770 protein-coding genes, 31 tRNA genes, 9 rRNA genes, 5 pseudogenes, 6 riboswitches and 3 other annotated features (1 of these 824 cut by a window edge) are annotated in these 922746 nt (G+C 43.9%); of the genes and pseudogenes, 652 read left to right on the top strand and 163 right to left on the bottom strand.

Annotated features, from left to right (window positions below):
- Together NSQ66_RS29275 and NSQ66_RS29270 are read left to right on the top strand one after the other, a co-directional pair.
- Window positions 1-368, top strand: the 3' end of a protein-coding gene (locus NSQ66_RS29275) for a cellulose biosynthesis cyclic di-GMP-binding regulatory protein BcsB (RefSeq protein WP_081386819.1). Its footprint begins 1729 nt before the window's first position; the window shows 368 of its 2097 coding nt (coding positions 1730-2097); the start codon falls outside the window, past its left edge; the stop codon is at window positions 366-368.
- Window positions 358-1209: a diguanylate cyclase gene (locus NSQ66_RS29270; protein ID WP_036682174.1), complete on the top strand. Its 852-nt coding sequence runs from the start codon at window positions 358-360 to the stop codon at window positions 1207-1209. Before NSQ66_RS29275 ends, NSQ66_RS29270 begins: the two co-directional genes overlap by 11 nt.
- Window positions 1210-1215: 6 nt before the next feature.
- Here the strand turns inward: NSQ66_RS29270 and NSQ66_RS29265 are convergent, their stop codons facing one another.
- Window positions 1216-1767: an XRE family transcriptional regulator gene (locus NSQ66_RS29265; protein WP_076140650.1), complete on the bottom strand. Its 552-nt coding sequence runs from the start codon at window positions 1765-1767 to the stop codon at window positions 1216-1218.
- 143 nt (window positions 1768-1910) lie between these two features.
- Between NSQ66_RS29265 and NSQ66_RS29260 the strand changes: the two genes are divergently transcribed.
- The 8 genes from NSQ66_RS29260 (at window position 1911) to NSQ66_RS29225 (ending at window position 10592) form a co-directional block, all read left to right on the top strand.
- Window positions 1911-2564: an alpha/beta hydrolase-fold protein gene (locus NSQ66_RS29260; RefSeq protein ID WP_036682167.1), complete on the top strand. Its 654-nt coding sequence runs from the start codon at window positions 1911-1913 to the stop codon at window positions 2562-2564.
- Window positions 2561-3331 (top strand): class III extradiol ring-cleavage dioxygenase, encoded by a 771-nt coding sequence (locus NSQ66_RS29255; protein WP_076140652.1) that lies wholly within the window; start codon window positions 2561-2563, stop codon window positions 3329-3331. Before NSQ66_RS29260 ends, NSQ66_RS29255 begins: the two co-directional genes overlap by 4 nt.
- Before the next feature lie 16 nt (window positions 3332-3347).
- Window positions 3348-4136: an SDR family oxidoreductase gene (locus tag NSQ66_RS29250; RefSeq protein WP_076140825.1), complete on the top strand. Its 789-nt coding sequence runs from the start codon at window positions 3348-3350 to the stop codon at window positions 4134-4136.
- Window positions 4137-4359: 223 nt separating this feature from the next.
- Window positions 4360-4608: a type B 50S ribosomal protein L31 gene (locus NSQ66_RS29245; RefSeq protein ID WP_036682161.1), complete on the top strand. Its 249-nt coding sequence runs from the start codon at window positions 4360-4362 to the stop codon at window positions 4606-4608.
- 131 nt (window positions 4609-4739) lie between these two features.
- Window positions 4740-5261: a YcxB family protein gene (locus NSQ66_RS29240; protein ID WP_036682157.1), complete on the top strand. Its 522-nt coding sequence runs from the start codon at window positions 4740-4742 to the stop codon at window positions 5259-5261.
- Window positions 5262-5344: 83 nt separating this feature from the next.
- Window positions 5345-6919 (top strand): diguanylate cyclase, encoded by a 1575-nt coding sequence (locus NSQ66_RS29235; RefSeq protein ID WP_076140654.1) that lies wholly within the window; start codon window positions 5345-5347, stop codon window positions 6917-6919.
- Window positions 6920-6952: 33 nt separating this feature from the next.
- Entirely contained in the window at window positions 6953-7660 is a 708-nt protein-coding gene (locus NSQ66_RS29230; RefSeq protein WP_038574984.1) for a DNA alkylation repair protein, read from the top strand.
- Between the two features lie 214 nt (window positions 7661-7874).
- Entirely contained in the window at window positions 7875-10592 is a 2718-nt protein-coding gene (locus tag NSQ66_RS29225; RefSeq protein ID WP_081383979.1) for a CHASE3 domain-containing protein, read from the top strand.
- A gap of 536 nt (window positions 10593-11128) precedes the next feature.
- On the opposite strand, the gene NSQ66_RS29220 is transcribed toward NSQ66_RS29225, so the two are convergent.
- A complete protein-coding gene (locus tag NSQ66_RS29220; RefSeq protein ID WP_076140656.1) occupies window positions 11129-12169 on the bottom strand; it encodes a stalk domain-containing protein in 1041 nt (346 codons plus the stop codon).
- A gap of 191 nt (window positions 12170-12360) precedes the next feature.
- On the opposite strand from NSQ66_RS29220, the gene NSQ66_RS29215 reads away from it, so the two are divergent.
- Both NSQ66_RS29215 and NSQ66_RS29210 read left to right on the top strand, forming a co-directional pair.
- The gene (locus tag NSQ66_RS29215; protein WP_076140658.1) at window positions 12361-14928 is read left to right on the top strand and encodes a DUF2339 domain-containing protein; all 2568 of its coding nucleotides are present in this window, start codon (window positions 12361-12363) and stop codon (window positions 14926-14928) included.
- Window positions 14929-14962: 34 nt separating this feature from the next.
- The gene (locus NSQ66_RS29210) at window positions 14963-15676 is read left to right on the top strand and encodes an HAD family hydrolase (protein WP_076140660.1); all 714 of its coding nucleotides are present in this window, start codon (window positions 14963-14965) and stop codon (window positions 15674-15676) included.
- Window positions 15677-15769: 93 nt separating this feature from the next.
- Here NSQ66_RS29210 and gdhA read toward each other — a convergent pair whose 3' ends face one another.
- Window positions 15770-17155 carry an NADP-specific glutamate dehydrogenase gene (gdhA, locus tag NSQ66_RS29205; RefSeq protein WP_036682144.1) on the bottom strand — a complete coding sequence of 462 codons (1386 nt, stop codon included), beginning with the start codon at window positions 17153-17155 and terminating at the stop codon, window positions 15770-15772.
- Window positions 17156-17393: 238 nt separating this feature from the next.
- Here gdhA and NSQ66_RS29200 point away from each other — a divergent pair, with 238 nt between their 5' ends.
- From NSQ66_RS29200 to NSQ66_RS29190, 3 genes are all read left to right on the top strand, one after another.
- A complete protein-coding gene (locus NSQ66_RS29200) occupies window positions 17394-17672 on the top strand; it encodes a hypothetical protein (protein ID WP_038573758.1) in 279 nt (92 codons plus the stop codon).
- A 259-nt stretch (window positions 17673-17931) separates the two neighbouring features.
- On the top strand, window positions 17932-18132 hold the full coding sequence (locus NSQ66_RS29195) for a cold-shock protein (protein WP_019914790.1): 201 nt from the start codon (window positions 17932-17934) through the stop codon (window positions 18130-18132).
- Between the two features lie 118 nt (window positions 18133-18250).
- Window positions 18251-18481, top strand: coding sequence for a cold-shock protein (locus NSQ66_RS29190; RefSeq protein WP_036682139.1), 231 nt, complete (start codon window positions 18251-18253; stop codon window positions 18479-18481).
- A gap of 69 nt (window positions 18482-18550) precedes the next feature.
- Here the strand turns inward: NSQ66_RS29190 and NSQ66_RS29185 are convergent, their stop codons facing one another.
- The 5 genes from NSQ66_RS29185 to NSQ66_RS29165 all read right to left on the bottom strand — a co-directional run bounded on the left by NSQ66_RS29185 (window position 18551) and on the right by NSQ66_RS29165 (window position 23652).
- On the bottom strand, window positions 18551-19012 hold the full coding sequence (locus NSQ66_RS29185) for a VOC family protein (RefSeq protein WP_076140662.1): 462 nt from the start codon (window positions 19010-19012) through the stop codon (window positions 18551-18553).
- Entirely contained in the window at window positions 19009-19572 is a 564-nt protein-coding gene (locus NSQ66_RS29180; protein WP_036682135.1) for an NADPH-dependent FMN reductase, read from the bottom strand. The genes NSQ66_RS29185 and NSQ66_RS29180 overlap by 4 nt, the downstream gene beginning before the upstream one ends.
- Window positions 19573-19725: 153 nt before the next feature.
- Entirely contained in the window at window positions 19726-20418 is a 693-nt protein-coding gene (locus NSQ66_RS29175; RefSeq protein ID WP_036682133.1) for a response regulator transcription factor, read from the bottom strand.
- Window positions 20419-20434: 16 nt separating this feature from the next.
- The gene (locus tag NSQ66_RS29170) at window positions 20435-22108 is read right to left on the bottom strand and encodes a GAF domain-containing sensor histidine kinase (RefSeq protein WP_036682131.1); all 1674 of its coding nucleotides are present in this window, start codon (window positions 22106-22108) and stop codon (window positions 20435-20437) included.
- Between the two features lie 152 nt (window positions 22109-22260).
- On the bottom strand, window positions 22261-23652 hold the full coding sequence (locus NSQ66_RS29165) for an MATE family efflux transporter (RefSeq protein ID WP_036682130.1): 1392 nt from the start codon (window positions 23650-23652) through the stop codon (window positions 22261-22263).
- 263 nt (window positions 23653-23915) lie between these two features.
- On the opposite strand from NSQ66_RS29165, the gene hxlA reads away from it, so the two are divergent.
- From hxlA to NSQ66_RS29150, 3 genes are all read left to right on the top strand, one after another.
- A complete protein-coding gene (hxlA, locus tag NSQ66_RS29160; protein WP_036682127.1) occupies window positions 23916-24548 on the top strand; it encodes a 3-hexulose-6-phosphate synthase in 633 nt (210 codons plus the stop codon).
- A gap of 7 nt (window positions 24549-24555) precedes the next feature.
- Window positions 24556-25113 carry a 6-phospho-3-hexuloisomerase gene (hxlB, locus tag NSQ66_RS29155; RefSeq protein WP_036682124.1) on the top strand — a complete coding sequence of 186 codons (558 nt, stop codon included), beginning with the start codon at window positions 24556-24558 and terminating at the stop codon, window positions 25111-25113.
- An 84-nt stretch (window positions 25114-25197) separates the two neighbouring features.
- The gene (locus NSQ66_RS29150) at window positions 25198-25575 is read left to right on the top strand and encodes a helix-turn-helix domain-containing protein (RefSeq protein ID WP_036682121.1); all 378 of its coding nucleotides are present in this window, start codon (window positions 25198-25200) and stop codon (window positions 25573-25575) included.
- A gap of 94 nt (window positions 25576-25669) precedes the next feature.
- On the opposite strand, the gene pepT is transcribed toward NSQ66_RS29150, so the two are convergent.
- The 4 genes from pepT to NSQ66_RS29130 form a co-directional block, all read right to left on the bottom strand.
- Window positions 25670-26902 (bottom strand): peptidase T, encoded by a 1233-nt coding sequence (gene pepT, locus NSQ66_RS29145; protein WP_036682119.1) that lies wholly within the window; start codon window positions 26900-26902, stop codon window positions 25670-25672.
- Window positions 26903-26997: 95 nt separating this feature from the next.
- Window positions 26998-27651: a sortase gene (locus tag NSQ66_RS29140; protein ID WP_051491225.1), complete on the bottom strand. Its 654-nt coding sequence runs from the start codon at window positions 27649-27651 to the stop codon at window positions 26998-27000.
- Between the two features lie 36 nt (window positions 27652-27687).
- Window positions 27688-28719 (bottom strand): hypothetical protein, encoded by a 1032-nt coding sequence (locus NSQ66_RS29135; RefSeq protein WP_076140664.1) that lies wholly within the window; start codon window positions 28717-28719, stop codon window positions 27688-27690.
- 477 nt (window positions 28720-29196) lie between these two features.
- Entirely contained in the window at window positions 29197-30210 is a 1014-nt protein-coding gene (locus tag NSQ66_RS29130; RefSeq protein ID WP_080742657.1) for an LLM class flavin-dependent oxidoreductase, read from the bottom strand.
- Window positions 30211-30468: 258 nt separating this feature from the next.
- Here NSQ66_RS29130 and NSQ66_RS29125 point away from each other — a divergent pair, with 258 nt between their 5' ends.
- From NSQ66_RS29125 to pgmB, 5 genes are all read left to right on the top strand, one after another.
- Window positions 30469-31473, top strand: coding sequence for a LacI family DNA-binding transcriptional regulator (locus NSQ66_RS29125; protein WP_036682112.1), 1005 nt, complete (start codon window positions 30469-30471; stop codon window positions 31471-31473).
- Between the two features lie 335 nt (window positions 31474-31808).
- Entirely contained in the window at window positions 31809-33230 is a 1422-nt protein-coding gene (locus NSQ66_RS29120; RefSeq protein ID WP_036682109.1) for an ABC transporter substrate-binding protein, read from the top strand.
- Between the two features lie 173 nt (window positions 33231-33403).
- Complete coding sequence (locus NSQ66_RS29115) at window positions 33404-34492, top strand: sugar ABC transporter permease (protein ID WP_036682450.1); 1089 nt, start codon at window positions 33404-33406, stop codon at window positions 34490-34492.
- Window positions 34492-35583 carry a carbohydrate ABC transporter permease gene (locus NSQ66_RS29110; protein ID WP_038573741.1) on the top strand — a complete coding sequence of 364 codons (1092 nt, stop codon included), beginning with the start codon at window positions 34492-34494 and terminating at the stop codon, window positions 35581-35583. The genes NSQ66_RS29115 and NSQ66_RS29110 overlap by 1 nt, the downstream gene beginning before the upstream one ends.
- Before the next feature lie 46 nt (window positions 35584-35629).
- Complete coding sequence (gene pgmB, locus NSQ66_RS29105; protein WP_081388017.1) at window positions 35630-38635, top strand: beta-phosphoglucomutase; 3006 nt, start codon at window positions 35630-35632, stop codon at window positions 38633-38635.
- Between the two features lie 51 nt (window positions 38636-38686).
- On the opposite strand, the gene NSQ66_RS29100 is transcribed toward pgmB, so the two are convergent.
- From NSQ66_RS29100 to NSQ66_RS29090, 3 genes are read right to left on the bottom strand one after another with little or no spacing between them, the layout of a single operon-like run.
- Window positions 38687-40078, bottom strand: a complete 1392-nt coding sequence (locus NSQ66_RS29100) for an aldehyde dehydrogenase (protein WP_038573737.1) — start codon at window positions 40076-40078, stop codon at window positions 38687-38689.
- A gap of 42 nt (window positions 40079-40120) precedes the next feature.
- A complete protein-coding gene (locus NSQ66_RS29095; RefSeq protein ID WP_036682100.1) occupies window positions 40121-41095 on the bottom strand; it encodes an aldo/keto reductase in 975 nt (324 codons plus the stop codon).
- Window positions 41096-41130: 35 nt separating this feature from the next.
- The gene (locus NSQ66_RS29090) at window positions 41131-42003 is read right to left on the bottom strand and encodes a LysR family transcriptional regulator (protein WP_036682448.1); all 873 of its coding nucleotides are present in this window, start codon (window positions 42001-42003) and stop codon (window positions 41131-41133) included.
- A 97-nt stretch (window positions 42004-42100) separates the two neighbouring features.
- Here NSQ66_RS29090 and NSQ66_RS29085 point away from each other — a divergent pair, with 97 nt between their 5' ends.
- Window positions 42101-42988 carry a DMT family transporter gene (locus NSQ66_RS29085; protein ID WP_076140666.1) on the top strand — a complete coding sequence of 296 codons (888 nt, stop codon included), beginning with the start codon at window positions 42101-42103 and terminating at the stop codon, window positions 42986-42988.
- A 91-nt stretch (window positions 42989-43079) separates the two neighbouring features.
- On the opposite strand, the gene NSQ66_RS29080 is transcribed toward NSQ66_RS29085, so the two are convergent.
- Entirely contained in the window at window positions 43080-44180 is a 1101-nt protein-coding gene (locus NSQ66_RS29080) for an FUSC family protein (protein WP_076140668.1), read from the bottom strand.
- 309 nt (window positions 44181-44489) lie between these two features.
- Between NSQ66_RS29080 and NSQ66_RS29075 the strand changes: the two genes are divergently transcribed.
- The 7 genes from NSQ66_RS29075 (at window position 44490) to NSQ66_RS29045 (ending at window position 51715) form a co-directional block, all read left to right on the top strand.
- Window positions 44490-45599: an ABC transporter ATP-binding protein gene (locus tag NSQ66_RS29075; protein WP_036682445.1), complete on the top strand. Its 1110-nt coding sequence runs from the start codon at window positions 44490-44492 to the stop codon at window positions 45597-45599.
- Window positions 45589-46401, top strand: a complete 813-nt coding sequence (locus tag NSQ66_RS29070; protein ID WP_036682096.1) for an ABC transporter permease — start codon at window positions 45589-45591, stop codon at window positions 46399-46401. Before NSQ66_RS29075 ends, NSQ66_RS29070 begins: the two co-directional genes overlap by 11 nt.
- Window positions 46391-47224: an ABC transporter permease gene (locus NSQ66_RS29065; protein ID WP_036682094.1), complete on the top strand. Its 834-nt coding sequence runs from the start codon at window positions 46391-46393 to the stop codon at window positions 47222-47224. Before NSQ66_RS29070 ends, NSQ66_RS29065 begins: the two co-directional genes overlap by 11 nt.
- A complete protein-coding gene (locus NSQ66_RS29060) occupies window positions 47221-48294 on the top strand; it encodes an ABC transporter substrate-binding protein (RefSeq protein ID WP_076105064.1) in 1074 nt (357 codons plus the stop codon). The genes NSQ66_RS29065 and NSQ66_RS29060 overlap by 4 nt, the downstream gene beginning before the upstream one ends.
- A gap of 175 nt (window positions 48295-48469) precedes the next feature.
- The gene (locus NSQ66_RS29055) at window positions 48470-49144 is read left to right on the top strand and encodes a response regulator transcription factor (protein ID WP_076140670.1); all 675 of its coding nucleotides are present in this window, start codon (window positions 48470-48472) and stop codon (window positions 49142-49144) included.
- Window positions 49141-50508, top strand: a complete 1368-nt coding sequence (locus NSQ66_RS29050; RefSeq protein ID WP_036682088.1) for a HAMP domain-containing sensor histidine kinase — start codon at window positions 49141-49143, stop codon at window positions 50506-50508. Before NSQ66_RS29055 ends, NSQ66_RS29050 begins: the two co-directional genes overlap by 4 nt.
- Window positions 50509-50734: 226 nt before the next feature.
- A complete protein-coding gene (locus NSQ66_RS29045; protein ID WP_076105062.1) occupies window positions 50735-51715 on the top strand; it encodes an alpha/beta hydrolase in 981 nt (326 codons plus the stop codon).
- Between the two features lie 66 nt (window positions 51716-51781).
- Here NSQ66_RS29045 and NSQ66_RS29040 read toward each other — a convergent pair whose 3' ends face one another.
- The 3 genes from NSQ66_RS29040 to NSQ66_RS29030 form a co-directional block, all read right to left on the bottom strand.
- Window positions 51782-52603: a class I SAM-dependent methyltransferase gene (locus tag NSQ66_RS29040; RefSeq protein ID WP_076105061.1), complete on the bottom strand. Its 822-nt coding sequence runs from the start codon at window positions 52601-52603 to the stop codon at window positions 51782-51784.
- A gap of 158 nt (window positions 52604-52761) precedes the next feature.
- Window positions 52762-53613, bottom strand: coding sequence for a 1,4-dihydroxy-6-naphthoate synthase (locus NSQ66_RS29035; RefSeq protein ID WP_038573726.1), 852 nt, complete (start codon window positions 53611-53613; stop codon window positions 52762-52764).
- Window positions 53613-54308, bottom strand: coding sequence for a futalosine hydrolase (locus NSQ66_RS29030; protein ID WP_081388016.1), 696 nt, complete (start codon window positions 54306-54308; stop codon window positions 53613-53615). The genes NSQ66_RS29035 and NSQ66_RS29030 overlap by 1 nt, the downstream gene beginning before the upstream one ends.
- Before the next feature lie 280 nt (window positions 54309-54588).
- On the opposite strand from NSQ66_RS29030, the gene NSQ66_RS29025 reads away from it, so the two are divergent.
- The 8 genes from NSQ66_RS29025 to mprF all read left to right on the top strand — a co-directional run bounded on the left by NSQ66_RS29025 (window position 54589) and on the right by mprF (window position 63094).
- A complete protein-coding gene (locus tag NSQ66_RS29025; RefSeq protein WP_036682080.1) occupies window positions 54589-55059 on the top strand; it encodes a MarR family transcriptional regulator in 471 nt (156 codons plus the stop codon).
- A 196-nt stretch (window positions 55060-55255) separates the two neighbouring features.
- Window positions 55256-56104 (top strand): neutral zinc metallopeptidase, encoded by an 849-nt coding sequence (locus tag NSQ66_RS29020; RefSeq protein ID WP_038573724.1) that lies wholly within the window; start codon window positions 55256-55258, stop codon window positions 56102-56104.
- Window positions 56105-56219: 115 nt separating this feature from the next.
- Entirely contained in the window at window positions 56220-56621 is a 402-nt protein-coding gene (locus tag NSQ66_RS29015) for a DoxX family protein (RefSeq protein WP_036682076.1), read from the top strand.
- Between the two features lie 17 nt (window positions 56622-56638).
- Window positions 56639-57589 (top strand): ring-cleaving dioxygenase, encoded by a 951-nt coding sequence (locus NSQ66_RS29010; RefSeq protein WP_038573722.1) that lies wholly within the window; start codon window positions 56639-56641, stop codon window positions 57587-57589.
- On the top strand, window positions 57586-58206 hold the full coding sequence (locus NSQ66_RS29005; RefSeq protein ID WP_036682072.1) for an alpha/beta hydrolase: 621 nt from the start codon (window positions 57586-57588) through the stop codon (window positions 58204-58206). Before NSQ66_RS29010 ends, NSQ66_RS29005 begins: the two co-directional genes overlap by 4 nt.
- Window positions 58207-58370: 164 nt before the next feature.
- Window positions 58371-59594 (top strand): multidrug effflux MFS transporter, encoded by a 1224-nt coding sequence (locus NSQ66_RS29000; protein ID WP_036682442.1) that lies wholly within the window; start codon window positions 58371-58373, stop codon window positions 59592-59594.
- 115 nt (window positions 59595-59709) lie between these two features.
- A complete protein-coding gene (locus NSQ66_RS28995; RefSeq protein ID WP_036682071.1) occupies window positions 59710-60060 on the top strand; it encodes a FlxA-like family protein in 351 nt (116 codons plus the stop codon).
- 367 nt (window positions 60061-60427) lie between these two features.
- A complete protein-coding gene (gene mprF / locus NSQ66_RS28990) occupies window positions 60428-63094 on the top strand; it encodes a bifunctional lysylphosphatidylglycerol flippase/synthetase MprF (RefSeq protein ID WP_038573719.1) in 2667 nt (888 codons plus the stop codon).
- Window positions 63095-63150: 56 nt separating this feature from the next.
- Here the strand turns inward: mprF and NSQ66_RS28985 are convergent, their stop codons facing one another.
- Complete coding sequence (locus tag NSQ66_RS28985; protein ID WP_036682065.1) at window positions 63151-64623, bottom strand: alpha-amylase; 1473 nt, start codon at window positions 64621-64623, stop codon at window positions 63151-63153.
- Between the two features lie 141 nt (window positions 64624-64764).
- The gene (locus NSQ66_RS28980) at window positions 64765-66357 is read right to left on the bottom strand and encodes a histidine kinase N-terminal 7TM domain-containing protein (RefSeq protein ID WP_076212596.1); all 1593 of its coding nucleotides are present in this window, start codon (window positions 66355-66357) and stop codon (window positions 64765-64767) included.
- 281 nt (window positions 66358-66638) lie between these two features.
- Here NSQ66_RS28980 and NSQ66_RS28975 point away from each other — a divergent pair, with 281 nt between their 5' ends.
- The 6 genes from NSQ66_RS28975 (at window position 66639) to NSQ66_RS28950 (ending at window position 73349) form a co-directional block, all read left to right on the top strand.
- Window positions 66639-67421, top strand: coding sequence for an ABC transporter ATP-binding protein (locus tag NSQ66_RS28975; protein WP_036682061.1), 783 nt, complete (start codon window positions 66639-66641; stop codon window positions 67419-67421).
- A gap of 2 nt (window positions 67422-67423) precedes the next feature.
- Window positions 67424-68236 carry an ABC transporter permease gene (locus NSQ66_RS28970; protein WP_051491222.1) on the top strand — a complete coding sequence of 271 codons (813 nt, stop codon included), beginning with the start codon at window positions 67424-67426 and terminating at the stop codon, window positions 68234-68236.
- Entirely contained in the window at window positions 68236-69153 is a 918-nt protein-coding gene (locus tag NSQ66_RS28965) for an ABC transporter permease (protein WP_051491221.1), read from the top strand. The genes NSQ66_RS28970 and NSQ66_RS28965 overlap by 1 nt, the downstream gene beginning before the upstream one ends.
- 136 nt (window positions 69154-69289) lie before the next feature.
- Window positions 69290-70390: an ABC transporter substrate-binding protein gene (locus NSQ66_RS28960; protein WP_051491220.1), complete on the top strand. Its 1101-nt coding sequence runs from the start codon at window positions 69290-69292 to the stop codon at window positions 70388-70390.
- A 105-nt stretch (window positions 70391-70495) separates the two neighbouring features.
- Window positions 70496-71959: a CoA-acylating methylmalonate-semialdehyde dehydrogenase gene (locus NSQ66_RS28955; RefSeq protein ID WP_036682059.1), complete on the top strand. Its 1464-nt coding sequence runs from the start codon at window positions 70496-70498 to the stop codon at window positions 71957-71959.
- A gap of 31 nt (window positions 71960-71990) precedes the next feature.
- Window positions 71991-73349 (top strand): aspartate aminotransferase family protein, encoded by a 1359-nt coding sequence (locus tag NSQ66_RS28950; RefSeq protein ID WP_076140682.1) that lies wholly within the window; start codon window positions 71991-71993, stop codon window positions 73347-73349.
- Here the strand turns inward: NSQ66_RS28950 and NSQ66_RS28945 are convergent.
- Entirely contained in the window at window positions 73324-75012 is a 1689-nt protein-coding gene (locus NSQ66_RS28945) for a PucR family transcriptional regulator (RefSeq protein ID WP_076140684.1), read from the bottom strand. The two genes, NSQ66_RS28950 and NSQ66_RS28945, sit on opposite strands and share 26 nt — an antisense overlap.
- Before the next feature lie 318 nt (window positions 75013-75330).
- Here NSQ66_RS28945 and NSQ66_RS28940 point away from each other — a divergent pair, with 318 nt between their 5' ends.
- Genes NSQ66_RS28940 through NSQ66_RS28925 form a run of 4 tightly spaced genes read left to right on the top strand, consistent with a single transcriptional unit; the run spans window position 75331 to window position 79738 of the window.
- Complete coding sequence (locus tag NSQ66_RS28940) at window positions 75331-76722, top strand: NAD(P)-dependent oxidoreductase (protein ID WP_051491219.1); 1392 nt, start codon at window positions 75331-75333, stop codon at window positions 76720-76722.
- A 45-nt stretch (window positions 76723-76767) separates the two neighbouring features.
- On the top strand, window positions 76768-78057 hold the full coding sequence (gene preA / locus NSQ66_RS28935) for an NAD-dependent dihydropyrimidine dehydrogenase subunit PreA (RefSeq protein WP_036682054.1): 1290 nt from the start codon (window positions 76768-76770) through the stop codon (window positions 78055-78057).
- Window positions 78058-78059: 2 nt separating this feature from the next.
- A complete protein-coding gene (gene hydA / locus NSQ66_RS28930) occupies window positions 78060-79487 on the top strand; it encodes a dihydropyrimidinase (RefSeq protein WP_036682053.1) in 1428 nt (475 codons plus the stop codon).
- Window positions 79487-79738 carry a hypothetical protein gene (locus NSQ66_RS28925; RefSeq protein ID WP_051491218.1) on the top strand — a complete coding sequence of 84 codons (252 nt, stop codon included), beginning with the start codon at window positions 79487-79489 and terminating at the stop codon, window positions 79736-79738. Before hydA ends, NSQ66_RS28925 begins: the two co-directional genes overlap by 1 nt.
- Window positions 79739-80060: 322 nt before the next feature.
- Here the strand turns inward: NSQ66_RS28925 and NSQ66_RS28920 are convergent, their stop codons facing one another.
- Window positions 80061-80237, bottom strand: a complete 177-nt coding sequence (locus tag NSQ66_RS28920) for a GNAT family protein (RefSeq protein ID WP_256720259.1) — start codon at window positions 80235-80237, stop codon at window positions 80061-80063.
- A gap of 436 nt (window positions 80238-80673) precedes the next feature.
- Here NSQ66_RS28920 and NSQ66_RS28915 point away from each other — a divergent pair, with 436 nt between their 5' ends.
- Both NSQ66_RS28915 and NSQ66_RS28910 read left to right on the top strand, forming a co-directional pair.
- Window positions 80674-81291, top strand: a complete 618-nt coding sequence (locus tag NSQ66_RS28915) for a TVP38/TMEM64 family protein (protein ID WP_036682051.1) — start codon at window positions 80674-80676, stop codon at window positions 81289-81291.
- 59 nt (window positions 81292-81350) lie between these two features.
- The gene (locus NSQ66_RS28910) at window positions 81351-82262 is read left to right on the top strand and encodes an aldo/keto reductase (protein ID WP_036682049.1); all 912 of its coding nucleotides are present in this window, start codon (window positions 81351-81353) and stop codon (window positions 82260-82262) included.
- Between the two features lie 12 nt (window positions 82263-82274).
- Here NSQ66_RS28910 and NSQ66_RS28905 read toward each other — a convergent pair whose 3' ends face one another.
- The 4 genes from NSQ66_RS28905 to NSQ66_RS28890 form a co-directional block, all read right to left on the bottom strand.
- Window positions 82275-83786: an aminotransferase class V-fold PLP-dependent enzyme gene (locus tag NSQ66_RS28905; protein ID WP_036682047.1), complete on the bottom strand. Its 1512-nt coding sequence runs from the start codon at window positions 83784-83786 to the stop codon at window positions 82275-82277.
- A gap of 125 nt (window positions 83787-83911) precedes the next feature.
- Window positions 83912-84388, bottom strand: coding sequence for a DsrE/DsrF/DrsH-like family protein (locus NSQ66_RS28900; protein WP_036682046.1), 477 nt, complete (start codon window positions 84386-84388; stop codon window positions 83912-83914).
- A 121-nt stretch (window positions 84389-84509) separates the two neighbouring features.
- Entirely contained in the window at window positions 84510-84827 is a 318-nt protein-coding gene (locus NSQ66_RS28895) for a hypothetical protein (RefSeq protein WP_051491217.1), read from the bottom strand.
- 54 nt (window positions 84828-84881) lie between these two features.
- Window positions 84882-85505, bottom strand: coding sequence for a GPR1/FUN34/YaaH family transporter (locus tag NSQ66_RS28890; RefSeq protein ID WP_076140687.1), 624 nt, complete (start codon window positions 85503-85505; stop codon window positions 84882-84884).
- A 335-nt stretch (window positions 85506-85840) separates the two neighbouring features.
- Here NSQ66_RS28890 and NSQ66_RS28885 point away from each other — a divergent pair, with 335 nt between their 5' ends.
- From NSQ66_RS28885 to NSQ66_RS28870, 4 genes are all read left to right on the top strand, one after another.
- On the top strand, window positions 85841-86758 hold the full coding sequence (locus NSQ66_RS28885; RefSeq protein ID WP_036682043.1) for a prenyltransferase: 918 nt from the start codon (window positions 85841-85843) through the stop codon (window positions 86756-86758).
- Window positions 86759-86793: 35 nt separating this feature from the next.
- The gene (locus NSQ66_RS28880; protein ID WP_249267652.1) at window positions 86794-87570 is read left to right on the top strand and encodes a DUF6081 family protein; all 777 of its coding nucleotides are present in this window, start codon (window positions 86794-86796) and stop codon (window positions 87568-87570) included.
- 38 nt (window positions 87571-87608) lie between these two features.
- Window positions 87609-88562: a 1,4-dihydroxy-2-naphthoate polyprenyltransferase gene (gene menA, locus NSQ66_RS28875; RefSeq protein WP_036682041.1), complete on the top strand. Its 954-nt coding sequence runs from the start codon at window positions 87609-87611 to the stop codon at window positions 88560-88562.
- A 163-nt stretch (window positions 88563-88725) separates the two neighbouring features.
- On the top strand, window positions 88726-89721 hold the full coding sequence (locus NSQ66_RS28870; RefSeq protein WP_076099703.1) for a Gfo/Idh/MocA family oxidoreductase: 996 nt from the start codon (window positions 88726-88728) through the stop codon (window positions 89719-89721).
- 87 nt (window positions 89722-89808) lie between these two features.
- Here the strand turns inward: NSQ66_RS28870 and NSQ66_RS28865 are convergent, their stop codons facing one another.
- A complete protein-coding gene (locus NSQ66_RS28865) occupies window positions 89809-91164 on the bottom strand; it encodes a dicarboxylate/amino acid:cation symporter (RefSeq protein ID WP_036682429.1) in 1356 nt (451 codons plus the stop codon).
- 356 nt (window positions 91165-91520) lie between these two features.
- Here NSQ66_RS28865 and NSQ66_RS28860 point away from each other — a divergent pair, with 356 nt between their 5' ends.
- The 6 genes from NSQ66_RS28860 (at window position 91521) to NSQ66_RS28835 (ending at window position 101441) form a co-directional block, all read left to right on the top strand.
- A complete protein-coding gene (locus NSQ66_RS28860; protein ID WP_076099702.1) occupies window positions 91521-92288 on the top strand; it encodes a hypothetical protein in 768 nt (255 codons plus the stop codon).
- Between the two features lie 73 nt (window positions 92289-92361).
- Entirely contained in the window at window positions 92362-96072 is a 3711-nt protein-coding gene (locus NSQ66_RS28855; RefSeq protein ID WP_076140689.1) for an S-layer homology domain-containing protein, read from the top strand.
- 64 nt (window positions 96073-96136) lie between these two features.
- Window positions 96137-96313 carry a hypothetical protein gene (locus NSQ66_RS28850; RefSeq protein WP_179086885.1) on the top strand — a complete coding sequence of 59 codons (177 nt, stop codon included), beginning with the start codon at window positions 96137-96139 and terminating at the stop codon, window positions 96311-96313.
- A 421-nt stretch (window positions 96314-96734) separates the two neighbouring features.
- Entirely contained in the window at window positions 96735-97541 is an 807-nt protein-coding gene (locus NSQ66_RS28845) for an ABC transporter ATP-binding protein (protein ID WP_076140691.1), read from the top strand.
- A complete protein-coding gene (locus NSQ66_RS28840) occupies window positions 97534-99192 on the top strand; it encodes a hypothetical protein (RefSeq protein ID WP_052097381.1) in 1659 nt (552 codons plus the stop codon). The genes NSQ66_RS28845 and NSQ66_RS28840 overlap by 8 nt, the downstream gene beginning before the upstream one ends.
- A 233-nt stretch (window positions 99193-99425) precedes the next feature.
- Window positions 99426-101441 (top strand): EAL domain-containing protein, encoded by a 2016-nt coding sequence (locus NSQ66_RS28835; protein WP_339279506.1) that lies wholly within the window; start codon window positions 99426-99428, stop codon window positions 101439-101441.
- 77 nt (window positions 101442-101518) lie between these two features.
- On the opposite strand, the gene NSQ66_RS28830 is transcribed toward NSQ66_RS28835, so the two are convergent.
- Window positions 101519-103216, bottom strand: a complete 1698-nt coding sequence (locus NSQ66_RS28830; protein ID WP_036682027.1) for a methyl-accepting chemotaxis protein — start codon at window positions 103214-103216, stop codon at window positions 101519-101521.
- A gap of 243 nt (window positions 103217-103459) precedes the next feature.
- Between NSQ66_RS28830 and NSQ66_RS28825 the strand changes: the two genes are divergently transcribed.
- Window positions 103460-103891 (top strand): MarR family transcriptional regulator, encoded by a 432-nt coding sequence (locus NSQ66_RS28825; RefSeq protein WP_051491215.1) that lies wholly within the window; start codon window positions 103460-103462, stop codon window positions 103889-103891.
- A 114-nt stretch (window positions 103892-104005) separates the two neighbouring features.
- Here the strand turns inward: NSQ66_RS28825 and NSQ66_RS28820 are convergent, their stop codons facing one another.
- A complete protein-coding gene (locus tag NSQ66_RS28820) occupies window positions 104006-105871 on the bottom strand; it encodes an LTA synthase family protein (protein WP_036682025.1) in 1866 nt (621 codons plus the stop codon).
- A 282-nt stretch (window positions 105872-106153) separates the two neighbouring features.
- On the opposite strand from NSQ66_RS28820, the gene NSQ66_RS28815 reads away from it, so the two are divergent.
- Both NSQ66_RS28815 and NSQ66_RS28810 read left to right on the top strand, forming a co-directional pair.
- Window positions 106154-108466 carry a helicase C-terminal domain-containing protein gene (locus NSQ66_RS28815; RefSeq protein WP_076140693.1) on the top strand — a complete coding sequence of 771 codons (2313 nt, stop codon included), beginning with the start codon at window positions 106154-106156 and terminating at the stop codon, window positions 108464-108466.
- 53 nt (window positions 108467-108519) lie between these two features.
- Window positions 108520-109488, top strand: a complete 969-nt coding sequence (locus NSQ66_RS28810; protein WP_036682020.1) for a Gfo/Idh/MocA family oxidoreductase — start codon at window positions 108520-108522, stop codon at window positions 109486-109488.
- 77 nt (window positions 109489-109565) lie between these two features.
- Here the strand turns inward: NSQ66_RS28810 and NSQ66_RS28805 are convergent, their stop codons facing one another.
- The gene (locus NSQ66_RS28805; protein WP_036682019.1) at window positions 109566-110249 is read right to left on the bottom strand and encodes a CidB/LrgB family autolysis modulator; all 684 of its coding nucleotides are present in this window, start codon (window positions 110247-110249) and stop codon (window positions 109566-109568) included.
- The gene (locus NSQ66_RS28800) at window positions 110243-110617 is read right to left on the bottom strand and encodes a CidA/LrgA family holin-like protein (RefSeq protein ID WP_036682017.1); all 375 of its coding nucleotides are present in this window, start codon (window positions 110615-110617) and stop codon (window positions 110243-110245) included. Before NSQ66_RS28800 ends, NSQ66_RS28805 begins: the two co-directional genes overlap by 7 nt.
- Window positions 110618-110728: 111 nt before the next feature.
- Here NSQ66_RS28800 and NSQ66_RS28795 point away from each other — a divergent pair, with 111 nt between their 5' ends.
- From NSQ66_RS28795 to NSQ66_RS28765, 7 genes are all read left to right on the top strand, one after another.
- Window positions 110729-111658 (top strand): LysR family transcriptional regulator, encoded by a 930-nt coding sequence (locus NSQ66_RS28795; RefSeq protein WP_036682015.1) that lies wholly within the window; start codon window positions 110729-110731, stop codon window positions 111656-111658.
- Window positions 111659-111733: 75 nt separating this feature from the next.
- Window positions 111734-112042: an aspartyl-phosphate phosphatase Spo0E family protein gene (locus NSQ66_RS28790; RefSeq protein ID WP_080742653.1), complete on the top strand. Its 309-nt coding sequence runs from the start codon at window positions 111734-111736 to the stop codon at window positions 112040-112042.
- 164 nt (window positions 112043-112206) lie between these two features.
- Entirely contained in the window at window positions 112207-113604 is a 1398-nt protein-coding gene (locus NSQ66_RS28785; protein WP_036681998.1) for a hypothetical protein, read from the top strand.
- Between the two features lie 345 nt (window positions 113605-113949).
- Window positions 113950-114396 (top strand): MarR family winged helix-turn-helix transcriptional regulator, encoded by a 447-nt coding sequence (locus NSQ66_RS28780; RefSeq protein WP_063829808.1) that lies wholly within the window; start codon window positions 113950-113952, stop codon window positions 114394-114396.
- A complete protein-coding gene (locus NSQ66_RS28775; protein WP_036681991.1) occupies window positions 114389-116149 on the top strand; it encodes an ABC transporter ATP-binding protein in 1761 nt (586 codons plus the stop codon). Before NSQ66_RS28780 ends, NSQ66_RS28775 begins: the two co-directional genes overlap by 8 nt.
- The gene (locus NSQ66_RS28770; RefSeq protein ID WP_076099696.1) at window positions 116146-118044 is read left to right on the top strand and encodes an ABC transporter ATP-binding protein; all 1899 of its coding nucleotides are present in this window, start codon (window positions 116146-116148) and stop codon (window positions 118042-118044) included. Before NSQ66_RS28775 ends, NSQ66_RS28770 begins: the two co-directional genes overlap by 4 nt.
- Before the next feature lie 211 nt (window positions 118045-118255).
- On the top strand, window positions 118256-120481 hold the full coding sequence (locus NSQ66_RS28765) for an MMPL family transporter (protein ID WP_036681987.1): 2226 nt from the start codon (window positions 118256-118258) through the stop codon (window positions 120479-120481).
- A gap of 455 nt (window positions 120482-120936) precedes the next feature.
- Here the strand turns inward: NSQ66_RS28765 and NSQ66_RS28760 are convergent, their stop codons facing one another.
- The 3 genes from NSQ66_RS28760 to NSQ66_RS28750 all read right to left on the bottom strand — a co-directional run bounded on the left by NSQ66_RS28760 (window position 120937) and on the right by NSQ66_RS28750 (window position 124727).
- Complete coding sequence (locus NSQ66_RS28760) at window positions 120937-121248, bottom strand: antibiotic biosynthesis monooxygenase (RefSeq protein WP_339210974.1); 312 nt, start codon at window positions 121246-121248, stop codon at window positions 120937-120939.
- A gap of 1063 nt (window positions 121249-122311) precedes the next feature.
- A complete protein-coding gene (locus tag NSQ66_RS28755; protein ID WP_036681981.1) occupies window positions 122312-123031 on the bottom strand; it encodes a 3-ketoacyl-ACP reductase in 720 nt (239 codons plus the stop codon).
- 148 nt (window positions 123032-123179) lie between these two features.
- Window positions 123180-124727, bottom strand: coding sequence for an FAD-dependent oxidoreductase (locus NSQ66_RS28750; RefSeq protein WP_038573688.1), 1548 nt, complete (start codon window positions 124725-124727; stop codon window positions 123180-123182).
- Between the two features lie 159 nt (window positions 124728-124886).
- Between NSQ66_RS28750 and NSQ66_RS28745 the strand changes: the two genes are divergently transcribed.
- The 18 genes from NSQ66_RS28745 to NSQ66_RS28660 all read left to right on the top strand — a co-directional run bounded on the left by NSQ66_RS28745 (window position 124887) and on the right by NSQ66_RS28660 (window position 147480).
- Entirely contained in the window at window positions 124887-126245 is a 1359-nt protein-coding gene (locus tag NSQ66_RS28745; RefSeq protein WP_076105040.1) for a spore germination protein, read from the top strand.
- Complete coding sequence (locus tag NSQ66_RS28740) at window positions 126245-127345, top strand: GerAB/ArcD/ProY family transporter (RefSeq protein ID WP_094901293.1); 1101 nt, start codon at window positions 126245-126247, stop codon at window positions 127343-127345. Before NSQ66_RS28745 ends, NSQ66_RS28740 begins: the two co-directional genes overlap by 1 nt.
- Entirely contained in the window at window positions 127342-128439 is a 1098-nt protein-coding gene (locus tag NSQ66_RS28735) for a Ger(x)C family spore germination protein (RefSeq protein WP_094901291.1), read from the top strand. Before NSQ66_RS28740 ends, NSQ66_RS28735 begins: the two co-directional genes overlap by 4 nt.
- 91 nt (window positions 128440-128530) lie before the next feature.
- Window positions 128531-128926 (top strand): transcriptional repressor, encoded by a 396-nt coding sequence (locus NSQ66_RS28730; protein ID WP_339279505.1) that lies wholly within the window; start codon window positions 128531-128533, stop codon window positions 128924-128926.
- 230 nt (window positions 128927-129156) lie between these two features.
- Window positions 129157-131160: a methyl-accepting chemotaxis protein gene (locus NSQ66_RS28725; RefSeq protein ID WP_179086353.1), complete on the top strand. Its 2004-nt coding sequence runs from the start codon at window positions 129157-129159 to the stop codon at window positions 131158-131160.
- A 102-nt stretch (window positions 131161-131262) separates the two neighbouring features.
- Complete coding sequence (locus tag NSQ66_RS28720) at window positions 131263-132075, top strand: uroporphyrinogen-III synthase (RefSeq protein WP_076099693.1); 813 nt, start codon at window positions 131263-131265, stop codon at window positions 132073-132075.
- Window positions 132076-132281: 206 nt separating this feature from the next.
- A complete protein-coding gene (locus tag NSQ66_RS28715; RefSeq protein WP_036681964.1) occupies window positions 132282-132920 on the top strand; it encodes a ThuA domain-containing protein in 639 nt (212 codons plus the stop codon).
- A 98-nt stretch (window positions 132921-133018) separates the two neighbouring features.
- The gene (locus NSQ66_RS28710; protein ID WP_036681962.1) at window positions 133019-133366 is read left to right on the top strand and encodes a phasin family protein; all 348 of its coding nucleotides are present in this window, start codon (window positions 133019-133021) and stop codon (window positions 133364-133366) included.
- Window positions 133367-135034: an AarF/UbiB family protein gene (locus NSQ66_RS28705; protein ID WP_076099692.1), complete on the top strand. Its 1668-nt coding sequence runs from the start codon at window positions 133367-133369 to the stop codon at window positions 135032-135034.
- 390 nt (window positions 135035-135424) lie between these two features.
- Entirely contained in the window at window positions 135425-137224 is a 1800-nt protein-coding gene (locus NSQ66_RS28700) for a DEAD/DEAH box helicase (RefSeq protein ID WP_076099691.1), read from the top strand.
- Window positions 137225-137423: 199 nt separating this feature from the next.
- Window positions 137424-138299 carry a M15 family metallopeptidase gene (locus NSQ66_RS28695; protein WP_339279504.1) on the top strand — a complete coding sequence of 292 codons (876 nt, stop codon included), beginning with the start codon at window positions 137424-137426 and terminating at the stop codon, window positions 138297-138299.
- A 141-nt stretch (window positions 138300-138440) separates the two neighbouring features.
- Complete coding sequence (locus NSQ66_RS28690) at window positions 138441-138917, top strand: glutathione peroxidase (RefSeq protein ID WP_076212573.1); 477 nt, start codon at window positions 138441-138443, stop codon at window positions 138915-138917.
- A 249-nt stretch (window positions 138918-139166) separates the two neighbouring features.
- Entirely contained in the window at window positions 139167-140801 is a 1635-nt protein-coding gene (locus NSQ66_RS28685; RefSeq protein WP_076140696.1) for a formate--tetrahydrofolate ligase, read from the top strand.
- Between the two features lie 334 nt (window positions 140802-141135).
- Window positions 141136-142500: an FAD-dependent oxidoreductase gene (locus tag NSQ66_RS28680; RefSeq protein WP_076212570.1), complete on the top strand. Its 1365-nt coding sequence runs from the start codon at window positions 141136-141138 to the stop codon at window positions 142498-142500.
- 1247 nt (window positions 142501-143747) lie between these two features.
- Window positions 143748-144575: a formate/nitrite transporter family protein gene (locus NSQ66_RS28675; RefSeq protein ID WP_036681949.1), complete on the top strand. Its 828-nt coding sequence runs from the start codon at window positions 143748-143750 to the stop codon at window positions 144573-144575.
- A gap of 460 nt (window positions 144576-145035) precedes the next feature.
- On the top strand, window positions 145036-146256 hold the full coding sequence (locus NSQ66_RS28670; protein ID WP_036681946.1) for an MFS transporter: 1221 nt from the start codon (window positions 145036-145038) through the stop codon (window positions 146254-146256).
- A 68-nt stretch (window positions 146257-146324) separates the two neighbouring features.
- Window positions 146325-146855: a GNAT family N-acetyltransferase gene (locus NSQ66_RS28665; protein ID WP_038573668.1), complete on the top strand. Its 531-nt coding sequence runs from the start codon at window positions 146325-146327 to the stop codon at window positions 146853-146855.
- Complete coding sequence (locus tag NSQ66_RS28660; protein ID WP_081383983.1) at window positions 146836-147480, top strand: MOSC domain-containing protein; 645 nt, start codon at window positions 146836-146838, stop codon at window positions 147478-147480. The genes NSQ66_RS28665 and NSQ66_RS28660 overlap by 20 nt, the downstream gene beginning before the upstream one ends.
- A gap of 89 nt (window positions 147481-147569) precedes the next feature.
- Here the strand turns inward: NSQ66_RS28660 and NSQ66_RS28655 are convergent, their stop codons facing one another.
- On the bottom strand, window positions 147570-148118 hold the full coding sequence (locus tag NSQ66_RS28655; RefSeq protein WP_036681941.1) for a GNAT family protein: 549 nt from the start codon (window positions 148116-148118) through the stop codon (window positions 147570-147572).
- A gap of 230 nt (window positions 148119-148348) precedes the next feature.
- On the opposite strand from NSQ66_RS28655, the gene NSQ66_RS28650 reads away from it, so the two are divergent.
- Complete coding sequence (locus tag NSQ66_RS28650; protein WP_036682422.1) at window positions 148349-150055, top strand: glutamine--tRNA ligase/YqeY domain fusion protein; 1707 nt, start codon at window positions 148349-148351, stop codon at window positions 150053-150055.
- An 85-nt stretch (window positions 150056-150140) separates the two neighbouring features.
- Here the strand turns inward: NSQ66_RS28650 and NSQ66_RS28645 are convergent, their stop codons facing one another.
- Window positions 150141-151376, bottom strand: a complete 1236-nt coding sequence (locus NSQ66_RS28645; protein WP_305953522.1) for an MFS transporter — start codon at window positions 151374-151376, stop codon at window positions 150141-150143.
- Between the two features lie 361 nt (window positions 151377-151737).
- On the opposite strand from NSQ66_RS28645, the gene NSQ66_RS28640 reads away from it, so the two are divergent.
- The 3 genes from NSQ66_RS28640 to NSQ66_RS28630 are packed head-to-tail and all read left to right on the top strand — an operon-like array spanning window position 151738 to window position 155250.
- On the top strand, window positions 151738-153594 hold the full coding sequence (locus NSQ66_RS28640) for an ABC transporter ATP-binding protein (protein ID WP_036681935.1): 1857 nt from the start codon (window positions 151738-151740) through the stop codon (window positions 153592-153594).
- Window positions 153524-154201 carry a response regulator transcription factor gene (locus NSQ66_RS28635; RefSeq protein WP_036681932.1) on the top strand — a complete coding sequence of 226 codons (678 nt, stop codon included), beginning with the start codon at window positions 153524-153526 and terminating at the stop codon, window positions 154199-154201. The genes NSQ66_RS28640 and NSQ66_RS28635 overlap by 71 nt, the downstream gene beginning before the upstream one ends.
- Window positions 154198-155250 carry a HAMP domain-containing sensor histidine kinase gene (locus tag NSQ66_RS28630; RefSeq protein ID WP_036681931.1) on the top strand — a complete coding sequence of 351 codons (1053 nt, stop codon included), beginning with the start codon at window positions 154198-154200 and terminating at the stop codon, window positions 155248-155250. The genes NSQ66_RS28635 and NSQ66_RS28630 overlap by 4 nt, the downstream gene beginning before the upstream one ends.
- 263 nt (window positions 155251-155513) lie before the next feature.
- Here the strand turns inward: NSQ66_RS28630 and moaA are convergent, their stop codons facing one another.
- A complete protein-coding gene (gene moaA, locus NSQ66_RS28625) occupies window positions 155514-156515 on the bottom strand; it encodes a GTP 3',8-cyclase MoaA (RefSeq protein ID WP_076140704.1) in 1002 nt (333 codons plus the stop codon).
- Window positions 156516-156935: 420 nt separating this feature from the next.
- Here moaA and NSQ66_RS28620 point away from each other — a divergent pair, with 420 nt between their 5' ends.
- On the top strand, window positions 156936-157628 hold the full coding sequence (locus NSQ66_RS28620; RefSeq protein WP_036681926.1) for a molecular chaperone TorD family protein: 693 nt from the start codon (window positions 156936-156938) through the stop codon (window positions 157626-157628).
- Between the two features lie 660 nt (window positions 157629-158288).
- Here the strand turns inward: NSQ66_RS28620 and NSQ66_RS28615 are convergent.
- Together NSQ66_RS28615 and NSQ66_RS28610 are read right to left on the bottom strand one after the other, a co-directional pair.
- On the bottom strand, window positions 158289-161504 hold the full coding sequence (locus NSQ66_RS28615; protein ID WP_076140706.1) for an efflux RND transporter permease subunit: 3216 nt from the start codon (window positions 161502-161504) through the stop codon (window positions 158289-158291).
- A gap of 115 nt (window positions 161505-161619) precedes the next feature.
- On the bottom strand, window positions 161620-162537 hold the full coding sequence (locus NSQ66_RS28610; protein ID WP_036681609.1) for a TetR/AcrR family transcriptional regulator: 918 nt from the start codon (window positions 162535-162537) through the stop codon (window positions 161620-161622).
- 227 nt (window positions 162538-162764) lie between these two features.
- Here NSQ66_RS28610 and cls point away from each other — a divergent pair, with 227 nt between their 5' ends.
- Window positions 162765-164273 (top strand): cardiolipin synthase, encoded by a 1509-nt coding sequence (gene cls, locus NSQ66_RS28605; protein ID WP_036681607.1) that lies wholly within the window; start codon window positions 162765-162767, stop codon window positions 164271-164273.
- Between the two features lie 50 nt (window positions 164274-164323).
- Here the strand turns inward: cls and NSQ66_RS28600 are convergent, their stop codons facing one another.
- Window positions 164324-165859: a phospholipase D family protein gene (locus NSQ66_RS28600; RefSeq protein WP_076140708.1), complete on the bottom strand. Its 1536-nt coding sequence runs from the start codon at window positions 165857-165859 to the stop codon at window positions 164324-164326.
- A 283-nt stretch (window positions 165860-166142) separates the two neighbouring features.
- Here NSQ66_RS28600 and fni point away from each other — a divergent pair, with 283 nt between their 5' ends.
- The 7 genes from fni (at window position 166143) to NSQ66_RS28565 (ending at window position 174142) form a co-directional block, all read left to right on the top strand.
- Window positions 166143-167282, top strand: a complete 1140-nt coding sequence (fni, locus tag NSQ66_RS28595) for a type 2 isopentenyl-diphosphate Delta-isomerase (protein ID WP_081388014.1) — start codon at window positions 166143-166145, stop codon at window positions 167280-167282.
- Between the two features lie 36 nt (window positions 167283-167318).
- On the top strand, window positions 167319-167789 hold the full coding sequence (locus NSQ66_RS28590) for a GNAT family N-acetyltransferase (protein ID WP_235219460.1): 471 nt from the start codon (window positions 167319-167321) through the stop codon (window positions 167787-167789).
- A 168-nt stretch (window positions 167790-167957) separates the two neighbouring features.
- Window positions 167958-169325: a S41 family peptidase gene (locus NSQ66_RS28585; protein WP_141118436.1), complete on the top strand. Its 1368-nt coding sequence runs from the start codon at window positions 167958-167960 to the stop codon at window positions 169323-169325.
- A gap of 100 nt (window positions 169326-169425) precedes the next feature.
- Window positions 169426-170526 carry a redox-regulated ATPase YchF gene (ychF, locus tag NSQ66_RS28580; RefSeq protein WP_036681604.1) on the top strand — a complete coding sequence of 367 codons (1101 nt, stop codon included), beginning with the start codon at window positions 169426-169428 and terminating at the stop codon, window positions 170524-170526.
- A 233-nt stretch (window positions 170527-170759) separates the two neighbouring features.
- Window positions 170760-171836, top strand: coding sequence for a peptide chain release factor 1 (gene prfA, locus NSQ66_RS28575; RefSeq protein ID WP_036681601.1), 1077 nt, complete (start codon window positions 170760-170762; stop codon window positions 171834-171836).
- Window positions 171837-171861: 25 nt separating this feature from the next.
- Complete coding sequence (gene prmC, locus NSQ66_RS28570; RefSeq protein WP_256721403.1) at window positions 171862-172815, top strand: peptide chain release factor N(5)-glutamine methyltransferase; 954 nt, start codon at window positions 171862-171864, stop codon at window positions 172813-172815.
- Window positions 172816-172954: 139 nt separating this feature from the next.
- Window positions 172955-174142, top strand: coding sequence for an FtsW/RodA/SpoVE family cell cycle protein (locus tag NSQ66_RS28565; protein ID WP_036681594.1), 1188 nt, complete (start codon window positions 172955-172957; stop codon window positions 174140-174142).
- A 264-nt stretch (window positions 174143-174406) separates the two neighbouring features.
- On the opposite strand, the gene NSQ66_RS28560 is transcribed toward NSQ66_RS28565, so the two are convergent.
- Window positions 174407-175009 carry a hypothetical protein gene (locus NSQ66_RS28560; protein ID WP_036681592.1) on the bottom strand — a complete coding sequence of 201 codons (603 nt, stop codon included), beginning with the start codon at window positions 175007-175009 and terminating at the stop codon, window positions 174407-174409.
- 242 nt (window positions 175010-175251) lie between these two features.
- On the opposite strand from NSQ66_RS28560, the gene spoIIR reads away from it, so the two are divergent.
- The 76 genes from spoIIR (at window position 175252) to NSQ66_RS28180 (ending at window position 261904) form a co-directional block, all read left to right on the top strand.
- Window positions 175252-176010, top strand: a complete 759-nt coding sequence (gene spoIIR, locus NSQ66_RS28555; protein WP_081382511.1) for a stage II sporulation protein R — start codon at window positions 175252-175254, stop codon at window positions 176008-176010.
- Window positions 176011-176114: 104 nt separating this feature from the next.
- Window positions 176115-177470 carry an L-threonylcarbamoyladenylate synthase gene (locus tag NSQ66_RS28550; RefSeq protein ID WP_076140837.1) on the top strand — a complete coding sequence of 452 codons (1356 nt, stop codon included), beginning with the start codon at window positions 176115-176117 and terminating at the stop codon, window positions 177468-177470.
- Between the two features lie 104 nt (window positions 177471-177574).
- Entirely contained in the window at window positions 177575-178147 is a 573-nt protein-coding gene (locus NSQ66_RS28545) for a manganese efflux pump MntP family protein (protein WP_038573646.1), read from the top strand.
- 45 nt (window positions 178148-178192) lie between these two features.
- Complete coding sequence (locus NSQ66_RS28540; RefSeq protein WP_036681588.1) at window positions 178193-178780, top strand: low molecular weight protein arginine phosphatase; 588 nt, start codon at window positions 178193-178195, stop codon at window positions 178778-178780.
- A gap of 48 nt (window positions 178781-178828) precedes the next feature.
- Window positions 178829-178911: riboswitch (ZMP/ZTP riboswitch) on the top strand.
- A gap of 74 nt (window positions 178912-178985) precedes the next feature.
- Window positions 178986-179570 (top strand): TIGR01440 family protein, encoded by a 585-nt coding sequence (locus tag NSQ66_RS28535; protein ID WP_038573643.1) that lies wholly within the window; start codon window positions 178986-178988, stop codon window positions 179568-179570.
- Window positions 179571-179684: 114 nt separating this feature from the next.
- Window positions 179685-180932, top strand: a complete 1248-nt coding sequence (glyA, locus tag NSQ66_RS28530; protein WP_038573642.1) for a serine hydroxymethyltransferase — start codon at window positions 179685-179687, stop codon at window positions 180930-180932.
- Window positions 180933-181354: 422 nt separating this feature from the next.
- Window positions 181355-181984 carry a uracil phosphoribosyltransferase gene (upp, locus tag NSQ66_RS28525; protein ID WP_036681583.1) on the top strand — a complete coding sequence of 210 codons (630 nt, stop codon included), beginning with the start codon at window positions 181355-181357 and terminating at the stop codon, window positions 181982-181984.
- 58 nt (window positions 181985-182042) lie between these two features.
- Window positions 182043-183203, top strand: a complete 1161-nt coding sequence (wecB, locus tag NSQ66_RS28520) for a UDP-N-acetylglucosamine 2-epimerase (non-hydrolyzing) (RefSeq protein WP_036681581.1) — start codon at window positions 182043-182045, stop codon at window positions 183201-183203.
- Between the two features lie 178 nt (window positions 183204-183381).
- Window positions 183382-183615, top strand: a complete 234-nt coding sequence (locus NSQ66_RS28515) for an AtpZ/AtpI family protein (protein WP_036681579.1) — start codon at window positions 183382-183384, stop codon at window positions 183613-183615.
- On the top strand, window positions 183608-183985 hold the full coding sequence (locus NSQ66_RS28510; RefSeq protein WP_036681578.1) for an ATP synthase subunit I: 378 nt from the start codon (window positions 183608-183610) through the stop codon (window positions 183983-183985). The genes NSQ66_RS28515 and NSQ66_RS28510 overlap by 8 nt, the downstream gene beginning before the upstream one ends.
- A 29-nt stretch (window positions 183986-184014) precedes the next feature.
- A complete protein-coding gene (gene atpB, locus NSQ66_RS28505; RefSeq protein ID WP_036681575.1) occupies window positions 184015-184782 on the top strand; it encodes a F0F1 ATP synthase subunit A in 768 nt (255 codons plus the stop codon).
- A 105-nt stretch (window positions 184783-184887) separates the two neighbouring features.
- Window positions 184888-185100: a F0F1 ATP synthase subunit C gene (atpE, locus tag NSQ66_RS28500; protein ID WP_036681574.1), complete on the top strand. Its 213-nt coding sequence runs from the start codon at window positions 184888-184890 to the stop codon at window positions 185098-185100.
- A 97-nt stretch (window positions 185101-185197) separates the two neighbouring features.
- Complete coding sequence (atpF, locus tag NSQ66_RS28495) at window positions 185198-185686, top strand: F0F1 ATP synthase subunit B (protein WP_036681571.1); 489 nt, start codon at window positions 185198-185200, stop codon at window positions 185684-185686.
- On the top strand, window positions 185683-186234 hold the full coding sequence (locus tag NSQ66_RS28490) for a F0F1 ATP synthase subunit delta (protein WP_036681568.1): 552 nt from the start codon (window positions 185683-185685) through the stop codon (window positions 186232-186234). Before atpF ends, NSQ66_RS28490 begins: the two co-directional genes overlap by 4 nt.
- Before the next feature lie 11 nt (window positions 186235-186245).
- The gene (atpA, locus tag NSQ66_RS28485) at window positions 186246-187757 is read left to right on the top strand and encodes a F0F1 ATP synthase subunit alpha (RefSeq protein ID WP_036681566.1); all 1512 of its coding nucleotides are present in this window, start codon (window positions 186246-186248) and stop codon (window positions 187755-187757) included.
- A gap of 150 nt (window positions 187758-187907) precedes the next feature.
- Window positions 187908-188777 carry an ATP synthase F1 subunit gamma gene (atpG, locus tag NSQ66_RS28480; RefSeq protein WP_036681564.1) on the top strand — a complete coding sequence of 290 codons (870 nt, stop codon included), beginning with the start codon at window positions 187908-187910 and terminating at the stop codon, window positions 188775-188777.
- Between the two features lie 239 nt (window positions 188778-189016).
- On the top strand, window positions 189017-190417 hold the full coding sequence (gene atpD / locus NSQ66_RS28475; RefSeq protein ID WP_036681562.1) for a F0F1 ATP synthase subunit beta: 1401 nt from the start codon (window positions 189017-189019) through the stop codon (window positions 190415-190417).
- A gap of 102 nt (window positions 190418-190519) precedes the next feature.
- Entirely contained in the window at window positions 190520-190936 is a 417-nt protein-coding gene (locus NSQ66_RS28470) for a F0F1 ATP synthase subunit epsilon (protein ID WP_036681559.1), read from the top strand.
- A gap of 196 nt (window positions 190937-191132) precedes the next feature.
- Entirely contained in the window at window positions 191133-191390 is a 258-nt protein-coding gene (locus tag NSQ66_RS28465; protein ID WP_036681556.1) for a DUF1146 family protein, read from the top strand.
- 199 nt (window positions 191391-191589) lie between these two features.
- Window positions 191590-192966: a UDP-N-acetylglucosamine 1-carboxyvinyltransferase gene (murA, locus tag NSQ66_RS28460; RefSeq protein ID WP_036681554.1), complete on the top strand. Its 1377-nt coding sequence runs from the start codon at window positions 191590-191592 to the stop codon at window positions 192964-192966.
- Window positions 192967-193182: 216 nt separating this feature from the next.
- Window positions 193183-194325: a stage II sporulation protein D gene (spoIID, locus tag NSQ66_RS28455; RefSeq protein ID WP_038573638.1), complete on the top strand. Its 1143-nt coding sequence runs from the start codon at window positions 193183-193185 to the stop codon at window positions 194323-194325.
- A 61-nt stretch (window positions 194326-194386) separates the two neighbouring features.
- Window positions 194387-195130, top strand: coding sequence for a M23 family metallopeptidase (locus NSQ66_RS28450; protein WP_036681550.1), 744 nt, complete (start codon window positions 194387-194389; stop codon window positions 195128-195130).
- Between the two features lie 272 nt (window positions 195131-195402).
- The gene (gene spoIIID / locus NSQ66_RS28445) at window positions 195403-195690 is read left to right on the top strand and encodes a sporulation transcriptional regulator SpoIIID (RefSeq protein ID WP_036681548.1); all 288 of its coding nucleotides are present in this window, start codon (window positions 195403-195405) and stop codon (window positions 195688-195690) included.
- A gap of 129 nt (window positions 195691-195819) precedes the next feature.
- Window positions 195820-196818, top strand: a complete 999-nt coding sequence (locus NSQ66_RS28440; RefSeq protein WP_036681546.1) for a rod shape-determining protein — start codon at window positions 195820-195822, stop codon at window positions 196816-196818.
- A gap of 47 nt (window positions 196819-196865) precedes the next feature.
- A complete protein-coding gene (locus tag NSQ66_RS28435) occupies window positions 196866-197744 on the top strand; it encodes a flagellar hook-basal body protein (RefSeq protein WP_038573634.1) in 879 nt (292 codons plus the stop codon).
- Window positions 197745-197796: 52 nt separating this feature from the next.
- Window positions 197797-198618, top strand: a complete 822-nt coding sequence (locus NSQ66_RS28430) for a flagellar hook-basal body protein (RefSeq protein WP_038573632.1) — start codon at window positions 197797-197799, stop codon at window positions 198616-198618.
- A 10-nt stretch (window positions 198619-198628) separates the two neighbouring features.
- Window positions 198629-198853, top strand: coding sequence for a DNA-directed RNA polymerase subunit beta (locus NSQ66_RS28425; protein WP_036681538.1), 225 nt, complete (start codon window positions 198629-198631; stop codon window positions 198851-198853).
- Window positions 198854-199116: 263 nt separating this feature from the next.
- Window positions 199117-199539 (top strand): 3-hydroxyacyl-ACP dehydratase FabZ, encoded by a 423-nt coding sequence (gene fabZ / locus NSQ66_RS28420; protein WP_036681536.1) that lies wholly within the window; start codon window positions 199117-199119, stop codon window positions 199537-199539.
- Window positions 199540-199581: 42 nt separating this feature from the next.
- Window positions 199582-201303: a phospho-sugar mutase gene (locus NSQ66_RS28415; protein WP_036681534.1), complete on the top strand. Its 1722-nt coding sequence runs from the start codon at window positions 199582-199584 to the stop codon at window positions 201301-201303.
- Between the two features lie 128 nt (window positions 201304-201431).
- Entirely contained in the window at window positions 201432-203468 is a 2037-nt protein-coding gene (locus tag NSQ66_RS28410) for a DUF5693 family protein (RefSeq protein ID WP_036681532.1), read from the top strand.
- Window positions 203444-204577: a polysaccharide pyruvyl transferase CsaB gene (gene csaB / locus NSQ66_RS28405; protein ID WP_036681529.1), complete on the top strand. Its 1134-nt coding sequence runs from the start codon at window positions 203444-203446 to the stop codon at window positions 204575-204577. The genes NSQ66_RS28410 and csaB overlap by 25 nt, the downstream gene beginning before the upstream one ends.
- Before the next feature lie 6 nt (window positions 204578-204583).
- On the top strand, window positions 204584-205339 hold the full coding sequence (locus NSQ66_RS28400) for a WecB/TagA/CpsF family glycosyltransferase (RefSeq protein WP_036681526.1): 756 nt from the start codon (window positions 204584-204586) through the stop codon (window positions 205337-205339).
- Window positions 205340-205455: 116 nt separating this feature from the next.
- Window positions 205456-206583 (top strand): MraY family glycosyltransferase, encoded by a 1128-nt coding sequence (locus tag NSQ66_RS28395; RefSeq protein ID WP_036681523.1) that lies wholly within the window; start codon window positions 205456-205458, stop codon window positions 206581-206583.
- A 160-nt stretch (window positions 206584-206743) separates the two neighbouring features.
- Window positions 206744-210670, top strand: a complete 3927-nt coding sequence (locus NSQ66_RS28390) for an S-layer homology domain-containing protein (protein ID WP_076099679.1) — start codon at window positions 206744-206746, stop codon at window positions 210668-210670.
- A gap of 156 nt (window positions 210671-210826) precedes the next feature.
- The gene (locus NSQ66_RS28385) at window positions 210827-211168 is read left to right on the top strand and encodes a hypothetical protein (RefSeq protein ID WP_036681520.1); all 342 of its coding nucleotides are present in this window, start codon (window positions 210827-210829) and stop codon (window positions 211166-211168) included.
- A 500-nt stretch (window positions 211169-211668) separates the two neighbouring features.
- The gene (locus tag NSQ66_RS28380) at window positions 211669-214521 is read left to right on the top strand and encodes an Ig-like domain-containing protein (RefSeq protein ID WP_052097368.1); all 2853 of its coding nucleotides are present in this window, start codon (window positions 211669-211671) and stop codon (window positions 214519-214521) included.
- A gap of 87 nt (window positions 214522-214608) precedes the next feature.
- Entirely contained in the window at window positions 214609-215148 is a 540-nt protein-coding gene (locus NSQ66_RS28375) for a hypothetical protein (RefSeq protein WP_038573625.1), read from the top strand.
- 153 nt (window positions 215149-215301) lie between these two features.
- Entirely contained in the window at window positions 215302-215571 is a 270-nt protein-coding gene (locus NSQ66_RS28370) for an alpha/beta-type small acid-soluble spore protein (protein WP_036681516.1), read from the top strand.
- A 339-nt stretch (window positions 215572-215910) separates the two neighbouring features.
- A complete protein-coding gene (gene metK, locus NSQ66_RS28365; RefSeq protein ID WP_036681514.1) occupies window positions 215911-217113 on the top strand; it encodes a methionine adenosyltransferase in 1203 nt (400 codons plus the stop codon).
- A gap of 200 nt (window positions 217114-217313) precedes the next feature.
- The gene (locus NSQ66_RS28360; protein WP_052097366.1) at window positions 217314-221348 is read left to right on the top strand and encodes an Ig-like domain-containing protein; all 4035 of its coding nucleotides are present in this window, start codon (window positions 217314-217316) and stop codon (window positions 221346-221348) included.
- Window positions 221349-221562: 214 nt separating this feature from the next.
- A complete protein-coding gene (locus tag NSQ66_RS28355) occupies window positions 221563-224295 on the top strand; it encodes a stalk domain-containing protein (RefSeq protein ID WP_081382510.1) in 2733 nt (910 codons plus the stop codon).
- Between the two features lie 57 nt (window positions 224296-224352).
- Window positions 224353-225513 (top strand): sensor histidine kinase, encoded by a 1161-nt coding sequence (locus NSQ66_RS28350; RefSeq protein ID WP_036681511.1) that lies wholly within the window; start codon window positions 224353-224355, stop codon window positions 225511-225513.
- A 4-nt stretch (window positions 225514-225517) separates the two neighbouring features.
- A complete protein-coding gene (locus tag NSQ66_RS28345) occupies window positions 225518-226240 on the top strand; it encodes a response regulator transcription factor (protein WP_036681509.1) in 723 nt (240 codons plus the stop codon).
- 135 nt (window positions 226241-226375) lie between these two features.
- Window positions 226376-226819 carry a glycosyltransferase family A protein gene (locus tag NSQ66_RS28340; protein ID WP_076123908.1) on the top strand — a complete coding sequence of 148 codons (444 nt, stop codon included), beginning with the start codon at window positions 226376-226378 and terminating at the stop codon, window positions 226817-226819.
- A 138-nt stretch (window positions 226820-226957) separates the two neighbouring features.
- The gene (locus NSQ66_RS28335; RefSeq protein ID WP_076140718.1) at window positions 226958-228970 is read left to right on the top strand and encodes a helicase-related protein; all 2013 of its coding nucleotides are present in this window, start codon (window positions 226958-226960) and stop codon (window positions 228968-228970) included.
- Window positions 228967-229821, top strand: a complete 855-nt coding sequence (locus NSQ66_RS28330) for a ComF family protein (protein ID WP_249267653.1) — start codon at window positions 228967-228969, stop codon at window positions 229819-229821. The genes NSQ66_RS28335 and NSQ66_RS28330 overlap by 4 nt, the downstream gene beginning before the upstream one ends.
- Before the next feature lie 166 nt (window positions 229822-229987).
- Window positions 229988-230398 (top strand): TIGR03826 family flagellar region protein, encoded by a 411-nt coding sequence (locus tag NSQ66_RS28325; protein ID WP_038574933.1) that lies wholly within the window; start codon window positions 229988-229990, stop codon window positions 230396-230398.
- 103 nt (window positions 230399-230501) lie between these two features.
- A complete protein-coding gene (gene flgM, locus NSQ66_RS28320) occupies window positions 230502-230789 on the top strand; it encodes a flagellar biosynthesis anti-sigma factor FlgM (RefSeq protein ID WP_036678454.1) in 288 nt (95 codons plus the stop codon).
- Between the two features lie 12 nt (window positions 230790-230801).
- Window positions 230802-231302, top strand: a complete 501-nt coding sequence (locus NSQ66_RS28315) for a flagellar protein FlgN (RefSeq protein ID WP_036678457.1) — start codon at window positions 230802-230804, stop codon at window positions 231300-231302.
- A 54-nt stretch (window positions 231303-231356) separates the two neighbouring features.
- Complete coding sequence (gene flgK, locus NSQ66_RS28310) at window positions 231357-232940, top strand: flagellar hook-associated protein FlgK (protein ID WP_076106998.1); 1584 nt, start codon at window positions 231357-231359, stop codon at window positions 232938-232940.
- 15 nt (window positions 232941-232955) lie between these two features.
- Window positions 232956-233873 carry a flagellar hook-associated protein FlgL gene (flgL, locus tag NSQ66_RS28305; protein ID WP_076140720.1) on the top strand — a complete coding sequence of 306 codons (918 nt, stop codon included), beginning with the start codon at window positions 232956-232958 and terminating at the stop codon, window positions 233871-233873.
- A gap of 16 nt (window positions 233874-233889) precedes the next feature.
- Window positions 233890-234456, top strand: coding sequence for a DUF6470 family protein (locus tag NSQ66_RS28300; RefSeq protein ID WP_076140722.1), 567 nt, complete (start codon window positions 233890-233892; stop codon window positions 234454-234456).
- Window positions 234457-234571: 115 nt separating this feature from the next.
- Window positions 234572-235018 (top strand): flagellar assembly protein FliW, encoded by a 447-nt coding sequence (locus NSQ66_RS28295; RefSeq protein WP_076140724.1) that lies wholly within the window; start codon window positions 234572-234574, stop codon window positions 235016-235018.
- Window position 235019: 1 nt separating this feature from the next.
- Window positions 235020-235262: a carbon storage regulator CsrA gene (gene csrA, locus NSQ66_RS28290; RefSeq protein WP_076140726.1), complete on the top strand. Its 243-nt coding sequence runs from the start codon at window positions 235020-235022 to the stop codon at window positions 235260-235262.
- Between the two features lie 242 nt (window positions 235263-235504).
- Window positions 235505-236737 (top strand): flagellin, encoded by a 1233-nt coding sequence (locus tag NSQ66_RS28285; RefSeq protein ID WP_076140728.1) that lies wholly within the window; start codon window positions 235505-235507, stop codon window positions 236735-236737.
- A gap of 486 nt (window positions 236738-237223) precedes the next feature.
- Window positions 237224-238468: a flagellin lysine-N-methylase gene (gene fliB / locus NSQ66_RS28280; protein ID WP_076140731.1), complete on the top strand. Its 1245-nt coding sequence runs from the start codon at window positions 237224-237226 to the stop codon at window positions 238466-238468.
- 255 nt (window positions 238469-238723) lie between these two features.
- Window positions 238724-239122, top strand: coding sequence for a flagellar protein FlaG (locus NSQ66_RS28275; protein WP_076140733.1), 399 nt, complete (start codon window positions 238724-238726; stop codon window positions 239120-239122).
- A gap of 17 nt (window positions 239123-239139) precedes the next feature.
- Window positions 239140-240663, top strand: a complete 1524-nt coding sequence (gene fliD, locus NSQ66_RS28270) for a flagellar filament capping protein FliD (RefSeq protein ID WP_076140734.1) — start codon at window positions 239140-239142, stop codon at window positions 240661-240663.
- 19 nt (window positions 240664-240682) lie between these two features.
- Complete coding sequence (gene fliS, locus NSQ66_RS28265; RefSeq protein WP_076140736.1) at window positions 240683-241081, top strand: flagellar export chaperone FliS; 399 nt, start codon at window positions 240683-240685, stop codon at window positions 241079-241081.
- A gap of 13 nt (window positions 241082-241094) precedes the next feature.
- The gene (locus NSQ66_RS28260) at window positions 241095-241409 is read left to right on the top strand and encodes a flagellar protein FliT (protein WP_141118437.1); all 315 of its coding nucleotides are present in this window, start codon (window positions 241095-241097) and stop codon (window positions 241407-241409) included.
- 234 nt (window positions 241410-241643) lie between these two features.
- Window positions 241644-241841 (top strand): cold shock domain-containing protein, encoded by a 198-nt coding sequence (locus NSQ66_RS28255; protein WP_019915069.1) that lies wholly within the window; start codon window positions 241644-241646, stop codon window positions 241839-241841.
- 317 nt (window positions 241842-242158) lie between these two features.
- Window positions 242159-243592 carry an S-layer homology domain-containing protein gene (locus NSQ66_RS28250; protein WP_051491023.1) on the top strand — a complete coding sequence of 478 codons (1434 nt, stop codon included), beginning with the start codon at window positions 242159-242161 and terminating at the stop codon, window positions 243590-243592.
- A gap of 229 nt (window positions 243593-243821) precedes the next feature.
- Complete coding sequence (gene raiA / locus NSQ66_RS28245) at window positions 243822-244370, top strand: ribosome-associated translation inhibitor RaiA (RefSeq protein WP_036678506.1); 549 nt, start codon at window positions 243822-243824, stop codon at window positions 244368-244370.
- Window positions 244371-244639: 269 nt separating this feature from the next.
- A complete protein-coding gene (gene secA, locus NSQ66_RS28240) occupies window positions 244640-247147 on the top strand; it encodes a preprotein translocase subunit SecA (protein WP_036678509.1) in 2508 nt (835 codons plus the stop codon).
- Window positions 247148-247511: 364 nt separating this feature from the next.
- Window positions 247512-248625 (top strand): peptide chain release factor 2 gene (prfB, locus tag NSQ66_RS28235; protein ID WP_143758633.1). Its coding sequence is split into 2 segments (ribosomal slippage): window positions 247512-247583 and window positions 247585-248625, totalling 1113 coding nucleotides; the frame shifts between segments, so codons are not numbered across the junction.
- 99 nt (window positions 248626-248724) lie between these two features.
- Window positions 248725-249609, top strand: a complete 885-nt coding sequence (locus NSQ66_RS28230) for a YitT family protein (protein WP_036678511.1) — start codon at window positions 248725-248727, stop codon at window positions 249607-249609.
- 183 nt (window positions 249610-249792) lie between these two features.
- On the top strand, window positions 249793-250842 hold the full coding sequence (gene argC / locus NSQ66_RS28225; RefSeq protein ID WP_218640634.1) for an N-acetyl-gamma-glutamyl-phosphate reductase: 1050 nt from the start codon (window positions 249793-249795) through the stop codon (window positions 250840-250842).
- Between the two features lie 20 nt (window positions 250843-250862).
- Complete coding sequence (gene argJ, locus NSQ66_RS28220) at window positions 250863-252095, top strand: bifunctional ornithine acetyltransferase/N-acetylglutamate synthase (protein WP_076212553.1); 1233 nt, start codon at window positions 250863-250865, stop codon at window positions 252093-252095.
- 41 nt (window positions 252096-252136) lie between these two features.
- The gene (argB, locus tag NSQ66_RS28215; RefSeq protein ID WP_076212550.1) at window positions 252137-252967 is read left to right on the top strand and encodes an acetylglutamate kinase; all 831 of its coding nucleotides are present in this window, start codon (window positions 252137-252139) and stop codon (window positions 252965-252967) included.
- A gap of 69 nt (window positions 252968-253036) precedes the next feature.
- Window positions 253037-254323, top strand: a complete 1287-nt coding sequence (locus NSQ66_RS28210) for an acetylornithine transaminase (RefSeq protein ID WP_076212547.1) — start codon at window positions 253037-253039, stop codon at window positions 254321-254323.
- Entirely contained in the window at window positions 254320-255288 is a 969-nt protein-coding gene (argF, locus tag NSQ66_RS28205; RefSeq protein WP_076144657.1) for an ornithine carbamoyltransferase, read from the top strand. Before NSQ66_RS28210 ends, argF begins: the two co-directional genes overlap by 4 nt.
- A gap of 292 nt (window positions 255289-255580) precedes the next feature.
- Window positions 255581-256816: an argininosuccinate synthase gene (locus NSQ66_RS28200; RefSeq protein ID WP_036678522.1), complete on the top strand. Its 1236-nt coding sequence runs from the start codon at window positions 255581-255583 to the stop codon at window positions 256814-256816.
- 94 nt (window positions 256817-256910) lie between these two features.
- Window positions 256911-258326 carry an argininosuccinate lyase gene (argH, locus tag NSQ66_RS28195; protein ID WP_036678523.1) on the top strand — a complete coding sequence of 472 codons (1416 nt, stop codon included), beginning with the start codon at window positions 256911-256913 and terminating at the stop codon, window positions 258324-258326.
- A 137-nt stretch (window positions 258327-258463) separates the two neighbouring features.
- Window positions 258464-259663 (top strand): phosphoenolpyruvate hydrolase family protein, encoded by a 1200-nt coding sequence (locus NSQ66_RS28190; protein WP_036678524.1) that lies wholly within the window; start codon window positions 258464-258466, stop codon window positions 259661-259663.
- Window positions 259664-259815: 152 nt separating this feature from the next.
- Entirely contained in the window at window positions 259816-261024 is a 1209-nt protein-coding gene (locus NSQ66_RS28185; protein WP_036678525.1) for a Tm-1-like ATP-binding domain-containing protein, read from the top strand.
- Window positions 261025-261067: 43 nt separating this feature from the next.
- Window positions 261068-261904, top strand: a complete 837-nt coding sequence (locus NSQ66_RS28180; protein ID WP_036678527.1) for a phosphoenolpyruvate hydrolase family protein — start codon at window positions 261068-261070, stop codon at window positions 261902-261904.
- Between the two features lie 130 nt (window positions 261905-262034).
- On the opposite strand, the gene NSQ66_RS28175 is transcribed toward NSQ66_RS28180, so the two are convergent.
- Window positions 262035-262823 (bottom strand): alpha/beta hydrolase family protein, encoded by a 789-nt coding sequence (locus NSQ66_RS28175; protein WP_036678530.1) that lies wholly within the window; start codon window positions 262821-262823, stop codon window positions 262035-262037.
- Window positions 262824-263011: 188 nt separating this feature from the next.
- Between NSQ66_RS28175 and NSQ66_RS28170 the strand changes: the two genes are divergently transcribed.
- Genes NSQ66_RS28170 through NSQ66_RS28160 form a run of 3 tightly spaced genes read left to right on the top strand, consistent with a single transcriptional unit; the run spans window position 263012 to window position 265900 of the window.
- Window positions 263012-263560, top strand: a complete 549-nt coding sequence (locus NSQ66_RS28170; protein WP_076099667.1) for a type II secretion system protein — start codon at window positions 263012-263014, stop codon at window positions 263558-263560.
- Entirely contained in the window at window positions 263544-264086 is a 543-nt protein-coding gene (locus tag NSQ66_RS28165) for a prepilin-type N-terminal cleavage/methylation domain-containing protein (RefSeq protein ID WP_038573563.1), read from the top strand. Before NSQ66_RS28170 ends, NSQ66_RS28165 begins: the two co-directional genes overlap by 17 nt.
- 14 nt (window positions 264087-264100) lie before the next feature.
- Complete coding sequence (locus NSQ66_RS28160) at window positions 264101-265900, top strand: hypothetical protein (protein WP_038573561.1); 1800 nt, start codon at window positions 264101-264103, stop codon at window positions 265898-265900.
- Between the two features lie 87 nt (window positions 265901-265987).
- On the opposite strand, the gene NSQ66_RS28155 is transcribed toward NSQ66_RS28160, so the two are convergent.
- Complete coding sequence (locus NSQ66_RS28155) at window positions 265988-270589, bottom strand: DUF5057 domain-containing protein (protein WP_076099666.1); 4602 nt, start codon at window positions 270587-270589, stop codon at window positions 265988-265990.
- 364 nt (window positions 270590-270953) lie between these two features.
- Between NSQ66_RS28155 and NSQ66_RS28150 the strand changes: the two genes are divergently transcribed.
- The 8 genes from NSQ66_RS28150 (at window position 270954) to NSQ66_RS28115 (ending at window position 279452) form a co-directional block, all read left to right on the top strand.
- Window positions 270954-272618, top strand: coding sequence for an ATPase, T2SS/T4P/T4SS family (locus NSQ66_RS28150; protein ID WP_076099665.1), 1665 nt, complete (start codon window positions 270954-270956; stop codon window positions 272616-272618).
- Window positions 272619-272661: 43 nt separating this feature from the next.
- Complete coding sequence (locus tag NSQ66_RS28145; protein ID WP_076099664.1) at window positions 272662-273711, top strand: type IV pilus twitching motility protein PilT; 1050 nt, start codon at window positions 272662-272664, stop codon at window positions 273709-273711.
- The gene (locus tag NSQ66_RS28140; protein ID WP_076099663.1) at window positions 273711-274916 is read left to right on the top strand and encodes a type II secretion system F family protein; all 1206 of its coding nucleotides are present in this window, start codon (window positions 273711-273713) and stop codon (window positions 274914-274916) included. The genes NSQ66_RS28145 and NSQ66_RS28140 overlap by 1 nt, the downstream gene beginning before the upstream one ends.
- 139 nt (window positions 274917-275055) lie before the next feature.
- Window positions 275056-275580 (top strand): prepilin-type N-terminal cleavage/methylation domain-containing protein, encoded by a 525-nt coding sequence (locus tag NSQ66_RS28135; protein ID WP_339279500.1) that lies wholly within the window; start codon window positions 275056-275058, stop codon window positions 275578-275580.
- A gap of 117 nt (window positions 275581-275697) precedes the next feature.
- Window positions 275698-276447: an A24 family peptidase gene (locus NSQ66_RS28130; protein ID WP_076099661.1), complete on the top strand. Its 750-nt coding sequence runs from the start codon at window positions 275698-275700 to the stop codon at window positions 276445-276447.
- 15 nt (window positions 276448-276462) lie between these two features.
- Window positions 276463-278064 carry a pilus assembly protein PilM gene (pilM, locus tag NSQ66_RS28125; RefSeq protein ID WP_339279499.1) on the top strand — a complete coding sequence of 534 codons (1602 nt, stop codon included), beginning with the start codon at window positions 276463-276465 and terminating at the stop codon, window positions 278062-278064.
- Entirely contained in the window at window positions 278048-278653 is a 606-nt protein-coding gene (gene pilO, locus NSQ66_RS28120) for a type 4a pilus biogenesis protein PilO (protein WP_076099659.1), read from the top strand. Before pilM ends, pilO begins: the two co-directional genes overlap by 17 nt.
- 196 nt (window positions 278654-278849) lie before the next feature.
- The gene (locus NSQ66_RS28115) at window positions 278850-279452 is read left to right on the top strand and encodes a DL-endopeptidase inhibitor IseA family protein (protein WP_051491029.1); all 603 of its coding nucleotides are present in this window, start codon (window positions 278850-278852) and stop codon (window positions 279450-279452) included.
- Between the two features lie 37 nt (window positions 279453-279489).
- Here the strand turns inward: NSQ66_RS28115 and NSQ66_RS28110 are convergent, their stop codons facing one another.
- Both NSQ66_RS28110 and NSQ66_RS28105 read right to left on the bottom strand, forming a co-directional pair.
- Window positions 279490-279897: a CBS domain-containing protein gene (locus NSQ66_RS28110; RefSeq protein ID WP_076099658.1), complete on the bottom strand. Its 408-nt coding sequence runs from the start codon at window positions 279895-279897 to the stop codon at window positions 279490-279492.
- Between the two features lie 153 nt (window positions 279898-280050).
- Complete coding sequence (locus NSQ66_RS28105; RefSeq protein WP_339279498.1) at window positions 280051-281478, bottom strand: VanW family protein; 1428 nt, start codon at window positions 281476-281478, stop codon at window positions 280051-280053.
- A 342-nt stretch (window positions 281479-281820) separates the two neighbouring features.
- Between NSQ66_RS28105 and ftsE the strand changes: the two genes are divergently transcribed.
- The 5 genes from ftsE (at window position 281821) to NSQ66_RS28080 (ending at window position 287754) form a co-directional block, all read left to right on the top strand.
- Entirely contained in the window at window positions 281821-282507 is a 687-nt protein-coding gene (gene ftsE / locus NSQ66_RS28100; protein ID WP_036678556.1) for a cell division ATP-binding protein FtsE, read from the top strand.
- The gene (gene ftsX, locus NSQ66_RS28095; protein ID WP_036678558.1) at window positions 282497-283411 is read left to right on the top strand and encodes a permease-like cell division protein FtsX; all 915 of its coding nucleotides are present in this window, start codon (window positions 282497-282499) and stop codon (window positions 283409-283411) included. Before ftsE ends, ftsX begins: the two co-directional genes overlap by 11 nt.
- Before the next feature lie 28 nt (window positions 283412-283439).
- Complete coding sequence (locus NSQ66_RS28090; protein ID WP_076107069.1) at window positions 283440-284738, top strand: peptidoglycan DD-metalloendopeptidase family protein; 1299 nt, start codon at window positions 283440-283442, stop codon at window positions 284736-284738.
- 124 nt (window positions 284739-284862) lie between these two features.
- Window positions 284863-286329, top strand: a complete 1467-nt coding sequence (locus tag NSQ66_RS28085; RefSeq protein ID WP_076107072.1) for a S41 family peptidase — start codon at window positions 284863-284865, stop codon at window positions 286327-286329.
- 450 nt (window positions 286330-286779) lie between these two features.
- The gene (locus NSQ66_RS28080) at window positions 286780-287754 is read left to right on the top strand and encodes a PDZ domain-containing protein (RefSeq protein WP_339279497.1); all 975 of its coding nucleotides are present in this window, start codon (window positions 286780-286782) and stop codon (window positions 287752-287754) included.
- 419 nt (window positions 287755-288173) lie between these two features.
- Here NSQ66_RS28080 and NSQ66_RS28075 read toward each other — a convergent pair whose 3' ends face one another.
- Window positions 288174-288827, bottom strand: a complete 654-nt coding sequence (locus NSQ66_RS28075) for a response regulator transcription factor (protein WP_076140765.1) — start codon at window positions 288825-288827, stop codon at window positions 288174-288176.
- 17 nt (window positions 288828-288844) lie between these two features.
- Complete coding sequence (locus NSQ66_RS28070; RefSeq protein ID WP_076107076.1) at window positions 288845-290002, bottom strand: sensor histidine kinase; 1158 nt, start codon at window positions 290000-290002, stop codon at window positions 288845-288847.
- A 164-nt stretch (window positions 290003-290166) separates the two neighbouring features.
- Here NSQ66_RS28070 and NSQ66_RS28065 point away from each other — a divergent pair, with 164 nt between their 5' ends.
- The 6 genes from NSQ66_RS28065 to NSQ66_RS28040 all read left to right on the top strand — a co-directional run bounded on the left by NSQ66_RS28065 (window position 290167) and on the right by NSQ66_RS28040 (window position 298554).
- Window positions 290167-291102, top strand: a complete 936-nt coding sequence (locus NSQ66_RS28065; protein ID WP_036678569.1) for an ABC transporter ATP-binding protein — start codon at window positions 290167-290169, stop codon at window positions 291100-291102.
- Window positions 291103-291119: 17 nt separating this feature from the next.
- Window positions 291120-292292 carry an ABC transporter permease gene (locus tag NSQ66_RS28060; RefSeq protein ID WP_051491030.1) on the top strand — a complete coding sequence of 391 codons (1173 nt, stop codon included), beginning with the start codon at window positions 291120-291122 and terminating at the stop codon, window positions 292290-292292.
- Complete coding sequence (locus NSQ66_RS28055; protein WP_339279496.1) at window positions 292285-293433, top strand: ABC transporter permease; 1149 nt, start codon at window positions 292285-292287, stop codon at window positions 293431-293433. The genes NSQ66_RS28060 and NSQ66_RS28055 overlap by 8 nt, the downstream gene beginning before the upstream one ends.
- 134 nt (window positions 293434-293567) lie before the next feature.
- On the top strand, window positions 293568-293891 hold the full coding sequence (locus tag NSQ66_RS28050) for an L-rhamnose mutarotase (protein WP_036678574.1): 324 nt from the start codon (window positions 293568-293570) through the stop codon (window positions 293889-293891).
- Window positions 293892-294113: 222 nt separating this feature from the next.
- Window positions 294114-295268, top strand: coding sequence for a cation:proton antiporter (locus tag NSQ66_RS28045; protein ID WP_036678577.1), 1155 nt, complete (start codon window positions 294114-294116; stop codon window positions 295266-295268).
- Window positions 295269-295545: 277 nt separating this feature from the next.
- On the top strand, window positions 295546-298554 hold the full coding sequence (locus NSQ66_RS28040) for an efflux RND transporter permease subunit (RefSeq protein WP_036678580.1): 3009 nt from the start codon (window positions 295546-295548) through the stop codon (window positions 298552-298554).
- A gap of 69 nt (window positions 298555-298623) precedes the next feature.
- On the opposite strand, the gene NSQ66_RS28035 is transcribed toward NSQ66_RS28040, so the two are convergent.
- From NSQ66_RS28035 to NSQ66_RS28005, 7 genes are all read right to left on the bottom strand, one after another.
- A complete protein-coding gene (locus tag NSQ66_RS28035) occupies window positions 298624-299811 on the bottom strand; it encodes a copper amine oxidase N-terminal domain-containing protein (RefSeq protein WP_036678583.1) in 1188 nt (395 codons plus the stop codon).
- Window positions 299812-299855: 44 nt separating this feature from the next.
- Window positions 299856-301136: a hypothetical protein gene (locus tag NSQ66_RS28030; RefSeq protein ID WP_036678586.1), complete on the bottom strand. Its 1281-nt coding sequence runs from the start codon at window positions 301134-301136 to the stop codon at window positions 299856-299858.
- Window positions 301137-301152: 16 nt separating this feature from the next.
- Window positions 301153-302811: an HlyD family efflux transporter periplasmic adaptor subunit gene (locus tag NSQ66_RS28025; RefSeq protein WP_036678589.1), complete on the bottom strand. Its 1659-nt coding sequence runs from the start codon at window positions 302809-302811 to the stop codon at window positions 301153-301155.
- The gene (locus NSQ66_RS28020) at window positions 302808-305045 is read right to left on the bottom strand and encodes a peptidase domain-containing ABC transporter (RefSeq protein ID WP_244886399.1); all 2238 of its coding nucleotides are present in this window, start codon (window positions 305043-305045) and stop codon (window positions 302808-302810) included. The genes NSQ66_RS28025 and NSQ66_RS28020 overlap by 4 nt, the downstream gene beginning before the upstream one ends.
- Window positions 305046-305244: 199 nt before the next feature.
- The gene (locus NSQ66_RS28015; protein ID WP_036678593.1) at window positions 305245-305493 is read right to left on the bottom strand and encodes a hypothetical protein; all 249 of its coding nucleotides are present in this window, start codon (window positions 305491-305493) and stop codon (window positions 305245-305247) included.
- A gap of 12 nt (window positions 305494-305505) precedes the next feature.
- Complete coding sequence (locus NSQ66_RS28010; protein ID WP_036678596.1) at window positions 305506-305760, bottom strand: hypothetical protein; 255 nt, start codon at window positions 305758-305760, stop codon at window positions 305506-305508.
- Window positions 305761-306197: 437 nt separating this feature from the next.
- On the bottom strand, window positions 306198-306671 hold the full coding sequence (locus NSQ66_RS28005) for a hypothetical protein (RefSeq protein ID WP_051491031.1): 474 nt from the start codon (window positions 306669-306671) through the stop codon (window positions 306198-306200).
- Window positions 306672-306984: 313 nt separating this feature from the next.
- Between NSQ66_RS28005 and NSQ66_RS28000 the strand changes: the two genes are divergently transcribed.
- Window positions 306985-307776, top strand: coding sequence for a helix-turn-helix transcriptional regulator (locus NSQ66_RS28000; RefSeq protein WP_036678603.1), 792 nt, complete (start codon window positions 306985-306987; stop codon window positions 307774-307776).
- A gap of 118 nt (window positions 307777-307894) precedes the next feature.
- Here the strand turns inward: NSQ66_RS28000 and gcvPB are convergent, their stop codons facing one another.
- The 3 genes from gcvPB to gcvT form a co-directional block, all read right to left on the bottom strand.
- On the bottom strand, window positions 307895-309355 hold the full coding sequence (gene gcvPB, locus NSQ66_RS27995; protein WP_036678605.1) for an aminomethyl-transferring glycine dehydrogenase subunit GcvPB: 1461 nt from the start codon (window positions 309353-309355) through the stop codon (window positions 307895-307897).
- A complete protein-coding gene (gene gcvPA / locus NSQ66_RS27990; protein ID WP_036678609.1) occupies window positions 309352-310704 on the bottom strand; it encodes an aminomethyl-transferring glycine dehydrogenase subunit GcvPA in 1353 nt (450 codons plus the stop codon). The genes gcvPB and gcvPA overlap by 4 nt, the downstream gene beginning before the upstream one ends.
- 106 nt (window positions 310705-310810) lie before the next feature.
- Window positions 310811-311923 carry a glycine cleavage system aminomethyltransferase GcvT gene (gene gcvT, locus NSQ66_RS27985; RefSeq protein WP_036678612.1) on the bottom strand — a complete coding sequence of 371 codons (1113 nt, stop codon included), beginning with the start codon at window positions 311921-311923 and terminating at the stop codon, window positions 310811-310813.
- 186 nt (window positions 311924-312109) lie between these two features.
- Window positions 312110-312208: riboswitch (glycine riboswitch) on the bottom strand.
- 278 nt (window positions 312209-312486) lie between these two features.
- Between gcvT and gcvH the strand changes: the two genes are divergently transcribed.
- Window positions 312487-312879: a glycine cleavage system protein GcvH gene (gene gcvH, locus NSQ66_RS27980; protein ID WP_036678614.1), complete on the top strand. Its 393-nt coding sequence runs from the start codon at window positions 312487-312489 to the stop codon at window positions 312877-312879.
- Between the two features lie 428 nt (window positions 312880-313307).
- Here gcvH and NSQ66_RS27975 read toward each other — a convergent pair whose 3' ends face one another.
- Together NSQ66_RS27975 and NSQ66_RS27970 are read right to left on the bottom strand one after the other, a co-directional pair.
- Window positions 313308-314138 (bottom strand): flagellar motor protein MotB, encoded by an 831-nt coding sequence (locus NSQ66_RS27975; protein ID WP_036678617.1) that lies wholly within the window; start codon window positions 314136-314138, stop codon window positions 313308-313310.
- The gene (locus NSQ66_RS27970) at window positions 314135-314917 is read right to left on the bottom strand and encodes a flagellar motor protein (RefSeq protein ID WP_036678620.1); all 783 of its coding nucleotides are present in this window, start codon (window positions 314915-314917) and stop codon (window positions 314135-314137) included. Before NSQ66_RS27970 ends, NSQ66_RS27975 begins: the two co-directional genes overlap by 4 nt.
- Window positions 314918-315096: 179 nt before the next feature.
- On the opposite strand from NSQ66_RS27970, the gene uvrB reads away from it, so the two are divergent.
- From uvrB to galU, 7 genes are all read left to right on the top strand, one after another.
- Window positions 315097-317088: an excinuclease ABC subunit UvrB gene (gene uvrB / locus NSQ66_RS27965; protein WP_036678623.1), complete on the top strand. Its 1992-nt coding sequence runs from the start codon at window positions 315097-315099 to the stop codon at window positions 317086-317088.
- Between the two features lie 447 nt (window positions 317089-317535).
- Window positions 317536-320409, top strand: coding sequence for an excinuclease ABC subunit UvrA (gene uvrA, locus NSQ66_RS27960; RefSeq protein ID WP_036678625.1), 2874 nt, complete (start codon window positions 317536-317538; stop codon window positions 320407-320409).
- A gap of 956 nt (window positions 320410-321365) precedes the next feature.
- On the top strand, window positions 321366-321575 hold the full coding sequence (locus tag NSQ66_RS27955) for a DUF2759 family protein (RefSeq protein ID WP_036678627.1): 210 nt from the start codon (window positions 321366-321368) through the stop codon (window positions 321573-321575).
- 176 nt (window positions 321576-321751) lie between these two features.
- Complete coding sequence (locus NSQ66_RS27950) at window positions 321752-322801, top strand: trypsin-like peptidase domain-containing protein (protein ID WP_235219413.1); 1050 nt, start codon at window positions 321752-321754, stop codon at window positions 322799-322801.
- A gap of 27 nt (window positions 322802-322828) precedes the next feature.
- A complete protein-coding gene (locus tag NSQ66_RS27945; RefSeq protein WP_036678629.1) occupies window positions 322829-324742 on the top strand; it encodes a stalk domain-containing protein in 1914 nt (637 codons plus the stop codon).
- A gap of 693 nt (window positions 324743-325435) precedes the next feature.
- A complete protein-coding gene (locus NSQ66_RS27940; protein ID WP_076307502.1) occupies window positions 325436-327958 on the top strand; it encodes a U32 family peptidase in 2523 nt (840 codons plus the stop codon).
- Window positions 327959-328301: 343 nt separating this feature from the next.
- A complete protein-coding gene (gene galU, locus NSQ66_RS27935; RefSeq protein WP_339279491.1) occupies window positions 328302-329189 on the top strand; it encodes a UTP--glucose-1-phosphate uridylyltransferase GalU in 888 nt (295 codons plus the stop codon).
- A 75-nt stretch (window positions 329190-329264) separates the two neighbouring features.
- Here galU and NSQ66_RS27930 read toward each other — a convergent pair whose 3' ends face one another.
- The gene (locus NSQ66_RS27930; RefSeq protein ID WP_339279489.1) at window positions 329265-332018 is read right to left on the bottom strand and encodes an O-antigen ligase family protein; all 2754 of its coding nucleotides are present in this window, start codon (window positions 332016-332018) and stop codon (window positions 329265-329267) included.
- Window positions 332019-332219: 201 nt separating this feature from the next.
- Between NSQ66_RS27930 and NSQ66_RS27925 the strand changes: the two genes are divergently transcribed.
- The 23 genes from NSQ66_RS27925 (at window position 332220) to NSQ66_RS27815 (ending at window position 361119) form a co-directional block, all read left to right on the top strand.
- A complete protein-coding gene (locus tag NSQ66_RS27925) occupies window positions 332220-333077 on the top strand; it encodes an ABC transporter permease (RefSeq protein ID WP_081388010.1) in 858 nt (285 codons plus the stop codon).
- On the top strand, window positions 333067-334359 hold the full coding sequence (locus NSQ66_RS27920; protein WP_076212529.1) for an ABC transporter ATP-binding protein: 1293 nt from the start codon (window positions 333067-333069) through the stop codon (window positions 334357-334359). The genes NSQ66_RS27925 and NSQ66_RS27920 overlap by 11 nt, the downstream gene beginning before the upstream one ends.
- Window positions 334349-336628 carry a methyltransferase domain-containing protein gene (locus tag NSQ66_RS27915; RefSeq protein WP_076212527.1) on the top strand — a complete coding sequence of 760 codons (2280 nt, stop codon included), beginning with the start codon at window positions 334349-334351 and terminating at the stop codon, window positions 336626-336628. Before NSQ66_RS27920 ends, NSQ66_RS27915 begins: the two co-directional genes overlap by 11 nt.
- A gap of 3 nt (window positions 336629-336631) precedes the next feature.
- Complete coding sequence (locus NSQ66_RS27910; RefSeq protein ID WP_076212525.1) at window positions 336632-338677, top strand: glycosyltransferase family 4 protein; 2046 nt, start codon at window positions 336632-336634, stop codon at window positions 338675-338677.
- A gap of 17 nt (window positions 338678-338694) precedes the next feature.
- Window positions 338695-340245, top strand: a complete 1551-nt coding sequence (locus tag NSQ66_RS27905) for a glycosyltransferase family A protein (protein WP_076212523.1) — start codon at window positions 338695-338697, stop codon at window positions 340243-340245.
- 20 nt (window positions 340246-340265) lie between these two features.
- A complete protein-coding gene (locus NSQ66_RS27900) occupies window positions 340266-341009 on the top strand; it encodes a hypothetical protein (protein WP_339279487.1) in 744 nt (247 codons plus the stop codon).
- 19 nt (window positions 341010-341028) lie between these two features.
- Window positions 341029-341940: an NAD-dependent epimerase/dehydratase family protein gene (locus NSQ66_RS27895; protein WP_256721536.1), complete on the top strand. Its 912-nt coding sequence runs from the start codon at window positions 341029-341031 to the stop codon at window positions 341938-341940.
- Window positions 341941-342023: 83 nt separating this feature from the next.
- The gene (locus NSQ66_RS27890; protein ID WP_076215961.1) at window positions 342024-343259 is read left to right on the top strand and encodes an acyltransferase; all 1236 of its coding nucleotides are present in this window, start codon (window positions 342024-342026) and stop codon (window positions 343257-343259) included.
- 44 nt (window positions 343260-343303) lie between these two features.
- A complete protein-coding gene (locus NSQ66_RS27885; protein WP_076215964.1) occupies window positions 343304-344047 on the top strand; it encodes a sugar phosphate nucleotidyltransferase in 744 nt (247 codons plus the stop codon).
- A 20-nt stretch (window positions 344048-344067) separates the two neighbouring features.
- Window positions 344068-344616, top strand: a complete 549-nt coding sequence (gene rfbC / locus NSQ66_RS27880; protein WP_076215968.1) for a dTDP-4-dehydrorhamnose 3,5-epimerase — start codon at window positions 344068-344070, stop codon at window positions 344614-344616.
- A 54-nt stretch (window positions 344617-344670) separates the two neighbouring features.
- Window positions 344671-345693: a dTDP-glucose 4,6-dehydratase gene (gene rfbB / locus NSQ66_RS27875; RefSeq protein ID WP_076099637.1), complete on the top strand. Its 1023-nt coding sequence runs from the start codon at window positions 344671-344673 to the stop codon at window positions 345691-345693.
- 24 nt (window positions 345694-345717) lie between these two features.
- Window positions 345718-346581 (top strand): dTDP-4-dehydrorhamnose reductase, encoded by an 864-nt coding sequence (rfbD, locus tag NSQ66_RS27870; protein WP_038573485.1) that lies wholly within the window; start codon window positions 345718-345720, stop codon window positions 346579-346581.
- 118 nt (window positions 346582-346699) lie between these two features.
- Window positions 346700-347719 carry a glycosyltransferase family 2 protein gene (locus NSQ66_RS27865; RefSeq protein WP_076215972.1) on the top strand — a complete coding sequence of 340 codons (1020 nt, stop codon included), beginning with the start codon at window positions 346700-346702 and terminating at the stop codon, window positions 347717-347719.
- A 108-nt stretch (window positions 347720-347827) separates the two neighbouring features.
- Window positions 347828-348781 (top strand): glycosyltransferase family 2 protein, encoded by a 954-nt coding sequence (locus NSQ66_RS27860; protein WP_076140807.1) that lies wholly within the window; start codon window positions 347828-347830, stop codon window positions 348779-348781.
- Window positions 348778-350184 carry an undecaprenyl-phosphate glucose phosphotransferase gene (locus NSQ66_RS27855; RefSeq protein ID WP_076215976.1) on the top strand — a complete coding sequence of 469 codons (1407 nt, stop codon included), beginning with the start codon at window positions 348778-348780 and terminating at the stop codon, window positions 350182-350184. The genes NSQ66_RS27860 and NSQ66_RS27855 overlap by 4 nt, the downstream gene beginning before the upstream one ends.
- 108 nt (window positions 350185-350292) lie before the next feature.
- Complete coding sequence (locus NSQ66_RS27850) at window positions 350293-351159, top strand: phosphatidylinositol-specific phospholipase C/glycerophosphodiester phosphodiesterase family protein (RefSeq protein WP_076215981.1); 867 nt, start codon at window positions 350293-350295, stop codon at window positions 351157-351159.
- A gap of 226 nt (window positions 351160-351385) precedes the next feature.
- Window positions 351386-352105, top strand: coding sequence for a heptaprenylglyceryl phosphate synthase (locus tag NSQ66_RS27845; RefSeq protein ID WP_143763187.1), 720 nt, complete (start codon window positions 351386-351388; stop codon window positions 352103-352105).
- Between the two features lie 61 nt (window positions 352106-352166).
- Window positions 352167-354506 (top strand): DNA helicase PcrA, encoded by a 2340-nt coding sequence (gene pcrA / locus NSQ66_RS27840; RefSeq protein WP_076215990.1) that lies wholly within the window; start codon window positions 352167-352169, stop codon window positions 354504-354506.
- 77 nt (window positions 354507-354583) lie between these two features.
- On the top strand, window positions 354584-356596 hold the full coding sequence (ligA, locus tag NSQ66_RS27835) for an NAD-dependent DNA ligase LigA (RefSeq protein ID WP_076222321.1): 2013 nt from the start codon (window positions 354584-354586) through the stop codon (window positions 356594-356596).
- A gap of 180 nt (window positions 356597-356776) precedes the next feature.
- Complete coding sequence (locus NSQ66_RS27830) at window positions 356777-357484, top strand: response regulator transcription factor (RefSeq protein WP_036678667.1); 708 nt, start codon at window positions 356777-356779, stop codon at window positions 357482-357484.
- A gap of 19 nt (window positions 357485-357503) precedes the next feature.
- Complete coding sequence (locus NSQ66_RS27825) at window positions 357504-358616, top strand: HAMP domain-containing sensor histidine kinase (protein WP_076123748.1); 1113 nt, start codon at window positions 357504-357506, stop codon at window positions 358614-358616.
- Window positions 358617-358678: 62 nt separating this feature from the next.
- Window positions 358679-359263, top strand: a complete 585-nt coding sequence (locus tag NSQ66_RS27820; protein WP_076123746.1) for a hypothetical protein — start codon at window positions 358679-358681, stop codon at window positions 359261-359263.
- Window positions 359260-361119: a PBP1A family penicillin-binding protein gene (locus tag NSQ66_RS27815; protein ID WP_339279486.1), complete on the top strand. Its 1860-nt coding sequence runs from the start codon at window positions 359260-359262 to the stop codon at window positions 361117-361119. Before NSQ66_RS27820 ends, NSQ66_RS27815 begins: the two co-directional genes overlap by 4 nt.
- Before the next feature lie 4 nt (window positions 361120-361123).
- Here NSQ66_RS27815 and NSQ66_RS27810 read toward each other — a convergent pair whose 3' ends face one another.
- Window positions 361124-362380, bottom strand: a complete 1257-nt coding sequence (locus NSQ66_RS27810; protein WP_036678676.1) for an MFS transporter — start codon at window positions 362378-362380, stop codon at window positions 361124-361126.
- A 404-nt stretch (window positions 362381-362784) separates the two neighbouring features.
- On the opposite strand from NSQ66_RS27810, the gene NSQ66_RS27805 reads away from it, so the two are divergent.
- The 76 genes from NSQ66_RS27805 (at window position 362785) to NSQ66_RS27430 (ending at window position 427561) form a co-directional block, all read left to right on the top strand.
- Window positions 362785-364342 (top strand): 16S ribosomal RNA (locus tag NSQ66_RS27805).
- Window positions 364343-364443: 101 nt separating this feature from the next.
- Window positions 364444-364519, top strand: a tRNA-Ala gene (locus tag NSQ66_RS27800).
- Between the two features lie 142 nt (window positions 364520-364661).
- Window positions 364662-367587, top strand: a 23S ribosomal RNA gene (locus NSQ66_RS27795).
- Window positions 367588-367716: 129 nt separating this feature from the next.
- Window positions 367717-367833, top strand: a 5S ribosomal RNA gene (gene rrf / locus NSQ66_RS27790).
- The 16S, 23S and 5S rRNA genes sit together here with 1 tRNA gene alongside, the layout of an rRNA operon.
- Window positions 367834-368253: 420 nt before the next feature.
- The gene (locus NSQ66_RS27785; RefSeq protein ID WP_339279485.1) at window positions 368254-369426 is read left to right on the top strand and encodes a GNAT family N-acetyltransferase; all 1173 of its coding nucleotides are present in this window, start codon (window positions 368254-368256) and stop codon (window positions 369424-369426) included.
- A 293-nt stretch (window positions 369427-369719) separates the two neighbouring features.
- On the top strand, window positions 369720-370181 hold the full coding sequence (locus tag NSQ66_RS27780; protein WP_036680465.1) for a CtsR family transcriptional regulator: 462 nt from the start codon (window positions 369720-369722) through the stop codon (window positions 370179-370181).
- Window positions 370182-370211: 30 nt separating this feature from the next.
- Entirely contained in the window at window positions 370212-370736 is a 525-nt protein-coding gene (locus NSQ66_RS27775) for a UvrB/UvrC motif-containing protein (protein ID WP_036680467.1), read from the top strand.
- Window positions 370737-370764: 28 nt separating this feature from the next.
- Window positions 370765-371829 (top strand): protein arginine kinase, encoded by a 1065-nt coding sequence (locus NSQ66_RS27770; protein ID WP_036680469.1) that lies wholly within the window; start codon window positions 370765-370767, stop codon window positions 371827-371829.
- A 35-nt stretch (window positions 371830-371864) separates the two neighbouring features.
- Complete coding sequence (gene clpC / locus NSQ66_RS27765) at window positions 371865-374333, top strand: ATP-dependent protease ATP-binding subunit ClpC (protein ID WP_339279483.1); 2469 nt, start codon at window positions 371865-371867, stop codon at window positions 374331-374333.
- Between the two features lie 186 nt (window positions 374334-374519).
- Window positions 374520-375887: a DNA repair protein RadA gene (gene radA, locus NSQ66_RS27760; RefSeq protein WP_036680472.1), complete on the top strand. Its 1368-nt coding sequence runs from the start codon at window positions 374520-374522 to the stop codon at window positions 375885-375887.
- Window positions 375888-375900: 13 nt separating this feature from the next.
- Window positions 375901-376977, top strand: coding sequence for a DNA integrity scanning diadenylate cyclase DisA (disA, locus tag NSQ66_RS27755; protein WP_036680475.1), 1077 nt, complete (start codon window positions 375901-375903; stop codon window positions 376975-376977).
- 64 nt (window positions 376978-377041) lie between these two features.
- A complete protein-coding gene (gene pssA / locus NSQ66_RS27750) occupies window positions 377042-377779 on the top strand; it encodes a CDP-diacylglycerol--serine O-phosphatidyltransferase (RefSeq protein ID WP_036680477.1) in 738 nt (245 codons plus the stop codon).
- Between the two features lie 177 nt (window positions 377780-377956).
- Window positions 377957-379045, top strand: coding sequence for a PIN/TRAM domain-containing protein (locus NSQ66_RS27745; RefSeq protein ID WP_036680481.1), 1089 nt, complete (start codon window positions 377957-377959; stop codon window positions 379043-379045).
- 95 nt (window positions 379046-379140) lie between these two features.
- Complete coding sequence (ispD, locus tag NSQ66_RS27740) at window positions 379141-379839, top strand: 2-C-methyl-D-erythritol 4-phosphate cytidylyltransferase (RefSeq protein WP_076215384.1); 699 nt, start codon at window positions 379141-379143, stop codon at window positions 379837-379839.
- Window positions 379836-380324 carry a 2-C-methyl-D-erythritol 2,4-cyclodiphosphate synthase gene (gene ispF / locus NSQ66_RS27735; RefSeq protein ID WP_036680486.1) on the top strand — a complete coding sequence of 163 codons (489 nt, stop codon included), beginning with the start codon at window positions 379836-379838 and terminating at the stop codon, window positions 380322-380324. The genes ispD and ispF overlap by 4 nt, the downstream gene beginning before the upstream one ends.
- Window positions 380325-380375: 51 nt before the next feature.
- On the top strand, window positions 380376-381839 hold the full coding sequence (gltX, locus tag NSQ66_RS27730; protein ID WP_036680487.1) for a glutamate--tRNA ligase: 1464 nt from the start codon (window positions 380376-380378) through the stop codon (window positions 381837-381839).
- Between the two features lie 553 nt (window positions 381840-382392).
- Window positions 382393-383085 carry a serine O-acetyltransferase gene (cysE, locus tag NSQ66_RS27725; protein WP_036680489.1) on the top strand — a complete coding sequence of 231 codons (693 nt, stop codon included), beginning with the start codon at window positions 382393-382395 and terminating at the stop codon, window positions 383083-383085.
- 49 nt (window positions 383086-383134) lie between these two features.
- A complete protein-coding gene (gene cysS / locus NSQ66_RS27720) occupies window positions 383135-384541 on the top strand; it encodes a cysteine--tRNA ligase (protein WP_076225059.1) in 1407 nt (468 codons plus the stop codon).
- Window positions 384538-384972, top strand: coding sequence for a Mini-ribonuclease 3 (locus tag NSQ66_RS27715; protein WP_038573467.1), 435 nt, complete (start codon window positions 384538-384540; stop codon window positions 384970-384972). Before cysS ends, NSQ66_RS27715 begins: the two co-directional genes overlap by 4 nt.
- 36 nt (window positions 384973-385008) lie before the next feature.
- Entirely contained in the window at window positions 385009-385773 is a 765-nt protein-coding gene (gene rlmB / locus NSQ66_RS27710) for a 23S rRNA (guanosine(2251)-2'-O)-methyltransferase RlmB (RefSeq protein ID WP_339279482.1), read from the top strand.
- Window positions 385774-385775: 2 nt separating this feature from the next.
- Complete coding sequence (locus NSQ66_RS27705; protein WP_036680494.1) at window positions 385776-386297, top strand: NYN domain-containing protein; 522 nt, start codon at window positions 385776-385778, stop codon at window positions 386295-386297.
- Window positions 386298-386455: 158 nt separating this feature from the next.
- Entirely contained in the window at window positions 386456-387100 is a 645-nt protein-coding gene (sigH, locus tag NSQ66_RS27700; RefSeq protein WP_036680496.1) for an RNA polymerase sporulation sigma factor SigH, read from the top strand.
- A gap of 391 nt (window positions 387101-387491) precedes the next feature.
- Complete coding sequence (rpmG, locus tag NSQ66_RS27695; protein WP_076099620.1) at window positions 387492-387641, top strand: 50S ribosomal protein L33; 150 nt, start codon at window positions 387492-387494, stop codon at window positions 387639-387641.
- Between the two features lie 20 nt (window positions 387642-387661).
- Window positions 387662-387853, top strand: a complete 192-nt coding sequence (gene secE, locus NSQ66_RS27690; RefSeq protein WP_036680497.1) for a preprotein translocase subunit SecE — start codon at window positions 387662-387664, stop codon at window positions 387851-387853.
- Between the two features lie 21 nt (window positions 387854-387874).
- Entirely contained in the window at window positions 387875-388408 is a 534-nt protein-coding gene (gene nusG, locus NSQ66_RS27685) for a transcription termination/antitermination protein NusG (RefSeq protein WP_036680499.1), read from the top strand.
- A 74-nt stretch (window positions 388409-388482) separates the two neighbouring features.
- The gene (gene rplK, locus NSQ66_RS27680; RefSeq protein ID WP_036680502.1) at window positions 388483-388908 is read left to right on the top strand and encodes a 50S ribosomal protein L11; all 426 of its coding nucleotides are present in this window, start codon (window positions 388483-388485) and stop codon (window positions 388906-388908) included.
- 82 nt (window positions 388909-388990) lie between these two features.
- Window positions 388991-389683 carry a 50S ribosomal protein L1 gene (gene rplA / locus NSQ66_RS27675; RefSeq protein ID WP_036680504.1) on the top strand — a complete coding sequence of 231 codons (693 nt, stop codon included), beginning with the start codon at window positions 388991-388993 and terminating at the stop codon, window positions 389681-389683.
- A gap of 67 nt (window positions 389684-389750) precedes the next feature.
- Window positions 389751-389903, top strand: a sequence feature (ribosomal protein L10 leader region).
- Window positions 389904-389967: 64 nt separating this feature from the next.
- Window positions 389968-390471, top strand: coding sequence for a 50S ribosomal protein L10 (gene rplJ, locus NSQ66_RS27670; protein ID WP_076099619.1), 504 nt, complete (start codon window positions 389968-389970; stop codon window positions 390469-390471).
- A gap of 65 nt (window positions 390472-390536) precedes the next feature.
- Window positions 390537-390896, top strand: a complete 360-nt coding sequence (gene rplL, locus NSQ66_RS27665; protein ID WP_036680508.1) for a 50S ribosomal protein L7/L12 — start codon at window positions 390537-390539, stop codon at window positions 390894-390896.
- Window positions 390897-391007: 111 nt separating this feature from the next.
- Window positions 391008-391607, top strand: a complete 600-nt coding sequence (locus tag NSQ66_RS27660) for a class I SAM-dependent methyltransferase (protein ID WP_038573463.1) — start codon at window positions 391008-391010, stop codon at window positions 391605-391607.
- 422 nt (window positions 391608-392029) lie between these two features.
- Window positions 392030-395575 carry a DNA-directed RNA polymerase subunit beta gene (rpoB, locus tag NSQ66_RS27655; protein WP_038573461.1) on the top strand — a complete coding sequence of 1182 codons (3546 nt, stop codon included), beginning with the start codon at window positions 392030-392032 and terminating at the stop codon, window positions 395573-395575.
- A 116-nt stretch (window positions 395576-395691) separates the two neighbouring features.
- Entirely contained in the window at window positions 395692-399303 is a 3612-nt protein-coding gene (gene rpoC / locus NSQ66_RS27650) for a DNA-directed RNA polymerase subunit beta' (RefSeq protein WP_036680514.1), read from the top strand.
- A 180-nt stretch (window positions 399304-399483) separates the two neighbouring features.
- Entirely contained in the window at window positions 399484-399735 is a 252-nt protein-coding gene (locus tag NSQ66_RS27645) for a ribosomal L7Ae/L30e/S12e/Gadd45 family protein (RefSeq protein ID WP_038573459.1), read from the top strand.
- 133 nt (window positions 399736-399868) lie between these two features.
- Complete coding sequence (gene rpsL, locus NSQ66_RS27640) at window positions 399869-400288, top strand: 30S ribosomal protein S12 (protein ID WP_036680518.1); 420 nt, start codon at window positions 399869-399871, stop codon at window positions 400286-400288.
- Between the two features lie 45 nt (window positions 400289-400333).
- On the top strand, window positions 400334-400804 hold the full coding sequence (gene rpsG, locus NSQ66_RS27635; RefSeq protein ID WP_036680520.1) for a 30S ribosomal protein S7: 471 nt from the start codon (window positions 400334-400336) through the stop codon (window positions 400802-400804).
- A gap of 47 nt (window positions 400805-400851) precedes the next feature.
- Window positions 400852-402930 (top strand): elongation factor G, encoded by a 2079-nt coding sequence (gene fusA, locus NSQ66_RS27630; protein WP_339279481.1) that lies wholly within the window; start codon window positions 400852-400854, stop codon window positions 402928-402930.
- 109 nt (window positions 402931-403039) lie between these two features.
- Window positions 403040-404230, top strand: coding sequence for an elongation factor Tu (gene tuf / locus NSQ66_RS27625; RefSeq protein ID WP_036680523.1), 1191 nt, complete (start codon window positions 403040-403042; stop codon window positions 404228-404230).
- Between the two features lie 256 nt (window positions 404231-404486).
- Entirely contained in the window at window positions 404487-405836 is a 1350-nt protein-coding gene (locus tag NSQ66_RS27620; protein WP_076215371.1) for a globin-coupled sensor protein, read from the top strand.
- A 225-nt stretch (window positions 405837-406061) separates the two neighbouring features.
- Complete coding sequence (gene rpsJ, locus NSQ66_RS27615) at window positions 406062-406370, top strand: 30S ribosomal protein S10 (protein WP_017692074.1); 309 nt, start codon at window positions 406062-406064, stop codon at window positions 406368-406370.
- Window positions 406371-406412: 42 nt separating this feature from the next.
- Window positions 406413-407036: a 50S ribosomal protein L3 gene (gene rplC, locus NSQ66_RS27610; RefSeq protein ID WP_036680532.1), complete on the top strand. Its 624-nt coding sequence runs from the start codon at window positions 406413-406415 to the stop codon at window positions 407034-407036.
- A 25-nt stretch (window positions 407037-407061) separates the two neighbouring features.
- Window positions 407062-407685: a 50S ribosomal protein L4 gene (rplD, locus tag NSQ66_RS27605; protein WP_036680536.1), complete on the top strand. Its 624-nt coding sequence runs from the start codon at window positions 407062-407064 to the stop codon at window positions 407683-407685.
- Window positions 407685-407978, top strand: a complete 294-nt coding sequence (rplW, locus tag NSQ66_RS27600; RefSeq protein WP_036680537.1) for a 50S ribosomal protein L23 — start codon at window positions 407685-407687, stop codon at window positions 407976-407978. The genes rplD and rplW overlap by 1 nt, the downstream gene beginning before the upstream one ends.
- A 29-nt stretch (window positions 407979-408007) precedes the next feature.
- Window positions 408008-408838, top strand: coding sequence for a 50S ribosomal protein L2 (rplB, locus tag NSQ66_RS27595; protein ID WP_036680541.1), 831 nt, complete (start codon window positions 408008-408010; stop codon window positions 408836-408838).
- A gap of 76 nt (window positions 408839-408914) precedes the next feature.
- Complete coding sequence (gene rpsS / locus NSQ66_RS27590) at window positions 408915-409193, top strand: 30S ribosomal protein S19 (protein WP_036652940.1); 279 nt, start codon at window positions 408915-408917, stop codon at window positions 409191-409193.
- Window positions 409194-409226: 33 nt separating this feature from the next.
- Window positions 409227-409559, top strand: a complete 333-nt coding sequence (gene rplV, locus NSQ66_RS27585) for a 50S ribosomal protein L22 (RefSeq protein WP_036680546.1) — start codon at window positions 409227-409229, stop codon at window positions 409557-409559.
- Between the two features lie 13 nt (window positions 409560-409572).
- Window positions 409573-410238, top strand: a complete 666-nt coding sequence (gene rpsC / locus NSQ66_RS27580; protein ID WP_038573452.1) for a 30S ribosomal protein S3 — start codon at window positions 409573-409575, stop codon at window positions 410236-410238.
- Window positions 410239-410240: 2 nt separating this feature from the next.
- Window positions 410241-410675 (top strand): 50S ribosomal protein L16, encoded by a 435-nt coding sequence (gene rplP / locus NSQ66_RS27575; RefSeq protein WP_036680552.1) that lies wholly within the window; start codon window positions 410241-410243, stop codon window positions 410673-410675.
- On the top strand, window positions 410665-410862 hold the full coding sequence (rpmC, locus tag NSQ66_RS27570) for a 50S ribosomal protein L29 (protein ID WP_019908232.1): 198 nt from the start codon (window positions 410665-410667) through the stop codon (window positions 410860-410862). Before rplP ends, rpmC begins: the two co-directional genes overlap by 11 nt.
- A gap of 43 nt (window positions 410863-410905) precedes the next feature.
- On the top strand, window positions 410906-411172 hold the full coding sequence (gene rpsQ / locus NSQ66_RS27565; RefSeq protein ID WP_036680554.1) for a 30S ribosomal protein S17: 267 nt from the start codon (window positions 410906-410908) through the stop codon (window positions 411170-411172).
- 38 nt (window positions 411173-411210) lie between these two features.
- Complete coding sequence (gene rplN, locus NSQ66_RS27560) at window positions 411211-411579, top strand: 50S ribosomal protein L14 (RefSeq protein ID WP_036680556.1); 369 nt, start codon at window positions 411211-411213, stop codon at window positions 411577-411579.
- A 48-nt stretch (window positions 411580-411627) separates the two neighbouring features.
- Entirely contained in the window at window positions 411628-411981 is a 354-nt protein-coding gene (gene rplX / locus NSQ66_RS27555; protein WP_076099615.1) for a 50S ribosomal protein L24, read from the top strand.
- Window positions 411982-412012: 31 nt separating this feature from the next.
- Window positions 412013-412555, top strand: coding sequence for a 50S ribosomal protein L5 (gene rplE, locus NSQ66_RS27550; RefSeq protein ID WP_036680558.1), 543 nt, complete (start codon window positions 412013-412015; stop codon window positions 412553-412555).
- 49 nt (window positions 412556-412604) lie between these two features.
- Entirely contained in the window at window positions 412605-412790 is a 186-nt protein-coding gene (locus NSQ66_RS27545; protein ID WP_013312154.1) for a type Z 30S ribosomal protein S14, read from the top strand.
- Between the two features lie 32 nt (window positions 412791-412822).
- A complete protein-coding gene (rpsH, locus tag NSQ66_RS27540; RefSeq protein WP_036680560.1) occupies window positions 412823-413221 on the top strand; it encodes a 30S ribosomal protein S8 in 399 nt (132 codons plus the stop codon).
- Between the two features lie 30 nt (window positions 413222-413251).
- Window positions 413252-413794 carry a 50S ribosomal protein L6 gene (gene rplF / locus NSQ66_RS27535; RefSeq protein ID WP_036680562.1) on the top strand — a complete coding sequence of 181 codons (543 nt, stop codon included), beginning with the start codon at window positions 413252-413254 and terminating at the stop codon, window positions 413792-413794.
- Between the two features lie 84 nt (window positions 413795-413878).
- Window positions 413879-414247 carry a 50S ribosomal protein L18 gene (gene rplR / locus NSQ66_RS27530; protein ID WP_036680564.1) on the top strand — a complete coding sequence of 123 codons (369 nt, stop codon included), beginning with the start codon at window positions 413879-413881 and terminating at the stop codon, window positions 414245-414247.
- A gap of 27 nt (window positions 414248-414274) precedes the next feature.
- Window positions 414275-414772 carry a 30S ribosomal protein S5 gene (rpsE, locus tag NSQ66_RS27525; protein WP_036652980.1) on the top strand — a complete coding sequence of 166 codons (498 nt, stop codon included), beginning with the start codon at window positions 414275-414277 and terminating at the stop codon, window positions 414770-414772.
- 14 nt (window positions 414773-414786) lie between these two features.
- A complete protein-coding gene (gene rpmD, locus NSQ66_RS27520) occupies window positions 414787-414972 on the top strand; it encodes a 50S ribosomal protein L30 (protein ID WP_036680567.1) in 186 nt (61 codons plus the stop codon).
- Between the two features lie 40 nt (window positions 414973-415012).
- Entirely contained in the window at window positions 415013-415453 is a 441-nt protein-coding gene (gene rplO, locus NSQ66_RS27515; protein WP_036680569.1) for a 50S ribosomal protein L15, read from the top strand.
- Complete coding sequence (gene secY / locus NSQ66_RS27510; RefSeq protein WP_036680571.1) at window positions 415453-416751, top strand: preprotein translocase subunit SecY; 1299 nt, start codon at window positions 415453-415455, stop codon at window positions 416749-416751. The genes rplO and secY overlap by 1 nt, the downstream gene beginning before the upstream one ends.
- Window positions 416752-416847: 96 nt before the next feature.
- Window positions 416848-417492, top strand: a complete 645-nt coding sequence (locus tag NSQ66_RS27505) for an adenylate kinase (protein WP_038573451.1) — start codon at window positions 416848-416850, stop codon at window positions 417490-417492.
- A 4-nt stretch (window positions 417493-417496) separates the two neighbouring features.
- Window positions 417497-418249, top strand: coding sequence for a type I methionyl aminopeptidase (gene map / locus NSQ66_RS27500; RefSeq protein ID WP_076142137.1), 753 nt, complete (start codon window positions 417497-417499; stop codon window positions 418247-418249).
- An 11-nt stretch (window positions 418250-418260) separates the two neighbouring features.
- Window positions 418261-418569 carry a KOW domain-containing RNA-binding protein gene (locus NSQ66_RS27495; RefSeq protein WP_076142136.1) on the top strand — a complete coding sequence of 103 codons (309 nt, stop codon included), beginning with the start codon at window positions 418261-418263 and terminating at the stop codon, window positions 418567-418569.
- A gap of 2 nt (window positions 418570-418571) precedes the next feature.
- The gene (infA, locus tag NSQ66_RS27490) at window positions 418572-418787 is read left to right on the top strand and encodes a translation initiation factor IF-1 (RefSeq protein ID WP_036652996.1); all 216 of its coding nucleotides are present in this window, start codon (window positions 418572-418574) and stop codon (window positions 418785-418787) included.
- 53 nt (window positions 418788-418840) lie between these two features.
- Complete coding sequence (gene rpmJ, locus NSQ66_RS27485) at window positions 418841-418954, top strand: 50S ribosomal protein L36 (protein WP_003322638.1); 114 nt, start codon at window positions 418841-418843, stop codon at window positions 418952-418954.
- A gap of 19 nt (window positions 418955-418973) precedes the next feature.
- Window positions 418974-419342, top strand: coding sequence for a 30S ribosomal protein S13 (gene rpsM / locus NSQ66_RS27480; RefSeq protein WP_036680583.1), 369 nt, complete (start codon window positions 418974-418976; stop codon window positions 419340-419342).
- Window positions 419343-419361: 19 nt separating this feature from the next.
- Complete coding sequence (gene rpsK / locus NSQ66_RS27475; protein ID WP_019908251.1) at window positions 419362-419757, top strand: 30S ribosomal protein S11; 396 nt, start codon at window positions 419362-419364, stop codon at window positions 419755-419757.
- Between the two features lie 130 nt (window positions 419758-419887).
- Complete coding sequence (locus tag NSQ66_RS27470) at window positions 419888-420832, top strand: DNA-directed RNA polymerase subunit alpha (protein WP_036680585.1); 945 nt, start codon at window positions 419888-419890, stop codon at window positions 420830-420832.
- A 34-nt stretch (window positions 420833-420866) separates the two neighbouring features.
- Window positions 420867-421232 (top strand): 50S ribosomal protein L17, encoded by a 366-nt coding sequence (gene rplQ / locus NSQ66_RS27465; RefSeq protein ID WP_019908254.1) that lies wholly within the window; start codon window positions 420867-420869, stop codon window positions 421230-421232.
- Between the two features lie 319 nt (window positions 421233-421551).
- Entirely contained in the window at window positions 421552-422334 is a 783-nt protein-coding gene (gene truA, locus NSQ66_RS27460) for a tRNA pseudouridine(38-40) synthase TruA (RefSeq protein WP_036680587.1), read from the top strand.
- A gap of 229 nt (window positions 422335-422563) precedes the next feature.
- Entirely contained in the window at window positions 422564-423001 is a 438-nt protein-coding gene (gene rplM, locus NSQ66_RS27455; protein ID WP_036680589.1) for a 50S ribosomal protein L13, read from the top strand.
- 20 nt (window positions 423002-423021) lie between these two features.
- Complete coding sequence (gene rpsI, locus NSQ66_RS27450; protein ID WP_025706574.1) at window positions 423022-423414, top strand: 30S ribosomal protein S9; 393 nt, start codon at window positions 423022-423024, stop codon at window positions 423412-423414.
- Window positions 423415-423642: 228 nt separating this feature from the next.
- Window positions 423643-424335, top strand: coding sequence for a phosphoadenylyl-sulfate reductase (locus NSQ66_RS27445; RefSeq protein WP_036680616.1), 693 nt, complete (start codon window positions 423643-423645; stop codon window positions 424333-424335).
- Between the two features lie 37 nt (window positions 424336-424372).
- Window positions 424373-425542 (top strand): sulfate adenylyltransferase, encoded by a 1170-nt coding sequence (gene sat / locus NSQ66_RS27440; protein WP_036680619.1) that lies wholly within the window; start codon window positions 424373-424375, stop codon window positions 425540-425542.
- Between the two features lie 78 nt (window positions 425543-425620).
- The gene (cwlD, locus tag NSQ66_RS27435) at window positions 425621-426361 is read left to right on the top strand and encodes an N-acetylmuramoyl-L-alanine amidase CwlD (RefSeq protein ID WP_036680622.1); all 741 of its coding nucleotides are present in this window, start codon (window positions 425621-425623) and stop codon (window positions 426359-426361) included.
- Between the two features lie 90 nt (window positions 426362-426451).
- Entirely contained in the window at window positions 426452-427561 is a 1110-nt protein-coding gene (locus NSQ66_RS27430; RefSeq protein WP_036680625.1) for an Mrp/NBP35 family ATP-binding protein, read from the top strand.
- Window positions 427562-427620: 59 nt separating this feature from the next.
- Here NSQ66_RS27430 and gerD read toward each other — a convergent pair whose 3' ends face one another.
- Window positions 427621-428307, bottom strand: a complete 687-nt coding sequence (gene gerD / locus NSQ66_RS27425; protein ID WP_036680627.1) for a spore germination lipoprotein GerD — start codon at window positions 428305-428307, stop codon at window positions 427621-427623.
- Between the two features lie 131 nt (window positions 428308-428438).
- Here gerD and NSQ66_RS27420 point away from each other — a divergent pair, with 131 nt between their 5' ends.
- Both NSQ66_RS27420 and NSQ66_RS27415 read left to right on the top strand, forming a co-directional pair.
- Entirely contained in the window at window positions 428439-429029 is a 591-nt protein-coding gene (locus NSQ66_RS27420; protein ID WP_036680642.1) for a KinB-signaling pathway activation protein, read from the top strand.
- A gap of 307 nt (window positions 429030-429336) precedes the next feature.
- Window positions 429337-430158, top strand: a complete 822-nt coding sequence (locus NSQ66_RS27415; RefSeq protein ID WP_051491135.1) for a PPK2 family polyphosphate kinase — start codon at window positions 429337-429339, stop codon at window positions 430156-430158.
- A 50-nt stretch (window positions 430159-430208) separates the two neighbouring features.
- Here the strand turns inward: NSQ66_RS27415 and pdaB are convergent, their stop codons facing one another.
- Window positions 430209-431012 (bottom strand): polysaccharide deacetylase family sporulation protein PdaB, encoded by an 804-nt coding sequence (pdaB, locus tag NSQ66_RS27410; protein ID WP_036680629.1) that lies wholly within the window; start codon window positions 431010-431012, stop codon window positions 430209-430211.
- A 108-nt stretch (window positions 431013-431120) separates the two neighbouring features.
- On the opposite strand from pdaB, the gene NSQ66_RS27405 reads away from it, so the two are divergent.
- The 20 genes from NSQ66_RS27405 to NSQ66_RS27310 all read left to right on the top strand — a co-directional run bounded on the left by NSQ66_RS27405 (window position 431121) and on the right by NSQ66_RS27310 (window position 438953).
- Window positions 431121-431732, top strand: coding sequence for a stage II sporulation protein M (locus NSQ66_RS27405; protein ID WP_036680630.1), 612 nt, complete (start codon window positions 431121-431123; stop codon window positions 431730-431732).
- A 253-nt stretch (window positions 431733-431985) separates the two neighbouring features.
- Entirely contained in the window at window positions 431986-432216 is a 231-nt protein-coding gene (locus tag NSQ66_RS27400) for a hypothetical protein (RefSeq protein WP_036680631.1), read from the top strand.
- A gap of 359 nt (window positions 432217-432575) precedes the next feature.
- Window positions 432576-434133 (top strand): 16S ribosomal RNA (locus tag NSQ66_RS27395).
- A gap of 124 nt (window positions 434134-434257) precedes the next feature.
- Window positions 434258-434374: ribosomal RNA gene (gene rrf / locus NSQ66_RS27390) — 5S ribosomal RNA — on the top strand.
- A gap of 46 nt (window positions 434375-434420) precedes the next feature.
- Window positions 434421-434497, top strand: a tRNA-Ile gene (locus tag NSQ66_RS27385).
- Between the two features lie 24 nt (window positions 434498-434521).
- Window positions 434522-434597 (top strand) — tRNA-Ala (locus NSQ66_RS27380).
- 139 nt (window positions 434598-434736) lie between these two features.
- A 23S ribosomal RNA gene (locus tag NSQ66_RS27375) occupies window positions 434737-437663 on the top strand.
- Between the two features lie 73 nt (window positions 437664-437736).
- Window positions 437737-437853: ribosomal RNA gene (rrf, locus tag NSQ66_RS27370) — 5S ribosomal RNA — on the top strand.
- Window positions 437854-437859: 6 nt separating this feature from the next.
- Window positions 437860-437935 (top strand) — tRNA-Asn (locus NSQ66_RS27365).
- Between the two features lies 1 nt (window position 437936).
- Window positions 437937-438012: transfer RNA gene (locus NSQ66_RS27360), tRNA-Thr, on the top strand.
- Between the two features lie 11 nt (window positions 438013-438023).
- Window positions 438024-438098 (top strand) — tRNA-Glu (locus NSQ66_RS27355).
- A gap of 40 nt (window positions 438099-438138) precedes the next feature.
- Window positions 438139-438214: transfer RNA gene (locus NSQ66_RS27350), tRNA-Val, on the top strand.
- Window positions 438215-438257: 43 nt separating this feature from the next.
- Window positions 438258-438332: transfer RNA gene (locus NSQ66_RS27345), tRNA-Gln, on the top strand.
- A gap of 5 nt (window positions 438333-438337) precedes the next feature.
- Window positions 438338-438410, top strand: a tRNA-Lys gene (locus NSQ66_RS27340).
- 16 nt (window positions 438411-438426) lie between these two features.
- A tRNA-Leu gene (locus NSQ66_RS27335) sits at window positions 438427-438510 on the top strand.
- 6 nt (window positions 438511-438516) lie between these two features.
- Window positions 438517-438591: transfer RNA gene (locus NSQ66_RS27330), tRNA-Gly, on the top strand.
- 7 nt (window positions 438592-438598) lie between these two features.
- Window positions 438599-438675 (top strand) — tRNA-Arg (locus tag NSQ66_RS27325).
- Between the two features lie 31 nt (window positions 438676-438706).
- Window positions 438707-438780: transfer RNA gene (locus NSQ66_RS27320), tRNA-Pro, on the top strand.
- Window positions 438781-438791: 11 nt separating this feature from the next.
- Window positions 438792-438865, top strand: a tRNA-Gly gene (locus NSQ66_RS27315).
- Between the two features lie 14 nt (window positions 438866-438879).
- Window positions 438880-438953: transfer RNA gene (locus NSQ66_RS27310), tRNA-Pro, on the top strand.
- 100 nt (window positions 438954-439053) lie between these two features.
- Here the strand turns inward: NSQ66_RS27310 and NSQ66_RS27305 are convergent.
- The gene (locus tag NSQ66_RS27305) at window positions 439054-439467 is read right to left on the bottom strand and encodes an ImmA/IrrE family metallo-endopeptidase (RefSeq protein WP_036681396.1); all 414 of its coding nucleotides are present in this window, start codon (window positions 439465-439467) and stop codon (window positions 439054-439056) included.
- Between the two features lie 28 nt (window positions 439468-439495).
- Window positions 439496-439927: a transcriptional regulator gene (locus tag NSQ66_RS27300; RefSeq protein ID WP_038573442.1), complete on the bottom strand. Its 432-nt coding sequence runs from the start codon at window positions 439925-439927 to the stop codon at window positions 439496-439498.
- Between the two features lie 285 nt (window positions 439928-440212).
- Between NSQ66_RS27300 and NSQ66_RS27295 the strand changes: the two genes are divergently transcribed.
- The 22 genes from NSQ66_RS27295 to NSQ66_RS27190 all read left to right on the top strand — a co-directional run bounded on the left by NSQ66_RS27295 (window position 440213) and on the right by NSQ66_RS27190 (window position 456011).
- Complete coding sequence (locus tag NSQ66_RS27295; RefSeq protein ID WP_094902361.1) at window positions 440213-440713, top strand: ArpU family phage packaging/lysis transcriptional regulator; 501 nt, start codon at window positions 440213-440215, stop codon at window positions 440711-440713.
- A 533-nt stretch (window positions 440714-441246) separates the two neighbouring features.
- Window positions 441247-441660: a DUF6838 family protein gene (locus NSQ66_RS27290; protein ID WP_076141912.1), complete on the top strand. Its 414-nt coding sequence runs from the start codon at window positions 441247-441249 to the stop codon at window positions 441658-441660.
- On the top strand, window positions 441657-441836 hold the full coding sequence (locus tag NSQ66_RS27285) for a hypothetical protein (RefSeq protein WP_036681241.1): 180 nt from the start codon (window positions 441657-441659) through the stop codon (window positions 441834-441836). Before NSQ66_RS27290 ends, NSQ66_RS27285 begins: the two co-directional genes overlap by 4 nt.
- Window positions 441836-443158 carry a phage tail sheath family protein gene (locus NSQ66_RS27280; RefSeq protein WP_076141913.1) on the top strand — a complete coding sequence of 441 codons (1323 nt, stop codon included), beginning with the start codon at window positions 441836-441838 and terminating at the stop codon, window positions 443156-443158. Before NSQ66_RS27285 ends, NSQ66_RS27280 begins: the two co-directional genes overlap by 1 nt.
- A gap of 1 nt (window position 443159) precedes the next feature.
- Window positions 443160-443630 carry a phage tail tube protein gene (locus NSQ66_RS27275; RefSeq protein ID WP_036681245.1) on the top strand — a complete coding sequence of 157 codons (471 nt, stop codon included), beginning with the start codon at window positions 443160-443162 and terminating at the stop codon, window positions 443628-443630.
- Between the two features lie 126 nt (window positions 443631-443756).
- Window positions 443757-444179, top strand: a complete 423-nt coding sequence (locus NSQ66_RS27270) for a phage portal protein (RefSeq protein WP_036681247.1) — start codon at window positions 443757-443759, stop codon at window positions 444177-444179.
- A gap of 194 nt (window positions 444180-444373) precedes the next feature.
- On the top strand, window positions 444374-446419 hold the full coding sequence (locus tag NSQ66_RS27265; protein WP_038573435.1) for a hypothetical protein: 2046 nt from the start codon (window positions 444374-444376) through the stop codon (window positions 446417-446419).
- Window position 446420: 1 nt separating this feature from the next.
- Window positions 446421-447173 (top strand): LysM peptidoglycan-binding domain-containing protein, encoded by a 753-nt coding sequence (locus NSQ66_RS27260; RefSeq protein ID WP_038573433.1) that lies wholly within the window; start codon window positions 446421-446423, stop codon window positions 447171-447173.
- A 9-nt stretch (window positions 447174-447182) separates the two neighbouring features.
- Entirely contained in the window at window positions 447183-448145 is a 963-nt protein-coding gene (locus NSQ66_RS27255; RefSeq protein ID WP_036681255.1) for a hypothetical protein, read from the top strand.
- A gap of 5 nt (window positions 448146-448150) precedes the next feature.
- On the top strand, window positions 448151-448447 hold the full coding sequence (locus NSQ66_RS27250) for a DUF2577 domain-containing protein (protein WP_036681399.1): 297 nt from the start codon (window positions 448151-448153) through the stop codon (window positions 448445-448447).
- Window positions 448444-448875: a DUF2634 domain-containing protein gene (locus tag NSQ66_RS27245; protein WP_076099869.1), complete on the top strand. Its 432-nt coding sequence runs from the start codon at window positions 448444-448446 to the stop codon at window positions 448873-448875. The genes NSQ66_RS27250 and NSQ66_RS27245 overlap by 4 nt, the downstream gene beginning before the upstream one ends.
- Window positions 448868-449926 carry a baseplate J/gp47 family protein gene (locus NSQ66_RS27240; RefSeq protein ID WP_036681258.1) on the top strand — a complete coding sequence of 353 codons (1059 nt, stop codon included), beginning with the start codon at window positions 448868-448870 and terminating at the stop codon, window positions 449924-449926. The genes NSQ66_RS27245 and NSQ66_RS27240 overlap by 8 nt, the downstream gene beginning before the upstream one ends.
- A 1-nt stretch (window position 449927) precedes the next feature.
- Window positions 449928-450341 (top strand): hypothetical protein, encoded by a 414-nt coding sequence (locus NSQ66_RS27235; protein ID WP_036681259.1) that lies wholly within the window; start codon window positions 449928-449930, stop codon window positions 450339-450341.
- Between the two features lies 1 nt (window position 450342).
- Entirely contained in the window at window positions 450343-451365 is a 1023-nt protein-coding gene (locus NSQ66_RS27230) for a DUF2793 domain-containing protein (protein WP_076141914.1), read from the top strand.
- Window positions 451366-451376: 11 nt separating this feature from the next.
- Window positions 451377-451712: a hypothetical protein gene (locus tag NSQ66_RS27225; RefSeq protein WP_076099872.1), complete on the top strand. Its 336-nt coding sequence runs from the start codon at window positions 451377-451379 to the stop codon at window positions 451710-451712.
- Between the two features lie 3 nt (window positions 451713-451715).
- Complete coding sequence (locus NSQ66_RS27220) at window positions 451716-452327, top strand: putative phage tail protein (protein WP_076099874.1); 612 nt, start codon at window positions 451716-451718, stop codon at window positions 452325-452327.
- Between the two features lie 11 nt (window positions 452328-452338).
- Complete coding sequence (locus NSQ66_RS27215; RefSeq protein WP_076099875.1) at window positions 452339-453952, top strand: hypothetical protein; 1614 nt, start codon at window positions 452339-452341, stop codon at window positions 453950-453952.
- A gap of 19 nt (window positions 453953-453971) precedes the next feature.
- Window positions 453972-454289 carry a hypothetical protein gene (locus NSQ66_RS27210; protein ID WP_076099877.1) on the top strand — a complete coding sequence of 106 codons (318 nt, stop codon included), beginning with the start codon at window positions 453972-453974 and terminating at the stop codon, window positions 454287-454289.
- A gap of 125 nt (window positions 454290-454414) precedes the next feature.
- Window positions 454415-454546 (top strand): XkdX family protein, encoded by a 132-nt coding sequence (locus NSQ66_RS27205; RefSeq protein ID WP_081382527.1) that lies wholly within the window; start codon window positions 454415-454417, stop codon window positions 454544-454546.
- A 73-nt stretch (window positions 454547-454619) separates the two neighbouring features.
- Window positions 454620-455024, top strand: a complete 405-nt coding sequence (locus tag NSQ66_RS27200) for a hypothetical protein (RefSeq protein ID WP_076099878.1) — start codon at window positions 454620-454622, stop codon at window positions 455022-455024.
- Window positions 455025-455717 carry a M15 family metallopeptidase gene (locus NSQ66_RS27195; RefSeq protein WP_076099880.1) on the top strand — a complete coding sequence of 231 codons (693 nt, stop codon included), beginning with the start codon at window positions 455025-455027 and terminating at the stop codon, window positions 455715-455717. It begins immediately after the preceding gene.
- 12 nt (window positions 455718-455729) lie between these two features.
- Window positions 455730-456011, top strand: a complete 282-nt coding sequence (locus NSQ66_RS27190) for a holin (protein ID WP_076099882.1) — start codon at window positions 455730-455732, stop codon at window positions 456009-456011.
- Window positions 456012-456114: 103 nt separating this feature from the next.
- Here NSQ66_RS27190 and NSQ66_RS27185 read toward each other — a convergent pair whose 3' ends face one another.
- From NSQ66_RS27185 to NSQ66_RS27170, 4 genes are all read right to left on the bottom strand, one after another.
- Complete coding sequence (locus NSQ66_RS27185; RefSeq protein ID WP_076141915.1) at window positions 456115-457425, bottom strand: MBL fold metallo-hydrolase; 1311 nt, start codon at window positions 457423-457425, stop codon at window positions 456115-456117.
- The gene (locus tag NSQ66_RS27180) at window positions 457422-459101 is read right to left on the bottom strand and encodes an iron ABC transporter permease (RefSeq protein WP_076141916.1); all 1680 of its coding nucleotides are present in this window, start codon (window positions 459099-459101) and stop codon (window positions 457422-457424) included. Before NSQ66_RS27180 ends, NSQ66_RS27185 begins: the two co-directional genes overlap by 4 nt.
- Window positions 459102-459106: 5 nt before the next feature.
- Window positions 459107-460186: an ABC transporter substrate-binding protein gene (locus NSQ66_RS27175; protein WP_076099904.1), complete on the bottom strand. Its 1080-nt coding sequence runs from the start codon at window positions 460184-460186 to the stop codon at window positions 459107-459109.
- A gap of 90 nt (window positions 460187-460276) precedes the next feature.
- Entirely contained in the window at window positions 460277-461245 is a 969-nt protein-coding gene (locus NSQ66_RS27170; RefSeq protein WP_076099886.1) for an ABC transporter ATP-binding protein, read from the bottom strand.
- A gap of 165 nt (window positions 461246-461410) precedes the next feature.
- Here NSQ66_RS27170 and NSQ66_RS27165 point away from each other — a divergent pair, with 165 nt between their 5' ends.
- From NSQ66_RS27165 to glmS, 8 genes are all read left to right on the top strand, one after another.
- Window positions 461411-462304 carry a LysR substrate-binding domain-containing protein gene (locus tag NSQ66_RS27165; protein WP_036681285.1) on the top strand — a complete coding sequence of 298 codons (894 nt, stop codon included), beginning with the start codon at window positions 461411-461413 and terminating at the stop codon, window positions 462302-462304.
- Between the two features lie 234 nt (window positions 462305-462538).
- On the top strand, window positions 462539-465331 hold the full coding sequence (gene ppc, locus NSQ66_RS27160; protein ID WP_036681287.1) for a phosphoenolpyruvate carboxylase: 2793 nt from the start codon (window positions 462539-462541) through the stop codon (window positions 465329-465331).
- Window positions 465332-465844: 513 nt separating this feature from the next.
- Entirely contained in the window at window positions 465845-466411 is a 567-nt protein-coding gene (sigW, locus tag NSQ66_RS27155; RefSeq protein ID WP_036681288.1) for an RNA polymerase sigma factor SigW, read from the top strand.
- 121 nt (window positions 466412-466532) lie between these two features.
- On the top strand, window positions 466533-467147 hold the full coding sequence (locus NSQ66_RS27150) for a zf-HC2 domain-containing protein (protein ID WP_036681404.1): 615 nt from the start codon (window positions 466533-466535) through the stop codon (window positions 467145-467147).
- 214 nt (window positions 467148-467361) lie between these two features.
- Window positions 467362-468192 (top strand): diadenylate cyclase CdaA, encoded by an 831-nt coding sequence (gene cdaA, locus NSQ66_RS27145; RefSeq protein ID WP_036681290.1) that lies wholly within the window; start codon window positions 467362-467364, stop codon window positions 468190-468192.
- Window positions 468185-469645: a CdaR family protein gene (locus tag NSQ66_RS27140; protein WP_051491181.1), complete on the top strand. Its 1461-nt coding sequence runs from the start codon at window positions 468185-468187 to the stop codon at window positions 469643-469645. Before cdaA ends, NSQ66_RS27140 begins: the two co-directional genes overlap by 8 nt.
- 88 nt (window positions 469646-469733) lie before the next feature.
- Complete coding sequence (gene glmM / locus NSQ66_RS27135) at window positions 469734-471074, top strand: phosphoglucosamine mutase (protein WP_036681292.1); 1341 nt, start codon at window positions 469734-469736, stop codon at window positions 471072-471074.
- Between the two features lie 640 nt (window positions 471075-471714).
- Window positions 471715-473547 carry a glutamine--fructose-6-phosphate transaminase (isomerizing) gene (gene glmS / locus NSQ66_RS27130; RefSeq protein WP_076099889.1) on the top strand — a complete coding sequence of 611 codons (1833 nt, stop codon included), beginning with the start codon at window positions 471715-471717 and terminating at the stop codon, window positions 473545-473547.
- Window positions 473548-474746: 1199 nt separating this feature from the next.
- On the opposite strand, the gene NSQ66_RS27125 is transcribed toward glmS, so the two are convergent.
- The 3 genes from NSQ66_RS27125 to NSQ66_RS27115 form a co-directional block, all read right to left on the bottom strand.
- Window positions 474747-474935: an ATP-binding protein gene (locus NSQ66_RS27125; RefSeq protein WP_306019514.1), complete on the bottom strand. Its 189-nt coding sequence runs from the start codon at window positions 474933-474935 to the stop codon at window positions 474747-474749.
- Window positions 474936-475115: 180 nt separating this feature from the next.
- Complete coding sequence (locus tag NSQ66_RS27120) at window positions 475116-475367, bottom strand: ATP-binding protein (RefSeq protein WP_305953623.1); 252 nt, start codon at window positions 475365-475367, stop codon at window positions 475116-475118.
- 126 nt (window positions 475368-475493) lie between these two features.
- Window positions 475494-475937, bottom strand: coding sequence for a hypothetical protein (locus NSQ66_RS27115; protein WP_051491182.1), 444 nt, complete (start codon window positions 475935-475937; stop codon window positions 475494-475496).
- Between the two features lie 212 nt (window positions 475938-476149).
- On the opposite strand from NSQ66_RS27115, the gene NSQ66_RS27110 reads away from it, so the two are divergent.
- Complete coding sequence (locus NSQ66_RS27110) at window positions 476150-476572, top strand: hypothetical protein (RefSeq protein WP_036681299.1); 423 nt, start codon at window positions 476150-476152, stop codon at window positions 476570-476572.
- Window positions 476573-477623: 1051 nt separating this feature from the next.
- Here the strand turns inward: NSQ66_RS27110 and NSQ66_RS27105 are convergent.
- On the bottom strand, window positions 477624-479384 hold the full coding sequence (locus NSQ66_RS27105; protein WP_141118566.1) for an ABC transporter ATP-binding protein: 1761 nt from the start codon (window positions 479382-479384) through the stop codon (window positions 477624-477626).
- A 639-nt stretch (window positions 479385-480023) separates the two neighbouring features.
- Here NSQ66_RS27105 and NSQ66_RS27100 point away from each other — a divergent pair.
- The 7 genes from NSQ66_RS27100 to NSQ66_RS27070 all read left to right on the top strand — a co-directional run bounded on the left by NSQ66_RS27100 (window position 480024) and on the right by NSQ66_RS27070 (window position 485236).
- Window positions 480024-480482, top strand: a complete 459-nt coding sequence (locus NSQ66_RS27100; protein ID WP_143766150.1) for a hypothetical protein — start codon at window positions 480024-480026, stop codon at window positions 480480-480482.
- A 20-nt stretch (window positions 480483-480502) separates the two neighbouring features.
- Complete coding sequence (locus NSQ66_RS27095) at window positions 480503-481084, top strand: MauE/DoxX family redox-associated membrane protein (protein WP_036681306.1); 582 nt, start codon at window positions 480503-480505, stop codon at window positions 481082-481084.
- Window positions 481085-481624: a hypothetical protein gene (locus tag NSQ66_RS27090; RefSeq protein WP_036681307.1), complete on the top strand. Its 540-nt coding sequence runs from the start codon at window positions 481085-481087 to the stop codon at window positions 481622-481624.
- Window positions 481625-481756: 132 nt separating this feature from the next.
- Window positions 481757-482200, top strand: coding sequence for a hypothetical protein (locus NSQ66_RS27085; RefSeq protein ID WP_036681309.1), 444 nt, complete (start codon window positions 481757-481759; stop codon window positions 482198-482200).
- A 13-nt stretch (window positions 482201-482213) separates the two neighbouring features.
- Entirely contained in the window at window positions 482214-482639 is a 426-nt protein-coding gene (locus NSQ66_RS27080; protein WP_036681312.1) for a hypothetical protein, read from the top strand.
- Window positions 482640-482719: 80 nt separating this feature from the next.
- Window positions 482720-483871 carry a cysteine desulfurase family protein gene (locus NSQ66_RS27075; protein WP_162164268.1) on the top strand — a complete coding sequence of 384 codons (1152 nt, stop codon included), beginning with the start codon at window positions 482720-482722 and terminating at the stop codon, window positions 483869-483871.
- Window positions 483872-484516: 645 nt separating this feature from the next.
- Window positions 484517-485236 (top strand): hypothetical protein, encoded by a 720-nt coding sequence (locus NSQ66_RS27070; RefSeq protein WP_036681316.1) that lies wholly within the window; start codon window positions 484517-484519, stop codon window positions 485234-485236.
- Window positions 485237-485584: 348 nt separating this feature from the next.
- On the opposite strand, the pseudogene NSQ66_RS27065 reads toward NSQ66_RS27070, so the two are convergent.
- Window positions 485585-486481: pseudogene (locus NSQ66_RS27065) on the bottom strand (IS4 family transposase); the annotation flags it as partial.
- 12 nt (window positions 486482-486493) lie between these two features.
- Complete coding sequence (locus NSQ66_RS27060) at window positions 486494-486715, bottom strand: hypothetical protein (RefSeq protein ID WP_051491185.1); 222 nt, start codon at window positions 486713-486715, stop codon at window positions 486494-486496.
- An 832-nt stretch (window positions 486716-487547) separates the two neighbouring features.
- Between NSQ66_RS27060 and NSQ66_RS27055 the strand changes: the two genes are divergently transcribed.
- The 14 genes from NSQ66_RS27055 to NSQ66_RS26990 all read left to right on the top strand — a co-directional run bounded on the left by NSQ66_RS27055 (window position 487548) and on the right by NSQ66_RS26990 (window position 511148).
- Window positions 487548-487829: a hypothetical protein gene (locus NSQ66_RS27055; protein WP_036681325.1), complete on the top strand. Its 282-nt coding sequence runs from the start codon at window positions 487548-487550 to the stop codon at window positions 487827-487829.
- 78 nt (window positions 487830-487907) lie between these two features.
- The gene (locus tag NSQ66_RS27050) at window positions 487908-489428 is read left to right on the top strand and encodes an SAVED domain-containing protein (RefSeq protein WP_036681329.1); all 1521 of its coding nucleotides are present in this window, start codon (window positions 487908-487910) and stop codon (window positions 489426-489428) included.
- A gap of 18 nt (window positions 489429-489446) precedes the next feature.
- Window positions 489447-490571 (top strand): hypothetical protein, encoded by a 1125-nt coding sequence (locus NSQ66_RS27045; RefSeq protein WP_036681332.1) that lies wholly within the window; start codon window positions 489447-489449, stop codon window positions 490569-490571.
- Entirely contained in the window at window positions 490564-492387 is a 1824-nt protein-coding gene (locus NSQ66_RS27040; protein WP_036681335.1) for a ThiF family adenylyltransferase, read from the top strand. The genes NSQ66_RS27045 and NSQ66_RS27040 overlap by 8 nt, the downstream gene beginning before the upstream one ends.
- Window positions 492387-492674, top strand: coding sequence for a hypothetical protein (locus NSQ66_RS27035; RefSeq protein ID WP_076141917.1), 288 nt, complete (start codon window positions 492387-492389; stop codon window positions 492672-492674). Before NSQ66_RS27040 ends, NSQ66_RS27035 begins: the two co-directional genes overlap by 1 nt.
- A 786-nt stretch (window positions 492675-493460) precedes the next feature.
- Entirely contained in the window at window positions 493461-494264 is an 804-nt protein-coding gene (locus tag NSQ66_RS27030) for a heteromeric transposase endonuclease subunit TnsA (RefSeq protein WP_036681337.1), read from the top strand.
- Window positions 494265-494277: 13 nt separating this feature from the next.
- Window positions 494278-496437: a Mu transposase C-terminal domain-containing protein gene (locus tag NSQ66_RS27025; protein WP_036681340.1), complete on the top strand. Its 2160-nt coding sequence runs from the start codon at window positions 494278-494280 to the stop codon at window positions 496435-496437.
- A complete protein-coding gene (locus NSQ66_RS27020) occupies window positions 496427-498142 on the top strand; it encodes an AAA family ATPase (RefSeq protein ID WP_036681342.1) in 1716 nt (571 codons plus the stop codon). The genes NSQ66_RS27025 and NSQ66_RS27020 overlap by 11 nt, the downstream gene beginning before the upstream one ends.
- 20 nt (window positions 498143-498162) lie before the next feature.
- Window positions 498163-500079, top strand: a complete 1917-nt coding sequence (locus NSQ66_RS27015; RefSeq protein WP_036681344.1) for a TnsD family Tn7-like transposition protein — start codon at window positions 498163-498165, stop codon at window positions 500077-500079.
- Window positions 500080-500091: 12 nt separating this feature from the next.
- On the top strand, window positions 500092-501678 hold the full coding sequence (locus tag NSQ66_RS27010; protein ID WP_081383675.1) for a TnsD family Tn7-like transposition protein: 1587 nt from the start codon (window positions 500092-500094) through the stop codon (window positions 501676-501678).
- Between the two features lie 688 nt (window positions 501679-502366).
- Window positions 502367-504682, top strand: coding sequence for an AAA family ATPase (locus tag NSQ66_RS27005; RefSeq protein ID WP_076141918.1), 2316 nt, complete (start codon window positions 502367-502369; stop codon window positions 504680-504682).
- 198 nt (window positions 504683-504880) lie between these two features.
- Complete coding sequence (locus tag NSQ66_RS27000) at window positions 504881-506920, top strand: class I SAM-dependent DNA methyltransferase (RefSeq protein WP_076141919.1); 2040 nt, start codon at window positions 504881-504883, stop codon at window positions 506918-506920.
- A complete protein-coding gene (locus tag NSQ66_RS26995; protein WP_081390159.1) occupies window positions 506920-508200 on the top strand; it encodes a restriction endonuclease subunit S in 1281 nt (426 codons plus the stop codon). The genes NSQ66_RS27000 and NSQ66_RS26995 overlap by 1 nt, the downstream gene beginning before the upstream one ends.
- A complete protein-coding gene (locus NSQ66_RS26990) occupies window positions 508197-511148 on the top strand; it encodes a DEAD/DEAH box helicase family protein (RefSeq protein WP_076141920.1) in 2952 nt (983 codons plus the stop codon). Before NSQ66_RS26995 ends, NSQ66_RS26990 begins: the two co-directional genes overlap by 4 nt.
- Before the next feature lie 68 nt (window positions 511149-511216).
- On the opposite strand, the gene NSQ66_RS26985 is transcribed toward NSQ66_RS26990, so the two are convergent.
- Window positions 511217-511498 (bottom strand): hypothetical protein, encoded by a 282-nt coding sequence (locus NSQ66_RS26985; protein WP_076141921.1) that lies wholly within the window; start codon window positions 511496-511498, stop codon window positions 511217-511219.
- A gap of 234 nt (window positions 511499-511732) precedes the next feature.
- Here NSQ66_RS26985 and NSQ66_RS26980 point away from each other — a divergent pair, with 234 nt between their 5' ends.
- The 5 genes from NSQ66_RS26980 to NSQ66_RS26960 all read left to right on the top strand — a co-directional run bounded on the left by NSQ66_RS26980 (window position 511733) and on the right by NSQ66_RS26960 (window position 519162).
- The gene (locus NSQ66_RS26980; protein ID WP_076141922.1) at window positions 511733-512197 is read left to right on the top strand and encodes a hypothetical protein; all 465 of its coding nucleotides are present in this window, start codon (window positions 511733-511735) and stop codon (window positions 512195-512197) included.
- Window positions 512198-512597: 400 nt separating this feature from the next.
- Window positions 512598-513461: a TnsA endonuclease N-terminal domain-containing protein gene (locus NSQ66_RS26975; protein WP_076141923.1), complete on the top strand. Its 864-nt coding sequence runs from the start codon at window positions 512598-512600 to the stop codon at window positions 513459-513461.
- Window positions 513436-515628: a Mu transposase C-terminal domain-containing protein gene (locus tag NSQ66_RS26970; protein WP_076141924.1), complete on the top strand. Its 2193-nt coding sequence runs from the start codon at window positions 513436-513438 to the stop codon at window positions 515626-515628. Before NSQ66_RS26975 ends, NSQ66_RS26970 begins: the two co-directional genes overlap by 26 nt.
- Window positions 515629-517302: an ATP-binding protein gene (locus tag NSQ66_RS26965; RefSeq protein ID WP_081390160.1), complete on the top strand. Its 1674-nt coding sequence runs from the start codon at window positions 515629-515631 to the stop codon at window positions 517300-517302. It begins immediately after the preceding gene.
- Window positions 517303-517317: 15 nt separating this feature from the next.
- Window positions 517318-519162, top strand: a complete 1845-nt coding sequence (locus NSQ66_RS26960) for a TnsD family Tn7-like transposition protein (RefSeq protein ID WP_076141925.1) — start codon at window positions 517318-517320, stop codon at window positions 519160-519162.
- Between the two features lie 631 nt (window positions 519163-519793).
- Here the strand turns inward: NSQ66_RS26960 and NSQ66_RS26955 are convergent.
- Window positions 519794-520468, bottom strand: a complete 675-nt coding sequence (locus NSQ66_RS26955; protein WP_036681346.1) for a DUF4097 family beta strand repeat-containing protein — start codon at window positions 520466-520468, stop codon at window positions 519794-519796.
- Between the two features lie 256 nt (window positions 520469-520724).
- Between NSQ66_RS26955 and NSQ66_RS26950 the strand changes: the two genes are divergently transcribed.
- Window positions 520725-521519 carry a MerR family transcriptional regulator gene (locus NSQ66_RS26950; protein ID WP_051491188.1) on the top strand — a complete coding sequence of 265 codons (795 nt, stop codon included), beginning with the start codon at window positions 520725-520727 and terminating at the stop codon, window positions 521517-521519.
- A 425-nt stretch (window positions 521520-521944) separates the two neighbouring features.
- Window positions 521945-522349: a GNAT family N-acetyltransferase gene (locus NSQ66_RS26945; RefSeq protein ID WP_038573410.1), complete on the top strand. Its 405-nt coding sequence runs from the start codon at window positions 521945-521947 to the stop codon at window positions 522347-522349.
- A 176-nt stretch (window positions 522350-522525) separates the two neighbouring features.
- Here the strand turns inward: NSQ66_RS26945 and NSQ66_RS26940 are convergent, their stop codons facing one another.
- Window positions 522526-523554 carry a polysaccharide deacetylase family protein gene (locus NSQ66_RS26940; protein WP_051491189.1) on the bottom strand — a complete coding sequence of 343 codons (1029 nt, stop codon included), beginning with the start codon at window positions 523552-523554 and terminating at the stop codon, window positions 522526-522528.
- Between the two features lie 407 nt (window positions 523555-523961).
- Here NSQ66_RS26940 and NSQ66_RS26935 point away from each other — a divergent pair, with 407 nt between their 5' ends.
- From NSQ66_RS26935 to NSQ66_RS26895, 9 genes are all read left to right on the top strand, one after another.
- Window positions 523962-524450 carry a DUF2199 domain-containing protein gene (locus tag NSQ66_RS26935; RefSeq protein WP_036681350.1) on the top strand — a complete coding sequence of 163 codons (489 nt, stop codon included), beginning with the start codon at window positions 523962-523964 and terminating at the stop codon, window positions 524448-524450.
- A gap of 471 nt (window positions 524451-524921) precedes the next feature.
- Window positions 524922-525140, top strand: a complete 219-nt coding sequence (locus NSQ66_RS26930) for a helix-turn-helix transcriptional regulator (protein WP_036681352.1) — start codon at window positions 524922-524924, stop codon at window positions 525138-525140.
- Window positions 525124-525558 (top strand): hypothetical protein, encoded by a 435-nt coding sequence (locus NSQ66_RS26925; protein ID WP_036681354.1) that lies wholly within the window; start codon window positions 525124-525126, stop codon window positions 525556-525558. Before NSQ66_RS26930 ends, NSQ66_RS26925 begins: the two co-directional genes overlap by 17 nt.
- Window positions 525559-525616: 58 nt before the next feature.
- On the top strand, window positions 525617-525988 hold the full coding sequence (locus NSQ66_RS26920) for an iron chaperone (protein ID WP_036681355.1): 372 nt from the start codon (window positions 525617-525619) through the stop codon (window positions 525986-525988).
- A gap of 249 nt (window positions 525989-526237) precedes the next feature.
- The gene (locus NSQ66_RS26915; protein ID WP_076141926.1) at window positions 526238-527212 is read left to right on the top strand and encodes a phosphotransferase; all 975 of its coding nucleotides are present in this window, start codon (window positions 526238-526240) and stop codon (window positions 527210-527212) included.
- Between the two features lie 16 nt (window positions 527213-527228).
- On the top strand, window positions 527229-527750 hold the full coding sequence (locus NSQ66_RS26910) for an AAA family ATPase (RefSeq protein ID WP_076141927.1): 522 nt from the start codon (window positions 527229-527231) through the stop codon (window positions 527748-527750).
- Window positions 527751-527774: 24 nt separating this feature from the next.
- Complete coding sequence (locus tag NSQ66_RS26905; protein WP_076105564.1) at window positions 527775-528638, top strand: hypothetical protein; 864 nt, start codon at window positions 527775-527777, stop codon at window positions 528636-528638.
- A 40-nt stretch (window positions 528639-528678) separates the two neighbouring features.
- Complete coding sequence (locus NSQ66_RS26900) at window positions 528679-529179, top strand: hypothetical protein (RefSeq protein WP_076141928.1); 501 nt, start codon at window positions 528679-528681, stop codon at window positions 529177-529179.
- Window positions 529180-529209: 30 nt separating this feature from the next.
- On the top strand, window positions 529210-529734 hold the full coding sequence (locus NSQ66_RS26895; RefSeq protein ID WP_076141929.1) for a hypothetical protein: 525 nt from the start codon (window positions 529210-529212) through the stop codon (window positions 529732-529734).
- Between the two features lie 55 nt (window positions 529735-529789).
- On the opposite strand, the gene NSQ66_RS26890 is transcribed toward NSQ66_RS26895, so the two are convergent.
- Complete coding sequence (locus tag NSQ66_RS26890) at window positions 529790-530623, bottom strand: AraC family transcriptional regulator (RefSeq protein WP_052097339.1); 834 nt, start codon at window positions 530621-530623, stop codon at window positions 529790-529792.
- A 170-nt stretch (window positions 530624-530793) separates the two neighbouring features.
- Between NSQ66_RS26890 and NSQ66_RS26885 the strand changes: the two genes are divergently transcribed.
- The 14 genes from NSQ66_RS26885 (at window position 530794) to NSQ66_RS26820 (ending at window position 555475) form a co-directional block, all read left to right on the top strand.
- Entirely contained in the window at window positions 530794-532845 is a 2052-nt protein-coding gene (locus NSQ66_RS26885) for a beta-galactosidase (protein WP_076105565.1), read from the top strand.
- Window positions 532846-532916: 71 nt separating this feature from the next.
- Window positions 532917-533026: riboswitch (TPP riboswitch) on the top strand.
- Window positions 533027-533128: 102 nt separating this feature from the next.
- Complete coding sequence (gene thiC, locus NSQ66_RS26880; protein ID WP_076141930.1) at window positions 533129-534871, top strand: phosphomethylpyrimidine synthase ThiC; 1743 nt, start codon at window positions 533129-533131, stop codon at window positions 534869-534871.
- 85 nt (window positions 534872-534956) lie between these two features.
- Window positions 534957-535943 carry a phosphotransferase gene (locus NSQ66_RS26875; protein WP_076099896.1) on the top strand — a complete coding sequence of 329 codons (987 nt, stop codon included), beginning with the start codon at window positions 534957-534959 and terminating at the stop codon, window positions 535941-535943.
- A 254-nt stretch (window positions 535944-536197) separates the two neighbouring features.
- Complete coding sequence (locus NSQ66_RS26870; protein WP_143767992.1) at window positions 536198-539791, top strand: alpha-amylase family glycosyl hydrolase; 3594 nt, start codon at window positions 536198-536200, stop codon at window positions 539789-539791.
- A gap of 93 nt (window positions 539792-539884) precedes the next feature.
- Entirely contained in the window at window positions 539885-540763 is an 879-nt protein-coding gene (locus NSQ66_RS26865; protein WP_076141931.1) for an aminoglycoside phosphotransferase family protein, read from the top strand.
- Window positions 540764-541012: 249 nt separating this feature from the next.
- Entirely contained in the window at window positions 541013-541576 is a 564-nt protein-coding gene (ahpC, locus tag NSQ66_RS26860) for an alkyl hydroperoxide reductase subunit C (RefSeq protein WP_036681373.1), read from the top strand.
- A 14-nt stretch (window positions 541577-541590) separates the two neighbouring features.
- Window positions 541591-543120, top strand: coding sequence for an alkyl hydroperoxide reductase subunit F (gene ahpF, locus NSQ66_RS26855; protein ID WP_036681374.1), 1530 nt, complete (start codon window positions 541591-541593; stop codon window positions 543118-543120).
- Window positions 543121-543386: 266 nt separating this feature from the next.
- Window positions 543387-544208 carry a methyl-accepting chemotaxis protein gene (locus tag NSQ66_RS26850; RefSeq protein WP_038573397.1) on the top strand — a complete coding sequence of 274 codons (822 nt, stop codon included), beginning with the start codon at window positions 543387-543389 and terminating at the stop codon, window positions 544206-544208.
- Window positions 544209-544324: 116 nt separating this feature from the next.
- Window positions 544325-545041: a purine-nucleoside phosphorylase gene (gene deoD / locus NSQ66_RS26845; protein WP_036681380.1), complete on the top strand. Its 717-nt coding sequence runs from the start codon at window positions 544325-544327 to the stop codon at window positions 545039-545041.
- A gap of 301 nt (window positions 545042-545342) precedes the next feature.
- Window positions 545343-552167, top strand: a complete 6825-nt coding sequence (locus tag NSQ66_RS26840; RefSeq protein ID WP_339192465.1) for an S-layer homology domain-containing protein — start codon at window positions 545343-545345, stop codon at window positions 552165-552167.
- 230 nt (window positions 552168-552397) lie between these two features.
- Window positions 552398-553429, top strand: coding sequence for a cation diffusion facilitator family transporter (locus NSQ66_RS26835; RefSeq protein ID WP_256721479.1), 1032 nt, complete (start codon window positions 552398-552400; stop codon window positions 553427-553429).
- A gap of 74 nt (window positions 553430-553503) precedes the next feature.
- A complete protein-coding gene (locus tag NSQ66_RS26830; protein WP_036681383.1) occupies window positions 553504-553824 on the top strand; it encodes a metal-sensitive transcriptional regulator in 321 nt (106 codons plus the stop codon).
- A 106-nt stretch (window positions 553825-553930) separates the two neighbouring features.
- Window positions 553931-554260 (top strand): four-helix bundle copper-binding protein, encoded by a 330-nt coding sequence (locus NSQ66_RS26825; RefSeq protein ID WP_076142221.1) that lies wholly within the window; start codon window positions 553931-553933, stop codon window positions 554258-554260.
- A 216-nt stretch (window positions 554261-554476) separates the two neighbouring features.
- Window positions 554477-555475, top strand: coding sequence for a globin-coupled sensor protein (locus NSQ66_RS26820; RefSeq protein WP_038574887.1), 999 nt, complete (start codon window positions 554477-554479; stop codon window positions 555473-555475).
- An 84-nt stretch (window positions 555476-555559) separates the two neighbouring features.
- Here the strand turns inward: NSQ66_RS26820 and NSQ66_RS26815 are convergent, their stop codons facing one another.
- The gene (locus NSQ66_RS26815) at window positions 555560-555730 is read right to left on the bottom strand and encodes a hypothetical protein (protein WP_162636851.1); all 171 of its coding nucleotides are present in this window, start codon (window positions 555728-555730) and stop codon (window positions 555560-555562) included.
- 137 nt (window positions 555731-555867) lie between these two features.
- Here NSQ66_RS26815 and NSQ66_RS26810 point away from each other — a divergent pair, with 137 nt between their 5' ends.
- The 3 genes from NSQ66_RS26810 to NSQ66_RS26800 all read left to right on the top strand — a co-directional run bounded on the left by NSQ66_RS26810 (window position 555868) and on the right by NSQ66_RS26800 (window position 558214).
- Entirely contained in the window at window positions 555868-556191 is a 324-nt protein-coding gene (locus NSQ66_RS26810; RefSeq protein ID WP_036681391.1) for a PadR family transcriptional regulator, read from the top strand.
- A gap of 16 nt (window positions 556192-556207) precedes the next feature.
- Window positions 556208-556744, top strand: coding sequence for a DUF2812 domain-containing protein (locus tag NSQ66_RS26805; RefSeq protein WP_036681393.1), 537 nt, complete (start codon window positions 556208-556210; stop codon window positions 556742-556744).
- 237 nt (window positions 556745-556981) lie between these two features.
- Complete coding sequence (locus NSQ66_RS26800) at window positions 556982-558214, top strand: glycosyl hydrolase family 8 (protein ID WP_256721480.1); 1233 nt, start codon at window positions 556982-556984, stop codon at window positions 558212-558214.
- A gap of 80 nt (window positions 558215-558294) precedes the next feature.
- Here NSQ66_RS26800 and NSQ66_RS26795 read toward each other — a convergent pair whose 3' ends face one another.
- Together NSQ66_RS26795 and NSQ66_RS26790 are read right to left on the bottom strand one after the other, a co-directional pair.
- Entirely contained in the window at window positions 558295-558507 is a 213-nt protein-coding gene (locus tag NSQ66_RS26795) for a hypothetical protein (RefSeq protein ID WP_249267771.1), read from the bottom strand.
- 552 nt (window positions 558508-559059) lie between these two features.
- Complete coding sequence (locus tag NSQ66_RS26790) at window positions 559060-560175, bottom strand: IS110 family transposase (RefSeq protein WP_036683961.1); 1116 nt, start codon at window positions 560173-560175, stop codon at window positions 559060-559062.
- Between the two features lie 314 nt (window positions 560176-560489).
- On the opposite strand from NSQ66_RS26790, the gene NSQ66_RS26785 reads away from it, so the two are divergent.
- The 11 genes and pseudogenes from NSQ66_RS26785 to arsC all read left to right on the top strand — a co-directional run bounded on the left by NSQ66_RS26785 (window position 560490) and on the right by arsC (window position 572218).
- On the top strand, window positions 560490-561299 hold the full coding sequence (locus NSQ66_RS26785; RefSeq protein WP_141118599.1) for a CPBP family intramembrane glutamic endopeptidase: 810 nt from the start codon (window positions 560490-560492) through the stop codon (window positions 561297-561299).
- A 137-nt stretch (window positions 561300-561436) separates the two neighbouring features.
- Window positions 561437-563818: an ATP-binding protein gene (locus NSQ66_RS26780; RefSeq protein ID WP_076142219.1), complete on the top strand. Its 2382-nt coding sequence runs from the start codon at window positions 561437-561439 to the stop codon at window positions 563816-563818.
- Window positions 563796-564452, top strand: a complete 657-nt coding sequence (locus tag NSQ66_RS26775; protein WP_036680324.1) for a response regulator transcription factor — start codon at window positions 563796-563798, stop codon at window positions 564450-564452. Before NSQ66_RS26780 ends, NSQ66_RS26775 begins: the two co-directional genes overlap by 23 nt.
- A 167-nt stretch (window positions 564453-564619) precedes the next feature.
- Complete coding sequence (locus tag NSQ66_RS26770) at window positions 564620-565138, top strand: DinB family protein (RefSeq protein ID WP_036680360.1); 519 nt, start codon at window positions 564620-564622, stop codon at window positions 565136-565138.
- Window positions 565139-565505: 367 nt separating this feature from the next.
- A complete protein-coding gene (locus NSQ66_RS26765; RefSeq protein ID WP_036680322.1) occupies window positions 565506-567467 on the top strand; it encodes an ABC transporter ATP-binding protein/permease in 1962 nt (653 codons plus the stop codon).
- 28 nt (window positions 567468-567495) lie between these two features.
- Window positions 567496-568163: pseudogene (locus tag NSQ66_RS26760) on the top strand (response regulator transcription factor).
- Window positions 568164-569507: a HAMP domain-containing sensor histidine kinase gene (locus NSQ66_RS26755; RefSeq protein WP_051491119.1), complete on the top strand. Its 1344-nt coding sequence runs from the start codon at window positions 568164-568166 to the stop codon at window positions 569505-569507. It abuts the pseudogene before it with no gap.
- A gap of 27 nt (window positions 569508-569534) precedes the next feature.
- The gene (locus tag NSQ66_RS26750) at window positions 569535-569951 is read left to right on the top strand and encodes a GNAT family protein (protein ID WP_081383647.1); all 417 of its coding nucleotides are present in this window, start codon (window positions 569535-569537) and stop codon (window positions 569949-569951) included.
- 81 nt (window positions 569952-570032) lie between these two features.
- Window positions 570033-570359 carry a metalloregulator ArsR/SmtB family transcription factor gene (locus NSQ66_RS26745; protein ID WP_036680319.1) on the top strand — a complete coding sequence of 109 codons (327 nt, stop codon included), beginning with the start codon at window positions 570033-570035 and terminating at the stop codon, window positions 570357-570359.
- Between the two features lie 128 nt (window positions 570360-570487).
- Window positions 570488-571777 (top strand): arsenic transporter, encoded by a 1290-nt coding sequence (locus NSQ66_RS26740; protein WP_036680316.1) that lies wholly within the window; start codon window positions 570488-570490, stop codon window positions 571775-571777.
- Between the two features lie 21 nt (window positions 571778-571798).
- Window positions 571799-572218, top strand: a complete 420-nt coding sequence (arsC, locus tag NSQ66_RS26735) for an arsenate reductase (thioredoxin) (protein ID WP_036680313.1) — start codon at window positions 571799-571801, stop codon at window positions 572216-572218.
- Between the two features lie 18 nt (window positions 572219-572236).
- Here arsC and NSQ66_RS26730 read toward each other — a convergent pair whose 3' ends face one another.
- On the bottom strand, window positions 572237-573421 hold the full coding sequence (locus NSQ66_RS26730; RefSeq protein ID WP_036680311.1) for an oxalate decarboxylase family bicupin: 1185 nt from the start codon (window positions 573419-573421) through the stop codon (window positions 572237-572239).
- Window positions 573422-573585: 164 nt separating this feature from the next.
- Between NSQ66_RS26730 and NSQ66_RS26725 the strand changes: the two genes are divergently transcribed.
- The 4 genes from NSQ66_RS26725 (at window position 573586) to NSQ66_RS26710 (ending at window position 579618) form a co-directional block, all read left to right on the top strand.
- Window positions 573586-574440, top strand: a complete 855-nt coding sequence (locus NSQ66_RS26725; protein WP_036680310.1) for a copper amine oxidase N-terminal domain-containing protein — start codon at window positions 573586-573588, stop codon at window positions 574438-574440.
- A gap of 55 nt (window positions 574441-574495) precedes the next feature.
- Entirely contained in the window at window positions 574496-576052 is a 1557-nt protein-coding gene (locus NSQ66_RS26720) for an SAM-dependent methyltransferase (protein WP_076142218.1), read from the top strand.
- Between the two features lie 45 nt (window positions 576053-576097).
- Window positions 576098-576358, top strand: a binding site (T-box leader).
- Between the two features lie 81 nt (window positions 576359-576439).
- Window positions 576440-578119: a glutamine--tRNA ligase/YqeY domain fusion protein gene (locus NSQ66_RS26715; RefSeq protein WP_076142222.1), complete on the top strand. Its 1680-nt coding sequence runs from the start codon at window positions 576440-576442 to the stop codon at window positions 578117-578119.
- 206 nt (window positions 578120-578325) lie between these two features.
- The gene (locus NSQ66_RS26710; protein WP_051491117.1) at window positions 578326-579618 is read left to right on the top strand and encodes an Nramp family divalent metal transporter; all 1293 of its coding nucleotides are present in this window, start codon (window positions 578326-578328) and stop codon (window positions 579616-579618) included.
- 96 nt (window positions 579619-579714) lie between these two features.
- Here the strand turns inward: NSQ66_RS26710 and NSQ66_RS26705 are convergent, their stop codons facing one another.
- The gene (locus tag NSQ66_RS26705) at window positions 579715-580863 is read right to left on the bottom strand and encodes an N-acetylmuramoyl-L-alanine amidase (protein WP_036680306.1); all 1149 of its coding nucleotides are present in this window, start codon (window positions 580861-580863) and stop codon (window positions 579715-579717) included.
- 149 nt (window positions 580864-581012) lie between these two features.
- Here NSQ66_RS26705 and NSQ66_RS26700 point away from each other — a divergent pair, with 149 nt between their 5' ends.
- Window positions 581013-582020 carry a TIR domain-containing protein gene (locus NSQ66_RS26700; RefSeq protein WP_170914300.1) on the top strand — a complete coding sequence of 336 codons (1008 nt, stop codon included), beginning with the start codon at window positions 581013-581015 and terminating at the stop codon, window positions 582018-582020.
- Entirely contained in the window at window positions 582017-582256 is a 240-nt protein-coding gene (locus tag NSQ66_RS26695; protein WP_036680302.1) for a hypothetical protein, read from the top strand. The genes NSQ66_RS26700 and NSQ66_RS26695 overlap by 4 nt, the downstream gene beginning before the upstream one ends.
- Window positions 582257-582316: 60 nt before the next feature.
- On the opposite strand, the gene NSQ66_RS26690 is transcribed toward NSQ66_RS26695, so the two are convergent.
- Entirely contained in the window at window positions 582317-583402 is a 1086-nt protein-coding gene (locus tag NSQ66_RS26690) for an LLM class flavin-dependent oxidoreductase (protein WP_036680301.1), read from the bottom strand.
- Window positions 583403-583945: 543 nt separating this feature from the next.
- Here NSQ66_RS26690 and NSQ66_RS26685 point away from each other — a divergent pair.
- Window positions 583946-585229, top strand: coding sequence for an ArsB/NhaD family transporter (locus NSQ66_RS26685; protein ID WP_036680299.1), 1284 nt, complete (start codon window positions 583946-583948; stop codon window positions 585227-585229).
- A gap of 579 nt (window positions 585230-585808) precedes the next feature.
- On the opposite strand, the gene NSQ66_RS26680 is transcribed toward NSQ66_RS26685, so the two are convergent.
- Window positions 585809-588979, bottom strand: a complete 3171-nt coding sequence (locus NSQ66_RS26680; protein ID WP_081388128.1) for an S-layer homology domain-containing protein — start codon at window positions 588977-588979, stop codon at window positions 585809-585811.
- Window positions 588980-589305: 326 nt separating this feature from the next.
- Here NSQ66_RS26680 and NSQ66_RS26675 point away from each other — a divergent pair, with 326 nt between their 5' ends.
- The 8 genes from NSQ66_RS26675 to NSQ66_RS26640 all read left to right on the top strand — a co-directional run bounded on the left by NSQ66_RS26675 (window position 589306) and on the right by NSQ66_RS26640 (window position 597090).
- A complete protein-coding gene (locus tag NSQ66_RS26675) occupies window positions 589306-590082 on the top strand; it encodes an ABC transporter ATP-binding protein (protein ID WP_036680296.1) in 777 nt (258 codons plus the stop codon).
- Between the two features lie 106 nt (window positions 590083-590188).
- On the top strand, window positions 590189-590992 hold the full coding sequence (locus tag NSQ66_RS26670; protein WP_038573373.1) for an ABC transporter permease: 804 nt from the start codon (window positions 590189-590191) through the stop codon (window positions 590990-590992).
- A gap of 35 nt (window positions 590993-591027) precedes the next feature.
- Window positions 591028-591915, top strand: coding sequence for an ABC transporter permease (locus NSQ66_RS26665; protein ID WP_076142217.1), 888 nt, complete (start codon window positions 591028-591030; stop codon window positions 591913-591915).
- 24 nt (window positions 591916-591939) lie between these two features.
- A complete protein-coding gene (locus tag NSQ66_RS26660; RefSeq protein WP_036680291.1) occupies window positions 591940-593547 on the top strand; it encodes an FAD-binding protein in 1608 nt (535 codons plus the stop codon).
- On the top strand, window positions 593544-593876 hold the full coding sequence (locus NSQ66_RS26655; RefSeq protein WP_076142216.1) for a ferredoxin family protein: 333 nt from the start codon (window positions 593544-593546) through the stop codon (window positions 593874-593876). The genes NSQ66_RS26660 and NSQ66_RS26655 overlap by 4 nt, the downstream gene beginning before the upstream one ends.
- A gap of 47 nt (window positions 593877-593923) precedes the next feature.
- Window positions 593924-594982 (top strand): ABC transporter substrate-binding protein, encoded by a 1059-nt coding sequence (locus tag NSQ66_RS26650; protein ID WP_051491116.1) that lies wholly within the window; start codon window positions 593924-593926, stop codon window positions 594980-594982.
- 159 nt (window positions 594983-595141) lie between these two features.
- Window positions 595142-596752 carry an FAD-binding protein gene (locus NSQ66_RS26645; protein WP_076142215.1) on the top strand — a complete coding sequence of 537 codons (1611 nt, stop codon included), beginning with the start codon at window positions 595142-595144 and terminating at the stop codon, window positions 596750-596752.
- Window positions 596749-597090, top strand: a complete 342-nt coding sequence (locus tag NSQ66_RS26640; protein ID WP_036680283.1) for a 4Fe-4S binding protein — start codon at window positions 596749-596751, stop codon at window positions 597088-597090. The genes NSQ66_RS26645 and NSQ66_RS26640 overlap by 4 nt, the downstream gene beginning before the upstream one ends.
- A gap of 66 nt (window positions 597091-597156) precedes the next feature.
- On the opposite strand, the gene NSQ66_RS26635 is transcribed toward NSQ66_RS26640, so the two are convergent.
- On the bottom strand, window positions 597157-597702 hold the full coding sequence (locus NSQ66_RS26635; protein WP_076142214.1) for a glutathione peroxidase: 546 nt from the start codon (window positions 597700-597702) through the stop codon (window positions 597157-597159).
- A 628-nt stretch (window positions 597703-598330) separates the two neighbouring features.
- Here NSQ66_RS26635 and NSQ66_RS26630 point away from each other — a divergent pair.
- The 6 genes from NSQ66_RS26630 to NSQ66_RS26605 all read left to right on the top strand — a co-directional run bounded on the left by NSQ66_RS26630 (window position 598331) and on the right by NSQ66_RS26605 (window position 604674).
- Window positions 598331-599407: a bifunctional 3-deoxy-7-phosphoheptulonate synthase/chorismate mutase gene (locus NSQ66_RS26630; protein ID WP_339279478.1), complete on the top strand. Its 1077-nt coding sequence runs from the start codon at window positions 598331-598333 to the stop codon at window positions 599405-599407.
- A gap of 261 nt (window positions 599408-599668) precedes the next feature.
- Window positions 599669-601048, top strand: a complete 1380-nt coding sequence (locus NSQ66_RS26625; protein ID WP_235219442.1) for a SulP family inorganic anion transporter — start codon at window positions 599669-599671, stop codon at window positions 601046-601048.
- A gap of 218 nt (window positions 601049-601266) precedes the next feature.
- Window positions 601267-601749 (top strand): Rrf2 family transcriptional regulator, encoded by a 483-nt coding sequence (locus NSQ66_RS26620; RefSeq protein ID WP_036680276.1) that lies wholly within the window; start codon window positions 601267-601269, stop codon window positions 601747-601749.
- Between the two features lie 21 nt (window positions 601750-601770).
- Window positions 601771-602769, top strand: a complete 999-nt coding sequence (locus NSQ66_RS26615) for an LLM class flavin-dependent oxidoreductase (protein WP_038573362.1) — start codon at window positions 601771-601773, stop codon at window positions 602767-602769.
- A 192-nt stretch (window positions 602770-602961) separates the two neighbouring features.
- Window positions 602962-603735 (top strand): hypothetical protein, encoded by a 774-nt coding sequence (locus NSQ66_RS26610; protein ID WP_076142213.1) that lies wholly within the window; start codon window positions 602962-602964, stop codon window positions 603733-603735.
- 105 nt (window positions 603736-603840) lie between these two features.
- Window positions 603841-604674, top strand: coding sequence for a prohibitin family protein (locus NSQ66_RS26605; RefSeq protein WP_036680268.1), 834 nt, complete (start codon window positions 603841-603843; stop codon window positions 604672-604674).
- 74 nt (window positions 604675-604748) lie between these two features.
- Here the strand turns inward: NSQ66_RS26605 and NSQ66_RS26600 are convergent, their stop codons facing one another.
- Together NSQ66_RS26600 and NSQ66_RS26595 are read right to left on the bottom strand one after the other, a co-directional pair.
- Entirely contained in the window at window positions 604749-605741 is a 993-nt protein-coding gene (locus NSQ66_RS26600; RefSeq protein WP_076137015.1) for a 3-oxoacyl-ACP synthase III family protein, read from the bottom strand.
- Between the two features lie 10 nt (window positions 605742-605751).
- On the bottom strand, window positions 605752-606093 hold the full coding sequence (locus NSQ66_RS26595) for a hypothetical protein (protein WP_076099934.1): 342 nt from the start codon (window positions 606091-606093) through the stop codon (window positions 605752-605754).
- Between the two features lie 297 nt (window positions 606094-606390).
- Here NSQ66_RS26595 and deoC point away from each other — a divergent pair, with 297 nt between their 5' ends.
- From deoC to NSQ66_RS26560, 7 genes are all read left to right on the top strand, one after another.
- On the top strand, window positions 606391-607068 hold the full coding sequence (gene deoC, locus NSQ66_RS26590; protein WP_076142212.1) for a deoxyribose-phosphate aldolase: 678 nt from the start codon (window positions 606391-606393) through the stop codon (window positions 607066-607068).
- 311 nt (window positions 607069-607379) lie between these two features.
- The gene (locus NSQ66_RS26585) at window positions 607380-608672 is read left to right on the top strand and encodes a homocysteine synthase (protein WP_076142211.1); all 1293 of its coding nucleotides are present in this window, start codon (window positions 607380-607382) and stop codon (window positions 608670-608672) included.
- Window positions 608673-608879: 207 nt separating this feature from the next.
- Complete coding sequence (locus tag NSQ66_RS26580) at window positions 608880-609950, top strand: hypothetical protein (RefSeq protein WP_076142210.1); 1071 nt, start codon at window positions 608880-608882, stop codon at window positions 609948-609950.
- A gap of 1200 nt (window positions 609951-611150) precedes the next feature.
- Window positions 611151-612290 carry a 3-dehydroquinate synthase gene (gene aroB, locus NSQ66_RS26575; RefSeq protein WP_036680257.1) on the top strand — a complete coding sequence of 380 codons (1140 nt, stop codon included), beginning with the start codon at window positions 611151-611153 and terminating at the stop codon, window positions 612288-612290.
- A 324-nt stretch (window positions 612291-612614) separates the two neighbouring features.
- Window positions 612615-614579 (top strand): heavy metal translocating P-type ATPase, encoded by a 1965-nt coding sequence (locus NSQ66_RS26570; RefSeq protein WP_076104185.1) that lies wholly within the window; start codon window positions 612615-612617, stop codon window positions 614577-614579.
- Between the two features lie 183 nt (window positions 614580-614762).
- Window positions 614763-615704 (top strand): thioredoxin-disulfide reductase, encoded by a 942-nt coding sequence (trxB, locus tag NSQ66_RS26565; RefSeq protein WP_036680254.1) that lies wholly within the window; start codon window positions 614763-614765, stop codon window positions 615702-615704.
- 68 nt (window positions 615705-615772) lie between these two features.
- Entirely contained in the window at window positions 615773-616009 is a 237-nt protein-coding gene (locus NSQ66_RS26560; protein WP_036680252.1) for a glutaredoxin family protein, read from the top strand.
- A 134-nt stretch (window positions 616010-616143) separates the two neighbouring features.
- Here the strand turns inward: NSQ66_RS26560 and NSQ66_RS26555 are convergent, their stop codons facing one another.
- Window positions 616144-616344 carry a hypothetical protein gene (locus NSQ66_RS26555; protein WP_036680251.1) on the bottom strand — a complete coding sequence of 67 codons (201 nt, stop codon included), beginning with the start codon at window positions 616342-616344 and terminating at the stop codon, window positions 616144-616146.
- Window positions 616345-616537: 193 nt separating this feature from the next.
- The gene (locus NSQ66_RS26550; RefSeq protein WP_076142241.1) at window positions 616538-617698 is read right to left on the bottom strand and encodes an ROK family transcriptional regulator; all 1161 of its coding nucleotides are present in this window, start codon (window positions 617696-617698) and stop codon (window positions 616538-616540) included.
- Between the two features lie 268 nt (window positions 617699-617966).
- Here NSQ66_RS26550 and xylA point away from each other — a divergent pair, with 268 nt between their 5' ends.
- The 4 genes from xylA to NSQ66_RS26530 all read left to right on the top strand — a co-directional run bounded on the left by xylA (window position 617967) and on the right by NSQ66_RS26530 (window position 624572).
- Window positions 617967-619283 (top strand): xylose isomerase, encoded by a 1317-nt coding sequence (gene xylA, locus NSQ66_RS26545; protein ID WP_076142240.1) that lies wholly within the window; start codon window positions 617967-617969, stop codon window positions 619281-619283.
- 250 nt (window positions 619284-619533) lie between these two features.
- The gene (gene xylB, locus NSQ66_RS26540; protein ID WP_076142239.1) at window positions 619534-621030 is read left to right on the top strand and encodes a xylulokinase; all 1497 of its coding nucleotides are present in this window, start codon (window positions 619534-619536) and stop codon (window positions 621028-621030) included.
- A gap of 207 nt (window positions 621031-621237) precedes the next feature.
- Window positions 621238-623025 (top strand): sensor histidine kinase, encoded by a 1788-nt coding sequence (locus tag NSQ66_RS26535; protein WP_076142238.1) that lies wholly within the window; start codon window positions 621238-621240, stop codon window positions 623023-623025.
- Window positions 623022-624572 (top strand): response regulator transcription factor, encoded by a 1551-nt coding sequence (locus NSQ66_RS26530; RefSeq protein WP_076142237.1) that lies wholly within the window; start codon window positions 623022-623024, stop codon window positions 624570-624572. Before NSQ66_RS26535 ends, NSQ66_RS26530 begins: the two co-directional genes overlap by 4 nt.
- A gap of 79 nt (window positions 624573-624651) precedes the next feature.
- Here NSQ66_RS26530 and NSQ66_RS26525 read toward each other — a convergent pair whose 3' ends face one another.
- Window positions 624652-625053, bottom strand: a complete 402-nt coding sequence (locus tag NSQ66_RS26525) for a hypothetical protein (RefSeq protein WP_076142236.1) — start codon at window positions 625051-625053, stop codon at window positions 624652-624654.
- A 742-nt stretch (window positions 625054-625795) separates the two neighbouring features.
- On the opposite strand from NSQ66_RS26525, the gene NSQ66_RS26520 reads away from it, so the two are divergent.
- The 5 genes from NSQ66_RS26520 to NSQ66_RS26500 all read left to right on the top strand — a co-directional run bounded on the left by NSQ66_RS26520 (window position 625796) and on the right by NSQ66_RS26500 (window position 633413).
- Complete coding sequence (locus NSQ66_RS26520; protein WP_076100584.1) at window positions 625796-626776, top strand: ABC transporter permease subunit; 981 nt, start codon at window positions 625796-625798, stop codon at window positions 626774-626776.
- Between the two features lie 65 nt (window positions 626777-626841).
- The gene (locus NSQ66_RS26515) at window positions 626842-627747 is read left to right on the top strand and encodes a carbohydrate ABC transporter permease (protein ID WP_076128700.1); all 906 of its coding nucleotides are present in this window, start codon (window positions 626842-626844) and stop codon (window positions 627745-627747) included.
- Window positions 627748-627888: 141 nt separating this feature from the next.
- Complete coding sequence (locus tag NSQ66_RS26510) at window positions 627889-629646, top strand: ABC transporter substrate-binding protein (RefSeq protein WP_080742630.1); 1758 nt, start codon at window positions 627889-627891, stop codon at window positions 629644-629646.
- Window positions 629647-629761: 115 nt separating this feature from the next.
- Window positions 629762-632134 (top strand): glycoside hydrolase family 95 protein, encoded by a 2373-nt coding sequence (locus tag NSQ66_RS26505; protein WP_076142235.1) that lies wholly within the window; start codon window positions 629762-629764, stop codon window positions 632132-632134.
- A gap of 139 nt (window positions 632135-632273) precedes the next feature.
- Window positions 632274-633413 carry a transglutaminase domain-containing protein gene (locus NSQ66_RS26500; RefSeq protein WP_076128696.1) on the top strand — a complete coding sequence of 380 codons (1140 nt, stop codon included), beginning with the start codon at window positions 632274-632276 and terminating at the stop codon, window positions 633411-633413.
- 109 nt (window positions 633414-633522) lie between these two features.
- Here NSQ66_RS26500 and NSQ66_RS26495 read toward each other — a convergent pair whose 3' ends face one another.
- Together NSQ66_RS26495 and NSQ66_RS26490 are read right to left on the bottom strand one after the other, a co-directional pair.
- A complete protein-coding gene (locus tag NSQ66_RS26495) occupies window positions 633523-635004 on the bottom strand; it encodes an amino acid permease (protein ID WP_076128694.1) in 1482 nt (493 codons plus the stop codon).
- Window positions 635005-635203: 199 nt separating this feature from the next.
- Window positions 635204-635409, bottom strand: a riboswitch (Lysine riboswitch).
- 101 nt (window positions 635410-635510) lie between these two features.
- On the bottom strand, window positions 635511-636647 hold the full coding sequence (locus NSQ66_RS26490; RefSeq protein ID WP_076142234.1) for a virulence factor: 1137 nt from the start codon (window positions 636645-636647) through the stop codon (window positions 635511-635513).
- Between the two features lie 223 nt (window positions 636648-636870).
- Here NSQ66_RS26490 and NSQ66_RS26485 point away from each other — a divergent pair, with 223 nt between their 5' ends.
- Complete coding sequence (locus NSQ66_RS26485) at window positions 636871-637836, top strand: MBL fold metallo-hydrolase (protein ID WP_076142233.1); 966 nt, start codon at window positions 636871-636873, stop codon at window positions 637834-637836.
- Window positions 637837-637991: 155 nt separating this feature from the next.
- Window positions 637992-639617: an ATP-binding cassette domain-containing protein gene (locus NSQ66_RS26480; RefSeq protein ID WP_038573336.1), complete on the top strand. Its 1626-nt coding sequence runs from the start codon at window positions 637992-637994 to the stop codon at window positions 639615-639617.
- Between the two features lie 324 nt (window positions 639618-639941).
- Here the strand turns inward: NSQ66_RS26480 and NSQ66_RS26475 are convergent, their stop codons facing one another.
- Window positions 639942-640127: a hypothetical protein gene (locus NSQ66_RS26475; protein WP_036680230.1), complete on the bottom strand. Its 186-nt coding sequence runs from the start codon at window positions 640125-640127 to the stop codon at window positions 639942-639944.
- 133 nt (window positions 640128-640260) lie between these two features.
- On the opposite strand from NSQ66_RS26475, the gene NSQ66_RS26470 reads away from it, so the two are divergent.
- Entirely contained in the window at window positions 640261-641130 is an 870-nt protein-coding gene (locus tag NSQ66_RS26470) for a cation diffusion facilitator family transporter (RefSeq protein WP_076142232.1), read from the top strand.
- Window positions 641131-641333: 203 nt separating this feature from the next.
- Window positions 641334-642425 carry an SH3 domain-containing C40 family peptidase gene (locus NSQ66_RS26465; RefSeq protein WP_076104193.1) on the top strand — a complete coding sequence of 364 codons (1092 nt, stop codon included), beginning with the start codon at window positions 641334-641336 and terminating at the stop codon, window positions 642423-642425.
- A 221-nt stretch (window positions 642426-642646) separates the two neighbouring features.
- Here NSQ66_RS26465 and NSQ66_RS26460 read toward each other — a convergent pair whose 3' ends face one another.
- On the bottom strand, window positions 642647-643024 hold the full coding sequence (locus NSQ66_RS26460; RefSeq protein ID WP_076142231.1) for a hypothetical protein: 378 nt from the start codon (window positions 643022-643024) through the stop codon (window positions 642647-642649).
- A gap of 223 nt (window positions 643025-643247) precedes the next feature.
- Window positions 643248-643415, bottom strand: a complete 168-nt coding sequence (locus NSQ66_RS26455) for a DUF1328 domain-containing protein (protein ID WP_036680225.1) — start codon at window positions 643413-643415, stop codon at window positions 643248-643250.
- A gap of 183 nt (window positions 643416-643598) precedes the next feature.
- On the opposite strand from NSQ66_RS26455, the gene NSQ66_RS26450 reads away from it, so the two are divergent.
- From NSQ66_RS26450 to NSQ66_RS26410, 9 genes are all read left to right on the top strand, one after another.
- Window positions 643599-644111 carry a DUF948 domain-containing protein gene (locus NSQ66_RS26450; RefSeq protein WP_326058466.1) on the top strand — a complete coding sequence of 171 codons (513 nt, stop codon included), beginning with the start codon at window positions 643599-643601 and terminating at the stop codon, window positions 644109-644111.
- Window positions 644112-644170: 59 nt separating this feature from the next.
- Window positions 644171-644695 (top strand): hypothetical protein, encoded by a 525-nt coding sequence (locus NSQ66_RS26445; protein WP_076142230.1) that lies wholly within the window; start codon window positions 644171-644173, stop codon window positions 644693-644695.
- A 237-nt stretch (window positions 644696-644932) separates the two neighbouring features.
- Window positions 644933-646099 (top strand): fused response regulator/phosphatase, encoded by a 1167-nt coding sequence (locus tag NSQ66_RS26440; protein WP_038573328.1) that lies wholly within the window; start codon window positions 644933-644935, stop codon window positions 646097-646099.
- A gap of 2 nt (window positions 646100-646101) precedes the next feature.
- On the top strand, window positions 646102-649770 hold the full coding sequence (locus tag NSQ66_RS26435) for a response regulator (protein WP_036680346.1): 3669 nt from the start codon (window positions 646102-646104) through the stop codon (window positions 649768-649770).
- A 79-nt stretch (window positions 649771-649849) separates the two neighbouring features.
- Window positions 649850-650716, top strand: a complete 867-nt coding sequence (locus tag NSQ66_RS26430) for a protein-glutamate O-methyltransferase CheR (protein ID WP_051491113.1) — start codon at window positions 649850-649852, stop codon at window positions 650714-650716.
- Window positions 650717-650737: 21 nt separating this feature from the next.
- On the top strand, window positions 650738-652408 hold the full coding sequence (locus NSQ66_RS26425; protein WP_036680222.1) for a response regulator: 1671 nt from the start codon (window positions 650738-650740) through the stop codon (window positions 652406-652408).
- Window positions 652409-652504: 96 nt separating this feature from the next.
- Window positions 652505-652843: an STAS domain-containing protein gene (locus NSQ66_RS26420; RefSeq protein ID WP_036680220.1), complete on the top strand. Its 339-nt coding sequence runs from the start codon at window positions 652505-652507 to the stop codon at window positions 652841-652843.
- 18 nt (window positions 652844-652861) lie between these two features.
- Window positions 652862-653317 carry an anti-sigma B factor RsbW gene (rsbW, locus tag NSQ66_RS26415; RefSeq protein WP_036680217.1) on the top strand — a complete coding sequence of 152 codons (456 nt, stop codon included), beginning with the start codon at window positions 652862-652864 and terminating at the stop codon, window positions 653315-653317.
- Window positions 653314-654084, top strand: coding sequence for a sigma-70 family RNA polymerase sigma factor (locus NSQ66_RS26410; protein WP_036680216.1), 771 nt, complete (start codon window positions 653314-653316; stop codon window positions 654082-654084). Before rsbW ends, NSQ66_RS26410 begins: the two co-directional genes overlap by 4 nt.
- Window positions 654085-654273: 189 nt before the next feature.
- Here the strand turns inward: NSQ66_RS26410 and NSQ66_RS26405 are convergent, their stop codons facing one another.
- The 3 genes from NSQ66_RS26405 to NSQ66_RS26395 form a co-directional block, all read right to left on the bottom strand.
- Window positions 654274-654606 carry a DUF5665 domain-containing protein gene (locus NSQ66_RS26405; RefSeq protein WP_036680215.1) on the bottom strand — a complete coding sequence of 111 codons (333 nt, stop codon included), beginning with the start codon at window positions 654604-654606 and terminating at the stop codon, window positions 654274-654276.
- 148 nt (window positions 654607-654754) lie between these two features.
- Complete coding sequence (locus NSQ66_RS26400; protein WP_038573324.1) at window positions 654755-655252, bottom strand: YtxH domain-containing protein; 498 nt, start codon at window positions 655250-655252, stop codon at window positions 654755-654757.
- Window positions 655253-655505: 253 nt separating this feature from the next.
- Window positions 655506-657266 carry a glycoside hydrolase family 13 protein gene (locus tag NSQ66_RS26395; RefSeq protein WP_036680341.1) on the bottom strand — a complete coding sequence of 587 codons (1761 nt, stop codon included), beginning with the start codon at window positions 657264-657266 and terminating at the stop codon, window positions 655506-655508.
- Between the two features lie 452 nt (window positions 657267-657718).
- Here NSQ66_RS26395 and NSQ66_RS26390 point away from each other — a divergent pair, with 452 nt between their 5' ends.
- The 4 genes from NSQ66_RS26390 to NSQ66_RS26375 all read left to right on the top strand — a co-directional run bounded on the left by NSQ66_RS26390 (window position 657719) and on the right by NSQ66_RS26375 (window position 662537).
- The gene (locus NSQ66_RS26390) at window positions 657719-659065 is read left to right on the top strand and encodes a maltose ABC transporter substrate-binding protein (protein WP_076142229.1); all 1347 of its coding nucleotides are present in this window, start codon (window positions 657719-657721) and stop codon (window positions 659063-659065) included.
- Window positions 659066-659083: 18 nt separating this feature from the next.
- Complete coding sequence (locus tag NSQ66_RS26385) at window positions 659084-660391, top strand: sugar ABC transporter permease (RefSeq protein ID WP_076142228.1); 1308 nt, start codon at window positions 659084-659086, stop codon at window positions 660389-660391.
- Window positions 660388-661224: a sugar ABC transporter permease gene (locus NSQ66_RS26380; RefSeq protein ID WP_036680210.1), complete on the top strand. Its 837-nt coding sequence runs from the start codon at window positions 660388-660390 to the stop codon at window positions 661222-661224. The genes NSQ66_RS26385 and NSQ66_RS26380 overlap by 4 nt, the downstream gene beginning before the upstream one ends.
- 308 nt (window positions 661225-661532) lie before the next feature.
- Window positions 661533-662537, top strand: a complete 1005-nt coding sequence (locus NSQ66_RS26375; RefSeq protein WP_076142227.1) for an asparaginase — start codon at window positions 661533-661535, stop codon at window positions 662535-662537.
- A gap of 129 nt (window positions 662538-662666) precedes the next feature.
- Here the strand turns inward: NSQ66_RS26375 and NSQ66_RS26370 are convergent, their stop codons facing one another.
- On the bottom strand, window positions 662667-662891 hold the full coding sequence (locus NSQ66_RS26370) for a DUF1128 domain-containing protein (RefSeq protein WP_036680203.1): 225 nt from the start codon (window positions 662889-662891) through the stop codon (window positions 662667-662669).
- Window positions 662892-663035: 144 nt separating this feature from the next.
- On the opposite strand from NSQ66_RS26370, the gene yyaC reads away from it, so the two are divergent.
- From yyaC to NSQ66_RS26340, 6 genes are all read left to right on the top strand, one after another.
- Window positions 663036-663560, top strand: a complete 525-nt coding sequence (gene yyaC / locus NSQ66_RS26365; protein WP_249267773.1) for a spore protease YyaC — start codon at window positions 663036-663038, stop codon at window positions 663558-663560.
- Between the two features lie 108 nt (window positions 663561-663668).
- A complete protein-coding gene (locus NSQ66_RS26360; RefSeq protein ID WP_036680199.1) occupies window positions 663669-664475 on the top strand; it encodes an alpha/beta hydrolase in 807 nt (268 codons plus the stop codon).
- Between the two features lie 194 nt (window positions 664476-664669).
- Window positions 664670-665341, top strand: coding sequence for a DUF6483 family protein (locus tag NSQ66_RS26355; protein WP_076100631.1), 672 nt, complete (start codon window positions 664670-664672; stop codon window positions 665339-665341).
- Complete coding sequence (locus NSQ66_RS26350; protein WP_235219441.1) at window positions 665299-666159, top strand: PhzF family phenazine biosynthesis protein; 861 nt, start codon at window positions 665299-665301, stop codon at window positions 666157-666159. The genes NSQ66_RS26355 and NSQ66_RS26350 overlap by 43 nt, the downstream gene beginning before the upstream one ends.
- An 88-nt stretch (window positions 666160-666247) precedes the next feature.
- A complete protein-coding gene (locus tag NSQ66_RS26345; protein ID WP_081384002.1) occupies window positions 666248-667438 on the top strand; it encodes an SAM-dependent methyltransferase in 1191 nt (396 codons plus the stop codon).
- A 934-nt stretch (window positions 667439-668372) separates the two neighbouring features.
- Complete coding sequence (locus tag NSQ66_RS26340; RefSeq protein ID WP_339192429.1) at window positions 668373-671147, top strand: O-antigen ligase family protein; 2775 nt, start codon at window positions 668373-668375, stop codon at window positions 671145-671147.
- Here NSQ66_RS26340 and NSQ66_RS26335 read toward each other — a convergent pair.
- Window positions 671136-671792, bottom strand: a complete 657-nt coding sequence (locus NSQ66_RS26335; protein ID WP_076104198.1) for an SdpI family protein — start codon at window positions 671790-671792, stop codon at window positions 671136-671138. The genes NSQ66_RS26340 and NSQ66_RS26335 overlap by 12 nt on opposite strands.
- A complete protein-coding gene (locus tag NSQ66_RS26330) occupies window positions 671792-672130 on the bottom strand; it encodes an autorepressor SdpR family transcription factor (RefSeq protein ID WP_051491108.1) in 339 nt (112 codons plus the stop codon). Before NSQ66_RS26330 ends, NSQ66_RS26335 begins: the two co-directional genes overlap by 1 nt.
- A 216-nt stretch (window positions 672131-672346) precedes the next feature.
- Between NSQ66_RS26330 and NSQ66_RS26325 the strand changes: the two genes are divergently transcribed.
- From NSQ66_RS26325 to NSQ66_RS26230, 20 genes are all read left to right on the top strand, one after another.
- Complete coding sequence (locus NSQ66_RS26325) at window positions 672347-673105, top strand: glucose 1-dehydrogenase (protein ID WP_036680191.1); 759 nt, start codon at window positions 672347-672349, stop codon at window positions 673103-673105.
- Window positions 673106-673455: 350 nt separating this feature from the next.
- The gene (locus tag NSQ66_RS26320) at window positions 673456-674070 is read left to right on the top strand and encodes a DedA family protein (protein ID WP_036680184.1); all 615 of its coding nucleotides are present in this window, start codon (window positions 673456-673458) and stop codon (window positions 674068-674070) included.
- On the top strand, window positions 674067-674633 hold the full coding sequence (locus NSQ66_RS26315; RefSeq protein ID WP_036680182.1) for a thioredoxin family protein: 567 nt from the start codon (window positions 674067-674069) through the stop codon (window positions 674631-674633). The genes NSQ66_RS26320 and NSQ66_RS26315 overlap by 4 nt, the downstream gene beginning before the upstream one ends.
- Before the next feature lie 4 nt (window positions 674634-674637).
- On the top strand, window positions 674638-675267 hold the full coding sequence (locus tag NSQ66_RS26310; protein WP_036680180.1) for an MBL fold metallo-hydrolase: 630 nt from the start codon (window positions 674638-674640) through the stop codon (window positions 675265-675267).
- A 545-nt stretch (window positions 675268-675812) separates the two neighbouring features.
- A complete protein-coding gene (sigY, locus tag NSQ66_RS26305) occupies window positions 675813-676358 on the top strand; it encodes an RNA polymerase sigma factor SigY (RefSeq protein WP_036680178.1) in 546 nt (181 codons plus the stop codon).
- Complete coding sequence (locus NSQ66_RS26300; RefSeq protein WP_076142527.1) at window positions 676345-676674, top strand: YxlC family protein; 330 nt, start codon at window positions 676345-676347, stop codon at window positions 676672-676674. Before sigY ends, NSQ66_RS26300 begins: the two co-directional genes overlap by 14 nt.
- On the top strand, window positions 676671-676886 hold the full coding sequence (locus NSQ66_RS26295; protein WP_036680176.1) for a hypothetical protein: 216 nt from the start codon (window positions 676671-676673) through the stop codon (window positions 676884-676886). The genes NSQ66_RS26300 and NSQ66_RS26295 overlap by 4 nt, the downstream gene beginning before the upstream one ends.
- Window positions 676887-676938: 52 nt before the next feature.
- Complete coding sequence (locus NSQ66_RS26290; RefSeq protein ID WP_036680175.1) at window positions 676939-677130, top strand: PLDc N-terminal domain-containing protein; 192 nt, start codon at window positions 676939-676941, stop codon at window positions 677128-677130.
- Window positions 677131-677147: 17 nt separating this feature from the next.
- Complete coding sequence (locus tag NSQ66_RS26285; RefSeq protein WP_249267794.1) at window positions 677148-678044, top strand: ABC transporter ATP-binding protein; 897 nt, start codon at window positions 677148-677150, stop codon at window positions 678042-678044.
- Window positions 678041-678811: an ABC transporter permease subunit gene (locus NSQ66_RS26280; protein ID WP_036680172.1), complete on the top strand. Its 771-nt coding sequence runs from the start codon at window positions 678041-678043 to the stop codon at window positions 678809-678811. The genes NSQ66_RS26285 and NSQ66_RS26280 overlap by 4 nt, the downstream gene beginning before the upstream one ends.
- A 147-nt stretch (window positions 678812-678958) precedes the next feature.
- Complete coding sequence (locus NSQ66_RS26275; RefSeq protein ID WP_036680170.1) at window positions 678959-679342, top strand: hypothetical protein; 384 nt, start codon at window positions 678959-678961, stop codon at window positions 679340-679342.
- Window positions 679343-679598: 256 nt separating this feature from the next.
- A complete protein-coding gene (locus tag NSQ66_RS26270; RefSeq protein ID WP_036680329.1) occupies window positions 679599-680096 on the top strand; it encodes a sigma-70 family RNA polymerase sigma factor in 498 nt (165 codons plus the stop codon).
- A gap of 24 nt (window positions 680097-680120) precedes the next feature.
- Window positions 680121-681293, top strand: coding sequence for a DUF4179 domain-containing protein (locus tag NSQ66_RS26265; protein ID WP_036680168.1), 1173 nt, complete (start codon window positions 680121-680123; stop codon window positions 681291-681293).
- 156 nt (window positions 681294-681449) lie between these two features.
- Window positions 681450-681737 (top strand): Asp-tRNA(Asn)/Glu-tRNA(Gln) amidotransferase subunit GatC, encoded by a 288-nt coding sequence (gene gatC, locus NSQ66_RS26260; RefSeq protein WP_036680166.1) that lies wholly within the window; start codon window positions 681450-681452, stop codon window positions 681735-681737.
- Window positions 681738-681764: 27 nt separating this feature from the next.
- Window positions 681765-683222, top strand: coding sequence for an Asp-tRNA(Asn)/Glu-tRNA(Gln) amidotransferase subunit GatA (gene gatA / locus NSQ66_RS26255; RefSeq protein ID WP_036680165.1), 1458 nt, complete (start codon window positions 681765-681767; stop codon window positions 683220-683222).
- Between the two features lie 23 nt (window positions 683223-683245).
- Window positions 683246-684679 (top strand): Asp-tRNA(Asn)/Glu-tRNA(Gln) amidotransferase subunit GatB, encoded by a 1434-nt coding sequence (gene gatB / locus NSQ66_RS26250; protein WP_170914319.1) that lies wholly within the window; start codon window positions 683246-683248, stop codon window positions 684677-684679.
- Window positions 684680-684801: 122 nt separating this feature from the next.
- Complete coding sequence (locus tag NSQ66_RS26245) at window positions 684802-685272, top strand: GNAT family N-acetyltransferase (protein WP_036680161.1); 471 nt, start codon at window positions 684802-684804, stop codon at window positions 685270-685272.
- Window positions 685273-685317: 45 nt separating this feature from the next.
- The gene (locus NSQ66_RS26240) at window positions 685318-687219 is read left to right on the top strand and encodes a DUF4097 family beta strand repeat-containing protein (protein ID WP_339279476.1); all 1902 of its coding nucleotides are present in this window, start codon (window positions 685318-685320) and stop codon (window positions 687217-687219) included.
- A 126-nt stretch (window positions 687220-687345) separates the two neighbouring features.
- Complete coding sequence (gene perR / locus NSQ66_RS26235) at window positions 687346-687777, top strand: peroxide-responsive transcriptional repressor PerR (RefSeq protein ID WP_036680160.1); 432 nt, start codon at window positions 687346-687348, stop codon at window positions 687775-687777.
- 210 nt (window positions 687778-687987) lie between these two features.
- Entirely contained in the window at window positions 687988-689709 is a 1722-nt protein-coding gene (locus NSQ66_RS26230) for a glycosyl hydrolase family 18 protein (RefSeq protein ID WP_339279474.1), read from the top strand.
- Window positions 689710-689826: 117 nt separating this feature from the next.
- Here NSQ66_RS26230 and NSQ66_RS26225 read toward each other — a convergent pair whose 3' ends face one another.
- Window positions 689827-690192: a DUF2614 family zinc ribbon-containing protein gene (locus NSQ66_RS26225; protein WP_036680151.1), complete on the bottom strand. Its 366-nt coding sequence runs from the start codon at window positions 690190-690192 to the stop codon at window positions 689827-689829.
- A gap of 127 nt (window positions 690193-690319) precedes the next feature.
- Here NSQ66_RS26225 and NSQ66_RS26220 point away from each other — a divergent pair, with 127 nt between their 5' ends.
- The 19 genes from NSQ66_RS26220 (at window position 690320) to NSQ66_RS26130 (ending at window position 697925) form a co-directional block, all read left to right on the top strand.
- Entirely contained in the window at window positions 690320-691198 is an 879-nt protein-coding gene (locus NSQ66_RS26220; RefSeq protein WP_036680149.1) for a nucleotidyltransferase-like protein, read from the top strand.
- A gap of 426 nt (window positions 691199-691624) precedes the next feature.
- Window positions 691625-693182, top strand: a 16S ribosomal RNA gene (locus NSQ66_RS26215).
- A 232-nt stretch (window positions 693183-693414) separates the two neighbouring features.
- Window positions 693415-696341: ribosomal RNA gene (locus NSQ66_RS26210) — 23S ribosomal RNA — on the top strand.
- A 61-nt stretch (window positions 696342-696402) separates the two neighbouring features.
- Window positions 696403-696478, top strand: a tRNA-Asn gene (locus tag NSQ66_RS26205).
- A 3-nt stretch (window positions 696479-696481) separates the two neighbouring features.
- Window positions 696482-696574: transfer RNA gene (locus tag NSQ66_RS26200), tRNA-Ser, on the top strand.
- An 18-nt stretch (window positions 696575-696592) separates the two neighbouring features.
- Window positions 696593-696667: transfer RNA gene (locus tag NSQ66_RS26195), tRNA-Glu, on the top strand.
- Window positions 696668-696722: 55 nt separating this feature from the next.
- A tRNA-Val gene (locus tag NSQ66_RS26190) sits at window positions 696723-696798 on the top strand.
- 17 nt (window positions 696799-696815) lie between these two features.
- A tRNA-Met gene (locus tag NSQ66_RS26185) sits at window positions 696816-696892 on the top strand.
- Window positions 696893-696917: 25 nt separating this feature from the next.
- Window positions 696918-696995, top strand: a tRNA-Asp gene (locus tag NSQ66_RS26180).
- A gap of 10 nt (window positions 696996-697005) precedes the next feature.
- Window positions 697006-697081, top strand: a tRNA-Phe gene (locus tag NSQ66_RS26175).
- 28 nt (window positions 697082-697109) lie between these two features.
- Window positions 697110-697185: transfer RNA gene (locus NSQ66_RS26170), tRNA-Thr, on the top strand.
- Between the two features lie 5 nt (window positions 697186-697190).
- A tRNA-Tyr gene (locus NSQ66_RS26165) sits at window positions 697191-697276 on the top strand.
- Window positions 697277-697282: 6 nt separating this feature from the next.
- A tRNA-Trp gene (locus tag NSQ66_RS26160) sits at window positions 697283-697356 on the top strand.
- 23 nt (window positions 697357-697379) lie between these two features.
- Window positions 697380-697455, top strand: a tRNA-His gene (locus tag NSQ66_RS26155).
- 43 nt (window positions 697456-697498) lie between these two features.
- Window positions 697499-697574 (top strand) — tRNA-His (locus NSQ66_RS26150).
- 18 nt (window positions 697575-697592) lie between these two features.
- Window positions 697593-697667 (top strand) — tRNA-Gln (locus tag NSQ66_RS26145).
- 6 nt (window positions 697668-697673) lie between these two features.
- A tRNA-Gly gene (locus NSQ66_RS26140) sits at window positions 697674-697748 on the top strand.
- Between the two features lie 10 nt (window positions 697749-697758).
- Window positions 697759-697832 (top strand) — tRNA-Cys (locus NSQ66_RS26135).
- A gap of 14 nt (window positions 697833-697846) precedes the next feature.
- Window positions 697847-697925 (top strand) — tRNA-Leu (locus NSQ66_RS26130).
- Between the two features lie 137 nt (window positions 697926-698062).
- Here the strand turns inward: NSQ66_RS26130 and NSQ66_RS26125 are convergent.
- The gene (locus NSQ66_RS26125) at window positions 698063-698818 is read right to left on the bottom strand and encodes an AraC family transcriptional regulator (protein WP_076213729.1); all 756 of its coding nucleotides are present in this window, start codon (window positions 698816-698818) and stop codon (window positions 698063-698065) included.
- A 329-nt stretch (window positions 698819-699147) separates the two neighbouring features.
- Between NSQ66_RS26125 and NSQ66_RS26120 the strand changes: the two genes are divergently transcribed.
- The 9 genes from NSQ66_RS26120 to NSQ66_RS26080 all read left to right on the top strand — a co-directional run bounded on the left by NSQ66_RS26120 (window position 699148) and on the right by NSQ66_RS26080 (window position 709115).
- Window positions 699148-700287, top strand: a complete 1140-nt coding sequence (locus NSQ66_RS26120; protein ID WP_076213726.1) for a BMP family ABC transporter substrate-binding protein — start codon at window positions 699148-699150, stop codon at window positions 700285-700287.
- Window positions 700288-700404: 117 nt separating this feature from the next.
- The gene (locus NSQ66_RS26115; RefSeq protein ID WP_076213723.1) at window positions 700405-701967 is read left to right on the top strand and encodes an ABC transporter ATP-binding protein; all 1563 of its coding nucleotides are present in this window, start codon (window positions 700405-700407) and stop codon (window positions 701965-701967) included.
- On the top strand, window positions 701960-703006 hold the full coding sequence (locus NSQ66_RS26110) for an ABC transporter permease (protein WP_076213720.1): 1047 nt from the start codon (window positions 701960-701962) through the stop codon (window positions 703004-703006). Before NSQ66_RS26115 ends, NSQ66_RS26110 begins: the two co-directional genes overlap by 8 nt.
- Window positions 703003-703941, top strand: a complete 939-nt coding sequence (locus tag NSQ66_RS26105; protein WP_036685567.1) for an ABC transporter permease — start codon at window positions 703003-703005, stop codon at window positions 703939-703941. The genes NSQ66_RS26110 and NSQ66_RS26105 overlap by 4 nt, the downstream gene beginning before the upstream one ends.
- A 40-nt stretch (window positions 703942-703981) precedes the next feature.
- Window positions 703982-704938 carry a nucleoside hydrolase gene (locus NSQ66_RS26100; protein ID WP_076213717.1) on the top strand — a complete coding sequence of 319 codons (957 nt, stop codon included), beginning with the start codon at window positions 703982-703984 and terminating at the stop codon, window positions 704936-704938.
- Window positions 704939-704941: 3 nt separating this feature from the next.
- A complete protein-coding gene (locus tag NSQ66_RS26095) occupies window positions 704942-706339 on the top strand; it encodes an ADP-ribosylglycohydrolase family protein (RefSeq protein WP_076213714.1) in 1398 nt (465 codons plus the stop codon).
- Window positions 706340-706825: 486 nt separating this feature from the next.
- Entirely contained in the window at window positions 706826-707587 is a 762-nt protein-coding gene (locus NSQ66_RS26090) for an ATP-binding cassette domain-containing protein (protein ID WP_081384339.1), read from the top strand.
- The gene (locus NSQ66_RS26085) at window positions 707580-708242 is read left to right on the top strand and encodes a methionine ABC transporter permease (RefSeq protein WP_076141817.1); all 663 of its coding nucleotides are present in this window, start codon (window positions 707580-707582) and stop codon (window positions 708240-708242) included. The genes NSQ66_RS26090 and NSQ66_RS26085 overlap by 8 nt, the downstream gene beginning before the upstream one ends.
- A gap of 42 nt (window positions 708243-708284) precedes the next feature.
- On the top strand, window positions 708285-709115 hold the full coding sequence (locus NSQ66_RS26080; protein ID WP_036685556.1) for a MetQ/NlpA family ABC transporter substrate-binding protein: 831 nt from the start codon (window positions 708285-708287) through the stop codon (window positions 709113-709115).
- 89 nt (window positions 709116-709204) lie between these two features.
- Here the strand turns inward: NSQ66_RS26080 and NSQ66_RS26075 are convergent, their stop codons facing one another.
- From NSQ66_RS26075 to NSQ66_RS26060, 4 genes are all read right to left on the bottom strand, one after another.
- Window positions 709205-711739, bottom strand: a complete 2535-nt coding sequence (locus tag NSQ66_RS26075; RefSeq protein ID WP_076141816.1) for an FtsX-like permease family protein — start codon at window positions 711737-711739, stop codon at window positions 709205-709207.
- Window positions 711736-712434 carry an ABC transporter ATP-binding protein gene (locus NSQ66_RS26070; RefSeq protein ID WP_076098832.1) on the bottom strand — a complete coding sequence of 233 codons (699 nt, stop codon included), beginning with the start codon at window positions 712432-712434 and terminating at the stop codon, window positions 711736-711738. Before NSQ66_RS26070 ends, NSQ66_RS26075 begins: the two co-directional genes overlap by 4 nt.
- Window positions 712435-712536: 102 nt before the next feature.
- Complete coding sequence (locus NSQ66_RS26065) at window positions 712537-713574, bottom strand: HAMP domain-containing sensor histidine kinase (protein ID WP_076141815.1); 1038 nt, start codon at window positions 713572-713574, stop codon at window positions 712537-712539.
- Window positions 713571-714254 carry a response regulator transcription factor gene (locus NSQ66_RS26060; protein ID WP_076213711.1) on the bottom strand — a complete coding sequence of 228 codons (684 nt, stop codon included), beginning with the start codon at window positions 714252-714254 and terminating at the stop codon, window positions 713571-713573. Before NSQ66_RS26060 ends, NSQ66_RS26065 begins: the two co-directional genes overlap by 4 nt.
- 413 nt (window positions 714255-714667) lie before the next feature.
- Between NSQ66_RS26060 and NSQ66_RS26055 the strand changes: the two genes are divergently transcribed.
- The 10 genes from NSQ66_RS26055 to NSQ66_RS26010 all read left to right on the top strand — a co-directional run bounded on the left by NSQ66_RS26055 (window position 714668) and on the right by NSQ66_RS26010 (window position 724374).
- On the top strand, window positions 714668-714973 hold the full coding sequence (locus NSQ66_RS26055; protein ID WP_036685544.1) for a hypothetical protein: 306 nt from the start codon (window positions 714668-714670) through the stop codon (window positions 714971-714973).
- Window positions 714974-715017: 44 nt separating this feature from the next.
- Window positions 715018-715695 (top strand): PspA/IM30 family protein, encoded by a 678-nt coding sequence (locus NSQ66_RS26050; RefSeq protein WP_036685541.1) that lies wholly within the window; start codon window positions 715018-715020, stop codon window positions 715693-715695.
- A 4-nt stretch (window positions 715696-715699) separates the two neighbouring features.
- Window positions 715700-716167, top strand: a complete 468-nt coding sequence (locus NSQ66_RS26045) for a PspC domain-containing protein (protein WP_076098848.1) — start codon at window positions 715700-715702, stop codon at window positions 716165-716167.
- Window positions 716168-716170: 3 nt separating this feature from the next.
- Window positions 716171-716875: a PspA/IM30 family protein gene (locus NSQ66_RS26040; RefSeq protein WP_036685540.1), complete on the top strand. Its 705-nt coding sequence runs from the start codon at window positions 716171-716173 to the stop codon at window positions 716873-716875.
- Window positions 716876-717072: 197 nt separating this feature from the next.
- A complete protein-coding gene (liaF, locus tag NSQ66_RS26035) occupies window positions 717073-717720 on the top strand; it encodes a cell wall-active antibiotics response protein LiaF (protein WP_036685537.1) in 648 nt (215 codons plus the stop codon).
- A gap of 31 nt (window positions 717721-717751) precedes the next feature.
- Window positions 717752-718786, top strand: a complete 1035-nt coding sequence (locus NSQ66_RS26030) for a sensor histidine kinase (protein WP_339279470.1) — start codon at window positions 717752-717754, stop codon at window positions 718784-718786.
- An 18-nt stretch (window positions 718787-718804) separates the two neighbouring features.
- Window positions 718805-719458: a response regulator transcription factor gene (locus NSQ66_RS26025; RefSeq protein WP_036685532.1), complete on the top strand. Its 654-nt coding sequence runs from the start codon at window positions 718805-718807 to the stop codon at window positions 719456-719458.
- A gap of 192 nt (window positions 719459-719650) precedes the next feature.
- Window positions 719651-720466 (top strand): YwmB family TATA-box binding protein, encoded by an 816-nt coding sequence (locus NSQ66_RS26020; RefSeq protein WP_038573280.1) that lies wholly within the window; start codon window positions 719651-719653, stop codon window positions 720464-720466.
- A gap of 205 nt (window positions 720467-720671) precedes the next feature.
- Complete coding sequence (gene zwf, locus NSQ66_RS26015; protein ID WP_076141814.1) at window positions 720672-722219, top strand: glucose-6-phosphate dehydrogenase; 1548 nt, start codon at window positions 720672-720674, stop codon at window positions 722217-722219.
- Between the two features lie 556 nt (window positions 722220-722775).
- Window positions 722776-724374 (top strand): peptide chain release factor 3, encoded by a 1599-nt coding sequence (locus tag NSQ66_RS26010; RefSeq protein WP_076130309.1) that lies wholly within the window; start codon window positions 722776-722778, stop codon window positions 724372-724374.
- 100 nt (window positions 724375-724474) lie between these two features.
- Here the strand turns inward: NSQ66_RS26010 and NSQ66_RS26005 are convergent, their stop codons facing one another.
- Complete coding sequence (locus NSQ66_RS26005; RefSeq protein WP_076130310.1) at window positions 724475-724711, bottom strand: small acid-soluble spore protein SspI; 237 nt, start codon at window positions 724709-724711, stop codon at window positions 724475-724477.
- A 234-nt stretch (window positions 724712-724945) separates the two neighbouring features.
- Between NSQ66_RS26005 and NSQ66_RS26000 the strand changes: the two genes are divergently transcribed.
- The 14 genes from NSQ66_RS26000 to NSQ66_RS25935 all read left to right on the top strand — a co-directional run bounded on the left by NSQ66_RS26000 (window position 724946) and on the right by NSQ66_RS25935 (window position 738969).
- Window positions 724946-725605: a TrkA family potassium uptake protein gene (locus NSQ66_RS26000; protein WP_036685517.1), complete on the top strand. Its 660-nt coding sequence runs from the start codon at window positions 724946-724948 to the stop codon at window positions 725603-725605.
- Between the two features lie 41 nt (window positions 725606-725646).
- The gene (locus NSQ66_RS25995) at window positions 725647-726432 is read left to right on the top strand and encodes an RNA methyltransferase (RefSeq protein WP_036685514.1); all 786 of its coding nucleotides are present in this window, start codon (window positions 725647-725649) and stop codon (window positions 726430-726432) included.
- A 247-nt stretch (window positions 726433-726679) separates the two neighbouring features.
- Window positions 726680-727420, top strand: a complete 741-nt coding sequence (locus tag NSQ66_RS25990) for a hypothetical protein (RefSeq protein ID WP_036685511.1) — start codon at window positions 726680-726682, stop codon at window positions 727418-727420.
- Window positions 727410-729332, top strand: a complete 1923-nt coding sequence (locus NSQ66_RS25985) for a Mu transposase C-terminal domain-containing protein (protein ID WP_036685509.1) — start codon at window positions 727410-727412, stop codon at window positions 729330-729332. Before NSQ66_RS25990 ends, NSQ66_RS25985 begins: the two co-directional genes overlap by 11 nt.
- A 165-nt stretch (window positions 729333-729497) precedes the next feature.
- Window positions 729498-730196 (top strand): TniB family NTP-binding protein, encoded by a 699-nt coding sequence (locus tag NSQ66_RS25980; RefSeq protein WP_036685508.1) that lies wholly within the window; start codon window positions 729498-729500, stop codon window positions 730194-730196.
- Between the two features lie 98 nt (window positions 730197-730294).
- A complete protein-coding gene (locus NSQ66_RS25975; RefSeq protein WP_256715882.1) occupies window positions 730295-730426 on the top strand; it encodes a hypothetical protein in 132 nt (43 codons plus the stop codon).
- Window positions 730427-730455: 29 nt separating this feature from the next.
- On the top strand, window positions 730456-732264 hold the full coding sequence (locus NSQ66_RS25970) for a TniQ family protein (RefSeq protein WP_036685506.1): 1809 nt from the start codon (window positions 730456-730458) through the stop codon (window positions 732262-732264).
- Window positions 732261-732473, top strand: coding sequence for a hypothetical protein (locus NSQ66_RS25965; RefSeq protein ID WP_076141813.1), 213 nt, complete (start codon window positions 732261-732263; stop codon window positions 732471-732473). The genes NSQ66_RS25970 and NSQ66_RS25965 overlap by 4 nt, the downstream gene beginning before the upstream one ends.
- Window positions 732474-732569: 96 nt before the next feature.
- Window positions 732570-733913, top strand: a complete 1344-nt coding sequence (locus NSQ66_RS25960; RefSeq protein ID WP_036685502.1) for a TniQ family protein — start codon at window positions 732570-732572, stop codon at window positions 733911-733913.
- Between the two features lie 78 nt (window positions 733914-733991).
- Window positions 733992-734372, top strand: a complete 381-nt coding sequence (locus NSQ66_RS25955; protein ID WP_036685500.1) for a hypothetical protein — start codon at window positions 733992-733994, stop codon at window positions 734370-734372.
- 552 nt (window positions 734373-734924) lie between these two features.
- Window positions 734925-735827 carry an ABC-three component system protein gene (locus NSQ66_RS25950; RefSeq protein WP_141118550.1) on the top strand — a complete coding sequence of 301 codons (903 nt, stop codon included), beginning with the start codon at window positions 734925-734927 and terminating at the stop codon, window positions 735825-735827.
- Window positions 735828-735926: 99 nt separating this feature from the next.
- Window positions 735927-736178: an ABC-three component system middle component 6 gene (locus NSQ66_RS25945; protein ID WP_141118549.1), complete on the top strand. Its 252-nt coding sequence runs from the start codon at window positions 735927-735929 to the stop codon at window positions 736176-736178.
- Complete coding sequence (locus NSQ66_RS25940; RefSeq protein WP_036685493.1) at window positions 736171-737910, top strand: DUF2326 domain-containing protein; 1740 nt, start codon at window positions 736171-736173, stop codon at window positions 737908-737910. The genes NSQ66_RS25945 and NSQ66_RS25940 overlap by 8 nt, the downstream gene beginning before the upstream one ends.
- An 846-nt stretch (window positions 737911-738756) precedes the next feature.
- Entirely contained in the window at window positions 738757-738969 is a 213-nt protein-coding gene (locus tag NSQ66_RS25935; protein WP_036685490.1) for a hypothetical protein, read from the top strand.
- 916 nt (window positions 738970-739885) lie between these two features.
- Here the strand turns inward: NSQ66_RS25935 and NSQ66_RS25930 are convergent.
- Window positions 739886-741028: pseudogene (locus NSQ66_RS25930) on the bottom strand (transposase).
- 190 nt (window positions 741029-741218) lie between these two features.
- On the opposite strand from NSQ66_RS25930, the gene NSQ66_RS25925 reads away from it, so the two are divergent.
- From NSQ66_RS25925 to NSQ66_RS25890, 8 genes are all read left to right on the top strand, one after another.
- Window positions 741219-741377 (top strand): hypothetical protein, encoded by a 159-nt coding sequence (locus NSQ66_RS25925; protein ID WP_170914260.1) that lies wholly within the window; start codon window positions 741219-741221, stop codon window positions 741375-741377.
- 499 nt (window positions 741378-741876) lie between these two features.
- Window positions 741877-742326, top strand: a complete 450-nt coding sequence (locus tag NSQ66_RS25920) for a hypothetical protein (protein ID WP_051491394.1) — start codon at window positions 741877-741879, stop codon at window positions 742324-742326.
- Between the two features lie 677 nt (window positions 742327-743003).
- On the top strand, window positions 743004-744848 hold the full coding sequence (locus tag NSQ66_RS25915; protein WP_036685482.1) for an ABC transporter ATP-binding protein: 1845 nt from the start codon (window positions 743004-743006) through the stop codon (window positions 744846-744848).
- Window positions 744811-745239 carry a redoxin domain-containing protein gene (locus NSQ66_RS25910; protein WP_170914259.1) on the top strand — a complete coding sequence of 143 codons (429 nt, stop codon included), beginning with the start codon at window positions 744811-744813 and terminating at the stop codon, window positions 745237-745239. The genes NSQ66_RS25915 and NSQ66_RS25910 overlap by 38 nt, the downstream gene beginning before the upstream one ends.
- A 462-nt stretch (window positions 745240-745701) precedes the next feature.
- Entirely contained in the window at window positions 745702-746157 is a 456-nt protein-coding gene (locus tag NSQ66_RS25905; RefSeq protein WP_141118548.1) for a hypothetical protein, read from the top strand.
- A gap of 874 nt (window positions 746158-747031) precedes the next feature.
- Window positions 747032-747325, top strand: a complete 294-nt coding sequence (locus NSQ66_RS25900; protein ID WP_051491392.1) for a hypothetical protein — start codon at window positions 747032-747034, stop codon at window positions 747323-747325.
- Window positions 747289-747693, top strand: coding sequence for a transposase (locus tag NSQ66_RS25895; protein ID WP_249267742.1), 405 nt, complete (start codon window positions 747289-747291; stop codon window positions 747691-747693). Before NSQ66_RS25900 ends, NSQ66_RS25895 begins: the two co-directional genes overlap by 37 nt.
- 612 nt (window positions 747694-748305) lie before the next feature.
- Window positions 748306-748722, top strand: coding sequence for an IS3 family transposase (locus NSQ66_RS25890; RefSeq protein WP_327196844.1), 417 nt, complete (start codon window positions 748306-748308; stop codon window positions 748720-748722).
- A gap of 322 nt (window positions 748723-749044) precedes the next feature.
- On the opposite strand, the gene NSQ66_RS25885 is transcribed toward NSQ66_RS25890, so the two are convergent.
- The 4 genes and pseudogenes from NSQ66_RS25885 to NSQ66_RS25870 form a co-directional block, all read right to left on the bottom strand.
- Window positions 749045-749191 (bottom strand): hypothetical protein, encoded by a 147-nt coding sequence (locus NSQ66_RS25885; protein ID WP_179086898.1) that lies wholly within the window; start codon window positions 749189-749191, stop codon window positions 749045-749047.
- Window positions 749177-749259 (bottom strand): annotated as a pseudogene (locus NSQ66_RS25880) (IS5/IS1182 family transposase); the annotation flags it as partial. The gene NSQ66_RS25885 and the pseudogene NSQ66_RS25880, both read right to left, overlap by 15 nt.
- 417 nt (window positions 749260-749676) lie before the next feature.
- A complete protein-coding gene (locus NSQ66_RS25875; RefSeq protein ID WP_036685477.1) occupies window positions 749677-750093 on the bottom strand; it encodes a hypothetical protein in 417 nt (138 codons plus the stop codon).
- A gap of 317 nt (window positions 750094-750410) precedes the next feature.
- Window positions 750411-750770 (bottom strand): helix-turn-helix domain-containing protein, encoded by a 360-nt coding sequence (locus tag NSQ66_RS25870; protein ID WP_051491389.1) that lies wholly within the window; start codon window positions 750768-750770, stop codon window positions 750411-750413.
- Window positions 750771-751191: 421 nt separating this feature from the next.
- Here NSQ66_RS25870 and NSQ66_RS25865 point away from each other — a divergent pair, with 421 nt between their 5' ends.
- The 5 genes from NSQ66_RS25865 (at window position 751192) to NSQ66_RS25845 (ending at window position 755767) form a co-directional block, all read left to right on the top strand.
- The gene (locus tag NSQ66_RS25865) at window positions 751192-752352 is read left to right on the top strand and encodes a cysteine desulfurase family protein (RefSeq protein WP_036685473.1); all 1161 of its coding nucleotides are present in this window, start codon (window positions 751192-751194) and stop codon (window positions 752350-752352) included.
- A 13-nt stretch (window positions 752353-752365) separates the two neighbouring features.
- The gene (locus tag NSQ66_RS25860; protein WP_036685470.1) at window positions 752366-752773 is read left to right on the top strand and encodes a hypothetical protein; all 408 of its coding nucleotides are present in this window, start codon (window positions 752366-752368) and stop codon (window positions 752771-752773) included.
- Window positions 752774-753190: 417 nt separating this feature from the next.
- A complete protein-coding gene (locus NSQ66_RS25855) occupies window positions 753191-755014 on the top strand; it encodes an ABC transporter ATP-binding protein (RefSeq protein WP_036685468.1) in 1824 nt (607 codons plus the stop codon).
- A gap of 87 nt (window positions 755015-755101) precedes the next feature.
- Complete coding sequence (locus NSQ66_RS25850; RefSeq protein WP_155986599.1) at window positions 755102-755248, top strand: hypothetical protein; 147 nt, start codon at window positions 755102-755104, stop codon at window positions 755246-755248.
- 261 nt (window positions 755249-755509) lie between these two features.
- Entirely contained in the window at window positions 755510-755767 is a 258-nt protein-coding gene (locus tag NSQ66_RS25845) for a hypothetical protein (RefSeq protein WP_051491388.1), read from the top strand.
- Between the two features lie 1949 nt (window positions 755768-757716).
- Here NSQ66_RS25845 and NSQ66_RS25840 read toward each other — a convergent pair.
- The 4 genes from NSQ66_RS25840 to NSQ66_RS25825 form a co-directional block, all read right to left on the bottom strand.
- Window positions 757717-759342 carry a polysaccharide biosynthesis protein gene (locus NSQ66_RS25840; RefSeq protein ID WP_036685467.1) on the bottom strand — a complete coding sequence of 542 codons (1626 nt, stop codon included), beginning with the start codon at window positions 759340-759342 and terminating at the stop codon, window positions 757717-757719.
- A 1315-nt stretch (window positions 759343-760657) separates the two neighbouring features.
- Window positions 760658-761074, bottom strand: a complete 417-nt coding sequence (locus tag NSQ66_RS25835) for a hypothetical protein (RefSeq protein WP_051491387.1) — start codon at window positions 761072-761074, stop codon at window positions 760658-760660.
- Window positions 761075-761078: 4 nt separating this feature from the next.
- Complete coding sequence (locus NSQ66_RS25830; protein ID WP_036685465.1) at window positions 761079-761552, bottom strand: hypothetical protein; 474 nt, start codon at window positions 761550-761552, stop codon at window positions 761079-761081.
- Entirely contained in the window at window positions 761545-761952 is a 408-nt protein-coding gene (locus NSQ66_RS25825) for a hypothetical protein (RefSeq protein WP_036685463.1), read from the bottom strand. Before NSQ66_RS25825 ends, NSQ66_RS25830 begins: the two co-directional genes overlap by 8 nt.
- 810 nt (window positions 761953-762762) lie before the next feature.
- Between NSQ66_RS25825 and NSQ66_RS25820 the strand changes: the two are divergent.
- Window positions 762763-763567: pseudogene (locus NSQ66_RS25820) on the top strand (helix-hairpin-helix domain-containing protein); the annotation flags it as partial.
- Between the two features lie 604 nt (window positions 763568-764171).
- On the opposite strand, the gene NSQ66_RS25815 reads toward NSQ66_RS25820, so the two are convergent.
- From NSQ66_RS25815 to NSQ66_RS25785, 7 genes are all read right to left on the bottom strand, one after another.
- A complete protein-coding gene (locus NSQ66_RS25815) occupies window positions 764172-764726 on the bottom strand; it encodes a methyltransferase domain-containing protein (protein ID WP_051491402.1) in 555 nt (184 codons plus the stop codon).
- 6 nt (window positions 764727-764732) lie between these two features.
- The gene (locus NSQ66_RS25810) at window positions 764733-765767 is read right to left on the bottom strand and encodes a HAMP domain-containing sensor histidine kinase (protein WP_141118554.1); all 1035 of its coding nucleotides are present in this window, start codon (window positions 765765-765767) and stop codon (window positions 764733-764735) included.
- A gap of 55 nt (window positions 765768-765822) precedes the next feature.
- Complete coding sequence (locus NSQ66_RS25805; RefSeq protein WP_036685458.1) at window positions 765823-766503, bottom strand: response regulator transcription factor; 681 nt, start codon at window positions 766501-766503, stop codon at window positions 765823-765825.
- Window positions 766504-766534: 31 nt separating this feature from the next.
- Window positions 766535-767098, bottom strand: a complete 564-nt coding sequence (locus NSQ66_RS25800) for a methyltransferase domain-containing protein (RefSeq protein WP_076098821.1) — start codon at window positions 767096-767098, stop codon at window positions 766535-766537.
- A 30-nt stretch (window positions 767099-767128) separates the two neighbouring features.
- Window positions 767129-767626 (bottom strand): DedA family protein, encoded by a 498-nt coding sequence (locus NSQ66_RS25795; protein WP_076098820.1) that lies wholly within the window; start codon window positions 767624-767626, stop codon window positions 767129-767131.
- Between the two features lie 196 nt (window positions 767627-767822).
- Window positions 767823-768620, bottom strand: a complete 798-nt coding sequence (locus tag NSQ66_RS25790; protein WP_076098819.1) for a sulfite exporter TauE/SafE family protein — start codon at window positions 768618-768620, stop codon at window positions 767823-767825.
- A gap of 44 nt (window positions 768621-768664) precedes the next feature.
- Window positions 768665-770278 carry a carboxylesterase family protein gene (locus NSQ66_RS25785; protein ID WP_076098818.1) on the bottom strand — a complete coding sequence of 538 codons (1614 nt, stop codon included), beginning with the start codon at window positions 770276-770278 and terminating at the stop codon, window positions 768665-768667.
- A 135-nt stretch (window positions 770279-770413) separates the two neighbouring features.
- Here NSQ66_RS25785 and NSQ66_RS25780 point away from each other — a divergent pair, with 135 nt between their 5' ends.
- A complete protein-coding gene (locus NSQ66_RS25780) occupies window positions 770414-771325 on the top strand; it encodes a LysR family transcriptional regulator (protein ID WP_076098817.1) in 912 nt (303 codons plus the stop codon).
- 20 nt (window positions 771326-771345) lie between these two features.
- On the opposite strand, the gene NSQ66_RS25775 is transcribed toward NSQ66_RS25780, so the two are convergent.
- Complete coding sequence (locus NSQ66_RS25775; RefSeq protein ID WP_076098816.1) at window positions 771346-771939, bottom strand: YdeI family protein; 594 nt, start codon at window positions 771937-771939, stop codon at window positions 771346-771348.
- 89 nt (window positions 771940-772028) lie between these two features.
- Window positions 772029-772997 carry a LacI family DNA-binding transcriptional regulator gene (locus NSQ66_RS25770; protein WP_076098815.1) on the bottom strand — a complete coding sequence of 323 codons (969 nt, stop codon included), beginning with the start codon at window positions 772995-772997 and terminating at the stop codon, window positions 772029-772031.
- A 112-nt stretch (window positions 772998-773109) separates the two neighbouring features.
- On the opposite strand from NSQ66_RS25770, the gene ascB reads away from it, so the two are divergent.
- The 8 genes from ascB (at window position 773110) to NSQ66_RS25730 (ending at window position 788766) form a co-directional block, all read left to right on the top strand.
- A complete protein-coding gene (gene ascB, locus NSQ66_RS25765; RefSeq protein WP_076098814.1) occupies window positions 773110-774522 on the top strand; it encodes a 6-phospho-beta-glucosidase in 1413 nt (470 codons plus the stop codon).
- Between the two features lie 280 nt (window positions 774523-774802).
- Entirely contained in the window at window positions 774803-776647 is a 1845-nt protein-coding gene (locus tag NSQ66_RS25760; RefSeq protein ID WP_076098813.1) for a beta-glucoside-specific PTS transporter subunit IIABC, read from the top strand.
- A 129-nt stretch (window positions 776648-776776) separates the two neighbouring features.
- Window positions 776777-777616, top strand: a complete 840-nt coding sequence (locus NSQ66_RS25755) for a PRD domain-containing protein (RefSeq protein WP_036685434.1) — start codon at window positions 776777-776779, stop codon at window positions 777614-777616.
- A gap of 149 nt (window positions 777617-777765) precedes the next feature.
- On the top strand, window positions 777766-778788 hold the full coding sequence (locus tag NSQ66_RS25750; RefSeq protein WP_036685431.1) for an iron-siderophore ABC transporter substrate-binding protein: 1023 nt from the start codon (window positions 777766-777768) through the stop codon (window positions 778786-778788).
- Between the two features lie 8 nt (window positions 778789-778796).
- On the top strand, window positions 778797-780854 hold the full coding sequence (locus tag NSQ66_RS25745) for an iron ABC transporter permease (protein ID WP_076098846.1): 2058 nt from the start codon (window positions 778797-778799) through the stop codon (window positions 780852-780854).
- Between the two features lie 590 nt (window positions 780855-781444).
- Window positions 781445-783472, top strand: coding sequence for a penicillin-binding transpeptidase domain-containing protein (locus NSQ66_RS25740; protein ID WP_235219522.1), 2028 nt, complete (start codon window positions 781445-781447; stop codon window positions 783470-783472).
- A 179-nt stretch (window positions 783473-783651) separates the two neighbouring features.
- Window positions 783652-786321: a copper amine oxidase N-terminal domain-containing protein gene (locus NSQ66_RS25735; protein WP_051491384.1), complete on the top strand. Its 2670-nt coding sequence runs from the start codon at window positions 783652-783654 to the stop codon at window positions 786319-786321.
- A 198-nt stretch (window positions 786322-786519) separates the two neighbouring features.
- Entirely contained in the window at window positions 786520-788766 is a 2247-nt protein-coding gene (locus NSQ66_RS25730) for an AraC family transcriptional regulator (protein ID WP_036685428.1), read from the top strand.
- A 64-nt stretch (window positions 788767-788830) separates the two neighbouring features.
- Here NSQ66_RS25730 and NSQ66_RS25725 read toward each other — a convergent pair whose 3' ends face one another.
- A complete protein-coding gene (locus NSQ66_RS25725) occupies window positions 788831-789715 on the bottom strand; it encodes a carbohydrate ABC transporter permease (protein WP_036685426.1) in 885 nt (294 codons plus the stop codon).
- Window positions 789716-789990: 275 nt separating this feature from the next.
- Here NSQ66_RS25725 and NSQ66_RS25720 point away from each other — a divergent pair, with 275 nt between their 5' ends.
- The 9 genes from NSQ66_RS25720 (at window position 789991) to NSQ66_RS25680 (ending at window position 807513) form a co-directional block, all read left to right on the top strand.
- A complete protein-coding gene (locus NSQ66_RS25720) occupies window positions 789991-790956 on the top strand; it encodes an ABC transporter permease subunit (protein ID WP_036685424.1) in 966 nt (321 codons plus the stop codon).
- An 89-nt stretch (window positions 790957-791045) separates the two neighbouring features.
- Complete coding sequence (locus NSQ66_RS25715) at window positions 791046-792602, top strand: extracellular solute-binding protein (RefSeq protein WP_036685421.1); 1557 nt, start codon at window positions 791046-791048, stop codon at window positions 792600-792602.
- Between the two features lie 94 nt (window positions 792603-792696).
- Complete coding sequence (locus NSQ66_RS25710; protein WP_076098812.1) at window positions 792697-793854, top strand: glycoside hydrolase family 88 protein; 1158 nt, start codon at window positions 792697-792699, stop codon at window positions 793852-793854.
- A gap of 5 nt (window positions 793855-793859) precedes the next feature.
- Window positions 793860-795230 (top strand): glycoside hydrolase family 28 protein, encoded by a 1371-nt coding sequence (locus tag NSQ66_RS25705; protein WP_076098811.1) that lies wholly within the window; start codon window positions 793860-793862, stop codon window positions 795228-795230.
- A 75-nt stretch (window positions 795231-795305) separates the two neighbouring features.
- Window positions 795306-796892 carry a glycoside hydrolase family 43 protein gene (locus NSQ66_RS25700; protein WP_076098810.1) on the top strand — a complete coding sequence of 529 codons (1587 nt, stop codon included), beginning with the start codon at window positions 795306-795308 and terminating at the stop codon, window positions 796890-796892.
- An 80-nt stretch (window positions 796893-796972) separates the two neighbouring features.
- On the top strand, window positions 796973-804349 hold the full coding sequence (locus tag NSQ66_RS25695) for a pectinesterase family protein (RefSeq protein ID WP_076141808.1): 7377 nt from the start codon (window positions 796973-796975) through the stop codon (window positions 804347-804349).
- A 208-nt stretch (window positions 804350-804557) separates the two neighbouring features.
- The gene (locus tag NSQ66_RS25690) at window positions 804558-805484 is read left to right on the top strand and encodes a DMT family transporter (RefSeq protein ID WP_038574850.1); all 927 of its coding nucleotides are present in this window, start codon (window positions 804558-804560) and stop codon (window positions 805482-805484) included.
- A 162-nt stretch (window positions 805485-805646) separates the two neighbouring features.
- Window positions 805647-806435, top strand: a complete 789-nt coding sequence (locus NSQ66_RS25685; RefSeq protein WP_076141807.1) for an isocitrate lyase/phosphoenolpyruvate mutase family protein — start codon at window positions 805647-805649, stop codon at window positions 806433-806435.
- 7 nt (window positions 806436-806442) lie between these two features.
- A complete protein-coding gene (locus tag NSQ66_RS25680; RefSeq protein WP_036685413.1) occupies window positions 806443-807513 on the top strand; it encodes a trifunctional transcriptional activator/DNA repair protein Ada/methylated-DNA--[protein]-cysteine S-methyltransferase in 1071 nt (356 codons plus the stop codon).
- A 38-nt stretch (window positions 807514-807551) separates the two neighbouring features.
- Here NSQ66_RS25680 and NSQ66_RS25675 read toward each other — a convergent pair whose 3' ends face one another.
- Window positions 807552-808217, bottom strand: coding sequence for a TetR/AcrR family transcriptional regulator (locus NSQ66_RS25675; RefSeq protein ID WP_076141806.1), 666 nt, complete (start codon window positions 808215-808217; stop codon window positions 807552-807554).
- Window positions 808210-809412 carry an MFS transporter gene (locus tag NSQ66_RS25670; protein ID WP_038573237.1) on the bottom strand — a complete coding sequence of 401 codons (1203 nt, stop codon included), beginning with the start codon at window positions 809410-809412 and terminating at the stop codon, window positions 808210-808212. Before NSQ66_RS25670 ends, NSQ66_RS25675 begins: the two co-directional genes overlap by 8 nt.
- A gap of 261 nt (window positions 809413-809673) precedes the next feature.
- Here NSQ66_RS25670 and NSQ66_RS25665 point away from each other — a divergent pair, with 261 nt between their 5' ends.
- From NSQ66_RS25665 to NSQ66_RS25610, 12 genes are all read left to right on the top strand, one after another.
- Window positions 809674-811212, top strand: coding sequence for a response regulator (locus tag NSQ66_RS25665; RefSeq protein WP_076141805.1), 1539 nt, complete (start codon window positions 809674-809676; stop codon window positions 811210-811212).
- A 19-nt stretch (window positions 811213-811231) separates the two neighbouring features.
- Window positions 811232-813034: a sensor histidine kinase gene (locus NSQ66_RS25660; RefSeq protein WP_036685623.1), complete on the top strand. Its 1803-nt coding sequence runs from the start codon at window positions 811232-811234 to the stop codon at window positions 813032-813034.
- 17 nt (window positions 813035-813051) lie between these two features.
- Window positions 813052-814587 (top strand): response regulator, encoded by a 1536-nt coding sequence (locus NSQ66_RS25655; RefSeq protein WP_038573235.1) that lies wholly within the window; start codon window positions 813052-813054, stop codon window positions 814585-814587.
- Window positions 814588-814702: 115 nt separating this feature from the next.
- Window positions 814703-816409 (top strand): sugar ABC transporter substrate-binding protein, encoded by a 1707-nt coding sequence (locus NSQ66_RS25650; protein ID WP_076098804.1) that lies wholly within the window; start codon window positions 814703-814705, stop codon window positions 816407-816409.
- An 84-nt stretch (window positions 816410-816493) separates the two neighbouring features.
- A complete protein-coding gene (locus NSQ66_RS25645; RefSeq protein WP_076098803.1) occupies window positions 816494-817462 on the top strand; it encodes an ABC transporter permease subunit in 969 nt (322 codons plus the stop codon).
- A gap of 59 nt (window positions 817463-817521) precedes the next feature.
- Complete coding sequence (locus NSQ66_RS25640; RefSeq protein WP_076098843.1) at window positions 817522-818424, top strand: carbohydrate ABC transporter permease; 903 nt, start codon at window positions 817522-817524, stop codon at window positions 818422-818424.
- Between the two features lie 47 nt (window positions 818425-818471).
- Window positions 818472-820004, top strand: a complete 1533-nt coding sequence (locus NSQ66_RS25635) for a glycoside hydrolase family 43 protein (protein WP_081384334.1) — start codon at window positions 818472-818474, stop codon at window positions 820002-820004.
- 44 nt (window positions 820005-820048) lie between these two features.
- Window positions 820049-821068, top strand: coding sequence for an endo-1,4-beta-xylanase (locus tag NSQ66_RS25630; RefSeq protein ID WP_249267741.1), 1020 nt, complete (start codon window positions 820049-820051; stop codon window positions 821066-821068).
- An 82-nt stretch (window positions 821069-821150) separates the two neighbouring features.
- Complete coding sequence (locus tag NSQ66_RS25625) at window positions 821151-823205, top strand: alpha-glucuronidase family glycosyl hydrolase (protein ID WP_076141803.1); 2055 nt, start codon at window positions 821151-821153, stop codon at window positions 823203-823205.
- A gap of 60 nt (window positions 823206-823265) precedes the next feature.
- Entirely contained in the window at window positions 823266-824024 is a 759-nt protein-coding gene (locus tag NSQ66_RS25620; protein ID WP_249267744.1) for a Nif3-like dinuclear metal center hexameric protein, read from the top strand.
- 84 nt (window positions 824025-824108) lie between these two features.
- Window positions 824109-824282 (top strand): hypothetical protein, encoded by a 174-nt coding sequence (locus NSQ66_RS25615; RefSeq protein ID WP_169744809.1) that lies wholly within the window; start codon window positions 824109-824111, stop codon window positions 824280-824282.
- A gap of 320 nt (window positions 824283-824602) precedes the next feature.
- Window positions 824603-824789, top strand: a riboswitch (cyclic di-AMP (ydaO/yuaA leader).
- 87 nt (window positions 824790-824876) lie between these two features.
- A complete protein-coding gene (locus tag NSQ66_RS25610; protein ID WP_080742622.1) occupies window positions 824877-825704 on the top strand; it encodes an alpha/beta hydrolase in 828 nt (275 codons plus the stop codon).
- A gap of 1247 nt (window positions 825705-826951) precedes the next feature.
- Here the strand turns inward: NSQ66_RS25610 and NSQ66_RS25605 are convergent.
- Together NSQ66_RS25605 and NSQ66_RS25600 are read right to left on the bottom strand one after the other, a co-directional pair.
- Window positions 826952-828784 carry an exosporium glycoprotein BclB-related protein gene (locus NSQ66_RS25605; RefSeq protein ID WP_081390154.1) on the bottom strand — a complete coding sequence of 611 codons (1833 nt, stop codon included), beginning with the start codon at window positions 828782-828784 and terminating at the stop codon, window positions 826952-826954.
- A 201-nt stretch (window positions 828785-828985) separates the two neighbouring features.
- Complete coding sequence (locus NSQ66_RS25600) at window positions 828986-829978, bottom strand: LacI family DNA-binding transcriptional regulator (RefSeq protein WP_036685385.1); 993 nt, start codon at window positions 829976-829978, stop codon at window positions 828986-828988.
- Between the two features lie 374 nt (window positions 829979-830352).
- On the opposite strand from NSQ66_RS25600, the gene gtfA reads away from it, so the two are divergent.
- Entirely contained in the window at window positions 830353-831795 is a 1443-nt protein-coding gene (gene gtfA / locus NSQ66_RS25595) for a sucrose phosphorylase (RefSeq protein ID WP_076141801.1), read from the top strand.
- 86 nt (window positions 831796-831881) lie between these two features.
- Here gtfA and NSQ66_RS25590 read toward each other — a convergent pair whose 3' ends face one another.
- Window positions 831882-834116, bottom strand: a complete 2235-nt coding sequence (locus NSQ66_RS25590; protein ID WP_038573230.1) for an AraC family transcriptional regulator — start codon at window positions 834114-834116, stop codon at window positions 831882-831884.
- Between the two features lie 503 nt (window positions 834117-834619).
- Between NSQ66_RS25590 and NSQ66_RS25585 the strand changes: the two genes are divergently transcribed.
- From NSQ66_RS25585 to NSQ66_RS25575, 3 genes are all read left to right on the top strand, one after another.
- Window positions 834620-835495 carry an ABC transporter permease subunit gene (locus NSQ66_RS25585; RefSeq protein ID WP_141118552.1) on the top strand — a complete coding sequence of 292 codons (876 nt, stop codon included), beginning with the start codon at window positions 834620-834622 and terminating at the stop codon, window positions 835493-835495.
- A gap of 11 nt (window positions 835496-835506) precedes the next feature.
- Complete coding sequence (locus NSQ66_RS25580) at window positions 835507-836400, top strand: carbohydrate ABC transporter permease (RefSeq protein WP_036685379.1); 894 nt, start codon at window positions 835507-835509, stop codon at window positions 836398-836400.
- Between the two features lie 68 nt (window positions 836401-836468).
- Window positions 836469-838079, top strand: a complete 1611-nt coding sequence (locus NSQ66_RS25575; protein WP_143758575.1) for an extracellular solute-binding protein — start codon at window positions 836469-836471, stop codon at window positions 838077-838079.
- Between the two features lie 75 nt (window positions 838080-838154).
- On the opposite strand, the gene NSQ66_RS25570 is transcribed toward NSQ66_RS25575, so the two are convergent.
- On the bottom strand, window positions 838155-839036 hold the full coding sequence (locus NSQ66_RS25570) for an AraC family transcriptional regulator (RefSeq protein WP_036685373.1): 882 nt from the start codon (window positions 839034-839036) through the stop codon (window positions 838155-838157).
- Window positions 839037-839195: 159 nt separating this feature from the next.
- On the opposite strand from NSQ66_RS25570, the gene NSQ66_RS25565 reads away from it, so the two are divergent.
- From NSQ66_RS25565 to NSQ66_RS25555, 3 genes are all read left to right on the top strand, one after another.
- Window positions 839196-840596, top strand: coding sequence for an MATE family efflux transporter (locus NSQ66_RS25565; RefSeq protein ID WP_076098795.1), 1401 nt, complete (start codon window positions 839196-839198; stop codon window positions 840594-840596).
- 779 nt (window positions 840597-841375) lie between these two features.
- Window positions 841376-842086: a hypothetical protein gene (locus NSQ66_RS25560; protein ID WP_162164282.1), complete on the top strand. Its 711-nt coding sequence runs from the start codon at window positions 841376-841378 to the stop codon at window positions 842084-842086.
- Between the two features lie 131 nt (window positions 842087-842217).
- On the top strand, window positions 842218-843228 hold the full coding sequence (locus NSQ66_RS25555) for a ketoacyl-ACP synthase III (protein ID WP_036685367.1): 1011 nt from the start codon (window positions 842218-842220) through the stop codon (window positions 843226-843228).
- Between the two features lie 127 nt (window positions 843229-843355).
- On the opposite strand, the gene NSQ66_RS25550 is transcribed toward NSQ66_RS25555, so the two are convergent.
- On the bottom strand, window positions 843356-844372 hold the full coding sequence (locus tag NSQ66_RS25550) for a LacI family DNA-binding transcriptional regulator (protein WP_036685366.1): 1017 nt from the start codon (window positions 844370-844372) through the stop codon (window positions 843356-843358).
- Window positions 844373-844678: 306 nt separating this feature from the next.
- On the opposite strand from NSQ66_RS25550, the gene NSQ66_RS25545 reads away from it, so the two are divergent.
- Entirely contained in the window at window positions 844679-849952 is a 5274-nt protein-coding gene (locus NSQ66_RS25545; protein WP_339279465.1) for a carbohydrate binding domain-containing protein, read from the top strand.
- Between the two features lie 72 nt (window positions 849953-850024).
- On the opposite strand, the gene NSQ66_RS25540 is transcribed toward NSQ66_RS25545, so the two are convergent.
- On the bottom strand, window positions 850025-850582 hold the full coding sequence (locus NSQ66_RS25540) for a transcriptional regulator (RefSeq protein WP_036685364.1): 558 nt from the start codon (window positions 850580-850582) through the stop codon (window positions 850025-850027).
- Window positions 850583-850838: 256 nt separating this feature from the next.
- On the opposite strand from NSQ66_RS25540, the gene NSQ66_RS25535 reads away from it, so the two are divergent.
- The 8 genes from NSQ66_RS25535 to NSQ66_RS25500 all read left to right on the top strand — a co-directional run bounded on the left by NSQ66_RS25535 (window position 850839) and on the right by NSQ66_RS25500 (window position 859364).
- Complete coding sequence (locus tag NSQ66_RS25535; RefSeq protein ID WP_036685362.1) at window positions 850839-852032, top strand: glycine betaine/L-proline ABC transporter ATP-binding protein; 1194 nt, start codon at window positions 850839-850841, stop codon at window positions 852030-852032.
- Window positions 852032-852865 (top strand): proline/glycine betaine ABC transporter permease, encoded by an 834-nt coding sequence (locus NSQ66_RS25530; RefSeq protein WP_076099393.1) that lies wholly within the window; start codon window positions 852032-852034, stop codon window positions 852863-852865. Before NSQ66_RS25535 ends, NSQ66_RS25530 begins: the two co-directional genes overlap by 1 nt.
- Before the next feature lie 13 nt (window positions 852866-852878).
- Complete coding sequence (locus NSQ66_RS25525; protein ID WP_038573223.1) at window positions 852879-853748, top strand: glycine betaine ABC transporter substrate-binding protein; 870 nt, start codon at window positions 852879-852881, stop codon at window positions 853746-853748.
- A 287-nt stretch (window positions 853749-854035) separates the two neighbouring features.
- Complete coding sequence (locus NSQ66_RS25520) at window positions 854036-854647, top strand: VTT domain-containing protein (protein ID WP_076099392.1); 612 nt, start codon at window positions 854036-854038, stop codon at window positions 854645-854647.
- A 154-nt stretch (window positions 854648-854801) separates the two neighbouring features.
- The gene (gene yunB, locus NSQ66_RS25515) at window positions 854802-855881 is read left to right on the top strand and encodes a sporulation protein YunB (protein WP_076099391.1); all 1080 of its coding nucleotides are present in this window, start codon (window positions 854802-854804) and stop codon (window positions 855879-855881) included.
- A 69-nt stretch (window positions 855882-855950) separates the two neighbouring features.
- A complete protein-coding gene (locus NSQ66_RS25510) occupies window positions 855951-857435 on the top strand; it encodes a hypothetical protein (protein WP_076099390.1) in 1485 nt (494 codons plus the stop codon).
- Window positions 857432-858634, top strand: coding sequence for a hypothetical protein (locus tag NSQ66_RS25505; protein ID WP_076099389.1), 1203 nt, complete (start codon window positions 857432-857434; stop codon window positions 858632-858634). Before NSQ66_RS25510 ends, NSQ66_RS25505 begins: the two co-directional genes overlap by 4 nt.
- Complete coding sequence (locus NSQ66_RS25500; protein WP_076099388.1) at window positions 858627-859364, top strand: glycosyltransferase; 738 nt, start codon at window positions 858627-858629, stop codon at window positions 859362-859364. The genes NSQ66_RS25505 and NSQ66_RS25500 overlap by 8 nt, the downstream gene beginning before the upstream one ends.
- Window positions 859365-859389: 25 nt before the next feature.
- Here NSQ66_RS25500 and NSQ66_RS25495 read toward each other — a convergent pair whose 3' ends face one another.
- The 5 genes from NSQ66_RS25495 to NSQ66_RS25475 all read right to left on the bottom strand — a co-directional run bounded on the left by NSQ66_RS25495 (window position 859390) and on the right by NSQ66_RS25475 (window position 866756).
- Window positions 859390-861339, bottom strand: coding sequence for a glycosyltransferase (locus NSQ66_RS25495; RefSeq protein WP_339279463.1), 1950 nt, complete (start codon window positions 861337-861339; stop codon window positions 859390-859392).
- Window positions 861340-861354: 15 nt separating this feature from the next.
- Complete coding sequence (locus NSQ66_RS25490; RefSeq protein WP_339279461.1) at window positions 861355-862776, bottom strand: glycosyltransferase; 1422 nt, start codon at window positions 862774-862776, stop codon at window positions 861355-861357.
- The gene (locus NSQ66_RS25485) at window positions 862773-864818 is read right to left on the bottom strand and encodes a glycosyltransferase (protein WP_076213674.1); all 2046 of its coding nucleotides are present in this window, start codon (window positions 864816-864818) and stop codon (window positions 862773-862775) included. Before NSQ66_RS25485 ends, NSQ66_RS25490 begins: the two co-directional genes overlap by 4 nt.
- Before the next feature lie 113 nt (window positions 864819-864931).
- Window positions 864932-866389 carry a DUF6385 domain-containing protein gene (locus tag NSQ66_RS25480; protein ID WP_256721451.1) on the bottom strand — a complete coding sequence of 486 codons (1458 nt, stop codon included), beginning with the start codon at window positions 866387-866389 and terminating at the stop codon, window positions 864932-864934.
- 28 nt (window positions 866390-866417) lie between these two features.
- A complete protein-coding gene (locus NSQ66_RS25475; protein WP_076128014.1) occupies window positions 866418-866756 on the bottom strand; it encodes a DUF6385 domain-containing protein in 339 nt (112 codons plus the stop codon).
- Window positions 866757-867139: 383 nt separating this feature from the next.
- Here NSQ66_RS25475 and NSQ66_RS25470 point away from each other — a divergent pair, with 383 nt between their 5' ends.
- From NSQ66_RS25470 to NSQ66_RS25455, 4 genes are all read left to right on the top strand, one after another.
- Window positions 867140-867676 carry a hypothetical protein gene (locus NSQ66_RS25470; RefSeq protein ID WP_036685336.1) on the top strand — a complete coding sequence of 179 codons (537 nt, stop codon included), beginning with the start codon at window positions 867140-867142 and terminating at the stop codon, window positions 867674-867676.
- An 18-nt stretch (window positions 867677-867694) separates the two neighbouring features.
- Window positions 867695-868276: a hypothetical protein gene (locus NSQ66_RS25465; RefSeq protein ID WP_036685335.1), complete on the top strand. Its 582-nt coding sequence runs from the start codon at window positions 867695-867697 to the stop codon at window positions 868274-868276.
- 155 nt (window positions 868277-868431) lie between these two features.
- The gene (locus NSQ66_RS25460) at window positions 868432-869100 is read left to right on the top strand and encodes an alpha/beta fold hydrolase (RefSeq protein ID WP_036685332.1); all 669 of its coding nucleotides are present in this window, start codon (window positions 868432-868434) and stop codon (window positions 869098-869100) included.
- Window positions 869101-869343: 243 nt separating this feature from the next.
- A complete protein-coding gene (locus tag NSQ66_RS25455) occupies window positions 869344-872349 on the top strand; it encodes a carbohydrate binding domain-containing protein (protein WP_076099382.1) in 3006 nt (1001 codons plus the stop codon).
- A gap of 484 nt (window positions 872350-872833) precedes the next feature.
- Here the strand turns inward: NSQ66_RS25455 and NSQ66_RS25450 are convergent, their stop codons facing one another.
- Window positions 872834-873862, bottom strand: coding sequence for a LacI family DNA-binding transcriptional regulator (locus NSQ66_RS25450; protein ID WP_076099381.1), 1029 nt, complete (start codon window positions 873860-873862; stop codon window positions 872834-872836).
- A 122-nt stretch (window positions 873863-873984) separates the two neighbouring features.
- Here NSQ66_RS25450 and NSQ66_RS25445 point away from each other — a divergent pair, with 122 nt between their 5' ends.
- Complete coding sequence (locus NSQ66_RS25445) at window positions 873985-875685, top strand: glycoside hydrolase family 13 protein (protein WP_076099380.1); 1701 nt, start codon at window positions 873985-873987, stop codon at window positions 875683-875685.
- A gap of 38 nt (window positions 875686-875723) precedes the next feature.
- On the opposite strand, the gene NSQ66_RS25440 is transcribed toward NSQ66_RS25445, so the two are convergent.
- Entirely contained in the window at window positions 875724-876824 is a 1101-nt protein-coding gene (locus tag NSQ66_RS25440; protein ID WP_076099379.1) for a M23 family metallopeptidase, read from the bottom strand.
- A gap of 254 nt (window positions 876825-877078) precedes the next feature.
- Between NSQ66_RS25440 and lipA the strand changes: the two genes are divergently transcribed.
- Together lipA and NSQ66_RS25430 are read left to right on the top strand one after the other, a co-directional pair.
- Entirely contained in the window at window positions 877079-877984 is a 906-nt protein-coding gene (gene lipA / locus NSQ66_RS25435) for a lipoyl synthase (protein ID WP_036685320.1), read from the top strand.
- A 236-nt stretch (window positions 877985-878220) separates the two neighbouring features.
- Entirely contained in the window at window positions 878221-878913 is a 693-nt protein-coding gene (locus NSQ66_RS25430; protein WP_081382465.1) for a YutD family protein, read from the top strand.
- A 553-nt stretch (window positions 878914-879466) separates the two neighbouring features.
- Here NSQ66_RS25430 and NSQ66_RS25425 read toward each other — a convergent pair.
- The 4 genes from NSQ66_RS25425 to ylbJ all read right to left on the bottom strand — a co-directional run bounded on the left by NSQ66_RS25425 (window position 879467) and on the right by ylbJ (window position 884459).
- On the bottom strand, window positions 879467-880906 hold the full coding sequence (locus tag NSQ66_RS25425) for a S41 family peptidase (RefSeq protein ID WP_076099378.1): 1440 nt from the start codon (window positions 880904-880906) through the stop codon (window positions 879467-879469).
- A gap of 81 nt (window positions 880907-880987) precedes the next feature.
- Window positions 880988-882172 carry a copper amine oxidase N-terminal domain-containing protein gene (locus NSQ66_RS25420; RefSeq protein WP_076099377.1) on the bottom strand — a complete coding sequence of 395 codons (1185 nt, stop codon included), beginning with the start codon at window positions 882170-882172 and terminating at the stop codon, window positions 880988-880990.
- Window positions 882173-882318: 146 nt separating this feature from the next.
- The gene (locus NSQ66_RS25415; RefSeq protein WP_036685317.1) at window positions 882319-883122 is read right to left on the bottom strand and encodes an NAD kinase; all 804 of its coding nucleotides are present in this window, start codon (window positions 883120-883122) and stop codon (window positions 882319-882321) included.
- A gap of 74 nt (window positions 883123-883196) precedes the next feature.
- A complete protein-coding gene (gene ylbJ, locus NSQ66_RS25410) occupies window positions 883197-884459 on the bottom strand; it encodes a sporulation integral membrane protein YlbJ (RefSeq protein ID WP_036685315.1) in 1263 nt (420 codons plus the stop codon).
- 412 nt (window positions 884460-884871) lie between these two features.
- Between ylbJ and NSQ66_RS25405 the strand changes: the two genes are divergently transcribed.
- Complete coding sequence (locus NSQ66_RS25405; protein WP_036685313.1) at window positions 884872-885255, top strand: globin; 384 nt, start codon at window positions 884872-884874, stop codon at window positions 885253-885255.
- A gap of 36 nt (window positions 885256-885291) precedes the next feature.
- Entirely contained in the window at window positions 885292-886008 is a 717-nt protein-coding gene (locus NSQ66_RS25400) for a DUF2225 domain-containing protein (protein WP_036685310.1), read from the top strand.
- A 78-nt stretch (window positions 886009-886086) separates the two neighbouring features.
- Here NSQ66_RS25400 and NSQ66_RS25395 read toward each other — a convergent pair whose 3' ends face one another.
- Together NSQ66_RS25395 and NSQ66_RS25390 are read right to left on the bottom strand one after the other, a co-directional pair.
- Window positions 886087-886317, bottom strand: coding sequence for a hypothetical protein (locus NSQ66_RS25395; RefSeq protein WP_036685307.1), 231 nt, complete (start codon window positions 886315-886317; stop codon window positions 886087-886089).
- Complete coding sequence (locus tag NSQ66_RS25390; protein WP_036685305.1) at window positions 886314-886505, bottom strand: YycC family protein; 192 nt, start codon at window positions 886503-886505, stop codon at window positions 886314-886316. The genes NSQ66_RS25395 and NSQ66_RS25390 overlap by 4 nt, the downstream gene beginning before the upstream one ends.
- Window positions 886506-886623: 118 nt before the next feature.
- On the opposite strand from NSQ66_RS25390, the gene NSQ66_RS25385 reads away from it, so the two are divergent.
- A complete protein-coding gene (locus tag NSQ66_RS25385) occupies window positions 886624-888423 on the top strand; it encodes a M3 family oligoendopeptidase (RefSeq protein ID WP_036685300.1) in 1800 nt (599 codons plus the stop codon).
- Between the two features lie 612 nt (window positions 888424-889035).
- Window positions 889036-889446, top strand: a complete 411-nt coding sequence (locus NSQ66_RS25380) for a hypothetical protein (RefSeq protein ID WP_036685297.1) — start codon at window positions 889036-889038, stop codon at window positions 889444-889446.
- 153 nt (window positions 889447-889599) lie between these two features.
- Here NSQ66_RS25380 and NSQ66_RS25375 read toward each other — a convergent pair whose 3' ends face one another.
- Both NSQ66_RS25375 and NSQ66_RS25370 read right to left on the bottom strand, forming a co-directional pair.
- A complete protein-coding gene (locus tag NSQ66_RS25375) occupies window positions 889600-889830 on the bottom strand; it encodes an alpha/beta-type small acid-soluble spore protein (protein ID WP_036685295.1) in 231 nt (76 codons plus the stop codon).
- A 200-nt stretch (window positions 889831-890030) separates the two neighbouring features.
- A complete protein-coding gene (locus NSQ66_RS25370) occupies window positions 890031-891005 on the bottom strand; it encodes an aldose 1-epimerase (protein WP_036685293.1) in 975 nt (324 codons plus the stop codon).
- Window positions 891006-891139: 134 nt separating this feature from the next.
- Window positions 891140-891379: a binding site (T-box leader), on the top strand.
- A 63-nt stretch (window positions 891380-891442) separates the two neighbouring features.
- On the opposite strand from NSQ66_RS25370, the gene trpS reads away from it, so the two are divergent.
- Window positions 891443-892429, top strand: a complete 987-nt coding sequence (gene trpS, locus NSQ66_RS25365; RefSeq protein ID WP_036685592.1) for a tryptophan--tRNA ligase — start codon at window positions 891443-891445, stop codon at window positions 892427-892429.
- A 2-nt stretch (window positions 892430-892431) separates the two neighbouring features.
- Here the strand turns inward: trpS and NSQ66_RS25360 are convergent, their stop codons facing one another.
- Together NSQ66_RS25360 and NSQ66_RS25355 are read right to left on the bottom strand one after the other, a co-directional pair.
- On the bottom strand, window positions 892432-892620 hold the full coding sequence (locus tag NSQ66_RS25360) for a hypothetical protein (RefSeq protein ID WP_036685291.1): 189 nt from the start codon (window positions 892618-892620) through the stop codon (window positions 892432-892434).
- Between the two features lie 105 nt (window positions 892621-892725).
- Window positions 892726-893727: a metal-dependent hydrolase gene (locus tag NSQ66_RS25355; protein ID WP_036685288.1), complete on the bottom strand. Its 1002-nt coding sequence runs from the start codon at window positions 893725-893727 to the stop codon at window positions 892726-892728.
- A gap of 232 nt (window positions 893728-893959) precedes the next feature.
- Here NSQ66_RS25355 and cyoE point away from each other — a divergent pair, with 232 nt between their 5' ends.
- Window positions 893960-894892 (top strand): heme o synthase, encoded by a 933-nt coding sequence (gene cyoE, locus NSQ66_RS25350; RefSeq protein ID WP_036685285.1) that lies wholly within the window; start codon window positions 893960-893962, stop codon window positions 894890-894892.
- A gap of 23 nt (window positions 894893-894915) precedes the next feature.
- A complete protein-coding gene (locus NSQ66_RS25345) occupies window positions 894916-895533 on the top strand; it encodes an SCO family protein (RefSeq protein ID WP_036685589.1) in 618 nt (205 codons plus the stop codon).
- Window positions 895534-895628: 95 nt separating this feature from the next.
- Here NSQ66_RS25345 and NSQ66_RS25340 read toward each other — a convergent pair whose 3' ends face one another.
- On the bottom strand, window positions 895629-895976 hold the full coding sequence (locus NSQ66_RS25340; protein WP_036685586.1) for a DNA primase: 348 nt from the start codon (window positions 895974-895976) through the stop codon (window positions 895629-895631).
- 133 nt (window positions 895977-896109) lie between these two features.
- Window positions 896110-897297 (bottom strand): MFS transporter, encoded by a 1188-nt coding sequence (locus NSQ66_RS25335; RefSeq protein WP_036685283.1) that lies wholly within the window; start codon window positions 897295-897297, stop codon window positions 896110-896112.
- 270 nt (window positions 897298-897567) lie between these two features.
- On the opposite strand from NSQ66_RS25335, the gene NSQ66_RS25330 reads away from it, so the two are divergent.
- The 13 genes from NSQ66_RS25330 (at window position 897568) to NSQ66_RS25270 (ending at window position 911982) form a co-directional block, all read left to right on the top strand.
- Complete coding sequence (locus tag NSQ66_RS25330; RefSeq protein WP_036685280.1) at window positions 897568-898005, top strand: hypothetical protein; 438 nt, start codon at window positions 897568-897570, stop codon at window positions 898003-898005.
- Window positions 898006-898068: 63 nt separating this feature from the next.
- Window positions 898069-899214: a transglutaminase-like domain-containing protein gene (locus NSQ66_RS25325; protein WP_036685274.1), complete on the top strand. Its 1146-nt coding sequence runs from the start codon at window positions 898069-898071 to the stop codon at window positions 899212-899214.
- Window positions 899215-899387: 173 nt separating this feature from the next.
- Window positions 899388-901463, top strand: a complete 2076-nt coding sequence (locus tag NSQ66_RS25320) for a penicillin-binding protein 2 (protein WP_235219518.1) — start codon at window positions 899388-899390, stop codon at window positions 901461-901463.
- 31 nt (window positions 901464-901494) lie between these two features.
- Window positions 901495-903600, top strand: a complete 2106-nt coding sequence (locus NSQ66_RS25315) for a penicillin-binding transpeptidase domain-containing protein (RefSeq protein ID WP_036685271.1) — start codon at window positions 901495-901497, stop codon at window positions 903598-903600.
- Window positions 903601-903676: 76 nt separating this feature from the next.
- Complete coding sequence (locus NSQ66_RS25310; RefSeq protein ID WP_036685270.1) at window positions 903677-904444, top strand: Cof-type HAD-IIB family hydrolase; 768 nt, start codon at window positions 903677-903679, stop codon at window positions 904442-904444.
- 58 nt (window positions 904445-904502) lie between these two features.
- Window positions 904503-904988, top strand: coding sequence for a DUF456 family protein (locus NSQ66_RS25305; protein ID WP_038573189.1), 486 nt, complete (start codon window positions 904503-904505; stop codon window positions 904986-904988).
- 26 nt (window positions 904989-905014) lie between these two features.
- Window positions 905015-906643: a polysaccharide biosynthesis protein gene (locus NSQ66_RS25300; protein WP_038573188.1), complete on the top strand. Its 1629-nt coding sequence runs from the start codon at window positions 905015-905017 to the stop codon at window positions 906641-906643.
- Between the two features lie 78 nt (window positions 906644-906721).
- Entirely contained in the window at window positions 906722-907066 is a 345-nt protein-coding gene (locus NSQ66_RS25295; protein ID WP_036685265.1) for a thioredoxin family protein, read from the top strand.
- A gap of 102 nt (window positions 907067-907168) precedes the next feature.
- A complete protein-coding gene (locus NSQ66_RS25290) occupies window positions 907169-908152 on the top strand; it encodes a COX15/CtaA family protein (RefSeq protein ID WP_076099376.1) in 984 nt (327 codons plus the stop codon).
- Window positions 908153-908307: 155 nt separating this feature from the next.
- A complete protein-coding gene (locus tag NSQ66_RS25285; protein ID WP_038573186.1) occupies window positions 908308-909042 on the top strand; it encodes a Cthe_2314 family HEPN domain-containing protein in 735 nt (244 codons plus the stop codon).
- Between the two features lie 102 nt (window positions 909043-909144).
- Window positions 909145-909280, top strand: a riboswitch (SAM riboswitch).
- Window positions 909281-909382: 102 nt separating this feature from the next.
- Window positions 909383-910399 carry a methionine ABC transporter ATP-binding protein gene (locus tag NSQ66_RS25280; protein WP_036685258.1) on the top strand — a complete coding sequence of 339 codons (1017 nt, stop codon included), beginning with the start codon at window positions 909383-909385 and terminating at the stop codon, window positions 910397-910399.
- Window positions 910399-911058, top strand: a complete 660-nt coding sequence (locus tag NSQ66_RS25275) for a methionine ABC transporter permease (protein WP_076099375.1) — start codon at window positions 910399-910401, stop codon at window positions 911056-911058. Before NSQ66_RS25280 ends, NSQ66_RS25275 begins: the two co-directional genes overlap by 1 nt.
- Window positions 911059-911115: 57 nt before the next feature.
- Window positions 911116-911982, top strand: coding sequence for a MetQ/NlpA family ABC transporter substrate-binding protein (locus NSQ66_RS25270; RefSeq protein ID WP_036685252.1), 867 nt, complete (start codon window positions 911116-911118; stop codon window positions 911980-911982).
- A gap of 158 nt (window positions 911983-912140) precedes the next feature.
- Here the strand turns inward: NSQ66_RS25270 and NSQ66_RS25265 are convergent, their stop codons facing one another.
- Window positions 912141-912389 (bottom strand): NifU family protein, encoded by a 249-nt coding sequence (locus NSQ66_RS25265; protein ID WP_036685249.1) that lies wholly within the window; start codon window positions 912387-912389, stop codon window positions 912141-912143.
- Window positions 912390-912470: 81 nt separating this feature from the next.
- On the opposite strand from NSQ66_RS25265, the gene NSQ66_RS25260 reads away from it, so the two are divergent.
- Window positions 912471-912725: a YuzB family protein gene (locus NSQ66_RS25260; RefSeq protein WP_076099374.1), complete on the top strand. Its 255-nt coding sequence runs from the start codon at window positions 912471-912473 to the stop codon at window positions 912723-912725.
- A gap of 410 nt (window positions 912726-913135) precedes the next feature.
- On the opposite strand, the gene NSQ66_RS25255 is transcribed toward NSQ66_RS25260, so the two are convergent.
- Together NSQ66_RS25255 and mqnE are read right to left on the bottom strand one after the other, a co-directional pair.
- Window positions 913136-914197 carry an NAD(P)/FAD-dependent oxidoreductase gene (locus NSQ66_RS25255; protein WP_076099373.1) on the bottom strand — a complete coding sequence of 354 codons (1062 nt, stop codon included), beginning with the start codon at window positions 914195-914197 and terminating at the stop codon, window positions 913136-913138.
- 51 nt (window positions 914198-914248) lie between these two features.
- Window positions 914249-915355 (bottom strand): aminofutalosine synthase MqnE, encoded by a 1107-nt coding sequence (gene mqnE, locus NSQ66_RS25250; RefSeq protein ID WP_036685236.1) that lies wholly within the window; start codon window positions 915353-915355, stop codon window positions 914249-914251.
- A 458-nt stretch (window positions 915356-915813) separates the two neighbouring features.
- Between mqnE and NSQ66_RS25245 the strand changes: the two genes are divergently transcribed.
- Both NSQ66_RS25245 and NSQ66_RS25240 read left to right on the top strand, forming a co-directional pair.
- Window positions 915814-916173, top strand: coding sequence for an iron-sulfur cluster assembly accessory protein (locus NSQ66_RS25245; RefSeq protein ID WP_036685235.1), 360 nt, complete (start codon window positions 915814-915816; stop codon window positions 916171-916173).
- A 107-nt stretch (window positions 916174-916280) separates the two neighbouring features.
- Window positions 916281-916733: a GNAT family N-acetyltransferase gene (locus NSQ66_RS25240; protein ID WP_076099396.1), complete on the top strand. Its 453-nt coding sequence runs from the start codon at window positions 916281-916283 to the stop codon at window positions 916731-916733.
- A 437-nt stretch (window positions 916734-917170) separates the two neighbouring features.
- Here the strand turns inward: NSQ66_RS25240 and NSQ66_RS25235 are convergent, their stop codons facing one another.
- Window positions 917171-917380, bottom strand: a complete 210-nt coding sequence (locus tag NSQ66_RS25235; protein WP_036685233.1) for a hypothetical protein — start codon at window positions 917378-917380, stop codon at window positions 917171-917173.
- Between the two features lie 333 nt (window positions 917381-917713).
- On the opposite strand from NSQ66_RS25235, the gene NSQ66_RS25230 reads away from it, so the two are divergent.
- Window positions 917714-918376 carry a YheC/YheD family protein gene (locus NSQ66_RS25230; protein ID WP_036685231.1) on the top strand — a complete coding sequence of 221 codons (663 nt, stop codon included), beginning with the start codon at window positions 917714-917716 and terminating at the stop codon, window positions 918374-918376.
- Between the two features lie 315 nt (window positions 918377-918691).
- Window positions 918692-918835 carry a sporulation histidine kinase inhibitor Sda gene (gene sda / locus NSQ66_RS25225; protein ID WP_036685584.1) on the top strand — a complete coding sequence of 48 codons (144 nt, stop codon included), beginning with the start codon at window positions 918692-918694 and terminating at the stop codon, window positions 918833-918835.
- A 132-nt stretch (window positions 918836-918967) separates the two neighbouring features.
- Here the strand turns inward: sda and NSQ66_RS25220 are convergent, their stop codons facing one another.
- Window positions 918968-919942, bottom strand: a complete 975-nt coding sequence (locus NSQ66_RS25220) for an NAD(P)/FAD-dependent oxidoreductase (RefSeq protein ID WP_036685581.1) — start codon at window positions 919940-919942, stop codon at window positions 918968-918970.
- A gap of 331 nt (window positions 919943-920273) precedes the next feature.
- Here NSQ66_RS25220 and NSQ66_RS25215 point away from each other — a divergent pair, with 331 nt between their 5' ends.
- Together NSQ66_RS25215 and NSQ66_RS25210 are read left to right on the top strand one after the other, a co-directional pair.
- Window positions 920274-921467, top strand: a complete 1194-nt coding sequence (locus tag NSQ66_RS25215) for an NAD(P)/FAD-dependent oxidoreductase (RefSeq protein WP_036685230.1) — start codon at window positions 920274-920276, stop codon at window positions 921465-921467.
- A 1-nt stretch (window position 921468) separates the two neighbouring features.
- On the top strand, window positions 921469-921747 hold the full coding sequence (locus NSQ66_RS25210) for a hypothetical protein (protein ID WP_036685228.1): 279 nt from the start codon (window positions 921469-921471) through the stop codon (window positions 921745-921747).
- A 65-nt stretch (window positions 921748-921812) separates the two neighbouring features.
- Here the strand turns inward: NSQ66_RS25210 and hemQ are convergent, their stop codons facing one another.
- Window positions 921813-922571 (bottom strand): hydrogen peroxide-dependent heme synthase, encoded by a 759-nt coding sequence (gene hemQ, locus NSQ66_RS25205; protein WP_036685226.1) that lies wholly within the window; start codon window positions 922569-922571, stop codon window positions 921813-921815.
- Window positions 922572-922746: the final 175 nt, after the last annotated feature.

The raw sequence follows: 922746 nt of genomic DNA, 5'->3' as shown, positions 1-922746 counted from the left end.
ACGGTGCACGAATCGGAACACTGCAGCTGATTGATTCGCCATTTGAGGCGGGACGTGCATTGCTCGCGGTTACGGGAGTCAGCTCGGAAGAGTATTACTTAGGATCGAAGCTGCTCGCTACAGAACGGGACAAGTGGAAGGTGTTTGGCGATGGTGCAATCGTTGATAAAGACGGTAATGTCAGCGCACACCGTTTCAAAACGATCACTGGAGCAGCCGAGGACTCTGTGGCCCAGAAAATAATGGAACGGTCGGATGTACTCAGTTTTATCATCGTGATTTTACTGGTGCTGACGCTGGTAGTTCTATCGCTGATCCTACTGCTTCGCAAACACATGAAGAAACGTGGTGATAAGCGTGAGACGTAATCGCAGCTTAGTGTCGGACATCGCTCTCTTATCATTCCTGGTGTTATCGTTCCTCTGTATCGTCTTCATTGCCGGGGCACCGGATGATTACCTCCAGAATATTATCATTTTAACGGTGGCTTTTATTCTGGCCATTGTTACGTATTTTACAACGGTCACTGCGGGTCTGGTCTTGAATCTGGTGTTTATCTTTGCTTACGGATTCTACACGATGTACCAGACGATAACGCTAGGGGAAACGATTAGCCTGAATACTTATTTCTGGTTAATTATGACTCCGCTATTAACGGTCGTTCTATGGGTATTCACTTTAAGCAGCCGTGATTTGCAGGTGGAGAATGAGCAGCTACGCAAAAAGACTGCCAATATGGCTATCGTCGATGAAAACACAAATTTGCGGAACAGTATTTCTTTTCAGACGGATGCTACATTATTTACAAGCATTTCGACCCGCTATCAGATTCCGCTCACCCTGCTAGTGGTGAAGGTGAAGTATTGGAAAGAGATCAGACGGATCATTCCTGAAGATCAGCTGGCAGAAGCTATCTATGATGTGTCTCAGCTTAGTCAGGCGAGTATTCGTACCAATGATGCACTCTATCTGCTAGATAAGGATGAAGCAACATGGGGCCTGCTGCTGTTCACGGACAGCGATGGGGCGAAGATTGTGATCGAGCGGATTAAGCTCAAGCTTCAGGAGTTGAATGACAATAATTTCTCCAGAAAATATAAGGTCAGCCTGGGTCTTAAGATTGGGGCGGTCGAATACCAAGCCGGCACGATTGAGAATCCGCTGGATTTCATTGTTCAGGCCAAAAAACAGCTGGAGTACGACGTGTAGGCCAGCTTAAAAATCAACAGTTTCACTATCAGCCTCTGTATGGATGGCGATGAGCACGCTTGCCGGCTCATCGCCTTTATTTATGACCAGATGTGGCACACAGGCATTCCAGCTAAAGGAATCCCCCGCTTGGAACATCCCGAAATCTTCACCTTGCTCCGCATAAACCTCACCTTTTATCACTAAATGGACCTCTTTGCCTTCGTGCGCCTGCGGAGTTTCACCCGTAGAAGTACCCGGAGGGAAATGGACAAGCACCATTCGTACACCACCTGCCGAGCTTAAATGTTCAACTTGCAGTTGATCACTTCCACTGCTGGTGATTTGCCGCTCCTTGGATCGTACCACCTGCATCCGCTCTTCCTTTTTTAACAGCAAATAAGCCAACGGAACGTTCAGTGCATCAGCAATCAGGCTAAGGGTAGCGATCGAAGGAGAGGTCTTATTAGTCTCAACTTGGCTCATAAAACCTTGTGACAGGCCAGTAGTTTCACAGATTTGGGCAATCGTTATATGTTTTCTTTTACGGATTGTACGAATGTTTGAACCTATATTCATAAGTAAAGCCCCTTTTAATATTAGTAATAGCAAATATATTTTTATATTAACAAATTATTAATTGACATACTAGCCAGAGGTTTATAATATTATCCTTACAAATATTATTTTTGTATTACAAATATTTTGAAGGAGTGTTTAGTATGAAGGCACCTTATATATATGATGTCAGTCTACCTTCCGGCTACGATGTGAATCGGGTTTATCCGGTTATCTTCACCTTGCATGGCAAAGGTTCCAATGAGAAGAATATGTTCGGACTTGTCGAGCCCTTGTCTGAAGAGTTTATTATTATCGGGATTCGGGGAAATATGATTTTAGGGGCTGGATTTCAATATTATGATCTCAAAAGTCTAGGTCATCCCATCCGTGAGCAGTTTGATCAGGCTGTATCGCAATTGCAGCAGTTTATCGAATACGCCACCGACAAATATCCTATAGATGCTAAACACCGTTATCTGCTTGGCTTCAGTCAAGGAGCCATTTTGTCCATGACACTCGCTCTTACAATGGGGAATTCGCTTCGGGGAATTGTGGCGCTGAACGGTTATGTTCCGGGGTTTGTGAAGACAGATTATGAGCTGAAGAGTGTGCAGGAGGTATCGGTATTCATCTCGCATGGTGAATATGATTCTGTATTTCCAATTTCAGTGGGGACAGAAACAGCCGCTTATTTCGAAGGTCTAACCCCATTATTAACCTTTAAAACTTATCCTTCGGATCATGGTGTATTACCGCAGAATCAGCAGGACCTGATCGCTTGGTTACTGCAGAACTTAGGGAGTGATAAACTATGATACCTTCTTACTTTATTGCCCACGGTGCTCCTTCTCTGGTACTTGATAACAATGCATATACGAAATTTCTTGGGGATCTCGCTGAGAGGAATGTCAAACCTAAAGCGATTGTTCTATTTTCTGCACATTTTGAAGAACACAAACAGTCGGTTGGAGTTATGGAGACTTTCGACACCATCTATGATTTCTATGGCTTCCCAGATGAGATGTATCGAATGACTTATCCTGCCAAAGGAGACAATGAGGTTGCACAGCAAATTATGTCTCTGTTCCACAAGAATGGGATTGTCAGCAAATTAAATACAGAGCGTGGACTAGATCACGGAGCTTGGGCTATTCTTAAATTAATCTATCCGAATGCAGATATTCCTGTCGTGTCTTTGTCAGTTAATCGAGAGCTGTCCAATGAACAGCAATATTTAATGGGTAAGGCTTTATCTGAGCTGCGTGAGCAGGATATTATGATTATTGGCAGTGGTGGAACCGTCCATATTTTGCGTAGCGTGAAGTGGGGAATGGAGAACGTCGAGAAATGGGCAGAGACATTCGATGACTGGCTGCAGCACAGGGTGGAAGCTTGGGATACAGAGTCACTATTTAGCTATCAGGAGCTTGCTCCCTATGGTATTGATGCAGTGCCGACTAATGAGCACTTTATCCCTCTGATAATAGCTATGGGAGCTGGCGATAAAGGGAAAGAAGCGAAGCTGCTGCACCGAAGTTATCAGTATGGCAATTTAAGTCTTAGCTGTTGGGAGTTTAATTAAGAAGGAGGCATTAATGGTGGACTTGGGACTTCGTGGGAAATCAGTTTTTGTAGCCGCAGCAAGTAAAGGGTTAGGACTCGCAACTGCGCTGGAGTACGCCCGTGAGGGGGCGAAGGTAATGATCGCCAGCAGGAGTATGGAGCAGCTTGTAGACGCACAGAAAGAGATTCAGGCAGCCACAGGACAGCAGGTGAACATTGTTCAGATGGATGTGACTGTCCCAGAGGATATCGTACATGCTATTCAAACGGTTGTAGCCCAAAACGGTGGGCTTGATGTTGTAGTGACCAATGCGGGGGGGCCTCATGGCGGAGGTTTCGCTGATATGGAAGACGCGGATTGGAACCAAGGATTTGAGCTCACACTGATGAGCACCATTCGTTTGATCCGTGAATCACTGCCGCATCTGCGCTCTTCTGGGGCAGGGCGAATCGTTAATATAAGCTCGATTTCTATCAAGCAGCCTATTGAGGGACTAATTCTTTCCAATGTTTTTCGCGCTGGCGTGTATGCCTTGACCAAGAGCTTGGCTACTGAGCTGGCTGCGGATCGCATTTTAATTAATACGATCGCTCCAGGGCGTATTGCAACCGACAGGATTCTTCAACTAGACGGCAAACGTGCACAAGCCGAGGGGATCCCTATGGAGCAGATTCAAGAGGAAGCGCTGCTGCAAATCCCGTTAGGAAGATTGGTCACGCCCGAAGAATTCGGCAAGGCTGCTGTTTTTCTAGGCTCTTTTGCGAATACTTATGTTACGGGACAATCTCTTTTAGTCGATGGAGGAATGGTGAAATCGCTCTAACCTCCGGCGTTATGGGTAGGCTTTGAAAGGTTATGGAAATATTAGTAATTTCAATATTAGTTGCTTTGTGCTCTAAATAAGCGTATGATGGAGCGGTGGTCTAAATCGTAAGATTTACGAATTTTCCTACGTTTATTAGGTTATACTATATATAAACCTACAGATCATTTGGATAATTTACCATAAAGGCTCCACGAATTTATTCAGAAGGAGGACGATTAGAATGAGAGAAGGCATACATCCTAAGTACAACCAAGTGATTTTCTTGGATGCAAGCGTAGGCTTCAAATTCTTGAGTGCATCTACTAAATCATCCAATGAAACTATGGAATGGGAAGACGGCAACACTTACCCAGTGCTCCGTGTGGACGCAAGTTCCGCATCCCACCCATTTTACACTGGTAAACAAAGAGATACAGAACAAGGCGGCCGTGTTGACAAGTTCAAACAACGTCTTGCACAAAAGAAATAAGAATCCTTACGGATTGAAGAGGGACAACCCATGTAGAAGCAATCGCTTCGGGGATGTCCCTTTTTTGTGTTCAGGCATGTTAAAATGAGATGAATTTAAAAATATACATGGCGTCGAGGGAGCGATCAGTGATGGAAAATGTAATAAAAGTAGATACAGTCCTAAAGAGTGAAGACGTTCAGGAGTTTAATTTATGGTTCAGCTTGAATAGCCGGATTATACTCAACTCTTTTAGCGTAGTCGCTTACTTTATGATTTTGTTATTAATTACTAAGGATTACAGTACTCAAAGCATCTCAATCCTGGCTGTGACTGCTATAATTCTTGCCGCTGTCTTATGGTATATGACCAAGGCAAGCTTGATCAAAAAATCCAAGAAGGCGTTCAAAACAGATAGCCTAATTCAGCAACCGCAAAATTATACGATTTCAGATGAAGGCATATCTTATCTTTCCGAAGCGGGCACTGGACAAGTGAAGTGGGAAGAGATACATAAGATAGGTGAAACTACGAACTTGTTTGTGTTTTTTGTGTCCACACAGAGAGCGCTGATTATCCCTAAACGTTTCTTTGAATCGGCACAAGATAAAATAACATTTAAGGATTTAGCCAGAAAATATATGTTCTCCAATCGGGTGAAATTTAAGGCATAAGATGTGCTGTTATTGTTGATTCATTTGTACCAAGGATTAGGCTATAATGATAGGAGCGACTTGAAAAATAGGAGAAATATGGCATGCCATGGATTCAGGGATATCCGTATTACTTATTAATGGGCAGTGTTCTAAGTCTGTACATGGGCGTCAGCTCCTATCGGCACCGTAAGTTAGCAGGGAGACGCTATTTGTGGATCTTAATGCTGTTAGTCAGCCTTATATTTGTTGCAACGGCGGGAGAGATTATGTCACTCTCTTTTCAGTCTAAGCTGTGGTGGAAGAATGTGCAGCAGGCTCCGCTTTTTTTTAGTGCGCTCTTTACTTATGCTGTGGTAAAAGAATACGTATCTCCTTCCACAGGGCGCCTGCCCGTGAAGCTTGCAATCTTCTCTATCCCTATTGTTATGGATGTACTTCTTATTTTTACGGATAGCTATCATCATCTGATGCGCAGTGAAGTGGCCGTCCTGACGGTCGCGGGTGTTAGTGGAATTGCTGTAAAGCCTACGCTCCTTAGTATGGCTTTTATTGCGTATGATCAGCTTTTTGGGCTATATGCAGTCTGCTTGCTGGCAGTTTCCCTACTGAATACCCCGAGAGTTTATTTGCGGACTAATTTGCTGCTGTTGGCGGGTTTGCTAGTTCCAGTTACTTCCGTATTTTTACTCCCCCTCTTGAAGATTACCATTACAGGTTTTACGGCGTTTACTTATTTGCCTGCGATTATAGCGGCTTATTTCGCACTTTTTGTTAGCTCCAAATTAACCATCTTCCCTCTAACCAAAAACAAAATTCTAGAGCACATGAAAGACGGCGTAGTTCTGACTGACCGTTATGATAATATCATTGGCATAAACGATGCGGCGACTGCTATTTTATACGACATTACCGGAATAGCGAACGATAACTGGATGGGAAAAAACATTGATCTTTTTATGAAGTCTCACGAAGACATTGCAGCTCATTACAGTCAGAGGACGGAGGGACAGTTTGAGGTAGTTTGTTCTGGCGCAGGGGAGCTCTGTTATGGGGTTTCTTTAATTGCTACGGAACATGCGACAACAGAGAATAAGGGTATGCTTATTGTGTTTAGTGATCATAGTGAGAAGAAGCGGTATGAGCGTGAGCTGGTCTATCAGGCAACGGTTGACGATCTGACAGGGCTATATAATCGCAGGCATTTCATGCAAAGGGTCCAGAATCAAACGATCCCGGATGGATTAGGATTGGCTCTGCTGTTATTTGACATTGATGATTTTAAATTAATTAATGATACTTATGGTCATTTAGCGGGCGATCAGGCGTTAGTTGATTTCTCGAATAAAATACTTCAGGTATACCAGAATAAAGGTATTGCTGGAAGAGTGGGTGGCGAGGAATTTGCCGTATGCTTTTTCGCTGAAGATAAATGTGCAGCCTTAAAAGAAGCAGAGAATTTTCGTACAATGATGAGTGATTACACGATAATCTTGAATGAACAGGATAGCATTCATCTTACCGCAAGTATCGGAATCTCTTTTACGGAGCGTAGAGAGGTGACTTTCGAAGATTTATATCGGGAAGCGGATGAAGCGTTATATCACTCTAAGAATACAGGGAAGAACAGAGTTACGTTAGGTCGTGAACCGATCATAAGAGAAACAGTAAAGGGATAAGAACATCGAAGATAAGGGAGTGGCCTAATGAATCTGACTGTTGATGAAGTGATGAGCAAGCTTGAGGAGATGGGTACAGAGCAGACGAAACGTACCTTCTTACGACATGGCGCAGTGGAACCTTTATTTGGAGTAAAGGTAGGGGATATGAAGAAGCTGGTTAAGGATGTGAAAAAAGATCAGAGTCTGGCAAGGGCTTTGTATCAGACAGGCAATTACGATGCAATGTATTTGGCTGGGCTAACCGTCAATCCCAAGACTATGACGAAGCAAGAGCTTCAAAGCTGGGCTTCGGCGGCCAGTTGGCATGCGGTAGTGGAATATATAGTATCCCCTCTCGCCGCAGAGAGTCCATATGGATTGGAACTTGCGAGAGAGTGGATTCGTTCCTCGGATGAACTAATAGCCGTTTGCGGCTGGAGCACTTATGCAAATTACATTTCAATTACACCGGATGATAAGCTGGACATCGCTGAGATTAGGGAGTTGTTACAACAAGTAGGCGCTACTATTCATCAGGAGCGGAATCGTGTCCGTTATACGATGAATACTTTTGTAATTATGGCGGGCAGCAGTATCACAGAACTGCATGAGGAGGCAGCAAAGATCGCAGCAGGTATAGGTAAGGTCCAGGTGAACATGGGACAAACCGCTTGTAAAGTTCCCATGGCTGTTGATTATATTGCTAAGGTTGAACAGGCTGGGAAGCTAGGTGTGAAGAAGAAAACTTGTATTTGCTGAGTTAGATATTTAGGTAACCCTTCAAGGAGAAAGGCACTTGTGGGGTTTTTTTTTATTCCGGTAAAAACAAGTGTTTCAACCCTGCGGAAATTGTTTAAATTAGCAGCAGTCAAAATTTACATAGAAGAATTAATGAAGCCTTATTCAAGTAATCTTTTGCAATGATGTAGAATAGAAAGGGGTTTATAGTTAGAAGACAGGACGGAGGCTAGTTGTGAACAAACGTCGATTCACTTTGCAGTATAAAATACTGTCAATTACAGTTTTAATCGTGATCTGTCTATTAGGATTTGTTTTTGTCATGCATGGAAGAATCAATGCTCTACAGCGGGAAACCAGCTTCATCTCTCATCAGGATCGAGAGATTACTAATTTGGCTAATCTAATTGAGAAGAATATTTTAGATATGGAAACCGGACAACGTGGATATGTCATCACCGGCGATAACAAGTATCTGGAGCCCTACAATTTGGGTAAGGCTGAATGGGAAGCTAATTATGATAAGCTTTACGTGCTGACTGCTAATGATTCTTTACAGTTACAGCGTCTGTTGGGTATTGAAAGTAAAATTAAGCAATGGATCGAACAGTCGGGAAATTATGTGATCCAGTTGAAAAAAGAGGGACAGGACGCTGAGCTCCTAAGATACTTCAATTCCGACGACGGCAAAGATCAAATGGACCGGATTCGTAATCAGATCAGCACTTACCGCGAGACGATGAAAGAGAACACCAACAGTCTGATTGCTAGACAAGCAGACAAGAATAAATTATTGCTAGAGCTTCTTTATATTGCTTGGGCAATTATAGCGGTTACCGCGATGGTCGCTTCGTGGATCAATTCACGCGCCATCGTTAGTACGGTTCGTAAAGTTACCCATACGATTGCAGAATTGGAATCTGACGAAGATATGAAGACAAGGATAGAGATCACCACGAATGATGAGATCAGGGATCTGAGCGTAGCTACGAATCATCTGATAGACACGCAACAAGAGCGGATATGGATTCAGGCTAACGCAAACGAATTGTTGGCGAGGTATCAGGGCATCACACATATCTCGCAACTGGGCGACATTTTTCTTGGCAAAACCGCAGAAGTCCTCGATTACCCATATGGTTCCTTATATGTTCGAACACAGGACCATGATCGAGATTTCTTTAAGAGAGTCTCTACTTTTGGCGGAAGCAGTAACATTCCAGATCAGCGGGCATTCCAGATCGGAGAAGGTCTAGTTGGACAATGTGCTAAAGAGGCGCGCTTGATGCAAATACAGGATCTGCCGGAGGATTATATTAGCATACAATCTGGGTTGGGTATTTCTGCGCCGAAGGCGCTTCTACTAATGCCGATTTCTTTTTCGGGTGAGGTAGTTGCTGTGGTGGAAATCGCCGCCTTTGCTCCACTTACGCAATTGCAGGTTAAGTTCCTAGGGTCTATTTCGAATGCCTTTGGCTCCGCAATTAACAGTACGATTAGCATTATGAAGATTGACCAACTTCTGGCACAATCTCAGCGTCTAAACGAAGAGCTACAGGTATATACCGAGGAACTACAGACTCAGTCTGAGGAGCTGCAAATCCAGACGGAGTCACTGCATGCAACGAATAGAAAGCTGGAGGATAAGAAACTGCTGGCGGAACAAAAGTCACTAGAGGCGGAAAGAGCTCAAACGGAACTCAGTGAATACACAGAGTTATTGCAGCAAAGCTCACAATATAAATCAGAGTTTCTGGCTAACATGTCTCACGAACTGCGAACTCCGCTTAACGGCATTCTGCTGCTCTCCGAATTTCTTATGGAGAATCAGTCGGGAGCTTTAAGCGAAGAGGATATTGAATTCTCAAAAGCCATTCATTCTTCGGGACAAGATCTGCTGGCGCTGATTAATGACATTCTGGATTTGTCCAAGGTTGAGGCAGGAAAGCTGAATATTGAAATTGAAGCGATAAATATATCGGAGATTCCGGAGGCAATGATCCAGAACTTCAGTCAGCTTTCCCGTAAAAAAGAGATTCCTTTGCAAATACAGCTGGGAGAGAACTTACCCCCGCTGTTTTATTCGGATGCTCAAAGAGTGCGGCAAATTATTATAAATTTGCTGTCCAATGCGTTTAAGTTTACAGCGGAAGGCGCAGTCACTCTGGAAATCCGTTCAGCAACTAAGGACGAGCTGCTGGATTTGGCAGATTCGTATACAGGGGAATTTATTGCCTTCGCCATCAAGGATACTGGAATTGGGATTTCAAAAGAAAAGCAGTCGATTATCTTCGAGGCTTTTCAACAGGCAAATGGAAATACAGAACGTCAATATGGTGGAACAGGGCTTGGGTTATCCATATCTAGAGAGCTGGCAACCCTGCTCGGTGGTAGAATTATAGTGGAGAGTCAAGAAGGAGTGGGTAGCGTCTTTACAGTGTATTTGCCCTTGAAGCTTGAGGCCCCAAGCCTTGAGGAAGTGGCTGATCAAGCGACTGTTATTCAAGAGATTGGGAATGGAGTGGTACTTGCCGCTACAACGGCTGAGGATACACGTAATGACTTCACTTCTCTGAATCAAAAGCATGTACTTATCGTGGATGATGATGAACGGAATTTGTTTGCTTTATCAAATACCCTAAGAAAGCGCGGGCTGCATGTAACTACAGCTACTAACGGAGAGAGCGGCCTGTTTGAACTGGAGCAAGCGGCTTCTATAGACATCGTTCTTATGGATATTATGATGCCAGTGATGAACGGATATGAGGCAATCAATCGGATCAGACAAATGCCCGCAAAGAAGGATATTCCCATCATTGCACTGACTGCAAAAGCGATGAAGGAAGATAAGGCTAAAATCCTTCAGGCAGGTGCAACAGATTATCTTAGCAAGCCGATTAACCTGGAACGTTTATTAGCGTTGATGCAATTGATTCTAGCTAGCGATTCATGAAATAGATAATGGACGGAAACAATCATGGGGTGTCCTAGTAGTCATGACAATGGCTGCTGGGGCACCCCTGTTTTGTTGACGTTGAACTAGACCTCTAACTTCGGATAATTCAAACGAAGTTGCGCGAACGAAGTAACTATAATCTGCTATCGGACACAGCTGACCGTTAACGCAGCTTTTTACCACATTTGTAATTCTAACGGACCCCACTGACGCTATTGGCATAAAAAATACCGAATATGCCCTCTTTTTAATGAATGGTGGCGCTGGAGTCCGAAACGCTGCTCTAAAGGCGGAAAAATCGGAAATAACGTCATCTGGGTCCGTAAGCCTCGCAATTATGATCATCCAAAACTCTGCAGCAAGGCGAGCAAAAGTGTACCTAGGCGTTCAGCCGGCTTTCGTTTGCCTCAAATGCTCTGAAGTGAGTCAGCCACCCTATTGCCCAAAACGCAAAACAGCGATCCTCCGATAACGGAAGGATCGCTGTTTTAATGTCTCTTTGGAATCTTTTTAATAAGATTCCAGTCTCTCTCTTATTGTTGTGCAGAATCTACTACAACTTTGACAGCTGTGCCGATGGGTGGCAGGCTTCTGGTCAGCACTGGGCTGTAGAATCCGATAACTTTTGTGCCTTTAACAAGCTCGCTGCTTTTAACAGCTTCGCCGTCTTTGTTAATGAGCACTGTGTCTTCGCTAATGCGCAGTACTACTTCTTTTTGTGACAATTCGCTCAGGCCACTACCTTTAACAGTGATACTGATATTTCCCTTATCGTCTTTTTGAACTTCTTCAATAGTACCAGCAGTACCTAGAAGATCATCTTGTTTTTGCTTATCCAGAACGGTGATTTTGTAAGTTGGTGTTTGTGGCGGAAGACTCATAGTCATGACCATGGAGTGTTCTGCTTTTACTGTCATCCCGATATGGAGATCTTTGAGTGCAATTTTAGTGCCGTCAGCCATCTCAATAGCCGTATCTTCCCCTACATTTAATACGATTCCATCCGTACCTACACCTTGGATTTGAACGGATTGGTATTTACCACCATCATAGACTGCTGTAATCACACCAGTCTTAGTCATGTGCTGCTCGGCGGCATTTGTGTTGATCACAATGGAATCTCCCTTCACAGTCATGTTTTGATGAATTACTTCGCTTAAAAAGGAAGCTGGGACATACAAAGTGGAGTCAACCAATTGTGGTGCAGTTCCAAGTGTTGTATTCATTTTGTTGATACTATAACGATCTTCTCCAGCTTTCACTGTAGTGAATACAGCGCCATTGATAAGTTCAACGGATTTATTCTGTGCATTCCAGGTTAATTCAAATCCAAGGGCTTCAGTAATTGAACGTAGTGGTACCATCGGCTCTTTACCGCTTGTGCTTTGGAAGCCTGTTTCTTTAATAGTCGATCCGTTGATTTCAATCGCAAACGTCTTTTGATTAACGCTAGCGGAGGTTTGTGTAGCCTCATTTTTAGCAGAAGTTGTGGTGGGTGCAGCATAAGCTGCTCCTGTAGAAAGTGCTAGGGACAAAGTTAAAAGAACTGTACTTGTTTTTAAAATGTTGTTCATGGTTGTGAGCTCCTTTTAAAATCTTTTGTTAGTGTTGTTATTATTCTGACGGGACACCCCTCCAAAATGTTGCAGTTTTTTTGCATCCCGATCGTAATCTTCATTCACTGCAAATATAAAAAAAGCATAAGACCCCACAGCTATATGTAGTAATATGTAAGTATTAACAATCGCTCACATAAGGAGGCGCTATGGAGTCATTCAAAGATCGACTGAGATTCATGAAGGTACAGCAGGACGGGCTTATTAAGGAATATGAGGCTCTGATTGCGGAATATGAAAGTCACGATCTGGTCAACGAGAATGAATACTTGAAGAAGCAATATGAGAAGCATAAGCTTGCTTTGGTCGAGCTAAAGACTCAGGTAGGTAAGCTTCAAGAAGAGAATACTGAGCTAAGAGTTGCGCTAACGGAACAGATTTTAGATGAAAAGCTGGGCATTCTTAAAGTGTCGAGGCAGAAGCTGCAGACTTATTTTTCCTCTAGAAGCCATGCTCATACAGATCGTCTGACGGCTTTTGAAGTGGAGACGAAACGTCATATTCAGCAGCTGTACCATACAGCCTCCAGGCAGCTGGGTGAGGAACAAGCAGAGATATCCAGTCGACTTGGGGCGTTGGCGGCAGAATTAAATGAGCGTGTGCTGGCACAGCGGCAGAGAATGAGGGAAGCGGAACTTCGCCTCAACTCGGGCATGGATAATGGATTACATGATTTTGCCTCGGAAGAGATCAGTGAAGAGGTGCTGAAGCGCCGAAGAAAACAAAATCAGATCGAAATGAAGATTGGACTAAGTTGGATTAACAAGCTGGGTATTCTGCTGTTGATTTTGGCGGTGGGGGCAGGCTTCCGGTATACCTATTCCAACTGGTTCACAGGTTATATGAAGGGAAGCGCTTTTTTTCTACTGGGGTTATTGATGCTGGGAGGCGGGGAGTGGTTATACCGCAAAGGAAAAGGCACCTTCGCTTTAGGGCTGCTTGGCGGCGGGATTTCGGTGCTGTATGGCTCTATTTTTTATAGCTATTTTCTGCTTGATATTATTAGTATATATGTAGGGTTATCCTTGTCTGTACTCGTTACTTTAACTGCGGTACTCCTGTCTTTAAGGTATGAATCACGGAGTATTTGTGCACTGGGCTTAATCGGAGGATATCTGCCCTTATACTCTTATCTGGGGGCGTTTGGCCTTTCGGGCAACGCGGTTTATGTAGCTATGGGTTACTTGTTTCTATTGAATTTATTCATCTTATTGATTTCTTTCCGCAAACGCTGGAACGTTGTCAATTATATCAGCTACTTATTTAATACACCCTCCATGCTCATATTAATAGCTTTGTCGGATAGCAACGGAATTAATATGTGTTATGCTGTTTTGACTTTTGCGATGTATCTGGGAATTACCTTGTGGTACCCGTTCAAATATCGTTCCAAGCTGTCCTGGTGGGATTTCTCTCTCTTAGGATGTAATACGTTTATTAGCTGTCTCACCTTGTATATTTTATTTATGGATGCAGGACTGAAGGATTACAATGGTGCACTGGCGTTGCTTTTCTGCCTGCTGTATCTCGGTCTGGGTCGAGGGCTTGAGAAGCTGATGCCACAGGAAAAAGAAAGCATACTGCTGTTCTACGCCACTTCACTGACCTTCGGCATATTGATGATTCCATTTCAATTTGGAGCGGCTTGGTGGTCCATCGGTTGGCTGATTGAGGGCGTCGTTCTTACGTTGTATGGCAATCTGAACCGCTTTAAGGGGATGGAAAGGGCAGGCTGGGGCATTATGATGCTCTGCCTTGTAGTATTCTTCTGTCTAAATGTACCGACGCAGTGGGTCGCAGACTATCAATGGACGAATTTTAGAGATGTCTACTTCCCGCTAAAATATGTCTTTATCACAGCAGGCATGCTGATTGTCGCGGTGTTGTATGCAGTTCAGCATAACCGCAAGGATGCTCTTCAGCGCAGCGAACCTTATGAAATCACCTTAGCGTTGTGGTTTAAATATGCGGCGTTATTAAATTTCTGGATTTACGGCTTGTATGAATCGAGAAGATTGTATCATCTGGTTGTACCGGAGGACTTTGCGCATAGAACCTTCTATAATTTACTGCTGTCCGCTGTATGGACCTTGGTTCTGGCGTACGTGCTGCCAAAGGTGAAGGTGCTGTATGACACGATTGTTAAATATTTTGTGAGATTTCTGTTTGGGGTTGGCTACGTCATTTGTATAGTAATTACAGTAGGCCTGCCAAGTCTGCAAAATAATCTCGCGCAAAATACAGCAGCTGATTATATCGCACTAGCCGTACTGATTATCTTTAATATCTTTGTTTGGTTTAGCGGACGTGATCTGCTGATTGCAGCGCTGAATCGCCAGTTTAAGAGTATGGAGATCTATCCTGTTTTCATGGCGATTTATCTACTCGGCATTATCACCGCTTTCCTAGGAGTGCAATTGCAATTGAGTGATGCAGGGTTAATTTTTAGTCTCATTTATCTACTATTAGCCGTTCTGTTTATCATGTATGGCTTCCGCAAAAGGTATGTGTACATCCGGCGCTTCGGCCTTGGATTAACACTGCTGGCTACGGGCAAGCTGCTGCTCTATGATTTGGGTCTACTGAACACTGGCAGCAAAATCATAGCTTATGCCAGCTTTGGCATCTGCCTGCTCGGTATCTCTTATCTCTATCAAAAGGTGTCAAACCGGATGGAGGAGGGCCAGACAACCGCCGATAATGGTACTAAAGGATAAAACACAGAGAGAATAATAGGAAGGAAGACGGTGGATGTACGAGACTTATATTTTCGACCTGTATGGCACATTAATCGATATTCAGACAGATGAGGAGAAGCCGGAGGTATGGGATCGATTATCGCTCCATTTCGGATATCAGGGGATGTCCATAACAGGAAAAGAGCTACAGGCACAATTTCTGCGGGAGAGGGATTTACAGCTCACCAAAGCCGCGCGGAATTGTCAGTATCCAGATTTCGTAATGGAGGATGTGTTTCGTTCTGTGGCCCGTCAATTGGGTGGAGAACCGGATCAAGCGTGGTTACATGAAACGGTTAGATGGCTGCGGACATTATCGATGATCCATATCTCACTTTATGAGGGTGTGGTTGAAATTCTGCAAACATTAAGAGAACGTGGCAAAAAGGTGTTTTTGCTCTCCAACGGCCAGAAAACCTTTATAGAAGCAGAATTAACGATGCTGAATATTCTTCCTTTATTCGATGGCATTGCCATTTCCTCCGAAGCAGGAGTGAGTAAGCCAGACCCGCTATTTTTTCGTTATTTAGTTGAGCATTATGGAGCGGATTTGCGTTCGGCCATTATGATCGGGAATGATCCCCGTACGGATATTGCAGGGGCACTAACGATAGGAATAGATTCCTGTTACATTCGTACGGCTTCTTCACCCCCCAATACGACTGCGGAGAGTACTCAATCGATAGGGGACGGGGATTTGCGGAAGATCCCCGGATGGAACGCTTAGACATACAAAAAGTCCCCGTAACCGGATTCTTACTGACCGGTTACGGGGACTTTTGTATGTCGGGCGTTCGTGTCTAGAGCGCCGGTAATTTATTTAGATTACACCTTCAGCCAGCATAGCGTCGGCCACTTTTTTGAATCCAGCGATGTTCGCTCCTGCAACAAGGTTGCCGGACTGTCCATATTGCTCTGATGCATTTACAGATTGTTCGTAGATGGAAACCATGATTTCATGCAGCTTCGTATCTACTTCTTCAAAGCTCCAGGACAACCGCATGCTGTTTTGTGCCATTTCAAGCGCAGATACAGCTACGCCGCCAGCATTAGCAGCTTTAGCAGGTGCGAATAGTACGCCAGCTTGTTGGAACTGATGAATAGCTTCAAGGGTGGATGGCATATTGGCACCTTCGCCTACTGCTTTTACACCATTCTCAATCAGTTTCAATGCCATGGCTTCATCAATCTCATTCTGAGTAGCACTCGGAAGGGCGATATCACAAGGAATGGTCCAAATTTGCGTGGAATCTTCAGTATACACAGCGTTAGGATGTTCATTCACATATTCACTAATCCGTTTTCTTTCGACTTCTTTTAGGCGGCGGACAGTTTCGAGGTTAATCCCATTTTCGTCATAGATATATCCGGCCGAATCACTACAAGCTACGACTTTAGCGCCTAGCTGTACAGCTTTTTCGATAGCATAGATCGCTACATTACCAGAACCGGAAACAACAACGCGGCTTCCTTCAAAAGAAAGGCCTTTTGCCTTCAGCATCTCGTTTACGAAATAAACCGTACCGTAACCAGTAGCCTCTGTCCGAGCCTGACTTCCGCCGTAACCAATACCTTTACCAGTCAATACGCCAGCCGGATATCCTCCGCGGATCCGCTTGTATTGTCCGTACATGTAGCCGATCTCACGACCACCTACACCGATATCTCCTGCAGGAACGTCTTGGTCAGGACCGATGTAATTTTGCAATTCAGTCATGAAGCTTTGTGCAAAACGCATGATTTCGCCTTCGGATTTACCTTTAGGATCAAAGTCGGATCCGCCTTTACCTCCACCGATGTGTTGGCCGGTAAGAGCATTTTTGAAGATTTGCTCGAAACCAAGGAATTTGATAATACTAGCATTAACGGATGGGTGAAAACGAAGTCCACCTTTGTAAGGTCCAATTGCACTGCTGAACTGTACACGATATCCACGGTTAACTCTGACCTTACCTTGATCGTCTGTCCAAGGAACACGGAACATAATCAAACGTTCTGGCTCAACCAATCTTTCCAGAATGGCATTTTCCTGATACTTAGGTTCAGCAGCAAGGATTGGAAGCAAAGATTCAAGGATTTCCTTTACGGCCTGATGAAATTCGGGCTCAAAAGGATTACGCGCAACAACCTGTGCGTATACGTCTTCGATATAACGATGTGCCTTGTTGCTGTTTGTGTCTAATTGCTGGGTAGATACAGAGCTCATGAATTCAACCGCCTTTTCTAGTATTCATTTGGTCCAACACTTTTTTTATATTTTGGCACAAGTCAATGTTCCTCACAACTGTTTTTATTAAATAACTTACTTCAAGTGGAACGTTATAGACGCTGGGATGATAAGAAAAGTGTGAATAAACCGCGGTATACTTCGCGTAATGACGCGTTAAAGCGCGAAATATGCTACAATGATTGTGTAATAATTGTAAGGAGATGAAATTTAAAAAATGAGTGACAAAGTAAATGAGCAGGAGCTAGTAAATGTATTATCTGCCAAAACCAAAGTGGATCCGCAAATCATCCGCTTAGTATTGAAGCATGAACAGACCTTTATCAATAAGGCCAAGGCGAACGCCAAGGGTGAGGTAGACATCGACAGCGATGATCTGGTCGACTATGTCACTGCCCAACGTGATGTGAAGCTGGATGAAATCACAGTAGAGACTATTCTTGATGCAGAAATGGATTACTTGATGGATAAAGGATTGGCAGGTTATATCGACTAACATGGGTATTCGTCCGGCTCGGCTGCTGCTGTTTACAGGCAATAAGAGCCGGAGTGAAAATTAAATAGGCATACGCATTGCTTTTAGTGATTTAGTGTGGTACAATGAAATCAATCATAAATTTAACCCTTAATTCACATATTGTAAAAGGTTATCATTTGTGCGTATGAGTCCTTTTCCAATGTGTGAATTTTTATTTGTTCGTACACTACGTAGGAATAAAAGGACATGTGTTAAATAAAATATTGGAGGTAATATCATGCAAACAGGTACAGTGAAATGGTTTAACGCAGACAAAGGATTCGGTTTTATCGAGGTTGAAGGTGGAAGCGACGTATTCGTACACTTCTCCGCAATCACAGGCGACGGATTTAAATCTTTGGACGAAGGCCAACGCGTTGAGTTCAACGTAACTCAAGGCGCTCGTGGACCACAAGCCGAAAACGTTGTAAAACTGTAGTTTAAAAATCAGGCTGCCCTTAACACAAGTTGAGGGCAGCTTTTTTTATTTTCATAGTATGAATCTGCCCCTAATAGGGTAGCGATATCGTCTCGATTCGATCCAAGGAGGGGTACTTATGTATTTTCGTAAAAAAGCACTGGAGGAACTTCCGCAAGAAGACACAGCAATTTGGTCCTGTACCAAGGAAGGTTGCACAGGTTGGATGCGCGATAATTTCGCCTTTCAATATGTACCTACCTGCTGGCAATGCAACTCTCCCATGACTAGAAGTATGAAGATACTGCCAACGCTTGTGAATACGAATGCAGACATGAAGGCCATGAAGAAGGGCATTTCGATTAAGTAATCGAAGAAGCTAATATACTCAAACAGCTGGACCCTTGGACGGGAGCAGCTGTTTTTTTGTTTGAGTATTTTATTTACTGTGCAGTAATTTCTCCCATTCCGTTAAGGTTATGTTCTCTGAAATAGGCTTCAGATGTTCAGGGACCTCTACGTGGCACATAAATTCCAAGCTGTTGCCGTCAGGGTCGTTGAAGTAGACAGAAGCATTTCCTTGATAAGCCCGGATAAAAGGCTCAACAGAAGTCCGGTTGCGGAACGGAACAGCCTCTGCCCCAATCGATTCCAGCCATTGCAGTGATTGCTTCAAGTCCTCGTAAGTGACACGGAAGGCAATATGCCGCAAGGACGGGTGGTATGGGGTTTGAACCTCCTGGCCTTCCCAAAGACCAATCCAGCTCCGACCTTCCTCGATCCAGAAGAATACAGTTTCTTCATCCCGCCAAGCCATTTTCAGACCTAATTTCTCATAAAATTCGATGGATACCTCAAGATTGCTTACTGGTAAATGTGCTTCATATAGTCCTTTGATCATTGGATAGCACCTGCCGATCTGTCGATTTTGCGGGCTAAATTCAGGAATGCTTCTAATACTAGGTGAATGCGATCTTCGATTTCTTGCCCACCCTCGTATCCGTCGTACCCGACCTCGAACCGCTTGCGTTGCAGTCCGCCGATGGAGATCCAGTCTGGTGTATTAATACCGTGCAGGTTACGTACGATGGCTTGCAATTGAAGTAATGAGCTTATCCCTACCGCTCCCCCGGCTGAACTGGCGGATAACACAACTTTACCGTTGAAATGCGCCTGGCCTAGATGATCAATCGCATTTTTTAATACGCCACTTACCGAGCCGTGATATTCCGGAGTAACCAAGATTACTGCATCCGCTGCTAACATCTCTTGTTTAAGCTCGTTTAAATGTTCATGCTCTGTGTAAATCTCGTCTGGTGAATAAAAGGGAAGTGGGCGTTTGTAGAGATCAAACACGGTAACCTTTTCCCCATGTTGACTAATGAAATGGGCAGCATGTTCTGCCAGCTTCGTGCTGGTTGCTTCTTTTCGATTACTGCCTGTCAGGATCATCACTTTCATCTGTATCCACTCCTATGTGAGGTCAATTGCTATAAACCAATGATAGTTGAATCGGCCTCTGTTAACATCAGTACATGGAATGAACATACATAATAAAAACGCTCAGCCATTGTGCTGAGCGTCTAAGACTAAAGTTGTAGAGGAGTTTTGATTCTAGGCGTTATAGCCGCCTTTCAATGCGAAAATGGCAGCCTGAGTCCGATCCGCTAAGTTTAGCTTTCCGAGAACGTGGCTGACATGGGTCTTAACGGTTTTTTCGGTGATGACCAGCTTGCTGGCAATCTCTTTGTTACTCATACCGAGCGCAATCAGGTCTAATACTTCTTGCTCGCGTGGAGTAAGAAGCTCTAATCCGGTGATCGCAGCAGGTGTTGTGTTTGGGCCGTTCGGATCGGAAGTATTAAGTTCCAATTGCTCTAGTGTAGAGGTCGCCATTAGATTCATCAGTTGGCTGGCAGCCTCGGAATGTAGCTCCACTTGCCCGTTATGTACCTTGCGGATCGCAACTACCAGCGCTTCTGGTTCTATATCTTTAAGCAAATAGCCTTTGATTCCTACGCGGATAGCCGGGAGTACATGATCCTGATCCGAAAAGGAGGTCAATACAATGACCTTGACCTGCGGGTGGGAGATCCTCAGTGCTTGAGCGGTCTCAATGCCGTCCATAATGGGCATATGCAAATCCATTAATATGACATCCGGGTCCAATTCAGCTGTTCTTTCCAGTGCCTCGCGGCCGTTGGAGGCCTCCCCAATAACCTTGATATCGGGTTGTGTGGAGAGAAATACTTGCAGCCCACGGCGTACCATTGCATGGTCGTCTACTAATAATAAGTTTATCGTCATTTATGATCACCCGACTTCATGTAGATTGGATGGGCAGAGGTATGATTGCCTCAACCGTTGTGCCTTGATTTTCCACACTGTGGATATGAATACGACCGGAGAGAGCTTCTGCTCTTTCCTTCATAATATGCAGACCAAGAGATTCATTAGTGTCTGTGTTAGAACGCCGTTTGGCCCCGCCTTTACCTTGGTCGGCAACGCTCATTACCACCTCGGCTGCATTCAGATGCAGAGATACCTCCGCTTTAGAGGTTCCGGAATGCTTTCGTACATTATTGAGCGCTTCTTGGCCAATGCGCCACAGCCCTTCCTCCACGTTGCGGGGAAGTTCGTGAACACCGCTCCGTTGCGTCTGTATCAGCAGCCCTAGCTGCTGGCCATGAGCCTGCAGCGCAGTCAATAAACCGGCTTCCAGTCCGGCAGGCCGAAGCTGCATAATTAATGCACGCATTTCTTTGAGTGCTGATTGGGATAAAGCTTGAATATCGCGGACAGCTTCAGTAGCAGGATGGGAGATATGCTCCTGCTTCAGCATGCTTTCCACGCCTTTGGCGGTCATTGAGAGGGAGAAGAGGATCTGGTTCACGGAGTCGTGCAGGTCACGGGCCAGACGATTCCGCTCGTCAAGACGCGCAATTTCGCGGCGTTTCTCTCCAAGCTGAGCACTTTCCAATGTAGCGGAAATATGTTCAGCGACAGCCTCAAGCACCTCTCCATCCGCAGTTGCGGAGGCTAGTGCTTTAGGTGAGGTGATCAGTAGAATTCCTGCACCTTGTGCGGCAATCTGCCGAAAGGGCACAGCGAGCATCACAACACGCTCCACGACAGGTTGTTCAGAACAGCAGGACTTCGTAATTTCCTGCTCTTCATCAGGGGTTAATGTCGCAAAGCGTTGTCCTTTTGCGATATCTCCTAGACGTACTTTAAAAGAATCCGAGAGCTGGAAGGGAGCTGTTTCCGGCGTTATATTAGCCGCATAGGCAGCATGGACTTCGAATTGTCCCTCATGCTGCCCGATAATCGCTGCAAAGGGCCAATCGAAATAGTCGCCAATCAGGGAGGCGCTTTTCTCGATTAGAATACTGGGCGAGATACATTGGTTGGCGGTTAGATTTAAAGCTGCGCTGAATTCGCCTAATTTGGCGTACAGATTCGCGCGGCGCTGCTCGGTGCTATATAACTGCATCCGTTCAATAGCACTGCCAATTTGCAAAGCCACGGATTGCAGCAGAGCCAGCTCGCTGTCGGCGTAATGTGCTTTGCCTGGTGCGGCCACATTCATAAGTCCCAAGTAACGCTCACCTGAATGCAGCGGGACGGTAGCGTGGTGGGTGATCCCCAGCGTGTCGCCCCAGTTATACTGCCTGGCGTTACTGAGCCGCTTGCAGCTTAGAATGTTGACGGCATGCTCGAGCCGATCATCCCATAGGTGGCTTAGGCACCAGCAGCTTCCGCACTGCATTGGTTGTTTATTGTCGCGTTGTAGTGCAGGTGGCAGACCTCGATCAGCGGCACACTCATATTCCATGTATTCTTCGCTCAGGAAGATCCAGCCTGCAGTGTTTCCGGTTAACTCAAGTAGCTTGCCCATGACTGTATCGAGCATGGGTCTCAGCTCATTGGAACTGTTCAAAGTCTCCGCAATCGTTTTGAGCGTCAGTAACTCATGAATTCCGGTTTCCTCCGGCATGAAGCTCTCTCCTTTAGCTTTGTTAATTATGTTCTATCTATTGTAACGTAGAATGGTTCATTCATTCTCAAATTTTATGTAATTATGGCGTAAATAAAAAAGAAGGTTCCTTAAGATCTGATATGACCTTAAAGAACCTCTGAGTATACATGTTAATTTACAGCTGCGGGAGTAGCGGAAGGCGTACAGTGTTCTGGAGCTTCGTGTTCAATAAGTCCATGTTTCTCCCAAGCTCGGCTTTTCCAACGGAAATACATAATGACGGCTCTCACCCACTCGTCCACCGCAGTGGCAATCCACACGCCGGCTAACCCGAGATCAAGTTGGAACACCAGGAAATAACCAAGAGGTAAGCTCATGCAGACCATAGAGATCAGTCCCATATATACAGGGAATTTGGCATCGCCCGAGGCGCGTAAAGAGTTAATGATAACCAGATTGGCTGTGCGCCCGGTTTCCAGGAAGAAGCTAAGCAATATGACCTGCGCCCCCATCCTAATGATGTTCTCATTGTCTGTGAAAAGCCCGAATAGCGGTACCCGGAAGAAAATCACCACAGCATCTATTATTACGGTAACCAGCAGCGCCCACTTTACACTGGTGAATACACGCTTATAGGCTTCATCAGGGCGTCTAGCTCCCACGAGATGTCCTACAACGATGGAAGTTCCCATAGAGACAGCTACACTGAATAAATAAATATAATTGGAAATATTAAGCGCGTACTGGCGAGTAGCCATAGCTTCAGCGCCTAAATAAGTAATATACAGTGTGAATACAAGCTGGCACGATTGATAAGTGATGGATTCAAAAGCGGACGGGATTCCGATTTTGAGAATTTGCAGCACGTATTTTTTAGAAAGATGAATGTAATAGGTTACTTTCACCCGTACCTCCATCACTCTGTAGAGCAGCAGGAAGAAAAGGATCAGGCAGATAAATCGACTCATCACTGTTGAGATAGCCGCACCCTCCACACCTAACGCCGGAAGTCCGAAATGACCATAAATGAGCAGGTAGTTGCCCACCACGTGAATAATGTTCATCAGCAAGGATACGACCATCGTCTGTTTGGTGAAACCGTGAGTACGGATAGTAGTCGCCAGAGCATTGATTAATGCTTGCAGGAAAATACCGCCCCCAACAATATTCATATAGGCTTTGGCGTAAATGAGGATATCCCCTTTTACATTCAGCGCAGTCAGTAGCGTCCCTCCGAATATCAGCAAAAACGTACTTAGAAGAATGCCGACTAACAGGTTTAGGGTAATGGCATTGCCGGTCACTTGAGCGGCTTCCAGAGGTTTTTTGGAACCTAGATATTGGGAGACCACAATAGCTGCACCGTTACCAATTACACTGAGGACTAAAATTGCTATCGCAATGATCTGATTCGCTGCGCCGACACCAGACACGGCATCGTCGGACACTGAACTGATCATAAAAGTATCCACACTACCCATGAGCATAAAGAGGAATAGCTCGAGGAAAATCGGCCAGGTCAGTTTGACCAGGTTGAATTCCTGGTGATTATTTTGCTTCATTGTGCACCTTCTTATATTATGATGTACTTCCTAAAATTTCATAAACAAACTGTAATATTAGCACAGCTTTCATGGAAATGCAGTATTTTTACAGAAAAATGACAAAACGTTTTTAATTTAGGTCGAAAAGAGCCCTTTAACCGCGCATTAGTATCCTCCAGGTAACTACATCACAATAAAGTGCCTACTTCCCTAGAGGGATGTAAGGAACTACAATTTGTACATGACTTACTAAAATATATTAATGAGGAGTGCAAATAAATATGAAATTACAATTAGCGTTGGATTTAGTGGACATTGCGGGAGCGAAAGAGGTTGTCTCAAAAGTTGCCGAATTTATAGATATCGTTGAAATTGGAACACCTATCGTTATAAATGAAGGTTTGCATGCAGTGAAAGCAATTAAAGAGGCTTTTCCTGCTTTGACTGTGTTGGCAGATTTGAAAATCATGGACGCAGGTGGATATGAAGTGATGAAGGCCGTGGAAGCGGGCGCGGATATCGTTACTGTACTTGGTGTTTCTGATGATTCTACCATTAGAGGTGCAGTGGAGGAAGCGAAGAAAACCAATAAAGAGATTCTAGTTGATCTGATCAATGTGAAGGATATCCAAACAAGAGCGGCTGAAGTAGACGCACTTGGCGTAGACTATATCTGTGTGCACTCTGGATATGACCATCAAGCGGAAGGTAAAAATTCTTTTGCAGATTTAAATGCGATTAAGAGTGTGGTTAAGCAGGCAAAAACAGCTATCGCTGGAGGGATCAAGCTAAGCACACTTCCAGAAGTGATCGCCGCGAACCCTGATCTTGTCATCGTTGGCGGAGGCATCACAGGTGAAGCGGATCAAAAGGCTGCCGCAGCAGAAATGAAACGTCTAGTTAGTCAGGCTTAAGATTACAATGGATACAATGAAATACGCGCAGCAAATTATAGAGGAGCTCCAGCGCTCCATATCTCAGCTTGATGAAGAAGAGACTGAGCGAATGGCTGAGCTGCTGCTTCAGTCCAACAAGATCTTCGTGGCTGGAGCGGGCAGATCTGGATTGATGGGACGGGCCTTTGCTATGCGGTTAATGCATGTTGGTAAAGAGGCTTATGTTGTAGGCGAAACGGTGACTCCGGGGATTGAACAGGGGGATGTGTTAGTCCTCGGTTCCGGTTCCGGTGAGACGAAAGGGTTGATCTCTATGGCTGAGAAAGCCAAAGGGGTGGGTGCAGAAGTTGTTGCCGTTACCATTGCGCCGGATTCGACGGTTGGACGTTTAGCGGGCTACACAGTGAAGCTGCCGGGATCTCCAAAAGATCCGGCCAGTGGAAGCTACAGCACGATCCAGCCGATGGCTTCTTTATTCGAACAGACGATGTTGGTCTTTTATGATGCTATTATTCTGCGAATGATGGAGAAGACGGGGCAGACGAATCAGCAAATGTTCGGCAAGCATGCTAATTTAGAGTGAACGTACAGAAACGAATGCCTTCCTATAAGGAGGTTATTCGTTTTTGTGTTAGTATGATAACAGGAGAGAGGAGGCACTTTAGGAATGGCAACCGAGATTAAAGATCGCATAAACTTGAAGGAAATTAACTGTGAGAAGGAATTAACGCTTGCGGTGATCGGAGGGAAATGGAAGCTGATTATCCTCTGGCATCTTGGGCTTGAAGGGACAAAGCGGTTCAGCGAGCTGAAAAAGCTAATTCCTCATATCACGCAAAAAATGTTGACCAATCAGCTTCGCGAGCTTGAAGAGGACCAGTTGGTTCTAAGAAAAGTGTACGCTGAGGTTCCACCAAAAGTAGAGTATTCCCTGACTTCATACGGCCAAAGTCTGCTTCCCGTCCTTCGATTGATGTACGATTGGGGTAAAAATTACGGAGAAAACGTGATCTGGAAGGACACGCCGCCGGAAGAAAGATGCTAATCGAATAGTCTAAGAACATTAATAATCCCTGAGAGGTCTGGATCGGCCTCTACAGGGATTTTTGGTGTTTTAAAGGAGTGATGCGGATAATGCTTTAGGCTTTCTGTTCGAATAGCTTAGCAATCTCCACGATAACATTTACCGCTTTTACCATATTGTCCGCAGACGCATATTCGAATTTGCCATGGAAATTCTCGCCTCCGGTGAAAATATTAGGTGTCGGCAAGCCCATGTAGGAAAGCTGCGAGCCATCTGTACCTCCGCGAATCGGGCGGATGATCGGTGTGATGTTAAGGTTCTCCATCGCCTCATGGGCAATATCGACGATATGACGCACAGGCTCGATTTTTTCGCGCATATTGTAATATTGGTCCTTCATTTCAAGCACGATGTTCTCTTCGCCATGGATGCTTTTGAATTCTTCTACGACAGCTGAGAGATAAGCTTTACGTGCCTCGAATTTCTCACGGTCGAAGTCGCGGATGATATATTGCAGCTTGCTGAATTCAGGTGTGCCTTCTATAGAGCTTAGGTGATAAAAGCCATCATAACCGTCTGTATATTCGGGCGCTTCCTCAGCAGGGAGTCTGAGATGAAGTGCCATGGCGATTTTGGCGGAATGAATCATCTTTCCTTTTGCAGTACCAGGGTGAACATTAACGCCGTAGACTGAGATTTTGGCAGACGCAGCATTAAAGCTTTCATACTCTAATTCTCCGAGTGGACCTCCGTCTACAGTGTAAGCATAGGAAGCATTAAAAGCGGCTACGTCAAATTTATGAGGCCCGCGGCCGATTTCTTCGTCTGGTGTGAAGGCAACTCTAATCTTGCCGTGTTTGATTTCTGAATGTTGAATGAGGTAATGCATGGCGGTCATAATCTCAGCAATACCGGCTTTATTATCTGCGCCAAGCAGGGTCGTGCCATCAGTTGTAATTAAGGTGTGGCCTTTGTATTCCGCCAGCTCCGGAAAGCTCGCTGTGGACAATACAACATTCAGCTCTTTATTCAAAAGAATATCTTGACCATCATAGTTCTCGATAATCTGTGGCTTCACATTCGTTCCGGTAAAATCAGTCGCCGTATCCAAATGGGCTAAAAAACCAATGGTCGGAACATCCTTGTCCGTATTCGCAGGGAGTGTCGCCATAACATAGCCATGCTCGTCCACCTGGACTTCCTCCATACCGATTTCCTTAAGCTCTTCAACCAGCTTGTGGGCCAGAACCATCTGTCCCGGAGTGGATGGGCAAGTCTCATTATCTTCATTCGATTGGGTATCCATTTGTGCATACGAAATAAACCGTTCTACAACCTCTTTCTTCACCTTGGGTCATCTCCTCTTTACTATTGTATATATATAGTATCACTTTCCATATAAGGTCTCATCCCTGAGGAAGAAGATTGAGGTAATATTTAGGTTTAATGCGGTAATATTTCTTGTTTCACTAACTTCGCTGAAAGTAAATAACGGTCCGGTGCAGATCCCACATATGAAAAGGGATAACAGGTAATCAACGTGAGGATGGCCTTATCACTTGGCTTTATAGCACCACGTTCGTCCCCGTCAACAATTGTGCTGCCTGTTACTTCATAGGTAAAAGTCCCGTCCGTACTTTCCAGCTCGATAAGATCTCCAGCCACGAGTTCTCCCAGATTACGGAACACTGTATCGCGGTGGCCTGCGAGCACACTATTGCCGGTGGCACCGATAGCTGCGCTGCCTTTATAATGTCCGGCTCCCTTTTTTAGCTCGGGGCTTTCCGTGCCTTCTAGCACTGCGATCTTTTTGTTTAATTTGGGGAAACGAATCTCTCCTATGATTTCACCTTCTGTATAGGAATGAGCGGGGGGCGGCTGTTCCTTGGCTGAACTGACCATTCCCAAGGGAAGAGGGGTTTCTTCGGCAGAACGGGAGTGGGCGACTGTTTCCTCCCTCTTTTTTGCCCAATCATTTAAAGCCTGTTTAGCTTCGATCGGTGCTTTGACCACCTGTACAACCGAGTAAATCAACACAACTAAAGAGAGTATGAAGATTAGCTTCACGGCTAGCAAGACACCATTACGCTCCTTCATACTCTCTCACCTCCAGACTTATGCTGCAAAATGTGGTTATTTCTTCGATTTCAATCTGCGCATGATAATCACGCTGAGTACCGCAATGGCTAAGCTGGCAAGAATCAAGTTATACCAAGGCTCAGCGGTATTCGGAAGCTTGTTGCCAACCTCTGGTGCCCCCAGTGGAAGCTCATCATCAGGCAAGGCGATTTCATTGCTTGGCTGCGGTGTTGCGCTGGTAGTTTGGCTGCCAGCACTTGGTGATGCTGTTGGCTCATTATCGCCTCCACCCAGTGGGATCGGTGCTTCAGTAACACTAATTTCATCTACTACTGTTGAAGCTGTAGGTGTTGGCGATGGTGTTGGTGTCGTTGATTGCCCTGGTGTGGCGACTGCCGTTGCAGTTGGTGAAGCGGTAGTTGTCGGTGAATCTGTCGGTGTCGTGGTTGGTGATGCTGTTGCTGTCGGCGAAGCTTCAGGTGTAGCTGTAGCCGTGGCAGTAGGTGTCGAAGTTGGCTCTATTGTAGGCGTAGTAGTCGCTGTCGGTGTTGGCTCAGGTGTAGGCTGAGCTGTGGCCGTTGCTGTCGGTGAAGGACTAGGTTCAGCGGATGGCTCCGGTCCTCCAGAAGCGGAGAACTCAAAGGCTACAGTTGTGGTTTTACCTTGATATTCGTTCCCTGCTTCCCACGGGAAAATTACATCCATTTGGATTACACTTTGTTCTCCCCCGGCAAGTGAACCGATGGTAACTCTTCCGGCAGCCTCGCTCATCACCCCTGAATAGATGATTACTCCCTCTTTTTCGAGTGTCATTTGGAGAATATCGTATAATTCTGCGTCTCCAGAGATGAATTTGAAGTCCACATAGTAATTAAAGCCCTCACTACCTGCATTAATAATTGTGTATTCTGAGTTCGTTTCATCACCAGGCTGCATATTGTTCATGGTGGCTGTGCTCGTCGTATGCGAATTCACCGTAAGCTTAATGGTATCTTGCGCACTAACTCCGCCAGCATGCCAGATGACTCCTGCTAGAATAGTCAGGATATAAGCAGCTATGAAAGCCGAGCGATATTTCTTCTTCACTTTACTCGCTCCTTTCTCCTGAACCCCATATTAAATTTTGTAGACATCATTTGCGGGTTTCCGGTAAATTCTTCTTTTCTAATCGTATTTTCCATCAAACATTGTCGAAATAAGTAGTATCTCACAGAACCACTTTTTTGTGCGCATGCAGGAATCTCCGTGAAAGCGGAAGGAGAGGATAGAGATCTACCGTCAATTCGTTCGTTATAGCGAATAACTAAAGTATAATCAAAATAATATCTAAACAAAAATGGGATATTAGAAGAAAATTCATCATATTTGATCAAATATCAGTTATATTAATGGATTTACAGCAGTTTTCTCTATTTAACTCTTTATTTTTATATAATTCATTGTTTTAATTGTGTTTTATTGAGAACGATTATGAATGCAAAATAAAAAGGCAAGACATACATCTGGAATAGGGCTCAAACCCCGATACCAGACCTATCGTCTTGCCTTAATTATGATGATAAATTAGATTTCCTTCATAGCTTCGGCTACAATCTCATAAGAGCGTAGACGAGCGTTATGATCATAAATTCCACCAGAAACAATCAATTCATCGGCCTGTGTCTCTTGCAGAATTTCTTGAAGCCGTTCTTTAATTGCTGCTTTATCACCAGCGAAAGAGTAACGCTGCTTCTCAAGCATGGCTGCTTTTTCTTGCATCGTCCATAGCCCCTCCATACTATCAACCGGTGGTTGTAACTTCCCCGTACGTCCGCGGATGATATTAAGGAATTGCTGCTGCTGCGAGGTAGCCAGTCGTCTTGCCTCATTCACAGTATCGGCCGCTGTAATGCCAACTCCGACCATCACATAAGGCTTGTCTAGTGCTGCTGAAGGACGGAAATTGCTATGATAGATGTGTAAGGCCTGTAGTAAATACTCTGGTGCGAAATGGCTGGCGAAAGCAAAAGGTAAACCTAGTTTTCCTGCCAGCTGAGCACTAAAACCGCTGGAGCCCAGCAGCCAGATGGGGATATTCAAGCCTTCACCGGGAACCGCACGAACTCCGGCCGGTCGTGATCCTGCACCTGCAGGATCGAAGTAGGCTCTGAGCTCACTTAACTGCTCGGGGAAGTCACTGCCGTCGCTTCCGAGACCACGGCGTAGCGCACGGGAAGCCGGTTGATCCGATCCCGGGGCTCTGCCCAGTCCTAAATCAATCCGTCCTGGATATAGGGATTCGAGGGTCCCGAATTGTTCAGCAATGACAAGTGGTGCGTGGTTGGACAACATGATGCCTCCAGAGCCTACGCGTATGCTTTTTGTGCCGCCAGCAATGTGGCCAATTAAGAGTGAGGTAGCAGAACTGGCAACACCAATCATGTTGTGATGCTCAGCAAACCAATACCGGTGATAGCCCCATTCCTCAGCATGTTGAGCTAAAGCTAAAGAGTTATGAAAAGAGTCTGCCGCTGTGCCACCCTCCACAATAGAGGCTAAGTCCAGTACGGAGAATCGAATATCGCGCTGTTGCTTCAATGTAATCCCTCCTATAATAAACGCTCAGATAGTCTAGAGCAGTATTTGTAGCTGCGAATAATGCTACTCGCCTAGTATACCATGTAATAAAACTATATACACACTTTAAGTAAGTTATACGCACTTTGTAATGATTAGATAAGGAATAAGTATGTCTTTTAAATAAAATGTAAGCGCTTTAAAAAATCTGTTGTTATTTCTTAACGGGCTTGCTATAATCACATCGAAAAGTTACCTGAAAAAAAGGAAGTTATCGTTATGAAGCCAACCATAAGAGATGTTGCCAGAATGGCGGAGGTGTCGATCAGCACCGTATCGCGTGTTATGAATGCACCGAATACGGTCGTAGAGAGCAAACGGAATCGAGTGATGGAGGCTGTAGAACGTTTGCAATATCAACCAAATGCGTTTGCACGGGGCCTGATCTACAAGAAGTCTTTTACACTGGGCCTGCTGATTCCGGATATTGAGAACCTGTATTTCGCAGGGGTTATTCGGGGAATGCAGGATGCATGCATCAAGCTTGGATACAGTTTAATGATCTGCAATACGGACCGCGACAAAGAACGGATGTTGTCTTACATTGATAACTTCCATGAGAAGCAGGTGGATGGGATCGTGTTCGCCAGTGATGTCCTTTATCCTGAGACACATGACAAATTAGTCGGTTGTAGAATTCCTTTTGTGTTGGTATCCTCGCATTCTGATGAGTACGACATTCCATCTGTGGAGGTAGATGATGAACAGGCGGCTTACGATGCTGTAAAGTTTCTGATTGATTTAGGGCATAAGGACATTGGCATGATTGGTTTTAACCATGATAACTCCGTATCCGGCCCGCCTCGTTATGAGGGTTTTGTAAGAGCGTTAACAGAGTTTGGACTACAACAGAATATTGTGAAGAGCAAGTATGCCAATCACCGGTTCGAACACGCTTATCAAGCGGCGCATGAGTTGTTTACTGATTATCCCGAGCTGACTGCCGTTTTCTGTGTTGCTGACGAATTTGCAATGGGGACGATTTCTTATCTGAAGGATCGTAATATTCTAGTTCCGGGGCAGGTATCTGTGATTGGATTTGATAATTTGCGAATGTCGAGTATGTTCATTCCAAAGCTGACCACAATTGCACAGCCGATTTATGAGTTAGGTTATCGGGCGGCGGAGATGCTGCATGAATTGCTCACAACAGGTGGTGTCCAGGTATTGAATGAAAAGATGGAGCATAAGCTGATTGTGCGGGAATCCACGCGGGAAAAATAAAGGCCCTTTATTTTTGTGACCTTCTTCTGAAAAGCTTTTCAGAGCTATGTATCGGTCTTAATTAAAATTTAAATGTTAGGATAGAAAATAGTATGAATTCTTATGAAAAACATCTCATTTTCCGATTGGAAACGGTTACTAATTATGATAATATAAAAAATGTAAGCGCTATTATTAAATTACATTTGTGATGGAGTTTGATTTTAGGATATTTACCTGTCTTCTGAAAAGCTTTGCAAGGAGGTGATCTGCTACAAGCTGCTAATACATGCCAGGGTGCCCGGATGATTGAATAAGATGTTATCTCTATAACCATTAAAGGGGATGTACAAAAGATGAAGAAGATCTCAGGACGTAAAAAGTCGTTGGCTTTAGTACTGTGTTTATCCTTCACAATGACGCTGAGCGCATGCGGCGGAGGCAACAATAATGCGGCGCCTACAGATCCACCGGCGGCAACAGTCAGCCCAACAGCAGATAACACCGAGAAAGCGACAAACACACCTAGTGCAGAACCTTCGGGTTCCCCGTTAGATTTAGCGATGAAAGGTGAATATAAAGGGACTAAAGTAACAATGTTTGGCCCCTTCGTAGATGCTGACCAAGTGAAATTTGAGAGCAGCATTAAAGAATTTGAAGAGAAGACAGGGATCGATATTCAATACGAGGGCTCCAAGGAGTTCGAAGCTACAATAAATATTCGTGTGGACGGCGGTAATGCTCCTGATATCGCTGACTTCCCGCAGCCGGGACTGCTGGCGTCGATTGCTAAGACGGGCAAGGTTATCGATTTGACCAGCGTGCTGGATCAAGATAAATTGACGGCTAATTACAACAAGAGCTGGCTCGATATGTCTACGATGGACGGAAAAGACGGGAAGATCATGGCGGGGATTTGGAACCGCAGTAATGTAAAAAGCTTGGTATGGTATCCAAAGAAACAATTTGATGATGCAGGCTACAAGGTTCCTGAAACTTGGGATGAGCTGATGGCGCTGACGGAACAAATTGCTAAGGATGGCGATCCTGCCTGGGCTATTGGCATTGAGAGCGGTGCTGCAACGGGTTGGCCAGCAACAGACTGGGTCGAAAATATAATGCTTCGTACGACTACGCCTGAGAACTACGATAAATGGGTAAAAGGTGAACTGCCATTTACTTCACCAGAAGTAAAAAATGCTGTTGAAATCATGTCTAAAATTTGGCTCAACAAGGATTATGTCTACGGTGGCGCTAAGTCCATCGTGACGACATCCTTCGGGGATGCCCCAGCGCCAATGTTCACTGATCCGCCTAAAGCCTGGTTTAATATGCTTGGTAACTTTATTACAAGCTTCTTCCCTGAAACGGCAAAGGTTGATCAGGATTATGATTGGTTCTACTTGCCACCAATTGATGCGCAATATGGTAAACCAGTGCTGGTTGCAGGTGATATTTACGCTATGTTCAACGATCGTCCAGAGGTTCGTGCAGTCATGGAATTCTTCACCACTGGAGAGTCGATTAAGAGCTGGGTACAATCTGGCGGCGTAATTGCTCCTATGAATGACGCTTCCCTTGATTGGTATACCTCTGAATCCGATCGCCGGATGGCGAAGTTGGTTCAGGATGCTTCCACACTGCGTTTTGATGGCTCTGACTTGATGCCAGGTAAAGTGGGTGCAGGCACCTTCTGGAAAGGGATGACCGACTATGTGAGCGGTACAGCGACACTGGATCAAGCCTTGGAACAAATCCAGTCCGGCTGGAACAACTAACCTAATATTTAAAGCGCACAGTAAAAAGAGGGGCAGTAGGAAAAGAGGATTGTCTGCCCCTCTTTTTGTTTTCTAACTAGTGAGTTCGATGCTTATGATAAGAGTTTTGCTCCGCAAAACTTATAGGAGGAGCTGGAGCTATTATGGGTGCACAATCACAGCCACAGCCACAAATGCCAACACAACCACAAGCTAGGCCAACCGTCAGCCTGAAGGCGGTAATGTTGTCCCTAGTAGTGTTGTTAGCGAATATTGTTGTTAACGGCGCAATCTTTTTATTCTTCCGGGATTCCACATTAAATCCGCTGCTAACAGCGGTTCTGGCTGTCCTCTGGGGAGTTCTAGGTGTTTATCTGATTTACTATACGCTGACTTGGGCGGTTGAGCAGTACCCTGATCATATCCGGCGAAAGGTGCTGCCTTATATCTTTATTGGTCCGGCAGTGATTATTCTGGGCTGGTTACTGGTCCTGCCTGCACTACGAACATTATATTTGAGCTTTTTTAATGCTTCTTCAGAAAAATTTGTGGGCCTGAGCAATTATGCAGCGATCTTTAGCGATCATCTGATGGCAACGGCATTGCGTAACAATTTACTTTGGGTATTCGTCGGTACGCTGGCCTGTGTAGCATTCGGGCTCTTAATTGCTATTCTTGCCGATCGCAGCAGCTATGAGAAAATTGCCAAATCGATCATCTTTATGCCGATGGCTATTTCCTTTGTAGCGGCAGGGGTCATTTGGAAATTCGTATATTACTATCAACCGGGTGACGAACAAATCGGGCTGTTGAACGCAATCGTTACTTATTTTGGGGGAGAACCCCAAGCCTGGACGAGTATGCTTCAGCCGTGGAATAACTTTTTCCTCATTATCATTTTGATCTGGATGCAGACTGGATTTGCAATGGTGATTTTCTCGGCGGCAATCAAAGGGGTTCCTGACGACATTTTGGAAGCTGCACGAGTGGATGGAGCAAATGAGGTGAAGATTTTCTTTGGAATCATGATTCCATATATTTCATCAACCATTCTGACAGTGACAACGACCATTATCGTCTTTACGTTGAAAATATTTGACGTCGTCATGGTGATGACAGGAGGTCAATACGATACAGAGGTTGTTGCTACACAGTTCTACCGGCAATTCTTTATGTACCGTAATTTCGGCTACGGCTCCACGCTGGCTATTGTTCTACTGATCGCGGTGCTGCCTGTAATCATAATCAATCTACGTCAGTTCCGTAAGCAGGGGGGATTCTAATGGCTGGCAAAAAGAAGAGAAAAGGCAGCAAAACGATTGTAAATATCGTGCTGGGTGTGATCTGTTTTATTTGGCTGCTTCCGACTCTTGGGCTATTTATTTCCTCCTTCCGTCCGGCTGCTGACATTCTGCAGACTGGATGGTGGAAAGCTTTTCCCCATCAGGAGTGGAAGGCTGGAGAGACGATTCAGCTATCCAAGGACGTGGATCTTCGGGAGCCAATTGAGGTGAACGGTAAAACTTATACAGATGATGAGCTGAAGGCTGGCGTGAAGGCTGATGGCAGCCGGCTTATGTGGGAGAATCGTAGAGCACGTACCGTAAATGAACAGATACAAGGTTGGAAGATGACACCGGATCTCACGCTGGATAACTATAATAATGTGCTTTCCGGTAAGGAATACAAGCTGAAACAGGCTGATGGCAGTGAAACGGTGCAAAAAGGCTCCGGATTGTCACAGGCCTTCTGGAATACGCTAACGATCGCTGTTCCAGCAACGGTTATTCCGGTGTTGATCGCTTCTTTTGCTGCATATGCTTTTGCCTGGCTGCGGTTTCCTGGGCGCAAAATCCTTTTTGTCATCATTATTGCAATGCTCGTCATTCCAATACAGGTTGCGCTTATTCCAGTGCTTAAGGATTATACCGCACTTGGGCTAAACGGAAGTTATCTGGGAATTTGGCTGGCGCATACGGCTTTTGGATTACCGCTGGTTACGTACTTTATGTACAACTTTATCAGTCAATTGCCGAAGGATTTGTTCGAATCGGCTTTCATGGATGGGGCAAGTCATTTCACTATATTCAGCAGGCTAATTCTGCCTCTATCAGTGCCAGCACTGGCTTCTATCGGGATCTTCCAATTCCTATGGGTGTGGAATGACTATTTAGTCTCATTGATTTTTATCGGCAATCAACCGTCTGTGCAAGTCATGTCGATGAAAATTGCCGATTTAGTAGGCTCACGAGGCAACGATTGGCATTTACTTACTTCGGCTGCATTTATCTCCATGTTGATGCCGCTCGCTATTTTTTTCCTGCTGCAAAAGTATTTCGTCAGAGGGCTTATGGGTGGGTCGGTGAAAGGTTAATGATTTAGAACCCGAATGAAACTGTGATCAGGGGGAGCTTAGAGAGATGAAGATGAAACCATACGTACATCCGGCGGCGGTATATCCTTACCGGGAGTGGAGTCTTGATGAGGAAGCTTATAGTGAAGAGAACAATCAAAGAAGCGAGAGTATTTTTGCTCTTGGCAATGGATATATTGGCATGCGCGGTAATTTCGAAGAAGGTTACCACGGCAGCTCAGGCTCGTCTGTAACAGGCAATTATTTGAATGGTTTTTTTGATTCGGAGCCCATTGTATATCCAGAAGGAGCCTACGGATATCCATCCCGCAATCAAGCGATGCTGAACGTAACAGATGCCAAGATTATTGAACTGAGTATTGAAGGGCAGACCTTTCAGTTAAACAGTGGGCAAGTGCACCATTATGAACGAAAGCTGGATATGCGAAGCGGGGTTCTGCACCGGCAGGTAGAATGGGAATCTCCAGCTGGTCACCGGGTACAGCTTCATATCCAGCGGATGGTGACTTTGCAGCACAAACATCTGGCGGCGATAGATTATGAGGTTAAAGCGCTGAATTTCAGCGGAGTGCTTACCTTCACTTCATCCATCGACGGCAAGATCCAAAAACCTAAGGTAACGGATGATCCCAGATTGGGCTCGGGAGGCAAGGAGCCCAGTCTGCTCCTGGAGGATACCGGTCATGAACCGGGACAGTCCTTCTTATGGATGAAGCAGCGGACGCGGCATACCCAGTTTGCCTTATTAACAGGGGTAAGTCATAAGCTCGATTCAAGATCTGAGGATAAAAGGACCGTGCAGCATGAGGGGCAGAAATTATCCATGCAGTTTGTCGTCCCGGTGGAGCGTGGGGAAAGCGTCTCACTAACCAAATATATCTCTTACCATACCTCTAAAGATTATCCAGAAGACGAACTACTCAGTAGAAGTACTGAAATATTACACTTAGCAGACCATAGCGGGTTTGAAGCACTTGCCCAGGAACAGCAGGCTTATCTGGATCGATACTGGGCACATACGGATGTGGAAATTCATGGTGATCTTGCCCTTCAGCAGGGCATTCGCTTTAATGCTTTTCAACTGCTTCAATCCGTAGGCCGTGACGGGGTTACGAATATTGGGGCCAAGGGATTAACGGGTGAAGGATACGAAGGGCACTATTTCTGGGATACCGAGATGTATATGCTGCCCTTCTTTACGTTCACACAGCCGGAGATTAGCCGAAAGCTGCTCGAATTTCGTTATGCCACGTTAGACAAAGCACGGGAGCGTGCAGCGGTAATGTCGCAGAAGGGTGCCTTGTTCCCTTGGCGGACTATAGACGGGGCAGAGAACTCTGCGTATTTCCCGGCAGGCACAGCGCAAATGCATATTAATGCGGATATTGCGTATGCCATCAAGCAGTATGTACTGGCTACCGGAGATTATGATTTTTTGGTTACGAAGGGAGCGGAAATTTTATTCGAAACTTCCCGCTTTTGGTTGGACTTGGGGTACTTTAATCCGGCTAGGGGCGGTGCCTTTTGTATTGATGCAGTAACCGGTCCTGATGAATATACAGCTATCGTCAACAATAATGCATACACCAACTTTATGGTCCAGGATCAGCTTTATTATGCACACGAGATGGCAGGGATATTGTCTAAGCAGTATCCTGAGCATTTTGAACGCCTGAAGCAAAAAATCAGTCTGACTGAGCATGAGACATTAGTGTGGCTGGAAGCGGCGGACAAAATGTTTATCCCCTTTGATGAGGGACTTGGCATTTATGCTCAAGACGACACGTTTCTCTCCAAGAAAAAATGGGATTTCGAGCATACACCAGCCGATAAATATCCGCTGCTGCTCAACTACCATCCGCTGGTAATTTACCGGCATCAGGTGTTGAAACAGGCGGACTTGGTAATGGCGATGTTTCTGCTGGGTGACCAATTCAGCTTGGCGGATAAGATCCGGAATTATAATTATTATGAGCCGCTGACGACGCATGATTCTTCATTGTCACCGTGCATTCACAGTATAATATCTGCTGAGATTGGTGATTTGACGGGAGCCTATTCCTATTTTGACCGCACGGTACGGATGGACTTGGATGACATCAACCGCAACGTGAAGGATGGGCTGCACACTGCTGCTATGGCAGGCTCCTGGCTGTCGATTGTGAATGGTTTTGGCGGCATGCGCTTATGCGGCGGGATGTTATCATTTAATCCTAGTGTGCCAGCGCAGTGGGAGAGCTATCGGTTTAAAATAACAAGTGCTGGACAGCTATTGGATATTTTTGTGAGTGATACAGAAGTGATCTATACGCTGCTGGAGGGGGAAGAGCTTGAGATTATGCATAAGGGAAACCTTATACAGTTGTCTGCGCAGAAGCCGCTGAGGCTTTCGAATGTGAAGCAGCTTGAAGCTGTTATTTTCGAGCTGGACGGGATAATTACTGATACTGGAGAGTATCATTATGAGGCTTGGAAGGATCTGGCGGATGAGCTTGCACTTTCTTTTGATCGAGAGAAGCATAAGAGTCTCAAGGGCCTAAGTCGAATGGAATCTTTAGAAGTCATTCTGGAGAGTAGTGGACTGAATTTGCCGCAACCGGTAAAGGGAATGCTCTGCAACAAAAAGAACGAGAAGTACAGACAGCTTGTTCAGCAAATGACGCCTGCTGAGCTGTATCCGGGTATCCACAGCGTGTTGTCCGATTTACAGCAAAGAGGGATCGCTATCGGACTGGCCTCAGTTAATGAGAATGCGCTGCTGATTCTCGAACGCTTGCAGATCGGGCATTGGTTTCAGGCGGTGGCTGACCCTGGCAACTTGCGTAGAAGCAAGCCAGATCCAGAGATTCACTTGCAGGTTGCAGAGATGCTGGGCATATCCCCAGACTGCTGCGTGGCGATTGAGGATACCGAGGAGGGAATAGCCGCAATTAATGCTGCTGGTATGAAGTCAGTGGGAGCTGGAGTGGCGCTCGTGACCGAGACAGCGGATCTATGTCTGGCTTCCACCGCTGAGATAAGTGTTGAGAAATTGTTAGAGCTGTTTGCGTAGTTACCCTGATAAGCAGCAAACCTCCCGATCATGGGAGGTTTGCTGCTTTGTTTATTTCATTACTTTTCGAACCAGCTTCACTTTATTGCCATAAGGAGGATACACGATTCCGAGGTCGATCCGTGTTCCTCGCTTGACGATGCTTTTACGATGGGAGAAGACCTCAAAGCTATACTTCCCGTGATAACCCCCGATTCCGGAGTTTCCTACTCCACCAAACGGAAGATAAGTGCTCGCCACATGTGAGATCGTATCATTGATACAGCCTCCCCCGAATGAGACCCGGGACAGCACCTCTTGTTCTACACTCTTATCCTCCGTGAATAGGTATAGTGCCAGTGGCTTTGGGTGTTCATTAATGCTCTGAATGGCCTCATCCAATTGATGATATTCTAATATAGGTAGAATCGGACCGAAGATCTCATCTTCCATAGCAGCATCCGTCCAAGTAGCAGGATAGATTAGAGTTGGCTCAATATAACGTTCTTCTGGTACGATGGTGCCGCCCATAATCAACTTGTTTTGATCACGCGCAATGAGGTCGGCAAGTCTTTGCAGCTGGCGATCATTCACGATCCGGCCGTAATCTGTATTAGGCTGTGCATCCTGACCGTAGAACTCAGTGATGTGATGTTTGATTTTGGTGATCAATTCTTTGGCAATATCCTTGTGGACCAATAGATAATCCGGTGCGATACAGGTTTGACCCGCGTTCAGCAGCTTGCCCCAGACAATCCGTTTCGCTGCAACATCGAGATTAGCGGTCTTATCAACAATAACCGGGCTTTTCCCGCCAAGCTCCAAGGTTACAGGTACTAAATTTTTCGCTGCCGCTTCCATTACGATTTTGCCGACAGGCACACTGCCCGTAAAGAAAATATAATCAAACTTGGCGTGGATCAGCAAATTAGTGGTCTCTTTTTCCCCCTGAATTACGCGGATATACTGCGGCTCGAAGGTCTCCTGAATAAGCTGCTCAACCACGGACGAGATGGCAGGTGTGCTCTCAGATGGCTTGAGGACAGCGCAGTTACCAGCGGCAATGGCGCCGATCAGGGGCTCAATTAGCAACTGAAATGGATAATTAAACGGGCCAATAATGAGCGTTGTGCCGTAAGGCTCACTTAAAATATAACTTTTTGCAGGAAATAAGTGCAGCGGGGATCGAACCTTTTTAGGCTTCGCCCAACGCTTAAGATGTTTCATCATGTAGCCGATACTGTCCAGCGTAAAGCCGATTTCTGTGGCATAGGCTTCGAACTCACCTTTTCCTAAATCCTGTTGTAGTGCGGTGATGATTCGTCCTTCGTATTGTTTAATAATATTCTTAAGCTTGAGCAGCTGCTGGAGACGAAAAGAAACCTCCTTAGTTACGCCGCTATTAAAAAAATCCTTATGCTCTTCAAGCATTCCTTGAATGCTGTCAGCAGTATAGGTTGTCATTAATCTTTCCTCCATCCTTGTAAGAAGTTAGAGCACGAGACTCTATGGGAGTCGGTAAAAGGCGAACGGCTCGCCATAACGGAAGGAATCGCTGGCTTCCTCCAGCTTGGCCGAAGTTTCTTCATTAAGTACAAGCGAGGTACTAAGCAAATTTTGTTCCAGCTGTTCCACACGTGTAGCCCCGACAATAACCGTCGAGACGGCAGGCCGATTCATAAGCCAAGCTAAGGAGAGCGCAGTAGATGAGGTTTCCATTTTCTCAGCAATTTGGCTCACTTGGCTTCCGAGCTTGATCCGGTCATCATCAAGGAATCTTTTGAAATTAGGATCGGTATCTGCTCTGGACCCTGATGGGGCTGAATCGCTTGTATTATATTTGCCTGTGAGAATTCCGCCAGCTAGTGGAAAGTAAGGAATGATCCCTACCCCTTGATCCAGGCAGAGCGAAAGAAGCTCATTCTCCGGTGTCCGGTCTGCTAAGGAGTAGCTGCACTGAATTGAAATGTACTTGGTGAAGTTGCGTGCTTCACTAATCCCAATCGCCTTCATTAATTGCCATGCTGTATAGTTGGAGGCCCCGATATAACGGATTTTGCCCGAGGATACCATATCGTCCAAGGTTCGTAAGGTTTCTTCAAGCGGCGTGTAGGGATCAAAGGTATGAATCTGGTACAGATCGATATAGTCCGTCTTTAGGCGGCGAAGGCTATCTTCAAGCTCCTGCAGCAAATGGCGACGGGAGGAGCCGCTGCCGTTGGGACCCTCATTTTTAACTAAACCTGCTTTAGTTGCGAGAACAGCCTCCTGTCTCCTACCTTCCAAGGCCAGACCAATGATTCGCTCGGATTCTGAGCCAGCGTAAATATTAGCAGTGTCTATGAAATTAATTCCATGATCAAGCGCAGCATGTACAATCTGAATGGAGGTCTCTTGATCCGCACGTTTGCCGAAAGCGTTCGTTCCCAGTCCTAATGCGGATACCTGTAATCCGCTATTTCCTAGTCTTTTAAAGTTCATCCTCAGCACTCCTTATCATCTATTCATTAATCCATTTATTTTTGAGTGAAAAGATCCAGCGCTGTCTCAATGAAGAGCTTTACAGCAATTGAAGTGTCGGCAAGCGAGCTGACCGCAATTTGGATATCTCTATAAGCATCCGGCTGCAGCTCACGGGTAACCACATTTGGAGGCAGAGATAACAAGGACAGTTCAGACATCACGCCGATTGCCAGCCCCTCCTGAACCATATTAAGAGCTGTTGCAAAGTTATTAACCACATATTTTACATTCAGATGGCTATTACTTCTGCGGAATAGCTCTACAACAGGCGGTTCATATCCTGCTTTGCAAATCAACATGGGCTCGTTCGCTAATTCCTGCACACATACAATGGATCGCTTTTGCAGGGGATGGTCATCTCTAAAAACGGCAAACAATTTCTCTCTATATAATGGAATGGTTTCGAATTCTGCACTGGGAGCGAGCAATAAGCCAACATCAATTTCTTTTGAATCCAGCCATTCTCTGACTTCAGCGATAGAGCCCTCCTGTAGGCTAATCGTAATGTTTGGATATCTTCTAGTGATAGAGCTAATAATCTTCGGTAGAAAATGAGCAGATGCCACAGGAAAAGCCCCAATGCGGATACTCCCTTTTTCAAGACCTCTCTCTGCATAAATCTCCTGATTGACCTTATCAAAGCCCATTAGAATTTCACGGAAAATAACAAGAATACGTTTGCCGATATCCGTAAGCATCAGGCCATTACGCCGGTCTCGAAGCAAGAGCTTCACGTCTAATTCGGCTTCGAGGGACGAGATCGCCCGGCTGACCGCAGGCTGGGTCATATTCAGTTCTACACCAGCTTTAGTAAAGCTGCCGCTTTCGGCGATTTTGACGAATAAACGAATTTGAGTATTGTTCATAACAAATATGATATGCCCCTTATGATTATTATTCATTTCATTTATGCTCTTGTTTATTGTATCATTTGTGATGAATCTACACCAAGGAAGTGAACAAATGAATCAGCAGAAGAAAAGTATGATCCTTCTTATTTTTTTGGTGATTGTATGGGGCATTAATTGGCCTATATCCAAAATCGCCTTAGACTACGCTCCACCTCTATTATTTGCAGGTATTCGAACCGTCGTAGGCGGTATTATTCTGATTCTAATTGCACTGCCCAAGGTGAAGGAGCTTCGCTTCAAGCAGCTCTGGCCGATCTATCTGATCTCGGCGGTCCTTAGTATTGTGTTTTATTATGGATTTCAGACGATTGGCTTGCAGTATGTTCCGGCGGGATTGTTCTCATCGATTGTATTTTTGCAGCCTGTATTGCTAGGGATTTTTTCTTGGCTGTGGTTAGGTGAGAGCATGTACGGGCTTAAAATGGCTGGTTTGCTGCTTGGTTTTCTCGGGGTAGCCTCTCTTAGTATCGGTGGAATTAATGGGAGTATCTCCATATGGGGAATTGTGCTGGCTCTAGCCAGTGCCTTAAGCTGGGCATTAGGAACAATATATATGAAACGGAATGCTGTACGTGTGGATATGCTGTGGATGACGGCTATGCAAATCACGATTGGTGGCATCATTCTGCTACTTTCGGGATCAGCTACGGAGAAATGGTCGGATATCACCTGGAGTGGAACCTTTATTGTGGATACCTTGTTTATCGCAATTTTTGTCATTGCTCTGGGCTGGCTAATCTATTTCAAGCTGATTAACGAAGGAGAAGCAGGAAAAGTAGGTTCATTCACCTTCTTAATCCCCCTGATCTCGATAGCTACCAGCGTAGTTTTTTTGAAAGAACAGATTACCATAAACCTTGTGATTGGATTATTACTGATTGTTAGCAGTATTGTTCTGGTAAATGTGAAGATAGGGCGTGCCGCCAAACAATCAGTCTAGTTAAATTTGTTGGATGGTTGTAGTAACCAATCGAGCAAAAGGGCATTATGTCTAATAGGGATTGAACATAAAAAAAAGGACACTCCCAAGCTTAGAGCTTCTGGGAGAGTCCTTTTTTAATTAAGCGTATAGCGCGTGTGATTTCAGCTGTTGAAGGCCGAGCTGCAACTACGTAAGTAGCAGAACTAGCACGTTCCACTTCTTCGAGTACCCGGTTTAAGTGACTGAAGAGCGCACCTAGATCACGAACGGAAGTCAGTGAGCACCGTCCTTGCAGTTCAGAGAAGCTGGCCGCCTGCAAGTCGCGGGCACGATGCAGACAATCTGTAAGTGAACGTTGGCATTCAACCTTGGATAAGGTCTTCGTACCATAAACAGCTATACAATCGGCTGTTGCCTCCAGCACTTCCAGCATCCAGTCAGAATTGGCATGATGTGCTGGCAGCAAGCAAATATCGTCGGAAATTTCTTTAACATAGGAATGAATGGTCTTTAGATGTGCTGTGGCTTGTATAAGTCCCTTTAGATCACCACGACACTGATAATGAGCAATGGTGTAGAACATTTCCTTCTGTTGTTGATTGCTGGCAGACAGCAGTTTACCTGCTTGCTCCAGCATATTATTATCCTTTGAAGAGTCTCGTCTTATGCCTACGAGGCCTTTTAATGCTTCCGAAAGTAGAAGGCTTCCATCGAGTGCCAATGCTTTTACCTTGACGAACCTGTTTGGTGGAACGATAATCATATTGATGATCAAGGCAATGAGCACACCAATAAAGGTTTCGGCGACTCTCCAAAGCACGTAATCATTGTGATAAAAGGTAAGGGCCAGAACCGAGGTCACCCCGACCTGCGAAACCGCTTGGATATTCATCCGACAGGCAGTGGCAATCCCAATCCCGATGAGCAGAATTAGCAGAATGGAAAATGCACCTACATCGAAGAATTGGCCTACAATCAGGCTGACGATTCCGCCGATAATAATGCCGATCAGGCGGTAGATTCCTTTTTCAAGTGAAGCCTTCACACTGGCTTGAGTAATAAGAATGGCTGCAAGCGGTGCAAAGTATAAATATTGGTCACCATATAAACTGTGTACGGCTACCCAGGATAGTGATGCGGCAAGCGTAATTCGTATCATGTAAAGTGAGAATCCATATTTTTCAAGGCGGTCTAGTAACCCCTCGTTCATTATCATTCATCTTCTTTCGCAAAAATAAGAAAACCACACTGGCTTTTCAGTTCGTTTTCATTATAGCACCTCAAAAAGGGCATGGAAGACTGGACTTTTTACAAACTTGTTAAGTTTATGCTTAGCATTTAACAATGTAAGCTATCGCATATAATGGTACAATCTAATATGCTATATCTATTGGAGCGTCGAAGGAGAGGGGAAATTGTCGCTTATTAGCGCTGAGCATACCCATTTCGATTGTTCTCCGCAAGATGCGGGTAAAATAGTATTGTATTACTAAGGTAAGGGAGGTTGTTAGCTATAGCTATTCAGGAAGGTACCATCATTTCATTTGAAGAAGTTACTAAGCAATATGACGACGAAGATCCGGTGTTAAAAGGAGTCAGCTTTGAGATAGAGCGCGGCAAATTCTATACACTACTTGGTCCATCTGGCTGTGGTAAAACAACTATTCTTCGATTGATCGCCGGGTTCGCTGAGCCAACGAGCGGTTCTATCTATTTAAATGGAAAAGTAATTAACCACATTCCCGCCAATGAGCGGCAGGTCAATACGGTATTTCAGGATTACGCATTGTTTCCGCACCTGAACGTATTCGAGAATGTGGCTTTCGGACTGCGCATTAAGAAGCTTAAGAAGGACGTAATCACGAAGAAGGTACAGGAAGCGCTAAGCTTCGTTAACCTTGTGGGTTATGAGCAGCGTGCGATTAACGAAATGTCCGGCGGTCAGCGCCAGCGGGTCGCCATTGCCCGGGCGATTGTGAATGAGCCACAGGTTCTATTGCTGGACGAGCCTCTATCGGCGCTAGACCTCAAGCTGCGCACGGAGATGCAGTACATACTGCGGGAAATGCAGCAGCGGCTAGGGATTACCTTTATTTTTGTAACCCATGACCAGGAAGAGGCACTCGCGATGTCCGACTGGATTTTTGTCATGAATAAAGGAAAAATCGAGCAAAGCGGCACTCCTAATGATATTTACGATGAGCCGATTAACCGTTTTGTGGCGGATTTTATTGGCGAATCGAACATTGTGCCGGGAGTTATGATCGAGGATTATCTGGTGGAGTTTAACGGCCGCCGCTTCGAATGTTTCGATGCCGGGCTGAAACCGAATGAATCCGTAGAGATTGTTATTCGTCCTGAGGATTTGGAAATTTCTACGCTGGAACAGGGTAAACTACGTGTGCGGGTTGATTCCCAGCTGTTCCGGGGCGTGCATTATGAAATCAGCTGTTATGATGAATCCGGGCATGAATGGCTTGTGCATTCTACACGTAAGGCGACTGTAGGCAGTGAAATTGGCCTTTATTTTGATCCGGAAGCGATCCATGTTATGCGTTTCGGTGAAACGGAGGAAGAATTCGACAGACGTCTGGAAGCTTATGGCGAGGTGGAGAGTCATGAAGAATAAGGGCAAATCGTACTATCTCATCCCTTATTACCTCTGGATCGCATTGTTTGTAATTGCACCGGTAGTGCTTGTCATCTACTATTCGTTATTTGATTTGGATGGCCATATTACTCTGGATAATTACGTCAGTTTCTTCACCCCTGTATATTTGAAAATGACGCTGACCTCGTTCTGGTACGCGTTTCTGATTACAGCATTCTCTTTGCTGGTTGCTTATCCGGCGGCTTATCTACTGACAAGAACCAAACATAAGCAGCTGTGGTTATTGCTGATTATTTTGCCGACATGGATTAATTTGCTGCTAAAAACCTACGCTTTTATAGGGATATTCGGTACATTTGGTCCGATCAATAATTTCTTTGATCTGCTTGGAATCGGAGAACAGCAAATTTTGTTTACGGGCTTCAGCTTTGTATTTGTATCTGTCTATATTTTTATCCCGTTTATGATCCTGCCGATATACAGCGCTTTGGAGGATTTGAATTTATCCTTGCTGGATGCGGCACGTGATTTGGGGGCTTCGGGCTGGACCACGTTCAGACGTGTTATTTTTCCGCTGACCATTTCGGGAGTACGCTCAGGCTGTATGGCAGTATTCATACCGGCGCTGTCCCTATTTATGATTACCCGTCTGATTGCAGGCAACAGGGTCATTACGCTGGGCACCGCAATTGAGCAGCATTTCCTGGTCACTCAGGACTGGGGCATGGGTTCTACAGTTGCAGTGTTTCTGATTGCCATCATGGCGCTGTTTATGATTATCACAGGCGGATCGCGGAAAGGGGCGCGGAATGAGAAATAAAAATGGATTCTCTAACCTCTACCTAGTTCTGGTGTTCATTGTTCTGTATGCACCTATCTTCTATTTAATGTACTATTCGTTCAACAGTGGGGGGACGATGCATAAGTTCGAGGGCTTTACGCTGGATTACTACCGTGAGGTAGTCCAAGATAAGCGCCTGATCATCATCGTAATCAATACGCTTGTGATCGCGCTGCTATCCTCGGCTATTGCGACCCTTATCGCTATTATTGGTGCGCTGGCCATTAAAAGTGTGCAGAATCGCCGCGCTAAGAACACCTTGCTGTCTCTGAATAACGTGCTGATCGTCAGTCCGGATGTCATTATTGGTGCTTCGTTCCTTATCCTGTTCACCATTGCTGGCATCAAGCTGGGCTTCGCGTCTGTTCTGCTCTCACACGTTGCATTCAGCGTACCGATTGCCGTATTGATGATTTTGCCGCATCTACAGGAAATGAGCCCTACATTGACGGATGCAGCCCGTGATCTTGGGGCAAGCCGTAAGGATGTGCTGACTAAAGTTATTTTGCCGATTATTAAACCAGGGATATTCAGCGGATTTTTTATGGCGCTTACGTATTCACTGGATGACTTTGCAGTTACATTCTTCGTAACAGGCAACGGTTATTCGACGTTATCGGTTGAGATATACTCTAGAGCTCGACAAGGGGTATCGCTATCGATTAATGCGCTGTCGACACTGATCTTCCTGTTCACCATTCTGCTTGTGGTTGGTTATTACTTCCTGACCCTTAAGAAAAATCGTCATAACACAGCAGAAGCTGTGGCGGAGCCTGTTGCAGAAGCGGGGGTGCCTAGATGAAACAGCTGATAAATGCTTTTCTGGCGATCCTTATCACGGCATTTGCGCTTATATACTTGGGCTCTTGGATGAATTCGAGAGAGGGATATTCGGGTGGAAACACACTGACTATCTATAACTGGGGCGACTATGTTGATCCGGATCTATTGAAGGAATTTGAAAAAGAGACCGGCTTAACAGTCATTTATCAAACCTTCGATTCCAATGAAGCTATGTTGACCAAGGTTGAGCAGGGTGGAACTACCTTTGATGTTGTAATCCCTTCGGATTATGCCATTGCTAAGATGAAAGAAGAAGATCTGCTCATCCCGCTGGATCATAGCAAGATTTCAAATCTAAAGAATATTGATTCACGGTTTATGGACCTTTCGTTTGATCCAGACAACAAATATTCCGTGCCTTATTTCTGGGGGACCGTCGGGATTATTTTCAATCCGGAAATGACCAAGGGCATGGACTTCACCAGCTGGGATTCTCTCTGGGACAGCAGACTGCATAATAGCATCTTCCTGGTGGACGGAGCCCGTGAAGTGATGGGCATGGCTTTGAACAGCCTGCATTATTCTGTTAATGACAAGGATGAGGCGCATCTGCAAGAAGCACTGACCAAGCTCAACAAGTTGTCTCCTAACGTGAAGGCGATTGTCGGTGATGAGATCAAGATGCTGCTGGCAAATGAAGAAGCTGCGGTTGGGATTGTCTGGTCCGGCGATGCTTCCGAGATCATGGACGAGAATGATAAGCTGGATTATGTAGTACCGGAAGAAGGTTCGAATAAGTGGTTTGATAACATGGTTATCCCTCGGACAGCGAAAAACGTGGATGGAGCGCATCAGTTCATCAACTTCATGCTCCGCCCAGACGTTGCTGCTAAGAATGCAGAATATGTAGGTTATTCCACGCCTAACATTCCTGCGCTGGAGCTGCTTCCTGAGGAAACTTCTGAGGATACCCGTTTCTATCCACCTGCTGAAATTACGGACCGGCTTGAAGTATACGACAACCTTGGCAAACGGATGCTTGCTCATTATAATGAGCTGTTCCTAATGTTTAAGATGAATAAGAAGTAAGCTGACTAAAGCTAGAGCTAAAGCGAAACGACATTAAGAGCGTCTACATACGGGTAACCGTGTTAGACGCTCTTTTTCGGTTTGATCATCGTGTAGTCTCAAGACAACAGACAGTTTAGCCGAAAGTATAATATAGTATAATAGTAAGAATGGACAACAGGAAAAGAGGAAACGAATGCCTACTATACTGGTTGCTGACGACGATGCGAACATTCGCGAACTTGTCTGTTTATTTCTCCGCAACGACGGATTCGAAACAGTTGAAGCTGTGGATGGCAAGGAAGCGCTCGCCGTATATGCTGGAACACATGTCGATCTTGTCGTGCTGGATATTATGATGCCAAATATGGATGGTTGGATGCTTTGTAAGGAGCTCCGCAGAGCTAATCCTGATCTTCCATTACTTATATTGACTGCCAGAGGCGAAACCTGGGAGAAAGTGAAGGGTTTCGAATTAGGCACGGACGATTATTTAACTAAACCCTTCGATCCTTTGGAGCTGACGGTTCGTGTTAGGTCATTGCTGAAACGATATCGGATTGGCTCCACGCAGATGATCCAAATTGGCAATGTAATGCTTGATCGGCAGACCTATAAGGTGATGAGAGGCACGGATTCATTTGCCTTACCCCTCAAGGAGTTCGAATTGCTGTACAAGCTTGCTGGGACACCCGGACAAGTCTATACGCGCGAGCAGTTGATCGATCAAATTTGGGGAATTGATTATGCTGGAGATGATCGGACGATTGACGTGCATATTAAACGCCTGCGTGAACGGTTTGCGACTACCCCTGATTTTCGTATTGAGACGGTGCGTGGACTTGGCTACAGGCTTGAGGTGTACGAATGATTAGATCCATATATACACGCGTTGTACTGACCTTCCTAGCCTCCGTAATCGGGGGCACAATCATTGCTTTGTTTGTGGCAACTTGGGTATTCGAAGATAAACTGAACGAGAACACGCGAATTCCCTTATTGCATTTTGGACAGGATATTGTCAGGGTTTACGAGACCTTCCCATTTCGTGGAGCCAACTCTTTCGTAAGTGGAATGAAGCAGCTTGATTCCTACCACATCCGAATTTTCGATGAAGCGGGTAAATTCCAATCTTACGGAACGCTTAATGGGCACAAGCCGGTCCCTGTAACTATGGAAGAAATAAAAAAAGTTCTCGCAGGAGAAGTATATCAACCTCATAACAGGAATATTTCTGCGCTTCTCCTAGGCTTACAGCTGAGAACGGAAGACGGCACCAAAGCGATGTTTGTGGAGACGCTTAATCCCCCTTCCGTCACTGCCAGAAGGAACTTGGTATTAAATTTCTTGCTCTATTCATTGATAGCTGGAAGCCTCTTGATTCTGGTAGCTGCAATGTTCTTAGTCAGACCGATCAAGAAGCTAACCAAAGCGACCAGACGGATAGCAGCTGGTGATTTTAACGTCGAGCTGAATATTAAACAAACCGGTGAGCTAGGTACCTTGGCTCGCAGCTTTGAAGAAATGATGCACGATCTGCAGCAGCTTGAGCAGATGCGTAAGGAGTTTGTATCCAATGTGTCGCATGAGGTCCAGTCTCCGCTCACCTCAATATCTGGGTATGCGATTGCGCTCAAGCGAGTAGATCTTGCAGAACAAGAGCGAAATCGTTATCTGGATATTATTATCGCTGAAGCAGAGCGGATGTCTAAAATGAGTGACAGCCTGCTGAAGCTGAGTTTATTAGAATCGCAGTCCCAGCAGCTACGGCTAACTACATTCAATCTGGACGAACAGATAAGAAGAGTAATCGTAGCAATTCAGCCGCAATGGTCAGCTCGTAACATCAGCTTCGACCTTGATCTGAAGCCTATTATCCTACTGGCTGATTATGACCTGTTAAGTCAGGTATGGACCAATCTCCTTGGCAACAGCATCAAGTTTTCTAAGGATAACAGTGTAATTAACGTCAGCCTCAAACAAGATATCAACAACGTGACCGTTCGGATAACAGACACTGGCATCGGGATTTCACTTGAGGATCAGCAACGTATATTTGAACGGTTCTTTAAGGCTGATCGATCCCACAGTCGTAAATATGGTGGCAGCGGGATGGGACTTGCCATTGTTAAACAGATCGTAACGCTTCATAAAGGGGATATCCGCGTGGAAAGCGAACCCGGTCAAGGAACGACCATCGTTGTCACCCTGCCAATTATAGCGCCGACAGAGTAATTAGCTTCCAGGCGGTGCCTTGCGAGGGCTTGGATGCATCCCGTATTTTTCATTGCTACAGCAGTACTGGCAAGTTTTCTTGTCTTGTGCTGCCGTAGCATTTTTTTTACCTGTTCATTTTCAGTTCATATTGCCGTCATGAGGGGTACATCTTTGTTAGTTATGATCTCATTAGCGAAACATTAAGAGAGCTTAATAAACAGATTAAAGACAGGAGAAGATGAGGGTGACACAACAAGCGGACAAAAAAACGGGGAATGGACAGAAAAAACATAAACTGCGTAACCTGTTGCTCAAAATACTAGGAGCAATAGTGATCGTGGTCGTACTTTTTCTAGCCGTTGTCTATACAGTTAATGTGATCAGCAACAAAACAGATCAGAAAAAAATACAGCACTATGGTCAGTTAGTCCCTGTTGACGGGAAAAATATGAATGTTTTGATTCAAGGAGAAGGTAAACAGACGATCGTGCTCATACCAGGCTTTGGAACAGGAGCACCAGCACTTGATTTTAAGCCGTTGATTGATGAGTTATCACCATTCTACAAAGTGGTGGCGGTTGAACCGTTTGGGTATGGACTCAGTGATGAAACGAAAAAAGAACGAACCACAGAGAATATCGTTAGTGAAATTCATGAAGCCGTTCAGAATCTTAACATTGACCAATACATTCTAATGGGCCACTCGATTGGAGGTATTTATGGATTGGAATATGCGAAGAAATATCCAAACGAAGTGAGTGCTTTTGTGGGTATTGATAGTAGTGTTCCGGAGCAAGGCGGTATGGATGTTAAATTCCCAATTAAAAAATTAAAGCTGCTTAAAGATTCAGGGATTATAAGATTGGGCTTGCAATTAAGCGGTGACCCTTATGATGGACTGCCATTTGATGATGAAACCAAAAAACAAATGAAATTGATTTCGCTTAAAAATATGAACAATTCCACTACCTTAAATGAAATGGAACATATTTATCCTAACTTTGTTGCCTCCAGAGGCTTAAAATTCGACAAGAATCTTCCCATTATCTTCTTTATACAAGCAAATAATACTACTGTGAAAGACTGGATCCCTCTGCATGAAGGGCAAGTCAAGGATTCTGTGCATGGAAAAGTAATGACATTTGAAGGCGGACATTACTTACATCATTCAAAATCCAAAGAAATCGTGGAGAACCTAAGGGTATTCATGGAAGAAGTTAAATAAAAAGAAGAAAACGCTCCGAACTCCTCATATGAGGGGGCGGGGCGTTTTTTTGGTTGCGATCGAAGATTATTTGATGCCGATTCTCATTCGGTAGCTGATCAGAACCTCTAATGTTCTGCCTTTAAAATGCTGTTCAACTGCGGCGGTGTAATCGGCGATGTCTTGTTCAAGCAAGGTGGCGTCTAGCTTCATTACGGTTTGCACTCCCCCTTGACTTAGGGTTAAACCGATATATCGCTGGGCATCGCAGGACTCTAGGTTGTGGAATACGATTTCTCTGGCAAAAGAGAAGGCCCCACTAGCTTTGATCCGTGACAAATGGCCTTCTTTGTCCCATTTATGTGCTCTCTCCTCATTAGGTAAGAGCGAGGCCAGTAATTCTTCTGTTTTGGAGATTAGCTGGTTGTATCGTTCTTCTACATTTTGCTGAAGAGATAAAGGCCAATCGCAATCGTAGGCGGCAAAGACACCGCCTTTTTTTAAGACCCGGGAGATTTCTTGCAGTGTACTCTCAGGGTCCATCCAGTGGAATGATTGTGAGCAGGTAACTATGTCTACACTATCTGATGCAAGCGGAAGCTGGTTAGAGTAGCCTTGTACAAAAGTAATTGATTGGGGTTCTTCTAATCTGCTAAGTTTATCGATTGCTTTTCCCAACATATCTGGATTGGGTTCGATACCGATTACGCGGTCTGCGACATCGTTCCAGAGAAAAGTAGACAAACCCGTACCGCAGCCTATATCTGCGACGAGTGAAGGGGTGGTACCCAAGTAATCTGTTAGCAATTTGATAATCATCACAGGGGCTTCGGGACGGTAGCGGTCATATTCATCTTGAAACCCCAGAAAGCGGTCGATATTTTGTTTGCTGTTTTTTTCAGGTATCATGTGATCCTCCCTCATAGATCATGTTTATAGGTCTATTGTATAATCACTGGTTCGATAAGCCAAATAATGGCTGGCTGGGAATGTTACGTAGAATAAATAAAATCCCCGGAGAACACCTTTTAGGTGTAGCCGGGGATTGTTAAACTATCTAGTAAATGTTAACGAAGCAGTGCTGGATCAATTGCAGGCACAAGTCCTTCTGCCGCAGCACGATCAAGCAGGGCAGAGATTGCGGCATAGCCGTCATCACCCAGATTCATCGAGAAGTCATTCACGTAGAGATCGATGTGGGATTTAGCCACTTCAGGAGCCAACTCTTGAGCATGGCTAAGCACATAGTCTCTGGAATCCGTTGGATGATCCCACGCATACTGAAGAGAGCTGCGAATCCAGCCGGTGATAGCATCGGCATCTAAATCACGGCGGGCAATGATAGCGCCGAGAGGAATGGGCAGTCCGGTATCGCTTTCCCACCAGCTGCCTAAATCAGTCAGCATATTAAGACCATACGAGGCGTAAGTGAAGCGGGCTTCGTGAATTACCAGCCCCGCATCGATATGGCCATCCCGTACGGCAGGCATAATCTCATCGAAAGGCATTACGACTATTTCGCCGATGCCTCCAGTTACATTTTGTGCTGCCCATAATCGGAAAAGCAAATAAGCCGTAGAGCGTTCGCTAGGCACAGCAATCCGGCGTCCGGCTAGCTTTTCTGGGCGTTTGATCGCATGGGGTCCACTTGCTGTGAGCAGCAGCGGGCCGCAGCCGCGACCTAAAGCGCCGCCGCATGGCAGCAGTTTGTACCGCTCCAGAACCCAAGGCAGCGCAGCGTAGGAGATTTTGAGGACTTCTGGTCCTTCTCCGTCAGCGGCCAGCGTATTGGTAATATCAATGTCGGCATAGGTTACATTCAGCCTAGGTGCATTCGGGACAAGCCCGTGCGCCCAGGCATGAAATACAAAGGTATCGTTAGGGCAAGGGGAAAAAGCGATATTAAGCTCAGTTGTCATTACAGCACCTCCAGTAATATAGCGGCTGCCGCCGTTAATGCTTCCATTGCATCACCGATCTTCCATGCGGCCCGGTCGCGGGGACCGACCGGGTTCGAGATGGCGCGGAGCTCCAGTACCGGGAGCCCCAGCGCCTGGGCGGCCACGGCGACTCCGTGGCCCTCCATCGCTTCCGCGACGGCATGGGGATGCCGCGCGAGATGGGCGGCGGCCGTCTCCGCGGTGCCGGTCGCCGTCGAGACCGTAAGCACGGTGCCCGTGCTTACGGGTAACCCGGCCGCTGTCAGCGCGGCCGAAATCGCTTGCACCGTGCCGCGGTCAGCCGGCACGGACACACTGCCGAAGCCGAGCTCGGCAGTGCTGCGGAAGCCCTCCGGCGTCTCGGCCCCGAGGTCGGCGGCAATCATCTCGCTGGCTACAACCAGCGAGCCTAAAGGTGCCAGCCCCGGGAATCCGCCGCCGATCCCGACGCTCAATACGCAGCCGTAAGAACCGGCTGCGAGTGCCGCAGCGGTTCCCGCCGCCGCCGCTGCCGGCCCTGCGCCGGCAGCGATAACATGGAACCTGTCGCTGCCTTGCAGGCCGCGCAGGACCGCGTCACGCTCCGCGTCTACGGCTGTCACGATCAGCACGCGTCGTGCTCCAGCCTGCCCTTCCATAGCTTCTTCGGTAGGGGTTGGATTGAACGAACTCATCAGGTCGCCTCCTTTAGGGTATTGAAATCGCTTACTAAAGAGTCATTCGTAAAGACAAGAATACGCCCTTTTATAGGTCAGGTCAAACTTGGGGTGATTTTTATCACTCCCTGTAAAGTGTCAAAGGAAACTTACCGGTCTCTAGACGGAAGTGACTTTTTTAGCGATGAGGTTGACAAGGAGGATGGGAAGTCGTATAGTTATCTTAACTTAAAGATATTTAATGTAAAGACAAATAAATGGATTGAATACAAGTTTGATTGAAGTGGAGGTGGAATTGATGAGTGATAAACAAGTAAATCTGCGTAATACAGAGAGTGCACCTGACGAAGAACAAGCCGCCTCACTGAAATTGTTCGTAGTCTTATCTAAGGCTTATAAGAGCCTAATGGATCATGCGGTGAAGGATATGAAGAGTTATGGCTTGGCTTCGGCTGAATTCATGGTGCTTGAAGTACTTTACCATAGAACGCGGATTCCGCTGCAACAGATCGGGGAGAAAATTCTCGTTACGAGCGGAAGCATTACCTATAATATCGACAAGTTGGAGAAAAAGGGACTGCTGAAACGTGTACCCTGTAGCGAGGATCGCCGCGTTACTTATGCGGAGATTACGGATGCAGGCCGTGAACTGTTTGATGAGATTTTCCCTCGTCATGTAGCCTCAATTCATGATTTGATGGGTGGATTAGATAAGGAAGAGAAAGTCCAGGCTATCGAATTAATGAAAAAGCTTGGCAAAGGTGTGTAGGCGCTGCGAACATGACGAATAACTAGGCGCCTCTATAAGGTTGGAAGTAGTTCGGCTCCATCCTCATTCTCCCAACTCCAGTAAGTATAAGTGAAACCCTGCTTTTTTGGGTATATCACTAATAAGATATTTAACTTAACGAAGCCAGGTAGCCATTTACTTAAGATTACCTGATATTTCGACTGGGGGCTTGGCCATGAAATGGCAGGGAAGAAGAGGGAGTTCGAACGTGGAGGACCGCAGAGGCATGAGCGGCGGCGGCAAGATGATTGGTGGCGGGATCGGAGGAATTATCCTTGTCCTGGTCATCACGTTACTCAGTGGAGGCAATGCCGGGGATATCCTGGGAAGTTTGACTTCCACAGGCTCCAGTTCAACGGCCCCTTATGAACAGACCGCAGAGGAGCAAGAGCTTGCGGAGTTTGTATCGGTAGTTCTTGCCGACACAGAGGAGGTTTGGGGTGAGATTTTTCAGCAGCAGGGAATGACCTATACGGACCCCACCTTAGTGCTATACAGTGGGAGTGTAGACTCTGCTTGCGGAACAGCGACCTCGGCAGTCGGTCCGTTCTACTGTCCGGGTGACGCCAAACTATATATTGATCTGAGCTTTTATGATGAGTTGCAGCAACGCTTCCATGCGCCGGGCGACTTCGCCATGGCTTATGTTATTGCCCATGAGGTTGGACATCATGTACAGACATTACTAGGCACCTCGAAACAGCTCGATTCCCTTCGTCAGACGTTGAGTGAGAAGGAGTACAACAAATATCAGGTTCGTTTTGAGCTGCAGGCTGATTATTTCGCCGGTGTCTGGGCCAATCATGCTCAGGGTATGAATCTGCTGGAGGAAGGCGACTTAGAGGAAGCTCTGGCAGCTGCAAGCGCCGTCGGCGATGATACGATTCAGAAGCAGGCTCAGGGCTATGCAGTGCCGGATAGTTTCACTCACGGTACCTCAGAGCAGAGAAAGCGCTGGTTCTACAAAGGTTTTAACTCGGGTACGATTAAGGGCGGCGATACGTTTAACGCCTCCGAGTTGTAGATAGAAGAGGGAAGAGGAGAGCAGCCCATAGGTTATTCCGGTTCGCCGGGCGCTCTTTTTTACCCAATATCTTAACATTAAGATAATTAAATCAAAGGAATAGGGGAATGTAAAAATGATAAGTGTAGGACTGTTATTAATGAGATTGGTGATTGGACTTGCGTTTATAGGACATGGTGCACAAAAGCTATTTGGATGGTTCGGAGGTTACGGTCCGAAGGGTACGGGAGGCTGGATGGAGTCCATCGGAATCAAACCGGGTGTGACTATGGCGATTTTAGCAGGGATTATGGAGCTGGTGGGCGGATTTATGTTCGCGGCAGGACTGTTAACGCCTGTTGCAGCGGTGTTGATCGCTGCCACGATGCTGGGGGCAATCGTTAAGGTTCATGCTCCAAATGGTTTCTGGTCCACTTCGAACGGGATTGAGTTTCCGCTCACGGTTCTGGTATTTGCGGTAGGTGTGGCGCTTACGGGACCAGGTTCGATTTCTCTAGATGCATTGTTTTTTAACTAAGAAGGGAGTTTATAATAATGACACTTCAAACTGCAGGAATACACCATATTACAGCTTTTGTCGGAGACGCTCAGCGCAATGTTGATTTCTACGCCGGGATTCTGGGCCTACGGCTCGTGAAAAAAACGATTAATTTTGATGCTCCAGAGGTCTATCATTTATACTTTGGGAATGAGCAGGGTGCTCCGGGAACGATTATTACATTTTTCCCTTCACCTGTAGGGCGTAGAGGCAGAATCGGCAGTGGTCAAGTTGGCGTAACGATCTACGCAGTGCCGGTTGGTGCTCTGCAATTCTGGGAACAACGCCTTGCTGAATACGGAATTTCGGTTACAAAAGGAAGTCGGATCTCGGAACCCTATTTAGCTTTTGCCGATTACGACGGTCTGCGGATTGAACTGGTGGAACGTGAGGAAGGCCCGCTCAGTAAGTGGTCCTTTGGTGGGATTCCTACTAAATACGCGATCAAAGGTTTTGGCGGGGCTGTGCTGTATAGCAGCAATCCGTTGCAAACAGCTGAGACACTTGTTCATACGCTGGGTATGGAACATATTGCTGACGGAGATGGATATACTCGCTATAGAACCAATGGGGAGCTAGGTAATATTATTGATTTGAAGACATCACCCGTTCCGCTCGGAGCGGGAGGTGCAGGGACAGTTCATCACATCGCGTGGCGGGCAAAGGATGATGCAGAGCAACTGGAATGGTCGCGCCATGTACAGAGTCATGGGCATAGACCTACACCCGTTCAAGACCGTCAGTATTTTAATGCGATCTATTTCCGTGAAAGAGGAGGAATCCTGTTCGAGATCGCTACAGATCCTCCGGGTTTTGCCCGTGATGAAGCCCCAGATGCGTTGGGTGAAAAGTTGATGCTGCCGTCCTGGTTTGAGCCGCATCGCGCGGCCATCGAAGAAAACTTAACGCCTATTCAAGTAAGAGAAATTGAGGTGAAGCAGGGATGATTCATGTATTCCGTAAAGGTAAAGATATAACTAAACCTACGTTAGTGTTGTTTCATGGTACAGGTGGTAATGAGCAGGATTTGCTGCCGCTGGCTGAGATGTTATCCCCAGATTCATCGGTGCTAGGTATACGGGGCAATGTGCTGGAGAATGGCATGCCACGATTCTTCCGTCGGCTGGCAGAAGGAGTGTTCGATGAAGCGGACTTAGTTTTCCGTACCCATGAGATTAAGAAATTTCTGGATGAAGCGTCAGAAAAATACGGGTTTGATGCCAACAATCTGGTAGCGGTTGGTTACTCTAACGGTGCAAACATTGCTGGTAGCCTTTTGTTTCATTATAAGGACATTTTCCGCGCGGCAGTGCTGTTGCATCCGATGGTGCCATTACGCAATGTGGAGCTTCCTTCTCTTGAAGGGGTGTCTATCTTTATTGGGGCAGGTACGAATGATCCGCTAATAACATCTACGGAAACTCAGGAGCTAGAGGGGATTCTGCAGAAAGCAGGCGCTGAGGTTACAACCCATTGGGGCAACCAAGGTCACCGCTTGAGTATGGCGGAAGCCGAAGCCGCCAAAGATTGGCTACAGGGGTTTAGTACATCTCAAAATGAATAAAACAATTAGGATAACCGCCTTTTGGCGGTTATTTTTAAGTTATTAGCCCCGAATGAGGTCTTATAAAAGGATTGATCATTTGAGTTCCTTTACGTTAGTATGAAGAATACAAAAAAAGGCCCCCGGGTTGCTTTAGAAAGGTTGACGTAAGGATCATGATTGGAATGCAAAATGCTAATAAACTTGCTGTAGATGGACCCTCTAGGAAGCAGAGATTGCAACTTGCTGTTATTCTGGGCTCCATTACAACCATTGGGCCGTTATCGATTGATATGTATTTGCCGGCGCTGCCTACACTTGTCGACGATTTCGGTACGACGGCTGCTTTGGTGCAGCTAAGTCTCACCTTCTTTTTATTGGGACTGGCCTCAGGTCAGTTAGTAGCTGGACCACTGAGTGATGTATATGGACGTCGCCGTCCACTGCTTATAGGGATGTTCATCTATGCCGTTTCCTCAGTGCTATGTGCTTTTAGTCCTTCGATTGGACTTTTAATTGTTTTGCGGTTTATTCAAGGTCTTGCTGGTTCAGTGGGTGTAGTTGTCTCTAGGGCGGCTGTGCGTGATCTGTATAGTGGCTCTGAACTAACGAAATTTTTCTCTTTATTGATGATTGTTAATGGTCTGGGTCCGATTTTGGCTCCAGTCATTGGAGGACAGCTCTTAAGAGTGACTACATGGCAGGGGATATTCCTCGTATTATTTGCTGCCGGAATTATCTTCTGCTTGACGATTCTCCTGCGCTTGCCTGAGACATTGCCGAAGGAGCGGCGCTCCAAGAGCGGGTTGAAGGGTACTCTGCTTACCTTTAAGGTGTTACTTGGCAACCGCAAGTTTATGGGTTATGCCTTGTCCCAAGGTTTTGTTACAGCGTCTATGTTCGCTTATATCTCAGGGTCATCTTTTGTTTTGCAAAATATTTTTGCGGTTACTCCGCAGGTATACAGTTTGATCTTTGCTGTGAACGGGATTGGGATTATTATTACAGGTCAAATCGCCGGCAGACTAGCTGGTAAGGTGAGTGAGACGAAGCTACTGCTTAGCGGGTTGCTGCTCTGTACAACGGGGGGCGTCTTGCTGCTGCTTACGATCCTGGTAGGGGGAGGGCTGATCCCTATTCTAATCTGTCTGTTCGCCGTTGTCTCCAGTGTGGGGATTGTCGGAGCAACCAGCTTCTCACTTGCAATGCAGGACCAAGGAGAAGCCGCAGGCAGTGCTTCGGCTTTAATCGGACTGTTACCGTTGCTGCTTGGTAGCTGTGTAGCACCGCTTGTGGGCCTTGGGGGCGTAGACTCAGCACTTCCGATGGCGATTGTGATTGCCTGTACGGGTGTTCTCTCTATTCTGTCTTATTTTCTGTTGGTCAGACGGGGAAACACCAATTCCTAACAGCTTATCCTTATAACCTTGAAAGTGAGCAAAACTTTCAGCAAACTTTCAGCGGGTTTTAACGTTCCTTATCTGCAAAAGGATTATATTGGAGGTAAGGAAGGGAGGGATGATTATGAGTATATCCGCAGTCTCAGGTTCTACATCGTATACCACCTCGACGTCTAGTGCTACAGATACCAGCGCGCTCGAGAAACAAAAAGCGAAGCTGGAAGCCGAATTGGACAAGATTGATGCCAGCTCGGATGACGCGAAGACCAAAGAAACGAAAACGAAACAAATTGAGCAGCAGATCAAGCAAATCGAGGCACAAATTTCCCAGAAGTCGCAGAGCAGTGCTTCCGCAGCAAGCAGTAGTGCAGAAGCACCTGCCAAACCTGCAAACAACGCGCTTGCTGCGGCAAGCCCGCAAGAGATCGCTACCGCAACAACGAATAGCCAAGGCAGATTTGATATTCGTGTATAAACCATACTAAGTCGTGTTACATAACAAAAAGGGCATCCTTTGCCGTGAGGGATGTCCTTTTTGTTATGTATTTTTAAGTTTAGACTACAATTTAAATGTTCTTTTATCACATTGTTGGCCAATACTAGAAAGATACCGCTAAAATAAAGTTCCGTCATATTGATCTGTCCAGCTTCGTAATATATTAACTATGCTTATCCTCATTTCCCAAAAAATCTTTAACTGTTGCAGGGGTTAGGGATTTGCTGGCAGTCTAATAGAGTAGGTGTTGATTATCACGGGTCTTCTATTCCAAGAATTGCTATAATGGACTAGTTGTAAAAATTGTCTAGCACAACGTGTGTCAGCGGTAAAGGCAGGTGGGCTCATGCATTCAAAGCAACAGACATTAGAAAGATTCAAAATTGTAAGACTGATCTTATCTATCTATCGGATCCGGGCGGTCAGAGCCCTTTTTCCAGTGGCTATCATAGCGTTCGTATACTGGGAGGGACAACATGAGCTGAAGCAGGTTCATTTAGGACTTATAATGCGTGAACTAAGGCGAGTACCTACGTCTGCTATTTTGCAAATGATTGGTTTTGCACTTCTTTCCGTAGCTGTGATGAGTGCTTATGATTATTTGATTCGGGCACATTTTCGTTTAAAAGTAGGGCTGTGGAGTACCTTTCGGTATGCATGGATTGCTAATACATTTAATAACTTGATTGGGTTTGCGGGTCTGGCTGGAGTTGGTTTAAGGACGCTGCTGTATAAAAAAAGCGGGGTGCCGACCTCCGTGCTAACACCCGCCATTGTATTTCTGTCGCCGCTTATGATTACCGGGTTATCGCTACTTTCGTGGGCGAATATCTTTGGTTTACTCCCGGCAACGGCTTTGATGGAAGAACATCGCTGGCTGGTGTTTGCAGTATGGGGAATGGCGCTTTATTTGCCGGTTTTTGTGTTTGTACAGCGCTCATCGCTTTATGCGAAATGGATTAACCGGGGAAAAGGTAGAACACCATGGCTTACAGTCGTTAATTCCGTCGGTGCTTCCTTTCTGGAATGGAGCTTTGCTGGCGTGACGTTTTGGACCATCAGCAGCCATCTCTTGGATGAGGTCCATTTTATAGCTATCTTTGGTATATTTACGATTGCTGCCATTGCCGGCATCTTGAGTATGGCACCCGGCGGTATCGGTGCATTTGACCTTATTGCCTTGCTCGGGCTGACACAGCTTGGCTACCAGACCGATAAGGCGATGGCGGTGCTTGTCATCTTTCGATTGTTTTATTATGTCATTCCTTGGTTGATCGGATTGGTGCTGGCTGCACTGGAAATTGGCCTGCAAGGAAAAAAGGATCAAGATCGTTCAGTTCCAGGGTTCGAACCCTCTCTTAACAAATGGCAGAAGATCTGGGGCTGGCCGGGTCAGTATACCTTTCTGAGCGATCTTGGGATGTGGGCTCTTGGCAAGCTGGTACTAGCTAGCGGGCTTATTCTCTTACTATCTGCAGCAGTACCCGGATTGCTGTATAGGTTGAAGATTACGGAGGAAATATTGCCGTTTCCGGTAATGCAGCTATCTCATCATCTGTCAGTACTTATTGGTTTTATGCTGATTTTATTGTCGCGGGGCATTACATTGCGGGTTCATAGTGCATATGTATGGACTAGCGTACTTCTGTTTATTGGATCGTTGTTTGCAGTCACTAAGGGTTTTGATTATGAAGAGGCGCTTTTGTTACTTATAGTAGCGCTTATTCTTTGGATTTCCAGATCGCGGTTTTATCGGATTAGTGCGCCAATCAGCAGACAGAGCGCGATCTGGTGGTTTGCCCTCACCTCAGTAATTGCACTAAGCTACTATCTGATGGGCTGTTATGTACATCGTGGATTTCTGAAGCATCTGCCTCCGGGTGTACAGCCTGAATGGTTGCAGCGGTATAGTCATGTTGCATTTACGGCAGTGGGAGGATTGGTCTTGTCTTGGGTACTGCTCATAATGTGGGTAAACCTCAGGCCCCATCATAAGGAGAACGAGCTGTTCGGGACCTTGGATGTAGCTAAACTGAAACATTTTCTAGATGGAGTTCAAGGCAATACCTTAACGCATACGTTATTTTTGGGTGATAAGGGCTTCTTCTGGGCTCAGAACGATAAAGTGCTGCTCGCTTTCGCCAGAGTTAGGGATAAGCTCGTTGTGCTGGGTGATCCGCTGGGAGAGAGAAGCTTAATAAATGAAGCCATCAGTGAATTTAGACAAGCTGCAGATCAGTATGGTCTGGTTGTAGTTTTCTATCAAGCTTCACCTGCTTTTTTATCGGTCTATCAGGAGCAGGGCTATCGCTTTTTTAAGCTGGGTGAAGAGGCAGTGATAAGCCTTGATAACATTGCACTCAGTGGTCTGAAGAAAGGTGATCTGCAAAGTGTAAGCGATCGTTTTGAACGGGAAGGCATGTTTGTTGAAATTACAGAAGCGCCGCTTGCTGATAGTTTGCTGAGAGAACTGCGAGCGATTTCGGACGAGTGGTTGAATGGCCGAGCGGAAAAGGGTTATTCGTTAGGCTGGTTTAAGGTCGACTATCTGCAACTGGCTCCCATTGCGGTGCTGCGGAACGCCAAAGGTACAATACTGGCATTTGCTTCTATTGCCCCGGGGTATGATCAAGGATTGACTCTGTCTGTAGATTTGTTGCGCCAGCGGAAGAATGTCCCAAACGGGACGGTAGATTATTTATTGGTTTGTATGTTGGAATGGGCGAAGTCCAAGGGGTATCGGCGATTTAATCTAGGCAACACTCCTCTATCATCCAGTGGGGGGCAGGACCCCGGAGCTCTGAAGGAGGAGAAGCTGGCTCATCAAGTGTTTAATAGAGGTGGGCATGGGCATGGTTACGGTTTTGCCAGATTGCGTCGTTACAAGGAAAAGTTCAATCCAGAGTGGGAGCCGCGTTACTTGGCTTATCCAGCGTCCCTAACATTACCCGTCTTAACGCTGGATCTGGTGAGGCTTGTATCCCGACATCCGGAGCATAAAGCGAATAACTAAAAAAGGTGCCCAACGCCAAACGGCGTTGGGCACCTTTTTAATCAGGTACAAGTGATTTACTTCTTGTCAGCTTCTGCATCCGGCAGAGCCCAGACGGAGACGCTGCCGCCATTGACCGGGAAGGTCGCCCAACCATCTTTTTCAATGGTTATGGTGGCTTTATGGTTATGGGTGAAATCCACCCATGCTTCACCGGCGCGATGTTCTCCTACGAACATTCTCTTCTGGCCATTCTCACCATTACTGATCACAACCGCACAACCGGAGTGTTCAATATCCTCCACGCCGAGCCGTGTCCAGCCAATCGTGTTAGGATGATCGAAATAATCCTTCTGTTCACCATAAGCTTTGTGATAGCGGGTATACAGCAGAGGGTCAATCGCATCTTTTTTACCTGCTACAGGTGTTGGTCCTTCGATCCCATAATAATCCCCGTAAAAGACCACAGGATATCCATCCCGTCGCAGCAGGATAAGCGCGTAAGCACTTTGCTTGAACCAATCATCTACCCAGGATTCCAGGGCTTCGTGAGGCTGAGAATCATGATTGTCAACGAAGGTTACAGCATTGGTGGGATGGGTCTGCACCAGTGTGTCATCAAGAATTTTAGTCAGATCATAGTTTCTGCCCTCCAAAGAAGCTGAATGCAGCTTGTAGTGAAGGGATACATCGAAGAGGTCAATTTTATAATCGACGGTATTCAGAAATTGTCGGCAGGACTCTAAGTCGGAATTCCAGAATTCACCGACGATATAGAAGTCCTTCTCGCATTTATTAAACATCTCTACCGCGAATTCTTTAACAAACTCATGGTTGATATGTTTGATGGCGTCCAAGCGGAAGCCGCTGCAGTGGAGGGTGTCCACCAGCCATTTTCCCCATTGGATCATTTCTTTTTTGACTTCGGGATGGCTGTAATCAATATTAGCGAACATTAGATAATCATAGTTTCCGAACTCGTCGTCAACATTCTGATTCCACGCTTTATTCTCGCCTACTATACGGAATACGCCGGTTCGCTCTTCTTTGGCGTCAAAGTCAGTGCCGTTAAAATGATTGTGATTCCACTTAAAGGCAGAGTGTTCATTTCCGCGGCCAGGGAAGGTGAATTTTGTCCAGCCCTCAATCTCGAAAGGTTTCGAAATTTCTTTCATCCGATCATTGGGGTCGACCTCGATGACTTGGAATACTTCCTTTTCATCCGCGCCTGCCTTATGATTCATGACCAAATCAACGTAAACGGCGATGCCATTCTTTTGACATTCCGAAATTGCGTTGATCAGTGCTTGTTTGGTGCCATATTTGGTGCGTACCGTACCTTTTTGGTCATATTCGCCCAGATCATATAGATCATACACGCCATAGCCTGTATCTTCTGCGGAGACGGCCTTTGTCACAGGAGGTACCCAAACAGAATCAATGCCTACGGCTTTTAGCGCGGGTGCAGTTTCTTTTAAGCGATCCCAGTGTTTCCCGTCCGCAGCAACATGCCATTCAAAAAACTGCATCATTGTATGGTTCCTCATTATTTCTTACGCCTCCATATCCCATCAAGCAAATTTTACTCTCAACACTCTGATTAGTTTTTCAGATAACTCTTATTAAACTTAAAAACAGACTATGAAAAATAAGGCCAGTTGTTGAATGCGCAGGAAGGGACATGATTGTCATTAAACAGGTTTGAAAAGAATGATTTCTGACCTTTGGGAGAGATGCACAGCGTTGCGTCCATTCCGTTTAGAGCTATACAGAGCATGGTCGGCTTCAGATAGCAGCTCTTCTAGAGTGGCCTCTGGATTTAGGGCCTCCACAACTCCAAAGCTGGCGGTCACATTAATGGGCCCGATGACGGTATATAAGGTGCTTTGTTCAATATCCGCGCGGATAGTTTCGCAGAGCAATGCAGCTTGCTTCAGCGACGTCTCTGGCAGACAGATCACAAATTCCTCGCCACCATAACGGCCAAAGAGATCTCCCTCCCGCAGATGTCTGCTGCACACTTGGACAATATGCTGGAGAGCTTGATCTCCGTATTGATGTCCATAGCGGTCATTAATGCTCTTGAAGAAGTCCACATCCAGCAAAATCATAGATAATGAACTTCGCAGGCTGGCGGACCGGGCAAGGAGAGCTCGACTCAGCTCCAAAAAATAGGAGCGGTTATAGATACCGGTTAGGCTGTCCATCGTAGCCAATTGGCGCAGCTTCTCCTGAAGCAGTATTCGTTCAGTCACGTCAATCAGCATGATCATCTGTCCTGCTATGTGCCCCTCTTGTTTTTGTACCGGAGAGGAACGGATTTGATAATAGCAGACCTCCTCTGCTTTGTTCCAAGCCACTTCCCGTTCTTCGCGCAACAGCGGCTCGGCGTCCATCACATAGGACAAGGCGTCTTTGCCTGCGTTAAGAAACAATTGCGCTAGCGGTTTGCCAATCGATGAGGAGTTGAGCCCCTCTATCATATCCGCGGCTGCACGATTGTAATCGACGAGCATGTCCGAGCGGTCGGTGACAAGCACTCCCTCCCGCATGCTCTCGAAGAGATTCTCACGAGCAATAGGCGCAGCCGTTAACATGCCCCGGGATAAAATAGCCCAAATATATAGGGAGGAGGTCAGGCTCATAATGATCGGGACGGGATCCATTCCGTAAGGAGTCAAGCCCATCAGATACAAAAAAGAGCCAAGTGTTGGAAGACTTAACCCGATTATTATTGTGATGATCTGCCTGCGGTATACCCGCTTCATCCGGTTCCACTGCCATATCATGAGGCAAATGGCTGCCAGCAGACAGCCAAAAGTAAAGCTGCCGTGAACGATATACCAAGGTCCCATCACAACATCAACGAGTGGGGTGGGCGTATTTTCCCGTAAATAAATGGATTTATAGAAGAGATGATGGTAATCATTGGTCCAAACCAGCAGCGTTGTAATGAACGGAATGATAAATAACGCCGCCCGTATGCCTTTTTTAAACAGCGTCTCCAGCCCAACGAAATGGATCACCATGATTAGACTAGCTGGCGCAATGAAGGCCATCCCCAGATATTCTAACTTAATCCAGAAGCTGATTTCCTCCAGGGTTTTCCCCGATAACTCTAATGCGAAGCCGAAGGTGTAAATAGCAGAGGTAAAGGAGCTTATAACAAAAGCCCTGATTCCTAAGAAATCAGTTTTTTTATAATAGGCGAAAAGGGCTAATAAGACGCTCAGCACACCTGATATAGCAACAATTACAATATAGTTCGAGATTATAGATCCCATGGGTCTATTGTCACCTGCCGAGGAAAGATATGGATAAATATTACCACATATCTACGGATATAAAAAAAATACTTCGGGTTTGTAGTCAAAAAAATGTCTCCTAGACAAAATGACGCAATTTAACAGGAGCTATTTTACTAATTGTCTAGTGAGAGTCCAGTGAGCAGCGTGTAACATGTTAGTTAATACTACATGCGATAGAAGTTTTCTTGATCTTATCTATATCACGTCAGTTTATATAACATTATAAACATGACTTATTTTGAAAAGGGGGGCTGAGGATGTCATCACTAGCGACAAATATTCCTGAGATTCAGCTGGAGAATGTTGAAATGCGTTATCGGACAGAAGCTGCGGAAGTGCTTGCCCTGCATCAGGTGAGTCTTGATATTGCTAAAGGGGAGTTCGTCTCCCTGCTCGGACCTTCCGGATGTGGAAAAACGACGCTGCTTAGACTGATGGCCGATCTCATAGCACCAACAGGCGGGAACATTGTGGTAGCTGGGAAAAGTGCCAGAGAAGCCAGGCTGGCGCAAAAATATGGCATTGTTTTTCAAAGTCCAGTGTTATACGACTGGCGGAAAGTGAAGCATAACATCACATTGCCGCTGGAGCTGATGGGGGTAAAGAAGTCAATCCGTGAGGAAAAGGCGATGGAGCTTCTTGATCTGGTGGGGTTGCAGAGCTTTGCGGATAAATATCCGTGGCAGCTCAGCGGCGGGATGCAACAGCGTGTAGCGATTGCCAGAGCGCTATCGATGGAGCCGGAAATTCTGCTCATGGATGAGCCATTCTCTGCGCTGGATGAATTTACGCGTGAGCGATTGAATGAAGAGCTATTGTCTGTCTGGAGTAAAGTGCAGAACACAATTGTTTTTGTAACTCATAGTATTCCTGAATCTATATTCCTCTCTGACCGGGTGTTTGTTCTTTCCCCGCATCCGGGTCGCTTGTCTGCTGTGGTCGAAATTCCTCTGCCACGTCCGCGAACGGCGGAAATGAGAAATAGCCCAGAGTTTTTCGAACTGATCGCACGTATTCGCGACAGCTTCGAAGGGGTGTAGTGATGAAAGGGGGCAGTATCTTTGTGCGAGGTCGTCTGCTGCCGTTGTTCGTCTGGATTTTTGGCCTGCTGCTAGTCTGGGAAGGCACTTCCTGGATGCTGCTCCATGTGGTGGAGACGCCGTTAGCACAGTCCAAGCTGCCATATGTTCATGAGGTGTTAGCTACCTTGTGGCAGTATGGAGGCACGCTCTTGAAGGAGGGGGCTGCGACCTTCGGTAATGCTGGTGTTGGCTTCCTGATTGGAGCGGTAGCTGGTGCCTCATTGGCGGTGCTGATGAGTTTGTCGAAGACAATAGAGCAATTAACTTTTCCTTATGCTATTGCCTCGCAGATGATTCCGATTCTGGGGTTGGCACCCATCATCTACGGGATTGTGCGCGATGAGCAGACCTCGCGGATTATTATTTCGGGATATATCACCTTTTTCCCGGTGGCTCTGAACATGCTGCGCGGCTTGCGGAGTGTAGATCCATCAGCGCTCGAATTGATGCATTCTTACGCGGCCAAACCTTGGGCGGTCTATTGGAAACTAAGATTCCCAGCGGCTTTGCCGGGTTTGTTCGGTGGGCTTAAGATAGCTGCCCCACTTGCTGTGACTGGAGCTATTCTGGTGGAGCTTATGGGTGCCCAGCATGGCATTGGTGTAATTATGCTGCGCAATCTCTATTATGGAAGCTCTCACACCTATATGTTCTGGTCTACGGTGATTGTGGGTGCCTTGCTGGGGATCGTAAGCTACTGGTTAATCAGTCTGATAGAACGCCTGGTAACGCCTTGGCAGCCTGAATATCGTCCGAAAGGAGGCAGCCGCTAATGGAAACTAACTCCGTTCGGGAGACCTCGTTTATAGGCTCTACTGGTAAAGAAATGGCTCAGCCGGCGCTAACGGCTACACAAAAGAATGCTGTAGCCGTTCCGAAACCTGCGGAAGCTACGGCGAGTCGAGGCGGCTCACGAATGCTGAAGAGGATATTTAGTGCAGGGGTGCTGCTGCCTGTACTGGCAGGTCTGTTATTTCTTGCACTATGGGAATTTCAATTCTTTCATAAGATCTTTGATCTGAAAAAGTATCAACTCCCGCTGCCTACAGCCATCGCCGAAACTATGCGAGATAATTTCAGCTTGTTGTTGTCCTATACCGGATACACGCTTGCTGAAGCTGTGCTGGGAATGTTGGTTGGTTCTGCTATCGGCTTCCTGATCGCTTTAGTCGCTACGGCTTGGCCGCGCTGGGGGAGTGGAAGCTTGACGCTGGTTGCCGCCCTAAATGCTGTGCCCATCGTCGCCCTCGCGCCCATCATGAATCTGTGGTTTGGAGATGGGATAGGCTCACGAATTGCCATAGTAACAGCAACTACAATGGCAGCGATGGCGATCAACGCCTATAAGGGCATGGCGGCGATTGATCCATTGGCGCTGGATCTGATGCATTCTTATGCGGCAGGTAAACCGGCAGTGTTCCGTTATCTGCGGATTCAGAGCAGTCTGCCCTATGTATTTACAGCACTGAAGATTAATGCTACTGCCAGTATGATTGGCGCCATTGTTGGGGAATTCTTTTTCTCCTCAAAGGGGCTTGGATATCTGCTCTCCAATTCCATTAAAGTTGCCAAAATGCCACTGGGCTGGTCCTGTATTGTGCTGGCTGCAATTGCAGGCGTGCTCTTCTATTTAGTGGTTGAGCGGCTGGAGAAAGTATTCATTAAGTGGCATCCTTCGCAGCGTACTTAATCTCGCCCTCATTACATCCGGCCATAGTGGGAATGGAAAAGAGAAACCGCCCGCGGCTGTATGCATAAACGCACCACGATGCTTGTCCATACTGTGCTTGTTACAAACTTAAATTACGATAGGGGGAGTTCGGTTGATGAACGGGAAAAAACGCAAATTTCGTGGTGGTTTGTTGGCAATCGTGATGATGTTGAGTGTTTCTTTAATGGCGGGTTGCGGTGGCAACAATAATAACTCGGCAGCTGAAGCTACGACTGCCCCTGAAGTATCAGCAGCTCCTGACGCAAGTGCTGCTACTGAACCGGCTGCTGATCCAGTTACAGTGAAGCTACAGCTGAAATGGGTGCCGCAGGCACAATTCGCTGGGTATTTTGTGGCGCAGGATAAAGGATATTACAAGGAAGAAGGCTTGGATGTAGAAATTCTGCCGGGTGGGCCTGATATCGTTCCGGAACAGCAAGTGGCAGGCGGCTCCGCAGATATCGGTGTGGGTTGGGTAGCCAGCTTGCTGCCGAGTCTTGAAGAGGGAATGCCGCTGGTGCAGATCGCGCAAATCTATCAAAAGAGCGGATTGGTCCTGGTTTCCAAAAAATCGGCGGGCATCAACTCAGCCGCTGATCTTAAGGGTAAAAAAGTAGGCAACTGGATGGGCGGCAACGAGTTTGAACTATTAGCGTTATTCGATAAATATAAGTTCGATCCGAATAAGGATCTGAGCTTTACGAAGCAAGGGTTCACGATGGATCAGTTCTTGGGCGATCAGATCGATGCGGCCTCAGCGATGACCTATAACGAGTACCAAGTAGTGTTGGAGTCAGGCATTAAGGCTGAGGATCTGAATGTCATCGACATGAATACGGAAGGCGTTGCGATGCTTGAGGATAACTTGTTCGCCAATAAGGAATGGCTTGCGGAGAACAAAGAGACTGCGGCAAAGTTCGTACGTGCCTCCCTGAAAGGCTGGAAAGATGCAATTGCTGATCCTGCAGCCGCAGTGGACAGTGTGATGAAGCAAGCGGAAGACGGCAGTACAACGAAGGAACATCAGCTGACAATGATGACTGAGGTTGCCAAGCTGATTCTACCTGAAGGCTTTGACAGTGCCAAGATGGGATATACCGATGCGGCGGCGTTCCAGCAAACTGCTGATATTTCGCTTAAATTTGGTGTCATTAAAGAACCGGTTAAGGTAGATGAGGCTTACACGAACGAAATCGTAGAAATGGCGGCAAAATAACCAGTTGAGCTCAAATGTTACAGTGGATGGCCGCCTGATCTGGCGGTCATCTATTATAATCAGCAGTCCATCAGTGCATCTGAAACAGAGAAAGAGGTGCGAGCTATGTCTCTCCTAGTAACGCAGGCTGAAAGAGTTAAGAATTATGTGAATGGAGCTTGGGTAGAATCGTCGTCCGGGCGAGATGAAGAGGTATATAATCCGGCGACGGGTGAAGTGATTGCCTATGTGCCCATTTCCAGTAGGGAAGAGCTGGGTGCGGCGGTAGATGCGGCTGCAGTGGCATTTCAAGTGTGGAAAAGGGTCGCTGTGCCGCGTCGTGCCCGCTACTTTTTCCAATATCAACAGCTGCTGGTGAAGCATTGGCATGAGCTGGCCGAGCTGATCACGCTGGAGAATGGCAAAAGTCTGGAAGAGGCGCAAGGTGAGGTGCAGCGTGGAATTGAGTGTGTGGAATTTGCCGCAGGCATCCCCACGTTGATGATGGGCAGCCAGCTCCCGGACATTGCTACCGGAATTGAATCCGGGATGTACCGCTATCCATTGGGGGTTATCGGGGGAATTGCCCCTTTTAACTTTCCAATGATGGTTCCTTGTTGGATGTTTCCGCTTGCCATCGCTTGTGGAAATACCTTTGTGCTGAAGCCTTCTGAACGGACACCGCTGCTTGTTAATCGATTGGCAGAGTTATTTGCCGAAGCGGGCTTTCCTCCAGGTGTACTGAATGTGGTACATGGGGCGCACGAGGTTGTGAATGGGCTGCTGGAGCATGATGAAGTGAAGGCGATTTCGTTCGTGGGTTCGCAGCCGGTTGCGGAATATGTATATAAGGCAGGGACGGCGCAAGGGAAGCGGGTTCAGGCATTGGCAGGCGCTAAGAATCACTCGATTGTGCTGCCTGATGCGGAGCTGGACAATGCGGTCAAAAATATCATTGCGGCCTCCTTTGGCTCGGCAGGTGAGCGGTGTATGGCTTGCTCGGTCGTAGTGGTTCATGAGGATATCGCTGACGAGCTAGTGAACCGTCTGGCTGCGGCTGCGGATGAGCTTAAGATTGGTAATGGCGCCGATGACGGGGTGTTTTTGGGTCCGGTAATTCGCCAGTCGAATAAGGAGCGGACGCTTTATTACATTGAGACTGGTGAAGCTGAGGCAGCCAAGCTTGTGAGAGACGGGCGGAAGGATGCTGCTACGGGTGGTGCGGGTTATTTTATCGGGCCGACGATATTTGATCATGTACAGCCGGGAATGACCATCTGGAAGGATGAGATTTTTGCACCGGTATTGTCAGTGATTCGTGTGAAAAGTCTGAGTGAAGCGATTGGGGTAACGAATCAGTCCCCATTCGCGAATGGGGCTTGTATTTATACAGACAGCGCAAAGGCGGTTCGTGAATTTCGGGAAGAAATTGATGCAGGGATGTTGGGTGTGAATCTGGGCGTGCCTGCGCCCATGGCATTTTTCCCCTTCTCGGGTTATAAGAAATCGTTCTATGGAGACCTGCATGCCAATGGGCGTGATGGGGTGGAGTTCTATACGCGTAAAAAGATGATCACTGCCCGTTATTAGAGAAAATGAGCTGCTGAGAGGAGAAAATGTTATGCAGAGTCTGGGGAACGATAGCGAGCTTGCGGTGAAGAAGGATCAGGAATATTTATGGCACAACATTACGCCTTATAGTGAAAAGAATCCGCCTATGATTGCCGCCTCGGCGAGTGGGTCGTGGATTACGGATATACAGGGCAATCGATTTTTGGATGGGATGTCTGGCTTATGGTGTGTAAATGTGGGATACGGGCGCAAGGAGCTGGCGGAAGCTGCTTACAATCAGTTGCTGACCCTGCCTTATTTTCCTCTGACACAAAGTCATCTCCCGGCGATTGCGCTGGCGGAGAAGCTGAATGAATGGCTCGGAGACGACTACGTGATCTTCTTTTCCAATAGTGGATCGGAAGCCAATGAGGCTGCTTTCAAAATGGCACGCCAGTACCAGCAGCAAATCGGCCAGCATTATCGCCATAAATTCATTGCCCGTTATCGTGGATATCACGGCAGTTCGCTGGGTGCATTATCTGCAACAGGCCAGGCCCAGCGCAAATATAAATATGAACCGCTGGCGGGTGGGTTTCTGCATGTAGCTCCCCCGGACAGCTATCGCCGCCCGGCCGGGATGACTGTGGAAGAATTCAACCTCCAGTGTGCACAGTCCATAGAGGATATGATCATCTGGGAAGGCGTGGAGACGGTAGCTGCGGTGATTATGGAGCCTGTAATTACGGGTGGTGGCGTCATTGTACCGCATCAGGTTTATTTGGATCGGGTGCAGGAAATCTGCCGTAAGCACGGTGTGTTGCTCATTATGGATGAGGTGATTTGTGGATTCGGGCGTTCTGGACGTAAGTTTGGTCATCACAACTTTAATGTGAAGCCTGACATCGTAACGATGGCTAAGGGACTGACTAGCGCTTATCTTCCTTTATCCGCGACTGCTGTTCGTAAGGATATCTATGAGGTATTTAAGGACAATAGCGATGACTATGGCCATTTTCGCCATGTGAATACTTTTGGTGGCAACCCTGCCTCCTGTGCGCTGGCGCTGCGTAATCTGGAGATTATCGAGCAGGAGAAGCTGGTGGAACGTGCGGATCTTTTAGGTAAAAGAATAAATACAGAATTTACCGAGCTGCTTGATCACAAGCTTGTAGGTGATGTCCGCAGCTTTGGTTTGATGACAGGGGTTGAGCTGGTTGAAGACAAGGTCAGTAAGAAGCCGGTTGATCTGAATATTGTGAAAGGAATTATTGCCGAATGTAAGTCCAAGGGGCTTATCATCGGCAAAAATGGCGATACCGTAGCTGGGTTCAACAATGTGCTTACCTTCGCCCCGCCGTTATCCTCCACGGATGAAGATATAGAATTTATTATCGATACCTTTAAATCTGTGCTGAACGGGGGCTAGGTAAAGTGATTTTGTCTGGATATAGAAATTGGTAAGCGCGCAGGGCGACTTGAATGGAGATCCGATTCTCTGGCTGCATGAAGTCTTCACCCAGTAGCTCTGTTATTTTGTCCAGGCGATAATAAAGTGACTGTCTGACAATGAATAAGTTTCGAGCGGCAATTTGTTTGGAACCATCATGATCCAGATAAACACGAAGGGTAAGCAGCAGCTCGCTGCCTTTGGTTTGGTCGTGGTCGATTAGCGGGCCGAGATAACTGCGAATGAAGTTCTGCAACGTTTTTCCGTCATTTAAGCTCAACAGCAACTGGAATACACCCAGCTCTTCATAGAAGAGCAGTGACTTCTGGTAACAGGAGTATAACGACAATGCCTGTAGGGCTTCCTGATAACCGGAATAGGCTCGTTTTAGGCGCTTATGTGATTTACTGACTCCAATGACGAGCTGCAAATCCTTGAGTTTCTCATCGGAGCGGATGTTCTGCAGGGCCTCAAGTGCTTGTTGAAGTCGCATTTTGCCAGGCATTTTTGATTGGATGTCGAGGGCGATGACGGTGAGGCGATTGTTCTTAAGGGTGATCAGCGGACGTAAAGAATATTTCTCAAAGATGGAACGCAGGATGAGCGAAAGGTGGAAGGTGATGGACTCCCATTCGTTCTCCGAGCTGTTCCATTTTACATCTCTGGGGTTCTTGATCTCTATAAGGCATACACGGTAAGGGAGCTCGTTGACCACATTGAAATTAGAGCCTATCAGGCCCTTTAAGCGGTTATCATCTTCGATGCGGCCGTTGATCAGCTCGTCGACCCATAGATTTTCTGAAAAAAGCTTGCGCTCCTCCATATACCGGGTTCGCAGCAGCTCCTGAGCAATGGACAAAGAGGCGGAATCCAGCAGCAGACAGTCGAATTCCTGTGGTTTGTGATTGCATACCATCAGAATGTAAGCCCAGGTCTGATCCAACGCACCTACAGGCTTGAGCGCGATGGTCTTCTGTCCATATTCCCGGATATAGGGGGCAGCGTCAGGTTGAATTCCTTCCAGCTCGTCGCCGAAGGCGGTGAAAAAATTCAGCAATGGAGCCTGCTCTTCCGGCGAAAGGGCCGGGAAAAATAAGGGTTTGCCTTGCAGCTGCATATAGACAATTTGTGTGCGGGTGCTTTTGCACAATAATTGCAGCACTTTCAGCGTTCCTTGTGAAGTTAAGGTCAGACGGTGGAATTCACGTGAGATTTTTTCAAGTTCTTGGAGCATCCGGTGATGCCGGTTGATGATAATCGAATGAAGATCCAACGTGATATCTACGAAACGAACCGTGCGGGTGAAGATGATTAGCGGAAAGTCATGCCTATCGGCTAATTCGATCATCTCTTGCGGGATGGTGCTGAAATACGTACCTAACTCAATACATAGGCAAGCTGCATTTTTGTCGATCAGGTTCTGCATAAACTCCAAGGAGGAAGGGAGATCGACACTTGCACCAATCCCCGTAGTCAAAATCATTTCTTCGCCATGAATCAGAGTCTCGAAGTTGGCACTTTCCAGCACATGCACCCAGCGAATGGCACGGCTTAGGCCGCTTTTCCCGCCGATCACCTCGGCTTCTGTGAATAGTGGTCTTTTTAAAGCGTCACGAATGGTTAATACAAGCTCCCAGTCCATAGTTACTCCCCCTCGATCTTCTGCGCTCCGGCCTTCGGTTAATGCCCTGTTATTCTCAGCCTATTCTCACACGTAAAAAATACAGTTTTGAAATTAGACAAAGTGTCTAATGCAACGAAAATTCGAAATGACTATAGTTTGATTAACGGATGTCAGTATATATAACCTAATCAGGGAGAGAGTTGAGAGATAATTTCTGTTAAAGCTTATATTACTACAATAATTAAAAGATGTAAGCAAAATATTCAGACAAAACTTGAAATAGTGTTATATTATATAACACAAATATGAAAAATTACCCATAAGGAGGGACTAGTGATGGAGCATTCTTCTCCGTTAACAGCATTTACACCTGATATGTTCATGCGTAATTTCGCCGAGGCTGAGCCGCCTCTGACCCATAAAGGTGCCATGGATGAGTCCAATCGCTGTCTATATTGCTATGATGCCCCATGTATAAAAGCATGTCCGACCAGCATTAATATTCCCTCCTTTATCAAACGGATCGCCACTGACAATCTGAAAGGCTCGGCACAGACGATTATGGATTCCAATCCTGTGGGTGCCAGCTGTGCTCGTGTTTGTCCTACAGATGAGCTGTGTGAAGGCGCCTGTGTGTTAAATGATGCCTCGGCGCCGATCCAAATCGGACTGCTGCAGCGTTATGCGACAGATTGGGCGATGAACAGCGGAGTTCAATTATTTAAGGCTGGCATTCCTAATGGGAAAAAGGTAGCCGTTATCGGCGGTGGTCCTGCGGGATTGTCAGCGGCTAGGGAACTCGCCCGTGAAGGTTTTGCTGTTGTGATCTACGAAGCGAAGGCGTTAGCGGGTGGGCTGGATACACATGGGATTGTATCGTTTCGGCTCCCGCAGTCTGTATCTCTTTGGGAAGTAGAGCAGGTAGAGAAGCTGGGTGTGGAAATACGTACAGGTGTGAAAGTCGGAGTAGATGTTTCTGTAGATGAGCTGAAGTCGAATTATGATGCCATCGTTTTGGCAGCGGGTATGGGTTATGTGCCTCCAATAGGGATTGAGGGTGAAAAAATGGCTGGAGTTTATGATGCTATTGCGCTCGTAGAATCCACTAAGACGGGCATTCCTCTACTAGAGCTGATGGGTCAGCGGGTCGCTGTCATTGGTGCAGGGAATACGGCTATTGATGCAGCGACTTGCTCAGTGCGGCTGGGAGCCACCAATGTGAAAATGGTCTACCGCCGGACCCGCGAAGAGATGACGGCTTATGACTTTGAATATGAATTTGCGAAGCAGGAAGGTGTGGAGTTCAACTGGCTTACCTTACCGAAACGTATCGTGGGTGATGGGCTTGGGAATGTAACTGCACTGGAATGTGTGCAGATGAAGCTGACGGAGGAGCTGGGCAAAGATGGGCGTCCAATACCTATGCCGATCGAGGGTTCTGAGTTCTTGATTCCTGTAGATGCAGTTGTAATAGCTATTGGTCAAAAGCGTCGTCTAGATCTAATAGATTCCTTAGGTCTTATGCATGACCGTGGGGTTGTGAGGGTGAATGAGGTCACCTGCCAAACCTCCGATCCGCAGATTTATGCCGCTGGGGACATCATATTTGGTTCAGGTAAAGGCGAGGCCATGGTTGTATCAGCGGCACAGCAGGGAAAAGATGCAGCCCATGCGATTGTTAAACAATTCTCAGGCCAGCAGGAGGTCGTTGTTAGATCTGCGGGCTGAGCGTAGAAATCAAATAGGATTTTACATGACAGGGAGGGAACATCAATGGCAGATTTAAGTATTAATCTCGCAGGAATCAAATCACCGAATCCGTTCTGGTTGGCCTCCGCGCCGCCTACGAATACAGGTTATCAAGTGCAGCGGGCCTTTGAAGCGGGTTGGGGCGGGGCGGTGTGGAAGACGCTCGGCGATCCAATCATTAATACCTCATCGCGTTTTGCGGCAGTAAATTTCAATGGGCAACGGGTTGCGGGCTTTAACAATATTGAACTGATCACCGACCGTCCGCTTGAAGTTAATCTGAAGGAAATCTATGAAACGAAAAAAAGATTCCCGAATCATGCGATTATAGCCTCCCTGATGGTAGAACCAACGCAGCATAAATGGCATGAGATTGTTAAGCGGGTAGAGGATGTGGGTGTAGACGGTCTGGAGCTTAACTTTGGCTGTCCGCACGGGATGGCTGAGCGTGGAATGGGCGCTGCTTCGGGGCAGCAGCCTGATCTGGTGCAGGCACAGACCACCTGGGTAAAAGAAGTTGCGACGACCCCGGTGATTGTGAAGCTGACGCCTAATATTACGGATATCACCGTCGTTGCCCGCCATGCGGTTAAGGGTGGAGCGGACGCGATTAGTATGATCAACACGATCAACAGTCTTGCTGGTGTAGATATTCATAGCTGGAACACCATTCCGAATGTTGGGGGTCAGGGTGCGCATGGCGGTTACTGCGGGCCGGCTGTGAAACCAATTGCGCTTAGTATGGTGGCCGAGTGTGCCCGTGACCGGGGAGTCGGCATTCCTATCTCCGGTATTGGAGGGATTTCGACCTGGCAGGATGTTGTTGAATTCATGTTGATGGGTGCAACGGGCATTCAAGTATGTACAGCGGTCATGCATCATGGCTTCCGGATTGTGGAGGAAATGATCGATGGCCTGAACAACTATTTGGATGACAAAGGTTTGGCTTCCGTAACAGAGTTAATCGGTAAATCGGTATCCCGGTACTCCAACTGGGGTGATCTGGATCTCAACTATAAGGTCGTTGCCCGTATTAATGAGAACAACTGCATTAACTGTAATAAATGCCATATTGCCTGCGAAGATGCTTCACATCAGTGTATTGATATGTTAACTAATACAGATGGGAAAGCTATTCTACAGGTCCGCGAGGAAGATTGTGTAGGTTGTAATCTTTGTTCAATTGTCTGTCCAGCAGACGGCGCGATCGATATGGTTCCAGTGGATACCGGGGCAGCCTCACTGACCTGGAACCAGCGGCAGAAAGTGATCGGAAGTTTGAATGGCACCTATTCGGAAGTGGAGGTGGTGTAAGGATGAAAAAGATTATTAAAAATGGCATCATCGTTACTGCAGCAGATACTTATACAGGCGATGTGGCGATTGAAAACGGGGTTATTACGGAGATTGGCCTTCATTTGGATGTCCCTGGTGCAGAAATTATAGATGCCTCGGGGTGTTATGTTTTTCCTGGAGGCATTGATCCACATACGCATCTGGATATGCCTTTTGGCGGCACGGTTACAGCTGATGATTTTGAGACGGGAACCATTGCGGCTGCATATGGCGGAACGACCACAGTCATTGATTTTTGCTTAACCACCAAAGGACAACCGCTACAGCAAGCCGTAGATACATGGCATCATAAGTCGCAGGATAAAGCGGTGATTGATTACAGCTTCCACCTGATGGTCTCAGAATTAAACGATAAAGTACTGGGTGAGCTTCCGGAGATAATTGAGAAAGAAGGCATTACCTCGCTCAAAGTATTTATGGCTTATAAGAATACTTTTCAGGCGGATGACGGCACACTTTTTAAGACCCTTCAAGCCGCGAAAAAAGAAGGTGCGCTCGTTATGGTGCATGCGGAGAATGGAGATGTCATTGAATATCTTGTTGAGCAGGCCTTGGCCGCAGGCAACACTGATCCGATCTTTCATGCGCTGACCCGCCCGCCGGAGCTGGAGGGTGAAGCTACGGGACGCGCAGCTTATCTAACCGAACTGACAGATTCTCAGCTGTATGTTGTACACGTGACCTGTGCGGAAGCCGCTTGGAAGATTGCTGAAGCGCGTAAAAAGGGACTGCGCGTATACGGTGAGACTTGTCCACAGTATTTAGTGCTGGATCAGACGGCGCTGGAAAAGCCTAATTTCGAAGGTGCCAAATACGTGTGGTCTCCGCCCCTGCGTGAGCAGTGGAATCAGGATGTTCTGTGGGATGCGCTATGGAGCGGCAGCTTGCAGACGATTGGCTCTGACCAGTGCTCGTTTGATTTCAAAGGACAAAAGGATCTGGGGCTTGGCGATTTCTCCAAAATCCCGAACGGTGGGCCGACCATCGAGGACCGGTTTACGATTCTATATTCGGAAGGTGTGCAGAAAGGCCGGATCTCATTGAACAAATTCGTAGACATTATTGCTACCTCTAGCGCCAAGCTGTTTGGCTTGTATCCGCAAAAAGGCACGGTCGCAGTAGGTAGTGACGCTGATCTGGTCATTTTTGATCCTTCTGTAGAAAGAACCCTTTCTGCGGACACGCACCATATGAACGTAGATTATAATGCGTTTGAGGGCTTTGAAGTGAAGGGAGAGCCTGTTTCTGTTCTCAGTCGAGGTGAATTTGTTATTCGTGACAAACAATTTGTCGGCAAAGCAGGTTCGGGAAAATATTTGAAACGCAAACGTTTTGCAGCGGAGGCTCCTCTTCCTTCTAAGGCAGAAATCAGCGGAGGTGTAGTCTAATGTCTGCTTTTGCGGAATATGCCAAAGAACAGCAGGAGATTGATGGGCTGCTTTTTAAAGGGTATACGATTGCCGGCATCCAAGAGGATTTGGACGGTGCCCGAATAAAGTTTGTCAGAGGGGAGCCGGCTAAAAGCTCGGTAGAGCTGTTACTGCTCACAGCGGATGCCCGTAAGTACGTGACAACCCTTGTGGTTGCGGGGTTGAGGGCGGAAGGTGAGCAGGCGGGTTGTTACAGTGGAGAGGTTTGAAGGGAATGGAATTGAAAGCTGAGTAGTGAGCCCACGTAGGATAGGGAGCTTGCCGCTCGGCTTTTTATTGTGCCCATGAAAGGGTGCGAGGAGATAACCTACCTGAAAATAGCCGATTATCGTCTCGGAATATACTTTTTGGGGAAATCCTCCCTAAAAAGTAGCTGATTAGGGTCCCAAAATAGACGTTTTAGGGAAAATATCCCTAAAAATCACTGAAATACGCCGATTTTGCGCAAATTCGTTGAATATTAGGGAAGTTTTCCCTGATTTGCAGTTATAGGCACCTGAAAGACCAAAAATCAGGGAGGATTTCCCTAATCTATTTCTTCTTCTGCTGCTGCTCACGCTCTATATACTCATGCCGTAATATGGACATGATATGCAGAGATTCAAAATGTCCCTCAACCTTTATACAGTCACGTAGAGTGCCTTCCAGTGTAAAGCCGCAGCTTTCATAGACATGGCGAGCCCTGTGGTTGTGATCTCTAACATCCAACCATAGCCGATGCGTCTCGTGTGCTGGAAGATCCAGTCGCTCACGAGATGAAGCGACAGTTTGCTATAACCAAAGCCCTTGGAATGGATCACGATTCTTTTTTGATACGAACGATAAGATGAGTATCTTGAAGTCCTGTTACGATGATATAGCCGACTCTTTTCCCGGAGCTCTCCCAATTTGTAAGGTGCAGGATATCTGGATCATGGATAGCCGTAGAGTGCTCCGCTTTACTCCATTGTCCGATATAGGCACGATTAAGCTCACTTTGTTCAATGGCTAGAACGAACGCTAAGTCCTGCTCGGTGGTAGTTTATAGATCCAACGTTTCTGAATGAATGATCATAACCTTATGCACTGTAGGAATGAACGCAACTTCGTGTATAATTGAGACCAAGTGTTAAGAATTCCAATCGGATGAGGAGATCAGCTGGTTATGTATTTTCTTGATATTATGTCTTGGCTGACAGAGGATAATCTGCGGCATCTGCTGGAACAATATCGTTCGTTTGGGCCCTTTCCGGGCATTGCGTTAACGTTTATGAAATCATTTATACCACCACTACCAACTATTGCGATCGTAGGGCTAAATGGGGCCGTATATGGTTTATGGTTAGGTTTTTTGTATTCTTGGATCGGTCTGGTTGCAGGTTGTGTGACTACCTTTTGGATTATCCGCAAAGTAGCCTCCCATCGTTATTTACGAAAATGGGCAGCGCGGCCCAAAGTAGCCAAAAGCATGACATGGGTACGGCAAAGCGGATTTAGCTATGTTTTTCTGCTTAGTATATTTCCGGTAGGGCCTTTTGTTGTGATTAATATGGCAGCGGGGCTTGCCGGGATGAGGTTCCGTTCGTATCTTCTTGCGCTCACGGTGGGCAAAGCGATTATGGTATTCGCAGTTTCATACATTGGCAACGATCTGGAACGTTTCATTCGCCAACCGTGGGAGATTATCTATGTTCTGTTGTTTATCGGGCTGTCGTTATGGGGAGTCAAAGCCATCGAAGCGCGTTTTGCTAGAACAGCACAGGATGGGAACAAGATAGCTTAGTATAGTATCAGAATTAACTTGAATTCCTAAATCTAAATAGAATAAAGGAGGAAATGATGATGAAATATCGTAAGCTTGGCAGTACAGGAATGAATGTCTCGGTGATTGGCCTAGGGACTTGGCAGTTTGGCGGAGAGTGGGGCAAGGATTTCACTCAGGCTGAAGTCGATGCCATGTTGGATAAGGCTGGGGAGCTGGGGATTAACCTGATTGATACGGCAGAATGTTACGGAGATCACTTGTCGGAGAAGTTCATCGGGGATTATCTGGCGCGCCGCAAACGCGAGGACTGGGTTGTAGCTACGAAATTTGGCCATCATTTTCAAGGGCATTTGCAGCGGGAACAGCTATGGCGTGCTGAGGATGTGCTTAAGCAGCTGGACGACTCCCTACGCGCACTCCAAACAGAGTATGTCGACCTCTATCAATTCCATTCCGGAACGGATGAGCAGTTCGATAATGATAAGCTGTGGAGTATGCTCGACAGACAGAAGCAAGCCGGTAAAATCCGTCATTTAGGCGTGTCGATCAGTGCATCGGGCTCGGGGGTGCATCAGACCTCTGCGGCAGCGGATGTGCAGGCAGAGGCCATACAAGTAGTATATAATCGGCTGGATCGTCAACCTGAAGAAGAGATTCTTCCGCTGTGCATCGAGCATCAATTAGGTGTGTTAGCTCGCGTTCCGTTAGCCAGTGGTTATTTGAGCGGCAAGTATAAGCCAGATGCGATTTTTGCTCAGGGTGATGTGCGAGCGAACCATAAAGAGGATGTAAGACAAAAGCAGCTGCGCGCAGTAGCAGAAATTGCTGCCAATGAAGTGCCATCAGGTCTGGATATGGCGCAGTGGGCTTTGGCTTGGTGCCTCCAGCATTCCGCAGTAACCAGTGTAATTCCGGGCTGCAAAAATGTAGAACAAGTCATCTCCAATGCCAGTGCTGCCGATTTGGACATGGTGAAGGGCAACGTGTGATAAGTTAGAATGTTACACGGTGAAGAGTTCTTGGAGCTTCATCTCGGGTGAATGCTTCACGTAGATATGATTCCAGCTGTTCGTGGAAGTATCGTAAAGATAGTCCTGCTTCCATTGCTGGACATGGGTCGCAATACTCCTTACAGCGGATACAATTCTCTCTACTTCCTGATTAGTCATAATGGGATGTAGAGAGATGCGAATCCACCCTGGTCTGAAGGATTGGTCGCCGCTCATGATTGCTCCGGCAATCTGAGCGGATTGCGTCCACCCTAATCCGAGCAGGTAATGTCCATATGGACCTGCACAAGAGCAGCCGCCTCGAGCTTGTATGCCGAAACGGTCATTCAACAGCTGGACAGCAAGGTTGTAATGAATATCGCGCAGTGTAAAAGAGACGATTCCATGACGTTCTGTATGATCTCCGGCCAGCAGTGAGCACTCCGGTATGTCGCTGAGTCCTGCCAATAATTGCTGACACAGCTCGTGCTCTCTCATCACCATATATTGACCGTTTCCATTCATCTGCTCCTTCAGCTTCACGCAAAGTGCCGTGCGAAAAGCCTGTAAAAACCCCGGTGTTCCCCCGTCTTCCCGCATCTCAATCGCATTAGTGTAGCGGCGTCCTCCCCAAGGGTTGACCCAGGCTACTGTACCTCCACCCGGTTCGTCAGGAATACGTCCATTGTTCAGCGCTTCATCAAAGATTAGAACGCCGTTTGTGCCCGGCCCACCCAGAAATTTATGCGGAGAAAAAAAGATCGCATCAAGCTTCTCCAATGGGGAAGGTGGGTGCATATTGATAGGCACGTAGGGAGCACTGGCGGCAAAATCCACAAAACACACGCCCCCATGACGATGCATAGCAGCCGCTAGCTTTGCGTAAGGCGTCTGAATTCCAGTCACATTAGAACAAGCTGTAAATGAACCAATCTTGAAACGGCGATTGGGGTATAATCGCAGCTGGTCTTCAAGCTGCTGGGGGTCAATATTTCCGTCCTTTCCGGCGGGAATGGTAACGACGTCACCAAGCCCCTCCTGCCAAGGAAGAATATTGGAATGATGCTCCATATGGCTGGTGAAGATAACGGGGCGATCTTCCAGCGCGCGGTTATTATGTTCCTGTAGCCATTCCGGGAGCCTTAATCCCATGATACGCTGCAGCTTGTTCACGGCTCCTGTTGTTCCATTGCCGCAGAAGAGCAGTACATCCTGAGGGCCGGCATTTACATGGTTCTTAATGATTTGGCGAGCTTCATTATAAGCCTGCGTCATGATTAGTCCGGTGGTGTTGGAATCTGTATGTGGATTGCTGACGTAGGGACCGAAGGCTTCCTGCAACTTGCGTTCGATCGGTTCATATAGGCGCCCGCTTGCGGTCCAATCGGCATACAGAAGCGGTTGTCTGCCATATGGGGTGGTGATCTGATGCCGAATGCCGATGGTGTGACCACGAAAAGTATCAAAATGGTCTTGTAATGAAGCGGGCGTCTCTGCAGAAGAGGCGTGGATGATGTTTAGCACGGATATTCCCTCCAGCCCGTACGCCGTCAGTGCTAAGTTAATGGGGTGTATTTTCGGCGTGCCAGTAGTTTCTATGGCAACAGTATATGCCTGCATGGGGGATTGGGTTAAAGCCTAGTCAGACTTTAAATAAATAACTGTACATCACTTTCTAAAGCATCTTTTAAATATGCCGCAGCATCGATGATTTCGACCTCTGGCAGCAGTTCCTCGGGCTTAAAGCCCATGATCTCCACAGAAAGCTTGCAGGCATAGAATTTGATGTTTTTTTTACGAGCCCCTTTTAGAAAATGAATCAGCTTCGGTGCGCCTTGTTCCTCCATCATTTCCTCCAGCATCATTCGTCCCAGCCCGCTAAAGTTCAGATGAGAGAGCGGCAGCTGCCCAGGGCCCTTCGGTGTAATAACATCCATCAGCTTCTCGTAGATACTCTTGTCCTCAAGGGTCATTTTCTCCGGATCACGCACCAAAAATAGACCCCAGAATGAAAAAAACATAGTAACCTCGACATCGATATCTCTTGCGGCATTCGCTAGGATCAGTCCAGCCATCGCTTTGTCGTATTCCCCACTGAACATTAGCAGATTGATTTTTTTGCTCACCCTGATAATCCTCCCGTTACTTTTATTAGAATGTCATTAGTATGGTTGTGGTGGGGAGAACTATGCGAAGAAGCTTTCTGAAATTATAAAAAAAAGCCCCCTTTCGGGAGCTTGAGATTTACTAATGTACTTCAGGATCTTTAGATTCTGGATCTGCATTGCGACTGATGTCGTAATAACGGGCGGACAGCCAAATAGCTCCGGTAAATAACACGATGAGTCCAAGGACGATAGAAAAGCGCCAATCGCCTGCCTTGAAATTTAATTGAAGCACCGTTAGTACCAGTGAAACTTGGGTCCAAACCAGTGTTCTTTTGCGAAAAGCCGCAATATCGCCAACCATCTTCGGGATATTCCGAATGATCAGATAGGCAATAACTGCGAGAATAAGGGCGAAAATAGCAGTTACCGCTAATTCAGAAGAGGACAGGACATGCATAGTCTCAGCATCCTTTCGGCTTGCAAAAGTATTAGTTTCAGATCAGAACAATTTCTATTTTTTGAAGATGCCCAGCGGAGCTCCAATCGGTAAGAAGCTGCGGCCGAAATGAGCGTTTAGCACGGATGCTCCACATCCGTAAAGGGACACAATACCAATACCAAGCTCAGCACAAGCAGCAAGCTTATGGAAGAATTCTGGAGCGATCCCAAAGGAATCAAAGGTTAGTCCGATAAAAAGAAAATCTATCAATACAAAAATGATAAGCAGAACTCTATTTGCCTCAACGGCACCAATCGTCATAAAGAGTGTGAAGATCAAGTAACCCAAAAATACAAATCCGAGCTGCTTAGGATCTACAGTCTCCGCAAGCGTTGGACCAAATACGCCAAGCTTGATCAGCCAGCTGCTAGCCATGCCGAACCAAAAGAAAGCGTAGGCGCCAAAGGCGGTCATACCAAAGGTATTGTTGTGCTTAGCATCCTGAATGGCGGCGAATAGCTGCGCGAATGCTCCCAGGAAGATAGCCCAAGGAATAACATAGCTAAGTCCTGTTGTAAATTCAAGCTTCTGTGAAGAAGCGACCAATGTGACAATAGCCAGTCCGAATAGCCCGATGGCGCTAGGGTCGGCAGTGACGATTTTGACAGATTGGGTGTTAGGGGATTGCGCTGACATGACAGTAAAAGCCTCCATTATTATATATAGTTTTACGCTCTTAAAAACAGCCCGTAAGGGGCGCTGTTCATAGGCTTGCCTATCATATCATATCGGTATGTGCTTGCCTATAAAACAACACTCATTTTTTGTCGTAAAATAGGGGTCCTGCGTGAAATAAGGAATTGTTTACATTTTTATCTTCCATTATCAAGTTACTTGACCAAACAAACGGAAATATTATGTCAAGAATAGACATTATATGCAGTGATAATCTTCACAATCTATCGAAAATTGATGTATAATAGTCAGTGATAATTATTATCAAATCATATGAAAAAGGCGGTAAGCTTGAAGTGAACAAATGGACATTATTTACCAAGGCGACCCGGTTTTGGAGTTTTTCTGTTATGCTCATCCCGATTGTTTTGGGGACCGTTGGGGCATATGTATGGGAAGGGACATTCCATCCGGTTTTATTTATTCTTACATTAATAGGGGCGATTTCGGCGCATTTGTTCTCCAATATGGTGAATGATCTGTGGGACTTCCGCAACGGAACCGATACAGAAGCAAAGAATTCCGCTGGTGAAATCAGCACAAACTCCGGGCTACTGACAGGTGGGATCCTCTCGGAGTCTTTTTATGCAAGGATGACCTGGAGTATGCTGGCGATTGCCCTTATCTGTGGTGGGATTCTTAGTATATATAGCGGTTGGAATATCCTCTGGTTTGTACTTGTTGGTGCTTTAATCGCTTATTTCTATGTGGCTCCGCCACTGCGTTATGGCTATCGCGGCAAAGGTTATAGTGAGATGGCCATTTTTATTGCTTTTGGGATTATGCCTGTATTAGGCTCCTATTTCGTACAAACCGGTCAGTTTAGCATGAAGCCTGTAATTCTCTCGCTGCCTGTCGGATTTTTAACTACATTATTGTTGTTTAATCACCATTTCCTACATTGGAAAGCGGATGAGCAGGCGGGTAAGCTTACGCTTGTTGTAGTATGGGGAGAACAAAAGGCACTTGTATTCTCACGTGTACTTCTTTTCACTGGCTATGCTTCGGTGATAGTCTGTGTGCTGTTGGGTGTACTTCCTGTTTACGCACTGCTGGCGCTGGTTACAGCTTTCTGGCCGCTGCGCATTTACAGTAGTCTCAAGCAACATAATGCTTCGCCGGCTTATATCCCGCTGATGGGTGCTTCACAAAAAGCCTCCGTACGCTGCGGAGTAGTAATGGCAATAACTTTATTAATTCAAGGCTTGATCTGATACTAATAGATGGACTACAGAAGGAGTGAGCTTTCATGGAAAAGAAGGACAAGGTATTGATGGCAGAAGAACAACAAGTTAAAGGCAATCGCATGGTTCTTGGGGATTTCCACTCCATTTTAGAAGAAGGAAAGGTCTGGAAGACGGGTGGATTTACACTGCCTGACGGATCATTTTGGGCTTACCGTGAGCCGGAGGCTGTAGTTATCGTTCGTAATGACACCCTGTATGTACGTGCGAAGTTATCTCGCGAGAATCATCAAGTGCAAATTCTGGACAATGCCAAGCACATGTATTATTCAGCCAAGCCAGTGGAGATTCCGGAAGCAGGAGAGATTAGCATTGAGCTGCAAATTCGTTGCCGTACACAAGGAACTGCACCTGGAGATCTGTATGATGGATATGTATCGCTGAACCTGCTGGATTTCACGACAGGCGCTGCGCTCGATTTCTTCGCGGGAAATGACAAATATGCTAGTGTATATGGTATTTTGCCGTTCCCGGGTGTACAAGTACCAGAAAGCACTGGAACGAAATACTTCTGCATCTTTAAAGAAGATACGGATTTCAAACCACGGGAATTCAATACGTACCGTATTACCTATCACCGTGGCAATGATGAGGCTGTATTCTATTTGAACGGCAAGGAAGTACGCCGCGAGAAAAATATTCCGCTTAAATTCAATAACTTCACTGTAGCGCTCGGAATTATGACAGAGAAGGATCTGAGTCCTGAAGGCAGTGTGTCTGTACATGGACAAACAGTTATTGCAGAATGGTCCCCAGTGACGGTTACAACAACTGAACAGTAATGCCTTGCAGGCTCATTTGACAGATAAGGGTGTATGGTGTGAATATTAAAAGCTTTCTAAGATTTGTGGAGCTGCCGACGAAGGTAGCCAGTATTATTCCGTTTCTAATGGGAACGTTGTACGCCCTGTACCGGTTTGAGGATTTTTACGTACTGCGTTTTGGATTGATGTTCGTGTCTTTGCTTAGCTTCGATATGGCGACGACGGCGATTAACAACTATTACGATTTCAAAAAAGCTTCTAAAACCCACGGCTACGGCTACGAGACACATAATGCGATTGTTCATTTTAAGCTAAAAGAGCGCACCGTCGTAGCGACGATTGTGATTTTGCTGGCGCTGGCAGCAGGAGGCGGGATTGCGCTTGTCACTCAGACGGGTTTGCTGGTCTTTTTGCTGGGTGGACTGTCGTTCTTGATCGGTATACTTTATTCGTTCGGGCCGATTCCCATCTCGCGGATGCCGTTAGGTGAGCTGTTCTCCGGTTTGTTTATGGGCTTTGTTATTATTTTTATCTCTGCCTATATCCATACGGATGAGCATGTGGTTTCACTGCTGCTTCAGAACGGCTGGGTCAGCTTGAATATCAACATCGTGGAAGTGCTGTACCTTTTCTGGTTTTCCGTACCCGCTATTCTGGGGATCGCAGGGATTATGCTCGCTAATAATATTTGTGATATTGATGAGGATGTGGAGAATCGAAGGTATACGCTTCCGGTGTACATTGGCCGCCGCAATGCGCTTGTGCTTTTTAAATATCTCTACTATGTCTCTTATCTGGATCTTGTAGTGCTGCTGATCTTAGGGATTAACCCTATTCTGGTTCTGTTGATTCTACTTACGCTGATCCCGCTGCGCCGAAATATTGCCTTGTTCACAGAGAAACAGGAGAAGGCGAGTACCTTTATTCTTGCCGTCAAAAACTTCGTATTGATGAACCTTGCGCGTATAGTTGTGCTGGGTGCGGCTGTGCTGTTAAATGCACTAATATAAACATTCATATTTTATAAAAAGGCAGTGTCTATCGGGGTTGGAGCTCCTTTTGGCACTGTTTTTTTGCAATTTGCAGGCTTCTTTCTGTTAGAGAAACGTTTCATTCTATGATAAGGTGGCTTTAAGTATAGTAAGTAATCTATAAGGAAGAAGGTTAGCAACGATGGTGCAAAAACTTCGCTGGGGAATCATGGGCTGCGCGCAGATTGCGACAGGTTCAGTGATGCCGGCTATAATGGATTCGCAGACGGGAATGATTACAGCGGTAGCCAGTCGCGGTTTAGAAAAAAGCAGCGCTGTAGCCGCAGAGTTCGGAATAGATAAAGCTTACGGCAGCTATGAGGAATTACTGGCGGATAAGGATATTGATGCAGTGTATATTCCACTGCCAAATCACCTCCATCGGGAATGGGTAATCCGTGCGGCGGAAGCTGGCAAACATATCTTATGTGAGAAACCGATCGCGCTGAACAGTGAAGAAGCGGCTGAGATGGTAAAAGCTTGTAATGATGCTGGAGTCCATTTGGCAGAAGCTTACATGTATCGGCATCATCCTCGGATTGCGGAATTGCAAGAGATTATCTCTAGCGGTGAAATTGGCGAATTACGCTCCATTCGAGGCACTTTTACTTATAATGACGCTACAGATACCTCTAATATTCGCTTTAAATCCGCTTGGGGCGGCGGCTCGCTTTATGATATCGGCTGTTATCCGCTAAGTGCAGCACGACTGCTGTTCGGAGCTGAGCCGGAAGCCGTGACAGTACAGGCTATGTTCTCTCCGGAGCATGACAATGTAGATATGATGGCTTCAGGGCTGGTAGAGTTTCCGAAGGGGCTAAGCCTGATTTTTGATTGCGGGATGTGGGCATATAACCGCCAGCTGTTAGAGATTCTGGGGACCGATGGAATGATTGAAGTGCCTATGCCTTTTAATGCTAGAGATGAGGATGCCGAATTTTTTGTGCATACGGGAGAAGGGGTAAGACGAGTTGATGCCACCGGGGCGAATCCCTATACACGGGAGGTCGATGATTTTGCCGCCGCAGTATTTACAGGAAAAAAATTATTTGCACCTGAGGATGCAGTGCTGGGCATACAATTGATCGAGACTTGTCTAGCTTCTGCTAAAAAGCGGGAAAGAATTAGTATGCTATAAGAAGATGAATCCAATATGAATCTATGCAAAAAAACCTCCGGGCGCTCTGCTATACGCAGCTTCCGGAGGTTTTTACAGTCTCAGCTTTTAAACGGTGCTCAAGAGAATATCATCGTCATCATTGCTATTAAACGCTTCGCGGTCAAATTCACCTTCGGAATTAGCTACTAACAGAGCTGTTACAGCTGTTCCAGTTGCGTTTACAGCGGTACGGCCCATATCGATGAGCGCTTCAACACCTGCAACGATAGCGATTCCTTCAAGCGGCAGGCCGAGAGCAGTTAAGACTACCGTGGTAGAGATTACGGCAGGTCCAGGCACGCCAGCTACACCAATGGAAGAAATAATACTTACTAATACCAGTGTAATATAGTCGGTCCAGTTCAGATCAATACCGAATACTTGAGCGGTAAATACAGCCACAATAGCTGGCCAAATCCCACCGCACGCATTAAAGTTCACAGATGCCCCTAACGGTGCGATAAAGCTCGCGATCCGTGGGGAGACATGAAGCCGCTTCGTAATAACTTCGAGATTGACCGGAAGTGTTGCATAGCTGCTTCTGGTTGTGAAGGCAACAGTAATGGTTGGATACACTTTGCGGAAGAAACGAATTGGATTCACCTTCGCTACTAATAGAACCAATCCGCCAAAGATAAGTACAAAATGTATAATCATTGCTACGTACGAGGTTATAATTACACTGCCTAGCTCCTGCAACGTCTCCCAGCCATAACGTGCGGTGATTCCGGCAATCAGTGCGAATACGCCATAAGGGGTCAGGCGAATAATGAATTTCACAACCTGATGCAGTATCAGTGTTAGGGATTCAATAAGATCACGTACAGGTTTGACTGCTTCGGGTTTCTTGGAGCCAATCTTGATTATAGCTACTGCTAAGAAGATGGCGAAAATGAGTAGAGGCACAACCTTACCCGTAGCTGCTTCATTAACAGGGTTAGATGGAACAAGATCGAGGATAACCTGGGAGAAGGTCGGGATTTCCCGGGCTGCAAAATCTGCGGGTACATCTTGTTGTATACCTTGGCCGGGATTGAACAGCAGCGCAACCGATAGGCCGATAATAGAAGCGATGCCAGTTGTTCCGAGGAACCAGGCGAAGGTTTTGATCCCGATTTTGCGTAGATACTCCAGATTGGTTAAGGAAGAAATACTGTTTAATACGAGTACGAATACTAAAGGAATGACGAGCATGCGGATCAAGCTGACATAAATGCTGCCGAATGTGCTAATAGCTTTGGTCTCTAAATCGAAGTATTGAAAGAATATACCGGCAATAAGTCCGATGCCAAGTCCGATGAGTACCCGGGTGCCAAATCCAATTCGTTTACGTGCCAGTAGAAACAAAATTGCAAACACAAATATGGAAGCGACAAATCCATACCAGTTCGTTTCGATGGCGGATAATAAGTTGTTATCTATGTTCACTACCAATACCCCCTTAAACCTAGTTTTTTAATATGATTAATCCTATTGAGATCAATCTATATAGAATTTATAGTAAAGTCAATGTAATTATATGTTAAAAATAATTAATTCCGATAAAAACCATGTGAAAAATAAAAATTGATTGACAAGGCACTATGGCATGAATAATATGGAACTTAATCACAAGCCAATTGGAATCGACTGGACAGCCGGAGATTCAACGAAAGACGCGTAAATTGCGTCCCGTTGAGTCTCTTTTTTTTAACTTTAGAGAAGGGAGAGTTACGGATTTAAGGTACAAGAATGTAATGAAGGGGTCTCTTATTTTATTTGAAAAGGATGGTACACATATGAAAAAGCTTTCGATCTCTTTGGTTGCCGCCGCTATCGTCTTCTCCGCATTGACGTATGCCGCGGTATCCGCTAACAAAAAAACAGCAGAGGCAGCACCCATTCAAGAGAGTAGTAATACAGCAGTAACCGCAGCAGCTTTACCAGTAGCTACTTCTGCGGCAGCAGTTGTTGTTCAGGCAGAAGCTACTGCAGCTCCTGTAACAGAAGCTGTCCAGCCGGAAGCTTCGGCTCCAGCAGCAGAGACAGTCACGGCAGAAGCTACTGCGGCCCCAGCAGCTGTTGATTCTGCGGCGAAGGTTGTTGCTTCAGCAGCTCCAGAAGCGGGCGCAGCTCAGCCTAAAGCAACCGCATCCCCGGCTGCGGACACCGCTAAGACGGCAACAGCTGCAACAACGGTATCTGCATCTGTTAAACCGCAAACCAGCGCGGCAACGCCTGCGCCAACTGCTGCGCCTACGACTGCTCCAAAAGCAAACGTAACCGCTAAAGCCGTTCAGCCGACCGCAGCTCCTGTTGTATCTGAACAGCCTAAGGAAACCGCCGCTCCTGTAGCAAAAGCAACGGAGACACCTTCCAAAAAAGCTATAACCTTCTCTACAACAGAGGTAGTTAAAGCGACCCCGGCTCCGGTAGTTGAGTCTTCTCAACCGAAAACATCGTCTTCTGCACCTGCATCCACGGTCAGCGCACCAGCAGCTGCTCCAGCGGAAACGGTTCAGGCACCCGCACCGGCACCAGCCGCTGAGGAAGAGGTTTGTCCTTGATGAGCAGCAGGCTCATTCAGGATTCCTTTCAGCCCATTCATCCCATAAACCTATTTAAGGCGAGGTGCACATAATGATACGACCATTAACCTTCAAAAAAATTGTAACGCTGCTGCTGGCAGCCTCCCTGCTAATCCTGCCTACTCAGGCAGGAAGAGCTTATGCTAATTCGGATACCGCAGAAGCGATAACCTCTTCCCAAGGCGGCGTTAACCAGTTTGACTATTTCAGTCATGTCTATGACCGTCTAAATGATGCTAACCATGTATTTAAAACAGCAACGTATGAAGATATCGTTCATCTTTTTGAGAGTGAAGGCACATACGCTGTTCTGGTTGGCGGCGCTTGGAGCGAGAATACACAGGCCGATATCGGCTTTATCAACGAGGCAGCCAAGGAATATGGCATCTCAACGATTTATAACTTTGATACTAAGCTGGACGGGGACACCCTTCAGATTGCAGACAGCAATAATAAATTTGCCTATAAATATGTTGATCTGGTCAACAAGTATTTGAAGAATTTAAATCTGTCTTCCAAAGATGATCCAGAACGCAATGTCAGCTATACCAATAAAAACGGGGAAGTTGTGACTGCTAACAAGTTCGAGTCTCCATTCTTATTGGTATACAACAAGGATCACAAGGATGCACAGGGAAATAGTGCTCCTGTCGTATCCTACCTGGATAAGAGCTATTCGTGGAATGAGTTCCTGACGAACGGAACACTTGATGCGGCGAAGGTTAATGCGTATAAAACATCAGTAAGTGAGGTGCTGGGTGCCGCTTCCCGATATGACACTATCGACGAGTCGGCTTATATCAAGGCTGCATTTAATAAGAACTATGAAGGGGAAAATGAGGGAAAACCTACGATCTTCAACGAAGCGGATGGCACGCTTGTTTATGAACATGTGACCTATCATCAGCTGAAGCAAATTTTAGCGAGTGAGGGAAACTATGCAATTTTGTTAGGCGGGTCGTGGTGCCCTAACACGCAAGCGGTGATTAAATATATCAACGAATATGCCAAAAAACATAATATCAATAAGATCTACTTCTTCGACACTAAGTTGGATGCTGGTGTGACCGTTGCTGAGCCTAATAACAACAGCGGCACTAAGGGCAGTGCAAATCCGCATAATAATAATGAGCTTCAGATTAGAACCACTAATCATCCGTATGCGCAGCTTTATGTTGATCTGGTTCGTACTTATCTGACCAATATCAAGACCGAAAACAATTCAGCTGCCAAACCAACTGTAATTAGTTATGTAGATGGACTTGGAAACACCGTGAGCGGAGACAGACTTCAAGTTCCATATCTGTTCACTTATAACAAGGACAACAAGGATGCAGGAGGCAAAAACTCACCGATTCTAGGGCATGTTGAACTTATGTACAGCTGGACGAATATCCAACCGGATTACGTGCAGGCTAATTACCCAATCGGAGCCAGATACAATAACACTACAACAGCGCTGGATAAAATATTCTCCAGACTCGAAGCTGTACCGGCAGGACTTACCGGTGTAGCACCAACAGCGGCCGACAATAAGGATGGGCAAATTGTAGGCACCAGTGCAGCATTGGAATTTAAGCTTGCTGGAGACGAGGCTTACACCCCAGCTTCGGGATCAGCCATTACAGGGCTTGCACCTGGTGTTTATAAGGTAAGATATGCCGCTACATCGGGCTATCAAGGGCCCACTTCCGCAGCTGGACCCACAATCATTCCTTATAATGCTGGCGAAGACGTAAGTGTGGAAGTTCCTGCTTACACCCATCAACAAGCAGCCCCGACAGGACTGGTAGGCGTAGCACCTACTTCTGAAGCTAATGATGATGGGCAAATTACGGGTTCTGCTGAAGGACAGGAGTATAAAGGCGTTGGAGAAGCTGATTATAAGCCTGTAACAGGTACAGCTATCACTGGTCTTACTCCGGGCTTCTATAATGTGCGATATGCGGCAAAAGAGGGATACAGCGTAGGTAAAGACGCTACAGTTGAAGTCCCGGCATATGGTGAGCAAGCGGCACCTACAGGATTAGTAGGTATAGCACCAACCAGTGCAGCCAATGACGACGGTAAAATTATAGGAACTACGAAAGCGCTGGAATATAAGCTGTCTACGGTTACCGATTATGTCTACGCATCAGATGTAGAGATCGTTGGACTGGTGCCGGGTATCTATCAGGTAAGATACGCAGCTAAAGAAGGATTTAACGCGGGTAGAGCAGCAGATGTAATCGTTCCAGCATTCACTGCGGAACAAGCAGCTCCAACTGGGTTACAGGGAGTTGCTCCTACCTCAGCAGCGAACAATGATGGAAGAATTACGGGAACCACGACAGCCTTAGAATATAAGCTGTCGAGTGTAACTAATTATGTGTATGCACCAGATAAAGAAATCACAGGATTAATACCGGGCACGTATCAAGTGAGATACGCAGCCAAAGAAGGTTATAAGGCAAGTCCAGCGACTGACATTGTTGTTCCGGCCTATGTGCCTATTTCAGATCCTGGAACAGGTGGCAATTCTACACCGAGCACGACTACACCAACACCATCAGCAAGCCCTCAACTGGTTGCTACGGCAACAGCAGGGAGTACCGTGAACCTATCAGCAACAGCAGCAACTAAAACGGATAAAACCACAGGAGTGACTACTGCAACGATCACAAAAGAAACGGCTGCTGAATTCGTGAGTCTCGCTAAGAAGGCAGAAGCTGATGGGAAGAAAGCTGTTCTTGAAATTAGTGTTGCAGCTACTTCAGATACTCAAACAGCTGAACTTACTCTTCCAAGAAGCATAATTAATGAGTTAGCCGCCGGAACGAAGGCGGAGATTACCATTGATTATGAGAATGTGGGTACGATTACGTTTGATGCCAAATCATTGGCAAGCATTAGTGCAGCTTCAGATGCCGGAGACATCATTATTAGAATCGCGAAGGTGTCATTAACGGCAGAAGGCAAGGCTGTTCTCGGAGACAGACCGGTTTATGACTTGTCGGTTATAGCGGGTGAAAGCACGATTTCCACCTTCGGTGGGGGCAGTGTTCGTGTCAGCGTACCGTACGTGCTGCAAGCGGGAGAACGGTCAGATGCGGTTATTGTGTATCACATTAACAGCACTGGAAGTTTGGACAATGTACGTGGAAATTACAATACCGCTAAGGGAACTGTAGATTTCGTAACCACACATTTCTCCCAATATATTATTGGATATAATCAAGTGAGCTTTGCAGATGTTCCAGATGCCTCATGGTATAGCCATGCAGTAGGTTTCTTGGCAGCACGCAGTATCACATCTGGTACGGATGCTGAACATTACAGTCCTAATGCTGCAATCACTAGAGGGCAGTTCATCGTCTTGTTGCTCAAGGCTTATGACATCACACCGGATGCCATTGCTGCTGATAATTTTGCAGATGCAGGCAATACGTATTATACGAATTATCTTGCTACAGCTAAGCGTCTTGGGGTAGCAACGGGTTCGGGTGATAATCAATTCCAGCCAGAGATTCAGATCACTAGGCAGGAGCTATTTACACTCTTGTACCGCTCGCTTGTAGCGCTAGGTGAACTGCCATCTGAGAAAACAACGGCCACGCTTTCCGGCTTTAGTGATGCTGGACAGATCGCTGGTTATGCACAAGAAGCCCTTCAAGCGCTGGTAGAGAGAGGTGTAGTGACCGGAGCGAACGGTAAACTCAATCCGAAGGAAGTCACTACAAGAGCAGAAGTAGCACAGGTTATTTACAATTTGCTATCCAAATAATCAGCGACTAAGACATAGCGGACGTCACGTAAGTAGCGTTCAACTATGAGTGCGGCGACTCGGTTTGGCTAAGACAGCAGAGCAGCGATTCCTCTTTTATTGGAGTATCGCTGCTCTGTTTTTTTGTTTGTTAGCTGGCTGGTTGCCCTCTTGCCCGCTTGATTCAGCAGCTCATTCATTATCGGCGCGGCTTTCGGACCCAGATGACGTTATTTTCCACATTCCAGCCTTTGGGGCATAGTTTCGGACTCCAGCGACGCTATCGCTTAGAAAAAGGTGCGTTTATGGTGTTTTTCATGCTGATAGCGACTATGGGGTCCTTTAGCACTCCAAATGTGGTAAAAATCCACGTATAAGGTCAGCTGTGTCCGATAGCGTGCTCGCTCTCTTACGCAAAAATGCTACCCCACCAAACGGACTCTGATCTTAGCCCGGTTTACTAAAATAAAGGGAGTGCCTACAGCCATTTCGTGGCATCGGTGGCGCTGCCTTTCGCTATAAATCTCTAGGGGGTGGCCTAATGGCCACTCTTTTTTTAACTAGACATAAGATTAGCAGACTAAATCATGGAAGAGGATTCTACTAAATGATACAATTATTGTAATTACATAAAGTAGTAATATTTCGCATTATTGATTAGTTACTAGAAAGGGGACTGAGATATGGGTTTAGCTGACGATCCGGTCATAGCGATTTCAGGTTTATGGATGAACTATACAGACCGAATGGTGCTAAAGGGAATTGATCTTAAGGTATATAGAGGACAAATTATTGGTTATATCGGCCCTAACGGGGCAGGTAAGAGTACAACGGTGAAGATTATGCTCGGTTTGGTAGAAGGATATAACGGTAAAGTGGAGATTTTCGGTAAGGATATTGCTGATGGAGATGTTTCTTACAAGAAACGTATAGGTTATGTGCCGGAGGTAGCCGAATTATATGATAGCCTCACTGCAAGAGAGTATCTAACCTTTGTTGGCGAGCTGTATGGGCTAGGTCGTGCGGAGGCGGACTACAAGGCCAAAAAATTAACCACACTGCTAGGTTTGGAGAAGTCTTACGATATGCGGATTTCTTCGTTCTCAAAAGGGATGAAGCAAAAGGTGCTGCTTATCTCCAGCATGCTGCATGACCCCGATATTTTATTCCTGGATGAACCGCTGAGTGGTTTGGATGCTAATAGCGTGATGATAGTGAAGGAGATTTTTGCATCGCTGTCGGCACGGGGGAAGACCATTTTTTACTCCTCACATATCATGGATGTGGTTGAGAAAATCAGTAGCCGGATCATTTTGATTGATGGCGGGGATATTGTGGCGGACGGAAGTTTTGCGGAGCTGAAGGAGAAAGGCCGCGAAGGGACGCTTGAAGATATTTTCAATCAATTAACCGGATTTGATAAATACCGTGATATCGCTGGTGAATTTGTTGCGGTCATGCAAGAGCAAGAGGTATCCTCTTATGACTGATTTCTTCGTGCTGAGGCTGTTGGATAAGCTGCGGGGTGCATTTATAAGATTTGGAGTCGATTATGACACCATGCGGAGTATTCTGCAGATCAAACTGACCATGGACGGAAGAAGAACGCCTACAGCGCTTGCAGGTATGCAGAAAAAGGAGAACGTTAAAGAAGGTTCGCCTTTGCGATTGCAGTGGATTTACTTACTGTTTGGTTTAATATTAATTCCGCTAACGCTATCCAATGATCACTATATGCTGCAAATGAGCTTAACCTTTGGGATTATTATGTTTTTTGTCTCCACAACCCTGATCTCTGATTTTTCTTCAGTAATGCTTGATTTACGTGATAAAAATATTCTTTTTTCCAAACCCGTCAACCGAACCACCTTAAATATGGCCAAAAGTATACACGTTCTTCTCTACTTAGGGACAGTTACATTGTCGATCACTGGTCCATCTTTGGTATTTAGCCTATTTAAGCAGGGGATCGCTTTTTTTCTGATGTATGCGGTGACAATTGTCTTGTTAGACTGTTTTATCCTCGTAATAACTGCACTGCTCTACCTGATGATCATGCGGTTTTTTGATGGGGAGAAGCTCAAGGATATTATAAATTATACGCAAATCCTTCTAACGATCGGAATAATGGTGGGCTATCAATTCATCTCCAGGTTGTTCAACCTCACTGAGCTTGGTGCTGCTTATCATCCTGCTTGGTGGCAGTACTTTATTTTTCCGGTTTGGTTCGCGGCTCCGTTTGAACTGTTGCTTGGTGGAGCGAGAGAACCCTATTACTTCATTCTCTCATTGCTGGCTTTGATAACCCCACTTGTACTGATCGTAGCTTATATTAAGCTGATGCCACAGTTTGAGCGGAATTTGCAAAAGCTGGCAGAGCAAGGCTCCGGTGGAAAAGACAAGGGCCAGATCGCAGAGTGGCTCTCTCGCAGAGTATGTAAGGAACCGGCAGAGGGAATTTTCTTTCGGTTTACTTGGTCCATGATGAAGAATGAGCGCGATTTTAAGCTGAAGGTCTATCCTGCACTTGGCTTTTCTATCGCATTCCCGTTTATTTTTATATTTGGTATATTACAGAATAGTTATGATGGTTCCCTTAAAGGTTCAAAAGTGTACTTGTTAATCTATTTCTGCACGATGTTAATGCAGACTGTAATACAGATGCTACGCTACTCTACAAGTTATAAAGGAGCTTGGATTTATAGGCTGATTCCTTTACCCGATAGCACGCCTATTTACCGTGGGATGCTTAAGGCGGCGCTGCTGCGGCTAGTCTTGCCTTTATTTGCAGTAGATGCGGTATTGTTCATTCTGTTGTTCGGTGTGCACATTGTACCTGATTTAGTAGTGGTATTATTCGCCATGCTGATTTTCTCAGTCATCTGCTTTCGTGTTTATCCGCGGAGCTTACCTTTTTCAGAGCGTTATGAGGCAGCCAAACAAAAGGATTACACTGGAGTCGCCTTCATGCTTATGTTTTTGCTGATGGGGATGGCGGGTATTCACTATGTCTTCACTTTATTTACCGGAGGAATTTACATCTATCTGTTAGTTCTGGTAGTTTTGAATCAATGGTTATGGCGAAAGACCTTCCCCAAAACCCCATCAACCACAGGTCACATATCCAACTTTCCGGGGTGAGTGAATGCGTCAAATATGGACATTTTTTGCCGACATAAAAAAAGGGTATAAATTCCAGTATTTTCTTAGACAATCGGCTGAATACAAGGTAGAATACATCTAAAGTTGCTTTTCAGGGATAACCTATAATCTTTACGCACTCTTCCATTTATCTGATATTCGTGTACTGATTTTTTACTTGAGAAATACGCTGCAGCGATTACGGTATTCAAAACCGGTGAAGAGGTTAACTAATGGATAAAATGGGAATCCACTATAACGTTTGGATTGTTTTACTATCATTTGCGCTAGCGGCGACTGCAGCTTATTCCGCGCTGAATCTGATCTCGCAAGTCCCTCGCTCGTTTGGGAAAGTTCGTCGCTTATGGTTAATATCGGGGGCATGTGTACTCGGCAGTGGCATATGGTCGATACATTATGTAGGGATTATGGCGAGCCGTTTTCCTTTTAGCGTGAATTATTATCCAGGCAGGGCTGTATTATCGTTATTGGTTGGTGTATTGTGCTGCTATTCGGCATTCCGGATTACGTTTGTGCCACGTTTAAGAAAAAGTTGTTTAATAGTTAGTGGTGTTCTACTGGGCAGCGGGATCTCTGCTATGCATTATATCGGGATGTCCTCCATGAAGATCGCAGCGGAGATCCATTATGAGATATGGACTCAGACATGTGCTGTAATCCTCGTTATGCTCTCGTCTTTTATCGGATTATTTCTATTTCACAAGTTTAAAGACTATGTGGGTTTTAACCGCTGGAAGTTATACTCTGCTCTCTTTATCGGATTTTCGGTAACTGGATTGCATTATACGAGTGTAAGGGCGACTCATTTTGAATATAACGGTCTGTTAGGCAATACAACTTTTTTTATGGAGACTGATGTTATTCTCTTAATGGGAGTATCCTTGGTAACGCTATTTATGCTTGCGATTTCTGGTGGTGCTGTATTTCTGGACCGGCATGTGCTGGAACGGATGGCTTATTATGATCCACTAACTGATCTTCCGAACAGGCATGGCCTGGTACGTTATTTTAAAGATGAATTTTTCGGGAGTAGATCCGGTGCCGTATTTTTTGTGGATCTGGATCGGTTTAAGTCGATTAATGATACGCTTGGACATGATATAGGGGACTTGTTACTGCGAGAGGTCGCTATAAGATTAAGACGATCTGTAGGAAGTAAAGGCAAGGTCTTTCGTTTGGGCGGAGATGAATTCCTGATCGCTCTTCCAGATTGTACTGTGGAGGATGCGCAAGAGGAAGCAGAGCACATTTTATATGAGCTTAAGAAATACTACAGTATTCAAGGTAATGAGCTATATGTTACTGCAAGTGTGGGGATCAGTATGACCCCTATTCATGGAACTGACCGCTCAGCGTTAATGAAGGCAGCCGATACAGCTCTTTATACCTCTAAGGATTCGGGTAAGAATAAATTCAGTGTGTTCGATCAGGAGATGAACCGCCATCAGCTGCGACGGATGTCGCTGGAGAAGGATCTTCGTAAAGCGCTGGCACGCTCCGAGTTTATGGTTGTGTACCAGCCAAAATGGGATTCGTATATGAACGTTACCGTGGGTCTTGAAGCACTGCTGCGTTGGCGGCACCCTGAACATGGGATAATTTCTCCCGCGGAATTCATTCCCATCGCAGAGGAAACGGGACTAATTGTCCCCATTACCTATTGGATGCTGCATGATGTATGCAGCCAGAACATGCTTTGGCATAAGGAAGAGATAGCAAATGTCGCAGTCTCTATTAATATGTCAGCACGGATGTTTGAGGGCGGGGGCTTATACGATGTTGTAGAAGAAGCACTCACACGTTCAGGCCTAGAACCACATTTCCTTGAACTGGAGATTACAGAGTCCATTGCGATGAATAACATGGAAGAGACGGTTGCGCAGCTATCCAGACTTCGGGCACTTGGGGTAAGGGTATCACTGGATGACTTTGGGACAGGCTTTTCGTCCCTTGGTAAATTAGATGAGATTCCAGTCAACACACTCAAAATTGATCAGGTATTTATTCGTAAGAGCAAGATGCATTCCAAGAAAGCCATTATCAGTAATATCATTGCGATTGCCACCAATCTTAATATGGAGGTCGTGGCGGAAGGTGTGGAGACACCAGAGCAGATTGAGCTGCTGCAATCCTTAGGCTGCAGAGTAATGCAGGGTTATTATTATGGGCGGCCAATGCCGGTGCATGAGCTGGGCCAGTGGTTTATAGCGAATACAGCAGTATCGTAACAGATGATCTCAATACATAGAACAAGGGGCTAGCGTCTAAGCAGAATTCCTCTGCTTGGACGCTAGCCCCTTTGCTATTAAGAAACCTTAAATCGTTCAATCAGAATTTGCAGCTTCTCAGCTAGTGAGGACAGGAAAGCTGCTGCAGACTCAACTTCTTCCATTGCGGCAAGCTGTTCTTCTGAGGAAGCGGATAATGTCTCTGCACTGCTGGCTGTCTGATTAGCGACATTTACGATATTCTGAAGGGTTGTAACGAGACGGTCGGAAATTAGCGAAAGCTGTCGAACTGTTCCGGAGATCTGCTGACTTTGTGAGGCCATTCCCGAGACAGACATTTCTATCTCCGAGAAGGACTGGCCTGCCGTGGCAATCATTTCTCTGCCGTGCTCCATCTCTTCTGTAGAGCGTTTCATTGTTTCTCCTGCTTGATCCATCTGGTTCACGATGATGTTTACCAGCTGGCCAATTTGCGCAGCGGAATGGGCTGAACGCTCAGCAAGCTTACGCACGGAATGGGCAACGACCGCAAACCCTCTTCCTTCTTCTCCAGCTCTTGCGGCTTCAATCGCTGCATTTAGGGACAGGAGATTGGTTTCCTCTGCGATGCTGGCAATAGTACCCACGATATTTTCGATTTCTTTGGAATAACCACCCAAGGTTTCAATAATGATTGCCAGGTCGGTAATGCTGTCACTTACGACTCTCATCTGCTGTGTGGTGGAATCCATTGCTTCACGGCCTGTACGGGCTTTATTAGCGTTGCTGACCGCATTATTCATCGCGTTATCTGCATTGCCTGCAATCTCTGTGATGAAGCGAGACAGGTCTTGTACAGACTTATATTCGCCCTCCATATTCTGCAGCTGTGAATTCGCGCTATCGGCAAGCTCAATTGTAACATTGACGCTGTACTCACCGGCCCGGTTGGTTTCCTGTGCACTGGCAGAGAGCTCTTCGGACGAGGAAGCTACCTGCATGGAAGTCTCATTGACCTCGGTAATAAGCAAGCGCAGGCTTTGGGTCATGTCATTAAAATTACGGGCTAATGTACCAATCTCATCCTTGCTGTTGAATAAAATAGGATTATGAGTAAGGTCGCCTTGTGCAACAAGATTGACCCCTTTAGACAGCTTCGTTAACGGACTTATCATTCGGCGGATTAACAGATAAGCTGCCACGATAGCTATAACCAGAATGGAAGCTCCGATAATAAAGGGCTGAACTATGATATCTTGGGTTCGTTCTTGAATTATGGAGCCATCGAAATTAATGGCCATCAGCGCAACTATAGGTTTGGATGGATCATGATCCTGATAGATGGGGCCGTAACCTGTCTTAAGTGAGGTACCTTCGTATGTATAAACCTTGGAGTAGGAGGAATGCTTGGACTGAGTGATATGTTGCTTAACTTCATCTGGGAAATAAAAAGTATCGCCTGCTTTATAACCTCTAGCCTGGAAGCTTGAATCTGCGGCAAGTACTTTTCCGTCTAAGGATAAGATGAATGCCTCTTTAAAAATAGCCTTATGTGCCACAATCCAACCGATTCGATCCTCTACAGCCTCCAGTTTACTTTGATCGCCTGCCAACAATGCGGAAATGTCTGCGGGGTTAATCAGGCCAGTTGTAATATTAGCGCATCCTACCAATTCGATACCTGCGGCTTCGTCTACTTGCTTATAAGCTGTACGGTATCCGAAGAACCCGATGGATGATCCTACAAGAAGTAAGACGATGAACATCATCCAAGTTAATTTAGTTGCTAATTTCATTCTTCGCACCAACCTTGACAAATTATGTTCTCAGTGATAATAGCTCTCACCTCTACGATTATATCGCATTGATATGCTCATAACCTTACATGGAATATAGTATTTCTGTGTCGAAAATTGGAGATTCGTGGAAGTTTGCGCTTTCCAGCATGCTTTCAATGGTTTAGTAGACAAAACCATTGAATCATTACCAGTTCTAGTGGTACGCTTGAGTTATTAAAAACGGATTGGGGTTGAACAAATATGCCACATCAAATAGATCCGTTAATTGATCGTCTTGGACTATCCATGTGGAGAGTACAGCGTAAGATTATGTCTCAAATGTCTTTGCACAAAGAACTCGGACTTACGGTGCCTCAGATGGGTCTGTTAAATATGATTGCGAAAGAAAAGAAGTCGCGGGTGGTACAGCTGGCAGAAAGTATGGAGGTCAAATCCAGTGCAGTGACGGTGATGCTGGACCGTTTGGAGGTGCTGGGTTATATCAAGCGTGAGCCGGATGGGAAGGATCGGAGAGCGGTTGTAGTAACGATCACCGAGAAGGGTCAGCAGGTGCTGGAAGAAGGACATTTCCGGTCCAAAGAACTGCTGGCGGAGCATTTGTCCATACTGAAGCCCGAAGAACTACGCAACTTTGCAGAGTATTACCGTATGATCGAGGATCAGGAGCGTTAGTCAGCTAAGCTTCGGAATGGATATCTTTATAAAAAACAGCAGAGCAGCGGTTCTCCATTATTGGGGAATCGCTGCTCTGCTGTTTTTGTTCGTTGGTTGCCTACGCCCTGTAATTTATTGTTTAGGTTGTTTGTCGGGCAACTGAGTGATATAGCTGTGGGAAAGCTGTAAAAGCCTCAAGGCACGGTTATATTCGTCCTCAGTGGCACTTGGTGTTGTTCCATCGTTATAAATAGAGTACTGAGTGTTGTCTTCAAAGCTGTTACCAGGAATAAGCAATCCTGAGCTGGCAATGAATGAACCAGAAGGTAAATAATATCGTTCTGGCAGCAAATTATAAGTCTGACTGAGTAGATCTTGACCAAAATATACGTTATTCTCTAATGAAATCCCAAGCAGACTTGCAGCGGTTGGCATGATATCCACTTCTCCGCCTACTTCATCAATGGTCTGCGGCGCTACGCCATCACCTGCATGAATAAGCAGAGGGATGTTCATCATATCCGCATAACTGTATTCATGTCCATAGATTTCAGTCATCAATTCTTTATCATCATGATCGAGGGAATAAATCGGCAATCCCATATGATCTCCATAAATCATGATTACACTATTGTCCCAGACACCTTTCGCTTTAAGCTCTTCTACAAAATGTCCAAAAGCATCATCCGCATAGTTCTGGGAACGGATATAGTCACCAACAAAAGTACCTTCATAACGCTCTGGCAGCTCCATACGGTATTTTTCTTCCGGAATAGTAAAAGGGTGATGCGCTGACATTGAAATGACTTGAGCGTAAAAAGGCTGCTCCTGTTGGTCCATTTCTTTTAGTTTGTCGGCTGTCTTACTGTAGAGCGTATCATCAGAAGCGCCAAAGAAAAAGACATCATCTTCACCAAAAAATTTGCGATCATAATAATGATCGAAGCCCAGGGAGTCATACAGCTCGCCGCGGTTCCAGAATTCTACGACATTGGTGTGGAAGGTTGCAGTCTGATAACCATTTTCTTTAAGCACACGTGGCAGACTCGGCAGTACCTTATCTACATAGGACATCGTTGCCGCTCCACGTGGAGGGATGTAGAAGGAAGTATTAACTACGAACTCTGCATCCGACGTATTCCCTTGACCAACCATTTGATAAAAATTAGGGAAGTAAAGACTGTCCTTCATCACCTTGTTCAGGTTCGGTGTGATTTCTTGACCGTCTAATTTAAGTCCTAGCAAAAAATTCTGGAAAGATTCCATTTGAATAATAATAAGGTTCTTATCTTTCGCGATGCCTTGAAGTGGAGAACTAGCCGTAGTATTAATCCCCTTCAATTTGTTAATGGCATCTTGTGTAATGTCACTTGAATTGACTAGCTCAGGCTCTTCCTTAGCGAAGATCGTATAGGCTTCATAATTAAGAATCCCCATTTCCTGGGCTTTCTTAATTTCGTTCATGCTGGCCTTATTAGGCAAGATGTTGAACAGGCATAAAGCAAGTGAGACTGCAAACAGAACGCTATACTTAAGTTTTCCGCCCCGGCGGTGGTTGATATTCTCTTTCTTATAGACCCGGCCTTTTTTATTAAAGAAGAAATAGACGCCAAGAATAATGATGTCTGTAAAAATCAGCAGGTAGTATGGATCCATTAGTGAGAATACGCTGTTGCTGACGGCGGTGACTTGATTCACCTGCTCCGCTGCATGGTAAGTCACAATAACACCGTAATATTTAAAATACATAATGGCTGCGAAGAAAATGGCTGTCACTAATAAATTTACGGTCATGTAATATCCGAGCTTGCGCTTGGAACCAAAACGTTCAATGATACAGAAGAGTGCCCAAGCAAAGGGGATTTCAGTTAATAATGATTTCCAGGGCAATATATCGTCAAAGATTACGCCCCATGCCAAGAAAGCTTTTAGAATAAAAATTATTGTGAAAAACACAAAAGGTTTAACGATCCATTGTTTAAAGTTAAAGGATGACACAGCTTCGCCTTCTTTCTACATGATAAAACGCCATTTCCCGGCTAGGAAGAAACAGCGCCCAGACAAAATAATTCCATAGTAATAAAATTTATTATGCAGGGCTGGCTATAGAATGTCAAAAATCGAGAACCTAAGTATAAGCTTAGCGGAGTGCGTAAAGTTAAACACATAGGGTTGAAGCTGACGCTCCTGCTCTCATGCAGGGTTATACAACGAATTCAGGACTAAAATGGCGATTGGGAGCAAAAAGAATATATGGAAAATTAAAGGATGTGATGCCGGATGGGCTCTACAGTAGCTTTATCAGTTAGAACTCTCGTTGAATATGTTTTTCGCAGCGGAAGCATTGAGCCTGGCTTTCATGGAACGGGCGCTATGGTCGAAGGCACAATAATTCATCAGAAAATCCAAAAGCAATATAAGGAAGGTGACCGCAAAGAGGTTTATTTGAAAACGGAAATTTCTTATGGAAACCTGCTTTATGTTGTAGATGGGCGATGTGATGGATTGCTTGTCTCGGAGGATGGGAGCTTTACGGTCGAAGAAATCAAGTCAACCTCCGGACTGCTGGATTTACTGGATGAGGGACATGAGGTTCACTGGGCACAGGCGCTGATGTACGCATATATGATAGCTCTGGAGCAAGAGCTTTCTTCTATTCAGGTTAAGCTTACCTATGTCCACCGGGCCACTGATGAGCAAAAAAGCTTGTACCGAACGTTGTCTTTTGAAGAGCTGATTTCATTTGTGAATGACACAGTAGCTAGATATGCTCCGTACGCCGAGATGATGGTTCATCATGAGGCTAAGAAGGAGCAGAGTCTTCGGGAGTTGAGCTTTCCGTTCTCCTCTTATCGAAAGGGACAACGTCATTTTGCAGGAGCCGTATATAAGTCCGTCGTGGAAAAGGTCAGTCTGTTCGCTCAAGCACCCACAGGTATTGGGAAAACAATGTCGACGTTGTTTCCTGTCCTTAAAGCGATGGGCGAAGGACAAGCTAAGGGATTGTTCTATTTAACGGCAAAGACGGTTACCCGTTTTGCCGCGCAGGAAGCCATCTCGCTGTTGCTAACGCAGGGACTTCAGCTGCATGTCATCACTATTACCGCTAAAGAGAAGGCCTGTTTTCGCGAAGAGGGGGTTTGCGGTAAGGATTCCTGTCCTTATACGGATGGTTATTATGACCGGATCAACGAGGCGTTGATGGATCTGTTAGAGCACGAGACGCTCATGAGCAGAGACACCATTGCACTGTATGCTCACAAACACAAAGTGTGCCCATTTGAGTTCTCATTGGATGCGGCCTATGCCTGTGATGCTGTGATCTGCGATTACAATTATATATATGATCCTCGCATCAGTCTGAAACGGCTAACAGAGGAAAGAAAGAGAGAAACGGTACTTCTAGTAGATGAAGCACACAATCTGGTAGACCGGGGACGGGAAATGTTCTCCGCCTCTTTGCTGAAAGCCCCTTTCCTGGAGATCCAGCGCCAATATAAAGAAATGAACCGGAGTTTGAGTAAAGCCGCTAAATCGGTGAATGCTTTTTTCATCTCCCTTCGCAAAATTTGCAATGAAGAGGGGCAAGGGCAGTGGGACTCGTTCCCGGAGGAGCTGCCAGCTTTGCTTGAGATATTTTCTTTGGAGGCGGAACAGGAACTTATTCACCCCAACTCCAGCATTGTCTCTCTGAATGGAGAAGATGAAGGGGAAAATGTCCTCTTGGATACATATTTTGCAGTTCAGGGAATGCTCCGCACCTTTAAGACCTATGATGAACGCTACATTACCTATGCTGAGGTTCGTAGAGGGGATGTCTATCTCAAGTTATTCAATTTGGATCCCTCGCATCTGCTTCGGCAGATGTCCAAGAGCTTTCGCAGTCAGATCCTGTTCTCAGCTACACTTTCTCCATTATCTTACTACCGGGATATGATTGGTGCGGTGGAGGAAGATTACAGTTTAACTGTTTCTTCTCCTTTTCAGAAGGAGCAGTGGGAAGTAACCATCTTACCTGTCTCCACACGTTATCATGACCGGGAAGCTTCCCTAGTTCCGTTGACTAAAGCACTAAGCCAAATGGTCTCCAAGAAGGGCAATTATCTGGTGTTTTTTCCTTCGTACCTCTATTTACAAAACGTATATCAGGCCTTTACGGAGAATTACCCTGAAATCCGGACATTGATGCAGGATACGGGCATGAGTGAGCAAGCTAGAGAAAGTTTTTTAGCTGCATTTAGTCCAGACAATGACGAGACGTTATTGGGATTTGCTGTACTTGGAGGAATTTTTTCAGAAGGTGTGGATCTGCCAGGGGATCGCCTCAATGGGGTTATGGTTGTTGGCGTTGGCCTGCCACAGCTTGGTCTTGAACGCAATCTGCTGCGTCAATATTTTAATGCCAGAGGAAAAAATGGCTTTGATTATGCCTATGTCTATCCGGGAATGTGCAAGGTACTGCAAGCCGGAGGCCGGTTGATTCGCAGCGAGACGGATACGGGCATTATCGTGTTGGCTGATGACCGTTTTTTGCAGAGTCCATATATGCATTTGCTCCCCGAAGAATGGAGAGATTATCTTATCCGCTCGTAAGAGGTTATAATCTACGAAAGGGTATTCATAATCAATCGGCAGGGGGAAATAATATGACATTAAAAGTGGGTATTGTGGGTACGGGTTGGTTCTCTAAGGTACATGCTGATTTGCTTGCAGGGATGGATGATGTCCAGTTGCAGGCAGTCTGTGGAAGCAGTAAAACCAAAGGCGAAGATATGGCACGTCCATACGGAGCTGCTGGATATGGTGATATTACAGAGATGTTGGATGCAGAGACGCTTGATGCTGTTTATATCTGTGTGCCTCCACAATCTCATGGTGCGATTGAACGTTCATTAATCAAGAGGGATATTCCTTTTTTTATAGAGAAGCCGCTTAGTATGACTACTGAAATTCCTGCGAGCTTGCTGCAAGATATTAAAGAACATAATTTATTGACCTCGGTAGGTTACCATTTCCGTTATCAAGAGAATGTCAGACGGCTCAAGGAAACACTACGTGGTGATAAGATCGGTATGGTTATGGGCCAGTGGATGGGCGGCATGCCGGGCGTAGCTTGGTGGCGTGATCAGGAGCAATCCGGAGGACAGTTCACCGAGCAGACTACTCATATCGTCGATTTAGTGCGTTATCTGGCAGGAGAGGTAAAAGAAGTATACGGCATGTTCGGAAACCGAATTATGCATGAGCAGCATGAAGGTGTGAGCGTAGCCGATGTAGGTACCGTATCTCTGAAGCTTGAGAATGGAATCATAGCTAATATTTCAAATACATGTGTACTGCCTGATCCGGTGGGAAGTGTAGGACTTAGTTTCTATAATGATCGGGGATTGCTGGATTGGAACCCGGATCGTCTCTTGGAAGTGCGAAGTGGCAATAGCACCGAATTTGAAAACACAGGAAATCCATATTTAGTGGAAAGTGAAGCTTTTCTGCATGCTGTACGGACAGGTGATCGTTCACGTATTCTCAGTGACTATGAGGATGGATTCAAGACGCTTAAAGTAACCTGCGCGGCTTACGATTCAGCACAAAGTGGACTTCCGGTTAAATTCTAGGTTTAGATCTCTTAAAAAAAGAACATGCCGCCTTAGATGTGCTAAAGAGACATGTCCTTGGCTCAAGCTGGGTTAGCCTAGTGGAGGAATACCGCGAGTAAAGCTGGCGCCACACCTATGGATAACAGCGCGGACAGAATCATCGCAATACTGGAGATGGTTCCGGTCAGTGAACTAAGCTCGAAGGCCTTGGATGTTCCTGTACCATGCGCAGCGGTTCCCAGCGATACACCACGCGCGATTTCATTGTCAATGCGGAAGATGCGGAGCACTGTAGGGCCCATCATTGTACCGAGTATCCCGGTAATGATGACGAAGACTGCAGTAATACTCGGTACACCGCCGATACTTTGCGAGATGCTCATAGCGATCGGCGTAGTCACCGAACGTGGAACCAGACTGGCTGCCAGATCGCCGCTGACATGCAGCCATTTGGCGAGCAGAATAGAAGAGATCACCGCTGTTATCGTCCCTGACAGCACGCCTGCCGCAATTTCGGCGGCGTGCTTTTTGAGCACCTTGAAGTTTTTATGCAAAGGGATTGCAAAGGCCATAGTTGCCGGTTGCAGCAAATCCGTCAGCCATTTGCCTCCCGCATTGTAAGAATCATAAGTAATGCCTGTGATGAGTAAGAAGATAATCATAAGCACTGGTGTAATGATCAATGGAGAGGTGTACACTTTGCCACTAGAAGCATAAATGCGTTTCGCCAGTAGATACACAGCAACCGTAAGACCGAAGAATAACAGAGCGTTTAACATGATCCTTTCCGCTCCTTTGCTTTGTAAATTCTACTGGTAAGTAATCCGGAACTGGCCATTACAACAATCGTACCCAAAATGACCACCGCGAGGATTCGTAAACCATCAGTTTCCAGAATATTCGCGTATTTCATTACGCCAATAGCAGAGGGAATAAAGAACAGCAAGAGCTCAGCCAGTAGCCAAGAAGCACCAACTTCAACCCAATTCAGATGAATGACACCAAACTCAAGCAAAAGAAACAATATAATCATTCCGAGTATGCTTCCGGGAATAGGGATATGCAATAATGGGGTTACAGCATTGATTAGTAATGAGAATAGGGTAAGTCCCGCTACCTGCAGCAAGCCTATAACAATCTTTTTCATAAGGCTTCGCTCCTTTCATGATAATGAAAGTTTACATCAATTGTTTTCATAGGTAAAATGAATAGATTGAATAAATGACATTCCTTTTGTCTATGTATCGGAGGTTGGAAGATGGATATCCGACAATTAGAATATTTCGTCCAAGCAGCACGAATGAAAAGCTTTACTCGGGCTGCCGAATCCTTATATATTTCTCAGCCAACGATCAGTAAAATGATCCGGAATATGGAGATCGAGCTGGAGGCGGATTTGTTTTATCGTGAAGGGAAAAGTGTCCGGCTTACAGATGCGGGGGAAATTCTGTTCACCAAAGCGCAAAATATCGTGGAGTCGTTCGCCAGCTTGTCTTCTGAGCTGGATAGCTTACGAAATTTGGAGCAGGGCCACATCCGCATCGGTCTGCCTCCAATGGTAGGGGCGAGCTTTTTTCCTTCGGTGATTGGTCAATTTCATAAACGTTATCCGCAGGTTACTATTCGTCTGCATGAGGATGGCGCGAAAAAAGTGGAAGAAGATGTAGAAACGGGCTTGCTGGACATCGGAATGGTTGTGCTGCCTGTAAATACAGCCAAACTTCATTGTTTCACTTTTGTTGAAGAGAAGCTGAATCTTATTTTACCTGTAGGACATCGGCTGGCCGGTGCAGACTTTGTTCCGTTAAGTGAACTGGCCGAAGAGGAGTTTGTGCTGTTCCGGGAGGATTTTACGCTGCATGATCGGATTATTACGGAATGTGTGAAGGCGGGATTTCAGCCTAAGGTAATCTATGAGAGCTCCCAATGGGACTTAATTAGCCGCATGGTGGCTGCCGGTATGGGAATCGCATTGCTGCCAGAGACCATATGCCGGGATATGGATCGATCACGGTTAGTTGTTGTGCCTTTGACGGATCCGGTAATTCCGTGGCAGCTTGCTATGGCGTGGCGTAGAGACCGTTATTTATCTTTTGCGGCACGCGAATGGATTTCTTTTGCAAAGGGACTTTTGCGAGAACAGTATCCCAATGAGCTCCCTGACCAGCATGCGGAGGACTCTGAATAAATAGTAATTCCGTTTTTGTTAGAAGCTCTACAATTTTTCTTTTTTTTGAAAATATGTTTTTTGGTATCATGACTTATGATAGGAGAAGATGTTGATAGAGAGAAGGAGAGAGATGTGACACAAAATCCAAATTCCTCCAAGAATAATCATAGAAAAGATTATAAAGAAGATGAGCTACTTGTAACTATAGAGAGTCTTAGATGTGAATTGCTGGAGGTTGCAGAGCAACGGAGTCTTAGTGACCGTGCTGTTTTAGAGCTTAGTGAGCGATTAGACAGCTATATTTTGCTGGCACAAAATAAGATGATGGAAAATTTGCGCAACCGGAAAGCCGGCATTACATCCTATAGTAGAAGTTCCAAAAGCGCCATCACTGTTAGCTAAACTACCAACAACATAGAATTATAATACTATGAAGATGTTACTGATCTAGAGGAGCGTATTAGGCTCCTCTATTTGTCGTACAATCTATTTGTTGTACAATCCATAACTTTCACCTATAATGTCAATTAATAGAATCTTTTCAAGTCAAACTTTGGGGGTGCCGAGTGGAGGGAAAGTTAACAACTATACGCTCAGAAATTGAGAAAAATTTGTCCCGCTCCGGCCATAATCTCGCCTCATTTTCAAAAATTTGTGGCCTGAATCGAGGCAGCCTCAGTGCAATTCTGCATGGAAATCCGCCGAAGCCTATGTCCTTGGGACAAGTAGATGCAATTATAAAAGCCTTTGGTTTTCCAGAAGGTTGGTTATATCCTCTATATGTTGATGAATGCTTCAATGATGAGAAGGTCTCACGCCGTAGAGTGGAGCCTTTTTTGATTCGTTGTGCTGAATTGGGCAAACAGCCTTGTATTGAGGACACTTTAAGCAGGTTATTAGAGTCTACCAAGCCGCTGGATATCATTTATTCTGTTGCTGATAAATTATTCAATAAAGGCAAAGTTCAGGAATCCATGTTTTTTTACAAGATTGTAGTAGAGAACGAGTCGGATAGTTATAGTGAACGTCTCGCGATCAGTCATTATCGTAATTTTAAATTTTTGCAAACACTTGATATGGAGGAGAAGCTACGCGCAGTCATTAGCTTTAGTCCTTTTAGGGGACGCCTTCCGGAAAATTTGCAATTAGATGGTTTATTGATGCTGACACAGCTATGTTTCGCTCTTCGCAGATGGGAAGAAATGGAGATCTATGCTGATGAGTTGAGAGCTTTAGCCAATGCAGTTTACCGCCAAGAACTGCGGAGGAGCGGAGACAAACGAAGAGAAGAACTCTGTACGGAACGTCCGCTCGTTGTTTATTATGGGCACGGATATTTACTTAAAGCAATTTCGTTGACGAAGCAAGGTCAATATGAAGCTGCGAAGAAATATACCGCTGGTTATGCAGACTTAGGCTGGTTTGAGATGTTGGATGAAGTAGGCCAGCAAGCTGTAGAACAATTCCGATTATTTGCAGTTGGGAACAGTTTCACACTGGAAATGCTGGAGGGGAACGTAAAGGTTGTACCGGACTATGTAGCTTTTTTGGCTGAGCACCCCGGAGAAATATTGCCAGGACTCATTATTATTATGGAATCGGCTAATCATTACAGATTTTCTGTAGATGATGTGCTTAAACGTTTTGCACGGGAAATGTTACGATTTGAACAGTTTGAAGATCCCATTAATATTGACCGATTATATCGGTTGTACTATCAAATAGCCATGTATCTAATAAACAATGGACAATATATTACGGGTGTGGACTATATCATACAGTCTTTAGAGTTATCTATTAAGACTAATAATGGAATAGACTTCATTAAGTGCGTGACCTTATTTGAGACCAATAGGGACTATGCAACTCTAAATCAACAGGAGAAATACAGAAAGCTGATAAGGGAGGTGAGAAAAGATGAAAAAATCACTATTGATGATGGCAGGCATTTTAGCATTGTTTAGCTTCATCATTATCGGCCCAGTTGGTTCCGGAAGTAATGGACCAATCACAACTTATGAGCACGGAGCAGGATTCTAAAGGTTATCCTTGGCAATATTTTATATACAGATACATAAACCGATAACTACTCCCTTGCACTCGTGCTGGGGAGTTTTCTTTTTCGTAATAATTGATAGCGTATTCATAATTTGACAAAGCAATCCGGCGAAAATATAATTAGGTAGCCTAAATAATATAGTGTTTAATAATTAGTTGACCTAACTAAAATAGAGGTGAAGGAAATTGGGATAAACGGAGGAAATACAGAAAATACTGAAAATTCAGTCGCACACGGGCTTTTTGCGGCGATGAAACGCCTGCATAAAGCTCAATGGCAAAAGGGCGTTGAGGGCCACAAGCCAAGTGAGATGACTTTAATGATATGCATTGAAAAATGGAATCATTCTGATGAAGAGGGTCTTAAGGTGTCTGAAATCAGCCGACTACTTGGATTCACTCCTCCTACCATCACGCAGCTGATTAACAGTCTTGAAGCGAAACAGATGGTGGAAAGACACGCGGATCCTTCGGACCGAAGAGTTGTACGCGTAAAATTGACGGAACGTGGAAAAGAACTCACACGAAAAGCGGAACATTATCGTGATGTGATGCTTGATAAGCTTGTACAACACTTAGGCGAAAAAGACACTAAACAGCTCACTGAGCTATTGCTTAAGGTACATGAATACGTTGAGGATAATCCACCACCTGATTGGGATAGGCTACAAATGAACGGAGATGAGAAGCTTGATTAAATTATTTAAACAACTGAAGCCTTTTAGGGTAGCTATTGGTGCTGTATTAATCCTTGTATTTTTGCAGTCCATGGGTGATTTATACCTTCCTACTCTGATGTCTGACATCGTCGACAAAGGGATCGTTCAAGGAGATCGCGCTTATATTTGGAAAATAGGTAGTTTCATGCTCATGGTTGCAGGTGGCGGTGCTTTATGTTCGGTAATTGCCAGTTACTTATCGGCAAAAGTGGCGGCTGGGTTTGGTAAAATCACGCGTGCTCGAGTCTTTAATCATGTAGAGAATTTCACTCTGCATGAATTCGATAAGTTAGGTACAGCATCTTTGATTACACGTACAACAAATGATATTACACAAGTTCAAACCGTACTTACTATGATGTTGCGCATGATGATCGGGGCACCGATGATGATGATTGGTGGTATCATCATGGCAGTATCTGAAGATGCTAAATTATCATTGATTTTTGTAGTCGTTATTCCTGTACTTGTTGGGGCGATCTTCTTTATTGGGATGAAGGGTCTGCCACTGTTTAAAGCCATTCAGATTAAGCTTGATAAATTAAACCTGGTGCTGCGTGAGCATCTGACAGGTATTCGTGTTATTCGTTCTTTTAACCGGATTGATCATGAGAATAGACGTTTCACCGAAGCTAACCGTGATCTTACGGATACAGCTATCAAGGTCAACAAAATCATGGCCGGCCTGATGCCGCTGATGATGATTGTAATGAACTTTTCTATGATTGCTATTCTTTATTTTGGTGGAATTCGAATTGGTGACGGCGATCTGCAAGTTGGGTCCCTGATGGCATTTATCCAATATGCGATGCAAATTATGTTCTCTCTGATTATGGTATCGATGATGTTCGTGTTAATTCCGCGTGCTTCAGCTTCAGCCGTGCGTATCAATGAGGTACTGGATATGCAGCCTGAATTTACAGATCCTACTGAGAGTGAACTGCATACAACAGCTCAAGCTACTAAAAAAGACGGACGCGATTCTTTACGTGGTTTTGTTGAGTTTGAGAATGTATCTTTTTCCTATCCAGGGGCAGAACAGCCTGCACTTTCGAAAATTAGCTTTAGTGCTCGTCCGGGTGAAGTTACCGCAATTATCGGGGGTACCGGATCGGGTAAATCTACGCTGCTTAGCCTGATTCCAAGGTTCTATGATGTTAATGAAGGTGCTGTACGCGTAGACGGAGTGGATGTGCGTGAGATGACACAGGAAGAGCTGCGGAGCAAAATCGGTTACATCCCTCAAAAAGCAGTATTGTTCTCGGGTACGATTAATGAGAACATCCGCTACGGTAAAGAGGATGCTACGGATGAAGAAATCATTCATGCATCCAAGGTGGCTCAAGCCTACGATTTCGTATCCGCGATGAAGGATGGGTTTGACTCGGAAATTGCCCAAGGCGGGAATAACGTCTCTGGTGGTCAGAAACAGCGGTTGTCCATTGCTCGGGCGCTTGTGAGAAAACCTGAGGTGTATCTGTTCGACGATAGCTTCTCAGCTCTTGATTTCAAGACAGATGCCAAACTTCGCGCGGCTCTCAAAGCTGAAACTACGGAATCCACCGTATTGATCGTAGCTCAGCGGGTTAGCACCGTTATGGATGCGGACCGGATTATTGTAATTGATGAGGGTGAAATTGCTGGAATGGGCACTCACCGTGAACTGCTCGAGAGCAGTGATGTGTACCGCGAGATCGTATCCTCGCAGCTGTCAGAGGAGGAAATAGCATGAGCGAACAAAACAGAGAACATAAGCCTGCAGCTCCCCGCGGCCATAAAGGTCCGGGTGGACCGGGTGGCGGTCCTGGAATGAGGATGCCGGCAGAAAAGGCTAAAGATTTTAAAGGTACACTTCGTCGCTTGATCAAATATTTACGCCCACGTATGGTTCAATTGATTATTGTACTAATTATGGCGATTGCCAGTACGGTGTTCAGTATCTTCAGTCCGAAGGTTATGGGTAAAGCTACAACCAAACTGTTCGAAGGTGCTTACGGCAAATTGATGGGTGTAGAGGGTGCCTCCATTGATTTTGGATATATTAATGATATTCTGATCCTGCTCGCGGGATTGTATCTGCTTAGTGCTTTGTTTAGTTACATTCAGCAATATGTAATGGCTGGAGTAGCGCAGAAGGTAGTTTATGACATGCGTGAGCAGATCAACAGCAAGCTAGAGCGTTTACCTTTAAAATATTTTGACTCCCGTACACACGGGGAAATTCTCAGCCGTGCTACGAATGACGTGGATAACATCAGTACCACGTTGCAGCAAAGTTTAACGCAGCTGATTACCTCAATCGTCACTATTATTGGTGTTATTGTGATGATGCTTACCATCAGCCCATGGCTGACTTTAATCACGATTACTACGTTGCCACTCAGCTTTATTGTGATTATGGCGATCTCCAAACGTTCGCAGACTTATTTTGTGAGACAGCAGAAATCGCTTGGTCAGTTGAATGGTCATGTAGAGGAAATGTATACAGGGCACCGGATTATTAAAGCTTTCGGCCGCGAACCGCAGTCGCTTAAAGATTTTGATGAAATAAACGATAAGCTATATGATTCTGGCTGGCGCTCCCAATTTATGTCGGGTATGATTATGCCGCTTATGATGTTTATCGGTAACTTGGGTTATGTGCTTATCTGTGTTGTGGGTGGTATTTTTGTTACTAAAAAAATGATTGATGTCGGGGATATCCAAGCCTTCATTCAATATTCACGTCAGTTCACCCAGCCGATTGCACAAACGGCTAATATTGCTAACATTATTCAATCCACCATTGCTTCCGCAGAACGTGTATTTGAACTTCTGGATGAAGAAGAGGAAGTCAAAGAAGTTAATACTACACTTGTGAAGCTTGATGAAGGTGCTCCGGAAGGTTCCGTTGAGTTCCGTCATGTGAAATTCGGCTATAAAGAGGATGCTATTCTGATTGAGGACATGAATATTGAGGTTAGTCCAGGTCAGACTATAGCTATTGTCGGTCCTACTGGTGCTGGTAAAACCACTTTGATTAACCTGTTGATGCGCTTCTACGAGCTTAACGATGGGGAAATTATCATTGATGGCGTCAACATTACCGATATGAAACGGAGTGACCTACGCAGTAAATTTGGTATGGTGCTTCAGGATACCTGGCTCTTCAACGGTACGATTCGTGATAACATTGCTTACGGTCGTGAAGGTGCATCAGAAGCTGATGTGGTGCGGGCGGCCAAGGCTGCGCATGCTGATCACTTTATCCGCACACTTCCGCTTGGCTACAATACGGTGTTAAATGAAGAAGCTTCTAATATTTCACAAGGACAGAAGCAGTTGATTACTATTGCTCGCGCTATTCTTGCTGATCCATCGATCCTCATTCTTGATGAAGCAACGAGCAGTGTCGACACACGGACTGAATTGCTGATTCAAAAAGCGATGAATGCGCTGATGCAAAACAGAACAAGCTTCGTTATTGCCCACCGTCTCTCGACGATTCGTGATGCGGATCTCATTCTTGTCATGAACCAAGGTAGTGTAATCGAGAAAGGCAACCACGAAGAACTGCTGGCACAAGGCGGATTCTATGCGGATCTCTATAACAGTCAGTTCTCTGAAGGGGATTTGGACGTAGGCTAAATTGAAGTGAAGAAAAAAGTATAGTTAATCATAAACCCCTCTTTTCACATGATGCTGATTTTTTATGTGAAGAGAGGGGTATTTTATATGTGATGAGGTGCTTTAATTTTTCTGAAAAATAAAAAAAGTTTGATTAAAAATTAAAGCATATATATGATAGAATAAAAAATGACCCGCGGCTCATTTTTAAGGCTGCAAGGTAAAGGAGAGGATGAAGGGAATGTCAGGCTACGGAAAATGGGTGGCAGGAAAAAAGACGAAGTGGATTACTCTTCTCGTATGGATAGTGCTTGTAGGTGCACTTACCCTGTTATGGCCTGCAGTGAATTCTCAGGTTGCTAATAATGCGCCTAACCTCCCAGATGATTCACAATCGGTACAGGCAGCAGCTATTGCAGAACAAGAATTCCCTAGTGGAAGTGGAGTGCCGGCGCTGCTCGTATGGCATAGAGAAGGTGGGCTTTCACAAGATGATTTAGTACATATCACTGCTGTGTACAAGAAGTTGGAGCAGCAACCATTGCCCCATCAGAATTTTGTTCCACCATTAGGACAACTGCCGCCACAAGCATTACAAGCCTCGTTATCTGAGGATCTTAGTACGCTGGTAACCCCAGTGCTTTTTGATAAAACGGCAGATAGTGATCAGCTCGGCGAAGCTGTGACAGAAATGAAGAAGATCATAAACACGGAGACGGGCGGAGACCCCTCTGCTGCTAAGGTAGATGGAAAAGACCTGAGTTTACGTGTTACAGGTCCAGTGGGCATCTCCATAGATGCTACAGGGCTGTTCAAAAACGCAGACGTTTCCTTGTTAATTGCTACGGTTATGCTTGTTCTGGTGTTCTTATTGGTGATCTATCGTTCGCCGATATTGGCGTTTATTCCGCTTATTGCGGTTGGGTTCGCTTATGGCGTAACTAGCCCGATTCTTGGAAAAATGGCGCAAGAAGGCTGGATCACAGTGGATTCACAGGCGATCTCGATTATGACCGTTTTGTTATTCGGAGCTGGTACGGACTATTGTCTGTTCCTGATTTCACGGTTCCGGCAGTTGTTGAAGGTAGAGGAGAGCAAGAGTCGTGCCCTTCTTCGCTCCATTACCGAATCTTCAGGTGCAATTGCTATGAGCGGCTTCACCGTCGTGCTCGCGCTGTTCGCATTATTGCTGGCTAAGTATGGAGCTTATCATCGTTTTGCCATTCCATTTAGCGTGTCGATCTTCATCATGGGAATTGCCAGTCTAACCCTCGTACCAGCACTGCTGGCGATCTTCGGACGGACCTCGTTCTTCCCATTCATTCCGCGCACACCGCAAATGGAGGTAGAACGGGCTAAGGCTAAAGGCAAACCTGTTCCTGAACCCAAGGTTTCCCGTAAAAAGGGCATTGGCGGCTTGGTAGTAACCCGGCCTTGGGCTATCGTAGGTGTGACCGTTATCGGCCTGGGGATTCTGGCTTCATTCTCCAGTGGCATCAAATTTACGTATGATATCCTATCCTCTTTTCCTAAAAATATGGAGTCCCGCGAAGGGTTCGACCTTATTGGCAAACAGTTCTCTCCCGGAGAATTGGCTCCAGCGAAGCTGATTATTGATACCCAAGGAAAAGCGAGTGGAGAGGATCTAAAGGTCATTCTTGGCGGACTTACCTATGTGGACACGGTTTCCGATCCGCAGCAGGGGGCAGTAAACAAAGATATTGTGGGTTTTGATATTGAATTTAAAAGCAATCCTTATTCACTAGAAGCGATGGGGCATATTCCTACCCTTCTTGCTACCGCAGAGCAGGCATTAATCGATGTAGACGTTGCGAACCCTGCGGATCATGTGTGGGTAAGCGGACAGACGGCAACACAGCACGACACTAAAGAGATTGGAGATCGGGATACCGATCTGATTATCCCCGTGGTCATCGGAATGATCACCTTACTGTTGTTGATATATCTGCGTTCAATAGTGGCCACCATCTATCTGGTCGGCACCGTTATTCTCTCCTTCTTCTCAGCGCTTGGCTTAGGCTGGATTATCATTCACTATGTGATGGGAGCTGATGCCATTCAGGGAGCGATCCCACTGTATTCCTTTGTTTTCTTGGTGGCACTTGGAGAAGACTACAACATCTTCATGATCTCGAATATCTGGAAAAAGCGTAAAACCATGCCGCTTAAGCAGGCTATCGCGGAAGGTGTGAATGAGACCAGCTCGGTAATTACCTCTGCGGGCCTCATTCTGGCAGGTACATTTGCTGTATTGGCAAGCTTGCCGATTCAGGTGCTTGTGCAGTTCGGTATCATCACCGCTCTTGGTGTTCTGTTGGATACCTTCGTGGTGCGTCCGTTCCTTGTACCAGCTATTACGACGCTCTTTGGTCGTTGGTCGTTCTGGCCGGGTAAACATCAAGAGGTGGAGACTCCTCAGCCAGATGTAAGTAAATAATGAGTTTATAAACAACAAACAGGGATGTCCCAGAGCCATATTGGCTCCGGACATCCCTGTTTGTTTAGTCTTAGGTCCAGGACATCGCTGGATAATAGTGCTGCTTGTACCAACTAACTGACCTGTATCTAATAGGCTAATCAATAAGTCTGCTGGACGATAATTACTCTAAGTTTTTACTGTAGCAATTAGCATTTAGAAGCGATAACTGTGTTAATTAGCCCGCTGCATTGGTTAGCCAAGAGGTAAAGATAATTAGCCCGCTGTATTGGCTAGCCCGGCGGTAAGAGTTAACTAGCGCGCTGCATTGGTTAGCCAGGAGGTAAAGCCAATTAGCTCGTTGCAACGGTTAACCTAGCAGTAATAGTTAATTAGTTACTGTGCTTATCGGGCAACAATCCCGTACACACTGCTGGTCCAATCTAGCTACAACTCCGATTGGTTAGTCCTAATACTTAGTTACCAGGCGTGCGGCTGATCATTAGCTCATATTTATCGATGGAAGCACCCAGGATTGCGTCATTACCACCAGCACCACGGTGCGACTGACGGAAGGACTCGCTGGAGGTCCAGCCTTTGAACGCATCCTCATTCTCCCATACGGTGCAGATTTTTAATTCCTCGATACCTTCTTTGGCATTTCCGCGCCATACCTCCATACGTACAAAACCAGGCATATCCGGTACACCATTATTTCCTCCGAAACGTTGAGCAATAGCTTCGCCATGACCTTCTTTTACTTTAATAGTATTAGTTACTACCAGCATGATAGATAAACCTCCGATCAGAAAGTTAGTATATTCTCAGGACATTGTGAATCGAAATAATATAACATGAGAACCTCGGAAATTAGTATCAAGATCTCAAGGTAACATCGTGATTCTCAAAAGCACATTACACCCGAAAGTACGGAGCAATGGTATATGACACAAGGCACAAGACACAAGGACAAGGCGCAAGGTACAAGGTACAAGGTACAAGGCACAGAACACAATACACAAACCACAAACCAACTAACAAAATAAAAGACCACTCCAAAAGACACAAGAACGCGGGCGCTTAATTGCACTTTGTACACTTAAATTATCCGTCACACCAGAAACGATCGAATAAGTGTATTCTCTGCAACTAATTTGTGCGAATCTGGTGAATCGACGAGAATAGCCTTCTTTTAACTGTATAGAGTGCAACTAAAGTATGATTTCTCCTCTAATTGCGCTGAATAGATGTACAAAGTGCAACTATTATCTATTTAAACGTTAAGTATTGTGCAAACTCAGGTACCTGCGAAAAATCAAAGTGTCTACTGCAAATAAAGTGGCTATAGCAAGTTAAAGTAACTACTGCACGTTAAAGCAACTACCGCAAGTAAAGTGCCACCTTAACCGTAATGTTACTCTAAGCCAAAGTGCCAACCCAACTCCAAAGTTTTTACTCAAAACCACCATTACAGCTAGCACCTAATTCCAGTCCCAGTTCCCTAATAAAGCCCCCAAATGAAGTTGCATTGCAGAATGTGCAACAGAATAGCCTGAATGTTATCTGAATAAGGCAGTCTGTTGCATTCTGTACAATAGAATCAAGCCCAAATCGCCTAAAAAGGAGGGGAGCCACTAAACTGATTGCACAAAGTGCAATCACCCAAGGCCTCATCCTCGTCTAGAGCGATTCTATTGTACAAAGTGCAATTAGATAACGGAGCAGAGCAAGCCTGAGGCGTTATCCCGCACAAAGTGCAATCACCCAAGGTTTCACCTTCGACTAGTGGGATTCTATTGCACTAGTGCAATCACCCCAGATCATCCGGCTCCCTACGCGTCCAGCGCGATTTTATTGCGGATTGGTGGTCCACAGTCCTGCTGTTTTTAGGAAGACGCGATCCGGCAGCTTCAAAGCTGTCAGTGCCAATTCAGCAACATCTTCAGGTTGCATCATGCGGTCTTCGTCACCGATTTTAAGTCCAGCATTGGAAGCTAGACCAGTGTTGACGGTGCTAGGAGTCAAAGCTACGACGCGGATATTGTGTTTGCGCACTTCTTGTGCGAGGGCTTCGGTCATGCCCATGAGAGCGAACTTGGATGCGCAATAAGCAGAACCTGTCGCGAAGCCGCGTTCTCCGGCTGTGGATGAAATATTGATGATATTTCCGCCATTTTTCTCAATCATCGCAGGCAGCGCAGCACGAGTTACGTAATAAGTACCGTAGAGATTAACTTGGATGTGGCGTTCCCAGTCTGCAGGGTCCATTTCTACTAAAGTGCCGAATTTTGCAATCCCGGCATTGTTGATTAATGCATCAAATGCTCCAAGCTCATTTTGCAGGGAAGCAACAGCACGTTCAGCTTCTTCGCGTACGGCGATATCGGCCACGGCAATGCTGACTTTAACGTCATATACTTCCGTTAAGGCTGATTTTAGCGCTTCGAGATCACCTGAAGTTCTGGAGATCAGGCCTAAATTAGCACCTTCCTTAGCCAGTGCCATAGCCAAGGCTTTTCCGATCCCTTTGCCTGCACCAGTAATTACAACACTCTTTCCTCTCAAATCCATCTCTATCGTCACTCTCCTTCAAACTTTTTTGAAGCAGCTGCTTCATTCAAGTCTTATTATACCTGAATGCTATAGGGCAATTACAATCGCCCCTTAGAAAAGGGACTGCAATTTTTCATGAATCCGAACTGCCTTTTCATGAAAAGTATTATTCATGGAGTTTCGTCAGCGGTACCGAAGCAGGGCCCTCTAAAACTTCGCCATCGTAGGAGAAACGGGAGCCGTGGCAAGGGCAATCCCAGGAACGATCCCCGTTGTTCCATTCGCATTCACAGCCCATATGGGTACAGGTTCTATCCACCAGATGAAGTTTACCTTCTGGATCCTTATAAGCTCCCACACGTTTGCCATCATGGAACACAACGGCCCCTTCGTCAGCTTCTAAATCAGTTGTCTTTTTATGGACGATTTCCACTTTGCCCGCCACGAGCTCTTTTGCCACATTGGCATTTTGCACGATGAAGTTTTTTAGGCTGGTGCCAGCTTTGAAGCGGGACGGATCGTACAATTCGGTATACGGATTATCTTTGCGCTGAATCTGATCCGAGATGATCTGTGCAGCCAGCGTACCGCTTGTCATGCCCCATTTTCCAAAACCTGTAGCGATATAAATCTCTTCGTTGTCCGAAATCTTGCCGATGTAGGGCACTCTGTCTAGGGTGATTAAATCCTGTGCTGCCCAGCGGTAAGGGATTGTTTTGATGCCGAGCAGATTTCCTGCGAATAGCTCCAAATTCTCATAATGTCCTATCGTACAGATGCCTTGGCCTGTCTTATGATTGTCTCCCCCGACAATGACCAGATTCCTGCCTTCCCACTCTACTGCACGCAGAGAACGGGTGGGTTCGCTTGCGCTTAGATACATTCCACCCTCAAAATCCGTTTCAGGCTGGATCGCCAGACAGTAGGAACGTTCAGCATGCAGCCGCGAGAAATATAATGCTCCTCCATCGTAGAAGGGGAAATGAGAAGCTGAAACGGCGTAGCGGCAGGTGATCCGATACTCGTCCTTTTCAGTAAAAAGCGTAAGCTTATCGTTCTTCTCCACCTTATCTGCCATCATCGTATGCTCATAGATTACGCCACCTTTATCCTGAATGACCTTCAGCAGGCCCTTCAGATATTGCAGCGGGTGAAAGCGGGCTTGTCCTGGTAATTTAATGGCACCACTGGCCATCAGAGGGATAGAGACGTTATCTAGCCACTCTCCGGGCAGACCCAATTGTTCATAGGCTTTATACTCTTCCTCCAGTTGTTTAAGCGTCTTATGATCTTCAGCATCCGAGTACAGAAAAGCTGCCTCATGTTTCATGCCGCAGGATACTTCAAGTTCCTCAGCCGTATTCTGGATCCAATTCATAGCCTCGCTGTTCGAACGATAATAGAGCCGGGCTTGTTCCTGCCCAAAATGTTTTATCAAATGATGATAGATTAGCCCGTGCTGTGCTGAGATTTTTGCACTGGTAAAACCCGTAGTGCCACTTAGAATTTCCCCTGCTTCCAAGAGCGTGACTTTGTAGCCTGCTTTGCTGAGGAGATAGGCTGTTGTAATGCCTGTAATTCCACCGCCTACCACTGCCACATCTGTAGAAATATCTTCAGCCAGCTTTGGAAAAGTCGGTAAATCCGTGGTATCTCTCCATAATGATTCCGGAAATTGTGGAAGACTTTGCGTTATCTTACGGTTTCGGTCCATCTATTATCCCTCCATCTGTACAATCCTCATCTCATTTATTACCACAGTCCTGTGAAAAGAAACTCCCCGTTCAATTGTGCAGTGCATGAATTCAAAGAAACAGTGCCAAAATAAGGGGGGAACCGGGACGTAAAGGACAAATAGGAGGGATGATGTTCCATGTCAGTTCAACAGGATAAGGACAATATTTCTCTGGAATGGATCAAAGACCAGCTGAACGGGTTCGCGGATTTAATCGATAAGACGATCGTTACCTCTTTTGGGCAGGTCGACCTACTTTATATCAAAAGCGTTGCGGATTCGCAGATCCTCAGCCGAAATGTAATCACACCGTTCTATGAGATGGAGAATATCAACGCTTACCAAAATTACATTATGACGTATCCGGGCAGTGAAGAGGCGACTACGAGAGATAAAGCGATCGAGCTTTTGCTCAGCGGTTATATTCTTCTGGGCTTGAAGGATACGTTCTGTTTCTTTGATGCTATGAATACGGAGATTAGTGGGGTTAATGAAACATCTGCAGAAAGCATTTCTCAGGGACCTTCAGATGCACTAACTGAGGATATTGCAGTGAATATGAACATGATTCGTCGGCGATATCAATCCACCAATCTCAAAATGGAGACCATGGTCATCGGCGATGTCTCCAAAACAAAGATAGCGATTCTATACGATGACAGTCGGGTGGATAAGAATGTTTTAAAGGAATTACGTGAGAAAATGGGGACGTTAAAGGTTGATATTTTGCAGGCTACAGGCGAACTTGAGAAGTTTATAAGCAGTGATAAATTAAGAATACTCCCGAAGTCCATTATCACCGAAAGACCGGACAGGGTTGTGTTTAATTTGTCTGAAGGAAAAGTAGCGATAATGCTTGATACTACGGGTTATGCGATAGTGCTGCCGTCTATTTTTAATGACTTTTTCACATCGATGGATGATAAAATCCAATTTCCTATCGTGGGGCGTTTTCTGAAGCTTTTGCGGATTATCGGTGTAGGCATGACACTTTGGCTGCCTGCGTTCTATGTAACCCTCACCTCGTATAATCCCGAAATTATTCGGGTGCAGATTGCACTGCTTATTTCGGGTAGTCGTGCAACAGTACCTTATCCATCTTTTGTGGAAGTGCTTTTAATGCTCATGATGATGGAGTTTCTGACTGAGGCGAGCTTACGGCTCCCCAAGGCGATTGGTCCAACGGCTACAACTGTAGGGGGGCTTATCTTGGGGCAGGCAGCGACGGCAGCAGGACTTGTAGGGAATATCATGATTATATTGGTTTCAGCTGTTGCGATATCCAATTTTCTAATTCCGCTGAATATGATGAGCTTGTCCATACGTGTGCTGAAGTATATTTTTCTTTTTGCCGCAGCTTTTTTAGGATTGGTTGGGGTAGTGGTCTGTGTCGTGGGATTTGCCATGTATTTATGCAAACAGCGCAGCTTCGGACAACCTTATTTCAGATTGTTTTTTCTCGATAATCTCGGCAAGAAGAAGGGTGGAGAGCATTGATGGCCAAAAGCCGTTATTTCTACTGTCTTTTTCTGATGAACAGCCTGATCAACATCATTAATTTTGTTCCAAGGGAACTAATAGACAGACGTTTTGGTGGTGCTTTGATGTCCATCCTAATCGGAACGATCTTGGGCACTTTGTTTGTCTATATATTTACTGTACTGATTGCTAAATTCCCCGGCAAGGGATTTCCGGAAATATTTGACTCTTTGCTTCCTAAGAAGTTAGCCAGAATCTTATTGGTCCTTTTTGCTGGCTTATGGTGTGTGGCCGGGGGAGTTACATTGCTTTCCTTTGTAGATATCACGCTGCGGTTTATCAGTCCGGATTCGAATCCCTATACGGTTGTGATCAGTTTTTTAGTCTTGGTCTGCATCTGCTGTCGCTTCGATTCTTTATCACTCTTGTATGGGCTTGAAATCATTCTCAGCGTAACCTTACCGTTAATTATTTATGGCCTCGTAAAAGCGCTAATCAATCCGGACTTCAATTGGGATTCTGTTCTGCAGGTCACTACATACTTCTGGCATAAGCCGGACCTAATGAGCCTTTCGGCGGCCACCTTTTCGTTTAGTGGTTACTTAAACCTGGCCATATTTAATCGGGTATTTCATGGACTGAAGCTGAAGCATGTCTGGATTTTAGGGGTGGAGGGACTGTTCGTATTGCTCTTGACTTTGTTAGTTCCCATCGGTTATTTCGGAACCGTTGCTATTGATAAACATGTGTATACATGGTTCTCGACGGCCGACAGTATTCGGATGGAATCCTTTATTATTGAACGGATGCTGTTTATTTTTTATTTTGCCTATTTGAGTTTGTCTCTGGTAAGTGTAATTGTTCATTGGCATGGAGGTTTAGAGCTTTTTAAAGGTGCCCTTTCATCTGTAAAAAAACATTCCCCAAAAGCAGAACGCTGGAAAGAGTGGGGCATTCTAAGCTTGTTTAGCGCGATGGTTCTGTCCTTAATGGGGCTGGATCAATATCAGCTTAACATGTTTGGTGCCTGGTTTCTGCAAATTCGCTGGTTTGGTGAGATGTTCATCATCGCTCTGCTGTTTTATTGTTATCGCAAAGTTAGGAGGGGGAAGCTGTGAGAAGAGTACTTGCTGGAATTGGGATTACCTTACTCTTTCTTCTTCCTGGTTGTGACTTCAAGGAGATTGATTTGCGGATTTTCGTGTTAGCAATCGGCGTTGACCAAGGTGCAGAAGAAGGGAATTTTAAGATTAGCTTAAAGCTTGCCATCCCTCAGGGGGATGTTACCAAGATTGATGAGAAGATGCAGATCTTGACGGAGGAGTCTCCAAGCATTTCGGAAGCCCTCCGTAGAATGAAATCCAGAGTGGAAAAGGAGCTTGATTACTCCCATTGTAAATCAATTATTTTGGGGGAGGAGGTTGCCCGTAAAGATATTCTCCATGTTATGGATTGGGCCGTGCGACGTAGAGATATACAGCTTATTATTAATTTTGCAATAGGGCGTCCGGAAGCACTTCAAGTGCTGAAGGTAAGACCCGAATCAGAGCGTATCCCATCGAATTCTCTTATCCTGGCTATGAGTGGACAAGGTACGGAGTCTCCATTTATTTCTAGTGTGTATTCCTATCAGCTGATGAGAAATGTTTTTGAGGAGGGTATTGATCCGATCCTGCCGATTATCGAGACTAAAGGGGAAAAGGAGTTTTTAATTGATAAAATTGCTCTGCTGAATAATGAGAAAATCAAAATGGTTCTTACGCCAAATGAGACCCGGCTATATAATCTGCTGTCACGCCCGAATCTGCGGACTAACTTACCCGCCCATTCCGAGGGAATTATGTTTCAATATTACACAGAGAGGTCATCCTCGCACTATAAAATCGTGACACCAGAGCAAGGGAAAGCTACTATTCGTTATCATATTAAGATAAAAGGTATTCTCGAAGAGAGTAGTAGCCCAGATCTGGTGACTCATAGCATGCTGGAGAAAATTGCAGTTGCTGGGGGAAAAGAACTGGAAGAGGATATCTTAGCATTGCTGACCAAAATTCAAGCAAGTGGCCTTGATCCCTTTGGTTGGGGGCTGCATTATGGAGCAAGACACTTTAATAACGATACGGAAATGAAAGTGTGGAAGGAGCTCTATTCTAAACTTGATTTCCAAGTGAAGGCTGATGTAGATATTAAATATTCAGGAATGATTAGGTAGCTTGTAAAGTAACATGTGGATAAAAATGGGATTGACGTTCCCATCTACAAGATTTATACTTGATCTAAAAATAAGTTAGAGGATGATAGGAATGAAAAGTCTAAATTTGACCTCCCAACGTCAAGCCGTTTACGATATCGTCCTTAATTCACATGACCATCCTACTGCTGCGGAAGTGATGAATCGGCTAGTAGAGCAGGGACATAGCTTAGCATACGGTACTGTATATAACTCTCTGCGTTATCTTTCAGATAAACAAATGATTCGTGAGCTTAAGCTTGGTGAAGCTGCCAGCAGATATGACGCACGTATGGATGATCACCAGCATATCATTTGTGAGGTTTGTGGAGCAGTAGATGAGGTTATGAATCAAGTTCCGCGTGAATGGATGGATACAGTGGCCAAGGATACCTGTTATACCATTGGTCATGCCCATGTAGTATTTGGGGGCGTCTGCCCGAACTGTAAGAACAAAAAGAATAATTAGGATAGAGGTGCCGGAGCCCTGTGCTACGGCAATAATAAGTATATCGGAAGAGACCGCTTTCATTGAGGCGGCCTTTTTTGTTGCATTTATATGACAATTCTCAAAAAAAATGAGAAAAACGAAGAAAGATAGGAGGAAAATCGGTTCCTAAAACAGATATAAAATTATATATTAAGTCTGGTAAATGTATCCTTGCCTAAGACTCAGATGAGAGAGAGATGATGACATCTATGAAAAAAAATGCGGGTATGACTATCCGTACCAAGTTAATTCTTACATATCTAATAATACTGCTGCTGCCCAGTATTATAATAGGCTGGCGAACCTATCAAGCTGCCAGCCAGGAAGTGGAAGATCAACTGGTGAACAATGCTACCGAAAGTGTGCTGGCCGTAAATGAAATCATTAACTCTAATATTCAATCCAAAATAGATGCGATTTCTTATTTTGCCGCGGAATTTTCATCTGAGGGGATCAACAGTGAGGGATCTGGGGGGACTTCCTCTGCTGTAAAAGCCAGACTGAAGGAATATGTGGCGCTGCATCCGGATGTACTGGACATTTATGTGGGTACAAGCAATGGCAAGGCTATTCATGCTTTAGATGCTAAGCTGCCGGAGGGTTATGATCCAAGGCAGGAAAGCGCCTATATTAATTCTCTGAAGCAAGGGAAAGGGGCTGTGATTTCTCCTGCTTTTCAAACCGTAAATAAGGAAACCGCGATTGCGATATCAACGGTTCTTAAGGGCGGTGATGGGGTGATCACAATGAATCTCAACCTGTCTACTTTAGGGGAGCTGACCTCAATTAAGGTAGGGAAGGAAGGTTATATCCTCATCGTTGATAACAGCAAGAAGTTTCTAGTTCACCCTACAGAGGCTATCGGGCAGGAATCGTCCGATGATTTTGTAAAGAAAATGTTCGAGAAAGAACAAGGGGTCTTCGATTATGTTTTCAAGGATACGTCCAAAAAGATGACCTTTATGGTCAATGAACTGACGGGTTGGAGAATCGGAGGTACGATCAGCATTGATGAGGTTAACTCAGCAACTAGTGGAATCCGCGATACAGCTCTGCTTGTTATTGTAGTTTCCGTTCTGCTTGCGCTGGTTGTGATCTATTTTAATATTCAATCGATTTTGAGACCGCTTTTCCGGCTGCGGAAAGCAACTGCAGTGATAGCCAAAGGTGATCTGTCGGAAGACATGGGTGTTTTCCGTAAAGATGAAATAGGGCTGCTGGCAGAGAATTTTCAATTAATGGTGATTAGCTTGCGCGAGATGATTATTGGCGTGCAGGAGATGACAAGCAATGTATCCTCCTCAGCGGAAGAACTGACGGCTAGTGCGGATCAGACTGCCCAAACGATTGAGCAGGTAACCATAGCGATTCAGGACGTAGCAGCAGGGACGGAGCGACAGGTGGTTAGTGTACGAAAAGGAATGGAGAGCACTGCTGCTACAGCCAGCGAGGTCGAGCAGATTTCCACATATATGGAGCAAGTATCTACAATGATGGACAAGACCTCACTCTCAGCATCAGAAGGCAATGATTCGGTTATCAGCGTAGTGGACAAAATCAATGGTATCCATGAAACGGTCGGAGAGCTAGGCAGTGTAATTGACAAACTGAATGAGAGAACCAGTCAAATTGAGGGTATTGTTGGCGTTATCACAGGGATTGCCCGCCAGACCAATCTGCTGGCCCTCAATGCTTCCATTGAGGCAGCCAGAGCCGGGGAACAAGGGCGTGGATTTGCGGTGGTTGCTGCCGAGGTGCGTAAGCTGGCAGAGGAATCAGAGAGATCCGCACATTTGATTGCCGAGCAGATTACCGCTATTAATAGTGAAATGCTGCTGGTAACTCATACGATGGAAGACACCAGACAGCGTGTATCCGAAGGCATTGAGGCTGTGGATACTTCCGGCCGTTCTTTCTCCCGTATCCGAAGAGCAGTAAAGAGTGCCGCGGAGAAGATTGAAGCCATGGGCGGGGTTGTGCAGACCTTATTGGTGGAGTCTAATCATATGGAGAAGGCTATTGGGGAAATTCGCGGCATATCGGAAGAGGCGGCTGTGAATACGGAAACTATCGCAACTGCCGCACAAGAACAGCTTGATTCTGTAGAGGAGATGGCCTCTTCGTCTACCGACCTTAGCCGTCTTGCAGAAGAACTGCAAAAGCTGGCGAGCCGCTTTAAGATACACGCTTCTGGCAATAAGAATGATTTCTGATAGGAGAACCGGCTTTTTATCTTCCCTTTTCAACTCCTTTGCAAGTATACTGATAAACAATAATGTTGGGTTAGGCAATGGAGAGAGGAGAGATAATAGGAAATGGCAGAGCAATTAAAAGGGTTCACTGTCGCCTTGGCGGGGCCACGCAAATCGGAAGAAATGGCCAAGTTGGTTCAGAATATGGGGGGGACGGCAGTATGCCGACCTGCTCAAGGGACTGTATTTCTTGATGATGAGGCATTGCAGGAAGGTTTGAATGCATGGATCAATCAGCCTCCCTACTTGGCGATCCTGACTACAGGGATGGGACTTGATGCTCTCTTCGATATGGCTGAGCGAATGGGGATCGAAGAACGTTTCTTAGAAGTACTTTCTGGTTCTATTATTGCCGCACGGGGTTATAAGACAGTGAATGCTTTGAAAAAAAGAGGACTTACGCCGGAGATTCGTGACGACGACGGAAGTACAATCGGATTGATTCGTGGGCTTCAATCCCTGAATTTGCAGGGGAAAGAAGTCGTTCTTCAGCTGCACGGAGATCCAGCTCCTCATATGCTTGCATGGCTGCAGGAGGCTGGGGCTACTACCCGCCAAGTGTTGCCTTATCGCCATACCCCACCTGAGCCGGGCGAACTGGAAAGATTGCTTCTAGAAATCATATCAGGCAAAATTGATGCCGTGGCTTTTACGAGTGCACCACAGTTTCGTTTCCTCTGTCAATTTGCCCGGGAACAGGGAAAGCTGGACGAAATGCTGAAGTCTTTCGAGGATAAAGTGCTTGCTGTTTCTGTAGGGCGGATTACCTCTGAGGCTCTTAAAGAAGAGGGCGTACAGCGTATCATTATGCCTGAGCATGAACGGATGGGAAGCATGATTGTAGAGCTAGGCAAATATGTGGCGGCGAATCGCTAAGTCACAAGTTGCGTCAGCTTTACACGAATGACGTTATCACACAGAAGCATTCCCGCCTGTTATCATGGCCGGGGATGCTTTTTTACCCGGGAAAAATAAGTCCAAAGAGCAATATACCTGCCATCTGCATGGACATTCGCGGCAGTTTTCCTTAGAATATAGGCAACATGTGACGAATAATAACAACGAATAAGGAGGAGGATCCCATGGACAAGAGAAAATGTCTATTACTTGGTGATTACACCCATCCCCGGTTTCATCCACTTCAAGGAGTGGACCAACAAATTAGCGAGATCTTAAATGATTTATTAACCGTGCAATGTTCAGAAAATAAAAAATTAATGCGCATTGAGCATTTAGCAAGTTATGACCTATGTATCGCTTACAATGAATTGTGGAACGAAACAGTCTCCCCTCAACAAACGGCTGGTTTGCTCAGCTATGTAAGTGGAGGAGGAGGACTCATTGTTCTTCATACGGGAGCTTCGTTGACGAAACGTAACGAGCTTGCTCAGCTAATAGGGGGTCGTTTTAACGGACACACGGCTTACGAACCGATGAACTTCAAGGTGCTGGAGCATGACATCACCGAAGGTGTGGAAGATTTCCAATTGGATGAGGAGCCATATCATTTTGAATTTGACCCGTTCACAGAGCGGACTATTCTGCTTCAATATGAATCGGAGGGTCAATGGATTCCAGCTGCATGGTGCCATAGCTACGGTTTAGGACGAGTAGTATTCCTAATGCCTGGTCATCATGAACCCTCCTTCCGTCATCCGGCACTACGTAAACTAATTCTACAGGCGGCTACTTGGGCTGCCCGTATTCCGGTCACTAACTAAGGAATGTTGTGTTTTTTTTGAAATACGTACACAGTGGGGTATACTTTAATCATAAACTCCGTTATGTAATGAAACGGAATCTTTGGGAGGAAAGTGCCATGAGTGATTTGTTTAAAAAAGCGATCTCTTTAGGAGTGGGCCTCACCATTGTCAGTAAGGAAAAAGTAGAGAAGGTTGTTGAAGAACTAGTGAAACGCGGGGAGCTTGCTCCTTCGGAATCTAGGGCTCTCGTCGATCGGTTGATTGAACGTGGTGAGGAAGAACGAGGCATGTTCAAGTCTGCTGTACAAGAGCAAGTACAACGCGTGCTGAAGGAAATGAATGTGCCTGTACAAAACGATATTGCCGAGCTGGAAGGGCGAATTGCAGTATTGGAGCGCCGGTTGGCCGAGCTAGAGGGAATTTCCCATCTAGAGGGAACATCGGCGGAAACGCGTTCGGACTAAATGGCAGTACGCATTAGACATGCCGGACGTTACCGGGCAATCGCCATGGCGCTTATGCGCCATGGTTTTGGCTATATGGTGGAAGAGCTGGGGCTCTATCACTTACTATCCCTTCCACGTCGTCTTGTAACGCAGGAAGCACACACAAGCCTTACGCTCGGGGAGCGGATTCGGCTGGTGCTGGAGGATTTGGGTCCAACCTTTATTAAGCTGGGACAACTCGCCAGTACCCGTTCAGATCTGCTGCCTGATTCTATTATTCAGGAATTGGTAAAACTACAGGATAATGTGCCTCCTTTTCCTGTCGACCGCGTGCGCGCGATCATTGAGCAGGAACTGGATCAGCATATGGATGAAATTTTTAACTCTTTTGAGGATACGCCACTTGCTGCGGCATCCATTGGTCAGGTGCATAGGGCTGTACTTCACAGTGGACAAGTCGTAGCTGTTAAAGTTCAACGTCCTGGTATTCTGCGAACGATGAGCAGGGATTTGGAAATTCTCAAAGATTTAAGCACACTTGCTGAAAAGCGGCTCAGCTGGGCGAGGCAATATCAGCTGTGCCGTATGGTAGAGGAGTTCTCTAAATCGCTGCTTGGCGAGCTGGATTATAGCCAAGAGGGACGTAATGCAGAGAAAATCGATCAGCAGATGGATTATGAGGGAGTGTACATCCCGGATATCTATTGGGACTATACGTCAGCACGAGTGCTGACGATGGAATATGTGGTAGGGACAACGCTGAGTCGTCGCGATGAGCTGCTGAGTAACGGCGTTAAGCTTAAAGCCATCGCACAGCAACTTGTGGAGATGATGCTTAGACAAATCTTCATTCATGGTTTTTTCCATGCTGATCCTCATCCGGGCAATGTTATACGGATGGGTGATGGAAAGCTGGCTTTGATTGATTTTGGCATGATGGGTCGGCTGAATGAGGAGATGAAGGAGCAGCTATCTGCACTTATTATCGCTCTAATGCGCAAAAATACGGATGCAATGGTCCGGGCAATTTTGCGTCTTGGAGTCATTCCTGAGGATGCTGATCGAAGCGCGCTGCATGATGATATGGATCGGCTGCGGGATGAATATTATGATGTTCCATTTAGCAAAATGAGTATAGGCAAAGCCCTGAATGATCTGTTTGGCATAGCGCGAAAACATCGTCTAGTGCTGCCGCCAGATTTGACGATGTTAGGGAAGACAATGCTCACGCTGGAGGGAGTTATCAGCAACTTAGATCCAACCATCAGTATTTTGGAAATGGCGGAACCCTTTGGGCGGGAACTAGTAAAGCAGCGCTTTAGCGGCAGTCGTTTGCAGCGCAAGTTTCTGGGAGGCGTAGCGGATTTAACAGAGAGTCTGCTGGAGCTTCCTGGGCAGGCTAAGCAGTTATCCGCGCTGATCAGTAAGGGAAAGATTAAGGTGGAGATTGTGGCACCCGAGATGCAGAATCTGGAGCGTAAGCTGGACCGGGTAGGTAACCGTTTAGCATTCAGTATTGTGATGCTTGCGTTTAGCATCATCATGACAGGACTCATTATTGGTACTGCGATGCGTGGACAGCCTTCAGTGTTATGGAATTTCCCTACAGTGGAGATTGGCAGCGTGGTGGCACTTCTGATGTTCTTATGGCTGATCTATGCGATTTTTAAATCGGGAAGGTTCTAGCTTAAGGGATTTGAATAATTATTCTTCAGCAGTTTCACACAAATGCCTTTCTATCAAGTACAATATAAAAGATAACTTTCTAAGCTTAACTTTACTTCTATTGTATAAAGTGGAATGGAACGCAAATGGAGTGCCGTCTTAACGTCCGGTGGATCGCTGCTGCCCAGAAACCGAACTTTGACCGCACTCTTTTAACGGGTCAAGGGATACATGGGACGGAAGGATGCCGGTGACGGTGTTCTTCCGCTTTTGTTTGAATATAGCTGAATCTGAAGCATATGCCCCAGAACAGGACAGCCTATGCAGGCTGCCTCATACAGGGCTTTTGAAGACGGAAGTTAAGAAAGAGATGTAATCAAATTAAACCGAGAAAATAGTGAGGTGGAGAATTTGCCGGGATTTAAAGATTTAGGAGTTTCAGAATTACTGTGTACATTGCTTCAAGGTCAAGGCATTGTTAAGCCTACGCCAGTGCAGCAGGAAGCCATTCCGCCATTGGTGCAGGGTTTGGATGTAATAGCTAGAGCGAAGACAGGTACAGGGAAGACTTTGGCCTTTTTGCTGCCAATTATGGACAAGATCCATACGGAGCGGGCTTATCCTCAGGCGCTGATTATGGCTCCTACACGTGAGCTGGCTTTGCAGATTACAGAAGAGGCACGCAAGCTGGCGCGTCATACGGATATCAAAATATTGGCGGTTTACGGTGGTCAGGATGTAGAGAAGCAACTGCGCAAGCTGGAAGGCGGCAGACATCTTATCATCGGTACACCGGGCAGACTTTTGGATCATATGCGCCGGGAGACGCTGGATCTTAGCGGCGTAAAAATGCTCGTTCTGGACGAAGCCGATCAAATGCTGCACATGGGCTTCTTGGAGGATGTTGAGACAATCATTACGGCTGTGCCTTATCGTCGTCAGACTATGTTGTTCTCCGCGACAATGCCTGATCCGATTAAACGTCTCGCTGCTAATTACATGAAAGAGCCACTGGATATCATCATTAAGAGTGGTTCTCCAATTCCGCTGGATAATATCAAACAGCAAGTAGTGGAATGCTCGGACCGTAATAAAGAAGAAGCGCTCAAATCCCTCATTGAACGGGATCGTCCTTACTTGGCTATTATTTTCTGCCGGACGAAACGGCGGGTGTCCAATCTGAACGAAGCGCTGCAAGCAGCCGGTTATGAGTGTGACGAGCTGCACGGTGATTTGTCCCAAGGTAAACGTGAAGGTGTGATGAAAAGATTCCGTGATGCGAAGCTGCAGCTGCTAGTAGCGACAGACGTAGCAGCTCGGGGTCTGGATGTTGAAGGTATTACTCACATCTTTAACTATGATATGCCACTTGATGTGGATAGCTATATTCACCGGATCGGACGGACTGGCCGTGCTGGAGGCAAAGGGCTTGCAATTACTTTCGTATCTCCACGTGATCAAGAGGGTCTGGATTTGATCGAGCATGGCATCTCGCAGCGGCTGGATCGCCGCCGTTACGAGAAGGATGAATTCGGCGTTGGCGAATTCATCCCTGTGCAAGGCGGCGGACGCCACGGCGGTCGCCAAAGCGGCGGCGCTGAGGCAGCGCGCACGGGCCGCGGGCCGAAGACCGGCGGCTCTGGCCGCGGCGGAGCTCCGCGCGGCGAAGGCGGAGCGCGGCAAGGTGGCCGTGGCCGCGGTAAAGAAGCAGGCGGCTGGGGCGCGCCTGCAGAAGGACGCCGCGGTCGTTCCGATGCGGCGGCTGGCAAGCGTGGCGGCAGCGGTTATGACGCTGCTGCTCCTAAGGGCGGCGGCAAGGCTGCCGGTGTAGTGCGAGTAGGCGGCGGCTATGGCGCCTTCGCCTCCAGAGGCGAAGCGTCTGCCAGCGGCAACGCGGCAACGCCTAGCACCGGTTCGCGCGGTGCGAACCGGAAGGGCGGCCCAAGCACTGGCTACAGTGAGAACGTAGCTAGAGGAGCGGACGGCGGTGCCTACACTGGAGGTACTCCACGTGGCGGCTTAGGCAGCGGCTATGGTTCTGGCCCGTCTAGAGGCGGCAAAGGTGGTAAAGGCAGCAAAGGTGGATACGGCGGTGCCAAGGGTGGCGCTGCTGGCAAAGGCGGCCGCAACAGCGGTGGTGGATCTTCACGCGGTGGCCGTAGCAATGGATCCGGTGGCTTTAAAAGCGGCGGTCGCGGCACTTCCAGATAAAGTTAGTAGAGTTTTATAGATGAAACTTGTTACCATAGGGTAGTTAGCGCTGAAGCTAATGACCTATGGTAACCTTTATTTTATAGCGTGAACATATTGATTTTTATTTTTAAATTAGGTTCTTAGTGAAACATTTATGAAGGAAAGCCTGTCTAATAGATAAATAGAATGTTCGGCTTCGAGGAGGAAGAACTTACAGATGTCAAAAAAATTTAAAATTATAATCTTGTTAATTGTCGTTATTGCTGTCGGTTGGGGAATAGGAAAGTACACGTCTCCTTCTGCTTCGGAGAGTAACGGTTCTAATATAAATGTGGGGGATAATCTTCAAGGTGAGCCTGGGAATATGGGGGAAAGTGATGGAGGGGGGATTACAGACCCGGCAGTAGCTGATCCATCTGATACTCCAGATTCATCTAATCCATCTGAACCCTCTAATCCGCCTGAATCAGGCGGTGATAATGCGGGTAGTGTTCCAGATCCTATTTCTGCAGAGCCTGATAGTATTACAGTGATGGTAAATAAGCAGTACGGCTTGCCTGATAATTATAAACCAACGGATCTTGTCTATCCTGATGTCCGTTTTACATTCAAAGAGAAAATCGAAAAGCGTATGATGCGCAGCGAAGCTGCCAAAGCCTTGGAGAAGATGTTCGCAGGTGCAGAGGAAGACGGAATTTATTTAGCAGGCGTTTCTGCATACCGCTCACAGGCAACCCAGACGACTTTGTATAACCGTTATGTGGAGAGAGATGGGGAAGAAAAAGCCCATACTTACAGTGCAGTCCCCGGCTATAGCGAGCATCAGACCGGGCTGGCTATAGATGTCTCGGGAAGTGATGGCAAATGTGCCGCCGAGAGCTGTTTTGGTGGGACGAAGGAAGCCGAGTGGTTGGCCAAGCATGTAGGGGAATATGGTTTTATCATCAGATATCCTGAAGGTAAGCAAGACATTACCGGATATAAGTACGAGCCTTGGCATATCCGTTATGTAGGTAAGGACATTGCTGCCTATATCAATGAGAAGGATATTACGTTGGAAGAATATTATGACGCAATTCCGGTATCGAAATAACATAGACGCAGAGAGCAGTCCTATGAAATTTGTAGGGCTGCTTTTTCTATGGCAATAAAAAGAGTTCAGAAGTTGCATTCCCTTACAGTTCGGGTAAGATACGTAGTGTAGTCCAAGTACAAGGAAGGAAGGGGAATAAAGATGTCGATCTACATTTTTGCCGGCGTTACACCTTCGGGTAAAGAAGTGCCGTTTGCGGAGTATGAAGGTAAGGTGCTGCTGATTGCTAATACGGCTAGTAAGTGCGGACTTACACCACAGTATGGAGACCTTCAGAAGCTATACGAACAGTATAGCGATCAAGGACTTGTAGTATTAGGATTCCCCTGCAACCAGTTTGCGGGTCAGGAGCCAGGTACGAGTGAAGAGGCTGAGGAATTCTGTCAGATTAATTATGGAGTTACCTTTCCGGTCTTCGCCAAAGTTGATGTTAATGGACCGGATGCCAGCCCGCTTTTCAATTATTTGAAGGAGCAGCAGCCTGGTGCTGGAGACAGCAGCGACATTAGCTGGAATTTCACGAAATTTCTTATTGATCGCAGCGGCAATGTAGTGGCTCGTGTGGAGCCCAAAGAATCGCCGGAAACGATGAAACAACATATTGAGTCACTCCTGTAGACCCTTTATGGGGTTAGTTGCAGAGTGATCTTCCAAGTATCCCTTCGACTCGGTTTCGACCGATGCTCGCGGGGATTTTCTTTTTTTAAAAGGATTAATGGAGATTGCCTTGAATTTTTATTGTGATAAATTATACTTGACGCTTTAAAAAGACCATGTATCCTTTGAAGAGAATATAGCAACTGTGCGAACATGCATAAAAAAGTGGAGTACAGCAGGATAATAACGGCAGGAGGGTTTTATACAAGCATGAAGTTAATTACAGAGGTAGCAGCACAAGCAGGGATCGACGAGCAGCATCTGGAACTATACGGCAAATATAAAAGCAAACTCTCGCCATCCTTATGGGAGGAAATGAAAAACAAGCCAGATGGCAAGCTGGTTCTGGTCACTGCGGTGAATCCCACCCCTGCTGGCGAGGGTAAGACCTTAACAACCATCGGGTTGGCGCAGGCAATGAATGCAGCAGGTGTGAAGACTGTGGCTGCTTTACGTGAGCCGTCGCTCGGGCCTTGCTTAGGGATGAAGGGCGGCGCAACAGGCGGCGGGAAGTCGCAGATTGTTCCGGCTGATGAGATTAATTTGCACTTTACCGGTGATATTCATGCGGTGACTTCTGCGCATAATTTATTGTCCGCAATGATTGATAATCATATCTTCCAAGGCAATGAGCTGGGACTGGATCCGCAGCGTATCGTTTGGAAACGTGTCATGGATATGAATGACCGCAGCCTGCGCAGTATTGTGACTGGGCTCGGAGACGGAAACGGAGCCGTACGGGAAAGTGGCTTTCAGATTACAACGGCTTCTGAGATTATGGCTGTGTTATGCCTATGCGATAGCCTCATTGATCTCAAGAAGCGTTTGAACCGTATTCTAATTGGTTATGACCAAGAGGGACAACCGGTAACAGCCGAGCGAATCGGGGCCGTTGAAGCGATGACAGCGCTGCTTAAGGAAGCAGTTAAGCCAAACTTGGTACAGACTCTGGAAGGTACGCCTGTTATTGTGCACGGGGGTCCGTTTGCGAATATCGCTCATGGCTGCAGCAGTGTTATTGGCACTCGTTATGCCCTTAAGCTAGGGGATGTTGTGGTCACCGAAGCAGGCTTCGGAGCGGATCTTGGTGCAGAGAAATTCATGGATATCAAATGCCAACAGGCCGGGTTAACCCCTTCTGCTGCTGTTCTTGTCGTAACTGTTAAGTCCTTGAAATATAACGGTGGTGTGCCTAAAGGTGAGCTTCTAACCGAGAATCGGACGGCGCTGCGCGCGGGATTGGTGAATTTAGAACGCCATGTAGAGAATCTCGGTAAATTTGGAGTCCCTGTTTTAGTTGCCATTAATCATTTTGAAGGGGACAGTGAGGGCGAGATTAACGATGTACTGGAGGCCTGCCGCAATTTAAACGTGCCGGCTGCAATCTCAAAAGTATGGGCGGAAGGTAGTGCAGGTGGACAGGAGCTGGCTTCTGAGCTGAACAAGCTCTTGAATAATAGTGGCACGAGCCACTTTGCTCCTTTGTATGAGAAAGATCTCGACATTTCATCCAAAATCAACAAAATTGTCCGTGAGATTTACCGCGGGGCAGAAGTGAACTTTTCTCCGGCGGCTAAGCGTAGTCTGGCGGTTATTGAGCGGCTTGGGCTAAATGATCTTCAAGTATGTTTGGCGAAGACGCCTTATTCCTTCTCCGACCAGCCTAGACTCCTCGGAGCACCGGAAGGTTTTACGATTGGTGTCCGAGATATTACTCTTTCGCTTGGTGCAGGCTTTGCGGTAGTTATTACAGGCAATATCGTTACGATGCCAGGTCTGCCAGCTAAGCCAGCTGCTGAGGGACTATGGATGGACGAGGACGGAGAGATTCACGGTCTGGTGTAAAAGTGTTTAATAAAGGGCTTCTCCTTGTTGTATTAGAGGGGAAGCCTTTTTTATGCTTCCTTTGGATTCCTGCAAATGCAGATCATAATGTACCTCTCACGTGGCAAAGCTAATGAGGTCGTCGCATTCGGCAGCAGTGGCGGAAAAAACTTAAAATTGTGAACAATTTGAGGATATAGGCGGAAAAGACTTGTAATGTGATAAATATCACAATATAATCAATTTATAAAGTGAAATAAATCACAACTAACCCATTGTTGATCAGATTCCATCATTGATCGGTCATGCAAGTCAAATATATAACCCGATTGTCCATTTGAAGGAGGAAGAAATAATGAAAGTAGCTGTCATTGGATGTACCCATGCCGGAACCGCCGCAATTGTGAATACTGCTCAGCTTTACCCGGATGCCGAGATTACTGTATATGAGCGTAATGATAATATTTCCTTCTTATCCTGTGGAATTGCCTTGTATGTAGGTGGAGTGGTTAAAGACCCAGAGGGGCTATTCTATTCTTCACCAGAAAAGCTTGCAGAGCTTGGCGTAAAGACCAATATGCGTCATGAAGTAACTGCAGTGGATACGAAGTCCAAAACATTGCGTGTACGCAATCTGGAGACAGGCCACGAGTTCGCTGACACCTACGATAAGCTGATTATGACTACAGGTTCATGGCCGATTGTGCCGAAGCTTGAAGGATTTGAACTCGAGGGGATTTTACTTTCCAAGAACTATGATCATTCCAACACTATTATAGAAAAAGCTAAACAAGCGAATAAAATCACCGTCGTCGGCGCTGGATATATCGGCGTTGAACTGGTGGAAGCTTTTCAAATGAATGGGAAGCAAGTTACGCTAATTGATGGTGAAGATCGCATTCTGAGTAAATATCTGGATCAAGAATTTACTGCACCGATCGAACAATCTTTTCAGGATCATGGGATTAAATTGGCACTGAATGAGAAGGTCAGCTCTTTTGCGGGCAAAGATGGTAAGGTAACAAAGGTCATTACAAGCAAAGGAGAGCATGAAACAGATCTGGTCATTCTCTGCATTGGTTTCCGTCCTAATACTGAACTCTTAAAAGGTCAAGTCGATATGCTGCCTAATGGTGCCATTGTGGTCAATAACTATATGCAGACTAGCTGCCCAGATGTATATGCCGCGGGCGACAGCTGTGCGATTCACTACAACCCTACAGGCAAACACGCCTATATCCCACTGGCAACCAATGCTGTGCGGATGGGAACCTTAGTTGCACGCAACTTGGTAACAGAGACCATTCCTTATATGGGTACACAAGGGACTTCGGGCATTAAGATTTATGAAGATAATATCGCTGCAACAGGGCTTACTGAAGAAGGAGCTAAGGCTGAAGGAATGGACGTGGAAACCGCCATGATTATTGATAACTACCGTCCAGAATTTATGCCCACCTTTGAGCAGGTTCAGTTAAAAGTAGTGTTTGATCGCGCCACACGCCGTATTCTCGGGGCTCAAATTATGTCCAAGATGGATCTGACGCAATCGATCAACACAGTGTCTGTATGTATTCAAAATCAAATGACAATCGACCAACTAGCCTTTATCGATTTCTTCTTCCAACCGCATTACAACAAACCTTGGAACTTCCTGAATACAGTGGGTCTTCAAGCGCTGCCGACAACAGTACCAAGCAAAGAGGCTGTAACATTTTAAAAAGAAACGATTGTTTCTGAGTGATTTATCGACGAAAAAGATAACCTTATAAAGCTAGAAAAGCAGCGATTCTCCTGTAACGGGAGGGTTGCTGCTTTTTTTGTTAGGTGCAGAATGATTAGCTGCATAGGTAGGTAGAATCCAATGGCTTCGGCGATGGTAGCGAGCCAAATGTGCTCGAAAGTTACAGTTAAGGTCATTTGAGTCCGATGTCCGATAGCAAGCCAAATGTGCTCAAAAGTTACGTATAAGGTCATCTGAGTCCGATCGTGCTGAATCACCGCCCTCCTTAGAAGTTTTCAGACTCAGAAGCCGCTATATAGCAAATAATCGCTGTTTGAGTATGATTTCGGACTCCAATGCAGCTATTGCATAAAATGAGGTACAACTAGTGTGTTTTTGGTGGCAATAGCGACTATGGGGTCCGATGGCAAGTCAAATGTGCTCGAAAGTTACGAATAAGGTCATCTGAGTCCGATCGTGCTGAGTCAACGCCCACCGCAGAAGCTATCGGACCCAGAAGCCGCTATTTGGTAATTAATCGCCTATTAAGCGTGATTTCGGACTCCAATGCAGCTATTACATAGAATGAGGTACAGCTAGTGTGTTTTTGGTGGCAATAGCGACTATGGGGTTCGATAGCGAGCCAAATGTGCTCAAATGCTACCAATAGGGTCATCTGAGTCCGATGTCCGATAGTAAGCCAAATGTGTTCAGAAGCTACGGTTAGGGTCATCTGAGTCCGATCGTGCTGAGTCAACGCCCACCGCAGAAGCTTTCGGACTCAGAAGCCGCTATTTAGCAATTAATCGCTTTTTGAGTGTGATTTCGGACTCCAATGCAGCTATTACATAAAATGAGGTGCAACTATTGTGTTTTTGGTGGCAATAGCGACTATGGGGTCCGATAGCGAGCCAAATGTGCTCAAATGCTACGAATAGGGTCAACTGAGTCCGATGTCCGATAGCGAGGTATAGCTACAGTGAGATATAGCTGCATATAAGGACAACTGTGTCCGATAGCTGCTGCGTACGCTCAAATGTAATCCAACGAAACAAGATATGCTGGCTTAGTCGGTCATACATAAACTTCTATTTGTGCACAGGTCGCAGTAAATTTGACATGTCAGTGAAAACTTTCACTTAGTTTTCTCAAAGTGATAATTATCACGTTAATGTGTTTTACGACACGCTACAATGGTCATAAAGGAACAAATTTGAAGTAAATAGATGAAGGAGATAGGAACCATGGCTTATAGCAAACCGCAGCAAATTGCCGAAGTAACTGTAGAGAACGGCATAAAAAAAGCTCATAATCCGCTAAGTACCGTACTTATTCTGGGCTTTTTGGGAGGAGCGTTTATTGCGCTCGGGTTTTTATTGGATATTCGCGTCATTGCTGGCGCACCACAGGAATGGGGTTCCATTGCTAACTTTATCGGGGCAGCAGTCTTCCCCGTTGGGCTGATCATGGTACTCCTTGCGGGTGGAGAACTGCTGACAGGGAATATGATGGCCGTGCCGCTCGCTTTTATGGCTAAGAAGATTTCTTTTTGGGAAGTTGTGAAGAATCTTTTGCTCATTACGATTAGTAATCTGGCAGGGGCATTATTTGTAGCTTATTTCTTCGGTCATGTGGTGGGTTTAACTTCAGAGGGTGTGTATTTAGAGAAATTGGTGGATATGGCTGGTCATAAAATCGATGCAGAATTCTTTCCGGCATTTGTTTCGGGTATCGGCTGTAACTGGCTCGTTGCGCTGGCAGTGTGGCTCTCCTATGGAGCAGATAACTTCAGCGGCAAAATCCTTGGTATTTGGTTCCCAACGATGGCCTTTGTTGCGATCGGATTCCAGCACGTTGTAGCTAACATGTTCCTAATTCCAGCAGCTATTTTTGAAGGTTACTATTCATGGGGGCAATACTTCACTAACTTTGTTCCCGTCTGGCTCGGCAATCTAACGGGTGGAGCAATATTTGTCGCAGCTGCCTATTGGATGGCATACTTGCGTAAAGCACCTACGGCTATTCAATCCGTAGATAGCATGTCCGGCAGCAGTGTCAAAAAACACGCTTAAGCTCGTCTTATAGAGCACTCCATAGAACATTCAAGGTCTGCCTTATTGGTGGCGTTAATGTTTTAGGGGTGCTTTTTGTTATGTAGACACAAAAAAATCCGCCGTGATATATCCGCGCTCGGGGGAACGAAATCGGATCACGGCGAATTTTGAAGGGGGAGTGTTTCTAGGCTCTATTACCCCGTCTTTCTAAAAGCGAATCAGTTTCTTCTTGTTTAGTTTGCTTTACGGACGACAGCCACGGCTTTAAAATAAGAATAGATATTAGAGCTAGGAAGGGCTGCGGACGTGAACCCCAAGGGAGACGGGATAATTCATGCGATATGTGCGTTTTATTCTCTAGATTTCATGCGTACTTTATCGCGATAAAACGTCAATGTGTATGCTTGCTCATAACCCTGTTTTGGGATAATACTGGATGAATTAATGACACATATATAACAGGGGATGTACACTACTTATGAAGTTTTTACAGGCATATCCAAAAGAAGTGAAAATATTTCTAATTGCCAGCCTAATTAATGCAACAGGTAGTGCGCTGATGTGGCCGCTCGTTACGATGTATGTATTTGATGAGCTTGGACGCAGCATGTCAGATGCTGGACTGGTGATTCTTATTCAATCGGTTGGTGGGATCGTGGGTCAACTACTCGGGGGCTCACTCTATCATAAGGTAGGCGTTAACCGGCTGATTGTCGGAGCGCTCGCCATGAATGCTTTGGCACTGTTCACCTTGCCGGCAGCTAGTAACAACTGGACGTTATTTATGGTTGCAATGGGACTGGTAGGATTATTTAATTCCTTATCATTACCTGCCATTCAGGCATTTATCGGCTTTCGTTTCACGAAGCAGCGTGGTGAGCTGTTTAATGTTATTTATGTCGCCAATAATATTGGTGTAGCACTGGGTACGGCATTAAGTGGTTTTTTGGCCGATATTTCCTATATGCTAAGCTTTGTAATGAATGGTGTAACTTCGGCGGTATTTGCGGGTTTCTTTTTTATATATCTGAAGAAAATCGGTGGAGAACCTGCGCATGAGGTAATGGGGCATCAGAAGAATGAACCAGAGAAACAATCCACGTGGAAGCTAATGGGGCATACTCGTATTTATCTTTATATGGGGATCGGTTCTTTGTTCCTGCTTCTCGGTAACTCTATCTGGAATACAGGGGTATCTCCGTTCATTATTTCAGAGGGCTGGCCTAAGAAAACTTATGGTTTTCTCTGGACACTGAACGGTATTTTGATTTTTGCAGCTCAGCCATTGGTAACAATGATTAAGCGCTGGTTCGCGTCTACCTCAACGGCGCAAATGACTGCAAGTGCCCTGTTTTATTTGGGTGGCTATGCGTTTCTTTTGTGGATGCCTAATTATCCTGGCTTAGTGCTCGGAATGGTGCTTGCTACACTGGGAGAAATGCTGATTTCTCCAGCGATGCCATCCTTTATCTCGGATCATGCGGGGCGCAGCGCACCATTTTATTTGGGACTAAGCGGAGGGATTGGTGCAGTCGGGAGAGTCATTGGCCCTTACTTCATGGGCAGACTGTATGATAGCGGTGGTTTGGCACCAACAGCCTGGCTGGCCTGTGCGATGGCGCTGCTGTCTGTAGGATTTTTCGTCATCCATTCTTTAGTCAATCGTAAAGGCCATTCGTTAGAGCGGTCCGTAAGATAACTATACACAGTGGATTCCAACATCTGCTGTGAATTCTATAGAGGTGCAAGGCAAGGGGTGTACATCTTATGAAACAAATCAACAAGGCAAGGTTAACTATTAGACCATCAGAGATTAAAGACGTGCGAGAACTGATTGATCTGGACCATCTGATTTGGACAGAGGACACTAGCCCGGGACCTATGTTGTGGCGCTCACAAGAGGATTTCTTGCTGAATGCTCCTCCGGGCTCTCAGCTCGTAGCGCTGCAAGATGACAAGCTATGCGGATATGTCGGGTTTGGCTGCCCTAGTAGAATGGAGAGCAACCGGCATGTGTGCGAGGTTAATATTGCTGTTCATCCGAACTATCAACGTTTAGGCATCGGCCGGCAGCTCATGGAAGCCATTAAGGAACATGCTGCGGCGCATGCTATTCGTAAGCTTCGCCTGCGTGTATTATCCTGTAATGAATCAGCGATTTCTTTTTACCGGAAATGCGGTTTTGTGGAAGAGGGACGTCTGCGGGAGGAGTTTTATCTTGGCGGCCGTTATGTGGATGAGATATTTATGAGCTGTATGCTGACAGGAGGAAATGGATATGGAGATCGTCTCGCTTAATGTCGGTCGGCCGGTGACGGTGGATTATCGGGGAAAACCTTTGGAGACCGGAATTTATAAAACGCCTGTAGAAGGATCGGTTCGGCTGCATACCAATGGATTTGTTGGAGATGGTCAGGCAGATCTTAAACATCATGGAGGTCCTGACAAGGCGGTGTGCGCCTATCCCATTGAGCACTATCCTTATTGGGAACAGCAGCTGGGAAAGAAACTGGAGTACTCGGCTTTCGGAGAAAATATCACCACAACGGGTCTGCTGGAGACAGAGGTGTGTATTGGCGATGTATATGAAATAGGCACCACTTTGCTTCAGGTTAGCCAGCCAAGATATCCTTGCTTCAAAATCTCACAAAAGCATGGACCCGCAGATCTTCCGGCTCAAGTTCTGGATACAAGGTATAGCGGATTTTACTTGCGTGTACTTCGTGAAGGAATGATTTCAACCGGCGATGCAATTGTCAAAAAAGAAAACGGAGACAGCAATGCTTCCGTGGCGCATGTACTGCATTTAATGCAGGTTGGGCTGCAAGAGGAAGCTGCTCTGGCAGAGCTTGTGGAGCTGGAAGCCCTCTCAGCCGTAGTACGGAACAAGTTTCGAAAACAGCTGGGTATGCCAGAGATCTAATCTTGGTCTGCTCAATAAAATAAACCTGGGGGCGTATGCCAGCCAGGTTTATTTCTGCTTGTGTGTTTGTTTAACTTTGCTTACGTAACTTAGCCGAGCAGCTGCCACTCACTACGCAATAAACCATATACGGCGTGATTCACGTAGCCATCGGGCAGCTTTTCTGCCTGTCTGATCACACCTTCGAGCACAAAACCAAGCCGTTCAGGAATTGCCCGGCTAGTTACGTTGGCGGTCGCGCAGCGAATTTCTACCCGCTGCAGCTCCATTTCCAGCAGTGCGTAGTCTACTAGAACTCGGCAGGCGCTGGTCATATAACCTTTGCCTTCATAGCCATCACCAAGCCAATAACCAATCCCTACGGAACGGTTATGCCAGTCAATCTGGTGATACCCAATGACACCGGCGAGCTCGCCGCGGACCCAAAGTCCAGCAGTGAAGGCGCCATTGTCGGTGCCTTGTTTTATAGCATTTTTAATGAAATTAAGGGTGTGATCCTGTTCCGTAACGGCATCAACCCAAGGAAGCCATTGCCTAAGTCGTTCCCGCGAGCGCTCCACTAACGCGAATATGTGCCTAGCATGCTCAGGCATGAGTGGCTTTAAGATAAGCTCTTCGTCGATGACATAATTAAACAAGCGGTTGCCTCCTTTTCGGCACAAGGCCTTATGTATGATTATGGATTTTTTCTTATGATTATCATGCTACTCTATCGCCCGCAGAGAAGTCAAAAGGTCTAAAGATGCTAAAAATTGATCCAGGCCATGTGCCCCCTTTTATTGAACAATCTACAGTTAACGGGTATATTAGTAGGAAACATGTTTATACAAGAAGTAGTGTAACACTACAGAACGAAAGGTTGATAGCTGTGGAGAACCGTACTACCCCCTCCAATTTTATTAAAAATGTTATTACCGAAGACCTCCGTACGGGTAAAGTAAAAGAAGTTGTCACACGCTTTCCGCCGGAGCCGAACGGTTACTTACATATCGGACATGCCAAGGCGATTTGGATTAACTTTACACTGGCGGACGAGTTCGGTGGCAAGACTAACCTAAGATTTGACGACACGAATCCTGCCAAAGAAGATACGGAATATGTGAACTCCATTCAGGAAGATGTAAAGTGGCTGGGTTATGAATGGGAAGAGCTGCGTTTTGCATCGGATTATTTTGAGGAAATGTACAAACGTGCCGAATTATTAATTACTAAAGGCAAAGCTTATGTAGATGACCTCAGCGCGGATGAAATTCGCCAATTGCGGGGAACGCTGACGGAGCCAGGACAGAACAGCCCACATCGTGAGCGCGGCATCGAAGAGAATTTGGATCTGTTCCGCCGTATGCGGGCAGGGGAATTCAAAGATGGTGAGAAGGTTCTTCGTGCCAAGATCGATATGGCTTCACCAAATATTAATCTGCGTGATCCTGTCATCTATCGGATTACTCATGCGCATCACCATAATACAGGGGATAAATGGTGCATCTATCCGATGTATACATTCGCTCATCCACTTGAGGACGCTATTGAAGGAGTGACTCACTCCCTTTGTTCGCTTGAGTTTGAAGATCAACGCCCATTTTATGATTGGGTCGTAGCGGAATGTGAGATGCCTTCTGTTCCGCATCAATATGAATTCGGCCGTCTGAATCTCGCTCAAACCATGACTAGTAAACGTAAGCTAAAGCTGCTGGTAGACGAAAAACATGTGGATGGCTGGGACGATCCGCGGATGCCAACGATCTCCGGCCTGCGCCGCAGAGGATATACGCCGGAAGCGATTCGTAAGTTCGTGTTCGAGGCAGGGATCTCCAAGAGTCAGGGTCTAGTGGACCTGCAAATGCTGGAGCACTTTATCCGGGAAGACCTTAAGTTAACTGTGCCTCGCACTATGGCTATACTTCGTCCGCTTAAGGTTGTTATCACCAATTATCCGGAAGGTCAAACAGAATGGCTTGAAGCGGAAAATAATACAGAGAATGAAGAAATGGGCGTACGCCAAATTCCGTTCTCTCGTGAGATTTATGTTGAGCGCGACGACTTTATGGAGAATCCGCCCAATAAATATTTCCGCTTGTTCCCCGGCAATGAAGTACGCCTGAAGCATGCTTATTTCATCAAATGTAATGAAGTCATTAAAGATGAGAATGGCGAGGTTGTTGAACTGCATTGTACGTATGATCCGGAAACAAAGAGTGGCAGTGGATTTACAGGCCGCAAGGTAAAAGGTACTCTGCACTGGGTAGAAGCTAGTCAAGCTGTGCCTGCAGAATTCCGTTTATACGAGCCACTGATTTCTGCTGAAGAAGTAGATGAAGCTGCAGAAGTTGAAGGTCTGGATTCCACGGTAGAGAAAGCGGAGCCTAGCTTCTTGGATCAGCTTAATCCTAAATCCATTGAAATCTTACAAGGTTTTGTGGAACCCGCACTTAAGGACAGTGTGGCTCAGGATAAATTCCAGTTTTTCCGTCATGGCTATTTTAATGTAGATAGCAAATATTCGGCGCCTGGGCATCTCGTATTCAATCTTATCGTTTCACTGAAGAGTTCATTTCAGCCTCCAAAACAAGGCTAACACTTGATTCGTTCAGGTTCTTTATAATAAAACAGGCTCAAACGTCCCGTTTAGGTACGTTTGAGCCTGTTTTTTATATTTTCGCTTATAATATTTCGATGTGAGAGAGTTCTTCCTCATCCTCTGTAGGGGGCCGGTAGCCTCCACGGTTTACAAAGAGCCACATGAAAGTAAAGCCTAGCGTTCCAAACAGTGTCAAGAAGACACCCGCTTGATACATGCTCTGTGCACCTAGATTCTGATACATCCACCCGCCGAGAACTCCTCCAACAATACCGGCTATACCGCTCCAAGTCAGTGTGTAGAGTGCTTGTCCTGAAGCACGGTAAGGTCTTGGAATAAGAAGCATGGTCAGTTGAGTGCCTACATAGAAGAAACCACCAAATGTTATGCAGTGTAAAATTTGAATGAGCACTACTTGGAGGGCTGTAGTCGCGTCCGCCATGAACCACCATCGTAGTACGAATAAAGCGCTAACCAGCGCAAGCCAGCCGAGCAGAACAGATATTTTACGTTTAAGGAATCGGTCGCAGAGAACAAATACACCCACTTCCAAAATAGAGGAGAGGAATACTGCGAGACCAATCATTCCCTTGGAGCCGCCTAGATCCGTAATATACAAAGACATGAATGTAGTGTTCATGGTGTTCGGTATGGAAACTAGGATACCAAACAATATGAAACACAAGAAAAAGGGATTATAAATTAGCTTGCTGAAGCCTCTATAAGGCATGGGAGCCATGCCAATGGTATGGTTAAGTTTCGGTAATGCAAGAATGGATAACATTGATGCACATAGTAAGCCTGCAAACAGATAGGACAAGATAGATACACCAGCCCAGTCAAGGACCAATCCGGCGGCAATTGCAATTAGTGCCCACCCCAATGAACCCCAAAGCCGAAAAGAACGGAAGCGATAGTTAGTTCCGTCAATATAGCTGAGAATCATCGTATTGCTCTGAGCAAATAACGGTCCTTGGAAGAAATAGAACAAAAGAATGGAGATGTAGATCATCTCATATGTATTTGCCCGAAACATAAGCTGGGATAACACTAACGTTCCGATTAACATAAGCAAAACGATTCGCCGGATATTCTGGTATCGGTCAGTCCAGATCGCCCAGAATGGATTTGCAAAGATGGATACTAGCGCACCCATAGAGAATACGGCACCGATCTCTAATTTGTTCATCCCTACATCCAGCAGGTATAGTTGAAAGAAGCTGGAGAAGAGGACCATGGTTCCGTATACAAAAAAATTGAACCATTTTAAAGACGTGAAAGAAGATGGATAGTTAACGCCTTTCCGCAAATGCGTCACTCCTTTCCCACTAGATGTCTTGCATGGATATACTGACCAATATTAGGCCCTTCTATCACTGTAACACGTGTTGAAAAGGGATACAAACTTCCTTTTTTACTTTTTTACATTTTTTTAACGTTTATTTAAATTTGATCCGCTAAGTGACAAAAATCGCATATAACAAGTTTGCAGGTGGCAGAAATGTTAAGAGATCGCTCCTCCTTACTAGGAATATGCCTGAGGATTACCCTATCTACGTCGTACAAAAGCGGATCAACGGGTTTAACTTCAGTTTACAATTCAGGGCTAGGATGGGGTTAAGCGAAACAGAGATGATACACTCTTCTCGCAGAGTCACCAAGAAAAGGGGAGTTTTTGCATGAGAAAATCCGAAGCTAAGGGGAAAACGGCGCTGAAGCCATTCCTCACATTATTAAAAGAGACCAAGCCTTCATACGGCTTATTGGCAATAGCCATTGCACTAAGCATGATCTCGACATTGGTTAGTCTGGTGATCCCAATGTTCACCAAAAATCTGGTGGATGGCTTTTCTTTGGCCTCCGTCAGCAAGCTGCAAATTGCGGGTATAGCGGGTGCTTTTATCGCGCAGACGATCGCCGGGGGAATTTCCATCTATCTGCTGAATTACGTGGGCCAGAAGATGGTTGCAGGTCTACGTGACCGGTTATGGCGTAAATTTTTAGTATTGCCAGTAGCTTATTACAATGATAATCGAACAGGAGAAAGCGTCAGCCGGATGACGAATGATACAGGGATCATCAAAACGCTGATTTCTGAACATCTGGCCAGCTTATTTACCGGAGTGATCTCCATTGTGGGCTCCATTGCTGTGCTGTTATTTTTAAATTGGAAAATGACGCTTGTTCTATTCACCGTTCTTCCACTATCTGCGTTGATTCTGGTGCCGCTTGGACGGCAGATGTACAAAATCTCCAAAGGCATGCAGGACGAAACAGCCTCTTTTACCGCGACACTTAGTGGTGTATTGTCAGAAATCCGTCTGGTCAAATCCTCGGGTGCAGAGAAAAAAGAGTACGAAGCAGGCAAAACCGGAATTATGAACCTGCTCTCCTTTGGTATTCGTGAAGGCAAAATCAGCGCTATGATCAGTCCACTTGTCTCTTTTGTTTTTATGATGTTACTTGTGGTCATTATCGGTTATGGCGGAATGCAGGTATCTTCCGGGGCTTTGACAGCTGGAGAGCTGGTAGCCTTTATCCTGTATCTCATTCAGATTATTATGCCGCTTACTCAATTGACCACGTTCTTTACACAGATTCAGAAGGCTAAAGGGGCATCAGAGCGCATTATTGAAACCCTGGCAGCAGAAGAGGAGGTATATGAGGGCCAGGAAGAGGCGAACGGTGCAGAAGGTCCTATCTCGGTAGAAGATCTAAGCTTTGGATATAAAAATGGTGAGAATGTGCTAACCGATGTAAGCTTTCGGATGCTTCCGGGTCAGGTGACGGCTATTGTTGGACCGAGCGGGGGCGGCAAGACTACATTATTTTCACTGCTCGAACGATTCTATGAGCCTCAGAAAGGTATGGTTAAGTTAGGTGATAAACCAGTGTCAACCTTCTCTTTACGCTCATGGCGGAAACTGATCGGGTATGTCTCACAGGAAAGCCCATTATTGGCAGGTACGATTGCTGAGAATTTAACCTATGGATTGGATCGCGACGTTAGCATGGAGGAGATGCGTGCAGCAGCAGCAATGGCTTATGCAGATGGCTTTATCGATGAGCTTCCTGAAGGATATAATACGGATGTTGGTGAGAGAGGTGTGAAGCTCTCAGGTGGACAGCGGCAACGGATTGCTATTGCTAGAGCGCTGCTGCGGAATCCAAAGATTCTTATGCTTGATGAGGCTACCTCCAGTCTGGATAGCCAATCAGAGGCCGTAGTACAGAAAGCACTGTCCAATTTGATGAAGGGCCGGACTACGATTGTAATTGCGCACCGTTTGGCTACTGTTGTAAATGCTGAGCAGATTATTTTTATGGAAAAGGGTCAGATTACCGGGATGGGAAGACATGAAGAACTGCTGGAAAACCATGAGCTGTATCGTGAATTTGCCACCCAGCAGCTGCAGATGAATAACCTTGAGATTCAAGACAATAAAGAGGAGGCTCCAGTGATACATGACAAAAATACTAGTAGCGGACGACGATCCGCACATCCGCGAATTGGTAGAAGTATTTCTGAGAGCTGAGGGGATGGATGACATCTATGGAGCTTCTGATGGACTGGAGGCTCTTCAGATTCTGGAGAGCCATAACATAGACTTAGCCATTATTGATGTGATGATGCCCAATTTGGATGGCTGGGAGCTGTGCCGGAAGATGCGCCAAACTTATGATTTTCCGATATTGATGCTGACGGCTAAGGGTGAGACCTCCCAAATTGTGAAGGGCTTTGAACTGGGAAGTGATGACTATCTCGTCAAACCCTTTGAGCCAGTGGTGCTTATTGCGCGAGTAAAGGCGCTGCTCAAACGTTACCAAATCTCTGCTGCACAAAGTGTGGGGATCGGCCGGCTGCGAATGAATCGTAAAACCTACGAGGTATCCTCAGAGTATGGAGAAGTCACCTTGCCGCTTAAGGAATTTGAGCTGTTGTTTAAGCTGGGCAGCTATCCGGGGCAGACATTGACTAGAGACAGGCTGATCGAAGAGATATGGGGTTATGATTTTGAAGGGAATGAGCGGACGCTCGATGTGCATATCAACCGTTTACGCGAACGGTTCGCTCCAGATAAATACGGGTTTGTTATTCGTACCATCCGCGGATTAGGCTATCGGCTGGAGGCAGAGGCATGAACCGGTTTAAGGAGCTTCTTAAGCGGATTGGGATGACTTTTATTTACTTCGGTGGCGTTGGGATTAGCTGGAGTGCAGCTTATTTCTTGATGAACTGGATATATGGCAGGGTTGGACGCCCCTCTTCGGAGTATTTGACCCAGTTAATCGGCGTGATGGTCGGAATTGTGATTTTGTTCATGATGGCATTGGTAACCTCCAAGTTATTCCGGGGCTGGGAACGTGTTTTTTATAAATCAATTATCGAAGGTTTAGGGCGTATTGCTAAGGGTGATTTCAATGTGGTACTCGATAATACTAAGGACTATGGTGATTTTGGTGAGATTGTAGAGAGCATCAACGTAATGGCCAGCGAACTGAGTCAGATGGAGACCATGCGTCAAGACTTTATCTCTAATGTATCGCATGAAATTCAATCTCCGCTAACCTCTATCCGCGGCTTTGCTCTTGCGCTGCAAGATGAAACTTTGAGTGTGAAGAGCAGGAGGCACTACCTTAATATTATCGTGGCTGAGAGTACCCGTGTATCTGGGCTCAGTGATAATTTATTGAAGCTGTCCGCGCTTGAATCGGGCAATTTTCCGTTTGAAAATCAGATTTACCGCCTGGATAAGCAGCTTAGAGATACGATTCTGGCTTCTGAACCACAGTGGTTGGAGAAAAATATAGAGGTAGAGGCTGAACTGGAAGAAGTGAATGTATCTGCTGTAAAAGATTTAATGAGCCAGGTCTGGACCAATCTACTGCATAACAGCATCAAGTTTACTCCGCAGAACGGTTACATCCATATTAGCCTTCGCATGGTGGATGAGCAGGTAGAGGTGGAGATTCAAGATAGCGGGATTGGCATCTCGGAGGAAGATCTGCCTCGGATCTTCGAGCGTTTCTATAAGGCAGATAAAGCTAGAACCGCAAGTGGTGGCGGTAGTGGACTGGGTCTGTCACTGGTTAAAAAAATCGTTGAGCTGCATGAAGGTAAGGTAACTGTACATAGTCGTCCGGGGGAAGGAACCGCCTTTAAGGTGAGCTTGCGAGTACGAAAGAAATAAACTTGCTGTATGTGAAAAACAGCTGAAGCTGGTATTCTGGGTGGATTCGAGGATAACACCTTCCGTCCTGAGAATAATGCCACAAGAGCCGAGGCAGGAGCGACTATTTATAAGCTGCTCGAAGCTCTGTCTCTCTAATAGTGATTGAATAGTTCATCGCTAAGCTTTAAACCAAACGCCGCTTTCCCAGATTGTTCAGTGGGAAAGCGGCGTTTTTTGTATTTATGAAATTAAAAGAGGAACTATAATACCGGGATGGACGTTTATCCACCAATTTGAGACATGCGCCGAGCTGTCGGCGTGTGGCTTTGTGCTTTTTTCTCCAGAGCTAAGGCCATTTCATGGTTATGAGGTTTGTTGCCCAGCGCTTTCCGGAATAAGGCCTGCACAGCAGCAGGATCGCTTATTAAAGGACGGACATTGTATTCATCTGCCCAATACAGGCAAGCTTTGATGTGCCCATCTGCGGTAAGTCTCAGGCGGTTGCAATTATCGCAGAAGTGATCGCTCACCGGATGAATCAGGCCGAATGTACCAGGGGCTCCAACAACCCGCCGATTCTGGGAAGGGCCATTCCCGGAGGGCATTTCTGCTGCTTCCGTTTCCCAACCAGCCTCAGTACAAGCTTCTACAACCCTTTCCAGAGGCAGATAAGTTTGGCGCCAAGCATCAGTAGCACTGCCAATCGGCATGTATTCTATAAAGCGTACATTTAGAGGACTCTCCAGCGTAAGGGAGATGAAGTCTTTGATTTCGTCGTCATTAATTCCTTTCATCAATACAACGTTAAGCTTTATCGGTTGAAGTCCGGCGGCTTGTGCGGCCTCGACCCCCTTTAATACCTTGGCGACTTCACCGCCACGAGTAATCATAGAAAATCGATCCTGCCGTAAAGAGTCTAGGCTGATGTTTACCCGTGACAGACCAGCCTCTTTTAACAGCGCGGCTTTGGCTGGAAGCATTAAACCATTTGTAGTCAGCGAAATATCTTCTATACCTGGAATCGCGGATATCATCGCAACAAGCTTTTCCAGATCTTTGCGGACAAGAGGTTCTCCGCCAGTTAGTCGTACTTTACGTAATCCAAGAGGGGCTAGCGACTTAACGACTGCGGTAATTTCCTCGTAACTTAGAATCTCGTCCTGCGGTTGGAATTGCATCCCTTCCGCTGGCATACAATAGATGCAACGCAGGTTGCAGCGGTCGGTAACCGAAATGCGGATGTAATCGTGTAAACGTCCAAAAGGGTCCGTCAGCGGCTCCATGGCGTTGCTCCCTTCCTTTAAATCTGGCTGATAAATTGCTCTTGAATTTTCTCGTATAAACGCCTAACGTCACTAACAGGATAGAACGCGAAGATGTTTATACTTGTTTAGAATTTTAAAGATTGCTTGGATTCACGTCAATGAGCAAAGTTCTGGACGACAGGGTTTCATTACATAAAACTGGACAAACTAGATAAGAAGATAACGCATATTGAACAACGAAAAGTGTGACAAAAGTACGACAAATAAAGTTTTTAGACATAGAATGCTCACGGAAAGCGCTTTTAATTTCCGATATAATCTAGGTGCGGATTAGTTTTAACGTTCACTTTTGCGAAAACAGATAGGATACCGGAAACCGCACGTCGGTAATGTGTGTGACGGAGAGTGACCGGGAAACCATTGAGGAGGATTTGCAAAATGAGTACACATACTGTTCCATCGCTCACCGTTCCGGAGGCTTTTAGCCGTTGGTTGGAAAGTCGGGGATTAATATATCAGCTTTTAGTGGATTTTTTGGGTAGAAAACCATCACTCTCTCTAGTGGCTCAATGGAGCCGCCATCGCCAGATGAGTGTAGCGGCAGAGATGACAGAAGGCGGTCGGGAGCTGAAGCGCTATTTGAGTCAGGAACCGAACAAGCTGCCAATGATATGCGAGAAAGAGAGCAAAGAATATAAACGGCTTATGCAAGAACAGTCCGTTAGTTCTTTTAAATTGCGCGAAGCAGCGATTTTAGGTCGTTCGGAGGATTTCTGCAACGTGCTTGCAGATGTGTACACCTCCGCTGGAATTGTATTCAATAAGTGTAATGGTGAAGCCGATGATCATATTGCTATTGAGCTCGAATTTATGGCAGTCATGCATGAGCGTATGCTTTACAATAGTTTTTCAATAAGAAGTGCTATGGAGCTGCTTGATATTCAGGAGTCCTTTTTGGAAAAGCATCTACTTCAATGGACACCGCAGTTCTGTCAGAAACTAAATGCAGCAACAGATAGTCCGCTATATCTAGGCCTCTCTCATATGCTTGAGGAGTTTCTGCCACTTGATCTGCAAATGCTTCGTTCCTGGAGAGCTTCATTGGAGAGCAGTGCAGCTACAAGCATTTAATATTAGAAAGCCCGACCTATCCATTAGGGCGGGCTTTTGCATGCTGAGCATGGGGAAAAGAATCGTTGTGTGAAGCACCAACTGAAGTAGTAATTGAAGTACCAACCGAAGCGTCTTATTGTTGCCCAACTCAAGCGCCGATAGAATAATTGGGGAATTTCTCCCTGAAATTCTGGGATTTTCAGTCATCAGACTAATAATTAGGGAAAACCTCCCTAAAATATAGCTGATTCGGTGGTAATTAAAGAAATCCCCCTTATTATCAGGGAGGAAATCCCTAATTTCGTTCATTTAGAGAAAATATTAGCTTTTTTCAGGGAGTTTTTCCCTAATTAGTTTAAGATCCACTCCGCGCATCGCCCAAACACAGAATGCAGTAAATACAAATGTACGCCGTCCAAACGACCCACGCAGATCACCCGCGTATACCGCATATCGCAAACGTTCACGGTACATTAGCCTCCCCACGCACAAACGCACATCATCCACCACCCAACCTAATAGTGATGAACAATTGGCACAGCACACAGTCTATTGGGCAAAGGAGGAATCCGCTGTACAGCCTATTTTCTAAAAAAAGAAGCTGCCTCATAAGTAGAATTCACTACTTTGGAGACAGCCTCTTGTTTAAATCTAATTTACTTGGTCACATCAGGTGTTCTAATCAATTACCTTTTTGCTGCGGAATTTCATCAGGAATTCATACACGACTGGCACTACTACAAGTGTCAGCAGCGTGGAACTGACCAAACCACCGATTACGGTCACGCCGAGCCCCTTAGAGATAATTCCTGCACTGTTTTCAAGTCCAGTAACCAATGGCAGCAATGCACCAATCGTTGCAAGGGCAGTCATCAGGATTGGACGTAAACGTGTGCCACCTGCTTCAAGCAAGGCTTGACGCGTAGTGAGGCCTTCTTTTTCCTTATGAATAACGCGGTCGATAAGGACAATCGCATTCGTTACTACGATACCAATCAACATCAGCGCACCCATGAGCGAGGACACGTTTAAGGTTTCTCCAGCGATGAGAAGGGCAACGAGTACCCCGATCACTGTGAAAGGAAGTGAGAACAGGATAGCGAATGGTGCTAATCCACCGCCAAATGTAACCACAAGCACGAAGTATACGATGGCAATAGCGGCCGCCATAGCAATTCCTAATTGACCAAACGTATCATTGATCTGCTCGGTTACACCGCCGAAGGTAACAGTTACACCATCAGGCAATTCCATAGCATCTACTTTTTCTTTCACGCTGTTCGAAGCGCTATTCACGTCACTCGAAATAATTTCGGCAGTAACATCTACCTTCATTTTACCGTCCATACGAGTAATCGAGTCAGGGGAGGAGCCATTTTCAATTTTAGCGACTTGCCCGATTGGCACGGAAATGCCTAGTGGCGAAGTCAAAGTAGCCTCTTCCATTTCTTTAATGCTCTTATACGTTTCTTTATCTGTTTCGATATAGACTTTGTAGTTCTTGCCGTCCAATTCTACTTCTGTGAGCACTGGACGTGTGCCTGCTGGACTCAGCTTCATCGCAATTTGTCCGGCTGTAAGTCCAAGGGAGCTAAGCTTCTGTTGATCCGCTACAATCGTATATTGATCGTAAGCTTCCTTGAGACTTGTTTCTGCGTCTTTGAAATTAGTGGTGTCAGCCTGTACGATTGAGGCAATCTCATCCGCGACTGGCTTCAGCTGATCCAGTTCATCTCCGAATACATTCACGGTCAGAGTGCTTCCACCCATGCCTCCACTCATCAGAGCGGACATGTCACCCCATACACCATCTGGCACTTCTGCGGTCAAACCTTCAATAAGCTTCTCTTTAACAGCTTCGAAATCAGGAGTATCACTATCATAAACGATGAAAAATAGTCCTGAATTGCTGGATCCACCCATACCCATCGGGCCTCCACCGCCGATGGAATATTGCATTTTGTCTATATGCTTCTGCGCTAAAATGTATTTTTCAGCTTTCAGACCTTGTTCTTGAACTTCCTCAATCCGTTGTCCAGCCTTTGGTGAATAAGTAAGCATTACAGTTTTATCCTCTTGGGATGGCATGAAGCTTACACCAATAGGCTTGATTAAGAATAAGCTGCCCGCAAGGAGAAGAACGGCAACTCCAAACGTAACGAGTTTATGAGAAAGACACCAGTTCAGAATCTTTTGATAACCAGCAGAAAGTTTGTCTGGTTTCTCGCTGTGAGTTTTTTTACGTTTCAATCCATTACGGAACAACGAGTGAGCCATTGCAGGAACTAGGGTAATCGCAACTACTAATGAAGCGAGCAGGGCGAAGACCATGGTTAGAGCGAAAGGCAAGAACAGCTCACCAACCATACCACTAACCAAAGCAAGTGGTAAGAAAACCGCGATGGTTACAATTGTAGAGGACATGATAGGCACGAACATTTCACGCGTGGCTGCACTGATTAATTCTCTGCCCTTCAGTTTCTCACCAGATAAGGAGAGCCGTCGATATATGTTCTCTATAACTACAATCGAGTCATCGACTACCCGCCCGATCGCGACCGTCATCGCTCCAAGTGTCATCATATTAAGCGTAATGTCCATCTGCCGCAGACACAGCACTGCAATCAGCAGGGATAATGGAATAGAGATGATAGAAATAATCGTCGAACGAATATTCCGCAGGAACACCAAAATGATAATTACTGCGAATAAGGCACCAAACACAGCTTTGGACAACATCGTATTTACGGAGTCCTCAATGGGCTTACCTTGGTCAAGCAGAACAGTAAGGTCAATGCCTTTATATTGTGCTTTTAATTCTTCAGTTTTGTCTTTAACGCCATTTACAACATCAACAGTGTTGGCATCATTGGCTTTGACAATCTGAATACCGATCGATTCTTTACCATTTGTACGGGAGATGGATTCGGAATTCCCCACAACCTCAATCGTGGCCAACTCTCCGAGCTTCACGGTTGGAAGTCCCATACTTGCAGCTCCGCCAGGAGCAGCATTTCCAGCACCTGCACCAGCAGCTCCGTTAGCAGCACCAGCGCCGGTAGCTCCAGCACCTGCACCAGCAGCTCCGTTAGCAGCACCAGCGCCGGTAGCTCCAGCACCTGCAGCACCTGCAGCGTTAGCGCCAGTTGGCATTACCGGTATGGTCACATTTTTAAGATCTTCAACGGTAGTGATGTTGCCGTCCACGACAACTGCTTTTTGAGCCTTGTCCATCTCGAATAGTCCTAGTGGAACACGGAGGGAAGAGCCTTGAATGATACCTTTAACGGTATCTTCAGTCAGTCCATATTGGCTGAGCTTATCTTGATTGAATTTAAGTGATACTTCTTTGACGTATTGACCAGAGATTTGAATAGAAGCCACACCCTCAACATCCTCTAGGGCTGGGCGAATATCGTTCTCAGCAATACGTGTCAATTCCTCAAGGTCCTGGGTATCTCCATTGGAAAGACTGAGCGAAACGACAGGCATTGAGCTAAGGCTAAAACGGGAAATGGAAGGCTTCTGCACATTGTCTGGCAATGAGACCTCATTTAGCGATTCGCGCACTGCTGCTGTAGCATTATCCAGATTTGTTCCGTAATCGAATTCAATTTGGATACTGGAGGCATTCTCCAGAGAAGTGGAGGTGATCGTCTTTACACCATCCACATTGCGGAGCTTTTGCTCCAACGGTTTGCTGACATCATTAACGACGCCTTCTGGTGCGGCCCCCGGATAAATGGTTGTTACGCTAAGATAGGGTATACTAATATTAGGCAAGGTTTCTTGCTTCATCGTCAGTCCGCTATATAAACCGGCAAACACAATAATTATCGTCAGAAGCCAAATGGCAAATTTGTTCCTGAGCGAGAAATTAATTAAGCTTTTCATAAGTTTCGTTTCTGCTCCTCTCGGCCCTTTTCTTTACGAAATAAGGCGCCATTATAAAAATTCATAATACTCACTATCCATGACTTTCTCTCTACCGAACTCTTCTTAGAGTCAATTAACGAAATACACATGAATTGTGCGGAATTGAGGCAATTAGCTTCCTCAGCTCTTCTAATTCTGCTGTGAGCTCAGAGCAGGATTGGAGGTTGGACAGCATCCCCTGAATGATTGCTTTTCGTGGGTGAGGTATAAGCACTTCACCTTCCAGAATATTGAGCGATTCCAGCAGATCGGCTGCTTCTTCGGATTCTATACTATTTAATTTACTGACCACAGTCTTCATTTCTTTAATGAGCTGTAATGGATTCTTTCGTTTATTCTCCTCATTCTCCGCCATCCAGTTCGCTAAAGTAGCAGAGTTGATTAGTGGAACCTGTTTACTAGTGAGTAAGCCAGACACAATCATATCCATTAGATTCATTAGATGATCTGCCATATCGGCAATGGGTACCTGCGTATCCTTACGAAAAATAACCGCAATATAAGACTTGATGAGACCATGTCCGATCATACATAAATCTCCGGTATAGGGAACGACGTCTTTTCCATAGAGCAACTCCATCTTCACCTGGAACCATCTTAAGAAGGAAGCGTTGTTTCTCCGCAGCCAGTCCGGGACTTCAGTATCAAATCCTTTGCCCGCAACCTCCTGAATTTGACGCTGCAAGAACTCGCGCAATTCGTACACGTGACTTAGCAGAATTTCTATCTGATTCCTAAGCTTCTCACGTGGTGTTCGTCGGGTTTCCTGTTCTTCACGTAACAAGGGATCACGAATCATCCGATAACAATAAAGGAAGATACTGCGCTCCAGTTCTTCTTTTGATTTAAATACCAGATACAAACTGCCCTTCGAAATCCCACATAATTCAGCGATCTCTTGCATGGATGTGGACGAGGAGCCTTTCACAGCGAATAACTGCATGGCGATCTTAATAATTTGTTCCTGCTTGTCAATAGTTTTATCATTCATTAAAGGATTAACCTCCTTTCTGACTACTGGGTTCTATAATTGACTAGTTGGTCAAAATTATTATATTCCATCCAACCAGGCAATACAAATATCGGAACAGAAGGGTTACAGTTTTGTCGTAAATAGACTTTTGCACAGTAATTAGCTAGGAAGAAAAGGGTTCTTCATGTAATATATAAAATGTGTCAATTTCGTGTTGCTTGTATGAATAAGAAGGTAGGTAGAGTATGAGAAGAGGACTTCAATCTATAATTATCATTGGGGCATTCATAGCATTTTATTATTTTGGTTTCGGCATTTTTGGGAGTACTGCGGGAACGATTATTAGTATCTTCTCCACTCTGACAGTTATTTCGATTAGCTTGGCTATTTTTATGGAGAACCGTAATCCTTCTACAACAATGTCATGGATCTTATTGCTTGCGTTGATCCCGGTGCTGGGACTGGTCTTCTATTTTCTATTTGGGCAAAATGTGTTCAAACGCCGTAAATATGATAAAAAGGCACAAAGAGACCTTATGGCCTACGAAAGAATTGAGAATGACGCTTTACGTACGCACCAAGATTGGTCAGTCTTTGATCCCTCGCGCCAAAAACTGTTGCTGTTATCCAAGACTTTAGCACGTACTCCTATTTCCTTTGCATCAGAAACTCGTATCCTCACTAATGGTGAAGAGACGTTTGGTACGTTATTGTTGGAGCTCCGTCAAGCTAAGCATCACATTCATATGGAGTATTACATCTTCCGGGCGGACCACATTGGAACACGCATTAAACAAATTCTGATCGATAAAGCTCGTGCCGGTGTTGCAGTCAGATTTATGTATGATGCCGTTGGCAGTTTTCAGCTTTCCAAAGCTTTTTTGAAGGAAATGAGTGACGCCGGAGTTCAGGTGGCTTCTTACGGAAATTCAACATCCTTTTTTTCCAGCCGTGTGAATTACCGGAATCACCGTAAAATTGTTGTGATCGACGGAGATGTCGGATTCATGGGTGGTCTCAATGTAGGCGATGAATATTTAAGCCGCAGTAAGACTTATGGATTTTGGCGTGACACACATATGTTGGTTAGAGGCGAAGCGGTACGGACGATGCAAATTATTTTCCTGCAAGATTGGATGCACACTACGGGTGAAAAAATACTGGAGCAAGACTACCTCACTCCACAACTTCGCTTTATGACAGGTGATGGAGCCGTACAGATTATTGCTAGCGGACCGGATAACGAACGTCGTGCGCTCAAAAACATTTTCTTCTCCATGATCACTTCTGCCGAGAAATCGGTGTGGATTGCCAGTCCATATTTTATTCCTGATGAGGACATCTTAACTGCACTGCGTGTAGCCGCTATTTCTGGTTTAGATGTGCGATTGTTATTCCCGGCTAAGCCGGATAAATGGATTCCTTTTCTGGCTTCACATTCTTATTTCCCGGCGTTGCTGGAAGCTGGCGTGAAGATTTATGAATATGAAAAGGGATTTATCCACTCTAAGCTGCTTATCGTCGATGGTGAAATAGCAACAATCGGTACGGCCAATATGGATATGCGCAGCTTCCACCTTAACTTTGAAGTGAATGCATTACTGATTCAGACGGAGAGTGTTGCTCGTATTGTGGCTGATTTTGAGCGGGATTTATTATCTACCAGCTTAATTGAGCATGAGGAATTTATGAATAAGCGTATGGTGATCCGTATACTGGAATCTGCTGCTCGACTTATGTCGCCGTTACTATAACCAAAAACCACCGCAGAGGGTGTTGTGCCTCATCTGCGGTGGTTTTTGCTTTAAAAAGTAGTTAAGCCCAAGGTGGTCTGCAACCGGAACAGGATATATTTGAACCAGGTCACTTCGCCCTGATAAGCCTCAAAAGGTAGGGTATACTCATGGTCCTCGTTATTCCACAGTCGATTGAAGTAGGCTTCCATCTGGGCATAAAGAGGCTGATCTTGTTTTACAGATACCCACAGATTATTCTCCAGGTTGTAGTCATCCAGATTGCGTGTCGTGAAATTGGTGGAACCGCCAAGAATGATGGAACTTCCAGTCTGTTTGGCAATGAAAAGCAGCTTCGAGTGATATTGTTCTTTGGTCGTGTTGTACCAGCGAATAGAGATTTTTCCGTTCGTGCGCTTGTTCAGGTTCATGGCAACTGGACGGTTAGGAATGCCGATTTTATCACGGCCGAAGGCGTTCTGATTGGGGTCCAGTATCAATCTTACCGTAGCCCCTCGTTCGGTAGCTTCTACCAATTCATCGAGAATTGCCTCATCGGCAAGGTAGAACATACCCATCCAAATGGTGTCACCCTCCTGTGCAGATTGGAGGGCTTGTCTTGCATATTTATATACCTTTCCTTCCGTTAAATAGCGGACTTCCATAGATTCTTCAGAGTGCTGGTCCTTATCCTTGGTGAAATCCGGCTCATAAGTGAGCAATGGCCCTGCATCCGAAAGATTGACCGCGGCCTGTTCCGTCTGGAGAATATCAGCAATAATTGGACCTTGTACTTCCAGAGCGATATTGGAATGATAGGCGCTGGCATCATGGATATTTCCTGAGGAGATTAGAGCGCTATTCTCACTAACAACCACCTTACGGTGGTTAGCTTTTACATTGAGTAGCTTCATATAAGAACGAGCAGTAATATCCGGTCCGCCGCTGGCCATAAGATTCGGAATCCGGCCTTCGCCCGACTGTCCGAACCATTGAATAAAGGTACGCCAGACAGCAGAATAAGCAGGCGTAGAATCGCGTAGAGCATTTACATCAGTCATTATCACTTTAATCCCTGCAGCCTTCATCTCTTCCAGGAGATGATTAGGTGCAGAATTGTAATTGGTATTAACCTCATCCGTAATGAAGACGATCTCCATCTCAGGATAAGTAGTTTTTTGTAAAATAAGCTTGTCCGTCAACATTCGACTGACTGGAGGAAATGACTGATTTTTATGGGTATAATCATTGAAAAGAAAGAGGTCAATCACCAAAAATTCATCGGACTCCTCGATAATTTGTAGAATCCTCGAAAGAATCTGACTTTCTTGAGTGCCCGTGGCTGTACCGTCCGAATAGGTTAAGTCGTGCCAGAAGGATACATGATTTGTTTTGTATATGGGGCTTTCAAAGGAAATACCGCTGGGTAGAGGTTTGTGCGTCTGATAAATCATTACGCCGGTTAACCAAAGGAGTAGAATGACGAAAGCCCATAACACCCGTGTACGGCGGCGTGAAGTGGAACGTTTCTTCGTAGTTAAACCGGGAGCGTAGTTTATATCTTTAGGTTTATGGGGGTGAACGGGTTGCTGACGATCTGAATTCATGGAAGTTCCTCCTGAAATTATTGCAGAGCACTTCCTTAGGATTGTGATGCTCCGGTGTATTACCAACCTATTAACACCTAGTGGAGCGAAATGAAGCAGCCCAAATATCCTTAACATTAATAAATAACATTCAGCTAGCTATAATGAGTTTGAACGATTAGTACGAAGTTTATGAAATTAATGATTACTAAACCGGAGAATTGTAATCGCTAACCTCATATTGTAAATTCATCTGTAGGGATATGTTATAATAAATCGAGTTTGGGAATAGGAGGAACGCAGCATGAATCATACGCCAGAAGAGGCCGTGCCATATGATGCGACTAGGCAGTCTGGCGCAGATCATGGCAAGGACCTGCCGGCTGTAGAGGCTTCTGACAAAAGATCTTTATTGCCTACATCGAAGACAGGCGAACGCAAAATTGAACATGTACGCCTTTGCCTAAATGAAGAAGTAGGTGGCGTCGGTGTGACTACAGGGTTTGAACATTACAGATTTCAGCATAATGCTCTTCCAGAGCTGAATTTTGACGATATATCATTGCAGACTACGTTTTTGGATCGCAAGCTGCGTACACCGCTGCTCATCAGCTCGATGACAGGTGGCAGCGCAGCTACAGGAGCGATTAACGCCCGGTTGGCCAAAGCTGCACAGCGTCGTGGTTGGGCGCTGGGTGTAGGCTCGGTCCGGGCGGCAGTGGAGCGCTCTGAGCTTACGGCGACCTTTTATGTGCGGGATCAAGCACCTGATATTCCGGTTATCGCCAATATTGGTGCTGTACAGCTGTCCTATGGTTTTGGGATTGAGGAATGTCGCCGGGCTGTGGATATCGCAGGTGCTGATTTTCTTGTACTGCATCTGAATGGGCTGCAAGAGGTCTTTCAACCGGAAGGAAACACTGGTTTTGCCTCTTTGCTATCCCAGATAGAGAAGGTATGCCGTGCACTTGAAGTCCCTGTAGGTGTGAAAGAAGTAGGCTGGGGCATTGATGGAGATGCAGCTGCACGTCTTTATAATGCAGGTGCGGCTTTTATTGATGTTGCGGGTGCAGGCGGGACATCCTGGAGTCAGGTGGAGAAGTTCCGCAGTGTAGATCCTATACGGCGGGCAGCGGCGGAGGCTTTCGCGGATTGGGGTACTCCAACAGCTGATTGTATCACAGAGGTGCGCGCAGTTTCCCCGCAGGGCGCTTTGATTGGCAGCGGCGGACTAAAACATGGCGTGGATGCAGCGAAAGCACTGGCACTTGGAGCTGATCTGGCAGGCTTTGGCCGCAATCTGTTAGGGCCGGCTGTCGATTCTGAAGAGGCGCTGGATGCTGCATTGGCACAGGTTGAGCTGGAGCTAAAAATAGCAATGTTTGGTATTGGCGCTCCAGATTTAGCAACTTTAAGTGGTACTTCCCGTTTAATACGTAAATAGGATGGTAAATATTGAAGCGAGGAAGTGAGTAAGATTATGATTAAACTGGTCCATATGGATGAGTCGGCCTTTCAATTTTTCTTAGGTCAAGCTACCCGGGATTATGCGGAAGATAAGATCAGCGCCGGTGCTTGGGATCCGGAGATCGCGATGAAGCTGTCTGAGGAAGCCATAACACGCTCTTTGCCAAAAGGGCTGCACACAGATGGTGCTTATCTATATTCTATAGTAGAAATAAGCAGTGATGAACAGGTTGGTTATATCTGGTTTAACGTAAGTGAAGGCCGAGGCGGCCGCGAGGCTTTCATTTATGATTTTTATGTTTTTGAACCGTTCCAGAGTAAGGGTTATGGCAAGCAGGCTATGATCGCACTCGATGAAGAAGCCCGGGAGATGAATGTTACCAAAATCGGGTTACACGTCTTCGGCCAGAACAATCGCGCATTTGAGTTATACAAAAAAATGGGATATATCGTAACTGACATCACGATGTCTAAAGATCTATAGTCCATAAGTGTGGGGACCTCGAAAGAGGTCCTTTTTTGTTGTTCTACTGAATTATTATGTAAATAATTGTGATAAATATATTTGATTTAGGATGATTAGGAAAATATGATTAAAAAATAAATTCCTGAAAATGGATTAAGTCATAAAGAGAGAAAAGGGGGGATTAAGGTGAGGCCAAGGACTGTATCGTGGGTGGTTGTTTCTGCAGTAGTATTACTATTACTGGTCAGCTGCAACAGTGGCGATTTACCAGGAAAGAAGAAATCTGAGTCTGAGCAAGTCCAGGCAAGTCCGGTTGCACCGCTAGCCTCTTCAGCTGTAGTTGAAGAACCATCAGAAATAGCTTTGCCTTCATTGACGGTAGAACAAAGGCTAGAGGATTTTGATTACATGTGGAAGATTATTGAGGAGAACTATCCTTTCTTAGAGGTGAATAAACGTCTCAATGGAGAGGATTGGCTTGCTAAAAAAGAGGAATACCGCAATAAAATAGCAGCCGTGAAATCGGATGATGAGTTTTTGAAACGTATGAGATTTGTCCTTAGCAGATTAAACAATGGGCATACAAATTTTATATCCAAGGAAGAATACCCCTGGTATCTACATACGTATGCTCAGTTAGGTTTTGGTTTTGAGCCTTGGGTCAACGTGTTTCAGCAGCCTAACGTATTGGCCCGTTACAACCAGAAACCTTTAGCGGAGCAGCAAAGCTCTAATGATATCAATAACGATATGCATAATGGTGGAGATGGAGTAGGAGATGTAACAAAAAAGACTTCTGGGAATGTAAAAAAAGTCATTATAGAGCCCGATCGAATCGCTTATCTCGGCATGCAAAGCTTTGACGGGAGTCTCATGGAGATGGACAGCTCCGAGATCCATGATTTTTTAATAGAGGTAAAGGACTATAAGACATTAATATTAGATATCCGTGGAAATGGCGGAGGAAACAGCGGTTACTGGAGAATTCATCTTGTCCCTATGTTGATCAATAAACCTATCGAATACAATACATACTTACTTTATACAAGAGGCAAATATGCGGAGACCTTTATGCAAGCACGTCAGATTACAAAGGGGCAACAACCTATTGCTGGCATCAAAGATGAGCAACTGCCCAAGCTGCCAACCGAAGCTTTAAAGATGTTTAAGACATATAGAAAAACAAATGATGTAGTAACCCCTAATAAATCTGTTGGATTTAAAGGAAAAATCTATTTGCTGGTAGATAGCTCTGTGTATTCATCATCGGAAGGTCTTGCAGCCTTTGCAAAAGGCACCGGGTTTGCAACGGTTGTAGGCGGCAGGACAGGTGGGGATGGACTAGGGATAGATCCGCTTGTTGTTGCATTGCCTAATAGCGGTTATCTCTTCAGGTTATCCTTTGAAATGGGTCTGAATTCTGATGGAAGTTGTAATGAAGAGGTAAAGACTGTGCCTGATGTGGAGGTTGATCCGGATAAATCTAAGCCATTACTGGACCAGCCGGCGATAAAAAAGGTATTAGAGCTTGCGCGTTCGGACACATCTGCTTGACATCCGGTGTTGCTGGCGAATATGTTCTAATATATAATGGTTTAGATCGTGTAGCTTATTCGGATGATCAATTTAGCTGAAAATAGGAGTTGTCATATAAATGGCTTTGAAAGCTGGAATCGTCGGTCTTCCTAACGTAGGAAAATCCACATTGTTTAATGCGATAACGCAAGCGGGAGCAGAATCCGCTAACTACCCTTTTTGTACCATTGACCCTAACGTTGGTGTTGTTGAAGTTCCAGACGAACGTCTTGATAAACTGACTGAGCTGGTACAGCCGAACAAGACCGTACCTACTGCTTTTGAATTTGTTGATATTGCTGGTCTCGTGCGTGGTGCCAGTAAAGGAGAAGGACTAGGCAACAAGTTCCTGGCCCATATCCGTGAAGTAGATGCTATCGTGCATGTGGTTCGTTGTTTTGAAGATGAGAACGTTACCCACGTTGATGGAAAGGTAAATCCGATCAGCGACATCCAGACCATTAATCTGGAGTTGATTCTTGCTGATATTGAGAGCATTGAGAAGCGGATTGAGCGTTCCCGTAAGAATATCAAAGGCGGCGACAAGAAATACGCTCAAGAAGTTGAGCTGCTAGAACGCGTCAAAGAAGTGCTCTACGAAGATAAACCTGCACGTAGTATAGAATTGTCTGATGACGAGAAGCTTATTATCCGTGATCTTCATTTGTTAACATTGAAGCCAGTGCTGTATGCGGCGAATGTAAGTGAAGATGAAGTGGCAAGTGCTGAGGACAATCCTTATGTACAGCAAGTTCGCGATTTTGCAGCTACTGAAGGTGCAGAAGTTGTTCCGATCAGTGCTAAGGTGGAAGCAGAAATTGCTGAGCTTGAAGGTGAAGATAAAGCTATGTTCCTGGAAGAGCTGGGACTGGAAGAATCCGGGCTTAACCGGTTGATTAAAGCGGCTTATAAACTGCTTGGCTTGTATACGTATTTCACAGCAGGCGTTCAGGAAGTTCGGGCGTGGACGATTCGTCGCGGCACCAAAGCACCTGGAGCTGCCGGTGTGATTCATACAGATTTCGAACGGGGATTTATCCGTGCTGAAGTAGTGGCTTACGCGGATCTTGTGGCAGCTGGTTCCATGAACGGTGCGAAGGAACGTGGTCAACTGCGTCTTGAAGGTAAAGAATATTTGGTGCAAGACGGCGACGTAATGCATTTCCGTTTTAACGTTTAAGAAGGTTTAAGTGTACGAATGATATAGGGGTCATCTCGAGCAGTGGGAGTTTCTATTGCTGGGATGATCCTTTTTAAAAATATAAGCTTTTTATTAAGGTATTGTGCGTACGGAACTGTAGCCATTTCACAATATCTTTGGTATAATATAAAGTCGTATATCTATTTTTATGACAGTACAAATTTGATGTTATATTTGCGAATTTGAAATTGAATCAGGAGAGGTGAATTCCCTTGTTGGACCGATTGCAATCCCTGGCGGACCGCTATGAGAAGCTCAGTGAACTGCTTTGTGATCCGGATGTTGCAAACGACAGTAAGAAACTGAGGGACTATTCCAAAGAACAATCAGACCTACAGCCTGCATTTGAGGCGTATACTGAATATAAGAGCGTAATGGAAGAGCTTGAAGCTGCTAAGCAGATGCAAGGCGAAAAGCTTGATGATGAGATGAAAGAAATGGTCAAGATGGAAATTGATGACCTTTCCAAACGTCAAGTGGAGCTGGAAGAGAGAATCCGCGTGTTGCTGCTGCCTAAAGACCCGAATGATGATAAGAACGTAATCGTTGAAATTCGTGGTGCAGCGGGTGGAGATGAAGCAGCATTGTTCGCTTCAGACCTTTACCGGATGTACACTCGTTATGCTGATGCACAAGGATGGCGCGTTGAGTTAATGGATGTTAACGCGAGTGATCTTGGTGGATTCAAAGAGGTAATCTTCCTTATTAACGGCCGTGGTGCATACAGTAAGCTGAAATACGAAAGTGGTGCGCATCGCGTACAACGTATCCCAGCGACCGAATCCGGAGGTCGTATTCATACCTCTACTTCTACGGTGTCCGTGATGCCGGAAGCTGAGGCTTTTGAGATCGAGATCCATGATAAAGATATTCGCGTGGATACCTTCTGTTCAAGTGGTGCAGGTGGACAGTCTGTAAATACGACCAAGTCTGCAGTACGTGTAACCCATGTACCTACAGGCATCGTTGCTACCTGTCAGGACGGTAAGTCACAGAACTCCAATAAAGAAAAAGCGCTGCAAGTGCTTCGTGCCCGTATCTCTGATATGAAACGGCAGGAAGAAGAGGCGAAGTATGCTGGTGAACGGAAGAGTAAAGTAGGTACGGGTGACCGTAGTGAGCGCATTCGGACGTATAACTTCCCGCAGAGCCGGGTTACAGACCATCGTATTGGCCTGACACTGCACCGTTTGGAGCAGGTTATGAACGGAGAAATCACTGAAATTATCTCAGCCCTTTCAATCGCTGAACAAGCTGACTTGATGGATAATATGGATAATGGAGAATAATGCTTTGAACGATGGCGTATATGTCATGTCGGAAGTCAAAAGCATCCGGGAAGCCTTTGCGGAGGCTTCTTCTTTTTTGAGCCGGAGCGGCTGCAATGAACCGCAGCGCAGTGCACAATTGCTGCTGGAGCATGTGCTTGGAGTGTCTGGCGCAGCTTATTATATGGCGTTGGCAGATCCTTTTCCAGCAGCGGTTAAGGAAGCATTTGAGGCGGGAGTTACCCGCCGGGGCGCTGGTGAGCCGGTGCAGTATATCATCGGCGAGCAAGAATTTTACGGGCGGCCTTTTGAGGTGACGCCTGACGTGCTTATTCCGCGGCCGGAGACGGAGCTGCTTGTCGAGGCGATTTTACGTTACGGCGCGGAGCTTTGGCCAAACGGCGTTGTAACGCCGGGCGAAGCGGCGCTGGATAGCGCGGGCGGAGATACGGCCCGCAACGGAGGCGGCGCGGGGGACGTGCGCGCCGCAAGACCGCTGACCGCCGTCGACATCGGCGCCGGCAGCGGAGCGATCTCCGTCACGTTGGCGGCGGAAGCGCCGGCGTGGCGGGTCTGCGCCGGCGATATTTCGCCGGCAGCTCTGGCTGTGGCCGAGCGCAACGCTTTGCGCAATGGCACAGCTGTGGACTTTCGGCTCGGCGATCTGCTCGAGCCGTTCACGGGGATGGAGACGGATATTCTCGTCTCCAACCCGCCGTACATCCCCGGCGAGGATATCGCCGGGCTGCAGCGTGAGGTGCGCGACCATGAGCCGCGCACTGCGCTGGATGGCGGAGCGGACGGGCTGGACCCGTACCGCCGCATGATGGAGCAGCTGACGCTGCTCCCGGCACCGCCGCGCCTGATCGGCTTTGAGCTTGGCTTCGGTCAAGCTGAGCAAGTCGCTGCACTCCTTGCGGCAGCGGGCCATTGGACGGAGATTATCACCATTAATGATCTGGCTGGAATCCCGCGTCATGTGCTAGGCATAACGAAATAATATTGCCTACTTTGCAGAGGGTTCCTTTGTCCAGGGTAGAGAAATTGTATTTTCAATCCGACTTCCTTTATAATAGTATTTAGCAGGATTTCTCAGGGGATCATAAAGAAAGACCGGATATAGAGTAGGGAGGCAGAGCGTGCTTCAGAAGATTAAAAAGATTGATGGTGCTATTGTAGTCGTTCTGTTATTACTCATGGTGGTCAGCATCTTCGCCATATATAGTGTTACTCATGGAAGAGAGAAGCTGGACGGACATCATATTCGTATGATGATGTATTATGCTATTGGTTTTGTAGCTTTTATTGGAATGACCTTTTTGGATTACAGAATATTAGTGAAATATGCGATATATATTTATTTGTTTGGGATAGGGATGCTGGTGCTCGTCAGCTTTTTGGGCGAGACTAAAAATAATGCACAAGGCTGGTTGACCCTGCCTGGAGGACTGAGTCTGCAGCCTGCTGAGCTGTTCAAGTTGATATTAATTCTTTTTCTGGCGGCCATGCTTGTCCGCAAGAATAAGAGTAAGCTTCTGTTCTGGCGGGATGTTGTGCCACTCGGCCTTCTGACCTTGTTTCCATTTCTTATTGTTCTTACCCAAAATGACCTTGGGAATGCCTTGTCTTACGTTGTGATTCTTGCGGGTCTGTTGTGGATTGGCAATATTAAATACACGCATGCATTAATCGGGCTGGTCATCGTGGCTAGTTCTGCGATTGCGGGAATTATGAGTTATATCCATTATCACGATGAAATTAAAACCTTTCTTACGGATATTGGGCGATCTCACTGGATTGAACGTTTTGATCCTTGGCTTGTTCCCGAAAAGGCAACAGAAAAGGCTAAGTATCATACCACCAATGCTAGAATTGCTATTGCTTCTGGAGGAATGAGTGGTGATGGCTATATGAAGGGAGATTCCGTTCAAACGAATCGTGTGCCATATACCTACTCGGACTCCATTTTCGTGCAAATTGCCGAGGAATTCGGTTTTGTGGGGGCGGCGCTGCTGCTGCTGCTGTACTTTATCCTCATTCACCGAATGATTCTGATTGCGCTGGAGTGTAAGGATAGAGCCGGGCCGTTCTTGATTGTCGGAATTGTCGCCATGATGCTATATCAGATTTTTGAGAATATTGGCGCGTTTATTGGTCTGATGCCTTTGACAGGTATCACGTTACCTTTCATCAGCTTTGGAGGTACATCCCTGCTTATCAACATGGCCAGCATTGGTTTGGTAATGAGTGTACGTCTGCATGGTCAGCAAGAGGAAGAAGATCTTCCAGACCCGGTCATAAATCATGTATCGGTTAAAGGTGTTTAGAATAGTCAAGGGTGAGAACCCGAAAGAAGCCTGATACTAAAAAGATCAGTAATGAGATAATATTTTTTGAAACTTAACAAAAGCGCATGCTGATTATCAGCATGCGCTTTTGTTAGTTAGTTATTAAATTCGGTATATTACAATAGGATATATCTCGCTTTAATGAATAATGCTACAGGAATTCTATGCCTTACTTTCCGTCGGATTAAAATATGGAAGCACCCATGGAATCTGCCTCGATTTTATTGTATTCAATTTCGCTTATCAGTAAGCGTTTAGGAATCCTCCGCCGAATATTTGATTGGGTCCCAGATTAGTGATTAGTAAATAGTAAGTTCCTGGAAGAACATTACTCCAACCGATAGTATACGGGCTGCTTTCTGCATAAGGCCAAGACACGTTTCTAACCCCTGCCGATTTACCGCTACTTTTGCTAATCAATTCATAAGAGATGATCGGAACTGCTTCGGTAGGAAAGGAAGTTCTTTGATGTATCGTTGCATAGACATCAGAATTTGAGGTGAAAGTTATTTCACCATTCGTTCTCTTTTGTGTGCCTGAAGCCCATCCATCCATTGTAAAAGTGAAACCTTCCGTATAGGAGAATATGCCTAATGAGTTATTGTTATTTTCATTAAAATTTGGCTGGTTTATATTTTGAGTTAGAGCTGCTTCTTCTTTAATCGATTCAATCTCATCAGCAGTAACTGTTTTTACAAAAGTAGTATCTGATGAGGTGACTGAGGTCGTAGCACTTTGTTCAACTTGATTAGAAGAGGTTTCTGCGGCAAATGAGCTTGTAGTATAAATGGAAGTTGAAGCAATGAGTGCCAAAGTCAGAGTAGATACAGTTTTTACTAGTTTCATAATGAACCTCCTTAAATTTATATAAATTGGATATTAAAGAAAAATATAGGCAATATACCGAATATGCCCACTATATCATAATGATTTAAAAAAGTAAAATATTCCCTTTATTTTCTTTTATAGGACTGTTAAGATCTCACTGAAACTGCTCGTTTCTTAAAATCATAGATTCATAGGTTTGCAGTCTCTTATCTCCGGGCATACTACTAGCATGAGAGTTAAGAGGAGAGGGGCTGCAACAAATGAACGATAATCATATGGATAAAAGAGATTCCTTACGTGTAACTTTTAAGTATACTGCCATTTTAATTTGTTTTTTTATGGTCCTCATGATGGCTTGGGAAGGTCAAAAAACCGATGCTGCAGTAGCTGAAGTATCTATTCCCCAAGAATCTATCCGGTTACGTATTCTAGCTAATTCTGACGGAGCGCAAGATCAGCTGGTGAAACGGCAAATTCGCGATAAAATTGTGGAGCAAATGAACCAGTGGGTATCTGCTCTTGAGGATCCGCAGAGCTTGGAGCAGGCACGTGCTCTGATTAGAAATCATCTGCCGGAGCTTAACGCTTTGGTTGGATCAGAGCTCGAGAAACGGGGCATTGAATATTCCTATAAAGTGGAGCTGGGCGTAGTCCCTTTTCCAACCAAATTATACGGTGGTACCGTCTATCCTGCTGGGGAGTATGAAGCTGTACGGGTCACGCTTGGTGCAGGCAAGGGACAAAATTGGTGGTGTGTACTGTTTCCTCCGCTTTGCTTTATCGATGCGGGCTCTGGAGATGCGGCAGCACCTGCTGCTGACAAAGGTACAAAAACAGTGTCTGCTGCTGGTGCGGATAACAGTGCTAAGGTGAAATCGGCAGCTGCAAAAACAGTGCAGGCTGATTCCTCGGCAGGAAGTGCTTCATCAGGAGAAACTGCTGCTGAGCCAGAGGTACGGTTCTTCGTCTGGGAGCTGCTGCAAAACCTTTGGAACTGGATCAGTGGATTATGGTCGTAAGACCCCAGATATGTTACTATTTTATAAGCAGATCTATCACGGCTCCCTACTGGGGCCGTTTTTTGCTAAGATAAATTATATCTTCTAGAAAGCCTGTGATGAGAATGAATGAACACAATAATCCTTTATTCGCCGTTCAGCGGCGGAGTGGAAATAGAGCTGAGACTGTATACTGGAAGTTGAATTCTGTTGAGGGAACGAACTCTGAGGTATTTCAGCCGAATGAAGCTGACAAGCTGGCGATAGCGGAGGCAGCAACAATGCTTCGCGAAGGCGGAACAGTGGCTTTTACAACCGAAACCGTCTACGGGCTAGGGGCGGATGCCCGAAATACGTCGGCAGTTGAGGCTGTTTTTGCAGCAAAAGGACGGCCCTCTGACAATCCGTTAATTGTACATATTTCGGATACGGCAGCTTTGGACGAGCTTGTTGCAGAGGTGCATCCTAAGGCGGCCGCGCTGATGGCAGCTTATTGGCCTGGTCCGCTGACAGTTGTGCTTCCTGTTCGTGAAGGTGTACTGTCGCCTTGTGTGACGGCGGGTTTGGATACGGTTGGTGTGCGGATGCCGGATCATCCGGTAGCTCTGGCGCTGATAAGTGCCGCAGGTTGTCCGGTTGCGGCGCCCAGTGCTAATCGTTCGGGTCGCCCGAGCCCGACATTAGCTTCGCATGTGATGGAAGATTTGGCTGGATACATTGATGGCGTCCTTGATGGTGGTGCTGCTGGAGTGGGACTAGAGTCAACAGTCGTGCAGGTACAGCCTGACGGAAAAGTTGCTGTGCTGCGCCCCGGCGGGATTACTTCGGAGCAATTGGCTGCAGTGGTGGGAGCAGAAGCTGTAAGCTCAGAGCCCGGTAATGCTGAGGCAACTGCTGCCTCTACTACTACTGTCATGGCTGATTCGGGGACGACAATCTCTGTTGTTGATTTAAGTACTGCTGAGCCAATCACAGCTAAAGCAACTACAGCACAATCTTCAGCGGATTGCCTGAATGTTAACAATCGTGAGCCTTTCGAAAGGGCATCCGCATCTATTGAGCAGCATGGTGCGGATGCTGCTGGCGGCATTTCGGCACCGCGCGCGCCGGGCATGAAGTACACGCACTACGCGCCGCGCGGCTGGCTTGGTGTAGTGCGCGGCTCTTCCCCGCAGCGCGTGGCGGACGAAGCCGCAAGTCAACTTCAGGCGGCGCAGCTAAACGGCGAGGTCACGGGCCTGCTCCTCTTTGAGGAACATAAGGCCCTTTATCCCGCCGATCCTGCCGCCTGTGTCCTTTCCCTCGGCTCGTTATCCTCGCCGGAGGAAGGGGCTCGCTCCCTATATGCCGCTTTGCGGCGTTTCGATGAAGCGGGAGCGACTTACATCTTAGCCGAGGCTTGCCCGTATACGGGCCTCGGCGCTGCCATCATGAACCGGCTTATGAAAGCCGCCGGCGGATCCGTCATCGACGCCGGATAACCACGGCGTTGCTTTTTCGTATATGACTCCCATATGAAGTCATGATTACCCCCTTGTCCGCATATCGTTGTTGTACAAGATATTTCGGACTTGGGGGGTTAAGCATGGGCTTAGGAGATGTATATACCGAATGGGGGCAGATTGTTACCATTACTATAATGGCGGTTGCATTAGGGATGGATGCCTTTTCGCTCGGTGTAGGGATCGGGATGAAAGGTATTCGTCTGCTGCATGTTCTGCAAATGAGTCTGCTCATTGCTGTTTTTCATATGCTGATGCCTCTCCTGGGTTTGTTGACAGGAAGTTATGTCGGACACTTGTTAGGTCAAGTAACGACTTATGCTGCTGGAGGTCTTCTAGTTCTTTTGGGCGGGCATATGGTGTACAACTCCTTTCGTCCGGATACGGGAAGCTCGCGAGCTATGGATCATCGAACCTTGTGGGGGATGATACTTCTTTCGCTCAGTGTGAGTATTGACTCTTTCTCCGTGGGTGTATCACTGGGGATGTTTGTGAATGGAGTGCTTTTGACCATCTTAGCCTTCGGTGCCTGCGGGGGACTAATGTCGATTCTAGGGTTGCTAATTGGACGGCATGTCAGTCGTGGTCTCGGGGATTATGGAGAAGCACTAGGCGGTGCAATACTTCTGGGGTTTGGCTTGCTATTCATCTTTTGATACAATAACGGCATTAGAATATTTAATTTCATGGGGGTGCAAAACATGCTGCATATTTTATTCGTCTGCACCGGAAATACATGCCGAAGTCCTATGGCTGAGGGGCTTTTACGAAAGCTCGCGAAGGAACGTGGAATCGACCTGGAAGTGCGGTCTGCAGGTGTATCCGCCATTTCCGGTACTTCTATATCAAGACATGCTGCAGCTATACTGCAGGAAGAAGGAATTCATGATTCAATGGAGTCGTCACAATTGACAGGTCAAGCTGTCGCTTGGGCCGACCTTGTGCTGACCTTGACGGGTGGGCATAAGCAGCATTTGCTGCAGTATTTTCCGGATGCTGTAACGAAAACCTATACATTGAAGGAATACGTGCATGATGAAGATGCGGTGACGGAAGATATCAAGGAATTGGACAGCCTTTACGCAGATGCGGAGTTGAGCTTAGCCCTTGGTGGTGAACCGAATGCAACGGATCTGCAGCGGATGATTGAGATTCGCCAGCGTATTCCGAGCTTCGATATTTCTGATCCATTTGGTGGCACGCGTGAGGACTATGAGCTAACTGCTGCTGAGATTCGCACTGCGCTATTCAGTTTGCTGGATAAGCTGGAAACCTTCCGCCATTTGTAAATGGTTGATTTTCAGTTCACTTTGCTTTAAGATGAAGTTACAAATAATCGGTTCCGATGTAACTGGCGACAAATGTGGATCAAACCACGATGGAGCATCGGAATAAACGGCCGGTCGCCTGGGCAAAAGAGCAAATCCGCAGCTACCTGCGGACTGCTCTTTTTTGTTTAAAATAAGCTTGTTTGAAGTTTGAGGAGGTAGAGTGATGGACGAAGTTGTGGAGCTATCATTAACTGATGCCACCGTCACTGTGTTAAGGGAGTTGGCGGAGGCTGGTAACCTTGGGTCAGGCAAAATTGTTGTCATCGGAGTGAGCACAAGTGAAGTTGCTGGTGTCCGGATTGGAACTGGTGGTGCACTTGAAGTTGCAGAACAACTGCTTGAAGGTGTTCGTTTAGTAGCAGCGGAAAAAGGATTTCACCCCGTGTATCAGTGCTGCGAGCATTTAAATCGTGCACTTGTAATGGAACGTTCTCTACTAGAGTCACTTGGTCTGAAGGAAGTATCAGCTGTACCTATACGAGGTGCTGGAGGTTCGATGGCTACGGCTGCTTATCACGCTATGAAAGATCCTGTTTTGGCGGAAACGATAGAAGCTCATGCTGGTTTGGATATTGGCGAGACACTGATAGGAATGCATTTACGGCGGGTAGCCGTTCCTTTCCGTCCGACTCTACGATACATTGGAGCAGCCAGAGTGAATGCGGCATGGACCAGACCCCCACTAATTGGCGGTGAACGTGCGGTATATCGTGCTCCAGAACAAAGTGGTTCACAGTTTTGTGATTAATGAACTTTAGTTTTATATTTTTTGCAGAAACGAAGACCTAAGTCTCTTTATAGCGGGCAAATCGTTTCTACTTAAATACAACATATCTACACACACTAGGGAGGAAATAAGAACATGGAACAATTGCGTAAGAGTGACCCGGCAGTACTGGAAGCGATGGAACTGGAACTGAAACGTCAGCGTGCCAACATTGAGCTTATTGCCTCAGAGAATATCGTTAGCGAAGCCGTAATGGAAGCTATGGGCTCCGTGCTTACGAACAAATATGCAGAGGGTTATCCAGGCAAACGATATTATGGTGGCTGTGAAGATGTAGATATCGTTGAGAACCTTGCTCGTGATCGTGCAAAAGAATTGTTTGGTGCGGATCATGTTAATGTACAGCCACACTCCGGTGCTCAAGCTAATATGGCTGTTTATCTGGCTGCGCTTAAGCCTGGCGACACTGTTCTTGGAATGAATTTGGCGCACGGCGGTCATTTGACACATGGTAGCCCAGTTAATGCTTCTGGATTGCTTTATAACTTCGTTGCTTATGGAGTACAAGAAGATACTTTCCTAATTGATTATGATGAAGTACGTAAAGCAGCCTTCAAGCACCGTCCAAAAATGATTGTAGCTGGTGCCAGTGCCTATCCGCGTATTATTGATTTCGAAAAACTTGGCGCTATCGCCAATGATGTGGGTGCGCTATTTATGGTAGATATGGCCCATATCGCAGGATTGGTTGCTGCTGGTCTTCATCCGAGCCCGGTTCCTCATGCTCATTTCGTTACAACTACTACGCATAAGACTTTGCGCGGTCCCCGCGGAGGTATGATTATGTGCAGACAGCCGTGGGCAGCTGCTATTGATAAAGCGGTATTCCCTGGTTCCCAAGGTGGACCTTTGATGCATGTAATTGCTTCAAAAGCAGTCGCATTTGGTGAAGCATTGCAGCCATCCTTTAAGACTTATGCTCAAAATGTAGTGAAGAACGCTAATGTTCTTGCAGAAACGTTGATCAGCGAAGGGGTTAACATTGTATCCGGAGGTACAGATAACCACTTGATGCTGCTGGATACCCGTAATCTGAACATTACCGGAAAAGATGCGGAAAAAGTACTAGATTCCATCGGGATTACTGTGAATAAAAATGCAATTCCATTTGATCCTACAAGTCCTTTTGTAACAAGCGGTATTCGGATTGGTACACCTGCAGTCACATCCCGTGGTATGGACGAGCAGGCAATGGTCACTATTGGACGTATCATTGCTAATGTTCTAAAGAATCCGAAGGATGAGGCAAACTTGGCAGAATCTGCCCGTCAAGTGGCTGAGTTGACTGACCAATACCCTCTTTATCCAGAGTTGAAATACTAAATCTTTGCTTCTAATAAGAAATGATTCTGCCTCCATCAATACCCTCTTCCGGGTTTGATGGAGGCTTTTTTGTTGCATATTGTTCACAAATATTACTGCAGTTAATAGATGAAATTGAATGAAATTAATCATGAAAGTTCATGGAACTTTCAATAAAATTAGTGAAAATAATGTGAATAGTATGAAAAAGCCAAAGTTGCACAACATAATCTAGGTTTTATAAGTGATTGGTTTCCTAATTAAGCCAATCATTACCTTTAAAAACAAGGAAATACAAGGGAATATGTTCAATGTGAGTTCAAGTACCATTCTGAGGTGAAATGCAGCGGCGGGAGTGCTATAATAGACAGGATTTAGCCACTGAGAAGCAAAGCGCTTTCTATGGCTATAGACAAGACTTACAATTACCGGAGGGACAGTAAATGGGAAAATTGGTGATTTGCGATCATCCTTTAATTCAACACAAACTAACATTTATTCGCGACGTTAGAACAAACACGAAGGATTTCAGAGAACATGTTGACGAAGTTGCCACATTGATGGCTTATGAGATTACACGTGATATTCCACTGGAGACCATTACGGTACAAACACCGGTCACTGAAACGGAAAGCAAAGTGATTTCGGGAAGAATGCTGGGGCTTATTCCTATTCTTCGTGCGGGTTTAGGTATGCTTGAAGGTGTACTGAAGCTTCTACCTGCGGCTAAAGTAGGACATGTAGGGCTTTTCCGTGATCCAGACACTCTTCAACCAGTGGAGTATTATATCAAGCTTCCAACTGATGTACAGGAACGTGAGTTGATAGTGATTGACCCGATGCTTGCTACAGGCGGATCCGCAATTGCTGCGATTACCTCACTGAAGAACCGTGGTTGTACACAGATCAAAATGATGAACTTGATTGCAGCGCCAGAAGGTGTTGCTGCAGTTCAGGAAGCTCATCCGGATGTTGATATTTATGTAGCAGCGCTTGACGATCATTTGAATGAACATGGTTACATCGTGCCAGGCCTTGGTGATGCTGGTGACCGTCTTTATGGAACCAAGTAATAAGTAATTAAGTATTAAGTATAGTAATGCGAGAATATTTGATGAGAGGGTAGGGGTTATGTCCAAAATCAAAGTAATGACTATTTTCGGAGTGCGCCCCGAGGCGATCAAGATGGCTCCTCTGGTTCTTGAACTGAAGAAGCATCCTGAGCATATCGAATCAATAGTATGTGTAACAGCGCAGCATAGAGAACTGCTCGATCAAGTGTTGGAAGTGTTTAATATCACCCCTGATTACGATTTGGATGTGATGAAGGACCGTCAGACCTTGAACGAGATTACTATTCGTGTGCTTGAAGGTTTGGAACCTGTACTGAGGGAGGTTAAGCCTGACCTCGTGCTGGTGCATGGGGACACCTTAACAACGTTTTTAGCTAGTTACGCTTCCTTCCTGCAGCAAATTCAGGTTGGGCACGTAGAAGCAGGACTTAGGACATGGAACAAATTGTCTCCTTATCCTGAAGAAATGAACCGTCAATTAACAGGTGTATTAGCCGATCTGCATTTCGCTCCAACCGATTGGTCAGCTAGTAATCTGAGACACGAGAACAAAAAAGAATCAAGTATTTATATCACAGGCAACACCGTAACTGATGTGTTTCAATATACCGTACAGCCGGATTACCGGCATCCTGTTTTGGATTTTGCTTCAGGAAAAAGACTTATTTTGATGACCGCTCACCGCAGAGAATCTCAAGGTGAACCGCATCGTAATATCTTCCGAGCTATTAAAAGAATCGCTGATGAATTCGAAGATGTCGCCATTGTTTACCCTGTGCATCCGAGTCCTGCCGTTAAGGAACCTGCACATGAGATACTGGGAGGACATCCAAGAATTAAGCTGATTGATCCGCTGGATGTCGTGGACCTGCATAATTTTTATCCGCATACCCACTTGATATTGACCGATTCCGGCGGTCTGCAAGAGGAAGCTCCTTCTTATGGAGTGCCTGTTCTTGTGCTTCGTGATACAACGGAGCGTCCCGAAGGGATAGAGGCTGGAACGCTGGAACTTGTGGGCACGGACGAGGAGAAGGTGTATCAACGAACACATGCTCTTTTGACTGATAATGAGCTCTATCAGTCGATGAGTCGGGCCGCCAACCCGTATGGAGATGGCAAGGCTTCCCAACGGATTGTCAATGCGATTTTGCACCATTTTGGTGTTAATAAGGAACGTCCTGAAGAGTTTCACAGAATGTTCACAAAAAATAAATAATTTCAATTAAACTAATATCTGATCTGATTAAAATCAACATACAGTGAAACTGTACGGTTTATATGGTTTTGGAACGTTTTGCTGTGATTATTTTCATGTTTTCAAGGGTTTTTAGGCAATGTTCAATGAATTGACAAAGACTCAGGAAATTCAGTAAAATTAGTTGGGATTGTAGCCCATGAAAGAACAAAATAGCAAGGACAGCTTGTTACAGACCGCGCTTGTCATTGGAAGTGCAGGCACTTTGCTTGCCGCTTACATTCTTATTGGTTTTTTTGCGGCAAGATGGCTGAAAGACCTGATGGAGGGACCAAAATATTGGCTCGCCATTGGCACTATAACTGGAATGATTCTGGGAATTGTGAATGTCGCCTTGTTAATTAAAAAATTTTTGGGGGAGCAGAATGGATAATATGACTCCCATGATCAATACCGTCACTAGAGTTACGCTCGTCCTTATGGCAGGACTCTTAATGGGCTGGGTGCTTCATCATGAGACCCGGGCAATTACACTGGGCATGACTCTGGGTCTGGTGGCGGGATTGGTAAACTTTCGTTATCTGGCCGTCAAGGTTCGACGGGTTACGCAGTCGATTGCGAGCAACGAAGGGAATGCCTTCAGCCTCGGTTTTGTTACACGGATTAGCTTCGCAATTTTGGTCACCATGTTCTCGGTCAAGATTGAGCATTTCTCCCTGGTAGCAACTGTTTCGGGCGTATTCATTCCTCAGCTTCTCGCCATTCCTGCGGGGATATATCTGAGTGTGAAGAATAAGCTTTAACCAGATTAAAGAGAAAGGGGGATGATACTATGCATGACATGCCGAAAATATTTGTCGGGGGAATACCGATAGATTTATCCGCCGTGTTGATGCTTCTGATCAGTTGTACAGTGGTATTTGTTCTGGTTATGCTTTCGGTTCGTAAGCTTTCCGTTGAAAATCCATCCAAGCTTCAGAACTTCATGGAATGGGTTGTGGAATTTGTAGAGGGTGTCATAAGCAGTGCCATGGATCTGAAGAAAGGAAAACCTTACATATCTTTAGGGTTGACATTGATTCTGTTTATCTTTGTTTCCAATCTACTTGGATTGCCTTTCTCCGTTGTAACTGAGGCGCATGGACCTGTAACAGTGTTTGGCCACGTGATTGAAGCAACTAAGAACTTGGCGAATGGTGAGCATGCAGAAATTTTATGGTACAAGTCGCCAACTGCTGACATTAATGTCACTGCAGGATTGGCAATCATAGTATTTGTACTGATGAACTTTCTGGGCATTAAGCTCAACGGCAAACATTATTTCAAACACTACATCGAGCCGTTTCCAATCTTTTTGCCACTGAACATTATCGAAAACCTGGCAAAACCTGTAGCGTTGGCTATTCGTCTATTCGCTAACATTTTCGCCGGAGAAGTACTAATTACAGTCATTTTGAAGCTGGGGATTCTCAGTATTCCGTTCCTGGCTGTATGGCAGGGCTTCAGTATTTTCGTCGGGGCACTACAAGCGTTTATCTTTACGATTCTGACGATGGTTTATATCGCACAGATGACGATTCACGAAGAAGAAGCACATTAATGAACTGCTGCGAAGAGAACGGCTATCGTCTGATTTTCCTTCGTGGGAGATATCTTATATCATTAAACACAAATATGAACCGAAATTAAAGGAGGATATTTACAAATGGAATTTTTAGCAGCAGCAATAGCGGTTGGATTGGGTGCACTTGGCGCAGGTCTTGGTAACGGTATGATCGTTAGTAGAACAGTTGAGTCCATCGCTCGTCAACCAGAAGCGAAAAATGCTTTGCAAACAACAATGTTTATTGGTGTAGGTATCGTCGAAGTTATTCCGTTGGCAGCAACAGTTATCGCATTCCTGATTATGTTTACTTAATAAACCGTAGTTACGGTTTGGCGGGGACGGCCGATGCCATCCGCGCCTTACTTTTGTATACGTCCGCATGACGCGGTAACGGAAGGGAGTGACCTCAGTGGATATTGTTTGGACAAACATAGTATTTTCAATTGTCGCCTTTGGGATTTTATATTTCTTGCTTAGCAAGTATGCGTTCAGCAAACTTTTTGCAGTTATGGAGAAGCGCCGTGAGCTGGTAATGCAGCAAATGGACGAAGCTGCGAAGACTAGAGAACAAGCGGTCGCGTATGTGGAAGAGCAGAAGCAAGCGCTGAACAGTGCACGCCAGGAAGCTCAACAGATTATTCAACAATCGCAAATCACAAGCAATCTACAGGTAGAACAAACTTTGGCACAAGCCAAAGCAGATGCAGCACGTGTCAAAGAAGAGGCTGTGCGCGATATCGAGAACGAAAAGAACAAAGCAGTGGAAGAGTTGCGCAGCGAAATTGGAACGGCATCTGTTCGTATTGCTTCCAAACTTCTTAAGAAAGAAGTTAGTGCTAGCGGCGAGCAGGAGCAACTTGTGAACCAATACCTCAAAGAGGTAGGAGGCCAATCATGAGCCGCGATACGGTAGTTGCCAAGCGCTACGCTAGAGCATTGTACAGTGCAGCGGTAGAGAAAGGGATTACCCTTGAAGTAGAAGAAGAGCTCAAGGCAGTGGTTGGGTTATTACATTCCGACCAAGAGATAAAGCGGTTTATTCTTGCACCGCGCATCTCGGAGTCCGACAAGCTGAAAGTGCTGCGCACAGCGCTTCAAGATAAGCTCTCTCCCATCGTGATGAACATTGTAGAATTGTTAGTAGAGCGAGGCAGAACCGATATTTTTGCCGATCTGCTGGATACGTATATCAAGATTGAAGGAGACGCTCTTGGCATTGGTGATGCTAAGGTATACTCTGTTTATTCTTTAAGTGAAGAAGAAAAAGCAGCTGTAGCTGCAGAATTCGGCCAACTCGTAAACCGTAAAATCCGGATTACGAATGTGGTGGACCCAAGCCTGTTGGGAGGACTGAAAGTTTATATCGGCGATAAGCTGTATGACGGCAGTCTGTCTAACAAATTGGAGCGTCTCGAGAAATCCTTTAATGATAAGCATAGAAGATAGGGGTGAGGATATTGGGCATCAGACCTGAAGAGATCAGCACTTTGATCAAAAGTCAAATTGAGGAATATAAAGCCGATATCGAAGTTGCCGAAGTCGGCACCGTCATTCAAGTCGGCGACGGTATCGCCCGTGTCTACGGTCTGGAAAACGCAATGGCAGGCGAATTGCTAGAGTTCTCCAACGGAGTAGTGGGCATGGCGCTCAATCTGGAAGAAAGCAACGTCGGTGTTGTTATTCTGGGTGAGTACAAGGAAATTCGTGAAGGCGATCAAGTAAAACGTACAGGACAAATTATGCAAGTTCCTGTTGGTGAAGCTCTGCTCGGCCGTGTAGTTAACGCACTTGGTATGCCGCTTGACGGCAAAGGCCCAATTGCTACAACTGAATTCCGTCCTGTAGAAAATAATGCACCAGGTGTTATCGATCGTAAATCGGTACATGAACCGATGCAAACAGGTCTTAAAGCCATTGATGCGATGGTACCAATCGGTCGTGGACAACGCGAACTTATCATTGGTGACCGTCAAACAGGTAAGACTGCAATCGCAATTGACGCGATTATCAACCAAAAAGGCAACGGCATGAAATGTATTTATGTTGCCATTGGTCAAAAGCAATCCACAGTAGCACAGGTTGTAGAAACTCTTCGCCGTCATGGCGCTTTGGAATATACAATCGTTGTAACTGCATCGGCTTCCGAGCCGTCCCCATTGTTGTATATTGCTCCATACGCAGGCTGCGCAATGGGCGAATACTTCATGTACAAGGGCGAGCACGTACTGATCATTTACGATGACCTTTCGAAACAAGCTTCGGCTTATCGCGAATTGTCCTTGCTGCTTCGTCGTCCACCGGGTCGTGAAGCATTCCCAGGTGACGTATTCTACTTGCACTCCCGTCTTTTGGAGCGTGCAGCTAAGCTTAGTGATGAGCTTGGTGGTGGTTCATTAACCGCACTTCCATTTATCGAAACACAAGCATCGGACGTATCAGCTTACATTCCTACGAACGTAATCTCGATTACAGATGGTCAAATCTTCCTTGAATCCGATCTGTTCTACTCTGGTCAACGTCCGGCGATCAACGTCGGTATCTCCGTTTCCCGTGTAGGGGGCTCCGCTCAAATCAAAGCGATGAAGAAGGTAGCCGGCTCGCTCCGTTTGGATCTTGCCCAATATCGCGAACTTCAAGCCTTCTCACAGTTCGGCTCAGATCTTGATAAATCTACACTTGCCCGTCTGAATCGCGGGGCACGTATGATGGAAGTTCTGAAACAAGGTGTGAATCAGCCGTTGTCTGTTGAGCATCAAGTGCTTAGCTTGTACACAGCTGTAAAAGGATATTTGGATGATATTCCAGTTAAAGACGTAAAACGTTTTGAAAAGGAATTCCTTGCTTACATGGATAGCAGTGCTGCTGATGTAGCTCAATCCATCAGGGATACAAAAGATTTGACAGCTGATAACGAAGCCGCTCTAAAAGCAGCGATTGATACCTTTAAAAGAGGTTTCGCTACTAGCTAATATAGATAGACTTTAACGGATTTTACTAAGTGAGCTTTGGCTCTGCCGAAGCTCAGGCTGTGCTTATGAAGTAGCTTTGACTCCGTCAAAGCTAAGATGATGCTTACGAAGTTAGCTTTGACTCCGTCAAAGCTTTAAGGTGGTGAAATCATGGCAAGAAGCATGCGTGATATTAAACGTCAAATTAAGAGTGTTCAAAACACAAGACAGATCACAAAAGCGATGGAAATGGTAGCCGCATCCAAGCTGAGAAAAGCTCAGGAGAAGGCAATTGCCGCCCGTCCTTATGCTGAGAAGCTAAAAGAGGTTGTATCGAGCATTGCTGCTGGCACAGAAGGTGTTCAACACCCTATGCTGGTTAGCCGCCCTGTGAAGAAGACTGGTTATCTAATCGTTACCTCTGATAGAGGGCTTGCAGGTGGTTACAACGCTAATATTTTGCGTAAGGTGACGATGCTCATCGCGGAGAAGCATAAGTCCAAAGATGAGTACGCATTGTTTGTTATTGGTCGTAAGGGCCGTGACTTTCTACGTCGCCGTGAATATCCGATTGTACAGGAAGTTACTGAGCTTTCGGATGCGCCGAAGTTTGCTGACATCAAGTCTATCGCGAATTCGGCAGTACAGCAGTTTGTAGATGGTACGTATGATGAGTTGTATGTTTGTTACAATCAATTCGTCAATGCTATCACCCAGATCCCAACCGTTGAGCGACTGTTGCCTATGGATGGAGTAGGGAATCAAGAGCATCATGAAGCTTCTGCAAACTACGAATATGAACCTTCACCGGAAGGCGTGCTAGAAGTATTGCTTCCAAAGTACGCTGAAACTTTGATTTATAGCGCAATTCTGGATGGCAAGGCCAGTGAGCTGGGTGCGAAAATGACAGCTATGGGCAGTGCAACGAAGAACGCGTCGAAAATGATCGGAGAACTTACCCTTACGTACAACCGTGCCCGTCAGGCGGCAATTACGCAGGAAATTACCGAGATCGTGGCCGGAGCGAACGCGCAGTCTTAAAATACAAGAAAAGTTAAACCGAGTGCTTAACTTGTCTTGTATTTTACGAGAAACAGTGCCGCTTGCTTAGGGTACATAGTTCCTTAAGAACGGCACTGTAAGTTCTTCTTACAATATAAGAAAGTATAGGTTTTACACTATACGAAATGCTTATATTTCTACGAGAAACGGTTGTCATCTTTATATGACGACAACGTCGTTTCTTCTTGATGTAACAGCTTTCGAGGAGGGAAAAGAAGATGAACAAAGGACGCGTTGTAAGCATTATGGGTCCGGTTGTCGATATTGAATTTGAACGCGGCCAGTTGCCCGAGATTTTCAACGCTATCAAAATTGAAACCGTCTTGGACAATGGTCGTCAGCTTAACCTAACACTTGAGGTTTCCAATCACTTGGGAGACAATCTGGTACGTTGTATCGCGATGTCTTCTACTGATGGTCTGGTTCGTGGACTGGATGCGATCGATCAAGGAGGTCCAATTTCGGTTCCTGTAGGGGAAGCGACATTAGGCCGTGTATTTAACGTACTTGGTAATCCAATTGATAACGCTGGTGAAGTTCTTGCTGAGAAAAAGAACCCGATTCACCGTCTCGCACCAACATTTGACGAATTGTCAACACAAGCGGAAATCCTGGAAACAGGTATTAAAGTTATCGACTTGCTCGCACCTTATGCTAAGGGTGGTAAAGTCGGCCTCTTCGGCGGTGCCGGCGTAGGTAAAACAGTAACAATCCAAGAATTGATTAATAACATTGCCCAAGAGCACGGTGGTATTTCCGTATTCGCAGGTGTCGGTGAACGTACTCGTGAAGGTAATGACCTTTATCACGAAATGACGGATTCCGGCGTTATTAAGAAGACAGCAATGGTCTTCGGACAAATGAACGAGCCTCCAGGTGCACGTCTTCGTGTAGCTTTGACCGGTTTGACCATGGCGGAATATTTCCGTGATGTGGAAGGCCGCGATACGCTGCTCTTTATCGATAATATATTCCGCTTTACCCAAGCGGGTTCCGAAGTATCCGCTCTTCTCGGCCGTATGCCATCCGCGGTTGGTTATCAGCCGACTTTGGCTACTGAAATGGGCCAGCTGCAAGAGCGTATCACATCGACTAAAAAAGGTTCCGTTACATCGATTCAAGCAATCTACGTACCGGCGGATGACTACACTGACCCTGCTCCGGCTACAGCGTTTGCTCACTTGGATGCAACAACTAACCTTGAGCGTAAAATTTCCGAGAAGGGGATTTTCCCAGCGGTTGATCCACTGGCTTCCAGCTCGCGTTTGCTAGCTCCAGAAATTGTTGGCGAAGAACATTACAACGTAGCACAAGGTGTTAAACAATTGTTGCAACGTTATACCGAGCTTCAAGACATTATTGCCATCTTGGGTATGGATGAATTGAGTGAGGATGATAAGGTTATCGTAGCTCGTGCTCGTAAAGTTGAACGCTTCCTGTCGCAGCCGTTCCACGTGGCTGAACAGTTCACTGGCTTTAAGGGTAAATATGTACCAATCAAAGAAACTGTACGCAGCTTTAAGGAAATCCTGGATGGTAAGCATGATGATCTTCCAGAAGCAGCTTTCCTATTTGTAGGTACGATTGAAGAAGCAGTAGAAAAAGCGAAATCGATGTAACCTGAGCTTAGCTAATGCTTTCGATGCAAGCTTTACTTCGTAAAGCTTAGTGCATGCTTTCGAAGCGAGCTTTACTATGTAAAGCTTTAAGGAGGAATGGAAGTGAATACCTTTTTGTTGGAAATTGTCACGCCGGAGCATCTCGTTTACTCCAAGCAAGTGAATAGCTTGATTGTAAGAGGGGTCGAAGGCGAGTTGGGTATTTTGCCGGGACACATTCCGCTTGTGACTCCACTTCAGGTTGCTCCGTTATCCGTCAAATCGGACGGTGTTACGATCTCCATCGCCGTTCATGGCGGATTCGTTGAAGTGCATAAGGACAAAGTAACTGTGCTGGCTGAAAGTGCCGAGCTGCCAACAGATATCGATGTTGAGCGCGCCGAAGCGGCTAGAGAACGGGCTCAGCGCCGTCTCCAGACTCGGAGCAAACAAGATGATATCGATCACCGCCGTGCGGAATTGGCGCTGCAACGCGCTGTTACACGGATTAAAGTGTCCACTGGAAAAGGACAACAGTAGGAAAAAAGCAGTCAAGCCTTATGGGTTTGACTGCTTTTTTATTATAGTAATCTATTGAAAAAGGTTAAAATTTCTTCATTATTTTGGATAATGGCGCTGAATTGTTTAAAAATTTGTAAAAGTACTGGATTCTTTTGCCCTTCACAAGTATGATATAAGAGTCGATTTCCGAGTAATACGAACACGGAGGGTTAGCATGGAGGATATATTGTCGGGTGGGTTGTCTAGTGCAGTTGGAACCAGCAGTATGGTCTCAATGATTGTATCTTTGCTCAGTGTTGTATTATCTTGGTGGGCATTGCAGAACCTTAAGCTCGATTTGGTCATAAGATATCCCAAGAGTCCTCAGGGAAGGCTGCTGCACTTGCTGTTGGCCATTGTACTTGGTCGTTTTGTAGCGGGGTTCTTCCTGGATTACCTGAGCTGGAGTGGGATGATCCGATATATGTTTTAAGGGGATGTAGTTTGGTTATAAGTGTCTTAGGTCGCAGTGGTCAAAAGGTGTCGAATAATAAGGTTTTATTATGTCAACACTGAACTTTAAGGAACATGCCCGAGTAAATGGGCGTATTGATGGAGTAGAGAACTTTTTTGCAATTACTTTAATCTAAAAAAATAATTTAAGAAATAATGGACGCGGAGGGAAACCGAAAATGAGCAAATTTATCGTCCGCGGTGGCAACAGATTGACCGGGAGCGTGAAAGTTAGCGGCGCAAAAAATTCCGTATTACCGATCATAGCCGCCTCTCTATTGGCAGAAGAAGGAGTAAGCGTCATTGTAGACGCACCTCCGCTTGATGATGTGATGACGATATCAAAAATGTTGGAATCTCTGGGTGCAGGGGTTACATATCAGAACGATATTATCCAGGTGGATGCTACAAACATCACTTCCTGTGAAGCACCTTATGAATGGGTTCGAAAAATGCGGGCGTCTTTTTTAGTCATGGGCCCACTGTTATCTAGACTTGGTCAGACAAGAATTTCCCTGCCAGGCGGCTGTGCCATTGGTACACGACCGATTGATCAGCATTTGAAAGGGTTTGAAGCACTGGGTGCGGAGATTAGTCTCGGCCAGGGCTACATTGAAGCGAAAAGCAACGGACGCCTGCGCGGTGCCAAAGTGTATTTGGATGTAGCAAGCGTAGGTGCGACCGAAAATATAATGATGGCAGCTACACTAGCTGAAGGCGTGACCGTTATCGAGAATGCGGCTAAGGAGCCTGAGATTGTAGACCTAGCTAATTACTTGAATGGTATGGGCGCTATCGTGCGTGGTGCGGGAACAGGCGTTATTCGTATTGAAGGGGTAGAACGTCTGCATGGGGTCAAACATCATGTAATCCCTGACCGTATCGAAGCAGGTACGTACATGGCGGCTGCAGCAATTACCGGTGGCGATGTATATGTGGAAGGCGCAATTGCAGATCACTTAGGTCCTGTTATTGCTAAGATGGAAGAAATGGGTGTAACCATTATTCCCGACGAGAACGGTATTCGTGTAATCAGTGACAAGCCTCTCAAAGCTGTTGATTTGAAGACTTTGCCGTATCCAGGTTTTCCTACGGATATGCAGTCGCAAATGATGGCATTATTGCTGCGTTCTGAAGGTACCAGTGTCGTTACAGAAACCGTATTTGAGAACCGGTTTATGCATGTGGATGAATTCCACAATATGAACGCTGAGATTAAGATCGAAGGTCGCTCGGCGATCGTTACAGGTAATGCACAATTGGTCGGAGCTAAGGTTTGTGCTACGGATCTGCGTGCGGGAGCTGCGCTTATTTTGGCAGGTCTGGTTGCTGAAGGCACTACTGAAGTAAGCGGAACTCATCATATTGACCGCGGGTATGTTCATTTGGCTGAGAAGTTGTCCGGACTGGGTGCGGAAATTTGGCGCATTTCCATGGAGGATACTTCAGCGCAAACCGTGAAGGATGAAGTTCTTAAACCGGAAGTATCCAAGAGTGAATCGACTAAAACCGAAGAGGTTAAACCACGCTTTCAGGTTCAACCAACTTGGGTATAATATCACTCATTAAGAGAGACCAGGCTGCAGATTGCAGCTTGGTCTTTTTTTATGGAATCCTCATCTGATGGGGATTTTTTTGTGCGCAATTTAATAGCCTGCGGTCTAGTAATAGATTGAGGACAGGAACTCTCTTTCTCTCAAATTGTGTTCTAGCAGTTGCTGTAATTTCATATCTATAAGAATCACCAGTGATTCACGGAAGGAGCCATAGAGATGAAAGATTTCCGCTACTTGCGAAGAAACAAGACAACGCGCTGGCATTCGCGTCCCCTTGCTCCCCGGCGCAGGCGACTCATTCCCGTCGCCTGGCTCGCAGCGCCTTTCCTGGCGGCGCTGCTGATTCCGCTGGCGGTTGTCCCGCTACACCGGGGACAACCGGCGCCTGTGGCCGTGCCGGCGGTCACGGCCCCTCCGGCGGCGCCGGAGACGGCTGCGCAGGAAGCGCCGCAGCCGAACGTCTCTGTCTATTTGTCGCACAGCGGACAAATAGAGACATTGCCGCTGGAGGACTACGTCCGCGGCGTGCTAGCGGCCGAGATGCCGGCCGACTTTGAGCTTGAAGCGCTCAAAGCGCAGGCCGTAGCGGCCCGCACCTTTATCATGCGCCGCCTGGTGGCTGGCGACAGAAGCGGCGTACCCGTTCCGGAGGCGGATGTAACCGATACGGTAAGCCATCAGGCTTACATATCTAAGGACACGCTGGAACGGCAATGGAAGCTCGGCGGAAGAAGCGCCGACCTCGCAAAGCTGCAGCGCGCGGTCCTTGAGACGCGCGGAGTGATTATGACTTATAAAGGGCAGCCGATAACGGCCTCCTTTTTCGCCTCCAGTGGAGGATATACTGAGAACTCAGAAGAGTATTGGAATGCAGCGATTCCCTATCTGCGCAGTGTGACGAGTCCTTGGGAGAAAGAGATTACCCCAAACTATGCGGTGACTAACACTTTTACTGTTTCTGAAATACTTACTAGATTGGGTCTGAACGATAAAGTCATTCCAGCCTCCAAAGAAACTACCAATTCAGGAACTACAACGAAGATTTCATCATCTTCGAGATTACCTATGGAAGTGTTGTCTCTTACCACTGGACATCGGATTAAAGAGATCTCTATTGGAGGCTCTATATTTACTGGACGTGAAGTGAGGGAGAAGCTAGGCCTACGATCCAGCCAATTCAGTTGGAGCCGTAAGGGGAATAAGATCTTGATCACGACCTTCGGAAATGGGCATGGGGTAGGGATGAGTCAGTGGGGGGCAAATGGGATGGCCAAAGAGGGTGGAACAGCTACCCAAATTCTCAAACACTATTATAGTGGTATCTCATTTACACAAATCTCAACTCTTCTGAAAAAATAACTTGAAAGATACGTATAAAAGAGAAAAGCCCGGTAACACTGGTTACTGAGGTGATAACCATATGAATGAACAAGACAAAAACAAAACAAACCAAGATGAATCTCTCAAAAAAACTCAGGGAGATTTACCTGGTGCAAAACCTTCTTCATGGAACAGACTGGTATCTAAACGTTGGGTATTCCCAGCAGTCTACACGGCGGCAGCGGCAATTATACTAACCTTGGTGTGGGTCTATCAGGATGCCGGCCAAAAGCCGCTCAACCAGGACACTGCCGCCACTTCGCAGCAAGTAGGAACTTCCGCTAATGAAGCTGGTACAACAACCGGAGGTCCAGATGCACTTGAAGTTGTTGCTTCAACGGAAAGTATGACTTGGCCAGTAGCTAATCCAGGTGAAGTAGAAGTAGTTAAGCCGTATTATGATGAGAATGGTACAGAGGACAATCACGTTGCCGCTATGGTGCAATATAACGACAAATTTATTCCTAATGTCGGAATCGATATTGCCCGTGAAGACAACAATACGTTCGATGTCAAAGCAGCGCTCAGCGGTGAAGTGACCAGAGTGGAAGATGTTGCGGTATTAGGTAAAGTGATTGAAATTACCCATCAAGGTAATTTGAAGACTGTATACCAAAGTCTTGGTGAAACAAAAGTTAAACAAGGCGATGTAGTGAAGCAGGGAGATACTCTTGCCACAGCTGGTCGCAGTGAGATCGAAAAGAACCTTGGAAATCATGTACACTTTGAAGTGTACGAAGATGGCAAAGTAGTCAATCCATCGGATTTACTGCCACAGCGATAAAAATTTCTATAGCAGGGGGCGAAAGCCCCCTATTTTTTTGTGTATATAGGGATTTTTAAGGTTATGTTTGTGATGAGCCTTTTGTTTACGCGGGAAACGGTTGTTGACCTAAAGGTACAGCGACGGCTTTTCATCATGCTAATAACACGGGTTATTAGGTTGTCCATTAAATAAAATGAGCCCTCCATAGCTTGTCATGTCTTGAAAGCGCGAATATATAAGCCCGCCCCTCATATAATGTACCAAACTATCCACAGTTGGGAGGCGGGAGCGTGCACGATTACATCAAGGAACGTACGATCAAAATCGGACGCTGCATCGTGGAAACCAGGCATACGGTCCGGACCATAGCCAAGGAATTTGGCGTTTCAAAGAGCACGGTGCATAAAGATTTAACTGAGCGTCTGCCAGAGATCAACCCTGATCTGGCCGATCAGGTGAAGCACATTCTCGAATATCACAAGTCCATCCGACATCTTCGGGGGGGAGAAGCCACAAAAATCAAATATAAAAAATCGACGGGGAAAAAACGTGAGGTTGCTGTAGCATCAAAGCCATGAGATTTTCGGAAATTTAAGGAAATATTCAGCTTTAATACATTGTGTACTTCCCCTAAAGTATGGTATTTTTAAATTTAGTACTAACTGCTGTTTTTTCAATTAAAATAACACTTTGGGGGCTCTTTCATTATGTTTAGCAAGGATATCGGAATCGACCTCGGCACGGCCAATGTGCTCATACATGTTAAGGGAAGGGGAGTCGTTCTGGATGAACCTTCCGTGGTCACACTTGAAAGTGATACGAAGAGAGTCCTTGCGGTGGGAGAACAGGCACGTCGCATGGTTGGACGTACACCTGGAAATATTATAACAATCCGTCCTCTCCGGGATGGTGTCATTGCAGATTTTGAAATCACAGAAATGATGCTTAAGTATTTTATCGACCGCGTTGGCGGCCGGTCCTGGTACGCACGGCCCCGTATTCTGATTTGCGCCCCTACAAATATTACATCTGTGGAACAGAAGTCCATACGGGAAGCGGCGGAGCGGAGCGGGGCTAAGGAAGTTTTTATGGAGGAAGAGCCAAAAGCCGCTGCAATCGGAGCGGGAATGGATATTTATCAGCCTAGTGGGAACATGGTCGTCGATATCGGTGGCGGAACGACGGATGTAGCCGTACTTTCTATGGGCGACGTCGTTACCGCTTCTTCGATTAAAGTCGCAGGAGACAAGTTCGATGAGGCCATTTTAAGATATATTAAACAAAAGTATAAGCTGTTAATCGGCGAACGTACGGCAGAGGATATTAAGGTTACAATTGGCACCGTGCGTCCAGGCCTGATGCAGGCTGAAATGGATATTCGTGGTCGTGATATGGTAAGTGGACTCCCTCAGACGCTCACTATTACTTCAGGCGAGGTAAAAGAAGCACTATGGGATCCGGTTTCTTCTATTGTGGCAGCTGCTAAGTCTGTTCTGGAACGTACACCGCCTGAGCTATCAGCAGATATTATTGACCGGGGTGTTGTTCTAACTGGTGGTGGCGCTTTACTTAATGGATTGGACGAGCTCCTCTCGGAAGAATTACATGTTCCGGTGTGGATAGCGGAAGACCCGATGCATTGTGTAGTTAAGGGAACAGGAATAATGCTGGATAATTTGGACAAGGTCGTTAAGAAAAAGTTCTAAGCAGCCGATATAAAAGGTAGCAAAAGATTCGGAAGGGGACTACCTTCATGATAAGAGGATTATATACAGCCGCTGCAGGTATGGTTACACAGCAGCGTAGACATGATACGGCAACACAGAACATCGCTAACTTGAATACAACGGGGTACAAGCAGGTTGACAGTGTCAATCATGCTTTTCCGGATGTATTGATCTCTGCTATGAGTAATGGCAATACCAAGCCAGTGGGGCGTCTTAACACTGGGGTTTTTGCAGAACAGTCGATATCCCAATATTTACAGGGTGATTTAAGGGAGAGCGGCAAGACCATGGATTTTGCTTTATCTACGGATTTGCAAGTAGCTGATCCTGTGACAGGTCAAAATATCTCCTTTGATGGTTCGGGCAAATATGTAAGCCCTGAGGGTGAGGTTGTTTATCGTCCACAGGCCTTCTTTACTGTACAGGATGCTGAAGGGAATAATCTGTATACGCGAAATGGGAGCTTCTCAATAAACGCGGCTACAGGAGAGGTACTGAGCAGTGGTGGCTTCAAGGTTCTTGATTCCACAGGCAAGCCCCTTGTCTTGACAGGAAATCAGGACACCCTTAAAGTGGACGGGCAGGGTAATTTGCTTAATCCAGTAACAGGACTTCCGACAGGGACCAAGCTTGGTGTGAGTGTAGTAACAAAGCCACAGGAGCTTGTACGTGACGGTAATGGTGTATTTCACGCTGATGATGTAGAGGCGGCAGATATCCGTTTCTCTAACGGAACAGATAACATGCAAGTACGCCAAGGTTACTTGGAAAGCTCCAATGTAGATCCTACTCAGGTTACTGTGGATTTGAATGCCGCCTATCGGGCTTATGAAGCGAACCAGAAGATTGTTCAATATTATGATGGCAGCTTGCAGAAGGCTGTAAGTGAAGTTGGCAGGGTTTAGGCAGTGCTTAGGAAATGAGCTTTACAGGTAGAGCTTATAGGAGGTTTGATCTATGAACAACTCAACGATTAGTGCAGCAGTCTCCATGTCGAGCCTTCAGCAGCGGCTTGATATTATAGCGGATAATCTAGCCAACATGGATACCAATGGTTATAAGAGCAAGCAGGGCTCTTTTGAGGACGTGCTGACTCGTGTACAACAGCAATCGGATGATTATGACCAACCGGGCCGTTCTACACCCCTAGGCTTTAATATGGGTTTTGGGACTTATGTGCCTTCGATCTCAACGAATTGGGAAGAGGGTCCCCTTAAAGAAACAGGGAGTCCGACCGACTTAGCCATTCAGGGCAACGGGCTTTTTGGTGTTCAGGTCAATGGTACTACGGCGTACACACGTCAGGGTGATTTTCACTTTATTCCTGACACGACTGATGCCAAGATGATGGTATTGGTTGATAACACAGGAAACTCCGTTTTAAATACAGAGGGCAAACCTCTAACGGTTCCTGTAGGTGTGAATGCTGCTATCGATGAATCCGGTCGTGTGTTAACGAAAAAGACGGAGAATGGACCTGTTCAGGTAGCGGGTACTATAATGATAGTAGAACCTAAGACACAGAATGCCTTAAAGGCTGTCGACGGGAATTTCTATATGCTTGCAGATGGAGTTACAGCACAGCAGGCTTTTGTACAAAGAGCGGCAGGCGAGGCATCTGGAATTGGAGTGCGCTCAGGATGGCTGGAGCAGTCGAATGTCGATATGACCTCAGAAATGACAGAAATGATGCAGATTCAACGCACGTATCAACTCGTAGCTCGGGCACTTTCGTCCAGTGATCAGATGTTTGGTCTAGCCAATAACATGCGCGCGTAGAGGTGAAGGAATGGATCGACAGGAAAAAGTTAAATCGGAAGAGAAGAAAGAACCCTCTCCACGAGGGATCTCCAAATGGACCATGATACAATGGGTTCTTATTCCCTTGCTTCTCGTAGCTGCACTTGGAGGCGGCCTGGCCGTCGGTTACGTTGTCCTGGGTAAGAAAGAGTTAAGCGATGCTCTGCAGTGGAGCACGTGGAGACATGTATATGATTTGGTTTTTGCTCCATAAATGAAGATGATTTAACCACTCCCTTGTTATACAAGGGAGTTTTCTTTTTTATGCTGAAAAATGTATAATGGTGGGGGGCCTCGGGCAGCAAAAAGGGCCCTCTCCGCCATGCTGCCGCATCCGGTGGAGAAAGCCCCTTATCTCAACCTCCACTTCTGCAGTTGGTGAAGGATAAATATAGTTTTTACCGAACCTGCCTAATTTTATGCATTTCGGCAAAGAATAAAAGAAAATGTGCAACATCCGAAAGGAGTTTTGTCATAATGCTGGATATCAACCAAATTCAAGAAATCATCCCCCATCGGCCTCCATTTCTGCTGGTGGACAAAATTATCGAGATTGAAATGGGCAAAAAAGCTGTAGGAATCAAAAATGTAACGATCAATGAACCGTTCTTTGTAGGTCACTTTCCGGGCTATCCGGTAATGCCGGGTGTACTGATTACAGAAGCCCTTGCACAAGTGGGTGCGGTTGCTATCCTGGGAGTAGAGGCTAATCGCGGCCGAATCGGTTTTTTAGCTGGGCTGGACGGATTCCGTTTCCGTGGTCAAGTGGTACCGGGCGATACACTTACTCTTGAAGTAGAGATCACCCGTCTTAAGGGCAGCATCGGAAAAGGACAAGCTACTGCTTCCGTTGAAGGTAAGGTTGTAGCCTCTGGAGAAATTATGTTTGCTCTGAGCTAAATATTTTATTTTTTTATAAATATATCTAAAGGAGAGATTCATATGACTCAATTAAGTGCAAAAGCGGCAGACACATTATCCCGCTGGTTGCAGGACCCTTCTGTTGACGAGGCTACAAAGGCAGAGCTTCGCGCTCTGGAGAATGAGCCACAGGAGCTTGAAGAGCGTTTTTACAGAGACTTAGAGTTTGGTACAGGCGGCTTGCGTGGGGTTATTGGTGCGGGCAGCAATCGTATCAATCGTTATACTGTTGGCAGAGCTACACAAGGCTTCGCTAATTATATTCTAGAAAAGCATACTGGAGAAGGCAGACCTTCGGTTGTTATCGCGCATGACTCTCGCCGCTTCTCGCCTGAATTCACACTTGAGGCTGCTCTCGTACTGGCTGCTAATGGTATCGAGGCGCATTTGTTTACTTCCCTTCGTTCAACACCACAGCTGTCATTCAGTGTGCGTTATTTGAAAGCAACGGGTGGTATTGTAATCACCGCGAGCCATAACCCTCCTGAATACAATGGTTATAAGGTCTATAATTCGGAAGGCGGACAGCTTGTACCACACGAAGCCGAAAAGGTCATTTCTTACATATTAGAGGTTGACACTTTTGATGGTGTGAAGCGGATTTCGCAAGAAGAAGCTGAAGCTCAAGGACTGTTGCACTGGCTAGGAGAGAAGGATGACGAAGCGTTTACCGATACTGTTGCTGCGGTCAGTCTTGCAAGTGAAGAGATTGCCTCTACGCTTGGAAAAGACTTCAAAATCGTATACACTCCGCTGCATGGTACAGGTAATTTGCCAGTCCGCCGTGTACTTGAGAAAATCGGCTTCACCCAGGTGCATGTTGTACCTGAGCAAGAGCAGCCGGATTCTGAATTCTCTACAGTGAAATCTCCGAACCCGGAGGAACGTGAAGCTTTTACGCTGGCTATGAAGCTGGGCGAAGAGTTGAATGCTGACCTTTTGATTGGTACAGATCCTGATGCAGACCGTATGGGTGCGGTAGTTCGCGACAATGAAGGTAAATTTGTTGTTCTGTCCGGCAATCAATCCGGAGCACTGATGATTCATTACTATTTGAGTCGTTTGCAGGAACAAGGAAAGCTGCCTCGCAATGGTGCGGTTGTAAAGACTATCGTTACTAGCGAAATGGGGGCTGCTGTAGCTTCTCATTATGGTGCAACTGTATTTAATACGCTGACTGGCTTCAAATATATTGGAGAAAAGATGACGCAGTTCGAACAATCCGGAGAATACACATATCTTTTCGGATATGAAGAAAGCTATGGTTATCTTGCAGGCAATTATGCTCGTGATAAGGATGCTGTTCTTGCTGCTATGCTTATCGCTGAAGCAGGTGCTTATTATAAAGCTCAAGGCAAAACATTATATGATGTTCTTCAGGAATTGTACGAGCAGTTCGGATACTTCTTGGAAAGCTTGGAGTCCCGTACGCTGAAAGGCAAAGATGGCGTTGCGCAAATTCAAGGAATCATGAATGATTGGCGTTCTAATGCACCACAAGAAATTGCTGGATCTGCCGTAACAGAAATTCAGGATTATTCTCTGGGCTTAAATGGACTGCCGAAGGAAAATGTACTGAAGTATTTGCTGGCTGACGGATCTTGGTTCTGCCTGCGCCCTTCCGGCACAGAGCCTAAGATTAAGGTTTATTTTGCAGTAGTGGGTGACTCCCTGCAGAATGCTAAGGATAAGGTTGCTGCACTGTCGAAACAGGTTATGGCTCGCGTTGACGGGGGACAATAATAAATATAGAGTGCCTTCTATATTGTGAATTATATTTTATGTAGAAACGGGTACCGTCTCTAAAAGGATGACGATCCGTTTCTACTTTTGTTAAAAGAGTTTTTAAAGCGAAAGAGGAGGTACTTTTGGTGCGGCAAAAATGGCAACGTTGGAATATTACTTCCCGAAAGTGGCTGTGGATCATAGTTGTGGTTGGCGTTATAGCAGCCTTGCCTGTGGTCTATGATCGACTGCAGACGGAGAAGTCTTCCAAGACAGTAGAATTTGTATTTGATTATCGTGATCTGGTTGATGTAGCCAGCTATCGTGCAAATCCACAAGATTATATTTCCGAGCAGTTAGATCGCCTTAAAGACGCGGGTGTTCAGAGTATGGCGATTTACGAAAGCACATTGGAAGATTATCGTAAGGCGCGTCGTCTGATGATATGGGGTGCGGCTGATATAGCTAATCTTACGGACACGATCATTCCTGAAAATGAGAACTATACCTATATTCTTTTTACCAGTGCTGATTACAGCGATACTTTAGCGCCTGTAATTAAAGAAGCATTTAGTAATCTTGGGATTAATTCAAGAGACTGGAGTTTCCGCGGACAGCAGGGTCTTATCATTGAGACCCCGCTAGAAGATGCTACATTGAAGCCGCTCCAGCCCGATCCATTTACATTGGAGATGCTGCACAACAAGGGATTCAGTATTGTACCTCGTCTTGTGGATTCTCTGACTTATAATGAAGCCACGGTAAAGAAGCTGTTGGATCGTTATGAGGAATTGGGTGTTAAACGGATTCTATTTGAAGGTGAGTCTGTTAAAGGGTTTAATGATGATGCCGATACTGGCAGTATCACTGACTTTGCTAATCTCCTTAAGGAACGTGGAATGGGGATTGCAGCAATTGAGAATATTAAGAAACAGCAAAAGGGCTTTAACAGGCTCGCTTATTTGCTGGATTATAATGTGACGCGTTTATATTCCCTTAGTGAGGGTGATTCTGCTTTAGATCCAAAAGTGATTTCGGACCGTTTCGCTCTGGCAACAAAGGATCGGAATATCCGCATGATCTACTTAAACACGATTCCTGCAAGAAATACTGCTAAGGCACAGGTAACAGATACATTAGATAATCTTATTACCAGCCTAAGCGAACCAGGCGGAGCTGTTGAGCAGATTGAAGATAATGGATTTAAGTTGGGACAAGCTACGGCATTTGAGGTTGTAGATTCCTCTTATCAACGTTACTTTAAGTTAGTTGCGGTGGTTGGAGCAGTGTCTTTAGTGGCTCTGCTGGTCTCTTACTTCATTCCACAGCTCACGCTTGCTGCCTGGGTGTTAGGTCTGATTGGAAGTGCAGGCCTGATGCTAGTGAAGCCTGAAATGTTTGAACAAGCGCTCGCGCTTGCCGCTGCGATAAGTGCACCAACGCTTGCCGTTGTGCTTGCCATTCGTAAGGTTAATGAAATGGGGCCACCTCTACGGAGCAATCCCCTTACCTATAAGGCTATGAGCCCGCAACGCCGGTTTACACATAGCTTAGTGCTTTATTTTAAGACTTCACTGATCTCTTTGAGCGCTGTGCCGTTTATGATAGCACTGCTTAATAATGTTACTTATAGCCTGGTTCTCAACCAGTTCCGTGGTGTCAGTCTGCTTCATATGGCGCCTATCGGTCTTGTGGCACTTTACGTACTTTTGTATCGCGGGGATTTTGTCTTTAACAAGACAGGTAAGCTGCTGCGGACACCAATCACATTTGCGATGATTATCATTGCCTTTGTTTTGGCGGTTGTTGGCTATTATTACATGACCCGTACAGGTAACGGTGGCAGTGTGAGTCCGCTGGAAATGGTTTTACGTACCTTCTTGGAAAATACGGTTGGCGTTCGACCGCGTAATAAAGAGTTTTTGCTAGCGCATCCGTTATTAATTCTTGGTGCATTCTTGGCCTTTAGATACCGGAATGCAGCGTTTATCATGATTATTGCTGTAATCGGTCAGCTCTCCATGGTGGATACCTTTGCACATATTCACTCGCCAGTTCTGATCTCGCTCATTCGTGGCTTGCTCGGTCTTGGATTAGGACTGATCATTGGTGTGATTGCCGTAATCGTATGGCAAATTGCAGAAGGGTGTTGGAAACGATGGTCGCCACTCCTAAAAAGATAGTTATTTCCGGTTATTACGGTTTCCATAACAGCGGGGATGAGGCGGTACTGCAATCTATATTGATTGCACTGCAACAACATTCTCAAGCTGCAGGTATAGAGATCGAACCCATTGTCTTGTCCATCGATCCTGAGTGGACTAGCGCCACATATGGAGTGAAATCTGTGCACCGGATGAAGCTGGTTGAAGTCCGTCAAGCTATTTATGAGAGTTCTGGTCTGATCAGCGGTGGAGGTAGCTTGCTGCAAGATGTAACAGGAAGCAAGAGTATTCCTTACTATTTAGGTATTATCAAGCTTGCGCAGTGGATGGGTAAACCGACCTTTATTTATGCTCAAGGAATCGGACCTGTGAATCGTAAGCTTTTCCACCCATTAATCAAATCAGTGTTTCGCAAATGTACCTATATCTCTGTGCGGGATGAACAATCCCGCGAGCTTTTACTTTCTATGGGATTAGAACAGAAGAACATAGAGGTTGTTCCTGACCCGGTGATGGGCTTATCTTTACCTGATGATACTGATGCTGCTGAATTACCAGAGTCTTCAGATTCACTTCCGGTAGTAGGTATTTCGGTACGTTATTGGGAACAAGATCGCAAGGAGCTGGACGCTCTTGCTCAAGGCTTGATTAAGGCGAATCTTGAGAAACCATTGCATTTAAGATTCCTTCCGTTTCATCTTCCATCGGATATTGAAGCCTCACGTTATGTGATGGAGAAGCTGGAAGAAAATATAAGCCAGCATGGGGGGCAGGTCAGTATTTGTGAAGATGCCAGTCATCCGCAACACATGCTGCGGGAAGTAGGGCAATGTGAAGTGCTGATCGGAATGCGTCTTCATAGCCTGATTTATGCCGCAGGGCGGCGAGTTCCGCTGATTGGTATCTCTTATGATCCGAAAATTGATCATTTTCTAGACAGAGTTCGGTGTCAGCCTGTGGGCACGACCCAATCATTAGATGCTGGACAAGTTGCTGCTGAGATAGGCCATCTTTTGGAAACAACAGAGGGATGGAGAAATGAGCGGGAGACGATCCTCTCCTCGTTGATTCAAGAAGCAGGGGCTCCAGCACGGCAAATCGTAGAATATTTCCACCATAAAGGATGATCTAAAGTGAAAGCAGAAAGCGCGGTACCTACAGTTCCTATTTTTGGGATTAGAGTCTCCAAGGTGGATATGGCAGCAACTGTTGCTTATTTGACAGAGGCGGTTCATACCCGTATCCCGCATCAAGTGATTACAGCTAATCCGATTATGGTTATGGCTGCTTTGGAAGATCCAGCTTATATGGAGATAATGAAGTCAGCTGAATTGGTTGTCCCAGATGGAACCGGTGTGGTATGGGCTGCTAATTATTGTAAGGAGCCTGTAACCGAACGGGTAGCTGGGTTTGACCTGTTACATGAATTGATGCAACAGGGTGAAAGATATGGATGGAAGGTATATCTCCTTGGTTCTACACCTGAGGTGATTCAGGAAACCGCTGAAAGGTTACAATTGCAATATCCGCGTGTTATTATTGCAGGATATCATGACGGTTATTTTGGTCCGGAATCGGACGATGAAATTATTGCTGGAATTGTTAAAACCAATCCTGACTTATTATTTGTGGCCAGAGGCGCGGATAGTCAGGAACCATGGATTGCAAAACACAAATCCAAGTTAGGTGTTCCGATCATGATGGGGGTCGGCGGCAGCTTTGATGTAATTTCTGGCAAGAGCAAGAGAGCGCCAAAAGTTTTCCAAAAAATGAGAATTGAATGGTTGTACCGTTTATTAAAAGAGCCTACGCGGTACAAAAGAATGCTTGCGTTGCCGAAATTCGCATTAAAAGTGGTGCGTGAGAAAGATAAAGTAACAAAAGTCTAGTCAAATGCCGATATTCACCTAGAAAATCAGATGAATAGCCTAAAAAAGGGATTGGAATTTGTTTTTGTAACAGCGTATAATTCAATGCGGTAGAGAAATGGGGGTCGACTGATCAAATGTTAATCATATACATCGCTGGATTTATCGTATGCATGGGACTCGCACTTGGCCTCACACCTTTGGTGAAAAAATTCGCCATTAAGATTGGTGCGACAGATGTGCCGAATGCTCGTAAAGTGCACACGAAAATTATGCCCCGCCTTGGCGGATTAGCTATTTTTCTGGCGTTTGTGTTAGGCCTGCTTGCCGTATTGCCGATTATTCCATATGAGTTCACTCCGCGGGAGGCCAACTTCATCAAAGCGCTGCTGTGTGGCGGCGGACTGATTGTACTTATCGGAGGGTTGGATGACCGATTTGAATTATCAGCAAAGTTGAAGCTGCTGGGCCAAATTGTCGCAGCATGTATTGTAGTTTTCGGTTTTGGTATTACTGTAGATTTTGTGAATATTCCATTTAACAATACGTATTCTTCATTGGAAAGCTGGATTGCTATCCCGCTTACGATTTTCTGGATTGTTGGTGTCACCAATGCTGTTAACCTGATTGACGGGTTGGACGGGCTTGCTGCTGGTGTATCAGGGATTGCGATTGCTACGATTGCGGTAATGGCTTTCTTGATGGGTAACACGATGGTTGCAATGTTATGCCTGTTGCTTCTGGGTAGCATAATCGGATTCTTGTTCTTCAACTTCCATCCCGCCAAGATTTTTATGGGGGATACGGGATCGCTGTTCTTAGGCTTCTGCTTAGCTTTACTTGCTTTGCTAGGGTTTAAACAGATTGCCGTGGTTTCGTTTATTACACCTTTGCTTATTATTGGTGTACCGTTGTCGGACACGTTCTTTGCGATCGTGCGCCGTAAGCTGCAGAAGAAACCAATCTTTGCACCAGATAAAGGTCACTTGCATCATTGCCTTCGCGAGCTAGGCTTTAGTCATCGTCAGACTGTGCTCATTATTTATGGTATTGCTGCATTTTTCGGAGTTTTAGCTGTTATTCAATCCTCTGCCGCTCTTTACGAGGCGAACTGGGTTACCTTTGTAGTCATCTGCATCATGCTCTTCTTCTTGCAGATCGGTGCGGAAGTTACAGGTTTGATCGGTAAGACTAAACGTCCGTTGATTGATTTCTTTTTAAGAATTCGTATGAAAGCTAATCCGGAAAGAGGTTCCAAATCTTAATTTATTAATGGTATTATTCTAATATTTTCTATAACTAACAAAACTCATCCCTTTTCGGATGAGTTTTTTGTTGTTTTCCCTAAAAATATCGCTTCCTATGACCGATAAAGAACAAAGTGAAGGTTTACGAGAATTTATACTCAAAGGAGAGATATAACACATGCAACGCTTTAAGAGACCGTTCGTTTGGCTGATGCTGGCGGCTTTGATCGTTTCTATGTTCCCAGGTAAATACACGCCCATAGCGGCAGCGGCTACCACGAGCTCCACGACTTTCTTCAGTCCGGATGATCTCACATTACGGAATACTGTTCTGTTGAAACAGGATGTTGTAGCAACAACAGCTAATCCTAATCCTGAGGGACTTATTGACCGTTCTAGTGTTTACAAAGTAAGTAGCCCTACCTTTTCAATTACAGGAACCTACTCTCAGGTAACATCTTCCACGATGAAGGTTACTGTAGAGCAGCTTACAAAAGATAGTCAATCTAATAAATGGGTAACAGATGCTACTCACCTGACTACGGGAGCGGTAACAACAGATACCAATAGCCCGGATAACCGTTTTGTAGCATCTGGTCTTGTTTTGTATACAGGTTTTAATAAGGTGACCTTTTCTGGTATGCAAGGGAATCTCCAACGTTCAGAATCATTTTATGTTCTTTATGATAAAGTTCCCTATGTAACAGAATTAAAAGTTTTGGGTGGTCCTTCTGCGCTTAATTTAAATGAAGGAACACAAGTTGTCGTACCAGTATCTACAGTTACTCTTCAAGGTAAAGTAACGAATGCCACTAAAGTCAGTGTCTCCGTGAATGGAGGAACTGCATTACAAACTTCCCTATTGGAAGACGGAACATTTTTCACCCCCGCGCTGAACTTGAGTCCGGGATTAAGTACGCTTAAGATTGTTATTCAAAATGCTTCGGATTCAATAACAATAGACAGATCCGTATATTTCTTTGATAAGGATCAACCGTACGCTTCTTTGAACATCAACCACGACAATGCGGACTATAATATCTTAAATGATAATGTGCCTACGTTGACTGCTGATTTGACTCCAAGTGTTGCAGGTTTTACTGGACAGATCTTAGTTCCATATAACGTGGCTCCGTTTGCAACAAATGCTGTGCTAACTCTTAATAAAGGTAATAGTTCCGAAAAAGTTGTAACGATTAGTGCTGTGACAGAAGAATTAACAATTCCTGGTCCTGATGGCGTTACGCCAACGTATAAATTGGTTAAATTTAAGACTGCAGCTGATTTAGAAATCTTGGCGGGTGTAAATGACTTTAAATTGTCTGTAGATTATGGCAGCCACAGCAGTTCTCATCTTTATTCATATAAATTTTTGAAAAATGAGACTGTTATAACAGAAATGTACTACCTTCCTGGATATACAGGCTCAGGTGATCTTACCAATATCTCTAAATTGCCTTTGAATGGCCAACAGTTAGAGACGGATAGTTTCTATATAATGGCGAAGACAAATAGATCAACAACCCCAGCAGATATAACTGCAAACTATTTGCCTTTGAGTAATAAACCACTATCCATAGATTATGTAACTGCAGGCACAGGAACAAATGAATATATTTATAAAATATCAGGGTTCTCTAATGGTCAACAAAAGGTACAATTCCGTTATAAAGGATCAGAATCCTTCTATAATGCTGATATTTCATATGTATCGAAAAACTATATATATGTAAGTAATCTGCAAGATGGTCAGACCTACGAATTCGATTCCAGTGTAGAAAAAAAACTTAATGTCGCTGGGGAATATATCGGGTTCGAAAATATAGAAAATGCACAAGTGCAAATTAACGGTACAGACAGTAACTCATTATCTAGCAATCCTTTTAAGCTTGAAGTAGAAAAAAACTCAACAGTAAATAAAACAACTTTTAATTTCACTGTGACAATCAGTCAGACGGGACCACTGGTATACGGTGAGAATAAAATCGTGTTTACTGGAGTCTCAAGAGATAATGCTGGTAACCAACGTATTATCAAAAAAGAACTTAAAATTTACATCATTGATACCAACATTTCTGGGATAAAACAATTCCATCCTACTTTAGGGGATAATCGTTTACCTTTTACAACTACAACCCTTTCTAATGAAGTCGAGCGTAATGCCATGCTGGCATTGCCGGCTGAGATTGTATATAAGGATGAAAAATATACAACAAACAAAGATAAATTCGACTTGGTACTACAAGGTAGTGGTGCTACAACGCTGAATCTTTATCAGGGCTCTACTTTGGTGTTTACTTCGACGGGGCAAGATAAGCTGCTAATTGACGGTACGGAATCCGCTGGACCTATTGGTCCTAAACGTTATCCTGATGAAGTGGCTGCAAATGGTCTGTATTATGACTACATTGGCAGTGCTAAAAACTTTATTTTAAGATTACGTGACATTAAATTTGATGCCCCAGGAAGTCAAGTTTATACCCTAGAGCTTATTAACAAAACAGGAGCAAGAACTACACAACGTCTTGAAGTAGTGCGGGAAGTTGCTCCATATCGTCTTCTGTCACCTGTAGCGACGGTAGGTGAGCAAATTGTTGTTAACAAAAACTTTGTTCGTTTTGATATTGAGGCTGAAGGTGCCACTAAAGTAATAATTGGCAAAGAAGAAGCAATTAAACGTACGGATTTGCCAAATCAAGATCGCTTCACCTATGATTATGTGGGTTTAAAAGCAGACAAATCGAATCCTATTAAGATACAAGTGGTTCGTGCTAACTCCACAATAAGCGATACCATAAATGTGTATTATGCCAGTGCTGTGCAGATTGATACACAATATATGGCGGAGAAGGTAGCTACGAAGTATAGTGTCTTTAATAAAACCTTGGAATTGAACTTCCCTAAAGGTACGATTATGAAGGGATATACTAGCTCTGGTGCTGCAAAATATTATCCTAATACAAAACTGTTGTTTGGTATTGCGGATCCCGCTGATGGCGTTGTTGAACGTAAGAATGATTACGGGAACATTATCAATGTAACGGGTAGTGACGACAGAACCGAAGGCGGGGGCGGGCAGCTTGTGATTCCACAGGATCTTGCTCTGCGCTTTACATCAACCGTCTCTACTAATAACTTTTCGAGAGTATCGGATATCTATTGGCTTAGTGGGGGTCTAGGAAATGATGGCGTTAATCTTGAGACTAACGGGGTTACCCCACATTTCGTGGATGCCAGTGGAAAGACTGGATATTTTACACAGTATAGTCAAACAAGAAAAATCGTACCTTCCCAACGTGGTGAATTGACGCTTACTTTCAACTCCAGCATAGTGGATGAAGTGGGATCGACTATTACAGTATTCCGATATACAGATTCAGGTAAGTGGGAGAACTTGGGCGGTGTCGTAGATACGAAGAAACATACCATCACCGTTCCATTCGATGAATTTGGTTATTACACTGTTATGAAGCTGCGCCGTGGTTTTGTTGATATTACGAATCATCCATGGGGCAGAAATATAATGAATGGATTGTATTCCAAAGGATTTATGACTAATCTTCGAGCAGATGCATTCGGAGCCGATGATTTGACCACTCGTGGTGAATTTGCAACATTGTTGGTGAAATCATTAAGTATTCCTTTGAACTATGATGCTAATAAACAAACCTTCTTTGATATTGTGCCAGAAGCCGTCGCGGCCACATGGGATTTCAAACACATTGAGACAGCTGCTAGGGCAGGTATTGTTACAGGCCTCAGTGATGGCTTCTTTGGGCCTGATCAAGCCTTAACACGTGAACAAGCCGCAGTAATGATAGCTAGGGCGTTGAAACTCAAGATGTCTTTGAATGACAGTAAACTGCTAGCAAGCTTAAGCAAATCATTTGTTGATACAAGTAACATGGATTTCTACTCACGTCCTGCAATTGAAGCTATATCTAAAGCTAAGATTATGGAAGGAAGCGCTGTGACCGTTACAGGCCAAAAGAAGCCCGTCTATAACTTTAACCCGAAGGGTAAGTTGACTAGAGCAGAGGCCGGTAAGATTACTGTGGCACTCTTACAGAAGAGTACAAGCATCTTCCCTAAGAACTTTAACTAAAGAATAAAAAAAAGTGCTCCGGCTTGCGAAAAGTATTCGTAGGTCGGAGTTTTGATGTAAAGATAACAATTACCAGCGACATAAATTTTGTAATCTGCACCGATTTACGATACAATAATGTAGAAAATATTATTTTCTGAAAGGTGAAAGCCATCGATGAAACCGATTTTATCAAAAGCACAGTTGGATTACATGAAAGCCAAGAATATGTTTGAGAATAGAGCAAAAGTGTTGGAGAAGGAAATTGCAGCTAAACGGGCACTACAGGAGATCACTCAAGAGGTTATGGAAGAACTGGTGCAAGCAACAGGATTCCACGATTCATACAACGAGCTTGTTGTTACTGAGAATGCTCTGATCGAATGGTCTCATACTACAATCAAGCATGAGAAGAGCTACCGCGAGAACCGCGCAGCTATTGATGCAATGTATGACAATGTGAACTCGAGTCCTGAGAAGCGTCAGGAATTGATCCAATTATCTATGAAGATTCGTTAGAAACAATGTAATAGAAGCAAGCGTCGGCAACGGCGCTTTTTTTGTTTTTTGTAGGAATGTTTAAATTAATAGTACAAGTGTTAATGATTCTTAGTAAATATTGCATAATGACGTTTAGAAAGCGACTATGATATACTGTTTTCCGTAGGCACCCATGATTAACAATAGTTAGTAGAACATACATATGTATCTTCTAATGGGATCACACCGGAAAATATAAAAAAGAAGATTTTTTTTGAGAAACCGCAACTTTTTCAAATCTTCTGCGTTTAAGGTGTAGAGTCATTTACACAGAGGCTGAAATTAACCGCTGGTAAAGCCAATTTAACAAAATGGAAAAATTAGCTTTACGTGACTTGAGGCACATTGTATAATACTTAGGTATAATTAGGAATCTAGTATTGTCATGTCCTAAAATCGTTTACCAGTTTCTGTGATACCCGTCACAGACATTATTTATACTTAATTTGCTCAACTCGGGAAAGGGGGTGCATCGGCTAATGAGTGACATGAGCTACTCAACTAAAGAAAAATCTCAGTTTATGAACGTCCAAGGAGGAGAAAAAAAGGTTATGAAGAAAATTTTATCCGTAGCATTATCTACAGCAATGGCATTCTCGATGTTTGCCTCTGTAGCGTTTGGTGACGCAGCAACAACTCCGCAACAAAAATTTGATGCTTTGGCAGCGAAAGGTATTCTCAACGGATACCCAGATGGTCAAGCTCACCTTGAAAAAGATCTTACTCGTGCTGAGTTCGCGAAGATCGTTACTAAATTGTTCGACCTTACTGAAGTAAGTAACAAATTGTCTTACAAAGACAAAGGTTACAACGCATCGAACTGGGCAGTGCCTTACATCGAAGCTGTTACTGCAGTAAACTACATGCAAGGTAAAGATACTGTTAAAGGTATCTTCGATTACAACGGTAAAGTAACAGTTGAAGAAGTTGCGGCTGTATTGTTCCGCGCTTTGAAATTGGAACAACCAACTACAACTGATAACTCTGCATCCGCATGGGCTAAAGGTTATGCTCAAGCAGTAATCAATGCAGGTTTGGTTGCTAAAGACACTAACTTCAAAGCTAACGCTAGCCGTTCTTTGGTAGTTGAAACAGCTTATGCTGTTGATCAATTGAGCCAAGCAGCTACAATCGTTTCTGCTGAAGCATTGAGCCCAACTAAAGTAGTTGTTACTTTCTCTGACAAAACTACTACAACTGTTGAATTGACAACTGCTCTTGTAGCAGGCGTTGAAACTACAATCAACTTCAAACACAATGATCATGATTACACTACAAAAGTAACTTTGGCAGCTCCTAAGGTTGTTTCCGCAGAAGCTCCAAATGCTAAACAAGTAGTAATCAAATTTAACCGTTCAATCGATGTTGATACACTGGCTGAATCCAGCAAAGTTATCGACGGCGTAGTAAAAGTAACTAAAGTGGGTAGTGATGTTAACGAAGTAGCTAATGCTAATGTTACCTTCAACGCTGACAACACTGAAGCTGTTATTACCCTGCCAGGAGTTAAATTCCTTAAAGGTAACTACACTGTAGTTCTTAACGATGCTGTAACAACAACATCTGCTGAAGCTATCCCAGCTTACACACAACTGATCACTGTTGCTGATACAGTTGCTCCAACACTTGCTTCTGCTAGCTCTACTGCAAAAGCAACTACTAAAGATGTATACGTGAAATTCAGCGAACCAGTTAAAACTACTGGTATTGTTGCTTACGTAAATGGTCAAGTTGCTACTGTAACTGTAACAAATGATACTTACACTGAGTATAAATTGTCTGCAGGAACATTGGATAGCGGCAAAACTTACGATGTATCGTTGCTTAACGTTACTGACTTTGCAGGTAATGTAGCTAATCCTAACCCAATCAAAACTACTGTAACTGTAGTTTCTGACGTTGCTGCTCCAGTAATCAAGAGCGTAACTCCAGTAAGTGACAAGTATGTTGAAGTTGAGTTCGACAAAACAGTTGATCGTGCTTCTTTGGTTGGTAATGTTCGCTTGTTGAACTCCGTTGGTGAAAGCCAAGGTACGTTCCAAGTGTTGACTACTGACAATGGCAAGAAGTTCACCCTTCAAAGCCCATTGACTAGCTTCCCTTCAACTGGAACTTTCACTGGTTCTGTAGTATTCGGAGCTTCTGTAAAAGATACTCTGGGTAACATTTTGGGAACAGCTGCTAGCCAAGCAATTACCTTTACTAAAGACACTGTAGCTCCTACTGTAACTGGTGTTACTTACACAACTACAGCTGTTAATAAAGGTCTGGTTCTGAAATTCTCTGAAAATGTTGTATACAAAGGTAAAGGCACCCTGCAACTGATTAATGATACTACTGGTGAAGCTACAACTGTACTTCACAATTCTAGTCTTGTTAAAGGTAGCGGAAGTACTTTCACTATCACTGGTGTAAGTGTACCAACTGCTGGTAGCTACACATTGCGTATTCCTGCAGGATTGTTCGTAGATAAATCCTACAGTGCAAATGAACTGACTGCTGCAGTATTGCCTGTAACAATCGGATCTACTTCAACTGACGATAAAGCTCCAGAATTGTTGGTTGTTAATGGCGCTGCTCCTATCAAGTTCTATGATAGCAAATCTGTTGGTGATGACACTTATGGTGATGCTTTGATCACTGTTGATCTGTTTGATGCTAGCGGTTTGAAATCATCCACAATTCTTGATAAAAACAGCTACACATTGAACAATGCTGGTCTTCCAAGCACTTCTTACGTTACAATTAAAACATTGAACGAAAAAGGCGAAGAAGTATCATCTGCTACTAACCCAACTCGTGCTCGTGCATATGTATATATCCCTAGCTCCAGCATCACAGAAACTAAAGACTATGTCTTTGCTGTGAATGGTGTTACTGATACTGCTGGTAACGTAATCGATGGTACAGTTGCACAACAAAAAGGTAAGCTGACTAGCAGAATTAGCCCTGCGTTTGATTCAGCTGTAGTATCCAGCGGAGGTTCAACTGAACTGATTCTCGGATTCTCCAAAGACCTGAATGAAGCTACAACTGAAGCTGACTTGAAAGCGAACCTGGAATTCTACATCAACACTGATGTTAATTCTAGCAACAAAATTTCATCAGATAACATTCTTTCTATCACTCCGATTAAATACGGATCTGATAAAGGAAAATGGTCTGTTAAATTCTCCAAGAAAATCATTGATTCCGCTGCTGGTGCTAAAGAAGAACTTGATCTTAACGCCAACGGTGTTAACAGAATCATTGTTAAAGTTAAGAAAGACGCTGCAATCTTCGATGCTGATGGCAACAAGATCAAAGGCGAAACAGAAATCTCCGCTAAGTAATCTCCGATTACCGAAGCACAGAATAGCCTCTTCGGAGGCTATTCTTTTTTTATAGGTTTTTATCCCCAATAATGAGGAGGAACTTCTTTGAAATCGGTATGGAAAGTAACAACCGCTGCTGTATTGCTGGCTGGTGGTATATGGGCTGGGTCTTTGCTAAACATTACTGCTGAAGGTGCAGGTGTTGGTTCTCAGCCTGGCACAACGGATGATCCTGTAGTTACTAAAAGCTACGTCGATCAGCAAATTCAGAAAGCACTTTCAGGTGGTGCAGTGACGACTCCGGTAGCGACTGCTACACCTGCGCCTAGTGCAACCACAGCGCCAGTAGCTACACCTGGTCAAAATAGTAGTAATGAATCTGTGATTGTTGATGTGAAGCCTGGCCAAACTTTAATTGCTTCTGCAGGCGCTGAATTTATCGTTCGCGCGGGTAAAGCAGTAATCGTTTCACAAGATGCGAATGGTGTGGCCGATTTAACAGATGGTAAAGATCTTACAAATGGACTAGCTGCACCATCTAACCACTTATTGTCCTTCCCTCGTGATGGTCGTGGTATAGCTGTTCAAGAGGGTCAAACCCTTGGTCTTGTTGTGATGGTTCGTGGTGGATATACCTTGAAATAATGTGTAATGATATATATTCATAATGCCCGTAAACGGACTTAATCATACCTTCAAACTGTTTTCCAAAGTTACAAATCATTGGCGCGATTGAAGATTAAGTGATGGACGCACAATATTCCTGTAATCTTACAAATTCACAGGAGGTGCTGTAACATGGCACGTAATAATCGTACAGTCGTACCTGAAAGTCGGACAATGCTGAAACAAATGCAATATGAAATTGCAGCTGAATTTGGTTTATATGGGGCTCATTATGGAGGCGGGGCAGACACGGAGTTTGCTTCTGAGTTAGGAGCAGTCGGAGGTAGTGGTTCTGGCCGTAGTCAGTACCTTGGGCATCTGAGTTCAAGGGATAATGGGTCTGTTGGAGGAGAAATTACGAAGAGACTCATTAAGCAAGCTGAACAGTCTCTTTTTCAATAATATCAGGGGTTAGGATACCCTTATTCCTTATCTGATATTGCTTTTTTATAGCGTGAAATCAATATTCATACTCTCACGGGGGGCTCTGTGTTTAATTGACACCACCCCCTAAATAAGATAATATGACTTTTGAGGAAAGCCTTAGACCTTTTCCATATGGAAAAGGTTCATTTTTTGAAGAGTTTAGTGAATGCAGGCATTAAATTTTGCGAAAATCCTTCATAAAAAGAAATCAGGCAAACCTGAATTATTTATATTATTTAGTTTAATTATTTGGCCTGTTATCATTAAGGAATCCCTTATACAGTGTCAGACTAACCATATGGGAGGTTGTTATACTTGTCTATTAAAGGGCGTCATTTGTTTACTTCTGAGTCCGTTACGGAAGGGCATCCGGATAAAATCTGTGACCAGATTTCCGACGCAGTATTGGATGCATTTTTAGTTAATGATCCTAATGCACGTGTAGCCTGCGAAGTAGCAGTAGCAACAGGTCTTGTACTGGTGATCGGGGAAATCAGTACCAAATCAGAGTATGTTGATATTCCTGCCATCGTACGCAATACCATCAAAGAAATTGGATACACACGTGCAAAATATGGTTTCGACTATAATACATGTGCTGTATTGAGTTCTCTTAACGAGCAGTCCGCTGATATTGCCCAAGGTGTTAACTCTGCTTTAGAACACCGGGATCCTGCTCAAGTAGCTGAAGAAACAGCTAATATTGGTGCGGGCGATCAAGGACTCATGTTTGGTTTTGCTACGAACGAGACACCTGAACTGATGCCACTGCCGATTGCTTTATCACATCGTATTGCACGTCGGTTATCTGAAGTTCGTAAGAACGGAACCTTGGACTATCTTCGTCCAGACGGCAAAACACAAGTTACAATTGAGTATCAAGATGAAAAACCTGTACGCGTAGACGCTATCGTAGTATCTACACAACATGCAGAGGAAATTTCTCTTGAACAAATTCAGGCGGATATTAAAGAACATGTTATTTTGCCTGTTGTTCCTGCGGAACTGCTTGATGCAGAAACCAAATACTTTATTAACCCAACCGGACGTTTTGTTATTGGGGGTCCTCAAGGGGATGCTGGTCTAACTGGCCGTAAGATTATCGTAGATACATACGGCGGATATGCTCGTCATGGCGGCGGAGCATTCTCAGGTAAGGATCCAACTAAAGTGGACCGTTCTGCGGCTTACGCGGCTCGTTATGTAGCTAAGAATCTTGTAGCTGCTGGTTTGGCCGACAAATGTGAGATCCAACTTGCCTATGCCATCGGTGTAGCTACTCCTGTCTCGATAAATGTGGATACATACGGAACAGGTAAAATCAGTGAAGAGAAAATGGTTCAACTGATCAGCAACAACTTTGATCTTCGCCCTGCGGGCATCATTTCTATGCTTGATTTGCGTAAACCGATTTACAGACAAACTGCAGCTTACGGTCATTTCGGACGTACTGATGTAGATCTTCCATGGGAACGCGTAGATAAAGCAGAATTGCTAAGAGATCAAGCAGGGTTGTAATTCATCATACGGTCTTATAATATGTTAACCCGCAAGTTGGCCTTGGTGTCAGCTCTGCGGGTTATTTTGCGTGCGAAAACGAGCAGGGCTAGTGAATCTAACCATAGAGAAGTAGACTACTAAACTTTGCCAGCCTTTTAGCCGAAATATAAGAATATACATAAAGACGATAGTATGGCTTGAGAGGAGTCTATCACGGAATGAAAAGAAAAATTTCAATATGGACGGCACTTATTCTAGCGGGAGAGTTAGTACTTGGTTCGGGTTATCCTGCTATTGGAATAGGGAATTCAGCAGTGTACGCTGCATCAGAGTTTGGTATAACAGTCTCACCAGCGCCTGGAGCAAGTTATGTAACTATCGGATCATCCCTTAGACTGAGCTTTGATCGTCAAGTAAACCCGCAGTCAGGTGAAATTACTATTACGGGTCAAGGTGATAGCTCACCTTTTTTAACGATTCCTATTGGTAGTTATGGTCTTATTGGTAGTTCAAAAGATTACGAGCTTAAGCTAAATCAACAGTTTACTTCAAACAAGACTTATACAGTGACAATCCCTAAGGGGTTGTTCAAGGATAATGATGGTAATGAGTCAGATGTTACTTCATGGGCATTTACCACTGCGCCTGAGAGTAATACAGCGATTACGGCAGGTAACTTTTCACCTGCTAATAATACAAGAGTGGATGCAGGAGCCCTTAAGGAGCTAAGTCTAACCTTAAATAAAAACCTGATAAAAGGTGGAGGTTCCATCCGGATTTTGTCGTCTGCAGATAATGCAACCGTACAAGAGTTCAAAATTAAGGATGATGATACTAGAGTCAACGTTCAGACTGATGCTAACTCTACTACAGTTAAACTAACATTGGATAAAACATTGGCCTCCGGAAGTAACTATTATGTTCTTATAGATTCTTATGCTTTTAAGGATGTTGATAATCGAACGTATTCCGGAATTTCAAGCGGTGATGTGTGGAGCTTCTCTACTAAAGGTGTGGCAGAGATTCCAGTGACTCCTGCACCGGCAAACGGATCAGGTGGGGTGTCTACCACTGGTGCCCTACAGCTTACATTTGATCGTCCTATGATGCCTGCAGCTGGAACCATAACAGTATCTCCAGGTGCAGCTAACGATGCTAGAACGAGATGGCTTAATGTAAACTCCCCAGCCGTTACAGGAGGAAGCAGCAGAACTATAACATTGCTTCCAGCATCAGCAGCATCACCCTTGCTAAACAGTACGCAGTATACGGTGACGATACCGCAGGGAGCTTTTTACGATCAAGACGGAAATGTATTTCCAGCTTCGGGTGCGTATACCTGGACATTTACAACGGCTTCTTTGACAGGACTTAACGTAAGTGCGCTAAATCCAGCTGACCGGAGTGAATCCATAGCTAACAACAGATCATTTTCTGTCACATTCAATCGTAATGTGAATTATAACAGTGCTGTGGAAAATGGTGTAGCGCTTTATAAAAGTGGTGGAGCACAGGTTGCGGTTACTGTTAACCGGAGTACAACTGCTGCAAACGAATATGTAATTACGCCTAAAACAGCTTTAGATAGCGACTCAACCTATTATATTGATATTGCTAAAGGAGCTTTTGTAGACGCTATTGATGCTAGTGTTATCTATGATGGACTAAGCGGCAAAAATTCATGGAGCTTCCGGACCTTGTCTCAGGATAAAACAGCTCCACAGCTCACATCTGCATCACTCGAGAACAATCGGACCATTCGTTTAAAATACAATGAGAGTCTCAACTCTTCCATTGCACTGTTGATCTCCAGCTTTGGTGCTACGGTGAATGATGAGAATCGTACAATTGAAAGTGTCTATATCCAGGGAGACAGCGCCTATGTGGTACTCAGTACAGGGGTAGCGGTTGGACAGAACGTGAAGGTTAGCTATACAGGTGGTCTGCGGACCATTCAAGATCCAAGCGGAAATGCAGCCAGCACCTTTAGCTCAAAGCAGGTTACTAACACTATCGAGTCCTCCATGCCTACACCAAAAGATGGACGGATCACAGGTAGAACTGTAGCGTTGAATTTCAATGACTCTTTAAAGGCAGTTTCCTCTTACGCACATAGTCAGTTTCTAGTGACTTCAGATGGGGGATCTCTAGGGGTCAACTCCATAAGCTCCAGCGGGAACACTGTATATTTAGGGTTAAATAGCGATGCTTCTAATGGCCAGACCGTTCGTGTCTCCTATTATGCAGGCTCTTATCCTTTGCAGAATTCTTTTGGACAAAATATTGCGGATTTCACAGATTTCTACATTCGCAACAGCAACGATACAATTCCACCCGTGTTCCAAAGTGCAACCGGAGGTGGCAATAAAATCCTTCTGAATTACAATGAAGGCTTGTCAACGACAAACCTCCCGATGAACAGCCAGTTCTCTGTGCTTGTTGGCAGCACTCCTAACTATGTTACGAATGTATCCGTCAGTGGCTCACAGGTCACGCTAACGCTCCAGAGTGCTTTGACGGTGAATCAGAATGTTACGTTATCCTATGTTCCGGGGACTACCGGAATAAGCGATTTAAATGGAAACCGTGCAGCTTATATTAACCTGCAGCCTGTGTCCATCTCGGAAAATAGCGGCACTAGCATACCTGAGATTAGTTCTGCCACCATCAATGGCGACGAGCTTACGGTTACATTCAGTAAAAACATGCAGGCATCTGGTTCCCTCTATGCTAATCAGTTCGGAGTTAGAGCAGATGGAAGCAGTATGGGTGTACAAAACTACACTTTGTCAGGGGATATTTTAAAAATAACAACATCCTCAGCAGTAAAAACCGGGCAAACTGTTGATTTGTCTTATATGTCAGGTTCAGGTACGATCAAGGATTTAAGTGGTAATATACTGTCCTCCTTCTCTTCACTTTCTGTTAAGAACCTAACCGGCGTGAGCACCGGAACGGGAAATCGTCCATCCTATCTAGGGACGATTGCAACAAGTGAGTTTGGAAAAGAATACGCGCTGCTGAAGAGTGACTCTTCACAAATCGTGGATGACCGTTCGTTATACAATCAATCTGTCAAAAGATATACCTTAAACACAGATCGCCTGACGGCCAGTTTTGAATATCTGTATAAGGCAAGTAGTGATACATTAGCTTTTGAGGTGCCTGCTACGGAACAATCGGCCTATGTGACTGTTCCTTTAAAGCCTTTGCTTGATGCTGTAAATCGCAGTAAAACCACAAAATTTATGATACGTTATGGCGATCACTTATATAGCGTAGGACTAGACGATATCGATATGAACGGATTAGCGACAAGCTTGATTGCAGACAGTAAAAATATCTCGCTGGTGTTCCGCTTAGAAAAGGTTCCGGCAGGTACGTTCTCCCCATTTGAGCAAAAGCTAAAAACTATGGGGATGCAGAGCGTTACTAGTCTTATGGATGTCCGGGTGACTGCGATAGTAAGCAGCAATTATTCTAATGCTAAGGCATTATCGGTACCTGGAGAATACACTGTGCGTACAACTTCTTCATTGAACAATGCGCAGACATCTGCTGCTAGACTGGATCTTTCCTATTACGATGCAGCCTATCTGCCAACAAAAGTAAGTACGGTAGGTAGCTATACGATTATTCGTGCTCGTACGGAGGGTAATCAAGTGTTAGGAACCTTTATATCAACCCGGGCCTTTTCAGATATGAGTAGACATTGGAGTAATTCAATCGTAGCTGAGCTTAGTGCAAAGACTATCATCGATAGCAGTTACGGGACTACATTTGGTCCAGAAAAAAAGATTACCCGTGCAGAGTTTGCAGTAATGCTTAGCCGGGGACTTGGTTTGCTAGGCGATCGCGAGACCGCACAGCGCTTCCGGGATGTGCAGCCTTCCACACAAACGGGAGACTATATTGGTGCAGCAGCTAAGGCAGGTATTATTACAGGCAACACGGATGGCTCCTTCCGGCCTAATGATAATATCACTCGTGAGCAGATGGCAATCATGATGATTCGGGCAATGGAATACACCAAACATCCTATTACGTTAAGCGGCACTTCTGCCTCAACACTGGCACGCTTCAAGGATAAGTCCAAAATTCAGAATCAAAGTGCAGAATTCGTAGCTAAAGCTGTACAATCGGGGATTATTTTGGGAATGACCACAAGTGAGTTCCAGCCTCAGGGTAATGCCACTCGTGCACAAGCTGCTGTGATGTTGCATCGGATGCTGAAGCAAACAGATTATTTGTAGAATAAATAGATTGGTAAAGCCTGGCATTCTGCTGGGCTTTTTTTATGTTAATAGTTTGTGTTAAGAGACTCTATAAAGCTTGAAATCTCTCAATTTCGCAACTTTTTCGCTTATTTTCAGTCTATTAAAAGAGTACTAGAAAAATAGGAACCAGTTTCCAGACTTTTGATAACGGACTTGAAGAGTAAAAAAGAGATGGGAGAGTTACGTCGAAATGAATGAAGTTTTCATGGAGAAGAAGAGTAGAGAAGTTGTTCGGGGAATGAAATTATCATCTACTAAAAAATGGGTTGCCGCTTCATTGGCAGGTGTGTTGTGGATTATGCCGGTAATTGGCAGTGAAGGCTTAGCTATGTTTGGTCATAGTTCCACACCAATTGCTGCCGCAGCCACATCTAATTTTAAAGTAAGCAAGCTGGGAGAAGAAGTAATTACTTCGGGCGCCATTATGATGAAATACAAATATACGGCTACACGTTCAGGAGCGAGCGCTTCTGGCTTGGCGGATGTTATTCGCGTTGACCTCAACAATCCATATGTTTCTTTAGATGTTATGACAGGTAAAGGTGGAAACCTGACAACACGTCAAAGTACTGGCGGGATGGCTAAGGAAACTGGAGCCGTGGCTGCAGTAAACGGAGATTATTTTAATACAGGCGGGGAAGGTGCTCCGATTGGTGGACAAGTATCCAGTGGAGTATTGGTATCCACCCCTTCGCAATTGGATGGAATGTATGCCTTTGCAGTGACTAAGGACCGCAAGCCTCTTATTGATGAGTTCAGCTTTGAAGGAATGATAACCGCACCTGACGGCGCACAGTTTGAGATATCCGGTATCAATAAAGGTGCTTATAGTCCTGAAGGTGGAAGCTCTACTTATAGCCATGCTAATGCAATGTATATCTATACGGATGTATGGACCGCACTCGATCGTCCCAAAAACAGCTCAACCACACCGACAGAGGTGCTCGTTGAGAACGGCGTAGTTACTCAAATATCTGAAAATGCTGCGCTTCCTACAGCGGTTCCAAAGGGAGCTTATATTTTGCGGGCCCATGGCTTAGCCGCACGGTATGTTACTGCCCATCTGACTGTTGGACAACCGGTAACAAGTGTGTACTCCCTGAAATCCAAGACTACGCAGCAATCGCTAGATCCTGCTAATCTGCAAACAATGATTGGTGGACATACGATTCTTGTAAATAACGGAAAAGCAGCAACGTTTTCTCGCTCGACTAGCAGTATTGGCGGTTATCGTGCACGTACGGCTTTAGGATACTCTCAGGATGGACGTTATGTATATATCATAGCTACTGAAAAAAATGGCAACAGCTCAGGAATGTCATTGACCGAGCTGCAATCTTTTATGACCAATATTGGAGTCTGGAAAGGGCTTAACTTAGACGGAGGCGGCTCTACAACGATGGTAGACCGGCCTCTCGGTGAAACCTCAGCCACACTAACCTTTAATACAGAGTATGGCACAGAGCAGCGCAGCATCGTTAACGCGCTTGGTGTTTATACTAACGCACCACAAGGTGAAGTGAAAGGAATTAAAATTAGCGGAAGCACTTCACTATTAGTTGGACAAAAGGCTACTTATTCGTTAAAAGGTTATGACACTTACTATAACCCTATAGATGTAGCAGCAGGCAATCCTACTTGGACATCAAGTGGAGGAAGCGCAACTGTAAGTGCAGGAGAAGTAACGGCAGTGAAGCCAGGCACCGTTACCTTAACGGCTAAAAGCGGCGTAGCAAGCGCTTCTACAACCCTTACAGTCTTGGGTGGAGATGATCTATCCAGCATGAGTGTAGGCACTGCTACAGCGCCACTGACAGCTGGGACAACTGTATCTGTCCCTGTAAAGGCCGCTACGAAGAGTGGAGCAACCATAAGCGTTCCAGATTCAGCGCTGAAGTGGGAGTTTGTAGGCTTTAAGGGAGTCGTGCAAAATGGCAAGCTTACTGTAAACTCTGTGGATGCAGGGGTTACTACAGGTTACGCTATTGCTCGTTATGATGGGTTTAGCACAGCGGTTGTATTATCGACAGCAGCAGCTACAACATGGGAAGATTTCGAGAAGGTAAGTTATCCAGTCAACTTTACTACCAATGTGCCAGCGGTACAGGGGACTGCAACAATAGTAGACGGATCGGCTGAAAGAGTAGGGTCCAAGGTGCTGTCACTCAGTTATGATATGACGGCTGGCAGCGGTAAAATGTACGCTTATGCTCAACTTAACGGCACAAGTGGAAAAGCCGTTCCAGCGCTTGCAACTTCGATGTCAGTTGATGTGATGGGCGATATGAGCTTAAATTGGCTGCGTGCTGAGTTTGTAGACAATAGTGGAGCTACAGCCTATGTAGATCTTGCGAAGATTATCGATTGGAACGGTTGGAAGAACATAAACATCGACTTGTCAGGATCAGGGATTAAATTCCCGGCTACGCTGAAGAGACTTTATGTAGTCAATGTAGAGGAAGGCCAAGATGAACGGGCGAAGACAGGTACCGTTGCTTTTGATAATATCACCTTCACAATGCCTTCACTTTCCAGTGATGCAGGGTTACCAAAGGGTACGGCTTCGATGAGCATCGGCTCCAAAGCAATGACCGTAAACGGAAATAAGAAGGCTATTGATGTAGCTCCAATTGTGAAAGACGGCAGTACTTATGTGCCGATCCGTTATGTGCTGGATGCTTTTGGAGGGAATGCTACCTGGGATCAGGTGAATAAGAAGATCATGGTGTTGCGCGGAGCCAAGGCACTGGATCTGACGGTAAATAAAAAGGAATACCTGTTAAATGGTAAGCGACAAAGTGCTGAAGTAGCACCTATTATTTTACAGGGTAGGACTTTAGTACCTCTGAGACTGGTTTCTGAACAGTTAGGATTAACTGTAAAATGGGAACAGAAAACGAAGACCGTAACTATCGAATCGTGATATGTTAATATATAAGGAAAACCTTAATACGATCCGATAGAAAAGGGGCAAGCATCCGTGGAATTTCAAGCCGATGCGATTGATCGCGTTATTAAAAATACCATCGACGTGATGGAGAGCAGCAAGTATCAGATTTTTGAAATATTGCAGGTTGCACGTGATGAACTTGCTGCACTCAACAAGGAACTGCAGCGGGTCATGGACGAAACGGATGAAACATTGAAAAAGGTAGACAAGCTGGAGCTACAGTATCACCGCTCCAGAATCCGGCTGACAGAGGTCAGCCGGGACTTTGTCCGCTACTCAGAGAAGGATATCCGTATTGCTTATGAGAAGGCTACGGAGCTTCAGCTCGAACTCATGATGACACGTGAGCGAGAGGTCTATCTTCGAAGCAGACGTGATGAATTACAAATGCGAGTGCGCAGTGTCGAAAATTCTGTAGAGCGTGCAGAGTCAATTGGTTCGCAAATGAGCGTAGTGCTCGAATATTTGTCGGGAGAACTAGGCCAAGTGACGAGAATTGTCGAATCTGCGAAGAACAGACAGATGATCGGACTCAAAATTATCCTGGCTCAAGAAGAAGAACGGAAGAGAATTGCCCGGGAAATTCATGATGGTCCCGCTCAAATGCTGGCAAATCTAGTCCTTAGGACGGAAATTGTAGAAAGAATGCTGGTAAAGCAGGAATTTGGGCTGGTGCAGGACGAAGTAGTAGATTTAAAAGGGCAGGTACGTAACAGCCTGGAAGAAATGCGTAAGGTTATTTTTAATTTACGACCGATGGCTCTCGATGATTTGGGCTTGATTCCGACTTTGCGGAAATATGTGCATGATTTTGAAGAGAAGACGAAACTGCGGACGACTTTGGAAACCCGGGGACAGGAACACCGACTATCTTCAGCGATGGAGGCGGCGGTATATCGTCTGGTTCAGGAAGCATTGTCTAATGCAGCAAAACATGCCTACCCAAGCTTCGTATTGGTGGAGATTACATACCAAGCGCAGTTAATTAAGATTGTGATTAAAGATAACGGATTAGGCTTTAATGTACAAAAGTTAAAAAATCAGCAAGGTAATCGGGAAAGCTTCGGGTTAGTAGGTATGCGGGAACGTGTAGAACTGCTTGAAGGAAGAATGGAAATTGTATCAGCCGAGAATCAGGGGACAACAATCGTGATCCATATTCCGACGAATGTGGAGAAGGGGAAGGAGTAGTGTGATGGAGAACTTAAACTCTAGTAAAACGCCCATTAAGGTTCTTTTGGCGGATGATCATCAGCTTTTTCGTGAAGGGCTGAAACGCATTTTGAATATGGAGGAGGACATCGAGGTCATAGGGGAGTGCGGCGACGGTATTCAGGTATTAGAGTTTTGTAACGGGACTAAACCGGACATCGTATTAATGGACATCAATATGCCTGTTGAGAATGGCGTAGAAGCCACTCAAAAACTTCGGGAAATGTTCCCGGAGGTTAAGGTAATTATTTTATCCATTCATGATGATGAGAGTTATGTATTTGAGACCCTACGTAAGGGCGCCAATGGTTATTTATTGAAGGATATGGAGGCTGAATCCCTTATTAATGCCATTCGTTCGGTCTGTGAAGGACATGCCTTTATCCATCCAAAGGTTACTGGAAAGCTTATCAATCAATTGCGGCGTATGACTTACCTTAACGAGACTGGCGTAACTACAGATACAGTGGTGAAGGAAGCTGGTGTTAAATTTATTGCTGGTGACAACAATCCTCTAACCCGTCGTGAAGCAGAAGTGCTTCGTCTAATGGCTGAAGGTAAGAGCAACAAAATGATCGGTGAATATTTATTCATTAGTGAAAAAACAGTTAAAAACCATGTTAGCAGTATTTTGCAAAAAATGGAAGTGGATGATCGGACTCAAGCCGTTATTAATTCGATTAAATACGGCTGGGTAACCTTGTAGAAGCTTCACAGTAATACGTTACATAAAGGAAAGAAATTAAGTAGACACAGCTTGCTTCCCTGATGGGTATTCTAGGCAGTCACCGACCTTTTAATGCCGGCATATAGTGTTGGTATACAGAGGAGGTGCATCTCCATGGTAGCCCAGTTGATATGGATTGCGGTTGTTTATGTATCCGCTGCAGTGATGATTCATATGTTGCATAACCGGCAGAAGGTGCGTAAAACACCGCAGTCCGGAAAATGGATTCATTATATTTTTATTACCCGCAATCATGAATCTGTTGTGGAATGGTACATTCGGGCACTGACATTTCAAGCTCTTCTAACCGGAAAACGATTGCGAGTAACGTTCATGGATGATGGTTCGAGCGATGGAACACTTGGGATAGTTTCCAAAATGGCCGCTAGTGGCTGCTCTATCGATCTTGCAACATCTATGTACTCTCTTCAGATGAGTGAAGAATTGCAGCATGAAGGAATTGTAGTAGACTTGCGGCTGTCAGGGCAGTCTGTATCGCTGCCTTTTATGGGGATGGCAGGAAGTAGGGGATGCGAATCAAAGCGCAACAGATCTTAAGTAAATATGTAAGTAACGGGTGAAGCACACTCTCCAAGAACTGGGGGAGTGTGCTTTTTGCGTTTGGGGAGACGGAGTCGTGAATTCGGGATCAAATATGGAGTTGCTAAGTACAAGCGAAAGGTAGGAGGGATTATTATGCAAGTCGCTGTATATGCTGTGGAATGCAAGGGGAGCTGGAGGGTTGAAATTTCATTAGATCTTAGCGTGGATAGATGGTGGTGGTCTGTAGCTAGACCGGAGAAGAAAGCTGGGAGTTCCTTAGCGGCGAATAGTTTGGTTCTGCTTTCTTCTGCGTTGCCGCTAGGTTGGGCTGTGAAGCTCCGGGACAACTTTAAACAAAGAAGCGTAATGGGCACCTGGGGGATTAAGGAGTGGGGGCAATATATTAATAGTATGCTTGAGGCTGAGTTGAGAGAGGAGAAAGAGACAGGGGGACTGTGGGAGGCACAGTGGCTGAATGATGGAATATTCATATGGAAGCCTAATGAATCAAGTTTCGGAATAGATCAGGACAATAAGAAGAATGAAAGATACGATTGGTGTGAAAAAGAGGATTTTCAATCTGGATTACTAGAATCGGATTCAGAACAATTATTGGGGGCTGTGGCTGGGCGCTCTTTATTGGAGCCGGAAGTAGAAGCGCTGCTGGCAGAAGAATTGCCAGAGCTAGGGGGATGCTGGCGCCAGGCGGCACAACTGGCGCATCTACAGGGGCGGCTGATGCTTACAGCCGCCGTAGGCAATGCAGCCCCGGCTGCGCACGGGGCGCGGGCCCGCCAGCTCCCTGCGGGAGCTGGCGTTATGATGCGTGCGGCGGCTAGGCTGCCGCACATATTGCGGCGCGGCGCTGTCGCTCGCCGCGCGGTTTCGCGCTGCCTGCGTTGCGGCAGCGTCCCCACCGGTCGCACGGTATGCGCCGCGTGCGGGCTTATGGGCTGCGCCTATTGCGAGGCCTGCCTCGCGCTTGGGCGCAGCCGGGCTTGTGCGCTGCTGTTGCGCAGCGCAGCACTTCCGGCCGTGCGGTGCACGGCCGCCCTTGACCCCGCCGCGGCCGCAGGCCGGTGGGGGCTGAGCCCAGCGCAGGCGGGAGCCGCTGGCGCTGCGCTGGGTTTTCTGGCGGAGGCGCGCAAGCGCTCCGCCAGTACCTGCCCAGAGCGGTTTCTGCTCTGGGCGGTAACGGGAGCGGGGAAGACGGAGATGATCTTCCCGCTCCTAGAGGCTGTGCTCGCCGCCGGAGGGCGGGCGCTGGTAGCGACGCCGCGCCGCGACGTCGTACTTGAGCTCGCGCCGCGGCTCGCCCGGGCTTTTCCGGCGGAGGACATCGCCGTACTTTATGGCGGCAGCGCAGATCGCTGGGTGAGCGGTCGCTTAACGCTCGCTACCACCCATCAGCTCCTGCGCTTCCATCAAGGTTTTGATCTCGTAATCATTGACGAGCTGGATGCGTTTCCCTACCACAATGATCCTATGTTGGCCTATGCCGCTGAACAAGCCTGTAAAGTGGACGGCTCTTTCATTTATTTATCAGCTACGCCACCACAAGAAATGCAGCGTTTGGTCCGGTTAGGCAAGCTTCCACATGCCAGAGTGCCTGTCCGCTTCCATGGTCATCCCTTGCCTATCCCGCAGCATTTGAGTATGCCCTCTGTTCTAACCTTTCTGAAGCGTGGAAGTTTGCCAAGATCGCTTATACAGAATCTTCAAAAGTCACTGGAGCGAAAAGCACAAATTTTTCTGTTTGTGTCTCGCATAGCTCATATCGAAGGCTTGCTGATCCTACTTCGTCGTAGCTTTCCTGGCGTGGTTATCGAAGGCACCTCGTCCAAGGATTCATTTCGGGCAGAGAAGGTGACTGCTTTTCGCAACCGTATCATCTCTTTGTTAGTAACTACTACGATCCTGGAACGGGGAGTTACCGTGCCACGCAGTGATGTGTTTATTTTGGATGCAGACAGTGGTCTTTTTGACGAAGCCTCTTTGGTTCAGATGGCAGGCCGTGCTGGTCGTTCTAAAGACGATCCTGACGGGCATGTTGTATTTGCCTCCCCTCAGTGGAGCCGATCCCAGCGTGGAGCGATTGCTCAGATTCGTACTATGAATATCATCGCTCGCCGCCAAGGATATATTCGTAAAGGTGGGGCTATATGAATACCAAGCTTACAGGGTTACGAAAATCTCTGTCTTTCCTCCTTACCCCCTCCGTGCCTCAATGTCTAACCTGCGGGAAGTACAGCCCACAGTCCTCACAGTTGCCTGGTATCTGTAAGAATTGTGCGGAATCCATTCCTTGGATACGCATTCCGCGTTGTTTGATATGTGGGCGGCATGTAGGCTGTCCAGACTGTACTCGCAGCGCTGAGCCCTCACCCATTGTATGTAACCGGAGTGCGGTAGCCTACACTAATGAGATGAGAGAATGGCTCGGTCAATATAAATATCGCGGGAATGAACGATATGCCCCTCTGCTTGGTCTCATGCTGGATAGGGCATATTTAACCCTAAAGGAGGAGAAGCAACAGGGGGCTCTTTCATCCCAGAAGGCATCGTTTTTTCATCTTATTCAACATAAAAGGTACAAAAAAAACAGCCTTTGGTCAGCTGATTTATTAGTTCCGGTACCTGTCAGTGATTCAAGGCTTCTAGACCGGGGGTTCAATCAAGCGGAAAGATTGGCCGATGTTCTATCTCATCATAGGAAGATTCCTCAGCTACCGCTACTAATTCGTACGCATCATACGGTTAAGCAGAGCTTTAAAGGACGTGCGGAGAGACTGGCAGATATGAAGAATGCTTTTGGAGCGAATCCGGCAGTCTCCACACCATTTAAGGATTGGCTGAAAGATAACTCACCTATAAGCCGTCCTATTCGAATTATTATTGTTGATGATATCTATACAACGGGAAGCACGATTCGTGCTTGTGCCGGAATTCTAAAACAAATGGTTTCAAACTATGATTATGCTGCAGAAATCTATAGCCTAACCTGGGCGCGTTCCTAAAGCGAAAATGCATGATTGTGAACAGCTATATCTATTTCATTAAGGATTAGTTGCGGTTGGTAGCGTTTCTTCTGTCCCATAGACGAATTCCTTGCAATCATGTAATCTAGGAGCATAAGAATATTATGCATTGCACAGAATGTACGGAGAGGAGCGGCTGCTTGTTATGAATCTAGACAATTGTCCAAGGTGCGGCCGGTTGTTTGTCAAGAATCTTATGGGGTTGTGCCAGGCCTGTATCAAAGAGCTGGAGCATGAATATGAGATCTGCGTGAATTATTTACGGGAAAACAAAGGAACCAACATTCAGGAGCTCTCCGATGCTACGGGGATTTCTATTAAAGAGATTACCCGCTTTATTCGAGAAGGCCGGATTTCTATAGCTAATGCACCCAATATGATGTACCCTTGCGAAGTGTGTGGTACACTGATTCGGGATGGCCATATGTGTGACAGCTGTCGTAGCCGGCTCAGGAAAGATCTCACGAATGCTGTCAAGGAAAATTCTGCTGAGGATACTACTAAAAAGACATCTGATGGTGCATATCGTGCCATAGATAAGCTGCGTGACCTATAAAATCTGCAAAAAAACGTTTGCAGCTATAAAGAATGTTTCAGTCTACGCCGATAAACTTAGTAAAGATTATCGGCTTTTTTATATTAGAAGGAAGGTGGAAGTTATGAAAATTAACGAGACCGGACGAATTAACGCGATTAATCCGTATCAACGCAGCGCGGAAGCGCAAAGGCAGGAACAAATGAAGAAAAGCACACGCAAGGATGAGGTTTCGATCTCTGATGAAGCGATTCAACTCTTGCAAGCACAAAACACTGGCAAGAATGATCCAGAACGCGCACTTAAGATCGACAATCTAAAGCAGCAGGTCTCCGCAGGTACCTATCAAGTTGATGCATCTAAGCTAGCAGAGAAACTCGCCCCTTACTTCAAGCAATCCTCCGAGAATTAGGTGAAAACATCCATGGCATTGACGACATTAATAGAACTATTGGAGCGGCTAGATGGAGTGCATGTTCAAATGCTGGATCTGGCCGCTGAGAAGAAACAGACAATTATGGATAACAAGGTGGATGCGTTAATCGACATCCTTAATCGTGAATCCAAGCTAATGAAGGTAATTGGGCAGCTCGAGGAAGAGCGAATATTAGCCGCATATACCGTTTTGCAAGGTGTGGGTATTCGTTCCAACCTGAACCTGAATCTAACGGAGCTGTCCAGGCTTATCTTTGACCCTGAAGACAAGGCACGACTGCTGCATATTCAGCAGAAGCTTTCAGGCACTTTGCATCGCCTGAAAGAAGCCAATGACCTAAATCAGAAGCTGATAGAGCAGTCGCTTACATTTATAGATTATTCTTTGGATCTGTTGGTCGGAAGACCAAATCAGGATATCACTTATCATCGTCCGTCCGACAAAGGTAACAACGTAAATCGGTCGGGGATTTTTGATGCACGAGGTTAGAATTGTACTGATGAAGTGTTCTGCCGGAGCAGAACATAAGGAGGAGTAAGAAGCATGACATCCACATTTCACTCGATAGAGACGGCGAGACGCAGCCTTTTTACTCAGACCGCAGCTCTTAATACAACTGGACACAATATCGCTAATGCGAATACCGAAGGTTATACTCGTCAACGTGTTAATATGCAAGCCTCTTTACCTATTGAAGCGTACGGATTGTTAAAATCTACCGTTCCCGGTCAAATGGGGACAGGGGTGGAATTCTCATCTATCGATCGGATTCGAGAAATGTTTCTGGATGATCAGTACCGTGGTGAGAACGCTGCTTTCGGCAACTGGAGTCTTCAAGCAGATACGCTCTCTAAGCTGGAAGCTATCGTTAATGAGCCATCGGATACAGGTATTCGTACAGTTTTGGATAACTTCTGGAAATCGTGGTCGGATCTAAGTAAGAACCCTGAAGATCCAACAGCCCGTAAGATTGTAGTGCAAACTGCACAATCTTTGACGGATGCTATGAACTATATGAGCACGCAACTGAATAATCTGGAGCGGGATCTAACCACTAATATAGATGTTAAGGCAAAAGAAGCTCAGGGTTACCTGACCGCTATCGCAGATCTAAATAAATCGATCTATAAGATTGAGGGTATGGGGGATCATGCGAACGATCTACGTGATCAACGCGACCTGATGGCGGACAAGCTCTCCAAAATTGCTAATATTACTGTTGTAGAGACGGAAGCAGGTTATAACATTTCTTTAGGGGGACAACCTCTCGTAGAGGGTGGGGAAGTAACTGCAACCGTAGATGGCGCGTTTCTTAATAATGCTTATGCCTCCGGAACCTTGAAGGGCGGCGAGGCTTACGGAATGATTTTTTCCAATAATACCTATGTTGCCGATTACAAGAAACAGCTCAATGATTTGGCGAGCACTATTGCTACAGGTGACGTTGAAATTACAGTGCCAGCTGGCTCCAATCTTCCTGAGGGCACAGTGTTGACTAGTGATGCCAAGATTACACAAGCTGACGGTACCGTAGTTACTTTGACCGCTGGTCAGGCCATGCCTAAGGGCGCAACAATGTATGAGGACGCCAAGACCATTGTCAAAGGGTTAAACGGACTTCACAAGTTAGGTTACGCGATGGATGGAAGCGTCGGACGCGATTTCTTTGTAACATCAGGTGAGGCTGGAACGATCAAACTGAATCCGGAAATTGCAGCTGACGTAAATCTATTTGCAACTTCGCTTCGTACAACTGTTGATGCGAATGGAAATACGCAAGTCGTTAAAGGAAATAACACCTTGGCGCTTCTATTGACGAACCTGAAGGATAGTAAATTTACTAAGCCAGACGGTAGTGTGAGCAACACTGTTGGTGGGCTTTTCAGCTCTATGGTTGGTCAACTTGGTATTCAATCCCAAGAGGCTGCACGTCAGACGGATAACTCAGATTATCTCGTAGAGCAAGTTAACTCCCGTCGTCAATCAGTCAGCGGTGTATCCCTGGATGAAGAAATGTCGAATATGCTAGTTTTCCAGCATGCTTATAGTGCCGCAGCGCGTTTTATGACTACTTTTGATGAACTGCTCGACAAATTGATCAATTCCACCGGCACAGTCGGCAGATAAAAGGAGATATAGCGTATGTTGAGAGTAACCTCTAACATGATGAATTCACAGCTTCTGCTTAACTTAAACCGCAATGCACGTACAATGAACGATACACAATTACAGCTTTCCAGCGGACGCAAAATCAACAAGCCTTCCGATGATCCAGTAGGGATCACGTATTCCCTGCGCTACCGTGCGGAGCTTTCCTCTAATGAACAATATACTAAGAATGTAGATAGTGCTCTTTCGTGGCTTGATTACAATGATACAGTGCTGGGTCAAGCTGGAGATGTCGTTCAAAAGATTCGCGAACTGTCCGTACAAGCAGCGACAGGAACTAATCCACAATCCGCACTAGACAGTATCAATGCAGAAGTATTGCAATTAAAAGACCAACTTGTGGATATTGCTAACAGTACGTTGAATGGTAAGTATATCTTTAATGGCGAGCAATACAACACGAAACCTTATGATTTCGTTAAAGGTGCAGATGGCTCATATGATGTATCTAAGCCAATTACTACGGATACTGGGCAGATTCAGTTTATCGTAGGTGAAGACGTGCGAATGCCCATTAGCACGTCTGGTAATGAGATATTTGGTAATACGGGGGATACAGATAATCTGTTTACAATCATTAATAAATTATCAGATGCTTTGAAGTCTGGTGATTACTCTGGGGTTTCGGCACAACTTGGTTCAATTGATACACGTATGGAATCTATTTTAACGGCTCGGTCGGAAATAGGAGCGAAGACTAACCGCGTGGAGCTAATGCAAGACCGACTAAGTGATTTGAATATCAACCTAACTGATCTTCAGGCTAAGACTGAAGATGCTGACTACGAAGGTTTGATAATGCAGTCAAAGATACAAGAGAACATCTATAATGCCTCCTTGTCTGTGGGTGCAAAGATTATTTCCACAACACTCGTAGACTTTATAAGATAAACGGAGGTGGTTCTCGTTGCTTCGGCCGATATTGCAAATCCGTCAGACACCTGCTGTGATTGGGATTGATGCTGACCCCGGCGCATATTCGATAACCCAGCCTAAGGCTGAGATCAATGTAACAACCACCCCTGGGCAATTTACGGTTCACTCGACTCGGCCTGAGCTTACCATAGATCAATCACGAGCGTGGGAAGCCTATAATGGTGGAAAGATGCTGGATATGAACAAGCGTATCTATTCCGGAATTCAACAGTTATACCTTCAGGGCATTGCGAGAAAGGTTGAGCAAGGCAATCGAATGGCTCAGTTTTTTAGACCTGGTAATACAATTGCGGAAGTATACGGTATGGATACAGAGCCAAATTCGTTTCCAGAGATTCGAGGCCCGGCATCCTACGATAATGTTGATATTCAAATCGAAACGAGAGCTCCGCAAATCGATTTTCGAGCTGTGAAAGTCGACATTCAGGTGGAAAGACGTAATCCGGAAATTGAATATACTCGTGGAAAGTTAAATATATATATGCAGCAATATGCTTCGATTCAGTTTATTCCACCAGAATTGAATGTTCAATTGTAGCTCCTTAAGCTGTAGATGTGCCAGAAAGCGCCTCTATAGCTTTTGTGCTATATAATGTAATAGAATCTCGTAAGAAGCTAGTTTTGCATAGCAAAACTTTTGAGGAGTGAACAACTTGATTATAGAAACACTATCTTGGGGCAAACTAGAAGTGGATACGGAGCAGATTTATCATTTTTCTAAAGGTTTACCAGGATTTGACGATGAAACAGACTTTATCTTAATTGAGATGCCTGAGACGCCCTTTGCGTATTTACAGTCTATAAGAGAAAAGGGATTATCGTTTCTGCTAGGCGATCCGTTTGTTTTTTTTCCATCTTATGAATTCGAACTGCCTGATGATGAGGCTGAAGAGTTAGAAATCGACACAGAGGTGATCGTCCGTTGCGTGATTACACTGAAGGAACCAGTCGATCACTCTACAATTAATCTTCTGGCACCCGTTGTATTGAATCCGGTAGTCCATTCGGGAAAACAAATTGTTTTGCATAGAGCCCCTTATCATACGAAGCATAGCCTTCTGCAAGATCAGTCGGTTATAGATGGAAAGGAAGGTGGATGATATGCTCGTACTTTCCCGTAAAAAAGGGGAGTCTATTGTCATTCAAGATCAGATTGAGCTGACAATCTTAAGCGTAGATGGTGACACGGTAAAAATTGGTATTTCTGCACCAAAACATGTCGATATTTTTCGTAAAGAGGTATATCTCTCGATCCAAAAGGCTAACCGTGAGTCTGTCGCTCCTCAGCAGTCTGATTTGAATGCATTGATCCATCGACTTCGTGGTGTAAATAAGAATGAATGATTGACATGTAGCACACACATAATCCAAAACCTGGGACTTCGTAATCGCTGACTCGGGTTTTTTATTTTATTTTGGAGAATTTAACCAAGAAATTTCAAAAAAACTTTGATTTGCTCTAAACAGTTGGGTGCATACCGTCGATATATGTATTAGACGCTGAGCCAGCAGGGCGGCCGACCTTAATGGATCAGCGTTTACCACATGGATGTGGAACTAATTTAATTTCAGGGAGGAAATATCAAATGATTATTAACCACAATATCGCAGCTTTGAATACTCACCGTCAATTGGGTGCAAACACTGCAGCAACTAGCAAGAACATCGAGAAATTGTCTTCCGGTCTTCGCATCAACCGTGCAGGTGATGATGCTGCTGGTCTGGCAATCTCCGAAAAAATGCGTGGACAAATCCGTGGTTTGGATATGGCTGCAAAGAACTCTCAAGATGGTATCTCTTTGATCCAAACTGCTGAAGGTGCATTGAATGAAACTCATAGCATTCTTCAACGTATGCGTGAGTTATCTGTTCAATCTGCAACTGATACAAATACAAACTCAGATCGTTCAGAACTTCAAGAAGAAATGAACCAATTAGTGAAAGAAATTGATAGAATTTCGACTACAACTGAGTTCAATACTCAAAAGTTGTTGAATGGTTCTTTCAAGGGAACATTCCAAATTGGTGCGAACCAAGGGCAAACTATTGACTTGTCAGTTGCAGCAATGGGTTCCGCGGCACTTGCATTGACTGCAAGTTCTACTGTTGAGTCTGGTGTTGCATCAACAGGTTTTGCTGATGGAACATATACTGTTGATGGTACGGATGTTAAAGATGCTAGCGGTACAAAAATTGGTACAATAGCTGGTGATACTGTAAAAGATGCGGCTGGTACTGTACAAATTACCTTCACAAAGGGCACACCAGCAGATGGTTCAACTATTGTTATTAAAAACAATCAAGCTGAACTTAGACAAGAATTAACTGCCGCTGGATCAAACTTGTCTTCAGGTAATTATGAAGTCCAAGGCGCAAATGTAATACGAGATGGACAAATCGTAGGTAAGTTTGCTGGTGGTAATATTACGGAGTTAGATGGCAAAGCAGTCACTATTGCTAACACCGACTTAGGAATTAAAGGTGCGTTGGCGGATGGTTCTAAATTCACAATTAATAGTGCTGATATCTCTACAAGAGAAAAGGCACAAGGTACAATTACCTCTGTTAATAACGCTATCGAATTGGTATCCAAAGAACGTTCTAAACTAGGTGCTGTTCAAAACCGTCTAGAGCACACAATCAACAACTTGGGAACTTCTTCCGAGAACTTGACTGCAGCTGAGTCCCGTATTCGTGACGTTGATATGGCTAAAGAAATGATGGAACAAACAAAGAACAACATTCTTGCACAAGCTGCACAAGCTATGTTGGCTCAAGCTAATCAACAGCCACAAGGTGTTCTTCAATTGCTTCGTTAATTTCTATGATTCAATTAGAGATCCTGTATTCAGCAGGATCTCTTTTTTTATTTAATTATAGAAGGGAACTCAATGGTGAGATACTTCGATGTGATGAGAAAGATAATAGAGTTATTGCACTGCTTGTATTTTATGATGTGGTATCAGCGATAGATCAGATGGAACGTTCGATATCTATATGTGACATAGATATTGATACCACGCAAATAGAAGAATATTTAGAAATTTTATGGGTATTATCGAAGAGGTTGTATCAATATTGGAATATCATAATTGCGATCGAGCTAAATGTGTGATTCATAACTTCTTCTTGCCCAATTATCAGGATTTAAAAAAAGAGCTAGAAAGCATCCTACATATATATATTATTTCTTAATTCTGTAGAAATCTATCAATTAATCTTAGACAGTAATTAACTTCATTTGATCGGTCGATCTGCCGATAATAAGTCTACAAGGATTTCTAAACTAGAGGGAGAAATAAATTATGACAGAAAAAAAACGCATAGTTCTTGTTCCAAGTTATTTAGAGAAATTCGCTTGTATAGGATCAGCATGTGAAGATACTTGTTGTGTAGGGTGGCGAGTGGACATTGATCAAAAAACCTATAAGAAGTATAAAAATGTAGGCGATTGGGAAATTAAACCCCTTTTAAGCAAGCATATAAAACGTAATCGTTCCAATCCTTCGGAAGGGAATTATGCAAAGATAGTGATGAAGTCAGATACTGCATGCCCACTTCTAAATGAAGATAAACTATGCTCTATACAAAAGGAATTAGGAGAAGATTACCTTTCTAATGTATGTAGTACTTATCCTCGTGTCACAAACCAAGTTAATGAAATTTTAGAGAAATCCGCTACTTTATCTTGCCCTGAAGCTGCCCGGTTAGCTTTGTTAAACCCAGAAGGTATTCAATTTAATGAGATGGAAGAATCAATACACTCCCGAAATATGATTAGTAAGAAGTTGAATACTAATAGTAAAATTGCTATTCAGAAAATGGAAAGCTATTTTTGGGAGCTTCGTATTTTTACTATACAAGTATTACAGAACCGGAGTTATTCCTTAGCTCATAGAGTTACAATTCTTGGAATGTTCTACCAGAAGATACATGGGTATATTAATGAAGGGAACTTAAGTGGTATTCCACAGCAAATAGCATCATATACTATTTTGTTGGAGGATGGTAGTTTCAGAGAAGGTTTATCGGGTATATCTAGCTCTGTAGCAATTCAAATGCAGCTCTTAAAAGAATTAGCCGATGTCCGAGTATTCCACGGAATACAAAGTAAACGCTATATGGAGTGTTTTGGCGAAGTACTTCATGGAATTCAATACACTAAGGATTCAACAGTTGAGGAAATTGCAGAAAGATACCAAAAGGCATACGATGAACATTATGCTCTATTTATGTCAGAACATGAATATATATTAGAAAATTATTTAGTGAATTATGTGTACAAAAATTTATTCCCAAGAACAAGCGATGGAAATGTCTTTGAAGCATATATTATGCTTGTTGTTCACTATTCCCTAATCAAATTACATTTAATTGGAATGGCTGGACACCATAAGGAAGCTTTTGGCTTTGATCATGTTATTAAATTAATTCAATCATTTTCCAAAACAGTTGAGCACAATCCATTGTACTTGCGTGATGTAATTGAATTACTTAAGAAAAATAGCTATACCTCTATGGCTTATATGGCTATTCTAATAAATAACTGAATGAAGTATGTGCACCATAACGAGGCTTCTCCGTAGAGAAGCCTTTTCTGGCTTTATAAGATAAAGCTATAATGACAATCATAGATGTATTTTTAAAACGATATGTTGAAACAGTGCATCATAAAATATCAAAAAAAACTAAGAATGGTTTAGCAAAATGGCACCCAAAAAGATAATTTTTATGATTGTATTAATCTACTGTACAGAATAACCGATAGATATAGTATAAATAACACTTATATAGGGGGTTCCAGTATGGATGTTCGCCTTTCGAATTCTGGAAGTTATACAAAAAAAATAATGGATACGGGGGGGACATTATCTGCAACTCCTATGAATGAGCACAAAGAAGAAACTATCAAGTTAGGACAACTACGTAGCAATGTTGAATTAAAGAAGTTGGAGTCCCAAGGGTTCTCTGTCTCTACCGGAGAAGAACAGGTTATAAAGGCATTAGATAGAGCCCTTAAAGCATTGCAGGGTCCAACGACTACGTTTGAGGTCAGTGTACATAAGCAAACCAATGCCATCATGGTAAAGGTGCTCAATAAAGAAACTGGAGAATTAATTAGAGAAATTCCTCCTGAGAAAACACTGGATCTTGTTGCGAACATGATGGAAATTGTAGGTATAATGATTGATGAAAGAATATAGGAGCGGAGGATGATTACATGGTAACTCGTGTCAGCGGGATAGTTTCCGGACTAGATGTTGAAAGTCTCGTTAAGCAAATGATGGCGGCCAAACGTATACCTTTGGATAAGTTAAATCAACAAAAGCAGACGCTTCAGTGGCAACGTGACAACTATCGTGAGATTAATAGCAAACTTATCGAATTTCAAAATACAAAGTTAAAGGCTTATGATAAGTCGTCTGCATTAAATACCCAGACATCTGTTGTCAGCGGGAATACAACTGCATTGAAGGCCGATGCAACCGCAGATGCAAATGGGATCCCAATGAAAATGGAGATTACTCAGTTAGCAAAACCAGTAACTAGGGAAACAGGAGCTATAACATTGACGGATGGAACTAAGATTACATCCGCCTCTAAGCTAAGCGCGCTTACTGGCGCTTCTGCTACATCGGCCTATAATATTACAATTAATGGAACAGAATTCAGTTTTTCCAAGGATGCAAGTATATCTGATGTTGTTTCAAAAATTAATATAAATACTAAAGCCAACGTTACAGCTGTATTTGATGAGGTCTCAGGTAAGTTTTCGATAGCTTCAAAAACTTATGGTTCTAATGTACTCACACTAAGTGCGAACACAGTAGTAGATCCGGATCCAAATACAGCACCAGATACGAGTAGCAATAGCTTGATTGATTTGTTTGGATTAACTGGTCCCAATACTGATTTTAAGCAAGCTAAGGTTAAGGTCCTTGATAATACTGACCCAACTAAGTTCACAGAATTAAGTTTTGATAGTAATAATTTTATATTGAACGGTGTGAGTTTTACTTTACTTTCAACGACAGTTACCGGGAATCCAACAACAGTCACTACTCAATCAGATTCGACAAAGTCTTTAGAAACTATCACTAGTTTTGTGAAGGACTATAATGATTTGATAAGCATGTTACAAAGTAAAATCGACGAAGAGAGGTATAAGGATTTCACACCTCTATCTGATGAGCAAAAGAAAGAAATGACGGATAATGATATTGAATTGTGGGAGAAGAAAGCAAAAAGTGGATTGCTGAGAAATGATGAGATTTTGAAGTCGGCTATATCCTCGATGCGGTATGAACTTTCAAACAAATTGGGAGATCTCAGTTTGATTGGTATAACAACAGGTTCATATAGTGAAAATGGAAAACTATATATTAATGAAACTAAATTAAAAGAATCACTTTTAAATAATCCACAGAAAATCATTAATTTATTTCAAGGTGGGTCTGGTGCTGATGGATTATTCGATAAATTAATTACTACTGTTGGAAATACTTTAGATAGAATTGTGACTAAAGCAGGAACCTCAAAGTTTTCATCAGATGTAACTATGGCCTTTAAGACAGATAGTTTAATGGGAAAGCGATTGACTAATTATAATACTAGGATCGCAGCACTTCAGACGCGCCTTGCTAACATGGAGACAAACTACTACAAACAGTTTACGGCCATGGAAACAGCAATGAATAAATATAACTCTCAGTCTTCAGCATTGTCTGGATTTATGGCACAATAACCGATAGAGGTGAATATACATGATGACTTCTCCATATGACAAATACCGTCAGTCGTCAGTTCAAACATCAACTCCAGCACAGTTGGTAATCATGTTGTACGACGGAGCGATCCGCTTTGTAAGAACGGCAATTGATGGACTTACAAAACAAGATTTTGAGAAAACAAATCTTAATTTCGGTAAAGCCCAGACAATTATGAGTGAACTGATGTCGACATTAGATCATTCTTATGAAGTTTCTAAGAATTTGTTCTCACTTTATGAATATACTAATCATCTTTTAATTGAAGCCAATATTCGCAAAAGCCCAGAAAAAGCAGAAGAGGCTATTGGCTACTTAACCGAGCTTCGGGAAACTTGGCTACAAGCATCGAAGATCGCTGTGGGTCAGGGACAGGCTGAAAGTGCTCATGGATGAATTAATCCGGAGTTTGGATCAACTCACCCGGGAGATCGAAGAGCGTCTTCAAGAGACTACCTATGAGGAGTTAGAGGCTTTTGTAGACGAACGCCAGAAACTTGTCGATTCTATTGCAGAAGAAGCAACTATTTGTCGAACGACGCTTGCACAGAAGCAAGAAATAAATCGAATCTTGGAACATGATAATGTGATCTTAAATAGAATGAACACTTTACGTTTGGAAGCTCAAGACTGGCTGCAGAAGCGGAATCAGGCCAAAACACAACGCAACGCCTACGAGGCCGCCTACACCCCAGATAGTTTTCTTATGGATCGCAAAAAATAATTTATCGGTGTTTCACTATAGGAGTAGACGGGTATTAAATACCGTCTGCTCCTTTTTTTGATCATTGTACCGAATCTATTTCTTGTTTATGGAAAATTTAATAGTTTATTTTACGTGGTAAATTATTGAATGTAAACATTTTCTTTTCCAATTGACAATAAAGAAGTTACGGTGGTATAGTCGAATTGTGAGCAAGACTCACGTTCATCTGATGACGAAGGGAATGTTTAATCAATGGAAGGTAAAGTAAAATGGTTTAACGCAGAAAAAGGTTATGGTTTTATCGAGACTGCAGACGGTGGCGACGTATTCGTACACTTTTCCGCGATTCAAACTGATGGTTTCAAGACATTGGATGAAGGTCAATCCGTAGAATTCGATATCGTTGAAGGTGCACGTGGACCACAAGCAGCTAACGTAATCAAATTATAATCATCCGGCGAAGCCGAACTACATATAAGTAGATGGTTAGCAATTTAGACAGCGCTAGCAGGGATCTTGGAATCTTCCAAGATCCTTTTTTTGTGCGTTCATATGTGTCTAGTATAGCCAATCCTAGTAAAGAAAATAGCCTATTTTGTAAATTCATTTTATGGAAAATGTTAGAACTCTGCAAAAGGTGGGTAATAGATATACGTTGAGCTGTTTATCTTACCTCGACACACACTATGTTAGCCTAGGTTACTACATTCACGAAGAAATTCAATATAGCCTAAGCTATCAAAACAATTAGGAGGGTGATTAGCAGGATGAAGAAGATGTGGCGCGGTCTTATGACCGGAATATTAGGTACTAGTATGTTATTGGGGTCTCTCGGCAGCGTATCTGCTGCAGCTGTACCTAAGGATATTCAAGGCCACTGGGCGCAAGGTCAGCTGCAGGAATGGCTAGATAGAGGTTACCTTGGAGGCTACCCAGATGGAACGGTAAAACCAAACAAAGCAATTACGCGTGGTGAGTATGTGACTATGGTAAATCGCCTGTTAGGGTTTACAACTAAAGCAACAGTAACTTTCAAAGACATGAAGAGCACAAACTGGAATTACAGTGAAGTGGCTAAAGCCGTGGAAGCTGGATATATCGGAGGATACGAGGATAATACGTTCCGTCCTAATAATCCGCTTACAAGAGAAGAAGCAGCTGTAATTACTGCAAAATTACTTAAATTGAGCACCAATACAACTTCGAACAAATTTAAAGACAATGCACAAATTGCAGCATGGGCAAAAGGTGCTGTAGCAGCCGCAGTGGAAAAGAAGATTGTTAACGGTTATCCAGATGGAACCTTTGGTCCTAAGAGATCGTTAACACGTGCCGAGGCTGTAGGTATTATCAATACTTCAGCTATCTATTATCCTGGTAGTGGCACAGGTGGTGGTGTAACACCTACACCAACTCCAACGGCTACTCCGACACCAACAGCTACACCAACCCCAACTGCTGCTCCAGGTGGTAGTACTGGCGGAGGTTCTGGCGGTGGTAACGGTGGCGGAAGTAGCACAGCGCCAACAGTAAGTGGGGCAACCTACGGTAATGTTGGTTCGGTCACAGCGGATGTATACCTGACACCTTCCGTAACTGGTGCAGTATACTATGTTGTAGCTCCTTATAATGCTGATGTAATTGCTCCAACTGCATTACAGGTGGAAAAAGGACAAATTAGTAACGGGACTGCAAGTGGTATCCATGGTAGTGTTGCGACTGTAGCTAACACAACGGTTACATTCTCTGTTTACGGATTGAATCCTGGTACAGAATATGCAACATATATCACGCTTGCGGATGCAGCTGGTAACTTGTCTACTGTAACGACAGTTCGGTTGACTACTGCTCAAGCTACTGCTAGCTCGATTTCGCTTTTTGAGCCGGGACAAGTTAGTACAGTTACAGCAGATGTATATGTTAAATATGGTGTAACAGGTGGCGATACAACCCCAGTTAGATATGTAGTATTGCCGGCAAATGAGAAGGCACCTACTGCAGCACAGATTGCTTTAGGCCAAAATGGTAGCGGTACTGCATTGGCTGCTCCATGGACTAACACGCTTACGTTTGCTCCTGGTGTAAAGCATACACAGACTTTAACTGGTTTAGCAGCAAATACTGCCTATAAGGTATATGTTATTGCAGGATCGGGTTCTCAATGGTCCCCTGTAGAAATTATTCAAATTCATACCAAATAGCCTGACCTTATGTGATTTCATTCGGAGAATATAAGAGTGGAATCCGTACTATAATAACGACAGGTTTACTTTTGGTCCGGTAGGGCGATTGGTTGCTCTTACCGGACTTGTTTTATTTGTGAACGCTATGACAACATTTGTTATCTAAATGTAAGGGCTGTAAGGAATTGCTTTTTACTTAGCGCTTACAATTTGGTATAATGAAGGTGTAACTAAAGGAGGAGTGGCCATGCAATTCACCATTCGAGGTCAACAAATTGACGTGACCGACGCTTTGAGAGAGTATGTTGATAAGAAGCTCAGCAAACTTGAGAAGTATTTCGAAGCACCCCCTACCTCTGAAGGGTCTGTGACGCTTGGCGTAGTTCGCGGCCTTCATACGGTGGAAGTAACCATTCCGCTTGCTGGCGTGACGCTTCGTGCGGAAGATCGCAGCGATGACATGTATGCTTCCATAGACGCCGTTGTGGACAAGCTGGAACGTCAAATTCGCAAACACAAAACGAAGCTGAATCGGAAGTTCCGTCAAGAGGGACTCAAAACGCTGTTTGTGGATGGAGCTAGTGCCGCTGTTGCTGTAGAAGAACAAGATTATGATGATTTAGAAGTGGTTAGGAACAAACGCTTTACGATGAAGCCGATGGATGTGGAAGAAGCGATTCTTCAAATGAACATGGTAGGACATAATTTCTTTGTGTTTTCCAATATCGACACCTCGGAAGTTAGCGTAGTTTACAAACGTGATGATGGTAAATATGGACTGATTGAACAGGGCTAAGATACGATGATGCCAGTTATGCTCTAAGTATAAAGGGCCTCGAGAGTTAGTCAGGACTTAAGAAATTTAAACCGAGCCCCTATTCGCTTATAGCGAATAGGGCTCTTGTGCGTATATATGAAAAATGTGGCTGTTACACCTTGTATTGCGGCATCTCTTACAAACTGTTACAATTTATGAAGCAGCGGAATCGAATTTATAAATGGCCCTTTCAATTTTGTGAGGATGGGCTCGGTTCCACCATCTGTGTTGCATGAAAGGGGTTAACCATGCTAGGACTTGTAAAGAAAATATTCGGAGACACAAACGATCGTGACGTTAAACGTCTCATGAAGACAGTCGATGTAATTAATGGATTGGAGCCGGAATTTGTAGCATTATCCGATGAAGCTTTAAAAGCTAAGACGGAAGAGTTCCGCGCCCGTATTGAGAAAGGCGAAACCTTGGAAGAAATTCTTCCTGAGGCGTTTGCAACCGTACGTGAAGCTTCCAAACGGACGCTTGGCATGCGGCATTTTGATGTACAGTTAATTGGTGGTATGGCCCTGCATGAAGGCCGAATCTCCGAGATGAAGACTGGTGAAGGTAAGACTCTAGTAGGAACATTGCCAGTGTACTTAAATGCTTTGCTTGGTAAAGGCGTACACGTAGTAACGGTCAATGACTATTTGGCTCAGCGCGACAGCGCACAAATGGCACAAATCTATAACTTCCTGGGCATGACGGTTGGGGTTAACCTAAGCGGTATGGACCATGCTGATAAACAAGATGCTTACGCCTGCGATATTACGTATGGCACGAACAACGAATTTGGTTTCGATTATTTGCGTGACAACATGGTGCTTTATAAAGAACAAATGGTTCAGCGCCCTCTTTATTTCTGCATTATTGATGAAGTGGACTCCATTCTTATTGATGAAGCACGTACACCTCTTATCATTTCCGGACAAGCTGAGAAGTCTACTGAATTGTACTTTGCAGCAGACCGTTTTGTGAAAAAGCTTAAAGCTGAAGAAGACTACACAGTTGATATCAAAGTGAAGTCCGTAGCCTTGACTGAAAAAGGTGTAGCTACTGCTGAACGCGCTTTTGGTATTGAGAACTTGTATGATCACAGTCATGTAACTTTGAATCACCATATCGTCCAAGCCCTGAAAGCAAACGTAATTATGCGTCGTGACGTAGACTACGTTGTTAACGAGGGTGAGGTCGTTATTGTTGATGAATTTACGGGACGTTTAATGTCAGGCCGTCGTTATAGTGACGGTTTGCACCAAGCGATTGAAGCGAAGGAAGAAATCGAAGTACAGAATGAGAGCATGACGCTTGCTACGATTACTTTCCAGAACTATTTCCGTATGTATCGCAAATTGGGCGGTATGACAGGTACAGCTAAAACTGAGGAAGAAGAGTTCAAGAAGATTTATGGTCTTGAAGTTCTTCAAGTTCCTACGAATAAACCAAATCAGCGCATAGATATGCCAGATGTCGTCTACAAGAGTGAGAACGGTAAGTTCAACGCTGTTGTGGCAGAAATTGTAGAGCGTCACAAAAAGAACCAACCTGTACTTGTGGGTACAGTATCGATTGAGAATTCAGAGCTCGTATCTGAAATGCTGAAGCGCAAAGGCGTTAGACACCAAGTGCTTAACGCGAAGCATCACGCTGCTGAAGCTGAAATCATTACACATGCAGGTCAGCCAGGTACAGTTACGATTGCTACCAACATGGCAGGTCGTGGTACGGACATCGTTCTGGGCGAAGGTGTGACAGATCTTGGAGGTCTGCATATCATTGGTACAGAGCGTCATGAATCGCGCCGGATTGATAACCAGCTGCGTGGTCGTGCGGGTCGTCAAGGGGACCCAGGTTCTACACAATTCTACTTATCCCTTGGTGATGAGTTGATGAAGCGTTTTGGCGCTGACAACGTTTTGAGTATGATGGATCGCCTTGGGTTTGAGGAAGATCAGCCGATTGAGAGCCGCATGATTACGCGTGCTGTGGAATCTGCTCAGAAACGTGTTGAAGGTAATAACTTTGATATTCGTAAAGTCGTATTGCAATATGATGACGTGATGAATCAACAGCGTGAAATTATTTATAAACAACGCCGTGAGATTCTGGAGTCTGAAAATATTAAAGATATCGTACTTGAAATGATCAAGCCAGTTATTGAACGTATTGTTCACGCACACTGCAGTGACGATATTCCTGAGAACTGGGAGCTGCAAGAAGTTGCTGATTACGTAAACAGCAAGCTGCTTGAAGAAGGTGCTTTGACTCGCGATATTCTGTGGGGCAAGGAAGCAGAAGAGATCATTGAGTACATCTTCGAACGTGTACTTGAGAAATATGCTGCTCGTGAAGAACGCCTGGGTTCAGAATTGGTACGTGAATTCGAGAAGGTAATTGTGCTGCGCTCCGTGGACAGCAAGTGGATGGATCATATCGATGCGATGGATCAATTGCGTCAAGGGATTCACCTGCGTGCTTACGGTGGTACAGATCCACTTCGCGAGTATCAATTCGAAGGTTTCGAAATGTTTAATACTATGACGGCTACGATTCAAGAAGAAGTAGCTACTTATATTATGAAGGCTCACATCGAGACAAATCAGGAGCGTCAATCCGTTGTAGAGGAAAATAAAATTTCCACTAACAGCGAACCTGCTGAGAAACGTCCGGTACATGTTGAGGCTGCGGCTGGTCGTAATGATCTTTGCCCTTGCGGAAGCGGCAAGAAGTACAAGAACTGCCACGGTCAAAACGCATAAGACAAACGTTTAGTAGCGCTCATATTCAGGTGTTGAAGATGTAAGTCTTTAACCCTGATCTCTATGGGTATACTAACCATAAAGAGCGGCTGGGCCCGGGGGTATCCCCCGTTTACGGCCCAGTCGCTTTTTTGGATATTTAGCACTTGAGTGAATGTGGAATGGAGAGAAGGTTTGGAACTGGAAAAACGGAGTGTTGCCTTTGTTTCGGGATTCCAACCGCTATGCGGTTATCAATTCAAGGAATCTGGAAACAACAGCGATCGGAAGTCCAATCCTTCTCGGAATGGCTGAACATTCACTCATTACTAACTTTCCAATAGCGAGGACCGTAACAACCTATTTTGAAAGGTGAAGTGACCATATGATTGAAGCTAATGTAAAGCAGGATCTGCGTGAAATAGGCAAGAAACTAACTGACCTTAGGGGGTCTCTTTGACTTAGATCTTAAGCAAGAGATGATCTCGAACTTTGAAGAAAAAATGGCTGCTCCAGGCTTCTGGGATAATCCAGAGCAGGCACAGAGCGTGATCGGCGAGATGAATGCCGTGAAATCGTCCGTGGATCAATACGAGAAGCTGCAACAAGAATACGACGATGCTGCAATGATGGCGGAGCTTGCGGATGAAGAGGGCGATGAAGGTCTTGCGGCAGAGATTGGGGAGACGATCAGCAGTTTAGGCAGTAAAGTTGATGAATTCGAGCTGCAATTGCTACTTAACCAGCCGTATGACAAGCTGAATGCTATTCTTGAGCTCCATCCGGGTGCGGGCGGTACGGAATCCCAAGACTGGGGCCAGATGCTGCTGCGGATGTATACCCGTTGGGCTGAAAAACGTGGATTCAAGGTTGAGGTGCTGGACTACTTACCGGGTGATGAAGCGGGAATTAAGAGTGTCACACTACTTATTAAAGGCTTCAACGCCTACGGATATCTGAAAGCTGAAAAAGGTGTACATCGGCTAGTACGGATTTCTCCGTTTGACTCTTCGGGCAGAAGACATACTTCTTTTGTATCCTGTGATGTCGTTCCGGAAATTGCCGATGATGTAGAGGTTGAGATTCGTACGGAGGATCTTAAGATCGATACGTATCGTGCAAGTGGCGCCGGTGGACAGCATATTAATACCACAGACTCCGCGGTACGGATTACTCACTTACCTACAGGTGTGGTGGTAACCTGTCAGAACGAACGTTCACAGATCAAAAACCGCGAACAAGCGATGAAAATGCTGCGTTCCAAGCTATATGAGCGCAAACTGCAAGAGCAACAGCAGCATTTGGATGAGATTCGCGGTGAGCAATCCGATATTGCTTGGGGCAGTCAGATCCGTTCCTATGTATTCCATCCGTATAACATGGTTAAGGATCACCGTACTTCCGTGGAAACGGGGAATGTTGGCGCTGTGATGGACGGAGATATTGATGCATTCATTGATGGTTACTTGCGTAGCCAGATCAAGATTGAGGCAGAATAAAAGAGAGTTTCGGGGAAACGGATACCATTCATGGATTAGGATGGGATGGCCGTTTCTTCTTTCGTAGAGCAAGATGACACTTTAAGGAGAGCCTTTGAAATGCAAAAAGTCAATTCACGTAATAAACCCCCACTGATTCCTCTGAATGGGCCACTCCGACATGTGGTGGATACGATGTTAATTTTGCTCGGATCGCTAGTTACAGCGCTGGGGTTTAATCTTTTTTTTCTGCCTAATCATATTGCTTCTGGTGGTGTATCTGGTCTGTCTGTATTGGCTGAAGCTTGGTTTGGGGCTGAACCGGCATTTACGCAGTGGGCGCTTAATATTCCGTTGTTTGTACTCGGGGTAATCTTCTTGGGTAAACAATACGGAGTTCGCTCGCTGCTTGGGAGCTTTGTGTTGCCGCTCTTTATCTTGTTGACAAAAGATTTGCCTGCACCTACCACCAATCCACTCTTAGCTTCCATTTATGGCGGTATCTGTGTGGGGGTGGGGTTAGGTCTTGTGTTCCGCGGACGGGGCTCGACAGGTGGACTTACTATTTTGGCGCAGATTATTCAAAAGATATCCGGTCTCAGCTTCTCGATTTCCGTAGTGCTGTTGGACGGGACGGTCATTGTGCTGGCTGCTTTTATACTCGGTATGGAACAAGCACTATATGCACTGATCGGTCTGTTTGTTACAGGTAAGGCCATTAATGCGATAGAGGTAGGCTTCCGTTATACAAAGGTGGCTTACATAATCTCGGACAAGACGGAAGAAATATCTGAGGCGATTTTGAATGATCTGGATCGGGGTCTGACGAAGCTAGATGCACATGGCGGTTATACTGGTGATGAGCGTACGGTGTTGATGGTTGTAGTAGGCCAGAATGAGGTTTCCAGATTAAAAGCGATTGTTCAATCGGTAGATACTAGTGCTTTTGTGATTATAACTGAGGCGCATGAGGTGCTGGGTGAAGGGTTTAAAAGAGAAGTGTAATTTCTCCTCAAGGAGAAGCTATGCTTCTCTTTTTTTGTAAATACAATTATATTTAGGAATAAAGAAAGTTAACACTATGTGTTGTATTTATATTAATTGAGTCGTATAATAATACATATTTCTAAGACGGTATGCATTATATTATTTATTATAATTCATGATAAGCAGGAAGTGGGGATGACAGTGGAAGGCAAGCTGAGAGCGGCGATTGTTGGATCAACGGGTTATGGGGGCGTAGAGCTGATTCGGCTGCTACAAAGTCATCCTAAGGTAGAGATTACTTCGGTAATTTCCTCATCAAGTGCAGGGGATGCTATAGAGGAAGGTTTTCCGCATTTGACGGGCATCATTGATCGAAGGCTGGATGGCGTTGACCCGGCTCAGATGGCTGAGCGGGCGGATGTGGTATTTACGGCGACGCCGTCGGGTGTGAGCGCAAAGCTGGTACCGCAGCTGCTGGAAGCTGGACTTAAGGTCGTGGATCTGTCCGGTGATTTCCGATTGAAGGATGGTGCAGAGTATGAGCACTGGTATAAACATCCCGCTCCGGCTGATGAATATCTAGAGCAGGCTGTATACGGACTTTGCGAGGTGTTTGGAGAGCGTGCGGCTGGGGTAGATTTTATATCTAATCCAGGCTGTTATCCTACAGCTACACTTCTTGGACTAATTCCTGCAATTCAGGCAGGTTGGATTAAACACGACAGTATTATTATTGATGCTAAATCAGGAGTTACTGGAGCAGGACGCGGAACAAGCCTGATGGTGCATTATGCAGAGATTAATGAGAACTTTAAAGCTTATAAAATCAATAAGCATCAACATATACCAGAAATTGAGCAGACGCTCACAGAGGTTGCTGGAGAAAAGGTAACGGTAACGTTCACCACACATCTCGTGCCGATGAGCCGGGGAATTATGAGTACGATGTATGCAGGGATGATGGACAATTATACGGAGCAGGATTTTGTGAATTTATACCGTGAATATTATGCGGGCCGGCCATATGTGCGGGTGCGTGATGTAGGTGTGATTCCGGCGACAAAAGAAGTTAGCGGCTCTAATTATTGTGATATCGGATTTGCAACAGATACTCGTACAGGGCGGGTGACCATAGTCTCCGTCATTGATAATGTTGTAAAAGGTGCGGCAGGGCAGGCAATACAGAACCTTAATTTGATGATGGGATGGGAGGAAACCCTTGGCCTCGGCTACACACCTGTGTATCCATAAGGATCAGCGGTACAAATAATATGAGCGAGATTGAGTTATTTACCACCTTGGAGGGTGGAAGTATCACTTCACCTAAGGGTTTTAAGTCCGGAGGGTTGCATTGTGGATTAAAAAAAACAGATCGCAACGATCTCGGAGTGATTCTGTGTGAAGTTCCGGCAACGGCTGCGGCTGTGTATACGACGAATGTTTTTCAGGCGGCTCCGCTGAAAGTGACTCGCGAAAGCCTTTCGAACGGAGTATTGCAGGCGGTTATCGTGAACAGCGGGAATGCCAATGCCTGCACAGGCGAACAAGGCGAAGCAGATGCTTATGAGATGCGCGCTGCTGCGGCTCAGCATTTAGGTGTGGCCGTTAATGATGTGGCTGTTGCTTCGACTGGAGTTATCGGTGAACTGTTGAAAATGGACTGCGTACGTAACGGGATTACTGCAATACCAGAGAAGCTGGACGGAGGAGCTGTTGGCGCGGAGGAATTCTGCCAAGCTATTCTTACCACCGATTTAGTTAAAAAAGAGATTGCCGTGAAGGTGCTCGTTGGCGGTGTAGAAGTTACAATTGCCGGAGCTGCAAAGGGCTCAGGGATGATTCATCCTAACATGGCTACGATGCTTGGCTTTATGACCACAGATGCTGATATTGCAGCGGAGGATTTACTTAGTCTTTTGCGTTCAGCTACGAATGTTACTTTTAATATGATTACAGTCGATGGAGATACTAGCACCAATGATATGTTAGTGTCGATGGCGAGTGGGCTTGCCGGTAATGAGAAGCTGACAAGGCTGCATCCGGATTGGGACGCTTTTGCTGCTGGATTCACTTATGTGTGCCAGACGCTTGCCAAAGCGATTGCTCGAGATGGCGAAGGTGCAACTCACCTGATTGAGGTTCAAGTGAATGGGGCTGTTCATGATGAGGCGGCGGCAGCGATTGCTAAGACAGTGGTTGGTTCTAGTCTAGTGAAATCTGCTATTTTTGGAGCGGATGCGAACTGGGGACGGATTATTGCTGCGGTTGGACGCGCGGGTGTTCCGGTATCGCCGGAGCATGTGAACATTTCGTTAGGGGATATTGAGGTGCTTTTGCACTCGAAGCCAGTTGCTTTTGACGAGGAAAAGGCTTTGGCCTATTTGCAAAAAAGTGAAACTGTGCTGATCACTGTAGATCTGCATGATGGAAGCGGAAAAGCAACGGCTTGGGGCTGTGACCTAACTTACGATTATGTGCGTATTAACGCCGCATATCGCACTTAATTTATGGCGTGTTAAGCCCATAAGGGAAGGATATCGATTATATGACGCTAAATAGCGAGCTTGAACTTATAGATGCTTTAGATGGTAGTGGATTGTTTGTAATGAAATGCGGCGGAAGTACGCTTGCGGCTCTACCTGATTCTTTTTTTGAGGATTTGCGAGATTTGCAGGAGGAGGGCATTCAGCCAGTAATTGTTCATGGTGGAGGGCCAGCCATTTCCGAGAATCTAGCGAAACTGGGCATTGAAAGCAGCTTTGTGAATGGCCTGCGAGTAACCACCGAGGAAGTACTAGATGTTGTAGAGATGACGCTGGCAGGGAGTATAAACAAGGCGATTGTCCGGCGAATTCAAGGGAGTGGCGGTCTAGCTCTGGGGCTTTCGGGCATCGATGGCAATATGATTATTGCTAAACCAGTGGCGAACAGCGCCGAAGTAGGTTTGGTAGGAGAAGTAACGGAAGTTAAGGCTGAGATCATAACTGGTATTGTTGGGATGGGTTATATTCCTGTCATTGCACCTATCGGAGTAGATGCAGCAGGTCAGCGCTACAATATTAACGCAGATACGGCAGCAGGGGCAGTTGCTTCCTATGTGCAGTCTCCCAAAATGATCGTCGTCACAGATGTGCCAGGCATCATGAGTACAGTGGAAGGTGAAAAGATTGTGCTTCCCTCCGTTACTGTACAGGAAATCGAAGCCTTGATCGAAAGTGGGGAAATCTACGGTGGCATGATCCCTAAAGTGCGGGCAGCTATCGATTGCATTCAGGGCAGCGTATCAGAGGTTATCATTGTGGATGGAAAAGAACCGCGGGTGCTTAGTCGAGTACTGCAAGGTGAAGCGATAGGTACACGTATTATTCGTTCGTAGAATCATAGATGAATACAAATTAGAGGCGCAGCCTGTTCACAGGAGCAGCCGATAGGAGAGTGACTTAGAATGAGCAAGCTTACACAAGCGGAGTTGGATTCGCAAGCAGGGGCACAGCAGACCGATACAGTAGGATCAGGTACACCGGATGTTACAGCAGGCAAGCTGAGTGCAGTGTTCCCTTCTTACGCCAGATATGATATCAGCTTAGTTAAAGGCAAGGGTACCTGGGTATGGGATGATAAAGGCAATAAGTATCTGGATTTCACCAGTGGATTGGCTGTGACCAGTCTAGGTCATGCTCCTGAAAAAGTCGGCGCTAAGCTGAAGGATCAGATTGATACGCTCTGGCATGTCTCGAATCTGTTCCATATTCCGGGACAAGATAAAGTTGCCAACCTTCTGACAGAGAATAGCTGCGCTGATCAAGTATTTTTCTGCAATAGCGGGGCAGAAGCGAATGAGGCTGCTATTAAGCTGGCCCGCCGTTACCATCAGAAGATTAAAGGTGTCGACCGTTATGAGGTTATCACATTCGAACAATCCTTCCATGGACGTACACTGGCAACACTAACAGCTACAGGCCAGCAAAAGGTAAAAGAAGGCTTCCTGCCGCTTCCAGCAGGTTTCAAGACCGTACCCTTGCATGATCTCCCAGCGTTAGAAGCTGCTATCGGAGATCATACAGCTGCTATCATGCTGGAGATGGTACTTGCAGAGGGTGGCGTGCTTGAGGTAGAACCTGAGTTCTTGAACGCTGTAGTGGCCTTGTGTAAGAAACACGGATTGCTTCTGATTGTAGATGAAGTACAGACAGGTATGGGACGTACAGGAAAGCTGTTCGCTCATCAGCATTATGGAATTGAACCGGATATTTTCACCTTGGCAAAGGGGATTGCTAGTGGGTTCCCGGCAGGTTTAATGCTTGGCAAAGGATATTTGCGTGAAGCCTTCTCAGCGGGCAGCCATGCGTCCACCTTCGGGGGAACACCGCTAGCAACAGCTGTTATGGCAGCAACGATTGAGACGATGCTGGAAGATGAGCTTCCACAGCGCGCCGAAGATATGGGTAAGTACCTGACAGGTCTTTTGAAAGAGAAGCTGGCGGATTGTTCTTTTGTGAAGGATATCCGTGGTAAAGGGCTGTTGATCGGGATTGAATGTCAATCCCCAGTGGGCGATATTGTACTGGCTGGACAAAAGAAAGGCCTGTTGTTCGTGACAGCCGGTCCTAATGTTCTTCGTCTGCTGCCTAATCTATATGTAAGCAAAGAGGAGATCGACCAAGCGGTGGACATCCTATGCGAACTCATTCATACTTATGCTAAACAAGCAAACGGGGAGGTAAGCTCATGAGTCAGGGCGTACAGAGTAACAAACACACCATTGCGCAGCAACTGAAAGGCCGTGATTTACTGGAGCTGAACGATTACAGCCCGGAGGAAATTACGTATCTGATTGAATCGGCGATTGAGCTGAAGAAGAAGCAGAAAAATGGCGAAGAATTTCAGCCGCTGAAGGGGAAAACGATTGGTCTTATTTTTGAAAAATCCTCTACACGTACGCGTGTGTCGTTTGAAGTTGGAATGTATCAGCTGGGAGGGCATGCCCTATTCTTGAGCAAAAATGATATCCAGCTTGGACGCGGAGAAACCGTTGGAGATACAGCGCAAGTAATGTCGCGTTATCTCGACGGGATTATGATCCGTACCTTCGGCCATGACAAGGTTGAAGATCTCGCTCGTTATGCTTCTATTCCCGTAATCAACGGTCTTAGCGACCTGGCACATCCTTGCCAAGTGCTGGCGGATTATCAAACGATTTATGAGCACAAAGGAAAGCTCAAAGGCCTGAAGCTGGCTTACATCGGCGATGGCAACAATATGGCGCATTCCTTAATGATTGGCGGAGCTAAGCTGGGCGTGGACGTATCTATCGCCGGACCGGAAGGTTATGAGCCAGATGCAGCGGTTGTCGCAGAAGCTCGTGAGATCGCTAAAGAAACCGGAGCGAAGATTGTGGTCACTCGCAGCCCGCAAGAAGCTGTACAAGACGCTGACGTCATCTATACAGATGTATGGGCGAGTATGGGCTTCGAGGAGGAGCAAAAGGCACGTGAAGCGGCATTCAAGGACTATCAGGTCAATGAGGAGCTTGTAAAAGGCGCTAAGAGCGATTATCTCTTCCTGCACTGCCTGCCAGCCCACCGTGAGGAAGAGGTCAGCACAGGCGTGATTGACGGCCCTAACTCGGTGATCTTTGATCAGGCTGAGAACCGCCTGCATGCGCAAAAAGCTTTAATGGCTGCGTTGATGAGTTAAGGAATTTAAAAAATATAAAATATAAATCACTATATAAATTGAATTAATGTTGGGCGAAGTTAGACTTTGGACGATGGAGTAATGGAGCGGAATTTTTGGAACTGTAGGAGCGTAGCGTTCGCCTTTATCATCAGATTTCATCCGCACAATGCGGTTTGAAATAAAAGAAATCTGATGATAACAGCGACCGGAAGTCCAAATATTCAGTGTAATTGCGATTTATCGTCAGAGTGCTGGCAAAGGCACGTTTATTTTAATTTATATAGCCCACACGAAAGGAAGTTGCCACACCATGGCTAAAGAAAAAATTGTACTCGCCTATTCCGGCGGATTGGATACATCTGTTATTTTAAAATGGCTTAAAGAAACTTATGACGCGGAGATCATCGCCTTCACAGCCGATATCGGCCAAAAAGAAGAGCTCGACGGTCTGGAGGAAAAAGCACTCGCTACTGGCGCATCGAAAGTATACATCGACGACCTGCGCGATGAGTTCGCTAGCGATTTCATCTACCCGATGTTCCAATCTGGCGCACTTTATGAAGGCCAATACTTGCTCGGAACTAGTATTGCTCGTCCATTGATCGCTAAGCGCATGGTAGATATCGCCATCGCTGAAGGCGCAACGGCTATTGCGCACGGCGCGACAGGCAAAGGGAACGACCAAGTCCGTTTCGAGCTTGGCGTAGCTGCATTGGCTCCGAACATCAAGGTGATCGCACCTTGGCGTCTAGAAGAGTTCCGCAATCAATTCCCAGGTCGTGCGGAAATGATCGCTTATGCGGAAGCTAATGATATTCCGGTACAAGCCTCTGCGGCGAAGCCGTATTCGATGGACCGTAACCTGCTGCATATCAGCTATGAGAGCGGCGTACTGGAAGATCCTTGGTTTGATCCAAGTGCACCAGAGAACAAAGGAATGTTCCTACTGAGCAATGCTCCTGAGGATGCTCCGGATGAAGCGGAATATTTGGAGCTCGAATTCGTTAAGGGAGACTGCGTAGCCCTGAATGGGGAGTCTTTATCACCCCTTCAAGTTATGGAGAAACTGAATGATCTAGGTGGTAAACACGGCATCGGACGTGTAGATATGGTTGAGAACCGTTTTGTCGGCATGAAGAGCCGCGGCGTGTATGAGACTCCAGGTGGAACGATCCTGTTCGTCGCTCATCGCAAAATGGAGTCCATCACGATGGACCGTGAAGTTATGAACCTGCGTGACAGCCTGATCACCCGTTACAGCACTTTGGTGTATAACGGTTTCTGGTTCGCTCCAGAGCGTATTGCACTGCAGGCTCTTGTGACGCAAAGCCAACAAAATGTAACGGGTACTGTTCGTCTTAAACTGTACAAAGGCAATATCATTGGCGCTGGAGTGAAGAGCCCAGTCAGCCTATACAATCCTGAGATTGCAACAATGGAAGCTGATCCTACACAAGCTTATGATCAAGGGGATGCTACTGGTTTTATCCACTTGAACGCATTGCGCCTTAAGGTTTCTACAGGTGTAAATGGAGCTTCTAAATAGTACGATAACATAAACTTAAACGGGCAACCCCGAAGGCCGTTCCTCCCGTCAGGATAGGAGCGGCCCTCTGGCGTCCAAGAGGAGGAAACAACAGGTGAGCAAGCTTTGGGGCGGACGGTTTACTAAAGGAACGAACAAGCTGGTGGAGGAATATACGGCTTCCATTGGCTTTGATAAGGCTTTGGCCAAAGAGGATGTGCAAGGCAGTCTGGCACATGTCACGATGCTGGGCAAATGCGGAATCCTTCCACAAGAAGACGTGGAAACAATCAAACAAGGTCTGAACAAAGTGCTGGACAAGGTTAATGCTGGAGAGGTTGTTTTCTCAGTATCGGATGAAGACATCCATATGAATATTGAAAAACATCTGATCGAGGAAATCGGTCCAGTTGGCGGTAAGCTGCACACAGGACGTAGCCGTAACGATCAAGTGGCGACGGACATGCACCTTTACTTACGTGGTCGTGTAGTTGAGCTAGTTAGTTTGCTGCATGAGCTGCAGGAAGCTTTGATCGAACAAGCAAAAGACAATGTGGAGACCATTATCCCTGGTTATACGCATTTGCAACGGGCACAGCCGATCCTGTTTGCTCATCACTTGCTGGCTTACGTATCGATGTTCCGCCGCGATGCAGAACGTCTGACGGACAGCTACAAACGGATCAACGTGCTGCCACTCGGAGCAGGAGCGCTTGCTGGAACGACCTTCCCGATTGACCGTCATTTTGTAGCAGAACAACTGGGTTTTGACAGTGTGTATGAGAACAGTCTGGATGCTGTCAGCGACCGCGATTTCATCGTGGAGTTCTTGGCGAATGCTTCCCTTATCATGACACATCTATCCAGACTCAGTGAGGAACTGGTCCTGTGGAGCAGCACAGAGTTCAGCTTTGTAGAACTGGATGATGCTTTCTGCACAGGCAGCAGCATTATGCCGCAGAAGAAGAACCCTGACGTACCAGAACTGGTACGGGGCAAAACAGGCCGTGTTTACGGCAACCTGATTGGCTTACTGACGGTGCTGAAATCATTGCCACTGGCGTACAACAAGGATATGCAGGAAGACAAAGAAGGCATGTTCGATACGGTTACTACGCTGACTGGTGCACTACAATTGTTCGCGCCGATGATCTCCACTATGAAGGTGAACAAAGGTCGTATGCGTGAAGCGGTGAACACGGATTTCTCGAATGCAACGGATATCGCTGACTTCTTGGTAGGCAAGGGGCTTCCTTTCCGCCAAGCGCATGAGGTAATCGGGAAAACGGTACTCTACTGCATCAACGAAGGCAAATTCTTGTTGGATTTGACCCTGGAAGAGTTCAAGCAATTCTCACCGCTCTTCGACGAGAATATCTATGCTGTTCTTCAACCGGAAGCTGTAGTTAACGCTCGTAACGTTTATGGCGGCACAGCCACCGTTCAGGTGAAGGCTGCAATTGAACGGGCGGAGCTGGCATTGCACGAAGCTAATGAATGGGTTGTACAACACGGGGATGCTATATTGTAAACCGTATCCATATCAAATCTCGCCTCAGTCCTTTATAGGTGGCAGGCGGGATTTTTTTTATTATCTAAATGAACTATGACTGGATTAGCAGTATTCTTTACGGTTATCCTTAGGTTAGGATAGGAGGGTTCGTAGATATGAACAGAAAGCAAACCCTAGACGAGCTTAGATCGGAATTAAAAGTAGGCAATCATATTATTGGAGTAGCCACCGGTGCTGGTATAACGGCAAAGTATGCGAAGCAGGGTGGAGCTGATTTCATTCTGATGTTAAACTCGGGTAAATTTCGCCAGATGGGGAGGAGCTCTCTCGCTGGTATTTTACCATTTTGTAATAGCAATGATATGGTGATGGACTTTGCATCTAGAGAGATCATACCGTTGGTCAGAGATATCCCTATTATTTTTGGCCTCAATGCAACTGATCCGACAAAAGATATGGAATCCTATATAAGTGAAATAAAGAATAGAGGCTTTGCCGGCATTAATAATTACCCCACGGTTGGTTTAATAGATGGTCAATTTGGAGAAGCGCTCGAAGAAGAGGGGAATGGTTATCTACTTGAAGTAGAAGCCATAAGAATAGCCCATGAGAAGGATTTGTTTACCATTGCCTTTGTATTTGACGAAATCCAGGCAGCACAGATGATTGAGGCTGGAGCGGACATTATTTGTGCACATCTAGGTCTAACAGAAGGCGGGTTATTAGGCGCTAAGAAAGTATTCTCTCTGGAAGCGGCCAAGGTTAAAGCGGACAAGATATTTAATACATGCAATGAGTTAAAGCCAGATTTAATTAAGCTGGTTTACGGTGGTCCGGTGAAAACGCCAATTGATGTGCAATATATGTACAGCAATAATCAAAACTTGATGGGATATATCGGTGGCTCTGCTTTTGAAAGAATTCCATCGGAGAAGTCCATTACGAATATAACCAAAGCTTTTAAAGTGTCGGGGACGCTGGATGAAGATGATTTTATGGTCAAAATGTTAGATGGCATCACAAAGCACTATGATTATGTTGAATTTGTTAAAGAATACGTAGCTCAAAATTATATGAATGATATCTTGTTTGCAGATTTAGCTAAGGTGGCGCATGTATCCCGAAGTTACTTGAGCAGTTTGTTCACCAAAAAAGTAGGCTGCAGCTTCCAAACGTATCTTGTGCAATTTCGGATGGATAAGGCGGCGGAAATATTACATAGAGACCATATCCAGTTATCTGAGCTAGCGCCATTAGTTGGATACCAGGATTATGCGCAGTTTAGCAAAATGTTCAAGAAGTATAAAGGGTACTCTCCAAAACAATATAAATCTAACATAAACACAAAAACATAAGACATAAAAGCGTTTTCATCCATAAATCAAAGAAGTATGATTAACTCATAAGTTGATCATGCTTTTTTTTGAAATATAAGAAAGCATAAGTTTCACACTATACATTATCCTTATATTTCTTGTTGCAGATATTTGAGGAGGAGGTTGAAGAAATGAAGACGATTGCTATTGCCGGAACTTTTGACACCAAGGGTGAAGAATATCTCTACATTAAAAATTTACTGGAAAGCTTGGAGCTGGGTACGTTTACAATTCATACAGGTGTGTTTGAGCCCACGTTTACACCGGATATCTCTAATAGAGAAGTAGCAGCAGCCGCGGGTGTAAGTATAGATGAGCTCGTTGCCAAAAAAGATAGAGCACTAGCAACAGAATTATTAGCCAAAGGTATGGAAAAATTAGTACCTGAATTATATAAGCAAGGCAAATTTGATGGAATTATCTCCTTTGGGGGCACTGGAGGCACTTCACTTGTAACACCGGGTATGCGGGCATTACCTATTGGTGTACCTAAAGTGATGGTTTCGACCGTAGCTTCAGGGAATACTGCTCCATATGTAGGCACTAGTGATATTGTCATGATGCCATCTGTAGTGGATGTTGCCGGGCTGAACTCTATTTCAACAAAGATTTTTACTAATGCAGCTTTCGCCATCGCCGGTATGCTTAAATTTGAGAATAAACAAGTGATAGAGAAAAAACCATTAGTAGCTACAACAATGTTTGGGGTAACAACTCCCTGTGTGACGGCAGCCCGTAACTATCTTGAGACTAGAGGCTATGAAGTGCTTGTATTCCATGCAACAGGTGTAGGTGGCCAGTCCATGGAAGCATTAATCGAGGCTGGTTTTATTGAAGGCGTATTGGATCTGACAACAACAGAGTGGGCGGACGAAATTATTGGCGGCGTGCTGAATGCAGGACCTCACCGGTTAGAAGCTGCTGGTAAACATCATATTCCACAGGTTGTCTCGGTAGGCGCGCTTGATATGTGCAACTTTGGCCCTTATGATACGGTACCAGCCAAATTTGCTGGACATAAGTTTTATAAACACAATCCAACAGTTACTCTGATGAGAACAACAGTAGAAGAAAATGAAGCCATCGGCAAAAAGCTTGTCGAGAAATTAAATATGGCCAAAGAGAAAACGGTGTTAATGCTGCCGCTTAAAGGGATATCTGGCATTGATGTTGCAGGGGAAGCTTTTTATGGCGTAGAGGAAGATCAAATGTTATTTGATACCTTAAGAAATGGTGTAAACAGAAATGTTGTCGAGGTTATCGAAATGGATTGTGCCATTAATGATGTGGAGTTTGCAGAAGCAGCAGCGCAGAAGCTAATAGATCTCATGAGCAAATAAGGCTTTTATAAGATAAATAAATATTTAAATGGAGGCGTTACACATGAACAAAAATACAAGAACTGAAATCATGGCGAAGTTTAGGGAAGAAGTGGCAAATGGAAAGATTCTTTTAGGCGTGGGAGCCGGCACAGGAATTACTGCGAAAAGCAGTGAAGCTGGCGGAGCAGATATGCTGATTGTTTATAATTCAGGAAGATACAGAATGGCAGGCCGTGGATCACTGGCGGGGTTATTATCTTATGGGGATGCCAACCAAATAGTAGTCGAAATGGGCTCTGAGGTATTGCCTGTTGTAAAAAACACCCCTGTATTGGCAGGCGTATGCGGAACAGATCCATTTAGAGTAATGGCGGTTTATTTAAAACAACTTAAGGAACAAGGTTTTAGCGGCGTACAAAACTTCCCAACCGTAGGTTTGATCGATGGCGTATTCAGACAGAATCTAGAAGAGACCGGCATGGGATATGGTTTAGAAGTAGATATGATTAGAGCTGCGCATGAATTGGATATGCTCACCACTCCTTATGTATTTGATCCTGAGCAAGCAAAAGCTATGGCAGAAGCGGGCGCAGATATTTTAGTGGCACATATGGGCTTGACTACCAAAGGTACAATTGGAGCTAAGACCGCACTGACATTGGATGATTGTGTAGAAAGAATCGAAGCGATTATTAAAGCAGGGAAAGCAGTAAATCCAGATATTATGGTGATTTGTCACGGTGGACCGATTGCAGAGCCGGAAGATGCGGCGTACGTAATTGAACGGACAGAAGGCATAGATGGATTCTTTGGTGCATCGAGTATTGAAAGATTTGCTGCTGAAAAAGGAATCACAGAACAGACTGGATTATTTAAAAATATCACCAAACAAGCATAATTGCCTTCGGCGTTCTTATAAGGACGGTAAGCAATTAAGCGAGAAGAACCCTCCGAAGAGGGCAATCTGAGTAGAACAGATATTAAGGTGCAGCTTATGGCTGCATCTTTTTGTGGTCTATTAAGTACAGCTAGTTACTTCTTAAAGGTAGCCATGCCAGCACATCGCGGATTTTGGCATCCCAGTATCCCCATTCATGTGTCCCCGGACCTTCTTCATAGGTTAAAGAAAGTGAGGTTGCCTGGCAGGCATCGCGGAATCTCAAGTTATCGGTATATAGGAAATCTTCTGTGCCACAGCATTGATACAACGCTGGTTTTGGTCCCGTGGAGCGGTTCACTTCCTCAAGCAGCCAAAGAAGGTCTTCCGGCGTTCCAGCGGTATCTTCTTTTCCGAAGATCATTTCGTATTCTTTGCTTTTAGTGGTAGCACCTTCCCCGTTCAAGAAATTATGCGCCATATCAAGTGCTCCAGACAAACTCGCTGCTGCTGCAAAAGATTCCGGTTTACGCAGTCCCAGCTTAATCGCTCCATAACCACCCATCGACAACCCGGCTACAAAGTTCTCCTCGCGTTTATCGGAAAGCGGGAAAAATGAGCGCGCCAGCATCGGCAACTCCTCACTAATGAAGGTCCAATAACGGCCCCCCATGGCCATATCTGTGTAGAAACTGCGGTGCACATTTGGCATTACCACAGCTATCCCCATCTCCGCTACATACCGTTCTATGGAAGTCCGGCGCAGCCAGATCGAATCATCGTCAGACAAGCCATGCAGTAAATACAAAGTAGGGTGAAGATCACCTCTTGTTACATTACTCATCCCGATTTGTGTAGTTGTTTTTTGCGGCAAAATTACAGTCATTGAGGTATTCAAACCTAGTACTTCAGAATAAAATTTGCACTCTATTAAAGCCATTTCATTCATCTCCTCTCTTTCCAAATCATAGCATAGACCAAAAGGGAGAGATATTGTAGAAATATCTGAATTATAAGGGTTTTGAGGATTGCTGTAGCTGGATATGAGAGAATATAATGGAAGTAGAAAATTTAGGAAAAACGTGCAAATACGAAAAGTATTTTCATAGGCGAGAGGCGGAAAGTAGGATGAAACCGGGTCTAAAGCAGGAAAAAGGATTTACATTAATCGAAGTGCTGGCAGCTATTGTAATTTTATCGATAGTTTCACTGGTGCTTACGTCTTACTTTACTAACGCCATGAGTTACTCTAAATCGAACCAGAACAAAACGATTATGGTCAATCTGGCGCGGAATGCACTGTTTTATGTGGAGAAGCAGGATTTTAAGGCGATGAAGGTTTTTTTTACGCAAGGGGAAGATGCGATAGAGGCGGCGAAATGCCAAAAGGATACGGATGATTCTCTGAAATGTGAGGATTACAAGGGGCTTGTTCAGGATACAGAAATCTTAAACCAGGTTTTGAATCCTGCAATAAATGGTGTGAACTATCAGATAGATATTAAATATCAGCGTGATCTACATAACCAAAGCTTGGAATCTAGTGATCCGGAGAAACAGAAGATGGCAGTATATTTGTTGCCTGTGTTGGTCAAAGTCAGCAGAGCGGATTCTTCTGGCGGACCTCAAAGTGAACCTGTTGTGGAGGGATATATTACCGATGAGAAAATTCGTTAATCTTCTTCGCAGAGAAGGCGGCTTTACATTAGTGGAGCTAATTGTGGCACTATCATTGTTTACAGTTGCAGCGGGAATTATTTCGGGGATAACAATGCTGGGCTTACGAAGCTATCATAAAATATCGATTGAAAACTCATTACGAGACGAAGGTGATTTGTTAATGTCCGCAATTATAACGGAGTTGTATACATTTGCTCCTGAGAAGGTCACTCCAACTATTCTCAAAAATGATGCAGGGACTATTATTGATAGCTACATTACGTTAGAACGTCAGGATGGAACTAAGTCTCAGATTCGTATTGTTAATGGTGCTCTTACAATAGCAAATCCTGATGTAGTCGATCCACCAGTAGATGCAAGAACTGAGACGATATCTAAATTAGAACAGGGTTCTGCTATAACTTTAGAGTGTCAGAATAGCATCCCTTGTGATAGCGGCTTGATATCTATAGATTTATCGCTAGTTCAGAGCTACGACGGAAGGGATTACCCATTGGAGTTGAAAAGTAAATTCGGATTCTAGGAGGAGCAGGAGGGATGAAGAATAATGAAAGAGGCTCAGCCCTAGTATTAGTTATGTTTGTTGCTCTTCTACTTACTATACTCGGAGTAGCTGTACTCGGGGCAACGATGGGTGGCGCACAACGAACGGAGACAAGGGAAAACGACGTGCAGAGCCTGCATCTGGCTCAAAAGGGGCTCGATGAAGCAGCGGCATACATACAGACGAAGTTGGACGGGCGTACGGATATTGATCCTGATCATATGGAAGATGAGATTAAAAGTATTGTTAATGAGGTGACCACCAAAGTTGTCGGCGTTAACAATGGCGTAAGTACGGGGTTATCTGGAGCTGGCGGTACGATCAAAAGCATCACCTATGAGAAGCAGGATAAGCAAAAATATTATGTCGATATTGAAGCACAAGCCACAGTTAATGGCGTCATCAGACAGCTGAGACAAAAGATAGTCATTGATACCTATCCTGATTTTCTTAAATATGCTTTTGGATCGGAAAAAGTATTAACATTAAACGGAGCACCTGGTCTCCACGGCAATATATATGCGGGTGAAGAACTAAACATCAGCGATACGGCTGTTTATACGTATAAGAAAGTGAAAGATCTTAAAGAAAAGACTCAATATCCTAAAGTAGAATTACTAAAAGACCCTGCCAGTCTAGCATCTACGGAACCTCTTCCTGAGGTGCATGTGCAATCACTTGAAAGTATTAAATATTCCGGAAATGGAATTATTAATGCAGCAGTAAATAAAAACAACGCCTCAATTATTCTTCCTAACATACTGGGAGTTAATAAAGAGCAGGTGTTTATCAAACCGCAAAAAAAGTTCGTGCAGATTAATGTGCTGGAATCGTTTCTTGATAAAGTGGAGGAAGCGACAGGGTTGACCGGGAAAAGGTCTGAACTTAAGCAAGCTATTAAGGATAATCAACTGGGTAATTATTTAAGCACAACAACATTAGATAGACTACCCGATGAGAATCCACCCTACACTGAGCCAGTACTTGAAGATAATCCGACAAAAGAAGAAAAGGATAAGTATGAACTAGAGTGCAGCCAATACGAAGAACAATTGAGAATATATCAGAACTCCTTGTTGGATAAAGATTTGAATAATTCTACGATTTATAACGGTAATCTGCTTATCGATGGAATTGATTACAAACAGTTAAAGTTTAGTGATGAAGCCAAAACAGGTAATCCTTCTAATAAGCCCAAATGGCTTATTGTTAATGGTGATCTGGAGGTAAATAACTATAGCCCAGATATAACTAAAATTTTGGAGATACAAGCTAATATTCTAGTTACAGGTAATGTTACTATTAAAGGTCAGGTGAAATTCAACTCTACTATGTTTGTTTTAGGAGAAACGAAAGTAGAGGATGCCGTGATCCAAGGTTTAAGTAGTAAGGAGTTAGTCCTCATATCTCAAGGAGATGTGCTCATTAACCGAATTGATACTTTTACTAATCCACCTAAGAAAAAAGTTGAGCAGGATTCATTTTATATGAAAGCTTTTTTTTACACGGATAGTGACGCTGATTTGTACGGAGTGGGGTCAATCTTTTGGTTAAATGGAGGCTTCTTTGCCAAAGGGAATCTTACAGTAAACGCAGTACTAGGAGGAGTAACTGAGCCCTTGGATCCGGCCCTCGGCTTTAATTTTGAAAATCAGGATGCGGATCGATATAATTTGGGTCACCGTTTTCAGATTCAATATAATCAGGATGTTTTTACTCATCAGCAGTCTAGCCTCCCGCGTGTGCAGCAGGTGAATGTAACTGTAGGCCCTCTGGAGCTTGTGAGTCATTGAGACTAGTTGAAAAAGGGGTATCTCTAAGCGAGTGCTTAGGGATACCCTATTTATCGTTGGAAGTTTGTTGTTTTTTAAACGTGAATTTTAGTAACGATCGTCATTCTGGGGTGCTACAACCTTAACTGTAATATCTGCTTCTACTGTTGCGCCTGTGCTTCCGGTATAAGTCACTGTAATGGTAGTTGATCCCTTTTTAACACCGGTAACAGTTCCTCTGGTATCAATATTGGTTCCATTATCGACACTGGCGATTGAAGAATTGTCGCTTACCCAACTCAAGTTATCTTTGATGTCTTTTATCGAGACGGAGGTTGGGAATGCCCATAAAATATTGGTTAATTGGAAAGTATGGCCCACTTCAATAGTAATAGACTGTTCTTTAAATCTTAATCCCGTTAACTCAACGATGTTAACCTCGTGTGTTGAAGTCATATCTTTGAATGAAACCTCAATCAGCAGTCCTTCTTTAGCGGTATCACCAGCCGTCAATTTAGCGGTTGAGCCATCACTAGAAGGCGTAAGAGTAGCAATATGATCATTCGTAATAGTGTCATCCGTAATATTTTTATCCGTTGATTTCACGAATCTCCATCTTAGCGTTGCTGGATCAGCATACGTAGGATTTCTACTTGCGCTTAGATCGATTTGCCCTCCTATCAATACCGTTGTTGGACCTGTAATCGACAATGAGGTTAGTGGGTTAGTAACTGTTATGGTTTTCTCTTGGGTAATTGGAACCGGGTTACTTGAATTTACAGTAAGACTTACTAGGTAAGTTCCTGACTGCGTCGCACTGAAAATCTTTTCGGTATCATCACCGGGATACTCTGGATTGGTATTAATTACAGCAGTGCTTGCCCCAGAGGTAATGTTTTTAACGGACCAGATATAGGTTATGTTGGTCTCAGGTTCTTTACTGTCTTGAACGTACGAGGCACTTAACGTAATGGATTCATAGATTTTCCCTGTTTCATATCCTTTAATTGATAGAGAACGAGAATTACGTTCTTCTACAGTTATGAATGCAGTACCAGTAACTTCGCTACCATCAAGAGCCTTAACAGTGACTTGTGCTGATCCTTTGGCCAAACCGATAATATCGCCACTGTTGGAGTCTATCTGCACAACTGAAGCATTACTAGTTGTCCAGAGGAATGCAGAATTACTTAAATCTGAAGGCGTAACTATTGGGATTAGTCGAATCTCATCTCCTACATAAATAGTTTTGTCATCCAATTGCAGGGCGTTAATCTTATATTCGGCTGTAAAAGTTAAAGTCTCAAACGAAATTGTAGTCCGCGCTAAATTAGTCGATGAAGGATCTGTTGGGATTGGAACAGGTAGCGGATAGATTTCCGCTGGTAGGCTACCGGCAAAAGGGAAATGGTATAAAGTGGCACTACTCATATTCATTGAAGCTCCAATGATTGTTCCATACACCTGTCCTCCATCAAAGTTTATAGTAGATCGTGGTGCCAGAATGGTTCCGTATACGTTGGCTTGGGAAATTAGCAAAGGCTTGGCGTTAGGGAAGTTGTATAGCACACGGCTACCGTCGCTCCCCAGTGGGAAATGTAAGAATGGTTCACTGTTACTGTCTTGTTGTACATTAACAATTACCGTTGATCCTTGCGGAACCTTAAGCTCGGAACTGTTAAGCGTATTTAACGCTGAACTAGAAATATTAACAATATTGATATCTGAGTTACCTGTGACCGTAAGTTTTCCGTATTCATGAGTCGCCGTGGCATTGGAAGGCAGCTTGGCAATAGCATCAGAGAGTCCAAGGAGATAACTCTCTTGCTTGTTGAAATCGAGAAGTTCTCCGTAATTGATGGTACCATTTTGGATAGAACCAGGACGTTGGTCTTTAACGGTGCCTTTAACCATTAGGTTTCCGTAAACTGTTCCTTCAGGAAGGGAAACATCTCCGCCCGTGACAATACCATATGGCACTTGGTCTTTAAATTGTTCATTTACTGTAATACCCGCGTTGTTGAAGTTGACTGTTCCCCCGGAAGCCAGTGGTCCCTTGATAGTTCCACCACGAAGTGAAGTGGTATGAAGGATAAGTGCATTGTATTTACCTAAGATTCCTAGCGGTGGCAATGTGGCATGAATATCGATATAACTAAGTTTGGAATCATTTAAAATATAGGTTTGGGTCTCGGTCGGTTTAACTGTGATTTGGAACGTTATAGGCTGTTCAGAGTCTGGTTTATAGATTTGGGCGCCGTTCACCGTTTTTAATGAATAGGTTATGTCATTTAGATTGCGTGTCAATCTAAATCCACTGGTTGCATTTCCAGTGACGATCGTACCGGCAGGTAATTCTCCTGAAATCTCCAGGTTAGGTGGGAGATTCTCGGTAAATACAATATCCGATATTAATTGTGTGTTAGAGGTCTGGTTGACCGTGCCGACTTTATCAAACGGTACAGATTTTGGGGTGATGGAATAACTAAGAGTGACCGGTTCTCCCTTTTCTATTTTGCCATTCACAACATTCTGAGAGAGAGATCGTGTTACACTCAAATTGGTGTTTGACGGCAGGACATTTACTCTGAGCGTTTTACTTGAGAGCGCACCATTTTGATCCCAAGCTTTAATTTCGATGTCGAGTAGACCTCCGTTTGGAAGCGGATTGTCAACTGTTCTATATATATTTTGACCGGATTTGATGTTCATCTTACTTATTTCAATCTTGGGAAAGTACGTGTTCCCTGATTTGAAACGGACTTCAGTTGTTAGATCACGATCGTTAAAGTCCAAATCAGTTACTGTATAGTCGACAAGGAGTGTTTCTTGATAAGACGGAATCGATGAATCATTAGCCGGCGTATGCACGGTAATCTCTGGAGCATGATTGGCCCCAATAAAAGCACGATACATAGTATTAACGAACAATTGTTGTTCCCAGTCCGGGAATTTCTTTAGATTGGCTGGAATATCACTTACTCCAAAAAAGTGACCTGTACCTGAGTAGGTAATATTTCCTTTGGAATATGTGTAATATTGATTCCAGCTATCCTCGGTATCACGTTGGTATTGATTATATTCTCCATTTGGTTTTATCCTCGTACCTGATGCTTCACTTTGAATGTTATACCAAGATACTACTTCAGGATCTTCCAAATTAAGTGTGAAGTACTGGTTATGTGTTGGTGCAATTTGTGGTGTGGAAATATCGATTTGCTGGTTGCTGTCGTCCCTCTTGCTTAGATAAAAAGGATATTGCATCAAAAGCCCGTCATTCACCGGCTTAACCTTGGTGGAAAGATTGATGGCATTATGGCCTAAGTTGGTCTCAGGATTCACCTGACCAGTAATCCCCATGAAATTATTGATCCAGTTCTTTTTATTTGCATCTAAATTAATGATGGTATCGTGAGTGAACAAGGCGCTTTGCTTGAAGGTACCAGTAAATTGTGTAATAGCGTTGATCGCATTAGTGTTTAAATTAGATTTTTTGTAGTATTCGTCTACAAATCCAAAGATGAGCATGTCATAAGTGCCATTTAGTCCGTAACTATGTGTTGCAGCATAGCTGTCATCAATATAGTTTTTGAATTCAGTCATCGTTTTGATTTTTATATCGAGCTTATAGTCAGATGTATCGAGAAAATTCGGATTCATATTACTAGTGTTCAGGAGGCTGCTTTCTGTTAGAGTGTCAGGCATAACCTGAAGAATATTTACTATGGTTTTCTCGCCACGGTAACGAATTACACCGCTGTCGAAGTCTTTTAATTGTGTACTGTGGTAATCATTAACTTCTAGCTTCCAGTAGAGTAACCCAGAGTATGTTTTTGGCAAAGTGTATTCAATAGTTCCGCTGGATGTACTAATCTCAGTTTCAGCAACGACCTGTTTTTCTCCCATTTTGATGGATTTATCAAGACCAACGTACAGTTTGACTGAGAGCGGAGCACTATTTTGTGTAGAGGGTGTGGTGACATTGAAATTAAAAGAAAGCTTCTCCCCAGGAACATAGATTTTGCTGTTAGTTGCATTAGGGTCATAGTTGGGAATTCTATTCGTAATTTGTAGATGAGGGCGTTTCTTCAAGTCGTTTATGTATTTGGAGTCTTGTTTTTTTAAATCGGCGAAAATATCCGCGAGTTCACTGTCATCTACAAACTTAACATTTGGGTTGGAGGTGGAAAGACGATAACTGTTAAAAGAGCTGTACAGTATACCTTGCTCAGTTTGAGGTTTTGCATCTTTGTCTTTAAAGGGCTGGCTATGAAAAAAAACATATAATCCCTTGTTGATAAATTCCTTTGTAATTTGATCAGCCTTCAGATGAGTAATGTCGTTCTTCATACTTTTGGTATTAAGGGCCTTAGCTCTATTTTCCTCAGAGGCGGGTTGTTGATTACTTACCTGTGCAGGATTGTAAGTTCCCTTCCCGATATATACTGCATCATATCTCCCGTCCAGATCATCCCGCAGCGCCACAAAGCGCTTCATACTCATCGTGTCAATGGTAAGGTTAGATATTCCCGTTTTTAGAGACGCAAGCTCACTAACCCCATTCTCCGTAACCTCCAGCATACGAATTTGGTATTCATTTGAACTGGCATCGACATTCATAAAGTGATTTTTGATCGGCAGAACAAGCAGAAGGAGAAGCAGGGTAGTTACTGTAAAAATAAAAACTTTTTTGTTGCTGGCAAGTTTCATTGTCATCTCTCCCTGATTGTTAACTATTGGCAGATATGGTCGTATTCCGTCTCGTATATGCTAGATTCCGACAGCCTTTTTCATTCCGTGTCGTTGTAAAATTATCCAATCTATGTTATATACATTCTAGGACATTCAGCATTGATAGACAACATAAATCTATTGAAATATACCTATTAAATTATAACTAAAGTCCTAGTTAGATTGAAAAATACTCAAAATTGACAAATTTATGGAAGGCGTATTTATGGTAATTATATCTTTCGTTTTTAAGCGAATTTTGCTGGGATTTTGATTTCTATTTTTATAAAAAATATCCATTATTTCAGCCGGCATAAATAACGGCATACGGAGATGAATAGACTTGGCTATCGCGAAAAAGAGACTGGGCGACTTGCTGGTAGAAAATAATATTATTTCGCAGGACCAGTTGCTTGAGGCTCTCGCGGAACAGCGTAAGAGCAAACGTAAGCTCGGCGATCTGCTAATCTCTCAAGGCTATATCACGGAGCAGCAACTGATTGAAGTGCTTGAATTTCAACTCGGCATCCCGCATGTCAGTTTATTTAAATACCAGATAGATCCCGCAATCACGCAGATTATCCCTGAAAGTATGGCTAAGCGATATCAGGTGCTTCCATTCTTAAAAGAGGGCGGCAAGCTGATGGTGGCGATGGCGGACCCGCTGGATTATTTTGCGATAGAAGATTTACGTATGAGTACTGGCTTCCGGATCGAACCCGCTATTTCTACGAGAGATGAGCTGCAGCGGGCGATTGCGCGCCACTATGGCATGCGCGATTCTATGAATCAGATGCTGGTAGAACTCCCGACACAGGAAGAAATAGAAGAGACCGAGATTACAGATGAGGACTCCCCAATCGTACGTTTGGTCAACCAGATGATTCAGCAGGCAGTTGCTCTGCGGGCGTCTGATATACATATGGATCCAGGTGAAAATAATTTAACCATCCGCTACCGCATTGACGGAACCTTACGGACAGAGCGGATTATTCCTAAGCAGATGCAGGGCTTTATCACCGCCCGTCTGAAAATAATGGCCCGCCTGAATATTGCAGAACGGCGTTTGCCGCAGGACGGGCGGATCAAAATGCAGTTCGATTACAAAATGGTAGATATTCGTGTGTCTTCATTACCAACGATGCACGGAGAGAAGATTGTGCTGCGGCTGCTAGATTTAAGCACAGGGGTCAAATCCGTAGATGCTTTGGGATTCAGTGAGGGGAATGCAGAAGCTTTTAAGGAGATGATAGCTCGTCCTTATGGGATTTTGCTGATCACGGGCCCTACAGGTAGCGGAAAAACAACAACTTTATATTCAGCGTTAAATCAACTTAATGTAGAAAGCGCAAATATTATCACAGTCGAAGATCCAGTGGAATACCAGCTTGAAGGAGTAAATCAGGTGCACGTAAACTCGGCTATTGGACTAACCTTTGCAGCTGGGCTACGTTCGATTCTTCGACAAGATCCGAATATCGTAATGGTCGGTGAGATACGGGATGCGGAAACTGCTGAAATTGCTGTTCGCGCCTCATTAACGGGTCATCTAGTGTTGTCTACTTTACATACAAACGATGCGATTAGCTCCGTCTCCCGATTGCGGGATATGGGGGTAGAACCATATTTGATCGCTTCTTCGCTGATTGGTGTGGTAGCACAGCGGCTGGTGCGCAAAATCTGCACTGACTGCAAAGAAACCTACAAACCATCTGAACAGGAAGCAATTATGCTACGTAGCTTAGGACTACCTGCGGAAGAATTACAGCGTGGACGCGGCTGTGGTAGCTGTAACAATTCTGGTTATCGTGGACGAATAGCGATTCATGAAGTACTCAGTATTGATGATCACTTACGGCAGCTCATAACAAACACTGCCTCAGTAGAAGAACTGCGTGCAGCAGGTAAAGCGCGTGGGCTTGTTCAACTGATGGATGACGGACTGCTCAAGGTCAGTCAAGGAATTACAACGCTTCAAGAAGTCATGCGCGAGACGGTCTCACATTAGAGGTTAACAGGGATTTAGCATTCTAACTTAGGGGGAGCGGCTAATGCCAACGTATACGCGGGATATTAGACAACTATTACAAACGGCTTACTCCTCCAAAGCTTCTGACTTACATATTTCCGTAGGATCACCGCCGGTTATTCGGATGGATGGAAAGCTGCACTCGCTTGAGGGTGAATCCGTGGTTGCTGAAGAAGCGGCAGATATGGCCAAAACGCTACTTGGTAATGAACGAATTGAAGCATTTCGGAATGCGGGCGAGTTGGATTTTTCATATCCGCTTGATGGTGGGGTAAGATTCCGGGTGAACGTTTATCGTCAGCGGGGCGAGGTTAGTATCGCCGCCCGGGCCATTCCTGCAGAGATTCCGACTCTGGAACAGCTGTCGATGCCTTCGATTTTAACTACTTTGTCGCTTAAGCCACAAGGTCTAATTTTGGTTACAGGACCCACAGGCAGCGGCAAATCTTCTACGCTTGCAGCTATGCTGAATTATATTAACCAGACGGAGAGCAAGCATATAGTGACGTTGGAAGATCCGATAGAATTTCTACATAACCATGGAACCTGTCTAGTAGATCAACGTGAAGTGGGAAGTGATACGGCTAGTTTTGCTAATGGATTACGTGCTGCCTTACGTCAGGACCCGGATGTTATTCTCGTTGGTGAGATGCGGGATTTGGAGACCATTTCAGCAGCGGTTACGGCCGCAGAGACAGGTCATCTTGTGATGGCAACCTTACACACAACAGACGCACCACAGACGGTTGACCGAATTATCGACGCTTTTCCGGGCCATCAGCAGGGACAGGTTCGTTCACAATTAGCATCAGTGCTGCTGGCAGTAGTCAGTCAGCGGTTGTTCCCAAGGGCTGGAGGTCGGGGGCGTTTATGCGCTACGGAAATTTTGATCAATACACCAGCCGTAGCCAATCTTATTCGTACCGAAAAAACACATCAGATCAAAAATGTAATGCAAACCGGGCGCTCACAAAGCATGCACACCTTGGACATGAGCATCCGTGACTATTTATCGCAGGGGCTTATTGATCCAGCAGCAGCTAAGGCGTTTATGGCGGAGGTGAGCAGCTGATGCCTCTTTTTGAATATCAGGTGAAGACATCCGCGGGTAAATCTATCAAAGGGAAACTAACAGCAACCGATAAACCTACGGCGATGGAGGAGCTACGCAAGCGGGGACTTACGGTATTTTCACTGATTGAACGCAAAACCTCAATTTTATCGATGGACATTTATATTGGTAATCCCGTTAAGCCGCTTCATTTCATCATTTATTGCAGGCAGTTTGCCACGCTTATGCGGGCGGGGGTATCGATTGTGGATGCAACGCGTATTTTGGCAGAGCAGACCGAGAGTAAACCACTGCGTAAAGCGTTAGTAGATGTTAATTCCAGCCTGATACGCGGGATATCGTTCTCACAAGCCGTTCAGGATCATAAAAAAATCTTCCCGCAGCTATTTGTCAGCATGATCCGTGCCGGTGAGGAATCCGGTGATATCGAAGGAACGTTGGACAGGTTGGCTATGTTTTTTGAGAAACAGCACACCACAACAGAAAAGATAAAGTCAGCGCTTACGTACCCGATTACCGTAGGGGTTATGGCGATTGCCGCGGTTATCTATCTACTTTGGGCGATTGTGCCGCAGTTTGTAACGATGTTTGAATCGATGGATGCCGAGCTTCCGGCAATTACACAGATGGTCTTGGCACTCAGCAAAAGCATTCAAGGTCAATGGTATTTCTGGATACTCGGAGTACTTCTCCTAGTGATAGCTTTTCAGATTACAAAACGTACGGAAAAGGGTGCTTACGCCCTTGATTATGCCAAGTTAAAAATTCCTGTGTTCGGTAAGCTGAATCAAAAAGGCTCGATTGCTCAGTTTACGCGTACTTTTTCTTCTCTTTATGCCAGCTCTGTACCGATCCTACAGTCCTTGGTGATTGTTGAGGAGGTAGCAGGAAATAAGGTCATCGGGAAATTCATCCGTAGTGCAGGGGATTCGCTGAGACAAGGTAATCCACTATCTGAGCCGCTAAAAAAAGCCTGGGTCTTCCCGCCACTAGTTACACAGATGATAGCGATTGGCGAAGAGACAGGGGCGCTCGACACGATGTTGTCCAAGGTAGCTGATTTTTATGAGATGGACGTGGAGAATACCGTCGACCGTCTGAAATCGCTGCTTGAACCGCTGCTGATTGCTTTTTTAGCTGCTGTTGTAGGTGTCATTGTAGCTGCCATTATGCTGCCGATGTTCAGTCTGTACGGTAATATGTGAACCTCTTGGTTCCTTGTATATATTGAGAGGGGTGACGCCGGGGAGGCGGGGCAAGATCCACGAACTTACGCTGGCGATTAGACGACGATGGACGAGCTGTTTCCGTAAGCACAAGAAAGATGATGCTGGATTCACTGAAATGAAGAATATAGGTTTTATCAATCACACACCACTTAGAGGGGGAAATCAAATGTTAGCACAAGCCATTAAGAGAAGATTAAGCAAAGAGGAAAATCAAAAGGGGTTTACGCTGATTGAGTTGCTGGCGGTTATTGTTATTTTGGGGATTATTGCGGTAATTGCTATACCTATGATTGGTGGAATTATTAATAAATCAAAAACGGATGCAGATTTAGCAACTGCTCGACAGCTTTATGATGCATCTCGTATGTATATTATGGGCGAATTAGATGGAGATTTTAAAGATAAGACAGTAACTCTTGAAGCACTTAAGGATAAAAAATATATTGATCAGACTCTTGTTTTGCCTAGTACAAAAAAATCGTTAGATGGTACAAAAACAACAATAGTATATACTTCGGGCGGAGTACTTCAAAAAGTAACATTAGATCCAGTTCCTACGGGTGAGAGTGGTGAGTATTCAGCTGATAAGGTGCTTAGTGCAGAGCCAGCAGCGTCACCAACACCAACACCAACAAATTGATCTGGTGGCTAACAGGAATATCTAATTAATCTCTATAAATTCAAACTTACAATCTATCCTAAGGAATCGGACTTCCCGATTCCTTTTTTAAAATCCAGAAGCTAACAGAGGACAACCATGACGATATTTATCGTAAGTTACATCACATTACTGGGTCTGATTCTAGGCTCCTTCTATAACGTAGTGGCGCTGCGGGTGCCGGCCAAGGAATCCTTGCTTAATCCGCCGTCACATTGCCCGAACTGCAACACGCGGCTGAAAGCGCGGGATTTGTTTCCGGTGGTAAGCTACCTGCTGTCAGGAGGCAAGTGCCGATACTGCGGCACAAGGGTATCGCCATTATACCCGCTTGGAGAAGCGGCAACGGGTTTGCTTTTTTTATGGGTGTATTTACAATTTGGCCTGACGGGTAAGGGAATCATCGGGTTCATTCTTGTGAGTTTAGCGGTTATCGTGACGGTTGCGGATTTGAAGTACATGCTGATTCCCAACAAGGTATTGTTGTTTTTTTTACCGCTGCTGCTGATTCTTGTACTGCTATTTCCGGATGGACCGATATGGCATCATCTGCTAGGAGCTGTGCTTGGGGGAGGGGTTCTTATTCCTTTTGTTCTATTAGGTGGCATGGGGGCTGGAGATGTGAAGTTATTTGCGCTGCTGGGCTTGGTGATTGGCTTTCCGAATGTGATTTTGGCCTTTTTTGTGGCTTGTCTGCTTGGGAGCGTGGTGGGCGGACTGCTGATGCTGCTCGGTGTAATCAAACGTAAACAGCCGGTACCCTTCGGCCCATGGTTAGCTATAGGAGCTTTAATTAGTTTTGGATATGGCTCATACATCATCAGCGCGTATCTCTCGCTTATCGGATAGGAGGACATTGATCACATGCTTGGATTAGGCCCCAAAGTGGCCGGACTTTCAATTGAAGCTGCCGGAATCCGTTATATTAGTTTTAAGAATAAACAGTCATGGGAAGTCCGTAAAAAACGGTTTCTCCCGCTCCTTCCAGGCATGATCATTGAGAATCAGGTGGCGGATAGCGAGGCGCTTTATGATCGGGTAAGGCAGTGGGTGAAGAAGGAAGGGTTACGGGGCAGTAAGGTTTCTTTGTCCATTCCCCCTTCACAGATCATTATCCGTAAAATGAGTATTCCTAGTACCAACGACAAACAGGTAGAACAACTCGTGAAGCTGGAAGTGGAGACGGGACTGCATTTACCTTTTGAAAATCCTGTCTATGACTATGTAACGCTCGAAGAGGATGAGGAGCAAAGTCACCTGCTCGTATTTGCTGCTCCGCGAAAATCGATTCAGGATTACGTAGAAGTTCTGGAGCGGGCGGGTCTTCGGATAAGCAGTGTCGAAATTTCGGCAACCGCCTTGGCGCGTGCTATAACCACTGGGCACGGGGAGAGCTTTGCGGAGACGATGCTGATTAATATGGAGCCATCGGTAATGGACATTTATATGTTCAGAAACGGGAATCCGGTCTTCATTCGTACGATAAACTTACTTGATCTACATAAAGGAAGAAATTTAGCGGGAATGGATCTTTTGACAGACAGTGAAACCTTGGCAGAAACAGCTGTCGCTGTAGAAGAACATTTATCACCCGAGCAAATGGTGGAAATCACTGCGGAAATCTCCCGTATGCTCAGCTTTTATCAATACAGCTTGCATGACGGTTCCACTCGTATCAACAATTTAGTGATTACGGGCACTCCCTCGATTCGTAAACAACTGGACCTAGAACTCCAGCAGTCCCTAGCTGAACTTGTAATAACACCAATAAGTCTGGAACAGATGGCTAGTGCTGCTGTTTCTGACCCTGAACTAAATGATTACCGCGTAGCTGCCGGGACCGCTCTAAAAAATAGCATCAACACGGATACGATTGATTTATTGCCGAGAGAAGATCGGGAGACGTTGCTATTTCCTTATGTCACGATGGGGCTTGTAGCGATCTGGCTGCTGGGGATGATCGGAACGGGGATTTATTTTTCGGCCAATAAGGGTCAGATTTCTAATGGTAAAGAAGAGCTGCAAGGCCTGCAGGATCGCAGTTTAATGCTCCAAGTAGAGCTCACGAAGCTTAAGAACAGCGGACCTGGACAGCTAGATCGGAAAGCAGCCATCACAGTGCTTCAGGACAATAAGGTGATTGCAGTCCCTATCTTGGACGAATTAGTGGAGGGATTGCCTAAGGAGGCACTAATCCGTGATATTAACTATACCTACCGGACATCTATAGATCTGACTGTAAATGTATCCACTATGGAGGATGCTTCCAGCTATTTAAGACAACTTCGCCAAATGTCTTTTACGACCGATGCCTCTATTCAAAAGCTTACTGAAGGAGCCGCAGATGCCATTTCATACAATACGTATACGGCTATTTATAAAGTGAACTTAGCAGCGGCTAAGCAGCAGGCAAATAATACAGATGCAAGCCAAGGGGAGGTGAGCAGTGATGGAACAGATCAATAAGTATCGCTCGCCGATTGTTCTGGGAGTGCTGATTTTGTTCCTGATATTGTTTGCGTTCTATATGCTGGGTGTTCAGCCGACCAATAAGGAAATTTCCGCACAGAGCAGCGAGATCAGTCAGTTGGAAAAGGAAGCAGAAGTCCTCCAAAACAAAATCTATGAGCTGAAGGGCAGCGGCACTGAGGGAGATCTAGAACAGAAGGAATTACTGGGGGAACTCCCAAAGGGCGATGACAGCGAAGGTCTGATTGTTGATTTGCGGGAGGTTAGCACGTCCTCACAAGCGCGGCTAAAGGATCTTAGTTTTGTTATGGATGAGGCTAATCCGATTCAGCAAATGACAGGTTCAGCTGAGGTGTCATTCCCGACGGTCAAACAGATCAAAATGACTGCAGTGGTGGAGGGGAAATATTCGGGGATCCGGCAATGGATGGATGAACTACAAGCCTTACCTCGTATTGTGAATGTGGACTCTTTCAATTTTCAGCAATCCTACGAGGATCGTACTAAGAACAATACGGAGAGTATTTTGACTGCTAACGTAGCTTTTACAGCGTATTTTGAGGCCGCCGCAGCAGCATCCGATTAGGGTTCTTGTACTACTTTATTTAACTATATTACTCCGCTTTTCCTGTGAATCAGGAGGGTGGAGTTTTTTTATATTTACAAAAGAGTTGTAATACGTTTTCATTCCTCTGTTTATTGGGTATTTTAGCTTGCGGGGTGCATAAGCTGAAACAGTGGCGATCGCCTGTATTTTTCAGATGAAAGAGGAGGAACTTCAGATGAACAAAAAATGGATGCTTGGTTCGTTGGCCCTATCCTTAGGCCTTTTATCAGCAGGTAGCGGAGTTATGGCAGCTTCATCATCAGTGGGAAGCTCGGCAATAAAAAATGTGGCTGTGATTGGCACAGGAAAAGAAGGCCCAGCTACCATAAACAATTTGACGGTAAAAAGTGTTGTTCCGCTTGTTGTACATGCCAGAGCAATCTATTTCTATACTAGCCGTGGGGGCAACTTTTTCCCGATGGAAACCTTCATGTATAAAGCGCAAGAGTACCGTTACCTTTCCAATGATATTGGGACAAAGGCGAAGCTGATGAATTACATAAAAAAAGCCTACACGCATAATGCAGCAGCTTATTATGTGCAGACTCAATTTTTGGAGCATGAAGGTAGAATGTCACAGGTGAATGCGGATCTTGGAAACTCATTAATGTTTGAAAAAGCCACCGCCCGAATGCTCTCCAAAACTGCAACAACCGCTGAATTTGACTTAACAGTTCCTTATTCGAGCGGGCAGGAAGGCAGTGAGTCGGTATATGTGAAGCTGAAAAAGGTGAATGGATACTGGAGAATTGATACGTCACCGGATATTCTTTTTTGAGGTAAGGTCAGGGTAGAAGAGGAAAGGTAAAGAGGTTTTACGCTTGGGCGCGGATAAGGTCAGAGGTATAAGCAACACCGGCGAATTTACCTTTGCGAGTGATAATGACACAATCATTTTTCATAGGGTCTGGGCGGTTCATAGCGAGGCTCAATACCGTATCGAGTGGAGTGGAAATGTCAAGAATGAGCGGGGTTTTGTTCATAAGCTTCATGGCAGGTTCTCTGTAGAACAGATCTACTCCGGATCTTCCTGTAGCTTTTAAAAAGAAACGTTCGCTCATCAACAATCCGAGGGGTTCATTCATAGCATTGCAGACGACGATACATTTGGATTCTGGATGCTGAAACATGACGCGAAGAGCTTCTCTGCAAGTGCGTGAGGCAAAAATAGCAGGAGCACTGCGGACAATACCAGTAAGATCATTTACAAGGACTGTTGTCATAGGGTGTTCATCCTTTCTGATTATGGGTCTACTTCTAATGTACCCCTGAATCGTAAATTTCAAAGCCGGGTAACGTAAGCTACAGGTAAAATAGATTGCTGGCAAAAATAACCGATCAGACCTTATGGGCTCTGACCGGTTATTTGTTGTTAGCTATTCACTGCGGACGCCGTCCTCCACCAGCTGCTTTCGGGGGACATCCGGGATTATGGATTTGCTCACGCCTCCACGATTAATGGCGATTAATCGTTTTTGTGCGTAATATACGTCGCGGGACAGTTTATTCACCTCAGTGGATTTACCGTCAACATACTTTGTAATGTAGGTTTCAACAATATATCCGGTTTTCCCATTTTGAATAACGCGTGAGCTGCCACGAGGCAGTGAAGAATCGTTTACGTATTTATCGACTGGAGGGAGCACCTCTACTGTCTTTGAATGAACTTTGTAAGTGACATTTTGCGGAAACGTGCCGAACAGCTTTATGGTCAGGGATTTACCTTGCACAGCCGCTTTTATTATGAGATATTTGCCAGTCGTATTGCGAAAACGAAAGTTGATATAACCTTCAGCGAATGTTGCGTCCTGACCTTTGGGCAAGTAGTTGACGGGCAAGGAATGATTACGGCGTTCCACAATTTCTAGCCCTATACGCAGTGCGGCATTGTAAAGAGTGCTCGACACTTGGCAGATCCCTCCACCAACACCTGCTTGCAGCTTGCCGTTCACAATCACCGGCGCTTCACGGAAGCCGTAATTCACCTTTGCTTTTTCTATAGCTTTTCCATAATCAAAGACGGCTCCAGGCGGGAGAATGGTTCCATCCACAGCTTTGGCAGCAGCTTCCACGTTGTAGCTTCGTCCAGGTCCACTTGCACCTAGAGAGGTGCTGAACTGCATTACTTTTCGCTCGATACCTTGTTCCTTTAATTTCTTTAAAGTTATGTCAGGCTGCAGAATTAACAAAGGGACCTCCATCGTGATTCCCTTCTCCAGCAGGGTATTTAGATGATTAAAGCTGGTGGGGGCAGCTGCTCCTAAGGAAGTCTCCAGAGCTGTCCAATCAACCTCCAGGGAAGTTTTCTCAGAAGTATATACGATTCGGTCATCGCCTGTAATTCGCCGCGTAGCGTCCACTGGTTTACCAAAGGACTCCTTCTCCCAAGTGGGACTTAGAATTTTCTGGAATTGTGCGATTTCCAGATGAGTTTCAAGCTTCCACAGCTGAGGGAAGTTATAGCGTGCCTTTACCCGCTCCCAAAGCGTTCCTTCGGCAAGCTCTTTTAAGCCCTGCTGAAAAGCAGCGGCTTCATAACTCAACCCAGTCTTACTAAGAGTTAGGGGTAAATCTGCATTGCCCTCCACTTTTAGCACTAGAGGGACGGATTCGAGGGCACGCAGCCGCTGATCCAGCTGGGAGCCGACCTCGGTGAGGGTCATGCCTCCGACCTGCCAGCCGGCAAGGGTTGTACCCTTTGGAAGCGTGGTTTTGCTGCCATATAGATGAACCCCTCCGTAAATGCAGGAGCCGATAAGGACGAGTGCGATGACCACTATGAGGGCAGCATGGATTTTTTTCATGATTAATCTCCTTTTGGGGATTTGGATTGCGCTAAGCAGGCGCGGCCCTGTAACAAAACTTAAAGAACACTTCGTGGGATACCGATACTAACTTAGTAAGAAACAAGTAGTCTCTAATAAAGGGAGTTACGACATCTGATAACAGGCACCGTTAGGTGCTTTTTTATATGTATATGTCCAGTCACTACAAAACTTTCGAATAGTCGTGCAGTTACGGGGTACTCAATCAGTTACAGATTTGTTACAATAGATACATTGCGGAAATATTGAAGTTTATGGAAACTTGAGGTGGACAATGTCGATTCGCACAAGTGGAAAATGTCATAATTGGGAAGTGAGAAAATGATTGAAATGCAAGATGTATGGAAAACGTACCCTAACGGAACTCACGCACTGCAAGGAGTTTCAGTGAAAATCGACCGCAATGAATTCGTGTACGTTGTCGGCCCTTCCGGCGCGGGTAAATCTACTTTTATGAAATTGATTTATAGAGAAGAAGTGCCTACCAAAGGACAGATTTCGGTGGGAGGTTTCAATATAGGAAAGCTAAAACCACGCAAAATCCCTTATGTCCGCCGTAATATAGGCGTTGTATTTCAAGATTTTCGGCTTTTGCCCAGAATGACGGCATACGAGAATGTAGCTTTTGCTATGGAAGTTATTGAAGCGCCGAAAAAAGTCATCAAGAAACGTGTGAATGAGGTTCTTGATTTGGTTGGGCTGAGAAGTAAAGCGAATCGTGAGCCCTCACAGCTTTCTGGTGGTGAGCAGCAACGGATCGCTATTGCACGGGCTATCGTCAACAATCCTTCTGTTATTATTGCGGACGAGCCTACAGGTAACTTAGACCCCGAGACTTCATGGGGCATTATGCAGCTGCTTGACGAGATTAATTTTCGTGGAACAACGATTGTAATGGCTACCCATAACAGAGATATTGTGAACAAAATGCGCAAACGGGTGCTTGCGATTGAGAATGGAAACATTGTCAGAGACCAAGCGAGAGGGGAATATGGTTATGAGTTTTAAAACCTTCTTGCGACATGTGCGGGAAGGCTTTAAAAGCGTATTCCGTAATGGCTGGATGTCGATCGCCTCAATCACTTCGATTGTTGTTTCTCTTTTTGTTCTAGGTGTATTTATTCTTCTTGTCCTCAACGTAAATTCTGTAGCTGATGAGGCAGACAGTCAGGTACAGATCAAAGTGCATCTAGCTTTGAATACAGATCAGAAGATGCGCGAGACCCTGCAGACTGAAATTGGCAATATGCCGGAGGTCAGCAAGATTACGTTCATCTCCAAGGAACAGGGACTTAAAGATCTCCGCGCGGATATGGGCGAGGAGGCAGCAGAGCTTCTGGAAGGGTTCGATGAAGATAATAACCCGCTTCCAGATACCCTTCAGGTAGAGGTTATTGAACCTACTACCGTTGCTTTTGTGGCTGAGAAGATTCAAGCCCTTAACAAGACACATACCGAGCAGCCTATCTACAAAGTGAAATATGGCAAAGGCTCGATAGAAACATTGTTTAAAATCACGCGTGCCGTACGTAACATTGGCTTTATTTTTGTAGCGGGGCTGGCACTTATGTCTATGTTCCTCATCTCCAATACTATTCGGGTGACGATTCTTGCCCGGCGTAAAGAGATTGGGATTATGAAGCTGGTAGGTGCGACAAATTATTTTATTCGTTGGCCTTTCTTTATAGAAGGGGCATTAATTGGACTCATTGGATCATTGATTACTTCGGGTGTTTTATATGCCGGTTACAACGGTTTGGAATCTTCGGTACAGGGAGATCCTATGCTCGGATTGCAGTTGATCCCTTTCAGTGATATTTGGCTGCTGCTCGTAGGTCTGTTAGTAGGACTAGGCGTGCTGATCGGCGTCTGGGGAAGTACGGTTTCTATTCGTAAGTTTTTGAAAGTTTAATTTAAGAGTGAAGGATGGGGAGTGCGAGTTGAAGAAGATTGCCGCCGGACTAGCCGTAATGTTACTAGCTGTCACTATATTCCAACCCTCTGATGGATATGCCAAAAAAACAAGTGTTGCCGAGATCGATAAGCAATTAAAGCAGCTGCAACAAGAGGTGCAGGAAGCTAAGGCGCAGCAAGAGAAAGCGGAGTCCCAAACGCAGGAAGCGCAGCACTATAAGAATAAGACAAATATTAATTTACAATATGTATTGCAGCAAGTGGATCAAGTTAAAGGCAAAATGACCGAAATCTCTAACAAAATTTCCGATACAGAAGAATCTCTTAACGTTACAGCAACGGAATTGGATGAAGCAGAGGCACGAGTGGCCTCAAGAGAAGAACTCTTAGGATCCCGTGTCCGGTTGATGTACACTGATGGAGCGGTGTCTTACCTAGATGTTTTGCTCTCATCGACAAGCTTCTCTGATTTTCTGGGCCGCACCGATTCGCTTAAGATGATTGTGGATCAGGATCAGGAGCTGTTAGTCCAACACAAGCTGGACAAGCAGACAGTTGTAGAGAAGAAGCAGGAGCTTGAGGGGCAATATGCTCAAGCCAAGCAGTTATACACCTCCTTGGAAAATCAGAGAAGCCTGCTGAAAGAGAAGGAAGCGGAGAAGCAGGAGCTTATCGCATTTTATGATAAGCAGATTCAAGAAAGCGATGATCTAAGTGAAGAGCAGAACGAGAAGCTGGTTAAGCTGGCGAGCGAACGTTCTGCTTTGGAAACCCAAAAGGATAAGATTAAAGCTGAGGAAGCGGCTCGCAAAGCAGCAGCCGCCAAAGCAGAAGCAGCACGCCGGGCAGCAGCAGCGGCCAAGAAAGCTGCAGCTAGCAAGGCAAGCAGCAGTTCGAGCTCCAGCTCCTCAACCGCGTATGCTGGTGGAGATGGACCCTTCCTGCTGCCTGTAGGTTCGGCAAGAATCTCTTCCTCCTACGGACCACGGACACACCCAATTACGGGTGAGAAGGGGAAAGTACACACCGGGGTAGACTTTGCAGTTCCACAAGGAACCAATATTCATGCGGCTGATTCCGGAACGGTAATCGTAGCTGAATGGTATAGCGGCTATGGATATTGTGTAATTGTTGATCATGGCGGCGGAGTTTGGACCCTCTACGGACATATCCGTAAAGGTGGTATCAAGGTTAGCCCTGGGGATAGAGTCAATCGTGGGGATGTGATTGCTGAATCCGGTTCTACAGGTAATTCGACGGGCCCCCATCTCCATTTTGAAGTTCGGATCGACGGCAAGACAGTAAATCCGATGCCTTATCTCTAATTTTTAAGAACTTATAACTCATATTATTTGAACGTACGGCATATACTGGAAGAGATACCGTACCTTTCAGGACGGACTTATGGAGTTGTTTGCGAGATGGACAAGAAGGGACGGTGGGAACATCATGTTAAAAAAAAGCACAGCGGCGTTTATGATTATCGCCGCCCTGCTATGCGGTAGTCTGGTGACCTTGGGCGTGACGGGTTATAGTCATGTTATTGGACAAGCTGCAGGAGAAGGACTGGCCTCAGCATTGCAGGTTACTGGCCTTCAGCAGAAGGAATCCCAGAAGCTTGGAACTGCTCTCAGTCTGATTGAGAGCAATTACTACGAGACAGTAGATCGGGAGAAGCTGATAGACGGTGCTGTCAACGGTATGATGGAAGCGCTGGGCGATCCTTATTCCAACTATATGGGTAAAGAAACAGCTGAGAAATTCGAAGAAAGCATTGAGGGTTCCTTTTCAGGTATCGGTGCGGAGGTCTCTTCGGATAATGGCAAGGTAGTCGTGGTCTCTCCGATCAAGGGCTCACCTGCTGAGAAAGCTGGGATTCAGGCCAAAGATGTTATCTTGTCCGTTAACGGTGAATCGCTGGAAGGTATGGAGCTGAATGCAGCTGTTGCCAAGATTCGCGGTCCTAAGGGCAGTAAGGCCACTTTGAAAATACAACGTTCCGGCGCTGTAGAGCCGCTGGAATTTGTTCTTACCCGGGATGATGTGAAGCTCGAAACAGTCTACGCTACCATGGAAAAGGACAATGTGGGCGTAATCGAGGTTACGCAGTTCTCCTTGAATACCGCAGAACGATTCAAGGAAGAGCTGGAGAAGTTAGAGAAGCAAGGCATGAAGGGACTTGTTATTGACGTCCGCAATGATCCAGGTGGTGTTCTTCCGATTGTTATTGAAATGGCAGAGCAATTTGTTCCAGCTGGCAAATCTATAGTGCAAATAGAATACAAAGACAAAAAACGCGAAGTTAGCACCTCAAAAGGATCGAGTAAAGCTTATCCAGTGGTCGTGCTGATGAATAAAGGTAGCGCAAGTGCTTCGGAAATATTGGCGGGTGCCTTGCAGCAGTCGGCAGGAGCTAAGCTAATCGGTGACAATTCTTTCGGTAAAGGCACCGTGCAGACGAGCTTTGACAAACAGCTTGGAGACGGCAGCTTGCTGAAAGTTACCATTGCCAAATGGCTTACGCCAGACGGCACATGGATCCACGGCAAGGGAATTAAACCGGATATCGCGGTAGCGCAGCCGGATTACTTCTCGGTGGCTCCGATTAACAAAAGCGTGGCGCTGCAGTATAATATGAACAACGCTGATGTGAAGAGTGCACAGACGATGCTGGACGGTTTGGGTTACAAGCCTGGACGTAAAGATGGCTATTTCGATGCTGGCACTAAGGACGCAGTGAAGAAGTTCCAAAGTACAGCAAAGCTCCAAGTCACAGGCATAATTGACGCCAAGACAGCGGAGGCGCTGGAAGCAGCGCTGATCAAGGTCATTCAAGACCCTGCTCACGACAACCAACGGAATAAAGGGATTGCTGAGATTCAGAAGGAAATTAAGGCGGCAGCGTCGAAAAAGTAAGAAGGCTGAATTCAGCCTTCTTTTTTTCTTTTAGATAAGAAAATGCCAACCGACGTAGAGGAATTAGAATATATACAAATCAGTCATCGGACGAAAAGGAGTGTGACGAACAGTTTGAATGTGATTCAGGAACTGTTAGGAAGCTTGGGCACTGCGTTCTTACACTTATTGATCCAGCCGTATTACTACATTGCTATTATATTTATTGCGTTATATTACCGTAGGCAGGTGGCATTAGAACGAAAGCTGATACATGTAAAATTACATAGCTGGGGTCAGGAAACGTGGCGGACGGTATGGAGTGGTCTAGTCATGGGTTTGGTCGTCTCTATAGCAGCCGTTCTGCTAGGAATATCGTTATCAGGTACCGCTGTAGCCTGCATTTGGGTAGTTAGTCTCGTGTTGTCACTACTGCGTGTGCGGTATTTGTGCTTTGCGTATTCTATAGGCTTGTTAGGTATCATTCAATTTGTAATTTCTTTCTTTCCAGATGCTTTAGATAGTGGAACGGTAGGGAATATTACCACCGCCATACGGGAGATGGATATTCCTGCTTTGCTAGTGTTAGCTGCGCTGCTGCACATGGCGGAGGCACTGCTGGCCCGCAGACAAGGGGCCAAGCTTGCAACGCCGCTCTTCCTGAAGGGAAAGCGCGGCATGGTCGTTGGCGGCTATCAGCTGCAGGCCTTCTGGCCGCTGCCGCTGTTCCTGCTGCTCCCTTCGGGTGCAGGAACGGATTTGCCATGGCACTCGCTGCTCGGCGGCAGCCTTGGCATCGTCTCTTTGCCCGTCATCATCGGCTTCAGCGAGATGACGCAGGGCATGCTGCCCGGGCGCAAGGCGGCCCGCACTGCAGGACGACTGCTGATCTACAGCATCGTCCTGCTCGGCTTAAGCCTGCTTGCCGCTTGGTGGAGCCCGCTGACCCTGGTCGCGACGCTCGCAGCCATTGTGCTGCACGAAGGGTTAAGCTGGTACAGCGCTCTGGAAGAGCGCAGCATCAGCCCCATCTTCGTGCATCCACCGCGCGGCCGCAAAGTGCTGGCCGTGCTGCCGGGCAGTCCCGGCCAGGAGCTGGGCATCCTGCCCGGCGAGATCTTACTGAAGGTCAACGGGGTCCTGTTGACCGATGCGGCGCAGCTACATGAGGCGCTGCGCATGAATCCAGCGTTCTGCAAGCTGGAGGTGCTGAACCGTGAAGGGGAGAGCAAATACCTTCAAAGTCCAATCTATGATGGGGATCACCATCAGCTCGGTATTATTTTGGTGCCGGAGACGGATGGGATGATTACCGCTGAGGCGAAGCCTTCCAGCATCTACAGCATCATCGGGATGAAGACAGGCATACGCAGCCGGAACCTTCCGGACGGCCAACTTAAACGAAAAAAAACCACTGAAGCCAAGCAGGAATCAGCGGAAGGATAACTAGAAGATGCCCCATAGGCCATGAAATGGTGAATGGGGCATCTTTGTTTTTGATTAGAGGATAATTTCGCGTGCGTGAAGCCACTATCGGACCCAGTTGACCCTAATCGCAGCATTTTCGCTTTTTTAGAATGGTAACGGACCCCAAAGCCACTATTGGCATTAAAAACACCCCAAATGAGCCTCTTTCTGAGGAATAACGTCGCTGGGGTCCGAAACTCTGCTCAAACGCCGATAAAATTGTAAATAGCGTCACTGGAGTCCGAGCCCGCCCAAGGAGTAGCGTCGCTGAACTCCGAACCCGCGCCCAAGGAGTGACGTCCTGAACTCCGAGCCCGCGTCCAAGGAGTAACTTCACTGGAGTCCGTAAGAAAAACTAACTTTGGCAATGGCCTATTCATATACTGTATGTTACTAGTTCAACCCCGCATGTTCTTCAAATAAAAAATTGCAATTTGCGTACGATCGCGGAGCTCTAATTTGCTTAATATATCCGTTATGTAATTTTTGACGGTACCCTCGCTTAAAAAAAGCTGTCCGGCGATTTCTTTGTTGCTATGCCCCTCAGCGATAGAAGACACTACAGCCAGCTCTGTTTTGGTCAATCCGAATGATTCCAGTGGCTGTACCTGTGGCAATTCTTGCCGTGCCGTAGGCTGCAGAAAGGTTGCCAGCTTGCGGGCGATATCAGGGTGGATAAGCATGTTCCCATCAAAAACCGTTTTAATGCCCTGGATGATCCGGTCTGGCGGTATGTTTTTGAGCAAATATCCACTAGCTCCGTTACGCAGTGCTTCAATGATATATTCATCGTCATCGAAAGTGGTCAGCATCAATATCGCAATTTGCGGAAAAGCCTGCTTAATCTTCTCCGTTCCTTCAACGCCACCGCAGCCGGGCATGCGGATATCCATCAGAGCTACATCGGTCTTTAATCCTTTTTGAAGTAATTCCAAGGCCTCGTTACCTTCACAAGCTGCTCCGGCAACTTCAATATCTGGGTCCATACCTAGCAATACTTGCAGACTTTGGCGAATAAAGGGGTCGTCATCAACAATCAACACTTTAATCATTAGCATGGCTCCTTTCGTTATACAATCTCATCTTGCTTATAAATGGGCAGCCGTGTAACGACTGTAAAATGTGGCGCCTGCCTTAGTTCGAGTGTTCCGCCGATCAGATGAGTGCGCTCGTACATTCCTTTCATCCCGTCTCCACCACTCCCCAATAATTTGCGGAGCTTCTCTTCTTCTGGAAGTGATCCATTGTTGCTAACCTCCATAGTGATTCCTGCTTGCGCGTAGTCAATTTTGATCCGGATGGACGTTGCTTTTCCATGCCGCAAGGCGTTGGTTATAGCTTCACGGGCGTTTTTATACAGGATTACTTGAATACTGGGATAGAGTGGATAAGGTATGCCCTGTACTTGGTATGAGGTCTCGATCCCCGTCTCACGTCCAATTTCTTCGAGCAGCCGGTCTAACGCATACGCTCCCTCAAGCTTCGGAGTGTAGTTGATACGTTTAACTGCGGACCGCATATCGTCCATGCTGGCCGACAGCTGGTCACGAATCAGTTCCATCATTTGCATTCCGCTCTCGGGAGAGGTAGGCAAGGTCTGGAGGGCGGCCTCCATCATCATTTTAATCCGGATTAGCCGGTGGCCGATATCGTCATGGAGCTGTCGTGAGATGCGGACGCGCTCTTTGGATTGGGCAGACTCTTCTACTTGCGCGCTGAACTCCAGCAGGCGGTTGCGAGCTTCGTCGAGTTCGAAATGCTTTTTGCGCAACTCATCATATAGAAGAAGAGTGTCTTCGCGCCTCTGGCCAGCTTTTAATAATAGCTTATTTAGGTAGGCAGTGAGCAGAAATGAAAAGTTAATGTAAGTTACTACGAGCGATGGAGAATTCTGGAGTGCAACGTTCAAAGCTATCAGATGTACACCTGTGAACACGTAAGGCACTGCTTTAGGCTGGAGTCTGGAATAATAAAGCAGTGCTGATATAGCGGGGAAAATCATCATGCTGCCATATTGATAACATAACCAGGCCGTGAACAAGATTTCAATGATACTAATCAAAGCATGAATGGATCGAGGGAGCTTTGGCACCATGACCACAAGGAATAGAAGCATCAGGATATGCAGCGTGAAGATTCCATAATCATTATATTGATAGACATAAATGGTAATAAACGCAGGGATTAAGATGAGTCCGTAACGCAATAAGTTTAGCTCTCTGGGCACGCCTTAGTCATCCTTTATGTTTTTTAATAATCTTAGCATATTATCCCACTACTTCAGGAGATGACTTTAGTCACCTTCAAAAAATGACCTTTCGTACATCCGTAAAAATTCAACCTAGAATAAAATTGAAAATATAGAAGCACACACGACAGGGGAGATAAAAGATGGCAATCGCGGTGTTGACCGATGTGGTGAAACGGTATGAGAACAAATTAACGGTAGATCATGTGAATGTTACGATTCAAGCAGGAGAGATCTTTGGCCTGCTAGGGCCGAATGGGGCGGGCAAAAGTACAACTATAAGTATGATTTGCGGCCTGCTAAAGATTGATAGTGGAGACATTGTTATTGATGGGTTATCAGTCTCTTCGTATGCACTGGAGGTTAAGAAAAAGATCGGCTTAGTTCCGCAGGATTTGGCTTTGTACAATACAATGACAGCAGCTGAAAATGTAACTTTTTTCGGAAGATTGTATGGCTTGCGGGGAAAATTGCTAAAAGAGCGGGTGGCGGAAGCTCTTGCTTTCACAGGACTTAGTGACCGGGCCAAAGAAAAACCAGCCACCTTCTCCGGAGGGATGAAGAGACGTTTGAATATCGCTTGTGCCATCATGCATCATCCAAAGCTGATTATTATGGATGAGCCGACCGTAGGGATTGATCCGCAGTCTCGTAATCATATCCTTGAGTCGGTCAAAGAGCTCAATCGGCTTGGCTCAACCGTCATCTACACTAGTCATTATATGGAAGAGGTTGCAGCCATTTGTGATCGGGTAGCGATTATGGATAAGGGACATATCATTGCTTGTGGTACGGAAAAGGAGCTGCGGGAACGGGTTTCTCAGGAAGAAAAAATAGTGGTCAAAGCAACGAACATCACCCCGGAGCTAATCAATGAGCTTAGTCTACACCCGCGGATCACGAGAGTGGAAAGTAAAGAGGGAACGGTAGAAATGTATCTCCCCTCCTCACAGGATGAGCTGCAGGATATCTTATTTATTTTTGCTAAACATGAAGGGGTTATTGGTTCTTTGAATATAGAGGAGCCGGATCTGGAGACATTATTCCTTAGTTTGACAGGACGGACATTGCGCGATTAAAGGAGGGAGAGAACGCTTTGAGAAATATTTGGACAATTATGATTTATGAGCTTCGCAGGCTGTTTATTTCACGCTCAATCATCATTAATATGTTTCTGCTACCGCTGCTTTTGATCTTTCTGCTGGGTGCCTCCCTTTCCAGTGTAATCGGTGATAAGGCAGCGTCTGAGATTGATCCAGTACGTGTTGGTATAGTTAATCTTTCTGGAGAAGGATATGAAAGCTCGGCGATGATAGACAGCTTTTTGAAGACGCCGGAGCTTAAGGATATCATCATTCCGGTCAAAGTAGGGAGCCGAGAGACAGCGGAAAGCGGCTTGCGTACCGGAAAATATGGTTATGCGGTTATTGTTCCTCCAGGCTTCGATAAAAAAGTACAAAGCGGTGATACTGCACAGCTAGAGTTTATTCTGGGTAAAGATCGGACAGATAATATGGTTGCGGGGACGGTATTCGATAACTTTTTGAACAATATTAACTATAAGCAGTCCGTAGCTATGACGCTGGGTCCAGAAGCTTTGACTGTTACTGCACCAAGTTCGGGGGAGCAGCCTTCTGTTAAGGTTGGGGCGCTCAGTGAAGGTGGCCGATCCTATACAGCCTCCCAATTCTATGCGGTATCCATGATGCTGATGTTTCTGCTATATAGCGGTTTGACCGTCAGTACCTCTCTTTTTAATGAAAAAGAAAATCATACCCTCTTCCGAATAACTTCAATGCCGGTAAAAGGTTCTGAGCTGTTTATTGGTAAAATGTTAGGTGTAGGGGTTGTAAGTGTAGTGCAGTGTGCAGCGATTATTATCCTGACTCACTTGTTGTTTGGTGTAAATTGGGGCAATCGTCCGGGCTTGCTGCTGCTCTTCTGTCTCTTAATGATCATTGCTTCCATGACGTTATCGATTGTCATTTCAATGTTTAGCAAAACTAAAGCAAGTGCAGGAAGTATTATTAATGTTATCACTGTGGTCATGACCTTTATTAGTGGAGGGATGGCTCCACTTCCGGAATCATGGGTGAACTCCGTCGGGGCATTTACCCTGAATCACTGGGTGCTACAAGCTGTTCTAAAAATGATGCTGCATGCAGAGGTCTCAGAGATTTTGCCGAATCTGCTGGTCATGTCGATCATCTGTCTAGTTCTATTCAGTGGAGCGGTTATCTCGTACCGGAAGGTAGGTTACCATGGATAAGATCTTAACGATTGCTTGGAATATGGTGAAAAGAACGATCGGTTCTCGGAATGGGCTGCTTACGTATATTCTTCTGCCCTGTATTGTCGTGTCGGTGATAGTAGCAATTAGTGGAAGTATGGGTGAAAGACCGGCTACTATTTTATATTCGAATATGGATGATGGTGCAGCAGGTAAACATTTGCTTACCGAGCTGGAGAATACCGGTGATTATAAGCTTGTAGAGAAGACAGATGAGGCTAATTTGAGGGAGAGTATTATCGATCAGAACGGAGAAGCCGGTGTTTTGATACCGCAAAACTTCACCTCCGCACTGCTTGCTGGAGAAGAGCCGCAAATTAGTGTGTATGAGCTTAAGGCTACCGAAACATCAATTATGGTAAAAATGAAAATCAGTGTAATTGCTGATGAAATGCGAAACACTGCTGGACTAATTGGAGCAGCTCGGGCTGAGGCTACTGGCTCGGACTCACAGTTTGCTGCCGTAATGCAGAGAGCAGAGCAACATAGTGTAGGCAGTATAAGAACAGATTATGATTTATATCCAAAAGAGGGCTTAAGCATCGTCACAGGATTTACTTTGATGTTCTTAATGGGGCTGGTTACAAGTTCAGTGTCGCTTATTATGGATGATCGAAGAGAAAGAACGATGAAACGTATGTTCAGTGCCCCGGTTCGTTCGTATGAGATTGCCCTCGGTAATTTTCTGGGAAGCTTCATCGTTGGGTTAATTCAAATCATTGTAATACTTGCCTTAGGCCGTTATGTGCTGCAGTTTGACTTTGGGTTACCGCTCTACTTGTATTTCTTGGTTCTTGCAGCATTTATGCTCGTTTCCATGGGTTTAGCCAGTACGGTAGCAGGTCTGATTCGCAATCCCAATAATACGGGCATGCTTAATTCGCTGATCCTGACCCCGACATGTATGCTTGGAGGCTGCTTCTGGCCGTTATCCATTATGCCGGACTATATGCAGAAGGCAGCTAATTTTGTACCGCAAAAATGGGCGATCCAAGCGATCGATATCGCTGCCACAGGTGGGGGCTGGAATGAATTATGGCTGCCCTTTGCCATCTTGGGCCTTATGGCCGCCGTGCTTCTGGCGATTGGTTCTGCTATTCTTCGTCCGAGTGAAGCCTGAATTAACGCTTAAGAAATTTCCAGAGAATATAGATATGCATAGCTTGGACTACTCTATTCAGGTACAATAATAGGTATCAAATGTCCCTAGTTCTTAATATGTGCAAAAGAGGGGATTTCTAGGAGGATGAGCAGATGAGCAGCAATAAATTGGCTTGGACATGGCGGGTGAAGGAAGAATTTTTAGAGGAGTATGTAGCTATGCATTTAAATCCTTGGCCAGAAATTTTGGAGGAGCACAGTAAGGCTGGTATTTCTAACTATTCCATCTTTCAGAATGGCAATCAATTTTTTTACTGTTATGAGTGTGAGGATAGTAAGGCGGCTTTTGATTACATTGCCAAAAGTGATGCCTGCAACCGCTGGAATGCGATTACCTCTAAGATGGTTGAAGGGTCATTTGATTTCAATGATGAGGTGCCTATGCAGCCCTTACGTGAAGTGTTCTATCTGAAATAAGTAATTGCATTCTAGAACAAATCAAATGTGCATAATTATATTATCGGCGCATCTGGTTTACAGTTATTTTAAATATAGGTATAATATAATTTATAAAGTTAAATTGAATAATTATTTGTTTTTTGGAGGAGCCTGTCAACAAGGGCTCCTCTTTGTCTTTTTTTGGCTTGGAGAAGCTCCTGGTTGGCAGTTCTTATATACAACAAGGGAGTGGATAGAAAGATGGAGTTTGTTTTATATCTTATGCTGATCATATTGTTCACCAAAGTAGCTGGTGATCTATCTGTGCGGCTTGGGCAACCAGCTGTGCTAGGCAAGCTTATTGTGGGAATCATACTGGGGCCTGCGGTACTGGGCTGGGTTCAGGATGGAGAGTTTATTCATTATATCTCTGAGATCGGTGTTCTACTGTTAATGTTCATAGCAGGGCTTGAGACGGACCTGGATCAATTGCGCAAGAACTGGAAATCAGCTTTTGCAGTAGCCGTCGGTGGAATTATATTACCCTTTTTGGGTGGGTTCGCCTTAGGAGAAATGTTTGGTTTTGCTTATCATAATGCATTGTTTATGGGCGTTATTCTTAGTGCAACATCGGTCAGCATATCGGTGCAGGTGTTAAAAGATATGAATAAGCTGAACACACGTGAAGGCTCTACAATTCTGGGGGCTGCTGTAGTAGATGATATTCTGGTTGTTATTTTGCTCGCTGTTCTGATGAGCTTTTTCGGTACAGGGGCAGACGTTTCTATTGGTCTTCTAATTGGGAAAAAGGTGTTGTTCTTTGCCGTAGCGATTGTTGCCGGCTGGTTTATTGTTCCTCGGGTCATGAAATGGATGGCTCCGCTGAAGGTGACAGAGGCAGTTATCTCAGCAGCGTTAATGATTTGTTTCGCATTCGCCTATTTTGCTGAAATCATGGGGATGGCAGGAATCATTGGTGCCTTTGCGGCTGGGATTGCTATCTCGCAAACTTCCTTTAAGCACACGGTAGAATCCAAGCTCGAGCCGATTGCTTATTCGATTTTTGTGCCAGTCTTTTTTGTAAGTATCGGACTTAGTGTTTCCTTTGAAGGGGTAGGCAGTCAAATAGGCTTCGTGATCTTGCTTACGGTGGTTGCCATTCTGACCAAGCTGTTTGGTGGCGGTCTGGGCGCGCGTCTTACAGGCTTTGATAACCACTCGTCTGCCATTATTGGGTCAGGGATGATTTCACGGGGGGAAGTTGCGTTGATCATTGCCGCCACAGGGCTGCAAAGCGGCTTGTTACAGCAACAGTATTTTACTTCGGTCATTATTGTTGTCATTGTAACTACACTTGTAACGCCGCCACTATTGAAATTTATGTTCCGTGATCCAGTACGTGCGGAAGGGAAATAAACCATAACAAAAGGGAGTCCTGTTGGCCATTTATATGGCTAACGGGGCTCTTTTTTTATGCTCACGTTCCAGTTTCCATCATCAAGAAAAAGTACGGGGATCTGTCTGCAGAAGGGGAAAGTTCCCCGTCTTAAGACTGAGTACGAAACCAGCCGTAGGGCTGTTTTGACTTCAGCCAAAAATGACTAAACTAAATCTCGGGATGGAAATTAATACATAATCAAACAGACATAAGGGGAGTGCCAGAAATCATGTGGAGTGGAAGGGGAAAAAGAAAATGAAATGGTTAACAAAATGGTCGTTCGGTAACAAGGCTGCGGTGGGGCTTTTAGTAGTCATGGCTCTTGTGGTGGGAGGGATGAGCTACACTTCGTTACCGATGGAATTTATGCCAGAGGCGGATAATCCTCAAGTGACTGTAACTGTGCTGGGTCCTGGCCAGGATACACATGCTATGGAGACTAATGTAACGAAGCCGATAGAAGCTGGAGCAGCTTTTGTGAAAGGGAAGAAGGAAATACTGTCCACTTCCGGAGACGGATATGCGCAGGTGAATATTTTTTATGATTCGAAAACGAATATGAAGGATGCTGCGCAGGAGGTCCAGAAGGTCGTCGATTCATTGAAGTTCCCGGAAGGGGTAATGGCTCCTTTTGTACTTCAGTTGAATACCTCCATGATTCCTGTATCCCAGGTTACCCTTGCTTTTGACGAAGGCCTGACTAAAGAGAATCTTAAGCTTGCAGAAGAAACTATCATTCCAGAGATGCAAAAAGCTGAAGGGGTAGCGAACGTTGCTTTATATGGTAAGGTAACTCCGCAGGTCAGTGTTAAGCTGGACCCAAAATTAATGGCTGAGAAGGGAGTCACGACTCCACAAGTATTAGGTTTACTTCAAGGACGTAATGTATCGGCATCCCTTGGGGAGCAAACGATTGGTGGGCAGACCGGCAATGTTAACTTAGTTTCTACGATAGATAGTATGGATACTTTGAAAAAGCTTCCTGTATCTGCGGGCGTTAAGCTGCAGGATATCGCTGCTGTCGAATTGAAGCAGGATCAGGAAAGTGTCAGCCGTTCGAACGGGAAAGACGTTCTATTCGCCATTGTGACCAAAGAGGCTAATGCGAATGCAGTCAGTGTCGGAGATAACATTCAGGCTGCCGTAGATTATATTAATAAAACTATTCCTAATGCAGAAGCAGCAGTGGTATTCAGTACATCGGATATGGTAGTTACCTCGGTGAACAGTATGATGCGTGAGGTATTGCTAGGTGCATTATTTGCGACGATTGTGATTCTGTTGTTCCTGCGTAACCTGCGGGCTACTCTGATTACGGCAGTATCCATTCCGCTTTCGTTAGCGGTCACCTTGTATCTGCTGAACATTTCCGGCATAAGCTTAAATATCATTACACTCGGGGGAGTCGCGGTTGCGGTAGGCCGCTTGGTCGATGATAGTATCGTGGTGATTGAGAACATTTACCGTAGGCTGCAAAAAGAACCCCTTTCCCGTGAAATGATTATTAGCGCAACTGGGGAAGTGGCTAGAGCGATTACCTCATCAACCATCGCTACGGTAGCAGTATTTCTGCCGATGGGTCTCTTACGTGGTAGTTTGCAAGCTTTCTTACTGCCGTTTGCTTTAACAGTGACCTATTCATTGCTTACTTCACTCGTAGTAGCTTTGACGGTTGTTCCTCTTTTAAGCTCATGGCTGCTGAGAAGGACATCAATGAAAGAACATGAACCTTCTAAATGGTTTATCCGCTTTCTGGACTGGAATCTTCGCCGTAAATGGGTTAGCTTATCGTTGGGTCTCCTGCTTCTGATTGGCTCCATTGCTGCTTATGTGACTATGCCAAAAGGGGCACTCGATGCTTCAGATGCCAGCTATGTTTCTGTTCAGATGAATTATCCGAAGGATGTTCCTGTCAAAGATATTTTGGAAAAGGGAAAGCAGTTAGAACAAGATTTGATGAAGCAGCCACAAGCAGAAACGGTAATCATGCAATCAGGGAATAGTGCGGACGCCGCTAAGTGGGGGAATGTTACCTCTGAAACCTTAGTGGACTATACCGTTGTTATGAAAAAAGGTGCAGATGCTCAGGCTTTTATTGATCATGTTCGTGAGGTAAAAGATTCATACACTGGAGCAACGCTTGTTGCCAACCAAATGAGTATGATGGGATCCAGCTCTACCAGCGAATATATTGATATTGTCGGAGATAATCTTACGGATATTACTACTGTAGCAACAGAAGTTACCGCTAAGCTGAAGACCGTAGAGGGGATTCAAAAAGTCAGCAGCAATATGGAGGATACGAAACCTGTATTTTCCTTTAAGGTAGATCCGGCGCAAAGCAATGCGCAGGAGATTTCGATGCAGCTGTCAGCGATGCTTAATCCAATTCCAATGGGGCAAATTGAGCTCGATGGTGATGCAGCAGGTGTAGTGTTAGATCCTATGGTTCAGCCGCAAACGGAGCAGGATTTAAAAGCACTGACGCTCATGACGGCTGAGGGGCCGAAGCCACTGTCTCAGCTCGCAACTTATGAGGTTCGGAATGAGCCTGCAATGTTGTTCCATAAAGATGGGAAGCCGTATGTACGAATTACAGCAGAGGTTGATCCGAAGAAGGTATCTGAGATCGGTGCGAATATTAAAAAAGAAACCGATAGTCTTACACTTCCGAAAGGCGTGACCTTATTTGCAGGCGGAGCGTCAGTTGATCAGTCAGAGGATTTCAACGACCTGGGTATGACGGCATTAATCTCCATCGGGTTGGTGTATCTGATCATGGTACTCACCTTTAAAACCCTTCGGGCTCCACTGGCGATTATGTTCTCCTTGCCACTAGCGGCGATTGGTGCAATTGTTGGACTTATCGTGTCCGGTGTAACGCCTGACTTCACTGCTCTGTTCGGGGCGTTGATGTTAATAGGTATTGTTGTTACGAATGCCATTGTGCTCATTGACCGGATTAAGCAAAATGAAGCCAATATGAGTATTCACGAGGCTATTCTAGAAGCTGCCGGAACACGGATGCGTCCGATTCTCATGACGGCGATTGCCACCATTTGCGCCATGACACCGCTGCTGTTCGGCCATGCCGAGATGGGCAGCATCGTCTCGCAAAGCTTGGCGATTGTGGTCATTGGCGGCTTAACCGCAGCAACACTGCTTACGCTGATTGTAGTGCCGGCGATTTACGAGTTGTTCTACTTCCGTAAATCGGCAAAAGAGCGTAAAGGAGCAGAAAAAACTAATGCTCCGGCGCTTTAAATAGGCAAACGGCAAGCCTCCGGGTTAATGGGGCTTGCCGTTTTTATGTTTTGTTACAAATCCTTATAATTATGGAGTTAACTTGTCCACACTAATCGGATAGGTCTGGTCTAGCATCCATTTGCCTGCTTTGGATTTCTTCAGCGTTGTGACAGAGGTGGAGCGGTTATCCTGAAACTCAGGACCCTTAAGCTTGATGCTCGTCTGAACCATATATACGGCTGCGGTATCCTGGGTATAATGAATGATTTTGGCAGATTCCAGAGTGAACTTTAGATCATAGACTGTGAAAATTTGGCTGAAGAGCTGTTTGGTTTGTTCGAGAGCAGGGGACTCAGGATCAATAGTAGATAGCACACCTTGAATATTCTCTGCATTGGTATAGTCCAAGTTGCTCTTAAGCACAGCTAATATATCCGTTTCATCCGACTTCGCCACAGCTGGCTTAGCGTTCAGCAGTTTATCTGGGAGGATATATTGCACGCCTTTAATCTGCAGGTTGTTGATTTTCCAGTCTTCAGTGCTGGCAGTACGCGTTAAGCTATAAATATATTCAGAGGTATTGTCTAAGGTGAATGGACCGCTGAGGTGTGTAGTCGTTTCAACGGCGTGAACCGTAGCCTCTGTGGGTTGAAGGCTGATAACCTCTAATTGATCAAGTGAAGTGGTCGAATCGTATTGTTCCATTTGGCTCTTAGTCTGTGGCCCGATGACCACAAGAGGAGACTTGCTATCGATTAGGCTCATGAACCCTTCATAATTCTCATTGTTGGTATAGGTTACGTATTTTTCAAAAAAAGCATTGATTTCCTGCGGGTTTACCTGGTTAGTCTTGCCTGTAATGGTTACTGTCTTCGAGTGTGCATTCCAGGAGACTTCATTACCTGTAGCCTCCCCAACGAAGCGCAGCGGAATGTAAGTGGAATTATTGATGAGCTTAGGGGCAACAGAAAGTTGGGTTATTACACCATTGACGCTGGCCTGCTTGCTGCCTAGTTGCAGTGTAATCGTAAGCCCTTCCTTAGTACCCGTTATGGTACCTGTGGTTTGATTCCAATCGATTGAAAGTCCTAGTTTTTCAAAAACCGGGCGAAAAGGAACGACAATTCTACCATTATCATTGAAGGGAGCCTGTCCCTTCAGTGCGAGCTGTTGCTGATTGATCTGAATGGAGATTGGCTTCTCTGCGGCATGGACAGGCCAGGCGATAGCGGTAGAAAGAAGAGTTGCTGCGATTAGGCTAGATATGGTTTTCATCTTGTGATATCTCCTTTGGGTTATGAATGATAAATTAATGGTTATTAGAGGATAACTCCACTAAGAGCCAAAGTAACTTTTGCTTGGAATAAACCGTACTTTACTTTTTGCTTATCGAATTGCCGATTTAAGTTTAGTAAATCCAGCTTGTCCTGATCTGCCTGAGCCGCTGAGATTAACCCGCTATTTAGGAGAGTATCATTATCCTGGGAGACGCGTACGAGTTCCAATTGCTGCTCTTTTAGTTCTGAATATTCAAAATCAATTTCATTTGCTTCCGGCTTATAACTAGCCAGTTTTTCTTCGAGTTGTTGTTGTACTATATTTTTGTGTGCAATCTGGCTAGACCATAGGACTGAATAATAAGTGATGAGTTCAGCATCGGAAGCTTTAGCTGCGTCAAGATTATCTTTGGCGAGTGTGATACGTGCATCTTCTTCGCGTAAATCATAATTGCTAGAGAGGCTGACTACAGTGTTCCAATTCACAGGCTCTGGTGCACTGGAGATGACATCATCCAGCAGGACTTCTGAATAGGATGATAATCCTAACTCAAGCTTAAATTGTTCTAGCTGAGCTTCATAACTCCTAAGGTTACGTTCAAAAGCAGATTTTCGTTCCGCATTTTTACGATTAAAATCGTCCAAACTTCTCTTAGACAGTAGACCATGCTCGTATGATCGCAAGGTATCCACAGAATGTTGAAACCAATATTGGCTTTCTTGTTTGTCATACTCAATCGTTTTTTTTAGAGAAGAGAGTTGATAATATTTCTGCACAGCGTAGTAGCGGATGAGGGCTTCTGTTTTTTGAAGTCGTAACTGATTAATTACTTTATCTGTTTCTAATGTGCGCAACTGGTCACGAAATTCCTTGAGCTGCGCTGTTTTAGTCTCTTGATTGTAACTGTTTTGGCTTTCAGTCTGAGCGCTAACCCATTGATTCAGAGATGTGTTAATCATAATTTGAATGAGAATGGATTGATTAACCCCTGCCTGTTCTTCTTTACTTAAATCAGAGTAACCAGGAATACTACTGATAAAAATATCAGGATTTACTGGCAGCAGTCCGCTAGTTATGACTACATTTTTTTGTTCCAGCTTTTTCTTTTCAGATGATACATACGAGAATTTGGAATCCGTTTCTGCAATATTCCATTGTGAGAGCTTGATATCTACATAGTTAGTTAATGCTAGCTGGATTGTTTCTTCCATGGAAAGCAATTTTGTTGCACTAGATACCTGCGTATCAGCATGAGCTGTAATGGAATGCGGCAATAGAAGTAATAAGAAGGAAAGTATCAAGAGAGCTGTTTTCTTTAACATTTAGCTGGCAACCTCACTATTCCTTTAAGTTGATTTTTTCAAGAACAAAATCAATGATCTTCTTGGAGTCGGTAATAACAGAGGCTTGCGCTATCATCCCTACACGAAGCTCTCCACGTTCACCTCTGCGATTAACAAGTGGGTCATTGGATATCGTTGCTTCCACCAAATAGTAGCTTAGACCGTCTTGCTGAACAATTGAATCTGTGCTGATAGATGTAATCGTACCTTTTTGGGAACCGAAACTTTGTTTAGGGAAGGCTGAAAAGCTGAAATCAACTTTATTGCCAATCGCTATTTTTCCTGCTTCTGCGTTAGGTACGGCGATGCTCATTTTATATTTTGACTCGTTGCTAGGAATAATGGAGATCAAGGCTTCGCCGGATTGTACCATGTCCCCGATGTTGGTTTCTTTTAAAATATTAATGGTCCCAGAAATTGGTGCTATGAGCAGTCTTTTGTTTCGTTCAAGCTCAAGTTGCTTAATAGCCTCTTGCAGCGTAATTAAGGTTCTTTTATTTTCTTCTATTGCTGAATGAATCTGTACAATACGGTCAAGTTTCAACTTTTCCAATGAGGTTTTTTCGGTTGACCGGTTAAGTTTCTCTTGATTCAGTAGATCATTTTGCTGCTCAGCCAGCTGTTTCTTTTGCATTTCTAAAGTTTTTCGTTCTGAAACTGAGGGATCATGCCCATTTATTAGCAAATCGAGGCTGACCTCTATCTCAACCAATTGTTGATTGTAATTGGTGATATTGCTTTCTGCGCTGAGCACGGCTTCGGTTTGGAATTGGTTGATTTGCAAATATGAACTTTCATATAGATGCTGTTCATCTGTAATCTGAGATTGAGGCACAAGGCGGTCCCCCAAGCTGAGCGAACGGTTGTAGATTTCTTTTTTCTCAGCAGATTGTTTAGATAGTTGCACATATTTAATTTGGTATGTATTATATTGTTCCGTCCGTTTGGTATCTGTAGATGGAAGCAGATTTTGATTCTCTTTGATGGATTGCACAAGCAATTTCTCGTTTGTAATTTCAACATTCAGCAGTTTCTTTTTTCGTTCCAGTTCAATTTTATTTTGAAGAGATTTATCCAAACTGGATTCGGCACTAAAGGCAGAAGATTCTTGCAAACCTATATTCTCGTGAATGGCAGCTGTAAGCTGATCCTGGGTTCCTTGATAGGTCTGCTGCTGCTGGCTGTATTCAAGGAGAAATTGTTCTACCATGTCATAATAGTAAACTTCGTCTGCATGTTCAGAAGAAAATTGATTATCTAAATTGCTAATGCTTTGTTTATACAGCCCGAGATAGTGCAGTTTCTTAGTGAGCTTATTGATTTCGGAGTTACGATTGGATAATTCTATATCGAGTTCTTTATGCTCAAAGGAAATTAACTGCTCGCCCTGCTTAATTTGCATCCCTTCATGGATATATACCTGTTCCACTTTTCCCACAGATGAAGTCTGAATGGTACTGACTTTTTCATTGGGCCTAACTACAGCAGAGGCTTTGGCGACTTCATCGATCTGGCCAAAATAGGACCAGACCAACGCAGACCCCAATAGAATAAATAAGATAAGTATGAAAATAGAAATCACAGGACTGGTCTTGGATTCCATGATTTCTCTGCTATCGGTCATTTCTGATAAGTTATGTATTTGTGCGCTCATACGAGAGACACCTCGCCTACTCCTGCAGCAGCATATTGAATGGTGTGATCTTGTTTTTGTTCAACCCCGGGGAGTTGATCTTTCCACAAGCCGTAGTACTTTCCACGGTAATCTAGAAGCTCCTGATGTGTCCCACACTCAATAATCCGCCCCTGATCCATGACATAAATTCGGTCACAACGCATGATTGTACTCAAACGGTGAGCGATAATAATCGTAGTCATGTCTTCAAAAGCATTGATCGTCTCCGATACTGCCTTCTCCGTTGTAGAATCCAGGTTACTAGTGGCTTCATCCATAATAAGAATATCCGGCTGTTTGAGCACCGCTCTGGCGATAGCCAGTCGCTGCTTCTGTCCTCCGGAAATATTGGTCGCATTCTCTTCTAACAAAGTGTTGTAGCGGAGTGGAAGCTGATTGATGAATTCGTGAGCCTGTGCGGTTTGGCAGGCGGTAACAATCAGTTCCAAATCCATATCCTGATCGACACCCAGACATAGATTTTCCCGAATTGTTCCGCTAAAAAAGAAAGTATCCTGTGAGATATATGCGATCCGCTGTCTTAAGCTATCTAAATGAATATCTTTAATGTTGTAGTTGTTAATTAAGATATCGCCTTCTTCGTGTTGGTAAAATTGCATAATTAATTTGATTAGTGTGGTTTTACCCGAGCCGCTCTCACCGACAAAGGCAATTTTCTCACCCTGTCTAAGTGTCAAATCGATATCATGAAGTACAAGGGAACGTGTACCGTATCTGAAGCTGACACGATCAAATTTAATATCACCTTTTAATGAAGCAGGTTGAATCTTCTTGTCCTCATCATTATGCTTCTCCGCTTCCAAATCAAGAATTTCTCCTAATCGGTCAGCAGCGACAATGGCCGTTTGCAAAGTGGGCTGGAGGTTGATTAAGTTCTGGATGGGTTGCAGGAAGTAAGCCAATAACGAGTTATAGGTAATCAATTGGCCCATTGTCATATTGCCTTTTATCACTTGTCTTGCTCCGACCCACAGTATGGCTACTCCTCCAACGAGTTGTACAAAACTCTTGAGGGAGGCTTGAATGTTATTGAAAAGACCAAAACTGAAGACAGATCTCAGAAATGAGATGAACTTCTGTTCAGTTTCATAGCCCACTTTCGATTCTGCATGATAGGCTTTAACTGTCTCGATACCATCTATTGATTCAACAATATAGGAGGTGAGCTGAGCATTTTTTTCCATCTGTTCGCGGTTTAAACGGTCAAATGGTTTGTGGAAGCTCCAAACCAATACCAGATACATTGGCACCATAAGTATAGTAATTCCGAATAAAAGAGCACTTTGCGAATATAGAATAATTCCACCGGCAATAACCATGATAATATCGATCATGATGGTTAGTGTTGCGCTGGAAATGGCATCTCGTACTTTCGAAGCATCCATAAGCCTTGATATTATTTCTCCTGTCTTACGTGTACCAAAAAAATTCATTGGGAGCTTTAACACATGGTGGTAATAGCCAAGTATGAGTGAAATATCGAGTTTTTGGCTCAACGTCAGTAAGATATGGCTACGAAAGGCATTTAATAATATTTGAAATATGTAGAGAATGATGACTCCAACAGATATTATGTTAAGTGTCTTTTTTAATCCAAAGGGTAGAATTTCGTCTAAAAGAAATTGGAAATAGAATGCAGCAAGTATACCTAAGATAGTGTAGAGTATAGATGTTAGAAAAATTCCTCCTAGCATTCTTTTTTGAGGAATCAGCAATCCAAAGAAACGAGCAAATAGACCTTTTGTTTGGTCCCCTTTTTTGAATTGAGGAGTGGGTACCATTAAGATAAGGACACTTGTCCAGATTTGGAAGAAATCTTCCGGTGTATATTTAACTATGCCTTGGACTGGATCCGCAACAATTATTTCCTTATTTGATATTTTATGGATTACAACATAGTGTAATAATGTCTGATCTATAATGACATGGGCAATAGCGGGAAGTGGGAAGTTTTCGAAGAAGGCTTCATGGCTTCCCTTGACTCCTTTTGCTGTAAACCCAAGTTTTTCTGCTGCTTTTATGAGTCCATATATATTGGTTCCCATTTTATCAGTTCCGGCTACTTCACGAATTTTAGTGATTGGATATTTGAGACCGTATTGTTTGGAGATAGTTGCTAGACAGGCTGCACCGCAGTCTTTAATATCAAGCTGTTTAATACAATAGTATTTCTTAAACAGAATAAACCCCACCTACTATTAGTGATTTGTACATATTCATTGGGATCAACAATATCTTATCCATGTAGAGAATGATTTCGTAACTGAAACAAAATCTTTTTGTAAATAAGCCTCACTAGAAGATTGCTTCTCTGACCTAATAGAAATCATAATAAGCTCCAAGTGAATGATATTTATTCTCTTGGAGCTACTAAATATTCAGGAAAGTGTTTTATATATTTTTATTAGCAATTCCTGCGGAAATTACAATGATACTAGATGTAGTTAAGGCAGTATAGCCAAAGGCGCATGCTGCTACTACTGGAAGACTAACTGGTGCTGTTGCCGCAACTGCTATTAAAGTGGCTCCAGCAATAACTCCACCTATACCAGTTGCAATTTGTCCCCAAAGAGCACCGCCCTGAATATCGTACAATTCAGATCCTTTTAATAATTCAAAACCACTACTTGAAATTTCCAATTCAATCCCCCCTTATCCAAATATTGCGACTCCTACGCCTGCTACTGCAGCAGCTAAACCTAATGCAGGAAGAGCTGGTACTGTGGCAATTGCTCCTAAGATTGCGCAGCTACTAGCGATTGCTGGTACTCCAGCAGCAGCAACCCCAACGCCCACTACTGAAGAGGCTACGCCGACTGCTTTAGTTAACCAGCCACCACCATTAAGATCCATCAACGAAGATAAATCAAGTTCTTCAAACGTACTATGATTAAAACTGAGTTCCATTATGTCACCTCCTTTAATCATGATTTATATTAAATCGGGAGTGAATGATCAAATGAAAATCCCTGATTTAATTCCATATTCATTTTTCGTGTTTGGCTAGAAAATTCAATCCAATTAATATGAGAGCGATAAATCCTGTGAAACAAAAGGGTATCCATATGGGACCATTAGTAATCCTATTCATTTTGGCTATCAATATAATTCCTGAGCAAATAACTGAAAAATACACCTTCCAAAGCTTAATATTTTGATTTCCCAGTCTAAGCTTATTCCATTCACTGATGATAAATAGATTCAAAATCAAAAGAGTTCCTAATACAGTAATTGTAGTATCTTGAAAGGTATCGATATAATAAATAAAACTCAAGATAGTGAAAATTAATGTGATACTAAAACAGAAAATCACTATTTTTTTTTTCATAGCCGGCTCCTCATTTTTATAAAATAGATGGATTTACACCTACATAAATGTCAATAATCATTTTTTCTAAGGAAGCTTCAGAGTTATCTGAAGTGTACACATTATAAAATGCTGTGATTTGTTGAAGTCCCTTATCTGATATGTACTTTATAATAGATTCATATGTACTTTGTACTCCAACAGGGTTCCCCATGAATCTGCAGGATAGGGCATTAACTAAGTGGAAAATTTTTTTGTGTTTATAAGTTTGATCTGATGGAAAAGGCTTATTGAGAGGAATCATAATCTCCATGTCCATTAAATATTCCCCATTAACAATCTCCGCCGAGAATGTGCTCGTAATAAGGGGTCCTGCTTTCACTGCTTGATATTTTTCTATTATTTTTGCAGTTTGAGCTATTTCTATTTGTAATTCTTCTTGATTCATCTTCTTTCTAACGGAAAGGACATTTTCAAGCAAAATTTCTTGATTTTTTTGAATTTCAAACAATTCAGCACCTCCTAAAAAAGATCATAACTATGTGAATTTTCACAAACCTATCGTAATTGTTAAACTCCCTGATGAGTGGATTAATAACTTTATAGTAACTAGAATATCTATTAAGATACATATCCCTCAGTACATATTCCCTTTTGAGTTAATCTGTGCTAAAATATATTTTTTTTACAATAAATCCACTTTATTTAACAATTTTTTATCTTTTTGATCTAACACAAACCTCACGACTTATGTCATTGTTTTCTTTTGAATGGAGTGTTATGCTCTGTTTAATTAATACCATAAGTTGGGAGAATGGTTTGTTTTGGATATTCTTGAATGTGAACGAGCTTGGTTTACGGTAGATGATGTAGATAAAAAATCTAATAATTCCTTGTGTGAATTTTGCCAACCTTGGAGTAACCTCAAAACAGAAAAATCCTTTTCTATAGAAGAGCTGGTTCCCTACGAGGTATTGGTTGAAGTACTACATTCAGAATTGGCGAAAGTAACGGAATTTCTCTTATTGCCCTTTGTTTTTTTCTTAACAGATCAAGCCGGCAATATTATTAATATTGTTGCTCCTTTCGAAGCGTTTCAGAAGAAAGTAGATCATTTTGGAATTAGGAGTGGAACTAACCTTTCGAAGCAATTCTCTGGAGTAAATGCAGTTTCACTAGCGATGGAGGTTAAATCAATTGCAGTAGTGCGTGGAGAAGAGCATAGTATGCCAATGTTTAAAGAGTGGAATTGTGTATGCGCTCCTATAATGATAAATGGTTGTATATGTGGATATATCGACATTTCATTTGAAGCCGAGAGGCAAATTGGCTTTTCGATTCTCTTTATTAAACAATTATCCGAAAAGATTGTTCTGAAGTTGAAGGAACGAAGCCCAAAGTTAATTGAGTACAGATTTCAGGAAAAGTGTGATTCGTATCGATTATCGCCCAGAGAAAGGGAGGTAGCGTATCACTGGTCACTAAGAAAAGGTGCGTTGCAAATTTCCAATGACCTTAATGTGAAAGAGGGGACTGTGCGGAATATCGTTAAGAGTATTTATAGTAAGATGGATATCAGCGAGAGATGGGAATTGATAGAAATACTTAAGTTGTAAATTTTGATGATAAACATCAAAATACTCGTTTGTACATAAGATATAAAAGCCATCCTCCGAAATTAATCAACAACGGAGGATGGCTTTTATCTGTCTAGAACATTTTTTTGATAAGTACTTAACCGCAAGAACAATTCAAAACTGGCTTACGCGCAGCCTGTGTCTCATCCAAACGGCTAATCTCTGTGGTATGCGGTGCGTTGATTACAATTTCTGGTGTCTCCTGCGCTTCTTTCACAATCTGAATCATCGTATCGATGAAGCCGTCGAGCGTTTCTTTACTTTCGGTTTCCGTCGGCTCGATCATCATGCATTCCTCAACAGTCAGAGGGAAGTACACGGTTGGCGGGTGGTAGCCGAAGTCGAGCAATCGTTTAGCAACGTCTAAGGTGCGCACGCCATATTGCTTGAGGTTTTTGCCGGACATCACGAATTCATGCTTACATACACCCGGATATGGGATTTCAAAATACGGCGCCAGACGGTGCATCATATAGTTCGCATTCAGCACAGCATTTTCGGATACCTCACGCAGTCCGTCTGGACCATAGGTCCGGATATAGGCATAGGCACGAACCAGAATACCAAAGTTTCCATAAAAAGCTTTCACGCGTCCAATAGATTCAGGACCACCGAAGTGAAGTGAGAAGCTGCTATCTTCATTCTTTACCACAGTAGGTTGTGGCAAGAATGGAATGAGGATAGATTTTACGCCGACTGGTCCGGCTCCAGGGCCGCCACCGCCATGTGGGGTGCTCATTGTCTTATGCAAGTTCAGATGCACAACGTCAAAGCCCATGTCGCCAGGGCGGGTAATGCCCATAATGGCATTGGAGTTGGCTCCATCGTAATAGAGTAAGCCCCCTGCTTCATGCACGATCTCAGCAATCTCGACAATTTGGGTCTCGAACAAGCCGAGTGTGCTTGGGTTAGTCAGCATCAGTGCGGCTGTGTCGCTACCGACGGCTGCCTTCAGTGCTTCAAGATCAACCATTCCTTTATCTGTGGAAGGGATCGTGATCGTTTCAAGTCCTGCTGCTGAGGCACTAGCAGGATTGGTTCCGTGCGAGGAATCCGGCACGATAACCTTAGTACGCGTCTCGCCGCGACTTTCATGGTAGGCGCGGATCATCATGAGGCCGGTCCATTCACCATGAGCACCTGCGGCAGGCTGTAAGGATACTGCATCCATGCCCGTCAGCGCGGACAGATCATTTTGTAGGGTATACATTAATTCCAGTGCGCCTTGAATACTTTCTTCCGGTTGGTAGGGATGAATTTTGGCGAAGCCGGAGAAGCGGGCAACATCTTCGTTAATCTTCGGATTGTATTTCATCGTGCATGAACCGAGTGGATAGAAGCCATTGTCTACACCAAAGTTGCGACGTGAAAGAGAAGTGTAGTGACGAATGACATCCACTTCCGATACTTCTGGAAGTACGACGGGTTCGCTACGGAGTAAATCCGATGGAATTAGGGATTCCAAGGTTTCTTCCTGCGGCACATCGCATAGTGGCAAAGAATAGGCCGAACGGCCCGGACGGCTTAATTCAAAAATTAGACTTTGCTCCGGTTTCATAAACAGCCCTCCAGTGCGCTAGCGAATTGGTCGATTTCGGTTTTGCTTCTTTTTTCCGTTACGGCAACCAGCATATGTCCAGCAAGTTCAGGATAATCACGACCCAGATCATAACCCCCAAGATAACCTTCCTTCAGCAGCTTCGAATTAATAGAGGCCACACTGCTGCCTTCAGGAAGCTTCACGACAAATTCGTTAAAGAATGGGGAGGAGAAGGCAAGTTCAGCACCTGTTAGTCCGCTGAGTTTATTAGCAGCGTAATGGCTTTTGCGAATATTTAGCTCGCCTACTTCACGCATGCCTTCTTTGCCCATAACGGACAAGTAGACGGATGCGCAGAGAGCCAGCAGCGCCTGATTGGAGCAGATATTCGATGTCGCTTTTTCACGACGAATATGCTGCTCACGCGCTTGAAGTGTAAGAACGAAGCCACGTTTACCGTTACGGTCTACCGTTTGGCCAACGATCCGGCCTGGCATGCGGCGCATCAGGTGATCAGCTACGGCAAAGAATCCGCAAGTTGGACCCCCGAGAGAAGCTGGAATACCAAGTGGCTGAGCATCACCCACTACGATGTCGGCTCCAAGTTTGCCCGGAGTTTCAAGTACACCTAGAGCTATTGGGTTCGCGCTGACTACAAGAAGACCTTTAACCGCGTGAATCAGCGGCTCAACCGAGCGAAGATCCTCGATGCTGCCGAAGAAGTTAGGCGATTGAATAAGCACTGCGGCAGTATCTCCATCGATAGCTTCAGCGAGTTTAGCTTGATCGGTAACACCGTCTTTATAGTCAATCTCCACCACCTCCAGACCCCAAGCATTAGCCGAAGTACATAGCACTTGGCGAGCCTCAGGATGAACGGTACGGGAGACGATTAATTTTTTGCGTTTGGTAGCACCAGCCGCGAGAACCGCTGCTTCGGATAAAGCTGTAGCGCCATCATACATACTGGCATTGGCAACTTTCATACCGGTTAGTTCGCAAATGTAGGATTGGAATTCGAAGATCGCTTGCAGCTCACCTTGGCTGATCTCCGGTTGATAAGGAGTGTAGGCAGTGTAGAATTCAGAACGGGAAATGACATGGTTGATGACCACAGGGATGTGATGATCGTATAATCCGGCGCCGAGGAAGCTGGCGTGAGAATCAAAGTCGGCATTTTGGTCAGCCAAACCTTTCATGTGGCGCAGCAGGGCGTATTCATCGAGTGGTTCAGACATCGGCATAGTGCCTTGGTAACGTACCGCTTCAGGAATATCGGAGAACAGCTCATCTATAGACTGAATCCCGACGGCCTCCATCATCTCTACGCGGTCCTGTTCTGTCATGGGCAGATAACGGTGCTTCATTAAGGTTTCACTCCTTGGCTTTTTTTAAATATAAGAAAGTACAATTTTCACGCTATACTTTATCCTTCTATTTCTCGCTTAAAAGCTCACCGTCCTTATATGGACGCTAAAGGCGTTTATACTTGTAAAAAGGGGCCTTAATCACTACAGCCTTAAGCTGCTTGCCGCGTATCTCTACGTAAACCTCTGTGCCTATTTCACTGTAAGCAGCATCAATCAAAGCCAACCCCAGGTTGCGTTTCAGCGTAGGGGACTGTGTTCCGGTTGTGACCTCACCAATCTTAACCCCATCTGCCCAAACAGGATAATGGGAGCGTGGAATGCCTCGATCAATCATTTCTAGGCCGACAAGGCGACGGGGAATCCCAGTTTCTTTTTGCTGTATTAGTGCATCGCGTCCGATAAAGTCTATTTTGTCCAGCTTCACGAAGAACTGTACTCCTGCTTCAAGCGGGGTGATGTCAGCGGATAGCTCCTGACCGTACAGTGGTAATTTTGCCTCAAAACGCAGGGTATCCCGTGCACCCAGTCCAGCAGGTGTTAATCCGTGGGGCGCGCCTGCTGCAAGCAGTCCGTTCCATAACGTTTCTGCACCTTCCAGCGGAGCGTAGATCTCGAAGCCATCTTCACCGGTATAACCCGTACGGGAGATAAGTACCTCTACACCGCAAACGGTGGCGCGTTCGATGAAATGGAAAGGCTTGAGTGTTGAAATAGGAGCATCAGTAACTTCCGCGAGAATGGTCTCTGCCAGAGGACCCTGCAAGGCGAGCAAAAGCGTCTCGTCAGAGACATTAGTGAGCGTGACTTCACCGAATTCAGAGCTCAGATGCTCTTGCAGCCACTGGAAGTCTTTGTCGATGTTGGAGGCATTAACGACGAGCATATAATGCCCTTCGCTTAGGCGATACACGAGTAGATCGTCGACAACTCCGCCATTTGGATAACAGAGCAGCGTATATTGCGCCGCACCATCTGTGAGGCGGCTGACATCATTGGTTGTCATTTTTTGCAAAAAGGCTTCTGCACCGCTCCCAATCACCATGAATTCACCCATATGCGAGACATCGAACAGCCCAGCCTGCTGGCGAACGGCTTCATGCTCTTTTACGATACCTGTAAACTGTACTGGCAGCTCCCAGCCACCGAAGTCAATGCATCTGGATTCCGCATAAGCGGAATAGAGATCATAAAAAGGTGTTCTTCTCAAAGCATCCATGTCGTCACTCCCCTTGATCTGATTACATACGAAAAAAGGACAGGCAGAAGCAATCATGCATAAATGCACAAATCGCTTTCTGCTCTGTCCTTTGTACCTGAGAGTTACCCTGCCGTAACTAGCTTGCAGGTTTCCCCGTTGGTGATCTGACGCATCTAGCCTTGCGTCTGATGCTCTCCAGAGATACGTCCGACAAAGGTCCTTTTGCCTGAGAGATTCACCCCTGTTAGGGCTTACTCCTTCGGCGCCGTCTTCAAGTGAGACAGTCTCTCCCTATGCCATCATCCGCAACTATATTTATTTCAAATATAAGAAAGTATATGGTTCACATTAAACATTATCCTTATATTTCTCCGAGAAACGGTTATTGTCTATAAAAAGACGACAACGTCATTTCTTCTTGTATGTCTCCATTAAACGGGTATAGTCGGGCGCTGTCAACAAGAAAACGTCGAAAAAATGACAAATTTAAATTTCCTGTTAGTAATATTGACATTGTGAGCCGGGATAACTTAGGCTATAACTAAATTTAGAACTCCAAATTGGAAATGAGGCGGCTTGAAATGAGTGAAGTATTAGACAACCTTCTTTACAGCGAAGAGCATGAATGGGCACAGCAAGTAGAAGGACGAGTAGTACGTGTTGGGATTACGGACCATGCTCAGCATTTATTAGGCGACATCGTATTTGTTGAGTTTCCTGAGGTAGGATCAACCATTTCGGCCGGTGACAGCGTAGGCAGTATCGAATCCGTTAAGACGGTATCGGAATTGTATTCGCCCGTCTCTGGGACGGTTACCAAGGTGAATGATGGATTAGAAGCTAGTCCGGAGCTTATCAATGATCAGCCATATGGCGGGGGTTGGATTTTTGAGATTGAAGTTGATGGAGAATATGCTGATGCTGTAAAAGGTCTGTTAGATGCAGCCGGTTATAGCGCGTTAGTTGCTGAATAATTGGAAATTGGGGACGGGAAATAGTCTGATCAAGTGTGATGTTTTTAGCAGCAAGTTTCTGTGATTTGGGGACTTGCTGTTTGTGTTTCTTATGTAGATTGTGCGAGTATTCGTAAACTCAATCGAGTGGTTTGAGGGTCTAGTGGAGTATGGAATTAGGGAAAACCTCCCTCATTTTAGACGATTATAGCTTGAGAGTTAGGGTTTTAGGCAATTCCTCCCTAATCATCTCGGTAAAACCACTATTTCAGACTAAAAAGAGTAATAATCAGGGAGTAATTCCCTCATTCCGCGATTGGATACGATAATAGGTGAATAATCAGGGAGGTTTTCCCTAATTAAATTAGGTGAAACCCCTTTGTTGGTCAATGTGGCAATTGAAATGGCCTTAGCCGCCGAACTTAGCTCTGAGCACAAACAACTATATTTTATTCCACCTCTTGAAGCTGTCGAAGTACAATGATCTCTACGCGTCGATTTTTTTGTTTGCCTGCTACCGTAGTATTATCTGCTGTTGGTCGGGTATCGGCATAACCTGCATATTGAAAAGTGTCCGGGTTCAGTCCTTCATTATCTAAGAAAAAGCGCAGCACAGAAAGCGCACGAGCACCCGATAGCTCCCAATTGTCGTTATAACGGGAAGCTGATGACACTGGTGTATTATCCGTATGTCCTTCAATGCTGATCGTTGCCCCGATATCTTTGAATAAGCCAGACAACTGCTGAAGAGCAGGAAGGGCTGGTGACTTCACATCTGCTTTACCCACATCAAAAAGAAAACGGTCGCTGAGCGTGATTTCTATGCCCTGCGGTTTGTCGGCTACAAATATTTGTTCACCGAGATTATTCTCCTCCACATAGTGGGTGATCACACCCATTAACTCAGCAAGCTTCGCCTCTTGTTCTCGAAAAGCCAACTCCCGTGCTGAAGGTGTTTCATTCTCCGTTTGTTTATCAGAACCGTCATTTGGTTTTGCAGTTGCGTTCCCATTCCCATCTGTACTCTCTGGTTTGTTGTCGGGGGTCTTTCCAGCATCTAAAATACCATCTCCGCCTTCAAGAACAGTGCTGCTCGACTTGAAAGTCTGGGATAAAGAGCCGGTTACGATATTGTATTTGTCAGTGTCCAGGCTGCTCATCGCATACAATATAACGAAAAATATAAGTAAAAGCGTAATTAGATCTGCGTAAGTAATCATCCAACGATCACGGCTTTCTCGATTCTCTACCCGCCGTTTGCGCCGGTCTCTTTGTCTCATATAAAACCTCTTGCTTCTGCACGGTCATCTGTGGTGGTGTCTGAAATGAAGGAGTTCAGTTTTTTACGCACCAGCAACGGATGATCCCCGTTTTGTAGAGAAAGAATGCCTACTAGCAGCATCTCCATGCTATGCAGCTCACTTTGGCTGCGGGATTTGATTTTGGAAGCAATGGGTAAAAATATTAGATTAGCGATGGCTACTCCGTACAGTGTTGCAGTGAACGCTACTGCGATAGAGGTACCTAGATTTGATGGGTCTGTAAGGTTGCCCAGTACCCTAATGAGTCCCATAACTGTACCGATGATCCCCATCGTTGGAGCATATCCGCCAGCGGCTTCAAAAATCTTGGCGTAGCTTTCATGCTTCAATTCTTTCGCATCCATTTCCAATTCCAAAATCTGTCTTACCTGCTCAGGGTCAGTGCCATCGACGATAAGCAGCAGTCCTTCGCGCGTAAAGGAATCGGGATGTGCTTCCGCTTGTTTTTCGAGCATTAAAACGCCGCCGCGGCGGGCCACTGTGGCCATTGCGATAAGCTCTTCTGCCTTCTCTTCATCACGTTCAGGATTGCGGCCAAAAGCCATGCGCAGAGCGGTGGGAATGGAGCGTAGCTTAGCTGCCGGGAAGCTGATCATTACGGCGGCAATCGTACCTCCAAATACAATCAAAGCTGCATTAAGCTGCAGCAGTCCGGAAAGGCTTCCGCCTTCCCAGAGGTAGCCGCCGATTAGCGCAGCCAGTCCGGCCACTAGGCCGATTATTGCGGTAATATCCATGCTTCAAGCTCCTAACATTTCTGTGTATTATGGTTTGCATCGATCTAAGCAACACTGTATAATGAACGGGAACACATATTCTTATCTTCCATATTTTTTACTATCGTATGGAGAGAGAAGATTCAGACAACAATTATAATATATTAATCTAGTTTAGACGATAGAGGGGAGACGGGCAAATGAGTGATATTGTCGTCAGTACGAAGACTTTTGAATTGGAGTCCGAGTATACACCCCAGGGCGATCAGCCTCATGCCATAGATGAATTACTACAAGGCATCCGGCAGGGTAAGAAGCACCAGACGCTGCTGGGAGCGACAGGTACAGGGAAGACCTTTACTGTCGCGCAAGTTATTTCCAAATTAAATCGCCCCACGCTGGTTATTGCGCATAACAAGACACTGGCTGCCCAGCTGGCAAGTGAGTTTAAGGAGTTTTTCCCGAATAATTCGGTAGACTATTTCGTCAGCTACTACGACTATTACCAACCAGAGGCGTACATTCCCTCCTCCGATACTTATATTGAGAAAGATTCCAGCATTAACGAAGAGATTGATAAACTTCGCCACTCCGCGACAAGCTCCTTGTTCGAACGGCGTGACGTTATTATTGTAGCGAGTGTGTCTTGTATTTACGGTCTCGGTTCACCAATGGAATACGGAAGCTTGCTGTTGTCCTTGCGGGTTGGGATGGAGAAGCCGCGCAATGAGATTCTGAGCAGACTGGTGGATATTCAATACCAGCGCAATGATATCAATTTTGTACGCGGAACATTCCGTGTACGTGGTGATGTGGTTGAAATCTTCCCGGCATCTCAGGGTGAACATGCGATTCGCGTTGAATTGTTTGGCGATGAGATTGAGCGGATCACTGAAATTGATGTTTTAACGGGTGAATTGATCGGTGAACGCGACCATGTCGCCATTTTTCCGGCTTCTCACTTTGTTACCAAGGAAGAAACGATGCGTGTAGCAATAGTCAATATTGAACGGGAGCTGGAAGAGCGGCTGACCGTGCTTCGTGACGCAGGCAAGCTTCTGGAAGCGCAACGTCTGGAACAACGGACACGTTACGACATTGAGATGATGAAGGAAGTGGGTTTCTGTTCGGGGATTGAGAACTATTCCGGGCCACTAACCTTCAGGGAGCCAGGAGCAACTCCATATACGTTAATGGATTATTTTCCTGATGATATGTTAATTGTCGTAGATGAATCCCATGTTACCCTTCCGCAAATTCGGGCGATGTATAACGGTGACCGGGCGCGTAAGACAGTGTTGGTAGAGCATGGTTTCCGTCTGCCTTCTGCGCTGGATAACCGTCCGCTTCAGTTCGAAGAGTTCGAAGATAAAGTGAACCAGATCATTTACGTTTCTGCGACACCTGGACCTTATGAAATGGAACACTGCGAAACTATGGTGCAGCAGATTATCCGTCCGACTGGGCTATTGGATCCAATCATTGAGGTTCGTCCTACAGAAGGCCAGATCGATGATCTGATTAGCGAAATCCGTGACCGGGTCGAACGTGATGAACGTGTACTCGTTACCACTTTGACGAAGAAGATGTCGGAGGATCTGACAGACTACTTTAAGGAAATCGGTATTAAGGTTCGTTATATGCACTCTGACATCAAAACACTGGAACGGATGGCGATCTTGCGGGATCTTCGTCTCGGTACGTTCCATGTCCTGGTAGGGATTAACCTCCTGAGAGAAGGTCTCGACTTACCGGAGGTATCTTTAGTTGCAATTCTCGATGCCGATAAAGAAGGGTTCCTTCGTTCCGAACGTTCACTAATTCAGACGATTGGCCGTGCGGCTCGTAACTCTGAGGGTCGTGTAATCATGTATGGTGATCGGATCACTGATTCGATGGAGAAAGCGATGAGCGAAACATCGCGCCGTCGCGCCATTCAGATTGCTCATAATGAGAAACATGGCATTACCCCAACCACCATTAATAAAAAAGTGCGTGACATCATCGAGGCGACGAAGGTTGCTGAGTCTAAAGCCGATTATCTCACAGGTGTTGGTGGCAAGATGAATAAGAAAGAAAAACAAAGTCTGATCCAACGTCTGGAAGCTGAAATGAAGGACGCTGCCAAGAACCTGCAATTCGAACGCGCGGCAGAGCTGCGCGACGCATTGCTGGAGCTTCGGGCTGAGTAACAAACCATTAATGCATCACCGATATTTAAAATAGGTATTGAACGGTGCTGTCCTAGACCGTTCTTTTTGAATCAATAGAGGGTCGCGTATCCAGTAATGTTTATGGCACTTAAACGTATCCCGCAGGGACAGCGCCCGCAATGTACTTGGTACTTATGCGTATCCCGCAGGGACAGCACCATGCAACGTCTATGACAGTTGCTTGTACCTGCTTTTAGGTAGTGCGAGAATGTCCAAGCGGTCCCGCAGGGATAAGCGCTCTGAGCATTATAGTCACTAAGTTACGTCCCACCATACTCCTTCTCCAGAAAATGCGGGTGTCCAGAGGGTGCAACCCTTGGGGCCCTCCCTTGGAAGAGAGGGTTTGGGAGGGATCGAAAGGCTTTGAAAAGGCTTTGAGAATATTTTGAAATAAAGTTGAAATAGTTTTTTAAAGGAGAGGTTCCGTTGGCGAACGAAAATATTGTAATTAAAGGCGCGAGGGCGCACAATCTCAAAAACATCGATGTGACGATTCCACGTGACCGTTTCGTCGTGCTGACGGGACTTAGCGGCTCAGGTAAATCATCGCTTGCATTTGATACGATTTATGCTGAAGGACAACGGCGTTATGTTGAATCTTTGTCGGCTTATGCACGTCAGTTTTTGGGACAAATGGAGAAACCAGATGTGGATTCAATTGATGGTTTGTCTCCGGCGATATCTATAGATCAGAAGACAACAAGCCGGAACCCACGCTCCACGGTAGGTACAGTTACGGAGATTTATGACTATTTGCGGTTGCTCTTTGCACGTATTGGTCATCCCCATTGCCCAGAGCATGGTATTGAGATTACCTCCCAGACCGTTGAACAGATGGTAGACCGGATTATGCAGTATCCCGAGAAAACTCGGTTGCAGATCCTGGCGCCAATCATTTCAGGACGTAAAGGTGAGCATAAAGGGCTCTTCACAGATATCTCTAAGCAAGGCTTCGTACGTGTGCGTGTGGACGGGGAACTAAGAGATCTGTCTGAGGATATTGAACTAGAAAAGAATAAAAAACATACAATAGAAGTTGTGGTAGACCGGATCGTTGTTAAAGACGATGTGGAGACCCGGCTGACGGATTCACTGGAGACGGCGCTTAAGCTTTCGGGCGGTAAAATCCTTGTGGATATCATCGGCCAGGAAGAGCTGCTTTTCAGCTCTAACTTTGCTTGTCCAATTTGTGGTTTTAGTATTGAAGAGTTGGCACCACGGATGTTCTCTTTCAACAGTCCGTTTGGAGCTTGTACAGAGTGTGATGGACTTGGCATGAAGATGGTGGTCGATCCAGACCTGCTTATTCCTGATGCTGAGAAATCCATCGAAGAAGGTGCTTTTTTAGCTTGGACTGGAAGTACTTCTAATTACTATCCGCAATTCCTGAAGTCGGTTTGTGAACACTTTAAAATTCCACAGAACGTTCCGGTAAGCAGTCTGACACCTGATCATATGAATAAATTACTGAACGGAACAGGCAGTGAGAAGGTCCGCTTCCGTTATGAAAATGATTTCGGTCAAAAGAAAGATGCGATGGTTGCCTTTGAAGGGATTATACCTAACCTAGAGCGGCGTTACCGTGAAACTGCTTCGGATGGTATTCGTGAATTTATCGAAGGATTTATGAGTGCTAAGCCATGTCATGTATGTAAAGGTAAACGTCTGAAAAAAGAAATATTAGCTGTGACTATCAATGATCATAATATTTCTGATGTTACGGACCTTTCAATAGGAGACTGCCAGCATTGGTTTGAAGAGATAAAATTGAGTGAAAAAGAAACAGCCATCGCCAACCTCATTCTAAAAGAGATCTGCAATCGGCTTGGATTCCTTGTGAATGTAGGCTTGGATTATTTGACGCTTAGCCGTGCAGCGGGTTCGCTTTCCGGTGGTGAGGCGCAGCGTATTCGGTTGGCTACTCAGATCGGTTCAAGTCTCATGGGTGTATTGTACATTCTGGATGAGCCAAGTATTGGCTTGCATCAACGGGACAATGATCGCCTGATCTCTACGCTTGCGCATATGCGCGATCTAGGTAACACGCTAATTGTTGTAGAGCATGATGAAGATACGATGATGGCAGCGGATTATATTATTGATATTGGTCCGGGCGCAGGTATTCATGGTGGACAAGTTATGGCTCAAGGGACGCCAGAAGAGATTATGAAAGATCCGAATTCATTAACGGGTGAATATTTAAGCGGACGTAAATTTATTCCGGTTACTGCTAAACGCCGTCCTACCGATGATCGCTGGGTAGAAATACGTGGTGCTAAAGAGAATAACCTGAAAAATGTGAATGTGAAGATTCCATTAGGTGTATTTACAGCGGTGACAGGTGTATCGGGTTCCGGTAAATCCTCGCTTATCAACGAGATTCTTTACAAGAGTTTGGCACGGCAGCTGAATAAGGCTGTGAAGGTGCGTCCTGGTCAGCATAAAGAAATTCGAGGACTAGAAAATCTCGATAAAGTTATTGAAATCGATCAGTCGCCAATCGGGCGGACACCGCGCTCCAACCCAGCAACCTATACAGGTGTATTCGATGACATCCGTGATCTGTTCTCCAAGACAAATGAGGCTAAGGTACGTGGTTTCCAAAAGGGACGCTTCAGCTTTAACGTAAAAGGCGGACGTTGTGAAGCTTGCCGTGGAGACGGGATCATTAAGATCGAGATGCACTTCTTGCCGGACGTATACGTCCCTTGCGAAGTATGTAAAGGCAAACGGTATAACCGGGAAACACTAGAAGTGAAATATAAAGGCAAAAACATTTCAGATGTGTTAGAGATGACGGTAGAGGACGCAACAGAGTTTTTTGTAAATATCCCGCGTATCCATCGTAAAATGCAAACACTGATGGATGTAGGCCTTGGTTATATTAAGATTGGTCAACCAGGAACCACTTTATCCGGTGGTGAAGCACAGCGGGTAAAATTGGCTTCTGAGCTCTACCGTCGCAGCACGGGTAAAACACTTTATATTTTGGATGAGCCTACGACAGGTCTGCATGTAGATGACATTGGTCGTCTGCTTGAGGTATTGCATCGTTTGGTGGATTCCGGAGAATCGGTTCTTGTTATTGAACATAATCTGGATGTAATCAAGACAGCGGATTATATCATCGATATGGGACCGGAAGGTGGTAGCGGCGGTGGTACCGTCCTGGCAACAGGAACACCGGAGAAGATCATTACTGTCACAGAGTCTTACACAGGTAAATATCTGAAGCCGGTTCTGATTCGTGATACAGAGCGGACCGAAGCGCTTATGCTTGAGACGGCGGAAACCAAATAAACAGTAAGTAATATAACCTATGTATAAATAAGGCCTCGGTATCTTGCCGGGGCTTTTATTGTAGGTTGTAAGCAATAATTTCTTGAAGGGAAACATCTGACAACTAACAGCTAATAGCTAACCTCGTCCTCTAGAATGGAGTCAAAGCGACTTAAGGCGTTGTAGGATTATCTGGTAATTGTGCGAAAGATGGCTCATAGATATATGATGTGATCTTTCTAGCAAAAGTTATACGAATTCTATAGAAAAAATGGATTTAATAATAGGCAAGGTAGGCATATGTAGGACATGTTCGTAGTAAGATTCAATGAGGAGTATTCTGTTGATAGGGTTAACAAGTAATTGATTAACGTTAGGGCCAAAAGTTCCTTGAAAACCGAATAATTAATCATCATATCACTCTATCAAATAACTGTTTGTTAGATTAGGGAAAACTTCCCTGAAAATCCGAGTTTTTAGATCATATAAGGTGAAATCCGGGAAAACCTCCCCAATTATCGGGTGAATTTACTCATATACCCGGTTTTCTAATGATTTTTAGGGAGGAATTCCCTGATAACCACAAAATGAACTGTTAATCGGACAATTTTAGGGAGAATTTCCCTAATTCTTTAAAAACCTAAATTCGAGCCCAGAATCCTAAGTTCTAAGTTCTGAATTTCAATTCTAATTCACTGCTCAATTTATCTCATTTCTAAAGCAGTTAACGGACTTTCTATTGTAACCTTCATGACGATAGAATTGATTGGGCTCACAACGTTTCCCTAAGCACACCCAATTGTCAGTGATCAATCTCATCGTTATTACGGATTTTGCAGGGATAAAATATATTTTTTACGACAAATACATAATTTTTCTACAAAACCTATTGCATCGCCCAAATGGTAGCGATAACATAGAAGGTGATATGGGGATTACTGGATCTTGCTTGACAACATTTTTGAGGAGGTAAGGTTATGCTGCTTGCAGAAGTTGCCGCGCAAGGACCGTCTAAATTTCATACCTTTGATGTGTTTATGATTTTATTTACCATCTTGATTTTGGTCGGGGTTGTTCGACTATTGAAAGCTCCCCAGAAGAACAAATTTGCCATTGGTTTTGGAGCCGTTAGCTTGCTGGTTTTTGTGATCTCTGACTATGCCATGGTGATGCATTGGTTAAGTTAATGAAAGAACTAAATTGAACAGCTTTGCACCAAAAGACTCCTTTAACGCCATGGGCGCATTGAAGGCGTCTTTTTTCAAATTATATAATGTTAAATTTATCCATTTGTAAAGAGAGGGTCTGGTGAGGAATGAGGAGTATTGGGGAGAAGCTGGTGAAGAAAGGATTAGGTCTATTACTGTGCGGCGTAGTGCTGTCGGTAGCATGGAGTCAGTCGGTGTTTGCTTTTGATAGTACTAGTAAGGTGGTTAGTAAAGCAGCGGCAGAAGATCCGATACCTGGAATTATTAAAAGTATCACTCCTTCTGTTGTGGGCATTATCGGCAAAGATGAGAGTGGCGGGAATAGTGGCCTGGATGATCGGTACAATCTGACGCATGGCTCCGGCATCATTGTGAAATCGAACGGATGGATTATAACCAATGCTCATGTAATCAAGGATCTGCAAAATGCCATAGTAGTCACTTCGGACTCCAAAACCTACAGCGTTAAAGAAACATATCTGGATGAAGTTAGTGATCTGGCGCTGATCAAAATCAATGCCACCCATTTAAAGCCCGCCAAGTTTATTCCAGCGAATAGCAAAACAGTGGTTGGGGAGAAGGTTATTGCTATCGGAACACCGATTAGCTTTTCTCTACGAAATTCAGCGACTGTAGGCGTTATAAGTGGTCTTAACCGTGAGGTAGATGCGGCTTATCGTCTTATCCAGAGTGACACAGCGATTAATCCCGGAAATAGCGGAGGGCCGCTAGTAAATATGAAAGGTGAGGTGCTGGGAATCAACAGCCTGAAATACTCAGCGGTGGGTGTGGAAAATATGGGGTTTTCGATTCCAGCGAATACTGTGCAGTATATTATGAACCAGCTTTTAAAATATGGTGAGGTCCAGCATCCGAGTCTGGGGCTAGAGCTGGAGGCGAGCTGGTCTACGGTTGTGGGATTGCCAACGCTGGACCCGCTGTCCGTCACGAAGGTGGTGTCTTCAGAAGCACTCAAGTCAGGGATTGCTGAAGAGGACGTCTTATATAGCATCGATGGGCATCGTGTGGTCTCACTAGTTGATATTAATGAATTGTTCAAAAGCTACCTGCCGGGAGCAACTGTGCGGCTGGTTATGCAAAGCGATGGGGATATCGTCGTTCGTAAACTCGTGCTCACTCAAGGTGATCCGTTGTTAAGCGGAGATGATTATGTATCGGATGGGGACGAGCACGCGGAAGAGTGATCAGTAAACTGGAGAGGGGGACGGTAAATGGGCTTAAAAATTTTAAAGCAAGGATTTTGTGCGATGTTGGCCGTATTACTGCTATTTTCTATATTACCCATACAAACAGCATTAGCTTCAGAAGGAGACAAGCAACAGCTGAGTCTAAAAGTTGGCAGTACTTCAGCTACGGTGAATGGTAAGAAGGTGGCTATCGAGCGGCCTTATAGGGAGAACGGAACGGTTATGGTCCCGCTTGGGGTTTTTAAAAAGACGTTTGGCAGCAATGTTTCCTTAGAGCAGAACGATGTTGTAAAAGTAACCTACGGTACTCATTCAGGGGTGATGACAATTGGGAGTGATATCGCTTGGAAGGATGGAATCAAAGTTAAACTAGGCTCAGCGCCCCGGATGGTTTCAGATGTGCTGATGGTACCGCTACGTTTTGTGGCTGATGTGTTAGGTGCGACCCTTACTCAAGGGAGTGGGGGTGAGCTTATGGTTACCCTAGTTCCTGTAGACAACGAAGAAGATACGCCAGAGGATACTGGGATTGACAGCGATGTTGGTAAGACTCAAATTGGAAACAGCTATTTTCAATGGACACTGAATTATCCCTCTGGGCTGATCGCTGGAAATAGCGGTGGGGATGAAAGTGTGGCTACCTTTTCAAGTGCGGACAATCTATATTATGTGGAGATTCATGTAAGTGACCAGGCGGTTGCGGTAGATGCGGAAGGGCTGCTGGAACAGCTGGTTCGGGAGGTCGAGGCAGGTGGGGAGTTGATATTGGATCGGGAGTCGTTCCCCAAAGCCGCGATACCTTATGCTAGATTGATCAGTAAAGATTCCAGTGGAGCGCTCTGGGAAAGCAGACTGTTATATGCTGAAGGTCGACTCTACGAGATTTATTTGACGGATAACAAAGCAGTTAATTATAAAGATTTTGCTAAATACACAGGATTACTTAACTCTTTCCAGCCTTCTTTTGATACTAAAAACAAAAAAATCCGTGATCTTTCTACGGTGAAAAGTGGATTGCGTGACGCGTACAATGAGGACTATGGGATTTCACTACAGGTTCCCGCAGATTGGAGTAAGGACGACCAGCATCTCTATTACGAGAGTAAGCAGGGAAGTCATCTGAGTGTGGCGGTTACCTCGGCACCTGCTGGTTCTACACTAGAGAGCTGGGCTGAAGATCTGAAAACGAAAACTAAAGAAAACTTTGTAGCGGATGCTTATGTTCTGAAAGACAGCAACAAGTCGGAGATCTCCGGTGTATCTGCACAAATCAATGAGCTACAGCTAAATTACGGCAACGGTGTTACTACAGAATATCAAGCTCTCATACTCAAAAATGGGTATCGCTATTATTTTGAATATGTAACAGCTGCTGGGCAAGATGACGATAAGGCAAAATTCAAAGCCATCATATCCTCTATTGATATTGATTTTGATCTGCTGAAGGAGAACTTCGGGCGACTCGCTAGTGATGATTATAAGACGCTCAAAAATAAGACATTAACCAAAGTATCCAAAACCTACGGTTATGCCATTGATATTCCAAGTTTATGGACACCTTATCAGGATATTTTTGAGACGCAGTCGATTGAATATCGCTTCAGCGGAGGACGTCTACAGATCAACTCAAAATCCGAGGGTTCAGTGGATTATACAGTTAATGTTCTCAAAGATGCTTATCAAAATAAAAATAATGATCCCAAAGGCCCTCGTATAGAAAGTGTAGTGGAGTCTACCTTTGCGGATGTCCCTGCTACGATCATAACTGCACATCAAATCAAAAATGGCATCCCTTTTCGCAGCAAGCAGGTTGTTTTCGGCAAAAATGATGTGGTCTACACGATTACCGTTACGCTGAATGATGCCAATGCCACTGCAGAACAGCAGGCTCTATTAGACAAGACGTTACAATCGTTTCGGTTTACAGGCAGCAAGTAGTTAAAAGAGTACCAATGTCGTAGCTTACACACGAATAGAGGCGTATAATTTAATCAGACGAAGAACGTCCCAGTTGCCGATTTGGCTTGGGGCGTTCTTTTTTTGTATAAAGGGGGAAAAGGGATTCGACCTAAGGATGTTATGAACGATTATGGCGTTAACTTTCGTTTTGCTCGTAAATGGTTGCAGAGTTTAGTGGATAAGGGTTAGCTGCGGCCTATTATTAAAAATACATATATTTGTTACTATAAACCGATAGAAGGGTTGTCGGAAGGGTTGTTTTAGAGGTTCGGAGCCAATGTTATCCAAGTTGGGCATAATGTGAATAGCTAAAGGGTGGATTGATGTATTTGATACAACATTCTATCGTATGTCCCGTATGTCACGGAATTCCTAGTGAATTGTTGTAAATGTTGCAACTTTTTGTGCCGGTTGTCGCTACTAGAGTGTGAGAATGATGCTTTATGTACAACATTTAGTTGTCGAAGCGCTGGATTAGGCAATAAAGTTGCATGTTCTACAACATTCATGGAGTAAAGTGCAATAAGCAAGAAGTCAGCTTCCTGACAGCATTATGACTTTTATTCTATATAAATGTTGGTAAACGCATAGCGCTCAAGTGTGATATTTGATACAATTATCAAGTTAATCAACTAGAAATGACCCGTCAAATGGCGGTTTGGGAGGATATAAATGAAAGAGCAACAAATACGCAGAGAAGACGTGGAGCTATTGGCACCCGCAGGTGATTGGGACTGCATGCGTGCAGCGGTAGCAAACGGAGCGGATGCTATCTTTTTTGGCGTAGAGAAGTTTAATGCACGGGCCAGAGCGAACAACTTTCGCATGGACGAGCTGTCGGAAATTATGGCGTTTTTGCATAGCTATGGTGTGAAGGGATTTTTGACCTTTAATATACTGGTTTTTGAAAATGAATTGTCTGATGCAAAAGAACTGATTGATGCGTGCGTGGATGCTGGTGTGGACGCAGTAATTGTACAAGATTTAGGTTTGGTCAAAATGATCCGCGAAATCTCACCGGATTTCCCGATTCACGGATCGACACAGATGACCATTACTTCGCCGGAAGCGGTCGAGTTTACTAAACCTTTCAGTTTGGAACGTGTGGTATTAGGTCGTGAGAACAATCTGAAACAAATTCGTACGATCGGAGAGCAAGCCCGCTTACCGATGGAAGTATTCGTACACGGTGCTTTGTGTGTTTCCTACTCAGGTCAATGTCTGACTTCTGAAATGTGGGGCGGACGTTCTGCCAACCGCGGTGAATGTGCGCAGGCTTGCCGCCTGCCTTATGATCTGATGGTGGATGGTGAGGTAAAACCTATGGGAGACGTAACTTATTTGCTTTCTCCTAAGGACCTGGCAGCAATTGATCTAATGCCTGAGCTGATCGAGGCGGGTGTGACTTCTTTTAAAATCGAAGGTCGCCTCAAAAGCCCGGAATATGTAGCGAATGTAGTTAGTAAGTATCGTAAAGCGATTGATCGGTATTTTGAAGGCGATCTGTCCAAACCTTCGAAGGAGGAGGTGCGCGAGCTGCAACAAAGCTTCTCCCGTGGGTTTACACATGGTTTCCTGGATGGAACGAACAATAAGAAACTGGTAGACGGGACTTTCCCAAAAAGCCGTGGTGTATATTTGGGGACGGTTGAGCAAATTCTGCGTGACGGAGTGGTCTGCCGTATTCATGCACCGCTTAAGCGTGGGGACGGAATTGTTTTTGACGCTGGGGATCCAACGAAAAAAGAAGAAGGCGGTCGTGTCTACGACCTCCGTCGTAAAGGTGTGAAGCTGGAAGGCGAAGCCGGAGAAGGCTGGATCATCGACATCGTAGCCGGTCGTAATGATGTGGATCTTCGTCGTCTAAATGTCGGTGACCGCATTTGGAAGACAAATGACCCAGCGTTAGATAAGGCGCTGCGCCAGACTTATGAAACTGAAAAGCCGTACCGGGTATTTCCGGTACATGTTAGAGTGCAAGGCTGCGTCGGCGAGAAGCTGACGACTTGGTGGACGGACGTTCAGAAGAACGTTACCGTCCGTGTGGACTCGGAGCTCGCGCTGGAAGCCGCGCAAAAGCGTCCGATGGATACCGCGCTGCTGGAAGAACAATTCGGCCGCCTGGGCGGGACCGTGTTCCAGCTTGACGCGTTGGAGTCGCATCTGCAAGGCGACGTCATTGTCCCTATGCGCGAGCTGAACAGCATCCGCCGCCAAGCGGTGGAGCTGCTTGCGGGCGAGCGCCCGAAACCGCCCGTCTATGTGAAACGGGCGATCGAGGTTTACGGCGACGCCACCCACAAGGGCGTCGCTCCGCAGCGCGTTGGTGAAGCGGAGCTCACCGCGCTGTGCCGCAGCCTGCCGCAGGTGCAGGCTGCGCTCGAGGCCGGCGTGAGAAACATCTACGCCGACTTCGAGTTTATCAAGCAGTTCCCGGCAGCGGTAGATGCGGTACGGGCTGCAGGGGCCAGCATAGCGCTGGCCACGCCGCGCATTCATATGCCGGGCGAGAACGGCTACCACGCGAATATTCTTCGCTTGCAGCCGGATGCTGTGCTCGTGCGTAATACAGGCGCGTTATATTATTATCTGCGCCGCCGCCAGGAGCAGCCGGATGCTGTGCATCCACGCCTGATCGGTGATTTCTCACTGAATATCGCCAATCATAAAGCAGTGGATTTGTTCCTTGAGGCTGGCTGTGACATAGTAACGCCATCCTATGACTTGAACATTCAACAGATGGTTGATCTGCTTGAACACAGTGATACGTCCCGGATGGAGGTTGTTATTCATCAGCATTTGCCGATGTTCCATACTGAACACTGTGTGTACTGTACCTTTATGAGTGAAGGCACAGACTATACGAACTGTGGTCGTCCTTGTGAAGAGCACCGTGCTTCTTTGCAAGACCGTATTGGAATGTCACATCCAGTTCGTGTGGATGAAGGCTGCCGTAATACCGTCTATAACGCTGTTGAGCAGTCTGGTGCGGAGTATCTGAATAATTTCCGTGAACTAGGAGTATCTTCATACCGTGTGGAGTTCTTGGAAGAGACGCCAGAGCAAGTGGCTGAGGTAATCAGCCTCTACAGCCGCGCTCTGCGTGGTGAAATCTCTGGTACACAGGTATGGAAGAGCCTAAAGGCTACTAACCAACTTGGTGTAACGCGTGGGCAATTGGTGAACGCGAAGTAATAAGAGTTAAGAGTTAAGAGTTAAGAGTTAAGAGTTAAAGATAAGGGCTAAGTAACTACCAGGTAGATGCTGGTATTGCTTAGCCCTTTTTTTAGAATTGATCTCGTCCTCATCCTAATTTGCATATACTAAATAGTAGTATATTATAGGGTCAGCAAAGTATTTAAAATAGCAATAATTGATTATAATTCCTGCCCTCTTATTTCATTGGAATAGATATACAAATATAACAAACACTCTGACATAAATGTGCTGTAACTGCTATAATTGAAAGAAATATGCCATTTTAGGGTACTTACAGATATGTAATTGAAAAGAGTATACGATAGAAGGAGTTAATGTGATGAAGATCCGTAAAGCGATTATTCCCGCCGCAGGTCTCGGCACTCGTTTTTTACCTGCAACTAAAGCAATGCCTAAAGAAATGCTACCGATTGTAGATAAACCAACGATCCAATATATTGTTGAAGAAGCAGTCGCTTCCGGGATCGAGGATATTATTATTGTAACGGGGAAAGGCAAACGTGCGATTGAGGACCACTTTGATAACTCATTTGAACTGGAATTTAACTTGGCTGAGAAGCAGAAGTGGGAGTTGCTTGAATCCGTTCGCAAATCTTCTGAAATGGCTGATATCCATTATATCCGCCAAAAAGAGCCAAGAGGTCTCGGACATGCGATTTGGTGTGCACGTAAATTCATAGGAAACGAACCGTTTGCTGTCCTACTCGGCGATGATATTGTTGAAGCGGACAAACCGTGCCTCAAACAGATGATTGACATATATGACGAGTATAAATCTTCTATCGTGGGTGTTCAGCCTGTTCCGTGGGAGGAAGTATCACGGTATGGTTTGGTAGATGGTTCGCCTTTGGCGGAACGTGTCTACAAGGCGAATCGTCTAGTAGAGAAGCCGAAGAGAGAAGAGGCTCCTTCGAACTTAGCTATACTGGGACGATATATTTTAACTCCGCGTATCTTCGATATGCTTGGAGAACAGCAGGTGGGTGTAGGTGGAGAGATCCAACTTACAGATGCGATAGCACGTCTTAGCGAGGTTGAACGAATTATTGCCTATGATTTTGAAGGTAAACGTCATGATGTGGGTGAGAAAATGGGCTTTATCCAGACCACCATTCATTACGCACTTCAACACGAGGAGCTCAAAGATGACTTGCTTCGTTATATGAAAGAGCTTGTTGAGAGTGAAGCGGCTAAGACCGGGCTATAATTAAATCTCGTATAATCGAAAAAAAAGGCGCGCCACGGTTATTACAGTGGCGCGCTTTTATGGTTTCATTCTTTTTTAAAATTGTGAATTTGTAATGGCCTCAACTTGTGCTGCTTCCGCAGGATCAGCTGCGATCAGCGAATCGTATAGTGCCTGATCCTCGCCACCAGTTTTCGCCAGTGCAGCAAGGTACCAACGAGCAATCTCACGATTGGTTGCATCAGCGAAATCTTGGCTTAAGGCTGTTTTTAAGATGGAGGCTGCAATTTGTATCTTTCCAGACATATATTGCATTTTCCCTACCTTCAGTGTCACATCCGGAGTAAATATCTTCGAAGGATCATTATCCGCAAGTACATGATCGTAGGCCAAAAGCCCAATAACAAAGCCAGCTTTCATGTTGTCTATTCTATCTGGATTATCTTGTTGTGCATAAGCTGCCTGCCCCAAATCAAATGAACGGCTGATGAGTGAACTGTACCAATTTATATCCCATGGAGTTTCACTGTTCATGATATCCGTGTAATTAGCATCTGAATTAAGCTTGAGAGTGGTGTTCGCTGCATCCTCTTGTCCGGATAAAAGTTGCATTTTGCCAACGTTCAAAGCGATAGTTGGCGTTACTGAGAAAGGGCGCCCTTGCAGTTGTTCTGGTGGAAGAGTCTTCAGATGTTCTATTCCAGCAAGAACGTGATTATATGCTTCTTGCGCTTCATTGAAATACTCTTGTTTCTTTGTCTCATCCTTTTGATTAAGTGCCTGCTGACCTAAGGCAAAGGAACGGCTGATTATTGCATCATACCAATCGATATCCCAGTTGAACTTATCTGCGTTGTCACGGTAAATACCCAAGGCGACGTCGCTTTGACCTTTCAGATCGTAGTAGCTCACTAATTGGAGCAGAAGATTTTTGTTGTATGGCTCATCTTTGAGTGCACGAGTTAAGACACTGTAAGATTCGTCAAGGAACTGTTCCTCTTGGGTCTGGCTAAATACCTGCTGATCCAAGGCCGATAGATAAATTGTCGATTCTGGATGACTTGGACGTTTGTTCAAAGCCTCAATCAATGGGGCTCTAAGCTCTTCGTAGGAAGTGCTATAACTTCTCAATTGTTTAGCTTTCAAAGCAGAGTTACTGGAGCCAATATAGCTGATTGACAAGAACACTAGGAACAAGGTTCCTAAAGAAAGCACAGCGAGGTATCCAAAACGGATGCCCGCTTTATTCCAATTTTTCCGCAGTGGCTTGCTATCCATAACGGAGGCCATTCCAGCAAGACCAATAAAAACTAGTATGCCCATAAAGGCATAACTCATATTGAAATCAAGTAGACTGTGCACAAGAATAGATAGAGCAATAATTAAATAGAAGAAAGCATTCTCGAATTCATTCTTATCCCGTTTTACATATCCACGAATATATTTATAGAAGATATACAGAATGAAGCTCATAAAGATGATAAATCCAACAATACCTACTTCAATGAGAAATTGTAAGAAGAAGTTATGCACCTGCCGGCTTGTATAAGGGTTGTTCTGATAATGCTCATACAGTGAGGCCCAGCCTCCTCCACCAGCACCGAGGACCGGATAATCCTTAACCACCTTCACGGCATCCTTATAAAAAGTAATCCGCTCGAGTACGCTATGTTGCTGGAAATTGATGTTCTCGAGGCGAGTCTCCATATTGTCAGGTAAGATGCTTTTTGCACTCGTACCGATAAGCAGGAAAGCTACAATAGCAACTAGAGCGACAGATCCGAGCGGAATCCAAAGACCTGTCCGTTTACGTGACGACCAATTCTCTAGTTTTGCATACAACCATGGTGCGACAAAACGCTGAATGACCCAAGAAAGGCCAGCCACAACTATTGAGGCTCCTAATAGATACGCCCAACCTTTTAAAGCTGAAGAAGAAGTGAAATTAGCATTTAACTCTATTCCTAGGTTAGTAACGGGTGTCGTAATGAGCAAAGCTACAATACCAGCAATTCCTAGATGCAGAATCCAAAGGATTTGCTGTGCAGGTTTTAGGAATAGAAGTAGGAGTATGAATACTACAGGTAGCAGGACTAAGCCGCCACGAGATAAGGTTAACAAGATCGACACAATGATGGGAACTAACATAAAGCCATGCGTCAACGTTCCATACCACTTTTTAGAGCGAATAAGCGCGAATATTGCTACAAATAGAAAAGCCATCAAGAAGGCTGCGTACGTATTTGCGTACTGAAAGATCGAAGTCAGACGAAGTCCGTTAGAGTCAGTCATAACTGCATCTAAGTAGACATCATTTCGGACGGTGTTTGAGAACCAGCCCACAAGAGCTCCTGCTAATTTACTGCTGCCTAACCAATTTAAAAGTCCAAAACCCACTATAAAATATGCAATCGCTAATATAGCATTTTGAATGACAACATTTACTTGCTTTTGCTTCATGAGATAAAAGGCTATAATGAAAACTGCGGCATATGTACACTGAATAAATAGCATATTCATCGCCGTGTAATGCGAAACTGCGACAAACAGTGACAGAGCATAGGTCACAGGGAGCAATAATGCTGCCCAAGCTACTAAATCACTCTGCCCTTCAAGCTTGAACTTTTTGTAATACAAGCCAACACAGGCCAGCAGCATCAGTGCGCTTAATAGTGCTGATACATATATTGGCTTCTCGTAATCAACTAGTGATCCATTAAACAATCCCACTTGAAATGGGGTCCAACACAAAAATAAAATAAAACCAACAACTAATGCCCATATCGGACTTGCTATCTTTTCAACATTTCTCGACTGAGCGGCGTTTTTACCGTATACTGGTTTCGACACGTTATAATCTCCTTTTCCTGTAGGTACGTGGATATTTTAACATATAGTACAATATGAGAGCTAGTTGCTTGGACAATTTACGCCACCATATTATAATGTTTCTCTTGATAGAGACCTTGAGAAGATGGATTTATATTTGGTGCGCATTTAGAGGTGATATACAACGTAGGACTTATTGAATATTTCCTGAAGTGTGTTTTAATGTTCGGACAAATAAACAAAGATAAGGCGATGAAAATGGATTTTTATAGACGGATACAGAATTACCTAAAAAGTATATATAAATCGAAAGATTTGCTCTTTGAGCTTACTAAGAGAGATTTCCAACAAAGATATAAAGGTTCACTTCTTGGTGTAATATGGGCTCTATTATCTCCTTTATTAATGCTTGGAGTGTATAGTTTCATATTTGTTAGCGTATTTAAATCAAAATGGGGCGACTCATCTATTCAAGATGGAAATATGCTTTACACAATGATGATTTTCGCAGGACTTATTCCATTCCAAATTTTTTCGGAGTCCGTTAATCGTTCTGTGAGCCTATTGGGGCAAAGCGCGAATTATATAAAAAAAGTGGTTATACCAATTGAAATACTTCCTTCTAGCATAGTACTCTCCACGATAATTAATAGTTTTTTTTCTGTAGCGCTCTTAATAGTTGGTAAAATATTTTTTCTGAACACACCAAATTGGACTCTTGTATTTGTTCCTTTAGTATTAGTTCCTAGCATGCTTCTTTCTCTTGGATTTGCACTAATCGTTGCAGCATTTGGGATTTACTTAAGGGATTTGGTTTATATAGTGGGTCTTTTAGTAAATATTCTATTTTACATGTCTCCAATATTTTACTCTTCCGAAGCGCTTCCGGAAAAATTTAGGTTTTTAATTAATTTGAACCCCATAGCTCCGATAATTACTCAATTTAGAGATATTTTTGTGAATGGGCAGTTATTCTCGATTTCAAGTTATTTAATATCGTTATCTATTTCATTTGTTATTTTTATTCTAGGATTATCAATCTTTAATTATTTAAGGAAGGGATTTGCAGATGTCATTTGATGAGGTAGCAATAAAAGTGAGCGGTGTATCTAAAATATATAAAATGTATAATACACCTGCGGATAGACTAAAGGATCTTTTTAATGTTTCTAAAACTAAAAAAAGGCATCAAACATTTTCTGCTCTTAATTCTATAACGTTCGAAGTGAAAAAAGGAGATACGGTTGGGATTGTTGGGAAGAATGGTTCAGGCAAGTCTACTTTACTACAAATAATTGCTGGTACAGTAACCCCGACTAGTGGCAAGGTTGAAGTGTTTGGAAAAGTTGTTGCACTTTTAGAACTTGGATCGGGTTTTAATCCAGAATTCACAGGACGTGAGAATGTTTATTTAAATGCTACTATGTTTGGAATTAGCAGAGAATCTATAGAAAGTAAATTTTCTGAGATAGAAAGCTTTGCTGACATTGGTGAGCATATCGATCAACCTGTTAAGACGTACTCTAGCGGTATGTTCGCTAGATTAGCGTTTTCCGTTGCTATTCATATGGAACCAGACATTTTGATTATAGATGAAATTCTAGCAGTTGGGGATGCAGCTTTTCAAGCGAAATGTGTCTCGAAAATGCGCCAACTTAAAGATGGCGGCGTTAGCTTGTTATTCGTAAGCCATTCCGTAGATGCAATAAAGTCAATGTGTCATTCGGCAATACTAATATCACATGGAAATCTAGTTGATCAAGGAAGTTCGGAGAAAATAACAAATCATTATCTGGCTATGATCCGCGACGAAATGAATCAATACAATAGTGATGACTCAATTCAAAACGATGAAACTATAGAAGAAATAACAAGTATTGATACTAGCTCTAGTTTTAGATACGGTTCAGGACTTGTTTCATTCAGAGATGTGCATATGGCTAATGAAAATGGAGAACCTACCAAGGCATATGAATTTGGTGAACAAGCTTCAATAATCTGCACTTTGTATTCTAAGGAAAAGGTAACGGATATAAATGTATCTTTTTTAGTTAGAGATATTACAGGAATAGATTTATTTGGAACAACTATGTTCGATGAAGATATAACTCTAGTTTCCTTAGAAAAACAAGAGAAAAGAACTATAAGATTCAATTTTCCGATTTGGCTTAGACAAGGGAGTTACTCTGTATCGGTTGCTGTTAATCGAGTGACAGATCGCGATTATTCTGATGTTTTTTTATATGAACAAATTGATGGAGCCAGTGCCTTTGAGGTTATAAGGAAAATTGATCGACCCGTCCATTACAAGGTTCATTTTCCAATTAGAATAGAAACAGAAGGTGGTCTATATGACAAATAATATATACGAAAATGAAGCATGGTGGCAACAAAATGGAATGGGGTGGGCAGATGAGGTTGAGAAAAGAAGATCGCTGCAACCTCTTTACGGAATTCAGGAAGTCATTTTAACACATATATTTTCCAAGTTGCCTAAAGAATCTAAAGTTTTGGAGTTTGGAGTGGGATTTGGGAGACATGTGGATTATTTGAGTGATATACCTAATATAGAAGTTTATGGCGTTGATCAAAGTCCTACAATGTTAGAAAGCTTAAGGAATCGTCTCTCCCATAAGCCGGATTTAATAAAAAACATTATCCTTATAGAGCCACGAACGCAACTCCCTTACCCTGATAATTATTTTGATTTTGTGTATACAGTATCTGTACTTATTCACATCAATCCTGCAGATATGGAGGGAATATTAAAGGAACTGGTCCGCGTCTCTAAACATGGTATTATTCATTTTGAAAATAATTTTTCTGAAAATACGGAATTGAAATTTATGGATCATAATGGATGTTGGCAGCATTCAATAGTCCATGATTATTTGAAATTGGATTTGCCTTGCTCTGTATTGTCAAAAGTGGCCTCGGAACAGGATATATATTATACAAAGTTATCAGATAGTTGGAGTGTAGAAGATTTAGAAAATAAAGTTATGTTCTCTCGTCTTCATTTAATGGATGATAAGATTAGACCGACTATAACAAAATTTGAAGGGGAGATAGGCTGGAGAGCTGAAGAGCTAAAGGAACGTATAGAGAAAGAATTCAAGATGCAAGATGATATGAACTCTTTAAATCAGGAATTGTCAGATGTGAGAAATGAAAATGAAAGAAATAAGACAATGATAGCAGAACAAACAGCAGAAATCGCCATTCTTACTGATGACAAGAGTAAACTCAGTAGCAAATATACCGATCTAAATAAACTTTATCAAGCACTTTCGTTAAGCTTTAATTCACTCGAAGAACAGATAGAAGAACTGGAAAAATATAGTGGGAATCTATCGCATGAGGTATCACAGTTGACCTCCAATAAAGTACTCTTAGAATCGCGGTTATATGATATAGAAACATCTCTTGCTTGGAGAGTCATTACTAAGATGCGCAGTCTAGATCGTGCTTATAGACTCTCAAAGCCTGTTAGAAAGCTTTTAAATACTATCCGCAATTATCGTCTGAAGTCTAAAGAACAACAAAAACAACACAATAGTTATGAAAATAGCAACAACGAATTGAGTCAACTTGTTAATAATAAGCAAAGTGAAAGAAAAAATAACAAGTATAGTTGGCTTGAGATAAAACTTGCGCTAATTCCTGAACAATCAAGTATTGCTATTCATCAACCTGAATGGCTAGGTGTCTCGCATTCAACCCAAGAATTATTTCCGTTTACACTTCCCATTAAGGAATTATTTGATACTAACGAAATTATGCGTGTAGGTAAATTGATTGCTGAAAGCAAACCAAAAGCAATTGTTTTTAGTGGCTTTGCTATTGGTTATTATGAATTAGCGAAATTTATTAAAAGTGTAGATTCTAAAATAGCAATAAAAATTTATTGGCATGGAAATACAACACATATGTATGAAGACTACTCATGGAGTCGGTATCAGGAAATCATTCAACTCTGCAACGAAGGCATAGTAGATAGTTGGGGGTTTGCTAAGGAAAGTATGGCTGAACTGTATAAGGAGAATGGATTCCCAAGTTTCTTTGTGAAAAATACTGTGAAGAATGAAAGTCTCGAATTCCTGGAAAATAAAGATCTAAAACATAATGAATCTGTGAAAATAGGTATTTATGCATCAGGTAACACTTGGAATAAAAATGCATACACTCAGATTGCAGCAGTAAGTCTAATAGAGAATGCTAGTATAAATGCCATTCCCTACAATAATAGAATGAAGTCATTTGCTCAACAATTAAATTTGAACATGGAGGGCTCTGAAAAGGCAGTTCCTCGTGAAGAACTTTTAGTTACTTTGGCATCTAACGACCTCAATTTGTATGTTACTTTCTCAGAATGCGCCCCGCTACTCCCATTGGAAAGTATGAACATGGGTGTACCTTGTTTGACAGGGCCAAACCATCATTATTTTGATGGAAGTCCTTTGAAAGACTATCTAATTATTAATAGTCCGGATGATCCAGTGGAAATTGCCAAGAAAGCCAAGTATGCAATGGAAAATAGAAAAGAAATCTTGGATTTATATAATATATGGAAAAAAGAAAATGACATCGCATCAGAGTTAAGTATTCAAAGATTTCTTGAGGAGAATTAATATATGGTTAGAACATATGTCTTTACTTCGTATGAGCTTTACCCTATTAACGCCGGCGGGTGCGGTGTGTTTATTTATAATGCTATGCAGCAGTTGCTTCAGAATGCAAATAACCGCGTGATTTTATTATTAGATATGCCGAAACATGAGTGTGAATCATATATTAAAGACTTTCAGCCAAAGCTTCCGAATAGTAAGAACTTAGAGGTAATATGTTTGTCTGAATGGATACAAGAAGAACCTTATGGGCAAAAATTTTCCAATGTGTTCCTGCAAAAAAGCTATCGTTTTTATAAGGGGCTTCATAAATTAACTCTTCTTCAGCAAGTAGATTATATTGAATTTTTTGATTATGTAGGTATAGGCTATTTTTCAGTTAAAGCAAAACGATTTGAAGGACAGTTTTCCAAAACTGTCCTTGCTGTGAGAGCACATTGTACAATTGAGTTGATGGATCTTGAACAAGTACCTAATAGCTTTGATTTATACAAGCTTGAAATGTACCAAATGGAAAAAGAAGTTATACAAGATGTAGATATTTTGCTCGTTCCTTCTAATGCTTGGGGGGAGATTTACACTCATCGTTATGGAGTGAAAAACGATAGAGTTATAGTTTCTCCTCCTCCTGTAGAAGTATGGAATGATGTTTCTTATAGCCTTAATGAGAGCCAGCAGAATGTTATATTTTACGGTCGAATATTTCAATTAAAGGGAGTAGATCTTTTCGTTGATGCTGCAATAGCATTGATGATAAAACGGCCTGAAAATAATAGTATTTTTTATCTTGTAGGATATGATGGTTTAGACTTAAATGGTCAACCTTATAAGGAGCAACTTTTGCTTCGAATACCCGATCATCTAAAGGAAAGATTCATATTCACTGGTCAGCTCAATCATCAGGAATTAGAGCAATTGTTAACAAATATTCGATTTGCAGTCTTTCCAAATTATGTAGAGTCTTTTTGTTATAGTATTCACGAATTGTATAATACGGGGATTCCAATCATTGCGAATGATATTCCAGCGTTTAGAGATTATTTTAAACATCAAGAAAATGCTTTGTTATATCATGGTACATCTAGTGACCTTGTTACACAAATGGAATGTATGTTTGACAATGATGAGATGCGTCATCGTATGAGCAGACCATATGGAGTGACAAAAAATCAAGAGTTCAATGATATTTATGAAAGTTTAATTAATTCTATTCAGCCAGAGACTAATACGTCATATTCAATTAATAGGGTTCTAGAGAAGAATAAGTTATCTCTGATTATTTTGGATGAAGGTATCTCAAGTGATACTGGGCCTATATCATTAGTGAATCTTTCGGAAATAGATAAAGACAGAAGTTATATTCTTAAGAATCAATCTCCGGGAACACCAGTTCATTATCTTGGAAAATTAAGATATGCTTCTAAGATTGATGGGAGTTTCGACGATTTGCTCCCAGTCAATAAGTTCCTTTTAACTTGTTATGCTAATGATAATTTTGATTGTGATTATATTACAAATTCTTTGAATATTTTAGCGGCTAATGATTCCATTCGATATGTGGGTGCACAATTTAGAAATAAGGATCACTATGAGCAGTATAACTTACTAGAACCCAATACTTATCGGGATTATACTAGTTTAACAAGAGCTATCTATAAACTGGATGATTATAGTAAATCACTTAGAGATATTTATGATATTAGGTTGAAGGAACTAGGTGAGAAAAAATTTCTTCAAATGACAGGATATATTCTACCAAAGGAATATATTACATTAGGTGAAACAAAGATTCTTGATATTAAAGAAGAATACTATATTTACAGTACTCATTATTCTACCCGTAATAATGAATGGACTCCCTTTGTGCTATATCCCTACTTAATGAATTCTAGTTCTTCAAATGATCTAACTGTTAGTCAACAAAATAATTATAGAGCGAAGAAAATATATCATCGCCTAAAACATAAAGTTGATGCAGTTGGTGGAAAAAAAGGAAAGTTTTTAGTTAGAGTAGTAGACGTTTTGCATAGAGAATTTAAAAAACGATTCTAATACATGGCGGTGTTTAAATGGAGATCTGGTATATTGAAAGTATATTGAGCCAAAAGTTACCACAACCATTTGAAGACTGGCTGTGTGAGCATGTTCATAAGATAATTTTGCAAAGTGGAGTACCAGTTAGACCTTGGTTTGAATCTAAAAACATTGTTAGGTATTCTGATTCTATCCCATCGGAAATAGAACTAAATGGAGATTTTTCGTATTCTCTGAATTTGTCAAATACTTTAGTTGAACAACGGAAATTAAATAGGGAACCAATATGTATATTCATTAATAATAATAATAGGGCACTCCCATATTATCTGCTGCAAAATTTATGGTGTAAAAATCCTGCATTTAATGAAGTGTCAATAATCACCATACAAAACTCTGTATTTACTCCCCACCACGATGCAAGTGCGTTTCGATTTCCAGAGTATTGGTTGAAAAAGAAAAATCAATTTTCGCTTGATGCATCACATTTTATTTTAACGTGGGATAAAACAGTACGTGATACTTGGCAGAATAAAACGGATGTTCTTTACATTGAAGCAGACAAGGATGTACAACTAGATCTTAATCATCTCCACGAGAAAAATATGAATAACCAGAATGAAAAATATCCTATCAGTTCGAGTATTCCATATTTAAATAAGAAGGACTTTGTACAGAAAGAGGGTAGCTTACTCTCGGTAATAATTCCATTCTATAATATGGGATCGATGATACTAGAGACTATTCAGAGTGTTATTGACAGTACTTACCCTGAGATTGAAATTATAATTGTAGATGATGGTAGTGATGAGTTAGAGAGTAAAGAGATTTTACGGAAAATAGAGTTGTCAATGCCTTTTATACAAATTATAACCATTAAAAATGGGGGGTTGTCAAATGCTCGCAATGTAGGGGCTTATGCGTCAAAAGGAGTATTTATAACTTTTTTAGATTCGGATGATTTAGTAGCGCCTGAATATTATCAAAGATGTATTGAAATTCTTGAAAGTTATATAAATGTTTCTTTTGTTTACTCATGGGTGCGTTTTTTTGGTTTACGAGAAGATGTGTGGGTTACTTTTGATACAGAATTTCCTCTGCTTTTGTTATCCAACATGCTGAGTGCTTTTGCGGTAATCAGAAAAGATCATTTTTTGGAGTATGGAATTAACAAAGTGGAAATGAAAAAGGGAATGGAAGATCATGAATCATGGATAAATATGTGTGAGAATGGATGCGCGGGTGTCAGTATTCCCGAAGCACTCGTTTATTATCGCATTCGTGGTAATTCAATGTCTAGGCAATTCAACCGAGAAATTGTAAACGATCTTTATTATAAGATTAGTCAGTTTCATAAAGAACTTTATAAACGGTTCGGAGACGAAATATTTAATCTAATATACATGAATGGCCCAGGGTATATGTGGAATAACCCTGCGGTGTCATATCCTGAATTAGGTTATTTGCAAGATCATGAAATAGATAATAACCTCAAATATGAATTAATGAGGATTTTTAACACGAAAAAAGGGAAATGGCTTATTAAATTATTCATAAAATTAAATTTGAATAAATGGTTTAAATAAAAAATGGAGTTGTTAAAAGAATGCGAGCAAAAATAAAACAATTAATAGCTATATTGTTAGCTATTCTTTTTTTCTTTTCTTTCAGCGAGATATTTATACCGATCCATAATAAAGGTAAGGTATATATTATTTTTGTTTATATGTATCTTTTTGCTCTAGGTTTCTTTACTTTTAGATACTTAATAAAAAAAAGTATTGGCTTGTTGAGAAATAATTCATTAACTAAAAAAGTACTGAAGCTATTTCTAGTTTTTTTTATAAGTCTTTTTATTTCATTTGTATTTATTCCGAAAAATTACTTCGAACCAATGAACTATACAAATATAATATTGACGCCAATTAGTGAGGCTTCTAACTCAAATAGAACAGAGGTTTGGTTGAACGAGATTATAATAGATCAGAGTAAACTGGATCTCAAGAGTATAGATATTTCTAGTGGCTGGGTGTATAAGGATGGAGCAATAGTATCAATGAGCGGTAACATCAATCCCCAAAAACTAAATGTGTCATCTAAAAGCAGTATTGAACTAGTTTTTGGAAAGCATGCTTGGTCTGGTAAGGTGGAAATATATAATGGAAGTACTCAAATAATTAATTTGCATTCTGAAAATCCTTCAGAGAAAAGTGTCAGGATAGCAGAATCAAGTAGATCAAATGATAATTTTATTAAGTTGGCGGCATATTCAGTATGTGTATCTGTTCTATCCATGATTTTATTAATAATATTTTCTTTTTTTAAAAAAATATTATTAAAACGTAAATAATATAAAAAGTAGGTGGGTTATGATGAAAATATTAGTAACTGGTGGGTGTGGATTCATTGGATCACATATTGTTGACGAACTATTAGCTAATGGGCATGATGTCTTAGTAATTGATAATTTATCTAGCGGTTATATTAGGAATTTAAATAAATCGGCTCGCTTTTACAAAATGGATTTTATGTCATTGGAGGCGGAAAGGATAATAAAGGAATTTACACCTGAAGTTGTGATTCATCATGCGGCTCAAGTAAGTGTGCAAAAATCGATGATCAATCCAGTAGAGGATGCTACAACAAATATAATAGGCACAATAAAACTTCTTGATTACTGCAACAAAGCAGGGGTTCGAAAAATAATTTATGCGTCGTCAGCTGCAGTATACGGAAATCCAGATTATCTACCTATCAATGAAGATCATCAAATACATCCAATATCATATTACGGAATATCAAAATATACTCCTGAACAATATATTAGGACTTTTTGCAGTAATAATGAGCTTAATTACACAATATTACGTTATGCTAATGTATTTGGAGAAAGACAGGATGCTAAGGGAGAAGGTGGTGTGGTAGCAATATTTTTGGATCGTCTACTTAACCATGAACCTCCGAGTCTTTATGGTGATGGTGAACAAACCAGAGATTTTATTTATGTAAAAGATATTGTTAGCGCAAATTTATTTGTAATGGATAAAGGCAATAATGATTTGTTTAACGTAAGTACTGGTGAAGGGGTTTCATTAAATAATCTCTATGACTTAATGAATAGTGGATTAAAGAAAAATATCACTCCTATTTTTGAAAGTCCAAGAAAAGGGGATATTCTACATAGCTATTTAGATAATGCAAAATTGAAAGCATTAGGATGGGCACCGAAGTTCAATATTGAAAGTGGATTGAGAGATGTTTTTAAAAATCTTAACAATTGAAAAAAGGAACAAATATAAGGAAGTGGCTAAGTTCTATTACTTTATTAGTCTGAGTTTGAGTAATCGAAAAGTTGGAGGCTGAAATGTCTGATAGAAAAATGCTTCATTTAAATGGTCTTCGTGGTGTTGCAGCATTAATGGTTGTACTATCTCATTATACTTTAAGTTTTTATCCGGCACTGCATACAGGGAATCCTAGTGATGTTTATAACTCGTTTGAACTATTTGTTTCAGCTTCGCCATTAAATGTGCTATATAACGGGAGCTTCGCTGTTTTTATTTTTTTTATATTAAGTGGTTTTGTTTTAAGTTATAAATACTGGAGATTAGAGCACTATACGTTCAATGATTATCTAGGGAATATAATAAAAAGGTATATTCGTTTAAATATTCCCATTGCAGTATCAATAATTTTAGCGTTTACTTTGCTTGCTCTTGGATTATTTTATAATACAAATGCAAATGAAATAGCTAACTCACTGGGGTGGCTAAAAGGAATATATAACTTCTCCTCAGATTCTTTAGAAGCATTAAAAGAAGCTTTTTATGGAGTTGTTTTTCAAGGAAAGCAAAATTATAACCTGATTTTATGGACTTTAAAATATGAATTTTATGGATCAGTCATGATTTATTCATTTATGCTCGTACTTAGAAAGACTAATATACGTTATGCAATATATCCTCTGATATTTGTTCTTTTATGGAATAGCTACTATTTAGCATTTTTTCTGGGTTTATTATTAAGTGATCTCCACTCTAAGGATTTATTGAAAATTAAAAATAGAATAGCTTTGTTTTTAATATTTTTATTAGCTTTATTTTTCGGGTCTTACCCTTGGCGTGAACAATTCGGAGCACCTACTAGATTATATGGCTTTTTAAAGTTGGATTTCTTAGGGGTGAATTCTTACTACGAGTTCTATCATACTGTTGGTGCATTTCTTCTACTAATTTGTGCTTTGAACTCATCGTATCTAAAGAGACTACTTAGTAGTCGAATTTGTTTGTTTTTAGGAGAAATATCTTTCTCATTATATCTCTTACATTTGCTTATGCTTTGTTCATTATCCAGTCTTATGATGCACTATTTAACTGGTCAATTATCATATAATATTAGTTTTGTTTTGATGTTTACTATTTCTATGTTCCTATTGTTTTTGATCAGTTATCTATATTATAGATTTGTTGATCTACTAGGTATTAAGTCGGCAAGCATAGTAGTTAAGAGATTTGAGAATCTTATAAATAAAGAAGACATCGCTTCTACACTGCCATATCAATCGAGAAGACTTGATAATACAAAGAATTTAAAATTGTGAAATAAGCTGTGTTTTTGAAAAACATGTATTGGAGGGAGAATAAAATGAAAGGAATTATACTAGCCGGAGGCACAGGCTCACGCCTTTACCCTCTAACAAAAGTGACCAACAAACATCTTCTTCCAGTAGGCAAATATCCAATGATTTTCCACTCAATCTATAAGCTCAAACAGGCTGGTATCAAGGATATCTTAATTGTTACTGGTAAAGAGCATATGGGTGATGTGGTAAATCTGCTGGGGAGTGGAAACTCTATGGGTGCTTCTTTTACCTATAAAGTTCAGGATGAAGCTGGCGGTATAGCACAAGCGCTCGGTCTTGCAGAACAATTTGTTGGAGATGACCAAAGTGTTGTTATTCTTGGAGACAACGTATTTGAAGAGGATATTTCTCAATATATTGAAAACTTTAAAGCTCAAGGAACTGGAGCTAAGATTCTGATTCAAAAGGTTTCCGATCCACAGCGCTTCGGTGTTCCTGAACTCCAGGGCGATAATATCATATCTATTGAGGAAAAGCCTACTGCTCCAAAAAGTGGATATGCCGTCACTGGGATTTACATGTTCGATAGTAAGGTTTTCGAAATTATTAAGAAGCTTACTCCTTCAAATCGTGGAGAACTTGAAATAACGGATGTAAATAATGCATATATTAAAAGAAATAAACTAACATATGATGTTCTAGGCGGTTGGTGGACTGATGCGGGCACGCATTCATCACTAGCGAGAGCCAATGAATTGGCCAAGGAAATTCTATTTGATGAAGAATTCGGCAAATTAAAACTATAGAAACGAGGAGGAGCTCCAACATGAATGTCACTCCTTTAAGGTTACAAGGCGCAAGCCTACTAGAACCGGTTGTCCATGGCGACAACCGGGGTTTTTTTATGGAAAGCTATAACGAAGAAATAATGCATAAACTCGGAGTTAACTATCAATTTATTCAAGATAACCAGTCCCTTTCCGCAGAGGTTGGAGTGTTACGTGGCCTGCATTACCAGTTGAACCCTAAGGCGCAAACAAAGTTAATCCGCGTCTTATCCGGTGCTATTTATGATGTTATCGTCGATATCCGTCGTAATTCACCTACATTTGGTCAATGGGTCGGAGTAATTCTTAGTGAATATAATAAACGTCAACTACTGGTGCCTAAAGGCTTCGCTCATGGTTTCTGTACTTTGGTACCTAACACCCAAGTGTTATATAAGGTGGACGAATATTATTCCCCTGAAAATGATCGTGGCATATTATGGAATGATCCAGCCTTAGATATTGATTGGCCGACTTCTAGTCCGATATTGTCGGATAAGGATCAACGTCATCCATTACTAAAAGATGCGGAAATAAACTTTGATTAACAGTGGTAAGCAAAAATTTAAATATAATCTCAAAGAACAAAAGGTGGGCTATAAATGAAACTGCTAGTTACCGGCGGGGCTGGGTTTATCGGCAGCAACTTTGTGCTGTACATGTTACAACAACACCCTGATTACGAAATTGTTAATGTAGATGCATTAACGTATGCAGGCAATCTAGAGAATCTGAAAGCAATTGAGAATAATCCTAATTACACTTTCGTGAAGGCCGACATTACAGATGTTACTGCGATGGATGAACTGATTAGCCAGGGTGTGGATGTCGTTGTCAATTTCGCGGCGGAGTCGCATGTGGATCGGAGTATTTTAGAGCCGGAAGTGTTTGTGAAGACGAATGTACTTGGAACACAAGTGCTTTTGGATGCGGCGAAAAAATACAGTATCACTAAGTTTGTTCAAGTATCTACGGATGAGGTATATGGATCACTGGGAGCGACAGGATTATTCACCGAAGAAACTCCTCTGGCTCCTAACAGTCCATATTCAGCAAGTAAAGCAGGCGGAGACTTGCTAGTACGTGCGTATCACGAAACGTTTGGACTGCCAGTGAATATTACCCGCTGCTCAAACAATTATGGCCCGTACCAATTCCCGGAAAAGCTTATTCCGCTGATGATTTCCCGTGCACTTGCTGATCAAGCGTTGCCTGTTTATGGCGATGGAATGAATATCCGCGATTGGTTGTATGTTGAGGATCATTGCAGCGCGATTGATTTGGTTATTCATGAGGGTGTGAACGGCGAAGTCTACAACATTGGTGGCAATAATGAACGTACGAATGTGCATATTGTAAACACGGTATTGCAGGAACTAGGCAAGCCTGATTCTTTGATTACTTATGTTCAAGACCGTCCTGGTCATGATCGCCGTTATGGGATTGATCCAACTAAGATTATGAATGAACTGGGATGGAAGCCGAAACATACGTTTGAAACAGGTATTAAAGAAACTATCCAATGGTATCTCAATAACCGCGAGTGGTGGACCCGCATTCAATCTGGGGAATACCAAAAATATGCTGAACAGCAATATGGTGATCGTTTAGGTGACTCATTGTAATTTTGATACGGGGGTAAAATAGCTATGAAGGTACTTGTTACAGGTGCGGCCGGACAACTAGGTCAGGACGTAGTTTTACTGCTCCAGCATCAAGGTCACGAAGTGTTGGCTTGCGATCGTCAGGAGATGGATATTACTGATCTGGATCAGTGCATCCAAGTTATTGGCGGGTTTGGACCGGATGCGGTTATTCATTGTGCTGCTCATACGGCAGTAGATGCGGCAGAAAGTGATATTGATGCAGCTTATTTAATTAATGCTACTGGCAGCCGAAATGTAGCGCTTGCTTCTGAAAAAGCTGGAGCCAAGCTGGTGTATATTAGCACGGATTATGTATTTGATGGTATGGGTGCACAGCCTTACCATGAATATGATAATACAGACCCTAAGAGTATATACGGCAAATCGAAACGTGCGGGTGAGGTACTCGTTCAATCCCTCTCCTCTAAGTATTTCATCGTACGAACGTCATGGGTGTACGGCAAATACGGAAATAACTTTGTCAAAACAATGCTAAAGCTTGGTCAAGAAAAGCCAATGCTTCAAGTTGTCGATGACCAAAAAGGTTCGCCTACTTACACAGTCGATTTAGCTCGATTCTTGCTTGAGCTTGTTCAAACTGAGAAGTATGGTGTATACCATGCGTCAAATAGCGACTCTTGTACCTGGTTTGAATTTACACAGGCGATCTTTGTAGAGGCCGAGGATATTTTGGGTTTCAAATTCACTGCTACGCTTGAACCGTGTGCTACGGAACAGTTTCCGAGACCTGCACCACGTCCTCGGAATTCGGTGATGGAGCATCTGTCGATACGTACGAATGGTTTTGAGGACATTCGACCTTGGCGTGAAGGCTTGAGAGATTTCCTCTTAGAGCTAAAAGAATAGAATAACACCAATTGAAACTCCTAAATCGTTTATAACGATGCGGGAGTTTTTTGTGTTCTTTCGTTATAATAAGAAGGAAGCAGGTAGTTAATTAGAAATTACAAAGTCGAGGATACTCATGAATAACAAAACAGTTAGTGTACATATCGTCACCTACAACAGTGCGGATGACATTATAGATTGCTTAGAGGCAGTAATGGCACAGGATTATCCTATTGAGAAAATTGTTGTTGTGGACAATGCGTCTTCGGACGATTGTGCAGAGAAAGTGAATATATTCTTTAACGCGATCGATAAAGGGGCTTTTTCAAGTAATTCACTAGAGGATTTAGAACCGTTCAATTCACAAGCTAACAAAGAAGCGTCTACGAGCCTGCTACTCATCCAAAACCCAAAAAACACAGGCTTCGCCCCAGCTCATAACCAAGCTATAGCTACTACAGAAACAGATTATGTGCTCGTTCTCAATCCGGATTTGACGCTGGCACCAGACTATATCTCTAGACTAATCGCACTAATGGAAGCCAACCCGCAGATCGGCAGCGCCACAGGTAAGCTTTTGCTAAAGGCTGATCACGGATCAGTGGATAGCACTGGTCTTCAGATGAACAAGGCACGGCGTGCGTTTGACCGTGGTGCGGGGGATCCAGCAGAACTATGGACACAGTCGGGGACAGTATTTGGTGTATCTGGGGCGGCGGCGATGTATTCTCGACGGATGATTGAAGACGTTAGTGTTGATGGGGAGTTTTTTGATGCAGATTTTTTTGCATATAAGGAAGATGTGGATGTGGCTTGGAGAGCCCAGCTATTTGGCTGGCAGGGGTATTATGATGCTGAGGCAATTGGGTATCATGAACGTGGGTGGAAAACGTCTGGCCGTAGTACCAAACCAATGTTCATCCGGCGAATATCTTACATTAATCGCTACAAAATGATCTACAAGAATGAATCGGCTCGAACTATGCTGAAGACAATCTTGATTTCCCTTCCCTATGAAATTGCCGCTCATGGTTATATGCTTCTGAGAGAGCCGAAGTTAATCGTAGCGTGGAAATCCTTTTTCACTCAGCTCCCAGCGTTAAAAAAGAAACGAAAATATATACAGACCATCGTAAAAGAGCGAAAGAACACGTAAATCAAACAGTATCTGGAAAAACCTCCCTGAAAGGTCACCTCCTCTCAGGGAGGTTTTATGTTATAATAATTGTCGGTAGATTACTATATTTGTCAGGAGCGTTACGCAGTGAATGTAGATGTAAGCATACTTATTGTCAATTACAACACGTGTCGCCTGACGATGGACTGTATCAGGTCGGTATATGACTCAGAAACGAACTATTCCTATGAAATTATTTTGATAGACAACAATTCCCATGATGATTCGGTAGAGATGATTGGTAGAGAGTTTCCAAGTGTCATGTTGATCGCAAATAACGACAATGTCGGTTTTGCCCGTGCAAATAATCAGGGGATGGAAGCTTCATCCGGACGGTATGTACTATTGCTCAATTCAGATACGGTGGTACGCAGGGATACGCTGGAGACGATGATCTCCTTTATGGATGGTCGGCCCGATGTTGGGGCGTCAGGATGTAAGATTATTTTGCCAGATGGGTCGCTGGATAAAGCGTGTAAGCGAGGATTTCCTACGCCATCCGCTTCCTTCTATTATGCTTTTGGTTTCAGTAAGTTGTTTCCGGATCGACCGAAGTTTAACGGTTACCAGTTAGGTTATCTGGACCCTGATCTTGATTACCCGATAGATTGTCTGGTGGGTGCGTTTATGCTGCTGCGGCGGGAGACGATTGATCAGGTCGGCGGATTAGATGAAGAGTTTTTTATGTACGGTGAGGATTTAGACTGGTGCTATCGTATTAAAGAGGCTGGTTGGGAGATTTATTATTATCCGAAGACCTCCATCGTACATCTCAAAGGCGGCAGTGCCAGACGTAGACCGTTCAAGATTGTCTATGAATTTCACAGGGCAATGATTTTATTTCATCGTAAGCATTATAGTAGGAAGTACAACAGTATTATAAATGGAACAGTATATGCTGGTGTTGGTATGAAGTTTGCTCTGTCCCTTTTGCGGAATGCCCTAATCTTTCCTAAAGCAGTTCCATCACCTGCACAGAGTCTTAGCTCTGCCCCTGAAACAGGCACTCGTAACGATAAGAATACTGAGGTGAGATTATGATTCGGCGGAATCAGAAATTTTTGACACAGCTCTATATGGTTGCTGATTTCATTGTCATTCAGCTGTCTTTTTTGGCGGCTTGGTGGCTTAAGTTTAAGAGTGGATGGATGGAATTTTACAATCCTCTACCCGTAGAGTCGTACGCTTATTGGAGTATGATCTATGGCGGAGTAGCTGTCTTAATCGGTATCCTTTTATCGCTTTATTTGCCTAAGCGTAAGAAACGTTTTGTCGATGAATTTATTAAGATTTTCCAAGTGCATATCATGAGCATCTTCATCCTGCTCGGTCTAATGTTTTTCGTGAAAGAAATTGATATCTCCCGTACATATCTGGCTATTTATATGGGATTTAATGTTCTTTCCATTATGCTTTACCGTTATGTGTTGAAGAAGATGCTTAAATCTTTTCGAGAAAAGGGATTCAACCGCCAGTTCGTGCTTATTATCGGCGCTGGTACACTCGGCAAAAGATTCTACAACAATTTGGAGCAATATCCAGAGCTCGGATATGAAGCTATTGGTTTCTTAGACGACTATCATACTTGGGATGGAATTGAAGAACAGCGCTATAAACCGATTTTAGGTACGGTTGATCAGTTATCCGGAATGCTGGAGATGCTGCCTGTGGACGAGGTTATTCTAGCCTTGCCGCTCGATGCGCATTCTAAATATCCTTCCATTATTGCGGCCTGTGAAAAAGCAGGGGTACGCACATTGATTATTCCGGATTTCTTTGATTATTTACCAGCTCGACCTTACTTTGATAACTTTGCAGGTATGCCAATGATTAATGTTCGTGATATTCCACTGGATATGACGGGGAATAAGATGGCAAAACGTTTGTTTGATATCGTGTTCTCTCTATTCGCTATTATTATGATATCTCCCGTGATGCTGATCGTAGCTCTCGGCGTACGTCTTACCTCACCGGGACCGATTATATTCCGGCAGGAACGGGTGGGACTTAATCGGCGTAATTTTATGATGTATAAGTTTCGTTCAATGAAGATGCAGCAGGACGGGGAAGAGGATACAGGTTGGAGTACGCGGGAAGATCCTCGTAGAACTCGATTTGGAACCTTTATCCGTAAGACAAGTCTGGATGAGCTTCCGCAATTTTTTAATGTATTACTCGGTCATATGAGTGTAGTTGGCCCACGGCCAGAACGACCATTTTATGTAGAACAATTCCGTGATGAAATTCCGAAGTATATGGTGAAGCACCATGTGCGTCCAGGAATTACGGGCTGGGCACAGAGCAACGGGCTGCGCGGGGATACTTCAATTGAGGAACGGATTAAGCACGATATTTTCTATATCGAGAACTGGTCCTTACTGTTCGATATTCGAATTATTTTCAAAACGATTCGCAACGGCTTCGTTAACAAAAACGCATATTGAGACCTGCACTTATTTAGATTTGTGAAATTTTAATAATACCCCGTTTTGCCACAGGCAGAGCGGGGTATTAATTTTCTAATCTAAACTTTGTAAAGGAAACTCACAACTATGAATAAGAAAAAGATTATTGCAACCGTAGTAATGATTGTCGCACTAATAATGATTCTTGTAATAACGTTGAACAAAGAGGAAGAGCAACCCGCGAGCGGTTTTGAAGCGCACAGAATCGTTGCACATGCCATGGGGGGAATTAACGGCTATACGTATACCAATGCTTGGGAGGCCTTTGTCGCTAACTATGAACGGGGAACTCGCGTATTTGAAGTTGATTTTTTGTTATCGAAGGATGATCAGTTGGTTGCTCGGCATGAATGGACAGGCAATATGAGCAAGCTTTTAGGTCAGTTGGAGGTTCTCCCTGCTAATAAACAGGGTGTGGCACTAGATTACGAGGAATTTATGGACAGCCCCATCCTGAATATATACTCTCCGCTTGATATTGAGAAGGTGCTTGATCTAATGCAGAATTATCCAGATGCTTATATCGTTACGGATACCAAAGAAATCCAACCGGAACTTATAGAGAAGCAATTTACATTGCTGACCGAAGCGGCGCAGCGTCGGGATCCAGCGTTGTTGGAGCGGATAGTTCCACAGATCTACAATCAGCCGATGCTTGATGAGATCAATAAGGTGTATTCTTTTCCAGAAGTGCTTTACACCCTGTACCAATCTAAGGATACGGATGAACAAGTTATTGAGTTTGTTAAAAAAACAGGTGTGGATATTACGATGCCAGTTAGCCGGGCCACCAAGAGTTTTGTCAAACAGTTAAAAAATATTGGAGCTCGTGTATACGTTCATACAGTGGATGAAGAGGATGAGATTAGAGAGTTATCTCGTATGGGTGTAGACGGATTTTATAGTGATTTTGTGCCTGAAAATGATTTGAATAACCTCAAAGGTATACGCTGAAATCTTTCTCCACTCATTACCACTAATATATCCCCACAAAGTGATGCTTTCCTCAGATGCGTATTCAGGTACTTTGCAGGGACCCCAAATTTATATACGAAAAAATGTTCGTATTTTTGTTCGCTTTAAATTGACACACCTCCTGTGCTGGCATAGACTAGATCTATATCTTTTGCGGCGGCAGGAGTGTTTTGTCTTGCCCAAATGACAATTAAGGATGATTCTCATGAAATCAGTACAGCAAATGATCAAACCTTGGCGGCATGTGTTTAAGTTGGACCCGGATCGTATGATTTCTGATGAGGATTTGGAGGCCGTTTGCTTGTCCGGCACGGATGCCCTATTGATAGGGGGCTCTACAGGAGTAACCTATGAGAATACAGTAGATCTCTTATCAAGAGTAAGACGTTTTGAACTGCCCTGTGCACTCGAGGTATCCGAACTTGAAGCTGCTGTACCCGGATTTGATCTTTATATGATTCCTATGGTGCTAAATACACCCGATCCAGCTTGGATTGTAGGTCATCATCGTCGAGCTATAGAGCGTTATGGATTTATGATCCCATGGGATCAGCTGCTAACGGAAGGTTACGTCGTTTTGAACAGTGATTCTTCAGTTGCGCGGATTACAGGGGCCGAGACAACCATTAATGCTGAAGAGGCGGCTGCGTATGCCCAGGTTGCGGACAAGCTGATGTCTCTGCCAATAGTATATCTTGAATATAGCGGTAGATTTGGGGATATGGAGACAGTACGTATAGTGCGTGAGATGGTGGAGCAAGCCCAACTATTTTATGGAGGCGGCATTACTTGTGAGGCGGAGGCCGAGCAGGCAGCAGCTCTATGTGATACAGTAGTTGTCGGCAATATTATTTATCGGGATGTAGAGCAGGCAATTCGTACGGTATTAGCTGTTAAAAAGACGGTGCAAGAGCAGTTCGAGTAGCGGCTAGCTTATGGACTACTTATGATTTGTAATTTCATTTTTGGAAAGGAGCATGTTACACATGCAACTTATTAACATACAAGACGCGGTCAGCCGATTGAATCCTCCACAAAGGCAGGCTGTCGAAACTACTGAAGGACCCCTTTTGATTATGGCTGGTGCGGGCAGTGGGAAGACGAGAGTGCTGACTCACAGAATTGCCTGGCTGATTGCTAATCGAAAGGCGCCGCCTTGGGCGATTTTGGCGATTACATTTACGAATAAAGCTGCGAGGGAAATGCAGGAACGTGTATCTAAGCTCGTTGGACCTGAGGGAAGAGATATTTGGGTATCTACCTTTCACTCCATGTGTGTTCGGATCTTGCGGAAGGATATTGAGCGGATTGGATTTACCTCCAACTTCTCGATTCTGGACTCTACAGATCAGTTATCAGTTATTCGTAATTGCATGAAGGAACTGAATATTGATACGAAAAAATTCGAACCGAAAGCTGTACAAGCCATAATTAGCGCATCTAAGAATGAGTTGATAACTCCGGCGCAGTATGAGCAAAAAGTCGGTGATTATTTCGAAGGTTTAGTTGCTAAGGTTTATAAAATGTATCAAAGACGTTTGAGAAGCAATAACTCGCTTGATTTTGATGATTTGATTATGAAGACTATCGAATTATTTAAGGAAGTTCCCGAGGTTCTGGATTTTTACCAAAAGAAATTCAAATACATCCATGTGGATGAGTATCAGGATACGAACAGAGCACAATACATGTTGTGCCGCATGCTGGCAGACAGCCACCACCGCATTTGTGTGGTAGGGGATAGTGACCAGTCGATCTATCGCTGGCGTGGTGCGGATATTACGAATATTCTTAATTTTGAAGAGGATTATCCGGAAGCGAAGACGATTCTGCTAGAACAGAATTACCGTTCAACCGCTAATATCCTGAATGCAGCCAATTGGGTAATCGCGCTTAATAGTGGCCGTAAACCGAAAAAGCTGTGGACCGATTCCGAGGAAGGCGCCAAGATTAAGGTGTACCGGGCGGATTCCGAGCATGACGAAGGATATTTTGTAACCGGAGAAATCAGCAAAAATGTGAAACAAGGTCAAGCCTACCAGAATCACGCGATTTTGTATCGGACGAATGCTCAGTCACGGGTAATAGAGGAAATTCTGATCAAATCAGATATTCCATATCAAATCGTTGGCGGGATCAAGTTCTATGATCGTAAGGAAATCAAGGATCTGCTGGCGTATCTACGTTTATTGTCTAACCCTGATGATGATATCAGCCTGACGCGTATTATTAATGTTCCTAAGCGTGGATTAGGAGATACAACGGTTGGTAAGCTGGCAGCTGCGGCTGGTGAACGTGGTGTTTCTATTTTCCGCGTTCTGCAAACGGTCGATGATTTGGGCTTTGCTGGACGGACGCGGAATATGCTAGTAGAGTTCTACGATATGATTGAAGCTCTGCATCGTATGGTGGAGTTCTTGTCTGTAACCGAATTGACGGAAAAAATACTGGAGATGTCGCAGTACCGTTTGGAGCTGCAAAATGAAAATACACTCGAATCACGTTCGCGGCTAGAGAATATCGATGAGTTCTTATCGGTGACGATGGAGTTTGAAAAGAACAATGAAGACAAGTCGCTGGTCTCCTTCCTCACGGATCTTGCACTTATCGCAGATATCGATAGTGTGAACGATGATGAAGAGGATCGTAGTGATGCGGTTGTGTTAATGACGATGCACAGCGCCAAAGGTCTGGAGTTCCCGACGGTATTTATCGTCGGAATGGAAGAAGGCGTGTTCCCACACAGCCGTGCCTTCCAGGACAACGACGAGCTGGAGGAGGAACGCCGGCTTGCGTATGTGGGGATCACCCGCGCGGAGAAACAACTGTTTCTCTCTTGTGCGCGGATGCGTACGCTCTTTGGCCGGACGACGGCGAACCAACCGTCCCGCTTCTTAGAGGAGATTCCGGAGGAACTGAAGGAAGATACCGTTAAGACTCAAGACCGCTTCCAGCGCGGAGGCGCGGAGGCAGGCGGTGCTTACGGCGGACGCGGTTTCGGCAGCGGTGGCCGTGGGAACTTTGGCGGCCGAGGCGGAGCCGTCGGAGCTACGCCGGCAGGCGGCGGAAGCACGGCGTCAGCGGCGGCAAGCAAGAGCAGCGTGACCGTGACCTCCGGAGGCGCACAGCGTGCTACCGGAGCAGGGGCTGCAGCAGCTGGCGATTACAAAGCGGGTGACAAGGTCTCCCACGGCAAATGGGGCACCGGCACCGTTGTATCTGTTAAAGGCAGCGGGAATGACACGGAGCTGCAGATTGCTTTTCCGGCACCAGTGGGTGTCAAACGTCTGCTTGCGGGGTTTGCGCCGATTACCAAAGTGGAATAATAGCAGACAACGATTAACGAACGGATATTTAGACCACGCTAACTTTAGGAAACTTATTGACGGAGGGATGTACCTGCATGGATGCTATGCATGTGATGGAAGAGCTTGTTGCGGAATTAAATAATTATAATTACCACTACTACACGCTGGATGCACCGCTAGTCAGCGATAAGGAATACGATGTTTTATACGACAAGCTTGTAGCACTGGAGGCTGAGAGTGGCTTCGTGCTACCAGATTCGCCTACACAACGTGTAGGTGGAGAGCTGCTTAAGGGCTTCACGCCGCATCGGCATCTGGCACCGCTTTGGAGTCTGGATAAAGCACAGAATATTGAACAGCTGCGCAGCTGGAATACCCGGGTGCTCCGGTTAGTGAATGAATACAATCTTAAGAATCCAGACAACCCTCTTCCTGATCCTTGTTATGCAGTAGAACTGAAGTTCGATGGCTTAACGCTGAATTTAACCTATCGTAATGGTGTTCTCGAACAGGCATCGACGCGTGGCAATGGTGTAGTTGGCGAAGGAATACTTGCACAGGTGAAGACCATCAAATCCGTTCCATTGACGATTCCCTTCAAGGATGGGGTCATTGAGGTTCAGGGTGAAGGGATTATGAATCTGTCTGTGCTGGCTGATTATAATACAAGGGCTGCAGAGCCGCTGAAGAATGCGCGTAATGCAGCAGCAGGTGCACTGCGTAATCTTAATCCGAAGACTACTGCGGACCGCCGTTTGAACGCTTTTTTCTATAATGTAGGCTTTGCAGAAGGCGCGGAGTTCGCTGACCATCAGGAAATGATGGATTTTCTGCGGAATAACAAATTTAAAGTGAACCCATACCTGACCTACTGCAATGATTTTGATGATGTAACTGAGCAGCTCGCTGGAATCGAGGAAAGTCGTTCGAGTCTTGATTACCTCATTGATGGGGCTGTAATTAAGGTCACGGATTTCCGGATCCGTGAGGTGCTTGGCTACACTGACAAGTTCCCGCGTTGGGCAGTTGCTTATAAATTTGAAGCCGAAGAAACGACGACCGTGCTGGAGTCTGTTAGCTGGAATGTAGGTCGTACAGGTAAAGTGACTCCGCTGGCTCGGGTTGAGGCTGTAGAGCTTGCCGGAGTTACCGTTCAGAACTGCACCCTGAATAATGTGGGTGATATTGAGCGCAAAAACTTGAAATTCGCCTTAGGTTCGCGGGTCTTTATTCGCCGTTCCAATGATGTTATCCCAGAAATTCTCGGCAAGGTAACAGAGGAGAATGACGGTGGAGAGATTATTTTCCCTGAGGACTGTCCAGCTTGTGGATATCCGTTAGAAATGCGCGGAGCACATCTTTTCTGTAACAATAAACTGAATTGTAGGCCGCAGATTATCAGTCGGATCACCCACTTTGCTTCGCGTGATGCGATGGATATCGAGACGTTTAGTGAGAAGACGGCGGGTCAGCTCTATGATGAGCTTAATGTACATGACTCTGCGGATCTGTATGAACTGAACTTTGAGCAGCTTGTACAGCTGAACCGTTTTGGTGAGAAAAAAGCACAGAATTTGCTGCAAGCTTTAGAAGATAGCAAAGGTAGAGATCTTGCTTCATTTCTCTTTGCGTTAGGGATCCCTAACACAGGTAAAGCAACGACGAAGATGTTGGCTGATCATTTCCGCGATCTGGATGCTGTGATGCAAGCCAAAGCCGAGGAGCTCGCTGAGTTACCAGACATTGGTGGGATTGTCGCCGAGAGCATTGTCAGCTTCTTCGCAGACCCAGTTGTAGTAGCTAATGTTTCCCGCTTGCGGACGTTGGGTGTGGAAGCAAAGGCTCCTGAGGCGCCACGTCCTGTTAGTACCGATTCCTTCTTTAGTGGCAAAACGGTCGTATTGACCGGTTCCTTGCAAAAGCTTACCCGAGATGAAGCAGCTGAACGTCTGGAAGCACTCGGAGCAAAGGTGTCGGGAAGTGTGTCGAAGAAGACGGATTTAGTTATTGCTGGTGAAAAAGCTGGCAGTAAGCTGGCTAAAGCGCAGCAGTTAGGCATTCAGGTCATTGAGGATGAAGATGAGCTAATTCGCTTGTTGGATATGTAAGTAACAAACTATATTCGATTCCAAAAGGTTCCCGGTTCCATTTCGTTTAAGTACGAGAGGAGCAGGGGCCTTTTTTGCGTGGATTACAACTAAACGTTTCATTTTTAGAAAAAAATTCGGATGATCTGCTAATATATAGCTATAGATATTTATTACTATATTTGAAAGGAAACCCTTCCTGTGAAGAGAGAAACGATATTGTTAGTAGACGATGAGAAGGAAATTGTAGAACTGTTAACGATTTATCTCTGTAATGAAGGCTATAGACTGCTAAAGGCTTATGATGGAATGGAAGCGCTGGAATGTCTGCAGAAAGAGGAAGTTGATCTAATTATTCTTGATGTCATGATGCCTAAAATGGACGGGCTAGCTGCATGTATGAAGATCCGTGAAGAGCGGAAAATGCCAATTATCATACTATCAGCCAAAAATACAGATATGGACAAGATCTCCGGCCTGAGCCTCGGGGCAGATGACTACGTGGGCAAGCCGTTTAATCCTTTGGAGATTGTGGCACGAGTAAAATCACAGTTGCGCCGTTATCACGGATTTAATAAGGATAGTAATACGTTGGGAAACGACAGCAAACTAAGCTTTGAGGATCTGACTATAGATACGTCTAAGCATGAGGTGTATGTAGACCAGCAGAAGATTAAACTGACTCCGCGGGAATTCTCTATTCTAGAGCTTTTAGCGAGACACCAAGGTCAAGTGCTTAGCTTGGAGCAAATTTACAATAAGGTATGGAATGAACCCTTTTTAGATGGCGGTAACACAGTGATGGTACATATTCGTAATCTCCGAGACAAAATCGAAATCGATTCGAAACGCCCACGTTATATACAAACCGTCTGGGGAGTTGGCTATAAATTAGACGGACCTTCCTGAAAGGATTAGGTGAGGCTTCTTGAATTCTAAATATATAACGACGATTCGCTGGAAGTTTATGTTTGCTTTTTTGCTGAGTGTGCTTTCGGGCGCTTTGCTGCTCATGGCAGGGTACCAACTCGTCAACTTTATGATCTATCTAAATCCGGCTTCAGAGTCGGCTCCCTATTCACGCATACTGCGCTGGATTATTAATCATATTGGCTCTATGCCACTAATGACAGCAGCGGGTATTATCAGCTTTTTATTATTCTTTTTTATCTACACTCGTAAAGTTGTGCTGTATCTGGAAGAGATCACAAAAGGGATTCGAGAAATTACAAGCTCCGGGATGTCCCATAGAATTGAAGTCAGAACCACAGATGAGCTGGGTGTGCTGGCTGAGAATATTAATGAAATGGCTGAGCGTTTGCAGCACTCCATAGAGGAGGAACGTAAAGCTGTAAATGCGAAAAATGACTTGATCACAGGTGTTTCCCATGATTTACGCACCCCGCTTACCTCTGTCTTGGGCTTTCTGGAATACATTGAACAAGATCGATGTCAGGAAGAAGCGGAAATCCGGTATTACGTGGATATAGCCTACAACAAATCCCTGGTGCTGCGTAAACTGATCGATGATCTTTTTGAATACACACGTGTAAATAGTGGAGAGTACCCTTTGGTTATGCAGAGATTGGATTTGAAGGCCTTCATACGGCAGCTGGCGGAGGAGTCAGTTCCTGAACTAACAAAGGCGGATATGATCTATGAAATCGAGGACGTTGCTGATGAGTTATGGATAGAGGCTTCGCCTAAAGAATTAGTACGTGCTTATGAAAATTTGATTACTAACGCGATCCGTTACGGCAGAAGCGGCGGGAAATTGGAGATAGGTTTCAGTAAAAAGGAAAATGATGCTGTGGTCCGTATTAGCAACTTCGGAGAGAGGATTGCGGAAAGTGATATCCCTTTTATTTTTGAACGATTCTATCGGGCAGAAAAGTCGCGTTCACAGCATACAGGCGGCTCAGGGCTTGGACTTGCGATTGCCAAAAGTATCATCGAACGCCACAATGGCGTTATTTATGTAGAAAGTATATCTCTTCGCACGGATTTTATTACCCGTTTCCCATTCTTCATAGAATCTTAAGAAAACTATGGCGGGTTCTTAAGATTTGGAAGTTATCCTTGTGGCACAAGGAGGGAACTACCATGCCAAAACTTCGGACGGTTCGTATCAGCTATTTATATATTTTTATGGGTTGCGCTCTTTTGAGTGCTGCCTTTCTTTTTGTTGTCCAGCGAGCTGTCGCTTTGCTGTATTCTCATTATTCGGGTCAATCAGGAGCCTTTTTTGTCCGGCTTATTCATTGGGTTATTAATCATATGGGTCAAACCCCTAGTGCCATCCTTCTATTTATTCTAGTCTTCGGTGGGCTGTATGTTCTTCGTTCACAGAAAATGGCTGATGATTTGCGCTCGCTAGTGGTGGGAACCTCGGAGCTGGCAGATAAAGGAGTCGCCCAGAACATCAAGGTTCTCTCTGGAGGAGAAATAGGTGAAATTGCTGCTAACCTCAATCGAATGCAAAGAATAGAAGTTCCAGAAAGAGGTGCAAGCTCAAAGCGGATAGAGGACACACCAGCAGTAGCTTTATTAATAAGGACTAGGGCGATACTTCGCACTCTCCGTGAGGTTGAAGAGGATGAGGCGGAAGTACATACACTTCTTGCAGCAGCGAATGATGAAGTGCGGAGTATGGAGCGGTTCCTGGAGAACCTGATTATCGAATCATGAGCAGATGGAATGCACGCACCCGGATATTGCGAGTAGGGTACCTATTATTTGATGTGAGTGTTATTAGTACGGTATTGGTGCTTTTGATTTTGTTCTATGTATACCAGTATGGGGGGATTGTACTTAACCGGCATGAGGATAGGCTGCAATTGCCAGAATCAAGCCTCATCACAGCTTCAGATGGAACAGTTATACGAATGACTCCGCTACCGAGCTCGGGTTATAGGCTTACAGCAGAGCTTGAGGAGATGCCGGCTTTATTAATAGATACCTTTTTAACAGTAGAAGACCGCCGTTTTTATAGCCATCAAGGGGTCGATTATAAAGGGATATCACGCGCGTTCTTAAAAAATATCTTGGACATGAGTTTATCAGAAGGTGGCAGTAGTATTACTCAACAGCTTGCTCGCAATCTTTATTTGAACAGAGATAAGAATATGCTGCGCAAGTTAAATGAAACCGCTATTGCTTTTGCCTTGGAGCAGCGACTGACGAAACGTGAGATTTTGCAGCTGTACCTCAATCAGATTTATATGGGGAGGGGACAATCTGGAGTAAAAGCAGCAGCGAAGCGTTACTTCGGCGTGTCTGATCTGAAAAAATTGGAGATCTGGCAAATAGCCACTCTGGCGGGAATCCCTAAAGGCCCCTCTATTTATAACCCAGTAGACAATAGTGCATTATCCAAAACGAGAAGAAATCTAGTGCTAAAGATGATGTTCAATCAGCGACTAATCACGAATGGGCAAATGCAGGAAGCTATGAATAAACAATATCAGCCTCCAGCTGCGGTCGAAAATGGGGTTGCCGGAGTGTACTATGTGGATGCCGCCCTTAAGGAAGCGGCTCAGATCACAGGGAAATCCGTAGAGGAGCTTCGTACAGGCGGCTACACTATAGTTACAGGTTTGAACATCAAAGCACAGCAGGCACTTGAGCAGGCCGTTCTCAAAGAGGCTTCATTTCCACCTGACGGAAAAGATCAGCAGGTAGAAGCAGCTATGACCATAATGGATCATCGTACAGGAGAAGTAGTGGCATTGATTGGTGGGCGAGATCAAAACGAGGGCAATTTGAACAGAGCTATTATTGATGCACGTCAGCCGGGTTCTAGCTTTAAGCCGATCATTGATTATGGACCTGCACTGGAGAGCGGGAAATTCAACCCGAATAGTATGCTGTCCGACCGTAGAGTTGCTTATGGCAGCTACAAACCTGAGAACTTGAACGGTATATACCAAGGTCAGGTCACAATGAACACAGCTTTGCAAAAATCCATCAATGCACCAGCCGTATGGGTATTGAAGCAGGTTGGAATCTCTTCTGCGCGGCAATTTGCCGCCAAATTAGGAATTGTACTGACGGAGGAGGACAATCATTTATCAATAGCTTTGGGGGGGCTTCATAATGGGGTTTCTCCACTAAAAATGGCCCAGGCCTACAGTGTCTTTGCTAGTGGAGGCAAATTTAATGCGGCTCATATGGTGCGCTCCATAACGGATTCAAAAGGGAAGGTCTTGTATACTCATCCCTCTGAATCACGTCAGGTAATCTCGCCGCGTACCGCAGAAGCGATGACGGCTATGTTACGCAATGTTGTTAATGAAGGAACAGGGAAAAAAGCGCAGATGAACAGACCAGTAGCGGGAAAGACCGGTACGACCCAATTGGACTTGGCTGGCGTGAGCAAGAAAGCTAATCGGGATCTTTGGTTTGTAGGCTATACTTCGGAGTGGACAGCTGCGGTATGGATGGGTTTTGATCGTACGAATCAGGATAATTATATGACTGAAGGCAGCGGGAAGGCTGCCGCTCTATTTTCTACAGTAATGAGTAAAGCCTTAAGTGATCATTGAGAAGTTATTGCGCCGCCCATTCTTCTAATTTCTCATCTCTAGGAAGCAGCAAGGCAAGAAACCCAAGCAGCGGGAGGAAGCCGCAAGCGATGAACACTTTAGCAATCCCGATACTATCAATGAGGTTGCCGAGGACTAATGAGCCGATCCCGCCGAGTCCAAAAGCAAGTCCCGTGATCAGACCTGAAACTGTGCCAATGTTGCCCGGATATAGCATTTGAGCATAAATGACGGTAACAGAGAAGCTGGACAGAAGTATGAAACCGCCAATCAGCAGCAATACAGCCGCCCATAATGGACCTACAAAGGGTAGAGCAAGCGCAAAGGGAACGGTTCCGACCATTGACAGTAAGATGAGATTACGCCGTCCAAAACGGTCAGCCAGCGGACCCCCAAAAAATGTACCCACTGCGCCAGCAGCCAAATACATAAAAATATAGATTTGGGCTTTATCCAGTGTCATTTGATATTTGTCCATTAGATAGAAGGCGTAGTAGCTGCCGATAGAAGCGCCATACCAAGACCTAACAAAGACTAGGAATACAAGAATAATCGTTGCTGTTCGTATGCTTTTTCGGCGGGCAGGGTCGATTGCCCGTGCTGTTGATTTTTTATGAAAGGTATAACCGGCATCTAGCATTTCTCTATACCAGCGAGCTACATAGGTCTGAACAGCGATTCCGGCAGCCGCGACGATCGTGAAGCCTAGGGCACCAATCTGGCCAAAGGGGATGAATACCCATTTCGTAAGCATTGGACCCAGGGACTGTCCAGCATTGCCGCCCACTTGAAAAATAGATTGCGACAATCCCTTTCGCTGACCTGCGGCCATATGAGCAACACGCATACCCTCTGGGTGGAAGGTGGCTGAACCGAATCCGATCAGGATAACCGAGAATAAGACCAGAAAATAGCTATTGGCATAAGCCAATAGAAGTACACCTAGAAATGTGCTGCACATACCCAGTGGTAATAATATAGGACGGGGTTTACGGTCTGCAGCATATCCAATGACGGGTTGGATTACTGATGACGTCATATTTAAAGCGAATGAGATCCATCCAATCTGGGCGAAAGAGAGCAGAAGATTATCTTTGAGAATAGGGAAGATTGCTGGAATGACTGCCTGTATAGAATCATTAAATAAATGAACAAAACTGACAGCTAACAAAATTTTATAAATCGTTGCCTGCTGCAGATTACGCTGCTCCTTGTCCTTGCTGTCTACCGTGGACGCAGCGTCTGTAGGTTTGGTCTTCATTTTGACTCCTCTCTGTACTGATAGTTAGAAGGTAAGATTGGCGAATACGATAAATTCTATTTAGCCACAAATAATGGATGAATGGTATCAATTTGTGTTGTATGGAAGTTATTTATACGAATGATTTTTTTATTTCAAAAAAAGCTTGCAAACTCAATGACAGCATGGTATATTATCTCTTGTGCTTACGACGCATCGCACATACGAAACACAAGCGATGAAAAAATAAGTTGACAAGATAGAAACAAACATGATATACTCTAATTCCTGTGCAAGAGACATTGAATGTCAAAATGCTAGGAGTAAGTTCTTTGAAAACTGAACAAATGGAACACGTTAATTTTTAAAAAGATTCATTTAATGAATCGTCAGTTTCAAAATGAGCATATCGCTCTTTTCAATACTAATTGGAGAGTTTGATCCTGGCTCAGGACGAACGCTGGCGGCGTGCCTAATACATGCAAGTCGAGCGGAGTTATTTTGAAAGCTTGCTTTCAAAATAACTTAGCGGCGGACGGGTGAGTAACACGTAGGCAACCTGCCCTTCAGACTGGGATAACTACCGGAAACGGTAGCTAATACCGGATAATTTCTTTTTTCTCCTGAGAGAAGAATGAAAGACGGAGCAATCTGTCACTGAGGGATGGGCCTGCGGCGCATTAGCTAGTTGGTGGGGTAACGGCCCACCAAGGCGACGATGCGTAGCCGACCTGAGAGGGTGAACGGCCACACTGGGACTGAGACACGGCCCAGACTCCTACGGGAGGCAGCAGTAGGGAATCTTCCGCAATGGGCGAAAGCCTGACGGAGCAACGCCGCGTGAGTGATGAAGGTTTTCGGATCGTAAAGCTCTGTTGCCAGGGAAGAACGTCCGGTAGAGTAACTGCTACCGGAGTGACGGTACCTGAGAAGAAAGCCCCGGCTAACTACGTGCCAGCAGCCGCGGTAATACGTAGGGGGCAAGCGTTGTCCGGAATTATTGGGCGTAAAGCGCGCGCAGGCGGCTATTTAAGTCTGGTGTTTAAACCTTGGGCTCAACCTGAGGTCGCACTGGAAACTGGGTGGCTTGAGTACAGAAGAGGAAAGTGGAATTCCACGTGTAGCGGTGAAATGCGTAGATATGTGGAGGAACACCAGTGGCGAAGGCGACTTTCTGGGCTGTAACTGACGCTGAGGCGCGAAAGCGTGGGGAGCAAACAGGATTAGATACCCTGGTAGTCCACGCCGTAAACGATGAGTGCTAGGTGTTAGGGGTTTCGATACCCTTGGTGCCGAAGTTAACACAGTAAGCACTCCGCCTGGGGAGTACGGTCGCAAGACTGAAACTCAAAGGAATTGACGGGGACCCGCACAAGCAGTGGAGTATGTGGTTTAATTCGAAGCAACGCGAAGAACCTTACCAGGTCTTGACATCCCTCTGAATCTGCTAGAGATAGCAGCGGCCTTCGGGACAGAGGAGACAGGTGGTGCATGGTTGTCGTCAGCTCGTGTCGTGAGATGTTGGGTTAAGTCCCGCAACGAGCGCAACCCTTAACTTTAGTTGCCAGCAGGTAATGCTGGGCACTCTAGAGTGACTGCCGGTGACAAACCGGAGGAAGGTGGGGATGACGTCAAATCATCATGCCCCTTATGACCTGGGCTACACACGTACTACAATGGCCGGTACAACGGGAAGCGAAGCCGCGAGGTGGAGCCAATCCCATCAAAGCCGGTCTCAGTTCGGATTGCAGGCTGCAACTCGCCTGCATGAAGTCGGAATTGCTAGTAATCGCGGATCAGCATGCCGCGGTGAATACGTTCCCGGGTCTTGTACACACCGCCCGTCACACCACGAGAGTTTACAACACCCGAAGTCGGTGGGGTAACCCGCAAGGGAGCCAGCCGCCGAAGGTGGGGTAGATGATTGGGGTGAAGTCGTAACAAGGTAGCCGTATCGGAAGGTGCGGCTGGATCACCTCCTTTCTATGGAGAATCGTTCTCTGCAATGAGAACATTCAAATCGGAAGCTCAGCTTCCACAACTAATTAACGTGTATCCATTTGTTCGGTTTTGATGGAATTTGCGGGGCCATAGCTCAGCTGGGAGAGCGCCTGCCTTGCAAGCAGGAGGTCAGCGGTTCGATCCCGCTTGGCTCCACCAACAAACTTCATCTATTTGTTATGTCTATACACTTGATCCTTGAAAACTGGATACCGAAACGAATTTGCGTTTTAGAACATCTTTTAGCAACTTGTGCAAACAAGTGAATGTTATTAGTGAGATTTTTCTTCGGAAGAATCAAGGTTAAGCTAATAAGAGCACACGGAGGATGCCTAGGCGCCAGGAGCCGACGAAGGACGTGGCGAACAACGAAACTGCCTCGGGGAGCTGTAAGCAAGCTTTGATCCGGGGGTGTCCGAATGGGGAAACCCAGCTGTGGTAATTCGCAGTTACTCATACCTGAATACATAGGGTGTGTAGAGGCAGACCAGGGGAACTGAAACATCTAAGTACCCTGAGGAAGAGAAAACAATAGTGATTCCGTCAGTAGCGGCGAGCGAACGCGGAACAGCCTAAACCAAGGGGCTTGCCTCTTGGGGTTGTGGGACGTCTCACATGGAGTTACAAAGGAATATGGTAGGTGAAGAGGTCTGGAAAGGCCCGCGATAGAGGTAAAAGCCCTGTAACCTAAACTGTGTTCTCTCCGAGACGGATCCCGAGTAGTGCGGGGCACGTGAAACCCCGTATGAATCCAGCAGGACCATCTGCTAAGGCTAAATACTACCTGGCGACCGATAGTGAAACAGTACCGTGAGGGAAAGGTGAAAAGCACCCCGGAAGGGGAGTGAAATAGAACCTGAAACCGTGTGCTTACAAAAAGTCAGAGCCCGATCTATGGGTGATGGCGTGCCTTTTGTAGAATGAACCGGCGAGTTACGTTTAACATGCAAGGTTAAGCCGAGAAGGTGGAGCCGCAGCGAAAGCGAGTCTGAATAGGGCGATTTAGTATGTGGACGTAGACCCGAAACCGTGTGATCTACCCCTGTCCAGGGTGAAGGTGCGGTAACACGCACTGGAGGCCCGAACCCACGTACGTTGAAAAGTGCGGGGATGAGGTGGGGGTAGCGGAGAAATTCCAATCGAACTCGGAGATAGCTGGTTCTCCCCGAAATAGCTTTAGGGCTAGCCTCGGTATAAGAGTAGTGGAGGTAGAGCACTGATTGGGTGCGGGGTCCGCAAGGATTACCAAGCTCAGTCAAACTCCGAATGCCATATACTTATTGCCGGGAGTCAGACAGTGAGTGCTAAGATCCATTGTCAAAAGGGAAACAGCCCAGACCATCAGCTAAGGTCCCCAAGTGTGTGTTAAGTGGGAAAGGATGTGGAGTTGCACAGACAACCAGGATGTTGGCTTAGAAGCAGCCACCATTGAAAGAGTGCGTAATAGCTCACTGGTCGAGTGACTCTGCGCCGAAAATGTAACGGGGCTAAACACACCACCGAAGCTATGGCTAGATACTATGTATCTGGGGTAGGGGAGCGTTGTGTAGGGGTTGAAGGTGTACTGAAAAGAGCGCTGGACACTACACAAGTGAGAATGCCGGTATGAGTAACGAAAAGATCAGTGAGAATCTGATCCGCCGAAAGCCCAAGGTTTCCTGAGGAAGGCTCGTCCGCTCAGGGTAAGTCGGGACCTAAGGCGAGGCCGAAAGGCGTAGTCGAAGGACAACAGTTTGAAATTACTGTACCACCGTAATCCGCTATGAGCGATGGGGTGACGCAGGAGGGTAGTGACGCGGACTGATGGATGTCCGTCTAAGCAGTGAGGCTGATGTGTAGGCAAATCCGCACATCGATAAGGCTGGGCTGTGATGGGGAGCGAAAATTATAGTAGCGAAGGTCATGATCTCACACTGCCAAGAAAAGCCTCTAGCCAGGAGAAGGTGCCCGTACCGCAAACCGACACAGGTAGGCGAGAAGAGAATTCTAAGGCGCGCGGAAGAACTCTCGTTAAGGAACTCGGCAAAATGACCCCGTAACTTCGGGAGAAGGGGTGCCCCGGTAGTGTGAATAGCACGAGGGGGCCGCAGTGAAAAGGCCCAAGCGACTGTTTAGCAAAAACACAGGTCTGTGCGAAGCCGCAAGGCGAAGTATACGGGCTGACGCCTGCCCGGTGCTGGAAGGTTAAGGGGAGTGGTTAGGGGTAACCCGAAGCTATGAACCGAAGCCCCAGTAAACGGCGGCCGTAACTATAACGGTCCTAAGGTAGCGAAATTCCTTGTCAGGTAAATTCTGACCCGCACGAATGGCGTAACGACTTGGGCGCTGTCTCAACGAGAGATCCGGTGAAATTTTAATACCTGTGAAGATGCAGGTTACCCGCGACAAGACGGAAAGACCCCATGGAGCTTTACTGCAGCTTGATATTGAATTTGGGTACGATCTGTACAGGATAGGTGGGAGCCGTAGAAATCGGAGCGCAAGCTTCGGTGGAGGCGCCGTTGGGATACCACCCTGATCGTATCTAGGTTCTAACCTAGTACCCTTACCGGGTACGGGGACCGTGTCAGGCGGGCAGTTTGACTGGGGCGGTCGCCTCCTAAAGAGTAACGGAGGCGTTCCAAGGTTCCCTCAGAATGGTTGGAAATCATTCGCAGAGTGCAAAGGCATAAGGGAGCTTGACTGCGAGACCTACAAGTCGAGCAGGGACGAAAGTCGGACTTAGTGATCCGGTGGTACCGCATGGAAGGGCCATCGCTCAACGGATAAAAGCTACCCTGGGGATAACAGGCTTATCTCCCCCAAGAGTCCACATCGACGGGGAGGTTTGGCACCTCGATGTCGGCTCATCGCATCCTGGGGCTGAAGTAGGTCCCAAGGGTTGGGCTGTTCGCCCATTAAAGCGGTACGCGAGCTGGGTTCAGAACGTCGTGAGACAGTTCGGTCCCTATCTGTCGTGGGCGCAGGAAATTTGAGAGGAGCTGTCCTTAGTACGAGAGGACCGGGATGGACGTACCGCTGGTGCACCAGTTGTTCCGCCAGGAGCATGGCTGGGTAGCTACGTACGGACGGGATAAGCGCTGAAAGCATCTAAGCGTGAAGCCCCCCTCAAGATGAGATTTCCCAATTAGTAAGACCCCTTGAAGACGACGAGGTAGATAGGTTGGAGGTGGAAGTGCAGCAATGCATGGAGCTGACCAATACTAATCGGTCGAGGGCTTATCCTATACTTAGAATGCAGATTCGTTTCGGATTCAGTTTTCAGGCGATTAAGCCTGTAACACGCTTAGAAATTCATTCTCACTTCTGGTGATGAACCGAATTTCACGCGGCAGCGTCTGTTTCACAGACGCATGTTTGGTGGCGATAGCGGAGGGGTTCCACGCGTACCCATCCCGAACACGACCGTTAAGCCCTCCAGCGCCGATGGTACTTGGACCGAAGGGTCCTGGGAGAGTAGGACGTTGCCAAGCACACAAGACCACTGTTGAGTAATCGACAGTGGCTTTTTTGCGTCTATTATAGATTGTGGAAAACTTGTGGATAATTCATTGGAATTTGCAGAAAACTTACGCACATGTGGATAGATAATTAAAAGGCAAAAAATCACCGAATGGTGTGGATTAAGTACATATTTATGTAGATCTGTCAACAGAAAACCTAAGTAATACACGGGTTGCTGTGGATATAGTCAGATTTATGTGGATAGAGGGATTGATAAGTGGATAATTATTTTAACTTGAATAGGACAAGATTACAAGACTATTTTTGAAACTCCTTAAAGCTGTGGATAACTAAAAAAAGTTCGAAAAATATCCTTATAATTCGCACACAATACACTCTCTTGTTATACTAACCATAAAAGTAAATTCATAAATGGTGAGGTGAGTTTTGTGGATATCAGACAGTTGCACTCAGAAGAGTTTGATCTAAGCATGGATTTATCTGAATATGCTTTTCAATACAAGCTGCCTAGTGAGAAAAGGGCTAATGCTAAGGAAAGATTTAAAGCAGAACGCGTATGGGGTGCTTTTGAAGAAGGTACTTTGGAAGCCAAACTTACTCTTCTTCCATTCCAAGTGTACATACAAGGTAGATTAGTACCTATGGGAGGGCTCGCTGGGGTAGCGACATGGCCGGAGAATCGCAGACAGGGTCATGTGGCAAAGCTCCTAGCGCATACGCTGCAAACGATGAATGAGGCGGGGCAGACATTATCTTTTCTGCATCCGTTCTTGATCCCCTTTTATCGCAAATTTGGTTGGGAAGTTTATTGTGAATATAAGAAATACTCCATTCCTGTTGCCAAGTTTCCCAAGAAGGTTGAAGTTGAGGGCAAGGTAAGACGTGGTGTTAAAGATATCGAAGTATTGGACAACTTATACAATCGTTTTGCAGTTAGATATAACGGAACACTTAAGCGTGATTTGGACTGGTGGGAGAACTCTGTTCTGGATAATGAAGGTCAGACTGCGGTATTTTATTCACAGCTTGGGGAACCTGAAGGATACGTACTATATAAGATAGAAAATAGAGAACTGGTCATTGATGAATTTGTGTTTTTGAACGAACAGGCCCGGCAGGGGCTGTGGACATTTCTTGCGAATCACGATTCGATGGTGACCGGTGCATCGCTAAAACTGGTGCCATCCGATGATATGTTACCCTTTTTGCTGCCTGATCCGCGTATAGAGCAGGAGAATTATCCTTATTTTATGGCGCGTATTGTTAATGCTAAAGTATTTGTGGAGAGTTATTCTTTTAAGTGTCACAGCAGTCAGAAGAAACAGGTTATTTATATTGAAGATAAATATGCACCATGGAATGACGGGTTGTGGGAATGGACTGTCTCCGAAGAGGGAGCAGCAGCTTTCTTGCGTATAGAGGGTGAACGGGATGCAGCTGACTTAAGCTGTGATATTGGTACGCTGACGATTCTAATGTTTGGATATAAACGCCCAGCAGAGCTGGCTCGTTATGGACGTGTGACTGGTAATCCGACGGCTCTGGAATGGCTCGAAGAAATCATACCGCAAGCTGAAACCGCACTTTTTGATCATTTTTAGAAAATAATTAGGCTCTCCCCTTCGAAAGATGCTGGGAGAGTTCTTTATTTCCGAATACATTCGCTGAAAAAAGTGAAAAATAAGAGAATCCTCTTGGAATTAGCACAGAATATGTTATAATATTAAAAAGTCAAAGAAAGTCAAAGTCAACGCACCTGATGACATACAGTGCGATCCTCTGAATTCGTGAAGTTTTCTTCAGACTTATATGAATGAAGTTCACTAATGAATGTCATTAAGGATGCGGGCGCAAGCGATATTATGAAGCTTTAAAGAGCACTGGAGGATGAGTGATGCGCAATATCTCTGATATTATTGAACAATATCTGAAGAATATTTTGCATGAAAGTCCCGAAGGTACGGTGGAAATCCAGCGAAATGACCTGGCGGACCAGTTCTCATGCGTACCGTCACAGATCAATTATGTTATTAGTACACGCTTTACACTGGAAAAAGGCTATGTGGTGGAAAGTAAGCGTGGTGGCGGGGGATATATTCGTATTCAACGTTTTGAATTGCCGCCCAACGTGGCACTGCATGCCCATTTAAACCATACTATAGGTGGCGGGATAGATCAGAACGCTGCCGAAGGGTTGATTTATCAACTGGAGGAAGCTGGTTTTCTAAGCAAGCGTGAGGCGTGTCTTATGCGCGCTGCTGTTTCTCGGGATTGCCTAACGGTTAAGATTCCATATCGGGATGAGATTCGGGCCAAGATTATGAAGGCGATGTTAATCTCTTTGTTAGGCAAATAATTGTCAATCATAAGGGAGGGGCTTTCGCTTATGCAATGTCAGGAATGTGGCGTCAAGCCAGCAACACTCCATTTCACCAAGATCGTGAATGGAGAGAAGACAGAATTTCATATCTGCGAGAGCTGTGCGCGGGAGAAGGGTGAACTGATCCCGGGAACTGCTGGAGGATTCTCCATTCACAGCTTGCTGTCTGGTCTGCTTGATCTTGAAGGGGCCGGTAAGGAAAAGACGGCTGCTACGAAGACTACGCAGAGTCTGCAATGTGAGAATTGTGGGATGACGTACTCGCAGTTTAGCAAATTGGGTCGTTTTGGCTGCAGCTCCTGTTATAAATATTTTAACAGTGCACTGGACCCGCTCTTTAAACGGGTGCATGGCAGCACTTCGCATGTAGGCAAGATTCCCAAACGTGCTGGAGCACAGATTGTGTTCAAACGGCAAATTGATGAATTGAAGCTGGAATTACAGCAAAGTATCGCACAGGAGGAATTCGAAACTGCGGCAGAGCTGCGGGATCAAATTCGCCAACTTGAAAAAGAAATGGCACAAGAGTAAAGTCTTTGATATATAGGGGGGATATGACATGTCAAGTCTCCGATTTACTGAACAAGCGCTTAGTGATTGGATGCGCTCGGGAGGCAGTCACTCCGAGATTGTAATTAGCAGCCGTATGCGTATTGCACGTAACTTAGAGCATCTTCCATTCCCTATGCTTGCTTCCTTAGAGCAATCGGAAGAAGTATTAGAGCTGCTGGCCCCTGTGTTTCATGGGGAAACTGCTGCCGAATTCGGATCTTTTCAACTGATAAAGCTTGCTGAAGTGAATGAACTGGACAAAAAGGTATTGGTCGAGAAACATCTCATCAGTCCTAATCTGGCTAATGATTCACGTGGTGCAGCTGTGATATTAAATGAAGATGAGTCGGTCAGCATCATGATTAACGAAGAAGACCATCTGCGGATCCAATGTCTGTTCCCGGGTCTTCAGGTAAGAGAAGCATGGGAACGTGCGACAGCCATCGATGATATCTTCGAATCAGCTGTTAATTACGCTTTTGATGATAAAAGAGGATACTTGACCAGTTGTCCCACCAATGTGGGTACAGGGCTGCGTGCCTCAGTAATGCTGCATTTGCCAGCACTAGTGATGACCCAACAGATCAATCGCATATTGTCAGCAGTGAATCAAGTGGGATTGACTGTAAGAGGAATTTATGGTGAGGGCAGCGAAGCAGTAGGGAACATCTTTCAAATTTCCAATCAGATTACTCTCGGTCAAACGGAAAGTGAAATCATCGAGAACCTTCACAGTGTAGTCACCCAGATTATAGAGCATGAACGAAATGCCCGTGAAAGGCTGCTTGTAGATTCCGCTTTAAGAATTACAGACCGAGTCAAAAGATCTTATGGGATTTTGTGTTATGCAGCTCTAATGGAGCTTAAAGAATCCGCACAACGGCTGTCTGATGTGAGACTTGGGGTTGACCTTGGCATACTGGAAGGCCCTTCGATTTCCGTGCTTAATGAGCTTAACGTTAAGACACAGCCAGGATTTCTGCAAAAAATGTTCGGTGACGAGATGAACGCCACTGAACGGGATATGTATCGGGCGAAACTGCTCCGAGAAACACTGGGAACACAACATTAATATAGATATTTATTATTCATGGAGGTGCAGGAGATATGATGTTTGGAAGATTTACGGAACGCGCACAAAAAGTGCTAGCGCTAGCGCAGGAAGAAGCTGTTCGTTTAGGACACAACAATATTGGCACAGAACATATTTTGCTAGGACTTATTCGTGAAGGAGACGGCATTGCTGCTAAAGCATTAATCGCTTTGGGTCTGGGTCTTGAGAAAATCCAGGACGAAGTGGAGACACTGATTGGCAGAGGCCAAGAACAACCTACGAACATTGCTTATACTCCTCGCGCCAAAAAAGTAATCGAGTTGTCGATGGACGAAGCCCGCAAGCTGGGACATACGTATGTCGGCACTGAGCATATTCTGCTAGGACTTATTCGTGAAGGAGAAGGTGTCGCGGCTCGTGTGCTTAATAACCTCGGCATCAGCTTGAACAAAGCTCGTCAGCAAGTGCTTCAGCTTCTGGGAAGCAGCGAGGCTGCATCCAGCCATAGCGGAACACCTGCTAATGTCAGCACACCGACTCTAGACGGCCTAGCACGCGATTTGACGGCTTATGCCAAGGATGGCAACCTGGATCCAGTTATCGGTCGTAGCAAGGAAATTGAACGTGTTATTCAGGTACTGAGCCGCCGGACGAAGAACAACCCGGTGTTGATAGGTGAACCTGGGGTTGGTAAAACAGCTATTGCTGAAGGCTTGGCCCAAAAGATCATTAATAATGAAATTCCAGAAACACTGCGCGACAAACGCGTAATGACGCTCGATATGGGCTCTGTAGTGGCTGGTACTAAATATCGCGGTGAGTTTGAAGACCGCCTCAAGAAAATCATGGATGAGATTCGCCAAGCGGGGAATATCGTACTCTTTATCGATGAGCTTCATACGCTGATCGGTGCTGGTGGCGCAGAAGGTGCTATTGATGCATCTAACATTCTTAAGCCGGCTTTAGCCCGCGGAGAACTTCAGTGCATCGGTGCGACGACGCTGGATGAATATCGTAAATATATTGAAAAAGATGCAGCTTTGGAGCGCCGTTTCCAACCGATTACGGTGGATCAGCCATCTCCAGAAGAAGCGGTACAAATTCTATTTGGACTTCGCGATCGTTATGAAGCACATCACCGTGTGAAAATTACGGATGAAGCTATCGTGGAAGCTGTAAAGCTGTCTGATCGTTACATTCCGGATCGGTTCCTGCCGGATAAAGCCATTGACCTTATCGATGAAGCAGGGTCTAAAGTAAGGCTTCACTCTTACACTATCCCGCCAAATCTGAAGGAACTAGAAATGCGCTTGGATGATATCCGCAAGGAGAAGGATTCCGCTGTTCAGAGCCAAGAGTTTGAGAAAGCGGCTGCCCTGCGTGATACGGAGCAAAAAATCCGTGAAGAGCTTGATACGACTAAGAACCAGTGGAAAGAAAAGCAAGGACGCACCGATTCTGAAGTTACACCTGAAGATATCGCACAGGTTGTCGCAAGCTGGACGGGGATCCCTGTAAGCAAGCTGAAGGAAGAAGAGACCGACCGTCTGCTTAACATGGAAGCTCTGTTGCATGAACGAGTGATTGGTCAGGACGAAGCTGTTAAGGCTGTCAGCCGGGCATTGCGCCGGGCGCGTGCGGGTCTTAAAGATCCGAAACGTCCAATGGGCTCGTTTATCTTCCTCGGTCCTACGGGTGTAGGTAAAACTGAGTTGGCACGTGCGCTTGCTGAAGCTATGTTCGGCGATGAAAATGCGGTCATTCGTATTGATATGTCGGAATACATGGAGAAGCACTCCACGTCCCGTTTAGTTGGTGCCCCTCCTGGATATGTCGGCTATGAAGAAGGCGGCCAATTAACAGAGAAGGTACGTCGTAAACCATACTCTGTAGTACTGCTTGATGAAATTGAAAAAGCGCATCCGGAAGTATTCAACATTTTGCTGCAAGTGCTTGAAGATGGTCGCCTTACCGACTCTAAAGGCCGGGTAGTTGACTTCCGTAATACACTTATCATTCTGACCTCTAACGTAGGCGCACAGGCAATCAAGAAGAATTCGACGCTTGGATTCACGGCTGTGCAAGATGCAGGAGCAGAATACGGCAATATGAAGGGCAAGGTTATGGAAGAGCTCAAGAAGAGCTTCCGTCCAGAGTTCTTGAACCGGATCGACGAAATCATCGTCTTCCACTCACTCGATGAGAAACATATCGCTGAGATCGTTACGTTGATGTCTGATGAGCTCCGCAAGCGCCTGCGTGAATATGATGTTGATTTCGTACTCACGAATGCAGCGAAGGCCTTCTTGGCTAAAGAAGGTTATGACCCAGCCTTTGGTGCACGTCCATTGCGCCGGGCAATTCAGAAGCATATTGAGGACCGTCTTTCTGAGGAATTGTTGAGAGGAAATATCCAAAAGGGTGATTCCCTCAATATTGATGAGGTCGGCGGAGAACTTGTGGTGACTAAAGTGGATGCTCCAGTAGCGCCAGCGCTTGAAAAAGAAGTAGAATCCGAATAAAATAAACAAGGCTTTCGCTCCTTATTTATAGAGGAGCGGAAGCTTTTTTTATTGGAAATAGATCAATTTAAAATATACATTTAATGCAAATACCGAATGACCTTTCGTTAAAGGGGTAGAAATGGTAAACTTTCATTAGAAGAAAATGATCCGAATTGTAAACAGTTCGGACCGTAAGGAGAACAAATGGCTAAAGCAAAAACAAAATTTTTTTGCACCGACTGTGGATACGAATCGCCAAAATGGTTCGGGAAATGCCCAGGGTGCCAGGCTTGGAACTCCATGGTGGAGGAAACGGAAAGCGTAGTCAAAACACAGGGAATGAATGCCCCTATTTTTCATAGTAAAGAAAAGGCACAGTCGATCATAAGTATAGAAAGTGACAAGGAACCGCGCATACTGACAGGTATAGGTGAGCTTAACCGTGTTCTCGGTGGGGGGATCGTACCAGGATCGCTGGTACTAGTAGGGGGAGACCCAGGAATCGGTAAATCTACGCTCTTATTACAGACCTCGCACGCCCTTACAACACAGGGATTGCGAGTACTGTATATCTCGGGCGAAGAATCGGTAAGGCAAACTAAGCTGCGCGCGGATCGCCTCGATGCGTTGTCAACGGAGCTTTATGTACTATGTGAGACAAATATGGAAAGCATAGAAGAAGCGATCGAACAAATCCAGCCACAATTTCTTGTCATCGATTCTATTCAGACCGTATTTATGCCAGAAGTAACGAGTGCGCCAGGCAGCGTGACCCAGGTTCGGGAGTGTACGACAAGATTTATGCGTATCGCTAAGATTCGTGGAATTGCAACAGTTCTCGTTGGTCATGTTACCAAGGAAGGGGCTATTGCTGGACCACGGATGCTTGAACATATGGTGGACTGCGTGCTGTATTTTGAGGGTGAGCGGCATCATACGTATAGACTTTTGCGGGCTGTAAAAAACCGCTTTGGCTCTACGAATGAAATCGGCATTTTCGAAATGGGTGAAGCGGGGCTTACCGAAGTAGAGAATCCATCGGAGCTCTTTTTATCGGAACGTCCGCTTGGCGTGGCTGGTTCTACTGTGGTGGCTAGTATGGAGGGAACTAGACCTGTGCTTGTAGAACTTCAGGCACTTGTTGCTGCCACCCACTTCCCTTCCCCACGGCGAATGTGCACAGGCATGGATCACCAGCGGATGGCACTTATTATCGCTGTACTCGAGAAACGGATGGGCATGTTCCTGCAGAATCAGGATGCATACCTTAATGTTGCCGGGGGAGTAAAGCTGGATGAACCGGCGATTGATCTAGCTGTAGCAATTAGTATCGCCTCCAGTTTTCGTGATATTTCAACAAAACCTTACGACGTTTTCTTCGGAGAAGTAGGACTTACCGGTGAGGTAAGAGGCGTTTCGCGCGCGGAAATGCGCGTTAAGGAGGCCGCAAAACTTGGCTTCCGGCGGGTGATTATGCCTGAAAAGAGCATGAAGGGATGGAAGCACCCGCAAGATATCCAGATTATTGGCGTCAGTACCGTAGCAGATGCACTATCGGTCGCGTTAGATTAGGGGGCACAGGGATATGAAAGAATATAACCAATTAGAGAATATGAATGATCTGCTCAGACTGGCGGCACCGGGTACACCTTTTCGGGAAGGTTTGGAGAATGTGCTGCGCGCTAAGACAGGGGCACTTATTGTCGTAGGGTACAGTCCTGAGGTGATGGACGTAGTGGATGGCGGATTCTCCATTAACTGCGATTTTTCGCCCAATTATTTATATGAGCTAGCTAAAATGGACGGAGCTATTATTCTAAGTGAGGATTTAAAGCGTATATTGTATGCTAATACACAACTTATACCGGATTCCTCTATCTCATCCATCGAGACGGGGATCCGTCACCGGACCGCGGAGCGGGTAGCGAAGCAAACGGGTAAGCTGGTGGTTTCCATTTCACAACGCCGCAATATCATCACGCTTTATCAAGGCTCGATACGTTATGCACTCAAAGAGATCGGCGCAATTTTGGCAAAGGCTAACCAAGCGATTCAGACACTCGAGAAGTATAAAGCAGTGCTCACGCAAGGACTGACGAATTTGTCAGCTTCAGAATATGAGGGCATTGTTACCGTTGCTGAAGTAGTGGGTGTTATCCAGCGTGTAGAGATGGTTTTGCGCATAAAAATGGAGATCAAACGCTATATCAACGAATTGGGCAACGAAGGACGCCTGATCAGCATGCAGATGGAAGAACTGGTTGGAAATACAGAGGAAGAAGCATGGCTTCTATACAGAGACTATGCTAAGGAAGAGCAGGAAGATAAAATCCGTGAAATTATCGCTGGTCTCAAACGGATAAGCGATGATGATCTGATGGATGACAACCATATTGCCCGTATATTGGGTTATTCTTCTACGGCCATTACCTCTGAAGAAGTGGTGACTCCACGTGGTTATCGCCTGCTTAACAAAATTCCGCGGCTTCCGAATGTGATCATTCACAATCTGGTGGAGCGGTTTGAAATGCTGCCTAATTTGATGTCCGCAAGCATAGCTGAATTGGATGAAGTGGACGGAATTGGGGAGGTGCGGGCCCGTAATATTCAGGATGGGCTCAAACGTTTACAGAAGCAAGTTCTTATTGACAGGCAAATGTAAATAACATACAATCACGTAATATTGGGGACGTTAAAGGCCAAAGTTAGAAAATTGAGGTGAAGAAATGATACAAAAATCAATTCCGAGTCTTTTTACGATAGGTAATTTGATGCTCGGAATGTTTGGTATCATGATGGCGTTTGACGGTAAGATTAGCATGGCCGCTATCATGGTTATTATTGCTATGCTGTTAGACGGCTTAGATGGTCGAGTAGCTCGCGCTCTAAAATGCGAAAGCGAATTTGGCAAGGAGCTGGACTCCTTATCTGATGTCGTTTCTTTCGGAGTCGCACCGGCCGTTATTTTGTACGTCTCAAGCCTGCAGGATTTAAACTCTGCATTAGGCTGGACAGTAACTGCGATTTTTCCGGTGTTTGGTGCTTTGCGCTTAGCCCGTTTTAATGTTCGTCCGGGGGTTCCGGGTTATTTTATCGGTTTGCCAATTCCTGCTGCAGGTGGTGTACTGGCCACATTAGCTCTTTTTAATAAAGATGTTTCGGCTCCGTTTATGATCGTTGCTACACTGCTCTTATCTTATTTGATGGTCAGCACTGTTAAATATCCTAATTTTAAAAAGATTGGATTGCCGAAAAAAGCGGTGGTTGGAGCGCCAGTGGTTATTGTTGTTGCAGTGGCTGTAGCTGTTGTGTTCCCAGAGCAAATCGCTAAGCTGATCTTTGTCTTACTTGGAATTTACGCATTATACGGCTTTAAGCAAAATATTGATCGGTTGACAGCCAGACGCCGTCATCGTCGTCGTAGCCGTTCAGAGGATAAAGTGTATCACTCCAAGAACGGTTAATCGGTCCATAAGGTAAGGTAACTGAATAAATTATGACCAAAGGTTTTGTCTTCCCTAGGGGATGGCAAAGCCTTTTTGCATTTCCAGCACTAACCCAAGTTTATCGTCTTGAAAATTGGAACATACTGGTGAGGAATAGATCCATTTAGGATGAATAAAAAGGAGGTGCGTTAGGTTATGTGGAAAAAAGTGATTTTGTCTTTTGCCTTAATATGTGGTGCTTGGTCAGGTTTTTCGCTATACCATGCGCTCGAAAGAGGATTCCCCAAGGGGATGGAAAAGCTGGGTGAAAGCTTACCTGTAGAAGGAAGCATTTTATTTACGGTGCTGGGTGCCATTATTTTTTTGTTTGCGGGGTCTTTATGCGCGGAATGGGGAGGTTCAAAACTGCGGGAGGCGGTTCACTACTGTTCGCGTATTCCAATGAATGAATTAGCTGCAAGTGCAGCTGGGCTTACAGGGGGGCTTCTGTTATCTCTTCTGTTATACCCTGCAATGATCTGGCTTGGGAAAGCTGGGCAGCTGCTGCAAGTGCCAGCTACGTTAGCTTTTGGATATCTGGGGCTGCGGATCGGTTTGGAGAAAAAAGAGGAGCTAGCTGCACTGTGGACATCTGGACGCTGGGGTCAAGCGGCTGAGCCGGAAGGCCGCGGGCTTGAGGAACATAAAATCCTCGACACAAGTGTTATTATCGATGGAAGAATCGCTGACATTTGTAAGACGGGATTTATTGAGGGAACCATTGTCATACCTGAATTCGTACTAGAAGAGCTCCAGCATATTGCTGATTCTTCGGATTTGTTGAAGCGGAACCGGGGACGGCGTGGGCTTGATATTCTAAACAAAATTCAAAAAGAGCTTGATGTGAAGGTATTGATCTATGAGGGAGATTTTGAAGAAATCTCTGAGGTTGACAGTAAGTTAGTGAAGTTGGCGAAGGTACTGCAAGGTAAAGTAGTCACTAATGATTTCAACTTAAATAAGGTTTGCGAATTGCAGGGCGTTTCCGTACTGAATATTAACGATCTGGCGAATGCTGTGAAGCCAGTAGTGCTGCCTGGTGAGGAAATCGTAGTTCAGGTCATTAAGGATGGCAAAGAGCATGGGCAAGGTGTAGCCTACTTAGACGATGGAACGATGATTGTTGTAGAGGGCGGACGGGAATATATCGGGACTACGATGGAGGTTCTGGTCACTAGCGTGCTGCAAACTTCGGCTGGCCGAATGATATTTGCTAAGCCAAAACTTTTGGAAAAAGCGCAATAAGTGAAGATAAAGTGTATGGGGACTGTCCTATGGGTTGGAAATGCCCGCCAAACACGTTATGATGGGATTATACGTGAAAGACAGGAGCCAGATTAATGTCAAACAGTGTGGGCGTCGTCATTGTGGCGGCAGGCAGAGGAACGCGAATGGGAACTGCGGAGAGCAAGCAATATTTGTTACTGCAGGGGAAGCCGATTATCGTTCATACGCTGGAGGTATTCCAGCAGCACGAATTGATCTCTGAAATCGTGCTCGTAACCGGTGAAGAGGATGTTGAACGCTGCCGGGAATGGATACAGCTCTATAAGCTGGACAAGGTTAAGGCTATAGTAACTGGTGGATCTGAGCGTCAGCATTCCGTACATAAAGGGTTGTTGAAACTTACGACACAGTGGGTAATGGTACATGATGGTGTTCGTCCGTTTGTACAGCCGAATGAAATTGAGGCTTGCTACGAACGAGCGAAGCAGATTGGTGCTTCGGTTCTTGCTGTACCCGTCAAGGATACGATCAAACAGGTGGATAATGAAGGACAAGTACTGTCTACGCCGGATCGGCGAAGTCTGTGGGCGATTCAAACCCCGCAGACTTTTCGTCTTTCTGATTTGCTGGAGGCTTATGCAGCGGCGGAACGGGATGGCTTTCTGGGCACCGATGACTCCAGCTTGGCGGAGCGTGCGGGGATTCCGGTTTCTGTGGTAGAGGGAAGCTACAGAAATATTAAGATTACGACACCTGATGATTTGGATTATGCAGAATTCACAGAAAGAAACAGGGGAGAGGGACAATCATGATCGCTGTAGGACAAGGATTTGATGTGCATCAGCTGGTAGAGGGCAGGCCTTGTATTATTGGGGGAGTTACGATTCCTTACGAAAAAGGATTGCTTGGGCATTCCGATGCAGATGTACTGCTGCATGCAGTTAGTGACGCGATTCTAGGCGCACTTGGACTTGGTGATATTGGCAGGCATTTTCCGGATACAGATCCAGCCTTTAAGGACGCAGATAGCTTGAAGTTATTAGAAGAGGTATGGGCACTTGCTCGTGAGCGAGGATATAAGCTGGGAAATATTGATTCAACGATTATCGCCCAAAAGCCTAAGATGGCTCCGTACATTCCACAAATGACCGAGATTATCGCACGTGCGCTTAATGCCGACCCGTCCAAGGTAAATGTTAAAGCTACTACAACTGAGCAGCTTGGTTTTGCCGGACGCGGCGAAGGAATTGCCGCACAATCTATTGTCTGTCTACTCCAAGATGTGATATCATCTTGAGATGGTCTAAGTAGTAAATTAAGTTCAACCATATGAAGCGGAGGGAATACAATGACGGATGAAGTCCGGGTGCGTTACGCACCGAGCCCTACGGGACATTTACATATAGGTAACGCCAGAACGGCGCTGTTTAACTATCTGTTCGCCCGTAATAAAGGCGGTAAATTCATTATCAGAATTGAAGATACAGACGTAAAGCGCAATGTCGCTGGTGGTGAAGAGAGCCAGCTTAAGTATTTGAAATGGCTGGGTATGGATTGGGATGAGAGTGTTGATGTTGGCGGAGAGTACGGACCTTACCGTCAGACAGAACGTCTTGACTTATATCGTGTGCATTGGCAGGATTTGCTGGACAGAGGTTTGGCTTACCGCTGCTATTGCACAGAGGAAGAGCTGGAGGCGGAACGTGAAGAACAGACTGCCCGCGGAGAAACGCCTCGTTATTCTGGCAAACATCGTGATCTGACTGAAGAGCAACGTCTAGCTTTTGAAGCTGAGGGACGAGTTGCCAGCATTCGCTTCCGTGTGCCAGAAGATCGTACGTATGCGTTTGATGATCTCGTAAAAGGCAGTATTTCTTTTGACACAAAAGAAATGGGTGACTTTGTTATTGTGAAGAAGGACGGAATTCCGACCTACAACTTCGCGGTAGCTGTTGACGATCATCTGATGGCTATTACCCACGTATTGCGTGGAGAAGACCATATTTCCAACACACCCCGCCAGCTTATGATCTATGAAGCGCTTGGCTGGGAGCCACCTTTATTTGGTCACATGACGCTTATTGTTGGCGACAACCACAAGAAGCTCAGCAAACGGGATGAATCCGTTATTCAGTTTATCGAGCAATATGATGAATTGGGTTACTTGCCTGAGGCTCTGGTTAACTTCATTTCTCTGCTTGGCTGGTCTCCAGAGGGAGAAGAAGAGATCTTCAGTAAAGAAGAACTTATTTCTATTTTTGATGCGGACCGTTTGTCCAAAAGCCCGGCTGTATTTGATAAAAACAAGCTGGCGCATCTGAATAATCATTATATTAAGCATGCTGATCCTAAACGGATCTCTGCGCTAGCTATTCCACATCTGCAAAAAGCGGGTAAAATACCTGCTGAGCTGAACGAAGAGCAACAAGCATGGGCGGAAAGCCTTGTCGCGTTGTATCAAGAGCAGATGACTGCAGCTTCTGACATCGTGGCGCTATCGGAACTGTTCTTCCGCAGTCACCTAGAGTTAGAGACGGAAGCAGCGCAGGTTCTGGCTGAAAGCCAAGTCCCTGAGGTATTGTCTGCTTTCCTGGCTAAAGTTGAAGCCTGTCAGGATTTCAGTGCAAGCAACATGGCTGTTCTGATTAAGGAAGTACAGAAAGAAACAGGTCATAAGGGCAAAGCACTCTTTATGCCAATTCGTGTGGCTCTGACCGGACAAACGCACGGACGTGATCTTAATATAACCATTGCTTTGCTCGGCAAAAATCGCGTTATCGAACGTTTGAAATCACAAATTAAGGGCGCTTAAGGTCGTATTTCATACGACTAAACCCCCTTGTCAGTATCTTGTCTTTTGCGCTAAGATAGAATTATATGATAATAGCTGTGATCAGGAGAAGTACGTCCATTGAAGACAATTGCCAGAGAGAATAACCGAGAAAGGGACACCCTTTCGGGCTGGGAGTTATTCATTTGTCCGGGGCAGAACATGCGCCTGTGAGCTGCACGGTTGAATGACCTTTTTAAGGCTCATTAGATCGCGCCGGGAACGTCGCCGTTAATGATGCCAAGTGGAATGAAGAAATTCTGCCGTTTGTTACAATAGCGGCTCATTTGATTCGTTCAAGCAGAGTGGAACCGCGGTTAAACGTCTCTGCAGCATTATGCTGCAGGGGCGTTTTTTGTCTAAATATAAGCAAAAATAATTTTCATACAATACTCTTTGTCTTATATTTCTACGAGATAACAAACCAAGCGAACACTCACAGCATATGTATGATAAGGATGATGGGCCTGGAGACAATACCTTTCTTGTGTACCTGTAAACAGGAGATAAGGAAGTTAAGAAGAGAGGAACCGTGATGTTTAAGCATATTAAGTCGGACATTCGGGCGGTATTTGATAACGATCCTGCTGCCCGCAGCTGGTTCGAGGTTGTCTTCACATATGCCGGCTTGCACGCCATTTGGGGTCACCGGATCGCCCACTCTTTTTTCAAACGCCGCTGGTATACAATGGCTCGTATGGTTTCGCAGTTTAGCAGATTTATGACTGGTGTTGAGATCCATCCCGGAGCTGTCATCGGAAATAGGCTGTTTATTGACCATGGTATGGGGATAGTTATCGGAGAAACCTGCGAAATCGGTGATGATGTTATAATCTATCAAGGGGTTACGCTTGGAGGAACCGGAAAAGAAAAAGGTAAGCGGCATCCCACGGTTGGCAACAATGTAGTTATTGGTTCCGGTGCGAAGGTTTTAGGATCTTTTCGTATTGGTGACAATTCAAATATAGGTTCGAATGCTGTTGTGTTGCGTGAAGTGCCTAACAACAGTACAGTAGTAGGGAATCCAGGTCGTGTGGTAAAACGTAATGGAGAACGGGTATCCGATCGGCTCGATCATACGAAGATGCCTGACCCGCTTGTCGATTCACTGCGGTTTTTGCAGAAAGAAATCGAAGAAATTAGGGAAAAGCTTGGCGCAGAAGATAAACAAAAAACCGCACAGCGGATAGCAGAAGCACAGCAGTATATTGGTGACTATGAAATTTAAGCATCCCGGTATTAAGGAATCCGGAAGAACAGAAAGGGCTGGAATAAGGATGGCTTTACAAATATATAACACAATGACACGCAGCAAGGAGCAGTTTGTGCCCCAGGAGCCGGGCAAAGTTAAGATGTATGTGTGTGGTCCAACCGTTTATGGATATATGCATATCGGAAATGCTAGACCTATAATTGTTTTTGATATGGTCCGGAATTACTTGGAGCAGTTAGGTAATGAGGTGCGTTATGTTACGAATTTCACGGATGTTGATGATAAACTGATTCGCAAAGCCGAAGAAATGAACACTACTGTAGCAGAGGTAGCGGAAACTTTCATTGCTGCTTACCGTGAGGATCTGGAAGGGCTTGGTGTTAAACCGGCAACCTTGAATCCCCGTGTAACGGAAAGCATGGAGCTGATTATTGGATTTATTAAAGAGCTTGAGGAAAAAGGATTCGCATACGAAAGCGGTGGCGATGTATATTACCGCACTTCAAAATTTGAAGACTACGGTAAATTATCTCGTCAGAATCTGGATGAGCTGCAGTTTGGTATCCGTGTTGAGGTGGACTCACGTAAGGAAAAACCGGAGGATTTTGTGCTTTGGAAAGCAGCCAAACCTGGTGAAGTGCACTGGAGTAGCCCTTGGGGAGACGGACGTCCCGGCTGGCATATTGAATGCTCGGCTATGGCGCGGGAGTTCTTGGGGGATACGATCGATATCCATGGTGGTGGACAAGATTTGCAGTTCCCGCATCATGAATGCGAATGCGCTCAGACTGAAGCTCTGACTGGTAAACCACTCTCTAATTACTGGATGCATAATGGATTTATCAACATTGGTGATGAGAAAATGTCGAAATCGCTCGGTAATGGCTGGCTTGTAAAAGACATCCGTGAGCGTTTTAAAGCAGGAGCTATCCGCTATTTCATGCTATCGACCCATTACCGCAACCCGTTGAATTTCTCAGAGGAATCTATGACTTCCGCCGAAAAGAGCGTTGAACGGATCACGCTTGCAGAGAGTAACGTTAAACATCGGCTTGAACTCGCTGCTGATGGTGCTCAAGGTGAGGTCAACTCAGAGATTAATGATAAGCTGTCGGCTATAGTGGCCAATTTCCATGCTAGAATGCAGGATGACTTTAATACGCCTGATGCGATCACGGCTATGTTCGATTGGGTGAGCCTGGCAAACCATACGCTTGCGAATAACGAGGCTGCTCCTGCTGATTTTGCTGCATTACTGCAAGCCTTTGGCGAAATGAATGCTGTGCTGCGTTTGACGCCTGAACTGGAAGAGGAAATTGCAAGTGAAGAAGTTGAACGGTTGATCGCCGAGCGGGTTGAAGCTCGTAAGAATAAGAATTGGAGCCGGTCTGACGAGATCCGTGATGAATTAGGCCGCTTGGGCATATTGCTTGAGGATACTCCACAAGGAATGCGGTGGCGTCGTAAATGAGTGAGGAACGCAAGTTTGATAACGGATGGTTTCCTTATGAGCCTTCCAAACCTGCGCGACTACTTTCGCCTATTGTTCTAGCTTATGTAGGAGATGCTATCTATGAGGTGGCTGTTCGCCAGTATTTAGTATCTCTTCCGAATTTGCGTCCGAACCATTTGCATCGTTCTGCTACAGGGCTGGTATCCGCTAAAGCACAGTGTGCAATTCTGAACTTTTTGGAGCCTAGTCTCACGGAAGAGGAGAAGGATGTCGCCCGTCAGGGGAGAAATGCGAAATCGGGAAGTGTTCCTAAGAATGCGGATGTGCTTGAATACCGTCATGCTACAGCTTTTGAGTGCTTGATTGGTTACTTGTACTACACAGGACAACAGGAGAGAATAGAAGAAATTGTGCACAAGGGTATACAGTTTATGTTGAAACAGCCGTGATAGGCTTTGGCGAAATAGAAAATAGGAGAAGTGAACATGGAAGAAGAATTGAAGACTGAAGAGGAAATATTGGCAGGGAAGCATTCTGTGCTTGAAGCGCTTCGTGCTGGTCGTACATTAAATAAAATATGGATCGCAGAGACAGCCCAGAAGCATCTGACAGCACCCATCGTTGCCGAAGCCCGGAAAGCGGGAATTGTCATTCAGCATGTGGACAAGCGTAAGCTGGATCAACTGGCACCAGGTGTGCAGCATCAAGGGGTGGTTGCACAAGCAGCACCATTTGCCTATGTTGAAGTGGATGATTTGTTAGCTATAGCAGAAGCCAAAGGAGAACCGGCATTCCTTATTTTGCTTGATGAAATTGAAGATCCTCATAACCTGGGCTCGATTCTGCGGACGGCGGATTGTACTGGAGTACATGGGGTAATCGTACCTAAACGCCGTTCGGCTCAGATAACTGCGACCGTGTCCAAAACATCCGCGGGTGCTGTGGAGTATGTTTCGGTTGCCCGGGTTACAAACCTGGGTCAGACCATTGACCGTCTAAAAGAGCAGGGAGTCTGGGTAGTAGGAACAGACGTGGATACCGATCAGAATCTATACCAATCCGATATTTTCACGGGTCCGGTAGCTGTTGTAATCGGCAATGAGAATAAAGGAATGGGACGCCTGATTCGTGAAAAATGTGATGTGCTTCTTAAGCTGCCGATGGCCGGAAAGATCAATTCATTAAATGCCTCTGTCGCCGCAGGAGTCATTATGTATGAAGTGATACGCCGCCGGCAACTGCAGGGATAGCTATGGCCGACTGGCGCGATGTGCTGCTTGTGGATGGATATAACATGATCGGTGGCTGGCCGGAACTTGTGGCACTGTCCCAGATTGGTATGCAGGAAGCACGCGACCGCTTGATGGATTTGCTGGCAGATTACCAGGCTTTCTCTGGACGAAGAGTTATTGCTGTTTTTGATGCATACCGTGTTCCGGGGTTGGGAAGGTCTTTTGTCCAGGGTAAGGTCCAGGTGTACTTCACCAAGGAAAAAGAAACCGCAGATGAATGCATTGAGCGACTGGTTGGGGAATATAGCAATCGGCGCCGGCAGATCTATGTGGCTACGAGTGATTTTATAGAGCAGCATATTATTTTTGCACAAGGTGCATTGCGAATTTCGGCAAGGGAATTGCATCTGGAAATTGAAGAGAATCAAAAACAAGTAAAAAAAGCTATCGAACCTGGCGGTGTCAGTTCTACTCGTCATTCTTTGGAAGACAAACTGCCTCCCGATGTGCGCAGTAAGCTGGAAAAATGGCGCAGACAGTGAGATCGAGGAAGAATCAGGAAATATTTTATTCCAATTTATGCTATTCTAGATTGATTTTGGACAAACTCCGGTTGACGGTGGAAGGTAACATAATATATACTGATCCTATATTTCGCGAAGTAACGATGTGTCTTGCGTTGCAGCCGGGGGGATTCTTGGTGAGTGTCGACCTCAAGGAAATAATGCTGTCTGAGTATGATTTCATAAGTGATGAAGATATTGTCGAGGCTTTCCGTGGTGGCGACAGTGGCGCATTAGAACACTTGATTAATAAATACCGTAACTTTGTACGTGCTAAAGCCCGCTCTTATTTCTTGATCGGGGCAGACCGTGAAGATATTGTACAAGAAGGAATGATTGGTCTATACAAGGCTATTCGTGACTTTAAAGGTGACAAGCTCTCTTCATTTAAGGCTTTTGCTGAGCTCTGCATTACACGACAGATTATAACGGCTATTAAGACGGCCACTCGTCAGAAACATATTCCGCTGAACTCTTATGTTTCCTTGGACAAGCCCATTTATGACGAAGATTCTGATAGAACACTTATGGATGTCATTTGTGGAACACAGGTTCTAGATCCAGAAGAGCTAATTATTAATCAAGAAGAATTCATTGGTCTTGAAGATAAGATGGCGGAGATTCTAAGTGACTTGGAGCGCAAGGTTCTGATGTTGTATTTAGACGGAAGATCCTATCAGGAGATTGCTGAAGATCTTAAGCGGCATGTAAAGTCTATTGATAACGCTCTACAACGAGTAAAAAGGAAATTAGAAAGATATCTAGAAGTACGTGACAATTGATGATATAATGAACAAGAGAGGGCTCGGACATCGAGTTCTTTTTTTTAGTCTTTTTGAAATCACTCGGATAGAATTAGGTGCTTGCACCATAAATTACTATTCGAGCCGATTTTAGTCGTTGCCGTTGAAGGTAGGTTTATACACAGACGGAATACCCCATAATGGTAAGGAAGACAGCGAAGTGTGAGGAAGAGATAGACCCAAAGACAGGGTACGGCCATATGACTACTAAACCCGGAATTACCCAGTGCAGAACGGAATTCTTTCGTTGACACAGACCTTGACATTATGCTAAAGTGTTTTAGGTAGGCCTAAATTCGCGGCTTTTTTTTAGGATCAATATTTGCGTCTTCTAATGTGAATTGGAAGGACGTCTCGGGAGGTGCACATCATGCGGGTAATTATCACTTTGGCTTGTACAAGTTGCAAACAAAGAAACTATGCGACTACCAAAAACAAGCGAAATCACCCCGACCGCATGGAGATGAAGAAATTTTGCAAGTATTGTAACTCGCAAACTCCTCATCGCGAAACCAGATAGTCTGTGGAGGTGTAGTCGGCATGAAACGTAGTTTCAAGTCTATGTTTTCCTTTTTCACTGAGAGCTGGAGTGAACTCAAAAAGGTTCGCTGGCCAAGTCGTAAAGAATTGACCAACTATACATTGATCGTTCTCGGTACGATTGTAGTTGTCGCTATTTACTTCTGGGTTCTGGACATCGGTATTTCCGCTGTGATTGAAGCGATTATTTAGAGAGGTCCCAGGTGGCTTGATATGGAAAAAAGATGGTATGTCGTTCATACCTATTCTGGGTATGAGAATAAGGTCAAAGCCAATTTGGAAAAGCGCGTTGAGTCCATGGGCATGGAAGACAAAATATTCCGCGTTCTTGTTCCTATGGAAGAAGAAATCGTAAACAAAGACGGTAAGAAAAAAACCGTTATGCGTAAAGTTTACCCCGGATATGTTTTGGTGGAAATGGTTCAGACTGATGATTCCTGGTATGTTGTCCGCAATACTCCGGGCGTTACTGGATTTGTTGGTTCGACAGGCTCAGGGTCTAAACCAACAGCTTTGCTTCCGGAAGAGGTAGAACAAATTCTGAAGCATATGGGCATGGTTGAACCTAAAGCGAAGATTGATTTCGAAATCAAGGAATCCGTACGTATTATGGTTGGTCCGTTTGCGAATTTTGTGGGCTCCGTGGAAGAAATTTTGGCTGACAAGAGCAAGATCAAAGTGCATGTTAACATGTTTGGACGGGAAACCCCGCTAGAGTTGGATTTCACTCAAGTGGAGAAAATATAACATAAGCTAGGGTTTCTTGTGGGAGAGCGCTATTGGCGTTCGAAGACCACTATTTTTGCAAGGAGGTGTCACTCATGGCTAAAAAAGTTATTAAAATGGTGAAACTGCAGATTCCTGCAGGGAAAGCGAATCCAGCGCCTCCAGTAGGTCCGGCGTTAGGTCAAGCAGGTGTCAACATCATGGCATTCTGTAAGGAATTTAATGCTCGTACTGCCGACCAGGCTGGCTTGATCATTCCGGTTGAAATTACAGTATTTGAAGACCGTTCCTTTACTTTCATCACTAAAACTCCTCCGGCTGCTGTTCTGCTTCGCATCGCTGCTAAAGTAGAAAAAGGATCCGGCGAACCAAACAAGAAAAAAGTAGCAAAAATCGGCCGCGCTGCGGTACGTGAAATTGCTGAAACAAAAATGCCTGACCTTAACGCTGCAACTGTTGAAGCTGCAATGCGTATGGTTGAAGGTACTGCTCGCAGTATGGGTATCACAATCGAAGACTAGTAGTTTTCGAAGAATCGGTCATTCGTGACCCGCAAGTATGTGGGAGGAATTTCCGCTAACACCACAAAGGAGGAACATTTTCATGGCTAAACATGGTAAGAAATACCAAGAAGCTGCTAAGCTGATCAACAGCGAAGCAACTTACGAGCCTTCAGAAGCTGTAGAGCTTGTGAAAAAGGCAGCGACTGCTAAGTTCGACGAAACCGTTGAAGCAGCAGTTCGTCTGGGTGTAGACCCGCGTAAACAAGACCAAGCAGTTCGTGGTGTTGTTGTCCTGCCTCACGGCACTGGTAAAACACAACGCGTGCTTGTATTTGCAAAAGGTGAAAAAGCGAAAGAGGCAGAAGCTGCTGGCGCTGATTTTGTTGGTGATCAAGACATGATCAACAAAATTCAACAAGGCTGGTTTGAATTTGATGTCTGCGTAGCTACACCTGATATGATGAGTGAAGTCGGTAAACTGGGTCGTCTGCTTGGTGGTAAAGGTCTTATGCCTAACCCTAAAGCTGGCACAGTTACATTCGATGTTTCCAAGGCTGTGCAAGAAATCAAAGCCGGTAAAATCGAATACCGTCTCGACAAAGCAGGTCAAATTCACGCGCCAATCGGCAAAGTGTCCTTTGATGCTGCACAATTGAACGATAACCTTAAAGCTCTTATCGACGCTTTGAACCGTGCGAAACCAGCTGCTGCTAAAGGTGTATACCTTAAAGGCATCTCGATTTCTTCCACAATGGGACCTAGCGCTCGTGTGAACACAACCGTCTTCAGATAATTAAGGGTTGACTCTTTGAGTCAATTTTGATAATCTATAACAGTTGTGAAACTTAAGGTATCAATCTTAACCTTGAATATGCTTACCGTAGACAGTAGGTGCCTTAGTGCTTAATTTCCTACCGAGGTGTTGTGATAGAAACAAGAAGTAACGAGCTTGCTCGTATAACTTTCGTTTTATCAAGCCTTCGTGATTCTGCGGAGGCTTTTCTACTGCCTGCGTAGGAGCGGTGAAGCTTTCCTTGGAAAGAACGCCGACACATAAATTTTCAGGAGGTGTATACATTGGCAAATGCAAAAGTAATTCAAGCAAAACAAGACGCGGTTGACGTCGTTACTGCAAAACTGCAAAACAGTCTTTCGACTGTTGTAGCTGACTACCGTGGATTGAACGTTTCCCAAGTGACTGAACTGCGTAAGCAACTTCGTGAAGCTGGCGTTGAGTTTCAAGTCCTGAAGAACACATTGCTACGTCGCGCAACTGCTGCGGCTGAGTTGAGTGAATTGGATGAAGTTTTGACTGGTCCAACAGCTATCGCATTCAGCACAACTGATGCAGTAGCACCAGCTAAAATTTTGAACGATTTCGCCAAGAAAAACGACGCTTTGAAATTGAAGGGCGGCGTAGTTGAAGGTCGTGTCATTGACGCGGAACAACTGAAAGCACTGGCTGAGCTTCCATCCCGCGATGGTTTGCTGTCCATGCTGCTTAGCGTACTTCAAGCTCCAATGCGCAACTTCGCGCTTGCAGTTAAAGCTGTTGCTGAAAAAGAAGAACAAAGCGCGTAAGCCTTTGACTCTTGCAGCATAATCAATACCACAAATAAATTTAAATATAAAATGGAGGTTCAATCATGAGTAAAGAAGCAATCTTGGAAGCAATTAAAGGCATGAGCGTATTGGAACTGAACGACCTGGTTAAAGCAATTGAAGAAGAATTCGGTGTAACTGCAGCAGCTCCAGTAGCAGCTGGCGGTGCGGTAGCAGCAGTAGCTGAAGAGCAATCCGAATTTGACGTAATTTTGACAGGCGCTGGCGCTTCCAAAATCAACGTTATCAAAATCGTTCGCGAAATCACTGGTCTTGGCTTGAAAGAAGCTAAAGATCTTGTAGACAACGCACCAAAAGCAATCAAAGAAAAAGTAAGCAAAGACGAAGCCGAAGCTACTAAAGCAAAATTGGAAGAAGCAGGCGCAGCTGTAGAAGTGAAGTAATTCCTTCTATTACTGAAAACCCCTTGAACTTGTTCAAGGGGTTTGTTTTATAAATAGAGTTAGTAGGGCGTATATACCAACTGCTAACATAATAGGAAAGGGAGGAAAGAGATGTCGCAACATTATTATTCGCAGCAGCCGGAAGTACGTCATGACAGACGTAGCATTGATACCGTACTAAGAGGCAAAAGCTTTCGTTTTACGAGCGATGCCGGTGTATTCTCTAAAGGAGACATCGATTACGGTAGCCGAGTTCTTATTGAAGCTATGATAATTCCGGACGGTTCAGCGGTGCTTGATGTAGGTTGTGGTTATGGGCCGATTGGCATAAGTGCAGCATACCTAGCTCCCAAAGGACATGTGACCATGATTGATATTAACAGTCGTGCGGTAGAACTGGCGCGTGAGAATGCTCAGCACAATGGAATCCGGAATGTTACGATAATGGAAAGCGATGTGCTCGGCGCATTGAATGAGCAGCAGAAGTTCGATGTGATTCTAACTAATCCTCCGATTCGTGCAGGAAAAGCTGTAGTGCATAAGATTTTTGAAGATGCTTATGAACATTTAAATGAGGGTGGCTATCTGTGGATTGTAATTCAGAAGAAGCAGGGCGCTCCATCAGCAGTGGCAAAACTAGAAAGCTTGTTCTCAATGGTGGAAGAAGTGGGGAAAGACAAAGGCTATCGTATTATTAAAGCGCAAAAATAAAATACAATAGGTTATTGACATGTGATAGTGATAATGGTATTATTATAAAATGTCAGTATTAAGATAGGCTCCATGTCTTTAGTTTGCTGAAATGTCAAGCAATATATTGTCGCCCGGCTAGCGCATGCCGCACGGCAAGTTTTTGCGAGTTGGTTGTCTATGCTCTAACGCAGCGAATGCTACGTGGTAATAGATAATAGCGCATAAACTATTGCTTGGTGACGTATAATATGTACGTTTTGGGCAAATCTACTTGATAAGGAGTATTTTGGTCATGGATAAATGCGCTCTTTTTTCGAAGATTTCGATAAGGGCTTTTCTTTTATTTATGACTGAATCCTTGTAGTATGGTTCCATTATACGGTTCCAAACAAGGGTTCGCAATCAATTTTTAAGTGAGTAGACATGAGGGGTGAGTAAAGTTGGCAGGACATCTTGTTCAGTATGGTCGACGCACTCGGCGGAGCTATGCGAGAATTAACGAGGTACTCGAGGTCCCGAACCTGATCGAGATCCAACAAAAATCTTATGATTGGTTTTTGGAGGAAGGATTGCGGGAAATGTTTCAGGACATCTCGCCGATCCAGGATTTCACAGGTAATTTGGTACTAGAGTTCATTGATTACAGCCTGGGTGAACCGAAATATACGGTTGACGACGCTAAAGAGCGGGACGTAACGTATGCGGCTCCTCTGCGTGTAAAGGTGCGGCTCATTAATAAAGAGACCGGTGAGGTTAAAGAGCAGGAAGTGTTCATGGGAGATTTCCCGCTGATGACGGAGACCGGCACTTTTATTATTAATGGTGCGGAACGGGTTATTGTCAGCCAGTTGGTTCGCTCTCCAAGCGTCTATTTCAGCACAAAAGTGGATAAGAACGGCAAAAAAACCTACACCGCCACAGTAATCCCGAACCGCGGAGCCTGGTTGGAACTAGAAACCGATGCTAAGGACATTATGTATGTTCGTATCGATCGGACTCGTAAAATTCCTGTTACCGTACTTTTGCGTGCTCTCGGTTTCGGTAGTGATGCCGAAATTCTGGAATTGCTTGGCAATGATGAATATATTCGCAATACGCTGGATAAAGACAACACGGACTCCACGGAGAAGGCGCTTATTGAGATTTATGAGCGTTTGCGTCCGGGCGAACCGCCGACACTAGACAATGCCAAAAGTTTGCTGGTTGCGCGTTTCTTTGATCCAAAACGCTACGACCTAGCTAATGTAGGCCGTTACAAAATCAATAAAAAGCTACACATTAAGAACCGTCTTTTCAATCAACGTCTTGCTCAGCCTTTGGTTGACGACTCTACTGGAGAAATCCTGGCAGAATCCGGCCAAATGGTCGATCGTAGACTGCTTGATGAATTGATTCCATATTTCGAAAAGAATGTTGCCTTTAAAAACTACCGTGTTACTGGCGGAGTTATGGACAGCGAAGATATTCCTCTTCAAACAATTGACGTGTTCTCGCCAATTGAAGAAGGCCGGGTTATTAAGCTGATTGCTAACGGCAACATCGACAAATCTGTGAAGCATATTACTCAAGCTGATATTATATCCTCAATCAGCTACTTTATTAATTTGCTTCACGGAATTGGCAATACCGATGATATTGACCACTTGGGTAACCGTCGTCTGCGTTCTGTAGGTGAACTCTTGCAGAATCAGTTCCGTATCGGTTTGTCCCGTATGGAGCGTGTTGTTCGCGAAAGAATGTCAATTCAGGATGCTAATGCGATTACGCCACAGGCTCTGATCAACATTCGTCCGGTCATCGCTTCAATTAAAGAGTTCTTCGGTAGTTCCCAGCTGTCTCAATTTATGGATCAGACGAACCCGCTTGCGGAACTTACGCATAAACGTCGTCTGTCCGCACTCGGACCTGGTGGTTTGACACGTGAACGCGCGGGCTTTGAAGTTCGTGACGTCCATCACAGTCACTACGGTCGGATGTGTCCAATTGAAACGCCGGAAGGTCCGAACATCGGGTTGATCAACTCCTTGTCCACCTTTGCCCGCATCAATGAATACGGCTTTATTGAAGCTCCGTATCGTTGGGTGGATCCGAAGACTGGTAAGGTGACTGAGCAAATTGACTATCTGACTGCTGATGAGGAAGATAATTATGTAGTTGCTCAGGCTAACGTGTTGATCGAAGAAGATGGCACCTTTAAAGAAGACATGGTAATCGTTCGTTACAACAAAGACTCAGACAACATTACAACGATGCCAAGTAATCGTGTCGATTACATGGATGTTTCGCCTAAACAGGTTGTATCTGTCGCTACGGCGCTCATTCCGTTCCTTGAGAACGATGACTCCAACCGCGCACTGATGGGATCTAACATGCAACGTCAAGCCGTTCCGCTTCTAATTCCAAAAGCTCCGCTGGTCGGAACAGGGATGGAACATAAATCCGCTAAGGATTCTGGCGTATGTATCGTTTCCAAGTATGACGGTATTATCGAACGTTCTTCAGCTAATGAAATTTGGCTGCGTCGCGTTGAGACTGTCGAAGGCAAGGAAGTTAAAGGCGATATCGTTAAATATAAATTACACAAATTTATGCGTTCTAACCAAGGTACCTGTATTAACCAACGTCCTCTAGCTAAAAGAGGGGACATTGTTAAGAAAGGTGATATCCTGGCAGACGGTCCTTCCACAGAAATGGGCGAACTTGCTCTTGGCCGTAACGTAGTCGTTGCGTTCATGACTTGGGAAGGTTACAACTACGAGGATGCGATCCTGTTAAGTGAAAAGCTGGTTAAGGAAGATGTATATACTTCGATTCATATCGAAGAATACGAATCTGAAGCTCGCGACACTAAACTGGGACCTGAAGAAATTACGCGCGATATTCCGAACGTCGGCGAAGAAGCTCTGCGCAATCTTGATGAGCGCGGAATCATCCGTATTGGTGCGGAAATCAGCGCTGGTGACATTCTGGTTGGTAAGGTTACTCCTAAGGGTGTGACTGAACTGACAGCAGAAGAACGTCTCCTGCACGCTATCTTTGGTGAGAAAGCTCGTGAAGTACGGGATACCTCTTTACGCGTTCCTCATGGTAGTGATGGTATTATCGTGGACGTTAAAGTCTTTACACGTGAGAACGGCGATGAGCTGCCTCCTGGTGTAAATCAATTGGTTCGTGTCTACATCGCTCAGAAACGTAAGATTTCTGAGGGTGACAAGATGGCCGGACGTCACGGTAACAAGGGTGTCGTTGCCCGTATCCTGCCAGAAGAAGATATGCCGTTCCTTCCGGACGGTACGCCAGTACAGGTTGTTCTTAACCCTCTGGGCGTTCCTTCTCGTATGAACATCGGACAGGTGCTTGAGGTCCATATTGGTATGGCCGCATTGCGTCTGGGAATTCACATTGCAACGCCGGTATTTGACGGAGCGCGTGAGTACGACGTGTTTGATACGATGGAAGAAGCAGGTATGCAGCGTAATGGTAAGACTGTACTGTATGATGGCCGTACAGGTGAACGCTTCGAACGTGAAGTTACTGTTGGTGTCATGCACATGATCAAACTGGCGCACATGGTTGATGATAAGATTCACGCCCGTTCAACAGGACCTTACTCACTAGTTACGCAACAACCATTGGGTGGTAAAGCTCAATTTGGTGGACAGCGTTTCGGGGAGATGGAAGTGTGGGCGCTTGAAGCTTACGGTGCTGCATATACATTGCAAGAAATTTTGACCGTGAAATCCGATGACGTGGTTGGTCGCGTGAAGACGTACGAATCCATTGTCAAAGGTGAAAATGTACCGGAACCAGGTGTTCCTGAGTCGTTCAAGGTATTGATCAAAGAACTGCAGTCCCTGGGTATGGATGTTAAGATTCTTAGCGGTGACGAGCAGGAAATTGAAATGAGAGAATTGGACGATGAGGACGAGACGTCAGGCGACAAACTAAGCCTCAATTTAGAAGGTTCAGAAGTCGGAGTAGAATAATCAAGCTGGAGCTTAAAAGTTCCATTTTATAAAGGACCGCACGCCCTCTTTTGATGTAACAGTCAGAAGAGGGTAAAGCGGTACTAAATCAGGATTAGGTTAAGGAGGGTTGCTCCTTGTTGGACGTTAACAATTTTGAATTTATGAAAATCGGACTCGCTTCTCCGGAGAAGATTCGTTCATGGTCCCGCGGAGAAGTTAAGAAACCGGAAACCATTAACTATCGTACATTGAAACCGGAAAAAGAGGGTCTTTTCTGTGAGCGTATCTTTGGACCACAAAAAGACTGGGAATGTCATTGCGGTAAATACAAACGTGTCCGTTATAAGGGCGTAGTCTGCGACCGTTGTGGCGTTGAGGTTACCCGTGCTAAAGTTCGTCGTGAACGTATGGGTCACATTGAATTGGCTGCTCCGGTATCTCATATCTGGTATTTCAAAGGTATCCCAAGCCGCATGGGGCTTGCACTAGATATGTCTCCAAGATCACTTGAAGAAATTATCTATTTCGCATCTTATGTTGTAACGGATCCAGGTGAAACTCCACTGGAAAAGAAACAACTTCTGTCCGAGAAAGAATATCGTAGCTACCGTGAAAAATACGGTTACGGGTTCCAAGCCGGCATGGGTGCTGAAGCTGTTAAAAAGCTTCTTCAAGATATCGACATCGATAAAGAGCTGGAATTCCTCAAAGAAGAACTGCGTACGGCCCAAGGCCAACGCCGTAACCGGGCGATCAAACGTCTGGAAGTCATTGAAGCATTCCGTAACTCCGGCAACAAGCCTGATTGGATGATCATGGATGTTCTTCCGGTTATTCCTCCGGAGCTTCGTCCGATGGTTCAGTTGGATGGTGGCCGTTTTGCTACGTCCGATTTGAATGATCTCTATCGCCGTGTTATTAACCGGAACAACCGTCTGAAAAGACTGCTTGATCTCGGTGCTCCTGACATTATCGTGCAGAACGAAAAACGGATGCTCCAGGAAGCTGTCGATGCTCTCATCGATAACGGCCGTCGGGGACGTCCGGTAACCGGTCCTGGTAACCGTCCACTTAAATCGCTCAGCCATATGCTGAAAGGTAAACAAGGACGTTTCCGCCAGAACTTGCTCGGTAAACGGGTTGACTACTCTGGACGTTCCGTTATCGTTGTAGGACCGTACCTCAAGATGTATCAGTGCGGACTTCCTAAGAAAATGGCGCTAGAATTGTTCAAGCCTTTTGTTATGAAAGAATTGGTTAATAAGGGCCTTGCCCACAACATAAAGAGCGCGAAACGTAAAGTTGAACGCGTAAGTCCTGAAGTTTGGGATGTACTCGAAGAAGTAATTAGAGAACACCCAGTGCTTCTAAACCGCGCACCAACACTTCACCGTCTCGGTATTCAAGCATTTGAACCGATTTTGGTGGAAGGTCATGCTATTCGTCTTCACCCACTCGTATGTACGGCGTACAATGCCGACTTTGACGGTGACCAAATGGCGGTGCACGTTCCTCTGTCTGCAGAAGCTCAAGCGGAAGCACGCATTCTCATGCTTGCATCTGGTAATATCTTGAACCCTAAAGACGGTAAGCCAGTTGTAACACCTTCCCAGGATATGGTCCTTGGTACTTTCTACTTGACCATGGATAACAAGGAAGAAAAGGGTAGTGGTATGATTCTGCGTACTGTTAACGAAGCTGTATCAGCTTACCAACGCGGAACTGCAGGACTTCATGCTCGTGTTGCTATTCCGGCTAAAGCACTTGGCAAAACATGCTTTACGGAAGAACAACAAAATGCAATGTTGATTACTACGATCGGTAAGATCATCTTTAATGAAATCTACCCAAGTAGTTTCCCTTATATCAACGAAGCAACCAAAACCAACTTGCTGCACGGCACACCAGAGAAATACTTTATCTACGAAAAAGGCGCGAACATTCGCGAGCTGATTGAATCCGCTCCAGAAGCCAGTGCTGTAGGTAAAGAATATCTGGGTCTGATAATTGCTCGTTGTTTTGAAACTTATCACACAACCAAAACTTCTATGATTTTGGATAAAATTAAACAACTCGGATTCACTTACTCCACACGTTCTGGTGTTACAGTTGCCGTGTCGGACGTTATTGTTCCTGAGGAAAAGGTTACCATCCTGAAAGAGTCTGAAGCTAAGGTTGATGTGGTTGCTAACCAATATCGCCGTGGTTTGATCACCAATGACGAACGGTATGACCGTGTTATTGAGATCTGGTCGAAGACTAAGGATGATCTTACGAACATCCTGCTTAAGTCGATGGACCGTTTCAACTCTATCATGCTCATGGTTGACTCTAAAGCACGTGGTAACAAATCGCAGATCACTCAGCTGGGTGGTATGCGTGGTCTGATGGCAACACCTTCAGGTCGGATTTTCGAATTGCCAATCAAGGCGAACTTCCGTGAAGGTCTTACCGTCTTGGAGTACTTTATCTCCACTCACGGAGCGCGTAAAGGTCTTGCCGATACCGCACTTCGTACCGCTGACTCAGGGTATCTGACACGTCGTCTTGTTGACGTTGCCCAGGACGTTATTGTCCGTGAAGAAGATTGTGGAACCGATAAAGGCTTCACAGTTAGTCGTATTCAGGATGGTAAAGAGGTTATCGAAGATCTGTATGACCGTATTGAAGGTCGTTACTGCTTCGAAACTGTTCGTCACCCAGAAACAGGCGAAATCATTGTTCACCGCAATGATTTGATTGACTCCGATAAAGCGGAGGCAATTGTAAACGCAGGCGTAACTAAGCTGCAAATTCGTTCTGTACTGAGCTGCCGTGCCCGTCATGGTGTTTGTAAGAAATGTTACGGACGTAACTTGGCAACTGGTAAACACGTTGAGATTGGTGAAGCAGTTGGTATTATTGCCGCACAATCTATCGGTGAACCAGGAACCCAGCTTACAATGCGTACTTTCCATACCGGCGGTGTTGCCGGTGATGACATCACTCAAGGTTTGCCGCGTATTCAGGAGTTGTTTGAAGCTCGTAACCCTAAAGGTCAAGCTACAATCAGTGAAATCGATGGCGTAATCAAGGAAATCCGTGAAACCAAAGACCGTCGCGAAATCGAGGTTCAAGGTGAAGCTGAATCCAAGACTTATTCCATTACTTATGGTTCACGTCTACGTGTTAGTGAAGGCCAAGAAATCGAAGCCGGCGATGAGCTGACAGACGGTTCGATTGACCCTAAAGAAATGCTGCGTATCAAAGGGATCCGTGGGGTACAAAACTACATTCTGCAAGAAGTACAGCGTGTATACCGTAACCAAGGCGTTGAGATCAATGATAAGCACATTGAAGTTATGATCAAGCAAATGCTTCGGAAGATCCGTATTATTGACGCAGGTGACACAAGTCTGTTGCCAGGTGCATTTGCGGATATTCATGAGTACGAAGGTGCTAACAAGGAAGCTATCTTGTCTGGTAAAGAGCCTGCTGTTGCTAAACCAGTCTTGCTCGGTATTACCAAGGCGTCTCTTGAAACTGATTCCTTCTTGTCAGCTGCATCATTCCAAGAAACTACTCGTGTCCTAACAGACGCTGCTATCAAAGGTAAAGTAGATAAGTTGCTTGGACTTAAAGAAAATGTTATTATCGGTAAGTTGATTCCTGCAGGTACTGGGATGAACCGTTACCGTAACGTTAAGCTAAGTGATCCAAATGCAGAAAGCGAACTTGAATCATTAGAGACGGTTCCTGCTGAATAAATTAGCAATCATGGTAGTGTGCTCATGTCATACCTACTCATAGGTGTGGCATGAGTGTTCTGCTGTGTATAATTTCTATAAAAATTGTTGCTGAATTTCTTGACACCATCTATTGATAATGCTAAAATGTCTAAGGTGCGTGAGTAGCCATGTTATCCTTGTTCATTGGAGGTAAAGAGAATGACTGATGATAGAGGACTACAGGATGCTCAGGTCAAGATCGGTACCAAACAAACCGTCAAGGCGGTAGAGTTGGGCCTAGCCGCAGAAGTCTATGTGGCAGAGGACGGAGATCAAAGGCTTACTTCCAGGATAGTTTTGCTTTGTAACAAACAAGGTGTTAAGATCACATATGTGGATACGATGCTGAATTTGGGCAAGGCCTGCGGAATAGAAGTTGGCGCTGCGATGGCAGCCGTCTTAAAACAATAGCTACAGAAATGTTTTTGTACTGGGGTGAACACCAGCGGCAAGAACTTTTCATTTGTCTTTTTATGAACCGCCTGGGTCTGTGGGCTTAGAGTTCTTAAATCGACTATCATTTCAGGAAGGGGGTGGCAACAACATGCCAACAATTAACCAATTGGTTCGTAAAGGCCGTCAAGCCAAAATCGAAAAATCTAAATCTCCCGCTCTTCAAAAAGGGTATAACGCCCTCAAGCGTGAGGCTACAAATTTGAGCGCTCCGCAAAAACGCGGTGTGTGCACTCGTGTAGGCACAATGACTCCACGTAAACCAAACTCAGCGCTTCGTAAATATGCCCGTGTTCGTTTGACGAACCGTCTCGAGGTAACAGCTTATATCCCGGGTATCGGACATAACTTACAAGAGCACAGTGTTGTATTACTTCGCGGAGGTAAAGTAAAGGACCTTGCAGGGGTTCGTTACCATATCGTTCGTGGTGCTTTGGATACAGCAGGTGTAGCTAACCGGATGCAAGCTCGTTCAAAATACGGTGCAAAACGTCCTAAAGCTAAGAAGTAAGATAACAATATCTGAATAATAAACATTTAAGAAAGGGGGATATCCATGCCACGCAAAGGTCCAGTTACAAAGAGAGACGTATTGCCAGATCCGTTGTATAATAGCAAGTTGGTTACTCGTTTGATTAACCGCATTATGCTGGGTGGTAAAAGAGGTGTCGCTCAAAGCATTCTGTACAATTCATTCAAATTGATTGAAGAACGTACGGGTAAAGATCCGATGGAAGTTTTCGAAGCTGCCATCAAGAATATCATGCCGGTTTTGGAAGTCAAAGCTCGTCGTGTCGGTGGTGCTAACTATCAAGTACCTATCGAGGTTAAACCAGAGAGACGTACTGCTCTGGGATTACGTTGGCTCGTAAACTACTCTCGCAACCGCGGTGAGAAGACTATGGAAGAGCGTTTGGCGGCTGAGATCATCGACGCTTCCAACAACACAGGCGCTTCTGTTAAGAAACGTGAAGATACACACAAAATGGCTGAAGCAAACAAAGCGTTCGCTCACTACCGTTGGTAGGATTAAGGTCATTCAAATAACTTATATTTTGAAGGGAGATCCATTTCATGGCTAGAGAGTTCTCCTTAAAAAATACACGTAACATCGGGATCATGGCGCATATTGATGCTGGTAAAACAACTACCACAGAGCGGATTCTTTTCTATACAGGCCGTACGCACAAAATCGGTGAAGTTCACGAGGGTGCTGCTACAATGGACTGGATGGAGCAAGAACAAGAGCGCGGAATCACGATTACGTCCGCTGCTACGACTGCTGCGTGGAAAGGTCACCGCATCAATATCATTGATACCCCAGGACACGTTGACTTCACTGTTGAAGTTGAACGTTCCCTGCGTGTATTGGATGGGGCAGTTGGTGTATTTAGTGCAAAAGAGGGCGTTGAGCCTCAGTCTGAAACCGTATGGAGACAGGCAGACCGTTATAACGTTCCCCGGATTGCATATGTAAACAAAATGGACATTATCGGTGCGGATTTCCTTAACGTAATCGAAACTATGCGTGATCGCCTTCAAGCCAACGCAGTTGCTATTCAATTGCCAATTGGTGCAGAAAGTGATTTCACTGGTATTATCGACCTAGTTGAGCAAAAAGCACACATGTTCAGAGATGATCTGGGCCAAAACATCGAAGTAACGGATATTCCGGAAGAATATTTGGCCAAAGTTGAGGAGCTGCGTCTCGAGTTGATCGAGAAAGTTGCTGAACTTGATGAGGATCTGACTATGAAGTATTTGGAAGGCGAAGAAATTAAAATTCCGGAAATTAAAGCTGCAATTCGCAAAGGCGTAGTTGAAGTTAAATTGTTCCCTGTAATTGCTGGATCTTCCTACCGAAACAAAGGGATTCAGCTTATGCTGGATGCTGTTGTTGATTACTTGCCATCTCCTCTTGACGTTCCAGCTATTACTGGACATCTTGATGACGGTACAGAAGCTGTTCGTCACTCTTCGGATGAAGAGCCGTTTGCAGCTTTGGCATTTAAAATCATGACAGACCCTTATGTTGGTAAACTTACGTTCTTCCGTGTTTACTCAGGCGTACTTGAGTCCGGATCATACGTAGTTAATGCAACTAAGAACAAGCGTGAACGTATTGGTCGTATCCTTCAAATGCATGCGAACAGCCGTCAAGAAATTTCCATCGTGTATTCTGGCGACATCGCAGCTGCTGTTGGTTTGAAAGATACCAGTACAGGTGATACACTGTGTGATGAGAAGAATCCAGTAATTCTGGAATCAATGAACTTCCCTGATCCAGTTATCGAGATCGCTGTTGAACCAAAAACTAAAGCTGACCAAGATAAAATGGGCGTTGCTCTCGGAAAGTTGACTGAAGAGGATCCAACTCTTCGTGCTCACACTGATGAAGAAACAGGCCAAACAATCCTGGCTGGTATGGGTGAACTTCACTTGGACATCATCATCGACCGTATGCGTCGTGAGTTCAAAGTAGAAACCAATGTGGGTAAACCACAGGTTGCTTACCGCGAAACGTTCAAGGCACCTGCTCGCGTCGAAGGTAAATTTGTACGCCAATCTGGTGGTCGTGGTCAATACGGTCACGTATGGGTTGAATTTGAACCCCTCGAACCAGGTACTGGTAGCAAATTCGAAAGTAAAGTTGTGGGTGGCTCGGTTCCTAGAGAGTACATCGCTCCTGCACTTGCGGGTATTGAAGAACAAATGAAAAACGGCGTACTTGCTGGCTTCCCGCTAGTAGACGTTAAAGCTACCATCGTAGATGGTTCTTATCATGATGTCGATTCCAACGAAATGGCATTTAAAATTGCCGGTTCGATGGCACTCAAAGCAGCTAAAGACAAGTGTAAGCCTGTCCTGCTTGAGCCAATCATGAAAGTAGAAGTAACTGTTCCTGAGGAATATATGGGTGATGTAATGGGTATGCTGAACTCCCGCCGTGGCCGTATCGAAGGTATGGATTCCCGTGGTGGAGCGCAAATTATCCGTGCTAAGGTGCCTCTTTCCGAAATGTTCGGATACTCTACAACACTTCGTTCTGGTACACAAGGACGTGGCGTATTCTCAATGGAGCTTTCTCACTATGAAGAAGTTCCTAAATCCATTGCGGAAGAGATCGCTGCAAAGAACAAAGGCGCTGAATAATTACCAGTTTTAACTTGCCGTCCCGGGTATAAACACTCAGTCATCTAAGATTACACGTATGCGGGCGGCTCAAATATAAGGAACCCCACATTAAGGAGGAACTGTTCAAATGGCAAAGGCAAAGTTTGAACGTAACAAACCGCACGTTAACATCGGTACTATTGGTCACGTCGACCATGGTAAAACGACTCTGACTGCTGCAATCACTACTGTATTGTCCAAAACTTACGGTGGCGCAGCTATCGCATTCGATCAAATCGACAAAGCTCCTGAAGAGCGCGAACGTGGTATCACAATCTCCACTTCCCACGTTGAATATGAAACTCCTAACCGTCACTACGCTCACGTAGACTGCCCTGGTCACGCCGACTATGTTAAAAACATGATCACTGGCGCAGCGCAAATGGACGGAGCTATCCTGGTTGTATCCGCAGCTGATGGCCCAATGCCACAAACTCGCGAGCACATCCTGTTGTCCCGTCAAGTAGGCGTTCCTTACATCGTTGTCTTCTTGAACAAATGCGACATGGTTGAAGACGAAGAGTTGTTGGAATTGGTTGAAATGGAAGTTCGCGACTTGCTTAGCGAGTATGACTTCCCAGGCGACGATACTCCAATCATCCGTGGTTCTGCTCGTGAAGCTCTGCAAAACCCAGATGGCGATTACGCTAAAAAAATCATCGAAATGTTTGAAACAATCGATGAGTACATTCCACTTCCTGAGCGTCAAACTGACAAGCCTTTCTTGATGCCTGTCGAAGACGTATTCTCCATCACTGGCCGCGGTACTGTGGCAACTGGTCGCGTAGAACGCGGAACAGTTAAAGTCGGAGAAGAAATCGAAATCGTTGGTATTCACGAAGATACTAAGAAATCCGTAGTTACGGGCGTAGAAATGTTCCGTAAATTGCTGGATTCCGCTCAAGCTGGGGACAACATCGGAGCATTGCTTCGTGGTGTTGACCGTAACATGATCGAGCGTGGCCAAGTATTGGCTAAGCCGAACTCCGTTAAACCACACACTGAGTTCACTGCTCAAATTTACGTTCTGACAAAAGAAGAAGGTGGCCGTCACAAGCCTTTCTTCACTGGATACCGTCCACAGTTCTACTTCCGTACAACTGACGTAACTGGTATCATCAACTTGCCAGAAGGTACTGAAATGGTTATGCCTGGTGATAACATCTCCGTAACCGTACAACTGATCTCCCCAATCGCTATTGAAGAAGGTACTAAATTCTCCATTCGCGAAGGTGGCCGTACAGTTGGTGCTGGTAGCGTAGCTTCTATCCAAAAATAATAATTCGACTTCTATCTGCGGGTAGATTCCGAATTACAAACACCCCTGATTCTTCTTGCGGAGAATCAGGGGCTTTTTTTTTCTGAGAATGATTTATTATTCGACAAAGATTGATAATCAAAGCATACTATTATGATCTTTTTCTACATAATTCGTCAAATTACAACAATCGATTGTTTACAATTATACTAATCTTAGAGTAAAATTAAGGAGGTATAATAATGTAAAATAATAGGAGTTGTGGGAGGGTGTTAATATGGGGAAATGTCCTTTTTCCTTCATGCATGCGTTAACTGCACGTAATAATAATGTGGATTCTCCTGCCTCTCGTTCCTTAGACTTCAAGGATCAGAATCATTCTGTTGCGGAGTCTTTTCATAAACTGGAAGGACATGGCGAACTTAACGAGCAGATGAGGATGATTGATCTGACTGAAGCAGATCTGAACTTACTACGCAGGGTGAAACCTGTTGTTGAGCAGAATATAGACTATATCATTGATCAATTTTACAATTCTGTATTAGGTGTAAATAAACTCGAAGCTATTATTTTGGAACATAGCAGTATAGATAGGTTAAAAACTACTCTGCGTGGTCATATCCTAGAGATTTTTAATGGAAAGGTTGACGATGAGTACATAGCAAAGCGTCTAATGATCGCTAATATTCATAAAAGAGTAGGGCTTGAGCCTAAATGGTACTTATCTGCTTTTCAGAATCTTCAGAACGTATTTATACGCGTTATATATAATGAAACAAACGATGACAATATACGCCTTCGAGTGGTTCAGACGGTGACTAAACTGCTTAATCTTGAGCAGCAATTGGTGCTAGAAGAATATGAGAAGGAGAATATAAGAGAGAAGGAGGAGCAATATTTATTAGTAAAAAATGAATTGAAACAAAAAATTTCAGAGTTTAGCGTTGAACTGATAGATTATAGCATCGATACTAATGCTGCTGTGAAGCAGCTAGTGGCAAGCAGCAATGAAGTAAGTAGAACATTCCAACGTACGGCTTCATCCGCTCTGGAGTCACAGGGATTAGCTGCAGATGGGCATGAACACTTGGACGATTTGACTGAGCAAATTAATCTTATATATCAGACCACCAGTGAGATGGAAGACTCGATCATTGAGTTAAGCGATTCCTCTAAACAAATTCAAAAAATCGTGAACTCAGTAAGGGAAATTGCTGATCAGACTAAAATCCTCTCACTTAATGCAACGATTGAAGCCGCAAGAGCTGGTGAGCATGGTAGAGGGTTTAGTGTGGTTGCTCAAGAAGTTAGCCGGCTTGCGGAGGATACTAAGAATACTGTGATTCAGATCGTAGAGCTAACAAATAAATCAGGACTCCTCACTCAGCAGGTTGTAGAAGAGATTCGTAAGGTGCAGGACTTAACTAAGAATGGGAAACACCAATCGGTCGAGACTAGTCTTTTGTTCTCTGATATTGTAGACGCTATGCGTAGCAGTACACAGGAGATTGTAATAGTGGAAGAAGAAATAAGAACCTTAATCCAAACCATTGAGGGGATCGAAACTGCAACGGCTCAGACTGCTTCCTCCGCAGAGATTTTTAAATCTGCGACAGAGAATCTTTAACATATATATAGTAGAAGAACAGCGCATGAAAAAAATATGCGTTGTTTTTCTATTTTTGCTTGCAATACTGCTGCCTATTATATATAATAATAAATGTTGTTCTGAGACGTTGCGATGATGTGAGAGGTTACTGACACACCCGGCCCCTTTGCCATGGGGACGAGGTCAGAAAATTTTCACGGAGTATGTCCGATACCAAATTGGGCGATAGAAGGAGGGACTAAAATGGCAAAGCAAAAAATTCGTATTCGCTTGAAAGCATACGACCACAGAATTCTTGATCAATCCGCTGAGAAGATTGTTGAAACAGCAAAACGTTCGGGTGCAGGTGTGTCCGGGCCGATTCCGTTACCAACTGAGAAGCAAATCATTACTATTCTCCGTGCGGTACACAAGTACAAGGATTCCCGTGAACAGTTTGAACAACGGACTCACAAACGTTTGATCGATATTGTGAACCCAACACCACAAACTGTGGATGCCTTGATGCGCTTGGATCTACCGTCCGGTGTAGATATCGAAATCAAATTGTAATTCTATTTTAAGTAACTTAGGAAAAGAAAAGAGGTGTCAACATTGAAAGGTATCTTAGGAAAAAAACTCGGTATGACTCAAGTGTTTACTCCAGAAGGTAACGTAATTCCTGTTACTGTTATCGAAGCAGGACCTTGTGTAGTACTGCAAAAGAAAGACCTGAATATCGACGGATATGAAGCAGTGCAATTGGGCTTTTCTGATAAAAAAGAAAAACGCTCCAATAAGCCTGAACAGGGTCACGCCAAAAAGGCAAATGCAACACCTAAGCGCTACGTTCGTGAAATTCGCGGTGTTGATCTCGGGTCTCTCGAGGTTGGACAAGAACTGAAGGCTGATATCTTTGCTGAGGGCGAATTTGTTGACGTAACTGGTACATCTAAAGGTAAAGGTTTCCAAGGTAACATCAAACGTTGGGGACAAAGCCGCGGACCAATGGCACACGGATCGCGTTACCACAGAAGACCGGGTTCCATGGGTTCTATCCAAGCTAACCGTGTTCCTAAGGGCAAACGCCTTCCAGGACATATGGGTCACACGACTATTACGGTTCAAAAGCTTGAAATTATCAAGGTTGATGTTGAACGTAACGTATTGCTGGTTAAAGGCGCTATCCCAGGTCCTAAAAACAGCTTCGTGAAAGTTAAACAAACCGTTAAGAAATAATTATTGAAGAAAGGAGGAACATGAAATGCCAAAAGTAACACTTTTTAATATTAGTGGCAACGAAGTTGGTGAAGTGGAACTGAGCGATACAGTATTCGGTATTGAACCGAATGAGCACGTTCTACATGAAGCTGCGCTTATGCAAAGAGCTTCCCTACGTCGTGGTACACACAAAGTAAAAGGACGTTCTGAAGTTCGTGGCGGTGGACGTAAACCTTGGAAACAAAAAGGTACAGGTCGCGCTCGTCAAGGCTCCATTCGTTCTCCACAATGGAAAGGCGGCGGCGTTGTCTTCGGACCAACACCACGTAGCTATTCCTGGAAACTGCCTAAGAAGGTTCGTCGTTTGGCGATCAAATCCGCTTTGTCCTCGAAAGTACTCGAGAATGACATTATCGTATTGGATAGCTTGACAATGAATGCTCCGAAAACGAAAGAATTCGCAGCAATCTTGAACAATCTGAAAGTAGATCGTAAAGCGTTGATCGTAGCTACTAGCTATGATGATAACGTAGCACTTTCCGCTCGTAACATCCCTGGGGTGAAATTCGTAGCGGCTGACGGCATTAATGTTCTTGACGTACTGACGTACGACAAACTGATCATCACTAAAGAAGCAGTTCTGAAGGTAGAGGAGGTGTTCGCGTAATGAAAGATCCTCGTGATATTATCAAACGTCCGGTGATTACGGAACGTACTTCCGACTACATGAGCGAAATGAAATACGCTTTTGAAGTGGATATCCGTGCTAACAAAACCGAAATCAAAAAAGCTGTCGAGGCTATTTTCAAAGTAAAAGTAACAAATGTGAACACAATGCGCGTACCTGGCAAACTGAAACGTTATGGTAAATATTCTGGTTACACTCCAGAGTGGAAAAAAGCCATCGTTAAGCTTAGCCCGGACAGCAAACCGCTTGAATTTTTTGAAGCGGTAGAATAATACTCTGTTGAAGTAAGGAGGGAACTACAGTGCCAATCAAAAAGTACAAACCGACCTCTCCGGCAAGACGCGCTATGTCCGTGTCTACGTTTGAAGAAATTACAACAAACCAGCCAGAGAAATCGTTGCTTTCTCCGCTGTTCAAACATGCGGGACGCAACAACCAAGGTAAAATTACGGTTCGTCACCATGGCGGCGGACATAAACGTAAATACCGTATTATCGACTTCAAGCGGACTAAAGACGGCATACCAGGTAGCGTTGCTACAATCGAGTATGACCCGAACCGCACATCTAATATTGCTTTGATCCACTATGCTGATGGAGAGAAACGTTATATCATCGCTCCTAAAGGTCTAAGAGTTGGGGATAAAGTAGAGTCCGGTCCTGCGGCCGACATCAAAATTGGTAACAGTCTTCCACTGGAGAACATTCCAGTAGGTACAGTTATCCACAACATTGAGTTGAAACCAGGTAAAGGCGGACAATTGGTTCGTGCAGCTGGTACAGAAGCTCAATTGCTTGGTAAAGAAGAAAAATACTGTTCCGTTCGTTTGTCATCCGGTGAGGTTCGTAAGATCCTTAGCGTATGCCGTGCAACTATCGGTTCCGTAGGTAACGAAGATCACGAATTGATCAAAATCGGTAAAGCTGGACGTAGTCGCTGGCTCGGCCGTCGTCCTGAAGTTCGCGGGGTAGTAATGAACCCTAACGATCACCCACACGGTGGTGGTGAAGGTCGCGCTCCAATCGGACGTAAATCGCCAATGTCTCCATGGGGCAAACCAACCCTTGGTTACAAAACGCGTAAGAAAAACAAGGCATCTGATAAATATATCGTTCGCCGCCGCACTAAATAAGACGCTTCTGGCAAGTTAATAAAGCGCGAAGCGTCGATTCGCGGTTTGAAGAACCGGATGAAGGGAGGATTCACACATGGGTCGCAGTTTAAAGAAGGGGCCGTTTATCGATGGCTACCTGCTTAAAAAAGTTGAGGAACTGAACGAGGCTGAGAAAAAGGTTGTAGTTAAAACTTGGTCCCGTCGCTCAACCATTTTCCCTCAGTTTATCGGACATACGTTTGGTGTATATGACGGCCGTAAACACGTGCCTGTATACGTAACAGAAGATATGGTAGGTCACAAGTTGGGCGAGTTCGCGCCAACACGTACTTACAAAGGCCACGCGGGTGACGATAAGAAAACAAGAAGATAATAATAAGGTCTCTGTTTGAAAGGAGGTTAAACAATGGAAGCAAAAGCACATGCAAGATCGGTGCGAATTTCCGCTCGTAAAGCGAAACTGGTTGTTGACTTGATTCGCGGTAAGCAAGTGGGGGAAGCAATTGCTATTCTTCGCCACACTCCGAAATCCGCTTCTCCGGTCGTTGAAAAGTTGCTTAATTCGGCAATTGCGAATGCTGAGCATAACTATTCTTTGGACGTGAACAGTTTGTTCGTTAGCGAGGTTTTCGTTAACCAAGGACCTACTATGAAACGTTTCCGTCCGCGCGCCATGGGCCGCGCAAGTCGGATCAATAAACGCACGAGCCACATTACACTGGTGGTATCTGAGAAATAAGGAGGGATAACACGTGGGTCAAAAGGTAAATCCAATCGGACTCCGAATCGGTATTATTCGCGATTGGGAATCTAAATGGTATGCAGGAAAAGATTTCGGTACTCTTCTGATGGAAGACGTCAAAATCCGGGAATACCTTAAAGGCAAATTGAAGGATTCCGCTGTTTCCCATATCGAGATCGAAAGAGCGGCTAGCCGCGTGAACGTTACAATTCATACAGCTAAACCAGGTATGGTTATTGGTAAAGGCGGAGCAGAAGTAGAAGTACTTCGCAGCGCAGTTACAGCAATCGCTGGTGGCAAAAAAGTACACATCAACATCAATGAAATCAAGCACCCTGAATTGGATGCAATTCTTGTAGCTGAGAGCATTGCTCAACAATTGGAACGTCGTGTATCGTTCCGTCGTGCCCTCAAACAAGCGATTCAAAGAACTATGCGTTCTGGCGCAAAAGGGATTAAAACTCAAGTGGGCGGACGTCTTGGCGGAGCTGAGATTGCTCGTTCAGAAGGTTATAGCGAAGGAACAGTTCCACTTCATACGCTTCGTGCCGATATCGATTACGGAACGGCTGAAGCACATACAACTTACGGTCTTATTGGCGTAAAAGTATGGATCTACCGTGGAGAAGTTCTTCCCCCAGCTAAGAAACAAGCTGCTCAGGAAGGAGGCAACTAATCATGTTGGTACCAAAACGCGTAAAACACCGCAAGCAACAACGCGGACACATGAAGGGTATGGCAAAAGGCGGTACTGAATTGAACTTCGGCGAATTCGGCCTGGTTGCACTTGAACCGTCTTGGATCACTAACCGTCAGATCGAAGCTGCTCGTATCGCGATGACACGGTATATCAAACGTGGCGGTCAAGTTTGGATCAAGATTTTCCCAGATAAACCTATTACTCAAAAGCCTCTCGAGGTTCGTATGGGTAGTGGTAAAGGTAACGTTGAGAAATGGGTAGCCGTAGTTAAACCGGGCAAGATTATGTTCGAACTCGGAGGCGTGTCGGAAGAAATCGCTCGTGAAGCGATGCGTCTTGCCGCTCACAAGCTGCCTGTAAAGACTAAGTTTGTGAAACGTGAAGAATTGGGTGGTGAAGCAAATGAAAGCTAATGAACTTCGCAACTTAACCACTGCTGAGATTGAACAAAAGATCGCTGGATTCAAAGAGGAACTTTTTAATCTCCGTTTTCAATTGGCAACTGGCCAATTGGACAACCCAACTCGGATTCGTGACGTGCGTAAGGAAATAGCTCGTGCTAAAACCGTGATCCATCAAAGAGTGCTTGGGATTAGTTAAGTGAGACGGATCGCAGATCCGTATTCAGGAAGGAGGCTAACTAATGAGTGAAGAACGTAATGCACGTAAAGTGCTAATCGGTAAAGTGGTCAGTGATAAAATGGATAAAACCATCGTAGTTGCTGTTGAAACCTATAAAAAACACAATTTGTACCACAAACGCATCAAGTCTACGAAGAAATTCAAAGCACATGATGAGGGAAATGTTGCAAAGATTGGCGATACCGTAAAACTCATGGAAACTCGTCCGTTGTCTAAGGACAAACGTTGGAGACTAGTTGAAGTGGTAGAAGCAGCGGTTATCATCTAAGATAATCAAGAGAGTTTTTCCGGAAGGAGGAAATTATAATGATTCAACCATTTACACGTTTGCATGTGGCTGACAACTCTGGTGCGAAGGAACTGATGTGTATCCGCGTACTGGGTGGTACTGGACGCCGTACAGCAGCAATCGGTGATTTGATCGTTTGTTCCGTAAAACAAGCAACACCAGGCGGCGTTGTCAAAAAAGGTGATGTTGTTAGAGCGGTAGTTGTTCGTACGAAACGTTCCGTTCGTCGTAAAGATGGATCTTACATCGCATTCGACGAAAACGCAGCTGTTGTTGTTAAAGACGACAGAAGCCCTCGTGGAACACGTATCTTTGGACCAGTTGCTCGCGAACTTCGCGATAAAGACTACATGAAGATCGTTTCCTTGGCACCGGAAGTTATCTAATAAACACGGCACCAATAAGTTGAAGGTTAGTTATAGGAGGTGTAATAAATGCCTAGAGTGAAAAAAGTTCTGGAATCCCATAACAATAAACTGCACGTGAAGAAAGATGACGTGGTGCTTGTGATTAGTGGTAAAGACAAAGGCAAAAAAGGCCGTGTCATCGCTGCTTATCCTCGTGAAAACCGCGTTCTGGTAGAAGGCGTCAATATGGTGAAAAAACACCAAAAGCCGAACCAGCTGAATCCACAGGGTGGAATTATTGAGCAGGAAGCTTCGATTCATGTGTCCAACGTAATGCACATCGATCCGAAGACCGGCAAAGTAACCCGTATCGGTTACAAAGTTTTGGACAATGGTAAAAAAGTTCGGATTGCTAAAAGATCCGGAGAGATTATCGACTAATCTAGCCCTTAAGAAAGGAGGTTAAATCTTCATGGCAGCAAGAATGAAAGAACGTTTTCTTAACGAAATTACACCTGCTTTGATGCAGAAGTTTAACTATACAACTGTTATGCAAGTGCCTAAGATCGAGAAGGTTGTCATCAACATGGGTGTGGGTGACGCTGTTCAAAACTCCAAAGTACTTGATGCTGCAGTTAATGACATGCAGTTGATCGCTGGTCAAAAACCAGTAATCACTAAAGCTAAAAAATCCATCGCTGGTTTCAAACTACGCGAAAATATGCCGATTGGGGTTAAAGTAACACTGCGCGGAGAGCGTATGTATTACTTCTTGGACAAATTGTTCAACGTAACACTTCCACGTGTACGTGACTTCCGTGGTGTTTCCACTAAAGCCTTTGATGGCCGTGGTAACTACACACTTGGTCTTAAAGAACAATTGATCTTCCCCGAGATCGAATATGACAAAGTGGATAAAGTCCGCGGTATGGACATCGTTATTGTAACGACTGCTAAGACGGACGAGGAATCCCGCGAGCTGCTGGGTCAGCTGGGAATGCCTTTCGCAAAATAAAGTCGGTTAATCCATTTTCTCCGAAAATGTTTAGGAGGTGTCAGGCTAAGTGGCAAAAACTTCGATGAAAGTTAAACAACAACGTACGCCTAAGTTTAAAGTACGTGCATATACACGTTGCGAACGTTGTGGTCGTCCACATTCGGTACTGCAAAAGTTCAAAATTTGCAGAATTTGTTTCCGTGAATTAGCTTATAAAGGCCAGATCCCTGGCGTGAAAAAAGCAAGTTGGTAAGAAGTTTATAAACGGGAAGGAGGTTTACACACATGACTATGTCTGATCCTATTGCAGATATGCTTACTCGTATTCGTAACGCTAACATTGTGCGTCACGAGACGGTAGAAATGCCTGCTTCTACTATGAAGAAACAAATCGCTGACATTTTGAAGCGTGAAGGTTTCATCCGCGATGCGGAATTCGTTGAAGATAGCAAACAAGGGATTATCCGTATCTTCTTGAAATACGGCCCTAACCAAGAGCGTGTTATTTCTGGTTTGAAAAGAATCAGTAAACCAGGCCTTCGCGTATACACGAAGAGCAATGAAGTGCCTCGTGTACTCGGTGGTCTAGGAATCGCGATTATCTCCACATCTAAGGGAGTTATGACCGACAAAGAAGCTCGTCAATCAAAATCTGGCGGAGAAGTTGTCTGCTACATTTGGTAATAAACGTCACAAGATAAGGAGGTGCAACACATGTCTCGTATTGGTCGCAAACCAATCGCAGTACCTAGCGGTGTAGATGTCACTTTGGACAACGCCGTTATTACAGTAAAAGGTCCAAAAGGTTCTTTGACTCGTGAGCTTCATAAAGACATGAAGGTTACAGTTGAAAATAACGAAATTACCGTTGTTCGCCCGTCGGATAACAAATTGCATCGTTCACTTCACGGCACAACCCGCTCCGTTGTCAACAACATGGTAGCAGGTGTGACTGAAGGTTTCTCGAAATCTCTGGAACTGGTTGGGGTCGGATATCGTGCAAGCAAATCCGGAGATAAAATCGTTCTGAACGTTGGTTATTCCCACCCGGTTGAAATTACACCGGAAGCTGGTATCGAGTTCGAAGTTCCTGCGAACACGAAGATCATCGTTAAAGGTATCGATAAAGAACGCGTTGGCGCATACGCTGCTAAAATCCGTTCCGTTCGTGAACCAGAACCGTATAAAGGTAAAGGTATCAAATATGAAGGCGAGCGTATCATCCGCAAAGAAGGTAAAGCTGGTAAGAAGAAATAACCAGTTTAAACTTAATTGTAAGATACCCCGTGCATCTTAAAGTGAAGCTGTTTACGGCAAACTGAAGGGAGTGAAAGGGAAGTCATGATTACAAAAGAAGATAAAAACAAGGCTCGTCTCAAAAGACACCTGCGTGTTCGTAAGAAGATCCAGGGAACTACTGAGCGTCCACGTTTGAACGTATTCCGTTCTTCGAAACACATCTACGCTCAACTGATCGATGATGTTAAAGGGGTTACTATCGTATCCGCTTCTACACTTGATAAAGATCTGAGCGCTAACATCGGTAATGGCGGCAGCGTTGAAGCTGCAGCGAAAGTTGGCCAATTGGTCGCTGAGCGTGCCAAAGAAAAAGGATATGCAGTGGTCGTATTCGACCGCGGAGGTTACTTGTACCATGGACGGATTCAAGCATTGGCTGATGCAGCTCGTGAAGCTGGTCTTGAATTCTAGAATAATTCTTAAAAGGAGGTTAACGACTTGCGTGTAGATCCGAACAGTTTAGAACTGACAGAAAGAGTTGTACACATTAACCGTGTTGCAAAAGTTGTAAAAGGCGGACGCCGTTTCAGCTTTAGTGCACTTGTTGTTGTGGGCGACGGCAACGGCTACGTCGGTGCTGGTATCGGTAAAGCCGGCGAAGTTCCGGATGCCATCCGTAAAGGCATTGAAGACGCCAAGAAAAACCTGATTCACATCCCAATCGTAGGAACTTCGATTCCCCATCTCGTTACTGGACACTTCGGCGCAGGACGCGTGTTGCTGAAACCAGCATCAGAGGGTACTGGCGTTATCGCTGGCGGTCCAGTTCGTGCGGTATTGGAATTGGCAGGCGTTGGCGACATTTTGACAAAATCACTGGGTTCTTCGAATTCCATGAACATGGTCAATGCAACTTTGGAGGGACTTTCCCGTCTGAAACGCATTGAAGAGGTCGCGAAACTTCGCGGCAAATCTGTCGAAGAATTGCGCGGTTAAGGAGGGGAACGTCAATGGCAAAATTGCAAATTACCCTCGTACGTAGTGTAATCGGACGTCCAGAAACACAACGTGTTACTGTTAAGACGCTCGGCCTGCGTAAACTCAACACGACAGTGGTTCACAATGACAGTCCTGCAATTCGCGGAATGATCAATAAAGTGAGTCACTTGCTATCTGTAACTGAAATTGAAGGCTAATCGCCTCGCATAAATTAACAAACATAAGGAGGTGCAAACGATGAAGTTACATGAACTTGCTCCAGCTCCTGGTTCCCGCAAAGAACGCAATCGCGTTGGTCGTGGTCCTAGTAGCGGAAATGGTAAAACTTCCGGTCGCGGTCACAAAGGTCAAAACTCACGTTCTGGCGGTGGTGTTCGTCCGGGCTTCGAGGGTGGACAAAATCCGCTCTATCGTCGTCTGCCTAAACGTGGTTTCGTCAATCCTACCCGTAAAGAGTATGCGATTGTGAACCTGGAAGATCTGAATAGCTTTGCAGAAGGAACTGAAGTGACTCCGCAGTTGTTGCTTGAAACTGGTGTTGTCAAGAATTCCAAAAGCGGCATCAAGATTCTCGGCAACGGTGAGTTGACCGTAAAATTGACTGTACAAGCAAATAAGTTCTCTCAATCTGCGGTAGAGAAAATCGAGGCTGCCGGCGGTAAAACCGAGGTGATCTAATGTTCAAGACGCTTAAGAATATCTGGCATGTTGAAGATTTGCGCAAAAAGATCCTGTTTACCTTGTTCATTCTGTTTATCTACCGTATCGGTTCGTTTGTTCCGGTTCCTGGTGTAAACAAAGATGTACTGGCAACAGCAAATCAGAGCGGTGACGCTTTGATGGGACTCTTGAACACCTTCTCGGGCGGAGCGCTCAAAAACTTCTCGATATTTGCGATCAGTATTTATCCGTACATTACAGCATCCATCATCGTGCAATTGCTGTCGATGGATGTTGTTCCTAAGTTTGCTGAATGGGCTAAACAAGGGGAGCACGGAAAAAAACAATTGGCGCAAATCACTCGTTACGGTACAGTGATATTAGCCCTGATCCAAGGTTTTGCTACGTCGATAGGGTTTAACCGGATATACAATACTCAAATGATGCCGAATGCGACATTTGCTGATTACTTGCTGGTTGCCATTATCTTGACGGCAGGTACTTCTTTCTTGATGTGGCTTGGTGAACAGATTACCGAAAAGGGAATCGGGAACGGGATTTCGATCCTGATTTTTGCGGGAATCGTCGCCGGTATCCCGGGATATATCACAAGTACGGCTAACTCAAGCTTTATTCAGCCGGATCAGGTGTTCCTGAATATTCTTAAAGTCGTTATTGTGCTGATTGTGATTGTAGCGATTATTACAGCAGTTATCTTCGTGCAGCAAGGTATTCGGAAGATTCCTGTTCAATATGCTAAACGCGTAGTTGGCAACAAAATGTACGGTGGACAGAATACACATATTCCGCTGAAAATTAATGCGGCAGGTGTAATTCCGGTAATCTTCGCCGTATCATTGCTTCAGTTCCCAGTTGTTCTCTCCAGTTTCTGGTCAACACATGCCTGGGCACAATGGATTACCAAATATTTGGCAACCGATGCTCCGCTTGGTATGCTTCTGTATGTAGTGATGATCATCGGGTTTACGTTCTTCTATACGTTCGTACAGATGAATCCTCAGCAGATGGCTGATAACATGAAGAAGAATGGTGGTTACATCCCAGGTATCCGTCCTGGTAAAGCTACAGAGAAATATCTGACTAGAGTAATGTCTCGTTTGACTATGTCAGGCGCGTTGTTCCTAGCTTTGATCTCTGTACTACCGATGTTCTTCGGTGCTATATCTGGATTGCCCAAAGAAGTTCGAATTGGTGGCACTGCGCTGCTTATCGTAATCGGCGTGGCATTGGATACTATGAAGCAGATCGAGAGCCATTTGATCAAACGCCATTACAAAGGCTTCATCAATAAATAGGTGATAGGTTCCGGTGAAGCTTAAGTTTTTATTCTTCCCGGCACCTATTATGCTGTTTCTTGCTTGGTGGCGAACTTTTGGGGGGAGAGAGAAATCGTGAACATTTTATTCATGGGCCCTCCTGGGGCAGGCAAGGGAACACAAGCGGCAGAAATCGTTAAAGAATTTGGTATTCCTCATATTTCGACAGGAGATGCTTTCCGTTTGGCAATCAAACAGGAAACTCCGGTAGGATTGAAGGCCAAATCATTTATAGATCAAGGTTTGCTTGTACCAGATGATGTGACCATTGGGATAGTCGAAGAACGGTTGCAGCAGTCCGATTGCGAAAAAGGATTTCTATTGGATGGTTTTCCAAGAACTCTTTCGCAAGCGGAAGCGCTGGATGATATTCTTAGCCGTTTGAACACATCTTTGGATCATGTCATCAACTTGAATGTTGACCGTGGATTGCTAATGGCGCGTCTTACTGGACGTCGTATCTGCAGCGTTTGCGGAGCATCCTACCATTTAATCTTCAACCCGCCGAAGCAAGATGGCATTTGCGACATTGATGGCGGTGAATTATATCAACGTCCGGATGACAACGAAGAAAGTGTAGGCAAGCGCCTGGATGAGTATGATAATAAAACAGCGCCGCTGCTTGCGTTTTATGATAATAAAGGTCTTTTGCGTCAGGTAAACGGGGAAAACGAAATTAATGTCGTTACTTCTGAAATCGTGTCTTTAATGCGGGGTTAATGTAATGATCATTTGTAAATCCGAACAGGAACTTGCCTTTATGAGGGAAGCTGGTCGAATTGTTGCCGAGAGTCACCGTCTTATTGCTCAGACCATTGAACCTGGCATTACAACGGGCGAGCTCGACAGAATCGCCGATCAATACATTCGCAGTCAAGATGCTGTGCCGTCTTTCAAAGGCTACAACGGTTTTCCTGCCAGCATTTGCGCTTCAGTCAACGAACAATTGGTGCATGGATTTCCAGGTAAACGTAAACTGATCGAAGGCGATATTGTTACGCTGGATATCGGTGCAGAGTACCGCGGTTATCACGGTGATTATGCCTGGACCTACGGTGTGGGCAGCATTTCCGAAGAGGCTCAGCGTTTGCTGGACGTTACGGAAGGCTCCTTGTACGCGGGACTGGCGTTAGTTAAGCCGGATGTGCGCTTGTTTACAATCTCCCATGCTATTCAGCAATACATCGAAGAGGCTGGTTTCTCAGTCGTACGTGAGTATGTTGGTCATGGTATTGGGGCAAAACTGCATGAAGAACCGCAAATTCCGAATTATGGCATAGCGGACCGCGGACCACGTCTGAAACCGGGTATGGTGCTCGCGATTGAGCCGATGGTAAACGCAGGAAAGAGACATGTCAGAACACTGGAAGATAACTGGACTGTCGTTACGGTTGATGGCTCACTATGTGCTCACTTCGAGCATACAGTAGCAGTTACTCCGGACGGCATGGAAATTTTCACAAAACTGAATGCGTAGGTGATCTCCTCTTGAATACTGTGAGCAGCCCGCAGGTTGGTCAATTAGTGAGAATTCTCAAAGGCAAAGATGCCGGAGAGGTAGCCGTTGTTATCGCAGTTGTTGATAGCAGATTTGTATACATTGCAGATGGAGACAAACGTAAGTTTGATGGGCCAAAGAAGAAGAATATTCTTCATCTTGAGCTCATACCCTTCATCAGCAGTGAGGTTGTGGACAGTTTGAAGGAAACTGGACGGGTAACAAACGGAAAGCTGCGATTCGCAGTCATGAAGTATGCTGGACCCACCGGAATAAGTGCTGATGAGAAAGGAGACTAACTGTGGCTAAGGAAGATGTCATCGAAGTAGAAGGTACTGTCCTTGAACCGTTGCCAAACGCAACGTTTAAGGTTGAGCTTGAGAACGGTCATCAAATACTTGCCCATGTATCCGGTAAATTGCGGATGCACTTTATCCGTATTTTGACCGGAGACAAAGTGGTCGTGCAGTTATCGCCTTATGATTTATCAAAAGGTCGTATAACTTACCGTAAATAGATGGGAACTACGAAAAAAGTTTTGCTTCGCAAAACTTTGAGGAGGTAATTAACATGAAGGTAAGACCTTCTGTAAAGCCCATTTGCGAGAAATGTAAAGTAATCCGCCGCAAAGGGACTGTTATGGTGATTTGCGAAAATCCGAAACACAAACAAAAACAAGGTTAAGAAGGGGGTGTAGCGTAAAATGGCTCGTATAGCTGGAGTGGATTTGCCACGTGACAAACGCGTTGAGATCGCCTTGACTTATATTTTCGGAATCGGTAAAACGACTTCTCAGAAAATTCTTAATGAAACAGGCATTAGCGCTAATACACGTGTCCGTGATTTGACGGAAGATGAAGTCAGCAAACTGCGTGAAACGATCGACAAAACGGTTAAGGTTGAAGGTGACCTGCGTCGTGAAATTTCCTTAAATATTAAACGTCTTACTGAGATCGGCTGTTACCGCGGTGTTCGCCACCGTCGTGGATTGCCTGTTCGCGGTCAACGTACTAAAACGAATGCCCGTACCCGGAAAGGCCCGCGTCGTACGGTAGCAAACAAAAAGAAATAATAAGGGGGGATAAGAGACAATGGCTAAACCGAAAAAAGTCGTACGTACCAAACGTCGCGACCGTAAAAATATCGAATCCGGCGTGGCACATATTCGTTCCACGTTCAACAACACCATCGTTACCATCACGGATCCTCACGGAAATGCAATTTCCTGGGCAAGCTCCGGCGGCCAAGGATTTAAAGGTTCCCGTAAGTCCACTCCATTCGCAGCGCAAATGGCAGCTGAATCAGCAGCTAAAGCAGCTATGGAGCACGGCATGAAGTCGGTTGAGGTTATGGTTAAAGGACCGGGCGCGGGCCGCGAAGCAGCCATCCGTTCCCTTCAAGCTGCAGGGCTTGAAGTTAACCTTATTAAAGACGTAACTCCGGTTCCTCACAATGGATGCCGTCCGCCTAAGCGTCGTCGCGTATAGTGAAATCAGTATTGTGAATGTGGTATAATTCTGACGCATCTGCTAATAATAGGTGTTTAGGCATACTACATGATGCACCTGATGGGGTGACAGTTTCATATAGGAGCGACGTTGAAGGAGGGGTAAACTCGTGATAGAAATCGAAAAGCCGAAGATTGAGACCGTAGAAGCTAATGATGAAGGTACCTATGGGAAATTCGTAGTTGAACCGCTGGAACGTGGGTATGGCACGACTCTGGGGAACTCGCTTCGCCGGATATTGCTTTCTTCGCTTCCAGGAGCCGCAGTGACTTCGGTCCAAATTGACGGCGTTCTGCATGAGTTCTCGACCGTTCCAGGCGTAATGGAAGATGTGACGGAAATCATTCTGAACCTTAAAGCCTTGTCTCTGAAGATTCATTCAGACGAGGAAAAAGTGTTCGAGATTGATGCTGAAGGGGAAGGCATCGTTACCGCAGGTGATATCCGTGCGGACAGCGATGTTGAGATCCTCAATCCGGATCTTCACATTGCAACGCTGGGACCTGGTGCGAGACTTCATATGCGTATTTTTGCAGGCCGTGGTCGCGGCTATGTCCAAGCAGACCGGAACAAACGTGACGATCAGCCAATTGGTGTTATTCCAGTTGACTCCATCTACACTCCAATTTCACGCGTTAACTACGGCATAGACAATACACGTGTTGGTCAAGTGACCAACTACGACAAATTGACGCTTGAAATTTGGACGGATGGAAGTATCAGACCGGAAGAGGCTGTAAGCCTCGGAGCCAAAATTTTGAACGAGCACCTCGTTCTGTTCGTAGGTCTTACGGACGAAGCGAAAGACGCCGAAATTATGGTTGAAAAAGAAGAAGACAAAAAAGAAAAAGTACTTGAGATGACAATCGAAGAGCTTGATCTTTCTGTTCGTTCCTACAACTGCCTCAAACGTGCTGGTATTAATACCGTACAAGAGCTTACCACGAAGACTGAAGAAGATATGATGAAGGTGCGTAACCTTGGTCGTAAATCTTTGGAAGAAGTTCAGGAAAAGCTTGAGGAACTTGGTTTGGGTCTCCGCACAGAAGAATAGCTGCAGATTGCTTTAGTAAAGGAGGGAAAACACAATGGCATACCAAAAATTGGGCCGTGATTCCAGTGCGCGTAAAGCGTTATTTCGCGACATGGTAACGGATCTGTTTTTATACGAGCGCATCCAAACAACGGAAGCTAAAGCGAAAGAAGTTCGTTCTATCGCTGAAAAGCTGATCACTAAAGCTAAAAAAGGTGATCTTCATGCTCGTCGTCAAGTAGCTGCATTTGTTCGCCGCGAGACTGTTGATGGTGAACAAGATGCAATTCAAAAATTGTTCTCTGACATTGCTCCTCGTTACACTGAGCGTCCAGGTGGATACACTCGTATCCTTAAACTAGGACCTCGTCGTGGCGACGCTGCGCCTATGGTTTATCTTGAATTGGTAGACCGCGCGTAGTATCACAAGTATTGATTTCCGATGCTTCCCTTTCATCCAGCCCTCTTTGGAGTAAAGATGGGGGAAATATCAGCGTTATTGTGCTGCAGAGGCGCAAGACTCTGCTGTACTAATAACCGTGGGAATCACCTTGGTTCAATTGAAGGAGCTCCCGCAGGGGCTCTTTTTTTTGAAATTAAGGATCCTATAGGACTCTTTTAGTTCTATATATGAAAAATGGATGCCGTCCTACTAGGGACGGCGAAGCCATTTCTTCAAATAGAAGATCAGACAGTGCTTCGATCGACGTTCTGCTGACCGGTTTAAAAAGGAGAACGGAATGCGTAATCTATTGATGAAGGTCAATTATGACGGAACGAATTATGATGGCTTTCAGACCCAGCCTCAGGGCAATACGATTCAGGATCGGCTGGAGCAAGCCATACTCCATCTGACAGGTGAGAAGCTTAAGATTACTGCTTCAGGCCGCACAGATGCCGGAGTACATGCCTATGGCCAGCCTTTTAACTTTACAACCTCCTCTCGAATCCCAACTGAACGTTGGTGTCTAGCGCTTAATGCCCGGCTGCCACAAGACATCGTGGTTACAGAGGCTAGGGAAGTTCCGCTAACGTTTCACTCTCGTAGAGGGGCTAAGCGTAAAACTTACCGATACACGATTAATGGCAATAGGTTTCCAGATCCGTTTCAACGGCGCTGGCAGCTTCACCATCCAGTGAAGTTGGACATTCCTGCGATGCAGCAAGGCTTAACGCAAATTATAGGGACACATGACTTCACTTCGTTTGCATCACGACGGTCTACGAAGACTTCTCATGTACGAACGATCTTTGAAGCTCATATGGAAGTAGATCGCAGTATGTGCCGACCCTCTTCATCAGATCAAGGAGTTATCCATACTTATATAACGGGTAGTGGATTTCTTCAGCACATGGTTCGCATTATTATGGGGACTTTGATCCATGTGGGGGAAGGTAAAATACCTGCTGATAAGGTTGCTGAAATATTGGCAGCATGTGATCGATCACATGCTGGTCCAACAGCTGTGGCCATGGGGTTAGCTTTGTGGAGTGTTGAATATGACGAGATTGAAAGTGAATAGTTTTTTCTATAAATTTCTTCCTAATTAATAGGCTAAATGTTTAAAAATCACTTGCACTTGTTATGTTTATACTGTAATATAAAAGTTGTGTTTTCTTGATGGCTATCCCACAGCCCCGATCAGGAAAATGCCAAAAAAATGCTTTGCTTAACTCACATAATCGTAATTCAATGAGAAACAAGATATACGAAACAGAAGATTTTCGTACGAGAACAAGGAGGAAACATTCATGCGTACCACCTATATGGCGAAGCCGAACGAAGTTGAACGCAATTGGCACATTATTGATGCCGAAGGCAAAACACTCGGTCGTTTGGCCAGCGAAGCCGCTGCTTTGATCCGTGGCAAACACAAACCGCAATTCACTCCACACGTTGATACAGGAGATTTCGTTATCGTAATCAACGCTGAGAAAATTCACTTGACCGGTAAGAAATTGCAAAACAAAAAATACTACCGTCACTCGATGCACCCAGGTGGTTTGAAAGTTACTAATGCTGAAACTCTGCTGAACACTAAACCAGAACGCGTAATTGAATTCGCGGTTCATGGTATGATTCCTAAGACTCGTCAAGGGGACCACATGAAGCTGAGATTGAAAGTATATGCAGGCGCCGAGCATCCACATGCAGCACAAAAACCTGAAGTTTACGAACTTCGCGGATAAGAATAGAGGAGGACAGTTTCATGGCACAAGTACAATACTATGGGACAGGTCGTCGTAAACATTCGGTAGCACGTGTTCGCCTTGTACCGGGTGAAGGACGCATTGTCATTAACAAACGTGAGATGGACGAATATTTCGGTGTGGAAACACTGAAAATGATCGTAAAACAACCTTTGAACCTGACTGAAACACTGGGCAACTACGATGTAATCGTTCTTGCACATGGTGGCGGCATTTCCGGTCAAGCTGGAGCAATTCGTCACGGTATCTCCCGTGCATTGCTTAAAGTTGACCCTGAATATCGCGGTGCATTGAAGAAAGCCGGCTTCCTGACTCGTGACCCACGTATGAAGGAACGTAAGAAATACGGCTTGAAGGCTGCACGTCGTGCGCCTCAGTTCTCGAAACGTTAATATCTACAGAATTCAACCCTTGGCCTTATGGCCGAGGGTTTTATTTTTTATTGCCCCTTTCCACAAGAAATGGGCTTTTTTTGCATCTATTTACTAATTCTAACGGTTGAAACGCATTGACTTCCTCAGTAAAAGTTATATACTATTTCATATAGAATTAGTTGGTTTTATTACTTCTTTTACCTCATTTATTCATACGATTAATATTTTGGATGGAGGAATACCTTAATGAACCTGCTCGAGAAAGAGGATTTAATCAAAGTTAAGGCCGAAGAATTAGAAACTGCTTCACCCGAGGAAATTATCCGCTGGGCTGTAGAAACATTTCCTAACATTACTTTTGCCTGCAGCTTTGGTGCCGAAGATGTAGTGCTAGTTGATATGCTTCACAAAGTTAGTCCGTCTACAGACGTCTTTTATCTCGATACAGATTATCATTTTAAGGAAACCTATGAGACCAGAGATTTGATGGCGGATAAATACGGGCTGGAGTTCGTACGAGTGTCTCCACAAATCACTCCGCAGGAGCAAGCACTTCAACACGGTGATGCGTTATGGACAGTAGATCCTAACCAATGTTGTGGGATTCGTAAAGTAGAGCCGCTGACTCGTATCCTATCTCAATATGAAGCTTGGATTACAGGCATTCGTCGTGACCAAGCGCCTACCCGTGCTAATGCCAAAAAGGTTGAGTATGATTATAAATTTGGTTTGGTTAAGTTTAATCCAATTGCGGATTGGACAACTGAGGATGTATGGAACTATATTCGTGAAAATGATGTAATTTATAACCCTCTACATGACCGTAACTATCCAAGTATCGGCTGTGAGCAATGTACACGTCAGGTTATGCCTGGTGAAGATCCGCGTGCTGGACGTTGGGCTGGATCAGAGAAGACTGAGTGCGGATTACACAAGTAAGACCTATCCCCGTGAGAACCCAGAAGGAGAGACGATAATGACTTCAATACGTCCGCATGGCGGAACATTAGTTAACCGTGTAGTAGAGGGTAAAGAAAGAGAAGAATTGCTGCAGCTTGCACGTGAATATAAGGCGATTGCCGTGAACACCTGGACTTTATCTGATTTGGATCTAATAGCGGTAGGTGCATTTTCTCCACTAACTGGATTTTTGAATGAACAAGATTATCACTCCGTAGTAAAAAACATGCGTTTAGAAGATGGCACAGTGTGGAGCATTCCAATAACACTTGCTGTAGAAGAGGGTGTGGTCTCTGGTTTAGCTATTGGAGACAAAGTATCTCTAATCGGTGAAGAGGATGGCGAGATCTACGGTTTATTGGATATTGAGAGTATTTATACGGTTGATCAAAACCTTGAAGCGCAAAATGTATTCAAAACAACAGACCCTGAACATCCAGGAGTAAGTAAGCTGTTGGCCCGCCCGGCTACCTATGTAGGAGGACCAATTACAGTGCTGAATAGACCACAGCCAGAAAAGTTCGGAGAATTTTATTTTGACCCTTCAGCTACACGTAAGATATTTGCAGACAAAGGCTGGAGAACAGTTGTAGGCTTCCAGACGCGTAACCCAGTTCATCGTGCACATGAATATATTCAGAAGTGCGCTATGGAGGTTGTAGACGCTCTGTTCTTAAACCCGCTTGTGGGTGAGACGAAGTCTGATGATGTACCGGCAAATGTACGAATGAAGAGCTACCTGGAGCTTTTGGAGAATTATTATCCTGAGGATCGTACCTTTCTAGGTGTTTTCCCAGCAGCCATGCGTTATGCAGGTCCGAGAGAAGCAATTTTTCATGCTATGGTTCGCAAAAATTACGGCTGCACTCATTTTATTGTCGGACGTGACCATGCGGGCGTAGGCGATTACTACGGAACTTATGAAGCACAAGAAATTTTCGCGAATTTTACCGCTGAGGAACTTGATATTACTCCATTATTTTTTGAACACAGCTTCTTCTGTAAAAAATGCGGAAATATGGCTTCCAGTAAAACCTGCCCGCATCCTGGCGACGATCATATGACTTTGTCGGGTACAAAGGTACGGGCTTTGCTTCGGGAGGGTCAATGTCCACCTCCTGAATTTACGCGACCTGAGGTTGCGCAGATTCTAATTGAAGGGATGACTCAAGAAGTAACAGCTTAATCATCGTTATCTAGTACTATTTGGCCTTCTTGTCCCATATAGATGAGTATTATCTATCGGGACGAGGGGGTCTTTGTTATGTCTGGCCGAAAACACAGTAAAGTCTCGGTCTGGATCTCATGGAGCAGTATCAAAAAATGTATGCTGGGCGCAACACTGCTGGCTATAATGATCGGCATTATAGCGTATGACATGCCTACTGCCAAAACGTTAAATTATTGGAGTCTGCCTTTGTCTGGTAAAGTGATCGCTATCGACGCTGGACATGGGGGAGCAGATGGAGGGGCAGTTAGCCGGGAAGGGCTAATTGAGAAAGACATTAATCTCGCGGTCTCTCTTTATTTACGTGATTACCTGCAACAGGCAGGGGCTATTGTTGTGATGACCCGTGAAGGGGATTATGATTTGGCTCAGGAGGGCACTAAGGGCTATTCTAAGCGCAAGACTGAAGATCTTAAGCAAAGAGTAAGAAGCATTGAAGAGAAGGGCGCAGATCTTTTTATAAGCGTTCACATGAACAGCGTGCCTTCGAACCGATGGAGCGGGGCGCAGACCTTTTACTATCCCAATCACAAGGATAATAAAGCTATCGCAGAGTTTGTACAGAGTGAGCTGAAGATTACACTGGAGAATACTGATCGTGTAGCTAAGACTGTAAATACTGTTTATCTACTAAAAGCATTAAAAATACCTGCGATCCTTGTAGAGGTCGGTTTCTTGTCGCACCCTCAGGAATCAGTTCTGCTCGGAGATGATGTTTATCAACGCAAGGTAGCGACTAGCATATATCGTGGCATTCTTCGTTATGCTTCCGAGTAGCCGGGACTACTCATCAGGAGATGGGTAATGCTATAATAGACAAAAACTCCGGAAGAATTCTCCTCCGGAAAGGAAACAGAGGTGCTTTCCATGCTGACTAGGGAACATATCCAGGAAATACTGCAGTCATTAACAGACCCGGAAACCGGAAAAAGCCTTGTGGAACTACAGCTGATCCGTGACATTATGATTAAAGAAGATCGTATTTCTTTGTCAATCGTATGTCTGGATCCTGAAGAGCAAAGTCGCATGGACCTAGAACAACAGGTTCGTGAGTTGCTTGAAGCGGGTGGAGTCACTAATGTACATATCCGGCTGCGTGATGCAACCGATTATGAACGTGCTCTGCTTCGCGGAGAGAGTGCTGGGGAAGAGCCATTGGCTGATGAACCGGGGAAACTTAAGGGACATGCAGCAGGCCTTGACGATCATGAATTAATCAATGAGAACTCTGGTGTTAACTTTATCGCCATTGCCAGTGGTAAAGGCGGGGTTGGAAAGTCTACGGTTACTGTGAATTTGGCAGTAGCTCTGGCTAGAAAAGGTAAAAAGGTTGGATTGATTGATGCGGACATTTATGGGTTTAGCATCCCTGATATGATGGGAATCGAAGAGGGCCCCGTTGTAGAAGAGGGAATCATTATTCCTGTGGAACGTTTCGGAGTGAAGGTCATGTCTATGGGCTTCTTTATCCGTGAGAATAGTCCGGTAATTTGGCGGGGACCTATGCTTGGCAAAATGCTGCGCCAATTCTTTGGTGATGTGGGCTGGGGAGAACTTGATTATATGCTGCTTGATCTTCCTCCAGGTACAGGTGATGTGGCGCTTGACGTACATCAGATGCTCCCTCACAGCAAAGAGATTATTGTTACGACCCCTCATGCTACCGCAGCGTTTGTGGCGGCTAGAGCGGGCTCTATGGCTCTGCAGACAGAACATGAGATTATTGGAGTCATTGAGAACATGGCTTATTATGAGTGTAAAGACTGTGGTAAAAAAGATTATATTTTTGGCAGAGGTGGAGGCGCGCGGCTTGCGGAGACACTCCATACGGAGCTGCTTGCACAAGTTCCATTGGGCGCACCGGACAACCATATTTCTGAACCGGATTTCTCACCTTCTGTATACAAGGAAGACACACCAACTGCCTTGTTGTTTGCTGATATCGCCGAAAAGCTGATTGCGAAATATGAGCACTAATTATTGTGCATAAAAAGAGGCCGTCCCACTTTGTTAGGTGGGATAAGGCCTCTTTTTTGTTATGTGCTTGAATCATCGCCGCTACCGCTGCCACTTTCACCACCGCTGCCGCTGCCTTCCTGTTTATCGCCGCTTTCGCCGCCCTTTTTCTGTTCCTTTGGCTCGAGTTCGTCCTGAACGACCTTTTTAAGTAAATTCAATACCTCCATCCGGAATAATGGAGTCTGCATAGATTCCTGGATGGTCTTCATGGATTGCTTTCGGTAGTCAGGTGTTTTGGTTAGATTAAGAAACATGGTCATCATTTCTGGAGACTTCATGATTTCTTCGACGGATTTTTGATATGTGGGATCTTTAATTAGTTGCAGGTGCAATTCTTTGCTTTGTGATTGAATGGCTTTAGCAAAATCGCCTGCGAACTTGGGATCAGTCATAATTTTCTCGATTTCCTTTTGATATTCCGGTGCAGTGAGGGTATCTTTAACAGCGGTTTTTATATCCTCTGTTGTTTGAAGTGGCATCATTTTCATACTCATTCCGCTGGTGCCTCCAGAACTGGAATTTGATAATGATTCCTCAACCGCTTTTTTCCCATCTTCACTTTTTAATATATCAATAACCATGGTCTTCATTTCTTTATAACTGCCCTGACCAGAAGAAGAACTGCTCTGCTCACTTCCGCAAGCCGTTAAGGCCATAACAAAGCTTAAAGCCAAACCCACAGATCCGATAAATCTCCATTTCATTGGCGCTGCCCTCCTTTATTAGGATTCTCCAGTTGTATTATGCCGCATTAACACACATTTATGTTGCTGATGTAATGGTGTTTTGTCGGTATCCTTGGTAAAATAAATCTGACATAGGGGAGGTGAAGTGGCTGAGTATAAAAAAATGGTTTTATTTATTTTGGACAACCCTTCTAATAGGAGCGGGCGGAGCAGTAATCGCAGGTCTGGCACTGCAATTCGTGAACGGCCGAATTGATTTCAAAAGTGTCGATGATTTCTTTTTATACCCGTTGATACTATTCGGCTACGGTATGCTTGTCAGTGTTTATGCGCAACTTGGTTTTTTTGCTTATCTAATTTTGAATTACATGGGCAATGGTGTTTTCCCACCAAAAATTTGGAAATACATACAACTGGTGCTTTCTGTGCTCGCATTGCTTGAACTGATTTTTTTGCGTACCGTCGTTGGCGGGGAAAGAAGTGTCTTGTCTGATCTAATACTAGGAATCTTTATTTTGTTAGCTGCCATTATTGTGTCTTATTTCAAAGTGAAAAGTACAAACATCTCAGCTTGGATTCCAACCCTCTTTTTTATGACAGCTATTTCAATTGTGGAAATTATCGGCGTGCTCCGTATAGGTGTTGATAGTGCGACAGTGTTTATTGTTGTTCCGCTCATCGCCTGTAATGCATTCCAAATTTTGATGCTTCACCGTATTCTCAAGCCGGCAGCCGGATAAAGGCTGGGGCGAATTCAGCAAATCATGAACCCCGTGCTCTGGCCTTCAGAAGACGGGGTTTTTTGCTCTAGAATGTATCCTAACGATTAGAATCCGCTGGAGGAGGTTAATCTTAAAGAACAATAGAGCGGATTCTTTGTGTGTAGCAACGCTCACAAAACTAAGTAGATGCTTCCGAAGCGAGTTTTGTACGTAGTAATACAAAGCGTAGCATCGCTCACAAAACTAAGTAGATGCTTCCGAAGTGAGTTTTGTACGTAGTAATACAAGCGTAGCAACGCTCACAAAACTTTTAGGAGGGGAATATATGGACATCAAGCGCTATATGATAAAAGACACAAATGAAATCCAGCTTAACAAGCTGGACCCGGACGATACAGGTAACTTTAAATCAAAAAAAGAAGCAGAAGCCAAAACAGAGCAGTTAAAGGAACGGTTGGCAGAACTTCAAGATATTCTTTTTGCACAGAAAAAGCACTCACTACTCGTAATTCTGCAAGGGATGGATTCCAGCGGTAAGGATGGAACGGTTAAACACATTTTTTCAGGGATCAATCCACAAGGCTTTATAGTGACCAGCTTCAAGAAACCTTCTCTGGAGGAAGCAGCTCACGATTTCTTATGGAGAGTGCATCAAAAGACACCCCCTAAAGGCTACATCTCTGCATTTAACCGCTCACACTATGAAGATGTATTGGTACCGCGGGTACATGGGGGACTGAAAAAGGATGACTTGAAGCGCCGCTTTCGTTACATACGGCAGTTTGAGGAGATGCTGGTGGAAGAGGGAACGACAATTATCAAGCTTTTTCTGCATATTTCAAAAGAAAAGCAGCTTAAGAAAATCAAAGAACGGCTTGAAGATCCCAAAAAACACTGGAAATTCGACGCAAGTGATCTACAGGAGCGGGAGTTTTGGGATGATTACCAAGAGGCATATGTAGATGTTTTTAAGGAGTCTAGTATTGATAAAGCACCCTGGTACTGGATACCAGCCAATCATCAATGGTACCGCAACTATTTGGCCTTATCCATCGTTGTAAAGACACTGGAGAGTCTGGATCTGAGCTATCCGAAGCTGAATACCCCCACACCCGACATATCGGAGCTCATTTCCCCGCGTCATTAATATTTGGATAAGACCAACATCTATTGCGGTACCTAAGATTGGGAGGAGCGTTACAGCCCAGCAGCATCCTCTAAGGCACTATTTAGTGAGGCCGAGTCACGAACCTCTTTACCCTCTGCGTTGCTTTGGCTGATCAGCTCAGAGACGGTAACGAATTCATAACCTTGTCTGCGGAGCTCATCGATAATTTGCGGAAGAGCTTCGTGAGTTTGTTTGCAGGAATCGCTGGCATGCAGTAGAACGATATCACCAGGATGTGCTTTAGTCGTTACACGCTTCACGATATTGTCTACACCTATGTTCTTCCAGTCTAGAGAGTCTGTGTCCCACTGGATGACTTTGTAACCAAGATCATTGGCCACTTGCAGAACTCTTTTGTCAAAATCACCATTAGGCATACGAATTAGATTGGGTTCTTTACCGGTTAATTCTGTAAGCACAGTGTGAGCCGTTGTGATCTGAGTGCGAATCTCTTCGTTACTTAGAGTGCTGTAATTGACGTGTTTATGGCCATGACTGCCAATTTCGAATCCTGCGTTTTTGATGCTTGTTACAATATCGGGGTGAGTCTTACTCCATGGTGACGATAGGAAGAAGGTGGCTTTGTCCACTTTCTTGTCTTCAAGTACCTTCAAAATTGGTTCGGGTCTCTTTTCCCCCCAGCTAATATCGAAGGTTAGGGCAATCAGCTTCTTCTCTGTTGGCACACTGTAAATGGCAGAAGGTCCAGCCTCAGAAAAAACGGTGATATTACCCCTCTCGACATAGACAACTCCAGCAGCAAGAAGCACAGCGGCGAAGATATAGATGAACCTTTTGATCTTTTTGCCGCTGAATACATAAAAAGAATTCATTAATGACAGCGCTCCTCTCCCATGCGAAATGCTTGTTTGTTCTAAATGTATGCTCGTACCGCACGGTTATGACCTAAGAAACAGAGATCACAATTTCAGGAGGTATTTATGTTGTCGTTCTTCACGTTTGTTAAAGATATTAAATCGATCCGCAAGGCTTTGCTGCTATCCTGTCTGCTCTTCGTAATAGGAGCGGTTGTTGGCTGGGTAGCCACAAGTAGTCTGGAAAAACTATTGGTTCAGCAATTGGAAGGGCTAAGTGAGATCAGCGGAAACTTAAGAGACACCTCTAATCCGCAATGGAACTTCTTTGTATTTATATTTTTGAATAACGCCATCAAGGGCGTGGTTATTATTTTCCTGGGAGCGTTGTTCGGCATATTGCCAGCTATATTCTTATTTATAAACGGAGCGGTAATTGGCTACTTGATACATTTATCCGCACTGCAAGGACAGGATTTGTTCGATTTAATCGTAAAAGGATTACTGCCACACGGGATTATAGAGATTCCGGCAATCATTATCGCTTGTGCCTTTGGACTGCATTTTGGCGGGAAAGTGATTTCAAGTTTATTTCGATCTACAGATAGAAAAGAGGAGAGAAGCGCAGACTGGTCTGCTTTCATGCGTCAAACACTTACGGCTTCCATATGGACTGTAATCCTGTTATTTGTTGCAGCCATTATTGAAAGTACAATTACTTTTTCACTTTTATCATAAAACTTCCGGGAATAGAGCATAACATTAAGGGCGTTCATCCAAGGATTGCCTAAAGGTAAGGAGTATATAATCGACACGAAACCATAAAGGGAATTTTTAATAATTATGGTTATAAAAAGAGGACTCCGGTTAATCTAGTGTAAGAGGATCTTAAGGCAGCTTTCTCCATGAGATGTTACTTACTGTTTATGCACAAAAGTTTTGGGGGTTTAGAGAAGGTGTTAATTGCAACTTCATGAAGGAGGCCAAGCATATGTTGGGAATGTTGTTTAACGAAAAGGAATGCAAGGAACTGGATTATGTTTTGAGAAAAGAACTAGATGAGATGCTGTTAGATTTGAGTGATCAGCGCTTGGACCAAAATATCAGGCACGCCATCGCTAATAGATATAAGACTGTATTCCGGATGTATGCTCGCTTCGCTCCTCAGAAAGAGCTTTCCAAGTATGCATGGGGTGGACGTTCTTCTCAGTATAAACACTGAAGATATACGAGAATTGCTACAGTTTTATAAAGTTTTCAGATTATTTAATAAAATAGCTTGACTAAAAAGGAGTGCTCATGATAAATTATATCTCGCGCTCCTTTTGCTTGTGTAAAAGGGAAGCGGAAGGCAAGAAAAATTGAAAAAAAAGATTTTTCAAAAAAAAGACTTGCCAAACAGCTTAACACTGTGATATATTATAAAGGTCGCCGCTGATAAACAACGACGACGAAATGAGAGACATTGATCTTTGAAAACTGAACAACGAGTGAGTAGGAAATCACGCAAGTGAAATCCAAATTAGAGAATTAATTTTCTCGTCAGATGTTTCAAAATGAGCATATCGCTCTTTTCAATACTAATTGGAGAGTTTGATCCTGGCTCAGGACGAACGCTGGCGGCGTGCCTAATACATGCAAGTCGAGCGGAGTTATTTTGAAAGCTTGCTTTCAAAATAACTTAGCGGCGGACGGGTGAGTAACACGTAGGCAACCTGCCCTTCAGACTGGGATAACTACCGGAAACGGTAGCTAATACCGGATAATTTCTTTTTTCTCCTGAGAGAAGAATGAAAGACGGAGCAATCTGTCACTGAGGGATGGGCCTGCGGCGCATTAGCTAGTTGGTGGGGTAACGGCCCACCAAGGCGACGATGCGTAGCCGACCTGAGAGGGTGAACGGCCACACTGGGACTGAGACACGGCCCAGACTCCTACGGGAGGCAGCAGTAGGGAATCTTCCGCAATGGGCGAAAGCCTGACGGAGCAACGCCGCGTGAGTGATGAAGGTTTTCGGATCGTAAAGCTCTGTTGCCAGGGAAGAACGTCCGGTAGAGTAACTGCTACCGGAGTGACGGTACCTGAGAAGAAAGCCCCGGCTAACTACGTGCCAGCAGCCGCGGTAATACGTAGGGGGCAAGCGTTGTCCGGAATTATTGGGCGTAAAGCGCGCGCAGGCGGCTATTTAAGTCTGGTGTTTAAACCTTGGGCTCAACCTGAGGTCGCACTGGAAACTGGGTGGCTTGAGTACAGAAGAGGAAAGTGGAATTCCACGTGTAGCGGTGAAATGCGTAGATATGTGGAGGAACACCAGTGGCGAAGGCGACTTTCTGGGCTGTAACTGACGCTGAGGCGCGAAAGCGTGGGGAGCAAACAGGATTAGATACCCTGGTAGTCCACGCCGTAAACGATGAGTGCTAGGTGTTAGGGGTTTCGATACCCTTGGTGCCGAAGTTAACACAGTAAGCACTCCGCCTGGGGAGTACGGTCGCAAGACTGAAACTCAAAGGAATTGACGGGGACCCGCACAAGCAGTGGAGTATGTGGTTTAATTCGAAGCAACGCGAAGAACCTTACCAGGTCTTGACATCCCTCTGAATCTGCTAGAGATAGCAGCGGCCTTCGGGACAGAGGAGACAGGTGGTGCATGGTTGTCGTCAGCTCGTGTCGTGAGATGTTGGGTTAAGTCCCGCAACGAGCGCAACCCTTAACTTTAGTTGCCAGCAGGTAATGCTGGGCACTCTAGAGTGACTGCCGGTGACAAACCGGAGGAAGGTGGGGATGACGTCAAATCATCATGCCCCTTATGACCTGGGCTACACACGTACTACAATGGCCGGTACAACGGGAAGCGAAGCCGCGAGGTGGAGCCAATCCCATCAAAGCCGGTCTCAGTTCGGATTGCAGGCTGCAACTCGCCTGCATGAAGTCGGAATTGCTAGTAATCGCGGATCAGCATGCCGCGGTGAATACGTTCCCGGGTCTTGTACACACCGCCCGTCACACCACGAGAGTTTACAACACCCGAAGTCGGTGGGGTAACCCGCAAGGGAGCCAGCCGCCGAAGGTGGGGTAGATGATTGGGGTGAAGTCGTAACAAGGTAGCCGTATCGGAAGGTGCGGCTGGATCACCTCCTTTCTATGGAGAATCGTCTTCTGCAATGAAGACATTCAAATCGGAAGTTTAACTTCCATAATAGAACCTTCGGGTTCGAATACTCACTCGTGTTCAGTTTTGAAAGAGCAAGTCTCTTTCGTATGCGTTTGGTGGCGATAGCGGAGGGGTTCCACACGTACCCATCCCGAACACGACCGTTAAGCCCTCCAGCGCCGATGGTACTTGGACCGAAGGGTCCTGGGAGAGTAGGACGTTGCCAAGCGGACAACCAATTCATTGGTTGATTCACAATGTTATATATGTTATATGGGCTTTTAGCTCAGTTGGTTAGAGCGCACCTCTGATAAGGGTGAGGTCGGTGGTTCGAGTCCACCAAGGCCCACCATATAACATTATAGAGTAATTTTATGGGGCCATAGCTCAGCTGGGAGAGCGCCTGCCTTGCAAGCAGGAGGTCAGCGGTTCGATCCCGCTTGGCTCCACCATAAATTTTTAAATGAATAACTTTTTCAACTTGATCCTTGAAAACTGGATACCGAAACGAATTTGCGTTTTAGAACATCTTTTAGCAACTTGTGCAAACAAGTAAATGTTATTAGTGAGATTTTTCTTCGGAAAAATCAAGGTTAAGCTAATAAGAGCACACGGAGGATGCCTAGGCGCCAGGAGCCGACGAAGGACGTGGCGAACAACGAAACTGCCTCGGGGAGCTGTAAGCAAGCTTTGATCCGGGGGTGTCCGAATGGGGAAACCCAGCTGTGGTAATTCGCAGTTACTCATACCTGAATACATAGGGTGTGTAGAGGCAGACCAGGGGAACTGAAACATCTAAGTACCCTGAGGAAGAGAAAACAATAGTGATTCCGTCAGTAGCGGCGAGCGAACGCGGAACAGCCTAAACCAAGGGGCTTGCCTCTTGGGGTTGTGGGACGTCTCACATGGAGTTACAAAGGAATATGGTAGGTGAAGAGGTCTGGAAAGGCCCGCGATAGAGGTAAAAGCCCTGTAACCTAAACTGTGTTCTCTCCGAGACGGATCCCGAGTAGTGCGGGGCACGTGAAACCCCGTATGAATCCAGCAGGACCATCTGCTAAGGCTAAATACTACCTGGCGACCGATAGTGAAACAGTACCGTGAGGGAAAGGTGAAAAGCACCCCGGAAGGGGAGTGAAATAGAACCTGAAACCGTGTGCTTACAAAAAGTCAGAGCCCGATCTATGGGTGATGGCGTGCCTTTTGTAGAATGAACCGGCGAGTTACGTTTAACATGCAAGGTTAAGCCGAGAAGGTGGAGCCGCAGCGAAAGCGAGTCTGAATAGGGCGATTTAGTATGTGGACGTAGACCCGAAACCGTGTGATCTACCCCTGTCCAGGGTGAAGGTGCGGTAACACGCACTGGAGGCCCGAACCCACGTACGTTGAAAAGTGCGGGGATGAGGTGGGGGTAGCGGAGAAATTCCAATCGAACTCGGAGATAGCTGGTTCTCCCCGAAATAGCTTTAGGGCTAGCCTCGGTATAAGAGTAGTGGAGGTAGAGCACTGATTGGGTGCGGGGTCCGCAAGGATTACCAAGCTCAGTCAAACTCCGAATGCCATATACTTATTGCCGGGAGTCAGACAGTGAGTGCTAAGATCCATTGTCAAAAGGGAAACAGCCCAGACCATCAGCTAAGGTCCCCAAGTGTGTGTTAAGTGGGAAAGGATGTGGAGTTGCACAGACAACCAGGATGTTGGCTTAGAAGCAGCCACCATTGAAAGAGTGCGTAATAGCTCACTGGTCGAGTGACTCTGCGCCGAAAATGTAACGGGGCTAAACACACCACCGAAGCTATGGCTAGATACGTATGTATCTGGGGTAGGGGAGCGTTGTGTAGGGGTTGAAGGTGTACTGAAAAGAGCGCTGGACACTACACAAGTGAGAATGCCGGTATGAGTAACGAAAAGATCAGTGAGAATCTGATCCGCCGAAAGCCCAAGGTTTCCTGAGGAAGGCTCGTCCGCTCAGGGTAAGTCGGGACCTAAGGCGAGGCCGAAAGGCGTAGTCGAAGGACAACAGTTTGAAATTACTGTACCACCGTAATCCGCTATGAGCGATGGGGTGACGCAGGAGGGTAGTGACGCGGACTGATGGATGTCCGTCTAAGCAGTGAGGCTGATGTGTAGGCAAATCCGCACATCGATAAGGCTGGGCTGTGATGGGGAGCGAAAATTATAGTAGCGAAGGTCATGATCTCACACTGCCAAGAAAAGCCTCTAGCCAGGAGAAGGTGCCCGTACCGCAAACCGACACAGGTAGGCGAGAAGAGAATTCTAAGGCGCGCGGAAGAACTCTCGTTAAGGAACTCGGCAAAATGACCCCGTAACTTCGGGAGAAGGGGTGCCCCGGTAGTGTGAATAGCACGAGGGGGCCGCAGTGAAAAGGCCCAAGCGACTGTTTAGCAAAAACACAGGTCTGTGCGAAGCCGCAAGGCGAAGTATACGGGCTGACGCCTGCCCGGTGCTGGAAGGTTAAGGGGAGTGGTTAGGGGTAACCCGAAGCTATGAACCGAAGCCCCAGTAAACGGCGGCCGTAACTATAACGGTCCTAAGGTAGCGAAATTCCTTGTCAGGTAAATTCTGACCCGCACGAATGGCGTAACGACTTGGGCGCTGTCTCAACGAGAGATCCGGTGAAATTTTAATACCTGTGAAGATGCAGGTTACCCGCGACAAGACGGAAAGACCCCATGGAGCTTTACTGCAGCTTGATATTGAATTTGGGTACGATCTGTACAGGATAGGTGGGAGCCGTAGAAATCGGAGCGCAAGCTTCGGTGGAGGCGCCGTTGGGATACCACCCTGATCGTATCTAGGTTCTAACCTAGTACCCTTATCGGGTACGGGGACCGTGTCAGGCGGGCAGTTTGACTGGGGCGGTCGCCTCCTAAAGAGTAACGGAGGCGTTCCAAGGTTCCCTCAGAATGGTTGGAAATCATTCGCAGAGTGCAAAGGCATAAGGGAGCTTGACTGCGAGACCTACAAGTCGAGCAGGGACGAAAGTCGGACTTAGTGATCCGGTGGTACCGCATGGAAGGGCCATCGCTCAACGGATAAAAGCTACCCTGGGGATAACAGGCTTATCTCCCCCAAGAGTCCACATCGACGGGGAGGTTTGGCACCTCGATGTCGGCTCATCGCATCCTGGGGCTGAAGTAGGTCCCAAGGGTTGGGCTGTTCGCCCATTAAAGCGGTACGCGAGCTGGGTTCAGAACGTCGTGAGACAGTTCGGTCCCTATCTGTCGTGGGCGCAGGAAATTTGAGAGGAGCTGTCCTTAGTACGAGAGGACCGGGATGGACGTACCGCTGGTGCACCAGTTGTTCCGCCAGGAGCATGGCTGGGTAGCTACGTACGGACGGGATAAGCGCTGAAAGCATCTAAGCGTGAAGCCCCCCTCAAGATGAGATTTCCCAATTAGTAAGACCCCTTGAAGACGACGAGGTAGATAGGTTGGAGGTGGAAGTGCAGTAATGCATGGAGCTGACCAATACTAATCGGTCGAGGGCTTATCCTATACGTAGAATGCAGATTCGTTTCGGATTCAGTTTTCAGGCATCAAGCCTGAGCATTTACGCTGTAAATGCCCGTTTGGTGGCGATAGCGGAGGGGTTCCACACGTACCCATCCCGAACACGACCGTTAAGCCCTCCAGCGCCGATGGTACTTGGACCGAAGGGTCCTGGGAGAGTAGGACGTTGCCAAGCGGATATTCCCTGATAGCTCAGTTGGTAGAGCACTCGACTGTTAATCGAGTTGTCACAGGTTCGAGTCCTGTTCGGGGAGCCATGCTCTCATAGCTCAGCAGGTAGAGTGCTTCCATGGTAAGGAAGAGGTCACCGGTTCGAATCCGGTTGAGAGCTCCACAGATTTGCAAGGCCCGTTGGTCAAGGGGTTAAGACACCTCCCTTTCACGGAGGTAACATGGGTTCGAATCCCATACGGGTCACCAACTTTTACTTGTACTTACCCTTAGAGGGTCCCATAGATATGGAGGCTTAGCTCAGCTGGGAGAGCATCTGCCTTACAAGCAGAGGGTCGGGGGTTCGATCCCCTCAGCCTCCACCATAATCTTTCTAAGAGATTATGGGCAACATAGAGGTACCATCAATGGGGATTAGCCAAGCGGTAAGGCAACGGACTTTGACTCCGTCACTCATAGGTTCGAATCCTATATCCCCAGCCAAGTGCGAGCCATTAGCTCAGTTGGTAGAGCACCTGACTTTTAATCAGGGTGTCGAAGGTTCGAGTCCTTCATGGCTCACTTTTATTATTATCATGCGCGTGTGGCGGAATGGCAGACGCACCAGACTTAGGATCTGGCGTTTCACGACGTGGGGGTTCAAGTCCCTTCACGCGCACCACTTATTGCGGACGTGGCTCAGCGGTAGAGCATCGCCTTGCCAAGGCGAGGGTCGCGGGTTCGATTCCCGTCGTCCGCTCCATAATTTTGCGCCCTTAGCTCAGCTGGATAGAGCGTTTGACTACGAATCAAAAGGCCGGGAGTTCGAATCTCTCAGGGCGCGCCATTTTATTATTAAGCAATTATAGTATTTATAACGGGATGTAGCTCAGCTTGGTAGAGCACCTGGTTTGGGACCAGGGGGTCGCATGTTCAAATCGTGTCATCCCGATTTTCACCTTTGCGGGTGTAGTTCAATGGTAGAACTTCAGCCTTCCAAGCTGATAGCGTGGGTTCGATTCCCATCACCCGCTCCATAATTTTATAGTAACGGGATGTAGCTCAGCTTGGTAGAGCACCTGGTTTGGGACCAGGGGGTCGCATGTTCAAATCGTGTCATCCCGATACTCAGCTTAATCGCTGCTCAAAAGCTCTTACTTCGGTAAGGGCTTTTTTGTTATGTATTGAATATACATATAAATACATCATAAGAACGTATGTTCTATTATTCCTCCAAAAAAAATCGGACTTCCGGTGGAATTCCAATCCGTAGATAATAGTTTCTCCATGATTCCTCTTGTTCGGGGCTTCTGCCTGAAGATAATAATTTTACAGCAAATACATTAGCTTGACGTTCAAGCTTCCCAGGAGAGAAATAGGAGCTTTCCTCCAGAAAAAAGCGATTGATCCCCTTGTGAAGCCGATCATGTCCTAATTCATGCGCACAAACGAAGCGCTGCCATTCTACAGGCAACTCATTATGAATGACGATAAACCTTCTTCTTAATTTTCGATAATATAATCCCTTTGTGCCAGTCCCCAGATTCATGAAACGAATTTGAATGCCTAGTGCTGCGGCAAGCTCGAACGGGCAGTTGGTTTTATATTTTTTAATCAGACTATTGATCAGTTCATCCATGTTCTTCACCTGCAGCATGTTAGTATAGTTATTTAGTGTCTTTGGATTTTTTTCTCTTATTCATCTGTTTGGCTTCCCAGAACAATCCGGTTAGTACATCTTTTATCCTCTGTTTATCTTCTTTGTCTAATGGAATTCCGTCAAACATCAGCTCTCCATCATCCTCTAGCATTTTTCGAAAGTCTCTTTTATCTTTGCTTGTGGCCCAATCTGGGACAGCCTCATCGCTTGAAAGAGTCTGGTCCTGCAAATACCCTGCCTGATCCATTAGCTCCTCGTAGGGGACGCCAGTGGCCTCAGCAATTTTGCGTAACGTGGTTGGTTTAGGAACCCCTCTTAATCCATTCTCAATCCGGGAAATTTGCGAACCGCTAATTCCGGCTGCTGCTGCTAATTGATTAATGGTGAGTCCCTTTGTTTCCCGAAGATGCTTCATATAATCCCCGAATTCCTGTTTCATCTCAACTCACTCCTTATTGGCTGTAACCTTATGATAATAATATAAGCCATTTTTGCCAATAGGTAAACAACAAAGCGTATATTATTGCCAAAAGGCAAGATAATGGAGGGATATACGCTCTTTTTCGATAAAAACAGCCTAAAACGGGGTTTTACGAGATTGGTAAAGAAGTGGTATATTATAGAAAAATACGAACAGAATACGAACAAGATTTATTTTATCACATTGGGCTGGAAAATTCCGCAAATTTAATCTCATTCAGTTAAACCCAAAAGGAGTGCATAAATGATGAACATATCAACTTTACCAGAGTTGGACCGTCGCCGAACCCAGGTCGCTATAGAGAGCATGTTGGAGAAATACCGTATTTTTAAGACCGTTACATTTGAAGCGAAGGAAGCAAGCACAACTTATTCATACACAGAAAGATTTCATGGTCCTACTAACACTGTAACTGATCAGACTGCTGCGATAGCTTCTTATAATGTGGACATCCCCGCCGCAAGGAGGGCTTACTGTTCCGCAATAGACTCTGTGGTAGAGAGACTCGATACGAGAGAACAGCAGCTGGTACGGGAAAGGTATATGAGAAGAGACGAGATGTACGATTATACGATTTACAATCATGTGTTTGATCCACCGGTAAGTAAGGACACTTACGTGAAGATACGCTCGAAGGCTTTTTACAAGATGGCATTAGCGTTAACGGATCTCGGTTTACTATCTCTGCAAACTTTAGTAACAACAGCGCCTAGGGTAAAGAAAGAGAAAATGAGTATTACTTAATAGAAATAGAATAGTGTGATTAGTAAAGAAGACTGTATCGTCCGAGTGGATGATGCGGTCTTTTTTTGAATTATAAAGAAAGTATAAGTTTCAGGATGTACTTTATCCTTATAATCCTCGCACAAAAACTTGCCGTCCATAAAAGGAGGGACGAAGGCTCTTAAGCTTGTCTTCAATTATGTTCCTCCGAAAAACCGCTCTATACCATCCAAAAGCTAGCCAAAACCTCGTCCGTTTACCCTCTCCGCAAGGAAAATATGGGGGTATGATTATAACATGGCAAATGAAGCAAAAGAACACCGCAAGAGCATGAATGCTCTGCTAATAGTTCCGCCCTAAGGGTGATGAGAACAAACCTAGCGGTGAAAGATTCTTCTCGCATTTGCCTAATGAAGAAGGGATATTATCCAACCTCGGATAGTATCCTTTTTTCTTAGATCTAGTTGAGGGGGTGTCTGCTTAATGTTCATGCAGTTGAAGGTTAACACCATCAAGGATCGACGAACGGTCGCAGATCAGAAAGGAATGGAGTGATGTCGGTACAACAATTGCGAGAACACATTACAAGTACACTTGAATGGTATTTTCCTGATGTGCCTGTATATGTAGAAGGAGAAAAACCTCAAACAGCCTATTTTCATCCCGGACTGATCTCAGCAACACTGGATCGGCAGCGGGAGGGCAGGTATTTAGCGGTCTACCGTTTTGGCATCCGTTATGAGCAAGGCAATTTGCTGGAAGCTGAGAGAATGGCAGATAAGCTAAGTGAGGCGATGGCAGGAATGGAGCAGGATGGTGGAGCTTTTCGTGTAGTTAGGCAAGCGTGGGAAGCTGGAACTGAAGGGCATGGGCCGCTGTTTACAGTTGACTATATGTTGTATTTGCAAAACGACAAGCCTGACAGCATTAAGATGGGACAAATGATTGGAGGAGAACGATTGAAATGAGTACTAAAGGGAGTAACGGGAATGGGTTCAGTAAGGAACAGATTGTGAATTCCTCACTTTTTACGCCGAGGGAAAAGGATATATTGAACGTTATTTTGCAGGATGGCAAGAACTATACGCTCGAAGAAGCAAAGCAATCTATGGGATTGTTCAAAAATAAGGAGGTAATGAACTAATGGCAGGCGGAACATGGACAACGCAAAATAAGGTGCGCCCTGGGGTGTACGTAAATGTAGCATCAAATCAAGGTGCCATCGGCAAAATGGGAGAACGCGGGATTACGGCATTGGCGCTTGCCCTATCTTGGGGAGAACCGGGAGTAATCATGAAGATTACCCCGCAGGATGATGTGAATAAGCTGCTAGGAGTTGATTTGGAACATCCAACTCTATTGCCAGTGCGTGAAGCGCTGAAACGGGCGGGAACCTTGCTGCTCTATCGATTGAATGAAGGCGTTAAAGCGGCAGTCACAAATAACGGTCTTCAGGTAACAGCTAAATATGGCGGTGTACGCGGAAATGATCTTTCGATTGTGATTGAGAAAAATATAGAGAATGTTGCTCTTTTTGATGTAAAGACGTTGCTTAATGGAACAGAACTGAACAAGCAAACAGTTGGAACGGCTGAGGAGTTGGTCGCGAACGATTATGTTCAATTCCAGAAAAATGGTGCAGAAGGCTTGAAGCTAATTGCAGGCATGCCGCTTACAGGGGGGGCTAACGGAACCGTGACGAATGGAGCACATAGTGACTTCCTGTCTGCTCTTGAGGTGCAAGAATTCCAAACCGTGGGTCTAGTATCGCAGGATAGTGCTCTCAAGGCACTCTACAGTTCTTTTGTGAGACGGCTTCGGGATACAGAAGGGAAAAAGGTACAGGCTGTACTATCCGATTATGCGGCTGCAGGTCATGAAGGTGTGATTAGCGTGAATAATGGGGTAGTACTGAGCGACGGAACTACGATTGATAACGTCAATGTCGTTGCTTGGGTAGCTGGTGCTACAGCAGCAGCTGCTGTTAATGAATCGCTGACTTATCAGGGTTATGATGATTCGGTGGATGCTGATGTAAGACTTAGCCATTCTGAGACTACAGCTGCGTTGCTAAAAGGAGAGCTTATCTTTACTTACAGTGGCGGACGGGCTGTGGTGGAACAGGATATTAATACATTTACCGCATTTTCACCGGACAAAGGCAAAGCATTCTCCAAAAATCGTGTACTTCGCGTGCTGGATGGAATTGCAAATGATATGAAGCGTATTTTTGAGAACTACTATATCGGTAAGGTCGCGAATAATGAAGATGGCCGTGCTCTTTTCTGGTCACAGTGTGCGACTTATATGAATGATTTGCAGGATATGGGTGCGATTGAGGGCTTTAACGCGCAGACAGATGTTGTAGTTGTGGCTGGTGCAGATAGTGACAGTATCGTGCTGGATGTGGCTGTGAAACCGGTAGATTCCGTAGAAAAAGTATATATGAAAGTGAAGGTGGTTTAAGATGGCATTTTTAAAAGCTAGTGATACGATTTCCGGCCAGGAGGGCCGTGCTTATGCTGTGATTGGTACGCAAACTGAAGAGATGTTCTATGTGAAAACTCTTGAAGCTACAGTAGAAAAAACAAAAGCAGAAGTGAAAACACTGGGCCGCCGGGGTGTTCAGCATAAAGCGACTGGATGGTCGGGCAGCGGTTCGATGACGATTTTTTATATGACTAGTCGTTTCCGCCAGATGATGCTCGATTATATGAATACGGGTGTTGATCAGTACTTCGATATTGAGGTTACGAACGAGGATCCATCGTCCAGCGTGGGGGCACAACGGATTATTCTAAAAGGGGTGAACCTCGATAGTGTCATCATGGCCTCACTCGATACAGAGTCAGACGCTCTGGAAGAAGAAGTTAGCTTTACCTTTGAAGATGTGCAGATTGTGCAAGCTTTTGGTGCTCCGGCAGGTTCCGGGCTTTAATTAAGACAACTAGATAGATTGGAGCAAGCAAGACCCGAACGTAGAATGAGCGACGGGTCTCTTCTCTGTCTATTGGCAGCTAGTAGCAGGAGAAGTATCTAAATAAATAATTCTAGGAGGAAGACAATGAGCGAATTAAGTTTGTTTTTTGCCCAAAATGTAGCATGTGACACGACCGAGGAGTTTGTGGTATCCCAGCGTTTTAAGGATAAGGAAGGAAATGCGGTGGCCTGGAAGTTGCGCAGTATGACTGAGGATGAGAATCAGGAATGCCGCAAGGCCGCAACCCGCAAAGTCAAAGGGAAAAACGGAGTGTATACCTCTGAAATTGAGCCTAACGATTATATGGCGAAGCTGATGACCTCAAGTGTAATGCATCCGGATCTAAAAAATGCTGAACTGCAGCGTTCTTATGGCGTACTTGGCGCTGAAACACTGCTGCGTAAAATGCTGCTTCCGGGTGAATTCGCGGCGTTGGGTGAGCGGGTGCAGGCCTTAAATGGTTTTGGCACGGACATGAACGAGCTGGTGGATGAAGTAAAAAACTAATCAACGAGGGCGATAGTGAAGCCAATTTTGCTTATTACGCCCTCCATGAGCTGCACATTTTACCCCATGAGCTGATGAAGCTGTCTTCCCGCGAACGCGCCGCAATATATGCGATGATTGCTGTTCGTGTGGAGAAGGAGAAGCGCGATCAGGCACGGAGTAAGGCGAGGAAGAGATAGTTAGGGGGTGAGAGAATGGCAGGTGTACAAAATAATATAGCTGGAATACAGCAAGTTTCCAATCAATGGATCAATGATATAACCAATCAGATTACAACACAGGTCTCGGCAAATATTTCAAATTCCTTTTCAGCAACCTTAAACCGTATCAGTATGAAAATAGTCAATAAACCCGTGTACAACATCACTAATAATTACAGTGCAGCTTATACCAGAATTCAAGCTTCTATTGGAGGTGCGGTTCAGGCTCAGGAGAGACTGAATGATGCGGCTGATAGAGGGGCTGGAGGAGCTGAAAAGCAAGCAGGAACCTGGGAAAAGCTTACGGGGGCCTTTGAAAAGGCTAAGGGTATGGTGGAAAAAGTTAAGGGTGTCATGGAGAAGGTGCTTGTGCCAGCTGCTGAGCAGCAAAAGTGGGAAGATCTTTTCAAAGCAAAAACCGGAAATGCTGATGTTGGTGTAGCTATGTTTGATAAATTCAAGAAGAGAGCGCTAGAAACCGGACAGGACGTCAGCAAGTCTATGGAAAGTGTCTTGTCGTTTTATCCTAAAACACAAAATACGGACCAGCTAGATAAGCTAATGGATTATTCCACAAGGCTTAGTATGATGTCTCCAGAAGGTAAGGATATTGGCGATACTTCATCAGCTATTAATTCTGCATTTGATGGAGACTCTAGTGACTTAGCATCGATGCTTCAGGTAGATGAAGAGGAGCTTGGTGGACTCGACCTAGTAGCCAGTACGGGGAACATGGGCGCTTTTTTAAGTACTTTGGGAGATATCATGACAACGGCAGGTATGACGAGTACTTCGCTGCAAACCATGATGGATTCACCCGTAAATCAGTGGCAGACACTTCTTGGAAACTATAACAATTCCTTAGCTGGCATGGGACAAGGGGCACTTGCAGCATTTTCTCCGCTGTTAAGCATTCTTAATGATGCGTTCTCAGAAGGTACCTTTCAGCCTATTATCGATGGGATGGCCATTGGATTGGCTATTATAGCACAAGGTTTTTCACAAGTTGTACAGGGAGCCTTATTCCTTTGGAGTGTTCTTAGCAGCACGTTGCCTTATGTAGTACCCATTCTTTTGGGAATTGTTGCTGGGATTATTGCTTATAAAATTGCTATGGGTGCAGCAGCAATCGCAACAAATATGTCAGCAATTGCGACTGGGATCGCTACCGCAGCGCAAGGGATTTACAACGCTGTGTTAAATGCCAATCCTATTGCGCTTGTAATTGGACTTGTTATTGCACTTATTGTGGCTTTTTTAGGAATTGTTGCAGCTCTTCAGCCAGTAAGAGATTTTCTTGCCAATATGTTCAGGGCTCTCGGACAGATCGTTGCAGATTTTGTAGGTTATGTGATTGATCTATGGACCGGATTTATTAATGGTATCATTGATGCTGCCAATTTTTTATTAGGTGGTATTAATAAAGTAATTGGGGCTGTTGGTAAATTTATAGGTATAGAATCAGAGATTAATCTTCATCTTGAACGGGTTGACAGCAGTCAATTTAAACAGAACGTGGAGATGAGCATTGAAAATACTTTTGATACGGCTGCGAAATATACGCAAGAATTTGATGTTAACAAATTTAAAGAAAGCCTAAACGTAGGGGGGAATACGAATAACGAGACTACAATCAATCAATGGAATACTACTCATCAAGATGATTCAACGAAACCTCCGAAATCGCCTACCATTCCTGAGGTTCCAGTAGTTCCTGTGACGAAGACTCCTGCGTTAAATACGCCTTCCGCTGTAGGTTCTTTTCAAAATGCAGGAGTACCTGGTAATCTGAACACCGTCAACCGTGTGAACGAGCTCGGCTCCATCAACGACACCGTAGACATCTCCAGTGATGATCTGAAAATGCTCCGCGAGCTGGCCGAGATTCAGGCGATCCAGAATTTTGTGGAGCTTACGCCGACGGTGCAGGTGACGACTGGAAATATTAACAATGCCGGAGACATTGATACGATTATCAACAAGATCGGGCAAAAGCTGAACGAGGAGTTTGTCTCTACGGCGCAGGGGGTGTATACGTAACGTGGAAGAGTACGGGATTTTTTTGGGTTTTAATAATCAGGAGGATGCAATCCGGCTGCCAGTCAATCCAGAGACCTTGGAAATCAAGGAGAGTGGAGATGGAAAAAGCTATACCATTATCGATCTGGGTGAGATCAATACGATTGCTTATCCGAAGCTTACGGAGATCACGATTGAAAGTATTTTTCCAGCACAAAGGTATCCGTTCGTATTGGTGCAGGAGGACGGGCTGAAGAGACCTTTTGAATATGTGGAGCTTATTAAGAAATGGATGACGAGTCGTCGACCCATTCGGTTTGTGTTCTCCGGTGTGAGGTATCCCGATGATACGAAAAAGGATAAAAAGAAGTTAAACAAACCACAGAAATGGCTAGAGGAATCTTCAATTAGTGAGGATGCATCTTTAGAAATTGATTTTGCTGTGAATATGGCTATGAGCATCGAAGGTTTCACTTGGAAGCTTAGTGCGGGATCGTCAGGGGATATTGAATATTCGTTATCTCTCAAAAAGTACGTATTCTATCAGGCGGTAGCTGTGAAGGTTGTTAAAGGTGAAGTGAAGGCGGAGCAGAAGCGGGCCAATGAAAAGGCAAAGCCTACTACCTATACCTTAAAAGCTGGAGACAGTCTATGGAGCATCGCTCAAAAAAACCTAGGAGATGGCTCGAAGTACAAAGCCATTCAGAAGCTTAATGGCATTCCGGATAGTGAGCTGAAAAAGCTGCCCATCGGTAAAGTCATCAAGCTGCCGTAGGAGGATGTTATGGAACTGCTAGTGAAGAATAAGGAAGGGAATCTATGGGATATTTCTGGCATCGTCTCAGATATTTCTTGGAAAACTGCACGGTCAGGTAAACCGTCAACGCTAGAGTTAACGCTTGTGGACAACGGAATTTATCAGCTCCCCAAGTTCGGGATCAGCAACGGTGATATTATTCAGTTCAGTAAAGATAATGTAGATGTATTTTACGGATTTGTGTTCAGCATTGATACGGGCTCGGATCAGGAGATTAAGCTGACTGCCTATGATCAGATTCGTTATTTGCTGGGCAATGGTAGTTATGTTTTGCAGGATGTTACGGCTAGTGATGTGATCAAGAAAATAACAACGGACTACGGATTAAAGACAGGTGTGCTGGAGGAGACAGAGTACCGGATTCCTTCTTTAATTGAAGATGACAAAAAGCTGTTGGACATCATTATGGGAGCCATCGGCAGTGAGCTTCAGTTTAAGGGGCGGCTGATGGCTTTTTACGATGATTTTGGGAAGTTGACGCTGCGTAAACCGGATTCTATGCTGCTTAACCTGGTGCTGGGAGCGGGGCATTATCTGTACGATTATTCGCTCAAAAAAAGTATTGATGACGATACGTACAACACGATTTTTCTGTACAAGGACAACGAGGCATCGGGCAAACGCGATTTCTATCCGGTCAGTGACAAGGACAATGTGAAACGCTGGGGTATCCTGCACTTGTATCAAAAGGCTGATGACAAAGCGAATGCTGCACAAATTCAGGAGAAGGCAAACAATCTGCTGAAAATGCACAATCGTGAAAAGCTTAGTCTCTCCATACAGGCGATTGGTGATATGCGTGTAAGAGCAGGCAATTTCATTTATGTCCTATTGGATGAATTCGAGACTCAATTGTTTCTGGTGGACCAATGCAGCCATAAGATTTCTGGAGGGGAGCATACAATGTCCCTCGATATTAAGGTGGTGTAGAAATGATGTTAGATATTATTAAAAAAGCAAGTCTAGGAGCCGTGGGAAGTACAAATCCCGTGGCTTTTTCTTATGGAACGGTAACGGTGGCAGCTCCTTTGCAGATTCAGGTGGATCAGCGGTTTGTTTTATCGGGGAATGCGTTAGTGCTGCCTGAATCGGTAATGGAAAGCAAGATCGACATCGAGGGCAAAGAAGTAATACTTCGGCGAGGATTAGCGAGTGGGGACCGCGTATTAATGGTTCGAATGCAGGGCGGACAAAGCTACATTGTTCTGGATCGGCTGGTGAGTCCGATATGATCCCGGCGATTGGAAAAGCTGGACCGATAACGGCCCTGCTTGAGGGGGAGGTCAACCTTGAGCGTGGGGAAAGTCCTAGTCTTACGTACCGAATGGATTGGGAGAGAAAAAGGATTACAGGCCAAACGGATGGACTGGAAGCAGTTCAACAGGCAGCGGCAAAAATTTTGCGAACCGATCGGTTTGAACATCTGATTTACAGTTCGGATTACGGAACAGAGTGGCGGTTGGTGCTTGGCAAGGATCGGCTGCTGGTTAGAGCTGAAATCAGACGTATCGTTAGTGAGGCACTACTTCAGGATGAACGAATCCTTAGCTTAGAGAATATTGTTGTTTCGTTTACCGGAGATAATCTAACTTTTGACTGCAAGGTCGTCACACGTTACGGAAATTTTCAGCTGAGAAAGGAGTGGAATGAGGATGTATGAGGATCAGACGTATGAGGCTCTTTTGGAGCGGATGCTGGACCGGATTCCATCAGGATTGGATAAACGCGAGGGCAGCATCATTTATGACGCGTTGGCTCCAGCAGCCGCTGAGTTGGCACAGATGTATATTGAGCTGGATGTGAATAATAATCTGTATTTTGCAGATACGGCTACCGGAGAGTACTTAGAGCGAAGTATCTCCTGGTCAGGCATTGTAAGACGTGAAGCTAGCAAGGCGCAGCTGAAAGGGATTTTTTATAAGGCGGATGGAGGATTGTTAGATGTTCCACTCGGCAGCCGCTTCTCACTCGAAATGCTGAATTATACGGCTGTGGAGAAGTTATCTCCTGGAGTGTATCGCTTGGAAAGTGAAACCGCTGGAGAAGAAGGAAATCGATATTTTGGCTCTTTACTGCCAGTGGATTATATCTCAGACCTAGCGCGCGGAGAAATAGCTTCTCTTCTGATCCCTGGGGAGGACATTGAAACGGATGATGCACTACGCCAGCGTTATTTGGATTCAGCCAGACGCCCAGCTACTAGCGGAAATAAATATCACTATATGGAGTGGGCACTGCAAGTTCCGGGTGTGGGAGGCGCACGTGTTTTTCCATTATGGAAAGGTCCTAAAACTGTGAAGGTGATTATTGTGGACGCCGAAAAAAAACCAGCATCCGAGCTGTTGGCGGCTCAGGTGCAGCAATACATTGATCCGGTCTCAGGAGCGGGTGAGGGACAAGCACCGGTAGGGGCTGTTGTGACCGTGGCACCGGCTGCGGGCAAAAACATCAGTATAAGCGCCAAGGTAACCCTTGCTTCTGGCTATGCTCTGCAAGCTGTAAACCAAGGCTTTCAGGTGATGCTTGAGAAATATCGCAAGGAGAAGGCTTTTTCAGCAACCTATATCAGTCAGTCTGTCATCGGGGCATTATTGCTTGCTACTGAAGGAGTTGCGGATTACACAGAGCTGAAGTTGAACAGTGGAGCGGGCAATGTGATGTTGAACGAAGAAGAAGTACCGTTGTTCGGCAACGTTCTACTGGAGGTGTAGCATGGGTTATCCAGAGCAAATTGATATTTTTCAAGAAAAACTTAATAAAAAAGCAAACGGTAGCAGCTATGTTATCGAAGAGAGATTACCGCTTGTAAATGGCGTTTACAGTGGTCTTCTAGCGCATGACAATATTAATAATCAGACCATTGCGGTGTACACAGGGTCACAGTATTCCGGGATCGAGCTACGCAATTTCACTGTGTCTTTTCCGGATGAGGCGCCCTGGCGGCGGTTGATTAAGATTTTTGCCGATGTGCCTGAGGTATATGTGACTTACGAAACTCCCGGCGATACGGTTGAAGCAGAGGATATTAACGGTTTGCAGGTGAGTCTTACTGCTGTCCAGACTGAAATAGAGCGTTATAAGAACAAGGGCCAGATTGACGGAGGATCATTTAGAAGAGAGGTGTAAAATGGCACAGACCATACAAATAAAGCGAGGTACAAAGGCTGAGCTAACGAGTTATGGCGTGTTGAAGGCAGGCGAGCTTGGTTTTTGCAGTGATACTAAGGAAGTTTATATTGGTGACGGCACGTCCAATTCCATGGTCGGCAGGGCGCTGTCAGGGCCAGAAGCTTCGCGTCCGGTTGCAGGATCCGTTGGCCGTTTGTATTACGTGACTACGGGTTCGAATAGCGGATATTTATATTTTGATGATGGGGCAGCTTGGCGGCGGGTGAATGCGCAGAAGCTTACCGATCTGACAGGTACAATTGATGATATCGCTGATGGAGCAACCTATGCGAAGGTGCTTAAAGCGGATATTAGTGCGGGACATATCAATAAAGTATCGGATGGCACAAACGTAAAGACTGCCGCTGAGATCAAGACTCACATTGATGATGTGGCCAAGCACCGGACAATCAATGATGCAGGGACTACGATTACAGACTTGTGGTCTGCGCAAAAGATTAAAAATGAAATTGAGCTGGCTAAGCATAACATCGAACCGCAAGCGTCGGTAAAAGACCAGAACCTGCTGGCTCCACCTGCCAGTCCGGTTGAGGGGGATCGATATATTATTCCAGCAGGGGCAACCGGGGCATGGGCGGGCAAAACGAATCAAATTGTTGAATACCAATCTGCCGCTTGGGTATTTTATGTTCCTGCCGTCGGTTGGACCGCTTACGTCGATGATGAGCAGAAGATTTATAGCTGGAACGGCAGCGCATGGGTACGTACCGGTGGTGCACTACAGACCATTACAGCCGGGAGCGGGCTGATTGGTGGGGGTCAGGCCGATGTTGTGACACTCAATATTGGTGCAGGCAATGGAATCACGGTTACTGCAGACGCGATTGCGGTTACGGCAGGAAAAGGGATCACCGTAGATGGATCCGGTGTAGTTGTAAGTGTGGATGGAAGCAGCATCATTTATGATGCAGCGAATGGCAATAGACTTACCGTAGCCAGTATTGATGGCGGAACATTCTAGGGGGCGGGACAATGGCTCTAAAAACATTGATTCAAATACGCCGCGGCTTGGAAAGCGCCATTGGAGCGCTGGCTATTGGTGAGCTTGGGTATTGTACAGACAGTGGCAAGCTGTACATTGGTTCTGCCGCTGGTAATGTCTTGCTGGTAGCCGCGCAGAGTACCGGGGATATGCTGAAAAGCATTTACGATACGAATAACAATGGCAAGGTGGATTTTGCGCAACAAGCGGATAGTGTAGCTTGGGCGGGGGTAGCAGGTAAACCAGTGGTATTTCCTCCGGCGGCGCATACACATGATTATTTGCCCAAAGGCCCCCTAACCTGGAATCAACTGAAGGGGGTGTAGAGGATGAGTTACGGCAGCTCTTTATACAGCGAATTGCAATATTCCGCAGATAAAGATTCGAGCCATCCGGGTGAAGTCGAGGCGCCTGATCTAATGCAGTATTTGCCGGACTATTATAAGGATGTCCGCGAAATGGAGAAGCTTCAGGAGACCATCGGGCTAGGAATTGGTGGACTGAAGCTGGGCACTATAGACGTACTGGATCAGGCTTTTGTTGAAACGGCAACGGTGAGCCTTGGACGATGGGAAGCTGAGCTTGGACTAAATATCGATTCATCCAAGTCATATGCCACACGCCGAGAGATGATTAAGGCAAAGCTGCGTGGAAATGGGACGACCACACCGGAGATGATTCAGCGGACGGCGTCAGCTTTTTCAGGTGGAGTGGTTGAAGTAAAGGAAGTGCCTGAGGAGTACCGTTTTGAGATTCATTTTGTGAGTACACTGGGGATTCCTCCAAATATGGCAGGGTTGATTCAAATCATCGAAGAGATTAAACCTGCGCATTTAGCTTATGAATTTGTGTTCAGCTATACCTGGTGGGAATCTGTTAAGGCTTTGACTTGGGAGAGTGCTCACAGTAAAACATGGAACGAATTAAGAACTTATAGATAGGAGAGTGACATATGCAAACCACAGGAAATTTGGGCTTAAAGAAGCCAGAGGGAACAGATATCGTTGATATTGCCGATTTGAACGGGAATATGGACATTTTGGACAATGCAGTGAATGGCAAGGTCGATAAAGTAACAGGCAAACAGCTATCTACGAATGACTACACCGCAGCTGAGAAAACAAAGCTGGCGGGGATTGCGACGGGAGCGAATAATTATACTCACCCAGTTACCCACCCACCAGCTATTATTGCTCAAGACGCGAGTAATCGGTTTGTTACGGATGCTGAAAAGACGGCGTGGAATGCAAAAGCTGGTACAGCCGTAGCTACAACTTCTACAAATGGCTTGATGTCTGCTGTGGACAAGACACTACTGAATAACAACACTGGATTTGGTACTACGGCTGGTGCAGCTACCGCATATACTCTTACACTTAGCCCAGCACCTACGGCGCTGATAGCAGGACTGAAATTTAGTTTCAAAACACACATTGATAGCGGAGCTAATCCTACACTCAATCCTAATACATTAGGGGCCAAAGCAATCAAGAAACCCAATGGAAATGCGGCAACACTTGCCCTGAACGGAGTTTACACGGTTGTATATGATGGCACGGCTTTTATCTTACAGGGTGAAGGGGGTGAATATGGAACAGCAACAGCAGCCCAGGTGCTAGCGCCTTACACAGTAGGACAAGATAACGGACTAGTGACGGGGACGATACCCACAGCGGCAGCAGGGGCGGCACCTGCTAAAGTAGTGGGCTACAACGGAAATCTGGACGTTACTCCGGTTAAGGCATATAACGACGGAACTACTGTGATAAATATTAAAGACGCTAACTATAACACAGCTAACTGGTTACGAGGCAAGTCGATATTTGGCGTAGATGGAGCTATTCCCGACTTTTCTTCAGCCCCTGCGAGTGGCTATAAAGCCGCAAAAAGTGCGAAAGGGGATTGGTCTGGTAGTCTAGTACTAGAGCCTGAAACCGGATACTATAAAAGCGGATTAAATTCAGGTGGTTTTGGTGCTATTATTGCAAGTGACCCTAATTTTGTACCTTCTAACATTCTACAAGGCAAGACGATATTTGGCGTTGACGGTGCGATTGTGCAGCAACCGGCCAGCGCTTCATCAGTAAGTACGACATGGGACGGAATTAATTTATGGGTTCGCATTCCAAGAGGCGCGTATTTAAATAATGGGGGCACAGGAGTACCCGAAATAGTAGTGAATGCTGCACAGGCTAGGGCAGATAGTAATATAATTGCATCTAATATTCGAAACGGAACATGGGTGTATGGGGTGCAAGGCACGTTGCAACCGAAACAATTTGCTTCTGGCTCACTAGTTACGGGGGGTGTTGTTAATGTGAGTGGTTTAGGGTTCAGGCCAACAGGGATCGCAATGAAACATAACCCTGATAGTGGTCTTGGTTGGAGTTCGATGTTTATCTATTATTTAGACCCTGTTATTGGAATGGGAATACAAGCGATGTATATTATGGGGCAAGACGTTCCGTTGATTATATCGTTTTATGAAGGTTCATTTTCGGTAGATAAACAGTATAATCCAAACACAATGCCTTATCAGGAATATGTATGGGCGGCGTGGAATTAAGAGGGAGGAAGGTAATACAATGCAAATTGGACGAAAAATATTTTATGAACTAACAACAGGTTATGTTGTTCAAGATACCGGAGAGAGATCCGGTGATGTTATTGAGACAACTATAGATCAGGATTTTGCTGCATATCGTGCGCTGAGTGAACGCGTACCTGAAACGGTTGGAATTCTTCAACTAGAGTATGAAGAATATAAGCAAGATTTTGCAGAATGCAACGGATACCGCGTAAACGTTAATACTAAGAAATTAGAGTTCAGTTATCCTGACCCTAACACCGAGCCTGAGCACCCACAAGAGCCTGTGTATCAAGAGCCTTTAACCGAAAGGTAAAAAAACTTGAATTAGAGAGTGCTGGCATAGGATTCGAACTAGCAACGACTCAATCTCGATTGGATCAAGCTGAGCAAGAACAAGCGAATCTACTTCTAAGCCTTGTGGAAGGAGATGTACTGTAAATGCACTGGTACGCACTGGTTAAGCGATACTTTGAAGCAGGATTGTATACTGCGGAGCAGGTACAGGTTTTTGTTACCTCTAAAAAGATAACGGTTGAACAAGCTGAAGAGATTACAAATAGCGCCGCATAGTAGGCGTTTTTATTTTGCCCTCGTATCTGCTACGAGGGCTGTTTTATTTATCACTTTAGAAGGGGGCTGTTATATGACCATTGTGGGAGTGAACACAGGAGGAGGCGATGCTGAAGCAGCGCCCATTGAGCACCGTTTAGAAGATGTTGAAAGTAGACTAGTAGTCATCCAAGACGAGATCTTTAGATTTGGAACAGAACATCTAAGTTTTAGTAATGAGCTTCTATTATTAAAAGAAAAACAATCACGCCATGAGGAAGATGTGAAGCAAATTAAGCAATCAACGATAGAAATGAAAATACAATTTAACGAGATTATGAGACGTTGGGATACATTGGACTCACGTGTGTTCCAGCTATTGCAACAATCCCAGACGGACAGCAAGAGCGAACGAAAAGTGTTTATCGATTTACTTAAATACGTTCTGGCGGGAACTATCTTTGCTATTATTGCCTTTTTATTTAAAGGAGGGGTATAGATGCTCACTTTGTCCCAAATCAAAGAAAAATCAAGTAAACGCCTAACCAACCTACACCCCGTAGTTCGTTCCGCTGCTACTGCTCTAATCGAACGTTGTTACAAACTCAACATCCCCATTCTCATTACGCAGGGACTTCGCACAATTGCCGAGCAGGATGCTCTATATGCACAAGGGCGCACTAAGCCCGGAGCGATTGTCACCAATGCACGTGGCGGGTATAGCTATCATAATTTTGGATTGGCTGTAGATTTTGCTCTTTTGCTGCCGAATGGATCGAGTGTGTCATGGAATATGTGCCGGGACGGCAATAACAACCAGATCGCAGATTGGCAGGAGGTTGTGAAGGAGGCAAAAGGGCTGGGCTTCGAGTGGGGAGGCGACTGGACAAGCTTCAAGGATTACCCCCATTTTCAAATGGCGTTTGGGTTAACACTCACACAGTTACGAGCAGGGACAAAACCCTCAACATCTGCGGTTGAGTCAGCGTATAAGGTCATCAATCGGAAGGAGGAGGAAGAATTGAAGAGTGATGTTATTGCTGTCGTAAAGGTTAATGGGGTTAAGGTTGCAGATGGAGTGCTTGAAAAAGGCATCACCTACGTCCCTGTACGTGTTATTGCAGAAGCACTGGGTGCTCAGGTAGGTTATGATTCTGCGACTCGAACGGTTGAGATTATAAGTAGCCACTAAGGAGGGAAAAGGATGGAAACTGGAACAATTTTAGATGATGTTATGGCGTTCGCCTCTATATTAGCAGTATTCGTACTGGCACTGGTTCAGTTGGTCAAAAATAGTATCAACATCCCGCGTAATGCAGTACCGATTATCGGACTATTGATAGGTTTGTTCATCGGCGTAGTAGCGTATCCTTTTACTGAACTTGATTTAGTGCTTCGCCTTTGGGCTGGGGGTCTTGCAGGCTTATCTGCAACCGGGTTGTTTGAGCTAGCTTTTAAGGATCGCCCGGGCACGACGAAAGGGTAAGTGGATAATAGGTACGAATCATAAAAAGGGCTGTTCCAAAAAGTCTGAAAAAGACCTAAGGAAGAGCCCCATTGTTTTTCTCATGATATTACATAAATAAGTTTCAGAACGAAAGCGTGCTGCCGGGTTGTAAAGAATATAGTCCTGTGAAACCTTCTCCTTTTAATATAGAAGCTACTTGGTCGATATGTGGTTTGGGAGCATGGACGAGCACTGTCCGGTGGCTGGGAATCGTTTGGAGCATTTTGCGAATGTCCGGCAAACCTTGATGGACTTTATAGCGGATAAGTGAGACTGTACAGCGTACGCTGCTAGATTCTCCGATCATAGCTTGCTCAACAAGACGATGTCCAAAGCTTCCCGCCGCTAAATGTCCCGTAAAAATCACATGGTTGTCAGGAGAAACAGAGAGCTGGTGAAAGTATTCTTGTGCTTTTGCTGACTGCATCATCCCGTCATTAGTGAATACGATAGCTCCCTTAAGATTCAACATTGCCTTCGCGCGTTCGTCCGAATTAGATACAACACACAAGCTTTTTCTGTTAAAAAGCGCATTTACGCGCTGAATAGCGTCCTCTTTCAGCCATTCCACCTTGTTGCTTAAAGCTCGTAAAGGAGCGACGAGTGCTTCTTCAACGATCAATTGATGATCTGGAAAACATTCATTTGCCCATACGATCAATTCCTGGCTTCTGCCATGGATAGGCACGGGAAGGAGGACTGAGCCCCCTTTTTGCAAGGTGTTATGGATGGCTATCTCTAATTGCTGTAATTTTACAAGCTGCTCATCAGGATCTGCCCCATATGCGGCATCTATAATGGACAGATCAGCCACATTTTTAGCTTCGGCTTCCATAATTGCTGGTGTGTCTGCCGTGAGCAGCTGCGATTCCTCCGAATAATCCCCCGAGAAAAATACAGTCTTGCCCTCCCATTCTAGGGCCAGCCAAACCGAACCTGCTAAATGCCCGCTACGTCCCCATTGAACTCGAAGGTTAGGCGCAAGCGTCAGCCAAGTTTGAGGGCAGACATGCTCCTCTAAATACATGAACTGGATAGATTGCTTATCTATTTCTCGATAAGGTAATGATGCGGACTGAGCCGCCACATATTTATCCCAGGCCTCGAAATAATCAGGAAGCTGTAATGAGGTAGATCTAGTAGTCCATACCTTACCTCTGTATCCGTGTTTATAAAGTAAGGGCAGCGCTATGGAATGATCCTCATGAGCATGAGACAGAAATACTGCCTGCAAATGTGGAATAATATCCGTATCAAGTAGGGGGTATTCACCGGGGCCTTCTTTTTTTACGCCACAATCGAGCAGGATGCCATTTCGTGAATCCTTGCCCTGCAAAAGATAGGAGGAACGGCCATGCTCTCCGGCCCCTCCCCAAATCGTTAGTGTGCTCATTGTTGTCTCCGCTTTCTATCTGGGCTTAAATATTCTAAGACTAATAGTAATAGGGTAGTGATGCCTACAGAGATTACAGCCATGGCCATCCCCATGGCTACCGCACCTTGTTCAAACTGGGCAAAAATATAGGTTGCCGAGGTCTGCATTGAAGGTGGCAGAATGAGTAATGAGGCTACCAGTTCCCGGTTGGAAATGGTGAAGGTCATCATCCAGCCAGCTACCATCCCCGGAAGGATGAGGGGAAGCAGGATACGGCGGAACACATACAGCTTACTTCCTCCGAATACTTGTCCCGCTTGCATCAGAGAGGAATCGATCTGCCCATAGCTTGCTTTTACATACTGAACAGTATAAGGAAGGAAAAGTACGACATAAGTCAGTACAACCATCCAGTAGGTATTATAGAGCGGGATAGGCATCCAGCGGGCATTCCACAGCAGAATTAGCCCTACTACAATTACAATTCCCGGGACTGTATTTGGAAGCAAGCTGAATAAATCTGTAATTTTCTGCTTGAATGTAGCCCCTTTTCCTACCGTTAAGGCAAACCAAGTCCCGAGAATAACAGCGATACTGGAAGCAACGATAGCTAATGTAAAGCTATTTAATAAGGCCTCAAGTCCTTGCGAACCCGGGGATAACAGCTCTGCATAATGTTTTAAGGTTAGATTGCTCCAGGATACACCTTCTCCCCGAAGCTTCAATAATGAGGCTGTTATGATAGAGAAATAAGGAATGCCGATGGATGCCAGAAGCAATAGAAGAACATAACCCCAGCTAAGAAACCCTACGATTCCTGTACTCTTATAACGGTTAGTACGAGTTCCTTTTCCACCGATCAGACGGTAAGAGTAGCGGCTGCTAATTACAGTTTGGATGTACCACATGACAAGACAAACTCCGAGCAGCAAGGAGGCTAGTGAAGTAGCCTTACCGAAATCAATCGGCCAACTGGAGATATATTTATGGATCTCAGAGGTCAGAACGTAAAAGCCGATCCTACGGCCAAAGGTCGCAGGGGTACCGAATTCAGCAATTGTTTTAACGAAGATGAGCAGTGCTCCAAGCCCATAGCTAGAGAGCAGTAAAGGAATAATCACTCTTTTAAATCTGTAAAAGAAGGGGGCGCCGTGAACAGAGGCTGCTTCCTCCAGATTGCCCCCGATCTGCAAAAGCGCATTGCGCAGCAGCAGATACAGGAAGGGGAACAGGTGAAGGCTCATGATCAGCACCATACCCCCATAGCTAAAGAAATACGGTGTAAGCACGGAGGAGGAGGGCAGAAATTGCTCCATATACCCACCCGTCTGCATAAACAACATCCAGCCCATAGAACCAATGTAAGGCGGCGTCATAAATGGAATTAACAGCACGACATCCAGCCAGTTGTGGCGCCCTAAGTCAGTTTTTGCCATAATCCAGGCTAGAGGCAGCGCAAACAAAGTAGTTAGCAGAATAACGCTTACCCCAAGCCCGATAGAATTCAGCAGTACCTCTACTAGGTCATTGCTCCCCATAATGGTTCGTAGTGGTGCGGTTATATCGAGATGCCCCTCTGGATAAACACTGGTCCAGAAAATGAGCAGGAGTGGCAGCAGCACGAGCACGGTTAGTATAAATAAAGCCAGTCCACCGCTCACCCATTTAAATGAGCGCAAAGAGTTAGTATTCATTACGCTTATTTAAAAATTTGTGTGAAGGTCGAGGAAACTTCATCGCCGTGCTCGTTCATCCATTCCCAATTCACATCAAATGTTTTAATTTCTTCAAGATTGGCACGATTTTCTGCCTTCACGTCAGTTCTGCCTGGCAGCAAATAGGCTTTGGCAACAAGGGCTTGCGCTTCATCGGATAGAAGGTAGTCGATAAAAGCCTTAGCGTTATCTACATTCGGGCTTGTCTTAATGATCGCAGCCGGACGAGGGCTGATTACAGTTCCTTCAGCAGGGTAGACGATATCCACAGGTTCTCCGTCAGCTTTTGCTTTATAAGCCATGTAATCTACGCCAGCAGCAACGACGGATTTAGCACCGGTAATCACCGGATCAAGTGCCTCTTGATTGGCGCCTGCCATAGCTACTTCATTGCTTTTATATTGTTTAAAAAGATCCCAGCCACTGTCCCCCTTAGCACTTAAATACCCAGTCATGAAATCAAGAGCCGAGCCGGAAAGTGAAGGATCGGGGATATTGACTGCACCCTTCCATTCCGCTTTAGTGAGATCATCCCATGAAGTCGGAGGTGTGCTTACTTTTTTAGTATTGTAGACAATCCCCAGTGCGGATGCGCTATAGCTAAAATAATTACCATCTGCTGTGTCTGACCAATCGCTAACGAGCTTATCTGCATTAACCGCCTCTTTATATGGAAGTAATAATCCGTCGTTTTTCATTCCTTGCATGGACGGAAGAGAGGCGAGGACAACAACATCAACGACCGGATTGGATTTTTCTGCTTCCATGCGGGCAAGTATTTTTCCTGTAGTGCCTTGGAACATTTCAACCTTAACGCCAGTTTTGGCTTCAAAGCCGTCTTTGATTTTATTGGCTAAACCTTCAGGTCCTGCACTGTAAACGACAAGATTGCCGCTTAGTGTCTTTTCTGTTGGTTGTGGGGCTTCAGTTTGCGTCGCCGCCGCAGTATCGGTTTGGTTGTTGCTTGCGTTAGCCGCAGGGGTGTTCGAGGAGCCGCAGCCCACTAGAGTAATGCCAAGTGCAGTTGTTAGAAGAAGTGAACTTAACCCTTTTGTCTTTTTCATTTGATTCAATGTAATTGCCTCCCTAATATTGTTGTGTGCATCTTGCTGCATGGAACAGCATCATATAGAGCCATTCCATGCAGTGGACGCTTAATTCAGATGATGGATTTGGTGCTCTGAAGCGTACAGCTGAATCTTTTCCCCTACAGGTAGGCGCCGATCATGATAAGCGGTCCAAGTCCCATTGTGCTCCATGTTCAGAATGATCTCATAGCGATCCCCCATATAACTCACATGCTGAATAGTCCCTGTAAAAGGAAGAAAGGAAGCATCCTCCTGAGACCAGCGTAAATGTTCTGGACGCAGCATCTGTTTATCCGGAACGATCCAGTTGGATTTTCCAATAAAGTGTGCCACAAAGGGATGACTCGGTTTACGATAAATGTCCTCAGGAGAACCACTCTGTAAAATAGTGCCACCTTGCATTACAACTACTTCATCTGACATAGACATCGCCTCGGTTTGATCATGCGTCACATACAGGGCTGTAATGCCCATGTTTTTCACCAAGGAGATTAACTCCAGCCTCATTTCATCTCGCAAGACCGCATCTAGCGCACTTAATGGCTCATCGAATAATACAAGCTGAGGGCGCATGACTACGGCTCGGGCAAAAGCAACCCGCTGCTGTTGTCCACCGGACAGCTGGTGTGGAAAACGCAGCTCTAACCCCTCCAGCTTGACCGATCGAAGTGCCTCCTGTACCCGAACCCGTAAATTCTTTTTTTGTTTGGAAGCTCGAAGTCCGAAGGCTACATTCTCGAACACAGTCAGATGCGGCCAGAGGGCGAAATCTTGAAAAACCATGCCAAAGTTACGGCGATGAATAGGGTGGCTAATTCTTTTGCTGCCTGAAAAAATAAACTCATCATCGATCAGAATTTCTCCTGCATCCGGTGTTTCCAGCCCAGCAATCAGACGGAGTAGTGTCGTCTTTCCACAACCTGAAGGACCGAGTAATGTCGTAAAGCTTCCAGCGGGAATCTTCAGATCTGCAGCCTTTAAGGCATGCACATCTCCGAATTTCTTTTCCAATCTGTGGATTGTAATTTCCTTCATTCTATCTACCTGCCTGTTCTTAAGCTTGTTCTTAGTGTAAAGGTAAAGAATTCCCGCTATATTTGCTGAATGTAACTGTGATATTAACTTTTTTGCCGATTTATTTTAACATTCATAGAATTCTTCTATGTTACCGTTTAGCAAAAGGCGAGGGAGTGGAAGAGAATGAACCTTAATCTAATGAAGCTGGAAATTGTAGAACTGCTGAATAAACATAAAAAAATTACCACGGTAGCAGATAAACTTGGACTAAAGCAGCCCACCGTTACGTATCATTTGAAGAATTTAGAGCAGCAATTGGGGGAGAAGTTATTTGAATCCAGAATGGATAAAATGATTCTTACGGAGAGTGGTAAAGCTTTTCTTCATTATGCAATCAAAATCAATGCGCTTGCTGCGGAGGCGGAGCGGGTGGTAAAAGAGTTCAGTCAGGCAGGCCGGGGGACGCTGAAAATTGGTGCCAGTTATGTTCCAGCTACATATATTCTTCCAAAAATATTGGGGCTGTTTGGCGAACAGCATCCGGGGATTACCATTTCTTTATCGGTTAAGCCTTCACCGGTGATCAAAGAAATGCTTGCCAGTCATGAGATTGATCTTGGTATCTTGTCTACGGAATCTTTTTATCTGCCTGATCTGCATACTCAAGCCTTATGTGAAGATGAGCTTGTCCTTGTTTTTGCACCTACACATGATTTTGCCGGATTTTCTAATTTAAACTCGGCGATGATCGCTTCAGCGAGCTTTATTTTGCATGACAAGGAATCAAGCACACGCCATTTGACGGATAAATGGTTTGAACGAGAGGGAAAAGAATCAAAACCGCATATTTTGCTCGATTCACTGGAGGCGATTAAGCAATCGCTTATGAGTGGACAGCATGTCTCATTTATTTCACGACTTGCTGTGGAGGACGAGGTAGCCAGAGGAAGATTGCTAATGCGAGCCATTCCGGATTATAATTTTGAAAGACATATTTATTATTCGTATAACCGTGATCGTCATTATTCTCCTTTAATTGGACTGTTCATTGACCAGCTCCGCACAATCCGAATATAAGCATACATAGAGAATATACGATAGAGCCATTATATATATGAAAGAATACATAAAATATAAGGACTGTATAAATTCAGAAATTGGTGTATAATCTTAGGTACTGTGTCGCTTTACAGCACAAAAAAGTTGCAGATTTTCAAACGGTTTTATTGTATGATATGAGGAAGCTTTAATAGACGATATTTAGACAGACAAACTTAACACATTGATCCGGAAGAGAATGGGGGGAGCAGCATGACCGAACTTACGACTACCGTCAGCAAAAGCAACTCTAACAATCTGCTGCGACGGGACGTACGGTTCTTGGGGAACATTTTAGGAGAGGTCTTGGTTCACCAAGGCGGTAACGAACTGCTAGAGATCGTGGAGAAGATCCGCGAGACCAGTAAATCGCTACGCTCACTATTTTTACCTGAACTGCATAGTGAATTTAAGGAGTTAATCAATTCTTTGGATCCGGAGAACCGTCATCAGGTAATAAGAGCGTTCGCCATTTATTTTCAATTGGTGAATATTGCCGAACAGAACCACCGGATTCGCCGTAAACGTGACTATGAACGTTCAGCTGGGGAGACAGTTCAACCCGGTTCTATAGAAAGCGCTATTCAAGAGCTTCGTGAACGTGATTTCTCTCATGAGGAAGTCAACGAGATTATTGAAGGATTGTCTCTGGAACTTGTAATGACGGCACATCCAACGGAAGCTATGCGCCGTGCGATTCTCGATATTCATAAACGGATATCCGATGATGTTATGGGTCTTGATAACCCTACTCTAACTTTCCGTGAACGTGAACAGCTTCGCGAGAAGCTATTGAATGAAGTGATTACGCTTTGGCAAACGGATGAGCTACGTGACCGCAAGCCGACAGTACTCGATGAAGTGCGCAATGGAATGTACTATTTCCATGAGACTATTTTCCATGTATTGCCGGATGTGTATCAAGAGCTTGAACGCTGTCTGAGCAAATACTATCCTGGACAGAATTGGCATGTGCCAACCTACTTGCGTTTTGGATCATGGATTGGTGGAGACCGTGATGGTAACCCATCGGTAACCTCAACAGTCACTGCGCAGACTTTACGCATGCAGCGTAAGCTGGCCATTCGTGAATATCAGCGGATTATGCGTGAACTCATGAAATATCTAAGCTTTAGCACAAGTATTGTTAAAGTGACGCCTGAGCTAGTAGAATCCATCGAAGCTGATCGTGAGATCATTAACCTAGGCAAGATGGAAGAATGGCGCAATGACAACGAACCTTACCGAATTAAACTTAGCTACATGATCTCTAAGACACAAAATGTTTTGGATGATGAGAAAAAAGATACTCCTGAGCGTTATGCTACACCTGAGGAGTTCATAGATGATTTGAATGTCATTGACCGCAGTCTACGACATCACTATGCCGACTATGTGGCCGATACCTATATTAAAAAGCTAATCCGCCAAGTGGAGTTGTTCGGATTCCATACGGCAACTCTTGACGTGCGTCAACACAGCCAAGAACATGAGAATGCCATGACAGAAATTTTGGCGAAGATGAATATTTCGCCGGATTACTCTAAGTTGACTGAGATCGAGAAGATTGATCTGCTGGAGAAATTGCTGAATGATCCACGTCCGTTGACCTCTTCTTACCAGACTTACACTGAAAGCACAGAGGAGTGTCTGGCGGTTTACCGGACGATCTTCGCATCGCAGGAAGAGTACGGCAAACAATGTATCACCAGTTATCTGATCAGTATGGCGGAAGCTGCAAGCGACATTCTGGAGGTTATGGTCTTCGCCAAAGAGGTAGGACTATTCCGCAAGGATAACGACGGTACAGTTGTATGTACCCTGCAAGCTGTGCCACTTTTTGAAACGATTGATGATTTGCATGAAGCACCGCAAATTATGCACACACTGCTCAGTATGCCGATCTACCGTGATGCGGTAAGAGCAATGAATGATTTGCAGGAAATCATGCTTGGATATTCAGATAGTAATAAAGATGGCGGCGTGGTTACTGCTAACTGGGAACTGCGTGTTGCCCTAAAAGAAATTACAGCGACAGCCGATCAGTTCGGAATCAAGCTGAAGTTCTTCCATGGTCGTGGTGGAGCGCTCGGCCGTGGCGGTATGCCACTTAACCGCAGTATTCTTGCTCAGCCAGCTTCGACAATTGGCGGAGGGATTAAGATTACCGAGCAGGGAGAAGTGATCTCCTCCCGTTACTCGATGCAGGGGATTGCTTACCGCAGTCTGGAGCAAGCGACATCTGCGCTTGTAACTGCAGCAATTAGTGCGAGAGTGCCACAAGCGGATCTTTATGAAGAGAAATGGGAAGAGATTGTTGCCCGGATTTCTGAAGTCTCGCTGAACAAATATCAGGATTTGATCTTCCGTGATCCAGATTTCCTGACTTATTTCAAAGAATCAACACCTCTGCCTGAGGTTGGAGAGCTTAATATCGGTTCCCGTCCTTCCAAGCGGAAGAACAGCGACCGTTTTGAAGATCTGCGTGCAATTCCTTGGGTATTTGCATGGACACAAAGCCGTTATTTGCTCCCAGCCTGGTACGCTGCTGGAACCGGACTGCAGAGTTTCTATGAGGGTAAGGAAGAGAATCTGAAGATAATGCAACATATGTATGAGAACTTCTCATTCTTTACTACACTGATAGATACGCTGCAAATGGCTATTTCAAAAGCGGACTTGATTATTGCTAAGGAATACGCCAGCATGGGCAAGAACGAGGAAGCACGTCAACGGATATTCGGCCAGATTGAAGATGAATTTAATCTGACCTCTGAGCTGATCCTGAAGATTACAGGCCAGCAGGATATTCTGGATAACGTTCCTGTGATTCAAGAGTCGATCAGACTCCGTAATCCATACGTTGATCCGCTTAGCTACCTGCAGGTTCAATTGCTATCCGAGCTTAGAGCGCTCCGTGAAATCGATGGAGATGATAGCGAACTGCTTCGCGAAGTATTGCTTACCATCAACGGCATTGCCGCCGGTCTTCGGAATACCGGCTGATATAGTCCTAACAACAAAAAGTCCGCCCTATTTGGGGCGGACTTTTTTTGCCTAATACAAGTTGTTGTGATCATAAACTGTATATTGCTGCTGTGAACTTTACTTGTGCCTAAATATTGGAGAGTCAAACCCGATATTTTTTTATTACCCTACCCAAGTAACCGAGATGTAATCGGAGGTAAATAACGTGGCACTTATTACTTCGGTGATGGAGCAGCGTAGAGAATATTTGGAACTGTAGGAGCGCCAGCGTTCGCCTTTATCCTCAGATTTCGACCGCTATATGCGGTTTATAATCAGGAAATGTGAGGATAACAGCGACCGGAAGTCCAAATATTTCTCGGAGCCGCACTTAATCGCCTATACCAAGTTGTCCAGTTTTTAACTCAGTTTACATAGAAGGTTACAATACAATCCTTGATTTTTACACAAACTTGAATTACGATTTAATTGCTTGTACCGTGGATATTTGCGAAGAAATACCAAGGGCGGCAAGTCTGGGGGAGTTAACAGGTGGAGAATTTGGAAGGCAGATTGACAAAGCTCGCCTTGAAGGGCGACCAAAGGGCATTTGCCGAGCTTGTGGAACTATATAAAGACAAAATATATCATTTAGCTTACAGGATGTTGAACAATCGCCATGAGGCGGAGGATATTGTTCAGGAGACCTTTTTGCGTGTGTATAGGAATTTGGATCGTTATGATGATAAACAGAAGTTCTCCACATGGATTTACCGGATTGGAACGAACCTCTGTATTGATAGATTGCGTAAACGAAAACCAACCTATTCGCTGGATGCTGAAATGAACGATCAGGAGGGCCTTGATGGCTACTCGTTGATTCCGAGCGATAATGTGACACCTGAGACCGAACTATTGCTCTCTGAGACGCAGGGGCTAATCTATGAGGCGATTGACAGTCTGCCTGTGAAATACAGGTCGGTGATGATTCTGAGGTACCTGCAGGATCTGTCACTTCAGGAGATTAGTGATGTCCTGGATATGCCCGTGACCACGATTAAGACGCGTGTACACCGAGGCCGTGAATTTTTGCGTAAAAAATTAGGCCCAAAAATGTAAAAAAAGATTTTTTTTATGAAACATCTTTTCGAGAGCGACGTATGTAAGTTAAGCAAGTCTTATGTGTCCTGACCCTTTGTCTTAGGATAATTAAATAGCACTCATGAAAGGATTGGCTCCTATGGAATGCAAACTGGCCGTCTCTATGATGCATGACTACTTGGATGACGACTTGCCCGAACAGCAGCAGAGGGAATTGAAGGAGCATCTTCTATCCTGTCCAGATTGCCGTGCAAAGTTTAAAGAATTGGAACAGACAGATATGTTGATGTTCTCCCTAATGCATCAGAATCCTGTAGCTTCAGATGATCTTGTGAGCCGGATAATGAGTTCATTGCCAAAGACTAAGAAAGAAAAAGCCTTTATTACCTGGATCAAGAGACACCCTGCACTTACAGCGGCATCTCTATTCCTTGTCGTTATGCTGATGAGCACCGTAACTTTTTGGAGTCCAGACAGACAACTTGTAGTTAGAGGTGTTGATTTGGATCAAGTGGTCATCAAAGGGGATACTGTAATTGTACCTTCCGGAAAAATTATTACCGGAGACCTTACCATAGAGAACGGTAAAGCACAGGTATATGGAGAAGTGAACGGCAACGTGACAGTCATTGACGGATCTCTATATCAGGCTTCAACAGCTCATATTTCTGGGCAAGTCAAAAGCATAGACCAGGCAGTAAGCTGGTTCTGGTATAAAGTGACGAACATGTTCTCTGAAGTTGCCTACCGTTAATGCGGGCAGTGGTTACCTTGAGCAGGAATATTAATTAGCGCCTCTTTTTCCGGAAAGATGGCGCTTTTTTGTTTCCTTAAATTGGGTGGTTTCGGAAAGGATTGAGGGACTAAACTTGCAACTGAAGCCCGAACGTTATAACCTAGATATGATACAGAGCTAACAGACATTTTACATAAACCCAGCTAATTTGAAATGACGGGGGTTTTAGGCAATGAGTTATTTTACTGAGCTAACATGGAAAGATTCCATTAAAGATATAATTGATATCCTAATCGTCAGTTACATTATTTATAAAGTGCTTAATATGGTACGCGGGACGCGGGCGATTCAGCTTTTAAAAGGGATATTGGTTCTGGTCTTGATTTGGGCGGTAAGCACAATCTTGGACTTGTATACACTTAAATGGCTAATGAATCAAATGTTTACTTTCGGGGTCCTAGCTGTCTTTATCATTTTTCAGCCGGAACTACGAAGGGGACTGGAGCAGCTTGGACGGGGCAGATTTTTCGGACGGGCTGGAGAAAGTGACGAAGAGATCAGTAAGTTAATCGGCGAAGTGATTAAAGCCGTGAATTATTTATCTCGCAGAAAAATAGGGGCGTTAATCGTTTTTGAGCGGGAGACAGGGCTAAACGAATATACAGAGTCAGGTATACCCATGCGTTCCCTGGTCAGCTCCGAATTACTCATTAACATCTTCATTCCCAATACACCTCTGCATGACGGAGCCCTTATTATGCAGGGAAATCAGATTGCTGCGGCTGCTTGTTACTTGCCTTTGTCCGAGAATCCTTTTATCAGCAAAGAACTGGGAACCCGTCATCGCGCTGCTATAGGAATAAGTGAGGTTGCGGACTCGGTGTCTGTCATTGTCTCAGAGGAGACAGGGCAGATTTCCCTTGCAATTAATGGCCAGATCGTGAGAGACATTAAGGAAGAATCCATGATATCGAAGCTCCATCAAGAGCTTAGTGTAAGTTCATCGCTGAAGGAGAAGGGTTCAACTTTCTGGAAACGGAAGGGGGACAAGAATCATGGATAAGTGGATGAACAATAACAATTTCAATAAGATTCTGGCCCTTGTGTTCGGGATCATTTTGTTTACGATGGTTCATGTCGATACTGCGCCTTCTGGACAGACAACAGTGGATATTAAAACAAAAACTATTGAGAATGTGAAGATTGAAGTGACCGGCCTTGACGAGGATAAATATGTCCTTGAACCTTTGGCTGTCGACAGTGTGAGTCTGGAGGTAGCGGGTAAAAATTCCGATATCTCCTTTCAGTTCTCGGATGACTATAAAGTAATGCTTGATCTGACTAAGGTCGAACCTGGAGATACCACGTTGCCACTTTATTATAAACTGCCAAAAGGTGTATCCCTGGTAAGAATGAATCCTAAAGAGGTTACCGTACATGTAGAATCACGGAATACAAAGTCTTTTCCCATATCCTTGGTTACGAAGGGGAAACCTGCAGAGGGCTACCAAATAGGCACCCCGGTCCTGCAGCCTACAGATACTGTCGAAGTCACACTTGCTGATAATGAACTGAGCAAGGTAGCTAAGATACAAGGAACCATTGAGCTTAACGGTGAAAATGAGACATTTAAAGAGAAAAAATTGAAGCTACACGCTTATGATAAGGATGGAAATGAAATTAAAAATGCTGTAATTGAGCCTTCTACTGTATCCGTGGAATTGCCGATTACCTTACCGTTTAAGAGTTTGCCGCTGGAGATTGGCTTTACTGGACAACTTCCGGATTCTCTCGTATTATCCAAATTGACACCTGAGCAGGAAGCAGTCGTAGTGTATGGACAAGCAGAGGCTTTGGCAGCTTTATCAGCCTATGAAGCCACTGTTAACCTTAGTGCAATAGATTCTGCTGGAACGAAACAAGTAAAGGTCGATTTGAAGCCTCCGGCTGGAACGGAGAAAGTCATGCCCGAAGCTGTGAATGTTTCATTAACCATCTCAGAAATTGCTGAGCGGACGATTGAGGCGGTACCTGTCAAGCTTCAGGGTGTGGGGGATGATCTGGAAGGAAGTATTGTTAATCCTTCAAGCAAGGAAATAGCGCTTACCTTAAAGGGTGCGCCTGCTTTACTAGATCAACTTGATAAGAAAGATATAGGGGTTGTGGCTGATGTTAGCGGTCTTTCGGCTGGAACTCACGAGGTTTCTTTGCGGGTATCGCTGCCCCAGTTTATCGCACTAGCCAATTCAGGGGTGCCTCTTACTGTGACCGTGCAGCTGTTATCACCTGCAGCGCCAGTTCCTACACCTCATCCAGATACGGGGGGGGTAACTACTACTCCTGAGCCAAGTTCTGAACCTGTTATAGGTGATGAGGAACCTACGGAGAAGCCCACTCATAGCGGAGAGGCTGGAGCAACACCAACGCCTGTACCAACGGATACCAATCCGGAGAATAACGGCACAGCTAACACAAGTACGAATTCCGAAAATCCTGTAGGTACGGGCGGGACGTAATCTTTTGAGCCCAGAGGTACACCAAAATAGTATGCAAATCATATGATAGTACATTAAGCTAACGTAGCGTATTCAAAGGAGAAAAATAATGGGGAAGTATTTTGGAACAGACGGTGTGCGGGGAGTAGCAAACCGTGAATTGACTGCAGAAATGGCTTATAGCATTGGCCGTTGTGGAGGATATGTACTAGCGGGTAACTTGGATAAACCGAAGGTTGTTATCGGAATGGATACACGTATTTCCGGTCCTTTATTGGAATCCGCGCTGATTGCGGGCTTATTGTCTATTGGAGCTGATGTAATCCGTATAGGCGTAGTTAGTACACCTGCTGTTGCCTATATTACGAGATTGTTAAAAGCAGACGCAGGCGTCATGATCTCAGCTTCTCACAATCCGGTAGAGGATAACGGCATTAAGTTCTTTGGTGGGGATGGCTTCAAGCTAACAGATGAAACCGAACTGCAAATTGAAGAGCTTATGGATGCGGAGGTAGATGAATTGCCTCGTCCTATCGGTTCAGGTTTAGGTATGGTTACCGTAGATAATGATGCTAAGTATCTTTATCTGGAGTATTTGAAAACTACCATTTCTCAGGACTTTAAGGGAATCAAGGTTGTACTGGACTGTGCGCATGGCGCAGCTTATGAGCTTGCTCCAAGACTGTTCAGAGAGCTTGGCGCTGAGGTGATCTCTATCGGGGCTGAGCCAGATGGATTGAATATTAATGATGGATTTGGTTCGACACATCCAGAGACTTTGCGTGAAGAAGTCTTACGTCATGGAGCTGATTTGGGACTTGCTTTTGACGGAGATGCAGACCGCTTGATCGCTATTGATAATAATGGTGATGAAGTCGATGGTGACTTTATCCTTTGTATTTGTGGCGATGCGATGAACCGTGCAGGTAAGCTGAAGGATAGCACGATTGTATCAACCGTTATGAGTAACATCGGATTTTATAAAGCTACCGAGAAATTATCCCTGAATACCGCTAAGACAGCTGTAGGGGATCGTTATGTTATGGAAGAAATGCGTCGTGGAGGCTTTAATCTAGGTGGAGAACAGTCTGGACATGTTATTTTCCTGGATTACAATACTACTGGTGATGGTATTCTTACAGCTATTCAGCTGGTAGACACACTTAAGGCTACAGGCAAACAGCTTAGCGAAGTTAAGAGTATGATGACTAAATACCCGCAGGTGCTGGTCAATGTTCGTGTACAGGATAAGACTAATTACCCTAACAACGTAGCTATAGAAGCGGCTATCGCTGAAGTAGAAGGCAAGCTAGGCGACAATGGCCGTGTGCTTGTACGTCCGTCAGGTACGGAATCTCTAATCCGCGTTATGGCAGAGGGACCGGATAAGGCAGATCTAGATCTTTATGTGAATCAAATTGTGGAAGTAGTTCAACGCGAATTGGTATAATCCATTACCTTAACTATAAGGCTGGTGCAGTGAGCGAGAGCGATTCGGACTCGTTGCACCAGTGTTATTTTATTTTAGGATTAGATCGTTTGAACTGGTTTTGTAAAATTTAGGTTGGTGCGCCATTGCCAAAGTACTACAAGGTGCATATAATAGATTAAGTGTCATTCGAGAAGGAAAGCGGGGATTGTGAGGTTAGCAATAGCAAGCGCCAGAGCTTGGTCTAGCGCGGGGGAGAAGGGAAAGCTGCTTACTTGTTATGTAGGCTATGGCTTGAACGGATCACGGCAGACGTAAGCTGACGAGGTGGAGGTGTTCGAAATGTTCGGCGGGGACCTCCCGGTGATGCACCAGAGCCGTAAATGGATACGGAAAATGAAAGGGCGACCTTTCACACAACGTTTTCATGGGTGCAACAAATTATATTATTCATGTGTGCGCGCATCAGAAGGAAACACGTTATTTCTGCCACGGCAGAGGAGAAGGCTGTGCATTTCATGAACATTAGAATGTAAGTGACAGTTTATTTTGTTGATCCTAAAATACAACAGAATATTTGCTTTTTCTCAAAAACATGCCGCACGGCACGTTTCTTTCCTTATGCCGCCACATTACGATAACTCGGACGGGGGAAATTATAATGTGTGGTATTGTAGGATATATTGGTAATCAGAATTCGCAGGGGATCTTGGTTGAGGGCTTGAAGAAATTGGAATATCGTGGATATGATTCCGCTGGTATTGCTGTATTTACCCAAGAAGGACTGCAAGTAGTGAAAGCTCAAGGCCGTTTGGCGAATCTGCAGTCGAAGCTCCAAGACAGCCCGCTGGCAGGTAGCGCAGGTATCGGACACACACGCTGGGCAACTCACGGTAAACCATCCGATGAGAACTCACATCCACATACGGATAACAGCATGAAGTTCTCGGTAGTTCACAACGGTATTGTCGAAAACTATCTGGATCTGAAAGAAGAGCTGATCGCTGGCGGATGCCACTTTGTCTCTGAAACAGATACAGAAGTTATTTCACATCTGATTGCTCGCGAATATGACGGGGATATCGTGAAGGCTGTACAAAAAGCGATTACGTTCATGCGCGGTGCGTTTGCATTAGGCGTCCTGACTGAATATGAACCAGATAAACTGGTGGCTGTGCGTCAAGCTAGCCCGCTCATTATCGGTCTTGGCGAAGGAGAAAACTTTATCGGGTCAGATATTCCTGCACTGCTTGAATATACCCGTAACGTATATATTTTGAACGACGGCGAAATGGCTGTGCTGACAAGAGATGCTGTCGAATTGATGACGATTGAAGGCAATTTTATTTCTCGGGAAATGATTACTGTCGATTGGGATGCAGTTACCGCAGAAAAAGGCGGCTACGAGCATTTCATGTTGAAAGAAATACACGAGCAACCTAAGGCTTACCGCGACACCATGCGTGGTCGTATCAATGCCGAAGGCAACAAGGTTGTATTGCCTGAACTGAGCATGACTGAAGAACAAATCAAGAACATTCGTAACATTCAAGTCGTTGCTTGCGGAACGGCATACAACGCTGGTGTGGTAGGACGTACTATGATCGAATCCTTGGTTCGTATTCCGGTTGAGAATGATATCGCTTCGGAATATCGTTACCGTTCACCAATCGTGACTCCAGAAACTTTGGTTATCGTAGTCAGCCAATCCGGTGAGACTGCAGATACTTTGGCAGCTCTGCGTGAAGCACAAGCTAACGGGGCACACGTATTGGCGATCACTAACGTAGTGGGCAGCTCTATTGCTCGGGAAGCGAACGATGTGTTGGTAACCTTGGCGGGTCCGGAAATTGCAGTAGCTTCGACCAAAGCTTACACTTCACAATTGATCGCATTTGGATTGTTTGCTCTTTACTTGGCTGAAGTTCGTGGAACACAAACCGAAGCACAAGTTACTAAGATTCTTGCAGCTATGCAATCTCTGCCAGAGCAAGTGGAAGAGATCCTAGCTCAAAAAGAAGCGATCAAAGGTTATGCTGAACAAATTTCTGAGCACAAAAACTTGTTCTTCATCGGCCGCGGCGTAGACTACGCTGTTGCTCAAGAAGGATCTTTGAAGCTGAAAGAAATCTCTTATATTCACTCCGAAGCTTATGCTGCAGGTGAATTGAAACACGGTACATTGGCTCTGATCGAAGAAGGTGTTCCAGTTATTGCCCTGGCAACTCAGGAAGCTGTACTTGAGAAGACCGTCAGCAACATCAAAGAAGTGAAAGCTCGTGGCGCAGACGTGCTGGCAATCACTCACCAAGAGCATTTGACTGACCTGCTTAGATCAGTTGATCAAGTGTTCGTGATTCCAAAGACACTTCCAATGCTGACAGCAGCTTTGTCCGTAGTGCCTCTGCAATTATTGTCTTATTATGCTTCTCTTGCGCTGGGTCATGATGTGGATAAACCACGTAACTTGGCGAAGAGTGTTACTGTGGAGTAGGTTTGGTGATATAAAAGTACAGTTGTCCTCATGTCCAGTGACATTAAAGATGTGAAGTGGACATTAAAGATGTGAAGTGGACATTAAAGTTATGAAGTGAATATTTAAGCTGTGAAGTTGTTTAATGTAAAGATTGGACAACAACCTAGACTATAAAGCCGTCCTGAGATCATAGGACGGCTTTATATTTTACTTAATAGGATCTAAACTAAATTTGAATTTTTGGTTTCTTTAAATTCGTTCTGTTGATGTTGGATGACAACTAAGTTAATAACTGACGGAAGTCATCAAATAAAGTGCCTTTTGTGCTTTATTTTTTTGGATATGACATAACGAATATTGAAAGTTGACTATAAGAAAATCGCCTAATTATTCGAAGGCGGTTTATTGAGTTATTGTGTCCCGTTAGTGTAACAATCATTTTGTGGAGTCAAATTACTATCTTCAAAATAAATTGACATGATTTTAGACACGTTATCTGTAATTTTATTATTAATGGATTGAGTAAAGTCTCATCAAACCAAAGGAATTGCTGATTGCCCTATTTTGAGGTGATTTCAAATGTACAAACATAAAATGTAATGTTATTAATTCAAGCTTTTGCAGTATTGGGTTTATGCGTTATGATTTATCGTGTAAAATCGCATCGGATTCTGTAGCTCTACTAGCATATGGTATGTATATTCTACTATCGTATGTGTATTGGAAATCGAAGTACGCAGCCTTCATTGTATTTTTAGTCTTTTTGTTTTTTATGTTCTTTATGTTATTTCTTGATATCATCATTCCAGGAGGATTGTTAGATACTTCCAATATAATTTTGCAAAATAGTATGATTGTTATTGGTACAGTTGCACTTGTTTCATGTACGATTTGGTTCTTTGTACTTAGAAAGAAAAACAAGTATAGACTTGATAAAACAAGCTTCACAGAAAACTGTGAGGCTTGTTTGTTACTCTTATGTCATGAAAAAATCAACTAAAGAAAGAAGATGAAATAAATGTTAAATAGGTTCTCCGTGTTCATTGATAAGAGAACATCCGTAACTGTTGTGAAAAGAAAATATCGTGATTGACTAAAAAATTACTAGAGTGAATATTTCGATGAAATAGAGCCATCGTTCACGTAATGAGTGAGCCAGTTCTTCGGAAAAATTAAGCCACCCTCGAGTGGCGGCTCCGTGATGATGATTTGGCTAGTTAATTTATAAGTCCTTTACGTTTACTCATCGATTCCATGCCTTCAAGTGTGATCGTGTATGATGAGTATACGGTTCGATCAAGAATAGCGTCTGCCAGTGTACTTTCTCCAATTTTACCGTGCCAACCAGCATGAGTAAATTGTGAACAGAAAATTGTTGATCCAATTTGATGGCGTGCTTCTACGATCTCAAGCAGGTCTCAGGCCTCAATTTCTTTTAACGAAACTAGGAGCCATTCATCTAGAATTAACAGGGGAACTTTTTTGTAGGATTTCATGACTCGTTTATAAATACCCTCGCCTCGAGCTACTGCCAATTCATTTATTAGTTCAGGCAAACGAATTTATTTAAACGGATAGAAATTACGTTATGCAGCAGTACCGAATGCACAGGCCAAATAGGTTTTTCCTGCACCGGATGTGCCCATGATAATGTTATTAAGTTTATCTTGAATATAAGAGCCTGTGGCTAAACGAAGGATCTGCGTCCGGTCAAGTTTTCGGTCAGCACGATACTCAACATCCTCAATACAGGCGTTGCTTTGTTGAAAATCCTTCTTTCGAATTGGTGAGGTAAGACGGTTGTTCTTGCGTCTGGACCATTCAATATCTACTAGCAATTCAAAGTGTTTTTAAAAATTTAGGGTTTAAAAACTTAGAACTAATAATTGATTTTGATAGTTCTCAGCCATTGCTGCGAGTCGCATTTCGTAAAGTTTGCGTAACGTAGGTTCATGTGACATGGTTTAACCCCTCCCGTGATAATCTGCACCACGAACGAATTCATGGTTTTCAGAAGAGAGTGGTTGTGGCTTAACTTCATTTATTGTTTCGAGCCGATCTTGACTGGTAGTTAAGATCGTTTTGATATTTTGAGAGCTAGGCCTAGGGGTGTAGGAAAATGCTTTGGCAAATGCTATTTCGAGGCGAACAACGCTGTTCTTATCTTCAAGTTTAAGGAGTGCCATGCAGCTTCTGTAGCCTTGTTGTTCGACCTTATATGAGGATAGAATTGCTTGAACACAAGAGGCTGTATAAGCACCAACGCTTTCTGCCCACGAGATAAAGCGACTAACATTCCATTGAATAAATTTCTTATGATTTTCTGGCGTGTGATCTCTTACAGTGCTGTCCTGTCCTGGCTTTCCTTTTGATGAGGGATGGGTAACTTGACTATTCTTCCTTAACATTAGGGGATTTTTCTAGGGAGTGCCAGTGAATGAAGAACATTATATTCATAGTAATGAAATTAATTCAACCTATGAATTTCATGTCAGTTTCGGCGCAAGGCTAGTGTGTTTAGTTAGGGTTATAAACAGATGAGTGAAATTACGAATTTTTTCATGAATAGTTTAATGAAGATTGGAGAATTATAATTTATAAAAAAAGGAGTGAGTGTACAGTGAGAAAAAAATTAGTAATATTGGTTGTTTTTTGTTTGGTTTACAATATTCTGAGCCTTAGTGTTTCAGCACATTCAAATTTACCTAAAACAATTACCTCAGGAAAATGGGCTGTTAAAGTTAATACAAGTATGTTGCCATCACCCGAACCCAGTAAATACAAAAGCTATAAATTAACAGCAACTAACCTGAGTAAAGAGAAGCTTGACGCCACATTTGAATTTTATCGTTCTGTGGAAAAAGAAAGTAAAGAAAAGATAATATTAATTGACCCAACTAGTTTTCCGGTTAAATCTAATGAGACAATTGAGTTTACTCGATTTTTCATCGATAAAAATGCAAAAGAATTCGAAGTATTAATTTCTTGGTTAGACCAAAATAAACGTAAGCATCTAGAGTGCATGAATATAGATCTGAAATAAATAACATGGTGCTGCAAATTTAAATTGGCAGCACCACTGTTTTTGCCGGGTAAAGTATTCATCCAAAGCTAAATTTGACTTTTAGCAGATAGTTTTTTACCTACTTGGTAGGTGATTTCTTTCATTAATTCCACTATTTTCTATAAATTCAATGATCACACCAGGGTACAGGCTACATGGCAAAGTAAATAAAACATTCCTTCGAGCGTACGTTTATGGGTGCTTTGCCAATGCAGTCAGGCCAAAAACATGTAACGAGAAAAGGCAATTGTGTTTTGGCTAATAAGCAGATCGTAGGGCGACCTTGGAACTCTTTTTGAAGGCGCAGCAAGGGTTGGCTCATTTGAAAAAGACTATCAAAGAGTACGTAAGTCGTTGAAACACCTGTGGTGATATCTCACGATTCAGAAGCTAGATCTGGGCAGCACGCAGAGCTTCTTTCCGCCGTTTGATACAGAAGATCGCTTGTCAATTTCCTGGGAGCTCCCGTGGAGTTCAGTCTTAATGAAACCTAGCAAGACGAAGTTCAAGGGGAGGAGTGTATGACCGTCCAACCAGCCTAAAGTAAGCATGCGAAATTTCTTAGAAAACGCACTGGTGAAATGATCCTTGATCCAAATCCGAGTGAGAAGTTCTAAGGAGTTACTAGTTTTTTATTAAAACATGTAATCGTCTACAATAAACACTGAAAATCGTGTTACAGAGTGTTTCAATTCGTTGAACGGTGTCACTGTTGAGCGAGATCAAAAAACGGTACCTAGCAAACCTGCTATAATTTAAGAAATCGGTAGGTAACATTTTTGTAAGCGTCAAATAGCCTACACCTTGACATCAAGATACGGGCTATTTTGACGCTTTTGGAACGATGCCTCAAATTTAATGGAGCTGTCCATATCCATATGAGATCCTCAATCTTATTTACACAATTTATATAGTTTCAAAAAGTTTACACAAAATTATTGACAAACCCTAGCAAACCTAAAATATAAACCTCGGATAAAACTTTGACACATAATATCTTGTTTTGCAATTTGAAAAATTCACCACTTTATCAAACTAAAGAAAAATAGTTTTGTGTAATCTGACTTGCTTGTAAAGAATACAACTTTTTAAATTCACCGTTTTTTTCCAACAGTTCACTTAGAGAACCGCTCTCAATAATGTTTCCAGACTTCATAACAATTATTCTATCAGCAAAATCTAAGGATATTAACTTGTGGGATATGAAAATCGTTGTTTTATCATTACATATTTCCCGGAAATTTTTATAAAAATCACTTTCAGACCTAGGATCCATCGCTGATGTTGGTTCATCCAAAATTAATATCTGAGAATTTCGCATAATTGAACGAGATAAAGCTAATTTCTGCCATTCCCCTCCGGATAGATCTTCACCTTCATATAATATTTGAGTTAAATATGTATCATATTTCATCTTGAGATTATCGATAAATAAATCTGCACCGGTTCTTTTAGCGACTTCTTTGATTAACTCGGAATTTTTAATCTGGGAAATTTGACCAAAACCTATGTTTTCAGAAACGGTGTAGGGATATTTAATGAAATCTTGAAATAATATAGAAATATTATTATTGAGTTCGTCTTGTGAAAAGTTGTTGATTGGAACATCATCTATTAAAATTTCTCCTTGTGAGATGGGGTAAATCCCCAATAAACATTTTACGAGTGTGGATTTGCCAGAGCCATTCTCACCAACAATAGCTATTTTTTCACCAACATTAACATTCAAAGTTATATCATTCAGAACTGGTTGTGAGTTTTGATTGTAATTAAAAGTAAGATGATTAACAGTAATTCCTTTTTTGATTGAATTAGGGAATTTCATTAATGAGGTGTCATCAGCTAAAATATGCTTTTCCTCAATAAATGAGAAATATTCTTTTAAATATAGTCCATTTTCAAAAATATTTGAAATATTAGTAGTTATAGAGTTTACTGAATTCTGCATTTGAACAATTGCTTGTGTAATAACGACAAAATCACTTATTTTGTAATTTTTTTTCAGTGTAATATTTATTGCTAAGATTAAATTAATGGCATAACATATTCCTTTTAAAATATCCGCCATAAAAGTAGCGATTTGAAAATTAGAAAATAACTTGAGTGAATCTTTACTATTTTCTTCGTATTTTCGACTCCAACGATCAATTAAGTATTTATGTAAATTCAACATTTTAATTTCTTTTGCGAACTGAGGTTCTAGTATCAGTCTTGATGTATATCCAATATCTCTTTGTGTTATAGAGTGAAATCTGAATAATTCGAATCTTTTATAACCAAATTTAATATTAACGATAAGCGCAGCAGTAGTATTTATTAATATGATTAATAAGAAGATCCAATGGAGAGAGAGCAAATATGCTCCAATTGATATTGTTGTAATTAGGTTTTTAATTAAACTAAATATTTCTGTTAAAGGAGCCAAAAACCTTTCGCCAGATGAACTTTGAATTCTAGAAAGATTATTTTGATAAGTGTGATTCTCTATAAGTGAGAGAGGGGAGTTTGAAACTTTAGAAAAGATATTGCTCTTTATGTTTAGTCCGAGACTATTTTCGGTTTTTTTTGTTAAAAAGTTCTGTGTTTTTGTCAGAAATGATAGAAAAATAATTATGAGAAATTGAAGGGTTATTATTATTAATACTGTTTGATAATGAAATTCCTTGGTATCTATTAAATTAATGATAGTATCTAAAAGTTTTTTTGAGAGTATCAAAGAAATAATGGGTTCAACACCAGAAATAAGAGCAAAAAATACACTGAAAAATAGCCAAGTTTTACTTCCATTCATTAAGATTGTCAGAACTTTATATATATTTGAAGATCGCACTTTTTGTCACCTTCTTTAAATGTTTTTCTGTGTTGCATGCTATTAATGGGTAAAATATGAGTAGAAAAACGAGCCTCTAGAATTACTTCTAAGGCTCGTTTTTCTTCAAGTATACTAATTAGAAAACTAAGAGGACTTTGTAGTGTTGAACATCTGATGTTAAAAAATTACAATTGGTCTTAGTAATAACAACATGTTTGAGTCATTGTTGAATTACAGTAGGATCCGTCGTAAGCATCTACCCATACATAAAAAATGTTTCCTGTTGAAGATGCTGGAGGGCAGTTGTATGGCTGGCAAGATTGTTGAACCTTTTTGTTAGTACAAACAACGCCCATAGGTGAAGCCGAACCGTCAAATCCAAGAAGTTTACCAAATAAATTTTCCATTAAAAAACCACCTTGTCATCAAATTTTTGTTTCTTTTTGTTATTACAAAAGGTGTGCCTCTACTATATACTTTTTTTCAATTAAAGTAAATGATTGACATATCGAACATAAAATTCTATCATATAAAATAATTAAATAGATTTATCGGGGAGGGAGCGAGATCAATAATACTGTGCTTTATGGACCTGTTTCAATTTTTATAATCTTTTTAGTGGTAATAATTATTTCTTTTAAATCGCTAAAAAAAGAATTATTGTACCTTACAACAAATAGTTTAATAAAATCAAATCCCCCTATAGTTGGAAAAAAGATTAATACACTTTACAGTAACTATGATATTTTTTTAGAAGGTTATTTTATGGTTTTTTTTGCTGATGCAAATTGTTCTAGTTGTTTTCCTGAACTTGAAGATTTAATAGATTTGAATAAGAAATTTGGAGCAGTTCCAGTCAAGGTTCTAGTCTTTGGAGAGCAGAAATCTGTGCATAACTTTATTAGAACCTATAGTAAATTTTTTGAAATTGTTGAAGCCTCTCCTAAAGATAATCTACCAGCAGATATAACTTTGTCATTTCCATCGATAGCTCTAGTGAACTCACAATTGTATATAGAGCGTCTATTCATGACTTCAAGGGAAGCTTATAACGTTTATAAAGCATTATCATCTTAAGGATAATTGGAGGGGTCCTAGTGTACTATGAAGGTCTAATGTTTTCACTTAGAATTTTTCTTGGGTTAATTTTCTTAACTTCTGGTTACGGGAAAAATAAAAACTTAAACTTACATAAGTACAAAATTGAAGGATACGGTTTTTTTCCTAAAAACCTGGTTAATTTCATCGCTATATTTGATGTTATTTTAGAGATTTTTATTGGAGTGTCCTTTATTTTTGGGATTCTTATTAATCAATTTCTTCTAGTGGCAATCTCTCTCTTTTTTATTTATGCCATAGCAGCCGTAATAAGCTTATCAAAAGAACAGGAGAAGGTATCTTGCGGCTGTGGTGGAATACTAGGTGATAAAGAAGCATCCTGGTTAGTTATAATTAGAAATTGTTTTTTTATTGGTATCTGTTTTGTTTTGTTAATCCGTGAAAACTTACTTGGGAATATAGACCTATTTTTAACAAATCAACATCCAATAGATCAAATATATAATTTTAACTATATATATTTTTTTTGTTTCTCTTTAATTTCTACATTTATTTATCAGACAACATCTAATTTATTAAATATGTATAAAACTATTCGTCTTTTTAGGGGAGGAATATAAGTGGAAACAGCAATTGTTCTTCTATGGATTACTGTGATTATTGAGGCTGTTCTTATTTTCTATTTATCAAAATTCGTATCTACTTTCCTGAAAAAGCTAAGAATCAACAATCAGAGTGAACTAATACCTGATAAGTTAAAAATAGGTGAAAAGGTGCCTCTTTTTAGAGAAGAGGATCAAGTAGGGCGGCTTATTTCTTTAGCTGAAAACTCAATGAATAATAATACTCTTATTATTTTTTCCTCTAGCCAATGTGTTTATTGTCATGAGGTTTTATCGAATATCTCTCTTATATCTTCCAATTTTAAAACATTGCGAATAATTGTTGTAGGAAAGGATGAGTTAGAAATTAAAATAACAGATGATGTCCATTATATTAAATCTAAAGTTATATTTGATAATTATTTAGTCCATGTAACTCCTACAATATTATTATTAGATAACCGAAATCATCTAATTAATTATTTGGATGTTCAACATTCACATGGATTGAATATTGTACTGAAAAATTACTTAATACCTACATTGTCTGTCTCATGATTTTCATTTTCTATATTGCCATTTACCACAAGCACCATTTGTACTGTTCTATATCAGGATAAGTAATTAATTCGGGATAATACCTTCTTTATATAGTAAATTAGTTCAAAAAATTGAGGTGGTAATTTTATAATGTCACTTACCATAGCTGAATTTTACAAAAAGACTAAAGATAAATTAAATCGTAAGAAAAATGGACAAGACTTTAGAGTGGGAAGTATCTTCCCGATAAAAAATAATAAACAAGAATTAAATAATAATGGGATTCTTGTTTTGTTCTTATCAACTTCATGCTTGTTATGTCTGGATATTCTTTCTATGATAAAGGAAATTAAAGATGATCTAGGAGATAAAGATCTTATTTTATTTATAAAGGGAGGAAAGAATGAACTTAGAAGTCTAGATGAGAATATATTTGCATCGATTAGTAATTATTATCTTATAAAAGATACGAGAAAATATAATGTCAAACTGCTACCATATTTTTTTTATTTATCAAACGCAGGAATAATTCTTTCTAAAGGAACTATAAATCGCCATGAAGAAATTAAAAATATCAATTTCAGTCGGTTATAGTGGAGGTTGCCAAATGAATAAAAATATAGCACAAATCAAACCGAGGAAGGTCTATAAAGATCAAAATAGTAATGTTATAGATTTAAATAATCCAACTTTCAGAAAGACTTCATTATTAATATTTATATCTATTTACTGTGTTAGATGCATTGAATTATTGACTAACTTAAATAAGTTGAAAAGCATATCAGATTTACCATTAATTATTTTTTCCGATGGAGACAAAAAGGAGAATAGAGAAATTGGAGAGGCCTTCTTAGATCAAATTTCGATTATTTCTATTACTGAAGAACAAATGTATAAAGATTTTCAAATTAAAACACATCCTTCATACATTATACTTGGTGAAAATAAAAATTTCATTGAATCAGGAAATATAATCAACATTGATGCTCTAATAGAAAAGTTTATTCTACATAACACAGGTAAAACTTTCTAAGGATATAAAGGTATCTACCGATTGTGACAACCTTTACTTATTAATAAATATGGAGGCGTTTAAAAATTAATAATATATATTTGGACTATTGTTCCTCTAGCCCATTATACCCACAGGTATATGATCTTTTGCTTAAAACATCGCAAGAATATTATTCTAATCCGTCGTCTTCACATTCTATGGGATATGAAGTAAGTAATTTAGTAGAAGAATCTAGAGAGACAATTTCCTCTATATTAAATGTTAAACCCTCTGAAGTTATATTTACTTCAGGAGCTACTGAGAGCAATAACATAGCAATTTTAGGAGCTATAAAATGGCTAATGGATAATAAAAAAAAACCTATTCATATAATCACAACAAGCATTGAACATTCCTCAGTTTTTAATTGTTGCAAAGAATTACAGGATGCAGGAATTGAAGTCACCTTTATTCCTGTTGACAGGAATGGGATTGTAGATACTTCTTTAGTTATAAAGCATATTAATGTAAATACAGCTCTAATCAGTATTATGCATGTTAACAATGAAACAGGTTCAATACAACCTGTAATGGAAATAGGTGCTCTTATTAAATCCTATGATTCAAATATTATCTTTCATGTAGATGGAGTACAAGGCTTCGGAAAAATACCGTTGAGTTTAGATGATATTGATATGTATACACTCTCAGGACATAAAATTGGTGCTCCTAAAGGAATTGGAATTTTAATAAAGAAAGATTTGGTGTGTATTAAACCATTAATCTTTGGAGGGAATCAAGAGTATGGACTAAGGTCGGGTACTACTAATGTTACAGGGGTATTATGTATATCTGAGGCTATAAAAATTTCCTATGAAAATCTAGAATTGAACATAAAACATATTTACATGTTATACAAGTATATGCTGGAGAAGCTTCAAGATTTTCCGGATATAATCATTAATAGTCCCAAAACACCACTTTCATCTCCACATATATTAAATATTTCTTTTTCGGGTGTAACATCAGCGGTATTGATACATTTATTTTCTGTTCGGGGTTTAATTGTTTCTTCCCAGTCAGCATGTTCTTCAAAATCAAAAAAGGTAAGTAGAGTATTAATGGAGATGACAAATAACGAAAAGATTTCTTCTAGCAGTATACGAATCAGTCTTAGTGAAAGAACTAGTTTTGAGGAAGTAGAATACTTTATAACTATACTAAACGATGTAGTAAGCCAAATTAAATCAGGAAAGAAGTACATTATTTAATTCATATTCATGGCAGCTGATGTTATACAAATTTGGACGGTAGAAAAATGAATAGAGACAAAGTGCTTTCCTTGTGTTGAAAAGTAGTCATCATAACCGACTTCTGAACGAAGGATTTTTCAATAATGTTTCATACTGTCATCGTACCTTGGCATCATTAACCTCCAGGAATTGATTCATGTTCTTTTCGAGGGTCGCCTATTAGATTAAGCCGCCACAAAGACGATGGCTTAATCTTGTAGGCGACCCTTCTTTGCCTGAGGGCGAGCAGGCGCATCTGGCAGCGATATAACGTTGACTGATTCCTTGACTATAGAGCCCGTAGGATTTCACGATATTGGGTCATTGTATGGCATCATCAGAATGATTTACACTGATCTTTAGATTGTCTATGAAAATCTTTCTTACAAGAGATTCATACCATGGATCTTACTAACCAGTATGATGACTCTTTTAGCTACGTAATATTCAATAGACTCGAATAATGTAGATACAGCCTGAAGCCTGAGAAATTATAGTACTAAACTGATCACAACATATTACGCTAACGGACGGGTTAAGATTAAAATCACTTGGAAATTGGAGGAGATTTAACGCGTTGATCCAATACGAATTAAAGTAACTTAAATTAAGGAGGTATGAAGAATGTATGATTTAACAATTTCGTTAGACTACGGAGAACCTTTAAAGCTAAAACCTGATTATCGGTATGACTTTGTTACTTTTGACATTAATAATGACCACGGAAGAGGGTTACTGAACAATAGCGTGTTCGTCTTACGAACAATAACAGGAGGGAACGTAAAAGGCAATGTTCTTATTGATTTAATACACACATCAAATGTGAATGCTTTCGATGTAGCTTCTCATGCGAATTGTCATTTTCATCTATTAGAAAGCGACAAGCTACGAGAAGAAGGAATACTTATTAACGATAAAATCAATTTACAAATAACAGAGACCTCGGTCTCGTCTCAATATTTTGCAGAAATAAAGGATCAGGCCGTTACGAATAATAGTCCCTTTGGAGATAATACTAAATTGACTTTTACTACTTGCAGATACATTCTATTTACTCTTCACCATGAGAATACAGTAAATTCCAAAAATATTGAGCTGGCTACAATTTTTGATCTGCAAAAAGAACATATTTGGCATAACAATCGCTATCGTAATTTTAATAACTTACATACATTGGACATTGACCGTTATGTGAATCGTAAACTCGCCCCTTCGACTCCTTGGTCCGAAGTTAAAAAAATAATTGAAAGTGAAAATAAGAAGTGGCGAGATCTCTCGAATCAAAAGTTTAATCAATTGCTAGATAAAAGGGGAGAGCTTCCTTTTCTGGTGATTGAACGGTAGCCGTATTCTCTATCTTTAAATCGTATTTTGGACATTAATAGTGAGTTCTATTTTTCTTTACATATTTATTCATGGACTGATGAATGGGGAATAATCTTGCTATTATTCAGTATGGGGACTATTTAGTGAAGTAGATTTCTGGCACGTAGAGAATTTTGACGATTGAGCTAACGCGAAACGTTAGTTCTATAAAACAAGAAGACAGCCGATCACTCAACGTGATCGGCTGATTATGTTTATTAAATAGGCAGTTTAATAGAATGTATCCCGACTATATTGCCTCTTAATTAGAGGGGGTTCACTTTGTAATGAATGTTGTATCATTTACAGGCGTGTTGATTTACCACATTATGGGGTGGCAAAAATACCGAAAACCCCTTTACTCCTGAGCAGGCTAAACTGAACCTGCCACTCCGTCGGAAGATTAAACATCCGCAAATACTGCATAAATTCCCAAAAGGTCAGTTGAGCAAAGGTAGGCACTTTGGGATGAATTTGATCAAAAACGTATTTCAGGAGCACATAGACGGCAAGGGCCACAAATAACTGACAATATACCGCATTTTCTGTCGTTCCAAATAGACAAGGCACGTTCAAATGCTGTTTAATCCACCGGAAAAAGACTTCAATTTGCCAGCGTACCTTGTAAATCTCAGCGATAACGTGGGGGGACTCTTTTCTCAAATCGGTCACAACCCGCACGACTTCACCCTTATTATTTTTAAATTCAACAACCCGGTGCCGATTGGCCGATTGGCATTTCCCCTGACCGATATAACAAGTGATATCGCGTACAATTTTCGTATCTCCTTCTGCCGGTCGATTGAGTTTTCTCGGCTTCACCAAATGGAGATTGTCTTTGAGCCGAATCACAAACGACTGGCCAACGAGTAAATATTGATCCAATCCGCCTATTTTTCCATATGCCCGATCCTGCACCAAAATGTAGTTAGGATCTGCCAAAAGTTCTCCAAACGGAGCGTCATTGCGCTTTGCGATCGATTCCTCCACGTTTAAAGGTGTACACTGGTCATGAGACAGGGCGACATGCAGCTTAATGCCCCCTCTGAATTTTTTATACGGAGCCCAAGGTATTCGAGAGTTTGCCGCCGTGACCGTAGTGGAGTCAATTAATAGAAGATCTTTGGGAAAGTTCAGATGGCGCCGCGTTTGACGATTACATTTCTTGACGAGCATTTTAAACATACGTTTGAAGATATCATAAGGGGCCTCACCGGCTTTGTCGGAAAGTGTGGATTAATTAACCTTAGGCAAGTCGAAGCTTGGGCCCATGTTGGCACTTTGACGGAAGCTTTTCCATCCGTGACAGCTGGCTTGAACAAAGTAATCGAACAACAAACCGACAGTCATTTTGGTTCCTGTCTCTACGTAGTCTTTGGTTTGACCGATCACAGTTTGAATTTCTTCTTTTGTTAACACTTGTTTGAAAACAGCAAAAAATTGGGTATATTTATTCATGAGGTCGCCTCATTTCGGTTTGGTTTGGTGGTACTTACCATTACCCGAAATGGCGGCCCTTCTTGTCCCTTTTTTTGGTAAATCAACACACTTGTATCATTTATATCTTTTTTTCACCGTAAACTTCACGTAGTCTACCATGTTGATTTGTTGGCACACACAAACGATGAATTCGTCGAACCGTTTTTATTTTGACGTCAAACATATGAAATTTCCAGGGTATTTCGAAAATTTCACTGTTCCTCACGGTGGTTCTTTGACGATTACTCAAGCGCATGGATGACCTCCACAGGAGTATTTTGAAAAGCTATTTTCGTACAATGTCAGTAGGAAATAGTTATATGTGTGGGCGCTTTGTCGCAGCTGAAGAACCGCAACTACTGAGGAGAAAATTCAAAGATTTTTTAGACAGATTATGAGTTCAAGAGACATTAAAGAAGTCTGAATTGTAAGATTTAACGAACCGTATTCTAAGAAGAATAAAACATCAAATGGTGTTGTGTTTTTATATGTAAAAGAAGATGCAAAATTTAATTAGTATTAATCGTGTATTAATTATAGAGTAGGAGATAATATATTATAAATAGTCATACCTTTTTGCCTAAAATATAAATTTTCAACTAAATAATATTTATGAAAACACCATGGGGGTACTGAAACTTATCAGCAGCAGATCATATTATACAAAGCAGAATGTTAATATGCTGAGTTAGGATGTAATAACTGGGATTCATAATTGTTTACTTTGAAATGAAATTATAGAGAAAACTTTGTTTTAGATCCTACAGAATTTGCTGTAATCTATAACAACTAGCTTTAAGGAGGGGAATAATTGCTTAACACTCATATGCTAGATCGACCATATATTCGAGATGTATTAGAACATTTGCAATGTTTAGGCTATGAACTCGATAAAACAAAAGAATTATTAATACGATTTTATCGATCTATTAAACGAACTTGCGGCTTTAATCCTAATGCGAGGGATTTTGCGATGATCGTACATGAGCTAAACGAAGCAGTCCACCGAAAATATGATCCAGCAGATCCTAATCAAATATTCATTGGTCATCTAAGAGGAGTAATTCAGAAGGTTAGAAAACCAGCAGAGTAGGCTTGAATATATAAGGTTGTTGTGAGATAATTATTAAGGGAACATAAGTTCTTCAATTTACTTTTAGGACTGTGATATATGGGAAAAGCAATTGATGCAATTAATGCTGGTTTGACATATCAGAATCTGTATTTTTGGTTGTTTGCTTCTGAGTTGCTCCATAATGATACCAATATTAAGGAAGTATCATACGAGGATGATCGTATTAAATCTCTCGACGATGTTGTAGTTGAATATATTGAACCTATAAGAGGGGATTACAGCATCGATGATGAAATTACTTTGGACTTTTATCAGGTGAAATATCATGTTAAGAATTCGCAACAGATAGAACTATTGGACCTCATTGATCCTTCATTTATTAATGCCTCTACACACTCCTTCTTAAATCGTGTACACGATGCTCTGAAACAAGGTTATACTACAGCACGATTTCATTTAATTACACCATGGAATATAAAAAAAGGCGACCTACTAGAAGTTTTATTGGACAATCATGATAATAAACTACACTTGAATGCGATATTTGACGGAAAACAAAAGAGTAAAATGGCCTTAGCTCGAAAATCTATGATGCAACATTTGAAGTTAGATAATGAGGCGGAACTAAGTACCGTTTTAAGTACTATTCGTATTCAACATAGCAAACCAGGCATTTCCTCGTTAATCAAGGAACAACTCAATACTAAATTAATGCTAGCAGGACTCAAACCTCTTGATTTTAAGGTTCTTGTAAATCCTTATAATGATTTGATAGTAAACTGTGCAAGTAAGGGAAGTAAACGCTTTAATAAAGATTCCCTTCTTAAGCTCTGTCGCACAGAGCGATTGTATACAGGCCAACCGCTATTATACAAAGATGATGTCCCTGTAGGAATTCGCAGTTTTCTTCCGTATACGGAAACTCTGGAGGAAGAAACAAACCATCTATTATGTCTTAGTGAAAATTTTGATGGACGATTACTTAAATCAGATAAAAGTTGGAATGGAGATATTTACGCTAGATTAGTAGAGTTCTCAAAACAAATCTTTTCTCCGGGTAATGCATACCTCATTCAATTCAATACACATCTTTCTATAACATTTGCTGCTGGTTTAATTCTTAATCCAAAATCAGGTGTCAAGGCATTTCCTGTTCAGCGTGGAGATGGTTTGATTGCATGGATCCCGGATATACCTCATGAAATAACATCAGTTTATCCAATGTTCAATGAGGAGTATACAGATAACTCTCCTATTGAAGGTGATACAGTTGTTGCTATCAGTATAACTCGGAATGTTAAATCTCATGTTGAGTGGTACAATGAGGAGAATAAATTAACTCTAAAATCGTCGTATCATTTTTATTTACCTTTAGAGGGGATTAAGGCAATTCAAGATGGTACACATGCCTGGTTATTAGCAGAACAGGTCATTCGGACTTTAGATAGACGTAATCCGAAACAGAGAAAAGGTAAGGTTCATTTTTTCATTGCTGCTCCTGGTGGTTTTGTTTTCTTTCTTGCTCAACAAGCTGCAAATATCCCGGAGATCATTTTATACGAACATAATTTTACTGGGGATGGATCATATTCCCCTTCACTTATACTACCTGTTTAAACACTCGGAGGTGTTATTGTGAATATTCCTACTTACTTTGCTAGATTTCTTAAAGAAATTCGTTTAACTGAAAATCAAGTCAATGATTTAATCAAAGGACATACTACGTTAAGAAAAAGATTAAAAGAAGATGAAGATATGTCTAAAATTATTGTAAGTACATTCCTGCAAGGAAGTTATCGGAGATCTACTGCTGTTCGTCCAAAGGGAGATAGCCGTTCAGATGTAGATGTAATTTTGGTGACTAAATTGAGTATGGAGGAATACAGTAATCCAGAAGATGCTATCAATGTATTAAAACCATTTATGGAAAAACATTACGCAGGAAAATATCAAATTCAAGGTCGTTCTATAGGAATTTCCTTAAGTTATGTAGATTTAGATGTTGTCATAACAGCCGCACCCTCAGAGAGCGAAGAAGGTATTTTGGAGTCAGCTAGCGTTACTGATATGCGTGCACTGGAAGATATTGAAACGTGGTCATTGAAGGGGTCATGGGAAGTTCTGAATGAAACAATAGAAACAAGCTCTATTTTTAAGACTTATTCGAATGCTAATGAACCAGAGTGGAAAACAGTTCCTCTTTGGATTCCAGATAGGGACGCTGAGGAATGGAAACAAACAGATCCCCTGGCACAAATTAAATGGACACAAGAAAAAAATAAATCATGTAACCGGCATTACGTCAACGTAGTTAAGGCTCTAAAGTGGTGGAGAAGAATAAACAATGTGCCAAAACATCCAAAAGGATATCCGCTGGAGCATCTCATTGGTTTATGTTGCCCAGATGGAATACAAAGTGTTGGTCAAGGTGTAACCGAGGTTTTGGAGGCTATAGTGAATAACTATTCAACAAAGCCGGTTATGTCAGATCACGGCGTACCAGAGCATGATGTAATGGGCAGAATTACTGAAGAAGAATACGGAGAGTTTTATGAGCTGGTTAAAAAAGCTGCAGAAATTGCTAGAAAAGCATCAGATGCCACCACTGTTAAAGAAAGTGCCGAAGAATGGAATAAACTCTTTGGTTCGAAATTTCCGACATCTGAAGCTACAACAGCTAATAACCAGAGTAGTTCTCTAGTTTTTTCAAAAAGAGAAAGCCCAATTAGCTCTGATATTGTGGGTGGACGGTTTGGATAATCCTTCAATACCGGAAAGTATATTAATCGGGTGTACCCAATTAGAAACTGTTGAAGGATATCAGCAACTCCAAGACCTTTATTGGTATGGGGATTTTAAGAATTGGATTCTCCAGTTTAGTATAAATGTATCAGGGGTAGATGGACAATCTATTCCCCACACTACGAATTGGTATATGTTAATAGATCCTCTTTATCCGAGAGGATCTATTGGTATATATCCGGACAAAGTCAATAGTATTACTCAAACCTATCAGCATATGAATGAGAATAAAGAAGTAAATGAAATTCCTTGGCGATTAGGTAAGATTTGTACTGATTGGGATAATGGTTTACTTGAATTATTATCAGATACTGAAGAACAGATGGATGCAGATCAGCGTATTTCGTGGCATGTAGAGCGATTAAAAAATTGGTTACTCAATGCCTCAAATCATTCGTTAGCAAGACCAGGAGATTTTTTCGAATTACCACACGTACACTTTAGTACTGAGTTGCAAATCGTTTTTGCTGAAGAGCAAAAGAATATTAGTTATTGGAATGGAATGAGAAACAGATCTGGGTGGGTATCCCTTAAAGAAATATCAGAATATCAAAATATCTTATTCGTGTCTGCGTTTTTGGATAATAAGTCGAATGTAATACATGAATATGAGTGGGGGAAACTTGTTCATGCTGGTGTAGAATCTAAACATCATAATGGGGTATGGCTGCTACTTCCATTTCAGCCTATATTGGAACCTTGGTATTATCCTAAAACAATAAAGGAATTAGAAGCTATTTGCAAGAAACATCATTTTGACTTATGGCGAGAAATATACAGGCACATGTATATCTTTAGAGAACAGGAACAACACAATTACCTATTGCTTGGATTTCAAATTCCTCAATTAGTCGGAGAGCAGAATGTAATTGTTCATTGGATAAGTATAGAAATTGGGAAGTTAGCCAAAAAGGTAAACAAGATTACCGGATTCAGAAGAGCAAATGACTTCTATTTTCAACGAGATCGCATAAATCTGTTACATCCAGATAAGAGCTTAAGGTATGTTCGCACAGAGAACTGGAGTAAAGAATCCGTGCTTAGCCGAGGGAGTATAAATGAGAAAACACATCATGATGGTGTATTTTTAATCGGTGCGGGTGCTCTTGGCTCAGCCATCGGGGAACTACTTTCTCGTATAGGTATTTCTAAAATAATTGTTTGTGACAAAGATATTTTAAAAGTTGGTAATTTATCTCGACATACGCTAGGTATTAATCACTTATCCATGAAAAAGGCTGAGGCATTATCATATAGAATCAATTACAATAATGTACACACTTGGTCTGTAGCCATCAATAGTGCTTTTCCCAATTTAAGCGACGATGAAGTGGAGGTACTGGAGAGTCAAGATATCATTATAGATACTACAGGAAGTGATGCAGTTATTGATCATTTATATTCCTTTGACTGGACGATTCCGAAAAGATTCGTTTCAGTATCACTAGGATTTGGAGCAAAAAGAATGTTTATCTTTTTGTCCAATAAGCATCCCTTTCCTCGCCAGTCTTTCTACAACTTCCTCAAGCCGTGGATTGAATTGGAGCGAGAAGAGAATAAAGACATCATCTTGCCTAGGGATGGTATAGGATGTTATCATCCTCTATTTCCTGCTCGCGCAGATGACATTTGGATGATGGCAGGTCTAGCAATAAAAGAAATCGAGGCATGGTGGCTTAAACCATTTGGTCCCAACATCTTTGCTGTTTATGAACAACAACATATAGATGGATTATCCGCAGGTGTTTTACTAAAGCAACGAGAGGTGTTTTAATGCTTGTTCATAGATACAGAGATATTGAAGGCAATCTTGAGATTGAATTTAGTGACGATGTATTAACATTTATGTTAGCTCAATGTACCTTAAGCGGAGAATTAGAAACAGGTGGTATTCTGGCCGGATACTATGATGATGCGTTGAATAGGGCAGTTATTATAAAGAGCAGCCCTGCCCCTATCGATTCAAAACAAACAAGAACTAGATTTTATAGAGGAGTACAAGGTCTCAAAGATTGGCTTAATACCTTATGGAAGTTAGACAAGGCCTATTATGTGGGGTAATGGCATTTTCATCCTTTTGCATCAAGTAAAATGAGCTTAATTGATTCCAAGCAAATGAACTCAATTTCTAATAATAAGTCAATGAACTGTCCAGAACCCATATTACTTATCATTGGAGGAAACCCTCGAAAAAGGTATTCTGTTTCTATCAGTATTTTTATGAAAAATAAGAAACCGATAGAGCTTAATGAGTACTTACCGGAAATAATCTAGAATAGAAGTTTAAGTTAAGTATCTGAGACGTGACTCGAATAAAGGGCACCCGATGGGTGTCCTTTATTCGAGTTCATTCAAGTATTTATTTAGATAGTTTTCTCTTAGAGCGTTTTAATTAATGTGAGGTGGAGATAATAGAGATAGAGCCCCAGTGAGGTGCTTAGCGATGAATTAAAGATGACGTTTATAAGTTGCATCAATTTACTGAGTTTATATGTAATAACTCGGAAACAACAAAATCAAATAGATTAATACAAAAGGAAATTGTTCACGTTTGCTGAAGATTATATCCAACGAATTTTTGTTTTAAATCAACTGCTAAAAATTCATGAGAAGACTCGTGAAGATCTCGTTAATTATTGTGCAGATAATTATTTTTCATGTACGAAGAGAAACTCTATAAAAATATGATAAATATTGAAATTATTTTCTTGAATTTCTGACAATATATATCCTCATTATTACTTGTTTAAGAATAGGATACTGAGGTTAATGGGGTACATATACTGCAGCCAGAGACGCATAACAAATTAGTTATGCGTCTTTATGTTTTAAGAGGAGGTTAGCTTGATGACAAACACCGTATATAGAACTCATGTAAATCGACTTAAGGATGGAAGAGGGCAAGGCAGAGGGGCAGACTACATTCCTTTTATTCAAGCGAACGATAATAAAGTGGCATCAGAGGGATGGTTAACCCGTACTCCAGGGTGGCATTCAAATCGAATACATCATACACTGTCCAAATATGAGTATCAATACCTGCTTGTACAGGATTGGACAGATCAAGTTATAGATATCAGAGAGCAATATCCCCTTCCAATTGAAGAAACACAACGAATAGCGAAGAAGTTAAATATAATTCATGCGAATCTAAAGGGACAAGATGTAGTTCAGACTTCTGATTTTATGTTAACAGTTCCAAATGGTGAGAATGGAGTAAAGGATGTAGCCAGAACGTTTAAGCCAACTAATAAATTGACCAAAAGGACGCTTGAGTTATTTGAAATTGAAAGGCGTTATTATAAAGAAATCGGCCTTCAGTGGAAAGTTGTATTTGATGTAGGAAGACCTATTAATTTCATAAAAAATATTGACTGGTTGCACGATGCAAAGCGGCCAGATGTACGTCCAGGATTGGATAACGAAATGGTAAATATGATTGCTGAACCTTTATTTGAATTATTGATTAAAAATGATCAACGCTTATCAATAAGCAAGAGTTGTTTAAAGTGCGATCAGAATATTGGTCTAGAACCAGGAACGTCAATGTTTATGGTTAAACATATGCTCGCTAATAAGCGTTGGATAACAGATATGAACGTATTAATACGTGAAAGCGCTCCTTTGGTGATAGAGAAACCTATAAAATAGAGGTGGTGAAAAAATGATTTATCAAAATTCTATTATCTGTTTCCTTGATGTTGGTCTTAATAAAAAACGAACTTTTGAACGTGTATTGTGGATCGCTCCTGATCGATCTCAAGTTGTCCTCATTAACATTGATGATAAAAAGAAAATACCATTTCCTTATTTCCGAGATTATAAAGATTTATTATTTGACCTGGAATGCGGTAATGCCCAAATAGAACCTATCGACCCCGACATGCGTTTGATCGCTCCTGATGAAAAATATCTAAATAAATACTCCAAAAGAAGAGATGAAAAATTCGCGATTATTGAGAATATTGTATGTAAAGAACCCAATATTTACATACCTGAAAAAAGAGGAAAGCTAGTTAGTGAGGTAGCAGATCAATTCAAGAAACAAGTGAATTGGGTCTATAGTTTATTGAAGAAGTACTGGTTCTATGGAAAGAAAGTGAATGGTCTTTTAAATGATTATTTTGACGTTGGGGTTTCAACTAGCCCATTAAAAAGAAATATAAATACAGGCCCGAAACCTGAGAATGGTAAAAGTTTCATTATAACCAAGGAGGACAAAGACAAGTTTAAAAAAGCAATTAAGAAATTCCATACGGACCAAGGAATGAATCTTAGAGCGACGCACAAACATATGTGTGAGGAAGAATACTCTGATGGACATTATAGAAAATATAACGAGTTAATTCCAATAGTTGCTGGCCCTTCATTGAGGCAGTTTATGTATTGGTATAATAAGGAGTTTAATAAAAAGAGAAAAACTGCTGCTAAATTTGGCCCGCGAAAAGCTGAAATGATTGCAAGATCTCATCTTAAATCTGCAAATGGTGACCTCCAAGGACCTGGAGCACTATACGAAACGGATTCAACACCTGCTGATGTTATATTAGTCTCGATCGATCATAGAACTGTTATCGGAAGGCCACATGTTTATTTTGTAAAAGATGCCCTAAACAGATTGATTGCAGGGGTACACGTGTGTAAAACCCCTTCTTGGGAAGAAGAAATGGTAGCACTTGAAAATGCCGCAACTGATAAGGTCGCATATTGCGCACAGTTTGGGATAGCAATAAATGAAGAAGATTGGCCAGCTAAACATTTACCTAGATATATTGTTGGTGACCGAGGAGAAATGAAAAGCAAAAATTCTAACAACCTGGCACTTCTCAATGTACGTATAGGTAATCCTCCTTCCTATCGTGCGGATTTAAAACCCTATATAGAACAGCAATTCAGAAGTTTTTGCATGCGGATGAGAGAGGTCATGCCTGGAGGAGTGGATAAGGAACATAGAGTTAGGGGGGATAAAAATCCCGAAGAGAAGGCTGCGTATACATTTGAAGCATTCACAAAACTAGTTATTTTATTCGTCCTGGAATATAACCGAAAGGCATTAAGTGATGAATTTTTAGTTTCAAAGGAAATGTTCGTTGATAATGTGGAGTTGACTCCTCTATCAATGTGGAATTGGGGGATGGAACATAATCTTCTACAGGAGCAACCACGCAGTTTAATTCGACACGCACTTCTTCCTAAAGAAAAGTGCAAGATTACCCGAAGTGGTGTGATTTTAAAAAAACTGGGATACTTCTGCCAACGTGGTGAAGAAGACGGTTGGTTTGAGGACGAGATGATTGAAGGTAAAAGTGAGATAACCGTTAGTTATGATCCTCGAAATTGCAGCAGTGTATTTATCATGCTCAAAAACGGAAAAGAGGAGCAACTCTTTCTAACTGAAAGGTTTAAGGAGTATGAGGGTCTTCATTTTGAAGATGTAAATTCAATTATGAAATTCAAGAAAAAACAGTTAATGAAGGTGAAGGCAGATAGAAATCAAATTGAAGCAGAGCTAGATACAGTGGCCAAAAACCTGACTCAAGTAGAAGTAGCGAAAATAAAAGAAGCCCAAAAAGGCAAGCCCAGATCAGCTAAATTTAAAAATAAACGGAGTGTTAGGAAGCTTGAGAAGAGAATTGAATCCAGTGCAAATGCTTGGACAGCTACTACCGAATCTCAGAAGTCGCAGGTTATATCTGAAAATGCTAAACATGAGAACCGGGCTCCAATGATTTCTTCTATGGAAGAACCCCAGAAGTTGAATAAGATGCAGATATTTCTTTTAGGAAAAAATCAGGAAAGGAGGTCATCCAATAATGGTGGGTGAACAAGAACGTTATATTTATCTAAAGGGCAGACAAATTAAAGCATCATATCATAAACAGATTGTTGAGGCCTATCAGGGAAATCCATTCATAGAAGCAATACCGCCTAGGCTAAATCAAGATCAATTGTATCAGATGCTGGATTCAGCCCCTCGCTTTTCTGGAGATCTAAATCAGCTGGATCTGGAAGAGCGCTTAGAACTTATTCAACAAATCAAGCCGGGATATTGGAAGCCATTAATAACTCATTTCGAGAGATATCGAAATATATACAACATGATAAAAATTGGATATCAATCTCGAAACCCATTAAGCGCCATTTACCAAAGAGAAATGGCAATAGGTTTAGATGAAATTTTATCCCATGGCACAGATGAAGAGGGTAGAAATTTAGCTGGAAATATTCAAACGGCTCAAATGATGGCGGATATTGGACTTAGTGGCATGGGGAAAACGAAATCTTATGAAAGACTGCTAAGGCTTTTTCCACAAGTTATCCACCATGTGGCGTACGATGGAGAGCCCTTCCCGGTAAAACAAGTTGTTTGGCTTCACATTGAGTGTCCTAGTAATAAATCGGTAGGTGCACTTTGCCGAAATTTTTATTGGGCTGTTGATCAGTTATTAGGAAGCAACTATTATGAAGAATTAGCCGAAAAAGATGGTCGTGCTGAAGTTCTGGCCAAAAGAATGGCAAAGGTTGCCGGAAATATCAGTTTAGGTGGCTTATTCATTGATGAAATACAAAGGATTCACAAAGGGCACTCAGGTGGCGAAGAGAAAATGATCGATTTCATAACTGAACTTACAAATTCACTTGGTATACCAATTGTGCTAATTGGTACGTTTAAAGCTCTTTACTTATTTAAAACCTCTCTTGCTAATACTCGGCGCGGAATTCCAGACGGATACGCGGAGAATATTACGGATCGGATGAAGGATGATCTAGAATGGGATATTTTTTTAGAAGGAATTTGGGAACTACAATACACGAATAAGTTTACACCACTTACTCCGGAGCTAAAGGCGATAATGTATTATCATACACTGGGCATACCCGACTTTGCCGTGAAATTATTCATGCATGTTCAATGCCGGGCAATTTTATATGAAGATAATGAAATTATTACTACTGAATTGATTGAAAAAGTAGCAAACAGAACCTTTCGACTTGTTCAGCCGATCTTCGAACTTATAAGGAGAGGTGTAGACATTGATCCTAGTGAATATGAGGATTTAAAGCCGGATTGGATCACCTTTAAAGAATATCTGAAGGATTCGCAGCATCGCATTACTATAGATGGGCACCTCTCAGAGGAACATAAGCTTATTATGCTGCAGCATAATAGAAAAGTATTAATTGAGCAGCTTGTTACATTTGCGATGAAAATGGGTTGTGCTGAAGAAATTGCATTGTGCTATGCCGAAAAGGTCGAACTCCATAACCGGGAAGCTGGCCATGATATGGAATTATTATATTTAGAGATAGCTAAACTTGTTTTTGAAGGTAAATCTGATAGCCCAAATTATAATACTTCAGAAGTTGTTGGAATTACACGGAAAAGGGGAAGGAATAAGTCCACAAAGCTTGATTTAGACGAATGTGATATTCGTTTTATTGTTTCACAAGGGAGAACAGATAAATTAAGTGTTGATGAGGCACTTCGGAAAGCAGGGTTAGTTGGGGAATATGACGAGTTCTTATAGAGAGTAGATAGGAGGTACTTATGGGAAATATAGTGGCTTTTCCTTCAACGTATCCTGACGAAGATTTTCGGAGCATTGTGCATCGATATTACCTTCGATCTCCATTGACTTTCACGATGAGTAATATTGAATTGTTTGGAGAAAAAGGTGCTAGGAAAAAAGCAAATATAATTCCACTTAACCTTTCTCGAATTACTGATGAATTTGGACTAACTATTGAGTTTGCGCAAAGAATAATCGAAAATCACACCTACCTTCCTTTCTTTAGATCATTTCTAACTGTTGATAAACAAATAAAACTATGGGAGGTTATGTATTCGAAAAATTATGAATTAAGTGATCGATTTATGCTTCAGAGATTGACCCAATCTCTACTCCATAATACCTCTCATTATTGTCCTATTTGCATATACGATGATTTCTCTAAATACGGGATTGTTTACTTGCATCGTACACACCAATTTTCCTTTCTTAAAATGTGCCATATACATGGTAGTGGTTTAATTGACGTGTGTCCTATTTGTAATACATCATTAACTGATGAAAAAGGAAGTCAAATGCTTATTGAGCCAAAATGTCCAAATGGACATGAAATACTAATAGACAATAATAATGGGGTACAAGATAGCTTAGAAAATAAACAGTTACTTTCAGATTTTAATACTTTATTTCAGCTAAAGAGTATCAATCTGGAAATTATATATATAAAATTAATTTCTTATCTTGGAGTCAAAGGCTACATTCACTTTCGGGGAGAACATATATATAAGAAAAAATTACTTACTGATGTGATAAAGTTTTATGATAATTCTTACCTATCTACAATCGGACTTGATTCGATTCATCTTTTAGGTTCAAGAAGTATAATGTGTTTTCTTCAGAAGGATAACCTTAAGGAGAGAATAATTTTATATTTGTTAGTTATAAGGTTCCTTGCAGGTAACTTAGAAGATTTTATATATATAGATCAAAATTATTCTTTACCTGTACCTTTTGGTAATGGACCATGGCTTTGTATCAATGCAATCTGTCCGAAATATAATCAAAGAGCTATCCCTAATGTTAAACGCACAGCTCATGCTTGGATCACTGGTCGATTTATCTGTCCTTATTGTGGAATGATCTATACTAGAGGGGGACTTCCGCACCCGGAAGATGAAAAGCAATATACGATAGAAACAATGGGAGCATTATTTATGAATCGTGCAATCCAACTTTTTGAAGAAGGCTTGATAATGGATAAAATTGCAGCGCAACTTTTAACGAATCGAAGGACTTTAAGGAAATATCTAAAACCGTATAGAAATTTAAAACGTGATAGGTCATATCAAGACAAGCTTGAACAAGCAGCGATTTTGAAAATGGGTTATCACGAAACTGCTGCAAGTACATCGCTTAAAATAGAGGAGTATCGGAATACGGTGAAGGATGCCATAGAGGTTTCAGGTCCTGCTGCTTCGCGTTTGCAAATTCGTAAGTACAGTACTCGCCGTTATGACTGGCTTATGAAGAATGATCGGGAATGGATAGATGGGATTTTGCCCCCAAAACAAGGTAACCAGAAGTTTAATTTAGACACGGTAGATGAGGAAATGTTCCAAATTATCAATAAAGCTATTAAGCAGGTAAAAGCATACCCATCAACAAATCAATTTACTAAAGAGTGTTTTTTACGTGCTATACCTAAAACACTGAAAATTCGATATTACCACTTTCGTAAATATTTGCATCGCACAACAGAGCTAATGGAATCCAATGTAGAAACAATAGATGAATGCGCAATTAGAATATTTCCATATATATTAGAGAAGTTTATGGGTTCGAGTTATAGGAGATTAACAAAAAAACGACTACAGCATCTTAGTCATGTTTATAAAAAATGTTCTCCGAAAGCATTAGAGTGGGCAGAAAATGAGGCACTTAAATACTACAAATAATTATTAGAGAGAATGGGGTTATCGATGATTTATTTTCCACCTCCACTACCTGACGAACTATTGTACAGTGTTTTAGCCCGTTATCATGCTAGGTCTGGTAATGAAAGCACAAAAAAAACGATGATGGATATATTTAATAAGCAAACTGTGTGTGCAGTAACAGATCTTCCGAGCCACCTCATGCAGTTATATTCGCTGATCCCTGGTAAAGCAATTTCAGTAGACAAATTGTTAGATAAGCTTACCTTGCTGCCTTATTTTAAACCATTTATCTCTATAGAGCGCTACAACTGGGTTTATGAAGAAATGCTTTATGGAGATGGGCAGTCAATAAATATGAAAATGGGATTCCCAGCAAGTGGTGTCTGCAAACCAGCATATCTGCGATACTGTCCAGCATGTATAGGATCTGATCGCGAAAAATATGGCATAGCGTATTGGCATCGAGTTCATCAATTGACTGGTGTCTCAGTTTGTCCATTACATAATGCCACCCTTAGCGACTCTTCTATTTTGTTCTCTCAGCGAAAGAATAAGCATGAGTTTGTTATGCTCGAGTCTGTCTTAAGAGATGAACAAAATTTGGTTTCCTTCCGTGGTGAAGATAAAGAATTTTTGATTGCTACACGCTCAGCGCAAATATTGAAGATGAATAGCCAGCCTTTAATTCAAGAAGGAATAAGAAATATATATTTGCGGAGATTAGCTCAACGGGGGATGCTCACAGCAAAGGGAAATATCAGATTTAAGGAATTACTTCCTGACTTCATTACTTTTTATGGTATGGCATATCTAGACAAACTTGGTTGCTCTATAGATGAAGATAGTCAATTTACTTGGTTACATAAAATGCTTCGAAAACCGCGTCATCTTACACATCCTCTAAGACATATTCTGCTGCAAATATTTTTAGAGATAGAAATGAAGGACATTATAGAAGGAGGGAGCACTACTATTCTATCTCCATTTGGAGATGGGCCATGGCCTTGTTTAAATAAGGCAGCTACTCATTTTCGAGAAAAGATAATCGCTGACGTTGTTGTATCGAGATGTTCTGATACCGGAAAGCCGGTGGGGACGTTTAGTTGCGGTTGCGGATTTGTTTATTCAAGGCGTGGACCAGATAGCGATAAAAATGATGAATTCCGCATTGGGCGTATTAAACAGTTTGGCTCTGTCTGGGTCAATAAGCTAGAGGAGCTGAATAATGGGACTCTTGGATTATGTGAGAAGGCTAGAAGACTTGGTGTTGATCCTAGAACAATAAAAAACCAAAATGAGAAACTAAAGCTGGGGCGTACAGTAGTCTACGACGAACTGAAGATACTTATTAAACCTGTAGAGCGGAAAGCGAAAGAACACACGAAAAGGAGAACAAACAAAAAATACATAAGGGTGGATTGGACATTACGTGATACAGAATTTGTACAAGAGATTGATCGGGTAGCTAATAAGATCAGAGAATCCAGTGATAGATCTTTATCAAGAAATGAGGTGGGAAGACTCCTTCATCGCTCAACAATGTTACGTACAAAGTTGGAGAAGTTGCCATGTACCTCAGAACGGTTACATAGTTTAACGAAGAAAAGAAATGAATAAGTATGGTGAATAATTAAATCAATACTTTGAGTAAAGGAAATCATTGAGGAGTTAGTAACATTATTTTGCAAATAATGCATATCTATCTGGTTAACAAATTCTACTTGATTTGGGGCAAAAGAGGACCAAAGCTTGCTTTAAATATTTTATTAAAGCTGGTTTATAACGATTTAGTGAAAAGGTAGTTGGGATATATAATGAGTTTCTTGAACTCGTTAACCATTTTGGCTATCGTTTCAAGATATAATTATAAAGAAACGTATTACTTCACAACTATAATGTCATTAATAATTTTAACCCATTGTCACTTCATAACTTTAATGTAGTTTATAAATTTAAAGAAACAAGAAAAAACCTTGATATACAAGGTTTTTTCACTTCACAACATTAATGTATCTGAACACCTCAAACAATAAATATGGGAAATGAACAATAAAAGTGGGAAACAGACAATAAAAGCAGGAAATCAACAATAAAAGCGGGAAACGAGCTCACCCTTAGTGGTGGGCTCTTTTTTTACGGATTTAGCATTGAAGGTGAGAATTCGTTTTATATCATTTGCTCTTTGAAAGTAAATAATTAAACATATTGTCAGAAATTCGTTTTATTTTACTAAACCACTCGAAATTGGAAGGAGTATGATTGAAAATGTAGAATATTTCCTATTTCAATTTAAAGGATGATTAAATTGATCAAAAAAATAGTTACTATTAAGAATACGGGGAAATTTAGAGCTTGTTCTCCTAAAGGAATTCAATTAAACAAATTCACCATTATTTATTCTGAAAACGGACGTGGTAAAACAACACTATCCAATATATTTCGTTCACTACATGAGCAAAATGGAGAATTAATTGTTGGCAGAAAAACAATAGGTGGAGTTGGTGAGCAAGTCGTTGATTTGCTTTCAGAAGATGGAATGCTAAGTTTTAAGGGCAATAAGTGGATCAGCAAGCCAGCCTTTGATATTGAAATATTTGATGCTTCTTTTGTCAGCCAAAATGTGTATTCAAGACATATTATCGAGCATGATCAAAAGAAACAATTATATTTATTTACCATTGGTAAACAAGGTGGGGAAATGGCGGATCGTTTACTTGCTTTTGATGATGAACTGAAAAAGGAGAATGCTGAAAGGAAAGAAATTGAGAGAGAGCTCCTACAGGGTGTTCACGGTGTCTTATCAGCCAATGATTTTATTGAACTTCCCCCTAAAGCTGACATTGATGAAGAGATACCAAAGCAAAGACAGATTCTACATTCTCTAGAGAAACAAAGTGAGATTAAAATGAAACCAAATTGTTCTCAGGTGACACTTCCGACATTCGATAAAAGTAAATTTTTAAGTAACATTTCAGGAGTCAATCTTCAACAACTTTTAAATAATGCTGAAGACCTCACGAAGCAGCACATTAAGCAACACCTTGACCCGAATGGTGAAAAATGGCTTGAATATGGTGTTGCCAAGATTACCGATGAGGAAAGATGCCCGTTTTGTAATCAAGAACTTAATGATGTCACACTTATAAAAGCTTTTAAAACCTATTTTAGTGATGAATATAAAAAGGTGATACACACCGTGAATTTATTGGAGACGGCGTTTGCTAAAACATTTGCTATCGATTCCCTACTTGCACTTCAAAAACAAGTGCATAAAAACATAGAATTAGTAACCTATTGGAAAACGTACACCTCAATTGATGAACCACAGCCGTTGGAGTTGGATTGTATACAGAAAGTCTGGAGTGATTTTACAGCATGCATCAAAACTCTAATAAAAGAGAAAAAACAAGCGCCACTTGAACAAGTGGATGTACCCGTAGAAAAGTTAACTATTATCGACCAATATCTTTTGGTTTTAGAAGATCTTGCTGTATACAATCGAGCAATTGACAAAATTATTAATATAATTGAGGCGCAAAAAGCGCTTGTGGATAATATCAAAATTCAGGATGTTAAAAACAAACTCATTTATTACTCTAATGTGAAATTACGATATAATGATGAAAAAATAGAATTAATTGAAAAGTACAAGCGGATTTTGAGTTCAATAAAGACGTTAGAGGTATCTAAAGGGGAGATTAGGACGTCGCTGAACACATATACAAAAGAAATATTTTCAAAGTATGAACAGCAAATTAATCGTCACTTGTTGCATTGCGGAGCAAGTTTTAAAATTTCTGATTACAAATCGAGTTTTTTAGGTGGTAAGCCCAGCAGCAATTTTATTCTCAATATTAACAATGCGGCAGTGGAACTAGGGAATGAAAAATCACCTATATCTACCCCTTCATTTAAAAACACCCTAAGTGAAGGAGATAAAAGTAGTATGGCTTTTGCATTCTTTTTAGCCAAATTAGAATCTGATCCCGAGATAAGCAAAAAAGTAATTATTTTTGATGACCCCATTTCAAGTTTGGATAACCACCGAAAAAGCTACACAGCCGATCAAGTTATGAAGTTTTCTACGATAGCCAAACAAGTGATTGTATTAACCCATGATACATATTTTGCGCGTGCCCTTTGGGGGAAGTTTTCCGATAAAAAGACGTTATTAACTCAACTTTGTATTAAAAGAGAGGGATTGCATGATAGTATAATTGATACTTGGGATATCGATGCAGAAACAAGATCGGACTATTATCAATTATTTTCTACACTTGCGGACTTTCTAGAAGGAAAACCACAAATGAATTTCCGTTCTGTAGCTATGTGCATTCGTCCTATTCTTGAGGGGAATTTGCGTGTTAGATTCCCACATGATTTCAGTAGTAATGATTGGCTAGGTGGATTTATTCAGAAGGCGCGAACATCATCAGAGCCGCATCTTTCGTTATTACAGAATCATCTTTCTGAACTTGAGGACATTAACGATTATAGCAAGAAATATCACCACGATCAGAATCCATTCGCTGATAGCGAACCTATCAATGAATCCGAGTTATCAGCTTATGTTCAACGAACGTTACAGGCCCTAAGAGGAATGCATAATGCGGTGTCCTAGCTAAAAAGAGCACTGGCTGAAGAATAATCAGAAGCATCAATGAAAAATATATTTATGAAAAAAAGCATGGTGATGAACCATGTTTTTTCTAATGGGAATGTATTTTGATAAGATCAGGATATGATTTCAAAGGTTATCTTTGTAGTAATGTCGAATGATAAAATATAAAGTGTTCGAATCAAAGAGGGAGTGTCAGAAATGAAAGAATTAAAGAATAATGAGTTTGTGAATTTTATTTGGAAAAATGCCGAAATTTTGCGTGGACCTTATAAAAAAGAGGAATACCAAGAAGTGGTTTTACCTTTATGTGTATTACGTCGCTTTGATAGCTTATTGCAACCCACAAAAAAACAAGTACTTGAAAAGGCAACTGCCGTTAAACACGATGCGATCCTAAACAAAATAACAGGATTTGATTTTAACAATACCAGCACTTTTGAATTTCAGTCTTTATTAAGAGATCCCGATAACATCGCAGCTAACCTTCGTAATTATATTCAAGGGTTCTCATCCAACGTACGTATGATTTTCGAACGATTTGAGTTTGATAAACAAATTCAAAAAATGGATGAGCATAATCTGCTATATAGTGTGATCCAGCAGTTTGCGGGAATTGATTTAGGGATTGAAAGAGTATCTAATATGCAAATGGGATACATCTTTGAAGAGCTGATTCGTCGTTTTTCTGAAAATGCAGAAGCAGGGGATCATTATACGCCGCGCGAGGTCATTCAATTAATGGTCAACCTAATCCTAAACGAGGACCAAGCTGAATTGATGCAAGAAGGGAAAATTGTTCAAATCGGCGACTTTGCCTGTGGAACAGGCGGAATGCTCTCCGAAGCTACGCGTTATATACAAGAATTAAATCCGAAAACACAGGTAGAGGTATTTGGACAAGAAATCAATCCTAAGTCCTATGCGATTGCTTGTGCAGACCTTCTCATTAAAGGTCAGAATGCAGGACATATCGCCTTTGGGAACTCATTAACCGATGCGGATGGACATAAAGATTTACAAGTTCGTTATGCACTCATGAACCCTCCCTTTGGCGTGGAATGGAAGCACTACGGAGAGAAGATTATTGAAGAGCATGAGGAAAAAGGAACCGAAGGCCGTTATGGAGCGGGTCTTCCGCGCACTTCAGATGGATCACTTCTATTCTTGCAACATATGGTTTCAAAAATGAAACGTGATGAAAAAGGAAGTCGGATGGCCATCATCTCAAACGGTTCACCCCTGTTTACTGGTGACGCAGGCAGCGGAGAGAGTGAGATCCGTCGTTGGCTCATTGAAGAAGACTTACTAGAAGGTATCGTGGCTTTGCCTGATCAGTTGTTTTATAACACAGGGATTACGACATACATATGGATTTTGTCGAATCGTAAAAATAATGGTCTCGCTAAGGGTGCTGTGCGAAAAGGAAAAATTCAATTGCTGGACGCCACAAAACTGTACGTGAAGATGGGCAAAAGTCTTGGGAATAAGCGGAACGAAATCAGTGAATCCCAAATTGCAGAGATTACACGTCTTTATGGTGATTTCAAAGAGAATGAATACTGTAAGATTTTTGATTTAGCAGACTTTGGTTTTCACAAAATCACGGTGGAACAACCGCTCAAACTAAATTTTATGATCTCCGCCGATCGCATCGATAATTTATACAATGAATCAGCATTTGCAAAGCTATATGATGAAGAAGCGTATATGGAATTATCGCGTAAAAAAGACAAGAAGGGTATCGATATAAAAAAATTAGAGGCATGGGAAAAGGGAAAGTTGCTCCAAGATGATATTATTACTGCCCTTAGCCAGAGCACATCGGATAAGTTGTACAAAAACCGCGAGGTTTTTTTAAAGGTATTAAAGCCCTTATTTAAAAATATGCCTGAAGTTAAAGCAGGTTTATGGAAAGCGATCTATATGGGGTTATCTGAACGAGATGAGACAGCGGATATATGTAAAGATAGTAAAGGGAATATAGAAGCAGATCCAGCACTTCGGGATACGGAAAGTGTACCACTGAAAGAGAATATTCAAGAATACTTTGAACGCGAAGTGCTCCCGCATGTACCTGATGCTTGGATGGATGAAAGTAAGACGAAAATTGGTTATGAGATTCCGTTTACGAAACATTTTTATCAATATGCTTCTCTTCGTAGTTCAGAAGACATCTTGAGAGATATTAAACAACTTGAAGCTGGCATATTGGATAAGCTGAAGAAGGTGATGGTCTGATGCAGTACGAAAAAGGTAAGATCTACATTCCCAGCGTTCTTTGGTTTGGAAAATTACCTGTAAATTGGAGTGTGAAAAAATTAAAGTATGTAGTTAATTTGAGAAATGTAAAAACAAGAGATGAAACAGATCTACCTTATTTAGGGTTAGAGAACATTGAATCAAAGACAGGAAAAATAATTAAGAATACATCAAACAACGATGATGATTTTAATGAAAGTCTAGCTAATATTTTCTATGAAGGAGATGTTGTGTTTAGTAAGCTACGTCCATATCTCGCTAAATGTACAGTAGTTGATTTTAACGGAAAAGGAACAAATGAATTATTGGTTTTGCATGCTAAACCAAAAGAAGTAATTAATAGTTATCTTGCTTATACTATGCTGACAAATGCATTTACTGATTTGGTTGATTCGTCAACTTATGGGTCAAAAATGCCTAGAGCAAATTGGAGCTTCATTGGAAGTCAACTTATTCCACTTCCCGATCTTCGTGAACAAACTCAAATTGCTAATTTTCTTAATCAAAAAACAACAGAAATTGACTCTCTAATTTCCGACAAAGAAACGATGATTTCCTTGCTGAAAGAACAGCGACAAGCCATGATCACCGAAGCTGTGACCAAGGGATTAAACCCTGAAGTGAAGATGAAGGAATCGGAATTGGATGGAATTGGTGTTATTCCAGAGCATTGGAGAATAGGAAAGATTAAATACGAATTTAATAACCTGGATTATAAAAGGATACCCTTAAGCTCTGAAGAAAGAGGATTAATGGAGAATAAAAAATATGATTATTATGGGGCATCTGGTGTAATAGATTTAGTTGAGGATTATATTTTTGATGATACCCTAATCTTAATAGGCGAAGATGGTGCAAATCTTTATTCTAGAAACTCGCCATTAGCATATATGGCCTCAGGAAAGTTTTGGGTTAATAATCATGCTCATATATTAAAACCGAAAAACGGAGATATTAATTATTTTGTAAATCTTTTAGAAAGTTTAGATTATACAATATATATTTCTGGATCGGCACAACCAAAACTAACTCAAGAAAAATTAGGATCAATACAAATTCCAGTTCCCCCCAAAAAAGAACAAGAACAAATTGCAGAGTATATTGTTGAGAAGGATGATGACTTTAAGTCATTAATACATATTTTAAATCAACAAGTTAGCAAACTTAAAGAATACCGTCAATCCCTTATTTATGAGGCAGTCATTGGAAAAATAGATGTACGGAATTACTCTACAAGTGAAGTGGAGGTGGAGATATGATCATTACGCCGAACGCCCTAAAAGAGCGTGCTTTTCAAACCGTGGTCAAGGAATACTTGACCACGATAAATGGTTATATCGAAGGGACAAATCAAGATTATAATCGTCAATATGCCTTGGACGAAACGCACCTATTTTTGTTTCTTGAAGCTACACAAACGAAGGCTCTTGAAAAATTGAAAGATATCTATAAAGGGCAATATCAGCAAAAAATTCTGTTTCGATTAGACCATGAACTTAAACGCCGCGGAATGGTAGATGTACTTCGTAATGGCATTAAAGACTACGGCGTGCATCTGCATTTAGCTTACTTTCAACCGCCAACCTCACTTAACCAGGATTTAATGATCTTGGTTAACCAGAATCGTATTTCGGTGACGGAAGAACTTGTCTATAAGGATGAGGGGCGTGTGGATCTTGTTATTTTCCTAAATGGTTTACCTGTGCTTGCTTTTGAACTGAAGAATGAGTTTACAGGACAAGACGTGGATGATGCAAAGCACCAATGGATGTATGACCGTAGTGGGAATGACACGTTGTTTCGTTTTAAAGAGCGTGTCATTGCGTGTTTTGCGATGGATACCAACGAGGTATTTATGACCACCAGGTTAAATGGGACCAAAACGTTCTTCTTGCCTTTTAATAAAGGGGATAATAACGGCAAGGGAAATCCCATCGTGGACGGTAAACTGAAGACCCACTATGTATGGGAGGATGTTTTATCCCGTGACAGCCTGTTAGAAATCCTGGATAAATTCGTCTATTTGAAAGTGGATGAGGAAGAGAATGAGGAAGGAAAGATCATCACGAAAGAAACGCTGGTTTTCCCGCGTTATCATCAGCGTGATGCCGTGAAAAAAGTGTTGTCACACGCAAAATCATGGGGTGCAGGACACTCCTACCTCATCCAGCATAGCGCGGGAAGTGGGAAGACCAATACGATATCATGGTTATCCCATCGCCTCTCCACCCTACATAATGATGCTAATGAGTCTGTTTTTGATTGCGCCATTGTCGTGACAGATCGCAAAGTCCTCGACAAACAATTGCAAAAGGCTGTATACCAATTGGAACATAAAGCAGGCATGGTTGCGAAAATTGAGGGGGATTCTTCACAGCTCGCAGACTCTCTGAATAAAGGCGCGAAAATCATCATTACGACCATTCAGAAGTTCCCCTTTATCTTAGACAAGCTGGGTACCTTAAAGGATAAAAATTTCGCGATCATTATTGATGAGGCGCACTCCTCGACGAGCGGCAAGAACATGGCAGCGTTAACGACCAGTCTAACGCTGGAAGAAGCACAAAAACTAGATGAAGAAGCGGAAGAGATTGAAGCGGATACCGAGGAAAAGATACTAGCTGAAATCACCCGTGTCGGTAAGCAGCCAAACATTAGCTTTTTCGCGTTTACGGCTACACCTAAGGGAAGCACGTTGAAAATGTTCGGTACCAATGATAAACCCTTCCATCTGTATAGTATGAAACAAGCGATTGAAGAAAAGTTTATTTTGGACGTCCTTAAAAATTACGTTAGCTACAAAACATACTTTCGAATTGCAAAGAAGATTGAAGAAGACCCTGAATTTGAAAGTGCAAAAGCGACAAAGGCCATTTCCAGATTTGTGAGTTTGCATCCGCATAATATAGATCAAAAGACAGAAATCATCATTGAGCATTTTCGAAAAGTCACACAGAAAAAATTAGGCGGACAAGCCAAAGCGATGGTCGTGACCGCTTCTCGTCTACATGCGGTTCGGTATAAACTATCCTTCGACAAATACATAAAGCAAAAAGGCTACACGGACATGAAGGCACTGGTAGCATTTTCAGGGACCGTCAAAGATGAAGGAAATGAATTTTCGGAAACGCACATGAATGGGTTTTCGGAGACTCAGCTCCCGAAAAAGTTTGACAGCGATGAATACCAAGTTTTATTAGTCGCAGAAAAATATCAAACAGGATTCGATCAACCCAAACTGCATACGATGTTCGTGGACAAAAAATTGAAGAACCTTAAAGCCGTACAAACACTGCAACGCCTTAACCGTATATATCCTGGAAAAGAGGATACCTTTATTTTGGACTTCGTAAATGATCCAGAGGATATTCTGAAGTCATTTCTGCCTTATTATGAAGATGCTGTGTTAGAGGGAGATGTAGAGCCCAATGAGTTGTATAGCATCCAGCAAGAGCTAGAAAACTACCTTATTCTGCGCGATGAGGAAATCGAAAAATTCGTAGAAATAATTTATAAAGAAAAACTCGATAAAAGAGATACGGAATTATCCAATAATTATATTGATTTGGCTGTGAAACGTTACTCGGCGCTTTTGGAGGAGGAGCAGCGGGACTTTGTCAGCAAAGCTCGGAAATTCATTAATATATACATGTTTATCCTGCAAATCACACCTTTTGTAGATGTCGAGCTTCATAAACTTTTTGTATTCCTTCGTTATTTCTTAAAGAAGGTTGCCCTAAAAGCGAGCGGCAAGATTAATTTAGAAGACAAAATTGTGTTGGAATATTACTCGATCAAGAAAAAGAGCGAGGGCAGCATTACGCTAAACGAAAATCGTGAGGATTACAAAGTATCTATTTCTGTAAGCGGAGGTGGTTTAAACGAACCCCCGCCAAAAGATCCATTGACAGCTATTCTGGAACGTTTAAATACGAAAAACGGTACGGAGTTTAGCGAACACGAAAAATTAAGCCTTCAACAATTGGTGGAGATTGCAAAAGAAGATCAAACCTTATCGACACAAGCTCAAAACAATCCTTATGATGATTTTATTCTGGGTTTCCGAAAAAGTTTTATCGAATACGTGGTAGAGGGTTATGAGAAGAATCAAGAGTTTTATGGGAAAGTTCTCGAAGACGATGTATTTAGAGGACAACTAGAGGATGATATGGGGCAATATGTTTATGAAATACTAAATAAGAAATAAATAAGAAGTAGCGGGTAGAACTTTCCCGCTACTTCTTATTTTTATCCGTGCATAATGGGCAACTCGAATCAATCCTCAATAATGCCGTATGCCCCCATAATATTCTCATGAATATATTCGCATAAGTTTCTAAGACTACGTCCCTCAAGTAAAACTACACTCACTCTTAAAATTAAAGAAAGTTGAAACGTTGAAAAAATTTCGTGGTTTATTTGAGTGATCTCTAATAACCGTTTCATATCATCGGTAGTTACCTTTTTTGATTTCAGTTTTCCGCAGATGTCCATAATTGTTTTTTGATCTTGAGCTACCGATAGGTTATCAATAGGCACATTTTCGAATTTCCTCATATTTCTTCTCATCCTCCTCATGATATAAACGTATGAATCGTTTTTAGATTTGATGCAATCATTATCTGATTGAGAAGGCCAATCTTATAGGAGACCAAGAGGGAAAACATATTTTCAAAATAAATAAAACGAAAAAAAGGGTTATTAACCAAGAATTTAGAATTTATATATATGTTATTTTATAGAATCTAAATACGTTTTCTGACGGTTTCTAAAATAGTTACGGGGTGAGATATGTTAATCCAAAACGTCCGCGACTCTCTTGAGTATTTGACTAAAGAAGAACTTGATGAATTTTTGATTAGGTTGAGGGATTTACTATTACATACATATGGAAAAGATGTGAAACCCTCGGTACTTGAAGACCGTGTGAAAGCATTTATTAATGGAATCAAACCTTCAAGCGATTATCTGGAAGCATACTTGCTTACCTTTGAAGAACTGGCTCCAGGAGGAGCCTTGAACGCATTACAAAAGAAAAAAGTTAATTTTCCGCAATCATGGCGAGAGTTGTTGATCCATGTGACCAATGATCGCACGTTACCTCCTGAAATTATTGAACACTTAAAGGATGAACAAATTCGTACGGGGTTAAAGGCCTTATTTTTTAATTGTATTGATCATTGTAAGAATAGTGATAAAGGACAGTTTTACGATAACTTATCTCGGTTCAATAATTTCTTTGAAATCAACAAGTAGTTTTAAGCGCCTCAAGTCGAAAATGACTTGGGGCTTCTTTTTTTGTTGGAGGTAGTATTTAAATCACCTATAGTGGTCAATAATTGAATATAATGTAATATTGAAATTACCTTAAATGTCTAATAATCGGATTAAAAGTAATTTTTAAATTACCTAATTACTTTATAAAATATATAATTCTTCTATGGTAAAACTGTAAGTTTGAATGAAAATAAATTTTAAATACAAGTATTTATCTTGTTATCTATTTTCGGATGAAAACAGGGTGTGCAAAATATTGTGCAATGATCATTTGGCTTTTTCTGTTTATGATTACGTCATAACCAACTATTCAATGAAATGGAAATGAGTCCACTGAACAGAACTGGTATTACAGGGCGCAGCGCGAGGAGGGAAAAGCTTGAGAAGACAAAAATCGATCTACGAACGTTACGATAGGATGGTCAAGCTCGGTAAAGGGCAAGGTTATGGGAAGAAATACAAACCAGGGATTCAGGTAAGAGATATTCATTCTTTAGGATTGTCCCATCAAATAAAGGGCTGGAAGACGGACAGAGTACATCATCTGCTTTCCAATTTAGAATTGTATTACTTTTATACTTTAGAGTGGAGCCTTTCAGTGAGTGATATTCGTGAAAAATATCTATTATCGCCAAGGGAGACAATACCAATCTCAGAACGCCTGAATATTAAGCATCCAGTAATTATTAAAAACAAAGCACCTGCTGTTATGCATACTGATTTTTTAATAAACGTTCGAATGGACGAATATAACACAAAATTATTCGCAAGATCTGTGATGCCTAAAAAAACGCTTAATACAAAAAGAACGATTGAAAAATTAGAAATTGAGAGGATGTTTTGGACGGAACGTGATGTAGACTGGGGGATTATAACTGAAGAACAATTGGATATGAATGTGATTCGTAATATTGCTTGGTTCCATAAAGCTTATCATTTAAAAAATGCACCCGAGGTAAACTCAGAGTTACTACATGATATAGAACCCGTTTTATATAAGGAACTGAAAATGAGTACAGCAGCTTTTCCACAAGCGGCTGGAATAGTTGATCAGAAATTCAACTTGAAAGTTGGGACCAGTGTATGGATTATTAGGCACTTCATTTCTAAGAGAGTTTGGAAAATTAATATGAGTAATAAAATCGACTACTCCGCTCCACTAAACATTTCTAGAGAAATGAATATTAATCAAATACAAAGGTGTGTGTTCCAAAACTATGTTAACAGTCAACTCTATAATTGAATGGATTGGTGATGAGGAAGAGAGTCGATTCGAGCGCATATTGTGGATAAATCAAGCGGGCGATCAAGTTATTGTATACCCTATTGATGAGCAAAATGGTTTTCCTAAGGTTACAGAAACTGAAAGAATTGAATCTGCTTTTGAAAATGGGTTAGCAATCAAACGAACACAAGATCCGTTTCTGCGACTGGATTTACCCGATATTACGACCGCATATAAGGCGTATGAGAAGCGAGATTTTTACTGGAAGCTTATTGAAAACCTTGTTACAGATGAACCAGACATTTATGATCCTAAACTTCGAGGAATCATGATTAAGGAAATTCAAGAGAAATGGAATGTGCAGTATAAAGATGTGTTGAGATATTTACGTCGGTATTGGAAAGGTGGAATGACTAAAAATGCGCTTTTCTCTGAAGAGAAAAATAAGGGAGGTAAAGGAAAAACACGGAACATCGTAACGGATCTCAAAAAAAGTCAAAGTAAATATAATGATCGACAGGGTAAACGCGGGCGCAGGTCTAATATCGAAGTCTCACATGGTATCCATGGACTGAACGTAACGCCTGAAGCAGTGAAAATTTTCAAGCTGGCGTATGATAAGTTCTACATTCAAGAAAAACTCCCGCTGATTAAAACGTACGAAAAAATGTTGAGGAAATATTTCAACGTAGGTTATGAAGTGAATAATGATGAAAAAACACCAGTCTTACCTCCATTAAGTCAGCGATATACCTTCCGCGAATTCACTTACTGGGTAAGAAAGGACGAAATCATTAAAAAAACACTGATGAGAAAAGACGGAATGAAGAATTTCAATACAAAACACCGAGCTGTTTTAGATGACGTGTCTAAAATGGCTGATGGGCCTGGAAAGCTTTATCAAGTGGATTCTACGATAGCTGACATTCTGTTAGTTAGTGAACTTGATCCGCGCATTATTATTGGTTCTCCTGTTCTTTATCTCGTTTCAGATACGTTTAGCCGAAAGATCGCAGGATTATATGTCGGACTGGAGGGCCCGAATTGGGAAGGGTATGCGATGGCTCTCGCCAATGCATTTGAGAACAAAGTGGATTACTGTAAAAGATATGATATCGAAATAACAGAGGATACGTGGAATGCTTCATTTATACCCGATCAAATTATCACTGATAGGGGACCTGAATTTATTGGCAATTACTCATCAATGCTAGTGAATGCCTTTGACATGCACACCTCACATACTGCGCCTTTCCGCCCTGATTGGAAACCCGTAGTAGAACGAGATTTTGGATTTTTAAACGAGGAGGTTATTCACTGGTTGGCAGGGAGCACACAGGGAAGACGAAGAGAAAGAGGGGATCAAAAACCTGCTAAAAATGCCATATTAACGCTGAATGACTTTACGGCTATTTTGATCGATACCATTTTGACTTTCAATAATTCACATTTTATAGATGAGTACCCGCTTACAAAAGGGATGATAAAAGATGGTGTATTACCAGTGCCAGATCAATTGTGGAGATGGGGTTTAGCGGAGTCAGGTCGTCTTCGAGAAGCTGATCCTCGCCTTGCTAAACTGAATCTATTGCCTCAAGCAACAGCTTCCGTTCAAAGAGAAGGTATAAAATTTAAAAATCTATATTATAGCTGCCCCAGAGCCATTAGTGAAGGGTGGTTTGAACTCTCTCACCACAGAGGGAGTTGGAACATCAAGATTTCCTATGATCGAAGATGGACCGATGTTGTTTACTTTATAGATGAAGAAGGACAACCCATAACTTGTGAGTTACTCCCAAGGAGCGAGAAATTCAAAGGTCTTCGTTTTGAAGAGGTGGAGGAACATTTTGCTCAGAAGAAAATCCAAAAAAAATTGCACGATGAAGTTCAAGCGACAACAAAAAGAGATGAAAGAATTGAAAATATCACTAAAAGAGCAAAAGTACGAAAAGATAATGCTTTAAAAAATAATCCGATGAGTAAAACTCAACGAGAAAAGACTTCACACGAAGAAAGGCAGAATGAAAAGGAGCGCAATCGATTTGAAGAAGTATTCGATTTGCGGGAAGAAAAGTCAACAATGGCTGAAAAACCGCTTCAACCGACTCACGGAGAGTGGAAACCCCAGGTTTCCAAAGAAAAAAATGTACTGGAAATATTAAGGAAAAAGAGGGGGAAAGCATAAATGTCTACAGAATTAAAAGAAAAAATGTTGCCTTATGCTAGACCTTCCTTTATGGGGAAAAGAGTTAAAGCCGAGTATTATACTTCTGATGAGCCCAACTATTGTCATAATGCTTTCATTGAAGCCTTACCTCCTATAAAAACGCTAGAAGAGGCAGCTATAGAAATGAGTAGATACCCTACAATAAATAATCAAGAGCGGATATGGCCTCCACATAAAAGGCTTCATGCAGTACAACGAATCGCTTCGAACTTTATTGAGCCGATGCCTAAGTTGCTTGATTTGGAGCAGCGAATGTCACGAATGATTCGTAATGGATACTTTGCCCGAAATCCATTATCTTCTGAATGGATAAAACAAATGAGGATAGCATTTGATGGATTAGAACAATTGACAGATGATAAACTCCCCATAATCCGATCTTCTGCTGCGGGTTTTGCCTTGATTGGGACAAGTGGGATTGGAAAGACAACTGCCATCGAGACTGTCTTATCCTTATATCCTCAAGTTATTGAACATGTGAATTACAATGGAAACCATTTGATCAGACAACAATTAGTTTGGGTCAAGCTTGAGTGTCCTAGAGATGGATCAATGAAAGCATTAGTTCTTCAATTTTTTCAATATGTGGATGCTATATTAGGTACCAATTATTATTCAAAATTTTGTAGATCTAAAAAATCCGCTGAGGACTTGATTCCAGATATGTCATTCTTAGCAGCAAACTTTGGATTAGGTGTTCTTGTTATTGATGAGATTCAGCGTTTAAAATCCGCCGCCAGTGGGGGAATGAAAAAGATGCTCGATTTTATTACCGAGCTGACTAACTCAATAGGAGTTCCCGTTATGTTAATCGGCACTTATGGAGCAATGAGACCACTGACGAAACTTTTTTCGAATGCTAGACGAGCTTCAGGTCAAGGTGACATGACCTGGTCAAATTATGTTCAGGATGAACAATGGGAGCATTTTATAGAGGTATTGTGGGATTATCAGTGGACAAATGTACCTACGAAATTAACTTCTGAATTTATAGAAGTTTTTTATAATGAGTCACAGGGCATCACTGATATTGCTGTGAAGTTATATATGATTGCTCAATGGAGTGTAATTGGACAAGATGATGAAAGATTAACTCCAGCGCTTATTCGAGAAGTTTCTAAGGAAAGCCTTAGGTTGGTACGTCCTGTTTTAGATGCAATGAAATCTGGTGATTTAGCAGCATTGGAACGGTATGAAGATGTATACCCTGAAATGCTTGATCTCGAAGAGCTTTTCGTAAAGAACCAGGAGAGGGTTTCTATTGCAGGTGTTCTAAACACGCTTAAGAACCAACGAGAAGTTGTTGTGAATAATAGACTGGAGGATGAAATGTCGCCTGAGTTGAAAATTGTTCAGTGGCTGATTAATCTAGGCGTCGAAGAAACGATTGCTTGGGAAGCGGCGGAAAGAACGGTTGACTATAATCAAGCAAATCACGATATTGGACTTGAGCTAATGATGTCTGCAATGGAATTGGCTAAGGAACTGAAGGATAAGAAAAATAGTAAAGTGAGAAAAAAAGGATCAAATGTAGGGAATTACAAAAATGATGATTTACGAAGAATTTCTAATGGAGTTGATTCTTACGAATCCTTAAAAAATGCAAATGTTATTAAAGAAAATTTTGAGTAGCTGAGGTGATCAATTATGTTACCTTTTTTTTCATTACATTCAGATGAATTGTTTTATAGTGCATGTGCCAGATATCATATTTGGAGCAGAAACACAAGTCAACAACAGACATTTAAAGACCTTTTTGGTGGAGAAAGAGGTGCTGCTTCCATTGATTTTCCCAATGGTCTTAATTTTTTTTGTAAACAACTTCCTGGCGATGCGTACACTCCTGAACAAATTATTGAAAAGCATACGTTATATCCGTTCTTTCGGCCTTTTTTACCAAAGACAAGAGCTGATAAAGTGATACAGATGATGATTAATGGTTCAGAAGGTAAAAAGGGAGTTATTCATTATGTACTCGGAGTGGTGGCAAGTACAGTGAAAAACCCCGAATTCCTACGTTTTTGTCCCAGATGTATCAATGAGGATCACGAACGAGTAGGTGAGGCATATTGGCATCGTCACCACCAAGTTCCTGGTATATTCGCATGCATATTTCATAAATGTAGATTAGTCGACAGCGCTGTTCGATTTAGTTCAGACAGATCAATTCAGGCATTTGAGGATATCACAAGAGTTTTACAAAAATCAGAATATAGCCATGAAAATCATGATATAAGTAACTTAGAATGGGAAATGACAAAATCCATTTATTGGATTTTGGAAAACGGGATGCTCAATTTCTCGGAGGAAGAACTTAAAAAAAAGTATTATAGTGAATTAGCTCAAAAGGGCTTCTTAACGGCAGGGGGAAACGTTAAAAAACATATCGTGAATCACTTGCACACGCATTATGGTAGTGAGTTACTAGAGCGTATAGGGTGTTCTGTTATTCAAACAGATCATAATTGGCTCTCGAAAATGCTCAGAGGATCTCCTGCACACCCATTAAGGCATGTTTTACTTATGAATTGTCTCAACGTGACACCTGAGAAGTTTTTTTACAATGAGGATTTATATCATCCGTTTGGTAAAGGTCCCTGGGCATGTCTAAACCCAGCAGCAAATCATTATAAAGAAAAGGTAATTGTGGATTGTGAGATTACCGCGTGTTTCAAAACAAGAAAACCAGTAGGTACATTCAAATGCTCTTGTGGATTTATATTTGCACGCCTTGGTCCAGACCAGGATGAAGCTGATGTTTACCGAATTGGTAGAATTAAAGAATTTGGGTCGGTATGGTTAGAAAAGTTAACAAAAATGAAGAAAGAAAAAACAAGTAATGCAAAAATAGCGACGATATTGAATGTCGATAGACGTACCGTAAAAAAACAATTTGATAAATTGAATGCAATATCAGAAGATCCATTTCATGATGAGATCGCTTCAGAGTCTATTCTTAAAAAGTATCGCGCTCAATGGTTGAGCACTATGAGGGCAAATCCATCGAAGTCAAAAAATGAAATTAGAAAAATTGCAAGCCGTGAATTTATTTGGTTGTATCGTAACGATCGACAATGGTTGGATCAAAATTCTCCTAAACTCCTTCGTCGAGATAAGTATGGTGGGGATAATCGGGTTGATTGGATAAAGCGTGATAAGGATCTGGCTGAAGAAATATCATGTGCCGCTAAAAAATTATTAATGTCTATTCAAAAACCTATTAGAGTGACTCAATATACGTTAGGTAAGCTTATTGGTAAGACAGGTCTTGTACAAAATAATTTGGAGAAACTACCTCGTACAAAATATACGATAAGTTTATATACAGAGACCGTTGAAGATTTCCAGATCCGAAGAGTTAAGTATGTAGCTGAGCAATTGCGTTTAAATGGTGAGAAGATGAACCGTTCATCGATCATACGAATCGCTGGATTGGGAGTGTCTTTCTCTGAAGAGGTTAATAATGAAGTAATAAATCAATTAAATCAATAAAGGGAGGGACGATTTTGTCCCTCTTTTATAATTCTCTGGGCTTTCATTTCCCACTTTTATTGTTTGTTGAAAATAAAATCATTTCCCATATTTATTGTTTGAACATCGGAGTCCTCTTCAAATAAATGCTTTTGTATCATGGGGCTCCATATCCCGCTTTTATTGTTGGAGGACACAGTTGTTGTCAAAAGAAAATAAAGTATTAGACTGAGATGCTTCATTAAGCTAACTGGCAGGAAAGTTTAAATATTCAATATACGGTATTATTTTAATTATATCGATAGTAGTACTTTTTATATGCATCGGATACATTCAGTTCCAAAGGATGGTTCAAAACAGTCAAACAAAATCATGAAGGTATAAGCCGCTGTAATGCGGCTTATACCTTATTTTGATGGAATTCACGATCAAGCTTAATTTTGGCCCTCGGGTACATCATAAGATAATCGATTTACGGGTCGGATTAACAACTTTATCAAGGTGATTTTCCATTACAAGAGGGAGGGATATTGTATCGGTCATAGGCCGGTGGAATAGTCGAAGAGGTAGGCCAGAAGTTTCAAAAGTGAAACAGGGGTTATCCCTTTCAATATTGTATCTGACTTCATACGAGCTAATATTTAACTACTGGCTACTCAGAAAATTGCAAGTTAATATTTCCGTTATTTGTATAAGCAGATAATTTTTTTGAACCATTCTCTTTATTGGCAGGCAAATTGCTATCTCCTTTCTTTACCTTGCTTAAGATCGCGAAATCATCATATGACCCTAGAATTGAACCGCTAATATTTCCGTTTTTTGTTTCAAGGGTTATAGCCGCCCCTGCATTCAATTTGTCCAATTGGATATTTCCGTTATTTATGTTTACTTCCACTGTCCCCAAAAACGCGATTGTTGGTAATACAATACTTTCATTTGATGTTTTTAAAGTCAAATTTTTTAAAGTTGCGTCAGGTATCCATACCTGAATAGTTCTGGTTACTTGCGAGCCTTTTCCTCCGATATAGTCGTTCCATTCCTTATTACTGTCACTTACCATTGATAGTTCTTTATCATCAGATAGATCAATCTTGTAAAAATCTTTCTCACTTTCATAGTAAACAATATGAATTTGTTCATCTTTAGATTGGAGGATAGTTATTTTTTTGTCCTTTACATCAATTGTTAAGGTATCAATCTTTTGGGCAGGGATGATGTAATTTTTTTCCTCCATGGAAGTGGAGTGGGAGGAGCATCCTGCCAATGATATCAATAGTGTCACCAATATGCCTATAGTAGTTAGTAATTTTTTTGCAGTACTTTTCATTATAAAATGCTCCTTTGTTAAATCATTTTTCTTTTTAATATAGCCAGTCCTACGAATACCAATCCTAAGCTGCTCTGCAAAAAAAATTGCGATATGCAACTAAGCATTAGAGTTGAACATAATGATCTTGAAAAAGTCTACCCAAATATGTTGCAAGAGTTGGATCGGATCATTTTTGTATTTCGTTGCGTTTATCAGTCGCATATGTTTTAATCATCATAAACTTTTGTGTTACAAAAAGGTCAAGAGGGTAAATATGAACAACTATTTTACAATTAAGCAAGCAGCAGAAATCGTAGAGATGACCAGTGAGACCTTGCGGCACTATGATCGTATTGGATTAGTCAAGCCATGCCATAAAGATGAATTGTCGGGATATCGATACTATTCCGAGCAGGAGCTCGTAAAGCTGCAAACCATTGAACTGCTCAAAGCAATGGATCTTACTTTAATGGATATTAAAGATATATTGCAGCAGAATGATCTCACTAAAGTAATTGATTTTCTAAAACAGGCAGAAAAAAGAGCAGACGATAAAATTGCTCGTCTGCAGTATGCAAAATCGAAAATTAAACGTGCCTATCTACATTATGAAAATAAGTTCCACAACGATTATAGTCAAAGTGAAAATTACTTTGTCAGACACATAGAGGAAAGGGTAATTATGTTTTCGAATAAAATGGAAAGCCCCACACTTAAGAATTTATGGGACTATCACAGACATTTCTATCAACAAATTGAGACTTCTCTGCATTCACAATTTCTGTTTGAAGATATGGCGGGAATGTTTACGACTGAAGGAATAACACGGTTATTTGCTGTTTGCTTGAAATATCCGTCTTTAGAGGGGTTAACTGTGCTACCAGAAGGGGACTATCTGTGTGCAAACTGTACCGAAGAGAATAAGAATGCTGTATTACAAAATTTACTTGAAAGGGCAAAGACGGAATACGATGTGTGTCCAGATTTTGTTCTTCATAACATTATTGTGACTGGAATATTGCAGTGGGATTATCAGATACAACTGTTCATTAAGAAAAGCACATGTTAGATTAAAAGTCGCTAATTTAGCGGCTTTTTTTTGATTAAGCAATCACGTTTCTTGCCCCAGGCTGAGGACAAGAACGTTATACTTCGCCGATTAGCTAAATATTTAACTATTGTTCAATGTTATCTATTTAGCTAACTGGCAGATTAACACTATATGCCTCTTAGGATTTGTATGCTTAAGTGAAAAAAGTATTATCATGAATTCTCTAATGTGAATAAATACAAATTCCACTTCAGTTAATCCATTTTCTATACATATTTTTAATAGTATATTGAGGTAAATAAAGTGATTATTCACTTTGATAAATCCGAAATTTCTTTGTTGGTATTATTTTATGGCTTCGTAAGGATTGCAAAACCATCGAAATATGGGAGTTTAAAACAGATGCTGTGCCGTAGTTAGTTTTATGAAAGGAAGGTATAGGGGTGAGTATTTATTACGCTTCAAGCAAAGAGGATATCACTAAGGATGCACTCCAAGAGTTATTTCTTTCGGTAGAATGGGAGTCTGGCAAGTATCCAAACGAGCTTTTACAAGCAATCGGAGGGTCTCATTCAATTGTTACCGCTTGGGAAGGAGGAAAGCTTGTCGGTTTAATAAATGCTTTGTCAGATGGTGTTTTAACGGTATATTTTCATTATATGCTTATTAATCCGAGTTATCAGAGTATAGGTATAGGAAAGGAAATGATGAATATAATGCTTGATAGATATAAAGGGTGTAAAACCAAAGTATTAATTTCTTATCCGCATGCAGTGGATTTCTATAATAAATTTGGCTTTAATACAGAGGATGGAGCTACACCAATGTTTATCTCAGAGTTGATATGATTAAACTAACGGGTCACGATAATTGAACAATAACAGCGGCAGTCTAATACTTATTTTTTATGAATCTGACGATTTCAGCCACGTGGGTAAAAGAGTCCTCCATGCGTCCGATTATCACTCGCTTGATACCGTTCGTATTCCCTCTGATATCTATGGTACAAAATTTGAGTTATCACTCAAGCCTTGTTCAAGCTGCTGTGTGTCAGTTTCAATGTCCGGCTGCGGTGGTCGTAATGCATCTCTATCCCCAGTGATCTGCTTAGCGGGCCTAACGGAACCATCAATTTTCCATTCCTCAACTGCGGCTGAGTCCCGATAAGAGGGACCTTTCTGGAATTCACAGTCAACTCCATCAGCGGCTCAGTATGCTTCAGCTGTTCTATGGATAAAGCCGCGGTGAGGGTTTCGTCCCCTTCGTTAATCCGCGGTGCGTTCAGATTCGTTCTGGAGCTTAAACCCTCCCGGGTATTGAATTTCAATTTGATTCCGAGCGAATCGCTTGCATCCAGCAGCTTTTCATTATAGGAACCGTAGGGAAAAGCAATAGCTGAATCCGTATTGCCTAGCTCTTCCTTTAGCCTGCGTTCCGCCAGAGCCAGGTCCCCGGTTACCCTTCTGTAGTATTCTTCATTTAGCTCATTGCGGTTCTCATCATCAATGTACAGCAAGGCACTCGCCGACGGACGGGTACCTCCTTCTGCATCGACAATGCCATAATAATGCAGATTGTACGTATGATTATAGAAGCCCATTCCGGCACGTTTCATCTCCCTCATCTGCTCCCAGGTCAGTTTTGGTACCTTCCGCCCATCCGGGTTATCAACATCAGAAACAATGATGAAGTTAATTGCGGTGTAACCATGCTTTTGCAGAATAGGAAACGCCAGCTTATAAAAGCTCTCATAACCATCATCAAAAGTCAGCAGAACTGCATTATCGGGAACCGGAGCATTCTCCAGCATAAACTGCCGGTATTGCTCCATCGTAATGACCTGAAAGCCCTCCTGCTTCAGCAGCCGCATTTGTTCATCAAACTGTTCTGCGGATAATACACCGGGATAAAGCGATAACGATTCTTCTGTGAGATGATGGTACATGAGTACCGCCACCTGATCTTTGTAGTAAATGCCCTCGGGAAGTGGAGTCTGCTTCTCCCAGCCGATACGGGCATTAAGAACCTGCTCAGCTACGTCTTTAGCAAGCATAAATTCATGATCCGGATTCAGAACATAGGCATCTGTTGTGATCTTGTATCCGTCAACACTGGTGATTCCAGCTTAGACATAGTTTTATACGTAAGAAGAGCAGACAAGCAGACCATTAGCGATAAAATTACGAGGATATAATATTTTTTTAGTTTTAGTTTGTTTAGTTTCAATGTTTAAGTCTCCCTACATCCTGATTGCATTAATATATATATAACGCTTCAGACACCCAAAAATGTGACAGGGATTCTTGGACAGTTTTTCAGCCGATCAGAGTTGCCCTTTTTATAGAAGTAAAGGGCAGGATAACTCAGTAATTTCGCGAATATTCAAAAGATGGAATTATCACAAAGTTCCCGAATAAGACGTTATAAGAAATCGGCGAGAAACTATAAGGAGCAGAAAACATGAAATGCCCTCATTGTGACAACGAATTAAGTGAACTTCCTTTATGTTACGGAAGTGAAGCACCATATTACTTTTACACTGTACCAGAAGAGAAGAGAACAGAATTAATTAGAGATTTTTGTGTAATTGATGAACAGCATTTCTTTATTAGAGGCCATATTGAAATACCAATAATTGATAGCAAAGAGAAATTTATATGGAGTGTTTGGGTTTCTCTTAGTGAAGAAAACTTTCTGAAGTCTAATGAATTATTGCACGTAGAAGGAAGGGAGACGGAAGAACCTTATTTTGGTTGGTTATCGACTGAACTTTCAATATATCCAATAACTACATTATCGTTAAAGACAATGGTACATACACAAGAGGTTGGTGCTGTTCCGTTAATAGAATTAGAACAAACGAATCATCCACTTGCAGTTGAACAAAGAGAAGGAATTACAATGGGGAGAGTTAAAGAAATTGCACATTTAATAAATCATAGTCAGTAAGAGAAGAATTTGAATGTATAGTCGAAGAAGCTGCCGGCAGATTACTAAATCATATCTACGCCGCTCTCCTTGGTCTGCTAAGTCTAAGACTTTATTTTCTGCTGACAATGATACGGTTAGTCCCGATGATGTGAATAATCATCGGGACTTTTTTATCCAAAAGGCAAACTTTCGGATGGGATATTCTTGAAACAGGCTAAGCTAACTGAACTTTTCTTTCATAAGTTGTCGCCCGTGAAACACTCAGCGTCACCCCGTACTCCTATAAGGGAGTTAACGGGTGGCGTTTTTTCATGCCCAATTCTACAGATGTAGTATCAACAAGGCGTGCCCTAAATTATTACACCTATAAAGATCACGGGTTAAATTGCAATCAATTTCAGTTAATGGAAAGTTAGCTTTACATACACATTCCAATGTGTTATTCTTACGGAAAGTTAACTTTCCATAATTGCTTCAGGGGGTAAGATATTGAAAAACAGGCTTGAAGAGATTAGAAAAGAAAAAGGTATTAAACAAGAAGAACTAGCGGATAAATTGGAAGTATCTAGGCAAACGATTGGTTCACTTGAAAATGGCCGGTATAATCCATCCATCATTCTTGCATTTAAAATTGCGCGATTTTTTGAAATGAGTATTGAAGATATTTTCATTTACGAGGAGGAGCTGGGTAATGAAAACGGCAAGTAAATGGGTGCTCTTAACAATTGCAGGTGCTATTATGGTTTATATGGGTGGATTTATTTTAATCGACGAGAAGCTAAAAGGAATTTCCGGTTTGCTCATTGGTGTGGGTTCAGTCCTTGCAGTGCTTGGAGTAGGAAATATGGTGTATTCGTTATGGCTTAATAAGCCTCAGAACAAAGTAAAAAATGATGAGAAAGTTAGAATGAGTAAAATTGAGGCTAATGATGAACGGAAAATAAGAATAAGAGAAAAAGCCGGTTGGAAAACTAATATTGTTAACTTTTACATCCTAATGGCTCTAACTGTTGTATTTAGTTTAATGGGAGTAGATCAAACTGTAGTCACTGTGTTATGTGGTGTTTTTATTTTTCAAATCTCCTTAGGAATCTTCCTGTTTAATTATTATGCTAAGAGAATGTAGTTGATATGACGTAACATCAAATAGACTATTCGAAAATATTTTTTTAGGAGAGAATGACATGGAAGTATTTGCAGAATATTTAGCGCAGATTGATAACCCGCAACATCGGGAAAGAATGGAAGAAGTTTTGGCTTGGGTAGCTGGAAAATTTACTGATTTAAAGCCAAAAGTTGCGTGGAATCAGCCTATGTTTACCGATCACGAGACTTTTATTATTGGCTTCAGTGTATCCAAACATCATTTGGCGGTTGCCCCTGAAATTGCAGGAATTAATCGTTTTTCTGATGAAATTGTGCAGGCAGGTTATGATCATACCAAGCAGTTATTACGCATCCGATGGGAAAGTCCAGTTGATTTCTCATTACTTGAAAAAATGATCGAGTTTAATATTTTGGATAAGGCAGACTGTTCAACTTTTTGGCGGAAATAAAACGTATTATTTAGCGTTCAATTCATTTTAAGCAAATTTATATGTGGAAGCACCGGAGGACAAGTCACTTTAATACGTGATTTGTCTTTTTTATTTAAATTCTCAGCGTGAAATATTCAATATTTTGGAAGGTGGATGGAATGTTGAAAGCGAATTTATACACGTTAGTTCAACCTGATGAATGCTGAAAAATGGAAGTGAGACAAATGGCTACTGTAGGCGAGAGCCAATTCAGATTGGAGGATGAAAATGCTACTAAACGATGATCAACTATTAGAGCTATTAAGAGGTCAGGGTGTTCCTGAGATTCTTGAGATTAAAAGAACAAAACAAGAAATACGCAATCGAGCAGCACTCAATAAAATAGAAGTGTATACGAAAGACAATAAGGTTTTGTCGTTATTAGAGAAAATCACAAAGTCAGATCATATTCCATATGAAAATATGATTTATAATCATTACTATACCAAGGATGTATCTATTCCGAGAGTCTTTTTTAATAAATATGATACAGTCGGACAAGAGGGGATATTGTTGATGGAAGATCTGACCCCGACACATACCAATTTAGCTGACTGGGAAGTACCTATTGATTCTGATAAATTAGCAAACATTATTGATGTGATCGTACAGTTTCATTCTGCTTCTTGGGGGACAAGCGAGTTAGCTCATCCCGAGCATTTGAAAAGTACAGAGCATTATTTAAAGCATATTTCGTATTTGGAGAGAGATTATCTAGCTTTTAGAAAGCACCAGACTTATAACCTTGGGGAAGAACAGTTTAGTATTTACGAGAAGAGTTTACTTAGCTTGCGTGAAAATGCCCAGAAACATATTAGTCGTATATCCAGATATCAAAATACCACATGCATTCATGGTGATCTAAATGTTGGCAATTTATTATATCCGATGTTTAGCAGTTCAAGGCCGTGCATCATTGATCTTGAAGCTGTGAAGGTGGGGCTTTGTACGGAGGATCTCGTTATGTTATTTATCCACGATTTGTTTCATGGCAGTGCCGAGACTACACGTATTTTTGATCTGTATTTTCATTCAATTAACAATAAAATCAGGAGCGCATACACGTACACACAATTTGTGGAGGACGTTAGATTATCGATTATGGAAGGACTCTTTTTTCCAATAAAGTTATTTGTTCATGAAGGAATTAAGGATGAGGAGCTTATATGGAAGTCGATAAACGCCTATAAGAATCTCGTCTGAAAGGAAGTGGCCCTCGTTGTTTTTTCTTCAGATGTCTGGATACCCCGGATCAGGAAAGTCTTCATTAGCCAGAGTAATAGCGCAGCATACTTCTGCTGTTATTCTTGATCACGACATTGTAAAGTCTTCTCTTATGGAATCACTTGGAGCAAACACTGGGTTCAAGGAAGTTGGAAGAATTTCGTATGACATTGAATGGGCCTTGATAGATTTTCACTTATCTCAAGGTCATAATGTTATACTCGATAGCCCTTGTTTATACTCTGAGATGATAGAGAGAGGATTGAATCTGACCCAGAAATATAATGCGGAATATAAATATGTAGAATGTTTATTAAATGACTATGACGAGCTCAATAATAGACTGCGAAATAGAAAAAGAATGATTAGCCAGATTGAAAGAGTGCCTTCTGAAGAGACATTACTTAAAATTATTGAAAATGCTAAAAAGCCCTCTAATGTCAGAATACATATTGTTAATACAAAGGAACCGATTGAATCCTATATTAAAAGTGTCATTGAATACTTAAATGCTTAGCGTAAATTTTGAGGAGGGGAACAGATGGATTTTGAAAAAGCAGCCCATTTCATTTGGACACATGGCAGATTATTAGAAAGAAGGGTTTTTGAATATATTTTCCACGGTGGATCAATAAGCAATGTTGTGACTTCTCTAATAGCCTACCAGAACGAAGATGGTGGGTTTGGAAATGCAATAGAGCCAGATTTACGGGCACCCGGTAGTCAGCCACTTTTCATGGAATTTGCACTACGTTTCTTATATGACTGTAACATAAAAGACGAAGAACTCTCTCAAAAAGCATGTGATTATATTTCAAAGCATGCTGACTTAAAAAAAGGGATTCCAACAATATTTCCTTCATCATCGAACTATCCAAGAGCAGAACATTGGAATAACCCTCTTTCTCCAGAGCCATCATTTAGCAGACTTACTGGTCTTGTCGGGCTTCTTAAATGGCAAGGGATAGAACATTCCTGGCTTGATAAAGCGACAGAAATTTGTTTGGAAGATATTCACTCACAAGCCTATGATGATGCGCATACAATTTTAACTGCATTTTATTTATTGGAAAGCTTACCTCAATCGGATTTTATCAAAGGATTATTTCAAAAATTATCTAAGGAGCTTATTACTGCCAACTTTTTTTGCTTGGATGCCGCATCCCACAGTTATGGACTCTCTCCTCTAGAATTTTCGCCATCACCAACTTCTTACTGTAGCAGCATATTTTCTGATGAAACCATTCTTGATCATTTAAAAGTATTAGAATACCAACAGGAGGATGATGGAGGATGGCAGATAAAATGGGAGCCTCCCGGTGAAACAGCGAGGTTGGAATGGAGAGCCTATAAGACGCTAAAGAGTTTGATGATACTAAATTCATACAATAAGATTAATCTATAAATTGAGCGCGGAGATAATAAACAATGCAAGGAGAGAACCTATGAAAAAATTAAGGAGAATCATAATTCCGTTATTCTTAATCTTTTTATTGGGATGTAGTGATGAGGAAATTAGCGATAATTCAAAAAAAGAATATAGCAAAGCTGAACAATTTATTACCGATATGGGCTATCTGATCATTAGTAATGAAGGAATTGTTTCTGAATATTTATTAGATAAAAAACTGCTGACGGAAATGCCATACATACAATATTGGAGTGTTCAAAGTGTTGATCCAATCGATTATATAGGTAAGGAAATAACTACAAGTAAGTTAATCGTTAAAAACCACCCCTTAGATAACGAGAAGGATAATACAAAAAAACAAACCCTGATTTTTCTGCTAGAAGCAGACGATGAAGTGATAGGAGGCTATAGTTTTCCTGATTTCGATGAATTACATATGGGCTGGGTTTACACCATTGATGGAAAAACACTCGAAGAATTGACCGGAGAAGCATTTCCGAATTGGTCAAAAGAATGGAATTTAAGATATAAATAATGGCTGGGGAGTATTTATAAAGGAGCAGATATGAAAAAACTAATCCTAGTGCTTGTAGCTGTGGTTATTATTTCGAATGCGATATGGAGTTATTTATATTTCAATAAAGAGTTCGAAACAAATTTAAACACTGGTGTTCAAGTATATACGCTTAAGGGCACAGGGGATACATGGGATGTTTTAGATTACAAAATAATAATTTCATCTAGCAAAATTTTACGGGGACATGGGAAGTTAGTGTTCAAGGGAGACCCAAGCGCTTTAGTGAATAGTAGCTATTATAAGTATGAAGTCAATGAAAAAAACACTAATAATAAGGATGAAACAGTTCTTGTAAATGAAGCTAGGTCAACGGATGGACCCGTTTCAATATTAAGTAACACTGATATCGGGTCTATAACAGGTCCGTATTCGTATGACGAATTAAATAAAAATAGACAAAATTATGAAAACACCACTTTATCTATTACATGGAATGATAATGAAGGGGAGATTCATTCCGAAACAATAAGTTTAGATATTGAGAGTGAAATTTCTCTTAAGGATGATCTTTAAGGGTGATAAGTCCAAGAGACTAAGATTGAATCTCTACGGACTGAAGGAAGATCGTCTACGCCCCAAAAGCCTGCCGGTATTTCACAGGAGACATGCCTTCAAACCTTCTGAACACTTTAATAAAATAGCTGGATTGGGCAAAACCGGACTGAGTCGCAACCTGAGCAATGGAGAGTCCTGTGGAAACCAGTAAAAGCTTGGCTTTAGCCAGCCGACAATCGGTTAAATAACGGTTTGGAGTTTTGCCCATAACCACCCGGAACAGCCTTAGAAAATGATAGCTGCTGTACCCGGTCAATCTTGCCATCGATTCCAGAGACCAAGGGCTGGCACATTCGACATGAATGATATCTGCAGCACTCCGGATGGACTGTCTAACCTCGTGCGGTACTGAGCCGTGAAGCGGCTCGGAGTTCTGCAGCAATTTAACTAGAAGCTCATACAGCAGAGCAGATAGTCTTGGCTCGCTACGGGTCACGTAGGAAGCGCTCAGTAGGTACATTTCCTCGAATAGCTCGTCCAGCTTAGCATCCAAATCAAAAGTGAACAGGTATGCACGGGACTGGTCCACTTCCTCTAATAAGGGGAGGACGATTTCAATATTAAAATGAACCCATCGGACATCCCAAGGCTCGCCTGGGTCAGAGCCGTATTGCTGATAAGCCCCTTTTGGGTACAGAAAACCTCGTCCTCTACTCATCGGAATACGTTCGCCCTCATGGAATACATAACCCTCCCCACCAAAGATCAAATGCAGGTTATAACTCCCCAGAAACCCTTCGCTTCTTCTCTCTGTATGTTGTGGAAAGTGAGTGTAATGTCCCAAAAATTCAGGATAACAGACATATTTTGAAAAAGCCGGTGTCGGCAAATACCATTGTTTCTTCATGTTTGGCAGCACCCATTTCTGTAGCGCAACAGAGCGCAAGTTGGATTAAGGCAATAAACGCAAGATTGTTATATGATAGCAATATTTTGTTATATAAGACCTCTTATCATTGATACTACAATAGAATTATAAAATATTGAAAGCATATTTTTAATACTTTGGAGGTAATGATGAAGAAACCTGTCGCAACTGAAAAATTCGAGCTTGGCGTTTGTTATTATCCGGAGCACTGGCCAGAAAACATGTGGGAGGACGATTATCGCCGGATGCGTGAACTCGGCTTTACGATCATTCGGATGGGGGAGTTTGCTTGGTCTATTTTTGAACCCACAGAAGGGGAGTTTCAGTTCGGGCTCTTTGATCGGGCGATTGATCTAGCACATAAATATGGTCTTCAGGTTGTACTTGGTACTCCGACGGCAACGCCTCCAGCTTGGTTGACTGATAAATATCCAGAAGTATTAAATGTAACCTACGAAGGTGTTACACTTCAGCATGGCATGCGCCGCCATTATAATTACAGCAGTCCTAAATACCGGGAACTGTGTGCACGTATTGCAGAACAAATGGCTGAACATTACGGCAATCATCCGGGTGTAGTTGGCTGGCAAATTGATAATGAGCTCAACTGTGAGATCAGTGAATTTTATTCGGAGAGTGACCATAAGGCCTTCCGGGAATGGCTACAGCAGAAATATGTTACGCTTGAGCATTTGAACGAGGCATGGGGAGCTGTTTTTTGGAATCAAAGCTATAGTGACTGGTCTCAGGTCTATCTTCCACGTCCGACTCCAGTACCGAAGCAACCCAATCCTCATCAGGCATTGGATGAAAAACGGTTTATTTCGGACAATACAATTTCTTTTGCCAAAAACCAAGCGGATATCATTCGTAAACTTGCCCCTAAGCAATGGGTAACCACGAACGGTCTGTTCGGTCATCTCGATAGCCATGAAATGACGGATGAACTGCTGGATTTCTTCAGCTATGATTCCTATCCTCAGTTCTCTACTATTTTTTATGACCCGAATGAGCGGAATCCGCTGAATGATAGAGGCTGGGGACTGTCGTTATCTGTTGTTCGTTCGATATCCCCGAATTTCTGCATTATGGAGCAGCAGTCGGGCCCGGGTGGCTGGGTGAACCGGATGGATATGCCTTCTCCAAAGCCCGGGCAGATGCGGTTATGGACTTATCAGTCGATCGCTCATGGGGCAGATATGGTGTTATATTTCCGCTGGCGGACAGCTACGATGGGCAATGAAATTTATTGGCATGGAATCAATGACTATCATAATCAGCCTAACCGGAGAGTGCGGGAAGCGGGGCAGATCGGTCAGGAGCTGGCAGCAGCAGGTCAAGCGTTTATCGGTACTCATAATCAGGCTAACGTTGCTATTGTTCGTGATTATGACAATGAGTGGGATGGAGAATACGATGTTTGGCATGGCCCGTTTATGTGGAAGAGCAATAAGGAGTGGTACAAGGCTCTTCAGCGGAAGCATATCCCGAATGACGTGCTCTATCTGCGCAAAAAAACAACGCTGGAGGAGCTTGCAAGGTACGACGTGCTTATCTATCCTCACCCAGCGATTATGACAGATGAGACAGCGTCTCTGCTGGATGAATATGTTCAACAAGGCGGCAAACTGATCTTCGGCTGTAGAACTGGCTATAAGGATGAGCGCGGTCAATGTTATATGCGTCCTTTCCCAGGTACTGCTAAGGATCAATGCGGGATCACAGTTGAAGAATTCACAATGGTTAAGGGCAGTCGTCAGCCAACAACAATTAGCTGGTCGGGCGCGACCGAAGTCGTTACAGGAGCAGATGACTTTAATGATATTCTCAAAATAGAGGAAGCTTCGGTTGAAGTGATGGCGGTTTACGCCTCTGATTATTATGCGGGAAAACCGGCGGTAACTAGAAATCGTCGCGGCAAGGGTGAGGTTTGGTATTACGGAGCCGTATTTAACGAACAGGCAGCGGCTGAGATCATAAATTTAATGGATCTACAATCGCCAGCAAATTGGCTGAAGCTCCCAGAAGAGGTAGAGCTGCAAGTCCGTACCGGAGCTTCTTCCAGTTATGCTTTTTTGCTTAATTATAGTGAGACTCCTGTCACGATCCATCTTCATGAGACCAAAACAGATTTACTGAGCGGCACAACATTGTCGGGCGAGGTGCTTCTGGAAGGATTTGGGGTATTGGTGTTATACTAACGTACACATTGATCTCACATTTGAGTGGATTTGGATAATTCTCTCTTTTCGGTTATACTTTGAAGTAGCAATTATATAGTTACGGGAGCTTGGTGGGACCAGGCTGAGAGGATAGTTATAACTATCGACCGTCAAACCTGATCTGGATAATGCCAGCGGAGGAAATGGAGCTCTATTTCTATTTGTCTACTCTAAGGCCTCATCTTATACAGATGTGGCCTTTTCTATGTGTGGGGAGTAGACCGTCTCCGCTTGATCAAATCACCTTATAGGAGGAATTGAGATGACAAGCGAATTGAACAACGATCCAATCAATTTATCAGCTTTTCCAGCAAGTCAAAAAGTGTATGTAAAGGGTTCACGGCCTGATATTCAGGTGCCTATGCGGGAGATCTCACTTAGTCCAACTGCGGGCATAGACGGCGAAGAGGAGAATGCCCCAATTCATGTCTATGACACAAGTGGGGCTTACACGGATGCTAATATTCATACTGATATTCGTCAGGGGTTAGAGCCCAATCGTCTAAGCTGGATTGAGGAACGAGGGGATGTGGAAGCGTACGAAGGAAGAACCGTGAAGCCTGAAGATAACGGGAATGCAACGGGAAAAGCTGTGGCGGAAGTGTTTCCAGCGCTCCATAGAAAACCTTTGCGAGCGAAAAAGGGGCATAATGTCTCTCAAATGCATTATGCACGCAAAGGGATTATTACTTCGGAAATGGAATACGTTGCGATTCGTGAGAATGTGACACCGGAATTTGTAAGAGATGAAGTAGCCCGCGGTCGCGCCATCATTCCAGCGAATATCAATCATCCAGAGAGTGAACCAATGATTATTGGGCGTAATTTTTTGGTAAAGATCAATGCCAATATTGGAAACTCCGCAGTATCCTCATCCATAGAGGAAGAGGTGGAGAAAATGAGATGGGCTACCCGCTGGGGTGCAGACAATATAATGGATCTCTCCACAGGTAAAAACATCCATACGACACGCGAGTGGATCATCCGTAATTCTCCTGTTCCTATTGGAACGGTGCCTATTTATCAAGCTTTGGAAAAAGTGAATGGGAAAGCGGAAGATTTAACGTGGGAAGTATACCGTGATACGCTCATTGAGCAAGCGGAGCAAGGGGTGGATTATTTTACCATTCATGCGGGAGTTCTGCTTCGTTATATCCCGTTGACGGCACAACGTATGACAGGTATTGTTTCAAGAGGTGGCTCCATTATGGCGGCATGGTGTCTTGCGCATCATCAAGAGAACTTTTTATATACACATTTTGAAGAGATATGTGAAATCATGAAGCTGTACGATGTTTCTTTTTCCCTAGGCGATGGATTACGTCCGGGTTCGATTGCTGATGCGAATGATGAAGCACAATTTGCCGAGTTAGAGACGTTAGGTGAATTAACAGCTATGGCTTGGAGTCATGATGTACAGGTGATGGTAGAGGGTCCAGGACATGTGCCGATGCACTTGATTAAAGAGAATATGGATAAGCAACTTGAAACTTGCAACGAAGCCCCTTTTTATACGTTAGGTCCACTGACTACAGATATTGCGCCGGGGTATGATCATATTACCTCTGCTATAGGTGCAGCGATGATTGGTTGGTTCGGTACAGCAATGTTATGTTACGTAACTCCGAAGGAGCATCTTGGCCTGCCTAATAAGGAAGATGTACGTGTAGGGGTCATTACTTATAAAATAGCGGCACATGCCGCAGATTTGGCGAAAGGGCATAAAGGAGCACAAGACCGGGATAACGCTCTTTCGAAAGCCCGTTTTGAATTTCGTTGGCGTGATCAATTTCATTTATCGTTAGATCCTGAGCGAGCGCTCGAATATCATGATGAGACATTGCCTGCGGAAGGCGCTAAAACAGCTCATTTCTGTTCCATGTGCGGGCCGAAATTTTGCAGTATGAAGATCTCTCATAATATCCGTAATTCGACGAGAATTGAATCAGGAATGCAAGAGAAGGCAGAAGAGTTTCTCCAAGGCGGGAGCCTCATTTATAGATAACTTTTTCTGCTAAAAAGAAATATCTAAAAGAAGTCGTCATTGGCGGCTTCTTCTTTTATACTTTGAATAGATAGGAGTTGATGAAATGGAAGCGATTCGTTCAGAGGAAGCCATTTTAGAGGATTTAAGTAATAGTTTCTATCATTTTTTTGGATTGAAAGTCCTTCATGCTACCCCAATAAAACGTGGCTGGTTAAATCTTAAATGGAAAATCACAACGGATTCAGGGCAATTTCTACTTAAACAATACAACAAAAAAAGATATAAATTGTATAACCCAGAAGAGCTGAACTTTGCCTTTTCTCAACAGAAAAGATTGTATCTACAGGGGCTCCCATGTCCCGGATTGTTGGCTTATAACAATAATGTTTTACTGGAATCAGATCAGGGAGAAACGTTTATGGCAATGGAATATTGTGAAGGCCGTGTCATAGAGCCGGGTAAGATTAATATCCATCAAATGTTTGATTTGGGTCGTGCCACAGGTAAAATGCATCGTTTATTAAATGATGGGACCATTAGTTTGAAAAGAACCCCACAATTTATTCCACAAAGCCCTGAGGAACGTTTAGAACATTGGAATGTACTCCTACAACAATCAAAGGAAATGGGTAAAACCTCACTCATCACTGACCTAGAGATACAACTAAGAGCGACTGAAGAAATAGATCCGGAAATATTCGAAGGACTTGAAGCTGGATGGGCACATCGTGATTTATGGGTTGATAATCTTTTATTTCAAGATAGCCAATTGTCTGCAATTCTAGATTTTGATCGGTTCAAATATGATTATCCGCAGCTAGATGTGGCGCGAGCAGTGATGTCATGTGCTTTAGATGAAGATTTAGATGGAGCACTAGCTTCAGCATTTATTGACGGATATCGTGAGGAACGAACGGTGGAGCAGGGGGATTTAACAAAATCATTGCAGTTGTTGTGGTATATGGAAAGCCCGTGGTGGATTAATGCCGCGATGGACAAACATAGTGTACCTCCAAAACGTTTTGCAAAAGAAATGAATTGGCTGGCTAAGAACCTGAACAATTTACCTGCTATCTTAGGGAACTTATAGTGAAAACGATTGAATTATAGCCTAAAAGATGCATTGACCAGCCAAAGTTTGGCGCCTATAATCTTAACAAGGAAAATCCACCACATATAGAGCTATTTGTAAACGCATTCAATGAGCTTTTTCCTTATTTATCATGGAAGGAGGAGATCAAAACTATCAAGTATTTCTTTTTTTCTCATTTTTGCAAACGTTTGCACACCACGATAGCGCTTAAAATCGTAAGCTGCACTTAAAATTATGAGGAGGTTATTTACTTGGTATCCAAACAATCCAGGCGTTATATTTCGTGGTTAATTATTTTTTCGCTCATTTTTAGTTTATTTGGTTTATCGGGTGGAGCATCGGCCAGCAATACGGATCATACAGTCACCTATACCAATCCTACAGCGACAGCTGTGACCTTACATTGGACTACGAATAACTGGGCTAATACTACGGACACGGTGATGACCAAAAATGGAACCACGTTCACCGCCAACCTCAATGTTCAGGAAGGTGCCACCCTAATTTATTGTTATCACATCACGGCTCCAACGGATAGTTGGGACAATAACGGCGGGAAGAACTGGACGGTGGTTATTCCGGTTGCCGGGAAATACGAAGCAGAGAGTGCATCCCTGTCTGGTGGTGCAAAAGTAAATACGAATCACATCGGATATTCGGGCACCGGTTTTGTTGATGGATACACAACTACAGGAGCAACTGCCACTTTTAACGTCCAGGCTTCCGCAGAAGGGTCCTATAATGCCACGCTTCACTATGCTAATGCATCCGGCAGTGCTAAAAAGGTGTCCATTTATGTCAATGGAATAAAGGTTACACAGACAACATTAGCCAACCTGACCAACTGGGATACATGGGCAGACCAAACAGAAACACTCTCCTTACAGGCAGGAAATAACACGCTTGCTTATAAATATGACTCAGATGATAGCGGGAATATTAATATCGACTATGTGACCCTTTCGGCCGGAGCTACACCAACACCAACGATAACTCCTACCCCAACAGTGACACCAACACCTACGGTAACTCCTACACCAACAGTGACACCAACACCTACGGTAACTCCTACACCAACAGTGACACCAACACCTACGGTAACTCCTACACCAACAGTGACGCCAACACCTACCATAACACCCACACCAACGCCAACACCTACCGTAACTCCTACACCAACGCCAACAGTGACGCCAACACCTACACCTACTTCAGCGGGGCTAACCGTTCACTTTAAGAAACCAGCAAGCTGGAATGCAGCGATCCGCATCCATTACTGGAATCTGAATCCGGCAACCGTTCCGACTAGTGGAGCATGGCCGGGAATACTGATGAAATCGGACGGAAACGATTGGTATAGCTATACTGTTCCGAATGCTACAGGTGCAAGCCTGATCTTTAATGACGGCAATGGCAAACAAACGGGCGACTTATCTCGCAGCGTAAAAGAGGGCTGGTATAACTCAGATAACGTATGGTATGACGCCAATCCAGACGTTCCTAAGGTTCCGGTGATATCCGTCTCTCCTGTGCCCAAAACCTATGATTCTGCCCAAACGGTGACCCTATCCAGTACAAATAGCGGCGATAAAATTTATTATACGACCGACGGATCAACACCTACGACAACCTCAACGTTGTATACGACTCCAATCCAAGTACCTTCTTCTTTGACTATCAAAGCATTCGGCGTTAACTCTATAGGGCAAGCGGGTAATGTAGGCTCTTTTGCTTATGTGATTGATCTGAATGCCGATTTGCAAGCTCCGATTATCACTGCGAATCTGCCTGTTGGGAATTCGAGCTCAGCGGTTTCCGTATCTTTTAATATAAAAGACAACAAGGCGGCAACAACCACAGCATATTACACAGATAATGGTACGGAACCAACAACGAGTTCAAAAGTCTATATTTCAGGCAATGCACTAACATCTCTTGCGGGACCGTCTATCTTGATTAACAAGACGACAACCTTAAAATTCCTTGTGATCGATGGTGCCGGAAATGAAACCAAACAGAGTTTTGTTTATAACATTGGTAATAAGGGCGATTTTCGTGAAGATACGATTTATTTTGTAATCACTTCCCGGTTCTATGACGGTGATTCCAGTAACAACGAGCATGCATGGGAGGATGCCAAGGCAGGAAATCCGGACTCTGATCCAGCTTGGAGAGGGGATTTCAAAGGACTGATTCAAAAGCTCGATTACATTAAAGCCTTAGGATTCAGTGCCATCTGGATTACACCTGTGGTGCAGAATGCCAGCGGTTATGATTATCATGGGTACCATGCAATAAATTTTGCGAAAATAGATCCAAGATATGAATCCGCAGGGGCATCTTATCAGGATTTGATCAATGCAGCACACGCGAGAGGGATAAAGGTTATTCAAGATATTGTCGTCAATCATACCGGTAATTTTGGAGAAGAAAATCTGTTCCCGATGTTCAAAAAAGATCCGGCGGCGGCGGACACCGTGAGTAACATGCTCAAAATTACGGATAAGCTGCCAGCTAACTATGATTCCATGACCCCTGATCAGCAATATCAGGCAAGACTTGCCTTAATGAAGACTGCGGAGACTAACAATAACATTTACCATACGGAAAAAAGTCTTTCTTGGGAGTCTTACACCGTCCAGACAGGACAGATTGCGGGAGACTGTGTAGACTTAAACACAGAAAATCCTCTAGTGAATCAGTATCTAATCGACAGCTATAATCAATATATTGATATGGGTGTGGATGCTTTTCGGGTCGATACTGTAAAGCATGTAAGCCGGTATATTTTTAACAAATATTTTGTGCCGGCATGGAAAACAAGAGGAGGCTCAGACTTCTTTGTCTTTGGGGAAGTGGCTACTCGGTACAGAGATGTCTGGAACAGTGGAATTCCGGCGATATCAACACCGTTTTATACTTGGAAAAGCTCAAAATCCTATCCAGGTGATGGTCAAAATGATTACGCTTCCAACAAGCTATCGGTGGAACAAGAGTGGGCAGATAACTCTACTACAGCAGGACAGCCTACCTCGAACAATGCATTTTTAACAGGAAATACTTATCATACGCCTGACTATTCGATGAAATCGGGTATGGATGTCATTGATTTTCCAATGCACTGGGCCTTCAAGACTGCTCAGGAAGCATTCAGTATGAGAAGCGGTGATCAATTCTATAATGATGCTACCTGGAATGTAACTTATATTGACTCTCATGACTATGCACCTGACCAGGCACCAGAAAATCAAAGATTTGCCGGCACACAGGACACTTGGGCTGAGAATCTCGCTCTGATGTTCACCTTCCGAGGAATACCTGCGATCTATTATGGTTCTGAAATTGAGTTTAAAAAAGGATCAGTCATAGATGTAGGTCCAAATGCACCGTTAAGTACAACAGGCCGTGCTTACTTTGGCGATCATATTGAGGGTAGTGTTACTGTTCAAGATTACGGTAAATATACCAATGCTACTGGCACACTTGCAGACTCGTTAAATTATCCTCTGGCGAAACATATCAGACAACTTAATTTAATCAGAAGAGCTGTTCCTGCTTTGCAAAAAGGCCAATATTCTACAGAAAATGTATCAGGTGATTTGGCATTTAAAAGAAGATACACTGATAGTAGCAAAGGAATCGATAGCTTTGCTTTGGTTACGATCTCAGGAAATGCAACATTCACCGGAATTCCTAACGGAACTTATGTGGATGCGGTCACTGGTGATACGAAAACCGTTACCAACGGTGTGATCACAATCAACTGCTCCGGGAAAGGAAATGCGCGTGTATATGTATTGAACGGTAGTGGTGGAATCGGAGAGTCAGGAACCTATCTGAAGTAGACCCTTGTATCCATTTCATAGTTAAAAAGAAGCAACATCAGCTCGGATTCCGCAACTGGTGTTGCTTCAATTTCATATATGTGGAGAGATATTATGCATACTATAGACGTCGATTTAGTAGCAAGATTAATAAATGAACAATTTCCTAAATGGTCCGATTTAGAGATCAGGTCTGTGAAATTCAGTGGGCATGATAATCGGACTTTTCATTTAGGTGAACAGATGAGTGTGCGATTACCAAGTGCAGCCGCTTATGTTCCCCAAGTGGAGAAAGAACAACTATGGTTACCTTTTTTAAGGAAAGGACTTACGTTACCTATTTCAACACCATTAGCGAAAGGGACACCTAACAAAGAATATCCCTGGCCTTGGTCTATTAATAAGTGGCTAGAGGGAGAGACTTTATCCCATGAGAACATTAATGATCTCAATCAATTTGCGAGAGACTTGGGGAGCTTTTTAAGTGAATTACAGTCTATTGATGCTAGTGGGGGACCTTTAGCAGGAGAGCATAATTTTTATAGAGGTGGGTCCTTAGCTGTATATGATGAGGAATCTAGAAATGCGATTGAGCATAATAAAGATATTTTTAATGAAGGTCTATTGAAAAAGATCTGGGAACTGGCATTAGACTCTGAATGGGAGTCAGAACCAGTTTGGGTTCATGGTGATGTCGCACCTGGAAATATATTAGTCAAAGACGGACAGCTTTGTGCAGTCATTGATTTTGGCATATTAGGGGTGGGTGATCCTGCTTGTGATGCTGCAATGGCGTGGACTTTTTTTGATGAGGCTAGTAGAAGGATCTTTAAAAAGGTATTAAACATGGATGCACAAACGTGGAATAGAGCAAGAGGGTGGGCTTTATGGAAAGCACTGATCACCTATAATGGAAATCGATATTCTAATCCAACAGTAGCGGAAGAATCCTTGAATATTATCAATCTAATAGTAGAAGACATCGAATTGTAGAAATTGAACTACATAAAACATGTAAACTAAACCATAATAGTCAATAAGCACGAATGAGCATCAGTCAGATGATAAAGTGTTGTATTTAAATCCGAAAGAAAGGAATTTGTATGAACATTTAGCGACTGACAACGATTATCATATTAGAATTATTATAAATAACTTGACAGGCCTTAATTTGGTTAATTATAATAATTATAAATAGTATCCACTCTATTCATAAATTAAACCCAAAGGAGATTAAACAATATGTCATTAATCGGAACAGAAGTACTACCATTCAAAGCAAGCGCATTTCAAGATGGGAAATTTATCGATGTTACAGAAGAAAACTTCAAAGGTAAATGGAGTGTAGTTTGCTTTTACCCAGCTGACTTCACATTCGTATGCCCAACTGAACTAGAAGATTTGCAGAACCAATATGAAACCCTCAAACAACTAGGTGTTGAAGTATATTCCGTTTCTACTGACACACACTTTACACATAAAGCATGGCATGAAAGCTCCGCAGCAATTGGCAAGGTGAAATACATTATGATCGGCGATCCTTCCCATGTGGTTTCCCGCAACTTTGATGTATTGATCGAAGCTGACGGTCTTGCTGATCGTGGTACATTCATCATTGACCCAGACGGTGTTATTCAAACTGTTGAGATTAATGCTGGTGGTATCGGCCGTGATGCTAGCGCTCTTGTTAACAAAATTAAAGCAGCGCAATATGTACGCAATCATCCAGGTGAAGTTTGCCCAGCGAAATGGTCGGAAGGTGCAGAAACTCTTAAACCAAGTCTCGATCTTGTAGGTAAGATTTAAGGAGCGAAAGCTAAATGAAACTAGATCAAGAAATAAAAGCTCAACTAGCGCAATACCTAGAACTCTTGGAAGGCGATGTAGTACTGAAACTCAGTGCAGGCGCTGACGAGGCATCACAAGAGATGACTGAACTAGTTGATGAAATTGCCAAAATGTCAGCTAGGATTACGGTGGAAAGAACCGAACTATCTAGAACCCCAAGCTTTAGTGTAAATCGTGTGGGTGAAGATACGGGCGTAACCTTTGCCGGAACTCCGCTTGGACACGAATTTACCTCATTAGTATTGGCTCTGTTGCAGGTTAGCGGAAGAGCTCCTAAGGTTGAGCAAAGTGTAATTGATCAGATCAAAGGCATTAGTGGCGAATATAAGTTTGAAACTTATGTTAGCCTGAGCTGTCATAATTGCCCTGATGTTGTACAAGCACTGAATCTTATGAGTATCTTTAATCCGGGCATTACCCATACGATGATTGACGGTGGAGTATTCAAAGAAGAGGTAGAAAGCAAAGAAATTATGTCTGTTCCAAGCGTCTACCTTAATGGTGAATTTTTCGAAAGTGGTCGTATGACGGTTGAAGAAATTTTAGCTAAAATGGGCAGCAGTGTGGACGCATCAGAGTTTGACAATAAAGCTCCATATGATGTGCTTGTTGTCGGCAGCGGCCCAGCTGGTGCAAGTGCAGCCATTTACGCGGCACGTAAAGGTATTCGTACAGGTATTGTTGCTGAACGCTTTGGCGGACAGGTTAACGACACGCTTGGTATCGAGAACTTTATTAGTGTGAAGTACACTGAAGGTCCTCAACTCGTAGCTAAACTTGAAGAGCAGGTAAAAGAGTATGGCATTGATGTGATGAAATTGCAGCGTGTCAGACGTCTAGACAAAAATGACTTAATTGAAGTTGAACTCGAGAACGGCGCTGTTCTAAAGAGTAAGACGGTCATTCTGTCTACAGGTGCTCGCTGGCGGAATATGGGCGTGCCTGGTGAAGCTGAATTCAAGAACAAAGGTGTAGCCTACTGCCCACACTGTGATGGTCCTTTGTTTGCAGGCAAAGATGTTGCAGTTGTTGGCGGCGGTAACTCAGGTATTGAGGCAGCTATTGACCTTGCAGGTATAGTGAAGCATGTAACGGTTCTGGAATTTGCTCCAGAGCTCAAAGCTGATGCTGTGCTGCAAGATCGTCTTTATAGCCTTCCTAACGTTACTGTTCTTAAAAACGTGCAAACTAAAGAAATTACCGGAACTGATAAGGTAAATGGTATTTCTTATGTTGATCGTGCGACAGAAGAGACTCACCATGTTGAATTGCAGGGTGTATTTGTACAGATCGGTCTGGTTCCAAATACAGAATGGCTAGGTGACACAGTTGAACGTACTCGCGTAGGTGAGATTGTTGTAGATAGCCATGGTGCTACTAGCTTACCAGGAGTATTTGCTGCTGGTGACTGCACTAATAGTGCTTATAAACAAATCATTATCTCGATGGGATCCGGTGCAACTGCAGCGCTAGGAGCATTTGATTATCTGATCCGTAACTAATCGATATTATTAGTAACAGCAAGAGAACGAAAGCCCTCACTTTTCACAAAGTGGGGGCTTTTTTTATGTTATCCGTCTTTTGTGAGAGAGAAATGGGTGTTTGTAAACTTTTTTGGAGGATTTTATGAAGATTTTCGCGAATACATATCTAAAATATGAATTAAGCAAAATTAAATATTTAGATTAAATGCATGTATGTAAGGCATGATCTGCTTAGACTTGGTGCGCTATAAATAACGTTTTGCTGGAATGGAGACTATATTTCTGTGATTAACAACATTGAATCTTTAGACAAATTTATCTCACTTATACCTATTATAAAATTATCGATCCCGGCTGATTTATCAATAGCGATATGTGATTTGGAACGGTTCGTTGCTTATTTTCCTGGCGACACCATAAATTTAAACATTAACGAAGGACAATCTTTAAACAAAGAAGAGCCGCTTTACTTAGCGATACAAGAGAATCGTACCTTGAAGTCCGATGTTCCAGCCCACTTTTATGGATTTGAGTTTACAGGTACAGCAACACCTCTTCACGATCAAACGGGTCAAGTCATTGGCGGGATTGCAGTTCAGATTCGAAGACAAAGTGAATTAAAAGCCATTGTAGAACAAATCTCGGAATCATTATCCCAAGCCAATGAGCAAATTAATAATATTTCCTTTGGCGTAAGTTCACTTTCGGATCACTCTCAGGAACTACTCATTCAATCTCAGCAGGCTGGAAAAGATGTGGAGAATACAACAGAGGTCCTATCGATTATTAACAGGGTTGCTGATCAAACGAATTTACTTGGGCTGAATGCTGCAATAGAAGCAGCGCATGCAGGTGAGAAAGGTAGAAGTTTTGAAGTCGTAGCCAAGGAAATCCGGAAATTTTCAAGGGAAACCGTTGCCTCAACGCAAAACATAAATAAAACCATGTTACAGATCAAGGGAATTACGAATCAAATGGCTAATTCGATAGAGAAGATAGCAGCTATCGGCCAAGAACAGGCGGCGTCTGTTCAGCATACTTCTACATTTATTGAGGAAATAAAGATAATGTCCCAAAAACTTAACGAGTTTGCTAATAAATTATAAAAAGAGATTCAGTAGCAGTATTTTTGTCGCAATAAAAGAAAATTTTAAACGTATATTTAAAATGATGAATGGTATAGTAAGATAGTAATGAGTAATTAACATAGGAGGAATAAATTATGTCAACGCCGCACAATGCAGCACAAAATGGTGAAATCGCCAAAACAGTATTAATGCCAGGAGATCCTTTGAGAGCGAAGTATATTGCAGAAACCTATTTGGAGAACCCAACTCAATTTAATACGGTACGTAATATGTTTGGATATACAGGAACTTATAAAGGCAAAGAGGTTTCGGTAATGGGTTCGGGAATGGGAATGCCAAGTATCGGTATTTATTCTTATGAACTATACAAAAACTATGGTGTGGAAAACATCATTCGTATCGGTAGTGCTGGAGCATACACAGATAAATTGAATTTATTTGACGTGGTGTTGGCGGATAGCGCGTGGAGTGAATCTACATATGCCTATGTGCAAAGCGGTGTAGAAGGAGATATCCAGCTGCCAAGTAAAGAATTGAACGAAGTCATTGAAGCAGCGGCTACACGTATTAACAAGCCAGTTCTGACGGCGAGAATTCATTCCAGCGATGTATTCTATCATGAAGACAATGTGCCTGGAGTTAATGAATTTTACAATGAACATGGCTGTGTTTGTGTAGAAATGGAGAGTTATGCGTTGTTCCATAATGCGAAAGTGTTAGGTAAACAAGCTGCATGTATTCTTACCATTTCTGATTCGTTAGTTACTCATGCTGTAACCACGGCAGAAGAAAGACAAAATTCTTTCAACGGCATGATGGAAGTAGCTTTAGAAGCAGCGATTTCTATTTAATAAAAAAGATTAAGTAGCTTAAAAAGTTCTACGAGCAAAAGCTTGAGAGCCTATTAAATTCAGGATTAAGTCCTGATATTTAATAGGTTTTTTTCTCATTTGTAAGGTTGTGGAAATGGATAGGTGAAGCGTGTAAATTATTGTTGTTTTTAATCAAAATTTAATGTTAAATTCGTAATAATTCTCTCGGATTATACCGATATAAAAATCAAACCAAATGGCTACAAATCTTAGAAAAGACATCTAATCTCCATATGGTGGAAGTATTTATATTTTGGTGTAATGCCAAAGGGGGAAAATTGTGATTAAGCGGAGTGGCAATCTTTTATTAGCAATAAGTTTAGTATTCTCTATCGTCAGTTCTCTGTTTATGCCTGCAGTAATTTATGCAGCACCCAGCAATAGCAATATCATAGATCAAAGCTCCACATCAGCTGGGAATTTGAGCAGTGTTGCATTTGGTAACAATGTTTTTGTAGCGGTGGGCCAAGGAGGGATATCTACATCATCAAATGGCGTAGATTGGTCTATCTCAAAAAAGGCGGGGAACCCCAAACTAACTTCTATTGTGTTCGCTAATGGGCTGTTCTTAGCTATTGATGGTAGCGAAAAGGCAGTATACAATTCACTTGATGGTGAAAATTGGACAAAAAAAACGTTAGCTATCACACCGGAAAGGTTGAAAGCGGTCAATGGAAAGTTTTTTGTATGGCAGTCAGTATATAAACCTGGCACCAATCCACCTTCTTATGATGTAACTCTACTACAATCCTCGGATGGCATTAACTGGACAGACACAGGAATCACTTCTACCAATGCAATATTCGGAATGCAAAGCTTAACGGATATTGCTTATGGCAACAACAAATATGTGGTCTCTGCTAACAATGCTGTCTATTATACCTCAACGAATCTGATCAATTGGACAACGGTTACCTTAACCGATCTTGTGATCAACCACTATAATTCTAGTTGGCCTTATGTTACGAATGTAATCTATTTAAATAATCGTTTCTTTAGTTATATCGTGACTCCTTATGCTAAAAAAGTATTCACCTCTACAGACGGTGCTAATTGGACCGTTGATGCCTCATGGGATAACAAGCAATTTTATGGGGGAGGTTCTTTAAATGGGAGCTATTTGTTGTTTGGGCAGGGTGTAATTTATAAATCTTCTGCGGCTCCGCTGGACAGCACCCAGTGGACATCTTCGGATACCCATACAACAATGATGGTGAACAATATGGTTTACGGAAATGGCAAATATGTTGCTTCAGGGGGCAACGGCTTACTGGTTTCTTCTGACCTATCGGCGTGGAGTAATGTCAGCGGTAATCTGAAGAGTATTGCTAAGGATGGTAATGGCAATTATGTTGCCGTCTCATCCGGGGAATATGGCTCTATTTACAAATCTAATAGCTCCGCAGTATGGAACGATGTCACACCCTCCAAGCTGCCGGGAATGAATGCGGTCACTTATGGAGCAGGGAAGTTTATTGCGGTTACAGATAAAGAAAACTACAATCTTAACGCCAAAGTGGTGACCTCGACCAACGGTGACACTTGGACTACGACAGATACCGGAGTGCAGGACAATCTGACAGGTATTGCTTTTGGCACAAATCAGTACGTTGCTGTTTCCGATTATGGCGGAATTTATTCTTCAGTTAACGGAACCTCATGGACAGAGAGATTTAAAAATGGGGATTTTGCATTTAATACAGTAGCTTACTTGAATAATCAATTTGTAGCTCTTGGGATGAAATACAATAGTATTACTTATGAGCAAGAGAGCGTTGTTATCGCAAAATCATCAGATGGAATACAGTGGAATGTGCCCTTAGAGATTGGGTTCCCCAATACTTCTTTAAAGGGAATTGCCTATGATGGTAGAGCTTATATTCTGGTTGGAGAAGATACACTTAGCCAGCAGGCAGTAATTCTAACCACAGAAGATTTGGTAACTTTTACGAAGGTTACAATATCAGCTAGCGCACTAAATAATATCAGCTTTGGTAATGGGAGTTTTCTGGCTGTTGGATTGAAGGGGGAGTTATTCTCTTCGGCAGACGGATCCACGTGGACTCAGGAAACATCAGAGCTTACTTCTAATCTTAATGGCATTATTTACGATGGTACTAATTTTAAGGTCGTGGGGGATTATTTCACTAAAATGACCCTGAACCTAGGACCTACTCTTGCATATATCATCACCGCCTCAGCGGCGACGTTGACACCTGTCGTAGGTGTAGATAATGGGATTACGCTGACCGTGAAAAATTCGCTGGGCGATACGGATACAACGTTCACCGGATCAAAAGAAGTGACGGTAACGGGTTATGGTGTTGCGCTGGACGGAACGTACGGAAGCTTAGGAAGCACCGCTTTAGCGGCTTCACCGAGCAAGATCAACGTTAATTTCGTTGAGGGTGTAGCACAGGTGAACCTGAAGCTGAACAAAGCTGGCGCGCAAGCGGTTGTGTTCAGCCAAACAGGCGTAGCATCGCCAGCAGCAACAGCGCTGAACATTACACCTGTCGCAGGTAGCACAGCGACAATGAAGCTGACCACGGGCGTAAGTGCTCCGCAGGCCAACGGCGGCAGCTTCGCGCAGCAGCCAGTGATAACGCTGCTGGACCAGTTTGGGAATGTAAATATTGGCGACAACAGTACAGTTGTTACTGTGTCGAAGAAGGATACAGGAAGCTGGACGTTGACGGGGAATACGACATTGACGGCAGTAGCAGGTGTCATTTCCTTTACGGATCTGGGAGCCACGAATGCAGCTGGAATCACAGGAGCCCAACTGGCATTTGATGCGACAGGACTTACACAGATCACTAGCGCTACCGTGAATCTTCCACAACCACAGGGAGCGCAAAGCATCACTGCCTCAGCGGCGACGTTGACACCAGTTGTAGGTGTAGATAATGGCATTACGCTGACCGTGAAGAACTCGCTGGGCGACACGGACACTCTGTTTACCGGAACAAAAGAAGTGACGGTAACGGGTTATGATGTTGCGCCGGACGGAACGTACGGCAGCTTAGGAAGTACCGCTTTGGCAGCTTCACCAAACAAGATCAACGTTGATTTCGTTGAGGGCGTAGCTCAGGTGGATCTGAAGCTGAACAAAGCTGGCGCGCAAGCGGTTATGTTCAGCCAAGCAGGTGTAGCCTCGCCAGCGGCAACGGCGCTGAACATTGCACCTGTCGCAGGTAGCACAGCGACAATGAAGCTGACCACAGGCGTAAGTGCTCCGCAAGCCAATGGCGGTAGCTTCGCGCAGCAGCCAGTAATTACTTTGCTGGATCAGTTTGGAAATGTAAACATTGGCGACAACAGTACGATTGTTACTGTTTCGAAGAAGGACGCAGGGAGCTGGACATTGACGGGAAATACGACATTGACGGCAGTAGCAGGTGTCATTTCCTTTACGGATCTGGGAGCTACGAATGCAGCTGGAATCACCGGAGCCCAACTGGCATTTGATGCGACAGGACTTACACAGATCACCAGTGTAGCGTTGAATCTTCCAGAGCCACAAGGAGCCCAAAGCATTACCGCCTCAGCGGCGACTTTGACACCTGTCGTAGGTGTGAATAATGGCATTACGCTGACCGTGAAGAATTCGCTGGGCAATACAGATACAACGTTCACCGGAACAAAAGAAGTGACGGTATCAGGTTATGATGTTGCGCCTGACGGAACGTACGGCAGCTTAGGAAGTACCGCTTTGGCAGCTTCACCGAGCAAGATCAACGTTGATTTCGTTGAGGGTGTAGCTCAGGTGGATCTGAAGCTGAACAAAGCTGGCGCGCAAGCGGTTATGTTCAGCCAAGCAGGTGTAGCCTCGCCAGCGGCAACAGCGCTGAACATTACACCTGTCGCAGGTAGCACAGCGACAATGAAGCTGACCACGGGCGTAAGTGCTCCGCAGGCCAACGGCGGCAGCTTCGCGCAGCAGCCAGTGATAACGCTGCTGGACCAGTTTGGGAATGTAAACATTGGCGACAGCAGTACGGTTGTTACTGTGTCGAAGAAGGATGCAGGAAGCTGGACGTTGACGGGGAATGTGACGTTGACGGCAGTAGCGGGTGTCATTACCTTTACGGATCTGGGAGCTACGAATGCAGCTGGAATCACCGGAGCCCAACTGGCATTTGATGCGACAGGTCTTGCAGAGATCACTAGCGCTACCGTGAATCTTCCACAACCACAGGGAGCGCAAAGCATTACCGCCTCAGCGGCGACTTTGACACCTGTCGTAGGTGTGGATAATGGCATTACGCTGACCGTGAAGAATTCGCTGGGCGACACGGACACTCTGTTTACCGGAACAAAAGAAGTGACGGTATCAGGTTATGATGTTGCGCCGGACGGAACGTACGGAAGCTTAGGAAGTACCGCTTTGGCGGCTTCACCGAGCAAGATCAACGTTGATTTCGTTGAGGGTGTAGCTCAGGTGGATCTGAAGCTGAACAAAGCTGGCGCGCAAGCGGTTATGTTCAGCCAAGCAGGTGTAACCTCGCCAGCGGCAATGGCGCTGAACATTGCACCTGTCGCAGGTAGCACAGCGACAATGAAGCTGACCACGGGCGTAAGTGCCCCGCAGGCCAATGGCGGCAGCTTCGCGCAGCAGCCAGTAATTACTTTGCTGGATCAGTTTGGGAATGTAAACATTGGCGACAACAGTTCGGTTGTTACTGTGTCGAAGAAGGACGCAGGAAGCTGGACGTTGACGGGGAATACGACGTTGACGGCAGTAGCAGGTGTCATTTCCTTTACGGATCTGGGAGCTACGAATGCAGCTGGAATCACCGGAGCCCAACTGGCATTTGATGCGACAGGTCTTGCAGAGATCACTAGTGCAGTTATTGACCTTACCTGGCCTGAACTTGCTGCGCCAAGTATTGAGTCTGTAACGGCAGGAAACGGACATATTCGAATTACTTGGAGTCCCGTATATGGTACCGATAGTTACGCTGTATATCAGTCTACAGCTTCAGGTGTTTATGGAGCTGAGGTAGCTACTATAAGTGGCTCTGAGAACAGTTACGATGCTGTAGGATTAATTAATGGAACTGCTTATTATTTTATTGTTAAAGCTGTTAATCCTGATGGTATCAGTGCGGCTTCCAATGAAGTAACTAGAACGCCTCAGGTTCCAGCGCCGGGCGCGCCAATACTTCATTCACCTGTGGCAAGTAATGGCATCATCGGCTTAACATGGGATCCGGTGAAGGGTGCGATTGGATACACTATATATCAAGGTATCACTTCCGGAATCTATGAGACACAAGTGGCTACAGTAAGCGAGTCCGTCTACAACTATGATGTGACAGGGTTAACTAATGGCCAATCTTATTATTTCGTAGTTAAGGCATCTAATCCGGGCGGGGAGAGTGCAGCTTCTAACGAAGTCAGCACGAAACCAAGAACATCACCATCTGCACCTACGGGCTTAATAGCAGTAGCGGGAGATGGCGAGGCGACTGTGACATTTGCAGTTCCTGATTCGAACGGGGGAACTCCAATTACGAATTATGAGGTTACTGCTTCTCCGGGTAATATCGTAATAGTTGGGGCAACAAGTCCAATAACGGTAACAGGTCTAGCGAATGGAACAACTTATTCGTTTACAGCTAAAGCGATTAATAGCGCTGGTAGTAGTGTAGCTTCTGAAGTTTCGAACTCCGTGACACCAAAGTCATCAACGGAGGTTGAGGTTACACCTACACCTACACCGCCAACACCAACACCAACACCAACACCAACACCAACAGAATCACCGACATCAACACCGACTGCACCACCTGCAACAACTGCACCAACTGCAACAGCAGGATCCACTGCTACAGCTACACCATCTAGCAGCATGGTTGAGGTATTGGTGAACGGTAAGGTTGAAAATGCCGGAACAGCAACGATATCTGAGCATAACGGGCAGACGGTTACCACGATTGTTGTAGATCAGGCAAAAATAGAGCAACGCATCGAAAAGGAAGACCAGAATGCAATTATAACTATCCCTGTGACTGCGACTTCAGATGTGATTATTGGCGAGCTTAATGGTCAAATCATCAAAGATATGGAGCAGAAGCAGGCGCTGTTAATCATTCGTACTCCAAAGGGTACTTATACAATATCAGCAGCTCAGATTGATATCAGTGCAATTTCAAAACAGTTTGGCACAGACATTGCTCTACAAGATGTGAAGGTGCAAATTTCAATTTCTGTTCCGACTGCGGATGTACTGAAAAGAATAGAAATGCTGGCAGCCAATGAAAAGCTAACGCTGGTAGCTCAGCCATTAGATTTCACGGTGAAAGTTACTTACGCTGGGAAAACTGTTGAACTCACTAAGTTTAATACCTATGTGGAAAGAACTATTCCTCTTGCGGATGGTGTAGACCTTAAGAAGATTACGACTGGGCTAGTGCTTGAAGCAGGGGGGACGATCCGCCATGTACCCACACAGATTGTTGCCATTGATGGCAAAAACTTTGCGAAAATACACAGTTTAACGAACAGTACGTATTTTGTAGTTCAAGATCCACAGAACTTCAAGGATGTCGTCACCCACTGGGCTAAGGACATTGTCAATGAGATGGCTTCCCGTAAGGTTATTAATGGAGTCGGTGACGATTTGTTTAACCCTAGTCAGGAGATTACACGTGCAGAATTTGCGGCGATTATCGTACGTGGATTGGGATTGAAATTGGAGAGCGGAACAACATCCTTTACGGATGTGAAGGTCTCAGATTGGTATAATGATGCGGTGCAGACAGCTTACTCCTATAAGCTAATCAACGGTTTTGAGGATGGAGCGTTCCATCCTACAGACAAGATTACTCGGGAACAGGCGATGAGTATTATTGCTAAAGCTATGGTGATTACCGATTTGAAGACAAAACTTCCTGCCAAAGAAGCAAGCGAGCTGCTGAGCATTTACACGGATGCGAATGAAGCATCAGGCTGGGCGAAGAGTGGCATTGCAGACAGCCTGCAAGCAGGAATCATCACGGGCAGAAGCGGAAATGTACTTGCCCCACAAGCCTTCATTACGAGAGCAGAAGTTGCGGCTATCATCCAAAGATTGCTGCAACAATCAGATTTGATTTAATACACGGTTCTGATTCGAGAGGATCCTCCATGCAGGAAGAGCTGCGGAGGGTCCTCTTTATTTTATTAGGTCAGAGACAATCATTTGTTGCTTTTTTATTGACAAGAAGAAAAATCCAGTTAATAATAACATATGAACACATGCTCATATGTTATTATTAACTGGAGCTTTTGAATGTAACTGCGCAGGGCTACGAATACTATCTAGCTGAAGGTAATAGGAGGTTAAGCATGATGAACAAGAAGAAAAGACACAATCATCAGGTCGAGAATGCACACAGGCAACAGGCCAATCACGATCACAGTAACCACGACCACTCTCATGAAGGACACAGTCACTCTCATGAAGGACACAATCACTCGCATGGCGCTCACGGGCATCATCATTTTGATCCAAGTGGAAATAAAAAAGGGCTTATGATTGCGTTAATCATTACGGTTGGAATTATGTTTTTGGAGTTTTTTGGAGGGTTAATTACCAACAGCTTAGCCCTGTTATCGGACAGTGGGCATATGCTAAACGATGCAAGCTCTCTAGCATTAAGCCTAGTAGCGGTCTGGTTCGCAACCAAACCTGCTTCTCCGAACAAAACGTACGGATTTCATCGATTTGAAATTTTGGCGGCACTTTTAAACGGAGTTACTTTATTTGTAGTTGCTGGATTTATCATTGTAGAAGCTTATGGGCGATTTTTTGATCCGCCAACGGTTGCCAGTGGTTCTATGATGCTGATCGCAAGTATTGGTCTTTTAGCCAATGTGGCTAGTGCATGGTCGCTTATGAGAAAAGGGGATGTGAAAAATAATATTAATCTCCGTAGTGCTTATCTCCATGTGCTTGGTGATGCTTTAGGTTCGGTAGGGGCGATTATTGCCGGTTTAATTATGATGATTTTTGGCTGGTATGTTGCAGATCCTATCATAAGCGTTCTGGTTGCTCTATTGATTCTTAGAGGGGCATGGGGAATTATCAAACATACCGTTCATGTCCTTATGGAAGGCACACCGATTACAATTAATCCAGCTGAAGTAAAGGAAATCCTCGAAAGCATTGAGGGGGTTAGAAATGTTCATGACCTGCATATCTGGACCATAACTTCGGGCTTAGATTCACTCAGCTGTCATATCTTAATTGAAGAGGAAGCAGATGACCAACGCATTTTGCAGCAAGCGATTCGGTTAATTGCCGATCATTTCAAAATTCAACATACAACCATTCAGGTTGAAAATTCCGCTATAGTTCATGAAGAATTGAAAATCTAATCAATGATTTATTTTTTGAATAGAATAGGGGGGCTATAGTATAATAAAAATACGAGGTAAGGGGTGATCGGTGCATGGATAATCTGACTCACGAGCATGAATCATGCAGTACGGATGAGCGGAAAAGTCATCACTCAGATAAAACTAAAAAGAATTTGATTAGCCGGCTCAATAGAATTGAAGGTCAAGTTAGAGGGCTAAAAGGGTTAATTGAAAAAGACACCTATTGTGATGATGTGCTGCATCAAATCTCCTCGGTCCAATCTGCATTGAACGGCGTGGGCAAGCTTTTGCTGGAGCATCATATGAAAAGTTGTGTAGTGGAACGTATCCAGGATGGTGAGAACGAGGTACTGGATGAGCTATTAGTTACCATCAATAAATTAATTAGATAATTGATCAATCGGAAGGATTCCTTGGAATCCTTTTTTATTTGCTCAAATTGGGTATATATAGAGTAGGGGACTATCCTAATTTATGATTTCGAGAGGAGTATGTGTTATGGCACATCAAAACTACAAAGTGTGTATTGAAGAGTGTTTGAAATGTATGGTAGCTTGTAATCACTGTTACTCAGCTTGTTTGGATGAGGATCATGTGGGGATGATGAAGGAGTGCATTCGCCTGGATCGTGAATGTGCAGATATATGCGAGTTCGCAGCTCATGCGATGTCGATGAACAGTAAATATGCAAAAGAAATTTGTCTGGCTTGTGCAGAAGCTTGTGAAGCCTGCGGCAACGAATGCCAAAAGCATGATCATGAACATTGCCAGCAATGTGCAGAAGCTTGTTTTGCTTGTGCAAAAGTTTGCCGTGAAATGGCGGCATAAATTAAAGCTTGAAACTGAAAGGGCTGCCGCGGCAGTCCTTTATTCGTGAATAGGAAGCCAAATCTAAGGACAACTAGTGAGGTTTTGTAAAATTATTAAGCAATATAGGTAAATATAGTGTTAAAATTTATTGAAATAATACCTTTATAATCAAGAGATATAGATGCCATAGGGGATGGCTGAGAAAAAACAGAATGAGGGGATGTTAACAACGTTATGATCAATCTTAGTCCAGAACGACTCCAGCAAGTTAGCTACATAGGGATTACTGAAGCTGATTTAGAATTATTAAAAAGCAAGGAGAAAGAATTCAAATTAATCGTTAGCTCATTGGTTGAGGAACTGTATAAACAGATGACGATGGAGCCAGAATTGCTCCACATCATTGAGCAGCACAGTACACTGGATCGATTAAAAGAAACACAGCAGTGGTATTTTTTATCCATGGCCTCTGGTGTGATCGATGAAGCATTTATTGAAAGACGTTTGCTTATCGGGAAAATCCATTCTCGTATTGGATTAACAACGAATTGGTATTTGGGGACGTACATATTATATCTGGATCTGGCTACTGCTTATTTTGAACGGATATTACCAAACGAGTGGAAGCCTGTTATTCATGCCTTAACCAAGATGTTTAATCTCGATTCACAGCTCGTTCTTGAAGCCTATGAAGTGGATGAAAAAGCAAAAATTGAAAACTTGCTGGAGAAGCAAAATCACCTGCTTACAGGAGTGAGTTCAGCCGTTCAGGAGCTGGTATCTTTGATGGTTCAATTAAAGGATAGCAGTGAATCGATAGAAAGTTTAGCTAGTAAAAATGCTGATTATCAAGAGAAAACGCATCAAACGGTATTATATTTAGACAAAGAGGTGGAGTCTATTCATCAAGTGGGTACGATGATTAGAGAAGTGGCTGATCATACGCATCTTTTAGGCTTAAATGCGGCTATCGAAGCGGCCAGAGCTGGGGAGTTTGGAAGAGGGTTTGAAGTTGTGGCTAATGAAGTTCGTAAGCTAGCCCGCCGCTCAAAGGATTCATTGGTAACCATTGACCAGAAACTAGACAATATCAATGCCACCCTTTCCAAGGTGAAAAAAGAATCGGAACATAACTCAATGTATTCCAAGGATCAAGTCAAAAGCTCTCAAGAGCTGGCTTCCTTCGTGAACTTAATTGAAAAAGTGACTGCTGAGTTAGAGAGCTTGAAATGAAGCTGCCACGGATTGAAACACTCCTTCAGAAAATTCTGAGGAGTGTTTTTTGTTTGAAATATAAGAAGTTATTAGCGGTCTAGCTTAGACATCAGTTTTGGAGACACCGTTTAAGCTGGGCACATAATCAGCAGCCTTATCGATGTTCACCATCTGAGCGGCTTCATTGAAATTGTTGTTATTCTCCGCATTGTTTTTCTTGCTCGGTTGATGTTTTCCTGGAGCTTCTTTGGGATTGGCGTTATTTTTGGGCATGACAGTCACCTCCATATTCTTCACCTAGTATGAGAAGGTAGTTTGAATTTTATGCCAGCAGTTGACAAATGTATCATTAAAAGATATAGTTCATTTAATGATATATCTTTTAATGATACATATGAGGAGGTGATTAAGTGTCAAGAACGGACTCATTGGAAATGGGAGAGCTCACAGACACTGCATTTTATATTCTCTTATCTTTAGTCGAAGCCAAACACGGATATCTAATTATGAAATCGATCGAAACGATGACGAACAATCAATTTTCAATTGGGCCTGCTTCCATGTATACAACTATTAAGAAGCTGTTAGCGGCTGAATTTATTGAGCTGTATAAAGAAGAAGAGGATGACAAACGAAAAACGTATATTGCAACAGAAAAAGGGATTGGATTGCTAAGAAAAGAAGTAGAGCGCCGAAAAGAAATGATTAGACATGCAGAACAAATTCTCAAATAAAAGGTGGGGAATAGGCATGAAGAATACAAAATATGTGACCAGCGGGGGCTTAGCTTTTACTGAAAAAGGTGATATGCAGAAATTGAGTAAGTATGCCAAAAGGGGCTGGCTCCTGGAAAGCTTTGCACCATTTGGTTATAAGTTAAGAAAGGGAGATCCCCAGACTTTTGAGTACAGTGTAGATTATCACACGAATGTGGATGAGGAGTATTATTTGATTTTTGAAGATGCCGGATGGACCTATGTCTGTTCTGCCGGAAATGGGTTTCATATCTTTCGGGCAGCTGCAGGTACGGCGCCTATCTACTCAGACACTGGGACCCTCATTGACAAATATGAACGTGAAAAGAAAACGATGAGCAAAGCAGCCTTGCCATTGCTTATAGCTTTGATTGTTTTTATCTTCCTAGCGATCTTGGGCGTTAATGGATGGTTACCTGAGATGGTGAGGAATATCAGCCTAGTGTTAGTAGTGGTCACACTTTGTATGTTGGTCTTTCCGGGTCTTCCATACATTGCGTATCGACTTAAATTAAATAAATTACGAGAATAGCAAATGAATTTTTATCTAAAGGATGTTTGCACAGCCATGAATGAAGTTGGTTGTGGGATCATCCTTTTTTAGTTGAGGAGTGAGAACAAATCTAAGTCTCAGATATATAGTACTAATGATCTATTAATGGGATTTATTATATATTAATTCCATATTCTGTATTACAATGATGACGAATACGAATTAGCTTGCTGTTTTCTTTCAAATTTATTACCACAATTGAAGAGGAGGCAATGAATGATGAAGAAGAATGCAAAGCTTAGGTTGAGTTGGAGAAGCCTTATTGTCGTATGTTTGATAATTAGTATTCTTCCTGCCGGTTCCGCGTTTGCAGCAGTGAACAAACCTTTTCCGCAACACACCACCTATACGAGTGGATCTATCAAGCCGAACAATGTAACCCAGACCAGTATGGATAATTCAGTGAAGACCAAATGGGATGCGTGGAAAACGGCCTATCTCAAACCAGCTGGCACTGGCAAATATTACGTTAAGTATAATTCAGATGGAGAAACGGTATCTGAAGCACATGGTTACGGGATGTTGTTCACAGTTTTGATGGCTGGTTATGACAGTAATGCTCAGACATATTTTGACGGCTTATATAATTATTACAAGGCTCATCCAAGTACAATTAACCCTTATTTGATGTCCTGGAAGCAAAATAGCAGCTTTCAAAACATTGAAGGCGAGGATTCGGCTACAGATGGAGATATGGATATAGCTTTCTCATTGCTGCTTGCGGACAAGCAGTGGGGAAGTAGTGGTACGATCAATTATTTACAAGCTGCAAAAGATATCATCAATGCGATTATGGACAATGAGATTAACCAGACACAGTGGACGATCCGTCTAGGTGACTGGGCGAATAGTGGCTCGTATAATACAGCAACTAGACCTTCGGATTTCATGCTAAATCATTTAAAAGCATTCCAACAGGCTACAGGAGATACCCGCTGGACGAATGTTATCGATAAAACGTACACGATTATAAATAGCCTTTATACGGGTTATAGCTCTAGCACTGGACTCTTGCCTGATTTCGTAGTTTACTCTGGGGGTGTGTATAAACCTGCTGCGGCGAATTTCCTTGAAGATGCCAATGACGGGAATTACAATTACAATTCTTGTCGTACCCCATGGCGGATCGCAACAGATTATTTGATTACTGGAGACAGCAGGGCGCTTACGCAGCTTAATAAGATGAATAGCTGGATTAAGACTAAAGTAAGCAGTACACCTGGTAGTATAAAAGATGGGTACAAGCTAAACGGAACCGTATTTGGAAGTTACAACAGCGGTGCCTTCTATGCTCCATTTGGGGTCAGTGCGATGACCTCATCAACTTACCAAAGCTGGTTGAATTCTCTCTGGAGCCACACAGCAAGCAGTGCTGCAGAAGATTACTATGAAGACAGCATCAGGCTGTTTTCGATGATCGTTATGTCTGGCAACTGGTGGACCTATTAAGAGAATATTTAGGTAGAAAAAGGCTGCCCCCAAAACGTTCATGCCCAAAACCATAAAAGCCAAACAGAACAGCGATTCTCCTAATATTGGAGAATCGCTGTTCTGCATTTTTGGTCAACTGCAGCTTGCTTCAGTAGATTATGGGCAAGTGAAAGCCACCCGATCTCTAACGTCACTTTTTTGTGCCGCAAAGCAGAAATCACTGGAATCCCCGAGATCCCCGCAATCTTCGTTTGTTCTTCGGTTATCCAAATACACTTTGCGGTTTCATCATTCGGCGTACGGCGGAGCATCCTTTATTTGATAACCAATTGAATCATGGGGCGTACCTAATGATGCTCCAAATGATGCAATAAGTGAAGCACTTATACAGCAATTAGGGAATTTCTCCCTGAAATTCAGAGATTTCTGTTCATCAGACATATAATTAGGGAAAACTTCCCTAAATTTTGGCCGATTCAGTAACTAATAAAGAAATCTCCCTGATTATTAGGGAGGAATTCCCTGATTTTGTCCTTTTAGAGCGAATATCGGCTATTTTCAGGGAGTATTTCCCTGCTATGAACGAATTAGTCAATTCCCCTGTTTTCCCCTTTAAACTAGAGGGTTTTCAATCCCTTGGGCACAGAGACAAAATGCGAGTCGTCGGCTGGCAATCTGCTATCCGTGGGTTGGTTACCACATATTATGCCTACGTCGAAGGAGCTTCCGTAAACTAATTTCGCACGTTAGATCAGGGATCCTGTGCACAGGGAATTCACGGATTCTCCTCGAACCTTTCTCTTTGTCTCCATGCCCCAAGGATTCAAATCTTTTGGGTATGTTTTTATTTTTTTTCGTTTCACCTACGCCATTTTTCGTTCTGCCTCTACCGCAATCGACCAGATAAATCCAATTAACTCACGACCCACTGCTGCCATGGTTAAATTTCGGTGTTTCCCGCGTCTGACTAATTTTAAATACTTGCTGTGTAACCGTTCTTGGGCTTTCCACGACGTTTCATGGACATGAATACTCTGGCCCTCAAGACGCACTGCTAAATCTCCCTTGACGGCAGGGCGGTGACGGTAACTCCATGCGGACTCCACCAGTGCGCGCCGCACTCCGGAATTTCCGACTTTTGTAAGACTCCCTCTTTTGGTACTTGCTCCCGAGGAATATTCCCGTGGCACGAGTCCCAGGTAACTCATGAGCTGAGCCGGTGAACGAAAACGTTCGAAATTTCCAATCTCGACAACTAAAGTCATAGCTGTCAGCAGGGCGATTCCCCTCAGGCCTTGCAACGCTTGAATGACAGGTGCGTAAGGGCAGATCTGTGCTTCTTCTCGCATTGCGGCTTCAAGTCGCTTGATTCGCTCCTCCACTTCCCGGAGCTGTTGCAGGGATTCGGTAAATACCCGTTCTTGAGCTACATTATTAAACTTCAGCATAGAGAGCCATTCCCGGTACCTTTTGGTCCAGCGTTTTTTCATACCCTCTGGCTTGTGAATTTGGTGGCGCAATAGAAAATGAATGAGCCGTTGCCGAGCCCGATGTAGGTCTTGCCTAGCATCTTCTCGTGCACGAATGAGATCTCGTAAAGCTTCGAGTTCTGGCGTTGGCACATAGATCGCAGTCAATTCTCCAGCCCGGTGTAACTGAGCCAGTTTTTCTGCATCCCGTCGGTCGGTTTTTATGGCATCTCCGGGACGCTGTGGCATACGCGAAGGTGCAATTACCACACAGGAAATTCCCATCTTCGTCAACCAGCGGTATAAGTCGTACCCCGTAGGCCCGGCTTCATAGCAGACCTCCAGTGTAATCCCTGAACCTTTGAGTTTCCGAATCATTCGAGCCACTGCATCTGGGGTATGGGGGATGGCTCCATAATATCGTGCGGGTTCCCGACCCTCATCTGCAATCGCCACCGCAATTTTTTCTTTAGACACATCCAAACCGACGTATTTTATGGTATTCTTCATAGTAACAGCTCCTTTCGCATGTAGCTCTGTAATGGTTGTCCTTTTAACTTCCATTTTAACCTACGGTGTGCGAAACAGGGGCTGCCTTTCGTTCATCATAACTAATCAGTTTACACTTACGCTGCACATCGCACATCGCACACCATTTCCCTATTTTTGGGACAACCTTTCTGAAGACTTTGCGGCATACAGATAAGCAGTACCGCAAAAGAATTGTGGTTTTAGCGAACGTTGTTTTCGGTGAAACGTCCTGCCAGTTTATATACAATTGGATTAAATAGGAAAATGTAGTTCCTTATATCTAAAAAAGGCAGGTGATAATATTGCTCTCAGACAAGAAACAATCTCTACTATTTATTATTATCGTATGGGCAATGGCGTTAGGGATGTTGCTGCTTCCGGAATCGGCACAGGGTCTGTATGGTTTTACTCCTTTTTTCGCAGTATGTATCATGATGTTTCTGATTGTGAGAGATGGATACAGTGCTGAGGGATGGAGAAGGTTGGGCTTCAAATTTAGGGGAGGCAAAGAATACATATTGGCTTTAGTTATTCCCTTAGGTTCACTGGGAGCGGGATATGCTGTCTATTGGATGGGATGGAACTCAAGCTTAATTTCTCCAGATTCATGGATCAAGTCTGCTATATATTTGCTCGTTTACATTGTTCTTGGTTCATTATCTGCTTTGGGGGAAGAGATCGGTTGGAGGGGTTGGCTGCTCCCGCGTTTTCAATGGATGGGAAGAGTAAGTTCTAGTGTGACAATGGGCTTAATCTGGGCTATATGGCATTATCCGGCGATTCTTGGGCCGCGTGCTTATCATTCCTCTGGAAGCCGCTGGCTCGTGGTGGTGCTCTTTACCTTATCTGTTATGTTTGCGGGCATCATTATAAATGAACTGCGTCTGACCTCCGGTAGTATTTGGCCGGCAGTGCTTTTACACGGAACTAATAATGCTGTAGATAGTGTTTTGCACAATATTACTGTCAGTTCTTCACCTATGTTGGAGTATGTGGCCGGGGAGAGTGGTTGGGTTCCAGTGATTTTATATGGCTGCGCAGCGATATGGATTCTGAATCGAAACCACAGAGTGAACCAGCAAAAAGCCAGGATAGAGCTATAATTCAATGCGGATATTTAGAGGAGAAGGAATATCATGCATAAAAGTATATAATTTCCTGTGTGATTCATATAAAATGGTAGGGGAATACCAACTAAGAATAGAGATATGTATAATTTTGTTCGTTCGGGGGATTTGAAATGACAGTAAAACTCCGCCAGTTATTCATATCAGGGTTACTTTGCATTTTTGTTTTTCTTATTATTCATTTTGTGTGGGTCATTCACTCTAACATCTTGCTTGGCGTTGGTCTGGAGCAGAATGAAGAAGGGCGATATTATATTGCTGAGGCAGACGTTTCAAGCGAAGGGTATAAACAGAATCTAAGGGAAGGGGATATCTTATTACGGGTTAATGGGAAACCGATTGATAAAGTGGATGAAGCTGTGAGATATGGAAGCTTAACTCAGGTTCAATCCGTTGACCTTCTTCGTAACTCCAAAGGGGGGACTTCACTTGCTTTGCATTATGATATTGAGAATAAATCCTCCATCTATCATACGTTTACCCAGCTTGTAGTCCCTGGAGCGACATTTGTTTTTCTGGCAGTGTTAAGCCTTCTATTATACCGCAGGAGAAGTGGGGATCGCTCAGTAGAGCTGCTGATTTTATTCTTTTTATTAGTCGGAATAACTTACTTTGCGGGATATGCCTCAAGTAGATCTGATCTTATTGGTAGAATCGCGATGGGTTGCGTGTTGCCTTTAATTCCACTGGTTTTTATTCACTTTCTCCAAGTATATCTGAAACGATTTGATGTATTAGTTCTATCTACTACTGTAATCAAAATATACTATGGCCTGGTCATTTTACTAAGCCTATTTTCCACCTCCAGTCTAATGGTTTACTCCTGGGATAGATCTTTGTATTCCTTTGTAAGGTTAATTATTATTGGGTTCTTTGTTTTTGGGATTTTTTACAGCATATTTAAGCTGCTATATTTATACCTTGCTTATCGAAGCACAGCGCTTAAATCGATGTTTAAAATTATGCTTACCGGACAAATCCTTGCGTTTACACCGTTTGTTCTCGTCTCAGCTGCACCCATTGCTGTTGGGGTCAACCTGATTCCTTACGAAATTACTACGATCTTTTTGTTTTTGATGCCAGTTACTTATTTTTATCTGCTGACAGCTAGGCAACTATTTGATATTGATTTCGCTTTTAATCGGTTTAAATATTATTTATTAATTGCTTTTTTTCCGGCGCTAATGATTGTAGCCGTACTTGCGATCATTCAGAGCAGGCAAGAGTATGATTGGATCAAATGGATTCAGATGTTTTTGGTTGTATATTTATCTATTACAATCTTTTTATTCTTTAAGGAGAAAATAGATTATTATTTCCGGCCTAAACTGTTCCGTGAGCTTTATCATTATCAAGGTAGTCTGGAGCGATTCTCGAAGCAAATCTCCAAGGTTATGATGCGGTCTGATTTGGAGGCTGCAATTTACAAGGAAATCAATGAGATTTTACCGGTTAGTCGGTCTGCTTTTTTTGAGAGAGATGAGGATATGAGTAACCTCGAACAAATAGTCGACAATTCGGGCCAAGAGATCAACATAGAATTTGTATCGAAATCTCCAGTTTTTAAGGTAGGAGAAGTAGTTCAACTCAAACAGGGGATCTTACTCGTAATCGGACGTCACCAAAAAAAATTTCATCTCCTCTGGATTGATCATAAGAAGAACCATACAAAGCTTAATTCGGATGAGCTTAACTGGTTAAATACCCTCGCAAATTATGCGAGTATTGTCTATGAGAATTTATATCTTATTGAAGGCTTGATTGAAGACCTTGAAGCAGAGATGAAAAAAGAGCTACATGCAGCACCATGGGTTCTACGCCTGATCTTTAACTTATCAGAGAAAGAACGCAGAAAGCTGGCGGCGGATTTACATGATTCTGCTCTTCAGGATCAGCTCATTTGGCTTCGCAGGCTGGAAACACTGATCTCCGATCATGATATTGAGGCGGATATTTTGCCAGAGCTGCTTCAGATTAAAGAGGGACTTCTGGATGTGATATATCAGATTAGGGAGACCTGCAATGAACTACGTCCACCGCTGCTAAGAGAGACCGGAATTGTGAAGGCACTGGAACTATTGTTTGAGTATGCCCAGCTGCAGTCCAACTACATTATCACCTTTACATCCAGTCCGATTGGTGAGCTAAGTGAAGACCTGGTGATTGCGTTGTATCGAATAGTACAGGAGCTCCTGCGGAATGCCGGGAAACATGCCAAGGCGAATCAGATTGAAATTGAGTTGGACCAGCAAGAGCACCTCTATTTTCGATATAAGGATGATGGGATTGGCATGAATATAGTTGATATCAGGGAATCTTTTCAGCATATGGGCCTGTCTGGAATCAAAGAACGTGTTGCTAGCTTAGAGGGGGAGTGCACTTTTACCTCGGAGAAAGGGAAGGGACTGGAGGTTATTATTTATTTACCGACAATGGCTTTTGTAGAAGAAAAGCACAGAGGAGGCGATGACGATGATACGTATCTTGTTGGTTGATGATCATCCTTCAGTCGGAGAAGGAACCAAAACTATGATTGAGCAGGACGCGGATATGGAGGTTACTTTTGTTTTGTCAGCGTTGGAAGCTTTGGATAGGCTTGAGCAACAAGAATTTGATGTGATCTTATGCGACCTCAACATGCCTACGATCAGCGGACTTGAATTCGCCAAAAGAGCCGTTCAACGTGATCCTGAATCTAAAGTGGTGATTTATACCGGATATGAGATCAGTGCTCATTATAATCTTTTGATGGAGTCAGGGGTCACAGGATTTATCTCTAAAACAGCTTCCCGAGAACAGTTGTTAAATACCATTCGTTGTGCACTAAGGAATGAGGCGGTCATTCCGGTGTCTTTACTTAAACAGCTACGAAGAAATGATATCAAGATTTCTAATCACCGGGATAATCGGCTGCTTGAAGAAGTGTCCATTAATCAAAGAGAACAGGAAATACTCCAAGAAGTAGCTAGTGGAAAAAGCAATAAAGACATAGCCAGCAAGCTTTTAATGTCACAAAGGACTGTAGAGTATAACCTGACGAGAATCTTTGAGAAGCTTAGTGTACATTCCAGATCCGAAGCTATAGTGGAAGGGAAGCGACTAGGTCTTGTTAGGATGGAGACTTTCTAAGTTGAAGCCCATACAACCCAATACATAGTTTTGTTAGTTTTATTCATGTGTTAAGCACCTCACTTTTGCATCTTGATCGTCATTACCTGTAATTCATAATTCTGAACCATTCAGGTATTTAGAGTATTATTCTGAAGAAATCAAGGAGGAACATCCATATGATTGACATGAACCAAATATTTTTGATTACAGATATCCCAGGTTACTCCCCGCAAATCAGCCGACTTTTATCCATGATGAACTATGCAAGATATACAACATTAGAAGCCGTTAAGGGTCTAACTGCGGAACAACTGGATTATTTATTGGATGCTCAGAGTAACTCTATTGGAGCGTTATTATTGCACTACGCTGCTGTAGAATTTGCATATCAAGTGGCAACGTTTGAGCAAAGAGATTTGTCTGAAGAAGAGCTAACGAGATGGGGACCAGCATTAAATTTAGGCGACGAAGGACGAGCGAATATTAAGGGGAATGACCTAAGCTATTATTTAGATCGCCTAAATGAAGTTAGACAAAAGACTTATGAATTATTCGCAACCGTCGATGATAATTGGTTATATACTGAAGAGGAATTCTGGCATAACAAACCTGCGAACTACTATTTTATGTGGTTTCACGTTTTTGAGGATGAAATCAATCATAGAGGCCAGATTAGGCTGATCCGAAAAAGAGCACTAGCTTAAGAAAGGAAGCGCGCGAATGGAGTACATAGAGAAAAATATAAAGCCTTTATTTAAGAAATATCCGCTGCTCTCGAAATTTGTATTAACAGTGGTGATTATAGACATCGTTTATTACGCCGGCAAACAAGTTGGAGGATTAGCTTATTACCTCATGCACTAATTTCTTTTGAAAATAAGCCGAATAGAAAAGGCGAGTTCCACTCATTTTGAGTGTGAATTCGCCTTTTTATATTGCTTAACCTAAATATCTGCTGTAGCTCTGACTCTTCCATGTGGCTATCCAGTTCATTATCAGTTCACACAAATTTGTTAGGATATGAAACATCAAAAGAGATATAGAGCATGACCAGGAGAGGAAGAGAAACAAATGAAAATATTAGAAGTTAAACATGTAAAGAAATCATATACTTTGTACGGTAAAGAAAAGGTGCCAGTACTCCATGATGTGAATCTAAGCTTTGAGACAGGTGAATTCGTCTCTATTCTAGGTGAGTCTGGCTGCGGAAAGTCCACACTGATGAACATCATTGGGGGAATGGACTCCGATTATGAGGGCGAGGTCCTTGTCCGCGGAAAGAATTTAAGCACGATGACCGAAAAGGAAATGGATGATTATCGCAAGAACAATATTGGCTTCGTTTTTCAAAATTTCAATCTGATCCCGCATCTGTCAGTTTTGGAGAATGTTACAGTGGCGATGCAGATGACGGATACCAGTGAGAAGGACCGCAATAAACGTGCTATAGATATTTTGACTGAGGTAGGCTTGAAAGAGCACCTGAAAAAACGTCCCAATCAGCTGTCCGGTGGACAGAAGCAAAGAGTGTCCATTGCCCGCGCGCTAGCGAATAATCCTGATATTATTTTGGCAGATGAACCTACAGGGGCCTTGGACAAGGATACCGGCGATCAAATTTTAGCCTTATTGGACAGCATAGCCAAAAGAGGGATATTGGTCATTACCGTGACCCACTCACAGAAAGTAGCCGACTCTGGTACCCGTATCGTAAAGGTGGAAGAAGGACGGATTAAAGATGATATTCAGTTAAAGGACCGCTCCTTGATTAGTTACGATGGAGGAGAGGGGTCATCCCGGAATCTCAGTTTATTTGCATCTTTTAAAATGGCTCTGCAGAATATGAAGCTCAACGCCAAACGTAATGTATTGGTAGCTTTGGGTGGGTCTATTGGTATTTTAAGCGTACTGTTGATGCTTTCCTTAGGGAATGGAATTACGAACTATATGAATGACGAAATTAATTCAAGTATGGATCCTTTACTCGTGGATATAACTAAACCCAGTGAAGAAGCTAAAGGCATGCAAGGTCCAGAGGCAATGATGTTGCCGGGCGAAACGTTTACGGCTGCCGATATTGAAACCATTCGAAATATTCCAAATGTTGATTATGTAGAAACCATCACTTCCATTTCGGGCAAATCTACTATGGTTTATGCAGATCAGACGGTTAGTCTTACACAATTAACTACCTTAACGGATGCTTTTGCTAAAGAGACGATTACCGCAGGGGCTTTTCCAGAGGACAAAGAGATATTATTACCCGTGAAAACGGCAAGTAAATTAAGCGGAAACGACAGTCCAGAGTCTTTGGTAGGGAAGTCGATTCATCTATATATTAATGAAATGGATGCTAAGCATAAACCGGTCACATTGGAACAAGAAGTCACTATCTCTGGTATTTATGAAAGCACTGATCCAAGAGCGCAAATGCAACCCACGGGTTATCTTCCAGCGCAGACTTTGGAGCAAATGTATGCTGACAAGGGGATTACAATAGGTCCAATTCAAGTTAATGCTTTTGCAACCGATATGAAATATGTGAATGATATTAATGCAGCCGCTGTTGATGCTGGGTTCTCAGGTTCTCAATCGGCAAAAATCATGGAGCGAATCACAACTTATGTGAATATGGCTACTATAGTTCTCTCTGGTATTGCCGGGATTTCACTTCTCGTATCAGGGATCATGATATTGGTTGTGCTATATATCAGTGTAGTGGAACGGACTAAGGAAATCGGGATTCTTCGGGCAATTGGCGCAAGGAAAAAAGATATTAAGCGTATATTCTTTTCTGAATCAGCTTTATTAGGTGTATTCAGCGGTATCTTTGCGGTACTCTTTGCTATTGTCATTAGTTATGTGTTAAATATTTTCTTGGACAATGCTTTTGGAGTGAAACTTATTAATCTATCCGGTTATTATGTGTTATTTGGGATCGTTGTGAGTACCCTGATTAGTATTATCGCCGGTTTGATGCCATCCTCTAAGGCTGCCAAACTGGATCCAATGGAATCTCTACGATATGAATAAATAGGTTAGCGGAGAGGATAATTGAGAGATGAACACGATTCTAGTGGCGGATGATGATTCTCATATCCGTAGATTAATACGATTATATCTTGAAAAAACCAATTTTCCGTAGTGGAAGCAGCAGACGGTCAAGAGGCATTAGACATTCTAGCGCATACAAAGATCGATTTGGCGATTGTAGATGTAATGATGCCGAATGTAGATGGTATTGAATTGACCGAAGATATCCGATCTTATATCGATATTCCAATTCTGATGGTTACAGCTAGAGGAGAATCTAAGGACAAAGTCAGAGGATTTAATGCCGGATCAGATGATTATTTAGTCAAACCGTTTGATCCCATAGAATTGGTCCTGCGGGTAAAATCACTATTAAAAAGATATCATTTAACCTCCTCGAGTGTGATTCAATTAGGCGCAGTGATGATTGATCTGGGGAATTTGACAGTTGTTGCGGCTCAGAGAACGGTGGAGTTGAAGAAAAAGGAATGTGAGTTGTTATTTGCTCTGGCGGGTTCGCCAGGGCAAATATTCACGCGTTCTCAGCTCATAGAAAATATTTGGGGTGTCGATTATGAAGGCGACGAGCGTACGGTAGATGTGCATATCAAACGTCTGAGAGAAAGATTGGAATCGATTCCTGAGCTAATTATTTCTACGGTAAGAGGACTTGGATACCGTCTGGAGTTGGCCTAAATGTTGAAAAAAAGCCTGCGTCTGCGTATTGTCATTACGTTCATTGGGATTGTGATCGTCAGCTTAATGATCTCTTTTTTGCTAAATGTACGGTTTTCCGAAAATAATGTGACCCCAAACCATATCTTCATTAGAGTAGCTGGAGACGTAGCCAAAGTGCTTACCCTAATCGATGATCCGGAAAAAACACAGGCATTTACTAAACTACTCAATAAATATGGTGTCGATATTGCGAAAGTGAGAGTGAATGAGTGGAGTGATGCTGTTTTTTCAGTGGATAAGGAGAAGGTTGCCGCTCTATTTAAGCCAGACTCCACAGACGCAGTGATGCTTAATGATAAGTCTGGTGTTGCTATTGTTGGCATTCCCATCGTAGATAAGGAGAAAGCTGCGCTCATCATTAAAATTGATTTTTCGTCGAGCTTGATCACATTCAGACGTAACGTATTTTTTACACTTCTAACGGTTTTAGTCATCGGAAGTTTACTGATTCTCTTGATGTCCGGTTTCATTGTGAAGCCTATCAAACGTCTGACGGAAGCTGCTAAGAAAATGGCATCAGGCGATTTATCTGTACGATTGACGCATAAAAATCAAGATGAGTTCGGGGAACTGATGGAAAGCTTTAATCATATGGCTAGTGAGCTGCAAAAGATAGATTCAGTTCGTGATGATTTTGTCAGCAATGTCTCTCATGAAATGCAGTCTCCGCTTACGTCGATTAGAGGGTTTACTAGAGCGCTGCAAGATGGTGTCGTTCCAGTAGAAGAGCAAAAAGAGCATCTGGATATTATTTATCAGGAAACGCTGCGCTTATCCCGCCTAAGTGACAATCTGCTTAGATTAGCCTCGCTCGATTCAGAACATCATCCGGTTAATCTCACCACTTTCCAGTTGGATGAACAGTTAAGAAGAGCGATCGTTCTGGCGGAACCCCAATGGGCACAGAAAAACATTCAGATAGAATTAGATTTATCGCCCTGCGAAATTACGGTGGATAAAGATTTATTTGATCAAGTCTGGCAAAACCTAATCAATAATGCTATAAAATATACAAGCCAAGAGGGTATCATTCATGTCGAAATCGAGCGTTCTATAGCGTTTGTGAAGGTTTCTATTAAAGATTCTGGTCAAGGCATACCAGAGGAAGCATTGCCCCGCATTTTTGATCGTTTTTATATGGTGGATAAAGCGCGGAGCAGCGTTCATAAAGGGAATGGACTTGGATTATCCATTGTTTTAAAAATTCTAAAAATGCATGATTGTAAAATAGAAGTGGAGAGCAGGGTTGGGGTAGGAACCCAGTTTATCGTCTCGATCCCTATCTCTCAACCCTATGAATAGTTAATGAGCTGAAGCTTAAGGCTAACGCTGCCCCTTTCATTTGTAAACCAAGCACTAGAAGACTCTCAAAAAGTTCCCAGAACTCGGTTCGCGCAAGCCATAGTTGCAGTAGGAACTGAACATTTGATCGGCATGATTGAATTAAACATTAGAAGCCATACGGACAGAAGCGGCGAAATCGGCTATATTGTCCATCCTGATGCCTGGGGACAGGGAGTCGCTACAGCAGCGGCCAAACGGATGTTAAAGTTCGGTTTTGAAGAACTGCAACTACATCGAATATACGCGACCTGTGACCCTAGGAATAGTGGATCATCCAAGGTGCTCACCAAGATAGGTATGACCTATGAAGGAAGATTAAGGGATGCTTTACTTATTAAAGATGGGTGGCGGGATTCTTTGATGTTCAGTATGTTGGAGCATGAGTGGACGGTAGCCCGCTAAAAATTAACTCTTGCTTCCCACTGGTAAGTTCACTAGAATATAAGTATTAGCTTATATACTTTCGAAAGGAGGAGAGAAGGAATGCAGACACTAACGGAAATTGCTGAAGACTTGAAGCTATTCGGAGATAAGACCCGATTGGCAATGCTTTCTCTTCTGAAAGAGCGGGAATGGTGCGTGTGTGAATTCGTTGATATCTTTGACATTTCCCAGCCGGCGATTAGCCAGCATTTACGGAAATTGAAAAGTAGAGGAATCGTTAGGGAAAGCAAGCGGGGACAGTGGGTACATTATTCGTTAAATGTCGAGGATAAACCACATCTTAAGGCTGTTCTTCAACAGATGCCTAGTACCAAATCGATATTGGCTGAACTGAATAAAGAGGCTAAAGAGCCATGCTGCGACTAAATTTCAGGTAAGGATTTTTTTGATTTATATATAACCATATAGTTATATAATGATGTTGGATTGAAGTCACATGCTTATATAGGAGTGTTGAAAAAGATGTGGATTGGCAGTAAAAGGGGGATGGCACTTTGGCTATTGTAGCTATCCTTATATTTTTAGTAACTTTAATCCTTGTAATCTGGCAGCCCCGGAATTTATCGATTGGATGGTCAGCCTGCGGTGGCGCGATCATAGCTTTGCTAGCTGGGGTAGTCAGCTTTAATGATGTTCTGGATGTAACGCAGATCGTATGGAATGCTACTTTAGCGTTTGTGGCTATTATTCTGATTTCTTTAATTCTGGATCGAATCGGATTTTTTGAATGGGCTGCTTTACATATGGCGCGGGCTGCCCGCGGGAATGGCAGACGAATGTTTGTGTATGTCATCGTTCTTGGCGCATTAGTGTCTGCATTTTTTGCGAATGATGGAGCGGCTCTGATTCTTACGCCTATTGTGCTTGCGATGGTAAGGGCGCTGCATTTTGATGAGAAAAAAGTATTTCCGTTTATTATCGCCAGCGGTTTTATTGCCGATACCACCTCACTGCCGCTCGTGGTCAGCAATCTGGTCAATATCGTATCGGCGGATTTTTTCGGGATTACGTTTATGGAGTATGCAGGCAAGATGATCATACCTACGCTGTTCTCACTTGTGGCGAGCATCGTGGTGCTCTATTTCTTTTTTCGCAAAAGTATTCCCAAGCACTTTAACGATTCACAGCTAAAAGATCCGCATGAGGCGATTAAAGACAAAAAAATGTTCCAGCTGTCATGGATTGTATTGGTTGTTCTTTTGGTAGGGTATTTTGTCAGCGAATTTTTGGGTATTCCGGTATCTGTGGTTGCGGGGATCATAGCTATTTTGTTCCTGCTTCTCGCGAGAAGAAGCCCTTACGTCAAGGTGAAAGAAGTGATTACAGGAGCGCCTTGGGCGATTGTGTTCTTTTCCATTGGAATGTATGTCGTAGTATATGGACTTCGAAATGTTGGGCTGACGGATTTACTTGCTAAGATGATTGGGTCTATTGCTGATCAGGGCTTATTTGCCGCAACGATGGGTATGGGCTTCATAGCTGCATTGATCTCATCGCTGATGAATAATCTGCCTACCGTTCTGATTGACGCGCTTGCCATTGATGCGACGCATACCACTGGAATCATTAGAGAGGCTTTAATATATGCGAATGTTATAGGTTCGGACTTAGGACCGAAGATCACTCCGATTGGCTCACTCGCCACACTGCTGTGGCTACATGTACTTTCGGCTAAAGGCGTGAAGATTTCTTGGGGAACGTATTTTAAGACAGGTATTATTTTAACCATTCCAACGTTATTTATTACGCTTTTAGGTCTTTATATGTGGTTGTTAATTAACTAATTTGAATAGGGGAAGATCAAGATGAACAAGAAAACAATTTATTTTTTATGTACAGGGAATTCCTGCAGAAGTCAGATGGCTGAAGGCTGGGCTAAGCAATATCTAGGAAAAGAATGGAGCGTGTACAGTGCAGGTATTGAAGCTCACGGTCTAAATCCAAAAGCTGTACAAGCCATGAGCGAAGTAGGCATAGATATCACGGGCCAGACCTCGGATATTATTGATGCTAATCTGCTGAACAACGCGGATCTAGTCATTACCTTATGTGGAGATGCTGCGGATAAATGTCCAATGACCCCTCCGAAGGTCAAACGGGAACACTGGGGCTTCGATGATCCGGCAAAAGCGCAAGGGACGGATGAAGAGAAGTGGGCAGTGTTCCAGCGTGTGCGTGACCAGATTGGAGATAGAATCAAACATTTTGCGGAGACTGGTGAATAAGCAAAGGGAGGAAGTAACCTATTCTTTTAACTTAGGGTATTTCACCACTGGCCATTTCACTTTCCGTAAGGCATCGGTCACTTCGGGCCCAACGTTCAAATTACTTTGAACCAATTCATGGGGAGTGAGAGCCATCCATTGGTTCAGAGAGACGTCGGCAAAACGGTCACTTTTGAACATTTCGAGGAACCACAACGATTCTTCTCCTGTATTCTGAATATAATGTCCAAATGCAAAAGGAACATACCCAACATCGCCAGCCCTGTAATTAAAGGTACGTGCCGCACCGTTTCCGGCAAACACAGTCATCCGTCCTTTTCCGGTAAGATAATATTGCCACTCATCGTTGTTGGGGTGCCAGTGGAGTTCTCTCATTCCTCCAGGTTCAATCTCTACCAGTGCAGCAGCCACGGTCTTGGAGATCGGAAAGTTGCTGGAATCAACGATTCTGACGCTCCCGCCAGGAGTCTTCAATGGAGGCTGTGCCAATAGCGAATGTTTGAAACTCTGTGGAATTTCTCCGTAAGGCGACTGCACCTTTTGGCTTTGTAATGAGCCGGGAACTTGATCCTGATAAATGTAAACCTGTTCAGTGGGGATGGAGTCAAAGGTCTCGGCAGGTATTCCAAAGTTAGCTGAAAGAACCTCTTTGGGCGTATGGGCGAACCAATCGGAAATAGACAAGGTATTCAGATCGGAGAAGCTCCCGTCGTCAAAGACTAGGAGGAATTCGCAGCCTTCTTCAAGACCTTGTATAGAGTGAGGAATACCCGGCGGAAAATACCATAGATCACCAGGTCCTACATCTGCTATAAAGTTCCGCCCATTCTGGTCCACAGCAGTAATCCGAGCGCGGCCTAACAGCATATAAGACCATTCCGCTTGCTGATGCCAGTGAAGCTCTCGTACTCCACCGGGGGTCAGGCTCATATTCACACCTGCCAGTGTAGTTGCGATAGGGAGTTCTCTGACGGTTACTTCTCTGGACCAGCCACCATGATTAAGCTGCATATGCGCATCGGAGAAAGAAAATTTCAAATTGGGAACCAGGCCCGCATCAGTCACCGGAGGAACGAACATATCCGGATTCTCAAGATCCCGCATAACATCGCGAGGGCCTTTATCTAATCCCCCTGTGCCATCGCTTCGGATGGGCTGGGGGATGTTTGTTTTTTTTGCCGAATCCTGTCCAGCAGAAGTCATAAGATGTTCTCCTTTCTTGTTCCTTAAGCGTTCAATGAAAATATATGCGGAATGCTGTCTTTTATGATGGATAGCAGAAGTGGTACAAGTTGACATGTGTAGGGTCATCATTGATTATTACTAATAGAGGCTAAGGTTCTAGATGAACTGGAGAGGGGTTTGTGATGATTCACATCAAGGAGTCCTTACAACGATTAGGGAAAATAAAAGCTTATGTAATAGGTCTTTTAGTGATTATGTTCGCCGTGGGATCTGCGGTTACACCTACATCGGTGTCAGCAGCTGTCCAGTTAGGGACACAGGTAATGCCACTGTCATACGGGGGATATTACGTGCTTTTTCCAGGTAAACTCGCCCCTTATTTCAAAGCAGGTAAATTAATGGTGCCGATTCGAGCCTTCTCCAATGCGATTGGCGCAGATTTGCTCTATGACGCTCTGAGCAAGAGTGTTACTGTTTCACTGTTGGACCGATCTGTAGGAAATATTAAAGCAGGGCAGCTAGAGGCAGATTTTAATGGGGAGACCGTAGAATCATTAGGCGTTGCTCCAGAGGTAAAGGATGGCGCTCTGTTTGTTCCGGCTTCCCCTATTTTAGAAGGGCTTAAGTCTTTTCGCTGGGAAGTGCAATTTAATAATGTGAATAAATTAACCCTTGGCATTGGAGCCAGAAAAGGGGAGGAATGGGTGAAGCCTGAGGCAGATCTTGCCCTTGCTCCTTATCCACTCGAAACGACAGCACATCCGTATCCTTTATATCCTACTATGCTAACGCAGGCTCAATCCGGGAAAGAATATAGATTAACCTTAGGCGTGCAAAATACCTCCGGATTCATCATCCCTAAAGGAAACGCGGAATTAGAGCTGGTGAGTGTGGACAGTAAAGGAAATTCTTTTTATCAAACGTTGAAAGGACCTGATTCTTCAACCTCCAAGGCGGCATTATTATCATTTTCCGTTTCCATTCCAACAGAGGCTGAATACGTCATTTTCAGGTCACGCACATTGAGAGCGCAATAAGGCATTTGCTATAGATTATTCAAACAAGCTAGACAGAGAGCGGGTAAAGAAACAGATGACAGGTAACAAAGAGCAGCAATATCGCTTCAGCGAAGCACCGATTTGGGAATTGCAACGAACATATTATGAAGAGCAGGGATTAAAGGCTTGGAATAATGATCAGGTCCCGCAGTACATCACGAGTAACCCTATGATTGCAACAGCATACGCAGAGATGATCTTTGGATTCCTGCAAGACCGGGCTGGACAAGGGCATCTCTCAGAGACCGTTACGATTCTAGAACTTGGAGCGGGAGCAGGCCGGTTAGCGTTCCATGTGCTTAAAAAGTTGTGTGAAATCGTAGACTACGCAGATATTCCTCTACCTCCTTTTCGTTATGTGATGAGCGATTTGCCTTCCAAAAATATATCCAGTTGGCAGCAGCACCCGAGCCTACTTCCTTACGTGAAGCAGGGTATTTTGGACTTCGCACGTTTTGATGCTGTGCAGGATGTAGAACTACATTTAGTACACGCTAAGCTCAACATTCGGCCGGGTGATTTACAGCAGCCATTGGTGATTGTGGCAAATTATTTTTTTGACAGCATTCCGCAAGAATTAATTTATGTGGATGAAGGAAAAATATATGAATGTGAGGTTTCGATCCAGTATTCGGCGGAAGTTGATCCGGATAACCCCTCCGATGCGCTCGGCAAAATCATCCCGCAGTACCATTATCGGCGTGCGGCTAGTTATGAAGAGGAGACTTATCCCTATCATGACGTTATAGCGCTTTATCAGCAGAAGCTGGAGGATTCACATATACTCTTTCCGGTGGTGGGGCTCACTTGTCTGGAGCGGCTTGCGCGGCTCTCTACAGAGGGAATCGTGCTGCTTACAGCGGATAAGGGAGACCATCGCTTAGAGAACTGGGAATTTGCAGAACCTCCATTGCTGATTCATCACGGAAGCTTCTCTTTGACTGCGAATTATCATGCGATAGAACATGTGCTGAAACAAAAAGGGGCGCATTCAATATTCACCAGTCATCACTATAAAAACCTGAACATCGGCTGTATTCTTATGCTTCCAACTCCGTTGAGCTATACAAATACTCGGCTGGGTTACAAGCGGTTTATAGAACGTTTTGGTCCCGATGATTTCTTTAGTATGAAGGAATGGATGGATCAGCAATTAGATACGATGGGGCTGCAGCAAATTTTGGCCTTTTGGCGTTTGGGTGGGTATGATGCTGAATGGTTTATCCATAGTGCTGAACAGATTTCGGAGCTACTGCCCAGTGCCAGTGATGAAGAAATGCTGGATTTACAGCGAGGAATACAGTTGATGTGGACTGGCTATTATCCGATGGAACAGAGTTATGACCTGTCGCTAGATGCTGGCTTACTGCTGTATGAAATGGATAAATTCGCGGAAGCATTGGTTTACTTAGAACGCTCTATGCATGCCAATACGGAAGAACCATTAGCATCAGTGCTTTATAGCATGGCAATTTGTAACTACGAGCTAGGAGCTGAAGCTGCTGCATTGGAATACGCGCGTAGAGCTTTGGCTGCAGAGCCTGACAATGAAGTAGTATTGGAGCTTCTAACGGCGCTGAGCGAGGAATAAGCACATTTACATAGGGTTATCTTTTTGGTATCCTATACAAAATAATCAAACGCGATGACGAGAAGAGTACATGAAATCATTCCTTCACAGAGAGCCCTGGATGATGAGAACAGGGTAAGGGGGATTTTATCGAAACAAGCCTCTGAGCGGCATATCGGAACCGGACTAAGGGGATGGTATGACGGGAGCTCCTGTTATAGAGCTAGAGTATAAGCACTGCGTAAGATGTTTTGCCGTACTTGATGAGATTAATATGGTGACATATTAATGAACCTGGGGTGGTACCGCGAGAATTTCGTCCCCAAGACCATAAGTCTTGGAGGTGAGGTTCTTTTTATTTTGCAGATTAAGCAGGCGGATATCACTTATAAACAGGAGGTAACACCAATGAACGAGGAACCGGAAGTATTAGCAGAGAGTTACATCGACAGATTGATTCAAGAAGAGCTGGGAGCAGGGACTTACAGTAGAGATATTTGCACGAGATTTCCACCTGAGCCTAACGGGTATCTGCATATTGGCAGTGCGTATGCTATTCACACGAACTATACGACTGCGAAAAAGTATGGCGGGAAGTTCCATTTGCGCTTTGATGACACCAATCCTTTAAAAGAGGATTTGGAGTATGTAAATGCCATCATCGAAGATATTCAATGGATGGGCTATCCACCGGACCATATTTTTTATGGATCAGATTATTCTGAGAAAATATACAATAGCGCAGTTACGTTAATCCGAAAAGGAAAGGCTTATGTCTGTGATTTATCACCTGAAGAGGTGACAGCCTATAGAGGGACGCTTACGGAGCCGGGAAAAAACAGCCCGTTCCGGGAGCGTTCTGTAGAAGAGAATTTGCGGTTATTTACGGAGATGAAAGCTGGAGATTATCCGACGGGAGCCAGAGTGTTGCGGGCTAAAATAGATATGAGCTCACCTAATATCAACTTACGTGATCCGGTGATTTACAGAATCATTCATGCGGAGCATTATAGAACGGGTAACGAATGGTGTATCTATCCGATGTATGATTTTGCCCATCCTATACAAGATGCTATCGAAGGGATTACGTATTCCTTATGCTCGATTGAATTTAAGGATCATCGGCCGCTCTATGAGTGGGTACTGAATGAGCTGGATACCCCTGAAGCTCCCAAGCAAAGAGAGTTTGGACGGGTGAACATCACCGGAGTTGTGACGAGTAAACGGTATATCAGGCAACTGGTTACAGGCCATTATGTGGACGGTTGGGATGACCCAAGACTTCCTACGCTTCGCGGTTTACGCAGAAGAGGTTTTACACCGGAGAGTATCCGGAATTTTGTGAAGGAAATTGGATTTGTCAGAAATAGCACCATTGTGGATATTGCCATGTTAGAGCATGCGCTTAGACAAGCTTTGAAGGCAAAGGTTCCAAGTGTGATGGCTGTTCTTAAGCCTTTAAAAGTGGTCATTACTAATTATCCTGAGGATCATAATGAAGGGCTGACGATTGAGAATAACAGTGAAGATAAGTCACTTGGGGAAAGAGAGGTTCCTTTTTCACGAACCCTTTATATTGAACAAGAAGATTTCATGGAGGAGCCGCCAAAAGGTTATCACAGGCTGACTATGGGGAACGAGGTAAGGCTAAAGGGTGCTTATTTCATTAAATGCAACGAAGTAATCAAGGACGAAGTTACCGGAGAAATCCTAGAGCTTCGCTGCACCTATGATCCGAGAACGAAGAGCGGAAGCGGGTTTAATGAACGGAAGGTTAAGGCAACCATTCACTGGGTATCGGCAGATCATGCTATCAAAGCTGATGTTCATCTATATGAGCGGCTGCTGAAAGATAACGACGGTCCTAAAGAAGACGGTGAGCGCTGGGACGCGTATCTTAATCCGGATTCCTTGACGATCCTGAAGGATTGTTTGCTGGAGCCATCGATGGGCAACGCAACGCCAGAAGATAAATTTCAATTGATCCGGCATGGATTTTTCTGTGTGGATACGAAGTACACCACGGCAGATAAGCTGGTGCTGAATCGGATAGTACCGCTGAAGGACACATGGAAGAAAAATTCATAAGCAGCTTAAGCTAGGCGAAGATCGGGTAATTTCTGATCATCGTCTAGCTTTTTTTGTTATTGGTCATAAGTATTATAAGCAAATGAAAATTCCATATGAAACATATTTACATTTTTCAGAAATAAGCATATACTTTAAATATAAGTTGCACAGGGGAAACTTTCGTGTATATAGACAACTTTTTCAGGGCAAGAGGAGGAATTGAAATGCTCGAACAAACTTTAGTAGAACAACCACATATAAAACAACATAAGAACTCTGTTTCAGCACAAGCCGTACTTAACGGGGAGATCAAAGGGATTAAACGATTACTTCCTTTCCTAGGCCCAGCTTTTATCGCTGCAGTTGCTTATCTGGATCCGGGTAATTTTGCCACCAATATTACGGCAGGCTCCAAATATGGATATCTTTTATTGTGGGTGATCGTAGCCTCTAATCTAATGGCTGTACTAATCCAAGCGTTATCCGCCAAGCTGGGGATTGCGACAGGCAAGAACTTGCCTGAGATCGCTCATGATCGTTTTCCGAAGAGTGTATCTATCTTCTTATGGATTCAAAGTGAACTGGTGATTATAGCTACGGATCTGGCAGAGTTTATCGGGGCGGCATTAGGATTATATCTCTTATTTGATATTCCCATGCTGCCAGCAGCACTGATTACTGCGGTGGGCTCATTTGCTATCTTAGAGCTGCAACGCCGGGGATACCGCTCCCTAGAGGCAGGGATTGCCGCGATGATCCTTATAGTCGTATTAGCCTTCGCTTTTCAAGTTATTGTAGCTAAACCGGATATGGGAGCAGTTGCCGTAGGCATGTTTACACCTAAGTTTGAAGGGGTGGACAGCATCCTTTTGGCCGCAGGAATTCTAGGTGCAACCGTGATGCCACATGCGATTTACCTGCATTCATCACTTACACAGAACCGTATCGTCGGGGTGAATGAATCGGAGAAAAAACAGATTTTCAAACTGGAATTTATAGATATTATAATTGCGATGATTATCGCAGGTGCAGTAAATATGGCTATGGTTATTGTCTCTGCGGCATTGTTTTTCAAAAATGGTCTCGTGGTTGAGGATCTGGATGTCGCGTTTCAGCAATTTGGTCACTTAGCTGGGCCAGTAACGGCGATCTCGTTTGGGCTGGGACTACTCATTGCGGGACTGTCGAGTTCCTCCGTAGGGACTATGGCTGGCGATGTGGTTATGCAAGGCTTCATCAACAAAAGAATTAACCTGTACTTGCGCCGTGCGATTACCATCATTCCCCCACTAGCGATCATTGGTTTTGGTGTGAATCCAACGAAGGCACTCGTAATAAGTCAAGTGATTTTGTCCTTTGGGATTGCGTTCGCGTTGATTCCACTGGTTGTGTTTACAAGCAACCGCCAGATTATGGGCGGGTTAGTGAACCGCAAAATGACAGCCACTCTGGGCTGGATTATCTCCGGTCTGGTTGTATCGTTGAACTTGTTCTTGGTCTATCAAATGCTCGTATAAGGAAGCAGTCAAAAGAGCCCGACCCACAAATCTCCTCAGATCATACCTGAGAGATACATGGGTCGGGCTTTTTTTTTGGAGGGTTGTTCCAGCCAGTTATTTAAAATAATCTGCTACGCCTTCGGCGATGGCTTTAGCCGCTTTTTTCTGATAGGAGGTCTTGCGGACAATGGACTCGTCTATAGGATTGGTAAGGAATCCAAGTTCGACCAAGGTAGCTGGAATCCGATTCTCCCTTAGGATGTGATAATCGCCAAAGGACAACCCGTTGCTCTTCAGACCGATGCCTTGCCCCAGCCGGGTTTCAATCGCCCGCGCGAGCTTCAAATCATCCGCTTCTGAATAAAAGAAGGTCAACGTTCCGGACACATTTTTAGGTGAAGAATTATAATGAACGCTTACAAAAGCGTCAGCACGCAGGGCTTGGCTCATCTGAACACGACGTGCTAACGTGGGCTTTTGATCGTCTCGGGTGCGAGTCATCTCTACCCGTGCTCCTTTAGCAACAAGAGCATCCCGGACATAAAGTGCAGTGTGCAGATTCAAATCCTTTTCCATGGTGTTATATGTAGTGCCGAGCATGCCCGGATCACTGCCGCCATGACCAGGATCGATGACGATCAGCTTTCCTCGTAGTCCGCCTTTGTGCTGGACGGTGCTTATGCTGCTTGTACTGCTTGGTGTGCTTCCGCTTCGGATATATTGCTCTGCCACCCAACCAGTTTCACCGCTGGCTGTGCGAATTCGAGCCCAGCCGTTCTGATGAAGAAGGAGAGTGACTGTATCCTTGGCTTTTAAAGAACCGAGCACCTTATATTGTGTTCCTGGGCCACTTCGGATGCGTAGAGAATCAGCCGTGACTGTAGCCTTTGAAGTTCTACTAAAAGCATTGGCTGATGTTGACGAGGCAGTATTGGTTTTAGTAGCAATAGACGTTCCAGAAGCGCTGGATTGCAGGGAGTTGCTGTTCACCTTTTTTAGGTAATAACCCGCTACCCAGCCAGAGGTGCTCCCCGCCTTAACCTTTAACCATCCGTGCTGCTCATCAGTCACAGTAACCCGAGCCCCATTCTTAATTGATCCTACAACAGTTGCATTCTTAGCCGGTTCATCGCGTACATTTAAAGAACTCGCATATACCTGTGCGGTATAACTTCCTGCTGCTGTCTTTGCTTCAGCAGACTGTGGCGCTGCTATACCCAAAAGGCAAGCTGTGAGCAGGGTGACACCTATCATTTTGTTCATAGTATCCTCGCTTTTTGAGAGTAGTCGTAATTCCTTACCCAATTTACGAGGTTTAGAATAATATTTTTTGAGAATAAGGCCTCTTTTCTGGTGGTCTAAAGACTTGTATAATTATTACATATCGGGAAAGAGGATGAAGGAGCATTGCCGTGACTAAACCAAAGCTATTCATTGGATCTTCCAGGGAGTCTATACGTTATGCAAGAGCGATTCATGAGCAGCTGAAGAGGGATGCTGAAGTGCATCCTTGGTATGCCAACGCTTTTCGTGCGAATGAATACACCATGGAGGCGTTGGAGAGAAATTTGGATGAGAGCGATTTTGCCGTATTTGTGTTCTCGCCAGATGATGTCGCCAAAATCCGTGGTAAATATTATTATGTGACCCGCGATAATACGGGGTTTGAAATGGGTTTGTTTTGGGCTAGATTGCGGCGCAGCCGTGTTTTTTGTCTAGTACCTGATCAGGTAACTGCGCGTGATGATCTGATCCCTGGAGAAAATGTAGAAGAATATCATCTGCTATCTGATTTAGCAGGAATTACATCGTTAGAGTATGAAGTGCATCACGATAATCCTACGGCTGCTGTGGATGTGAGCTGTGGTAAGATTATTGATAGTATTCAAGAGCGTGGAAGATTCCGTGACCCGCTTAAAGATTTAGAGCAGCTAAAGATGGATTTAAGGCGCAAGGAAAGTATCCTTCATTTTTTTTGGCAATATAATAGTAATGTGACCATCTCCGAGAATGGAGAGAAGTATCACGCACTTAGTGAGGCGATACGCAATTCCTTTTTACCTCCGAAGCATTGTCGTGTAATCGGTGCAGCTATCTGGCAGGCACAAGCGAAGGAACAACTAGTTCAGGTGGGGGGGAATGTCGGACGCGGTCACTCCTATCCCTTGTCTGTAACGAAAGGGAATGAGAAGCAGCCTAGTGTGGTAGATGCATTTTTATCGAGTAAATGGACTTTTTTTCAACGCACGGAAGTTGCAGAGGTATATATCCTATGCTATCCTCTAGGTAAGAAGTATGTTCTTTCCGTTCATTTCTCAGGAAGTGATGGATTATCTGCAGATGATCTTAAGGCGGTAGTTGGGAATAATCAGGATTTATTCCGTACCATCAATCATTTAGTAGGAGAGGATTCAGCATGAAGAGAATAAAAGGTATTAACAGCTTATCTGATGCTGTTCTCCGATCTGCGAGTGGTGGGAGCAGGAGTGCAGGCGGCGATGACAAAAGCACCAAAAGAAAAGCAGGCTCGAGTCATTCTGCTCAGCAGCCAGCTTCAGCTCAGATTTATACTGCACCTTCTTTGGACGGCGGAGACGACGAGTATAAGAAGCTTATCAGCGGAAAAGTAGATAATAATAAACCATCCTTTGCGTGATTTTTTTATAAAAAGGGGGCCTCAGCCATTGGCTTGAGGGCCCCTTTTTGGTATTCCATTCTAACGGTTGTTCTTCTTGGCGATCTCACGCCGTACGACAGGTGCAACCTCTGTTGCCAAAAGCTCAATGGCTTTGGCTACCTTAGCGTAAGGAAGGCCGCCGATATCGAGCTGAGTCATAAAGCGGCTATGACCGAACAGCTCATGCTGATAGAGAATTTTTTCGATAATTTGCTGCGGGCTGCCCACAGCCATCGTGTTATCAGCAGATACATATTGCCCAAAGTCATCACGAGACACCTTGTACTCTTGACCCGGTTTTGGACGGATAGAGTTACGGTAACTATAGTAGTAAGGGTAATATTCGTCCAACGCCTGCTGTGAGGTTTCAGCAATGTAGCCGTGGCTAGTGATCGCAATCTTTAGATCCTCCGGTGCATGTCCTGCTTGAATTCCGGAACGCCGATAGGTTGCGGCAAGCTCTTGAAAAGGCTCTGGACTGCCGCTTAGGATGGCGATAGCCATTCCGGTCCCGAGCATCCCGGCCTTCTCCGCGCTTTCTGGAGAACCGCCTACACCAATCCAGAGTGGAAGATTCTCCTGTAATGGACGTGGAGCAATCTCCGAATCCTTCAGCGATGAACGGAAGGAGCCCTCCCAGTTCATAACTTCATGTTTGTTAAGCTCCAAGAGTAAATTGATATTCTCGGAGAATAGACGGTGATAATCTTCAAGCTCATACCCGAAGAGCGGAAAAGACTCCACAAACGCACCACGCCCCGCAATAATCTCTGCACGTCCATTCGACAGCAAATCAAGTGTGGCGAAATCCTCGAACACCCGCACAGGATCAATGGTGCTTAATACGGTTGTTGCGCTCGTTAGTTTAATTCTGTTAGTAACCTGAGAAATGGCAGCCAGTACGACTGGCACCGAAGAAATTACAAAATCAAGACGATGATGCTCACCTACACCAAATACATCAAGTCCCGCCTCATCTGCCAGCTTAGCTGCAGCCACGACTTCGTCGAGACGTTGTTTTGGACTGATCTTGTTCCCTGTATGACAATCCGCAACGATGTCTCCTAAGGTATAGATACCAAATTCAAAATCGGATGCTGGTGCTGCGGTTGTTTCGTTACTCATGCTCACAAACCCCTTGTTATTCATATATTTGCTAAAGCCTGTCCGTGTATGGAGGAATGTGATTATTATAACACAATGACTTACAAAATGTAAGTTTGTGAGTAAATGTTTTGATTTCTTCTGTTGTTTTTGACAAAATGGAATAATAATCCATAAGGGTTATATCCTGCTCGTCTGATGTTATTATATTTGATTTTAAGAATCTATCCAAATGAGGCAGTTACTTATATGAGGAGGAGTTTGGTGCCTGGGACATGGCATGTATGTAGCCCAGACCGATAGGAAATTGGTTGCTATTGATCTAAACGGTATGATAATTGTGCAGATTAAAGGGACGTTAACTGCTTTCAAGGAGCCTCAGGCTCTAAAAATGAAATAATCGAATCTACAACGGCTCTCCGATAAACATCCGGCAGAGTCGTTTTTTAGTGGAATGATTCCACAATCCCCGTGCGAAAAATACAAATCTATTTTATGATAATAAGGTTATATGATGAGTAGACTGTAAGTTAACGAAATTACATAGAAGGACCGAGGGATATTATGGAACAGCAAGCGGTTTGGGCGATAGGCATTTTTCTGCTGATTTATGGACTTATTATTTCCGAAAAGATTCACCGTACCATTCTGGCGATGTTAGGAGCTATCGTCATGATAGCGATGGGCATTGTGGATCAGGAGACGGCACTGCAGCACATCGATTTTAATACTATAGGACTGCTTGTAGGGATGATGATGATTGTAGGGATTACCGCAGAGACGGGGCTCTTTAAATACGCAGCTGTGAAATCAGCTAAGTTGGCGAAGGGGAAGCCGAAAAGAATACTGATTGCTTTGTTTGTGATTACCGCAGTGGCTTCAGCCTTTTTGGATAATGTGACGACAGTGCTGCTTATGGTGCCAGTCACCTTCAGTATTACAAGACAACTGCGCATACATCCGCTGCCTTTTTTAATGTCACAAATTATCGCATCTAATGTAGGCGGAACGGCAACCTTGATCGGAGACCCGCCTAATATCATGATTGGCAGTGCTGTTAAGGAGCTGACCTTCATGGCTTTTATTAGCAATCTGACACCTGTGATTATCATCATTGTTTTGGCGTATATCCCGCTGCTGTTATTGATGTTCGGTAAACAAATTAAAACTACACCTGAATTGCAGCAGAGCATCATGGATATGGATGAGAAGGTTATGATTACGGATCATAAGCTGCTGCGAAAATGTCTGATCGTATTGGCAATTACGATTGCCGGGTTCTTTTTACATCAGGCGTTACATTTGGAGTCCGCTACAGTTGCACTGGCCGGTGCATTTTTACTGCTGCTGCTGACCGGAGGGGAACATATGCTGGAAAAAGCTTTTCACAGCGTGGAGTGGATTACGATCTTCTTTTTTATCGGACTGTTCGTGTTGGTGTCAGGGCTTGTAGAGACAGGTGTGATTGCAGAGCTGGCAGCAAAAGCGATTGAAATAACGAATGGTGATGTGCTGATGAGCTCAATGATGATTTTATGGGTCAGCGCCATTACCTCAGCATTTCTGGATAACATTCCTTTTGTAGCAACTATGATCCCTCTGATTCAGGAGATGGGCAATATGGGGATCAGCAATTTGGAGCCGTTATGGTGGAGTTTGGCCTTAGGGGCTTGTCTGGGTGGCAATGGCACATTGATTGGTGCGAGTGCTAATTTGATCGTAGCGGGTTTGGCAGGTAAAGAGGGGTACCCGATTACGTTCATGAAGTATTTGAAGGTCGGTTTTCCTTTGATGCTGTTGTCCATTGTGATCTCCAGCGTGTATTTATATTTAAGATATCTGATGTAAGCAGCGTTATTAAGAGCCGGGGGAGCGATATGCTTGAAGTGATATTTTGAAACGGCAGGTAGAAGTTGTGGAGGAAGTAGAAGGAGTAGTGGAAGTAGAGGAAGTAGAGGAAGAAGTGGAAGAAGTGGAAGAAGATGCAGGAGTATAAGTAACAAGTGGAGGCAAAATGCAGATGTTGAAGCGGTGAACATATGTTGAAGTGACGGTGGGAGCATATAAGTGTATTTTGTACAGTTATAACTCATCGAATAAATTGTCCCCAAAAAATAGCTGTATTCAGTACACTTATTTTCATGATTTCCTCAGCTAAAGGTGATTTTTCTGGATTTTAATTGTATAGAATACAGTTATATTCAGGACACCCCCTTTTTTATACGAAATAAGTGTACAGAATGCAACTAAATCAAAGATTTGATCTAGATTCGGCGATATAAAATATACGGGGGGATCCGGAGGAGTTATTCCGAGGTTTACCCAAAGTCGACTTAACGCTACGCAATGCAGATAATCAAGCAGGCAGTGATTCTCCAATATCTGGAGGCTCACTGCCTGCTTGTTTTTTACATTAGAAAGGGCTGCTTAAGGAGTATGACTTCCAAAATACTGGTAACTTCCTTTGGGATATTGATTCCACTCGCCCTCAAGTGAATACTGCTGTGATCCAGTGTATATACCAGATTTACGGACAATAGTTCCACCTGTGGAGAGGAATTGCTGATTAGAGGTAGGGTCACCGAGAACATCTACGATTTGGCCGTTTTTCTTCAGTACTAATGCTGTAATATTATATGTTTTTGGATTATATAGACTCAGCTCATCATTGTAATAGGAGATATTCATTAAATCAAATGCGTCCCCAAAAGTAGAATCTATAAACATATAAGGCATTGCTACAGATACAGGAAATAATGACCGGGAATAAACCTGTTTGGTTTGAGTGGCTTTCATAAATTGGTGGACTTCAAGGGTGTAACCTTCTGCTTTTCCTGCGGGATTACCATTTCCTTTATAGTACAGCTCAACTGCGATTCTGCCGTCACCGCCGTCCAGATACTCTGAGAAGAATAGCTCGGAGGTACCCTGTGAAGCCACACTTATAGATAATACAACCGCTTTGCCATCAGAACCTACTATCCATACCGTTCCTGGACTTGTAGGACCATTCCATATAGCTCCATTCAGAGTTGCAGGTCCGCTCAATGAACCTGTGCTGCTTTCTGTATACACTTTAAATTGACTCTGATTAGGAATCAGCTTGGAAATATCGAAGGAAATATTGGACACACCTTGCTTGGTGGTTATTGGCACAAAGCCGTTGTTTACAAGCTGGGCTGTAATCAAGGTGAAAGTTGAGGTGGTTGAACCTCCTTTATTATCCATTGCTGTGAGGGTCACTAAACCACTAGCTGAACTATTAGCTGCCGGAGTTACCGTCAGAGTGTTGCCATTAAGGCTAAGTGTACCAGCATTTACGTTATCTATAGAAGCTGAATAAGTAAGCATGTCATTGTCTGGATCTTGAAAAAGCTGGGCCAGATCAAATATACGTGGTGCCGTGATACCTGGTGTTAAGAGTTGAGTAGTGATTCCAGATATCGCAATTGGTGGCTGATTAGACGTTACAGTGAATACAAAAGTAGAAGTGTTAACGCCACCTTGGCCGTCCATTGCTGTTATTGTAATCATGGCCGTACCTGAATTGACCGGCACAAGGTTGAGATGATTCCCATTTACAGATACAGTGGCAACGCTAGCGTCAGAGGATGCAGCTGCGAATGTAAGCGGGTCGCCGTCCGGATCAATGAACACATTACTGATGTCGACGTTTTGGACACCGTTTGTGATCAGAGCAGATATTGGATCAATATTATTTTGCGCGACTGGTGCATGGTTCACCGGAGTCGGCGCCGGAGTAGGCTCAGGAGTCAGCACCGGAGTAGGACTAGGAGTCACTACCGGAGTAGGACTAGGAGTCGCAACGGGAGTAGGCTCAGGAGTCGCCACCGGAGTAGGACTAGGAGTCGCGACCGGAGTAGGACTAGGAGTGGCCACCGGAGTAGGCTCAGGAGTCGGTACCGGAGTAGGCTCAGGAGTCAGCACCGGAGTAGGACTAGGAGTCACTACCGGAGTAGGACTCGGAGTAGGCTCAGGAGTCGCTACCGGAGTAGGACTAGGAGTCGGTGCCGGAGTAGGCTCAGGAGTCGGTGCCGGAGTAGGCTCAGGAGTCGCTACCGGAGTAGGGCTCGGAGTCAGCACCGGAGTAGGACTAGGAGTCGGTGCCGGAGTAGGCTCAGGAGTCGTCGCCGGAGTAGACTCAGGAGTCGCTACTGGAGTAGGCTCAGGAGTCAGCACCGGAGTAGGGCTCGGAGTCGGTGCCGGAGTAGGCTCAGGAGTCGGTGCCGGAGTAGGACTAGGAGTGGCTACCGGAGTAGGGCTCGGAGTCAGCACCGGAGTAGGGCTCGGAGTGGCTACCGGAGTAGGACTAGGAGTCGCTACGGGAGTAGGCTCAGGAGTCGGATCGCTCACGGCGGCGTTAGCAGACGTGGACGAAGTATACGCAGGAGCAACGGCTCCAGATGTATTTTGAACCGTTTGGATATTATCTTGAATGGCTGTGTAATTTGTTATGAAATGTGAAGGCAGACTGTTGCCAGGCAACTGCAGATTTTGAATAGACAAGGAGGGATCGATGGTGATCTTAGCGCCGTCTTCAACTATTTTTAAGGTTTGCAGGGAACCGCTACCATGAATAGTAACTGGAGTTATAGAATCCACAATGATCTGCCCAATTTGGCCCTGAAAAGTTATACTCGAAACGCCATTTTTAATCTTCAAATCACCGGTAACATTGCCTTTAATAACAACATCATTTCCAGAAATATTGAGCAAAGAACCGGAGGGTAAGCCGGAGGTATTTAGTTGAACCCCTTTTTGTACAATTTCAAGCTCTTGCAAACCATCTACATGACGATTCAAGGAATTGAACTTAAGGACAGCTCCTCTTAAAGCATCATGGTTGTTATCACCCATTAATTCTTTGAGTTTACCTTCAATGAGGTAAGGCGTGCCATTGATCGTTACGAAATCTCCATCTATATTGTCGATCGTTGCAGTTTGTTGTTCTTCTTTAAAAATATTCAGCAGAAAAGAAGCCATATCCTGCCGCTGAACAGTACCTTTGGGGCTGAACATATCTTCGGGAGAGTCTATAAGTTTAAGGCGTAGTGCCACATCGATGTACTCTTTTGCCCAATTGCTGATTGTGGATTCGTCCTTAATCTTGTTGGCTTGTCCGCCTTGCGCTCCAGTTCCGCGGATGGCACGTACAAATATAACTGCAAGCTCTTCTCTAGTTACAGGTCTGGATGGATTAAAATTACCTGTAAGATCACCCTCCATAAATCCTGCCTTTTTAACAGCCTCAATAGCGGACACACTCCAACTGGAATCAGATACGTCTCTAAAGGAAGAAGCGGAGTTTACTGAGGAATCTAGCTTTAAGGTCTTCGCTAAAATGGCTGCCAGCTCTTGGCGAGTCATTGTCGCAGTGGGTCTGAATTGTCCATTGGGATCGCCTTTAAGCAATCCTAGACGAGCAGCCTCGAGGATTGCGGCACTTTTCGTCTGTTGTATTTCGGTTAAATCAGAGAACGGTGGAGTGATTTCAGCTGCAGATGCGTAGAGGGTACCACCGAACAAGGTGTTAAGGGCAACAAGTGTTGCTCCCCATTTTAATGATATGCTTTTCAAGCAAAAGCCCCTTCCTTAGAACCAATTTGTCATAAGCTTACTTCATTATATCGACGCAAAAGTGAGGTTTTTTAATACTTTCATCCTACTGAAAGTGATTTAATTCATTGCTTTTCTAACTTATGAACTAGAAATAACTCCACTTCTGTTCCATAAAAGGGCTTGTTTTTTGTTGACAGCTTATAAAATCGATGATATTTTAAATATTATAATTCCAATTGATTTACTTTGAATAATGATTGCCGACTGTTCCTACAGAGGTATTGCGAATGTAAAAACGCAATGCCTCTGTTTTTTTGTCCATACAGATTAAAGGAGGGGTCAAGGTGGGAGAAGCGTTGCTGTCTATTTCGAACCTAAATAAACGTTTTGAGTCTGCCGGTGGTCATGTTCAAGCACTCCATAATGTAGATCTCCATGTACAGGAGGGCGAATTTATTACAGTCATCGGCCCCAGCGGCTGTGGAAAAAGTACACTATTACGCATCGTAGCCGGTCTGGATAGCGGGTACACTGGCAGCGTCACCCTGGAAGGGGCGGAGATTGGGGGTCCTGGGATCGATAAGGGTTTTATTTTTCAGGAGCATCGCCTCTTTCCCTGGCTTACCGTTGAGAAGAATATTGCCTCTGATTTACCGCTAGGGAACAAGGAAGTCAGGCGGAAGGTCGATGAATTGATTGATCTGGTGAAGCTAAATGGATTTGAGAAATCTTATCCCCGCGAGTTGTCGGGAGGGATGGCCCAGCGGGTAGCAATAGCTCGTGCACTTCTGCGCAATCCAAAAATACTGCTGCTGGACGAACCGTTTGGTGCACTGGATGCATTCACTCGGGCCCATATGCAGACGGTATTGCTGGACATTTGGCGGGCTAACCAAACAACCATGATTTTTGTAACGCATGATATTGATGAGGCTGTGTTCTTGGGTAATCGAGTAGTGATTCTAGAGCCACGTCCTGGGAAAATACGTAAAATTGTACCGATAGATTTACCGTATCCACGGAAAAAAACAACGACCTCCTTTCAAGAGCTGCGTTTGAAGGTGTTGAATTATTTTGAAAAGGTAGATGAGCTAGAGCTTACAGACGGAGCCGGAATATAAAATAGGTCGACCATACCCATGGAGACTTTCGAAGGTATTACTATTCGAGGGTCTCTTTCTGTTTATTTAAAGTGATCGTAAAGCTGAAAAAAGGTGGGTTCAAAGTATGACAAATCGGGCTGTAGCCATAAGAACTTCCGGACGCCCCGGAAAGGTGGCAACACTAGGACTTGGTCTTTTGCTGCCGGGCAGTGTGCTGATTCTGTGGCAGACGCTCGGGCATTATGGAATGATCTCGGAGATGCTGTTCCCTACGCCGTATACGATTGCGGAATCTTTTGTAACTTTAGCGGCTTCAGGCGATTTGTGGCCGAACTTTAGGATCAGCTTGGTCAGAGCCTTTTCTGGATTCCTGCTAGGTGGTGGACTGGGTCTGCTGTTAGGACTTCTCGTAGGCCTGTTCCGCAGATCGGAGAAGCTGTTAGATCCTTCCCTGCAAATGATCCGCATGATTCCCAGTCTGGCGGTAGTACCGCTGTTCATTTTATGGTTCGGGATCGGTGAGGAGTCGAAGGTGCTATTGATTGCTAAGGGAGCTTTTTTCCCACTTTATATTAATACGTTCATGGGAATTCGCGGCGTGGATAACAAGCTATTTGAAGTTTCCCGGGTACTTGGCTTCAGCCGGTTGAAGCAGATTGGCAGGTTAGTACTTCCAGCAGCGCTGCCGAACATTATTCTTGGAGTTCGTCTCTCTCTAGGGCTTTCTTGGCTGGGGTTAGTAGTGGCAGAGCTTATTGCATCTACCTCAGGCATTGGATACATGATGTCCGATGCGCGTCAATTCGCGGACACACCAGTGGTGTTCGTGGGAATTATTATTTTTGCCGTAGCTGGATTGTTGAGTGATTCCATTGTCCGTTACATTGAACGACGGTTGTTGAGATGGCAAGACAGTTATCGCGGATAACCTTGAACGCTCATTAAACAAAAGGGGGATGCACCATGAGCGATGGAGTAGAAGCTATTATCAAAAATACTAAAAGAGCCAGAGAAACGCTGGATAGCAGCGGCACAGCTCCTTTATCCAAGAAGACACCGAAGAAACCCACAATACAAGTTGCATGGAAACCCTTGCTCTCTGATTGGGGAATGGGTGCAATTATCCCGGTGGTGACGTTAGTCCTTTGGCAGCTGGCAGGGAGTACGGGGCTGGTCACAGCAACCTTTTTGCCGACTCCGCTTTCGATTGCAAGAGCTTTTACCGACTTGTTGGTTACTGGAGAGTTAACTCATCATCTGGGTGTCAGCATGGGTAGGGCGGGCATCGGATTTCTTATTGGAGGTGTGTTGGGTCTTCTATTCGGCGTACTGACTGGCTTGTTCCGCAGTGTGGAATATGTACTCGATCCTAGCGTACAAGTGCTTAGGCTTGTTCCCCATTTGGCTATAGCGCCGCTCATTATTCTCTGGTTCGGGTTTGGAGAGATATCTAAAGTTGTGATCATTATGACAGGCTCATTTTTTCCGCTCTATATTAATACGTTTATGGGCATCCGCAATGTGGACAATAAATTGTTCGAAGTAGCTCGTGTATTGGGATTCAGTCCATATCAGAAGCTGCGCAGGCTTATACTCCCGGCGGCGCTGCCTGGAATTTTGTTAGGGCTAAGGTTGTCGCTGGCTGTAGCTTGGATTGGTTTGGTTGTAGCAGAGCTTATTGGATCACAGTCAGGTATTGGGTTTCTTATCAATGAAGCGAAGCAGAACTCTAATACAGAGGTTGTATTCGTAGGCATTATTATTTTCGCAATTGTCGGTAAGCTGATCGATTCCTTGTTCCGGATTATTGAACGAAAGTTCCTGTTCTGGCGCGATAGTTACGAAGGCTAAACAAACTGAGGAGGTCTTGAACATATGAGTGGATCGGTGAAAAAAGGATCGGTGAATTTGGTGGCAGACGTGCTCGTTATCGGAGGAGGTCCGGCAGGAACGTGGGCAGCCCTTACTGCATCAGCGAAGGGGGCCAAAGTAATCCTTGCAGATAAAGGGTACTGCGGTTCAAGTGGGGCAACGGCACCGTCGGGAACGGGAGTCTGGTATGTGAAGCCGGATGAGAAGCTCCGAAAAGAGGCAAAAGCAAGTCGTTATGCGCTTGGCGGTCAGCTGGCTGAATCTCGCTGGATGGACCGGGTGCTGGATCAAACCTATGCCAATATGAACAAGCTGGGTGTTTCCGGTTATCCATTCCCTGTAGATGAGCAGGGCAATCAATTCCGAAGAAGTCTGCAAGGACCGGAATATATGAAATTAATGCGTAGGCTGGTGAAAAAGGCAGGCGTTAAAATTCTAGATCACAGCCCAGCTTTGGAACTCCTGGCGGATGAGCATGGCGTAGCTGGAGCGGCTGGAGTTCATACCCAGAGTGGAGAAACCTGGACTGTTCAGGCAGGAGCAGTCGTCATTGCTACCGGAGGCTGCGCCTTCCTAAGCAAGGCACTTGGCTGCAACGTGTTGACCGGAGATGGATATCTCTTCGCTGCTGAGGCTGGGGCGAATCTGTCCGGCATGGAATTCTCCAATGCCTATGCGATCTGCCCTACGTTCTCTTCGGTGACCAAGACGGCGTATTACAGCTATGCCAGCTTTTATTATGAGGATGGAAGCATTGTGGAGGGAGCCGGTTCCAAGAAAGGCCGTTCTGTAATTGCCCGGAATCTGTTGGCAGGTAATCAGGTGTACGCCAAGCTGGATGGGGCACCAGAGGATTTAAGACCGCTGCTGCGGGTGGCGCAGACGAACTTTTTCCTTCCTTTTGACCGCCAGGGAATTGATCCGTTCAAGGATGCGTTTCCGGTTACTTTGCGGCTCGAAGGCACGGTTCGGGGGACGGGTGGCATCCATATTACAGATGAAAGCTGCGGCACAGGTGTTCCCGGACTTTACGCGGCAGGAGATGCTGCTACCCGCGAGCTGATTTGCGGAGGTTTTACTGGCGGAGGCAGCCATAATGCGGCGTGGGCGATGTCTTCAGGTTCTTTTGCTGGTGAAGGAGCTGCTGTCTATGCACAGAGTCTGGGGTCGCACGCTGCGCAGCGTAGTCCAGTCGGCTTATCATCATCACCACTGGTGCATCAGGAAGTGAAGCCGGGAGTGGCGGCCCAAACGGCAGAGTATGTGTCTGCTGTACAGGCTGAGGTGAAGCCGTATGACATCAATTTGTTCCGGACAGAACAAGGGCTGACTTCTGCACTAGATCGTCTCGATGGGTTGTGGAAAGAGCAACGAAGCCGCGAAATTCAACGCACGCCAGAAGGGGTCAAGGCACGTGAAGCCGAAGCCATGACCGCAACAGCCCGCTGGATGTACAATTCTGCACTTGCTCGTACAGAGACGAGAGGCATGCATAAGCGTGAGGATTTCAAGGCTACAGATCATGGCCAGCATCATCGTTTGATCAGCGGCGGATTAGATCAGGTATGGGTGAAGACGGAAGCCGTGGCTAAGGAGGGTGTTCTATCGTGATTGAGGTGATCAGCGCTGCCAGATGTGTAGAGTGCAACCAATGTGTATCTGTCTGCCCGACTAATGTTTTCGAACGGGTAGAGGATGGCATTCCTGTTATTGCCCGGCAGAGCGATTGCCAGACTTGCTTTATGTGTGAGCTGTATTGTCCTGTCGATGCTCTCTACGTTGCACCAGACTCAGAGAATATTATTGGTGTGACAGAAGCGGAACTTCAGGAGCAGGGACTCCTTGGCGGTTATCGTGAAAAAGTAGGCTGGGGTAAGGGCAGGCAGCCGGTGGCAAGCCATGACTTTATGTATAAATTGGCGTCGAGGGCAGGGGTCTGAGCTTGATTAAGATTTAAATAAATAGCATAAACCTAGGGGGAGAAACAATGAAACAAGCGTACAGAGAGATTCAAGGGAAACGTTCAAGGAAGATTCGGTTTGCACTTTTAACTACAATTATGATGGCCATGCTGGTGCTTCAGGCTTGCGGAAATAATACGGGTGGCAATGGAGCATCTGCCTCCGGGGGATCAAATACGGAGAAGGCGGGAGAAGAGGCCACGAGCAATGTTCCAGCGGTATTGAACTTTGGGTTTATCGGTTCCAACAAATTGAATGTGCCTGGCGGCGCAGAGGGTTGGGGCTTTTATAAAGGGATTATTCAAGAAGAGTTGAAGAAATACGGCATTACTGAAGTGAAGCTTACTGGCTTTCCAAACGGTCCGGATCAGACAGAATCCTTGATTAGTGGTCGGCTGGATATCGGCAGCCTTGGAGATACACCTGCTATTATTGCCTACGCTTCTGGAGCCAAGACCCGTCTGATTTCACAATCTTCCGCGAACACGATCGGTTATTTGATCGGCAAGAAGGATGGGCCCAAGACGGTGAAAGATTTGCAAGGTAAGACTATCGCAATTCAAAAGGGCTCCTTCATGCACCGCTATGTTGTTGGATTACTACAGGAAGAAGGAGTAACCGACTACAAACTCGTGCATATGCTCATTCCTGATGCTACCGCAGCTTTAGCCCGTGGAGATGTAGATGCTACAACAAATCTAGGCGTTCCTGCGCTGAAGCTGATTGACCAAGGATACACTCACTTGGATGATGCCTCGAAGCACCCGAACCTGCTTGGTTCTAGCGCAACAGTTGTGTCTGAGGATTATCTGGCGAAATTCCCTGATTTTCCGAAGGCATGGAACGAAGCTAGAGAGAAGGCCTTGGCAGACTTGAAGCAGCATGAGGATGAGTATTATCAATTTCTGGCTGAAATCGGAGATACAACGCCTGAGCTGGCGAAGCAAGTGAATCCGATTAGTGATATCAAGGATACTGCGTTCACTGATGAAGGAACAAAGCTGCTGGAAGGTACCAAAAACTTCCTCGTCGAAGAGAAGTTAGCGAAAAAAGACTTCAATATTAGCGATTGGCAGTTGAAATAAAGTTGCTTAAAGGCTGCTTTAATTGAACTTAAGATTCTTCTATAAAGGTAATTGAGTGACTGCGGTGAATGTTTGGACTTTCGGCCGCCTCTCCGCCACTCCTCCCTTTAGTGATTTTTATGTTCAACTAACTCAGCTAATGGTGTAGGAGGAAAAAAGATGTCGCAGCTTAAGAAGGAAATGAAAGTGGATGTCCTCGTGCTTGGCGGAGGTCCTGCTGGGGCGTGGTCGGCATGGAGTGCAGCCTCGCAAGGTGCAAAGGTAGTCCTGGCGGATAAGGGCTACTTGGGCACAAGTGGCGCAACTGCACCGGGTGGAACAACGTTGCTCGTGATCCCTCCCATTGCCGAGCTGCGGGAGCAGGCAGTGCAGGCCAGACTTAAGGCCGGCGGATATTTATCGGAGAATGCTTGGATTCACCGGGTGCTGGATCAGGTAGAGCAGAACCTGGCTCAAGTGGAGCAGTGGGGGTATCCGTTTCCGAAGGATGAAGAAGGAAACTCACTGCGTACCCATCTCCATGGACCAGAATATATGCGGATTATGCGAAAAGTTGTGCGCAAAGCAGGGGTCACAATTCTTGATCAGTCACCAGCGCTGGAACTTCTTCACGATGAACACGGTGTTGGTGGAGCGCGTGGGATCAACCGCCTGACAGGAGAGTCATGGGAAGTGAAGGCTAATGCCGTTGTGATGGCTACCGGAGGCTGTGCTTTTCTCAGCAAAGGCCTTGGTTGCAACGTGCTGACAGGGGAAGGATTGTTGATGTCCGCAGAGGTGGGAGCTGATCTTTCGGGCATGGAATTCAGCCGCCAATACGCGCCAAGCTTTGCGGACGGAACCGTAACACGTGGCCGCATGCTGGCTTGGGCCACCCTTTATGATGCGGACGGTCATCCGTTGCATAGAGGGGACCGGACCTTTGGCAGCATTCCTGAGCTGATGCTGAAGGGTCCGGTTTACGCTTCGCTGGATCTGGCAGACACCGCGGAGAAACAGGATTTTCTGCGCAAAGCGCATCCGATTTTCTTTATGCCGCTGGAGCGGGCGGGAATTGATGCGTTTAAGCAGAAATTCCCGCTCACCCTGCGCTATGAGGGCACGATGCGCGGCACTGGGGGTCTGCGCTTGAGCGGCACGGATTGCCAGACGACAGTGCCCGGACTCTATGCGGCCGGAGATGCCGCATCTCGCGAGAAAGTGACCGGCGCCATCTCCGGAGGCGGGGCTTATAACGCTTCCTGGGCCATGTGCAGTGGAAGCTGGGCTGGACAGGGAGCCGCGCAGCATGCGCTGTCCTGCCGAGGACAGGCGAACAGCCGCAAGCTGACCGCGGCGGGACGCTACGGGCTGGAGGCTGGCGCCGATGCCTCGGAAACGCTGGAGGTGAAGCCGCTAATCGCGGCAATCCAGCGTGAAATCTTGCCGCTGCAGATCAATTATTTCCGCAGCGAGCTAGGCATTTCTTCAGCCTTGAAGCGGCTGAATGCCTTGATGCCCTATTTGAACGGGCAGGCTCCTGCCAGCGTTCAGGGCATCGTGCAATCGCGTGAAGCCGCGGCTATGCTCGCGGTCGGCAGGTGGATGTACACCGCGGCACTCGCCCGGAAAGAGACCCGCGGACTGCAAAAGCTAGCGGAATATCCGGAGCTTGATCCGCGCCAGACTCACCGGCTAATCTTATCCGGTATTCAACATATAAGCATCAGTACAGAGGCTGTGCCCCATGCTCATGAACTGAATGCGCTGAAGGAGGGGCAAGCGATATGATCGAATTAATCAGCTTGGAGCGTTGTGTTGGTTGTAAGCTGTGTACGAAAGTATGTCCGACGAACGTATTCGAAATGCAGGGGAAGATTCCGGTCATTGCCCGTCAGGAAGATTGCCAGACCTGTTTCATGTGTGAAGCTTATTGTCCTGTAGATGCTTTATACGTGGCACCACAGGCGGATCAGCTGATCGGTGTAAATGAGGAGGCGTTAATCCAGTCAGGCGCGTTGGGAAGCTGGCGTGCTGAAATCGGCTGGGGACCAGGTGCGAATGGCTCGATGGCGGAGAGGGATACGACTCCTTATTTTGAAGTGTTTACCGAGCAGTACCGTACATGAATAAGCAGAGGCTTAAACCCAAAAAATCCGCCCGAAAGCTAGGCGGATTTTTCATATATTAGAAACTTACAGCAGGGCTTCGATAGCTGGTTCAATATCCAGCGGGTCCACCGTAGATTCGAATCTAGTGACAACATTGCCTTCGCGATCAATCAGGAATTTAGTGAAGTTCCACTTGATTTCGTCATTGTTCAGAACCTCTGGATCTTTGTCTTCAAGCATGCTTTGCAGCAGCTTTCCTGAAGAATGGTTGATATCGAACCCTTCAAATCCAGCCTGTTCTGTTAGGTAGGTGAAAAGAGGGTGTTTAGCTTCGCCTTTTACGTCAACCTTTTCAAAGAGTGGGAAGGTTACCCCGTAATTAATTTGGCAAAATACATTAACCTCTTCATTGCTGCCGGGTTCTTGCTCTCCGAATTGATTGGAAGGAAAGCCGAGAATTTGGAGGCCACGTTCCTCGTACCGCTCATAAAGCTTTTGCAGATCTGAATATTGGTGGGTAAATCCGCACTTACTTGCTGTGTTCACTATCAGTAGTACTTTACCTTTGTATTGCTCTAGCTCGATATCTTTTCCCCGAATACTGCGTGCTGAATATTGATAAATGCTCATGGCTGCTACATCCCTTCAGTTAAGTTATCTATGCTTTTTGAAAAAGAACAGGAAATATTTATAATAATTAAATTGTAAACAATTCAATTATCGCTGTCAAACAATACAGCTTGAAGGAATTGGAACCGTAATTGCCAGGTTGGAATAGGATAGATAATGGGTATGGATCAGTCAAAAAAATTTATTGCGTTAAAGCTACTCTGCGTTCCATTATTATCTTGCATCGGGAACGTTTTTTGATTAAGATAGCAGAAACCAGCGCAAAAGCCGCGCTGACATAGATAAGGACTATGACGAAGAGAGTAAGCATTATAGCGGATCTTAACAGGGAAGGCGTGCCGGAGACTGAGAGCACCCTCATGAGACGATTAATGCCGAAGTTCACTTCCGAGTCGGCCCCTGAAGTAGTTTGTCACAGGTTGTGGCAGGTATGAGTAGGGAGGCACGCGCCCCGCGTTACCGGGTGAAAGACAGAATTAATTCTTAGTCAGGGGAACATGAGATTCTATTCCTTTGTGCTAGTATTCGGGTTAATTCTAAATAAGGGTGGTACCACGGCTCCTCGTCCCTTGCGACGGGGGGCCTTTTTGCGTTCCAAATTATAACAAAAAGAGGGAGTGGAAGGGTAATGAGTAAGGTGGAATTGGATGTTCTTAGAGGTCGTCTGGATGAAATTAATGGGCAATTGCTGGAGCTGATCTCCGAGCGGGCTAAGATTGTTCAGGAGATTGGAGTAGTTAAAGAAAAACAAGGTGTCCCTAAATTTGATCCGGAACGGGAAAAACAGATGCTGGATAAGCTCGTAGCGAGCAACAAAGGCCCTTTCACTAACGGGACGATCCGTAGCCTCTTCAAACAAATTTTCTCAGCTTCTCTGGACTTACAAACAGATGATCATAAAAAAACTTTACTGGTAGCCCGCAAGAGCCACAAAGAGGATACAGTGATTGTTCTGCCGGGAGATGTAACGGTTGGCGGTGCTTCTTCACTGATGGTAGCCGGTCCTTGCTCCGTGGAAAGTGAACTGCAGACTCGCACCGTAGCTGCCGCCCTGCAAAAAGCCGGAGTACGTGTAATGCGTGGCGGTGCCTTCAAGCCTCGGACTTCACCTTATGATTTCCAAGGGCTGGGAATGGACGGTTTAAGAATATTACGAGAAGCAGCAAATGAATATGGACTGCTGACCATCAGCGAAATTGTAGATCCAAGACATATTGAAGAGTCGCTTGATTATGTGGATATCATCCAGATCGGTGCACGTAATATGCATAATTTCGAGCTGCTAAAAGCGGTCGGAGAAGTCGACAAGCCGGTGCTGCTGAAACGTGGATTGGCTGCCACACTCGATGAATTCATCCATGCAGCGGAATACATCATGTCTCGTGGAAACACACAGATCATGCTGATTGAACGTGGAATTCGCACCTATGAAAAAGCGACCCGCAACACGCTTGATATCTCAGCAGTGCCAATTCTCAAACAGGAATGCCATTTGCCAGTATTGGTTGATGTAACTCACTCGACAGGCCGCAAAGACATCCTTATTCCATGTGCGAAAGCCGCACTCGCAGCTGGAGCTGACGGCATTATGGTGGAAGTGCATCCTGATCCTGCAACCGCATTGTCTGATGCCGCTCAGCAGCTGAACATTGATGAATTCAACACCTTCTTTAATGAAGTGAAAGCTTCCGGATTGTACCGGTAATCTAGAAATATAGAATTTGCATGATATTTTAAGGATTCGCTAGAAAATGAGGTGTATAAGCGCTTACAAGTCTAACTAATCTTTTTGTGAAGGTTAAGGTGGGTCGAGTACAATAAGCAACATTAGCGTTGCACCGGCCCCGGGTCTTTTCTGACAAAAGATCCACACATTTTAATAGTCACAGGAGGAAAATAGATTTTGAAGCAGCTTACCTTAAATAATGGGTGGTTTTCTAACACTCGAACCGATATTTTATCGGGGATGACCGTAGCCGTTGCGCTGATTCCTGAAGCGATCGCTTTTTCGATCCTGGCGGGAGTAAGTCCGATGGTTGGTTTATATGCCTCTTTTTGTATTGCGATTGTAACGGCACTTGCCGGAGGCAGACCCGGAATGATCTCGGCGGCTACGGGAGCTATGGCTCTGTTAGTCGGAAGTCTCGTACTAGAACACGGAATAGAGTATCTGTTCGCGGCAACTGTACTGGCTGGTGTGTTTCAGATATTGATGGGGATGCTAAAGCTGGGGCGGTTTATCACGTTTTTGCCACAGCCGGTCATGACAGGGTTTGTCAACGCGCTGGCGATACTGATTTTTATGGCACAGCTTACCCATTTTAAAGGACAAGGCTGGGTGATGTACGGACTGGTAGCTCTGACCTTGCTTATTATCTACATGGTTCCTCGGTTTACCAAAGCCGTACCTTCAGCACTTGTAGCGATCGTTATCGTTTCTGTTCTTAGCATCGCTCTTCATCTGGACGTAAGAACCGTAGGCGATATGGGGAATATTACAGCAACTTTGCCACTATTCCATCTCCCGCAAATCCCGTTCACGCTGGATACTCTGCTTATTATTTTGCCATATTCACTTTCACTGGCCGTAGTTGGGCTATTGGAATCCCTGATGACTGCCACCTTAATAGACGATATTACGGGCACAGGTAGTGATAAGAACAGAGAGGCGAAGGGACAGGGGCTTGCGAATGTAGTTACTGGTTTTTTCGGAGGGATGGCAGGCTGTGCGATGATTGGCCAGTCGATGGTTAACATGAAGTCAGGAGGACGCACGCGTCTGTCCACGTTTGTGTCAGGAATCTTTTTATTGTTCCTAATTATCGTACTTGGCGATGTAGTGAAGCAGATCCCGATGGGCGCGCTCGTCGGCGTAATGATAATGGTCTGTATCAGTACCTTTGAATGGGGCTCACTCAAAACTTTAACCCGTGTTCCGCTAAGCGATGCGCTGGTTATGATTGTGACGGTGGTCACCGTGGTGGCTACAGATAACCTTTCTATTGGGGTTTTGTTTGGGGTTCTGCTAAGTGCTTTAACGTTTGCTTGGAAAATAGCTTCGATCCGCCTAACTGTTCAGGAAGCAACCTCTTCCAAGACATATGCGGTTTCCGGCCAGCTGTTCTTCGGCACGACAAGCCACTTCATTCATGAATTCGCCTACGATAGCGATCCGGATCATATTATTATCGATTTTTCACACTCCCATGTGTGGGACCAATCCGCTGTCCATGCCATAGCGAAGACGATGAGCAAATACGCCGAGCATGGCAAAAAAGTCACCATTACCGGACTTAATGACCAGAGCTCACAGCTGGTTCAGCGGGTGGGATTATCATTACAGTAGGATATACAAAAAAATAACAGATACCCTCAAAAAAGATTGCGCTGTATGCGTGATCTTTTTTTTATAGCAGATATTAACTGAAAGAAAAGGCCAGCAAGGTTTTACTTTGGGTTTAAAATAATATAAAGTATAAAGTGGATAATGTTTATCCGCTTTATACGCGGACGGTATTATATACAGTTTGAATCAAGCTATTTACGTAAATCGAGGTGCTGTACATGCATATGAAAACAGGGGTAGAACAGTCGGTATATGCACTGGTTCTACTCAACATGCTGCCGGATAAGGCGGTGTTGTCTGGGGAAGCGATTAGCCAGCAGCTCGGAGCATCGGCGACCTATTTTCAGAAACTTTTAAGAAAGCTGGTAACCGCAGACATCATCACGTCTGTTCCTGGCATTAAAGGCGGTTTTAAATTAAAGAAAAGCCCTGAAGATATTCGTGTATATGACGTTTACCTCGCGGTGGAAGGCCAGCAGTCGCTGTATTCATCGAATGGGATTCTGGTAGACATGTTGGATTTAGAAAAAGAAGACAGCTGCTGCCTGTTAACGAATCTGATGGAAGAAGCTGAATCCTCTTGGAAAGCTGTATTAAAGCGAGAGACTATTGCTTCGTTGTCGGAGGAAATGCGTGCTGAACGCTTTAAAGATAAGATTGCAGTCTTAGAGGAATGGGTCAGCAATAAAATGGTCATCTAACCAAAGAAGGGATGTATTCGCATGAGATTAAGCGTATTGGATCAGGCACCCGTGACAAGCGGTAACACAGCGGAAGGTGCCCTGAATAAAGCAGAAGAACTGGCTATTTTAGCAGATGAGCTGGGATATAGCAGAATGTGGATGGCAGAGCACCATGGCGGAAATACTTTTGCTAGCTCAGCTCCGGAAGTAACGGCTGCCCGTTTAGCCGCCAAGACCAACCGTATTCGAATCGGCACCGGCGGTGTAATGATGATGCATTATTCTCCGCTTAAGCTGGCGGAAGTATTTAAAACGTTAAGTGCTTTTTCCCCGGGGAGAATTGATTTCGGTGTGGGACGAGCTCCTGGTGGCGATACAAGCGCCATGTACGCTTTATCTGAAGGCCGTGAGTTAATGCTGCATAATATGTATGACAAGCTTGGCATTACCATGCAACTGCTTAGTGATCAGATTCCGGAAGATGAGCTATATGCCAAAAATCTCGCTGCTCCAACGAAGGTGGCGCTCCCTGAAGTATGGTTGTTAGGCTCGAGCGGCAATAGTGCGCGAAAAGCTGCACAAATGGGAGTCGGATACTCCTTCGCACAATTTTTTAATGGTGCGATGAGTAATGAGATCTTGGACCATTACCGGAATAACTACCAGCCTTCTATCTTTATGGACAAACCAGAGATCAGTGTATCCTATATGGTGACCACAGCAGAAACGAAGGAAGAAGCTGAGTATGAAGCGTTACCGCAGGATATTTTTCGGTTGATGATGAGTAAGGGCCGGATTACTCAGGTGCTGACACCAGAAGAAGCTCAGAACATTTCGTTATCGGAAATTGACCGGATGTCAATCAAGGAAGGGCGCAAGATTCATTTGGTTGGTGCGGTTAAAGACATCGCCGTACGTTTGCAAGAAGAACAAGCACAATATGGATTCCAAGAAGCAATGATATGCAGCATCCCACATTCGCAGGAGAAACGGCTAGAGGTTTACCGACTACTGGCGCGTGAACTGCTAGGCTCTTGATTCTGGATAGCTAACCTTAACCCGCATTTGATGCGGGTTTTTTGTATGCTAATTTAGCTTTTGGATCGGCGCATCCCCTCAAAAGACAATAAATTAACCCTACCGCCTCCTAAAAGTAACATTTGAATGCCTAACTTCATCTATGATTAATGAAAGATTTAATTTTAAAAAGAGGATAGGAAGTGATCAAGGATGTTTCCTCTACATAAATCCGTTACGCTGACAGCCTTGCTTCTAATGAATCTGCTTGCAGGTTGCCAACATCAGGTTGACCCATCCCCCCTTCAATCGGGTGACTACTACCACACCGCAAGACCGAAGCCAACAGACACCGCTGCTAACCTCATTAAGCTGGAGTGGAGGCTGGTGGATACAATGCCCATAGTCTCTCAACTAAGTGCTCCCCCCACAGGCGCTACTTTGATTGCAGAGAAGAAGCTGGATGATTTCGGAGGAGTCAAAGTGAGTGTGTATACGATGGCTAGTGACGAAGACTATGTGTATGCCAGAACTTCTACTTCCAAAGGACAATACAGTCTAGGGGCGATAGGAACTTATAATTATCGTCAACCGGAGGATATCAAGGTAGAAGTAGTGCGGTTGTTTAGCGAAAAGGTGCTGAAAATCACCGGAGGACTAGGAGCAAATAACTCGCTCAGTAACTATTATTTAATCGACGAGAGCGGTAACCCCTCGGGTTTGCTGCAAATAGATACCGGACATTCCAAAGAACTGGATGTTGATCAGGATGGATCTTTTGAAGGGGTAGCCGCACATGGAAGTCCGATGAGTGCCTATATTTATCGCTGGAATATTGATCACGCTGAGGTAACATACGTTAATGATGCTTTAAAGGCAGACTCCGTGGTGCTAACGGATGAAGGAATATATGAAGCTTCTAATATCGGGGACAAGCAGAGCAGAAGATTCCGGTTGACCGTAGAAGGACTGATCTCAGAGCGGTAACGCCATGACCACTGCTGTTGAAATATTTCCTGCGACCATTTACCCCAAACCTCCGTATAGACGGTTAAGCTTGAATGATTATCCATAATCTAGGAGGGGTATTGGATGAATATGCAAATGAATCCGAAATTGAAACAGCTGCGCCCGGGAAAAATAGTCAGCGGGATTGCAGCGGTGCTCATTGTATTGTTGATTGGCGCGAATTCTTTCGTATCAGTGGAATATGGGCATGTAGGTTTGTACAAAACCTTTGGTAAATTAAATGACAATACATTGTCACCCGGCATTCATTTTAAAATTCCGTTTATCCAAACGGTGATTCAGGTCAATACACAGGTAACGAAGGCGGAGACCGATACTTCAGCCTCTTCAAAGGATCTTCAGCCCGTGTCCACACATGTGGCGGTGAACTATTCCGTAAATAAGGCTTCCGCCTTTAATCTGATGAACAATATCGGAGGTAATTTTGATAGTGTAATTATCAATCCGGCCATTCAAGAAATCGTTAAAGAAGTGACAGCCAAATATCCAGCAGAGGATTTGATTACGCGTCGTGATGTAGTGTCGAGTGAGATTAGTGAGCACTTAACCGCTAGGCTGGCAAAATATGACCTGATCGTCAACGATATTAACATCGTTAACTTTAAATTCTCGGAGGCATTTAACCAGTCGATTGAAGCAAAGCAGGTCGCCCAGCAGCAGGCATTGAAGGCCGAAAATGATCTCCGGCGGATTGAAATTGAAGCGAAGCAAAAAATCGCCCAGGCGCAAGCAGAGGCTGAATCTTTAAGACTTAAGAAGCAAGAGGTTACACCTGAGCTGGTGCAGCTGAAGCAAATTGAGGTTCAGGAGAAAGCGCTGGAAAAATGGAACGGCGTGCTGCCATCTGTAACAGGGGGAGCCACACCTTTTGTGGATGTTCAATCCCTGACTAAATAATTCATTATTGGGTTCTGATTTATTTCCTCTGATAGGAAAGCCCTACTTCTATAGAAGTAGGGCTTTTTATACTATTAATATTGATAAAGCATCGTAGGAATTTGCCAGCCAGCGCCAACTGACCAAAAGAAGACATAATCGCCACGTTTGATTCGTCCGTCCTCGACTCCGCGTTGAAAGGCGATAAAAGGACTGCTTGTGGCTGTATAGCCGAACTCGTCGCCTACATAAATGAACTTCTCTGCGGTTAGTCCGAGTCCGATTTGGATGAGCTCGATATTTTTCAGTGAGAATTGTGAAAGACAGAATGCAGAGATATCGTCCGTAGTCAGACCGTTGCGTGAGAGAAGCTCTTTCATATCCGCTATAGCTGCGTCTACACACACAGTACCGTCAAAAGGGGTCCACCGTATCCGAATCTGCTCTGGGGTCATACCCTCTTGATAAATATTCGACAGGCCGCAGGCCGGGAACATAATATTCTCGGAGCCCTCAGAATCGGTGTAATAAAGGGAATCTATGAAGCCTGCATGCTCGTTGCTGCGCTCCAGAATCACTGCTGCTGCGGCGTCCCCAAAGTTAGGGTAAGTAATTTCATCATCTGTATTGCAGTTCACTGAACTGTAGTCGCTTCCTACGACGAGTGCGTACCTGATGCTGGGATTGGCTTGCATATAACGACTTGTCTGCTCCACGGCAGATACCATTCCTGCGCAGTTAGCATTGGAATCCTGCGTAATGGTCCGGTGTTTACCTTGAAGCATACGGTGTAGTAGAAGTGCATTGGTAGGATAGGTGTACTCTGGCGTCTGTGAAGCGAACATGATCATGTCCATATCCTCACCTTGCAAATTCGCTTCGCTAAGCACTTTTTGGGCAGCCTTTAATCCCATCGTCAGGGCATTTTCACCCTGTTCTTTTACGATGTATCTCCGGTCGCGACCCATGACTTCTAGGAATCGTTTGATGTCCTTGCCCATACTCTGAAAATGCTTCAGATAATATTCGTTATCTACGATATGCTCTGGGTGGTAATAAGCAGCTTGGCGAATCGCTATATGTCCCAAGTGGCGCCTCCTATGCTTCAATAATTTCGTAATTTTCTAATTTCGTTGCCCGTGCCACTCGGCTTAATTGCATTTTTAGGACAGGGCTTTTGGCAATAATAAAGGTTACTTTTTTAAATCCGGATTGTTTATACAGTATGTAGCATTGCTCAAGCATGGGAAGTGTGTCCTTTGAGGATACATTCAATGTCTTGCAATCTAGGATGATCTCATATTGTTTCGGGTCGAATGCACTTATGATTTGGTTGTACTCATTAATGAAACGTCCTGCATCTTCTGGCGACATAGTTCCTTCGACTTGTACATTCAGTTTTTGATCTGCAGCATTTGTGGCGAAATTGAAGTTTCCCATTTTTGATTAATCTCCTCCTAAGTATTATCTAAGAAAAATTTTGATGAATAGGATAAAAAAACCTATTTATCTAAGACTATTATCGTATTTTTAATTGGGAAAGTTTAGGGGATTAAACCTTTATTTTTTTAAAAAGATAATTTAGGGAATGATAAACTACTTAAAATCCATAAAATCTGCACAAATTAAGGTTTGAGGTAGGCATGCTCACCCTGTTTGCTTTGCAAAGCAGAGTTCTATTGGTATGATTACAGAGATGAAAAAAACTACTATCCAAATCATGGAGGAATAATAAAAATGAGCGAAATTACACTATCGGGGATTATTGATCATACACTTCTTAAAGCAGATGCACGGAAAGAAGACATTATTAAATTGGCGGAGGAAGCTAAAACTTATAAGTTTGCTTCTGTCTGCGTAAACCCTGCTTGGGTAGCTACTGCCCATGAAGTGCTGAAAGATACGCCTGAGGTTAAAGTATGTACAGTTATCGGCTTCCCGCTGGGATCATCGACAACAGAGAGCAAAGCATTCGAGACTACCGATGCTATCGCTAAAGGTGCTGGCGAGGTGGACATGGTCATCAATATCGGAGCATTAAAAGATGGCAACGATGAGCTGGTTAAACGTGATATTGCAGCCGTTGTAGATGCAGCGCGTGGCAAAGCACTGACAAAAGTCATCATTGAGGCTTGTCTGTTAACGGAAGAAGAAAAAGTTCGTGCCTGCAAGCTATCTGTTGAGGCTGGAGCAGATTACGTAAAAACATCCACTGGATTCTCTATAGGCGGGGCAACGAAAGAAGATATTGCGCTTATGCGTGCTACAGTTGGACCTAATATCGGTGTAAAAGCTTCCGGTGGTGTACGTAGTGCAGAAGATGCACATGTAATGGTACAAGCAGGTGCAAGCCGTATTGGAACTAGTGGTGGTGTAGCGATTGCTAAAGGCGAAACAAGCCAAAGCAATTACTAAGCCGAAGGGCTGAATCGGAAGCGGCGAGTGAGGAGGACAAGCTCAATCGCCGCTATCCTGATTCAAGCTATTAACCGATCAGTTTGATTAGGAATTGTGTTTTATACATAAGGTTGAGGTTTTTATTAATTTATATTGAAAGCGTTATCCAGTAGGTAGAGGACACTAGCAGAAGCATTTGACCAAAGTACAATAATTCACACCGGAATAATGAGATTTTTTTCTTTTCAAATGATGTGGTTTGTGAGAGAATGAGTACAATTCAAAATTGTTAATCATTTCTATACTTAATTATAGGGGAGGAAATACCTATGTCAGAAGATCGCAAGCTGTCGTTTGAAACTTTGGCTGTCCATGCAGGCCAGGAAATTGATCCAACTACTTTCTCACGTGCTGTTCCGCTTTATCAGACCACTTCCTACGGGTTCCGTGATGCTGATCATGCAGCGGATCTGTTCGCGCTAAAAGAATTCGGTAATATTTATACTCGGCTGATGAACCCAACTACGGATGTATTTGAACAGCGCGTGGCGGCACTTGAAGGTGGGGCAGGTGCGCTTGCTACAGCTTCCGGGGCAGCGGCTATTTCCTTTTCCGTTCTAAATATTGCGGGCGCTGGGGATGAAATTGTATCTGCTGCAAGCCTGTATGGCGGAACTTATAATCTTTTCTCGACAACACTGCCTAAGCTTGGTATTAAGGTTCATTTCGTAGATTCGGATAATCCTGAGAACTTCCGTGCTGCGATTACAGATAAGACCAAAGCTTTGTATGCAGAAACAATCGGCAACCCACAGGGAAATGTTCTGGATATTGCGGCAGTTGCAGCGATTGCCCATGAACATGGGATTCCTCTCATCGTAGACAATACGTTCCCAAGTCCATATTTATTGCGTCCGATTGAGCATGGCGCGGACATTGTTGTCCATTCAGCAACCAAATTCATCGGTGGACATGGTACATCCATTGGTGGGATTATTGTTGACGGTGGTAAATTTGATTGGAAGGCAAGCGGTAAATTCCCAGGTCTTACGGAGCCAGATCCAAGCTATCATGGAGTGGTTTATACTGAAGCGGTGGGCCCGATTGCTTATATTATTAAAGCCCGCGTTCAATTGCTTCGCGATTTAGGGGCGGCGATTTCTCCGTTCAACTCTTGGATGCTGCTGCAAGGTCTGGAGACTCTTCATTTGCGGATGGAACGTCATAGCCAGAATGCGCTGAAGGTAGCGCAATATTTGGAGGCACACTCCGATGTGGAATGGGTAAGTTATTCGGGACTTCCTACGCATCCATCTCATGAATTAGCGCAAAAGTATTTGCCTAAAGGCCAAGGAGCGATCCTAACTTTCGGTATTAAAGGTGGAAGTGCTGCGGGACGTAAATTGATTGAGAATGTGAAGCTGTTCTCTCATTTAGCGAATGTCGGTGATTCCAAGTCATTGATCATCCACCCAGCAAGCACAACACATGCACAACTGTCGGATGAAGAGCAAATCACAGCCGGAGTAACGCCGGAATTGCTGCGTTTGTCGATCGGGACGGAATCCATTGATGATATTATCTATGATCTGGAGCAAGCTATTGCAGCCAGTCAACAATAGAAGTTTATATTTCGAAAAGCATTACCGCTCTGCGGTGATGCTTTTTTTTGTTGCCTAAAAAAGTTGGAATATTCATCGGATTTGGCAACGCTTGCATATTTCAGGTGTGGCTCCCGTATTTATAAGTGAGGTAATGAAATGTCGGTCGCTTATGTTATATAGCTTGGCATACCGGCAGCAATCCAAAGATAAAGGGTGGGTGCGAGGATGAAGGGTGAACGTCAGCAGGATGGTTTGCGGAGTAGTGAAGAGCGCCCGTTCAAGTTCATGTATAAGGCTGGTGATCGGACTGTGGGAATGGAAATGAGCCAAGCTGGGTCCGTAGCCTCGGCTGCCGCAGAATTTATCGCTGGAGTAGAGCAGAGGGATGTCATTGAGCCTTTGAAGCGGTCTTATTTTAAGCGGCCGGGGGAACCATCGACATTCCTAGTGCTGCGTGAAGGAAGAGAAGAACGTCTTGCTGGACGGGAAGGAACAAGGACTGCTCAAGCGGGCCCTTGTTTGTTACGGAGTGAGGAATGGCTGCTGGAACCAGAGCTGTTCTGTCTTTATGAGAACTGGTTATCTAGCGAGGATGAACTGCAAGCAGCCCGGATTCTGCAGCGAATCTCTTACCGTCTGCGCGCAGCTGCTGCCGAACTGCTCGAATCGCCGGATGGCGAATGGGCAGCGGTCACCCTGCTGCATCCAGAGTCGCTTGCGGTGGCGCAGCCCACCAAGCTTGCCGCGCTTCAGGACGCGCAGCTCGAAGCGCTGTTCGCTGCGGTGGCTGAGGGCCAGCGGCAAGGCGGCGATTGCCGCCTGGACCTGCTGGTCGCCTACACCGCAAGCGCAGCCGAATTCGCCGCGAAGCGCGAATTCATCGAAGACGTGGCCGATCAGACACTCGGCCACGCTTATGCGGCGGCATGCCGCATCGGGGCGCTGATCGCGCCCGATGTGGAGCCTGCCGCCGCTGCGGAAATCGCGCGTATCGCCGATTTCCTAGTGCTGGACGGCGCGGCGGGCGAACACGCGCCGGAAGAGACCGCCGCGGAGGACTTCGCCCTGGCGGCGGGGAAGATCTTTGCCGCCGTGACGAGCGTGAAGCCGGCGGCGGTGGTGCTCGCCGCGGGGACACCGGCAGCGTCGGCTTTGGCCGATCTGTATCAGATCGGGCTCAGCGGGATCTTTTGCAGCGCCGGTCAGCGGACCGAAGCGCTGCTGAGAGCGGCCTGCCTGATCTGGATCGCCAGGCAGCGAGAAACGCTGGATACTGCCGCCGGTGGAAGGCAGTAAGCTTTTTCTGATGAACGATACGGTGCAGTTCATATAAGAATCGTAAAAAGACTTCAGAGCAGCGATTATCCGGTTATCGGGGAATCGTTGCTTTGTTTTTTTGGTCGTTAGCTGCATGCTTCAACAGCGTATATATAACCCATTACTCAATCACTATACTCAACCTCCATGCTCAATACTGTACTCAACCTACGTATTTAAACTAATCTGTATTCATGCTTTGTATTTAAACGCCGTACTCATACCGGGTACTCCTACCCTGTGCCCAACCTCCGTACTTAAACTAATTTGCACTCATGCTTTGCATTTAAACTCTGAACTCAACCTCCTCACCCCTCAACCCCCGATGCTTAAGGACCCAGATGACGCTATTTGCCTGATTTTAGCTTTTTAAGCAAAGTTTCGGACACCAGAGACGCTATTCGTTAGGAAGAGGTACATATTTGGTGCTTTTCAAGTCAATAGCTGCAATGGGGTCCGTTAGAATACCAAATGTGTTTAAAACCAGCGATTAGGGTCAGCTGAGTCCTATAGTAGCTACATACGCGAGCAACTTGCATCATACGTCCATCAATCGTGTCGTAATCATACTTTGCGCTCAACCTACACACTCAACCTCCGTACTCCCACCCTGTGCCTAACCTCCGTACTTAAACTAATCTGCACTCATGCTTTGGATGCAACCTCCGAACTCAACCTCCGAACTCCCACCCTGTGCCCAACCACCGTACTAATACCCTGCGCTCAACCTCCGCACTTAAACTAATTGTGCACCTCTGCACTTAAACTAATCAGCACTCAAACTCGGCACTCAACCTCCGCACTCCTCACCCCCCGATGCTTAAGGACCCAGATGACGCTATTTGCCTGATTTTAGCTTTTTAAGCATGGTTTCGGACACCAGAGACGTTATTCGTTAGGAAGAGGTACATATTTGGTGCTTTTCAAGTCAATAGCTGCAATGGGGTCCGTTAGAATACCAAATGTGTTTAAAACCAGCGATTAGGGTCAGCTGAGTCCTATAGTAGCTACTCAAACTAACTGCACGCAAACTCTGTACTATCACCAGTAGCTGCAGCGCAATATTAGTTTTGGAACATTCACATTTGTTTCCAGCATCTTCTTACATTTTACATAAACAGGATAATGACAGTGGAGGCTCGAATTTTATTAGCATCTTACTGAATAGGGGTGCTGTAGATGTCCACGAATTTTAGAGTTGGCTTGCAAAAGGTCGTAGATCATTCTTACGATATTGAGATTGGGGAAGGTCTTTTTGGCGCTCTGATTGAGGATTTAAAACGTGGAATTGTCGAGAATGTAAGCAAATTCGCGATTATTACAGATTCCAAAGTCGAAGCCCTGTATGGACAAGCCTTGCTGGAACTGCTGCTTCAGAATGATTTTCAAGCGGAGCTTTTTTCTTTCCCTGCTGGAGAGAAGTCCAAAACCCGAGAAACGAAGGCAGAGCTGGAGGATCGGCTATTAAGCCGTTCTTATGGACGAGATTGCTGTATCCTTGCCATTGGAGGCGGGGCGGTAACGGATTTGGCAGGTTTTTTGGCTGGAACATTTGGTCGGGGAGTGCCAAGTTTGAACTATGCAACTACCCTTTTAGCAGCAGCGGATGCTTCTATTGGTGGTAAAACGGGCGTGAATACACCGGTTGCAACCAATCTAATTGGTGTTTTTCATCAGCCTAAAAAGGTCTACATCGACCTAGCCACTTGGAGAACGCTTCCGGTACGTGAGCTTCGCAGTGGTTTGGCTGAAACAATCAAACATGCCTGCATCGCGGATGCTGACTTTTTTGAGTTTCTTGAACAGAATATGGAGCGAGTTGTCTCCTTAGAAGGCGAACTTGTATTAGATCGAGAGGTTTGCGAACGGATTGCTTTTCATAATTGCGAGATCAAGTACAGCGTGGTGGAAAAGGACGAACTGGAGAGCAACCTGCGCCAAATTCTAAATTTGGGGCATACTGCTGGCCGGGCGTTAGAGGCTTTAAGTGGTTATGAATTATTACATGGTGAAGCTATTGCGATTGGACTCGCGGTTCAGGTGCAGCTGGCAGAGCAGTTGGGGTATGTAACGGCTGACGAAACTCAGCGTGTGATTGCTTTGTTGAAGAAGGCGGGACTTCCGACTGAAATACCAGCAACCATTACAAATAGAATGCTGATCGATAAGATGTATACGGATAAAAAGGTTCGCAAAGGGCGTATACGGTTTGTGTTCCAAGCTGGAATTGGAGCGATGAAGTCTTTTGAAGGTGGAGCTTATTCGACGCCAGTCGAAGAGCAAGTCCTATCCGAGCTTTTAAATAAAATACGCAGTTAAGATAGGAAAACGTTATTTTAAATTTATGACGAATAGCCCAGAAGGTAGGGTTTACTTTTTCGTTCAAGGTGGTATTATTAAAATATAAGTTGCACTAAGGAAATATAGTTGTGCTGTTGCAACAATGATTATCATTCTCACTACTCATAGTTATCATTCATGCTGTCCCGGCTAAGCCGGGGCAGCATGTGTCATTTTAGGGGTCTTAAGAATGGCTCTCATTATCATTTAGACAAAACAAAGCGTGTGCTCCCGAAGCAAGTTTTGTTGCGAAGAGAAGTCAATGAAGTAATCCTACACAAAACTTTCAGGATGGTGATTATTATGCAAGCAACATCAAAACATTTACCCCAGCAAACCTCAATCTCCGGCAGCATGAAGAAACCAGGCGCTCCAAAACGCCGGTTCGATGTGAGAGCCATGCTCAGCAACTCCGAGATGCAGGCTGCGCTTGGCAGCGGAGTGCTTATGCTTTTTGCTTGGGCTATGGGTAGCTGGTCAGAAGTTTTCTCTATAGTACTTTATGTTATTTCGTATACCATTGGTGGCTGGAACAAAGCCAAAGAAGGCGTTGAGACGCTCGTCAAAGAACGTGATCTCGATGTGAACCTGCTGATGATTGCGGCTGCACTAGGCGCAGCTACCATTGGGTACTGGAATGAAGGTGCTATGCTCATCTTTATTTTTGCGCTTAGTGGAGCACTTGAGAGCTATACGATGGAACGGAGTAAGAAGGATATTTCCTCACTTATGGCCTTAAAACCAGCCACAGCCATGCGGATTGAAAAAGGAAGCATGAACGAGGTAGCTATTGATCAGTTAGTAATCGGAGATCTGTTGCTTGTACGTCCAGGGGATCTTATTCCTGCAGATGGTAAGGTGTACAGAGGAGAATCGGCAGTAGATCAGGCTTCCATTACAGGAGAGTCAGTGCCTGTTGAAAAATGTGCAGGCAGCGAAGTATTCGCAGGTACGGTCAATGGAGAAGGTCCTCTTTATATTGAAGTAACGAAATCAGCAGAGAACACACTTTTTTCCAAGATCATTAAGATGGTAGAAGAAGCAGAGACGGATGTTCCAAATTCACAGCGATTCATTAAAAGACTGGAAGCCATCTATGCACGGGTAGTTGTCGCCTCGACTGTGGCTCTTATTTTCCTTCCACCCTTTTTGCTGGACTGGAGCTGGAGCGCAACCTTTTATAAAGCGATGGTTTTTCTTGTAGTAGCCTCGCCTTGTGCGTTGGTCTCATCGATTATGCCTGCGATGCTGTCGGCTATTTCCAAAAGTGCGCGAAAAGGGATTTTATTTAAAGGCGGGGTCCACCTCGAAAATATGGCCCGGACCTCTGTTGTAGCTTTTGATAAGACAGGGACCCTTACAGAGGGAACTCCGCAGGTGACAGACTTTATTGCAGCTGAAGGCTACAACCGGGAAGAATTACTGGCGATTAGCGCATCCATTGAGCATATGTCCCGCCATCCATTGGCGGAAGCCATTGTGCGTAAAGCTGAGGAAGAATATCTGGAGCTGCGAGGTGTGCAGGAAAGTAAAACCATCACTGGCTGGGGAATTGAAGGTCAAGTTGACGGGCATCTCTGGAAAATTGGAAAGTCCAATTTACTGGATGAGCTGACTTCGTCTGCGATGGATTCTGAGCTAGCATTCTGGAGAACTAAACGGCAGCAGTTGGCGGAAGAGGGGAAGACTGTCTCCATTATTTTGGACGGTGAGCATATTGCAGGTATGATTGCATTGCAGGATACAGTTCGCCCACAAGCAGAAGCTGCAGTGCGGAAGCTGCAGGAGCTGGGGATTAAAGTGGCTATGCTTACGGGTGACCGGGAAGCTACAGCAAAAGTTATTGCGGCTTCAACCGGAGTAGATTTAGTATTTGCCGACCTTTTACCAGAGGATAAAGTAAAGCATATTAAGGCGCTTCGTGAAAAGCACGGTAATGTTGTGATGGTGGGTGACGGTGTGAATGATGCGCCTGCTCTGGCTACAGCGACTGTTGGCATGGGTATGGGCATGAAAGGCAGTGGTGCAGCGCTTGAGATAGCCGATGTAGTGCTTATGAATGATAATATTGAAGAGATCGCCTCGACCATTTCATTGGCACGGCGTTCACAGCGTATTGTGAAGCAAAATATGATTTTTGCTGTAACAGTAATCGCGGTTCTGATGATCAGTAACTTTGTGCAGGGCATCGCCCTTCCTTTTGGCGTGATCGGTCATGAAGGCAGTACGATATTAGTTATTCTTAATGGGCTGCGATTGTTGCGGTAAGAGGTCAGTGATGTTATTGCGCATTATTTATTACCAAAAATTAAATTGTTCACAAATGATTTTGCCCTGAGGGAGTCTGGCATATTGACATATTTGCTTTCAGTTAGCATAATTAAAACTACATTATAATTATTTTAAATAAGAAGCGACGTCACTGCCGTCTAACTCAAGGAGGATATAGATATGTATAAATCAATAATTGTTGGAACCGGACCGGCGGGGTTGACTGCCGCTATCTACTTGGCTCGTGCCAATTTGAACCCACTAGTAATCGAAGGACCCCAACCTGGCGGACAATTGACCACCACTACAGAAGTGGAGAATTTCCCGGGATTTCCTGATGGGATTATGGGTCCAGACTTAATGGATAATATGCGTAAACAAGCTGAACGTTTTGGTGCGGAATTCCGTACGGGTTGGGTGAACAGTGTAGAACTTGGAGAACGTCCTTTTAAGCTTAATGTTGAAGGATTGGGTGTTCTTACGACGGATACCTTGATCATTTCCACTGGCGCTACGGCAAAATACCTCGGTATCCCAGGCGAACAGGATAATGTGGGACGCGGTGTGAGCACCTGTGCTACCTGTGATGGATTCTTCTTCCGTAATAAAGAGATCGTGGTTGTTGGCGGTGGTGATTCTGCGCTTGAGGAAGCGGGTTTCTTGACTCGTTTTGCCTCCAAAGTAACTTTGGTACACCGTCGTGAAGAACTACGTGCTTCCAAGATCATGCAGGATCGCGTTCGCGATAATGTTAAGGTAGCTTGGAGCCTGAATCGTACTCCTCTGGAAGTAACTTCTGGAGATAAAGGCGTGAGTGGACTAAAAGTGCTGAACAATGAGACAGGACAAGAAGAAATCATTGAAGCAAGCGGAGTGTTTGTGGCGATTGGCCACCATCCTAACACTGCATTCTTGGGTGGACAAATCACAACTAATGCTGAAGGTTATATCATGACTAATCCCGGTACTTCTGAAACTAATATCCCAGGCGTATTCGCTTGTGGTGATGTGCAGGATACCCGTTATAGACAAGCGATTACGGCAGCAGGCAGTGGATGTATGGCAGCTATGGATGCTGAGAAATACATTGAAAGTCTGGAACATAGCGCGGTCATTCTGTAATTTGGTTTAGCAAACTCCCAGTGCTACAATAAATAACATAACTGTAATCTTCCATAGGAGGTCTAATGATGGAAAATGTAATTGTATATACTTCAACAAATTGTCCACATTGCCGTCAGGTGAAGAGCTTTTTGAGCGAAAAAGGCGTAGCCTATGAAGAACGTAACATCGAGCAGAATGATGATTACGCACAGCAGGTTTGGGATATGGGAATGAGAGCTGTTCCTGTAACTGTAATTGGTGAGTACAAAATCGTGGGGATGAACAAAACTCAGTTCGACAAAGCATTGGCGACTGTTAATTAAATAAGATTTCTGCGAAGAAATTCAAAAGGTCGCTTCCATTTTGGAGGTGATCTTTTTGTGGTCTAAGTATACAAAAATAGCCTGACGCTAATATGCGCAGGCTATTTTTTATGATGTAAATCGCAAAGTTCAATTTAAGCTTGAGTGAAAGAGGTAATGATCTGAAATAGGACGTATACAGCAACACCGCTGCCGATCAGAATGAATCCTGATTTCTTTTTGGCTTGAAAAAAACGGAGCACACCGAGACTGATCAAAGGGGCAATAATGAGCAGAAAAAGCAACACAGTGATGAACATCTGTGCCGAGATATCAGACGTATCAACATAGGTCATGGACTCGCTCTCCATTTCAAAAAAGGGGTTGTAGTGATAAATGTCACACTAACTTATCCTTTATTATATAGGATTTAAGTTGCTTTTACTGCACTTTTGATCCACCTAAATGCGGCAATTTTACGTCAATTCTATCCGCTTATGAATTTCACTCGTGAAACTGTCCCGCAAAATCGTTGTCCATTAGACTACATTAAACGGTGACCCGAATATCGCCTAGAAAATGCATAACCGCAGAGAACCCCGCGCCTATCATCGTGCCCCGGCTGCCCAGCTTGGAGAAGGTAATCTCGAGCTGCTGCTTATGATAAGGAAGCGTACGCTCCGCGACAACCCCGCGAAGAGGCTCCCCTAACCAGGCTTCTGCTTCGGATAAAGCTCCACCGATGACAATCAGCTCTGGATTAAAGCTATTGATTAGATTCGTTACTCCGATGCCGAGATATTCACCCATAGATGAGAAGTGGCGCAAGGCGTCTTCTTGTCCAGCGGCTGCATAACGGACCAGTTCTTGTGTAGTATGAGCAGGGAGGGAGAACTCGGAATGGTCATAGGTTTTCTCCGAGGCATATAGCTCCCAACAGCCACGACTCCCACAACTGCACGGCTTGCCTTTTGCTTCAATCGTCATATGTCCGGTCTCGCCTGCATATCCTCGTGCACCTTTGTACAGCTCGCCGCCAATAATAATACCGGATCCGATCCCTGAACCCGCACTGATGTAGAGCAGATGTCTAACATCTTTTGCCGCCCCAAAGTTCAGTTCACCTTGTGCACCTGCGTTAGCTTCGTTATCAATAGTAACTGGAACCGCGAATTCCCCCTCCAAAATACCCCGCAGGTCGACCATTTCCCAGCCAAGGTTGGGAGCAAAAAGAACAATCCCGTTCTCATCCACCATCCCGGGGACACCTACTCCGATGCCGACGATACCGTATGGGGATTCAGGTGCTTTATCAATCAAGTCTGAAATTGTTTTTTTCATCCGTTCCAATACATAAGGCAGAGCATGATTGTCCAGGGAGAAATCGCTTTCGAAAAGAATGCCACCACTTAAATCACATAAGACGGCTGTCAGCTGCTTCACTCGCAGCTCTATGCCGATTACGCTGCCAGCCATGCTGTTAAAATGCAGCATTAGCGGTTTACGGCCGCCACTGGATTGACCTGGTCCAACTTCAGTCACTAATTCTTGAGCGCATAGCTCTGCCACCAGATTGGATACGGTAGCTTTATTCAGTCCGGTCATCTCTGAAACCTTGGCGCGCGAGAGCGGAGAGTTCCTTCGAATAGTATGTAGTACGATCGATTTATTGATTTTTTTGACCAGCGCCTGATCTCCGGTAACCTTCACGAATCACACATCCTTTTTAGCATAGTTCCCTTTTGTTGTATGCCACTTAGTCTAGAGTGATGTGCTGGAAATTGCAATACATCGGCAGAAAAGAGGAAATCTATGTTTGTTGGATTTTTTGAATATTAAACGGATAGGCAAGGGAGACTTAAAGAGGCGGAAATTTTATAAAAAAACTTTGTTTAACCAATATACAAAGTCAAAAAGATGTGTTAAGATGATGCTGTAAACGCTTGCTAGCGTAGCACAATATGAGGAGGATTACACAATGGCTTATTTTGAGACAGTGAACAAAATCTCTTACGAGGGAAGCCGTTCCACCAACCCTTATGCATTTAAATTCTACAATCCTAAAGAAGTCGTAGCCGGCAAAACTATGGAGGAACATCTGAAATTTGCAATGGCTTATTGGCATACATTAACTGCTGGCGGTTCTGATCCGTTTGGCGCTGAAACTGCAATTCGCAGCTGGGACAAATTGAATGGTCTTGATAAAGCTAAAGCTCGCGCTGAAGCAGCATTCGAATTTATGGACAAGATGGATTTGCCTTACTTCTGCTTCCATGATGTAGATATCGCACCAGAAGGCGCATCTTTGCGTGAGTTCTACAGCAACATCGACACTATCGTTGATATCCTTGAACAAGGCATGAAGACTTCCGGCAAGAAATTGCTGTGGAATACAGCTAATATGTTCACTAACCCACGTTATATGCACGGTGCAGGTTCTACACCTAACGCTGATGTTTTCGCACATGCAGCAGCACAAGTGAAGAAAGGTCTGGAAGTTGGTAAACGTCTGGGCGCAAGCAACTATGTATTCTGGGGCGGCCGTGAAGGTTACGAAGAATTGCTGAATACAGATATGGGTCTTGAACAAGATAACATTGCACGTCTGTTCAGCATGGCTGTAGATTACGCTAAGGAAATTGGTTTTGATGGTCAATTCCTGATCGAACCTAAACCAAAAGAGCCTACTAAACATCAATATGATTTCGATGCAGCAACAACAATTTCGTTCTTGCAAAAATACAAGCTCGACAAGCACTTCAAGCTGAACCTTGAAGCTAACCACGCTACGCTTGCAGGTCATACTTTTGAACATGAACTTCGTGTAGCTCGTATTAATGGCATGCTTGGATCACTTGACGCTAACCAAGGGGATACACTGCTTGGTTGGGATACTGATGAATTCCCAGTTAACATCTACGATGCAACACTTACTCTTTATGAAGTATTGAAGAATGACGGTCTTGGCAAAGGCGGAATTAACTTCGATGCTAAAGTACGTCGTCCTTCCTTCGAGCCAGAAGATCTGTTCTTGGCACACATTGCTGGTATGGATACTTACGCAAAAGGCTTAAAAGTTGCTGCTAAATTGATCGAAGATCGCGTATTCGAAGACTTCGTTGACAAACGCTACAGCAGCTTCACTGAAGGCGTTGGTGCAGACATCGTTTCAGGTAAAGCAACATTGGCTTCTTTGGCTGAATATGCTTTGAACAATGAGAACCCACGTCCTAACCAATCCGGACGTCAAGAATACCTGAGAGCTACCCTTAACCAATACATCTTGGCTGAGTAGTTTTTACAGGGAGCTTGAAGCTTAAGCTTTGAGTCCAGTTTGAACAAATGCAACGGGGGTTGCTGAAGAGAGCATTCTTCGGCAGCCCCCTTTTTGTAGCCAAAACTAAGCGGATGCTTACGAAGTAAGTTTTATTCGAGGTAACTCAACGTAGTAAACGCTCATAAAACTAAGCAGATGCTTACGAAGCGAGTTTTATTGCGAAGAGAATCAAGAAGCTAAGCTCCATAAAACTTTTAGGAGGTCAAAAATGAAATACGTTATAGGTGTTGATTTGGGGACTAGTGCAGTGAAGACTGTTCTAGTGGACCCGCAGGGGAAGGTGGCTTTTGAGCATTCTGAGTCCTACCCGCTAAGCAGACCCCAACCGAACTGGAGTGAGCAAAATCCTGAGGATTGGGTAAAGGGCACGCTGGTCAGCCTGCGCCGTCTGATTGAAGTATCAGGCATTGACCCGTCTCAAGTAGACGGTCTAAGTTTCTCCGGACAAATGCACGGATTGGTACTGGTAGATAAGGAAGGGCAAGTGCTGCGTCCAGCTATTCTTTGGAATGATACCCGTACTACTGCACAATGCCGTAAGATTGAGAAGACGCTTGGAGCGAAGTTGATCGATATCGCCAGAAACAAAGCATTGGAAGGTTTTACACTGCCAAAGATTCTGTGGGTTCAAGAGAATGAACCAGAAGTATTTTCACAGGCGCATCAGTTCCTGCTGCCAAAAGACTATGTACGCTATCGGTTGACGGGTGATTATGCAATGGATTACTCCGATGCTGCCGGAACGTTGCTATTGGATGTAGGCTCTAAAGAATGGAGCGCAGAAATCGCAGAGGCTTTTGAACTTCCACTTTCTCTTTGTCCTAGATTGGTAGAATCCTTTGAACAGACTGGAACCTTATTGCCGGATATTGCTGAAGCGTCAGGTCTTTTATCTTCAACAAAGGTATTTGCTGGTGGTGCGGATAATGCTTGTGGCGCGCTCGGAGCGGGTGTATTGGGAGAAGGCCGGACCATGTGCAGTATTGGTACATCTGGTGTAGTTCTTTCTTATGAGAGCAATAAAGATTTGAATCTCGAAGGCAAAGTCCATTTCTTTAACCATGGTGAAAAAGATGCCTACTATATTATGGGGGTTACACTAGCTGCTGGTCATAGCCTTACGTGGTTTAAAGAAACCTTTGCGGCGGACAAAAGCTTTGATGAGCTGTTAAGCGGAGTTTCCTCTATTCCAGCTGGCAGCGGCGGCCTGTTATTCACTCCTTATATTGTAGGAGAACGTACACCACATCCAGATGCAAATATTCGCGGAAGCTTTATTGGTATGGATTCAGGGCATACGTTGACGCATTTTACACGAGCAGTATTAGAAGGCATTACCTTCTCACTGCGTGAATCCATTGAGATTGTACGTGAGTCAGGCAAAGAGATTACAGAGATCATTGCAATTGGTGGCGGGGCTAAAAATGAGGCTTGGCTGCAAATGCAGGCTGATATTTTCAATGCATCCATCGTGAAGCTGGAAAGTGAGCAGGGTCCGGCAATGGGAGCAGCTATGCTGGCGGCTTATGGAAGCGGATGGTTCACATCCCTTGCGGAATGTGCAGAAGCGTTTATCCGTCCTGCTGATGTTTATAAACCAGATCCGAAACAAACGGCAATCTATGATGGTCTATTCAACCTCTATCAGGAAGTTTACGGCCAGACCCGCGAATTGAATAACAAGCTGGCTGCATATCGCCAATAAAGCGCCATTTATCTATCTGTCTGATATAAAAAAGGTCTTTCGCATCTGGCGGAAGGCCTTTTTAAAGACCATCTTCTTTATAGAGGTGATGAACGGCAATATTCAAAAATGTTGCCGTTTTCATTTTTCTTCTGTAAAGTATGGAATATCTCCAAGGTAGTGGCAGCCTGTAAATGAGATAGCGAAGGTTTCGGGGGGCGAAAGGCCATGTTTCAATGGTTTGTTAAGGTGCTGAATGACATCAAAATCCGCAATAAGCTGCTGCTTGCTTTTTTACTGACTACACTTTTGCCGGTATTACTGGTAGGTGGTTATCTTACGATTGAGATGAGGACCATGGCGTTTGAGAACGCACTGGAGCAAGCTTCAATTAACGTAGATCGGGTAAAAAAAAGAACAGAAGAAGTCATCGGTGTATCGCAAGATATAGCGTATCGATTGTCCAATGATGCCCGGCTGAAAAAACTCGCCATACGCCAGTATGTAAGCACTTATGATGTGGTTGAGGCTTATCGTGATTACACTGATATGCGTGAATACCTAAGATTATATAAAGACATATCCAACATACGTTTATACACTGATAATGCTACGCTGCTTAACAACTGGGAGCTGATCAATCCTTCGTCTGCCATTAAGGAGAGCCAGTGGTATCAGAGAGCACAGCGGTACGATAGCCTCGTCGGTTGGGAATATATAGAGGATGAGCGTGATCAGCGGAATTATTTAAGCCTTGTCCGCAAAATCGAGCTGGAGGGCTCCAGTAAAATTGGCGTGCTCGTTATTAATGTAAACAGTCACCAGCTAACTTCAATTCTGAGCCAGGAATCATTTGATACCATGATCGTGGATGATCAGGATAACATCATTGCTGCGAACCGGAGCGATCGAACAGGAAAGAAACTGGAAGATGTTTCTTTTGATACAAAGCTTTTGGGGCAAGGAAGCGGGAGCTATGAGGCAGAAGTAGATGGTGAAGCCTCCAAAATAGTGATAGAAGAACTTAAACCACAAGCCAGCCGTAACGCCCTGCGAATTATTTCTGTTTTTTCTATTGATAGTATAGTCAAAGAACCTAATCGGGTGATTAAGCTTTCGATTACCGTGATTGCCGTAAGCGTTTTATTGGCCTTTTTAATCATATATAGTTTCTCTTCGTTATTTTCACGTAGATTATTGCAGTTAAGCAGACATATTAACCGCGTTAGTACGGGTGATTTTGACACTTCATTAAAAATTGATGGCAAAGATGAGATTGCTCTGCTAGCTCGTCAGTTCAATTCTATGGTGCGGAGTATTAACGATTTGATGTTCGAGGTACAGGAATCTAATGACCAGAACAGTCTGCTGGAACAGAAACAGAATGATATCCGTTTTAAAATGCTGGCAAGCCAGATCAATCCTCATTTCTTGTTCAATGCGCTGGAATCTATTCGTATGGAGGCCCATATGAAAGGGCAAGTGGAGATTGCACGGGTAGTGCGTCTTCTTGGCAAAATGATGCGCAGTAATCTGGAGGTAGGCCGAAGTAAAATTTTGCTTAGCCAGGAGCTTGAAGTGGTTCGTTGTTATTTGGATATTCAGCAATTCCGTTATGAGGATCGTTTGAAATATCAATTTATTGTAGACCCTGCCGTCGAATCACTCTACATCCCGCCGCTGATTGTGCAGCCGCTTGTGGAAAATGCGGTGATTCATGGACTGGACAACACGATGGATGGAGCAATGGTTACGGTGAATATCAAGCGTGAGCAGAATCATGCGGTCTTTACCATTACCGATAATGGAGCCGGGATCACTCCGGACAAGCTGGAGCAGATCCGTTATACCCTTGAGGTTCGTGATGAGCAGGAAGAGGCACGGATCGGGCTGCGCAATGTACACGACCGTTTGAAGTTATCCTACGGTGTTGAATATGGACTGAATATCGAAAGCCGGATGAATGAAGGAACATCTATTACGTTTCGTATTCCAATGGAGGACATAAATCTATGATCAAAGTATTGATTGTTGATGATGAGCCAAAGCTGCGGGAAGGCCTTCGGGCTCTAATCCCTTGGGAAGAGCTGGGGTATACGGTGGTGGCTACGGCCGCCAACGGCTTGCAAGCTCAGGAGAAATATCATATTTTTTATCCGGAACTGATTGTGGTGGATATCCGCATGCCTGGTATGGACGGGCTGGAGTTAATCGGTGAGCTGCGCGAAGAAGGCTCGACCAGCCATGTGCTAATTTTAAGTGGTCATGCGGATTTTGAGTATGCCAAACGAGCCATTTCTTACCGCATTGACGGCTATTTACTGAAGCCGGTGGATGAGGAAGAGCTAATCAACTATTTGGAGGAACTCAGAGTCACGATCGCTCAGGAAGATCGCTTTAGCCGCTGGAATGAAGAGGAGCCTGCCCGTAATCGCGAAAGCCTGCTGCGTGCATTGCTGCAGCCTTCAACTGCGGAGGAGGGGGAGCATGATCCTGCTAAGCATGCGGCAGCACTGGGTCTTAAACCAGACCGTGTCGAAGTGATCCTACTCGAACTACTCGCGCCTGCGGGCGGCAGTGAGGAAGGAGAGCGGGCCGTTAAGGCCGCGGTAGAACAGTATTTTGGCAGCAGTGAAGAGCGGATGTTTTTCACGATGCCGCCATATATTGGATTCCTGCTGCAAGAGCCGCTACCAGGAGAGCAGGAACAGGAGCGGCTGATGGAAGAGCTTTCTTCCTTAATTTGCCGCGAGGGGTACGACTTCAGTGCAGCAACTGGAGGCCCAGTAGCTGGACCAGAAGAGGCGGCACAGTCTTTTCAAGTGGCGCGTGAACTGCTGCGCCGGGCATTCTTTTACCGCAAAGGGATTCTGATCAGCGCCGATCTCTCCGGTATGTTGTTTCCTGGAGTGGCTGAGGCGTACGCCGAAGAAGGGCAGGATGCGGAGAGCCGCCTAATGCTGGCTGTTGAAACCGGAAGCCGCGCTGCCATTGAACCGCTAGTGGATACGATCTGTGCGGAGCTACTGGCTGCGGGCAGTGAGGAGCAGCAGATCAAAGATACATTTGTGCGGATTCTCAGCACGGTGTTGGCCCGTCTCGAACCGGTCTATCCAGAGATTCGTAGCAATGCCGCTAAGCATTCCCCGCCGATCGGTGAGCTCTACCATAGTCACTATCTGGTAGACCTGCAAGAGCAGGCCGTCAATTTCATGGCGGAGATCGCCGATCAAATGTCCAGTGGCAGCAAAGGGAATGAGATCAAAAAAATTACGGAGCTAATCAACCGCCGTTACAATGAGAATCTTAAGCTTGAGACCTTATCCGAGTTATTTAATTACAACAGCGCATATCTAGGTAAAATGTTCAAGAACACTACCGGTGAATACTTCAATACGTATGTTGACAAAGTGCGGATTGAGAAGGCGAAGCAATTCCTAGCACAAGGCATGAAAGTATATGAGGTGGCCGAGAAAGTAGGGTACATGAACCCCGATTACTTCAACGCCAAGTTCCGTAAATATGTAGGGCTCTCCCCGAGTTCTTTTCGCAAAAACATCTAAAATAGAAGCCCAAAAAGCCACAGTTGCAGTTCAGGTATAACCTGAGCTTTAGCTGTGGCTTTTTTTTCTTAAATTAAAGCTACTTCACTAATAATAAATCTAATCGTTGCTGCAATTCTTGATTTGCAGGGTCTTTTAGAAGGGCTAGAAGTAACTCTTGAATTTGATCCATCTCTTTAAAAGGTTCATTTTGCACATATTTGTCATGTATTCTGGTTTCCAAGGTATATCCATAATCGAACCCTAATGTTGAATACGTCGAAAGGGCAGCAATTTTACTCGCTTGCTCTACAGCAAGAATGCTTGGTGTTGAGGATCGTTCTAATTCCAGTCTTAGACCGTCGAGTTCTGATGTCAGATTAAGGTCCAACCTATCCATTAATCTGTTATGACTTACGTTGTTATTGAATTGAAATAAATTTAGTGTCAATAATACTGCGGCGATAATCAATAATAATATCTTGATGTTTTTGTTTTTCATTGCTCTCCTATTACCCTCCTTCAGGATAAGAAATTGCAGGTACAACAGATAATGTCGACTCGGTATGTGCATATAAGGAATATGTATCTGAAATAGTTAAAGTACTGACGGATCAGGTAATATTTTCTAGCTAAGATGATATTAAAGTAATTAATTTTAATTGAACCATACGGAGGTTTTCGTTGAGGAGCAGGGCAGGGGTTACGGGTATACTTGTTACGCCTCATCTGAGAGCACATTACAGTCTTCATTCGCGGGTATGACGGACTCCAGAGTCGTTATTTGGGCTATTTCGAGTCCAATTTCGATTTATCGGACTCCATGTACGTTATTAGCTGCAAATGTTCTCCAAAAGGTGGTTTTTTAAGTGAATAAGGTCTTTATAGTCCGCCTAACCCAATAAGAAGTGCAATTTGCTTAAATAGGGTCATTTCAGTCCGCGCCTTCGCTTCCGGCCACGTTCACTTATAGAACGTTGGCTCGGGGCGTTTTTTAATTATGGGGTGAAGTATTAATTGTGTGAAATAGACAGGGGATTAAGTATCGTATTGATTTATGAAATTAAATAATTTCACTTGATTTTATTTTCAGTAAATTCATGATTATTTTCAGTGTTTTCAACGATGTATCCGCTTTATTTTGGCTCTAAATCTCTAATTTTCACCTGATTTTAGGTCGAATTTATAGGGTACTGCAATCGCTTACAGAGATTTAGAATATAGACATAGAGAGGAGGGGCTTTATGAAAGCGGACACAGTAACTTCTCAAATCCCGCCGGATACCCGAACACGCAACAAAAAGCCTGCTTCAGGAGGACGGTTTTGGAGAAGCTTTAAGAATCAAAAGTACTTATGGATGATGTCGATACCTTTTGTGATCTGGGCATTCGTCTTCAGTTATCTCCCATTATGGGGCTGGACGATGGCTTTTCAAAAGTACAAGCCCGCACGTGGCTTTTTTGAACAAGAATGGGTAGGTTTTGAACACTTTAAGACACTGTTCAGTGACTCGCAATTCCTTCTGGCGCTGCGTAATACGCTGGCGATGAGTGGAATGGGCTTAGTCGCAGGATTTATCTTTCCAATAACGTTTGCAATATTGCTCAATGAAGTGCGTCTTGGCTTCTTTAAAAGATTTGCTCAAACAGTCTCGTATTTGCCCCACTTTGTATCATGGGTGGTTGCAGCGGGGATTGTAACTAAAATGTTATCTGGTGAAAATGGTCTTGTAAACGATATCTTGTTAGGAATAGGATTCATAGACGCACCTATCCAGTTTATGGCCCAGGGCCATCTCTTCTGGGGAATCGTTACCTTATCGGATGTCTGGAAAGAGACCGGATGGAACGCCATCATCTACCTTGCAGCTATCGCAGGTATTGGGCCTGAATTGTACGAAGCGGCCCGGGTAGACGGTGCCAGCAGGCTTCGTCAGGTATGGCATATTACACTTCCGGGTATTCGCCCAACAATTACTGTACTACTCATTATGTCGGTGGGTAATTTGCTCAATATCGGCTTTGAGAAGCAATTCTTGCTTGGAAACAACCTCGTTACCGACTATTCTCAAGTGCTAGACTTGTATTCACTGAAATACGGACTGGGCATGGCGAGATATTCCTACGGTACTGCGATCAATATATTCAACTCAGTGATCAGTGTAATTCTACTGTTTACGATTAATGGAATCTTCAAACGTACAACAAAAGAGAGCCTTCTGTAGCACAGAAGGCCCTTCTACCCAATCGTGGCAGTAAATTGCCCTTTTCATGAAAGGAGAGCATTACAGTGGGAAATTCAGCTATCACCGGAAAGTCATGGTCAGACCGGATCTTTGATTTCTTTGTATATTTTGTAGTACTGTTCGTGGTTGTAATCACGATTTATCCGTTTTTGAACGTGCTTGCAATCTCACTGAATGATTCAGTGGACAGTGTGCGCGGTGGAGTGACCATCTATCCCCGGGATTTTACCTGGGACAATTACCTAAAGATCTTCACTTTCTCCGGATTAATCACCGGGTTTAAAATATCCGCTTTGCGGACAATTATCGGTACTTTGTTCGGACTGATCAGTGCCTCGATGCTGGCGTTTACGATCAGCCGCCCTGACTTTGCAGGTCGCAAGTTTGTTTCCACATTCTTGGCAATGACCATGTATATCTCAGGAGGAATGATTCCAATATATATGCTGATCAAGGATCTGCATATGATGAACAGCTTTGCAGTCTATGTATTGCCTGGACTGGTTAGTGCCTTTAACGTCTTCGTTATCCGCTCCTTCATCGACGGCCTGCCGTATGCGTTGCAGGAATCGGCGAAGCTGGATGGAGCCAATGACTTTACTATCTACTTCCGGGTTATTCTGCCATTGATGAAGCCAGCGCTAGCAACGATCGCGCTGTTCCTAGCAGTAGGTCAATGGAATGCTTGGTTTGATACTTATCTGTACAATGGTTCAAGCCCTAACTTGACCACATTGCAATATGAATTGATGAAGGTTCTACAGACCACAACCAGTGGTAACGGAGGCGACTACCGCTCCAACATTGCTTCGCTGGCTTCCAATCAGGTCTCGCCGGAGTCGCTCAAAATGGCGATTACGATTGTCGTAACCGTACCGATCCTGTTGGTTTATCCGTTCATTCAGAAGTATTTTGTTAAAGGTATGACACTTGGTGCTGTGAAGAGCTAATCACAGTTCAACGGGGGAGCTTAGTCTCCCCTATGCTTAAAACCTATTGTGTATCCGTTTTCTTTTGGCAAGCTGGGTAAAGTATTAACAGGTCTTCACCTGTGATACGATAGATAAACAATTTTAAGGAGGGTTTATTTAATGGGAAGTAATAGAAAGATAAAAGCCAAAGCTACGGCATTAACGCTCACTTCTATTATGCTGCTCGGTGTGCTTGCAGGCTGCGGCGGTAACAATGGCAACAACGGTAATGCTGCAGCTGGAAATACAGGCGGCAACGCAACTAATGCTGGAAATGCGACCAATGCGGCTGAGGATATTTCCCCGCTCACGATGACCTTCTTCAGTGCAGACCCTAACCCGAACTGGACAGGTATGCAAGATGAAGTTGGTAAAGTGATTACGGAAAAAACGGGAGTAACCCTAAATGCTGAATATGCAGTTGGTGATCCTCAACAAAAAGTAGCCTTGATCGCAGCGAGCGGTGAATATCCGGATTTGATCAGTGCTAAGACTGATGTCAGCAAGCTGGTGGATGCAGGCGCAATGCTTGATCTAACAGACCTGATTGAAAAATATGCTCCGAATATCAAAAAAGTATTGGGCGAAGAAGGCATGAAACGTTCACGTTACAGTGACGATGATCATGCGATTTATGCCATCCCTACCTATGCAGGTGTGGACAACAAATATTTTGATGCTGGTGGCGGATTTGAACTACAGCACCGTGCTGTTAAAGAAGCTGGATATCCTGCAATCAAAACTGTTCAAGATTATGAGAACGTAATCAAGGCTTACCTGGAAAAACATCCTACCGATGAAAATGGTAACAAAAACATCGGCCTGACTCTGAATGCAGACGATTGGTACATGTACATTACAGTAACTAACCCAGCATTTATTACTACTGGTTCTCCTGACGATGGTGAATATGCGATTGATATCGACACCCAAGAAGTAACTTATCACTTCCGTCGTCCGGCTGAAAAAGAATATTTCCGCTGGCTCAACCACATGAACGATATCGGATTGCTTGATCCAGAAAGTTTCGTTCAAAAGTATGATCAGTACAAAGCTAAAATCGCTACCGGCCGCGTTATTGGTTTGATTGACCAAGACTGGGGTTATGGCGATGGAGAAAGAGCATTGAAAGCTGAAGGCAAGCTGGATCAAGGCTATGGACACTATCCTGTAACCTTGTCTGAGGAGTACAAAGAAACCTCCTTCTGGCCTACAGGCTTCATGGGTGGTAACGGAATTGGGATCAGCGTAGATGCTAAAGATCCAGTTCGTGCAATTAAATTCCTGGACTACCTAGCTTCCGACGAAGGTCAAGTATTGGTTAACTGGGGTATTGAAGGCAAACACTACAATGTTGTTGATGGCAAACGTGTCATTCCTGAAGATGTGAACGACCGTAAATATAATGACACTACCAACTTCCAAAAAGAAACTGGCTTGGGTAATGTCGGATCAAACTATGCATTGCTGAGCGCTCACTATGGCGACGGTGTATTGGATCCATCTGGTAACTACTACACAACTCGTTTCCCTGAGCAAGTAACCGTAGGTTACAATGCGGTTGAAAAAGAAACACTTGCTGCTTACAAAGCAACCACTTGGAAAGACCTCTTCCCTAGTGAAGATGAGTTCAAAGTTAAACCTTGGGGCGCGGCATGGAACATCACGATTCCTGGGGATAGCGAAATCGTCGTTCTTGACAACAAGCTGAAGGATATCAGTTGGAAACGGATCCCTGAAGCAATCTTGTCTAAACCAGCTGATTTCGATAAAGTTTGGGATGCTTACATGGCTGAGCTAGATAAAGCTGGTGTAACGAAAGCTGAAGATTTGCGTGAAGAGCTGGTTAAACAACGCGTGAAACTTTGGAATGATTAATTATTAAATTTCGTCTAATACAATAAAAGCATGAAGATGGCGGGAAGTCCGAACGAAAGTCCGGGCCTCCCGCTGATTGCTTTTCACCGGTCATAACAGGACAGGAGGAATATACATGGGAGAGAGCAAGAACTCCGGACAGCATGAGTTATGGTACAAGCAGCCGGCGGCTGTATGGGAAGAGGCGCTGCCCGTAGGTAACGGCAGGCTGGGCGGCATGGTCTTTGGTGGAATCGAAGAAGAACGGATTCAATTAAATGAAGACACCTTATGGTCGGGTTTGCCGCGGGATAAAGCCAATTATGAGGCACTGCGGTATTTAGCCCCAGCCAAACAGCTAGTAGCAGAGGGAAAATACAAGGAAGCAGAAGCACTGGTGGACGCCAAAATGTTAGGCAGCCGGACGGAATCCTATCAACCACTTGGAGATTTGCGATTGAAGTTTAATTTTGCAGGTGCTGTAGAGGATTACGGGAGGGAGCTTGATCTGGATCGGGCGTTGGCTACGGTATCCTATACTGCCGGTGGTGTAAGGATCGTACGTGAAGTATTGGCCAGCAGACCGGATGAGCTTATAGCTCTTCATATCCGTGCGGAGGGGGGAGAGGGCCAAGCTACTCTGCCAGATTTCTGGGCGGATCTGGCATCACCGCATCCTTCCCACTCGGAGATTACTCCGGATGGCATGCTGATTATGACTGGCCGTGCCCCGTCGCATGTGGCTGATAACTACGTAGGGGATCACCCGCGTGCCGTATTATATGAAGAGGGCCTTAGCATAAGTTTTGCTGCGGTTATGGAGATCCAGACGGAAGGTGGGGCTTGTGCAGCGGAGAACGGCTCGCTGTTGATTTCTGGCGCGCACTCCATTACCCTTCGTCTGGCTGCGGCAACCGATTATGCCGGGTATGACCGGATGCCGGGAAGCGGTGGCAAGCTGCCAGCGGAATTGTGCCTAGAGCAGTTAGCTTCAGCCTCAAAAGGATACGCAGAGCTTAAGCAGCGCCACCTAGAGGATCATCAATCCCTGTTCCGCCGTGTGCAGCTGACGCTTGCATCTGCTGCCTCCCGGGGAGAGCTTCCGACTGATGAGCGACTGGCACAATACCGCGAAGGACAGACGGATCCTGAACTGGAAGCGCTACTGTTCCAGTATGGCCGCTATCTTATGATTGCTGGCTCACGGCCGGGGACACAAGCTCTGAATCTGCAGGGCATTTGGAATCCCAATATTCAGCCACCATGGAACAGCAATTATACGACAAATATAAACACCGAAATGAATTATTGGCCGGCCGAGTTATGCGGATTGGGCGAATGCCATGAACCTTTAATAGATTTTATTACGGAGCTTAGCGTGGCTGGCAGCCGTACAGCGAATATTCATTATGCCGCACGCGGCTGGACAGTACACCATAATACCGATTTGTGGCGGATGACTTCTCCATCGGACGGTAAGGCGATGTGGGCTTTTTGGCCGATGGGCGGGGTATGGCTCTCTCGCCATCTATGGGAGCGTTACGCTTTCCGTCCAGATGAGGACTATTTGCGCACAGCTTATCCCATATTAAAGGGAGCCGCATTGTTTTGTCTGGATTGGCTAGTAGAGCTGCCTGATGGAAGATGGACGACAGGTCTGTCTACCTCGCCAGAGAATGTATTTCTGACTGCTGACGGCACACCATGCAGTGTCTCGGCTGGCTCAGCTATGGATTTATCGCTTATCGCTGAGTTGTTCAAGCACTGCATTCAGGCTGCTGATATTTTAAATACCGATGTAGAGCTGCGTCAGGAGCTTATGCAGAAACAGAAACAGCTTGCCCACCAAGGGATCGCACCGGACGGAACTGTCCGCGAATGGAATGAGGATTTTGCTGAACAAGAGCCTGGGCATCGTCATGTTTCTCATTTGTATGACCTGTACCCTGGGAACGTAATTAGCCCTTCCTCCACACCAGAGCTAGCGGAGGCGGCAGCCTTAACACTGAAGAAACGTATAGAACATGGAGGTGGCCATACAGGCTGGAGCGCAGCATGGTTGCTTAATCTTTATGCGCGTCTGAAGGATGGCGAGAGTGCGGTTAGCTGTCTACGTCGCATTTTGCAAGATTCCAGTTTGCCGAACCTGTTCGGAAATCATCCTCCGTTTCAGATTGATGGAAACTTCGGCACTACAGCCGGAATAGCAGAAATGCTTTTGCAGAGTCATCAGGAGGGTCTGGAACTATTACCTGCTCTTCCAGAGGAATGGTCTGAAGGCAGCGTGAAAGGGTTGGTGGCACGTGGTGGCTTTGTCATGACTATAGAATGGAGCGGGGGCTGTTTAACAAGGGCAGAGGTTACCTCGACTCATGGCCGATCCTGCAGAATTGTTCAACACCAGCCTTTGCTCATTCAAAAACCGGATGGTACACAGATTGAAGGAGCGGGGCTGGAATTTGAAACAGTAATAGGAGAGACCTATATCATTACACCCCTAAAGAAATAATTCATATTGATCTGGTTTAGAGGCTGTTCTCAGAGTAGAATTATTCTACAGAGAACAGTCTTTTTTTGCCCAAGTCTTCATTATCTATTAAATGGAGGGTTTTGAATAAGTCTGTAGGAGCCGGAGGATCAGAATAATTATGTGGAAAAAACGCTTCACGTTGGCAAAAGTCATTCTTGGAGGAGTGATTATTTGCGCAGCCATTCCCCCGACATTGTATTGGACCTGGGGGCATGCTTATGCGGCCACGACTTCACCGACCGTTCGTTCTGTGAGTGAAATTGCCCAGAAGCTAACCGGTGCGATGAATAATCGTAGAGAGACTATCACTTTTACTTATGAGGGGAAAACCTCGAATTTAAAAACACAGATACAAACGGGTCTAGATCAAGCGATGAATAGCGATCCCTATTTGTATTACATCATAGATAGCTACGGATACACTTATCGAGGGAGCAAAAGTTCTGTAAAGGTTACGGTAGAAGTGAAATACTTGGAAACGCTGGAGCAGACCGCTTTTGTGAACAAAGAAGTAAAGGCAACGCTCAAGAAGATCATTACACCGGGCATGAATAATCATCAGAAGGTTAAGGCTATCCACGACTGGGTGGTGCTGCGTCTGAAGTATGATACCTCTTATCGTAAATATACGGCTTATGAAGGCCTGAAGAGTGGCAGTGCCGTTTGCCAAGGGTATTCGCTGTTGACCTATAAGCTGCTCAAGGAAGCGGGATTCAGTAATAAAATCGTCGAGGGCACTGCAAAACAGCCGGGAGGACGCAGCCAGTCTCATGCTTGGAATCTAGTGCTGCTCGAAGGGAGATGGTATCATCTCGACACAACTTGGGATGACCCGACACCTGATAAAGCCGGCGTGGTAAGCACCGCGTATTACTTGAAGACGGATGCACAAATGCGTCAGGACCATAGCTGGACGAAGTCTTATCCGGCAGCTTCGGTGGCCTATTATAAGACCTTGTCAGCACTTGTAGAGCGTGGAGGACAGAACGCCGGGGTGTATAAGCAGCTTCAGAAGGACCTTAATTATGAGCTGTATGCCGAGGAACGGATTGTACGTTCAGCAGCAGATTTAATTCAGCTGGCGAATAAGGCTGTCGCTTCAGGAGAGGGATCTTTATTATTCCGTTATCACGGTAGTGGAACCCAGCTGAAGAATGATCTACAGGAGTTATATAAACTTGGACTAGAGGAAGTGTCTTATTCTAGCACTTCTTTTGATAATACGGGTGATCTAAAAGTGTATGTGACTTGGGAATAGGCAAAGGGCTAAGTAAAATCAGGAGTTGAATATACTAGATTGATTTATATAAAAAGGGATATCCCGCAGCCTTTCAGGCTTCTGGATATCCCTTTTTTGCGGAGTCTATTTATTCTGGGTGAGTACTAAGATCGCATTTTTCCAAAGGAATAATATTACTCTTGCGGAAGAAGCGATAGCCGGCCCAAATCAAGACGAATAATGGCAGGCTGATATAGGAAACGGCAATACCGTACCAGTCGATGTTTCCACCTGAGAAGGCACCCATATTCTGGCCAAGGATGGCTACCGTACAAAGTACTAAGGCAAATATAGGCCCAAACGGGAACCATCTAGCCCGGTAAGGCAGCTCATCAAGGGAATGACCTTGAGCTATAAAGGCGCGTCTGAAACGATAATGGCAGACAGCGATGCCGAGCCAGTTAATAAATCCACACATACCGGAAGCATTAAGCAACCAGTTGTATACAGCACCATCACCAAAGAATGATGCTAAAAAGGCTAACATACCAACGGCTGTGGTCACGAGCAAAGCACCAACAGGAACACCGCGGCGATTAAGCTTGCCTAGAGCACGTGGAGCCATTCCATCCTTAGCCATAGCGTACAGGACGCGGGTGGAGGCGTACATTCCCGAGTTCCCGGCTGACAATACGGAGCTGAGAATGACAGCATTCATGACGGATGCGGCAATAGCAAGTCCTGCTTTATTAAATACGATCGTAAACGGACTGACTCCGATATCATCAATACCACCGCGCAGCAGATCTGGATTCGTGTAAGGAATCAGCATTCCGATTACTAGTATAGCGAGGATATAAAAGATTAATATACGCCAGAAGACTTGGCGAATAGCAATAGGTACGTTACGGCGAGGGTTCTCACTCTCACCTGCTGCAACACCGATTAGCTCGGTGCCTTGGAAGGAGAATCCCGCAGCCATAAAGACACCGACGAAAGCGAAGAAGCCACCGTGGAACGAGCTGCCCCCGATCTGGAAATTGCTGAAGCCTACGGCTTTTCCGCCCATGATTCCGAAAATCATCAAAACTCCGACAATAAGGAAGGCGATAACAGTAATAATTTTGATAATGGCAAACCAATATTCTGATTCTCCGTATCCACGAGCAGATAGGAAATTAAGACCGAACATCAGCAGCAGGAACACGAGACTCCAGAGAAAGGAGGGACTGTCCGGGAACCAATATTTAATAATGACGGTGGCGGCAGACAATTCTGCTGCAATCGTAACCGCCCAGTTATACCAGAAGTTCCAGCCGATGGCGAACCCAAAAGCGGGGCTGACGAAACGCGTGCCGTAAGTGCTGAATGAGCCCGAATCCGGCAAATAGGTAGCGAGCTCTCCCAGACTGGTCATGAGGAAATAAACCATAACACCAACAGCCGTATAGGCTAGAAGTGCTCCACCGGGTCCGGCTGAAGCGATAGCGCCACCACTGGCCAGGAAGAGTCCAGTACCAATAGATCCTCCAAGCGCAATCATGGTCAAATGCCTTGCTTTAAATGATTTTTTTAGCTCAGGCGGGTTACCTACGTTGCCTTGTGCTAGATTTTGCTGCTTGCCCTGCATGATTTGACACTCCTTATGATCTAATCTTTCAATTCATGAACGGGGAGTGCTGAGCTGCTTCCTCCCGCAGAGCGGGAGAGTGTATTTGGTGGTCTCCATAAGGTTATGGACAAACACTAAATATACAAATTCTGTAAACGCAAAGAAACCGCAGACTATATCTGCGGTTTCCATCTATACAGCTCCGCATCATACTCCCTGTGAAGATAGCGCAACACATTATGACCTGCTGCTTATGCAGGTTATACAATGTGACAGTTCCGTGCCTTTCGGCAACGGCCCCAGCCTGCACCGCTGTAAGAGCGACAGTGCAGACTTCGGCAGATATTCCTTTCGACGCGATTCATAGACGGCTCTAACGTCTCCACGCGCGTACTCTTTATATCCGCGACCTCTACCTCATCTTAGTATGACGAGGCTATCTTTACTTCATTCATTTATAAACAACAGGAATTAGTATAAAGCAAGTTCGCAAGTCAAGCAATGACAAAATCCGGTAGGGAATGTTAGCTGCGACGACGCTCTGACATTTGCTGCCAAACGGTACCCGCCGCTGCTTCACCGGAAGCGATACGTTCCAAAGCCATTTTGGCCTGAAGTCCAACCTCGAATTCCGGATCTTCCGCCGCAACTGACAGCGCTTCTTGGGCATCGGATGTGCCCACCTCATAGAGGAAACGAGCTGCGCGCCAGCGGACAAGCTTGCTCTTATCTGTCAGTGCTGCCGTCATCACTGGCGTGGCGGCAGGATCGCCGATGTCGGACAGCGTATCGCCTGCCGTACGTCTCACGGCTGGCGCGCTGTCTGCCATCGCCTCATAGAGCAGCTCCATCGCTTCAGGCGTGCGAAGGTCGCCTAGATACACGACCGCAAGCCTGCGAATATGCAGCTTGGGATCGTGCAGCGCCGCCTTAAGCTCCGGCAGGAGCTCCGCCGTCGGCGTAAGATCCTCCAGCGCGGCGTAACGCACGCGCCAATCCTCATGCTTCAGGTCTCGCAGCAGCTCATCCTGACTGCGGGTTCGTCTCTGCTCGACGAACTCGCCTTCGGCGCCGTGCGCAATGGCTTGCTGCACGAGAGAGTCGAGGCGTTCCTGCGGATACGCCGCTTCCACCTCTTGCTCCACCTCGCGTGCAATCTCCGCGGGCTCGCCATAACGCACGCCGTAATCAGTGAGCTTACGCTCTTTAATCATCACGGCGCTAGCCACATCCATAACCGCCTTCGTGAAGCGGTTTGCTAAGGAGATGCGCTCTTCATTCGCGCCGGTCTTAACGCGGATTTGCAGCGGAATTCCGCGGAACATCTGGACGAAGACTTGGGCTTCGCCGAAATGAGCGCCAGCGTTCTCATCGGCAAGATTCCAATCGTCAATTAAGCCTTCGCTGTTGCCGAAGCGGTTCTGGACTTCTCTTAGAATTGCTGCCCAATCCGCATTGCCCTTGCGTTCGAGCGCTGCAAAGTCAGCAGCATGATAGATGCTAATAACGCCCGGTATCGTTAACATTTCGCGTGCCCAGGCAGGTGCGGAACGTTCACTTTCTGGTGTATAGGTTCTGCGGATTCCAGGTTCCAGACTTTCGTCCAAATGAAGCTTCATCGTATTTGGACTTGGAGTCGGTTCAATAAAAGTAATCTTCATACGTAGCTCCCCCTTGAACGGTATATGCACCGCCATACTTTATACACATATTATCTCATTTCTGGCGTGAAACACAAAAGGGTGCTTAGATATTTTGCGGAAAAAGGGCGCACCCTTACTAAGTAACTTGTATATTTTGCAAAATACTCTGCCGTTCAATATAGTTGTATTATATTCGCTAAAGTAAAGCGTGCTCGGCAAACTTCTAAAGATGAGGTGCTCTATGGTTAAATTTCGCTACAATAACCTCGACAATGTGAGTACCGATAAAACACTTAAAGAGTTTCGGAAGTGGCGGGAGGAACGTCGACGGAAGAAAAAAGATTATTCATATGTAGTGCCAAGTACGCCACCGAGGTTAGCTTATCTGGCTGAGAATCGGCTGGAGACTACCATTACGTGGATTGGGCATTCAACGTTTTTCCTTCAATATGAAGGGATGAATATCATTACTGATCCAATCTGGGCGAGAAGACTGGGCTTTGAGAAAAGATTGGGGCAACCCGGGATTCCGCTCAGCAAAGTGCCTCCCATTGACCTGATTCTGATCTCGCACTCTCATTATGACCACTTGCATATGGCTTCTATCCGTAAATTATATAGAGCAGGGACAACCCTTGTTGTTCCTATAGGCTTGAAACGAAAGATGCTCCGCAAAGGATTTCGCAACTGCATAGAAATGGAATGGTGGCAGGAAAATACGCTGGGTAAAATTAAGCTTACCTTCGTGCCGACTCAGCACTGGACGCGGAGAACGCCTTGGGACACGAACACTTCGCATTGGGGAGGATATATTCTGCAGCCGATCGAATCGGATAGCGACAAGCTGCCCCCAAACCTCTATTTCGCAGGAGATAGCGGTTATTTTCCGGGTTTTAAGGAGATTGGGAGCCGCTATAAGCTTCATGTTGCACTCATGCCGATTGGAGCTTATGAACCCGAGTGGTTCATGACCTCGCAGCATGTAACCCCTGAAGAGGCTATACAAGCATTTGTAGATGTTGGAGCGGAGACCATGATTCCGATGCATTACGGCACCTATAGACTTGCTGATGATACGGCCCGGGAAGCGCTGGATCGGATGGAAAGTGCCCGGCTTAAACAAGGTATTTCTGAAGAAAGAATCCGTACGCTCAGTTATGGTGAAACGCTTGTTATACAACCCGAGAATCGCATAACTGGACAATAATTGAAAAAATTCCTCCTTACTGGCGACCTCTGTACAGCAGCTGGAATAACTTTAGTATTGGAGAGAACAGCTGAAAAGGCTATTTTACGGGCTTTTTGCTCTCTATTTATGCTATAATGAGCCGAAACCCTAAGTGAAAAGGATGGTAATGCGTAATGATTAGCACAAGCGGCGTAACACTCCGCTACGGAAAACGCGCTCTCTTTGAAGATGTAAACATAAAATTCACCCCTGGTAACTGCTACGGTTTGATTGGCGCCAATGGTGCCGGTAAATCAACCTTTCTGAAAATTCTGTCTGGTGAGATCGAAGCAAATACCGGTGAGGTACATGTTACACCAGGCGAACGTCTCGCAGTACTCAAACAGAACCATTTTGAGTATGATGAATTCCCAGTACTTGAGACCGTAATTATGGGTCACACACGCCTTTATGAAATTATGAAAGAAAAGGACACACTTTATGCGAAGTCCGATTTCACAGAAGCGGATGGCCTGCGTGCAGGGGAGCTTGAAGGTGAGTTCGCTGAGCTTAACGGCTGGGATGCTGAGCCAGATGCAGCTGCCATGCTGATTGGTCTCGGAATTATGCGTGAACTGCATGACAAAAAAATGGCCGAACTGAGCGGCAATGAAAAGGTACGGGTACTCTTGGCGCAAGCCTTGTTTGGCCGTCCAAATAACCTGCTGCTAGATGAGCCTACCAACCACTTGGATCTCGAATCTATTGGCTGGTTAGAGAACTTCCTCATGGACTATGAAGGTACTGTTATCGTCGTATCCCATGACCGTCACTTCCTGAATAAAGTATGTACGCATATTGCGGATATTGATTTTGGCAAAATCCAAATGTACGTCGGCAACTACGACTTCTGGTATGAGTCCAGTCAGCTTGCACAAGCTTTGCAGCGTGATTCGAACAAGAAGAAGGAAGATAAAATCAAGGAATTGCAGGCATTTATCCAGCGTTTCTCGGCCAATGCTTCCAAGTCTAAACAAGCGACATCACGTAAGAAACAACTTGAGAAAATTACACTGGACGATATTCGTCCGTCCAACCGTAAATATCCGTTCCTCAACTTCAAACCTGAACGTGAAGCGGGTAAACAATTGCTGACAGTCAGCGGTTTGTCCAAAGCGGTTGAAGGTGAAAAGCTTCTTGATGAAATCAGCTTTGTAGTAAACAAAGGGGATAAGATTGCTTTTGTGGGCCCTTACTCCCAGCCTAAATCACTGCTGTTTGATGTGATCATGGGTGAGCAAGAAGCGGATGCGGGGGAATATACATGGGGAGTAACTACAACTCAAGCGTATTTCCCGAAAGACAACTCCAGCTATTTCGATGGTGTAGAAATGAATCTTGTAGAATGGCTACGCCAGTATTCTAAAGATCAGGACGAAACTTTCCTGCGTGGATTCTTGGGCCGTATGTTGTTCGCCGGAGAAGAAGCACTGAAGAAAGCAAGCGTGCTGTCCGGGGGCGAGAAGGTTCGCTGTATGCTGGCCAAAATGATGCTCAACGGCGCAAACGTGCTTGTGTTCGATGAACCAACCAACCACTTGGATCTGGAATCCATCACGGCACTGAATAACGGGCTGATCGATTTCGATGGCACGATTCTATTCACTTCCCATGACCATCAGTTCATCCAAACCATTGCTAACCGCATCATCGAGATTACACCTACAGGTGTAATTGACCGCTCCATGAGCTACGATGAATATTTGGAGAATCCAGAAATTAAGGAAATGCGCCAGCGCATGTATCCTGTAGAAGTATAATATTTAATTTCCGCTATGCGGAAGGAACCCATGAAGCAGCTACTCTAATCCTTTTAGGATCAGGGTAGCTGTCTTTATAATTTCAATTTTGAAAAGTTATTAACAAGTGGAATTCTACGGGGAGTATACGCGGGCTTCTAAGACGGGAGTCTTTAGCCCTTGAGTTTTCCAAAGCGCATGTTTTCAGCTGGCTAATCGTACAATAAAGAGAATCAGTTATGAATTTGAAGAGTTCTAATCCATCCTATCAGGCAGGATGAACGTATAAACGGCTGCGTTTCCCCGAGGGATTCGCAGCCGTTTATGTTTAAATATAAGTAAATACTAAGATCCGCCAGTACGACGGCGTTGGTTGTTAGGCTTTTTGTTATTTTGGCTTTTTAGCGGTTTGGCGGAACCAGCCTGAAATGTGGATCCAGGTTTGGAGGAAGATTGTTGTTTCTTCTGCTCCAGTTTTTTACGGATAGCTTCCGCTAAGTTGATTTTTCCTTTATCGTTGCTTTCGCTCATTATGATAACCTCCTTCGAAGCAAGTCCTTACACTTTATTCTAATTGTTTTTAAATGCTGCCACAAGGGCAAGAATAATTGAAAGAATTCTTTTCCGTATTTTAAATAATCGGGGAAAAAGAGGGGGAGCCAAGATGACTGATATTTACGAAGATATACGTAAAGGGGAACGAGGAGCTTGGGTTAGCATAGCGGCTTACCTCATCCTATCATCATTCAAGCTGGTTTGCGGTTATTTATTTGCATCTAGCGCACTCGTAGCGGACGGGGTCAACAATTTAACAGATATCGTGGCATCTATAGCTGTGCTGGTGGGTTTACGGATTTCGCGGAAGCCACCTGACTCTGACCACGCTTATGGACATTTCCGCGCAGAGACCGTAGCGGCGTTATTGGCTTCTTTTATCATGGCGGTAGTGGGCATTCAAGTGATTGTAGAGGCGGTGCGGTCCTTTTTCGATCGTACAAAAGAAACGCCACAGCTCTGGTCGGCAGGGGTGGCTATTGTATGTGCAGTAGCTATGATGGGGGTATACATATATAACAAAAGACTGGCCCAACAAATTAACAGTGGGGCACTTATGGCAGCGGCTAAGGATAATTTTTCTGATGCTATGGTCAGTGTTGGAGCCGCAGTTGGGATTGTGGGCGCACAGTTTGGTTTGCCATGGATTGATTCCGCAGCAGCTGTTCTTGTCGGACTCATTATCTCCAAGACCGCTTGGGATATTTTTCGTGATTCGACCTATCGGCTTACGGATGGCTTTGATGAAGATAAATTGATGGATCTACGCAGTACGATTGCTCGAACGCCGGGAGTAGAAGAGATTAAAGATGTGAAGGCACGGGTTCATGGTAATCATGTGCATGTGGATGTTGTAGTGGAGGTGGATGCGAATATTTCTGTGACAGAAGGTCATGAAATAAGTGATTCCATCGAAGAAAGAATGAGCAAAATGCATAATATTATGAATGTGCAGGTGCACGTGGAACCTAAAAAATAAATTAAAAATGCTATATTAAGGAAAAAACACACATATTCAAGGAGAAATCAAGACTTTAGACCTGTATGTTACCATAAAGTGGCATGATTATATGTGAAATTTGGAGCATGTTCCAAATCCCGGGCAAGCCTATAATGAGGGCATAAAGGAATAATGTAGTACAATCCTTTATTGAAATCTCATCATGGAATTTGGGGGAACGTATGATCAAATCACATAAGCAAATTACAGCATCTTTGTTAGTATCTGCTGCAATTGTTGCAGGTTTAGGAGTATCTGCTCCTGGACAAGCAGCGGCAGCCTCAAGTTCATCTAATTCAGTTACAGCAGCTTCAGCCGTTCAAACAGGTGTAATCGAGGCTAGTGTTCGCCTTCGCAGCACTCCTTCTACTGACGGAGAAATAGTGAAGTACTTGCAAAAGGGAGATCAAGTGCAGATCCTTTCGCAGCCTAACAGCTATTGGTATCAAGTAAAAACGGCTGATGGTTCAGTGGGTTATACAAGTGCAGGAGATAAGTATATCAGCGTATCCTCTGCTTCAGTAACGACACCATCGGCACAAACTGGCACCATTAAGTATGGTGTGAATCTTCGGGTTTCACCTTCAACAAGCGGAAAAGTAATGAAGCTTTTGAATAAGGGAGAAAAAGTAGAAGTTCTGGCACAGCCTAACAGTTACTGGTATCAAGTTAAAGCGGCGGATGGTAGCATCGGATATATAAGTTCAAGTGATCAATATAGTACACTTTCAGGAAACGGTGGGGGATCTGGAACGGTAACGCCTACACCAACGCCTACGCCTACGCCTACACCTACACCTACACCTAATCCGCCTATAACAACACCGGGGGCTTCAGCCCAAATCGAACGGGTAATTGCTGCAGGCATGGGATATCTAGGAACGCCTTATGAGTATGGCTCCAGCAGAAATGATACAAGAACCTTTGACTGCTCGGACTTCATCCGGCAAATTTTTATGGATGCTGCGAATCTCAAACTGCCGGCGGATTCCCGTCAACAAGGAGATTGGGTGAAGTCGAATAGTACGATGGTTACGTCTATTTCCAATTTGAAGCGCGGCGACTTAATGTTCTTTATGGATTATAAGGGAAATTCTGCTTCTGCTTATGAGGGAATCGACAAATCTACAGCTAGAATATCGCATGTTGCAATGTATCTAGGAGATGGACAAGTTCTACAAACTTATTCCGTAGCTTCAGGCGGGGTAAGAGTAGATAAACTAAGCGCTTCTTGGATGAATCGTTTTCTCTACGGAGGTTCGGTCATTCGCTAAATATATGAAAAATGCAGGAAGCGACAGCATCGCATGTTTGTGACGGGTGAACGATGGCGGGCGTACGCGCAAGAGGGCTATCCTTTTAGTAGAATTCTCTACTGAGGGGGTAGCTCTTCCTGTTTTATCTGTTCAGAATATGTACTCTCCACATAAAAAAAGGGCAGTACCATCGGCCATTTTTTTGGCTCTTGGGACACCCTTTTTTCGCATATTGATAATTAAGGTAAGATCACGTTGGCTGTTACAGGAACCTTAACCCATGCTTTTCCTAACCAAGTGTAAATTTCTCTCCATTCATTACCCCAAGTGTCCGAAATAACTTCACCTGTTGTATCAAGAGTCTGAACGCCAAGCCAGCCTGCTGGAATTATACCTCCGACGGAAAAGTAGAAAGGTGTTTTCTCGGTCAGCACTATTTGTGGTGTTGCTGGAATCATATCCGCTGGAGTGATAATTGTTTCAAAAGAATTGCTGTAAGTGCTTCCAGTTACGGTTGCAGGATCCGTAGTAGTGTTAGTTACTTCAGCTGCTGAAGCTGTAGCAGCAATGGAAGCCATAAGACCTAAGGCTACTGTAAGGCTGACGATTTTTTTCATGTTTGGTTCCTCCTAGTGGGGGTTGGATGTATTTTTTTCCAAAAGCGCTGTTTGCTAATATGCTAGTAAACGTAAATGATGCGTGATGAACCACCCATTCAACATTTCTTATTTTCTCAAGTGACATCCGTGCAGGAATGACCTATACTTTCTGCATGATGAATAAGATATATGGATAGATATGGGAGGGATACGACAGTCACACCATTAAAATGAGGGGCTACTACATAGATCTACCTCTGCGTCCCGTGAAGAGAGAAATTACAAACAGAACCAGGAAGACGAAGAACAGGATCTTAGCAAGACCAGCGGCGGCGGCTACAAGGTTGAAGAAACCAAAGATTCCGGCGATTACTGCGACTACAAGTAGTATTGCGGACCATTTTAACATTACATATCACCTATCCTTTTTTGATTAATGTAGTCATTGTATAAACGGGGACTTTGATTTTGAAACAAAAGGGAAGAGGGACTCTTGACAAGACTCGACAAGATGTTTCGGCTTATGGGACCAGGGGTAACTATGCAGTATACAAGGCTGATTAGCCGATATTTATGAGATATGGAAGGGGTTATGAATATGATCATTGAACTTAGTGTAGCTCTCGTCGCAATTGCATTCGCAGTACTTGTTTTCTTTTTAATTAAAACCTTAAAGTCGGCAAAGGATTCACTCGACAAAGTCAGCCAAACCTTGGTGGAAGTACAGAAGACGATGGATGAGCTTACTTATGAAGTGAAAACGACGGTCAGACACGCAAATGAAATCACTGCCGATGTACAGCATAAGATTCAAAAGATTGACCCAGTCATCGATTCTGTCAAGAATCTGGGTGATGTCATGAATGAGCTGACCTTAACGGTCAAACAAGTGTCAGTCACAGTGATTGAGAAATATCGTAAATCGCGTGAGCTGAAGGAGAAGAGTAAGGAAGTCTCTATAAAAGAAGCTCCGTTAACTCCTGCTGAAGAACGTACTGTTAACTCCTATGATGCCATTTATGCTGAGAAGTCACCGGGAAAAATAGCTACAGTGCTAAAAGGTGTAGACGTAGCTGCAACTCTTTGGAAGAAATTTCGTCATTAAGCATAAGATAGTAAGGCTTCTGTAATCGGTGGCTGCAGATAAGAAAGGTGGGACACAACATGAACATGATGATCCTTTTATTTGGTCTTCTTTTCCCATACTTTGATGCGTCTCCACAGTTGGTGCCTATCTCTACTTTTATTGAACAACCTAAGTCGGTTCTCGCATTTGAACATGCTTCAGCATCCAGCCCATATATAAATCGCTTTGATTCTCTGCAAGGTGTCGCTTTATACACCACAAAGGAAGAACTGCTTCTGACCAAAGGCAATCCGCTTGCGGTGACAAATGATCCATTGCTAGAGACAGTGGAGTACCACTACGCAGATGTGACAGTGGGTGTGGGCGAGGGTGTTGTACTTTATGTACATGTTGCACCTCCGCAAGCACAGCAGTTCGGTTTACATGTAGATGGCGTAGAAATCGATCCTTTAACAGATAATCTGCAAGATACTTTGGGAAAACCGTATTTTATAGCCGAAGATGGGGATGTATACCTGAGAGGGAATAATGCACTCAAAATATATCGAAATTTGGCGGGTGAATTTGAAGGAATTGATTTATTTGATAGTATTTCTTCCTAATGTGTTTCATATTTGAGCAAATTGGTTAATAAACATAGGCTGTCTTTAGAATAGAGTAACCTCCAGCCCCACTAGGTATAGTGGGGCTGGAGGTTACTTTGCTGAATACGTAAATTGATCCTATGACTATATTTACATATTATGAAAATAGAAATAACACTGTAAAATAGCGTATGATATAGTTAATAGGTTTGCAGAATTTTACGGTCGTAATACTACTCGTGTGAGGTGAAGATGATGAGAATCTTAATCGTGGATGACAATCCGACTAATGTTATCATTATCCGTGAAATCCTGAAAAAAGAAGATTACCGAAATTTCGTAACCGCATCCTCTGCCAAAGAGATGCTGGAACGGCTTGGAATCGGTTCGGGGAGTGAAGATGGACGTCCCCGGATGTCAGATATTGATCTGATTTTACTGGATATGATGATGCCAGAAATGGATGGGATCGAAGCATGTCGTGTTGTGCAGCAATACGAACATCTTAAGGATATTCCAATAATAATGGTTACAGCTGTAGGCGATTCTAAGAAATTGGCCGAAGCGCTGGATGCAGGTGCAGTAGATTATGTTACGAAACCTATTAATAAAGTGGAGCTAATGGCCCGGATTCGGCTTGCTCTGCGGTTGAAACGTGAGAAAGATTGGCATAAGGAACGGGATCAGCGGATTCAGGAGGAATTGAGACTGGCTGCACTCGTGCAGAATGCTGTACTCAGCCTACCCCTGCAGGAAGAGAATTTCGAGGTGCATGCTATCTATCAGCCTTCCTCTGAATTGGCGGGTGATTTATATGCCTGGTATCCCCTTGGGGATGGCCGATATGGCGTAATCCTCCTGGACATTATGGGACACGGTATATCGTCCTCTCTTTTTTGCATGTTCCTTGCGTCAGTATTAAAGGACACGGTAACTACTTATGTAGAGCCGGAAAAGGTAATTCAGGAACTCAATCGAAGGTTTAACCAACTTTATATTGAGAAAAAGCTGATTCAATACTATTTTACGACGATTTATCTTGTGATTGACACTCGTATAAAGCGTATTGACTATGTTAACGCTGGGCATCCACCTGCGCTGTTTTTTGAGGGCACAGCTAAGACTCCGGTCTTGCTGGAAAGTAATTGTCACCCTGTAGGCCTGTTTGAACGGATTGATATTCAGCCTCAGAGCTTGACCTACGAAGATGAAGGGCATTTGGTTCTCTATACAGATGGTCTGCTGGAGCTGGTTGAGGGTGAACAGGAAGAGCAGCTGAAGTTCATGATTAAGCATTTAAATGTTGAGCATGAATGGAAGGAAGAAACTATACGGGCTGCTTTTTTCAATGCTGATGTTCCTAAAGAGCGTGACGATGACAAATGTATAGTGTGGATCTCACTGAAGAAGGGAACAGAATGAGGATGAAAATAAAGGCTAAACTCTTAATTGGTTTTAGTGCGATGCTGGCGATTATGCTGGCACTTACTATGATTGGATACGATCGTTTGGATTATATGAATGGTCAGCTTGAGGGTTACCAGGATAGATATATGAAGGGGCGTTCTTCTTCAGGTATGCGTGGAGAAGTGAATGATATGGCGCGAATATTAACGACGACCATGTTAAGCGCTGATACATCAACGGTAGAATCACAAAAAAAAGAGATTGATAAAAAAATAGCTAAGGCGAATGAGCACTACGACAAAATAAAAGAATCAATGACTAGCGCTGAAGAGATGCAGATCGTTACTCAAATTGATGATTCTTATACGATCTATCTAAATTATCAGGAAAAAATATTGAAGCTGCTATCAGCTGGTTATTTCCAGAATGCCAGCACGTATTCTAACACAGAGGGACAAGCGATTCAGAATGCGGTATTAAACGCTCTGAACAGTCTCTCTGATTATAATGCCTTTATTATGAATGAAGAGAGCGCAAAAGCTAAAGATGCCTATCAAAGCTCTACTCAGATGGTCATCTTGATGATGATTGTGGGTCTACTACTTGGACTTGGAGTTGTTCTATGGATCATTCCAAGCATTACGCGGGGGCTTAACGTCGTTTCGATGATGATTACCAGCTTCGGCAACGGCAGAATTCGGGCTATAAGGCGCATCAAGGTTACTTCTAAAGATGAGATTGGTGAGGTTGCCCTTGTCTTTAAGAAAATGGCTTTAGATCTTGAAGAGAAACAGCAAATGGAACAGGCCTATGCACAGGCACAGAATGATCAATCCTGGCTGAATGCAAATGTTGCTCAGGTGACAGAACTTCTCCGGGGGGTTAGCTCATTGGATCAGGTCTCACAGACCTTTATCAACGAGTTCACCCCTGTGCTGGGAGCCCAGTTTGGGGCAGTATATTTAAAGGATGCTAACCGTCCCGATTTTCTGCGAAGCAGTGGTTATTATGCAGTAGATAGCGATAAGAAACCAAAGGAAGGTTTTGTGATTGGAGAAGGACTCGTAGGACAAAGTGCGCTTGATATGCACCCAATCAGATTGGAGCGGGCTCCTGAAGATTATATCTCCGTGAAATCCGGCTTTGTGGATTCACAGCCAGGATATATTTCCATTCATCCGCTTATTTTTGAAGACGAGCTGCTCGGTGTAGTAGAATTCGCTTCATTCCAGCCATTTAGCAGTCTGAAAAATGATTTGCTGCAACAACTTGCGAATAATTTAAGCATTATTTTCAATAATATTAGTCGTCGTCTGATTGTAGAGAAATTACTGCGTGAGTCACAAGCACTTACGGAAGAACTGCAATGTCAGTCAGAAGAGCTGCAGACTCAGCAAGAAGAACTGCGTCGTTCCAATGAGAACTTGGAAGAGCAGACGGACGCACTTAAGCGTTCAGAAGAACTGCTGCAACGTCAGCAGGAGGAACTGGAACATTACAATACGGAACTCGTCGCCAAGACTCGTGCACTAGAGGAGCAAGTGCAGGAGGTTGAGGAGAAAAAAGATGAAATTGAGCATGCTAAGGTTCAGCTAGAGAAACAGGCTATGCAATTATCCGTGACTAGTAAGTATAAATCGGAATTTATGGCGAACATGTCCCATGAATTGCGGACGCCGCTCAACAGTCTGCTGATCTTGTCCCAGCTGCTTACCGAGAACAAGGATGGTAATTTAACGGAGAAGCAGGTTGAATTTGCCCATACGATTTATATGTCAGGTGCTGACCTGCTTAAGATGATTGATGAAATTTTAGACCTGTCCAAGGTTGATGCAGGAAAAATGGAACTGAATCATGAAGAAATTAAACTGACTGAGCTGAAAAGCTTTGTGAAGCAGAATTTTGCTCCACAGGCGCTCAAAAAAGGACTCTCCTTACGGATAGCCTTTAACGAGCCGCTGCCAGATAGCGTAATTGCCGATAGTCATCGGTTGAAGCAGGTCTTAAGAAATCTGCTTTCCAATGCCTTTAAATTTACAACCGAAGGTTTTATCGAGTTTTCAGTTAGCCCGGCAGATACTAATCTCTTGCCACTAAATCTGCCGAGTGATAATGAATATATTGCTATTGCTGTGAAGGACAGTGGCATTGGTATTCCGGCTGACAAAACAGATATTGTATTCGAAGCCTTCCAGCAAGTAGACGGAACAACCAGCCGTAAATATGGAGGCACGGGCCTGGGATTGTCGATCAGCCGTGAATTGGTTCGTATAATGGGTGGAGCTATTGTGCTCGAATCCCGTGAGGGGCAAGGCAGTACCTTCACTTTGTATTTGCCGGTGAAGGCAAATTACAGTAAACAACCTGCAGAAATAGAAGCTGCTGTGTCCAAAGAGGATTCAACATATGATGAATATATTGGAGACATGCTTCCAACCTTAGTGCCAGCAGCCGTTAACGTACCCCTTCCACAACTGACAATTGAGGATGACCGTGACAATTTGACGGCGAATGACAAAGTCCTGCTTATTATTGAAGATGATGAAAGCTTTGCGAAAATCTTGCTAGACATGGCTCGTGGTCGCAGATTTAAAGGCTTAGTAGCGCTTCAAGGCGATATTGGACTGCAGATGGCAAAAACTTATTTGCCAGATGCGATTATTCTCGATATACAGCTGCCTGTAATGGACGGCTGGACCATTCTTAGAGAGCTGAAAAGTGCATCTCAGACCCGTCACATTCCTGTTCATGTTATCTCAGTGAACGATGAAGTGAAGCAAGGATTGATGATGGGAGCTATGGCGTATCTAAGAAAACCATCTTCAAGAGAAGCATTGGAGCGGGCTTTCTCACAAATTGAGAACTATACGTCCAGCACTGTGAAGTACCTTCTGATTGTAGAAGATGATGAGATTCAACGTCGTTCCATTATGGAATTGATTGGTCATGATGATGTAGCTATTACCGCGGTATCAACCGGCAATGAGGCACTGATGGAGCTGCGTAAGCAGAGATATGATTGTATGGTTCTGGATCTTATGCTTGGGGATATGAACGGCTTTGAACTGCTGGATCAGATTCGTGATGATGAGGAATTAAACGATCTTCCTATTATTATTTATACAGGTAAGGATTTAGATAGCAAAGAAGAGACACAGCTCCGCAAGTATGCTGAATCCATAATTATCAAGGATGTTCGTTCTCCGGAACGACTACTGGATGAGACAACGTTGTTCTTGCACCGGGTAGAAGCTAATCTTCCGGAAGATAAACGTAAAATTTTGCAGAAGCTGCATAACAAGGAAGAGTTATTCGAAGGGAAGAAAATACTGCTCGTCGATGATGATATTCGTAATGTTTTTGCACTCTCTAGTGTACTGGAAGAATACCACATGGAAGTGAAGTTTGCGGAGAACGGACGTGAAGCGCTGGAAATGCTGGTAGAGCAAGAAGATTTTGATCTCGTGCTTATGGATATGATGATGCCGGAAATGGACGGATATGAAGCTATGCGCCGAATCCGTGAAATGCCGCAATATCAGAAACTGCCTATTATTGCGCTTACCGCCAAAGCAATGAAAGAGGATCGCGCCAAATGTATTGAAGCGGGAGCTTCTGATTATATGAAGAAACCGATCGCAACAGGTCAACTTCTTTCGTTAATGCGTGTCTGGTTGTATTCGTAAACTCAAATTTGGGGTAATACCTTTTTAAGAACTAACATGACTAGAATCACGGTGTGTTAATAAGGGAGTCGGGATAACAATGAAAGCGATAGAACACGGATATGAGGAGCAGCCCGTTATGGTAGGAAGTGACGAGTTGGAGCAAATTGAGATCGAGCTGCTCCTTGATGGAGTACACCGTTTATATGGGTATGATTTCCGGAATTATGCGTTGCCTTCTTTGAAGCGGCGTATCTGGCATCATGTGCATGCGGAGAATGTACACAGCATATCCGCGCTGCAAGAAAAGGTGCTGCATGATCGCGCCTGTTTTGAACGATTTGTCTATAGTCTCTCCATTCCGGTTACTGAAATGTTTAGGGACCCGGGGTTATTTTTAACGTTTCGCCAGAAGGTAGTTCCGTTGTTGAGGACTTATCCCTATATTCGTATCTGGCATGCTGGATGCTCCACTGGTGAAGAAGTATACTCTATGGCCATCCTGCTTCATGAAGAAGGGCTTTACGATAAGGCTCGGATTTATGCCACAGATATGAATGAGCGTTCTTTACAGCAGGCTAAAGAAGGCGTCTATGATATTAGCAGAATGAAGCAATACACTAAGAATTATTTGGAGGCGGGAGGTACCCGGGCATTCTCTGAATACTATACAGCGAAGTATAACTCGGTTATTTTACAGCCATATTTACGCAAAAACATTATATTCGCTGAGCATAACTTAGCTACAGATACTTCTTTTAATGAGTTTAATGTTATTTTCTGCCGCAATGTGATGATCTATTTCAATGATGAGCTGCGTGATCATGTACACGGCTTGTTTCATGAAAGTTTAAGTCGTTTTGGAATACTTGTTCTAGGCTCTAAAGAATCCATTCACTTTACGAAGTACAGCGATTGTTATGAGTCTTTGGACAGAGTAGAAAAAATATACCGTAACATAAAATAACGCATGAAGGAGGGTGGTCCTATGGGGTTTCAAGAACCAATTCATATACTACTAGTAGATGACCGTCCTGAAAATCTGCTGGCGCTGGAGGCGGTACTTGAAAGCCAGCATTATGAGCTAGTCAAAGCCACCTCCGGCGAAGAAGCGCTGCGGTGTTTGTTAAGGTATGATTTTGCTGTCATCGTACTGGACGTGCAGATGCCAGGTATGGATGGGATCGAGACCGCAAAGTTGATTAAAGCCAGAGAAAAAACAAAGGAAATTCCGATTATCTTTATCTCTGCGAATAGTAAGGAAGCGGAGCATTTATTCGCGGGCTATTCTGCAGGGGCTATTGATTATATGGTTAAACCCTTCATTCCACAAATTCTGAAGTCTAAGATACAAGGTTTTGTCGAGATGTATATTACGAGCAAAAAACATCAGACTCAGACCATGCTGCTGCAGCAAAAGACGAAAGAGCTGGAAATCATAAATAGTGAGCTCGTAAAGGCTAAGGAAGAGGCGGAGATCGCCTCCAAAGCGAAGTCGGAATTTCTGGCTATGATGAGTCATGAGATTCGTACACCAATGAATGGCGTAGTGGGTATGATTGATTTATTAATGGAGACTGACCTTGCTCCTGAGCAGAAGGAGTATTCCGAGATCATTCGGAAAAGTGCAGACACGTTGATTACGGTTATAAACGATATTCTTGATTTCACCAAAATGGAATCCGGTAAAATGGAAATCGAAGAGCAGCTGTTCGAACTTCGCACATGTATTCAAGAGGTGTTCAGCCTCTTTTCGGTGGAAGCGGGAAAAAAGAACCTGGAGCTCGCTTATTTTATCGATCAGAAGTTGCCTAGACTTTTATATGGAGATATGGCTCGTCTACGCCAAGTATTAATTAATCTGATTGCTAACGCAGTTAAATTTACAAATCAGGGCGGTGTCTATTTAGTCGCTTCCATCAAAGAAACATCTGGGCACAAGGTAGAAGTCGAGTTCACGGTCATGGATACAGGGATTGGTATTTCTCCAGAAAAATGCGACCGATTATTCCAACCGTTCTCACAGCTGGATTCTTCAATGACACGGAAATACGGGGGGACAGGGCTTGGTTTAGCCATATGTAAATCCCTTGTAGGCATGATGGGCGGAGAAATACGGGTAGAATCCATGGAGCAAAAAGGAGCTACCTTTATTTTTACGATTCAAGCATCCGTACCTGGAGAAGATTTGACAGGAGGTTATCAAGAAGAGGAATCGCCTCATCTTCTTCTTAATCAGGAGAGCAGAAGCCGAATTCTTGTTGTAGATGACCATCCTATCAATCAGCGTTTGATGGTTAGCATGCTAGATAAGCTCGGCTATGAAGCTGATATGGCTGAGGACGGGAAACAGGCTGTGCAAATGGCGCTTAAGCAGCCCTATGATTTTATCTTTATGGATCTCCAAATGCCAGTAATGGATGGCCTGGAGGCAACCGCCCAAATCCGTCGGGAAGGCGGTCCGGCGGCTGAGAAGACTATTATTATTGCAATGACTGCGAATGTCATGGATGGCATTCAGAATCGCTGTAAAGCCTCAGGAATGGATGACTATATCAGCAAGCCACTTAAGATGAGCAGTATTAAGCAGATTATCTCTCGGTATTCTAGCAGCGATAATCGGATGGTTGAACCAGATACATCTATTTTTCAGGCGTAACCCAAGATTTACTAGTTTATATTTTAATGTTATTTGTTTCAAAGGTAGGACTATGAGGTTATTAATATAGAAAATATTTATCAGGAGAGATCGTCTATGAACACGCATAAAAGTAATAAGTTTCACGCTAAGACAGAGACAAAAGAAAATGTATGTACGGTTTTCCTGAATGGTGAACTTGATCTATCCGTTGCTTCCGATTTCCGTTTGGTAATGGAGCCGCTTGTAGGTGATACGAAGCATGATTTAGTAATAAATCTTAAAGAATTAAAATACATCGATAGCACGGGTATTGGTATTCTACTTTCGATCCTGAAATCAAGACAAGGTATGGACGTTAAGTTTATGGTTGAGGATGTTCCTCCCCAAATTCAGAAGCTGTTTGACATGACTGGTATTACCAAGTTTTTTGCCTCCCAAGAGAATTCCCACTAGGAAAGGATAGAACAAAGAATGAGTGATGATGTGCAAAAAGTAATTCTTCAGCTGCCGGCTAGCGCAGAGTATGTGGATATTGTTAGGTTAAATTTATATGGTATTGCTTCAAAAATGGGCTTCACCTACGAAGATATTGAAGATATGAAGGTAGCTGTATCAGAGGCGTGTAACAATTCAGTATTGTACGCCTATGGACAACAAGACGGAATGGTTGATGTAATCTTTGAGGTGGGTGAAAGTGCCTTATCCATTACAGTCAAAGACGAGGGGGAGAGCTTTGACGGTTTGGAAGACTCGTCCAGTGAGCGTATGACACTGCATGATAAAGAGTTGAGTGACGTTCAGGTCGGCGGTTTAGGGTTCTACTTAATGCAAGCGTTGATGGATGACGTGAGCGTCGTAAGTGAGGCCGGAAGAGGGACGGTAGTAACTTTGAAGAAGCACCTTAACTTTAGCGAGGAAAAGGTATGAGTGATAAGGTGACTCCCCCCGAGTCCATGAATGAAGCAGTCACCCAAATTTGGGAATATCAGCAGACTAAGGATAATGAACGCGCAACAGTGCTGATACAGAAATATGAGCCTATGGTAAAAATGGCTGCTGGAAAAATTTCTCGCAACCGCCCCGACTTGTATGAGGATTTATATCAGGTCGGGCAAATGGCGCTCATCCGGTTATTACAGCAATATGATATTAGCCTTGGAATCCCTTTTGAGCCCTATGCGATGAAAAGCATGATTGGACATATGAAGAATTTCCTACGTGATAAATCTTGGTACATACAGGTCCCTAGACGGATTAAAGAAAAGGGGGCACTTGTTCAACACGCGATTGACGAACTAACAGTGAAGCTGGAACGTTCGCCTGCGGTGGATGAGATTGCTCATTATCTTGATTTGTCTGTTGAAGAAACTGTAGAAGTACTGGCGGGCAGAGAATGTTATCATTACGTCTCCCTAGACTCGCCCCTTTCTCAAGAGGAGACAGGAGCTACGCTAGGCGAGCTGATCAGCTCTGACGCAAATGATTACGAGACCGTAGAGAAACGTATGGATTTGCAACAAGCACTAGGTCAATTGAAGGAACAGGAGCAGCAGGTGCTGCTGTTAGCGTTCCAAGATGGACAATCCCAGCGGGCGATCGCCCAGAAGCTGGGGGTATCACAGATGAGCGTTTCACGCATACAGAAGCGGGCCACTGAGAAGTTAAAGCAGATTATGGCCAACTCTTCCTATTGAGTTCCTGTATGGGTAGTATACATTTTCGACGATAAGGACATGCCTCTCTCCGCTGACTGGAGACCCGCATGTCCTTTATTTGTATACTATTGTAGACTTATTCCCCCGCTTGTCCGTCCAACCTAGAGGATTAGACGGACAAGCGGGGGAAGCGGTCGATAGTTGGGGAATAGATCGATAGTCTTGCGGTTAGCTATTAGCATCAATGTATTTTTTAATTTCGCCAAGATACTCTCCGATTACTGGAACATTAAGAAAAAGACTAAGAATGTAGCCTAATAAACCAAGGACTACAAATGTTCCGAGAGATAGTCCAAGTCCCCGAGATATACCGGCCATCAGGTTTGTGATGATTCTTTTTTTCGGATCTGAATAGTTGTCGAGAATGTCCTTGAATTCTGATTTTTCCAGTGAGTGAGCGATCTTATCAAGACGACTGTTTAAGCGTTTCACTTCATGTCGCAACTCGAAAGGATGTTCATCAATTTCATAAGGTTTTGTTTGGTTATTTGAATCTGCCATGCGCCATCCCTGCTTTCTATAGCCCGAACGGGCATTAATTAAATGTCTAGTTGTATCTGCTGATGTGAATAAAGGTATAACTAAACAACAGCCAGCTGCGGTCAGCTGGCTGTTGTTTGTTAAAGTGATAGCTGTATGATGCCGCAGATTAGTAATTGGATTTATAGGAGGATTTTACATCCTCTTTCGCATCCTTAGCCTGATTGGCAACCTCTTTAGAGGATGCTTTGGCTTCATCAGCTACGTCTTTAGAGGCGTCTTTAACATCCGAGCTTACATTGCTTGAGGCTTCACTTACAGTGTCACCAATTTTACTTCCAGCCTCTTGAAGAGTGGCGGCAATCTGTTGTTTGCTGTCACTGACAGTGGTATAGATATCAGAGGCTTTATCTGATACCGTACTAGCCAAATCGGTTGCTTTTTCGCCAACTGTTGTCGCAATAGCTTTGGTTTTGTCAGTTACGGCACCAGCAACTTCTTTGGTCTTGTCTGTAGCTAGAGAAAGTTTATCTGACAGATCACTGCGCATTTCACGGCCAGGCTTTGGTGCAAATAGCAAGGCTGCTGCGGCACCAATTAAGCTACCGATAAAGATACCTTTTAATAAGCTGCTTCCGTTCTCTACTTCATGTTCTACGTTACTCATCACCAATCACTCCTTATAATTTATCTTACTTCGTATATAAACTTTGGCGTATGGGCTGAAACAGTTGAAGAGCAAGGGGGAGATTACGGGAGGTTAAGGGAGGATACGGTAACCTAGATGGCTTTAGGTCATATAAACCGCGTTTTTGAGGCTTTATCAACATTTGTTTATGCGCAAAAAGAAGGGCGAAGACAGGCTGTGATATGCAGCATATGTCTCCATCCTTCTACGATTGAATTTAGAATGTTACGGATTAATCATTAACGGCTTGGAGTACCGCATAGCCGAATTCAGGCAGATTCAGATGCAGCTGGGATGTGGAGGATTCAGTCCGCTTCTGCGTCTTTAGGTTTACCCATATCATGTCTGCCCCGGTTACAGGAATGATGACATCGGCCATAACATCTTCATTATTCAATACGATTATGAATCGGCTTTGTTTGTCCCACCGCTCATATACAAGCAGCTTTGGATAACCCGGAATCTCCAGCGCTTTAAATCCACTGCTCCGGAATGCGGGATGAGATTTACGAAGGCTGATCGTCCAGCGATAGTATTCGAGCAATTCTTGATTCTGTTTCTGGGAGTCCCACTCCATGCATTTTCGGTTGTCCGGGTCGTATCCGCCATCCATGCCGATTTCATCGCCATAATAAATACAGGGTGCTCCCTGAAAGGTCATCTGGAACAAAACGGCCAGCTTTAACTTCCTGATGTCACCGCCACAAAGTGTCAGGAAACGAACTGTATCATGGCTGTCTAGCAGATTAAAGGCGGCTTCCGTAATTTGTTGCGGATAATTCGCTAGCATAGTAGCAACCGACTGAGAGAATTGTGCAGCATTGATCTGTCCGTGGGCGAAAAAATTAATTTGAATATTCGTTAGCGGGTAATTCATAACGGCGTCAAACTGATCGCCAAGCAGCCACGGCAAGGAATCATGCATGATTTCTCCTACGAGATAGGCCTCTGGATTAACGCTTTTGATCGTACTGCGGAATTGCCGCCAGAACGAATGGGAGACTTCATTTGCGACATCAAGCCGCCAGCCGTCTATACCGATTTCCTCGATCCAATAGCGGCCTGCATTCAGTAGATATTCTATGACTTCAGGATTCTCAGTGTTGAATTTAGGCATGATAGGCTCGAATGCAAATGTGTCATAGGTGGGAATTCCGTCGATGACCTGTGGCGGCCACTCGCGTACATGGAACCAATCGGCATAACGCGAAGATTGCCCGTTCGCGAGCAGATCAACAAATGGCGGGAAGGTATGGCCGCAATGATTAAAGACACCGTCCAGGATGACACGGATGCCTTTGGAATGACAGGAGTCCACAAACTCTTTCAGCAATGTGTTGCTGCCAAAATGAGGATCGACCAAGTAATAATCTTCTGTATCGTATTTATGATTGGTGGTTGCCGCAAATAGAGGATTAAAATATATAGCATTGATGCCCAATTCACAGAGATAATCCAAATGATCTAGTACACCCTGCAAGTCTCCTCCGAAGAAATTCCGAGGACTCGGTGTGCCGCCCCATTCGAGTACATCTGTCGGATCGTTGGTGGGATCACCATTCGCGAAACGCTCCGGGAATATTTGATAAAATACTGCATCTTTCACCCAAGATGGAGGGGAGTGCACATCTTCACGATTCAAAAATGGAAAGTCGAACAGACCCTCATATACAACAGCAGGTGGCTCTGGATAAAATCCTTTTTCCAAAAAATAAAGGACTTCGTCTTTGTTATAAAGCGCAAAGTAATACGCGAGTCTGCGGTAAACAGGACGGACGGAGGCTTGCCAGTAATCGAACAAGCCGTCAGAAGCGAGGCGCTGCATTGGAATGACCTCATGCGTTTTGTCCCAGCCAAATTTATCTCCACAGAAAAGGTCGATCTGTGATACGTTGTCCCGCTTAGTTCTTAGGCGAATATGAAGTGTAGACTCATCGTAGGCATATGACCAATTTTGTCCCATACGGTGATAAACGGCTTCCGGTTGAATCATACTCATTTTCCATCCCTTCGGGCATGTAAACGCAAAAAAGGGCCAACCTCATGATTTTCAGAGGTTGAACCCTTGGCGGTTTCATTGCCTTTAAATTTGTCTGCATCTTACCATAACCCTCAAGAGCAAAGCAAGAGGTTATTTCACAAGAATTTACAATATGGAATATTTAGTATATGGTAGGAATAAAGAGAAAATAAGAGAAAAGATAAGATAAACTTTGTTAAACCGTCTTGTTTGGACTTATACCCTGATTGCAATCAAAATTATGGATATTATAGAATGAGGGCGAACGAACTTGATTTTTCATAACACGCATTCAAATTAAAGGCACTGTTACCTGCAAAGGTACAACCTCGGCACTTTGTGCAAATGAGGTTGTACCTTTTTTATATGCTTTTTTTCAATGCGGGTTAGGTTTAATCACTCATGATCGAAGGGGAGATGAGCAAATGAAGAAGAGTAAACGTTCCAAAATGCAAGCGGTAACATTTAGTTTAGTCCTATGCCTGCTGTTAACTTTGACGGTCACCGCATGCGGTTCTGGCAATGGGAACTCCGCATCAAAGCCGAATTCGAGTCCGAATTCCGCAGTGAACGAGCCGGGGGGAACCACAAATGAGACAAATACCGAAGAGAAAACCACTGATGAGGAAATGAAGCCAGAAGCAGGGGCCAAACTTATGGTCTGGGAAGCCAAGGAGCAGCTTGAATACATGAAGCAGGTAGCTGCTGATTTCGAAAAAGAATATGGTGTTCCCGTCACGGTTGAGGAAATGGCGGGTGGCGATCAAGGCGCAAGACTGGCGACGGATGGTCCGTCTAAACTTGCTGCAGATGTGTTGACTCTGCCCCATGACCAGATCGGGCAAGCCGTAAAAGCAGGGCTGCTTTTGCCAAACGATGTTTTTGAGGAAGAAACCAAATCAACGATGGTGGCAACAGCCGTTCAGGCATCGTCTTATGATGGCATTCTTTACGGTTATCCTAAATCGGTGGAAACCTATGCGCTGTTCTACAACAAGGACCTGATTCCTGACGCTCCTAAAACGTGGGATGATGTGATTGCTTTTGCAGATACGTACAACAATCCGAAGGAAAACAAATTCGCAATCATGTGGGAATTCGTCGGATATTACAGCTATCCGTTTATTGGCAGCTTCGGCGGATATATTTACGGAGACAACAATACGAATTTCAAGGATATTGGATTGAACAATGAGGGCACTATCAAAGGATTTACGTTTCTGCAGAGCCTCAAAAAAATTCTGCCTTTGAATGCAGGAGATATCACTTATGACGTGAAAACCCAATTATTCCAAGAAGGTAAGCTGGCGATGAATATCGATGGGCCATGGTCCATAGCGGCGTTTAAGGAAAATGTTAACCTGGGTGTGGCTCCTCTTCCAAAGGGACCTGACGGTCAAGACAGTCTTTCTTTCTCCGGTGTCAAATCGTATTATGTTAACTCATATACGGAATATCCGGTCGCAGGCCGTTTGTTCGCACATTTTGCAAGCAACAAGGAGAACCAGCTTAAGAACTTTGAGATGACGGGAGCGATTCCTGCGAGTATAGAGGCTGGAGAAGCGCCGGAAATCAAAGATGACCCTATTATTGGCGGATTCTTCGAGCAATTCCAAAATTCCGTTCCAATGCCTTCCGTTTCAGAAATCAAATCCGTCTGGGAACCCCTAAAAGCAGCGTTTGTGTCCCTGTGGAACGACTCGAATCTTGATGTTAAACAGACGCTGGATCAGACTGTAACCACGATTCAGGCCGATCTGGAGTCGAAGTAAAGGGCAGGTGATTTAACCATGAGGAAAAAAACAGGCGCAGCGCTACTCTCGGCTATTATTCCGGGACTGGGCCAGTTCTACAACCGGCAGTGGCTGAAAGGATTGGTATTCCTGCTGGTGGGGTCTGCTGGAATTTACTATATTGCTAATGATCTGATGGGACATTTGCATGGCTTAATTACGCTTGGGGAATTTCCAAGCCGTATGGTCAAGGTAGGCAAATTAACCCGGATGGTGGAAGGCGACCACTCCATTTTTATGATGATCAATGGTCTAATGGCATTGCTGGCGCTGCTCTTTTATACAGCTTTTCATTTACTGAACATCAGAGATGCATTCCTAGTTGGAGCTGCACGGGACCGGAAAGAGCCCATTCATTCATTCGCTGAATCGCTCAGAGCTATGGGGCGGAGGAATTTTGCCTATCTTGTCCTCGCGATTCCCTTTGTGGCCGTGGTTTTTCTGACGATATTACCACTTGTTTTTTCGGTGCTACTGGCGTTTACGAACTATGCCGACCCGATTTTACCGCCAGCACATCTGGTAGACTGGGTGGGTTTCGGTAATTTTAATAAAATGCTTAGTCTGGATGTCTGGAGTTCCACCTTCGGTGGAGTGCTGACTTGGACCTTGATCTGGGCGGTTATTGCTACTGCGACGACTTACATTGGAGGTGTGCTCATTGCAGTACTTATTCACCAGCCCCGTGTCCGCTGCAAAAAGCTTTGGCGCACACTTCTGATCGTTCCGTTCGCTATTCCCAATATGATTTCTCTGCTCGTCATGCGCAATATGTTCAATAATCAATTTGGACCGATCAATAGTTATTTAAGAGCCTTGGGATTGGAGGGGGTGGCCTGGCTAACCAATCCTTTCTGGGCTAAGGTCACTGTAATTCTGGCTAATATGTGGATCGGTATTCCGGTGACCATGATTCTGGCCTTCGGGGTGCTGACAACAATTCCGAGGGATATGTATGAAGCGGCAGAAGTAGACGGTGCTGGGTCATTTTATAAATTCCGCATGATTACGCTGCCCATGGTATTGTTCGCAACCGCACCTATCCTGATTATGCAGTTTGCCGGCAATATTAACAGCTTTAATGTCATTTATCTAATGACTAACGGAGAACCGGTTAATCCCAACTACCAGTACGCGGGCCACACTGACTTGCTGGTGACTTGGCTTTATAAACTGGCGCTGAACCAGTCGCAGTATAGCTTTGCTTCTGTCATCGGGATTGTCATCTTCCTGATGGTCGCGACATTCTCCATCTGGAGCTACCGGCGGACGCGGTCCTTTAAAGAGGAGGATATGATTGCATGAAGCTAAGACTGACGGAAGCGTTAAAAACGTTTGGAAGCCATTTATTGCTGATTGTGCTCAGTTTTATTAGTCTTTTCCCAGCCTTCTGGATTATTATGTCTTCGTTCAAAACAGGAAACAGTTTGTTCAGTGACTCATTGATTCCTAAGAATTTTACCTTTGTTCATTACAAGGAACTGTTTGAGCAAACTAAATATTTGTTATGGTTCATGAATACGCTAAAGATTGCGGCGTTGTCTACGCTGCTCGGCACCTTTTTGCTGCTGCTGACTTCGTACGCCATTTCTCGTTATCGATTTACGGGCAGAAAAACTACACTAACCGCGCTCCTGGTTCTGCAGATGTTTCCGGGATTTATGGCTATGATTGCAGTTTACGTGCTGCTGAACACACTTGGGCTACTGAATTCTCATTGGGCACTTGTGCTCGTATACAGCAGCGGCGCTATTATCACGAATGTTTTTGTGGCTAAAGGTTTTTTTGATACGATTCCTAAAAGCTTGGAAGATGCTGCGCGAATGGATGGGGCGAGCCATATGAAAGTATTCCTTTCTATTATGATCCCGTTATCTAAGCCGATGCTCACCTATGCCAGCCTTATGATTTTCAACGGCTGCTTTGTGGATTTTATATTCGCCGACCTTGTATTGCGCACGGAGGATACAAGAACGCTCGCCGTTGGGCTTTACCGGATGGTGAACCAGAGCAACTCAACCGAGTTTACGTTGTTCGCTGCCGGAGCGGTATTGGTCGCTCTCCCAGTCACGCTGCTGTTCATTTTCCTACAGCGTTTCTTGGTGGATGGCCTTACCGCAGGTGCAAGCAAAGGATAAGGCGAACTGCGCTACCCTTGTGAAGCTACGCTGAATTCGATAAAAACCGCTTTCTACTCAGAGATCAAGGTTCTGAGAAGGAAGCGGTTTTTTATATTTTATCCGGTTTCTATAATCTTCTTGGTGTGGACAGGATTGAAGAATAATGAAAATAGGAGTAGAATTCCTCATGGAACCAACACTTAAGGGAGTTTGTGGAGTACTCAAAAATCCCCGGAGCACGGGGTTATTTTCTAGCATTTATTAAATGTGAATACTAATAAGTCCTTGTGAGTTATAGAGCATCTAGAGAAAAGAGGAGAGATATCATGGAAACCGTATTAGTACGAGAGTATCGGGCGGATTTGCTGGAATGTGTCCATAGTGGGCATATTGCCATCGTAGGAGAGAACGGAAATTTAAAGGGGTATGCAGGTGATCCGGAATTTGTATCGTTCACCCGTTCAGCTGCTAAACCCCTTCAGGCTATTCCAGGCGTACGTGGGGGGATCGTGGAGCATTACGGCTTTACTCCCGCAGAGGTTGCCCTGATGACCGCCTCTCATCGGGGAGAGAGCTACCATGTTGCTGCGCTAGAGAGCATATCCTCCAAGATTGGCATCGATGAGCAACAAATGATCTGTGCAACGAGTTACCCGCTGGATTATTCCAGCAGGGAGAACGCCATTCGTGGTGCGGGCAAAAGAAAGTTCTATCATAACTGTGCGGGCAAGCACATGGGTATCTTATCTTACAGTAAGCTCAAAGGTTTGCCGCTTGAAGAATACTCACAGCCGGAGCAAACGGTGCAGCGTGAGATTATTGACACCATTGCTTATATGGCTGGTGTGGCCCCAGACAGTATCGGTTTAGGTACGGACGGATGCGGGCTGCCGGTGTTTGCTCTGCCTCTGACCGCCTTGGCGACAGCCTATTTGAAATTAGCCAATCCGGATTTGATTGCAGATGGAGCTACTCGCAAAGCGGTTACTACTATTACAACGGCAATGAATGCTTATCCGGAGATGGTTTCTGGATCTGGTCGCCTTGATTCTATTCTTTTGGAAGATGATAATATTATTGCTAAAGGTGGATTTAAGGGTGTGTATTGCTTCGGTTTACGCCGTGAGCGACTGGGGATTGCCTTCAAGATTCTGGATGGTTCGGAAGAAGAGTGGGGACTTATTGTACAGGGAATTTTAAACCAAATTGGTTATAGTCAGAAAAATACCTTGGAAAAGCTGCGCAATGCATTTTCAGGCGTGATTTACAATGACGGGGGTACACGAGTAGGCCATGCGGATACCGAGTTCAAGCTTAATTTCATAAAGTAGGATCATATAAAAAGAGCCCTTCGACTACAATCCATCTTCTGGATACGCAGCGAAGGGCTTTTTTCTACGAGAAGCGGTGGTCATCTTTAAAGGACGGCAACATCGTTTCTTCTTGTATAGGGAGAACTATTATTTATGACGTAGACGGCCGAGTTCGGAGACGAGTGCTTCCACCTGAGAAATACTCAGTCTGTCGCTGCCCATGGCTACCTCATATACATCATAGATATCTTCATAATGATCTACTGAAAAAGCGGAGGCTTGCATCGCCGCAGCACTGGCCATTTTTAATTTGTTTTTGATAGCCTCGATCATATACTCAACATTTTCCTGACTAGGCTTTGTTAAATCCATTAGGTTAAAACATCCTCTCTGTATACTGATTCATGTATTTTACCATGTTTGGCAGCTTGACCACCATTTTTTTGTCGGGTTCACTGAAATCATGTTAAATTAAAGGCATGAGATCAAAAAATATCATCGAAGGGAGCAAATGTATTGGCAATCAGAGAACAGGGAAGCGGAAAACGCATTAAAATGGACGATGCTGGACTGGTGTCCTTTTTCATGGAAATAGCTGCTCTGCATTCCGCCGAGGAAGTCACGTTTCTTTGTATCGGAACAGATCGATCTACAGGAGATGCACTCGGTCCGTTGACGGGCAGCAAACTTGTGGAACATGGCTTCCGACATGTAATCGGTACGTTGCCGTCTCCTTGCGATGCAGATAATTTGGTGGCCAGAGTGGCTGAGATTCCCTCCGGGCATATTGTAGTTGCGGTAGATGCTTGTCTGGGCCCTCCGATCGCGCTTGGATATTACTTCGTTTCGAGTGAGCCACTGCTGCCTGCACAATCGGTGGGGGCAAATCTTCCAGCCGTAGGTCACTATAGTTTGGCGGCCGTTGTAGATATGAATGGCCCGAAACCTTATCGGACGCTGCAGACTACTCCACTGCATAGAGTGATGGTTATGGCAGAACATATCGCTATAGCGGCAGCAAAAGGATTCGGACTCCAGTAGTACCCATTGGGCACTTAAAAATAAGCCGTCCGTTTCAAGGTGAGCTGTTTTGCTTAATAATAGATATTAGACACATTATCTTAGTATTCTAGAAAGAGGGAAGCAGCCATGGAAAGAGTTCGTTGTGACGGAAGCAATATATGCTACAGTGATCAGGGGAAAGGCGAAGTTATTGTATTGCTGCATGGCTTTTGTGGAAGCGCTGAATATTGGGAACAAGTCATTCCTGTCTTAAGCAGCGGCTACCGAGTGATTGCTCCCGATTTACGTGGTCACGGAGCTTCGGAAGCTCCACTAGGACCTTATAGTATTGAACAAATGGCAGATGATGTTCTGGGTCTGTTAGATTCGCTGGAGATTGCTGAATGCATCATGCTTGGTCATTCGCTTGGCGGATATATTACGCTATCGTTTGCTCAGCGTTATGCTTCTCGATTGAAAGGCTTTGGATTAATTCATTCTACTGCTTATCCAGATAGTGAAGAAGCTAAGGAAAAACGACTGAAGAGTGTCAGCGCGATTCAAAATGAAGGGATTACTCCTTTCGTAGACAGCTTCGTACCAGGCTTGTTTGCTGAAGCAACCGCTTCTGCATCCCCACAGCTGCTGGAGCGCGCTAAAGAAATCGGCTACAAAACGCCTCCACAAGGAGCAGCAGGAGCTGCACTGGCGATGCGTGAGCGTCCAGATCGACGGGATGTAATTACGGCCACTACGTTGCCGGTATTGCTTGTTGCTGGCGAGCAGGATGGATTGATTCCTGCTGAACGAACCTTTACTGCGGATAAGCCAAATGTAACGCAAGCAACGATATCGGGTGCAGGCCACATGAGTCTTTTTGAAGCTCCTGAACGGTTAGCCGAGATCATTAAGGATTTTGTCCAGGCTTCCGTTTTAGATAATAGCCGCGTATAAAAAATCTTCTACAAAGAGGCAGCACGGCGCCATTCTGGCGTGTGCTGCCTCTTTCTTTTAGGGCTATCTAATTATCTGGTATTCTCCTTAACTGGCATAGAATTCGGCAATGGTTTAAGATAAATCAATAGAATAATTTAAGTGGTATGAGTCCTGTAGTTTTTGCTACCACAGTACGGAAAAGGAGGATGTGCATGTTTCGAAGAGACTATATTGTCCGGATGATCGAAGATATGACGGCGATGGTTGCCAAGGTACTTACTCTAAAGCAGGAACGGAAGACGACAGAAGCTTTATGGGAAATCGATGAGCTGTTGAACCGGCATTTTCCGCTGAATTCACGTCTTTTAAATTCACTATCTGTAGAAGATATCATAGATATGTTTCGTTTTGGCGGTGTGGTTGAGTCCGATAAGCTTCAAGGTCTGGCCAAACTGCTGAAGGAAGAAGGCAGTATTTATGCCGCAAATGGCGATAAGGATGCAGCATTATTTAGAAGTATGAGAGCCTTACATTTATATTTGTACGCGGATCTTCACGGTGCAGACCGGGAGCTGCTGCATATGACTCAGGAAATTGATGAACTCTTGCAGGATGTGCAGGCCTATCGGCTCCCGGCTAAAACGGAGCGGCTACTGATGGAGTATATGGAGTCGGTAGGGCGATATAGTAAAGCGGAGGACAGCCTCTACCGGCTGTGGGAGCAGGGAGAAAATGTTGTAATAGAAGGGGATAAGCTATACAATCGACTGCTGCTCAAGTCATCTGCAGAATTGGAACAAGGTACTCTTCCTCTGGAGGAAGTAGAGCAGGGGTTAAAAGAGTGGGGCAGGATAACAGCGATACGAAAGGAATCAGGAACCTGATGAATACGATGAATATCCCTTTATATATTATCGATGCTTTTGCAGAACAGGCTTATTCAGGCAACCCTGCGGCGGTATGTTTACTGGAGCATCCCGTCGATGAAGGTTATATGCAGAAGACAGCAGCGGAAATGAACTTGTCAGAGACAGCTTTTCTCTGGCCAGAGGAAGATGGATATCGCCTGCGCTGGTTTACACCTAAAGTTGAGGTCAAGCTATGTGGTCATGGGACTCTAGCAAGTGCACATGTATTATGGGAGAGGGGACTGCTAGCTCCTGATATGGAAGCAAGGTTCTATACACGCAGTGGGTTGCTCAGAGCTTCTCGTTCAGGAGATTTGATCTCACTGTACTTCCCGCCTTATCAGCTTCAACCCTCTCCTGTAATTTCAGGTCTCGCAGCAGCGCTTGGTATTGCAGAAGCGAATGTGGTGGAAACTATGCGATATGCTGACAATGTGCTTGTACGACTGGATCAGGAAGCACGGGTTCGCGAACTCAGCCCTGACTTCGGAGCTTTATCCGGGCTTGAAGGGAGAGGCTTCGCGGTTACCGCAGAAAGCTCTATCGAAGGTATTGATTGTGTATCACGTTTTTTTGCGCCGAAGGTAGGAGTGAATGAGGATCCGGTAACAGGCTCAGCGCATACTGCACTGGCACCTTTTTGGGCGGATAGACTCAATCGTACGCAGTTGACCGCTTATCAAGCTTCGAAACGTGGAGGTTTGCTTCAGTTAGAGGTAAGTAAAGACCAGATTAAGATGTCTGGGCGAGCATTAACTATAGTTAGTGGAGAGCTGCATGTTAAGCCCTGCTAGAACAAGGAACGACCCTTGTTAACACGTGATATAATGAACGATGATGGTTAGGAGACATAGATTCTCCATTTTTAATCCCGAAAGTGAGATGTGCGTTGTGGAATCTTTAACAGCTCTAATTGAACAACTAATTAACGACCGTACTTTGATTACGGCTACCCTAAGTCAAGTGCGTTATAAAGGCGAAAATTGTACCAAGGTGCAGGTTAAACCTGTTGAACTAAAGGGTAAGCTGCATTATCAGTTTGCGTCCTATATTGGTACAAAGGTAGAACATCGCAACGTACCCGCAGAATTGGCGGCGGAAGAGATATCTCTTTTATTTAGAGAAACATATCGGCAAGGCTTGTTGTGTACAGTAGAAGCCGATTATCAGGTGCTTATTAGCAAAAAATTCAAAGTATCAATCCTAACTAAGTCTCCAAGTAAAAAAGAAGAGCCGGATCTAGCTCACAACCGCCGCAAACGTTATGTGCTGGAGGATGGAGAGCCTGTGCCATTTCTGGTGGAGCTTGGCATCATGAACAAAGAAGGCAAAGTGCTAGCCAAAAGATATGATAAATTTCGGCAGATCAATCGTTTTCTGGAGATGGTAGAGGACGTGCTTGCCGATCTGCCAACCGGCCGACCCTTGACGATTGTGGATTTTGGTTGTGGAAAATCATATTTGACCTTTGCACTGTATCACTATCTGACCGTTCGCAAGAAGCGGGAGCTTAATATCATTGGATTAGATTTAAAAGCAGATGTGATTGAGCATTGTAACGAACTTGCTGCCAAAATCGGTTATGATCACTTGAAGTTCTTCGTGGGTGACATTGCTGAGTACAATGAGCTGGAGCAAGTAGACATGGTGATCACACTTCATGCTTGCGACACAGCTACCGATGCTGCCCTTGAAAAAGCAGTACGTTGGGGAGCGTCTGTAATTTTATCTGTGCCTTGCTGCCAGCATGAATTATTCGCACAAATCGAAAATGAAGTAATGAGCCCTATGCTTTCGCATGGCATACTGAAAGAGCGTTTTTCCGCCTTGGCTACAGATGCCATTCGCGCCAAATTGCTCGACATGATGGGCTATAGCAGCCAGCTGCTGGAATTCATCGATCTGGAGAATACGCCGAAGAACATTTTGATTCGTGCCGTTAAGAGTTCAGCCGGGGACAACTCCGTCAAATGGCGCGAATACACCGCATTCCGCGATTTTCTGGGAGCAAAACCCTACCTCGAACGCGTATGCGCTGATCTGCTTCCCACTGGGAGTTCGGTAGAAGGGTAGAGGGTATTAAGGTAGAGAGCGTAGAACGGTAGTACTGTAGAATGGGCACTTATAGGTGCAGGCTAATTCGATCAGTTGTACTTTTTACAACTATATAGCATTTTTAATAGGAAATTGGATAGTACAGCTAGTGCGATCTAATGGTTAGGACGGTACGGCTAGTGTGATCTAATGGTTAGAACGGTGCAGCGAGTGCGATCTAATGGCGAGTTGGTTTAGTTGTACTTTGTGCAACTAAATATGCTCAGAAGCTGCGTTTTAGTGATTTAGTTGCACTTTGTACACTTAAAAACGAACAATACTCCGCATATGGCGGGATTCTCAAAAAACAGTTGCACAAAGTACAATTAAAGTGGAAGTAAGCGGTGAAAGTACAGGATTAGTTGTACTTTTTACAACTATGTAGCTTTTTTGGATGGGAATTCGGATAGGCAGCTAATGCGATCAAATGGTTAGGACGGTACGGCTAGTGTGATCTAATGGTGAGGACGGTACGGCTAGTGTGATCTAATGGTTAGAACGGTGCAGCTAGTGCGATCTAATGGTTAGGACGGTGCAGCTAGTGCGATCTAATGGCGAGTTGGTTTAGTTGTACTTTGTGCAACTAAATATGCTCAGAAGCTGCGTTTTAGTGATTTAGTTGCACTTTGTACACTTAAAAACGAACAATACTCCGCATATGGCGGGATTCTCGAAAAACAGTTGCAGAAAGTACAATTAAAGTGGAAGTAAGCAGCGAAAGCACGGGAGTAGTTGCACTTTTTACAACTATATAGCTTTTTTGAATGAGAATTCGGATAGTACAGCTAGTGCGATCTAATGGTTAGGACGGTACGGCTCCTTTGTGGAGAGGTATCGTCTTTTTGCGTTCTAGTCTTGTATAAGGGAAATGTGGAAAGGATAGAGATAAATTAACGAATACAGGGGTATCTAAATGTGGCGTTTTAAAAAAGACTGGAGTCTGGAATCATCAATTGCATATATTTGTGGAGGCTTAGTGATAGCGGCTGGGGTGGGTGCTTGTTTGTTGCGGGGATTGTTTTTTACTGATGAGATGTATCCCTTTCTAACCTTATGGTTTGTGCTGTGTTGTGCGTGCTCGCTTTATTATCTTGTTGGGGTTGGTGCATGGAGAAAAAGTGGGGGAGGAGTAGGTGCAGTAAGAGGTTTTACGGGAGTCAATGGGGTTAGTGAAGTTAGTGAAGTTAGTCAAGTTAGTGGAGAAAATAGGGCGTTAAGAATATTATTAAGCGTCCCTTTAATTATTCTATCGCTTTATGTGATTCATTGGTTGTGCGGGCCACTTTCTTCCCAGGGAACTATGAATGAAATGCTGCGGTGGGGCTTGTATGCTAGCTTTGCAATATTGGTTTGTTTTTGTGCGGTGAACCTGGTGGAACGCCGGATTTTAAATGTAACTTGGTCTATGCTGGGTATGACTTTATGCCTGAGCGCTTTATTGGCTGTGTGTGGAGTGGTAAAGTTGCCTTTCGCTGTGGCCTACAGCAATTCATCGGAAGTGAGCGCCACAGGGGTTAGATTAGCAGGATTGATGGAATATCCGAATGCTTTTGGTGCTGTGATGGCTGTTTTTCTGCTGGAACGGCTATTTGCTGTTGCTGTTTATTATGGGGATCCAAAAAAGAGCGCGAATATGTTGGGGGCAAGAAGTGTTGGGCTGGGGATGGAGTGCGCAGATGCGGAACGGAGGAGCAGAGGGGAAGAAGGCGTAGAAGCGGAGCAGGGAAAAGCGGGAAGCACGACCGCCGCGCTGCTGCGCTTGCTGCCGCTGTTCCCGTACACCGCCGCGCTGCTCCTCACCGAGTCGCGCGGCGCATGGCTGACGGCGGCTTGCGCCTGCGCCGCCGTCTTGCTCTGGAAGCGGCAGCTAATCGCGCCGCTTCTTGCTGCTGGCGCCGCGCCCGTGGCCGCCGCGGCGCTACTCTACCGCCAACTGGCCCGTGCCGGGTTGGCGGTAGAGCCAGTGCCCGGCCTGCTGTTGCTGGCCGGGCTTTGGGCCGGCGCGCTGCTAGCCGGCCTATGGCTGTGCCGCCGCCAGCGCGGCGCGGCGGGCACTGCCCGAGCCGCCATGCTGGCATTGGCGGCGGCAGGTTGGACGGCGGCGGGGATCGCCGTCCTCCTGCACGTGCGCGAGCGGATCACCGGACCGTCATCGACGGTATCCGCGCGCGGGCTGTTCTACCGCGACGCCTGGCGGCTAGCGGCAGAGGCACCTTGGCTGGGACGTGGGGGTGAGACTTGGCGGCATTCATACCTTGCCGCCCAATCTCGCCCTTATGTAGGCAGCCAGGTGCATAATGGATACCTCGACATCCTGTTGAACTTAGGATTCGTTGGTCTTGCAGCCATACTCCTTATGCTGTTGGCAGTAGGCTGGCTGCTGGCTACTAAATCGCCGCGGTTGCTGCCGCCGTTTCTGGTCATCGTCTTGCACAGCGTCGTCGATTTTGATTGGAGCTATGGATTATTTTGGCTGCTGCTATTCTGGCTGCCAGCGATTGCTCTGGCTGAGCATAAGCAGAAACATCAATCTGCGTCTACCCACCCTCAGTCTGAGACCAAGCTGCCAACTCACTCCACATCCACGAACCCGCTCACCAATGTCACTACACCAGCGAATCCACTAATCGCTCACTCCACATCCACGAACCCGCTCATCAATGTCACTACACCTGCGAATCCACTAATCGTTCAATCCACATCCACGAACCCGCTCACCAATGTCACTACACCAGCGAATCCGCTAATCGCTCACTCCACATCCACGAACCCGCTCACCAATGTCACTACACCAGCGAATCCACTAATCGTTCACTCCACATCTACGAACCGGCTCACCAATGTCTCTACACCAGCGAATCCGCTAATCGCTCACTCCACATCCACGAACCCGCTCACCAATGTCACTACACCTGCGAATCCACTAATCGCTCACTCCACATCCGCGAACCCGCTCACCAATGTCACTACACCTGCGAATCCACTAATCGCTCACTCCACATCCACGAACCCGCTCACCAATGTCACTACACCTGTGAATCCGCTAATAGTTTACCCTACATCCAAGAATCCGCCCCAAATCCGTCTTCGCCGACTAATCGGAACTGCGGCATGTTGTTTTTCGCTTATGCTGGGGGTGCTATCTTTTCACGCCGCTCAAGGAGAGAAGTTCTATCGACAAGCGATTATGTCGGTGGATCCTTCGGTGAAGGTAGAGCTGCTACAGCAATCGCTGGGTTGGAATCCCCGGTCACCTCGAACGGCTATAGCATTATCTAGGCTGCTCTCGGGTGAACAGAGCGTGAGTCTGCTTCGGCAGAGTCTGTTGTATTCTCCCGAGAATGCCAGCTTAAGCTGGGAGCTGGCTGAAGTATGGATGAGCAGCGACCATCCGGGGGCAGCGTTATATTGGATAGGCCAGAGCCTTAAGCTGGATAAGTACAACAATGCCAAGTGGGTGAAGGCGATTGAAGGGATGCTTCTTATGGGGCAAAAAAAGCTTGCAGAAGGAAAGCGAAAGGAAGGCCTAATCTGTGTCGCCTCTGGGAATGAACTTCTTTTGAAATATAGAAGGTTGGCAGAAGAGGAGGCTAATAAAGGAGGGCAACATAATGACCGCGAGTTCCGAATGACAGAACAAGCCGACGACTTGAGTCGACGGCTTAGTATGTTTGCTTTACGATTTTAGCGGACGTGAAATCATCCAGGAGTAGAGAATGGGCACGATAATTGCAAGTACGAGTGCCGTAATAATAAGAAGCTGAGACAAGGCTCCGCTCAAAAAGGCTCCTGCAAAAATAAGTAGGCCACCGATCATCCACATTATCCCGGATAGGCGATGTGTTTTTCGCCATACCTCGGGGTTGGCGAGCGTCCAGGCTGTACGAACCCCAAACAAGTAATTATCTTTTACCTGTGGCATGTAGTTGCCGAGAGCAATAAACATTATTCCGACAGCTCCTATGGCGATCTTCCCAACGTTTATATCTTTACCTAGACCGTAAGCAATCGACAGCACCAGCATTAGATTAAAAAGCACCCCAATAGCAAGTCTGCTCATGGCATAGGCGTTTTCGAATTTTTTGTAATTTTCCCGCTTAGGATCGATGCTGCGTGTGAACTGCATGATTAGCGGGAGCACAATCCCTAAGATTCCGAACACAAAAATAGCAATATTTTTGTCCCAGTATCTGTTGACCTTACCCGTAATTCCAAACTGTGCTGGTAACTCCTGCGGCAGCTTGCTGTAATTGATCAGAGCGTAGGCTAATGTAGCTAAACCTAATATTACGATGAGGGTATCCTGCCATCTCCATTTGAAATCTTTCATCATTAATCCGCCTCCTTTTTGGAATCGATATCCTGACGTTGCTGCTTTCCGTCCAGCGATTTACTCTCCGTCTCCGTTTGCTTACCTGTACCAGTGAGCTCCAATAACCAACCGAGAACCTCTTCGAGGACTGTGGTGTTTAGCGAGTACATAATAAATTGTCCTTTTCGCTCATCCTGTACCAGATCGGCATGCTTCAGCGCATTCAGATGGTGAGAAATGCTTGGCTTAGACATGTTGAAAAAATCTGCGATTTCACCTGCGGTTCGATCTTTCTCCCTTAGTAACCGAATGATTTGGCGACGGGTAGGATCAGCTAGTGCTTTAAAGGATTCATTCATATTCCACCCTGCCTTTCGATATTTAAATAATTATCTAAATATATAATAGCTCTTCACTTTCATAGCTGTCAATGCAGTATTCACTTAGCAATAGCGTGTGTAAAAGTGTCACCGAATCTTTAAAATTAACTGCCGTCCAAAGCCGACTCCTGTTAATACTAACGATGGGCATGCATTCCTTGATGCACCGAACATACGATGCAGAGGAGCAGATATATGATACTAACCAATAAAGTCGCAATTGTTACAGGTGCAGGATCGGGGATTGGAGAAGCGATTGCTCTTCTTTTTGCCCAACAGGGGGCTAAAGTGATTGCTGCGGATATCCATCTGGACAATGTAGAAGCGGTGGCCAAAAAGGCAGAAACGGGTGAGGGACACGGAGTTATCTATCCCGTAAAGGCAGATGTCTCGAAGGAAGAGGACACACAGCGAATGATTGATGCCGCAACCACACAGTTTGGAGGCCTTCATATCCTTGTTAACAATGCCGGTATTATGGATAAAATGACGCCAGCGCACGAGATCACTGATGACATGTGGGAGCAGGTGCTTGCGGTCAACGTAACCGGTCCGATGAGAGCCATTCGTAAGGTTTTGCCGATTTTTATGGCACAGGAAAGCGGATGTATCATCAATGTAGCCTCTATTGGCGGCTTAGCGGGCTCGCGTGCGGGAGTGGCTTATACTTCCTCTAAGCATGCTGTAATCGGGATGACCAAAAATATAGGGTTTCAATACGCTAAGCTTGGAATTCGCTGTAATGCCATAGCGCCGGGCGGAGTAAAGACAAATATTGATCTGTCTAATCCAAGCCCTTTTGGGAGTCAAAAAGCGGGCGAAGGAATGGCTTCGATGCCACGGACAGGGGAAAGCAGTGAGATTGCTTCGGTAGCCTTATTTTTGGCTTCAGATGCTGCAAGCTTTTTGAATGGGTCGGTGATAACGGCTGATGCCGGTTGGATGGCTTATTAATTGAGCGCAGATAAAAAGGTGTTCATTTTCCCTTTATTGGTGGAATTTGTTCACCTTTTTTGTTTATGCCTGTTACTCAAACTCTTTTTAAGTGTGGATTGGAAGATGGAAGCTGCTTGCCACGTAAGTAGAAGTGATAAGGTTGCTTGTGCTAGAATAGGCTAAGAGAAACTGGAAAATATAGCAGAGCGGCAAAGCTTTTAAAAATATAAGAAAGTATAAGATTAGTATCTATGCTTTTATGTTCTTATATTTCACTCGCTTAAACGCTTAGCGTCTTATAAAGATGCCAAAGGCGATTAGCTTGATACATGTAGCCATATTCTGCGGAAAAGGGAGGAGGAGCACGTTTGCATTTTATTTCTGATCTGATCTCGACATTATTTGAATGGATTCAGAGTCTTGGTTATTTTGGGATTATGATCGGACTGATGATTGAAGTTATTCCGAGTGAAATTGTATTGGCTTTCGGTGGTTTCTTGGTATGGAGTGGAGATATTAATTTTTTCGGCGCAGTATTGTTTGGTACGATAGGCGGAGTGATTGCCCAGATCTTTGTATATTGGATTGGCCGTTATGGGGGCAGGCCTGTACTGGAGAAATACGGGAAATATATTCTTATCCAAAAGAAGCATATTGATCATTCGGAAGAGTGGTTCAATAAATATGGGACAGGCGTAATCTTTACGGCACGCTTTATTCCCGTTGTTCGCCATGCCATTTCCGTTCCAGCGGGGATTTCTCGTATGCCTTTAGGTAAGTTCACTTTATTGACTACACTTGCTGTTATTCCATGGAGTGCTTTGTTTGTATATCTCGGTATGACATTGGGGAATAAGTGGGAAGATATTGACGAAGTAGCAGCTAAGTACACCAACGAAATTATTCTTGTAGCGTTAGCACTAATCATCATTTATTTTGTGTATAAGTGGTTTAAATCCAAGAAGAGAGGGACTGCAAAATGAAACCGAATGTAGCTCATAAATTTGGAAAAGGTCTTACACCGCGCCAATTTGTAGAAAGCATGACGAAGAACCAGCAGGCTTTTGAATCCTGGTATGAGAAGTTTTCTTGGGAAGATGAGAGCGACAAGGAATATTTCGAAAGTCTGAACCATCGTGACGATTTGCGGGTACTTATCCTTGCCGCTGATTGGTGTGGAGATGTAGTACGTAATGTCCCTGCGGTTTTCCGTATTTTGGAGACTGCCGGAATGAAGACAGAGGTATTCATTTTGGAAGAGAATCAGGAGCTTATGGATGAATTCTTGACCATGGGCGGAAGATCTGTTCCGATTGTGATCTTTGCGGATACCGGCGGATACGTGCTTGGACATTGGGGTCCTCGTCCAGAGCATGTGCAGAGCCTAATGAGAGAGTTCAAACGTGAGAATCCTGATCGTGAGGCTGCTGATTACGACAGCAAAATCGCAGAAGTACGTAAGGCTATGGGGCAAGCTTATGGGGAAGGAACGGAATCACAGGCAGTTATCGCAAAAGAGCTGCGTAGTCTGATTTCCGGATTCTAGACCGATGCTAAATATACGTTCGTTTAATTTAGGTCCGCTTCAGACCAATGCCTACTTGCTGACAGGTGCGGATCCAACGAAGGGAATCATTATTGATCCCGGCATGAATCCTGCGGCATTAGTGCGGAGTATCGAAGGGATGGAGATCGAGGCTATTTTGCTAACGCATGCGCACTTTGACCATATGGGCGGCGTAGACGAAATTCGTAAAGCTAAGAAATGTCCTGTTTATTTACATCCACTAGAAAGTGAATGGCTCAGCAGCCCTAAGCTGAATGGTTCATTGATGTGGCCTGATATTTCACCTCCTCTGACTACAGATCCTGCAGAGTATGATCTGGCAGAAGGACAAGTTCTGCAATTCATCGGACATACCTTCCGGGTGTACCACACACCTGGGCACTCTCCGGGCAGTGTCAGCTTCCTATGCGGGAATGATTTATTCTCTGGAGATGTACTGTTTAAGATGGGAGTTGGGCGCACCGATTTGCCTGGTGGCAGAGAACGTGATTTGTTCGATTCTATTCGTGGCAAGCTGTACAAAATGGATGATGAAGTGAAGGTTTATCCAGGTCACGGCTCACGAACAACTATCGGTTTTGAAAAAGTTCGTAACCCTTATATTCCTCAATAAACAGTCATTCTAGTAGAACTGACAAGAATCGGGGAATTTTTGATAGACAAAGGGATACAAAAGGACTACACTATTGTTAATTAAATGTAACATTAACCTCGCGAAGCACGCAGACTGCGGAATTAATCCCGGTTTGCGTTCTTTTTTTTGTCTACATATAGGTTTAAAAGCATGGGGGGAAATAGATTGGAGAAGAATATGTCTTACCCGTTGGATTACGGATGGTATGACTCCAAGGAGAAATGGACTAGTTTTTGCAGCAGTAAATGCCGATGTTTTTCAGAATGTTCTGGAAGGGGAGGTTTTTGTACTTCCATAGAACGCAGGGACATACAATCTGAGAATAAGGATGGGAGAATACCAGTGGTTTCAGGAGGCGAGCCCAGAAGAACGCCTCTTTTTTGGCATTTTCCAGCAGAAGCAGGATTGCTTCAGCCATGGCGGCGTAAGCTCTGGGAGCTCAAAAAATAAAATTAAAACGGAATGAACGAATCACTATACATAATCGTATTACAAATAAGAACTAATCCTGAATGGAGGGGCAGATGAGCGATCAGGCGCTGGAGAAAATCAGGCAGGCACAGCAGGGAGATACTTCAGCACTGTCTTCACTGCTGCGAGAACATTATACTTTTTTGTTCAAATATTTACTAAAAGTGACTATGGACCCGTTACTGGCAGAGGATCTTGTACAGGACACGATGGTCAGATGTATGGAAAAAATCAATACCTATAACGGTTCTTCTTCGTTCTCCTCTTGGTTAATCACCATAGCTACCAGAATATTCATCGATCGAAAGCGGCGCTGGAAACGTGAGGCAGATTGGAAGAAACGGGAACAACAGGCCCAGGGCACCCGTTCGATTCGTTGGCGGTTTGAAAGCAGGGGGGAAGAATGGAGTGAAGTACTCGATTCCATCTCCAAGCTACCCTCTGCTCAGAGGGTAGCTGTGCTGCTGAAGCATTATTATGGCTATAGCTATGAAGAAATCGGTGTGATCATGCAAATTCCTTCAGGCACGGTCAAATCGCGTGTATCCCTTGGTCTTAACCAATTGCGAAAGGAGCTGAATGAGGATGGAGAAGGATAAGGAGCCAGAACTGTATTTGCACAAGCTTACTGAAGAGCTTGAGCGTTTGGATGCGCAATATGATGACATCACCCCACCTTCGTTACAGGAACTGGAGTGGTTAATGGCTGATGCAGTTGTGCACAGAAAGAGAAGGGAACGTAAAGAACTACTGTTATTCTGGGGGGTCTCATTGATCCTGATCTGCGCATTTCTATCCATTCTCACTTCTGCACCCATGATCTATTGGATTATCCAGGCGATCATTCCTGTTGTAGGACTGGGTGGCTTAGGGATCGCCAGGATCAGAAGAAATAGAGAAGGTGTACAAGAATGAATGAGCTACAGGATGTGCCTCTTTGGTTGTGGTTTGGCATAGCAGTAGCATTAATGCTGCAAGGGACCTTACTGTTCCGGGATGCAAGACGGCGCGGAAAAAAAGCTTGGTTCTGGGGATTGTGGGCGATTACTACAGTTCCGTCCCCAGCATTAGTCTATTTACTCGTTGTCATACTTCCTGACCGACGTAGAAGGAAGAAGCAGTTGTAAAGCTTTAGTAAGAAGCTCGTTCCTTTCATCCTATTACAAGGAGTGGTACTTCATGGAAGAGGTAAAATGGGGTTTAATCATGCCGTTAATTATTCTTCAGGCTTTGCTTGCAATTATTGGACTGATATCACTGGCCAAAGCGGATAACGTTCGTGGCCCAAAATGGATGTGGATTATTATCATTATTTGCGGAAATATATTAGGTAGCGTAGCTTATTTCACAATAGGAAGGAAAGATGTCTGATGTCACTCCTTCAAGTTATGAATTTGCGCAAAAGCTATGGGGCGCATATTTCCGTAAATGATATAAGCTTTGAAATTGAGAAAGGACGGTGCGTCGCTTTATTGGGGCCTAACGGTGCTGGGAAAACGACCACACTTCGTATGCTGGCAGGGCTGCTTGAACCCACCTCTGGCATGATTTCATTTGAGGGGAGCCGTCCTGGAGCCGAATATCGCAGAGGATTAGGATATGTGCCACAGTCTCCAGCTTTTTATGGGTGGATGACTGGACATGAGTATGTTGTTTTCGCTGCAAAGCTTAGTGGAATGGGAACTAAAGACGCAACCAGCAGGGCATTGGAATCGCTCGAGCGTGTAGGGCTTAAAGGTGATGCTCGTCGCCGGATTGGTGGATACTCCGGCGGGATGAAACAGCGGCTGGGTCTGGCTCAGGCGCTTGTGCATCGGCCTCGTCTGTTATTGCTTGATGAGCCTGTATCTGCACTTGATCCGATTGGCCGCAGAGAAGTAATGGGACTGGTGCGGGAAATACGTGAGGAGACAACTGTAGTTTTCTCTACACATGTGCTGCATGATGCAGAAGAAATTTGCGATGATATTATTTTAATGAATCAAGGCTTGATTGCTGAGAAGGGATCTTTATCACAGCTTCGTTCACAATACAGCCTTCCTGTTATTCGTTTACGTACGGAGAAGCAAGAAAAAGCTATTCAGTGGCTGGAGTCTCTTGCTGCCAAAGCGTTTGTACTGGAGACTCAGTTGTTCGGAGATCATGCCATTTTTAATGTCAACGATGTAGACATGGCCCGTTGGACGATTCTGCAAGAAGCGGCGCAGCTCGAAATTCCATTACTGCAATTTGAAGCGGGTTCTTCCACGTTAGAGGATTTATTTATGAAGGTGGTGGGAGTATGAGAAGCGCCTGGGTCCTTTATCGCAAAGAAATGCTCGAAATGGCTCGCAGTTATAAGTTAATCTGGATACCTGTCGTTTTTATCCTATTAGGCATTATGCAGCCGTTAACTACTTATTATTTGCCGGAAATATTAAAAGCTTCAGGTGATGTTCCTCCAGGTCTCCTAGAGGGGTATGAAATACCGAGTGCCGCAGCTGTGATGGCGCAATCTTTGGGACAGTACGGAACAATCGGAATGTTAGTATTGGCGCTTGGCGCGATGAATGTTTTAGCTGGTGAGCGCTATAGCGGAACTATGGAATTAATTCTGGTAAGGCCGGTTTCTCCAGCCGCAATAGTGTTGGCTAAATGGGCAGCACAGCTGACCCTGTTGATCGTTGCTCTAGGATTAGGTGCAGCGGGCGCTGCTTACTACACGGAGCAGTTGATTGGTTCACTATCTTGGGGAGATGTCATCGCAGCTGCTGGAGTATATGGATTGTGGCTGTTATGTGCTGTCTCAGCTACGTTGTTGTTTAGTGGGTTTTTAAAATCCCCAGTTGCCGCTTTTTTAGCATTGGTGCTAATGGCAGCATTATCATTAGGCCAAAGCTTATTGCCTTCATGGTTTGAATGGGCACCTGCGGGGCTTGCCGGGTTGTCGGCTGAAATCCTTATGGCTGGAGAAGGATTCAGGGTTGGACCCTATCTTTCAGCAGCTATTTTGATCTTGATTTGTTTAGTGGGTGCTGCACTTTTGACAAGGAAGAATAACTTAACCGCTTGAAACTTAAGTTATGTTTTTATTAAATATAGTATATTTTCATAGAATTTGTAGGATCGGCCAGCCTTCAACTAGACAGTTCTATCTTTTTTTAGTAGACTGTTGAAACAAGCAAAATCTTGAAAGATTTTGGGGTTAGGAGGTAGGGCGATGCTGCGTTTAGGAGAGAAGATTGTCATTGTTGCGGACGCTTTCGAGCAGAGTCTTCCTATCGGGGAATACGGCTACCTAATTGCTTACGACCGCAATCCCGATAATGCGTTTGACTATGTTATTCGTGTACCAGAGGCGAATAGGAACTTTTATGTTCCGGCTGAGGACATTGAGGCGGAAGAACATTTATTAGTAGCTGAGGCTGAAAGAGCAACGCATGAAGCGTTGATTGATTACGCTTTGTCCACGTACAATGAGAAGCTGTTCCATCATTTGATGAACGGTGAAGATATGGATATAGAAGAGACGGAATCAACGTCAAGCGAAAGCATGTCCCAAGCGGATTTCATCAAACAAGTGAATCTTCGAGCTTGGATTTAAGGAAGGCCGGCGCAAGCCGGCTTTTTTGTTTTGTCATAAAAAGTATTTCCCCCACATTAATCCTCTGAATTTACACATCATTTTCAAAATCTTTTCTTTTATTCCTTCTTTATAGTTTTCGAAAGTTTGTTTTTTATTTTTTGGGTATACAACCAATCTCCTGTTTTATGTATCTAAATTATTGAGAGCCGAATACGAGAATGCAGATCTGCGGTATAGGCGTTTTAACTTAAATAAAGGAGAACCTCAAGTGAAGATGATAACCGCTGTTCAAAAAGCGAGAAATGGCGATAAAGAAGCGTTTATCCAGCTATGCCGGCAGATTGAACCTGAAATGTACGGCATGGCCCGATCTATTTTGGGCAGGGACGAGGAATGTGCAGACGCCATGCAGGAAGCCACCCTAAAGGCTTACCGGTCTATCCATGGATTGCGGCAACCAGAATTTTTCAAGACATGGATGCTTCGCATCCTTATAAACGAATGTCATAAGCTCCAACGCAAGCGGACAAATATTGTGGAGTTTGGAGATCCCCTTACTGCTTTGGAATGCCATTCCTCCGGTGCAGAATATGAGAAAATTGAGCTGCGGGAAGCAGTGGAACGATTGGATACTTCGCTCCAGACCGTGATATCGCTGCATTATTTTCAGGACATGCCCGTTAAGCAAATTGCCGATCTTCTGAATATTTCCGAAACGGCAGTCAAATCGCGCCTCTACAGAGCAAGAAAAAACTTATTGAATGGATTCTAATGATATTTAGAAAGGATGGAACAGATGAAGAAGAGAACATCGCAAGAGCTTGAATTGCTTTTGAAAGATATGGACATCCTCCCGGCAAATGAGCTTCCCTCTATGATTCGCCAACGTCAAGAGGATACGTATACAATGCTGGATCATGTGAAGATAAAGAGATCCACGCACAAATTTCGTAATGTTAAGAGGACAGCGCTTGGCTTCGGGGCAGCTCTTGTTTTGGGGGTTATCGTGCTTGGAAGCGGCTTTACTTCTCCCGCATTGGCTAGGTCGCTGGAACGTATTCCGTTAGTCAATAGTATTTTTGAGCTCGCAGATGATATGGGACTTCAAGCGGCGAGTCGCCAAGGCTTAACGACTGCAGTTGATACCAGTGATCTTGTTCAAGATGTTATTATCCGTGCTAATGAAGTTATATATGACGGCACACGGCTTTCTGTAGCATTGAAACTTGAAGGTGAAGATGAAGAGGGAATATTCAGTGGAGACATTCAGGATTTGCAGGTATTTATTGATGGACAGCCTTTAAACGCTGCTGGGGAGGAAGAAGAGGATTCTTTTAAACACAATATTGGCCTTATCCTTTCTCCGGGAGTAGATGAACAATCGTTGATTTTGCAATTTTCAGAGAAATCCTATGATGAGGGAGGCATTACTTTACCAGAGCAGTTCCAAATGACAGTAAAAGGTCGTCTGTCCGGAATCGATGATGATTTTCAAATTGAAATTCCTGTAAAAAAGGATACGAGTCATAATATTGTTCAGCAACCCGGAATCAGTCAAACTTACAATGATGTAACGACCACAGTGGAGAAGATTACACAGACTCCGGCAACTACACAAATACGGATGAGTGCTGTAGCCCTCGAGGGTATTCCTTATACTTATCTGACAGATACCAATAACCTGGCATTAAATTATGAAGTCTATGATGATAAAGGTAACCTGTTGCAATATGTAAACGGCAGCAATGGTTGGTCGGATTCGAAAAAGATAGATGACACAATCCATTATAGTCTTAAAGAGGATGTTAATATTGTACCGCTGCCCAAGGATGTAAAAGCACTGACAATCAAAACCTTTTTCTACAAATATACTGGAGAGGGTAGTGGAAAACGAAATTTGCTAGACAATAATGGATACCCGGCAGTCGAATATATTCCGCAGCTGGAAATGACAATCCCTATATATTGATGAACGATACGCTCCTTTAAAATGTGTAGGAATCCCCTTCACTTTGATAAAGGAGCGTTTGTTTTACAGCCCATCATTGAATTGTCCAAGCTTCTACAATATAATTAAAAACGTTATCCGGGCGCTTTAGCCCTTTAAACAGGAGGGATTTTTCTTATGAGCATTACCGTTAAAGATGTGCAGCATGTGGCCAAGCTGGCTCGTCTGCAGCTGAGCCCGGAAGAAGAGGCAACCTTTACAGAACAAATGAATGCTATTTTACAATATGCCGAGAAATTAAATGAGCTAGATACGGAGAATGTAAAGCCGACCACGCATGTGCTGCAAGTCAGCAATGTAATGCGGGAGGATGTTGTGAAGGATAGCCTTACGCAAGAGGAAGCACTTCTTAACGCTCCAGATGATGAAGACGGACATTTCAAGGTTCCAGCTGTTTTGGAATAACTACATAATTAGAAAGGGGGAAGAATCTTGAGCCTGTTTCAAAATCGATTGCCTGAAGTACACCGCATGTTAACTGCTAAAGAGGTATCGGTCAGTGAACTGACTGAAGAATCGCTGGCGATTATCGCTGAGCGGGATAAGAACGTAAATGCATTTTTGACCTTGAACGAGGAGGGCGCACGTGCGACAGCACGCGCTTTGGACGATAAACTGGCATCCGGAGCAGCACGTGGATTGCTATTTGGTCTTCCTGCCGGAATCAAGGATAATATTGTAACTAAAGGCCTGCGCACAACTTGTGCCAGCCAATTTTTGAGCGATTTCCAGCCGATTTATAACGCTACTGTAGCTTCTAAATTGCAGCAGGCAGATGCCGTAACAATCGGTAAATTAAATATGGATGAATTCGCAATGGGCGGATCTAATGAGAATTCAAGCTTTGGTCCTGTACGCAATCCTTGGGATTTAGAACGTGTGCCGGGCGGTTCCAGTGGCGGATCTGCTGCAGCAGTAGCTGCGGGCGAAGTGTTCTTCTCACTAGGTTCGGATACTGGGGGTTCCATCCGCCAGCCAGCTTCCTATTGTGGTGTTGTAGGTCTCAAACCTACTTACGGTCTTGTATCACGTTACGGGCTGGTAGCCTTTGCTTCCTCACTCGATCAGATAGGACCATTAACACGTAATGTAGAGGATTCTGCCTATGTGCTTCAAGCGATTGCTGGTTATGATGCCCAAGACTCTACTTCTGCTAAAGTAGAAATTCCTGATTATTTGAGTTCACTGACTGGTGATGTTTCCGGACTTCGCATTGCTGTACCTAAGGAATATTTGGGAGCAGGTGTCGATGCTTCTGTGCGTGAGACAGTCTTGTCTGCACTTAAAGTGCTGGAAGGAATGGGTGCTGTCTGGGAGGAAGTATCATTACCGCATACGGAATACGCAGTAGCAGCTTATTATTTGCTGTCCTCTTCGGAAGCTTCATCTAACCTTGCGCGTTTTGACGGTGTGCGTTATGGCGCACGTGTAGATGAAGGCGGAGGATTGCTTGATCTATATCTTAATTCCCGCAGCCGCGGCTTTGGCCCTGAGGTCAAACGCCGTATTATGTTGGGTACTTATGCACTCAGCTCCGGGTATTACGATGCTTACTATTTAAAAGCACAAAAGGTACGCACTTTGATTAAACAGGACTTTGATGACATCTTTAAAAAATATGATGTGGTCATCGGGCCAACAGCGCCAACGACAGCATTCAAATTGGGCTCACAGACTGAAGATCCGCTGACCATGTATCTGAACGATATTCTCACGATTCCTGTAAGCTTGGCGGGTATTCCTGCTGTGAGCGTTCCGTGTGGTTTTGCGGAAGGCATGCCTGTAGGTCTGCAAATTATCGGTAAGGAATTTGACGAGAGCACGATTCTGCGTGTCGCTCATGCCTTTGAACAAAATACAGATCATCACAAGCAGCGTCCACAGCTGTAGTAAAGGAGGGAATGGGATTACTTATGTCTAAATACGAAACGGTCATCGGCTTGGAAGTTCACGTAGAGCTTCATACCAACTCCAAAATCTTTTGCGGATGCTCCACTGAATTTGGAGCCCCACCTAACACTCATACCTGTCCTGTCTGCTTGGGTCACCCCGGCGTATTGCCAGTGCTCAACAAACAAGCGGTAGAATACGCTATGAAAGCAGCGATGGCGCTAAATTGCACCATTGGTGATGTTAGCAAATTCGACCGCAAGAACTATTTTTACCCGGATTCACCAAAAGCTTATCAGATTTCACAATTTGATCAGCCTATCGGGCTGAACGGTTGGATCGACATTGAAGTTAATGGAGAGACCAAACGGATCGGCATTACTCGTCTTCATTTGGAAGAGGATGCAGGTAAGCTTACGCACGTAGATGGCGGTTTTGCCTCGCTTGTCGATTTTAACCGGGTGGGAACACCGCTTATCGAAATCGTATCCGAGCCTGATCTGCGCTCTCCTGAGGAAGCTCGTGCTTATCTGGAGAAAATCCGTGCGATTATGCAGTATTGTGACGTATCCGATGTTAAGATGGAAGAAGGATCGATGCGCTGTGACGCGAACATCAGTCTACGCCCAGAAGGACAAGAGGAATTCGGCATTAGAGCAGAGCTTAAGAACATGAACTCCTTCCGCGGTGTATTGCGTGGACTGGAGTATGAGCAATATCGTCAGGCTGAGATCCTGGATGATGGTGGAGTTGTTGTGCAAGAGACTCGCCGCTGGGATGAAGCACAAGGGAAAACATTATCGATGCGCGGGAAAGAAGAAGCGCATGATTATCGTTACTTCCCGGACCCGGACTTGATCGTTCTGCATATTGATGATGCTTGGAAAGAATCCATTCGTTCAACGATTCCAGAACTTCCGGATGCACGGAAAGCTCGTTATAGCGAGGAACTGGGCCTGACAGCTTATGATGCAGGCGTTATTACATCCTCTAAACTGTTAGCGGACTTTTTCGAAGGATGTCTTGCCTATACGCAGGATGCCAAGGCTGTAGCTAACTGGATTATGGGTGACTTGCTTGCCTATTTGAATGGTAATAATCTGGAGTTGTCGCAGGTACAAATTACACCACAAGGGCTAGGCGAGATGATCGGACTGATTGCAGCCGGAACCATCAGCAGCAAAATCGCTAAAACAGTATTTAAAGGAATGCTAGAGAGCGGTAAACTGCCAGCTGTTATCGTTGAGGAAAAAGGTCTGGTGCAGATCAGCGATGAAGGTGCTATTAAAGGGATTGTGGAAGCAGTCGTAGCCGCCAATCCGCAATCTGTGGAAGATTATAAAGCAGGTAAACAGAAAGCAATCGGCTTCCTGGTCGGACAAGTTATGAAAGAAAGTAAAGGTAAGGCGAATCCGGGTCTTGCTAATAAACTTCTCATCGAGGTATTGAGCAGCTAAACGCTTGTCGTCCATAAAAGGACGCCGAAGGCGTTTATACTTGGGGTAATATACTTATGTAATAAGCTAAGGGCTTGTCGGCAACGGCAGGCCCTTAGCGGCATATAAGGGGACTGGTTAGGATGAATACAATTAACAAGCTAAATCTGCAGGATGAAAGCACCGTTAATGAATTATGGAGTCTTCAGCATAAGGCCTATAGACTGGAAGCTGAACTAATCGGCTTTCGTGAAATTCCACCTTTGATGGAGACGAGAGAAATGCTCAGCAGCTCTAAAGAGGATTTTTATGGCTGCTTCGATAAAGATGAGGAACTAATGGGTGCTGTTGCTGTAGAGGAAGAATCTCCTGGCAAATTGACGATTACACGAATGATGGTGGGGCCGGACTTTTTTCGCAGAGGTATTGCTAGCCATCTTTTGGAATATGTATTTGAGCATTTTGCAGGGATGGAGCAATTCATTGTGTCGACAGGCAAAAAGAATACACCCGCCGTTTCGTTGTACAGTAAACATGGCTTTATGCCCACCGGTGTGGAGGAAGTCGCTCCAGGAGTTGAATTGATTGAATTTCATCGGAGTGGTTCTCTTTGAAAAAAGATATTCATAGACAACTATTTACGAAAGGAGGAGTCCAAAATGAAACATGACTCTGCAATGCTCCCAGAGCAGGAAGAACTGCAAGATTCTGTTGATATAGAGACTAAGGAGAGTGAGATACAGAAGAGGATTATTCCTCCGCGTCCGAAGCGGCGCCACCGCAAACGTAAATTTATCGCTGGACTGCTGGCAGCTCTCATCCCTGGGACGGGGCATTTGTATTTTGGGCTTCTCCGAAAAGGGATCACCTTCATCTTTCTAATTCTTTTGGATATCTCAGCTTTATTGTATTTCTCATCCATCGGGATGCAGATTAATGTTCCACTACTTATTTTACTTGCGCTCATTATTCCGGCGATCTATTTTTATAACGTGTATGACGTATTGCAATCAGCGGATAGGCTTCTTCGCTTCCCAGAGGATCATGAGCTTGATATCCCTGTGACCAAAGCAAACGTGGCTCCTAAGCGTCGTAGTATCGTCAGCGAGCCTGGGATATCCTTTGGGCTCTTACTGCTATTAGGGGGCGCCCTGCTTATTCTGTTCCGGCAAAAACCAACATGGCTCCAGTTCTTTATTGAACATTATGCTGAAATGGCTGTATCTGTCATTATAGTATGCGGTGGCTTATTTATAGGAGCTAGAGAAATTGCCAGAGCAGTTGTGCAGCGTAAAGACAATGAACCTCGCAAGCGGCGCGTAGGAAGATATACGGCTTCTGTATTGCTGATAGCTATTTCTGTTCCTTTGTTTTTGGATTGGAGAGAGGGAACTGACTATATGCTCCTGCTCTTGAAGTGGTGGCCAGTCATCCCGGTGTTATGGGGGATTGAGTTCCTGCTGATGTTTATCTTCTCTAACCGTTCAGCCAAGGGAACCAGAATCAGATTGGATTTACGTGGGCTTTTATCCGCTATATTGCTAGCTGCGAGTGTATTTATTGTTGCGGAGCAAGAACATTATTTATATCTATGGAAAAATGTCAGTCTTAATCTGACGGCAGCAGCAGTGGATTATGGTGAGGCTAAAGGCAGCAAATATCAGAAAGCCCCGCTAATTGTTCCGGTGGAATTAAATACAGCCAAAATATCTATTGATAGTATTAATGGCGATATTTTATTGCATCGCGCTCCAGTGGATGATATTCAAATTACGACGACAGTTTGGGTAGATCAGTTGGATGGGCCGATGGCTGAAGCTATTTCAGAACAGTCCTTTGTGGACGTTGTTGAAGGGCCCAACATAAAAATAACCTCAAATAGCAAGGCTTATGGAGAATCCGGCAAACGCCAGCCACGCATGGATTTAGACATTTACTTGCCGGAGGATCGCCGCTTTAACCTCGATGTTCGCACCATGAATGGCGGGATCACATTGCAGAATGTAGAAGCCATTGAAGACATTTCTCTGGAAACGGGGAATGGAGAGCTGATCCTTCATCGTATCTTTGGTAATGTTAAGGGAAAAACACTGAATGGAGCTGTCCGTGCCAGATCTGTTCAAGGCAGCGTTGATTTAACAACGAGCGGAGGCAATATGAATGCTTGGGATGTTACCGGTGCTTTGAAATTATCGACGGCTGTCGGCAATATTAGTGCGATCGGAAATAGCAATGATATCGATATTACTACCAAAAACGGTAATTTAGAGGTGGATGGAGCCAGATCTAAGCTACATGCCGAATCTCTAAATGGTACCATTGATGTTCGCTCTTCAGATGTCGCTGGAGACTGGAATATTTATAGCGCAGTTGGTGATATTCAATTGTATTTGCCAGTGTTAAGCAACTATACAGTGAATGGTTCCAGTGGATATGGTGATATTACTTCAGATTTGCCTGAACTTACAATTGATAAGAAAAAAGTATCAGGTGAAGTGGGGACCGGTGAGTTCAAGCTTCATGTTGAAGGAAATAGCAATCTAAATGTTAGGAAATATTGAAAAAAGTAATTTTTCTTATATAATAATAAATATAATGTATAGACTTCGTTGACAACATTGAAAAACCAGTCTTACAATCTTAAGAAGTACTTCTTTTATTTTTAAATTCAAAAGGCGGTGACAGTAATGGGGAGTGGAGTACAACATGCACTGGAACAATTAAAGACAACAGGTGTCCGTATAACGCCCCAGCGTCATGCGATTCTTACGTATTTGATGGAAGCAATGAATCATCCTACAGCTGACGATATATACCGGGCGCTAGAGCCGAAATTTCCGAGCATGAGCGTTGCAACTGTATATAATAATCTCAAGATGTTTATGGAAGCCGGCATGGTTCGCGAGTTGACCTACGGGGATAGTTCCAGTCGTTTTGATGCCAATGTATCTGATCATTATCATGTCATCTGTCAGCTATGCGGTAAGATTGAAGATTTTAGTTATCCATCGCTTCATGATGTAGAGATACATGCGGAGCAGGAAACGGGCTTCAAAATTACGGGTTTGCGTATGGAATTGCATGGAGTTTGCAAATGTTGCAGAGAGAAGCAACAATAAGACAGAATACTACAGTACTCAAGGGCGTATAGCCAAGCTACACAATAAACGTGTGAAATCCGAAAGCGGAGGACTCACGTTTTTATTTTTTTAAAAATAACAAAATATAGTGAAAATGACTAACTTATACTGGTTATCCGGAACCAAGTGGATGTTATAATCGTATTGTTAGACTTAACTTAAAATCATCTAGTATTTGGAGGATATATTTTGGACAGAAGATATAGACAAAAACGCGTTAAAAAGCGCGGAGGTCTTTTCCGACGCTTTTTTGGACTTTTGCTCATTGCGGCAGCAGCTTATTGGGTTGTGTTTTTTGTATTGCCAAATCGCCAGCACATCGATCCAGACTGGAAAGGCCTAGAACATCCTATCTTCGTAAAAGGAGAGCTAACAGGATATTCCGCATCAGGGACCGGTGATAGCATGCTCTTGCCTTTACCATTACTGCAGGAACATGTGGACTCCTCTATTCGTTATGAAGAAAAGACTAAATCGGTCATCCTATCAACGGAAAGTGAACTTCTATATATGCAAGAGGATAAAACCGATGCTAGTCTGAACAATCGTCCGCTGCAGCTGCGGCTGGCACCTGAAGTTAAGGAGAAGATAACCTATCTTCCTGCAGATGTATTAGAGGACCTTTATGGATTTGAAATTGAAGAGGATACGACCACCGGGGCTGTGCTGTTAATGACAGCAGGGGAGACTGTACCTCTGGGGAAAGTGAAAGGTGAAGCGGGAGATAAGACAGTCGCTCTTCGCAACGAAGCATCGATTCACGCACCCATCGTGGCGGATATGTCCCCGGGAGCCAGTGTGAGTATTTGGAATAAGGAAAATGAGGACTGGCTGTATGTGCAGTTAAGCAGTGGTTACGCGGGTTATGCCAAGGCTAGTGATATTATCTCGGACGGTCAAAAGACAGTGGAACCCAAAAGCACCACTCCCTCACGGGCAGAACGAAGCTGGAAAGGGAAGTCAGTAAATCTGTATTGGGAAGCTGTTTATCAACGTAAACCTGATCCAAGTACATTCGGTGAGCTTCCAGGGGTTAACGTGGCTAGCCCGACTTGGTTCAGTATCATAGATGGTGATGGAAATGTGCGCAGTCAGGCTGACAGTGCGTATGTGCAATGGGCGCATGAGCGCGGGTTGGAAGTGTGGGGGCTGCTCAGCAATAGCTTTGATCCGGACATAACCACTGAGGCATTGTCGAGCTATGAGAAGCGGATGAATGCGATCGTACAGATCCTCGAGTATTCAGATTTATACAAGCTGGATGGAATTAATATTGACTTTGAGAATGTATATACGAAAGACGGGGAGAATGTTACACAATTTATGCGAGAGCTAAAACCTATGGCTCAAGCCAAAAACTTAATCGTCTCCATAGACGTAACCCCTAAATCCAACAGTGAGATGTGGTCAGCTTTCCTTGATCGTAAGGCTCTTAATTCAGTGGTTGATTATCTTATTGTTATGGCTTATGACGAGCATTGGGCGGCTAGTCCTATCGCGGGCTCTGTTGCGTCTCTGCCGTGGGTAGAAAGCTCGTTAAACCGGATCATAGAGGAAGACGATGTACCGCCTGAGAAGCTGATTCTGGGGATTCCACTGTATACTAGAATCTGGACTGAGGCCCAGGTAGATGGCAAGACCAAAGTAAGCTCTAAATCGGTTAGTATGAATGCCGTTGAAAAAATTATTAAAGAGAAGAAGCTAACCCCAACCTTTGATAAGGCAGCTGGGCAGAATTACGTTGAGTATAAGGAAGATGGCGCTCTTAAAAAAATATGGATCGAAGACAATGTTTCCTTAAAAGCTAGAGTTGAGCTTGCTAAGTCTTTAGGGCTTGGTGGCATCGGTTCATGGAATCGCAGCTTTAGTAATCTGTCTGCATGGGAGGCATTACAAGGAATTCATAAGTAATTATTATTTCATTCATAATAAACAAAGGGGCTCCCAATACGGGGGCCCCTTTGTTGTATTAAGCAAATGTTTGATTGCATTATAAATCGCTAGTAATAAGCTTCTGTAAGATGTGTTTTATTGATTAAGCTGCTGACTCTTAAGTTGTTCCGCAGTAATATTGGCCTCAGCTGGATCCATAGTAAGGATGGTATGGCAGAACATACAGCGGTCTGTTTTGCCCAGCATTTTGGTCAGCTTGTGACATTCAGGGCATTCCAGTTGGACTGCGCTAGTTGACAGCATCCCAGCCCAGAAATAGATTGCAAGACTTGCCATCATTGAGATTAAACCGATTACAAGACCGATTCCAGCGAATACTTTTCCAGTTGAGCCCCAAAACACGATGCCCGCTGTACCCAAAACCATAAGTCCCATTCCGAGCATTGTGAGCAGTAATCCCCATGTGCGAAAAGCGTTGATCTTAGCCGTTTTAAACTTCATGAGTGTTTGCTCCTAACTAAATATAGTTGGGTTGTCCAGAAGGAACTGTCTTTCATATGTAGAATAATAATTATAACTGAATTATAACTGACTGGACGCAAAATCGCCAAATTTAATGGAGGGAAGCATGGAACTGTCCAATGTAACTTTGTTGAGTGGAGAAACGTTTGATGAGAATGTTTTAGGAGCGGTCGTTTTGCGGCAGAATGGGGATATTCCGTTTCAAAGCGCACTTCTTCAAGATTTTGATATGATAGTGTTAGTATTGCATGAAGAACAGGATAGAGAGCATATTGTTCGCCATACCATTGCCGGTGACCAACGGACCCAGTCAGTCCATATCGGCCTATTTGCTTTGGAGCAGGCTGTTATGGCAGGGGATAATAACGAACTTCTTATCAGTTTGATGAGGGGGGAAGTGATCTGGGACCCCAAGGGAATACTCGAGGAAATGCGCAGCGAGATATTGCAGTTTGAAGGACCGATCAAGGAACGGGTCGCATTTATGGAGTTTGCCCGCTTTTTGCATATGTATGTGAAATCCAAGCGCTATATAGAGGCTGGCTTTATTATGGATGCTTACAACTGTGTATTGATAGCCTTATATCATTGGGCAAGAATAGAAGTGAGTGAAGTGGGTGCTTTCCCCGAGCCAGCTATTTGGGAGCAGGTTAAAAGCATGAATACCTCTGTTCATAAACTTTATGAGGAGTTAACGGTCAGTACTGAGACCTTAGAGCAACGTGTGGAGCTTGTGCTTCTTGCATGTGAATTTGGGATTATGTCCAAAATGACGGACTGTTGTCTATTGCTCTTTAATATTTTGAATAGCCGTAAGGAAGCATGGAGCATTAAAGAATTACTGCAGCATTCAGGTCTGAGTCAATTAGAGTCTGAACTACCCCTTGTTTTACGAAAGCTGGTTTCTCGTTCGCTAATCCGAGAGATTACATCTTGGGCTGATGTTCACGAGGGAGAAGGGCATGCGATCCGCTATACATTATAGAGATGAATTAGATACAGTAGAAGATGTTTAATTATAGAGAGATGAGCAAGGATAGGGAGAGGCTGAGCACTCTCTTTTTTATTTGTTTACTAATATGAAACGCTCATATTTATTCAGAAAAATTAATGGTTGACTCTTTCCTTGGTCATGTGTTAAATTATAACTCGTCCCTCTGACACAGAGATGTGCTTTCGAAAACATTCGAAAGACAACCGAAAAAAGAAATTAAAAAAAAGGTTGACTAAAACGAGGGTGCTGTGATATATTATAAAGGTCGCTGCTGAACAACACATCGACGAAATAAACGGCTTGATCTTTGAAAACTGAACAACGAGTGAGTAGGAAATCACGCAAGTGAAATCCAAAATTAGAGAATTAATTTTCTCGTCAGATGTTTCAAAATGAGCATATCGCTCTTTTCAATACTAATTGGAGAGTTTGATCCTGGCTCAGGACGAACGCTGGCGGCGTGCCTAATACATGCAAGTCGAGCGGAGTTATTTTGAAAGCTTGCTTTCAAAATAACTTAGCGGCGGACGGGTGAGTAACACGTAGGCAACCTGCCCTTCAGACTGGGATAACTACCGGAAACGGTAGCTAATACCGGATAATTTCTTTTTTCTCCTGAGAGAAGAATGAAAGACGGAGCAATCTGTCACTGAGGGATGGGCCTGCGGCGCATTAGCTAGTTGGTGGGGTAACGGCCCACCAAGGCGACGATGCGTAGCCGACCTGAGAGGGTGAACGGCCACACTGGGACTGAGACACGGCCCAGACTCCTACGGGAGGCAGCAGTAGGGAATCTTCCGCAATGGGCGAAAGCCTGACGGAGCAACGCCGCGTGAGTGATGAAGGTTTTCGGATCGTAAAGCTCTGTTGCCAGGGAAGAACGTCCGGTAGAGTAACTGCTACCGGAGTGACGGTACCTGAGAAGAAAGCCCCGGCTAACTACGTGCCAGCAGCCGCGGTAATACGTAGGGGGCAAGCGTTGTCCGGAATTATTGGGCGTAAAGCGCGCGCAGGCGGCTATTTAAGTCTGGTGTTTAAACCTTGGGCTCAACCTGAGGTCGCACTGGAAACTGGGTGGCTTGAGTACAGAAGAGGAAAGTGGAATTCCACGTGTAGCGGTGAAATGCGTAGATATGTGGAGGAACACCAGTGGCGAAGGCGACTTTCTGGGCTGTAACTGACGCTGAGGCGCGAAAGCGTGGGGAGCAAACAGGATTAGATACCCTGGTAGTCCACGCCGTAAACGATGAGTGCTAGGTGTTAGGGGTTTCGATACCCTTGGTGCCGAAGTTAACACAGTAAGCACTCCGCCTGGGGAGTACGGTCGCAAGACTGAAACTCAAAGGAATTGACGGGGACCCGCACAAGCAGTGGAGTATGTGGTTTAATTCGAAGCAACGCGAAGAACCTTACCAGGTCTTGACATCCCTCTGAATCTGCTAGAGATAGCAGCGGCCTTCGGGACAGAGGAGACAGGTGGTGCATGGTTGTCGTCAGCTCGTGTCGTGAGATGTTGGGTTAAGTCCCGCAACGAGCGCAACCCTTAACTTTAGTTGCCAGCAGGTAATGCTGGGCACTCTAGAGTGACTGCCGGTGACAAACCGGAGGAAGGTGGGGATGACGTCAAATCATCATGCCCCTTATGACCTGGGCTACACACGTACTACAATGGCCGGTACAACGGGAAGCGAAGCCGCGAGGTGGAGCCAATCCCATCAAAGCCGGTCTCAGTTCGGATTGCAGGCTGCAACTCGCCTGCATGAAGTCGGAATTGCTAGTAATCGCGGATCAGCATGCCGCGGTGAATACGTTCCCGGGTCTTGTACACACCGCCCGTCACACCACGAGAGTTTACAACACCCGAAGTCGGTGGGGTAACCCGCAAGGGAGCCAGCCGCCGAAGGTGGGGTAGATGATTGGGGTGAAGTCGTAACAAGGTAGCCGTATCGGAAGGTGCGGCTGGATCACCTCCTTTCTATGGAGAATCGTTCTCTGCAATGAGAACATTCAAATCGGAAGCTAAGCTTCCAAAACTCAGGTTTAGGCCTGTTACTCACTCGTTGCTCAGTTTTGAGAGTTTAAGCTCTCAAGTAAGACTTGATCCTTGAAAACTGGATACCGAAACGAATTTGCGTTTTAGAACATCTTTTAGCAACTTGTGTAAACAAGTAAATGTTATTAGTGAGATTTTTCTTCGGAAGAATCAAGGTTAAGCTAATAAGAGCACACGGAGGATGCCTAGGCGCCAGGAGCCGACGAAGGACGTGGCGAACAACGAAACTGCCTCGGGGAGCTGTAAGCAAGCTTTGATCCGGGGGTGTCCGAATGGGGAAACCCAGCTGTGGTAATTCGCAGTTACTCATACCTGAATACATAGGGTGTGTAGAGGCAGACCAGGGGAACTGAAACATCTAAGTACCCTGAGGAAGAGAAAACAATAGTGATTCCGTCAGTAGCGGCGAGCGAACGCGGAACAGCCTAAACCAAGGGGCTTGCCTCTTGGGGTTGTGGGACGTCTCACATGGAGTTACAAAGGAATATGGTAGGTGAAGAGGTCTGGAAAGGCCCGCGATAGAGGTAAAAGCCCTGTAACCTAAACTGTGTTCTCTCCGAGACGGATCCCGAGTAGTGCGGGGCACGTGAAACCCCGTATGAATCCAGCAGGACCATCTGCTAAGGCTAAATACTACCTGGCGACCGATAGTGAAACAGTACCGTGAGGGAAAGGTGAAAAGCACCCCGGAAGGGGAGTGAAATAGAACCTGAAACCGTGTGCTTACAAAAAGTCAGAGCCCGATCTATGGGTGATGGCGTGCCTTTTGTAGAATGAACCGGCGAGTTACGTTTAACATGCAAGGTTAAGCCGAGAAGGTGGAGCCGCAGCGAAAGCGAGTCTGAATAGGGCGATTTAGTATGTGGACGTAGACCCGAAACCGTGTGATCTACCCCTGTCCAGGGTGAAGGTGCGGTAACACGCACTGGAGGCCCGAACCCACGTACGTTGAAAAGTGCGGGGATGAGGTGGGGGTAGCGGAGAAATTCCAATCGAACTCGGAGATAGCTGGTTCTCCCCGAAATAGCTTTAGGGCTAGCCTCGGTATAAGAGTAGTGGAGGTAGAGCACTGATTGGGTGCGGGGTCCGCAAGGATTACCAAGCTCAGTCAAACTCCGAATGCCATATACTTATTGCCGGGAGTCAGACAGTGAGTGCTAAGATCCATTGTCAAAAGGGAAACAGCCCAGACCATCAGCTAAGGTCCCCAAGTGTGTGTTAAGTGGGAAAGGATGTGGAGTTGCACAGACAACCAGGATGTTGGCTTAGAAGCAGCCACCATTGAAAGAGTGCGTAATAGCTCACTGGTCGAGTGACTCTGCGCCGAAAATGTAACGGGGCTAAACACACCACCGAAGCTATGGCTAGATACGTATGTATCTGGGGTAGGGGAGCGTTGTGTAGGGGTTGAAGGTGTACTGAAAAGAGCGCTGGACACTACACAAGTGAGAATGCCGGTATGAGTAACGAAAAGATCAGTGAGAATCTGATCCGCCGAAAGCCCAAGGTTTCCTGAGGAAGGCTCGTCCGCTCAGGGTAAGTCGGGACCTAAGGCGAGGCCGAAAGGCGTAGTCGAAGGACAACAGTTTGAAATTACTGTACCACCGTAATCCGCTATGAGCGATGGGGTGACGCAGGAGGGTAGTGACGCGGACTGATGGATGTCCGTCTAAGCAGTGAGGCTGATGTGTAGGCAAATCCGCACATCGTTAAGGCTGGGCTGTGATGGGGAGCGAAAATTATAGTAGCGAAGGTCATGATCTCACACTGCCAAGAAAAGCCTCTAGCCAGGAGAAGGTGCCCGTACCGCAAACCGACACAGGTAGGCGAGAAGAGAATTCTAAGGCGCGCGGAAGAACTCTCGTTAAGGAACTCGGCAAAATGACCCCGTAACTTCGGGAGAAGGGGTGCCCCGGTAGTGTGAATAGCACGAGGGGGCCGCAGTGAAAAGGCCCAAGCGACTGTTTAGCAAAAACACAGGTCTGTGCGAAGCCGCAAGGCGAAGTATACGGGCTGACGCCTGCCCGGTGCTGGAAGGTTAAGGGGAGTGGTTAGGGGTAACCCGAAGCTATGAACCGAAGCCCCAGTAAACGGCGGCCGTAACTATAACGGTCCTAAGGTAGCGAAATTCCTTGTCAGGTAAATTCTGACCCGCACGAATGGCGTAACGACTTGGGCGCTGTCTCAACGAGAGATCCGGTGAAATTTTAATACCTGTGAAGATGCAGGTTACCCGCGACAAGACGGAAAGACCCCATGGAGCTTTACTGCAGCTTGATATTGAATTTGGGTACGATCTGTACAGGATAGGTGGGAGCCGTAGAAATCGGAGCGCAAGCTTCGGTGGAGGCGCCGTTGGGATACCACCCTGATCGTATCTAGGTTCTAACCTAGTACCCTTACCGGGTACGGGGACCGTGTCAGGCGGGCAGTTTGACTGGGGCGGTCGCCTCCTAAAGAGTAACGGAGGCGTTCCAAGGTTCCCTCAGAATGGTTGGAAATCATTCGCAGAGTGCAAAGGCATAAGGGAGCTTGACTGCGAGACCTACAAGTCGAGCAGGGACGAAAGTCGGACTTAGTGATCCGGTGGTACCGCATGGAAGGGCCATCGCTCAACGGATAAAAGCTACCCTGGGGATAACAGGCTTATCTCCCCCAAGAGTCCACATCGACGGGGAGGTTTGGCACCTCGATGTCGGCTCATCGCATCCTGGGGCTGAAGTAGGTCCCAAGGGTTGGGCTGTTCGCCCATTAAAGCGGTACGCGAGCTGGGTTCAGAACGTCGTGAGACAGTTCGGTCCCTATCTGTCGTGGGCGCAGGAAATTTGAGAGGAGCTGTCCTTAGTACGAGAGGACCGGGATGGACGTACCGCTGGTGCACCAGTTGTTCCGCCAGGAGCATGGCTGGGTAGCTACGTACGGACGGGATAAGCGCTGAAAGCATCTAAGCGTGAAGCCCCCCTCAAGATGAGATTTCCCAATTAGTAAGACCCCTTGAAGACGACGAGGTAGATAGGTTGGAGGTGGAAGTGCAGCAATGCATGGAGCTGACCAATACTAATCGGTCGAGGGCTTATCCTATACTTAGAATGCAGATTCGTTTCGGATTCAGTTTTCAGGCGATTAAGCCTGGTATGAATATTCCCTGATAGCTCAGTTGGTAGAGCACTCGACTGTTAATCGAGTTGTCACAGGTTCGAGTCCTGTTCGGGGAGCCATATGGAGAGGTGTCCGAGTTTGGCCGAAGGAGCACGATTGGAAATCGTGTAGGCGCCACAAGCGTCTCGAGGGTTCGAATCCCTCTCTCTCCGCCACAAATTTTTAATTAGTATGGCCCGTTGGTCAAGGGGTTAAGACACCTCCCTTTCACGGAGGTAACATGGGTTCGAATCCCATACGGGTCACCAAATTTTCACTTGATTTATCCTAGTGGACTTTGGTACAATAACAATTGTTGTTTATGGAGGCTTAGCTCAGCTGGGAGAGCATCTGCCTTACAAGCAGAGGGTCGGGGGTTCGATCCCCTCAGCCTCCACCATAACATATTTTTACTGACGCGGGGTGGAGCAGCCCGGTAGCTCGTCGGGCTCATAACCCGAAGGCCGCAGGTTCAAATCCTGCCCCCGCAACCAATTAACTTAAGCAATTATATCTTTTGGAACCGTGGTGTAGTTGGCCTAACATGCCTGCCTGTCACGCAGGAGATCGCGGGTTCGAATCCCGTCGGTTCCGCCATTTTCATCATGGCTCGGTAGCTCAGTCGGTAGAGCAGAGGACTGAAAATCCTCGTGTCGGCGGTTCGATTCCGTCCCGAGCCACCATTTATCATCACAAAAGAATGAGTGCCATGCCGGTGTAGCTCAATTGGTAGAGCAACTGACTTGTAATCAGTAGGTTGGGGGTTCAAGTCCTCTCGCCGGCACCATCCTTGGAGGATTAGCGAAGTGGCCAAACGCATCAGACTGTAAATCTGCTCACGTAAGTGTTCGGTGGTTCGAATCCATCATCCTCCACCAGTTTTTAGGGGCATAGTTTAAAGGTAGAACAACGGTCTCCAAAACCGTTGGTGTGGGTTCAATTCCTGCTGCCCCTGCCAAGTTTTTTCTAAAGTTTAATATGGCGGCCGTGGCGAAGGGGTTAACGCACCGGATTGTGGTTCCGGCATTCGTGGGTTCGAGACCCATCGGCCGCCCCATTTTCTTTAAAATGAATAATGGCGACAATATCAACTTAATATGGCGACTGTGGCGAAGGGGTTAACGCACCGGATTGTGGTTCCGGCATTCGTGGGTTCGAGACCCATCAGTCGCCCCATTTACTTTAAAATGTTATTGGGGATTAGCCAAGCGGTAAGGCAACGGACTTTGACTCCGTCACTCATAGGTTCGAATCCTATATCCCCAGCCATTTTATGCGGACGTGGCTCAGCGGTAGAGCATCGCCTTGCCAAGGCGAGGGTCGCGGGTTCGATTCCCGTCGTCCGCTCCAAAATTTACATGGCGCCATAGCCAAGTGGTAAGGCAAAGCTCTGCAAAAGCTTTATCCCCAGTTCAAATCTGGGTGGCGCCTCCATTTAGTTCATATGTGCCGGCGTGGCGGAATGGCAGACGCGCTCGACTCAAAATCGAGTGGGAAACCGTGGAGGTTCGAGTCCTCTCGCCGGTATCTTAAAAAGGTTAGTAAGATTGCTTTTATAAGCAATCTTACTAACCTTTTTTCTTTATGTTCTTAGTTTTACAGGATTAAGCCGTTGAATAGAGGAGTTTCTCTATTTCAACGGCTTTTTTTAATCTGATTAGTGATTAACCTGATTGATTATTAATGCGGAATGCTCGCGGGGTATGACCTATTTCTCGTTTAAACATATTGCAGAATTGGGCATCGTTCACAAAACCTGCAGCAGCAGATACTTCAGAGATTTGCATCTGAGTATGACGTAATAGAGATTTTGCATACTCCAGGCGTTTTAACAGCAAATACCGCAGGGGTGAGGACCCGAAACGTTCTTTAAATAGATGGCGAAAACGATCGTAGCTATATCCGGACATTTCTGATAGTGTTTCGACGGACAATTTATGGCGATAATGCTCATTCATATAATTAAGGACATATTGTACTCGATCTTCTGTTGGGGATTGATATCCAGAGGCACTAAGAAGCCTCATAAGATGGACGGTAATCTCGCTCATTTGTAGGTTTAGAAGCTCAGAGAATCCGTCTTGCTTACGTGTAAACTCTGCTTTCATTCGCAGCAGGATTTGAAGAACGGTCTGATCTTTATCATCTTCATATACGCCGAGCAGATTACTCATATTAGGGTGTACCGAGTGGAAGCCTACAAATAATACATTTGCATCCTCACGGTGGTGCTCGTCATGTTTATGATTGGGTGGCACAAGCGCGAAAGAAGAGGAGCGAAAATGGTAACTTCGTGGGCCAACATTGGTTGTCCCTACCCCCTGTAAATAATAGACCAGTTCGTAGCATTCATGCTGGTGTGGAGGGATATAAGTATTTAGCTCATGTGTGGCACTTACAATATATAGAACACGATCCATGATGATCCTCCAATACTTATGTTTTAGCCGAATCGTACAAAACTATGACCGAAATCATATAATTATTTTTAATAATATTTGTTATGATCGTATCAATAAATCCGAAAGTTCGCAACCTGACTGGCCATCTCGTTCGGAAATAAAGCGGATTATTAATAATAATGGTATTTTTATTGCTATTTTTGAGCCTAAACGTTAAATTTATTACTTTTAATGATACTTTATTTGGAAAAAAGAGAATTTCCATTTGAACCGTGAATTATACAATGGGTGAAGATGGGGATTCTGCCGGATTACTAACCAACTAAAATTAGGGGTGGAATAGAGTAATGAATAAAAAAGTTCTTTCTTTGTTGTTATTAATGGTGATGGTTCTGGTCACAGCATGTGGGAATAACACGTCCAATAACGGTTCTTCTGCGAATACTGGATCAAACGCTGCTGAGGGTGGAGAAAAAGGTTCAGGGGATAAACTCAAGGTTGTATTGCTGATTCCGGGGACACTTGGGGATAAATCATTTTTTGATTCCGCTAATAACGGCTTGCAAAAGGTTAAGAATGAACTAGGTGCAGTAACAAAGGTTGTTGAAATGGGCGTTGATAAAACGAAATGGGAGCCTACATTTAACGATATCGCTTCCGAGGATTGGGATGTAATTATTTCTGGCGGTTCTGAAATTACAGAGATGTTTAATGCAACGGCAGAATTGTATCCAGACAAAAAATTCATTAATTATGATACCGACATCGATGAAGCACCAGATAACATGTACAACATGTCTTATGCGACAAATGAAGTATCTTTCTTGGCAGGTGCCGTAGCAGCATTAGCTACACAATCGGATATGCCGAATGCTACCCCTGAGAATGTGATTGGGTTTGTGGGCGGTATGGATATTCCGGGGATTAATGCTTTCTTGGTCGGCTACATTCAAGGTGCTCAGTATGTTGATCCTGATGTAAAAGTGGCTGTGTCGTACGCTGGTGATTTTGTTAACCCGGCAAAAGGTAAGGAACTGTCTCTAATTCAATATAACTCCGGTGTGGATGTTATTTTTAACGTGGCTGGGGGTACAGGTCTTGGGATCTTTGACGCAGCTAAAGAGAAGAAAAAATATGCAATCGGTGTAGACTCCGATCAGGCAATGTTGATTAACGATACGGATAGTGAAAAAGCAAATCTAATCGTTACTTCATCTATTAAAAAGATTGATACGGCTATTCTAGGTGCAGTGAAGAGATTGCAAGAGGGTACGCTAGAAATGGGCAAACGTGATGTGTTGAGCTTTGTAGATGATGGTGTAGGTATTGCTGAGAATGATATTTATAAAAATGTATTCCCGGCTGATCTTCAGGCCAAGGTTGAAGAAGTGAAGCAAAAGCTGATCAATAAAGAAATTAAAGTGGATAATGCGATGGGGATGGAAACTGCAGAGGTAGAAGCTATTCGTAACGCAGTTAAGCCTTAAGCTTTAAATCTTAAGATCAGCTCTATAGAGATAAACCTACAGTTGGAGATTCTTCTAGTCAGGGGAATTCCAGCTGTATATTTTTGCAGACCTCCAAGTTGAAAGGCGTTGAGACCTATGTACAAAGCTCTGCTGGAAATGCGGGGAATTACCAAGGTATATCCCAATGGCGTCGTTGCAAATAAAGACGTGCATTTTTCTTTACGTGAGGGAGAAATACATGCGATTGCAGGTGAGAACGGTGCTGGTAAATCGACTTTAATGAAAATTATGTTCGGCATGGAAGAGCCAAGTGAAGGCGAGATCTATATCAAGGGTGAAAAAGTGAAGCTGCAATCCGCTCAGGACGCCATTGATAGAGGCATCGGCATGGTCCACCAGCATTTCATGTTGGTACCTTCGTTTACGGTGGCAGAGAATATGGTGCTGGGTATGGAGCCGCGCAGAGGAGTTGGCATTAATTATGCCGAGGCTGTGCGCATGACGGAAGAGACCGCAAGGAAATACAATCTGGCCGTGGATCCTAAAGCAAAAGTAGAGGATCTTACAGTTGGGATGAAGCAAAAGGTTGAGATTCTTAAGGCGCTGCTGCGTGGTGCGAAAATTCTGGTGCTTGATGAGCCGACTGCGGTGTTGACTCCACAGGAAACAGAGGAATTGTTCCGCGAGCTTAAGCAATTAAGGGAACAGGGTCATACGATAGTTTTTATTTCGCACAAATTAAAGGAAGTCAAAGCGATTTGCGACAGAATTACGATTATGCGCAGCGGCCGTAGTGAAGGTGTTTTTCAAACACAGGATGTGACAGAACAGGAAATCTCGCGACTAATGGTCGGCAGAGACGTCGTGCTGAAATATGACAAAGAGATTCTGGCTGTTAGTGAGCCAGTACTAACGGTGCAGGGACTCAGTGTGAATGATGCAGATGGCAAAGCATTATTGTCGGATATCAATTTTGCGGTACGTGGTGGGCAGATCGTTGGGATTGCTGGTGTAGAAGGCAACGGGCAGACACAGCTCATTGAAGCTCTTACAGGTAGCTTGAGAGGTGTCTCAAGTCAGGGCTCTGTACTAGTGAAGGGAAAGGATATCCGTGAATCGGATATTTTGGATATTCGTAAGCTAGGCGTTTCCTATATACCGGAGGATCGGATGCGGCAAGGGATCGCTAGTGAGGCAAGCATAGCTGATAATCTGCTATCTACTCAGTATCGTACAAAAGCAATGAATAAAGGTCTTTTTTTGAATGGCTCACGAATTGCCAAGCTAGCAGTATCCCTTGTAGAGGAATTTAAAGTCCGCTGTTCAGGACCTTCTCAGCCCATAGGAATGTTGTCAGGTGGTAACATGCAGAAGGTAGTCGTAGCTAGAGAGTGTTCGACTGAACCGCAGCTGCTTATTGCAGAACAGCCGACACGGGGTGTGGATATAGGCGCAGCCCAGTTTATACATCAAAAGTTGTTGGAATTACGTTCAGACGATTGCGCGATTTTGTTAGTGTCGGCAGATTTGAATGAGATCTTGGAGATCAGCGATAGTCTGTTAGTGATGTACGAGGGTAAGATTGTTGCCTTTTTCGAGGAGCCATCTAAGGTTAGTGAGGAAGAATTAGGTCTTTATATGCTGGGGATTCATCGACAGAACGAGGAGCACATCGGGAGGGCCGTAAATCATGTTTAAAGTTAAATATTTTGAGTACATTCGGACATCGGCGGTAATCGTTATTGCACTCGCTATTGCCTTTCTGATCATCTCTTTGGTCAGTAATCAGCCTGTGAAGACGATTGGTATATTCCTATTAGAGCCGTTATCCAGTAAAGGTCATATTGGTAATGTGATTGAGATGGCGATTCCGCTCATGTTCACTGGGTTGGCAGTATCCTTGTTGTTTCGAGCCAATATGTTCAACCTGGGAGCTGAAGGGATTTTCTATTTCTCCGGTGTTGTAACTTCCGTATTGGCTATTCATTTAACGTTGGACGGCTGGCTGCATCCGATGGTAGCTATTGCTGCAGGTTCAATTGTTGGAGCCTTGCTCTCGGCAATACCTGGTATTCTGAAGGCAAAATGGAATGCTAATGAGTTGGTTACATCCTTAATGTTCAATAATATTTTGTTCGGAGTAGGGCTATACCTACTGAACTATCATCTACGTGATGCTAAAGCTTTTGCCAATGTATCCTACAAATTCGAGAAAACGGCACTGCTGAGTAAAATGGTCTCGGGCACCCGGATTCATACCGGTCTTATTATCGTTATCGTGCTTATTATTGCAGCTCATCTATTCCTATACAAAACGAAATGGGGATATGAGCTGCGCATGACAGGCATCAACCGGGACTTTGCCCGTTATTCCGGTATGAAGACAGCCAAGGTTATTATTCTCGTTCACTTGATTGCAGGTTTTATCGCAGGTATGGGGGGTTCCGTAGAAGTGCTGGGGATGTATAACCGTTTCCAATGGACGTCACTGCCTGGTTATGGTTTGGATGGTGCCCTTGTAGCGATGTTAGCCAAAAATAATCCGCTGTCCGTAATCGGCTCTGCATTGTTCCTAGCGTACATTCGAATTGGGGCTGACATGATGTCGCGACTGTCTGATGTACCTTCAGAGATGATCTCAATTATACAGGCAATTATCATTCTTCTGATTTCGGCTGAGCAATTTCTGAAGTTCTGGAAAAATCGGATGCTCTTGAAGGAGGCGAAGGAAGCGTGAATAGTTTGTTTGATGTAATTTTTACAACTGACTTTGCGTTCTCTGTCCTTCGCGTGACGACTCCGATTCTGTTCGCCGCGCTCGGCGCACTCATCTCCAACCGTGCAGGGATCATTAACATTGGGATGGAGGGCATCATGCTTGTTGCCGCTTTAGCGGGTGTCATCATAAGCAGCTATACGCATAGCGCGTGGGTAGGTCTGCTTGGGGCGGTGCTGTCTGGAACATTGATCGCTGGAATATTAGCTTTTTTCACCCTGAAATTCAAAACACATATCATTCTCGGGGGTGTGGCCATTAATATGTTCGCTTCGGGAGGAACTGTGTTTATCCTCTATCTGCTTAGTGGCGACAAGGGTTCTTCCACTTCTCTGGCGAGTAAAGTTTTGCCTAGTGTCCAGATTCCTTTGTTGAAGGATATCCCGGTGCTTGGACCTATTTTATCGGGGCATCACATTCTGACGTATGTTTCTATATTGGCTGTGTTTGTTGTCTACTATCTATTAAATCGTACACCGCTTGGACTGCGCATTCGTTCAGTGGGCGAAAATCCACATGCGGCTCAATCCGTGGGTGTAAGTGTTGTGAAAATACAGTATATGGCTTTGCTGCTTAGCGGATTTTTTGCCGGTTTAGGCGGTGCTTATATGTCGATGGGGTATTTGTCACTGTTTACCCGCGATATGATCGCTGGCCGGGGCTGGATTGCCATTGCCGCTGAGTCGATGGGAAGAAGTACGACCGTAGGCACGGCGCTGACCTCTTTATTATTTGGTACTGCAGATGCATTGTCGAATGCTCTACAGGTGTTGAAGATTCCTGCGGAGCTAATCGCTACTCTACCTTATGTAGCCACAGTAATTGGACTTGTGATCTACGCAGTATCTGAGACACGAAAAAAGAATAAAAAACTTAAAAGCCCGCTAGTTAAATAGCGATTGAAATGATTGATACACAGACAAGGAGTGAGTAACTATGCCAACACCTATTATTATTGACTGCGATCCAGGGCATGATGACGCAATAGCGATACTGCTTGCCATAGCAAATTCGGAGAAGTTAGATCTGCGCGGGATTACAACGGTTGGTGGAAACCAAATTTTAGATAAAATCACGGAAAACGCCCTGAAGGTGATCAGCTTCGTGAATGCTGACATTCCTGTAGCTAAAGGGGCTGCTGGCCCACTGTTCGGCAAGCTTGTTACAGGTGAGGAAGCGCATGGTGAATCGGGCATGGATGGGCCGCTTTTGCCCCCAAGTAAATTCCGCCCTGTAGAGCAGGGTGCTGTGGAGTTTATGCTGAATATCATCCGTTCTTCAGAGGAGAAGATTACGCTCGTGCCGATGGCTCCTTTAACAAATATCGCACTGCTAATCACGGCTTATCCAGAGATTAAAGACAGAATTGAAAAAATCTCACTGATGGGCGGAGGTATCTCTTATGGGAATGTCACCTCTACTGCGGAGTTTAATATCTATGTAGATCCTGAAGCAGCCCGTATTGTGTTTGAGTCGGGGATTCCGATCACAATGAGTGGTCTGGATGTGACCGATAAGGCTGCTATTTTTGAAGATGAGATCCTAGCATTGAAAGAGCGGGGACCAGTGTCTACAATGGTCGGAGAATTGCTGGATTTCTATTCGATTTACGGTAAAAAAATGGGCTATGTCGGCAGTGCGCTGCATGATCCATGTGCTGTTGCCTGGCTGCTGCATCCGGAACTATTTGAATTTGAGCATCTATATGTAACGGTGGAGACAGAAGGCAAGCTGACGCGGGGAATGACAGTTGCAGACAGACGGAAGAAGACGGATCGTCCAGCGAATGTGCAAGTATTGGTGGGAGTTGACCGGGAAGCATTTATGAAGCTGATCTTTGATTCACTGGAAAAGCTTGATCAAGAGCTGCTGCTAGCGGCTGAAGGGAAGTAGCCTATGGCAGGATGGGAGAGACTTCAAGAGACCGTGCAGTTTGAAATTGCTCAGCGTGGAGAAGAAGGTTGCGAGATTGATGGGTTCGCGGATAAGCTAGCGGCTGCTGGTGCTGAGGAGCTCAAGCTGATGCAGGTATACAATGAGCTAATGGAGCTTACGATCAGTGAGGATTTTCCGTATCAAGAGCCATCCTCTCTGGAGGAGATTCGTCAACTACGTCCAGAAGGCCCACGTAAGCTTGAGGCGGACTGGAGCGAAGCGGAATGGAGAGATAAGTTCTATGGAGCCTGGCTCGGTAGAAGTGTCGGCTGCGCACTCGGGAAACCGCTGGAGTATTGGGACTATCTCTATGGGAAAGATGGCCGTCCGGGCTGGGAGAATATTGAGCTATGGTTTCAGGGTGCGGACGCCTGGCCAATTACTGGCTATACGCCTGGGCATTCACGGGCAGAGGCTGAATATGGTCTTGGCTTAAGCGAATGGACACATGCCAGTACCCGCGAGACGATCAAGTATATGGAAAGCGATGACGATATTCGTTACACTGTCCTGGGTCTTATGCTGCTGGAACAGAAAGGTCTGAACTGGGATTCTTGGGATATCGGAAAGCTGTGGCATACACATTTAACATATAGTCAGGTGTGCACGGCGGAGACACAGTCATATATGAATTTTGCGCAGGAGACCTCTCATCTGCATGGCGAGAAGCCTGCGGATTGGCTGGTGCGGCAGGAAAGAGTGCGGATGCACTTAAACCCTTACCGCGAGTGGATTGGTGCCGCTATACGCGCAGATGGACTGGCTTATGGTGCAGCAGGTTATCCTGAGCTTGCGGCAGAATTAGGCTGGCGTGATGCTTCATTTTCACATGTGAAAAATGGCATCTACGGTGAGATGTTTAATGCGGCGATGATATCGGCAGCTTTTGCAGAGAAGGATAATGAACGGATCCTAGAGATTGGCCTTAGTGAGATTCCGCGTACCAGTCGTCTTGCCAGTGATGTTTTGCGGGGGATAGATATTGCGCAGAAGGCCAAAAGCGAGCGGGACTTGGTTCGTAACATTTGGGATACTTTTAGCCACTATGATGCGGTCCATACAAATAATAATGCTGCTCTTGTAGCCGCGTCGCTTGTTTATGGCGGGAATGATTTTGAAAAAACAGTCGTCACTTCCGTATACGGTGGAATGGATACAGACTGTAACGGGGCAACTGTGGGCTCAATTATGGGAGCGAAGCTTGGAGCAAGTAAGTTGCCGGCTTCATGGATTGAACCGCTTCACGATACGTTATATGCGGATCTGCCCGGATTTCATCCGATTGCGATTTCGGAATGTGCGGAACGCAGCTACCAAGTGTTCTTGAAGATTCGCAGAGAGCTTGGCGAAAAGGCATAAAAGATTTAGCGAGTATGGGACTCGATAGATCAGGGATTCAGGGATTACTATATGAATTATGGGATGTCTTAAGCTACCGGCTTAGACATCCTTTTTTGCGTAACAGCAGGTCTTTAAATCACACTCCAACGAACCAAATGTAGCTTTAACTGCATTTCATACACTAAAAAAAACCAAATATGGCTATATTAACAGTGGAGCGTTTAGTGGTGGGGCAATAGGAGAATCATGATTTCAAGAGGGAAGGATTACCTTTGCTAACCCTTTTTATTTTGTTAATAAATGTGTAAAAAGAGCCCGGTATAAAGGGTTTTTAGGTTTTTATCAAACTTCCTGGTATATCATTTAAATAAAAATGATGACACAGCAGAAGAAATGTCTTATTATTTAAGGAGATTTTTAATAAAACAGATTTTAGAAAATTGTAATACAATGTCTCACTTCATGGAGGTTCATTATATAAGGGAAAGGAAGGGGGAGCTTCTAATACTGTCGCTGAGTCGGGTAAGTAAAGGGTTCAAGCTGAAGGAAGGCATCTATCAGGCTGTGGATGAGGTATCGCTGGAGGTAAAGCAGGGATCCATTCACGGGATCATTGGTGAGAGTGGTGCGGGGAAATCTACGCTGCTGCGACTGATGAATCTTCTGGAACAGCCGGATCAGGGAACGGTTACTGTAGATGGCCACAACCTGACCGAAATGCCTAGTAAAGCACTGCGTAAAGCAAGGCAAAAGATTGGAATGATCTTTCAACAATTTAATCTTGTTTATAACGTCACAGTAGAGCGGAATGTTTCGATCCCGCTGGAGCTGGCAGATGTCCCAAAGCATGAACGAATGAAACGTGTGAAGGAGTGTCTGGATTTTGTTGGACTGGCAGATAAGGCAAAACAATATCCGGCACAGCTCAGCGGAGGACAACGTCAGCGTGTTGCGATTGCCCGCGCGCTAGTGAACAGTCCGGGAATATTGCTATGTGACGAGCCAACGTCCTCTCTGGACCCAGGAACCACTACTGATATCTTGAACGTGCTGAAGCATGTGAATTCAAGTCTTGGAGTAACGGTTGTTATTGTTACGCATGAGATGGATGTTGTCAAAAGCATATGTACTCATGTATCGGTGATGGAAAAAGGGCGCATTGTAGATTCATTCTCTCGTGAAGACGGTGAATTCCGTCCAGCAGCAGCCAGCACCGGGACATACCGCGATCAGATTCTTGGTAAAGCGGGGGAAGGTCATGTTTGACAGTGTACTTCAATATCAGGCACAGATGTGGGATTCGATCGGTGAAACCTTTGTGATGGTTGGTATTTCTGTTGGGGCGGCAGTACTGCTGGGGCTTCCGCTGGGCACCTTGTTGTTTTTTTTCCGAAAAGGGCAGCTTTATGAGAATACAACGTTGTCTCTGGTGCTCAACAGTATCGTTAATATTATCCGCTCGTTTCCGTTCCTGCTGCTGGTCGTTGCGCTAATTCCAGTCACTCGTTTCCTGGTCGGGACCGCCATTGGGACGATTGCAGCAGCGGTTCCATTATCTATAATCGCTATTGCCTATTATGCTCGGTTAGTGGAGCAGTCGTTGCTGGAGGTTCCTAAAGGGGTCATTGAAGCAGCATTATCGATGGGAGCCTCGAGGCTGGGCTTGATCTTTAAATTTTTGTACGTGGAAGCTCGTTCGGGTCTAGTCCTTGGACTTACTACTTCTACAATTAGTTTTATCTCCTTCTCGACCGTGATGGGAGTTGTTGGTGGGGGAGGGGTTGGTGATTTCGCTATCCGTTATGGTTATCAGCGTTTTGAGACGGAAGTGATGATCTATGCCATTCTAGTGATGATTGTATTGGTCCAATTGGTTCAGTTCACTGGGGGGACTATCGCAAGGCTGTTGGATAAGCGTTAATACAAAATAGTTCAATATATAAACTGGGGGTTAGTAGTACTAATGAAAAAATCAATGATACTTGTGCTTACATTAATGGTATTGGTCGTAGCGGGTTGTGGCTCTAATAAAGCAGCCGAGAATAATGCTGCAAAAGGTAGTAATGATGAGTTAACCAAATTAAAGATCGCTACACTGATCCCACCTATGACAGAAATTCTGGATATTGTGAAGCCGCTCCTTAAGGAAGATGGCATTGATCTGGAGATCGTTGTTCTCTCTGACAATGTGCAGCCTAATGAGGCTTTAGCTAATAAAGAGGTAGACGCTAACTTTTTCCAACACGTTCCTTATATGAAGCAATATAATGAAAGCAAAGGCTCTAATCTGGTAGAGGTACAGCCTGTCTATGACGCTATTTATGGCGGATACTCCAAACGTTACAAGACTATAGCTGATCTTCCTGAAGGGGCTACGCTTGTAATGGCTAATGATCCATCTAACATCGGTCGTTCATTGCAAATGTTCGCTGCAGCTGATCTTATTAAGCTAAAAGAAGGCGTAGGCATTCAAGCCACACAAGCAGACATTACTGAGAATCCAAAAAAATTCAAGTTTGAAGAAGTCGATCTCCTAATGCTGGCCCGTATGCTTGATGATGGCGATTTAGTAGCCATGACTCCGGCTTATGCGAGCCCACTAGGATTGACACCGAAGAAAGATGCGCTGATTACGGAAGGCGAAGATTCCGAATTCACAATTACTTTGGTGGCACGTGAAGACAACAAGGATTCTGACGCCATTCAAAAGCTGGCTAAACGGATCAGCGGTCCTGAAGTGAAGAAGTTCCTTGAGGATAATTACGCGGATATTGCGTTGCCTGCGTTTAAATAAGCTGAATATGGATCTATAAAAAAAGGGCAGCCCGGCGATATTTACCGGGCTGCCCTTTTTGTAATAGGACTATTTAGGTGTGTCTTACATTACTCGGCTTCTCTCAGCCGTTCCACTATGGATGCTTGGGATAACGTTTTATAGGCTCTCAGTGTCACTGTGTAAGCGAGAATTAACAAAATAGGAACGGTGAGGATAAACGGCAGCCAACTCATCTGAAATACCATAAAGGCCATATTTTCCGTGATGCTTTTGGAAAGGTTATAGGTCAGCAATACACCTAATGTTGAGGTTATGAGGACGGTTAGCAAAACGGTGTATAATCCTTCAAGGATCAGCATACGTTTTAGCTGCTTTTTGGTCATGCCAATACTCTCCAGCATGGCAAATTCATTGCGGCGTGAGACTACCCCGGTGAGTACAGTGTTGATATAATTCAGCACCCCGATTAGAGCAATGACCAGGCTGAGCCCATACCCCACGGTTTGAAAAATGCGAATGAATCCACCGAGCTCATCTTTATAATCCTCCCTGGATTTCAAGGATAATTCATTTGTCGAATCTGTTAGAGCCTTGGCTGCTTGTTCTACTAAATCCATTTTAGCTGGATCGACATGTAGTGTGGCTGAAACAATATTGGCTGGATCTGTACCTTGCGGCATTTCCTTCTGCAGCTCCGAAGCAGGGAGGAAGACGTTGTACCCTAACAAAGAGAAAGATTTTGTTGTGGCAGCATATACTGCATCATTTTTTACTACTGCCATCACTTCATAAGATTTACCCGACTTCTCGAAAGTGACTGTATCTCCAGGATGATAATAGGCGCGGTAGCTATCTTCTTCTATAAACATGGCCTCAGCTATGACCGCATATTTTCCTGAAGCAAACTTCTGCCTGTTAAACTCCCCTTCAATAATATCCTTGTCCACAAGATCAAACCAGCCCGGATCTAATCCATATAAATTATTGTAGATCACCCCCCTCTTATCTAAAGTGGAGAGAAGATAGGGATGTGGATCAGCAGCTGCCATTGGCTCCAAAATAGCCCGGACAGCATCATCGACAGGAGATGGAACATATCTGTGGTAAACCTTATCAACACTTTCTACACCGTCAATTTTACTTAGATTGTTGGCGAAATCCTCTGAAAGCTTGTATGGATCACCGTCTCGAGGCCCTGTAATACTGACTAACACTTCATTCTGAACCAAAAAATCACCGGAGATAAAGGAAGTCAGATATTTGTTCACATCCAGTGAGGAAATTACTGTGAAAATGGTACTGAACAAGATGATACTCAAGGAGAGTGAAGAGAGCATCAGGATCAGCTTCTTTTTGCTTCTGAACAGGTTGGAGAACGCCATGTTGTGAAGTTTTGCGCCATGTTTTGATTTTTTGGCGTTCCGTCTTCCGCCGCTGCTGACTCCGGCAAATTTTACAGCCTCTACCGGCGAGGTTCGCGAAGCCATCCGGCCCGGTTTGCTTGCGGCGATCCATACGGTCATAAACGAGAATGCTGCTGCACCAATAAATATCCACGGGCTAGCAGAATAGACATTATCAGTAGAACCGTTTAAAAATGAGGAGGTCATAGGGAGAATCAGCAGACCTAGCAGATATCCCAACCCCAATCCAAAAGGCAATGCGACTAGATAAAGTGAGCGGGCCTGAATGGAGATGATCTTTTTTAGTTGTCGGGGTGTGGTACCGATGGTCTTTAGCAGGCCATAAAATTTGACATCCCGCACGACGGAAATAAAAAAGATATTGTAGATTAGTAAATAGCCGCTCAGCATGGTGATAAGAATGACAACTGCATAAGGAATGATATTCATTAGATTATCGGAGAGAGACACACTTGTATAAGCCGGATTGACACCATAAGGTACATCCAGGCCGGTGTCCGTCAAAATCTTTTGTACCTTCTTTTCAATATTATAAGAATTGTTAAACATCACCCCTAGACCTGCGGTGTTTACATAAGAACCCGTTGCCTCAGAGATATCCGGGTCAATATGGGAAATGTTCTTCTGTGTAAATGCTTCGGATACAAAAGCTAATCCTGACATCGCCAAATTTTGATCGGTTTCGTAATACCCGGAGAGCTTAAAGTCTTGGCTTATGACTTTTTCACCAATGTCTATATCCAGCTTCACAGTCTGGCCTAACTCATGTTTTGTTCCAAGCAAGTCAAGCGCCCAAGTATTTAGGACGATTTCATTCTCTTGGGAGGGCAGTCCGCCAGCTATAAAGTTGATAAATCCGTGTTTGGCATAATTCTCGTCAATTCGAAGGACCTCTACCCGGTTATTCTTGAACAGACTGGTGCTTATATCGCCAACCTTAAGAAAAACGCCATACTCTTTGATGGATGGTTGATTCTTCAGCTTCTCCAACTCGGCAGGATTCAGATATTTGAAGCTTCCATGATAATCGCTGCCAGTAGTCTGCATTTGTGCGCGTTGCATCGATTTGTTAATACTGAGCGCCAAGGTAAACACGGTGGTGATCAAAAGCGTAGTCAGTACGATGGCACAGATGATAGTGAAATTGCGAGCACGGTTGGCTTTGAGGCTTTTTTTGGCTAAAGTAGCAATAGTCTTATGGTTATTCGTGCTGATCATGGCTGGCTCACTCCGGAGCTACGGGGTTGTCCAGTGAAAATGATGCCATCTTCAATACGGATAATACGGTCAGCAGTTTGAGCGATTTGTTCATTGTGTGTGATCATCACAATGGTTTGGTTGAATTTTTCGCTCATCTGTTTAAGTAAAATCAGCACTTCTTGGCTTGTTTTGCTGTCCAGATTACCTGTAGGTTCATCTGCTAAGATGATTGAAGGTTTGGTCGCCAATGCTCTGGCTATTGCCACCCGTTGCTGCTGTCCGCCAGACAGATTAGAAGGTAGAGTATTCATCTTTTCCTGCAAGCCTAAAGTGCGGATGATCAGATCAAGATAAGTTTCGTCAACTTTGCCACCGTCCAGTTCAATGGGCAGCACAATATTCTCCCGCACATTTAGTATGGGTACCAAATTATAGTTCTGAAAAACAAACCCCACCGATCTGCGCCGAAAAATGGTCAGCTTCTCATCACTCATCGCAAAAATATCATTCCCGTCCACGTAAACCTTGCCCTCTGTTGCCCGATCTAATCCGCCAAGCATATGAAGAAGGGTGCTTTTGCCGCTGCCGCTAGTGCCGACAATGGCGACAAACTCCCCTTTATCCACTGACAGTGATATACCGTCCAAAGCCTTAACGCTTGAGCCAACCTTTCCATAGTGTTTTTTTAAATTTTCAGTCTGTAGAATCGGCATAACTCTTCCCCTCCTATGTGATCTGTTTGTCCATAATTTAAGGGTAGCAAATCAATCTGACAGGAGAGTGTCTGAATTCTGACCATAATGACACATTCTATTTCAGCGCTGGGGCAGGTAAACAGAGAAAGTTGTACCTTTTCCAGTTTCAGAAATGACGTTGATATGGCCACCTTGCGCCGTGATAATCTCTCTGGACAAAAACAACCCGATGCCGACCCCCTCGAATTCACGCGCTTGCTTTCCTCGGTAAAATCGCTTAAAGATGTGAGGGATTTCTTCGCTGGGGATTCCAAGTCCAGTATCGGTAAGGTGGATACAGGTGAACATCTCGTTGCTTTCAGCAAGAACGGAGATTTGTCCGCTATGCGGCGTGTACTTCACAGCATTCTCGAGCAGGTTGAATAGTGCTTCACTTGTCCATTTGACATCGTGGCAGGCTAAGATGTGTGTCCCGCAGTCAATATTGATCGTAATTTGTTTGTTTTCCGCTTGTGCATAAATCTGGGATAAAGCCTGCGTCAGAGTTTGTATGAGCGGTTTCGCCTCAATCTGCTGTAGTGAGATCATTCCTGTTTCCAAACGTGATAATTTGATTAGAGACTGGATCAGCCAATCCAACTTATCTGACTGCGCTTTAATATGCTGTATGTAGTGCCGGACATTCTCATTTAGTCCGGGCATCTCTTCCAGCAACTGACTGAATACCATGATATTAGAGAGGGGGGTCTTGGTTTGATGGGAAATATCCGAGATCAGCTCTTTTATTTTGTTTTTCTCTGTTTGAATATTTCGCTCATTCGCCTTAGCCATCCCTATATACCGCTTTAGTTTATGTTCCATCGAAGATAGAGCGGTTTCTTCATAGTTAGTGAGTGGCGGCTGGTCATGTATTGCCCGCTCAATCGCTGTATCCAAGGTCTGTATATAGTTTGCGATCTGGCGGTTCCATAACCAGACCCATACGGCTCCTGTTGCTAATAGACAGATGATGAATAGAGAAGTCAGTTGGAGCAGAGTGGGGTCGAACCCGTACAGAAACATTATACTGCCGATAAAACAGGCCACTAGTATAAGGATGATCAGTAAAAAGAGCCTATGAATTTGCTTGAAATTAGCAGGTGGGCTATTGGTTTTCATGGTTTTTGCCCTTCAGTCCACATGTATCCAAGTCCGTAGATGGTCTTGATATATTTAGGCGCTGCCGGGTCATCCTCAAGTTTAGCACGCAGCCGTTTGATGGCTACTGTCAATGCGTTTTCATCCACAAATTCGGCATCCTTGCTCCAGATCTTGTCTATCAGCTGTTCTCGGGTCAAAATATTGCCCGTATTCGTCACCAGCAGCCGCAGCAGTTTTTGCTCAGTTTTGCTCAGCTGGAGCGATTGTTTGTTTTTGCTGTACTCCAGTTTCTCAAAATCGAGTTCTAAGGGACCCAATGTTATTTTTCCAGTCCCTAGCGATTCCGTTCTTCTGAGCACTGCCATTACTCTGGCGCGAAGTACCATTAGGCTGAATGGTTTGGTGATATAGTCATCGCCGCCCAATGCAAAACCGGTGATAATGTCAGACTCCATATCATTGGCGGTTAGGAAAATAATGGGTACATCTGAGGTCTTGCGTAGTTGCTCGCAATAATCCAGCCCACTGCCGTCTGGCAGATTGATGTCCAGAATGATGAGATCAATAGGGTTAACTGCGAAGATATGCTCCGCCGCGGCAATATCGTAGGCTTGATGGATCATGACATTGTTTTGAGAAAGAGTGAGAGCGATCCCTTTATTTAAACTACGGTCGTCCTCAACGATCAGTATGTTCATAGTAATTCTCCTTTGTTTCTTATTTGATTATTATACATTCTCGGGATTTATTCGAAAGCGAGATTTTTATTTAGTAGGCACTTGAAAGTGGGTTTCATATCTAAGAAGACTATTATTGAAAGATTACGGAGCGAGGTTTTTTGATAAAGAGCCACATAGTTAACCCTAAAGGAAAGTTCAAAAGGGCATCACCTATATAGGGTGGTGTCCTTTTAATTTTTGATGGGTGCATTCCCATTTATATGTGCAAAGGTTGGTTATGACCTACAACTAGCCCAACAGTGGTCTGTAGTCGTACAGCTACCTCGACTAAGGTCCAGTACGAAAAACCGTCGTTGGTCTGTTTTGAAAGTCTGCGATTTACCCTAGAATAAGGCTATAAGGTTAAGGACAACGAAAGGCGGTGAGAAAAAATGCAAAGAAGACAAGGAAACGGATTAGCGGTTGTACTGATTGTGATTGGTGCGGTTATGCTGCTCGGCATTGCGCTTCCTCTGATCCACGGAATGTTCAGATTACTTTTCCCGGTATTGCTGGTTGTTCTCGGGTACTACGGGATTAAGAGCGGACGCAAGATTATCGGTTGGGTATTGATGTTCATTGGTGTGATGTCCCTGATCGCGAAGCTTTCCTGGATCATTGGACCACTTCTAGGAGTGGCGTTGATCGTCTGGGGCGTATCAGCATTAAAGGGCAGAAGTAACAATGGTACTTATTAAGAAGCAATGTACTTAAACAAGAAGCAGGGAGGGAGCAGGAGATCATGAGTGTTTTTCGTCGCATGAGGGATATTACTGTAGCTAATCTAAACGAACGTCTGGAGCAAAGCCAAGATCCCGTGAAACTAATTGATCAATTTCTACATTCAACCCGTGAGGAAATCAGTGAAGCTGAAAGGCTGTACCAGCAATATGCTTCCCACACGAAGCAATTGCAGCAGCAAGTGAACCAAGCAACTGCCATGAGAAACAAACGTGAAGAGCAGGCGTTGTTGGCACTGAAAGCAGGCGAGGATCATCTCGCGAAGCTGGCTTTACAAGAAAAGATCATTCACGAGGAAAAACTGGAGCAATATAGCGGGCTGCTAGAACAGAGCAAGCAATCCTTGTTTGAACTTGAAGCACAGCTGAATGAGCTGAAAATAGAGTATCAAACGGTGTACAGCAAACGTCAGTATTATTCGGCACGAATGGAGTCGCTGCGATTGCAGCAACGGATGAATCAAAGAGCCAGTGCTTATGGCAATGGTGGTGATGTTCCCAAAATGTTCGGACGTCTGGAGGATCAGATGTCGGATTGGGAATTAGAAGCAAAGAGCTTGCGTGATTTGCGGCGCATGGGACAGGAATATGCGGTGCAAGCGGGTGAGACCGTAGCGACCGTACTCGAAAGAGAAATGGCTCGCCTAAAGGAGAAACTGAACAATGGTGGAAAGGAGTAACGCTATGAGTCGATTGTATCGTTCAACTAGAGATAAAGTGATGACGGGTCTTGCAGGTGGATTATCTGAGACACTCGGTATTGATTCCACGTTATTCCGGATTCTATTACTGGTCAGCATTCCGTTCACAGGTGGTGCGGTGATTCCGGTATACTTCATTGCAGCAATGGTCATTCCTAAGGAACCGACGCATTATAATCCTTTTGGAGCAGGGCCTGGGGCACCGGGTGGCCCATACGGCGGACCCTACTCAGGCAGACCGGAACATGGACACGGACCACAAGCTACTGGCGGATATGGACCTTATGGACGCCAGCCAAATTACAATCCTAATTTTGAGAAGAACAACGCTTATTCCGCACCGGACTCCGGTTTGGATGCGATGATGAAGGATATTGAGAAGAAGGCTTTGCAAAAAGAAGTAGAAGAACTCAAACAAAAACTGTCTAAATATGAGAAAGGGGAATTGTAAATCATGGGAGTATTTCAAAGAATTAAAGATATGACAAAAGCGTCGGTAAATGACTTGTTGGATAAGGTAGAGGACCCAATCGTAATGCTTAACCAATATCTGCGCGATATGGAGGCTGAAATTCACGAAGCAGAAGTAACAGTTGCTAAACAAATGGCTAACGAACGCCGTATGAAGCAACGTGTGGAAGAAGCAGCAAAAATGTCTGCACAACGTGGATCACAAGCTGAACTGGCACTGAAAAATGGCCAAGAAGAAGTAACTCGCAAGCTGTTGGAAGAAAAAATCTACTTTGACCAAAAGCAAGTGGAATACAGTGATCTTCACGCACAAGCTGAAGTACACGCTAAGGAATTAGTGCAACAACTGCATGACATGAAGGATGAGTTCTACAAGCTGCGCAACAAACGTAACGAGCTTGTATCCCGTGCTCAAATGGCTAAAGCTAAAAAACAAATGTCGCAAATCAGCAGCGTACATTCCATTGAAAGTGGCAGTGCATCACTCGGATTCCACCGGATGGAAGAGAAAATTATGCAGCTTGAGGCTGAAGCAGATGTAATGCGTGCACCTTACAGCCCATCCGCTGCTTATAGCAAACCCGTTGATGTTGAGAAGCAACTGAAAGTGGATGAGCAATTGGCGCTACTGAAAAACAAGCTGAATGATACACCTGCGGCTCCTTCTCTAAACAAAAAAGAACAATAAATCCTGTTCCTAAAACTTGGACGGATATGATATGCTGGACAAGAAGAAGCCATACGGTATGGATCTCCATACCGATATGGCTTTTATAGCGGCTAGCTATAATATTTAACGGTGATAATATTCCTCATCATAGTGACGGATATCTAACCGATAGTATAAAATGAGTTTTGCTTCGCAAAACTTTCAGGAGGTGCGAAATGGATAAACGAAACCGTTTGATTGCCATCGGACTGATTGCTGTTGGCTGCATGATGATTTTTGGTAGATGGCTCGGCTTTTTCTCCATTGTCGCGCTTCTGTTCCTGCTGCTGGGAGTCTACCGTACGACATCAGGCAAAGTAAAGCAGGGCTATAAACTGCTCGGGATAGGTGCTGTATTGCTTTTGCTGGACCATTTGGTACTCGTGCTGGGGATTTGCTTAATCTCACTTGGGATGTTTTTTACCAAATCCAAAAGAGTGCAGCGCAAGGAAGGGTTTATGCAGAAGCAGAACTTTTCATCCAGATTTGACTGGGACCGCTCACCTTGGGTGATGCACAGCCTTAGCTCTTGGCATGTACTGGGTGAGGCCGATGTGGATCTTTCATTAGCTATGGCGGATCATAAAGAAACGGTCATGCTGTTTCAAGGGATTTTTGGCGATATGGACATTAACCTGTCCGATGATTACGGCGTGGAAATTGAAGCTTTTGTGCTCTTTGGGTCCATTGAATTCGGCAACCAGCGAGATACAGGGATGTTGAACCGTCTGAATTGGAAATCAGCTAATTATGACAGCAGTGAATACAAAGTGAAATTTAGTGTTTCTTATTTAATGGGAGATCTAGATGTACGATTATCCTGAAAAGCTTGATAGAGAAGGGAGAGTCCCCCGCATGGAAAAAAAGAACAAAAACATGATATCACGCAGCATGGGTGAGGGGGCTCTGTTCTCTTTGGTCATGCTGCTTGTGATAATGTATGTCATGTATACATATGGCTATTTGAAGCCTTTTGAAAGCTGGAAATTTGGTGTGCGGACAGCCGTCACTCTAATTCTTCTGCCTATGGGCTTTGGGATTGGTTATGGCTTTTATCAGAGCTTTCGTGTGAAGCGGCAGTTGGAACGTCTTAGGCAGACCCTCGTATTATGGGAAAAGGGAAATTTGACGCTGTCCATGCCGGATCTAGGTGATGATGAGCTGGGAAGGCTCGGAGAACAGCTTGGCCGGATTAGCGGCAAATGGGAGAATCAAGTGACGACGCTGCAGCGGTTGTCCACGAATAACGCGAAGCTTGCGGAGCAGGCGCGGGTATCTGCTATTATGGAGGAACGGCAGCGGCTTGCGCGTGAACTACACGACGCTGTTTCCCAGCAGCTATTTGCAATCTCCATGACTGCCACGGCGGTAGGCCGGACGTTGGAGAAGGATTTCGATAAAGCCCAGCGGCAAATTGCGCTTATAGAAGAAATGTCTGCCGTAGCCCAATCGGAGATGAGGGCATTGCTGCTGCATTTGAGACCTGTTTATTTGGAAGGAAAGGGCCTCGAACAAGGTCTGCAGGAATTGATCAAGGAGCTTAAGGTCAAGGTACCGATCGAAATTGTATTTGAGATGGACCCTGATGTGCAGCTGTTAAAAGGGGTAGAGAATCACTTGTTCCGTATCGTCCAAGAGGCGATTTCTAATACACTTCGCCATGCGAAAGCAGAAAAAATGGAAATTCGGCTGCATAGACGGGGAGATACAGTTCGCTTGACGTTGCGTGATGATGGGATCGGCTTTGAGATGGACGACACCAAACAAGCTTCCTATGGTTTGTCGAACATGCAGGAGCGGATTAATGAAATCGGAGGCTCCATTCAGTTCATTACCGCTCCGGGTAAAGGGATGCGTATTGAAATTACCGTTCCGTTAGTCAATGAATAATAGGAGGAAAGAGTAACCATGGAGATGGAGGAAGCAATTAAAGTACTACTCGTAGATGATCATGAAATGGTACGGATCGGGCTAGCAGCAGTTTTAGGTACCGAGGATGGAATTGAGGTCGTAGGTGAAGCTGGAAGTGGAGAAGAAGGCATTCGGCTGGCTCAAGAGTACAATCCCGATGTGGTCTTAATGGATCTCGTAATGGATGGGATGGATGGCATAGAAACGACTAAACAGCTGATGAAGCAGTACCCAGAAATCAAAGTTATTGTTCTTACAAGCTATTTGGACGATGAAAAGATGTATCCTGTTATTGAAGCGGGCGCCTTTAGTTATCTGCTGAAGACTTCGCGGGCTAGTGAAGTGGCGGATGCGATCCGCGCTGCGGCAAGAGGACAGTCCGTGCTTGAGTCACAGGTGGCCTCTAAAATGATGAACCGTTTTCGAAACAATGCAAAAGGAGAATCACCTGCTTATAAAGAGCTTACGGAGCGCGAGATGGAAGTATTACGTCTGTTGGCGCAAGGTAAATCCAATCAGGATATTGCCGATCAACTAATTATTGGAATCAAAACTGTGAAATTTCATGTGACGAATATTCTCGCGAAGCTGGGCGTGGAAGACCGGACCCAAGCAGCAATTTATGCATATAAAAATGGACTAGCTGAATAACAACAAAGGACTGAAGCCTCTGCTTCAGTCTTTTTTTATAATATAAGAAAGTAGTTTTGGGGCCTCCGCAAAGTATCTGAGTACGCATTGAAGCAAATCCCTCTCTTTGTGGGAATATTTCAGGTATAGAATCTCCTAATTCGAACATACTGTCTAGTAGATTGCTAGAGAGGTTCGAAGGGAGAATGACATATGCGGAAGATGAAGCTGAACAACGGAACAAAAAAAGGGACTTTTTTTATAATGATAATCGTGTGCTGTGCTGCGGCTCTGCTAGTTAATCTGCAAAGTGTTAAAGCGAATTCAACCGTTCTTGATGAGGGCGTTAATCAAGCTTCAACAGGAGCCGAACTGAATCATGCTCTTGTGAGTTTAATAGATCTCGGAAAAGAAACAACCGTTTCTGGTTCACCGCTGCGTTTAGTGTTAAAGTGGCAGGGAGAAAGCAGCAATTACGCAGACCTGTCTGCCGAAGTTACTAAGCTAAGCACAAGTCTCGGATTGAATGTACCGTCAGGTACTGAGGAAGATGGACATATGACTTATCGTACAGAAGCTGCAAAACCATATGAATCGCGGCTCTCCTTATTTTGGAGTGAGCTTAGTGCAGGAAACAGTTATGTGATTGTAACGTTAGATACGGCTGATCTGCAAAATGAAGCTGGCTTTCAAGCGGCTGCTCGTGAAGTAAGTATGATTCTTGAACAGAATAAAATTAAGGCCGAATGGAATGTATCCCTTCAAGGAAGCGCGCAAGAACAGGGAGCACCTGAAATAGTTCTAGCACAGACGGAGTCATTGATGCATGACCGGTTTGAAGCTGTGACCGGAGGAGAAAGCTACAAGGATATCTCAACGGTTAGCCGTACGTACTCGATTCCTAATTTGAATCGCTCTGTGATGAGTGGAAATCAGTCAGTTTCTGCCCAAATCGCAGTGCATCATGAAGATCAGAAGGGGACAAACCGCGTAACTATAGGCTTTCCTTTAATAACCATCGAATATTGACATTTTTCTCTTATATAAGCGCAGATATAGTTAATAATAAGAAATATTAATTGAAATTTGCGAAATCCCGAGAGTATTTGTCAGGAATGTGATAGCATCCTTTTTAGGAATATGCTAAAATGACATAACGTCGTTATTCACCTTATGTTAGTATCGACGCTGAGCATGTCAATAAACTATATTACATACAGAAAGATGAGGAGCCATGGCTGAAAATCAAACCCTTGATGCACTGCACACACCCGGTGCTGTCTTTTTTATCTTTGGGGCAACCGGAGACTTAGCCCGGCGTAAGCTTTTCCCGGCGATTTACAGCTTGTACCGTGAAGGTAAGCTGGCACAAGATTTTGCGGTAATTGGCGTGGCGCGGCGCCCGCGTACTCAGGAAGAATTTAGAAGTGATGTGAAGGAATCCATCCTTGAATTCTGCCGTTACAAAGCGGGAGAAGAGAGCGAATGGAATGAATTTGTACAGCATTTCGAATACAAATCTCTGGACATAAACAATATTGATGGTTTCCGCGAGCTAAGAGCACAAACTGAAGTTCTTGAAGAGAAATTCAGTATTCCGGGCAATCGGATGTTCTATCTTGCGCTGGCGCCTGAATTATTCGGCAGTGTCTCCTTCAACCTTAAAGCTGGTGGGATGCTGGATAGTACGGGTTGGAATCGCCTCGTAATTGAGAAGCCTTTTGGCTATAATCTGGAGTCGGCTGAACAGCTGAACGAACAGATTCGTCAGGTCTTCAAAGAAGAGGAAATTTACCGGATTGACCACTATCTTGGTAAAGAAATGGTACAGAATATCGAAGTGATTCGTTTTGCTAATGCTTTTTTCGAACCGCTCTGGAATAATAAACATATTGCCAATATTCAAATTACACTTGGCGAAACCGTAGGTGTAGAAGAACGCGGTGGTTACTATGACCATGCGGGAGCCTTACGGGACATGGGCCAGAATCATATACTGCAACTGCTGACTATGATTGCAATGGAACCACCAAGCCGTCTGCTCGCAGAAGATATTCGTGATGAGAAAGTGAAGGTACTTCGTTCCCTTCGTCCTTATGCGACATCTGATGAGGTTCGTGAGAATGTCGTAAGAGCACAATATATTCAAGGACTACACCAAAAAACCCTTCCTGCTTACCGTCAGGAAGATAAGGTTGATCCTGAGTCGAATACAGAGACGTATTTTGCTGCCCGTGTATTTGTAGATAACTTCCGCTGGGCTGGAGTTCCTTTCTACATCCGTACAGGTAAACGTCTCCCGGTGAAGACGACGGAAGTGGTAGTTGAGTTCAAAGGTATGCCAACCAACGTTTATTTGGGACAAAAGCATAAACTTGAGCCTAACCTCCTTGTAATCCGTGTGAACCCAATGGAAGGCATTTACGTAAAGATTAATGCCAAGAAACCGGGTTCCGAGTCTGAGATTCAACCGCTGGCTATGGACTTCTGTCAGAGCTGCCTGGTTGGAATCAATTCTCCGGAAGCGTATGAGCGCTTGCTACATGATGCGGCACGCGGAGATTCAACTTATTTCACTCGTTGGGATGAGGTATCCTCGGCATGGTCGTTCGTGGATCGTATTGCAAAAGCATGGAGCGAAGAGTCTAGCGACTTATCTTCTTATCCTGCTGGCTCTTGGGGTCCAGTGGAAGCAGATGAACTGCTTGCTAAAGAAGGTTTCCATTGGTGGCCTGTAAACGGCCAAGATGAAGATAATGTGGTTTGGCTGAAGAATAACTAAACCTTGAGTTAATGCTATCTCCCTGCAGAGGATGCAGGGAGATTTTTTGTAATGCTAAGATCTAAAAGATTGGACCTCAGACGGTGTTTGGGGGATCTGGGCACTTTTCTAATAACTGCACTTTGTACAATTAAAATCGCTTATCTCGTTGTGATTAGTCTTTTAGATGTATTTTCTGCAACTATAATCACCGGATAAGGCGGAAAAGCGTGCACAACTTAATTTTAATTGCATCAAATGCAACTAAAGGCTAATGAAAATGCTAATACTTCAAGTAAGTGTAGGAAATACATCTATTTTTTTGAGCAATGATATGTGGGGATCATAATCCAGACCATTCGGGAGATATTTTGCGGCACGCGCTTTTTAGTAGATAATGTCTGCCGGATTTTGATATACTTTAGAGGATGCTTTCACTTGAAGCGGACTGGAGCTAGACCTAAGAGCTATTCATTCAGAAATGAAGGGGTATGAACAATGAGCAGAGCACCGATTTGATGAACCCCAGTGTAATTGAAGCAGAAGCAGGAATTTTATATATGAAGGGATATGTGTAATGAACAAAGCAATAGATCAGAAGCTGCAAAAGGAAGTGGATAGACGCAGAACCTTTGCGATCATTTCCCACCCGGATGCGGGTAAAACAACTTTAACGGAGAAACTGCTGTTATTCGGTGGCGCGATCCGTCTGGCGGGAACGGTTAAGGCCCGTAAAGCGAATAAACATGCGACGAGTGACTGGATGGAAATTGAGAAGCAGCGGGGGATTTCTGTAACGTCTTCCGTAATGCAGTTTGATTATTTGAATCATCGCGTGAACATTTTGGATACACCGGGTCACCAAGACTTCAGTGAGGACACCTATCGTACCCTAACTGCAGCGGATAGTGCGGTCATGCTTATTGACGTGGCAAAAGGTGTGGAAGCCCAAACTACCAAACTGTTTCAGGTATGTGCTAAACGGGGCATTCCGATTTTCACCTTTATTAACAAGCTGGACCGTGAAGGACGTAGCCCGTTTGATCTGATGGAAGAGCTGGAGCAGGTTCTTGGTATTCGTTCTGTGCCAATGAACTGGCCGATCGGTAGTGGACGTGAGCTATGCGGCGTATATGACCGGATGAAAAATCAGGTAGAGCTGTTCCAAGGTGACGATCACTCCGTAATCAAGGTTCAAAAGGTTGACGGATACCGTGATCCAATCATTCGTGAAATGGCTGGAGAGTATCTGCATGATCAACTGTGTCAGGATCTGGAGCTGCTGGATGTAGCAGGCGATGCTTTTGACTATGAAAAAGTATTAAGTGGTGAACTCACACCTGTGTTCTTTGGCAGTGCGATCAACAATTTTGGTGTACAGACTTTCCTCGATAATTTCTTGGATCTGGCACCGAAGCCTGAACCACGCCGCAGTACTATAGGGGTAGTAGAACCAACGAATGAGAAATTCACTGGTTATGTGTTCAAAATTCAAGCGAACATGAACCCGGCTCACCGTGACCGGATTGCTTTCCTGCGTATTGTGTCCGGGAAATTCGAACGGGGTATGAGCGTGAAGCATGTACGTGCCGGTAAAGATATCAAGCTGGCGCAACCACAGCAATTTTTGGCGCAGGACCGCGATATCGTAGAGGAAGCTTATCCGGGAGATATCATCGGTCTGTTTGATCCAGGTATTTTTAGAATTGGTGATACCTTGAGCCAAGCAGGAGATATGGAATTCGATGAGCTGCCAACGTTCTCACCAGAGATTTTTGCTAAAGTGAGTATTAAAAATGCATTGAAATCGAAGCAGTTCCAGAAGGGTGTCGATCAGCTGACTGAAGAGGGCATGATTCAGGTGTTCCGCACGGTCAACTTTGACGATATTTTGCTCGGTGTAGTTGGACAACTGCAGTTTGAAGTGTTTGAGTACCGCATGAAGGGTGAATATGGTGTGGATGTTCAGTTGCAGAGAATGCCATACCAGTTTGCACGTTGGATCGTAGATGATACTAAGCCGGATGCGAGCAAATTCAGAATCAACTCAACGTTGGTGACGGATAAGAAGGGCAATTTTGTCGTGTTGTTCGAGAACGAATATGCTATGCGGACAGCGATGGATAAGAACCCGACAGCTAAATTCCTGGAAATGGCTCCAAAAGCATTACTATAATTAGGACGCTATAACTTTCTGAATGTAATAATAAAACCTCCGCCTCCATAGGTGAAGTTACACCATGGTGAGCGGAGGTTTTTGACTAGTTGCGGTCAGTTTACGATGTGATATCCCCAGGGGTAATAGTCTCCAGGTGATCATGTAGCATGGTAACCAACCTATCTTGCTTAGCGGGATCTAAATCCTTCCAGATCATTTCGAACACGGCGCCAAGTCCCGGGAGTGCTGCCTCCGGACCATCCACAGAGCCTTCAATCATATGACGTAAATCCTCTTCAGATTGACCGTGCACTTTATGAATAATCGCCTGGCGCAAGTCAATGGTAACGGGCATAATGTACCTCCTTTTTTGAAAATATAGTGATATTGACCTCGTTATAATGTGCCCTGCAAAGGTGCTGGAAATTCAAGTTTTTGTCCAAATATAAGATAGTATAAGTTTGACACATATATATCATCCTTATATTTCTACGAGAAACGGTTGTCATCCGTAAGGACGGCAATGACGTTTCTTCTTGGCTTATGCTATACTGTTTGAGATATAGAATGCTACGGGAGGTACATAGACATGGCCAAAAAACAATATGCCGTCATCGGTATGGGGCGTTTCGGATCTAGTGTTGCTAAGGCGCTCAGCGGCATGGGGTTTGATGTACTTGCGATTGATGCTGACGAGCAGCGAACACAGGAAATTTCAAGTATTGTAACTCATGCCGTATCTGCAGATTCCACGGATGAGGAGGCGCTGCGTGCCCTTGGTATTCGCAATTTTGATGTGGTGGTTGTAGCCATTGGCGAGGACATTCAAGCTAGCATCCTGACAACACTTATCCTAAAAGACCTGGGTGTGCCTGCAATTCTGGCAAAAGCCAAAGGTGAACTGCACGGCAAAGTATTAAGCAAAATTGGTGCGGACAAGGTGATTTATCCTGAACGGGATATGGGAATGCGGGTTGCGCATCATCTTGCTTCGCCTAATATATTGGATTATATTGAGCTGTCGCCGGACTACAGTATTCTGGATATGAAGGTATCCGGACCGATGCTCGGAAAAAATCTACAGGAGCTCGACATCCGCGCAAGATTTGGCTGCAACGTAATGGCCATCCGCCAAGGTGAAGAAATGAACATCTCTCCCCGTGCAGAGGATCGCCTGATCGATGGCGATATCCTTGTTATTGTTGGGCATAAGGATAATTTGACGAAGCTGGAGATGGCGTATCAGTAGGAACAAAGAATAAATGGCAAGGCAGAAGAAAGGAAGACTTTATGGAAATCATGTCTCCGCAAAATACGCGGGTTAAAGAGTGGGCCGGGTTACAGGAGAAAAAGCATCGTGACAAGGCTCGTAAATATATCGTAGAGGGCGTTCATCTGGTTCAGGAAGCACTGCTGGCTGAAGCAGATGTGGAATGCCTTGCTTATGACCTCGACAAAGGAATGCCTGCTGAACTTAAGGGGCTGCTTCAGGCCGTTCAGGGAATGGAAGTGATTGGCGTTTCGGCGGCGATCATCTCAAAATGCAGCAGCACCAATACGCCGCAGCCGGTGTTCGCCATCGTGCGGAAGGAACAGCAGGCTGTAGAAGCTATCCTAGCGAAGAAGGATAGCCTTGTGGTTGTGCTGGACGGCGTGCAGGATCCGGGCAATGTCGGCACCATCATCCGCAGTGCGGATGCAGCGGGAGCAGACGGAGTGATCCTCGGACAAGGCTGTGCTGACCTCTATAATCCGAAGACCATCCGTTCCACGATGGGCTCGATGTTCCATCTTCCGGTGGTGGAGGGAGAGTTAAGTGAGATTTTGCCACAGGCCCGGGAAAATGGGGCGCTGCTGGTGAGCACTTCGCTGCAGGGCGAAGAATCGTGCTATGAGCACGATTTCCAGGGCAGCCAGTGGCTGCTGATTGGCAGCGAAGGAAAAGGCATCTCGCCGGAAACGGCGCGACTCGTGGACAAGAGTATCATCATCCCGATGGCAGGCCGCGCGGAATCGCTGAACGCCGCAATGGCGGCGACGATTTTGCTGTTTGAGGGAATGAGACAGCGGGGATAAATTGTCACCGTTTGTAACGTAGTTTGTGAGTAACGGCTATACTTGAGACTAATTGGATCGATAACTGAGACTTTTTTGGTGATATGTTTGAGACTAATAAAAAAAACAGTAGTAGCAAAACCTTGCTGCTACTGTTTTTTTTATTTTGTTGTGGGTATAACACTGGAATTAGTGGGTAATAGATATAGTAGAAATATAAATTGGATATTACGCTTATAATTGATACTTTCTGAAATGAGGTGTGCTTGTGGAATGGGAAAATCATGTATGGAACAATGAAGACATGTTGTACAGTCCTAAACGCAAAGTGAATAATCGGAGAAGTCACTTTCACCCCCATATCATAGGGAGTTTTTTTAGCGTAAAGAACGGAAGAACAGTTGAATATGAATCTTTATCTGAACGGCTTTTTTACTACTACCTCGAATTAGATACCAAAGTAATACGTTATTATGTTCAGCCAATAGAAGTGCCTGTTTACGATGGGAAAGAAGAATGGGTTCATGTCCCGGATGTCCTAGTTTTCAAGCAGAGGTTAAATCCGTTGCTTTATCAAGTGAAACTCGAACCGGAGGCAACACTAGATGAGCATGTAGAACTGTGCAATAGGTATTGCAGAGCATACGTATTGGAAAAGGGTTGGGAATACCAAGTTATATATCCAAAACAACTACCTCAAGCTGTATCATACAACCTCAAGCTGCTTAAAGGCTTTTTGAAGGAAAGAAAATACTACCCGAGTTGGTATGAATCAGTAACTTATAGACTGCGTTGTATTGAATCGTGCTCCATAGAATATCTTGCCTCCACATTCACTGATATTAGTGATCCTCTTTTAATTAAACCTTTGATATATCACCTCATTGCCAAAGGAACATTTATGGCTGATGTAAACGAGAGAATTACTTCCCAAAGCAAAATCACATTTAATTCTCAAACTAATACTCCTTTTACCAGTATACCTGGAGGAGCATTGTATGGCGTTTAACCAACTAAGACTATATTCGGAATGCTGCCTATATGGAAAAATATACAAGGTCGTAAGGGTAGATCCACCAAATCTTTGGTTAAGAAGGCCAGATGGGGAAGATCTTCAAATAGCTTATACTGATCTTGTGAATCATCCTACCTTCGTACCTGAATCCACTATGAAATTTGAGAGGAAAGAAGAAAAAATAACATACGGAAATATAATTGCGAAGCTGGATGACAACAAAAGAAGTGAAGTAAGTAAGCGGTTTGAATTAATACAACCACTTCTTATTCTAGAGAAGATTAAAGCCGGAAATGTTCAAGCGATAGCGCAATTTCGCGACAAATGTAAGGATATTTTACTTGAGAATGAAGAAATTATTGTACTGAAACAGGAAGAATTAATTAATAGAATCTTAGAAAAACGTGGCGGATCAAGAGCAAGCATTATGCGCTACTTATCGGATTATCGACGTGCAGAATCAGAAAGAGAATCACGAGGTTTAGCAGGACTCATTTCGAATAAAGGAAAGGGTTATACCGGTAGAAAAGATAACAAAATGGTAACGATCTGTCATCCTGAACATCCGGAGATCATTCTCGATACTATCTTTGTTCGACTAACAGTAAAGCAAATCGAGATTCTGAAAGAAACCATTGAAAAAGATTATTTAAATAAGTATCGAGTTTCAAAAGCGACCATTCACAGACTTGTAGAACGACGATGTGCAAGAGTGAATGAGCCTGATATAAAATATAGTACTATTTCTGACATTATAGACCGTATTGAAAAACGGGCTGTTGAGCGACTTCGAAATATGAAGAGAGCCAGAGCAGTATATGACGAAGTAGCTCGTGGTTACGCAGACAGAGAGGCCACATGTCGTTTGGATATGATACAGATTGATCATACTCGACTAGATATGCAGGTCATTGATGACGCAACTGGTCTTGTAATTGACCGACCATGGATAACATTGGGAATCGATGTATATTCACGTGGCCCATGGTGTCTTTATTTATCTCATGAAGATCCGTCAATTAATGTGGTCAGAAAAGCCATTCAACATGGGGTTTTTGCTAAAAACACAAAACATGAATATGGAACAGAGTTGGAATGGGAGTTTTTTGGTATTCCGAATATCATTTATGTTGATAACGGAATGGATTTTAAAAGTAACGAGATCAAACGATTAGTGAATGAAACTCTTCAATCTGAGATTATGCATAGGCCGGTTAAAATACCTCATTACGGGGCAGTTATTGAAAGATTGTTTGGCACGCTTAACAGTGAACTGATACACAACATCATGGGTACAACGAAAAGCAATATTGTAGATAGAGGGGACCTAAATCCTGAAAAGGATGCATTTTTAACTTTAAGTCAACTTCGTAAAATTCTTGTCCATTATTTTGTTGATATTTATCCTTTGCGTCCACATAAAGGCCTAGGTAATAACATGTCACCAATGGCGAAATTTAGAGAAAGTGTTAGTGAAGTGGGCTATCCTGAGTGGATTGATAAAAGTGACGAAGAAAAATATAAAATTGATTTTTTATTAACGGACCAAAAACCATATACGCGGGATGGGGTACGCTGGGATAACAAAATCTATAAATCTGATAAGTGTAATGACCTTGTTGGAACTAGAAAAACAAAGTATACAGTGAAATACGACATTGATGACATTTCGAAAATATACTTACTGCATCCGAAAACTAAAGAGTTCATAGAGCTTTATTGTGAAACCCCTCCTTACGAAACTGTAGTTGGGGTAAATCAATATACTTACAAAAAATTACTGCAGTTTTTACGAAATGAAGGGGAAGGCAAATTAAAGCTTCTACCAGGTAAAGCTCATATGCATAGGGCTTGGGAGAGGTTGGCTCAATTTATTAGTGAAGGGATGAGAGAAAAAAAAAGGTAAGACAAACTGTCGCAAGAATGGAGGGGGTAAAGGTAGTTGTCTCTACCGCATATCAAGCTCATCAAACAGTTCAAACCCAACAAGCTAAGAAGGCTCAGAATATCGAAGAAGAGTTATATTTGATTGCGAAAAAGGCGGAACAATCTAGTGGAGGTGGATACCAAAATGAGCAGTGAAGAAGTAAAAGTTTTAGCTCGTCGTATAAATAAACTATTTATTGAACATGACGAAGTAAAGCGTATTTGGAATCGGCTTGATTCAATGAGAGTGTATATTGAACGTGATGAGTTTGATGACGAGGATGATGAAGAAAAGGATCCGAGGCACCTGTTTATTACGGGATTATCAGGCGTTGGAAAACCACAGATTGGAAAAAGGTATGCCAAAAGTGTTTCTCGATACACCAAAAAAGTTGATGATGAGGAGATCGACATCATTCCTGTTCTTTATGTAAAACTTCCATATCCATTTACACAGCTTGATTTCTATAAAAAGATTCTTAAAGCACTCGGAACTGAAAACTTCCGCCGAGATGCTCGGATTAATATGATAAAAGATCGAGTACTATTATTGTTGAAAAAACAAAAAGTTCAAATGATCATTTTTGACGAGATGAACTTCATTATGCGTACGAAGAATTTTGATAACCAAACAGCAATGGAGATGCTTAAAGATTTAACAAATGAGCACCAGGTGAGTATCGTTTGTTTAGGAACCCCTCAAATTGAAAAACTTCACATCATGGAGGACGAATATGTCCGACGATTTGGAAGAGACCATATTAATCGTTTTGATAATTGTAACGAGAAATTCTGTGAGTTACTAAAAAAATTGAAGAGGCCATTCAACCGCCGGTTCCCATAGGATTATATGATGAAGCGACAGGTCTTCCTCGTTTATTGCATTTCTATTGCCAAGGTCGCATTGGATATTTACATTTGATTATTAAGGAAGCATTCAGATTGCTTAATGTATTTGATCAGAAGTATGTTGATTATTCGAATATTCGATTAACAGTAGATATATTGAAACAAGCTAAGTTTAATCTGTTTCGTGAAAGCGACCATTTAATCAGACCGGAAAATGCGGAATAAAAAGGCCATATTACAAGGAGATGATACAATTGAGTCGTCTTACAATTCGTCCCGAAATCAAAGATGGGGAATCCTTAAGTAGTTACCTAATGCGAGCTTGCCGAGCAAATATGGTGCTATATTTGGATTTGTTAAGACATGTACAGCCTATAAGATCTATGGACGTTTTCTATAGACGATCCATTCGAATTGATATTATGCCTCAGCAAAAACACGACATGAAAAGATTAGCTATGTTGATTGGGCAAACAGAGAAAAGTTTATTTGAAATGACTTATGATTCATTAAGATTAAAATTTAATCATTATGGTCTTTACTTTGATGAAAGTTTTCTGACCTTGATGCCAGTATTATTAGAATCGAATAAGCGGAAATTTTGTACCCATTGTCTTGAGGAAAACCTTGGTTTTCAAATGTTGTGGCAAGTAAGAGATATCGATGTTTGCTTTAAACATAATGTTAAGTTGAGAACCAGCTGCCCGATTTGTAATCACGATCAATCATATATACATAATAACTTGGGCGCATATCGTTGTTATCATTGTGAAAATTATTTGTTTAGTGAAAATCAGCAATTTCATGAAGCCAATGAAGAATATATGCATCAAAGGTATGATGAATGGAAATATATATTGGATTCAAAAAAACGATTATTTCCTGGATTAGTAGATGGATTAGACTTGCAGAAAACGATATGCATCACTCTAATTTATATTCTACAACTACAACTAGAGGAATCGCCCACCCAATATCGCTATAATCTTGTTTCAAGACTTCTACGACACGACTTTTTACATTCTATTCTTCGTTTTATTAATGATCAAACATCCCCCCAGAAAGTAACCTTCCCTCAATTAATGAAAATTTTAAATAAAGCGAAAATAAGAATGATAGATTTTGTGGAAATGAAAGTGCCAGCCAGTTATGTCAACTCAATAAAATCATTAAAAGTCCAAGAAAGCGTGATTCGTAAATGTCTATCACCTTGGTGCATTACGTTTGAGAAATCGGACGCATTAAAAGAGATTCCATATACTCACTTTTCAAGTTTCAAAAACCAAAAATTTTCGAACACTAGTATTTGTGTCAATTGTGGAATTAGATATGGATTAAATATGAATACCAAACAATGGTTAGAAATAGATACTAATATAGATTTGATAAATAACGTGGTTCTCATGTTGTGGTTTGATAAGAGTGAGAAAGAAATACGAATATCATTAGATATTACATATAGAAAACTATATCAGGCTCTCGGATATGCTTTGAGGTATAATTTATTACCTGATAATAAGAGAGAAATATATATGAAGTATTCGCAATCAGATTTAGACATAATCGAATGTTTCAAAGAGTTGTATTCAGAAGCTACGACAATAACTTATAAGGCACAAAAATGGTATGGATGGCATGGAATAGAGTTTTTTTATCATTTTTATAATCCTGTAGTCCAACAATACCGTTGGATTGAGTATACTCAAAAGAATAAATTTATTAATAAGCAAAAAGTATTAAAAGTCCAACCCCATATAGAAAAGACATTAAATGATATTCTTTATTTAGAAGAAGAACTTACTACAAAAGAAATTGCGGCTTCCCTTGATATAGAATTTATTAATTTTCAAAAATATGGTTTTTCTAAAAAAGTCCAAGAAATAAAAAGACAAATGCAAAAGCAAGCTACTGAGTCAGAACTTTTTGATAAGGTACAGGAATATGTTAAAACGATGGATCAAGTAAGATTATCAGTGTTTATAATTACATCGGGAAAAGCTCAAATGATATTAAGAAATCCATGCCTGCTTTGGCGAATTATATTACCGAGCAGTCTGCTTTGAGTAAAGAGAAGATGAGAATTTATAAAATGAAAGGTTTTATGACTATAGCAGATGAAATGATACTAGCGGAATATGAAAGTGAAAATAAGATACCTTCAGTACGTCAAATTGGAATTAAGTTAAAGATTTATGACAAGTTCTATACTAAATATCGTCCTGTGTTACAACATGTAAAAGAAACAATTAGAACATTAGAGACAGGAAGATAAGTCATTTAATACAGAGAATTTTTTAACGTTAGGGTTTGTGCGTCTAGGACACTCATTTCAAGGGAATAATAGTTAAAAACTCTTGGAGTGGGTTCAATGGATGATAGAGTTAGATTTACAGTAAGACCAATGTTACAAAAAGAGGAGTCACTATTTGGCTTCTTGTTACGTTGTGCATGTGCTAATGGAATAGCTCTTTGCGATGTTATTAACTGGTTAAAAGTTGGCAAGTATAGACTTCATTCGGGTGATTATCATAAATTAGATATTATTCCTGGAAGTATGATTGATTTAAGAAGACTAAGTTTTGTTAGTAGCACTTTAATAGAAAAACTGAAATCATCTACTTGTTTTAATATAATTCTAAAATTCAAGGGTAACAGTAAGGATTATAATAGTATGTTTCTAAAGGGGTATCTTCGAAATGAATTTCATTATTGCCCGGATTGTCTTAAAGAAAAACGTATTATTCGGCTTTTATGGAAATTAGAACCCATCGTGATTTGCGAAAAGCATCATAGAATTCTATTAGAGCATTGTCACTATTGTAAAAGTAAGATTAAATATAAAGATATAAAAGAAGTAGGAATTTGCCCACATTGTTTAAAAGAATTAAGTGAGCAGCGTAGTGAGGTTATAGAAGTTATTACAAACCAACTTATATTGGAACATCGATGGTATAGAACAGCCTTTGATTTGCTTTTGAATGATTCTTCAGGGATTCTTTTTGATTCTAGCGAACTAGCATTAAAGCTCTTGTATGTACTTAATGGTTGTAAAAGCGACTTTAATAGGAAAGCGATTAGCGGTAATTTAAAAGAAACAACCTTGGTGCATTTTTTACAGTGTGCTAGAGGAACAACTAAAAAGAATACAATCCATATAAGGACCATTCTCAGCATTTTAAAGGCCCGAGATATAAATGTAGAAAATTTTTTAACAATGGAGACTCCAGATGAATTTAAGTCAGCTCTTTTAAACCATGATGTTAAAGAGAAACATAGTTTAACGTGTAAAGCTCCTTGGTGTAAATACTATGAATTAAAAGGAAGGTTGTTTGCCACCGCATCAAAAAATATTCAACATCATGGTCAAACTCTAAAACAATATTTTCTTTGTCCTGATTGCGGTTGTGAATATGGCTTGAATTCAAGCAAAGAATTAATAGAGAGAACTTATTTTATAAGGGCTTTTGAGATTCTTTCAAATAGAAATATGGATAATTTAACTTGGCCAGAAAAAGAAAAAATATTTGGATTAAAGCGAAATAGGATTCTGAGAATTATTGCTTATTTTTCCTCAAGAGGTATAGTGAAGGGGAATTATAGATACTCCGAAAAAGATGTAGATGATACATTGCTGTTAAAAGTAATTGAAAGCATACAAGCAGGTATAAATATTTATGATATTCAACGCTTGAACTACTGGTACAATGATTAGCACTATTTACTTCATAGATACCACCCTAAAGTAATCAAAATTCTAGTTTCAAAAAAAACATCTTTATATCCAAAATTTATGTATGATAAGGCGTTATATGTAAATATTAGGGATATTTGCGACCGATTAATTATAAAGGATCAAGAAATAAAGGTTGAGGTTGTTGCTAAGTTAGTCGGGTATAGTGCAACAACCATTCGAAACAAAGGTTGCACAAGTATCATAAATACATATAGACAGCAACAGCAGTTGAAATATGGGCAGAATCTAATCACTAGGCTTCAAGAGAGTGCTAACAATTATTTTACTAGACATGAAGGAGAAATTATACAATCAAAAGATTTGTTTGATCAATTTGAAGTGTGTCGTAACACAATTAGAAGAGTTGACCCTGATTTTTGTAAAGAGGTTGATCAAAAAAGAGTTAACTGGAATAAACAAGCGAGATTACACATGTGATGTATGAGCAGTACGTCTCATCTAATTATCATCAAGCCTAACGTCCATAAATCTGAGAATTCTTGCTGAAATGATGTATAAGGCGTATCCCGGACAAACTAAGATAAATCCCAACCCCAAACGTAGTCCGGAATATTATGGGGACTTGTCCCAAAAATAGTGTATTTTCTGATCTTCATGATCTGCCCCTGATCTCTGGGGTCCGGTGATGTAAAGTTGGTTGCGTTGCTTGGATTAGACATCGGCCTGGAACAAGTGGGGCTAGATCTGTTGTTGAGATGCATTTTGTGTTTCTGTACCATGGAGGAAGAAAGCTGCTGTCTTTGGAGGTCCAGCGTTCCGTACCCCTGGCACCGTTTCTTACTTTAGGATTGCTAGTGGTCGTTTTATGACTTTGAATTATCGATTTACAGATTGTTACAATCATGCTAATGTGAAACTACACTGATTGGAAGCACCGGCGTGTAGTCCGAAAGAATCGGCAAAATCGCCCTGTTGGCTTAGGCTTACAGGGCGATTTTTTGATTAATAAAGTCAGAAAGGATTGAAATTATGGATGATTTATCTATGTATTTTTATGATGTTAAGTATAAAGAGATTATTCGAGAAAAGACCGAAACTGAGTTTGAAAAATTTTTTTCTAAGGTAATGCAGACAAAATACAAAGATGATTTTATGCCATGTCGTCCATGGGGACAAGAGGGTGACAAGAAAAACGATGGCTATTTAATTAGCGAACGTCACTTATTTGCTGTCAATGGTCCTCATAGTCTTAACCAACCTAGGATGATAAAGAAGATAAATAGTGATTTTTCTGGTGCAATAGATTATTGGGAAGAGTTTTTTGATAAATGGTCTTTTGTACATAATCAAGATTCTTTACCTCCAAAGATTAATAAAGAGTTGTTGAAGCTAGGTACTAAATATACTGCCATTAAATTTACGTTTTGGGGTCCAAGTACATTAAGAGATATTATTTTTTCACTAGAAGAAGCTTATATTAGAGATATTTTAGGTCCAGTACCTTCAAAAATTAACTATGCTACATTAAAATTTGAAGACATACAACCTGTAATAAAATCGATCTCTAAAAGATCTAATCCAAGGAAAGAGGATTTGGAACCTGTACCAGAAAATAAACTTTTAATTAATGGCCTAAGTGATCCAATAATTGGACTAATAAAGGCAGGATTAATACGTGCTCCTTTAGTACGACAATATCTAGACCTTCAAACAGAATTGAATTTAGGAGATCAAATTGCGGATACTCTACGTAGGCATTATGAGGATCTAAGAGATAATACAAAATTAGATCCTGACGAGATATATAGTGAATTGGCTAAATTTATAACAGATCCAAATAAGAAAGATAATCAGGTATATATGGCAGCTGTTCATACTGTTCTTGCTTATTTTTTTGAGCAATGTACAATTTTTGAAAGCGTGAGTGCATAAATGTACAATGAATGTTACATAGAGCTAGAACAAGTTATAATGAAAAAAAGCAGATATAAGAGTGACATTCAGTTGGTTAATAAGGAGGGGGTTGGGATCGTGTTGACACCCACTAAAAATTTGCATGAAGATAAATCAATTATAAAAATTGGGGCTAGAATACTTTCCATATTAAATTCTCCTCGTACGATTAGTACAGCATGGAAATCATATATTCAAATTCAGGAATCTGACACAAATGGAAAGATCAGAATTCAGTTTGATACTTTCATTTTAGCAATAGACTTTTTATACATTATTGGTGCAATTGAATATGAGGATGATTTAATGTGGAGGGCAAGAAATGATTAGGAAGATATATAGCACATTAAGCACGTTTAATACAATAGAGCTTCATGAAGGACTAAATATTTTATTAGCTGATATAACTCAAAGGTCAACTGTAAAAGACACTCGAAACGGGCTGGGGAAAACTACGTTTATTGAGATTATTCATTTTTTATATGGTAGTAGTTGTACAAAGAATAGTATCTTTAAAATGGATCAATTTAAAGATGAATTTTTCATTATGGATATAGACTTAAAAGATAAGCTATATATAGTGAAACGACGTGGATCTGAATCGAATTTTTTGTATATACAGTGTGAGAAGGGAAGCTTTTTTGAAAAGAAATTCGGCGATGTGAATATTAAACTGAAAATTACTGAATGGAATGAATTTTTAGGCGAATATTTATTTAATTTAAATCATAGAGATGCAATATTGGAAGCTCATTTAAAATTCCGATCATTATTTCCATACTTTTCTAGGTTAACTAGAGACGGTGGATTTTTAGAAGCGACAAAATATTTCAAATCACAGAATGTGCATCTCACTCAAATTGCACTGTCATATTTACTTGGATTAGACACAAGCTTAGCAATCAGTTATAAGCAACTTGAGGAAAAGAAAAAAGAAATGATTGATCTAAAAAAAGCTATTAAAACAGATTCTTATAATAAGATTATGAATGATGGGATAAATTTAGATACTGAAATTACAATTCTGACTGTTAGAATATCAAAGTGCAAGAAGGATCTTGAAAATTTCCAGATCCACCCTCAGTACAAAGAAATCGAAATTGATGCTAATAGTTATGCTAAAAAAATAGCAGAGCTAAGTAATCAAAATTTTGTTGACAGACAGATTATAACTGAATTAATTAATGCGTCAGAAAGTGAAAAAAATATTACAGATTTAAATATAACAGAATTATACGATGAAGTTAAAATTCAAATGCCTGATATTCTAATAAAGAAATTTGATGAAGCTAAAATATTTCATAAGCAATTAGTTTCAAATAGGAAAAAATATTTGCATGAAGAATTAGAGCATTATGAAGAAGCTGTAAAAAGTAGAGATAAATTAATCCATGAGCTTTCTTTGGAGCAATCTAAAAAGATGATGATTTTAAATACACACGGAGCTCTTGAACAATATTCGCTATTACAATCAGAAATGAATGAACTTGTAAATAAACTAGATATGTACCAAAAACAACAAAATTTCATGAATAATATGCGTGAGGAAGCAGCAAAGCTGAAAATAGAAGAACAAAGGCTAATTATTGAGATTAATCAATCTTTAGAAGAGCATTTTAACACTAAACGCCATGCGATTTTATTAGTCGAAGAGGTTTCTAGTTCTTTATATAACTCTATAGCTCAATTACATATAGGACAAACAACAAATGGTCGATACGATATTGAGATGGTATCCAGAAATCAAAATAGTACCGGGATTAATAGTATGTTAATTTATTGTTTTGATATGATGTTAATTCAAATGTCAAAGTATTTAGGAAGAAAAATGGATATTTTAATACATGATAGTACTCTTTTTGATCCGGTGGATGAAAGACAAATAGCTGAAGCGTTGAGGTTTGGTAAAGATAAATCTATTGAGGATGGTTTCCAATATATAGTTACTTTGAATTCTGACGCTTTACCTGAGAGCGTGAGAGAGGAAGTGTCAGACTCCATAGTTCCTGTGCTATTAACAGATACAGATGAATCAGGATGTTTATTTGGAGTTTATTATTAAATCCATAATAGCTCTTCATATTCCCGATGACACAACATATATCCTGCCATCAAACCAGCCTGATACACACAATAATTTATTCATCATTTCTTCTCACTATAAGATATAAAAGTACAGACCGCTGTTTTTTAGCGACCTGTTGTTTTTAGATATTTAGTGAACACCAAATGGGACTGAAAGGTTTTATATGCTTTGAGAGGTGGGACACACCTATCTTGTTGCAGTGTTCCAACCTTGTCCGTCAATATCTTTGCTGTATTTCTAATGAGTGTTTTGATGTCTTCTGTTGTAAGGAAAGCTTGAGTAAGGCGATTGTTCCAGCGACAATAGGTGTTGCTGCCGAAGTACCCGAATCACTTTGATGAGATCCTGTAAAACATGCTATTGAACAAAAGTTGAGTTTATGGGGATCTAAAGTAGGATGGCCTTGACTGCTGTATCCTACAATCTGTTCTTCAATGCTTACTGCTCCAATTTATGAACATAGGATTTCCGTTTGTAATCCGGAAGCTTTTTCCTGGACCATGGTCGAGCCTACAACGAATGTCAGTGCGTTGGTCACCACCACCATTAGCAGCTGCGAATAATACAATATTCCTGTATAGCTTCAACACTCTTTCGAGTAAAAGGGTGATTGGGGGCATAGCATAGTCTTCAGATCAGTTTTCTTCAAAACCCGCCCAACTATTTGTTAATGCCATAAGAGTAGACAACTATGATATTTTTGACTAATATAATAATAACCGAATATAACAATTGGAGAAGCACTTCAATGTAGGCATGGAATATGCCACATTGAAGTGCTTTTTTTATTCGGAATCTATATGTTTGAAGGAGCGATTTTTAATGGATGAGAAGATGGAGGAGTTTATTCGACATACTGTCATACTGATGGTCTACGTAGGTCTTACAGTGTCAGTTCACAAGTATTTTGAAATGTACGGGTACACATTTTTTACTGTAATGATGTTTCTGAGTTTCACATATGCAAAAGGTAAAATCATTCCATTTTCAAGTGTATGGCGGCAGGTGAAGCTAACAATAAATAAAATCAAGTAATCTGCGTTTTGTAAAATAACCTCATTGATGAAAGAACGTTAGAAGAATAGCACGAAGTTAAGGTTGATATTCACTATCTCTGTATTTTGAAAAGTATCTTTAAACAGACTATCTTTCTATGGTCCATGAGATTAACTTTAGTAATAATAAAATTATACTGGCGCGTATTCCAGAGTTTAGGGATGCGCGCTATTTTATATAGTTTTTTATTTTGTATGACTGTTAAAATATGTAGAAAGGAGTGGGGGATATGGAAGTCGCCTATCTTATAAATGATTCAATCTATTTGGAAGAAGAAAGACGCTCGTTCGAAGAGCAACAAGTTGTATATAACCAAATTGTCAAAACACTGGAATCAAAATATCGAATACATTCTGATAAGAAGACATTTACATGTATCTGTTGTGAACAGCCAGTCAGTATGGTTTTACGACAGGATAAATTTCATTTCTAGCATCTGGGAGAAGGATGTCCCAGTTCAGAAAATTATGGACGATATACTAAGCAAATTAAAGAAGAAGAGGATGAGCATCCTCACCGCTTAGGCAAAACAATACTCAGGACTTATTTAGAAGGACAACTTAAAATTCATCATGTAGAGCTCCAAGAAGGTTACAGTTATCGTAAGTCATTAAAGATTATCCCCGACTTATTAATTTATTTTCCTAACGGGGATATCTGGGTTGTTGATTATATAACAGGGAAGAAACAAGTTGAGGCTTACAATTCATTTATTAAGAAGAGAAAAGAAGTATATGAAAATGAGGGATTTAAATATTTCTTTTTTATAGATGAGTATTTTGCATAATTCAATTTTCAATTCAGAGTCATGGTCAGGACGAAGCGAAATCTCTGTTTTGTGAGAGTTGAGCTATAAATGGGCAGACAGGCAGAATTTTTATAAAATTGGAATTTTTTAAGCGGCGTTTTGGACTCGTTGCATCGCTACAGCAAGAGCAGAAGCAAGTAACACAATGGCATTCAAATATTGGTGAGTTTTCACTTTTTGAATCCCCCAAATATGGAGCTGGTCTGCGGTCAAATAGGTTTTGATTCGAGAATTGCAACGTTCCACACTGGTTCGTTTATTGTAAAGTTCCTTCCAACCTCGACTTTATCGATGCGGTAGGGCAAGCGCCGAAGATCCGTTTGACTGTTAATTTTGACTACCATTCCATAATTGGAGGACGAACAAGCAGCAATACCTAAAGGGCAATTCACTTGATCTATAGCATGCGGACAACGGAATTTGAAATAGTTCTTCTCTTGTCCCCAATACGTTATGGAAAAGCTCATTGAGCAACAGGAGTGCCTTTGCGAGTAATCCCTGTTGGTGGCTTCTTTTCATTTCGAGCATTCAGCGGAATAATGGCTTGTGCCTTGACGTTCCGGGCTGCCTCGTAATTTTTCATTTGGTCATAGCCCGCACCCAGCATGAAGAATTTTGTGTTTTGGATTTCTTAGCGACAAGCATCATGAGCACAGGCCCTTCGTCTCCATCGTTCACATGAGCAGGTGTCACCTTAAGCGCTATCGGAAGTTCACTCTTTGCATCGACGGCAAGATGCAGCTTATAGCCAAACCACTTGACTTTGTTGCCAAAGGTATCAAACTTTGCGCCCCAGTTGGCATTGCCGGTGAGTTCGCTTTTCGCTTGGGTTCTTTTTTTTCGTAGGCATGTATGGCTGCGCTATCGATGGCGATATGAGTTCCGTCGATGATTCCAATTGCTTGGCACTGAGCCACAAGATCCTCAAACAACTGCTGGGCAAGGCCTTGTGATTCAGCTTGGCAAAGACTCGGTTTAACATGGAAATCGAAGGGGCGGAGATATCCAGTCGAATCCCACATTGGTAACGAAAACGAAGGTCAAACTCCTGTCTGCACTGCAAGCCTGTAAACGTATCAATGTTCTCCAGAGGAGCCGCGAGTAAAGCACGAGGAATGCCTTGGCGACAGTGTCCATTCGCTCCTCGGGGTGAGGGATTTCTCAATCGTCTCGCATATAGTCGTAAGTTAGACCGCTGAAGAAGATAGGCGGTCGTTCTTTGGATTCAATTTTTTAAAGTTCCTCAAAGGAAAATAGACTTTCTTGGAGAATATTCAAAGGGGGCTTCCTCCTCTTGAGTTTTTTGGTTTCGTCACCAAAAAAACTTCTCCAAGTTGGGGTGAAGTCCTTTTTTATATCAAAAATTTCTTTGTGTAGCAAGGGCTTAGATTAATGCAAAATGGTCAGATAAAAGTGGCTATTGTCTGAGCACCCAAGCATTAAGGCCGTCTCGCTCTATCCTGCTGAGAATCAAATGGTATTGCAGGGAGAGCAAGATCAATTGTGGGAAGTATGGATTGCAAATTTAATCTCCAAAACGGATGGAGATTTTGTTTTTGAATTACTTATTTCTTCTTAATCAAACCCCTAAAGAAAAGTTTGCGATTGAAGTAAGAAGCCTTCTTTTTATTGATCCCTCAGAAGGTGCCCTCGTCCAACGTCTTGTTAAACCTGATTTAACTAACGTTTAGGCCCAGTATTTTCAAAGCTTCCAATACGATTAATCCCTGAGGCGAAAATTCGGTATCTTTCCTAACAAGGATACAAACTTCATGAGGCTTAATATTCTCTGTTTCAGGGATAATGAGTACTTTGGTAGCAATATAGTCGGCTGCAAGTTGCATTGAAGTGGCATGAACCAAGGTAACTTTATCGCCTTCATTATGTAACTTGACAATCAGCTCGTTCCTATTTGCGGTATTCTGCATTATGCGATTAGCGACCTTAATAATGTTATCGGTTGAACGGTAGTTTCTGACCTATGATAAAGATGGAAGAACGGAACAGGAGCGCGCCTTGATCCGATCCTCAAAATTCAAATTTTTTGAAATACTTGATCCATTAAAAGAGTAAATTGTTTGCATGAGAAACTATATACCAAGTATTACGAGGTAAACGAAACACCGGTCAGGGGCGTTTCGCTCACCCCAAAACAAGAAGCTATTGACGCCGCTGAAAAGAACTACGGTTATTTTGCCATGATATCCAATGGCGTAAAGGATCCGCTCGAAGCCCTTGAAATTTATCGTTCCAAAGATGTCATTGAGAAAGTCTTTGGTAATTTAAAAGAACGCTTGAATATGCGCGCACCCTTTGTATCCTCAGAAGAGAATCTGGGAGGTATTGTCCAATTTGTTGCACTCATCTACCTTTCGTACATAAAAAAATCAATGTCTGACCAAACTTATCAAAACTTATTCAAAAACTATACCATACAGGAAGTTTTAGACGAGTTAGATATCATCGAATGTTTTGAACAACCAAGGCGCCAGCGCCGGCTTGGCGAGGTTACCAAAAAAAAAGGATAACTATATGAACCTGGGGTGAATGTTCCTAACCAGGTATAATTTTCCGGTAATCTAGGCTTAAATGTTTTTACAACACCTTGGTTGGCTTTATGCCTGTCAAGGTGTTTTCTTTAGTGTGGCTGCCAGATGCGTATGGGATATGAAAAAGAGAATATCAGCATTTTATTATTGAATTTTAGGAAGGTAAAAGTTCAAGGAGCTTACCCTGCGGTTAAAGAGGGGCTCAAATAAAAACGAAACTTAACCGATTCGCCTAATAAAGGGAACGAGAGGGAGTCCGTCCTAAATTGTCGATTAACTTGACTGAAAACAAGGTTTTCGACAGCGTAAAAATGATAATGTTGTAATTAATTGAAAAAAGTAAAGAACAAAGGAGGAAATTTCATGGTAATGATGATTAAAGCGGTTCAACTCCTTATGGATAAAATGTTTTAACACAAGTTTCTAAGATTATTATGCAATATCATCTCCATGAATGGCTTGGATTTTAATGTGAAAAAATGAAGCGCACTGGTAGTTATTCGCTCACGAGGCCTTCATAGAAAAGCTAGATAATCGGTCCTCTAAAAAATTATTGATGTTATACAATCTATTGAAATTTTTACAAAATAATTTTAAATATTATAACGTAGTCCAATAGGTGAAGGATAAGTAATCTAAAGTAGAAAGGCAAATAAATGAATAATAAAATTATACAAACTGTATTCTTATCTTTTTCTTCGTTTGCGAAAGTTTATAAATTTTCAAAAGGAAAGGTAGTTATAAGTGCACTTATAAGTATAATTTTAGCTTCTCAATCAAATCTAAATGCTATTCTAATGGGGAAAATAGTAAATAGTATTTCTCACATGAATTTTTACACAGTTATTTTATTTATATCTATTCTGCTATTAATACAATTTGGCAGCTCATTATTGAATATATTTAAATCTCATTTAAATAATATACTTTCACATCGATTCACCATTAATACGCAAAAAGAACTAATTGAGTCTGTTGCTTCTATGGATATCCTTAGAAAGGAAGATCCGCGATTTAAAGGTAACTTGCAGCTTTGGACTTATGGAATAGGAAAATTTTATGATACTTATCAAACTTTAATTATATTGGTTCAAAACGTACTTTCAATGGGAATAAATTTATCGTATTTATTTTTTTCTTACTGGATATTGGCTTTGATTGTGTTACTTGTCAGTTTCATTAAAGGAATAATACAATATCGTATTATTAGATTTCGTGTAGAAATAAGAAGTGGAATTGAACGAAATTCAAGAGAGTACGAATATTTATATCATTTGCTGTTAGGTAGTGAAAATCAAAAAGAGCTTTCTCTATTCAAGTCAGTAAATTATTTTAAAGATCAGTGGTTTCTAAAAAAAAACAATGCCTTAGATAAACAACTGGTACTTGAAAAAATGGAGAATAAGTTGAATGCCACTGAGTATGCATTATCAAGTATAAGTACTGCTATTGCTAGTTTTATTATTGTATATCTTATTTCGCATGGAGCGCTTTCGACTGGTGACTATATTTCTTTGACAATGTCTGTCGGAGCAGCAGACGTAAGTCTCCAATTAACGATTCAACGTTTAGCTGCGCTGATTGAAAATACTAAGTATATAGAAAATATTGAATCAATGAGTATAGTACCTAAACAAAAATGTATGGAAGAATTACGAACCTTTCGACTTGACCATGAACTACGACTCGAAAATATAACTTTCTGTTATCCTAATCGTGAAAAACCTGCTCTTCAAGGGATTAGCGGAACTGTTTATAAAGGCGAAAAAGTTGTTATTTTAGGAGATAATGCAGCAGGTAAATCTACTCTTGTAAAACTGATACTAGGATTATATCGTCTTCAAAAAGGTGATATTTATTATGATAATGTAGGTATTAATAAGATGGATACGAATAAATTATGGGATAGAACTGGGGCTGTATTTCAAGATTTTATTCGTTACATGGGTTCGATACGAGAAAACGTTACTATTGGTAGAAGAGAAGAAGTGAACGATGATGTTCAAATTCTTGATATTTTAAATTTATTAGGGTTTAAAGAAAGTGACTTCCCAAATGGGCTTGATACACAGCTTGGCTATCTTTCTGATAATGCAATTAATCTATCAGGTGGGCAGTGGCAGCGACTTGCTCTGGCACGGATATTATTGCGGGATGATGATGTGCTTGTATTAGATGAGCCGACTGCATCGCTTGATCCTTTAAGTGAAATAGACATTTATAATAAAATTATGGAATTTAAATGGGATAAAACTATGTTCATTATTTCACACCGTATAGGAATGGCACGTAAAGCTGATCAAATATGGGTGATGAAAGAAGGGGAAATAGTTGAAAGAGGAACACATTATCAGTTGATGGAAAAAAAAGGTACTTATAGTCAAATGTGGAGTCAGCAGAGTGATTGGTATCTAAAATCTAATAGAGGAGACATTGACAATGTCGGAAATGGCGAAGAGGTATATGAATCAGGAACTAAAGGCAGGGCTATTACTTCCTAATATTCAACTTGCAAACTGGAACGGGGAGTCGTTTAAATTATATAATCTTTCAGGAAAAAAAATACTGATTTTCACTTCTTTGCATTGCCTAGCTTGTATCGATTTAATGCCGCATATAAATCGAATTCAAGAAATATACTCTGCAACTATTGTGTTTTTTTCAACTGGAGATGAGATTGATCACAAAGAAATTGCCGATTATTTTAATTGGGAGTTCCCAGTCATTGCAATGAAAGAAAATGAAATGGAAATGACCTTCTCAGCAAAAAAATTTCCATATATGATCTTTGCTGATGACACGAATAAGGTAATTGGTGGAGGAGTTATTCATAATCTTAATGATTTTAAACAATATTTATTGAATAATTGCTTTGATATAGAGAGGAAATGATATAAAAAGGTTGCTTTTATGAATGGGTGAGATTCAAAATAACAAGTTGAAGACCTAGTCGTTAGCTATCAAACGATTTCGAAGTGCATTTTTTCTATATCTATTAAATCAGTTAGTTTAAAAATAATTTTAGTAGTGAAGATGTCCTCAATAATTCATCTGGAAAGGTTCGAAGTGTAATTTATTTTGTAAAGCTTAGTGCTTTGAAAGGAGGTGATTTGTATGGAGTTTAATAGTCATGTACCTATTAAATTTATTCAGTAACAGATGAATTGTTTTGTATCTTAGATTCCACTTTTTTATCAAGAGCAAATAAGTAAATATGGTTTCTGGGATTTTTACCGAATAAGCATGTAATTTCGTATATTCTGATAATATCTTTTTATTCCCTGGTTGTTTATTAATGACAACAGGAGAAAACCTCAAAGTGGGTGTTTGCAAATGTATGAACATAGGAAGTTTTTGAAAAAGAGCAAAGGATTCTCTTATGAACTCGGCAAGTTTTTTCCATCTACTATAAAACGAAATCAACTAGATGAACAACTGAATTTTGAATGGATACATAAAACAATTAATGGAACTGTAATTTACATTATGAGTGATTCGTGTACAGCATGCAATTTTGAAATTGTTCAAGAGTTTAGTCATAATTATAAAGAATTTAACCATTATATGCTTTTGCAATCAAATGAAGAAGGACTTAAGAAAATAGTTGAAAAATACAAGTTGCATTTTCCTATAGAGCTGTGTGAAATTGGTGCTGTAGATGAGAGCTTAAATTATGGGGCTCTAGCACCTTGGGTTTTTATGGTTGATAAATTTGGGGGAATTGTTTCGGCAGGTGTATATCCAAATTATGACGGATTAGAAATACAAATAAAACCTTTAGTATCAAATAGGATAGATAGGGAGAATTAAGATGTAAGTGTAAGGAATAATAAAATAATATGAAACTCTCTAAAATATTATTTTGAAATATTTACTAACGAATGATCAAGCTGAAATTGACAGTTCTTCCATGAGGACTTCGTGAGCGCACTTCTATACAAGAGATTAGCGAGGGCGTTTGGTAATTTAACATATTGTTTGGCAAGTTCTTTTTCAGTAACTGAAGTGAAGTCATGTCCTTTTGTGGAAACATTCGGAACTGACACATTTACATTGCTTCGGGTAGATACAAAGATATCGAGTTTCTGATGACCGAATATCGAGTGCTTGCGAACTTCTTTCGGCAATTAGTATTTTGTTAACTTTGATTTTACATGAAATCAGTATGAGTCTATTGCTTTACTTTGTTTTCAAGATTATACCACTTTACTTTAAGGGCATATAGTAATAGTTAAGTTGGTAGATAGTTCGATTCCGAACTTCTATATAAATAAAACTAATGTTGGGAGTGTGTGAAATGGCTTGTTCGTGCAGTTGGACGTCAGTTACACAGAATAATGGTGTAGGGTATGCATGTAGGTATGGTAGTAAAGTTTGTAAATCTGAGTATTATAAAGTTCGATATGAATGGGCACATTGTTTCTACCTCGGGTCATATGATTATCAAACGATTACTTGTAATGAAGTAGGGACTGGAGAGTGTTGCAGTGATGGATTTGGTCCACTTCCGCCAACTCCGTGATGAGATTTTTTTAGGATTAGAATAGGTTTCTTTTATATTTATGTATTTGTAAGGTGTAATTACAATAGCCGATCCTTTCAAACAAAATTGAAGGATTAGGCTATTGTTTTTTTAAGAGAAATTATTTTCACCATATAGCATCAAGAAGTACCCAATCCTGTAATGAATTATTTCGAGGGAACAAAAAAAGAAGGTGAAAAGGGGGTGCAGAACTGGCAGGATCGCTTCTTCCCAGAGTATCCGCAGGTATTTAAGGATTGGAAAGGTAAAGCCTCATTCATTACGCTAGGCGAGTTTCCGGCTCTAGGTGAAATCGTGGAGCTAGGAACAGAAGGCATTGTGGAACGCTGGAAGAAAGACGTGAAACGCGCTGTAGGGACAAAAAGAACTAAACAACTGGTCGAAACCGTAGAAGTTTCATGTGGCTTACCAAAGGGCTTACCGCAGCAAAGATAGAGATTAAAGCGCTTTCGGGGCAGTGCGACATGTTCGCCAGACAACTCGAAGAGGTTATGGCCGAGATGGAACGTCTACTTGTGCAAATAACAAGAACGAAGGCAATGCTCACCGTACCGAGCGTGGCTGTGGTCACCTTGGCAGGGTTTCTAGCGAAAGTCGGAGATCTGAGCGGTTACGAGCATGGACAGCAGATTATCAGGCTGGCCGAACTGAATCTAAAAGAGTACAGTTTTGGAAAGATAAAGGGCAAGTCGAGCATCACCGCCCGAAACAGCAAGGCTTCGGGCCCTGCTGTTTCGGGCGGTGATGCTATGGTAGCAAAGAACGCGAAGTTCAAGGTAATGCAACAGTACTTCACGAAGTGAAGCCAAAATCCACTGAAGAAAAGGCAATCCCTTGTGGCCTTGTGCGGGAAACTCATACTTGACCTGCATATGCTCGGGACTCTGCACATTCCATACGATGCAAACGACGTTTTAGGGCCGGTACGTCAGTCCCAGATTCAGATGGCAGCTTAAGTAAAACGGAAATCACGTTTCTCACCGGAAGAAAAGAACCAGGACAAAGGAAGCACGGAGCAGTCGCAGGAATCATTTCCATAAGAGAAACGACCCTGTAAAGGAGTAAGATACGGCGTCCACATCTTGAGAGGTCGAACGAAGGAATGAAAGGGCAAAGACCCCGCGTGACATGGGAGGGTAAGCCATTAAGAGTCAGGTGTGAATATCCAAGGTGCGATCATAACAACCAGTTTGTGGGTTGGGGATGAATCCCCAAGCTCTATTCCTGCTACCGACTTCGCCAGAAAATAATGTCATCCTTACGTGACTTCTCCAACTCTCAAAAAGTCCACGGTTGAAAACCTAAGAACGAGTGAGTAAACAAGAGGAAATATTAATTTATAGTGGGAGAGAAATTGAGACCACAGGACAATTACCAGCCATAGAGGAACTGCGTGACCTACACGCTTATTAGCTATTGCAGGGCATCGGGCCAGTTATTACAAGTGGCGAGCCACGGGGTCACGGCAGGGCGATATACACGCTCGAGATCATGAAATTAAAGTTCACATGGTAGCCATTCACATTGTAAATCCCTACTTAGGATACCCCCGAATGCAGACAACTCTATGTGAAGCAGGCTATCTCGTCAATATCAAAAAAATTAGGCGGATCATGAAAGGATTATCGATCCAATCGGTGATCCGAAAGAAACGAACTCGCTCCAACTCTACCCCATCCGTGGTGTATCCTAACCGATTGAAGCGTAAGTTTCATGCTACCTTTCCTCAACAGAAGCTCATCACCGATACTACATATATCTCGGATGGCACCCATTTTTATTACCTGTCCGAGATTCAAGATCTATTTAACAATGAGTTTGTCGCTTGGTAAATTTCCAACCGTAACGATGTGAAACTGGTCCAAGATACGGTAGGTAGAACAGTGGACACGAAAAGGAGACTTCTCGGAAGCCGTACTCCATTCGACCAAGGGCTCCAATAAAAGTCTCAGGCGTACAACACACGATTAGAGGCATACGGCGTCAAATGTAGCAGCTCTTGCAAAGCAGTCTACCTAGATAAAGCATGCATTGATTCCTTCTTTTCGCATCTCAAAACAGAGAAGAATTCCACCAAATGATGTCCTATATAAAGTCACCAATCACATTTGCATTGAACTTTACGATGTTATGGTTGGGAATGACAGCGCTGGCTTACTGCTCTTGAATCAGATTCAAAAAGTTATTTAAGTCATAACCACGTTCGGCTAAATCGGTTTTTCCGGATAGATCCATGTTTTGCAGCATTTCATAGCCTTTGACGCAATCATGTCGATTTCCAGACATAAGTTCAACACGCAATGAGTGGGCAAAGCGTCGACAATCGCATGAATTTTAGTGATTAGTCCACCTCTGGAGCGGCCAATAGCCTAAAATTGCTGCCCCCTTTTGCCTCCATCGTCAGTGCTGGTGAGCACAGACGACGGTGGTATCAATCATAATATTTTCAAATTGATGGAGTGCGATACAAGTTAAAACACCTCATACGCCGGCCATCTGCCAGCAACGAAACCAGGTATCCACCGTTTTTCAAGATGGATAGTAGTCCGGCAAACCCGCCAAGGCCTACCGAAACGATCTACCCCAAAAAATAGAATTCAACATCGGTTTATTGTTTTTTTCAATTTATCCACCCTGTCTTATTTATTCGGGTGGAAGCAAATCTTTGATTCGTTCCCATTGTTCGTTACGTTTTTCGTATCGTCTTTTCATAGATGTATTTTACCCTGATTTAGGACTAATTTATATTTTGAAGACACGCTCTAAATAATGTAATAAGAAAATATTTATGACAAAGGTAAAATGCGAGAATTCAAAATTATACAGTTGATTTCTTTGAAACTATTTATTTTATTTCCTGCTAAATTCGGAAAATTTGATGTGTCAATTAGATGGGGGGGGGTGAAATTTTGTAAGTATTTAACATATTTTTTGTGGTATGCTAAGCAGAAAATGGGTATTGGTATTTTGTAAAGTTTCTCTATTAGTAATATTTCTGATTCATCGCAATCAATCAAAATACACATATTACTATCGAATTCTAAGTCTTGATGGTTCTCAAATTCTCCAAGTATATTAATACATCTTATGCAGTGTATTGATAGATAAATTATGTATTTAAATTCTTCAAATACATTAGTGGGTTGATCATTAGTGAACAAGCTCTCAATAGATGTTTTTTTGAATAAACGGTCATTGTTCATTTTTTTTCCTCCTCATTGTTAAATAACAAGTAACCAACTACCTATTAGCTTATAGATTGAACTTTGATTCTCCCAATTAAGAATTGAGCTTGACTATTTGGACCTCCGGTCGGCCCTTCAGATTTCTTGAATAATATTGCTGTTTGGGTTTGAAATCCGCAAACAAAGGCGGAAGAAAACTACCACTCTTATAGTTCCAAAATTGCCCTCCGCCTATCTTCTTATAATTTTAATTTTCAAGTTCAATCTATTTAGTCATTGTCATTACTTTTAAATTGTGAACTTTCTATTCTTTAATACCATTTATGCGAGTTTATTTAAAATCTATTAGAATTATTACTTACATATGCGTTTAGATTGTCTGCTTTTAATAAGTAGCCCTGTCCACAGACTTTGATTAAAAATCGTGGTTCATTACAATTATCTTCTATTTTTTTGCGTAGCCTATGTACTAATACATATAGTTCAGTATCTTGATTTTTTGAATATTCTTCTGATGTCCACACATATTTTATTATTTTTTTCTTATCCAGAGTCTCACCTATAGAGTTTGTGAGTAAAATTAGAAGTCTTAATTCTAATCTTGATAAAGCCATTTTCAACCCATCTTTAAGTAATGACGAGTCATCAAAATCGATTAGTACATTTTCATTAATTCGAAAAAGATTTTTCAACAAAAAACGTCACCTCTTTTCATTAATGTAATCCATTTATTCTAAATTTTAGGATGTAGAAAAAATTATCATAATTCTTTTAATGTGTCAAATGCATATTACACACCTATTTTAGGTAAATTTTTACAATCATAATAATAAAATCATTGATTAATTTAAATAATAGACTGTATTCTTCAGCTGAAGAAGACTCCGACTGATCAAAGCAGTAATTAAATTGTCTAAGCTAGTTAGCAAACTAGCATCGTATCTGTATATTAAATGATTAATTACTTTGTTCTAGTTGCCTGAGCAATTTTCTCCAACAACAATAAACATTTTGTCGAATACCTTGTATTAAAATAAGGTTTTCGACAAGTGAAAAATGATATTCTGACAATATAAGCAGTGGTGTGAAAAAAAAGGAATTTAAGGAGGGATTATCATGGGGGTTTATCTTGATTACAGTGCTTCAACTCCTATGCATAAAAAAGTTTTAAATACATTAATAGAAGTTTCAGGAGATATTTACGCAAATCCCTCATCATTACATCGGATGGGATTTGATGCTAATGATTTAGTGGAAAATTCTAGAGGTATTATTGCAGGTTACTTAGGAGTAAATAGCGATAATATTATTTTTACATCAGGTGCAACAGAATCAAATAATTTAGCAATAACAGGTATAGTTAATAATATTGAAAAAAGTAAAAATACTCTTCATATTATTGTGCCTACTACAGAACATTCATCTGTTTTGAATGTCTACAAAAAAATGGAGTTGCAAGGAGTTAAAGTTTCTTATTTACCAGTTGATGAATACGGAATTATTGATATGGAAATGTTAAAAACAGAAATAACTAAAGATACTGTATTGCTGAGTGTGATGCATGTTAATAATGAGACAGGGGTAATACAGCCGGTTTCTGAAATTGCAAAGTTAATTAGTGAATATCCTAGTGTATGTTTTCATGTTGATGGAGCCCAGGCAGTTGGCAAAACCAAAATTTCATTTGAAGGTATAGACTTGTATACAATATCTGCACATAAAATAGGTGGACCAAAGGGTATTGGTTTACTAATTAAAAAGTCAGATATTGATTTGGCACCTTTAATGTTTGGGGGAGATCAAGAGTTTGGGAACAGACCTGGAACCCTAAACGTTCCTTTAATAGCTGCGTTCACCGAGGCAATTAAGGAGACTATAGATAATTTTGAAGCTGAAAATAAAAAAGTTACAGCATTTAATCAGTATCTTTACTCTCGAATCAGTAAGATGCAAGGGCTTTTTATCAATAGTCCTCCTATCCCGCTTTCAGTCCCTCACATTATCAATTTTTCATTTCCTGAATTAACATCTCCTGTAATACTAAATTTTTTTGATAAACATGGGATAACTATATCTTCTCAATCAGCATGTTCGTCGACTTCTAGTAAAAGTCGAGTATTATCCTCAATGGGTAAAAATGATAGAGTTGCCTCAAGTAGTGTAAGAGTTAGTTTTGGTACCAATACGCAAGAAAGCGACATATTACAGTTCATCGAATGTTTAGAACTATTAATTGGGAATTTAAGTGTAATACATTTTGAAAATAGGATTTTATGATCGGGAGAATTTAATGAAAAATAAACTATTAGAAAAAATAATGAGTAAAAGCAACCCTTTGGGTGTAGGGGATATACTTCCAGATGCTTTTATTGACGATCTGAATTCTCTATATGAGGTAATGGAAGACTCGGAAATAATTTTTATTTTATCTAGTTCGTGTGAAACTTGTATAGAAGTTTTGGATTATCTAAAAATTAATGGATACTTTGATGTGCTTATTCTAATAGAAGGTGAGTTAGAATTCATAGCTGAATTAAGGAGTTGTTTCAAAAAAGTTTATCGAGCAGATTATTCAAAGTTAAAAGAGAGTTTACCTATTCCAGTGACACCTTATATTTATAAAGTTAATCAAGAAAAGGAAATTTTAATGAGTGAGATATGTTATGACATATCAACATTAACAGAGATATTAAAATAGCATATAGATGGTCAAGATATCCAATGATCTTACAATTTTAGACACGAAAGGCTATTTAACTAAAGGCGAGAGCGTTGATTGTTACTGTAAGAATTAAATTTAAAAAAGACATAGGATATTGTTGTGTATATTTTTCATGTTTAAATATCAAATGCTAATTGATGTACTGGTAGAATTGAAATTAGACATATTAAGTTAATCATTGGAGGAATTATACAAAATTTGATACAGTTTCTCTAGAAAAAAGACAAATTTCATAACATTAATTAATTTGAAATAATTTCGTTAATCTCTATGATGTTTTCTCAAAGTGAATTTTACGTAATATACTCTGGAAGTGCCCTGTATTATTTCAAATAACTTACATTGGTAATTATTTTTAACATAATCTAAGATCATCTACTGGAGTTGTTTTGCTTGAAGACAGTTTTATATATTGTGAAAAATACATATCCAACTATTCTAAAAAACTTCCCTATACTTTTTTTGATGAAGTTAATTTTCTACCTAGTAGATGGAGTTACTCCATTAATTCAATTATCAATTACTACCAAAATGATTAACTCTGTTTCAGAAGTTTTGACAAACAAAAACATTATAAAACCACTACTAACAATTTTGGCCTTACAAGTTTTATTTTCTCTTATTATTACTATTATTTCATCTTTATCTAATTTAGTAAGAACTAAAATTGATAACAAAGTCTCGTTTTTAGTTGATAGTGCATTCATCGAAAAAGTGCAGAAATTATCATTCAGTAATTTTGAAGACCCTGAGTTTTTTAATGACTTTGAAAGAATTAGTAATGGCGCGGGAAAGAAAGCGTTTGAGGTTATTGATCTAATACTTTTAATAATAAAGAATAGTATTACTTTAACATTGCTAATATTTGTACTGATGAAAATTCATTTTATTCTTATATTTACTTTAGTACTTATATTTATACCAGTACTTATACAAAATTTAAAAATTGGCAAGAGAGAATATAACTTGTCAATGAGTCTAATACCAACAGAAAGAAAAATGGAATACTTTTATTCAATTCTTAAGGATAAACCAGTAATTAAAGAAATTAAGATATTTAATCAAAGTAGGTATTTGATTGATAAATGGGAGAAGTTATTTTGGGTGTTTTCAAATCAGAAATATAATTTGCAGATAAAAACAGAATTTATTAATTTATTATTATATGGAATGAATATTGTTATCAATCTTCTAATACTGTCGATTACAGTTTTTAGTAGTATTTTGGGTCGTTTAACAATTGGAGGATTTGTAGCAGTTTCTCAAGCGGTAACATCCTCAAGTAATCAAGTAAGAGAACTTGCTACTTCCATTTCAAAAATTTCTCAAACTGCAAGATATGCGATGGACTATTATTCTTTTCTAAATCTCAAAGAAGAGACAAGAGCTAGTGATGTTCAATTGAATGAACCTATATCATGTATTGAAGTGAAAAATTTGAATTTCAAGTATCCGAATAATGAAAACTATACGTTGCAAAATATCTGCTTTAATATTTATGGGGGTAAAAAAATCGCTATTGTAGGGGAGAATGGTGCTGGGAAAAGTACTTTGGCTAAATGTCTTGCAGGTCTTTACGAAATACCTGAAGGTGACATTAACTATAATAATATTAGCATAAACGAAATAGACAAATACTCACTTCGGAGCAATATTACCACATTATTTCAAGATTTCATTAAATATAATATGACTTTAAGGGAAAACTTAAGTTTTGGAAATATATCAAAAATAGATGATGACTTATTTTTAGAGAAAACATTAAATAGATTAAGGTTAAACAAATCTGATAAACAGATGGATCTTCATTTAGATGCTATGTTAGGAGCATATTTTGAAAAAGGAAGAGATTTATCAGGTGGGCAGTGGCAAAAAGTAGCACTTGGAAGATGTCTAATTAGTGAAGCCAATTTATTAATATTAGATGAGCCCACGTCCGCGATTGATCCAATAATGGAGATGGAAATAATAAAAGATATCCTTTCTATTACAGATAGTAAAACTGCTATAATTGTTACTCATAGATTAGCATGTTGTCGCTTCGTTGATGAAATAATTGTATTAGAGAATGGTAAGTTGATTGAACAAGGAGATCATGATTCACTTTTAAGAAAGAATGGTAAATATGCAGAAATGTTTAACTCACAGTTGTCGATGTATAAAGATAACAACGATGAGGAGTTTCGTAGCTTGCCTCTGAGTGTTGGATCTATATAGATTGAATCAGTGATTTTCGAGTATCCGGCAGGCTCTCACCCAATCACTGTCGAACTTAGAAAGATCCTTGATGAGGCGGTGAATGGGATGGAAAAACACGAAGCCCTGTCAGCCATTGAAGAACGACTGAAGTCAACAAAGGATCGTCGAACATACGAGCGACTTCAGACTATTCGTTTAGCGATTAATGGGAATGTCTATAAGCTAAATCGCTACGATTACGTGTCATTCTGAGAAAACAATTCGCAACTACATTCATGCTTATGAAAAGGCAGGAATTCTCGGCCTCATCATGCGGTTATCGCCGGGGCGATCCCCGCGATTGACAAAAGATCAACGCGACGAGTTAAAGCGCGTTATCGTCAGCCAAGTACTGGCAGACGTCTTCACTGCCAGATTCAATTGGACATTACAACTCATTGCAGACTACATCGAGCGGACGTACGGCTGCCAATACTCGTTGCGCGGCGTCCTAAGCTCATGGGACATATGAATATGAGCTATACGAAGCTCACATATACCCTTGCTGCTGCAGACCCTGACAAACAGAAACAGTTTGTCGAAGAAATGTTCCCAGCTTTAAAAATGGTTGGAAATAGCGAAACTGATCATTTTTTGTTTGAAGATGAAAGCATGATCTGTGATTATCAGGCCCTGCAACGAACATGGTTTGAAAAAGGTAAGCAACGTGTTATTTGGACAACAGGCAATCATCGCGGCGTGAAGTCAGATAAGGTAGTGGGAATTCTTTAGTTCAACCTATATAGTTAGTCCCTTTTACTGTTTAGTTATTCACTGAATTATCTACAGTCAACTATGTTGTAAAAGGAAGATGATAGTTTTACTCCTGTATTACTTTAAGTACGGAGCCGCTAAAATCGGCTCTGTATTTTTATTTGGGAAAGTATAATTATCTTGAGACTTATCGCTGAACTACAAACAGTTCTGTCCGATATTCTATTCAAAAGTGTGGTAGAGAGAGAGAAGTGGGATAACCGTTAAACACCGCAAAAAATCCTCACTTCAAAGCCTTTGGAGAAAAGCACTTCTTGCATATTCCACTTACTGTTTTGAACTCTTCGTAGCAGTTAGACCCGCTAATTTAGGAGTATGCCCTAGTCACATTGGTGTTCTAGTAGATTTACGTTTTTTTCACAGTCTTCGGTGAAATGGACTTCGGTCTGCGAGTTGCATAACCCACTTAGAGAATAACGACAGTGCTTTAAGTTTAAAGATTCCGATATTTGGGAATATGGCTTATGCTTGTCCTCATCCAAATTATCCATATCCTAAATCCTACTACCTTCTGCCAAAGATGACGCACTTGTCATGAAACATACATCCTATGGATTCGACGTATTTCTCTCGTAGGTGAACTCTGTTCAAAAAACCACTACACCCTTACGAACTTCATGATGAAATGAATCTCGTAGACGCATTGGAAAGAATCTGTGAACGGCTGTATGAATAATATTTGACATTTGACACGCCTTCGCGATTTAGCCATCTTCGCGCGAAATCTAAGTGGAATTGGCTCAGCAGCATGGATGGCTGCAGCTTTCCTGGATGGAGTTCTACCCGAAAAAAGTTAAACCCAGTAGAATGTTGTGTTAAGAATTTTGCGACAGAATTCTTGCAGTATAGAATCTCAAAGCAGAAGTGCCGTGAAACTGAACGGTCTGATAGAGCCCATTAAACAACATAACTTTTCGATCAGATTGGACTGCTTATTGATGGGCAGCATTGTATCCGACTATCCATGTAATATCTCTAGTCAGATGTTCGTATCAGTACCGGTACGGAACATCTGACTAGAGATATTGCAAAGCCAGTCATGGATTTGGACCGGAAGCTAAAGGGGGGATTAAAGAGAATTACGAGGGATTTGTTTACTAGAGAAGAGAATCCAGCCCTACAATTCGGTAGATGCCGCGATTGTCAAAGATATTTAGCAACGGTACGATCTATTGAATTTACCTGTGAAGTGCTCAAATACACGTGTCAACAGTTCCACGATTTGCTCCGGTCTCAAAACAGAATAATCGATGATGAGCACCCGTGCTTCTGCGTTGAGCGATTTAAAACGCGTATGATGTGAAGATTTAAGGCAAGTATAGCATCGCCAAGCAAAAGGAACTGGATTTAAAAGATAATACCTTTGCAAGGAGAAATTGCCCCGTTGTCACTTTCCAGGAGTCGAACCAGTCCTTTCCTTAGAAGAACAAAGGAAAAGAATTTGGGGAATTGCTAGACTTGAAAGAACGTGTGATTTAGAAATGACCTTTCTCGCTACGTTTTTCCGTTATGCAGATTGGCAATGGATCTAGAAAAGCAGTACTGTTTAGACAGTGGACGCTAATAACATAGAGTCAGGCCCCTTTTTTTATTGGTAAGGTTGCTCGACACTTCCATGATACCAGATAAACGAGATGTTATTTGTAATATCAGTAAATAATTGAGTTCCACTTATGAGCTCAATTATTTAGGCTCAATTTCTAGGTGCGAAAGCTGAATCATTAAAAATTATATAAGAAGCCTATAGATGAACAAGATAAAATAGTATCTACCATTAACTTTTACATCATAATCCTTCTCTACTATATCCACCTATAGTGGCATAGAAAAGATAACAAGTTAAGTTCTCTCATACTATTATGGTGTTGGATTAGGAAAAGACCATAGTTAGCTTTCCTCTATATCAACTATCTTTTACTCCTACCGAATTGCAGCTTCATGAGAGGTTTTAGAAGTTGCTGAACTCCAAGTGGGTAGCTTTCCAATTCTTTAAGATTTAGTACTCTAAGTATAATAAGTAGGAGTAGATAAACGAGAATTATACCGCCTGCGACTATTAAGCAAGTAAGTAGATACGCGACCCTAGTTGTCATGATGTCAGTGAGCATGAGCCCCAATATATTAAGCGCAAGACCAATACATCCAGCTACGAGTACAGATATCAAATAGGAACCCCAGCTAGCACCCAGTATTTGAAATGGTACAACCGACTTCAATAGCCGTAAATTGAGTATCGTAATAATGATGAAGCAGAGTCCTGTGGCAATGATTATACCGTATATCCCCAAAAACTGACTAAGAATAACGCTAGCGATGAGCTTAACCAAAATGCCAATCATCACATAAAACATTGAAGTTCGGGATTTACCCATCCCAAGTAAAATCGAATTTGATGTTGTCATTGTAATTTGAAATATTGTTCCTAGAGTCAGCAGTGCAATCATCTCACTACCTGACGGAGTCTTAAAAAGTAAGCCATTGACTGGATATGCCGCGACCACAAGTGTTAGTACAATCGGTGTACCTGTTAGAATAGCGATACGAAGCGCCAGTATAATCTGATTCTTTAAATAGAGTTCGTCATGTCGGGCATAAGCAGCTGAAATGACTGGAATCAGCGATGTGCTAAGAGCGATGGCAAGTACCGGTGGAATACCGGCGATACTTTGAGCTTTTTGGCCTAAAATATCTATAAGGTGTATTGCTTCTCCCTCGCCGATTTGACCCGCCAAAAGAGGTACAATAAGAGACGAATCAATCAGATAAACCGCCTGTATAGTCATAGAAGCCAATACAATTGGGATAGATAATCTAAATATATCTTTATATATTCTCCATAGTGAGAGTTTTAATTCTGTTTCATTGTGACCCCGTACCTGTGCTGTATCCTCATTACTATACTTAATAGCAAAATAAATCATTACGCAAAAGGCAGCAACGCTGCCTAGCACGCTTCCAAATGAGGCGCCAGCAGCCATAATTGCATTACTATAGCCTTGACGTAAAAGAATGAATGCAAGTAAAATTGCAGTCATAACACGGGCGAACTGCTCAACAATCTGTGATATGCCACCAGAGGTCATATTACCGCGCCCTTGAAAATATCCCCGCATCATTGCAATTGATGGAAATAATAGGAGTGCAGGTGCAATGGCTCTTATTGCTAAAACACTATCCGGCACTCCAGTAGACCGCGCATATACTGGAGCTACTATGTATAAAGCTGTACTCATTACGACACCAACAACCGCTGCGAAGTATAGTGCAGCTCTATATACCTGTTTCGCTTCATTAGGCCGACCTAGTGCATAGAGCTCGGAGACTTTTTTGCTAAGTGTGCTGGGAATACCAGCTGTCGCCAGAGTTAGTAGCAACAAGTAGACATTATTGGCCTGAACGAACGAGGCGTTACCTATTTTATCAAACATATGTTCCAATGGTACTCGCTGAAATATGCCGAGTATACGCGCTATTAGGGCGGCCGCAGCCAAAATCAAAGTACCTTTTATAAAGGATTCTTTCTTGTCAGACAAATCATTTCGCCTTCCTTACAATTAATATTGTGCATTATGAAAAAAATACAATAAACCCCTTTTTAAGTAATTAAGCGTTGTATGCTATTATACATGATCTAAACATCTGCTTTAGTTGTATAAGTTTTCATATGAATGCCTCATAAACCTGTGATCAAAACGAATTTTTATATTCCGTTCATATAAACAACTATACTCCTCCTAGAAATAAATAGTAATTGTGTAAACCCAATAAGTAAATAGTTAATTTAAGATAATTGAAAAAGTCTTAAAATCATAAATTTCCTTATATATGCTTTTGGGAGTAACACGATAGTATTATCTTTAAAATTATTTATGTCTATCAACACAGTAGAGAGATTACATCAATCATTTTAGTAGTAACATATTCTTATAATGAATAAACTACTGACTTTTTGTAAAGGTTGAAAAAGGGCTATTGTTTACTAACTAAAGAGTGAACAAGGTTGACTTAAATCTTTTAAGGACAATTACCAAATAAATAAAGCCTCTCAAATTTCCAAGTAGGGTAATATGATTTAAATAAATCTTAGGTCCGTTGGAAACAAGTAACGAAGAAATCCAAAAACTCAAATAAAGCAAACATGAAGTGACAAAATTATTTGGTGCGATTAACTATGTGGTCGGTTAGGTTCATCACCGAGAGGAAGGCGGATGTCTAACCAATTGAAGAAAATGGCCATGATTTTGACGACAGCAGTAACATCATGCTCAGAGTTACAGCCTTTTAAAAAAGGAAACCCACGCTTGACGTGGGTTTCTCTTCCGCTTTATAGTCCAAACCCGAATATGGTTAAAGAGTATGGGTGTGGCTCAAAGCAGACATGTTGAACAACATCTTCTTAAAAATTAATAAGATTAGACTTCATGTGAATCAATTTATGTAGCGAATAAATAACTACCGCTGGAAACGATAGATCGCCTATTTGTTAAATTATAAACTTAATTGTGCTTTTGAATAACCTTAAAGGTTCTACTAAACATAAACATAAAATGAAATTAATAAAAAATCCATAAAATATTATTTTATGGATTTTTTTAAAAAGAAAATATAACGCATAGTTCTCTTAAGATTAAGTTGCTAAGTACAACAAGTTCCAGTGTCTGAAGTACTGCATGTCTCAAAAATCCAACCGTTAATAAGTTGGGATACAAATGACTGACAAGCAGTTTCATATCTGGTCATTTTGCGTCCCAAAATACATGGACCTCTAAGTTCACAGTAAGTAGTAGTACGTGAATTAAACATAAGACCAGTTATCGCACAATCAGCTGAAGTCATACACATTCTCATTCACCTCCCTTCATTAATTAACATCATCATATCATTAGAGTTATAAACTACCCCTTTATTAACTACTTTCCCAGTGTTGTTCGAAATAATTACAAATGGATGTATTTTCACCTTGTAAACATCATCCATTTCTTTAGAAGATAATGTTATAACTGGGAACTTCCATTCAAAGTAGTCTCTGATTTCCTTATTGATCTCCTCATCTCCGGTTGAAAAAATATAAAGATGATAGTCATTATAGTTCTGACTTATTAAAGAGATAAATGGAAGTAATTCTATACAGCGAGCACAATCCACTGAGATAAAGAATATTAATGATTGATATATATGTATTTCCTTAAGCTCAGGACTTTGAATCAAATTAGGTATCTCAGATCCGACTTGCAAACCTGTATTTTTGGTGGAGATAAAGTTCATTTAATCACATCACTTTATTTAGTAGTGGCCTTGCAAACATCTCTACATCTTTAATATGGTTATAAATATTACCGCTAAAAATTTGGCCGATTTTATTTACCACTAACATGAACGGAACAATTGAACCACAATCAATCTGATCATCAATTATGCGAATATCACAGTTGTACAATTTGACATTGTGATCTTCCTGGAAAAAGTCCTCAGCAGTTTGACCGTCATCGAGATGAAAGAAAATCGCATAATTCATTAAGGGGTTTAGCCTTATAAATTCATTAATTATTTTCGGATCACAGGCAGTACAAGTTGGAGAAAGTAAAAAGATAATCGTACCAATATCTGTATGCGTAATCCAAGTTAAATCAACCTCTAATTGTTCTTTATCTAACAACACTATTTTATTTGGAATATATGTGCCTACGAATCGCTTTTTAACTGTACTTTTCAGGAAATCCGGAATCGGCTTAATATTATCCATTCGCCACTTTGCCCCCATAGGTCTTAAATGGTAAATAATATTGAGAAACAACATCATTTTCAACAATTAAATCGAATCGAAACATTCCTTCTTCTTCGACTACTGGTATTGGAATACTTACTCCAATATCCGCACCAGAAACCTTTTCAGAAATATTAAATTGATTTCTAAGTACAATAGGTTCTGTTTGTCTTAGTAAAATATCATTAATATCATCATAAACTTCTATCCAACAGTCGATACTCTGAACTTTTGGAAGTTCAAATAGTTTCACGAATAAACTGGCATTAAAAATAGCAGGAGTTGCTTTTATATTGATGATTTTCTGAATACTAATTAAATTTAATAGGTTTTGATCCAATAACTGAATTTGTTCACAAACTACAATTATACCTTTCAAATTCACACCTCTTCATTTTTGTTATAACGACTTTAATGTTCGAAATTCGAATAATTCTTTTTGTTTGATCCTTCATAACATATTTCAATTTTCCAAGTAATTATTTTTTATTATTAATGTTAATATGACCAGAATAAATAATGATTCCTTTAATGTTGAATAATTCAATAGGATTCATTAATAATATTCTCCCATGATTAAATACCTAGATTTGCTGAAGAACTTACTTTTCAATAGTTTATTTTAAATCGATTTTTGAGGGATACTCCAATACCGAATTAATTGTTCTAATCAATTAAGGTGGCTCCCCATCACACTCCCCCTTAAATACCTTATTACAATCTATTACTTATATTGATAATATAAAGCTTTTTTTCTGTCGAAAACCTTTTTTTTGAGCAAGGTATTCGACAAAATATTTATTGAGTTATTAATTATTCCAAATCCATGCTGTGGTTTTACTGATGAACTCTAGTACTTCATAAGTCTTTAAAAAGAGAACATGCAATTTTGTGTTACTGGCTGTTGATTCACTTCAAGTCACTTTATTTAATTACGTTGATGTAGTTCGCCTTTTATAAGCTTCAATTTTTCATTTTTATTGTGAGGAGTTACTTCTAAAACACTTTTTCTATGTAGCTTATAATTAACTATTGGTTTGTTATTGTAAGTGAGTTTCTCACTGAACGGTGGCTCAAAATACTCCGAAGTATTCAAAATAATAATCTTATAGATGTATAACGGAACGGAAAATAGTGCTTAACACAATATGGTTTTATAAACATAAGTCAATTTTGAATAATATGCTTATCAGGTAAAGTTACTCCTCTGGCACGTGTGGAGGCGGTTGAGCTGGCCGGAGTTACCGTCCAGAACTGTACGCTGAATAACGTTGGAGATATTGAACGCAGGAATCTCAAGCACGCCCTGGGTACGCGGGTGTTTATCCGCCGCTCGAATGATGTGATTCCGGAAATTCTCGGCAAGGTGACCGAGGAGAGTGATGGCGGGGAGATTATTTTCCCTGAGGATTGTCCAGACTGTGGTTCTCCATTAGAAACGCGAGGTGCGCATCTCTTCTGCAACAATAAACTGGATTGCAAGCCGCAGATTATAGGGCGGATTACTCACTTTGCTTCCCGTGATGCTATGGATATCGAAACCTTTAGCGACAAGACGGCAGGGCAGCTGCATGAGGAACTGAATGTACGGGAACCGGCAGATATTTATATGAGCTGAGCTTTGAGCAGCTTGTGAAGCTGGAGCGTTTCGGGGAGAAAAGGCGGATAATCTGCTCAAGGTCCTGGAAGAGAGCAAAGGAAGAGACCTTGCTTCCTTCTTGTTTGCCCTTGGTATTCCGAACACTGGCAAAGCGACAACCAAAATGCTGGCAGATCACTACTTCAGTCTGGAAGCCGCGATGAACGCAAACGCCGAGAAATTAGCCGGTCTGCCGGACATCGGGGGCATTGTAGTTGAGAGCATCGTAAGCTTCTTAGCCGATCCTGTTGTGGTAACCAGCATTAACAGTGTGCTTGCATTGGGTGTGCAGGCAAAGGCACCCGAGGCCCCACGCCAGGTGAATACCAACTCCTTCTTCAGCGGCAAAACGGTAGCTAACCGGTTCACTGCAGAAGTTACGCTATTCATGACAGCCTCCGATGTACTGAAACGTAATTAAGATTTTGCTGTACCAAATCGTCTTGGTACATCGACAGGATTGCATAATCATTGAAGCATTTTATATATAGCGGATTGTGCAGGCGACCGCTATTCCCTAGCGTATACCAAATGGATGTACACGAGCCTTCGGTTAAGTCAAGGTATTAACGATGACTCAAATAGTTCTTCCGCTGATTCTACTGTACCCAAGACAAACGGTTGATACGAGTAGAATAAAACTGGTTGCTCTGGATTAAGTACATTTCAGGCAAGGTAGTGCTAAAAGATCACGATAATGACAAAGGTGGTTTGAATTGTATCAGTTATTTTCGTTAGAAAAACAACTTATCTCAATTGTACTTGTTAGATATCTCATGCATATATTGAAAAAAGCAACCTTTTGGCTGCTTTTCAGTCTCAATTATAACCGTTACTCACATAGTTTTCTCACACTAAATCCAGTCCTGCAACAGTATTGGCTGCATATTGGGCTGGTCATTTCCATTCTCAATACTTATACATTCTTTAGAAATTACTGTTTTCCGAGTATTCATCTGTCATTCTTTTTTACGACAAATATATACGAATGTTGGAGGGAAAGTGTAAGGCATAAATTCAATTTTCTCAATAAGTAGTTGTTTAGCCCATTTTTTTTTCATGTGCAGCGAGTGCTGATATGCAACTAAAATTCCGCCTGGTTTAAGTGACTTAACAATCTGATGTAGGATTTTGTCACGCATTTCAATTGAAAAATTAAAAAATGGTAATCCGCAAATTATGCAATCTAACTCACGGATGCCTTCCTGATTCAATTTCTTGAGTAAGTAGCTGGCGTTGGAATGGAAAATGCATTCCGGATAAATTGATTTTAAGTGTTCTCTCATTTTTTTATTCCGCTCAAACAAAAGCACTTTTGTAGAATTCGTTAATTGTGATGTCATGAGATGTGTAATAGCACCTGTACCAGCTCCAAGCTCTGCAACGGCATTTACATTATGCCATTGTACAGACTGGATTATTTTATTGGCTAATAATTGCGAACTGGGTAGAATATTTCCTACCCGATTTGGATCTTTGAGGAAGCCTTGTAAGAAAAGTAAGTATTCAGACATAATCAATTAGCAATCCTCTCCGAAAGGCAATCTCAGTTGGAATGTGAAGACGTCATGAGTGTGTTTAAGCGTTAAAGTACCCTTGTGCAACTCAGCAATATTCCTAGCTATCGAAAGACCAAGTCCTGCCCCGGTTTGAATTCCCTGGCTTTTTCTTGAGTGGTCAACCTTATAAAATCGGTCAAATAGACGGTTTTCTTGATCCTGTGAGAGGGGAGTTCCTTTATTTTCAATCTCAATGGTACAGTGTTCAGAATCGGTTGTAATTCGTATGCTAATGCTTCCCGGGCTGATGGAATATTTTAAGGCGTTCATAAGTAGATTATCTATGGCTCTGGCTATTTTCTCACTGTCGATTAAGGTGATGATTGGACTCTTATCTATATCTTTTATAAGATGCACATTGTTTTCTTGAGCGATTGGTTCGAATTCGAACAATAATTGATTCAAAAGCTGTGACAAATCGATTCTCTCCAGATTTAAACGGGAATCCACCGAATTAAGTCGGGTATATTCAAACAAATCATCAAGGAGTTTCTTCAAATGAAGCGCCTTGTTATAGGTGTTTTGAATAAAACGTGTGTATTCTTTTTTATCTTGGTACGATTCTGTACGTAAAAGCTCAATATACCCGATAATACTTGTAAGAGGGGTACGTAAGTCGTGTGAAATCCCCGTGATCATCTCCATCTTGGATTTTTCTATTTCGCGTTCCTTGATGATCTGTTGCTCTAAGCGCTCTGCCATCCGGTTGATGTTCAAAGCCACCAGTCCTAGTTCATCTTGGCGCACAACATTTACCCGATAACTCAAATTACCTTCGGATATAATCTGAAGTCCTTGTTCCAGCGCAATTAAATCTTTGACGATTCGCCGGGTCAATGTAAAAAATGTAATAACGAAAATAATGAAAAACATCGGAGTAAGAAGGTAGGCAAGAAAATTGAACACCCAATCCAATTTTGTTGCATTTCCAAAATGAAATAACAAGATGCTAAGTGAGGTATTTATCGCAATGGTAATTATGAAACTCAACACCATCCTGATTAAGATATTGGATTGAATGCGTTTATTTATTTGTAGATTTCGTATGATTTTAATCAACTTTGTAACCAACTCCCCAGACTGTCTTAATATACAGAGGTTCTCTTGGATTTTCCTCTAATTTTTCTCTTAAGTTACGAATATGAACCATTACGGTATTGTCAGAATATCCGTAAGGCTCTTTCCATACACTCTCGTAAATTTGCTCCGAACTATAAACTTGCCCAGGCCGGCTTGCAAGCAGGGTTAAAATCGCAAACTCTAGTGGAGTTAATGAAACTTCAATTCCATTTAACTTTACGGAATGTTTATTTTTATCTATGATCAGGTTTTTAATTATAAGCAGAGAGTTGAATTCTTCCTTTCCAATTAAGGACTGACGCCGTAACTGAGCTTTTACACGGGCCAGTAGTTCCAGTGGATTAAACGGTTTGATCATGTAATCATCTGCCCCGGTAGTTAGACCTGTGATTTTATCAATGTCCTCTTGCTTGGCTGAGAGCATAATAATTGGGATATTTGATATTTCCCTAATTTTGAGACAGGCTGTGATACCGTCCATTTGAGGCATCATCACATCCAGGATAACCAGTTGAATGGATGTTGTTTGTATTGTACTCAACGCCTCTTGACCATCTGCAGCTTCAAGCACTTGGTAACCTTCATTTCTTAAATAAACATGAATCACATCTCGAATTTCAGAATCATCATCTGCAACAAGAATTGTATTCAATGGACGCTGCCCCTCTTCTATATTTATTTTATTATGTTTCCCTTTTACGACAGACGTAGACGAAAGCGGGAGGGAAATTAAATGGCACATATTTTATTGTATCAATATTAAAATATTCGGAGAGTTGCTTCTTCATTTGAAGTGAATACTGAAAGGCGATAAATAATCCCTCAGGTTTAAGGGATTGGTAGATCTGTTCAACCAATGTATTTCTTAATTGGGGATCAAAATTGAAAAAGGGCAGCCCACTAAAAATACAATCCAACTGATGAATATGTGAACTTTTAATTGTTTCTACTAAACTAGCAGCATTTTGATAACAGGAAAAGTCCGGATAGCTTGTCTTCAGGTTATGCCTCATGGTTTTATCCATCTCAAATAGTAACACTTTCGTTGTACTAGTTACCTTAGTATTGATTACACGGGTGATTGCACCTGTACCTGATCCAAGTTCAGCGACTGCTTTAACTTCATGCCAAGGGGCTTGGTTAACCATGCTGTGTGCCAGAAACCGGGAACTCGGGGTAACACTGCCTACCTGTTTTGGATCATGAATAAAACTTTTTAAAAATAAGAGTTTTTCATTGAAGCTCATTCGGAATTCCTCCATAATTTTAGAATTGATTTAGATGTTTATTAATTTTGATAGGATGTGATCTCCAAAGTACGTTCCTACAAAAAAGAACAGTAAGGTCCAACTTAAAGCACTGGGATATGAAATAAGGGCAAATCGTTTATAGCTTGTACCGCTGAGCCCGATCAACATGGGAATGATGTAACGTACAACTGGAATAAACATGCCGATATACGTAGCTGTACGCCCACGTTTTTTTAGAATCTGCTCTGCTTTTTTAAAATGTCTATTAGCTTCAAATTTGCACTTCAGCTTTTGCCCAAAGAATTTACCTGCAAAGTAGGCAACCGTAAAGGCCGTTAATAGCCCTGATAAAATGCAGAAATAAGTCATCCAGGAATTGATAATCCCCATGTGGCTTAGGGTAGCTCCAGTGAGGATTGTAATTTCATTAGGGATTGGAATTCCAAAAGGGCCTAACGTGAAAGCAAGATAAAAAATCAGATATCCATACTGATTGATTAGCTCTAAGACGGTATTACTGGCCAATATGCCACCTCCTTCGCTTACTTCAATACAGAAATCTTAACTAAAAAAACTGAGGAATTAGGTGGGGGAATTCTAAAGAAATCCTGAAGAGACTTAAAATTCGATAGGATTGGCCAAGTATCAGTCCCACAGTCACAATAAAAAAGTCCTGAGGATCAAGAAACTCTTGATCCATCAGGACTTTTTACATAATGACCTACCCTTTCATCATCAAACGAAGCGAAACGATGATGAGAAAAACGGCTAATAGCTTTAAAAGCAGCTTGGCAGGAAGGCGTTTTGCCAGGCGTGCGCCAATTTGACCGCCGATAATTGCGCCAGGTGCTAGGGCTAACACCATAAACCATTCAACATTCAATAAAAAGGCATGTGTTGTGGTGCTTACGATAGCTGACAGGAAAATTTGAAGCATAGAAGTTGCAACAGCGATATGGGGGGCAAAGCCGAGAAGTAAGGTCATTGTCGGAACCATAAGACTCCCGCCGCCAATCCCAAATAGGCTTGCTACAAAGCCAACAAGAAAACTGATGATTATGCCGGTAGGCATATGATAAGCATATTCGAAATGAGCACCGCTATTATCGGAAAAGCTTCGCTTCACCGTTGGTTTGAAAGGCCAATGGATGGGTTTGTTCGGCTTGAACAAGAGCAATAAAGCGACAAGGATTAAAAAAATCCCGAAGCTTACGAAAAACATTCTCCCGCCCATTTGCTTGGTAAAGAGTGCACCTATTACTGAACCCGGAATCGAAACGGCGGCAAAGGTGAGCGCTGCTTGATAATCGATTCTCTTCTGCTTTGCGTACACATAAGTACTTGAAATGGAGTTGAAAAGCAGCATTGCCATTGATGTTCCAGCCAGATGTGAAGGCTCCATATCAGGAAAAAGGAAAGCCAACGCAGGCACAACGATGAACCCGCCGCCAAGTCCGACCAATGAACCGGAAATGCCAGCTGCTAGCCCGATGACTAAGAGCAGTAAGTAAGTTAGCACAACAGCATGTTCCTTCCTCTACGTGAATTCTACAATCATTTATCTTACCAGAAAAAACGTCCCGCAAATAAATTGTTTTTTAGCCAATTGCGCTGTTCTGCTGCTAAACGGGGATCATTGTCCATTTGGGACAGGATATCTTTTTTTACAAGTTTGCAGACGGATTGAACAATAGTTTGATCCTGGCTAGCATCTAACCAGAGAATTTCCGCAGACCGGGGATTAGGGGTGTATCGTTGCCAAGCAGGTTGTCCCTCAGCATTAGGATTACCGGTATATAGGAAATGCCGTAAATAGTCCCTCATTAGGGAAGAGAGCATGTTACGCCCAGGCTCGTTATGCTCGGAAATTACATCCGCAGGAAATCTTTCCTGGACACCGGAAAAGTCACCTGTATAGAAGGGGATGTCTGCACCATGCGGGGCACCCATAAGAAAACGGATGTAAGGATCGATCACTCCGTCTCTTAACCCCCAGGCGAAGCGGTAAGCATAGATGGGCATCTCCGGAATCGCACTTAATAATATCTCTGTAGTCTGCTCTACATTAAATTCTGCATACAGATCGCTCCCATATTGGACTGCAGCTTCATAGAGCTTCTTTTCTTCCACATTTCCGGCTAACTCTTCCTTTTGCACTAGGGAGAAGAAATGAGTATCCCATAAAGTGAACTCGGAGAATTCGCTGGCAGTGCTGCCAAGGATGATCGGCAGGGAAGGGTGATCGCGGTTATTTAGATTGTCGAAGCCACCAATAGGAATGACCGTGCCATCTTCGATCAAATGGGGAAAAGCAGCCATCTGAAGCCCCGTCTCACGAATGATTTTGACAAAGTGAAAGGCATTCTGACGATATAGGAAGGCGGAAATCTTATCCGCAGATTGTGTGGAAATCCATACTCTTGCCTCATCTTGAGTGCTGACCATTCCTGTTTTTATTAATAACTCTATTAAAATGTCATCTGCTTTTTCTTCGCTTTGCTCCGTAACAGCCGTTGTTAAACCTCCGCTCATAATAAAAAGCTTATGAAAGAGCCCTCTGCCCAGCGGTGAAAGGTAAGCAGCTAATGCATTTCTTGCACCTGCAGACTGGCCCCCTAATGTTATGTTCCCTGGATTTCCCCCAAAGCAAACAATGTTATTGTGCAGCCACTTTAGCGCATGAAGAACATCGAGGAGACCGTAATTTCCTGAGTCATCCAAGGGGTCCCCGGTTCGGAGTGAGGGATGCCGGAAAAATCCCATTGCTCCTAAACGGTAATTCACTGTAACCACTATACTATTTGTCTTACACGCCAATTCTCCACCTTGAAAATCCCGTCCCGAACCCCCAATATTTCCGCCACCGTGGAGGAAGACGAATACGGGTAAGCCTGCCTCGGCATGATCCGGTCGCCAAATATTCAAAAAGAGGCAATCTTCACTGCCGCCAGGTTCCCCTTGAATGAATTGGACACTGCTATTATTAAAATGGCATGCAGGCAATACACCTGTCCAAGGTTCTATCTCACGCGGTGCTTTCCATCTGAGCTTATCTATGGGAGGTTCCGCATAAGGAATCCCTAACCATGCGATCGCCCCAAGTGCTGGCAGACGTATGCCCTTAAGCTGACCACTGGAGACTGTAATAATTTCTTCCATGGGTTCTCGTGTGCTCATTTATAGTTCCCCTTTCTCCTGCAGATTCTTATGTATTTTTAATTCTCTTTATTATAGTGTTCTGCTATGATGATGAAAAATATATTATTATATATAAAATACATAACTCTAAGGTTATAGAAGAGGGTGGTTTCGTTGGATTTACTTTCGCTTCGGTACTTTCAAACGGTTGCAAAGCTTGAGAATATGACCCTGGCAGCCGAAATACTCCAAATCTCACAGCCTGCTATTAGTAAAATGATCAAAAATCTTGAGGGCGAATTAAACGTCAAATTGTTTGATCGCACAGGAAAATACATTCGATTAAATGAATATGGAAAGCGGTTTCTTGTGAAAGTTGATTTAGCCCTACAAACGTTAGAGGAGGGGAAAACAGAGCTATTGGACTTGTCTGAGCGACCGACAGGAACTGTAGTGATTTTTATCCAAGCGGGTTCCTATTTGCTTCCGGATATGATCACATTATTTCGCCAGAAGTACCCGGAAGCTCAATTCAAGCTATTGCAGCAGGATCAGGAGATCTCACGTTATCCGGCTTTTGATTTGTGTATTTCTTCTACTCCGCTCAAGATTCCAGGAACAGTGTCCACACCGGTATTAACGGAAGAAATCCTGCTGGCGGTTCCTAATGAGCACAGGCTCGCAACCCGTAAAAGTGTACGTCTGAATGAACTCGCGGAAGACGGTTTTATTAGTTTGAAAATAGGCAAGCAGCTGCGCGAAACGACGGATTCTCTCTGTCACGCCGCCGGATTTGCTCCGCGTATCATTTATGAATGCGATGAGCCTTCGATGGTACGCAGTCTAGTCCGTTCGGGACTAGGGGTTTCTTTTATCCCCGCTGTAACTTGGGGGGGTTCTCAAGGATCCTCTGTTGTGCTTCTTCCCATTGAAGAACCCATAAGTACCCGCACCATTGAAATCTCATGGTATACCAACCGGTACATGACTAATGTCGCTAAAAAGTTCAAGGCATTTGTTGAGGATTATTACAAGCAGTTAGAAGAAGACAATTTAAAAAAAGAGCCAATAAACCCTAAGGCTTAATTGACTCATTGTCAGCAACGCTAATCATTTAATCCCTTACCCTCAAGGATTTGCGGGATGAATTTTTCAATTCGGGATACGCGGGTTTTGGATTGTTTCGCTTGAGAAAAATGATAAATATATGCGTTTTGCCGTCCAGGCGTTAAGGCTTCAAAAGCAGTTTTCAAGCCAGGAAGTTCAGCGAATTTGGTCTGAAGCTCTTCAGGAATGAGGTAATCCTCTTTCTTTTTTAATTCGACTTCCAAACCCGCTTTTTCAACTTCTATGGCATTTTGAATGTAGGCTTTCAGAACAGCTTCCATTTCAACGATTTGTTGCACATTCGTAAACCGAATTTGGCGCGCTGCCTGCACATTTTCTGTTTGTTGAATTAGAATCCCATTGGGATCCTGTAACAAGGCACCTTTGTGAAAGAGAAGCGCACAATATTCTTTAAATCCATGAATTAATACTATGTTTTTATCATCAAATGTGTAACATGGATGCATCCACTTATAATCTTCGGTCAGCCCGCAATCAAGCACGATCGTTCTCAACTGCTCATATTCTTCCCGCCATTGTTTCGCTTTACTTAAGAATTTATCAACCCTAGGATTCAATACATTATTTGTCATAAAAAACACCTATCTTCATCAAAATTTTCAATACAATTTTACTGTTTTTTTATGGAATGTACAGTCGGAATCTTCTGAGAATGGGCAACCTATGTTGTCTCCCGTTCGATCAGTTGGAACGATAGGGGCTGCAGCTCCATATCCAGTCCAAGCAGGGTTGGAGCCAGCAGAAGAAAGGCGTTCTCCGCCTGTCCCGCAATCGGATTCCGAACAGTGGTAATTCCGAGCGTCTGCGACAGCTCCGAATTATCAAAACCAACGATGGCTAGATCACGGGGCACATCCAGCTGCTGTCTACGTGCTTCGCTCAGAACGCCCACCGCCACCAAATCATTGGAGCACAGAATAGCATCCGGCTGATCGGGTTGTCCAATTAGGGTTCGCACCAATTGCTCTCCGTCACGGATTCCATAAATCGTGGAGTAATACCATTTCTCAACGATGGGAAGATTATATTTGGTCATGATTTGCTCATAAGCTAGTCGTCTACTCTGGGTATTTATGCTGCTTGGGCGGCCAAAAGCATTAGCGATACGCGTATAACCCCGCTCTATCAAATGCTCTAGAGCGAGTGCATATCCGTCATATTGGTTCATGGCAACTGACGGTATTTCAGGATGGTCCATACGTTGCCAAGACACAATCGGGCCGTATTTGCAGTAGGAAGTTATGACATTTTTATCGTTAACAGCGGTCAGAATAAGCAGAGCGTCGACTCTTTTTTGTTTGAGATCCTCGAAGGCCTGAAGTTCCTTTTGCTTATCACCGCCGGTGGTATAAATAATCGTCTGGTACCCGTAACGGCCGGAAATTTCGACGAAGCTGTTCATGAAGCACAAAATAAGCTCGTTGAGGTCTAAGGTAATCATGCCGATTTGCTGGGTTTGGCCTTTGGATAAAGATATGGCATTCCGATTGGGAACATAGTCCGTCTCTTTCATAATGGCGAGAATTTTCTCCCTAGTTTCCTTGCTGACATGGGGAGAATCGTTCAGGACTCGGGATACCGTAGCTTTGGAAAAGCCCGACAGCTTAGCAATTTCGTCAAGTGTGGACATCGGCTTATCTCCTTTGCAAGATTAATCCTTGACATGTAACGCGTTCCAAGGTTTAGGATTCGGATTAGAGCAGTAAACCTATACTATCACAATAGCAAAGGCGGGAAGAAATATGAACTTACAATTTCCAGAAGGATTCCTATGGGGTGGGGCTGTAGCCGCTAACCAGCTTGAAGGGGCATATCAGGATGATGGCAAAGGCTGGTCTACCCAAGATGTCATGCCGCATGGCATTAAGTCTGCGCCTACAGAAGTTCCTACCGACGATAACATGAAGTTGATTGGTATCGATTTCTATCACCGATATAAAGAAGATATTAAGCTGTTTGCGGAAATGGGCTTTAAAGTATTCCGGACGTCTATTGCCTGGTCCCGGATTTTCCCGAAAGGGGACGAGCTGGAGCCGAATGAAAAAGGCCTGCAGTTCTACGATGATCTATTTGATGAGTGTCATAAATACGGCATTGAGCCACTAGTTACGATCTCCCATTATGAGACCCCGCTGCATTTGGCACGAGAGTATGATGGATGGGTTAACCGTAAGATGGTGGAATTTTACGAGCGTTATGTGAGAACGATCTTTAATCGTTACAAGAACAAGGTTAAATACTGGCTGACCTTTAACGAGATCAATTCTATCCTAGAGTTCCCATTTATGAGTGGCGGAATCAATACTCCATTGGAGAAATTGAGTAAGCAGGATCTGTATCAGGCCATTCACCATGAGTTCATTGCAAGTGCTTTAGCGGTAAAAATCGGTCATGAGATCAATCCTGATTTCAAAATAGGCTGTATGGTACTGAGCATGCCAATTTATCCGCTCACTCCGCATCCGGACGACTTGATCAAGGTGATGCAAAGCGATCACAAAAATATGTTTTTTGCGGATGTTCATAGCAGAGGTTATTATCCAGGATATATGAAACGGTTCTTTAAGGAAAATGGAATTCACATTCATTTCGAGTCAGGGGACGAAGAAATTCTGAAGCATACCGTGGATTTCATATCGTTCAGTTACTATATGAGCACATGTGAAACAGCCGATCCGGAGAAACAGATCAGAGGAGAAGGAAACCTGCTGGGTGGGGTACCGAATCCGTATCTGGAAGCGAGCGAATGGGGTTGGCAGATCGATCCGCAGGGCTTGCGTTATGTGATGAATATGTTCTATGACCGATACCAAAAACCGCTGTTTATCGTGGAAAATGGCCTTGGCGCCGTCGATCAGCTGGTTGTAGACGGGAACGGTGAGAAGATCGTAAACGATGATTACCGGATCAATTATTTGCAAGATCATTTGGTTCAAGTAGCGGAAGCTATTGCTGATGGCGTGGAAGTTATGGGATACACAAGCTGGGGCTGCATCGACTTGGTTAGCGCAACAAGCGCCGAGCTGAAGAAACGTTATGGTTTCATTTATGTAGATCGTCATGATGATGGTTCAGGTACACTGGAGAGATACCGTAAGAAGTCCTTCCACTGGTACAAAGAAGTAATTGAATCCAACGGACAAAGCCTGTTCTAAAAAAAAGTCCTGATAATCAAGATATTCTTGATCTATCAGGGCTTATTTTGTTATCCAATATTATACAGGCTCTGGTTTATTGTTGACATCATTAATTGAACATGTTAATTTGTAAATAATAAATTAATCGGATATCAGGATTGCTACTGCATAGCAGGCAAAACCTAAGTTTCATTTATGATTACGGGGATAATCTCTCTCGTACATAGATGTGATTTAGGTTTTTTTGTGTTCCCTGATATCCGTGATTAATTGATCTGTTACAAAGGGGTGTATAAAAATGAGTTATGAACAGCTAAGTAAAGACATTATTCAATCTGTCGGTGGGGAGAAAAATATTAACAATGTGATTCATTGTGCCACGCGACTAAGATTCACACTTAACGATGAGCAAAAAGCTGATAAAGAAAATTTGGAAAAAATGAAAGGGATTATTGGGGTAGTTAGCAAAGGGGGACAGTTTCAAGTTATAGTGGGTACCCATGTTGCTGATGTGTATAAAGAAATTGCCAAATCCATATCCCCTAACAGTGACTCTGGCGAGAACAAGGTAAAGAAACCTATAGGGACTCTGATTTTTGATGTTATTTCTAGAAGCTTTTCGCCTCTGATTGGTGCTTTAGCAGGTGCGGGTATGTTGAAAGCGCTATTAACCGTACTTGCTTCGTTACATGTTCTAAGTGCGGATAGTGAAACTTACAAAGTATTAGCCGGCGCTAGTAATGCTGTGTTTTATTTTCTACCCATTTTCTTAGGAATTACGTTATCGATTAGGCTGGGTGTTAATGCTTATGTGGGTGGTAGTATCGGTGCGGCTTTACTTGAACCTAATATTACGGGATTAGCAAGTGTTGAATCTCCACATTTTTTAGGTATTCCTTTAGTAATTTCGGACTATTCATCAAGCGTGTTTCCGATTTTTATCGCTATCTGTATATACGCTTTATTGGATAAGCAGCTAAGAAAGTTTATACACAAGGATTTGCAGATGTTCTTGGTCCCTATGCTATGTTTGATTGTGATTGTTCCGTTAACTATTTTGGCTTTCGGACCGTTTGGCGTGAATGTAGGGAATTTAATTGGAGACGCTATTTTGTTCCTCAGTACGAAAAGCGGTATTGTTACAGGGGCAATTGTGGGAATAGCTTGGACGTATTTGACTGTGCTCGGATTGCACTGGGGACTTGTGCCAATTATTCTTGAGAACATTGCTAAGGGTGGAGATCCAATATATGCAATGGCCGGCATGGCCATCTTCGCGCAGCTGGGTGTAGCGTTGGGTATCTTCCTGAAAACAAAGGACAAACAGTTGAAAACATTGGCCGGCAGTACATTTATACCAGGCGCGCTTTCAGGTGTAACAGAACCTATTATTTACGGATTGCTGACTCGTTACAAACGGACTTTCATTTATGTAACCATTGCCGGCGGAGTAGGTGGAGCACTTAGTGGTCTTTTCAAAGTGAAGATGGAAGTCTTCGCATTTGTCAGCGTATTAAGTCTTCCTGCATTCTCTCCGCTGGCCGTTCAAGCGATTATAGCAGGAGTGACCATTGTATTGGCTATGGTAATTACCATGGTATTTGGTTATGAAGATAAAAAGAAAGTGAATATTGTAGAAGAAAAAACGAATACTGAAAAAAGCGAGGTTATCCTCTCTCACGCCGTTAAAAGTTCAACCGTTGTAAGCCCTCTGGCTGGTAACGTAATCCCGTTAACCTCAGTAGATGATGCTGCCTTTGCTTCTGAAGCAATGGGCAAGGGGATTGCAATTGAACCCACAGAAGGTAAGCTTTATTCACCGGTAAGTGGAGTTGTATCCACTATTTTCAGAACAGGTCATTGTATTGCGGTAGTATCGGATGAGGGTGTTGAGGTCTTGATTCATATCGGTATAGAAACCGTGAAGCTAAAAGGTAAATACTTTGATGTGAAGGTGCAAGAAGGAGCAACCGTTAAGCAGGGTGATCTATTGATTGAGTTTGATTTTGAACAAATAAAAAATGAAGGTTATCAATGCACAACACCGATAATTATTACCAATACGGCTAATTATAGTGATGTGATTGGTACCAATAAAACAGTTATTACACCGGGTGAAGATTTGCTGACTGTTGTAGTGTGATCTATTGAAGAGTCATAAGGTATGAATGGAATCGATCTCTTAGTACTGCTACTTAGAGATCGATTTTTTATTATAGAATACTATAAAAAAGTGCTAGCTTCGTAAAATGAAAAGGTAAGGAGCTGTAATATGCGGATCGAAAAAGTGTTAAACAACAATGTTGTTACTGTCATAGATGACCAAAATTTTGAACTAGTAGTTATGGGAAGAGGACTGGCCTTTAAGAAAAAACGTGGAGACTTTTTAGAAGAAGATAAAATTGAAAAGATATTCACTTTAAGTAATCAAAAACTTTCAGATAAGCTAAAAACGCTGCTTTCCGAGATTCCAATCGAGCACATGGAGCTCTCAGAAGAGATTATTAACTTCGCCAAACTGCAGCTCGGTAAAATGCTGGATGACAGTATTTATGTTAGTCTGACAGATCATATCAGTTTTGCGCTGGAGAGATTCTCAAAAGGGATGAAGATTAAAAACGCCATGCTTTGGGAAATCAAAAGATTCTATAAAGAAGAATATGAGGTTGGGAAAGCTGCGCTTCAAATTATACATTCCAAGCTCGGAGTCAGACTTCCCGAAGATGAGGCTGGACATATTGCTCTCCATCTGGTGAATGCTGAACTAAATGAAGAGATGCCTAACATGGTGAATATCACCAAGATCATGAACGACATCCTAAATATCGTGAAGCGCCATTTCAGGCTAGAGTACGACGAGGAGTCCCTTGCTTATTACCGTTTTATCACTCATTTGAAATTTTTTGCACAACGTCTCATCAACGGTACTCCACCTCCTGATAATGAGAATGGCCTATTTATTTTGGTAAAGCAGCAGTATAAGGAAGCTTTCGCAAGCGTTGAGAAAATTAAAATCTATATTGATAAAACATATAATCGGGAGTTAACAAATGATGAAATGCTGTATCTGACCATACACATTGAAAGAATTACAAACCAGATCATGGAGTAGGGACGGTTAAGCCTTAAATTTTAACTTTGACTTTCGGGAGAATCGCGTATAAGATTACTAATATGTTTTCTGTGATAATCATTATCAATAGATTGATAACTGTTATCATAGAATAAACTTCGAACGTTGAATCCAGGGGGATAAAGCAAATGCACAAAAGGTTAATTAGTTTATTTATGGTTATTGCTATTATATTGGTCGTATCAGGCTGTGGTACTAACCAAAAGAACAATTCAACATCGAACGCGGGAGCAACTGATAAACCAGCTGCTGAAAACGCGGGCAGTGAATCTACAAGCGGTCCTATTGTATTAAAAGATTCTAAAGGCGAGATTACGCTGGACAAACCTGCACAAAAAGTTGTGGTATTGGAATGGACCTTTACAGAGGATGTTATTGCACTGGGAGTGCAGCCAGTAGGTAACGCAGATAACGAAAACTATAAGCTGTATGTAACTTCTGAAGCACCGCTTGATGCAAACGTGACTGATGTTGGTTCCCGTGACGAGCCAGATCTGGAGACAATTGCTTCATTAAAGCCTGATCTGATTATTGCCAATACGGGTGGGCATGAAGGAATTTATGATCAACTTAAAAGTATCGCTCCAACATTGATTTTCGGCTTGTATCCGAATGAAGGAGAAGGTAATCAGTACACGCTGATGGAAGATACTTTCAAAACGATTGCAGCGGCAGTAGGTAAAACAGCAGAAGCCGATAAGGTTCTTGCTGATTTGGATGCACATTATGCAGATGCAAAAGCAAAGCTGGCTGATGCAGGCAAAGAAGGCTTGAACTATGTACTGACACAAGCATACAGCTACCAGAATGCAGCAACGATGCGTCTTTTTACAGATAATTCACTTGCGGTACAAACTTTGGATCGGATCGGTCTGAAAAACGACTGGAAACCCGAAAATTTCGAAGTTTACGGATTCAGTACCTCTACAGTTGAAGCATTGCCTGCGGTTCAGGATACAAATCTGATCTATATCGTCCAAGAGGATGATAATATTTTCACGAAAGAACTGAAGGATAATTCCGTTTGGAATGGCCTTAACTTTGTGAAAGAGAATCGCACCTTCGGATTGAGCAGTACTACTTGGGTGTTCGGCGGTCCGATCTCCTCCAAAGTTATCGTGGATGAAGTTGTAAATACATTAACGAAATGAGTGCGGTTATGAACGAAAAGAGTAGCAAAGAAGCCTCTATCGGCATGAACTGGCGGATCATTGGAATATTTGGGGGCGGCTTTGCCGTCCTCTTCATTCTGTTCGTTTTAAGTTTAGGCTTTGGGGAAGCCAAGATCCCTGCAGCTACTGTAATAGATGGTTTGCTGAATCGCCAAGATATAATGGAACATAATCTGCTCTGGGATATCCGCATGCCACGTACAGTTATTGGTCTGCTGGCCGGGGCTGCTCTGGCTGTGGCTGGGGCATTATTGCAAACTATAACGAAGAACCCGCTTGCTTCCTCAGATACACTTGGGATTAATGCCGGGGCATACTTTATGGTCGTGCTTGGTATGGTAGCTTTTCCTGCTTTGCAGCATGAGTTTCCATTTTTGCTCGCAGTTGCAGGGGGACTGCTTGCTGCTTTAGCCGCTTATTTATTGAGTGGAGGCAAGGCAGCCACACCTGTTCGGCTGGCTTTGTCAGGTATGATCGTCTCCATGGTGCTCGGAGCGTTTACATCGGCCATACATATTTTTAAAAGAACAGAAACACAAAATCTGTTTTTATGGGGTTCAGGTTCCCTAATCCAGTTGGATTGGGACGGTGTTATATATGCCTGGCCTTTTGTCGTAGTGCTGCTATTGGCAGCGATATTTGCCGGCAGACAATTTGATGCGCTGGAGCTCGATGAGTCAACGGCCCGTTCACTTGGACAGCGAGTAGGGTTAATTCGGGCGACGGGGCTTGGCCTATCGGTATTAATGGCTGCGGTTGTAGTCAGCGTGGTCGGACCGATTGGCTTCGTCGGCTTAGTGGCTCCCCATCTTGTCCGGCTTAGTGGAATTCGCAAGCATCGCCTGCTCATTCCTGCAAGCGCGTTGTGGGGAGCCTTGCTCATCACGGCAGCGGATACGCTAGCGCGTGTAGTGCGAAGCAGTGTGGGTGAAATGCCTGTTGGTGCAGTTATGGCGATTATTGGAGCCCCGTGGCTCATTTGGCTGGTACTCACCAAGATGAAAAATATATCGGGCTCAGGCGCTGGCCAATCATCGATGAGTATCGGTGGGGCGGGACTGCGTCTGCGCTTTGTGCCGACGGCTATAGTTATGACTGTGCTGCTGATTGCTATTATCCTGGTAAGCTTATCATTTGGGGGAACAAAAATACCGATCAGCGAATTGCTGAGCAGTCTGTTCCATAGGGGGGATCAATCCTATTCCGTCCTGCTGAATTTACGGCTTCCCCGTACACTCGTAGCGGCTGCAGGAGGGATCGCACTTGCAATCAGTGGTGTATTGATTCAGAGTGCTGTTCGAAATCCACTGGCAGATGCCTCTATTATTGGTGTGACCTCAGGGGCTGGCTTTGGTGCTTTGGCCGTAATGACCGTTTGGCCAGCATTGACGGTATTTGCAGTTCCGCTTGCCGCAATCGTGGGTGGGGCACTGGCTGCAGCTTTTGTCTTTTTTATGGCCTGGCGTAGGTCCTTGAATCCATCGGTTCTGATCTTGCTTGGAATTGCAGTTTCTGCTATTGCCTCTGCCGGAATCCAGGTCATGATCGTCAAAGGAAGTTTATGGAGCAGTAGCTCCTTAATTTGGTTAACGGGTTCGACTTATGGACGAAGCTGGAATCAATTTTACATCCTATTTGCATTCCTGCTTGTACTTGTTCCGATTGCATACTATTTGGGCCGGAAATGCGATTTGTTGGCATTTGGTGACGAGAGTTCAACAGGATTGGGCTTGCCGGTTCGAGGAACGCGGCTTTGGGCTATGATTATCGGCGTTTTGCTTGCAGCGGGAGCCGTTGCAAGTGTGGGAACAATTGGCTTTCTCGGACTCATGGCGCCGCATGCGGTGCGTATGATGATTGGTCATCATACGAGACGCTCGATTGTTTTGTCAGGGTTACTTGGCGGCTTGATGCTCGTTATTGCCGATACGCTCGGAAGAACCATAATGGCGCCGAAAGAAATCCCTTCAGGTCTTATTATTATGCTGATTGGGGCTCCGTATTTCTTGTTTCTAATGTACCGGTCACAGGTTAGAAAAGTGTAGATTTTGTTATAAGAAAAAATCAGGGGGTGCCCCATCAGCCGTAAAATGGCTGCTGGGCACCCCCTGATTAATTAGAGCTTGCTCTATCAAGAACTCCTCAAACATCGTTTCATCTGTTTAAAATTCCCCTCCCTTACGCTACAGCTATCGGACACAGATGACCTTAAACGCAGCTTTATTTCGCATTTGAAGTGCCAACGGACCGCATAGTCGCTATTGGTATGAAAAGTACCCAATTTGCCCCTCTTCCTAAGGAGTAACGTCTCTGGAGTCCGAAACCAAGCTCCAAAGGCTAAAAATCCGCATATAACGTCATCTGAGTCCGTAGACCTCAACGAATGATGACAATTTATTGGTGCAGGCCACCAACGCCCATAAACAAAAAGCAGCGATTCTCCCATACCGGGGAAAGCTGCTTTTTTAATTGGATATTATCGATTTGTGAACAATTATTTAACTATTATTCTTAATTTTGTATATTTCCGTTTGCTAGTTTATACTTTAATCTTATGCTGTAGAATTTTGGAAATAAGGAGTGGGATTATGTGAGGCTCTTCGACAGAAAAGGTGTACAAGACGACAGCAAAACTATTAACAACTCTGGCGAATTAAGAATCAACATTTTTTTCTTTAGCACTTTTATTATTTTTTGTGTGATTATCCTACGCCTTGCGGTCTTGCAATTTGTCGAAGGACCTACGTTATCTGAAGCTGAGGCTAATCGGGATACGAAAATAGTGGCATTATCGGCATTGAGAGGGAATATCCTCGCTGCTGATGGTGAGAAATTGGCATACTCAACGCCCGTTCAATCTTTGTACCTTACTTTGGATAAGGAATATACCGCAACAAAAACAGATAAAACTACGAAAAAAGTTACCTTAACTGCTGAGGCAAATAATAAATCAAAGGCGCTCGCCAGCAAGTTAGCAGAAGCCTTCGAAACTTATGGTGATTCTAATGAGAAAAAACTAACCACAGAAGAGATCCTTGAGTCTATGGATTTATATTCAAAAAAACTCTCTGGTTATGTAGCGCGAAGAATTAAATCAGGTTTAACTAAGAAAGAAATCGCTTATTTTTTAGAACACAAAAACGAATATCCAAACCTTGAAGTGATAGAGGAAAGCAGCAGGCATTATGATACCGATACGGTGGCTGTACAAGCTGTTGGCTACGTGAAATTTTTCAAATCCTCTACTAGTTTAGATCTTTATAAGGATGTACTTCAGGCGATGAAAAATAATCAGCACCCTGGACTTAACTATAAAGAGGATGAGCTAGTAGGCTTTGATGGCTTGGAGCTGCAATACCAGAAGGAGCTTCGGGGACAGAATGGATATAAGGAAGTTTCCGTAGATCCGCAGAATATGGCGGAAAAAATTGTCAGTATTGAACCCCCGGTCAAAGGAAGCACTATCTGGACTACCCTTAATAAAAAAATTCAGCTGAAGACCGAAGAAGCCATTAAAGATCAGATTCAGTGGTTGCATTCACACACCGTTCAGGGAGAAACACATCCTGATGCTTTAACAGGTTACGCTGTAGCCATGGAAGTGGATACAGGTAATGTTATTGCTATGGCAAGTATGCCTGACTATGATACCAACAGCTGGGCTACGGGTTCGATCTCTCCAGAGGTGTATAAAAAAATTGAAAAGCATTACCAAAATGGAACAATAACTCCATACTCATCGGGAAGATCAGGGCATAATTTTGAATCCACCGTGCTGCTTGGTTCGACCATAAAACCATTGAGTGTATTAATTGGCTTAAAAGAGGGCTTTATAAGTACTTCTTCTACTTATCAAGATAAGGGGATCACCTCATTTGGTAGGGAAGGACATGAGACTAATGTAAGGAACTCATCCAATCATGTATACGGCTCTTTGTATCCTTATACAGCCATTGAAAAATCTTCAAACGTATATATGGTTGATATGATCGGGAAAAAATTGTACGACAAATACAAGTCTAAGGGCATTGGGGTATGGGACACATATATGAAAGAATTCGGTCTAGGTGTTCCAACAGGGATAGGTTTACCAAGGGAATACTTGGGTGATTTGAATTATAAAGCTGAAGCTAAAGCGGGTTCAGTTCAGTCGGCACTTGTTTATGCTTCTTTTGGGCAGCAGGGACGTTATACCGTTCTTCAGTTGGCGCAATATGCGGCTACACTAGCCAATGAAGGGCAACGAATCAAACCACAGCTAGTAAGCAAGATCACGGACTCCAAAGGTAAAGTTATCAAAGAATTCAAACGGGAAGTGCTTGATGAAGTGACTACTTTCGATAAATCCTATTGGCGGGAGATAAAGAAAGGGATGAACAGTGACGTTAAAAGTGCTTTCGGTGATTTCCCCTATGATTTTGCACGTAAAACAGGAACTTCACAACAGACGGATAGTAAAAACATAAACCGTGATAATGGAGTGTTTATAGCTTTTGCACCACGCGAAAATCCAAAGCTTGCTGTAGCTGTAGTTATTCCTGAAGGCGGATTTGGATCTAGTAGTGCAGCACCTGTAGCGAGAAAAATTTTTGATGCTTATGATTGGGAGTACGGATTGGATGGAATTCCGAAGAAAAATGTGGATAAAAGTATCAGCGAATAACTCAAAGGAGAGAGCGCACACTGCGCTCTCTTTTTCTTTTTACAGAGCGGTTTGTGGCGGATCGAAGGAACGGGTTCAAGATTAAAATATTGTAACCATAATGCGTGAAACTTTTATCCTAGTAGGAGCGTCAAAAGGTTAGGAAAAAAATGTATTCGTCATTCCAGGAGGGTGAATCTGTGAAGAAGTTATGGATTTCTATTTTAGTGGGCTTATTAGTTTTGCCGATGATGTTTCAATCTTCAGTGAAAGCTGCTACTGCGCCCATCAGTATTTTTATTGACGGGGTTCGATTGTCCACAGATCAAGCACCGGTGATGGTAAATGGACGGACGATGGTACCCCTACGCGCAATCTTTGAAGCCTTTAATGCCACCATCAAGTGGAATCAGAAAACACAAACTGTAACTGCAACTAAAGATAATACAACGATTATGTTAAAGATTGGCTCAAAGACAGCCACGATTAACAATAAAGCTGTAACTCTAGATGTGCCGGGACAGAATTTGAAAGGAAGAACGATGGTTCCTACACGGTTTGTAAGTGAGTCATTGGGTCATGATGTGGGTTGGAATCCGAGCACCAAAGTGGTGACCATAACGACTTCCGGCGGTAAAACTGGAACTGTAAATCCGGCATCGAATGTGCAGTTAAAGGATGTAAGTGATAACGGTGACGGCCGTGATCTCCAGGTCAGCTTCACCCAATCTTCTAATGAAGCTCTTGTGGATCATTACCGGGTAATGATTGTAAAGGCTTGGAGCACTTTTAATATCTCATCTGCACAAAAGGTTACATCCGCCAATTATTCTACTGTTTTAGCTACAGGCACTAATCCTACGATTAGAATGACCGCAAATTCAAGGGATGTGGATGGTGACCTCATTAAAGGTAATCAAACCTATGTAGCTTATGTTTTCGCAGTGGGCAAAGGCAATAATACCAGCGCTCTCTCGTATAGTTCTTCGACTATATCGCTTAATACTAATACTGTAGTCGTTGCCCCAAGTAATGTACAAGTAAGTGATGTGAGCGATTATAGTGATGGCCGCGATTTAGCCGTAAGCTTTAATAAGGTATCGGATGAATCCAAGGTGAGTTCTTACCGGATATTTGTAGTCAAAGCTACTAATTATTCTTCTTTTAATTTGGCGGCAGCAAATGCTGTTAGCAGTTCAAATTACACACAGGTCAATAAAACAGGCTCCAATATCACCCAGATCTTATCGTCTGGAGCGAGGGATGTGGATGGAGCCCTCATTAAGACGGGAGTTGGTTACCGTGTGTTTGTTATGGGTGTAGATAGTGGCAGTAATACAGCCAATAATTTATTGTCTGCTGCTTCATCTGCGATTACGCTGTCCTCGGTCAATGTCTCTAATTTAAGTGTAAGCGACGTTAGTGACTTTGGAGATGGCCGGGATTTAAAAGTATCCTTTAACCACGCTACAGATGAAACGTATATTAGCCAGTACCGAATTCTAGTTGTGCCTACAGCTTATTCCAACAACTTTAGTTTATCTGAGGCGAATAATGTCTCCAGCTCTTACTACACAACGGTGAGCACAACAGGATCTAGCACCAGTCAAGTGTTAGCCTCGTCAGCAAGAGACGTGCGTGGTAATTTGATTAAGAATGGAACACCTTACAGAGTGTATGTGTTAACGATTGGAAGCGGGAAGAATTTGGGCACCAACATTCTCTCATCGGAGTCAACATTAATTACGTTGGCTGTTGACTACAATGTGAGTGCTGTCTACAATTTGGATGTAAGCGACGTAAATGACTATGATGATGGCCGTGATTTAAGAGTATCCTTTGACCACGCTACGAATGAAACGTATATTAGCCAGTATCGCATCCTGGTTGTACCTACTTCCTATTACAGCAGCTTCAGTTTATCTGACGCCAATAATGTGTACAGTTCTAACTACACAGCAGTGAGCACAACAGGATCCAGCACCAATCAAGTGTTAACCTCGTCATCAAGGGACGTGCGCGGTAACCTGATAAAGAGTGGAATCAATTACAGAGTATATGTATTAACCGTCGGAAGCGGGAATTACTCAGGCAGCAATGTTCTTTCTTCTGGTTCACCTTTAATTACGTTGAATGTAGATTACAAATTGGCTCCTATTTCGAGCTTGGATGTAAGGGACGTTAATGATTACGAAGACGGCAGGGATTTAAAAGTATCCTTTAACCATGCCACGGATGAAACGTACATTAGCCAGTATCGAATCCTGATTGTACCTACTTCCTATTACAGCAGCTTTAGTTTAACCCAGGCAAATGCGGTTTCTAGCTCCAATTACACAGCGGTAGGCACTTCAGGAAATAACACCAGTCAAGTCTTGGATTCTTCAGCCAGAGACGTAAACGGAAATTTAATAAAGAGTGGAATCAGTTACAGAGTGTATGTGTTAACGATTGGCAGCGGCAAGTACTCAGGCACTAATGTGTTGTCCTCAGAGTCGAATGCCATAACTTTATCCACTAAGCTGCCGGTAACCTCTGTCACCAATGTAACGTACAGTGTGGATGAGGGTAAAATACTAGTAAGTTTCAACCGTTCCTCTAACGAGTCTAACATTTCGGAATATCGAATTCTGGTGGTTCCGTCCAAACAAGGTTTTGGTTCAGCGGAAGCAATTGAGGTGAAATCCTCGTATTATACGTCGATAACGCCTAACGGAACGAATCCTACAATTGTAGCCTCGAGAAGAGATGTTAATGGTGCATTAATTGTTAAGGGTGTTAAATATAAAGTATATGTTCTTGCGGTAGCCAATAATAATGGCGTGCAGAGTGGTGGTCTTTCGGATTCAACGGAAGAGATTGAAATATAAGGATAGTGAATAAAGGCATTATAATATAAGGCAAAAAACCTTCATTGAGCACTGGGCTTGATGAAGCGCTTTTTGCCTTGTTTTTTTGTTTTCTATTTTTTATAAAAATAGGGTTGCGATTATACACATTTAAAACATTTGGTTTAACCTATTGGAAGCGCTATAATTGAAAATAATTACATGCTTAAGGAGTCTATCATGAAAAGAGGCAGGATATTCTACAAGATTTTTGTTCCTATTCTGGTGCTGGGAATTGGCCTGGTTATTAGCTTCGGTGGCTATATTTATCTGACGACGATTAATTCGGTAAATGAAAGAGTAGCGGATGATAAACAGAGTTTAATTACTCAAATTAAAAACACCCTGGAACAGAAAATTCAGACCATTGAATACGCTTTTAATACTTACAGTACCACCAGTTCCTTCAGGGAGGTCGTGCAAAATCCGATCACCGAGCAGGATTTTGAGAAGTATCGCGAGATTAATTCCCAGCTTAACTACATTGCCAGCATGGGGATGGATTTTGTTAATTATTCTCTAATCAGTTTGGAGCAGAAATGGCAGATTTCCAATGGTAAGCTTTCACATTTAACGGAAGAAGAGAGCAGGACACTTTATGAGAGCTATATTAATAACCGTAGCCGGGGGTTGTTTTGGGTTAAGACGGATAAGGGTATCCGCTTTGTAAATACCCTGCCGGTATTCTCACAGACCAAACAGGCGATTGCCTTATCTGATATATCCCTTCAGACCTTGCAGAGCACCCTTCAGACCGAAGGAAACACACCGGTGTTTATTCTTAACCGGGAGGGTGAGCTTTTATATGAGTCGGAAACTGGAAAGTCCCTGCTGACTAATAATCAACTTAGCCATATCACTAATGTTGCTGGAGGCGGGGGGCAATTGGGGACGATTGCCATGGAGCGGGCTGATCACCAATCGATAAAAGCTATTTATGCTAAATCTTCTTATAATAATTGGATTTACGTAACTATTTTGGATAAATCAGAAATTTCTGATGCACTAAAGACAACCCGATTCGGGATTGTGATGATGGTACTGCTTATTACGTTGTTGATTGCGGTAGTCGCTTATGTGATCTCTTTGTATTTCACCAAGCCATTCCGGCAGATTCAGCGCCGATTATTGCCTGCCAATGCGGAGCTAGAGCCTAAGAATGAGGTAGACTGGATTATTAATTCGATTGATACCATCTTATCGGAGAAAGAAAGCCTAGAGGGTCTGATTGAGTCTGAGATGCCTAAGTTGGAAACTCAGTTTATTCTAAATCTGTTTCGTAGCCGGATATCCCAAGAAGAGCTTAATCTGGGTTTGCCTCGTTTCGGTTATGAGCTGTCACAGAATTCGGTGTACGCAACGCTGCTAATACAGCTGGATAACTATGGGGAACGGCAGGCTAGTGATAAGGATCTTCTGCTTGTAGCGGTTAACAAACTGGTGGAAGAGCTGATTCCGCAGGAGAAGCGGATGATTCCTATCTTATTAAATGACCGTACACAAGCGACTATCCTGATCTTTGAGGGAGCGAATGAACAGGAGAACCGGAGAATAGCACTGGACTATGCCAAGACAATTATTCGAACAGCTAGAGAAATCCTGAAACTATCCATTAGCGTTGGAATCAGCAATTTTTATGATAATTTATTGTTTAGTAGGGAAGCTTGCGAGATGAGTAAGCAGGCGCTGCATCATCGTTTAAATCTGGGCAAAGAGTCTATCATCTTCTATGAGGATATATCGAAGGTGATCTCGGGTCCAGTTCTACTGCATTATCCGTCTGAGTTTGAGTCCCAGTTATTTGACGCGATTCGGATTGGAGATGAAGAACAAGTCTCCTGTTCTCTGTATCCATTACTCGGGGAAATGATGAAGCACAGTAAGAACCCTTTGAATTTCGAAGTCACATTAATACGTTTCGTCAACAATCTGATTCAGCTGGAGCAGCTGCTGGGTGTAGAGGTTCTGCTGACAGAGGACAATTCTACGTTGTATCACCGATTGTTAGACATCCGTAATCCGGAAGAGATCGAACGCATTTTGGTCAAAGAAGTTATCCATCCGATGGTGACCAGCGTTAAGGAGAAGACAGACCGTCAGTTCCGCCTCTTATCCGATAAAATTGCGGTGATTGTCCGCTCGGAATTTGATCAGGACTTAACGCTAGAATTAATTGGTGATCGCCTCCATTACAGTCCGAACTATTTAAGCAGTATTTTCAAAAAAGAGTACGGGATGACGTTTAGCGAGTATCTAATGAACTATCGTCTGGAAATGGCTAAGAAGTGGCTGGTGGAAACGGATATGACCATTAAAGAGATTGCTGAAAGGCTGCAGTACCATAATCCGCAGAACTTTATTCGATCCTTCCGTAAAAAAGAACATGTAACACCAGGTGCATACCGAACCCAGAAACAGGAGAAGTAAGGCGCTGAACACAAACAGCCAGCCCCGGGAGACCGGGGCTGGCTGTTTGTGCAGCTGCAATGTTTTAGCCTTTTACAGAACCCAGCAGGGCTCCTTTGGTGAAGTGTTTTTGTACGAAAGGATAGGCGAGCAGCATTGGAACGGTTGCGACTACGATAACCGCCATCTTGATGGTTTGAGCAGGTGGGATAATATCAACAGAAGCATTATCTCCCTGCATCCCGCTGGCGACGATAACAATTTGGCGCAGCAGGACTTGAATAGGCCACTTAGTGGAGTCTGTCATATATAAAACTGCACTCATATAAGTGTTCCAGTAAGCTACCCCGTAGAACAAGGAGAGGGTCGCGATAGATGGCATCGCCAGCGGAAGCATGATTTTGAAAAATACACCAAAATCATTAGAGCCGTCAATCTTCGCTGATTCCTCTAGCCCTTCCGGCAGCGCCTGGAAGAAATTACGCATAATGATCAGGTTAAAAGCATTGATCGCAACAGGCATGATCATGGACCAGTAGGAATCGATTAATCCGAAATATTTAACTACCAGGAAAGTAGGGATCATTCCCCCGCTGAAGAGCATGGAGAACACGATTACGAAATTGATGAAATCTCTTCCGTATAGATATTTTCTAGATAATCCATAAGCCATTAAAGAGGTAAGAACCATACTGACAACTGTACCCACTAAAGTTACACCGATAGATACGCCAAGCCCTTTAAAGATAGTAGGCGTTGACAGTATATAACGGTAAGCATCCAAAGAGAATGTCGTCGGGAACAGGATGAAGCTTTTTTCTACTACCTCTTGTGTTGAAGCAAAGGAACTGGCAAACACATTGACAAAGGGTAAAAGACAGGCTAGGGCAATGAGTGTAAGCAGTGTGGTATTTACAATAGTAAACAGCCGGCTACCCATAGTTTCTTTTTTAAAAGATGATTGCGACATGCAGATATCCTCCTTGTAATCGTTTCATTGAAACTTTAACAGGGGTCTGTTATTCCGTATATAATCATTAGCTTGGGCTTTGTTTTGGGAGGAAAAAGCGTGATAAGGCATAGATGATCTTTATGTATTGTAGTAATCACTATAAGATGCACGGGTCTGGAAAACCTTATAGCTGTAGGGTTCTTGGAGTATCAGTATCTGATGATTATATACGTAATGGACGAATGATCGTAATCTGGGAATCGTAAAGAAACGCGATCAAGGAGGCCGATCAGGTGAAAGAGGCAAACGTCACCATGCTGAACACGAAAGTTAATCCATTAAGAAAAAAGCGAACGGGGCCTAGCTGGCTGAGTTTAAAAAGAAACAAGTTATTGTATCTAATGATACTCCCGGGATTTTTGTATTTTGTTATTTTTAAGTACCTGCCTATGGGCGGTCTTATCATTGCATTTCAGGACTATCAGCCGTTTCTGGGTATAGCGGATAGCCCGTGGGTTGGGTTTAAGCATTTCGTCCGATTGTTTACAGAACCTACCTTCTTTATGCTATTGAGTAATACACTTATCTTGTTTGCATTAAACATTTTTATTTTCTTCCCGCTACCTATTATAGTGGCGCTGATGCTTAACGAAGTTCAGCACAAGTTATTTAAGAGCACCATTCAAACGATTATTTATATCCCCCATTTCATGTCATGGGTTATCATCGTCTCCATTTCCTATGTATTTATGAATGTGGATGGAGGGGTGCTGAATGAGATGTTGGCGGCCTTTGGGATGCAGAAGATCAGCTTTTTGACTTCTCCCGAGTGGTTGCGTACCGTGTATATCGGACAGATCATTTGGAAAGAAATTGGTTGGTCAACCATTATTTATTTGGCAGCCATTACCGTAGTGGATACGCAGTTATATGAAGCAGCTGAGATGGATGGAGCGGCAAGATTGCGCAAAACATGGCATATCACCCTGCCGGCGATTCGTCCAATCATTATTACCTTGCTTATTCTGAAGATTGGCCACACGCTGGATCTGGGCTTTGAGCATATGTACTTGCTGATCAATTCCTTGAACCGCGAAGTTGGAGAAATTTTCGATACCTATATCTATACAGCTGGTTTAAAGAACGGACAATTGAGTTTCAGTACAACAGTAGGTCTGTTCAAGGGTGTGGTTGGCTTGATTCTCGTTATGCTGTCGAACAAGTTAGCTAAAAAAATCGGCGAAGATGGTGTTTATTAGGCTTCACAGTATGCTGAATTCTTACCTCTGCCTTAAGGGCAGAGGTGGAAGATACAACAACAAATACATTAGTAAAAGGGGTAATGTTGATGAATCGCAATTACAAAAAAATTGCAGCCTTAATGTTGTGTAGCGGGTTAGTACTCACTGCATGCGGAGGAGGCAATAACGCGAAGGAGTCAAATTCTTCAAATGGGGGAACGAATTCAACTGCTAAAACAACTGCTGCACCTGCAGATGTGCTAGATGCTAAAGCAAAGATTAGCTGGCTGAACATTTTACAAACGTCTACAACACCAACGGGTCCTATTCTGGAAAAAATTGAAGAATTAACGAATACAGAGATTGAATTCTCATGGATTCCGGATCCTTCCAAAGAAGAACGTATTAATACTTCGTTAGCATCGAATTCCCTAGCGGACATCGTTACCCTGACTATTCTTGATAACTCTTCTGTACGTAATGCACTGAAGGCCGGTATGTTCTGGGAAGTAAGTCCTTATCTTGATGAGTTCCCGAATTTGGCTAAAATTTCACAGGATACACGTACATCGGCATCGATTGCAGGTAAGCTGTACGGGGTTCCTTTCCAGAAGTCCTTGGCTAGAAACGGCGTTGTTCTCCGTAAAGATTGGCTGGATAAGCTTGGACTGCAGGTTCCAAAAACAACAGATGAGTTGATGGAAGTTGCGAAAGCGTTTACCGAAAAAGACCCTGATGGTAATGGCAAGAAGGATACCACAGGCTTCATGGACCGCAGCGATCTTGTATATGGAGCATTTAAGACGTTGGGCTCATACTTTGGAACACCGAACTATTGGAGCGTTGACGATGCGGGTAAAATGACACCTGAGTTCGATACAGAGGCTTATGTTAAAACCATGGATTATATGAAGACTCTTTATGATGGTGGGTATATCAATCAGGATTTTGCTGTGACGGCTAAAACAGATCAGCAGCAGAATTTTGCGCAAGGAAAGGCTGGAATTTATGTGGGTGCCTTGTTTGACAGCAAGAACCTGCTAAATCTGTCTAAGGGCATACAGGATGGCATGGATTTGGTTATGGTTAACGATATCACTTCCACTGGCAATGAAGCAGATCGTGCCATCTGGGCTGGTAATAACGGAATTGGGGGACTGCTGTCTTTCCCGAAATCCGAAGTTAAGGATGAAAATGAGTTAAGACGGATCCTGAAATTTGTTAATGATCTTATGAATGAAGATGTCTATGGCTTGATGACCTACGGTATTAAGGATGTTCACTACACAATTGATGGAGAACAAGCGGTTACGATTAAGGATACGGATCTCTGGAAGCAAGAAGTTCAGCCATTTTCGGCATCTCGTCCATTAGAGAATGGGTTCATTATCCATGATGCTGATCCACTCAAAGTTGAAGCTGATAAGCTGATCGTTGAGAATGCTAAATATGCTGTACTGAATCCTGCTTACTCTCTGGAATCTGAGACCTATTCTACTCAAGGATCTGAATTGCAGAAGATTATGACAGATGCCACTTATAAATATATTCTTGGCAAAATTGATTTGAACGGATTTAAAGCTGAGGTTGAAAAGTGGAAGAAATCCGGCGGCAGCAAAATCATTACTGAATATGAAGCTGCTTATAAAGCTGTAAATCCTTAAGAAGTACTACAGACTATATTCTAAGAAAATAGTAGATGGGTCCTAAATGGGGAGGCTGCGTTTAGGACCATATCTATTCAAACAGGAGGAAAAAATGAAAGACAACAATGCACTTAGGAGTATGGGCTGGGGTGTTCGAATTGCAGATTCGATTATGGAGCGAACGCCAAGATTATATGAGGATAACGGATATCATGGAAAATGGTCTTATGATTATGGAGTCATCTTGAAGGGTTTTGAGCTGCTGTGGAGACAGACCGGGCAGGTTAAATATTATCAATTCATCAAAGATAATATGGATTATTTTATTGAGGAAGACGGCTCTGTGAAGGGGTATCGCCTGAGCGAACATAATATTGATCACTTAAATAACGGGAAGATCCTGTTTGTGCTCCATAAAGAAACTGGGTTAGCGAAATATAAAATGGCAGCAGATTTATTAAGAAAGCAGATAACAACGCATCCTCGAACCTCGGAAGGTGCGTTTTGGCATAAGAATGTATATCCTTATCAGATTTGGCTGGATGGCTTGTATATGGGCTCTCCTTTCTATCTGGAGTATTTACTTGAGTATGAAGGCGGCAAGGGTCTGGACGATGTGACCCGGCAATTTATTCTGTGCGAGCGTCATACCAAGGATACTGAGACGGGTCTCCTGTTTCACGCATGGGATGAAAAGCGGGTACAGCCGTGGTGCGATCCTGAAACGGGGTTGTCTCCGAACTTTTGGGGGCGTTCGCTGGGCTGGTATGTGATGGCGCTAGTGGATGTACTCGGCATGCTCCCTAAGGAACACGCGGATTACGAGATCTTGGCACGTATTCTGACAGATACGCTGACAGCGCTTCGTCAGGTTCAGGATGCTGATGCCGGAGTCTGGTATCAGGTTGTAAACATGGGCGGCCGTAAAGGCAATTATTTGGAGGCTTCTGCCTCAAGTATGATCACCTATGCAATGGCTAAGGGCATTCGGATTGGTGTACTGGATGCTAGTTGGTTCGAGACACTTGACCGTGCTTATCAAGGCCTTATTACTGAATTTGTGCTGGAAACCAAAAATGGCTGGGTTAACCTGAATAAAAACTGCCAGGTCGCTGGACTCGGTGGTGAAGACCGGAGAGATGGTACTTACACCTATTATATCAGTGAACCGATTGTTACCAATGATCAGAAGGGGCTTGGCGCATTCCTCCTGGCTTGCGGAGAATATGAATATTTGCAGCGTCCTGCCGTGACGAAAGGGAGCGAGTGAAGCGCATGTCTATCTACAATATAAATGACTACGGAGCACATCCTAATAGTGCAGAGCCTTCAACGGAAGCGATAGCCCGTGCCATTCATGCGGCAAGCGAGGCAGGGGGAGGAACAGTTTATGTTCCTTCCGGGCACTATCAGACAGGCGCTATCTTCATGAAAAGCAATATTGAGCTACAGCTTAGTCCTGGAGCTGAGCTTAGCTTCAGCTCTGATCCTAACGATTATCCGGTGGTGAGTTCCCGCTGGGAGGGCGTGAAACAGAACGTCCATGCTTCATGTATTTTTGGAATAAATCTAGAGAATGTATCGGTTACAGGTGCAGGCAAGCTGGATGGAAGGGGCGCACCTTGGTGGGATAAACATCGGAATTCTCCTGATTCACTGCTGTATCCCCGCCCGAAGCTTATCAGCTTCGACAACTGCCGTAGAGTTACGCTCAGAGATCTGACACTCGTAAACTCCCCAAGCTGGACTGTGAATCCTATTTGTTGCCAGGATGTTACGATTGATAATCTGTCGATCTATAATCCGGCGGATTCGCCTAATACAGACGGCATTGACCCAGAATCCTGTGTGAATGTCCGCATCAGCAACTGCAATATCGATGTGGGTGATGACTGCATCGCCATTAAAGCAGGGACGGAGGATACGAAGGAGCGGGTTGCGTGTGAGAATATCACGATAACTAACTGCACGATGATTCATGGTCACGGCGGTGTGGTGCTGGGAAGCGAAATGAGCGGAGATATCCGTAATATCGTGATCAGCAATTGCGTGTTCAAGCAGACAGACCGCGGAATTCGGCTGAAGTCCAGACGCGGGCGCGGAGGTGTTGTCGAAGATATTCGTGTCAGTAATATCGTGATGGAGGACGTGATCTGTCCGTTTATTCTTAATCTTTATTATTTCTGCGGACCACGTGGTAAGGACAAATACGTATGGGACAAGAATCCTTATCCGGTGACGGAGGAGACCCCCTGCTTCCGACGGATTCATTTTGCTAATATTACTGCTCGGAATGTTCACGCTGCTGCAGGTTTTCTTTACGGCCTTGCGGAGCAATACATTTCAGAAATTACCTTTTCCGATATTGATATTTCCATGGCAGAGAATGCAATCCCTGGTCGTCCAGCCATGATGTCAGGAATCCAGGATATGAACAACCGTGGGTTCTATCTTGGCAACGTAAGAGATATCCGCTTCCGCCAAGTGACGATCGAGAATCATGAGGGACCGGCTTTTTATATTGAAAATGGAGAAACGGTAGATATCACCGGTTGCCAATCGAGAAACACCCGTAAAGTGGAAGAATTAGTACAGCAGGTGACCGTTATCCCGTCACAGGAAGATCTAAGTGAGCAGACAGACTGATAATTGAACAGGATAGACTGCAGATTTGCTTAGGGTGAAGGGTGCGGATGTATGGAAATAGGAAGGAGTATGAAGATGATTACAGATAATATTCAGACTGGAATTATTCACAATCCCATATTAAAAGGCTTCAATCCTGACCCTTGTATTGTAAGAGCGGGGGAGATGTATTATATTGCTGTTTCTTCTTTTGAATGGCTGCCCGGTGTAAGGGTGTATCAATCAGCGGACTTAGCAGACTGGGAGCATTGCACAGATATTCTGACTCATCAGGTGGATCTGCGGGGAAATCCGAAAAATTGCAGTATCTGGGCTCCACAGCTTAGCTATTATGACGGTTTGTTTTATCTGATTTATACCGATGTTAAGAGCACTAAAAGGCCTTTTAAAGATTGTCATAACTATCTGATCACTGCGGAGGATATTGAGGGACCTTGGTCTGACCCGGTATACCTGAATAGCAGCGGGTTTGATCCATCTCTGTACCATGATGAGGATGGGCGCAAATGGCTGCTGAATGAGCTGTGGGATTACCGGATTACGGAAGGCAACAAGTCCTGCGGAATTGTAATTCAGGAGTACGATCCAGAGCAATGCCAATTAATAGGTGAACCTGTGAAAATCTTTGATTGCACGCCGCTGAAGAAGACGGAAGCGCCGCATATTTACAAGCGGGGAGGTTATTACTACTTAATTACGGCAGAAGGTGGCACTGGATCGGGGCATGCCGTAACCGTAGCGCGCTCCAAGGCGCTGCTGGGTCCGTATGAGGTGGATCCGCTCAATCCGATGTTGACCTCACGGGATAATCCCGAGCTGCCGCTTCAATGTGCCGGCCATGGAAGTCTGGTAGAGACACCAGAAGGTGAATGGTATATGGCCCATTTGTGTACCCGCCCCCTGGAAGGCGAATACGCCATACTGGGGAGAGAGACTGCCGTTCAGCAGGTGCACTGGAATGAGGAGGGCTGGTTAAGACTAACCTCAGGCGGAAATGCGCCACAGCTCAAGGTACCAGCACCTAAAGGAACGAAGGTCCTGAAACAAGTGCGGACGCTTGAATTCGAGGATGATTTTAACGGCCCGGAATTGAAAAAGAACTGGAATACACTGCGGATTCCTAGGAATGAAAGCTGGTGTTCCCTTGCTGAAAGACCGGGCTGGTTAAGAATCAGGGCCGGGGAATCCGTGCAGAGTCTGTTTGAGCATCATATTCTGGCTATTCGCCAGACGGATATAAGCTTCCGCGCCGAAACAGCGCTTGAATATGAACCGAATACTTATCTGCAGATGGCAGGACTACTGTTATACCTGAATGAAGATAACTATCTTTATGCGTATATCAGCCATGAAGAAGGACGTGGCAAGGTGCTGCGGTTAATGCGCTGTCAGCGGGATGAATTCACTGCGGAGCCTGTAATGATTGAACTAAATGCAGGGGAGACAGTGCGGATCGCGGTTGAGGTGCAGGAAGTGACTGGGCAATTTGTTTATCTTAAGGGTGACGATACGGAGTGGAAGCCACTTGGCGATCCGCAGAATATCAGCTTTTTATCGGGAGGCTTCACTGGGAACTTTGTTGGCATTGCGGCGCATGATATGCAGCAGTTCGGTGGCAGCAGTGCTGATTTCGCATATTTCCGTTATCAGGGCAAGGAATAATACACACGGCTTTACTAAGGAAGGGGTTGCTCTGAGGACAGGGCCCCCTTCTTATTCCAATAGATATTAGGAGGTCTTGTATGAAGAAAAAATGGTTATCTGGGGCGCTGGTCGCGAGTCTTCTTGCAACATGTATGCCATTTGGTGGTGTCGAGGCCGCTTCTTTGGAAGCGCTTCCTGCCTTTCCGGGTGCGGAAGGCGGCGGCAAATATGTAACCGGCGGAAGAGCTCAACCTGTGTATGAAGTGACGACGTTGGCTGATTATGGTATCAAGGAAACTCCGATCCCCGGCTCCTTCCGCGATGCGGTAAGTCAAAGTAATCGGACCATTGTTTTTCGAGTGGGGGGAACCATCCATCTGAAGGAATCCCTCAAGATTACCGGCTCAAATCTGACGATTGCCGGGCAAACGGCTCCAGGTGACGGAATTACAATTGCCGACTACACAACCTCTGTTGAAGCTGACAATATTATTATGCGCTATATGCGTTTCCGGTTAGGCGACCGGGTAGCTAGTGAAGATGATGCTTTTGGATCAAGGTACCATAAGGATCTCATTATCGATCATAGCTCATTCAGCTGGTCGGTGGATGAAGTGGTCAGTCTGTATGACAACGAGAATACTACCGTACAATGGTCGATATCCGCTGAAAGTATGCTGATGACGACTCACCAGAAGGGACGTCACGGCTACGGAGGAATCTGGGGTGGGAAAAATGCCAGTTTCCTTCACAATCTGATTGCTCATAGCACCAGCCGCAACCCCCGTTTGCCGACGGTGACCAAATTGGTGGACCTGACGGAAATGTCTAATAACGTTATCTATAACTGGGGATTCGCTTCGACCTATGGTGGGGGAGCAGAAGATTATCGATATAATATCACTAACAATTATTATAAAAATGGTCCAAACACCTACACCAGTGTAAAAAATCAATTGTTTGGGGAAGTGTCTCCAGAAACCCGGTTGTTTATAGATGGGAACATCATGGATGGTAATCCGAAGGTTACCGAAGACAACTGGAAGGGTGTGCAAAAGTATTCGAATATCTCTAAGCTTGCGGAGCCGGCAAAGATGCCTAACCCATATACGGCAGTGTCGGCGGAGGAAGCCTACGCAAATGTAATGGCTGATGCTGGTGCCACTTTGCCAAGACGTGATGCTTACGATGCGCGTGTCATTAATGATGTGAAGAATCGCACTGGACAGCATATTAATTCACCTATTGAAATAGGCGGTTACCCAGACTATACAGAGACAGCTTCCAATGTAATCGACATGGATCATGACGGTATGGATGATAGCTGGGAGATTGCTAATGGACTAGATCCTACCGATCCTGAGGATGGCAAGAAGTCGACGTTATCTTCGGAGGGATATACAAATTTAGAAGTGTATCTGAATGATCTCATTGTGTTAGGGAAATCAGGGTATGAGCATACGGACAATCCTGTAACCGCTATCAATTATCCTGTGAATAACCAAATCATAGAGTCAGGCAGCGAGGTGAATGTTACAGCTTCTGCCAGTGATAGCGATGGTATTGCTAAGGTGGAATTTATCGTTAATGGTGTGAAGCAAGACGAAGCTACCACAGCACCTTATAGTTTCAATTGGAACAATGTGCAGGATGGTACCTATTATCTTGTTGTTCAGGCTATAGACAATAAAGGGCTTAAGACACAATCCGATAACGTAGCTATACATGTCAACACCTCTGGATCCGTTCTTCCGTGGACTTCAGTGGATGTTGGTGGTCCAGGGATAGCGGGAGTGACTACACTTCATCCAGATAGCGGGAAAATTACGCTCAAATCGGCTGGACTTATCGGAGCTACATCGGAGAGCGAAACTGCTGTTGATAACTTTCAGTTTGCTTATCAAACCCTGACAGGCAATGGTGAAATTATTGCTAGAATCGACTCCGTAACGGGAACTGACGATTATGCCAAAGCAGGTGTCATGATTCGTGATAATCTCAATGACAATTCTAAAATGACGATGCTGGCAATCCCTTATGTCAAATATGGCAAGAAGGGAGTTATGATTACCCGCTCCACCACAGGAGCCAAGGTGGTAAAAACAGAACCGGACAGTTTCATCAATACACCTTATTGGGTGAAGCTGGTTCGTCTTGGTAACGAAGTGACAGGTCTGGTATCGCCGGATAAAGTAACATGGAGCAAGGTAGGCACGGTGAAGCTTGACCTGAATGATACGGTTTATTTTGGTCTTGCAGCCGATGCTGCTAAGGTAGATAACGAGGTTAATCGTTATAATGCGTCTGTCTTCAGTGAGGTGGAGCTGAAACCGCTTAGTGATCAGTTTCCTGCCGCACCCCGTGGACTTACAGCCACAGCCGGTGAAGAGAAAGTGAAGTTGAATTGGGAGGACGTTGCTTCTGCCAAGTCGTATAGTGTTAAACGTAGCGAGGTTTCCGGCGGTCCCTACAAAACGATTAATACTGAAATTAAAGATAGCTTGTATACTGATTCCGGACTCAGCTCCGGAAAAACTTATTATTACGTGGTCAGCGCGGTGAATGAGCTTGGTGAAAGCTTTGATTCCGATGAGGCCAGCGCTACAGCTGAAGGTGAAGCAGGTAATGTCTATTATGTGGATGAAGACTTCGAGCAGGTTGCCGTAGGTGTGACACCAGAGTATTATGATGTAACTCCAAATCCACAGACTGAAATTCAAAAGGTTATTGTATCTCCCACACCGTCTGACAGTAAAGGGAATACGTCAGATCAAGTGTTGAATGTGTTCGATGGTGCGAACGGCAGCGTGCAGTTTATCCGTAAATTTGCGCCAATTACAGGTGCACTGGTTATTGACACTGACTTTATGTTTGCGACAGAATCGGGAACCTCGGTGTTCCTGCAGGCCCAGAGTACAGATGGAAGCAAAACGGCATTCTCCATTGAGAGCAGAAAGCCAACGCTTCCTGAAGCTACAGGTAAATATACGCTAACCATGAGCAGGGGGAGCAGCCAGTATCATCAACTGATGAGCTCTTATTCCCTAAAACAATGGTACAACCTGAAGCTAAAGGTGGATGTGAACAACGATAAAGTGGATGTATATATCGATGATCAGCCTGCTGGCTCTTTTCCGTTCACAACCACGAATTTCGCCAGCTACGGCATTGGGCGTATCTTGTCCAAGACACCGGGCGGCGGCTCAGGAAATTATTACTTAGACAATTTAAAGATCTATGTTGAGCCCATTGAAACACCGCTTGGACTGACTGGGCTTCCAGGAAACCAAGCAGCCCAGCTATCATGGCCTGCTCTTGAAGGCGCAACTTCCTACAATGTTAAGAGAAGTCTTAAGAGCGGGGGGCCTTATGAGACTATTGCCAATGCTATTACAGAGACATCATATATTGATAATGAAGTTACCAACGAAACTACCTATTATTATGTTATCTCGGCGACGGCGCCCACTGGTGAATCGGGAAATTCCAATGAAATTAGTATTACCCCATCCGCTTTGGCGGTGAAATTGCCTGCGCCAGAATCGTTTGCGGCTGTAAGTCGGAATGCACAACTGGATCTCAGTTGGAAAGCTGTGGAGAATGCAGCCAGCTACAGCATCAAGAAGTGGAATGAGACTTCAGGTAGCTATGAACTCGTGGCAAAAGAAATCACCGGCACAACTTACCGCGTCGGAGGTTTGGCCAACGGGCAAACCTACCGTTACGTCGTAGCTGCAACAAATGTGGCCGGGGAGGGAAAAGAATCAGCGCCTGTTGAAGCTACTCCGCAATCTCCTTTGGGAACACCTGTCGTTTCCACGGAAGCTGGTGACAGTGTAATGAAACTAAGCTGGCTAGCGATTGAGGAGGCGAGCCAGTACATTGTCAAACGTGCCTCATCGGCGAATGGTCCTTATGAAGTGCTCGGGTCTGATTTATCAGACACAAGCTTTACTGATGCTGGGCTCGTAAACGGAACACCGTATTATTACAAAGTCAAAGCAATAAGCGGTACCCGTAGTAGTCTAGATTCAGCTGCTACTCCAGCGGTTCCATACAAGAATTCCGGCCAGCCGCAGGCTCCACAAGGAGTTAGCGTTGAGCCTGGCAACACTGATATCCATCTGACTTGGAATGTAGCTGATGGAGCTAGCAGCTATCAAATTCTACGCTCGGAGAGCGGTGGCAGCTATGCGGTCGTGGCCGACGGCATCGAAGCAACAGATTATACCGATAAAGGCTTGAGCAACGGGACTGCCTATCAATATGCGGTAATCGCCATCGGTGATAAGGGTGCCAGTCTTCCATCCGAGGTGGTCAAGGGAATTCCAGCTCCTGTCATTATTGTTGCTCAGAATGGGACAGGAGATTATAAAACGATTAATGACGCTATTCAAGCAGCACCTGATAATAGTGCCCTAACCACGATTATTAAAGTGAAGAACGGCACGTATAAGGAGAAGGTGCTTGTACCTTCTAGTAAGATGAATATTAGTATCATCGGTGAGAGCCGGGAAGGTACCGTACTTATTAACGGTGACTCCGCGAAAACCATTGGCTCAGATGGTAAAGAAATGGGCACCAGCGGCAGCTATACATTAAAGGTTGCGGCAACTGATTTCACACTGGAGAACATGACGGTTGAGAACAGTGCTGGGCGGGATGCCGGTCAGGCAGTCGCTTTATATGCTGAAGGAGACCGGGGAGTGTACAGAAATGTTAAACTTCTTGGATATCAGGATACCCTGTTCGCAGACAAGGGAAGAGCTTATTTCGTCGACAGCCATATTGAAGGTACAGTGGACTTTATCTTTGGTAATTCCGCTGCTGTATTCGAGAATAATGTGATTCAAAGTGCGGGTGCTGGTTATGTTACTGCGCCTTCCACGGCAACGGGTAAGCCTGGTTATGTGTTCATCAATAATCGACTAACTGCCAGTGAGGGCGTTGCTGCTGGAACCGTTGATTTGGGCCGGCCATGGAGAGAATATGGCAGCTCTACCTTCATTAACACGGAGATGGGAGCTCATATTCGTGCTACTGGCTGGCATGAATGGTATGAAGGTCGTTCCAAAACTGCACGGTTCTCTGAGTTTTTAAGTTACGGAGAGGGGGCTAATGCAGCTTCACGTTACAACTGGTCCAAACAATTAACAGCAGAAGAGGCAGCTGCCTATACGATTGAAGCTGTGCTTGGTGGAAGTGATGGCTGGAATCCACAGCAATCCAAGATCTTAGTGGATCAAGAGCAGATACCTGCGGTACAAGTCTCTTCAATTACTGTAACGGGTAAAGATGGAATTAGCAGCATTGAGTCGAAGGGCGGTGCCTTGCAGCTGCAAGCCTCTGTGCTTCCAGAGAATGCGACGAATCCTAAAGTTATCTGGACGGTAACTGAAGCAGATGGGATAACCTCTACGGATAAAGCGGTTATTAATGAGAAGGGCTTGCTGACAGCTAGAAAGAACGGTAGCGTACAAGTAACTGCGCGAGCTCTAGATGGAAGTGGAGTATCCGGAAGCCTAGAGATTAATATCAGCGGACAAGATGAGATTGCCCGTAATCTGCCCGCTGCAACGCTGAACGGACCGGTCACAGTGGTGGCAGGACAGGATTTCACTTACCGTGTAGGGCTTACAAATGTTACTACCTCCGTCTACAAGGAAGTGTATGCTGTAGACTTTACCATGGCATATGACGTATCTGGTGTGGAATTCATATCCGCTCAGACCTTGCCAGACGGATTCAGCATCACTCATATTAATGAGGACAGCCCAGGTCTAATAACAGTTAGTGTAGCTGGAACGGAGGCAGGAAATATCCTGACCGATGATGCGGAATTCTTTGAAATCATCTTCAAAGCGAAGAAGACAAATCGTGAAATCGCCGTGCCGCTTGGATTTATTTCTTTCCGAGGATCCAACACAGATGTTGATTTTGACATCCTGCATGAGGCACAATCGGTTGTTCATGTCATTCCTATATCCGTCATGGAGATAAAAGTCTCCTCCAAAGATAATGTGAGCGAAATCAAGTCAGGGCAAACCCTGCAAATGGCAGCTGTAATCCTGCCGGACCATGCATCCGATCCAGCAGTGACCTGGTCAGTAGTGAATGAGGATGGATCAGCTACTGAGCGAGCAACTATTACGGATACCGGCTTGCTCACTGCAATTGCAGCAGGCAAAGTAACGGTGAGAGCGACAGCTAAAGATGACTCCGGTGTTGTAGGTACGATGTCCATTGAGATTAAGGCAGAATCGCAGGTTTCAGAATCGGGCGGTACTTCATCTTCAACGACAGTCAAACCAGTGAAACAACCGGAACCAACTGTGAACGCAGATGGAGTTACTCTTTCCGTGACAGCGGATGTGAATGGTAAAGCTATTGCAGAGGTATCCTCGACGATTCTGCAACAAGCAATTGGCTCAATGCAGAATGGAGTATTGAGAATCACAGTGAAGCCATCCTCTGCCAGCTCGGTGGTTGAACTGACCTTGCCAGCTCGTGAGTTGGCTGGAGCGGGAGCAAAAGCAATTCAACTTTTGGAAATAGACATGGGATTGTCTACGTTCCGAATAAATGCTGACCTGCTTCTTGCGATGGCAGGATCTGACGCCGCAAGCGTTAAGCTTGTAGTTGGCAAAGTTGACGCGAAGACACTGTCGCTTCAGACGGATGTCGGGGATATTTATGAGTTTAAGTTCTTTGTTGATGGCAAACAGTTTGACAGCTTTGGGCGTGGACTGAAGGTTGAACGGGATTACAAACCAAAGACAACTTCAGGTGTAGAACAAATAGTAGCCTACCAAATCCGTGAAGACGGGACTGTAGAGGTGGTTAGAAACTCCCAGTTTAATCCGACAACTGGCAAGATCATCTTCAGACCAGACAATTCCAGCAGATTCGTAGTAGGATATGCGGAAAATTCCTTTAAGGATATCGCTGGACTAGGGTGGGCACAAAATAGCATTCAAGCCCTTGCCGCCAGAGATATTCTGAATGGCACCGGAGATCATAACTTCGGGCCACAGCTGAATGTAACTCGGGCGCAGTTCCTGAAGATGCTGATGCTTGCACTAGAGCTGGAGGAAGGTAGTGCGGCAAGTACATTTAAGGATATTTCGCTGGATGCTTGGTACTACAGCTCCGTTGCTGCTGCTCAGAAGCTAGGAATTATTCAGGGCAGATCTGATGGAACCTTCGGTGCTAATGAAACAATTAGCCGTGAGGAAATGGCGTTGATGGCTTATCGTGCAGCACAACTCGCCAAACTTACGGTCGTGGGAGTGGACCAGCCAGTGAGTTTCAATGATGCCGCTGACGTTTCATCCTACGCTCGTGAGGCTGTACAATTCATGAGCGGAGCAAAGATTATTCAAGGTGTAGGCAAAGATAACTTTGCACCTAAAGCCAAGACAACTCGTGCTCAGGCAGCTGTTATTGTCTATCGATTGTTCCAGCTAAATCCTTAAATTTCAAGTTGACACCCTGTGTGATTTATCATATTATGATTGGAGTTGTTATAAGTAAATAAACCAAACTCTATCCAGTGGATGGAGTGGCGGAATTTTGTCAAAGATGTATTCTTTGGTTTCAATCGCCCCTTGTCATTTCGATGACAAGGGGCTTTATTATGTTAATGAGCTTGCTCAAGAGAAAGGGAAGAGGTTTACGATGAATATGAAGTTATTCAAATATGCTTTACTAGTTTTTTTAGGCGCTTGTAGTTATGGCTCGCTTTCTACAATCGTCAAGCTTGGAATGAACGATGGCTTTAGAATGAAACAATTGGTAGGATCACAATACTTTTTTGGATGGTGTATGCTGCTCTTGCTGGTCTTATTATTTTCCCGAAAGAAATTAGGGCTAAAAACAGGCGGAAAATTATTAGCCGCTGGGATCACCATCAGTTTAACTGGCATATTTTATGGCTTCGCCGTTGAACAATTACCTGCTTCGATTGCGATTGTACTGTTATTCCAATTTACTTGGATCGGTGTAATTCTGGAGGCGGTTGTAGATCGAAAACTTCCTAGTCGGGAAAAAGTGATTTCGATGGTTATCCTTCTAATTGGTACGGTATTAGCGGGGGGCATCCTTGAGCCGAGTGTAGGTGGAATCACGACCACTGGTGTGGTTTTTGGCTTAATGTCAGCCGTGTCGTTTGCCTTCTATATTTTTGTGAGTGGAAGAGTAGCTACGCAGGTACCTGCCGTTAATAAAAGCTTGTATATGACCACTAGTGCAATGGTTATTATTATGACTGTTTTTTCTCCTTCGTTTTTATATGACGGTGCGATTACCGATGGGCTTTGGAAATACGGCCTACCTCTAGGTTTGTTGGGCATCGTAATTCCAGTTCTGTTCTTTTCGATCGGGGTTCCGAAGCTGGGTTCAGGTCTAGGCGCGATTTTAGGGGCAGCGGAGTTACCGGCAGCTGTAGTAGCCTCCGTGTTAGTTCTGCAAGAAGAGGTATCATTACTTCGCTGGATCGGGATTATCGTAGTTCTGATCGGGATCGCAGCTCCACAAATCCTACCGATGGGGACAGGGGAAAAGTCATCCAAACTATCACCAAAACAATCACTCCGTAAGGTAGAACTTTAATCGGCAAACTGACATCGATGGTATGATCTGATCCTGAGAGGATTAGATTATCTATCGGTGTTTTTTTTGTGAAAAAAAAGATTGGTGTTAATTTTTCTGGTATCGATAATGGATGTCTAATATATAGTGGTTCTATTCTTAACTAAATGGAGATGACCACTTATGAACAGTAAAAACTATGACTATTTTAAAACGCTGCATGATCAAAAAAATCCACTGATCCTGTACAACTGCTGGGATGTAGCCTCAGCTAAAGCAATAGAGCAAGCTGGATCAAAGGCGGTAGCAACTAGCAGCTATTCCATGGCGGAAGCGTGGGGATATTCGGATGGTGAACAGCTTACATTTGAGCTTATGCTTTGGATGATTTCAAAGATTGCCGAACGAGTAGCGGTTCCATTGACCGTAGACATCGAAGGTGGATATGCTGTAGATGAGGATACTTTAGCGCATAACATGGAGCAGTTATTTCAATTAGACATCTGTGGTATCAATTTTGAAGATCAGATTGTAAATCATCCTAACAATGAACTATGGGAGACCAGCGAACAAAGCCGTAGGATCAAAACCATACAACAAGTAGCCTCCAAACTGCAAAAGCGTGTGTTTATTAACGCTAGAACGGATATTTTTTTCAAGGATAAGGAACATTCGATGGATCTAGTGAATCAAGCTATAGAACGTACCTATGCTTATGCTGACGCTGGAGCGGATGGGATTTTTATACCGGGGCTCGCTGATCCAAGCTTGATTGAACAATTTGTCAAAAAATCGCCACTGCCTGTGAATATCATGGTTATGGACGGTATGCTTTCAAATCATGAATTGCAAAAAATTGGCGTGAAACGTATTAGCTATGGCCCGCGTAGTTTCTTTCAGGCACAACATAATCTTCAGGAAAATGCCCGGCAAACGCTTGATGCCTCAGGACTTTATTTAGAAATGAGCTAACCATACTATGATAACTAATGAGCAGGATATCAATAAATATTATAAGATGCTGGTCGAGAAAAACTCGAATTATGAGGGCGTATTTTTTGTAGGAGTGAAAACAACGGGGATCATGTGTAGGCCAACTTGTCCCGCTAAAAAGCCATTAAAAGAAAATTGTGAGTTTTTTGCTACAGCCAAGGAAGCCTTATTAGCATCATATAGACCATGTAAAAGGTGTCAGCCGTTATCCAATCCAACAAAAATGTCTCCTGAAGTAAAGCTGCTTGTAGAAGCTATTGAGAGCAATCCGGAACGAAAATGGACAGATAAAGATTTTGATGAGCTGTCTATTAGTGCAAACACGGCACGCCGCCAATTTAAGAAACAATTCGGGATGACCTTTATCGAATATGCACGTTCTAGACGTTTAGGACTGGCATTCAAACATATTAGGAATGGGGATTCAATCATTAACGCACAACTGGAAAGCGGGTACGATTCGAGCAATGGGTTTAGGGATGCCTTTTCACGAACGATGGGGACTGTCCCGAATCATTCCAAGCAGATTAAAGTGCTGTACTGTACTTGGATAGAAACGATATTGGGTTCCATGCTGGCCATCTCCAATGAAGAGAGTCTTTTACTGCTGGAATTTGTGGATCGCAAGGGTCTTGAAAATGAAATCAAAAGATTACGCACTCGCTTAAATGCAACTATATTACCTGAAAAGGTAGCCGTCCTTCACCAAATTGAGGAGGAATTGAAGCTGTATTTCACAGGTGAACTTACGGAATTTACAACGCCGGTTCGTTATCTGGGCTCAGACTTTCAGCAAAAGGTGTGGAATGAACTCCGGAAAATACCTCTGGGACAGACAGCTTCTTATAAGGAGCTTGCAGAGAAAATCAATAATCCCTCTGCTTGCCGCGCTGTAGCAAGGGCGAATGGTACCAATCAACTCTCAATCTTGGTTCCATGTCATCGAGTGATAAACAGCAATGGTGAATTGGGTGGCTATGGAGGCGGGCTTGCCAGAAAAGAATGGTTAATCAAACATGAGTCTAACCGCTCCTTAAATCAGAATAATTTCATTTAAACTACTTCTCTCTATTACGTAGAATGTGATGGATCCCCTTACTTCAAGGCAGGAGATTCATCACTTTCTGTACTTAAATACTGAACTAACATGTCCACAAATCGGTTAGCAATTTGAATATCCTGAAGTTCGTTTTTGAAATCGTCTTTGGAAATCAGGCTCATTTTCTGTAATAAACCCATCATAGACGTGAAGATGAAATGAGCAGTGGATAAGGGTTCTGTATCAAATTTTAACGATCCATCTTTAACTCCGGCCTCCAGAGCATCCATTAAGAAATGTCGTTCTTTTCCCCGCATCACAAAATCTTTGTACTTTTCTTTGAGTTCTTTACTGTAATCATAGGCTTCAAAATGCAAATCGAATAGAAGAATGAATTTGATGTAACCTGGGTGTTGCCGGGCATAATCAATCCAAGCATTAAGCATCGAAGCAAGCATTTGCTTACCATTCATTTCAATTGAAGAAGGTGCGCTTCTAACAAATTGCGTCATGCTCTCCAGAATTTCCATCTGGACCTCAAAAATCAGTTCGTTCATGGACTGGAAATGCTTATAAAAGGTAACCCGGCTTACACCAGCCACGTCGCAGACATCCTTAATATTAACTTTGAGAAAGCTTTGCTTCATAAAAAGATCCTTCGCCGCAGCAATTAATTCTTCCCGGTTTTTGTTTTTTAAATTCTGGTGCCAGTTCTCAGTCATGGGCGACACTCCTTTCTTGCTCTTTTTTTGGTTTTTGTAAGGTGATGAAAAAGGCAGATGCCAGGATAATTGCCCCAAAAATATAGGGAATATTAATATGTTTGTCAAACATCAATCCCGCTAAAATGGGTCCAAGTATGTTTCCTATACTGGTGTACGTTGTATTTAATCCGGCAGCATATCCTTGCCGATCGCCAGCTGAATTGGCAATCAATGTACTTACTGTGGGGCGCAAAAAAGCATTAAAAGCAAAAAATAAACCTGATACAACTAATAAATAACCTAAATTGATCTTGAATATCATCAACAATAAGGTTATAGCGGTCATCACCAATGATATACGTATAAGCTTTATCTCGCCAAGTCTCTTAATCAGATGATCAAGCAGCCAGATCTGCACAATAATGCCTATAATAGCACCAACCGTAATAATGATTGAGATTTTCGTTGCATCAAAACCGTATTTTTGTTCCACAAAAAGGGCGTACACCGTTTCATAATTCATCAGACCAAATGTCATGATCAGAATGAGCAGAAGATAGCGGAAATAGGACGTCCGGAATGAATTTACGATTTGATTACGAATGGATTCCCGAGGGTCCTGTTTGTTAACGGATTTCCGTTTTTCCTTTGGTAGTGTCTCTGGCATATAAAAACAAAGTATCGTAGCGATAAGCCCAAGTCCACCCGCAAAAAAATAAGGCACCCGTATGCCAAACCCAGCGATAATCCCGCCTAACCCTGGACCAAGTACCATACCCAAATTCATGGAAGCCCCCAAGTACCCCATACCTTTTGCACGGGTTTCATGGGTGGTGATATCAGCGACATAGGCCATATTGGAAGGGACCATGATTCCGATACCTATACCCCCAATAAATCTAGCGATGTAAAGTAGGGGCAATGTCGTAGATACAGCAAATATCAGATCTGAAAGGACGGTTAAAAACATTCCGGAAATGATCATTGATTTTCGGCCCCATTTATCCGAAAGCTGTCCCCCTATAGGTGAAAAAATAAACTGTGCTGCTCCAAAAGCCGCAATAAGATATCCGGCGGCAGCCCCTGACGCATTAAACAGTTTCAGATATTCAGGTAGAATGGGAATGACCATACCTTGCCCCAATAAGGCGATAAATAGATTCAACATCAGAATGAAAAGTGGAAATCTAGCAGACTTAGATAAGCTGCTCATATCATAGCCCTCCCATATAGTTTACACTGTGTAAAGGTTTACTCGATGTAAACTATAATAATGGAATGATGGGCCCTTGTAAAGGTGTGTCTGAAATTTAGGATACGCTGTTTTTAGTATGTTTTTTCAAGTAAAAAAAGTACTGTTTTAAACAAAAGAAGGAAAATTTATGAATTCACATCATTATCCAAGTATGATAGCATGATCTATATATTTTGGTGTAAAGCGCGGGCTTATCTTAATAAGATTGGAGCGAACATCATGCTTAAGGTTCTGATCGTGGACGATGAACCCTGGGTTCTTGAGGGGCTAAGGACGATGATCGACTGGGGAAAATTCGGTTATGAAGTTTGTGGTGAAGCTCAAAACGGCACGGATGCGATGAGGCTTATCCAGGAGAATAAACCGGAACTGGTTCTTACGGATATTAATATGCCTGTAATTAACGGTCTTGAGCTTATTACAAAGTTGAATGAGGTGATGGAGAAACCTCCTAAATTTGTGATTTTGTCTGGATATGATGATTTCAAGTATGCACGTACGGCATTGCGCCAGCGGGTAAATGAATATTTATTAAAACCCATTGATGATGAAGAAATAGAGGCTTTATTAAGCAGGATCACTCCAATAATCCAAAATGAAATCGCTTCCAATGAGGAGTTTGATAAAAAGCAATTTTTTATCGTAAATAATATCATCAACCGCCTGATCCAAGGGGAGTATAACGAAAATTTAGAGCTTCTAACCCGAAACACCTTGAAGCTTCAAGCGGATGCAGAGGTAATGTGTATTCTTATCGAACCCGCCTCCTCTATGAATCCATTCCAACCGCAGATAAGTGATTATTTTTCCGAGGAACACTTCTGCTTCTTTCAAGACGGATCGGGAAGAGCGGGGATCATTCTTCAGTCTGCTTCTATCGGCAATGAGAGCCTGGAGACTATCGTCAACCAGATGCATTCAGATCTCACTGAACAATCACAGGAGCTGGTCTTTCTAGCACTTAGCAGCAGAATGGTCGGGGTGAGCTCTATTCGAGAGATTTATAGGCAGGCACTTGAGGTATGGAAACGAAAAACGCACCAGCAGAAAAGAGGGGTCTTTTATTATAGTGAGCTTAGGAACCTGAAAAAGGAAGAACCTCATGAGGATCATTTCAGACAGCTGCTGCATAAGGTCCAAACGAATGATACAGAACAGATCCAGCCTTGTGTAAAAGAAGCGTTCACTGCTTTCGTCGAGAATCTGCTGACCCTTGAAGTTGTAAAAGCAAAAGTGGCCCATTTAGAGCTTACGATCTGTAGAATTATAGCTCAAATGAATGGAGACCCGGATACGATTATGATTAAGCTGCAGCAAGAATACGGAAATCTAGGTGAACTCAGTGATTATTTTATAATAAGCCGTTATGTACAAAGTCTGTGTGAACGTGCTGCCGTCTATCTGTCTGAATTAGAGCAGCAGAATGAACGAAATACGATTTACAAGGTTATTCAGTATGTGGATCGTGAATTTCGGAATAAATTAAAGCTTCAGGATTTGGCACAACAATTTCATATTAATTCTACCTATTTGGGACAACTGTTTAGAAAGCAAACGGGTCAGGGCTTTAGTGAATACCTAAATGCTAAACGGATTGAAGAGGCGAAAAGTCTGCTGAAACGAACACAGCTAAAGATATCGGATATAGCGGTGCAGGTGGGATTCTCTAACACTGATTATTTTATAGATAAGTTTAAGTTGCTTGTAGGGGTAGTACCATCCGTGTATAAAAATGAGAATAAGAACCAACAGCTCTAGGGGAAGCAAGGTGTTTCATATGGAGAGAAAAAAATTCAGATTTAGAAAAGTAGTGAATGATATTCCCTTGAATTATAAATTTTCCCTTATTTATATCATAGGTGTTCTTCTCCCTATCATTATTATTAACCTTGTTTTTTTGGATCGGATTTCCGATCTGATCAAATCCAGAGAGCAGCAGAACCTGGAGATATCTTTAGAAAGAGCCCGAAAGGACATTCATGATTTCATTGAAGGTGGGGTAGCTGTCAGCTATACGCTTTCTGCCGATAAGAACCTGTATGAATTGCTTGAGCGGACGTATGGGAACTCTATTGAATTTTATGACACTTTTGATGAACAGCTGAGAGACCGCATGAACAGCTATATGCCGGTGAATAATCAGATTGAACGGATTACTGTATTTACGAACAATGATTCCATTGTTTCCGGCAGCAACTATCAGGTCATCAATGAAAAGGTAATGAATAGTGAATGGTATAAGCAGTCGAAGGCTGCGGATAAACATCTGTTTCTTGCCGCTTATCATATGAGTGATACCTCTAGTGTGATTTCTACAGCGCCTTATTTGAGTGTTATTGAGCGAATGGACGCTTACAGCTCATACAATAAGTTTGAAAAGCTGCTTAGAATTGATTTGGATCTCAGTAAAATATATGACGTGATTATCAGAGAAAAAGATTACTTGAGTCTTTATTTAGTTAACGAGCAGGACGAGATTATTATGTCTGCACAAAGCGGCTATCAAAGAGGCACCGCGGAACCTTATCCCGTGTTCAAGCTGCAGGATGATGAGCGCAAGGAGGACGTTCATATTGTACCCGTCGGCGGAGCTAGTTATATAAAGGGCTGGCGGATAATAGGAATTACACAAGGTGAGCGTATTACCCAAGCGATAATGGAGATTCGGATTTATGCAGGGATTCTGGCGTCCATTGTCACGCTAATCACAACCGCTTTTTTATATGTGATGTTAAGATCCTATAATTATCGGGTGAAACGGTTATCCAGACATATGCAGAAAGTATCCAATGAGAAATTTGAGCTGATTCGAATCGATGAAGGCCAGGATGAGATCGGGGGACTGATCCGTAATTTTAACAGGATGACCACTACCATTAATTCCTTGATCAATGATGTATATAAACTGGAGATTCAAAAAAATAATCTGGAGATGGAAAGAGTAAGAGCTGAACTGAATTTTCTGCAAAGCCAGATGAATCCGCATTTTCTGTTTAATACGTTAAATGCCATTTTGGTGGTCTGTACTAAAAATAATTATTCGGATGTTACAGATATTATTAAGAGTTTATCCAAATTACTTAGACGGCTGCTGAGCTGGAAAGAAGATCTCGTCACTCTGGAAGAAGAAATGACTTTCATCGAGATGTATTTAAAAATTGAAAAATTCCGGTTCCGGGATAAATTTGATTATCAATTTGAGATCGATGAGCAGTCGCTTCAATATAAGATTCCCAAGCTAAGCATGCAGCCGCTCGTTGAGAATTCCTGCAAACATGGTCTACAGGCCATAGAGGGACTTGGTGTGATAAAAGTGAAGACGTTAGTGGAGGAGGGACGCTTAAAAGTTACCGTCTCTGATAACGGTAAAGGGATAGAGCCAGAGAAGCTGCAAGAATTATTAGGTAATGTGCAAAATGAGGCGTCTTCGGGAACGAATATCGGAATCCGCAACGTGTACCGCCGATTAGAATTGTATTATGAAGATCAGGTCCGTTTTGATATCAGCAGCGTTCCGGATGAAGGGACCATTGTCACTTTTGATATTCCATTAAAACTCCTGGAACGGAAGAATAGCTAGAAAGTGAGGGACCCCCTATGAAATACAAAGTATTGTTGATCGATGATGAGCCTAGTGCGCTTGAAGCGATGCAGCTATGGATTGATTGGCAGGAGCTTGGCTTTGAGGTATGTGGAACCTCCAGCAATGGCAAAGAGGGGCTGGAGTTAATGAAACAGCTCGAACCAGATCTTGTAATTACGGATGTTAATATGCCGCTAATGAATGGGCTGGAGATGGTCGCAGCTTGGCAACGAGCTGAGATTAAGGAGATTAAGTTTGCCATACTAAGTGGTTATAGTGAGTTTGAATATGCCAAGACAGCTATACACTATGGAATTAATCATTATCTGATGAAGCCAGTGTTTCCAGAAGAAGCGGCAGAAGAATTACTGGAGATTTATCAGGAGCTGGAGCAGGAAGCTCAGAAGCGCAGTTTAAATCAAATAGCCTCCGCGGAGGAGGCTGTTTCTCTCCTGAAAGGAATACTGCATGAGAAAGCTGAGCAGTCGAATCAGGAGGTACTTAACCGATTATCGGAAGGGAAAAGCCATTGGAATATTTGTCTGATACAGACAGAGCCGGTTTTATATACAGAGATCAGAGAGCAAGCCTCAGCCCTCCTAACCGATAAAGATTCGATGTTTCTGATGGATCTGGAGAGTCATTGTTTTGGAATCGTATACGGATACAATTCATTGTCCACTGAGGGAGCTGTGATCGATCAGATCGCAACTCCCTTGCTGAATGAACACCCTAAACAAGCTTTGTATATTGCAGCTGGCGCTGGCGTAGGCTCCTTGCTTCAGATCGGGAACAGTTACCGAACGGCGAAAGAAGCATTAATGTATTATTTTTATTATCCTGAAAATGCAGAGGTCCTGAGTTATCAAGAGATTAAGGATAGTCCCTTCAGTTATCATTATGATCAAATTCAACTGATGGATGACTTGATAAGACCTATTAATACGCTGGACTCCGCAGATTTTAGCCAAGCTGTGAACTCGGCAGCCCGCAGTTTCCGTGAGCAGCGCATCGCTCCAGAGGTTGTGAAGAAAATTGTTATTCATATGATGTATAAGATTATTGAGTTTACCTCGGAAGCCAGTGAAGTCCATGAGTCCTCCTTATCTAATCAAATTAGAATTCCCGCGATGTTAGACTCAATGATCACCTTGACGGACTTAATGCGTAATTTGCTATTCTGCGGCGAGGCCAGTATTGACATCCTTCTTAAGGAACAAAACCTAAGATCACAGGGGATTGTTCAGGAGATTAACAATTATATTGAAGAGCATTTTCGCGAATGTCTTACTATTAAGAGGCTATCAGAGGTGTTTTTCCTGCACCCAGTATATCTGGGCCAATTATTGATCAAGAAGAACGGAATTAATTTCAATGAACAGCTGCATAACCTCCGAATAAAAGAGGCAGTACATTTACTTCAACAAAATAAGTTGAAAAATAGTGAAATCGCTGAGAAAGTGGGCTATGGAAATTATAGTCAATTCCTCAAGCAATTTGAAAAAAAGCTGCATATGAGTCCTAACGAATTTAAAAACACTAATACCTAAACTTTTTGGGGGTACATCTTTAATTCTGGCGTATTTTCAGAAGATTATCACCTCTATAATTTAACTTGTAAGGGCTTACAACATTGTTACACCAACAAATATATGGAGGTGCTTTATGGGGGGCAAGTTAATATCCAAATGGAAACTTAGTCTGATTGCTGTGTTATCCCTAAGCTTTACCTTAGCAGGGTGCGGAGGAAATAACAGCAACAATACGACGGCTAAGGGGGAAGACAAACCAGCAGAAACAGCCACTTCAACTGCAGCAGGAACAGATTCTGATAAGATTGAACCTTTCGAAATTAGTATCTTTCTTGGAGAAGCAGGCCAGCAACCAACACCAGATAATAAAATTTATAAAATGATTAAAGAAAAAACAGGCGCCTCATTCAATTTCGAATTCTTGGCAGGAGATCTTAAACAGAAGCTTGGCGTTATGATTGCCGGTTCGGATTATCCAGATCTAATGAGTTCTAATACCCAACTGACGGCAGCAGGTGCATTTATTCCTCTCGAGGACTTGATTGAAGAACACGCTCCAAATTTGAAAGCGCATTACGCAGCTTACTGGAACATGATGAAGGATCCAAATGATGGACATATTTATACACTTCCAAACTATGGTGCGTATAACGGTGATGTGAATTCAACCTATTACTCTGGCCCAGCTTTCTGGATTCAGAAAGCTGTACTTAAAGATGCTGGCTATCCAGTGGTTAAAACTTTGGATGAGTATTTCGATCTTATCGTTAAGTATAAAGAGAAGAATCCAACCATTGATGGACAACCAACAGTTGGGTTTGAGATTCATAACAAAGACTGGAGAAACTGGGGATTGTTTAATGCTCCTCAGCATCTGATCGGGCATCCTAATGATGGCGGAGTAGTGGTTAATGATAACGTGGCAGAAGTCTTTGCGGATAAAGACTATGCTAAGCAGTACTACAAGAAGCTTAATGATATGAATGCATTGGGTATTATTGATAAAGAAGCATTTACAATGGATTATGACCAATATTTAGCTAAATTGTCCAGCGGAGCCGTTCTGGGAATGTTTGATCAGCACTGGAACTTTGGTAAAGCAGAAGATTCACTCAAGACACAAGAGAAAGATATGAGAACTTATGTAGGTCTGCCTCTTGTGTATGATACCAACACCAAAGATTATTATCTGGATCGCCCTGCGCTTAACTTGAATAATGGATTCGGGATCACTGTCAATGCTAAGGATCCAGTGAGAATCCTTAAACTGATGGACACATTGATTCAAGAAGATTGGCAAAGAACTCTCACTTGGGGTATTGAAGGCGAAGATTATATTGTGGAAAACGGCCGCTTTATGAGAACCCAAGAACAACGGGATAACGCAGTTGATGCTACATGGAAGCTGAGTAACAAAGCAGAAGCTTGGTATGCTACCGCTCCGAAAATGCAAGGGTACTTTGCAGACGGTAACTCAACGGATGCGGCAGCCCAACCAGAAGAATATAAGGCAGGATTGGAAGCGTTTGACAAGGAAGTCCTCGACGCATATGGATTCAACAGTTATGTAGATTTCTTCAGTAAGCCTGGACCGAACCCAGTAGCTTACCCTGCTTGGTCCATAGATCTTGTTGAAAATTCTCCAGCAAAAATTGCCGATACGAAGATGGGAGAAGTTAAAACCAAGTTCTTGCCAAAAGCAATCTTGGCTAGTCCTTCCGATTTCGATAAAGTTTGGGCTGAATTTGTTAAAGAACTTAATAAAGCGGATATCAAAGCCTACGAAGACAGAATCAATGAACAGCTTAAATGGAGATTTGATACTTGGAGTGTTAAATAGTTAGAGCTTGCTTAAAAATCAGAAAGTGGTGGCTTATTAGCCAACCACTTTCTGAAATATATGGATGATGTGGGGAGAAAATATATGGATGAGATTTTAACGGGAAAAAAAGTTAACCGGCATCCTAAAAGAAAAAAGAAGCAACCGATTACTATGACCTTGATTAAGAATCAGAAACAGCTAATTTGGATGTCGGTTCCATTGCTGCTTTATATTATATTATTTGCTTATGTACCCGTCTGGGGATGGACCATGGCTTTTCAGGATTATAAACCAGCTAAGGCTTTTGGCGAACAAACGTGGGTTGGCTTGAAACACTTCAAGTTTCTATTTACGGACGATACCTTTTTAAGGGTACTGCGAAACACACTGGCTATGGGATTAATTAATTTCTTTCTAGGATTTATAACCGCGATAACATTGGCCTTACTTCTTAATGAAATCAAAAACGTATTTTGGAAAAGAACCGTGCAGACCATATCCTACTTGCCTCACTTCCTCTCTTGGATTATTGTAACAGGGATTGTAGGTGTCTCCCTCTCGGTTAACGACGGGATTATCAACATCGTACTCATGAAATTACATCTTATTGATTCACCGATTCTTTGGTTGAGTGAAGGGAAGTATTTCTGGGGTATTGTGGGTGCTTCAACAGTCTGGAAAGAGGTTGGATGGAGTACTATCATCTACTTGGCTGCTATTGCTTCTATAGATCCAGCTTTATATGAGGCTGCTGAGATTGATGGGGCTAACCGGTACAAAAAAATGTTCAATGTAACATTGCCGGGAATTAGACCAACCATTGTAATCCTGATGATAATGTCCATAGGACATGTACTGGATGTCGGATTTGAGGTTCCGTACTTATTAGGGAACGGGCTTACTGTAGACTGGTCGGATACGATTGATATATTTGTATTGAAATACGGGATTGGGCAAGGGAATTATTCCTTAGCCACTGCGGGTGGTATATTTAAAACAGTCGTAAGTGTAACGTTGCTGCTATTAGCTAACTGGACTTCGAAGCGGCTAGGGGAAGAGAGGCTGTTATAATCATGGAAAAAACTCAATTGATTCCTCAAAAATCTCCAAAAAGCAATGCTGGAAAACGGATGAGAAATTTGGGGTTCGAACCCGTAGTGTTCGGCACCTTCAATACTATATTTATGGTTTGTCTAGTTATTGTTACCTTGTATCCATTCCTGAATACTATAGCAGTCTCCTTTAATGCTGGGAATGATACCATCCGTGGCGGCATTTATCTATGGCCTAGAGAGTGGACCATACAAAACTACAAGGCAGTTTTTGCCTCTGGTACAATTATTCCTGCTTTTTGGATTTCGGTAGCACGAACAGTGATATCTACGATCCTGAATCTATTTTTGACCACAATGCTTGCTTATACTTTAAGCCGGAAAGAATATGTTTTCCGCAAACAGATTACCTTTATTTTCGTCCTAACCATGTATTTTAATGCGGGTCTGATTCCAAACTATTTCCTAATTAAGGATCTTCATTTGATTAATACGTTTTGGGTATATGTAATACCGACTATGATAAGTGCATTTAATATGATCGTCATCCGTACTTACATTGGCGGCTTGCATGAAAGTCTTATGGAATCCGCGAGAATCGACGGTGCAGGGGAATTCAAGATTTTCATGAAAGTAGTTTTCCCTTTGTGTAAGCCTGTTCTTGCTACCATCGCCCTTTTTGTCGCGGTAGGTGCATGGAACTCATGGTTTGATGCTTTTATCTACACTTCTTCCCGCCAACACTTGAGTACATTGCAGTATGAATTAATGAAATTAATATCATCTAGTATGAATGCGAATAGTAACGCAAGTGTAGCTAACGGGGCAGGGGTAACTGCTGAGTCAGCGGGGTCAATGGTTACTCCAAAGTCCATTCGTGCAGCCGTTACTATTGTTGCTTCGGTTCCAATTTTGCTGGTTTATCCATTCATGCAGAAATATTTTGTAGTTGGAATGAACGTAGGAAGCGTGAAGGAATAAGGAGCTTGCAATCACTATTAAGTAATAGGAAGGTTGTCTGTTAAATTATGACCCCATCTTCAATCACATACACGAATCCGATACTTCCAGGCTTCTATCCTGATCCAAGTATCACTCGGGCAGGTGATGACTACTATTTAGTTTGCAGCTCCTTTGAGTATTTCCCTGGCGTACCTATTTTTCATAGTCAGGATTTGATTCACTGGACACAAATAGGTCATGTGCTCAATCGTGTAAGTCAGCTGGATACTCGTAAAAGCAAGAGCTCTGGAGGGATATTTGCCCCAACGATCCGGTATCATGAAGGAACGTTTTACATGATAACGACCGAAGTACACGGGAAAGGAAATTTCTATGTTACGGCTACGGACCCTGCGGGTCCGTGGTCAGATCCGATTAGTATTCCTTATGGAGGAATTGACCCTTCTCTAATGTTTGATGAGGATGGAAAAGTATATGTAACCACCCAGCAGGGGGCAGATTATGACTCCCATGCCATCCAATATGAGATAGATATCGCTACGGGAGCAGCATTAACAGAACCTGTTGTCATCTGGACTGGGGATGGCGGACCTTGGACGGAAGGACCCCATTTGTACAAAATAAATGGAATGTACTATATCATGACGGCTTCAGGAGGAACGGCTAAGGAACATCGGGAGATCATTGGCCGCAGCTCCTCTCCTTATGGACCGTTTGAACGATTGCCGCATCCGATATTGACGCACAGCGGTACTGACAATCCCATTCAGTATTTAGGGCATGCCGATTTGATTGAGGATCGTAACGGGGATTGGTGGGCCGTATTCCTTGGAGTAAGACTAGTAGATGCAAAATTTACTGTGCTTGGAAGAGAGACTTTCCTTGCTCCCGTAAGCTGGACTGAAGACGGATGGCCGATGATAGATAATAATGAAGACACTGTCGGACTGGAAATGAAGGTTTCACGTGTACCTGGTCAATCACCAAAACCTGAGACTAGTGGAAGATATGATTTTGATGAACATGTATTGCCGCTGGGATTAGCCTTTCTGCGGAATCCGGCTGAGGGAAGCTGGTCCTTAAACGAACGGCAGGGATGGTTATCTCTTCGAGGACAACCGAAAGGTCTCAGTGAAGTAGGCCAAGTGGCTTTTGTAGGCAGAAGACAGCAGCATACTTCAGCAGAATGGAGCACACTGCTTGAAATGCCTTCATCTATTGCTGATGTGGAGGCTGGACTTTGCGCCAGATTAGATGAGAACGCTCATTATGAAATTGGACTTGTTCAAAAAAACGGCCAAAGAGTGATTACAGCTCATGTGACCATGGATGGAATAACCCATACAGCGGCAGAGATTCCAACTACTGCCGAGCGAATTTATTTGAAAGCTAAGGCTGAGCTTAACGAATACAGCTTCCTGTATTCTTTGGATGGGCAGGAGTGGAATAAGCTATCAACAGCAGCAGCGTATCCATTATCCCCTCAAGCTGTAAAAGGAAATGGATTTACGGGTGTACTTATCGGCTTATATGCAACAGGTCATGGCAAGGTGGCTGAGGTGCCTGCCTACTTCGATTGGTTCGATTATCAGTCTTAATTATTCGAATACTGATATAAATGCGTTTGTCAGGAGGGAACTTGTTGAGACAAGCTAGTGATTACACAGAACCTGCTCTAAAAACAATATTTGCTGAGGATTTCAAAATTGGCGCAGCCGTTAACCCGTTGACGATACAATCACAGGAGCATTTGCTCGCCTATCATTTCAATAGCATTACCGCTGAAAATGAGATGAAGTTTGAAAGTCTGCATCCGCTTGAAGACATTTATAACTTTAAACTAGCAGATCAGTTGGTTGCCTTCGCCCGAAAACATCATATGGCTATGCGTGGGCATACTTTAGTCTGGCACAACCAGACTACGGACTGGTTGTTTGAGGATAAGATGGGCGGGCGTGTAAGCAAAGAGACATTGCTTGCACGGCTCAAATCACATATTCAGACCGTGGTTGGGCGTTACAAGGAAGATATCTATGCTTGGGATGTTGTAAATGAAGTTATTGCAGATGAAGGAGAAGAACTTCTTCGCCAGTCAAAGTGGCTGGATATTGTCGGACCGGAGTTTATCGGCAAAGCGTTTGAATTCGCTCATGAAGCCGATCCAAAGGCTTTGTTATTCTACAACGACTATAACGAGTCTAATCCCCTTAAGCGCGACAAAATCTATAAAATGGTGAAGTCGCTGCTGGAACAGGAAGTACCGATCCATGGCGTCGGATTGCAAGCGCACTGGAATCTATACGATCCGGACTTAGATGAAATACGTGCTGCTATTGAGAAGTATGCATCTTTAGGGCTTCAGCTCCAATTGACAGAGCTGGATGTGTCCATGTTCCGTTTCGATGACAAACGAATGGATTTAAAGGTTGCACCTGCCGAACTGCTCGAGCTGCAGGCAGAGCGGTATGAAGCGATGTTTGCTCTGTTGAAAGAATACCGCGACGTGATTAGCTCAGTCACTTTCTGGGGAGCAGCGGATGACTATACATGGCTGGACGGCTTCCCTGTTCGGGGACGGAAAAATTGGCCATTTCTATTCGATGAGCAGCATAATCCTAAGCCGGCTTATCACCAATTGCTTAACGCTGTCACCAAATCATAGAGCGGGTAACCTGCTCAAGCTTGCGAATTATGAACCCGTCCTTTTCAATCCAGGGCGGGTTATTTATACGGGAGGAATATACATGACAAATACCGCTTATGAGGCTTGGCTCAACTATGGCCAGCTGAAATCTGGATCTCTATACAATCAATATACAAATTGGTGTGGTGAGCTGGTTGTAACGGAGGACAACGAAACGATTCAGGCGGCAGCCGCGGAATTCATACAGGGGATGACCTCTATGCTGGGCAAAGCGCCACTGCTCACAGCGCAATCAAAAGGACCGTGTATCGTTATAGGAACCTTCCAAGGGGGGAATCCGTTAATTGGTAGAGTATTCGCAGGAGAGCGAACCGATTCACTGGGTGCTGAAGGTTTCCTTATACGTACAAACGCTGCTGAGAAATGTATCGCTATCGGTGCTTCAACGCCTGTTGGAATATTGTATGGCGTATTCCATCTTTTACGGCTGATAGGAACAGAAAGCGAAATAGACGCTCTGAATTTGTCTATGAGTCCGGTGAACGGCCTGCGAATGATTAATCACTGGGATAATTTTGATGGCAGTATTGAACGTGGCTATGCTGGACGGTCCTTTTTTTACGAGTCCAATCAATTTCTTAACGATACAAAGCGGCTGCGTGATTATGCCAGATTGATGTCCTCTGTGGGGATCAACGCGATTTCGATTAACAATGTGAATGTTCATGAGCTTGAATCTCTATTTATAACGGAGCAATATTTGCCTGATATCGCGTTAATTGCAGGAATATTCCGCGTATACGGAATTAAGCTATTCCTCAGTGCTAACTTCGCCAGCCCGATACAGATCGGAGCATTGGAGACAGCTGATCCACTGGATTCAGCGGTGCGGCAATGGTGGAAAGATAAGGCTAGTGAGGTTTATCGGGCGATACCTGATTTTGGCGGGTTTGTGGTCAAAGCGGATTCAGAAAATCGACCAGGACCATTCACTTACGGGCGTGACCATGCAGATGGCGCCAACATGCTGGGAGAAGCACTGGAGCCGTTTGGCGGAATCGTGATTTGGCGTTGTTTCGTATATAACTGCAAGCAGGATTGGCGTGACCGTAAGACAGATCGGGCCAGAGCGGCATATGATCATTTCAAACCATTGGATGGCCGATTTAATGATAATGTAGTGCTGCAAATCAAGAATGGACCGATGGATTTTCAAGTCAGAGAACCGGTATCTCCGCTGTTTGGCGCACTGGAACATACCAATCATCTGATGGAGTTTCAGATTGCTCAAGAATATACGGGGCAGCAGCGGCATCTCTGTTATCTTGTTCCACAGTGGAAAGAAGTCCTTGATTTCAATACTTATGCCAAAGGGCAAACTACGCTTGTGAAACATGTTGTGGACGGATCGGTGTGGGGAAATAAGTATAATGGTGTGGCTGCTGTAACTAATGTTGGAGATGACATGAACTGGACGGGGCATGGGTTAGCTCAAGCTAATCTGTATGGATATGGAAGATTAATTTGGAATCCGGAGCTGACGGCAAAAGAAATAGCTGAGGAATGGATTCGGCTTACCTTTGGCACTGATGAAGGTCTAGTGGCTGCTATTCGCGGGATGTTGATGGACTCATGGAGGATTTACGAATCTTACACAGCTCCATTAGGTGTGGGTTGGATGGTTAATCCGGATCATCATTATGGGCCGAATGTGGATGGGTATGAATACGCCAAGTGGGGAACGTACCATTATGCGGATCATAAGGGCATTGGTGTGGATCGTTCAGTCAAATCGGGAACGGGTTATAGCGGACAGTATATGGGGCTTAATGCATCAAATTATGAGAATCTAGCGTCTTGTCCGGAAGAGCTGTTGCTGTTCTTTCATCATGTTCCATACACGTATGTTCTGCAATCGGGGCAAACTATTATTCAGCATATCTACGATACTCATTTTGAGGGGGCTGAGCAGGCTGCACAGCTTCTAGCGACATGGGAATCACTTGAAGGCGGCGTGGATAGTGGATTGTATATGCAAGTGAAGCAACGTCTTGAAGAGCAAGCAGAGCATGCGCAGGAATGGAGAGATCGGATCAATACGTATTTTTACCGCAAGAGCGGAATTGAGGATCTTAAAGGCAGAAAGATTTATTAGATTTCGAATCGAGGGATGATGATAGTGAGCCTCACGATTAGAGCGATTCTGGAAGATTTAATGGGAACTGTGGAACAGGTAGAAGGCACTGTCGATATTCTGAACCCAGGGGAACCGGAAACTGAAGTCACAGGGATTATTACGGCCTTCTCTGCCACACAAAATGTTGTGGAGCAAGCAATAGCGTTAGGAGCCAATTTGCTGATCACGCATGAAGGTGTATTTTATAGCCATCATGCGGCGAGCGAGTGGTTAGAAGGTGATCCGGTTTATCATGCGAAAAAAAGTCTGATCGAACATTCCCAAATTGCTATTTTTCGTTATCATGATTATTGGCATCGGCAAAAGCCGGATGGAATTATGGTGGGTTTACTGCAAGAACTAGATTGGTCCGCATACGTGGAAGAGCAGCAAGCAGCTGCTACGATTCTCAATATTCCTGCTATGACTGTACTGGAAGCTGCTCAATATATTAAAAGTAAGCTAGGGATCTCTTATGTACGCGCTGCCGGTGACCTGTCTCTGTCCTGCAAACGCGTAGGGATATTAGTAGGTTACAGAGGAGGCGGGACGATGGCTATTCCGCATTTTAATGATCACAATCTTGATTTAATTATTGCTGGAGAGGGACCAGAGTGGGAGACTCCGGAATATGTGCGGGATGCAGGGCACCAAGGCAGATCTAAAGCGCTCATCATGTTAGGTCATGCGGAGAGTGAAGCGCCGGGAATGAAATATTTAGCTGAAATCTTAGCAGACAAATATCCCATGCTTCCTAACCGGTTCATTGCTGAACAACCCATCTATCAGATGGTTTAATCTGGGGAAATAAAGAGTACGGAATAAATAAACATATTATGGAGAAAATGAAGGGAAACAGGTCACTGAGAAAGGAGTGTTTCAATGGAAATTCCTTTGGAGGCTGATGAAGTATTAAGTCGGATCAAAAAGCTGCAAAGCGACGGAAGCTCGATCAGTAAAAAACAAGTAAAGCAGAGCGATCCTGAGCTTATGAGAAGTGCGCTGTTCTTTTTTCCAAGCTGGGAGCATGCATTGAAAAACGCCGATCTTTTGTAGCCATAGTATTGTAAGAGGAAGCTAAGTGGACAGGGGAATACCTCTGATTCTGCTTAGCTTTTTTCATATCTCCAGTGAAAAGGATGGCCTTTATATAGAAAGTACTGGTGTTTTAACCTCCGTTTGGCTTGGTTCAGAGCCATTTTCTTAAATAAAACGAGTAAACAAGAGCAAAAGAAAGAGAAAATGAAGAGTATGCTCAATATGAAATGAAAAGCATTGCTTTCAACATTATTTTGACCAGAGCCCTCCTTTACAAGCAAACCTTACAAGAGTATGATTCATCTCAGAACTGACAATTATCTTAAATTTACAATTACATAAGCAATCCGCTTAATTTCCGTTTCTGGAAAGCGGGGGAACCAACAACTGGCAGCCGATGTGAGAGTCGGCACTGGTTATGGGGTGAATCCTGTTCCGGGTGCATAACATGCATCCCTGCAGGTAGGGCAACTCTCACTGCCCGAATCCGACAGCTAACCTCGTAAGCGTATGGAGAGAGGATGAATGGCGTGTTTAGTGATGAATAGCCACAGAGAATCCCTCTGTGGTTTTTTGCTGCGTTTTTAAGCAGATATAGACGTAGAATTTATTATGAAAGAGGTGTTACCTTTGCCTATCGCTAAACTGAACGGAACTTCGCTCTATTATGAAATCAATGGAACTGGCACTCCGGTTGTGTTTATCCATGGACATGGATTAACACACAGTATGTTCAAACCACAGCTGGAGTATTTTTCCGATAAATATAAAGTGATTTTGTGCGATTTACGGGGGAATGGCAAGTCTGGTAAACTGCTGGAGGCCCCACATGAGATTATTGAGACGCAATGTCTGGATTTGATTATGCTGTTGAATGACCTAGGTATTCGTGAAGCAGTTTTTGTAGGAATCGCCTATGGTGGCTTAGTCGTTCAGCATATTGCCAAACAATATCCTGAGCGTGTGAAAGCCATTGTGGTCGCGGATAGCTTCTGTAGGACTCACGGATCAACAATTGTAGGGAAAATACAAACTATGGCAGCATATTGCAGTTTGCTAATGTATTATCTCCCAAGCGAGCTGGTGTTGCCTTCGATTCGGATGATGTACCGAGAGCGCTGGAGTCTGGCCTACAATGAGATTAGAAGAGGGCTGCTGGACAAACGTCCCCGGGAGCTATATCGGCAAAGACTGGCTACAAGCCATGTTGATTACACCAGATGCTTAAAGGCTTTTAAACGTCCTGCTTTATGTATTGTAGGGGACTTTAATGAATTTGGAGTGAATTGTATGAAGGAAATGGTGTCTCAGCTGCCACATGCGCAGTTGGCGATTATTCCGAACGCATTAGATCCAAGTAATCTATGCCAGCCGGAGCAATTCAATGCGATTCTTCAACGTTTCTTAGAGAAGCAGCAGGGCAGTCAGCAGATTAGCTGATCTATAGGGAGACCTTTACAAGCGAAGCGTTTATGTGGAAAAGGGCGTCCCATAGCCAGGGGGAATGAGCTGGCTATGGGACGTCTTTCTGGGTAGAACTTTAGGGAAATTCTCCCTAAAGTGAAGGTGATTATGGCTCCTAGAACGTGGATTAAGGAAATTCTCCCTAAAGTGAAGGGAATTATGGCTCCTAGAACGTGAATTAGGGAAAACTTCCCTAATAATAGGATGTTTTTAGCCATAAATGGGTATTTGTATGAATTTTTAGGGATAAATTCCCTAAAAACCTTATTTTAAAGCGATTATCGATGAATATTAGGGAGGATTTCCCTAATATAATGGATATCTAACTAAAGGCTGGCTCATCAGTAGTGAAATCTACGAATGAGCCAGCCTTTGGTATTTTACTAACCGGTGGATGTTGAACATTTACAAGCATATTGTACCTAGAACGCCACTTAATGTCCCTACCCTACCACAGCATCAAATATAGCTCACCCGACGTGGGAAAGAACAGTAGACTCTAAGTAGTGAAGGTAAGAGTATAGAAGGGGCGTAGTAAGCAGCTCACCCGACGTGGGAAAGAACAGTAGACCCTAAGTAGTGAAGGTAAGTGTATGGAGGGAGGCGTAGTAAGCAGCGCATCAGACGTGGGAAAGAACGGTAGACCCTAAGTAGTGAAGGTAAGTGTATAGAAGGAGGCGTAGTAAGCAGCTCATCCGACGTGGGAGAGTACGGTAGACCTAAGTAGTGAAGGTAAGTGTATAGAGGGAGGCATAGTAAGCAGCTCATCCGACGTGGGAAAGAAACAGTAGACTCTAAGTAGTGATTGTAAGTGTATAGAAGGAGGTGAAGTAAGCAGCGTATCTGCAGCTCCTGATCGAGACCAAAGGAAAGGAAGGTTTCGGTAATAGGGATTCAGCCTCCGGACATGAGTAGGAGAGAAGAAGAGCGGGGAGTGACATTGACAGACTATCGGACTCAAGCGCTCTTATTTGCAACATTTTCCTATTTTTGAGTTGCTATTGGACCCCATAGGCGTTATTTGTACAAAATAGACGCTATTGAGCACCATTTCTGCCCAATAGCGCCTCTCAGGTCCGATGATCTCTCTAAACAGGGATAAATTAACGAATAGCGGCATTTGAGTCCGAAAGATCAAGTAATTGTACCGCATATTACCAAAAAGGCATCTGTCACTCCTTAGAAGGAATGGCAGATGCCTTTTTTTGAATTTGTTTTAATGATTATACAATCGTAAAGCCAGCACTTGCATAACCAGTGACTGTATTTACAAGGGTGAGGCCTGTAGCAGTGGCTGAGAATACCATAAGCAGACGTGTCTGTGGTGTTACAGCAAAATTGATATCATTTGTAATTCCATTGACAAAAGTTCCTAGATTAATAGTACCTGTGATAGGTGGGAGCGCTACTAATGCCCCTGGAATAGCAGTAAATGTGTTATTTGGTGTGGCCGATTGGTACAACTGTGCTGTTACATTTATTGTAGTACCAAGCAGCGATAAAGCTATGGTATTACTGAAATAAGCAGCAAGGGATGTTATCACTCCTGCACGAGGAGTCGAGAATGCAAAGTTGATAAGCGGTCCAAGGAGAGTACCTGTTAAATCAACATTACCGCCAACAAGAGAAATGCCTGTGGCTGAACTTCCGAAGCCTACAAGGCTTGTTGTTCCCACCAAACCACCTAAAACCGTGGTCATAATAATAGGTCCTCCGGATGCCAGTGGAATAATTGCACCGTTACCGGTTGCACCAGTGACTCCGGTAATGCCAGTAGCTCCAACCGCGCCGGGATCACCCGTTGCACCCGTAGCTCCGGCAACGCCGACCGCACCGGGATCACCAGTCGCACCCGTTGCACCCGTAGCTCCGGCAACGCCGACCGCGCCGGGATCACCAGTCGCACCCGTTGCACCCGTAGCTCCGGCAACGCCGACCGCGCCGGGGTCGCCCGTCGCGCCCGTTGCACCAGCAGGGCCTGCCAAGCCTGCAGCGCCAGTCGAGCCAGTCGCTCCAGTTGCTCCTACGCCTGGACCCGCTGGTCCTTGCGCACCTGTTGGCCCTTGAATCCCCTGCACACCCTGTGGTCCTTGAGGTCCCATCGCGCCACCAGCGATTAACAAGTAATCTGGTGAACTCCCGGGTATTCCAGTAGGTCCAGAAACGGTAGCAATATAGGTGCTGCCATTGAAGGTTACTACTTGACCTGCTGGATAAGTAGGACTTTGTGCAGGATTAAAGATTACAATCCCTTGCAGCCCTACCCCTTGCGGTCCCTGAGGTCCTTGAAGTCCCGGTGTTCCTTGAGGGCCTTGAGGTCCTTGAGGTCCTTGGGGGCCTGTGGAGCCCCCAGCAATTAATAAATAATCTGGTGAACTTCCAGGTGTTCCCGTTGGTCCCGCAACAGTAGCTATATAGGTACTGCCATTGAAGGTTACTACTTGACCGGCAGGATAAGTAGGGCTTAATGCAGGATTAAAAGCAACAATTCCTTGCAGCCCTGCCCCTGTAGTTCCCGTTGCTCCCGGAACCCCCTGAGATCCTTGCGGCCCCTGAGGTCCCTGAGGTCCCTGAGGTCCCTGTGGCCCTTGAGGTCCAGTCACACCTTTAATAGGTAATCCAATTGCTTGTGTAATAGAAGCCTGAATATGTCTGATCTGAATAATCAGCTGATCTTTGCAATTAGGGTCAATCTTCGTGGCGAGAATAAAAGATAATAACTCAGCTAATAGCAGTTGAAGATTAGTGCCAACGCTTACGACTGAGAAGGGACTGACTTCGGTCGATACAATGGTTATCTCTACTACAGAAAGTAGCTCAGTTCTAAAAGGGCTGCATAACTTAGAAGTATGCAAGAATTCCAATAGCTCTCTTAACACTCTTTGGAGATTGACAATATGAAGTGTTGTGGGATTCGTAAGTACGGGGGGTACCACTGCAGAGAGATCAGTGACTATTTTTAATAGTGCGTTACACTCCCTCTTTCTAATAGGACTGCTGATCCTTCCATGCTTGTTTAGGATAGCATCGCCTTTAAATGGTCTGTAATCAGGCATATTTCTATATCTCCTCCTTGAACTTCTCCTGTTCATTCCTTTAAAAAATGGGAACCTGCCCAATCAGCATATTCTGAGAAGCGGAAGTTGTTACAATAATTGCCCTGAAAGCCGTTATTCCTGAAAGTCGTTATTAATGAAGCAATACAAAAAAAGGCAGGCCACCGCTAATTACGGTAGTCTACCTTTTTAATAGATACGTTAAGTAGTCTCTCCTTTAATAAGAGTTACGTCTACAGTAGTGTTGTTGATTAGCTCTCCGTCAGCACTTTCGATCATTTGCAGGAGAGTATTGGTCAGCATGACCCCGATCCGATCACTAGGTTGCATAATGGTAGTCAATTTAGGACTCTGAAGCATGCGGGTAAAGCTGTGGTAATCATAACCGATGATTTTCAGTTGCTCGGGCACTCGAATGCCTTGCTGTTCAGCATAAATGTATAAAGCATAAGCCACAATATCATTACTGCAAAATACTCCATCATATTCTCGAAGTTGGGCTGGAGAGATATTTTCGGTGACAAAGGACCAAAAATAATCAAAGGTAAGCTTATTGTGCGCACCTTCGATAATATCGTAGGTTACACCATGTTTCATACTAGTGATGACAAAAGCATCCCGACGACGATTCGCTAGAATATCCAGATCTAGCGGGCCGGAGATATGTAGCAACCGTTTACAGCCCAGCTGTATCAAATGTTCGGTAGCTAGCTCACCACCGCGGTAATTATCCGATCCCACACAAGGAATGTTGGAGGAAATAAAACGGTCAAAAGAGACAATAGGGAAAGGGACCTTTTTATAGCTTTCAATATTCATGGTGTGGCTGCACATGATAATGCCATCTACTTGATTCTGGCGAAGCATGCTAATATAGTTGGCTTCTTTCTCAGGATCGTCAAGAGAATTGCATATTAGCAATTTATAGTTTTTTTCATTAGCACTCATTTCAACATACTTGATGAGATCGGAAAAGAAAGGGTGGTTCGAATCTGGAACAATAATCCCAATAAAAAAGGATTGATTCTTCTGTAAGGCTCTGGCGATTTGATTAGGATGATAATCTAAGGCGTCCATCGCTTGTTCAACTTTTTTACGCGTCTCTTTGCTGATATATCCCCGGTTGTTCATTACTCTGGACACGGTAGCTACAGCAACGCCCGCTTCCTTGGCAACATCTTTAATACTTGCCATACCCTCATCCCCGTTTCATAAAATGCTCTAATCTATATTCTACAACGTTTCTTGGATTGTTGACACTAATCAAGACTAACAATTGTAAAAGCATAGATTGTTTTTGATAGTTATAATAGGTATGTTATACGTTACCACAAAATATTCAGGTATAATATTAAATATCAATAATTTTGTCTATATTATATGAATATAATTATATGAAAACGTTTGACATATTATTTGCGCATCTATAAAATTGGTTTTGAATAAACGTTCATCTAGGGAGGAACAGGATTCTTAGGAGAACGCTTTCATTAAATTACATTAGTTTGATGATTTCTCTGACTTATGAAGCAAGAGTGTATAAATTGAAATAGAAGGAGAACTCCAATATGCAGATTAAAAATGAAGCTATGCTTATCACTTACGCAGATAGCATGGGAAACAATTTAAAAGAACTAAACGAAGTACTGGATACACACTTGCAAGGAGTCGTGGGTGGGGTTCATTTATTGCCGTTTTACCCCTCTTCGGGCGACCGGGGATTTGCCCCGATGGATTACACCAAGGTTGACTCAGCTTTTGGCGACTGGGCGGAAATTGAACAGATGAGCCAGAAGTTCTACATGATGTATGATTTCATGATCAATCACATTTCACAGCAGTCTCCATACTTTCAAGATTTCCTTGAGAAGAAGGATGAATCGGAATATAAGGATTTATTCATTCGTTACAAGGATTTCTGGCCTAACGGTGAACCAACTGAGGTTGATGTGGATTTAATTTATAAACGTAAACCGCGGGCGCCATACGTAGAGGTTACTTTTAAAGATGGGACGAAGGAAAAGGTTTGGTGTACGTTTGATGAGCAGCAGATTGATCTGGACGTGACTACGGAAACTACGAAGAAATTCGTGAAAGACAATCTGACCTTTCTTGCTGATAAAGGAGCATCGATTATCCGGCTTGACGCTTTTGCCTATGCCAACAAAAAGATCGGTACCAACTGCTTTTTCGTAGAACCGGATATTTGGGAAATGTTGAATTTGTCTAAAGAAGTAGTAGAACCTTATGGTGTAACTGTTCTTCCGGAAATCCATGAGCATTACAGCATTCAATTGAAGATTGCAGACAAGGATTATTATGTCTATGATTTTGCCCTGCCAATGTTGGTATTACATGCTCTGTATAGTGGACAAGTAAATCGGCTTGCGCATTGGCTGGAGATCTGTCCGAGAAAACAATTCACTACCCTGGATACGCATGACGGCATCGGCGTAGTGGATGTTAAGGACCTGATGACCGACGAAGAAGCTGAAATGACCAGAGAAAGCCTATATAGCCAAGGAGCGAATGTTAAGAAAAAATATAGCTCCGCCGCTTATAATAATCTGGATATTTATCAAATTAACTGCACTTATTATTCTGCACTTGGCAATGATGATCAGGCATATCTTTTGGCCAGAGCTATTCAGTGCTTCGCCCCTGGTATTCCACAGATTTATTATGTAGGTCTATTGGCTGGCGAGAATGATATTGAGCTGCTCGAAAGCACAAAAGAAGGACGCAATATTAACCGCCATTATTATTCTAAAGATGAAATTGCTGCTGAGGTACAACGTCCTGTTGTTCAAAAGCTGTTCGCATTGTTAAAATTCAGAAATAGCTGTCCAGCTTTTGATGGTGAGATCAAGATTGAACAAGGTAGTGAGAATGAGCTGAACATCACTTGGAAAAATGAGAACAGTGTGGCGAAGCTTGAAGCGAATCTGTTGACCAAAGAATACACCATTCTTGCAGGTGAGAATGAAGCAAATATTGCGAAGGTATTTTAATATTTCATAGGATATCGATGGGTGTTCCAAAGGCTGGGTTAATGGCTGCTGGAACACCCTTCTTTTTGGGGGATAGGTGATTCATGTTATGAACTGTTTTTGGTCCGTCTGAATTCAATTGGTGTAAGGCTGAAGTTGCGTTTGAACATCCGGTGGAGATAAGAACTGCTGGTGAAGCCAGTTACTTCAGCAATATCCGATACCGACAAATCACTCTCTACAAGCAGGCGGCATACTTCCTTCATCCGTACCTCCATAATGACATCCACAATAGTGGTTAGGGTCTGCTGCTTATAAAGTCTGCTGACATAAATCGGAGACATATTAAGTTCATCCGCGATTTGGTTCAGACTTAGGCAAGGGTCCATGTAAGATTGCTGAATGGTTTGGTTGATTTGCCGGATTAGATCGCTTTGCTTGGAGCTGCGCTTATCCGCTTGGAATTCCTGAATATGATCGAAAAGCTGGTAAAAAGCCGCTTCAAATTCTTCTATCGTTTCATACTGTTCAAGCGAAGGCATCACCATCATCCCTTCGGTGGAGGTAGGACTAAGCTTCTTGATGTTATCGACGATTCGTTTAATCGTTAGCGTCACCCTTGAAACAGTAAGTTCCAGCACATGATAGGGATATTGCTCCATTTCACGTACCATTTCGGAGAAGTGACTGCGGGCTTCGTCTGTTCTGCCACTTGTGAGCGCATCGACCAGCTTTTTCTCGCTGTCAGCCGGATAGGAGTAAAGATTGTTCTGAAGCTCGCTAATGCGCTCAGCATTGATCAAGCTGCCATGACCATAAAACAGTCTATGTTTGGAAGCTTCTCTGGCCTGACTGTACAGCCGGTTTAGTACATCTGGATTATCACTGATGGGGCTGTACACTAACGACAGTCCGATTTTTAGATAATCACAGCAGGCCACGCGGATCTGCCGCAGTAGCACTTCAATCAGCTCGGTATCCAGATGTTCAGTGGAGGTCATGCTGCTAAGCAACATGACCACGCTATCGTCATTCATATCTACAGTTTCCACCTGATAAGTCTGTCCACAGATCTCTGAGGCAATATTCATGATGGCAAACTTGTACGGAAGGAGATAAGAGCCTCGTTCCTTTCGCAGAGCTTCGTACTCATCAATGCGTAGTAATACTAGCCGGTAGCCCTCGTTTAAATTAAAAGAAATACCCAGCTGTTGAACATCATTTTGCCGGTTGTTATGAGGAGATTTAATGCCAAGCACCAGATTGCGTAATGAATTCTGCCTGATCGTGAACATGCTGTTGCGCTTATCCGCCTCAAGGGTATTCATTCGGCTTACGATCGAATCAATCGGCAGATAAAGCCGTTTGGACAGTACTCTAGAAATAACAAGACCGAACAATAGAATAATTATAGAAATCAGAAGTGTAGTATTGCGGATATGATTGGTCTGTTCAGTAATCACCTCATAAGGAGTAATGCGCACATATTGCCAGCCAAGCGAATCGGGCGAAGTATAGGACACCAGTGATTTATTCCCTCTAAAAGGGGCAGTGAAATAGCCGGCAGAGCGTGCTTTTACTTGATGCTCCAGCCAACTGTTTTCATCCCCGGAGAGCTTCTCCAGTGTCAGCTTATTCCCCGACAGAAAACGGCCTTGGTCATCTAAAATGTAGGTACTGCCACTACCGGGTGTATTGCCGTTAGCCAGTTCTTTATTGATCCAAGCCGCGGATATGTTAACAATAACCGCAGAGTTAATAGAGCGGTCCCAATTGATGGCATCATAGCAGAGGTAAGTATAGACTGAGATGGTTTTCTTCTCAGGTTCATTTATGGAATAGGTTCGCGGAATCGGCGTGAATGTTTTGTAATCCTGATAATGATTCAGCATCTGAATAATTTCAGTGTCCACCAGTTCGCGGGTGGTGAATACGCCATTCTGGCCCTGTGCTGCCGAAATATAAACCGTGTCATTATTCGGATTATATACATAGATGGATTCAATATAGGGCATGGAATTTAAGTAGTTTCCGAGATCGGACATCGCTGCGGTTACCTCATAAATAGAAGGCTTGTTGTAGAACAACAGATGAGAAATCGTGCTGGTTCGATACAGTTGAAATGAAAGCGTTTGCGCGACTTCAGCCATGTTGACTACTTTTTTGCCGGTCTGGGTCAGGTCCCTTAGATCGGAGCGGAAGGTTTGCGTCTTCTCGACACCGATGTAGTACGTATAGTAAACAAAAGTAGAGATAAGAAGGGTTAACGATATGCACAGGGTTATGGTAGTGAGCAGCTTGCCATACAGTAGTCTTTTTCTCCGTAGATCATTATTCTTCATACCGTCCCCCCTGATCATCATATGACTTACTCGGACAAGACTCTGGATGAATTCATATTATGAAGTTCCTTTATTATAAGTCCCCAAGAGTGAACGGAACAGTGGAGCAACCTTATAATCCTGCATTTTTCCAATCTGAAGGGAGTGAACAAATTAAATATTCATGTACAAAACAGCCTTTTCTACAAGGATTATACGGGGTTAGCGAAGCTTGAGAAGCTCTGTGGGTCTCCGAAGACTTTTACATAAACATCCTGATTGTTCAGTTCCTGTTTCGCCAGTTTGTGCAGTAAGGCTTGTAAGCTTCACTTCTGTGTTCAGAAGAATCCCCCTATAGTGGAATTATGCAGTTTCTATATTAAGGGGAGTGAGAGATCTTGAGCCAAACCTCATCCAAAGGAATTTCAAACGTCGAACTTGGCATCCAGGCTGATGGTAGAGCACGCTTACGAACGACAAGAAAGAAGAAAGGATTGTTGTATGAGCTGGTGCACAATCGGGTAATGTTTCTGATGCTGCTGCCCACCTTGGTCTTTTTTCTGGTGAATTCCTATTTTCCAATGGTAGGCATTTATTATGCGTTCACTCAATTCGACTTCAACAGCAGTATGTTCAATTCCAAGTTTGTCGGGTTGCAGAATTTCGAGTTCCTCTGGAGATCCGGTACGCTGGTGAAGCTCACGATGAACACGATAGGATACAATATTGCTTTTATTGTACTAGGGAATGTGCTGGCAATTGTCTGTGCGATCCTGCTGAGTGAGCTCAATGGAAAATGGTTTAAAAAGATTAGCCAATCGGTAATGTTTCTGCCTTACTTTGTATCCTTTGTAATTCTCAGCGTAATTGTCTACAACTTGTTTAATTATGACAGCGGTTTCTTGAATACAATACTTACCCAATTTGGCCTTGATCCGGTCGACGTTTACAGTAAACCTTGGGCATGGATCTTTCTGATCATTATCTTTTATCTATGGAAAAATCTTGGCTACAGCATGGTGATTTATCTGGCGGCGATTACGGGGATTAGTGACGAATATTATGAAGCGGCCAAAATTGATGGCGCTAATATTTTCCAACGGATTTGGTATATAACGGTGCCGATGCTGAAATCAACCTTTGTGGTGCTGCTGCTCTTTGCGCTCGGCAGTATTATGAAGGGCCAGTTTGATCTTTTCTATCAATTAATAGGCAATAACGGGCTGCTCTACAATACGACGGATATCCTTGATACCTATGTATACCGTTCGCTTAAAGTAACCTTTGATGTGGGCATGGCAACGGCTGCCGGGGTTTATCAATCCTTGTTCGGCTTCGTCCTCATTATGACGGTCAACTATATTATCCGCAAAATAAACGATGACTACGCCCTGTTCTAGGAGGATAAGGAATGAAAATTCAAAAGGATAAATATACGCGAATGCTTCATTGGATTGCCTATGTGGTCATTATTGGCCTGTCGATCGCTTGCCTGCTGCCCTTTTTGCTAATTATCTCTGCGTCTTTGACCAGCAATGAGTCCATTATCCGCGATGGCTATCATCTGATTCCGGCACAGTTCTCACTGGAGGGCTACAAGACGGTATTCATCTTCCCGGATGAGGTGCTGCGGGCATATGCGGTCACAGTCAGCACAACTGCGATTGGAACGGTAATGGGACTTTTTTTCATGACTATGGCGGGTTATGTGTTGGCGCGTAAAGATTTCAAATATCGAAATAGCTTTTCCTTCTATATATACTTTACGACTTTGTTTGGGGGAGGACTTGTCCCGTGGTACATCATGATTACGAAATACCTCGGTCTGCTGGATTCCTATGCGGTACTGGTGCTTCCAGGTCTGATGACGCCATTTTTGATCATTTTAATGAAAAACTTCATCAAATCTGCAGTTCCTGAGGAATTATTCGATTCTGGCAAAATAGACGGGGCCGGTGATTTCCGTATTTACTGGCAGATTGTACTCAAGCTTTCCATGCCGGGCATCGCTACAGTCGGTTTGTTTCTGGCTTTGTATTACTGGAATGACTGGTTCACCTCTTCCCTGTTCATCAATGATACGCATAAATATCAGCTGCAGTTCTATCTGTACAATGTTATTAATTCAGCACAGTTTATCGCACAGATGGGGGCGGGAACCGGGGTGTCACTGGCTACGGAGGTCCCTGCTGAGTCTACCAAAATGGCGATGGCAATTGTCGTGACGGGACCTATTCTTTTTCTGTACCCGTTCGTTCAGCGTTATTTTGTCAAAGGCCTAACCATCGGCGCTGTGAAAGGTTAGAACCGCAACCTGCCCACTACCGGGTTAAGGTACAGTCGGCTAACATAGAAGCATAGTGAAAAGGGAGGATTCAGATGAATAAACAACGGGGCAAACGCATGTCTATTCTGCTTACGTCAGTATTGGGCTTGACGCTGCTGGCAGGCTGCGGGGGGAATTCTAATTCTGCAAACGGAGACAATTCGGCGGTAAAAGAGAGCAATAGCGGAGGAAACACAGCACAAAGTACGAACGCAGTTACTGAGGAGAAGACCGGACTGGACACTTCCAAAAAGGTAGAGCTGCAATTCTATATGCTAGGCGATGCGCCGAAGGATCTCTCAAGCATTGAAGCCGAAATTAACAAAATGGCTGAAGAGGATCTGAATGCAACCGTTAAATTCAATTATACAACCTGGACAGATTGGGATCAGAAATATAAGCTGCTGCTGTCGTCGGGCCAATCGATCGATTTGATCTTCACCGCGGACTGGACACAATATCAGGCTTATGCGAAAAAGGGAGCTTTTTTGGCTATAGATGATCTGCTGCCAAAAGCTGCCCCAGAACTCCAGCAATTCGTACCACAGGAAATGTGGGATGCCGTGAAGATTGATGGCAAGATTTACACCGTTCCTGCGACTTATAAGGAGTATGTAACGAATGGCTTCGTATGGCGTGAGGATCTGCGCAAGAAATACAATCTGCCTCAGCCGACAGATCTGGCTAGCTATGAAGCATACATGGAAGGAATCAAGAAAAATGAACCGCAGATGTCGCCGGCTTCTTTTAACAGTGATGTAAGAGGTAACATTCATGATGTATATTCAACACTTACCGCACAGGTCGGCAGTCCGCTGCCTTACGGTATTGGTATTAAGTACGATGATCCTTCAAAAGCTTATCTCTATTGGGGCTCGGAGGAACATAAAGAAGAGCTGCTGACGATGAGACGCTGGCAGGAAAACGGATTGATTTCCAAAAACGTCCTGAACTTGAAGGATACCATCCAGGCACCGATTATCGCGGGCAAGGCAGCAAGCATCTTCGGAGATAATCCGACTCGCTTCAACGATACGTTGATGAAGGTGAAAGCAGCACATCCGGATTGGGATCTAGGTTACTATCCTTATGGCAATACCATTGGTTATGCAACACCAGTTCATCCTATTCATAATGGTTTCGCCATTCCGAAGAGCAGCAAGAACCCTGAACGTGCGCTGGCCTTCTATGAAAAAATGGTCATGGATAAACGTTATAATCAGCTGACGCAATACGGTGTGGAAGGAAAGAACTATAAGATTGATGCGAACGGCTATTATGAACTTATTGGAGATGCTTCAACGAACGGTTTTACACGCGAGGGAATGAACGGCTGGGCATGGCGGAATCCGGAGTTCATGTTGTTTGATAAATCCTATGACGGCGTGAAGGAAATCTTCGCTGAGCTCGACAAAATTCAGAAGCCGGATATTTTCACGGGTTTTGCTGAGGATTATACCTCCTATCAGGCGGAAAAAGCAGCACTAGAGCAGGTGGAAAAGCAATACCTGTATCCATTGCAAGCTGGATTAGTAGAGGATGTTGATGCGGGTTTAGCCACCTTTATGGAAAAGGCTAAGCAAGCAGGCCTTGAGAAAATCCAGACCGAATATATCAAGCAATGGGACGCTTATGTGCAGGAGAAGGGTTTGAAATAATAAAAGTAGCAAGGGATGTTCCCTAAGCCAAATGGGGAGCATCCCTTTTTTTGTGTTTTTTAGAGTCTTCAGGATCTACGAAAAGCGTTGGCGGAATTCCCGCGGAGTGGTCCCTTCTATTCGAATAAAGCTGGAGCTGAAGTAAGGGGCCTGATTGAAGCCGACTTCCTCGGCTATACGGGCAATCGTGTAGCTGGTCTGCATCAGCAAAAGTTTACTTTGCTGAATTCGATAATGCAGCAGATATTCCATCGGCGCACAGCCGTATTCCTTCTTCATGCAACGAGCGATATATACAGGGTGAAAGCTTAGGCTTTCCCCTAGCTGCTGCGCAGTGATGTGCTCACGAAAATGGCTGCGTAAATAGGAGGCCGCTTGCTCTGCACATGTTTTGGAGGGCGAGGGGCGCTCATGGCTGAGGGAGGCGGATAACTGCTGAATAACCTCCTGAAACAACAGCTGCTGCTGAAATGGAGTATCGCTTAAATGGGAATTAGGCACAAGCTGATTCAGCTGTGAGAGCAGCTCTTCTATCTTGGACGGCTGCAGCAGAGTCGTATACTGAGGCAGGCGTAAGCTAAACGGCCGGATATCAAATTCGTCAGATTGCAGGGAGTTCTCTATTTTGACGTTGTCCTTCTCAAGCGCAGCAGCCGTATCCTCGGTCATATTCCATTCACCCACCGTTTGAAAATGCAGCCAATAATAAGAGGTGGATTCCTTGCAGCTGTCCGTACTGAAATGATGGCTGTCTGGACGAAGCAAGAGCGCCTGACCCGCTTTTACTTGAAAAGGGAGGCCGCCTTCACTCATATATAAACAGCCTTGTTTAACTACAAGCAAATCGAACACCCGGGTATTATGGCGGCTCATATGATAATGGCCGGGGGAGAAAGTATGGAATCCGCTTACAATGTAGTACAGCAACGGAGGAACGGTGAAGTTCAAGATGTTCATGTCAGAAGCTCCTTTTAGTGAGGTTGGAATAATGTAATAATTGGTTTGAAATCTGTACCATCATCCAAAGTATATCATCTATAATTTAGTCTGACCTAATGAATAAAGATGTTATTTTTTAGGCTAAGTCTGTAGGCATGGTTTACGAGGAGGGTTTGTATAGTGAAAAAAGAAAGACAGGGTTTTGGACTCTGGGTATTGGCTTGGCCTATATTTATAGAGGTATTTCTACAGACTCTGCTGGGTACGGTAGATACATTAATGGTCAGCCGTATCTCTGATGATGCAGTCGCCGTAGTCGGCATTTCCAATCAATTGTTCGGTGCATTGACCACGCTTTTTACAACATTTGCGGGTGGAGCGGGGATTCTGATCGCACAGAGAATGGGCTCCAAACGTTTTGGTGAAGCACGCACGATTGCTATTATGGGAGTATCGGTTAGCCTCGTGTTGGGGATTGTCGTGAGTATTGTGTTGTTTTTCTATGCGGGCCCTATTGGTGGGGTTCTAAATATAGCACCTGAGCTATTGTCACTTTCCAATGTCTATATCTCCTACGTCGGCGGTGGACTTTTTATGGTCGGGATGATCGCTTCCCTCGGTACCGCTATCCGTAACACAGGGAATACCAAAGGACCGATGTACACAGGGATTATAATCAATGTCATCCATATTATTCTGAACTATATTTTTATATTTGGTGTATTCGGTCTGCCACAGCTAGGCCTTGCGGGCATCGCGATCTCCAGTATTATCAGTAGACTGGTCGGAGTGATTATTCTCTACTCCTTATTCCGGCGTTCTTTCGAGATCAAGGTCAGACTTAGAGATTTCCGCATATTCAATGGCAAGCTGTTCAAGCAAATTTTGAAGATTGCCTGGCCTCTCGGGATCAATTCTTCCTGTTGGGTATTCTCCCAGCTTATTGTATATTCCTTTCTGGCTGCACTTGGAGCCGAAGCGTTAGCAGCACGCACGTATCTTAATACCTTGGAGTCCTTTTGCTTCACACTTGGTTATGCTTTTGCGCTGGCGGGGCAGATACAGATTGCTCATTTATTTGGAGCAGGCAAATTGAAAGAAGCTTATCGCAGTGCGTATCGTACACTCTTTATTGGTTTGAGCATTGTGTCAGCTAACATGCTGTTACTATTCCTGTTCGGAAAAAAGCTGCTCGGTTATTTCACATCTGATCCGAAGATTATTGCGATCGGGGTTTCTTTGTTAGCTCTAAATCTATTGCTCCAGCCCTCCAAAATGCTGAATATGGCCCTCGGCAACGCGCTGAACGCTATCGGGGATACGCGTTATACGATGTATACTTCCATCGTGTCTATGTCCCTCATTGGCGTGGGCTGCTCCTATTGGTTAGGAATCAGCGTCGGCTGGGGACTTATGGGTATCTATTGTTGTATGATAGCCGACGAATTGGTGAGAGGCTTGCTTGTTCTGGCGCGCTGGAGGGGGCGAAAGGTTCTCCGCCAAGCGGATATCGGCTTGAGTGAAGAGAATGCTTCACTACATGGAGCCGGGAAAAGAAGCACCTCGTTAACCACATAAGCGGGACTCTATAAGCCTAGCTTGATGGGCAATGGAGTGGTTTAAGAGTCGGACGTTGTTTGTTGAGTAGTGTTTGTTGCGGCAGTAGGGCGGAGTAAGCGGTAGTAGTGCTGCAGTAGTGCGATAGTAGGGCGATAGTAGGGCGATAGTAGGGCGGCTGCAGGAGAGCGGTAGTTGGGCGGTTACGGGAGGACAGGTGCTTTCGGACTCAGATGCCGCTATTTGCTAATTTAGAGCCTTTTACGGGTAGTTTCGGACTGGAGAGGCGCTATTCCTCGTAAATTGGCTCATAATGGGGTGATTTTGAGGCAATAGTGACTCTGGAGTCCGATAGCTTATGAAAAGAGACGTTTGTGCGGAAATAGCGACTCTGGAGTCCGAAAGCGACTTTGAAAGTCCAAGTAACACCGTGCACCCAAGCGACAATAAGCACTCCGAATAATATTGAGCATCCCGAGTAACGTCGAGCACTCCAAGTAACAATGAGCATCTTGAGTAACAATAGGCACTCCAAGTAACATTGAGCATCGTATGAACAACTAGCGTTCGAAGTAACATTACGTGTGCTGTTTTTATGAAAGAGGTTACCTCATGAGTAGAAATGATTACTTCTGTGAGGGCCTCTTTTTTATGCGCGTATAAAGTTTAAGTTTGACGGTTCTCAAATTTGATTATTCATTCATATAGAGTTTGATTCTATGATATAAATGAGTTAGCCTTTATAGAATGGGTAGCCGTTATATAAATACATGTTACTGAAGGGTTTGAGGGAAATGTTGTTGTCAAAATGGAGAGGGTTTTCGTTACTAGGGCTGCTCTTAATGCTTGTACTATTATCAGGCTGTTCTAAAGGCACTGCTCATGTCACAGTGAATAAGAACGGAAGCGTAGATATTGCAGTGAACATGAAAGTGAATTCGCGTGCAGAAGCGTTGATTAGCGGAAAAATGGAAGATGCTCTGGTAAACAAACTTAAGGATCAGGGGATTGAGCTAGAGAAAAGCCAAGATGGAAAATCTACAGTCTATGAATTCGTGAAATCTTATGCCTCTTTTGAGGATATGAAAGCACTTTCTGGTGACTTGGATATTGTGGACCTGAAATTAGATACCAAAGATAATTGGTTTTATACCAAATATGACGTTGAGGCGAAGCCCAAATTAAATAGCTACATAGACACCATAATGGATAATATGGGATCGCTCAGTTTATCGAAGCCGATTATTCGGGCTTTTTTGCAAAACATGGCTTTCGACTTTAAATTAACGTTACCTGTGGATCTATATGGAGACAATAATGCAAATGTGGAGGACGGCAGAACCCTTACTTGGAATGTTACACTAGCGGATACAGAGCCAATTCAAATGCAGGTTTATGTGCCTAATGTATGGAATATCGTGATTGTGCTTATCATTTTAGTGGTGGTTATTGCAACTGCGATTATATTGTTCGTCAGAAAAAGAAAGCAGCGTAATAGGAAACGTTTCTAAGTGGGTTCGTAAAGTTACGGAAGTGCCGGGAAGCTAGGATGCTTTACCGGCCTTCTTTGCTTTTTAGCAGGCACAGAGTTATAATTAGTACCAAGTACTAATATCAGATACTAATTGAAGAGGTGATTGGAATGACAGGTGCAAAAATTACCGCTATCGGAACCTATGTCCCAGCCAAAAGACTGACTAATGCCGATCTGGAGCAGATCGTAGATACAAATAATGAATGGATTGTGCAACGGACCGGAATCCGTGAGCGCCGAATTAGTCGGCAGGATGAGTATACAAGTGATTTATGTGCAGCAGCTGTGCAGGATCTTATGACTCGTTATGGAAAAAGCGTTCAGGATGTCGATATGGTCCTGGTAGCTACGAGTACACCTGACTTTTCCTTTCCCTCAGTAGCTTCTTTGATTCAAAATCGTTTTAACATTCCGCAGACTGCTGGTGCTATGGATTTGAGTGCAGCATGCGCAGGTTTTGTCTATGCACTGCATACTGCTCACAGTTATGTGGCTTCAGGAATGCATCGCAAGGTACTGGTTATTGGTGCGGATACGATCTCCAAGATTACGGATTATACTGACCGCAGTACATGTATTCTTTTTGGGGATGGCGCTGGAGCAGTGCTTGTGGAAAGTGATGAGCAGACGACGGGATTTTTAGGCTTCCAGCTGGCAAGTGATGGCGGTGGGGCACATCATGTTTACCGTACGGGGCTTGCCCATACTGTAAACAATATTGAGCTGGTAGATACACAAATGCTGGTACAGAACGGACGAGAAGTGTTTCGCTGGGCGGTCAGAACGGTTCCTTTAGGTGTGCAACAGCTGCTTGAAAAAGCGGAGGTAGGTCTGGAGGAAGTAGACTGGTTTATTCCCCACAGCGCTAATATGCGAATGATTGAGCCAATATGCGAGCGATTAAATTATCCGCTGGAGCAGGTGCTGCACAGTCTTGTGAATTTCGGGAATACTTCGGCTGCCACGATTCCTTTAGCACTTGATTTGGGCATCCGCGAGGGCAAGGTACAAAATGGACAAAAGATCCTGATGTATGGTTTTGGTGCCGGATTAACCCAGGCAGGACAATTGATTGAGTTGAATTTGGATCATCAGGTAGGGATACCTACTCCATATTAAGAGGTGGAGTTCGACCAGCTAGAGACCAATGAAGATAGATAACGAAACATTTTCGATAATCAATAAAAAGACAACGCCGTTTGCGGAAACCCGCTTACATAAGCCGTTGTCTTTTTTTGTTGATTAACTAAGTATTTAATTGACTGCCACAGGATTCACGCACAATAAGCACAGGCTCCACTACAAATGATCCACCGCCAGACTGATTGTTAATCAAGTCATAGAGCATATGGGCAGCGAGGATGCCAAGCCGTTCTTTGTTCTGGCGGATGGTCGACAGTTTTGGACTGGTATATTTACAGGCTTCAATGTCGTCACATCCGATAATGGCAATATCTTCAGGAACGCTGAGACCGTGTTCTTTCAAAGCCCGGATGGCTCCCAGAGCCAGCAAATCAGAAGCCGCAAAAATGGCTTTTGGTAAATTTCCGGCTTGAATTAATTGCTGCATAGCCGTATAACCGCTGGGCTCAAAGAAATCGTCGCCATGAACAAACCACTGACGGTTCAAAGTGAGGCCGAAGCTTTCAATAGCTTTGACATATCCGGATTCCCGCAGGTTAGAAATATCTGAATCCGCTGCACTTCCGATAAATCCAAGTTCTCTATAGCCAAGCAGATAAAAATGCTCCACGACCTTGGAAGAAACCTGAAAGTTATCTGACATCACAAAGCCGGATTTTTTGCCCTTTAGCTCAAGGTCGACCCCGATACAAGGAATACTGCTCATATCCAGATCGCGGATGGTAGGCTCCATCTTTTGTCCGGAAATAATGACACATCCATCCACATTAAAATGAACAGATCGAGCGAAATAATCGCCGCTGCTGATGAATTTCTCGTTGGAAAAGAAAATGAGATCGTAGCCCAGAACGCCCATCTGCTTTTTAAAAGAATTTAGCACTTCTACGAAAAAGGGATGTGTAAATTCGACATTAAGCTCGCCAGCAAAAATAACCCCGATCAGATTCGACTTCTTAGTTGCGAGTGTCTTGGCGGAGTTGGAAGGTGAATATCCGGTTTGTTCGATGATTTCCAAAACTCTTTGCTTGGTCTTTTCGGAAACATCACTGTAATTGTTCATAATTTTCGAAACAGTCGAGACAGAAACGCCGGCCATTTCGGCAATCATTTTGATATTCATAGTTAATAATGCCACCCTCCGCTAAATCGTTGAAATTTGAGAAAAAGACTGTTCTAGAGCGGTTATTTGCGAGTTATTATGAATAGGGTGAATGAAAATTCAATTATTTTCAGTCTATTATTATTGCCGAAACAAGTCAAATATATATTTCACTATGCAGATTTACTCCAAAATAATCTATGTAAAAAAATTCAAAATTACATCTTTACAAAAATAGAAAACTAAGCAACAATAGCATTGTCGAAACCGATTTCGATTTTTCGCTTGAATTACGAATATTACGAAATTCGAGGAGTGATGTTTAGGATGAAAAGGAATTTCACAGCAGCACTTGCTGCTATGCTCCTTGTCACCGGGCTGCTATCACCGGTTGGGAGCATGAATGCTTCAGCGGCAGAGGCGTTAAAGGAAAACTCACCTGATTCAGCGGCAACGAAAGTGGAAAATGAACCAATCAATGGATTGAAAGCGTTTACCGATGTATCTCCAAATCATTGGGCCGCAGGTCCATTACAGCGTTGGAGCACAAATGGGATCATAAGCGGATATGACGACGGGTCGTTTCGTCCGGGTAAGGAAGTCACGAAGGCAGAATTCGCAGCTATTATGAATCGTATATTTAATTATCAGGAGCAATCGGATAAGGTTCCCGCTGATGTCCAGACCACAGACTGGTATAAAAATGATATAGCCAAAGGGATTGCAGCTGGTTATTTAAGCAGTGATCAGAAGAACAATATTTATCCTTCAAAAGCACTTTCGCGCGCGGAGGCAGCGTTAGCATTGGAGAAAGTGTTTCGTTTCAATGCAGACAAAAGCAGTACAACAGCATTCACCGATCTGAACGGAGTCAGCGATGAAACCGCAAAAGCAATAGCCGTTCTATCGAGTGCAGGTTATGTAAAAGGTTATCCTGGAGGTTTGTTTAAGCCTGATGGTGGGATCACCCGTGCAGAGTTAGCTCAGTTGGCTGATCGAATGGTTTCGGGACTCCTCCTGAAATCAGGAGAGACTTCACTAGGAACAGTAAAGGGCAATGTAGTCATTAATCGGGCTGATGTGATTCTTAAAGACACGGTCATCCAAGGTAATCTTTATCTAACCGAGGGGATAGCTGAAGGGAATGCAAAGCTTGAAGGTGTAAAGGTAACAGGGACTACTTTTGTACGGGGAGGCGGCGAGCAAAGTATCGGCTTACACCATACTTCTCTTGGACTGCTTCAAGTAGCCAAGCCTAATGGTAAGGTTCGGATTTATGCCAGCGGGTCGACAGCTGTGGGTACTGTGCAGCTGCTATCTGGGTCAATCTTGGAAGAAAGCAGCGATCTTACCGGGGCAGGGTTTGGGGATGTTGAGATGGATGTCGTTCCTCACAATATTTCGCTTCGCGGAACATTTGGAGCGGTTCGTTCAGCAGACTCAGCAGTCAGCGGTTCTTTGTTAAGAATCCTTGGAACTGTCGGCAGCCTTACTCTGGGAAGTCCGACCCATTTAACATTGGAGAACAATTCACAAGTGGCGGCACTAATCCTATCTGCGAGCGCTGGAGCTACAGCAATTCAAGGCAGCGGAAGCGTAACCACAATAGATAACAAAGCCGATGGAGTGACGATTGGCGGTGTAGCAATGAAAAAAGGAAACACTGGCAAAACAACATTGCCAATAGCAAGCTCAGCGCCAAGCAGTTCGGGGAATGTAGGTCCAATAACGACGCCAAGCGCCACACCTGAAGCAACGGCGGCACCTACGGCCACTGCTACACCAACCGAAACACCAACAGCGACACCAACACCAACCGAAACACCGACACCGACACCGACACCGACACCAACACCAACACCAACACCAACACCAACACCAACACCAACACCAACACCAACACCAACGCCAACGCCAACGCCAACAGCCACACCGACACCAACACCAACAGCCACACCGACACCAACAGCCACACCAACACCAACACCAACACCAACACCAACACCAACACCAACGCCAACGCCAACGCCAACGCCAACAGCCACACCGACACCAACACCAACAGCCACACCGACACCAACAGCCACACCAACACCAACACCAACACCGACCACTGATCCGTGGACACTGGTGTGGGGGGATGAGTTTGATGATGGAGACATTGATGCTACAAAGTGGACCTATGACCTTGGAGATGGTTCGCAATACAACAATCCAGGTTGGGGAAACAATGAGAAGCAGTGGTATACCAACGATGAGAAGAATGTAAAGGAACAGGACGGTAACCTGATCATTACGGCCCACAAAGAAGAAAAAGCTGGCAAACAATATACTTCTACACGGATTAAGACTAAAGGGTTGTTTAGTAAAAAATATGGCAAATTTGAAATTCGGGCCAAAGCACCTACTGGAAAAGGGTACTGGCCGGCGATCTGGATGCTGCCGGAGAACGATGTGTACGGGACTTGGGCTGCTTCCGGTGAGCTTGATATTATGGAAGGCTGGGGCAGTCGTCCAAACACGGTAGCGGGGACGATTCATTACGGCGGTATGGCGCCGAACAATGTATACTCCGGCAAAGAGTATGTATTTCCGGATAACGCTACGATTGAGCAGTTCCATACGTACTCTATTGAGTGGGAGCCGGGCGAAATTCGCTGGTATGTGGATGGTGAATTATATTCGACCAAAAATGACTGGTATAGCATCAGCAATGGGCAGCCTGCCAATAATGTGTATCCAGCGCCGTTTAATCAGAAGTTCCACTTGCTGATGAATCTGGCCGTAGGCGGTAACTTTGATGGTGATCCGACTAGCGAAACCGTATTTCCAAAATCGATGGAGATCGATTACGTTAGAGTCTATGAGCTGACAGGTCGTGAGTACCGCGAGCCTATTCCAGTTACACTGGAGAAGGAAGCCTATCCAGAAGGCTCCAAGCTTGCACTGGCAGACGGCAACATGGTCTATAACAACAATTATTCGGAGCAGGTGCCGGGGGATGACGGTATGGGAATCCCGAATACCGCACATTGGGTACTTTATAAAGAAGCAGGGGCTGAAGCTACGGTTTCTACCGTTCCTATTGGGGAGCGCAATTATGTGAAGGTAGATATCAGCAGTGGTGGCGGCAATTTTTATTCGATTCAACCCCAAGCTATCGTATCTATAGCTAAAGGCAGGTTCTATAAACTCAGCTTCGATGCCAAAACCGATATGTCCCGCAGTATGAGCGTTCGGTTAACAGGTGGAGAATCTCGTGGATTTGCAGCGTATTCTCCATCGCTTAAGGTAGATCTAACTTCAGCGATGACGCATTACGAAACGATGTTTCAAATGAAGGAGAACTCAGATATTGCTGCACGCGTCGAGTTCAACGTGGGTACCAATACTTCACCGGTATGGTTTGGTAATGTCAGATTAGAAGAGATTGAGAATATTCAATTCCCGCATGATAGTGCGAAGGAACCGCTGGCCAACGGTAATCATCTGTACAATGGTACTTTCGATATTGGGGAACCCAATCGGATGAGTTATTGGCATACGGAAGCAGCTGGTGGTGCAACGGTAGAATCAAGCGTTAATGACAATGGCCAGTTAAAGCTACAGATTGGCGGCAGTGAAAATGGTGAGGTTCGGTTACTTCAGAAGGGAATTCAGCTCATTCAAGGGCAGGACTACGAGGTTACCTTCAATGCTTCAGTATCCTCTGCACGCACAGGAACGGTCCAACTACTAGGAAAAGACGGCAGTGTACAGGCAGAACAACCGGTTAGCTTAAGCGAAGGTGAGCAAAAAATTAAAGCCACCTTTATCAATCTTGCAGGTGCAACCGATCATGAAGGACAATTCGTATTACTGTTAAACGGAGCTGTGGATACAGTCGTTCTGGATAACTTCCAGATGATACGTAATAGCTTCTATTTTGATCCATCGCTAATATATTACCCGCTCCTGAATGGTGAATTTAACTTTGGGTTTAGCGCCTGGGATCGCCTGTTGACAGAGCAGGGTGGTCAGAGCAGCGCTACGGTTGCAGATGGAGCAGCAAAATTTAGCATTACGAATACCGGCAGTCAGGCGTATTCTGTAATGTTGTTTCAGAACAACTTGAAAGCTGCTGCTGGAATGGATTATGTGGTTGAATTTGATGCCAGTTCAACCGTAATCCGCAAAATCGGGGTGAACGTAGAAAATGGTACGTATCAGGCCTCATTCAGCAATATTGTGGAGGTAACGCCGGAGACGAATCATTACAGATTCGAATTCCGGCAAGGCAGCAAGGATACATTGTCTCTTAAATTCCTGCTTGGGAAGGTTGAGGGGATTAGTATTCCTCAAAACCATGATATTATCATTGACAATGTGAAATTTGAGATCAAAAATGCACCGGCCAAACCGCAGGAGCTGCTAAGCGACAGCAGCAATAACAGAGTTTCGCAACCGATTGAGCTTACTTTTATCGATAATGAAAATTGGCGGAATCAAATCATGGCGGTAAAGGTTAACGGTACAACACTTAATGCAGAGCAGTACACTATTGAACCGGGAAAAATCACAATTGAAGCAGCAGTATTTCCGGAAGAAGGAAGTTATACCATTACTGTTGAGGCTGAACATTATGTTACTGCAACTGTCGCGCAGACTATTCTAGCTAATGATAACAATCTAGTTATCAATGGTTCGTTTGGCAGCGATAAGACGGGCTGGACTACTTGGTCCGGAGAAGGTGGCGTCTCCGCGTTTAATGTGAAGGATGGCGTAGCTGAAATTCTGATTACGTCGGCCGGATGGGAGGTGTGGCATACACAATTTTTCCAAGAGGGTATTCCACTGGAGGGCGGAAAAACGTATGAGGTGAGCTTCAAAGCGAAATCAACGGTTCCGCGCCAAATTGTGTTAGAATACTCCAATACTTCAGCTGCTTCCGCGCAAGCTAAGTTTGATATTCATGCGGATTGGGCTACTTATACAGCACAATTTACGGTGTCGAACAGCAACCCGCTGAAGCTTAATTATCTGATCGGCAAAACGCTGGGCGCTGATCCTGCGGCTAATAGTACGCCGCATACGATTTCTTTTGACGATATTGTGGTCAGGGAGGTACAAGGGGGTCCACCAGTAATACCGCCAAGCGGTACGCTGGATAATGGAACCTTCGATGTAGATGCAACGGGCTGGAGCCAGTATTTTGACGGAATCGGATCTGCTTCTGTTCAAGAGGGGGAATTTGCTATCAACTTAACAGGTACCGGGCAAGCCCCTTATAGCGCACAGGTGGATTACGAAAATCTCAAGCTCGTTCAGGGAAAAACGTACACCTTGAAGTTTAAAGCTCGTTCTACAGTAAACCGCAATATTCAGGTAGCTGTGGAGCATAAAGGCGGGGACTACACCAAATATATGGAAGCTGAGCTTGTAGCCTTGACCCAGAATATGGACGAATACAGCTACACTTTTACAATGAATGGGGCAACAGACGCTGGTGTTCATCTGGTGTTTTTGCTAGGGCTTATAGATGGGAATAGTACGGAGACGAATAGTGAAATTAGCGCGGGCAGTACAATTTATTTGGATGATGTAAGCTTGATCGAAGGGTAAACGAAAAAAACGGCAGTGTTTTCCTTTTACAGGAGCACTGTCGTTTTTTTGTGTGTTTTTTGTGGGTTTGATTTAAGTTTCTTTAGGGATAAATTCAAAAATTTTGCCACTCTCAAAAGATTCTATTAGTTTCAGCAACCAGCGGTAGTAGTTAATGGATTCAGTTATTTTTTCTTCATCTGTATTTAAGAGCTGCATAAGTTTACTATCGTCACTATACTCTTTTTTCATATCGTTAATTTCTGCAAGTGATTTCGCTAGTGAGATCATATTACCTTCGACGGCTTTTCTCCATTTAATAGAGAAGTAATCACTGAAGTTCTGATGCCAGTCAGGCACAGTGGTGAACAAGTCTTTGCGCGTCCCTCTCCCCCATACTTTGTCGATCATTTTCAGATCTAGAAGGGTACGGACTCCCGTACTCATGGACGTTTTACTCATTCCCATTGTTTTGCTGAGCTCATCCAGTGTTACTGGACCTTGATTGAAGTACATATAACCGTATAAATGTCCAATAGACAAGGTAATGCCATACAGATCCATGTTTTTGCCGATAGAATCGATCACACGTTCACGGGCTTTACTAATCTTCTCTATTTGTTCGGGCGTAAGCCCTTCTAAATCGTTCATGATGTCCCTCCTGAGGAATAGGTCGATAGACTGCAACCTTATACAATGTATTGTAATCAAATCCCCCTCCATAAGTAAAGAATTCATGAAGAAAGGAATTTGGCGTAAAACAGAGTATTCCATACATAAAGTTCGTAAAGTTAAAACTGTACACTAATTTTTATCCGTATATGGTGTTTGCATGAATTTTCAATAGTCCGGTAAACTACTATAAGTGAACTAAACCCGGATAACATTTCGGGAGAAGGAGGACGGCATGGCTATTATAGAGGTGAAACAACTAACCAAAGTATTCGGTCATGATGCGGGACGCGCGATTCCTTTATTAGAGCAAGGGATGTCGAAGGAAAAAATTGCTCAGGAATTGAAGTTGACAGTCGGAGTCAACAAAGCCGAATTCAGCATTGAAGAAGGAGAAATATTCGTCATTATGGGTTTGTCCGGCAGCGGTAAGTCGACGCTGGTTCGTTTGTTGAACCGCTTGATTGAGCCTACAGGGGGGCAAGTTCTTTTTAAAGGGAAAGATGTTGTGAAAATGAATCCGGAGCAGCTGCGCCAATTCAGACGGAAGAACATCGGCATGGTGTTTCAGAAGTTCGCATTATTTCCACATCGAAGCGTACTGGAGAATGCAGCATACGGGCTTGAAGTTCAGGGCGTAGATAAAAAGAAAAGAACTGAACTGGCAACGGAAGCCTTGCATCTGGTAGGTCTGAAAGGTTGGGAGAATCATCGTCCTGATCAACTCAGTGGAGGGATGCAGCAGCGTGTTGGACTGGCACGGGGCCTTGCCAACGACCCGGATATCCTGCTTATGGATGAGGCATTTAGTGCACTGGATCCGCTTATTCGTAAAGACATGCAGCAAGAGCTGCTGGAATTACAGGCCAGAGTGAAGAAGACCATCGTGTTTATCACTCATGATCTAGACGAAGCTTTGCGGATTGGAGATCGGATCGCACTGATGAAGGACGGAGTCATTGTGCAAATTGGTACACCGGAAGAAATCCTCATCCAACCTGCCAATAAATATGTAGAGCGATTCGTGGAGGATGTGGACTTGTCTAAGGTATTGACTGCAGCTCATGTAATGCGTCAGCCGGAAACAGTCAGACCTGAACGCGGGCCTCGGGTAGCGCTTCAATTAATGCGTGACAGTGGTATATTCAGTCTGTATGTAGTGGACAAGGAAAATAAGCTTCTGGGTGTTATTACAGCTGAGGATGCCCTTAAGGCACTGAATGATAATAAATCTATTCTGGAAGTAACGCGGAGAGAAATCCCACGTGTACAACCGGAAACGCTACTCAATGATTTCTTTGAATTAATATCTGAGACACATTTGCCTGTAGCCGTCGTAGATGAAGCGGATAAATTGAAGGGTATTGTGATTAAAGGAGCCGTTCTTTCCGCACTCGCCGGCAACGCGGTACCGGAAGGAGGATTATAATGGACATTCCTAAACTGCCTTTGGGAAAGGCACTCGAGTGGTTGGAAAATTGGCTGACGACTTATTGTGGGCCCCTGTTTGACTTCATCCATTCGATTATCGGTGGTATGGTGGCTGGCATTGAAAATGCACTTACCTTCCTGCCAGCACTAGTACTTATCGTGCTTATTGCAGCTTTGTCTTATTGGATCGGTAAATGGCGCATGGCACTATTTGCGGTCATTGGGTTGCTTCTGATCGATAATCTTGGATTATGGGGACCTTCTATGCAGTCCTTGGCCCTTGTTCTAACCGCCTCGATATTGGCTGTAGTAATTGGTGTGCCGATTGGTATTTTATGTGCGCAGAGAAATACCGTTAGAAATATAGTTACGCCTATTTTGGACTTTATGCAGACGATGCCGGCTTTTGTATATTTATTGCCAGCGGTATCCTTTTTCTCACTGGGCGTAGTTCCAGGGGTTATTGCTTCGATTATTTTTGCAATTCCGCCAACGATTCGCTTGACCAATCTCGGAATTCGTCAGGTTTCGGAGGAACTGGTGGAGGCAGCAGATGCTTTCGGATCGACACCTACTCAGAAATTGGTTAAATTGCAGCTTCCAATCGCTTTACCAACAATTATGGCAGGTGTGAACCAGACCATTATGTTGTCACTGTCAATGGTTGTTATCTCATCGATGATTGGTGCACAGGGCGTGGGTGCCTATGTATACCGTGCGGTATCACAGGCTAAGACAGGAGACGGATTCGAAGCAGGGATTGCGATCGTTATTATCGCCATTCTGCTGGACCGTTTGACACAGAACGCACTAAAACCAAAACAAAGATAGGAGTTTTAAATAAATGAAGAAGAAAAATATAGGGGTATTCCTGTTAGTTATTATGATGATTGCTGTTATTGCTGGATGTTCTTCATCAAGTAAAGAGAAGGTAAAATTAGCATATGTAGCATGGGATTCGGAAATTGCGAGTACTTATGTAGTAAAGGAAGTACTTGAAACTAAGCTTGGAGCTACCGTTGAAATGCTGCAGGTAGATGCTGGTCCAATGTGGGCTGGGGTTGCAGACGGTAGTGCGGATGGAATGGTTGCAGCTTGGCTGCCAAGCACCCATGCGGCTTATTTAGAGAAGTACGGTGCAAAAATTGAAGATTTGGGTGCAAATCTAAACGGGACTAAGGTTGGCTTGGCTGTTCCGGCCTATATGGATATTAACTCTATTGAAGACTTGAAGAACAGTGATATGGCAGCAAAGCTGAACAATCGCATTATCGGCATTGAGCCAGGTGCCGGCATTATGACAACCACAGAAAAAGCTATCGCTGAATATGATCTTAGCGATTACACACTTCTTGAAAGCTCATCCGCAGCGATGGCTCAGGAACTGCAAAAGGCTTATGACAACAACGAGCCAATCGTTGTTACAGGCTGGACACCACACTGGATGTTCGCCAATATGGATCTGAAATATCTGGAAGATCCAAAAGGGGTTTACGGTGCGGATGAACAGATCCACACGATGGTTCGCCAAGGTCTGAAAGATGACATGCCGAATGTCTACAAATTCCTGGATCAATTCGAATGGACAGCAGAAGATATGGCCAAAGTAATGATTGAGGTTCAGGGTGGGAAGTCCCCAGAAGAAGCCGCTAAAACTTGGGTGGAGAGCAATCCGGATAAAGTGAATGCTTGGGTTGCAGGTATAGAATTGTAAGTAGATTAAAAACTGTGTTATGATGTGAAGAATAAATGGAAACAAAAATGTAACTTGTACGCTAACTACTGTTCTTTACACATTACACTTCATAAGCAAGCTCATTCAATAAAACACCCCGTAAGGGGTGTTTTTCTTGGGAATATAAGCAAAGCATTACAAGCTCTTAGTGTACCCTGCTTATATTTCAATAAGAATGGATACCTAGTTTACACACTTAGACTTATGCTTTGTCAAAGTAAATCAGGAGGCAGCTGCTGCAAGGAGTCAAGAGAGGAGACTGCTTCATGACAGAGACCATAAATACCTGGATTGATTGGCTGCTGCAAACGCTGGGCCTTAGCGGGCCATCTATTTTATTCGTGACCATCCCGCTTGCACTTTTGCAGAGTATATTAGGATTTTTTCCATTCGTAATTTTGATCGTGCTGCATGTCTCTGTTTTTAACGTAATTGGAGGTATGCTGATCAGTTGGCTGGCCTGCAATCTGGGCGGAATACTGATGTATTTTCTCATTCGGCGATATCTGTATAACTGGTTTGACCGAAAATGGAGAAGCAAACTGAAGCGCTATGATAAATGGCAACGTTACTTGGATCGATATGGGATTTGGACACTGGTGCTATTGCGTACGATCCCGATTATTCCGAATAATGTAATCAATTTCATGTCTGCTGTTTCACCGATTAAAGCCTCATCTTTTATATGGGGAACCGTACTTGGTAATTTGTCTTATATATGGTTATTCGGTACGATCGGATCCACCCTAATTGTTCCGCGTGAAGAATGGAATGGTTATCTTACCTGGTATGCGGTGTTTATAGCTATTCTCATTGGCATCTTTATTCGGCGTCATTGGGACCATTTGCAGGAGGATAAGCGGAGCAGAATGCACTAATATCATCTTCCCAGTTCATGATCTAAAGGATGAAGAACGTTACTTCAGGCGCAGTTTGCCGGAGGGAACGTTCTTCTTTTTTGTCCTCTTAGCGAATACCTTAAATTAAGTGGAGGTGGCTTGACCTCTGCGTAAGGCGGGAGGGACTATTGCAATGGGCAGATTGAAAAAATGGGGGAACCGAAGGCTGAGAATACCTGATCTAGGCCATTTTCGGCTGCCAAAAATAAATGGGGACACGAATCGGAGATTCTCAGCGAGAAGCTCTGCATTCAAGTCAAAACCCAGCCGGGCAGCGGTTAGGCCGCAGCGTACGCGCTTTGAAGCCAAACGTAGCAAAGGCCGCTTTAGGTTATCCAGCCGGCCAGAGAGTAAGGTAACGGTTGCAGGCGGAAGAACACATAAGCCAAGAAGCCGACGCAAATTTTGGCTGATAGCCTCCTTAGTAATACTTGTGCTGGTGCTGCAATCCTTGCGCTATGTGGAGCTGCATATGAAGCCGCCCATCCTGCATTTAGCACAAATACGTGTGAAGCAAATCGCTACGGAATCGATTAACAAGGCGATTACCTCTCAGGTTGCGAATGGAGGGAATGCGGAAGAGTTAATTGATTGGAAGACGGATAAGAACGGGAAAATATCAGGGTTCATGCTCAACTACGCGGAGCATATGCGTATTACTTCGCAAGCGGCACAGGTCATTCAGTCTACGCTGCAGGAATTGCATAATCGAACAGAATATATTCCGCTGGGGCAAGCGCTGGGCAGTCCCCTTATTGCTTCTTATGGACCCGATATTCCGATCAAGATTGAACCACAAGGTGCGGTTAAGGTTGAACTCAGCACCCGCCAGCAAAACGCTGGGATCAATATGATTCTGGTCGAGGTATACATTCATATTGTGACAGAGGTTGCAGTCGTCATTCCTTTTGATATGGAGCCGCAGGTAGTGGATACAGAAATTCCTGTGTCTTATCTGATGGTTGTTGGAGATGTACCTATGTATTATTACGATAATCAAGGTCAACCTGTGGGGGCTAACGGCAGCAGTGCTCCGGGAATTGCCATTCCTGCTCCAGCTGTAGGCGGGGATAAGAGTGGAGTAGTGGATCAGGGCAAGGATACCTCCAGTAACAGTCAGAAAGATAACAGCTCGTCTCCAGCGGCAACCGATCCCGCGAGTACGGGTGCAGAGCATACGGAAGAAGACAAAGGCGCGGGCGGAGGAAATTAAGGGGATATCATGCTTCAGTGCTCATAGACTATAGGTAGAACAGCTTTAATAAATGGAGCGTGAATCCTAATGTCGCAAGAATCTCTGAATGTGGAACGCTTGGCGGGAAGGTATGGGTTCTTGGAGCGCACGGGACTACTTCCACTGCCGAGTAAAGATGGGCTTACCCTTGTAGTTGAGCTAAGCCGCCTGGAATGTGCCGCAGCTTGCTTACCCTTGCTGCTGCTCCATTCTGGAGAGTCTGTGCGCATTATTGCTGTGGCGATGACTCCTGATTTTCCTATGGAAACTTTAGCGGGACAGTTCTCACCGGAGCAGTCGATTCTCTTTCTTCCTTATGAAAAGGAGGAGTACATGCCTAACCAGGCTTTGGCACAGATCGAAACCAGTTTCGCGGTTTTGCTTGAAGATTCGATCATGGTATCGCCTGGCTGGCTAAGTGAGCTATTGTGGGTTCCTTTTGATGACGCTGCAGTTAAGGTGGTGGCCCCTCGCTCTTCAACCGAAAGAGGGGAAGGGAAGAAACGTCTTCACTTCGGCACCTATGATGAGTTTGCTGCTCATGTAAGCTACAGTCTTGGCCGGCATCAAGGAGAATGGCGAGAGATGGATGTACTAACGGGTTCTTGCCTCCTGTTCTCTAAAGAGCTGCTTCAGCGTATTGGAGGGTTGGACACCTCGCTTCAAGCGCGGCCTCTTATGATTGCCGATTGGTGTCTTCGAGCCCGGCAGTCTGGAGCCAAGCTGGCGCTAAGTGATGCTGTGTATGTTCATGCTATACATTCACTTGATAGGGGCCAGAGAAGGCTGAACGGACCAACACTTGCGGATGGCTGGCAGGCGTACAGTACAAAATGGGCGCTGGAAGATGTCTTAGAAGCCGAAGAACATCTTGTACCGAAGAATGGATTCTTACAATCAACACAACCTGTTATTCCACTCGGTAAGGCATCCTTGACAACGCCATTAGTGACGGCGATTGTTTATTGTGAAGAGGATGGGAATGGGGACCCTCTTCCGCAGGAATGGGCAGCTACACAGGAGCAGCAGAGCTACAAGAATATTCGCTGGATCTGGATCAAGGACAGCTGGATGAACACAGCTCCCGGCTTGCCAGTAAATGAACAGGATGTAGTGATTACAGTTCGTGGTCAAGAGGCTTGGCTGCGGGCTTTGAGGAATGCATCTGCATTATTTGAGTGTGAGATAACTGTGTATTTATCAGACTCTATCAGATATGAGAAATATTACGTTGAACGGGTAGTGAAGGCGATCACCCAAGGTTCCGCGGATCTGATCGTTAGTTTATCTACCGATATGGACGAAGAGGTGGGGCATTTACTTAAGGGAGACCCTTCGGGAATCGTTTTTCCGTTAGAGCGAGTTGCTCATAAAGGCGGGAATGTGCCTGGAGTGATTACTTGTAAGGCGTCTACTTCGCACCAATTGCAGCTTCACCCTGAAGCTTCACTAACTATAGGTTATGTAGGGGATTTGTCCGAACCGCAGGGGAAGAAGGCAGATAGCAGCAAGGGCAAGGAGGCGCAGTCATGAAATATTTAATTCTGAGCAGAGGTTCCTGGGAGGAATACGAATATAAAAGACTGTTGGATCTTCTGCCCGAGCGGGAAGAGGTCTGTTTTGCCGCAAGAATGACTCTTGAGCAGCAGACTAACAGCCAGATCAAGCCGGTAATGATCGCGGATATTCATACTCTCAAGGCGAGGGAGTACACACTTCTGGTCTCTTCTCCTTACTGGCTGCCCGAGGTTCTTTCTTTGCAAGCGGGATATATAGTGGCTTTGTTAGAGCGCTGTCCGGAAGAAGAAAATAAGGTCTTATGGGATAAATACAGCGGCTTGCTTGGAGCAAAGGCTGATCTAGTAGGAACCCGGTCAGAACGGATCTATCTGGAGCAGAGCTTGTGCAGGGAGAATATTATTTATCTCGACGGGGATCAGCAAGAATCCTATGGAGTTGTATGTCAGCGCGAGCGGATTTATTTTCTGACAGATTATGAGATGTTGTGGAGTAAGGCGATTGAGAACTTATGGCAGGAGGAGCCCCTCCTTGCTACGGACTGGTTTAGGATTCAACTCCAGCTTAGGGCGGATTATTATACCTCAATGTGCGCTAAGCTGCCCAACCAGCCTGTTGTACATTATTTGGCAGCATCTTATTTGTATTTGCTTGGGGACTCCACAGCGAATCGATATCTGGCGCAATCCTTTGAGTTAATGGTGTTGTATGAATATTTGGATTGCCTTATTTCACACTTCCGGTTTTTTTCTGCAATAGAAGCCAAGACAGGAAATCTGGAAACGGCAGTCCGCCAATTTGCGATTACAGCATTTACCGCAGAGGAGAAGCAAGCAGTAGAAAGGATGGAGGGCTGGCTCCATTCCGGGCAGGATGAACTGGTTCGCGCGGAGTTGTTCCACCGGAATGAGGATGAGGCAGCGGCGGTAAGGATTTTAAGTCCGCTAACTTCTTCCGAGGCAAAAGCGTTGCTGGTGCAAAATTATGTGCGGACTTTTCAATGGGAAAAGGCAATAGAGCTGCAACATGAGCAAGAAAATGTGGATGAAGCCATGGAAGGCACCATACACTTGCTGTATGGCAGGCGGCACGAGGCCATCCGCAGCTTTTTAAATGCAGGAGGGGAAGACAATCAGGCATGGCCACTTTTGTCAGAGATGGCAGATCTCGAAGAGGCTGTAAGACGATTGAGAAGGAGAGTGGAGGATGAGTAGTCATAGAGGGCCACTCCGCAAAACGTCAGGCAACCGTCTGACCGCTATAATGCAGGTTAGGAACGAAGCCGGAAGGTATTTAGAGCAGGTGCTGGAGGAATTAAGTGAGTTCGTGGATGATATTGTAATCGTGGATGATGGTAGTACAGATAATACGGCTCAGTTATGTCTCTCTTTTGCCAAAGTTAAGAAGCTTGTAACCCTGCAAAGCTCTTTGTTTAACCGTGAATGGGAGCTGCGGCAAACATTGTGGGAGCTGGCGGTATCTACGAATCCGGATTGGCTGCTGTCTGTGGACGCCGATGAGTTCTATGAAGAGTCTGCTAAACGGGAGATGAGGCGACTCATCGATCAGGATGTGTATGACTGGGTATCCTTCCGATTATTTGATTTTTGGGGCGGCACCACACATTACCGTGAAGATGGGCATTGGAATATCCACACGAAACATACCCGTACACTAGTCCGCTATTTGCCGAACTTTCATTATTTTTTTCCGAAAATGGATCATCATGTGCCAAGACTTCCGCTCTCTTATTCGGTATTGCCGGGTTTTCTTACCGAGCTGCGTGTGAAACATTATGGTTGGGCGATATCCCCTGAGGAGCTTCGGCGAAAATACTCGCGTTACCTGGAGCTTGATCCAGAGGGGCGCTGGGGGAGTCTGGAGCAGTACGAATCTATCCTTGATGAGCAGCCCCATCTGGTAGAATGGCAAGAGGAGCATTGAAATCCGCATCTGCCCTGCCAACCGGCTAAGTCCGGCTGGCAGATCTCAGAAGCAGCGCAGAAGAGATATGAGCTGACGGTATCCCTTGCGGATAAACTTCTGCTGCGAGCTGCAGCTTGTAATAAGCGAGGCTCACGGCTGCGGTAGCCCCCCCGACTCTACGCAAAGCGGCTTCATCCTCTACAGGAAGGATGGGCATCTCTCTGCAGGAGTAGGCTATCGCAGCGTATAAATGCCACTCGGTACAGTCCGCAGGCGTATGATATTGAGGGTGCTTGCTGACATAAATAGAGCACCATTGTTTTTTTATGGAGGTGGGGGCTTCGAGTAAACCGTAAAGTAAGGGCTGCGGCAGACTGGACCATTGAAAGGAAGAACCTTGCGAATGCCGATAAAGTGCTAATAAACTATTCCAAGCACCAGTCTGAAGCAGCAATTGTGCTGTATAGTTGAGATCCGAAAGATCAGCTTTAAGCCTATAATTCCCCGCTAAAAGATGATGGATCGATAAAATCCCCGGTCTGTAAGGCAATAGACAGACAAGCCAGCGCATGGCAGACTCAGTATCTCCAATACGGCAAGAGAAAGCCCACAGGTAGCCAAGTACAAAGGATCGGTTGGAAAGATGGGAAGGATCATGAAGCAGCTGTTCAAGCGGTGCGAGTGTCTGAAGATGTTTCGGTTGATTGTTTATCTCCAGAATCGCCAGCAATGCAGCCTGAACGGATGAGGGTAACTGGCTGGCTGTAGAAAGCTCAGCTTGCCATTCCGGATCGCGGGCATTGAGCGCTGCGGGCAGAAGATAACTCAAAGTATCAGGAGATAGAGAGTGCAGATGATTGTGGGTCAATGCTCGTAGCTGTGCCTTCTCTCCAGATAGAAGGCTTAGTGGGACGAGTTCTTTCCACGCCTCGCTATAATCAGGCTTATGTTGTACGGCAGCCTCGTAATGTCTCCACGCATCCGGATATTGGTATAACTTCTCACAGACTCTCCCGGCTAGTAGTTCTGTCCGATACGTTCCACTGCCTGAGGAAGAAGGGTATTTATGTGCTGTATTTCCGCTCTGAAGTGCCTTCTCCAAGAAGTGCTTGGCTGAGCTGAGCTTCCCTTGTTCCAGTAACAGGAGGGCATAGCTTTCTAATAAATCCGTGAAATCGGGAAAAAGACCGCTCCCCGTACGAAAAACTTCCTCGGCTTCCTGCTTTCGGCCACATAGTTGTAAGGCGTACGCCGTCTTAAGGTAAATATCTGAGACATAACCGGAAGGGGCTGGAGCATCGGTGAGCAGCGGAAGGAGGATCTCTGCCGCTTCTTTATATTGTCCCTGCTGATAATACTCTGCCCCTAACGCGTAACGAAGAAAAAGATGGTTCGGTTGAAGTCGCAGACCCCTGTTGATGAGTGCTAAATTGCGGCTATATTTATTTTTACGCATCAGTTCATCTTCCAAATATCCGTAGTGGAAAATACGCAAATCTGCATAAGCGATCTCCCCCGCTGGAAGCTCCCAAATGCTGCTGGCAATCTCCTCATGAATACTTCCGCGAAAAATAATTCTGTTATCATTTTTGAATAACCGACAGACATGATCTGTAACAAAATCCGCTTCAGGTATTTCACCGACATAGTGGATAATGGGCAGCCAATAACCATGAATATACTCGGCACCAAGCAAGGGCTGGAGCAGATTCTCACTCCAATGATCCACAGCCTCATCGGCATCAAGTACCAGAACCCAAGCGGAAGTTGCATACTCTAGGCTTATATTCCGCGCTTTGGCAAAATCATTTTCCCAAGGAATATCGATAATCTTTGCACCGAACCTCTGAGCGATTTCTTTACTGTTATCCTCTGAGCCTGTATCCGCAATGATAATCTCAGACACTAGCCCGCGAACAGAGGATAAGCATTTCTCCAGATGGTTTGCCTCGTTCTTAATAATCATGCAAAGTGTGATATCCGGTGTGGTCATAGGAATACGTCCTTCCTAATCTGAAACTCTGGGCAGTGGGAGTGCGAGCCGCACTCTTTTAGCCGCTGGAGAATAGGGGGTTGAAGAGGAGAGGGAGGCAAGCAGATGATCCGCCAACAAAAGCTCCGAGCGCCCTGGGTGATAGGCTGGGTTAAATAACGAGTCATTAGATGAGGACTGCCCTGTGGTCTTCATCAGCTGTTTTGCTGCCTTATCACATCCCTCAATCCGCAATAAATCTAAGAGAAGTCCGCTTTTAGCAGCTGTGTATTCGGGTAGATGAGCGTGAAGCCAGCCCGAAATTTCATTTTCGCGCTCAGCACATTTTAAGGCTCGGATCAGTCGGGTTATGATGGGCGTTGGCTCGGGATGAAGCTGAGCAGCTTTGGTATAACAGGCACAGGCTTCGGTCTCATCGCCTATTTCTTCGCATAACTGTCCCAGCAAATAAAATGTCAAATAAGATCCGAATCCGGACTCGGTATGGTAACCGGAAGGAGCTTCTCCAATGACTAAGGCTTGCAGCAATGCTGTTTTGGCCTCAGCTAGGGCCCCCATTTGAAACAGCAGCACACCTTTGATATGAGCCAAGTCAGGATAATCCGGATGTAAGGTTATCCCTAAGTCGCAAGCTTCCAGGGCCGCGTTGAAATCTTTTAATTCTGCCAGGCAGCGGATTTGATATTTGTGCAGCAGATGAACGTAACTTGTGTCGGGCGGAGCTTCGTTAAGTGATCTTTTAATATGTTCTAGAGCCGGTTGATATTCACTAAGCCGCATATATTCAACAGCCATATTGAAATGGTGGAAGGGGTCATTGGGAGTTAACTTTAGCTGTTCCTTGAGCAGCTCAACATTTCGTTTGATCTTATCTTTTTTTGCTACTACGCCGTCTGCATAACCGTAATGATGGATGACTACGGTGCTTAAATGCATAGCTGCTTTGGGTGTAGCTTTTACGATCGTTTCTGCAATCTGTTCGTGGATGATGCCGCTGAAACGGTACTGCGGGCGGTTACGGAATAGCCGGATAATCGGATTAACAGTAATGGTCTGTGAAGCTGCGGTTAAACCTTTATGATTATGAATGCGCAGAAAAAAAGCTTCATACTCCAAATGCTCCGCACACAGAAACAGCTCCCCCTTACTTTTCGCATCCAGTTCCTCGTCTCCATCCAGAATGAGAATCCATTGTCCGTGGGCTTGCTGAAGACCCGCGTTGCGGGCAGCGGCAAAATCGCCATTCCAAGGATGGTGAACAACTTTAGCTCCAAAGCTTAGAGCAATTTGTAGCGTGGAGTCAGTAGAGCCAGTATCGACTACAATGATCTCATCGGCGATACCACGTACGCTTTTTAAACATTGGCTTAAGCTATCTGCTTCGTTCTTAACGATCATGCATAGAGAAATCAGAGGTTGTTGGCTTGGCATGTTCATTTGGCTGTCCTCCCCTCGCTCTGGCGGAAGCTCCATTGTGTGTGCCACGGTGTACGATTTAGTAAAAAGATGGATTTATGGATGGCGCCAATATCCGTTTGCAGTGGACCATGAACGTTAGCTGCATCCAAGCTGTTCAGTGCCTCCTCCATGCTAAGCTTCGCTTGCTGAAGGTAACAGAGTGCTAAACCCACTCGGGCAGCCTCATGCTCAGGCATCTGCTCCAGCGCTTGTTGAAACCATTCACTGGCTTCCGTGTAATGCCCTTTGTCAAAGACCATCTCACCTATATAAAAAAGAACCTTCGCATCAGCCGCTTGATCGCTAACTAACCTGATAAAATGCTCGCCTGCCTCATTCCTATTCCCTTCTTTATATAATGCTGCGGCTAATTCAGACCGAAAGGTAGGGAACAGCTTTACCAAAGCTTCACTTAACGCGGGCTGGTGCAGTTTTACTGATTGTTCGATCAAATCTGAAATGAATGAGGAATGTAATGTTAATGAATCTACCTCTGCTTCAACGGGATCTACCTTTTGTTGCTGGTGGCACTTCTGAATGTATTGCAGTCCGAAACGAAGTTCGTCTGGTACATAGGTTAGCAGGTCATTGTGGAATTCTCCAAAAAGCGACCAAGAGTAAATAGCCCAGAGGGTAGCCCACTTTTTCAGATATTCTAAATCATGGTTATCTTGCGTAGCTAAGGAGGTCATTTGTCTTATGGTTGTATAGGCGTCCTCTAGCTTGCCGGTGATCAGGAGTGAAGAGATCATCCAATTTGCCATCTCTAATTCCAAGGGAAAAGTGTCTCGGGATAAGTTAGTGATGGTCTCATTAGCATTTATCGCAAATAAGCTGTCAATGATTGCAGCTCGTTGGGCAGCATTAGTTGGGGGGACGAGTTGTATCAGCAAGCTGGCAATCTCCTCATCGGGTACAGCTAAGCGTTGAAAAACAGAAGCTATTCCCTGCAAGGCAGGCCTATATAAAGAGTGGTGTTGAAGCGCACGGTGGTAGAATCTCGCAGCGTCCTCCTGAAGCTCAAGCCGCTCGGAGATTAAGCCTAGTCGATAAAGTGGGCGGAAGGTGTTCATCCCTTGCTCAGATACATATTTTTGACTAACCTGATCTCCAGAAATGGATGCTGCACGCTGATAAGCTTGAAAAGCACGTTCTAACAAGCCTTGACTCTCCAAAGATTGGCCTAATAAAAAATGCAGGTCAGGGTAATCCTCATAACGTTCCAATTCAGGCAACAGCAAGGGATCTATGATATTCGTTTTTCCTTGAGTCAGATAAATTTTACAGAGATCTCTAATCATCGTAGGACGGTAGGAAGCTTCAAGTGGTACATGGTGAAGGGTCTGGCGAAGTAATGTCTCTGCTTCCTGAAGACGACCGTCCTGACAGCAGGTGACTGCTAAATTATACGAGTGAAAAGGATCTTCCGGTTGTTCGGCTAAAGCGAGTCGCAGCAGCTGCTCATTGCGTTTGATTTTATTTTTTCGTGCCATGATTTCCGGCATATATCCGAAGTGTTCAATCTCAATATCACTATGCTCAATCGCCGAGATGTTATGTGATTTAAGGATTGCAGCGTCAATTCCTTCATGAATTCTTCCGCTATATCGATAACCCTGTCCATTTCGGAATAAACGAACCGCACTGTGCTTTACCTTATCTTCAGGCCGAACGCCAAGCCAATTATCAATGTGTACTGTAAAAGCCTGAGCTTGCGTGTTTTGCAGGAGGCTGCGGAGTTCCGGAAGTGGAGTTTGCAGGCGTTCATCGGCATCAAGGACTAGAATCCAATCTGTATCCGCCTGATCGAGACCTTCGTTACGTGCTGCAGCAAAGTTTTCTGTCCATTCCCGTTGGAATACTCTAGCCCCGTGCGCTTGGGAAATAGCTATGGATTCGTCAGTAGAGCCTGTATCTATGACCACAATCTCATCAACACCTGCTACGCTTGTGAGACAGTGGGGCAGAAGATCAGCTTCATTGTTAACGATGAGGTGGACGCCAAGCGTAATATTGTTCACGTTGTTTCCTCCTTGTTACATATGTAGAAGTAGAAATCAGCTTTTGCTATCAAAAGAAAAAGCACATGGATATCCATGCACTCTTTCGTTACAACATATGATGGGCATCTGCATTACGTTCCCTGTGCGTTGAAACTTACATTGATTGTTGAGGCGGCCCCTGCATTCGTTGATTGATAGGATAAGCGTGTATATTTCAGGAATCTGGCCGGAACTATGACATCGACAGAACCTGCTGCTAAAGGATTATCTCCTGTGGTATCGACGAAATAGTTCGTTCCGTCAGCACTGATTTCTACTCGTGTGTTGACTGGGTTAGCTCCAGTGTTATTGATGAAAAAGGAATAGGTACCCAATACGCTCGTAGTCACTGCTGGCAGTGGAGTATAGGCATTAGCAGTTGCAATACCCGTCGTCGTCTGTTCGATAAAGCTGCGTTGTGAAATAGAGGTCACACTGCTGAGCGTACCAGCGGTAATGGTGGCTCCAAGCACACTGGTAATGGTCCCGTTTAAGAGGTTGGTGACCGTACCTGCTGAGGACAGAGTACCCGCAGTGATCGTGGCTCCGAGCACGCTGGTAATGGTCCCGTTTAAGAGATTGGTTACTGTACCTGCTGAGGACAGAGTACCCGCAGTGATCGTAGCTCCAAGTACGCTGGTAATGGTCCCGTTTAAGAGATTGGTTACTGTACCTGCTGAGGACAAAGTACCCGCAGTGATCGTAGCTCCAAGTACGCTGGTAATGGTCCCGTTTAAGAGATTGGTTACTGTACCTGCGGAGGACAAAGTACCGGCTGTGATTGTGGCTCCAAGCACGCTGGTAATGGTCCCGTTTAAGAGATTGGTGACCGTACCTGCTGAGGATAGGGTACCAGCTGTGATCGTAGCCCCTAGCACACTAGTAATGGTCCCGTTAAGGATATTGGTGACCGTTCCTGCTGAGGACAAAGTACCCGCGGTAATAGTTGCGCCTAGTACACTAGTAATGGTACCAGCCGTAATCGTAGCTCCGAGCACGCTAGTAATCGTGCCTTCGAGAATGTTAGAAATGGTACCTGCGGAAGACAAAGTACCAGCTGTGATGGTAGCTCCAAGTACGCTAGTAATAGTCCCGTTAAGAATGTTGGTAACCGTACCTGCGGAGGACAAAGTACCCGCAGTGATGGTAGCCCCGAGTACGTTAGTAATGGTACCTGCGAGAATGTTAGTAATGGTACCTGCGGAAGACAAGGTACCAGCTGTGATGGTAGCTCCAAGTACGCTAGTAATGGTCCCGTTAAGAATGTTGGTAACCGTACCTGCGGAGGACAAAGTACCCGCAGTGATGGTAGCTCCGAGTACGCTAGTGATCGTCCCGTTAAGAATGTTAGTAACTGTTCCTGCTGATGACAAAGTACCCGCAGTGATGGTAGCTCCGAGTATATTGGAAATCGTACCATCTAGGATAATTGTCGTTAGATTTCCGCCTGGATCTGTAGTGAGCGGATGATCAATCAGCGAGGCATCCCGGCCAAAAATAAGCGTTCGTAGATTATCGGGATTAGCTTGAAAAGAGCTGTAGTTAGGCAAAGTTCCTCGTCCCTCTCTTATAAAATTGTTAACTCATACCTATAGACTGGGCTTGGACGTATACATCAATTTTGCCTAAACCCGTTGACTGTTGCGTGGAGGCGGATATCCGAGTCCACTTTAAAAATCTGCTTGGCACTAGCACCTTCATTTCTTTTGCAGCCACGATCTCTTCTGAATCTATAAAAGAATCAAAACTGTTCGGACTAATCTCCAAGCGGACGCTAACAGGGTGGTCTCCTTGGTTCATAACTGCGTAAGAGATCATCGTTTTGGTTCCGCTTTTTTGCCAAGGCAGAGGTGAAATGGAGCTGGACACGGGGAATCCGATAAATTGATGCTCGGAAAATAAAGGACTGATCGTCACCTTACGGCGGTTTCTTCGACCCTTTGGAGGTGGAAATGATTGCGGATTTCTAGAACAATTCCCCTGTTTTTTTGAGTGTTTTATTTTGCTGCGCTTTTTTAGTTCCAGACCGTTATGGATTTCATTCACCTCCTACGGGTTTTCTGGAACCCTATCCATAAAAGGACCCTAACCGTCGTTTGAGCCCTGAGCATCAATAAACCGCAGTTCAATAAGCCGCGAACCGTTAGGGACAATCCTTAGCCATTCGAATGGTGATAATAATATATGGTGAAAAATAAGAGGTGATTGGGCTGGGAAAGCAAAAATACGCACATTCCCAAACAACCTGTTACTTAGAGCGGCATAAAATAAGATAAGCTCAAGTACGGGGAGGATAGCGCATGCCAAACGATTCAGTCTTTAATCAGAGTAGCCAGCCACTCTTTACAGAACAAGTCAACACGTATGTTGCACCTGGTATAGATTCAGCTCCGGAGGGAGGAGCGGCTAAGGCGGGGCTATTGTTTGGAATCCCTTTTACTTCTACGGTAACGACTGCTGCACCGCTAGTTGTTCAGATTAGTAATCCGGCAGGCAGCGGACGTACATTGTATGTATCCCGTGTTGCAGCTAGCTCGGCAACAGCTGCTGTTACTTTATCTCTGCTTCGAAACGCTACGGTCACCGGGACTACCGTTACACCGATAAATTTTAATTTTGGAAGTGCGTTAACCAGTGTGATGACGGCCAGAACCTCGACTTCTGCCCCTACGGGAGGTCCGGCCACTCTAGTATCTTTATTACTGGCAGCGGGTCCCGTCATTGTTGATTTTACTGGACAAATCGTTGTTCCTCCCGGAAATTCCATAACCACGTCCATCACGATTGCATCGGGAACTTCAGCAGCGACAACATCTATCAGCTGGTGGGAATATTAGAAATGGGAGGGGATAATCATGCCTAATCAATATGTGTTTAACGACAATGATCAACCTCTTTTTGTGGATATGGTCAATACCTTCCAATCTCCGGATATCAGCGCGCCACCTGAAATAAGTGCTTCGAAGGCTGCGGTCTTGTATTCTACCAACACATCCGCGTCTAGTTTGGTCGTACTTAGTCTTATTTCTGCAATTACTTCTATTCGGATTAGTAATGCTGCTGGTAGCGGGAAAACCGTATATATCTCTCGTATTAGCGGCAGTATCGGCGGATCTTCTCTGCTATCGGCTATGTCTGGAAGCTTTACAATTGTAAAAGGAGGGACGTTAACCTCTCCTGCAACCTTGACACCAACCAATAATAATCTCGGAAGCGCGGCTACAAGTGCGATGACCGTTCAATCTTCAACAGCGGCAATTAGCGGGGGGACGACGCTTTACAATTATCAATTAGCTCCAGGCGCTTTCTCACAGAACTTTACGGGCAGCATCATCGTTCCGCCGGGGACTGCTATTTGTGCTAACGTAACTTCATCTAGCTCGGCTGTAGGCTTAACGATTACTTCTGCACTTGGTCTTCTTTGGTGGGAGCAATAGAGTTTATATTTTTTTTTGAAACTATAACGGTGGTAAACCTTGACATCATTTGGTTAAGGTTTTACATAGAAGGTTGGAATGAATAGAAAATAAAGGGGATTGGCATTATACAATAAAGTTGGAATTCAGTATGGAATGTGAAAAGAGGGACAATTATGGAAAGTTGTTTATTTATTCATGGCTTTACCGGAGGTGAGCATGAAATCTCTCCCTTGTCCCAGTTTATGGAGCAGCATAATTATCGTTCCAGAACATTTACCCTGAAGGGGCACGGGGGCAGCAGGAATGATCTACTGCATTCGGATCGACATGATTGGCAGCAAAGTGCTGAGGATGAATTAACAGAGCTGTTAAAGACAAATGACGGCGTTCATCTGATCGGTTTTTCAACCGGTGCTCTTATTGCTTCACATCTTTCCGTGCGCTATAAACCTTGGATTAAATCTCTCACTTTGTTGTCTACCCCTGTGTTTCCGCTGAATCCTGTAGAAATTATTAAGACCCTTGGGAGCTTTTCCATGCTAAAAACTTATATTAGTAAATTCAGTTCAACGCCTCCAAAAGCAACTCGAGAGTTCCAGCGATTGGTTCGTGAGAGCTTTTCTGTCTATCCGCATATTGAGACTCCAACCCTGATCGTGCAAGGAAAAAGAGATCATCTAGTGAAGACTAGAAGCGCCGATTACCTACGACATCATATGATCAAGGCGACCCAAAAACAGGTGCTGATGGTCGACAACAGTGGTCATATGGTGTGCCATTGTGAAGAGAAGGACCGAATTATGAATGAGGTCTTGCAGTTTATTCAGACGGCGGGACGCTGAACTCAAACAGTAAATATTCAACTCCAAGAGCTTCCTAAATAGGAGCTCTTTTTTTGTTGTGCATTTCAATTTTAAGGCTTGACAACGCGTCTGGTGTCATGGTAATTTTTAGTAGGGAAACCGGTTTCCCTAAAATTCGTTTGTTTCTATGCCAAAAACATCGCTGGAAAGGTCGTTTTTAATCCAAGAAGTAGGTTTTAGTGTGTTATGAATACGCTTTAATAAGAGAGGGAGATGCGCGCGATGAAACGTAAGTTATGGTACGTGCCCGTTCTGATTACATCTATTCTTCTTTCTACTGTGATTAATTTATTCGTCTTAGCGCCACAACAGGCAGATGCGGCCAGCATCGGTACGATTAACGAGAATGATACCATTTATCAGATTATGGTTGACCGGTTTAATGACGGGGACTCTTCCAACAATGCTACGGGAGCGGCAATTCGCTATGGCGAGAACTCTGAAGAAGATTTCCGTTATATGAAAGGCGGAGATTGGCAAGGAGTGATCGACAAGCTGTCTTATATTAAAAATATGGGCTACACCGCGATCTGGATTTCCCCAGTGGCGGAGCCGCAAATGACGAATCGGGAGAACAATGGCAGCGGTAAAAACACGGCGTATCACGGGTACAACGTTAAGGACCCTAACGCAGCCAATCCCTACTTTGGTACAAAGGAGAAGCTGAAGGAGTTAGTGGATTCCGCACATGCGGTTGGCATCAAGGTGGTTATAGACGTTGTGCCAAACCATATCGGGGATTATATGCTGGGTACCCAAGCCTACTATGATATCCCTAGTCTGCAGCCAGCAGCTCCTTTCAATAACCCGGCTTGGTATCACCATAATGGAGATATCAACTGGTCTTTGGCAGACGGAAGATATGATCAATGGGCACAGGATTACTTAGAAAATCATGATCTAGGCGGACTGGATGACATTGACTTCGATGTCCCTGCTGCTAAAAAGGCCATATTTGATTCGATTAAAGGCTGGTTTGACTATACAGGGGCAGATGGTGCGCGTGTAGACGCAGCCAAGCTGATGAAGCCGACTGATATTGGTGAATTGCAAAATTATCTGGGGGTTAATACCTTTGGCGAGAATTTTGACGGCAATGCTGAATTTGTCTCGCGCTGGGTCGGCAACAACAAGGAGTGGGGCATGCTTGATTTCCCAATGTTCTTCTCCGTTCTAAATAGCTTCGCATATGGGCAGTCTTTTGACTCCAATATTAAAAGCACCTTGGCACAGGATTCCTACTATAACGGAAATGCCAATCACATGGTTACCTTTATCGACAATCATGACCGCAATCGTTTTCTCACAGAAGCTGGAGGAAGCGTAGATAAGCTGCAGAACGCTTTGAGTTTTATTTTTACAGTGCGTGGAACACCCGTTGTCTTCCAAGGTACGGAACAGAACAAAGGCAATGGTAATGGGCAGATTATGACGGGAGGCATCGCCGATACCTGGAACCGCTGGTCAATGGTGAAACGGGATGCAAACGGCAATGTATTAGAGAATTATTTTAATGAGAATGCCAGCACCTACAAGCACGTAGCCAAACTTAATGAGATTCGGAAAAATAATCCGGCACTCCGTACAGGCACTCAACGTGAAATGTGGTCTGCACAGAACTTATATGCTTTTTCACGTCGTATTGACACTGGAACTAATCTGGGGCAGGAAGTTATCTCCGTATTCAGTAATAAATCCAGCGGCTCGCAGACCGTTACCATTCCACTGCGTGCAGAGAGCAGCTTGGCAGTCGGGACGGTTCTTTATAACCAGTTGAACACTTCGGATACGGTAACCGTACAATCGGGTGGAGCAACTGGCAAGCAGATCACTGTAACCGTGGGTGCAAATGCAGCCAAAATCTATGCCAAACAACAGCTTCCTACAGATACAGTTGCTCCAACTGTACCCACTAACGTGACCGCAACCGTTCAAAATGCATCCAGTGCTTTAGTAAGCTGGACCGCTTCCACCGACAATGTAGGTGTGACCGGATATGAAATTTATCGCAACGGCGTAAAAGTGGGTACATCCGCAACTACTTCATATACGGATAACGGATTATCTGCCAGTACTACGTATGACTATACGGTAAAAGCAATGGATGCAGCAGGCAATCTATCCCTCCTTAGCGCGATTGCTTCAGTGACAACACCAGCGGGGAACAGTGTCACTATTTACTATAAGCAGGGCTATACCTCGCCTTATATTCATTATCGTCCTGCAGGAGGAACTTGGACGACATCACCGGGTGTGGCGATACCTGTCTCTGATGTAGCAGGCTACAACAAAATAACGATTAATATTGGCTCAGCCAGCCAGCTTGAAGCTTGCTTTAACAATGGCAGCGGCACTTGGGACAGTAACGGGGGCAGCAACTATTTATTTAGTGCCGGCACCTGGACCTATACACCAACTGGCAATATTCAATCGGGTGGACCCGTGACGCCGACACCAACGGTAACGCCGACACCAACAACAACCGTAACGCCGACACCGACACCGACGGTAACACCAACGCCAACTCCGACGGTAACGCCGACACCGACACCAACCGTAACGCCAACACCGACGCCAACGGTAACGCCGACACCCACCGTAACGCCAACACCAACGGCAACACCTGTCGGCAGTACGGCAACGATCTATTATAAGAATGCGGCTTATAGCAGCTCTTATATCCATTATAAGCTCGATGGTTCAACGGTCTGGACGACGTCTCCAGGCGAGCAGCTTCAAGCTTCTGCTTTTACAGGATATAAGGCGGTTACGATTCAGTTGGACACGGCAGCTGGGCTGACCGCAGCCTTTAATAATGGCAGTGGCACATGGGATAACAATGGAGGCAATAACTATCATTTTGCTGCGGGCACCTGGAGTATGGTGAATGGTAACATCACCGCAGGAGAGCCACAAGCGGATAGTGTTACATTCCGAGCAACTGTTCCTGCGTCTACTCCTGTGAGTGGTCCCGTTTATCTCTCCGGTTCCTTCAATAGCTGGAATGCGGCAGATCCGAACTACCAACTGACGAAGGGTAGTGATGGTATTTACTCCATCACACTAAGTCTACCGGCGGGAACAGCAATTCAATACAAAGTTACACGAGGTGCTTGGACTAATGTGGAGGTGAATTCGAATGGATCGGATCTTTCCAATCGAACCCTTACGCCATCAGGCGGTGCACAAACCGTAAATCTGACGGTTCAGCGCTGGAAGGATCTATAAGCTTCATAATATCTACAGCTTAAACACACCAAGGAGCGGCTCCCGTTTGGGGCCGCTCCTTGGTAAGCAGTATGAAGCTTTTTAATTGCAGAAAGTACAATTAAACTTTCTGTTTGAAGCTGGTAGAAAGAATTAACTGTATTTTGTGCAGTAGAATTCAGGAAAAAGGCTGTTTTTTACCGATTTTATGAGTTTTGACTGTACAAAGTGCAATTAAATCGAATGTTACCCATCCTATAAGGATTTCTATTGCACAAAATGCAATTAAATCCGATGTAGCCATTTTAGCTACTCAAATTCGATCAAGCTAAAGCAGTTACTCCAGACAATCAAGCCGAATCAGCACGCAGCGCAATAAAGTTCAGTCAACTACACAAGCTCAATCAAGCTCAGTTAGTTACTCAAGACAATCAAACCGAAATAGCACTCAGCGCAATAATGTTCAGTCAGCTATACAAGCGCAACCAAGCTTCCCGCCTCTTCACTACGTTCCCGCCGGGAACTGCGATCTCATAGTTGACTCACGAGGAATGAGTTCTGGCTCGAGAAGCAAATGCCTAGAGGGTATGTTGTTATTACGAATGCGTTGCATCAGCAGCTCGCCTGAAGATACCCCCAGCTGGAAGGTGTCGATATTTAGCGAGGTTAGAGGAGGCGTAGTGTAACGGGACAGAGGATATTCATCAAATGCGGCAATGCCGAGCTGTGAGGGAACATGAATATCCAGTGATTTTGCAGCTTGAAGCACCCCGAAGGCAACATAGCTGTTCATGCATACTACGGAGTCTGGTCGATCTTCGCTCTGTAGAAGCTCAAGTGCAGCAAGATAGCTCTCATGTTCATCAGCCTTACAATTGATAATCCATTGCTGCTGATCGGCAAGATCTGCTTGCTGCAATGCTTGCAAATATCCACTCAGACGATGGGTATAAATCTTTTCCTGCTGCTGCCCGCCTATGAAGGCTATTTTGGAGTACCCCTGCTTTATTAAATGTGAGGTCAGCATGCTGCCGCCTGCTTCATTATCGAAATCAACCCAGCTTCCGGGAGTCATAATTTCGCCGATGGAGATGTAGGGAAACTCCAAGCGGTTTAGTTCTTCGCAAAGCTCTTCCGTTAGTACGGAGTTATTCGCTATGATTCCGTCGACACGTTTGCTGAATACAAGTCTATTTAGAAAATGTCCTTCCGGACTACTATGCTGTACATTGGAAATAGTCAGCTCGTATTTTAAAGGCGCAATTACACTTTCTATTCCACCGATGATGTTGTAGAAAAACTGGTTTAGAAATTCACTTTCCTTGGACATATCGACCAGGAGACCAATATTACAGCTGCTTTGTCTGGCTAATCCGGTAGCGATACTACTTGGTGTATAGTTCATTTGCTTCATAATTTCGCGAACTTTGTGTTTCGTTTCCTGTGATATTTTTGGGGAATCGTTTAATACTTTGGATACGGTAGATTTAGCCACATTGGCTGCTTTGGCAATATCAGAAATGGTTACTTTCATTGTCTTCCCCTCATAATCCGGAACGGTATTTGTAACCATAATAACACAAATTTAGCAGTCTCTCTAATCACAAAGAGTCTTATAGATTTAACGATAAAAGCATAAAAAGGAGTTTAGAAGTTATGCCTCATACATGGTTTTTATATCATACAAGTGAAGATCCGTTTGCCTATCCTATGGGTACGGGCATCTTGAAGCTCAGACTGTTCACGCAAGCTGGACAGCAATTATCCTGTACCGTCATCTACTCAGACCGTTATGATTCTCCGGGGCATGAAGTTCCTTTGCAGATGGAGCGGATTGGGTCGGCAGGTGTTTATGAGATACATGAAGCGGTCATTGAGACCCCTACTAAAAAATGCAGATATCTATTCCATGTAACTAATCCTGCTGGTGAATATGTCTGGTATGGAGAGAGAGGGGCGTCGGAGAACCGGGAACGTGCGGGTTCTTTTCAATATGCATATCTCCATCATTCTGAGGCGTTGAAGTTACCTTCATGGAGCATGGATGCAGTAACCTATCAAATCTATCCCAGCAGTTATAACGAAGGAACCTTACAAGGCATCTCTGACAAAATGCCCTACCTGCAACAGTTAGGAGTAAACGTTGTTTATATGACGCCTGTATTTGAGTCTCCTTCAGAACATAAATATAATACCTCCGATTACTATAAGGTTGATCCAGTATTTGGGGATACGGAAGGATTGAAGGCACTGGTCAGCCAGGCGCACAGGCATGGAATCAAAGTGATTTTAGATGCTGTGTTTAATCATTCGGGAGACCGCTTTTTCGCGTTTAAGGATGTGTTGGCAAAAGGAGAGCAATCTCCGTATAAAGATTGGTTCTTCATTCATTCCTTTCCGGTTACGCAGACCCCTGTACCCAATTATGAAACGTTTGCCAAAGCTGAAGCGCATATGCCAAAGCTGAACATGGACAATCCGGATACGGCGAATTACATGATTGAGGTTGCGAAGTATTGGGTGCGCGAGACAGGGATTGACGGCTGGCGTCTGGATGTGGCCAATGAAGTTAATCCGCGTTTTTGGTCCCGGTTTCGGCAAGAACTCAAATCTGAATATCCTGAAATCCTGCTGATCGGTGAGATTATGCATGCTTCTGGGCCATGGCTTAGAGGGGATCAGTTCGATGGAGGAATGAATTATGTGCTTCGTGATGCAGTATTAGAATTTTTTGCGGAACAATCGACGGGGCCAGTTCGCTTTATGGAGCAATTGCTCCATCAGGAGGCGTTGTATAATGACCATGCGAATTCGGCTATGTTTCAGTTGCTTGGCAGCCATGATACCCTGCGGTTTCTTACAGCGTGTAAAGAAGGTGGGCGTGGTTGGGACCGCTTGGGTACCGCTGTTGAACGTATGATGCTGGCTGTTTTTTTCCAGATGACCTATATCGGCATTCCAATGATCTATTACGGGGATGAGGTTGGGATGGAAGGGGCGACGGACCCCCACTGTAGAAAAGCTATGATATGGCAAGAACAAGCTCAGAATGCAGTGCTGCATAAGTGGTATCAACAGTTGATTTCTCTGAGAAAAAGTCATGAGGTTCTGCGCAAAGGCTCCTTCCGTCCTTGGTTTACTGATGAAGTTCGTAATGTACTTGGTTATATACGAGGTGTGGAGCACGAGAAGATAGGGCTGATTATCAATAATTCTCCAAACCCTTACCAACTAGAGCTTAGCCCATATCGAGCTGATAAGAACGAATTAACTGATTTATTGTCTGGAGTAATTTTAAAAAATAATAATAAGCTTACGGTCAGCATTGAACCATTCGGCTGTTTGATGTTGTATTAAAAAAGAAAAGGCCCCTCTCTAAGGAAAGGGACCTTATTCTAATTTACGGCACTTTTTTTGCTTCTTTTGTTCTTTAAGTCTCTATATTCCTGATTCTCCCATTGTTTCAGCAACGGAAACGGATCAAAAGCCCATTCGGTAATTCCGCGATCGCGGTAAATGCCAAAATGTAGATGCGGAGGAAATTTCCCTTGTGTTCCGGGATTGCCGTAACCCGAGCTGCCTACCCAGCCAATAATCTCACCGGGGGTGACTATATCTCCGCGAGAAATGGTTTTGTTATATCCAGATAGATGAGCGTAATAATGGTAACGGTTCTCGATATCGCGAATCCCGATTCTCCAGCCGCCGTACCGGTTCCAGCCTTTTGTCTCCACTAAGCCAAAGCAGGTGCTTCGGACGGGCACTCCTTGAGGTGCAAATAAATCTGTTCCTTCATGGATACGTGCTCCGCCCCAGCTTCTTCCAGTGCCCCAAGTGCTACGATAAGAATAAAGGTTACTTAAGGGAAGCGGGAAGGCATTGCCGGATAGGTCCAGCCGTCCAAAATGTTCATATAACTTCGCGAACTGGGTAATGCGCTGCGAGGCACGGCCATTGTGATAATACTCCCAGACCCCGATACTGAAATCACTAGCGGATTGTCCATACTTCAATAAGTGTCTAGCCATACTATACAGAACGTCCGCATCATTCTCTGGATCAGCTATACCGTCTCCTGAGCCATCACTGCCAAAACCATCAAAGAAGCTAATGGAGTTCGGGGAAGTATCCCCCTGATCCGGATTGAGTGGACCAGCCCATACCGGTGCCGGGATCTTTATGGCTGTAAGGCGCGTGGAGACAGGCTGCCCTGAGGCTCCCTTTTTGGCGAGCGTGCGCTCATATTGATCAATGGCTGCGAACCTAAACCACGGGATACCAGTAGCTGCGCTCATTTGCTCATAAATCTGTCTACGGCCAGACCATTGCGCTTCTTTGCTAGCACTAGCGGGATCCCCGCTGCTCATCACCGGTTGGATTGTAGGCCGCGCTACAGCTGCTGAAACGGGAAGGTTTAAACCACCCCAGAGGATAGCGGCCGCGGACAGGCATAACAGGGTTCTCCGGTCTTTAATATTCTTAAATAGGGCCAGCAAGATAACAGCCTCCTTTTGTCCGGGCATTAAATTGAATGTAGTCACTTCGGATGAAGCTTTTTTATAGATTGGTGCAAAATGCTACTTTTTATCCGTTCTTGTCTAAAGGTACCAGAAAAATCTCGCTGGAAACTCCAGATGATACACCCTGCATATTTCACAAAAACAGGCAATTGTAAATCGCACATGTTATAATATGAGGCAGCAACTTTCATCTGCAGCATCACATTCAGGAGGAAGCGGGGTTTATCATTTTGTCTAATAAAACAGCAAAGCAACCTAAACCGGATTGGATTAAGATTAAGCTAACTACCGGTGACAACTATCAGGAAATCAAAAGCATGATGCGTTCCAAAACTTTACATACCGTATGTGAAGAAGCTAGGTGTCCGAATATTTATGAATGCTGGGCAAACCGTACGGCTACCTTCATGATTTTAGGTGATATTTGTACACGCGCATGCCGTTTTTGTGCAGTGAATACAGGGATGCCTACAGAACTGGACCTGCAGGAGCCTGAACGTGTAGCTGAAGCTGCAGAGAAAATGAATCTTCGTCACTGTGTGGTGACTAGTGTGGCCCGCGATGATCTTGCGGATGGTGGCGCTCAGATTTTTGCTGAGACGGTAGCGGCGATTCGTAAACGCCTTCCGTTATGTAGTGTTGAAGTGCTTATTCCAGACTTTTTAGGAGACCGGAATAGTCTTGAGATTGTCATGAACAGTAATCCAGACATTCTTAATCATAATATTGAGACCGTGGAACGGATGTCAGATCGTGTACGGGCTAAAGCGAAGTACCCTCGTTCCTTGGAATTGCTGCGTAGAGCCAAGGAAATGAAACCCAATATTCCAACCAAATCGAGCATCATGCTTGGTGTCGGTGAAGAGTGGAATGAGATTTTACAAGCAATGGATGATTTGCGAGCCGTAAATTGTGATATATTGACTTTAGGACAATATTTGCAACCCACTCCAAAACACTTAAATGTGGAGAAATATTATCCACCGGAGGAATTTGCACTGTTGAAGGAAGAGGGAATGAAGCGTGGCTTCAGCCATGTGGAATCAGGCCCGCTAGTTCGCAGCTCTTATCATGCGCATGAGCAGGTGAAGTCTGCAGCTCAAGCTCGCGAGGAGCGTGCGGTTTCTTCTAGCTAATTATTGCTTTTCTGTGGTTTAATTCACGGAGAATGTTAGTAAGAGGAGGAAGAAGCGACAGCGTTCTGATATCTCTGCTCTTAGGTTACCCATAAAAATCGTTGATTTGCGTCATCGGAGGGGAATATTGGTGCTGTAGGAGCGGTTCTAGAACAGCGACCGAAAGCCCAATATTCCACATAGATGGCGGCATAATCAACGCCACGATACCCAAAGAAAGGCAGGCGACAAAAGGTTTGATCGTAATAGGCGGAAAAGGCTATGAACTTATGTTGGATCATAAGGATGGTTGGAATCCGGAGGCGTTTCGCGGGAGATATAGCGAGGTGCTGGAAAGATACGACTATATTATCGGTGACTGGGGTTACAGTCAGTTACGTTTGAAAGGTTTTTACCGGGACAACCATCCTAAGGTGAATCGGGATACAGCGATTTCGGGTATGGTTGATTATATTAATGAATACTGCAATTTTGGCTGCGCTTATTTTGTGCTGCATAAATTGAAAGAGGTACCACAGGAAGGCATGTTCAAGGATATTTTAATCAAAGAAATACCAGAGCCGAGTGATGAAGAGGCCTTGGAGCAAGAAGGGGAAGCTAGTGATGAAGCGGCTGCAGATAAAGAGTTCTCTGTTAAAGAAACATCCTCTAAGCAAGGCTCGAATCACTCATTGGCATTTAAAGAGATGACTTCTTCTAAGGACAATATGGCGAAGGATAGACCTGTGAGAGAACATCAGAGCCGAAATCACCGGGGCAAGGATTCACAGGGCAAGAAATCCAAAAAGGATTTCCAAGGCAGACCGCCACAAGGTCAGTCTCAGAAGCCCCAAAACACACCAAAATCTCAAAGCGCTCAAAACAACCAGAATAATCAAAACAATCAAAACAACCAGAACAATCAAAACATAGAAAATTCACAACCTTAATGATGAAAGCTGAACCATAAGTAGAGTCCTTCTACGAATGAGCCAGCTTTTTTTCTTATAAAAAATAGCAGAGCAGCGTTTCTCCCGGTACTTGGAGATCGCTGCTCAGTGTTGTGGTGTGTTGCTCAGTGTTGTGGTGTTGCTGTGTGTTGTTCAGTGTTGCTCTATGCTATTAGTCGTTGGCTGCTTGACTCAGCAGTTTCATCATCCCCCGAGGCTTAAGGACCCAGATGCCGTTATTTGCGAATTTTCAGCTTTTTGAGCAGGGTTTCGGACTCCAATGAAGCTATTCGTTAGAAAGAGGCGTAATTATGGTGTTTTTCATACCAATAGCGACTATGGAGTCCGATAGCATAACAAATATGGATTAATATTGCGTTTAGGGTCATCCATGTCCGATAGGTGCTACAGATGTTTCGTAGGTGCAAATATTATCCAACTAAACAAAGAACAGGAGTTGTCCCAACGGCCATTTCATGGCTTATGGTGACAACTCCTGTTTTTACTCATTGGTGCTTGATTCAGCAGCTTAATGATTAGTGAGATTAAGGATCTATTTTACAGATAATTTCAATTGTTTCTGTGTTGCATTGTAACTCCATACAAGCGCAGGGAACTTCTTCTTAAAGGCATTTAATTCAATGAAGGTCTCGCCGTTCTGAGAAAGCGCCTCTTTGGAGGACAATGTAAAGCCGGTCGCTTTACCTGTCCCGTTCGTTACGATGACTTTTTTGTTCTTGGCATCCCATGTGATGTCGCCTTCGATCAGTGCACCTAATACGAGCGAAGAAGCATAAGTCTTATCTCCTTGCTTTATTAGACCCACATTACCAGCAAAGGCAACCCCGTTGACGTTCAAGATATGATGATCACCGGAAACCTCAATACTTTTCATTCCTGCAATCTGAAGAGCGGTAATCAGCTGTGCAGTTTTGCCTTTAACCTCAATATCCGGTGCAAGCCCGATGTGATTAAAGTCTTCTTTATTTGGAGTTAGGTATTTCTGTGTAGTCAGCTTCAGCATGTCTCCATTAGACATTGGAAGCAGGCTCTGAATACGTGCTTTGCCGAAAGAACGAGTGCCTACGACGGTAGCGAGCTTATTGTCACGTAATGCGCCAGTAAGCGCCTCAGAAGCGCTGGCAGTGTACTCATTCGTTAGAATGACGACGGGTACGCCTATTTTGCTGCCGCTGGTAATCGTTACTGGAGTAAGTGCTCCGGTTTGATCAGAGGTATACATCATAATGCCTTTATCCATAAAATTGGAGGTAATGTTGTATGCCGAATCCATATAGCCGCCTAAGTTGTCACGCAAATCAAGCACCATCGATTTCATACCTGCTGCGCGCATCTTTTTCAGCATAGCGGCGAATTCTTCATCGGAATTCTGTGTGAAACCGCTCAGTGTGATGTAGGCTATCTTCTGTCCAACAATGGTTCCGGTAACGGAAGTTGAGCTGATTTCATTCCGGGTTACACGAAATGATTTAGACACTCCATTCCGGAGCACCTGCAGAGTGACCTTGGTGCCTGCGGCTCCGCTTAACTCGTCACCTTCAGTCTCTTCAACGGGGATTCCGTTAATTTTGACTATCGTATCGCCGCGTTTCAGACCTGCTTGTTCTGCAGGCGAACCGGGTGTTATGTCTTCGATGTAGAGCTCTGTTGCGGTATATTGCAATCTAACACCAATACCAACGTATTCCAGATCAACATCATGTTCAAATTGTGCCGCTTCCTCGGTATTGAAGTATTGGCTATAGGGATCATCCAGGGTGTTCACCATGCCATCAATGGCTCCACGAATCAAGGTATCCTTATCTACACCGGAGAGGTTATAGTTCTCCAGAATATTCATGACTTCATTGATAAGATCACGGTTATCTGTAGATGCCTGAGCGGCATCGGCAGCAGACACCACTGGAGCAAAAGTTAGGGATAAAGCCAGACAGCTGCCTAGAAGTGCACTTATTACTTTATTGGATTTCATGGAATCATACGCCCTTTTTATATAATTTATAAGATAAGAAAGTATACACTGCACGAATTAACTTTCTGTGACGTATGGTTGTTAGGATTTCACAAGTTTATAGTAAACGCTGTAGGTGTTATCAGTAGTCCATACCCCGTTATCCGACTTGGATAAAATGAAGATCGTGCCTTGCTCAAAAGTTTCCTCTTCACTGGCATCCTTCTCTTTGCTTTCTACATAAATAGCTGCTTCTTTGGCGCTAAAATAGTAGATACTCGAAACGCTTGGAGTATAAATGACGTCGTATGAAGTAAAGAAATCTTCCAGATCTTCCTTAAGGGAAGTATCATATTCTTCTCCGTATGAAGTCATGGTGGAAAGAACAGCGGCCGAATTTTGTTCATTCATAGCTTGATAATATTTGGTGATATTACCTTTGATGGCATCCGCATCATTTTGAGGAATGTTAGCTGCTGTTTTTAGAGCTTGTTCACGAGACAGCAGTATCACGGAGCTTTGGGATTCCACAGATGATATTTTCCAGCTTCCATTCTTGCGGACAAGTGTATACATGTATTCGTCCTCTGTATCTGGCGTATAGGCCCCACCTGTCCGGCGAGAGCTTTCCAGTGTATAGACAGTAGCGTCATTGTCTGAAATATCAATGATTTCCAAACTCTCAATAGTATTTTTTATGTCAAAAATCTCAAAGGATGCATTAAGATCCGCCACCGAGTCCGCATTAGAGGATTCTGAATCCATAAGGGAATAGAAGCTAATTGCTTTTTCTTCATTGAAATATTTATTAGACAAACGGATTAATGCTGTAATCGCTGCTTCGTCCTTATCTTTGGATACTGGGGTGGTGATTTGCACGCTTCTGCTGGTTGAATTCCAGACGGCTGTGCCTCCGGTTGCCTCTGCGATAAAACGTAAAGGAATGTATGTAGTGCCAGCTGAGGAGACTGGTGCGGTGGTCAGTTTTTTCACGGTTCCGTTAACGGTTGCGCGGTTGCTGCCAATTTTCAGGCTGATCGCCAGATTTGAACTTTTACCTGTTACTGTTCCAGTCTTGGCATCCCAAAGCACCTGCAGTCCAAGCTTTTCGAAGATGACCCGGAAAGGGACAAGTACAGAATTGTTCGCTAAGTATGGGGTTCCTGCGGTAAAGGAAACCTTACTGCCGTTGATATAAACATCAATCGGTTTTGAAGCAGCAAAAGCCGGGACCGCCAGTATCAGGGCCAGAAGACTTATGCTCAAGAGGGATAATAATTTTTTCAACAGTACTCTCTCCTTTTATGTAACTCTTTGTAAAATAGCCTCATTATACCATTTGATTTCTCTCTATGTCTATCAATTGGTGTTAGTTTTGTCACACCAAAAATAGCCGGAGATATTGAAATCTCCAGCTTTTTGATCCCCTGATCTCAGACTAAGAAAGCTTCACGGACACGGTTCCAGAACGGAAACGGACGATACCTTGCAAAGCTGACTTTTTTGTCTGAAACTTGACAGCGTACTGAAATCAGGTCATCAACAGGAATGTTGTTATGATCTACGGTGAGCAGCAAACGCTGGTCTTTACATGAAAAAATGTCACAATGATGATGCTTCGGCAGTAGTAGCGGAGAGCCCATTGTCCGGAATACACGGTTGTTAATAGACGCGATTTCGGCAATCTGCAGCGCTTCTATTGAAGGGTGAACCATAGCGCCCCCAAGGCTTTTGTTATAAGCGGTGCTGCCAGAGGGAGTTGAAATACAAAGTCCATCGCCCCGGAACATTTCGAAGGTGACATCATTGATGTCGATTTGGATCATTATAGTTCCATCCACCCCTTTAAGGGTAAATTCGTTGAGGGCAATGTGAGACGAAGATCCCGATTTTTTGTGAATCTCCAGCTCTATTAATGGATATTTCACAATGCGCGGTTTCTGCGGCTCAGAATCACCGGTTCCGCACATATAATCGATTAAGGTGGGCAGCTCTTCTGCTTGCCAGTCCGCATAGAAGCCGAGGTGTCCTGTGTGCACACCTACAAAGGCTAAGTTGGGAATCTGATCGATAAAGGTATGAAAAGCGTGCAGCATTGTGCCGTCTCCACCTATCGAGATGACGATTTCCGGAGACTCGGCATCCAGTTGCAAATCCCGCTCCGCCGCCAGCTTGTGAAATTGCTCGGCAAGTTTGATTGACAGCTCATCACCGCGGTCCAGAACATAATATCTCAAGATGTACAAGCTCCTTTATATAATTCCGTCATACACCGATCATAATCAATCTTGCCCCGGAACACAATATGTAATCAACTTCGGCGCATCAATCGGAGCATTGCCATAAAGACAGGAATAAGCAGTGACACTAGAAGAGCAGCGGCCAGTATAAGACTCAGTAGAGCTAGGCTGGCAGTGACACCAGAGGCTGAAGGTGTAAAGGCGGTGGAGGCTGGCAGAGAGACCCAGGCAGAAGACAATCCTGATCCCATCACAGGCTTCCATAGCAGCACCACGAGACCTGCTGCGAGTACGGCATGTATTAGTCTCGCAGTTAAGAACGGCAGATAACGCAGCCCGGTACCGTTCAAAATACTGGCGACTTGGGCATGTACAGATAATCCGCCCCAAGAGAGAATAAAGGCAGCTGCTGCGACCTTGAATTGAAGCGGGATGGAAGAAGCGGCTTCACCAGCAGAACGGGCACCTATGGTGACCTCGAATAATCCGCTGATCAAGGCCTGAGCTAATTCGGGAGGCCCTCCAACAAGGGAGACGAGAGATCCGGCCAGGCTAAATAGTGAGGGCAGGATTCCGGCACGGGCAAGCAGCTCCATTAGCACGTTGAAGAATACAACCAGACCCCCTACGACAATAATAAGCTGTAGCGAGGATTGGATCGCTCCTTTTAACAGCTCCCCGAAGCTACGTCCATCCTTGCGGCGGGCTTCGGACATCGCAAGGAGTGCGGCATGTATTCTGCCGAATCCTTGTTTTGCTGGAGCAGAGGGGACGTCAGAACTACTTTTTGTTGGGTCTTGGGTGGGGGTCTTTTGTTCCTTGCGTCCATGAAATGACATTAGGAGACCAACCATTAAGCCACTTCCGTAGTGGGCTAGTGCCAATATTAGCCCCAAAGAAGCATCGCGAAAGAACCCAACGGATACCGCCCCTAATAGAAAAATAGGATCGGAGGAGGTTGTAAATGCTACAAGGCGTTCACCTTCGATTCTGCTGATCAACTTCTGCTCCCGCAGCTTAGCGGTTAATTTGGCTCCAACGGGATATCCTGATACATATCCCATGGCCGCGACAAAACCACCGCTGCCTGGTATACCGAAGAGGGGACGCATCAGTGGATCAAGTAAAGCGCCGAAGAGATGGACAATGCCTAAGCCTAGCATGATTTCAGAAATGACGAAGAAGGGAAACAGTGAAGGGAAGAGCACGTCCCACCAGATGGCCAGGCCACGTAAGGCTGCGGCAAGAGATGCTTCAGGATGAAGTAACATAAGCAGCATACAACCTGCCAATATGAATCCCAGCAGCGGGCCGCCAATCTTTTTAAAAGTCATAATTAACGCCTCCTGGTCTATGGTTAGATGTATGCAAAAAGAGGGACAAACAGCACAAAAAAATGGAGAAAGCGGTTACAATTATCTGTGCTTTTTCGCAGGAATTATGATATTATGTAATAAATAAATGCACCCTCTGTTACACGATTAAATGGGATGGAGTGATGGCGATGAGCGTTATAGCCGGAGTTCTCGTTTGTGCTTTTGTATATGTAATCCGGGTCTCTCTCGTCCCTCCTGGTGATGAGGAATTTAGGACCTACTAACCTTACTCTTTAGGCGCTGAACTATAGTTTAGCGCCTTTTTTCTGTAGTTTAGAGAGCACTTTCGACGGATATCCGTGTTATGCTTATCTTTGGTATAATAAAATAAGTAACGTTTCATTAATATGGAAGAAGGCTGGTAACCTCAATGAATCCAAATGAGAGTATATATGACAATCTAGGGGGGGCTGAAGCACTACATCGGTTGGTGGAAGTGTTCTATGCCAAGGTACAGCTTCATCCGCAGCTGGGACCCTTGTTCCCTGAAGATATTACTCCAGTTCTGGAGAAGCAATATCAATTCCTGACACAGTTTTTTGGCGGGGGTCCACTTTATTCGGAATTACATGGACATCCCATGATGAGAGCAAGGCATATGCATATTCCTATTACTCCAGAACGTGCTGAGGAGTGGCTACTATGTATGAAAGAGGCACTGGTGGAGACTGGAGTCGAAGAACCACTGCGTTCATTCGTGCTTAGCCGCCTTGCAGGTCCTGCACATCATTTTGTTAACATGCCCCAGGAATAACAAGGGACAGGTTGATCCTGAAAGGAATGAGAGTACTTGACAGAGTTAATACCCCTATATTCTATTAAGGTCAAGTGTTGCAACTGTGAAAATGAATTTTCAACCTCGAGGGTACGTCCTAGTCTAAAAAAGGCTATTCGGCGTGATGCTGATTTCTGCGCGTATTATAAAAATGAGAATCCGGATTATTATGTTGTACGGGTCTGCCCCAATTGCGGGTTTGCCTCCACAGAAAATTCGGCTGACAAGCTGACGGAACGCCAGCGTAAGGCATTTAATGAACAGGTAGGAAAACGCTGGAAGAGCCGTGACTTTGGAGAGAAACGAGACTGGGAAACTGCGCTCGAGACCTATAAGCTGGCGCTTTTATGTGCTCAGAGTATTAACGATAAAGATCGGATTATCGCAAGTCTGCTGCATCATATTGCTTGGCTCTATCGCTATCAAGGGGAGACTGAGCAGGAGAAGCGTTTTTTACGCTATTCTTTGGACGAGTATGTTAAGGTCTATGAAATAGATGGCATTGCCGGCAATGATGCCCGGCTCATGTACCTGATCGGCGAACTTAATCGGCGGATCGGAGAATACTCAGTGGCTGTAATGTGGTTCTCCCGTCTGATCAATGATCAGAAGATCATGGATGCGGCGATGATTCGAGCGGCACGTGAGCAGTGGGTTATTTTACGGGAGCAAATGCGTGCTGAGGCTCTAGATGTTGAAGTTGATATCGAAGGCTTGTCTTCAAGTTCATAATGTTTGCGAACAACAAAAAGCGCAGAAGAGAATTAAATTCTCCTCTGCGCTTTGTAGAAAGAAAATGTTAGGATTTGCTTATCTGACAGCTCGATCGAACAAAAGGTAATCGCCGTCATTATCTATAACTGTAGGACTGGCGCTGCAGCAGGGGAAGACGAGCAGTTTTTTCTTGCCGTCACGAACGATTTGTAATTCTTTTGGCTTCATAGGCAGAAGCACATTCTCTGAGTTGCAGAATGGACAGTATTGCACATACATATCGCCTAGAATGATGTCATAAGGCCAGGTATGACTAAATGGAATCATTGTGAGTCCTTCCCAGAAGGAGTCTCTTCATTTTCGCCCTCAGTTTGTGGGGGATTTTCTTTTTTGGATAGCTCCGCTATTTTTTGTAGTAAAATATGTTGGGGCATATGCATCAAGTGTTCCAAAGGAACGCCTAGTTGCTTGGATAACGTAATGGCTGTTTCCGGTGAAATTTGTAGTGGCTTCATATGGATGCCCTCCTAAAGTTTATCGGCTATAAATGTTCAGATATCGTTATTCACTTTACCATGGTGTTAAGACAATTACAAAGAAAGTCAAATGAAAGCAAAGGAATGGTGAGTACACATGAAACAACCGTTATCACTGACTTGGGAACTTGATACTATTTTTCCGGGGGGTTCTTCGTCTGCAGAGTTAGAAGGGTTCTTGAGCAAGCTTGAAAAAGATATTTTATCCTTGCAAGGCTTTGTGAAGGATGCTGTGGCACCAACGGATGTTGCGTCTACAAAAGCATTGGATGAGGTTATAGCATTGCTTCAGAGCTGTTCAGGAAGACTTGTGGAGGTCACTTCATTCGCAGACTGTCTAGGCGCTCAGAATCAGATGGACAAGGGTGCGGTAAGGCTGGCGGCCAAAGTGACAAGCATGCGCGCTGGATTCGAAGGGATCAGCTCGCAATTTAGCAATGTACTTCGTCAGACTACGGACAAGGTATGGGCTGAGTGGATGGCTCGTCCAGAGATTGCTCCTTTAACGTTCGTACTGAGCGAGAGCCGTGATTTGGCCCGTGAGAAGATGAGCCCTGAGCTGGAAAGCTTAGCGTTGGAATTAGCTGTTGACGGTTATCATGGATGGAGCGGGCACTATGATACGATTGTTAGCTCGATCAAGATCCCATTTGAGGATGAAGAAGGAACAAAGCTGCTATCTGCTGGTCAAGCTTTTAATAAGCTGGATGATCCAGATCCAAAAGTGCGGCAAACGATGTTCCATAAATGGGAAGAGGCTTGGACTGAAGCGGCAGATAATTGCGCGGATACCTTAAATCACTTAGCAGGCTTCCGCCTGAAGCTCTATAAGGGCAGAGGCTGGGACGATGTTCTGAAAGATCCGCTCAGCATCAATCGTATGACACAGGACACCTTAAATACAATGTGGGACGTGATTACGAATAGCAAACCTGTACTTGTGTCCTACCTTCAGCGTAAAGCTAAGCTGCTGGGGCTGGATTCTCTCTCATGGGTCGATGTCGAAGCTCCTGTAGGCAAATCCTCCGGCAAGATCCCTTATGATCAAGCTGCGAAGGATATCGTCACACAGTTCCGTAAATTTAGTCCTAAGATGGCTGAGTTTGCAGAGCGTGCCTTTGATAATAACTGGATCGAGGTTGAGGATCGTAATGGCAAACGCCCTGGTGGATTCTGTACTTCCTTCCCTGAGAGTAAAGAATCACGGATATTCATGACTTACAGCGGCACACCTTCCAATGTTTCAACATTGGCCCATGAGCTGGGACATGCTTATCATTCCTACCTGCTTGATGATCAACCTGTATTTAATCAGAATTATGCAATGAACGTTGCAGAGACCGCTTCAACCTTTGCAGAAGTGATTGTATCTGATGCTCAGGTTAAAGCTGCGGGCAATGCAGAGGAGAAGCTGGCTCTGCTTGAAACGAAGATACAGAACAGTGTGGCATTCTTTATGAACATTCACGCTCGATTCTTGTTCGAGACTCGCTTTTATGAGAAACGTAAGGAAGGTCTTGTAAATGCTGAGGAACTGTCCGCTCTGATGGTGGAAGCACAGAAAGAAGCTTTCTGTGGTGTGCTTTCTGAATACCATCCTCACTTCTGGGCGTCAAAGCTGCATTTCTATATCACAGATGTACCTTTCTATAATTTCCCGTACACCGTTGGTTATATGTTCAGTACAGGCTTATATCGTCTGGCATTACAAGAGGGAGCTTCCTTTGCAGACAAATACGATAGCTTGTTGCAGGATACCGGCGTGATGACATTGGAGGATTTGGTGCTCAAACATTTGGGTGTGGATCTGACAAAACCGGATTTCTGGCAAGGAGCTACAGATCTGATCGTGGCTGATATTACCGAGTTCTTGGAGATGACAGAGCATTTAGCGTGAAATGTCTAAAATAAGACAAATTTCAGGACACAAAAAATAACGGAATTTCAGTGTGAACACGCAAAGACCCCGGTTAAGGGGTCTTTTTTTAATGCTTAAATGTCGAAAACCCCCGGTTTATAAAAATTAATATACGAATGATCCATGAATTTTGCGCATTACTAGGGATAATAACCCAATTTTGTAGAATAATGTTGTTTGACGTATTTAAGGGGTCTATAATGAGCCTTGAGCCTTATAAAAGGCTTGCATGGAAGACAAATGAGCTCAGCTCAAAAAGCTTAAGTAAGCGCTTACTAAGCCGATTTGTACGAAGTAAACTCGAAGTAGCTAAGCTCACAAAACGATATAAATCGAACCAGAAACTTGGGAAAAGGGGAAGGAGTGGCGGAGGGGAATTTTGGAACTGTAAGAGCGAGAGCGACTGCCTTTGTCTCCGAATTTCACCCGCTATACGCGTAAGAATTCAAGAAATTTGGAGACAACAGCGGCTGGAAGTCCAACAATTCCCCGCAGTAGCGACGGACCCTTAGCCCAAATATTTAGGGTTCGATTTATAAGACGAAGTAAACTCGAAGTAGCTAAGCTCACAAAACTTTTAGGAGGAAAGATATGCTTAAGACAGAACAGCTATCATTAGCAAGACAGATGGATTTGGTGTTTAGGGAACTGCAAGAGGAATTGTCAGGACTATCTTCCGGTACGGTATTTGTGCAAATACGAAATAATACCATTGGCAAATTCGGCATACGTCATCATCCTTTAGCCGGTCGGGGGGGTGGATTCACAGAAGTGAAGGAAGGAATAACGGAGAGCCAGCAGTCTTCTTTTCGTCTAATGGCACTGGAGAGTCTGAAATACAAACGCCGTTGGACTCATGGTGAGATCAGCTATGAATTCGCTATAAGACAGGGCAAGCTAATCGTAGATGCTACGCTGGAGTCTAATTATAATATGGCGAATCTGATGATTCGATCTCCCCGTAATGCTTACGCCGAGAGTGCTGATCAATTTTTAAGTTAAACGTTTTACATAAAAATTGTTTGCAGCTGGGACTATAGGCTATAAATTAGAAAAACCCCCCACAGCTTCTAGAAGAAGTGTGAGAGGTTTGAAAGCTAGTCGGCAATAGGCTTTTTAAGACCTCTGCCGGATAAAACACTTAAGATAACGATGTTACTGACGACCGGACAGTTGTTGTTCTGCCAGTTGTACTAGACGTTTAGTGATGTAACCTCCCAAAGAACCAGTTTCGCGGGAAGTGTAGTTCCCGTAATAACCGTCAGCTGGGATCGTTACTCCAAGCTCTTGTGCTGCTTCATATTTCAATTGTTGCAACGCTGCATTTGCTTGAGGAACTACAAGGTTATTGGAACGGCTGCTACGACCTTGACCTGCTTGACCCATGTGTGTCACCTCCTTCGCCCGTTGTGAAGATAGTATGAGCGCTAAGAGGCTAATTCATGCATGCTATCGAAAGGTTTTAAGGATGGTAATTATTAGTCGATTAAAAGTAAGGGTAGAAAGCCCAAATAACTAAGCTCGCACAAAAAATCGGCCTTCTCTTACGTAAACGCAAGGGAAGACCGATATAATGTATATCTGCTTTAATTCTCGGGATAGATCATTTCCAGCATAGTGGACAGCTCAAGACTTTGACCTGGTTCTACCTTCAGCAAGCCCGTGAAGGAAGGGTCATCGGAAACGTTAGGAGCATCCGGGAGCCAGGTGTAAGGTTCGATGCACAGAAATTGATCGGCCGGCCCTTTGGTATACAGGACCCAGTGGCGGAAATGATTCTCGTCAGCTGTATAACGAAGACCATAACCATCATCGCGTAATAGCAAGGCTTCTACGGGCTGCTTGTCACCAATACGTAGAGCAGTATCAAAATTAGTTCCCTGGAGGTTGATTCCAGAGTTTAGTGAATCTAGATCACCAAGTGGAATTAGATTGCCGCTAGGGAGCAATTCATCGTTTAGTTCATAAATGCTGTTTACGGGCAGCTTGAGATTCCAGCGTTCAGGTTCTCCATCGATCATAAACCAGGTGTGATAACCGATCCCAAAGGGAATACGATGATCGCCGAGATTTGTAACCTTTAAAGTCTGGCTGAGCCGGGAATCCTGAAGCCTGAATGTCATTTCGAATTTGAGTGGAATGGGAAATTGCTCCATCCAGTGCGGATCATCTTCAGTAAGGAATTCAGTAGTGACTGCACAACCGTCCTCGTCTTCTTCAATATCGCTGACACACCAGGATTGAGTCCGGTGTAGACCATGGATATGATTGTCACCAGCGGTATTCTGGTCAAATTGATAACTTGTACCCTCGAATTGAAATTTTCCTTTACGAATTCTTCCGGGTGGAATTAAGAGCGGGATGCCAAAATGGTAAGGTTTTTGCATAAAGAAAGCTTGATCGCTTTCATCAGGCCGCCGCAGAATTTCCCGTTGTTCTTTTACATCAAACAATGAAATCACGTTGTTTCCTAGTCGCGGCAAAAGCGTGACTTCCAGTTCGCGGCTGTGCAAAATATAAGTATCATAACCGCCCCACTGCCCTTTGGTCACCTGTTTCATGAGATATGCTCCTTTATCGTAACTGTAATCGAATAGAACATGGATAACCTTATCATAACAGATTTATGCGGAAGTGGTTAAGTGATTTGACAACTTCTCTTTATGGTTCTATGATGAAGGCATTAAATTATGATGAGAATGTGATGACGGGGACAAGTAGACAGGAAATACACCTTCAGAAAGCCGGTGGTTGATGCGAACCGGTAGGACACTCCTGATGAATGGACCCCTGAGCGCCGCGCTTGAACGGGAGCAAGATGCCCTAGTAGACCGGCCGGATCTTCCCCGTTAACGGAAGACTAAGGCTGTTTCCCTTTGACTATACAAAGGTTAAGCAGCGAATAAGGGTGGCACCACGGTCTCACGTCCCTTGCGGATGAGGCTTTTTTTGCGTTCTCGGAAATCGGAAATTACATCTAACGGAGGTCTATATTATGTTGAAAAAAGTAATGTCAGGCATACAACCGAGCGGTTCTCTAACTTTGGGTAACTATATCGGAGCGCTGAAAAATTTTGTGAAGCTGCAAGACGATCATCAATGTTTCTTTATGGTTGTCGATATGCATGCGATCACCGTTGCTCAAGATCCTGCGGCACTGCGTGAGCAGTCTGAAGCTGTAGCTGCACTCTTTATCGCGGCAGGAATTGATCCTGTGCGTTCGAATGTATATATGCAGTCTCATGTGCCTCAGCATGCGGAATTGGGCTGGATCATGACTACGCTGACGGCAATGGGCGAGCTTGAGCGTATGACACAGTTCAAAGATAAATCATCAGGTAAGGATTCAGTTGGCGCGGGCCTATTCGTATATCCTTCTTTAATGGCAGCAGATATTCTTGTTTATAATGCGGATCTTGTGCCAGTAGGTGAAGATCAGAAGCAGCACTTGGAGTTGACCCGTGATTTAGCTGGCCGATTCAATAACCGTTTTGGCGAATTCTTTACGATTCCTGAACCATATATCCCTGAAGTGGGCGCACGCATTATGTCTCTGGATGATGGCACTAAAAAAATGAGCAAGAGCAGCCCGAATGCAGGCAGCTATATTGCCCTGTTGGATTCGCCGGATGTGATCCGTAAAAAAATCAGCCGCGCAACGACTGATTCTGGACGTGAAGTGATCTTTGATCCGGCTAACAAGCCAGAGATTAGTAACTTGATGAGTATTTACTCGGAATGTTCTGGGATGTCCCTCCAGCAAATTGCCGATCGTTATGAAGGACAAATGTATGGTGGCTTTAAGAAGGATCTTGGGGAAGTGGTTGTATCCACACTTGAGCCTTTGCAACAAAGATATCATGAAATTCGCAGTTCAGGTGCGATCACTGATATTCTTGCTGAAGGTGCTGAACGTGCACGTATTGTTGCAGCTGAGACGTTGAATGGCGTAAAAGAGCGGATGGGCTTTCTGCCAGCTCGTTAATCTTAGTCAGAGCTTAAGCTTTCCTGTTTGCGTCTAATTCTGGCTTTGAGGATAAATCCCCAGCCAATATTCATTACGCAAAGAAAACCAAGCAGAAGTGCCAGCCAGAAGCTATAGCTGATCGCGATTGAAGCGGCAGTGAGAATAAGAATAGAAGAACAAGCGAACCAAAGTGAGAGTCCTTTACCCATTAAGAGCCTTCCTTTCCGTGTCTGCTAAAATGAATCCCGGAGTATTATAAAATACTCCGGGATTTTTTGTGATTATAGAATAGATCTCTCAGTAAGTCTACAGTTTCATCGTAAAGAACCAGGGTCGATGGAAAATCGTTTGTCGAGCTTATCACTGCTAAGCCAGCCTACATAAGTATTTAAAGGTTTATATTGGTTATCCATAACTAATACAGCCACAAAAGGGTATTGTTTGCGGTGTAAATAACGAACGTCTCCCCAGCGTACCATATATCCTGAAGGAAGCTCCTCCACTTCGGCAACCGCATAAGAGGTGAAATATAGAAAGGACTGAATATCTGGATGCGACTTGGATATTTCCACAGCGGGATGATTCGAGCAGACCGCATGTTTGAACCATTCCAGGCGGTTGTTCAGTAGCTGTCCAACGTCATAGCTGCCGTCTTTTTTCACTTTAACTACGTTCCAGCGTTTAAGTGAAATTGTAGGGATTACAATATAACGTTCGCCAGCATTATGGTGTATATCTTTAAGCTTGATGTTTCGTGTAAGGCGGGCATGAACAATTGTTCTCCAAATATAATAAAGAATGGTACAGGCATAAAGCGTAATAAATAAAGGTTTGGGCGGCACAATCCCAGTGATCCAGAGTAGAATAGCTGCGATATGGCTGCCAAAAATAAATGGATCGAAAATGTGGATGATATTCCAGGCAATCCATTTCTCAGTAAATGGACGGGCGGCCTGGGTTCCATAGGTGTTAAACAGATCAGAGAAGACGTGCACGCCTACGCCTATGAAACCCCAGAGTGCAACATGGCTTAAAGCTGCCAAATCAGTAAATCCAAACAGAGGCCCTAAGACTAGGGCAATCAGAGCGGGCCACAAAATTAGAAAAGGCAAGGAGTGTGTGATTCCCCGGTGATTACGAATATATATTGCATTGTCCTTTAGTCTTAATGCGGTATCGGCATCAGGAGCTTGTGAGCCTAAAATCGTAGCCAGCATAACGGCCCCGGCCAGTTTAGGGTCAGAAGCAACGACAGGATCTACGAATGAAAGTCCGGCTAACCCTATGCCCATAACTAAATGTGTAGCGGTGTCCATTGGTCAGTTCTCCTTTGTTGTTCGGAAGTACATTATTAATAATTACCCAAATACAGCTTAGGTTATTAACGGGCTGGAAATAAATATTGTCACGTAATTGTCAAATTCATGAACATACTGTGCCATGACTGTCAAAGTCTCCTCGGGTTTGATATGATAAAGTTAACAGCGAAGTCTATTTAGTGCTTCGGCTAGAACGTTAGAAGTTCGTTTAGAAGGAGGATCATTTGGTGTGGATAATCATATAACATTTCAAGCTTCTTCCGATTCTGCAGCTATGTCTGCAAAATCTCCACCGGAAGGTGCAAGTTGGCGTGATTTCATTACCGTAACAAAACCCGGTATTATCCGATCTAACCTCATCGCTGCCTTTGCAGGATATTGGCTGGCTTCAGGTTGGGATGTTCAATACGGCAGATTAGTTCTGACTCTGCTCGGTACAATGCTGGTTATGGCTTCGGCCTGTGTTTTTAATAACTATTTCGACCGTGACCTGGACATGAAGATGGAAAGAACGCGCGATCGGGGGCTTCCTACAGGACGACTGAAACCCAAAACCGTATTGCTGTATGCTATTGGGCTAGGGATTGCGGGCTTGATTGTACTGTTTGCTTTTTCCGGAGTTTTAGCCGGTCTGTTCGGGATTGTAGGGATGTTCGTTTACGTTGTAGTATACACCCTTTGGTTGAAACGGACATCAACATGGAGCACTTCAGTAGGTGCGATCTCTGGAGCTATGCCACCGGTAATTGGCTACGTTGCAGTTACGGGAACAGTTGATCTAGGGGCTTGGCTGATGTTTGCGATGTTGTTTCTGTGGCAACCTCCCCATTTCTGGGCACTCGGGATTAGACGTAAAGAAGAATATAGAGCCGCTGGATTTCCGCTGCTGCCTGTAGTCAAAGGAACACGTCGTACGAAGTTTCAAATGATTCCTTATGTAGCACTGTTGCTGCCTATTCCAGTGTTAATGTACGCCTACGATTATGCAGGCATTTTTTATCTGGTGATTTCAACAGCGCTGTCCCTGGCTTGGTTAATCATAACCTTGATGGGCTTTGCAGCAAAAGATGACGAAGTCTGGGCGAAGAAGAACTTCCTCTTCTCCATTAACTACCTAACGGTAAGTTTGATCGTACTTGTATTGAATACGATTCACGGTTAAGAAGAGGGAGGGTATTATTGTCCGTGCAGACCTTTAAGCGTTATAAATGGACCTGGATTCTACTATTGCTTGCTTTGGTAATGGCTGGTTATCTGGCAGTTAATTCTTTGAATTTAGGAAAAGAAAAACTGCCGGTAATCGGAGAAGTGCAGGACTTTTCACTTGAAAATGTGGATGGAGACCAGATTACTCTGGCTGATACACAAGGTAAGGCACGGCTGGTATACTTTTTTTTCACACAATGTCCGGATGTATGTCCTATAACTACGTTTTTGTTATCTCAGACGCAGAAAATTCTGGTCGACGATGGCAGCTTTGGAAAAGATACGGCGTTCGTCTCCATTTCTTTTGATCCAGAGAATGATACGCGTGAAGCCATTAAAAGCTTTGCGGACCGTTTCCAGGCAGATTATAAGGGTTGGTACTTCTTACGGGGGGATCAGGAAGTCATTCGTAAGCTGGCAACTGATTCTTTTAAAGTACTAATTGCAGGGAATAGTAAAGAAAATTTCGTACATGCCAATCGCATAGCATTGGTTGATCGAGACAATCGTCTCCGTGCATTGTATGACGCAGGGGATACGGATAACATAACGCCTGAATTTCTTGCCGATAGGCTGAATGAATTGGCTCGTGAATAGAACCTAACCGCATAACAGAAACGCCTTTTTCGAATCCCATTTATTGAAGGATAACGAAAAAGGCGTTTTTAATTTCTTAGGCAATATATCGCGAATCAAAAAGGAATGGGTTCAGGGTAAATGATGAACTCTTCCAGACCCGCTTTTTCAAGCTGATTAATATTGTATTCATCTGGAGTGCCTTCCACTCCGGCATAACCCCGGCGTGTATAGATGTGACCAGCATCGGGAAAGGCATCGCGGAGAATCCCGCGTATTTTTTTGCCTGAACTGTCGTTATCCATATAAAGATATACTTCTCCATCTCCTACTTTTTGTCGCAGGGACTCGAGTTTGAGCGTATTTAATGTACCAAAGGTACAGAGGATTTCGACTTCCGGTACCAGCACGCGTCGTAATCTGCTGCGATCGTTTTTGCCTTCGACAATAATCGTAATGGACATTTGCTGACAATCACCTCCGGAAATGAAGTCTGAACTTACAGACTCATTATAGTTTACCGAAGGAGGAGCAGTTTTAACAACTGTTTCTACAGGAAAATCTTCATTCCCCGGGAAATGTCGTAAAAACAATAAATCATGCGGCCCGCCCATTCCATTTGGAAGAGTAGGTGGACAGCTTGGCTGAATTTTTTGGCGGAAGCAGTAATAGTGCAACCATCAGCAATAGAAAGGCAATGAAATAAGGCGAAACAACGTCTCTTAGTTGTCCTGCGGCCACAGGCCCTGCGAATGCACCTAGTGACATGGCTATCGACTGCATGGAGAAGGTGCGTCCCATACGTCCTGGTCCACCTAGACTAATAAAGAGCGAAGCCATTGCAGGAAATAATATTCCTTTGGCTGCACCCAGAATAAAGAGAATAACGGAAGCGGGAATGCTGTGAAGTGAGGCGAGCGCAAAAAAACAAAGGGCCATTCCTAGCAAGGCCACGGCTATTCTTCCTCCTGGGGAAAAGCGGTTCAGGAAGAACAAACTGAGTGTTACCAAAGCCCCTAAGCTAAGGAGCGATAAAAGAATACCTGTGGAAACAATGCTATTACTTCCGGTCTGAGATAGAGGAAGCTCAAAGAACAGAACCCCTTGTGAACAAGAAACGAAAAAAGGCAGCAGATAATAACGTTTGGAAACTGGATTGGGATCGGATATAGGGACCGAAGGAAGATCCTGATTTTTCAAAGGAGGTGCTGCTGAGTTTACAGGGCGTACTAAACGCCGGGCAGGCGCCGGTACACTGAAAAAAGCCATGATTCCTGTAGCGATAAGCAGCCATCCCAATGTGGTGAAGGTGCCGGAATAGCCAGCTTTAGCTACGATAAAGGCACCCGCTGCTGGGGATACCACTGAAGCTAAGGTATGAACGATACCATGTCCGGACATATATTTCCCCTGCTCAGTGGCATCAGATGATAATGAAGCCAGCAAGGTCATGCACGCCGGAGAGAGGAAGGCGAGCGCGAACCCGCTTGCTGCTCGTAGCATCAGCAAATGCCACGGAAGCTGAGCGTGAGCCTGCAGCAATAGAATGGCTCCCGCAGTAACAAGGCTAAAGACGATGTAGCGGCGGCTGCCATTACGATCGACGAGTACGCCTGCGAGCAAATTGCCAGGAAGATGGGTCAACGAATACATGCCCATCATCCAGCCAATAAAGGCGGGTCCCGCACCAAGAGAGATGGCAAAGGGCGTTAGAATAGGATACTGTGCATGTAAATCAAAAAACGCCAGAAAAAGAAACAGGTACAGCCATAGCGCAGTTTTCACAGGGAAACACCTCCGAGAGCCACCTACAATAAAGGTTAATGCAGGAAGGCGTATTTTAAGAAGATCAAATTTAAGCAACTACTTGTACTTTACGTGGGACAGAGAGGGCTTATACCGCTTTTTTAATTCCTGTAAGCAGGTATACCTTTCTCTGGCTGTGGAACCATGAATTATGATGGGCATTCATGTATAATAATTAATATTGGCGTCATGTCTATGGAGGAGATAATCCTTAGGACGAAACTAGGCGATAGGGGTGTTGTGAGGTTGATGGATCCAGAGGTGTGGTCACAGTTTATTAGAGAGAATTGGTTAGTTATTGTTATTGCGCTTGTTCTGTTGTTCGCGGTTGTTAATTTGGTCAAAACGATGTTGAAATGGGCGATTGTCATTATTATCGTTGTAGGTCTATTCATCTATAGTGGTGTGACAATGGACCAAATTGGTAACGCTGTGAATAAGGTGGCAGATGGAACGGTAAGCACGCTGAAGAAGGAAGCACAAGAGGTCATGCTTAAAGAGGCGCAGGATGCGAAGTACACTTCAAATGGTGACGGAACATTTACGATCACAACTCCGAATATTGAAGTGAAAGGTACTACTGGTGAAGATAAGGTAGAGGTTACTTTCCGCGGAGTTAGTCTTGGGAAGTGGAGTATTACAGATACCACACAAACATTTATCGAGGAAGCTCGGAAACATCAATAAACGGCCTCAGTTTAAATGATTATCAAAAACAAGCAAGCGGGCGGCTGAAAGGGGAGATTGGATATGATAAACGGTTGGTTGACTAGTCTGAGTGATGCAAATATCATCTCCATCGCCCTCCTGCTGGTAGTAGTCTTTTCACTATTGCAAGGCTGGAGCAGAGGGTTCTCAAGTGCTACCGGAAGATTATTCGGTCTGCTGGGAACAGGACTGTTTACAATAGCTTCTTTGGTGCTGGCCATTCCTGCTGCGGCGTATCTCAATCCTCATGTTCAGACTTGGGCAGCAGGAATAAGTCTGCCTGATAAACAGCTGACCCAGTGGCAGCAAATTTATTATACGGCTGTGTCTGTGCTGGCGGAATCGCCGCTGGTGCGGTTTCTATTGTTGTTATTGCTCTCTTATATCTTAATTCGCATGCTTCTGGGATTGTTGTCTATGCTGCTTCCATTCCACCAGCTACGGCGCACCAAGACATTTAAGGACAGAAAGATTACGCAAGTAAGCCGTATGGGTGGAGCTATCATAGGATTAATTATAGGCTTGACTCGTGGTTTAATTATTGTGCTCGCTCTCTTCATTTGTGTTGGCCTAAATCCAGAAAGTCAATTTAGCCGTTATGTGGAATCTTCTCCGATCTACAGTCAAAGCGCTGCCGCTGTATTTGAACCCTTTGTTGGGGAGACAGTGCAGAAAAAGCTGCCTATTCTGACGAAGACCGTTGCAGCTGAGATGAATGATATTCTGCGCAGAAAATATGAAGTTATCGATCATGACATTCCACAAGATATTGTGGGAGCTGCTGAAGATATTATTGGACAAGCGCAAGGAGACGAGAAGAAAGCCAGACTACTGTATGATTGGGTAGGAACACGAGTAACTTATGATTACGCCAAAGCGGAAAATTATGAAAAAAATAGAATTTGGCATGAACAGACCCCGCAGGATACCTTCGACACACGTATAGGGGTATGTATTGATTATGCCCGTCTTTACGCTGTAATGGCCCGCTCCCAAGGATTGCAGGTGCGCGTTGTAACGGGTCAAGGCTATGATGGTAGAGGCGGGTATGGCGCACATGCCTGGAATGAAGTTTATATAAGTGACCGGCAAGCTTGGATTCCATTGGATCCCACTTGGGCGAGCAGTGGAGATTGGTTTAATCCGAAGGATTTTGACGATACGCATATTAGGGAGAACGCACTCTGAGTGAGGGCGCCGCACTCCTTCCGTGTGGTACAATAAACTCATACCAACCGCTCTAACACAAATGCGAGTGCAATGCTCACAATCAGCTTCTTAGAAATCACCTTCATTATAGGAGCAATGTCGCTGGCTAAGGCAATTCAGACATTATTTTTATATAGAAGGGAAGAAAGCTGGTGAGCTTTGGGAAGCAGCTCCCGCCTGCGGACGGGAAATCTTCGAAACATTCTGTAGGTCTGCGATTGAATCTGTTTTTCTTTGGCACTTTTTTTATTTTTTGTATCATTATTGTGCGTCTTGCAGGTTTGCAGTTTACTGAGGGAGCTTTGCTGACAGAAGAAGAGATCAAACGGGATACGAAGTTTGTTCCGCTGGCAGCCATGCGAGGGATTATTTTTGCTGCCGGGGGTGAGCAGATAGCCTATTCTACACCTGTTGAGTCGCTCTATCTTACCCTAAATAAGGAATATACAGCTAAAACTACTGATAAAGTAACGGGTGAAACCTCACTAACGGAAAAGGCGAAAAATAAGTCCAATGACCTTGCAGCAAGATTAGTAGCGGAGTTTGAGAAATATGGAAGTGCAGATGCCCCTAAGTTAACGCAGCAGGACGTGCTGGATTTACTTGATCTGGACTTTAAAAAGTACCTAGGTTATGTACCGCGTCGTATAAAAGCAGGGCTAACTTCAGAAGAAATAGCTTATTTCATGGAACATAAGGATGAATATCCAGGTATTACCATTGTGGAAGAAAGTATACGCCACTACGATAAAGATACGGTAGCTGTGCAGACGGTGGGTTTTGGCAAACCTTTTAAATCAACCGAAGACTTAGCGATGTACAAAAATATTCGTAGTGCAATGAAAGACAATTCTTCACCGGGACTTATGTATAAAACGGAAGAATATGTGGGGTTTGATGGTCTGGAAATGCAGTATCAACGCGAACTGCGCGGAGAAAATGGTTATCAGGTCATTTCGGTCACTCCTCAAAATATGGCGGAGAAGGTAGAACAGACCGTTCCCCCTGTAAAAGGCAATAACATTTGGATGACTATTAATAAGAATGTTCAGATGAAGACTGAACAGGCCATATTAGATCAGATTAAATGGCTGCACACCAATGCTGTGCAAGGCGAAACTCATCCAGATGCTTTAACAGGTTATGCAGTAGCAATGGAAGTAGAGACTGGTAATATTGTCGCTATGGCGAGTATGCCGGATTACGATTCGAATGTATGGACAAAGGACTCGTTGCCTACATCCGTCTGGAATAAAATTATGAACAATCATCTGAATGGTACAATTACCTCGAATTCTTCCGGGAGATCGGGTCATGATTTTAGCTCTCTTGTATTCATGGGATCGACCATCAAACCGTTAAGTGTATTAATTGGTCTAAATGAAGGTTTTTTTAGCACCTCGAGCACCTATCCAGATGTGGGGATTACCTATTTCGGTAAGGATGATAAATCATCGGTTAGAAATTCATCAGGTCACGTCTATGGAAAACTGTATCCGGCTGATGCTATCAAGCAATCCTCTAACGTATTTATGGTGGATATGGTCGGAAAGCAACTTTATAAGAAATACCTGGGGGATAAAGGCGTAGAGGTCTGGGACCAATATATGAAAAAGTTCGGACTGGGTGTGTCAACACAAAGTGGTCTTCCCGGTGAATCACCAGGTCAGATTAACTATACAGATTTCAAGGCTGCAGGGAGCTCGCAGGCCGCGCTCGTCTACGCATCTTTTGGCCAGCAAGGCAGTTATACTACGTTACAGCTTGCCCAGTATGCTACTACACTTGCAAATGAAGGTGTGCGAATTAAACCACAGCTTATAAGTAAGATTACGGATGCGCAAGGTAAGGTGGTTAAGGAATTTAAAAAAGAAGTGCTTAATAAAGTAACCTTTGATAAATCGTTCTGGAGAGAAATCAAACAGGGAATGAGCAGTAAAGTTAGTGCTTTTGACGATTTTCCTTATGATTTTGCCCGTAAGACAGGAACCTCTGAAAAAACGGACAGAAAAAATATAAACCGTGATAACGGGGTTTTTATTGCCTTTGCTCCACGTGAGAATCCGAAGCTGGCTGTAGCGGTTGTGATTCCGGAGGGCGGCTTTGGCTCAAATAGTGCAGCTCCGGTTGCCCGTAAGATTTTTGATGCTTATGATTGGGAATATGGGCTGGATGGGGTTCCAAAGAAGAATATTCCTCCTGTGGCAGATCCCGTTCAAGAACAATAAGCTTAAATTAGAGAAAAAGGAGAGACAAACTGTGAGTTTTTTCCGTAAGCAGGCCTCACCTCCTGACGAGACCAGCAGCAAAAGTTCCATCGGCCTGCGACTCAACGTGTTTTTCTTTAGCACGTTCGTTATATTTTGCGTAATCATCATCCGACTAGCTGTTCTGCAATTCGTGGAAGGTCCAACTTTAACTGAGGTAGAGACGAGTAGAGATACTAAAAATGTACCGTTAGCTTCCATGAGAGGGGTTATATACGCTGCAGGCGGTGAGAAGCTAGCTTATTCCACTCCTGTTCAATCGCTGTATATCACACTCAATAAAGAGTATACGGCTAAGGAAACAGATAAAGACACCGGTAAAACAACGCTGACCCCAGAGGCTAAGGTCAAGTCTGATGCCTTGGCAGCCAAGCTGGTAGCTGATTTCAATAAATATGGTGATCCAAATGCAGAGAAGATGACGGAGAAAGATGTAATTGATGCGTTGGATTTATATTTTCGTAAATCACTTGGCTTTATGGCACGGCGAATTAAGGCTGATCTGACTACTGAAGAAGTAGCTTATTTCATGGAACATAAAGGAGAATATCCGGGGCTTGAGATTGTCGAGGAGAGCATTCGTCATTACGATAAAGATACGGTTGCTGTACAGACGATTGGATATATCAAACCCTTCAAGTCCGCGAACAGTCTTAATATTTATAAAAACATTCTTAGTGCTATGAAAAACAATCCGGAGCCAGGGCTAACGTATAAGGATGATGAATTTGTTGGATTCGATGGGCTGGAGCTGAAATATCAGCGTGAGCTTCGCGGGCAAAACGGATATCAGGAAATTTCCGTCAATCCACAGAATATGGCGGAGAAAATTGAGCGTGTCGTTCCGCCTGTCAAAGGAAATGACATCTGGACAACGATTAATAAGAATGTTCAGATGAAGACAGAACAGGCGATAACAGATCAGCTCAAATGGTTGCACTCTAATACCGTACAAGGCAGAACGCATCCGAATGCTTTAACGGGATATGCAGTAGCGATGGAAGTAGATACTGGTAATATTGTCGCTATGGCGAGTATGCCTGATTATGATACGAATGTTTGGACATCAGGTTCTTTGTCTTCAGATGTCTGGAACAGTATTATGGATAATTATCAGAACGGAACGATCACTCCTATTTCTTCGGGAACCTCAGGGAACGGACTAAGATCTGTACTGCTTCTAGGTTCAACGATTAAACCTTTGAGTGTACTCGTGGGTCTGAATGAAGGGTTGTTTTCAACTTCTTCTTATTATCAGGATAAAGGTTTTGCGACTTTTGGTAAGTCTGGGCATGAAACGAAGGTAAGAAACTCTTCTAACCACGTATATGGTTCTTTGGATCCTGCTAGAGCCATTGAGAAATCCTCGAATGCATTTATGGTCGATATGGTCGGTAAAAGATTGTATGACAAATATAAAAGCAAGGGGATAGACATCTGGGATGTCTATATGAAAGAGTTCGGCCTTGGTGTATCTACGGGAATTGACCTGCCTAATGAATTCTTGGGTCAAAGAAACTATACCAATATAGAAGCTGCTGGTAGTGCGCAGTCCGCACTGGTCTATGCCTCTTTCGGACAACAAGGAAGTTATACAGTAATGCAGCTTGCACAGTATGTTACTACACTTGCTAATGAAGGACAGCGGATTAAACCTCAACTGGTTAGCAAGATTACTGACGCAGATGGAAATATAATCAAAGAGTTTAAACGTGAGGTGCTTGATGAAGTAACAAACTTCGATAAGTCCTACTGGAATGAAATTAAGCAGGGGATGCGAAGTGAAGTTAGTGCTTTTTCTGATTTCCCTTATGACTTTGCACGTAAGACGGGAACCTCTCAGCAAGTAGCTAAGGGTGAAATTCGCGATAATGGGGTATTTATTGCATATGCTCCACGTAATAATCCTAAGTTGGCTGTGGCGGTTGTAATCCCTGAAGGTGGCTTTGGTTCACAAAGTGCGGCACCAGTCGCACGTAAAATATTTGATGCCTATGATTGGGAATATGGGCTTGATGGAGTTCCAAAGAAAAGTCTCCAGTCTGGCAATAATACTAATGATAATGCGAAGGAGGGAGAGACTACAGGTACCGAGTAACTCTGACCCTATGGCTAAGATTTAAAAAAAAAAACAGCTTCTCAATAGAGAGCATACAAGAATGGAGGGGTGGCAAATGATTGCCAAATACCGCCTGCTTGCATTGGATATGGATGGAACCCTACTGAATGATGAACAGATAATTACACCCACAACGGTGGAATGGATTCAAAAGGCGGTCAACGCAGGCGTTCATGTCTGTCTGTCGACAGGCCGGGCATTTGTAAGTGCCTTACCCTATGCAGAGCAGCTAGGTTTAGAGACACCGATGATCACTGTGAACGGCAGTGAGGTGTGGAGAGCGCCACATGAAATATACCGGAGATCGCTAATGGATCCCAAGCTGGTACAAGAAATGTATGATCTTGCAAAAGCAGATGACATCTGGTTCTGGGCTTATTCTCTGGACGAAGTTCTCAAACAGGATAACTGGGATGGGGATGTAACGGGTAGAGAATGGCTTAAGTTCGGTTATCACACTGAAGATGATGAGCTTCGCCATAAGCTGTTGCTTCGTCTTCAAGATATGGGTGGACTGGAGATTACGAACTCTTCTCCGCACAATCTGGAGATTAATCCTCTAGGCGTGAATAAGGCAGCAGGAATAAAGGAAGTCTGCAAGCTGCTGGGAATAGAAATGTCGCAAGTTGTAGCTGTGGGCGACAGCCTTAACGATCTGGCGGCGATCCAGCAGGCTGGACTTGGGGTTGCCATGGGCAACGCGCAAAAGACGGTTAAACAAGAGGCTGATGTTGTGGTGGCGACCAATAATCAAGACGGGATTGCCGAGGTCATCCAAAAGTATATCTTTACCGAAGCTGCAGCCTCTGTAGGCAGCAAATAATAAAAGCAGTACTGCGAAGTGAATCCATGGAGCATTATGCTAGTAGGAGGTTAAGGAATTGACGATCCTGGGTTGGATTCTTATCATTGTTTTGTTTGCTGTAGGATTGGCAGGGGCTGTGTATCCCATACTGCCGGGTGCGTTAGCGATCTATCTTGCCTTTTTTGTATACGGCTGGTTCTTTTCTTTTGAGCCCTTTGGGGTTTGGTTCTGGATTATTCAAACACTGATTGTTGTAGTTCTTTTTGTTGCTGATTATGTTGTAGGAGCGTGGGGTGTCAAAAAATTTGGCGGCTCACGTTCATCGATTATCGGGAGCACGATCGGGCTGATCTTGGGACCTTTTGTTATCCCGGCTTTTGGTCTTATCATTGGGCCATTTCTAGGGGCTTTTATTGGAGAATTGATCGTGGGATCTTCACCTTCTAAAGCTGCTAAGGTAAGTGTTGGCTCCATACTCGGCTTATTTAGCAGCACCTTGGTCAAAATCGTGTTGCAGGTAATTATGGTCGTCCTCTTTTTTATATGGGTCGCCCGGTTTTAATTTAACAGTGAAGAAGGGGAAAGAGTTTGTCCAAGAAAGAGTCTTTTGTTAAAGGCACGCTTATCCTTGCTGCTGCAGCTTTGGTGGCAAGGGTACTCGGGCTTGTCCAGCGGGTGCCGCTGGACCATATCTTTGACGGTGTGGGGAGAGCATCGTTCGGAGTTTCTAACAATATCTATTTAATGCTTCTAACCGTAGCCACCGCTGGGATTCCAAGTACACTCAGCAAAATGGTCTCTGAACGATACGCCTTGAATCGTCCTGAAGAGGCGAGACAAGTGTATCATGCTGCACTGCTGTTTTCAGTGGCTGCAGGGGTGTTTATGACTGTCTTGCTGTACATAGGGGCTCCATTTTATGCAACTCATATTGCTGATGTCCCTGAATCGGCGATGGCGATAAAAGCTATTGCGCCTGCGCTGCTGCTTTTTCCGGCAATAGCGATGATGCGTGGATATTTTCAAGGCCGCAACAATATGATGGCAGGTGGGATTTCTCAGATCGTGGAGCAATTCGCTCGCGTACTGACCGCTATTTTGCTGGCTTATATTTTATTACATCAAGGTTATAGCAACACTACAATTGCTGCGGGAGCATCCTTTGGTAGCGTGATCGGTAGTATCGCGGCGTTTGGCGTAATGATTTATTTTGCAGTCAAACTTCGCCGTGAGGACAAGCAATTAGGATTGAATTATGATACTGCTCAAAAATTACCGATTTGGGGTATCTACAAGGATATTTTTACACTGTCTATTCCCATTGTGCTGTCTTCCCTTACGATTCCGGTTGTGAATGTAATTGACACTTCTCTTACGGTACGATTATTGATTGATCAGATAGGTAGGGATAGTGCCACTTCAGCGCTAGGTATTTTATCCAATCGTGCTCAGAGTGTAGCGGGCATTCCACCTGTTCTAGCTATCGCACTTGGAACTTCATTGATTCCGATCATTTCGGCTGCCTATGCCCGCCGTGATGAGGGGCATTTGAAAAAGCAGATAACGCTTGCTCTGCGGATTTCTATTTTGACAGGGATGCCGATTGTATTGGCGCTTGTAGCAGCTGCTTATTCTGTAAATGGATTATTGTTCGCCAGTTTAGATGGCAGTGGTATCGTAGCCATGCTTACTTTAGGAACGATCTTTCAGATTACGATGATGACAACGAACTCTATTTTGTTAGGTATGGGCAAATCGCGAATTTCCATGTATTATGTGTTAGCGGGTATTATTGTAAAATTAGTGGCAAGCTTATTACTTAGTAAGGTATTTGGCATCTACGGAATCATCGGTGCAACAGCACTTTGTTTCGTGGTCATTACTTTGCTTAACTTACGCATGCTGAAATCGATCGTGCCTTTTGAAATTATGGGCAAACGTTGGGGCGGTTTCGCGATTGCGGTACTTGTGTCCGGCGGGATTGGTTATGGCTTGAATGAGGCTGGGATTCTGTTAACAGATCTGATGCCGGCACGTTTGGCGTTTCTGATCACTTGTCTTGTTGTAGGAGCAGCAGTTGTTGTTATTTATCTAGTACTGCTTATTGTGCTGGGCGTGCTGACTAAACAGGAAATCTCCAGTTATCCGCGGGCGCTGCAAAAATTATTGAATCCGCTGATGAAGTTACAGCCTGCACGTGTTCGTATGAGAGAATAGGTTTGACTTCTACCCTGCATTTTGCTTCACTTAAAGAGTAGAAAATAGACAGATATTGAAGAAGGGACTGAGTAAATCATGGACAAAATTAGTTCTCCTGCTGAATTTCAGGTAGCCATTCAATCACCTCGATTAACAGTGGCCATCTTCAAGGCTGACTGGTGCTCGGATTGCAAATTTATCGATCCTTTTATCCCAGAGGTAGAGCAGGCTTATGCAGACCGCCTTACACTGGTTGAGGTAGATGTTGATGCCGTGGGCGATGTTAGCCAAGAACAAAATATTATGGGTATTCCAAGCTTCGTCGCATATTCGGATGGACGGGAATTGGTTAGATTCGTTAATAAATTGCGCAAATCCCGTGAAGAGATTGAAAATTTCCTTGATAAAGCGGTCCAAGTGCATCAAAGCCTTCAAAAGTAATTCCTAAGGAACCACCGCTTTCGCCTGTTTGTGCAAAAGCGGTGGTTTTTTGAAATATAAGTCTGGCTGCTTCTTCATTACTAAAAACTGCGGGTGATATTTTTGACGACAAATCAGTTGAAATGGCTTAGTTATCTTACTTGCCTTATCATGTTCCTCGCTGTACTCGGAGGAGCGGTAGTGACGAAGACTGGATCGGGCTTGGAATGCGGAAATGAATGGCCGCTCTGTCATGGGAAATTAATTCCGGCTTATACTATAGGCTCGATGATTGAATACACCCATCGCTTGTTTAGCGGTTTGGCAGGGTTATTCTCACTTGCCTCGATGTTTGCTTTTTGGCGTTATGCCCGTACTCGGCGCGATTTGCTGGGCTATGCATTTATGACTTTATTATTCGTCATCGTTCAAGGTGGTATGGGAGCGCTTGCAGTAATTAAATCTCAATCTGCTGCTGTAATGGCGCTGCATATGGGTTTTTCTTTGATCGCCTTTTCGAGCGCTATGATGTTGGCTCTTGGAACCAAGAGATGGCATGAATCGCGCGAATATGATCATACGTTGGAAGCTCAAAAGAAGCCCGTAAGTAAGGCTTTTCGCAATTTAACTTGTTTTACTGCCATCTATTCTTATATTGTCGTGTATATTGGAGCCTTTGTAAGTCATACGGATTCACAGGGCGGGTGTTCGGGATGGCCGCTTTGTAATGGAGAATGGGTTCCGGAGCTTTCTGGAGGTGTAGGTGTTGTTTTTACGCATCGGATTGCGGCTTTGCTCTTATTCATGCTTACTGCGCTGCTTGGGCATTTAGCATTTTGGAAACATAAGGATTATCCAGAGCTTAGAGCGCTAGGTGTAGCTGCAGTGCTGTTATGCTTGATGCAGGTGTTTAGTGGGGCGGCTGTGGTTTACACCCTAGATAATGAAAGATTGTACATATTTGCCGCTTTGGCTCATATTTTGCTGATTGCCAGTTTGTTTGGTGTCTTATGTTATATGAGTGTAAGAGTCTGGCAGCTAAATCGTGCGGGTAGTGTCGTGTCTGGAAAAAATGTAACGAACCCAATGATTCCACCGCCTTGGTAGAACATTCCCTCCGTGGATAGAGGCGCTTCACCCGCGGAATAATAAAGTGGAAATCGGTATATCGTGGAGCTGATTGGCCGATGCTTACGTCGCGAGTTTTGTACGAAGCAGTCCATGGAAGCAGACGCTGAACAAAACTTTAGGAGGACTGGGATATGCTGCGGGTATTACTTGGAGAGCCGCCTCGAAAGAACAGTGGTGTGTTGGCTGATGCGATGGAGAATATGGCCACTTTTGCAGCATTGCTGCGCAAGGAAATGAGTGCCCATGAGGATAATGACCATGAATACCGCAAGCTGGAGATTTGGACACGTGGACTGATTTCCTCTCTGGATGAACTGGAGCAAAGTTGGTTCGCGGCCGCTTTTTACCGGAAATTAGTGATCGCGGGTTATATGGATGATATGACACCGGTGGAACAGGGCGATTATGCACGTTATGTTTATTTTTATAAAGATGGCTTTATCCGGGTTTTCTCTCTTCTGGACAAGCTTGGGACGGTACTGAATCATTTTTATGATCTCAAAACATCCAAATTAAAAACGCACTTTTCTTACTTTACAGTGCTGCGTCAGCTTCAATTATTGAATGTGCATCCTGCATTAGCGGATCAACTGGAACAGATCAAGAACTCCTACCGCGATCCATTGGAGAATTTACGCAAGCGCAGAAATGCTGAAATTCATTATATGAATTCTGAAATGCAGGATGATCTGTGGCAGCGGCATCAAGGTCTGCATGATAAAATTCAGCTCGAGGATCTGGATAGCCATCTTGAGGATTTAAAACAATCGCTCGAAATGAACTGTAAGACATTAATCGCGGCATTCAGCTACAGCAATGAACAGCTGCGTAAGGAAATAAGCAGGGCAAAGAGCATAAAATCGTAATCGTTCAATATATTTCCTTTTGACAAAAATCGATAAACTCACTATACTTATGCTTGCATTAAAGTATGTACGATTTCAGAAAAAATATAATTTCATAACTTTATCTTATCGAGAGCGGCGGAGGGATAGGCCCGATGAAGCCCGGCAACCGATTTGTATCCAGCGCGGGAAGCGTTGTACAAATGTCATGGTGCTAATTCCTACAATGGCGCAGGTTGCGGTCGTTGGCAGATGAGAAGGCATTGTCTTAATAAACCCACAGAGCCTCTTGCGATCTGCATCGATCGTTGGAGGTTTTTTTGTATAGAATAAGTGAAATATAAAGGGGGGGCGACGAGAGTTGATTAATCTAAAAGGGATAACAAAGGTTTATGGAAAAGGGAGTAATGCGGCAACAGCGCTTTCTGGATTGAATCTGTCCATCGAGAAAGGTGAAATATTCGGAGTCATCGGCCACTCTGGAGCGGGGAAAAGTACATTGATCCGTTGCATTAATCTGTTGGAACGTCCGACAGAAGGTGAGGTCTGGGTAGACGGTGTTGAACTCACTAGCCTTAACCAAGGTCAATTACAGGAACAGCGGCGCAAGATTGGGATGATTTTTCAACATTTCAATTTGCTTTCTTCGGCGACTGTGTATGATAATATTGCCTTTCCACTGCGACTTGCAGGTACATCTAGAACAGCTATTGATACAAAAGTGAAAGATCTGCTCGCTCTAGTTGGGCTTGAAGAACATACAGATAAGTATCCTTCTCAGTTATCTGGAGGACAAAAGCAGCGGGTCGGCATCGCCCGGGCACTAGCCAGTGACCCTGATGTACTGCTGTGTGACGAGGCCACTTCTGCGCTTGATCCCCAGACAACGGATTCCATTCTTAAGCTGCTGCTTGATATTAATAAAAGATTCCATTTGACCATTGTGCTGATCACGCATGAAATGCATGTAATCCAGAGTATCTGCGACCGTGTCGCGGTCATACATGGTGGTGGGATTGTTGAACAAGGCAAAGTTACAGAGGTATTTCTCAAGCCGCAGCATGAGGTTACACGCGATTTCATCCGCAGTGAGACACAGAATGAAGGGCCTCTTCGAGTGGCGCTTGATGCTGCTGCCGGGGATAACTCTCAAGCTGTCAAAATTACTTTTTTCGGAGAAAAAACTTACGGCTCGGCACTATCCGATGTCGTGCGTGATACGGGTGTGAGCTTTGCAATCTTACATGGTACCATCTCAACGATTAAAGATGTGCCTTATGGACAGATGATTGTGCGGTTTGAAGGGCCAGCTGAGGCAATTGCTGTAACGATCTCCAGACTAATTGCTCAAGGCCTTGATGTGGAGGTGATTTCGTAATGAATTTTGCAGATCTAAATTGGCAAGAAATGATGGATGCTACGGTTGCTACTATAAAAATGATATTTTTTTCCGGATTGTTCACAATTATTCTTGGTTTACCACTCGGAATTCTATTGTATTTATGGGGGAAATCGAATAGTATAGTAATCAGAGTAACTTACTCGGTCTTATCATTACTTGTAAATATCCTACGTTCCGTACCCTTTATCATTTTGATGGTGGCTCTAATTCCTTTCAGCAAAGCCGTTGTTGGAACCTCCATTGGTGTACTCGGTACGATTCCACCTCTGGTGATTGGTGCAGCTCCGTTTTTTGCCCGTTTGGTAGAGACGTCGTTAAGAGAGGTAGACCGCGGAGTCATCGAAGCCGCACAAGGTATGGGAGCATCGACGAACCAAATCGTTATGCGTGTTCTTTTGCCAGAAGCTCGTCCAGGTCTGCTAGCTGGAGTTACGATCACACTGGTTACACTGGTCTCCTATACAGCAATGGCTGGTATGGTTGGGGGCGGCGGATTAGGTGACTTGGCGATTCGTTACGGCTACCACCGCTATGAGACGGAGATTATGATTGTTTCTATAATATTTATTGTCGTACTGGTGCAATTGCTACAAATGGCCGGTGACCGACTCGTAAAACATTACACACGGAAATAAGGTACATCCATATATATCCTTATTCAATACAAAATATAGATTAGAGGGGGATTTACAATGAAAAAAGTACTACTTACATTTTTTAGCCTGACACTGGTTGCGGTGCTTGCGGCTTGCGGTAACAACAATGCATCTAATAATGCTGGGAGCTCGGCTGCTACAACAGCACCAAACGCAGAAGCAACAAGTGAACCTACTAAAGATCCAGTGAAATTGGTGATTGGTGCCTCACCTGTTCCTCATGCTGAAATTTTGAAGGCTATTGCTCCATTGCTTGAAAAAGATGGAATTACACTTGAAATCAAAGAATTCACTGACTATATTCAACCTAACGTGCAGCTTGATGAGAAGGAGTTAGACGCTAACTTTTTCCAACACCAACCGTATCTGGATGACCAAAACAAAAATAATAAAACCGACCTGGTTTCTGTTGCATCCGTTCACGTTGAACCTTTTGGAGCTTATTCCAAAAAAATCAAATCGATCGATGAGTTGGCTGATGGTGCAAAAGTTGCCATTCCGAACGATGCTACTAACGGTGGCCGTGCACTAATCCTACTTGCAAAAAATGGTCTGATTACCTTGAAAGATGATACAAACATTGCTGCAACAAAAGCAGATATCACTGAAAACAAGAAAAATCTCGACATCATTGAGTTGGAAGCAGCTATGCTCCCACGTCAACTGGATGAGGTAGACCTTGCTTTGATCAACACGAACTTTGCACTAGACGCTGGTCTTGTGCCAACTAAAGATGCATTGTTCATCGAGGGTGTAGATTCCCCTTATGCTAACATTTTGGTAACCCGTCAAGACAATAAAGATTCCGAAGCCATCAAAAAGCTGGTTGCTGCCCTGAATTCTCCAGAAGCTAAAGCTTTCATTGAAGAAAAGTACGAAGGTGCGATCATTCCAGCGTTTTAAGGAATGAAGCTAAATTCGTCTATAGTCATAACAAGAACCCGCAGCCAAGTTGGCTTGCGGGTTTTATGTTCTAAGGTTGTGAGAGAATGTTAAATCCTCTATAATAAGAAAATCCCGATCTCCTTTACAGGAGAATCGGGAGGGTTATTGAACGGGATTTAGAATACTTGAACTACTTCTTCAACGCCTTCTACTTCTTCAAGGAGGGCGCGTTCAATCCCGGCTTTCAAGGTGATCGTGGAGCTTGGGCAGCTGCCGCAGGCACCCATAAGTTTCAACTTAACGATGCCGTCTTCCACATCGACCAGTTCTACGTCACCGCCATCGCGCTGCAGGAACGGACGAAGCTTATCCAGCACTTCTAGTACTTCATCATACATTTCGGTGCTTTGTGCATTCTCACTCATTTCTCAATCACTCCTTTCGTAAGTTCATTATAGTACAAAAAGTTAAAAAATAAAATGGTTAGGCGGAATAGGGAGATCATCATGAGACCAATTATTGAATTTTGTTCCAGCAACATGGGTCATGGAACAGACAAGCTAATGCATAAGCTGGAGGAAAATCCAGATTATGATGTCATTGAATACGGATGTCTGAACAATTGTGGAGAGTGTTATTTAATGCCTTTCGCCATGGTTGAAGGTGACATTATTGCAGCAGAAACTGTTGCAGAGCTAGAAGAGAAAATTGAGGCCAAGATCAAAGAGCTTGAGGCTTGGTTTAATATAGATCTTGACTAAATTTCTCGAGAAAAAAAGAGGGAGCACTCCATAATCTAAATTATGGAGTGCTCCCTCTTTTTGGAACCTTACTTGAACAAAATCCACCAATTTGATCGATTAGGCAACATATTGGAGAGTGCAGGGGCTACCGTGAAGGTGCCACCGGACTCAGGCGACCTTATATTGAGTGTTTTCCTACATTTGGATTGCTATCGGACCCCATAGTCACTATTCACCTGAAAAACAGCATAAATGAACCTCATTATAAGCAATAACTTCACTGGAGTCCGAAACTCTCCTTCAAAGGCTGAAAATTTGCAAATAAGGTCATCTGAGTCCGAAGGGTATACGCACCAATAACGTAAGGAAGCTACTCTCGTGTTTATCTGAGAGTAGCTTCCTTTAATACTTATGAACCAATCATAGGCTTATCCTAAAGTGCGTTTCGACATCCAGAGCACTCCGCTCTTGAGGATGCGGGGAACCCGTCCTTTGACGGAGCGTTGTCCCATAAGTCCGAATCCTGCTTTTTTTCCTAGTGACCCTAAAGTACCCTTCAGGCGAATAGGATGAAGCTTAGGAGTCTCACCGCGCCAGGTCGCTTGGATAACCTGAGCTACCTGCTCACCCTGTGCTCCAGCGGCTTGTGCGCTTGGTGCGAATGGCAGACTGGCACAGTCACCAATCACATATACCTCCGGATAATCCGGTATACGATAATACTCATCCAGCATAATCCGTCCACCGCGGTCCTTCGACACATTCAAATCTTGAACTACTTTTACAGGTTGAATCCCTGCGGTCCATACTGTCACATCTGAAAGGATTTCCTCGGTACCGTTAAAAATCGAATCCTTCTCTACATGAGATACAGAGATTCGTCCCAGCGTTTGCACCTGATGGTGATGAAACCATTCCTCTACGTACTGTGACAGCTTTGCCGGAAAGGCAGACAAAACACGTTCACCGCGATCCAGAATAGCGATGTTAAGGTCTGGACGGCTTTCCCGAAGCTCTGCGGCTAATTCAACACCGCTCAATCCTCCACCTACAATGTTTATCGTTCCGTAAGGCTTCACATCATTTAAACGGCGGTAGGTTTCCCGAGTACCAGCAAAGGTCTGGATGCTGCAGGTATATTGATCAGCACCAGGGATGTTGTGGTAATTGTCGGTACAGCCAAGAGCAATGGCTAGGAGATCATAAGATACAATCTCACCGGACTCCATACTGACTATTTTGCTCTCCAAATCAATGGAACTCACTTCACCGTACCGGACAGTAAGCCGGGGGTGAACCGGAAAATGAATGCGCAGGTGATAATCAGTTACGGTACCTGCGGCGAGCGCATAATATTCCGTTTTGATTCCTTGATAAGGCATTCGGTCAATTAAGATAATTTCAACATCATGAGGAAGATGATTATTGAGTAATTCTTGAATTAAGGCTAGGCCGCCGTAGCCACCGCCAAGAACGAGTATTGTTCTCATGCTGACCGAACTTCCTTTCCAATATGGGATAACAAATCTCAGGTAGTCTTCTTATTCGTATACCTTAACTTCATTATAGAAAGTGTCACGTTCGACAGGAATTCGTCCAGCACCTTTCACTAGCCAGATCAATTCGTCGCGAGTCAGACCTTCCGGTGTTAAGGCGCCAGCCGCGTGGCTGATACGTTCTTTTAGAATTGTGCCATGCACATCTGATGCACCGAAGTTCAGCGCGACTTGAGTAAGCTGAGGGCCAATGTTAATGAAGTACGCTTTGATGTGATCGAAATTGTCCAACATCAATCTGCTGATCGCAATGGTCTTCAGATCCTCATAAGCAGAGTTGCGACGCATGATGCCAGCGTTTTTATTCTTAGGCTGCATGGACAATGGAATGAATACCATAAAGCCATTGGTTTCGTCCTGCAAATCACGGATTTGCATCATATGGCGGATACGGTCTTCGTGAGATTCAATGGAGCCGTACAGCATAGTGGTATGGGTCTTCATCCCAAGCTGATGTGCTGTCCGATGGACTTCCAGATATTCTTCCACATTAGCTTTATCTACACGCATTTTTTTACGATATTGGTCGGATAATATTTCTGCACCACCACCGGTGAGTGTTTTCAGTCCAGCAGCACGCAATTGTTCCAGTACCTCACGAATACTCAAACCGCTAATACGGGTGAAAAAATCAATTTCAGCGGCAGTGTAGGCTTTTAAGGTAACCTCAGGGAAACGTTCGTTCAAAGCTTTTAAAGAATCCACATAATATTGGAAGGGAACCTTGTCGTTATGGCCACCAACAATATGGAATTCACGTACGCCTGGGTGGATATGCTGTTCGACATATTGCACCATTTCCTGACCGGAAAGGGTATAGGCTCCCTCTTCTCCATCATCTTTGCGGAAATTGCAGAATGCACAGTGCGATTCGCAAACATTGGTGAAATATAGACTCATGTTTTCGATAAAATATACCCGATTGTGATTCTTGGCGATATTGACTTCATTCGCTAGCTGGCCAATGGTAAGTAAATCGTTGCTTTGATATAAATAAACGCCATCTTCCAAATTCAATCTTTCGCCGCTGCGAACCTTATCAATAATGTTCGCCATTCGGGCATCCGTGTGGGGGGTAAAAAGAGTAGACATATTATGATTTCCTCCTGAAAGTTTACGAGCAGATTGCTCGAAGATAAATTCCAGACGTACCCAAGTGGTAGCTGTTCATTCTAAAAAAGAAAGAGGCGAGCTTGCCTCCGTGACAAATTTCCGAATTTTTACTTAGAGTGCCTTCCCTATTATAAACCTACTCTCCTAAGGGTATCAACAGCTTGATATTGATGGTGTTTTTTGCTGTGAAGGGTCATGCCTAAGGCAGTTGTGACTTGAGGGTAACGGAATAGTCGGTTATACTGAATTTATCAAGCATAAACGTCATTGGCATCCTTATAAAGTTGATAAGCGTTTAAGCGAGAAATATAAGACATAAAGAATAGGTGCAACACTTATACTATCTTATATTTTTATGAAATAACTTTTGGCCGGAAGGTCCCTTAAACATAAGTTTCCGCTTATGAAGGGAGACGAATTTGTAGGAGGATGAGATCATGATTAATATTAGTGAAAAGGCAGCAGAACAATTAAAGGCGATGCTTGCTGAACAAGAAGTACCGAACATGTTCCTCCGTATTGGAGTAACGCCCGGCGGTTGCAGTGGATTCTCGTACGCTATGGGCTTTGATGATAATGAAACCGATCAGGACGTATATATGGATATTCAAGACATGAAAGTGGTTGTGGAGAAGGAGAACCTTCGTTACCTGGACGGTCTCGAAATCGACTTTGAAGAATCCGGCATGACGGGTGGTTTCACCATCAACAACCCTAACGCTACTGCAACTTGCGGCTGCGGTTCAAGCTTCCGGACAGCTACGGATGCAGGGAAACCTAACGAAGAGCCTTGCTAATCACAGCAATCACGGCTCCAAGCCCCGTGTTGGATTCTAACAACACAGGCTTGGAGTTTTTTTTATTCTCAATGACAAAAATCATCACAAGGAGTTCGGAAATGGAAATGGAAATCAGAAAATTAAAAGCTGGTGAACAGCCTCCATTAGAATTACTTCTATTAGCAGATCCTTCGGAGAGCTTGGTTAACGGATATTTACAAAGAGGGTTATGTTGTGTGGCTGAGGTGGATAACAGCATCATCGGAGTCTACGTTGTGCTGCAGACAAGACCGGAGACTGTAGAGATCGTAAATATCGCCGTCGACGAAAATAAACACGGGCAAGGTATAGGAAAACAGCTGCTGAACCATGCGATTCAGAATGCCAAGCAGCTTGGGGCAAAAACCATTGAAATTGGCACAGGAAATTCGAGCGTTGGACAATTGGCACTTTATCAGAAATGTGGATTCAGAATCACCGGCATTGATAGAAATTTTTTTATTAGGCATTACAGTGAAGAAATCTTTGAAAATGGGATTCAAGTCATAGATATGATACGCCTGTCGCTGGATTTATGAGTAATAGGGGAGTTTCTCAGAAGTCATTTAATGGGCGCTGGGGTAGCTCTTTATTCTTTTACATAGGAAGCAAACCATGTATCGCGAACCTTGTATCGGACACAGATGACCCTAAACGCCGCATTTCCCCATATTTGTGGTGCCAACGGACCGCATTGCCGCTATTGCTATGAAATCAGTAAATATGAAGCTCTTTTTAAGCAATAGTGTCACTGGAGTCCGAAACCACGCCTAAAAGGTTGAAAATCTGCAAATAACGTCATATGGGTCCGAAATGCTCATGGGTTAAAGACGCTGTTGAAGCAGATAGCTATTGTTTAAAAACACAGAGCAGCGATTCTCCACATAACTGGAGAATCGCTGCTCTGTTGTTTTTTTGCGATGGTCGGACCGTCTGTTCATAGAAATAAGCTGCTTATAGGCAGTCCCTGCGTACATTAGGCTGGAATAATAAACTTGTAATTAATCATAAATACGATGAGCGCTGCAGCTCCAAGGGAGAAGGCGATACAGCCCGTACCCAGTGCTCTGCGTTTGTCTTTAATAAATTTAAAGCCGATGGCGCAGATCAGTATAGTCGTTCCAGCCAATACAATGGACATCCCAAGCATAGCCACCCAATATAAAACCTCAAAAAACTGTGCCATTCTGAGCCCTCCCCGCGCTGTGCTTTTTAGTGATTCTGTTAGTACTCACTATAATAGTAGAAATTGAAAATGTAACCGCTATTAATAATACAACGATTTTGAAGATTATTCTAGTTATAGTGAACTCATCCATTAAGATAATGATGTCGAATTTCTTGAGAACTGAATCTACAAAATCCGCGGTTGTACCCTGTCGCTGTCGACTGATGCTGTGCTAAACACTAAGCCCTTTTTGCTAAGAGCGGCATCTTACACGGACAATCATACAAGAGGGCGAGACCTTCTCTGAGTAATGTATAGGGTAGGCTGGATTGTGAAGGGAGGGAAAGGACGATGGCAGGAAGACAATTGGCCAGTAAGTGGCTGAAGACAGAGGCGTTGCTGACCGATGCTCGGGTTGCACCCTATATCCCAATGACGAGGGGGTACAGGGCAGAAACGCTCCTGGCAATGCTTCGTAAATATGGAAATGTTGTCATTAAACCTATTGTGGGTGGCGGAGGTTACGGTGTAATCAAAGTTTTTCGGGATAGTCGCGGTTATGGATTCACCTATATGGACAGAACTCGAATTTACAAGGATTTTGGATCCATGAGACGTGCGCTTAATACTGTGAAAGCAAGACGCAGATATTTGATTCAACAAGGGATTTCCCTGGCGAGAATCGGCGGGCGGCCTATTGATTATCGGGTCAAAGTAGTTAAAAATGGTGATGTTTGGGAATTTCGCTCCATGGTAGGTAGATTGGCTCGGCCAGGTCTGTTCGTGACCAATCTTTGTAAAGGGGGAACGATGCTATCATGTCGTGAAGGACTTCGTAGATCGTTGCCGCGGATTAAAGCTTCAGCGAAGAAAGCAGAAATGCGGAGACTAACCCATGTATGTATCGGAATTATGGAACGGCATTTTCCGGGAATAGGTGAGCTGGGCTTTGATTATGCTGTAGATTATTCGGGGAAAATATGGATTCTGGAGGTTAATACAAGACCTCAATAAATTAACAATTATTTTAAGAATTGACGATAATAGAGTAGTAAGATAAAATTGCGTTTAGTTGCGTTCTTTTGGGGTAAATAACATTGTAATTTATTTACAATAAAAATATATTTTTAGCTGTATACAAGTGGTTCAATCCTGTGTATAACTATTATCCCCATAGTCCACTGTGTAGCTAGTACCTTTATAACGCTTACACACATTTTATACACAGGATTTCCACATGTACTTGTGGATAACGCGAACGCTTGTTCGAAAAATGATAGTTTGATATGATAGATTCAGATCCAAATAAAGGAAAGGTAGATGAAGTTTATGGTTGAATTGTCGGATGAGATGCTGCTTGACTCTTACCATAGAGCAATAGAGCTGCAACTAGAGCATGATTTCATCGCTCTTCTACTCGTTGAAATTCGCAAACGAAACTTACACTCTCCAGTACATGCGGTTCTTCATTAAAAAGCGCAAAGGATAACTTTGTAGCAGGCTACATATATAAAACCGCGAGGCACAAACAAACATAAAAGGGTATCCTCACAGGCTGTTATCAACAGGCCTGTAAGAATACCCTTTTTTATTGTGTTAATAGATTTAGAGTTTCATATTACTGCTGTGACCCGGTGAAAGCTTGGCTTCTGGATCAATGTACACCTTAGCATTATTCACAGCCGTTGGAGCTTCGCCAAATCCTACAGCAATCAGCTTCAGCTTACCAGGATAAGTTGTGATATCGCCGGCAGCAAATATGCCTGGAATACTTGTTTCCATACGCGAGTCAACAACAATGGAGTTCCCCTCAATCTCAATACCCCATTCGGCAATAGGACCTAGGGAAGAGATGAATCCGAAGTTAACAATAACGCTGTCCACTTCAATTTCTTGAGTTTCTTTGGTCTTGATATTTGACAATGTAACCTTAGTAATGAACTCTTCACCATGCAGCTCTGTAATTTCAGTAGGGGTAACTACGTTAACCTTGGAAGCCATCAGGTTCTCAACGCTATGTTCATGCGCACGGAATTTATCCCGGCGGTGAATCAGGGTTACCTGTTCAGCGATGGGTTCCAGCATGAGTGCCCAGTCAACTGCAGAGTCACCGCCACCGCTGATCAGAACTTTTTTATCTTTAAAGGCATTTAGATCATTTACAAAATAATGGAGGTTTGCTTTTTCAAAACGTCCAGCGTTGGGTAATTCCAAACGACGAGGTTCAAATGCACCTACACCAGCTGTAATGATGATCGCCTTACTGTGGTATTCGGCTACATCGGTTGTAACCACAAAATGACGTTCGTCCCGTTTTTGAACAGAAATCACTTTCTCCTCCAGCCGGATATTGGATTGGAACATATCCATTTGCCGTGACAGGTTGTCGACCAATTCTTGTGCTGTTACTTTTGGAAAACCTGCCACATCATAAATGTATTTTTCTGGATAAAGGGCAGCAAGTTGTCCCCCCAATTGGGGCATACTTTCAATAAGGGTTACTGATGCCTGACGCATTCCGCCGTAAAATGCGGCAAACATGCCAGCTGGCCCGCCACCTATGATTAAAAGGTCGCTCATAGGAACGCTGGATTGCTCTTGGGTCACGGGATATTACACCTCCGAGTTGATATATTCATTTTGCCATACTTGTGTACCTACTTATTATAATCATTGTGACACATACCTGCAAAGAAAGACTTTAGAAGTCAATAAAAGTGTGACGTTTTTTAGTATTTTAATGTTTGATTAATGCTACACTAAGGTTTACAATGGATATGGTCAATTTAGAAATGCTTCAAGTTTGATTGGAATTTCTTCTAAATATAAGTGTATAAATTCACAAAAAGGACCGTACATTGTTTCAATAAAAAATACAAAGACAGATTTACCTCTTGGAAGGAGCCGGAACATGAGTAGTATTCCCAAAATCGTTATCTTAGGCGCGGGCTATGGGGGTATTTTGACCGCACAGCGCTTGCAGAAGGCTTTGAATTATAATGAAGCGGATGTCACGCTTGTAAACCGTCACGAGTACCACTATTTTACTACCCATCTACATATGCCTGCCGCGGGTACGGACAGTATTGAACACACTCGGGTGTCCATTTCGAAACTAATCGATGAATTCAAGATCGACCTCGTGAAGTCATCTGTTCAGGAAATTCGTACTCAGCAGAAAAAGATTATTTTGGAGGATGGTACCCTATCGTACGATTATCTTGTCATTGCTTTAGGTGGAGAGCCTGAAACATTTGGTATTCCTGGACTTGATAAATACGCACTGACAATCCGGAGCATCAATTCCGTTCGTTTAATTCGCGAGCATATTGAATATCAATTCGCTAAGTACAAGAACGAGAACAATGCTCAGGAGCATATTAATTTTGTTGTCGGTGGTGCCGGCTTTAGCGGTATCGAATTTGTAGCTGAATTAGCTGACCGTATCCCTGGACTGTGTAAAGAATATGACGTTGATCCAAGTATGGTTAATATATATAACGTAGAGGCTGCTCCGACAGCACTGCCTGGTTTTGCTCCTGAGCTTGTTGAGTATGCGATGGACTTGCTCACCAAAAAGGGAGTTACCTTCAAGATGGGGGTTGCGATCAAGGAGTGTCTGCCAAACGGGGTGATTCTGGCATCAGGCGAAGAAATCAAAGCCTCCACAATTATTTGGACAGGCGGAATCCGTGGCAATCGTCTTATTGAGGCTGCCGGATTTGAAGCTATGCGTGGGCGCGTGAAGGTAGATGAATATCTACGTGCACCGGGCCAAGAGAATATCTTCATTATTGGTGATGGCTCCCTTATGATTAATCCGGAAGGACGCCCTTACCCGCCAACCGCTCAAATTGCTATGCAGCAGGGTGAATGTTGTGCGCATAATTTGGTGGCAGCAATCCGCAATCAACAGCCGAAGAAATTCGCATTCAGCAATAAAGGAACCGTAGCTTCCCTAGGCAAAGGCCAAGGAATCGCTGTAGTAGGCAGCAAAACTTACAAGGGCTGGACTGCAGCTCAGTTGAAAAAAGTTGTAGATATGCGCTACTTGTTCATTATCGGCGGAATTCCGCTGGTTCTGAAAAAAGGAAGATTCTTATAAGATGCGCCATTGCAGCGTACAGGTACGCGGACTGCTGACTCGGGAAGAATTGGACCGTTATAACGGACTGATAGAGGTTGGATCTTATCTGGAGGATCAGAACCAGTATGATCTGGCTTATATCGTTCAGAAGGAAATTGATCTGCTCATTCTCCCTGGTATCGAACGCCTGAAGGATAAAGGGCGCGCTCGGGATCGGGCCACGGCTGAATATCTGGAAAGTTTACGTGAAGATGATGAGGATAACGAAGATGAGGATTCAGGAACTTCGGTGTCTTAATCTAATAATATGGCAATAAAAAGGGTGTGTCTCCATACGAACTGGAGACACACCCTTTTTTGTTATTACAGCTTGAGCATTTCTTCAAAAGATTCTTCAGTCAGCAGATTGCCGACATAAAAAGGTCCGAATTCGCCGTAACGAGCACTTACTTCGTCAAAACGCATTTCGTATACCAGCTTTTTGAATTGCAGTGCATCTTCAGCGAACAGAGTCACGCCCCATTCCCAGTCATCAAAACCGACGGAGCCGGTGATAATTTGCTTCACTTTGCCTGCATATGAACGTCCAATTAACCCGTGTGAAGCCATGAGTTCCCGGCGTTTGTCCATATCAAGCATGTACCAGTTATCGGCAAGCTCGCGTTTTTTGTTCATAGGATAGAAACAGATGTGTTTCGCTTGCGGTAAAATAGGCTTTAGTCGTGCGGCAACATGCGGATTCTGCATTGGATCGCTGCCGTCGCTGCCACTGCCACCAGCAGCGTAGTTGCTTAATTCAACAATACTTACATATGAATAAGCTTTGGTTGTATATTGAGCAAAAGCGATTTTGTTAAAGGCGGTCTCAAGTTGGTTCAAAGCTTCTAGGCTTTCGCGCAAAAACATCATTACAAAATCGGCCTTTTGGCCCACTATGGAGTATACTGCGGTGCTGCCTTCTTTAGCTTCCTCAACAGGGCTCCATTCCTGCATAAAAGCATGTAGTTCTTCCAGGGCAACGGCACGTTCTTCATCATCTGCTGCCGTCCAAGCGGTCCAGTTCAGAGAGCGGAAGTCATGCAGTGCATACCAGCCTTCCAGTGTCAAAGCGGCTTCGATCATGATCTCACTCCTTAAAAGTTTTACGAAGCATAAGCCTCGCCCAAAATAACATCGCGTAAAACTCGCAATTGAAGCATAAACTTAGTCTTACGAAGCATCTGCTTCATAGGCTATGTATGATCTGATTAATCTACTTGCATTGTATCGCAATCAAGCCGCCAAGAGCAAACGGAGG

This window comes from Paenibacillus sp. FSL H3-0329, from assembly GCF_037963285.1.
Classification (GTDB): domain Bacteria; phylum Bacillota; class Bacilli; order Paenibacillales; family Paenibacillaceae; genus Paenibacillus_AQ; species Paenibacillus_AQ odorifer.
This window is presented reverse-complemented; position numbering and strand designations above follow the sequence as displayed.

Excerpts from the sequence above, each read along its gene's own strand:
- NSQ66_RS29265 (WP_076140650.1), bottom strand. The coding sequence starts at position 1,767 with ATGAATATAGGTTCAAACATTCGTACAATCCGTAAAAGAAAACATATA.
- NSQ66_RS29260 (WP_036682167.1), top strand. The coding sequence starts at position 1,911 with ATGAAGGCACCTTATATATATGATGTCAGTCTACCTTCCGGCTACGAT.
- NSQ66_RS29255 (WP_076140652.1), top strand. The coding sequence starts at position 2,561 with ATGATACCTTCTTACTTTATTGCCCACGGTGCTCCTTCTCTGGTACTT.
- NSQ66_RS29245 (WP_036682161.1), top strand. The coding sequence starts at position 4,360 with ATGAGAGAAGGCATACATCCTAAGTACAACCAAGTGATTTTCTTGGAT.
- NSQ66_RS29240 (WP_036682157.1), top strand. The coding sequence starts at position 4,740 with ATGGAAAATGTAATAAAAGTAGATACAGTCCTAAAGAGTGAAGACGTT.
- NSQ66_RS29235 (WP_076140654.1), top strand. The coding sequence starts at position 5,345 with ATGCCATGGATTCAGGGATATCCGTATTACTTATTAATGGGCAGTGTT.
- NSQ66_RS29220 (WP_076140656.1), bottom strand. The coding sequence starts at position 12,169 with ATGAACAACATTTTAAAAACAAGTACAGTTCTTTTAACTTTGTCCCTA.
- NSQ66_RS29215 (WP_076140658.1), top strand. The coding sequence starts at position 12,361 with ATGGAGTCATTCAAAGATCGACTGAGATTCATGAAGGTACAGCAGGAC.
- NSQ66_RS29210 (WP_076140660.1), top strand. The coding sequence starts at position 14,963 with ATGTACGAGACTTATATTTTCGACCTGTATGGCACATTAATCGATATT.
- gdhA (WP_036682144.1), bottom strand. The coding sequence starts at position 17,155 with ATGAGCTCTGTATCTACCCAGCAATTAGACACAAACAGCAACAAGGCA.
- NSQ66_RS29200 (WP_038573758.1), top strand. The coding sequence starts at position 17,394 with ATGAGTGACAAAGTAAATGAGCAGGAGCTAGTAAATGTATTATCTGCC.
- NSQ66_RS29195 (WP_019914790.1), top strand. The coding sequence starts at position 17,932 with ATGCAAACAGGTACAGTGAAATGGTTTAACGCAGACAAAGGATTCGGT.
- NSQ66_RS29190 (WP_036682139.1), top strand. The coding sequence starts at position 18,251 with ATGTATTTTCGTAAAAAAGCACTGGAGGAACTTCCGCAAGAAGACACA.
- NSQ66_RS29185 (WP_076140662.1), bottom strand. The coding sequence starts at position 19,012 with ATGATCAAAGGACTATATGAAGCACATTTACCAGTAAGCAATCTTGAG.
- NSQ66_RS29180 (WP_036682135.1), bottom strand. The coding sequence starts at position 19,572 with ATGAAAGTGATGATCCTGACAGGCAGTAATCGAAAAGAAGCAACCAGC.
- NSQ66_RS29175 (WP_036682133.1), bottom strand. The coding sequence starts at position 20,418 with ATGACGATAAACTTATTATTAGTAGACGACCATGCAATGGTACGCCGT.
- NSQ66_RS29170 (WP_036682131.1), bottom strand. The coding sequence starts at position 22,108 with ATGCCGGAGGAAACCGGAATTCATGAGTTACTGACGCTCAAAACGATT.
- NSQ66_RS29165 (WP_036682130.1), bottom strand. The coding sequence starts at position 23,652 with ATGAAGCAAAATAATCACCAGGAATTCAACCTGGTCAAACTGACCTGG.
- hxlA (WP_036682127.1), top strand. The coding sequence starts at position 23,916 with ATGAAATTACAATTAGCGTTGGATTTAGTGGACATTGCGGGAGCGAAA.
- hxlB (WP_036682124.1), top strand. The coding sequence starts at position 24,556 with ATGGATACAATGAAATACGCGCAGCAAATTATAGAGGAGCTCCAGCGC.
- NSQ66_RS29150 (WP_036682121.1), top strand. The coding sequence starts at position 25,198 with ATGGCAACCGAGATTAAAGATCGCATAAACTTGAAGGAAATTAACTGT.
- NSQ66_RS29140 (WP_051491225.1), bottom strand. The coding sequence starts at position 27,651 with ATGAAGGAGCGTAATGGTGTCTTGCTAGCCGTGAAGCTAATCTTCATA.
- NSQ66_RS29125 (WP_036682112.1), top strand. The coding sequence starts at position 30,469 with ATGAAGCCAACCATAAGAGATGTTGCCAGAATGGCGGAGGTGTCGATC.
- NSQ66_RS29120 (WP_036682109.1), top strand. The coding sequence starts at position 31,809 with ATGAAGAAGATCTCAGGACGTAAAAAGTCGTTGGCTTTAGTACTGTGT.
- NSQ66_RS29115 (WP_036682450.1), top strand. The coding sequence starts at position 33,404 with ATGCCAACACAACCACAAGCTAGGCCAACCGTCAGCCTGAAGGCGGTA.
- NSQ66_RS29110 (WP_038573741.1), top strand. The coding sequence starts at position 34,492 with ATGGCTGGCAAAAAGAAGAGAAAAGGCAGCAAAACGATTGTAAATATC.
- pgmB (WP_081388017.1), top strand. The coding sequence starts at position 35,630 with ATGAAGATGAAACCATACGTACATCCGGCGGCGGTATATCCTTACCGG.
- NSQ66_RS29100 (WP_038573737.1), bottom strand. The coding sequence starts at position 40,078 with ATGACAACCTATACTGCTGACAGCATTCAAGGAATGCTTGAAGAGCAT.
- NSQ66_RS29095 (WP_036682100.1), bottom strand. The coding sequence starts at position 41,095 with ATGAACTTTAAAAGACTAGGAAATAGCGGATTACAGGTATCCGCATTA.
- NSQ66_RS29090 (WP_036682448.1), bottom strand. The coding sequence starts at position 42,003 with ATGAACAATACTCAAATTCGTTTATTCGTCAAAATCGCCGAAAGCGGC.
- NSQ66_RS29085 (WP_076140666.1), top strand. The coding sequence starts at position 42,101 with ATGAATCAGCAGAAGAAAAGTATGATCCTTCTTATTTTTTTGGTGATT.
- NSQ66_RS29080 (WP_076140668.1), bottom strand. The coding sequence starts at position 44,180 with ATGAACGAGGGGTTACTAGACCGCCTTGAAAAATATGGATTCTCACTT.
- NSQ66_RS29070 (WP_036682096.1), top strand. The coding sequence starts at position 45,589 with ATGAAGAATAAGGGCAAATCGTACTATCTCATCCCTTATTACCTCTGG.
- NSQ66_RS29065 (WP_036682094.1), top strand. The coding sequence starts at position 46,391 with ATGAGAAATAAAAATGGATTCTCTAACCTCTACCTAGTTCTGGTGTTC.
- NSQ66_RS29060 (WP_076105064.1), top strand. The coding sequence starts at position 47,221 with ATGAAACAGCTGATAAATGCTTTTCTGGCGATCCTTATCACGGCATTT.
- NSQ66_RS29055 (WP_076140670.1), top strand. The coding sequence starts at position 48,470 with ATGCCTACTATACTGGTTGCTGACGACGATGCGAACATTCGCGAACTT.
- NSQ66_RS29050 (WP_036682088.1), top strand. The coding sequence starts at position 49,141 with ATGATTAGATCCATATATACACGCGTTGTACTGACCTTCCTAGCCTCC.
- NSQ66_RS29040 (WP_076105061.1), bottom strand. The coding sequence starts at position 52,603 with ATGATACCTGAAAAAAACAGCAAACAAAATATCGACCGCTTTCTGGGG.
- NSQ66_RS29035 (WP_038573726.1), bottom strand. The coding sequence starts at position 53,613 with ATGACAACTGAGCTTAATATCGCTTTTTCCCCTTGCCCTAACGATACC.
- NSQ66_RS29030 (WP_081388016.1), bottom strand. The coding sequence starts at position 54,308 with ATGAGTTCGTTCAATCCAACCCCTACCGAAGAAGCTATGGAAGGGCAG.
- NSQ66_RS29025 (WP_036682080.1), top strand. The coding sequence starts at position 54,589 with ATGAGTGATAAACAAGTAAATCTGCGTAATACAGAGAGTGCACCTGAC.
- NSQ66_RS29020 (WP_038573724.1), top strand. The coding sequence starts at position 55,256 with ATGAAATGGCAGGGAAGAAGAGGGAGTTCGAACGTGGAGGACCGCAGA.
- NSQ66_RS29015 (WP_036682076.1), top strand. The coding sequence starts at position 56,220 with ATGATAAGTGTAGGACTGTTATTAATGAGATTGGTGATTGGACTTGCG.
- NSQ66_RS29010 (WP_038573722.1), top strand. The coding sequence starts at position 56,639 with ATGACACTTCAAACTGCAGGAATACACCATATTACAGCTTTTGTCGGA.
- NSQ66_RS29005 (WP_036682072.1), top strand. The coding sequence starts at position 57,586 with ATGATTCATGTATTCCGTAAAGGTAAAGATATAACTAAACCTACGTTA.
- NSQ66_RS29000 (WP_036682442.1), top strand. The coding sequence starts at position 58,371 with ATGCAAAATGCTAATAAACTTGCTGTAGATGGACCCTCTAGGAAGCAG.
- NSQ66_RS28995 (WP_036682071.1), top strand. The coding sequence starts at position 59,710 with ATGAGTATATCCGCAGTCTCAGGTTCTACATCGTATACCACCTCGACG.
- mprF (WP_038573719.1), top strand. The coding sequence starts at position 60,428 with ATGCATTCAAAGCAACAGACATTAGAAAGATTCAAAATTGTAAGACTG.
- NSQ66_RS28980 (WP_076212596.1), bottom strand. The coding sequence starts at position 66,357 with ATGGGATCTATAATCTCGAACTATATTGTAATTGTTGCTATATCAGGT.
- NSQ66_RS28975 (WP_036682061.1), top strand. The coding sequence starts at position 66,639 with ATGTCATCACTAGCGACAAATATTCCTGAGATTCAGCTGGAGAATGTT.
- NSQ66_RS28970 (WP_051491222.1), top strand. The coding sequence starts at position 67,424 with ATGAAAGGGGGCAGTATCTTTGTGCGAGGTCGTCTGCTGCCGTTGTTC.
- NSQ66_RS28965 (WP_051491221.1), top strand. The coding sequence starts at position 68,236 with ATGGAAACTAACTCCGTTCGGGAGACCTCGTTTATAGGCTCTACTGGT.
- NSQ66_RS28960 (WP_051491220.1), top strand. The coding sequence starts at position 69,290 with ATGAACGGGAAAAAACGCAAATTTCGTGGTGGTTTGTTGGCAATCGTG.
- NSQ66_RS28955 (WP_036682059.1), top strand. The coding sequence starts at position 70,496 with ATGTCTCTCCTAGTAACGCAGGCTGAAAGAGTTAAGAATTATGTGAAT.
- NSQ66_RS28950 (WP_076140682.1), top strand. The coding sequence starts at position 71,991 with ATGCAGAGTCTGGGGAACGATAGCGAGCTTGCGGTGAAGAAGGATCAG.
- NSQ66_RS28945 (WP_076140684.1), bottom strand. The coding sequence starts at position 75,012 with ATGGACTGGGAGCTTGTATTAACCATTCGTGACGCTTTAAAAAGACCA.
- NSQ66_RS28940 (WP_051491219.1), top strand. The coding sequence starts at position 75,331 with ATGGAGCATTCTTCTCCGTTAACAGCATTTACACCTGATATGTTCATG.
- preA (WP_036682054.1), top strand. The coding sequence starts at position 76,768 with ATGGCAGATTTAAGTATTAATCTCGCAGGAATCAAATCACCGAATCCG.
- hydA (WP_036682053.1), top strand. The coding sequence starts at position 78,060 with ATGAAAAAGATTATTAAAAATGGCATCATCGTTACTGCAGCAGATACT.
- NSQ66_RS28925 (WP_051491218.1), top strand. The coding sequence starts at position 79,487 with ATGTCTGCTTTTGCGGAATATGCCAAAGAACAGCAGGAGATTGATGGG.
- NSQ66_RS28915 (WP_036682051.1), top strand. The coding sequence starts at position 80,674 with ATGTATTTTCTTGATATTATGTCTTGGCTGACAGAGGATAATCTGCGG.
- NSQ66_RS28910 (WP_036682049.1), top strand. The coding sequence starts at position 81,351 with ATGAAATATCGTAAGCTTGGCAGTACAGGAATGAATGTCTCGGTGATT.
- NSQ66_RS28895 (WP_051491217.1), bottom strand. The coding sequence starts at position 84,827 with ATGCATGTCCTGTCCTCTTCTGAATTAGCGGTAACTGCTATTTTCGCC.
- NSQ66_RS28890 (WP_076140687.1), bottom strand. The coding sequence starts at position 85,505 with ATGTCAGCGCAATCCCCTAACACCCAATCTGTCAAAATCGTCACTGCC.
- NSQ66_RS28880 (WP_249267652.1), top strand. The coding sequence starts at position 86,794 with ATGGAAAAGAAGGACAAGGTATTGATGGCAGAAGAACAACAAGTTAAA.
- NSQ66_RS28870 (WP_076099703.1), top strand. The coding sequence starts at position 88,726 with ATGGTGCAAAAACTTCGCTGGGGAATCATGGGCTGCGCGCAGATTGCG.
- NSQ66_RS28860 (WP_076099702.1), top strand. The coding sequence starts at position 91,521 with ATGAAAAAGCTTTCGATCTCTTTGGTTGCCGCCGCTATCGTCTTCTCC.
- NSQ66_RS28855 (WP_076140689.1), top strand. The coding sequence starts at position 92,362 with ATGATACGACCATTAACCTTCAAAAAAATTGTAACGCTGCTGCTGGCA.
- NSQ66_RS28845 (WP_076140691.1), top strand. The coding sequence starts at position 96,735 with ATGGGTTTAGCTGACGATCCGGTCATAGCGATTTCAGGTTTATGGATG.
- NSQ66_RS28840 (WP_052097381.1), top strand. The coding sequence starts at position 97,534 with ATGACTGATTTCTTCGTGCTGAGGCTGTTGGATAAGCTGCGGGGTGCA.
- NSQ66_RS28835 (WP_339279506.1), top strand. The coding sequence starts at position 99,426 with ATGGATAAAATGGGAATCCACTATAACGTTTGGATTGTTTTACTATCA.
- NSQ66_RS28830 (WP_036682027.1), bottom strand. The coding sequence starts at position 103,216 with ATGAAATTAGCAACTAAATTAACTTGGATGATGTTCATCGTCTTACTT.
- NSQ66_RS28825 (WP_051491215.1), top strand. The coding sequence starts at position 103,460 with ATGCCACATCAAATAGATCCGTTAATTGATCGTCTTGGACTATCCATG.
- NSQ66_RS28815 (WP_076140693.1), top strand. The coding sequence starts at position 106,154 with ATGGGCTCTACAGTAGCTTTATCAGTTAGAACTCTCGTTGAATATGTT.
- NSQ66_RS28810 (WP_036682020.1), top strand. The coding sequence starts at position 108,520 with ATGACATTAAAAGTGGGTATTGTGGGTACGGGTTGGTTCTCTAAGGTA.
- NSQ66_RS28805 (WP_036682019.1), bottom strand. The coding sequence starts at position 110,249 with ATGTTAAACGCTCTGTTATTCTTCGGTCTTACGGTTGCTGTGTATCTA.
- NSQ66_RS28800 (WP_036682017.1), bottom strand. The coding sequence starts at position 110,617 with ATGAAAAAGATTGTTATAGGCTTGCTGCAGGTAGCGGGACTTACCCTA.
- NSQ66_RS28795 (WP_036682015.1), top strand. The coding sequence starts at position 110,729 with ATGGATATCCGACAATTAGAATATTTCGTCCAAGCAGCACGAATGAAA.
- NSQ66_RS28790 (WP_080742653.1), top strand. The coding sequence starts at position 111,734 with ATGATAGGAGAAGATGTTGATAGAGAGAAGGAGAGAGATGTGACACAA.
- NSQ66_RS28780 (WP_063829808.1), top strand. The coding sequence starts at position 113,950 with ATGAAACGCCTGCATAAAGCTCAATGGCAAAAGGGCGTTGAGGGCCAC.
- NSQ66_RS28770 (WP_076099696.1), top strand. The coding sequence starts at position 116,146 with ATGAGCGAACAAAACAGAGAACATAAGCCTGCAGCTCCCCGCGGCCAT.
- NSQ66_RS28765 (WP_036681987.1), top strand. The coding sequence starts at position 118,256 with ATGAAGGGAATGTCAGGCTACGGAAAATGGGTGGCAGGAAAAAAGACG.
- NSQ66_RS28760 (WP_339210974.1), bottom strand. The coding sequence starts at position 121,248 with ATGCTGGTAGTAACTAATACTATTAAAGTAAAAGAAGGTCATGGCGAA.
- NSQ66_RS28755 (WP_036681981.1), bottom strand. The coding sequence starts at position 123,031 with ATGGATTTGAGAGGAAAGAGTGTTGTAATTACTGGTGCAGGCAAAGGG.
- NSQ66_RS28750 (WP_038573688.1), bottom strand. The coding sequence starts at position 124,727 with ATGGACCGAAACCGTAAGATAACGCAAAGTCTTCCACAATTTCCGGAA.
- NSQ66_RS28745 (WP_076105040.1), top strand. The coding sequence starts at position 124,887 with ATGTCAGTTCAACAGGATAAGGACAATATTTCTCTGGAATGGATCAAA.
- NSQ66_RS28740 (WP_094901293.1), top strand. The coding sequence starts at position 126,245 with ATGGCCAAAAGCCGTTATTTCTACTGTCTTTTTCTGATGAACAGCCTG.
- NSQ66_RS28730 (WP_339279505.1), top strand. The coding sequence starts at position 128,531 with ATGAAAAGTCTAAATTTGACCTCCCAACGTCAAGCCGTTTACGATATC.
- NSQ66_RS28725 (WP_179086353.1), top strand. The coding sequence starts at position 129,157 with ATGAAAAAAAATGCGGGTATGACTATCCGTACCAAGTTAATTCTTACA.
- NSQ66_RS28720 (WP_076099693.1), top strand. The coding sequence starts at position 131,263 with ATGGCAGAGCAATTAAAAGGGTTCACTGTCGCCTTGGCGGGGCCACGC.
- NSQ66_RS28715 (WP_036681964.1), top strand. The coding sequence starts at position 132,282 with ATGGACAAGAGAAAATGTCTATTACTTGGTGATTACACCCATCCCCGG.
- NSQ66_RS28710 (WP_036681962.1), top strand. The coding sequence starts at position 133,019 with ATGAGTGATTTGTTTAAAAAAGCGATCTCTTTAGGAGTGGGCCTCACC.
- NSQ66_RS28705 (WP_076099692.1), top strand. The coding sequence starts at position 133,367 with ATGGCAGTACGCATTAGACATGCCGGACGTTACCGGGCAATCGCCATG.
- NSQ66_RS28695 (WP_339279504.1), top strand. The coding sequence starts at position 137,424 with ATGTCAAAAAAATTTAAAATTATAATCTTGTTAATTGTCGTTATTGCT.
- NSQ66_RS28690 (WP_076212573.1), top strand. The coding sequence starts at position 138,441 with ATGTCGATCTACATTTTTGCCGGCGTTACACCTTCGGGTAAAGAAGTG.
- NSQ66_RS28685 (WP_076140696.1), top strand. The coding sequence starts at position 139,167 with ATGAAGTTAATTACAGAGGTAGCAGCACAAGCAGGGATCGACGAGCAG.
- NSQ66_RS28680 (WP_076212570.1), top strand. The coding sequence starts at position 141,136 with ATGAAAGTAGCTGTCATTGGATGTACCCATGCCGGAACCGCCGCAATT.
- NSQ66_RS28675 (WP_036681949.1), top strand. The coding sequence starts at position 143,748 with ATGGCTTATAGCAAACCGCAGCAAATTGCCGAAGTAACTGTAGAGAAC.
- NSQ66_RS28670 (WP_036681946.1), top strand. The coding sequence starts at position 145,036 with ATGAAGTTTTTACAGGCATATCCAAAAGAAGTGAAAATATTTCTAATT.
- NSQ66_RS28665 (WP_038573668.1), top strand. The coding sequence starts at position 146,325 with ATGAAACAAATCAACAAGGCAAGGTTAACTATTAGACCATCAGAGATT.
- NSQ66_RS28660 (WP_081383983.1), top strand. The coding sequence starts at position 146,836 with ATGGAGATCGTCTCGCTTAATGTCGGTCGGCCGGTGACGGTGGATTAT.
- NSQ66_RS28640 (WP_036681935.1), top strand. The coding sequence starts at position 151,738 with ATGAGAAAATCCGAAGCTAAGGGGAAAACGGCGCTGAAGCCATTCCTC.
- NSQ66_RS28635 (WP_036681932.1), top strand. The coding sequence starts at position 153,524 with ATGACAAAAATACTAGTAGCGGACGACGATCCGCACATCCGCGAATTG.
- NSQ66_RS28630 (WP_036681931.1), top strand. The coding sequence starts at position 154,198 with ATGAACCGGTTTAAGGAGCTTCTTAAGCGGATTGGGATGACTTTTATT.
- moaA (WP_076140704.1), bottom strand. The coding sequence starts at position 156,515 with ATGGAGCCGCTGACGGACCCTTTTGGACGTTTACACGATTACATCCGC.
- NSQ66_RS28620 (WP_036681926.1), top strand. The coding sequence starts at position 156,936 with ATGAGTACACATACTGTTCCATCGCTCACCGTTCCGGAGGCTTTTAGC.
- NSQ66_RS28615 (WP_076140706.1), bottom strand. The coding sequence starts at position 161,504 with ATGAAAAGCTTAATTAATTTCTCGCTCAGGAACAAATTTGCCATTTGG.
- NSQ66_RS28610 (WP_036681609.1), bottom strand. The coding sequence starts at position 162,537 with ATGAATGATAAAACTATTGACAAGCAGGAACAAATTATTAAGATCGCC.
- cls (WP_036681607.1), top strand. The coding sequence starts at position 162,765 with ATGAGAAGAGGACTTCAATCTATAATTATCATTGGGGCATTCATAGCA.
- NSQ66_RS28600 (WP_076140708.1), bottom strand. The coding sequence starts at position 165,859 with ATGAATTCAGATCGTCAGCAACCCGTTCACCCCCATAAACCTAAAGAT.
- fni (WP_081388014.1), top strand. The coding sequence starts at position 166,143 with ATGAATCATACGCCAGAAGAGGCCGTGCCATATGATGCGACTAGGCAG.
- NSQ66_RS28590 (WP_235219460.1), top strand. The coding sequence starts at position 167,319 with ATGATTAAACTGGTCCATATGGATGAGTCGGCCTTTCAATTTTTCTTA.
- ychF (WP_036681604.1), top strand. The coding sequence starts at position 169,426 with ATGGCTTTGAAAGCTGGAATCGTCGGTCTTCCTAACGTAGGAAAATCC.
- prmC (WP_256721403.1), top strand. The coding sequence starts at position 171,862 with ATGTCGGAAGTCAAAAGCATCCGGGAAGCCTTTGCGGAGGCTTCTTCT.
- NSQ66_RS28560 (WP_036681592.1), bottom strand. The coding sequence starts at position 175,009 with ATGAAACTAGTAAAAACTGTATCTACTCTGACTTTGGCACTCATTGCT.
- spoIIR (WP_081382511.1), top strand. The coding sequence starts at position 175,252 with ATGAACGATAATCATATGGATAAAAGAGATTCCTTACGTGTAACTTTT.
- NSQ66_RS28550 (WP_076140837.1), top strand. The coding sequence starts at position 176,115 with ATGAATGAACACAATAATCCTTTATTCGCCGTTCAGCGGCGGAGTGGA.
- NSQ66_RS28545 (WP_038573646.1), top strand. The coding sequence starts at position 177,575 with ATGGGCTTAGGAGATGTATATACCGAATGGGGGCAGATTGTTACCATT.
- NSQ66_RS28540 (WP_036681588.1), top strand. The coding sequence starts at position 178,193 with ATGCTGCATATTTTATTCGTCTGCACCGGAAATACATGCCGAAGTCCT.
- NSQ66_RS28535 (WP_038573643.1), top strand. The coding sequence starts at position 178,986 with ATGGACGAAGTTGTGGAGCTATCATTAACTGATGCCACCGTCACTGTG.
- glyA (WP_038573642.1), top strand. The coding sequence starts at position 179,685 with ATGGAACAATTGCGTAAGAGTGACCCGGCAGTACTGGAAGCGATGGAA.
- upp (WP_036681583.1), top strand. The coding sequence starts at position 181,355 with ATGGGAAAATTGGTGATTTGCGATCATCCTTTAATTCAACACAAACTA.
- wecB (WP_036681581.1), top strand. The coding sequence starts at position 182,043 with ATGTCCAAAATCAAAGTAATGACTATTTTCGGAGTGCGCCCCGAGGCG.
- NSQ66_RS28515 (WP_036681579.1), top strand. The coding sequence starts at position 183,382 with ATGAAAGAACAAAATAGCAAGGACAGCTTGTTACAGACCGCGCTTGTC.
- NSQ66_RS28510 (WP_036681578.1), top strand. The coding sequence starts at position 183,608 with ATGGATAATATGACTCCCATGATCAATACCGTCACTAGAGTTACGCTC.
- atpB (WP_036681575.1), top strand. The coding sequence starts at position 184,015 with ATGCATGACATGCCGAAAATATTTGTCGGGGGAATACCGATAGATTTA.
- atpE (WP_036681574.1), top strand. The coding sequence starts at position 184,888 with ATGGAATTTTTAGCAGCAGCAATAGCGGTTGGATTGGGTGCACTTGGC.
- NSQ66_RS28490 (WP_036681568.1), top strand. The coding sequence starts at position 185,683 with ATGAGCCGCGATACGGTAGTTGCCAAGCGCTACGCTAGAGCATTGTAC.
- atpG (WP_036681564.1), top strand. The coding sequence starts at position 187,908 with ATGGCAAGAAGCATGCGTGATATTAAACGTCAAATTAAGAGTGTTCAA.
- atpD (WP_036681562.1), top strand. The coding sequence starts at position 189,017 with ATGAACAAAGGACGCGTTGTAAGCATTATGGGTCCGGTTGTCGATATT.
- NSQ66_RS28465 (WP_036681556.1), top strand. The coding sequence starts at position 191,133 with ATGGAGGATATATTGTCGGGTGGGTTGTCTAGTGCAGTTGGAACCAGC.
- murA (WP_036681554.1), top strand. The coding sequence starts at position 191,590 with ATGAGCAAATTTATCGTCCGCGGTGGCAACAGATTGACCGGGAGCGTG.
- spoIID (WP_038573638.1), top strand. The coding sequence starts at position 193,183 with ATGAAAGATTTCCGCTACTTGCGAAGAAACAAGACAACGCGCTGGCAT.
- NSQ66_RS28450 (WP_036681550.1), top strand. The coding sequence starts at position 194,387 with ATGAATGAACAAGACAAAAACAAAACAAACCAAGATGAATCTCTCAAA.
- NSQ66_RS28440 (WP_036681546.1), top strand. The coding sequence starts at position 195,820 with ATGTTTAGCAAGGATATCGGAATCGACCTCGGCACGGCCAATGTGCTC.
- NSQ66_RS28435 (WP_038573634.1), top strand. The coding sequence starts at position 196,866 with ATGATAAGAGGATTATATACAGCCGCTGCAGGTATGGTTACACAGCAG.
- NSQ66_RS28430 (WP_038573632.1), top strand. The coding sequence starts at position 197,797 with ATGAACAACTCAACGATTAGTGCAGCAGTCTCCATGTCGAGCCTTCAG.
- NSQ66_RS28425 (WP_036681538.1), top strand. The coding sequence starts at position 198,629 with ATGGATCGACAGGAAAAAGTTAAATCGGAAGAGAAGAAAGAACCCTCT.
- fabZ (WP_036681536.1), top strand. The coding sequence starts at position 199,117 with ATGCTGGATATCAACCAAATTCAAGAAATCATCCCCCATCGGCCTCCA.
- NSQ66_RS28415 (WP_036681534.1), top strand. The coding sequence starts at position 199,582 with ATGACTCAATTAAGTGCAAAAGCGGCAGACACATTATCCCGCTGGTTG.
- csaB (WP_036681529.1), top strand. The coding sequence starts at position 203,444 with ATGGTCGCCACTCCTAAAAAGATAGTTATTTCCGGTTATTACGGTTTC.
- NSQ66_RS28395 (WP_036681523.1), top strand. The coding sequence starts at position 205,456 with ATGTTAATCATATACATCGCTGGATTTATCGTATGCATGGGACTCGCA.
- NSQ66_RS28390 (WP_076099679.1), top strand. The coding sequence starts at position 206,744 with ATGCAACGCTTTAAGAGACCGTTCGTTTGGCTGATGCTGGCGGCTTTG.
- NSQ66_RS28385 (WP_036681520.1), top strand. The coding sequence starts at position 210,827 with ATGAAACCGATTTTATCAAAAGCACAGTTGGATTACATGAAAGCCAAG.
- NSQ66_RS28380 (WP_052097368.1), top strand. The coding sequence starts at position 211,669 with ATGAGTGACATGAGCTACTCAACTAAAGAAAAATCTCAGTTTATGAAC.
- NSQ66_RS28370 (WP_036681516.1), top strand. The coding sequence starts at position 215,302 with ATGGCACGTAATAATCGTACAGTCGTACCTGAAAGTCGGACAATGCTG.
- NSQ66_RS28360 (WP_052097366.1), top strand. The coding sequence starts at position 217,314 with ATGAAAAGAAAAATTTCAATATGGACGGCACTTATTCTAGCGGGAGAG.
- NSQ66_RS28355 (WP_081382510.1), top strand. The coding sequence starts at position 221,563 with ATGAATGAAGTTTTCATGGAGAAGAAGAGTAGAGAAGTTGTTCGGGGA.
- NSQ66_RS28345 (WP_036681509.1), top strand. The coding sequence starts at position 225,518 with ATGGAGAACTTAAACTCTAGTAAAACGCCCATTAAGGTTCTTTTGGCG.
- NSQ66_RS28340 (WP_076123908.1), top strand. The coding sequence starts at position 226,376 with ATGGTAGCCCAGTTGATATGGATTGCGGTTGTTTATGTATCCGCTGCA.
- NSQ66_RS28335 (WP_076140718.1), top strand. The coding sequence starts at position 226,958 with ATGCAAGTCGCTGTATATGCTGTGGAATGCAAGGGGAGCTGGAGGGTT.
- NSQ66_RS28330 (WP_249267653.1), top strand. The coding sequence starts at position 228,967 with ATGAATACCAAGCTTACAGGGTTACGAAAATCTCTGTCTTTCCTCCTT.
- NSQ66_RS28325 (WP_038574933.1), top strand. The coding sequence starts at position 229,988 with ATGAATCTAGACAATTGTCCAAGGTGCGGCCGGTTGTTTGTCAAGAAT.
- flgM (WP_036678454.1), top strand. The coding sequence starts at position 230,502 with ATGAAAATTAACGAGACCGGACGAATTAACGCGATTAATCCGTATCAA.
- NSQ66_RS28315 (WP_036678457.1), top strand. The coding sequence starts at position 230,802 with ATGGCATTGACGACATTAATAGAACTATTGGAGCGGCTAGATGGAGTG.
- flgK (WP_076106998.1), top strand. The coding sequence starts at position 231,357 with ATGACATCCACATTTCACTCGATAGAGACGGCGAGACGCAGCCTTTTT.
- flgL (WP_076140720.1), top strand. The coding sequence starts at position 232,956 with ATGTTGAGAGTAACCTCTAACATGATGAATTCACAGCTTCTGCTTAAC.
- csrA (WP_076140726.1), top strand. The coding sequence starts at position 235,020 with ATGCTCGTACTTTCCCGTAAAAAAGGGGAGTCTATTGTCATTCAAGAT.
- NSQ66_RS28285 (WP_076140728.1), top strand. The coding sequence starts at position 235,505 with ATGATTATTAACCACAATATCGCAGCTTTGAATACTCACCGTCAATTG.
- fliB (WP_076140731.1), top strand. The coding sequence starts at position 237,224 with ATGACAGAAAAAAAACGCATAGTTCTTGTTCCAAGTTATTTAGAGAAA.
- NSQ66_RS28275 (WP_076140733.1), top strand. The coding sequence starts at position 238,724 with ATGGATGTTCGCCTTTCGAATTCTGGAAGTTATACAAAAAAAATAATG.
- fliD (WP_076140734.1), top strand. The coding sequence starts at position 239,140 with ATGGTAACTCGTGTCAGCGGGATAGTTTCCGGACTAGATGTTGAAAGT.
- fliS (WP_076140736.1), top strand. The coding sequence starts at position 240,683 with ATGATGACTTCTCCATATGACAAATACCGTCAGTCGTCAGTTCAAACA.
- NSQ66_RS28255 (WP_019915069.1), top strand. The coding sequence starts at position 241,644 with ATGGAAGGTAAAGTAAAATGGTTTAACGCAGAAAAAGGTTATGGTTTT.
- NSQ66_RS28250 (WP_051491023.1), top strand. The coding sequence starts at position 242,159 with ATGAAGAAGATGTGGCGCGGTCTTATGACCGGAATATTAGGTACTAGT.
- raiA (WP_036678506.1), top strand. The coding sequence starts at position 243,822 with ATGCAATTCACCATTCGAGGTCAACAAATTGACGTGACCGACGCTTTG.
- secA (WP_036678509.1), top strand. The coding sequence starts at position 244,640 with ATGCTAGGACTTGTAAAGAAAATATTCGGAGACACAAACGATCGTGAC.
- NSQ66_RS28230 (WP_036678511.1), top strand. The coding sequence starts at position 248,725 with ATGCAAAAAGTCAATTCACGTAATAAACCCCCACTGATTCCTCTGAAT.
- argJ (WP_076212553.1), top strand. The coding sequence starts at position 250,863 with ATGAGCGAGATTGAGTTATTTACCACCTTGGAGGGTGGAAGTATCACT.
- argB (WP_076212550.1), top strand. The coding sequence starts at position 252,137 with ATGACGCTAAATAGCGAGCTTGAACTTATAGATGCTTTAGATGGTAGT.
- NSQ66_RS28210 (WP_076212547.1), top strand. The coding sequence starts at position 253,037 with ATGAGCAAGCTTACACAAGCGGAGTTGGATTCGCAAGCAGGGGCACAG.
- argF (WP_076144657.1), top strand. The coding sequence starts at position 254,320 with ATGAGTCAGGGCGTACAGAGTAACAAACACACCATTGCGCAGCAACTG.
- NSQ66_RS28200 (WP_036678522.1), top strand. The coding sequence starts at position 255,581 with ATGGCTAAAGAAAAAATTGTACTCGCCTATTCCGGCGGATTGGATACA.
- NSQ66_RS28190 (WP_036678524.1), top strand. The coding sequence starts at position 258,464 with ATGAACAGAAAGCAAACCCTAGACGAGCTTAGATCGGAATTAAAAGTA.
- NSQ66_RS28185 (WP_036678525.1), top strand. The coding sequence starts at position 259,816 with ATGAAGACGATTGCTATTGCCGGAACTTTTGACACCAAGGGTGAAGAA.
- NSQ66_RS28180 (WP_036678527.1), top strand. The coding sequence starts at position 261,068 with ATGAACAAAAATACAAGAACTGAAATCATGGCGAAGTTTAGGGAAGAA.
- NSQ66_RS28175 (WP_036678530.1), bottom strand. The coding sequence starts at position 262,823 with ATGGCTTTAATAGAGTGCAAATTTTATTCTGAAGTACTAGGTTTGAAT.
- NSQ66_RS28170 (WP_076099667.1), top strand. The coding sequence starts at position 263,012 with ATGAAACCGGGTCTAAAGCAGGAAAAAGGATTTACATTAATCGAAGTG.
- NSQ66_RS28165 (WP_038573563.1), top strand. The coding sequence starts at position 263,544 with ATGAGAAAATTCGTTAATCTTCTTCGCAGAGAAGGCGGCTTTACATTA.
- NSQ66_RS28160 (WP_038573561.1), top strand. The coding sequence starts at position 264,101 with ATGAAGAATAATGAAAGAGGCTCAGCCCTAGTATTAGTTATGTTTGTT.
- NSQ66_RS28155 (WP_076099666.1), bottom strand. The coding sequence starts at position 270,589 with ATGAAACTTGCCAGCAACAAAAAAGTTTTTATTTTTACAGTAACTACC.
- NSQ66_RS28145 (WP_076099664.1), top strand. The coding sequence starts at position 272,662 with ATGCCAACGTATACGCGGGATATTAGACAACTATTACAAACGGCTTAC.
- NSQ66_RS28140 (WP_076099663.1), top strand. The coding sequence starts at position 273,711 with ATGCCTCTTTTTGAATATCAGGTGAAGACATCCGCGGGTAAATCTATC.
- NSQ66_RS28135 (WP_339279500.1), top strand. The coding sequence starts at position 275,056 with ATGAAGAATATAGGTTTTATCAATCACACACCACTTAGAGGGGGAAAT.
- NSQ66_RS28130 (WP_076099661.1), top strand. The coding sequence starts at position 275,698 with ATGACGATATTTATCGTAAGTTACATCACATTACTGGGTCTGATTCTA.
- pilM (WP_339279499.1), top strand. The coding sequence starts at position 276,463 with ATGCTTGGATTAGGCCCCAAAGTGGCCGGACTTTCAATTGAAGCTGCC.
- pilO (WP_076099659.1), top strand. The coding sequence starts at position 278,048 with ATGGAACAGATCAATAAGTATCGCTCGCCGATTGTTCTGGGAGTGCTG.
- NSQ66_RS28115 (WP_051491029.1), top strand. The coding sequence starts at position 278,850 with ATGAACAAAAAATGGATGCTTGGTTCGTTGGCCCTATCCTTAGGCCTT.
- NSQ66_RS28110 (WP_076099658.1), bottom strand. The coding sequence starts at position 279,897 with ATGACAACAGTCCTTGTAAATGATCTTACTGGTATTGTCCGCAGTGCT.
- NSQ66_RS28105 (WP_339279498.1), bottom strand. The coding sequence starts at position 281,478 with ATGAAAAAAATCCATGCTGCCCTCATAGTGGTCATCGCACTCGTCCTT.
- ftsE (WP_036678556.1), top strand. The coding sequence starts at position 281,821 with ATGATTGAAATGCAAGATGTATGGAAAACGTACCCTAACGGAACTCAC.
- ftsX (WP_036678558.1), top strand. The coding sequence starts at position 282,497 with ATGAGTTTTAAAACCTTCTTGCGACATGTGCGGGAAGGCTTTAAAAGC.
- NSQ66_RS28085 (WP_076107072.1), top strand. The coding sequence starts at position 284,863 with ATGTTAAAAAAAAGCACAGCGGCGTTTATGATTATCGCCGCCCTGCTA.
- NSQ66_RS28075 (WP_076140765.1), bottom strand. The coding sequence starts at position 288,827 with ATGATTAAAGTGTTGATTGTTGATGACGACCCCTTTATTCGCCAAAGT.
- NSQ66_RS28065 (WP_036678569.1), top strand. The coding sequence starts at position 290,167 with ATGGCAATCGCGGTGTTGACCGATGTGGTGAAACGGTATGAGAACAAA.
- NSQ66_RS28055 (WP_339279496.1), top strand. The coding sequence starts at position 292,285 with ATGGATAAGATCTTAACGATTGCTTGGAATATGGTGAAAAGAACGATC.
- NSQ66_RS28050 (WP_036678574.1), top strand. The coding sequence starts at position 293,568 with ATGAGCAGCAATAAATTGGCTTGGACATGGCGGGTGAAGGAAGAATTT.
- NSQ66_RS28045 (WP_036678577.1), top strand. The coding sequence starts at position 294,114 with ATGGAGTTTGTTTTATATCTTATGCTGATCATATTGTTCACCAAAGTA.
- NSQ66_RS28040 (WP_036678580.1), top strand. The coding sequence starts at position 295,546 with ATGAAATGGTTAACAAAATGGTCGTTCGGTAACAAGGCTGCGGTGGGG.
- NSQ66_RS28035 (WP_036678583.1), bottom strand. The coding sequence starts at position 299,811 with ATGAAAACCATATCTAGCCTAATCGCAGCAACTCTTCTTTCTACCGCT.
- NSQ66_RS28030 (WP_036678586.1), bottom strand. The coding sequence starts at position 301,136 with ATGTTAAAGAAAACAGCTCTCTTGATACTTTCCTTCTTATTACTTCTA.
- NSQ66_RS28025 (WP_036678589.1), bottom strand. The coding sequence starts at position 302,811 with ATGAGCGCACAAATACATAACTTATCAGAAATGACCGATAGCAGAGAA.
- NSQ66_RS28010 (WP_036678596.1), bottom strand. The coding sequence starts at position 305,760 with ATGGAACTCAGTTTTAATCATAGTACGTTTGAAGAACTTGATTTATCT.
- gcvPB (WP_036678605.1), bottom strand. The coding sequence starts at position 309,355 with ATGAAACCGGAGCAAAGTCTAATTTTTGAATTAAGCCGTCCGGGCCGT.
- gcvPA (WP_036678609.1), bottom strand. The coding sequence starts at position 310,704 with ATGAAGCACCGTTATCTGCCCATGACAGAACAGGACCGCGTAGAGATG.
- gcvT (WP_036678612.1), bottom strand. The coding sequence starts at position 311,923 with ATGGATGCTTTGAGAAGAACACCTTTTTATGATCTCTATTCCGCTTAT.
- gcvH (WP_036678614.1), top strand. The coding sequence starts at position 312,487 with ATGAGTGAAGTATTAGACAACCTTCTTTACAGCGAAGAGCATGAATGG.
- NSQ66_RS27975 (WP_036678617.1), bottom strand. The coding sequence starts at position 314,138 with ATGAGACAAAGAGACCGGCGCAAACGGCGGGTAGAGAATCGAGAAAGC.
- NSQ66_RS27970 (WP_036678620.1), bottom strand. The coding sequence starts at position 314,917 with ATGGATATTACCGCAATAATCGGCCTAGTGGCCGGACTGGCTGCGCTA.
- uvrB (WP_036678623.1), top strand. The coding sequence starts at position 315,097 with ATGAGTGATATTGTCGTCAGTACGAAGACTTTTGAATTGGAGTCCGAG.
- NSQ66_RS27955 (WP_036678627.1), top strand. The coding sequence starts at position 321,366 with ATGCTGCTTGCAGAAGTTGCCGCGCAAGGACCGTCTAAATTTCATACC.
- NSQ66_RS27945 (WP_036678629.1), top strand. The coding sequence starts at position 322,829 with ATGGGCTTAAAAATTTTAAAGCAAGGATTTTGTGCGATGTTGGCCGTA.
- NSQ66_RS27940 (WP_076307502.1), top strand. The coding sequence starts at position 325,436 with ATGAAAGAGCAACAAATACGCAGAGAAGACGTGGAGCTATTGGCACCC.
- galU (WP_339279491.1), top strand. The coding sequence starts at position 328,302 with ATGAAGATCCGTAAAGCGATTATTCCCGCCGCAGGTCTCGGCACTCGT.
- NSQ66_RS27925 (WP_081388010.1), top strand. The coding sequence starts at position 332,220 with ATGTTCGGACAAATAAACAAAGATAAGGCGATGAAAATGGATTTTTAT.
- NSQ66_RS27920 (WP_076212529.1), top strand. The coding sequence starts at position 333,067 with ATGTCATTTGATGAGGTAGCAATAAAAGTGAGCGGTGTATCTAAAATA.
- NSQ66_RS27915 (WP_076212527.1), top strand. The coding sequence starts at position 334,349 with ATGACAAATAATATATACGAAAATGAAGCATGGTGGCAACAAAATGGA.
- NSQ66_RS27910 (WP_076212525.1), top strand. The coding sequence starts at position 336,632 with ATGGTTAGAACATATGTCTTTACTTCGTATGAGCTTTACCCTATTAAC.
- NSQ66_RS27905 (WP_076212523.1), top strand. The coding sequence starts at position 338,695 with ATGGAGATCTGGTATATTGAAAGTATATTGAGCCAAAAGTTACCACAA.
- NSQ66_RS27900 (WP_339279487.1), top strand. The coding sequence starts at position 340,266 with ATGCGAGCAAAAATAAAACAATTAATAGCTATATTGTTAGCTATTCTT.
- NSQ66_RS27895 (WP_256721536.1), top strand. The coding sequence starts at position 341,029 with ATGATGAAAATATTAGTAACTGGTGGGTGTGGATTCATTGGATCACAT.
- NSQ66_RS27890 (WP_076215961.1), top strand. The coding sequence starts at position 342,024 with ATGTCTGATAGAAAAATGCTTCATTTAAATGGTCTTCGTGGTGTTGCA.
- NSQ66_RS27885 (WP_076215964.1), top strand. The coding sequence starts at position 343,304 with ATGAAAGGAATTATACTAGCCGGAGGCACAGGCTCACGCCTTTACCCT.
- rfbC (WP_076215968.1), top strand. The coding sequence starts at position 344,068 with ATGAATGTCACTCCTTTAAGGTTACAAGGCGCAAGCCTACTAGAACCG.
- rfbB (WP_076099637.1), top strand. The coding sequence starts at position 344,671 with ATGAAACTGCTAGTTACCGGCGGGGCTGGGTTTATCGGCAGCAACTTT.
- rfbD (WP_038573485.1), top strand. The coding sequence starts at position 345,718 with ATGAAGGTACTTGTTACAGGTGCGGCCGGACAACTAGGTCAGGACGTA.
- NSQ66_RS27865 (WP_076215972.1), top strand. The coding sequence starts at position 346,700 with ATGAATAACAAAACAGTTAGTGTACATATCGTCACCTACAACAGTGCG.
- NSQ66_RS27855 (WP_076215976.1), top strand. The coding sequence starts at position 348,778 with ATGATTCGGCGGAATCAGAAATTTTTGACACAGCTCTATATGGTTGCT.
- NSQ66_RS27850 (WP_076215981.1), top strand. The coding sequence starts at position 350,293 with ATGAATAAGAAAAAGATTATTGCAACCGTAGTAATGATTGTCGCACTA.
- NSQ66_RS27845 (WP_143763187.1), top strand. The coding sequence starts at position 351,386 with ATGAAATCAGTACAGCAAATGATCAAACCTTGGCGGCATGTGTTTAAG.
- pcrA (WP_076215990.1), top strand. The coding sequence starts at position 352,167 with ATGCAACTTATTAACATACAAGACGCGGTCAGCCGATTGAATCCTCCA.
- ligA (WP_076222321.1), top strand. The coding sequence starts at position 354,584 with ATGGATGCTATGCATGTGATGGAAGAGCTTGTTGCGGAATTAAATAAT.
- NSQ66_RS27820 (WP_076123746.1), top strand. The coding sequence starts at position 358,679 with ATGCCAAAACTTCGGACGGTTCGTATCAGCTATTTATATATTTTTATG.
- NSQ66_RS27815 (WP_339279486.1), top strand. The coding sequence starts at position 359,260 with ATGAGCAGATGGAATGCACGCACCCGGATATTGCGAGTAGGGTACCTA.
- NSQ66_RS27810 (WP_036678676.1), bottom strand. The coding sequence starts at position 362,380 with ATGAAGACCAAACCTACAGACGCTGCGTCCACGGTAGACAGCAAGGAC.
- NSQ66_RS27780 (WP_036680465.1), top strand. The coding sequence starts at position 369,720 with ATGCGCAATATCTCTGATATTATTGAACAATATCTGAAGAATATTTTG.
- NSQ66_RS27775 (WP_036680467.1), top strand. The coding sequence starts at position 370,212 with ATGCAATGTCAGGAATGTGGCGTCAAGCCAGCAACACTCCATTTCACC.
- NSQ66_RS27770 (WP_036680469.1), top strand. The coding sequence starts at position 370,765 with ATGTCAAGTCTCCGATTTACTGAACAAGCGCTTAGTGATTGGATGCGC.
- clpC (WP_339279483.1), top strand. The coding sequence starts at position 371,865 with ATGATGTTTGGAAGATTTACGGAACGCGCACAAAAAGTGCTAGCGCTA.
- radA (WP_036680472.1), top strand. The coding sequence starts at position 374,520 with ATGGCTAAAGCAAAAACAAAATTTTTTTGCACCGACTGTGGATACGAA.
- disA (WP_036680475.1), top strand. The coding sequence starts at position 375,901 with ATGAAAGAATATAACCAATTAGAGAATATGAATGATCTGCTCAGACTG.
- pssA (WP_036680477.1), top strand. The coding sequence starts at position 377,042 with ATGATACAAAAATCAATTCCGAGTCTTTTTACGATAGGTAATTTGATG.
- NSQ66_RS27745 (WP_036680481.1), top strand. The coding sequence starts at position 377,957 with ATGTGGAAAAAAGTGATTTTGTCTTTTGCCTTAATATGTGGTGCTTGG.
- ispD (WP_076215384.1), top strand. The coding sequence starts at position 379,141 with ATGTCAAACAGTGTGGGCGTCGTCATTGTGGCGGCAGGCAGAGGAACG.
- ispF (WP_036680486.1), top strand. The coding sequence starts at position 379,836 with ATGATCGCTGTAGGACAAGGATTTGATGTGCATCAGCTGGTAGAGGGC.
- gltX (WP_036680487.1), top strand. The coding sequence starts at position 380,376 with ATGACGGATGAAGTCCGGGTGCGTTACGCACCGAGCCCTACGGGACAT.
- cysE (WP_036680489.1), top strand. The coding sequence starts at position 382,393 with ATGTTTAAGCATATTAAGTCGGACATTCGGGCGGTATTTGATAACGAT.
- cysS (WP_076225059.1), top strand. The coding sequence starts at position 383,135 with ATGGCTTTACAAATATATAACACAATGACACGCAGCAAGGAGCAGTTT.
- NSQ66_RS27715 (WP_038573467.1), top strand. The coding sequence starts at position 384,538 with ATGAGTGAGGAACGCAAGTTTGATAACGGATGGTTTCCTTATGAGCCT.
- rlmB (WP_339279482.1), top strand. The coding sequence starts at position 385,009 with ATGGAAGAAGAATTGAAGACTGAAGAGGAAATATTGGCAGGGAAGCAT.
- NSQ66_RS27705 (WP_036680494.1), top strand. The coding sequence starts at position 385,776 with ATGGCCGACTGGCGCGATGTGCTGCTTGTGGATGGATATAACATGATC.
- rpmG (WP_076099620.1), top strand. The coding sequence starts at position 387,492 with ATGCGGGTAATTATCACTTTGGCTTGTACAAGTTGCAAACAAAGAAAC.
- secE (WP_036680497.1), top strand. The coding sequence starts at position 387,662 with ATGAAACGTAGTTTCAAGTCTATGTTTTCCTTTTTCACTGAGAGCTGG.
- nusG (WP_036680499.1), top strand. The coding sequence starts at position 387,875 with ATGGAAAAAAGATGGTATGTCGTTCATACCTATTCTGGGTATGAGAAT.
- rplK (WP_036680502.1), top strand. The coding sequence starts at position 388,483 with ATGGCTAAAAAAGTTATTAAAATGGTGAAACTGCAGATTCCTGCAGGG.
- rplA (WP_036680504.1), top strand. The coding sequence starts at position 388,991 with ATGGCTAAACATGGTAAGAAATACCAAGAAGCTGCTAAGCTGATCAAC.
- rplL (WP_036680508.1), top strand. The coding sequence starts at position 390,537 with ATGAGTAAAGAAGCAATCTTGGAAGCAATTAAAGGCATGAGCGTATTG.
- NSQ66_RS27660 (WP_038573463.1), top strand. The coding sequence starts at position 391,008 with ATGTCGCAACATTATTATTCGCAGCAGCCGGAAGTACGTCATGACAGA.
- NSQ66_RS27645 (WP_038573459.1), top strand. The coding sequence starts at position 399,484 with ATGACTGATGATAGAGGACTACAGGATGCTCAGGTCAAGATCGGTACC.
- rpsL (WP_036680518.1), top strand. The coding sequence starts at position 399,869 with ATGCCAACAATTAACCAATTGGTTCGTAAAGGCCGTCAAGCCAAAATC.
- rpsG (WP_036680520.1), top strand. The coding sequence starts at position 400,334 with ATGCCACGCAAAGGTCCAGTTACAAAGAGAGACGTATTGCCAGATCCG.
- fusA (WP_339279481.1), top strand. The coding sequence starts at position 400,852 with ATGGCTAGAGAGTTCTCCTTAAAAAATACACGTAACATCGGGATCATG.
- tuf (WP_036680523.1), top strand. The coding sequence starts at position 403,040 with ATGGCAAAGGCAAAGTTTGAACGTAACAAACCGCACGTTAACATCGGT.
- NSQ66_RS27620 (WP_076215371.1), top strand. The coding sequence starts at position 404,487 with ATGGGGAAATGTCCTTTTTCCTTCATGCATGCGTTAACTGCACGTAAT.
- rpsJ (WP_017692074.1), top strand. The coding sequence starts at position 406,062 with ATGGCAAAGCAAAAAATTCGTATTCGCTTGAAAGCATACGACCACAGA.
- rplD (WP_036680536.1), top strand. The coding sequence starts at position 407,062 with ATGCCAAAAGTAACACTTTTTAATATTAGTGGCAACGAAGTTGGTGAA.
- rplW (WP_036680537.1), top strand. The coding sequence starts at position 407,685 with ATGAAAGATCCTCGTGATATTATCAAACGTCCGGTGATTACGGAACGT.
- rpsS (WP_036652940.1), top strand. The coding sequence starts at position 408,915 with ATGGGTCGCAGTTTAAAGAAGGGGCCGTTTATCGATGGCTACCTGCTT.
- rplV (WP_036680546.1), top strand. The coding sequence starts at position 409,227 with ATGGAAGCAAAAGCACATGCAAGATCGGTGCGAATTTCCGCTCGTAAA.
- rplP (WP_036680552.1), top strand. The coding sequence starts at position 410,241 with ATGTTGGTACCAAAACGCGTAAAACACCGCAAGCAACAACGCGGACAC.
- rpmC (WP_019908232.1), top strand. The coding sequence starts at position 410,665 with ATGAAAGCTAATGAACTTCGCAACTTAACCACTGCTGAGATTGAACAA.
- rpsQ (WP_036680554.1), top strand. The coding sequence starts at position 410,906 with ATGAGTGAAGAACGTAATGCACGTAAAGTGCTAATCGGTAAAGTGGTC.
- rplN (WP_036680556.1), top strand. The coding sequence starts at position 411,211 with ATGATTCAACCATTTACACGTTTGCATGTGGCTGACAACTCTGGTGCG.
- rplX (WP_076099615.1), top strand. The coding sequence starts at position 411,628 with ATGCCTAGAGTGAAAAAAGTTCTGGAATCCCATAACAATAAACTGCAC.
- rplE (WP_036680558.1), top strand. The coding sequence starts at position 412,013 with ATGGCAGCAAGAATGAAAGAACGTTTTCTTAACGAAATTACACCTGCT.
- rpsH (WP_036680560.1), top strand. The coding sequence starts at position 412,823 with ATGACTATGTCTGATCCTATTGCAGATATGCTTACTCGTATTCGTAAC.
- rplF (WP_036680562.1), top strand. The coding sequence starts at position 413,252 with ATGTCTCGTATTGGTCGCAAACCAATCGCAGTACCTAGCGGTGTAGAT.
- rplR (WP_036680564.1), top strand. The coding sequence starts at position 413,879 with ATGATTACAAAAGAAGATAAAAACAAGGCTCGTCTCAAAAGACACCTG.
- rpmD (WP_036680567.1), top strand. The coding sequence starts at position 414,787 with ATGGCAAAATTGCAAATTACCCTCGTACGTAGTGTAATCGGACGTCCA.
- rplO (WP_036680569.1), top strand. The coding sequence starts at position 415,013 with ATGAAGTTACATGAACTTGCTCCAGCTCCTGGTTCCCGCAAAGAACGC.
- secY (WP_036680571.1), top strand. The coding sequence starts at position 415,453 with ATGTTCAAGACGCTTAAGAATATCTGGCATGTTGAAGATTTGCGCAAA.
- map (WP_076142137.1), top strand. The coding sequence starts at position 417,497 with ATGATCATTTGTAAATCCGAACAGGAACTTGCCTTTATGAGGGAAGCT.
- rpmJ (WP_003322638.1), top strand. The coding sequence starts at position 418,841 with ATGAAGGTAAGACCTTCTGTAAAGCCCATTTGCGAGAAATGTAAAGTA.
- rpsM (WP_036680583.1), top strand. The coding sequence starts at position 418,974 with ATGGCTCGTATAGCTGGAGTGGATTTGCCACGTGACAAACGCGTTGAG.
- rpsK (WP_019908251.1), top strand. The coding sequence starts at position 419,362 with ATGGCTAAACCGAAAAAAGTCGTACGTACCAAACGTCGCGACCGTAAA.
- rplQ (WP_019908254.1), top strand. The coding sequence starts at position 420,867 with ATGGCATACCAAAAATTGGGCCGTGATTCCAGTGCGCGTAAAGCGTTA.
- truA (WP_036680587.1), top strand. The coding sequence starts at position 421,552 with ATGCGTAATCTATTGATGAAGGTCAATTATGACGGAACGAATTATGAT.
- rplM (WP_036680589.1), top strand. The coding sequence starts at position 422,564 with ATGCGTACCACCTATATGGCGAAGCCGAACGAAGTTGAACGCAATTGG.
- rpsI (WP_025706574.1), top strand. The coding sequence starts at position 423,022 with ATGGCACAAGTACAATACTATGGGACAGGTCGTCGTAAACATTCGGTA.
- NSQ66_RS27445 (WP_036680616.1), top strand. The coding sequence starts at position 423,643 with ATGAACCTGCTCGAGAAAGAGGATTTAATCAAAGTTAAGGCCGAAGAA.
- sat (WP_036680619.1), top strand. The coding sequence starts at position 424,373 with ATGACTTCAATACGTCCGCATGGCGGAACATTAGTTAACCGTGTAGTA.
- cwlD (WP_036680622.1), top strand. The coding sequence starts at position 425,621 with ATGTCTGGCCGAAAACACAGTAAAGTCTCGGTCTGGATCTCATGGAGC.
- NSQ66_RS27430 (WP_036680625.1), top strand. The coding sequence starts at position 426,452 with ATGCTGACTAGGGAACATATCCAGGAAATACTGCAGTCATTAACAGAC.
- gerD (WP_036680627.1), bottom strand. The coding sequence starts at position 428,307 with ATGAAATGGAGATTTATCGGATCTGTGGGTTTGGCTTTAAGCTTTGTT.
- NSQ66_RS27415 (WP_051491135.1), top strand. The coding sequence starts at position 429,337 with ATGGACATCAAGCGCTATATGATAAAAGACACAAATGAAATCCAGCTT.
- pdaB (WP_036680629.1), bottom strand. The coding sequence starts at position 431,012 with ATGAATTCTTTTTATGTATTCAGCGGCAAAAAGATCAAAAGGTTCATC.
- NSQ66_RS27405 (WP_036680630.1), top strand. The coding sequence starts at position 431,121 with ATGTTGTCGTTCTTCACGTTTGTTAAAGATATTAAATCGATCCGCAAG.
- NSQ66_RS27400 (WP_036680631.1), top strand. The coding sequence starts at position 431,986 with ATGTTGGGAATGTTGTTTAACGAAAAGGAATGCAAGGAACTGGATTAT.
- NSQ66_RS27305 (WP_036681396.1), bottom strand. The coding sequence starts at position 439,467 with ATGGATGAACTGATCAATAGTCTGATTAAAAAATATAAAACCAACTGC.
- NSQ66_RS27300 (WP_038573442.1), bottom strand. The coding sequence starts at position 439,927 with ATGAAACAGGAATTCGGGGATTATATGAAGCATCTTCGGGAAACAAAG.
- NSQ66_RS27295 (WP_094902361.1), top strand. The coding sequence starts at position 440,213 with ATGATGAACATATCAACTTTACCAGAGTTGGACCGTCGCCGAACCCAG.
- NSQ66_RS27290 (WP_076141912.1), top strand. The coding sequence starts at position 441,247 with ATGTCGGTACAACAATTGCGAGAACACATTACAAGTACACTTGAATGG.
- NSQ66_RS27285 (WP_036681241.1), top strand. The coding sequence starts at position 441,657 with ATGAGTACTAAAGGGAGTAACGGGAATGGGTTCAGTAAGGAACAGATT.
- NSQ66_RS27280 (WP_076141913.1), top strand. The coding sequence starts at position 441,836 with ATGGCAGGCGGAACATGGACAACGCAAAATAAGGTGCGCCCTGGGGTG.
- NSQ66_RS27275 (WP_036681245.1), top strand. The coding sequence starts at position 443,160 with ATGGCATTTTTAAAAGCTAGTGATACGATTTCCGGCCAGGAGGGCCGT.
- NSQ66_RS27270 (WP_036681247.1), top strand. The coding sequence starts at position 443,757 with ATGAGCGAATTAAGTTTGTTTTTTGCCCAAAATGTAGCATGTGACACG.
- NSQ66_RS27265 (WP_038573435.1), top strand. The coding sequence starts at position 444,374 with ATGGCAGGTGTACAAAATAATATAGCTGGAATACAGCAAGTTTCCAAT.
- NSQ66_RS27255 (WP_036681255.1), top strand. The coding sequence starts at position 447,183 with ATGGAACTGCTAGTGAAGAATAAGGAAGGGAATCTATGGGATATTTCT.
- NSQ66_RS27250 (WP_036681399.1), top strand. The coding sequence starts at position 448,151 with ATGTTAGATATTATTAAAAAAGCAAGTCTAGGAGCCGTGGGAAGTACA.
- NSQ66_RS27245 (WP_076099869.1), top strand. The coding sequence starts at position 448,444 with ATGATCCCGGCGATTGGAAAAGCTGGACCGATAACGGCCCTGCTTGAG.
- NSQ66_RS27240 (WP_036681258.1), top strand. The coding sequence starts at position 448,868 with ATGTATGAGGATCAGACGTATGAGGCTCTTTTGGAGCGGATGCTGGAC.
- NSQ66_RS27235 (WP_036681259.1), top strand. The coding sequence starts at position 449,928 with ATGGGTTATCCAGAGCAAATTGATATTTTTCAAGAAAAACTTAATAAA.
- NSQ66_RS27230 (WP_076141914.1), top strand. The coding sequence starts at position 450,343 with ATGGCACAGACCATACAAATAAAGCGAGGTACAAAGGCTGAGCTAACG.
- NSQ66_RS27225 (WP_076099872.1), top strand. The coding sequence starts at position 451,377 with ATGGCTCTAAAAACATTGATTCAAATACGCCGCGGCTTGGAAAGCGCC.
- NSQ66_RS27220 (WP_076099874.1), top strand. The coding sequence starts at position 451,716 with ATGAGTTACGGCAGCTCTTTATACAGCGAATTGCAATATTCCGCAGAT.
- NSQ66_RS27215 (WP_076099875.1), top strand. The coding sequence starts at position 452,339 with ATGCAAACCACAGGAAATTTGGGCTTAAAGAAGCCAGAGGGAACAGAT.
- NSQ66_RS27210 (WP_076099877.1), top strand. The coding sequence starts at position 453,972 with ATGCAAATTGGACGAAAAATATTTTATGAACTAACAACAGGTTATGTT.
- NSQ66_RS27205 (WP_081382527.1), top strand. The coding sequence starts at position 454,415 with ATGCACTGGTACGCACTGGTTAAGCGATACTTTGAAGCAGGATTGTAT.
- NSQ66_RS27200 (WP_076099878.1), top strand. The coding sequence starts at position 454,620 with ATGACCATTGTGGGAGTGAACACAGGAGGAGGCGATGCTGAAGCAGCG.
- NSQ66_RS27195 (WP_076099880.1), top strand. The coding sequence starts at position 455,025 with ATGCTCACTTTGTCCCAAATCAAAGAAAAATCAAGTAAACGCCTAACC.
- NSQ66_RS27190 (WP_076099882.1), top strand. The coding sequence starts at position 455,730 with ATGGAAACTGGAACAATTTTAGATGATGTTATGGCGTTCGCCTCTATA.
- NSQ66_RS27185 (WP_076141915.1), bottom strand. The coding sequence starts at position 457,425 with ATGAGCACACTAACGATTTGGGGAGGGGCCGGAGAGCATGGCCGTTCC.
- NSQ66_RS27180 (WP_076141916.1), bottom strand. The coding sequence starts at position 459,101 with ATGAATACTAACTCTTTGCGCTCATTTAAATGGGTGAGCGGTGGACTG.
- NSQ66_RS27175 (WP_076099904.1), bottom strand. The coding sequence starts at position 460,186 with ATGAAAAAGACAAAAGGGTTAAGTTCACTTCTTCTAACAACTGCACTT.
- NSQ66_RS27170 (WP_076099886.1), bottom strand. The coding sequence starts at position 461,245 with ATGAAGGAAATTACAATCCACAGATTGGAAAAGAAATTCGGAGATGTG.
- NSQ66_RS27165 (WP_036681285.1), top strand. The coding sequence starts at position 461,411 with ATGAACCTTAATCTAATGAAGCTGGAAATTGTAGAACTGCTGAATAAA.
- ppc (WP_036681287.1), top strand. The coding sequence starts at position 462,539 with ATGACCGAACTTACGACTACCGTCAGCAAAAGCAACTCTAACAATCTG.
- NSQ66_RS27150 (WP_036681404.1), top strand. The coding sequence starts at position 466,533 with ATGGAATGCAAACTGGCCGTCTCTATGATGCATGACTACTTGGATGAC.
- cdaA (WP_036681290.1), top strand. The coding sequence starts at position 467,362 with ATGAGTTATTTTACTGAGCTAACATGGAAAGATTCCATTAAAGATATA.
- NSQ66_RS27140 (WP_051491181.1), top strand. The coding sequence starts at position 468,185 with ATGGATAAGTGGATGAACAATAACAATTTCAATAAGATTCTGGCCCTT.
- glmM (WP_036681292.1), top strand. The coding sequence starts at position 469,734 with ATGGGGAAGTATTTTGGAACAGACGGTGTGCGGGGAGTAGCAAACCGT.
- glmS (WP_076099889.1), top strand. The coding sequence starts at position 471,715 with ATGTGTGGTATTGTAGGATATATTGGTAATCAGAATTCGCAGGGGATC.
- NSQ66_RS27115 (WP_051491182.1), bottom strand. The coding sequence starts at position 475,937 with ATGTTAAGGAAGAATAGTCAAGTTACCCATCCCTCATCAAAAGGAAAG.
- NSQ66_RS27105 (WP_141118566.1), bottom strand. The coding sequence starts at position 479,384 with ATGAATGGAAGTAAAACTTGGCTATTTTTCAGTGTATTTTTTGCTCTT.
- NSQ66_RS27085 (WP_036681309.1), top strand. The coding sequence starts at position 481,757 with ATGTCACTTACCATAGCTGAATTTTACAAAAAGACTAAAGATAAATTA.
- NSQ66_RS27080 (WP_036681312.1), top strand. The coding sequence starts at position 482,214 with ATGAATAAAAATATAGCACAAATCAAACCGAGGAAGGTCTATAAAGAT.
- NSQ66_RS27070 (WP_036681316.1), top strand. The coding sequence starts at position 484,517 with ATGTATGATTTAACAATTTCGTTAGACTACGGAGAACCTTTAAAGCTA.
- NSQ66_RS27060 (WP_051491185.1), bottom strand. The coding sequence starts at position 486,715 with ATGAATAAATATACCCAATTTTTTGCTGTTTTCAAACAAGTGTTAACA.
- NSQ66_RS27050 (WP_036681329.1), top strand. The coding sequence starts at position 487,908 with ATGGGAAAAGCAATTGATGCAATTAATGCTGGTTTGACATATCAGAAT.
- NSQ66_RS27035 (WP_076141917.1), top strand. The coding sequence starts at position 492,387 with ATGCTTGTTCATAGATACAGAGATATTGAAGGCAATCTTGAGATTGAA.
- NSQ66_RS27030 (WP_036681337.1), top strand. The coding sequence starts at position 493,461 with ATGACAAACACCGTATATAGAACTCATGTAAATCGACTTAAGGATGGA.
- NSQ66_RS27025 (WP_036681340.1), top strand. The coding sequence starts at position 494,278 with ATGATTTATCAAAATTCTATTATCTGTTTCCTTGATGTTGGTCTTAAT.
- NSQ66_RS27020 (WP_036681342.1), top strand. The coding sequence starts at position 496,427 with ATGGTGGGTGAACAAGAACGTTATATTTATCTAAAGGGCAGACAAATT.
- NSQ66_RS27015 (WP_036681344.1), top strand. The coding sequence starts at position 498,163 with ATGGGAAATATAGTGGCTTTTCCTTCAACGTATCCTGACGAAGATTTT.
- NSQ66_RS27010 (WP_081383675.1), top strand. The coding sequence starts at position 500,092 with ATGGGGTTATCGATGATTTATTTTCCACCTCCACTACCTGACGAACTA.
- NSQ66_RS27000 (WP_076141919.1), top strand. The coding sequence starts at position 504,881 with ATGAAAGAATTAAAGAATAATGAGTTTGTGAATTTTATTTGGAAAAAT.
- NSQ66_RS26995 (WP_081390159.1), top strand. The coding sequence starts at position 506,920 with ATGCAGTACGAAAAAGGTAAGATCTACATTCCCAGCGTTCTTTGGTTT.
- NSQ66_RS26990 (WP_076141920.1), top strand. The coding sequence starts at position 508,197 with ATGATCATTACGCCGAACGCCCTAAAAGAGCGTGCTTTTCAAACCGTG.
- NSQ66_RS26985 (WP_076141921.1), bottom strand. The coding sequence starts at position 511,498 with ATGAGGAAATTCGAAAATGTGCCTATTGATAACCTATCGGTAGCTCAA.
- NSQ66_RS26980 (WP_076141922.1), top strand. The coding sequence starts at position 511,733 with ATGTTAATCCAAAACGTCCGCGACTCTCTTGAGTATTTGACTAAAGAA.
- NSQ66_RS26970 (WP_076141924.1), top strand. The coding sequence starts at position 513,436 with ATGTTAACAGTCAACTCTATAATTGAATGGATTGGTGATGAGGAAGAG.
- NSQ66_RS26965 (WP_081390160.1), top strand. The coding sequence starts at position 515,629 with ATGTCTACAGAATTAAAAGAAAAAATGTTGCCTTATGCTAGACCTTCC.
- NSQ66_RS26960 (WP_076141925.1), top strand. The coding sequence starts at position 517,318 with ATGTTACCTTTTTTTTCATTACATTCAGATGAATTGTTTTATAGTGCA.
- NSQ66_RS26955 (WP_036681346.1), bottom strand. The coding sequence starts at position 520,468 with ATGAAAAGTACTGCAAAAAAATTACTAACTACTATAGGCATATTGGTG.
- NSQ66_RS26950 (WP_051491188.1), top strand. The coding sequence starts at position 520,725 with ATGAACAACTATTTTACAATTAAGCAAGCAGCAGAAATCGTAGAGATG.
- NSQ66_RS26940 (WP_051491189.1), bottom strand. The coding sequence starts at position 523,554 with ATGCTTGCTAAAGACGTAGCTGAGCAGGTTCTTAATGCCCGTATCGGC.
- NSQ66_RS26935 (WP_036681350.1), top strand. The coding sequence starts at position 523,962 with ATGAAATGCCCTCATTGTGACAACGAATTAAGTGAACTTCCTTTATGT.
- NSQ66_RS26925 (WP_036681354.1), top strand. The coding sequence starts at position 525,124 with ATGAAAACGGCAAGTAAATGGGTGCTCTTAACAATTGCAGGTGCTATT.
- NSQ66_RS26920 (WP_036681355.1), top strand. The coding sequence starts at position 525,617 with ATGGAAGTATTTGCAGAATATTTAGCGCAGATTGATAACCCGCAACAT.
- NSQ66_RS26915 (WP_076141926.1), top strand. The coding sequence starts at position 526,238 with ATGCTACTAAACGATGATCAACTATTAGAGCTATTAAGAGGTCAGGGT.
- NSQ66_RS26905 (WP_076105564.1), top strand. The coding sequence starts at position 527,775 with ATGGATTTTGAAAAAGCAGCCCATTTCATTTGGACACATGGCAGATTA.
- NSQ66_RS26900 (WP_076141928.1), top strand. The coding sequence starts at position 528,679 with ATGAAAAAATTAAGGAGAATCATAATTCCGTTATTCTTAATCTTTTTA.
- NSQ66_RS26895 (WP_076141929.1), top strand. The coding sequence starts at position 529,210 with ATGAAAAAACTAATCCTAGTGCTTGTAGCTGTGGTTATTATTTCGAAT.
- NSQ66_RS26890 (WP_052097339.1), bottom strand. The coding sequence starts at position 530,623 with ATGAAGAAACAATGGTATTTGCCGACACCGGCTTTTTCAAAATATGTC.
- NSQ66_RS26885 (WP_076105565.1), top strand. The coding sequence starts at position 530,794 with ATGAAGAAACCTGTCGCAACTGAAAAATTCGAGCTTGGCGTTTGTTAT.
- thiC (WP_076141930.1), top strand. The coding sequence starts at position 533,129 with ATGACAAGCGAATTGAACAACGATCCAATCAATTTATCAGCTTTTCCA.
- NSQ66_RS26875 (WP_076099896.1), top strand. The coding sequence starts at position 534,957 with ATGGAAGCGATTCGTTCAGAGGAAGCCATTTTAGAGGATTTAAGTAAT.
- NSQ66_RS26865 (WP_076141931.1), top strand. The coding sequence starts at position 539,885 with ATGCATACTATAGACGTCGATTTAGTAGCAAGATTAATAAATGAACAA.
- ahpC (WP_036681373.1), top strand. The coding sequence starts at position 541,013 with ATGTCATTAATCGGAACAGAAGTACTACCATTCAAAGCAAGCGCATTT.
- ahpF (WP_036681374.1), top strand. The coding sequence starts at position 541,591 with ATGAAACTAGATCAAGAAATAAAAGCTCAACTAGCGCAATACCTAGAA.
- deoD (WP_036681380.1), top strand. The coding sequence starts at position 544,325 with ATGTCAACGCCGCACAATGCAGCACAAAATGGTGAAATCGCCAAAACA.
- NSQ66_RS26835 (WP_256721479.1), top strand. The coding sequence starts at position 552,398 with ATGATGAACAAGAAGAAAAGACACAATCATCAGGTCGAGAATGCACAC.
- NSQ66_RS26830 (WP_036681383.1), top strand. The coding sequence starts at position 553,504 with ATGGATAATCTGACTCACGAGCATGAATCATGCAGTACGGATGAGCGG.
- NSQ66_RS26825 (WP_076142221.1), top strand. The coding sequence starts at position 553,931 with ATGGCACATCAAAACTACAAAGTGTGTATTGAAGAGTGTTTGAAATGT.
- NSQ66_RS26820 (WP_038574887.1), top strand. The coding sequence starts at position 554,477 with ATGATCAATCTTAGTCCAGAACGACTCCAGCAAGTTAGCTACATAGGG.
- NSQ66_RS26815 (WP_162636851.1), bottom strand. The coding sequence starts at position 555,730 with ATGCCCAAAAATAACGCCAATCCCAAAGAAGCTCCAGGAAAACATCAA.
- NSQ66_RS26805 (WP_036681393.1), top strand. The coding sequence starts at position 556,208 with ATGAAGAATACAAAATATGTGACCAGCGGGGGCTTAGCTTTTACTGAA.
- NSQ66_RS26800 (WP_256721480.1), top strand. The coding sequence starts at position 556,982 with ATGATGAAGAAGAATGCAAAGCTTAGGTTGAGTTGGAGAAGCCTTATT.
- NSQ66_RS26795 (WP_249267771.1), bottom strand. The coding sequence starts at position 558,507 with ATGCTCCGCCGTACGCCGAATGATGAAACCGCAAAGTGTATTTGGATA.
- NSQ66_RS26790 (WP_036683961.1), bottom strand. The coding sequence starts at position 560,175 with ATGAAGAATACCATAAAATACGTCGGTTTGGATGTGTCTAAAGAAAAA.
- NSQ66_RS26780 (WP_076142219.1), top strand. The coding sequence starts at position 561,437 with ATGACAGTAAAACTCCGCCAGTTATTCATATCAGGGTTACTTTGCATT.
- NSQ66_RS26775 (WP_036680324.1), top strand. The coding sequence starts at position 563,796 with ATGATACGTATCTTGTTGGTTGATGATCATCCTTCAGTCGGAGAAGGA.
- NSQ66_RS26770 (WP_036680360.1), top strand. The coding sequence starts at position 564,620 with ATGAACCAAATATTTTTGATTACAGATATCCCAGGTTACTCCCCGCAA.
- NSQ66_RS26765 (WP_036680322.1), top strand. The coding sequence starts at position 565,506 with ATGAAAATATTAGAAGTTAAACATGTAAAGAAATCATATACTTTGTAC.
- NSQ66_RS26755 (WP_051491119.1), top strand. The coding sequence starts at position 568,164 with ATGTTGAAAAAAAGCCTGCGTCTGCGTATTGTCATTACGTTCATTGGG.
- NSQ66_RS26745 (WP_036680319.1), top strand. The coding sequence starts at position 570,033 with ATGCAGACACTAACGGAAATTGCTGAAGACTTGAAGCTATTCGGAGAT.
- arsC (WP_036680313.1), top strand. The coding sequence starts at position 571,799 with ATGAACAAGAAAACAATTTATTTTTTATGTACAGGGAATTCCTGCAGA.
- NSQ66_RS26730 (WP_036680311.1), bottom strand. The coding sequence starts at position 573,421 with ATGACTTCTGCTGGACAGGATTCGGCAAAAAAAACAAACATCCCCCAG.
- NSQ66_RS26725 (WP_036680310.1), top strand. The coding sequence starts at position 573,586 with ATGATTCACATCAAGGAGTCCTTACAACGATTAGGGAAAATAAAAGCT.
- NSQ66_RS26720 (WP_076142218.1), top strand. The coding sequence starts at position 574,496 with ATGACAGGTAACAAAGAGCAGCAATATCGCTTCAGCGAAGCACCGATT.
- NSQ66_RS26715 (WP_076142222.1), top strand. The coding sequence starts at position 576,440 with ATGAACGAGGAACCGGAAGTATTAGCAGAGAGTTACATCGACAGATTG.
- NSQ66_RS26710 (WP_051491117.1), top strand. The coding sequence starts at position 578,326 with ATGCTCGAACAAACTTTAGTAGAACAACCACATATAAAACAACATAAG.
- NSQ66_RS26705 (WP_036680306.1), bottom strand. The coding sequence starts at position 580,863 with ATGAACAAAATGATAGGTGTCACCCTGCTCACAGCTTGCCTTTTGGGT.
- NSQ66_RS26695 (WP_036680302.1), top strand. The coding sequence starts at position 582,017 with ATGAAGAGAATAAAAGGTATTAACAGCTTATCTGATGCTGTTCTCCGA.
- NSQ66_RS26690 (WP_036680301.1), bottom strand. The coding sequence starts at position 583,402 with ATGAGTAACGAAACAACCGCAGCACCAGCATCCGATTTTGAATTTGGT.
- NSQ66_RS26685 (WP_036680299.1), top strand. The coding sequence starts at position 583,946 with ATGGAACAGCAAGCGGTTTGGGCGATAGGCATTTTTCTGCTGATTTAT.
- NSQ66_RS26670 (WP_038573373.1), top strand. The coding sequence starts at position 590,189 with ATGACAAATCGGGCTGTAGCCATAAGAACTTCCGGACGCCCCGGAAAG.
- NSQ66_RS26665 (WP_076142217.1), top strand. The coding sequence starts at position 591,028 with ATGAGCGATGGAGTAGAAGCTATTATCAAAAATACTAAAAGAGCCAGA.
- NSQ66_RS26660 (WP_036680291.1), top strand. The coding sequence starts at position 591,940 with ATGAGTGGATCGGTGAAAAAAGGATCGGTGAATTTGGTGGCAGACGTG.
- NSQ66_RS26650 (WP_051491116.1), top strand. The coding sequence starts at position 593,924 with ATGAAACAAGCGTACAGAGAGATTCAAGGGAAACGTTCAAGGAAGATT.
- NSQ66_RS26645 (WP_076142215.1), top strand. The coding sequence starts at position 595,142 with ATGTCGCAGCTTAAGAAGGAAATGAAAGTGGATGTCCTCGTGCTTGGC.
- NSQ66_RS26640 (WP_036680283.1), top strand. The coding sequence starts at position 596,749 with ATGATCGAATTAATCAGCTTGGAGCGTTGTGTTGGTTGTAAGCTGTGT.
- NSQ66_RS26635 (WP_076142214.1), bottom strand. The coding sequence starts at position 597,702 with ATGAGCATTTATCAATATTCAGCACGCAGTATTCGGGGAAAAGATATC.
- NSQ66_RS26630 (WP_339279478.1), top strand. The coding sequence starts at position 598,331 with ATGAGTAAGGTGGAATTGGATGTTCTTAGAGGTCGTCTGGATGAAATT.
- NSQ66_RS26625 (WP_235219442.1), top strand. The coding sequence starts at position 599,669 with ATGACCGTAGCCGTTGCGCTGATTCCTGAAGCGATCGCTTTTTCGATC.
- NSQ66_RS26620 (WP_036680276.1), top strand. The coding sequence starts at position 601,267 with ATGCATATGAAAACAGGGGTAGAACAGTCGGTATATGCACTGGTTCTA.
- NSQ66_RS26615 (WP_038573362.1), top strand. The coding sequence starts at position 601,771 with ATGAGATTAAGCGTATTGGATCAGGCACCCGTGACAAGCGGTAACACA.
- NSQ66_RS26610 (WP_076142213.1), top strand. The coding sequence starts at position 602,962 with ATGTTTCCTCTACATAAATCCGTTACGCTGACAGCCTTGCTTCTAATG.
- NSQ66_RS26605 (WP_036680268.1), top strand. The coding sequence starts at position 603,841 with ATGAATATGCAAATGAATCCGAAATTGAAACAGCTGCGCCCGGGAAAA.
- NSQ66_RS26595 (WP_076099934.1), bottom strand. The coding sequence starts at position 606,093 with ATGGGAAACTTCAATTTCGCCACAAATGCTGCAGATCAAAAACTGAAT.
- deoC (WP_076142212.1), top strand. The coding sequence starts at position 606,391 with ATGAGCGAAATTACACTATCGGGGATTATTGATCATACACTTCTTAAA.
- NSQ66_RS26585 (WP_076142211.1), top strand. The coding sequence starts at position 607,380 with ATGTCAGAAGATCGCAAGCTGTCGTTTGAAACTTTGGCTGTCCATGCA.
- NSQ66_RS26580 (WP_076142210.1), top strand. The coding sequence starts at position 608,880 with ATGAAGGGTGAACGTCAGCAGGATGGTTTGCGGAGTAGTGAAGAGCGC.
- aroB (WP_036680257.1), top strand. The coding sequence starts at position 611,151 with ATGTCCACGAATTTTAGAGTTGGCTTGCAAAAGGTCGTAGATCATTCT.
- NSQ66_RS26570 (WP_076104185.1), top strand. The coding sequence starts at position 612,615 with ATGCAAGCAACATCAAAACATTTACCCCAGCAAACCTCAATCTCCGGC.
- trxB (WP_036680254.1), top strand. The coding sequence starts at position 614,763 with ATGTATAAATCAATAATTGTTGGAACCGGACCGGCGGGGTTGACTGCC.
- NSQ66_RS26560 (WP_036680252.1), top strand. The coding sequence starts at position 615,773 with ATGGAAAATGTAATTGTATATACTTCAACAAATTGTCCACATTGCCGT.
- NSQ66_RS26555 (WP_036680251.1), bottom strand. The coding sequence starts at position 616,344 with ATGACCTATGTTGATACGTCTGATATCTCGGCACAGATGTTCATCACT.
- xylA (WP_076142240.1), top strand. The coding sequence starts at position 617,967 with ATGGCTTATTTTGAGACAGTGAACAAAATCTCTTACGAGGGAAGCCGT.
- xylB (WP_076142239.1), top strand. The coding sequence starts at position 619,534 with ATGAAATACGTTATAGGTGTTGATTTGGGGACTAGTGCAGTGAAGACT.
- NSQ66_RS26535 (WP_076142238.1), top strand. The coding sequence starts at position 621,238 with ATGTTTCAATGGTTTGTTAAGGTGCTGAATGACATCAAAATCCGCAAT.
- NSQ66_RS26530 (WP_076142237.1), top strand. The coding sequence starts at position 623,022 with ATGATCAAAGTATTGATTGTTGATGATGAGCCAAAGCTGCGGGAAGGC.
- NSQ66_RS26525 (WP_076142236.1), bottom strand. The coding sequence starts at position 625,053 with ATGAAAAACAAAAACATCAAGATATTATTATTGATTATCGCCGCAGTA.
- NSQ66_RS26520 (WP_076100584.1), top strand. The coding sequence starts at position 625,796 with ATGAAAGCGGACACAGTAACTTCTCAAATCCCGCCGGATACCCGAACA.
- NSQ66_RS26510 (WP_080742630.1), top strand. The coding sequence starts at position 627,889 with ATGGGAAGTAATAGAAAGATAAAAGCCAAAGCTACGGCATTAACGCTC.
- NSQ66_RS26505 (WP_076142235.1), top strand. The coding sequence starts at position 629,762 with ATGGGAGAGAGCAAGAACTCCGGACAGCATGAGTTATGGTACAAGCAG.
- NSQ66_RS26500 (WP_076128696.1), top strand. The coding sequence starts at position 632,274 with ATGTGGAAAAAACGCTTCACGTTGGCAAAAGTCATTCTTGGAGGAGTG.
- NSQ66_RS26495 (WP_076128694.1), bottom strand. The coding sequence starts at position 635,004 with ATGCAGGGCAAGCAGCAAAATCTAGCACAAGGCAACGTAGGTAACCCG.
- NSQ66_RS26490 (WP_076142234.1), bottom strand. The coding sequence starts at position 636,647 with ATGAAGATTACTTTTATTGAACCGACTCCAAGTCCAAATACGATGAAG.
- NSQ66_RS26485 (WP_076142233.1), top strand. The coding sequence starts at position 636,871 with ATGGTTAAATTTCGCTACAATAACCTCGACAATGTGAGTACCGATAAA.
- NSQ66_RS26480 (WP_038573336.1), top strand. The coding sequence starts at position 637,992 with ATGATTAGCACAAGCGGCGTAACACTCCGCTACGGAAAACGCGCTCTC.
- NSQ66_RS26475 (WP_036680230.1), bottom strand. The coding sequence starts at position 640,127 with ATGAGCGAAAGCAACGATAAAGGAAAAATCAACTTAGCGGAAGCTATC.
- NSQ66_RS26470 (WP_076142232.1), top strand. The coding sequence starts at position 640,261 with ATGACTGATATTTACGAAGATATACGTAAAGGGGAACGAGGAGCTTGG.
- NSQ66_RS26465 (WP_076104193.1), top strand. The coding sequence starts at position 641,334 with ATGATCAAATCACATAAGCAAATTACAGCATCTTTGTTAGTATCTGCT.
- NSQ66_RS26460 (WP_076142231.1), bottom strand. The coding sequence starts at position 643,024 with ATGAAAAAAATCGTCAGCCTTACAGTAGCCTTAGGTCTTATGGCTTCC.
- NSQ66_RS26455 (WP_036680225.1), bottom strand. The coding sequence starts at position 643,415 with ATGTTAAAATGGTCCGCAATACTACTTGTAGTCGCAGTAATCGCCGGA.
- NSQ66_RS26450 (WP_326058466.1), top strand. The coding sequence starts at position 643,599 with ATGAATATGATCATTGAACTTAGTGTAGCTCTCGTCGCAATTGCATTC.
- NSQ66_RS26445 (WP_076142230.1), top strand. The coding sequence starts at position 644,171 with ATGAACATGATGATCCTTTTATTTGGTCTTCTTTTCCCATACTTTGAT.
- NSQ66_RS26440 (WP_038573328.1), top strand. The coding sequence starts at position 644,933 with ATGAGAATCTTAATCGTGGATGACAATCCGACTAATGTTATCATTATC.
- NSQ66_RS26435 (WP_036680346.1), top strand. The coding sequence starts at position 646,102 with ATGAAAATAAAGGCTAAACTCTTAATTGGTTTTAGTGCGATGCTGGCG.
- NSQ66_RS26430 (WP_051491113.1), top strand. The coding sequence starts at position 649,850 with ATGAAAGCGATAGAACACGGATATGAGGAGCAGCCCGTTATGGTAGGA.
- NSQ66_RS26425 (WP_036680222.1), top strand. The coding sequence starts at position 650,738 with ATGGGGTTTCAAGAACCAATTCATATACTACTAGTAGATGACCGTCCT.
- NSQ66_RS26420 (WP_036680220.1), top strand. The coding sequence starts at position 652,505 with ATGAACACGCATAAAAGTAATAAGTTTCACGCTAAGACAGAGACAAAA.
- rsbW (WP_036680217.1), top strand. The coding sequence starts at position 652,862 with ATGAGTGATGATGTGCAAAAAGTAATTCTTCAGCTGCCGGCTAGCGCA.
- NSQ66_RS26410 (WP_036680216.1), top strand. The coding sequence starts at position 653,314 with ATGAGTGATAAGGTGACTCCCCCCGAGTCCATGAATGAAGCAGTCACC.
- NSQ66_RS26405 (WP_036680215.1), bottom strand. The coding sequence starts at position 654,606 with ATGGCAGATTCAAATAACCAAACAAAACCTTATGAAATTGATGAACAT.
- NSQ66_RS26400 (WP_038573324.1), bottom strand. The coding sequence starts at position 655,252 with ATGAGTAACGTAGAACATGAAGTAGAGAACGGAAGCAGCTTATTAAAA.
- NSQ66_RS26395 (WP_036680341.1), bottom strand. The coding sequence starts at position 657,266 with ATGATTCAACCGGAAGCCGTTTATCACCGTATGGGACAAAATTGGTCA.
- NSQ66_RS26390 (WP_076142229.1), top strand. The coding sequence starts at position 657,719 with ATGAAGAAGAGTAAACGTTCCAAAATGCAAGCGGTAACATTTAGTTTA.
- NSQ66_RS26385 (WP_076142228.1), top strand. The coding sequence starts at position 659,084 with ATGAGGAAAAAAACAGGCGCAGCGCTACTCTCGGCTATTATTCCGGGA.
- NSQ66_RS26380 (WP_036680210.1), top strand. The coding sequence starts at position 660,388 with ATGAAGCTAAGACTGACGGAAGCGTTAAAAACGTTTGGAAGCCATTTA.
- NSQ66_RS26375 (WP_076142227.1), top strand. The coding sequence starts at position 661,533 with ATGGAAACCGTATTAGTACGAGAGTATCGGGCGGATTTGCTGGAATGT.
- NSQ66_RS26370 (WP_036680203.1), bottom strand. The coding sequence starts at position 662,891 with ATGGATTTAACAAAGCCTAGTCAGGAAAATGTTGAGTATATGATCGAG.
- NSQ66_RS26360 (WP_036680199.1), top strand. The coding sequence starts at position 663,669 with ATGGAAAGAGTTCGTTGTGACGGAAGCAATATATGCTACAGTGATCAG.
- NSQ66_RS26355 (WP_076100631.1), top strand. The coding sequence starts at position 664,670 with ATGTTTCGAAGAGACTATATTGTCCGGATGATCGAAGATATGACGGCG.
- NSQ66_RS26345 (WP_081384002.1), top strand. The coding sequence starts at position 666,248 with ATGTGCGTTGTGGAATCTTTAACAGCTCTAATTGAACAACTAATTAAC.
- NSQ66_RS26340 (WP_339192429.1), top strand. The coding sequence starts at position 668,373 with ATGTGGCGTTTTAAAAAAGACTGGAGTCTGGAATCATCAATTGCATAT.
- NSQ66_RS26335 (WP_076104198.1), bottom strand. The coding sequence starts at position 671,792 with ATGATGAAAGATTTCAAATGGAGATGGCAGGATACCCTCATCGTAATA.
- NSQ66_RS26330 (WP_051491108.1), bottom strand. The coding sequence starts at position 672,130 with ATGAATGAATCCTTTAAAGCACTAGCTGATCCTACCCGTCGCCAAATC.
- NSQ66_RS26325 (WP_036680191.1), top strand. The coding sequence starts at position 672,347 with ATGATACTAACCAATAAAGTCGCAATTGTTACAGGTGCAGGATCGGGG.
- NSQ66_RS26315 (WP_036680182.1), top strand. The coding sequence starts at position 674,067 with ATGAAACCGAATGTAGCTCATAAATTTGGAAAAGGTCTTACACCGCGC.
- NSQ66_RS26310 (WP_036680180.1), top strand. The coding sequence starts at position 674,638 with ATGCTAAATATACGTTCGTTTAATTTAGGTCCGCTTCAGACCAATGCC.
- sigY (WP_036680178.1), top strand. The coding sequence starts at position 675,813 with ATGAGCGATCAGGCGCTGGAGAAAATCAGGCAGGCACAGCAGGGAGAT.
- NSQ66_RS26300 (WP_076142527.1), top strand. The coding sequence starts at position 676,345 with ATGGAGAAGGATAAGGAGCCAGAACTGTATTTGCACAAGCTTACTGAA.
- NSQ66_RS26295 (WP_036680176.1), top strand. The coding sequence starts at position 676,671 with ATGAATGAGCTACAGGATGTGCCTCTTTGGTTGTGGTTTGGCATAGCA.
- NSQ66_RS26290 (WP_036680175.1), top strand. The coding sequence starts at position 676,939 with ATGGAAGAGGTAAAATGGGGTTTAATCATGCCGTTAATTATTCTTCAG.
- NSQ66_RS26285 (WP_249267794.1), top strand. The coding sequence starts at position 677,148 with ATGAATTTGCGCAAAAGCTATGGGGCGCATATTTCCGTAAATGATATA.
- NSQ66_RS26280 (WP_036680172.1), top strand. The coding sequence starts at position 678,041 with ATGAGAAGCGCCTGGGTCCTTTATCGCAAAGAAATGCTCGAAATGGCT.
- NSQ66_RS26275 (WP_036680170.1), top strand. The coding sequence starts at position 678,959 with ATGCTGCGTTTAGGAGAGAAGATTGTCATTGTTGCGGACGCTTTCGAG.
- NSQ66_RS26270 (WP_036680329.1), top strand. The coding sequence starts at position 679,599 with ATGATAACCGCTGTTCAAAAAGCGAGAAATGGCGATAAAGAAGCGTTT.
- NSQ66_RS26265 (WP_036680168.1), top strand. The coding sequence starts at position 680,121 with ATGAAGAAGAGAACATCGCAAGAGCTTGAATTGCTTTTGAAAGATATG.
- gatC (WP_036680166.1), top strand. The coding sequence starts at position 681,450 with ATGAGCATTACCGTTAAAGATGTGCAGCATGTGGCCAAGCTGGCTCGT.
- gatB (WP_170914319.1), top strand. The coding sequence starts at position 683,246 with ATGTCTAAATACGAAACGGTCATCGGCTTGGAAGTTCACGTAGAGCTT.
- NSQ66_RS26245 (WP_036680161.1), top strand. The coding sequence starts at position 684,802 with ATGAATACAATTAACAAGCTAAATCTGCAGGATGAAAGCACCGTTAAT.
- NSQ66_RS26240 (WP_339279476.1), top strand. The coding sequence starts at position 685,318 with ATGAAACATGACTCTGCAATGCTCCCAGAGCAGGAAGAACTGCAAGAT.
- perR (WP_036680160.1), top strand. The coding sequence starts at position 687,346 with ATGGGGAGTGGAGTACAACATGCACTGGAACAATTAAAGACAACAGGT.
- NSQ66_RS26225 (WP_036680151.1), bottom strand. The coding sequence starts at position 690,192 with ATGAAGTTTAAAACGGCTAAGATCAACGCTTTTCGCACATGGGGATTA.
- NSQ66_RS26220 (WP_036680149.1), top strand. The coding sequence starts at position 690,320 with ATGGAACTGTCCAATGTAACTTTGTTGAGTGGAGAAACGTTTGATGAG.
- NSQ66_RS26125 (WP_076213729.1), bottom strand. The coding sequence starts at position 698,818 with ATGGATCGTGTTCTATATATTGTAAGTGCCACACATGAGCTAAATACT.
- NSQ66_RS26120 (WP_076213726.1), top strand. The coding sequence starts at position 699,148 with ATGAATAAAAAAGTTCTTTCTTTGTTGTTATTAATGGTGATGGTTCTG.
- NSQ66_RS26115 (WP_076213723.1), top strand. The coding sequence starts at position 700,405 with ATGTACAAAGCTCTGCTGGAAATGCGGGGAATTACCAAGGTATATCCC.
- NSQ66_RS26110 (WP_076213720.1), top strand. The coding sequence starts at position 701,960 with ATGTTTAAAGTTAAATATTTTGAGTACATTCGGACATCGGCGGTAATC.
- NSQ66_RS26100 (WP_076213717.1), top strand. The coding sequence starts at position 703,982 with ATGCCAACACCTATTATTATTGACTGCGATCCAGGGCATGATGACGCA.
- NSQ66_RS26095 (WP_076213714.1), top strand. The coding sequence starts at position 704,942 with ATGGCAGGATGGGAGAGACTTCAAGAGACCGTGCAGTTTGAAATTGCT.
- NSQ66_RS26085 (WP_076141817.1), top strand. The coding sequence starts at position 707,580 with ATGTTTGACAGTGTACTTCAATATCAGGCACAGATGTGGGATTCGATC.
- NSQ66_RS26080 (WP_036685556.1), top strand. The coding sequence starts at position 708,285 with ATGAAAAAATCAATGATACTTGTGCTTACATTAATGGTATTGGTCGTA.
- NSQ66_RS26075 (WP_076141816.1), bottom strand. The coding sequence starts at position 711,739 with ATGATCAGCACGAATAACCATAAGACTATTGCTACTTTAGCCAAAAAA.
- NSQ66_RS26070 (WP_076098832.1), bottom strand. The coding sequence starts at position 712,434 with ATGCCGATTCTACAGACTGAAAATTTAAAAAAACACTATGGAAAGGTT.
- NSQ66_RS26065 (WP_076141815.1), bottom strand. The coding sequence starts at position 713,574 with ATGAAAACCAATAGCCCACCTGCTAATTTCAAGCAAATTCATAGGCTC.
- NSQ66_RS26060 (WP_076213711.1), bottom strand. The coding sequence starts at position 714,254 with ATGAACATACTGATCGTTGAGGACGACCGTAGTTTAAATAAAGGGATC.
- NSQ66_RS26055 (WP_036685544.1), top strand. The coding sequence starts at position 714,668 with ATGCAAAGAAGACAAGGAAACGGATTAGCGGTTGTACTGATTGTGATT.
- NSQ66_RS26050 (WP_036685541.1), top strand. The coding sequence starts at position 715,018 with ATGAGTGTTTTTCGTCGCATGAGGGATATTACTGTAGCTAATCTAAAC.
- NSQ66_RS26045 (WP_076098848.1), top strand. The coding sequence starts at position 715,700 with ATGAGTCGATTGTATCGTTCAACTAGAGATAAAGTGATGACGGGTCTT.
- NSQ66_RS26040 (WP_036685540.1), top strand. The coding sequence starts at position 716,171 with ATGGGAGTATTTCAAAGAATTAAAGATATGACAAAAGCGTCGGTAAAT.
- liaF (WP_036685537.1), top strand. The coding sequence starts at position 717,073 with ATGGATAAACGAAACCGTTTGATTGCCATCGGACTGATTGCTGTTGGC.
- NSQ66_RS26030 (WP_339279470.1), top strand. The coding sequence starts at position 717,752 with ATGGAAAAAAAGAACAAAAACATGATATCACGCAGCATGGGTGAGGGG.
- NSQ66_RS26025 (WP_036685532.1), top strand. The coding sequence starts at position 718,805 with ATGGAGATGGAGGAAGCAATTAAAGTACTACTCGTAGATGATCATGAA.
- NSQ66_RS26020 (WP_038573280.1), top strand. The coding sequence starts at position 719,651 with ATGCGGAAGATGAAGCTGAACAACGGAACAAAAAAAGGGACTTTTTTT.
- zwf (WP_076141814.1), top strand. The coding sequence starts at position 720,672 with ATGGCTGAAAATCAAACCCTTGATGCACTGCACACACCCGGTGCTGTC.
- NSQ66_RS26010 (WP_076130309.1), top strand. The coding sequence starts at position 722,776 with ATGAACAAAGCAATAGATCAGAAGCTGCAAAAGGAAGTGGATAGACGC.
- NSQ66_RS26005 (WP_076130310.1), bottom strand. The coding sequence starts at position 724,711 with ATGCCCGTTACCATTGACTTGCGCCAGGCGATTATTCATAAAGTGCAC.
- NSQ66_RS26000 (WP_036685517.1), top strand. The coding sequence starts at position 724,946 with ATGGCCAAAAAACAATATGCCGTCATCGGTATGGGGCGTTTCGGATCT.
- NSQ66_RS25995 (WP_036685514.1), top strand. The coding sequence starts at position 725,647 with ATGGAAATCATGTCTCCGCAAAATACGCGGGTTAAAGAGTGGGCCGGG.
- NSQ66_RS25985 (WP_036685509.1), top strand. The coding sequence starts at position 727,410 with ATGGCGTTTAACCAACTAAGACTATATTCGGAATGCTGCCTATATGGA.
- NSQ66_RS25980 (WP_036685508.1), top strand. The coding sequence starts at position 729,498 with ATGAGCAGTGAAGAAGTAAAAGTTTTAGCTCGTCGTATAAATAAACTA.
- NSQ66_RS25960 (WP_036685502.1), top strand. The coding sequence starts at position 732,570 with ATGGATGATAGAGTTAGATTTACAGTAAGACCAATGTTACAAAAAGAG.
- NSQ66_RS25955 (WP_036685500.1), top strand. The coding sequence starts at position 733,992 with ATGTATGATAAGGCGTTATATGTAAATATTAGGGATATTTGCGACCGA.
- NSQ66_RS25950 (WP_141118550.1), top strand. The coding sequence starts at position 734,925 with ATGGATGATTTATCTATGTATTTTTATGATGTTAAGTATAAAGAGATT.
- NSQ66_RS25940 (WP_036685493.1), top strand. The coding sequence starts at position 736,171 with ATGATTAGGAAGATATATAGCACATTAAGCACGTTTAATACAATAGAG.
- NSQ66_RS25935 (WP_036685490.1), top strand. The coding sequence starts at position 738,757 with ATGGATGAGAAGATGGAGGAGTTTATTCGACATACTGTCATACTGATG.
- NSQ66_RS25915 (WP_036685482.1), top strand. The coding sequence starts at position 743,004 with ATGAATAATAAAATTATACAAACTGTATTCTTATCTTTTTCTTCGTTT.
- NSQ66_RS25910 (WP_170914259.1), top strand. The coding sequence starts at position 744,811 with ATGAATCAGGAACTAAAGGCAGGGCTATTACTTCCTAATATTCAACTT.
- NSQ66_RS25900 (WP_051491392.1), top strand. The coding sequence starts at position 747,032 with ATGAATTATTTCGAGGGAACAAAAAAAGAAGGTGAAAAGGGGGTGCAG.
- NSQ66_RS25895 (WP_249267742.1), top strand. The coding sequence starts at position 747,289 with ATGTGGCTTACCAAAGGGCTTACCGCAGCAAAGATAGAGATTAAAGCG.
- NSQ66_RS25875 (WP_036685477.1), bottom strand. The coding sequence starts at position 750,093 with ATGAACAATGACCGTTTATTCAAAAAAACATCTATTGAGAGCTTGTTC.
- NSQ66_RS25865 (WP_036685473.1), top strand. The coding sequence starts at position 751,192 with ATGGGGGTTTATCTTGATTACAGTGCTTCAACTCCTATGCATAAAAAA.
- NSQ66_RS25860 (WP_036685470.1), top strand. The coding sequence starts at position 752,366 with ATGAAAAATAAACTATTAGAAAAAATAATGAGTAAAAGCAACCCTTTG.
- NSQ66_RS25850 (WP_155986599.1), top strand. The coding sequence starts at position 755,102 with ATGGAAAAACACGAAGCCCTGTCAGCCATTGAAGAACGACTGAAGTCA.
- NSQ66_RS25845 (WP_051491388.1), top strand. The coding sequence starts at position 755,510 with ATGAGCTATACGAAGCTCACATATACCCTTGCTGCTGCAGACCCTGAC.
- NSQ66_RS25835 (WP_051491387.1), bottom strand. The coding sequence starts at position 761,074 with ATGAACTTTATCTCCACCAAAAATACAGGTTTGCAAGTCGGATCTGAG.
- NSQ66_RS25830 (WP_036685465.1), bottom strand. The coding sequence starts at position 761,552 with ATGGATAATATTAAGCCGATTCCGGATTTCCTGAAAAGTACAGTTAAA.
- NSQ66_RS25815 (WP_051491402.1), bottom strand. The coding sequence starts at position 764,726 with ATGTCTGAATACTTACTTTTCTTACAAGGCTTCCTCAAAGATCCAAAT.
- NSQ66_RS25810 (WP_141118554.1), bottom strand. The coding sequence starts at position 765,767 with ATGGTGTTGAGTTTCATAATTACCATTGCGATAAATACCTCACTTAGC.
- NSQ66_RS25800 (WP_076098821.1), bottom strand. The coding sequence starts at position 767,098 with ATGAGCTTCAATGAAAAACTCTTATTTTTAAAAAGTTTTATTCATGAT.
- NSQ66_RS25785 (WP_076098818.1), bottom strand. The coding sequence starts at position 770,278 with ATGAGCACACGAGAACCCATGGAAGAAATTATTACAGTCTCCAGTGGT.
- NSQ66_RS25775 (WP_076098816.1), bottom strand. The coding sequence starts at position 771,939 with ATGACAAATAATGTATTGAATCCTAGGGTTGATAAATTCTTAAGTAAA.
- NSQ66_RS25770 (WP_076098815.1), bottom strand. The coding sequence starts at position 772,997 with ATGTCCACACTTGACGAAATTGCTAAGCTGTCGGGCTTTTCCAAAGCT.
- ascB (WP_076098814.1), top strand. The coding sequence starts at position 773,110 with ATGAACTTACAATTTCCAGAAGGATTCCTATGGGGTGGGGCTGTAGCC.
- NSQ66_RS25760 (WP_076098813.1), top strand. The coding sequence starts at position 774,803 with ATGAGTTATGAACAGCTAAGTAAAGACATTATTCAATCTGTCGGTGGG.
- NSQ66_RS25755 (WP_036685434.1), top strand. The coding sequence starts at position 776,777 with ATGCGGATCGAAAAAGTGTTAAACAACAATGTTGTTACTGTCATAGAT.
- NSQ66_RS25750 (WP_036685431.1), top strand. The coding sequence starts at position 777,766 with ATGCACAAAAGGTTAATTAGTTTATTTATGGTTATTGCTATTATATTG.
- NSQ66_RS25745 (WP_076098846.1), top strand. The coding sequence starts at position 778,797 with ATGAACGAAAAGAGTAGCAAAGAAGCCTCTATCGGCATGAACTGGCGG.
- NSQ66_RS25730 (WP_036685428.1), top strand. The coding sequence starts at position 786,520 with ATGAAAAGAGGCAGGATATTCTACAAGATTTTTGTTCCTATTCTGGTG.
- NSQ66_RS25725 (WP_036685426.1), bottom strand. The coding sequence starts at position 789,715 with ATGTCGCAATCATCTTTTAAAAAAGAAACTATGGGTAGCCGGCTGTTT.
- NSQ66_RS25715 (WP_036685421.1), top strand. The coding sequence starts at position 791,046 with ATGAATCGCAATTACAAAAAAATTGCAGCCTTAATGTTGTGTAGCGGG.
- NSQ66_RS25710 (WP_076098812.1), top strand. The coding sequence starts at position 792,697 with ATGAAAGACAACAATGCACTTAGGAGTATGGGCTGGGGTGTTCGAATT.
- NSQ66_RS25705 (WP_076098811.1), top strand. The coding sequence starts at position 793,860 with ATGTCTATCTACAATATAAATGACTACGGAGCACATCCTAATAGTGCA.
- NSQ66_RS25700 (WP_076098810.1), top strand. The coding sequence starts at position 795,306 with ATGATTACAGATAATATTCAGACTGGAATTATTCACAATCCCATATTA.
- NSQ66_RS25695 (WP_076141808.1), top strand. The coding sequence starts at position 796,973 with ATGAAGAAAAAATGGTTATCTGGGGCGCTGGTCGCGAGTCTTCTTGCA.
- NSQ66_RS25690 (WP_038574850.1), top strand. The coding sequence starts at position 804,558 with ATGAAGTTATTCAAATATGCTTTACTAGTTTTTTTAGGCGCTTGTAGT.
- NSQ66_RS25685 (WP_076141807.1), top strand. The coding sequence starts at position 805,647 with ATGAACAGTAAAAACTATGACTATTTTAAAACGCTGCATGATCAAAAA.
- NSQ66_RS25680 (WP_036685413.1), top strand. The coding sequence starts at position 806,443 with ATGATAACTAATGAGCAGGATATCAATAAATATTATAAGATGCTGGTC.
- NSQ66_RS25675 (WP_076141806.1), bottom strand. The coding sequence starts at position 808,217 with ATGACTGAGAACTGGCACCAGAATTTAAAAAACAAAAACCGGGAAGAA.
- NSQ66_RS25670 (WP_038573237.1), bottom strand. The coding sequence starts at position 809,412 with ATGAGCAGCTTATCTAAGTCTGCTAGATTTCCACTTTTCATTCTGATG.
- NSQ66_RS25665 (WP_076141805.1), top strand. The coding sequence starts at position 809,674 with ATGCTTAAGGTTCTGATCGTGGACGATGAACCCTGGGTTCTTGAGGGG.
- NSQ66_RS25660 (WP_036685623.1), top strand. The coding sequence starts at position 811,232 with ATGGAGAGAAAAAAATTCAGATTTAGAAAAGTAGTGAATGATATTCCC.
- NSQ66_RS25655 (WP_038573235.1), top strand. The coding sequence starts at position 813,052 with ATGAAATACAAAGTATTGTTGATCGATGATGAGCCTAGTGCGCTTGAA.
- NSQ66_RS25650 (WP_076098804.1), top strand. The coding sequence starts at position 814,703 with ATGGGGGGCAAGTTAATATCCAAATGGAAACTTAGTCTGATTGCTGTG.
- NSQ66_RS25645 (WP_076098803.1), top strand. The coding sequence starts at position 816,494 with ATGGATGAGATTTTAACGGGAAAAAAAGTTAACCGGCATCCTAAAAGA.
- NSQ66_RS25640 (WP_076098843.1), top strand. The coding sequence starts at position 817,522 with ATGAGAAATTTGGGGTTCGAACCCGTAGTGTTCGGCACCTTCAATACT.
- NSQ66_RS25635 (WP_081384334.1), top strand. The coding sequence starts at position 818,472 with ATGACCCCATCTTCAATCACATACACGAATCCGATACTTCCAGGCTTC.
- NSQ66_RS25625 (WP_076141803.1), top strand. The coding sequence starts at position 821,151 with ATGACAAATACCGCTTATGAGGCTTGGCTCAACTATGGCCAGCTGAAA.
- NSQ66_RS25620 (WP_249267744.1), top strand. The coding sequence starts at position 823,266 with ATGGGAACTGTGGAACAGGTAGAAGGCACTGTCGATATTCTGAACCCA.
- NSQ66_RS25615 (WP_169744809.1), top strand. The coding sequence starts at position 824,109 with ATGGAAATTCCTTTGGAGGCTGATGAAGTATTAAGTCGGATCAAAAAG.
- NSQ66_RS25610 (WP_080742622.1), top strand. The coding sequence starts at position 824,877 with ATGAAAGAGGTGTTACCTTTGCCTATCGCTAAACTGAACGGAACTTCG.
- NSQ66_RS25605 (WP_081390154.1), bottom strand. The coding sequence starts at position 828,784 with ATGCCTGATTACAGACCATTTAAAGGCGATGCTATCCTAAACAAGCAT.
- NSQ66_RS25600 (WP_036685385.1), bottom strand. The coding sequence starts at position 829,978 with ATGGCAAGTATTAAAGATGTTGCCAAGGAAGCGGGCGTTGCTGTAGCT.
- gtfA (WP_076141801.1), top strand. The coding sequence starts at position 830,353 with ATGCAGATTAAAAATGAAGCTATGCTTATCACTTACGCAGATAGCATG.
- NSQ66_RS25590 (WP_038573230.1), bottom strand. The coding sequence starts at position 834,116 with ATGAAGAATAATGATCTACGGAGAAAAAGACTACTGTATGGCAAGCTG.
- NSQ66_RS25585 (WP_141118552.1), top strand. The coding sequence starts at position 834,620 with ATGTTTCTGATGCTGCTGCCCACCTTGGTCTTTTTTCTGGTGAATTCC.
- NSQ66_RS25580 (WP_036685379.1), top strand. The coding sequence starts at position 835,507 with ATGAAAATTCAAAAGGATAAATATACGCGAATGCTTCATTGGATTGCC.
- NSQ66_RS25570 (WP_036685373.1), bottom strand. The coding sequence starts at position 839,036 with ATGAACATCTTGAACTTCACCGTTCCTCCGTTGCTGTACTACATTGTA.
- NSQ66_RS25555 (WP_036685367.1), top strand. The coding sequence starts at position 842,218 with ATGACAGGTGCAAAAATTACCGCTATCGGAACCTATGTCCCAGCCAAA.
- NSQ66_RS25550 (WP_036685366.1), bottom strand. The coding sequence starts at position 844,372 with ATGAATATCAAAATGATTGCCGAAATGGCCGGCGTTTCTGTCTCGACT.
- NSQ66_RS25545 (WP_339279465.1), top strand. The coding sequence starts at position 844,679 with ATGAAAAGGAATTTCACAGCAGCACTTGCTGCTATGCTCCTTGTCACC.
- NSQ66_RS25540 (WP_036685364.1), bottom strand. The coding sequence starts at position 850,582 with ATGAACGATTTAGAAGGGCTTACGCCCGAACAAATAGAGAAGATTAGT.
- NSQ66_RS25535 (WP_036685362.1), top strand. The coding sequence starts at position 850,839 with ATGGCTATTATAGAGGTGAAACAACTAACCAAAGTATTCGGTCATGAT.
- NSQ66_RS25530 (WP_076099393.1), top strand. The coding sequence starts at position 852,032 with ATGGACATTCCTAAACTGCCTTTGGGAAAGGCACTCGAGTGGTTGGAA.
- NSQ66_RS25525 (WP_038573223.1), top strand. The coding sequence starts at position 852,879 with ATGAAGAAGAAAAATATAGGGGTATTCCTGTTAGTTATTATGATGATT.
- NSQ66_RS25520 (WP_076099392.1), top strand. The coding sequence starts at position 854,036 with ATGACAGAGACCATAAATACCTGGATTGATTGGCTGCTGCAAACGCTG.
- yunB (WP_076099391.1), top strand. The coding sequence starts at position 854,802 with ATGGGCAGATTGAAAAAATGGGGGAACCGAAGGCTGAGAATACCTGAT.
- NSQ66_RS25510 (WP_076099390.1), top strand. The coding sequence starts at position 855,951 with ATGTCGCAAGAATCTCTGAATGTGGAACGCTTGGCGGGAAGGTATGGG.
- NSQ66_RS25505 (WP_076099389.1), top strand. The coding sequence starts at position 857,432 with ATGAAATATTTAATTCTGAGCAGAGGTTCCTGGGAGGAATACGAATAT.
- NSQ66_RS25500 (WP_076099388.1), top strand. The coding sequence starts at position 858,627 with ATGAGTAGTCATAGAGGGCCACTCCGCAAAACGTCAGGCAACCGTCTG.
- NSQ66_RS25495 (WP_339279463.1), bottom strand. The coding sequence starts at position 861,339 with ATGACCACACCGGATATCACACTTTGCATGATTATTAAGAACGAGGCA.
- NSQ66_RS25490 (WP_339279461.1), bottom strand. The coding sequence starts at position 862,776 with ATGAACATGCCAAGCCAACAACCTCTGATTTCTCTATGCATGATCGTT.
- NSQ66_RS25470 (WP_036685336.1), top strand. The coding sequence starts at position 867,140 with ATGCCAAACGATTCAGTCTTTAATCAGAGTAGCCAGCCACTCTTTACA.
- NSQ66_RS25465 (WP_036685335.1), top strand. The coding sequence starts at position 867,695 with ATGCCTAATCAATATGTGTTTAACGACAATGATCAACCTCTTTTTGTG.
- NSQ66_RS25460 (WP_036685332.1), top strand. The coding sequence starts at position 868,432 with ATGGAAAGTTGTTTATTTATTCATGGCTTTACCGGAGGTGAGCATGAA.
- NSQ66_RS25455 (WP_076099382.1), top strand. The coding sequence starts at position 869,344 with ATGAAACGTAAGTTATGGTACGTGCCCGTTCTGATTACATCTATTCTT.
- NSQ66_RS25450 (WP_076099381.1), bottom strand. The coding sequence starts at position 873,862 with ATGAAAGTAACCATTTCTGATATTGCCAAAGCAGCCAATGTGGCTAAA.
- NSQ66_RS25445 (WP_076099380.1), top strand. The coding sequence starts at position 873,985 with ATGCCTCATACATGGTTTTTATATCATACAAGTGAAGATCCGTTTGCC.
- NSQ66_RS25425 (WP_076099378.1), bottom strand. The coding sequence starts at position 880,906 with ATGAAATCCAATAAAGTAATAAGTGCACTTCTAGGCAGCTGTCTGGCT.
- ylbJ (WP_036685315.1), bottom strand. The coding sequence starts at position 884,459 with ATGACTTTTAAAAAGATTGGCGGCCCGCTGCTGGGATTCATATTGGCA.
- NSQ66_RS25405 (WP_036685313.1), top strand. The coding sequence starts at position 884,872 with ATGAATCCAAATGAGAGTATATATGACAATCTAGGGGGGGCTGAAGCA.
- NSQ66_RS25395 (WP_036685307.1), bottom strand. The coding sequence starts at position 886,317 with ATGATTCCATTTAGTCATACCTGGCCTTATGACATCATTCTAGGCGAT.
- NSQ66_RS25390 (WP_036685305.1), bottom strand. The coding sequence starts at position 886,505 with ATGAAGCCACTACAAATTTCACCGGAAACAGCCATTACGTTATCCAAG.
- NSQ66_RS25385 (WP_036685300.1), top strand. The coding sequence starts at position 886,624 with ATGAAACAACCGTTATCACTGACTTGGGAACTTGATACTATTTTTCCG.
- NSQ66_RS25380 (WP_036685297.1), top strand. The coding sequence starts at position 889,036 with ATGCTTAAGACAGAACAGCTATCATTAGCAAGACAGATGGATTTGGTG.
- NSQ66_RS25375 (WP_036685295.1), bottom strand. The coding sequence starts at position 889,830 with ATGGGTCAAGCAGGTCAAGGTCGTAGCAGCCGTTCCAATAACCTTGTA.
- NSQ66_RS25370 (WP_036685293.1), bottom strand. The coding sequence starts at position 891,005 with ATGAAACAGGTGACCAAAGGGCAGTGGGGCGGTTATGATACTTATATT.
- NSQ66_RS25360 (WP_036685291.1), bottom strand. The coding sequence starts at position 892,620 with ATGGGTAAAGGACTCTCACTTTGGTTCGCTTGTTCTTCTATTCTTATT.
- NSQ66_RS25355 (WP_036685288.1), bottom strand. The coding sequence starts at position 893,727 with ATGGACACCGCTACACATTTAGTTATGGGCATAGGGTTAGCCGGACTT.
- NSQ66_RS25340 (WP_036685586.1), bottom strand. The coding sequence starts at position 895,976 with ATGTCCATTACGATTATTGTCGAAGGCAAAAACGATCGCAGCAGATTA.
- NSQ66_RS25330 (WP_036685280.1), top strand. The coding sequence starts at position 897,568 with ATGGATCCAGAGGTGTGGTCACAGTTTATTAGAGAGAATTGGTTAGTT.
- NSQ66_RS25325 (WP_036685274.1), top strand. The coding sequence starts at position 898,069 with ATGATAAACGGTTGGTTGACTAGTCTGAGTGATGCAAATATCATCTCC.
- NSQ66_RS25310 (WP_036685270.1), top strand. The coding sequence starts at position 903,677 with ATGATTGCCAAATACCGCCTGCTTGCATTGGATATGGATGGAACCCTA.
- NSQ66_RS25295 (WP_036685265.1), top strand. The coding sequence starts at position 906,722 with ATGGACAAAATTAGTTCTCCTGCTGAATTTCAGGTAGCCATTCAATCA.
- NSQ66_RS25285 (WP_038573186.1), top strand. The coding sequence starts at position 908,308 with ATGCTGCGGGTATTACTTGGAGAGCCGCCTCGAAAGAACAGTGGTGTG.
- NSQ66_RS25275 (WP_076099375.1), top strand. The coding sequence starts at position 910,399 with ATGAATTTTGCAGATCTAAATTGGCAAGAAATGATGGATGCTACGGTT.
- NSQ66_RS25270 (WP_036685252.1), top strand. The coding sequence starts at position 911,116 with ATGAAAAAAGTACTACTTACATTTTTTAGCCTGACACTGGTTGCGGTG.
- NSQ66_RS25265 (WP_036685249.1), bottom strand. The coding sequence starts at position 912,389 with ATGAGTGAGAATGCACAAAGCACCGAAATGTATGATGAAGTACTAGAA.
- NSQ66_RS25260 (WP_076099374.1), top strand. The coding sequence starts at position 912,471 with ATGAGACCAATTATTGAATTTTGTTCCAGCAACATGGGTCATGGAACA.
- NSQ66_RS25255 (WP_076099373.1), bottom strand. The coding sequence starts at position 914,197 with ATGAGAACAATACTCGTTCTTGGCGGTGGCTACGGCGGCCTAGCCTTA.
- mqnE (WP_036685236.1), bottom strand. The coding sequence starts at position 915,355 with ATGTCTACTCTTTTTACCCCCCACACGGATGCCCGAATGGCGAACATT.
- NSQ66_RS25245 (WP_036685235.1), top strand. The coding sequence starts at position 915,814 with ATGATTAATATTAGTGAAAAGGCAGCAGAACAATTAAAGGCGATGCTT.
- NSQ66_RS25240 (WP_076099396.1), top strand. The coding sequence starts at position 916,281 with ATGGAAATCAGAAAATTAAAAGCTGGTGAACAGCCTCCATTAGAATTA.
- NSQ66_RS25235 (WP_036685233.1), bottom strand. The coding sequence starts at position 917,380 with ATGGCACAGTTTTTTGAGGTTTTATATTGGGTGGCTATGCTTGGGATG.
- NSQ66_RS25230 (WP_036685231.1), top strand. The coding sequence starts at position 917,714 with ATGGCAGGAAGACAATTGGCCAGTAAGTGGCTGAAGACAGAGGCGTTG.
- sda (WP_036685584.1), top strand. The coding sequence starts at position 918,692 with ATGGTTGAATTGTCGGATGAGATGCTGCTTGACTCTTACCATAGAGCA.
- NSQ66_RS25220 (WP_036685581.1), bottom strand. The coding sequence starts at position 919,942 with ATGAGCGACCTTTTAATCATAGGTGGCGGGCCAGCTGGCATGTTTGCC.
- NSQ66_RS25215 (WP_036685230.1), top strand. The coding sequence starts at position 920,274 with ATGAGTAGTATTCCCAAAATCGTTATCTTAGGCGCGGGCTATGGGGGT.
- NSQ66_RS25210 (WP_036685228.1), top strand. The coding sequence starts at position 921,469 with ATGCGCCATTGCAGCGTACAGGTACGCGGACTGCTGACTCGGGAAGAA.
- hemQ (WP_036685226.1), bottom strand. The coding sequence starts at position 922,571 with ATGATCGAAGCCGCTTTGACACTGGAAGGCTGGTATGCACTGCATGAC.